Raw genomic sequence first — 727,071 nt, 5'->3', positions numbered from 1 at the left:
AACGTCCGATGCGCGGAATATCGGCGGCCAGCGCCAGAATATGCTTGTTATAGACGTCGTCGAGCATGGCGGTGCCACGAATTGCAAGACCCAATGTTCCGCTTATATAAGCCCTGCCGTCGCTTCACGCGAGTGGCTGGCGAGATTTGAGGCGGGGTCGGTTTCGGGGCGCTCCCGGAAACGGATCGTCTGGAAGAGCAGGGCGGGCCTGTCCGCCCGCCGTCAGGAGCATGACCATGGACGCGATGACGCCCTCGTCCAAGTCCACCGCCGACCGTGAGGCCGATGCGGCCGCCGTGCTGCATCGTCCGTCTCGCAAGGAGGCGGAGGAGGCCGTGCGCACGCTGATCCGCTGGGCGGGCGACAATCCCGACCGCGAGGGCCTCGTCGATACGCCCAAGCGGGTGACCAAGGCCTGGCGCGAGCTGTTCCGGGGCTATGAGCAGAACGTCGCGGACGAACTCGACACGGTGTTCGAGGAAGTGAGCGGCTATGGCGACATCGTGCTGGTGCGCGACATCCCGTTCTTTTCCCATTGCGAACACCATATCGTCCCGATCCTCGGCAAGGCGCATATCGCCTATTATCCGCGCGAGGGCGTGGTCGGCCTGTCGAAGCTGGCTCGCGTCGTCGATATCCATGCCCGCCGCCTGCAGACGCAGGAGAACCTCACCGCCGAGATCGTCAACGCCATCGACGACCACCTCAAGCCGCGCGGCCTCGCCGTGCTGATGGAGGCCGAGCATATGTGCATGGCGATGCGGGGCATCCAGAAGCAGGGCGTCTCGACGATCACCACCGGCTATACCGGCGTGTTCAAGGATGACCCGACCGAGCAGATGCGTTTCCTGACGCTGCTGCGCGGCCCCGGCGCCCGGTAGGCGGTCTCATGGCCGCCGTTCCCGCTCCGTTTGCCGCGCCCGGCGACAAAGCCGCGCTCGAGGAGGGCTCCGTCCTCTCGCCGAAGTTCGACCGCGACGGCCTCATCACCGTCGTCGCAGTCGAGGCTGCCTCGCGCGAGGTGCTGATGGTGGCGCATATGAACGCCGAGTCGCTGGCGCGCACGCTGGAGACGGGCGAGGCCTGGTACTGGTCCCGTTCGCGCCAGGCGCTCTGGCGCAAGGGCGAGACATCGGGCCAGCTCCAGCGCGTCGTCGAGATGCGGGTCGATTGCGACCAGGACGCCCTGGTGATCCGGGTCGAGGTCGGCGGCGACGGCGGCTGCTGCCACACCGGGCGGCGCTCCTGCTTCTATCGGACCGTGCCCGTCGGGCAGGGCACGCAGCCGTCGCTGGTCTTCGACGCGGCCTGACGCCGCCGGCTCCCCGCTCGAGGGCCGCCGGCTGGCGCCTCACTTGGCCATGACTTCGACGTCCTGGTCGAGGCCGGACTTCACCTCGAATTCGCGCGTGTAGACCCGGCCGTCATGGCGGGCGACGACGGAATAATTGCCTTCGGCCAGGATCATCGAGGGAAAGGCGCCGATCGATTCCCGGATCACGTCGCCGCCCGGCGTCAGGATCGACCAGGCGGTGTCGGCCAGGGCTTCGCCGCCCGGCTGGTTGACCAGCTTCAGCGTCAGCGTCGCGGCGTTGTGATGGAAGGTGGCGTCGGTGAGCTGGCCGGCCTTGATCGCGATCTCGGCGGAGACGCGGGCATTGGATTCGCCATAGTCGTTCTCGACGAAATAGCGTCCTTCCGGGAGGCGCACGGGGTCGTCGGCCGGGACGTCCTCGGCGATCAGGCGCCGTTCGCCGTTCGGCATGATGGCGGAGATGCGCGACGTCAGCTGGCCGGTCGCCAGCGGCCTGTCGTCGATCGTCGCCGACACCCGGAGCGCGCCGCAGTTGAGGACCAGCTTCTCGATCGCCGGCGTGTTGCCGATCTCGACGCGCCGCGTCGCCGCCGCCAGGCCATAGGCGACATGCACGACATAGACGCCCGGCTCGACGGTGAAGGTGGGGCTGGCGTCCTGGGATTCGCCGACAATCGGCAGGTCGCCGTTCTCGTCATTGCGGGCGCGGAACACGCGCCAGCGCAGGCCCGACCGGATCCGCTCGCCCTCTTCGGAAAAGAAGGCGCTGACTGAAAGCGGCTGGGCATGACGCAGCGGCTGGGTGGCCGCCGGCGGCAGGGGGACCGGGGCGGGATCGGTCTGGGCCGCGGCCGGCGCAATGGCGGCGAGGGCGGCCGTCATCAGGCCGGCGAACAGGGCAGGGGCGAGGCGGATCCGAACCATGGCCGTCACGAGCCACGGAATCAGGGCAATTTCAAGCCCGGAACGCCCGCCGGCGCGGCGGAGGGGGCGACCGGACGCCCGGGCACGGTCATGGCCAGCACCCCGGCGATGACGCAGGCGAGGCCGATCCAGGCCGTCGGGCTCGGCGTCTCGCCCAGCGCCAGCACGCCGAAGGCGACGCCGACCGGGACGCGCAGATAGGCCTGGGCCGTGGCGCCGACCGAGCCGAGCGTCCGGAACAGCCGGAAATAGAGGACGAAGGCGAGGGCGGTGCAGAACACGGCCAGCGCCAGCAGGGCCATGACCGAGGTGGCCGACGGCGTGATCGTCCAGGGACGGTCGAGCAGGAAGCTCGCCGGGACCAGCAGCGCCGCGCCGCAGAGCAGCGAACCGGTTGCCGGCACCATCGGATCGAGGTCCTTGAAGCGCCGGCCGAAGACGGCGGCGCAGCCATAGCACAGCGTCGCGCCGATGATCGCCAGCTCCGGCACCAGCCCGCGCCCGGCGCCCTGCAGCGTTTCCATGCCGACAAGGAGGCAGGTGCCGGCGAGACCGGCGCAGATGCCGAACAGCTTGCGGAGCGTCACCGCCTCGTGCCGGGTAATCGCCGCCGTGACCAGGAAGGCGAAGATCGGCGTGGTCGAGTTGAGGATGACGGCGAGGCCGGCATCGACCGTCTGCTCCGCCCAGGCGATCAGCGTGAACGGGATGGCGCTGTTGAGGCAGGCTTGGACTAGGAACGACTGCCAGCTCGCCGCATCGCGGGGCAGGGCGATGCGGCGCAGGTGCAGAACGGCAAGGAGCAGCAGGCCGGCGATCAGCGTGCGCGCGCCGATGAGCGTCAGGGGCGGAATGGTGGCGACGCCGAGCTTGATGAAGCCGTAGGAGGACCCCCACAGCATCGCCAGCAGGGCGAGCAGGACGAGTTCGCCGGCGGTGGCGAACACGCGCCGGGGGGTGGGGGCGGCTGGCGTGACGGACATGGCGATCTCCGGCTTCGGAGGCCGCAACCTGCCAGCGGCCGGGGACTGCGGTCACGCTTCGACGTTTCGGTCTCGGCCGAAGCATGGCCGCTTGATGCGGGACGCCTTCGGCGCGATCCTGCGCCACATGGTCAACCTTGCTTCCGGCGTCACCATCGCCGAGGTCGCAGCGCTCATCGGCGACGTCGCTCGCGCCAATATCCTCGCCGCCCTGATGGACGGCCGCGCCCTGACCGCCGGCGAGCTCGCCTGGCATGCCGGCGTGACGGCACAGACCACCAGCGGCCACCTCGCCAGGCTGCTGGACGGGCGCCTCGTCGCCGCCGAGCAGCAGGGCAGGCATCGCTACTACCGGCTCGCCTCGGGCGAGGTCGCGGCGGTGATGGAGGCGCTGATGGCCGTGGGGGCCGCCGGACCGCCGCGACACCGGCCCGTCGGGCCGCGCGACGAGGCCCTGCGGCTGGCGCGCAACTGCTACGACCATCTGGCCGGGCGCCTCGGCACGGCCCTGGCCGAGGCGCTGGCCGGCCGCGGCCACGTCGTCCTGTCGGATGGCGCGGCTGCCGTGACCGAATCGGGCCTGGCGTTCTTCTGCGAATTCGGCCTCGATCTCGAGGGCAAGGCTGCCGGACGGCGGCCGCTCTGCCGCGCCTGCCTGGATTGGAGCGAGCGCCGGCCACATCTGGCCGGCCGGGTCGGCGCGCTGCTGCGGCAGCGCTGCCTCGATCTCGGCTGGATCCGGCCGCTCGCCGACAGCCGGGCCGTGTCGATCACTGCGCCGGGGCGCGCGGGCTTCGAGGCCGTCTTCGGCGTGACGCCGGCGCGACTTGCGCCGGCCTCGCATTCGCTTATGTGAGGGCTGCCCGTCCCAGGACATCCTCAATGCCCGATGCCATCGACCTGCTGAAGATCCGCCGCTCCGTTCCGCCCGCGCTGCTGTCCGAACCCGGACCGGATGCGAGCCAGCTGGAAACCATGCTCACCATCGCCTCGCGCGTGCCCGACCACGGCAAGCTGCAGCCCTGGCGCTTCATCGTCTACGCCGGCGCAGCCAAGGCGAGGGCGGGCCGGATCATCGAGGAGGCGTTCATTGCCCGCAATCCCAATGCCGAGGCGGCGGCGCTGAAGAAGGAGGCGACCCGCTTCACCCTGGCGCCGCTGATCGTCGGCGTGGTTTCCACAGCCGCCGAGCACGTCAAGATCCCGCGCTGGGAGCAGGAACTGTCGTCCGGCGCGGCCTGCGAGAACCTGGTCATCGCCGCCGCGGCCCTCGGCTTCGGCGCGAGTTGGCTCACCGGCTGGTTCGCCTATGACGGGGAGGTCATGGCCCAGCTCGGCGTGAAGCCGCAGGAACGCGTCGCCGGGTTCGTCCATATCGGCACCCCGGCCGATGTCGTGCCGGACCGACCGCGCCCGCCGCTGACGGAAATCGTGAGCTATTTCAGCTGATTTCTTTATGGTATTTAAATACCAATATCGCAAGCGATTGATGTTGCTGCGGAATCTGGCGAGACCTTGCGTCTTGTGACGTTGACGTGTCCGCGCGCCTCGTGTAGAAGCGCGCCAACTTGGCGGCCCGATGTTCACTGACGGCCGCCTTGTACGTTTTCAACCCGTCGGATCGACAGCGAATTTTTAGGCGACACATGTCCACCTTCACGCTCAAGACCGCCGACATCGAGAAGAAGTGGTATTTGATCGACGCGAAGGGCCTTGTTGTCGGCCGTCTCGCCACGATCATCGCCATGCGTCTGCGCGGCAAGCACAAGCCGACCTACACGCCCCATCTCGACTGCGGCGACAACGTCATCGTCATCAACGCCGACAAGGTGGTGTTCACCGGCCGCAAGCGCGACCAGAAGGTGTACTACCATCACACCGGGCATCCCGGCGGCATCAAGGAGCGGTCCGCCAAGTTCATCCTCGAAGGCCGCTTTCCCGAGCGCGTCGTCGAGAAGGCGGTGGAGCGCATGATCCCGCGCGGCCCGCTCGGCCGCAAGCAGATGCTGAATCTGCGCGTCTACAAGGGCACCGAGCATCCGCATGAGGCGCAGCAGCCCGTGACGCTCGACGTCGGCGCCATGAACGCCAAGAATGTGAAGGGCTGATCCCGATGGCCGAAACGCTCAATTCGCTGCAGTCCCTCGGCAGCGCCGTCGACGTGGCCGAGGCCGCGCCGACGCACGTCCAGAAGCTGGACGCCCAGGGCCGCGCCTACGCCACCGGCAAGCGCAAGAACGCCATCGCCCGCGTCTGGATCAAGCCCGGCGCCGGCAAGATCACCGTCAATGATCGCGCGGTCGAGGTCTACTTCGCCCGTCCGGTGCTGCAGATGCTGATCCAACAGCCGCTGACCGTCGCCAACCGCGCCGGCCAGTACGACATCGTCGTCACGGTGGCCGGCGGCGGCCTCTCCGGCCAGGCCGGCGCCGTGCGCCACGGCGTGTCGAAGGCCCTGACCTATTTCGAGCCGGAGCTGCGTGCCGCGCTGAAGAAGGAAGGCTTCCTCACCCGCGACAGCCGCGTGGTCGAGCGCAAGAAGTACGGCCGCGCCAAGGCTCGCCGCTCCTTCCAGTTCTCCAAGCGCTGATCGCGCTTCCATCGTCGGAAATGCAAAAGGCTGCCGGTTCGGCAGCCTTTTTTATGCGCCCGGCATGGGCGCACTCTTGCGGGTGCAGGTCCCGCCGTGAGCTCGTCACAGCGGGGGGCGGTGAAGCGCAACGGCGGGAGTGCGGCCGACCGCGGGGAGGAAGCGTGGCGCGAGGCTTCATTCGGAGCGCGTGACTCGGATGCCAGGACCATCGCGGCGAACTCCAGGCGCTGGTGGCACAACAGCCGCCTGCTCCTGAACCGCGTCCTTCCCCACCGCGCTCTTCGATCACCTCGACGCGCCAAGGCCCGCATGACCTCAATTCCTTGAAGTGCCCGGTGCCGGCCCGCCTGCGCGGCGGCGATCGGGAGGTCTGCCGGCAGCTGTGCCGATTTGGAGGCATCCTCGTTCGCCGCGGCGCCCGCCGCTCCGGGGAATCATGCCATCTCCGGATGGATTCGTTCGCGGCCATGGCGCGACGCCGGGTCGGGGATGCGTGGATTGTCCGGGAAAAGGCCATCGCGCCCGCAGGCGGCGCCTGCAGGTTGCGCAGATGGCGGTCGACGAGATGGAGTGAGTCGGGACGGCGATCAGGAGCGCGATACGCAGCGCTCCCTCGCCGCAAGCCGATGGGCCGGGGCTCGCCGTCCCCGCGCCCGATCCGGCGCCACAGCCGGAATCGATGAAGAGGCGGCGGCAGATGCCGTCCGCCGGTCGTCGGCCGCGCCTTGGCCCGGCCGAATCCGTCGACTCAGCGCCGCGAGCCGGCGGCGCGCCGCTCGGCATAGGCGACGAAGTCGCGGAAGACCTGCTTGGGACGCGCCTTGGCCCGAGCGGCTTCCTCGGCCTGCCGTGCCGCTTCGCGCTCGGCCGCCTCGATACGCTCGGCCTCCTCGCGCGCCGCCTTCTCGGCGGCCTCCAGAGCTTCGCGCTCCAGACGAGCCGCTTCGCGCTCGGCTTCGCGAGCGGCGACGCGCGCCTCGCGGGCCTCGACGATGGCCCGACGCTCCGCGCGCCGTGCCTCTGCTGCCGGATCGTCCTGCGTCAGCTTGGACCGGAACTTGTCAAGCTGGGCCTTCTTCGCGTCCGCGGCGGCGCTCCGCCGATCGACGAAACTCCTGTCTTTGTAGATGCTCAAGTGCAGCCTTTGGTAGATGGATGTTCGGATGCGCCCTTTCGGCGCACGGCTCTCGATTGTCCGCAACTCGACGGCTCAATCGGAATACCGCGCGCTTCTCATAGGCCAATACGCATCGTTTTACCACTGGATGTGTACGAATTTTTGTCAGTGCAGCCCTGCGGCAACCGCCGTGCTCGCAGCCGGGCCGGTGCGAGGCGGACGGGGCGTTTTGGCTCTTGTCACCGTTGCCGCGTCCGGCCATGGTCGCGCGCGAATTCCTGCCCGTTTTCGGAGCTTTCCATGGCCGGTCCCGCGATCGATCCCAAGCGCCCTCGAGCCACCGACAACGCCGTCTTTCGCAAGGAGATCCTCGGCGGCGCCGCCGAGCCGACCTATGGCGGTGTCCTCTCCTTCATGCGCCGGCGCATCTCGCGCGATCTGGCCGGCATCGACGTCGTGGTCTGGGGCATCCCCTTCGATGCCGCCGTCTCCAACCGGCCCGGCGCGCGCTTCGGGCCGCAGGCGGTGCGCCGGGCCTCGGCGATCTTCGACGGCGACCCGCAATATCCCTTCCATGCCGACCCCTTCGCCAATCTTGCCGTGGTCGACTATGGCGATTGCTCCTTCGACTATGCCCGCCACGCCGAGATCCCGGCCTGCATCGAGGCGCAGGCGCGCGACATCCTCGACGCCGGGCCGATGCTGGTCTCGGTCGGCGGCGACCATTACGTCACCTGGCCGCTGCTGAAGGCGCATGCGGCCAAGCACGGGCCGATGGCGCTGGTGCATTTCGACGCCCACCAGGACACCTGGTACGACGATGAAGGCCGCATCGACCATGGCTCCTTTGTGGCCCGCGCCGTGCGCGAGGGCATCATCCTGCCGGAACGCTCGATCCAGGTCGGCATCCGCACCCACGCGCCGGACGATTGCGGCATCGAGATCATCTATGGCGAGGACATCGAGACGCTGGGCGTCGCCGGGGTGGTGGAGCGTATCCGCGAGCGGGTCGGCGACGCCAAGACCTACCTCACCTTCGACATCGACTGCCTCGATCCCGCCTATGCCCCGGGCACGGGCACGCCGGTCGCCGGCGGACCGTCGTCGCGCGAGGCGCTGATGATGCTCCGGCGGCTCGACTTCCTCGACATCGTCGGCTGCGATCTTGTCGAGGTGGCGCCCGCCTACGATCACGCCGACATCACGGCCATCGCCGGTGCGACGGTGATGCAGCATTATCTGGGGTTGATCGCGCAGAAGAAGCAGGGCAAAGCCGGCGCATGACACAGCACCCTTCCACCAACGCCCTGACCTATGCCGACGCCGGCGTCGACATCGATGCCGGCAATGCCATGGTCGAAGCCATCAAGCCGCTGGTGCGGGCGACGCGCCGCATCGGCGCCGACGCCGAGATCGGCGGCTTCGGCGGCCTGTTCGACCTGAAGGCCTGCGGCTACACCGACCCGGTGCTGGTCGCCGCCAATGACGGCGTCGGCACGAAGCTGAAGGTGGCGATCGAGACCGGCATTCACGATACGGTCGGCATCGACCTCGTCGCCATGTCGGTCAACGACCTGGTGGTGCAGGGGGCCGAGCCGCTGTTCTTCCTGGACTATTTCGCCACCGGCAAGCTGGCGCCGGGGCAGGGCGTCGAGGTGGTGAAGGGCATCGCCGCCGGCTGCCGGGAGGCCGGCTGCGCGCTGATCGGCGGCGAGACGGCGGAGATGCCGGGCATGTATGCCGACGGCGACTACGACCTTGCCGGCTTTGCCGTCGGCGCGGTGGAGCGCGACGCCGTCCTGCCGCGGCGCACCGTCGCCGCCGGCGACGTCATTCTGGGCTTGGCTTCCTCGGGCGTGCATTCCAACGGCTTCTCGCTGGTGCGCAAGATCGTGGCGCTGTCCGGCCTTCCCTGGGACGCGCCGGCGCCGTTCCGGCCGGAACAGAGCCTCGGCGCGGCGCTGCTCGAGCCGACCCGCATCTATGTGAAGCCGGTACTGGCCGCCCTGAAGGCGACGGGCACGGCGATCAAGGCGCTCGCCCACATCACCGGCGGTGGCTTTCCCGACAACGTCCCGCGCGTCCTGCCGGAAGGCCTGGGCGCGTCGATCGACCTTTCGGCGATCGCCCCGCCGCCGGTGTTCGGCTGGCTGGCGCGCACCGGCGGCGTTGCCGCCCATGAGATGCTGCGCACCTTCAACTGCGGCATCGGCATGATCGTGGTGACGGCCGCCGCCGATGCGGCTCCGGTCGCCGAGGCTCTGGCGGCGGCCGGGCAGCCGGCGATCCGCCTCGGCACGGTGGTCGAGGGGGGAGAGAGCCGCGTCGCCTATTCCGGCGACCTCGCGCTGTGACCGGCAAGGCCCGCGTCGTCGTCCTGATCTCGGGCCGCGGCTCGAACATGTCCGCCTTGATCGACGCGGCGAAGGCCGCGGACTATCCGGCCAAGATCGTCGCGGTGATCTCCAACCGTCCCGATGCCAAGGGGCTGGAGATCGCCCGAGCCGCCGGCATTCATGCCGAAGCGGTCGACCACAAGGCGTTCTCCTCGCGCGAGGACTTCGAGGCGGCGCTGGAAGCGCGGCTCGACGTTCACGTGGCGGAGATCGTCGCATTGGCCGGCTTCATGCGGCTGATGACGCCATCCTTCGTCGAAAGCTGGACCGGGCGGATGATCAACATCCATCCGGCACTGCTGCCCTCCTTCAAGGGCCTGCACACCCATGAGCGCGCCCTGACGGCAGGGGTGCGCCTGCACGGCTGCACCGTGCATTATGTGACGCCGGGCATGGACGAGGGGCCGATCATCGCCCAGGCTGCGGTGCCGGTGCTCGCCGGCGACACGGAAGAGAGCCTGGGCGCGCGCGTCCTCGTCGCCGAACACAGGCTCTACCCCGCCGCGCTCGCCCGGGTGGCGCGCGGCCAAGCTCCGATCGTGGCCGGACGAGTGGCGATCGCCCCGACGGACCTGCTCCTCGGGGGCTGAGCGAAGGCCGGCAGCCGGGCATGTCCGGGAGATCCCTCGCGGGGATCGCCGCCGCCATCAGGGAGATCGGCGAACGTGGCCAGGCACCGTGCGCCAAAGCGCCGATGGGGCTCCGCCGGTCTTCGAGCCGGTTTCTCAGGCCCTGGGTTCAGCCCTCGCAGCCGTCGCTGACGAATTCATGGTGCTGCTCGCTTCCGGCCGAGCCGGCAGTTCCGGCCTCGACCGCCTGCCGTAGGACTGTTTCGATGCGAGCCTCCCATCCGGGGCCCGCCGACCGAAATGGCTCGACGACATCGCGGCTGAGCCGGACCGCAACGAGGGATCGCGCCGGCTCGACGACAGCCGGGGGGATCGCATCGGATGCCGGCCGGGCTTGGCCGAAGTCGGCCTCGGCCCATTCGCCGTTGTAGTCGTGAGGGATCGCTTCGTGCGGCTGGCCTGCCATCGCTCGTCTCCTCCTCGAATGTCGCCTCGCTCCCGGCAGAAGTTGCGGCGATTGTTTCACGCAATCCTGGCTATGGAAACCTTGTTGTCGTGGAAGGCCGCGCCGCCGACCGGGGCCGGGGCGTCCGCGCCGGTCAGGGTGTTGATGCCGCGGCCATCCTCATAGGCCGAGTTCGGCCAGATCGATTCGGCGACAAGAACGCCACGGCGCAGTCCGTCGAACAGCCGTGCGTGCAGGCGCACCGCGCCGCGCATATTCGCCAGCTCGACCTTGTCGCCGTCGGCGATGCCGGCGGCGGCGGCGTCCTCGGGGTGGATCAGGACGCTCGGCCGTTCCTCCTTGGCGATCGAGGTCGGCGTCTCGGTGAAGGAGGAGTTGAGGTAGTTGCGGGCGGGGCTGGTGGCGAGGCGGAACGGATGGACCTCGTCCGCTGCCTCGATCGAGGCCCAATGATCGGGGAAGGCGGGCATGTCGGCGATCGGGCCGAACTTGGCCGGGGCCGAATAGGGCACCTTCCGCCAGTCGGCCTTGAAGCGGAACCTGCCGTCGGGCCAGCCGAAACCGTCGACGAAATGCGCCCGCTCGAACGGCTGCTGGCAATCGATCCAGCGATTCTCCTCCAACTCGGCCAGGGTGCCGCGGTTGGAGGCGCGCAGCGTCTCGTCGATCAGCTGGCGCGGCGTCATCGCGAAGCCGGGATGGCGAGCACCCAGCCGTTCGGCGAGGGCGGTGACCACGTCGTGATTGTTGCGGCATTCGCCGGGCGGCTCGACCAGCTTGGGGCCGAGCAGGATGTGCTGCTGGCCGCCGGCCTGGTAGACGTCGTCGTGCTCGACGAACATGGTCGCCGGCAGCACGATGTCCGCCATGCGGGCGGTGTCGGTCATCACCTGCTCGTGCACGGCGACGAACAGATCCTCGCGGGCGAAGCCCTGCTTGACCTTCTCCTGGTCCGGCGCGACCGAAACCGGGTTGGTGTTCTGGATCAGCATGGCGGTGACCGGCGGGCCGCCCCACAAGGCCTCGGGATCGCCGGTGAGGATCGCGCCGATGCGCGACTGGTCGAGCTGACGCACCTTCGGGTCGCGGATATCGAGCCCCTCGATCAGCGATTTCTTCCAGCCGAACATGCCGGAGTTGGAATGCAGGGCGCCGCCGCCCTCGTATTGCCAACTGCCGAGCACCACCGGAATGGCGCTGACCGCGTGCATGGACGCCGCGCCGTTGCGCGAGCGGGCAAAGCCGTAGCCCAGGCGGAAGAAGGTGCGGGGCCGCTCGCCGAGCAGCCTGGCGAAGGCCTCGATCTCCTCGACCGGCACACCCGATATGGCCGAGGCCCATTCCGGCGTGCGGGAGGCGAGATGCTGCTCGAACTCCTCGGGGCAGTCGGCATATCCGGCCATGTAGGCGCGGTCGGCCAGCCCTTCGCGGAACAGCACGTGCATGACGCCGCAGGCGAGCGCTCCATCCGTGCCCGGCCGGAGGATCAGCTTGACGTCGGCCTGCTTCATCGTGGCGTTGTCATAGACGTCGACCGCCACGATCCTGGCGCCGCGTTCCTTGCGGGCGCGGGTGGCGTGGGTCATGACGTTGACCTGGGTGACGACGGCGTTGGTGCCCCACAGCACGATGCAGTCGGACTTGGCCATCTCGCGCGGATCGGCGCCGGTCAGGCGGCCGTGCCCGGCCATGTAGCCGGCCCAGGACAGGTTGGTGCAGATGGTCGAGAACTGGCCGGAATAGCCCTTGGCGTGGCGGAGGCGATTGATGCCGTCCCGCATCACCAGTCCCATGGTGCCGGCGTAGTAATAGGGCCAGACCGCTTCCGGCCCGTGCCGGCGCTCGGCTTCGAGAAAGGCCCCGGCGATGCGGTCGAGCGCCTCGTCCCAGGAGATGCGTTCGAAGGAGCCCGAGCCCTTCGGACCGGTGCGGGCGAGGGGATGGAGCACCCGGTCCTTGTGATGCACGCGTTCGGCATAGCGGGCGACCTTGGCGCAGATCACGCCGGCGGTATAGCTGTTGTCCGCCGCGCCGTAGACCCGGCCGATCGCCTTGCCGTCGAAGACCTCGACCTCCAGGGCGCAGGTCGAGGGGCAGTCGTGCGGGCAGGCGGAGGCCCTGCGGATCGGGCCGAGCGGCTTGTTCATGGACGGCTTCGCAGATGGATCGGTCGATCCCTTTTAATACCGATCGCCGGAAATCATAACCCCATTGCGCGTCCCGTGAGCCGTCAGGCTCCGGCGCTGCGCCGGGCGCCGGTGATCTTGGACTGCAGGATCACCACGATCAGCAGGAAGACGCCGCGGACCACCGACTGCCAATAGGCCGAGAGCGAGATCCAGCCCATGCCGTTCTCGAAATTGAGGATGTTGAAGATCAGGCCGAGCAGCAGCGCGCCGGCAAGGGTGCCGCCGATCGAGCCCTGGCCGCCGGTGAGGAGCGTGCCGCCCACCACCACCGAGGCGATGGCGAAGAGCTCCCAGCCCACGCCCTCGATCGGCTGGCCGGCGCCGAACTGGGCGGCGAGGATGACGCCGGCCATGCCCGCGGTCAGGCCGGAGATGACGTACACGGCGAAGATGGTGCGGTCGATCTCCAGGCCCATCAGGCGCGAGGCGTCGGCGCCGCCGCCGACGGCGAGGACATGGCGGCCGAAGGCGGTCTGGTTCAGGGCGACGGCGCCGACGATGTAGGCGGCGAGCGCGATCCAGGCCGGGGTGGGAAAGCCGAGCAGGAAGCCGAGCGCCTGCGCCCAGAATCCGGCATCCTCCGCATCGACCCATTCCGGCCGGAAGACGCTGAGCAGCTCGCCCTGGCCGAGCTGGATGAAGGCGGTGTCGTAGGAGACCGAGACCGACTGGTTGTTGGCCAGCAGCAGGGCGGTGCCGGAGGCGGCCAGCATGGTGGCCAGCGTGGCGATGAAAGGCAGGATCTTCAGCCGCGTGATGACGATGCTGTTGATCAGCCCCGCCAGGCCACCGGCCGCCAAGCCGCCGAGAACGCCGGCAACGAGGCCGTAGGCGCTGAGGTGGGCCGCCACGACGCTGGCCAGCGCCGCCACCGAGCCGACGGAGAGATCGATGCCGCCGGTCATGATGACGAAGCACATGCCCAGCGCGACCAGCGCGAACATGGAATTGTAGCGCAGCACCGTCTGCACGTTGTAGGCGCCGAGGAAGCCGTCATAGCGCCAGGCGCCGAACAGCGTCAGCAGGACGAGGACGAGGATGACGCCGTGGCTCGGCTGGAAGCGGATCCTGGGCATCACTGCTGCTCCTGGCGCTGCAGCCAGACGGCGAGGACGATCAGCCCGGCCTTGACCACCAGCGCCGCGGCGTCCGGCACGCCGTTGGCGAGCAAGGTGTAGCGCACGAGCTGGATGATCAGGGCGCCGAGCAGCGTGCCGAGGATGGACGCCCGCCCGCCGCTGAGCGCGGTGCCTCCGACGGCGACCGCGGCGATGGCGTCGAGCTCGCTGCCCATGCCGATCAGGTTGGCATCCGCCGCCGAGTTCATGGCGATGAAGATCAGGCCGGCGATGCCGCTGCACAGGCCGGAGGCGAAATAGACCAGCACCTTCACCCGCGCCACCGGCACGCCGGCGAGCCGGGCGGCGGCCTCGTTGCCGCCGACCGCCAGCACCTGGCGGCCGAACACGGTGCGCCTGAGGATGAAGGCGGCGATCGCCACGACCGCCAGCATGATCCAGACCTGGAAGGGCAGATAGAGCACCTGGCCGATGGCGATGGCCTGGAATTCCGGCACCTTGAACACCTGCAGGTCGCCATTGGTCGAGACCTGGGCGATGCCGCGCCCGGCGATGAACAGGATCAGCGTGGCGATGATCGGCTGGATCGCGAAACGCGTGATCAGCCAGCCGTTGAACAGGCCGAACACCCCCGCCACCAGGACCGGCACGACGATGCCGATGGCGATGCCGACGTAGAGGTTCGGCACGGGGAAGAGCTGGCCGGTGAAGATCATCGGCGAGAGCGCCCCGGCGATCGCCATCAACGAGCCGACGGACAGGTCGATGCCGCCGGTGGCGATGACCAACGTCATGCCCACGCCGACGATGACGATCATGCAGACCTGGGTCAGGTTGACCGACAGGGTTCGCAGCGAGACGAAGTTCGGCGTGAAGGCGAGGTTGAACAGGATCAGCAGCGCCAGAGCGATGAACACGCCGTAGCGCTTGAGGACCAGGCCGGCATCGGCGGGAATGCGGCGGCGGGCGGGAACCATGCCGGCCTCAGCCATGGGCGCCGGCTCCCGCAACGGCCGAGGCTCCGTGCGCCATCGCGTCCATCACCGCTCCTTCGCTGATCTGCGGCTTGTCCAGCTCGGCCACCGTGCGTCCTTCCCGCAGCACGAAGACGCGGTCGGCGCCCTCGACGATCTCCTCCAGCTCGGACGAGATCATCAGGACACCGAGCCCCTCCAGCGCAAAGCGCCGGATCAGGCTCTGGATCTCCGCCTTGGCGCCGACGTCGATGCCACGCGTCGGCTCGTCGAGGATCAGCAGCTTGGGGTTCATGCAAAGCCAGCGCGCCAGCAGCACCTTCTGCTGGTTGCCGCCGGAAAGCTCGCGGATCTTTTGGTCCGGCCCGGAGCACTTGATGCCGAGCTCCTTGATGAAGCGGGCCACGATCTCGCGCCGCTTGCCTTCGTCGATCGTGCCCGAGCGGGTCAGGGCCGGCATCAGCGCCAGGGTGAGGTTCTCGGCCACCGACATGTCGGGGATGATGCCCTGCACCTTGCGGTCCTCGGAACAATAGCCCATGCCCGCGGCGATCGCGTCGCGCGGGCTCCTGAAGCCGGCGGCACGGCCGTCGAATCGGATGTCGCCATGGGTCATCGGATCGGCCGCGAACACCGCCCGGGCCGTCTCCGTGCGGCCGGAGCCGAGCAGGCCGGCGAGTCCGACGATCTCGCCCCTGCGGATGTCGAAACTGGCGTCCTGCACCCGCCGGCCGACGGCGACGCTGCGGACCGCGAGCAGTTCGCCGCCGATGGCATGGGCGCCGCCCTCGAAGGCGGTGGCGCCGCTGGCCTTCACGTCGGCGAGGTCGCGGCCGAGCATGGCCGCGACCAGCTGCAGCTTGCTTAGCGCAGCCATCGGCGAGACGGCGACGGTGCGCCCGTCACGCATGATCGTGACCCGGTCGCAAATCTGATAGAGCTCGTCGAGCTTGTGGGTCACGAAGATCACCGCGACGCCGTCGGCCTTGAGCTGGCGGACGGTGCGCAGCAGCACCGCCACCTCCGCCTCGTCGAGCGAGGAGGTCGGCTCGTCCATGATCACCAGCTTGGCCTCGAAGGACACCGCCCGGGCGATGGCGACCATCTGCTGGATCGCGGTGGAGAATTCGCCGAGCGGGCGGCCGACATCGACGTCGACGTCGAAGCGCTTGAGCAGGGCCCTGGCGCCCTCGCGCATTGCCTTCCAGTCGAGCAGCGGGCCGAATCGGCGCGGCTCGCGGCCGAGATAGATGTTCTCGGCCACGGAGCGATAGGCGATCAGGTTGATCTCCTGGAAGATGGTCGACACGCCGGCACGCTGGGCCTGCTGCGGCGAGCCGGCGGTCCAGGGCCGGCCGTCGAAGGTGATCGAACCGCCGTCGCGCGTGTAGGCGCCGTTGAGGATCTTGATCATGGTCGACTTGCCGGCTCCGTTCTGGCCGACCAGCGCCATGACCTCGGCGGGCTGGATGTCGAGCGTGGCTCCGCTCAGCGCGGGAACGCCGCCGAAGCTCTTGGTGATGGCCGTCATCGACAGGAGCGGCTGGGATGTCATGCGGGCTCGGCCGGGTCGGAGCGGGCGGATGAAGACGGGGCGGGAGCCGGCGGGATTGCGCCCTCCTGGCAGGTCCTTGCGAACCTGCCAGGAGTTGGGAATCCGGACGGCATCGATCCTGCACCGACGAATGCAGGATCGACCGTGGCCGAGGCCACGAGAAGCCGTCGCGCGTCAGTAGGCTTCCGGCATGTAGGCGGCCGCGTTGTCCTTGGTGAAGACGCGGTCGACATTGACGAGGCGCGGCGGGATCGTCTCGCCGGCGGCATACTTGACCACGGCGTCGAAGGCAGCCGGCCCGAACTTCGGATTGCACTCGACGCAGACCAGCACCTTGCCGTCGAGCAGGGCCTGGGTCGCGTCCTTGGTGCCGTCGATGGTGGCGATGATCAGATCCTTGCCGGGGACCTTGCCGGCCGCCTCCATCGCGGCGATGGCGCCCATGGTCATCTCGTCATTGTGCGAGTAGAGCGCCGTCGCTTCCGGATGGGCCTGGTAGAGCGTCTCGAACACCTGCCGGCCCTTGTCGCGGGCAAAGTCGCCGGACTGGGAGGCGATGATCTTCATGTCCGGGTGCGCCTTGATATAGTCGGCGAAGCCCTTCTTGCGGTCATTGGCCGGCGAGGAACCGATCGTGCCCTGCAGCTCGATGATCAGGGCCTTGCCGTCCACCGCCTTGGTGAGGACTTCCGCGGCCTGGGTGCCCTCCTTGACGAAGTCCGAACCGATGAAGGCGACATAGTCGGTGCCGCCCTTGGCCAGCGACGGATCGACATTGCGGTCGATCAGGAACATCGGGATGCCGGCCTTCTTGGCCTCCATCACCGCCGGGATGAGCGGCTTCTCCTCGCGCGGGGCGAGCAGGATGACGTCGACCTTCTGGGCGATCATCGAGCGCACGTCCGCGACCTGCTTGGCGGCCGAGCCGGCGGCGTCGGTGTAGACCAGCTGCCAGCCGCGCTTCTCCGCTTCCGCCTTCATGCTGGCGGTCTGGGCCAGGCGCCAGGGATTGTTGCTCTCGGTCTGGGCAAAGCCGACCTTGTAGCTGTCCTTCTTCTTCAGCTTCGGCAGGTTGGCATAGGCCGGCCGAAGGCCGAAGGCCGTGACCGCGGCCCCGCCGGCGGCGATCTGCAACAGTGAACGACGATCGATCATGATGGTCCTCCCGTTCTTGTTCTGCTTCGATGCGACTGTCCGGCATTCCGACGGCCATCGTTGGAACCTTGCGGCCGGCGCCTCCCCCCGCGACAGTCGCCTGAAAATTGTCGGACCAATTTGGGGCTGTCAAGGTCAATCCGCGGCTGGGCCGCCCTCCGGACGGAAGCGATCATAACACTGCGGCGGCCACTTGTCGGCGGGCCGCTCCGACGGCGGGGCTGTCATCATTCTGTTACAATGCGCCGAGTTCGATTCGTTTCGAGGCGCCCATGCTGCGCAGCGCGGCCCTTGTTCTCGCCCTGACGATCCACGCCGGAACCGCCGATGCCCGCGACCTCGTCTATGCCGCTCGCATCGGCGCGGACGGAATGCCGGTCGAGCAGCGTTCGCTGGTCTGCGACCTCGGCACCGGCTGCATGCTCGCCTTCGACAACGCCGCGGAGGACTGGCACAGCCCGCTCAGCCTGCAGCTCGTGGCGACTGGCGGCAGGATGGTGCTGACCGCGCGCGCCGAGGGGGCGCCGGACGGGCCGCTGCTGGTCGCCTCCGACGGCGTCGCCATGGACGGAAAGGGCGGGGCGATGGCGACGGTGCAGTTGCGGCCGCCGCCGTCGCGCAAGGCGCGGCCGGCCTGGCTGGCGGGCGACCGGCCCGCCGAAGGCTTCGGCCCGTTCCTGATCGCCGTGCACCACACGCCGGACTGAGAATCGGCGCCCCCGCCGCTGCTCAGGACGCCTGCTCGATCAGCCGGCCGGCACGCTGGAAGCGCATGGGGTCGACGGCGGTGCCGTGGATGCGGGTCTCGTAGTGCAGGTGCGGCCCGGTGGAGCGTCCGGTGGAGCCGACCCGGCCGACGATCTGGCCAAGGGCGATCCTGTCGCCCGGGGAAACCAGGATCTCCGACATGTGGCCGTAGCGGGTGGCCAGCCCGTTGCCGTGATCGACCTCCACCATGTTGCCGTAGCCGCCGGCCCAGCCGGCCGTGGTGACGATGCCGGCGGCGGTGGCGCGCACCGGAGTGCCGCTGTCCTCGCGAATGTCGATGCCGGCATGCAGCGCGCCGGTGCCGAAGAACGGGTCGAGGCGCACGCCGAAAGGCGAGGTGATCTCGCCGCCGGGGAAGGGCAGGTGGAGTGGAACCGCGGCCAGGGCCCGGTCGATGCCCTCGACCGCGGCCAGGGCAGCCTGCGCGGTCTGGGCCTGTGCCTCGAAGGAGGCCTGGCCGGGCAGGGGGGCGGGAATATAGGGGCCGCCCTCCGCCGTCGGCCTGGCCGCAGGCGACAGCAGGGCGTCGGCGTCGAGCCCGATGTCGTCGAGGGCATCGCGCACCGAGCGCGTGCGCGCCGTGGCGGATGCGGTGAGGGCGGCCAGGGCATGCATCTGGCGAGCGTCAACGCGGTCGAGCGACCGGGCCACGGCGTCGAGCCGGTCGCCGACCCGCATGCCGGCAAGGCGCGGTGCCGGCCTGGCGGACGACAGGCCGCTCCCCATGACCGAGGCCTGCTGCGGCGGCGCGAAGCCGAGGGCGGCTTGCTTGTCCGGCCGGTCGATCGCAGCCGCGTCGTCGGGCAGGGGGCGCGGGGCGCCGAGCGGGGCCGCCCCGGGGACGGCGTCGCCGAGCTGCGCCGGCAGCAGCCCCTTGACGCCGGCCCCGGCCGCCTTGTCGGCCAGGGTCTGCAGCGTGAGCTGGCGCGTCTCCAGCGACGACTGGCGGCTCATCAGCGTTTCGATCTTCTGCGCGAAGGCCTGCCCGTCGACGAGCTGCTTGGACTGGAGCCGTGCGACCTCCGCCTTCAGCGCGGCGATGCGGTCCTCGTACTGATATTCGACCGCGGCCTGGCGCCGGACCATGCCCGCGATGAAATCGTCCCGGAAGATGATGAAGCCGGTAGCCCCAGCCGTCCACAGGGCGAACAGGCCGAGCGCGGCTCCGGAGGCGGCCAGGGTCCAGGGCGGCAGCGTCAGCCGCCGGACCTTGTTGCCACGGGTGATGGTGATCTGGTGCGAGGGCGGCCGGCGCTTGCCGAATTGCTGGCCCTGCCCGCTGCGCTCAACCATCGCCCGCCCTCTTACGCCAACCGTCCTGCGTGGTAATTAGAAACCATTAAGGTTAACATCTCGCCAATGCGGGGCGATCGGCGAGACGCGGCTCAGAGGGCCTTGGCGGCCGCCAGCACCTCCTGGGCGTGCCCCTCGACCGTGACCTTGCGCCAGATGCGGGCGATCCGTCCGTCAGCTCCGACGAGGACGGTGGTGCGTTCGATGCCCATATATTTGCGCCCGAACATGGTCTTCTCGCCCCACACGCCATAAGCCTCCAGCATCGCGTGCGTCTCGTCCGACACCAGCGGAACGGTCAGACCGTGCTTGGCCTTGAACCTGTCCTGCTTCTTTACGGGATCGGCTGATACGCCGATGACCTCGACGCCGGCGGCGGCAAAGGCCTGGCCGAGGGCGGAGAAGTCCTTCGATTCGATGGTGCAGCCGGGCGTGTCGGCCTTGGGGTAGAAGAACAGCACCACCTTGCGCCCGCGCAAGGCCCCGAGCGAAAGGCTGCCGCCGCCGTCCCGCGCCAGGGTGAAATCGGGAGCCGGGCTTCCGACGGCGAGTGCGGTCATGGTGTCTTCCCTTTCGTGAAATTGCCGTTGATATCACCGGCGCTGCGACATCCGCCCGCCGGCCGAGGCATCAAGCTCTTTGCCATCGGCGCGCCACGCCCTTATGGCTATCGTGACGGCCCGGGCAAGGGCACGGCTGGCGGGGACAAGCAATCTCGTCGAATCGAAGGCGGCGAGCAACCAGACGAGGGTGATGAACGACCTGGCCCATATCCGCGGCGCGGATGAGCACCATCACGACGAGCGCGCCAGGCTGGCGCGGCTGGCGTATCTTCTTGTTCCCGATCATGGATTCGCGTGGGGCCGCTGCGTCCTTTCGATCCTGCTGATGCTTGTCGTCGTCGTCGGCACGGTGGGTGGGGCGCTGTATTGGCGGCTCGGCAAAGACCCCATGGCCGTGCCCTACCTGACGGACGAGGTGCAGGCCTCCCTCGCCGACAAGCTGCCGCCCGGCTACGCCCTCACGCTCGGCCGCGTCTCGCTGCAGCGGCGCGACGGCCGGTTGGCGGCCGTCCTCGACGATCTGGTGTTGCGCGACGCCTCCGGCGGCGTAGTCGCCTCCGCTCCCCGGATCATCGCCGGCGTCGGCCTGTCGGGGCTGCTCGGCGGCACGCTCGCGCTGCGCACGATCGTGGTCGAGGGAGCCTCGGCGACGCTGATCGTCGACCCAAGCGGGCGGATCAGCCTGAGGGCGGGGGGCGATGCGATGTCGCCCCTGCAGAACCCGGGCGAGATGACCGTGCCGGCGATGATCAACGCCTTCGACGCGTTGCTGGTGGCCGCCGGCACGATCGACGCGGTCGAGCTGCGGGGCGCCTCGCTCGTCATCCACGACAAGGCGATCGGGCGGGACGCGGATTATCGCGGCATCGGGCTGTCCATCCGCCGGACGTCCGTCGACGGCGGTCTTGCCGTGGCCCTGGCGACAGGGGGCGGCAGCGTCAACGCCACCATCGAGAAGCGCCAGGACGGCGCGCGCCTGATCGACGTGCAGGCCAAGGAGATCGGCCTGCGCAATCTCGTGACCGGTTTCACCCCGGGCGCCAAGCCGCCGGACCTGGCTGCGACGATCAATGTCCTGGCCCGCGCCAAGCTCGACAGCGACGGCACGATCAGCCAGGCAAGCCTGAACCTGACCAATGGCGGTGGCCGCTGGCGCATCGATCCGACCGCGCCCCCCTTCCTGTTCGACGAGGCGCGCCTCGACCTGCGCTGGGACGCGGCGGCGGGCGAGGTGTTCGTCGATCGGGCGATGCTCCGCTCCGGCTCCGGCGTCGGCTCGTTCCAGGGGCGGATGTCGCCGCCTTCGACCGCGAGCGACGGCAATTGGATGATCGAGCTCGACGCGCCCGGCATGACCCTCAGCGGGCCGAACGAACAGGACCCGCCGCTGCAGCTCGACCGGGCTTCGATCCGCGCCCGCTACAATCCGCTGACGCGCCGGCTCGGCCTCGACAAGGGGGTGTTCTCCGGGCCGACGGCCGGCGTGGTGGTGGCCGGCTCCGCCACCTTCGGCAAGAACACGCCCGGCATCGGCCTCGGCCTCGAGGTCGACCGCATGTCGGTGACGGCGCTGAAGCGCCTGTGGCCCTTCTTCGCCGTGCCGGCGGTGCGCGACTGGTTCCAGCACCATATGACCGGCGGCACGGTGGAAAGCGGCAAGCTGTCTCTGGCGATCGCGGTGGATGCGCTGACCCCGGTCGACGGGGTGATCCCGCCGCTGCCCGCCGGGGCGGTCAGCGGCGACGTGGTCGTGAGCGACGGCGGGCTCGCCCTGCACGACACGCTGCCGCCGATAACCGGGGCGGCGATCCATGCCAGCTTCAACGCCGACCGGGTGACGGTGGGATTGTCGAGCGGCCGCGTCGACCTTGGCGATGCCGGCGTCCTGACGCTGGCCGACGGGCTCTACGAGATCCCCGACCTCGACGTGAAGCCGCCGCGCCAGCAGGTCTCCTTCGACCTCTCCGGCCCGACCAAGGCGGTCGCGAGCCTGATGGGGCGCGAGCCGCTGGCCAAGGCCTCGGCCGGGGTGCCGCTCGATCCGGCCACCGTGACCGGGACAGCGGCGCTGGAGGTGAAGCTGGACATGCCGCTGCTCCCGGCGATCAAGGACAGCGACATCCGCTACGCCATCACCGGCACGCTGGAGGGCATGACCACCGGCGGGAGCGGGTTCGGCGGCGGCAAGCTCGAGGACGGCACGCTGAAGCTGTCGATCGAGCCGGGCGTGATGCTCGTTACCGGCAAGGGCCAGTTCTCCGGGCTGCCCGCCCGGATCGACTATCGCCAGGCCACCGGCGAAACGCCACAGATCGCCATGACCGTCACGATCGACGATGCGGCGCGCAAGAAGAAGGGGCTCGATTTCGGCGACGCGCTGGACGGGCCGATCACGGCCGAGGTGCGGCCGAGCCAGGGCTCCTACACCGTCGACGTCGACCTGGCACCGGCGCGCATCCGCGATCTCCTTCCCGGCTGGCAGAAGCCGCCGGGACGACCCGGCACGGCCTCCTTCACCTGGACGCCCCAGGGCGCCGGCGGCCAGATCTCCGACCTGAAGCTGGAGTCCGGACCGGTCTCCCTGCGCGGTGACGTCACGCTCGGCGCCGACGGAAAGCTGCGGCGTGCCGCCCTCTCCGGTTTCCGCCTGTCGCCGGGCGACGATGTGCAGGGGTCGCTCGAAGCGTTCGGCCAGGGCTGGAAGGCGGTGATTCGTGGCCGATCGCTCGATCTGCGTCCGCTCCTGAAGGCGCTGCAACAGGGCGGCACCGGCAAGGCGGGCGATCTGACGCTGGATGCCCGGCTGGACCAGGCGCTCGGCTTTGGCGACGAGACCCTGTCCGGCCTGGCGGTGAGCCTGGAGACCAAGAGCTCGACCATTCGCCGGGTCGACCTCAAGGGACGCCTCGGCGGCGGCGACCTCACGGTGGCGCAGCCGGCCGGGACGGCGTCGCAAGTCGTGCTCGACACGTCCGACGCCGGATCGCTGCTGCGCTTCCTCGACTATTACGGCCGGATCAATGGCGGCACGATGCGGCTGGTCTCCACGCCGACCCTCAACGACATGAGCGGCCGGATCGCCATGCGCGATTTCTCGGTGCGCGACGAGCCGGCCCTCGGCCGGTATCGCTCGTCGCTGCAGCAATCGCCCGATGCCCGCGACCGGGTGGCTTTGCCGGAGAACGGCAATTCGGCAAAGTTTCGCAAGCTCGGGCTCGCGTTCCGCCGCACGCCCGACCGGATCGACATCTCCGATGCCGTGGTTTGGGGGGCGGATGTCGGCGTCAGCATCTCCGGCCTCATCGACTATGCCGCGGACCGTGTCGCCATGACCGGCACCTTCGTGCCGGCCTATGCGGTCAACAACCTGTTCGGCAAGATCCCGATCCTCGGCGAGATCCTCGGCGGCGGTGAGAATGGCGGCCTGTTCGCCATCAACTTCAAGGTCTCCGGTCGCATCGCCGCGCCGGTGCTGACCATCAACCCGCTGTCGGCGATCGCGCCCGGCTTCCTGCGCAAGCTGTTCGCCTTCCAGCAGGACTGAAGGGGTCTCGCCGCAGCGACAGGCCGGGAGGCCTGCTAGAGCAAAGCGCATTTTGGTGGAAACGCGCTTTGCTCCAGCTCCTTGTTTCGACACGTCTTTGTGACTTGAAGCGATTGCGTCAAATCGCAAAGACGCTTTAGCCGCTGCGGCGCCTTCGGGATGCCTCAGGCCGGCTTGGCCAGCACGTGGCGCTTGCGGCCGAGCGACAGCTTGATCACGCCGGCCTGGCCGAGGTCTGCCTCGGTGAGGACCGCACGCTCGTCGCTCACCGGCGCGTCGTTGACCCGCAGCCCGCCGCCCTTGATCTGCCGGCGCGCCTCCGAGGTCGAGGCGACCAGGCCGGCGGCGACGAACGCGGTCAGCACGCCGACGCCGGCGGCCAGACCGGCGAGTTCGATCGTCGGCAGGGTCTCGGCCAGCGTGCCTTCCTCGAAGGTCTTGCGCGCCGTCTCCTCGGCGGCCAGGGCCTTGTCGCGGCCATGGACCATCGTGGTGGTCTCGGTGGCCAGGATCTTCTTGGCTTCGTTGATCTCAGCGCCGCCGAGCGCGGCGAGGCGGTTCACCTCGTCCATCGGCAGGGTGGTGAACAGCTTGAGGAAGCGACCGACATCGGCATCCTCGGCGTTGCGCCAGTACTGCCAGTAGTCGTAAGCCGACAGCATGTCGTCGTTGAGCCAGACGGCTCCGGCTGCGGTCTTGCCCATCTTGGCGCCGGACGAGGTGGTGAGCAGCGGCGTCGTCAACGCATAGAGCTGGTGTGTCCCCAGGCGCCGGCCGAGATCGATGCCGGTGACGATGTTGCCCCACTGGTCCGAGCCGCCCATCTGCAGGTTGCAGCCATAGCGCTTGGCCAGCTCGGCGAAGTCGTAGGCCTGCAGGATCATGTAGTTGAACTCGAGGAAGGACAGTTCCTGCTCGCGCTCCAGGCGCAGCTTCACCGAATCCATCGACAGCATGCGGTTGACCGAGAAATGCCGGCCAACCTCGCGCAGCATGTCGATGTAGTTGAGCCTGGTGAGCCACTCGGCATTGTCGACCATCATGGCGTCGTGCCGTCCGTTGCCGAAGCGCAGGAACCGGTCGAACACGGTCTGGATCGAGCGCTTGTTCTCCTCGATATCCTCAAGCGACAGGACCTTGCGGGCCTCGTCGCGGCCCGTCGGATCGCCGATGCGGGTGGTGCCGCCGCCCATCAGGGCGATCGCCTTGTTGCCGGTCTTCTCCAGCCAGTGCAGCAGCATGATCTGCACGAGCGAGCCGGCGTGCAGCGAGCGGGCGGTGCAATCGAAGCCGATATAGCCGATCGCCTCGCCCTTGGCCGCGAGCGCATCGAGTCCCGCCAGATCCGAGCCCTGGTGGATGTAGCCACGCTCGTCGAGAATGCGCAGGAAATCGGAGGCGAACTTCGTCATGTCGTGATTCTTCCGGGCCGGTAAGACATTGCCAATGGTCGTGTGTCGTCTATCAGCTTATCGTGTTGTTTTGCACCGGGGAGGTTGTCAATGGCACTGACGACAGCGATCGGCTTGATGTCCGGCACGTCCATGGACGGCATCGACCTTGCCTTGATCGAAACCGACGGTGTCGGGTCCGTGCGCATGGGGCCGTCCGCCTCGCTCGACTATGGGCCGGGGGAGCGCGCCCTGCTGCGCCAGGCGCTGGTGGACGCGCGCGGCATGACGGACCGGACCGACCGGCCCGGGGTCCTCGGCGAGGCCGAACGGCTGATCACGGGCCGGCACGCCGCCCTGATCCGCACCTTCCTCGCCGAGCAGGGCCGCAAGCCCGGCGACATCGGCGTGATCGGCTTCCATGGCCAGACTGTGCTGCATCGCCCCGAGCTGCGCCTGACGGTGCAGATCGGCGACGGCGCCGCACTGGCCGAGGCGAGCGGCATTGCCGTGGTTTCGGACCTGCGCGCCGCCGACGTCGCGGCCGGCGGGCAGGGGGCCCCCTTCGTTCCGGCCTATCATCGTGCCCTGGTGGAGGCCAGCACGTTGCCCGGCCCGGTGGCGGTGCTCAATCTCGGCGGCGTCGCCAATGTCACCTATGTCGAGCGAGGACGGGATCCGATCGCCTTCGACACCGGCCCCGCCAATGCGCTGATCGACGACCTGATGCTGGAGCGCACGGGTGTCGCCGTCGATCTCGACGGGCGCGCCGCAGCCTCCGGCACGGTCGACGAAGCGGCGCTGGCGGCACTTCTCGATCACAGCTATTTTGTGAGGAAGCCTCCGAAATCCCTTGATCGCAATGAATTTTCCAGAGCAGCGATCGCCTCTCTGCCAACCTCTGACGCCGCCGCGACCCTGACCGCCTTCACCGCCGCATCGGTGGCGCGGGCTCGCGAATGGCTGCCGCGCGAGCCGGCACTGTGGGTCGCCTGCGGCGGCGGCTCGCGCAATCCAGCCATCCTGGCCGCGCTGGCGGCCCGCGTGCCGGGGCAGGTGACGACCGCCGACGTGGTCGGCTGGTCGGCGGCGATGATGGAGGCGCAGGCCTTCGCCTATCTCGCCGTCCGCTCGCTGCGCGGCCTGCCGCTGAGCTTCCCCTCCACCACCGGCGTGCCGCGGCCGCTGACAGGGGGCGTGCTGTCCCGCCCCGCGGCGGTCGGCGCGATGTCGGCATGATCGGCCGGCTCAACCATGTGGCCATCGCCGTGCCGGATCTCGCCGCGGCCGCGGCCACTTACCGCGACGGGCTCGGCGCCGCGGTGTCGCAGCCGCAGGCGCTGCCGGAGCACGGTGTTACCGTCGTGTTCGTCACCCTGCCCAACAGCAAGGTCGAACTGATGCAGCCGCTCGGCGCCGCCTCGCCGATCGCCCGCTTCCTGGAGAAGAACCCGGACGGAGGCATGCATCATGTCTGCTACGAGGTGGAGGACATCATCGCGGCCCGCGACCGGCTCACGGCCGCCGGCGCACGCGTTCTCGGCAACGGCGAGCCAAGGATCGGCGCCCATGGCAAGCCGGTGCTGTTCCTGCATCCCAAGGACTTCGCCGGCACGCTGGTGGAACTAGAGCAGGTCTAGAGCAAAGCGCGTTTTGACGGAAACGCGCTTTGCTCTAACGCCTTGTTTCGACGCGTCTTTGCGACTTGACGCGATTCCGTCAAATCGCAAAACGCTTTAGGGCGGCGGGCTGGAGGCCGGGGGGATGGCTTTCGTCGCGTCGGCCGGGAGTGCCGGCTGCCGACGGAATGAGCGCCGACAGCCCTCCCGGGGTGAGGCCGCCGGGCGCAGCCGTCCTGACGGTCAGGCGATGGCCGTGAGCTGGACTTCCGCGTCGGTCTCGCAGATGACGCGATTGCGGCCGCCGCGCTTGGCGGCATAGAGGCAGGCATCGGCGCGGCCGATGATGCTGGCCGGGGTGTCGTCGGGCCGGAAGGCCGCGATGCCGATGGAGATGGTGATGCGGCCGAGATTCTCGCCGGTCGAGCGCTTGACCAGTTCCTTCGACATGACGGCGCGCCGGATATGCTCGCCGACCGTCACGGCCGAGCGCAGCGTCCGGTTCGGCAGGACCACGGCGAACTCCTCGCCGCCATAACGCGCGGCGAGATCCACGCCCTTGACGTTCTGCTTCACCGCCAGGGCGACGAGGCGCAGCACCTGGTCGCCGGTCAGATGGCCGTAGCTGTCGTTGAAGCGCTTGAAATGGTCGATGTCGGTGATCATCAGCGTCAGCGGCTCGCCGGACTCGCGCGCCGTGGCGATCCGCGCCGCCAGGGTGACGTCGAAAGCCTTGCGGTTCGACAGCGAAGTCAGCGGATCGGTCAGCGATTCCGTGCGGACGGCGCTCAATCCTTCCTGCAACGCCCGGATCTCGTCGCGGGATTCCTTGAGCCGGGCCCCCAGCGCCTGGTTGGAGGCTTCCGCTTCCTTGGTCATGCGCACGATGCCGTCGAGGAGGGCGAGCAGGGCGGCACGGTCGGTGGCAGGCACGGCGAGCTTGTGCAGGGCCGCCTTCAGGCTGTTGCCGAAGCTGGTGGCCTCGCCCATGGCCGCCTCGACCGTGGCCATGACCTGGTCGATCTCCTTGGTGAGGCGGTTGCCGACCTCGTCGAAGCTGTCCGAAAAACGGTGCGGCGACAGATATCTGTCGTAGATCTGCTCCAGATCTTTCTGGGTGACGCCGTCGGAGCGGCCGCGCAGAGCATCGATAGCTCGATTGAGCGAAGTGTTGTGGCCGGAAGCATAAGTATACCACAACTCATAGAAATGGGGATAGGCTGATGTCCTGTAGGTCCGGATATGACCGAGTGCCTGTTCTCCCAGGGCGATCGTGCGCTCGAACTCTGTGCTGCTCTCGATCATCTGTCCGCCTCGAGGCCACCAGCCGGCCTTGCTGCCGGAATCCGGGCCCTCATCCAGCTTCGAAGTGGAGGCCGCAGCCTACAAAGCCGTCCTTAACCCACGGTTAAGCAGGAATGACGGCCGGCTCTTCAGCGGGCCTTCCGGCGGATGGGCTGGAGCAGGAAGGAGGGGACGTGATCGCCGAGCCCGATCACCGCCGGCTCGTCATGCTCCTCGCGGCGATGCGGGCGCTTGGCCTCCGCGGCAGCCTTGTGCGGCTCCTGACGCGGCCGCTGCGGGGGTGGGGCGTCCTTCTTGCCGGGCTTGGCGCCGCCGGCCTCCTTGGCCACGGGCTTGGCCGGCTGGCCGCGACGCCGGCCGCGATCAGCGCCGCGGCGCGGCGCTTCCACCTCATCCTCGTCGGACGGCGGCGGGTCGCCGGTCCACGGGATGGGCTTGCCGGTCAGCGTCTCGATGGCTGCGACGTGCTTCTTGTCGGCGGGGGAGGCAAGGGTGAACGCCCAGCCGGCGCGGCCGGCACGGCCTGTGCGGCCGACGCGATGGACATAGTCGTCCGCATGCACCGGCACGTCGAAATTGAAGACGTGGCTGACGTCCGGAATGTCGAGGCCGCGTGCGGCGACGTCGGACGCGACGAGCAGCGTCATGTCGCCGTTGCGGAAGCTCTCCAGCGCCGCCATGCGCGAGCGCTGATCCATGTCGCCGTGCAGCGCCACGGCTGCAAAGCCGTGCCGGACCAGCGAGCGGTGCAGCAGCGCCACCTCGGTCTTGCGGTTGCAGAAGATGATGGCGTTCTTCAGGTTTTCGGCCGAGCGGATCAGCCGGCGCAGGGTCTCGCGCTTGGCCGCAGTCGGGCTGGCGGTGTGCACGAGCGCCTGCGTGATGGTCGTGGCCGTGGTCGCGGGACGGGAGGCCTCCACCTGGATCGGCGTATGCAGGAACTGCTCGGTGACGCGCTGGATCTCGGGTGGCATGGTCGCCGTGAAGAACAGCGTCTGGCGCGTGAAGGGCACCAGCTTGCAGATGCGCTCGATGTCGGGAATGAAGCCCATGTCGAGCATGCGGTCGGCTTCGTCGATCACCAGAAGCTCGACGCCGGTGAGCAGCAGCTTGCCGCGCTCGACATGGTCGAGCAGGCGGCCGGGTGTGGCGATCAGCACGTCGACGCCGCGGGTGATCTTGGCATCCTGGTCGCCGAAGGACACGCCACCGATCAGCAGCGCCACGGACAGGCCGCTATTGGCGCCGTAGCGGCTGAAATTCTCTTCCACCTGCGCGGCGAGCTCGCGTGTCGGCTCCAGGATCAGGGTGCGCGGCATCCTGGCGCGGGCGCGGCCCTTCTCGAGCAGGGTGAGCATGGGCAGCACGAAGGCTGCGGTCTTGCCGGTGCCGGTCTGCGCGATGCCGAGAACATCGCGACGCTGCAGCACATGCGGGATGGCCTGGGCCTGGATGGGCGTGGGGGTGGTGTAGCCGGACGCCTCGACGGCGGCGAGAACTTTTGGGGAAAGACCGAGTTCGGCGAAGCTCATTGGGACGGACGGACTGAACGGACGCCGCCCCGATCGGACGGCAGAGGGCGGCTCGCATCGCCGCGCACGGACTCGATGACGGAGACCGGAATGCCGCGCAACATAGAGCGGCGCAGGTATTTGTCAATCACGTCAACAGGTTCGGCACGGCGGTCGTGAGGCGCCGTGTGCCGGATGCTGCGGTCCACCCTCGGGTGGCAATGTCTGCCCGCACGGAATGCCAGAAGGAACTGCGCCGGATCGCCGCGAAAATTCTCCGGGACTTCAAGGAGTTGACAGAGGCTCCCGGATCGAGCCCGTCGTCGGGCGGCAAGGCCGGCGGCCCGTTCGAAGGCTTGTCCGCAGGCGACTCAGTTGGCGGATTTCGGCTCGGCCTTCGGCTTGTGGCGATCGGCGACCTTGGCGGGCTTCTCGCTCTTGGCGGCCGGTTTGGCCGGCGCCTCGGCCTTGGCCGGCTTCACGGCCTTCGCCGGTTTCTCCGGCTTGGGCTTTATCAGCGTCGCGGCGTCGACCGGATCGAGGGCATCGGGATCGTCGACCGGCGCAGCCGTGGCATCGATCGAGCCGGTCGAGGTCGGCTCGCCCAGGCGCTCCAGGATCTTCTGGCCGATCGGATCGTCGGCCGGGGCCGGCGGCACGGCCGGGGATTGGAAGGCGGCGACTGTGCCGAGCGTCTGATCCACCGGCTTGATCTCGATCGGCTGGGTTTCCGTGACCACGGGTGTCGCGGACGCCGTGAGCGGGGCTGCCGGTGCGGCGACGACGTTGGGCTCCTTCGGGCTGCGGGCCGAGCGGACGGTGTCGATCGCTCCGATCAGGGCCACCGCTGCGGCCGCGGCCAGGGCGCCCTCGCGCTTCAGCGTCCACTGATGCTTCGCGCGGTAGGCGATATGCCAGCCCCAGCCGAGGGCGACATTGACGGCGCTGACAAACAGCATGGTTACGCAACTCCTACACAACTGCCCGGAGTATTGCGCAGGATGGTAAAGAGTTGCTTTCCAGCCGCGCGCCGGCTGCAAAAAGCCCCGGCGCCGCTGCAGAAAGGCTCAGAATGCCGCGCGGATCAACTCGGCATGGCGAGCCAAGACGGCGTGGTCGGCCATGGCCCGCGGCCGCACCGGCACGCCGGTCTTCATCGGCAGGATATGGAAATGGATGTGGAACACTTCCTGGCCGCCGGACGCTTCCGAATGCAGCCGCAGCGTATGGCCGTCCGCTTGGAAAGCCTTACAGGCGGCCTTGGAGATGCGTTGCGCCGCCTTGATCAGGGTGGCGAGGCTGTCCGGCGCGACATCGAAGATGTTGCGCGCCGGCGCCTTGGGGATCACGAGGCAATGCCCGTCGACGATCGGCATGATGTCCATGAAGGCGAGGGTCGCCTCGTCCTCATGGACCTTGTGGCAGGGGATCTCGCCGCGCAGGATCCGGGCGAAGATGTTCTGGTCGTCATATGCGGTCATGGCTGCTCCTCCGCCGCGGGGCCGGACTCCAGCCCCAGGCAGCTTCTCGTGGCTCCCGCGACGATTGATTTTGCATTTCCAATGCAAAATCAATGCTGCTCGGACTTGCTGGTGCAAGCGGGCTCAGGAGAGCCCGCTTGGCGTCGCGCGCAGATCCGCCGTCAAGGGCTCAGCGGTTCAGGAACCCGGCTGCGGCACCACCCGCAGATAGGGCTTGAGCGTCTTCCAGCCGCCGGGGAATTTTTCCTTCGCCGCCTCGTCGGAGATCGAGGGCACGATGATCACGTCCTCGCCCGCCTGCCAGTTCACCGGCGTGGCGACGCCGTGCCTGGCGGTGAGCTGCAGGGAATCGATGACGCGCAGCACCTCGTCGAAGTTGCGGCCGGTGCTGGCGGGATAGTTCAGCGTCAGCTTCACCTTCTTGTCCGGACCGATGACGAAGACGGAGCGTACGGTCAGCGTGTCGCTGGCATTGGGATGAATCATGCCATAGAGGCTAGCGACCTTGCGGTCCTCGTCGGCGATCAGCGGAAAGTTGAGGGCATGGCCCTGAGTCTCCGCGATATCCTGCGACCAGGCGTCGTGATTGGCGAGTTGGTCGACGCTGAGGCCGATGACCTTGACGCCGCGTGCGTCGAATTCGGGCTTGAGCCGGGCGGTATAGCCGAGCTCCGTGGTGCAGACCGGCGTGAAGTTCTTGGGATGCGAGAACAGCACGACCCAGGAGCCCTCGATCCAGTCGTGGAACCGGATCGGGCCTTCGGTGGTCTGCGCTTCGAAGTCGGGGGCGATGTCGCCGATCTGCAAGGCCATGGTTTATCCTTCTAAATCCATAGATTATGATTAAGGCACAAGCCGGCGCCGCTCACAACCCTCTTGCGGCGGCGATCGGAGCCCGGCCTGCCGGCTTTCGAGTCGGCTCTCGCAATCTGCCGCTCAGACCTTGCGGAAGGGGGCGGCATCTTCCAGCGCATCGTGGATGCGGGCGATCTCCGCCCGTTCCTGCCGGAGATAGTGCTCCAAGGCCCGGCGCAGGCCCGGATCGGCGATCCAATGCGCCGAATAGGTCGTGACCGGCCGGTAGCCGCGCGCCAGCTTGTGCTCCCCCTGCGCGCCGGCCTCGACGCGCCCGAGGCCACGCTCGATGGCGAACTCGATGGCCTGGTGGTAGCAGACCTCGAAATGCAGGAAGGGGTGATCCTCGATGCAGCCCCAGTGCCGGCCGTAGAGCGTGTCGGAGCCGATGAAGTTGATGGCGCCGGCGATGTAGCGGCCGGCGCGTCGCGCCATGACCAGCAGGATGCGGTCGGCCATGCCGGCGGCGATCTCGGCATAGAAGGCCCGATTGAGATATGGCCGGCCCCATTTGCGCGAGCCGGTGTCCATGTAGAAGGCGAAGAAGGCGTCCCAGGCCTCGGGCGTGATCGCAGGGCCGGTCAGCCGCTCGATGGTGATGTCGTCGGCCACCGCGTCGCGGCGCTCGCGCTTGATGGCCTTGCGCTTGCGCGAGGCGAGATCGGCGAGGAAATCGTCGAAGCCGGCATAGCCTTCGTTCACCCAGTGGAACTGCTGGTCGGTGCGCTGCAGGAACCCCTCGGCGCCGAGATAGGCCCAGTCGGCGCGGTCGATGAAGGTGGCGTGGATGGAAGAGCCGCCGAAGGAGGAGAGGGCCGCCTTGGCGCCGGCGACGAGGGCGTCGCGCACGGCCGCGATGTCCTGTCCGGGACGGATCAGGAAGCGGCGGCCGGTGGCCGGCGTGAAGGGGACGCAGACCTGGAGCTTTGGGTAGTAGCGGCCTCCGGCCCGCTGATAGGCGTCGGCCCAGCCGTGGTCGAAGACATATTCGCCCTGGCTGTGGGTCTTGGCATAGGCGGGCATGACGCCCGCGACCGTGCCGCCGGAGGCTTCGGCGACGATGTGGATCGGGGTCCAGCCGCTGCGGCCGCCGACGCTGCCGCTCGCCTCCAGGGCATGCAGGAAGTCATAGGCGATGAAGGGGTGATAGGCCTGGTCCGCCGCATCCGGTTCCGCCGATCCCGAGGGAGGGCCGGCGGCGCGGGATGCTTCGGGGTTGGCGCAGGCGTCCCACGCCGCCCGACCGACAGCCTCGATCGACGGCGCCGCGCGGATGGCGAGGCCTTCGCTCACGGACGGAAGCCCTCGAAGATGATCTGGTCGGCATAACGCTTCGCCTGGGCGCGGTCCGCCTCGGTGCGCACCGTCCAGGTCAGCATCGGCAGGCCGAGGACCTTGCGCGCCAGGCGCGGTGCCCGGTTGGCCAGGTCCCTGACATACCAGGCCAGGAAATGCGGGCGCGACTGCGGCAGGTGCAGCAGCGCGCCGAGCGCCCATTTGCGGCCGGGCGTGAGGATGGCCCATTCCGGGTCGTCGTAAAGGCTCTCCTGCACCACGCCGCGTGGCAGCTGCGGCGCAAGGCTGCGGAAGGCGGCGGCGGAGCCAGGATCGAACGACATGACGGCGACCGGGCCGGCATACGCCTTCAGGACCTCGGCCACGCGGCGTTCGAGCCGGCGATCGGTGCCCCAGGACGCCTTCACCTCGACGATCAGCGGGGTGCGGCCGGCGACGAGGTCGCAGAGCTCGCCGAGCGTGATCATCCGGTCGCGCCCGGACCGCATCGGCACAGCGCTCAGCGCTGCGGCGGGCCGGGCGTCGAGGCGACCCGTGTCCTGCGTCAGGCGGTCGAGCGTGTCGTCGTGGAAGACCATGGCTTCGCCGTCCGCCGAGATCTGCACGTCGCATTCCATGGCATAGCCGCCGGCGACCGCGGCCTCGAACGCCGAGGCCGTGTTCTCGATCACGCCGGCCGCCGCATCGTGCAGGCCGCGATGCGCCACCGGCCGGGCAGCGATCCAGTCGACCATGGTCAGGCCACTTCGATCAGCGCCTCGACCTCGACGGCAGCGTCGAGCGGCAGGGAGGGAACGCCGACGGTGGAGCGGGCATGGCGGCCCCTGTCGCCGAACACCTCGACCATCAGGTCGGAAGCGCCGTTCATCACGGCGGGGTGGGCCGTGAAATCCGGCGTGGCGGCGATGAAGCCGCCGAGGCGGACGACCCGCGCCACCTTGTCGAGCGAGCCGAGGGCGGCCTTGATCTGGGCCAGGACGTTGATGGCGCACAGGCGTGCGGCGGCCTTGGCGTCCTCGACCGAGACAGCGGCGCCGAGCTTGCCGGTGGCGGCGAGCTTGCCGTCCGGTCCGAAGCAGAGCTGGCCGGAGACGACGAGCTGGTTGCCGCTGCGCACGAAGCCGACATAGTTCGCGACCGGGGCGGCGGGCGTGGGCAGCGTGATGCCGAGCTCGGCAAGGCGCTGGTCAGGCGAGGAGGACATGGGATGTTCCTGTGGGGTCGGGAGCCCGACCTTGGCCGATCGGTCCTGGGCGCGCAACCCTTTCGCAGCCCGATCGCGGCATGCTATCGCAAGGCATTCCCGCCCGGAGATGCCCATGCCCGCCCGACCCGTGTTCGAGTTCGACAACGCCATCGTCCGCATGCCGGCCGCCACGGTCGTCGACGGCATCAGGGCGGTCGACCGCGGCGCGCCGACCCTGGCCGGCGTCGAGGCCGAGCACAGGGCCTATGTCGCGGCGCTGACCGCGGCGGGCGTCGCCGTCGAGCAGTTGCCGGCCCTCTCCGCCTTTCCCGACTCCATCTTCGTCGAGGACCCGGCGCTGGTGTTCCCGGAAGGCGCGATCGTGCTGCGGCCCGGCACGGCGAGCCGGCTCGGCGAGGCGGCGGAGATCGCGCCGGTGCTGCGCCGGCGCTTCGCCACCGTCCTGGAACTGCCCGGCCCGGGCTTCGCCGACGGCGGCGACGTGCTGGTGACGCCGAAGGCGGTGATGATCGGCCTGTCCGAGCGCACGGACCGCACCGGCGCCGCCGCGCTGATCGGCCTCCTGGCCCAGCTCGGCCGCACGGGCGTGGTCGTCACGACCCCGCCCGGCGTCCTGCACTTCAAGTCGGACTGCTCGCTGCTCGACGACGGCACGATCCTGTCGACGGAACGGCTCGCCCGCTCCGGCGTGTTCGATGGCCTCCGGGTGCTGCTGACGCCGGAGGGCGAGGAGGCCGCGGCGAATGCGCTGCGCGTGAACGACCGGGTCTTCGTCGGCGACGGCTTCCCGAAGACGGCCGCGCTGCTGGCGGCCGAGGGCTACAAGGTGGTGCGGCTGGCGACGGCGCAGATCGGGCTGATCGATGCGGGCCTGTCCTGTATGTCCCTGCGCTGGCGGGCCTGACCGACGCCCGCCGGCCCGCCCTCCGCTCAGGCGCGCTGCATCTTGGCGAAGTGCCGCTCCAGCACGCGGAAGCCGCGCTCGATGGCGAGCGTGGCCAGGAAGTAGCCGACCGCGACGAAGAGGAACGGCTCGTAGACGCGGAAGGTCTGCGCCTTGACGATGTTGGCGGCGCCGAGCAGGTCGACCACGGCGACCGTCGAGGCGAGGGCGGTGGCCTTGAGCAGCAGCACCGTCTCGCCGGCCAGGGTCGGCAGGATCGACTGCAGCGCCCGCGGCAGCCAGATGCGGCGCAGAAGCTTGAAGCCGCCATAGCCATAGGCGCGTGCCGCCTCGATCTCGCCGCGCGGCACGGAGAGCAGCGCCGCGCGCACGACCTCGCCGACATAGCCGCCGACGCTGAGCGTCAGCGCCAGGGCGACATACCAGAAGCCCTCGCGCAGATAGGGCCACAGGAAGGTCTGGCGGATCGCCGGGGTCTGCGCGAACAACGAGCCGAGGCCGTAGTAGAGCAGGAAGATCTGCACCAGCAGCGGCGTGCCGCGGATCACCGAGGTGAAGCCGAAGCACAGGCCGTTGATCGCCGGGTTCCTGGACGTGCGGCCGATGCCGACCGCGACCGCCAGGGCAAAGCCCAGCGTGCCGGCGATCAGCACCAGGGCGATGGTGCGCATCGCGCCTTCCAGGAACAGGGAACCGTATTGGGGCAGCCAGAAGAACGTCATGACATCCTCGGCGTCCAGCGGCGAACCCGGTTTTCGATCAGGCGGATGCCGGCGCTCGACAACAGCGTGATCGCATAATAGATCGCGGCAATGAACAGGTAGAAGCTGAAATAATATTTTGTGCTTCCCGCCGCCTGCTTGGCGGTGAACATCAGCTCGTTGTAGCCGACGATGCTGATCAGCGTTGAATCCTTGATGATGATCATCCAGAGGTTGGTGAGGCCCCCGAGAGCGAACGGGACAATCGCCGGCAGGGTGATGCGTCGGAACAGGGTGAAGCCCTGCAGGCCGTAGGCTCGCGCCGCCTCGATCTGGCCCTTGGGGATGGCATTGACGGCGCCGCGAAGGATTTCCGAGACATAGGCGCCCTGCACCAGGCCGAGCACCACGGTCGCGGCCGCGAAGCCGGAAATGCCGACATCCTCGAAGCCGACCAGGGCGAGGGCCGCGTTCAGCGCCGATTGCCCGGCATAGAACAGCACGATGATCAGCAGGATCTCGGGGATGGAGCGGCAGATGGTGGAATAGCCGTTGGCCAGCGCCACGCCCCAGGTCGGGCCCCGCAACTTCACCCAGGCCGTGAAGCCGCCGATCACCAGTCCGGCGATGAACGCGCCGACCGAGATCTCGATGGTCACCATCAGACCCTGGAGGAGTTCGTCTCCCCAGCCGGCCTTGCCGAAGGCCAGAAGATCGAAAAAACTGCCCACCACCCGCTCCGCGACGCCGATGCAAGGCCGGCCCGTCCGTCACGGGCCGGCCGGGTTCCTGCGGAGCCTCAGCTCTTGGGCGGGGTGCCGACGTCGAACTTGAAATACTTCTTCTGGATCGTGTCGAACTCCCCGCTCTTGTAGATGGCGGTGATGGCGGCATCGAGCTTGGCCTTCAGCTCCGTGTCGCCCTTGCGGATGCCGGCTCCGACGCCGCCCTCGAAGATCGGATCCTTGGCGAAGCCCTTGGCCTCGCAGCAACTACCGGCGTCGGAGGCCAGGAAGGTGTCGAGGGCGGTGGCGTCGGCGAGCACCACGTCGACACGGCCGGCGGCGAGGTCGGAGTTGGCCTCGTCCTGGGTGTTGTAGATCTTGACGGTGGCCACGTCCTTGAAGGCCCTGTTGGCGTACTCGGCATGGACCGTGCCGGTCTGCACGCCGAGGATCTTGCCCTTCAGGCCTTCCGGCGTGATGTCGAGCTTGTCGCCCTTGGGGGCGATGAACTCGGCCGGCGTGTTGTAGTAGGGGATCGAGAAGTCGATGGTCTTCTCGCGATCGGGGGTGATGGTCATCGAGGCGAAGATAACGTCGATCTTCTTGGCCTCGAGCGAGGGGATGATGCCGTCCCAGGCGGTCTCGACGATCTCGCAGTCGAGCTTGCCGGCCTTGCAGAGCGCTTTGATCAGGTCGACCTCGAAGCCCTCCCACTCGCCCCCGGCGCTCTTGGAGGCGAAGGGCGGGTAGGGCTCGGCGGCGACGCTGAACTTGAGCGGCGCGGCGGTGGCCTGGTTGAAGGCGGCGCCGAGGAGAATGGCGGCGGCTGCCAGTGCGCTCTTGCGGAAAAGACTCATCACGATACCCCTGCTGCTGATTGGACTGCTTGTCGTTGTTGATGCCGGCCCGGCCGCCGCCCGCGGCGGGCCGGATGGACTCACTGATGCCGGGCGGTCACGAACTGGCGGCACCGTTCGCTGTTCGGTGCGCCGAAGACTCTCTGCGGCGGGCCTTCCTCCTCGATCAGGCCCTGATGCAGGAAGGCGACATGGCTGGCCACGTCGCGGGCGAAAGCCATCTCATGGGTGACCAGGATCATCGTACGGCCTTCCGCCGCGATATCACGGATCACCTTCAGGACTTCGCCGACCAGTTCCGGGTCGAGAGCCGATGTCGGTTCGTCGAACAGCATGACCTGCGGACGCAGCGCCAGGGCCCGGGCGATGGCGGCGCGCTGCTGCTGACCGCCCGACAGGAAGGCGGGATAGACGTCCTTCTTGGCATAGAGGCCGACCTTGTGGAGCAGGGCCTCCGCCCGCTCGATCGCCTCGGCCCTGGGCTCCTTGAGCACATGCACCGGCGCTTCGATGACGTTCTCGATCACCGTCAGATGCGCCCAAAGATTGAAGCTCTGGAACACCATTCCCAGGCGTCCGCGCAGGCGCTGCAACTGATGGGCGTCGGCGACGGCCTGCTGCCCGCCGGCAACCGGCTTCAGGCGGATCTCCTCGCCGGTGATGATCACCCGTCCGGACGTGGGGACCTCCAGCATGTTCGTGCAGCGCAGCAGCGTGCTCTTGCCCGATCCCGAGGCGCCGATCAGGGCGACGACGTCGCCCTCGTGCGCAGTCAGGGAGACACCCTTGAGCACCTCCAGCAAGCCGAAGCTCTTGTGGATGAATTCAAGGCGAACGACTTCCTTTCGAGTCGACGCCTCGCCTGCGGTCCCTTCCGCCACTCGCCTTCCCCTGCTGTATTATTGTTGCCTCGACACTAGCAGTCTCTGCGGCTTGCACAAGCGGGCATCCCCGGCAGGATGGCCATGCTCTGGCCTTCGGCCCGTGTTTCGGCTACCCATCCCTGCGCCAACCGGGAAGCCGCAATGTCCATCGCCTCTTCGATCCGCAACGTGCTCGTTCCGATCAATCGCGAGGGCTATCCATTCCTGGCGATCGCCGGCGTTGCTTTGCTGATTGCGACATGGATCGAAGGCTGGCTGTTCTGGCCCTTCCTGATCCTGACGGCCTGGGTCGCCTATTTCTTCCGCGATCCGCCGCGGGTGACTCCGGTGCGCGAGGGGCTGGTGATCTCCCCGGCCGACGGCGTGATCAGCCAGATCGCCAATGCGCTGCCGCCGCCGGAGCTGGGCCTGTCGGAGCGGCCGCTGCTGCGCGTCTCGGTGTTCATGAACGTGTTCGACTGCCACGTGAACCGCAGCCCGGTGACGGGCAGGATCACGCGGATCGCCTACAAGGCCGGGAAATTCCTCAATGCCGACCTCGACAAGGCCAGCGAGGACAATGAGCGCAACGGCTTCATCATCGAGGGCGATGGCGGGCGCTTCGGCGTGGTGCAGATCGCCGGGCTGGTGGCGCGGCGCATCGTGGTGTGGTCGTCCGAGGGGCAGGGCGTCTCGGTCGGCGACCGGCTCGGCATGATTCGCTTCGGCTCGCGGGTGGACGTCTACTTGCCTGAAGGCGTGCGGCCGCTGGTCGGCGTCGGCCAGAAGGCGGTCGCCGGCGAGACCATTCTCGCCGACGCCAAGGCGATCATGCCGCAGCTGACCCACCGCGTCGGCTGACCCCGGGAGCGCCCAGGCCATGGATCCGCTGTTTCCATCCTTCGAGCCCGAGCAGCCGCGCGGCCGCGGGCGGCGCTTCCGGGCCATCCCGCTGCGCATCCTCATTCCCAACCTGGTGACGCTGCTGGCGCTGTGCGCCGGCATGACGGCCATCCGCCTGTCGATCGAGGGACGGATGGAGCTCGCGGTCGGCTGCATCGTCGCCGCGGCCTTCCTGGATGGAATCGACGGGCGGCTGGCCCGCTATCTGGAAGGAACCTCGCGCTTCGGCGCCGAGCTCGATTCCCTGGCGGATTTCGTCAATTTCGGCGTGGTGCCGGCGATCGTCCTGTATTTCTGGGGCCTGCACGACCTCCGGTCCCTCGGCTGGATCGCGGTGCTGGTCTTCGCCATGTGCATGGTGCTGCGGCTGGCGCGCTTCAACGTGATGCTGACCGATCCCAACCGCCCCGCCTTCCAGGCGAACTTCTTCGTCGGCATGCCGGCGCCGGCCGGCGCCCTTTCGGTGCTGCTGCCGATCTACCTCGACTTCCTCGGCCTCAGCCATTCCAGGGCGATGGCACCGGTCGAGCTCGCCTATGTGCTGCTGATCGCCTTCCTCACCGCCTCGCGCATCCCGACCTTTTCCGGCAAGAAGCTCGGGGCGCGGGTGTCGCGCGAATGGGTGATGCCGCTGTTCGTGCTGGCGGTGGCGCTGGTGCTGATGCTGATCTTCTATCCCTGGGAGACGCTGACCGCGCTGGTGGTGCTCTACCTGGCGGCGATCCCGCTGGGCGTGCGCCACTACCGCAAGCTGGAGCGCGAGCACCAGGCGGCGATCGCCGCGGGCGACGCCGCTACTTGACGGAGAGCCGCCGCGCGTTGGCGCGGGCCCGCCGCCGTGCCGGTTGCGAGGCCGCGGTGGCGATGGCGATCAGGCCGGTCGCCATGTCCGTGGCATCCGCCCGGCCCCACGCGGCCCGCGTCAGCAGCCTGGCCGCCTCATTGGAAGCCGCCACCGTGCCTTCGACGGCGGCAGCCATCTTCTCAGTCACCATGCGATGGGTCTCCAGCACCGCATCGGCTTGCGGCCAGAACGGCACGGACATGAGGATGGGAACACGATGACCGATGGTGACGGCGCTGGCTTGGCCCAATTCCATGACCGTGCTGGCCGCTTCGAAGAACAGACCTGGAAACATTGTCGGCATCACACGCTTTGTCATGTCGTCATTACATCAGACGAATGGGGACGACAGCAAGCCCCGGGGGCGTAACTTCTCGTTACACTCCCTTACAAAGGTGTGGCGAACGGATTTTCAGGCCTGCCGACGCCAGGGACGCAGCGTGTTGCGCTCGTTTCCATCCTTGCCGGTCGGCTGGTAGAGCTGCTGCGCGGCGGGAATACGACCGGCCTGCAGTGCCGCCAAGGTCGGCTCGTTGACGATGTCGAGCGAATCGAAGCCGCAGCGGCGCATATAGGCGATGCGGTCGAACAGGATGTCGCCGACGGCGCGCAACTCGCCGGCAAAGCCGTGACGCTCGCGGGCGAGGCGGGCCAGCGAGAAGGCCCGGCCGTCGCCGAATTTCGGGAAGGCGAGGGCGAGCAGCGCCAGGCGATTCAGGTCGACGGCGATAGCCTCGATCCGGTCGGCCGGCTGCAGCAGGACGCCGACCGGCGCGTTGCGGGCGAGGAGCGCCTCCCGCTCGGCCAGGAAGCGCTTGAGCGACACGAGCACGGCCCCTTCGGGAAGGGACGCATCGTCCGCGACCGTCGCATAGGCGTCGTCGATGAAGCTGCCGTTTTGCCACAGGGCCATGACTGCTCCTAGATGCCGCTGCCGATGGGTTGGATCGGCTGCTTGTGGATGCCGCATTCGATCTTGCCGGAACCGCGCCAGCGTCCGGCGCGAGCGTCCTCGCCGGCCCTGACGCGGGTGGTGCAGGGGGCGCAGCCGATCGAGGGATAGCCGTCGGCGACCAGCGGATGCGGCGGCAATTCGTGCGCCGCGAGGTAGGCGGCGACGTCGCGAGAGGACCAGTCGGCGAGCGGGTTGACCTTGATGCGCCCGGCCTCGGCCTCGAACGGGGCGAGATTGGAGCGGGTCGCAGCTTGCTGGCGCTTGCGGCCGGTGATCCAGGCCGAATACGGCGTCAGCGCCTCGTCGAGCGGCTCGACCTTCCGGATCCAGCAGCACAGATCCGGCTGGCTGTAGGACAGGAGCTTGTCCGGGTCCTCCTGCGCCAGCCGCCAGGCATGGGGCTTGGCGGTCTGGATATTGGTCAGGCCGAGGCGCCGGGCCAGTTCGTTGCGATAGAGGATGGTCTGGGCGAACAGGCGGCCGGTATCGAGGAAGATCACCGGTGTCGTCCGGTCGATCTCCGCCACCATGTGCAGCAGCACCGCGGATTCGGCTCCGAAGCTGGATACGAGCGCGATCCGCCCCTTGTAGAGGGTCAGCGCCAGCTGCAGCAGGGTCTGGGGGGCGGCGTCGGCGTGCTGAGCCGAAAGCGCGAGCGCGCGCACCTCCGGCTCGTCGGCGACATCGAGGCCAAGCCCGGCCGGGGCGTCCCGGATTTCAGGCGCGCTGTCCATAGAGAGCCTCCTTGAACGGCGGGAGGCCGACACGGCGCACGGCTTCCAGGAACGTTTCCTCGGGCGACAGGCGCAGCCCGAGATAGGTGTCGACCACTGTCTCGACGGCGTCGACGATGCCCTCGATGGAGAAGCCCGGACCGACGAGCGCGCCGATCGAGCAGTCCTCGCGGGCCGAGCCGCCGAGGGTGATCTGGTAGTTTTCCACGCCCTTGCGGTCGACGCCGAGGATACCGATCGCCGCGACGTGGTGGTGGCCGCAGGCGTTGATGCAGCCGGAGATCTTGATCGGCAGCGGGCCGATCTCCTTCTGGCGCGCGGCATCGCCGAAGCGCTCGGACAAGCGCTGGGCGACCGGGATGGCGCGGGCATTGGCCAGCGAGCAGTAGTCGAGCCCGGGGCAGGCGATGATGTCGGTGACCAGGCCGTCATTGGCGGTGCCGAGCCCGGCGGCGGCGAGCGCGGCGTGGAGGGCCGGCAGGTCGTCGAGCTTCACATGCGGCAGGATCAGGTTCTGCAGGTGGCTGACGCGGATCTCGCCCAGGGAATAGCGGTCGGCGAGGTCGGCCACCAGGTCCATCTGCTCGGAGGTGGCGTCACCCGGGATGCCGCCGATCGGCTTGAGCGAGATGGTGGCGATGCCGTAACCGGACACCTTGTGGGCGGCGACGTTGACGGCGGCCCAGGCGGCGAAGGCGGGATTGGCAGCCCTGGCCTTGTCGTAGACGGGGGACGCGTCGGCCGGCTCGAACGGGCCGGCGACGAAATAGCGCTTCATGTCCTCCACGGCCTCGCGCGTCAGCTTCAGCGCGCCGTCGCGGATCGCCGCGAACTCGGTCTCGATCTCGCTCTGGATGGCCTCGAAGCCTTTCTCGTGCACGAGGATCTTGATGCGCGCCTTGTACTTGTTGTCGCGCCGCCCCTCGAGGTTGTACACGCGCATGATCGCCTCGGTGTAGGTGAGGAGATCCTCTTCGGGCAGGAAGTCGCGCACGGCCTTGGCGATCATCGGCGTGCGACCCTGGCCGCCGCCGACGAAAACGCGGAAGCCGATCTCGCCGGCCTGGTTGCGCACCAGCTGATAGCCGATGTCATGCACCTGGATCGCCGCCCGGTCCTGTTCGGCGCCGGTGATCGCGACCTTGAACTTGCGCGGCAGGTAGGACAGCTCGGGATGGGCGGTCGACCATTGCCGCATGATCTCGGCATAGACGCGCGGGTCGGCGACCTCGTCGGCGGCGGCGCCGGCGAAATGGTCGGCCGTGACGTTGCGCATGCAGTTGCCGGAGGTCTGGATGGCGTGCATCTCGACCTCGGCCAGCGCCTCCAGCACGTCCGGAACGTCCTTGAGGGCGATCCAGTTGAACTGAAGGTTCTGGCGGGTGGTGAAATGGCCGTAGTTGCGGTCCCAGCGTCGGCCGATCATGGCGAGCTGGCGCAGCTGCCGCGACGACAGCGTGCCGTAGGGAATGGCGATGCGCAGCATGTAGGCGTGCAGCTGCAGGTAGACGCCGTTCATCAGCCGCAGCGACTTGAACTCGTCTTCGGTGATCTCGCCGGCGAGCCGGCGCGCGACCTGGTCGCGGAACTCGGCGACGCGGGCCTTGACGAAGGCCGTGTCGAACTCGTCGTAGCGGTAGAGCGCGCCCATATTACTCGGCTGCCTCCAGCAGGCGCTCCGGGGCATAGGGGATGGTCGGGCCGAAGGCGCGGATCGCCTCGCGCAGGCGAGCGGGGCGCGGGGAGGGACCTGCGATATCGACCTCGATCACATAGGGGTCGACGATGATGTTGTCGTCGCTGTCGCGCCTGGCGGCGTCGAGGGCAGGGGCTGCGGCGGCCTCGGTCTCGGCCAGCGCCGCTTCATGCAGGGCCAGCGTCCAGGCGCCGTCCATGGTGCGGAACACCACCCGGCCATCTCCCAGACGATTTGCAGTGACGGCGTGAAGCATCGGACAAAACCCAGTTTGGAATGGATCGTGATATCGGTCTTCGCTTTGAATTTGTCAATTATAATAAATAACACAAATAAAATGTTGTTTCTGCAAAAACATCAGTCCATCAATTCGGTAGACGATGATCGACGCGCTGGAAGCCTGCCGGGAAAGCCGGCGACGGGCGCTCGCGCCGGCAGGATCGACGATGCGCGGGCGCCTGGATACCGGCCGGATCGGTCCGGCCGGTGTCCACGAGCAGGTCCCTCTCCGCTCAGGCCGGAACCGGGGCGTCGTGCCGCAGCAGCCGTTCCGCCTTGAGGTCGTCCCACAGGGCGGCTGGAATGCGGGCGCCCATGATCTCGGCGTTGCGCGTCACCTCGTGCGCGGCCTGGCCGCCCGGAATGACCGAGACCACGCAGGGATGGCCGAGCGGGAATTTCAGCGCCGCCTCCACCAGCTTGACCCGATGGCTGGCGCAGACCCGTTCGATGCGGGCGACGCGGTCGAGGATCTCGGCCGGCGCCGGGTCGTAATTGTAGTAGGCGCCGGGCCGAGGCCCGGTGGCGAGGATGCCGGAATTGTAGGGGCCGCCGAGCACGACGCCGATCCGGCGCTCGGCGCAGTAGGGCAGGAAGGAAGTCAGCGCCTCCTGCTCCAGCAGGGTGTAGCGGCCGGCGAGAAGGAACAGGTCGAAGTCCCCGGCCCGGGCGAGCGTCTCGGCAACCTGCCATTCGTTGATGCCGGCGCCGATCGCCTTGACCACGCCTTCGCTGCGCAACTGCTCCAGCGCGCGATAGCCGCCCTCCATCAACTCGCGGATACGCCGGTCGGACGCCTCCTTCGAGCCATGGGTGAAGACGTCGACGTCATGGGCGTAGAGGATATCGACGGAGTCGAGGCCGAGACGCTCGAGCGAGAACTCCACCGAGCGCATCACGCCGTCATAGGAATAGTCGAACACCTCGCGTCGCGACGGCGTCTCGAAGAACCTGCCGATGCCGGTGCGCTCTTCGGGGCGGCAGAGCTGCAGTAGGCGTCCGACCTTGGTCGACAGCACGTAGTCGCCGCGTGGCTTGCCGCGCAGGAAGCGGTTGAGGCGCGTTTCGGCGAGGCCGAGGCCGTAGAGCGGAGCCGTGTCGAAGTAGCGGCAGCCCGTGTCCCAGGCCGCGGCAAGCGTGATGTCGGCCGCCGCCTCGTCCAGGGCCTTGTAGAGATTGGCGACGGGCGCCGAGCCGAAGCCGAGCTCGGTGAAGGCGATGGTCGCGCCGGAGCGGGACGTGAAGCTGCGCGTGCCAAATGGTGTGACGGTCATCCTTGTCCTCCCGATCCCCGCTCCGCGGCGAGGATCCATCTCAAAGGTCTTCGAAAAGGCCGGGGTTGGTGGCGGCGACTGCGATCAGCTCGGTGATGACCGCATCCAGATGCGCTTCCATGGCGCGCCCCGCCGCCGCGGGGTCGCCCTGGCGCAGCGCGGCGACGATGGCTTCATGCTCGGCCAGGGTCACGGCGATGCGGCGTGCCGAGGTCAGGAAGCGGCGCACCCGCTCCAGGCTGGCACGGGCGGACTCGACGATGACGCGCACGCGGGCATAGGCGAGCGCGTCGAGCAGGATCTGATGGAACTCCAGGTCGAGGGCGTGGAAGCCGCGCCGGTCGTCGGCCTCCACGGCGGTGCGCTGGTAGCGCATGTTGCGCTCCAGTGCGGCGACGAGGGACGGGCTCGGCGAGTGGGCCAGCTGGCGCACTGTCTCTGCCTCGAGCGCCCGTCGGATGAAGATGTTCTGGCGGACGTCGGCGATGCGGATGCGGGCCACCCGCGTGCCGCGCTGCGGCATGATCTCGACCAGGCCCTCGGCCTGCAGCCGGCCGAGAGCTTCGGACACCGGGAAGCGCGACACCCCGAGCCTGTCGCAGATCGCCTGCTTGTCGAGCGCTGCGCCGGGCGGCAGCTCGGAGTCGACGATCGCCTCGCGCAACACGGCCTGGACGCGGTCGGTGGTGCCGCCGCGGCTGGTCAGGCCGAGAGGGGAGAGAAAATCGTAACTCAAGGCTTTCGTCTCGTTTCCGGACATAGTAGCATGTTAGTCAGAATGAGCCTGCTGTCAAAGCATGCGCCGAATGCCGCACCGGGAAAGCCTCACATGACGATCGCCTCCAAAACTCCCCGCACCCTTCGCCTCAACGCCCGCGACAATGTCGTGGTGGCGGTCGATGCGATCGAGGCCGGCGCGACGCTGGCGGAGGGCGTGGCGGCCGCGGCCCGGGTGCCCAAAGGGCACAAGATCGCGGTATCACCGATCGCCGAGGGCGCGCCCGTGGTCAAGTTCGGGCAGATCATCGGCTTCGCCTCCGGGCCGATCGCCCCCGGCGCCCATGTGCACAGCCACAACTGCGTCTTCCACGCCTTCGACCGCGACTACGCCATCGCCCAGGATGCGCGCGCCGAGGACATCCTGCCGGTTGCGCAGCAGGCGACATTCCAGGGCTATCGCCGCCCGAACGGGGCGGCCGGCACGCGCAACTACGTGGCGATCCTGACGAGCGTGAACTGCTCGGCCTCGGTGGCGCGCTTCATGGCCGACGCCTTCAACCAGTCGGGCATCCTGGAGGACTACCCCCACGTCGACGGCGTCGTGCCCTTCGTGCACGGCACCGGCTGTGGCATGGCCGCCAAGGGCGAGGGGTTCGAGATCGTCAAGCGCACCCAGTGGGGCTATGCCACCAATCCGAACGTCGCCGCGGTGCTGCTGGTCGGGCTGGGCTGCGAGGTGTTCCAGATCGGCCGGATGAAGGATGAATACGGCATCGTCGAGGGTGACCACTTCCAGACGATGACCATCCAGGACACCGGCGGCACGCGCCGCACCATCGAGGCCGGCGTCGAGCGCATCAAGGCGATGCTGCCGCTGGTCAACCAGGTGAAGCGCGAGACGATTCCCGCCTCGGAGCTGATCCTCGCCCTGCAGTGCGGCGGCTCGGACGGCTATTCGGGCATCACCGCCAATCCGGCGCTCGGGGCGGCGGCCGACCTGCTGGTGCATCACGGCGGCACGGCCATCCTGTCGGAGACGCCGGAAATCTACGGCGCCGAGCATCTCCTGACCCGGCGCGCCAAGGACCGCGTCGTCGCCGAGAAGCTGATCGAGCGCATCCGCTGGTGGGAGGACTACACCGCCAAGAACGACGGCTCGATGGACAACAATCCCTCGCCCGGCAACAAGGCAGGCGGCCTTACCACCATTCTGGAGAAGTCGCTCGGCGCCGCGGCCAAGGGCGGCACGACCACGCTCAACGCCGTCTACGAATACGCCGAGAAGGTGAAGGAGAAGGGCTTCGTCTTCATGGACACGCCCGGCTACGACCCGGTCTCGGCCACCGGGCAGGTGGCGGGCGGCGCCAACATGCTGTGCTTCACCACCGGCCGCGGCTCGGCCTATGGCTGCAAGCCGACCCCCTCGATCAAGCTCGCCACCAACTCCGACATCTATCGCCGGATGGAGGAGGACATGGACATCAATTGCGGCGACGTGCTCGACGGGGTGTCGATCGCCGACAAGGGCGAGGAGATCTTCCGGAAGGTGCTGGCGGTCGCCTCTGGCGAGCGCTCCAAGTCGGAGGAACTGGGCTACGGTGCCAACGAGTTCGTGCCCTGGCAGGTCGGCGCGACCATGTGAGGCGCCGGGTCCCGCCCCGGCGGGAGATCACCCTTCGACCAGCACGCCGGCGTCCGGCGGCCAGATCACGGCCACCTTGGCGCCGGGTGCGTTCAGCGTCCCGGTTTCGAAGGCGCGGGCGCTGACTTCGACGGTACCCAGGACGGTGTCGACGATATAGACGTGCTGGCTGCCGACGAAGGCCGAGGCGCGGATCTCGCCCTCGACGCGGTTGAAGCCGGCCGGTGTCGCCGCCTGGGGGCCCGCCAGCGCCAGACGCTCGGGGCGGACCGCCAGCACGACCGGGGCTCCGGCTGCCGGATGCCGGCCGGCATCGGCATGGCGGACGAGGAGGTCCGCGGCCTCGATCCCGACGCCGCCGTCGATCGCGGCGCCGATCCGGCCTTCGATGAAGTTGGCCCGGCCCAGGAAGTCGGCGACGAAGCGGCTCGCCGGCCGGTTGTAGAGCGCCTCGGGCGTGCCGATCTGCTGCACGCGGCCCTCGCGCAGGATGACGATGCGGTCGGACATCGTCATCGCCTCCTCCTGGTCGTGGGTGACGTTGACGAAGGTGGTCCTGAGGCGTCCGTGCAGGGCCTTGAGCTCGAGCTGCAGTTCGGCCCGCAGCTTCTTGTCGAGCGCCGAGAGCGGCTCGTCGAGCAAGACCACCTCGGGCTCGAACACCAGGGCGCGGGCAAGGGCGACGCGCTGCTGCTGGCCGCCGGAGAGCTGGCGCGGCATGCGCTCGGCGAAGGGGCCGAGATGCACGAGGTCGATGGCCCGCTGGACCTGGCGGTCGAGCTCGGCCCCGCCGACGCCGCGCAACTTGAGCGGATAGGCGATGTTGCCCCTGACGCTCATATGGGGGAACAGGGCATAGCCCTGGAACACCACGCCGAAATTGCGTTTCTCCGGCGGCAGGCCGCCGAGATCGCGGCCGTCGAGCCGGATCTCGCCGGCATCGGGCGTGACGAAGCCAGCGATCGCCATCAGGATCGTCGACTTGCCCGACCCGGAGGGGCCGAGCAGGCTGACGAACTCGCCGGCGGCGATATCCAGGCAGACATCGTCGATCGCGACTGCCCGCCCATAGGCCTTGGACAGGTTCCTGATCGAGAGCGCGATGCGGGGCGGCGATCCGGCTTCGCTCATGTCAGCTCCGGCTGGCGGTGACGAGGTGGTCGACCGGCGCATTCCAATAGGGAACGTCGTCGGTGCGAGGCGTCCAGGCGCCGGAGGCGACCAGTCCGCGCACATGGGCGGCGATGTCGCGCAACGGCGCAAACCAGACATCGCCCTTGGCCTGCATGTGCTCGATCAGCCGCACCAGCGCCTCGGCGCGGGCCAGGCGCCCGGAGACGAAGGGGTGCCACACCGAGACCCACAGCCCGCCATGGGTCCAGGCGGCGTCGAACTCGGCGCGGAAGACTTCCATCGCCCGTTCGGGGGCCTGGATCGGCATCATGAAGCCGAAGTCCTTCATGTTGACGTATTGCACCCAGTCGTCCAGGGCGAAGTCGGACGGCAATTCGACCAGCGAGCCGTTGCCGGTGCGCAGGAGATAGGGGATGTCGTCGCCGACCAGCGAGGCGTCATAGTCGAAGCCGCGCTCGACCAGCAGGCGCGGCGTGTGCTCGGAGAGGGCGTAGGCCGGGGCCCGGTAGCCGGCAGGGCGCGCGCCGACGATCCTGTCGAAGGCGAGGAGCGCCCGGTCGAGCACCCGTTCCTCGTCATCCCGCGACAGGGTGTTCGGCCGCTCGTGCAGCCAGCCGTGGTGGCCGATTTCGTGGCCGGCCTCGACCAGGGCCTCGACCGCCTGCGGATAGGTCTCGATGCACCAGCCGGGGACGAACACGGTCTGGCGCATCTCGTAGCGCCGGAAGATCTCGATCAGGCGGGGAATGGCGACCGACGGCCCGTAGCGCAGGGCCGAGGAGGTGGCGAGGCGCGAGGGCGCCGCCTCGCGCTGATAGAGATGCAGCAGGCTCTCCACGTCCATGTCGAAGGAGAAGCAGACCGCGCAGCGCGCGCCGTTCGGCCACGGCGGCGGATTGGCGATGAGGGACGCAGACATGGGGAGGCCTTTCAGAACGCGGAGGATGCGGCGCGCCGGCGCCGCAGGGTGGAGCCGATGACCACGACCAGCACGCCGAGCGCGGTCAGCGCCATCAGCACGGAGGCAACGGCGGCGACCGTCGGATCGACGTTCTCACGGATGCCGTCCCACATGCGGCGCGGCAGGGTGTAGACGGCCCGGCTGGAGACGAACAGGGTGACGACGATCTCGTCCCAGGAGATGATGAACGCGAAGGCCGCGCCGGTGACGACGCCGGTGCGGATATTGGGGACGATGACGTCGATCGCCGCGCGCAGCGGCGAGGCGCCGAGGCTGCGGGCCGCCTGCTCCAGCCGACCGTCGAGCAGGCCGAGCGAGGTCGTCACGGCGATGATGACGTAGGGGATGGCCAGGATGGTGTGGGCCAGCACCACGCCGAGCCAGCTGTCGTAAAGTCCGATCGCCACCCAGGCCCGATAGAGTGCCAGGGCGGTCACGATCGGCGGGAAGATCATCGGCGCCAGCATCAGCGCGCCGACAAGGGCGGCGAGCCAGGGCCGCACTCGCCACAGGCCGATAGCGCAGGCCGTGCCGAGCACGGTCGACAGCACGGTGGCGGCGAACGCCACGGTCAGGCTGTCGCCGATGCTGCCCATCCAGGCGCCGGAGGTGAACAGCGTCTCGAAATGGCGCAGCGACAACGTGCCGTCGGGCAGGGCGATGAAGCGGCTGTCGTTCAGCGCGACCGGGATGGTCACCAGGCCCGGCAGCAGCAGGAACAGGGCGATGACCCAGGCGCAGGCGAAGATCGCGGCGCGGGCCCAGGGACGCAAGGCCATCATCCCACCCCCAGCATGCGCTTGACGCCCACCAGCCGGCTCACAATCCAGATCAGCGCCAGCGTCGTCACCAAGAGCACCACGGAGAGGGCTGCCGCCAGGCCCCAGCGCACCGTCTGAAGCACGGCGATGCTGACATATTCGCTGAGCATCACCAGCCGGCCGCCGCCCAGGATCGCCGGGGTGACGAAGAAGCCGAGGCCGAAGACGAAGACCAGCAGCCCGGCGCCGAACAGCGCCGGCAGGGTGAGCGGCAGGTAGATATCGCGAAAGGTGCGGAAGGGCGATGCGCCGACGCTGCGTGCCGCCATCAGCAGCCGCCCGTCGAGGCCCTGCATGGTCGCGTAGATCGGGAACACAGCATAGGGCACGAGATAATGGACCATGCCGATGACCACGCCGAATTCGTTGCGTACGAAGGGCAAGGGCGCGCCGATCAGGCCGAGGCCGAGCAGCGCCTCGTTGATCAGGCCGTTGCTGCGCAGCAGGATCAGCCAGGCCAGCGCCCGCACCAGCACCGACAGCCAGAACGGCACCAGCACGCAAAGCAGCAGCGCCAGGCGCTGGCGCGGGCCCATATGGGCCATCGCGAAGGCCACGGCATAGCCGAGCACCAGTGCGATCAGCGTGGTGATGCCGACGACGCGGAAGGTGGTCCAGAAGATGCGCTGGATGCTGGCGGTGGTCAGGATCTGCTCGTAGAAACGTAGGGACGGGGCCTGCCAGCCGTCGAACGACATGAGGACCAGCTGGCCGATCGGCAGGAGGAAGAGCCCGCCGACCAGCAGGGCGGCGGGCAGAAGGAAGCCCAGATAGGGTTCGCTGGCCAGCGAGCGTGCCGACACGGGGTCCTCCGCCTTCTCAGAAACGGCCGGGCGCCGGCGGCTCAGCCGCTGATGCCGTCGATCCAGCGATCGACCGCGGCGTCGTAGTTCTTCTCGTACCACTCCTCGCTGCGCAGGGCCTGGACCGCGACGTTGGTGGCGTAGCCTGGATCGATGCGCTGCAGCTCCGGCTTCAGCATGGCCGAGGCGGCGGGGTTGGACGGGCCGTTGCCGAGCAGCTCGAGCAGCCTGATCTGGCGCTGTGGATCGAGGATGGAGGCGAGAAACTTCTGCACCTCGGCGCCGGCCGGGTTGCCCTTGGGGATGACGAACGAGGAGGGGCAGAACACGCCGTCGTTCCAGGTCCAGGTCACCTTGCCCTGCGTGTCGCGCTCGAGCACGCTGGCGCGGGTGTTCCAGATGTTGCCCATCACCACCTCGCCGTCCATGAACATCTGCTGGCTGGAGGCGCCGGACTCCCAGTAGATCACGTCGTCGCCGAGGCTGCGCGCCTTGGCGATGGCCCGGTCGAGATCGGCGGGGTAGAGCGCGTCGCGGGCGACGCCGTCGCCGAGCAGGCAAGCCTCCATGGCGCCCATCTGGTACTTCCACATGGTGCGCTTGCCCGGATACTTCTTGGTGTCGAAGAAGTCGGCATAGGTCGGCGGCTTGTCGGGGAACATGTCCTTCCGATAGGCCAGCACGAAGCTGTAGGTGTAGTTGGCAATGCCCTGCGGCCAGGCCCAGCCCTCGCGCACCTTGGACTTGTCGACGATGGAATAGTCGACATCCTCCAGCAGGCCCTGCTTGCCGAGCTGGTTGCACAGGAAGCCGTCGCCGTCGCAGACGTCCCAGGTCACCTTGCCGGACTCGACCATCGCCTTGATCTTGCCGGCGAGCGGACTACCGCCGTCGACGCGCACGGGGATGCCGGTGTCGGCGGTGAAGGGCTCGCCCCAGGCCTTGCCCATGCCGGCGACGGCGTCGCCGCCGAAATTGGCCAGGACGATCTCGGCGGCCTTGGCGAGGGCCGGGCTCGAGCCGCCGAGGGCGGCGGCCGCGCCGGCCATACCGAGCAGGGCCAGGACTTCGCGGCGATCGAGGCGGCCGGCGCGCACCTCGGCGGCCGCGAGCTCGGCCAGATCCTGGCTGAATGTCTGTCTGTTGCGCATCTCGATCCCCTCGATCGCTGAAGTGCCCGTTGCGGACGGGGCCGCCATCCCGCCGCCGCGTCTTCGGCGTCTCGGCAGGGGTCTTCCTTTGGTCAGCCGGCAACGAGGCGGTTCCGTTCGCCGCCGGCAGCACAGGACCCTCGGGCCAATGAAAATTAGAGTCAAGACTAAAAAAATAGTCGACTCCAAATTCGGCGGCGCTATCATTTTGCCGTCGATATCGCAGAGGGAGTGGGGCGATGGCAGGTCTGAGGGCCCGGCACAGGCAGGCTCGCGTCGAGCAGGTGCTGAACGCCGCGTCCACGCTGTTCGCCACCCGCGGCTATGAGGCGACGCGGATCGAGGAGATCGCCGAGAGCGCCGAGGTGGCGCCGGCGACCGTCTACAACTACTTCGCCAGCAAGCCGAACATCCTCACCGCGCTCGCCGTCCGCCATGTCCGCGCCGCCTTGCCGGAACGCCGCGCCCTGGTGCGCAACCCGCCGGACGATCCGGTGGCGGCGATCCGCGCCTTCGAGAAGCTGCTGGCGGACCAGGCCCTGCGCACCCTCAACCGCGAATGCTGGCGGGTGATCCTGTCGGGGCCGTTCCGCGAGCCGGGCGGGGACGCCCACCGCATGGCCAAGCGCTTCAACTGGCTGATCCGCCGCCATTACACCCAGATGCTCGGCACCTTCCAGAAGCAGGGGCGGATCAAGCGCAATGTCGATGTGGAGGCGCTGGCCGAGCTGGTCACCGCGGTCGGCACCCATCATTTCAGCCGCCTGGTTTCCGACGACGCGATGACGCTCGACGACCTCAAGGCGGCGGTCGAGCGGCACCTGGAGCTGATCTTCATCGGCGTCATCGCCAGGCCGCGCAAACCCGCAACGGAGACAACGGCATGAGCGAGCTCGCCGGACGCAAGGCGCTGGTCACCGGCGCCGGGAGCGGCATCGGCCGCGGCACGGCCCTGCGGCTGGCTGCGGCCGGCGCCATGGTGGTGGTGCAGGACATCGATGCCGAGCGGGTCGCCGCGGTGGCCGGGGCGATCGCCGCGGCCGGCGGCACGGCCATGCCGGCTGCCTGCAGCGTTGCCGACGAGGCGGCTCTGCGCGAAGGCGTCGCGGCTGCCGGCGGCATCGACATCCTCGTCAACAATGCCGGCGTGCCCGGCTTCAACGCGGTGATCGAGGACATCGACCGCGCGGCCTATGAGCGCCTGTTCGAGATCCATGTCTGGGGCACGCTGGCCGCGACCCGGGCTGTGGTCGATGGCATGAAGGCGCGCGGCTTCGGGCGCATCGTCAACATCGCCTCCAACCGCGGGCAGGTCGGCTTCGAGCGTTCCAGCCATTACGCCGCCGCCAAGGCGGCGGTGATCGGCTTCGCCAAGGCCTGGGCCCGCGAGTTCGCGCCGCACGGCATCCTGGTCAATGCGCTGGCACCCGGCGTCGTGCGCTCGGGCATGACGCTGCGCTACGGCGAGGACGCGCTGCACGAGGAAGCCCAGCTCAACCTGGTCAAGCGCTGGGCCGAGCCGGAGGAGATCGCCGAATGGATCGCCTTCCTCGTCGGTCCGCGCGGCAGCTACATGACCGGGCAGCTCCTCTGCCCGAACGGCGGCGATCCGATCGTCGGCATCTGAGTCATCTTTGGGAGGTGCCACGCCATGAGCGTGATGACCGAGAACGAGTGGCGCTACAATCAACTGATCAAGATCTTCCCATCGGAGGCCGAACCCGCCTTCGAGGACGCGGATCTGCTGTCGCGCTGGTGGGGGCGGCCCTGGGGCTGCACCAGCGATGTCGGCCGCCTGCGGGTGGTGCTGATGCATCGCCCGGGACCGGAGGTGACCATCGTCGACACCTCCAAGCGCCTGGAGATGGGCGCCTATGGCGACGTCCAGGAAGGCTGGTACTGGCGCGGCGCCGAGGGGCCGGATCTCGCCGGCATGCAGCGCCAGCACGATGCCTATGTCGCGCTGCTCAAGTCCGAGGGCGTCGAGGTGGTGATGCTAGACCAGGCCGGCCCGGGCCGGATGAAGTCCTGCTACACCCGCGACGTGGTGGTCGGCGTCGGCGGCGGCGCCATGATCATGCGCCTCGGTCCGCGCATCCGCCGCGGCGAGGAGGTGCAGGCGACCCGCACCCTCGCCCGGCTCGGCTGCCCGATCCTGCGCACGCTGTCGGGCACGGCCGTGGCCGAAGGCGGTAGCTTCGCCTGGCTCAACGAGCGCACCGCCGTCTTCTCCACGTCGTCGCGCGGCAACGAGGAAGGCGCCCGCCAGATCGAGGAGGTGCTGCGCGCCCAGGGGGTCGATCTCGTCCGCGTCGAGTTGACGGGCTATCGCCTGCACATCGACGGCCAGTTCCTGATGATCGCACCCGATCTCGCCCTGGTGAACCCGGCGCAGTTGCCCTTCAGCTTCCTGCAGAAGCTGAAGGCGCTCGGCATCGAGACGGTCGAGGTCCACCACGACGACAATCCCTGGATCATCAACGGTCTCGCCGTCGCTCCGCGCCGCGTCATCCTCACCGAGGGCGCGTCCAACCACACGCTTGATCGCCTGGCCGCGCGCGGCGTCGAGGTGCTCACGCTGCCCTACGATCTCGTCTGCTCCGGCGGCGGCGGGCCGCACTGCTCGACCGCGCCGCTGATCCGCGACCCGGTCTGACCGCCGGCGGCGTCTTCGCCGAAACGACGGATGCCGTCCGGGCACGGCATCCGAACCCTTGCGCTCGTCCCGAGAGGAAGCACGCCATGAGCCATTCCGCCGACCATGACCGCGTTGTCCGCTTCATTGCCGCCAACCGCTTTCCCTTCCCCGACCAGACCGACTGGCCGAAGGGCTACACCACGCTGGTCAATGTCGGCCGCAGGGCACGCGGCATCGAAGGCGCCGACGGCCCGCACTGGCCCGACATCGTCATCCTCGACGAGACCGGTGCGGCCTGCCGCTTCGGCGAGGTGGAAGAGGTGGTGGATGCCGCCGCCGCCGCGCGCTGGAAGCTCTGCTCGGAGGCCGCGGACACGCTGACCGAGACCGGCGTACGCAACCTGTTCGTCTATGTGCCGAAAGGGCAGGGGCGGAAGGCGCTGGCCGTGCTCGACGAGCACGGCATTTCCTTCGCCGGGCTGCGCGAATATGAGATCGACGGCGACAGGATCGGCATCCTGCCGGTCGCCACCCGCGGCGACAGCTACGACCACCGCACGACCGCGCCGACTCCGATTTCGGAGGCCGGCGTCAGCCGGCATGATGCCGTGGTCGCCCATGTTGCGGCGACCCGTTTTCCCTTCCACGACCAGACCGACTGGCCCACCGATTACGTGACGCTGACCAATGCCGGTCGCCGGGCCCGTTCGATCCCCCATGACGGCGGCGAGCACTTCCCCGATATCGTCATCATCAATGCCACGGGCGAGGTGCGGGAGATCGGCGAGGTCGAGGAGGGGCTCGACGAGGATCGGGTGCCCGTCTGGCGTACCTGTTCCCTCACTGCCGACAACCTGACCGAGAGCGGCAACCGGCACTTCTTCCTTTATGTCCCGGCCGGCCAGGAGGCGGCTGCCGTCGCGTTGCTGGACCGGCATACCATCTCCTTCGCCGGCGTGCGCGGCTACACCGTCGGAGCGGACGGCCGCGTCGGCATCGTGCCCCACGTCACCCGAGGCGACGCCAAGGATCACCGCTGAGAGCCGGGACCGCCGGACCTGGCGGTCCCGGCTCCAAAACGGCCGACAAGGCGCGCACCGGGGCGGGTGCGCGCGGGGCCTGCCCGGCAAGGGCGGCCCGACAAACGCCCATCCGCACCAGAAGGGACTTCGATCATGACACGCCAAGCCTTCAAGCAGGACTGTCTGCAGATCGGCCTCGCCGATCTCAAATCCGGCCGCATCGGCCGCCGCGACTTCCTCAACCTCTGCGCCATTCTCGGTGTCGGCCTGCCGCTGGCGCGCATGGGTGTCGGCCAGGCCTTCGCCGAGGCTGCGGAGGTCGTGGTCTCCAATTTCGGCGGCGACGCAGCCACCTTCATGGCCGAGGCCTGGGGCAAGCCCTTCACGGCCGACACCGGCATTCCCGTCAGCGTGGTCGGCGGCGGACCGCTGCCCGGCAAGATCCGCGCGCAGGTCGACGAGAAGGCGGTGGTCTGGGACGTCTGCGACGCCGATGGCTTCATCGCCATCGACCTCGGACGCAAGGGCTACCTGGAGCCGGTCGACTATTCCGTGGTCGACAAGTCGAAGATCCGGCCGGGCTGGGCCTGGGACCACGGCTTCGCCAATTACGGCTTCAGCTTCGTGATCGCCTACGACAAGGAGAAGATGGGCGGGGCGGCGCCGACCGGCTGGGCCGATTTCTTCGACGTGAAGAAGTACCCCGGCAAGCGCACCATGTGGAAATACATGATGGGCGCGGCCGAAGGCTCGCTCCTCGCCGACGGGGTGCCGCCCGAAAAGCTGTATCCGCTCGACATGGACCGGGCCATCGCCAAGATGCGTTCGATCAAGGACCATCTGATCTTCTGGGATTCCGGCTCGGAATCGCAGCAGATGTTCCTGGACGGCGAAATCGTCATGGGCTGCATCTATTCGACCCGCGCCAGCGTGCTCGAGCGCGACACCAAGGGGCGGGTCGGCTGGATCTGGGACGGTGCGAATTACTGCCCCGGCGCCTGGGTGGTGCCGAAGGGCAACCCGGCTGGCGCGAAGGCGCAGACGTTCATGGCCTCGACCCTGGTGCCGGAACGCCAGATCATGCTCCTCGACAAGCTCGGCAACTCGCCCTCCAATCCGGCGGCCTCGGCTCTGCTGACGCCGGAGCAGCAGCGCATCGACCCCGGCTTTCCCGCCAACCTCGCCAAGCAGATCATCCGCGACGAACTGTGGTACGCGGATCACTATGACGACGCCTTGAACAAGTGGATCGACGCCATCGCCGGCTGAGCCGCGCCAGGGCGTGGACGGGACCGGACGACAGCGACCGGTCCCGTCGGATGTCCCGGCCGGGACGGTGGAGGATGAGACAATGACGGCCAGCCTGCCCGTCGCCGCCCCCTGGTTCACCGTCGAGGAGGTCGAGCCCGGCATCTTCCGCATCACCGAGCCGCATTGCGACCGGCTGGTGCGGGCGAACTGCTTCCTGGTCAAGGGAACCGAGCGCGACCTGCTGGTCGACAGCGGCATGGGCATCGGCCGGCTGCGGCGGGAAATCGGCCGCCTCCTCGACAAGCCGCTGGTCCTGTTCACCACCCACACGCACGTCGACCACATGGGCGGGCATGGCGACTTCGCCGATGCCGAGATCCTGGTCCATCCTGCCGAGGCCGAAGCATTGCGCCGGCCCCGGCAGGCCGAGGGCCTCTCCTTCGAGCAGTTCGATCCGGCCACCCGCGGCCAGCTCGCGGATGCGGGCTTCGACACGAGCGGACTGCTTGTCGACGCGGTGCCCCATGCCGGCTACGACGTCGCCGCTTATCGCTGCCATGGCGCCGAGCCGACGCGGCTTGTCGGGGAGGGCGACATGGTCGATATCGGAGGCCGGCGCTTCGCGGTGCTGCACCTGCCCGGCCACTCGCCCGGCAGCATCGGCCTGTGGGAGGCGGCGAGCGGCCTGCTGCTCCCGGGCGACGCCCTCTATGACGGCGTGCTGGTCGACACCATTCCCGGCTGCGACATCCCCGCCTATGTCGCCACCATGCGGCGCCTGGCCGAGCTGCCGGTCCGCCTCGTGCTCGGCGGCCACAAGCTGTCGTTCGGCCGGGTGCGCATGGCGGAGATCATTGCCGACTATCTCCGCCAGCGGGCATAGGCCTCGCTACCCCAGCCGTTCCCGCGCCCGGGCGCCGGCGCCGCCGATCAGGCGATCCGCGACGATGCCGATGAACGCGATGGCGAGGCCTGCGACCAGGCCGCGCCCGGCATCGGCCTTGGCGAGGGCGATGAACACTTCCTGGCCGAGGTCGCGCGTGCCGATCATGGCGCAGATGATGATCATGCTCAGCGACAGCAGGATGGTCTGGTTGAGACCGAGCATGATCTCGGGCATGGCCATGGGCAACTGCACGCGCCAGAACGTCTGTGCCCTGGTGCAGCCGGAGGTCTTGGCCGCCTCGATCAGCATCGGCGGCACCTGCCTGAGGCCGTGGTTGGTGTAGCGCACGGCCGGCACCACGGCGAAGGAGACCGTGGCGATCAGCGCCGTGACGTCGCCGACCCGGAACAGCATCACCACAGGGATGATGAAGCAGAAGGAGGGCAGGGTCTGCAGCGTATCGATGATCGGCTCGACGATCCGGTCGACCCGGTCGCTGCGCGAGCACAGGACGCCGATGGGAATGCCGATCAGCGCCGCGAGGACGGCGGCGATGCCGCACAGATAGACCGTGGCCATGGTCTTCTGCCACAGCCCCACGGCCGCGCAGAAGGTGGCGAGCAGCGCTACGAGCAGCGCCAGCCTGACGCCGCCGAGCCTGTAGCCGGCCAGTGCCAGCAGCACGACGGCGCCGGCCCAGGGAAAGCTCTCGCAGAAGGCGCGGGCCGGGTTGAGCACATGGGCCAGCAGCATCACCCGGAAAGCCTCGATCACGTCGAAGAAATTCTGGGTGACCCAGTCGACGCCCGCCTTCCACATCGCGGCGGTGGAGATGGTCATGGACGACGGCAGCTTGGCCAGCGCCGGCACGGCCAGGCTCGCCAGCGTGGTGACGGCCAGCACGGCCAGGGCGAGAACGAGATGGGGATAGCGCGCGACGAAGCCGGTGCCCGGCGGGTGCGCGCCCGGCCGACGGCGGGCGAAGGCCTGGGACAGGCGGTCGAGCGCGATGGCCAGCACGACGATGGCGAAGCCCGCCTCCATGCCCTGGCCGATCTTGAGGGCGCGCAGGGCCAGCAGCACGTCGTAGCCCAGGCCCCCGGCGCCGATCATCGAGGAGATGATCACCATGTTGAGCGCCAGCATGATCACCTGGTTGACGCCGAGCATCAGCATCGGCCGCGCCGTCGGCACCATGACGCGCCAGAGCCGCTGGCGCGGGGTACAGCCGGCCATGATGCCGAAATCGCCGATCTCGGGCGGCACACGCCGAAGCGCCACGATGGTGGCGCGCACCATCGGCGGCGTGGCGAAGATGGCGGTGGCGATCATCGCCGAAACCGGGCTGTTGCCGAACAGGATCAGCATCGGCAGGAGATAGGCGAAGGTCGGAATGGTCTGCATCAGGTCGAGCACCGGCGTGACCACCGCCTTTTCCAGGAGCGGCGAGCGCCAGGCCCAGATGCCGAGCAGCAGGCCGACGAGGACGCAGAGCGGCACGGCGATCGCGATCAGGGCGAGCGTCAGCATCGCCGGCTGCCATTGGCCGAAGAGCGCGATATAGCCGAGGCAGGCGCCGACCAGCGCCGCCATCTTCCAGCCGCCGGCGGCATGGCCGGCAATGATGCCGGCCACGACGATGCCGAGCCAGGACAAGGTCGGCAGGATGACGGCCTCGGGGCCGAAGCCGATCTTGGCGGGCTTGGCGATGAGGCCGAAGGCGATCTGCAGCGGCACGCCGAGCACGTCGGTGACGGCGCGGGTCACCCCGGTCAGGTTGACCTTGAGCCAGTCCATGACGGCGCCAAGCCAGGCGGCGAACGGCAGGATCCGATCCTGCGGCCAGATATTGGCCCAGGGCACCTGGTCGCGGGCGAGATAGAGGCCGAGGGTCAGGGCGAGGGCGGCGACCCAGATCAGCGGCCAGGGACCGAAGGCCCGGCGGGCCGCGCTGGGCTGATCGGCGGCGAGGCTGGTCACGCGAGGGCTCTCCCGCCGGCCGCCCCGGCGAGCAGGTCGATCACCGCGGCCGGGGTCACCTCGCCGATCGGAGCCCCGCTGCTGCCGCGCACCAGGAAGGGAGCGCTCGCCCCCACGATGTCGGCGGCGAAGCTGGCAACCTTGGCCTCCGCAGGCACGGCGCCGGCGTGGGCGAGGCCGGGCGAGAGCGGCCGCATCAGGCTGGCGGCCGAAGCCACCTTGGAACGCTGCACGTCGCGGGTGAACTCGGAGACGTAGTCGGTCGCCGGATTCATCACCAGATCCTCGGGCGTGCCGATCTGGATGATGGCACCGTCCTTCATGATCGCCACATGGTCGGCCAGGCGGATGGCCTCGTCGAAGTCGTGGGTGATGAAGATGATGGTCTTCTTCAGCGCCTTCTGCAGGCGGATCAACTCGTCCTGCATCTCGCGGCGGATCAACGGGTCGAGCGCCGAGAAGGGCTCGTCCAGGAACCAGAGCTCCGGCTTGACCGCCAGGCTGCGGGCGATGCCGACACGCTGCTGCTGGCCGCCGGAGAGCTCGCGCGGGTAGAAGCCCTCGCGCCCGGTCAAGCCGACGAGGTCGACCATCTCCTTGGCGCGCGCGAGCCGGCCCGGCTTGGCGACGCCCTGCACCGCCAGCGGGAAGGCGACGTTCTCCAGCACGGTCAGGTGCGGCAGCAGGGCGAAATTCTGGAACACCATGCCCATCTTGTGGCGGCGGAGCTCGATCATTTCCGCCTCGGTGGCCTTCAGGAGATCGCTGCCGTCGAAGGTCACCTCGCCGGCGGTCGGCTCGATCAGCCGCGACAGGCAGCGCAGCAGCGTCGACTTGCCCGAGCCCGAAAGGCCCATGATGATGAAGATCTCACCCTCGCGCACGGTGATGCTGGCTTCGCGCACGGCCGCCACGAGATGCGCGGCCTGCAGTTCGGCCGGCGTGGCGCGATTCTGTCGCGACGCGAGGAACTCGGCCCCGCGGGGACCGAACACTTTCCACACGCCGCGGCAGGCGAGCTTGACCGGTCGCTCCGCCGCGGCCGGCCGGGTCGCTTCTGCCGTCATTGTCGGCTGTCTCCCACTCCGTCGATCATGGCGGCGGCTGGGACATCCCCGCCGCCGCGTGGAATGCGTCCGCGGGCGGGCTACTTTGCCCAGGCCTTCCAGGTCGCCTCGTTCTCGGTGATCCACGAGGCAGCGACATCGTCGATGGACTTGCCTTCGAGATCGACCTCGCCGCTCAGCTTGTTCAGCGTGTCGGTATCGATGGTGTACGCCTTGGCCACCTTGTAGGCGACCGGCCATTTGTCCTTCATGCCCTTCCAGGCATATTTCCAGATCTCGCCGTGGGGCTTGCCGCAATCATACTTGGCGTCGGGGTTCACGCCCCATTTCGGGTCGTTGTAGCATTCGGGCGTGTATTCGGGGAATTCCACCCATTCGCCCTTGTACTTGGCCGTGGCCCAATGCGGCGAATAGATCCACAGCAGGATCGGGGCCTTGCGCTGATAGGCCGAGTCGAGCTCGGCGAACATGGCGCCGTCCGTGCCGGCATGGACCACGGTGAAGGGCAGCTTCAGCGCAGCGACGCGCTCGTCGTCGAAGCCCTCCCACGTCACCGGTCCGCCGAGATAGCGGCCCTTGGGCGCCGTGTCGGGGGTGGAGAAGGCCTCGGCGCATTTCGGATCGAGCAGGGCCTTCCAGTCGGGCAGGCCGGGGCACTTCTCCTTCATGTAGATGGGATACCACCATTCCTCCTTCGCCTTGGGCCCGAGCTTGCCGAGCTTCTCGGTCTGGCCGGTGGCATCGGAGGCCTTCATCGCTTCGCCGGCCGTGGTGTCCCAAAATTCGACGCCGAGGGTCAGGTCGCCGTTGGTGAGGCCGGTGGTGAGGCTGGAGAGGTAGTCGGCCGTCGGATATTCGACGTTGTAGCCCAGCTTCTCCAGGATGCCGCCGAGGATCTTGGCGTTGAGATTGACGCTGGTCCAGTCGAAGAGCGCGACCTTGATCGGATCGCTGGATTCGGGATCCGCCGAGAGGGCTGCTCCCGCCGTGCCGCTCAGGAGCACCGCGGTGAGGGTGGCCCTGATCATTCCCGCCCGGCAGGTCTGAATGAGACGCATCGCAATTGTCCTTCTTCCGCTTGTTCTTGTCCCCGCTGGACCACCACATTCGCGATCGGTTCTTGTTACGATGGTCAGCTCAGAGCGAGTGTGGCGGAGAGGTGCCTGCTAAGCAAGTAATTTTAACGACAAGAATATTGCCTATATTCCAGTCGCTTGCCGCATAGTCTTTGGCCAATTTGCGCCATCTCGATGGAGAATAGGCGGTTTCGTCCTAGGAAAGTCCGCTTCAGGCCGGCTTGGGCGAGGGCGCTCCCGTGGCCCCGCGCGAGCGCAGCACGGCCGGCGGCAGATCGGTGCCCGTCAGCCGTGTCCGCCAATGCTGGCCGGGCAGGATGGGGAAGGCGCGGGTGAGCGTGCCCGTGGTGACGATCTCGCCGGGGGCGAGCGGGGGATTGTCCGGGTCCTGGGCCAGGACCCGGACGAGATGGCGCAAGGCGGACAGGGGGCCGTCCAGGACGTTGGCGGCGCGCCCATGGTCGACGAGCTGGCCGTCGCACAGAAGATCGATCTCGAACGTCGAGAGCTGCCGCAGCCAGCGCTCGGGCGCCCGGTGCACGGCGTGGCGCTCGCCGATGAACAGGGCGCCATGCAGCCCGAATCCGGCGACCGTGTCCGGAGCGGCGAACTTCCAGCCGGGATAGATCGACTGCACCAGCTCGAAGCCGTGCGCGACCCAGTCGACACAGGCGAGCAGCGCCGCTTCGTCCATGTCCGGCGCCGGGGCCTTGGCCAATCCGAACATGATCTCCGGCTCGATCCGCGGCTCCGCGAGCCCCTCCAGCGCGAAGCCGGCTTCCAGATCGGCGAGGTCGTGCACGGTGCGATCGTAGATATAGCCCCAGATCGCGGCGAACACGCCGTATTCGGCCCAGATCGTCCGGTTCGTGAAGCCGATCTTGCGGCCGATCACCACCTCGCCCCGAGCCTGCCGCAGGTCGCGCACGGCCCGGGTCACGCGGTAGGCGGCCGCAAGGTCAACCGGCCGCTCGCCCTCGCTCAGCGGCGCGACCTGGCAGCCGGTGCCCAGCACCGCCATCATCTGGGCAGCGACTGCCGCAACGTCGGAGGGCGAGAAGGCGGATGGAGCGACCATGGGGCACCGTCAGCATTGTGCAGGCGTAAGGGGCGGATGCTCAGAGCTTGGACCGATCCTTCGGCGTATACAAGAAGACCCAGAGCGCGAGCGCCGACAATGCCGCGGTCGCGAGGAACGGCGCCCCCGGCAAGTGGATCGGCGCGTGCGGGCCGGTGAAGGCGCCGAAGAGCTGCGTCGCCAGCAACGGGCCGAAGATGGCGGTGATGCCCATGATGCTGGAGATGGCGCCCTGCAATTCGCCCTGGGCATCCTCCTCCACCTGGTGGCTCATCATGGCATTGATCGCCGGCATGGCGATGCCCTGGATGGCGCCGACGACCAGGAGGACGTAGATCATCCAGCCTTGGGTTGCCAGGCCGTAGCCGACTGCGATGACCGCCTCGCCGGCGAGGCTGATCAGGGCGGCCATGCGCTCGCCGAAGCGCTTGATGAACGGACCGACCAGCCCGCCCTGGACGACGGCTGTGATCACCCCGAAGAAGGCCAGGGAGAGGCCGATCTCCCATTCGCTCCAGGCGTAGCGATAGAGGGTGTAGTAGGCCCAGACCGCCGGATAGGCGTTCGTCGCCAGCAGGTGCAGGAACAGCGTCGCGCCCGAGACGATCAGGAACGGGTGATGGCGAAAGGCCGCCAGCGCGCCGAGCGGGTTGGCGCGGGCGAGCCGGAACGGCCGCCGCTTGTCGGCCGGCAGGGTCTCCGGCAGCACCAGCCAGCCATAGGCGAGGTTGGCCAGCGACAGCGCCGCCGCCGTGTAGAAGGGCAGGCGGTGGTCGATCTCGCCGAGAAGGCCGCCCAGGGCCGGGCCGACGACGAAACCGACGCCGAAGGCTGCGCCGACATAGCCGAAGGCCTTGGCGCGATCCTCGGGGGCGGTGATGTCGGCGATGAAGGCGTTGGCGACGGAGTAGGAGGCGCCGCAGATGCCGGCGATCAGGCGGCCGGCGAACAGCCAGGCAATGGTCGGAGCCAGGGCCGTGAGGGCGTAATCGACGCCGAGGCCGCCGACCGACAGGAGCAGCACCGGCCGCCGGCCATAGGCGTCCGACAGGTTGCCGATGATCGGGCTGAACAGGAACTGCATGACCGAATAGGCCACCAGCAGCCAGCCGCCGATGATCGAGGCCCCGGAGATGTCGATGCCGGCGAGATCCTCGATCAGCCCGGGCAGCACCGGCAGGATGATGCCGAGGCCGATCATGTCGATGAGCACGGTGATCAGCACGAAGGTAAGCGCGTGCCCGCCGGGCCTGCGATCGGACATGGTGGCGCCCCCGAGAGTGGACCGCCTTGTAGAGGAGGCCGGCCGGGATGGCCAGCCGCCGGCGGCATGCCGCTCCGGCGGTGGCTGGCCAATGCTGGGCGAACGTGAAACGATCGGCCCGTCCATCATCGCAACGGCGCCGCGCCATGAGCCACTCGTTCAACCAGACGGCTTCCAGGGCCTGCGACGCCACCATCATCGGATCCGGGCAGGCCTGGTCCGCACCAGGCCATTTCGCGCGCCTGCTGGTTACCGCATGCCGGCGGCGGGGCGCCGCAGATGCGGCGCCTCCACGCAATCCGTGCGGCATCGCCTGCCACGATGTGGCCCGCGAAATCCTCAGAGTTCTTGTAAGGAGAATTGCATAAGGACATGACCCATCTGGAGTTCACGGATTCTGCCGTGAAGCGGGGCACGACCGGCCCGGACGACGCTTCACCCGAACGCCCCCGCGGAGACGCCATGACCCATCCCCTGACCGCTGCCGCCATGGCTGCAGCCATCCGCGCCGGCGAGCTCAGCGCGACGCTCGCCGTCGAGCTGGCCCTGGCTCGAATCGAGGCGGTACAACCGGCGCTGAATTGTTTTACCGAGGTCTATGGCGAAGACGCGCGGGCCCAGGCCGCCTCGATCGACGCCCTGCCGGCCGGTCGCCGTGCCGGCCTGGCGCTCTGCGGCGTGCCGGTGGCGATCAAGGACTTCACGCCGCTGGCCGGCAAGCGTACCACCTTCGGCTCCCGGCTGTTCCGCGACCATGTGGCGGAGGCCGATCCGGCCATCGTCCGGCGCCTGAAGGCGGCGGGCGCCGTCATCGTCGGCCACACCGCCACGCCGGAATTCGCCTTTTCCGGCTACACCCACAGCCCACTCTGGGGCGTGACCCGCAACCCCTGGGACGCGACGCGCACACCCGGCGGCTCCTCGGGCGGTTCAGGAGCTGCGGTGGCCGCGGGCTGCGTGCCCCTGGCCGAGGGCACGGACATGGGCGGCTCGGTGCGGATCCCGGCCTCGCTGTGCGGCATCGTCGGCATGAAGCCGAGCTTCGGCCGCATTCCTATGGACATTCTCAGCACGCAATATGATTCGCTGGCGCATTTCGGCCCGCTGGCCCGCACGGTCGAGGATGCCGCCCTGTTCCTCAGCGTCACGGCCGGGCCCGACGAGGCCGATGCCTTCTCCCTGCCGGAGCCGCCGCCATTGTTCCCGTTGCCGGCCCTGGACCGGCCGCCGCGCCTTGCCGTCTCGCCCGACCTCGACGTCTATGCCCCGAGCCCGGGGGTGGCGGCCCTGTTCGAGGCGGCGGTCTCGGCCTTCGCCGCGGCAGGCGCCCGCATCGAGCGGGTTCGCACTCCGTTCAACCGCCGCAGCGGCGAGGACTGGAACGCGCTCTGGGCCTATTGCTTCGCCGGCGACTACGGCCATCTCCTCGATGCGCACGAGAGCGAGCTCGATCCCGGCGTCGTCGACCTGATCCGGGCCGGCCGCCGGCTCGACGCGGCGGCGCTGCGGGCGATCGAGCATCGCCGTACCGCGCTGTCGCGGGCCTTTGCGGCGACGCTGGAAGGCTATGACGCGCTGCTCTGCCCGACCACCTGCGACACGGCGCGGCCGGTGGAAGACCACGACAAGCCGTCGATCGTCATGCCCGACGGGCGGCTCTACACCCAGTCCATGACCGAGCCCTTCAACCTGCTCAGCGGCTGTCCGGTCGTGTCGGTGCCGATGGGACTTGCCGGCGACGGGTTGCCGGCCGGCCTGCAGGTGGTGGCCCGCCGCCACGACGATGTCCGCGCCCTAGCGGTCGCCGCCTGGATCGAGCAGGTGCAGCCCTGGTCCTATCCGGCCGGGCTTGGCGAGCCGGCGCGTGTATCGTAAAGGCAAGCCATGTGGACCCCCTTCGCCGATCTGCCGACGCAGACCCCGCCCAAGCCCCTGCACGGGGTGCGCGTTCTCGAACTCGCCCGCATCCTGGCCGGCCCCTGGGCCGGTCAGCTCCTGGCCGATCTCGGCGCCGAGGTCATCAAGGTCGAGCGCCCCGGATCGGGCGACGACACCCGCGGCTGGGGCCCGCCCTTCGTCGAGGCGGCCGACGGCGGCCATCTCGACGCTGCCTATTTCCATTCCTGCAATCGCGGCAAGCGCTCGATCGCCCTCGATTTCGAGAGCGCTGAGGGGGCCGACACGGTGCGGGCCCTCGTGCGGGACTGCGACGTCGTCATCGAGAATTTCAAGGTCGGCGGCCTGAAGAAATACGGGCTGGATCACGCCAGCCTGGCCAGGATCAATCCGCGCCTGGTGACATGCTCGGTCACCGGCTTCGGCCAGGACGGACCCTACGCCAGCCGCGCCGGCTACGACTTCATGATCCAGGGCATGGGCGGCATCATGGATCTGACCGGCGATCCGGCCGGCGAGCCGCAGAAGATCGGCGTCGCCTTCGCCGACGTGTTCACCGGCGTCTATTCGACCGTCGGCGTGCTGGCTGCACTGCGCCGGCGCGACCTGACGGGGCAGGGCGGCCATGTCGACATGGCCTTGTTCGATACCCAGCTTGCCGTGCTCGCCAACCAGGCGATGAACTATCTCGTCTCCGGCACATCGCCGAAGCGCATGGGCAACGCCCATCCCAACATCGTGCCCTATCAGGTGTTTCCCGTCTCGGACGGCCACATCATCATCGCCTGCGGCAATGACGGGCAGTTCCGGAAGCTCTGCGCCCTGCTGAACGTGCCGGATCTGGCCGTGCATCCGGACTATGCGACCAACAAGGACCGGGTGGCGAACCGTGATGCGCTTTGTCCGCTGCTGGCCGGGCTCACGCGCCTGCGCAGCCGCGCCGACCTGCTGGCGGCGCTGGAGGCGGCGGGGGTGCCGGCCGGCCCGATCAACTCGGTCGCCGACGCGCTGGCCGACCCGCAGGCGCTGCATCGCGGCATGACCGCGGATCTGCCGCATCCCCAGGCCAAGGGCGGGGTGGTGCGCACGGTGTGCTCGCCGATCGTGCTCGACGGCGAACGTATGGTGGCGGCAAGCCCGAGCCCGATGCTGGGCGCCGACGGGACAAAGGCGGGCGCGTAGCACCCGCCTGCCATGACCGAGCCGCCGGGATTGCATCCGCACGCCTCTCCGGCGGCCGGAGGGCTGGTCACGACGCTGGCAGGGCCGGCCGGACCGCGGGTCCGTGCCCGGCCCCGTCGGGGGATCAGGCCTACATCATGGCCTTGTGCTCACACTCCTTGTGGAATTGCTTGCGGGCCTTGCCGTGCAGGTTCTGCTTGTTGGCCTCGGCATAGCACTCCTTGGAGATCGAGGCCTTCTTCTCCGGCGTCATCTTGGCCGGCTTCATCGGCGCCATGGCCGGCGCGGGGGCTGCCGGCTCGGTGGTCGTCTGGGCGTAGCCCGCGCCGGCCCCCAGCATGAGCACGACGGCCGCAGCGGCGAGAGAAATTCCTTTGAGCGATGTCATGATTTCCTCCATCGAAGGCGGAGACCGTTGCGCGAAGGATCGTCCCCGCGTGGAGACGTTGCGCTCGACCTCGTGGTAAAATTGCGACGTTGGCGTGTCTTTCCGGCGTCGATCCCTGTAAACTCCTCGTCATCGCAACGGCATCGATCCGGCAAACTACGTATCATTCCGTATGGTCAACCCGGAGAGGGCGTGCATCCATGCCGTACCCGCATGTGCGGGTCGCTCTGGAGTTCGTCATGATCCGTCTTGCCCTCGCCGCGGTCCTTGGCCTGGTTTCAGTCGCAGCCTCGGCCGGCTCGACGGAGCGGACCGTCTCCGCCAACCAGATCGGTCTGCTGGACGCGCCCTTCGGCATCGAGCCCCAATCCTGCGCGATCTACCGGGCGCGGGACATCAAGGTGGAGGCCAAGCCTTCCCACGGCACCGTCGCGGTGGTCGAGCATGCAGTGCCGCTGCCCAAGAGCTACGGGCCATGCGCGGGCAAGAATGCCAAGATCCCGTTCGTCGTGTACCAACCCGCCCGGAACTACCGGGGTCCCGACACCGCCTCGATCTCCTATACCCTGCCGGGCAACACCGGCGAGATGTCCCAAGTCTATCATGCCACGGACTTCGCCATCACCGTGAAGTGAGGCGGATGGCGATTTGACCCTGCGGGGGCGGCCGCCTAGAACACGGCGATCTTCAGTCCGGCGCCGCCCATGTCCTTCAACAGTTTCGGCCATCTGTTCCGCGTCACCACCTGGGGCGAGAGCCACGGGCTCGCTCTCGGCTGCGTAGTCGACGGCTGTCCGCCACGCCTGCCGATCAGCGAGGAACTGATCCAGTCCTTCCTCGACCGCCGCAAGCCCGGCCAGAGCCGCTTCACCACCCAGCGCCGCGAGCCGGACCAGGTGCGGATCCTGTCCGGCGTGATGACCGACGAGGCGACGGGCGAACTCGTCACCACCGGCACGCCGATCAGCCTGATGATCGAGAATGTCGACCAGCGCTCCAAGGACTATGGCGAGATCAAGGACCGCTACCGCCCGGGGCATGCCGACTATGCCTACGACATCAAATACGGCATCCGCGACTATCGCGGCGGCGGCCGGTCCTCGGCCCGCGAGACCGCGGCGCGGGTCGCCGCCGGCGCCGTCGCCCGCCAGGTCGTGCCGGGCCTCGTCGTGCGCGGCGCCCTGGTGCAGATGGGGCCGCACCGGATCGACCGGGCCAACTGGGATTGGGACGCGGTCGGCAACAATCCGTTCTTCTGCCCCGACGCCAAGGCCGCCGCCTTCTTCGAGACCTATCTCGACGGCGTGCGCAAGGCCGGCTCCTCCATCGGCGCGGTGATCGAGGTGGTGGCCGAGGGCGTGCCGCCGGGCCTCGGCGCGCCGATCTACGGCAAGCTCGACGCCGAGCTCGCCGCGGCGATGATGAGCATCAACGCGGTGAAGGGGGTCGAGATCGGCGACGGATTCGGCGCGGCCGAGCTCACCGGCGAGGCCAATGCCGACGAGATGCGCATGGGCAACGATGGCGAACTGCTGTTCCTGTCGAACCACGCCGGCGGCATCCTCGGCGGCATCTCCACCGGCCAGCCGGTGGTCTGCCGCTTTGCCGTCAAGCCGACCTCGTCGATCCTGCAGCCTCGCCGGACCGTCGACCGCTACGGCAACGATGCGGACATCGTCACCAAGGGCCGCCACGACCCCTGTGTCGGCATCCGCGCCGTGCCGGTAGGCGAGGCGATGATGGCCTGCGTCGTCGCCGACCATTTCCTGCGGCATCGCGGCCAGACCGGCGAGCCGCTGCACTGGCCGTTCGAGCGTGGCGCGGTGGGATGACGCGTCCGCCCGACAGGCGGACGGCGATGATCAAGCAGCGGGACGTCGCGCCCTTGCCCGGTGCCGCGGGACGCCGAAGGCCTGCCCCGCGGCGAGCGGGCGCAGGCCGCGACGGCCTCACATGCCGAGGTCGGAGCGCAGTTCCGCCCGGGCGGCTTCGTACTCGGCCTTGAAGTCGGCCCGCTCCATGATGTTCGCGGCGATCAGGCTGCCGGCAATGCGGCCCATCTCGATGTCGGAGCGGTAGTGGATGCCGCCGACCACGCGGTTGTTGGCATAGTCCCAGGCGCGGGCCATGATCTCGGCACGCTTCTCCGGCACCATGTCGGACAGGACGATGCCCATCAGCGTGCCGACCGTTGCGTGACCCGACGGCCATGCGCCGGAATTCGATATCTTCACCGCCGGGTGGACGATGTCGGCGAGCTGGTGCGGGCGCGGACGCTTCCACACCGCCTTGGCCGGGTCGACCACGGCGCCTTCGGTCTCCACGACGCGGGCGAAGAAGGCGGTGAACGTCGGCAGTTTCTCCGGGGTGAAGTTCGGGCCCATCACGTCGGCGAAACGCCAGACGTTCTCCTCGGCGTCGGCCTGGGCGCGGGCTTCCATCTCCTTGGTCCGCGTGACCTGGAGGGTCAGCACCTCGCCGAGCTCGGCCTTGGTCTGGGCCGAATCATTGGCGGGCGGCGGCGGCAGGATGCGCAGGAGGTCGAGCTCCTTGGCGGTGATGAACGGCTTGGCGTCTTCGGCCGCCGCCGGCAGGCTGGTGAGGCCGATGCCCGCGAACAGGGCAAGAGCCAGGAGGACGGTGAGCTTTCGCATCGAGGGACCCTCGGGTTGGATCGGACGACGCGATGTGGCGGAGAAGCGATGACAGGATCATGACGGCTCCCGGTGGCCGTCAGATCCCCCAGGTTCCCGGGTCGGGAACGGCCTCGCCCCGGTCGAGCCAGGTCAGGCCGCGGGCGCAGCGCAGGATCAGCCACAGCGCCGTGGCCAGCATCACCAGCCAACCGACCAGGAGGAACCAGGTGACAGCGCCGATGGTGGCGTAGAGCAGGCCGATCCAGAACGTCCGGATCTGGTAACGGTAATGGGTCTCGATCCAGTCGGGCCCGGCGCCGCGGTTGATATAGGCGAGGAACACGCCGACCAGCGGGCCGAAGCCGGTGACGAAGAAGGCGAGGTGGCACAGATAGACCACCATGGGCATCAGCCGCGACGACCCGGTGCGCGGGGCGTCGGCGGACCGGGTCACCGGCGGTTGCGTCATGGCGCCCTCCCAGGCGGGCTCGAAGAATCCTGCGGATCCCGACATGCGCGCGGCGGGCCCGGGCCGGGCCCGCCGCGATCGTCACGAGCGTCCGGGATCATAGGGCCGCTCATCGCGCATGCGCTTGAGCGCGGCCTCCAGGTCGGGGTCCATCCGCTCCGGCAGGATGATGCGCGGCGTGACCAGGAGGTCGCCGGGGCCGTCCTTGGCCTTGACGCCCTTGCCCTTGAGGCGGAAGACGCGCGAGCCGCTGGTGCCGGGCGGCAGGGTGAGATCCACCGATCCATCCAGCGTCGGCACCCGGACCTTGCCGCCCAGGGCCGCGTCGTAAAGGGTGACGCCGATATCGGCGCGCACATTGTGCCCTTCGGCGCGGAACTGCGGATGCGGCTCGACGGAGACCGTCACCAGGGCATCGCCCGGCTCGCCGCCGAAGGGACTCGGCTCGCCCTGGCCCTTGAGGCGGATGGTCTTGCCCTCCTCGATGCCGGCCGGCACGGAGACGTCGAGGCTGCGGCCCTGCGGCAGGTCTACCCGCGCCTTGCCGCCGAGTGCCCAGGTGGTGAAGGGGACATTGGCGCGCACCTGCACGTCGGCGCCGCGCGGCGCCGCTTCCTTTCCGCCCTGGCCACCGCGCGTGGCGCCGCTGAACATCTCGTTCAGGATATCCTCAAAGCTGCCGCCGCCACCGCCGCGGCGGCCGCGGCCGCCGCCGAAATTGAACTCGAAGCCGCCGAATCCGCCCTCGCGGGCGCCGGCCCCAGGCGCCCCGGCACCGAAGCCTTCGAAGCCCTGGAAGCGCGGCTTGCCCTCGGCATCGATCTCGCCGCGGTCGAACTGGGCGCGCTTCTTCTCGTCACCGACGATTTCATAGGCGCCGTTCACCTCGGCGAACTTGGCGGCAGCCTTCGGATCCTTGTTCTGGTCCGGATGATATTGCTTGGCGAGCTTGCGGAAAGCCTTCTTGATGTCCGCGGCACTCGCCGATTTCTGCACGCCGAGAATAGTGTATGGATCACGCATCAACCCCTCCCGCCGGTCCCCTTATGGGCGGCCGGCCTGCCATGCCGCAATGGCCATGGCCGCGCACTACATGGGAAGCGCGGTCCGGATTCGCAATGTCTGTTCGCCCGCTCGCGGGCGCGCTATGGATTTGGCCTTGCTCCGCCGGATCAGCCCCATGCCGCTTCGCGCCATCCTCTTCGACAAGGACGGAACCTTCGTCGACTTCCACTCCACCTGGAGCCCTGCCGTCCACGCTGTGATGCACCGTCTGGCGGACGGTGACGCCGACAAGCTGGCGAGGCTGGTCGAGGCCAACGATTTCGACCTGGAAACCGGCCTCATCCGCCCGACCTCGCCGTTCATCGCCCAATCCTCGGCCGATTACGGCGTCACCTGGGCCGGGATCCTGGGGGTCGAGGCCGACGCCTCCTTCTTCACCCGCATGGACCGGATGCTGATCGAGGAGGGCCTGGACAAGGTCGAGCCGATCGGCGACCCCGCCACGATGCTGGCCGAGTTGAGGCGGGAGGGTTATGCGCTCGGCGTCGTCACCAATGATTCGGAAGCGGGCGCCCGGGCGCAATGCGAGAAGCTCGGCCTCACGCCCTGGTTCGACGCGATCATCGGCTATGACTCCGGCCATGGCCGCAAGCCCGAGCCCGGGCAGATTCTCGCCTTCGCCGCCGCCCGCGGCGTCGCGCCGAGCGAAACCGCGCTGGTCGGCGACACGCTGCACGATCTTCACGCTGCCAGGGCCGCCGGCGCCACCGCCATCGCCGTGCTGACCGGCTTTGCCGGGGAGGCGGAGCTTGCCGCGCATGCCGACCATGTGCTGCCCGACATCATGGCCCTGCCGGCGCTGCTGCGCGGCCTGAGGGCCTGACCGGCGATGCGCCTGCTCACCGTCCGCAAGCCGATCGCGGTGGCGAGCGCGGCGCGACTGGTCGCCGTCTTCGCGCTCTATGCCGTGGCCATCGCGGTGCTGCTGCTGCGCTTCGGCATCGTCGACGTGAGGCCGGGCATGGCGGCGCTCGGGGCCGGCATGGGCGTGGCGCTCCTGGCGCTGCTGCTCGCCCTGCTCGCCTTCATCCGCATCTGGCGCAGCGGCGCGGCCGGGGCCGGACGAGCCTTCACCGGTTTCGTCATCGCCTGCGCCCTGTTGACGCCGGCCGCCTACTATATGGGCAAGGCGCTCGCCGCACCGGCCGTCAACGACGTCACGACGGATTTCGAGAACCCGCCGGCGTTCCTGGTCGCCGCCGCGCTGCGGCCCGCCGATGCCAACTCCGCCCGCTACGATCCAGTGCTCGCGATCCGGCAGAGACGGGCCTATCCGCAGATCCACCCGCTGCTGGTCGACATTCCGCCGGAGGAAACGCGCAAGCTCGTGCTTGCAATGGTCAAGGAGCGCAAATGGCGGGTGATCGCCGACACGCCGATGACGCCGCCCGACACCGTCGGCCGCGTGCCGGTGCGCAGCCCGGCCGACCGGATCGAGGCCGTCGAAAAATCGCTGGTGCTCGGCCTGGAAGACGATATCGCCATCCGCCTGCGTGAGGAGGACGGCCGTACCCGCGTCGACATGCGTTCGGCCTCGCGCTACGGCCGCTTCGACTTCAATGCCAACGCCGAGCGAATCATCGCCTTCCTGGAGGACTTGCGCACACGGGCGCTGATCCCGGCCCGGACGACGGATTAAACCGACGCCCGGTCCATTGCCGGGCGGTGGACAGCGCACTGGAGGGCCAGGATCATGCCGCCGCGTCGTTCCCTCCCGGAGGCGCAGGCCGTGGATGTGGCGGCGACGGTCATGACGCGGGCGTTCGGCTCCCCCGTGACGCTGGCCGATCCCGAGCGCATCGGTGCCGAGGATCGTCGCAATCTCGTGGTACGGGCCCGGGCCGTGGTCGGCGGGACCGGACTCGCCGTCATCGTCAAGGCGACCCGCGATCCCGCCTATGATCCCCATGCCGTCGACGCATTCGCCCAATCCGGCCTGGTTCGTGAATGGGTGGCCCGGCTGCTGCTCGGCGAAACCGGCTCCACAGCCCTGCTGGCCGGCGACACCGATGCCGGACTGATCGTCTTCGCCGACCTCGGGGGCGACCTCCATTCCCTGGTCGCGCCGCTGCTCCATGGCACTCCCGGCGAAGCCGAGGCGGCGCTGACGGCCTATGCCGTCGCCCTGGCCGGACTGCACGCCCGCACGCTGGGCTGTGGCGTGTCGCATGCCGGCCTGCTGAGGTCGGTGTTTCCGGCGGCGCGCCTGCCGAGACCTATGGGAGCGGCCTGGTTCGAACGCCGGATCCCGGCGTTGCCGGGATGCCCGGACTTGCCGGCGGACGAGGTCGGCGCGATCCGGGCTCGCCTTGCCGATCCAGGCTCCTGGCTCGCCCTGGCCCATGGCGACAACTGCCCCGACAATGTGCTGCTTGCGCCGGAGAGGGCGGAACTGATCGATTTCGAGGCCTCCGCCCCCGGACACGCCCTGCTCGACGCCGTCTACTGGCGGCTGGGCTTTCCCACCTGCTGGTGCGCCGGTTCCGTGCCCGAAGCAGTCGCCGGTCGAGTCGAGACGGCCTATCGGAGCGTGCTCGCCGCGAAGCTGCCGGAGGCCGCGGACGACACCTTGTTCCATAACGAGATCGCCGCTGCGATGGTCGCGCGGCTGCTCAACAGTCTGCACTGGCTGCTCGAGGGAGCCCTGGATGCAGACGGCACATGGGGCATCGCCACCCGCCGTGCCCGCATCCTGCATTATTTGCCCGCCGTCGCCGCCGCCTGCACACGCGCCGGCCGCTTCCCGCGGCTCGCCGATGTCCTGGCAGCCTGGGAGAAGGATCTGCGGGCGCGATGGCCCGACATCCGGCCGCTTGCCCTTTACCCAGCCTTCGGACGCATCCGGGGAGCGCCGCCCTATCGCACTTGACAGGCAGCTTAAAGCAATCTGTATTGCAATCATACAAAACCTGTCAGATAGGTTGACGGATGATGGTTGCGGCGGATCCCGCCCTCGACGACTGCGCCGGATCGGATGGCAGTCTGGTCGACCAGGTCATCGCGGCCCTGAAGGCGCATATCCGCGCCGAGGGTCTCGGACCGGGAGACGTGCTGCCGAGCGAAAGCGCACTGGCGCTGCAGATCGGCGTGTCGCGGGCCGTGGTTCGCGAGGCCTTCCGGTCCATGGCGGCGCTGAAGCTGATCGACGTCGGCAATGGCCGGCGGGCTCGCGTCGCCAGGATCGATCCGAGCGTGCTCGCCATCGTCCTCGATCATGCCGTCCACACCGACCAGATCAGCATCCAGCAGATCTATGACGTGCGCCGCACCATCGAGCTGCGCACCGCCGCGCTGGCCGCCATGCGGCGGACCGACCGGGAAGCGGAGGAGATCGCAGCCCTGGCGGCGGCGATGCGGACCGACTTCGCCGAAGCCGAGAGGGTGATGACCCACGACATCGCCTTCCACGAGGCGATCGGCCGGGCCTGCCGCAACCCGATGTTCAACCTGATCGTCGGCTCGTTCCATGTGGTGACGCGCCAGACCTGGGGCATCGGCTGGAAGAGCCGGACCAGCGACGGCCAGCGCATGGCCAGCGTCGAGTGTCATGAAGCGATCGCCGCGGCGATCCTGCGGCGCGACCACGCGGTCGCCCAGACCCTGATGGCGGAGCATTTCGACCTTTCGGTCAAGGCGCTCCTGGCCGCCGGCATCACCTGAAAGACGCCCGCCCATGAAGATCAGCGCGATCGAGACCATCCGCATCGAGGAGCACGCCAACCTGATCTGGCTGCGCGTCCACACCGACGAGGGACTGGTCGGGCTCGGCGAGACCTTCTTCATGGCCGCCACGGTCGAGGCCTATGTCCACGAGGTCCTGGCGCCCAAGGTGCTGGGACGCGATCCCCTGGCGATCGACCGCCTCGCCAAGGACCTCACCGGCTATCTCGGCTTCCGCTCGACGGGCGTGGAGATGCGCGGCAACTCGGCCTTCGACATCGCGCTCTGGGACCTGTTCGGCAAGGCGACGGGCCAGCCGATCGCGCAGTTGCTCGGCGGCTTCTCGCGGCCGTCGATCCGCACCTACAACACCTGCGCCGGCACCGCCTACATGCGCACGGCCAAGGGACAGAACAGCGGCAATTGGGGACTGGAGGCCAAGAACCTCAACGACCTCGACGCCTTCCTGCACCGGGCGGGCGAACTGGCGGAGGACCTCCTGTCGGAGGGCATCACGGCCATGAAGATCTGGCCCTTCGACCTCGCCGCCGAGAAGTCCGACGGCTGGCATGTCTCTGCCGCTGACCTCAGGGCCGCCCTGATGCCGTTCGAGCAGATCCGCCGGGCCGTGGGCGATCGCATCGACGTCATGGTCGAGTTCCATTCGATGTGGCAGCTGCTGCCGGCCATGCAGATCGCCAAGGCGCTGCAGCCCTATGGCACGTACTGGCACGAGGATCCGATCAAGATGGATTCGCTCGGTGATCTCCGGCGCTACGCCGCGGTGTCGCCGGCGCCGGTCTGCGCCTCGGAGACGCTGGGCACGCGCTGGGCTTTCCGCGACCTGCTGGAGACCGGAGCGGCCGGCGTGGTCATGCTCGACCTCGCCTGGTGCGGCGGCCTGTCGGAGGCCCGCAAGATCGCGGCCATGGCCGAGGCCTGGCACCTGCCGATCGCCCCGCACGACTGCACCGGCCCCGTGGTGCTGTGCGCCTCGACGCATCTGTCGCTCAACGCGCCCAACGCCCTGATCCAGGAGAGCGTCCGAGCCTATTACCGCACCTGGTATCGCGACCTCGTCACCGCCGTGCCGCCGGTGGCCGACGGCATGATCGGCGTGCCGGATGGGCCGGGCCTCGGCCTGGAGCTCATGCCCGACCTCACTCAGCGATTCACGGCGACCGTCCGCGCCTCCACAGCCCGGTGAGGCCAGCCGGCGCCGCGAAGCATCGAAGAAACCGAACGTCCATGGGAGGACACAATGCGCAAGACCTTGCTGGGGGCGGGCCTGTTCGCCCTGGCCCTCGGATGCGGCGCGGCCGAGGCCACGGGGCTCAACATCGCCTTCACCATCCACTCCTCGGCCTCGAACACCTTCTGGCAAGGCGTCAAGAAGGGCTTCGAGGACGCCTGCGCCAAGGTGCAGGCCAATTGCCAGATGGTCTTCACCCAGACGGAAGGCTCGATCGAGCAGCAGGTTGCCAACATGCAGGCGGCGATCGCCCGCAAGCCTGACGCGATCATCACCACCATCGTCGACAACAAGGCTTTCGACCCGATTATCGCCCAGGCGCGCAAGGCCGGGATCGTCGTCATCGCCGCCAATGTCGACGATACGGAAGGCGCCGCCGGCAACGCCCGCCAGGCCTTCATCGGCCAGGGCTTCATTCCCGCCGGCTATTCCCTGGCCAAGGCCCAGTCCGCCAACTTCCCGAAGGAGGGGCCGATCAAGGTGCTCGTCGGCATCTCGGCGCCCGGCCAGAACTGGTCGGAGCAGCGCGGCGCCGGCGTGATCAAGTTCATGGAGGAGTTCAAGGCCGCCAATCCCGGCCGCGAGGTCTCGGTGGAACGGATCGATTCCGGCACGGATCTCGCCATCACCGCCGACCGGGTCGGCGCCTATCTCAGCGCCCATCCCGACACGACGGCCTATTTCGACACCGGCTACTGGCATGCGGCCGTGGCGCGCGTGCTCAAGGACCGCGGCGTGCCGCCCGGCAAGATCCTGCTCGGCGGCTTCGACCTGGTGCCGGAGGTGCTGCAGCAGATGAAGGCGGGCTATGTCCAGGTGCAGGTCGACCAGCAGCCCTACATGCAGGGCTTCATGCCGGTGATGGAGGTCTATCTCGCCAAGACGGCAGGTCTTGCCCCCGCCGACATCGACACCGGGCAGGGCATCGTCACGCCCGACCAGGTCGACCAGATCATGGTGCTGTCCAAGCAGGGCCTGCGCTGACCCGTCCGGCCCGGGCGCCGTGCCCGGGCCGCCTTCCGCCCGCCGCCGGGACCGATCGTCGATGAAGCGACTTCTGAAGATTTATCTCGAAAAGCCTGAATTCGCTGGGGTCGCCCTGCTCGTGATCCTGACGTTGGTGTTCCAGTGGCGCTCCGACGGCGTGTTCCTGTCGGCGGACAATGTCCGCGGCATTCTCGGCATCCTGCCGGAAGTCGCGCTGGTCGCGGTCGGCGTCACGCTCCTGATGATCTGCGGCGAGTTCGATCTCTCCGTCGGCTCGGTGTTCGCGCTGATGCCGATGTCGGTGGCGATCATGCTGGAACGCGCCGTGCCGTTCTGGCCGGCGGTGCTGGTCGGGCTGGCGATCGCGGCGGCGATCGGCTTCGTCAACGGCTTCGTCACCGTGCGCTTCGCCATTCCCAGCTTCATCACGACGCTCGGCATGCTGTTCATCGCCCGCTCCCTCACCGTGGTGATCTCGGGCGGCTTCCCGCCGTTGCTGCCCGACGACATGCCGTCCTGGGTCTTCACCCAGTTCATCGGCCCGAACGACCTGTTCCGCATGTCCTTCCTGTGGTTCGCGGTGCTGGCCTGCGCTGTTGCTGCGCTGCTGTCCCTGACCAATTTCGGCAACTGGGTGAAGGCGACCGGCGGGTTCGTCGATGCCGCCGCCTCCATGGGCATCCCGGTGGTGGGCGTGAAGATCGCCTGCTTCATGCTGTGCTCGATGCTGGCGGGCTTCGCCGGCCTGATCCAGGTGCTGCGCCTCGGCTCGCCCTTGCCCTCGATCGGCGAGGGGCTCGAGCTCCAGGCCGTGGCCGCGGCGGTGATCGGCGGCGCGGCGTTGACCGGGGGCGTCGGCACCATCTTCGGCGCCGTCGTCGGCGCGCTGCTGATCCGCATCATCGACAACGGGCTGGTGCTCAGCCAGGTCGACGCCAACTGGTTCAAGTTCGCGATCGGCACCCTGACCATCCTGGCCGTGATCGCCAATGCCTGGCTCCGGCGCACGGCCCGCCGCATCAAGATCGAGGCCTGACGCCTATGGTGACGCCGATCATCGAATGCCGCGACCTGCACAAATGGTACTCCGGCGTGCACGCCCTCAAGGGCGTCAGCCTCGCGATCGCGCCCGGCGAGGTCGTCGGCCTCGTCGGCGACAATGGCGCCGGCAAGTCGACGCTGATCAAGATCATCTCCGGCGTTCACGGGCCGGATCGCGGCGAGATCCGCGTCGACGGCAGGCCGGTGCGCATCGCCACGCCCAAGGATGCCATGCGCCTCGGCATCGAGACCATCTACCAGTACAACTCCATGGTGCCGAGCATGTCGATCGCCCGGAATCTGTTCATCGGCCGCGAGCCGGTGCGCGCCTCGCTGTTCGGCATCGGCTTCCTCGACCAGGCGCGGATGCGGCAGGAGAGCATCAGGGCGATCGCCGACGTCGACTTGCACCTGCGCTCGCCGGATGCGCTGGTGGGCGAGCTTTCCGGCGGCCAGCGCCAGGGCGTGGCGATCGCCCGCGCCATGCACTTCAAGTCGAAGGTGCTGGTGCTCGACGAGCCGACCAACCACCTCTCGGTCAAGGAGACCAACAAGGTCATCGGCTTCGTCCGCGGCCTCAAGGCCCAGAACGTCACCGGCATCTTCATCTCCCACAACATGCAGCACGTCTTCCAGTCCTGCGAGCGGGTGGTTGCGATGGCGCGCGGCGAGATCGTCTTCGACAAGCCCGTGTCGGAGACCAGCATCGACGAAGTCCACGAGCATCTGTGAGCGCCATGCCCGAGCTTTCCGGAAAGACGGCCCTTCTCACCGGCGCCCTCGGCTCCCTCGGCCGGGCCCAGTCCGAGGCCCTGGTCGCGGCCGGCGCCGACCTTGTCCTGCTCGATCGTCCCGGCCATGCCGAGGCGGCCGCCTTCGTCGCCCACCTCGGGGACCGGGCGCGCTATCTCGGGCAGGATCTCGGCGACCTCGCCGCGGCCAGGGACGCGGTCGCCGTGGTCGCCGCGGAGACGGGAGGCATCGACATCCTGATCAACAATGCGGCGCTGATCATCAACCGGTCATTCGAAGCCTTCTCGCTGCAGGAATACGAGGAGCAGGTGCGGATCAATTCCTCCGCGGCCTTCGCCCTGACGCAAGCCGTGGCGCCGGGGATGAAGGCCAAGGGCCATGGCAAGATCGTCAATTTCTGCTCGATCACGCTCAACGGCCGCTGGGACGGCTATGTGCCCTATGTCGCCTCCAAGGGCGCCATGCTCGGCTTGACCAAATCCCTGGCTCGCGAGCTCGGCCCGCACGGCATCCGCGTCAACGCCGTCTCCCCGGGCGCGGTGGTGTCGGAGGCCGAGGCGCGCGTGTTCGGAGACCGGCTCCAGGCCTACAACGACTGGATCCTGGAGAGCCAGTCGCTGAAGGCCCGGATCGAGCCGCGCCATGTCGCCGACCTCGTGCTGTTCCTGGTCTCGGCCGCCTCGGACATGATCAGCGGCCAGAACCTGTCGATCGACGGCGGCTGGTAAGAGCGGAGCCGGCCAGGCGGCGAGCCGCGGCCGGCCCACGAGCTGCCGGCCGCGCAGTCGCACGCCGGCCCCCATGCCGGCAGGGTGGCTGCGCGAGCCGGCAACCGGTGTCGAAACGGCGAAGGACGGGCCGAACGCCTGGACGACGCCGCCCTTGCGCCCACCCGATGCCCTGCCTCCGCATGTCCGGGAGCTGGCTCTGCAGCCGGCGGCGGCCGGCCCGGCGCTGCGGGTCCGCCGGCCGCCAATCGGCCGGGGCAGGGTAGCCTTGACGGCAACTGCCTGTGGTTTGCCTCCCGCTTGCCAGAATGTTGTCGCAATCCTGCAACACTGATGTAAGGCTGCATCACCGGTCCGTCGTTCGGACCCGAGCGAGGAAAGGGCCCGTTTCCGGAATGACTGTTCAGGACGTTGCATCCGGCACCGCGTCGCACAGTCCCGCGGGCCTGCCGGCGCGGCGACTCGGCGTGATCGGGCCGGGACTGGTGCTGCTTGCCATCGCCTCCTCGGCCGTGTCGTTCATGGTGCTGACCGGGCTGTCGCCGGTCGAGCCGACCCAGCAGGTGGTGGTGACGCTGCTTGCGGCCAATATGGCCGTCGGCTTGGCGCTGGTCGTCCTGATCGGCATGGAGGTTGCGCGTCTGGTGCAGGCACGGCGGCGGGGGCAGGCCGGCGCGGCGCTGCATATGCGCGTCATCGGCCTGTTCTCGATCGTTGCGGCCATGCCGGCGATCCTGGTCTCGGCCATCGCCTTCATCACCCTCGACCGCGGCCTCGACAACTGGTTTTCGACGCGGGTGCGCAACATCGTCGAGACCTCCCTGGTCGTGGCCAATGCCTATGTGCAGGAGCAGGGCCGGCTGATCCAGGGCGAGGCCCTGGCCATGGCCTCCGACCTCAACCGCGCCCAGCCGGTCTACGGCACCGACCCCGAGCGCTTCACCGAATATCTCAGGGCCCAGGGCGCCATTCGCGGCCTGCCCGGCGCCATGCTGATGACGCGAGAACGCGAGATCAAGGAGCGCGCCGACATCCTGGCCGGCTTCGACTATCCGCTGCCCCCGGCTGAGGCGGTCGCCGACGCCGACAAGCAGGAGGCGGTGGTGATCGCGCCCGGCTCGCGCAACGTCATGGGCGCCGTGGTCAAGCTTGCGGCCTATGACGATCGCTACCTGTTCGTCGCCCGCCCGTTCGACCCGAAGGTGGCGCAATATCTGCGCGAGACGCAGGCGAGCTCGGCCGAATACCGCCTGCTGGAGGATCGCCGCTCCGGCGTGCAGGTCGCCTTCGCCGTGATGTTCGTGATCATCGCGCTGCTGATGCTGCTGGCGGCGATCTGGATCGGCCTGGCCTTCGCCGACCGGCTGGTCGAGCCGATCCGCCGCCTGATCAACGCCGCCGACCAGGTGGCGGAGGGCAACCTCTATGTCCGTGTGCCCGTCGGCAAGGGAGCCAGCGACCTCGCCAACCTCGGCGAGACCTTCAACAACATGACCGACACGCTGCGCAGCCAGCGCAACGACCTGCTCGGCGCCAACGACCTGCTCGACAGCCGCCGCCGCTTCATGGAGGCGGTGCTGTCGGGGGTCTCCACCGGCGTGATCGGCATCGACGAGGAGGGCAAGGTCACGGTGCTCAACCCGGTGGCCGAGCGCCTGCTCGGCGCGCCGTCGCCGCCGCTCGGCCAGCCCCTGTCGGAGCTCGTGCCCGAGCTTGCGCCCTATCTCGCCGACGCCATGGCCGGGCGCTCGCGCCTGGTGCAGGGCCAGATCGCGCTGGTGCGCGACACCCGCGAGCGCAACGTCATGGTCCGCGTCACCTCCGAGCAGTCCTCGATGCGCGAGCACGGCTATGTCGTGACGCTCGACGACATCACCGAGCTGGTGGTGGCGCAGCGCACCTCGGCCTGGGCCGACGTGGCCCGGCGCATCGCCCATGAGATCAAGAACCCGCTGACGCCGATCCAGCTCTCGGCCGAGCGCATCCGCCGCAAGTACGGCAAGGTCATCACCGAGGACCGCGAGGTCTTCGACCAGTGCACCGACACGATCGTGCGCCAGGTCGACGACATCAAGCGCATGGTCGACGAGTTCTCCTCCTTCGCCCGCATGCCCAAGCCCGCCATCTCCCGGGACGATCTCGGCGAGATGGTGCGCCAGGTCGTTTTCATGATGCGGGTGGGCAATCCCGACATCCATTTCGACTTCACGGCGCCGGCCGATCCGGTCGTCGCGCTTTTCGATCGGCGCCTGCTGTCGCAGGCGGTGACAAACATCGTCAAGAACGCCACCGAGGCGATCGCCGGCGTGCCGGAGGAGACCCGCGGGCAGGGGCACGTCACGGTCGCCGTTGTGCGAAATGACACGAATGTCGCGATCGAAGTGACGGACAACGGGGTCGGGCTGCCGAAGGAGAATCGGCAAAGGCTGCTGGAGCCCTATGTCACCACGCGGGAAAAGGGCACTGGCCTGGGCCTGGCGATCGTCGGCAAGATCCTGGAGGAACATGGCGGAGGCATCGAACTGCTGGACGCTCCGGCCGTGCTCAAGGGTGGCCGCGGCGCCATGATGCGCCTGTGGTTCCCGATCGACGGAGAAAGCGCGAACGAGGCGGCTGCGGCCGCGGATCGGGATCTCGCGACGGGGGCCGATACCCCGGCCGGCGAGCTCCTGCAGAAACCTTGAAGGTCGGTGGAATGCCCGGGACCGAGCGGCGGATTTCGGGCGGACCGCGGAAAGCAATGGGGCACTAGCGATGGCAACCGACATCCTGATCGTCGACGACGAAGCCGATATCCGGGAACTCGTGGCCGGCATCCTCGAGGACGAAGGTCATGGCGCGCGTACCGCCAAGGATTCCGACACCGCCCTGGCGGCGGTCGAGCAGCGCCGCCCGCAACTGATCTTCCTGGACATCTGGATGCAGGGCTCGCGCCTCGACGGACTGCAACTGCTCGATGTCCTGAAGAGCGAGCATCCGGAAGTGCCGGTGGTGATGATTTCCGGCCACGGCAACATCGAGACCGCCGTCGCCGCCATCCGGCGCGGCGCCTACGACTTCATCGAGAAGCCGTTCAAGGCCGACCGCCTCGTCCTCGTCGCCGAGCGGGCCCTGGAAGCCTCGCGCCTCAAGCGCGAGGTCAACGAACTGCGCCAGATCTCCGGCAAGGCCACGCGCCTCGTCGGCAAGTCCTCGGCCGTCAACCAGTTGCGCCAGGTGATCGAGAAATCGGCGCCGACCAACAGCCGCATCATGATCGCCGGTCCCTCCGGCGCCGGCAAGGAACTGGCGGCGCGCACGATCCATCAGCTCTCCAGCCGGTCGAAGGGCCCGTTCGTCGTGGTCAATGCCGCGTCGCTGACACCGGAGACCATGGAGCCCGAGCTGTTCGGCGTCGAGGCGGGCGAGGGCCGCAGCCGCAAGGTCGGCGCGCTCGAAGAGGCGCATGGCGGCACGCTGTTCATCGACGAGGTCGCCGACATGCCGCGCGAGACCCAGGGCAAGATCCTGCGCGTGCTGGTCGACCAGAGCTTCGCCCGCGTCGGCGGCGCCACCAAGGTGCATGTCGACGTGCGCATCATCTCCTCGACCGCACGGGATTTGGCGATGGAGGTCAGCGACGGACGGTTCCGCGAGGACCTGCTGCACCGCCTGTCGGTGGTGCCGATCCGCGTCCCCGCCCTGTCGGAGCGGCGCGAGGACATCCCCGAGCTCGTCGCGCATTTCCAGGGCCAGATCGCCCAGGCGACCGGCCTGCAGCGCCGCATCGTCGGCGACGATGCCATGGCGGTGCTGCAATCGCATGAATGGCCGGGCAATGTCCGTCAGTTGCGCAACAACGTCGAACGGTTGATGATCCTCGCGGGTGGCGACAGCGAGGCCGTGATCACGGCGGAGATGCTGCCGCCGGAGATCGGCGCGCTGGTGCCGACGCGGCCGAACGGGCAGGGCGGCGAGCATCTGATGGGTCTGGCCCTGCGCGAGGCCCGCGAGATCTTCGAACGCGAATATCTGGTGGCGCAGATCAATCGCTTCGGCGGCAACATCTCGCGCACCGCAGAGTTCGTCGGCATGGAACGCTCCGCCCTGCACCGCAAGCTGAAATCGCTCGGGGTCGGCGCCTGAACCCGGCCATGCCTGCGGCCGGGGCCGCTCGTCCGCCCAGGCTCCTGATCCTGCTGCCGGCGGACGGCCATGGCGGCTGCGAATACAATGCGCTGAGCTTCGGCAAGTTCGCGGCCCGCACGCTCGGGCTCGACGTGGCCGTTTCCTTCCCGCGCACGGCGACCACGGCGATGCTGGCCGATCTCGCCGCCGCCAACGGCCTGCCTTGGCGCCAGCTCGACGCCACGTTCGGGCAGGACGACGACGAGGCACGGTTCTCCGACCAGCGCCGGGCCACCCTCGCCGTGCTCGAGGCCGAGCCCCCGGACGTGGTGTTCGCGGCCATGCCGTGGCCGGCCCGTGGCGGCGGCGTCGTCGCGGCCTGCGCCGAGGCCGGCCTGCCCACGCTGGTCAAGTTCGCCCTGGTGCCCGAGACGCTCCACGGTCCGCCGGCGGCGGTGATCGAGGCATGGCGGCGGTCACTTGCCGCCGGACAGGTCTGGTTCGCCAATTCCCGCTACAGCGCCTCCCTGGTCGAACGGCATTTCGGGTTGCCGGCCGGCGCCGTCGACCATTTCCACGTCGGCCCGATCGGCCTCGTCGATCTTGTCGGCGCGGTGCGGGAGACAGCCGGCGGGTCGCTGGAGGAGCGCAGCGACGTGCGGGCCGAATTCGCGGTCCCCGAGGATGCCCTCCTCGCCGTCACCGTTGCGCGGCTGTCGAGCCAGAAGGGCTATGACACGCTGCTGGAGGCCATCGGCCTGCTCGCGGATCGGCCGGACCTGCATTTCCTCTGGATCGGAGAGGGCGAGATGCGGGCGCAACTGGAAGCCGGCATCGCCGAGCGGGGCCTTGCCGGCCGCGTCCGCCTGGCCGGCTTTCGCTCCGATGTGCGGCGCCTGCTGCGGGCCGGCGACATGTTCGTGCTGCCCACTGTCTACGAGGGCGGCTGCTCCCAGGCGTTGCTGGAGGCGATGGAGGAGGGACTGCCGATCGTGGTCAGCCGGACCAGCGCCGTGACGGAGGTGGTGCGCGACGGCGAGCATGCGCTGCTGACCCCGGTCGGGGCCGCCGCGGATATTGCTGCGGCGATCCGCCGGCTGGCAGCCGACCCGCCGCTGCGCCGGCGCATCGGCGCCGCGGCGACCGGCCGCGCAAGGGCCTTTTCCCGGGACGTAATGTTCAAGCACACGCTGCTGCGCATCGATCGGCTGCTGGCGACCGATCTTGCCGACCACGCCGCGCTTGCCGGGGTCCGACTCGTGCCGAGCGAGTTCTCTTCGTCCGGCGATGATGATAACATCGCGGCAGGAAGCGATTGGCGGCAGGGGAGGATTGGAAAAATCCTGGCGCGGCTGACAAGGTTTCGTTGACCATGCCCGCCAACAATCCCGCTGCGGCAACCGTTTCCTGACATCGTGGAAAGGGTTGCCCGGCATCCTTCGGCCGACTTGTGACGCGGGATTGGATCTTATGCTCGACACGGCCGTTGCACGGCAGGAGACGCGCAGTCTGCGCATCGTCCATTTCGTGCGCGCGCCGATCGGGGGCATCTTCCGCCACATCCTCGATCTGACGGCGGAGCAGGCGGCGCGTGGCCATCTTGTCGGCCTCGTGCTCGATTCCTCTACCGGCGGCGCCTTCGAAGCCGAGAAGATCGCTGCGGCGGCGCCGCATCTGGCGCTTGGCGTGACGCGGCTGCCGATTTCCCGCAAGGTCCGCCTCGCCGATGCCCTGGCGGTCTGGCGCGTCTACAAGGCGGTGCGCGATCTCCGCCCCGACATCCTGCATGGCCACGGCGCCAAGGGCGGCACCCTGGCGCGTCTGGTCGGCACCGTGCTGTCGCGCCGCTCACACCCGGTGGCCCGCTTCTACACACCTCATGGCGGCAGCCTGCATTTTCCGAGGACTTCCGTCTCGGGACGCTTCTACTTCGCCGTCGAGCGGCTGCTGGAGCGTTTCTGCGACGGCATCATCCATGTCAGCCGCTATGAGGCGGATACCTATCGCGACAAGGTCGGTGCGCCGCGCTGCAGCGCCTCCATCGTCGTCAACGGGCTCAGGCCCGAGGAGTTCGAGGAGATCGTCCCGGCGCCGGACGCCCGCGATATCCTGTTCATGGGCATGATGCGCGATCTCAAGGGCCCCGACCTGCTGCTCCGCGCCATTGCCGCCATCCGCGACCGCAGCGGCCGCACGCCCACGGCCGCCATGATCGGCGCCGGCCCGGAGCGCGACGGCTATCGCCGCCTCGCCGCCGATCTCGGTCTGGACGAGGCCGTCGTCTTCACCGATCCCCTGCCGACCCGGCAGGGCCTGGCCCGTGGGAGGCTGATGGTGGTGCCGTCGCGGGCCGAATCCATGCCTTACATCGTGCTGGAATCGATCGCGGCCGGCATGCCGCTGGTGGCGACCCGTGTCGGCGGCATCCCGGAGATCTTCGCGGACGCAGCCGACCGGCTGGTCTCGCCGGACGACTTCGCCGCCCTGGCCGACGCGATCGAGCAAGCCCTGGCCGATCCCGCCGGGATGCGCGCCAAGGCGCTGGCTGCCCGCGCGGCCCTGCGCGAGCGCTTTACGGTCGCGGCCATGGCCGAGGCGATCGAGCGGATCTATCTCGCGGCTCTCGCCCGGCGCGGCAAGGATGCCAAGGTTCCCAGCTTGCGGAGCCTGCAGCCGGCCGAGTGAGCCAAGGCGGTGCTCCGGCCGGACGCCTCAACCGGCCGCCGACTTGTCCGGCAGGCGCGCCAGCAGGCTGATCAAGGCGCGGTCGTGCAGCGCGATGAAGCGTTCCTTGGCGGACAGCCATTTGCAGGCTTCCTCCAGCGTGTTCGCTTCGGTGATCTTCGCGCTCGCCATCACCTTGTCCGGCTCGAAGCGGCCGCGCTCGCTGCGCGTGCCCGGCGGCAGCATGGCCTCGTGCTGGTCGCGGAATTCGCGATCGGCGCGCAGCACATGCAGGGCGTCCTCGTCGTCCTCGCCGCCGGCGGCGAGCTCCTCGGTGAGGGCGTTGGCGCGAACGGCGATCGGCGGCGGGGTGGTCTCCTCCGGCGTCTGCAGCAGGCCGAGCCGCTTGAGGCGCAGGCCGAGCCAGAGCTGGCCCGAGGCCCATGACAGCGGGATCGCCAGGAGCAGGCCGACGATGGTCGGCGACATCCAGGCAAACAGATAGGGCGACATGACATAGGCGGAGACGCCGGCGATAGCGCCCAGCGCCATATGCCAGCGGTGCCGCCGGACGATGTCGCCGAAGGGGATGGAACCGTCGTCGCGGCGCTGCGGCTTCCAGCCGGAATCGCGGCCGAGCAGGATCTCGAACACCGAGCCGGACTGGATCAGCATCATTGTCGGCGCCAGCAGGGCCGAGAGGATGATCTCCAGCAGCGTCGACAGCATCAGCCGGCCGGCGCCGCCGCAGGCGCGCCGACTCGGCCCGTCGATCAGCATGATGATCATGCCGAAAATCTTCGGCGCCAGCAGGATCCCCATGGTGCCCGCGAACAGGGCGAGAGCGCGCTCGGCATCGAACAGCGGCCAGGCCGGAAACAGCGAGAACTCGTCGGTGAAATATTCAGGGCGGATGTAGTGCGCCTGCAGGGCGAGGGTCAGGCCGACCAGCAATTGCAGCAGCCAGAGCGGGCTGGCGAGATAGCTGAAGATGCCGGTGGCGAAATGCTGTCGCGTGGCCGGGTGGAAGCCCTTGGCGCCGATCACCCGCGAATGCTGCAGGTTGCCCTGGCACCACCGCCGGTCGCGGGCGGCGAGATCGATCAGCGAGGGCGGGCTTTCCTCGTAGGAGCCGGTCACATCCATCAACATGTAGACGGAATAGCCGGCCCGGCGCATCAGCGCCGCCTCGACGAAGTCATGGCTGAGGATATGCCCGCCGAAAGGCGGCTTGCCGGACAGATCCGGCATGCCGCAATGGGCGGCGAAGGCGGCGGTGCGGATGATGGCGTTGTGGCCCCAATAATTGCCGTCATGCCCCATCCAGACCGACAGGCCATCGGCGATCACCGGGCCGTAGACGCGCGCCGCGAACTGCTGGACGCGGGCGAACAGGGTGTTGCGGTTGATGATCAGCGGCAGGGTCTGGATGATGCCGGCGTCCGGATCCTTCTCCATCGCCGCCGCGAGGCGCACGATCGCCTCGCCGGTCATCAGGCTGTCGGCGTCGAGCACCAGCATGTGGTCGTAGGAGCCGCCCCAGCGCGTCACCCAGTCGGCGATGTTGCCGGCCTTGCGGTTGGTGTTCCTGTGGCGGTGCCGGTACCAGACGGCGATATCCGGGCCCAGGCGCCGGCGCAGCGCCAGGAAGGCGCGCTCTTCCGCGATCCAGACGTTCGGGTCGGTGGTGTCGGAGACGAAGAAGAACTCGAAGGCCCGGCCGCACCCCGTCGCCTCCACGGATTCGATGATCGCCTGCATGGCGGCGAAGACGCGGCTCGGCGCCTCGTTGTAGATCGGCATCAGCACGGCGGTGCGCGTGGCGAGCGCCTGGGGCGGGGGCGGCAGGCGCCGGCGCGCGAACAGCAGATGCACGAAGCCGACCAACCCCGAGGTGAAGGCGATGGCGATCCAGGAGAAATTGAGCACGAACAGTGCCACCAGCGCCCATTCCAGCACGGTGACGCCGCCGACCGCGACGACCTCGTACATCTGCCAGGTGCCGTAGGCGGTGAGCGCCGCCATGCCGATGAAGACGATGATGCGGGCGAGCCAGGGCTTGGCCCGCGAGGCCGGGTTGGTCCAGGGCCGGACCTCGGCCGCGGTCCAGCGGGACAGCGACTGCACCGGCATCGCCAGCCCGTTCTCGGGCGGCATCGCGCCGGGCGAACGGGCCGGCGGCGTTGCCGGCGAAGCGGCGGGTGCAGGAGTTACGATGTCCATCGATAGAGCCACGTCTCGCTTACAGGCTTGCCGTCCTTGGTCAGGACCGCCCGCATTTCCGAATAGGCCTCGTTACCCGGATCGAGCGTGAACGACAACCGCCCGAGGCGGCGGGAGGGGTCGGGCGAGAAGGCGATGTCGCGGACCGTGCCAGGACCGACCGAGATATCGGGCACGATTCCCTTCAGGCCGTCGCTGCTGGCAAAGGCATCCCCTTCGAAATCAATGACGAAACGCCGCCTCTTGCTGCCCGAGGCACCGGTGCGGGTCTCGCGCGCGATGGCGCCCGGCGGCTGCTGCGGCGGCGACCAGCACCAGTCGATGCGATAGGAGAAGCCGTACTCCTTGCCCTGTTCCAGCGGGTCCTTGGGCCGCCAGTAACAGATGATGTTGTCGTGGATCTCCGCCTCGGTCGGGATCTCGACCAGTTGGATCGAACCTTCGCCCCATTGGCCGGAGGGCGTGATCCACACGCTCGGCTGGCGCTCGTAGCGATGGCTCTCGTCCTCGAAGGCCGCGGGGGCGCGGTTGCGCTGCAGCAAGCCGAAACCCTGCGGGTTCTTGTCGGCGAAGGCCGAGATCTGCAGGGTCTCGGGGTTCTGCAGCGGCCGCCAGATCCATTCGCCCGAACCGCTGAACATCTGCAGCCCGGAGGATTCGTGCACGGCGAGGCGGACATCGTCGATGCCGTGCCGGTCGTTGGTGCCGAACAGAAACATCGAGTTGAGCGGCGCAACACCGACATGGGGAATGGCGGCGCGCGGAATGATCGTCGCCTCCACGTCGACCAGCGTCATCTCTCCGGGGGTCAGGGTGAAGTGATAGGCCCCTGTCGCCGCTTCCGAATCGAGCAGCGCATGCAGCACCAGCGACTTGGCGTCCGGCTGGGGCCGCTCGATCCAGAAGGCGCGGAAGAACGTGAATTGCTCGCCGCCCGCCTCGCCGGTGTTGATCGCCAGGCCGCGCGCAACCGCGCCGTAGCTCTGGCCGCGGGCGATCGCCCGGAAATAGCTCGCGCCCTGGAAGATGGCAAAGTCGTCGAAATGGCCGGGCGTGTCGAAGGGCGCCTTCAGCCGGAAGCCGGAAAAGCCGAAATTCGCATCCTGGGCCGGCCCGGTCAGGCCGCCGAAGTCGAAAAGGCTGGCGTCGTAGGGGATGAGCAGGACCCGGCCGTCCTCGATCGTGTAGAGGTCGACGGCCGCCGCATAGATGAAGCCGCGATGCAGCGGCTCGACCACGAAGCCGCGCTGCTCGGAGCTCCACACCGCCCGTTCCGGACGGAAGCGGATTCCGACATATTTCTCGTAGTCGAGGTCCTGGAACGGAGCGGGCAGAGTCGTGTCGGGCGCCTGGTAGGCTGCCTTTGCGAGCTCGCGGGCATGGGCCAAGAGCGCTTCGCGCGAGAAGGCGTCACCCGGCTTCAGGCCAGGGGCGTCGACGGCGGACAGGGCCGTCGCGGGCCAGCCGGCGAGACCGGAAACGAAGGCGGCAAGCTTGAGGATGTCACGGCGATTCATGGTCAGCGCGGAGTGCTTCTTCTTCCAGCGTGTGGAGTTTCGAGCGGCAGTATGTGGGCGGTCGCGCCATCATCAGGCGTATTGAGACGCCTTATTGGCCATTTGGCAAGGCAGTGAGCCTCCTCCGGCAGGGATTGGCCGAAATCGCTGCGGCGTGGTGGCATTGCAGTCCCGGTCGGCCGGATTCATCGTCAGGACACCGGTATCAGGGTATTGTAAGGCGCTGGCCGTCGAAGGCTGCGGGAGCGCAGCCCGTCCGGGAACGGCCGAGGCGGGCGCAGAGCCCGGCTGCGTCGGCCGCGTCGGCCAGCGGCCCGATCACCAGGTGCAGTTCATGGCCGCCGGTGGTTTCCCGCACCGCGATCAAAGGCCGCAGCAACGCCGCCTCGCCGCCGAGCAGCAGCTTCGCGCCGGCCCACTCCTGCCTCAGGCCGGCGATCGTGGCTGCTGGCCCGAGATCGGCTCCGAACGCGGCGGGGATGGACGCCCCGGCAGCCGGTGGCAGGGCAGCGGCCGGACCGACCGACCCGGTGACGATGTCGTCCGCTTCGGTGCGGAGCCGGCGAGGGGCGTCACTCTCCGGTACCGGAACGGCGATGGTGGCCGGATCGTCGGAGAGGACGACAAGCGATCGGATCCCGTCCGTCGGGCGATGGCCATCCGGGGGCCCCGGCTGGAGGAAGACCAGCGTGGCGAGCGCACTTGCACAGCCGAGAGCCAGGGCCAATACCGTCCAACCCGCACCGCCCCGGCTGTCGATGATTTCGCGGCGCACCGGCCCGGGGCCTTGCACCGGCGTGGTGCGGCAGCGATGCAATGGTGCAGCCATGACGGCGAGAATTCCGATTCGGGGTGACGGCGATTGTCGTTCGCCGCAACTTCGGCGATTAGTGCCGCACAATGCCTTCAAGGGAGTTAACCATGTCGCAAAGTTCCATCGCCGTGGTCCTCGCCGCCGGGGAGGGAACGCGCATGAAATCGACCGTTCCCAAGGTGCTGCACAAGGTAGCCGGCCGGTCGATGCTGGGCCATGTCCTGGCCACCGTCGGCGAAGCCGGCATCGGCCGGGCCGCCGTGGTCGTCGGCCCCGGCCGGGACGACGTGGCGGCCGAGGCGGCTGCGCTGCTGCCGGGCGCCCCGGTCTTCGTGCAGCGCGAACGGCTCGGCACAGCCCACGCCGTGCTGGCGGCAGGGGAGGCGCTGACCGGCGGCGACGTGGTGGTGCTCTACGGCGACACGCCGCTGGTGCGCCCGCAGACCATCCGCAAGCTCACCGCCGCGCTGGACGCCGGCGCCGCCGTCGCGGTGCTCGGCTTCGAGCCGGACGAGCCGACCGGCTACGGCCGTCTCGTCGTCGAGCACGGGCGGCTGCGCCGGATCGTCGAGGAGAAGGACGCCACGGCCGCTGAGAAGGCCATCGGCCTGTGCAATGGCGGCCTGATGGCCCTGGCGGGTGCCCATGCCCTCGAGCTGCTGCAGGCGATCGGCAATGCCAACGCCAAGGGCGAGTTCTACCTGACCGACGCGGTCGAGGCCGCCTGCGCGCGCGGGCTCCTCGCCGTGGCCGAGACCGTCGACGAGGAGGAGGTGCAGGGCGTCAACGACCGCGTGCAGCTGGCGGCGGCGGAGGCGGTGATGCAGCGGCGCCTGCGCGAGGAGGCGATGCGCGAAGGCGCGACGCTGATCGCGCCCGATGCCGTGTTCCTGTCCTACGACACCAGGATCGGCCGCGACGTGGTGATCGAGCCCTGGTGCTGGTTCGGTCCCGGCGTCACCGTGGAGGATGGCGCCGTCATCCATGGCTTCTCGCACCTGGAGGGGGCCCATGTCGGCGCCGGCGCCAATGTCGGCCCCTATGCGCGGCTGCGCCCGGGCACGGGGCTCGGGCGCAAGGCCAAGGTCGGCAATTTCGTCGAGGTCAAGGCCGCCTCCGTCGAGGACGGGGCGAAGATCAATCACCTCAGCTATATCGGCGATGCCCGTGTCGGCGCCAATGCCAATATCGGCGCCGGCACCATCACCTGCAACTATGACGGGTTCTTCAAGCAGCACACCGATATCGGCGCCGAGGCCTTCATCGGCTCCAACACCGCCCTGGTGGCGCCGGTCCGGGTCGGCGACCGGGCCAATGTCGGCGCCGGCTCGGTGATCACGCGGGACGTCGAGGCCGATGCCCTTGCCGTGGCGCGCGGCCGTCAGATCGAGAAGTCCGGCTGGGCCAGGGCCTTCCGCGCCCTGCGCGCCTCTCAGAAGGCGGCCAAGGCCAGGTCGTGACGGGCCGGGCCGCCGCAGCCGACGAAGCGGCACTCGCTTGGCGGCTCGAGGCGATCGTCCGGGCCGATCCGGGGCTGATGCAGTTGCTGGCGGCATTGCGCGGGCTTGCCTTGCCGCAATGGCGCCTGGTCGCCGGCTGCCTGTACCAGACCGTCTGGAACGTCCTCTCCGGCCTGCCGCGCGGCACGGGAATCAAGGACTACGATCTCGCCTATTTCGACGATGACCTGTCCTGGACAGCCGAGGATACCGTCATCCGCCAGGTGGCAGCGGCGACGCAGGGATGCGTCGGGCCGATCGAGACGCGCAACCAGGCGCGGGTGCACCTGTGGTTCGAGGAGCGCTTCGGTGCGGCCTATCCCCGCCTGTCCAGCGCCGACGAGGCGCTGGGCCGCTATGCCTCGGTCGTCCATGCGGTGGGCATCCGCCTCGAGGATGACGGCCGGTTCGACATCGCCGCCCCGTTCGGCCTCGGCGATCTGTTCGCCATGGTCATCCGCCCCAATCGGGCTCTCGACAATGCCGCCTCGCACCGGATCAAGGGGGCACGGGCGAAGACCACCTGGCCGCAAGTGACGGTCCTGCCCTGGTCCGATTGATCTGGCCATCGCCCAGGCACGGCAGCCGGCCATCCTCAGCCTCGGCATGAAGCCGCCCCACCGGGCCGAGAGCATATTCCGGCATCGGGTATTATGATGCCGTGAAATCGCTGGAAAGTTTTCAGGGATTGGAAAGAAGCACCGGCTATGGCTGTTCGCCTCTGAAGACGAGACGAGAATGCCCGACCTGCTTGCGATCGTCGATGATGGCCCGGCCGCCAAGCAGTTGATGTCGGTCGCCCAGTCGCAGTTCGAGATCGCCATCCTGGATGCGCGAACCCTCACGCATGCCGGCCCGCTGCCGGGCGGCAACCTGTATTTCCACATCGACCTGACCGACGCCTGCACCGTCTCCAAGCTGCGCGAGATGCTGCTGGCGGAACGTCCCGCCGGGCGGATGATCTTCGGGGTGCCGAAGGGCATGCACGCCTCGATGGTGCAAGCCTACGCCCTCGGCGCCACCGACCTGATCCCGCTGCCGATCGGCACCGGCCAGTTCGCCGAGCGGCTGGCCGCGGCACTGGGCGCCGGCCCCACCGATGCGATGCATGACGCGCAGGCCGGCACCGCCGTGGGATTCGCGCTGGGCGAGGGCGTCTCGGCGCTGCGCAACATCTTCGCCTTCGCCAAGGGCGTGCAGCAGATCGATTTCACCTTTCTGGGGCACGCCTCCAAGGCGGCGGCAGACGTCATCGCCGACGACGGGCTCGGCTGCTGGGTCGCGTCGGTGCAGCGGCATCACCGCACGACCTTCCAGCATTGCCTGCTGGTGGCGGGCGTCGCCGCCGCCTTCGGCCATCATCTCGGCCTGCGGCGGGCCGATGTCGAGCTGCTGACCACCGCGGGCATGCTGCATGACATCGGTAAGGCTCGCATCCCGCTGGCGATCCTCGACAAGCCGACGCGGCTCACCGACGCGGAAATGGCGATCATGCGCACCCATGCGGCCATCGGACACGACCTCCTCGCGAGCCGGGGGGACGTTGCCTCCGGCCTGCTCGACGTGGTGCGCCATCATCACGAATATCTCGACGGCAGCGGCTATCCCGACGGTCTCCAGGCCGAGAACATCTCGGACCTCGTGCGGATCATGACCATCGCCGACGTGTTCGGGGCCTTGATCGAGCGGCGCAGCTACAAGCGCCCGCTGCCCAAGGAGACCGCCTACGACATCGTCTGCGGCATGGCCGGCAAGCTGGAGCTGCCGCTGATCCGCGCCTTCCGGCCGGTGGCGATGAGCGTGGCCGACGGCTGACGCGGCGTCCCGACGCAACGGCGTTGACTTCCGCAGCCGCTGTTGTCACACGACCCCAGTTCGTGACGGCAGGCTTGGCGATGATCGAGAAGACCTTCAACCCGGCGGAAGTGGAACCGAGGATTGCGGCGGCATGGGAGGCGGCGCAGGCCTTCCGGGCCGGACGCGAGGAACGCCGCGAGGCGCCGCCCTATTCCATCGTCATTCCGCCGCCGAACGTCACCGGCTCGCTGCATATGGGCCATGCTCTCAACAACACCCTGCAGGACGTGCTCTGCCGGTTCGAGCGCATGCGCGGCAAGGACGTGCTCTGGCAGCCGGGCACCGACCACGCCGGCATCGCCACGCAGATGGTGGTCGAGCGCCAGATGATGGAGCGCCAGGAGCCGAACCGGCACGCCATCGGCCGCGAGGCCTTCGTGGAGAAGGTCTGGGCCTGGAAGGAGCAGTCCGGCAGCACCATCGTCAGCCAGCTCAAGCGCCTCGGCGCCTCCTGCGACTGGTCGCGCGAGCGCTTCACCATGGACGAGGGCCTCTCGGCCGCCGTGGTCGAGATCTTCGTGCGCCTGCACGAGGCCGGCCTGATCTACAAGGACAAGCGCCTCAGCAACTGGGATCCGAAGCTCCAGACCGTGATCTCGGACCTGGAGGTGCAGCAGCATGAGAAGCGCGGCAGCTTCGCCTGGAAGCGCGGCGACCCGGACAAGCCTTTCGACGCCGCCGCCCTCGGCAAGGTGCTGGACCGCGATCCGAACGGCCATCTCTATTACTTCGACTATCCCCTGGTCGACGCCGCCGGCAACGACACCGGCGCGGTCATTACCGTGGCCACCACGCGGCCCGAGACCATGCTCGGCGACACCGGCGTCGCCGTGCATCCCGAGGACGGACGCTATGCCGGCCTCGTCGCCGGCAAGGCGCGGGCGCGGCTGCCCCTGGTCGGCCGCCTGATTCCGGTGGTCGCCGACGAGTATTCCGATCCGGAGAAGGGCACCGGCGCGGTCAAGATCACGCCGGCGCACGACTTCAACGACGCCGAGGTCGGCAAGCGCCAGGGCCTGGAGGCGATCAACATCTTCGACGGCGACGCCTGCCTCAACGAGGCCGTGCCGGAGGCCTTCCGCGGGCTCGGCCGCTTCGAGGCGCGCAAGCGCGTGGTGGCGGCAATGCAGGAACTCGGCCTGCTGGCCCAGGTCGAGCCGAACACGCACCAGGTGCCGCATGGCGACCGGTCGGGCGTGCCGATCGAGCCGTGGCTGACCGACCAATGGTACGTCAACGTGCGGCCGCTGGCCGACCGGGCGCTCGAGGCCGTGCGCCGCGGCGAGACCCGCTTCGTGCCGCAGAACTGGGAGAAGACCTATTTCGAGTGGCTGGAGAACATCCAGCCCTGGTGCATCTCGCGCCAGCTGTGGTGGGGCCACCAGATCCCGGCCTGGTACGGCCCGGACGGCACCTATGTCGTCGCCCGCAACGAGGCCGAGGCCCAGGACAAGGCGCGCGCCAAATGGGGCGGCGCGGTCGCGCTGAAGCGCGACGAGGACGTGCTCGACACCTGGTTCTCCTCGGCGCTCTGGCCCTATTCCACCTTCGGCTGGCCGGACAGGACGCCGGAGCTGAAGAAGTACTATCCGACCGCTGTGGTCGTGACCGGCTTCGACATCATCTTCTTCTGGGTGGCCCGGATGATGATGACGGGCCTGTTCACCATGAACGAGGTGCCGTTCCGCGACGTCTACATCCACGCCCTCGTCCGCGACGAGAAGGGCGCCAAGATGTCGAAGTCGAAGGGCAACGTCGTCGATCCGCTCCAGTTGATGGACGAGTTCGGCGCCGACGCGTTGCGCTTCACCCTGGCGGCGATGGCAGCGCAGGGCCGCGACATCAAGCTCTCGACCCAGCGCGTGGAAGGCTACCGCAATTTCGGTACCAAGCTGTGGAACGCGGCGCGCTTTGCCGAGGTCAACGGCTGCGGCCGCGCTCCCGGCTTCGATCCGAAGGCGGCCAGTCTGGCGCTCAACCGCTGGATCGCCGGCGAAGCGGCGAAGGCGGTGGCGGAGACGCAGACCGCAATCGAGGCCTACAAGTTCAACGAGGCGGCGGCCGCGGTCTATCGCTTCATCTGGAATGTCGTCTGCGACTGGTATCTGGAGCTGGTCAAGCCGGTGCTGACAGGCAGCGACGAAGCAGCCAAGGCCGAGACGCGCGCCATGGTTGCCTTCATCCTCGACCAGTCGATCCTGCTGCTGCATCCGTTCATGCCTTTCATCACCGAGGAGCTCTGGACGGTGACGGCAGGCGACGCTGGTCGCGACAGCGTTGCGGCACTCGCGCCCTGGCCTGAACTCGGCGGCCTTCTCGATGCCGAGGCCGAGGCGGAGATCGGCTGGCTGGTCGACCTCGTCTCCGAGATCAGGTCCATCCGCACCGAGATCGGCGTGCCCGGTGGGGCGCAGGTGCCCCTGGTGCTGGTCGGCGCCTCGGACGAGGTGCGAGCGCGCAATGCTCGTCTCGGCGAGACCCTGAGACGCCTGGCCCGGCTTAGCGATATCACTTTTGTCGAGGCCGCCCCGAAGGGTTCGGTGCAGGTGATCGCTCGCGGCGTCACCGCTGCTCTGGCGCTTGAAGGCGTCGTCGACATCGACGCCGAGAAGGCGCGGCTCCAAAAGGAGATCGCCAAGATCGATGGGGAGATCGCCAAGATCGACGCCAAGCTGGGCAACCCGGACTTCCTGGCCCGGGCCAAGGAAGAGGTGGTGGAGGAACAGCGCGACCGGCGCGAGGAGGGGGCGGCGCGCCGGACCAAGCTCTCGGACGCCTTCGCGCGCCTGTAGCGGCTGCCGGGGAGACACGCGATGGCTGGATCGACGCTCGCAGCCTTGCTCGGCGAAAGCTACGATCCCGCCACCCAGATCTCGCCGGCGCAGATCGAGGTGATCGCCGGGGCCGTCCGGGCCCGGGCGCCCGGCGCGCGCCTGCTGGTGTTCGGCCTCGGCCATGATTCGCCGATGTGGCAGCGCCTCAACGCGGACGGCGAGACGCTGTTCGTCGAGGACAAGCCGCATTATCTCGATGCGGCGCGCATGCGCATGCCCGACGCCCGCATCCTGCGCGCCGACTATGCCACCACGGTGTTCGACGCCTTCGCCATGCCGCTTGCCGCCCTGGAGGCTGCCAGGATGCCGGCCGAGCTCGGCGGCGCCTCCTGGGACGTCATCCTGGTCGATGGGCCCGCCGGCTACTGGCCGACCGATCCCGGCCGCCTGCTGCCGCTGTACTGGACGTCGAAGCTGATGGCGCGGCACACCCATGTCTTCGTCGACGACTACAACCGGGCGATGGAACGGCATTTCGCCGACCTGCTGATCCGCTTCGACAACCCACCTTGCACCGTGGTGCCGAACGAGCGCGAACCGGGCAAGACCATGCTCTGGCGCATCGGCCGCAGCCTGGACGCCGGCGGCTGAGCCGCACGCCGGGCAGCCGGAACACGCCGCGTCGCCTGGAGGCTCGACACTGCGCGCGGCCTGCGCAAGCCTCGGTCCTCGCTCCGATTCCCGAGGAACCGCCATGTCCGCCCGGCCCAACATCCTCATCGTCATGGCCGACCAGCTCGCGCCGGCCTGCCTGCCCGTCCACGGCCACAGGGTGGTGAAGGCGCCGAACATCGCGGCCCTGGCCAGGGAGGGCGTGGTCTTCGACAGCGCCTACTGCAACTCGCCGCTGTGCTCGCCCTCGCGCGCGGTGTTCATGAGCGGCCGCCTGCCGTCCCGTACCGGCGTCTACGACAACGCCGCCGAATTCCGTTCCGACATTCCGACCTGGGCGCACTATCTGCGGCGTGCCGGCTATCGCACCAGCCTGTCGGGCAAGATGCATTTTTGCGGACCGGACCAGCTGCACGGCTTCGAGGAGCGCCTGACAACCGACATCTATCCCGCCGACTATGGCTGGACGCCGGACTGGGACCGGCCGCTCGATCGGCCGAGCTGGTATCACAATATGTCCTCCGTCACCGATGCGGGGCCGTGCGTGCGCACCAACCAGCTCGATTTCGACGACGAGGTGGTGTTCGCCGCCGAGCGGGCGCTCTACGACCATGTCCGGTCGAGCGACCGGCGGCCCTTCTGCCTGGTCGCCTCGTTCACCCATCCCCATGACCCCTTCGCCATCCCCCGCGAGTATTGGGACCTCTATCGCGACGAGGACATCGAGCTGCCCCGCATCCGCCTCGCGCCGGAGCAGCTCGATCCGCACTCCCGGCGCCTGCGCCATGTCTGCGACATGGATGGGGCGGTCATCACCGACGATCAAATCCGGGCGGCGCGGCGCGCCTATTTCGGTGCGATCTCCTATGTCGACGCCCAATTCGGCCGGCTGATGCGGACCCTCGAGGCGACGGGGTTGCGGGAAGACACCATCGTCCTCTTCACCAGCGATCACGGCGAGATGCTGGGCGAGCGCGGCCTCTGGTACAAGATGAGCTGGTTCGAGGGAGCGTCGCGCGTACCGCTGATCGTCTCGGCTCCCGGCCGCTACCGGCCCGGCCGGGTTGCGGCCAGCGTGTCCCTGGTCGACCTGCTGCCGACCCTGGTGGAGATGGCGGGAGGCGATCCGGCCGACCTGCCCGGCGGCCCCGTCGACGGCCGCAGCCTCGTGCCGCATTGCGACGGGCGGGGCGGACACGACGAGGTGATCGGCGAGTACCTGGCCGAAGGCGCCGTGGCGCCGCTGACGATGATCCGGCGCGGACCGTGGAAATTCGTGCGATCGCCGGGTGACCCGGATCAGTTGTACGATCTTGTTTCCGACCCGGACGAACTCGACAACCTCGCGGGGGTGCCGGCGCATGCGCCGGTGATCGGCGCGTTCCACGACGAGGCTGCCCGGCGCTGGGACATGGCCGGGCTCGACGGCGCCGTGCGCGAGAGCCAGCGCCGCCGGCGCCTGGTGGACGCCGCCCTGGCCGCCGGCCAGGTCACCGCCTGGGATTTCCAGCCCGTGCGGGACGCGACCCGGCAATATATGCGCAACACCATCGACCTCGACGAATTGGAAGCCAGGGCGCGTTTTCCGAAAGTGAGGCCCTGAGCTCCGCGGTCGTGCCGCTCGCGGGATAGGGTCGCTACCGCCCGCGAGGCCGCCATTCCGGCGAGAAAATCCTCACCGGACTCAACCGACGATTTGCCGTCCGCCTCCGGGCTTCCGCAGGGGAGGCGCGTGAGGACGGCCGGCGGATCCTTGCGTCGGCCCGACGCGGATTCGTGACATTCCCGCAACAGCGGATATGAGTCTGCGGCGCGGCCCCGCAGAGTGCCGCCGACAGCCGCGATCCCGCCACAAATCAACGGCTCAACTGAGCCCGAGCCATACGGGAAGACCGTGGCCGATCGGGCAAGCTCTTGATCGTTTCGAAAAGAGCGGCCTTTGGAAAAAATTAAGGCACATCAAGTTTTTCGGTAGAATTTCTCCCGTGAAGCTTGAATTGTCGAACGTGTGGCGGACGGCGTGGCGTTGAGAAGCGATAGCGTGACGATACCCGGCAGGATCGAGACCAAGTTTCTTGCGGCTTTGCCCGAATTGCTCCGCCATTGCGGGCAGGGCGGCGAGCGGGGTTCCGTTCTGTCGTTTGCGCGGGCTCGCGCACTGTCCTTCGCTGCCACGATCCGGCGGAAAAACGTCGCATTGCCAGCGCTCGGCCCAGATCCGGCCCAAAAAACGATCGAAGTCGGCGCTATCGAAGATGTCATGAGCGGGCACGACAACCTTAGCGGGTACGGCAATGGCACAGGCTTCGCCCGGGACGGGCGTTGGGTCGGTGGCGGTCTGCTTCGCGACCGGGGTGCGTCCGGGTTCCTGGAAACCTGTCGGGGGATCGTCTCCCGGGTCGCGCCGTTCGGCGTGGTGGCGATGCTGACCGCGTTTCCCGTGCATGCCTTCGACGGCAAGACCCCCGCCGACGACCGCTCGCCGATGGAGGCGTTCAAGTCCGGCACCAAGGCCTACAAGGCGGGCGACCTCGCCGGGGCTTCGCGGGCGCTGGAGTTCGCGGCCGGCAAGGGACACGCCCTGGCGCAGTGGAAGCTGGCGCGGATGTACTCGGAAGGGGACGGCGTTCCCCGCGACGACCTCAAGGCCTTCGAATATTATCAGGCGATCGTCGATGCCCATGCCGACGACAGCCCGGACACGCCGCAGTCGCGCTTCGTCTCCAGCGCACTGGTGGCGCTCGGTTCCTACTACCTCACCGGCATTCCCAACACGCGGGTGCGCATCGACCAGCAGCGCGCCATCGAGATGTTCCAGTATGCCGCCACCTATTTCGGCGACAGCGACGCCCAGTACAATCTCGGGCGCCTTTTCCTCGACGGCAGCGCTGAACGGCCGCGCGATCCGGTGATGGCGGCGCGCTGGCTGCGCCTGTCGGCCGACAAGGGCCAGCATCAGGCGCAGGCCGTGCTCGGGCACCTGCTGTTCACCGGCGGCGAGGAACTGCCGCGCCAGGCGGCGCGCGGCCTGATGTATCTCACGCTGGCCCGCGACGCAGCCAGGCCCGACTCGGATCAGTGGATCATCGATCTCTACGACGAGGCGGTCGGAGCCGCGACGCCGGATGAGCGGCAGATGAGCCTGACTTATCTCGAGCAGTATATGAAGAACAAGAGCTAACTTGCTCTTGTACATGACTTTTCCGGCAAGATATCGGACATCTCGATCGCAGGGCGGATCGGTATGATACGCTGGGCGGCAGCGGTTGCCGGGGCCTTGCCCCCGATCAGCGCCGAGGCGACAAGGCCCGCCTTTTCCGCCTGGCAGGGACGGTGATCCCGAGCGGTCGCCAGGCTTGCGGCCTCTGCACCGTATGCTGCCTTGCCGCCAGGATTTCCGAATAAAGCCCGAAGCCGGTCACGATGGCCGAAGACGCCTGCCTGGGTCGAAGAAGCCCGCGATGGCGACTGGCGTCGCTCGGGCCTCAGGCCGCCTGCCGCGGCTCGATCGCAAGATCGCAGCGGATCGGCACGTGATCCGAGGCCTTTTCCCTGGCCCGCTCGTTCTTGTCGATCTCGCATCGGGCAAGGCAGGCCGCCGCATGCGGCGACAGCAGGAGATGGTCGATGCGGATGCCGTTGTCGCGCTGCCAGCCGCCTGCCTGATAGTCCCAGAAGGTATAGCGGCCGGGAGAGGCGTCGCAGGCGCGGAAGGCGTCGGTGAAACCCAGATTGATCAATTCGCGGAACTTGGCCCGCGTCCTCGGCAGGAACAGCGCATCATTGACCCAGGCCGCCGGCGTCTTGGCATCCTCCGCCGTCGGGATGACGTTGTAGTCGCCGGCCAGGACCAGCGGCTCCTCCAGGGCGAGCAAGGCCTCGGCCCGCGCCACCAGACGGTCCATCCAGCCGAGCTTGTAGGGATATTTGGGCGTATCCGGCGGATTGCCGTTCGGCAGATAGATCGAAGCGACGCGCACCACGCCCGACCGGGTGGAGATGACCACTTCCAGATAGCGCGACTGCTCGTCGGCATCGTCGCCCGGCAAGCCGCGCATCACCTCATCGAAGGGATGGCGCGACAGGATGGCGACGCCGTTGAAGGTCTTCTGGCCATGGGTGACGACATTGTAGCCGAGAGCCTCGATCTCGGCGGCCGGAAAGGCGTCGTCCAGGCACTTGATCTCCTGCAGGCAGACGAGGTCGGGCTCAGCCTGCTTCAGCCATTGCGTCACATGGCCGATGCGCTGACGGATCGAATTGACGTTCCAGCTGGCGATGCGCAGCACGAGCGAATCCTAGAGCGAGTGAGCAGGTGGTGTTCGGAACGAGATGAGGTCAAAAAAGGCCGGACGCAAGGCGCATGTCCCGGCGAGAACCGGGACGCCGCGGACGGCGCTTCCTCCCCTTGCTGCGCGCGCCTTGTCCAAAGCCGTGCCTGCCCGTTCTAGACGGAGAAGCTGGTGCCGCAGCCGCAGGCCGCCACGGCGTTCGGGTTGTTGATCTTGAAGGCCGAACCGATCAGGTCCTCGACATAGTCGAGCTCGGCCCCGCCCATGTACTGCAGCGACACTTCGTCGACGAGCACGGTGGCTCCGTTACGCTCGATGGCGACATCGTCGGAATGGCGGGCCGTGTCGAAATCGAACTTGTACTGGAAACCGGAGCAGCCGCCGCCCTCGACGCTGATCCGCAGCATCGAGCCGGCCGGCTCGCTCTCAAGGATCTTGGCGATGCGGCGCGCGGCGCGCTCGCTGACGTTCATCGTAGCCATAGCGGCAACCTCATGCATTGAATCATAAGGTAGGTGCGATTTGGGCGACGTCAATCGCCAAGCTCGAGCCGCATCAACGGGCGGCGCGGCGAGCGCCGGGCGATCTCGTGAAAACCGAGCCGGCGGAAGACCGAGGCGACGCCGACGAAGCCGTCGCCCCAGACCAGCGGCCTGTCGGCCTCGACCGGGCAGACTTCGACGGCACGGGCGCCGGCCTCGCGCGCCATGGCGATCGCCGCCAGCGACAGCGCGCTCATCAGGCCCCGGCGCTTGTGCCCCGACCGGACGAAGAAACAGGTGAGGGCGTAGGTCGCATCCGGCTCCATCCCGTCGGCGACCGGCCGGGAGGCGCGCCCGGCCTGGAACCGCAGGAAGCTGCCGCGCCGGCCGACGGCGCACCAGCCGACGGCGACGCCGCCGGCATAGGCGAGCACCCCCGGAGGCGGCCCCCGCTCGACGATGGTCTGGAACATCGCCTTGCGTTCGACCTTCGGCATCCCGGCATAGTCGAAGCGCGGCAGTCGCGGCCACATGCACCAGCAGCCGGAATTGGCGCCGCGGTCCGGTCCGAAAAGATCTTCGAAATCCGCCCAACGGTCCGGCGTCAGGGGGTGAAAGGTCGTTGTCCCGGACATGGCGCGCTCCCGGATATGTTTCCGTTTTGTTCCATATCGCGGGAAGCTTGTCCAGCCGCACGGCTTGACCGGGACCGGTCCGGTCCAGGCCGGCGCGAACAGGTGCGGCTGCTCAGGTCGAGCCGGCTGGCCGTGCGCCATCCGTGGATCCGGCGGGGAACGCGATCTCGAAAGCCGGCCGGCCGCGCAGCGTGTTGCTGACCGTGCAGATCCCTTCGGCGTCGGACGCGATCGCCGCCTTGGTCTCATCGTCGAGGTCGCCTTCGACCGTCAGGACGACATCGAACCGGTCGATGCGGGAAGGGCCGTCGGCCGCCTTGCTGCCCGTCACCGTGGCGTGCAGCGCCTCGACCTTGTCGAGCACGCCGCGCTGGCTCGCTGCGATCCGGGCGCTGAGGACAAGGCAGGCCGAAAGAGAGGCATAGAGAAGATCGAGCGGGTTGAACCCAGGCTCCGACGGACGGGTGACGACGGACATCGTCCCGCCGGTGACCGATGTGACGGTGGGCTGGCCGGTGCGGGCGAGATGCGCCGTCGCGCCGGTCTGTCGGGCCTTGATGGTTCCGGTCGGCATGGGAACTCCTGCTTGTGCCCAGGGGGCGATCCGTCGCGACCTTCCCGGCGCTCCGTCGCAGGACGGTTCCTCCTGGCGAAGAGCGATCGGCCGCGGTGTCCGTTTGCCTTCCGCCCGATGGTCGCTGTCCCCGGGGGGCGACGGCGTTGAAGCCAGGGCGGCTTGCATACCATGGACATGAGGAGGCCGCATCACGCAGGCCGACTTCGGCAAGAATGATATCCGCACCACCCGGAGTCCCGATCGCAAGCCTGTCCGGCCGCGGCCGCAGCGCCCCCACGGTCCTCCGGCTGCGGGCAACGCAAGCGCGGTGCGGGCGACGCGGCCATTGCGCCGATCCGCAAACGGGTGTCGACTGCTGCGAGACCCCGCGCATTGCAGGAGCGCGCCATGCGTCCGGACCGCACCGGCATCAAGACCACATGTCCGCGCGATTGCTATGACGGTTGCGGCGTCGTCGCCGTGATCGAGGATGGCCGCATCCGGTCGGTCAAGGGAGATCCCCAGCATTTCGTCAGCCGGGGCCATCTCTGCGGCAAATGCTCGATCGCCTACAACAATGCCTGGATCGATCCGGCGCAACGCCTGACCCAGCCCTTGCGCCGGGCCGGGCCGAAGGGCAGTGGCGCCTTCGTAGCGGTGAGCTGGGACGAGGCCATGGCCGGGATAGCCGACAGCCTCAGGGGGATCCTGGCGGAGGCCGCGCCACAGACCGTGCTGCATACCCATTACACCGGCACCTGCTCGATGATCGCCGGGGGCTTTCCGACGCGATTCTTCCGACGGCTTGGCGCGACCGAGGTCGATCCGGACACAGTCTGCAACAAGGCCGGGCACGATGCGCTGACGCTGGCATTGGGGGCGTCGTCGATGGGCTTCGATCCGAGGCAGGCGGATGCGGCCCGCTGCATCCTGGTCTGGGGCGCCAATCCGCACAGCTCGGCGCCCCATGTCGACAAGCACTGGCTGGCGGAGGCGCCGGGCAAGGTTGTGGTCGTCGACCCGATCGCTCATCCCAGCGCCCGGGCGGCGGATCTGTTCCTGCAGGTGCGGCCGGGCACCGACGCGGCGCTCGCCTTCGCCATGCTGCATGTCATCGTCCGCGATGGACTGGTCGACCGCGCCTTCGTCGAGGCGCACGTCCTCGGCTTCGACGAGATCCTGCCCGACATCATGGCCATGGCCCCCGAGCGCGGCGAGGCGCTGACCGGCGTGCCCGCCGGCCTGATCGCCGAGGCGGCCCGGCTCTATGGCGAGGGCCCCTCGCTCCTATGGATGGGGCAGGGCATGCAGCGCCAGAAGATGGGCGGCAACGCGACCCGCGCCCTGGTGGCGCTCTGCGCGGCGACCGGCCAGATCGGCAGACCGGGCACCGGCTTTCTCTATCTCAACGGCAGCGGCACGCGCGGCATCGAATTCGACACGGCGGCCGTGCCGGGGCAGGCCGCGGCGCCCTCGATCAGCCATATGGATCTTGTCGCGCACCTGGAGGACCCCGGCCGGTCGCGGGCGCTGTTTTGCTGGAACAACAACATCCTGGCCTCCAGCCCGTCCCAGAACCGCCTGCGCCGGGCACTGCAGCGCGAGGACCTGCTGCATGTCGTGGTCGAGCTGTTCCAGACGGACACGGCCGACCATGCCGACTATGTGCTGCCGGCTGCAAGCTTCCTCGAATTCGACGACCTGGTGCTGCCCTATTTCCACAATGCCGTCTCGGCGCAGGTCAAGGCGTCCGAACCGCCGGGCGCGGCGTTGCCCAACCAGGAGATCTTCCGACGCCTGGCCGCGTCCATGGGCTATGCCGAGCCGGCACTGTACGAGAGCGACGCCGCGATGATCGCCGCCATGCTGGCGCAAAGCGGCTGCGGCCTGGATTTCGCCGGGTTGGCCGAACGCGGCACGGTGCTCGCTCCCGAGTTGATCGTCCCCTTCGCCGATCACGTCTTCCCGACGCCGAGCGGGCGGATCGAGATCGCCTCGGACCGGGCCGAGGCCGCCGGGCTCGCGCGCTGCCCGGTACCGCACGCCGACCCGCCGACCGGCGGCGGCCGGCTGCGCATCCTGTCGCCGGCTTCGGAATGGACGTTGAACAGCAGCTACGCCAATGACGGCAAGATCCGCCGGCGCCTGGCCGATCCACCGGCCTACCTGCACCCGCGCGAGGCGGCGCGCCGCCGCGTCGCGGAGGGCGACCGGGCGGTGCTCACCAACGAAAGCGGGCGCCTGCCGGTGCTGATCAGCCTGTCCGACGACGTTCCCGAGGGCGTGGCGCTGGTCCACAAGGGGCGTTGGCCCAAGGCGGAGCCCTCCGGCGCCAATGTCAACGTGCTCAACCGGGGAGAGAAGAGCGATATCGGCGAAAGTTCCTGCGTCCATGCGGTCGAGGCCGCTCTCGAGACCTCCGCCGACGCGCGGTGACGATTGCCACGGCTGCGGATGGCGACATATTACCGTCATCGAGAAGCCGTCTACGATCAGGAGGGCTTGCGGCGCGGGACCGAGGCCCGCCCGCAGGACGAAGCGGCGGCCGTCCGCACTGTACGGCCGCCGCGGGAACGGATAAACGGCCGATCCTGTCGGGAAAGCCGTCGTTACACCCTGCTAGTCAATCGAATGGAGACGTCGATGTCTGATCTGGTCGCGATCATCTACCCCACCGAGGAGCAGGCCGAGTCCGTCCGCAAGCGCCTCCTCGAGCTGCAAAAGGAATATCTGATCGAGCTCGGCGATGCGGTGATCGCCGTCAAGGCGCAGGACGGTTCCGTCAAGCTCAACCAGATGTTCAGCACCACCGCCGCGGGCGCGCTGTCCGGCGGCTTCTGGGGCCTGCTGATCGGCACGCTCTTCCTGATGCCGGTGATCGGCGCCGCGGTCGGCGCGGCCTCCGGCGCCATTGGCGGCGCCCTGTCGGATTTCGGCATCGACGACGCCTTCATGAAGGATCTCGCCTCGAACCTGCAGCCGGGCAACGCCGCGCTGTTCGTGCTGATCCGCAAGATGACTGCCGACAAGGTGCTGGAGGCGGTCAAGGGCAGCGGCGGGACCGTGCTGAAGACCTCGCTCGACCACACCAAGGAGCAGGCCCTGCGCGACGCCATCGCCGGCGCGGTGCCCGCGCCGGCGGCCGAACAGCCGGCCGCCAGCAACCCGTAAGCCTTTCGGCCGGCGGCCGCCCCGAGGGACGGCCGCCGGCTCCTCGTTCGATCCCGGCTCCGCCATGGACATTCCCGATTGTGTCGTGCGCCCGCGCGGGCCCTGGGCGGTCCCGCCGGTCTCACGGGGCCGGCTCGTGCCGGAGCCGGCCTCGCCGACGCGCACGGACTTCCAGCGCGACCGCGACCGCATCATCCACTCCACCGCCTTCCGGCGCCTCAAGCACAAGACGCAGGTGTTCGTCACCCATGAGGGCGACCACTATCGCACCCGCCTGACGCACAGCATCGAGGTGGCGCAGATCGCCCGCTCGCTGGCCCGCTCCCTGGCCCTGGACGAGGATCTGGCCGAGGCGCTGGCGCTGGCGCACGACCTCGGCCACACACCCTTCGGCCACACCGGCGAGGAGGCGCTCGACGAGGCGATGCGGCCCTATGGCGGCTTCGACCACAACGCCCAATCGCTGCGCCTCGTCACCCGGCTGGAATGCCGCTACGCCGCCTTCGACGGTCTCAACCTGGCGTGGGAGACGCTGGAAGGGCTGGTCAAGCACAACGGGCCGATGCTCGCGCCGGACGGGACGCCGCTCGGCGCCTATGCCGCCGGCGGCATTCCCGCCGCCATCCTCGAATACCAGGCGCTGCAGGACCTCGAGCTGACCAGCTTCGCCAGCGCCGAGGCGCAGGCCGCGGCCGTGGCCGACGACATCGCCTACGACGCCCACGACATCGACGACGGCCTGCGCGCCGGGCTGTTCCAGCTCAGCGACATCGCGGCCGTGCCGCTGGTCGGCGAATTGCTCGGGGAGATCGACGCCAGGCACCCGGGACTCGACCGGGTGCGCACCGCGCACGAATTGATGCGGCGCATCATCACGCGCCTGGTGGAGGACGTGATCGGGCAGGGACGCCTCGCCTTCGAAAGCGGGCGCTATCGCTCGGTCGACGATGTGCGGGCGGCCGGCCGCACCCTGGTCGGTTTCTCGCCGGCGATGCAGGCGGCCGAACGGGGCATCAAGGACTTCCTCTACGCCAACATGTACCGGGCGCCGCGGGTGATGAAGATCCGCGCCGAGGCGGCCGAGGTGGTGGCGAACCTGTTCCGGCGCCTGTTCGACGATGTCGGCGCACTGCCGGCGGAGTGGCGCGAGGGCCTGGAGGCGGCGAGCGAGGAGCGCCGCGCCCGGCGTGTCGCCGACTACATCGCCGGCATGACCGACACTTTTGCCCTCGGCGAGCACCGACGTCTGTTCGACACGGCGCCGGACTTGCGGTAAACGCGGCAGCTTCGCTGCTGCTGGAACCGTCATGAACCTGTTCGCCGTTTTTGAAACGCATGTCCGCGACGCCGTCTCGGCGCTCGCCGCGGAAGGCCTCTTCCCCGTCGCGCCGGATCTGGCCCGCGTCGTGGTCGAGCCGCCGCGCGATGCGAGCCACGGCGACTTCGCCACCAATGCGGCGATGGTTCTGGCCAAGGATGCCGGCTTGAAGCCGCGCGACCTCGCCGGGAAGATCGCCGGAAAGCTCGGCGGCGTCGCCGGCGTCACCAAGGTCGACATTGCCGGCCCCGGCTTCATCAACATCTCGGTCGCTCCCACGCTCTGGGCCGGCGTGCTCGCCGCCGCCCTGCAGGCCGGCGCCGCCTATGGCCGCGGCACGCTCGGGCAGGGCGAGACGGTCAATGTCGAATATGTCTCGGCCAATCCGACCGGGCCGATCCATGTCGGGCACGCCCGCAACGCCGTGACGGGCGATGCGCTGGCGAGCCTGCTCGCGGCCGCCGGCTACGACGTCACCCGCGAATATTACATCAACGACGCCGGCGCCCAGGTCGACGTGCTCGGCCGCTCGGCCTATCTGCGCTACCGTGAGGCCTTGGGCGAGGCGATCGAGATCCCAGAGGGGCTCTACCCCGGCGACTACCTCAAGCCGGTCGGCGAGGCGCTGGCGCGCGAGCATGGTCCGGCGCTGCTCGACATGCCGGAGGAGCGCTGGCTGCCGATCGCACGCGACACGGCGATCGCCGCGATGATGGCCCTGATCCGGGCCGACCTCGACCTCGTCAAGGTGCGGCACGACGTGTTCTTCTCCGAGCGGTCGCTGCAATATCCCGTCGACATGGTCGCTGGGATGATCGCCGTGCTCAGGGTGAAGGGCGACATCTACGAAGGCCGGCTGCCGCCGCCCAAGGGCCAGAAGGACGAGGACTGGGAGGACCGGGAGCAGACGCTGTTCCGCGCCACCGCTTATGGCGACGACATCGACCGGGCACTGCTGAAGTCGGACGGATCCTACACCTACTTCGCCAACGACATCGCCTACCATAAGAACAAGTTCGATCGCGGCTTTGCCGCCATGATCGACGTCTGGGGCGCCGACCACGGCGGCTATGTCAAGCGCATGCAGGCGGCGACGCGCGCGGCGACGGGCGGAAAGGGCTCGCTCGACGTCAAGCTGTGCCAACTGGTCAAGCTGCTGCGCGACGGCGAGCCGGTGAAGATGTCGAAGCGGGCCGGCGATTTCGTCACCCTGCGCGAGGTGATCGAGGAGGTCGGCAGCGACGCCGTGCGTTTCATCATGCTGATGCGCAAGAACGACGCGCCGCTCGATTTCGATCTCGCCAAGGTGATCGAGCAATCGAAGGACAATCCGGTCTTCTACGTCCAATATGCCTATGCGCGCTGCCGTTCGACCTTCCGCACGGCAGGTGAGTCGGGGGTCGACGTGTCCGGCAGCTTCGCCGATGCAGATCTCGCCCGGCTCGACGATGAAGGAGAACTGGCGCTTTTGAAGCGTCTGGCGCAATATCCAAGGCTGATCGAACAGGCAGCCGTCGCACATGAACCGCACCGGGTGGCGTTCTACTTGTACGAGCTTGCCAGCGATTTCCATGGTCAGTGGAATCGCGGCAAGGACGCGCCGCATTTACGGTTCATTAGGGTTGACGATGGAAGCTTGACACGCGCTCGCTTGGCGCTTGTGCGTGGCGTGGAGACGGTGCTGGCCTCGGGCCTTGCGCTGCTCGGTGTGTCCGCGCCGGACGAAATGCGCTGACGCCGTCTGATCCCAGCGGTTGGAGGAGGACGGCGGCGGTTGCCCCGAAGGGCTTGTGACGACGATGAGTGAGTCGATGAACCGCCGCTTTGCCGCCCGTAACGACTTTGCCTCTCCCGCCGGCGGGCGGGAGGATCCGCTTGCCGAACTGGCGCGGATCGTCAACCGGAACGATCCTTTCAACGACCTCTTCAACGAAGCCCGCACGGCGCCGCAGCCGCAGCGGGTCGAGCCGCCGATGGCCGCTCCGCCGGCTGCGGCGCCGTTCGAAGGCGACCTGCGCGGCAGCTACGACCCGCACCAGGACGACCCCCGCCAGACCCAGCGCTTCCGCGGCCAGGCGGCGCCCTCCTATGGCATCGCCACCTATGACGAGGCGCCGGTGCCGGCCAACAGCCAGGCGCCCGTCCGCTCCGCCGCGGGGCATCCCCACGCGGAGGACGATCTTCCCGAAAGCGATCGCTATGCGCCGGCGCCCGCCTACGACGACGCCTATGGGGCGCAGGGCCAGTCCTACGAACTCTACGAGCAGGCCGCCGGCTATTACGAGAATGGCGAGACCGGCGTGGCCGACGACGACATTCGCGCGGCCCCCTATGTGCCGGAGGAAGATGTCGGCCGGGGATACCAGCAGGGCCGGCGCGGCCTGTCGAGCGTCGCCGTGATCGCCGTCGTCGCCGCCCTGGCGGGGGTCGGCGGCGGGGCCTATGCTTGGAAGAGCGGCTTGTTCGAGCGGGGAGGGATGGTCGCCGCAAACGGGGAGCCCCCCCTGATCATCGCCAGCAAGGAGCCGGCCAAGATCAAGCCGGAGACGCCGGCGCCCGATGCGCCGCCCGCGACCAAGGAGATCTTCGATCGCGTCGCGCCGGAAGAGGCCGGCGTGCCCGAGCGCATCCTGCCCCGCGAGGAGCAGCCCGTCGCCGTCACCATCGCGCCGCCCGCCGAGCAGCCGCGCGTGGTGCAGACCACGCCGGTCACGGAGCCGACGGGGGCCGTGACTCAGCCGTTGCCGCCGGCGCCGGCCGCCGCCGACCCGCAGCCCGCCCCGCCGACCCGCAGCATCGCTGCCGCCACGCCGCCGAGCACCAATCCGCATGAGCCCCGTCGGGTCAAGACGGTGAAGGTGTTGTCCGACGGCACCATCGTCACCGGGGAAGCGCCGGCCATGCCGCCGCCGGAGATGGGGGTGCCGTCGCTCGCCGTCCCGCAATCGCCGGTCGATCCGGATCAGGTCGCCGCGGCGCCGGAGCCCGCGACCGAGGAGCCGGCCGCCGCAACTCCCCAGGCAGCGCCGAAGCCGGCGCCGGTCCCGCCCGTGCGGCCGAAGAAGGTCCCCACCGCTCCGGTGAAGCCGGCCGCGGCCGAACCTGCGCCGGCCACGCCGCAGCAGACCCAGGTCGCCGCTGTCGAGGCGCCGCAGCCGGCGGCGCCGGCCGCAGGCAACGGCGCCTTCGTGGTGCAGATCTCGTCGCAGAAGAGCCAGGCCGAGGCGATGGCCGCCTATCAGGCGGTGCAGCGCAAGTTCCCGTCGGTGATGAGCGGCATGAAGCCGTCGATCCAGAAGGCGGAAGTCGGCGACAAGGGCACGTTCTACCGTGTCCGCGTCGGCGGCTGGGCCGCACGCGACCAGGCCACCGCCTTCTGCGTCAAGCTCAAGGCCGCCGGCGGCGACTGCGTCGTCACCCGCGGCTAGGGTGCGGGGACAAAGTGATCCGGGGCGGCCTGAGGCCGCCCCTTCGTGCGAATGAGCCTGCCATGCCCGTATCGGCCGTCATCCTTGGTTGCTCAGGTCCGTCGCTGACGGCCGAGGAGTGCGCCTTCTTCCGCGACGCCGACCCCTGGGGCTTCATCCTGTTTCGCCGCAATGTCGGCACGCCGGAGGAGGTGAGGGCGCTGACCGCAAGCCTGCGCGAGGCGGTGGGGCGGGATGCTCCGGTGCTGGTCGATCAGGAGGGCGGCCGGGTGCAGCGCCTCGGCCCGCCGCATTGGCGCAAATATCCGCCGGGCCGCAGCTATGGTCGCGTGCACGCCAACGATCCGGTGACGCGCCGCGAGATCACGCGGCTGGCTGCCCGCCTCATCGCCGACGACCTTCTGGCGGTCGGCATCAATGTCGACTGCATCCCGGTGCTCGACGTGCCGGCCGCCGGTTCGCACGACATCGTCGGCGACCGGGCCTACGGCCCCGATGCCGTCACGGTCGGCACGCTCGGCCGCGCCGCAGCCGAGGGCCTGCTCGCCGGCGGCGTGCTGCCGGTGATCAAGCACATCCCCGGCCATGGCCGGGCGGCGGTGGACAGCCATCTGTCGCTTCCGATCGTCGATGCGCCGCTCTCGGCCCTGGAGCAGACGGACTTCCTTCCCTTCAGGATGCTGGCGGACATGCCGGCCGGCATGACCGCCCATGTCGTCTACACCGCCATCGATCCCGCCGGGCCCTGCACCACCTCGCGAAAGGCGATCCGGCGTGTCATTCGCGGCACCATCGGCTATGACGGCCTCCTGATGAGCGACGACCTGTCGATGCAGGCCCTGTCGGGAAGCCTGGGCGAGCGCGCCGCGGCGGCCTTCGCCGCCGGCTGCGACATCGGCCTGCATTGCAACGGCTCGATGGAGGAAATGCTGCAGGTGGCGACCTCGGCGCCCCGGCTCGCCGGCAAGGCGGCGCGGCGGGCCGAGGCGGCGCTCGGCCGCATCCGCCATCTGCCCGAACCGATCGACGCCGCGGAGGCGCGCGCGCGCCTCGACGCGGCGCTCTCCACCCTGCAGGCGGCCTGAGATGGCCGAGCCGTTCGACTTCACGGAGTCGGACAACCGGGCGAGCGAGGACCCGACCCTGGTCGTCGACGTCGACGGCTTCGAGGGACCGCTCGACCTGCTGCTCGAATTGTCGCGCCGCCAGAAGGTCGACCTGGCGCGCATTTCCATCCTGGCCCTGGCCGAGCAATACCTCGCCTTCATCGCCGCGGCGCGTGAACTGCGGCTGGAGCTGGCGGCCGACTATCTCGTCATGGCCGCCTGGCTGGCCTATCTCAAGTCGCGCCTGCTCTTGCCCGAGCCGCCCAAGGGCGAGGAGCCGCCGGCCGCCGACCTCGCCGCGGCCCTCGCCTTCCGCCTGAAGCGCCTGGAAGCGATGCGCTCGGCGGCCGCGGCGCTGCAGGAGCGCCCGCAACTCGGCCAGGACGTCTTCCTGCGCGGCATGCCGGAGGGCGTGCGGAGCATCGCCACCGGGCGCTACGAGGCGACGATTTACGATCTGCTGTCCGCCTATGCCCATCAGCGCCAGCGCGCGGTGCTCGCCCGCGTCCGCCTGCCCGACCGGAATGTCTGGACGCTGGCGGAGGCGCGGGAACTGCTGGAGCGCCTGGCAGGCCCCACCCTCGACTGGACCAGCCTGTCCGACTTCCTGACGGAGTATCTGGCCGAGCCCACCACGCGCGCCACGGTCCGGGCATCGAGCTTTTCCGCCAGCCTGGAACTGGCCAAGGAGGGCAAGCTCGATTTGAAGCAGGACAAGCCGTTCGCCCCGATCTATATCCGCGGCAAGGTCGCCCGCGGCGGCCGCACGGACGAGTCGTAGAGGAATCGGATTGGGCAAGGACGAGCCTGTCACGGATGCGCCGGTGGCACCGGCGGCCGCGCCCGAGCATGTCAGGCTCGTGGAGGCGCTGCTCTTTGCCGCCGTCGAGCCGCTGGACGAGAAGACCCTGAGCGCCCGGCTGCCGCCCGAGGTCGACCTGCCGCAGGTCCTCGCCCAGCTCCGCCGGGACTATGCCGGCCGCGGCGTCAACCTGGTGCTGCTCGGAGGGCGCTGGGCCTTCCGTACCGCCGAGGACCTGGCCTGGCTCCTGACGATCGGAACGGCCGAGCCGCGCAAGCTGTCGCGCGCCGCGCTGGAGACCCTGGCGATCATCGCCTATCACCAGCCGGTGACGCGGGCCGAGATCGAGGAGGTGCGCGGCGTCTCGATCTCCAAGGGCACGCTCGACCTGCTGCTCGATACGGGCTGGGTCCGCCTGCGCGGCCGCCGCCGCGTGCCGGGCCGGCCGGTGACCTACGGCACGACGCCGGCTTTCCTCGAGCATTTCGGCCTGGAGGCCATCGGCGACCTCCCCGGCCTCGACGAGCTGAAGGGGGCAGGGCTACTCGACGGCCGCCTGCCGCCCGGCTTCAGCGTGCCCGTGCCCAGCGACGACACCACCCTGGGGCCGGACGAGGAGCCGCTCGAACCTGCCGACCTTTCCATGTCCTTCCCGGCCCCGGATGCCGACGATGCCGCCTGATCTCGCGCGCAAGCCACAATGGGGCCAGCGTGGCACCGCCGGTGCCATCATCGCCTCCAGCCTCGCCTTCGAGCATGTCGGGCATACTTATCCCGGCGGGATCACGGCGCTCGACGACGTGACGCTCGACATCGCGCCCGGCGAGATCGTGGCCCTGCTCGGACCTTCCGGCTGCGGCAAGACCACGCTGCTGCGCATCGCCGCCGGCATCGAGCGCCAGAGCATCGGCCGCGTTCTGGTCGACGACCGGGAGATCGCCGGGCCGACGACCTTCCTGGCTCCGGAAAAGCGCGGCATCGGCCTGATGTTCCAGGACTATGCGCTGTTCCCGCATATGAGCGTCCTCGCCAACATCATGTACGGGCTGAAGTCCCTGGCCCGGGTCGACGCCGACGTGGCGGCAAGGCGGGCGCTGTCGCGGGTCGGCCTGGCCGACTATGCCGGCGACTACCCGCACCAGCTCTCCGGCGGCGAGCAGCAGCGCGTGGCACTGGCGCGGGCGCTGGCGCCGCGGCCGGCCGTGCTGCTGATGGACGAGCCCTTCTCCAATCTCGACAAGCGTATGCGCGACGATGTGCGCGACGAGACCGTGGCCGTGCTGCGCGAGGCGCGCGCCACCACCATCGTCGTCACGCACGATCCGGAGGAGGCGATGCGCATGGCCGACCGCATCGCCCTGATGCGAGCCGGACGGCTGGTGCAGGTGGGCCGGCCGGAGGAGCTCTACCGCAAGCCGGCCGACCTCATGGCGGCGCGCTTCTTCTCGGAGATGAGCGAGGTGGCCGGAACGGTCGCGGCCGGGGAGATCGCGACGCCGGTCGGCCGCTTCGCCGCGCCGGGCCTGCCCGACGGCCCGGCCATCGCCTGCATCCGCCCGCAGGCCGTGCGGCTCGGCGAGAGCGGCACGGGCGTTCCGGGGCGGATCGCGCGGCGCCTGTTCCTGGGCGAGGTCGACCTGGTGGAGACACTGGTGGAGGGCCTTGACAAGCCGCTCAAGGCCCGTCCGCGCGAGCATGTGGCCTATCGCGCCGGCGTCGAGGTTTCCGTGACGATTGATCCGGCCGAAGTCCTTGTTTTTGCCGCGACGGCCGCATAGTTTGCGATCACTATCGGGTCGTGAGCGTCGCCGTCGATGTGTCACAGCATCCGGGCGCTACACCTTGGGAGGTTGTTATGGGTGGTTTGAGTCTCTGGCATTGGATCGTCGTTCTCGTCATCGTCATGTTGCTGTTCGGACGCGGAAAGGTGTCGGAGCTGATGGGCGACGTCGCGAAGGGCATCAAGTCCTTCAAGAAGGGCATGGCGGAGGATGAGCCGACCACCTCCTCGCCCGCCGCAAGCGAGCCGGTCCGGACCATCGAAGGCCAGGCCGGCACCGCGGCCAAGGCCGAGCAGCAGAAAGTCGGCTGAACCGGAGGTCCGGACGGACGCGAAGGTTTGCGAGGCATCCGGCTCCCGGAAACGGGGCCGGTTTCAGTCGTGGATGCCCCGAAGCATCGGATCGTCTCGTCGGCCGTCCCGGCCGGGCGAGGCGTCTCCGTGACGGGCTCGCAGCGTCACCGGACCCCGGATAGGCCCCGAGCGCGGCCCAGCCGCCCCCAATTGCCGGACAGCTTGTGCGATGCTGGATATCGGATGGACGGAACTCCTGCTGATCGCCGTGGTGGCGATCGTCGTCATCGGGCCGAAGGACCTGCCCGATGCGTTGCGCGCGCTCGGCCGGACGACGACCAGGCTGCGGCGCATGGCCGGCGAGTTCCAGGGCCAGTTCAACGAGGCCATCCGCGAGGCCAATCTGGAAGACGTGAAGAAGGACTTCGACGCGTTGCGCCAGTCCGCCTCCTCGCTGAAGACCGGCTTCAATCCGCTCGACATCGCCCGCAACGAAATCAAGGGTGCCATCACCGGCCCCACCGCCTCGGCCGCGGCTTCCGCCACGCCCTCGGCAATGATCGATCCTGCGCTGACCAGTTCGTCGTCCGTCGCCTCGATCGCGCCGGCGGACGCCGAGTCGGTGATCGTCGACCCCATCCCGTCCGCCTTCGCGCCTTTGGCCGTTTTCAAGCGATAATCCCATGAGCCAGGAGGACATCGACTCGACCAAGGCCCCGCTGCTGGAGCACCTGGTCGAACTGCGCTCGCGGCTGATCAAGTCGATGATCGCCTTCGTCGTCCTGTTCATCGTCTGCTTCTTCTTCGCCAAGCCGATCTACAACGTCCTGCTCTGGCCGTTCGAATGGGCCGCGGCGCAGGCAGGCGTGCCCGACATCAAGCTGATCTACACGGCGCCGCTGGAATATTTCTTCACCCAGATCAAGGTGGCGATGTTCGGCGCGGCCTTCCTGGGCTTCCCCGTGGTGGCGACGCAGATCTACATGTTCGTCGCCCCCGGCCTCTACCGGCACGAACGCGACGCCTTCCTGCCCTATCTCATCGCCACGCCGGTCTTCTTCTTCATCGGCGCGCTCATGGTCTACTTCTTCGCCATGCCGATGGTGATGCGCTTCTCGCTGAGCATGCAGCAGGCCGGCGGCGACGGGCGCGCGGCGATCGAGCTCCTGCCGAAGGTGGAGGATTATCTGTCGCTGCTGATGACGCTGATCTTCGCTTTCGGCATCACCTTCCAGCTGCCGGTGATTCTCACCCTGCTCGGGCGAGTCGGCATCATCGACGAGGCGTTCCTGCGGGCCAAGCGCCGCTACGCCATCGTCATCGTCTTCATCATCGCCGCGGTGCTGACGCCGCCGGACGTGGTCAGCCAGTTGTCGCTTGCCGTGCCGGGCCTCCTCCTTTACGAACTCTCGATCTATTCGGTCCGCATGGTCGAGAAACGGCGAGCGGCCGCCGAGGCGCAGGCGACGTCCGCGACCTGACGGGCGGCAGGCGTCCATATCTCCCTCCGGACGGCGGTTTCGGGAGGGGTACGATGCATGACCTGAAATGGATCCGCGACAATCCGGGCCTGTTCGACGCCGCGCTGGCGCGGCGTGGTGCCGTGCCGCCGGAGTGGCAGTCCGAGCGGATTCTGGCCCTCGACGGCGAGCGCCGCGCCATCGTCGCGCGCCTGCAGGCGGCCCAGGAACGCCGCAACGCCGTCTCGCGCGAGATCGGCCAGGCCAAGGCGCGCAAGGACGAGGCCGCGGCCCAGGCGCTGATGGCCGAGGTCGCGCAGCTCAAGCAGTCGATGCCGGCCGACGAGGAGGCGCTGCGCGAGGCCGACGCCGGCCTGCATCGGACCCTGTCGGAGATCCCCAACCTGCCGCTCGACGACGTGCCGGAGGGGGCGGACGAGCATGGTAATGTCGAGCGCCGCCGCCATGGCATGCCGCGCGCCTACACGTTCGCGCCGCGCGAGCATTTCGAGATCGGCGAATCGCTCGGCCAGATGGACTTCGAGACGGCGGCCAAGCTGTCGGGCGCCCGCTTCGTGGTGCTGAAGCACGGCCTCGCCCGGCTCGAGAGGGCGATCGGGCAGTACATGCTCGAAAAGCACACGATGGAGCACAGCTACACCGAGGTGAACCCGCCGCTGCTGGTGCGTGACGAGACCGTCTACGGTGTCGGCCAACTGCCGAAGTTCGCCGAGGACCTGTTCCGCACGACCAACGGCTACTGGCTGATCTCGACCGCCGAGGTGACGCTGACCAACCTGGTCCGCGACGCCATCACCGAGGAGGCGGAGCTGCCTTTGCGCTTCACCGCACTGACGCCCTGCTTCCGTTCGGAAGCGGGCGCGGCCGGACGCGACACGCGCGGCATGATTCGCCAGCATCAGTTCCAGAAGGTGGAGCTGGTGTCGATCACCACGCCGGAGGAGAGCCTCGCCGAGCATGAGCGCATGCTCGCCTGCGCCGAGGCGGTGCTGAAGGGGCTCGACCTGCACTACCGCGTCATGACGCTGTGCACCGGCGACATGGGCTTCGGCAGCCAGAAGACCTACGACATCGAGGTCTGGCTGCCGGGGCAGGGGGCTTTTCGCGAGATCTCGTCCTGCTCGGTCTGCGGCGAATTCCAGGCCCGGCGCATGAACGCCCGCTTCCGCCCCAAGGGCGGCGGCGCGCCGCGCTTCGTCCACACCCTCAACGGCTCCGGCGTCGCCGTCGGCCGGGCGCTGGTCGCGGTGCTGGAGACCTACCAGAACGAGGACGGCTCGGTCACGGTGCCTGACGTGCTGCTGCCTTATATGGGCGGTATCCGGCGCATCGAGATGCCGTGACGTCCGAGGCCGTCCGGCCGCCATTCCCTCCGTCTCCCTTTGAAGAAGGTTTTCGATGCGCATCCTGCTCACCAATGACGACGGCATCCACGCGCCGGGGCTGGTGGCGTTGGAAAAGATCGCCCGCGTCTTGTCCGACGACGTCGTCGTCATCGCACCGGAGACCGATCAGTCCGGCGTGTCGCATTCGCTCTCGCTCAGCGATCCCCTGCGGGTGCGGCATATCGCCGAAGGCCGCTACGCCGTCAGCGGCACGCCGACCGACTGCGTGCTGATGGGCGTGCAGCACCTCCTGAAGGACAAGCTGCCCGATCTGGTTCTGTCCGGCGTCAATCGCGGCCAGAACATCGCCGAGGACGTGACCTATTCCGGCACCATCGCCGGGGCGATGGAGGGCACGCTGCTGGGCATTCCCTCGATCGCCCTCAGCCAGGGCTATGGCTTCGGCAGCGACCGCCACAAGCCGCGCTGGCACTGCGCCGAGACGCACGGCCCCGGCATCATCCGCAAGCTCCTGGCGCACGGCTTCGCCAAGGACATGCTGTTCAACGTCAACTTCCCCGACTGCGAGCCCGAGGACGTCGTCGGGATCTCCACCACCATCCAGGGCCGGCGCGACGTGGCGGCGCTGATGGATGTGGTCGAGCGCGAGGACTATCGCGGCAATCCCTATTTCTGGCTGGCGCCCCGCCGGGAGCGACCGACTCCGCTGGAGGGGACGGATCTCTGGGCGCTGTACCAGCGGCGCATCTCGGTGACGCCGCTCAAGCTGGACCTGACCGACGTGGCGGCCCTGGAGCGTCTGTCCGAGGTGTTCGACGGCATCAAATGACCGAGCAGCCGCCCAGCCCCGAAGCATCGCCGCATGCGGAAGCCATGATGGCCTTCATCTTGCGCCTGCGTTCCTTTGGGCTGACCGACCAGAAGCTGCTCAACGCCGTCTCGACCCTGCCGCGCCCGGTCTTCGTGCTGCCGCAATATGCGCGATTCGCCTGGGGCGACTACGCCCTGCCGATCCAGTGTGGCCAGACGATCACGCCGCCGGTGCTGGTGGCGCTGATCGCCGAGCGCCTGGAGATCGAATCGGGGCATCGCGTCCTGGAGATCGGCACGGGCTCCGGCTACCTGACGGCGGTGCTCGCACGCCTGGCGAGAAGGGTGCTGACCATCGACCGCTGGCGCACCCTGGTGACCGAGGCGGAGGAGCGGTTGCGCGCCGTGGCCATCCTCAATGTCACCATGATGGTGGCGGACGGACGGGAGGGCTGGAAGGTGCAGGCCCCGTTCGACCGAATCGTCGTCACGGCGGCGCAGCCCGAGATCCCGCAGGCCCTGATCGACCAGCTCGCGCCGGGCGGCAGGCTGATCGCGCCGGTAGGGGAGGCGGGCGCCGAGCAGCGCCTGGTGATGCTGACCAAGGGCGATGACGGCATCGCCGAAACCACGATCATGCCGGTGCGCGCGGCGCGAATGCTGGAAGGCGTGGCCGAGCGGCTCTGAGGCGGATGCGCCGCGGTATTCCTGAACGCCGCACGCAAAAAGACGGTCGGGCTTAAGCCCTTGTTTACCCCAACAAGGGCTTAATGTTGGCATTGTTCAGTTGCGTTCCGTGAGCGTTGCCATGCGTACCTCGGTCGAGTTCGTCCTCCCGCGCCACCTCACGCGCGTCGCCGTTGTCGCTCTTCTCGCCGGCCTCGCCGCGGGTTGCAGCTCGGATACGATGCGCTTTTCCGAAAATCCGTTCTCCGATCCGTTCCGCTCGCAGCCTCAGCAGACCGCGTCGGTTCAGCCCGCGCCGGCCTATCCCGTGCCGCGCGTGCGGGCCGAGCCGCTGCCCTCGGTGAGTCCGCCCAGCTACCCCAGGCCGATCGCGGCCCAGCCGCTGCCGCCGGTGGAGCCGGTCGCGACCGTGCCGGCCGCGAGCGCCCCGCGCCCGGTCTACGGCTACAACAATCCGCCGCAGGTGGCGCGCCCGGCCCAGCCGGTGATGACCGGCAGCATCCAGTCGGCCAGCCCGCGCATCAGCGGCTTCAAGGGTGGTGGCTGGAGCGCCCAGGGCGGTACCGTCGTCACCGCCGGCGCCGGCGACAGCGTCTACACCCTGTCGAACCGCTTCGGGGTGCCGGCCAACGCCATCATGAGCGTGAACGGGCTCAGCGCCCCCAACCTGACGCCGGGCCAGCGCATCACCATTCCCGTCTACAGCACCGCCAACGCCGCTCCGGCGCCGGCCGCCGCTCCGCCGCTGGCGGCGGCGCAGCCCTTGCCCGCGTCTCACCCCGAGACGACGCGTCCGGTCCGCACCGTTGCGGTGGCGGCCCAGCCGCAGCCTGCCGAGGAACCGGTGCAGCCCAAGGCCGTTCGCACCATCCCGCTGACCACGCCCCCGAGGCCCGTGGCCGAAGTGGCGCCGCGGCCGGCCGAGCCGGCCCCCGCGCCGAAGCCCGCCATGGTGGCGCAGGGCGGCACGCACGTCGTCAAGCCGGGCGAGACCCTGACCTCGATCGCCCGCGCCTACGGCACGACGCGTCCGGCGCTCGCCCGGGAGAACGCCCTGGACGAGTGGGCGACGGTGCGCATCGGCCAATCGTTGAAGGTCTCCGGTAGCTCCGCCGCCGTGGCCGCGGCAAAGCCGGCGGAATCCAAGCCCGTGCACGTTGCAGCCAAGCCTGAAGCGGTGATCAAGCCCGAAGCCGTCGTCAAGCCGGTGCAGGTCGCGGTGGCCAAGCCCGAGCCCGTTGCTGCTAGGAAGCCGGAGCCGGCCGCGGCCAAGCCCGCCCAGGCCGCAGCCAAGAAGCCGGAGCCGGCCAAACCCGCCCAGGTCGTCGCGGCCAAGAAGCCGGAGCCCAAGCCCGTGCAGGTGGCCGCCGCCAAGCCCGAGCCGGCCGCTGCCAAGCCGGTGGCCGCGGCGCAGGCCCAGCCCAAGCCCGCGCCGGCCAAGCCGGTGCAGACCGCGGCGGTCGCCGCGCCGCAGCCGGAACCCACCGTCACCGCCAGCATCACGCCCGTCGTCGCGACCAAGCCGGCCGAGCCGGTGCAGCAGGCCGCGGCGGAGTCGCCGGCGCAGCGCAACGCGCCGGAGTTCCGCTGGCCGGTGCGCGGGCGGGTGATCCAGACCTTCGGCCAGAACGGCGACGGCATCAACATCGCGGTTCCGGAAGGCACCGACGTGAAGGCGGCCGAGAACGGCGTCGTCGCCTATGCCGGCAACGAGCTGAAGGGCTATGGCAACCTGGTGCTGATCCGTCACGCCGACGGCTACGTCACCGCCTATGCCCATGCCAAGGACTTGGCCGTCAAGCGCGGCGACACGGTCAAGCGTGGCCAGACCATCGCCACGGCCGGCCAGACCGGCAACGTCACCTCGCCCCAGCTCCTGTTCGAGCTGCGCAGGGGCGCCCAGCCGGTCGACCCCCGCCCCTATCTCGCAGGCACCTGAGAACCGCGTTCGTCTCCGCGCGAGACCCCGAGACGAATGCGTGCAGCCCGGCGGCAACGCCGGGCTGCTGCGCGTTCAGGCCAGGGGAAAGCCGCGGATCTGTCGATGCGGCGCGGAGACGTCGCGCATCATCTGCACGGGCTCGTGGAGCAGGTGGCCATGTCATTACACCGTCGGGTGTCGGCGGACCCTGTCGCCGAACGGGCGGGACTGACCAGCGCTGCGAAACGGCCGGGACGCGATCTCCGTCAGCCCAGCGTCTTGCCCAGCCGTCCGGCGAGATCCTGCACATATTGCCAAGCGGTGCGGCCGGAGCGGGCGCCGCGGGTGGTCGCCCATTCCAGCGCCTCGGCGCGGACGCGGTCACGATCGTGGTCGAGGCCGAAATGCTCGACATAGCCGTTGACCATCGCGAGATAGTCGTCCTGGCTGCAGCGGTGGAAGCCGAGCCACAGGCCGAAACGGTCCGACAGCGACACCTTTTCCTCGACCGCCTCGCCCGGATTGATCGCCGTCGAGCGCTCGTTCTCGATCATGTCGCGCGGCATCAGGTGGCGGCGGTTGGACGTGGCGTAGAAGATCACATTGTCCGGCCGGCCCTCGACGCCGCCGTCCAGCGCCGCCTTCAGCGACTTGTAGGAGGTGTCGTCGGAATCGAAGGAAAGATCGTCGCAGAACACGATGAAGCGGCAGGGCGCCGGCCGGATCAGGCTCATCAGATCCGGCAGGGTCTCGATATCCTCGCGGTGGATCTCGATCAGTTTCAGGCCGCCGATCGCGGCGTCGACATCGGCATGCGCCGCCTTGACCAGCGACGACTTGCCCATGCCCCGCGCGCCCCAGAGCAGGGCGTTGTTGGCCGGCAGCCCCTTGGCGAAGCGCTCGGTGTTCTCCACCAGGATGTCGCGGACGAGATCGATGCCCTTGAGAAGGGGCATCGCCACCCGGTTGACCTTGGGCACCGGCGCCAGCCGGTGCTCCTGCGCCTGCCAGACGAAAGCGTCGGCGGCATCGAAATCCGGCCTGGGCCGCGGCGGCGGCGCAAGACGCTCCAGCGCGTCGGCGATGCGGGAAAGCAGGGGGAGAAGGTCGGCTGATTTGTCGGTCATAATGGGACCGGCATAGCGCGGAAGGCGAGGGGAGGGAAGAGCCGGAGCGCCTGAGTGGGGTCTCCAGAGCGCTCGGCGCGCCGCGGGGAAAGGGCCTGCGCAAAAGCGTGCTTGCGGCCGGAACCGCCACCCGGCCGAGGTGCCGCCGGGTTGCCGCGCGCGCCGCTCGCCGCCGCGACGTCAGAAGCATGTGATCAGCGGCAAAAACGGCCTCGCGCGATTTGCTTTCACAAGGCCCATCGCTATAGTCCGCGCAACTTTGCGGCCGGCAAGGGGGAATCCGCTTGCCCGGCCGCTGCTTTTTGGAGGACGATTGATGTTCGTGACGCCCGCCTTCGCACAGACGGCTCCGGCAGCCGGCGGCGGTGATCTGTTCGCGGGCCAGTTCGGGATGTTCATCCCGCTGGTCCTGATGTTCGTGATCTTCTATTTCCTGCTGATCCGTCCGCAGCAGAAGCGGGCCAAGCAGCACCAGGAGCTGATCAAGAACGTGCGGCGCGGCGACGTGGTCATCACCAATGGCGGCCTGATCGGCAAGGTGACCAAGGCGGGCGAAGGCGATGCGGAGATCGAGGTCGAGATCGCCGACGGCGTCCGGGTGAAGATCCTGCGCGCCATGCTCGCCGACGTGCGCGCCAAGGGTGAGCCGGTCAAGGCCTGAGGCCCGACACGGCACAGCGGAGCGCGCCATGCACTACACGCCCTGGAAGACAGCGGCCATCGTCGGCACGATCATCATCGGCCTGTGGCTGGCGCTGCCCAACCTCTACCCGCAATCCTGGCGCGATGCCATGCCGAGCTGGCTGCCGCACAGGGCGGTGACGCTCGGCCTCGACCTGCAGGGCGGCTCCCAGCTGCTGCTGGAGGTCAACGGTTCCGCGGTGCTCAAGGACCAGGTCGAGGCCCTGCGCGAGGATGCCCGGCGCACCCTGCGCGACGCCAAGATCGGCTTCACCAATCTCGGCGTGCAGGGGCGCGCCGTGCAGCTTACCCTGCGCGATCCCAACGACACCAAGCGGGCGCTCGATCTCCTGACGCCGCTCGGCGCGCCGCCGACGGGCAACCTGTTCGGCTCCGTCGACCAGCGCACGGTCGATGTGATCGCCGGCGACAACGGCCAGATCAAGCTTGCCGTGACCGATTTCGGCCTGAACGATCGCATGACGCGCGTGCTCAGCCGGTCGATGGAGATCATCGGCATCCGCGTCAACCAGCTCGGCACCACCGAGCCCTCGATCCAGCGCCAGGGCGCGGACCGCATCCTGGTGCAGTTGCCGGGCCTGCAGGATCCCTCGCATTTCAAGACCATCCTCGGCCAGACCGCCAAGCTCGAGTTCCGCCTCGTCGACCAGACGATCTCGCCCGAGCAGGCGGCGCAGATGCGTCCGCCTGCGGATACGGAGATCCTGCCCTCGCAGGACGGCAGCGCCGCTTATGTCGTGGAGAAGCGGGTGATGGTGGCGGGCGAGGACCTCACCGACGCGCAGGCGACCTTCGACCAGCAGAACCGCGAGCCGGTGGTGAGCTTCCGCTTCAACACCCGAGGCGCCCAGCAGTTCGGCCGCGCCACCCAGGAAAATGTCGGCCGGCCCTTCGCCATCGTGCTCGACAACAAGGTGATCTCCGCCCCCAACATCCGCGAGCCCATCCTCGGCGGCTCGGGCCAGATCTCCGGCAGCTTCACGCCGCAGAGCGCCAATGACCTGGCGCTGCTGCTGCGCTCCGGCGCCCTGCCGGCGCCGATGACCGTGGTCGAGGAGCGTACCGTCGGCCCCGGCCTCGGCGCGGATTCGATCCGGGCCGGCGAAATGGCGGCGCTGGTCGGCTCCGGCCTGGTGATCGCCTTCATGATCGCCACCTACGGCCTGTTCGGCATCATCGCCTCGATCGCCGTGATGATCAACGTCGGGCTGATCTTCGGCATCCTGTCGCTGCTCGGCGCGACGCTGACGCTGCCCGGCATTGCCGGCGTGGTGCTGACGGTCGGCATTGCGGTCGACAGCAACGTGCTGATCTACGAGCGCATCCGCGAGGAGGTGCGGGCCGGCCGCTCGCCGCTGATGGCGCTGGATGCGGGCTTCTCCCGCGCTCTGGCAACCATCCTCGATTCCAACATCACCACCTTCATCGCCGCGGCCGTGCTGTTCGTGGTCGGCACCGGCGCGGTGAAGGGCTTTGCCGTCACCCTCGGCGTCGGCATCCTCACCACGGTGTTCACCGCCTTCACGGTGACGCGCCTGCTGGTCTCCTGGTGGTACCGCGGGTTCAAGCCCCGCACGATCCCGATTTGAGTGGAGAGCGCGGTGCGCCATCTTCGTATCGTTCCCGACAACACCAGCTTCGGCTTCGTCCGGTTCCGGCGCTTCAGCTTCCCGATCTCGGCGGTGCTGTCGATCCTGTCGCTGGTGTTCTTCTTCACCCACGGCCTGAACTTCGGCATCGACTTCAAGGGCGGCACGCTGATGGAGGTCCGGGCCCAGTCCGGCCATGTCGACATCGGCGCCGTGCGCGCCACCATCGAAGGCCTCGGCCTCGGCGAGGTGCAGTTGCAGGAGATCGGCTCCAAGGGCGAGGTGATGATCCGCATCGCCCAGCAGCCGGGCGGCGACGCCGAGCAGCAGGTGGCCGCGGCCAAGGTGCGTTCGACGCTGGGCGACAGCTTCGTCTATGAGCGGGTCGAGGTGATCGGCCCGCGCGTGTCGCAGGAGCTGGTCACGCTCGGCACCGTCGGCATCTTCTGTGCCATCGTCGGCATCCTGCTCTATCTGTGGTTCCGCTTCGACTGGCAGTTCGCCGTCGGCGCCATGATCGCCAACGTGCACGACATCGTGCTGACCATCGGCTTCATGTCGGTGACGCAGCTCGAGTTCGACCTGACCAGCGTCGCGGCGCTGCTGACCATCCTGGGCTATTCGCTCAACGACACGGTCGTGATCTACGACCGCATCCGCGAGCTCCTGCGCAAGTACAAGAAGCTGCCGATGGCGGAGCTGCTCGACAACGCCATCAACGCCACGCTGTCGCGCTCGATCATCACCCACGTCACGGTGACCCTGGCGCTGCTGGCGCTGCTGCTGTTCGGCGGCCGGGCCATCCACAGCTTCACGGCCACCATGATGTTCGGCGTGGTGCTGGTCGGCACCTACACCTCGATCTTCATTGCTTCGCCGATCCTGATCTATCTCGGCCTGCGGCCGGGCGCTCCGACGCCGGCGTCGGACGGCAAGAGCGGCAGCGAGGCCTGAGGATGCAGGCGGGCGGCCGGCGCTTCCTGCCGCGGCGGACGCCGATCGACGGCTACGGCGCCGGCGGCTTCCGCTTCGGCGACATGTCGCATCGGGGCTCGCTGCTCTGCCTGCCGTCGGGCATGCATGCCTGGGCGGTGACTGCCCCGGACGCGTTCTCCGAGGAGGCCTTCGCCCAGGTGTTCGAGGAGGCGGCCGAGATCGACTTCCTGCTGGTCGGCACCGGCCGCGACCCGGCGCCGCTGCCTGAGGCGCTGCGCTGGCGCTTTCGCGACGTGCGGATCAGCGTCGACGCCATGGCGACCGGTGCTGCGGCCATGACCTGGAACGTGCTGCTCGGCGAGAATCGGCGTGTCGCCGCAGCCCTGATCGCCACCGCCTAGCAGAAAGCCATGAACGACGCCGCCCGGCCTGCCGACATCGCCCATTGCGAAGGCCTGGTGCGCGACTTCGACCGCGACCGCTGGCTGACGACGCTGCTTGCCCCGGACCCCCATCGCGCGGGCCTGCTGGCGCTCTATGCCTTCAACGTCGAGGTCTCGCGCATCCGCGACACGGTGTCGACGCCGCTGCCCGGCGAGGTGCGCCTGCAATGGTGGCGCGATCTCCTGGAAGGCGAGGCGAGGGGGGATGCGACGGGCCACCCGGTGGCGATGGCCCTGCTCGGCGCGATCGGCCGCTACAGCCTGCCGCGCGCCGCCTTCCTCGACCTGATCGACGCGCGGGTGCAGGATCTCTACGACGACCCGGTACCGACCCTGGCCGACCTGGAGGGCTATTGCGGCGAGACCTCGTCGGCGCTGATGCGGCTGGCCTGCCTGGTGCTGGCCGATGGCGGCGATCCCGGCTCGGCCGATGCCGTCGGCCATGGCGGCGTCGCCTATGCCCTGACCGGCCTGCTGCGCAGCTTTGCCCGTCAGGCGGCGCGCGGCCAGATCCTGGTGCCGCAGGAGGTGCTGGACCGCCACGGCGCCCGCCGCGACGACATCCTGGCCGGACAGGCGACGCCGGCGGTGAAGGCGGCGCTGGCCGAGATGCGCGGCCATGCCCGCCGCCACCTCGACCTCGCAGAGGCCCGGCTCGGCGCCGTGCCCCGGCCGGCCGCCGCCGCCCTGCTGCCGCTGGCGCTGGCCCGCCCCTATCTCAGGCTGATGGAGAAGCCCGGCTACGAGCCGTTCCGCGATCCGGTCGAGCTGCCGCAATGGCGGCGGCAATGGGCGCTGTGGCGGGCGAGCCGCCGATAGAGGCCGGCTGTGGCCCTGCCCTTTGCGGGGAAAGTGAACTGGTCTGGAGTAAGAAGGCTCTGAGCGTCGACCTGATGACAAGCGCAAATTGTGCGCACAGCCGCGGTTGCTACCAGCCTACTCCGCCGCTGCACGGCCTTCGCCGCCGATCCAGGCCGTCAGGTCCTCCAGCGCCCGGCGGGTCATCGCCTTCTTCTTGGCGATTGCCTTGTCGGTGCCCCGCAGGCGGCGGCCGTCCTCGCTCTTCGGCGCGACGTCGAGCGGCGGAAACAGGCCGAAATTGACGTTCATCGGCTGGAAGGAGCGCGGGCCGGCATCGACGGTGACGATGTGGCCGCCGGTGATGTGGCCGAGCAGGGCGCCCATCGCCGTGGTCGCCGGCGGCGGCGCGGGTCGGGCGCCGAGGCGCTCGGCGGCGGCGAAGCGGCCGGCCATCAGGCCGACGGCGGCGCTTTCGACATAGCCCTCGCAGCCAGTGATCTGGCCGGCGAAGCGCAGGCGGGGCATCGCCTTCAGCCGCAGCGTGGCGTCGAGCAGCACCGGCGAGTTCAGATAGGTGTTGCGGTGCAGGCCGCCGAGCCGGGCGAACTCGGCCTGCTCGAGGCCTGGAATGGCGCGGAAGATGCGCGCCTGCTCGGCATAGCGCAGCTTGGTCTGGAAGCCGACCATGTTGTAGAGCGTGCCGAGCGCATTGTCCTGGCGCAGTTGGACGATGGCGTAGGGCTTGACCGTCGGGTCGCGCGGGTTGGTCAGGCCCACCGGCTTCATCGGACCGAAGCGCAGGGTCTCGCGGCCGCGCTCGGCCATCACCTCGATCGGCAGGCAGCCGTCGAAATAGGGCGTGCCCTCCCATTCCTTGAAGCCGGTCTTGTCGCCGGCCAGCAGGGCATCGACGAAGGCATCGTACTGCTCGCGCGTCATCGGACAGTTGATGTAGTCGGCGCCGCTGCCGCCGGGCCCGGCCTTGTCGTAGCGCGACTGGAACCAGGCGACGTCCATGTCGATCGTGTCGCGATGCACGATCGGGGCGATGGCGTCGAAGAAGGCGAGGGAGGTTTCGCCGGTGAGCCCGCCGATGGCTTCGGCCAGGGCCGGGGAGGTGAGGGGGCCGGTGGCGACGATGACGCTGTCCCAGTCCTCGGGCGGCACGCCGGCGACCTCGCCGCGGCGGATCTCGACCAGGGGATCGGCTTCGAGCCGTGCGGTCACCGCCGCGGCGAAGCCGTCGCGGTCGACCGCGAGCGCGCCGCCGGCCGGCACCTTGTGGGCGTCGCCGCTGGCGATGATCAGCGAGCCCAGGCGGCGCATCTCCTCGTGCAGCAGGCCGACCGCATTGGTCTGCGCATCGTCCGAGCGGAAGGAGTTGGAGCAGACGAGCTCGGCGAAGTCGCCGGTCTTGTGCACCTCGGTGCCGCGCTCGGGGCGCATCTCGTGCAGGATGACGGGCAGTCCGGCGCGGGCGATCTGCCAGGCGGCTTCCGCCCCGGCCAGCCCGCCGCCGATCACATGGATGGGGGCGTGTGTCATGGCGCGGTTCTAGCCCCGGCCATGGCCCGAGGCAACGCCTCGCCCTGTGCACGAATACGATGCCCCGGACACGAAAACGCCCGCCGATGGGAGGATCGGCGGGCGCTTCGCGGTCGCGGCAATGGGAGGAGGAGGCCGCAACCGGTACCGATACGGCGGAGAATCGCTCCGCCGTCGATTCGAGAACTCAGGCGCGGGCAGCTTCGCGCGCAATGGTCCGCAGGTCGGCCGGATTGATGCCGATGTCGAACAGATCGCGCTCGCTCAGGCGCCGGAGCTCGGCCAGGGTCTCGCGCTCACGACGCCAGACACGGACACGCTCGATCAGGGCAGCGAACAGCATGGGATATTCCTTTCTCGGTCCCCGCGACGGAACGGATTTTCCGTTGCCTTTCGAGAAGGAATATGATCGATGTTGCAGTGCACCGCTAGTGGGTGCGATGCACAACAGCCATGCGATTGCGCATGGGCTCTCGCTAATTTTGTCACAAATCTTTTAGGCTTGGGACATTTTTGCGGCAACCAATGCGCTCCATGCATGGCAATTCGGTCATTCGGCGGCTTCCCGCGCCTTTCTGGACTGGGGACGGCGCTGCATGACCTCGCGCAGGAAACGCCCGGTATGGGAGCGCTTCTCGCGGGCGATGTCCTCGGGCGTGCCCTGGGCCACCACCTCGCCGCCGCCGTCGCCCCCCTCCGGCCCCATGTCGATCACCCAGTCGGCGGTCTTGATCACCTCCAGATTGTGCTCGATCACCACCACCGTGTTGCCCTGGTCGACCAGCTCGTGCAGAACTTCCAGGAGCTTGGCGACGTCGTGGAAGTGCAGGCCGGTGGTCGGCTCGTCGAGGATGTAGAGCGTGCGGCCGGTCGAGCGGCGCGACAGCTCCTTCGACAGCTTGACGCGCTGGGCCTCGCCGCCGGAGAGGGTGGTTGCCTGCTGGCCGACCTTGACATAGCCCAGCCCGACCCGGGCCAGCGTCTCCATGGTGTTGCGGATGTTCGGCACCGCCTTGAAGAACTCGGCCCCCTCGTCGACGGTCATGTCGAGCACGTCGGCGATCGACTTGTTCTTGAATTTCACCTCCAGCGTCTCGCGGCCGTAGCGCTTGCCCTTGCACACGTCGCAGGTGACGTAGACATCGGGCAGGAAGTGCATCTCGATCTTGATGACGCCGTCGCCCTGGCAGGCTTCGCAGCGTCCGCCCTTGACGTTGAAGGAAAACCGGCCGGGCTGGAAGCCACGCGCCTTGGCTTCCGGCAGGCCCGAGAACCATTCCCGGATCGGCGTGAAGGCGCCGGTATAGGTCGCCGGGTTGGAGCGCGGCGTGCGGCCGATCGGCGACTGGTCGATGTCGATGACCTTGTCGATCAGTTCCAGCCCCTCGATCCGGTCATGGGGGGCCGGATGCTCGGACGCACCGTTGAGCCGGCGCGCCACCGCCTTGTAGAGCGTGTCGATCAGCAGCGTCGACTTGCCGCCGCCCGATACGCCGGTGACGCAGGTGAAGAGGCCGAGCGGCAGCTCGACCGAGACGTCCTTGAGGTTGTTGCCGCGGGCGCCGACCACCTTCAGCGCCTTGCCCTTCTGGCGCTTGCGCCGCCGCTCGGGCAGGGGCACGGCCAGCTCGCCGGTGAGGTACTTGCCGGTGAGGGAGTGCGGGTTGGCCATCACCTCGGCCGGCGTGCCCTGGGCGACGATGCGCCCGCCATGCACGCCCGCCCCGGGGCCGACGTCGACGACGAAATCGGCCTGCAGGATGGCATCCTCGTCATGCTCGACCACGACGACGGTGTTGCCGAGGTCACGCAGCCGGCGCAGCGTCTCCAGCAGGCGCTCATTGTCGCGCTGATGCAGGCCGATCGACGGCTCGTCCAGCACGTAGAGCACGCCGGTTAGGCCCGAGCCGATCTGTGAGGCGAGGCGGATGCGCTGGCTCTCGCCACCCGACAGGGTGCCGGAATTGCGCGCCAGGGTGAGGTAGTCGAGGCCGACATCGACGAGGAAGCGCAGGCGCTCGCGAATCTCCTTGAGGATGCGGCCGGCGATCTCGTTGCGCTTGTCGTCCAGCTTGGCCGGCAGCGCCTCGAACCAGCCCTGGGCCTGACGCACCGACATGGCCGAAACCATGCCGACATGGCACTGGTCGATCTTCACCGCCAGGGCCTCCGGCTTGAGGCGGAAACCGGCGCAGGCCTTGCAGGGCGTGTTCGACATGTAGCGCGCGATGTCCTCGCGCGCCCATTCCGAATCGGTCTCCTTCCAGCGCCGCTCGAGATTGGTGATGACGCCCTCGAAAGTCTTGCGCGTCTCATAGGCGCGCAGGCCGTCGTCGAAGGAGAACTTGATCTCGTCCTTGCCCGACCCGTAGAGCATCACCGACCTGACGTTTTCCGGCAGATCCTCCCAAGGCGTCGTCACACCGAACTTGTAGTGCTTGGCCAGCGCGTCGATTGTCTGGGCGTAGTAGGGGCTGGTCGACTTGGCCCACGGCGCGATGGCGCCCTTGCGCAGCGACAGGGATTCGTCCGGCACGATCAGCATGGGATCGACCGTCATCTCCGCGCCCAGGCCGTCACAGGCCGGGCAGGCGCCGAACGGGTTGTTGAAGGAGAACAGCCTCGGCTCGATCTCGGGGATGGTGAAGCCGGAGACCGGGCAGGCGAATTTCTGGCTGAAGACGATCCGCGCCGGCTCGCCCTTGTCGTCCTTCTGGTCGGCCATCTCGGCCACGGCGATGCCGTCGGCCAGCTCCAGCGCCGTCTCGAACGAATCGGCAAGGCGCGCCGCGATGTCGCCGCGGACGACGATGCGGTCGACCACCACGTCGATGTCGTGCTTGAGCTTCTTGTCGAGGGCAGGGGCGTCGGCCAGCTCGTAGAAGGTGCCGTCGATCTTGGCGCGCTGGAAGCCGCGTTTCATGTATTCCGCGATCTCCTTGCGGTACTCGCCCTTGCGTCCCCGCACCACCGGCGCCAGCAGGAACAGGCGCGTGCCCTCGGGCAGGGCCATGACGCGGTCGACCATCTGGCTGACGGTCTGGCTCTCGATCGGCAGGCCGGTGGCCGGCGAATAGGGGATGCCGACCCGGGCCCAGAGCAGGCGCATATAGTCGTAGATCTCGGTGACCGTGCCGACCGTCGAGCGCGGGTTGCGCGAGGTCGTCTTCTGCTCGATCGAGATCGCCGGCGAAAGCCCGTCGATCTGGTCGACGTCGGGCTTCTGCATCATCTCCAGGAACTGGCGGGCATAGGCCGACAGGCTTTCGACATAGCGCCGCTGTCCCTCGGCATAGATGGTGTCGAAGGCGAGCGACGACTTGCCGGACCCCGACAGACCGGTGAACACCACGAGCTTGTCGCGGGGGATCTCCAGGTCGATGTTCTTGAGGTTGTGCTCGCGGGCGCCGCGTATCGAAATGACGCGGCGATCCGCGGACGAGGGGGCTTGTCGGCCCGGCGTCTGACCAGTCATGCAGTCGATCCCAACGGGATGGAGGGGTGGGCGTTCGGCCGAGACATAGGGGGCCGGAGGCGCAGAATGAAGCGGCTTGACGTCAAAAACAAGAACGTTTCGGGAACCGGTCCGAGTTTTTGCAGCGGCTGCGTCGTTTCGCGCCGCCCGGCAGCGTCAGCCGTAATAGGTTGCGAGGGTGAGCCACAGGGTGCTGCCCAGGCCCGTGGCCGCCAGCAGCGCCACCCAGGCGCCGGCGCCGAGACGCAAGGCCGGCTCGCCGCTGGTGCGCAGGCCGACCAGCAGCAGCGGCGCCAGCGGGTAGAGATAGCGCCCCTGGAAGCCTTGAACCGTCGGCTGGCCGAAGCCGGTCCACTGCACGTAGAGCAGGGTCAGGATCAGCACCGTGCCGGCGCCGGCGATGGCGGCGCCGAGGCCGAGCGCGAGCGGGCCATAGCGGGCGGCGCGCGCGGTGGGGTCGGAGACCAGCACGAACAGCATGAGACCGACGAGCGCCACCAGGACAGGCAGGGGCAGGGCGACCGGCGGGCCGAAGATGCCGATGAAACCCCTGACAGCGTCATAGACCAGCGGCGTGTCGACCAGGGTGCGCCAGAGCACCGCGACATAGCCGAACGGATCGGCGAGGATCGCGGCCATCTGCCCGTCCGGATTCACCTCGCCGGCCCAGGTGCGGTACGTGATGCCGGCGAAATAGGTGTGCTTCAGCGTCACCATCCAAGCCAGGCTCGCGAGCGCGCCGGGCAGGATGATCAGCGCCAGCGCGCCGGCCCAGGCGGCGGTCGAACCGAAGCGCGCGCGGGGGATGGCCAGGGCGAGCAGCGGCAGCACGAGATAGGCGCTCTTGCATTGGGCCAGAATGAACGCGACCGCGGCCAGCCGCAGGATATCCCGTCCACCCATCGGCTCGCGGCGCACCATCTCGCGCAGGATCATCGCCGCCAGCAGGAAGGCCAGCCCGGTGGTGAACTGGTCGGCGTCGAGCGTGCTGCGCGAGAAGGTGACGGTCGGCAGCAGGGCGAGGGCGGCGAGCGCGAACTTGTGCGTGGGAATGATGCGGATGGCGAGAAGGGTCAGGCCGATGCCGGCGGCCAGCCCGGCCAGCCGGCCGAGATAGAACAGGATGAGGGGCGGCAGGCCGAGGCTGCCGCCGAGCCGGATCACCGGCACCTGCGGCAGATAGGAGAGGGGATGCAGCACGGCGATCGGGTTGGGCGCCAGGATGGCGTCCGGCTCCGCGCCCAGCGGGATGGCGGCCAGCCGGCGCCACTGGTCCAGCGAATAGGAGTAGGGCGGTTTCGCCCCCTCCGGGAAGAAGGAGCCGCCGACGGCGAGCAACTCGGCGATGCCGGGCCGCACGGCAGCCGGCTCGATCAGCACATGACCGGCCGCCACGCCTGCCGTCCGCTGGAAGTTGAACGTCTCGTTGCCGCCTCCGAGCGGTGGTATCACGGCAACCAGAACCAGGCCGAACAGCCCGGCGATCCAGGCGAACAGGCGGTCGGGGCACGAGAGCAGGCGCGACGGCATCGGATCAACCCAGCGGCAGAGAGGCGCACGGCCGTCTTTGGCTGCACAGGCAAATCCGAGATTCGTCAACACGCCGCCGGCCGCACGTGCTATCGCCGGGCAGCCGGTTCCGTCAGCAGCCCTGCGCCATGATCGAGATCACCAACACCCTGTCCATCGACGAGCGCGAGATCGAGGAGAGCTTTCTGCGGGCGTCAGGGCCGGGCGGGCAGGCGGTCAACACCACCTCGACCGCGGTGCAGCTGCGGTTCGATGCCCGCCGGTCGCCGTCCCTGCCCGACGAGATTGCCATCCGGCTGATGAAGCTGGCAGGCAGCCGCCTTACCCAGGACGGGGTGATCGTCATCACGGCCCAGACCCATCGCAGCCAGAAGCTGAACCGCGAGGAGGCGCTGGCGCGGCTGGTGGAGCTGATCCGCGCGGCGACGGTGAAGCCGACACCGCGCCGTCCGACCAAGCCGACAAAGGCCTCGAAGGAACGCCGCCTGGCAGCCAAGGACCGGCGTTCCGAGGTCAAGGCCGGACGGCGGCGCAACAATCGAGAGGAGTAACCGTCAGGCCTCGACGCCGAGCAGGCGGCCGACTTCCGCCATGGTCTCGGCGACATGATCGGCGCCCGCCGCCTTGAGGCGCTCGGCGCTGGCCGGACCGCTGTGCAGGCCGCCGGTGAAGCCGATGGCCGTCATGCCGGCAGCCTTGGCCGCCGTGACGCCGGCGACGCTGTCCTCGACCACCACCGCCTCGTGCGGCGCCACGCCGAGCCGTTCGGACGCGTAGAGGAAGAGGTCCGGAGCCGGCTTGCCGCGGGCCACCAGCTTGGCGCAGTAGATGTGGGGATAGAACAGCTCGAACAGGCTGGTCAGGCTCAGCCCCAGGCCGAGCTTGGCCGGCGGGCTGTTCGAGGCGACGCAGAAGGGCGTCGGCAGGCGCTTGACCAGTTCGTGCACGCCCGCGATCGGCTGCAGGCGCTCGCGGTAGGCCTGCTCGAGGGTGGCGCCGGCCTGCTGCGCGAAGTCCAGCGGCAGCTTGCGCGCGAATTCGCGCTCGATCGCCTCCTCGACGCCGACCTGCGTCAGGCCGATGAACAGGCTCATACAGCGTTCCGCGGTCATGGGCATGCCGAGGCGCGTCAACACCTCCGCCGTGGCGTCCGCCGACAGGATCTCGCTGTCGATAAGGACGCCGTCGCAATCGAAAATCACCGAAGAATACTGCATGGACCCCATCAAGGCGGAAGCGCGAAGCGCTGCTTCGTCGGCCCGGGGGGCCGTCCGTGTCAAGCGGGAAGAGCAGGGCGGGCTCAATCCCTCGCCGCCCCTGGTGCCGCGACGCCTGGACGGAATGGAAATCAGGACCGTCGTCGGCGGCATCGAGAGGCTCGCGCCACCCGATGCCCCGCATCCGTGCCGCTGATGCTCGGCCCAGGCCTGACAAAGGGCGCGATGCCGATCGGAACCGGGATCTGGATCGACTGAAGGCCCGCATGCCATGGCGATGCGGCGGCGCAGCCGCCGTCGGCGGTCTGGTGACGGCGATTGCCGGGACCGGCCGACCAAGTTGCCGGCCGGACGCGTGAACTGCGACTTCGCAGGGGTTGCCGCAGCCCATGAGCCCATGCCGGGCGTCGACGGTCCGGATCGAGCCGATGATCGGAGCAGCAGGGGCTTCGGATCAAATTCGCATAAGATATATTATGGAACATTATTCTGCCCGGCCCCTGGGCAGGTGGCGGGCGGCCCGCTCCTGGCTGACCGCCGAGCCGCGGCCTCAGTACTCGACGACGCCGTCGAGCGCGTAGTGCTTCACGGTCTTCCGGTTGGCGATCAGCTCGTCGATCGTCGGTTCGCCGGTCATGGCGCGGCGGATGGCGAGCTTCGTCGCCTCGTAGTTGGTGCGATAGAGGTCGGCCTTGTCGAGGTTCGGATCGCTGGCGCAGCGCGGGTCGAGCCAGATCGTGACGATGATGCAGATCCTGTCGGTCTGGTCCTTCGGCAGCACGCCCTCGATGACGCAGTCGATGATGGCGTCGCCGGTCGCGCCCTGCACGACGCCGCCGAGAAGCTCGACATAGGCGCCGTTATGGATCGTCGCCTTGGTCGTCATCATGGTGGCCGGGCGGACAAGCTGGTTGAGGTCGCGCACCACGAACATACGGGTATGGCCGACCGTCTGGCCGAGCATGGCCGCGAAGCCGTGGCCGACCGGCCCGTCGACCGAGCCGATCAGCACCTCAGGCATGGCGTCGGTGTACTGGCCTTCCCTGGCGAGCACGGTCGCCTCGCCGGTGCGAAAGATGATGTCGGTCATGTCATTGCTCCTGTTCAAGGTCCATTCGGGATGCGTCATGGAACATGGTTGTGGTGGCGGACGCGGCGGATGATGAACCAGCCGACCGCCGCCACCACGAACGGGATCGCGAATGCCGTCGCGACCTCCTGCTCCACATGGAGGCCGAGCACCGGCAACAGGCCGGCCATGTGGCCGATCAGCCCGACGACGTAGTAGCTCACGGCGGCAATCGACAAGCCCTCGACCGTGTGCTGCAGCCTGAGCTGCAGGCGCGTGCGCTCGCTCAGGGTCGCCAGGATGTCGCGGTTCTGCCGCTCCAGCTCGATGTCGACCTTGGTGCGCAGCAGCTGCGTGGCACGCGCCAGCCGGCGCGACAGGCTGCTCTGGCGCTCCTCGATGGCGGCACAGGTCCTGAGCGCCGGCGCCATCCGGCGGTTCAGGAAGCTGCCGAGCGTCTCGCTGCCGGCGATCTCCTCGGCGCGGATCGCGCCGAGCCGGCCCTGGACGATGCCCTCATAGGCCCGGGTGGCGCCGAAGCGGAACTGCGACGCGGCGACGCCGGCTTCCAGTTCCGCCGCCAGCGCAGCGATGCGGTCGAGCAGTTGCTGGTTGGCGTCAAGCCCTTCGGCAACCGTCATTTCGCGCGTCACCTCCATCAGGCTGCGCTCGATCCGGCTGGTCGGCTCGCTGAGCCTCTGCGCCTCCGGCAGGCCGAGCAGCGCCAGCAGCCGATAGGTTTCGAGCTCGAGCAGGCGCTGGGCCAGCGCGCCGGCCCGCATGGCATCGAGCCCGTGATCGACGATCAGGATGCGGACGAAGCCGTCCGCTCCGGCCTTGAAGTCTGTGGCGATCCGTGCGGCGCGGCTTTCCGCCGTCATGGCGCAAAGCGAGCTGGAGTCGAACACCTGGCCGAGCTCCGGCGCCGCGTGTGCGCTGACGAGCTGCAGGTCGATCGAGACCAGGTGGCGGCCGGGCTGGGCCACCAGTCCCATCAGCCAGGCGAGCTCGCCGGCCGCTCGTGCAAACAGCGCCCCGTCGCCGGCGTCGCCGAGCTGCCAGCAATAGGTGGTGAACTCGCTGTGCTGCTCCCAACGCAGGATCCTGTCGCTGAATTCGACCCGGTGGTGCCGGACGCCGGCACGCGGCGGCTCGACGCCGCGCTCGGCGCAGAAGCGCGCCAGCGCCGCGCGGTCGGCCTTGGCCTCCCCGGCATCGGTCAGGAAGGCGAAATGCAGCAGGCGCCGCGGCGTCTCCAGCGGACGGAACGGGCGGGCATGCACTTCCTCCAGCACCACGCCGCGATGCTCATGCGGCCGCAGCGTCACGGCCTTGGGCGCTTGGGAGCCGTCCATGGTCTGTCCTCGGGAGATCGGGCAAGGAATGCCGGGCGCCGGTAGCATTTGCCGGGAACCCTGCCTCGTGTCGAGATGACAGGAGCGCCCTGCCCTGCGGCCATCCGACGCCGTCAGGCGATGTCGCGGGTTCGCAGCCGCGACGTCGAAAGCTCGCCGCCGGCCTCCAGGATCGGATAGGCCACCGCGGTCAGGTGGGCGACGATGCGCTTGAGGTCGCGGATCACGTCCATATGCAGTGAGGACGTCTCGATCGAGGCCAGCTTGCCGGCCCGCAGCCGCGCAAGATGGCTCTCGGCGGCGGAGCGCTCGAAGCCGCGGATGTGGTCCTTGGCCTCGACCAGGCGGCGCGCCATCTCGACGTCCTGGGTCATGAACACGGTGATCGCCAGGCGCATCTGCTCGACGGTCTGGCGGTGCAGGGCCCGGATCTCGGCCCAGCCCTCGGCTGAAAAATGCAGTCCCAGCCGCTGCTTCTTGGCCGCGAGCTCCAGCAGAGTCTTGTCGAGGATGTCGCCGACATGCTCAAGGTTGGTGGTGAACAGGATGAGGTCGAAGGCCTTGCGGGCGATCTCCTCGTCCAGCGGCGTGCGGGTCAGCCGCGTCAGATAGAGCTTGATGCTCTCCTGCAGCTGGTCGACCTTGAAGTCGAGACGACTGATCTGCTTGCGCCGGGCGTCGTCCGCCTCCTCGAAGGTGACGATGGCTTCGCGCAGCATCACTTCGACGATCTCCGCCAGGCGCATCACCTCGCGCGAGGCTGCGACCAGCGCCACCGACGGACGCTCGAAGTCCGCCTCGTCGAGCAGCGACAATTGCTTGTCCTCCACCGGCTCCTCGGGTTCCGGCATCAGGCGCTCGAGCAGGCGCGCGGTGGTATCGACCAGGGGCAGGAAGAGCAGGGCCAGGAGCAGGTTGAAGGCGCTGTGGAAATTGGCGACCTGCCGCGCCGGATCGACACCGAGCGCGCCGAGGCGGGGGGCGATCCAGGCGAGGGCGGGCAGCAGGACCAGCGCGCCGGCGAGGCGCGTCGCCAGGTTGCCGACGAGCGCCCGCTTCACCGCGATCGGCGCCCGCAGCGACAGGCCGAGCGGCGCCAGCCCGGATCCGACATTGGCTCCGAGCGCCAGCGTCAGCGCAAGATGCGCGTCGATCACCCCTGCCCCGGCCAGCGACATCAGCAGCAGCAGGATCGCCACGCTCGAATGCACCAGCCACGCCAGGGCCGCGCCGATCACCAGCGCCAGAGCCGGCTGGCCGGCAAGCTGCTGGAAGACCAGGAGCAGCACCGGATTGGCCCGCAGCGGCCCGGCAACCTGGGTCACCAGCCCGAGCGACATGATCATCAGCCCGAGGCCGATGCCGATCCGCCCGACATTGCGGACAAGCGGCGAGCGGCCGGTCATGAAGGCGACCACCCCGGCGAGAATCAGGAGCGGCATCAGCGCGCCAAGATCGAAGGACAGGGCCTGGACCACCAGGGTCGTGCCGACATTGGTGCCGAGCAGCACCGCCAGCGCCATGGCGAGGCTGAGGAAGCCGCGCTCGACGAAGGACATGGCCAGGAGCGTCGATCCGGTCGAGCTCTGCAGCAGCGTGGCGACCCCCGCCCCCGCCAGGCAGGCCCGCACGCGGTCGGCCGTCGCCTTGGCGATCACCCGGCGGAGATTCTCGCCGAAGGCCCGCATCACTCCGGTCTTGACCAGGCGGGTCGACCACAGCAGCAGGGCGATGCCGGCGAGAAGATCGAGCAGATAATGGTGTCCGACCATGCGCAGAACTCCTCGGACCAAGCCCCCATGTCATCCGCGACCGGCGGCTTGGAGACGGCCGCCGGCCGGTTCTCCCTCCGGCGGCGGAAGGGGACGAGGGCAGGGGGCGAGACGGCGTCAGCTGTCCCGACGCGAGTCCCCTGCCCCCGTCAATATAGGATAACGTCTTGGAGTTCCGAAGTTTCTGTTGTCACAATCCGTCGTCTTCCGACGCGGGAGCGACGAAGTCGAGCCGCATTCCGTCATAGGCGGGCTCGACATGCGGCGGCAGCTGCGCGCGCAGCGTCGCATAGTCCATGTCGGTGTGCATGTTGGTCAGGATCGCGCGCTTCGGCTTCAGGCGCTCGATCCAGTCCAGGGCTTCGGGCAGCGACCAATGGCTGGGATGGGCTTGCGGACGCAGGGCGTCGACGATCCAGATGTCGAGGCCGCGCAAGGCTTCGAGGCTTTCCTCCGGCAGGCCGTTGACGTCGCTGGAATAGGCGAGATTGCCGAAGCGAAAGCCCAGCGAGTCGATGTCGCCATGGTGCTGGCGGAAGGGCAGGGCCGTCACCGGCCCCCCTGCCCCGCCGATGGTGATGCTCGTCCCCATCGGGCGCAGCCTCAGGATCGGCGGATATTGCGACCCCGGCGGGGTCTCGAAGCAATAGCCGAAGCGATGGCGCAGCAGCGCCGCCGTGCGCTCGTCGGCATAGACGTCGACCAGCCGGCGCTTGTAGATCGCCAGCACGCGCAGATCGTCGATGCCATGGGTGTGATCGGCATGCTCATGGGTATAGAGCACGCCGTCGACCCATTCGACGCCGGCGTCCAGAAGCTGGGCGCGCATGTCCGGCCCGGTGTCGACCAGGACGGTGGTGCGCCCTTCCGGCGTGACCTGCTCGACCAGCAGCGAGCAGCGCCGGCGCCGGTTGCGCGGTTCCGCCGGATCGCAGGCGCCCCAGCCATAACCGATGCGCGGCACGCCGCCGGACGACGCGCAGCCGAGGATGGTGGCGGTCAGGGACACCGGCATCCGCCCCGCCTGCCCTGCCCCCTCGATGCGCCGGTCATGCCGCCACCTCGCTCCCGGCGGGCCGCGTCATCCTCGAGAACAGCCGGAACGTGTTCTCGGTGGTGATGCGGGCGATCTCGGCTTCGCTCACGCCGATGGTCTCGGCCAGCACCCCGGCGGTGTGGGCGACATAGGCCGGTTCGTTGCGCTTGCCGCGATAGGGCATCGGCGCGAGGTAGGGCGCATCCGTTTCCACCAGCAGGCGGTCGCGCGGCACCTCGCGGGCGATGGCGCGCAGTTCCTCCGAGCGCTTGAAGGTCAGGATGCCGGAGAACGACACGTAGTGGCCGAGAGCCACGGCGCGCCGCGCCAGCTCGGCGCCGGAGGAAAAGCAATGCAGCACGGCGGAGAACGCCCCCTGCCCCATCTCCTCCTCGAGGATGGCGGCCACGTCCGCATCCGCCTCCCGGGCATGGATCACCAGGGGCAGGCCGGTGCGGCGCGCGGCGGCGATATGCCGGCGAAAGCCGCGCGCCTGCACCTCGCGCGGGCTGTTGTCGTAGTGATAGTCGAGCCCCGCCTCCCCGATCGCCACGACCTTGGGGTGCGCGGCCAGGGCCAGGATCTCCTCGAGCGGGACGTCGTCCTCCTCCGCGGCATGGTGGCAATGCGTGCCGACCGAGCCGAACACGTCGTCATAGCGCTCGATCAGCGCCTTGATCTGGTGGAAGCGGCGCACGCGGGTCGAGATGGTGATCATGCGCCGCAGGCCGGCGGCACGGGCGCGGGCGACGATGTCGTCGACCTCCGGCGCGAAGTCGGGGAAATCGAGATGGCAATGGCTGTCGATCAACATGGCTCTGTCGGGCCTGGAGCGCTGTGCGATTTGACGAAATCGCGCCAAGTCGCAAAGACGCGTCGAAACAAGGAGTTGGAGCAAGGCGCGCTTCCACTGAAACACGCTTTGCTCCGGCATGCCGACGGCGGCGCAGCCGCGTCGGCCACGCCGCCATGTGTCGGAAATCGGCCGTGCCGACGGCCTGCGTCACGCTGCGGGCGGCGCTTCCACATAACGCGGGAACACGCCCTTGGGCTCGGGCAGCTCGACGTCCGGCGACAGCCGGCCGTCGGCGCCGAGATGGTCGAAGTTGCGGGCCTCCTCCGGCACGGCCAGCAGGTCGAGCAGCGCCGCCGCGCTCGCCGGCATCACCGGCTGGCACAGGATCGCGACCTGGCGCACCACCTCGGCGGTGACGTAGAGCACGGTTTCCATGCGCGCCGGATCGGTCTTCCTGAGCTTCCACGGCTCCTCGGCGGCGAAGTAGCGGTTGGCCTCGGCCACTACGGCCCACATGTCGGCCAGCATGGTGTGCAGCGCGAACTGGAACATGGCATCGCGCGCCTTCCACACCAGTCCGTCGGCCGCGGTCAGCAGATCGACGTCGGAGGGCAGCAGGTCGCCCGGGCTCGGGATGCGGCCGCCGCAATTCTTGGCGATCATCGACAGTGAGCGCTGCGCCAGGTTGCCGAGATCATTGGCGAGGTCGGCGTTGGAGCGGTTGACGATCGCCTCGTGCGAGCAGTTGCCGTCCTGGCCGAACGGTACCTCGCGCAGGAAGAAGTAGCGGACCTGGTCGACGCCGTATTGTTCGACCATGGCGAAGGGGTCGACGACGTTGCCGACCGACTTCGACATCTTCTCGCCGCGGTTGAACAGGAAGCCGTGGGCGAAGACGCGCCGCGGCAGCGGCAGTCCGGCCGACATCAGGAAAGCCGGCCAGTAGACGGCGTGGAAGCGCACGATGTCCTTGCCGACGATGTGGGCGTTGGCCGGCCAGTAGTCCGCGCGATCCGCCGCCTCGTCGGGAAAGCCGGTGGCGGTGAGGTAGTTGGTCAGCGCGTCGACCCAGACATACATCACATGCTTGGGCGCCCCGGGCACGGGGATGCCCCAGTCGAAGGTGGTGCGGCTCATCGAGAGGTCGCGCAGGCCCGACTTGACGAAGCTGACCACCTCGTTGCGCCTCTCCGCCGGCCCGACGAAATCGGGATGCGCCTCGTAATGGGCCAGCAGCCTGTCGCCGAACTTGCTCAGGCGGAAGAAGTAGCTCTCCTCCTCCACCCATTCCACCGGCGTGCCGGTCGGAGCGCGGCGCTTGCCGTCCTCGGCGACGGTGAGCTCGGACTCGTCGTAATAGGCTTCGTCCCGCACCGAGTACCAGCCCGAATAGGTGGACAGATAGATGTCGCCGGCCTCGACCATGCGGTTCCAGATCGCGGTGCAGGCCTCGAAGTGCCGCTCCTCGGTGGTGCGGATGAAGTCGTCATTGGAGGCGTTCAGCGCCTCGGTCAGGTCGCGGAAGACCTGCGAGTTGCGGTCCGCCAGCTCCCGGGCGGTCGTGCCCTCCCGAGCCGCGGTCTGCAGCATCTTCTGGCCGTGCTCGTCGGTGCCGGTGAGGAAGAACACGTCATAGCCATCGAGCCGGCGGAACCGGGCGATCGCATCGGTGGCGACGAGCTCGTAGGCGTGGCCGATATGAGGGCGTCCGTTGGGGTAGGAGATCGCCGTGGTGATGTAATACTTGTCTTGATCAGGCATACCGGAAACACCTCCCGTCGGGAGTCAGGACTTTGACGCTCGAGCGAGCATGGAGAGGGTTGAGAGAACGAATGGCTTGCGCTCGAGGTTGAAAACCTCCACGTCGCGTGCCGCCTCCCTGGCTTTGTCCCATACCTCTGCCCAGCGTGCAAGGCGATGGGCCGGCGCGCCGCGTTCCGCCAGCAGCCGTTCGTGCAGCCAATCCTCCAGAAAGGTCAGAAGCAGCGAAAAATTGGCGTCGCCGGCCCGACCGGCACAGCGGTCGGCCAGGGCATGGGCGGCGGCGGTGTCGACCTCCGGCAGCCGTTCGAGCAGTGCCAGCAGGGCCTTGTGAACGGCCACGCCCTCGCCATCCGCCAGGGTCAGGGCGCGCCGGACGCTGCCCTGGGCGATGCGGGCCCCCTCCTCCAGGGCCGCGCCCGGAAGGTCCGGCCGCGCCAGTGCCGCGGCCCGGACGGTGTCGTCGCAGCCGAGCGCCTCCAGCATCAGCTTGCGGCAGCGCGAGCGGATCGTCGGCAGAAGGCGTCCCGGCTGGTGCGAGACGATCAGGAACAGGGCCCGGGACGGCGGCTCTTCCAGCACCTTGAGCAGAGCGTTGGCTCCGGCGGCGTTGAGATCGTCGGCCGCGTCGACGATGGCGATGCGCCAGCCCCCTCCCCCAGCCGTGCTGCCGAAGAAGCCGACGGCGTCGCGGACCGCGTCCACCTTGATGTCCTGGCCGAAGGTCTTGCGGTCGTCGTTCAGTGTGCGCCGCAGCACCTTGAGGTCGACATTCGACTGCACCGTGACCTGACGCGCCGCAGGGGCGTCAGGAGGCACGGACAGGTCGGTACAATGGGCGATGCGCGTGGGGTCCGGGTTGACCAGCACGAATTTCGCCATGCGATAAGCCAGCGTCGCCTTGCCGATGCCCTCCGGGCCACCGAGGATCCAGGCGTGATGGATCCGCCCGGAGCGATAGGCGTCGAGCAGAGCCTGCTCGGCCGCCGGGTGGCCGATGAGCGCCGTGGTCTCCCGCGGATGCGGGGCGCCCTCCAGGCGGTCGATCTCGGGCGTGTCGCTCACGGCAGGTCCTCAGCTTCCGAGCCCCAGCCGCTCGGCGACGATGCGCAGCACCTCGGCGGCGACGGCGTCGACGTCGCCCGCCGCGTCCACCACGGCGCAGCGCTGCGGCTCCGTCCGGGCGATGGCGAGGAAGGCATGGCGCAGGCGCTCGTGAAACACCAGCCCCTCGCTCTCGAAGCGGTCGGCCGCCCCGCCGCGCGCCCGCGCCCGCTTCAGCCCCTCGGCCGCGGGCAGGTCGAGGATGATGGTGAGATCGGGCCTGGTGTCGGCCAGCACGATCCGCTCCAGGGCGCGGATCAGCTCCGGCGCGACATTGCCGACCACGCCCTGATAGGCGCGGGTCGAATCGGCGAAGCGGTCGCACAGCACCCACCGGCCCCGGGCCAGTGCCGGGCGGATGGTCTCGCACAGATGGTCGTCGCGCGCCGCATAGAACAGCACGGTCTCGGCGAACGGGCCGTAGGGCTTGGCACCGCCGGAGAGCAGCACCTCGCGCAGGGCCTCGGCGCCGGGTGAGCCGCCGGGCTCGCGCGTCACCACCGGGTCGAGGCCGCGCTCGCGCAGCGCTGCGGCGAGGCGCCGGATCTGGGTCGACTTGCCGGCTCCCTCCCCGCCTTCGAAAGTGACGAATCGCCCGGGCGACGGCGCCCGGTTCGTGCTCGCTGCATTGCCGCTCACGATCGTGCCGCTCCGCCCCGGACCAGGCCGACGCCGAACTCGTAGAGCGCTCCCAGCGCCCGCTGGCCCAGCCCTCCGACGGGCACGTCGGCGGCGGCCTTCAGCGGAATCTCGAGGGCGACGACGCCCTCGCGCAGCACCTGCAGCCGGCCGACCGCGTCCCCGGCCTTGATCGGCGCCGGCACCGGACCGTCATAGACGATGCGCGCCTCGAGATGATCCTTGGCGTCGGTGCGCACCAGCAGCGACACGGGACCGTCGGCGACCAGCGGCACGGTCCAGCGGGTGCCGCCGAACACCCTGGCCTCGCCGATGGTCTCGCCGGCGGCGAAGGTTTCCTTCAGACCGAAGGAGGCAAAGCCCCAGTCCAGGACGCGCACCGCCTCGGCGGCCCGATCCTTGACCGATTTGAAGCCGTGCATCACCAGGACGAGGCGGCGCCCGTCGCGCACGGCGGAGGCGGCGAGGCCGAACCCCGCGGTCTCCGAGGCCCCGGTCGCGCCGCCGTCGGCGCCCGCGGCCAGCAACGGGTTGCGGTTGAGCTGGCGGATCTTGTTCCAGGTGAACTCCTTCTCGCCGTAGATCGCATAGAGCTCCGGCCGCTTGGCGATGAGATGGCGCAGCAGCAGGGCAAGGTCGTGGGCGGTGGTGCGCTGTTCGGGATCGGCAAAGCCGGTGACGTTGCGAAACACGGTGTTGCGGAGGCCGATCTCGCCGGCGAGCCGGTTCATACGCTCGACCAGCGCTTCCTCCGATCCGGCGATGCCCTCGGCCAGGATCAGGCAGGCGTCGTTGGCGGCCTGCACCATGACGCCGCGCAGCAGGTCGGCGACGCGGATGCGGCTCTTGAGCGCCGCGAACATGGTGGCGCTGCCCGAGGGCGCCCCGCCCTTGCGCCAGGCATGCTCGGACACGGGATATTCGGTGTCGAGCGTGGTCTCGCCCTTGGCCAGGGCTTCCCCCACCACGTCGACCGTCATCATCTTGGCCATGGCCGCCGGCTCGATCGACTGGTCGGCGTTCTTGGCGAGCAGGGTCATGCCCGAGGTGACGTCGACCAGCAGCGCCACGGGGGCGCTGGTCTGGAACGGCTCGGCGCGCGCGGCCGGCGCGGCAGCGAGCAGGAGACACGTCAGGGCGAGGATACGAAGCACGATGCCGAACCGTCGAAGAAACTCTCGGAAATGCCGCACGCCCTCTTCACCGCGGAGGGCGGAGCGGCTACGCAGACCCCACCATGGATGAAACCGTCCCCAATGCAATCCTGATCGTCGGCGCCGGCCCCGCCGGACTCGCCGCCGCGCTGGTCCTGGCCTCGCGCGGCGTGGCGTCGACCCTGATCGGGCCGCCGGCAGATCCGGCGGACACCCGTACCACCGCGCTGCTCGGCGGCAGCGTCGCCGCGCTGGAGGCGGTCGGCGCCTGGGAGACGGCCCGACGCCACGCTGCGCCGCTCAGAGTGATGTCGATCGTCGACGCCACCGGGCGGCTGCTGCGCGCTCCGCCGGTGGCCTTCGACGCGGGCGAGATCGGGCTGGAGGCCTTCGGCTGGAACATTGCCAATGGCGACCTCGTCCGTGCCCTCGGCGAGGCCGCAGCACTCGACCCGCGGATCGAGCGCCGGATGCAGCGGGTCGCGGCCGTGGACGCCGGGGAGAGCGGCGTGCGCATCCGGCTCGATGACGGCGACGAGCTCGTCGGCCCGCTCGCCGTCGCCGCCGACGGCAGGGCCTCTCAAACCCGCGAGGCCGTGGGCATCGCGGTCTCGACCTGGAGCTATCCGCAGTCGGCGCTGGCGCTGAACCTCGAGCACGACCGGCCGCATTGCAACGTCTCCACCGAGTTCCACACGGAAAACGGGCCCTTCACCCTGGTGCCGCTCGGCGACCGCCGGTCGAGCCTGGTCTGGGTGATGCGGCCGGAGGAGGCCGAGCGCCGCCGCATGCTGGAGGACGAAACTCTGGCCGGGGAGATCGAGCGACAGAGCCATTCCCTGCTCGGTGGGATGCGCATCGTCGGTCCGCGCTCCGTCTGGCCCATGGCCGGCCTCGCCGCGCACCGCCTCGCCGCCGGCCGCGTCGCCCTGATCGGCGAAGCGGCGCATGTGTTTCCGCCGATCGGGGCCCAGGGCTTCAACCTGACCATGCGCGATGTCTCGGCGCTGGCCGACGCCGTGGCGGGGGCCCCCGATCCGGGCGACCCTGCCGTGCTCGACGCCTATGCCCGGGCGCGGCGCGGCGACGTCGCCGCGCGCACCGCCATGGTCGACCTGCTCAACCGTTCGCTGCTGTCCGGCTTCCTGCCGCTCCAGGGCGCGCGCGGCCTCGGGCTGCATCTCCTCGACCGGATCGGACCACTGCGCCGGCTGGCGATGCGCCAGGGGCTGGCGCCGGGCCTGCGTTCTTGACGGCGATCCCCCCCTTGGCTACGCGCCGCGACAAAGCAGTCGGGAACAGGGCGTGAGCGACGAAACGGTCCGGCGACGGCAGAAGAAGCCCAGGTGGCGCCGCCGCGTGCGCTATGTCGCCGAGTATGCCGGGCTGCGCTTGGTCGGCGTCGTCATGCGCGCCCTGCCCATGGACACAGCGTCCGGCTTCATGGGCTGGTGCTGGCGGACGGTCGCGCCGCGCCTGCACCGCCATCCCCGCGTGCTGGCGCATCTGGCCATGGCCTATCCCGACAGCACTCCGGCGGAACGCGAGGCGATCGCACGCGACATGTGGGCGAATCTCGGCCGGGTCTTCGCCGAGAACTTCTTCGTCGACCGCCTGCTGGCCGACGGCCGCGTCGACGATCGGGTCGCCTCGCTCCTGGCCGAGCTGAAGGCATCGGATCGCGGCGTCGTCTTCGTCTCGCTTCACTACGGCAACTGGGAACTGGCGATCACGCCGACCCTGACGGCCGGGATCAAGACCGCCGGCATCTACCAGCGGGTCAAGAACGACTATGTCGAGGCCTTCCTGATGGAGCAGCGCCGCGACCGCTATCCGCGCGGCCTGTTCGCCAAGGGCGCGGATATCGCCCGCAAGCTGATCCGCATCGCGCGCGAGGGCGGCGCCATCGCCATGCTCGCCGATCTGCGCGACCGCAGCGGCCATGCCGTGCCGTTCTTCGGCCTGCCGGCGCCATCGACGATCTTTCCCGCCCTGCTGAGCCGGACGACCGGAGCCTCGCTGGTGGCGGCGCGCGTCATCCGCACCGAAGGCGTCCGCTTCGTCATCGAGGGGCATGTCATCGACGTGCCGCGCACCGACGACCGCGATGCCGACATCCTCGAGGCGACGCGCCGGATCCAGGAGCAGTTCGAAGCCTGGGTGCGCGAGCACCCTGAACAATGGATGTGGGCGCACAGGCGCTGGGGCTGAGGCGCGACGCCATGCGCCTTGATCCAGGGCTGCCGGGCGCGATAAAGCTCCGGCGCGCTGTCATGAGACGGACATACGAGACCATGCACAGGGTACGCGAAGCCAAGTTCGCCATCGGCCAGGTGGTACGCCACCGGGTCTACCCGTTCCGGGGCGTCATCTTCGACGTCGATCCGGAATTCTCCAACACGGAGGAATGGTGGCTGGCCATTCCCGAGGATGTGCGCCCGACCAAGGAGCAGCCGTATTATCACCTGTTCGCCGAGAACGAGGAAACCGAATACGTCGCCTATGTCTCGGAACAGAACCTGGTGATCGACGACAGCGGCCAGCCGGTCCGCCATCCGCAGGTCGCGACGCTGTTCGACCGCAGCAAGGCCGGTGTCTATCGCGTCAAGGCCGCTTCCTGCCATTGATCGGGAGCGGCGGGAACGGCCGATCCGTGCCGTCGCGCCGCCAGGCTCAAGGTCAGCCCCGAAGGGTTGGCGGGCCAGCACGTCCCGTCGACATCCCGCACGCTGGCGTCGATCGGTTCCTGCCCGATCGCAAGGATCCCCCCGCGCCCTCGGCAGCCCCACAGGCCTGCCCCTGAAACAACGACGGCGCGCCCAAGGCGCGCCGTCGATCGATTCGAAAGAAGGGCGGTCCAGCTTACTGCGGAGCCTGGCCGGCCGCGGCCTTGCGGGCGTCCTCGGCGGCCTTCTCCAGCTTCTTGCGCAGTTCCTCCTGCTCGTTCTGCACCACCTTCGGATCGATCGGCGCGCCGTCATAGGCCTTGCCGAAGCCCTTGAGGCCGATCGGGAACACCACGCCGCGCCCCTGGACGTTGAGGGCCTGCAGGTTCAGCGTCGTGCCCTTCTTCATGTTGGCGAGCACGGCGTCGGTGGCCTCGGCCTCGGCGAGACAGACTTGCGGGAAGCAGACCGAGAACTTGCCGGGGAGGGCCTGCTGCTGGTCGATCACGATGCGGATACCCGGCTGGATCTGCATGCCCGGCGGAATAGCCATGACCAGCAGGCGCTTGCCCTTGTCCTGGCGGACCGCGACCGAGGCAAGGGTCTGGCCGGTCTCGGCGCGCAGGTCGCGCGAGGTCTGGCAGATGTCCTTCTTGGTCTGCGGGTCGGGCGAGCACAGCTTGACCCAGTCGGGCTGCGGCCCGGAGATCGCCGGCGTCGCGTTGGGGGCCGGAGCGGCTGCCGGGGCCGCGGCCGGCTGCTGGCCGTCGGCGGCAGGCGCCGCGGGCTTGGCAGGTTGCTGCTGCGCCAGGGCTGGGGCTGCCATCAGCCCGAGGGCTGCGACGGTGGTCGCAAGAAGACGAAACGACATCGGTCTAAATCCTTGGGTCCGATGCTGACCCTTCGTGCTTCCCCGTGGGGGCACGAAGGCCCGGCATGATCTTCAATTGTCTTGGCGGGAATGCGTGGGACGCAACCTCTGTTCCGACCCACGCATTCCCGTTTGGGATGCACGGAAGGCCTGAGCCTGCCGAAACGGCAAATCCAGCCTGCCCTCACTCCGCGCCAAAGATGGCGGTAGCATGACGGCAATGGCGCGCTGCATAGCCTAAGAGCGTTCTGGTTTCCAGCCTCGTCTGGCCCGTGATGCAATCGCAACGGTCCGCAGCTCCACTCCCTCTGCGGCAGGCGTGCCAAGGCCTTGAGATTGCGGCATTTTGGCGGCTGCCCCGCCATCGGCGCTCGGGAATCCGGTCCGGCGCGTGATACATTGCCCGCCATAGATTCGAATCAATCGTGGAGTGCCGTCCGTGCCGATCCTGGTCCGCGCCGCCGCGCTGGCGGCGTTGCTCGCCGTTGCGACATCGGCGCTGGCAGAGCCCAGGCCGTCGATCGCGATGCGCGGCGAGCCGGCCCTGCCTGCCGATTTCAAGGCCCTCCCCTATGCGGACGCGGACGCGCCGAAGGGCGGCAGCGCCACCTATGCCGTGCTCGATACGTTCGACAGCCTCAATCCGTTCATCATCAACGGCGCCCCCTCTCCCGGCACCAACACGCTGATCTACGAGACGCTGATGCGGCGCTCGGAGAACGAACCTTTCAGCTACTATCCGCTGATCGCCGAGACCGTCGAGACGCCGGAGGACCGGTCCTGGGTCGAGTTCAAGCTCAATCCGCGGGCCAGGTTCTCGGACGGCACGCCGGTGACGACCGAGGACGTGGCCTTTTCGTTCGAGCTTCTGAAGGCCAAGGGGCGGCCCAACGCCCGCACGGCCTATGCCCTGGTCAAGTCCGTCGACATCAAGGATTCCAGGACGATCCGGTTCGAGTTCGTCGACGACAAGAACCGCGAGCTGCCGCTGATCCTGGCCGGCCTCCCGGTCCTGCCCAAGCATCTCATCGACCCCGACACCTTCGAGCGCACCACGCTGAAGCCGATGATCGGTTCGGGCCCCTACATGTTCGCCGAGATCAAGCCTGGCCAGAGCCTGACCTTCGCCAAGAACCCGGATTGGTGGGGAGCCGACTTGCCGTCGAATCGCGGCCTCTTCAATTTCGACCGCATCCGCTACGACTTCTTCCGCGATGCCAACGCCATGTTCGAGTCCTTCAAGACCGGCTATTACGACATCCGGCCGGAGGGCGAGGCGGCGCGCTGGGCGCAGGACTACGACTTCCCGGCGGTGCGTGACGGTCGTGTCATCCGGCAGGAGATCACCAACGGGCTGCCCAAGCCGATGAACGCCTTCGTGTTCAACACGCGGCGCGAGATCTTCAAAGATGCGCGCGTGCGCGAGGCGCTGGCCGGCCTGTTCGACTTCGAGTGGATCAACCGCAACTTCTATTTCGGACTCTATGCCCGCACCTGCAGCTTCTTCGACGGCTCGGACCTGTCCTCCTGCGGCCGGCCTGCGGACGACGCGGAGCGTGCCTTGCTGGCCCCCTTTCCGGGCGCGGTGTCACCCGAGGTGATGGAGGGCCGCTGGCGCCCGCCCGTCACGGACGGCAGCGGGCGCGACCGCCTCGTCGCCCGCCGCTCGATCGCGCTGCTGAAGGAGGCGGGCTGGGTCGCCAAGGACGGGGTGATGCAGTCGGTCGGCACCGGCCAGCCGCTGACCTTCGAGATCATCGTTCCCGACCGCAATATCGAGCGCCTGGCGCTCAATTTCGCCGAGGCGCTGCGGCGCATCGGCGTGCGCACCCAGATCCGCATGATCGACAGCGCCCAGTACCAGCGGCGCAAGCAGAACTTCGACTTCGACATGATCCAGTTCGCCTGGCAGAGTTCACTGTCGCCGGGCAACGAACAGAATTTCCGCTGGAGCTCCCAGGCAGCCGACGCGCCCGGCAGCTTCAACCTGGCGGGGGTGAAGAACCCCGCGGCCGACGCCATGATCAACGCGCTGCTCGCCGCGCGCGCGCAGGAGGACTTCGTCGCCGCGGTGCGGGCGCTCGATCGGGTGCTGATCTCCGGCTCCTATGTCGTACCGCTGTTCTACGCTCCGAAGCTCTGGATCGCCCGCTGGGACAAGACGGAACGGCCGGACAAGCCCGCTCTCGCGGTGGGCGCCTATGGCGACACCCTCGCCAGCGATCCGATTCTGGCCCATATGCGCAAGACGCCATGATCCTGACCGCATCCCAACGCCCGGGCGCCGGCCGCCTCCCCCTCGACCAGATGGTGCGGCATCATGCCGAGCGCCACGGCGAGACCATGGCGCTGCTCGATGCGCCGGACCGGCCGCTCTGGACCGAGGGGCGGCCGCGGCGGCTGACCTGGGCGCAACTGGAAGCCACCGTCGCCGCCGTGGCGAGCCGCTTGACCGAGCTCGGCCTCGCCGGCGACAGCGTGGTCGCCATCCAGGGGCCGAACGCCAGCGACACGCTGATCGCCATCCTGGGATGCCTCCGGGCCAATCTGGTGCCCTCGCCGATGCCGGCCAACTGGCGCAGGGCCGAAGCGTCGGAGGCCGTCGGCCGCCTAAGCGCCAAGGCGATCTTCGCCGCCACCCGCGCCGGCTCCGCCCATCCCGCGGATGCGATGCGCTATGTCGCCGCCGAGAACTTCTCCATCCGCTTCGTTTGCGGCTTCGGCGCCGAAACGCCCGACGGCGTGGTGCCGTTCGAGGACTGCATCGCCGACCCCAAGCGTTTCGGCCCCGCCTCGCGGGCCACGCGCATGGGCAACCCGGCCGAGCATCTGGCCGCCGTCACCTGGGATTGCGGCAGCCACGGCTATTTTCCCGTCGCCCGCAGCCATAACGAGTGGCTGGCGGCTGGGCTTCCCGTCTTGTCCGGGCTCGGCCTCGATCGGGATTCGGTGCTGCTCTCCACCCTCTCCCCCTGCAGCTTTGCCGGGCTCGCCACCGGCTTCGTGCCGTGGCTGATGGTCGGATGCACGCTGGTGCTGCACCAGGCCTTCGACGCCACGGTCTGCGGCGTGCAGATCGAGCGCCACGGGGTGAGCCATCTCGTGCTGCCGCACGCCGTCGTGGCCGCAGGCCATCGCGAAGGCCTGTTTGCCGGCCCCTCCTTGCGCGGCATCGCGTCGGTGGTTCGCCGGGCCGATCTTGCCGTCGCCGTCGAGACGGATGTGCCCGTCACCGAATTCGCGGTGCTCGGCGAGTTGGGCCTGGGCATCGGCAAGCGGGAGAGCGCCGGCCCTGTCGGCCTGCCGATCGGGAGCCCGACAGGGGCGGGCGATGCGGCGGGCGGCATCGAGATGGAGGTCGATGCCCGGCGGACGCTGTGCGTCCGCGGTCCGATGGTGCCGCGCAGCGGCTTTCCCGGCTCCGACCGCGGGGCTGCCTATCCGGTCGCGCAGGACGGCTGGGTCTCGACCGGTTTCCCGGCCACAGCCACCGATGCGGGAGTGTTGATCGAGGGCCCTCGCCGTGACGTGATCTCGGTCGGCGGCCACACCATGTCCCTGGCGGCGCTGGACAGTCTCTATGCGGACGTGTCGGGCGCCATGTCGGTCAATGCGGTTGCCAAGCCTGACGCCGTGCTGGGCGAACGGCTGGCGCTGGAAGCCATGCCGGAGGCCGGCGCGACCCTGACCACGGTCTCGCTCGCCATGCATGCCGAGCAGAAATCCGTATCGCCGCTCGCCGCCACGGCCGACACCTTCATCGGCGACCGTCGCAAGGCGGCCCGGCTCGCCGGTGCGGCCTGAGCACGACACCGGCGGCCTTCGGCGCAGGTATGGGCGAGGCCTGCAACTGGAAGCCGCGGGCCCTGCCCGGTCGGCAACCCGCCCGCGGAGCCTCGAAGGCATTCTCCCGCTTGTTCGCATGCGGCTCCTCGCCGAGGGCGGGTGGGTGGCGAGGCTATGCCGATGGGCTGCGGCAAAGGCGTCGGCGATCGTGGCCGGCGAGCAGCGGCGGGCCGCCGCAGCTGCCGATGGAAAGCGCGAGGTCGCGCACGGTCCGCATCCTCGCGATGCCGGTGCATGCAATCGCCGCGTCCGTGAAGGCACGCCGCGGCCATCGGCCGAGAAACAGGGAAAAGCTGCTGTCATGACGGCCTCGGCACGGTCGTCTCGGGGCCGATTATTCTTTAATTGTATATATTGATCATAGACTATATATTATATTTTCTAGCATCATTGGAACGCTTACGGAGGGCAGTGCCCCCGTCGGCACGACGGCGGCTGGACGACAGGATGCGGCGGACCGGCCATGCAGACACCGCAGGGCTGGCATGCCGCCCGGTGAGTGGAATGTTCTGTTCTTTTAAACGAACATATCGTCCGTTTTAAGAGATTTGCTGGATGGATCCGGTCCACGGCCGCGTCAGCGCCCGGTCGGGGACGAAGATTGGATGGAGAGTTCTGATGACAAGCCTGCCCCGCCGTGCCGCGATCCTGGCGGCCCTTGCGCTCGCGATCGTGCCGGGCGCCCCGTTCCTCGGCGCAGCGGCTGCCCGGGCGGCTGACCAGACCGTCCGCGTCGGCATCATGAGCGCCGAGGACGAGGACATCTGGGCCGTGGTCTCCGAGGAAGCCAGGAAGCGCGGCATCGATGTCAAGCTGACCGTGTTCAATGACTATACCCAGCCGAACGAGGCGCTGCAGAACGGCGAACTCGACGCCAACGCCTTCCAGCACAAGCCCTACCTCGACAACCAGATCAAGACGCGCGGCTACCAGATCGTGCCGGTCGGCTACACCGCGGTCTGGCCGATCGGCCTCTATTCCCGGAAGTCGAAGTCCGTGGCCGACCTGCCGAAAGGCGCGGTGATCGGCGTTCCCAACGATCCGAGCAACGAGGGACGCGCCCTGCGCCTGCTCGAGCATGAAGGCCTGATCACGCTCAAGCCCGAGGCCGGCATCCTGGCGACGACGCTGGACATCACCGACAATCCGAAGGGCCTGGTGATCAAGGAACTCGATGCCGGCATCGTCGGCCGATCGATCGACGACCTCGACGCTGCCGTGGTCAACACCGACTGGGCGCTGAAGTCGAACCTGACCCAGGCCGACCGCATCGCTACCGAGCCGGTCGCCGACAACCCCTACCGCAACTTCATCGCGGTCAAGGCGGGGCGCGAGAACGAGCCGTGGGTCAAGGCCCTCGTCGCTGCCTACGAGAACGACACCGTCAAGGACGCGCTCGGCAAAATCTACAAGGGCACCGCCCTGCCCGCCTGGTGACCTCGGCCCGACCTCTCCGAAGAGCCTATGCGCCGGCGACGGCGCATGGCCCACCCTCAAGGACAGCTCCATGATCGCTGCACTGCACAGATCGCTCAGCGAGGCGTGGATTGCGGATATCGCCACGCCGGCCGTCGCGGCTGCCGGCGTCGACGCGCACCAGCCGCCTGCGACGATGCTGCGCCTCGCTGGCGTATCCAAGCGCTTCGGTGCGGTGGCGGCGATGGACTGCATCTCGCTGGAGGTGAAGCGCGGCGAGGTCCTCGGGGTGATCGGACGCAGCGGCGCCGGCAAGTCGACGCTGATCCGCTGTCTGAACGGCCTGGAGAAGCCGGACTCCGGCCGAATCGAGGTCGTCGGACAGGATATCGTGCCGCTGGGCGAGCGGGAGCTGCGCCAGGTCCGCGGCCGGATCGGCATGATCTTCCAGCACTTCAACCTGTTGTCGTCGAAGACCGTGGCCGGCAACGTCGCCTTGCCGCTGAAGATCGCCGGCTGGCCGCGCCGCAAGCGGGAAGCTCGCGTCGAGGCGTTGCTGCAACTGGTCGGGCTCGGTGCCAAGGCCTCCGCCTATCCCGCGCAGCTCTCCGGCGGCCAGAAGCAGCGCGTCGGCATCGCCCGGGCCCTGGCGGCCGATCCCGCCCTGCTGCTCTCGGACGAGGCGACGTCGGCTCTCGATCCGGAAACGACGGCGTCGATCCTCGCCCTGCTGCGCGACATCAACCGCAAGCTCGGGCTGACCATCGTGCTCATCACCCATGAGATGAGCGTGATCCGCACCATCGCCGACCGCGTCATCGTCCTCGACCATGGACGCATCGTCGAGGAGGGCGTGACGGCGAAGGTGTTCGAGGCTCCGAAGACGGAGCTGACGCGGCGCCTGCTCGCCTCGCTGCACGAGGCACCGCGGGACGACGGCCCGGACGCCGTCCTGCGCGGCGAGGACTGGGCGAGCCTCGCACCGGCCGGCAGCGCCGTGTTGCGTGTCCGTCTTGCAGGCGAACTCGCCGGCCGCCCGGTGCTGACCGGGCTCACCGCCGCCACGGGCGCCGCTCCGGTCATTCTGCAGGCCTGGACGTCCCAGGCGGGCGGGCCGGCCGCCACCATCCTCTTCGCCCTGCCCGAAGCAACGCCGGACCTCGTCATCCGCGTCCAACGCCATCTTGCCGGCAGCGGCGCCACAGTGGACATCCTTCGCCATGCCCAGCGTCCCGCTTGATCCCCTGCTCGAAGCGCTGCGCCAGACCGTCGTCATGACGCTGGTCTCCGGCGTGATCAGCTTCATGGTCGGCCTGCCGCTCGGGCTCGTCCTGGTCGGCACGGCGCCGGGCGGCATCTGGGAGAACGCCTGGATCAACAAGGTGCTCGGCGCCGTGGTCAACGCCTTCCGCTCCCTGCCCTTCATCATCCTGCTGGTGGCGCTGATTCCCCTGACGCGGCTGATCGTCGGCACCTCGATCGGCACGGCGGCGGCCATCGTGCCCCTGACGATCTCGGCCATTCCCTATTTCGGCAGGGTTGCGGAGGTCAGCCTGCGCGAGGTCGACCGCGGCCTGATCGAGGCGGTCAAGGCGATGGGCGGCGGCCGCTGGACGATCATCCGTGAGGTGCTGGTGCCCGAGGCGCTGCCCAGCCTGATCGCCGGCTTTACGGTGACGCTGGTGCTGCTGATCGGCGCCTCCGCCATGGCTGGCGCCGTCGGCGCCGGCGGGCTCGGGGATCTCGCCATCCGCTATGGCTATCAGCGCTTCGAGACGTCGGTGATGGTCGCCGTGATCGTCGTGCTGATTGTCCTGGTCTCGCTGGTGCAGGCCGTCGGCGATCGGCTGGCCAAACTCTTCGACCATCGCTGAGCCCGAGCCTGACGCGAGCCCCCGCAGGTGACAGCTGCGCGCCACGATCCATTCACGACATATAAATCATACATAAAAATGCTCGACGATTCTTGCCCATTGTTCGGCCTGACGCTCGGGATCTCGTCGACGGATCGTCGTCATAAATTCAACTTTCGGTTGCATTCGATCGATGCACCTCTTTCGATCGTCTCTGTCCTCCCAGCAGGATTCCGTGCCCGGATGGGTTGAAACTGCGGCGTTCATCCCCGGTTCAGCTTGCGGATGCACCCTTTCGGACTGGAGTGTGCGGATCGAGCTCATCATCCCGCCAATAGTCGTACAAACGAAAGTTGTATGACCGGTGAGTAGCGCCGCGCTCGCTGAACTGGTAAAGGAAGACGCCAACGGCGGGGGCGGCGTCGAGGAACGCAGCACGGAGGCTTCGTATGGTTGCTTCAACGCAGGATCGTTCGTCCACGGCCAGGATGATCCCCTTCCTGAAACGTGACGCCGAACGCCGAGCCTGGCTCTCCCAGTCCTTCGGCGCCAAGGTGCCGCCGACGGGCGATCTCAGCGATCTCGACCAGATCCTCGTGCGATTCGCCAGCCTGTCCTTGCTGGCCTGCGGCGAGACCGAGAGCGGCCTGTCGGGCCGTGCCTTCTTCGGCGCCCATGTCCATGCGATCCTGCAGGAGGAGGCGGAGCTTTCGAATTTCGCCATCGGCTTCGTCCGGATCCGCGACGGCGCGCAACTCAACGCTTCCGTGCTCAGGCCCATGGCGCAGATGATGCGCGAGGCGCTCAGGCCGCAGGACCATCTGGCCGAGGTGCGGCCGGCGATCTTCGGCGTGATCGCGCCGGCGACGAGCGGCGCAGCGCTGCAGGAGCTGCTCGAGGAAGCTGCGCTCGCCATCGCCTCGACCACCTTCTTCGACAGCCATGCCGGCCGCTCCAGCGCCTATGAGGCCGAGGTGGCGATGGGCCGTCTCGATGGCCGTCGCACGGTCGAGGACGTGTTCCGCGAGACGCGGCGCTGCGCCGTCTACGAGCCGGCTGGGCTGCAGGCCGTGCGCGCGCCCCAGCTCAGGGTCTGACCCGGCCGGCCTTCGCAGCGGGCTCTCCGGCCTTGGCCGCCGCCTTCTTCGTCTCGGCGATCTTGACCAGGTTCTTGAGGATGACGGCCGTGCCCTTCAGCCGGTCGTCAGCCTTCTCGAAGTCACGGCTGAAGACGATGCGCATGTCCGGCCGCACCTTGGCGAAGGAGCCCTGCTCGGCGATGTAGCGTACCAGCCCTTCCGGATTGGCGAAGGCATTGTCGCGGAAGGACAGCACCAGTCCCTTGGGGCCGGCATCGACCTTGTCGACATTGGCCCGGCGGCACAGCGCCTTGATCGACATCAGCTTCATCAGCTGGTCGACCTCCTCCGGGCGTGGTCCGAAGCGGTCGATCAGCTCGGCGCCGAACTGGTCGATCTCCGCGTCGGTGTCGAGCGTCGACAGCCGGCGATAGAGGCCGAGGCGCAGCTGCAGGTCGGAGACGTAGTCCTCGGGGATCATCACCGGCGTGCCGATGGTGATCTGCGGCGACCATTGCTCCTCGACCTCGGCTTCGACGCCGCCTTCCTTCAGCGCCGCCACCGCCTCCTCCAGCATCTGCTGGTAGAGCTCGTAGCCGACCTCCTTGATGTGGCCGGACTGCTCGTCGCCCAGGAGGTTGCCGGCGCCGCGAATGTCGAGGTCGTGCGAGGCGAGCTGGAAGCCGGCGCCGAGCGTGTCGAGGGACTGCAGCACCTTCAGCCGCCGCTCGGCCGTCTGCGTGATGGTCTTGTTGGCCGGCAGCGTGAACAGGGCGTAGGCGCGCGCCTTCGAGCGTCCCACCCGTCCGCGCAGCTGGTAGAGCTGGGCCAGGCCGAACATGTCGGCCCGCCAGACGATCAGCGTGTTGGCGGTGGGAATGTCGAGGCCGGACTCGACGATGGTGGTCGAGAGCAGCACATCGTACTTGCCCTCGTAGAAGGCCGTCATCACGTCCTCGAGCTGGCCGGCTGCCATCTGGCCGTGGCCGACGCCGACCTTGGCTTCCGGCGCATACTGCTCCAGGAACGCCTTGGCGTCGGCGATATCCTCGATGCGGGGCACCACGAAGAAGCTCTGGCCGCCGCGATAGCGCTCGCGCAGCAGCGCCTCGCGCAGGATCACCGGGTCGAACGGCGTGATGAAGGTGCGCACGGCCAGACGGTCGACCGGCGGCGTGGCGATGATCGAGAGCTCGCGCACGCCGGTGAGAGCCAGCTGCAGGGTGCGCGGGATCGGCGTCGCCGACAGCGTCAGCACGTGAACCTCGGCGCGCAGCTGCTTCAGCCGCTCCTTGTGGCCGACACCGAAATGCTGCTCCTCGTCTACGATCAGCAGCGCCAGGTCGCGGAAGGCGATCGCCTTCGACAGGAGGGCGTGCGTGCCGACGACGATATCGACGGTGCCGGACGCAAGGCCCGCCTTGGTCTGGCGCGCCTCCTCGGCGGAGACGAAGCGCGAGAGCTGCGCCACCTTCACCGGCAGGCCGTGGAAGCGTTCGGAAAAGGTCTTGTAATGCTGGCGGGCGAGCAATGTCGTCGGCACCACCACCGCCACCTGGCGGCCGGCGAGGGCGGCGGCGAAGGCGGCGCGCAGCGCCACCTCGGTCTTGCCGAAGCCGACATCGCCGCACACGAGCCGGTCCATGGGGCGGCCCGCGGCGAGATCGTCCAGCACCGCGTCGATGGCTGTCTGCTGGTCCTCGGTCTCGTCATAGGGGAAACGGGCGCAGAACTCGTCATAGAGGCCCTGGGCCGGCACCAGCTTGGGCGCCTCGCGCAGCGCGCGGGCGGCGGCGATCTTGATGAGCTCGCCGGCCATCTCGCGGATGCGCTTGCGCATGCGCGCCTTGCGCTCCTGCCAGCCACGGCCGCCGAGCTTGTCGAGCGGCGCGTCGGTGTCCTCCGAGCCGTAGCGCGACAGGAGCTCCAGGTTCTCCACCGGCAGGAACAGCTTGTCGCCGCCGGCATAGTGGATCTCGAGGCAGTCATGCGGCGCGCCGGCCGCAGTGACGGTCTGCAGACCGACGAAGCGGCCGATGCCGTGGTCGACATGGACGACGACGTCGCCGGTGGACAGCGTCGTCAGCTCGGTGAGGAAATCCTGGGCGCGCTTGCGCTTGGCGGCGCGGCGCACCAGACGGTCGCCCAGGACGTCCTGCTCGGCGACGACCGCGATCTCGTCGGTCTCGAACCCGGTCTCGACCGGCAGCACCGCCAGGGCCGCCTCGCCTTTGGGCAATGCCATGGCCCGGGCGAAATCGGGCACGGGCCTGAGCTGCGCCAGGCCGTGATCGGCGAGCACCGCGCCCAGGCGTTCACGCGAGCCGTCGGTCCAGCCGGCAACGATGACGCGCTGGCCGGCGGCCTGACGGTCGCGGACATGGCGCACCACGGCGTCGAAGACATTGCCGTCCTCGGCGGCGCGCTCGGCGGCGAAGGTCCGACCCTGGCGGCCGCGGCAGTCGACCACCGTACGGCCGGCCCCCTCGGGCGTTGCGAACGGGGTGAAGCGGGCGAGCGGCGCCGCGTCCAGGCGCCGGCGCCATTCTTCCGGCCCGATATAGAGCCGGTCGGGGGCCAGCGGCTTGTAGGGCACGGCCTCGCCGCTCTTGCCCAATCCGTCGCGCCGCGCGTCGTAGTAGTCCTTGATCTGCGCCAGACGCTCGCCGGCCGCATCCTCGGCCAGGGCGTCGAGCGCCACGGGCACGCCGTCGAGATAGTCGAACAGCGTGTCGAGCTGCCCGTGGAACAGCGGCAGCCAGTGCTCGAAACCGGGATAGCGCCGTCCTTCCGAGATTGCCTCGTAGAGCATATCGCCGCGGGTCTGCGCTCCGAATTCGGTCAGATAGGCCTGGCGGAAGCGCTTGATCGTCTCGCTGGTGAGCTGGACCTCGCTCATCGGCACGAGGTCGAGCATGCGCAGCTGCGCCGAGGTACGCTGCGTCTCCGAATCGAAGGCGCGGATCGATTCCAGCGTGTCGCCGAAGAAGTCGAGCCGGACCGGCTGGCCGAGGCCCGGCGGATAGAGGTCGAGAATGCCGCCGCGCACCGCATATTCGCCGGTCTCGCGCACGGTCGAGGTGCGCAGATAGCCGTTGTGCTCCAGCCAGGCTGCCAGCCTGTCCATGTTGACGGCATTGCCGGGCGCCGCCGACAGGGACTGCGAGGCGATCAGGGCCTGCGTCGGCAGGCGCTGCAGCGCCGCGTTGATGGTGGTGAGGACGATGCGCGGCTTGTCGCCGCCGCGCGTGGTGGCCAGGCGCGCCAGCGTCGTCATCCGCCGTGCGACGACGGCCGCATTGGGCGAAACCCGGTCATAGGGCTGGCAGTCCCACGCCGGCAGGTTGAGCACGTCGATCTCGGGGGCGAAGAAGCGCAGCGCCGCCTCCAGCGCGGCGGAGCGGCCGCCGTCGCGGGCGATGTGCAGCACCGCGGCCGTGCGCTCGCGCGTCTTCGGCGCCAGGGCCCGGGCGATGTCGGCAAGGACCAGCGCGTCGAGCCCGTCCGGGCAGTTGGCGAATGTCGCATGTCCGCCTTCGGCCAGGTGGCCCGCAACCTTGTGATCCCGGATGGTCATGCGTGGCGCGGCGCCGGATGGGCGTGGAAGGCCTTGAGCTTGCGCAGCAGGCCGGTGTCGTAGGAGGCCGGCACGGTCGCCGCGCCGGTGAGCCAGTCATAGATGTCACGGTCATTGGCGTCGATCAGTTGCTCGAACGCCGATACCTCTTCCTCCGACAGCGCGCCGATCTCGGCATCGCAAAACGGCCCCATCAGCAGATCCATCTCGCGGGTGCCGCGGTGCCAGGCACGGAACAGCAACCGCCGCCGGCGCGGGTCGAGGTCGGACGAGGAGCGGGTGGTTCCGGACATGCGGAGAAATCCAAGCGGGGGCGCTGTATAGCGCGCGGGGGGCGGCTTGTCATGGCCGACACGACACGGCCAATGCCCGGCCGTTTCCGGCCCGGCGCTTGCCCCGGCCGGCGCTTGCCCCTTCACTAGCCGCATGCGCCCGGCGATTCTCAATCCGCTCTTCGCTTCCGTCGCGACCCTTGCCGGGGTCGGCCCGGCGCGGGTCAAGAGCTTCGCGCGGCTGCTGGACCGCCCGGGGCCGGAGGGGCCGCGCGTCGTCGACCTGCTGTTCCACCTGCCGGTCAATGTGCTCGACCGCCGCCTGCGCCCCAAGCTGAGAGACGCCCCGCGCGACGTCCAGGTGATGGTCGAGGTGACGGTGGACCGCTACAGGCCGGGCGCGCGCGCCGGCGCGCCCCTGCGCGTCTACTGCCACGACGAGACCGGAGACCTGACCCTGGTCTTCTTCACGGCGCAGCAGGCCTGGATCGAGCGTTCCCTGCCGCTGGGCGAGCGGCGCTGGGTCTCGGGCAAGATCGAGCTCTATGACGGCATGATGCAGATGGTGCATCCCGACCGCATCGTCGACGAAGCCGGTCTTGCCGCCCTGCCCGCCGTCGAGCCGATCTATCCTCTGACCGAGGGCCTCGGCGCCCGTGCCGTGCAGAGGGCGGCCGGCGATGCCGCGAACCGGCTCCCTGCCCTGCCCGAATGGCAGGATCAGGCCTGGATCAGGGCACGCGCCTGGCCGCCCTTCGCGCAGGCCCTCGCCGCGCTGCACCGGCCGGAGACGCCGGAGGCGCTGGCGCCCGATACGCCGGCCCATGCCCGCCTCGCCTATGACGAATTGCTCGCCTCGCAGCTGGCGCTGGTGATGGTGCGGGCGCAGATGAAGCGGCTGGGCGGGCGCTCCACCCTCGGCGACGGCCGCATTGCCCGCCGCATCGAGGCCGCCCTGCCCTTCTCGCTCACCGGCAGCCAGACGACGGCGCTCGCCGATATCCGCGCCGATCTCGCCGCCGAGACGCGCATGCTGCGCCTGCTGCAGGGCGATGTCGGCTCCGGCAAGACCGTGGTGGCTCTGCTGGCCATGGCGACGGCGGTGGAGGCCGGCCGGCAGGCGGCGATCATGGCCCCCACCGAGATCCTGGCCCGCCAGCACCTCGCCACCATCACGCCGCTGGCCGAGGCGGCGGGCCTGCGCGTCGCGCTCCTGACCGGCCGCGACAAGGGGCGCGAGCGAGCGCGCATCCTCGAAGCTCTCAAGGCCGGCGAGATCGATATCCTGGCGGGCACGCATGCCCTGTTCCAGGAGGGGGTCGAGTTCCGCGACCTCGGCCTCGCCGTCGTCGACGAACAGCATCGCTTCGGCGTGCACCAGCGCCTCGCCCTGGCCAAGAAAGGCGAGGCGGTGGACGTTCTGGTGATGACGGCGACGCCGATCCCGCGCACCCTGGTGCTGACCTATTTCGGCGACATGGATGCCTCGTCGCTGACGGAAAAGCCGGCCGGCCGCAAGCCGGTGGATACCCGCCTCGTCTCGCTGGAGCGCATGGAGGAGGTGGTCGCCGCCATCGGCCGGATGCTCGCCACCGGCGCCCGGGCCTATTGGGTCTGTCCGCTGGTCAGCGAATCGGAAGAGCTCGACGTCGCCGCCGCCGAAGACCGTCACCGCGATCTCGCCGGCGTGTTCGGCCCGGCCGTCGGCCTGCTGCACGGGCAGATGAAGGCCGCCGACAAGGACGCCGCCATGGCGCGTTTCGTGGCGGGAGAGACCCGCCTTCTGGTCTCGACCACGGTGATCGAGGTCGGCGTCAACGTGCCGGAGGCGACGGTGATGGTGATCGAGCACGCCGAACGCTTCGGCCTGGCGCAGCTCCACCAGTTGCGCGGCCGCATCGGCCGCGGCGGCGAACGCTCCACCTGCCTGCTGCTCTATCGCGGCCCGCTCGGCGAGACGGCGAAGCAGCGCCTGGAGATCATGCGCGAGACCGAAGACGGGTTTCGCATCGCCGAGGAGGACCTGCGGCTGCGTGGCGAGGGCGACCTGCTCGGCACGCGCCAGTCCGGCACGCCCGGCTTCCGCCTGGCCCGGCTGGAAGCCCATGGCGCGCTGCTGGCCGCTGCGCGCGACGATGCCCAGTTGATCCTTCAGCGCGACCCGGATCTCACCGGCGAGCGCGGCGAGGCACTGCGCACGCTGCTCTACCTGTTCGAACGCGACGAGGCCGTGCGGCTGCTCAGGGCGGGGTGAAGACCCCCAAGCAGGTTCTCCCGATCCTGCTCAGGCGTCCTCGCGGTCGCCGGTCGTCAGCGCCATCTCCCCGATCGGCGGAGGCTTGGCCGGCGGACCGTGGTCGGTGAGCGAATCGGGCTGGATCAGGCCGGCGGAAATGACCAGCTTCGTGCCCTCCTCCACCGAGATCGGCAGCTCGATCACCCTGGCCCGCGGCAGCAGGAAGAAGAAGCCGGTGGTCGGGTTGGGCGCGCAGGGCATGAACACCGACACCCAGTCTTCCTCGGCTCCCCCCGGCAGCAGGTGTTCGATCGCCGGGCTCGGGTCGGCCGAGATGAAGACCACCGACCATGCCCCCTGCGGGAACTCGACCAGCCCCACCTTGCGGAAGGAAGTGCCCGATTGCGAGAAGATCGTGGTGAAGACCTGCTTCAGCGCCTTGTAGATGCCGCGCACCACCGGCATGCGGTCGAGCAGCGTCTCGCCGAACCGCACGAGCGAGCGCCCGATCAGGTTGGCGGCGAGGAAGCCGATCAGGGTCAGGCCGACCACGGCCACGATCAGGCCGAACCCCGGAATGCGGAACGGCAGATAGGTCTCGGGCAGATAGGTCGCCGGAATATACGGCGTCACCCAGCCGTCGACCCACTTGATGAAGCTCCAGGTGAGGTAAAGCGTGATCGCGACCGGGCCGGCCACGATCAATCCGGTCAGGAAATAGCTGCGCAGGCTGCCGAAGCGGGTCGGCCGCAGCGGCTGCGGGCTCCCGATCGGCATGATGGTCTCGGCTTTCTTTGCCATGCGCCATTCCTAAGCAGCTTCCCGGGCTCTCGCCACGATAGACTTTGCATTCTCGATGCAAAATCAACGCTGCTCAACTCACGGTGTAAGCAGGTTCGAAAGAACCTGCTTAGCATGCGACCGCGTCGATTTGTCGATGGCCGCGAGCCGGAATTGCGTCGACGAAAGGCAACCTATTCCACCGTGACGCTCTTGGCGAGGTTGCGCGGCTGGTCGACGTCGGTGCCCATCACGATGGCGGTGTGGTAGGCGAGCAGCTGGATCGGCACGGAATAGACGATCGGCGTCAGCGTCGAGGGCATTTCCGGCATCACCAGCGTCTTGAGTGTCGCGACCGAAGCGGCCTCGGCGCCCTTGGCGTCGGTGATGAGGACGATGCGGCCGCCACGCGCCGCGACCTCCTGCATGTTCGAGACCGTCTTCTCGAACACGGCGTCATGAGGGGCGATCACCACCACCGGCAGCGTCTCGTCGATCAGCGCGATCGGGCCGTGCTTCAGCTCGCCGGCGGCATAGCCCTCGGCGTGGATGTAGCTGATCTCCTTGAGCTTCAGCGCGCCTTCGAGGGCCAGCGGGAAGCTGGTGCCGCGGCCGAGATAGAGCACGTCGGTCGCCTTGGCGATGTCGCGGGCCAGCACCTCGATCTCGTGCTCGAGGCGTAGCGCCGTCGCCATCAGGCCCGGCGCCTCGATCAGGGCCTGCGCCAGCTGCTGCTCCTCCTCGGGCGAGACGAAGCCGCGGGCCCGACCGGCACCGATGGCAAGGCAGGCCAGCGCCGTCAGCTGGCAGGTGAAGGCCTTGGTCGAGGCCACGCCGATCTCGGGGCCGGCAAGGGTCTGCACCACCACGTCGCATTCGCGGGCGATGGTCGAGGTCGGCACATTGACCACCGCGAGCGTGTGCTGGCCGTGCTCCTTGCAGTAGCGCAGGGCCGCCAGCGTGTCGGCGGTCTCGCCCGACTGGGATACGACGATGGCGAGGCCGCCCTTGTCGAGCGGCGCCTCGCGGTAGCGGAACTCCGAGGCGATATCCACGTCGACCGGGATGCGTGCGAAGCGCTCGAACCAGTACTTGGCGCACAGGCCGGCATAGGAAGCCGTGCCGCAGGCCGAGATGGTCAGCCGCGGCAGGGCGCGCCAGTCGAACGGCAGGCCCGGCAGGCGGATGGTGCCGTCGGCCATGTCGACGAACGAAGCCAGCGTATGCGACACGACTTCCGGCTGCTCGTGGATCTCCTTGGCCATGAAATGGCGGTGATTGCCCTTGTCGACCAGCAGCGCCGAGGCGGCGCTCTTCAGGATCGGACGCTCCACCGGCTGGTTCCGGGCATCGTAGATTTGGACGGAGTTGCGCGTCAGCTGGACGCTGTCGCCATCCTCCAGATAGGAGATCGTGTTGGTGAACGGGGCGAGAGCGATGGCGTCGGAACCCAGGAACATCTCCCCCGCACCATGGCCGATGGCGAGCGGCGAGCCGCGGCGGGCGCCGATGATCAGGTCGTGCTCGCCGTCGAAGACGAAACCGAGCGAGAAGGCGCCGCGCAGGCGCTGCAGGCTGGCCTGAACCGCCTCGATCGGCGTCTTGCCGGCTTGCAACTCGCGGGTCACCAGATGCGCCACCACCTCGGTGTCCGTCTCGCTCTGGAAAAGCACACCGCCGGCCAGCAACTCGTCGCGCAGCTCGCGGAAATTCTCGATGATGCCATTGTGGACCACGGCGAGGCGGTCGGTGGCGTGCGGGTGGGCGTTGGCCTCGCTCGGCCTGCCATGCGTCGCCCAGCGGGTGTGGCCGATGCCGATGCGTCCGTACAGCGGCTCGCGGTCGAGGCGGGCCTCCAGGTTGCGCAGCTTGCCCTCGGCGCGCCGCCGCGTCAGGCGGCCCTCCTCCAGCGTGGCGATGCCGGCAGAGTCATAACCGCGATATTCCAGGCGCCTCAGCGCCTCGACCAGCGGCAATGCCACCGCGTCCTTACCGAGAATGCCGACAATGCCGCACATGACGCACGTTCTCCTGATCGACTGAACTGCCTGCCGATAGCAGAACGGGCTTTAGAGGCTCCTAAGGCATTTGCTGAATCAAATCGCGTAACGCTTTATGACCAGTTGCAGAGCCGTCGGCTCAGCGGCCGCCGCGGGAGACCCGTTCGATCTCGGCGCGCACCAGGCGTTCTACCAGAGGCGGCAGGTTGTCGTCGAGCCAGTTGCGGAGCATCGGCCGCAGCATGTCCTGCACGAGATCGTCCAGGGTCCGCGCATTCTGTGACAGGATGGTGTGGGTCAGCTTGCCGAATGCCGACGAGATCGCCGAATCCGTCGCCGTCGAAATCAGCCGCTCCTCGAACACGGCGCCCTGTTGCGAAGCGGGCGGGACCGGGGTGGCGCGAATCTGCGGCGCGGCGGACATGGTCGGCTCCTGCGGCGGCGTTGCGGCGGGGTGGGACGGCGGCGCCGGCTCGACGAAATCGATGTCGTCCGCCGCGGCCGGAGCCTGGGCGGCCATCGCCTCGGTCAGTTCCAGGACATCGGCCACCGGCCGGGCCTTGGCGGCCTCGGCCTCGTCGAAGCCGGCCAGCAGAGCATCGATGTCGTCCTGCCCCTGCGGCTGGGACGGAGGCGGCGAAGGCGGCGTGGCGACCGGCTTCGCTGCCGATATCTTAATCGGGGAAGGCTTCACGTCCTCTTCCGAAATGATTTTGCGGATCGAGGCGAGAATCTCCTCCATGGAGGGTTCCTGCACCTTCGACGGTGGATCGGATTTCATGAGAGGAAGGGACGACATCACCTGAAGATCCACAGCCGGCCGATGCGAGAATCGCACCACTGTTCCGCCGTACGCGTCACGAGTATGGCGCGGGGCAGACCGAAAGCAAGGAAGCCGCCGCGCCCTTTCCAGTGGTAATTTCGAACCGCGGCAGGACTTGCGTCACAGCGCCGGGAGGGAGATTCAGCCCCCCTCGCCGCGCCCGAACCGCCGCGCTTCGGCCCGCCTATCGACCGTCAGGCGTCTGCGTGCCGATCCACTTGTCGCGCACCTGATTGTAGTGCACCGCCGGGTCATAGTTCGCGACCTTCAGGCTGAGCGTCCTGGCGTTGAGCTTGCCGACGGAGGACAGGAGCGTGAAGGCGGCGACAACTCGGTCGCGCTGGGCGATGATCAGGTTGACACGCGAGTTGAGCAGGGTCTGCTGCGCGTTCAGCACGTCCAGCGTCGTGCGCTGGCCGACCTTGGCTTCCTCGCGCACGCCGGACAGGGCGACCTCATTGGCCTGGACCTGGGCCTGCGTCGCCTGGATCTGGGCCGTGGATGCCTCGAGATTGCCCCAGGCCGACACGACGGCGGCACGGACCTGCTCGCGCGCCACGTCAGCCTCGATCCGGGCCTGGCCGAGCGATTCCTTGGCCTGGCGAATCTGGGAATAGTCGACGCCGCCCTCATAGATCGGCACGCTCAGAATCGCTCCGACCTGCACGCTCGCCTGCTCCTTCAGGCCCGTCGACGGCTCCCACTGCTGCGAGACGGAGGCGTTCGCACTCAACGTCGGCAGCAAGGCCCCTTCCGCCACCTTTACCTGGGAGGCCGCGGCGTCGACTGCGTGCAGGGCCGACGTGATGGCAGGGTGGATCTTCAGGCCAAGATTGATGGCGGTGTCCTGATTCCGCGGCAACAGCTTCTCGATCGAACGGGCCGGCGCCAGGCGATTGGGCACGGCACCGATGACCTGGCGATAGACCGCGTTGGACGACTTCAGCTGGGCCTGCGCCGCCAGCATTTGCGAGCGTGCGCCGGCGAGACTGGCCTTGGCCTGCTCGACGTCGGTGCGGGTCACCTCGCCGACATTGAAACGGTCGGTGGTCTGCTTGAGCTGCTCCTCGAGCACGTCGACATTGTTCTGCTCGAGGTTGAGCAGAGCCGCGTCGCGCAGCACGTTCATATAGGCGGTGACGCCCTGGAGCAGCGTGTTCTGCTCGACATTGCGCAGTGTCTCGCGCTGGCTCAGGACGCCCGCCTCGGCCTGGCGCACCGAATTGCCGGTGCGGAAACCGTTGAACAGCGTCTGATTGACCTCGAGGCCGAGCCCGCGCGGAAACAGGGTATTGCTGTTCCACGCTCCACCGCCACCAATGACTTCGTTGGTAATTGGGTGCGTCAGCGTAAACGGCGACTTTGACCAGTTGCGCTGCACGCCTGCATTCGCGGTCGCGTTCACCGTCGGCCGATAGCCCGACAGGGCCTGCGGCACGTTTTCATCGAAGGCCCGGGCAGCGGCGCGCTGGGCGTTGAGCGTCGGGTTGGACATGTAGGCGCGAGCCAGCGCCCCATCCATGGTCTCCGCACGCGCCGACGCTACAAGGCTCACGAACGATGCACTCGCGAGCATGATCGTGAAAATCCGATTTGATTTCATAACGCAGCCTGACCCGCAATGCTTTGGGCGGTCGTGTCCGCCAGTTTATAAAGGAAGCTAACTCCTAATCGTTACCTCACCAACCCCGCCGTGTCCGCTGCCGGGATAAATCGTTCGTTGAAGCAAAAATGAGACAGTCCCCCGCTCACGGGGAATGCGGCGGCGGGGTGGGTATCAGAAGGCGAAGGCCGGCGGCCGCGCAAAGCCGGGGAGCGGCGGCAAGGCCGCGTCGAACACCTCCCGGCAGGAGACGTCGCGACCGCTCTTGAGATGAACGATGGCGCGGGCCGAACGCCCTTTCCCGACGACCGCCAGCAGGCGCCCTCCCTGGGCGAGTTGCTCGAACAAGGCTTGGGGTACCTGCTCGACCGAGCCCTGCAGCACGATGACGTCGTAGGGCGCGCCCTTGGCATAGCCGGCTTCGAGCGGCCCGGCCACGATGGAAACTTTGGCCTGGCCGGCCAGGGCGCGTGTCGCCTCCGCCACAAGCGCGGGATCGCTTTCCAGACCCACCACCCGGCCGGCGAGGGATGCGAGGATGGCGCTGGAGTAGCCGGTGGCGGTGCCGACATCGAGCACGGCCTCCTCCGCGCCGATGTGGGCCGCCTGCAGCAGCCTGGCCAGCACGGTCGGCTCGATCAGGAAGCGCGAGCCGCCGCCGCCGACGGCGATGTCCATGTCGAGATAGGCGACCGCCTGCCTGTCGGCGGGCACGAAGGATTCGCGCGGCGTCTTCAGGAATGCCTCCAGCACCCGCGCATCTGTCACGTCATTGGCGCGGATCTGGCAATCCACCATGGTGCGGCGCGCCTGAGCGGTATCGATCATGAACGAAGCCTCGTTGCCGGCCGTCGCGGCCTTGTCCGTTGTTTGCGGCAAGGCCCCGGAAAAGGCAAGCAAGCGGCGCGGCGCAGATGTCGCCGATCTTTTCATCAAACCGTGTTGTGCGGAGCGACGACGCTTGATATAGGCAGCGCGCGCCGGTCATTCGGCGTGGACGGCCACGTGGCGGAGTGGTTACGCAGAGGACTGCAAATCCTTGCACCCCGGTTCGATTCCGGGCGTGGCCTCCAAAGTTTCCCAGCAAATTCGATATTTACCGCCTCTGCTGGGGCGAGACTGACGAAGCCTCCAGGAAGATCGTCAGTGCTCCGCCAGTCCGGAGCCGCTGGAAACTCGCCGGCCCGGCCGACAGTATGCGACTCAAAACTCGTTCCCTTCCCGTTTGGCGTTCGTGTGTTCGTGCCCTGGCGTTCGCCCGTTCGCTTCCTTGCGCTCGCCTCAGGCGGATGACGGCGACATGGCCACGGCCTGGGCCAGTCCGACAAGGGTTCATCCAGCCGATTCCCACTCGGTGTCGCCTGGAATCGTGCCCGTGTCGCCCGTTGGCGGGACAGCCTCCTTCCACGAGCAGAGCATGCCCTGCGCTCCGTCGGCCAGGAATGGGCCCAAGCTTCTGACTGCCTTGACGAATTATGGCATTGGAGAATTGAGCAATCGGGCTATCCTGTCGCGGATCGGCCGGAAGGCGACGTCATCGGGTCGATGGGCGGAGAAGGCGGAATGGCCGGCGGCGTCGGAGAGAAGGCGCTCGAACTGATGCTGTATCCCGCGCTGGAGCAGGCGGTCGACGCCGTCCTCATCCTCGACGAGGCCGGCACAATCGCCTTTTTCAACGCTGCGGCCGAGCGACTTTGGGGCTATGGACGCGACGAGGTCCTGGGCTGCGACGCCCGCCTGCTCGCACCGGAATGGGTGCCTCCCGCACAAGGGCGATCCGGCGCGGACGGCGAGCGAGCCGAGCTGGTGATCGAGCGCAAGGACGGCTCCCGCGCCTGGGGCTCGTTGTCGCTGTCCAGGGTCGAGGCCGACGGCCGCACCCTGTACATGGCGTTCGTCCGTGACGTGACCGACGAGGTCCTGCGCCGGACGCAGCTCGACCTGCTCTCTCTCGTTGCCGACGAGACCGGCCGCATCGTCATCGTCACCGACGAGCACGAGCGTATCGTCTACGTCAATCGCGCCTTCTCCGACATCTTCGGATATGCCGCGGCCGAGGCCGTCGGCCAGCATCCCGTGGACCTGCTCGCCGGCGCATACACGAATCGGCGCCGGCTGACCCGGCTGCGCCGCCGCATCGGTGGCCGGGCCAGCGTGCAGGAAGAAGTCCTCGCCTATGACAGGAACGGCAACGAGGTGTGGGTCTCGGCCGCCGTCAATGCGGTGCGGACCAAGGACGGGTCGGTCCGCAACCTGATCGCGGTGCTGAGCGACGTCACCAAGAGCAAGCAGATCGAGGCGCTGCAGCATGTCATCATGGCGGCGCTGGCGGACGACAAGCCGATCACCGAAGTGATCGACCTGCTCTGCCGCCGCGTCGAAGTGATCGCACCCGACGTGATCTCGTCGGTGCTGCATGTCGATCCCGAGGGCCTGCTCCATCCCCTGGCAGGCCCAAGCCTGCCGGATTTCTATTCCCATTCGCTCGACGGCGTCGCCATCGGTCCGGAAGTCGGCACCTGCGGGACCGCCGCCTTCCGCGGCGAGGCGGTGCTGACGCTCGACATCGAGACGGATCCGCGCTGGGAGGCGCACAAGGCGACACCGCTGGCGCTGGGCCTGAGGGCCTGCTGGTCGACGCCGATCAAGGCGCGGGACGGACGGGTCATCGGCACATTCGCATTCTATTTCCGGCAGAGCCGGGGGCCGCGCCACTGGCACGAGACGATCGTCGCCGCCTGTGTCCATCTGTGCGCCCTTGCGATCGAGCGCCACGAAGCGCATGCCCAGATCGCCCGGCTCGCCTATTCCGACACGCTGACCGGCCTGCCGAACCGGGCGCAACTGCGCCGGGACGTCGACCGACTGCTGGAAGTCGGGCTGGCCGCGGGGCGCTCCGCCGCCTTCCTGTTCCTCGACGTCGACCATTTCAAGGACGTCAACGACACGCTCGGGCATTCCATCGGTGACGAACTGCTCGTCATCATCGCCCAGCGCCTGCGCAGCCAGCTCCGGCCCTACGACATCGTCAGCCGGCAGGGCGGCGACGAATTCGTCATCGTGCTGCCCGATTGCGACGCCGTCGGCGCGTCAGCCCTGGCCAGGCGCGTCCTCGAGGCGCTGCTGACGCCGACCCGGCTCGGTGTCAGCCTCCTGCCCGTTTCGGCGAGCATCGGCATCAGCCTGTTTCCGGATCATGGCAGGGATGCCGACACCCTGCTCAAGCACGCCGACGCGGCGATGTACGAGGCCAAGCGCGCCGGGCGTCACACCTATCGCTTCTTCAGCCCGGTGATGGTCCGGGCAACGGAGGACAGGCTCGCCAGCAGCGTCGCCTTGCGCCAGGCCCTGTCGAACGGAGAGCTGAGGCTGCACTACCAACCGCAGATCCGGCTGGACGACGGCCGCCTGCACGGCGTCGAGGCGCTGGCGCGCTGGCACGACCCGGGGCTGGGCGAGGTGCCGCCATCGAAGTTCATCGCCCTTGCCGAGGAATGCGGCCTGATCGAAGCCATCGGGCTGTGGTCGCTGGGGGAATCCTGCCGGCAGGTCGCCGCATGGCGCCGCGCCGGCATCGGCGTGCCGTGCGTCTCGGTCAACCTGTCGCCCGTGCATTTCCAGGGCGGCGATCTCGCCGGAACCATCGGCGCCATCCTGCGCATGCACGACCTGCCGGCGAGCTGCCTGGTGATCGAGATCACCGAAGGCGCCATCATGGACAAGCAGGCGCGCGTGGTGGAAGCGATGGCGGCGGTTCGCGATCTCGGTGTCGGCCTGTCGATGGACGATTTCGGCACCGGCTTCTCCAGCCTCAACCGGCTGGCAAATCTGCCGATCAGCGAGCTGAAGATCGATCGCAGCTTCATGACCGGCGTCGAAACCGAGCCGAGCGCCCTCGCCGTCGCCACGGCGATCATTCGGGTGGGGCAGAGTCTCGGCATGACAGTGGTGGCCGAGGGCGTGGAAACCGTGGGTCAGCGCCGGATCATGGCGGAACTCGGCTGCGACGTGGCGCAGGGCTTCCTCTACGCGCCGGCGCTGAAGCCTCGGGCCCTCGAGCAATGGCTGACCGAGCGCCACAGCGCCCGGCCGTCGGCCTGGCGCGACAGCCTCGAACGGCGCACCGCATCGGCCGGAACCGAAGCGGTGCGCGTCTGGCCTGCATGAGTCCTCAGTCGACGTCTTCCACCGCGTCCGGCCCGCCGCCATAGACGCGCTGGGCCAGAGCCGCCTGCATGAAGTCGTCGAGATCGCCGTCGAGCACGTCGGAGGGCGTACCTGAAGTCGTTCCGGTCCTCAGATCCTTCACCAGCTGATAGGGCTGCAGCACGTAGGAACGGATCTGGTGGCCCCAGCCGATATCGGTCTTGGCGGCATGCGTCGCCATCGCCGTCTCCTCGCGCCGCTTCAGCTCCGCCTCATAGAGGCGGGCCTTGAGCATGCCCCAGGCCGTGGCGCGGTTCTTGTGCTGCGACCGGTCCTGCTGGCAGGCCACGACGATGCCCGAGGGCAAATGGGTGATGCGCACCGCCGAGTCCGTCCGGTTGACGTGCTGGCCGCCCGCGCCCGAGGCGCGATAGGTGTCGATGCGGCAGTCCGCCTCGTTGATCTCGATGTTGATGGAGTCGTCGATGACCGGATAGACCCAGACGCTGGCGAAGGACGTATGCCGGCGCGCATTGGAATCGAAGGGCGAGATCCGCACGAGGCGGTGCACGCCCGATTCGACCTTGGCCCAGCCATAGGCCTTCTCGCCCTTGACCAGGATCGTGGCGGACTTGATGCCGGCAGTCTCGCCGTCCGTGAAGTCGATCAGCTCCACCTTGAAACGATGGCGCTCGCCCCAGCGGGTGTACATGCGCAGCAGCATGTTGGCCCAGTCCTGGCTCTCGGTGCCGCCCGCGCCGGAATTGATCTCGATATAGGTGTCGTTGTTGTCGGCTTCGCCCGAGAACAGGGCTTCGAACCGGCGCTGGGTCACCTCCTGCTTCAGTCCCTCAAGCAGGGTCTGCGCCTCGTCGACGATCGCAGTGTCGCCATCCGCCTCGCCCATCTCGGCGAGTTCGAGGGTCTCGGCCAGATCCTTCTCGATCTTGACCAGGGACGACAGCCTTTCATCGAGGTCGTTGCGCTCGCGCATGATCTTCTGCGCGCGCTCCGGCTCGTTCCAAAGGTCGGGCTGTTCGGACAGGTGGTTCAGTTCCTGGAGACGGGCGTAGGACGTGTCCCAGTCAAAGATGCCTCCTCAGCAGTCCCGCGGACTGCTTGATGTCGTCGGCAAGCGACAGGATTTCGGCGCGCATGGCTCTGTCTTCGATGAAGGAGGATGATCGCAGCGGAGATAGAGTGCCGCGCTGGTTTGTTCAAACCCTATTTGCGCGGCCCCTGCTCCGGCGGACGGGTCAATAGAGCCCGCCCGTCCCGGTGGTCACGGCGCGGTCGGCCTCCGGCGACACGCTGGCCGAGCCGCCGCCGATGATCGAATAGCTGTCGGGCGGCGCAGTGCCGGGCTTGAAGGCTTCGAGGATGGTCCCCGCCCCGTCGCCGCCGGCCCGCATGCCGCTCTTGCGGTCGATGCGGATCAGCTTGATGCCCGGCGGCACCCGGAAGGGAACGGGCGCGGCATCGGCCAGCGCCAGCTTCATGAACTCGCCGAAGACGGGCGCCGTCAGATGGCCGCCGGTCATGCCTTTCCCGAGCGGGCGGGGCTTGTCATAGCCGAAGTAGAGGCCGCAAAGCAGGTCCGGCGAATAGCCGACGAACCAGGCGTCCTTCTCGTCGTTGGTGGTGCCGGTCTTGCCGGCGATCGGCCGGTTGAGCGACTTGAGCACCGTCGCCGTGCCGCGCTGCACCACGCCTTCCAGCATCGAGGTGATCTGGTAGGCGGTCATCGGGTCGAGAACCTGCTCGCTGGTGTCGATCAGCTTGGGCTCGTCCTGATTCTCCCACTTGGCGGCGTCGCAGCCTTCGCAGATCCGTTCGTCGTGCTTGTAGATGGTGTTGCCCCAGCGGTCCTGGATGCGGTCGATCAGCGTCGGCTTCAGCTTGCGGCCGCCATTGGCCAGAATGCCGTAGGCGGAGGTCAGGCGCATCACCGTGGTCTCGCCCGCCCCCAGCGCCATGGACAGATAGGGCGGCAGATCGTCATAGACGCCGAAGCGGCGGGCATATTCGGCGATCAGCGGCATGCCCATGTCCTGAGCGAGGCGCACGGTCATGACGTTGCGCGAATATTCGATGCCGAAGCGCAGGGTCTGCGGGCCGTAGAACTTGCCGGAATAGTTTTCCGGCCGCCAGGCGTCGCCGCCATTGCCCTGGTTGACCTCGATCGGCGCATCCATGACGACGGAGGACGGCGTGTAGCCGTTGTCGAGCGCGGCGGCGTAGATGAACGGCTTGAAGGAGGAGCCGGGCTGGCGCATCGCCTGGGTGGCGCGGTTGAACTCGCTCTGGTCGAAGGAGAAGCCGCCGACCAGCGCCAGCACCCGGCCCGTGTGCGGGTCCATCACCACCATGGCTCCGGAAATCTCAGGAACCTGGCGCAGGCGGTAGGTGTTGTCGCCGCGCGGCTCGACATAGACGACGTCGCCGGAATGCAGCACCTGGCTGACCTTGGTGACGGCGCGGCCGCGCTGCGCTCCCTCCGCCGCCTTGGCCCATTTGACCCCGTCCAGGGTGACCGTGCCCGTCGGCCGCTCGTTCGACAGGCTGCCGAACTTGTCGAGCGGCGGCTGCAGGCCGACGCGCGCGGAGGTGTCGGCTGCCTCGAGCACCACGGCGAGCCGCCAGGGCTGAATGTCGCCCAGCCGCTTCTCGCCGGCGATCGCCTTGCCCCAGTCGTCGCCGATATCCACGGTCTTGATGGCGCCGCGATAGCCCCGGCTCTCGTCGTAGCGCACCAGCCCGTCGACCAGCACCTTCCGCGCCTCCTGCTGCAGCTTGGGATCGACGGTGGCGCGGACCGACAGGCCGCCCTCATACAGCTTCTTCTCGCCGTAGCGCTCGGCGAGCTCGCGGCGCACTTCCTCGGTGAAGTAGCTGGCGGCGAAGGTGCGCGAGCTGTCGAGCATGCGCGGATCGACGTTGAGCGGCTCGGCCTTGGCCTTCTCGCCGTCTTCTTTGGAGACGAAGCCGTTCTCGACCATCTGGCCGATCACCCAGTTGCGGCGGTCGAGCGCGGCCTGGCGCTGGCGGATCGGATGGTAGTTGTTCGGTCCCTTGGGCAGGGCGGCGAGGTAGGCGGCGTCGGCGATGGTCAACTCGTTGACCGACTTGCCGAAATAGTTCAGGGCCGCGGCGGCGATGCCGTAATTGCCCATGCCGAGGTAGATCTCGTTGAGATAAAGCTCGAGGATCTTGTCCTTCGAATAGGTCTGCTCGATGCGCAGCGCCAGCAGCGCTTCCTTGATCTTGCGGACATAGCTGGCGTCGGGCGTCAGCAGGAAGTTCTTGGCGACCTGCTGGGTGATGGTCGAGGCGCCCTGCGGGCGCTTGCCCGAGCCGCGGTTCTGGAAGTTGATGACGATGGCGCGCAGCACGCCCTCCGGATCGACACCGCTGTGGGAGTAGAAGTTCTTGTCCTCGGCCGCCATGAAGGCGTTGATGACCAGTTGCGGCACCACCTGGATCGGCAGGTAGAGGCGACGCTGGTTGGCATATTCGGCCAGCAGCGTGCCGTCGGCCGCGTGCACGCGCGTCATCACCGGCGGCTCGTAGTCCTGCAACTGGGAATAGTCGGGCAGGTCCTGGGTGTTGACCCAGACGACATAGCCGACGACGGTCGCGCCGATGAGCGCGAGCAACGAGCCCGTGGAAAACAGGAAGCCCAGAAATCGAACCAGAAGTCGCATCAGCCGTCTTCACCACCGTGCCCGCCGCCGGGTCGCCCCGCGTCGCAGCAAATAAACCTAGACTATCACGCCGCACACCCCCGACCAATCCACCCGGGCGATGCAGCGGTGCAAACCGCCGCCGCGGAACGAAGTCCACGCCCGGCGCGGCCGTGAGGGCCGGCCGCCACCGGCCGCTGATGCACCGGGTTTATGGAGAAACTGCGGCCCGCGTCCCGGCAAAGCGCGGAATCAATTCGACGTTGCCCTTATGTCGCGATGCCGGGAGGCGAAGAAGGCGTCGATCGCGGTCAGCGCCGCATCGGTCACCTGCCCGCGCCAGTCGTCCGACATCAGGAGCTGGGCGTCCTGCTTGTTGGAGAGATAGCCGAGCTCGAGCAGGACCGAGGGCACGTCCGGGGCCTTGAGCACGTGGAAGCCGGCCGAGCGGTGCGGGTTCTTGTTGAGCGTGGCCGCGACGCGGAACTCGTCGATCAGGAGCTTGGCGAACTGGTTGGAGAACGACTTCGTCTCGCGTCGGGTCAGATCGATCAGGATGTCGGCGACGTCGCCGGGCTCCGCCGACAGGTCGACGCCGGCGATGGCGTCCGCCAGGTTCTCCCGCTCGGCATAGCGGGCCGCCTCGGCGTCGGAGGCCTTGTCGGAGAGCGTGTAGACGGTCGCGCCGCGCACGCCGAACGGATTCGGCAGTGTGTCGGCATGGATCGAGACGAACAGCGCCGCGCCCTTCTGCCGGGCGATCTCGATCCGGCCGGGCAAGGTGACGAAGGTGTCGTCCTGGCGTGTCAGCACCGCCTTGTAGCGCCCGGTCGCGTCGATCTTGGCGGCGAGCATGCGGGCGAATTCCAGCACGATCGCCTTTTCCTGCTCCCCCGATGCGGTGACGGCGCCGGTGTCGATGCCGCCGTGGCCGGGATCCAGCACCACCACCGGCAGTCCTTCCGGCTTGGCCAGGGGCGCCGCCGGCGCGGCGATGCCGGCGGTCCGGTCGGCCGCCGCCCCGCTCGCCGCCTTGCGCTGCGCCGTGGCCTCCTGCAGGAACACGGCACGGTCGCTCTTGATCAGGTCGATCACCAGGCGAGCCGGCTGATCGTCGGCGGCGGGCAGCAGAAACGCCTTGTCGATCACCGCCGGCCCGGCGAGGTCGAGCACGATGCGCGACTTGCCCGGCGCGATCAGGCCGAATCGATAGGCGGAGACCAGGCCCCTGCCCTTCCGGCCGATGTCGGAGGGCATGGCAAAGCCGATCTGCGGCAGATCCACCACCACCCGGTAAGGGTCGGCGAGCGTGAAGGCGTGAAACTCGACCGCACCGGAAAGGTCGACGATCAGCCGCGTGCGCCTGGCATCGCCGGCGACGCGGGCATCGGTGGCGCGGATCTCGGCGACGGGGTCAGGTTGCGGCGACTCGGCGGCGCGAGCCGGGCCGACGGTGGCAAGAACGCTGAACAAGAGGACTAGATGCCAAATTCGCCGCATCGGCCGACTGTCTCCGCCACCCCGGCCGAAATCCCGATGGCCCATTGAATCAGGTTGCTCCGGCGCCGTAAAGATCGTCAGCCGGAGGCGCCGCCTCCAGCCCCCCTCCTGTGGCATGCATGGCACAGGCTTCGGAAATCCTTGCCAAGACGGTTGGCGTACCGGTAATAGTAATTTCGCTCTCGATATGCTTTTCCGGAAGTGTCGAATTCGAGCGTCGGCGCCCGCCGTTCTGATCCAGTGCCTCGCTGATGCGCGCGGATTTGTTCGGTTGCGGTGCAAGGGCGGCATCGTTCCTCCGCCCATGGCGCGATCTTGAGAGAATCCGGAAGATCACGAGTGGTGCGCGGGCCGCCATGGCTCGGACGGGCGCGAGCGCCCGTTGGACTGGAGTCTCACATCACGCGCCGGGAGCGCCGCCGCGGAATCCTCCGTGGCACGAACCGGTGATGGAGTGATGCACACAGTCGCATCTCCCGGACAAGACGTGTTTCCGGCAGGAGCGGTCCGATCAGGACGCGCCCTGGGCGGAGCGTCGCCGTCCGACGGCAATCATGCCGCACCGACCCCCAACAGCAACAGCAACAGGACGGGCGCCAGCCTTCGGCGCGGTCGGCAGGGTCGAGGATTTCCTTCTCCCGGTTGCCGGTCGCGGACACATGGCCGCGCCCCGGAGAGAGAGGCCCATGGCGAACAAGATGCTCATCGACGCCGCCCACCCGGAGGAGACCCGGGTCGTGGTGGTGCGCGGCAACCGGGTTGAGGAATTCGACTTCGAGGCCGCCAACCGCAAGCAGCTGCGCGGCAATATCTATCTCGCCAAGGTGACCCGGGTGGAGCCGTCCTTGCAGGCGGCGTTCGTCGAGTACGGCGGCAACCGCCACGGCTTCCTGGCCTTCTCGGAGATCCATCCCGACTATTACCAGATCCCGGTCGCCGACCGGCTGGCGCTGCTGGCCGAGGAGCGGCGCGCCCATCGCGACGAGGACGACGACGAGGAGAACGGCCGCGGCCGGGACCGCGAGCGGCGGCGCGGCCGTTCCAACAAGGACCATGGCAAGGGCGAGGCGGCCGAGGCCGAGAACGGCGAGACCGTGTCCGAGGCGGCCGAGACCGTCGAGGCGCCGGCCGCGGCTGAGCAGGCCGAGCCGGCTGCCGAGGCCGGCACCCCGATCGACGACAACGCCCCGACCGGCGGCGAGATCGTTGAGGTGGGCTCGGGCAGCGATCCCGAGCATGTCGAGGCGCTCGGCAGCGGCGACGCGCTGGAGGACGTGCCGGAGCGCACGCAGCGCAGCCGCAGACAATACAAGATCCAGGAGGTGATCAAGCGCCGGCAGGTCCTGCTGGTGCAGGTCGTCAAGGAAGAGCGCGGCAACAAGGGCGCTGCGCTCACCACCTATCTGTCGCTCGCCGGCCGCTACTCCGTGCTGATGCCCAACACGGCGCGCGGCGGCGGCATCAGCCGCAAGATCACCAACACCGTCGACCGCAAGCGCCTGAAGGCCGTCGCCGCCGAGCTCGACGTGCCGGACGGCATGGGCGTCATCCTGCGCACGGCCGGCGCCGCCCGCACCAAGGCCGAGATCAAGCGCGACTTCGAATATCTGCTGCGCCTGTGGGAGAACGTGCGCGACCTGACGCTCAAGTCCTCGGCGCCGACCCTGGTCTATGAGGAGGGTTCGCTAATCAAGCGCTCGATCCGCGACCTCTACAACAAGGACATCGACGAGGTGATCGTCGCCGGCGACGAGGGATATCGCGAGGCCAAGGAGTTCATGCGCATGCTCATGCCGAGCCATGCCAAGAACGTCCAGGCCTACAAGGATGCAGCCCCGCTGTTCCAGCGCTTCGGGGTGGAGACCCAGCTCGATGCGATGTTCTCGCCGCAGGTGACGCTGAAGTCGGGCGGCTACCTCGTCATCAACCAGACCGAGGCGCTCGTCTCCATCGACGTGAACTCCGGCCGCGCCACCCGCGAGCACAACATCGAGGACACCGCCCTCCGGACCAACCTGGAGGCGGCCGAGGAAGTGTCGCGCCAGTTGCGCCTGCGCGATCTCGCCGGCCTGATCGTCATCGACTTCATCGACATGGAGGAGAGCCGGAACAACCGCGCAGTCGAGCGCAAGCTCAAGGACTGCCTGAAGAACGACCGCGCCCGCATCCAGGTCGGCCGCATCTCGCATTTCGGCCTCCTGGAGATGTCGCGCCAGCGCATCCGCACCGGCGTCCTGGAATCGTCCACCGAGCTCTGCCCGCATTGCGGCGGCGCCGGCCACGTCCGGTCCGTCACCTCGGTCGCCCTGCACATCCTGCGCGCTCTCGAGGACCAACTCCTCAAGAGCGCGACCCACAACCTCTTGCTGCGCACGCGCACCGGTGTGGCGCTCTACGTGCTCAACCACAAGCGGAGCCACCTGCATGCGCTTGAAGTGCGTTTCGGCGTGACCATCACGCTCAACGCCGACGAGACCATCGTCGGCAACCAGAACTACCTGATCGAGCGCGGCGACCTGGCGACCCCGGTCGAGCCGCGACCGGCCGGGCCGGTTGCGAGCGTGCAGGTTGATTCGCTGCCGCCGGAGGAGGAGGAGGTCGAGCCCGACGCCGAGGGCGAGGAGGAGGACGAGGTCGAAGCCGCCGAAGCGCCCCGCCAAGGCCAGCGCGACCATCACCAGCGTGGTGGCGACGGCGAGGGTGAAGGCCGCCGCAAGCGGCGCCGGCGCCGGCGCCGCAAGGGTGGAGGCGACCAGCAGGCCGAGGGGCCCGCGCCGGTTGCCGAGGCAGAGGCAGCCGAAGCGACGGCGGAGGCAGCCGAGGTCGAGGTCGAGGCGGAGGACACGGCGGCACCGGTGGCCGCGGTGGAGGAAGAGATCGTTGTCGAGGCGGTCGCCGCCGAGCCGGTCGAGGCCGCTGCCGTGCCCGAGCCCGCGGAGCCGAAGGCCGCCACGCGCCGTCGTGGACGCCGGACCGCCCGGACCGTGCAGAGCGAGGATCAGGCCGTGGCATCGCCCGCCCCGGCCGAGCCTGCGACCGCCGAGCCTGCGCCGGCCGCGGAAGCCGAGCCGGCCGCCGAAGCCGTGGCGGAGAAGAAGCCGCGCCGCCGCGGGCGTCGCGAGGTGCCGATCGCCGTGCCCGCAGCCGAGGAAGCCAAGCCGGAGATCGCCGTCGAGGCCGTTCCGGTCCCTGCCGAGGCGCCGGTTGCAGCCGAAATGCCCGCCGCTGACCAGACGCCCGAGCCGGCTGCCGAGCCGGCCGCGCAGGCATCGGCGCGCGAGGTTGTGGTGTCCAACCCCGACGCCTATGTCTATGTCGACGCGGTCGACCCGACCAAGCCGAAGAAGGCCGGCTGGTGGTCGAAGCGCTGACGGCGCGGACTGCCTGAACCAACGCCATCCCCGCCAAGGCGGGGATGGCGCGCTCCTCTGCAGCTGCCGGCAATATCGCCGGGACAGGGGATGGCGCCGATGACGCTTCGTCGCTAACATCATGACTGTCGATCTTGCGCCGCAGGAGGGGACGATGCGCCTCTGGATCCGTCTGGCACTCGCCGTCGCGCTCGGCGCCGGCGTTCCGGCCCTGGCTTTCGCCATGGGGTCCGAGCCGCCGCCCGAGACCGACGCCAAGCCGACGGAGTGCAAGGAAGCCGACAAGACCAAGTGCCCGGCCGCGCCCGAGAAGGAAACGGCGTGCAAGGAGGCCGACAAAAGCAAATGCCCGGCCTCGGGCAAGCAGAGTTTCCTTGATCGCTATCACGACGCCGTGGCGCTGATCGATGCCCACCGCTATGACGAGGCCCTCGTGGCGATGCAGACACTCGACGACGGTTCCTCGGCCGACGTCATCAACTATATCGGCTACATCAATCGCAAGCTCGGCCATATGGCGCAGGCTCAGATGTATTATGAAGCAGCGCTGCGCATGAAACCCAACCATCGCGGCGCGTTGCAATATTACGGCGAGTGGTATTGCATGATGGGTAACCTGGACAAGGCGAGACAGAATCTGTCGACGATCGGCACGGTCTACGGCAAGGACACCAAAGAATACGCTGCTCTTGCCAGGATGATCGACGAGACTGCGGCCAAGATCAGGTCCTGACATCGGCATCAACCCACCGGGTCGCGCATCTTCCATCTCAGCGGGTTGACATGTCCTTCCAACGGATCGCCTTCGTTGCGAGCGCGACGCCGGCGGCGCGCAAGGCGCTGAAGGTGTTCGTCGAGCGTTACGGCAACGCTTCGCTCCACGACGCCGACGTCGTCGTCGCCCTGGGCGGCGACGGCCTGATGCTGCAGACGCTGCATCGTCTGATGGACGCCGACACGCCGATCTACGGCATGAACCGCGGCTCCGTCGGCTTCCTGATGAACGAGTACCGCGAAGACGGCTTGCTGGAGCGCCTGGCGGCGGCCGAGCGCAGCGTCGTCCATCCGCTGTCGATGAAGGTGGAGGATGTCGACGGCATCGTCACCGAAGCCTATGCCATCAACGAGGTGTCGCTGCTGCGCGCCGGGCCGCAGGCGGCCAAGCTGCGCATCTCCATCGACGGCCATGTCCGGCTCGACCATCTGATCTGCGACGGTGTGGTGGTGGCGACGCCGGCCGGCTCGACCGCCTACAACCTCTCGGCCAACGGGCCGATCCTGCCGCTCAACGCGCCGCTGATCGCGCTGACCCCGATCTCCGCCTTCCGGCCGCGCCGCTGGCGCGGAGCGATCATTCCGCAGGAGGCACGGATGGCAATCGACGCGCTCGAGCCGAGCAAGCGGCCGGTGAATGCCGTCGGCGATCACAACGAAGTGAAATCGGCCCGCCGGGTCGAGATCGCCATGGATGCGTCGATCGATCTGGTCATGCTGCACGACCCCGGCCATTCATTGGATGAACGTATTCTGCGTGAACAATTCGATTGGTAGACGTTTCGCGCACTGATTCGCGGCCCGAGCCATGGTCCGGGCTTCCATGCGGCGACGTCGGCTTTCTGCGGGAGGCGATCATGCGCCTGGGTGTTCTTATCGGCCTGCTGGCCAGTCTCGTCCTGTCGTCTCCGGTCCTGGCCGGCGACGAGGAGCAGGTGGCGCTGACCGCGCCGATGGTCGAGAAGTTCGTCGAGGGCCACGCCGAGCTTGCGGCACTGGCCAAGGATCTCGCCAAGCAATATGGCGACCGCTCCGACACCGAGGGCGACGATCTCGTCGCCGCCCTGCCGGCCTATCAGGACATTCCCGAAGCCAAGGCCCGGACCACTGCACTCCTGGCGAAATATGGCTTCCCCGACCTCGATAACTGGCAGCTCGTCACCAATTCAGTGCTGCTGGCTTATCAATATGTCGATCCGACCACCGCTCCGCCCAATATCGAGGAGGAGAAGGCCAAGGCCCGGGCCGAGATCGAAGCGGATGCCACGCTGGAGCCAGACAAGAAGCAGGAGGCGCTGCAGCAGCTCGACCAGCAATATGCCGCGCTGCTCGACTACGTGCCTTTGCCCGGCAATATCGAGGCGGTGCGTCCCTTCGCCGAGCAGATCAAGCCGATCGCCGAGGCGAATTGAGAAATCGGGGGCAGGCACTGTAGGATCGCCGCCTCACCTGGGGAGTTCGACGTCATGACCGTTCACGCCGCCACGGCACCAGTTCTAGCCCGTTCGGACGGAGGCGGCGTGGCGCGGCTGACGCTGAACAACCCGGCTCGACGCAACAGCCTGTCGGAAGCGATGCTGGAGGCGCTGGCGAACGAACTGGCGGCGATCGGCGCCGATCCCGGTGTGCGCGTCGTCGTCGTCGCCGCGGCCGGACCGGTGTTCTCGGCCGGCCACGACCTCAAGGAACTGACCGCCCGGCGCGCCGACGCCGATCGCGGCCGGGCCTATTTCACCGAGATCATGAACCGCTGCGCCGCGGTGATGCAGGCCATCGTCCGGCTGCCGCAGCCGGTGATCGCTGAGGTCCAGGGCGTCGCCACCGCGGCGGGATGCCAGTTGGTGGCGAGCTGCGACCTCGCCGTCGCCTCGATCGAGGCGAAGTTCTGCACGCCGGGCGTCCAGATCGGCCTGTTCTGCTCGACGCCGATGGTGGCGCTGTCGCGCAACGTCTCCGCCAAGCACGCGATGGAGATGCTGCTGACCGGCGACATGATCGACGCGGAAGAAGCCTGCCGCATCGGCCTGGTCAACCGCGTCGTCGCCCCCGAGCGCCTGGCCGAGGAAACCGCCGAGCTTGCCCGCCGGCTGGCTGCCCGCTCGGCGCTGACGCTTCGGACCGGCAAGGAAGCCTTCTATCGCCAGCGCGAGATGCCGCTCACCGATGCCTATGCCTATGCTGCCTCGGTCATGGTCGAGAACATGCTCGCCCGCGACTCGGAAGAAGGCATCGGCGCCTTTCTCGGCAAGCGCGAACCGCGCTGGGAAGACCGTTGATGAACCACGACAGCTACTCCGACGCCTATATCGGCGACATCCTGCGCTCGGTGAAGACCATCGCCATGGTCGGGGCCTCGGCCAACGAGGTCAGGCCGAGCTTCTTCGTGCTGAAATACCTGCACCAGCGCGGCTTTCGCGTCTTCCCGATCAATCCGGGCCTGGCCGGCCAGACCATTCTCGGCCTCCCCGTCTATGCCAGCCTCAAGCACGTGCCGGACCCCATCGACATGGTCGACATCTTCCGCAACTCGGAGGCCGCTGGCGCCGTGGTCGACGAGGCGCTGCAGCTCATTCCCCTGCCCCATGCGATCTGGATGCAGCTCACCGTCCGCAATGACGCGGCCGCCGCCCGCGCCGAAGCCCTCGGCGTCCGGGTGGTGATGGATCGCTGCCCGAAGATCGAATATGGCCGGCTCTCCGGCGAGATCGGCTGGGCCGGCGTCAATTCGCGCACCCTTTCCTCCAAGCGCCAGTTGCGCGACCAGCGCGGCTTCCAGCGGCTGGGGCTACGTCCGACGGGACCGCGCGGTTGACCCTGAGCGAGCCGCTCTCCTAAGACTTCCGATCTTCGAACAAGACGCGAAAGAGAAACCCCATGCCCGCCGACCGCAATCCCGGCTTCTCGACCCTGGCCATTCACGCCGGAGCCCAGCCCGACCCGACCACGGGAGCCCGGGCGACGCCCATCTACCAGACGACCTCCTTCGTCTTCGACGACGTCGACCACGCTGCGTCGCTGTTCGGCCTCCAGGCCTTCGGCAACATCTATACGCGCCTGGGCAACCCGACCAACGCCGTGCTCGAGGAGCGGGTCGCGGCGCTCGAGGGCGGCACCGCGGCGCTGGCGGTGGCCTCCGGCCACGCCGCCCAGTTCCTGGTGTTCCATACCCTGCTGCAGCCCGGTGACGAATTCGTCGCGTCCAGAAAGCTTTACGGCGGTTCGATCAACCAGTTCAATCAATCCTTCAAATCGTTCAACTGGAACGTCGTCTGGGCCGACACCGACGACCTCGCCTCTTTCGAGGCGGCGGTGACGCCGAAGACCAAGGCGATCTTCGTGGAATCGATTGCCAATCCCGGCGGCGTCATCACCGATATCGCCGCCATCGCCGCCATTGCGCACAAGGCCGGCATCCCGCTGATCGTCGACAACACCCTCGCCTCGCCCTACCTGATCCGCCCGTTCGAGCACGGTGCCGACATCGTCGTGCACTCGCTCACCAAGTTCCTGGGCGGGCACGGCAACTCGATCGGCGGCATCATCGTCGACGGCGGCCGTTTCGACTGGCTCGGCTCGGGCCGCTACCCCGCCCTCTCGTCGCCGCGCCCCGAATATGGCGGCATCGTCCTCGGCGAGACGTTCGGCAATTTCGCCTTCGCCATCGCCGCGCGGGTGCTGGGCCTGCGCGATCTCGGCCCGGCGCTGTCGCCGTTCAACGCCTTCCAGCTCCTGACCGGCATCGAGACGCTGCCGCTGCGCATGCAGCGCCATTCCGACAACGCCCTGGCCGTGGCGAGCTACCTGGCCGATCATCCGGCAGTCGCCTGGGTGTCCTATTCCGGCCTGCCGAACGACCGCTACCACGCCCTGGCCAAGCGCTATTGCCCGAAGGGCGCCGGCGCGCTCCTCACCTTCGGCGTGAAGGGCGGCTATGAGGCCGGCGTCAAGCTGGTGTCGAACGTGCAGTTGTTCTCGCACCTGGCCAATCTCGGCGACACCCGCTCTCTGATCATCCATCCGGCCTCGACCACCCATCGCCAGCTCTCGTCCGAGCAGCAGGTGCTCGCCGGCGCCGGGCCGGACGTGGTGCGCCTGTCGATCGGCATCGAGGATGTCGCCGACATCATCGCCGATCTCGACCAGGCCCTGGCGGCCTGAGCCGATCGGCGGTCGGCGGCGTCACGGCTTGAAGCTGCGATGCCCGTCGGCCGCCGGCCGTAGCCCGCCGGCGTCGTCGGACAGGGCGGCACGATGGTGGCGCGGAACCGCGCCCGCCTCGGCCAGCAGCCTGGTGGTGCCGGGCCTTGCCTACTCCCGCTGCCCGTGGAGGCGGACGCTCATCAGGCCGCGCGGGGCAGGCCCGCCGCCAGCCCCGCCGCCGGGGCATCCCGGCGCACGGCGTAGGCATGGATCGTCGCCATCACCAGGAGCACGATCGCCCAGGCCTGGTGCAGTAGGCCCGACCAGATCGGCACCATCAGGAGCAGCGTCATGATGCCGATACCGGCCTGCGTCGCGGTGATCGCGAGAAGCGCCACCGCCCGCCGCCGCGCGGCCCCGGCATGGCGCAGCGCATAGGCGTGCCAGGCCACCAGGGCGACGATCAGATAGGCCAGCATCCGGTGCTGGAACTGCACGGTCAGCACGTTCTCGAAATGATTGGCCCAGGCCGGCGTCATGACATAGAGGTCGCCGAGCGGCGGGATGAAATGCCCGTCCATCAGCGGCCACGTGTTGTGCGACAGGCCGGCGTCGAGCCCGGCCACCAGACCGCCGAGGAAGATCTGCGCCAGAACCAGGCCGACCAGCCCATAGGCGAGGAGGCGTTGCGGCGCGGCAAGGGGATCGCGCTCGCGCACAGGGGCGAGGGAGCGCGCCACCCAGACGATGGCGACGAGGATGAGGCAGGCCAGCGTCATGTGCATGGCGAGGCGGTACTGCGACACGTCGGTGCGTTCCGACAGGCCCGAGGCCACCATCCACCATCCGAGAGCTCCCTGGCTGCCGCCGAGGGCCAGCAGGCCGAGCAGGCGCGGCTTCAGCTTGGGCTCCAGCCAGCCCCGCCACCAGAAGAAGGCCAGCGGCAAGGCGAAGACGATGCCGATCAGCCGGCCGAGCTGGCGGTGGCTCCACTCCCACCAATAGATGAACTTGAACTCGTCGAGGCTCATGCCCTGGTTGAGCTGCTCATATTGCGGGATGGTCCTGTACTTGGCGAACTCCTCCTGCCAACGGCTCTCGCTGAGCGGCGGGATGGCGCCGGTCACCGGCTTCCACTCGACGATCGACAGGCCGGAATCGGTCATGCGGGTCGCGCCGCCGAGCAGCACCATGGCGAACACCATCAGGGCCACGACCGCCAGCCAGCTGCGGACGGCGCGACGATGTCCCTCTTGCGCAAGGCTCCCGGCTGCGGCATCGGTTCTGGCGAGCATTTCGTCTCCGTCGGATGACCTGACCGGCGCGGAGAGATATACCCCGGCACGCCGGGCGGCAACGCGCGCCCGCGTCGCAGGCGGCAGGAGGAGCAGCGAATGAGAATGCGGGTCCGCAAGCTGATCGGATCGATCGGGATGATCGTCTTCGTGATCGTCTATGCCCTGCTGGCGATGGGCCTGGCGCAAGGGCGCATCACCGATGCGTCGACCTGGGTGCAGACGATCTACTATGCGGCGCTGGGCCTCGCCTGGATCTTCCCGGCGATGGTGATCATCCGCTGGATGGAAAAGCCGGAGAAGTCCGGGAAGGTCTGACCGTGGCGGGCCGCCCGGGAGCGCGCCCTCAATAGCCCTTGAGCGTCGGCCCCGGCAGGCTGTCGAGCGAGACGATGTTGCCGTACCACAGGAGACAGACCAGGCCGAAGACCAGGGCGGCCAGCACCGTGGTGATCAGCACCTTCCTGAGCATCATCGGCTGATGCGGCGCCGCGCCCTCGCTGCCCGGCACGATCTCGCCGGCCTCGTACTGGCTTCTCACGCCGAACGGCAGCACGGCGAAGAGCACCATCCACCAGATGACGAAATAGAGCGCGACGCCGAGGACGAAGTTCATGCGGGGTTCCTGCTGCCGGCTCGATCCATAGACCCGCGTGCCCCGCCCGTCACGGCGTTTTCGCCGCCCTGCCCCCGCGCTTCTTTGCCGCTGGCCCGGGCTTGGCGGCCTCGGCCCGCAACGCCGCCTCGCGTCCGAGCCGCGCCCAATGGGCCGCAGCCTCGGGATCATCGAGCGCCGCGTCCGGCAGCAGCCAGTAGGGCATGGTCACCGGCTTGCCGCCGGCCTTGTGCACATAGACCCAGGGCTTGGACCCGGCAGCCTCGAACAACGGCGCCGTGACCTCGTCGGCCTTGATCCGGATCTCGTCGCGAATGACGCAGGCGAAGATCAGCCCGTCGACATAGAGCCCCCAGCCGCCGAACAGCTTGCGGATGGAGATCGGGCCGAAGGCGGCGAAGAGATCGTGCAGATAGTCCTGGTCCACCGCCGTCAGGCCGAGGCTTCGAGAGCCCCGGCCGCGGCCGGCGTGATCGCCACCGACTCGCCGCAACCGCAGGCCGAGGTCTGGTTCGGATTGTTGAACACGAACTGGGAGGCGAGCTTGTCGGTCTTGTAGTCCATCTCGGTTCCGAGCAGGAACAGCACCGCCTTCGGATCGATCAGCACCTTGACGCCCTTGTCCTCCACCACTTCATCGAGAGGATTGGCAGCCTCGGCATATTCCATGGTGTAGGACATGCCGGCGCAGCCGCCGTTCTTGACGCCGACGCGCACGCCGGCGAACGGCCTGTCGGCATTGGCCATGATCGCCTTGATCTTGTCGGCGGCGGCGTCCGTCAGGGTCACCACCTTGAAGGCCGGGCGGGTCTTGCTCACTGTCTGGCTCCATGGGCGCCGGGTTCAAGGCCCGGGCACAGCGTTGCACCATGCCGAATATAGGAACTGTCCGCGGCCAGGGATAGGGCCACGGGCACAGGCCTAGCGGCGGCCGATCTCCCCAACCTCGAAGGGCGTGGTCTGGTAGATCTGGTTGATCCAATTGCCGAACAAGAGATGCGCGTGGCTGCGCCAGCGGTTCTCTGGACGCTTCTCGGCATCGTCATGCGGGAAATAGTTGCGCGGCATGGCGATCGGCTTGCCGGCCGCGACGTCCCGGAAATACTCGTCGGCCAGCGAGTTCGAATCATACTCGATGTGGTTGAACATGTGCAGCGCGCTGTGGGTCGGGTCGTCCAGCAGACACAGGCCCGCCTCGTCCGATTCCGCCAGCACGCTCATGCCGCTGGTGGCCGGAATGTCTTGGCTGCGCACTTCGGTCCAGCGCGACACGGGAATCGAGAAGTCGTCGGAAAAGCCGCGCAGATAGGGCGAAGCCGGCTCCAGGTTGCGGTGGCGATAGACGCCGAACGCCTTCCCGGCCAGGGCGTGCTTGGGCATGCCGTGGAAATGGTGCACCGCCGCCTGCGCGCCCCAGCAGATGTTGAAGCAGCGATGGACATGGGTCTGCGTCCAGTCGAAGATGCGGCGCAGTTCGTCCCAGTAGGTCACATCCTCGAACGGCAGCGTCTCCACCGGCGCGCCGGTGACGATGAAGCCGTCGAACTTCTCGCCCCGCACGTCCTCCCAGTCGCGATAGAAGGAGATGATGTGCTCGCTCGGCGTGTTGCGCGCGACATGGTTGGTGATCTTGACCAGGGTCAGCTCGACCTGCAGCGGCGTCGCTCCCAGCAGCCGGGCGAACTGGGTCTCGGTCTTGATCTTGTTGGGCATCAGGTTGAGCAGGCCGATGCGCAACGGCCGGATGTCCTGGCGCACGGCATCGGTTTCCCGCATCACCATCACGCCCTCCGCATCAAGCGTTGCGCGCGCGGGCAGGTCGTCGGGTATCTTTATCGGCATGCGTTCATGTCACTCTCGCCCGTGCCGGACGGCATGGGCTCGTCATCGGGCGCGGCCCGGGCCGGCCCGCGTCAGTAGGTCTTCCAGATACCGGGGGTGGCCAGCTCGAGCAGGTGCCCGTCGGGGTCGCGAAAATAGATGCTGGCGCCGCCCCGCGTCCAGTCGGTCCTGCCCTCCACGGCGATGCCATGTTCGGCGAGGCGCGCCTGCCAGTCCGCCAGCGCAGCAGCCTCGATCGCAAATGCGATGTGCATCGGCCCGGCCCCGTCATGCGGCGGGATCGTGCCGCCGGGAAGGTGCACGGTCTCCAGCGTGCCGCCGCGCTTGAACAGCAGCAAAACGCTTTTCCTGCCAATGTCATAGGCGACCAGCCTCTCGTCGGCGAACAGCTCGGTAAAACCGAACAGGTCCTGGTAAAACCGCGCCGCGCGGTCGAGATCATCGACATAGAGCGCGGTTTCGAGGACGCGGTCGACCGCCGGCATCGCCGTCACCACATGTCCAGGGCGACGCGGGCCTCGTCGGACATGCGCGACTGGTCCCACGGCGGATCGAACACCATGGTCACCTGGACCTCGGCGACGCCGGGCACGGTGGAGACCGCGTTCTCGACCCAGCCCGGCATCTCGCCGGCCACCGGGCAGCCGGGCGCTGTCAGGGTCATGTCGATGGCGACGCGGCGATCATCCGTGATCTCGATGCGGTAGATCAGGCCGAGTTCATAGATGTCGGCCGGGATCTCCGGATCATAGACGGTCTTCAGCGCCGCGACGATGTCGTCCGTCATCCGGTCGATCTCTTCGGGCGCCAGCGCCGGCGCCGCCGTCATGGCGGGCGCGTTCGGCCTCGCTTCGTTCACCGTGCCGTCAGCCATCACATCCTCCGTCAGGGCCCGCCCTCGTCAGGCGAAGAACCCCTGCGCCTTGCCCAGCGCCTCGACCAGGACATCGACCTCCTCGCGCGTGTTGTAAAGTCCGAACGAGGCCCGGCAGGTCGAGGTTACGCCATATCGCGCCAATAGCGGCTGGGCGCAATGGGTACCGGCCCGCACCGCCACGCCCTGCCTGTCGATCACCGTCGCCACATCATGGGCGTGGGCGTTCTTCATCTCGAACGAGACGATGGCGCCCTTGCCCGGCGCCTGGCCGAAGATGCGGATGGAGTTGAGCTGCGACAGCCGCTCATGGGCATAGTCGCGCAGCATCGCCTCATGCGCCCGGATGTTGTCGCGGCCCAGCGCCATCATGTACTCGACCGCGGCGCCCAGCCCGATCGCCTCGACAATCGGCGGCGTGCCGGCCTCGAATCGATGCGGCGGCGCCGCATAGGTGACGGTGTCGAGCGTCACCTCGCCGATCATCTCGCCGCCCCCGTTGAAGGGGGGCATCCGCTCCAGCCACTCCGCCTTGCCGTAGAGCACGCCGATGCCGGTCGGCCCGTATACCTTGTGGCCGGTGAAGGCGTAGAAATCGACGTCGAGATCACGGACGTCGACGTCGAGATGCACCGCCCCCTGGCTGCCGTCGGCCAGCACCGGAATGCCCCGGGCGTGGGCGATGCGGATGATCTCCTTGAGCGGCGTCACCGTGCCGAGCACGTTCGACATGTGCGTGATCGCGACGATCTTGGTCTTCGGCGTCAGGAGCCGCTCGAAGGCCTCGAGGTCGAAGGAGCCGTCGTCGCGCACCGGCGCCCACTTGATCACCGCGCCGCGGCGCTCGCGGTGGAAGTGCCAGGGCACGATGTTGGAATGGTGCTCCATGATCGAGAGCACGATCTCGTCGCCCTCGCCGATGTCGAGCAGGCGGCCCATCGAGGCGGCGACGAGGTTCAGCATCTCGGTGGCCGAGCGGCCGAAGATGATGTCGGCGGTCGAGGGCGCATTGAGAAACTTGCGGACGCTCTCGCGGGCGGCCTCGTAGGCCTCCGTCGCAGCATTGGCGAGGTAATGCAGGCCGCGATGGACGTTGGCGTATTCGTGCTCGTAGGCGTGGACCATGCGGTCGATCACCGCGCGCGGCTTCTGCGCCGACGCGCCATTGTCGAGATAGACCAGCGGCTTGCCGTAGACCTGCATCGACAGCGCCGGGAAATCGGCGCGGATCCTGGCGAGATCATAGGGAGGAGCCTTCGCCGTCATGTCCGCAATCCTGCCGTCCATGGTTCCAACCTTTCGTGCATCGCTCGTGCGCGGCGCGGGTCAGGCCCGCGCCGCCAGCCACAGTTCGGCGTGCGCCATCACGCCCTCGCGCGCCGCCTCGTTGCCGATCGCCTCGACCGCCTCGCCGACGAAAGCCTGCAGCAGGATCGCCTCGGCCTCAGGCTGCGGGATGCCGCGCGCCATGCAGTAGAACAGGAGGTCGTCGTCGAGCGCGCCGCAGGTGGCGCCGTGGCCGCAGACCACATCGTCGGCGAAGATCTCAAGCTCGGGCTTGTTGTCGACCTCGGCGCCGTCCGACAGCAGCACCGCCTGGCTCATCATCTTGCCGTCGGTCTTCTGCGCGCCCGGGCGGACCACGATCTTGCCCTGGAACACCGAACGGCTGTCGCCGTCGAGCACCGCCTTGAACAGTTCGCGGCTGGTGCCGTGCGGCACCGCATGGTCGACCAGCAGCGTGGTGTCGGCGTGGCGCTTGCCGGCGAGCAGGGTGGCGCCGCCGAGCGTGGCCGTGGCATGCTCCCCGGCATAGGTGATGAAGAGCTGGTTGCGCGCCACTGCCGCGCCGGCGCCGAGCGCGAAGCTCGACAGCTCGGCCCGGGCTCCGAGCGAGACCAGCAGGGTCGACAGATGCAGCGTTTCCAGGCTCTCGGCCTGCACCGAGATCCGGTCCAGCTTCGCCCGGTCGCCGAGATGGGCCTCGACCACCATATTGCTCTGGTTGGCGACGCCGACCGGCCCTTCATAGGTGTCGACCAGGGTCAGGGTGGCGCCGGCGCCGAGCACGACGATGCTGCGGGCATAGACAGCCTGCGCATCGGCGCCGGTGTGCACGGCCTGCAACAGCACCGGCAGCTCGACCGTGACGCCGGCATCGACCACCAGCACGGCCCCGTCCGTCATGAAGGCGGCGTTCAAGGCCAGCGCCGCATTGTCGATCGGCTGCGCGCCGAGCCGTTCGGTCACGGCCGTGTCACCGGAGGCCAGAGCCTCGGCAAGCGACAGGAAGCGCACGCCCGTCGGCAGCAGGCCGACGTCGGAAAGCGACGGCGCGAAGCTGCCGTCGACCAGCGTCAGGCGCAGATGCGCGTGCGAGCGCAGCACCTCGGAGGGCAGGCGCGCCCGGTCGAGCGCGGTCGCATCCGGCGCCTTGGCCAAGGGCTTGGCATCGCGCATCAGAACGCGCAGGTCGGTGTATTTCCACTCCTCGACGCGGCGATGCGGCAAGCCGTTGCGGGCGAAGGCACTGAACGCCTGCTCACGCAGGGTGCGCACGGCCTCATTGCCCGGCAGTTCGGCCCGAACGGTGCCGAAGGCCTCGCTCAGAGCCGTCTCGGCGGCGGTCTTGATGACGGTGATGTCAGCCATCCCAGCCTCACGCCGCTTCCGCGTAATCGCGGTAGCCGTTGGCTTCCAGTTCGAGCGCCAGCTCCTTGCCGCCGGACTTCACGATCCGGCCCTTGGACAGGACGTGCACCGTGTCGGGCACGATGTGATTCAGCAGGCGCTGGTAGTGGGTGATGATGACGAAGGAACGGTCTTTCGAGCGCAGGGCGTTGACGCCGTCGGCCACCACCTTGAGGGCGTCGATGTCCAGGCCGGAATCGGTCTCGTCCAGGATGCCGAGCGAGGGCTGCAGCAACGCCATCTGCAGGATCTCCATGCGCTTCTTTTCGCCGCCGGAGAAGCCGACATTGAAGGCGCGCTTCAGCATTTCCCTATCTATATCAAGATTTTCCGCCGCCTTGTTCACCTTCCGGATAAACTCCGGCGTCGACAGCTCGCCCTCGCCCCGCGCCTTGCGCTGGGCGTTCAGCGCCGCCTTGAGAAAGGTCATCGTGGCGACGCCGGGGATCTCCAGCGGGTACTGGAAGGCGAGGAACACGCCCTTGGCGGCGCGCTCGTCCGGCGCCATCTCCAGGATGTTCTCGCCGTTGAGCAGCACCTCGCCGGCCGTGACGGTGTAGTCCTGCTTGCCGGCCAGGATGTAGCTGAGCGTCGACTTGCCGGAGCCGTTCGGCCCCATGATCGCCGCGACTTCGCCGGTCTGCACGGTCAGGTCGAGGCCGTTGAGGATGGCCTTGCCGTCGATCTCGGCGTGGAGGTTCTTGATTTCGAGCATCTCTATCCGTTCCCAGGCAGGATGTCCGCGCGCCGCCCATGCCGCAGCCGCGAACTCCTCATGTCAGTCAAACTTGTGTCGATTCCGGGCACCAGCGCCGGCCGTCAGCCGACGCTGCCCTCCAGGCTGATCGAGATCAGCTTCTGAGCCTCGACCGCGAATTCCATCGGCAAATGCTGCAGCACGTCCTTGACGAACCCGTTGACGATCAGGGCCACCGCCTCCTCGTCCGACAGGCCGCGCTGCTGGCAATAGAACATCTGGTCGTCCGAGATCTTCGAGGTGGTCGCCTCGTGCTCGAACACGGCCGAGGCGTTCTTGCTCTCGATATAGGGCACGGTGTGCGCCCCGCAGTGCTCGCCGATCAGCAGGCTGTCGCAATTGGTGAAGTTGCGCGCGCCCGTGGCCTTGCGGTGGGCGGAAACCAGGCCACGATAGGTGTTGTTGGAATGGCCGGCCGAGATGCCCTTGGAGATGATCCGGCTCTTGGTGTTCTTGCCGAGATGGATCATCTTGGTGCCGCTGTCGACCTGCTGGCGTCCGGTCGACACCGCGATCGAATAGAACTCGCCCTGGCTCTCCTCGCCGCGCAGGATGCAGGAAGGATACTTCCAGGTGATGGCCGAGCCGGTCTCGACCTGCGTCCAGGAAATCTTGGAGCGGGCGCCGCGGCAGTCGCCGCGCTTGGTGACGAAGTTGTAGATGCCGCCCCGGCCCTCGGCGTCGCCGGGATACCAGTTCTGCACGGTCGAGTACTTGATCTCGGCATCGTCCAGGGCGATCAGCTCGACCACCGCGGCGTGGAGTTGGTTCTCGTCGCGCTTGGGCGCGGTGCAGCCTTCGAGATAGCTGACATAGGCGCCCTTGTCGGCGATGATCAGCGTACGCTCGAACTGGCCGGTCTTCTCCTCGTTGATGCGGAAATAGGTCGACAGCTCCATCGGGCAGCGCACGCCCGGCGGCACATAGACGAAGGAACCGTCGGAGAAGACGGCCGAGTTCAGCGTGGCGAAGAAGTTGTCGCTCGTCGGCACCACCGTGCCCAGATACTGCCTGACCAGATCCGGATGCTCGCGCAGGGCTTCGGAGATCGAGCAGAAGATCACGCCGGCCTTCTTCAACTCCGCCTTGAACGTGGTGACGACCGAAACGCTGTCGAACACGGCGTCGACCGCGATGCGGTTCTTCGGCTCGACACCCTCCAAGACCTCGACTTCGCGCAGCGGGATGCCGAGCTTCTCATAGGTCTTGAGGATCTCGGGGTCGATCTCGTCGAGCGACTTCGGCGCCGGGTTCGCCTTCGGCGCGGCATAGTAGTAAAGGTCCTGATAGTCGATCGGCGGATATTCGACGCGGGCCCAGGTCGGCTCGGACATGGTCTTCCAGCGCCGATAGGCTTCGAGGCGCCACTCGGTCATCCAGGTCGGCTCGCCCTTGCGGGCCGAGATGTAGCGAACGATGTCCTCGCTCAGGCCCTTGGGCGCGAGCTCCATCTCGACGTCGGTGACGAAGCCGTATTTGTACTGATCCACGTCGATGGCACGAACCTGATCGACTGTTTCCTGGACTGCCGGCATTCTCGTCTCCTACGCGGCTATCGCCGCCGAATTCCACAGATCAGGCAAGCGTTTAGGCTGCCCTGCTCCGCCTCTTCCCATATATGGTGCGATGCACGAGATGAAAGACCGCGAGAAAGCGCTCGATGTCTTCCGCTCCTGTCGTCCGGCCGATCGAAACCCGGATCGCGCCGGTCACCAGATCCGGCGCCGCGTCCATGGCTTGCAGGACATGGCTGGCGCGGACCTTGCCCGACGAGCAGGCCGAGCCTGATGACACGGCAACCCCCTGCAAGTCGAGAGCAATGAGCACGGTTTCCGCCGCCAGGCCCGGCGCGGCGAAGCAGACCGTGTTGGGCAGGCGCTCGGCCCCGCGGGCGAAGACGACGATGTCGTCCGACAGGGCGGCGAGCCCCGCCTCGAGCCGCCGCCGCAGCTGCAGCTGCCGGGCGCCCTCCTCGGCCAGATCCCGGGCCGCCGCTTCGGCTGCGGCACCGAATCCAGCGATCGCCGGCAGGTTTTCGGTGCCGGCCCGCGCGCCCTTCTCCTGGCCGCCGCCGCGGATCAGCGGATCGGCGAGATGCAGGGCGCCGGACGAGAGCACGAGGGCGCCGGCGCCGAGCGGGCCGCCGAGCTTGTGGCTCGACAACGTCAGCATGTCGGCGCCGAGGCCGGCAATATCGACGCCGATCTTGCCGGCCGCCTGGGCCGCGTCGCTGTGCAGCACGCCGCCGGCGGCGCGCACCGCCTCGGCGATCGCCCCGACCGGCTGCACGGCGCCGGTCTCGTTGTTGGCGAGCATCAGCGAGACCAGGGGACGCTCATTCGCTTCGCGCAGGGCTGCCATGCGGGCCGTCCAGGCCGGGACGTCGGCGATGCCGTCGGCATCGACGGGCAGGATTTCGACGCGCCCCACCGGGAAGCGGCTGCCGGCAAGGCCGCTGGCATGTTCCACGGCGGAGATAAGGCAGCGGTCGAGCGGCCGACGGTCGCCGTCGCGCAGCCAGTGCGGCGTCAGGGCCGTGGCATTGGCTTCCGTGGCGCCCGAGACGAAGATGACGTTCCGGGCCTGCGCGCCGGCCAGGGCCGCGACCTTTTCACGCGCCTCCTCGACCATCCGGCGCACCGCCCGGCCCTCGCCGTGCACGGAGGATGCCGAGCCTGTCAGCTCCAGAGCGGCCAACATCGCCGCGCGCGCTTCGGGACGAAGCGGCGTCGTCGCATTGTGGTCGAGATAGAGCCGAGGTGAGGTCAAAGGTCCATCCATTGGTCGAACGGGCGAGCCGGCAAGCGGAAATGCTTGCAATCCCACCCGTTCTTCGTGTTAGAAAGCGCGGCCGGCGATGGTACGGACGCCGCGCGCCCGCTTCAGCGTCGGCAACGACCCAGCCATGAGAGCCGAACGCTCTTTAGAATAATTCTAAATTGATACCTCCTCCCCCGCCGGCCGTCAAGGGCCGTCATCGGAAATCATCGGGGGACGGGTCGCAAAGGTCGATGGAAAGGCCGCAGAATCTATGCCCGAGGTTACGTTCACCGGTCCCGCAGGTCGTATCGAGGGCCGCTTCCAGCCCTCCAAGCAGCGCGGCGCCCCGATCGCCATCGTGCTGCATCCGCACCCGCAGTTCGGCGGGACGATGAACAACAAGATCGTCTACGACCTGTTCTACGCCTTTGCCCAGCGCGGCTTCTCGGCCCTGCGCTTCAACTTCCGCGGCGTCGGCCGCAGCCAGGGCAGCTTCGATCACGGAGCCGGCGAGCTTTCGGATGCGGCCGCGGCGCTCGACTGGGTGCAGACCGTGACGCCGGAGGCCAAGACCTGCTGGATCGCCGGCGTCTCCTTCGGCGCCTGGATCGGCATGCAGCTGCTGATGCGCCGGCCCGAGGTCGAGGGCTTCATCTCCGTCGCCCCGCCGGCCAACCGCTTCGACTTCTCGTTCCTGGCCCCCTGCCCCTCCTCCGGCCTGATCGTCCATGGCGACAGCGATCGTGTCGCCCCGCTGAAGGACGTCGAGACCCTGGTGTCGAAGCTCAAGACCCAGCGTGGCATCGTCATCGAGCAGAACGTCATCGAAGGCGCGAACCATTTCTTCGACAACAAGACGGACGAGCTGATCGCCGCCTGTACGACCTACCTCGACAAGCGCCTGGGCCTCGCCGGCGTCAACGCAGCCTGATCGCCGGGCCGACGCGATGTCTGTGACCATCCGCCGGGCCGGCCCCGGCGACACGGCGACCGTGCTGGCCCTGATCCGGGCGCTGGCCGACTACGAGAAGCTGCTGCACGAGGTCGAGGCCACGGAGTTCGACCTCAGCGCGGCCTTGTTCGCGCCGCAGCCGCGCGTCTTCTGCGACATCGCCGAATGGGGCGGCGAGGCGGCGGGGTTCGCGCTCTGGTTCTACAACTACTCGACCTTCGTCGGCCGCCACGGGCTCTATCTCGAAGACCTGTTCGTGCATCCGCAGTTCCGCGCCCACGGCATCGGCAAGCGCCTGCTCGCCCATCTGGCGCAACGCTGCGTGGCCGAGAATCTCGGCCGGCTGGAATGGTCGGTGCTCGACTGGAACGAGCCGGCGATCGGCTTCTACCGGAAGCAGGGCGCCCTGCTGCGCGACGAGTGGACGGGTTGCCGCCTGAGCGGCGAGCCGCTGCGGCGGCTGGCGGAAAGCGCGGCCGACTAAAGCGTTTTGCGATTTGACGGAATCGCGTCAAGTCGCAAAGACGCGTCCAAATAAAGAGCTGGAGCAAAGCCCGTTTCCACCAAAACGCGCTTTGCTCTAGCCTTTCGCGCCCCGCGGCTCAGTCCGCCATCCGTCCCATCTTGTGGGCGACGAGTTCCAGGCGCAGGTCGAAGCAGATGTCCGGCGTGAGCTCGCAGCCGAGGATGTCGCCGATCCGGTCCAGCCGGTAGGCGAGCGTATGGCGGTGGATCGACAGCTTCCTGGCCGCCAGCACTGCGTTCTGGTTGGCGGCCAGGAAGCTGTCGAGCGTCTGCAACAACTCGCCGCGATGGTTCCGGTCATGCTCGGTCAGCTTGCGGATGCGCGAGAAGCGCACGGGCGGGCCGGATTCGAGCAGGCGGACGAAATGAGCCACGGCCGCCGTGTCGCGGGCCAGGAAGCAGGCGCGCGACGGGTCGAGCCGGCGGCCGACCTCCAGGGCTTCGCGGGCATCGGCATAGGCGCGGCTGGCCTGGGCCGGCGTCTCGACGGGATCGCTGAGGCCCGCGCGAAAGCCGACGCCCGCCGCTTCCATCCCTTCCGCCAGGGCGGCGGCGACCGTCTTGGGCTGCGGCCTGCGGGCGTGCGGCGCCACCACGACATATTGGCCGGCTCGCTCGAAGATGCGCGCGCGCGGTGCGACCGGCTCGAGGGCATGGCGGATGAGCCGCCGGTCGATGGCGGCGTCCTCCGCGACCTCGACGACCAGGATTGAGAAGGCGGCGGCGGAGGCGAGGCCGAGCGCCGCCGCCATCGCCGGATCGTCCCGTCCTTCGATCAGGGCCAGCAGGGCATCCCGTTCATGCGCCGACCGGGCGCGCTCGATCTCGTCGTGCTGGGCGATCAGCAGCGCCGCAGCGAGCGTCGCCGATTCCGCCAGCATGGCCTCGAACCGCTCGGGCTCCTTGCTGCCTGTCGTCATCAGCACATAGGCGCTGAGGCGGCCGGTGATCACCACCGGCGCGGCCAGGGCGTAGCGGCCGCCAGGCCCGGCGATCCGCGTCACGCCGGACGTCGCGGCCGGCCTGGCGAAGCCTCGCGGGAAATGGGCATCGCCGCGCGCCTGCGGATCCTCTCCCAGGACACGAAACTGCGGATCGACCACGGCAACGCGCTGGCGCGTCATCTCGGAAAGGCGGGCGCAGAGCAGGTCGAGGTCGCCACGGTCCAGCACGACGGCGAGCAGGCCGCGATTGACCCTCTCGGCCTCTTCCAGCAGGCGATACTGCTCCGTCACCAGCCGCGTGAGCAGCACTTCGGTGATGTCGCGGAAGTTCACCTCCCACGGCATGGCGATGACCGGAATGCCGACCCGGTCGGCCTCGCGCCGCATCCCGTCCGGCACCCGGTCGAGATAGGGGCCGATGGCAAGGATGAGCCCGGCGCTGGCGCGCCGCTGCATCACCGGGAAGATCGCCTGCTGCAGCGACGGATTGTGACCGAGGCTGACGCCGGACGACAGCAGCAGCTCGCTGCCGGTGAGCGAGTCCTCGATGTCCTCATGGTCGACCACGTGCACCCAGCGCGCCCGGCGCTGCAGCCCGGCACGGCCGCCCTCGACGCTGGCCCGGGTCAGGGGCGGCAGGGCGAGGCAATCGGCGACGCTGAGGCCGAAATCGGCGAAACGGCCGGAAGAACTCTCGTTCGAAGTGCTCAAAACCGCCGCCGCGCCCCTGCCAATCCCGTCGCCGCAGGCCAAGCAGGTTCTCCCGAACCTGCTTGCACTTATAGGTCTGAGCGGCATTGATTTTGCATTGAAGATGCAAAATCAATCGTGGCGAGAGCCACGAGAAGCTGCTCAGGGCGTCCTGCGATCCGACGGAACCGGGTCAGACCGCAAGGCCACGTCGAAGCGAGGAGTTCGGGCAAGGCGTGTTTCGACCGGAACCCACTTTGCTCAGAGGTACCATCCCCACGGCTCGGTGCTGTCGTAGCGCGTTATCTGCTTGGTTTCGAGATAGTTCTCCAGCCCCCACCGCCCGAGCTCGCGGCCGATGCCCGACTGCTTGTAGCCGCCCCAGGGCGCCTCCACGAAGGTCGGCTGCGAGCAGTTGATCCAGACGATGCCGGCCCGCAAGCCTGCCGCGACCCGCTCGCAGCGCGCGTCGTCCGCCGACATCACCGCGGCGGCGAGGCCGAAGCGGCTGTCATTGGCGAGCGCCAGCGCCTCGGCCTCGGTGTCGAAGGCACGCAGGGCGACGACCGGCCCGAAGACCTCCTCGCGCCACAGGGCGCTGTCGAGCGGCACGTCGGCGAAGATCGCCGGCTCGATGAAGTAGCCGGCGGGACAATGGGCCGGGCGCCTGCCGCCCTGCACCAGCCTGGCGCCGGCCCGGACGCCCTCGGCGATGGCGGCGCAGACCTTGTCGTACTGCACGGTCGAGACCAGCGGCCCGAGCTTGACGCCGGCTTCGGCGCCGGGACCGATCCTGATCGCGGCGGCTGCCTCGGCGAGGCGGGCCAGCAACGGCTCGTAGAGACCGCGCTCGACCAGCACGCGCGAGGTCGCCGAGCAGACCTGTCCCTGGTTCCAGAAGATGCCGAACAGGATCCATTCCACCGCCTTGTCGAGCTCGCTGTCCGCGAAGACGATGAAGGGCGACTTGCCGCCGAGCTCCAGGCTGACGCGCTTGATGTCGCGGGCGGCCGCCGCCATCACCCTGGATCCGGTGGCGACGCTGCCGGTGAAGGCGAGCTTGTCGACGCCGGGGTGATCGGCGAGCGGCTGGCCGGCCTGCGGCCCGAGGCCGGTGACCACGTTGAGGACGCCGGCCGGCAGGCCGGCCTCGTCGCAGATGACGGCGAGCTCCAGCGCCGTCAGCGGTGTCAGCTCCGAGGGCTTCAGCACCACAGTGCAGCCGGCGGCCAGGGCCGGCGCGACCTTCCAGGCCGCCATCAGCATTGGGTAGTTCCAGGGGATGATGGCGCCGACCACGCCGACCGGCTCGCGCACCGCCTTGCTGGAGAAACGGGCATCGCCCAGCGCGATGATCTCGGAGCCGGCGGCATCCAAGCCGGCAGCAAGGTCGGCGTAGAAGGCGAAACAGGCGGCGGTATCGTCGATATCCCATTGCGCCTCGGGCATCGGCTTGCCGTTGTCGCGCACCTCGATCGCCGCCAGCTCGTCGCGCCTTGCCCGGATGCGGTCGGCGATGGCCCGCAGATGGACCGCTCGCTCGGCGCCCGAAAGGCGCGGCCATGGCCCATGGTCGAAGGCGCGGCGGGCCGCCGCCACGGCGCGGTCGACATCCGCGGCCGAGGCCGCGGCGACGCCGGCGAAAATGGTGCCGGTCGCCGGATCGATCACGTCCAGCGTGCCGCCGGTCGCCGGGGCGCTCCAGGCGCCGTCGATATAGAGGCCGCGCATCAGGTCCTCTCCCGTCCGAACGGCAGTGCCGAGACGTCGCGCTGCACGGTGAGGCTGACCTCGAAAGCCCGCTTCTTCAACTCGGCCACGTAGGGCGCGGGCTCGAAGAACTCTTCCGGCGCCCAGACGCCGGGCTTGAGGGATGAGGCGAGCATGAGCTGGGCGGCAATCGAGCCGTTCATCGAGGTGCAGGCATCGACATAGCCGGCATAGAGCGGGTTCGGCCGCACGATCACGTCGCAGCGCACGGTCGCCGGTGCGCCGTCGCGGGTGCCGCGGGCGATGGCGAAATGGATCTCGTGCGAGGACTGCTCGGGGATACGGTCGCGATGGCGCTCGATGTTGCGCTGGATGACGGCGGCGAGGAAATCGGTCGGCCGGATGCTGGCTCCGCCGATGGCGATCGGGTGATCGCCGACGCCGAAGCCGGCCTTGACCAGGCCGACCCAGGCGTCGTGCTCGCGGTGCGGCAGGTGCAGTTTCCAGGTGAACTCGCGGATGCCCTTCTCGGCGATCCCCTCGGCCAGCGGCACGGTGAGCTGCTCGGAATGGGCGGTGTGCATGAACTCGCAGCGCCCCCAGGGCTCGGGCAAGTCGATGATCTCGACGCCCGACATCGGCGCGACCTCGACATGGCGGCCGTCGAGGAACTGGGTGCTCGGCAAGGCGTATTCGGCCAGCACGGTGGAGACGCTGTAGGGCGGCACCAGCACCGGGTTCTCCGGGCCGACCAGCTCGGCCGCCCAGTAGAGGTTGATGGCTTCGATCGTGTCGAGCTCGTCGGCGACGATGCGGCAGGTCACGTTCGACATGCCGGGATCGGCGCCGGCACTGACGACGGCGCAGACACCTGCGTCCTTGAAGCGCTGGTGACAGGCCTTCTGGCGGACGGTGAAGGTGCCGAGACCGCCGAGATCGACATAGGGCACCCGTGCCGCCAGCGCCGCCTCGAAGATCTGCATCTGGAAGCCGGCCATCGTCGGCACGGCGTTGATGCAGATGTCCATGCCTTCCAGCGCCCGGCCGAGTGCCGCCGCGTCGGCGACGTCGAGTGGATGGGGCTCCAGCCGCCCGTCGCCGAGATCGGCGGCCAGCCGCTCGATCCGCTCGCGCGACACGTCGCAGACCCGGATCGTGTCGATGGGCACGATGCTGCGGTCCGACACGAGATCGCGGACGATCCCCGACCCCATCAATCCCGCACCGCCGACGATGGCGATCCGCTTGCCCCTTGCCATGCTGCACCTGCCGTTCCGAACCGCGTCCATGCGCGACCGGCCCAGTCTAGCGTCGGCCGGCGGCCTCGCCCTTCGACGCATCGTCCAGCGCCGGAGGGGTTCGTTCCGACAGTGTGTATGAAGACACACGCTCCGCGCCCCTCCCCACGGGAGAGGGGCTCAGGCGTCACTTTTGGACGGCGGCAAGACCCTGAAAGGTTGCGCACGCCGATGTTGTCCGCAGTGTGCGCTGCCCCGCGCTCAGTGCGTTTCCGGCACGACGCGCACGGCGCCCCTGGCGGCGCTGGTCGCCATGGCGGCATAGGCGCGCAGGGCTGTGGTCACCTTGCGCTTGCGCGGCGCCTTGGGCTTCCAGCCGGCGGTCTCGGCCTGGGTGCGGCGATGGGCGATCTCGGCATCCGACACGGCCAGGTGGATGCGCCGGTTGGGGATGTCGATCTCGATGATGTCGCCGGCCTCGACCAGGCCGATCGTGCCGCCTTCGGCCGCCTCGGGCGAGACATGGCCGATGGACAGGCCCGAGCTGCCGCCGGAGAAGCGCCCGTCCGTGACCAGGGCGCAGGCCTTGCCCAGGCCCTTCGACTTCAAATAGCTGGTGGGATAGAGCATTTCCTGCATGCCGGGGCCGCCGCGCGGTCCCTCGTAGCGGATCAGCACCACCTCGCCCGGCTTGACCTTGCCGTTGAGGATGCCGTCGACGGCTGCATCCTGGCTCTCGAAGATCACGGCGGGACCGCTGAACTTCAGGATCGATTCATCGACGCCCGCCGTCTTCACGATGCAGCCGTCCTCGGCGAGATTGCCGTAGAGCACGGCGAGGCCCCCATCCCTCGAGAAGGGCGTCTCGACGCTGCGGATCACTCCGGTCTCGCGATCGAGGTCGACCTCGTCCCACCGGGACGACTGGCTGAAGGCGACCTGGGTCGGCACGCCGCCGGGCGCGGCGCGGTAGAACTCCTTGACGCTCTCGCTGCGGGTGCGGCGGATGTCCCAGCGCTCCAGCGCCTCGCCCAACGTGGCCGCATGCACCGTCGGCAGGTCGCGGTTGAGCAGGCCGCCGCGATCGAGCTCGCCGAGAATGGCCATGATGCCGCCGGCGCGGTGCACATCCTCCATGTGCACGTCGGCCTTGGCCGGGGCGACCTTGCACAGCACCGGCACGCGGCGCGACAGCCGGTCGATGTCGTCCATGGTGAAGGCGATGCCGCCCTCATGCGCCGCCGCCAGGATGTGCAGCACGGTGTTGGTCGAGCCGCCCATGGCGATGTCGAGCGTCATGGCGTTCTCGAACGCGCCGAAGCTGGCGACATTGCGCGGCAGCACGCTCTCGTCGTTCTGCTCGTAATAGCGGCGGGCGAGGTCGACGGCGAGATGGCCCGCCTCGACGAACAGGCGCTTGCGATCGGCGTGGGTGGCCAGCGTCGAGCCGTTGCCGGGCAGCGACAGGCCGAGCGCCTCGGTCAGGCAGTTCATGGAATTGGCCGTGAACATGCCCGAGCACGAGCCGCAGGTCGGGCATGCCGAGCGCTCGATGATCTTGACGTCCTCTTCGGCCACCCGGTCGTCGGCGGCGGCGACCATGGCGTCGACCAGGTCGAGCGCGACCGTCTTGCCGTGCAGCACGACCTTGCCGGCCTCCATCGGGCCGCCGGAGACGAACACCGTCGGGATGTTGAGGCGCAACGCCGCCATCAGCATGCCGGGCGTGATCTTGTCGCAGTTGGAGATGCAGACCATGGCGTCGGCGCAATGGGCGTTGACCATGTACTCGACGCTGTCGGCGATCAGCTCGCGCGAGGGCAGCGAATAGAGCATGCCGTCATGGCCCATGGCGATGCCGTCATCGACCGCGATGGTGTTGAATTCCTTGGCGACGCCGCCGGCCTGCTCGATCTCCCGGGCCACCAGCTGGCCGAGATCCTTGAGGTGGACATGGCCGGGCACGAACTGGGTGAAGGAGTTGACCACGGCGATGATCGGCTTGCCGAAATCGCTGTCCTTCATGCCCGTGGCGCGCCACAGGCCGCGGGCGCCGGCCATGTTGCGGCCGTGGGTGGTGGTACGCGAGCGATAGGCAGGCATGGTCGTGCTCTTCGGAAAACGGACAAAAAGGGTGTATGGGCCCGCCCGGCCCGGATGGCAAGATCCTGCGGGCGGCAGGCAAGGAAGCGCCGCCGGTTTCCCGGCGGCGCGCAGTGGTCCTCCAGGGAGATCCCTCAGATGTCCTTCCGGCTCATGCCGTCGGCGATGTGCTCGGCCTGGCGCAAGGCCAGCGCGACGATGGTCAGGGTCGGATTCTCCGCTCCGCCGGTGGTGAACTGGCTGCCGTCCGACACGAACAGGTTCTTGATCTCGTGCACCTGCCCGAACTTGTCGACCACGCCGTCCCGCGGCCTGGCGCTCATGCGGTTGGAGCCGAGATTGTGGGTCGAGGGATAGGGCGGCGTCGGGAAGGTGCGGACGGCCCCGACGGCCTCGTAGATCGCCTGCCCCTGCCGATAGGCGTGGTTGCGCATGGCGACGTCGTTCTCATGGTCGTCGAAATTGACGTTCGCCACCGGCATGCCGAACTTGTCCTTGATGGTCGGGTGCAGGGTGATGCGGTTGTCGGCGCTCGGCATGTCCTCGCCGACGATCCACATGCCGGCCATGTTGGCATAGCCGTCGAGCGCGGAGGAGAATTCCCGCCCCCAGGCGCCGGGGTCGAGGAAGGCCGCCATGAAAGGCAGGCCCAGCGACAGCGTCTCCAGCTCGTAGCCGCCGACGAAGCCGCGCCTGGGATCATGGCCCGCCTCGTCGCGGACGATGCCGGCCATGGTGGTGCCGCGATACATGTGCACCGGCTTTTCGAAGACGCCGTAGACCGAACCTGTGGTGTGGCGCATGTAGTTGCGCCCGACATGGCCTTCCCCGTTGCCGAGGCCGTCCGGGAACAGGCTGGAGGCGGAGTTGAGCAGCAGGCGCGGGCTCTCGATCGAGTTGCCGGCCACGGCGACGACGCGCGCCTTCTGGCGCTGCATCTTGCCGTCCTTGTCGGCATAGACCACGCCGGTGACCTTGCCGGAGGCGTCGTGCTCGATGGTGATCGCCTGGCTGTTCGGCCGCACCTCCAGGTTGCCGGTGGCCTCGCCCTTCGGGATCTCGGTGTAGAGCGTCGACCACTTGGCGCCGGACTTGCAGCCCTGGAAGCAGAAGCCGATCTGCTGGCAGGAGCCGCGGCCGTCGCGCGGCTGGCTGTTGATCGCCATCCGCCCGGTGTGCACCTCCTTGTAGCCGACCTTCTTGGCGCCGGCGGCCAGGACCTTGAAGTTGTTGTTGCCGGGCAGGCCGGGGATGTCGTTGGTGCGGGTCACGCCCATGCGGTTCTCGGCCTGGGCGTAATAGGGCTCGAGCTCGGCCAGGGTGATCGGCCAGTCCAGGAGGTTGGCCCCGGGCAGGTCGCCATAGACGGTCCGGGTCTTGAACTCGTGTTCCTGGAAGCGCAGCGAAGCGCCGGCCCAGTGCACGGTCGAGCCGCCGACCGACTTGACGATCCAGGCCGGCAGGTTCGGGAAGTTCTTGTGCACGCGCCAAGTGCCGCTGGTGGTGCGCTGGTCGGTCCAGGCGAGCTGGCTGAAGCTCTCCCATTCATCGTTGACGAAATCCTCGATCTCGTTGCGCGCGCCCGCTTCGAGGATGACGGTCTTGACGCCGCGCTGGGCAAGCTCCGAGCCGAGCGTGCCGCCGCCGGCGCCGGAACCGACGATCACCACCACGCTGTCGTCGTTGAGGTCGAAAGGTGCTGCCATGATCCCGTCTCCTCAGAGCCAGTCGATGTCGTCGAAGCCGCGATGGATGTAGCCGCCGAGCGGCGCCGAGGCGCCCTCGTAGCCGAAGACCGGCCACACCTCCTTCTGGTTGTAGAGGCTGACGACCAGGCCGGAGCGCACCGTGGAGAAGAACGGCGTGCCCTCGATCTGCTTGAGCATGACGAGGCGATCGGCCTCCCAGGCGACGTCCGCATAGCGCCCGCCCTTGCCGGCCGCGAGGCCGTCGAGCGTGACCGCGCCGTCCTCGAACAGCGCCTTGGATGCCGCGTCCTTGGCCGCCTGCGCATCGAAGGTCTTGACCGCCACGGCGTAGTAGCGGTCGCCGAGGCGATCATGCGGGTAGACGTCGCGCGACATCTTGATCAAGGTGCGCAGCGTTTCGGGCTTGAGGGCCGTGGCTTCGAGAGCCCAGGCCTCCGGCGGGCAGAACACCGCACCGTCGATGACGACCAGCGCGGCGCCCATGGCCGCTCCGGCCATGAAGCGCCGACGCGAGATGTCGAATTTCGACTTGTCCAACGTCATGGTTTCCTCCGAACCTCGTGATCTTGTTGTCTTCTTGCCTGCGGCCGTCAGGTTCTTACTTGTAGCGCCCTCCCCGTTGCAGGACCTCGATCTTGTAGCCGTCGGGGTCCTGGACGAAGAAGAAGGTGGCCTCGCCGCCGCCCGGCAGGGCGAAGCCCTTGACCGGCCCTGGCGCAAGGCCCTTCTCCTGGAAGCGCCGGTGCTCGGCCTGGATATCCCTGACGGAGACGGCAAGGTGGCCGTAGCCGTCGCCGAGGGCATAGGGCTCGGTCCGGCCCTTGTTCACCGTCAGCTCCAGCTCGAAATCGTCCTCGGCATTGCTGAGATAGATCAGCGTGAAGTTGTCGAAATCGAAGCGTCCCGCGACGCTCAGGCCGAAGGCCGTCTCGTAGAAGGCGAGCGACCTCGCTTCGTCCAGAACGCGGATCATGCTGTGGATCATGCGGGCCATGGCTGCTCCTTCACTGCGTCGCTGCGAGCGACTTGAGATAGTCGATCACCAGCCGGCGCTTGTCGGCATTGGCCTGGCGGTAGGGCATGGCCGAGCCGGGCCGGAAGGCCTGGGCGTTGGTGATCCATTTGTCGAGACTGGCTGCGTCCCAGACGAAGCCGGCATTGGCGAGCGCCGGCGAGTAGCGAAAGCCCGGAACCGTGCCCGCGGAGCGGCCGAACACGCCGGCGAGGTTCGGTCCCTGGCGCGGCGCGGCCTTCGGGTCGACCGTGTGGCAGGTGCCGCAACTCGTCTCGAACTGTTTCCTGGCGGCCGCAAGCCCATCGGCCGTCGCCGCGCCGTCCTGGGCGGCGGCAGGACCGATGCACCATCCCATGGTTGCAGCAATCCAGCATGCCCGGAGATGTCGATGCATCACGCCCTTCCCTCTCGAACGAGGAGCAGGATAGGCAGCCGCGGATCGGGGCAGGTAGTAGCGAGCTAGCACGTCGCGGAAATTGTAGCGCCCCGACGCCGCGTCATGGCGGCCCCCTCATCGGCGGGCCACGGTCTTCCGCGGAGCCGTCCACCGTGACGGCCCCGCTGTGCTTGTCGCCTCGCGCGGGCGAAGCTCAAGCCGGCCCCTGCGCCCTCTCCCCGGACGCGGACTCCGGCCGCGCCTCCCGAGACGCCGCCCCGTCCTTCTTCTTCCTTGCTCCGGCCGCCTTCTTCGGGGAGGCCGCCTCGGCGTCAGGCCTCGTCACCTTGAACCCGACGCCCGCCTTCTCGGAATAGGAACAGGTGACGGTGTCGCCTTCCTCGACCCTGCCGGCCAGCATCTCCTTCGCCAGCGGCGCTTCCAGCAGGCGGCGTATTTCGCGGCGCAGTTCGCGCGCCCCGAACTGCGGCTGATACCCCTCCTCGGCGAGGTGACCGACCAGGCTGTCGTCGAACTGGAGCGTGATGCCCTGCCCGAGCGCGGTCTGGCGGATGCGGGCGAGCTGCAGGTCGACGATGCTCTTGATCTGGGCCTTGGAGAGGCTGTCGAAGATGATGATCTCATCGATCCGGTTGAGGAACTCCGGACGGAACTGCTGGCGCAGCACGGCCATAACCTCCTTGCGCAACTCGTCGGAGGCCATGGCGCCCGCGATGTTGCGCCGGCCCATGATGACCTCGGAGCCCAGATTGCTGGTGGCGATGATCAGAGTATTCCTGAAATCGACGATCCGGCCCTTGCCGTCGGTCAGCCGCCCGTCGTCGAGCACCTGCAGCAGGACGTTGTAGACGTCGGCATGGGCCTTCTCGATCTCGTCGAACAACACGACGCTGTAAGGCCGCCGGCGGACGCGCTCGGTCAATTGGCCGCCCTCGTCATACCCCACATAGCCCGGAGGGGCGCCGATGAGGCGAGCCACGGCGTGCCGTTCCATATATTCGGACATGTCGATCCGAATGACAGAATCTTCGTCGCCGAACAGGACTTCGGCGAGCGCCTTGGCCAGTTCGGTCTTGCCGACACCCGTCGGCCCGAGGAACAGGAACGTCGCGATCGGGCGATTGCCCTGCTTGAGGCCGGCACGAGCCAGGCGCACGGCGTCGGAAACGGCCTGGATGGCCTGATCCTGCCCGATCACACGCCGATGCAGCCGCTCCTCCATCTGGAGCAGCTTTTCCTTCTCCTCCTGAGTCAGTTCGGCCACCGGAATACCGGTCAGCTTCGAGACGATCTCGGCAATGTCGGCGACCGACACCTCGGCGCTGTTCGAAGCGACCTTCTGCTTCCAGCGGTCGGTCTTGTCCTCGAGCTCCTTCTCCTGCCCGGCGATCCTGGCGTCGATGTCCTTTGCCTTGTCGAACTGCTTGCGCGAGGTGGCGTAGGCCTGTTCGCGCCTGAGCTGGGCCAGCTCGGCCTCCAGTTCCTGGATGTCGGCCGGCCGGGACGTGGTCGACAGATGCACCCGGGCGGCCGCCTGATCGATCAGGTCGATCGCCTTGTCCGGCAGGAAGCGCCCCGAGACGTAGCGGTCCGACAGCTCGGCCGCGGCCACGAGCGCTTCGTCCTGGATTACCACCTTGTGGTGCGCCTCCATCCGGTCGCGCAGGCCGCGCAGGATGTTGATGGTCTGGTCGACCGTCGGTTCGGGCACCAGCACCGGTTGGAACCGGCGCTCCAGGGCAGCGTCCTTCTCGATGTGCTTCTGGTACTCGTTCAGCGTGGTGGCGCCGATCAGGTTCATTTCGCCGCGCGCCATCGCCGGCTTGAAGGTGTTGGCGATGTCGAGACCACCCTCGCCGCCGCCCTGCCCCGCGCCGACGATGGTATGGACTTCGTCGATGAACAGGACGAGCTCGTCGCGCTTCTCGGTGATCTCGTCCATCACCTGCTTGATGCGCTCCTCGAATTCACCGCGATATTTGGATCCCGCGACCAGCGAATTGACGTTGAGCTCCACCAGGCGCTTGTCCCGCAGGACCTCCGGCACATCGCCGTTGACGATGCGCTGGGCCAGGCCCTCGATGATCGCCGTCTTGCCCACGCCCGGCTCGCCGATCAGCACCGGGTTGTTCTTCTTGCGGCGCGCCAGGATTTCGATGGTCGTCTCGATCTCCTTCGAACGGCCGATGACCGGATCGAGCTTGCCCTCGCTCGCCATTCGGGTCAGGTCGCGGCTGTACTTGTCGAGGTTGGGAGTGTTCGTCGGCGCGTCGACGCGCCCCTCCTCGGCTCCCTTGCCGACCACCTTGACCGTCTGCTGCCGCAGGGCCTGCGGAGTGAGGCCGTATTTCTTCAGCAGCGTGCCGGCATGGCTGTCCGGCACTTCGGACAGCCCGAGCAAAAGGTGTTCCGGCCCGACATAGCTGTGGCCAAGCTCGCGCGAGGCGGCATAGGCCCGGTCCAGGGCGCTCTTGACCCTGGGAGAGACGCCGATTTCCTCGTGCGAGACCTTGCCGTCCGGCTTCGTCCCGGGGCTGCTCCTGTCGATTTCCGCCTGCAGGTCCGCCGCCGACACCTTGAACTGCTTGAGGATCGTCTGGACGACGTCGCTCTCCGGCAGGACGTAGAGAAGATGCTCGGTGTCGACCTCGCGGCGACCGGCCTGCGCCGCGCGCTCGGCGGCGCGCTGCAGCATCTCCTTGGCCTGCTCGCTGAACTGCTGGATGTAGTGGCGCCCGCCCGTATTGTCCGGCGCCGCCACGCCGCGGCGGGACGACGGCGATGGGCGTTGCAGCATGCCGCCCGAGCTGCCGAAGAGCTCCCCGAACGGATCGCCGCCGAACAGCGACTCCAGGGGCGACAGGTATTTCTGGTGACGCGTCAACTGGCTATAGTCGTAGTCGCAGACGTCGAGTTCCTCCCGGGCTCCGTCCCGGAGCACGGTCACCCGGACGGCGGCCGGTCGGACGCCGCAAATATCGCAAAGCTTCGTCGCCATGGTGCCTCGCACAACATGCTGTTCGGATTGATCGACAAACCGCCCGCGAAACGAGCACAAGGCCTTGCTCGAGAGTGCTCGCCACCTCCGGGGTTGAGCTACGCAGCAACAGATGCTGGGTTCATGATGCCACGAACCCCTGGACCGGGCCAGACCGGCGATCGCCGCGGTGAGACTGCCGCGCCATCGATCACAGGCAGGCGCATGGCAGTGGGCATGATCCGACGGATGCGGGCAAGAACGGCCTGATCGCCGCCGGCACCCGCTCAGGCGGAGCGACCGGAGGCGCACTCGCCCTGCCGGGATCCAGGCAAGTCGATGCGGAGCGCGCCGTTCGGCCGCACCGGATCGGTCGAGGCGGCGCCGTCACGTGGCCGGCCTCACTCGGCGGCGATGAGGTGCAGGTCGTGCGAAGACGCCACCGCGGCGGTTGGAGTCGACTTCGGGCGGATATCGGCGACGTAGAGCAGGCAGCTGCAGCGCAGCAGCGAGGCGAAGTTCTGCACCTCGCCGTGGATGTCGAGGACCTCGTCGTGCAGGCGGCTGATGAACTTGCCCAGGCTCATGCCCTGGTGCGCCGCCAACTCCTCCAGGATGTCCCAGTAGACGGATTCCAGCCGCAGCGATGTGCTGTGCCCGCCGATCCGCACCGACCGCGTGTGACTGGCATAGGTGTGCGGCGATTGGGACGCGAACAGCTGGCACATGGCGTTTCTCCCAATTCTCTTTGCTTTACAGTGGAGTCTTTCCAATGTGGGCGAGCCTGTCAATGCTGCCGCAGAGGGAATGGGGATCCGGGGCGAGCCGGATCAGACGACCAGCACGATGACCTGACAGACCGGCTTCTTGCCCCAGACGCCGTTGACGGCCGAACGCACGCCGCGCTCGATGGCCAGTTCCACCGCGTCGGGGTCGCGGCGCTTGGGCTTGGGCAGCCCCTCCAGCACGGCCAGCGCGGTGTCGGCGACGAGATCCTCCATGTCACGGCCGTCCCGGGTGCGCAGCGGCAAGCCAGCCAGCTTGACGTCGGGCTCGGAAACGATCTCGCCCTTCTCGGACAAGGCCAGCGCGATCGACACTGCGCCTGACCAGGACAGGCGGCGGCGCTGCGGCACCGTCTCGTCGGTGGCATGGACCAGGATCTCGCCGTCGAGATAGACCCTGGCAATCGGCGCCTCGCCGGCCGCGCTCGCCCCCTCCGGGCCGAGCCGCACCAGGTCGCCGTCCTTGGCCATCACCACCTCGGGCACGCCGAGCGAGCGGGCAAGCGCCGCATGCTCGGCGAGATGCCAGGCCTCGCCATGCACGGGAATGGCGATCTTCGGACGGACCCAGCCATACATGTCCGCCAGCTCGTCGCGGCGCGGATGACCGGAGACGTGGACGAGATGGGTGCGGTCGGTGACGATCTCGACGCCCTGGCGCACCAGGCCGTTGATGATGCCGCCAACCGCCTTCTCGTTGCCGGGGATGGTACGCGAGGAGAATACGACCGTGTCGCCCTTGGCCAGGGTCACGTCCGGGTGCTCGTCGCGGGCGATGCGGGCGAGCGCGGCGCGCGGCTCGCCCTGGCTGCCGGTGAGCACAGCCACCACCTTGTCGCGGGGCAGGTAGCCGTAGCTCTCCGGGCTGAGGAAGGGCGGGATGCCGTCGAGCAGGCCGCATTCGCGCGCCACGGTGCAGACCCGCTCCATCGCCCGGCCGACGACGATGACATTGCGGTCATTGGCCATGGCAGCCTCGGCGACCGAGCGGATGCGACCGACATTGGAGGCAAAGGTGGTGATCGCCACCCTACCCGACTTGGTGGCGATGATCTCGGCCAGGCTCCTGGCGACATCGCGCTCGGAGGGCGAACGCCCCTCGCGGATGGCGTTGGTGCTGTCGCAGACCAGCGCCAGCACCCCCTCGTCGCCGAGGGCCTTCAGCCGCGCCCCATCGGTCACCGGCGGGATCACCGGGGTTTCGTCGATCTTCCAGTCGCCGGTATGGATCACAGTGCCGGCCGGCGTGCGGATCGCCAGCGCGTTCGATTCGGGAATCGAATGCGCCACGTCGATCAGCTCGATATCGAAGGGCCCGGCGGTGAAGCGGTGCCGGCAGGGAATGACGCGCACATCGATGCGCGGCGCGTCGGGCTCGGCCATGCGCTTGGCTTCGAGCAGGGCGGCGGAGAAGCGCGTCGCATAGACCGGCACCTGCAGGCGCGGCCACAGATGGATCAGCGCGCCGAAATGATCCTCGTGCGCATGGGTGAGGACGATGCCGACCAGGTTCTTGCGCTCGGCCTCGATGAAACGCGTGTCCGGCATCACCAGGTCAATGCCGGGCAGATCCTCGCCGGCGAAGCTGACGCCGCAATCGACCATCAGCCATTGGCGCTTCTTCGGCGGGCCGTAGCCGTAGAGCGACATGTTCATGCCGATCTCGCCGATGCCGCCGAGGGAGCAGAAGACCAAGTCTGGAGTGTCGCGCGCCATCAGGCAGCTCCGGGCGGCGCGAGGCCGGGAAAGAAGATTTCCCCGGCCGAGACCGGGCGGCGCGTGCCCGATTCTTCGCGGAGAATAAGCGAGCCGTCATCATCCAGTGCCTCGAACACGCCGTCAATCTCGCCCGACGGCAGGCGGACCAGGATGCGGCGGCCGATCCCGGCGGCGCGGGCCAGCCAGGCGACGCGGATGGCGGCGAAGCCCCGCCCCGCGTCCCACTGGGCGAGGCGTCGGGCGAAGGCGTCGGACAGGGCGTTAAAGACGAGTGCCGACGTGGCACCGGTGTCGGTCGCGGCCAGATGCGTCACCGCATAGGGCGTGCCTTCGGGATGGTGGGCGACGTTGATGCCGCAGCCGATCACAGCCGAAAAGCCGCCCGCCGCATGCGCGCCCTCGACCAGGATGCCGGCGACCTTGGCTCCCTCGATCAACGCATCGTTCGGCCATTTGAGGGCGAGACCGGCCCCGGCCCGCGGCGCCGCCGCAATGATGGCGTCACCGACGGCCAGCGCTGCCACGAAGCACAGGTCGGCCGCCCGGCGGGGCTCGGCCGGTTCGCGCAACAGGAGCGAGGCGTAGAGGTTGCCGGGCGGCGAAGACCATTCGCGCCCGCGCCGGCCGCGCCCCGCCCGCTGCTCGCCGGCCGTGATCCACAGCCGGTCCTCGCCGCGCGCCAGCGCCTCGGCGTTGGTGGAGCCTATGCTGTCGAGATGGACATGCCGGAACCCGGCGGCGTGCGCTTCAGCACCGAGCCTCATGAACGCCCCCGACCTTCGCCCGCCCGGCGCGCCGGCAGGCGCCGGACGCCGAGCCTCGACGAAGCGAGGCCTGCCTTCGGGCGAAAGCGATGAGAACCGAGCATTCCGGTCCGATCAGAACAGGGCCTTGGCGGCCGCGGCGGCAGGAGCGGTGATCAGCGACGGCCAGACGACGAACAGCACAGTGACGGCGGTCGAGAGAGCCAGCACCACCGAGACGGCCGCAGGCGTCGCCTCGAAGCCCGGCGCGGGTTCGTCGAAATACATCAGCTTGACGATGCGTAGATAGTAGAAAGCACCGACCACGCTCGCCAGCACGCCCAGCACCGCCAGCCAGTAGAGGCCGGCCTGGACCGCGGCGGCGAAGACGTAGAACTTGGCGAAGAAGCCGGCCAGCGGCGGAATGCCGGCCAGGGAGAACATCAGCGCGGCCAGGGCGAAGGCCATGCCCGGGCGGGTGCGCGACAGGCCCGAGAGATCCTGGATGGTCTCGACATAGGCGCCGTCCCGCTTCATCGCCAGGATCACGGCGAAGGTGCCGAGCGTCATGGCGAGGTAGAGCGCCATGTAGATCATCACGCCGGCGACGCCCTGCTCCGTTCCGGCAGCGAGGCCGACCAGGGCAAAGCCCATATGGCCGATCGAGGAATAGGCCATCAGGCGCTTGATGTTGGTCTGGCCGATGGCCGCGAAGGCGCCGAGCGCCATGGAGGCGATCGAGACGAAGACGACGATCTGCTGCCACTGGGCCAGGGCCGCCGGGAACGAGCTGATGATCACCCGCACCATCAGGCCCATGGCCGCCATCTTGGGCGCACCGGCGAAGAAGGCGGCGACCGGGGTGGGAGCGCCCTCATAGACGTCCGGCGTCCACATGTGGAACGGCACGGCCGAGATCTTGAAGGCGAGGCCGGCCATCAGGAAGACGATGCCGAAGATCAGGCCCATACCGGCGCCATGGCCGCCGACCGCAGCGGCGATGCCGGTATAGGAGATCGAGCCGGTGAAGCCGTAGATCAGCGAGCAGCCATAGAGCAGCATGCCGGAGGACAGCGCGCCGAGGACGAAATATTTCAGGCCGGCCTCGGTCGAACGGGCGTCCTCGCGGTGGATCGAGGCCACGACGTAGAGCGCCAGAGACTGCAGCTCGAGCCCGAGATAGAGCGCGATCAGGTCGCCCGACGAGAGCATCATCATCATGCCGGTCGTCGCGAGCAGGATCAGCACCGAATATTCGAAGCGCTCGATGCCCTTGGCCTTGAGGAAGTCCAGCGACAGCAGGATCGCCGCGGCCGAGCCGATCAGCGTCAGCACCTTCATGAAGCGGGCGAAGCCGTCGACGACGAAGGAGCCGCCGAAAGTCTCGACCCGTCCCGTTCCGCCGCTGGCGACGAGGATGCCGACGACGACGAGCAGCGCCACCGCGGCATAGGCGACGGGACGCGCCGAGCCCGCGCCGGAGAAGACACCCCCCATCAGGAGCGCGATCGCGCCGAGGATCAGCAGGATCTCGGGGAGAGCGGGGGCGAAAGCGGGAACGGGAAACATAGGCTCGCCTTGGCTTGGGTGCGCTAGTTGAGCGCCAGCGTGGCGGTCTTCGCCAGCGCCAGCGCCGCGTCATAGTTCTTGACCAGGGCCGCGACGGCCGCGTCGGTCAGGCCGAGGATCGGCTTGGGGTAGACGCCGAAATAGACCGTCAGCAGCACCAGCGGGGCCAGGATGGCGAATTCCCGCACGGTGAGGTCGGCGATGTGGGCCAGGCTCGGCTTCTCCAGCGCGCCGAACACGACACGGCGATAGAGCCAGAGCGCGTAGCAGGCCGACAGGATCACGCCGGACGTGGCGAAGAACGCCACCCAGGTGTTGGCGCGGAAGGCCCCCACCAGGGTCAGGAACTCGCCGACGAAGCCGGACGTGCCAGGCAAGCCGACATTGGCCATGGTGAAGACCATCAGCACCATCGCATACCAGGGCATGCGGTTGACCAGGCCGCCATAGGCGGCGATCTCTCGGGTGTGCATGCGGTCGTAGATCACGCCGACGCACAGGAACAGCGCGCCCGAGACGAGGCCGTGCGAGATCATCTGGAACATCGCGCCCTGCACGCCCTGCGCCGTCATGGTGAACAGGCCCATGGTGACGAAGCCCATATGGGCGACGGACGAATAGGCGATCAGCTTCTTCATGTCCTCCTGCATCATCGCCACCAGCGAGGTGTAGACGATGGCGACGACCGAGAGCGTGAACACCAGCGGCGCGAAATAGTGCGAGGCCTCCGGGAACATCGGCAGCGAGAAGCGGATGAAACCGTAGCCGCCCATCTTCAGCAGGATGCCGGCCAGGATCACCGAGCCAGCCGTCGGCGCCTCCACATGCGCGTCCGGCAGCCAGGTGTGCACCGGCCACATCGGCATCTTCACCGCGAACGAAGCGAAGAAGGCCAGCCACAGATAGGTCTGCATCTCGGCCGGGAACTTGAAGGTCAGCAGCGTGGCGATGTCCATCGTGCCGGCCTTCCAGTACATCGCCATCACGGCGATCAGCATCAGCACCGAGCCGAGCAGCGTGTAGAGGAAGAACTTGAAGCTGGCATAGATGCGCCGCTGGCCGCCCCAGATGCCGATGATCAGGAACATCGGGATCAGGCCGCCTTCGAAGAAGACGTAGAACAGCAGCAGGTCGGTGGCGCAGAACACGCCGACCATCAGCGTCTCCAGCACCAGGAACGCGATCATGTACTCGCGCACGCGGTACTGGATCGACCGCCAGCTCGCCAGGATGCAGAACGGCATCAGGAAGGTGGTGAGGATGACGAAGGGCAGCGAGATGCCGTCGACGCCGAGGCGGTAGCCGATCTGGCCGCCGAGCCAGCCGTGACTCTCGACGAACTGGAAGCTCGTGTTCGAGGAATCGAAGGCGAACAGCGGGAACAGCGACACGATGAAGGTCGCGATGGTCGTGTACAGCGCCGCCTGCCTGGCGTTGCGCTTCACCACCTCCTCGTCGCCGCGCGCGAAGAAGATCAGCGCGGCGCCGACCAGCGGCAGGAAGGTGGTGATGGAGAGAATCGGCCAGCTCGACATCAGTGCGGGCCCCCGAGCATGTACCAGGTGAACAGAGCCGCGACGCCGATCAGCATCGCAAAGGCATAGTGATAGAGGTAACCCGACTGCAACCTGACGACGCGGTTGGTGACGTCGATCACCCGGGCCGACACACCGTCCGGCCCGAGGCCGTCGATGGTCATGCCGTCGCCCTTCTTCCACAGGAAGGTGCCGAGCCGCATGGCCGGGCGGACGAACAGGAAGTCGTAGATCTCGTCGAAGTACCACTTGTTGAGCAGGAAGCGGTAGAGCACCGGGTTCTGCTCGGCCAGGGCGGCCGGGACGGTGGGCTGGCGGATATACATGTACCAGGCGGTGACGAAGCCGATCAGCATCATCACGAAGGGCGAGAGCTTCACCCACCACGGCACCTCGTGCATGGCGGTGAGGATATGGTTGTCCGGCCCGAGCACGATCGCCTCGCGCCAGAAGGTCTCCAGGCTCTCATGGCTGATGAAGCGGCCCTGGAACACCATGCCGGCGAGCACGGCGCCGACGGCGAGGGCCATCAGCGGGATGGTCATCACCCGCGGCGATTCATGCGCATGGGCGTAGGTGTGGGCGTCGGCCCGCGTCCGGCCATGGAAGGTCATGAACACCAGGCGCCAGGAATAGAAGGAGGTCATCAGCGCGGCGACCACCACGGCGAAGAAGGCGTAGATGGCGATGAAGCCGCCATGCTCGGCATAGCCGGCGAACGCCGCCTCGATGATCGCATCCTTCGAGTTGAACCCGGCAAAGCCGATGATGGTGAACGGGATGCCGACGCCGGTCAGGGCGAGCGTGCCGATGGTCATCATCCAGTAGGTCAGCGGGATCTTGGCGGCGAGGCCGCCCATCTTCCGCATGTCCTGCTCATGGTGCATGGCATGGATGACCGAGCCGGCGCCCAGGAACAGCAGCGCCTTGAAGAAGGCGTGGGTGAACAGGTGGAAGATGGCGACGTTGTAGGCGCCGACGCCCAGCGCCACGAACATGTAGCCGAGCTGCGAGCAGGTCGAATAGGCGATGACGCGCTTGATGTCGTTCTGCACCAGGCCGACCGTGGCGGCGAAGAACGCCGTCGTGGCGCCGATCAGCGTGACGAAGGCGAGCGCGGTCGGCGCCTGCTCGAACAGCGGCGACAGGCGCGCCACCATCACCACGCCGGCCGTGACCATGGTGGCGGCGTGGATCAGGGCCGACACCGGCGTCGGGCCTTCCATGGCGTCCGGGAGCCAGGTGTGCAGCAGGAACTGCGCCGACTTGCCCATGGCGCCCATGAACAGGAGGAAGCAGGCGACTTCCAGCGCCGGCAACTGGCGGCCGAGGAAGTTGATCGTGGTGGCGGCCTTCTCCGGCGCCGCGTGAAAGATGTCCTCGAAGCCGACCGAGCCGAAGATCACGAACACGGCGAAGATGCCGAGCGCGAAACCGAAATCGCCGACGCGGTTGACCACGAAGGCCTTGATCGCCGCGGCGTTGGCCGAGGGGCGCTTGTACCAGAAGCCGATCAGCAGGTAGCTCGCGAGGCCCACGCCTTCCCAGCCGAAGAACATCTGCACGAGGTTGTCGGCCGTCACCAGCATCAGCATGGCGAAGGTGAACAGCGACAGATAGGCGAAGAAGCGTGGCCGATGCGGATCCTCGGCCATGTAGCCGATCGAGTAGAGATGCACGAGTGCGGACACGCTCGTCACCACCACCAGCATCACCGCGGTGAGCGTGTCGACGCGCAGGGCCCACTCGGCCTTGAGGCCGGCGACCTGGATCCAGTCGAGCACCGGCGCCAGGGAGGCGTTGCCCCAGTAGCCGACGGAGAAGAAGGCGATCCACGACAGGAGGCAGGAGACGCCGAGCAGCGCCGTGGTGACGATCTCGCAGAACCGCATCTTGGTCGGCGTGTGCGGCGAGGGCTCGGCATGATGATGGTCGTCATGGCCATGCGCATCGTGCCCGTGGTCATGGGCGTGCGAGGCATGGGTGTCGTGCCCGTGGCCATGGGCATCCGCTGCGTCGGCAGGAGCAAGCTTGTGCGAGAGCATGCCGGCGATGCCGGCAATCAGGAAGCCGAGGAGCGGCAGGAAGACGATCGCGTTATACACGCCCTCAGCCCTTCATCATGTTGATGTCTTCGACCGCGATCGTGCCGCGGTTGCGGAAGAACGCCACGAGGATCGCCAGGCCGATCGCCGCCTCCGCGGCGGCGACGGTGAGCACGAGCAGCGTGAACACCTGGCCGACGATATCGCCGAGATGGGTGGAGAAGGCGACGAAGTTGATGTTCACCGAGAGCAGGATCAGTTCCACCGACATCAGGATGACGATGACGTTCTTGCGGTTGATGAAGATCCCGAGCACGCCGATGGTGAACAGGATCGCGGCGACCGCTAGATAATGGGAAAGCCCGATGGTCATGTTCAGACCCCCTGCCCCGACTGGACCTTGACCACTTCCATCGCCTGCGCCTTGGTGCGGGCCGATTGCGCGCCCGGGTTCTGGCGCTTGACGCCCGGCTTGTGCTGCAGGGTGAGCACGATGGCGCCGACCATCGCCACCAGCAGCACCAGGCCGGACGCCTGGAAGTAGAAGACATATTTGGTGTAGAGCACCTGGCCGAGCGCGACGGTGTTGGTGACCGAATGGTCGATCGGCACGTTCGGCTTGGCCAGGAGCTCCGGCGAGATCACCCAGGCGGTGACCACCAGCAGCAGCTCGGCCAGCACGATCACGCCGATCAGCGCCCCGACCGGCAGATATTGCAGGAAGCCCTGGCGCAGCTCGACGAAGTCGACGTCGAGCATCATCACCACGAACAGGAACAGCACCGCGACCGCGCCGACATAGACGACGATCAGGATCATCGCCAGGAACTCGGCGCCCATCAGCACGAACAGGCCGGCCGCGTTGACGAAGGTCAGGATCAGGTACAGCACCGAATGCACGGGATTGCGCGAGGCGATGACCATGAAGGCCGACGCCACGCCGATGAAGGCGAACAGGTAGAAGAAGACCCCCGCCAAATTCATGCTCAGACCCCTTTCGGCGCGCCGTCGGCGCCGCCTTTCCGGCTTCGTGTGCCGTTCTTCATCCTTGATACCCCGCCTTATCGGTAGGGCGCGTCCAAAGCGATGTTCTTGGCGATTTCCCGCTCCCAGCGATCGCCGTTCGAAAGCAGCCGCTCCTTGTCGTAGAACAGCTCCTCGCGCGTCTCGACCGCGAACTCGAAGTTCGGGCCCTCGACGATGGCATCGACGGGGCAGGCCTCCTGGCAAAAGCCGCAATAGATGCACTTCACCATGTCGATGTCGTAGCGCGTGGTGCGGCGCGTGCCGTCGTTGCGGCGCGGGCCGGCCTCGATGGTAATGGCCTGCGCCGGGCAGATCGCCTCGCACAGCTTGCAGGCGATGCAGCGCTCCTCGCCGTTGGGATAGCGGCGCAGGGCATGCTCGCCCCGGAAGCGCGGCGACAGCCTGCCCTTCTCGAACGGATAGTTCAGCGTCGCCTTCGGCTTGAAGAAGTAGCGCATCGACAACAGGAAGGCCGACACGAACTCCTTCAGGAACAGCGAGCGGGCGGCTTGCGCAAGGCCCGTACCAGCACCGGCACTCATGGCGCCCATCCCGTGATCTGCAGAACGCCCGCCACGATCACGACCATCGCGATCGACAGGGGCAGGAACACCTTCCAGCCAAGTCGCATCAGCTGGTCGTAGCGATAGCGCGGCACGAAGGCCTTCACCATCGCGAACATGAAAAAGACCAGCGACACCTTGACGACGAACCAGATCACGCCCGGCACCCAGGTGAAGGGCGGGAAGCCGAGCGGCGAGGTCCAGCCGCCGAGGAAGAGGATCGTCGTCAGCGCGCACATGGTCATGATCGCCACGTACTCGCCGAGCATGAACATCATATACGGCGTCGAGCCGTACTCGACCATGAAGCCGGCGACGAGCTCGGACTCCGCCTCCGCCAGATCGAAGGGCGGCCGGTTCGTCTCGGCCAGGGCCGAGATGAAGAAGATGATGAACATCGGGAACAGCGGCAGCCAGTACCAGTTCAGGAAGGTCAGCCAGGGCAGGCCGACCAGGCTGGCGAGGCCGCGCGTCTCCTGCGCCTCGACGATCGCGGTCAGGTTCAGCGAGCCGGCGCAAAGCAGCACGGTGATGATGACGAAGCCGATCGAGACTTCGTAGGACACCATCTGCGCCGCGGCGCGCAGGGCCGAGAGGAAGGGATATTTCGAGTTCGACGCCCAGCCGGCCATGATCGTGCCGTACACGCCGAGCGAGGAGATGGCGAAGATGTAGAGGATGCCGACGTTGATGTCGGCGATCGCCCAGCCCCGCGCCAGCGGCACCACCGCCCAGGCCGACAGCGCCAGCAGGCAGGTGACGAACGGCGCCAGCAGGAACACGCCCTTGTTGGCGCCGGAGGGGATCACCGGTTCCTTCAGCACGAACTTGAGGAGATCGGCGAAGGACTGGAACAGGCCCCAGGGGCCGACGACGTTGGGGCCGCGGCGCAGCTGGACCGCCGCCCAGATCTTGCGGTCGGCCAGCAGGATGTAGGCGACGAACAAGAGCAGGCCGACCAGCAGCACGACGCTCTGCAGGGCGATGATGATGAGCTGGAGCAGGAGATCGGTCCAGTTGGTCATGGCGCTCCCCCTACTCCGCGGCCAGCGGCAGCGCGCCGGAGGCGAGCGCCGAGCACTGCGCCATCACGGCGGAGGCGCGCGCGATCGGGTTGGTCAGATAGAAATCCGGCACGGCGGAGACGAAGCCGGCCTTGTCGACGACGCCACCGAGATCGGCCAGCGTCGAGATCGCCGCCGCATCGCCCGCGGCGATGCCGTCGATCTCCGCCAGGTGCGGGTGGGCCGCATAGAGGGCGGTGCGCAGGGCGCCGAGCGAGTCGAAGGGCAGCCGGGCGCCGAGCGCGTCGGAGAGGGCGCGCAGGATCGCCCAGTCCTCGCGGGCATCGCCCGGTGGGAAGGCGGCGCGATTGGCGAACTGAGCCCGCCCCTCGGTGTTGACATAGGTGCCGGTCTTCTCGGTGTAGGCCGCGCCTGGCAGGATCACGTCCGCGCGATGCGCGCCCCTGTCGCCATGCGTGCCCTGATAGACGACGAAGGCGCCGGGTGCGACCTCGATCTCGTCGGCACCGAGCAGGAACAGCACGTCGAGCGCCCCGGCCGCGGCCATGCCGGCGGCGTCGAGCCCGCCCTCGCCCGGCACGAAGCCGATGTCGAGGCCGCCGACCCGCGCCGCCGCGGTGTGCAGCACGGAGAAGCCGTTCCAGCCCTCCTTGACCGCACCGCCGGCGAGAGCCGCCTTGGCCGCCAGCGACAGCACCGCCGCGCCGTCGGGCCGGGCCAGAGCACCCTGGCCGATCAGCCAGAGCGGGTTCTGCAGGCCGGCGGCGAACTGGTCGGCGGCCGATGCCAGCGTCTCCGGCCCGGCGCCGAGATAGGCGTAGTCGTAGGTCAGGTCGGCGCGCTCGCCGATCAGTGCGACCTTGAAATTGCCCTTGAGCCAGCGCTTGCGGATGCGGGCGTTCAGCACCGGCGCTTCGCGGCGCGGATTGGCGCCGACGAGGATAATCCCGTCGGCCTTTTCGATGCCGGCGATGGTGGCGTTGAAAAGATAGGAGGCGCGTCCGAACTTCGGATCGAGCCGGGTGCCGTCCTGGCGGCAATCGAGATTGCGCGAGCCCAGGCGCGCGAGCAGCCCCTGGAGCGCGAACATGTCCTCGACGCTGGCAAGGTCCCCGGCGATGGCGCCGATCCGCTCTGGCTTGGCGGCCTTCACCCTGGCGGCGATCGCCGCGAAGGCCTCGGCCCAGGTCGCGGGCTTCAGGCGGCCGTCGACGCGCAGATAGGGCCGGTCGAGGCGCTGGGTGCGCAGGCCGTCCCAGATGAAGCGGGTCTTGTCGGAGATCCACTCCTCGTTCACCGCATCGTTGATGCGCGGCATGATGCGCATGACCTCGCGGCCGCGGGCGTCGACCCGGATGGCGGAGCCGACCGCGTCCATGACGTCGATCGACTCGGTCTTGCTCAGCTCCCAGGGACGGGCATGGAACTCATAGGGCTTCGAGGTCAGGGCACCGACCGGGCAGAGATCGATGACGTTGCCCTGCAGCTCCGAAGTCATCGCCCGTTCCAGATAGGTGGTGATCTCCATGTCCTCGCCGCGGCCGATGGCGCCGAGATCGGAGACCCCGGCGACCTCGGTGGTGAAGCGCACGCAGCGTGTGCAGTGAATGCACCGGTTCATCACGGTCTTGACCAGCGGGCCGATATACTTGTCCTCGACCGCGCGCTTGTTCTCGGCGTAGCGGTTCTTGTCCGCGCCGTAGGCCATGGCCTGGTCCTGCAGGTCGCACTCGCCGCCCTGGTCGCAGATCGGACAGTCCAGCGGATGGTTGATGAGCAGGAACTCCATCACCCCTTCGCGGGCCTTCTTGACCATCGGACTCCTGGTCAGCACCACCGGCGGCTCGCCGTTCGGGCCGGGACGCAGGTCACGCACCGCCATGGCGCAGGAGGCGGTCGGCTTGGGCGGACCGCCCTTCACCTCGACCAGGCACATGCGGCAATTGCCGGCGATGGACAGGCGATCGTGGAAGCAGAAGCGCGGGATCTCGGCACCCGCAGCTTCGCAGGCCTGGAGGAGCGTGTACTCCGCCGGAACCTCGATTTCCTGTCCGTCGACAATAAGCTTGGCCATGGAGAACCTTGCATTCCGACCGGGTTCGCACGGGCCTGCGGGACGCAGGCGCGAACCAGACTCTTTCTAAACTCGACTTCGCAAAATTCCGCGCAGCGATCAACTGTTGCAGCGCGAAATTACTCCCCCGGCCGGAGGGCGGGTTGGGACCCGCCAAAGGCCGGGGCGGCGTCGCTACTCCGCCGCCTGCAGCACCGGCTCGGAATGCGGATTGGCCGCATAGCGGTCGATCCGTTCCTCGATCTCGTGCCGGAAATGGGTGATCAGGCCCTGGATCGGCCAGGCCGCCGCATCGCCGAGCGCGCAGATCGTGTGTCCCTCGACCTGCTTGGTGACGTCGAGCAGCATGTCGATCTCGCGTTTCTGGGCGCGGCCCTCGGCCATGCGCGACAGGACACGCCACATCCAGCCCGTGCCCTCACGGCAAGGCGTGCACTGGCCGCAGCTCTCATGCTTGTAGAAATGCGCCAGCCTGGCGATGGTGGCGACCACGTCGGTGGACTTGTCCATGACGATCACCGCCGCGGTGCCCAGGCCCGAGCGCAGCTTCGACAGGCTGTCGAAGTCCATCGGCGTGTCGATGATCTGCTCGGCCGGCACCATGCGCACGGACGAGCCGCCGGGGATCACCGCCTTGAGGTTGTCCCAGCCGCCGCGGACGCCGCCGCAATGGCGGTCGATCAATTCGCGGAAGGGGATGCTCATCGCCTCTTCCACATTGCAGGGCTTGTTCACATGCCCGGAAATGCAGAACAGCTTGGTGCCGACATTGTTGGGGTTGCCGAACGAGGAGAACCAGGCGGCGCCGCGCCGCAGGATCGTGCCGGACACGGCGATCGACTCGACGTTGTTCACCGTGGTCGGGCAGCCATAGAGGCCCATGTTCGCCGGGAACGGCGGCTTCATCCGCGGCATGCCCTTCTTGCCCTCGAGGCTCTCGAGCAGGGCCGTCTCCTCGCCGCAGATATAGGCGCCGGCGCCGTGGTGGACATAGAGGTCGAAGTCGTAGCCGGTCTTGTTGTTCCTGCCGATCAGGCCGGCCTCATAGGCCTCGTCGACGGCGCGCTGCAGCGCCTCGCGCTCGCGCACATATTCGCCGCGGATGTAGATGTAGGCGGCGTGCGCGCCCATGGCGAAGGAGGCGATCATGCAGCCCTCGACCAGCAGATGCGGGTCGTTGCGCATGATCTCGCGGTCCTTGCAGGTGCCGGGCTCCGACTCGTCGGCGTTGACGACGAGATAATGCGGCCGCCCGTCCGACTGCTTGGGCATGAACGACCATTTCAGGCCGGTCGGGAAGCCGGCGCCGCCGCGCCCGCGCAGGCCCGAAGCCTTCATCTCGTTGACGATCCAGTCCCGGCCCATGGCCAGGATGTCCTTGGTGCCGTCCCAGGCGCCGCGCATCATCGCGGCCTTGAGGCCGGGCGACTGGAGGCCGTAGAGATTGGTGAAGATGCGGTCGCGGTCGGCTAGCATGATGCCTCGCCTCTCGATCAGGATTGGGGCTTGGGGGCCGGGGGCTGCGCCGCGGCGGCGGCCTTCTTGGCCGCCTCTTCCTCGAAGCGCTGCTTCCACGAGCCGACGACCGAGCCGTCATAGAGAGACGGGTCGGTCAATGTCTGGGCGCCACCTTCCGGCTCGGAGGTGACGCGGCCGATCTGCGAGCCGGTCTGCACCAGCCGCCCGGCCGCGAGGTCGTCGAGGAGCTTGCCCATGCTCTCGGGCGTGAGATCCTCGTAATAGTCATAGTTGATCTGCACCATCGGCGCGTTGCAGCAGGCGCCGAGGCACTCGACCTCCATCCACGAGAACTTGCCGTCGGCGGTGACGTGCCGCTCCTCGCCGATCCGATCCTGCAACACCTTCTTGATCGCCGCGGCGCCGCGCAGCTGGCACGAGGTGGTACCGCACATCTGCACGAAATACTGACCGACCGGCGCCAGGTTGAACATGGTGTAGAAGGTCGCGACTTCCAGCACGCGGATCTTGGCCATGCCGAGCCGCGCCGCAATCGCCTCGATCGCCGCCTGCGGCACCCAGCCGCCGGCCTGCTCCTGGGCACGCCACAACAGCGGGATCACCGCGGAGGCCTGGCGGCCCGGTGGGTACTTGGCGATTTCCTTGTCGATCCAGGCCTCGTTCTCCGCCGTGAAGGCGAAGGCGTCGGGCTGGAGTTCCTTGGGCGCGAGGCGACGGACGGACATGCGCTCAGACCTTTGGCTCGGGCGTTGCCGCCGGCCTCGCGCCGGCCATGCACGCAAACACGACGAAAGACGAAGAACGGGCGAACAGCCCCGGCATCGGTCGCATCCTCACCGGTCGACCTCGCCAAACACGATGTCGAGCGAGCCCAGGATCGCGGAGATATCGGCGAGCATGTAGCCCTTGCAGATGAAGTCCATCGCCTGGAGATGGGCGAAACCCGGGGCGCGGATCTTGCAGCGATAGGGCCGGTTGGTGCCGTCGGAAACGAGATAGACGCCGAACTCGCCCTTCGGCGCCTCGACGGCGGCATAGACCTCGCCCGCCGGCACGTGATAGCCCTCGGTGTAGAGCTTGAAATGGTGGATCAGCGCTTCCATCGAGCGCTTCATCTCGCCGCGCTTGGGCGGCACCACCTTGTTGTCGGCGTTGGAGACAGGCCCGGCGGTGGTGCGCAGCAGGGCCACGCACTGCTTCATGATCCGCACCGACTGGCGCATCTCCTCCATGCGGATGTGATAGCGGTCGTAGCAGTCGCCGTTCCTGCCGATCGGGATGTCGAAGTCGAGCTCGGCATAGCACTCGTAGGGCTGGGCCTTGCGCAGGTCCCAGGCCGCGCCCGAGCCGCGCACCATCACGCCCGAAAAACCCCAGGCCCAGGCATCGTCCAGCGACACCACGCCGATGTCGACATTGCGCTGCTTGAAGATGCGGTTGTCGGTGAGCAGGCCCTCCAGGTCGTCGCAGACCTTGAGGAAGGGATCGCAGAACGCCTCGATGTCGTCGATCAGCTCGGGCGGCAGGTCCTGGTGCACGCCGCCCGGGCGGAAATAGGCCGCATGCATGCGGCTGCCCGAGGCGCGCTCGTAGAAGATCATCAGCTTCTCGCGCTCCTCGAAGCCCCACAGCGGCGGGGTGAGGGCGCCGACGTCCATGGCCTGCGTCGTGACGTTGAGCAGGTGCGACAGGATGCGGCCGATCTCGCAATAGAGCACGCGGATCAGCTGGCCGCGCCTGGGCACCTCCAGCCCGAGCAGCCGCTCGATCGCCAGGCAGTAGGCGTGCTCCTGGTTCATCGGCGCGACATAGTCGAGCCGATCGAAATAGGGGATGGCCTGGTTGAAGGTCTTGGCCTCGATCAGCTTCTCGGTGCCGCGATGCAGCAGGCCGATATGCGGGTCGAGCCGCTCGACCACCTCGCCGTCGAGCTCGGTGATCAGGCGCAGCACGCCGTGGGCGGCCGGATGCTGCGGACCGAAATTGATGGAGAAGTTGCGGAGATTCTGGTCGCCCATCACGCTTTCGCCTTCTCGTCGCCCGGCAGCACGTAGTCCGTCCCTTCCCACGGAGACAGGAAGTCGAAGTTGCGGAACTCCTGGGTCAGCCGAACCGGCTGATAGACCACGCGCTTGACCTCGTCGTCCCAGCGCACCTCGACGAAACCGGTCATCGGGAAGTCCTTGCGCAGCGGATGGCCGTCGAAGCCGTAGTCGGTCAGCAGCCGGCGCATGTCGGGATGGCCGGTGAACAGGATGCCATAGAGGTCGTAGGCTTCGCGCTCGAACCAGAGCGCGCCGGGGAAGATGCCGACGCAGGAGGCAACCGGCGTCGCCTCGTCGGTCTCGATCTTGACGCGGATGCGCAGGTTCTTCTTCGGCGACAGCAGGTGATAGACCACGTCGAAGCGCTTCTCGCGCACGGGGTAGTCGGCGCCGCACGCGTCGATGAAGCTGACGAAGCGGCACTCCGGGTCGTCGCGCAGGAAGGCCAGCACGTCGAGGATGCGCGAAGCCTGCACCGTCACGGTCAGCTCGCCATAGGCGAGCGAGACGTCCGTCACCGCGCTCGGCAATGCGGAGCGCACGTGATCGCCGATCTGTTTGAGCGCCTCAGTCATGCGTCAGTCCAAGAATTCGAGGAACGTCCGGCCTTGCCGTCCTACCGCTCGATCGTGCCGGTGCGGCGGATCTTCTTCTGCAGGAGCAGGACGCCGTAGAGCAGCGCCTCGGCCGTGGGCGGGCAGCCCGGCACGTAGATGTCGACGGGGACGATGCGGTCGCAGCCGCGCACCACCGCATAGGAATAGTGGTAGTAGCCCCCGCCATTGGCGCAGGAGCCCATGGAGATGACGTAGCGCGGCTCCGGCATCTGGTCGTAGACCTTGCGCAGCGCCGGAGCCATCTTGTTGGTCAGCGTGCCGGCGACGATCATCACGTCGGACTGGCGCGGCGAGGCGCGCGGCGCGAAGCCGAAGCGCTCGACGTCGTAGCGCGGCATCGAGACCTGCATCATCTCGACCGCGCAGCAGGCGAGGCCGAAGGTCATCCACATCAGCGAGCCGGTGCGGGCCCAGTTGACGAGGTCGTCGGTGGCGGTGACCAGGAAGCCCTTGTCGGCGAGCTCGTTGTTGATCTCGACGAAGAAGGGATCATTGGCGCCGACCGGCTTGCCCGTCGACGGGTCGATGATGCCCTTGGGCGCCGGCGCCATCATGGTCCGGCCGGGAGCGTCCGCGATCAATCCCATTCCAGGGCCCCCTTCTTCCACTCGTAGACAAAGCCGATGGTCAGAACGGCCAGGAACACCATCATCGACCAGAAGCCGAACAGGCCGACCTCCTTGAAGGTGATCGCCCAGGGAAACAGGAATGCGACCTCGAGGTCGAAGATGATGAAGAGGATCGACACGAGGTAGAATCGCACGTCGAATTTCATGCGGGCGTCGTCGAAGGCGTTGAAGCCGCATTCATAGGCCGACAGCTTCTCCGGATCCGGGCGCTGGTAGGCGACGATGAAGGGCACCACCAGGAGCGCGACGCCGATGACGGCCGACACCCCGATGAAGATGACGAGCGGCAGATAGCTGGCGAGGAGTTCGTTCATCGACTCTGACCTTGGCATACCGGAGCTCCGATGCCGTGCCGCGAGGGGCCCGGCGCCGGGGCGATCAAGCCTTTGGCGCGAGCGGGCGCCCACGCCTGACTTGAACCATTCCAGCTTCGAGGGAGGCTTAGACCAGCGCCTTCGCAGGTGCAAGAAGGAAGCGGCGGCCCCCGCCAGGAATTCCCGGCCGCACCGCGGCGCATCGACGGCAAATGCCGCGAATCCCGGCCGGTCGGCGGGCCTGCGGCCGAGAGGCCCTATGGCACCACGGCATTCGCTGCCGTCATGCCCGGCATGACCGGAACGCACGGGCGAACGGGGAGCGGATAGCAAAAAGGCCAGCCCGAGGGCTGGCCTTTTTGCTATCCGCCGGAAAGGCGGAATGGCGAGAGAGACGGGACTTGAACCCGCGACCTTCGGCGTGACAGGCCGACGCTCTAACCAACTGAGCTACTCCCCCGCGCGGGCCGATGAACGTTCCGTCGTCGGCGGTGCGGGCTGATTACGGCCCGGCCGCGAGGGTGTCAAGCGCAAAGCTCACTGCAATGTCCACTTCTCGACGCCGATCTTGTCCTTGCCGAAAAATGTCCACACCCCTTCCCAGCCGGCGCCCTTGCGCGCGAAGGCGGCAATGCCCGGCGATCCGCCGCCGGCATTGTAGCCGACGGCCAGGAAATCGTCGTTTCCGATGCCCGTTCCGGTGAAGGTCTGGTCGCCGATCGTCCATATCACCTTGAAGGCGTCGCCGTTCTTGGTGACCTCGACGGTCCCCTTGTAGGCCCCGTCTCCACCGGGGTTGGCCCCCTCAACGGCATATTCGCCGGAAGGATCCGCCCAGGCTGCCGTGGCGGTCAGGGCAACGAACAGGGCAGCAGCGGCAAGTCGATGTTTCATGGGCGTTTTTCCCTCTTCCCTCCCCTATGGTGAGGCCGCCCCGGAAAGCGGTCAATCGCCCGCTTGGTAGAAGAATCGAGAAAAATGCAACTTATGATTTACAGAATCGGCCAGGCACCGAATCGGGTCGACCCTCTCCGGGAACCGAACGGCTATCCCCTGCCCCGCACGCTGTCATAGGCCCGCACCGGCCAGGCCGCGGCCACAGGCAGCTCGTCCACCACGGCTGCGACCAGCCGCGAGGCCGGCACGCTGTCCCATTGGGCGCGGATGATCGGCGCGACCTGGACGGTCACGCCGACGGCATAGACGAACATCAGAAAAGACAGGAGCCTGCGCATGTCATCCCTCCATCGGCGATGACGGGATTCCACAACGGCCCGGCCGAGCGCTCCGTGCCGAACGGCACGAGGCGGATTCGGGGGCGGCCGCAGGAGCGGCGGCCAGGAATCGGCAGGGACGTGGGAAACTGACCCGCGAACCCCGCAAGCCCTCTGCTTTCGAACGCGATGCCCGGCGCGCACCGCGGCCGCGCTCTCGCCCGAAGCATCGCGAACCGACCCGGCCGGCTCGCGGGTCAGGCTTCGTGGCTTGCCGCCATGCAGCCGGATGGGGAGCGCGTACGGGACTTGCGAAGACCCCCGCCGCCGCAGCTTGCCCCTTGCGCGCCGACGGAGCGGGCGGATCGTGTCCATCGCCGAAAAGAGCCGACAAAAACACGATATTCGGCCCAATTTGGAACGAAATTGGAGATCAACTCGTTGGTCAACGACAATGAACGACCCGAGCGAGGGTCAAATGCTCACCGCCCTGATTCTGATTGCCCCGATCGCGCTCTTCATAGCGCTGCAATTCGCCATCACCCCGCTGGACCGCCATCTCAGCATCCGGCTGTGGCGAGGCGCGCGCATGGCGCAATGGCGGGCCGGACGGGTCCCGCCCGTCGGTGCGGGGCGGCCTGCCGCCGCCCGGCCTGCGCGCCTGGCGACGCGGCGAGCCGCGAATCTGCGGCCGCACTGACCGGCGGCCGGGTCAGCCGGCCCGGTCGTCGGCGATCCGGGCGGCAATGCTCTTGAGCCGGCAATAGTTGCGCAGCCCTTCCAGTCCCTTCTCCCGGCCGAAGCCGGACTTGCGGTTGCCGCCGAAGGGCACTTCGACGCCCCCGGCGAAATATTCGTTGATGTAGACCTGTCCCGCGTCGAGATCGCGCGCCAGGCGGTGCGCCCGGCCGAAATCGCCGGTGTATATCCCCGCGACCAACCCGTACGACGTGCCGTTGGCGAGAGCCAGCGCCTCCTCGTCGCCGTCGAAGGCCTGGACGGTGAGGACCGGACCGAAGACCTCCTCCTGCACGATCGCATCATCCGCCGCCGGCGGCTCGACCACGGTGGGCGCATAGAACCAGCCCTGCCCGAGGGCGCCGCCTTCGACGACGAAGCCGCCGGCGTGCAGCCGGGCTCCGCGCCGGCCGGCGGCCTCGACCATGGCCTCGATGCGCCGGAGCTGCTGCGGGGAGTTGACCGGTCCCATGCCCGGATTCGTCAGGCCATGGCCGAGGGTGAGCGCGTTGACCCGTCCGAGCAGGCGTTCGACGAAGGCGTCGCGGATGCGCCGCTCAACGAGCAGGCGCGAGCCGGCCGAGCAGATCTGGCCGGCATTCTCGTAGATCGCCTCCATGACGCCGGCGAGGGCCCGCTCCATGTCGCAGTCGTCGAAGACCAACAGCGGCGACTTGCCGCCGAGCTCGAGCACGACCTGGGTGACGTTGCCGGCCGCAGCCTGCATCACGCCGATGCCGGTGGCGACCGAACCGGTGAAGGTGACATGCTCGATGCCGGGATGGCCGACCAGCGGCGCCCCTGCCCCGGCGCCGGTCCCGGTGACGACGTTGCACACGCCATCGGGCAGCCCGGCCTGGCGCAACAGATCCGCCAGCATCAGCGCGGTGAACGGCGTCTGCTCGGCAGGCTTGGCCACCACCGCGCAGCCGGCGGCCAAGGCCGGCGCGAGACCGCGGGCGATGGTGGAGATCGGATAGTTCCAGGGGATGATATGGGCGGTGACGCCGACCGGCTCGTGCACGGTCATCCCGACATGGTCGCGGCCGAGGGGGATGGTATCGCCCTGCAGCTTGTCGCAGGCGCCGGCATAATAGTCGAAGGTGCGGGCCGCGCCGTTGACGTCGCCGAGCGCCTCCACCAGCCGCTTGCCGGAATCCAGGCTCTCCACCACCGCCAGGCGGGCCGCATTCCGGCGGATCAGTCCGGCCGTGCGCTGCAGGATGCGGCCGCGCTCGGCGGCCTTCAGATCGCGCCAGGCGCCGCGCAGGGCGCGCCGCGCCGTGTCGACGGCGGCGTCGACATCGGCGGTCGTGCCCGCGGCAAAGCTGGCGAAGGCCCTGCCGCGGCCGGGATCGAAGCTCTCGATGCGCTCGCCCGAGATCGGAGGGCAGAAGCGGCCGTCGATGAAATGGCCGTCGGGGAGGCCGGCGAGCGTGCCCGTCTCCAGGGCCTCGGTCACCAACGCATCGAGTTCCCCGTTCATGCCGGCATCTCCGTCACCTCGCGGCGGGCTCGCGCCAGCCAGTCCGGATGGACATCGACGCCCCAGCCCGGTTCCTCCGGGATCCGTACCTTCCCGTCGTGGACGACCAGCGGATTGGCCAGCACGCCCTGCTCCCAGGGATAGTAGTCGGCGCCCTCGATCGAGAATTCGACATAGGGGCCGGCATTCTCCAGCGCGCCCATGATGTGCAGGGTGAAAGCCGTCACCATGGTCTGATTGGCCGAGTGCGGCGTCACCGGCAGGCCGGCGGCCTTGGCCATGGCCGCGACCTTGAGAAAGCGGCAGACGCCGCCGACATAGCAGACATCCGGCTGCACCACGTCGACCGCGCGCATGCCGATCATGTGCTTCCAGAGCGTCAGGTCGCAGTCCTGCTCTCCGCCGGTGACGTCGAGCGCCAGCGCCTCCGTCACCTCACGCGTCCACTCATGCTCCCAGTAGGGGCACGGCTCCTCGTAATGGCAGACGCCATGGTCCTCCAGCATGCGGCCGACCTCGATCGCCTTGGCCGGCGAATAGGCGCTGTTGGCGTCGACCAGAAGCCGCGCGCCGTCGCCGAGGCTCCTGCGCACCAGCGGCACGATGGCGTCGGTGCGACCGGGCCACTCGTCGATGTCGTGGCCGCATTCGCGGCCGATCCGGAACTTGAAGGCGGTGTAGCCGAAGGCGTCGCGCAACCGGACCAGCCGCTCCGCCTCCGCCTTGGGCGTGACCTCGCCGCGCTTCATGCTGGAGGCGTAGACCGGGAAAGGCCGCGGCACGCCGCCGAGCAGCTCGCAGACGCTTCTGCCCTCCAGCTTGCCGCGAAGGTCCCACAGGGCCGTGTCGAGGCCGGTCAGGGCGCGGAAGAGATAGGAGCCGGGATATTTGTGCTCGCGCTCGGGTATGAGCGTGACGAGGCCTTCGATGTCGAGGGCGTCCGCCCCGACCGCCCAGCGCGCCACCTGGCGGTGGAAGACCTGGCAGGTGATGTCGGCATTGTAGGGCGAGACCTGGCCCCAGCCCTGGCTGCCGTCCTCGGTCGTGACGCGGACGAAGCCGACGAATTCATCGCAAAAGGTTTCGAGCCGCTTGATCTTCATGGGAACCGGGACCGCTGATGCCGCAAACGAAGCCATGGCAGGAACGTGCCACGACCAGTTGCACAGTTCCATCCGAAGTGGTCTGCCTCTAAGGTCCATTCTGAACCAACAGGCAGGCCATTGAGATCGGGCCGGGGCGGAGGGGCAGCCATGGTGAAGCGGGCCGGCGGCGCGCTGCTGCAATCGATCACGATCGACCATGGCTCGACGCGCACGATCGGGCTGCAGCTCTGCTCGGCGCTGCGCAACCTGATCCTCGGCGGCGGGCTCGGGGCCGGCGAGCGCCTGCCGGCTTCGCGGACCCTGGCCAAGGACCTCGGCATCGCCCGCACCACCGTGGTCGAGGCCTTCGAGCAGCTGGCGGCCGAAGGGCTGCTCGAATCGCGCGTCGGCGCCGGCACCTTCGTCAGCGAGGCCCTGAACGCCGACCGCCCGGCGGCGACCGCCGCGGTGAAGCCGGCGGAGGCGGCGCAGGACACCCGCCTCGCCCAGCTCATGGCGGCCGCGGCGGATCGCTTCGCCCACCGCCTGGCGCACGAGCCGCGCGCCTTCACCACGGCGATGCCGGCCTTCGACGCCTTCCCGATGGCGCAATGGTCGCGCATCGCCGCCAAGCACTGGCGCGGCCAGCGCCATCTCGTGCTCGGCTATCCCGAGCCGCAGGGCTACCGGCCGCTGCGACAGGCCATATCGGCACATCTGCGAGCCAACCGCGGCATCGCCTGCGACTGGGAGCAGATCTTCATCGTCGCCGGAGCGCAACAGGCCTTCCAGTTGATCGCCAGCACCCTGGTCGACCCGGGCGACCGGATCTGGTTCGAGGACCCCGGCGCCATCGGGGCGCGCAACAGCTTCCTGGTGCACGGCGCCGACATCGTGCCGGTGCCGGTGGACGATGACGGCCTGATGGTCGGTCGCGGGCTCGAGCTCAGCCCGATCTTCAAGCTCGCCTTCGTCACGCCGTCGCACCAGCAGCCGCTCGGCTCCAAGATGAGCCTGGAGCGGCGATTCGCCCTGCTCAGCGCCGCCGACGCGGCGCGGGGCTGGGTGATCGAGGACGATTGGGACGGCGAGTTCTGCTTTCATGGCCGACCGCTGCCGACGCTGAAGGGCGTGGATGCCACCGGGCGGGTCATCTATGTCGGCACCTTCTCCAAGTCGCTGTTCCCGGCGCTGCGGCTCGGCTTCTTCCTGGCGCCGCCGGCGATGGTGCGGACCTTCGAGACCAGCCTGGAAGCCTATTCGCCGGGCGTTCCGACCAGCCTGCAGGCCGTGCTCTCCGACTTCATCGCCGAAGGCCATTTCGCCGCGCATATCCGGCGCATGCGCAAGATCTACGCCGAGCGCCACGAGGCCCTGCTCGAGGCCGGCGAACGCTGGCTCGCGCCCTGGCTCGACATCGTCCCAACCGGCACCGGACTGCATACGGTCGGCTGGCTGAGGCCGGGCCTCGACGCCGCCGCCGTGTCCGAGGCCGCGGCGGCACACCGCCTGACCGTGGCCGCCCTCAGCCGCTTCTGCCTGGAACCGCTGGGGCGCCAGGGCCTCGTGCTCGGCTTCGGCGGCATACCGCCGGCGCGGATCGAGGCCGGCGCCCGGGTGCTGGCCGACGTGCTCGCGGGGATAGCGTAGCACATCGCCCGGGCGCGGCGGCGTCCGCAAAATTGGCCTCCCGCTTTCTCCAGAATGGACCTCCCCGCCAGACCATTACGGCCATAGCGTCGATGTGGAGTGGCTGGGCCGACTGTCCTTGCTGGCGCCGGTCCGCGCTTCGGGACCTCTCCCGGGACTGGTTCGGCCAGCACCTCCCGCACGACAGAACACGGAGAGGAACGAATGATCGGCATCAAGAAGACCCTCGCGGCGCTCGCTGCCACGGCGGCCATCGCGCTGGCGACGCCGGCGACGGCCGAGACCCTGCGCATCCTGACCTGGGGCGGCTACGCCCCCGACGCCGTCGTGAAGAAATTCAAGGACGAGACCGGCATCGACGTGGAGGTCACGGTCTCCAACAACGAGGACATCATCTCCAAGCTGCGCGCCACCGGCGGCGCCGGCTTCGACCTCGCCCAGCCCAGCCAGGACCGCATCACCGGCCCGCAGTCCGAGTACGGCATCTACAAGCCGCTCGACCTCGGCAAGATCGAGACGGCCAAGTTCATCCCCGAGCTTCTGGCAGCCTCGGAGAAGAACACCACCGTCGATGGCAAGGTCTACGGCGTCGCCCATCTATGGGGAACGTCCGGACTGGTGGTCGACCGCAAGGCGGCCCCGGACATCAAGGGGTTCGCCGAGCTGTGCAGCGACGCCCACAAGGGCAAGATCTCGATGCGCCTGAAGCGCCCTGCCCTGCTCGGCATGGCCTTCGCCCTCGGCGACGACCCCTTCGCCGCCTATGGCGACAAGGACAAGTACCAGGCGATCATCGACAAGGCCGGCCAGAAGCTGGCGGACTGCAAGGCCAACGTCAAAGCCTACTGGTCCGGCGCCGACGACCTGATGAACATGCTGCGGTCCGGCGAGGTCGTGGCATCGGAAGCCTGGGACTCCACCGGCTTCAAGCTCAATCCGGAGAATCCCGACATCGCCTTCGTCGCTCCCTCCGCCGGCGCGCTCGGCTGGATCGACACCTTCGCCCTGCCGGCCAAGGGCAAGGCCGACGAAGCGGCCTACAAGTGGATCAACTTCGTCATGCGCCCGGAAATCGCGGCGATGATCGTCGAATCCTCGGGCAGCTTTTCCGCCGCCAAGGGCTCGGACGAGTTGGTCTCGGCCGGGCTGCGCAAGGCGTACAAGGAGTCCTTCCCACCGGAGGTGATCGCAAATATCAAATGGTTCCCGGCCATTCCCGCCGGCATCGAGGACATGGAAGGCAAGATCCTCGACCGGATCGCCGCCCAATAGCCTTGCAGGCAACCAGACGGGGAGCGGGGCCAGCCCCGTTCCCTTCCATCGGCCCGGCGGCGGCGCCTGTCGCGTCCCGCCTCTTGCAGCGGTTGTCCATGACGTTCGATCTCGAATGCCGAGAACTGGTCAAGGCCTATGGCAGCTTCCGGGCTGTCGACGGCGTCTCCATGCAGATCCCGCCCGGCAGCTTCTTCTCGATCCTCGGTCCCTCGGGCTGCGGCAAGACCACGGCGCTGCGCCTCGTCGCCGGATTCGGCCAGCCGACCTCGGGCGACATCCTGATCAAGGGCCGCTCGGTGCTGGACACGCCGCCGAACAAGCGCCCGGTCAACATGGTGTTCCAGCACCTCGCCCTGTTCCCGATGATGAGCGTGGCCGAGAACATCGCCTACGGCCTGCGCCGGCGCGGCATGGCGCGCGAGGACATAAGCCGGCGCGTCGCCGACATCCTGGCGCGCGTCGACCTGCCGCATGCCGGTTCCAAGCGCATCGACGAATTGTCCGGCGGCCAGAAGCAGCGCATCGCCATCGCCCGCTGCATGGTGCTCGATCCGGCCGTGCTGCTGCTCGACGAACCGCTCGGCGCGCTCGACCTCAAGCTGCGCGAGCACATGAAGGTCGAGCTCAAGCAGCTCCAGGCCCAATTCGGCACCACCTTCGTCTACATCACCCACGACCAGTCGGAAGCGCTGGTGATGTCGGACCAGATGGCGGTGATGAACGGCGGCCGCTTCGAGCAGGTCGGCACACCGCAGCAGCTCTATTTCCACCCGGCAACGGCCTTCGTCGCCAGCTTCGTCGGCGACGCCAACCGCTGGCGCGGCCGCGTCGCCTGGGCGAGCGGCAGGGACGTCAAGGTCGAGACACCGGCCGGCCTGGTGCTGCACGCCGCCTGCGAAGGCGGCGCCCTGTCGCCTGGCGATCCCGTCGAGGTGTTCGTGCGGCCGGAAGCGATCGCCATCGCCGCGGCGGACGCGCCGGGGACGACGGAGAGCGCCAACCAGATCGACGGCCAGGTCGAGAGCTTCCTGTTCAACGGCGCCATGAGCCGGGCACTGGTGCGGGCCGGGCCGGCGGCGACCGGCGGCGATCCCGTCGCAGTCGCGCTGGCCCAGGGGCCCGGCGACAATGCCCTGCTCCAGGGCAGCCGCGTCAGGCTCCGCTTCGCTGCGGACAAGTGCCTGTGCTTCCGCGCCGCCGCCTGAGGGATCCGGCATGACCGCGCGCCCGAGCCGCCTCGTCTTCTTCCTGCTGCTGGCCCCGTTCCTGACGTGGGTGCTGCTGCTGGTGGTGATCCCGCATATCGACCTCCTGTTCCTGTCGCTGCAGGAAAAGGTCGCCCCCCGGCTCTACCGCACGAGCCTCGCCAACTACCGGGACTTCTTCGCCGAGCGCGCCTATGTCGTGACGCTGGCGCGCACGGTGGTGATGTCGCTGCTGGCGACGGCGATCACCTTGGTGATCGCCTTCCCCGTCGCCTATTTCATCGCCAAGATCGCCCGCGGCCGGGCCCGGATCAGCCTGATGCTGACCTGCCTCCTGCCGTTCTGGGTCAGCGAGATCGTCCGGGTGTTCGGCTGGATGATCATCCTGCGCGAGACCGGCGTGCTCTCCAATTTCCTGCAATATCTCGGCGTGGCCAGCGGCCCGGTCGAGTTCCTCTACAACGACGCGGCGGTGATGCTCGGCCTCGTCTATACCGCCATGCTGTTCATGGTGGTGCCGCTGATCTCGTCCATCGACAGCCTCGACGATTCGCTGGTGGAGGCCGGCTACGACCTCGGCGGCAACAGCATCGTGGTGCTGCGCGAGATCGTCATCCCACACGCCATGCCGGGCATCGTCGCCGGGTCGGTGATCGTGTTCATGCTCAGCCTCGGCAACTACCTGACGCCGGCGCTGCTGGGCGGCAAGAGCGGCCAATGGTTCACCGCGCATATCTATTCGCAGTTCATCACCCGCTTCAACTGGGAGGCAGGATCGGCCTTCGGCTTCATCCTGCTCGCCTGCTCCAGCCTGGTGGTCTGGCTGGCCCTGCGCCTGACCGGCCAGTCCCTCGCCAGCACGATCGGACGCTGACCATGCTCTCGTCCCTGCCGCGCAGCCCCCTCGTCCGCTTCGCCTACGTCGCCTATGTCGGCCTGTTCATCGCCTATCTCGCCGCGCCGCTCGCGGTGGTCGCCACCTTCGCCTTCAACGATTCGATGTTCCCGGCCCTGCCGTGGAAGGGCTTCACCCTGGCCTGGTTCCTCGGCGCCGCCGAGCCCAGGCTCGGCCTGCTGCACGACGTCAACGTCTGGCGCGGCATCGGCAATTCCCTGCTGGTGGCGGTCGCGACCACGGCGCTGTCGCTCGTCGTCGGCACCACCACCGCCTTCCTGTTCGAGCGCCACGACTTCCCGCTGAAGCGCCTGTGCCACATGCTGATGCTGGCGCCGCTGGTCATTCCCGGCGTCATCATCGGCATCTCGATCCTGTCCTTCTCCAGCGGCATCGCCAACCGCGTCGACGATGGGCTGGGCCTGGAGATCGACTGGCTGCGCCCGGGCCTGTTCCTGGTGGTGATGGGCCAGTTCTCCTTCATCGCCACCGTGGCGACGCTGGTGATCTCGGCGCGGCTGCGCAAGTTCGACCGCTCGCTCGAGGAGGCCGCCTATGACCTCGGCGCCACCGGCCCGCAGGTGCTGGCCACCGTCACCCTGCCCTATCTGCGGCCGGCGCTGATCGGCTGCGGCCTGATCGCCTTCCTGATGTCGTTCGAGAACTTCAACACCACGCTGATGCTGGTCGGCTCCGACCCGCCGCTGACCATCACCATGTACGACCGGATGAAGGAGGGCTCGACGCCGCTGCTCAATGCGGTATCGCTGTTCCTGATGCTGGCCTCGGGCCTGCTCGGCCTCCTGAGCGTCGCGGCCGAGCGCGACCGCCGCCCCCGGTCGCCCTGAACACGACGAGCCGCCATGGACCAGTACGACTACATCATCGTCGGCGCCGGCTCGGCCGGCTGCGTGCTCGCCGCCCGCCTGAGCGAGAACGGGCGCTTCCGGGTGCTGCTGCTGGAGGCCGGCCCCTCGGACAGGCGCTTCTGGATCCAGACGCCGATCGGCTACGGCAAGAGCTTCTACAGCCCCGCCGTCAACTGGATGTACCGCACCGAACCGGTGCCGGGCCTCGACGGCCGGCCGATCTACCAGCCACGCGGCAAGGTCCTCGGCGGCTCCTCTTCGATCAACGCCATGGTCTATTCGCGCGGCCAGGCGCAGGACTTCGACGACTGGCACGCCCTCGGCAATCCCGGCTGGGCCTGGCGCGACGTACTGCCGGTCTATGTCAGGATGGAGGACCATGCCCTCGGCGCCGGCCCCTGGCACGGCGCCGGCGGGCCGCTGCACGTCACCACCATCGAGCGCACCGCCCATCCGCTGACTGCGACGTTCATCGCCGCCGGCCGCGAATGCGGCATCCCGGCAAGCGGCGACCTGAATGGCGAGACCATCGAAGGCATCGGCCATTACCAGCTCAACACCCGCGACGGCCTGCGCCTCTCGGCCGCCCGCGCCTATCTGTGGCCGGCGCGCCGTCGCCCCAACCTGCGCGTGGAGACCGGGGCGCTGGCGACCAGGCTGCTGCTGGAGGGCAGGCGCGCCGCCGGCGTCGTCTATGAGCAGCATGGCCGGACCGTCGAGGCCCGCGCCGGGCGCGAGGTGATCCTGAGCGGCGGCGCCTTCAACTCGCCGCAGCTGCTGCAGCTGTCCGGCATCGGGCCGGCGGCGCTGCTGCGCGCCCACGGCGTCGAGGTGGCGCAGGACGCCCCGCAGGTCGGTGCCGCGATGCAGGACCATCTGTGCTACGACCACGTCTATCGGTCGCGCCGGCCGAGCCTCAACCAGGAGTTGCTGCCGCTGCTCGGCAAGCTCAAGGCGGGCCTGCGCTACGTCCTCTCCCGCTCCGGCCCGCTGTCGCTCAGCGTCAACCAGGGCGGCGCCTTCGTGCGCAGCCGGCCGGGCCTGGCGGCGCCGGACATCCAGCTCTACTTCTCGCCGCTCACCTATGAGCGCGCCCTGCCCGGCGTCAGGGCGCTGATGCAGCCGGACGCGTTCCCCGGCTTCTGCACCAGCGCCTCGCCCTGCCGGCCGACCAGCCGGGGCACGGTCGCGATCCGCTCGGCCGACCCGCGCGAGGCGCCACGCATCGAGCCGAACTACCTGTCCACCGAGGAGGACGTCGCCGGCATGCTGGCCGGCGCCCTGATCCTGCGGCGCCTCGCCGCCGCGCCGGCCTTCCGCGCGCTGATCGAGGAGGAGCTGAAACCCGGCGTCGTGGTCCAGTCCGACGCCGAGCTGATCGCCGACATCCGCGCCCGTGCCTATTCGGTGTTCCATCCCTGCGGCACCTGCCGCATGGGGCCGGACCCGGCCACGGCCGTGGTCGACCCGCGCCTGCGCCTGCACGGCATCGCCGGCCTGCGCGTCGCCGACGCCTCGATCTTTCCGACGGTGACCTCGGGCAACACCAATGCGCCAGCGATCATGGTCGGCGAGAAGGCGGCGTACATGGTGCTGGAGGATGCGGGGCTGAGGTGATGGTGGGCGGTGACGGGCTCGAACCGCCGACCCTCTCGGTGTAAACGAGGGGGCTTGCGCAAAAACTAATTTATTTCAATCACTTATCGTTTGCGATCGTCCGTGATTATCCCGATTTGTTCCCGGTATTTCATTGGCAATCGTTGCCGTGGTTTCACGGCTCCATCAATCAAACTCGACCTGCGGCGGGCAAGGAAAAGCCCGCACTGGACGGCAATCCAGGCGGGCGAGTTAATTCTCAAATATTGGAGTAGTTTAGAGCGTGACATGCGAAATGTCAACGCATATCTCATATGCGTCACAAAATAATTTTGAGCCGTTCAGTATAGACGACGACAATTTTCCCCCGCCGGAGGCGGCCCTAGGTATTTGCCAACGGCAAGTGCATGAGGGTGGTGTTGATGCGTGGCTCGACCATTGCGGCTATGACATCGACATGGTTCGTGCCGTCACGCACATCGGAACCATGCGCGGTTATTTCATGGGCTGCCTTGGCTTTCCATTTCCATCAACGTTCCGCCCCTGTCCGACATGCCTCAGCAAGGCGATTGTGTTCCCTCTCCATCGGAACGGCGAAGTCATCGACATCCTTGCCATCGACAAGGCCGACGAGCGCTCCTGGGGCGTCGTCACCGGCGCGGCCGGCTTCGTCAATGAAGACGCCATCGGCGCTTCGGATGAGCCATTGACGGTGCATCGCACGCCGGAGAGTTGGCTCCAGGGCGGATGTCGCGGCGTCGTTCCCTTGCGCTGGTGCGCCATGCCGATGTTGCAACGCGCGAGCTTCCTCGTGGCGGAGGATCCAGAACACGCTGACGACCTCGTTGAGCGGGTGTGGACGAACCCGGCGACGGATTGGGTCGACTATTTGAACGCCGCCAGTGAGGGCAGCGAGCGAGTCGGCGTCGATATGGATGACGACGAATTCGCCGCCACGGTGGCTCGGCGAGCTGCGAGCGAGTTGGCGCGGAGGGTGGCCGGATGACCTTCCGAAGCCAACGCGAACTGGACGCCATGGCGCAACGCCTTGCCGTCAAGATGGAGCCGCTCGCCAGGCAGGAACTTGCCGCAGCCAACGACAATCAGCCCGAGACGCCGGCGACGCCAGATCGATTCGACCTCACATGGTTCGATGACATCGAGGAGTTCAGGCCGAAGGAGACAATCATCCGCGGCGTATTGGGCGTGAACGAGTTCACTGTCGTCGTCGGCAAGCCGGGCTCGGGCAAGAGCGTCATCCTCACCGACGCGGCCTGCCATGTGGCGGCGGGGAAGGATTGGCACGGACGCCGGGTAACACAAGGGCTCGTTGTCTATTTCGCGGCCGAGCGTAAGGAACTGACCGAGAGGAGGATGCTGGCGTTCCGTCGACATCACGGAGTGCGGGGCCTGCCATTGCTCGTCATGGGCGGGCGGGTCAACATGACTCGGGGGCTCCAGGACGCCAAGGACATCATCTGCGCAATCAAATGGGCGGAAGAGAAGGCCGACATGCCGTGCGTGTGGGTCATCATCGACACCCTGTCGCGCACGTTCGGGGCAGGTGACCAGAACAACAACAAGGACATGGGCGCGTATATTCAGGCCGTTGATGAGATCCGGCAAAAGACCCGTGCGCACCTGACAGCCATCCACCACACCCCATGGAACGAGGAACGCGGCAAAGGCGCGATCGACCTCGACGGCGCGGTCGACGCCTCGTTCATCATCTCGAAGAAGGGCAAGACGTTCACGCTGGCTTGCGACGGCGCCAACGATGGGGGTGACGGGCACATCCTTTCATGCTCGTTCGAGTCGGTGGTGGTGGGCGAGACGGAGGGCGAAGAGCCCACCACCGCACCGGTTGTCGTGCCTCTGTCCGGACAAATGTCCGGACAGGCCGAGAGGGGTGCCCCATCGGACGGCTTCTCAGGCCTGACGTCCGGCCGACGGAAACACGAGACGGTGGCCTTCGACGCGCTGTTGACCGCGATTGCCGATCAAGGCGTTCAACCGCAGGGCGATCACTTTCCTGACGCCGTCAGTGCCGTGACCGAGGAAGCGTGGCGGGCAGCTTACTTCGACGCCGGCGAAGACGGCGCGAAGGAGGAGACGCTCCGGAAGAGGTTTGCCCGCGCCAAGACGGCCCTGATGGATGCCGGGACAATCCAGAAGGTCGGACAGTGGGTATGGGTAGCCGACTCGGCTCCGGACATTTGTCCGGACATGTCCGGACAAAGATAAATTGAAGCATTTTTGTCCGGACAAATGGACATGTCCGGACACACCCCTATAGGGGTGTCCGAAATGTCCGGTGTCCGGAGCTTGGGGTGGTTAGAAAAAACCACCCTGTCCGACCCGAGCGACATACTGTCCACGTGGACAATATGAACTCGGTCGACCGTTGCCGAGCGGCGTGGCGGAGCAGCGATGCCGGATGGAGCAGGTCGACTCACTGGTAACGTTTCCAGTATCAGTCGCCGACGTTCGGCATGCTGGCGGATTCCGCCAGTATGGAGTCTCCCCTCGCCCGCCCGTGCGAATGGCGCGGCAGGCGCATGGCATGACGGCACCGGGAGTATCGCTGGTGCTCGTCGCATAAGCGGCAAAGGGCGACAAATTGTCCATGGCCGTCGCCAAAGACATCGCAACTCTACCGGCAACCGAACAGACTGACATTTACCTGGGAGTCCACGTGGGAGTCCAGGGAGTCCTATAGTTGTATACTCATAGTATGAATAGAAAGTGCGTCCACCACATCGCTAGAGCCCACGTTGGAGCCCACAGAGCCCTAGCGTGCTACTCTTAATATAAGAGCAGAAATTGTGTCCGAGATGAATCGGTCATGCTCACGTTCATGCCCACCCATGCCATGGGTGATACTATCTAAAGTAAGAGCCATAAACCGTGGCTAACGCGTTTTCATCGGCCGAGAAGGCCACAAATGTAAGTTTTGTTCGTTATGGCAACACTCTATGCGACTGCCGCAGCCGCCGAGGCTGCCAGCTTTGACCTAATTCAATTTCAAGTGTGCATTGACCGACACGTGATTGAGCCAACCGTCCGTGCGGCCGGTCCAGGCAGCAGCCACCATTTCAGCCGTGATGACGTCGTCCGGGCCGCCGTGCTGGGCCGACTGCTGTCCCTCGGCTTCCCACCACGCCGGGCGGCGGCGATCACTATCAAGCTCTTCGCCGGCCCTGCCCCGCCGAATAATGGACGGGCGTGGGCCGTCATTGATGGCGAGAACGCGACCGTCGTCACGGGACACGAGTCGTTCAGGCCAGCCGACGCCGTAGCCGTGCTCGACCTGAGTGCCATTGCCGCCGACGTCGACTCGAAGCTCTGCACCCCATCGGGCATGCGGCGCCTGACTGCGACGGACCAAGCGATACCGCCCATCGTCGGCGAAATCGCCCACCTGCTGGCGCGCGCCCATGCTTGAACGCCTCAAACAATTCCTGACGCGCAAGTCGTCCCTTGCCACCCAGGACTCGGCGCTGTTCCAAATCTTCTTGGGGGGCGTGACCACCAGGGCCGGTACGACCGTCAGCCCTGAGACGGCCATGGCCTGCACCGCTGTCTCGGCCGCGGTGCGCACCATCGCCGAGTCGCTGGCGAGCTTGCCTCTTCACATTTATCGCAAGGCCGGCACGGCGCGGGAACTGGCGCTTGATCATCCGGCCTATGCGCTCCTGAACGCGGCGCCGAACGGCTGGTCATCAAGCTACGATCTTCGCAACCAGTTGCAGACGGATGTGCTGTTGCGCGGCAACGGCTATGGCTTCGTCAACCGCGTCAACGGCAAGGTGCATGAAATCATCCGCATGCCCCCCGGCGCCGTTACAGTAACGGCGGACGCCGCTACGGGCGAGCCGACCTACTCCATCGCGCAGCAGGGCGGCGGAACCAGAGACTACAGCGCCGCGGACGTCGTCCACATCAAGGCCACGAGTCTTGATGGAGTCGTTGGCGTGGCCCCCATCGTCCAGGCCCGCGAGGCAATCGGCGTGGCATTGGCCCTCGAGGCCCACAGTGCCATGCTCCTCGGCAACGGCGGGCGGCCAAGCGGCATCTTGTCGGTAGATGGAATCGTCACGCCGGCGGTGATTCAGCGAGTTTCCGAATCGTGGCACGACGGCTTCACCCCGAAGGGTGGTGGCATAGGGCGGACGGCCGTCTTCGATAAGAGCATCAGCTTCACGCCACTCTCGTATAGCTCGGTCGACATGCAGTTCCTGGAGCTGCGCCGCTTCGCCGTCGAGGAAATCAGCCGTGCTTTTCGCGTGCCGCCGCACCTTCTGTCCGAATTGGGGCGCGCCACCTGGTCGAACGCCGCCGAGATGGGGCAAGCCTTCCTCGACTACACGCTAATGCCTTGGCTCTTGCAGTGGCAGGGGGCGCTCACGCGGGCAATCCTGACGCCGACGGAACAGGCCGAATTCGTCATCGAGTTCGACCCGGCGGCTCTGACCAAGGCCAACCTGACGGCCCGATTTGCCGCCTACCAGCAGGCTGCTGGCGGCCCGTGGATGACGCCGAACGAAGTTCGCGCGCTCGAGAACTTCCCGCCTGTTCAAGGTGGCGACGGACTGAACGCGACGGCTGGCGCGCCTGCGCCGGCAAACGACAACTCACCACCCCAACCGGAGACAATCGCGGCTTGATTGACCGCCTGCATTTCGAAACCAAATTCACGCTCACCGACGAGGCGGGCGTAATCGAGGGCACGGCATGGCCCTTCGGCTCGCCCGATCGAGTTGACGACGTCATCGAGCCGACGGCGTTCTCACCAACGGGCAATCTGCCCATGCTGTTCGCCCACGATCAGGCCGAAGTCGTCGGCGTGTGGAACAACATCGCAGTCACCGACACCGGACTGCAAGTCAAGGGCCGACTCCTTGTCGACGACGTAGCCCGGGCGCGTGAGGTTCACGCGCTTATCCGATCGGGCGCCATCACCGGCCTGTCGATCGGCTTCCAAACCAAGGTGTCGTCGCCCCGCAAGGGCGGCGGCCGTACGATTAAATCACTCGATTTGCTCGAAATTTCCATTGTCGCGGTGCCCGCCCATGCCGGCGCTCGCATCACTAATTTCAAGGATTCGTCCAACGTGAACGAAACTGAAACCGCCGTCGACCTGACGGCACGCATCGACTCGCTCGAGACGAAAGCCAACGAACTCGACGGCATGCGCACCCGCATTGATGCCCTGGAGGTCAAGGCTAATCGCCCTGGAGGTGGCATGGCCAAGGCCGACGACACGAGGGCTGTCGAGACCAAGGCGTTCGGCGCCTATCTGCGCTACGGCCCCGCCGCCCCAGCTGATGAATTGAAGGCCCTCACCGTGTCATCGGATCCGCAGGGGGGCTATCTCGCTCCGGCTGAGATGTCCGGCGAATTCATTCGCGATCTCGTCGAGTTCTCGCCGATCCGCGCCCTGGCCACGGTGCGCAACACCTCCGCGCCGAGTGTCTCCTATCCGCGTCGAACCGGCGTCACGAATGCGAAATGGAAGGGCGAGACTCAGGCACAGGATGGGAGCGAGCCCGCCTTTGGGCAGACCGAAATCCCGGTTCGCGAGGTCAACACCTTCGTCGACATCTCGAATCAGCTTCTTGCCGATAGCGCCGGCGTCGCCGAGGCCGAGGTGCGTCTCGCGCTCGCAGAGGATTTCGGACAAAAAGAGGGCGCTGCCTTCGTGTCAGGCACCGGCCCGCTCGCTCCGGAAGGCATCCTGGTCGCTGCCGGCGTCGGCTACACCCCGACCGGTAACGTCGCGACGCTCGGCTCCGCGCCGGCGGACCTCCTCGTTACGGCCATGTACGCGCTGCCGGCGGCCTACCGCGCTCGCGGCACCTGGTTGATGAACGGCCGCACGCTCGCGGCGATCCGCAAGCTCAAGGACGGCCAGGGCAACTTCCTCTGGCAGCCGGCATACACCGCGGGTCAGCCCGAGACGATCCTCGGTCGTCCGGTGGTTGAAGCGGTTGACATGCCCGACATCGGTGCGGGCGCCACGCCGATCCTGTTCGGCGACATCGCGACGGCCTACCGCATTGTCGACCGGCTTGCCCTCTCGGTCTTGGTCAACCCGTACATCCTCGCGACGAACGGCATCACCCGCATCCACGCCACGCGTCGCGTCGGCGGTGCGGTGGTTCAGCCAGCCGCGCTTCGCAAGATCACTTGCGCTACCTCGTGAAGGACTAGCAGCACCAATGCGTGACATCGCTCACAACATCGCTACCGCCCCTGCCCTCGACCCTGCGGTCCAGGCCGCTGCGGTTCAGGGCCCTGCCATTGACCGACAGGGCTACGAGAGCGTTGCCTTCATCCTCAACACCGGCGCCATTGCCGGTGCTGGTGATTTCGGGGCGAAGCTCCAAGAATCCGACACCGATCAGACTGCCGACTTCACCGACGCCCCGGCCGCCTCCGTAGACTCGAACGCACCCGCCACCCTGGCGGCGTCGAGTGCCTATAAGCTCGGCTACCGCGGCTTCAAACGTTATGTACGCCTCGCCCTGACCAAGGCAGGCGGCACCTCCATCGCGGCTGGGGCCGTGGCAGTGAAGGGCAACGCCCTCCGCCGGCCAGCCGCATAATCGGTACGGCGCCGCACTCCGGGGGCGACGAGGCCAGTCCCTTGAACGAAGCGGGATGCCGGGCGCCGTTTGCTCCAAACGGTTTAATCCCGCAAGGCCACTATGGGGCGGCAGTTGTGCCGCCCCCCTCATTTCACAGGACATCTCCATGCCGATGAAAGGCGGGCGCGTCTGCGGATGCGGGCGCGTCATCGCGGCCGGCGCACGCTGCGCATGCCACAAAGACAACCGCCCGAGCGCTCGATGGCGCGGATACGACTCGAGTTGGGACGCGGTGCGCGCCGACACGCCGAGAGGACCCTGCTGCAACTGCGGCCGGCCGTGGGCCAAGGGCTTCCACCTCGACCACGCCGTCGCCCTGAGGGCTGGCGGCACCAACGATCGAAGCAACCTCCGGTGGCTGTGTCATTCATGCCACAGCCGGAAGACGGTCACCGCCGATGGCGGCCTCGGTCGGGCCAGGGCGCCCGGGCGGGTCGCGAACTTTTGGCCTGGGGGGGCGGACCGTGGGGGACCTTCCTGCGGGAAAACGCCAGATTGGGATTTTCGACCATGAAGGGCGACAAGCGGCAGGTGGAGCCCATCGCGTCGGCCTTGGCCACCGTGCCAAAGGCGCCGTCCTGGCTGCCGAAACACGCGAAAGCCGAGTGGCGGCGCGTGATGCCCGCACTGGTTTCGCGCCGAATCCTCGCTGAGCACGAGCTTGGACTCGCCGAGAGCTACTGCCTGACAGTGGCGAGGATCCGCGAGTGCGAAGAGGTCATCGCCCAACTCGGCATGACGATGGTCACCCCCGGTGGCGACATGAAGCGGCGCCCCGAGGTCGTGACCTTGAAAGAATCAATCGAGGCAGCCCGCCGGCTGGCTGCCGAACTCGGCTTGACGCCGACAAGCAGGGCGAAAATGGGCCCGCCTCCGGAGAACGATGACGAGCGTCTATCCGCATTGGGTTTCGGATAATTCCCCGATTCCCGATCCGCTTGGCCACGGCGAACGGGCCGTGCAATTCCTTCGCAACCTGACGCACCCGAAATCTACCCTTCAAGGGCGAGCGTTCCAGCTCGACAGATGGCAGGAGCGCATTGTCCGCCGCATCTACGGCCCGGTCGACGCCGACGGGCAAAGACAGGTTCGAACCGTCTTCGCCCTGATTCCGCGCGGAAATCGAAAGACAGCCCTGGGCGCCGGTCTGGCTTGTCTCCACACCTTCGGGCCAGAGCGCATCCCGCACGGGCAAGTGGTGTCTGCTGCGGCCGATCAGAAACAGGCTGCAATCGCCTTTGATGAGGCGCTCGGCATCGTTAGGGCCACCAAGGGCGTGGCGGGCCGGCTGAAGCTGCTGCCTAGCACCTATCGAATCCAATACCCGACGGCTGGGGCGACATATGAGGCCGTCTCGAGCGACGGCGCGACGCAGCACGGGCGCACGCCGAACTTCGTCCTGTCGGACGAGCTGCATTCCTGGAAGAAACGAGACCTGTGGGACGCCCTGAAGACTGGCTTGTCCAAGTCGGCCGGCTCGCTCCATATCGTCACCACCACAGCCGGACGTGGGCGCGAGAATCTCGCCGCCGATATGCTCGAGTATGCCCGGCAGGTCGCCAGCGGCACGTTTGACGATCCGTCGTTCCTGCCCATTCTGTTCGAGACGCCGGCTGACGCGGATTGGCGTGACGAATCTGTTTGGCACACCGCCAACCCCGGTCTCGCGTTCGGCTATCCCGATCTGAAGGCGCTGCGAGCCGAGGCTAGAGAGGCGGAGGGCCGCCCGTCCGAGCGCGAGGCCTTCCGGCAGTATCACCTCAACGTCTGGCTGGACCATTCGGCCTCGCCCTTTGTCGAGATGGCCGTCTACGACGCCGGCAATGCCCATGTCGACCTGTCCGCCCTCAAGGGCCGGCCATGCTGGCTTGGTGTGGATTTGTCGAGCAATGCCGACCTGACTGTCATCGTTGCCGCGTGGCACGACGGTGATGACGGCTATGTCGTACGGCCTTGGTTCTTCTGTCCCGCCGACAACCTGCGGGCACGCGCTGAACGCGACGGCGTCCCCTACCCTCGCTGGACGACCGAGGGCCTCATTACCCCCACGGCCGGCAATGTCGTCGACTTCCGTGCCGTTGAAGACAAGGTGCGCGCCCTGTGCGCCGAATTCGACGTTCGGGAAATCGCCTTTGACCCGCATTTGGCGAGGAACTCGCTGAACAATCTCAGCGAAGACGGCTACCCGGCCGTTGAGTTCCGTCAGGGCTGGCAGACGATGGCCCCAGCCGTGAAGGAGCTGGAGCGCGCCATTGTCGGCGGCCGCTTCCGGCACGGTGGGCACCCCATTTTGCGGTGGCACTTCGAGAACATCGCAGTCGAAACCGACAAGTCCGGCAACATGCAGTTCCACAAGGGCAAGAGCCGGGACCGGATTGACGGGGCGGTGGCAACAGCGATGGCGATCGCCCGGGCCGCGGCCGGCGAAGATGGCGGTAGCTATGCCACGAGGCCATGGGCCAACGGCATCACTTTTTTAGGGCCAACGGCATCACTTTTTTAGGGCCAACGGCATCACTTTTTTATAAGGAAGACAAAATCAATTGTCCGAACAAGTCGTTGTCGAACTCGTCGTTGACGCCCGTGGCACCAAGGCTGGAACGGCCGAGGCGATCGCTGCATTGCGGGCCTCCGAGCGAGCCGCCACCAGGGACATCGAAGTCCACGAGAAACTCACGGCCGCCCGCGAGCGGGCTATGGCACCGACGGTTCGCCTCGCCGAGAACGTAAACCGTCTTTCGCGCGATTACGCCCGCCTTGTCGCTGCTGCCGACCCTGTCATCGCGATGAACGCGAAGATCGCGGCGGCCGAGCGCACCACAGCTATGGCATTCCGCCACGGCGTGACGACTCAGGATCAGGCCAACGCCACGCTCGCGCTTTACCGCCGGCGCCTCGAGGAGGCCTACACTGCCCGTAGTCAGCTTGCCGCCGCCGAGCGTGCCGGCACGGATGCATTGCACGGCGCCGGCGATGCGCGGATGGCGGCGCAGATGGGCAACGCCGCATTCCGGGATGCAATCGGCGGCCTATCGGCGGGCCAAGGACTGGCGACGGTTGCAAGCCAGCAGGTGCCACAATTCCTCGAGGCGCTCGCCGCCGGCGGCGGTGGCATGGCCGGGCTGAGTGCGACGCTGACGAGCCTGATCTCGCCGATGAATCTGGCGATCGTGGGCTTCACCACGCTAGCCGGCGTGGCCATCAACTTTTTCAGCTCGTCCAAGAGCGGCGCAGAGCGGGCCACCGAGGCCTTGGCATTGCAGGAGGCGCATCTGCGCGCCCTCGGCGATGCCTTCGAGAAGGCCGGGGGCCAGCAGGCGGCCATGATGGCCATGGCGGCCCGTCCGAGCCGGGTATCGTTGCAGCAGGATCTCATCGCCAGCACCAGGGCGCTGGAGGATGCGCGCAAGGCCTTCGGCCCCGAGATCACTCGGATGCAGTCGTTGGTGGCGGCACTCAATCGTGCCGCCGCCATGACTCCGGAAAATCTGACGCCAACGATGCGGCGGAACCGCGAGGATTTGAACGCCCTGCTTGGGACCATGAAGCAGTTGCGGGACGGAGGCGCCCCAGAGGCCGGCCGCGAGTTTATGGACATTCTTGTCGGGCGCCGGGCCGAGCTGGCCGGCTTCCTCGGGGACGTCGACAAGCTTGGCGCCGCGCTCATCCTGGCCGGTGAGAACGCGGAGAAGAGCGCGGCTGGCCTGCGCCTTCTCGGCGACAAGGCGACGGAGGCTGATTACAAGCTCCTTGGCTTGGTCAGCCCGATCGAAAAGCTGCGAAAGGAGGCCCTGGACCGTGCCCTCCTGAAGTCCGCCGATGCTATGTCGACGCTGCAGGGGCTCATCCCCGACACCCGCACCGAGTTGGTGAAGCTCGCCGACGCCTACCGCGCCGCCAACGCGGCGGCCATGGGCGGCGATGAGGTTTTGCGCAACAAGGCCCTGTTCGACAGGGCCCAGGCCGGCCTGAACAAGCGCGCCGGCGACAGTGCGGATGACGTGCTTCGGCGCGCTCGCGATGCGGCCGCCCAAGTCGGCCTGTCGCCGCTGCAACGCCAGCTTGCCGAGATTGACACCCGCTTTCGGGATTTGCGGCGAGAGAATCGAGAGTTTCCCGGCGCCCTCGCGACACTTGGGCAGGCCGAGGAACTGGAACGGGCGGCGCGGATCCGCGAGGCCACGCTAGGCCCGCTCGCGGACGGCAACCGGCTCTTGGCCGAGCAGAATGCTCTGTTGGACGTTCAGATTGCCACCTGGGGCAAGTCCACCGGCGAGGTGACACGGGCGGTCGAGTTCCAAAAGCTCGTCAACGCCGCTCAGCGCGACGGCATCAACGTCACCGACGAGCTGCGTCGCAAGTACCTCGACCTTGCCACCGGCATGGGCAATTACGCTCAGCGCTCGGAGGACGCCAGCAAGGCACAACAGCGGCTGGTCCAGGACGCGGACGCCGTCCGCGGCAATTTCCGAAGCCTCGCCGGCGACGTTGCGCACGGCATCGCCGAGCGAAAATCCGGCAAGGACATCCTGCGCGGCGTGCTCGGCAAGCTCGGCAACACGATGATGGACCGCGGCCTTGACGACCTGACGAGGGGCCTCTTCGGCAAGGAAGGTGGCCCGCTCGGCGGGCTTTTGGGGCCGATGTTCAGCAAGGGCGGGCCGGACGGAACTGCCGGCAATCCGTTGCACGTGACCTTGTCGGGATCCGATGGTCTCGGCGGCCTCCTTGGCATCGGCAAGCCGGGCTCCGTCACCAGCTCGCCTCTGCCGCCGCCGTACACACCGACAGGTGCGGTGCCCGGGCTGGATGGCGTGACCTATGGTGGGGGTGGAGTGGCCTATGGCGGCAGCGGTGCCGTCCGAGGGCCCGTTGCGGGCGCATCGGGCGTGGGCGCGTTGAACAACCCGTACACGGGCCCTCTGGACTCGATCAAGCGCGGTGCCGACGCCAGTCCGCTGGCGATGTATCAGCATCTCCTGGCCCGCGGCGCGTCTCGCAACGAGGCGCTGATGCTGACTGGAGCGGCCGCGAACGAGTCCGAATTCGACGCCAGCGTTTGGCACGACAGTGGCCAGGGGTACGGCCTGTTCGGCCACAACCTTGGCCGCCTCGATATGCGCGGCAAGGGCTGGCAGCAGCAGGCGGATGCGGCGCTCGCCGAGCTGCGCCGTCGCCCGGAAAGCAGCATGGTCGCGTCTGCACAAACGCCAGAGGATCTGGCGCGTGCTCAGATGTTTTTTGAGCAGCCACAGGGCTTTACGCCTCGCAATCCTGGCGCTGGCCACAACTACGCCGGTCGCGTCAACACGCTGCGGTACTTCTCGCAGTTGGGCGGGGGCGCTCAGGTGAATCCGCTCGCCAACGTCCCCGGAGCGACTGCGATCATGGGGCAATCGTCAGCGCTGCCACCGTCGCCGTCGGCCGTGCTACCCCTTCAACCGATTGAGATGGCGCAGAAGTTCGACACGATGTCCCGATCCATGAACGGTTTGACCGTTGCGGCGGACAAGACCGCGCCGGCGCTGGACGACGCCAGCAAGGGCTTCGGTGATATGTCCGGATCGTTGATGGGCCTTGGCTCCATGCTCGGCAGCAAATTCGGCGGTGCCGGTGGTGCAGCCGCCGGCGGCCTCCTCGGCAAGATCCTTGGATTGTTCGTCAACTCCGTTTTCGGTGGCGGTGCCAACCTCTTCGCAGATGGCGGCATTGCGACGCCTGGTGGTCCGCTCAACCTTCCCCGGTTCGCCAGCGGTGGGATTTCGGATCGGCCGTCCATCTTTGCCGAGGCAGGGATCGAGGCTGCCGTGCCGCTGCCGGACGGGCGCAGCATCCCCGTGAGTTTCCGTGGTTCGCCCATCGGTCAGAACCAAGCTGTCATCGGGCAGAATGCGGCGATTGCGCAGGCTGATAAGGACTCGGCTCGATCTGGGGCGCCCGTCTATGAGACGACGTCGTCGATGCACGTCAATATCGATGCGCGTGGTGCTCAGGAAGGCGTTGCCGGCCAGATCCATAGTGCGGTCACGTCCGCGCTGAAGGCATACGACAAGCACCTCAATCGGACGGTCGGGCGTAAGGTGGCCAATGCTCAGGGGCGCGGCTGGTAAGGATTTGATGGGCCAATTCCCATCAACTATTTTTAATAATTCAGGAGAATTCCTATGTATCTTCAATCAATATTTGACGAAACTCTGACTGTAGCAACCGATTATGCTCGCATGATCGCAGACAGTCTTGATACGAGTGGCAAAAGCAGAGATGTTTACATCGAGGCTGCGGCTCATATCAACCACAGGGCCAACGAACTCGCGGGCTCTATATTAGCACCGTTGGCGCAGGCGCTCGCCAGCCGAATGACGGAAGCGTTCACCCATCGGCTGGACGAGAACGCGGACGAACTGACCAGAACCATCGATGAAATCGAGGCCCGCGTGGTGGCAAAGACGGCGGTCGCGGAGGTGTTGGGATGAACTTGCCATCGTTACGTAACGCGTGTATGAATGGCGCGTTACGTAACAAGGAGCACGTCATGGTGCTAACGAACGCCGAACGTCAAAAACGCCACCGGGAGCGGGTGAAGGCGAAGCTCGCGAAAACGCGGCAGAGCGAGACGCTGTCGCCGACGGCGACCGACACGCTCATTCGGGAATACAGGGGTGCCGTCTCCGATTGGCTGTTGAATGGCGACGATTCCAGTGACTTTGTAGCTCGAGTGCGCGCTGAGGCTGTCGCGCGCTTTGAGGCTGAGCCGGTCAACGCCGACGACGTTGCCGCCATCGTGCGCTGGGCCGCATTCGGACGGTTAACTGACTTTTTCGCCCACATTGGCCATGGCCACAGCGGGAATGCGGGGCCGACCGAATGGGCCAAGCACGACGAGGCCATGAAAGCGTTACGGAATGGGAAGTCTTAGATTTTCGTCTTTGATTTCGTACTACGAAATCAAAGATTTGATTATGTAATACACAATAAAACATCCGCCATCACCTTAAAATTTCCCTGTTGACTCCCCGTCAGATTCGATCAATCGTTTGGTCACTGCAAGCACGGTATTGGAGAAATAGGACAATGACCTTTAACGCAGGCCCGCAGCCCTTCGAGCTGAGTGAGTTGAAATCGCTTCCGCTGCAAATGCTCGACCTGAAGGACATGGCCTTCCTAGTGCACCGAGATCTGCGAATCCTGGCGCTGGCCGCTCATGGCAGCACGTCCGGTATTGACGACTTTGATGTCGGCACCCTCGACGAGTTCGCGACCCAGACGTCGGAGCGCATGAGCCACTTCCGCGCCTGCCTGACCCAGTTCGACACGCGCTTGATGGCGGCCCTCGATGTCGACCACCTCGGCTTGCCGAACGACCCGGAAAAGCGGGCGGCCGAGGTCGAGCGGCTCGCCGAGGGTTACCCCGAGCCTCGCCCGCCGGGCCTTGAGCACGTGCTGGCGGCGTTACGGATCCCGCCGGGTGGGGGCGCGTAGCAGTTTCAGCCGGCTTCTGTCGGTGCTGGAGTTGGAAGACGGCCACGAAGCCGAGGAGGAAGACCACCTGTAGCAGGCGAAGCACACGGCAACGGAATCGCCAACACAAATGCGCGATTCTCTATGCAAGTTAACGGCATGCCTCTAATATGGACGAATATCTCCTTTTACGAGATATGCCACTGATTCGCCCGACAGTCAATGGCTGTCAAGCCTTGGTGTCGGTTTTTTTGGAGGGTAGGAGTTATGAGCGTGGGCAAGATCAATTTTGAGCTTCAAAGGACGGCTGATTGGCGCAACAGGGTGAGTGAGCGGCATCCGGAGGACATTCGCAACGCGACGGCGGCTGAGCTATGTCAGAAGCTCGCCCTCCAGGACGTCTCAGATGCGCTGTTGGAGAAATTGCAGAGCATCGACGATGCCTATGCGCATGAGTGCGAGTCGTTCATGTCCGTGCCGTCCGATTTCAGGGACCCCATGGATGTGAGCTGGTCTGATGTGCTGTCCGACATCGGCTTCCGCTTCATGCCCGCGAACGTGGACGAGGTGGCATCTCGACTGATCGAGGCTTCCCGCGACGCCGTGGCCGAATTGATAGAAATCCGAGATCGAGATGTAGAATCGGAGTCGGCCTCGACTCACGAGCCGACACCGACTCCAGAGCCGACTTCGACTCCCGATGGCTCGCGCCGCCGCGTTATCCGCCACGGCCAGCACATCGTCAAAGTCGAGAGCGAGTGGCAAGACAACAACCACTGGCTGAAGTGAGGTCACCGGTGCAAGCCGCGAACGACAATCACGACCTCGACGCTCCTATGCGTCTCAAGGACGCGGTGCAGATCGCATTCCCCCACGGGGGAATGTCGCTCAATGGCCTGCGCCGCGAGGTGGCACGCGGCAATCTTGCCGTCGAGGTCATCGCCGGCAAGCAATTCGTCAGTCTTCGCTCGATTCAGGACATGAGGGCACGATGCCGCGTCGCCGCCAACCCGCTCGCCTCTGGCTCCGCCGCTCCGATAAGGATCGCGGCTCGGTCTGGGTCATCCTCGACGCCGGACGCCAAATCGCAACTGGCTGCGGCGCGGGCGACATTGAGCGCGCTAACGAGCGATTGCGGACGTACCTCGCCGAAAAGGCGAGCCTTGCCCCGGTCGAGCGCGAGCGGCACGCGCGCGATGTGACTATAGCGGAGGTGCTGCGTCATTACGTTCAGGTGCGCGGCCGCGAGGTCAAGCAGCCCAAGGCTCTCGCGTCGCGAATCACGTTCCTCCTGAACTGGTGGGGCGAGCGCACCCTCGACGACGTCGATAGCCTGTCATGCGGTCAGTATGCGAATGCCCGCACGACGAAAGCGGCAGCGCGCAGGGAGTTGGAGGATCTGCGCGCTGCTGTCAGACTGGCTGTGGCCGATAAGCTGACCAGATCGTCCGTTACGGTAACGTTGCCCCCTCCTCCGGCTCGCCGTTCGAAGTTCCTTGAGCCTGACGCCGTCGCCAAGCTCCTATGGGCAGCGCACCGCAAGCGCGAGTCGCAGACCCGCCATCGCGGACCTGACAAGGGCAAGCGGCTGCCGACGTCGAAAAAGCAACTCACCCATGTGGCCAGATTCATTCTGACGGCTCTGTACACCGGCTCGCGTGCCGCGCGTGTCTGGCAAGCTTCCTTCGAGAAGGAGGTCGGCAGGCCATGGGTCGACTTAGAAAGCGGGCACTTCCATCGGTCATGGGAGGGCGAACACGTTCCGGACAACAAGCGGGCGCCATCGATTCGCCTCCCCCCTCGCCTGCTCGCCCATATGCGTCGATGGCGACGCATGGGGGCACGCTATGTCGTCGAGTACGAGGGGCGACCGGCAGATCCAAAGAAGGCCTTCAGGAAGCTTGCCGACGAGGTGCTAGGGCCGGAGGCCGAGGGCGTGGTGCGGCACACATTCCGGCACACCGCGATAACGTGGCTGATGCGAATGGGCGAGGACCTCCACGAAATCAGCGGATTCACAGGTGTCAGCCGCAAGATCCTGGAGACTGTCTATGGTCATCATCACCCTGACCACCAGAAGGCCGTTGGATTGGCTTTCAGTCGAGGACGGGCCGCTCGCATGGGCGGTAACCGTGGATAAAGTTGCCGTTATAGTTGCCGTGATTTGAAGGGATGATCCATAACCCATTGAAATATCTGGTGGGCGGTGACGGGCTCGAACCGCCGACCCTCTCGGTGTAAACGAGATGCTCTACCAACTGAGCTAACCGCCCTCCCGGCAATCCAATATGGCCGGCCGACGCGCTCCGCAAGGCCGATATGGCCTCGACCACCAGAGAATCAGGCCGGAACGAAAGCGGCGGGCCGAAGCCCGCCGCGCTCGTTCCATCGAAAAGCGGCGTTCAGTGCGCCACCATGCCCGGGCCGTCCTCGTCCGAGAGGACCGGCGGCTTGCCCTTGGCCGGCACCTCCTCTTCCCAGACGATCGCCTCGGGCTTGCGCGTCAGCGCCCGGGACAGCACCTCCTCCATGCGCGAGACGGGCACGAGCTCGAGCCCGTTCTTCACATTGTCCGGGATCTCCGCCAGGTCCTTGACGTTCTCCTCGGGGATCAGCACCGTCTTGATGCCGGCGCGCAGCGCCGCCAGCAGCTTCTCCTTGAGGCCGCCGATCGGCAGCACCCGGCCGCGCAGCGTCACCTCGCCGGTCATGGCGATGTCGCGGCGCACCGGGATGCCGGTCATCACCGAGACGATGGCCGTGGCCATGGCGATGCCGGCGGACGGGCCGTCCTTGGGCGTGGCGCCCTCCGGCAGATGCACGTGCACGTCGCGCCGGTCGAACAGCGGCGGCTCGATGCCGAAGTCGATCGAGCGGGAGCGGACATAGGAGGCCGCGGCCGAGATCGATTCGCGCATCACGTCCTTCAGGTTGCCGGTCACCGTCATGCGGCCGCGGCCGGGCATCAGCACCGCCTCGATCGTCAGGAGCACGCCGCCGACCTCGGTCCAGGCCAGGCCCGTCACCGCGCCGATCTGGTCCTCCAGTTCGGCGACGCCGTGGCGGTACTTCGGCGCGCCGAGATAGTCGGCCAGCACCGTCTCCGTCACCTTCACCGACTTCTTCTTGGTCAGGAGGATGTCCTTGACCGCCTTGCGCGCCAGGTTCGACAGCTCACGCTCCAGGTTGCGCACGCCGGCTTCCTGCGTGTAGCGGCGCACCAGGGCCAGCAAGGCCCCGTCCTCGATGGTGAACTCCTTGCCCTTCAGCCCATGCTTCTTGACCGCGTTCGGGATGAGGTGGCGGCGGGCGATCTCGACCTTCTCGTCCTCGGTGTAGCCGGCGATGCGGATGATCTCCATGCGGTCGAGCAGGGCCGGCGGGATGTTGAGCGTGTTCGCCGTGGTCACGAACATCACGTTGGAGAGGTCGTAGTCGATCTCCAGGTAATGGTCGTTGAACGTCGAGTTCTGCTCGGGATCCAGCACCTCCAGCAGGGCCGACGACGGATCGCCGCGGAAATCCATGCCCATCTTGTCGATCTCGTCGAGCAGGAAGAGCGGATTCTGCTTCTTGGCCTTGCGCATGGACTGGATGACCTTGCCGGGCATCGAGCCGATATAGGTGCGCCGGTGGCCGCGGATCTCGGCCTCGTCGCGCACGCCGCCGAGGGACATGCGGATATATTCGCGTCCCGTCGCCTTGGCGATCGACTTGGCGAGCGAGGTCTTGCCGACGCCGGGCGGGCCCACGAGGCACAGGATCGGGCCGGTCAGGCGGTTGGCGCGCTGCTGCACCGCCAGGTACTCGATGATGCGCTCCTTGACCTTGTCGAGGCCGAAATGGTCGGCGTCGAGGATCTCCTGCGCGTGCGGCAGGTCCTTCTTGATGCGCGACTTGTCGCCCCAGGGCAGGGACAGGATCCAGTCGAGATAGTTGCGCACGACCGTCGCCTCGGCCGACATCGGCGACATCTGGCGCAGCTTCTTCAGCTCCGCCTGCGCCTTGTCGCGCGCCTCCTTCGACAGCTTGACCGTCTTGATCCGCTGCTCGATCTCGCCGAGTTCGTCCTTGCCCTCCTCGTCGCCCAGTTCCTTCTGGATCGCCTTCATCTGCTCGTTGAGATAGTACTCGCGCTGGGTCTTCTCCATCTGGCGCTTGACGCGCGAGCGGATGCGCTTCTCCACCTGCAGGACCGAGATCTCGCTCTCCATCAGGCCGAGCACCTTTTCCAGGCGCGCCGGCACTTCCAGGATCTCCAGGACCGACTGCTTCTCGGGAATCTTGACGGAGAGGTGCGAGGTGATGGTGTCGGCGAGCTTGGAATAGTCCTCGATCTGGTTCACCGCCGCGACGACCTCGGGCGAGACCTTCTTGTTGAGCTTCACATAGCTCTCGAACTCGGCGACGACGGAGCGGGCGAGCGCCTCGGCCTCGACGCGATCCGCGCCCTGGTCGGCCAGCACCACGGCCTCGGCTTCGTAGAACTCCTCGCGGGAATTGTAGGCGCGCACCTGGGCGCGGTCGGAGCCTTCCACCAGCACCTTCACCGTGCCGTCGGGCAGCTTCAGGAGCTGCAGCACCGAGGCCAGCGTGCCGATGCGATAGATCGCATCGGTCGAGGGATCGTCCTCGGACGCGTTGAGCTGAGTCGCCAGCAGGATATGGCGGTCGGTCCGCATCACCTCCTCAAGCGCGCGGATGGACTTTTCCCGGCCGACGAACAGCGGCACGATCATGTGCGGGAAGACCACGATGTCGCGCAGCGGGAGCACGGGGAAGGTGTCCACGGTGCCGGGCGGCACGGAAGGGCGCGGTCTGTTCGAAGTCATGTCATGTCCTTTCCTGCGTCGCCATGCGCTACGATAGCCGCACGGACGGACGCCCCGTCCCCGGTCGAGGCCGTCCGGGGAAGGATAGCACAAGCGGCGAGGAGGCTTTCGAGTTTTCGCGACCGCCCCGGCATGGGCGCAGTCGTTTCGTCTGGGATTAGGTGGAGAGGGGGGCAGCCGGTGTCAAGCGACCCGCCCGCCATATGCGGATTTTCACGCATTTTGTGATATTTGCTTCGGCCGCCCCGATTACGGGCCCGACGGCGGCGTCAACGCACCGCCGCCGCGGCCTTGGGCGCCGTGGCGCCCTGCGCATGATGATCGGCGGCGAGGAGCATGTAGACCGCCGGCACCACGAACAGGGTGAAGAGCGTGCCGACCGCGAGCCCGGCGGCGATGACCAGCCCCATGTTGAAGCGCGAGGCCGCGCCGGCCCCGGTCGCCAGGATCAGGGGAATCACCCCCAGGACCATGGCGCCGGTGGTCATCAGGATGGGCCGCAGCCGGATGCCGCAGGCCGCCTCGATCGCCTCGCGCTTGGACTTGCCGGCCGCCTGCCGGGTGTTGGCCACCTCGACGATCAGGATGCCGTGCTTGCTGATCAGTCCCATCAGCGTCACCAGCCCGACCTGGGTGTAGATGTTCATCGTGGCGCCGCCGACCCCGAGGCTGATGAAGGCGAGGGCTCCGGCGATCGACATCGGCACGGACACCAGGATGATCAGCGGGTCGCGGAAGCTGTTGAACTGGGCCGACAGCGCCAGGAAGATGATGATCAGGGCCAGCACGAAGGTGGTGAGGATGCCGCTCGATTCCTGCACGAACTGGCGGGACTGGCCGCCATAATCGACCGAATAGCCCTGCGGCAGCATGCGCCCTGCGATCGCGCGCAGCGAATCGAGGGCTTCGCTCGTCGACACGCCCGGCGCCGGCACGCCGGAGATGGTGGCGGCGTTGAGCTGCTGGAAATGCGCAACGGCGCGCGGCGTCGCCTGCAGTTGCACGGTGGCGATAGCCAACAGCGGGATCTGGGCCCCGTTCACGGTGGCTATGGGATAGCCGAGGATCTGATCCATGTTCTGGCGCGACACCTGCCGCACCTGCGGGATGACCTGGTAGGACCGGCTGCCCATGCTGAAGTAGTCGACATAGCCGCCGCCCAGCATCGAGGCCAGGGCGGTGCCGACAGCGGTCATCGACAGACCCATCGCCGATGCCTTGTCGCGATCGATCCGGATCGCATATTGCGGATTGTCGACATGGAGGTCCTTGGTCACGAAGATGAACACGCCGGATTTCTGCGCCTCCTGCAGGAAGGTGGTGGACACTTCGTCGAGCTGGTTGAAGTCTCCGGTGGTGCCGATGGCGAACTGCACCGGCAGGCCGCGCGAGCCCGGCAGCGGCGGCAGCTGGAAGGCCGCCGCCTGCGCACCGGCGATGCCGTTGAGCTCGGCCTGGACCAGCGGCTGCAGGGTCGCGGCGGTCCGCGTCCGGTCGTCCCAGGGCTTCAGCACCATGATGTCGATGGAGTTCGTGTCCTGCTCGATCTGCAGGGCGTGCAGGGTCTCGAGGTAGCTGTCGAAGATCCTGACGATCTGGTCGGAGTTGAGCAGCCGTTCCTGCAGCGTGGCGTCGGGGGCATTGGTCACCTGCGCGAAGATCGCGCCCTGGTCCTCGCTCGGCGCGAGCTCGCTCTTGGCGCCGGCATAGAGGAAGTAGATGCTGCCCAGCACGATGGCGGCGAAGACGAGCGTCACCGGCAGGGTGTCCAGGCTGGCGTGCAGCATCCTGACATAGGGACGGTGGATCTCGGAAAAGCGCCGGTCGATGAAGTCCGACAGGCGCTCTTCCCAGCCGCTGCGGTCGGCCAGGTGCGGTTTGAGGATGCGCGAGCACGTCATCGGCGTCAGCGTCAGCGCGACGATCATCGACACGGTGACCGCGCCGACCAGGGTGAAGGCGAACTCGGTGAACAGGGCGCCGGTCAGCCCGCCCTGGAAGCCGATCGGCACGTAGACGGCGATCAGCACCACGGTCATCGCCAGGATGGGTCCCACCAGCTCGCGCGCCGCCGCGAAGGCGGCCGGCATCGGCGCCGCCCCCTCCTCGATGTGGCGGTTGACGTTCTCGACCACGATGATCGCGTCGTCGACCACCAGTCCGATCGCCAGCACCAGGGCCAGCAGGGTCAGGAGGTTGATGGAGAAGCCGAAGATCAGCATCATCGCGAAGGCGCCGATCAGCGACAGGGGGATCGCCACCACGGGAATGGCGACCGAGCGGGGCGAGCCGAGGAAAGCGAAGACGACGAAGATGACGATGGCCAGGGCCTCGCCGAGGCTCTTCACCACCTCGATGATCGACTGCCGCACGAAGATGCTGGTGTCGTACATCACCACGCCTTCCAGCCCTTGCGGCAGCTGCGCCTGGATGCCGGGGAACACGGTCATCACCCGGTCGATCACGTCGAGCAGGTTGGCGGTCGGCGCGATCTGGATGCCGACGAAGACGCCGGTCTTCCCGTCATAGCCGACCTGGGCGTCGGTATCCTGGGACCCGAGCGCCACGGTCGCCACATCCTTCAGCCGGATGGCGACGCCGTTCACCTCGCGGACGACGAGGTTGCGGAAAGCACCGATCGTGTGCAGGTCGGTGTCGGCGGTCAGGACGGTCTGCGTCATCTGCCCCTTGGTGGTGCCGATTCCGGCGATGTAGTTGTTGGCGGCAAGCGCCAGCCGGACGTCGGCCGCCGTGAGGCCATAGGCGGCCAGCTTGTCCGGGTTCAGCCAGGCCCGCAGCGCAAAGACCTTGCCGCCGAGGATCTCCGCCGTCTGCACGCCCGGCACCGCCTGCAGCTTCGGCTGCACCACGCGCGTGACGTAGTCGGTCACCTGGTTCGCCGCCAGCACGCCGCTGCGGAAGGCGAAATACATCGCGTCGGTGGTCTGGCCGATCGAGATGGTCAGGACCGGCTGCTGGGCGCCGGTCGGCAGTTGGTTGAGCACCGACGTCACCCGCGCGCTGATCTCGGTCATGGCGGCATCGGCGTCGTAGTTGAGGCGCAGGTTGACCGTGATCGTCGACTGGCCGGAGGTGCTGGTCGAGGTCATGTAGTCGATGCCGTTGGCCTGGGCGACGGCGTTCTCCAGGGGCGTGGTGATGAAGCCGGCGATCACGTCCGGATCGGCGCCCGGATAGGTCGTCGCCACGGTGACCACGGCATTCTGGGTCTTGGGATATTGGCGCACCGGCAGCGAGCGGAACGACTGGTAGCCGATGACCACGATCAGCATGCTGACGACCAGGGCAAGGACCGGCCGGCGGATGAAGATGTCGGTGATGTTCATCGCGATGCCATCCCTGCTCTGCCCCGGTCCCCCTCAGTTCGGATTGGCCGGCGCCGCGTTCGGATCGTTCGCCGGCTGCACCGCATTGTTGATCGCCACCGGCGTGCCGCTGCTGAGCTTGAGCTGGCCGGAGGTGACGACCATCTGGCCCTTGCTCAGCCCCTTGGTCACGGCGATCTGGTCGCCGCGCGTCTGCCCCGTGGTGACGAAGGTCTGGGTGGCGGCCAGCTGCGGCTTGCCGTCCGCCCCCTTCCCCTTGTCGGTGACGACGAAGACCGAGCTGCCATACGGATTTATGGTCACCGCGGCCTGGGGCAGGGTGATGAAGTCCCGCGGCCTGCCGACGGTGATCGACACCTTGCCGAACATGCCCGGCAGCAGCAGGCGATCCGGATTCGGCAGGTTGGCGCGCAGGGTCAGGCTGCGGCTCAGATTGTCGACCAGCGGGCTGATCGCGGTGATCGTGCCCTCGAAGCGACGCCCGGCATAGGCGTCCACCGCCGCCGTCACCGCCTGGCCGACCTTGACCTGCTCCAGGACCTTCTGCGGCAGGGTGAAGTCGATCTGGATCGGATCGAGCGATTGCAGGGTGACGATGCCGGTCCCCGGCGCAAGGTACTGGCCGAGGCTGACCTGGCGCAGCCCGAGCCGGCCGTCGAAGGGGGCGCGGATCGAGTATTGCTCCACCAGGGCCTGCTGCGCCACCACCTGCGCCTGGTCGGCCTTCAGGGTGGCGAGGTCGCTGTCGACCGTCGACTGGCTGACCGCCTGCGACGTCTTGAGCACGCGGGAATCGCGCTCATAGGCGACCTGGGCATAGGTTTCGGCAGCCTGGTATTGCTGGAGCGTCGCCGCCTGCTGGTCGGCGAGCAACTGGACCAGCAACGTGCCGGCCTTGACGTCCTGCCCATCGGCGAAGGCGATCTTCTGGACGATGCCCGGCACCTGGGCGGAGAGACTGGCGCCCTGGACGGCATTGAAGCTGCCGGTCGCCGTCAGCGTGTCCTGCCACGGCGTGATGTCGACGCTGATGGCGGAGACGGTCTGGACGGGCGCCTTGAGGCTGGCGAGATAGGTGGCGATCGCCCGATTCTTGAACGCCTGGAAGCCGAAAATGCCACCCAGGATCACGCCGATCACGGCCAGCATGATCACCATGCGCTTCGTCATGGCCCGACGCTCCGGTTTCGACATCCGGCCGAAGGGACCGGCCGGGCAGCCGATACCGATCGTCCGACGCGAAACGTCTGGATCCGTCGTCCGTCCCGACAAATTCCGGCAGGCCTACCGTCCCATGACGAAGCGCCGGATTCCATGGAGGAGCACGCGCATCACACCCGAGGACCGCGCGCCATGCAAGCGAACAAGGGCACCCAGACGGGGTAGGACAGCCTCCGCGCCGTATCGTTCGGTCGTGAAGGCAAACACTATCCCCGGGTAAGCCGATATTTTGTCGGAAATACGATAGGACCGGTCGAGCATCCCTGGCGAATGCCGGCCGCTCCCGTGGTCGGCGCGCCCTGCCCTACTGCGCCAGGAACCCGCCGTCCACCGGCAGGGTGTGGCCGGTGATCATCGCCGCGCCCGGCCCCGCCAGGAACAGGATCGCCGCAGCCACTTCCTCCGGCTCGGCCATGCGATGCAGCGGCGTCATCGCCTCGATACGCGCGACCAGCTCGGGCTGGGCCAGCAGCGGCGCAATGAAGGGGGTGCGCACATAGGTCGGCGCCACGGCGTTGACGCGGATGCGGTGCGGCGCCCATTCGACCGCCAGCGCCCGCGTCATGTTGACGATCGCGCCCTTCGTGGCCTGGTAGGAGACGTTGGGATAGAGCCCGCCACCGGACAGGCCCATGATCGAGCTGGTGCTGACGATCGAGCCCCCCTCGCCGCCGGCGATCATCAGTCGCGCCGCCGCCCGGGCGCACAGGAAGGCGCCGGTCATGTTGACGGCCACGACCTTGTCCCAGGCGTCGAGGGCGAGATCCACGGCCGGCTGGCGCAAGGCAAGGCCGGCATTGTTGATCAGGATGTCGAGGCGGCCATGCCGTTCGGCGATGCGGGCCACGGCCGCGTCCACGGCCGTCTCGCTGGTGACATCGACGGCCAGGGCCCAGGCCGGCGCGGGGCCGGCAATCGCCTCGAGCAGCGCGTCGCCGGCCTCGACGCGGTCGGCGATCACCACCTGGGCACCGGCCATGGCGAGAGCCTTCGCCGTCGCCAGGCCGATGCCACCGGCGCCGCCGGTCACCAGCGCCACCTTGCCGGTAAGGCCGAAGGCTCGGTCGAGCGAGGAAAGGGCGTCTGGCGCGGCCGTCATGGCAGGCTCCGGTTCGGGGAGAGAATCGCGCCGACAGGCATATCAGCAAAAAGCCCCGGCGAACCGGGGCTTTTCGGGGATCGGCGTCCAGGCCGCGTCAGGCGCTGGACGAAACTTCCTGCTTGTCGGAGTAGATCGACAGGGGCTTGGCCTGGCCGTCGACCACCTCCTTGGAGATCACCACCTCCTCGACGCCGTCGAGACCCGGCAAGTCGAACATGGTGTCGAGCAGAATGCCCTCCATGATCGAGCGCAGGCCGCGGGCGCCGGTCTTGCGTTCGATCGCCTTCTTGGCGATCGAGGACAGGGCCTCCTCCTGGAAGGAAAGCTCGACGCCCTCCATCTCGAACAGGCGCTGGTACTGCTTGACCAGCGCGTTCTTGGGCTCGGTCAGGATCTTGATCAGCGCCGGCTCGTCGAGATCCTCGAGCGTGGCGATCACCGGCAGGCGGCCGACGAACTCGGGAATCAGGCCGAACTTCAGGAGGTCCTCCGGCTCGACCGAGCGGAAGATCTCGCCGGTGCGGCGATCCTCGATCGAGGCCACCTTGGCGCCGAAGCCGATCGAGGTCGACTTGCCGCGCTGAGAGATGATCTTCTCCAGGCCGGAGAAGGCGCCGCCGCAAATGAACAGGATGTTGGTGGTGTCCACCTGCAGGAACTCCTGCTGGGGATGCTTGCGCCCGCCCTGCGGGGGAACGCTCGCCACCGTACCTTCCATGATCTTCAGAAGCGCCTGCTGCACGCCCTCGCCCGACACGTCGCGGGTTATGGAGGGATTGTCCGACTTGCGGCTGATCTTGTCGACCTCGTCGATGTAGACGATGCCGCGCTGCGCCCGCTCGACATTGTAGTCGGCGGCCTGCAGCAGCTTGAGAATGATGTTCTCCACGTCCTCGCCGACATAGCCCGCCTCGGTCAGCGTCGTGGCGTCGGCCATGGTGAAGGGCACGTCGATGATGCGCGCCATGGTCTGGGCCAGCAGCGTCTTGCCCGAGCCGGTCGGCCCGATCAGCAGGATGTTCGACTTGGCCAGCTCGACGTCGCCATGCTTGCTGGCGTGGTTGAGGCGCTTGTAGTGATTGTGCACGGCCACCGAGAGCACGCGCTTGGCGTGGAACTGGCCGATGACATAGTCGTCCAGAACCTTGCAGATCTCGCGCGGCGTCGGGATGCCGTCGCGGGTGCGGGTCAGCGAGGACTTGTTCTCCTCGCGAATGATGTCCATGCACAGCTCGACGCATTCATCGCAGATGAACACGGTAGGGCCAGCGATGAGCTTGCGAACCTCGTGCTGGCTCTTGCCGCAGAACGAGCAGTAGAGCGTGTTCTTGGTATCGCCGGGCTTGTTGTTGGCCATGTCACATCCCCCTTTCGGGCATTCCATCCGAGCGGAGTTTCCGCGTCACGTATCCAACATATAAGGCGCTTATCATCGTTGTGAAACCTGTGTCGAACGACACGCGGCAGTCAGACGCGCCCAACATGCATTCCAGCGTCGCAGCTGCGACCGCCCGATTCTAGGGCGGCGCCCGTCAACAGATCATTAACGATAAGTCCGCCGACACGCGCCGCGCAAGGCTCGATCGATCCGCAGCGCCCTCACAGAGGCTTGGGCGCCTCGGGATCGTCGGGCCGCTTCTCGACCACCTGGTCGACCAGGCCGAATTCCTTGGCCCCTTCCGCATCCATGAAGTTGTCGCGCTCGAGCGCATCCTGGATGCGCTTGATATCCTGGCCCGTGTGCCGGACATAGATCTCGTTGAGGCGCTGCTTCACCCGCCGCGTCTCCTCGGCGTGGATCAGGATGTCGGTCGCCTGGCCCTGATAGCCGCCGGAAGGCTGGTGCACCATGATCCGCGCGTTCGGTAGGGCAAACCGCATGTCCTTGGCGCCGGCGGCCAGCAGCAGCGAGCCCATCGAGGCAGCCTGGCCGACGCACAGGGTCGAGACCGGGCAGCGGATGAACTGCATGGTGTCGTAGATCGAAAGCCCCGCCGTCACCACCCCGCCCGGCGAGTTGATGTACATGGCGACTTCCTTCTTCGGGTTCTCGGCCTCGAGGAAGAGGAGCTGCGCCACCACAACCGACGCCATGTTGTCCTCGACGGGGCCGGTGAGGAAGATGATGCGCTCGCGCATCAGGCGGGAATAGATATCCCAGGCCCGCTCGCCCCGGTTGGTGCTCTCCACAACCGTCGGGATCAGGAAGTTGTTGTAGGTGCTGACAGGATCTCGCATCGATCACTCTCCGGTGCTGCGAATGGCGCGTCTTCTCCGGCTCTCGTAAACCGGGTCGCAGCGGCCAAGGGAAACTGACATCCCGAAACTACGGACTTCGCGCGATTCGCGCGCGCAATCTCGGACGCCCTGGCGAAAGCGCGAGCAGGCAGCGCCCTCCGCCCAGCAGGCGAAATGGGCGTTCGCCGGCCCTCGCGCAAGAGGCCGCTCGCCGCAACCGGCCGCGGTTTCGCGCGGCCACAGACCGCGCCGTGCCGAAAGGCAACGGCCGCGGCAGGAGCCGCGGCCGCCACAATCCACCGGACGGGCCTCAACTGGTGGCCTTGTCCTCGCCCTCGTCCTCGTCGTCCTTGAGGAGCTCTTCCTTCGACACGGGCTTTTCCGTGACCTTGGCCAGCTCCAGGATGTAGTCGACCACCTTGTCCTCGAAGATCGGGGCACGCAGCTCGGCCAGCGCCTGGGGGGTCTTGCGGTAGAACTCCCAGACCTGCTGCTCCTGGCCGGGGAACTGGCGGGCGCGGTCGACGACGGCGCGGGTGATCTCGTCCTCGCCGACCTGGATCTTGTTGGCTTCGCCGATCTCGGCCAGCACCAGGCCGAGGCGCACGCGCCGGGCGGCGATCTTGCGATAGTCCTCCTTGGCGGCCTCCTCCGTGGTCTTCTCGTCCTCGAAGGTGCGGCCGGTGCGCTTCATGTCCTGCTCGACCTGGCCCCAGACATTGTTGAACTCCTGCTCCAGCAGGGTCGGGGGCAGATCGAAGGTGTACTTCTCGTCGAGCGCGTCGAGGAGCTGGCGCTTGACCTTGCGGCGCGAGGCGGCGGCGAACTCGCGGCCGACGGCGTCGCTGATCACGCCCTTGAGCTTGTCGAGCGATTCCATGCCGACGGACTTGGCGAGCTCGTCGTCGACCACGAGCTCACCCGCCTCCTGCACGGCCTTCACAGTGACGTCGAAGGTCGCGGCCTTGCCGGCCAGCTTCTCCGACATGTAGTTGGCCGGGAAGGTGACGTCGATCGTGCGCTCCTCGCCGGCCTTGACGCCGACCAGCTTGTCCTCGAAGCCGGGGATGAACGAGCCCGAGCCGAGATCCACCGAGATGTCGGTGCCGGTGCCGCCCTCGAAGGGCTCGCCGTCGATCTTGCCGACGAAGTCGATGACGACGCGATCCTTCTCGACCGCGGCGGCGCCATCCTTCTTGTCGGAATAGGCGACGTTGCGGCGCGCCAGGGCTTCCAGGCGCTCCTGGACGTCGGCGTCCTCGACATTGGCCACCGGCTTCTCGATGGCGATGCCGGAGACGTCGCCGATCTCGAAGGTCGGCAGCACCTCGACCGAGACCGTCCAGGCGAAGTCGGCCTTGCCGTCGAGCACCGAGGTCACGCCCTCGTCGCCGCCCTCGAAGTCGAGCTTCGGCTCCATGGCGAGCTTGATGTGGTTGTCGTCGACGATCTTCTTGTTCGCCTCGCCGACCATGTTGTTGACGATGTCGGCCATCACCGAGCGGCCATAGAGGCGCTTGAGGTGCGCGACCGGCACCTTGCCGGGGCGGAAGCCGTTGATGCGGACCTTGTTCTTCAGCTCGGCGAGCTGCTCGTCGGCGCGCGAGGCGATATCCGACGCCGGTACCACGATCTTGAATTCCCGCTTCAGGCCTTCGGCCAGGGTTTGGGTCACCTGCATAGCGTTCCGTCCCGAACTCGTGAATCGATCAAGTGCCCCTCATGCCCGGCCGTCGCTCGACTTTCGTGGCATCGTGGTGCGGGCGGAGGGGCTCGAACCCCCATGACTTTCGTCACTGGAACCTAAATCCAGCGCGTCTACCAGTTCCGCCACGCCCGCAAAGGGCTCCCTCCGCGGAACCTGCGCCCCGCGGAATGGTGCGCGCATATAGCATGCCGCGCGCAGAGCGCATCAAAAAAAACGCGGAGCGCCACCGATGTCACCGATATGCCGCATCGGCACGGAGAATCGGGCAAAATAGCGGCACCCGATCCGCATGGAGACAGTCCTTGCCATTCGACGCCCCCGCGCCCGCCCTCACCCGCCGCCTGGCGCTGCAGGGGCTCGGCCTTTCCATCCTCGGCCTCGCCGCGCCGGCCGGGGCGGTGGCGGACGATGCCGTGCCGGAGATCCTGGTCGCGGCTCCCTCCAGCCTGCCGCTCGACGGCCCGGACAAGCCGCCGGTCCCGACCCTCGCCTATGACGACCTCACGCCCGGCCCCCAGATCCGCGTCCGACAGGGGAAGGAGGTGTTCGCGCGGCTGGTCAACAAGCTCGACCGGCCGACCGGCCTGCACTGGCACGGAGTGCGGCTTCCCAACGCCATGGACGGCGTTCCCGGCCTGACGCAGGCGGCGGTCCCTCCCGGGGGCTCCTTCGACTACCACTTCAAGGCCGTGGACGCCGGCACCTATTTCTACCGTCCGCCGACCGACAGCCAGACCGGGCTGACGCCCGGCGGCCTCTACGGCGTGCTGGTCGTCGAAGAGGCCCAGCCACCGCCGGTGGACCGCGACCTCGTCTTCGTGCTCGACAGCTGGCGGCGCGAGACGCCGGTGCCGCTGCTGACGGTCAATTCCAAGCGCGGCGAGGAGATCGCGCTACGCCGCAACGAAAGGCTGCGCCTGCGCTTCGTCAATGCCGCCACCTTCAGCATCGCCGCCCTCGCCTTCGCCGGCATTTCGCCGATCATCGTGGCGCTCGACGGGCAGCCGGTGAACACCCCCTTTCCGCCGGACCGCAGCCGGCTCGATCTGGCGCCGGGCGGGCGGGCCGACCTCATCGTCGACGGGACGCTGGCGGAAGGAGCCCTGGCCGGCATCGCCCTGCTGAGCGGGGCCAACGTCGTCGAGATCGTCCGCATCCAGCCCGTGGCGAACGAAGCCGCCCGCGCCGCCCCCCTGCCGCCGCCGGCGTCCCTGCCCACCCGCCTGCCCGAGGCGATCGACCTTGCCCGGGCCAGCCGGGCGAGGCTGGATGTCGCCGCCGCCAAAGGCAGGGGCGTCGGCGGCGCGCCGCTGTTCTCGGTCAAGCGCGGCACCCCGGTGACGCTCGCCATGACCAATGGCGGCGACGCGGCCCGCAGCGTGCATCTGCACGGACATTCCGCGCGCGTGCTGCACGCGCTCGACGACGGCTGGGAGCCCTACTGGCTCGACTCCATCCTGGTGGGTGCCGGGGAAACCGTGCAGGTCGCCTTCGTCGCCGACAACCCCGGCAAATGGCTCCTGGAGATGGTGACGATCGACCGTCCCGGCTCCGCCACGGCTCGCTGGTTCGAGGTGCGCTGAGCGACGGCGCCCGTCAGTCCCCGCCGTCGAGCGCCTGGAGCACGCGGGGCAGAAGGTCCGGCAGGTCCTCGGCAATCAGGCCGCGGCCGAAGGCCTGTGCCGCCGCCCCGTGCATCCACACGCCGGCCGAGGCCGCCTCGAAACCCGGCATGCCCTGGGCGAGGAGGCCGCCGATCATGCCCGAGAGCACATCGCCGGACCCGGCGGTCCCCAGCGCCGGCGGGGCATTGTCGGCGATCGCAGCCCGGCCGTCCGGCGCGGCCACCACCGTGTCCGGGCCCTTGAGCACCACCACCGCCCCCGAGAGCGCGGCAGCCCGGCGCGCCCGGCCGAGCTTGCCGTCGCCGGCGGCGGCTGCGGCGAAGAGGCGCGCGAACTCGCCTTCGTGCGGTGTCAGGACCGTCGGCGCGGCGCCCGCGGCGATCGCCCGGAAGAAGCGCCCGGGATCGGCGGCAAAGGCCGTGAGGGCGCCGGCGTCGAACACCGCCGCCCGCGACGCCGCCAGCACGGCCTCCGCCATCTCGCAGGTGCGCTCGTCCGGGTCGAGGCCGGGACCGAGAACGACGGCATTGCGGCGCTTGTCCTCCAGCAGGGCGGCAAGGCCGGCGGCCCCGTCGGCCCGCCGCACCATCACCGCCTCGAGCGCCGCTGCGAGCACCATCAGCGCGCCCGGCGGACTCGCCACCGTCACCAGCCCGGCGCCGATGCGCAGCGCCGCCCGCGCCGCCAGCCGGGCCGCGCCCGTCGCCTGGATGCCGCCCGATACCACCACGGCATGACCGCGCGTGTACTTGTGCCCGTCCGCCGCCAGCACCGGAAAGGCATGCCGCCAGGCAGCGGGCAGGTTGACGCCGGCGCGCGGACCGACGCGGGCCAGCACCGCGTCGGGGATGCCGATGTCGACCACCCGCACCGGACCGCAATGCAGCCGCCCCGGCAGCAGGACATGCCCGAGCTTGCGGCGAAAGAACGTCACGGTCTCGGCAGCCCTGATTGCGATGCCGCGCACCCGGCCTGTCGCCCCGTCGATGCCGGACGGCAGGTCGACCGCGACCACCGGCCGGTCCGCGGCGTTGACGCGGCCGATCAGCGCGGCCATGGCGCCGTCGACATCGCGCGCAAGGCCAGCCCCGAGCAGGGCATCGACGATCACCCCCGCGCCGTCCGGTGCAGCCGCGGCGGCATCCTCCACCGGCCCGCGCCAGCGGGCCGCCGCCAAGGCCGCATCCCCCTTCAGGGCATCGCGCGCGCCCATCAGGGCAAGGCGCACCCGAAAGCCGCGCTCCGCCAGGATGCGCGCCGCGACGAAGCCGTCGCCGCCATTGTTGCCGGGGCCGCAGAGCACGAGCACGGGCGTTGCCAGGGGCCGGCGGCCGACGGCATCGGCCACGGCGCGGCCGGCCCGTTCCATCAGCTCGACGCCGGGCGTGCCGGCCGCGATGGTCAGGCGGTCGGCCTCGCTCATCTCGGCGGGAGTCAAGAGTTCGTGCATGGCTTGCGTCCTCGGCGGCGCGGACCGCGCCCGCCTGCGGCAAATCGACGGAGGATTGGCTGCACGAGCTCCCGCCTCCCGTCAAGCGGCGGCAGGCCTGCCCAAATCCGGTGCGCCACCGCCGCGGCAGGCCTCAACCGCGGCCAAATCCGAGCATATTTTGTTGGCAGGACGATGAAAACTTAGGCAATCTATGCGGCGATGGCGCGCCAGGCTTCGGAGTTGTCGGCGTAGTATATTGATTTTCCAGCCAATTTTTCCCATTGGCCGATTGGCACGCGACCTGCTAACAGCGATTGGCTTCCCTGCGAGAATGCCGGGAAGCTGAGGAGAGCCCATGAAGAAAATCGAGGCCATCATCAAGCCGTTCAAGCTGGACGAGGTGAAGGAGGCGCTGCAGGAAGTCGGTCTGCAAGGCATCACCGTAACCGAGGCCAAGGGCTTCGGCCGGCAGAAGGGCCATACCGAGCTCTATCGTGGCGCCGAATACGTCGTCGATTTTCTTCCCAAGGTGAAGATCGAGGTGGTGGTGCCGGACGAGCGGGCCGAGCGCGCCATCGACGCCATCCGCAAGGCCGCCCAGACCGGCCGGATCGGCGACGGCAAGATTTTCGTTCTCAACGTCGAGGAAGCCATCCGCATCCGCACCGGCGAGAGCGGGCTCGACGCCATCTGAACTCCAACGTCGCTGCAGGGCGCGGCCGCCCGGCCGCGCGGCGACCATAAGACATGCGTGAATAGGAAAGGTTCGCACGCCATGAAGACTGCCAAGGATGTCCTGAAGTTCATCAAGGACAACGACGTCAAGTATGTCGACTTCCGCTTCACCGATCCGCGCGGCAAGTGGCAGCACGTCACCTTCGATCAGAGCCTGGTGGACGAGGAAATCTTTGCCGAAGGCACGATGTTCGACGGTTCGTCGATCGCAGGCTGGAAGGCCATCAACGAGTCCGACATGTGCCTGATGCCGGACCCGACCACGGCGACCATGGACCCGTTCTTCTCCGCGTCCACGCTGTCGATCACCTGCGATGTGGTCGAGCCGACCACGGGCGAGCCCTACAGCCGCGACCCGCGCGGCATCGCCAAGAAGGCGGAGGCCTATCTGAAGTCGACCGGTATCGGCGATGCCGCCTTCTTCGGCCCCGAGGCCGAGTTCTTCGTGTTCGACGACGTGCGCTTCAAGGCCGATCCCTACAACACCGGCTTCAAGCTCGACTCCATCGAGCTGCCGACCAACTTCGACACCGAGTATGAAGGCGGCAATCTCGGCCACCGCATCGCCAAGAAGGGCGGCTACTTCCCGGTGCCGCCGATGGACTCGGCCCAGGACATGCGCTCGGAAATGCTCGCCGCCATGCAGCAGATGGGCGTGGTCGTCGAGAAGCACCACCACGAGGTGGCCTCGGCGCAGCACGAGCTCGGCATGAAGTTCGGCACGCTGGTGACCATGGCCGACCACCTGCAGATCTACAAGTACTGCATCCACCAGGTGGCTCAAACCTACGGCAAGACGGCCACCTTCATGCCCAAGCCGATCTATGGCGACAACGGTTCGGGCATGCACGTGCACCAGTCGATCTGGAAGGGCGGCAAGCCGGTGTTCGCCGGCAACAAATATGCCGACCTGTCGCAGGAGTGCCTGTGGTACATCGGCGGCATCATCAAACATGCCAAGGCGATCAACGCCTTCTCGAACCCGTCGACCAACTCCTACAAGCGCCTGGTCCCGGGCTTCGAGGCGCCCGTCCTGCTGGCCTATTCGGCCCGCAACCGCTCGGCCTCGAACCGCATCCCCTACACCTCCAACCCGAAGGCCAAGCGCGTCGAGACCCGCTTCCCCGATCCGGCGGCCAACCCCTATCTGTGCTTCGCCGCCCTGTTCATGGCCGGCATGGACGGCATCCTGAACAAGATCGATCCCGGCCCGGCGATGGACAAGGACCTCTACGACCTGCCGCCGAAGGAGCTCAAGCAGATCCCGACCGTCTGCGCCTCGCTGCGCGAGGCGCTCGCCTCCCTCGACAAGGATCGCGAGTTCCTCAAGAAGGGCGGCGTGTTCACCGACGACTTCATCGACTCGTTCATCGAGCTGAAGATGACGGAAGTGATCCGCTTCGAGCACACCCCGCATCCCGTCGAGTTCGAGATGTATTATTCCTGCTGATCCCGCGGCATCGCCGGGAGGCACGAGGAGCCGGGGCGGAAACGCCCCGGCTTTTTTGTCGCCGGCCGACCGCGGATTGTGACAGTCCATCCGCCATTGTAAGAGTCGGGTCGGCGGCAGCAGGCGTGGAGCCGGTGAAAGATCTCCGGCCCGGCGCGACTGGGGCAGGCCGTCGGGGCTGCACGGATTCCGCCGGGTCAGACCTGCCGCGGATCGGGCCGCTCCGGCCTCTCGAACCTTGACCTGCAGGAGCACGCCATGGCGGTGACGATCGACGGCCGACGGATGACCGGGCGGATGGTGGCGAGGGCCGCCCGGCCCAACGCGAGCGGCCGCTTCGAGAAGGCCGTCCTGGCCGCGGCCGCCCGCGACAGGGTCGGCAAGGCGCGCGACTATATCGAGCGCAACTGGCTCACCGACACCGCGCCGCTGATGTACGCCTTCAACACCGGCGTCGGTCTGTTCAAGGAAGTGCGCATCCCCATCGCCGACATGGCGCGCTATCAGGACCAGATCATCCGCGCCCACGCCACCGGCATCGGCGAGCCCCTGCCCCGCGACGTGGTGCGCGCCACCATGCTGCTGCGCGCCAACGCTTTCGCCTCGGCCTATTCCGGCTCCACCCTGGCGCTGATGGACCGGCTGATCGGCTTCCTCAACGCCGGGCTGCATCCGGTGATCCCTGCCAAGGGCTCGGTCGGGGCTTCTGGCGACCTTGCTCCCCTGGCCTATCTCGCCGGCGCCATCCGCGGCTTCGAGGACGTGCAGGTCGAGTTCCGCGGCAAGCTCTATCCGGCGCCGGAGGCGGCGCGGCGCGCCGGCTTCGCGCCGGATTATCCGATGGGCGCCAAGGAGGCCTCGGCGATCATCAACGGCTCCACCGTGTCCCTGGCGATCGCGGCCCTGGCGGCCGAGGACGCCAGGCGCATCCGCAAGCACGCCGACATCGCGCTCTGCCTGAGCCTGGAGGCGCTGCGCGGCGAACTGGCGGCCTTCGACCCGCGCGTGCACGCCGCCCGCCCCCATCCCGGCCAGGCCAAGGTGGCTCGCAACGTGCTGCGCATCGCCGGCGACTCTCGGCGCTGCTCGGAGGCGGCCCGCACCGTGCTCTACCCCGACGAGGCTCGCGATCCCGCCAAGCCCGTGCCGCCGCGGGTGCAGGACGTCTATTCGCTGCGCTGCGCGCCGCAGGTGCACGGACCGGTCCTCGACGCGCTCGCCTATATCGACCGGATCCTCGCCACCGAGATGAACTCGGCCACCGACAACCCGCTGATGTTCGAGGACGGGGCGGACGGCTTCGTCTCGATCTCCGGCGGCCATTTCCACGGCGCCTATGTGGCGCAGGCCATGGATCTGCTCGCCATCGCCATGACCGATCTCGGCGCCATCTGCGAGCGGCGCCTGGCGCGCCTGATCGATCCGGTGATGAGCTACGGCCTGCCGCGCAACCTCCTCGCCGGCCAGCGCGGCCTCAACACCGGCTATGCCACGGTGCAATGCTCGATGTCGGCGCTGGTGATGGAGAACCGCGCCCTGGCCACGCCCGGCTCGGTCGATTCGATCCCCGGCAAGAGCAATGCCGAGGACCACGTCTCAAACTCGACCTGGTGCGCCCGCAAGGCCCGCACTATCGTCGAGAACGTCGAGCAGATCGTCGCCGTCGAGATGCTCCTGGCGGCCCAGGCGCTCTCCCTGGTCGCCGACCTCAGCAAGGACCACCCGATCGGCAAGGGCTCGCGCGCGGCGCTGGACGCCATCCGCGAGACGATCGAGCCGGCCTTGGCGGGCGACCGCTGGTATCATCACGAGCTGGCTGACATCCTGGCCCTGTCGCAGACCGGTCGAATCGTCGAAGCGGTCGAGGCGGCGGTGGGGCCGCTGGAATAGACCGAGCCGGCCCGGAGGCGAAGGCAGCAGCGAGGACAGGGAACCATGGCCAGAGTGGTCGTCGTCTACCGGACGCCGAAGGACAAGGATGCCTTCGACCGCTATTATGCCGCCAGCCATGTCCCGCTGGCCAGGACGCTGCCCGGACTGGTGAGCTACGATATCAGCCGCGGACCGGTCGAGACGCTCGCCGGCAGCCCGGTCCACCTGATCGCGACGCTCACATTCGCATCGATGGATGCGTACCGCAGGGCGCTCGCCTCGCCCGAGGGCCAGGCCGCCACGGCGGACCTCGCCAATTTCGCCGATGGCGGCGCCGAGATCCACGTCTTCGAAACCGAACCCCTGTGACGGCATCGCTCGCCGGCAACCCTGGACCCCAAGCTTCACACCATCGTCGAGGAACCCCATGATCGTCGTCTGCGGCGAAGCCCTGATCGACTTCCTGCCCGTCAAGAGCACCGACGGGCGCGACGCCTACCGACCCGCGGTCGGCGGCAGCCCGTTCAACACCGCCGTCGGCATCGGCCGCCTCGGCGGCGACGTCGGCTTCTGCGCCGCGCTGTCGACCGACTTCTTCGGCGACCAGCTCGCCGAGGCGCTGGAGCGCTCGCGCGTGTCGCTGCGCTACGTGGCGCGGGCGCGCCGGCCCTCCATGCTCGCCTTCGTCTCGCTCGGCGAGGGCGAGCCGCACTACGCCTTCATCGACGACGCCTCGGCCAATCGCCTGTTCGATCCCGAACGCGATTCGCCGGCGATCCTGCCCGACGTCACCATGCTGTGGACCGGCTCCGTGGCGCTGATCAACGATCCCATCGCCTCGGCCTATGAGAAGCTGTTCTTCGCCAACAAGCACCGGCGCGTGCTCGGCATGGATCCGAACGTGCGCCCGACCGTCGTCACCGACGCCGAGGCCTATCGCGCCCGGATGAAGCGGATGACCGAGGCTTCCGACATCGTGAAGATTTCCAAGGCTGACCTGCTCTGGCTCGACCCTGCCATCAATCCGGACGGCTGGGCCCGCGGCCTCGTGCACAAGGGCGCCAGCCTCGTCGTGCTGACCGACGGCGCCCACGGCGCCACCGGCTATGGCCGGGGCTTCTCCATGATGCGGCCGGTGGCGCATGTCGACCGGGTCGCCGACACGGTCGGCGCCGGCGACAGCTATTCCAGCGGCCTGCTCCACGTGCTGCAGCGCGAGGGCGTGCTCGCCATCGACAAGCTCGGCGGCATCACCGAGGATGTCGCCCGCCGGGCCATGGACTACGCCGCCCGCACCGCGGCGATCACGGTCTCGCGCGAAGGCGCCGATCCGCCCTGGGACCATGAAATGGCCTGAGGCGAAGTTTTCCATCGGAGAGGCTTGTCAACGCAGGCCCGGTTCGCTATGGAACCGGCCTCCGACGCGCCGCCGCGGCGGCCACCGCTCGGTGGGGGATAGTTCAACGGTAGAACAGCGGACTCTGACTCCGTTAATCTTGGTTCGAATCCAGGTCCCCCAGCCACTTTCTTTCCAACGGCTTAATGCCGATTTCCATACCCCGTTTCAAATCGTGCAGTCAGGTCGCGTAGACGGCTACGTCGTCGATCTGCTCCTACCGATGCGCACGACCATCTTTGCGGCGTTCTGGCCGGAGTGCGGCGGCATGGCGTCGACGACGGCCACGATTTCTCGGCCGATCGAATCAGTTCGGCGCCGGACTTGGACGTCCGGCGAACAGCATGCGCCCCGCAAGGACTTGCGGCCGTCCGTGCGGCAGCCTCAGCCGAATCCGTGAAATGAGCCTCCCGTTCCGGTGCTGTAGATAGAACGGCGGGCGCGTAGCGCGGCGGAGGCCGTAGACGGCATCCGAGGCTGCTCTTTCAAGTTGAAGTCGGATCCTGGCCTGCCCGCCGAGCGTGATTGTCGGGCATCGTCTTGCCTGTGCCGACGATATTGAGAATATTCTTTCAGGTATCGTCCCCGTCCCGCTGTCCGCCGTCTTCGTTCGAGAGAGGATCATCAGGAAAACTCTGCCGTGTCTGCCCGTGCCGGCGTGCCCGGCACGCCTGCGGCCTGCGTGCCGAGAAACGGGCCGGACCGAAACCGGCCTCGCCCAAGCCAGGAGGACCGACGCCATGACGCCTATCGTCAAGCCGACTGCACCGCCCGCCAAGGCTCCGGCCGGAGCCAGCCGAGTGCGCTACCTCGTCCTGACGATGTGCTTCCTCGGCCTGACCATGAACTATCTCGATCGCGCCAACATGAGCGTGGCGCTGCCCTATATCGACAAGGATCTCGGCCTGAATCTGAGCAACACCGAGAAGGGGCTGATCTTCGGCGCCTTCTTCTGGGCCTATGACGGCATGATGCTGGTCGCCGGCTGGTTCGCCGACAAGGTCGGGTCGCGGCGGGCCTTCTCGCTGGCGGCGGTGTGGTGGTCGCTCTTCACCGCCCTCACCCCGCTCGCAACCAGCTTCTGGGGTTTCTTCGCCGTGCGCTTTGCCCTTGGCGCCGGCGAGGCGCCGGCCTATCCGGCCGCGACCAAGGCGGCCTCGACCTGGTTTCCCAAGAGCGAGCGCGCCTTCGCCACCGCCGTCATCGATTCGGGGTCGCGCGTCGGCACGGTGCTGGCCCTGCCGGTGGTCACCGGGCTGATCGCCCTGATGAGCTGGCATTACTCCTTCGTCATCCTCGGTGCGCTCGGCCTGGTCTGGGCGCTGGCCTGGTACCGGATCTATCGCAATCCCGCCGATCACCCCGGCGCCAACGAGCTGGAACGCCGCTACATCGACGACAATGGCGGCCGGACCGAGGCCAATGACAGCCGCGAAGCAGCCGCAATCCGGTGGGCCGACCTGTTCCGCTACCGGACCGTCTGGGGCATGATGATCGGCTTCTTCTGCCTGAACTTCGTCATCTACTTCTTCCTGACCTGGTTCCCCGACTATCTGAAGAATGCCCGCGGCCTGAACCTCACCCAGCTCGGCCTGCTCGGCATGCTGCCCGGCCTCACAGCCGTGGTCACGGCCTGGGTGGCCGGCATGACCGCCGACCGGCTGATCCGCGGCGGCGCCGACGTGACGCGGGTGCGCAAGACCGTGATGGTCGGGGGCCTGCTCGGCGGAGCAGCCATCCTGCCGGCGGCGCTGGCGCCGTCGGTCGGCCTGGCGCTGCTGTTCCTGGCGGTCTCCTACAGCAGCCTGGCGGTCGCCGCGACCGCCATCTGGTCGCTGCCGGCCGACGTGGCGCCGAGCTCGCGCCATGTTGCCTCGATCGGCGGCATCCAGAACTTCGCCTCCAACATCGCCGGCATCATCAGTCCCTTCGTCTTCGGCTGGCTGCTCGACATGTTCAGGGGCGACTACACCCCCTCCTTCACCCTCGCCGCCGTCGTCGCCGTCATCGGCGCCTTCACCTACGCCTTCGTCGTCGGGCGCGCCGAACCGCTGCCGGTGCTGCCGCAGCGGGCGTAGAGCCGCGCCTGCCCAATGTCGTCCGTTGTGCCAAATGGCACAGCCTCCACAGCCCCGGACTGATAGCGTCGTTGACACGCCTTCCGTTGGGACATTGGCAAGCCGGCGCATCGAAGCAGGAGTGGGGCGGCCATGACGAACTTCACGGGGACCGGCGGCGCGGATATCGCCAATGCCGGTACCGGCACGTTGTCGGGATTTTCAGGCGGCAGCGTCGCCGACCTGCAGGACGCCCTCAGCGACCAGTTCTTCTGCGGCGACGGCAACGACATCGTCACCGTCACCAACAGCGCCAGCAATCGCATCGTCGGCTCTGGCGGCGCCGACATCATGCGCGGCGGCAGCGGCAACGACACCTTCAACTTCAATCCCGGCGACGTGGTGGCCGGCGAGTTCGCCGACGGCCGCGGCGGATCGGACACGCTGCTGATCCAGGCGGCCGTCACCGGCACGGTCGACTTCAGGGTCGCCGACATCCTCTCCATGGAGGAGATGATCTTTCTCGGCGTCAGCGGCACCACCCTGACGGCGGCATTCGAGGCGGACCAGTTCGGCGCCGGCAAGGTGTCGAGCAGCCTGGCCATCTCCGGCAACGCCGAGCCGGGCGCTCATTACGTCGTGCAGGTGGACATGGGCGCGACGACGAACCTCAACCTGGCGGCCTTCACGTTCGGCCCCACCTGGGGCGATGACGACACGGTCCAGGTCTTCGGCGACGACTCCGACGAGCACATCACCGGCACGGCGAAGCGCGACCTGCTGCTCGGCAATGGCGGCGACGACGTGCTGACCGGCGGCGGCGACGTCGACACCCTGCGCGGCGGCAGCGGCAACGACCGTCTCGACGGCGGCACGGGCGCCGACGCGCTGGCCGGCGGCACCGGCAACGACATCTACATCGTCGACAATGCCGGCGACAGCATCACGGAAGGCCTGTTTCTGGGCGGCGTCGACACGGTCGAATCCTCGGTCCTGAGCCTCGACCTTGCGAGCTACGCCAATGTCGAGAATGCGGCCCTGCTCGGCTCGGCTGCCCTGTCGCTGAAGGGCAATGCCGGGGAGAACCTCCTGACTGGCAATGACGGTGACAACACGATCGGCGGGCTGGACGGCAACGACAGGCTCAATGGCGGCGGCGGCGCCGACAAGCTCAACGGCAATCTCGGCGCCGATCGCCTGACCGGCGGCGCCGGCGCCGACCTCTTCATCGTCGCGACCGTGGCCGACAGCACGCCCGCCACGGCCGGACGGGATATCGTCGTCGACTTCAGCCACGCGCAGGGCGACCGGATCGACCTGCGCAACATCGATGCCGAGGCCGGCGCCGCTGGCAACCAGGCCTTTCACTTCATCGGCACGGCCGCCTTTTCGCATGACGCCGGCGAATTGCGCTTCGTGACGCAGAACGGCAACCTCTTCCTGCACGGCGACATCGACGGCGACGGCGTCAGCGACGTCTCCGTGCAGGTCAACGGCCTGGCCTCGGTCCAGGCGAGCGACTTCCTGCTCTGACGCCGTTGGCCCGTCGGTTTCCGAAGCGGGCGCTCAGCCGTGGCGCGGTGCAGTCGGGGCGACGCAAGCCTTGTCTGCACCGCCGGCTTGATATTGCGGCCGCGCCTTCCCATATCAGTGGCAGAAACCGGCCGCCTGGTCCGCTCACCATCATCCGATCGAGCGCCGGCACGGTTCCTCATCCCATTTGATCCGGAATTGCGGCATTCCACCGGCTCCCTGTCGGTCGCCTTGCCCAGTCTGGGCCACAACGCCGCCGGTTCGCCGGACGGCAGGAGAAGACGCATGCGAACGCACACGAAACCGAAGCCGGCCGAGCACAAGCCCCGTCCGGCAATCATCGGCCCCCCACGAGGGAGCCGTTCCCCCGATCCGGCATGGAAGCCCGAACCCTGCGGCCTCACGCGCGAGGAGCTGCGGGAGATCGTTGCCGAGGTCCTGGGCTGACCGGAGGATCCCAATGCCCCAGACCAACGACATCCTCACGACCACGTCGCCTAGCCCGAGGCGCCCCTGGTTGTCGACCGCCACATCCAGCAAGGCCGGGCGGCATGACCGCAGCGCCCGGGCGAGCTACGAGCGATATCTCGCGCTCGGCCACGCCAGCGCCCGTGCCGGCGACGCCGTCGAAGCGGAAAACTGGTACCAGCACGCCGAGCACTATCTGCGCTCGATGCACCCCGAGGCCGGCTGAGTCCGGGCCGGCGGACAATCGCGCCTGTCCGCTTCCGACAGCAGCGCCAGGGTACGCTCGATCCGCGAGCAACCGGCACGCGGGCGGGCCTTGGCGTAGGCACGGCGCAGCCGGCCGCTGGCATAGGCCCGCACGACGATCTCGTGGACATAGCTCTTGCGGACCACTGCCGGCGTGTTGGCGAGCTGTTCGGAGACGGTGCGCATGACGTCGGCCAGGTGGTGCCGGCGATCCGCCCCGCCCGCCGCCTCCTCGCATGCCAGCAGGCGTTCGGCGGCCGCCGCATTGGCGGCGAGCATGCGCAGATCCTTGCTGCTGATCGGCAGGCCGCCGACGCGCCTGAGATAGGCGTTGACGTCGCCCGCTCGAACGGGGGCGACCGATCCATCCTCCCGGCGATACTGCAGCAGACGGCGCCCGGGCAAGGTCATGAGCCGGCCGAGCGCCCGTGCCAGGGCTGCATCATCCTCGATGCCTGCGATCAGCCTGCCACTCTTGCCGCGGAAACGGAACGCGACTCGCCTGCCCGACACCTCGACATGCCGCTTGAGCAGGGTCGAGGCACCGTAGCTGCCGTTGGTCTTGGCATAGGTCTCGTTGCCGACGCGCAAATGGCAGCGGTCGATGATGGCAACGGCGCAGGCCAGGGCCTTGTCCCGGCAGACCCGCCGCGACGCCATGTCCCGCCGCACGGCAGCCCGCAGATCCGGCAGGGCTTCGATCAGGCGCCGCAGCCGCTTGAGCTTGCGGCCTTCGCGGACCCGTTCCCAGTCGGCGTGATAGCGATGCTGGATCCGCCCGAGCGCATCCCGGCCGGTCGCCTGCAGATGGGCGCGCGGATCGGTCGCAATGCGCACGTCCCGATAGGCAGGCGGAATCGCCAGAGCCCGGATGCGCGCCAGGGTGGCTTCATCACGAATTCGGCAGCCCTGTTCGTCGACATATTCGAACCCCCGGCCTCGCCGCCGCCGTTCGATCGCCAGCGCGGTCGCCGGAATAAGACGGAGACGATTGCCCCTGGCCGAAGCGGTCTCGCCCCCGGCATCCCTGTGCATCTCCTCCTCCTTCGGCCGCGGCGCCGGCATCCCCGCCCGTCTCGAAACAGCAACCCGCTCGCGCGGCATCGGTTCCGCGCGGTGCCCGGGACATCCGGCTGGCTCACCCCCCAACGGAGTTGCCATGGAACGGCGGCCGGCCTGGCCCGTTGCCTCCATGAGGCGCTCCCGCCGACGGCCGAGCCGGACGACGGGTCGCCCGTGCGGTCAACAAGCAAGGAGGCCCGCCATGCCCGCCAAATCGAAAGCGCAGCAGAAAGCCGCCGGTGCCGCGCTCGCGGCCAAACGCGGTGAAATCAGCTCCCGGGAGCTCAAGGGAGCGTCCAAGTCCATGGCCAAATCGATGAGCGAGAAGGAGCTTCGCAAGCTGGCTTCCACGAAGCGCAAGGGCAAGCCCGAGCACGTGTCCGGCTCCTGAGCCGGCGCCGTCCCCAGGCAGCGAGGCCGGCCGCGCTCCGTGAACCGGCCGCCAAACCGATCGAAAGGAGGGATGCGATGCATCATCCTGACCAGGCCGTGCAGGCCTGCATAGAGGCCTGTCTCCAATGCTACCGGACCTGCCTCGGCATGGCGACGAACCATTGCCTGTCCCTGGGCGGCGAGCATTCCAGTCCCGCCCACATCCAGCGCATGCTGGCCTGCGCCGAGACCTGCCGGGCGACGGCGCATGTCATGCTGGTCGGCTCCGCGCATTACCGGCGGCTCTGCGCCGTCTGCGCGGAGATCTGCGACGACTGCGCCGGTGCCTGCGCGCGCATCGGCGACATGGCCGATTGCGTCCAGGCCTGCAGCCGCTGCTCGGAAAGCTGCCGTGGGATGACGGATTAGGCTGCCCGGGCAAGCTTCCACCGCATGGAAAATTGTTTTGCGTTCGGGCGACTGTTCCTGTCGGGCGGAAGGCCGTAATCGGTTGGGGCGCAGGGGCCCGAGAGACCCTGCCCATCAAGGACCCGGACCATGAGCCGACCGCCCCTGCCCCCGTTCGACGCGGAAACCGCCGCCCAGAAGGCCCGCCTGGCCGAGGACGCCTGGAACTCACGCGACCCGGCTCGGGTCGCCCTTGCCTACACGCCCGACAGCCTATGGCGGAACCGGGCGGAATTCCTGCAGGGACGCGCGGCCATCGAGGCCTTTCTTGCCCGCAAATGGCAGCGCGAGCTCGACTACCGCCTGATCAAGGAGGTGTGGGCCTTCCGCGACAACCGGATCGCCGTCCGCTTCGCCTATGAATGGCATGACGATTCCGGCCAGTGGTATCGCAGCTACGGCAACGAGAACTGGGAGTTCGACGGCGAGGGGCTGATGCGCCGGCGTATTGCCAGCATCAACGATGCGCCGATCCGCGACGCCGACCGCAAATATCATTGGCCGCTCGGCCGCAGGCCGGACGACCATCCCGGGCTGAGCGATCTCGGCTTCTGAGTCGCGGCCCGGGACACCAACCGCCCGCAACATGTCACCCAGCGCTTCGAAGCGGCCGACGTTGCCACGGCCCGGAACGAACGGGACATGCGCATCGCCGACCTGAAGGCAGAGATCGAGCGTCTCGAAGCGCGGCTGGCCGGGTGGAAAGCACCTTGGCCGCGCTGCGTCGGCACGGAGGGCCGGGCCCATCCGCCCTCATGCCCCGCCGCGGACCGCTGCCTTCCATCTTCGCCCGGGCCGTCTCTGCCACTGGTCATGGCGGAGCAACAATGAGAAAGTCCAGCGTTGCCGGGTCGCAGAGTCGCCGCGGCCCAAGCTGCGAAAGGCGCAAGATCATGGCCCCCAAACCGATCATATCTCTGGCCGCCGCGATGATCACGGGGCTCGGGTTGATCGTGGCGGCCGGTCCTGCCAAGCCGCAGACTCCCCCGGCCAGGCCCGACGATCAGATCGTCACCGATGCCTACACCTACCTGCTCGGCCGCGCCCTTGTGATCCGGCAGGAACAGCGGGACTTCAAGGATCCGGGCTTTGCCTGGAACCTGATCAAGTACGACCCGCTGGGCTCGGCCGACATGGTCAATCCCGATTTCGACGTCGCCACCCTGGAGGCGTGGCTCGCGGCCGACGATGACGGCGGAGTGATGCTCGAGATCCCGGAAATCAAGGACCGCTACTACACCGTGCAGATCCTCGACGAATGGGGCGAGGTCATCGCCAACGTCAACGAGCGCCGCTTCCCGACCAAGCCGCACGGCAAGTTCGCCATCGTGCGGCCGGGCTCGAAAGTGGACATCCCGGCCGACGCCGGACGCATCGAACTGCATTCGAGCAAGGCGAAGATGCTGGTGCGGATCGAGCTGAAGGGCGATCCGGACGGAGCCCTCGCCTTGCAGAAGCAATTCACGGCCACGCCGATCGGCACGGTCACGGCCGAACCGGCGCCGCCCGTGCCCGATTTCGACAACAAGAGCCTGCTCGGCGCCGAGGTCTTCGACAATGCCGAGGCGGTGATCGCCAGCGCCCTCGACGTGTCGCCCGCGGCTGCGCCGCTGCAGCAGAAGGTCCGTACCGTCGCGGCCTATGCGGTGAGTGGGCCGGAGCCGAAGGCAGCGATCGGCAGGTTCGTGCACGAGAACGTGGTGCCTGCCTTCCAGGCCTATGCCGCCACCCAGGGCGGGCCGCCGCGCAATGGCTGGATCGGCGACGGCCGCGCCGGGCACTACGGTGCGGACTACCGCCAGCGTGCCGCGGCAAGCTACGCCGAGATCTGGGCCAACACACGCGACGAGCTCAGCGCCTTCACGACGACCCAGGATGCCGACGGCAAGCCGCTGGACGGGAGTGCCAGCTACATCATCCATTTCCCGGCCGACGGCCTGCCCGGCAGCGCCGCCACCGCCTTCTGGTCGCTTGCCCTGCTGAGCCTGCCGGATTTGCGGGTCGCCCCGAACCCGCAGAACCGCTTCAGCTTCGACCGGTCCTCCAAGCTGACGACGGAGGCCGACGGCTCGCTGAAGATCGGCATCGGGCCGCATCCGGTGCCGGGGGTGCCCGACTCCAACTGGCTGCCCTCGGCGGCCGGCAAGCCGTTCACGTTGACGTTCCGTGCCTATGTGCCGACCGATGCGGTGAAGCGGGATGACTGGGCCCCGCCTGCGGTGACGGCGGTCCGCTAAAGCGTTTTGCGATTTGACGGAATCGCGTCAAGTCGCAAAGACGCGTCGAAACAAGGAGTTAGAGCAACGCGCGTTTCCACCAAAACGCGCTTTGCTCTAGACCGGCTTCATCGAACCTGCCTGCACGCGCGGGGTCTGGGCGGCACGGATTTTGCCTTGGACATGCAAATCAGTCGTGGCGAGAGCCAGGAGAAGCTGCTCGGGGACATGAACGAGGACGGGTGATGCCGTCGACCGGAATCCGGCCCGACGGGACACAGGGAGCGAAGGTCTTGGCGACAGACGATGATTCGAATTTCACGCCGAACCCGGCGCAGCTGGCGCATTTGCGGGAGAAGGCCCGCTTCGTGCGCCTGGAAACGATCCGCCTGATCGAGATCGCCAAGGTCGGCCACTACACCTCGGCGTTCTCGGCCGCAGAGATCTTCGCCGCCCTCTATTACGACGTCATGACGCTGCGTCGCGACGAGCCCGCCTGGCCCGACCGGGACCGCTTCCTGATGGGCAAGGGCCATGCGGCGGTGGGCCTGTTCCCGATCCTGGCCGATCTCGGCTTCATCGCGAAGGAGACGCTGGACAGCTACACCCGCCTCGGCAGTCCGCTCGGCGACCATCCCGACATGCGCAAGGTGCCGGGCATCGACTTTTCATCGGGCTCGATCGGCCATGCGCTCTCGGCCGGCTTCGGCATGGCCATGGGCGGACGGGTCCAGGGCCGGGATTTCACCACCTTCGTCATGCTCGGCGACGGCGAGATGCAGGAGGGCCAGGTCTGGGAGGCCGCCCTCGCCGCCGCCCATCACAAGACCGCGAAGCTGGTCGCGATCATCGACCGCAACGGCTTCCAGCTCGACGGCGCCGTCGACGACGTCATCGGCATCGAGCCGCTCGACGAGAAGTGGCGGGCCTTCGGCTGGGAGGTGCATGGGGTCGACGGCCACGACCTCGTCGCGCTGACAACGCTGCTGCGCCGCATCAAAGCGGATCAGGCCCGGCACAAGCCGGCCTGCATCATCGCCAGGACCGTCAAGGGCAAGGGCATCTCCTACATGGAGACCGAGCCGGGCTGGCATCTGGGCTATCTCGCGCCCGACGATGCCGAGCGCGCCGTCGCGGAAATCATGAGCAAGACGATCTGACCGATGAACCAGCCGCTCTCGCCGGAATCCTGGCAGTATCGTCAGCTCAACGCCAAAAATCCCGGCCTCGGCCATCTCTCCAGCGGGCTGATCGCGCTCGTCGAGGCGGGCCATCCCGTCATCGCCGGATCGGCCGATCTGCAATATTCCAACGGCCTCGCCCGTTTCGCGGCCCGCTATCCCGACCGCTACATCCAGTTCGGCATATCCGAGCAAAACATGGTGTCGGCGGCAGCCGGGCTCGCCACCACCGGCATGATGCCCTTCGTCGCCACCTTCGCATCTTTCCTCGGCCTGCTGTGCTGCGAGCAGATCCGCATGGACGTGGCCTACTGCGCCCAGCCGGTGCGGCTGATCGGCCATCACACCGGTATCTCGCTCGGCTTCTACGGCACCTCCCACCACGCGACCGAGGATATCGCCACCATGCGCGCGATCGCCGATCTGACGGTGGTGTCGCCGTCCGACGGCCCGCAACTCGAAGCCGCGATCATCGCCTCCGCCGAGCATGACCGGCCGATCTATTTCCGCATCGGCCGCGGCCGCGACCCGCAGATCTACCAGCCCGGCGCCGGCTTCGTCTTCGGCGAGGCGATCGCGCACGGCCGCGGCGAGGAGCTGACGATCATCGGCTGCGGCATGCCGGTCCATCCGGCGCTGGAGGCGGCGCGCACGCTCAACGCCGAGGGCCGCTCCGTCGGCGTCATCGACATGCCGACGATCAAGCCGATCGACCGGGAGGCGGTGATCGCGGCGGCGACGGGCTCGAAGCGGCTGATGACGGTGGAGGAGCACAATGTCCTCGGCGGGCTCGGCTCGGCCGTGGCAGAGATCCTGGCCGAGGAAGGCATCGGCGTGAAGCTGCTGCGCCATGGCATCAAGGACGAATACGCCCTGATCGCCCCGCCCACCCATCTCTACGCCCACTACAAGCTCGACGCCGCCGGCATAGAGACGATCGCCCGCGGGCTGATCGGCTGAGGCGGGCGACAATTCGCAAAGCCGGCAAATAATTTCGACTCCGGCCTGACCTCGGAAGGCCTCGCACAACGGCGGCAAGACGAGGCGCGACGAAGCCTTCTCCGCCGAAGGCGGGGAAGGTGGCGCCCCGAAGGGGCGACGGATGGGGTGTGGCAGGCAGGTTCAAGCCAGTGTTCGGCTGGCACGACGGTCGTGCAGGTCCAATCACAGGCCGAGCCTTGCGGACCACACCCCATCCGTCCCGACTGCGCCGGAGCACTTTCCGCACCTTCGGTGGAGAAAACTCGTGGCGCGCCATATTCTGTGCTGTCGGATCGGCTGACAGAGGCTGCAGGACGGATGCACCCGCCCCGTCCCGCGGTCTCTTCCCCGGTGCCGGTCAGGCCTTCAGGCGCCGCGCATGCCAGGCGACGTGGTCCGCCATGAAGGTGGAGATGAAGTAATATGAGTGGTCGTAGCCCTCGCGCATGTTGAGCGTCAGGGCCTGCCCGGCCTTGTCGCAGGCCTCCTGCAGCAGCCAGGGCCTGAGACCCGTCTCGAGGAAGCCATCGGCCGTGCCCTGGTCGACCAGCAGCTCGGGGAAGCGACGGCCGTCCTCGATCAGGGCGCAGGCGTCATAGGCGCGCCAGGCGGCCGGATCCGGTCCCAGATATTTCTCCAGGGCCGGTCGCGACCAGTCCGCCGTCGAGGGCTGCACGATCGGCGCGAAGGCCGAGCAGCTGCGATAGCGGTCGGGATGCTTCAGCGCCATGGTCAGGGCGCCATGCCCGCCCATGGAGTGGCCGAAGATGCCCTGGCGCGCCATGTCGGCCGGGAAGCGCGCGGCGACGAGAGCCGGCAGTTCCTCGGTGACATAGGAATACATCCGGTAGTTCGCGGCGTAGGGCTCCTGCGTTGCGTCGACATAGAAGCCGGCGCCGGCCCCGAACTGCCAGTTGCCCGGCTCGTCCGGCACCTCGGGTCCGCGCGGGCTGGTGTCCGGCGCGACGAGGATGACGCCATGCTCGGCCGCGGCGGCGCGGTACTCGCCCTTCTCCATGACGTTGGCATGGGTGCAGGTGAGGCCGGAGAGATACCAGAGCACGGGCACCGGGCTATGCTCGGCCTGCGGCGGTACGTAGACGGCAAAGGTCATGGGGCATCGCGTCGTCGCCGCGTCATGGCGGTAGACGCCCTGGATGCCGCCATGGCTCCTGGCTTGCGAAAGCGTCTCCATCAGTACAGCACCACGGAGCGGATCGACTTGCCCTCGTGCATCAGGTCGAAGGCGGTGTTGATCTGGTCGAGCGGCATGGTGTGGGTGATCAGCGAGTCGATCTCGATCTTGCCCTCCATGTACCAGTCGACGATCTTCGGCACGTCGGTGCGGCCGCGGGCGCCGCCGAAGGCCGAGCCCTTCCACACGCGCCCGGTGACGAGCTGGAACGGCCGGGTCGAAATCTCGGTGCCGGACGGCGCCACGCCGATGATGACGCTCTCGCCCCAGCCGCGATGGCAGCACTCCAGCGCCTGGCGCATGGTGTGGACGTTGCCGATGCATTCGAAGGAGAAGTCGGCGCCGCCGCCGGTGAGGTCGACGATCGCCTGCACCACCTTGTCGCGGCCGACCTCGTCCGGATTGACGAAATGGGTCATGCCGAACTTCCTGGCCATCTCGACCTTGGCGGGGTTGAGGTCGACGCCGATGATCTTGTCGGCCCCCACCATGCGCGCGCCCTGGATGACGTTGAGGCCGATGCCGCCGAGGCCGAAGACCACGACGTTGGCGCCCGGCCAGACCTTGGCGGAGTAGACCACGGCGCCGATGCCGGTGGTGACGCCGCAGCCGATGTAGCAGATCTTGTCGAAGGGGGCGTCCTCGCGCACCTTCGCCACCGCGATCTCCGGCAGCACGGTGAAGTTGGAGAAGGTCGAGCAGCCCATGTAGTGGAACACATCGCCGCCGTCGCAGGAGAAGCGGCTGGTGCTGTCGGGCATCAGGCCCTGCCCCTGGGTGGCGCGGATCGCCGTGCACAGGTTCGAGCGCTGCGACAGACAGGTTTTGCAGGCGCGGCACTCAGGCGTGTAGAGCGGTATGACATGGTCGCCCGGCTTGACCGAGGTGACGCCGGCGCCGACCTCGCGCACGATGCCGGCGCCCTCATGGCCGAGGATCGCCGGGAACTTGCCCTCCGAATCGAGGCCCGACAGCGTGTAGGCGTCGGTGTGGCACACGCCCGTCGCCATGATCTCCACCAGCACCTCGCCCGGCTTCGGGCCGCCGATCTCGACGGTTTCGATGGTGAGCGGCTTGCCCGCTTCCCAGGCCACGGCTGCGCGCGATTTCATCGGTCTTCCCCCTTGCTGTGACGATTCCGACCGGCTCTGCCTCGCCTTCCCGGGGCGAACGGCCGACTCGGTCCGCATATCCGCAGGCCCGGCCGGCATTCGCAATGGGCATATTGTCTCGCCCGGACGCCGGCGCCGCGCCGGCCCTTTACGTATCCTTGATGCGATAGCCCCGCGCGTCGCCTCGAAAACACATGCGCCGGCCGTCACCTTCCAGCCCGCGGCGCGCCTTTGCCGCCGTGAGCAACGAAGACGACAATGCCCAGCATTCGCACTTTCGCGTCGCAGCCCATCCCCGCTCCGGTCGCGGGCCGACTGGACTTCCTCATCGGCCAGGACCGCTCCGGCCATTGGTTGGCGATCGAGACCCATGGCCTCGCCGGGGGCATCTTCGCCAGCCGGGACGCCGCCCTGCACTATGCCGGGCTGGAGACCGGCCATCGTCCCGGCGCGGTGCACCTCACCGCCGATCCCATCGAACTGCGCGTCTGACGCCACCGCAAGGAGACACCCGATGTTCAGGGGAAGCCTGACGCTGATGGTGACGCCGTTCCAGGGCGCCGGCATCGACGAGCGCCAGTTCGGCGCCTTCGCCGAATGGCAGGTCGCCGAAGGTACCGATGGCCTGGTCGTCGCCGACCTCGCCGGCGAGGGGCCGACGCTGCAGCCGGGCGAGCGCAGCCGCCTGGTGCGCATCGCCGTCGAGGCGGCCGCCGGCCGGGTGCCGGTGATCGCCGCCACCGGCACCAACTCGACCGCCGGCACGATCGAGCTGACGCGGGCGGCCCGCGGCGCCGGCGCCGCCGCGGCGCTGGTCGTCGCGCCCTATTACAGCCGCCCGACCCAGGAGGGCCTGGTCCGGCATGTCGAGGCCGTGGTCCGCGCCATCGACATCCCCCTCATCCTCGCCAACGCGCCGGCCCGCACCGGCGTCGAGATCGCGCCCGCCACGCTTGAGCGGCTGCTGGCGCTTCCCGCCGTCACCGGCTTCGCCGACGAGAGCACGGATGCATTCAAGCGCCTCGCCAACGCCCTGGTCGCGGCCGGCCGGGTCGACCGCCTCGCCGTCGGCGAGCTCGCCGCCCTGCCGCAGCACCTGCCGGAGCCCGAGGGCTGCCTGTCGCTGGCCGCCAACGTGACACCTGCCCTCTGTGCCGCCATCGATCGGGCGAGCCGCGACGGCGATGCGGTGCATCGGCAGGCGTTGCACGAGCGTCTTGTGCCGCTCTGCCAGGCGCTCGAAGGCGCCCCCGAGCCGGTCGCCGCCAAATATGCGGTGTCGCTGCTGCGGCCGGCCTTCGATCCGGCGCCGCGCCTGCCGCTGACCGGGATCACGGCGGCCACGGCCGTCCGGCTGCGCAGCGCCGTCGCAGGACTGGCCACGCGCTACCGCGGCCCGGCATGGCTGCCGGGGCGGCGGCGCTCGATGCCCGCCAGATGGACCTGATCGCCTGCGGGTCCTGATGCCGGCGGAACCGCCGGCCAGAGCTATCTTTATGCTTTCCTTATATCTTTTCCATCCGGCCGGTCTCGATGCTTTATGCGCCCGCCCCTAGAATTGGGACAACAGGCGCAAGCATGCCGACAGAAAGTCCCACGTCATGATCCGTACGCCCCCGCCCCCCGTCCCGCCCTCCCCGCGCCTCCATGCCGTTCTGGCCACGCAGCGTGCCGCCGCGCCGGGCCTGTGGTGGCGAGAGGCGGCCTTCCTGATCGGCAGCTTCCTCGTCGGCGGCGTCTTGCGGCTGATCCTGTCCTGAGGTGCGCCATGTTCGGTTCCTCCTCCCGGATCGACCGGATCGAACGCCTGCTCCGCGACGTCGATCGGTCCGCCTGCCCGACCCACCCGCTGGTATCGGCCATCCTCGCCGAGACCTGCCCGCGATATGCGACCGGCAGCGATGCCGGCTCGCTGCAGCTGCGCCATTGGCTCGAGACCGATGCCTTCACCGAGATCGGCTTCGCCCTGATCGAGCAGGAGTTGCCCGGCTGGTGCCTGCGGCGCCTGGCCAGCGACGACGGCCTGTGGTGGTGCGCGCTCACCCCGCGGGCGGCCGCCTCCTGGGGCAATGACGAGGTCGACGAGAGCCATGAGGACATGGCCCTCGCCATCCTCAAGGCCTTCCTTACCGCGCTCTGCCATCTCCTGCCCGAGGCCCGAGCGCTGCCGCCCGCCCCGGCGCTCATCGGCCGGGCAGAGACCCGGCCGCATTGGTGGTGAAGGATCTTGGGCGGCGCGCCCGCCTCCGGCCCGGTGCGTGCCCTCGCGCCGCTCGAGGAGCGCGGCCCGCGCCGACACCGCCGAGACCGTGCCCGGCGGAACGCGGAGTCCCCGTCCGCATTTCCAGGCGGCCCCGAGGCGCCCGGCCGTCTTTATAGGATCTTTATAAAGATCGGCGGCGCCGCGTCTCGATCCTTTATGCCCCCGGTGAAATATCTGATCCCGACCGAAACCGCGTGAATCCACGCGCTTTTCACGAATTCGACCGCCTTCGCGCCCGGCCCGGAGGCCGCGGCCGGGCGTGACGACACTGGAGACCGACGATGCTCGATCTGCTCCTGCTCGGGGGAGGCCTCGCCTGCTTCCTCCTCTCCATCGGCTATGGCGCGCTCTGCGAGCGCCTCTGAAAGGCCCGCTCCCATGTCCTTCGACTACACCCTCGCCGGCGCCGTGACGGCGCTGCTGCTCGTCTACCTCACCTACGCCCTGCTCCACCCCGAACGGTTCTGAAAGGCGCAGCCATGACCGTCAACGGCTGGATCCAGATCCTGATCTTCACCGCGCTCCTGGTCGCGCTCGTCAGGCCGCTCGGCGGCTACATGACGCGCGTGCTGAACGGCGAGCGCACCATGCTCTCCTTCCTGCTGCGCCCGGTCGAGCGGGCCTTCTACGGCATTGCCGGCGTCGACGAGCGGGAGGAGCAGCACTGGCTGACCTACGCCGTCGCGATGCTCATGGCGAACGCCGCCGGCTTCGCGCTGCTCTACCTGCTGCAACGCCTGCAGGGCTCGCTGCCGCTCAACCCGGCCGGCATGAGCGCGGTGTCCCCCGACCTCGCCTTCAACACCGCCGTCTCCTTCGTCACCAACACCAACTGGCAGAACTATGGTGGCGAGACCACCATGTCCTACCTCACCCAGATGGCCGGCCTTGCCGTGCAGAACTTCCTGTCGGCGGCCACCGGCATCGCCATCGCCGTCGCGCTGATCCGCGGCTTCGCCCGGGCTTCGGCGAAAACCGTCGGCAACTTCTGGGTCGATCTCACGCGGATCACGCTCTACGTGCTGCTGCCGATCTGCGTGGTGTTCACGCTGGTCCTGGTCTGGCAGGGCGTGCCGCAAACTTTCGGCCCCTATGTCGAGGCGACGACGCTCGAAGGTGCCCGGCAAACCATCGCGGTCGGCCCTGCCGCCTCGCAGGTCGCCATCAAGATGCTCGGCACCAACGGCGGCGGCTTCTTCAACGCCAACTCGGCCCATCCGCTGGAGAATCCGACGGCGCTGACCAACCTCCTGCAGATGCTGGCGATCTTCGCCATCGGCGCGGCGCTGACCAACGTCTTCGGCCGCATGGTCGGCGACCAGCGCCAGGGCTGGGCGATCCTGGCCGCCATGGGCGTGCTGTTCTTCATCGGCGTCCTCGTCTGCTACTGGGCCGAGGCTGCCGGCAACCCGCTGGTCCAGGCACTCGGCGTCCAGGGAGGCAACCTGGAAGGCAAGGAGGTGCGCTTCGGCATTCCGATGACCGCCCTGTTCGCGGTGGTCACCACGGACGCTTCCTGCGGCGCGGTCAACGCCATGCACGACAGCTTAACCGCGCTCGGCGGCATGATCCCGATGATCAACATGATGCTCGGCGAGATCATCGTCGGCGGCGTCGGCGCGGGGTTCTACGGCGTGCTGCTCTTCGTCATCATCTCGCTGTTCGTCGCCGGCCTGATGGTGGGCCGCACCCCCGAATATCTCGGCAAGAAGATCGAGGCGAAGGAGGTCAAGATGACCATGCTCGCCGTGCTCTGCCTGCCGCTGCTGATGCTCGGCTTCACCGCCATCGCCGCCGTGCTGCCCTCGGCGGTCGCCTCGATCGCCAATCCCGGCGCCCACGGCTTCTCGGAGATGCTCTACGCCTACACCTCCGCGGCGGCCAACAACGGCTCGGCCTTCGGCGGCCTGAGCGGCAACACGGTCTGGTACAACATCACGCTCGGGCTCGGCATGTTCTTCGGCCGCTTCTTCGTGATCCTGCCGGCCATGGCCATCGCCGGGTCGATGGCGGCCAAGAAGAGCGCCGCCGCCTCCGCCGGCACCTTCCCGACCCATGGCGGCCTGTTCGTCGGCCTGCTGGTCGGCGTCATCCTGATCGTCGGCGGCCTGACTTTCTTCCCCGCCCTCGCCCTCGGCCCGATCGTCGAGCACCTTTCGATGATCGCCGGGCAATCCTTCTGAGGCGAACCGCCATGTCCCGTCCCATGCCCCGCTGGCAGCGCACGCTGCCGACAACCTGCGCCGGCCGCAAGCCGGCGGTGGGCCGCCGCGACCGGCATCGCCTGTCGGAACTGCTCCTGGCGGCCACGGCAGCGGCGATCCTGATTGCCTTCGCCGCCCGCTGCCTCCTGGCCGCAATCCCCTGAGCCGCGACCAGCCGACCCGTTCGACCGCGGGCGTCGGGCGCCCATGGCGCCATCCCGGCCCGCCCCAAAGGTTCGAGAACCCCAATGTCCCAGCACAAGCCCGTCAGCCTCCTGGATCCGAAAATCCTCGTGCCGGCCATCGGCTCCGCCTTCGCCAAGCTCGATCCGCGCATCCTCGTGCGCAACCCGGTGATGTTCGTCGTCGCCGTCGTCTCGGCGCTCACCACCGTCCTGTTCCTGCGCGACCTCGCCGTCGGCGGCGAGCACCTCGGCTTCTCCTTCCAGATCATCCTCTGGCTCTGGTTCACCGTGCTCTTCGCCAACTTCGCCGAAGCGGTCGCCGAGGGCCGCGGCAAGGCTCAGGCCGACTCGCTGCGCCGCACCCGCACGGAGACGCAGGCCAAGCTGCTCCCCGGCCCGACCGCAGACCTCAAGGTTTACAAAATGGTGCCCGGCACCAGCCTGAAGGTCGGCGACGTCGTCTTGGTCGAGGCCGGCGAAATCATTCCCTCGGACGGCGAGGTGATCGAGGGCGTCGCCTCGGTGAACGAGGCCGCCATCACCGGCGAATCCGCGCCGGTGATCCGCGAATCCGGCGGCGACCGCTCGGCCGTCACCGGCGGCACCCAGGTGCTGTCCGACTGGATCCGCGTGCGCATCACCGCCGCCTCCGGCTCCACCTTCATCGACCGCATGATCGCGCTGGTCGAAGGCGCCCAGCGCCAGAAGACGCCGAACGAGATCGCGCTCAACATCCTGCTCGCCGGCATGACGATCATCTTCGTGCTGGCCACCGCCACCATTCCGAGCTTTGCCACCTATGCCGGCGGCACGATCCCGGTGGTGGTGCTGGTCGCCCTGTTCGTCACGCTGATCCCGACCACGATCGGCGCGCTGCTGTCGGCCATCGGCATCGCCGGCATGGACCGGCTGGTACGCTTCAACGTGCTGGCCATGTCCGGCCGCGCCGTCGAGGCGGCGGGCGACGTCGACACGCTGCTGCTCGACAAGACCGGCACGATCACGCTCGGCAACCGCCAGGCCTCGGAATTCCGGCCGGTGAAGGGCGTCAGCGCCCAGGATCTCGCCGATGCGGCCCAGCTCGCCTCGCTCGCCGACGAGACGCCGGAAGGCCGCTCGATCGTCGTGCTCGCCAAGGAGAAATACGGCATTCGCGGCCGCGACATGGCCACGCTCAACGCCCATTTCGTGCCCTTCACCGCCCAGAGCCGGATGAGCGGCGTCGACGTCGAGGGCAGCCCGATCCGCAAGGGCGCGGTCGATGCCGTGCTCGCCTTCGTCAACACTTCCGCGAGCTCGGCATCGCCCACCGGCGCGGTGGCGGTGCTGAACCCGGTCGCGGCGGAAACGGTGCGCGAGATCCAGGCGATCGCCGCCGATATCGCCAAGGCCGGCGGCACGCCGCTCGCCGTGGCGCGCGACGGGCGCCTGCTCGGCGTCGTCTACCTCAAGGACATCGTCAAGGGCGGCATCCGGGAGCGCTTCTCCGAGCTGCGCCGCATGGGCATCCGCACCGTGATGATCACCGGCGACAACCCGATGACCGCGGCGGCCATCGCCGCCGAGGCCGGCGTCGACGACTTCCTGGCCCAGGCGACGCCCGAGGCAAAGCTGAAGCTGATCCGCGACGAGCAGGCCAAGGGCAAGCTGGTCGCCATGTGCGGCGACGGCACCAACGACGCCCCGGCCCTGGCGCAGGCCGATGTCGGCGTCGCCATGAACACCGGCACGGTCGCCGCCCGCGAGGCCGGCAACATGGTCGACCTCGACAGCGATCCGACCAAGCTGATCGAGATCGTCGAGATCGGCAAGCAGCTCCTGATGACCCGCGGCGCGCTGACCACCTTCTCCATCGCCAACGACGTGGCCAAGTATTTCGCCATCATCCCGGCGATGTTCCTGGCCTTCTATCCGCAGTTGCAGGCCCTCAATATCATGGGCCTCGGCAGCCCGCAGAGCGCCATCCTGTCGGCCATCATCTTCAACGCGCTGATCATCATCGCCCTGATCCCGCTGTCGCTGAAAGGTGTGCGCTACCGCGCCGTCGGCGCCGCATCGCTGCTGCGCCGGAACCTGGCCATCTACGGCCTCGGCGGCATCACCGTGCCCTTCATCGGCATCAAGGCGATCGACCTCCTGATCAACGCCCTCCATTTTGCCTGAGGTGCAACCATGCTGAGACAGCTCCGCCCGGCCCTGGCCATGATCGTCCTGATGACGGTCCTGCTCGGCCTCGCCTATCCCTTCGCCATGACCGGCCTCGCCGAAGCTGTCTTCCCGCGGCAGGCCGAAGGCAGCCTGATCGGGAAGGACGGCAAGGTGATCGGCTCGACCCTGGTCGGCCAGGCCTTCGCCGGCGACCGCTATTTCCACGGCCGTCCCTCGGCCACGCTCGGCCCGGACCCGGCCGACGCCTCGAAGTCGATCGCCGCCCCCTACAACGCCGCCAACTCCATGGGCTCGAACCTCGGCCCGACCAACAAGGCTCTGATCGAGCGCGTCAAGGGCGACATTGCGCAGTTGAAGACCGAGAATCCCGGCGCTCCGGTGCCGATGGACCTCGTCACCACCTCCGGCAGCGGCCTCGATCCGCACATCACGCCGGAGGCGGCGCTGTTCCAGGTGCCGCGCGTCGCCAAGGCCCGCAACCTGCCGGAGGAGGCGGTGCGCCAGCTCGTGGCCCAGGTGACCGAGGGCCGGCTGTTCGGCGTGCTCGGCGAGCCGCGCGTCAACGTGCTGGCCCTCAACCTTGCGCTCGACGGCGTCAAGGTCCAGTGATCTTGGGAGGGGACCCCAAGGGGTAAAAGGTCATGCACGGTCCCGGAAAGGGCGCGACAAGCCTTCTCCGCGAAGCGGGGAAGGTGTCAATCCGAAGGATTGACGGATGGGATGCGGTCCGCAAGGCTCAACTTCGGCCTTGGCTGCACCACCGTCGTGCCATGCCGGCGAAGCCGGAATCCTGCCCTCCACACCCCATCCGACCCGACTTCGTCGGGCCACCTTCCCCACCTCACCAATCCCGGGTGTTCCCGAGATTGGCATGCATGAGAGCAAGTCGGAAACATCCGACTTACGGGGAGAAGGCTTGTCGCGCCCTTTCCTGTTGCGGGCGGAAACTGGGACAGCCCCGCCATGGCTGACCGGGGCGACAACGATCTGAGGCCGTCGCCCGACGCGCTCCTGGCCGCGGCGCGCAGCGAGGCGCGCGGCCGGCTCAAGATCTTCCTCGGCGCCGCCCCCGGCGTCGGCAAGACCTACGAGATGCTGAGCGCCGCCCACGCCCGCCGCAACGAAGGCGTCGACGTGGTGGTCGGCGTGGTGGAGACCCATGGCCGCAAGGAAACCGAGGCGCTGGTCCACGGCTTGGAGCTGATTCCGGCGCGTTCGGTCGACTACAAGGGGCGCATCCTCAAGGAGATGGACCTCGACGCCCTCCTGGCCCGGCGCCCGAAGCTGGCGCTAGTCGACGAGTACGCCCACACCAACGCGCCCGGCAGCCGCCACCCGAAGCGCTATCTCGACGTCGAGGAACTGCTGGCGGCCGGCATCGACGTCTACACCACGCTCAACATCCAGCATGTCGAGAGCCTCAACGACGTGGTGGCGCAGATCACCCGGGTCCGTGTGCAGGAGACCGTGCCGGATTCGGTCGTCGACGAGGCCGACGACATCGAGATCATCGACCTTACGCCCGGCGACCTGATCCAAAGGCTGCGCGAGGGCAAGGTCTATATGCCGGACACGGCCTCGCGCGCCCTGGAAAGCTATTTCTCGCCGGGCAACCTGACGGCGCTGCGCGAGCTCGCCCTGCGCCGCACGGCGCAGCGCGTCGACGACCAACTCCTTACCCACATGCAGGCCAATGCCATTCCCGGCCCCTGGGCCGCCGGTGAGCGGGTGCTGGTCTGCATCGACGAAGGCTCCTCCAGCCCGGCGCTGGTGCGCTACGGGCGGCGCATGGCCGAACGGCTGCGGGCTCCCTGGACGGTGATCCATATCGAGACGCCGCATTCGCTCAAGCTGACCGAGGCCGATCGCGATCGCATCGCCGAGACGTTGCGCAGCGCCGAACGGCTCGGGGCGGAGACGGTCGTCATGCCGGGGCGCCGCGCCGCCGACGAGATCCTGGGCTACGCCGTCGCCAGCAACGTCACCCACATCATCATCGCCAAGTCACGCCGGTCGCGCCTGGCCGAGCTGATCCGCGGCTCCACCGGCCACGAATTGCTGCGCCGCTCCGGCAATATCAGCGTGCATGCGGTCGCCGACGCCGGCGAGACCGGCACCGCAGCGCGTGCGGGCCTGCTCAACGCGGCGAGCGCCCTCGATCCGCGTGCCCACATCGCCACGGTGCTGATCGTCGCCGTCGCGACCGGCGCCAGCATGCTGCTGCAGCAATATCTCGACGTCCGCAACGTCGCGCTGGTGTTCCTGATGGGCGTGCTGGTCACGGCCGTCTCGTTCGGCCTGTGGCCGGCGCTGCTGGCCTGCGTCGTCAGCATGCTGGCGTTCAACTTCTTCTTCCTGCCGCCGCTCTACACCTTCACCATCGCCGACCCGGAAAGCGTGGTGGCGCTGCTGTTCTTCTTCCTCGTCGCCGTGATCGCCAGCAACCTCACCGCCCGGGTGCGCAACCAGGCCGTGGTGGCGCGCCAGCGCGCCAAGACCACGGAGGACCTCTACCAGTTCAGCCGCAAGCTGGCGGCGGTCGGCGCGCTCGACGACGTGCTGTGGGCAGCCGCCTTCCAGATCGCCTCGATGCTGAAGGTGCGCGTGGTGCTGCTGCTGCCCGAGAGCGGCTCGGTGACGGTGCGCGCCGGCTACCCGCCGGAGGACAGGCTCGACGACGCCGATCTCGCCGCGGCGAAATGGGCCTTCGAGAACAATCGCCCCGCCGGTCGCGGCGCCGACACGCTGCCGGGCGCCCGCCGCCTGTTCCTGCCGCTGCGCACCGGGCGCGGCGCCATCGGCGTGGTCGGCATCGACAGCGACAAGGAAGGGCCCCTGCTCTCGCCCGAGCGCCGGCGGCTGCTCGACGCCCTCAGCGACCAGGCGGCGCTGGCGGTCGAGCGCGTCCACCTGGTCGAGGATGTCGACCGGGCCCGCCTGGTGGCCGAGACCGACCGGCTGCGCACGGCGCTGCTCACCTCGATCTCGCACGACCTGCGCACGCCGCTCGCCTCGATCCTCGGCTCGGCCGGCACGCTGCGCGACTATGCCGACCTCTTGGACGAGCCGGCCAAGCGCGAGCTGGTCGTCACCATCCAGGAGGAGGCCGAGCGGCTCAACCGCTTCATCGCCAACCTCCTCGACATGACCCGGCTCGAATCCGGGGCCGTGCGCCCGAACCTCGCCCCCAACGATGTCGACGAGATCGTCGGCAGCGCCCTGAAGCGGGCGGCCAAGATCCTCGCCGGCCACCGGGTCGAGGTCGGGCTCGCCGCCGACCTGCCGGTCCTGTCCCTCGACGCGGTGCTGTTCGAGCAGGTGCTGTTCAACCTCCTGGACAATGCCGCCAAATATGCCCCGCCCGACACGACCGTCCGCGTCCAGGGCCGGCGCGACGGCGGCTTCGTGACGCTGCAGGTCCTCGACGAGGGACCGGGCATTCCCGAGGACGAGCTCGAGCAGGTGTTCGACAAGTTCCACCGCGCCGAAAAGGGCGACCAGGTCCGCGCCGGCACCGGCCTGGGCCTGGGCATCTGCCGCGGCTTCGTCGAGGCGATGGGCGGCACCATCGTCGCCGGCAACCGCTCCGATCGCAGCGGCGCCGTCTTCACCATCAAGCTGCCCGTGCCGGCCGGCACGGCGCAGGCCGGACCATCCCCATGAGCGCAGCCCCCGTCCGCATCCTGGTCGTCGACGACGAACCGGCAATCCGCAAGCTCCTGCACACCGGGCTCGGCACCCAGGGCTACCAGGTGATTGACGCCTCGAACGGCAAGCTGGCCCTGGCCGCCGTTGCCGGGGCCGAGCCGCCGGACCTGATCCTGCTCGATCTCGGCCTGCCCGACATCCAGGGCCACGAGCTGCTGGGCCGCTGGCGGGAGGCGGGCTCGACCATCCCGGTGGTGGTGCTGTCGAGCCGCACCGACGAGGCCGGCATCGTCCAGGCCCTGGAGCTGGGCGCCGACGATTACGTCACCAAGCCGTTCAGCATGAACGAACTGGTGGCGCGCATCCGCGTCGCCCTGCGCCATCGCCTGGCCCAGCAAGGCGAGAAACCGGTGTTCCGCATCGGCGACCTCTCGGTCGACCTGGTGCGCCGCATCGTCAGGCTGCGCGACGAGGAGGTGAAGCTGTCGCCGAAGGAGTACGATATCCTGCGCCTGCTGGTGCAGCATGCCGGCAAGGTGCTCACCCACCATTTCATGCTCAAGCAGGTCTGGGGCGACGCCCAGGACGTGCAATATTTGCGGGTCTATGTGCGTCAGCTGCGCCAGAAGATCGAGGACAACCCGGAGCAGCCCCGCTACATCCACACCGAAACCGGCGTGGGCTACCGGCTGCGCGAGCCCGACTGACCGAGCCCGCCCTCCCCGCTCCTGCCAATGGACTTCACATGCAGATCACCGACCTTCTCGACGCCGGCAGCGTCCTTGCCGCCCTTCGCGCCGCCGACAAGCCGGAGCTCCTGCGGCTCCTGTCCAGGCGGGCCGCAGGCCTTGTCGCCCCCGGGGAGGCCGAAATCGCCGCGGCGCTGCTTGCCCGCGAGGATCTCGGCTCGACCGGCATGGGCGACGGCTTCGCCCTGCCCCACGCCCGGCTCAAGGGCGTGGCGCGGCCGACCGGCCTGTTCGCCCAGTTGCGCCCGCCGATCGACTTCGCGGCGATCGACGGCCGGCCGGTCGATCTCGTCTTCCTGCTGGTGCTGCCGGCCGATGCCGGCGGCGAGCAACTGCAGGCGCTCGCCTGCGTCACGCGGCGCCTGCGCGATCCGGCGCTGGCCGCCCGGCTGCGCGCGCTCCCGACGGCCGGGGAGCTCTTTTCGGCATTGACTGCGCGGTGACCGGACGCACATTCTCGCGCCTCCCGAGCGGATAGGTCGTCGGGCGATCCGGCCGCCGACGCCGGAACGGGCAGCGATACGGATCCCCGTTATGGCCGACATCATCACCGGCGACACGCTGATCGCCTGGGGCTTCGCGCCGGGCAAGTTCTTCCGGCAGGCGCTGGAGACGGCCAACGCCATGCGCGCGGCGGGCCGCTCCGACGACGACATCTTCGCCGCCCTGAACGCCGCCTTGCCGGCGGAGGCGCTGATGCGCACCAACGGCCTCGCCTATGGCGTCTTCCTCGAGGCGGCGACCGACAGCGAGCGCGAGAACGTCGCGGCAGTGGCCCAGCACATGGATGCCCTCATGCGCGTGCCCACCATCGTCGCCGGCGCGGTCATGCCCGATGCCTGCCCGGCGGGAACGGCGACCGGCACGATCCCGGTCGGCGGCGCCGTCGCCTGCAAGGACGCCATCCATCCCGGCTTCCATTCCTCGGACATCTGCTGCTCGGTCGCGCTGACCGCGTTCAAGCGTCATGACGATCCCGCGCGCATCCTCGACGCCGTGCAGGCCGCCACCCATTTCGGCCCGGGCGGCCGCTCCAGGATGCTTGAGACCGACGCCCTGCGCAGCCTGTTGCCGGCGATGGACGGCAACCCGTTCCTGAAAGGGTTGGAGAACTTCGCGGTCGGGCATTTCGGTAGCCAGGGCGACGGCAATCACTTCGCCTATGTCGGCCACCGCAAGTCGACCGGCCAGCCGGTGCTGGTCACCCATCACGGCTCGCGCGGCCTCGGGGCCCAGCTCTACAAGCGCGGCGTGGCGGCGGCCAGGCGCCATGGCGCGGCGCACGCCCCGAAGGTGCCGGCGCACAATGCCTGGATCCCGGCCTCGACCGCCGAGGGTGAGGCCTATTGGCAGGCGCTGCAATTCGTCCGGCTGTGGACCAAGGCCAACCACTACGCCATCCACGACCTCGTCGCCCAGGCGCTCGGCAACAAGGTCGAAGATCGGTTCTGGAACGAGCACAACTTCGTGTTCCAGCGCAGCGACGGCCTGTTCTATCACGGCAAGGGCGCGACGCCGTCCTGGCGCGGCTTCTCGCCGGACGATGACGGCCGCACTCTGATCCCGCTCAACATGGCCGAGCCGATCCTGATCGTATCGCATCGCGACCGCAAGGATGCGCTGGGCTTCGCCCCGCACGGCGCCGGCCGCAATTCCAGCCGCACCCGCCACCTCAAGGAAGGCGGCGACCGCCTCGCCGACGAGCTCGCGGCCCTGCGGCGCCGCGGCTTCGACATTCGCAGCTATTGCGGCGTGCCCGATCATTCGGAGCTGCCGAGCGCCTACAAGAACGCCGCGGCGGTGCGCGCGCAGATCGAGGCCTACGGCCTCGCCGACGTCACCGACGAGATCCTGCCCTACGGCTCGATCATGGCCGGCGACTGGGAGAAGAACGCGCCCTGGCGCAGGACGAGGTGAGACGGGCGGCGCGCGCCCCCGAGGATGCGCGCGGACAGCACCGCCCCGCACCGCTGTCCCCGCACCGCTGTTCGGCTGCGAAGTTGCGTGATAGAACCGCCGCATGAGCACAGAGCCCGACGGCCTCGTCCTCCACCTGCTGCGCGACATGCGCGCCGACATGCAGGACATGCGCGCCAACATGGCGACCAAGGACGACATCGCGAACATGGCGACCAAGGACGATATCGCGGAATTGCGATCGGGAATTCGCGACGTCGCCTCCGATCTCCTCGTCACGCGCAAGGAGTTGAGCGACCAGATCTTCGGATTGCGGCGGGCGATGGTCGACTATCATACCACGGTCGTCGGCCATGCCAGCCTGATCACCGAGCTGGAGGCGCGCCTGCGCCGGGTCGAGCTGCATCTGAACCTTCCCGCACTGGACACGCATTGACGCGAAGGCCGGTCGAGGTCCGCTGAGCCTTGCCGGCCCCGGTCCGCTCGCGGGTATGCACCGCCGGGCGATGACACCCCCGGCGGCATTCGGCTTGCAGGGAAGGAAGCGTTTCCGGTATCCGGGCATGACCGGAGACGCTTCACGGCGCGTCCTGTCAGACGGCGCAGATGGCCGGCTTGCGGCCGATCCAGGGCTGGGCCTCCTCGGCCTCGGCGGCAAGGCGCAGGATGGTGGCCTCGTCGCCGTGGCGACCGACGAGCTGGATGCCGATCGGCTTGTTGCCATCGGCCATGCCGAGCGGGACCGACATGGCCGGCAACCCGGAAATGTTGTGCGAGAACATGTAGGCCGCGTCCGACCAGCGGTCCAGGTAGCGCTCGCGATCGCCGTCCTGCATCGACCAGTAGCCGACCGGACGGGGGGGCTGGGTCAGGGTCGGGTTGACGAACACGTCGTAGGCGGAAAGCTCCGCGGCAATGGTCTGCCCGGCCTTGCGCACCGCGCCGATGCTGGCCGAATACTCGGTCGCCGACAGCGTCCTGGCATATTCGAGCATCGACCAGTTGAACGGCTCCAGGTCGCTCTCCTGCGGCGGGCGGCCGACGAACTTGGCGTGCTGGGTGAACTCCGTGAACGTCTCCACCGCGATGATGTCGTTGTAGCGCCACCAGGCGGCTTCGAGATCGGTCTTGATGTCATACTCCTCTACGGTGTGGCCGAGGCCTTCGAACAGCCTCACCGCGTCCTCGACCGCGGCCCTGACCTCGGGCGCGAGAGGCTCGTTCCAGGCCGCGCTCAGCGTATAGCCGATCTTCAACGGGCGCGGGCGGTCCGACAGGCCGGCCAGCCAGCTCTTGCCCGGCCGCGGCGCGGTGTAGGGATCCCCCGGCAGGTTTCCGGAGACGGCATCGAGATAGGCAGCGGTATCGCGCACGGTGCGCGTGTTGCAGAGGAAATAGATGCAGCCGAACCATAGATCCGCATCGTGCGGCCCATAGCTCAGGCGCCCGCGCGAGGGCTTGAGGCCGACAACGCCGCAGCAGGATGCCGGCACGCGGATGGAACCGCCGCCATCGGAGGCATCGGCGATCGGCACGATGCGGGCGGCGACGGCGGCGGCCGAACCGCCGCTCGATCCGCCGGGCGTGATCGCCGGGTTCCACGGATTGACCGTCGCGCCGTAGAGGCGCGGCTCGGAGGTGATGCACCAGCCATATTCCGGCGTATTGCTGCGTCCCACCGGCACCAGGCCGGAGGCCTGCATCTTGCGGACGATCTCGGAATCGACGGAGCAGACGAAATCCTTGAGGTAGGGCGTGCCGAAGGTCAGCGGCGTGCCCTTCCACATGGTGCCGAGATTCTTCAGGAGAAAGGGAACGCCGGAGAAGGGACCGTCCGCCGGTGCGGCGCTCAGCGAGCGCGCGAGATCGAAGGTCTCGATCACGACGGCATTCAGCTTCGGATTGATGCGCTCGATGATGTGAATCGCGGTTTCGGCGATCTCGGACGCCTTGACCTGCCCGCCACGCACCAGTTCGCCGATGCCGAGCGCGTCGCTTTGAGCGTAGAGTGTGACGAGATCGTCCGTTACGGCTCCCATTGGGGTCCTCCTATTGTCTCGGGGCCGACTGAAACGGTCCCATCTCGGATTGTCCCGGCTCGCACGGCGGGTCGGGACGTGCGCGGCGGCGAGCACGAGGCCGGCGATCATGGGGCTCGCCGGCACGGGCTCGGTGATCAAGCATCGGCATGTCGGATAGCATGCCCGGCCGGCCGCGACGGCCATCAGCGGCCGGACAGAGAACCCAGGTCAACAAAATGTGGATTTACGGCAGGCCTTGCTCGAAGCCATCGGGAGCCGGCCCGGTCGCAGTGACGATCTCGGGCATGGCGCGGGCCGGCTTCTCGGCCCTCGCAGCTCAGGCGACCGCTGCCGGCGCGACGGCTGGGACATCCAGGCGCTCGCCGGTCTCGCCGGCGAAGAGATGCACGGCGTCGGGCGGGATCGACAGGCCGACGGCCTCGCCGGGGCTGAGCCGCCAGGCGCCGGTGACGGCGATGGAAACCGGCATGCCGTCGATGTCGGCCTGCACGATCCGCCCGGTCCCCAGTTCCTCGATGAAGTCGACGACGGCGCGCAACGCTCCCGGCTCGTCGGCGGCGCCGATCCTCATCGCTTCGGGACGCACGCCCAGCGTCACGCTGCGGCCGCGCAGCGCCTCGCCGGCCGCGCGCGGCAGCGGCAGGCGATGGGTGCCGGTGAAGATGAAGACGCCGTCCTGGCCGACCTCGCCGTCGAGCAGATTCATCGGCGGCGAGCCGATGAAGCCGGCGACGAAGCGGGTCGCCGGCAGACCGAACACGGCGGCGGGCGTGCCGACCTGCTCGACCCGGCCCTGGTTCATCACCACGAGGCGATCGGCCAGGGTCATGGCCTCGACCTGGTCGTGGGTGACGAAGATCGAGGTTGTGCCGAGGCGCTGGTGCAGCCTGCGGATCTCGGCGCGCATCTGCACGCGCAGCCGGGCGTCGAGGTTGGACAGCGGCTCGTCGAACAGGAACACCTTCGGCTCGCGGATCATGGCGCGGCCCATGGCGACGCGCTGGCGCTGTCCGCCGGAAAGCTGCGCTGGCCTGCGGTCGAGCATGGCTTCGAGGCCGAGCGAGGTCGCGACCTTGATCACCCGCTCGCGGCGTTCCGCCCGCGGCAGGCCCGCTACCTTGAGGGCGTAGCCGATGTTCTCGGCAACAGTCATGTGGGGATAGAGCGCGTAGTTCTGGAACACCATGGCGCAGCCGCGCTCGCGCGGCTCCAGCCGGTTGACCACCCGGCCGCCGATGGCGATCTCCCCGGAGGTGATCTGCTCAAGGCCGGCGATCATCCTGAGCAGCGTCGACTTCCCGCAACCGGACGGACCGAGGACGACGATGAACTCGCCCCGGCGGATGGCGAGGTCGATGCCGTGGACGATCTCGGTCCGGCCGTAGCTCTTGCGCACTTTGCTGATCGCGATGTCGGTCATGGCAAGTGTCCCTGTTCGGGTCGTCATTTCTCGGTGGCGATCAGGCCACGCACGAACCAGCGCTGCATGACGATCACGACGATGAGCGGCGGCAGCATGACGATGAGCGTGCCGGCCATCGCCACGTTCCAGTCGGGCACGCCGTAATTGGACGGGATCAGTTCCTTCAGCTCGGTCACGGCCGTGCCGTAGGCCGGGTCCGTTGTGGCGAGCAGCGGCCACAGATACTGGTTCCAGGCCCAGACGAACATGATGGTGAAGAGGGCGATCATGTTGGCCTTCGACAGGGGCATCAACACTTCGAGGAAGAAGCGCAGTGGGCCGGCCCCATCCATCTTCGCCGCCTCGCACAGTTCGTCCGGAATGGTCAGGAAGAACTGGCGATAGAGGAAGGTGCCGGTGGCGGTCGCCACCAGCGGCAGCACCAGGCCGGTGTAGGAGTTGAGCAGACCCCATTGCAGCTTGACCTCGACCCCGGTCAGCCGGGCGATCACCCAGCTGAGGCCGGTGACGTCGAGGATGGCCTGGAACGGCTGCAGCGCGTTGGCGGCCACCGCATAGGTCGGCACGATGCGCACTTCCAGCGGCAGCATCAGGGTGAGGAAGATCGCCCAGAAGATCAGCCAGCGGCCGGGGAAGCGGAAGTAGACGATCGAGAAGGCGGCCATCGCCGCCAGCACCACCTTGCCGGCTCCGACGGCGGCGGCGAAGATCAGGCTGTTGGCGATCTTCTGGCCGAGATGGGCCCGCGTCCATGCCTCCGTCACATTGGCGATGAAGTCGTGCCCGGGAACGAGCGGCATCGGCACGGTGTTGACCGTGCGCAGGTCGTGCGTGGCGGCGATGACGACGATCAGGAACGGCAGCACCGCGACGATGAGGCCGAGGAACAGGATGATCTGACAGATCGCGTCGAAGATGGGTGTGCGCTCGACCATGGGCCTCACTTGTAGTGGACGCGCCGCTCGATGAAGCGGAACTGGACGATGGTGAGGGCCACGACCAGCAGCATCAGGATGATCGACTGGGCGGCGGCCCCGGAATAGTCGAGCCCCCTGAAGCCGTCGAAATAGATCTTGTAGACCATCAGCTCGGTGGCGCGGGCCGGCCCGCCCGACGTCATGATGTCGACGATGCCGAAGCTGTCCTGGAAGCTCTCGGTGATGTTGATGACGACGAGGAAGAACAGGGTCGGCGTCAGCAGCGGCAGCTGGATGTCGCGCATGCGGCGCAGCGGCCCCGAGCCGTCCATGGCCGCCGCTTCGATCAGCGCGTGCGGGATCGCCTGCAGCGCCGAGAGGAAGAAGATGAAATTGTAGCCGACATATTTCCAGGCGAAGGTGACGATCACCGCGATCATCGCGTCAGTGCCGTCGAGGGCCGGGTTCCACAGGCCCGGCCAGGCGGTGTTGACGAAGGCGAGCAGCCCCGCCTCGGGCGCCAGGATGAAGCGGAAGGCCAGGCCCAGGGCCGGCGCGGCGATGGCATAGGGCCACACGAACACGGTGCGGTAGACGCGGGCACCACGCAGGTTGCGGTCGGTGAACAGCGCCAGCATCAGGGCAAGGCCCATGGCGAGCCCGGTCGAGGCGAGGCCGAAGACGAGGCTGCGCCCCACCGCGTCCCAATAGACGGGATCGCGCAGCAGTTCGGTGAAGTTGCGGAACCCGACCCAGCGGTTGCCGCCGCCCCAGGCCTGCTCCAGCGTGAAGGCCCAGTAGAGCGCCTGCCCGCTCGGCCAGTAGAAGAAGACGAAGACGAGCAGGAGCATCGGCGCGGCGAAGAGCAGGCCGATGGTCGTGGACGAGAAAGTGACGCGCTTTTCCATGCGATGTGCGAAGCGTCGGGGGCGTGTCTCGAGGGAGACCGGCGTGACGGTCTTCAGGCGCCGGTCCCGGACGCAGCGGCTGCCGGCCCGGGACCCGCTATGGCTGTGTCCGGGCGCCGGCCCGGACGAGCCGGTCAGGGCAAGGCCTTGCCTTCGTAGGTGTCGGCGAAGCGCTTGGTCAGGTCGTTGCCGCGGGCGACGACGGTGTCGATCGCGGTCTGGACGTCCTCGTTCTTGGCGAAGACCGCCTGCAGGCCGTTGGCGACCTCGCCGCGGATCTGGATCATGGCGCCCAGGCGGATGCCGCGGGTGATCGGCGTCGGCTCGCTGGCGGTCAGGCTCTTGATCGCCCATTCGCGGCCCTTGTACGGCGCCTTGTCGTAGAAGCCGTTCTTGACCATGAAATCGTAGCCGGACTTGCGCACCGGGATGTAGCCGGTGTTGGTCGACCAGAACAGCGCCTCTTCCGGCTTGGCGATGAAGTCGAAGAAGGCGGCCGCGGCCTTGTATTCGGGCTGCGACTTGCCGGCGAGGACCCAGAGCGAGGCGCCGCCGACCAGCGAGTTCTTGCGCTCCGTGCCCTTGTAGACCGGCAGCCAGGCGACATCCCAGGCCATGTCCGGCTTGGCGGTGCGGCCGATGGCGCCATGGTCGCCGACCGAGGTGAGGATCATCTGGCAGTCGCCGCCGGCGAAGGCCTCGACCATGGTCTGGCCGGTCTCCTTCGACTTGATCACCGCCAGGCCCTGGTCGTACCAGCTCTTGAGATCCTTGATGTACTGGACAAATTTGGTCTTGTTGAACAGGAGCTCGGCGTCGAGCCCGTCAAAGCCGTTGTTCTTGGTGGCGATCGGCTCGCCATGGATGGCGGAGAACTGCTCCAGCAACTGCCAGCTCTCGTCGCGGCTGATGTTGAAGCCGAGGGGGCAGCTGTAGCCGGCGGCCTTCAGCGCCTTCATGTCCTCGCCCGCCTCCTCCCAGGTCCCCGGCGCATGGTCCTTGCCGATCTTGGCGAAGGCGTCCTTGTTCCAGTAGAGCAGCGCCGTGGAAGAATTGAAGGGGAAGGACAGCATCTCGCCCTTGGAGGTGGCGTAGTAGCGGGCGATGCCGGGGAAGTAGTCGTTCCAGTCGACCTTGTAGCCGTTGTCGGCCATCAGCTTGTCGGCGGGATAATAGGCGTCGGAGAGCATCAGCGTCGCGGTGCCGACGTCGAAGACCTGGACGATGGTCGGCTGCTTGCCGGCGCGGAAGGCGGCGATGGTGTTCTGCACCGCAGCGTCATACGAGCCCTGGCTGGTGCAGGTGACTTCATAGTCCTTCTGCGAGTCATTGAAGTGCTGGCACACTTCCTGGACGCGCTTGGCAATGTCCCCGGTGTTGCCGAACCAGAAATCAATCCTGGTCTTTTCGGCAAGAGCCGTCGAGGTGCCGACGGCGAGGCTCAGAAGACTGGCGGCGGCGAGCACCGCGCCCCGCAGCGAAAGGTTCATCTTGTCATCCCCCTGCTTGAACTGGCCCAGGATCAGTGAGCGTCCCTGCAGCGGGTGGTAGTCGCTTTGTATGACACTTTGAAAACCGCCCGGCCCGATCCCGGGAAACCTGCGACGGCAGGGCTCATATCTTCAGGCTGGCGCCGGCGCGCAGCAGCGCCCAGTAGAACAGCGCCGTGGCAAGGCCAAGCAGGCCCATCGCGATCCAGAACCCGCCCTCGGTGTGAGTGAGCGGCAGGCCCTCGGTGTTCATGCCGAAGATGCCGACCACCAGCGAGCCCGGCAGCAGCAGCGCCGTCATCACCGCCAGAGCCCGGAGGCTGCGGTTCGATTCCTCGGCGAGCTCGCTCGCCACCTCCTCCTGCAGCAGCCGCGCCCGCTCACTCACCATCATCACCTCGCGGTCGAGGGATTGCAGCCGGGCCCCCAGGCGCTGCAGCATGGCATGGCCGGAGGACGGCAGCTCCCAGTTGCCGCGATCCTCCTCCTGGAACATCGCGACCAGCGCCGCGATCGGCCGATGCACGGAGACGGCCAGCCGGCGCACCGCCACCAGCCGCCGCCGCTCATTGCTCAGCCGTTCGCCGACAATGTGGTCCTCCACCGCGTCGAGCTCGCCCGTCACCTCGGCGAGGCGCCGGCCGGCGGCCCGACAGAAGCGGGAGAGAATGGCCTCGAACAGGGCATAGCCGCTTTCCGGCCGCAGGCCGGCGTCGAGCGCCTCGCGCACCGCCTCGACCGAGGCCAGCGCATGGCGGCGGCCGGTGACCAGCAGCCGCGGGGCGACCGCGAAATAGAGCCGGCCGACACCGCCGCCGCCGCGGGCCCACTCCCTGTGGAAATCGGCGCAGACGCCATAGACCACCCCTGCCTCATGGCCGAGCGTCAGTGCTTCGTCGTGGTGCTCCAGGATCGATCGGACCGCCGGCGGCAGGCCGCAGACCTGCCCGACCCAGCCATGGGCGCGCCGGTCGATCAGGTCGAGATGCAGCCAGACCCAGCCTTCGGGCCGCCGAAGCGCCTCGGCCACCGCGTCGGCGGCAAGCGGCCGGGCCGGCTCGCCCGGCATCATGGCATAGGCCCAGATGAGACCGGACATGTAATCCTGGTCGGGGACGATCGGCGCCGGCGGCACGGAGAGCTGGAACATGGCCGCGAATGCCTCGCTCGCCGGAGAATCGCCCTGGGGGCACACCCTAGCGCCGGCGGATGAAGCGGCGGTGACGGCGTCCGGCCGGACGACTCAGGGCCAGGACTTGGACAGCGCCGCCGCCAGCAGCCAGAGGCCGAGGTCCCGAGCGGCCTGCCGGTCGAGCGCGATGGTGCTCTTGGAGCCGTAGCCGGTGTTGCCGGCCCAGGGATTCTCAACGGTGAGCGCGATCGCCCCGTCGTCGGCGATGGCCTTGACGCAGTCCTGCTCATAGCCCTTGCCGCTGTAGAAGATCGGCACGAAGCGGGCCATCGCCTGGTCGAGGGCCTCGATCTCGGTCTTGCTCAGGGTGGACATGACACGTCTCCACGCCATGCGGGCCGCAGCGGGCCTCGCTCCGCCACCCGTCCCGAAGCCCCCGCAAGCCGGCAAGCGGCTGGGCGGTTCAGGCTTTCATTCGGCCACCGCCGCTCCCGCCGGCCGACGATTGTCGTTGGCGCCGAAGACGGTGCCCGGCTTGGGCTGCCAGAGCTTCAGCGTGTCGTCGCCGAAGGACGGCAGGGCCTCGCCGGCCGGACGGGCGTCGGCCGACAGGATGGCTTCGACCGCCGCCCAGGGCTTCTGGACGGCGACGCGATGACCGCGTTCGACAAGTGCCTGGATCGTGTCGGGCGACAGGGCGTAGGGCTCGGCATAGATCACGTCCGGTAGCCATTGATGGTGGATGCGCGGGGCGTCGACCGCCTCCTGCAGCGACATGCCATGATCGACGATATTGATGATCGCCTGCGCCACGGCCGTGATGATGCGCGCGCCGCCGGGACTGCCGAGCACCAGGAAGGGCTTGCCGCCGCGGGTGACGATCGTCGGACTCATCGAGCTCAGCGGCCGCTTGTTCGGCGCGATGGCGTTGGCCTCGCCCTGGACCAGACCGAACATGTTTGGAGCGCCGGGCTTGAGCGTGAAGTCGTCCATCGTGTCGTTGAGGAAGAAGCCGGTACCCGGCGCCATCACCTTGGCGCCGAAATAGGCGTTGATCGAATAGGTCACCGCCACGGCGTTGCCGGCCGCGTCGACGACGGAATAATGGGTGGTCTGCGTGCCCTCGTGCGGGGGGATGCCCGGCCCGACGTCGCGCGAGGGCGTGGCGCGGTTGCGGTCGATCACGGCGCGCACGGAGGCGGCATAGGATTTCGAGGTCAGCTTCTGCACGGGATTGCTGACGAAGTCCGGGTCGCCCAGCGTGTTGTTGCGGTCGACATAGACATGGCGCATCGCCTCGGCCATCAAGAGCACGGTGTCGGCGGAGCCGTAGCCGAGATAGCCGAGCGGATAGAACTCCAGCACGTTGAGAAGCTCGCAGATCGCCGTGCCGCCCGAGCTCGGCGGCGCCGCCGCCAGGATGTCGTAGCCGCGATAGCTGCAGGTGACGGGATCGCGCAGCGGCGCCGTATAGGCGGCGAGATCTGCCTTGGTGATCAGGCCGCCGCCGGCCTGGCTGGCAGCGGCGAGCTTGTCGGCGACGGCGCCCTGATAGAAGACGGACGGACCGTCCTTGGCGATGGCCTCCAGCGTCGCGGCGAGGTCGGCCTGCACCAGCCGCTCGCCCGGTTGCAGGCCGCGACCCTCCTTGAGGAAGATGGCGGCGATGCCGGGGTCGCGCCTGAAGGCCTCGGTGCCGGACGCCAGGATCGCCGCGTCGGCGGCGTTGAGCACGAAGCCTTCACGGGCGAGCTTGATCGCCGGCGCCATCACGTCGGCGCGCGGCAGGGTGCCGAAGCGCGTCAGCGCCGTGTCGAGTCCCATCACCGAGCCCGGCACGGCGGCTGCGAGCCAGCCGTCGAGGCTGGCGCGCGGCGTCGGCGCGCCTTTGGCGTCGAGATACATGTCCGGCCTGGCGGCACCCGGCGCCTTCTCGCGGAAATCGATGAAGAAGGAGCGGCCGTCGGCCAGCCGCAGCGTCATGAAGCCGCCGCCGCCGATATTGCCGCAGCACGGGTTGACCACCGCCTGGGCATAGCCGACCGCCACGGCGGCATCGACGGCATTGCCGCCCCGGCGCAGAATCTCGGCGCCAACCTGCGAGGCAAGGGCCTGGTCGCTCACCACCATGCCGCGCCGGCCCTCGACCGGCTGGGGCGAGATCGCCGCTGCAGGCACGGCGGCCGCGACCGCGAGAACCAGCACCAAAGCCCGGAGCGATGCCCGGCGCACCACCTGTCCCATGCGATACTCCCCTCTGCCGCGGCGATCATGCTACCGTCGCGCCGGTTGCGCCAGACCTTCCGGAAGCCCGCATGCGCCTGCCTGTCGCCGTCCTCACCCTGCTGGTGCTGGGCACCGCCGCGCCGGCCGCCAACCGGTGCGGCATGCGGCCGGACGACTGGTGCCCCGCCAGGTCCGGCGATCCTTGCGGCCGCCATGGCAGCGTCGAAACGTGCCGGGCCGACAAGACCTGCTACGGCCTGCCCTACTCCGGTGAATCCCTGGTCGCGTGCAGGCGCGACGATCGCGGCTTCGGCCTCAACTGCCCGACCGTCGGCTGCACGAGCGAGGAACCGGCCAAACCCTGACGGCGCCGGCCGAATCAACCTGCCCCAGGTGGGATTGGCCATGTTCAAGGCCGGCGGCAGCGCAAGCCCCGAAACCGCGCGCCCTGGGCCGGCCCGTGCCGCGGACCAGCCGGCGCTGGCGCCGCGGGCCCACATGCGCTAAGAGCCCCGCCCCCTTTCCACCCGCGAGCGCCCCATGCCGACACAGCCTGCCGCCGACATGTCGATCGGCATCGATTTCGGCACCAGCAACACGGTCGTCGCCATCGCGCGGCCCGGCGCGCCGGCCATGACCGTGACCTTCGACCACAATGGCCGGCCACTGAACAGCTACATCTCGGCGCTCTGCTTCTGGGACGAGCGGCGCGGCGGCTCGGCCACCACGCGCGTGGAGGGCGGCCCGTGGGCGATCGACCAGCTCGTCGACGCCGGCGCGCCGCAGCGCTTCATCCAGTCATTCAAGACTTTCGCGGCCAGCGCCACGTTCCAGGACACCCGCATCTTCCGCGAGAAATACCGGTTCGAGGACCTGCTGGTCGCCTTCCTCCGCAGCCTCGCCGGGCACGCCGGGGCGCCGCTCGATCTTTCAGGGGCGCGGGTGGTCATCGGGCGGCCGGTCAAGTTCGCCGGCCAGCACCCCAATGACGGCCTCGCCATGCAGCGCTACCGCGACGCCTTCGGCCGGATGGAAGCTGGTCAGGCGACCTATGTGTTCGAGCCGGTCGGTGCCGCCTTCTTCTACGCCCGCGGCCTGCAGCGCGACGCCACCGTCCTGGTCGCCGACTTCGGCGGCGGCACCAGCGACTTCTCGGTGATGCGCTTCGAGCGGACCGGCGGCCAGCTCAGGGCCGAGCCGCTGGGCCATGCCGGCATCGGCATCGCCGGCGACGCCTTCGACTATCGCATCGTCGACCGGGTGGTCTCGCCGCGGCTCGGCAAGGGCTCAAGCTATCGCTCCTTCGACAAGGAACTGGCCGTCCCCAACCACTACTACGCCAACCTGGCGCGCTGGCACCAGTTGGCGATGATGAAGGCCAATGGCGACCTCAAGGGCCTGCGCGACCTCGCCAAGGTGGCGCTGAAGCCGGAGCTGCTCCTGAAGTTCGCCGATATCATCGAGTTCGACCTCGGCTTCGCTCTCTACCGCGCCGTCTCGGAGGCCAAGTTCGCCCTCTCGGCCGGCGACGAAGTCCGCTTCCGCTTCGCCGGCGAGGGCATCGACATCGGCGCCACGGTCACCCGCCGGGATTTCGAGAGCTGGATCGCGCCCGACGTCGCCCGCATCGCCGCCACGGTGGACGAGGTGCTGCGCCGCGCCGGCACGGCGGAGGACGAGATCGAGCGCGTGTTCCTCACCGGCGGCACGTCGCTGGTGCCGGCGATCCGAAACCTGTTCGTCAATCGCTTCGGCGCGGAGCGGCTGACCAGCACCGACCAGTTCGAGTCGATCGCCGCCGGCCTGGCAATGATCGGACAGGAGGCGGACGTGGCGCGGTGGGCAGCGCCGGAGGCGGAGTAGGCCGCGTCCCGCCCCGGCCCTCGGCTGGCGGCGCCTGCCGTTGACAGTCCCTGCGGCGGCCCCTTCGATGGAGACACTCATGGCACAGAACATCTACGACAATCCGGCTTTCTTTGCCGGCTACAGCCAGTTGCCGCGCCAGGTCCACGGGCTTTCGGGAGCCCCGGAATGGCCGGCCATCCGCGCCGTGCTGCCCGACCCGGCCGGCAGGCGCGTGGTGGATCTGGGCTGCGGCTTCGGCTGGTTCGCGCGCTGGGCCCGCGAGCACGGCGCCGCCTCCGCCCTCGGCCTCGACCTGTCCGAGAACATGATCGCCCGGGCGAAGGCCGACACGCCCGATCCGGGGATCGAATACCGGATCGCCGACCTCGAGGAGCTCGACCTGCCCGAAGCTAGCTTCGACCTCGCCTACAGCGCTCTCGCCTTCCACTACATCCGGGACTTCGCGCGGCTGGCGCGCACGATCCACCGTTCGCTCGTGCCGGGAGCCGACCTGGTCTTCACCGTCGAGCACCCGATCTACATGGCCGCGGCGCATCCGCGGTGGTGGGCGGACGAGGACGGCCGCAAGACCTGGCCGGTCAACGGCTATGCCATCGAGGGCGAGCGGCGGACGGACTGGTTCGCCAAGGGTGTGCTCAAATATCACCGCCGGGTCGGCACGACCCTGAACGCGCTGATCAGCGCCGGCTTCGCCATCCGCCACGTCGAGGAGTTCGCGCCGACGGCCGAGCAGGTCGCGCAGGTCCCCGACCTGGCGGAGGAGCTGGAGCGCCCGATGATGCTGCTCATGGCCGCGCGGCGATAGGGCTGCCATCGGCCTCTCCCGAAGCGGCAACGCCGCTCGTGCCGACCGAGAGGGTGGCGACGCTGGCACCCCACTGGTCGGAATTGAGGAGCGCCCGCGAATCCCCGTGCGGCGCCCGGAACGCCGTACCCTTGTCCGTCATGCCTCGGCTCCTTCGCGCGTGTCCAGGGCCGATTTCACCCCGGTGCCGGTGAAACGCCACGCCGCCAGGCAGCCGAGCAGCGCCGACGGCACGAACACCACGAAGACCCAGAGGGCGGCCGAGGCGGCGGCTGCCGCGGTCGCGCCTTCGGCGAGGCCGGCGGAGTTGGCGGCGATGCCGGCAGCCGCAGCGCCGAGAGCGTAGCCGATGCGCTGGACGTTCGGCGCGGCGGCGGCGGCAAGCGTCTGGTCCTCCGCCGCGGCGTTGGCGGTGAGACGCCCCATCAGGAAGGGCCAGAACACGCCGAAGCCGGCACCCTGCAGCAGCACGCACAGCGCCAGTCCGGCGAGCGAGCCCAGGGTAAGGGCCAGCGCCAGGCCGCAGGCGCCGAGGGCCGCGAGAACGGCGCCGGTGCGGATCAAGGCCGGCTGGCGCGATGGCGCCGCGCGCGAGACCAGCAGGGTGCTGACGCTCCAGGCGACGGATTCGCCGGCCAGCAGCCAGCCCGCCATCAGGGGCGGCTCGTCGAACACCAGCTTCAGCACCAGCGGGCCGTAGATCCAGAAGCTGGTGGTCGAGGCCGACAGCAGCAGCACCATGCCGAGGCCCGAGGCCAGCGGATGGCCAGGCGTCAGGCTGTGGCGCGGCAGCATCCGATCGGCCGAGATGCCGTCGCGGCGGGCGGCCACGACCAGCAGCACGGCGCCGAGCCCGGCCAGGACGATCGAGGCCGTCATGCCGCCGGCCTCGCCGGCGGCGGAGATCGCCAGGACGGCGGCGAAGAGCAGCAGCAGCGGCAGCCAGGGCCAGCGGCCGCCGGAGTGCCTGAGCACCGGGTTGGGCAGCAGCGCCGCCACGGCCGCCGTCAGGACGGCCGCCTGGACCAGGAACAGCCAGAAGGCGCCGCGCCAGAAGCCGATCTCGACGAACAGGGCGCCGAGCAGCGGGCCGGTCAGCGCCGCCACGCTCCAGATCACGGCTTCGAGGGCGATCAGGCGGCTCCACAGGCGCTCGGGAAAGAGCGCCTGTGTCGCGACATAGCCGAGCGCCAGCAGCATGCCGCCACCCATGCCCTGCAGCAGGCGGCTCGCCAGCAAGATCGGCATGTCCGGCGCCAGGGCGCCGATCAGGCAGCCGATGCCGTAGGCCAGGATCGCGGCCAGGAAGGCCGGTCTGAGGCCGAGGCGCAGCACCACCGCCCCGGCTGCGGCGCCGGTGACGATCGAGCCGATCTGGTAGAGCGCGATCGTCCAGTTGATCAGGGTGACGCCGCCGATGTCGGCGATGGCGGCCGGCATCAGCGTCGCCGTGACCAGGGAGTCGGCGGCATGCAGCCAGATGCCGCCGCAGATCATGGCAAAGGTCTTGAGATGGCCGGTCCCGGCCAGGTCGCGCCAGATCGAGAGCCTCGCCATGCCGCTTGCCTCGGTTATTTAACAATGGCAATCTTGCTTAATTCTACTATTTAAGCAAGTACTGTATTGCTAAAAAAGAGAGGCGATTTGGACAAGGGTTCCGAGGCCGTGCTGTTCCGACTCAAGATGCTCGGCCCGACCAGCGCCGAGGTGCTGGCGGCGCAGCTGGAGGTCAGCGTCCAGGCGGCGCGCCAGAGCCTGGACCGGCTGCTGCGCGACGGGCTGGTGGCTTTCGCCGACACGCCGTCCGGCCGCGGACGGCCGCGTCGCACCTGGTCGCTGACCGCTGCGGCGCAGTCGCGCTTTCCCGACACCCATGCCGAGCTGACCGCCGAGCTGATCGGCCTCGTCCGCGACGAGTTCGGCGAGGCGGGCCTGGATGCCCTGGTGGCGCGGCGGGCCGGACATGTGCGCGCCTATTATCGCAGCCGCTGCGGCATCAAGCCGTCGATCGAGGGCCGGCTCGCCGCCCTGGCCGAGGCGCGCACGGCCGAAGGCTACATGGCGGCCTGGACCCGCGAGCCGGACGGCTCGTTCCTGCTCGTCGAGAACCATTGCCCGATCTGCGCCGCCGCCATGGTCTGCCAGGGCTTCTGCGCCAGCGAGCTGGACCTGTTCCGCGAAGTCATCGGCCGCGACTGGCAGGTGGAGCGCATCGACCACATCGTCGCCGGCGCCCGCCGCTGCGCCTATCGGATAACGCCGGTCGTAGCCCCGCGCTGACCGCGGGCCAGGCCCGTGGCGCCGTCACCGCATGGTGCGGATGACCTGGATGTCGAGGTCGCGGATCTTCTTGCGCAGCGTGTTGCGGTTGACGCCCAGGAGCTCGGCCGCCTTGATCTGGTTGCCGCGGGTGGCCGCCAGCGCCGCGCCGATCAGCGGCTCCTCGACGTCCTTGAGGATGCGGTGATAGAGGCCGGGGGGCGGCAGGTCGTCGCCGAACTTGCCGAAATACCGGGCCATGTGCCGCTCCACCGAGGCGGACAGCGTCTCGTCCGCCAGGGTCTCGCCCTCCAGCGGCATGGATTCGGGCGTCGACAGCTCCTGCTCGATGATGGAGGCGGTGATCGTCTCCTGCGGGTAGAGCGCGGCGAGGCGGCGCACCAGATTCTCCAGCTCGCGCACATTGCCCGGCCAGCGATGGCGCTTCATCCGCTCCATCGCGGCAGCATCGATGTGCTTGACCGGCAGCCCTTCGCGCTCGCCGAGCTTGAAGAAGTGGCGCACGAGATCGGGCACGTCCTCGGCGCGCTCGCGCAGCGGCGGCAGGCGCAGCGGCACGACGTTGAGGCGGAAGAACAGATCCTCGCGGAAGAAGCCCTGCTGGATCAGGATGCGCAGATCCTTGTTGGTGGCCGCGACGATGCGCACATCGGTCTTGATCGGCGTGCGCCCGCCGACCGTGGTGTACTCGCCCTGCTGCAGCACGCGCAGCAGCCGGGTCTGGGCCTCCATCGGCATGTCGCCGATCTCGTCGAGGAACAGCGTGCCGCCCTCCGCCTGCTCGAAGCGGCCGGACGACCGGGCATTGGCGCCGGTGAAGGCGCCCTTCTCGTGGCCGAACAGCTCCGACTCGATCAGGTCGCGCGGAATGGCCGCCATGTTGATGGCGACGAAGGCGCCGTTGCGGCGCTTGCCGTAGTCGTGCAGGGCGCGGGCCACCAGTTCCTTGCCGGTGCCGGACTCGCCGTTGATCATCACGGTGAGGTCGGTCTGCATAAGCCGGGCCAGGACGCGATAGATCTCCTGCATCGCCGCCGAGCGGCCGACCAGCGGAATCGCCTCGGCGTCGTCCTGGGGGCGGGCCGGCACCTTGTTGCGCGGCTCGGTCAGGGCGCGGCCGACGATGGCGATCAGCTCCTTGAGGTCGAAGGGCTTGGGCAGGTAGTCGTACGCCCCCTTCTCCGAGGCGCGGATCGCGGTCATCAGCGTGTTCTGGGCACTCATCACCACGACCGGCAGCTCGGGCCTGAGCTTCTTGATGCGCGGCAGCATGTCGAAGGCGTTCTCGTCCGGCATCACCACGTCGGTGATGACGAGATCCCCCTCGCCCTGGCTGACCCAGCGCCAGAGCGTGGTGGCGTTGCCGGTCGAGCGGACGTCGTAGCCCGCCCGCGACAGGGCCTGGCTGAGGACCGTGCGGATGGCGGCGTCGTCGTCCGCGACCAGAATGCTGCCTGCCTGCATCGCCATGGCCAGTACCCCGCTCCAGGCAGGATTTCCGAACTCCGCCCGCGGGGCGGGGCCGAAACCCTGCAGATTCTCAACTCGAAGCAGCACCTCCGGGATCGGAACCGCGTTCCGACCCCGGAAGCAATCTCTAGGATCCGCGCTCGGGCCGATACATCGGCAAGAGGATGCGGAACGTGGTGCGACGCGGCTGGCTGTCGCATTCGACGATGCCGCCGTGGTCACCGACGATCTTGGCCACCAGCGCCAGGCCGAGGCCGGACCCCGTCACCTTCGTGGTGACGAAGGGATCGAACAGATGCGGCAGCAGATCCCCCGGCACCCCCGTCCCGTTGTCGCGGATGCAGATCTCGAGCGGCAGGCCGACCCGCGAGGCCGAGCCCGGCACGGTGAGCTTCACGCCCGGCTTGAAGCCGGTGGTCATCACGATCTCGCCGTCGGAATGGCCGTCGATGGCCTCGGCGGCGTTCTTGACCAGGTTGAGCACCACCTGGATCAGCTGGTCCTTGTTGGCCAGGACATGCGGCAGCGAAGGATCGTAGTCCTCGACGAAGCGGATGCGCCGGGCGAAGCCGGACTGGGCCAGCTTCTTCACGTGCTCCAGCACGACGTGGATGTTGATCGGCTCGCGCGCGACCGGCCGCTCGTCGGAGAACACCTCCATGCGGTCGACCAGCTTGACGATGCGGTCGGCCTCCTCGCAGATCAGCCGGGTCAGCGCCCGGTCCTGGTCGTCGACCGACTGCTCCAGGAGCTGGGCCGCGCCGCGAATGCCCGAGAGCGGGTTCTTGATCTCGTGCGCCAGCATGGAGGCGAGCGCCGTCACCGAGCGCGCCGCGCCGCGATGGGTGAGCTGGCGGTCCATCTTGTCGGCGATGGTGCGCTCCTGCAGCATCACCACCACGCCGCCGGAGCGGTCGAGCAGCGGCGCTACCTGGATGTCGACCAGCCGCTCGGCGCCGATGCGCGAGGATCCGATGTCGACGCGATATTCATTCACCGGCGCGGCGCGCTCGCGCACCTGCTCGATCAGGGCCAGCAGCGGCGAGCCGAAGGGCAGGAGATCCTTGAGCTGGTGGCGCCGCATCACCGGCGCGCTGATCTCGAAGAAGGCTTCCGCCGCCATGTTGGCGTCGGTGACATGCCCTTCGGCATCCACGGACAGCACGGCGTGCGGCAGGGCGTTCAGCGCCGCATCATGATTGGGCATGTTGGCCGGCAGGGTGGTCATGCGGCGGCCCTGAAGCCGAGCGTGTCGAAAAAACGGGCAAAGTCCGCCTCGACCGCCTGCGGATCCTCGCCGCGCAGCACCCGGCCTCGCAAGTCGCCGTCTCCGCCGCCGAAACAGTCCTGCGCCGCCTCCATGGTCGAGGCCAGATGCTTGCGGGCGTGGCGCACGCCGGCGGCGGCACCGTAGAGGCCGAGCAGGCCGCGATAATGCTCGAGGGCGAGGTCGCGCTGGACCATGGCGGGCGGCGGCTCCGGCTGGCGGCCGCCGGCAAGGCCCCGGGCGATCGCCCCGGGAAGCCAGGGCCGACCCTGCGCCGCCCGGCCGACCATGACCGCGTCGGCGCCGGAGCGCGCCAGCATCTCGCGCGCATCGGCGAGCGAGCCGCAATCGCCATTGGCGACCACGGGGATGGCCACCGCCTGCTTCACAGCCCGGATCGCCCGCCAGTCGGCGCGGCCCTTGTAGAACTGGTTGCGGGTGCGGCCGTGTACGGTGACCATGGCGATGCCGGCCCCCTCGGCCCGGCGCGCCAGGTCCGGCGCGTTCAGGCAGGTCTCGTCCCAGCCGAGCCGCATCTTGACCGTGACGGGCACGCGCACCGCCGCCACCGTCGCCTCGATCAGGGTCAGCGCATGGTCGAGGTCGCGCATCAGGGCCGAGCCCGACCAGCCGCCGGTGACGCGCTTGGCCGGACAGCCCATGTTGATGTCGATGATGTCGGCGCCGGAGGCCTCGGCCACCCGGGCGGCCTCGGCCATCCAATGGGCCTGGCGGCCGGCGAGCTGCACCACATGCGGCCCGATGCCGGGCGCCTCGGCCCGCAGCCGCGCTTCCTCGTCGCCCGTGGCCAGGAGGTCGCTGGCGACCATTTCGGACACCACCAGCCCGGCGCCCTCGCGCCGGACGATGCGGCGGAAGGCTGCGTCGGTGACGCCGGACATCGGCGCCAGGACGACGGCGTTGTCGACCGCGACCGGGCCCACGGCAAAACCGGATCGGGTGCCGGGAGGCGCTGCGTCAGGCCCCTCGGCGGCTGCTGTGCCTGGCATGAGCGCGGGCCTCCGTCTGTGCCCGCACCTTAAGCCGGTGTCAGCATGCGCATCAAGGGTCAATCGCCTGTTTTGCGTGCATGCCCGTAAAACGGGCAATGCATGGCTCAATGAGTCGTCAGGAAAGCGCGGGCGGCGCGCTGGGCCTCGGCGACGGCCTCGCGGCTCATCTCCGCCGCGACCTCGCCGCGCCGACGCGCCGCGTCGGCGCAGCCCTTGGCGGCAGCGATGTTGAAGAACTTGTGCGCCTCGACGAGGTCGACCGCGCCGGCGCGGCCGGCCGCGCACTGGACGCCGAGATCGTAGAACATCTCGGCGGTGAACACGGCGCCGGCCATCTCGGCCATCTCGGGCGCAGCCATTTCGAAGCGAGCCATCATCCGTCTCCCTGCTGGAGCGGCCTCGTTCACCGGGCCCCTCGCCGCTCAAGTGCCTGAAGGCCTTGGCCTTCGTTGCAGGCAGAATGCCGGAGGCGCCTGAATCGGCGTTTAAAACTGTCGGTGAATCAGCGTCTAATGAAATTCAAATGCGAGATTAATTTAACCGATCCGAAACCCCGTTCGTTTGCAAAGGCCGGCCAAAGGTTAAGATCCGGCCGCTTCCGGCGCCCGGCCGGCAAGGAACGGGAAACCATGGCTTCAGGTCGGTCGAGCCGCATCGGCGGGGACAGGCCCGGCAAACCGGCCTATCCTTCGCCGCCTGGCCGCCCAGCGCGCCCGGGAGGAACACATGCTCAGGATCGCCTTCGCCACCCTTGCCTGGCTTGCCGGTGCCGCGCCCGCCTTCGCCGGCGACCCCACCGGCCTCTGGCTGCGCAGCAACGGCGAGTCACAGGTGCGCATCGCGCCCTGCGGCAAGGCGCTGTGCGGCACCGTCGCCTGGGTCGACGACCCCGCCAAGCAGAGCGGGGTCGGCATGCGCGTCTTCTTCGACATGACACCGACCGGCGACAACCGCTGGAAGGGCAAGGCCTTCAACCCGGAGGACGGCAGGACCTATTCCGGCACCATGACCCTGTCCGGCAATGCGCTCACCACGGCCGGCTGCGTGCTCGGCCTGTTCTGCAAGTCGGTGAGCTGGTCGCGGGTGAAGTAGTCAGCGCGCCCGTTGCCCGAACAGGATCGCCTGCGCCGCCTTGTCCTTCGACAGGTCCGACTTGCCGGCATCCTCCGTGGTCACGGCGAGCCCGCGCTGCACCGCCGGGCGGGCGAGCACGGCCTCGAGCCAGCGCTTGAAATGCGGAAACTCCGCGATGTCCTGGCCCTGCCGCTCCCAGCCCCTGGCCCAGCCGACGCAAGCCATGTCGGCGATCGAATAGTCGCCGGCCAGGAACTCGCGGTCGGCCAGGCGTCGGTTCATCACGCCGTAGAGGCGGTTGACCTCGTTGGTGTAACGATTGATCGCATAGGGCACCTTCTCCGGCGCGTAGATGCGGAAATGGTTGGCCTGGCCCGCCATCGGACCAAGGCCGCCCATCTGCCAGAACAGCCATTGCTCGACCTCGACGCGCGCACGCTCTTCGGCGGGATAGAAGCGGCCGGTCTTGCGGCCGAGATATTGCAGGATCGCGCCGGACTCGAACACCGAGATCGGCCGGCCGTCCGGACCGTCGTGATCGACGATCGCCGGCATGCGGTTGTTGGGCGAGATGGCCAGGAAGCCGGGCTTGAACTGGTCGCCCGTGCCGATGTTCACGGGAATGACGGTGTAGGGCAGACCGGCCTCCTCCAGGAAGATCGTGACCTTGTGACCGTTGGGGGTGGGCCAGAAATAGACGTCGATCGGCGTGGTGCTGGCCATGGCGGCGCTCCGGTTGCTCGGTACCTGGGCAGATATGGGCAGGCGCGGGACCGCGCAACGGCAAAGATCGACAATTGTCGAATGACGGATCCGGCCAGGCCTCGCCCCGCCGCCGGCAGGTCGCGGCGGCGACCTCGGCCGGACGCGGCTCGGATGCCGGCTTGCCGTCACCGGAGCCGCGGAAGCCGCCGCCGGTCGGACCGGGACGCTCTGCCTCAGTTTTGCCGGACGACGGCGCCGATCGCATTGACGACGAGGCGCGCGGCCGTGAGGGCCGACAGGCCGTCGACGTCCGCGGGAGGATAGAGCTCGACGAGGTCGAAACCGGCGATCCGCGCGCGCCTGCCGAGGCCTGCGATCAGGTCGATCGCCTGCGTGTAGCCGAGGCCGCCCGGCGTCCGGGCCGCGACGCCCGGCATGATGCCCGGATCGAGGCCGTCGCAATCCAGGGTGACGACGACCTTCGCGCCCTCCGGAACATGCCGGAGCGCGGCCTCGACGCCGTGCGCGTGGACCTCGCGGGCCGTCACGAAACGGCTGCCGCGACGCCGGGCCGCCTCGATCTCGGCCGGCCGCGCACTGCCGACCCCGCGCATGCCGACCTGCACGATGCCGGCGACATGCCCCATCTCGCTGGCGCGGCGCATCGGGCTGGAATAGCCGTGGCGTTCGCCATGCAGTTCGTCGCGCCAGTCGATATGGGCATCGATCTGCAGGATCCAGATCGGCCCGTGGTCGGCAAAGCCGGCGAGGAAGGGGATCGGAACGGAATCATCGCCACCGAGCAGGATCGGCACGGCGCCCGATGCCAGCACGTCCCGCGTCTTCTCCTCGATCCCGGCTCGATTCCCTGCATTGTCATGCATCACGGTCGGAATATTGCCGACATCGACGCATGAAGGCGGCTTGCCGTCGAACAGGGGACCGTCGAGATCGAAGTCCCAATGCTCGACGAGGCCCGCGTCGACCTGGCTGGCGGCACGGATGGCGTCGGGCGCGAGGGCATAGCCGCTGCTGTCCCTGGCGGGATAGGTGCTGCCGTGGCCGGCCCCGAAGAGCACGATCCGGGGTGCGCGCCCGCCGTCGAGGCGGGCGGGAAACCCCAGGAAGGTGAGGGCAAGGGTCATTGGGAAGGCGGCTCAGATGCCGAGCTTGCTCTTCAGCAGGTCGTTGACGGCCCCCGGCGCCGCCTTGCCGCCCGTCTGCTTCATGACCTGGCCGACGAACCAGCCGAGCATGGTGGGCTTCGCCTTCACCTGCTCGACCTTGTCGGGGTTGGCGGCGATCACCGCATCGACCGCCGCCTCGATCGCGCCGGTGTCGGTGACCTGCTTCATGCCGCGAGCCTCGACCAGGGTGCGCGGGTCGCCGCCCTCGCTCCAGACGATCTCGAACAGGTCCTTGGCGATCTTGCCGGAGATCGTGCCTTCGCCGATCAGGTCGACGATGCCGCCGAGCTGCGCCGCCGAGACCGGCGAAGAGGCGATGTCCTTGCCTTCCTTGTTCAGACGGCCGAACAGCTCGTTGATCACCCAGTTGGCCGCCGCCTTGCCGTCGCGGCCCCTGGCCACGGCTTCGAAGAAGTCAGCCGATTCGCGCTCGGCCACCAGCACGCCGGCGTCATAGGGCGACAGGCCGTAATCGGCGATGAAGCGCGCCTTCTTGGCATCCGGAAGTTCGGGCAGGTCCTTGGCCAGCGCGTCGACATAGGCCTGGTCGAACTCGAGCGGCAACAGGTCGGGGTCGGGGAAGTAGCGATAGTCGTGCGCTTCCTCCTTCGAACGCATGGAGCGCGTCTCGCCCTTGCCGGGATCGTAGAGGCGCGTCTCCTGCTCGATGACGCCGCCATCCTCGAGGATGGCGATCTGGCGGCGCGCCTCGGTCTCGATCGCCTGGCCGATGAAGCGGATCGAGTTGACGTTCTTGATCTCGCAGCGCGTGCCGAAGGGCTCGCCCGGCCGGCGCACGGAGACGTTGACGTCGGCGCGCAGGTTGCCCTTGTCCATGTCGCCGTCGCAGGTGCCGAGATAGCGCAGGATGGTGCGCAGCTTGGTCACATAGGCGCGCGCCTGGTCGGACGAGCGCAGGTCCGGCTTGGAGACGATCTCCATCAGCGCCACGCCCGAACGGTTCAGGTCGACGAAGGACATCGAGGGGTGCTGGTCGTGCAGCGACTTGCCGGCGTCCTGCTCCAGGTGCAGACGCTCGATGCCGACCGTCAGCGTCTCGCCCGTCTCCGGCACCTCGACGACAATGGTGCCCTCGCCGACGATCGGCTGCTTGTACTGGCTGATCTGGTAGCCCTGCGGCAGATCCGGGTAGAAGTAGTTCTTCCGGTCGAACACCGACCTGTGGTTGATCTGCGCCTTGAGGCCGAGGCCGGTGCGGATCGCCTGGCGCACGCATTCCTCGTTGATCACCGGCAGCATGCCGGGCATGGCAGCGTCGACCAGCGAGACATGGCTGTTGGGCTCGGCGCCGAAACCGGTGGAGGCGCCCGAAAACAGCTTCGCCTCGGAGGTGACCTGGGCGTGGACCTCCAGGCCGATGACCAGTTCCCAGTCGCCGGTGGCGCCCTTGATGATCTTCTTGGGGTCGACGGCGGCGGTCATGGCGGGGCTCCGGACGGCGGGATCGAATGCTGGGCTTCCGAATAGAGGGTCGTGGGCTGCCTATCAAGTTTCAGCCGCCGGCGCCTGCCCCCAGCCGTCCTCGAACACCAGCTCATCGAGCGGCAGCCGCCGGGCCCAGCGCTTCGCCTCCAGCTCCGGCCGCTCGTAGAGCCGGTCGACATAGCCGACGCAGAGATAGGCGACGATGACGATGCCGGCGGGGATGCGCAGGATCGCCCGCATCCGCGCCTCCTCGAAGATCGAGACCCAGCCGACGCCGATGCCCTCGGCCCGGGCCGCCAGCCAGAGGTTCTGCACGGCGCAGGCGGTGGAATGGAGATCCATGTCGCGATTGTGGGTGCGGCCGAGCACCGCCGGCCCGCCGCGGGAGCGGTCGCAGGTGACGCAGATGTTGAGCGGCGCGGCCCGGATGCCTTCCAGCTTCAGCGAGCGGTAGAGCGCCGCGCGCTCGCCGGTGAACAGCGAGGCGGCCTCGGCGTTGGCCGCCTCGAACGCCCGGCGCACCTCCTCCTTCACCGCTTCCGAGCGGATGAGCAGGAAGTTCCACGGCTGCATCAGGCCGACCGACGGCGCATGATGCGCCGCCTCCAGCAGCCGCCGGACGACGTCGCCGGGGATCGGCCGCGGCAGGAACGGGCCGCGCACGTCGCGGCGCGTCTCGATCGCCCGATAGAGCGCGGCGCGCTCGCCTTCGCTGAACGGACCGGCCGCGACGAGACCGGCGTCGATCGGATCGGAAACAGGTTCGGGCATCGGTCTCCCCACCATGCCGGATCGCCCGTTCCGCCGTCCGTGCGGAAAGAGCTTGCCGTCTGGCCGGTCTTCCGACTCCGGATCCTCCCGTTCCGGCGCCTTCCCGGCCCTGCGGCCAGTGGCGTCATCCTGCCGGAACAGTCCCCGTCACGGCGTTGGGCACGTCGCGGATTGGCACCGCGTTCCCGATTCTCCCGCATGCGCGGGCACCAGACGCAGCAGCGATAGCGCAGGTGCAGCCCCGCCGGCAAGGCGCCGCTTGCGATCCGCCCGCCAGCCGGCATTGTGGGGGCAAGCAGCCTGTCGTGGCTTTCGCCACGCTTGATTTGCATTTTTCAATGCAGAATCAAGGCTGCGCAGACTCACACGTGCAAGCAGGTCCGCGAGAACCTGCCTTGCCTGGATGCCCCCGATGCCCCCACACCCCGACCGCCCCGATCGCATCCCCACGCTCGCCACCGAGCGCCTGACCCTGCGCGGCCACGGCATCGGCGACTTCGACGCCATGGCCGCGCTGTGGGCGGATCCGGAGGTCACGCGCCACATCGGCGGCCGTCCTCTGACCCGGGAAGAGGCCTGGGGACGCCTCCTGCGCTATGCCGGACTGTGGTCCTTGCTCGGCTACGGCTACTGGGCCATCGTCGAGACGGCATCCGGCCGCTTCGTCGGCGAGGCCGGGTTCGCCGATTTCCGGCGGGAGATCGAGCCGCCGCTCGACGGCATCCCCGAAGCGGGCTGGATCCTGGCGTCCTGGGCCCAGGGCCGGGGGTTCGGGACCGAGGCCCTGCACGCGATGCTGGCCTGGGGCGAGGCGTATTTCGGGCCGGTGCGCAGCGCCTGCCTGATCGCCCCGGAGAACCTGCGCTCGATCCGCCTGGCGCGGCGGTGCGGCTATCGGGTGGCCTCGCCGGCCGCCTACAAGGGCCAGTCCCTGCTCCTGCTCCGGCACGAAGCCGGCGCCCAGATGTGATGCTGCTGTGCAACAGGCCGTGCGCGACCTTGGATGCGGCGCGATGCCCCCCTTGCGATTCGAGAGAATCGCCGGCACGTTCGAGGCGTCGTCAACCAGCGAAAGGAGGTGATCCAGTGTCTCATCGGTGTGAAGTCCGGTCCTCGGCGCTCTGGATCCTCACTCTGCGCGAGGTCCGCGGCGCCTGACGCCGGTTGGCCGTCAAGGCCGGACCAGACCCGAATTTTCAAGCAAGCCCAGAGGCGGAACGCACGGCGTTTCGCCTCTGTTGCGTTCCGGGGGCCGGGCAAGCCGCCCCGATGGCAGCCGGTGGCGGCCCTATTCGCCGAGATGCTCGGCCTCGTAGCGGCAGATCCAGTCGATCAGATTGCGCCACACGGCTTCGGCCAGATCCGGCGGCAGCCCCCGGGCCTGCGCCAGGCCGCGGACATGGGCGACCACGTCCTCCACCCGATCGGGAATGAGCGCCGGCAGGTTCTCGCGCGCCTTCACGGCGATGACCCGCTCGACGATGCCCATGCGCTCGGCCAGCAGGGCGACCAGGCCGCCATCGATCCGGTCGATCTCCCGGCGCAGATCCGCCAGCGTATCGGCGCGCTCAGCCGCCACGGCGGCGCGCCCTGCCCTGCCGGAGGGCGCCCATCACGCCCACCACGCCTTCGGCCGCGGCAGCGGCCCTGCCGCCTGCTCGATCACCTCGCCGAGGGCGAACAGGGTCTCCTCGTCGAAGGCCCGGCCGATCAGCTGCAGGCCGAGCGGCAGGCCGTCGGCCGACAGGCCCGCGGGCACGGCCAGGCCGGGCAGGCCGGCCATGTTCACGGTCACGGTGAAGACGTCGTTGAGGTACATCTCCACCGGATCGGCATCGGCCTTCTCGCCGATGCCGAAGGCGGCGGAGGGCGTCGCCGGGGTCAGGATCGCATCGACGCCGGCGGCATAGGCCTGCTCGAAATCGCGCTTGATCAGCGTCCGCACCTTCTGCGCCCGGACATAGTAGGCGTCGTAGTAGCCGGCCGAAAGCACATAGGTGCCGATCATCACCCTGCGCTTGACCTCGGCGCCGAAGCCGGCGGCGCGGGTGTTCTCGTACATCTCGACGATGTCGCGGCCGGGCACGCGCAGGCCGTAGCGCACGCCGTCATAGCGGGCGAGGTTGGACGAGGCTTCCGCCGGGGCGACGATGTAGTAGGCCGGCAGGGCGTATTTCGTGTGCGGCAGCGAGATCTCGCGGATGGTGGCGCCGGCGGCCCTGAGCCAGTCGACGCCGCGCTGCCACAGCGCGCCGATCTCGGCCGGCAGGCCGTCGATGCGGTATTCCTTCGGGATGCCGATGACCATGCCCTTGACCGAGCGGCCGACCGAGGCCTCGTAGTCCGGCACCGGCACGTCGACCGAGGTGGTGTCCTTGGCGTCGGGCCCGGCCATGGACCGCAGCAGGACGGCACAGTCGCGCACCGTGCGGGCGAAGGGGCCGGCCTGGTCGAGCGAGGAGGCGAAGGCGACGACGCCCCAGCGCGAGCAGCGGCCATAGGTCGGCTTGATGCCGGTGATGCCGGTGAAGGCGGCTGGCTGGCGGATTGAGCCGCCGGTATCGGTACCGGTCGCGCCGGCGCAGAGCCCGGCCGCCACCGCCGCGGCCGAGCCGCCGGAGGAACCGCCCGGCACCAGGAAGCCCCGGGTCTCCCCCTTGCCGAGCTTCGCCCTGGCCTGGGCGCCGTCCCAGTTCGGCGGCAGCCAGGGCGAGACCACGGGACCGAAGGCCGAGGTTTCGTTCGACGAGCCCATGGCGAACTCGTCATTGTTGATCTTGCCGAGCATCACCGCGCCGTCGCGCCAGAGCTGGCTGGTGACGGTGGATTCGTAGGGCGGCTTGAAGTCGCCGAGGATGCGCGAGCAGGCGGTGGTGCGCACGCCCTTCGTCGCGAACAGGTCCTTGATGCCGAGCGGCACGCCCTCGAGCGGGCCGCCCTCCCCTCTGGCCAGGCGCTCGTCGGCCGCCGCGGCCATGGCCAGCGCCTCGTCGGGGGTCTCGAGCACGTAGGCATTGAGGCCACGCGCCTTCTCCATGGCGGAGAGATAGGCGCCGGTCGCCTCCACCGAGGTGAAGCTGCGGGCCTTCAGCCCGTCGCGGATGCCGGAGAGGGTGAGGTCGGTGATGTCGGTCACGTTGAAATTCCGGAATGGGCGTCGCAGCGCACGTGGGTGATCGGGCGGGCGGAGCCGCGCCTATTCCACCACCTTGGGCACGAGAAAATAATCATCCTCGCTGGCCGGCGCGTTCAGCACGATCTCGTCGGCGATCTCGCCGTCGTTCACCACGTCCTGCCGCTTCTTCATCACCATCGGCGTCACCGAGGTCATCGGCTCGACGCCGGAGACGTCGACCTCGTCGAGCTGGGCGACGAAGTCGAGAATGGCGTTGAGCTCGCCCTGCAGGTGGGGAACGTCCTCCTCGGGGACGGCGATGCGCGCGAGATGCGCGATTCGCCTCACCGTCTTGGCGTCGACAGACATGAAGACCCTCGATTGGCACGGAATATGGGCTGGGCGCGGTCTATCACGCGGATCTTTCGCAAGGCAACCGGCGCGAGGATGCAGGACCGGGCTCCGTCGCTGCTCGGACGACGTGGGCAGGCGCCGATGGCAGACAAGGCTCCGCCCCCTCAAGCGTCATGGACGGACTTGACCCGTCCATGACGGAAACGTTGCACCAGGAATTTTGCGGCTGCGTCTTCCGTTGTCCCCGGCACGCCAGGCGCCTCCCCTCCGGCGAGCGTCAGAGCTCGACAGCCTCGCCGCTCTTCGGCACCAAGACCCGCGTGCTGTGCCCCTGCAGCGCCGCGACGAACTCATGCGCGTCCGGCGCGAGCGGGGGAAACGAGGCGTAGTGGCAGGGCAGGACGGCGTCGAAGGCGAAGTAGCGCTTCACCGCCAGGGCCGCCACCTTGGGGCCCATGGTGAAGCGGTCGCCGATCGGCACCAGGCCGACCTTGGGCTCGTGCAGCTCGGCGATCAGGCCCATGTCGGAGAAGATGTCGGTGTCGCCGAGATGGTACAGCGTCGGCTGGCCCTTGGCCTTGACGATCAGGCCGTTGGCGGAACCGAGCGGCACCTGCACGCCGGCATCGCCCATGCCGGCGGAGTGATCGGCCCTCACCAGCGTCACGGTGAAGCCGCCCTGGCCGGTGGTGCCGCCGGTGTTCATCGGGTCCACGCGCTTCACGCCCTGGCCGGCGAGCCACATGCACAGGTCGTAGTTTGTGACGACGGTGGCCCCGGTCTCCGCGGCGATGGCGACGGTGTCGCCGACATGATCGCCATGGCCGTGGGTGAGGAGGATATGGCTGACGCCGGCGGTCACCGCGGCCCGGTCGCCGGTGAAGCCGGGATTGCCGGTCAGGAACGGATCGATGAGGATCGCGCGGCCGTCGAACTCGACGCGGAAGGCCGAATGGCCGAGCCAGATGATGCGCATGAGCGGAACTCCCTGCTATGACCCGCCTGTTGTAGCCCCGGCTCCGGCCATCTCAAGGCGTTTGAAGGATTTCGGCGTGATCCTGGACCTGTTCGACCTGGCGCGGCAGCTGAACCAAGACGAGCGGCTGCTCGGCATAGACCTCGGCACCAAGACGATCGGCCTCGCCCTGTCGGACCTGTCGCTGACCATCGCCACGCCGCTCGAAACGCTGCGCCGCACCCGGTTCTCCGCCGATGCCGACGCGGTGCGGGCGCTCGCTCGCCAGCACGGCATCGGCGGCTTCGTGCTCGGCTATCCGCTGAACCTCGACGGCACGAAAGGTCCCCGCGCCCAGGCCTCGGAGAGTTTCGCCCGCAACATGGGCAAGCTCACCGACATCCCCTTCGCCCTGTGGGACGAACGCATGTCGACGGCGGCCGTGACCCGCACGCTGATCGAAGCCGACGCCTCGCGCCGGCGGCGCGCCGAAGTGGTCGACAAGATGGCGGCCGCCTTCATCCTGCAGGGCGCGCTCGACCGGCTGGGATTCGGCTGAGCAGATAGTCCGGCAGGTCGAACATCCGCGGGCTTCCGCGGCCGTCCCGGCCCCGCCATGCCCAAATCCGGCCGAGGCCGAATATCGGCGGAGCGCGGAAATCCCGCTCAGGGAATGCGGATGAGCACCGGCGGCGCATAGGGCTGGTAGGAGCGGTAATAATTGGCATAGACGCTGCCATCCGCCGCCCGGCCGGCGCGGTAGACATAGCCGCCGAAGCTCGGATCCCGCCGCGGCGCAGGCTCAGGCGCAGTCTCGCCGTCACCGTAGACGGTGCCGTCGACGACGGCCACGCCCGGCACGCCGCTGAAGGCGCTCCACCCCCGCTGCTCCAGGCGACGCCGGTCCCAGCCCGGATGCGGCTTCACCCACACCGGACGGTTCGGCCCCGTCATGGGGCGGCGCGGCTCAGCCGCGGCCTCGGCGACGAACGCCGCCGTCATGGCGCCGGCCAGCACGGCCAGCCAGATTTCGGGTCGTCTCGTCATCGTCGACCTCCGGACCTGTCTTCAGACGTCCCGGCCTCCGGCGATGCCCTGCCGCCCATCGCCTGCCTCGACCTTAGCGCAATCGCCCGGCAGGCCCAAGGGCGGCGCGCCGGCCGCCTGCCGAACCGCCGCGGAAGCGGTGGAAAAGCGACGGCTCCCGCCATCGCGGCTTGCCGGCCTGCGGACCGAGGCCTATGAAGCTGGCTTTCGATGACACCGCAGCGCCCGACCTATCCGCACCGCCATCTCCTCGGCATCGAAGGCCTGAAGGAGAGCGACATCGTCGCCCTGCTCGACGAGGCCGACGCCCATATCGCCTTCAACCGGCAGATCGAGAAGAAGTCGTCCGCCCTGCGCGGCCGCACCCAGATCAACCTGTTCTTCGAGCCCTCGACGCGGACCCAGTCCTCCTTCGAGCTGGCCGGCAAGCGCCTCGGCGCCGACGTGATGAACATGTCGGTCGCGTCGTCCTCGGTGAAGAAGGGCGAGACGCTGATCGACACCGCCATCACCCTGAACGCCATGCGCCCGGACGTGATCGTGGTGCGCCACAGCCAGGCCGGCGCCGTGCACCTCCTGGCGCGCAAGGTCGACTGCGCCGTGGTCAACGCCGGCGACGGCGCCCATGAGCACCCGACCCAGGCCCTGCTCGACGCCCTGACCATCCGGCGCAACAAGGGCCGTATCGCCGGGCTGATCGTGACGATTTGCGGCGACATCCTGCATTCGCGCGTGGCCCGCTCCAACATCATCCTGCTCAGCGCCCTGGGCGCGCGGGTTCGCCTCGTCGCCCCCTCGACGCTGCTGCCGGCCGGCATCGAGCGCTTCGGCGTCGAGGTGTTCCGCGACATCCGCCAGGGCCTGCGCGACGCCGACATCGTCATGATGCTGCGCCTGCAGCGCGAGCGCATGACCGGCGCCTTCATCCCCTCGACCAAGGAGTTCTTCCGCTTCTACGGGCTGGACCAGGACAAGCTCGCCCACGCCAGGCCCGATGCGCTGGTGATGCACCCCGGGCCGATGAACCGCGGCGTCGAGATCGACACGGCCGTGGCCGACGGCGCCCAGTCGCTGATCCGCGAGCAGGTGGAGACCGGCGTCGCCGTGCGCATGGCGGTGCTGGAAGCCCTGGCCCGCAACCTGCCGAACACGTGAGCAAGGCCATGCGCCAGGACAAGACCACCGAGCGCCCCCTGCTCCTCGCCAATGCCCGCCTGGTCGATCCGGACGGGGCGGGCGAGACGCGCGGCAGCCTGCTGATCCGGGACGGCCTCATCGCCGGCGTCGGCACCGTCGCCGCGCCCGAGGGCGCCGACATCGTCGACTGCGCCGGCGCCGTGGTGACGCCCGGCCTGGTCGACATGCGGGCGGTGACCGGGGAGCCGGGCGCCGAGCACCGCGAGACGCTGGCCACGGCCTCGCAGGCCGCCGCCGCCGGCGGCGTCACCACCGTGGTCTGCGTGCCCGATACCAATCCGCCGATCGACGACCCGGCCGTGGTCGATTTCGTGCTGCGGCGCGCGCGCGACACGGCGATCGTGCACATCCATGCCATGGCCGCCCTGACCAAGGGCCTCGCCGGCAAGGAGATGACCGAGATCGGCCTGCTCCTGGAGGCCGGCGCGATCGCCTTCACGGACGGCGCCCGCAGCATCACCAATGCCCGGGTGTTCCGCCGCGCCCTCACCTACGCCCGCGATTTCGACGCGCTGATCGTGCATCACACCCAGGATCCGGATCTCGCCGCCGACGGGGTGATGAACGAAGGCGAGTTCGCCAGCCGTCTCGGCCTGCCGGGTATTCCCGCCGCGGCCGAAGCGATCATGCTGGAGCGCGACATGCGGCTCGTCGCGCTGACGGGCGCGCGCTACCACGCCGCGACCGTGACCTGCCGCGCCTCGCTGGAGATCCTGCGCCGCGCCAAGGCCGACGGCCTGCCGGTGACGGCCTCGACCTCGATCAACCATCTGACGCTGAACGAGAACGACGTCGGCGCGTTCAAGACGTTCTGCAAGGTCTCGCCGCCGCTGCGCCACGAGGACGACCGGCTGGCCCTGGTCGATGCGGTCAGGGACGGCCTGATCGACGCCATCGTCTCCGACCACAATCCCCAGGACGTGGAGACCAAGCGCCTGCCCTTCGCCGAGTGCGCCGACGGCGCGGTCGGCCTGGAGACCATGCTGGCGGCGGGCCTGCGCCTCGTCCATGACGGCTCGCTGCCGCTGGCGACGCTGCTGCGGGCGATGGCGGCGCGGCCGGCCAGGCTGCTCGGGCTGCCGGGTGGGCGACTCGCGCCGGGCGCACCGGCCGACCTGATCGTGCTCGACCCGGACATGCCGTTCGTGCTCGACCGCGACACGCTGAAATCGCGCTGCAAGAACTCGCCTTTCGACGGCGCGCGCATGCAGGGCATTGTGCTGCGCACCATCGTCGCCGGACGCACCGTGCACACCTCGCCTTGACCGCGCTCCGCCGGATTGAAATGCTCCTCGCCTTATCCGGCGATTGCCCGGACCAGGCTCTCAACCGAGCGTCGCACGGCGCAACGAGGTGACGACCATGCCCGACCCTGCCGCCTCGCTCGCCTCGCCGCTGGCGCTGATCCTCGCCGCGGCGGTCGGCTATCTGCTCGGCTCGATCCCGTTCGGCCTGATCATCACGCGCCTGGCCGGCCTCGGCGACATCCGGGCGATCGGGTCCGGCAATATCGGCACCACCAACGTGCTGCGCACCGGCCGCAAGGACCTGGCGGCGGCGACGCTGCTGCTCGACGGCGCCAAGGGCGCGGTGGCCGTGCTGATCGCCCAGGCGCTGTGGGGGCCGCAGGCGGCGCTCGCCGCCGGCCTTGCCGCCTTCCTCGGCCATGTCTTCCCTGTGTGGCTCAAGTTCAAGGGCGGCAAGGGCGTGGCCACCTATCTCGGCCTGCTGGCCGCCTTCGCCTGGCCGGCGGCGCTGATCTTCGCGGCGATCTGGCTGGCGGTGGCCTTCACCACCCGCTTCTCCTCGCTGTCCGCCCTCACCGCCAGCCTCGCCAGCCCGATCGTGCTGGCGCTGCTCGGCCAATGGCGCGAGGCGGCGCTGTTCGCGGTGCTGACGCTGATCGTCTGGATCATGCACCGGGCCAATATCCGCCGGCTGCTGAGCGGCAGCGAGAGCCGCATCGGCCAGAAGGCATGACACGACAGCGGCGGCTGACCGATCGGGAGCGCCTGGACCGGCTGCGCCTGATCCGCAGCGAGTCGATCGGCCCGAGCCGGTTCAGGGACCTGCTGCGCCAGTTCGGCAGCGCCGCCGCCGCGCTCGACGCCCTGCCCGTCCGTCCCTCGGCCGAAGCCGAGGCGCAAGCCGAGCTCGACGCCATGGCGCGGCTCGGCGCCCGCTTCCTCTTTCTGGGCGAGCCCGACTATCCGGCGGCGCTCGCCGCGATCGACGACCCGCCGCCGCTGCTGGCCGTGCGCGGCGACGCCGGCATGCTCTCCCGGCCGACGGTGGCTATCGTCGGGTCACGCAACGCTTCCGCCCTCGGGCTGCGCTTCGCCGCCAGCCTGGCCCACGGCCTGGGCGAGGCAGGCTTCGCCGTGGTGTCGGGCATGGCGCGCGGCATCGACGGAGCAGCGCACGCCGCCTCGGTCGACAGGGGAGCGGTGGGGGTGATGGCCGGCGGCCTCGCCCGGGTCTATCCCGCCGAGCACGAGCCGCTGGCGGCGCGGATCGCGGAACAAGGCTGCCTGGTCTCGGAACGGCCGGTGCACTGGGCCGCCACCGCGCGCGACTTCCCCCGCCGCAACCGCATCGTCTCGGGCCTCTCCCTCGGCGTCGTCATCGTCGAGGCGGCGCTGAAGTCCGGCTCGCTGATCACCGCCCGCCTCGCCAACGAGCAGGGCCGCGAGGTCTTCGCCGTCCCCGGCCATCCGCTCGACCGGCGCGCCGAGGGCACGAACCAGTTGATCCGCCAGGGCGCCACCCTGGTCCGGGGCGCCGACGACGTCGTCGAAGCGCTGCAGCCGCTGCTCTCGCCCGGCGCACTGATGCCGATGCCGCGCCGCGGCGCCGGCCGCAAGAGCGAGTCCACCACCGCCCCGCGGCTGCCCCTCGACGAGCCCGTCGCCGCCGCCCCGCCCGGCCGCGACGGGCTGCTCTCCCTTCTCGGCCCCTCTCCGATCGCCGTCGACGACCTCGTGCGGGCCTCCGGCCTCGGCCTGCGCGCGGTGCAGCTCGCCATCCTCGAGCTCGACCTGGAGGGACGGATCGAGCGCCACGGCGACAACCGCATCTCGCTGCGTTAGCGGCGGCTCGAAGCCGGGGCGAGAAATTGCGCGGCGACGGCGCACCGGGGTATTTGACTTGGCCGCCCCTTTTCACCATGTTCCGCTGCAATTGCCGCCCGGCCTGGTCCGGAGGATGTCCCCCGGCTCGAGGCGCGTGACGGTTTGCGTCACCGCGTCATGCCGGCTCCATCGCTTCGAATCCGGCCCGGGACTGCTGCGTCCCGCGAGCGGCAACTTTCCTTGTCCGAAGCCATTGTACCGCCCATGCCCGTCGTCATCGTTGAGTCTCCCGGCAAAGTGGAGGCGATCAACAAATATCTTGGCTCGAACTACAAGGTCGTGGCCTCCTACGGCCATGTGCGCGACCTGCCGGCCAAGGACGGATCGGTCGACCCCGATCATGACTTCGCCATGCTGTGGGAGATCGACGGCAAGGCGACGAAGCGCGTCTCCGACATCGCCAAGCTGGTCAAGGATGCCGACAAGCTGATCCTGGCCACCGACCCCGACCGCGAAGGCGAGGCGATCTCCTGGCACGTCCTGGAGATCCTGAAGCAGAAGCGCGTCGTCAAGGACATGCCGGTCGAGCGCGTCACCTTCAACGCCATCACCAAGGACGCGGTCCAGGCGGCGATGAAGCAGCCGCGCGACATCGACGAGGCGCTGGTCGACGCCTATCTCGCCCGCCGCGCCCTCGACTATCTCGTCGGCTTCCGCTTGTCGCCGGTGCTGTGGCGCAAGCTGCCGGGCGCCCGCTCGGCCGGGCGCGTCCAGTCGGTGGCGCTGCGCTTCGTCTGCGAGCGCGAGATGGAGATCGAGCGCTTCGTGCCGCGCGAATACTGGTCGCTCGTCGCCACCCTGGCGACGCCGCGCGGCGACCAGTTCGAGGCCCGCCTCGTCGGCGCCGACGGCGAGAAGATCCAGCGCCTGGACGTCGGCACCGCGGCGGAGGCCGAGGCCTTCCGCAAGGCGCTCGACGAAGCCCGCTTCACCGTCGGCTCGGTCGAGGCCAAGCCCGCCAAGCGCCATCCCTTCGCCCCGTTCACCACCTCGACGCTGCAGCAGGAAGCCGGCCGCAAGCTCGGCTTCTCGCCCGACCGCACCATGCAGCTGGCGCAGAAGCTCTATGAGGGCGTGCGGCTCGACGGCGAGACGGTCGGCCTGATCACCTATATGCGCACCGACGGCGTCGACATGGCGCCCGAATCGATCGCCGCGGTTCGCCGGATGATCGGCAGCGCCTATGCAGAGCGCTACTTGCCGAAGGCGCCGCGCAAATACACGACCAAGGCCAAGAATGCCCAGGAGGCGCACGAGGCGATCCGCCCGACCGACCCGTTCCGCCTGCCCAGGGACATGGCGCGGCATCTCGACGCGGACCAGGCCAGGCTCTACGAGCTGATCTGGAAGCGCACCGTCGCCAGCCAGATGGAGAGCGCCGAGCTGGAGCGCACCACGGTGGATGTGCTGGCCGAGGCCGGCGGGCGCCGGCTCGAGCTGCGCGCCACCGGCCAGGTGGTGAAGTTCGACGGCTTCCTGGCGCTCTACAACGAGGATCGCGACGACGAAGGCGACGACGAGGACGGGCGGCGCCTGCCGGCGATGAGCCGGGGCGAAAGCCTCGCCCGCAAGGCGATCGCCGCGACCCAGCACTTCACCGAGCCGCCGCCGCGCTACACCGAGACCTCCTTCGTCAAGCGCATGGAAGAGCTCGGCATCGGCCGCCCCTCCACCTATGCCGCGACGCTCTCCGTGCTGCGCAACCGCGGCTATGTCTCGCTGGAGAAGAAGCGCCTGAAGGCGGAGGACAAGGGTCGCCTCGTCATCGCCTTCCTGGAAAGCTTCTTCGCCCGCTATGTCGAGTACGACTTCACCGCCGGCCTGGAGGAGCAGCTCGACCGCATCTCCAACCACGAGCTCGACTGGAAAGAGGTCCTGCGCGACTTCTGGAAGGACTTTTCGGCGGCGATCGAAGGCACCAGCGAGCTGCGCACCGCACAGGTGCTGGACGCGCTCAACGACCTGCTCGGCCCGCACATCTTCCCCGACCGGGGCGACGGCTCCAACCCGCGCGGCTGCCCGACCTGCGGCACCGGCACATTGTCGCTCAAGCTCGGCAAGTACGGCGCCTTCATCGGCTGCTCGAACTATCCCGAATGCCGCTACACCCGCCAGCTCGCGGCCTCCACCGAGCAGGCGGACGGCGAGGGCGGCAACGGCGCCGAGCCCGGCAAGCGCGGTCTCGGCACCGATCCGCAGACGGGCCAGGAAGTGACGCTGCGCGATGGGCGTTTCGGCCCCTATGTCCAGCTCGGCGAGGGCGACAAGCCCAAGCGCTCCAGCCTGCCCAAGGGCATGAGCGCCGGGGAAGTCGACCTCGAGCGCGCCCTCGCCCTGCTGGCGCTGCCCAAGCAGGTCGCCACCCATCCCGAGACCGGCAAGCCGATCCTCGTCGGCATCGGCCGCTTCGGGCCCTATGTCCAGCACGAGAAGACCTACGCCAACCTGGAGAAGGACGACGACGTGCTGGCGATCGGCGCCAACCGCGCCATCGACCTGATCGTCACCAAGGAGAGCGGCGGCAAGGGCCGCTTCGGCCGCGCCGCGCCGGAGGGCCGCACGCTCGGCGACCATCCGGACGGCGGCCCGGTGGTCGCCCGTCCCGGCCGCTACGGCCCCTATGTCAGCCACGGCAAGGTCAACGCCACCCTGCCCAAGGGCATGGCCCTGGAGAGCGTGACGCTGGAGCAGGCGCTCGAGCTGATTGCCGCCAAGGCCGGGTCGGCAGCCAAGGGCACGGCCCGCAAGGCACCGGCGCGAGCCGGAGCCAAGACCAAGGCGGCGGCGGGTAAGGCCAAGGCGGTGACGAGCAAGGCCAAGGCGCCGGCCAAGAGCAGCGCCAAGGCCAAGACCATCGCCGACAGCGACGACGTGCCCTTCGAGCCGGACGCCCCGGCGCGCAAGCGCGGCTGAGCCCCTCCCGGGCGGCGGGGCCGACAAGGCCGGCATGAGCCCGTAGCGGGCGAGGCTCCGCCCTCTCAGCCGTCGTGGCCGGATCAAGTCCCATAGGCACTAAGATAGGGCCGGACCACGTCGCTCCGGGGAAAGGCGATACCCTTTCAGCGTCATGGCCGGACTTGATCCGGCCATCCACGCGCACGCCAACGACACAGGATCGGGTGGCGGCAGCCCTGCAATCGTCACGTTCCCTTACGAGATCGCATGCGATCTCGTCGAGATGGCCGGATCAAGTCCGGCCATGACGCGATGGAACGGGCGAGCCCGTGTCTCCGACGATCGCTTATCTCAGCGCCTATGGGATCAAGTCCGGCCATGACGGAAACGTTGCGCCAGGGATTTTTGCGGTCGCGCGGCCGGCCGCGGCTCACAGTTCGCTTACCCCGGTACGCTTCCTCCCGGCATCACCATCTTCCCTTGCGTTTGTTCCAGGCAAACACTATATCGGCGAAGCGATCATAGGCGATGCGTGCGACCTGGATCATTCCGGGCGCGCCGACGATCCTCCCCAGCCAGGCCTCGCCCGGAGTCCGCAGCCAGACCGCGACGGCCACATCCGCGCCGACGAGAAGGCGTCCCGTCTCATCCACGGCATGCAGTCGGCGGCGGATGTCGTCGAGCGCGGCGCCTCGGTCCACCAGCGCCTCCGGCTCCAGGTTGATGTCGCGAAACGCGATCGCGCCGGCCTCGACGGCGGCGATCAGCTTGTTGCGCTGACGGTCGATGCCGGCATCGCAGACCGGGCACCTTGTGTTGTACCAGACGGTCAACCGGGTCGCCATGACCTCCATTCCCTCCGCGCCGGCGCCGCGCCCGACCGGGTGCCCCCGCGCGGAAACCTGCTACAGATAGTCCATGAACCGAAAGATCATCGAGTCCACCAAATCCAAGACGGCGCAACGGGAGCCTGCCGGGCTGCCGAGCCGCGAGGCGATCCTCGCCTTCGTCGCCCGTTCCCAAGGCCACGCCGGCAAGCGCGAGATCGCCCGCGAGTTCGGCCTCGGCGGCGAGGATAAGATCGCCCTGAAGCATCTCCTCGCCGAGTTCGAGGAGGAAGGCCTGCTGGAACGCCACCGCAAGGGCTTCTCCGCGCCCGGCGCCCTGCCCCAGAGCTTCGTCGCCGACATCACCGGCCGCGACCGCGACGGCGAGCTCGTCGCCACGCCGGCCGAATGGGACGAAGGGCGCGGCCCGGCGCCGCGCATCCTCGTCGTCGTGCCCAAGCGGCTCGGCGGACCGGCCCCCGGCGTCGGCACGCGCGTGGTGCTGCGCCTCGCCGACGGCTCCAGCACCGGCGAGCCGACGGCGCGCGTCGTCAAGGTGCTGGAGCGCCAGCGCCACCGCATCCTCGGCATCTTCCGCCGGGCTGCCGATGGCAGCGGCCGCCTCCTGCCGGTCGACAAGCGCCAGGCCGGCCGCCACATGGCGATCCAGGAGCGCGATGCCGCCGGCGCCGAGGACGGCGAGCTGGTGGCGGTCGAGCCGGTGCGCACCCGCGGCGGCCTGCCGGGCGCCCGCGTGGTCGAGCGCGTCGGCCCGGTCGGCAGCGAGAAGGCCGTGAGCCTGATCGCCATCCATGTCCATGACATCCCCCACGTCTTCCGCGCCGACACGCTGGCCGAGGCCGAGGCGGCAAGGCCGATGACGATGTCCGGCCGCGAGGACTGGCGGCGGCTGCCCCTGATCACCATCGACCCGCACGACGCCAAGGATCACGACGACGCCGTGCATGCCGAGCCGGACACCGACCCGGTCAATCCGGGCGGCCACATCGTCACCGTCGCCATCGCCGACGTCGCCGCCTATGTCCGCCCGGACACGCCGCTCGACCGCGAGGCGCTGATCCGCGGCAACTCGGTCTATTTCCCCGACCGGGTGGTGCCGATGCTGCCCGAGCGCATCTCCAACGACCTGTGCTCGCTGCGCGCCGGCGAGGATCGTCCCGCCATCGCGGTGCGCATGGTCATCGCCGCCGACGGCCGCAAGACCGGCCACAGCTTCCATCGCATCATGATGAAGTCGGCGGCCAAGCTCTCCTACCAGCAGGCGCAGCGCGCCATCGACGGAGTGACGGACGAGACCACCGGGCCGCTGCTCGACCCGGTGCTGCGCCCGCTCTGGGCCGCCTATGCCTGCCTGCGCCAGGCCCGCGACCAGCGCGGCCCCCTCGACCTCGACCTGCCCGAGCGCAAGATCCTGCTCAAGCATGACGGCACCGTCGAGCGCGTCGTCGTTCCCGAGCGGCTCGACGCGCACCGGCTGATCGAGGAGTTCATGATCCTCGCCAACGTCGCCGCGGCCGAGACGCTGGAGGCGAAGAAGACGCCGCTGGTCTACCGCGTGCACGACGAGCCCTCGATGGAGAAGATCGTGGCGCTGCGCGAGTTCCTGCGCTCGCTCGACATCAACTTCTCCAAGCAGGGCGCGCTGCGGGCGGCGCAGTTCAACGAGATCCTCGATCGCGTCGCCGGATCGGACAACGCCCATCTCGTCAACGAGGTGGTGCTGCGCTCCCAGTCCCAGGCCGAATACGCGGCCGAGAACATCGGGCATTTCGGCCTCAATCTCAGGCGTTACGCCCATTTCACCTCGCCGATCCGGCGCTACGCCGACCTGATCGTGCATCGCGCCCTGATCCGGGCGCTTCGGCTGGGCGACGACGGCCTGCCGCAAGCGATGACGGCGGCGATGCTCGCCGACATCGGCGCGCGCATCTCGGCCTGCGAGCGCCGCGCCATGACGGCCGAGCGCGAGACCATCGACCGGCTGATCGCGCATTTCCTGGCCGACAAGATCGGCGGCATCTTCGAGGGACGCGTCTCCGGCGTCATCAAGTCGGGCCTTTTCGTCAAGCTGCTGGAGACCGGCGCCGACGGCTTCGTGCCGGCCGCGACGATCGGTCACGATTACTATCGCTTTGAGGAAGGGGCACATCAGCTCGTCGGCGCGGCGACCGGCGAGGCCTACCAGCTCGGTGACATCGTCACGGTCCGCCTGGTCGAGGCCGCGCCCTTCGCCGGGGCGCTGCAGTTCGAGATCGTCTCGGGCGGGCGCGCCGGCAAGCCGCGCGGGCGCCGGGCCGGGCCGATGAAGCGGCCGCGCATCACCGACCGCAAGCCGTCCGGGCGCAAGGCCAAGGCGGCGCGCAAGGGCAGGAAGGGAACGTCATGAGGGAGTACGGCGGCGGCGATCGCGACATCGGCCAGTCGGTCTGGCGCGGCTTTCTCGGCCGCTGCCCCAAATGCGGCCGCGGCCGCATGTTCCGCGCCTATCTGAAGGTCGCAGACCACTGCCCCGCCTGCAATGAGGCGCTGCATCATCACCAGGCCGACGACGCGCCCCCCTATTTCACCATGCTGATCGTTGGCCACGTCATCGTCGCCGCCGTGCTCGCCGTCGAGGTCGAATGGCATCCGGAGATCTGGCTGCACATGGCGATCTGGCTGCCCTTGACCGTGGTGCTGTCGCTGACGCTGCTGCCGCGCATCAAAGGCGCCATCGTCGGCCTGCAATGGGCCAACCGCATGCACGGCTTCGGCGCTGACGAGAAGACGGGCGGCGGCGCGCACACCGCCAAGGTCTAGGGCGTGTGCCGAACACCCTTGCCGCCGCTTGTGCGATCGAGGATGCTCCCGCCGACGTTCGCGACGAACCGATGGCCGGGCTGGACGCGATCCTTTCCGGCGATGATCGGCATAGCCGAGCGCGACGTCATCCAAATTCGGCATGGCTGGGCCGGACGGAGGCGCGCGGCAGCCTCATCACCGAACATGGGCGCGGCCTTGCGGCAAGGCCGGGATAGTTCGGCTGCCGCGACCGGCGCCTCCTTTTTCAATGGCCGCCACCCTGCCCGCCACGCACATCCGCCACGCTCGCGCCCCGGCTGCCCCCGATACATGCATTCATGGGCATCGCGATCAAACCGGGACATCGTGAAAAGCGCGGCGCGTCGACGTCCCCCTCTGCGCGCGCCGTCCAGCCTCCCGTCAGGCTTGGACAAGTCGGGCTCAAGCCCTGCCCTGTTCGCGCGATCGCCAGACTGATCGAGGAGTTCGCCGCCGCATCGGGCGGCACCGGCCGACTTCAAAATTGACAGGCCGCGACTTCCGGACCAAGTTGCCTATACATGTCCAATCCAATGAGGCGGCCCCGATGGAACGCTCGTCCGCGCGCTTCGATCTCACCGGCAGGCGCGCCCTGGTGACCGGCGCCAGCCGCGGCATCGGCCAGGCCCTGGCGCTCGGCCTGGCCGAGGCTGGGGCGGCGGTCGCCGTGAGCGGGCGCGACGAGGCGCGGCTCGGCGAGACCATGGCCCGGCTCGCCGCCTTCGGGCGGCCCGCGGCCGCGATCGCCATGGACGTGGCGCGGCCGGACGACTGCGCCCGCGGCGTCGCCGAGGCGACGGCCGCGCTCGGCGGCCTCGACATCCTCGTCAACAATGCCGGCATCGAGGAGGTCCGCGCCTCGCTCGACGTCGACGAGGCCGTGTGGGACCGCATCGTCGACACCAACCTCAAGGGAGCCTTCTTCTGCGCCCAGGCCGCCGCCCGGGCCATGGTCGCGGCGGGATCGGGCGGCGCCGTCCTCAACGTCTGTTCCCTGACATCGGAGGTCGGCGTGCCGACGGCCGTGCCCTACGGCTCGTCGAAGAGCGGCCTGCTCGGCATGACGCGGGCGCTGTCGGCCGAATGGGCGCCGCTCGGCATCCGCGTCAACGCCATCGCGCCGGGCTATTTCCGTACCGCGCTGACCGAGCCCTTCTATGCCGACGAAGCCTGGCGGCAGGGCATGCTGGGCAAGATCCCGCTGGCCCGCTTCGGCGCGCTCGACGACCTCGTCGGCGCCGCCGTCTACCTCACATCGGGCGCGGCCGGCTACGTCACAGGCCAGTGCCTGGCGATCGACGGCGGCTATCTCGCCTCGATCTGATTGAACCATCCATCTCTGCGATCGGAGGGCCGCATGGCCGACAGCGTCAACATCCACCGCCTGGCGGGGCTTTCCGCCGAAGGCCGCGCCGCTCTCCTGCGGCGGGCGGAGGCCGATCTTGGCGACTTCATCGAGCGCGTGCGGCCGATCGTCGAGGCCGTGCGCCTGGAGGGCGACGCAGCCCTTGCGCGCTACGCCCGCGACTTCGACAAGTCCGAGGTCGACCCCGCCGCCATCGCCGCCACGCCGGCGGATTTCGACGAGGCCTTCGCCGCGGTGGAGCCGGAGGTGCGCGCCGCCATCGAGTTCGCGGTCGGCAATATCCGAGCGTTCCACGAGGCGCAGAAGCCCGAGGAGATGTGGATGAAGGAGATCCGGCCCGGCGCCTTCGCCGGCGACCGGTTCCGGCCGATCCCTTCGGTCGCCTGCTACGTGCCGCGCGGCAAGGGTTCGTTCCCGAGCGTGGTGATGATGACCACCATCCCCGCCGTCGTCGCCGGCGTGCCGGAGATCTGCATCGTCACCCCGCCCGGCCCGGGCGGCAAGATCGATGCGGCGACGCTGGTCGCGGCGCGACTCGCCGGCGCGGAGCGGGTGTACAAGTGCGGCGGCGCCCAGGGCGTGGCGGCGGTGGCCTACGGCACGCAGACCGTCGGGCGTTGCGTCAAGATCGTCGGTCCCGGCAGCCCCTTCGTGGTCGCGGCCAAGCGCCTGCTCGCCGACATCATCGACCCCGGCATTCCCGCCGGGCCGAGCGAGGCGGTCATCCTGGCCGACGACACCGCCGACGGCCGCCTGGCCGCCCTCGACCTCCTGATCGAGGCCGAGCACGGGCCGGATTCCTCCGCCTATCTCGTCACCTCCAGCGAGGCCGTCGCCGCGGCCGCGGCCGCGGCCCTGCCCGGCTACTGGGCGAAGATGAGCCCGCAGCGTGTCGCCTTCTCCCGGGCGGTGCTGTGCGGGCCGCGCGGCGGCATCGTCGTCGCGCCGGACTTCGAGGCTGCGATCGCCTTCGTCAACGACTATGCGCCGGAGCATCTGGAGATCCTCTCCGACGAGCCCTTCGCCCATCTCGGCCGGATCGAGCATGCCGGCGAAATCCTGCTCGGCCGGCACACGCCGGTGACGCTCGGCAATTTCGTGCTCGGGCCGGACGCGGTGCTGCCGACCAACCGGGCGGCGGTGACGCATTCGCCGCTCTCGGTGTTCGACTTCATGAAGCGCACCTCGGTCGGCTACGTCACGGCGGCGGCCTATCCCGAGCTTGCCCGCCACGCCCGCGTGCTGGCCCGCTACGAGGGCTTCGACGCCCACGCGAACGCCATCTCGGAGATCCGCGACGAGTTGCTCCGCTAAGGCGTCTTGCGATTTGACGGCGTCGCGTCAAGTCGCAAGGACGCCTCGAAACAAGGCGTTGGAGCAAAGCGCGTTTCCATCAAAACACGCTTTGCTCTAGCGTTCCCCGACCCTGTAGCGGCTGCCGAGGGAGTGGCGGCGGCCGGGATAGGTGAAGCGGTTGAAGGTCGCCACGGCGGCACCGGACCAGGTGCGCCGCTGCATGGTCAGGCAGGGCTCGCCCGGTTCGAGCCCGAGGGCCCGGGCGATCTCGGGCGTCGCCGGCACGGCCGAGATGACATGTTCCACCTCGGTCAGCGGGATGGTCGCCTGCAGGTAGTCGAAGGTCGTCCCCCGGACGAAATCCTGCTCCAGATAGAGCGGCGCGAGATCGGGATTGACGAAGCGCTCCTCCAGCTGCAGCGGCAGGTCGTCCTCGAAATGCAGGATCAGCGAGTAGAACAGCGGGCCGGGCTGGCGCGGCGCGAAGGCGGCGGCCAGGTCGGCGGTCGAGGGCACGGCCTCGAGCCGGTACACCTCGGCCCGGTGCCGATGGCCGCGCGCCGCGATGTCGGCGACGATGTCGCGGATCTCGACCAGGGCGGATTGGGGCTTCGCCACCGCGACGAAGGTGCCGACCCCCTGCACCCGGCGGATCAGGCCGGCCGAGGTCAGCTCGCGCAGGGCGCGGTGCACGGTCATGCGCGAGACGCCGAGCTGCTCGACGAAGACGTTTTCCGAGGGCAGGCGATGGTCGGCCGGCCACTCTCCCGAGCCGATCTTGCCCAGGATATACCCCTTCACGCGCTCATAGAGCGGGCTCGCCGGGTTGGGCAGGTTCATAATCCGCATCCGCCGCAGGCAGTCATCTAGACAGGTCTAAACAGGCTATTGACAAGCCGCAAGGCCAGCCGCCTTATCGCCACGGCAGAGAGAGGGGATCAAGAATGAGCGATCTGATCATGAACCGCCGCCAGCTCGTGCAGGCCGGCGTCGGCCTTGCCGTGGCGGCGACCGCCGGACGGGCCCTGGCACAGGACATTCCGGCCAAGCCCGAGAGCGGAGCCGTCAAGATGGGCATCGAGCCCTGGCTCGGCTACGGCCAGTGGCATATCGCAGCCAAGAACGGCCTGTTCAAGGCCAATGGCCTCGACGATGTGGAGATCGTCAGCTTCACCACCGATGCCGACCTCAATGCCGCCATCGCCTCCGGCCAGATCCAGGCCGGCAACATCGCCACCCATACGGCAATGGCCTTCGCCGCCGCCGGCCTGCCGATCCGCATCGTCGCCCTGCTCGATGTGTCGATGACCGCCGACGCCATCATCGCCGACGGCTCGGTCTCCTCCATCGCCGACCTCAAGGGCAAGCAGGTCGCCTACGAGGAAGGCACCACCAGCGACATCCTGCTCAATTACGCGCTCGCCAAGAACGGCCTCACCACCGCCGACATCCAGAAGGTGCCGATGCCGGCGGCCGATGCCGGTGCGGCGCTGATCGCCGGCAAGGTGCCGGTGGCGGTGACCTACGAGCCCTATCTCAGCCTCGCCAGGGCGCAGAACGACAAGGTGAAGCTGCTGTTCACGGCCGGCGAGAATCCCGGCCTCGTCTCCGACGTCTTCATCGTGCGCGAGGAGTACCTGGCCGAGAAGCCCGGCCAGATCGTCGCGCTGCTGAAGGCCTGGGACGCGGCCCTCTCCGCCTATCGCGCCGACACCAAGGCCGGCCAGGCGATCATCGCCGACGCCGTGGGCGCCAAGCCCGAGGAGCTGGCGACGGCGTTCGAAGGGGTCACCTATTATTCGCTGGCCGAGAACAAGTCTCGCCTCGGCGGCGAGTTCCTGACCAAGGTGGTGCCGGAGGTGAAGGCGGCCGCGACCAAGGCCGGCCTGCTGACCAAGGATGTCGATCTCGCCAAGCTGATCGACAGCCGCTTCGTCGATGCAGCCACGAAGTGACGCCGCCGCCGGGGCGGGGCGCCGAGCCCGTCCGCGCCCCGGCCGGCGCCTGTTCGCGCTCTCCACCCGGCTGACCACCCGCGAATTCGTGCGCATCGCCGCGCTCGTGTTCGCGGGCCTCGGCGTGCTGTGGTGGGCGACGGCCGCAGCCGGCCTGGTGCGCCCGCTGTTCCTGCCCTCCCCGGCCATGGTGTTCGGACGCCTGGCCGAGCTCGCGGCCGGCGGCCAGCTGGCAGCGGACGCCACCGTCAGCATCTACCGAATCATGGTGGGCTTTGCGATCTCCACGGCCTTCGCCGTGCCCATCGGCGTGCTGATCGGCTCCTATCGCGCCTGGGAAGCGGCGATCGAGCCGTTCGTCGACTTCATCCGCTACATGCCGGTGGTCGCCTTCGTGCCGCTCACCATCCTGTGGACCGGCACGGGCGACGCGCAGAAATTCCTGATCATCTGGATCGGCACCTTCTTCCAGCAGGTGCTGCTGGTGATGGACAACGTCAAGTCGGTGCCCAACGACTTCGTCAATGTCGGGCGGACGCTGGAACTGTCCGAGCCGAAAATCCTGACCCGCATCATCCTGCCCTCGGCCATGCCGGGCATCTGGGACTCGCTGCGCATCAGCCTGGGCTGGGCCTGGACCTGGCTGGTCGTCGCCGAGCTGGTTGCCGCGACCTCGGGCCTGGGCTACCGCATCACCACGGCGCAGCGCTTCTTCCAGACCGACACGATCTTTGGTTACCTCCTGGTGCTCGGCGTGCTGGGCCTTGCCACCGACCAGATCATGAAGGCGATCGGCCGGCGCCTGTTCCGCTACCTGCACGTGCGCCGATGACCATATCGCCCAAGCTTCACATCGCCGGGCTCGGCAAGACCTTCCGTGGCGACCGCGGCGAGGTCGTCGCCCTCAAGGGCGTGACGCTCGACATCGGCGAGAACGAGTTCGTGTCGCTGGTCGGCACGTCCGGCTGCGGCAAGTCGACCCTCCTGTCGATCGTCGCCGGCCTCGACGAGCACGACGAGGGCGACCTCACGGTCGACGGCCGGCCGATCACCGGGCCGGGCCGCGACCGCGGCGTGGTGTTCCAGAGCTACACGCTGCTCCCCTGGCTGACGGCGCGCGGCAATGTCGAGTTCGCCCTGAAGGCCGCCGGCAAGAGCCCGGCGGAGGTGCGCTCGATCGCCGGCGAGCACCTGGCCCTGGTCGGCCTGACCGCCTTCGCCGATGCCTATCCCAGCGAGCTCTCCGGCGGCATGAAGCAGCGCGTCGCCATCGCCCGCGCCCTGTCCTACCGGCCGAAGATGCTGCTGATGGACGAGCCGTTCGGCGCGCTCGACGCCCTCACCCGCCATCACATGCAGGAGTTGCTCGCCCGCATCTGGGAGCGGCACCGCCTCACCGTGCTGTTCGTCACCCATGACGTGGAGGAGGCGGTCTACATGTCGGACCGCGTCGCGGTGATGTCGAACCGGCCGGGCCGGATCAAGGCGGTCGTGCCGATCGACCTGCCGCGCCCGCGCACCTACGCCATGGTGGCGACGCCGGCCTTCGCCGAGCTCCAGCACCGGGTGCTCGACGAGATCAGGGCCGAGTCCATTGCCATCGCCGCGCTCGGCGATGCCCTCGGCGAGGCACATCCGTGACCGGCGACGACTATCGCAGCCTCGACGCCAGCGGCCTCGCCGCGCTCGTGCGCCGCCGCGACGTCTCGCGCGAGGAGGTGCTGGCCGCGGCGCGCGGCGCGATCGCAGCCGCCAATCCGCGGATCAACGCGGTCATCGCCGAGCTCGACGTCCCGGCCGGGACGTCCGATCGGGACGAGGCGCCCTTCGCCGGCGTGCCCTTCCTGCTCAAGGACATCGGCGCGGCCCTGGCGGGCGCGCGCACCAGCTGCGCCAGCCGCTTCTTCCGGGACGCTCCGCCGGAGGCGATCGACGATGCGCTCACGCGGCGCTTCAAGGCGGCGGGCCTCGCCATCCTCGGCAAGACCAACCTGCCCGAGCTCGGCTTCAACGTCACCACCGAACCGGTGACCTTCGGGCCGACGCGCAATCCCTGGAATCCCGATCACAGCGCCGGCGGTTCGTCCGGCGGCTCGGCCGCCGCGGTGGCGGCCGGCATGGTGCCGATCGCGCATGCCACCGACGGCGCCGGCTCGATCCGCATCCCCGCGGCCTGCTGCGGCCTCGTCGGCATGAAGCCCTCGCGCGGCGCCCTGCCCCAGGGTCCAGCCCACGCCGACATCTATGGCGGCCTGGTTTCGGAAGGCGTGATCACCCGCTCCGTGCGCGACACCGCCGCCGCGCTCGACGCGACCTGGGGCGGTGACCCGGGCACCCCCTATGCGGCGCCCGCCCGCGCCATCGCCCTGTCGGAGACGACCGGCATGCCGGCGCCGGCCTTGCGCATCGGCGTGATGACCGCCTGCCCGGACGACGTCATCCTGGCGCCCGACGCGCTCGCGGCGCTGGATACCGCGGTCCGGCGCCTCGCGGATCTCGGCCATGCCGTCGAGCCGATCGTGCCAGATCTCGGCGAAGCCGAGCTGCTGATCCCGCGCGAGGTCTATCTCATGCAGGTCTGCGCCCAGGCCGCGACCGATGCCGAGGAGCTCCGGCGCCTGTTCGGGCGGCTGCCGGGCGAGGACGAGATGGAGCGGATCAATCTCGCCGCGGCCGAGCACGGCCGGAGGATTGCGGCGCGCGACTATCTGGCGACCACGCGGCGCGGCCACGCCTTCGCCCGGCGATTCGACGCGGTGTGGGAGCGCTGCGACATCCTGCTGACGCCGGCGCTGGCGAGCGCCGCCCCCAGGCTCGGCGCCTTCCCGACCGACCATGACGACGTCGCCGAGCATGTCGCGCGCATGCTGCGCTTCTCGCCCTTCACGGCGATCTTCAACGTCACCGGCGAACCGGCGATCGTCGTCCCCGTCACGGCCAATGCGCAGGGCCTGCCGCTGGGGGTCCAGCTCGCGGCCCCGCTCGGCGCCGACGCCCGCCTGCTGCAGGTCGCGGCCGCCCTGGAGCAGGCCCTCGGCCGGCCCGCGCAGGGAGCGCCGCTTCCCCCGGCGGCGGCCGCCTAGTGCTTCGCCCGCCGCCGTGCTAGGCGTCCGGACGAACAGGATGCCCCCGCCTTGGTCGAAGACATCACCCAGCGTCGAGAATCCCCCCTGCCTGCCTCGGGCGGCAAGGTCATGCGGCCGGCCGACGCCGCCAGCCTGATCGTCGTCGACCGGTCCGGCCCCGAGCCCCGGCTCCTGATGGGCCGGCGGCACGACGGCCACAAGTTCATGCCCGGGCGGCTGGTGTTTCCGGGTGGCCGCCTGGAAGCGTCGGACCGGGTGATGCGCGCCTACGGGGCGCTGCCCGTCCACACCGAGCGCAACGTCATCGCCCGCACGCCGCGGGCGACCGCCGCCAAGGCGCGGGCCCTGGCCCTGTGCGCCATCCGCGAGACGGCGGAGGAAACCGGCCTCCTGCTCGGCGAGGCCGATTGCGGCGCTCCGGGCGCCGCGAGCGAGGCCTGGCACATCTTCGCCGAGCAGGAGATCTATCCCTCGCTCGAGCAGATCTACTTCGTCGCGCGCGCCGTCACCCCGCCGGGCATGGCGCGGCGTTTCGACACCCGCTTCTTCATGGCCGACGCGTCCGGCATCGCCCGCCGGATCGAGGGCGTCGTCGGCCCGGACTCGGAACTGGTCGAGACCGCCTGGCTCACCTTGGCGCAGGCCGGAGCCGGCAACGTCGCCGACATCACCCGCGTCATTCTCGACGAGGTCGCGGCGCGGCTGGAGCAGGGCCTGGAGCGCGACCTGCCCGTGCCCTTCTTCTATGACCGTCGGGGCCGCTGGCTCCGGGACGAGATCTGATGGCCGATTCGCCCGCCGACGCCGAGGGCTTGACCCTCCGGCACGCGCTGACCATCGGCGCGGCGATCACCTGCATCACCCTGGTCGGCATCGGCCTGTCGCTGTCCTCGCCGCTGGTCTCGCTGACGCTGGCCGGGCGCGGCGTCTCCGCGACCCTGATCGGCCTCAACACGGCCACCGCCAGCCTGGCCATCCTCCTGATCGCGCCGCTGATTCCGCGCGTCGCCACGGCCATCGGCCTGAGGGCGCTGCTGTTCGTCGTACTGACCACGGGAGGCACGACCCTGGCGCTGTTCCCGGTGTTCTCGTCGCTCACCGCCTGGTTCGCGCTGCGCTTCGTCTACGGCGCCTCGATCAGCACGCTGTTCGTGCTTTCGGAATACTGGATCACCGCCGCAGCGCCGCCGGCGCGGCGCGGCATGGTCATGGGCGTCTACGCCACGGCCCTCTCCGTCGGCTTCGCCTCCGGGCCGGCGATCCTGGCCGCCGCGGGCAACGCCGGCGACACGCTGTTCTTCATCGGCGCAGCGTTCTTCGCCGTCGCCGCCGTTCCCATCCTGCTGGCCGGCGACGGTGCGCCGCCGCTGGAGGGCAAGGCGCACGGCAATGCCTGGTCGCTGGTGCTGGTGGCGCCGGTCGCCACCCTGGCCGGCTTCGTCTACGGTGCGGTCGAGCAGAGCAGCTTCGCCTTCCTGCCGCTCTACGGCGAGACGGTCGGGCTGACGACGTCGCAGGCCGCTCTGCTCCTCACCGTGTTCGGGCTGGGCAACGTCCTGTCCCAGATCCCGATCGGCATCCTCTCCGACCGCATGGACCGCAGGGTGCTGATCCTGGCCTGCGCCGCCGCAGCCCTGTTCGGGGCGCTGGCGCTGCCGCTGGCCTCCGGCTCGCCGCCGGCCATGATGGCGCTGGTGTTCATCACCGGCGGCGTCGCCGGCGGCTTCTACACCGTCGGCCTCGCCCATCTCGGCAGCCAGTTCACCGGCGCGATGCTGGCGACGGCCAACGCCGCCTTCGTCATGTTCTACTCGCTCGGCATGTTCGCCGGCGCCCCGGCGATGGGCGTGGTGGTGGATGCCGTCCGTCCGCACGGCTTCGCCTATGGCATTGCCGGCCTGTGCGCCGCCTATTGCCTGCTGGTCGTGTTCCGGCTGGCCACCCGGCGCGGCTGAGCCGTGCCGCAGGCGAATTTTCGCGGCCGGGCCGGTTGACTTCCCCCGCGCCATGAGTAGGTTGCAGCCTAGTCGAAAGGCTGCGCTCGGGCGCGGCCCCCGTTGCCGTTGGCCCGCAGCCCGGCGGCGGCAACGCTCCGGAGATGACCATGGCCAAGGCCGCGACGATCAAGATCAAGCTCGTGTCGACTGCCGACACCGGCTATTTCTATGTGACCAAGAAGAACACCCGCACCACCACCGAGAAGCTCGCGATGAAGAAGTACGACCCCGTCGCGCGCAAGCACGTGGAGTTCAAGGAATCGAAGATCAAGTAAAGTCTTCGGCCATCGGATATGCCGACAAGGGCGCCGCGAGGCGCCCTTTGTGTTTCCGGGGCTCGCGGCAGGGCCGGCGGCCGCTGGCTGGGGATCGGCTGGATTGCGGTGACGGCCGCGTGCGCGGAGGAACTGAATTCCCCGCGCAGGGTGGCCGGCGGAACAGGACTACAAGGAGGCCACTCGAAAGACCCGTCCGCCGGCCTTGCCCCACGGACCCGAGAAGTTGCGGCGGACTCGGGCGCAGGGACCGTTCTGGCTGAGGATGGGACCTGGAAAAGTATCCCCCTCGCCGTTGATCGAACGGTACCTGCAATTTTCTTCAAATGGAACGAAAGGCGGCGGTCGGCGGCGGCCGCTCTGTTTTGTTAGTAAACCATTAACATTACTTTCCGCTTATTAACTATGCGGCATGGGCCTCCACCCTGTTCCGACCGTCGCGCTTGGCACGATAGAGTGCGAGGTCGGCGCGCTTGAGGATCGTCTGGACGGTGTCGTCGGGACCGGACAGGCCGGCGACGCCGATCGAGACCGTCACCGCGACCGAACCGTCCGCGCCGCTCACGGGGAAAAGATCGCGCTCGATCCGCCGGCGAAGGCGCTCGGCCACCGCCGTGGCGACGTCGATCTCGGTCTCGGGCATGACGACCACGAACTCCTCGCCGCCGATGCGGCAGGCCAGGTCGATGCTGCGCAGGTTCCGGCGAATGCGCCGGGCGAACTCGCGCAGCACCTCGTCGCCGGCATCGTGGCCCCAGTTGTCGTTGATCGCCTTGAACAGGTCGATGTCGAGCGCCAGCATCGTCACCGGCCGATCGCGCTGGACGGCATGCTGCACGGTCGCGGCCGCATGGGCGTCGAAATAGCGCCGGTTGTAGAGGCCGGTCAGAGGGTCCGTCAGCGCCATCTCCATCGAGACCTGGACGCTGTCGCGCAGCCGGTCGGCATAGCGCTTGCGCCGGACCTGCGTGCGCACCCGGGCGTTCAGCTCGTTGCGGTCGATCGGACGGATCAGATAGTCGTTGATGCCGATGTCGAGGCCACGCAGCACCCGCGCGTCGTCCCCCGGTTCGGCCAACACCAGCACCGGTAGCTGGCGCGTGCGCTCGAGCGCACGGATCTGGCTGCACAGGCGCAGGCCGTCATAGGCTTCGAGGCCGAGCGAGACGATCGCCAGATCGTAGTGGCCCTCCGCGAGCCGGAATAGGGCCGCCTGGGGGCCGGTCTCGACCTCGATGTGGTGCTGGCCCGAGAGCACGCCGCCCAGCCGCTCGTAGGAGGATGGCCGGTCATCGACGATGAGGACCCTGGCGTCCAGGCCGGTCTCGGCCGCGACGTCGGCGGCTCCTGCCTGCATGCCGAACTCGCGCGATTCGGCCGCGCGCCTGCGCAGTTCGTCCGTCAGCGTCTTGAGGCGGACCAGCGAGCGCACCCGCGCCAGCAGGGCGATGTCGTTGGCCGGCTTGGTGAGGAAGTCGTCCGCGCCGGCCTCCAGCCCCTTGATCCGGTCGGACGGCTGGTCGAGCGCCGTCACCATCACCACCGGGATATGCGCCGTCGCCGGATCGGCCTTCAGGCGCCGGCAGGTCTCGAAGCCGTCCATGCCCGGCATCATCACGTCGAGCAGCACCACGTCGCACGGCTCGCGCAAGCAGAGGTCGATCGCCTCGGCGCCGGAGGTGGCGGTCACCACATCGAAATACTCGGCCGTCAGGCGCGCATCCAGCAGCCTGAGATTCGCGACGATGTCGTCGACGACGAGGATACGCCCCGTCATGGGTTCTCACTCCCCCAGGAACGTCCTGACCGTCTCAAGGAACTTGATCACGGAAATCGGCTTCGACAGATAGGCCTCGCAGCCGCCTTCGCGGATTCGCTCCTCGTCGCCCTTCATGGCGAAGGCGGTGATGGCGATCACCGGAATGCTGCGCAGCTCGTCATCGTCCTTGAGCCAGCGCGTCACCTCCAGCCCGGACACCTCCGGCAGCTGAATGTCCATCAGGATGAGGTCGGGCTTGTGCTGGCGCGCCAGCGCCATGACGTCGACGCCGTTGCGCGTCTGCACGGTGTTGTAACCATGCCCTTCCAGAAGATCGTGAAAGAGCTTCATATTGAGCTCGTTGTCTTCCACGATCAGGACGGTCTTCGCCATCGCCGCTTGTCCCACACAACGCCGGCGTCGCCACGCCACCCGAGTTCCGCTGACTTCGTGAAAATGCGTAGCAGCCACTTCTTACCAAACGGAAAATTCGATCAGAGACATAGTGGGCATGACACGATCCCGACAGGCCTTCGGGCAAGAAATCGCCATCACCGCGCTCGCGTTCCTCGCGGCCGACCAGGAACGCCTGGACCGCTTCATGACGCTGTCGGGCCTTGCGGGACGCGATATTCGCGAAGCTGCTGCCGAGCCGGGTTTCCTGGCCGGCGTGCTGCATCATATCATGGATGACGATCGGATCGCCGAGGCCTTCGCCCGCCATGCCGGCCTGAAGCCCGAGGATCTGGTGCGCGCCGCGCATGCGCTCGGCGCCGGGCCGTGGGAGCGCGACGTGCCGTGAGCGGGTCGCGGCCATGACAGTGTGAGGGTGCGATGGCCGCGATCTGCCGCGATTGCCTGGCCGGCATGGACGAGGCCGACCGCTGTCCGGCCTGCCGCTCGCCGCGGATCGCCAGGCATGACGAGCTGGAGACCCTGGCGGTCGCCCATGTCGATTGCGACGCGTTCTACGCGGCCATCGAGAAGCGCGACAACCCGGCCCTCGCCGACCGGCCGGTGATCGTCGGCGGCGGCCGGCGCGGCGTGGTCTCGACCGCCTGCTACATCGCCCGCACCTATGGCGTGCGCTCGGCCATGCCGATGTTCAAGGCCCGGGCAGCCTGCCCGGACGCCGTGGTGATCAAGCCGGACATGGAAAAATACGCCCGCGTCGGCCGGCAGGTGCGCACCATGATGCTGGAGATGACGCCGCTGGTCGAGCCACTGTCGATCGACGAAGCCTTCCTCGACCTGACCGGCACGGAGCGGCTGCATGGCGGCAGTCCGGCGCGCACGCTGCTGCGCTTCGCCCGGCAGGTCGAGCAGGAGATCGGCATCACCGTCTCGATCGGCCTTTCCGGCAACAAGTTCCTGGCCAAGCTCGCCTCGGACCTGGAGAAGCCGCGCGGCTTCACCGTGCTGGCGCCATCGGCGGCGCAGGCTTTCCTGGCGCCGCGCCCGGTCTCGTTCATCTGGGGCATCGGCAAGGCCGGCGCCGAGCGCTACGAGCGCGACGGCTTTCGCACCATCGCCGACCTGCAGCGCGCCGGCGAGCGCGAGCTCGCCCGCCGCTACGGGGCGGAGGGCCTGCGCCTGGCCCAGCTCGCCCTCGGCATCGACCGTCGCAGGGTCAATCCGGACGGGGACCGCAAATCCGTCTCGGCCGAGACCACGTTCGAGCAGGATCTTGCGGCGGCGGCCGACCTTGCGCCGGTGCTCTGGACGCTGTCCGAGAAGGTCTCGGCCCGGCTCAAGGCCGGCTCGCTCGCCGGCTCGACCGTGACGCTGAAGCTCAAGACCGCCGATTTCCGGCTGAGGACCCGGGCCCGCACCCTGCACGAGCCGACCCGCCTCGCCGCCCGCATCTTCGCGGCCGGCCGCGACCTCCTGCACAAGGAGGCCGACGGCACGCGCTACCGGCTGATCGGCATCGGCGTCAGCGAGCTCACCGACATCGCCGACGGCGACCATGGCGACCTCGCCGATTCGCAGGTGCGCCGCCAGCTCGCCGCGGAGGACGCCATCGACGCGCTGCGGCAGAAGTTCGGCAAGGGCGCGGTGCAGCGCGGCATCGTCTTCCGCGGCGGGGAGACGTGACTCGCCCTGCCCTCGATTCGCCGGCGGCGGGGCCTCCGGACCGGCCTCTATTCCAGGACGAAGGTCACCATGATCGTCGCACCGATCTCGGTTTCCCCGATTTCGATTGCCGTCGCCTGAGCGTTGGCCCCTCTCGCGGCGGCGCTGCCGAAGACACTGGACAGGCTTGTCTGGTCGTCCACACGCAGGATCTTGCCGACGCGCCCGCCGGCCGCCGCAGCGTACAGGGCAGCCTTGCGCCTGGCATCGGCGATGGCAGCGACACGGGCCCGATCCGTCAATTCGTCCCGGTTGGAGACGATGAACGAGATACCGCTCACAGAATTGGCTCCGGCAGCGATCACGCGATCGACCACGGGGCCGAGACGGTCCAAGGTCCTGACACGCACCGAGACCCTGTTGGATACCGAGTAGCCGGTGACGCGCCGCGATTCCGTCGGCGCCATGACGACCCTGGCCGGGGTGATTGGATCGAGCCAGAAGCTCGACGTCTGGATGTCGCGCGCTTCGATTCCCTCGGCCTTGAGCCGGTCGATCACGGCCTGCACGCCGGCGGCGTTGGCTGCGAGCGCCTCGTTGGCCGTCGCAGCCTCATTGACGACGCCGATGGTCACGTCGGCCATGTCGGGCTTGACGCCGATCGAGCCCTCGCCCGTGGCGACGATCACGCGCGGCGCCTCGGTTTCGGCGGCCGCGACGCAGGGCACCGCCAGCAGCAGCGCGACCAGGACTGGGAACAGCTTGGGCATGGGATCTCCTCGGCACAGGGTGGCGGCGTGCGTCCATGCCGCCGAACGGACACCCGCCGGAGCGGGAGAGCCCTACCCTAGCGGAAATCCTGCTATGGTGCCGTTCGGTAAACCCCGATATCGAGCTTGCGGCCGCCATTGATGTTGACGCCCGCGACCCGTGTCAGCAGCGAAGGCGCCGCGCCCCTGGCCGCAGCCTCGGCCAGGAAGGCCTCCTCCTGCCGCTTCTCGACGAAGGCCATCCGGCAGCCGCCGGCGGCCAGGAAGTCCGCCGCACCGGCCCCGTCCTCCATCGCAAGCCCGGTGCCGACCAGGAAGACCAGGCTCGGCTCGCGAAAACCTGCGGTGACGAAGGCCGGGCCGGGGCACTCCAGCGCCCGGGAAGCAGCCGCCAGGCGCTGGCTCGGCCAGAGCGTCTGCAGGGGCGGGATGCCGCCCCAGTACACGCCCCAATAGAGCAGCACGGCCGCGACAGCGGAGAGGACCAGACCGTCGACCGGCCGGTCCTGCCCGAGGCGGCGCCAGCCGAGGATCGCCAGCGCGGCGGCGGCGAGGCCGAAGGGCAGCACCAGACGGGCGATGCTGTGCTCGTAGTGGTAGACCAGCCCCACGGCCGCGACCGGCAGGGCCACGGCCAGGAGCGGGGTCGACAAGGCGACGATCCGAGCCCAGCGCGCCCGCGACAGGCCATGCTCGGCAATGGCGGCCGCGACCAGGATGGCGAGCGCGGGATAGAGCGGCAGCACATAATGCGGCAGCTTGGTCGGCACCGCTTCGAACACCAGCCAGGACGGGACCAGCCAGCACAGCAGGAAGATGATCTCCGGACGGCGGCGCTCGCGCCAGACCCAGGGCGCGGCCGGCGCCACCAGCGCCGCTGCCGGAAAGAAGGTGGCCCACACCAGGGCGAGATAGAGGCCGGGCGGCGCGCCATGCGACTCCTGCCCGCCCGCCACCTTGGCCATCATGTCGTTGCCGACGGACTGCTGCAGGAACCGGCCGCCGGTCTCGACCATGATGGCGACGAACCAGGGCGACACCAGCACCAGCACCCAGGCCATGCCGGCCAGCCAGCGCAGACCGCCGAGCCAGCGCCAGTCGCGGGTCGCGGCGACGATGCCGGCCATGGTCAGGCCGACCACCATCGGCCCGATCGGCCCCTTGACCAGGACGGAGACGGCCATCGCGGTCCAGAACACGGTGGGGACCGCAAAGGGCACGTCGCCGCCGGGGCCGCCCCGCCGCCTCGCCATGAAGATGCGGGCCATGGCGCCGGTCATGGCCAGCACGGTGGCGAGCAGCGTCGCGTCGGTCTTGGCGAGCCGGGCCTCGACCCCGAGCAGCACGGAAGCCGCCATGGCGATACCGGCCAGCAGGGCAGCCCGCCGGCCGACAAGCGGGGTCGCCGCCCACCAGGTCAGCAGCACGGCCGCCAGGGCCGCCAGCAGAGAGGGAATACGGTAAAGGGCGATGGTGGTGCGCGCCTCGGGGACGCCCAGCGCCTCGCCGGCCGCGACTGCACCGGCCTGCAGCCAGTAGATGCCGACCGGCTTCTTCAGCCGGGCCTCGCCCTGGAAGCGGATATTGACGAAGTCCCCCGTCTCCAGCATTTGCTTGGAGGCCTGGGCGAAACGCGGCTCGTCACGATCCATCGGCGGCATGCCGGCGAATCCCGGCGCGAAGGCTAGCGCCGAGAGAAGCAGCAGCACCAGGACAGTCAGCCGATTCGAGGCGGCGATGCGCGCGACGGCGGTGCCGAACCAGCCGGGCTCGGCATCAGCATCGGCGACGGATGTCATCACGGCTCTCCTTCACGGCTGGGCCCAGGTGGCCGAGCCGTGACACAACAGCCGCGCGTCCCGACTCGAAACGCACGTGACTTGTCGCCGGAGCTGCAGCGCTCAACGAGGCGTGGTCGCCTTCGATTGCGCTTCCTGCTCCTGAATCATGACCTCGGTCGCGGCGATAGCGCCTTCGAGGTCCGATATGCGCCGCAGGGCGCTATCGCTCGGCATCATGCTGCCCTCGGCAGCCTGAGCCAAAAGTTTGTGCTGCGCTTCGACGAGGCGTTCCCGCAGGGCAATGAGCTTGTCGTTCAACTTTTTTATCCACCTTCGCGTCCCACGACGCCATTCAGCACCAAGCTGGTCCGGACGCAACCCTTCTTCGAATCTTTGTTTGCCGGCCGCGTCCGGAAAGACGCCGTGCCAAGCCCGCGGCGCTGGCACCACAGGCACGCCCCACGCCGGGCAGCGAAGTGGAACGCACCGGAAAAATCCTGATGCGCGACGTTACAAAACGAATGCAAGATCTTGAAATAATATCGATTCGTGGCGACCCCGGCAGGGTTCGAACCTGCGGCCTAGCGCTTAGAAGGCGCTCGCTCTATCCAGCTGAGCTACGGGGCCACGGCGATCAGTGAGTCCACTGGCCGATGCGCGAGACTTTGAAGTTGTCGGAATAGGAGAGAACTTTCACAGTCTCCTCCGCCGGCTCGAAAACGCGATAGGCAATGCCGTTGCGCTTGGCATAGTCGACGGCCTCTTCCTTGCTGTCGAACCAGAGCCTGAGCTGCTGCTTCATGTCGGCCGAGCTGGTCCAGCCCATCAGCGGCTCGATCGAGCGCGGCTGCTCGGGCTCGAACTCGAGGAGCCAGCGATTCGTCTTGGCCGAGCCGGATTGCATCGCCGTGCGGGCAGGCTTGTAGATTTTCGCGCTCATGGTCCAGCCGTCTGAAATCGCTTTGTTCCATTCGCCGCTGGTCGGGGCAGCAGGATTCGAACCTGCGACCTGCAGTACCCAAAACTGCCGCGCTACCAGGCTGCGCCATACCCCGCAACGTCGAGAACAGATGTCTAGTACGAGGTGAAAGGCGCAAGAGCAAGACCCGCCGGTGCAACAGGCCGTGCGAGGCGAGCGAGCGGGTGATTTTTCCGGACGCGGAGAGCGCAGCCGCCCCCGCCCGGCCTGGGACGGCTGCGCCGCCAGGCCTGATGTCAATGCGGCCGTCGACGCCGGTCGCCGGCAGAATCGGCGCCACGACGCCGAGACCGACCACGGCAAGACGCGAGGCGCCCGCTTTCCCGAACGTCCGCCGTCCCGAGACTCAAGGCTGCTTGAACATCGCCTGCTCGACGAGGTCGCCCGGCTCGACGCCCAGGCGCCTAGCCGTTCCCGCAGGCACCTCGAGCACGCCGAGAACCGGAGCACCGGACGGGATCGACCGGGTCGACAGCGGCTCGGCGTCGGCCTCGACGCGGTGCACCCGGCCGTCGGCCCTGATGAAGATCATGTCGAGCGGCACGTAGGTGTTCTGCATCCAGAACGCGGTCGGCTGCTCATGCTGGAAATCGAACAGCATGCCATGGTCGGCGGCGAGGCTGCGGCGGAACATCATGCCATGGGCGCGCTCGGCCTCCGTGCGCATCACCTCGACCTGGAACTCGTGCCGCCCCGACTTGGTCACGAGGGTCAGGGGCTCGAAGACGCTGTCCTCGGCGTGCGCGGGCCTCAGCGCCGCGACGTTCACAAACAACAAAAAGACAGCCAGGCAAATCATTGCCTGGACTGGCGTTCTCACGATTCCGCTCAATGGGATTGCGGTCCGGTCGGACCGTCGGCGAGCCGCAACTCCGCCGCCATCAGCCCCTTGGGTCCGTTGCCGAATCGCACCAGCAGGATCTGGCCCGGCTTCAGGTCCATGATGCCGAATCGGCGCAGCGTCTCCATATGCACGAAGATGTCCGGCGTGCCGTCGCCGCGGGAGACGAAGCCGAAGCCGCGCAGACGGTTGAACCACTTGACCGTGGTCCGCTCGAAGCCGCCCGACGGCGTCACCTGCACATGGGTCCTGGCCGGCGGCATCTGAGCGGGATGGATGGCCGTGCTCTCGTCCATGGAGACGATGCGGAAGACCTGCAGGCCCTTGGGGCGCTCGACCGCCTCGACCACGACGCGGGCGCCTTCGAAAGCGGCCTGGTAACCGTCGCGCCGGAGCACGCTGACATGGAGGAGGATGTCATGGCCGCCCGTGTCGGGCACGATGAACCCGTAGCCCTTGGCGACATCGAACCACTTGATGACACCGGCAACCTCGACCAGCCCGACGGGGCTGTCCTCGACGTGATCACCGGTTTCCCGGCCGAGGCCGAGCCTCGCATCGAAATCGCTTGTACCCATCAACGCCATCCACTCAACGCTCGTGCCAAGCGCGCCACGCGAATCTCTAACGATACGATAACATTGTCGCGCCAACCCGAAAGTACCAATTCACGCTTTCGCCATCAAACCGGCGCCATTTCGGTAACAAAACCTCAAGAATGTCGATCGCATTTTATCAATGGACAGCCTCGTCCAGAATGGCGCCGATATCGCCGCGCAGGACGAGGTCGGCAACGCCGTCCAGGGGCGTCGGATCGCGGTTGACGATCACCAGCCAGGCCCCGCTGTCCTTGGCCAGAACCGGCAGGCTGGCGGCCGGATGCACCACCAGCGACGAGCCGATGGCGACGAACAGGTCGCAGGACTTGGCAAGGGCGCCGGCCCGTCGCATTTCTTCCCGCGGCATGGCCTGACCATAGGAGATGGTCGCCGTCTTCAGCAAGCCGCCGCAGGCCTCGCAGTCCGGCGGCTCGCCGCTCGCTTCGAACAACGGCCGGATCCAGGCAAGCTCGTGGCGCCGGCCGCAGCTCAGGCATGCCGCATAGGTGGTGTTGCCGTGGAGCTCGATGACGCTGCCGGCCGGCACGCCCGAATGCTGGTGCAGGTTGTCGATGTTCTGGGTGATCACCGCCGGGCTGCGGCCGGCGGCGACCCAGCGGGCGAGGGCCCGGTGCCCCCGGCCAGGCCTGGCTTCGGCGAACATCGTTTCCATGGCGAAGCGTCGCCGCCAGGATTCGCGGCGCATCTCGGCATTCGAGACGAAATGATCGAAGGGAATCGGCCGGTTCCTGGTCCACAGCCCGCCGGGCGAGCGAAAGTCGGGAATGCCGGATTCGGTGGAGATGCCGGCGCCGGTGAACGGCAGCACCGTCTCGACGGCGGCGAGAAGCGCGCCGAACCGGGCCACCCCCGTCTTGAGATCGTCGTCGAAGATCATATTGTCATGACCCAAGCCGGATCCCGGCCGCGCCGCCGGGACATCGCGGGATCCCGAGCCGGCTCCGCCACCGGAGCCGGCCTCTCCCTGAATAACGCCCTTCCGCCCCCGCCACCAAGAGGCATCGACATGAAATACCTCCACACCATGGTCCGCGTCAGGGACCTCGACGCGTCGCTCAATTTCTACGTCGACATTTTCGGGCTGGTCGAGGTTCGCCGCGTCGACAACGAAAAGGGGCGCTTCACCCTGGTGTTCCTCGCCGCCCCGGAAGATGTCGAGGCATTCCGGGCCGGCAAGGCGCCGGCCCTGGAGCTGACCTATAACTGGGATTCGGAAGATTACGGCACGGCCCGCAATTTCGGCCATCTCGCCTATGAGGTCGACGACATCTACGCCACCTGCGACAGGCTGATGAAGGCGGGAATCACCATCAACCGCCCGCCGCGCGACGGCCACATGGCCTTCGTCCGCTCGCCCGACCTGATCTCGATCGAGATCCTGCAGAAGGGCGGCTCGCTGCCGCCCGCCGAACCCTGGACGTCGATGCCGAACACCGGCGTCTGGTAAGCGGCGAAGCCGGCCGCCGGGGACGGCGGGCAGATGTGCACAACCGCGCATTATCCGCTTGCCGCCCCGCCCTAGCCCCTCTATATGTCCGCGCCGCCGCGCTCTTCGTCTATCGGTCAGGACGCCACCCTTTCACGGTGGAGAGAGGGGTTCGATTCCCCTAGAGCGCGCCAGGTCTCTCCCCTCATCGCATCATCGCCAGCCGCAGCGGCAGGCGCGCCGCCCGCAGGGCCGGCAGCCCGCCGCCGATCGCGCCGACGAGGCCGGCCAGGGCCGCGGCCTGTGCGACCTGGCCCGGGGTCAGGCTGAGACTGAAGCCGATCTGCATGCTGTCGGGACCCACCGTCGAGGCGGTCCAACCCTGCAGAATCAGCAGGGACGCCGCCGTGCCCAGGGCGAGGCCGGCCGATGTCAGGGCCAGCGCCTCGATCCAGGTGCCGAGGAAGGCGGCGGCGCGGGCGAAGCCGATGGTCCGCACCGTGGCGATCTCGGCCGTTCGGTCGGACACCGAGCTGTACATGGTGTTGAGGGTGCCGACCACGGCGCCGAGCGCCATGACGCCGGCGAGCGGCCAGCCGAGCAGCAGGATCAGCCGCGCCGTCCGGGCGGACTGGTCGGCAAAATAGCGCTGCTCGGAGACGACCGTCAGGCCGAGCTGGGGCTGGCCGGCCGAATAGGCCTCGATGCCGGCCAGCGCGGCGGGATCGGCCAGGCGCAGGCGCAGGCTCTGCACCAGGCCCTGGCGATTGAACAGCGACTGCACCACCGTCGCATCGGCCAGGATCTCCGATTCGAGCGCCGAGCCGCCGGCCTCGAAGATGCCGACGATCCGCCAGGCCGAAGCGCCGAAGCGGACGGCCTCGCCGAGGCCGAAGCCGAGATAGTCGGCGGCAACGCGCCGGCCGACCAGGATCTCGTCGCTGCCCTGCCGCGGCACCCGCCCCTCGGCGATGGCGAGGCCCGGACGCACGGCGAGGCCGAACGCGCCGATGCCGCGCAGCGACAGCGTGGCGGGCAGGCCATCGGCGCGCCGCACGGCATCGACGGGCACCGCGAGTTCCGGTGACACCAGCGGCCGTCCGTCCGAAGCCCGGGCCAGGCCGGGAGCGCCCTGCATCACATGCAGTTGCGCCGGCTCGATGCGGCTGCCGAGCTCGGACGACGCGCCGGGCCCGAGCACCAGCGCCACGTCGGGCGAGCCGGCACCTTCCAGCGCCTGGCGGAAGCCGTTGGCCATGGCGAGGAAGCCGAGCAGCACGGCGACGACCAGGGCGACGGACAACACCATCGAGAGCGAGATCCAGGAGCGGCGAGGCAGGCTCCTCAGATTGGCAAGACCGATGGCAAGGGACTGTCGGATGAGGCTGGACATGATCTATCTCGGGCGGAAGGTGGCGAGGATGGGCGTGCGCATGGCGCCGATGGCCGGCAGCAGGCCGGTCGACAGGCCGACCACGGCGATCAGGACGAGGGCCGAGAGGGCGATCCCGGGCGTGAACACCAGCCCGATCTCGCCGCCGAGGGTCTCGACCGCGACCAGCGCCAGGCCGATGCCGGCGAGGCCACCGACGGCGCCGAGCGCCAGGGTTTCGGCGAGCACGAGCGCCAGGATGCTCCGGCCGGCAAAGCCGATCGTCTTCAGGACGCCGATCTCGGCCGTGCGCTCGCGGACCGCGAACACCATGGTGTTGGCGACGATCATCAGGAGTGTGACGAAGGCGGCGCCGACCACCAGGGCGATGATGGTGTCGATATCGGCGAGCTGCGCCATGAAGGCCTGCATGAACGCGATCTCGCTGCGCGTGCGGGTCTCGCTGCCGGAATTGGCGAAGGCCGCATCGACGGCCCGGGCGACCGCCTCGGCCTGGCCGGGACTGGCCGGCAGGATGCTGAAGCCGCCGACCGTATCCCTCCCGTCGAGACGGGCCTCGTTGACATAGTCGTAGCGCACCATCAGGAAATTGGTGTCGACGGTCGGTCGCCGGCCCTCGAAGATGCCGACGACCTCGAAGTCCCAGGCGCCGCCGCCGGCCCGCCGGTAGGCCAGGCTGGTGAGCGCGATGCGCTGGCCGACGCGCCAGCCCTGGCTGTCGGCCAGCGCCCGCCCGACCAGGGCGCCGTCACGCCGCGCCCCGAGCCGCTGCAGCAGGTCCGGCGCGAGGTTGAAATCGCTGCCGAAGACGATCGCCGTGCGCGCCGGATCGACGGCGCTGGCCCCCACCATGTTGCGCGGCTCGCGATACCAGGCCCGAAGCCGCGTGGTGTGGCTGACCGCCTTGACGCCGCCGATCCGCTCAATCCGCTCGAGCAGGGCGATCGGCAGCGGCTCGTTGCTGCTGACCTTGCTGGTGACGACCAGCCGGCCGGAATCGTCGTCGGTGCCGCGGAAGCCGGTCGCAAAGCTCGCCAGCACGCCATAGACGAAGAAGGCGATGGCAATGCTGAGCACCAGCAGCACGCTGCGGGCGGGCTTGCGCCGGAGATTGCCGCGGACAAGGGTCGCGAAGGTCATCACGCTGCCTCCCGGGCGAGGAAGCGCCCCTTGTCGAGATGCAGCACCCGCCCGGCGGCGCGGGCCGCCGCCTCGTCATGGGTGACCATGACGATGGTCTTGCCGAGCTCGGCGTTGAGCAGGCGCAGCATGGCGAGGATCTCGTCGGCCGATCCACGGTCGAGGTCGCCCGTCGGCTCGTCGCAGAGCAGCAGCTGCGGGTCGGAGGCGATCGCCCGGGCGATGCCGACCCGCTGCATCTGGCCGCCGGAGAGCTGGCCGGGCCGGTGGCCGGCCCGTTCGGACAGCCCGACCAAGTCGAGCACGGTGGCGACGCGCTCGCGCCGCTGGCGGCGGGTCAGTGCGGTGAGCAGCAGCGGCAGCTCGACGTTCTCGGCCGCCGTCAGCATCGGCAGGAGGTTGTAGAACTGGAAGACGAAGCCGACATGGCCGGCGCGCCAGCGGGTCAGCGCGCCCTCGCCCATCGCATCGATGCGCTGGCCGCCGACGCGGATCTCGCCCCGGTCGGGCCGGTCGATCCCGCCGAGCAGGTTGAGGATGGTCGACTTGCCCGAACCCGACGGCCCCATGATGGCGACGAAGGCGCCGTCGGGGACGGAGAGGCTGAGGTCGTCGAAGATCGGCAGCCCCTGCCCGTTCGTCCGGTAGCTCTTGCCGACGTGCTGCAGCTCGATGGCGGCGCTGCGTTGCATGGGGTCACTCCTGTTGCGATGCGGGCTTGGCGGTAGCCGGCGGGACCGAGGCGGCGCCGAACGCCACCTTCGCGGCCATGCCGGGGCGGATGCTCTGCGGGAGGCCGTCCGGATCGGGGTGGAAGGCGAGACGGACCGTCACCGTGCCCTTCTCCTGCGTCGCCTCGGGCAGGATGGTGGCGACGCGCATGGCGAAGGGCCGGGCGGGATCGGCGTCGAGGGTGACGGCGGCCGGCTCGCCCGGCGCGATCCTGCCTATGCCGGTCTCGCCGACATCGACGTCGACGGCGAGGGCGTCGGGATCGAGCAGGACGGCGACGCCCTCGCCGCCCCCGCCCCGGTCGGCCTCGGGCGAGACCATGTCGCCGACCTCGGCGAAGCGCGCGGCGATGACGCCGGCGAAGGGCGCGCGGACGTCGTGGCGGGCGAGCACGGCCTCGGCCCGCCCGACTTCGAGCCGCGCCGTGGCGAGGCCCTGCCGGGCGACCGCGAGGGCGGCCTCGAGCCGCTCGACCCTGAGGCCGGCCGCCTGGAGGTCGGCGACGCTGGCGAAGCGCCGGCGCGCCAGCGCCTGCAGCCGCTCCAGCGGATGGCGGGCATCGCTGAGCTCGATTTCGGCGACGCGCACGCTCGCCTCGGCGGTGCCGGCCCTCGATCGCGCCAGGGCGGCGTCGGCCTCAGCAAGGCCGGCGTCGATCCGGGCGATGCGCTGGCCGGCCACGACATGGTCGCCCGTCTCGATGTCGACGGCGACGATGCGGCCCTGGATCTCCGGCCGCAGCACGACGCGCCGCCGGGCGACGACATGGCCGGAGCCGATCACGGTGCCGCCCGCCGGGGTGGCCGGCTGCAGCGCCGCCGGCCCGGACTCTGCCGGCGCGAGCATGGGAGGGACCGGCCCGGCGGCCGGACGACGGGCGTGCAGGGCCCAAAGGCCGGGCGTCAGCAGCAGGCCGGCAGCAAGGGTGCCGAGGGCGAGCCACCGGGAATGGCCCTGGGCAGGCGCCCCGGCGGCTTCGACCGGCGGGGCGGCGCGTTCGATCGCCAGGGAGCGCAGCTTGGCGGCCATGGCGTCGCGGCGGATGATGTCGGGAGCAAGGGGAGCATTCATGCCGCGAGCCTCGGTCCGGACCGGCAGGGCGGCGACCTCGATCGCGTTTCAGGTCGTACCGGATCGCGATCGCGGCCAAGATCGCTCCGGCGCCGACTCGCCACCTCGACAAGACCGACGCTCCAGCCGAGATGTCAGCCCATGCCCTCCGTCCCCCTGCCCTTCGTCGTCGCGCTGCTGCTGCTGATCGTGCTCGTGCGGCTGGTGCGGCGCGAGGACGGGACATCCAATCCTCTTTTCGCGGCGATGATCGGTGCCTATGCCCTGCAGTCGATCCTGCTCGGCCTGCGCTGGGGCTACGGCTTCGACAGCCTGCGCCATGTCATGCCGATCCTGGCCTCCGGCCTGCCGCCCTTGTCATGGGTGGCCTTCAGCGCCTTCGCCGCCGGCCATACCGGCCGTCCGGGCTGGCGCGAGCTGTGGCCGCACGCCCTGCCGCTGCCGGCCATGGCCGTGACGGTGGCCACCCTGCCGGCGCTGATCGATGCGCTGCTGATCCCGATCTTCCTGGGCTATGGCCTCGCCCTGATCCTCTTGGCCCGCTCCGGACCGGACGGGCTCGACAAGGTCAGGCTGGAGGGCGCCATACCGCTGCATCGGGCGCTGCAGGGCACAGGCGCCCTGCTCATCTTCTCCGCGGCCACGGACACGGTGATCGCCCTCGGCCCGTTCGGCCAGGCCGGCATCCCGCGGATCGCCGGGCTCGGCAATCTCTGCGTCCTGGCCCTGCTCGGCATCGCCGCCATCGTTGCCGGCCGCAACGTGCCGGCCGAGGCGCCGGCCGAAACACCTGCGGCGCCCACGCCGGAGGCGGACACGGATCCGGACGATGCCCGGATCATGGCCGAACTCGACGCGACGATGACCGCGCGGGAACTCTACCGCGACCCCGATCTCAGCCTCGACCGCCTGGCCCGCCGCATGGGCCTGCCGGCGCGGCGGATCTCGGCGGCGATCAACCGGACACGGGCGATCAACGTCTCGCAATATGTCAACGAGCATCGCATCGCCGCCGCCTGCCGCAGCCTCCGGGAGACGGACGCCTCGATCACCCGCGTCCTGTTCGACGCCGGCTTCCAGACCAAGTCGAACTTCAATCGCGAGTTCCTGCGCGTCACCGGCGTGAGCCCCAGCCGCTGGCGTGCCGCGCAGGACGCTCCCTCCGCGTCCCAGGCAGGCTCTGCGGGAGTCGCTCGGGCGCGGTTGCGGCCGGAAGCGACCACTGCTAGATCATGACAGAACGGTGACATTAAAAGCGCAATGATTTCCGATCCTTGCGGCGCTTCGGCGAGCTGAAGGGCTCGCCGCCCGCCAACATCGGCCGGTCGGCGCTCCTCGGATCGCGGACGGCCATGGATCTCAGCGTGTTTCTGGCGGTGATCGCCGCGGCCGCCATGCATGCGGGCTGGAACGCGGTCCTCAAGATCCGGCTCGATCCCTTCCTGGCCGTGGTGCTGGTCAATGCCGGCTGCGGGGTGATCGCCATTCCGCTCGCCCTGTGGCTCGGCCTGCCGCGGCTGGAGGCCTGGCCCTGGGTGATCGCCTCGGCCCTGATCCACCTCGCCTACTACCTTACCCTGACCGGCGCCTATCGGCTGGCCGACATGGGGCAGGTCTATCCCGTCGCGCGCGGCAGCGCGCCGCTGATGACCACGATCCTGTCGCTCATCGTGCTGCACGAGCCGATCGGGACCTGGGGTCTCGCCGGTGTCGCGGTGCTGGCGGCCGGCATCATGACCATGGCGCTGCGCGCCGGCGGCAAGCCGTTCGAGCGCCGGGCCCTGCTGCTCGCCCTGTCCTGCGGCGCCACCATCACAGCCTACACGCTGGTCGACGGCATCGGCGCGCGCACCGCCGGCAATCCGCACGTCTATTCGGCCTGGCTCTTCACGGTGGACGGCGTGTTCCTGACCGTCTTCGCCCTTGCCCGCAAGGGCATCGACGGGCTGCGCCCGTCGCTCTCCTTCGCCGGCCCGGGCCTGGCCGGCGGCGCCATGTCGCTCGCCTCCTACTGGATCGCCATCTGGGCGATGACGCGGGCGCCGATCGGCCTGGTGGCGGCGGTGCGCGAATCGAGCGTGCTGTTCGGCGCGGCGATCGCCGTGCTGATATTGCACGAGCAATTGCGGCCGAACCGCATCATCGCCGCCGCCCTGATCGTCACGGGCCTTGCGATGATCCGGCTGCAATAGGCGCCGGCGCTCAATTCGCCGGCGCCGCGTCGATCACCCGCATCTGGACGCGCTCGCGCCCGCCCCAGCGGTCGACCGACAGCGTGCCGACCGCATGCACGGCGCTGCCGCGATGGCGCAGCAGCGCTTCGCCCAGCGGCTGGCCGACCGCGCGGAAGGCGATGGCGTCAAGAATGGCGCCCTGGCGCGCCTTGAGGCGCAGGCGCAGATGGCCGCCGCCGGCCTCCCGGGCGAAGGCGATCTCGTGCGCCGGCAGGGCGAAGACCGGCTCGGGATTGCCCTGACCGAAGGGGCCGGCCTGCTCCAGGGTCTCGATCAGGGCGACGGTGGCGCCGGAGGCCGAAAGGGCGCCGTCGATCTCCAGGGCGGCGGCGGCCTTGGCCTGCGCCACCGCGGCGGCCAGGGCCTCCTCGAGGAAGGCGCGAAAACGCCCGAGCTCGCCGCGAGCCAGGGTCACGCCGGCGGCCATGGCATGGCCGCCGCCCTTGACCAGCAGGCCCTGCTCCAGCGCGGCGCGAACGGCACGGCCGAGATCGACGCCGGCGATCGACCGGCCGGAGCCGACACCCATCCCCTGCCCGTCGAAGGCAATGGCGAAGGCGGGGCGGCCGAAGCGTTCCTTGAGGCGGGCGGCGATCAGCCCGACCACGCCGGGATGCCAGGACTCGGAGGCCGTCACCACCGCGGCGCCCTGCCCGTCCCGGCCCAGTGCCGCCTCCGCCTCGGCCACGGCCTGCTCCAGCATGACGCTTTCGATGGCCTGGCGCTCGCGGTTGAGACGGTCGAGCGACGTCGCGATCTCGGCGGCCTCGGCCTCATCGGCCGTGAGCAGCAGCCGCGCGCCCAGGCCGGCATCGCCGATGCGCCCGCCGGCATTGATGCGCGGCCCGATCAGGAAGCCGAGATGATAGGGCCGCGGCGGACCGTCGAGCCGCGCCACGTCCATCAGTGCCCGCAGGCCCGGCCGCTCGCGCCGGCGCAGCACGGCGAGGCCGCGGGCGACATAGGCCCGGTTCAGGCCCCGGAGCGGCACCACGTCGGCCACGGTGCCGAGCGCCACCAGGTCGAGCATGGCGACGAGGTCGGGCTCGGGACGCTCCGGCGACCAGTAGCCACGGCGGCGCAGGCTGCGATTGGCCGCCACCAGCAGCAGGAAGACCACGCCGCAGGCGGCCAGGTGCCCCTGCCCCGACAGGTCGTCGAGCCGGTTCGGATTGACCACCGCGACCGCCTCGGGCAGCGCCTCGGCAGCCTGGTGATGGTCGATCACCAGCGTGTCGAAGCCGATGCGCCGGGCCTCGGCCAGCGGCTCCAGGCTGGTGGTGCCGCAGTCGACGGTGACGAGCAGGTCGGCGCCCTCGGCCCGCAGCGCCCGGACCGCATCGACATTGGGGCCATAGCCCTCGAAGATCCGGTCGGGGATGTGGATGCGGACCGCGACGCCGACCCGGCGCAGCCAGCCGGCGAGCAGGGCCGAGGAGGCGGCGCCGTCGACGTCGTAGTCGCCGAAGATCGCCACGCGCTGACGGCCGACGACGGCTTCGGCCAGGCGCTCGGCCGCCGCATCCATGGCGGTAAGGGTCGAGGGATCGGGCAGCCAGCGCCGGATGCTGGTGTCGAGGAAGGCTTCGGCCTGGTCGGCTGCGACGCCGCGCCCGGCCAGTATGCGGCCGAGCAGTTCGGGCACGCCGAGGCGCTGGGCGATGGCGAGCGCCTGCACGGAAGCGGTGCCGTCCAGGCGGTCGTGCCAGGGCTTGCCGGTGAAGGAGCTCTCGACGCCGAGAAAGAACTGCCGCCGGGAGGTCGATTCGAACATGCCTGCACCATAGCAGGGCGCCCGGGACCGGCCAGACCGGATTTGCGGCGACTTGCGGCCGGCGCCGCGCCGTCCTACTCAGTCGGAAGGCCGCGGATCGGAGCAGCATTCCCGGGCCAACGCGATCGCCACCATGCGCCGCCGCCTCACCGCCGCCCCCGCCGGCAATGTCCGGCGCCGTCCCTTCGGCAACCGCCCCATCCCCGGCATTCGCGAGGCCCTCGGAATGGAGGCTCGCACGTGATCGCCGCCGTCGATGTCGGATATTTCGGCGCATGCGCAACGGCCGCGGCAATAACATTTCGCGACTGGGCCGACAGCAAGCCGGACCGATCCGTCACCGTGCGCATCGACAATGTCCTGCCCTACCAGCCGGGCGCGTTCTATCGCCGGGAGCTTCCCTGTCTGCTTGCCGCGATCGAAGCGCTCGGCGAGCGGCCGGATCTGGTCGTCGTCGACGGGTATGTCGTGCTCGGGGCCGCATCGAGCGCAGGGCTCGGCATGCACCTGTGGCGAGAGCTGAGGCAGGAGATACCGGTCGTCGGCGTCGCCAAGACGGCGTTTCGCGATACGCCGCCCGAGAGTGAGGTGTTGCGCGGCAGGAGCGGCAATCCGCTGTTCGTGACCGCGGTCGGCATCCCCCTGGCCGAAGCCAGGATGCATGTTCTGCAGATGCATGGCGAACACCGAATTCCGGCCCTGCTGACGAACGTCGACCGACTGTCGCGTCGCATCCTGCCGTCCCGGGGCGGCCCCGAACCATAGTCTTTCGGTCCTGCGGCGTGTCCCGATAGGGATCGCCTTTGTCGCGCCTAATCCGCCTTCTGCATGGCGACGACGCACCATATCCAGTTCGCGCTCGGCGCCGAGCCGTCGCGGACCTGCCTGGCCTCCTTGGGCCAGACCAGCATCAGCGGCCCCTTGGTCTCTATGCGCAGGGGCTCTCCGTTCAGCCGCATCGCCAGGATGGGCTCTCCGGCCTCGATCCGGTCCTTGCCGAGGTCGATGGCGTAGTCGTCGACGGCGGTCAGCCGGACCTTGGCCGCTTCGCCCAGCCCTCCGGCCGCGAGGACGTCGCGGAGCAGCGGGCCCTGCCAGGTCCCGCCCATGTCCCAGGCGGTGTCGAACATCGCCTGGCGCTGGGGCAGCCGCTCCAGCATCGACCGGTCGAAGCCGGTCGTCCGGTCGCCGGCCTTGATCGTCAGGAGCGGCTCCTCGGCCTGTGCGGCGGCCGGCGCGCCGGCGGTCTGGGCGCCGGCAGGCAGGGGCATGGCGAAGGCCGCGACCAGCCCCGCCACCATCAGGGCGCGCAAGCCAACCTTGCCGCCCGCGAACCTGCGGTTGCTTGGGTTTCTCATACTCGTCCTTTGCGACACTATGTCGTTGTCAGGCAGCGATATGAAAACACGACCAGATTTATGAGATGTAAATTGCTGCAATCGATAAATATTTGATTTGAATAAAATAATTCCATAGATCAAGTATCCGTCATGAATATCCTCGTAAAATTTCAGATCTACAAAGACAAAACAGACACATGGAACCCACCTCCCTCCAGGAGAGGGGTTTCCGCGCCTGCTTTCCACAGGGGGCTCGGTGCCTCACTGCCCTGCGGCTGCGACCGTCCCCTTCGGGCATGTCCGTCGCGGTCACGGACGCCGGATGAATTCGGCCTCAGAATATCTTGCGATACTGGATGAAGCCCGAGCGATCGGCAACCAGCTCGTAGAGCTTCCGCGCCTCGACATTGGTTTCGTGCGTCAGCCAGTGGACGCGATTGGCGCCCAGGCCGGCGGCGGCCTCGTAGGCATGTTCGATCAGGGCGCGGGCGATGCCGCGGCGGCGGGCCCAGGGCGCGGTGAACAGGTCCTGCAGGTAGCAATAGGGGCCCTCGGTCCAGGTCGAGCGGTGCAGGATGAGGTGGACGATGCCGGCCAGGCCCTCGTCGAGGAAGGCGCCGTAGGCGTGCATCGGCTCGGCCGGATCATGGAAGCGCGCCCAGGTCAGCTCGGTCACCGCCGGTGCCACGCTCGCCTTGTAGAAGGTGAGATAGCCCCGCCAGAGCGGCTCCCAGGCGGATCTGTCGGCGGGCGAGAGGGGGCGGATCTGCATGGGCGTCGGGTCCTGCGGCCGTCGGGCGCACGAGCCTCCCCGATCACAGTTGCCGGCGTCAAGCGTCTCCGGATTGCGCCGCGCCCGGTGGATCGGCCCCGGCAAGGTCGTCGCGCAAGCCCCTGGCGAGGGCCCTCTGCCGGTCGAACTCGGCCCGCCGGCGGGCGATCTCCTCGGCGGACAGGCGGTCGAGGTTGAGATAGTCGAGCTTCCAGTCCGGGTTCGAAGACCAGGTCAATGGCGACTGCACGGTGGTGCGCGGCGCGGGCGCGCGCTCCAGCAGGGCGAGGGCCAGATCCAGCGTGGCGGCCTGCGAGTCCGGATCGCGCGGCCGCCCCGCCGCATTGCCGAGCGGAAAGTCCGAAAACAGGAGGCGCGGCACGCCGACATGTTCGACGATGTCTTTGGCGCATCCCATCACCACGGTGGCGATGCCGGCCGCTTCGAGCAGACGGGCGGCGAGGCTGACGCTCTGGTGGCAGACCGGGCAGTTGGCGACGAGGACCGCCGCGTCGACGGCATCGGCGCGGCAGCGCTCGACGACCTCCGGGCAATCGGTTTCGAGCGTGGCGCGATGGCTGCGATTGGTCGGCAGGCCGTGGAAGCGCGGAGCCGCCGATCCGATCCGGCCGCGCGCCGCGGCCTGGCGCAGCGCCGGCAGCGGGAAATAGGCGTTGGGGTCCTCGGCCGTCGTGTGCACCCGGTCGATGGCGACGTGCGAGATGCGCAGGTCGTGATCCCCGGCGCTGTCGCCGGAATAGACGGCGTAGAATTTCGCGGCCGCGTTGTAGGGCGCGCCGGGGCCCTGGTCGCCCTTGCCCGGCTGATAGGGAGCCGCGGTGGTGACGATCGCGACGCGGCTGTGCGCCAGCGGCTTGCGCAGCGGCTGGAACGGCACCTCGGCGTAGTGGGCCCAGGCATAGGGCGCGCCGTAGCCCAGGGCCTGGTAATAGGCACGGGTCCGCTCGATATAGGGGATCGGCACATCCTGCGCCGGCGCGAACCCGAAATCGCGTGTCGTCGTCATCGTGACGCTCCCTCCGATCGGCCGGTCATCGACGCGTCCGCCGTTGGGCGCTTGACGCCCGCGCCGATTCCGGTCAAACAGCCGGCCATGAACGCGATCCGGCCCGCCAGCTCCTATTACCGGCTGTCCTCATAAGAGCGGCAGGGATCGATTCATAGTGTCGAAACAATGCCGCCGCAGGGCGGCATTTTCGTTTCAGGCCCCCCCATGCGGCGCGCGCAACCGCGATGGGCCACCCATGTTCGAAGAGATCGCATCAGACGGCGCGCCGCTCGAGGCGGACGCCCCCTCCCCCAGGCCGGGCCTCGGCCTGATCGGCGCCGGCGCGTTCGGCGAATTCTGCATCGGCCACCTCAAGGCGCATTTCGCCCTGCGGGTGTTCGACCCCGGCCGCGATGTCGCAGCGCTGGCCGCCGGCCAAGGCGTCGAGGCGGCGGACCTCGCCGGCGCCGCCGGCCAGCCGGTCGTGCTGCTGGCGGTGCCGCAGCGTCGGATCGCCGCGGTGGCACGCCAGATCGCTCCGTACCTCAGGCCCGGCAGCCTCGTCGTCGATGTCTGCTCGATCAAGCAGGCGCCGCTCGGCGCGCTGCTGAAGGCGCTGCCCGAGACCGTGGCGGTGGTCGGCACCCATCCCCTGTTCGGCCCGCGCAGCGGCCGCGACGGCATTCGCGGCCTCAACGTCGCCGTGTGCGAGGGCCGCGGCCGGCAGGCGGCCCCGGTCGCCCGCTTCCTCGCCCGCCGGCTCGGCCTGAAGGTGCAGCGCACCAGCGCCGAGGAGCACGACCGGCAGATGGCCTATGTCCAGGGCCTGACGCACCTGATGGCGCGCATCGTCAAGGCGATGGACCTGCCGCCGCTGGCGCAGACCACCGCCGCCTTCGAGCAGCTGATGCGCATGGTCGACGGCCTGAGCCAGGATTCCGAGGAGCTGTTCCGCACGATCACCCGGGAGAACCCCCATGTGGAGGAGGTCAAGGCCCGCTTCCTCGCCGCCGCCAGCCGGCTGGCGGCGCCGCGAGGGGGGTGAGGTCCCGCTACAAGACGTGGCGCAGAAAGGCCTTCTCCGCCGAAGGCGGGGGAGGTGGCGCCGCGAAGCGGCGACGGATGGGGCGTGAAGGGCAGGGTCAAGCCAGTGTTGGGCTGGCACGACGGTGGTGCAGGGGCGGCAAAGGGCGCGACCTGCGGGCCGCACCCCATCCGCCCCGATTACGTCGTGGCGCCTCCCCGCCTCCAATCTCGGCTGTTCCCGAGGCTGGCATGCAAGAGAGCAAGTCGGAAACATCCGACTTGCGCGGAGAAGGCTTTTTGCGCCCTTTTCTGGCCCTGTCGGCCCTCAGTCGAGGTTGAACTTCGACATCTGGCGGTGCTCGCCGTGGATGCGGCGCACCGTGCCGTTGAGCGAGCGGTAGATGATGGTCTCGGTGGTGATGACGTTGCCGCGGAACTTCACCCCCTGCAGCAGGGCGCCGTCGGTGACGCCGGTGGCGGCGACGATGACGTCGCCGGAGGCCAGCTCCTCCATGCGGTACTTCTTGTTCGGGTCCTTGACGCCCATGGTCATGGCGCGCTCGCGCTTGGCCTCGGTGTCGAGGATCAGCCGGCCCTGCATCTGGCCGCCGACGCAGCGCAGCGCCGCCGCCGCCAGCACGCCCTCCGGCGCGCCGCCGCTGCCCAGATAGATGTCGATGCCGGTCTCGAGCGGGTTGGTGGTGAAGATCACGCCGGCGACATCGCCGTCGGTGATGATGCGGATCGAGGCGCCGACCTTGCGGATCGCCTCGATGATGCCGGCATGGCGCGGCCGGTCGAGCACCAGCGCGGTCAGCTCGTTCGGCTTGACGCCTTTGGCCCTGGCCAGGGCGTGGAGGTTGTCCTCGATCGAGGCGTCGAGGTCGACCACGCCGTCCGGATAGCCCGGCCCGATGGCGATCTTGTCCATGTAGACGTCGGGCGCGTTGAGCAGCGAGCCGGAGCTGGCCATGGCCATCACGGCGATCGAGCCCGGCATGTCCTTGGCGCACAGCGTCGTGCCTTCCAGCGGGTCGACGGCGATGTCGACCTTGGGGCCGATGCCGCTGCCGACCTTCTCGCCGATGAACAGCATCGGCGCCTCGTCGCGCTCGCCCTCGCCGATGACGACGGTGCCGTCGATCGGCATCTTGTTGAGCTCGCGGCGCATGGCGTCCACCGCCGCCTTGTCGGCGCCCTTCTCGTCGCCGCGCCCGCGCAGCAGCGCCGAGGCGACGGCCGCGCGCTCGGTGACGCGCACCAGCTCCAGCGAGAGGATACGCTCGATGACGTCCTTCGGCTTGACCTGAATGATGTCCGACATGGTGCCCTCCCCTGGTCTTTCGCTCATTCCCGCTCGATGCGGATCATCTGCGGCGTCTCGACGATGTAGCCGTCGCTCATCATCGCTTCGAGGGCGCCGCGGATCGCCGCCTCGGTCGTGGCGTAGGTGATCAGGATCACCGGCACGGCGCCGGCGACCGTCGACGGATCGTCGCCGCCATGCACGCGCCCCTTGCGGCGCTGCACAATCGATTCCAACGAGATGGCGCGCTCGGCCATGCGGCTGGCGATGGCCGCGGCGGCGCCGGGCCGGTCGGCGACGGAGAGGCGGACATAGTAGCCGCCCTTGTGGGCCTGCATCGGCGCGCGCGTCGGCCGGGTCAGCTCGGCGGCCGGGATGCCGAAGGGCGCCGGCCGGAAGCCGCGGGCGATGTCGGCGATGTCGCCGACCACGGCCGAGGCCGTCGCCTCGCCGCCGGCGCCGGGGCCGACCAGCGTCAGCTCCTGGACCGCGTCGGCATCGATGGCGACCGCGTTGGTGACGCCGTTGACCTGGGCGATCGGCGCCGATTTCGGCACCATGGTCGGATGCACGCGCTGCTCGACGCCGCCCTCGGTGCGCGTCGCCACGCCGAGCAGCTTGATGCGGTAGCCGAGTTCGTCGGCCGCCGCCAGGTCCGCCGTGGTGATCTGGGCGATGCCCTCCACATGGATGGCCTCGGCGTCGATCTCGGTGCCGAAGGCCAGGCTCGTGAGGATGGCGAGCTTGTGGGCGGTGTCGAAGCCGCCGATGTCGAAGGTCGGGTCGGCCTCGGCATAGCCCAGGCGCTGGGCGTCCTTCAGGCATTCGTCGAAGCCGAGGCCCTCGGCCTCCATGCGGGTGAGGATGTAGTTGCAGGTGCCGTTGAGGATGCCGTAGACGCGGTCGATGGTGTTGCCGACCATGCCCTCGCGCAGGCTCTTGACGATCGGCACGCCGCCGGCCACCGCCGCCTCGAAGTTGAGGGCGACGCCGGCCTTCTCGGCCCGACGGGCGAGGTCGACGCCGTGGCGGGCGAGCAGCGCCTTGTTGGCGGTGACCACCGGCTTTCCGGCGTCGAGCGCCGCCGTCACCGCGGCGCGGGCCGGGCCCTCGTCGCCGCCGATCAGCTCGACGAACAGATCCACCTCCGGGTCGCGCGCCAGCGCCACGGGATCGTCGAACCAGCGGAACCGGTCGAGCGCGATGCCGCGGTCGCGCCCGCGCGAGCGGGCCGAGACGGCGGTGACGGCGACGGCCCGGCCGCAGGCTGCGGCCAGGGCATTGGCGCGCCGGTCGATCAGCCGCACCACGGAAGCGCCGACCGTGCCTAGTCCCGCGACGCCGATTCTGAGAGGGGCCTGCATGTTAAGTCCGCATGAGAATGTGAGCCGTTGTGCAACGGCATCGGCGCCGGATCAAGCGCGGGGCCTCCGCGGCCGGCGCGGGCACCCCGCGAACCCCGCCGGAGGGCTCGCGAGGGCGGCGCCCGTGACGTGACGCCGGCGGCTCACGCCGTCCTTTGCATCGGCACGACGTTGTGCAGCGTCTGGTCGGCGGTGTCGAAGAACTTGCGGATGTTGCGCGCCGCCTGGCGGATGCGCTGCTCGTTCTCGACGAAGGCGATGCGGACATAGCCGTCGCCGTGCTCGCCGAAGCCGACGCCGGGGGCGACGGCGACGGAGGCCTTCTCGACCAGGAGCTTGGAGAACTCCAGCGAGCCGACCTCCTTGAACTTGTCGGGGATCGGCGCCCAGGCGAACATCGAGGCCGCCGGCACCGGCACCTTCCAGCCCGCCTTGGCGAAGCTCTCCACCAGGGTGTCGCGGCGCTTGCGGTAGGTCTCGCGCATCTCGGCGATGCAGTCCTCCGGGCCGTTCAGCGCCGCGGCGGCCGCCACCTGGATCGGCGTGAAGGCGCCGTAGTCGAGATAGGACTTGACCCGGGCCAGCGCGGCGCAGAGCCGCTCGTTGCCGACGGCGAAGCCCATGCGCCAGCCGGCCATGGAGAAGGTCTTGGACAGGGTGGTGAACTCCACCGCCACGTCCATGGCGCCCGGCACCTGCAGCACGGAAGGCGTCGGCACGCCGTCGAAATAGATCTCCGAATAGGCGAGATCCGACAGGATGAAGATGTCGTTGGCCTTGGCGAAGGCGACGAGGTCCCGGTAGAAATCCAGGCTCGCCACCAGCGCCGTCGGGTTGGCGGGGTAGGAGACGATCACCGCGATCGGCTTGGGGATCGAGTGCTTCATCGCCCGCTCGGTCCAGCGGAAGAAGTCCTCGTTCGGCTCGGCCGGCACCGAGCGGATGACGCCGCCGGCCATCAGGAAGCCGAAGGCGTGGATGGGATAGGACGGGTTGGGGCACAGCACCACGTCGCCCGGCGCGGTGATCGCCGTCGCCATGTTGGCGAAGCCCTCCTTCGAGCCGAGCGTCGCCACGACCTGGGTGTCGGGGTTGAGCTTCACGCCGAAGCGGCGGGCATAATAGTTCGCCTGGGCGCGGCGCAGGCCGGGAATGCCCTTGGAGGCGGAGTAGCGGTTGGTGCGCGGCTTCTGCGCCGTCTCGATCAGCTTGTCGACGATGAACTTCGGCGTCGGCAGGTCGGGATTGCCCATGCCGAGGTCGATGATGTCCGCGCCCTGGGCCCGTGCCGCTGCCTTCACCCGATTCACCTGCTCGAAGACGTAGGGCGGCAGACGGCGCGTGGAGTAGAATTCGGACATCGGTTCGTGTTCCCGGTTCAGGCTTTCGGCGAAGGGGGCGTCAGTTGTAGCATCATTCGTGTCCAAACGAAGCCGCGACGACGGCAAATTGCGACAGGCCGGCTGCGCCGGACGGTCGCGGCCCGCCGGACCCGGCAGGTCCTCTTGGACCTGCCAGCGCATGATCGGCCGGACAGCCTTGATTTTGCGTTGAAGGATGCGAGATCGATCGTGGCGAGGGCCACGGGCTCGCCGCCTGGATCCGGCCGGCCGCCGGCGCCCGGCGTTCAGCCCTGCGGCGGTTGCTTCTTCGGCTTGCGGACCGTGGTGCGCGCCGCGGTGCGGTTCTGGTAGCGCTTGAGGTCGTTCTCCAGGGCCTTGCGTTCGTCCATGGTCAGCACCCGGTCGCGCCGCGGCGGCGGCACGGCGCCCATGGCGGGAAAGCCCTGCGGCGCGCTGGCGCGCGATTCGACGACGAAGGGCTGGGGCGGGGGCATCGGCCCGGGGCGCAGGCCGAACATGCGGGAGGAGCTGTCGGCCTGCGTCGAGGCGCAGCCGGCAAGCGCCAGGGCGGCCAGGATGATCGGAACGGATGTGAAGGCCTGGCCCCGCATATAATTCGCCTCGCTGATGTGACGCACGCTTATACGACTGGCGGACACGCTCCGACAGTGGTTTAAATTCCCCACGCCGCAACGAAAGGTGCTCGCAAGGCCGCATGGACAAGGACAAGACGCCGATCGACGATCCCTTTACCCTGGTCAATCCCGATATCGAGGCGCTGGCGCGCAACGTCGCCCGCGCCATCGAGGAAGGCGGCAAGGCCATGGCCGCCTATCTGCGTCCGCGCGAGGACGGGCGGATCAAGACCGGCCTCACCGACGAGATCGCCGACGCGGTCAAGACCTTCGGCCACCTCGCCGAGTACTGGGTGAAGGACCCGCAGCGCGCCCTGGAGGCGCAGACGCGGCTGGCGCAAGGCTTCATGTCGCTGTGGGCCTCCTCGCTCAAGCGCATGGCCGGCGAGGAGGCGCCGCCGGCCGCCGTACCCGACGCGCGCGACCCGCGCTTCAAGGCGCCGGAATGGAGCCAGAACCAGTTCTTCGACCTGGTCAAGCAGGCCTATCTCATCACCACGCGCTGGGCCGACAAGCTGGTGAAGGATTCAGACGGGCTGGAGCCGCACCTCAAGCACAAGGCCGACTTCTACGTGCGCCAGCTCTCGGCGGCGCTCTCGCCCTCCAACTTCATCGCCACCAATCCCGAGCTGATCCGCGAGACCCTGGCCGAGAACGGCGAGAACCTGGTGCGTGGCCTGCACATGCTGGCCGAGGACATCGCCGCCGGCAACGGCGAATTGAAGGTGCGCCAGTCCGACACCACCAAGTTCGAGGTCGGCGTCAACATGGCGCTGACGCCCGGCAAGGTGGTGTTCCGCAACGAGACGATGGAGCTCCTGCAGTACGAGCCGGCGACGGAAAGCGTCTACAAGCGGCCGCTGCTGATCTGCCCGCCCTGGATCAACAAGTTCTATATCCTCGACCTCAACCCGGAGAAGAGCTTCATCCGCTGGTGCGTCGAGCAGGGGCTGACCGTGTTCGTCATCTCCTGGGTCAATCCGGGCGAGGCGCAGCGCCACAAGGGCTTCTTCGAATATATGCAGGAGGGGCCCCTGGCCGCCCTCGACGAGATCGGCAAGATCACCGGCGAGAAGGAGGTCAGCGCCATCGGCTACTGCGTCGGCGGCACGCTGCTTTCGGTGACGCTGGGCTGGATGGCGGCGCGGGGCGACCCGCGCATCGCCTCGGCGACGCTGTTCGCCACCCAGGTCGACTTCGTCAACGCCGGCGACCTCAAGGTCTTCGTCGACGAGGACCAGATCCAGTCGGTGGAGCGCAAGATGGCCGAGCACGGCTACCTCGCCGGCTCCAAGATGGCCGCCGCCTTCAACATGCTGCGCAGCCAGGACCTGATCTGGCCCTATGTCGTCAACAACTACGTGCGCGGCAAGCAGCCCTTCCCGTTCGACCTGCTCTACTGGAACTCCGATTCCACCCGCATGCCGGAGGCCAACCACTCCTTCTACCTGCGCGCCTGCTACCTGGAGAACCGGCTGAGCCGCGGCCTGATGGAGGTCGGCGGCACGCGCATCGACCTCAAGCAGGTGACGATCCCGATCTACAACCTGGCGACGCGCGAGGACCATATCGCCCCGCCGAACTCGGTGTTCGTCGGCTCCGCCGCCTTCGGCGGACCGGTGCGCTACGTGCTGACCGGCTCGGGCCACATCGCCGGCGTAGTCAACCCGCCGGCCAAGAAGAAGTACCAGTACTGGCTCGGCGGCCCGCCGGCCGGCAATTACGATGACTGGCTGGCGACGGCGCAGGAGCATCCCGGCTCCTGGTGGCCGGACTGGCTGGACTGGCTGACGGCGCAGGCGCCCGAGCGCGTCCCCGCGTCCAGGCGCAAGCCCGGCGGCCGCCGCAAGCCGCTCTGCGACGCGCCCGGCACCTATGTGAAGGTCAAGTCGTGACCGAGCCGGCGCGGCGCCGACGCCGCCGCGCCCACCACACCGACAGCCGCCGGCGCCCGCGCCGCACCGCCGGCACGTCGACCGACAGAATCAGGAGCCCGGCCGGCACCATCCAGAATCCGAGAATCGGCAGGAAGCCCAGGAGGCCGCCGGCGACCATCAGCCCGCCGACGGCGAGGCGCAGCGGCCGCGACCGCGGCAGATGGATGTGCCTGCCCCCGACCCGGATTTTCGGCCTGTGCATCGATGTTCGGCCTCCTCCGCGCCGATTTCCCTGCATTTGGGGCCCGATAGCCGCGATGCAAGCCCCCTCCCCGCCCTGCGCGGGACCGCCGAACCGGCCGGCGCCAAAAGTTTCCCACACCCGGTGTGAATTCACGCTTGGCAAGCCGGGATGATGTTGCTATTAGCGCGGGCCTCGGGGGCTTCCACCCCTCCCGTTCCCTGATAGCTCAGCTGGTAGAGCGTTCGACTGTTAATCGAATGGTCGCAGGTTCGAGTCCTGCTCAGGGAGCCACTCGTCTCTTATGCGGCCAAGCGCGATATTGCGCGTCGGCGTTTAATTTTTCCATACACTACGATCCGGTGCACCCCCTGCTGGCACAGCCAGCGTAGGGCTGCGAGGCCGATTGAGGACGGGCGTGGATAGCGATATGCACCACGGTCGCCCACCCCTTCAGAGCACCCGTCGCAGGATCGGCGGCCCTGGTGTGGAAAGACAGGGGCCCTGCCCCCTTTAGTCGGAGTGGGCAGAGGCAAGAGACGCGGAGATCCGTGTTCAACAGGGCTCTGGATTCAGGCGCTCACCTCTTCGTCCTCGCACAGGCTTATCGCCACATTGATCGCCATCGCGGCAAAATCCCAAATCCAAGCGGCATCCATGACGACGATCTCGTCGTCGTAGAAGGAGGCATCCAGTAGAGAACGGGCGCAATAGTATCCGGCCTGGACGACCACTTCGATGTCTTCATGGCCGGCATAGAATGCTGTCGTCGCGGCGTGGGCGCACGCGCCATAGGCTAGGCCCGCGATCTGCGGTGTTTGAGAATAGGCGTATTGCTTGCCGATCGTGTGTTGCGCGCCGGCGGACGCGAGCATCCCGCTCCAAAGACTGGTCTGCCTCTCGCAATCCGCGGCTTGCATCTCATATCCGGCACGGCGGAGGGCGCGCGGCGCAATGCCCCGGACCGCAAGCCCGGCAAAGAACGCGGCGCGTTCCCGTTCCTGAGTTGGCGCTTCGGACATTGCGTCAGTTCGCGCGAGTTCGGCCTCGATTGCCCGGCACAGCGTGAGCGGCATGGCATTTTCGCAGAAGAACAGGCCTCCGGCGAAGCTTGAGACAGTGCGGCTGTGAACGAACGGTTTGAGGACAATCGGCCCATCGGAAGCCGCAGCGTAGGCGCCGAAACCGCCCAGCGCGCAAAGCCCGCCAGCAAGACTGAAGGTCAGAAATGTTCGGCGTTCCAAAGCAGATTGGCTCATGTCGTCCCCCGACATTGAAGCCAAAATCTATCATATTCCGTTACGATAATGCACTGAAAATCACCCCTCGCCGGCCAGATCTCCATTGCCGTAACCTATTGACATTTCGGAATAAAACTCCATAGTAGCGACCATCTCCACATAAGCTGGAAGATCACGCCAGGACGCACCCGGCCGCGCCAGCCAGAGTTCGAATCCGACAAAAGCCCGTCGTCCGCACCACAGCGCTCACGGTCCCCAACCTTATCCGGTAAAGGCGACGTCATCCGCTCCCATACATAGCTTCCAACATCCGACGAATCGGCTCTCAGGAATCTCAGAAAAGGATCCTGAATCAGAATCTCCGCTGCATCGGAATCCCAAGTGTCACAACGCGCTGTAAATATCCCCCGATAAAACCGAAGGCTTTAAGATGTAAGCCCCGCTCAAAGTGGCAGGGAAGGGACGCTAACGCGGCCTCGACTTCAGTGAGCCACCTGAAGGTGCCATCAGCGCCACAGGTTCAGTCGGTCGAGACGACCGTCCTCCTGCTCCTGGTTGCGGATGTACTCGCGGACCTGCCCTCGTCCCGACCAACTGTCGCGACGCCCCCTGGCCCAAAAAATTCTACCTCGTGAAGTTGCGTTTGCGCTCTCCATAGACCCGCGCCAAGTGGATGGCTCTTTTGGCTTTGTGGCCTGCAATAAAGACAGAGGAATCCGTCGGCGGGACCCGTGCAGCAAATTTGCTCAAAACCATAAACCGCCCCATGGCTTTACACGCGCCCACCATTCGATCGGAGTTAATATTCGGATGGGCATGTGATGAAGGTGCTCCCGCTTGCGAACGGCGATCACAAGTGCAGAAAACAGCACAACCGAAGCCGATGGCGTTACCGATCAGCTCTCGATCTGAAAGATCAGGTAATGCAGACACGAAAGGGGCATCTATAAGCCGCCGGCCCAAGCTAGCCGGAGCTTCCTTCTTCCGACCGCGCCAAGCGCCTGATTTTTCGGCAGAAGGTTGCTTCTGTGTGCTCATAATGTAGCCATGTAAACTGGTAATTTCGGCTTGTTTTGAATGAGATTGTGCCGTAAAATGGCGCCATGTACATCGAATCCGTCCCCAACCGCGACTCCCCGCCGGCCATCCTGCTGCGCGAGAGCTATCGCGAGGGCGGCAAGATCAAGAAGCGCACGCTGCTCAACCTGTCCGACTGGCCGACCGAGCGCATCGCCGGCTTCAGGATGCTGCTGAAGGGCGGCACGGTGCTTCCGCCCGACCGGGAGGCGATCAGCATTGTGCGCGCCCTGCCGCACGGCCATGTCGCCGCGGCGCTGGGCACCGCCCGCAAGATCGGTCTCGACCGGCTGCTCGGGCCTGCCGGCAACCGCTGCCGGGATCTCGTCCTGGCACTGATCGTCAGCCGCATCCTCGATCCAAGCTCGAAGCTCGCGGCGGCGCGGGCACTGTCACCCGATACCGCCGCCTCCAGCCTCGGCGCCGAGCTCGGGCTGGGGCCGGTGGACGAGGCGGACCTCTACAGCGCTCTCGACTGGCTGGCGGAGCGCCAGGCGGCGATCGAGACGGCACTGGCCCGGCGCCATCTCGCCGGCGGCACGCTGGTGCTCTACGACGTCACGTCGAGCTACATGGAGGGCCGCTGCTGCCCGCTGGCCCAGTTCGGCTACAATCGCGACGGCAAGAAGGGCAAGCTGCAGATCGTCTACGGCCTGCTCTGCGCCCCTGACGGCTGCCCGGTCGCTGTCGAGGTCTTCGAAGGCTCGACCGGCGATCCCTCCACGCTGGGCAACCAGGTCGCCAAGCTGAAGCAGCGCTTCGGCCTCGACCATGTCGTGCTGGTGGGAGACAGGGGCATGATCACTCAGGCCCGCATCGCCGAGGACATCAGGCCGGCCGGGCTCGACTGGATCACGGCGCTGCGCGCCCCGGCGATCCGCGGCCTGCTCGAGGGCGGCGCCTTCCAGATGTCGCTGTTCGACGATCGCGACATGGCGGCCATCACCTCACCGGACTTCCCGGGCGAGCGCCTGATCGTCTGCCGCAATCAGGCGCTCGCCGCCGAGCGCGCCCGCAAGCGCGAGGATCTCCTGCGCGCCACCGAGCGCCACCTCGCTCCTATCGCCGCCGCGGTGCGGCGCAAGCGCGAGCCGCTGCGCGGCCAGGCCGAGATCGGCCTGGCCGTCGGCGCCGTGATCGACCGGCATAAGATGGCCAAGCACTTCGAGCTTCAGATCACCGACACCAGCTTCACCTTCGCCCGCAAGACCGCCGAGATCGCCGCCGAGGCCGCCCTCGATGGCCTCTACGCCGTGCGCACCAGCCTGCCCGCCTCGACGCTCGACGATGCCGCCACGGTCAAAGCCTACAAATCCCTCAGCCTGGTCGAGCGCGCCTTCCGCTCGATCAAGACCGTCGATCTGCATGTGCGTCCGGTCTACCACTGGCTGCCCGAGCGGGTGCGCGCTCACGTCTTCTTGTGCATGCTCGGCTACTATCTCGAATGGCACATGCGCCGGCGCCTGGCGCCCATGCTCTACGACGACACCGACAAAGACGCCGCCGAGGCGCTGCGCCCCAGCGTCGTCGCCAAGGCCCAGCGCTCGCCCGCCGCCGTCACCAAGCAGACCACCGGCCTCACCCCGGACGGCCTGCCCGTGCACAGCTTCCACACCCTGATCGCCGATCTCGCCACCCTCACCCGCAACACCGTCGAGATCGCCACCGCGCCGGGCATGCCCTTCGCCATCGCCGCCCGCCCGACGCCGATCCAGGCCAAGGCCTTCGACCTCCTCGCCGTCGCCCGTACCCAGTAGAGACGTCCGTCGATCCGGTTTTAGCTCGCAAGATCAAATGCTTGCGCTCTGCGAAAGAAAGAAGCTCCGGCTAGCGGCGAATGCGCTGTCGTTACCAGGCAAGTCCACGAGTTGGACTGCGTATTCAAGCAACTCGGCTTTCACATCCTCATCCGGCGTGTTCTCGATTTCATCGAGAGTTTTCCGCGAGGCCATAAGATCCCAATTGGCCCGAGCGCCCACTTGGAAGACGTGCATCAGCGCCTCGATATCGTGCGCGCGGGTCACGTCTAGTCCTGCCGGCATCGGCTCTTGCTCAAAGATCTGCTCACTGTGCTTGACGAGAAGGTTCACGACGTTCGTATCAAGGAAGACCCGAGTCGGGATGTTTTCGAAGGGGTAGCGGGCGCAGTCCTCACTGTGTTTCGCCTGGCTTCGATAGAGCACCCACCTTCTTCGATTCGGGTCCCACAACTCCAAGCCCATCGCTGTCCCCCTTAGAGACCCGGTATCCGCACAGCTGGTCTGCAACGATTCGATCAACCGTCAAAAGGCGGCCGAGGCCATCGGGAAATCCGTTCAAGCGGTCCATATAAATCGGCCGGCGAGGCTGTGCCGTAGCAGAGTTCACAATCATGGTCGGTCTGGAAGACCTCCACGCCGATCTTGCAGCGGGCGATTGTATTCTCAGGCATGGTGTAGCCGACGCGGGGGAGCAGTAACGATTTGCCGTATGGTGGACAAGGTCAGGCGGCCGCAGCGGGCAGGTCGAACGCCGGCTTGCCCCTGCCCGCTGCGCCCCATCCGTCGCCCCTGCGGGGCGCCACCCCACCCTCGGTGGAGAAAGCTTTTGCGCGCCTGTTTCTGCCATGGAAGCGGCGGCCGCTTCCTTCGTGAAGGACGGCAGAGCCGCGGCGACGCCCCTGCCCCGGCCTCAGCCGGGCGGAGGCGCCGCTTCCTTGCGCAGCGAGGGCCTCACCCGCTCGCGCAGGGACTGGAAGACGACGTAGAGCGCCGGGATGACGAAGATGCCGATGAAGGCGGCGGCGATCATGCCGCCGAACACCGGGGTGCCGACGTGCCGGCGGGCGAGCTGCGAGGGGCCCTCGGCTATCACCAGCGGCAGCAGGCCGAGGATGAAGGCGAAGGACGTCATCATCACCGGGCGGAAGCGCAGCCGGGCGCCCTCGGTGGCGGCGTGCAGCAGCGGCGCGCCCTTCTCACGCATCTCCTTGGCGAACTCGACGATGAGGATGCCGTTCTTGGCCGCCAGGCCGATCAGCACGACGATGCCGATCTGGCCGTAGAGGTCGAGCGCCAGCCCGCCGATGACGATGGCGGTGAAGGCGCCGAGCACGCCGACCGCCACCGAGAGCAGCACCGGCACCGGGATGGTCCAGCTCTCGTAGAGCGCCACCAGGAAGAGGTAGGCGAACAGGAGGGCGAAGGAGAGGATGAGGCCGGTCTGCCCCTCCGCCCGCTTCTCCTGGAAGGACACGTCGGTCCAGGCGCCGCGATAGCCGACCGGCAGGGTCCTGGCCGCCACCTGCTCCATCGCCGCCAGCGCCTGGCCGGAGGAGACGCCGGGCGCGGGCGAGCCCTGCACCGTCACCGCCAGGCGGTTGTTGTAGCGGATCAGCGCCTGCGGGCCGACGGCGAGCCGCACCTCCAGGAGGCTGCGCAGCGGGATCATGTCGCCCTTCGCGCTGCGGACGTTGATGCGGTAGATGTCGTCGACCCTGGCGCGGTCGGAGGCCTCGGCCTGGACCTGGACCTGCCAGGTGCGGCCGAACAGGTTCATGTCGTTGACGTAGAAGCCGCCGAGCGAGGCCTGCAGCGCCTGGAACACGTCGCTGAGCTTCACGCCGAGGATCTGCACCTTGTCGCGGTCGATATCGAGGTAGATCGAGGGCGCCGAGTCCGAGAAGGTGCTGAACACGCGCCTGAGCTGCGGCTCCTGGTTGGCGGCGACGAGCAGGCCGCGCAACGCCTGGGCGAGGGCCTTCGGGTCGCCCGTGCCGACGTCCTGCAGCACGTAGCTGAAGCCGCCGCCGGAGCCGAGGCCGATGATCGGCGGCGGGGCGAAGGGCAGCGCGCTGCCGCCGCGGACGGCGCGCAGCTTCGGCGTCAGCCGCCCGATGATGGCGGCGGCCGAGTTTTCCGGCCCCTGGCGCTGGTCGAAGGGCTTCAGCGAGACCATGACGAAGCCGGCATTGGCCTGCGAATAGCCGTCGATGAAGTTGAAGCCGATCACCGAGGAGGCGTCCGAGACCGTGCTCTCCTCCTTCAGGATCGCCTCGACCTGCTTGACCACGGCGGTGGTGCGCCCGACGGAGGCGCCGTCCGGCAGCTGCACGATGACGAAGAAGGCGCCCTGGTCGTCCTCCGGCAGGAACCCGGTCGGCGTGACGCGCGACATGCCGTAGATGCCGGCGCCGAACACGGCGGTCAGCACCAGCGCCAGCACCGAGATCCGCACCAGGCGGGCGACGATGGCGCCGTAGCGGTCGCGCGTCCAGTCGATGCCGCGCATCATCACACCGATGACGCCGCGGCGCGGCCCGTGCTGGGGCTTGAGCAGGATGGCGCACAGGGCCGGCGACAGCGTCAGCGCGTTGACCGCCGACAGGAACATCGACACGGCGATGGTGACGGCGAACTGGCGGAACAGCTCGCCGGAGATGCCGGGAATGAAGCCGACCGGCACGAACACCGACAGCAGCACCAGGGTGATGGCGATGATCGGCGCAACGATCTCGCCCATCGCCTTCTTGGTCGCCTCCGCCGGCGTCAGCTCCGGATGCTCCTCCATCACCCGCTCGACGTTCTCCACCACGACAATGGCGTCGTCGACGACGATGCCGATCGCCAGTACCACGGCGAGCAGCGACACGGTGTTGGCGGAATAGCCGATGGCGTTGAGGACGACGAAGGCGCCGATCAGGCTGACCGGCACGGCAAAGGTCGGGATCAGCGTGGCGCGCCAGCTGCCGAGGAACAGGAAGACCACCACCACGACCAGCACGAAGGCCTCGATCAGGGTCTTCTGCACCTCGTGCATCGTCGCCGTGACGAAGGCGGTCGGGTCGTAGGTGACCTTCCAGGTCAGATCCTCGGGAAAGCTCTTGGCCAGCTCGCCGATGGTCTGCTTCACCGCGTTCAGCGTGGCGATGGCGTTGGCGCCGGGCGACTGGTAGACGGCGATCAGCACCGCCGGCCCGCCGTTCAGCCTGGTGTCGCGGTCGAGGTTGGCGGCGCCGAGCTCCAGGCGCGCCACGTCGCCGAGGCGCAGCACCGAGCCGTCGGAGTTGGTGCGGATGATGATCTTGGCGAACTCCTCCGGCGAGGTCAGGCGGCCCTTGGTCTGAATGTTGAGCTGGAGCTGCTGGTCGTCGGAGATCGGCCGTGCGCCGATGCGCCCCACCGCCGCCTGCAGGTTCTGGGACTGGATCGCGGCGATGAGGTCGTTGGTGGTGAGGCCGAGGCCGGTCAGGCTGTCGGTGCGCACCCAGGCACGGATCGCGTAGTCCTGGGCGCCGAACAGCGCGGAATCGCCGACGCCCTCGGTCGACCGGATCGGATCGAGCAGGTTGATGGTGGCGTAGTTGGAGATGAACAGGGTGTCGTGGGTCTTGTTCGGCGAGGACAGCGCGATGACGCCGAGCAGGGCCGAGGACTTCTTCTTCACCGTCACGCCGGAGCGGGTGACCTCGTCGGGCAGCTTCGACAGCGCGATCTGCAGCCGGTTGCTGATGGCGACCGTGTTGATGTCCGGATCGGTGCCGAGCTCGAACGAGGCGAGGAGCGAGTAGCTGCCGTCATTGCCGCTGACGCTCTTCATGTAGATCATCTTGTCGGTGCCGACGATCTGCGCCTCGATCGGCTGCGCGACGGTCTGCTCGATCACCGCGGCGGAGGCGCCGGGGTAGCTGGCGGTCACCGACACCTGCGGCGGCACGATGTCGGGATATTGCGCCACCGGGATGACGTAGAGCGAGATCAGGCCGGCGATCACCGTGACGATGGCGATGACGATGGCCAGCCGCGGCCGGTCGACGAAGACGGAGGAGATCATGAACTCAGCTCCGGCCGGCCAGCGGCGGCGTCACGGGCGAGGCCAGCACCGGCACGCCCTGCCGCAGTCCCTGCAGCCCTTCGACCACCACCTGCTCGCCGCCGGCGAGGCCCTCGCCGATGATCGCATCGCCGCCGACCGAGCCGGTGACCTTGACGCGCTTGACCACCGCCTTGCCGTCCTCGACCGCGAAGACGTAAGCGCCCTGCTGGTCGGCGATCAGCGCCGACTGCGGCACCAGCACCTTCTCCTCGCCCTCCGGCCCCTGCACGAGGACGCGCACCAGGCTGCCGTCGATCAGCTTGCCGTGCTCGTTGGCGATGGTGGCGCGCACGGTGACGGTGTCGGTGGCCTGCGCCACCGTCACGTCGACGAAGTCGATCGTGCCGATCTTGTCGTAGGTGGTGCCGTCGGAGAAAGTGATGCGCACCTGCAGCGGCTTGCCGCTCGCCGCGGCCTTCTCGCGGTCGAAGTGCAGGAACTCGCGCTGGCTCACCGGGAAGAGCACATACATCGGATCCTCGCTGACGATCACCGCCACGGCGCCGCTGTCCGGCCCGACGACGTTGCCCTTGGTCAGCTTGGTGCGGCCGATGCGCCCGTCGATCGGCGCGGTGATGTCGGTATAGCTCAGGTTGATCTTGGCGAGGCTCAGATTGCCCTCGGCGGTGGCGACGTCGCCCTCCGCCGCCTTCTCGTCGGCCACGCGCTGGTCGCGCGTCGCCACCGAGCCGGCATTGGTGCGCATCAGGTCCTCGGCGCGCTGGCGCTGCAGGCGGGCATTGTCGAGCGCGCCGTTGGCGCGCAGCAGGGCGCCCTCGGCCTGGCGCACCGCCGCCTCGAACGGCCCCTTCTCCAGGCGGAACAGCGGGTCGCCCGCCTTGACCACCTGGCCGTCCTTGAACAGCACCTCCTCGATGAAGCCGGTGACCCGGGCGCGAATCTCGACCCGGTCCACCGCCTCGACCCGGCCGACGAAATCGGCGGTCTGCGCCACCGGCCGCCTCTCCGCCGCGACCACGCCGACCGGCAGCGCGGCGGGCTGCTGCGCCGTCGCCGGCACGACGAGCCAGGATGCGAGCACGGCGGCGACCAGGAGACGGCGCATGGGGTCACTCCAGTTCCAAGAGGTTCGGCTGTCCTTCGATGAGGGCCGGGCGGACCGGTCTGTCGTCATGCTGCGCCCTGCGTGTCATCGGCAGAATCCGAGTATCATAGAATGCACCCATTGTTTTTGACACAGCAGGAGATCGCGCAGGCCCGCGGCGTCACGCCTTGAAGCAGTGGTCGCGGTGCCATTGCAGGAAGCGGGGATGCGGCCGGTCGGACGGCCGTTCCGGGGCGCGGGCGAAGCCGTTGCCGTTGATGAAGGCGCGGATGCCGTCGGGGTCGTTGACCTGCCGCGAGACCAGGATCTCCAGGTCGTCGGAAAGGCTGATCAGGCCGCGGTCGAACATCCAATGGGCCGTGCCGGACAGGGCGATGCCGTTGTTAACGACATCAGGCCCGTTCGCCTCGACCGGCCGGATATGGGCCGCGGCGACCTCGGCGCGGCCGCCGCCGTTGATCAGCCGAAGCCCGGAAACGGCGCAGCGCTCGCCATAGGCACGCAGGACGACGCTGCGAAAGACGCGGTCGCGGACGATCCGCGAGGCGAGGAAGGTCACGCGGCTGCGATCGTCCTCGAACAGGAACGGCGCCTGCTCCTCCTGCAGGCCGGCGGACGGAGCGGCCTCTTCGAGCCGGGGCAGCAGCGGCTCGGCCTGGTCGAGGCCGAGGGCGACGATGCGCCGGAAGTCGGCTGGAGACAGCGCCCTGACCGCCGATTGGGCCCGGCCCGAAATCCGCCCGTTCGCGTTGAGCAAGCCTTGCTCGGCCAATCCCTCGCCACCGCTGAACGCAACCGGGCTGGCGAAGTCGAGATAGCTGCCGGGCTCGATCAGGGCGAGATGCATGCCGGGCGCCGACGGATCGGGAATGACCTGCCGGACCTTCGCGACGGCGAAGTAGCCGCGCGTCCCGGTCACCTTGCGCGGCTCGTAATAGACGATCCAGTCGCCGATGCAGGCCTCGACGCGGCGGAGATACTGGCCGGGGAACTGGTAGCGCTCCGCCGGGCTGTCGTCGTAGCGTGAGTCCGTGCGGTGAATGAAGATCCCGAATCCCATGGCCTGCCATAGCGCGATTCTCAGCCGCCCGCATGCCGGGGCGCCAGCCGCGGCCCGGCGTAACTGCCCGGCACGGTCGTGCCGTCTTCGAACGAGATGCAGGCCGTGAGCGGGGTGGGCGGCGCGCCGGTCAGTACTTCACCACCGCCCGCTCGACCGCGACGACGGCCAGGAACAGCAGGATCGACAGCGACGAGGACAGCACGATCGCGGCATAGAGCCGGTCGGACTGGTAGTTGAAGGTCGCCTGGATGATCAGGGCGCCCAGGCCCTTGTCCGAGCCGATCCACTCGCCGACGATGGCGCCGATCACCGCCGTGGCCGAGGCGATGCGCAGCGAGGAGAACAGCATCGGCAGGGCCCGCGGGAAGCGCAGCCGCCAGAACACCTCCGAGCGCGTCGCCGACAGCACGCGGAACAGTTCGTGCTCGTTGGCCGTGGCCGAGTCGAGGCCGCGGATCATGTTCACCAGGGTCGGGAAGAAGCAGATCACCGCGGCGATGACGATCTTCGGCGTCAGGCCGAGACCGAAGATCAGGATGATGATCGGCGACAGGGCCAGGATGGGGATGGTGTTGAAGAACAGCACCACCGGGAAATAGGCAGCCTGCACGGTGCGGCTGTGCACGAAGACGACGGCGAGCAGAACGGCCAGGAGATTTCCGATCAGGAAGCCGGCGAGACTCTCGACCACCGTCGGCCACAGGTTGCCGAGCAGCAGCGGCCAGCTCTTGACCAGGGTCGTTCCGATCGCGGTCGGTGTCGGCACGATATAGGCCGGCACGCCGGCGACCGGGAGGAGGAACTGCCAGGCGACCAGGATGGAGGCGGCGCCGAGCACCGGCAGCACGGCCTGGGCGGTCGGCGACAGGGCGGCGGCTCGGCTCATGAGGCCTCTCCAAGGGCTGTGCGCAGGTCGGCCATGGCGGCGACGAGCGCCGGATCCTCGCGGCGGCAGCGGTTGCCGTCCTGCTTGATCGGCCGCAGATCCCGGTCCGCCATGATGCGGCCGGGACCGGCGGCGAGCACCAGCACCCGCTCGCCGAGATAGGCGGCCTCGGCGATGGAATGGGTGACGAACAGCACGGTCATGCCGGTGCGGCGCCAGAGGGCGAGCAGCTCGTCGTTCAGCCGGTCGCGGGTGATCTCGTCGAGCGCGCCGAAGGGCTCATCCATCAGCAGGAGCTTCGGCTCGCCCAGCAGGGCGCGGGCGATCGCCGCCCGCTGGCGCTGGCCGCCGGAGAGCTGGTGCGGGAAGCGCTCGGCCAGCCCGGACAGGCCCATCAGCGCGATCAGCTCGTCGCTGCGGTCGGCGATCTCGCGCGTCAGGTGCCCGCGGCCGACGGCGAGCGGCAGGCGGATGTTGTCGCGCACGCTGCGCCAGGGCAGCAGCGTCGAATCCTGGAAGACGAAGCCGACGTCGCGCCGCTCGCGCACCGCCCGCGGGCGGGCGCCGAGCACCGCGATCTCGCCGGCGAGCGGCTCCAGCAGGTCGGCGGCGACGCGCAGGAAGGTCGACTTGCCGCACCCAGAAGGACCGAGGATCGACAGGAAGGTCCCGGCCTCGACCGTGAGGTCGAGGCCGGAGATGACCTTGGTCACCCCCTGCTTCCCGGCATAGCCGACGTCCAGCCGCCGCGCCTCGATGGCGTTCGGCATCAGGCGCCCGGCGCGTTCAGCTTCGGCCGCTCGGCCGCGGACAGCTCGAGGATCTTCGTCGTGTAGACCTCCTCGGGTTTCGGCGCGCCGTTGGGGTACTGGCCGATCTTGTCGAACAGCGCGATCTGCTCGCCGATCGACTTGGGATCGAAGACGCCCCAGCCATCCCTGGCGGTGTCGGCGTCGAAGCTCAGCTTCAGGATCAGGTCGATGGTCTTGAGCTCCCATTCGAGCGAGAGCTCGGGCCGGGCGGTGGTGAGCTTGCGCACGGCCTCCTGCGGATTGGCATGGGTCCAGCCCCAGCCCTTGGCCACGGCGCCGATGAACTTGGCCAGGGTCTCCGGATCCTGCTCGATGCCGCTGTCGGTGGCGAAATAGACATTGGCGTAGGACGACAGGCCGAGATCACGGGTCAAAAGGTCGACGCGGTCGTCGCCGACCACGCTGAGCGCCTGGGTGTTGGTGATCCAGCCGCCGATCGCGTCGACCTCGCCGCGCACCAGCGGCCCCTTGTCGAAGCCGACCGTGACGACCGTGAGGTCGTTGATGTCGATGCCGTTCCTGGCGGCGATGGCGTCGATGACGAAGCGGGCGGTCGGCTGGATGCCGATGCGCATGCCCTTGAGGTCGGCGACGCCGCGCAGCGGCTTGGACGCCTTGGAGGTCAGCGCGTAGGGGCCGGTGCGGAAGCCGCAGGCGAGGAGTTTTACGGGAATGCCGCTCGCCCGGGCGCTGTAGAGCTGCGGCGTCTCGGAGAACTGGCCGAGCTTGGCGGCGCCGGACACCACCGGCGGCACGGTGGCGGCATTCGGCCCGCCCGGGCTGAACTCGACGTCCAGGCCGGCCTCCTTGAAGTAGCCGTTCTCCAGCGCCATCACGTCGCCGATCTGCCCGTTCGAGATCAGCCAGTCATACTGGATGACCACCTTGGCCGCCGCCCTGGCGTCCTGCGACAGGATGAGCTGTATGCCCGGCGAAAAGGCCGCCAGGCCGGCAAGGCCCGCCTTCACGAACAGGCGGCGGTCGAGTGTCGGTGTCTTGGTCCCACTCATGGTGCTGGTCCTCTTCTGCGACGGCATCGGGGTCCGGCTCGCCCCTATTGGCCGGCCTTTGCGGCTTCGGAATTTTCGGCGTGATAGTCGCCCGGCCCGCCCTCGAGCCAGGCGTAGAGTTCCCAGAGCGTGTCGTCCGGGTCGGTGAAATAGGCGCAGCGGGCATTCCAGACATGGTCGGCCGGCGAGCCCTGGAAAGGCACGCCCTTGGCGCTCAGGGCGGCGTGGAGGGCGTCGACATCGGCCGGCCGGTCGAGCTCGACCGCGACGCAGACCTTGTGCGCCCCGCGCGGCGAACGCAGGTTGGAGATGCCGGCATGGCGGTTGATGTGGTCGAGCTCCCAGGCCGCGAGCGTGATGCCGGAGCCGTGGAAGTCGGCGAAGCCCTCGGCGCGGCGGCGCAGCTCGAAGCCGAGCTTGCCGGTGTAGAACGCCACCGTGCGCTCGATGTCCTCCACCAGCAGGCAGACATCGGTGATCTTCCTGATGCGGCCGAGCGTCATGACGTTTCCTTCCTTGTCCCGGCGCGGGGCTTCGGCCCGCCCGGCGGGGGCAGGCGGACGCCGACGCGGTTGGCCGCGCCGATGATGTGGTCGCGCATGGCGGCGCCCGCCTCCGGCGGCGATCCGGCGACCAGCGCCTCGTAGATGCGCACATGCTCGGCGACGTTGATCTCCACCAGCGCGTGCAGCGGGTTGGTCAGCCGCGCATAATGGATGGAGCGGCGGATCTGCTCGCACACGAACGAGATGAAGGTGTGGATGTAGGGATTGTCGGTCGCCTGCGCGATCTCGCGGTGGAAAGCGAGGTCGGCGTCGATGCTGCCGTCTTCCCAGCGCTCCTCCCCGCTCATGCGGTCGAGGGCGGCCTTGATCGCGTCGAGGTGCTTCTGCTGCCGGCGGCCGGCGGCGAGCGTCGCCGATTCCACTTCCAGGATGCAGCGCAGCTCGAACAGCCGCTCCATGTTGCCGATGTCGTCGAGCGCGCCGAGGTCGATGCGGATCGCCGCACGCTGCTCCGGCGCCAGCACGAAGGCGCCGACGCCCTGGCGCGCCTCGACGAGGCCGTCCGCCCGCAACTGCGCAACGGCCTCGCGGATCACGTTGCGGCTGACGCCGAACTCCTCGGAGAGCTGCTGCTCGGTCGGCAGGCGGGCGCCGGGATGCAGGACGCCGGAAGCGATCTTGCGGCTCAGCAGCAGCGCCACCCGGCGCGGCAGCGCCTCCACCGTGCCGATCATCGGCGAGCGCTGCTTCATCGCGCCGCCTCCGCGCCGGCCGCCGCAGGGAACCGGAACAGCCCTCGCCGGCCCGCGGCGCCCCCGCCGATGACGGCCGCCGCGATGCTGCAAGCCATGACGCCTCCCCTCGGACCGGCACGTTCCGATCTTCGTCTGAACATATATATCATCCTACAACTGGGCAACGCTCATTTCATCGGGGCGATCGGTGCCGGCGCGGATCGCCGGCGCCTGCGGCTCAGCCACGCGTGGCGATCAGGGCGGCCGATCCCGCCATCAGGCCGGCGGCCGACCGGTTGACGGCGCGCATGCGCCGCGGCGAGCGCACCAGGGCGCGGGCCCGGGTCGCGGCTGCGACATAGGCGAGTTGCACGCCGAGATCGAGCGCGGCGCCCAGCAGGGCGACGGCGGCGATTTCAGCCGTGGTCAGCGCCGTCATGTCGAAAGCGTGCGGCAGCACGGCGCCGAAGAACACCACCGCCTTCGGGTTGCCGAGCGTCAGCAGCAGGCCCGGCAGCACGCCGCCGCGCCGGACCTTCCGGGCATCCCCGCCGGGCGCCGCCGCCGGAGCGGTCCACAGCTGCCAGGACAGGATCAGGAGATAGGCGACGCCGCCCCATTTTACGGCGACGAACACGGGCTCGAACCGCAGGGCCAGCGCCGACAGCCCGAACAGCGCCGCCAGCAGCCAGATCGCATTGCCTGCGACCATGCCGGCGGCGAAGGGCAGGCTGGCCCGGCCACCCCGCGCCAGGACCCTGGCGACCAGCGCGCCCTGCGCCGGGCCCGGCAGGGCCGCGGCAATGGTGAAGGGGATGACGAAGAACCAGATATCCATCGCAGTCCGTCCCCTGCCCTGCCGTCGCCGACAGTATGGCGGCGAGGGGGCGGAGCCTCAAGGGTGGCGCGGACGCGCCCTCTCCGCCCCCCGGCGGCGCAGGCGGCGTCCTTTCGCGAGCGGCGCAGCGGCGATGCTTCATCCCGGCGAACGACGCTATCGCGCCACCGGCGACAAGCTCTACCTCTACGGCGACACCAACGGTGACGCCCGCTTCGACTTCCCGGTGATCCTCGACAAGACCGCCGTGCTCCACGCCGACGACGTGCTGTAGGAGGCCTGTCCGAACGCCGTTCCCGCCTCAGATGATGGAATGGAAGGCGCCGCCGTCGCCGCGCTGGGCGGTGCCGTTCTGGGCCGGGTTGGTCATGAGCTGGACGACGGCGCGGCCATGTAGCATCGGGTCGATCAGCTTTTGCAGCAGCGAGCCGGGCATGTCCGTCTTGAAGAAGTCGCCGATCACCTCGGCGAAGGGGCGCCGGCGCTGCGCCGAGATGCTCTCGAAGTAGGTCTGCACCGATTCGGTTGCGGTCGGTCCGGGCATGTAGGCGTTGACGCGGACATTGGTGCCGCGGGTCCGCTCGGCCAGCGCCCGCGACAGGCCGAGCTGGGCCGTCTTGGTCACGGAGTAGTGGGTCATGTGCGGCAGCGAGCGCAGCGCCGCCTCCGAGGCGATGAACACGACGGACCCGCTGTCGCGGTCGAGCATCTCCTTGAGGACGATGCGGGTGATGCGGATGCCGGTCATGATGTTGGCCTCGAAATAGTCGTGCCAGCGCTCATCCGTGATCTCGAAGAAGTCCTCGACGTCGAAGCGGCCGATATTGTTGACGAGAAACTCGACCGGGCCGAAGGAACTGGCGTAGTCGCGCAGGGCCCGGGCGCCCTCGGGCGTGGTCAGGTCGGCGACGATGCCGCGGCCGTTCGGCCCGAGCTGGCGCACCGCCTCGTCGAGCTTGCCCTGGTCGCGGCCGTTGATGACGGCGATGCCGCCCTCCTCGCAGAAGGTCCTGGCGATCGCCAGGCCGATGCCGGAACTGCCGCCCGTGACGATGGCTACCTTGCCGGTGATGCCCAAATCCATGTGTCTCTCCTGTCCCTGTCGTGGCTCGGGGCCGGGTCGCCTGCGTCAGCCGCAGGAAGACGTCCTCGATGGTGATGGCGCGCGCCGGATCGCGGAGGCCCTCGGAGCGGCTGCCGCCCCGGCCCTGCCCGATGCCGCGGATGCCTTCTACGACTATCATGGTCGTCCTGCGCAGTCCTCGCGGATGCCGGTGCATGGCGGCCGTTCCGATGGCCTCAGAAGCGAGTCGTGAGTTGCGTCAGCCATGCGGGCGAGGCGTCGACCAGGAAGGCTTCGAGCCGTTTGTCGAGACCGGTGAGGATCAGCAGCCCGATCAAAAGCAATATCCCGCCGAGGGCCATCCTGCCCGCAAGGGCGGTCCGCACAAGCCCGCCGCGTCGACGGAGCACCACGTCCCGGGAGAGGACGCCGAGGACAAGGAGGGGCAAAGCTGCGCCGATGCCGAAGGCGATCATCACCAGCGCGACCCGACCGAGATCCTTCCCTTGCGCTGCCAGCACCGAAGCCGCGCCAAGCGTCGGCCCGACGCACGGGCTCCAGATCGCGCCGAGCAGGAGGCCGAGCCCGAACTGCCCCTTCAGGCCACTCGCGGCAAAGCCGCCGAAGCGGCGGTCGGCCCATCCGCCGACCGATCCGGCCGTGACCGCCAGTCGAGCCTGAAGCTTCGGCGCCAGCAGGATGACGCCGAGGACCACCAGGATCGACGCCGCGGCGCCGCGAAAGAGATCGCCGTCCAGCCCGATCGAGAAGCCGACCGTCGCGACGAACAATCCGATGACCACGAAGGAGGCGGCGAGGCCCGCCGCGAGCGCCGCCGGTCCCCGCCGGTGCTCGGCGACGGCCGCTCCCAGCACCAGCGGCAGAATGGGCAGCACGCAGGGCGACAGCGTCGAGAGGACGCCGGCCAGGAGTGCCAGCAGGACGCTGCCGACGTCCATGGGCCGGCCTATTTCTTCATGTTGGACTGCACCAGGGCGGCGATGGAGCCGGGATCGGTGTCGCCGACGGAGCGCGCGGTCTCGGCCTTGCCCCTGAACGCGATCAGCGTGCTTTGGCTGCGTGCGCCGAAGCCGCGCACGACGGGCTTCTGGCTGTCGAAGTCGACCGCGTAGATGACGAGATCCGCGTTCGCCGGCTCGCCGGCCAGGCGGTCGATCACCGGCTTCTGCGCCTTGCAGGTCGGGCACCAGGTCGCCGAGATATCGACGAGGATGCGCGCGCCGCGCTGCTGATCGGCGGCGAAGCTCGCCTTGTCGAAATTCCTGCGCTCGGCTGCGCATGCGGTCGGCGCCGCCGCCGATGAAATCATCGAGATCGTGACGGCAGCGGCGAGAAGCAGACGTCCTTGCATTGAAGCCTCCTGTCCGGGATCTCCGGGGACGGAGCCGTCGCGGCGGGCTCAACCGACGGTTCCCGGCTCATCGCCGGCATGCTGCCGACGCGCCACGCACGGCCGAGCATCGGTTCGGCTGACGCGATCATCCTCGGGCGTCTCCGTCCATCCCGCCCGGACGGCACAGCCCGTCGAGCAGATGATCGCACGAAAGGGGCCCGGGACCGAGCGCGATGATGGCGAGCGCCATGGCCGCCCATGGCAGGTGGAAGTTGGCCCAGCCGTCCGGAACGACGAGCTGGATCACGCCGGCCATGACGAGCAGGCCGAGCGCGGCAAGGCGCGTCCCGAGACCGAGCACGAGCAGGACCGGCAGCACGATCTCGGCGATGCCGGTGACGTGCGCGACGACGAGCGGCGCCGGGAAGCCATAGGCGCCGCCGAAGACATGGAGCTTGAACTCCTCCTCGAAGAGATAGGCCGCGCCCGCCGACAAGGACAGGAAGCCGTCCCAGCGGGTAAGCCCCGACCGGAAGAAGGGAACGGCGAGCGCGATGCGAAGAACCGGCGGCGCCAGCAGCAAGGCCAGCCGCACGAGTCCGTGCAGTCCCTGCCGCACGGCCCGGTCGATCGCCACGAGGTTGGCGTGGGCTCTGGTCATGATCGTCACACCGAGGCCATGGCCGCTGCTTCGCCGGCGTGGCCGCAGCCGACGACCACGCCGGCCCGCAGGAGGCCGGAAAGATTGACGGAAAGGTCGAAGCCGCCGTCCGACGTCAGGGCGGCCCTGGTCGCATCCAGAACGGAAAGCCCGTCGAGGAGCGCCCGGAGGAAATCGGCGCCGCCGCCCGGCAAGAGGCGCAGTTCGACCTCCGCTTCCGGCCGCGCGATCATCATATCCTCGCCGCCGGCATCGAGAGCCACGGGATGGGGTACGCCGTCGTCGACATTCATGCGCCAGATGGTCAGGACCGGGAAGCGGGAACGGACAGGACGGACGGAGGGGTGCAGTTGCAGCCGAAGCGTCGGCAACGCTTCCGGCGCGACGCGCATGAGGATGGCCGGATCGATCGGAGCCGCCTCGGCCGCATGATAGGCTTCCGTCCAGGCGCGTTCGACGCGGGCAATGTCCGGCAGATACGCCAGCGCAGCGGCCGGCTCGAAGGCTTCGATGAAATCCGGAAAGCCTGCGCCGTAGCCGAGCATGATCGGCGAATCCGGAGGCCGGCCTGCGACGTAGACGCGGGCCATCGCACGGAAGAAGTCCGGCCCGACGATCCGGCGGACCGCCGGGAAGGCGGCCTGCAGCGTGTCGATCAGTCCGGCCACGACATTGTTGCGATAGACCGCGAAGCGCCGGTCGCTCGGCCGGCCGTCCGGACCGATCAGGCCGGGCGGCGTCGGCAATGCGGGGTCGAGCAGTGCGGCGGCGAACGCCCGTTGCCGTTCAGCAAGCTGCGGCATGACGAGGCTCCCGGGGCTGGACGGCCGCCGTGACGGCTTCGGCACGATCGGCCTCGGCCTTCAGCGCCGGCCATGTCGGCACATCGGCATCCCATTCGATCAGGGTCGGCGTCGGGCCGATGAGCCGGACGGCATGGCTGAAGAGATCCCAGACGATCTCGTCGACCGGACGATCGTGAGTGTCGATGAGCAGCGGCCGTCCTGCTTCGTCCGCCTCGCGGGCGCAGCCCGCCAGGTGGATTTCCTGGACATGCACGAGCGGATAGGCGTCGACATAGGCTCGTGCGTCCCATTGCTGGTTGGTCGCCGCGACATGGACGTTGTTGATGTCGAGCAGCAGACCGCATCCGGTGCGCCGCACGACTTCGGCGATGAAGTCGATCTCCCGATAGGTGCTCTCGGCGAAGGCAAGATAGGTCGAGGGGTTCTCGAGCAGCATCTGGCGGCCGAGCGTGGTCTGGACCTCGTCGACGTGCTCGCAGACGCGGGCAAGCGTCTCGGCGGTGTAGGGAAGCGGCAGGAGGTCGTTGAGGAAGCCGGCATCGTGCGACGACCAGGCGAGGTGCTCGGAGAACAGGGCCGGTTCGTAGCGCCCGATCAGCCGCGCGAGGCGCTGCAGATGGTCCCGATCCAGCGGCCGGTCCGCTCCGATCGACAAGCCGACGCCGTGAAGCGACAGCGGATAGTGCTCGCGGATCGCTTCGAGATAGCGATGCGGCGGCCCTCCGGCCCCCATGTAGTTCTCCGCGTGAACCTCGAAGAAGCCGATGTCGGGACGGGTCTCCACGATCGTGCGGTAGTGCTCGGCCTTGAGGCCGACGCCGGCACGCGGCGGGATGGCCGGGGATCGCGCGCCGGGCGCGTGGACGGGCATGGCGGCCTCCGTTCTATGGACGAGCCGGGCGGGGGATGTCCCGCCCGGTTACGGCGCGGCGTTCACGCCTTGGGCGTGAGGCTGCCCATCCCGTTCGGCGTCTTCATCGCGTCGCAGGTGCCCTTGGGCACGAGCTTGAAGGCGTTGCCCTGGTAGTCGGCCGCACTCGTGCCCGCGCAACTCGTCCCGGCGCCGGCATAGCAGTCGTTCTGTCCTTTGAGCGCCACTCCGAAGCATTTTTCGACCTTGCCGCCCGACAGGGCCTTCATGGTCTTGGCCTCGTTCTCCTTCATCATCTTTTCCATCTCGGCCTTGCTCATTGCGGCCGAAGCCGGGATCGCGGCGATCGAACCAAGGGCCGCGACGAAAGCACCGGCAACGAGCGCGGGCAGCATGCGATTGGACATCTGTGTTCCTCCGGTCGAGATTGGTCGCGCGGACAGGTGCCCGCGAGGCGGCCCGATCAAGGCGCGCCTGCCGAGGAATTCGCCGGGGAGCGGGAAAGGTTACGAGTTGGTCGCGCCTCGGTGCGGTCGCCCGATAAACTGTTTGTGACCCGGGCCGGACGAAGCGGGCCGATGGCCGGCGCGCGGAGGACAGGCCGGTGCTATGCCGACCTCCCGACGGCCGGGACGGCGCGATGGCGGGCAGGATCGATGCAGCAGCATGGACCCATCCTTGAATCCACGATCGCCTGCCCCGATTGCGGACATCGCGCGACGGAGAACGTGCCGACCGATGCCTGCCGGTCCTTCCATGATTGCCCGGCGTGCGCCTGAAGCCGAAACCGGGCGATTGCTGCGTTTCCTGTTCCTACGGGACGGTGCCATGCCCGCCGGTCCAAGCCGGCCGCGACGCATCGGCCTGCTGTGGCGGCAACGGCTGAACGGTCGCCTTTGACTTCCGGCCGTAGCCGGGGGCAAAGCCCGGGACCGCCCCGCTCCGGCCCTTCCGCCATCGTCGCCGCGGCCTGCGCCACGCCAGGGCGCCGGGCGTCGCCACGGCCGTCACCGTGCAACCCTCAGGACGGCCTCGACGTGATTGCCGCCGCGTCCGGGGCGGTGGCGGGCTTGCCGCCGGCCTGCCGCCGCTCGAGGCGCTGCAGCAGGGTGAAGAAGGACGGCACGAACAGGATGGCCAGGCAGGTCGAGGCCAGCATGCCGCTGAACACGGCGATGCCGATCGACTTGCGGGCGGCGGCGCCGGCGCCGGTCGCCAGCACCAGCGGCACCACGCCGAGGATGAAGGCGAAGGAGGTCATCAGGATCGGGCGGAAACGCAGGCGTGCAGCTTCCACCGCCGCTTCGGCCGCCTCCATGCCCTCCATGCACTTCTCGCGGGCATATTCGACGATCAGGATGGCGTTCTTGCTCGCCAGCGCGATCAGCAGGATCAGGCCGATCTGGGTGTAGAGATTGTTGGCGAGACCAACGGCGCTGAGCGCACCCACGGTGCCCAGCAGCGCCAGCGGCACCGAGAACAGCACGGCGAGCGGCAGGATCCAGCTCTCATACTGGCCGGCCAGCACGAAATAGACCAGCAGCAGCGCCAGGCCGAAGACGAAGTAGATCTGCGTGCCCACCGCCTTCTCCTGGTAGGACATCGCCGTCCATTCGAAGCCCATGCCCGGCGGCAGGGTCGAGCGCGCGATCTGCTCCATCAGCGTCAGCGCCTGGCCCGAGCTGACGCCTTCGGCCGGGCCGCCGACGATCGTCGCGGATGGATAGAGGTTGTAGAGGCTGACCAGCGACGGGCCCTGGACGGGCTTGACCTCCGCCAGGGTGCCGAGCGGCACCATCGTGCCGTTGCCGGCCCTCACCTTGAGCGCCCGGATGTCGTCGGGGCGGGTCCGGAACCTGGAATCGGCCTGTGCATAGACCTGGAAGGTCCGGCCGAACTTGTTGAACTGGGTCACGTAGCTGGAGCCGACATAGCTCGACAGGGCCGAGAACACCTGTCCGGTGGTGACGCCCAGGGTCTCGGCCTTGATGCGGTCGACCACGACCTCCAGCTGCGGCACGCCCGCCCGGAACGAGGTGTTGAGACGCTGCAAGGCCGACTGGCTGTTGCCGTTCTCGACCACGGCCCCGGACACGGACTGGAGCAGCGGGAAGTCGAATTTGCCGTCCTTGCTCTGCACCTGCATGGTGAAGCCGCTGGAATTGCCGACGCCCTGGATGGGCGGCGGCACCAGGACGAAGGTCCTGGCCTCCTCCACCGCCTCCAGGGCGGCGTTGAGGTGCAGGTAGATGTCGCGCAGGCCCTGCTTGTCCGCCTTGTCGCGCACGCTCCAATCCTTGAGCACGACATAGGCGACGCCCGCATTGGGAAGCGAGGCGTTGTTGTCAAGGACCGAGATGCCGCTGATGGTCAGCACCTGATCGACCCCGGGGGTCTGCGCGGCGATCGCGTAGATCTGCTGCAGCACCCGGTTGGTGCGCTCCTGCGACGCCCCGTCCGGCAGTTGGGCGCCGACGAGGACGTAGCCCTGGTCCTCGTTGGGCAGGAAGGCCGTCGGCAGGCGCACGAGCCCCCACACCGCCACCCCGATCAGCGCGGCGGCGATGACGGCCATCACGGCGCTGCGCCGCACCATGTGGGCGATCAGGGCGGCGTAGCGGCGTTCGCAGGCGTCATAGACCCGGTTGAAGGCGCGGTAGAACACGTTGCGCCGCTCCGGCGGCACCGGCTTGCGCAGCCAGAGCGCGCACTGGGTCGGCTTCAGGGTCAGGGCGTTGATGGCGCTGATGAAGGCGGTCGCGGCGATGACGAGCGCGAATTGCTGGTAGAGCTGGCCGGTCAGGCCGGGCAGGAACGCCGCCGGGATGAACACCGACATCAGCACGAGCGTGATGCCGATGACCGGTCCGAACAGCTCGTCCATCGCTTTCTCGGCGGCGGCACGCCCGGACAGGCCGTTCTCCATGTGGCGGGCCACGCCCTCGACGATGACGATGGCGTCGTCCACGACGATGCCGATCGCCAGGATGATGGCGAACAGCGTCGAGAGGTTCACCGTGAAGCCGAGCGCCGCCATGGCCGCGAACGCACCGATGATCGTCACCGGCACCGTCGTCGCCGGCACGAGCATGGCGCGCCAATCCTGCAGGAAGACCAGGATGACGATCAGGACCAGGATCGCGGCCTCGATCAGCGTCCGGTAGACCTCGTTGATCGAGGTCTGGACGAAGCGCGTGGTGTCGAAGGGGATGGAGTAGACCAGGCCGGGCGGAAAGTTCGCGGCGAGTTCGTCCATCTTGCCCTTCACCGAGCGCGCGACGTCGATCGCATTGGCCTCTGGCAGCTGGTAGATGCCGATGCCGGCCGCCGGCCGGTCGTTGAGGGTGAAGGTCTGGCTGTAGGTCTGGGCGCCGAGCTCGACCCGGCCGATGTCCTTGATGCGGGTGATCCGGCCGCCGTTCTGCGGATCGACCTTGACGATGATGTTCTCGAAATCCGGCGCGTCGTTGAGCCTGCCGGCGACGTTGACCGTGTATTGGTAGTTCTGGCCGGGCGGCACCGGCGGCGCACCGATGGTGCCGGCCGTGACCTCCTGGCTTTGCTGCTGGATCGCATTGATGACGTCCGTCGGCGTCAGCCCGTAGGATTGGAGGGCGTCCGGATTCATCCAGATGCGCATGGCGTACTGGCCGGCGCCGAACACGTTGACGTTGCCCACCCCCGGCAGGCGCGCCAGTTCGTTCTGCAGGTTGATGACGCCGTAATTGGCAAGGAACAGGCTGTCATAGCGCCCGTCCGGCGAGGACAGCGTCACGAATTCGAGGATGGCGGTCGATTTCTTCTGGGTGGTGACGCCCTGGACCTGCACGGCCTGCGGCAGGGAGGACATGGCGGCGGCGACGCGGTTCTGCACCAGCACCTGCGCGAAGTCGGGATCCGTGCCGATGGCGAAGGTGATGGTCAGCGTGTAGGTGCCGTCGCTGGCGCTCGTCGACTGCATGTAGAGCATGCCCTCGACGCCGTTGACCTGTAGCTCGATCGGCAGGGCGACGGTGTCGACGAGCGTCCTGGCGCTGGCGCCGGGGAACCGGGTCGTGACCTGCACGGTCGGCGGGGTCACGTTCGGATACTGCGCCACGGGCAGGTTGTAGAGCGCCACGGCGCCGATCAGGACCATCACCAGCGCCAGCACATTGGCCAGAACCGGTCGCTCGATGAAGAAGCGGGAGATCATGGAGCCGCCTGCATGCGAATGTCGGGGAAAGAGGCCGGCACGGCCTACTGCTTCGGAGCCTCGGCCTTCGGGACCTCGGGCTTCGGCGTGTCGGGCGGCGCGGCGCTGCCGGCCGGCGCCGCCGAGCCGGATTGCGGCATGGCAACCTTCTCGGGGGCGACCCTGCCGCCGGGAATCGCCCGCTGGATGCCGGAGACGATCACCCAGTCCTCGGAGGTCAGGCCGGTCTCGATGACCCGCAATCCGCCGTCCTGAAGCGGACCGACGGCGACCGGGCGTTGCTCGACGACATCATCCTTGCCCAGGACGAAGACATAGGCGCCGGCCTGGCCGGTGGAGATCGCCGTGTCGGCCACCAGGGTTGCGCTCTCCTGCTTCTGCACCGGCACGCGCACCCTGACGAACAGGCCCGGCAGCAGGGCACGGTCCTTGTTCTCCAGCACGCCGCGGACCGTCAGCGTCCCGGTCGCGGGGTCGAGCGTCGGCGAGACGTAGTCGAGATGGCCGCGATGGGGATAGCCCTCTTCCGACTGGAGGCCGACCTCGACCGGCACGCTGGCGACGTCGACGGAAGTGAGGCCACGCTTGGCCAGGAGCCGCTTGATCTGGAGGACCTGGTCCTCGCTGACGTTGAAATAGACGTTGATCGGATCGAGCTGGACGATGCTGGCAAGCTGGGTCGGCCCGCTGACACCGACGAGCGCCCCGATATCGACGAGATGGTTGGTGACGACGCCGTCAAACGGCGCCTTCACATCGGTGAAGCCGAGATTGATCGTCGCGGTCTCCAGGTTGGCCTTCGCCCCGGCGACGGCCGCGTTCGCCTGGTCGAGCTTGGCCTTCGCGTCCTCGACGGCGGCGACGGAGGCGAAGGAGTCCTTCCCGAGCGTCGACTGCCGCGTGTATTGCTGCTGCGCCTGGAGCTGGCCGGCCTGCTCGGCGGCCAGGTTGGCCGTCGCCTGGTCGAGCGCGGCCTGATAAGTATCCTTCTCGATCACGAAGAGGGGGTCGCCCTTGGCGACCTTCGCGCCGTCCTTGTACCGGATCTGCTCGACATAGCCCTGCACGCGCGCATTGAGCGTGACGTTGTTCACGGCCTGCGTGTTCCCGGTGAGCGAGAAATAGACGGTGACCGGATGCTGGAGCGGCTGCGCCACCGTCACCTTCGGCGGCGGCGGCGGCACATAGGCATTCTTCTCCTCGCATCCCGCCACGGCCAGCGCCAAGGCGCAGCCTGTCGCGACGGCAAGGCCATATCCATGCCGAACCGATCGCCGGCTCTCCCGTTCCATGCCCGCCTCCCCCACGCATCGCGCCGGCGCCGTCGCGACGCCGAAAAGTCCCTCAGGCGGCGCAGGCTGCGCCGCTCCACGGCAGCAGCCCGAACGCCGCCGCCCTGCCCGTCAAATGCCCGCCCTGACGAAGGTCGAGCCGCACCGATTCCCCGGCCAGGCGTCGCCCGTTGCCGCGGCGCCGATTCGGAGCCCCGTGGTGCCCATGCCGTGCCCTTCGTCGCCGGGATGCGGGATGGCATCCTTCCCGGTTCAGGCGGGCCTCGTCATGGGCGATCCTCGGGCGATCCTCGGTCGATGCCACGCCGGACCGCCGCAACGTACAGGCGTACCGCGACAAATCAACTCCGGCACCGCCTCTCAGCTTACGATTTTACCGCGGCTTCAACGCTTCTTAAGGCCGTGCTGCGCTAGATCGGGCGATTTCGCCCACGTCGGGGCGAGCATATCGGGGCGAAGGACATGCTTGATCAATTCCGTACGGGCATCGTCGTTCTCGCCCTGCTGCTGGCAAGCCTGGCCCTGCCCGTCTTCGCCGCCGCCGCCGAGACGGCCCCGGTCCCGGTGACGGGCATGGCGACCGCCTCGCCGGATGCCGAGGCCGACTCGCTCGAGGCCACCGTGGAGATCCTGCACCAGCGGGTTCGCGACGTCGCCGGCAATGCCACGGACACGCTGGCCGATCTCGATGCCGCCGTCGCCAAGGCGTCCGGGCAAACCAGCGCCGGCTGGCTCGGCGCGGCCATCGTCGAAATGCTGGCCGCCCTCGTCGTCGCCGTCGGCCTCGGCGAGCTGATCGCCCTGCCGGTCCGGCGCGCCTGGCTGCGCGGCTTCCCCGCGGCGCCGTCCAACCGGGCCCAGGCGATCTGCTTCCTGGCGACGCGGACGGCGGCCGGCCTGCTGGCCGCCATCCTGACCGCGCTCGTCGGCTTCGTCGCCGCCAACCTGCTGGCCGGCGACGACCCGGCCGCCTACATGACCGTGATGACGATGGTCGTGGCGGCAGCCCTCCTTCGCGCAATCCTGAGCATCGGCGCCAACATGATCGTCGCCGACCGCCCCGCCTACCGCATGCTCGCCATCGGCGACGACGAAGCCGTCCGCCTCTGGCGCGCTTTCCGGTCGACGATCTCGATCTGCGCCCTGCCCTTCGCCTTTGCCGCCTGGGTCGGCCGGCTGCCGATCGACCCGGACGCCTTCCGCCTCGTCTATGTCGGCGCCACGGCCCTCGCCGCCCTCGCCACGGCCGCGCTCCTCCTGCGGCATCGACGCCCGATCAGCAGCGCGATCCTGGCGGCCTCGGGCGGCCTGGCGCCGGCCTGGCGCCGCCTGCTGGCCGGCGCCTGGCACCTCGCCGCCCTCTTCTATCTCGCCGTCGCCTGGCTGGTTTCCGCGGTGCGGGTGCTGCTCGGCCAGAGCGGCGGCGTCGGCCTGGTGACCAGTCCGCTCGTCATCCTCCTCGTCGCCTTCGCGCTCTACGGCCTGGCGCTGGTGGCGATCGAGGCTGCCTTCCGCAACATCAAGACGCCGGCGCTGCACCAGGCCGACGGCCGGCCGCTGCCGACCTTCCAGGATCTGGCCGAGCAGGCGGCCGCGATCCTGGTCACCGTCGCCGCCTTCACCGCGCTGTTCCACCTCTGGGGCGTGCGGCTCCTCGGGTCTGAGCAGACCCTCGGCGTGCGCTTCCTGGAGGAGATCCTCATCGTTCTCCTCGCCTATCTCGCCTATCAGGCGACGCGGATCGTCATCGACAGGCATCTCCTGGCGGAGGGGGAAGGCCATGAGGGGGCATCGCACGGCCACGCCGAGGAAGGCGGGCACGCCGGCGCCTCGCGCATGGCGACGTTGCTGCACCTGTTCCGGGGCTTCGCGCTGACCACGATCGTGGTCATGGCGGTGATGATCGGCCTCTCCGAGATCGGCATCAACATCGGCCCGCTCTTCGCCGGGGCCGGCGTCATCGGCCTTGCCATCGGCTTCGGCGCCCAGACCCTGATCCGCGACATCTTCTCCGGCGCCTTCTTCCTGATCGACGACGCCTTCCGCCGCGGCGAATATGTCGATATCGGCATCGCCAAGGGCACGGTGGAGCGGATCTCGGTGCGCTCGATCCAGTTGCGCCACCAGAACGGCCCGCTCGACACGGTGCCGTTCGGCGCCATCCGCAACATCCGCAACTTCTCGCGCGACTGGGTGATCATGAAGCTGCCGCTTCGGCTGGCCACCGACACCGACGTCGACAAGGTCCGGCGCATCATCAAGAAGATCGGCGAGGAACTGGCCGCCGACCCCGAGCAGGGCCCCAAGCTCCTGGATCCGGTGAAGTCGCAGGGCATCTACCAGATGGACGAGACCGCCCTGATCGTCCGCATCAAGTTCAAGACCCGTCCGGGCGACCAGTTCGTCCTGCGCCGCCTCGTCTATGCCAAGGTGCAGGAGCAGTTCGCCCGCAACGGCATCCGCTTCGCCGGCCGCGAGGTCATGGTCCGCGTCGCTGGCGACCAGCCGCTGACGCCGGCCCTCATCCAGCAGGCCGCGGCGGCCGCGCTGCCGCTGCTCGCGCCGGCCGACGGCGCCGAGGCACGGTGAGGCCGGGACCGGGCAGCGCCGATCCCGCGAACCCACGGCGCGGGCGCCGCGCTCAGAACGTCACCAGCACGTCCGCGGTCGCGGCGAGCAGCGTGTCGGCGTTGTCGCGCGAGAACACCAGCGGCGGGCGGACCTTCAGCACGTTGGCATGCGGGCCGGAGCAGCTGATCAGGATGCGCCGGTCGCGCAGACCGTTGACCAGGCGCGTCGCCAGGTCCGGCGCCGGCGCCCCGTCACGCACCAGGTCGACGCCGACGAAAAGGCCGGCGCCGCGAACGTCGCCGAGCGCGGCATGGTCGGCGGCCATCGCCCGGAAACCGTCGGCGAGATAGGCGCCGACGTCGCGTGCATTGGCCATGAGGCCCTCGTCGGCGATGACGCCGAGCACCGCCAGCCCCGCCGCCGCAGCGACGGCGCTGCCGCCGAACGTGTTGAAGTAGCGGGCGTTGCGGCCGAAATCGTCGATGATCTCCGGCTGGCAGATCACGCCGGCGACGGGATAGCCGTTGCCCATCGGCTTGCCGAGGGTGACGAGGTCCGGCACCAGGCCGTGGCGCAGGAAGCCCCACATGGCGTCGCCGGTGCGGCCGAAGCCCGGCTGCACCTCGTCGGCGATGAACAAGCCGCCGGCCTTGCGGATCGCCGCCGCCGCCGGAGCGAGGAAGCCGGCCGGGTCGGCGTAGACGCCGTCGGAGGAGAAGATGGTGTCGACGATCAGCATGGCCGGCTTGATGCCGTGGCGCCTGAGGTCGTCGATGGCGGCCTGGACGTCGCGGGCGAAGCGGGCGCCGATTTCCTCAGGCGGGGTGCCGACGGCATCCGGCGGCCGCACGGTCCGCACATGCGGGCCAAGGTCGACGGCCGGCCCGAGGGAGGGCGAGAACTCGGACACCGCTGAGGTCACGCCGTGATAGGCGTGACTGGTGATGATGACGCCCGTGCCGCCGGTGACGTAACGGGCGATGCGCACGGCGAGATCGTTGGCCTCGCTGCCGGTGCAGGTGAACATCACGCGCTCGAGCGGCGCGGGCATGGTGGCGACCAGGGCCTCGGCATAGTCGAGGATCTTGTCGTGCAGGTAGCGGGTATGGGTGTTGAGCACCGCCAGCTGGCCGCTGATCGCCTCGACCACGCGGGGATGGGCGTGCCCGACCGAAGCGACGTTGTTGTAGGCGTCGAGATAGCGTTCGCCGTCGGCGCCGTGGAGCCAGATGCCCTCGCCGCGCACGAGATGCACGGGCCGCTCGTAGAACAGCCGGTAGGCCGAGCCGAGCACGCGCTCGCGCCGCTCGATCAGGGCGCGCTCCTGCGCGGCCAGCCTGGCGAAATCCTCGGCGCTGAAGGCATTGGCCATGGTCATGATCGTCAGTCTCCGTCGCGGGCCTGATGGATCAGGGCCCTGATATGGGACGCGGGATGGGCTGCGAACTGGGCGAGCCCGGCCAGGGCCGCGGCATGGTTGCGCAGGATATAGGCCCGGTCCTCCGGCTTCAGGCCGGCCCGCCATTCGGTGATCGTCACGGTCATGGCGAGGCGCACCGCGATCAGGCCGGGGAGGATGTCGATCTCCTCGTCGCCGAGCCGCACCGCCGTGCCGTAGCCGCGCAGCAGCGCCTGCATCTGCTCGAGCCCGTCGGTGCGGCCGATGCGATAGGACAGCGCCACCGCGATGTCGTTGATGCGCGGCGCGCGCACCATGTCGCCGAAATCGATGATGCCGGTCACCCGGTCGGTGTCGGCGGCGTCGACGATGATGTTGTAGGGGTTGAAGTCGTTGTGGATGACCTGGCGCGGCAGGGTGAGATGCACCGGCTTGATCTCGGCCTCGAACCGGTCGAGCACGCCGGTCACCAGCCCCTGCCGCGCCGGATCGACGTGGCCGACCAGCGGCCGCAGATCCTCCGCATGGCTGATGTCCCAGAGCAGCCTGGTATCGGCTGGCGGCGAGCCGCCATAGTCCGCCAGGCCGCGGGCCAGCCCGCCCAGCGCCACGCCGAGATTGCCAGCCTGGGCGAGGCTCGGCGGCGTGGCGTGCTGGGCCTTGCCGTCCAGGAAGGTCAGCAGGCTGACGATGCGCCTTGTGCCGTCGGCAAAGGGCACAGCGAGACCGCCGTCGATGCGCCGCGGCACCAGCCGAGGCACGGGCAGGTCCGGCGCTGTCACAGCCAGATGCCGGAGGGCGCCGAGCTGGAAGTCGAGCACGTCCGCTCGCTCGGCCGGGTTGGCGATCTTGAAGATGTAGCGTTCGCCGCCGGTCGCATCGAGGCGGAAGGTCTGGTCGCGTTCGCTGGTCAGCGTGGTGAGCCGGCCATCGACGCCGAACAGCGCCAGCGCCGCCCGTTCCGCCTCGTCGACGGGAACCGGGGACCAGGTCGCGGCCAGGACGTTCGCCGATGCGCCGGGGGAATCGTTCATGCCGGGGCTCCCTTGCGGCCGAGGCGTCGCAGCAGGCTGACGCAGCCCAGCAGCAGGACGGAGAGAGCGATCAGCAGCGTCGCGACGGCCAGGATGGTCGGGCTCAGCTGCTCGCGCAGGCCGGTCCACATCTGGCGCGGGACGGTCTGGGTCTCGCCGCTGCCGACGAACAGGGTGACGACGATCTCGTCGAGCGAGCTGCCGAAGGCGAAGATGGCGCCGGAGATCACGCCGGGCGCGATGATCGGCAGCGTGATGCGGCGCAGGGTGGTCACCGGCCCGGCACCGGAGATGGCGGCGGCGTTGACCAGCGAGGTGTCGAACTTCGACAGAGTCGCCGTGACCGTGATCAGCACGAAGGGAGCGCCGAGCACGGTGTGGCTGAGGATCAGGCCGAGATAGGTGCCGACGAGGCCGATCTTGGCGAAGATGAAGTACATGCCGGCGCCAGCGATGATCAGCGGCACGATCAGCGGCGAGATCAGCAGAGCCGTCAGGCCCTGGCGGCAAGGCATCTCGGCGCGGGCGAGACCGAGTGCGGCCAGGGTGCCGAGCACGGTCGCCAGCAGGGTCGAGACCGCCGCGACGACCAGCGTGTTGAGCGCGGCCTGGCGCCAGACGGCGTTGCCGAAGAAGTCCCGGTACCAGCGCAGCGAGAAGGCCTCGGGGTCGAGCGTCAGCATCCGGGCGTTCAGGGTGAAATAGGGCTCGGCGTTGAAGCTCAGCGGCACGATCACCACCAGCGGCAGGATCAGGAAGGCGAACACCAAGGTGCAGTAGAGCAGAAAGCCGGCATGGACAACCTTCTGCAGCGGGGTGGCATGGTCGGGCAGCAACGCCATCTCAGCCTCCCACCCGGATCTTGTCGGCGCCGACGGCGCGGACATAGATGAGGTAGAGCACCACGACGCCGGCCAGCAGCAGGCCGCCCAGCGCCGAGGCCAGGCCCCAGTTCAACGACTCGCGGACGTGGTAGGCGATCATGTTGGAGATCATCTGGCCGCTCTCGCCGCCCAGCAGGGCGGGCGTGATGTAGTAGCCGAGCGACATGATGAAGACCAGCAGGCAGCCCGAGACGATGCCGGGCGCCGCCTGCGGCAGATAGACCCGCCGATAGGCGAGGAAGCGCGAGGCGCCGAGCGACTCGGCCGCGCGCATGTAGACCGGCGGGATCGCCCGCATGACGCTGTAGAGCGGCAGCACCATGAAGGGCAGCAGGATATGGGTCATGGCGATCACCGTGGCCTTGGCGTTGAAGATCAACGCCAGGCGGTCGGCCTCGCCGATCAGGCCGAGCCCGACCAGCGTGTCGTTGACGATGCCGTTGCGCTGGAGCAGCGCCATCCAGGCTGCGGTGCGCACGAGCAGCGATGTCCACAGCGGCACGACCACCATCAGGAGCAGGATGTTGGCGGTGCTCTGCGGCACGCTGGCGATGAGATAGGCGACGGGATAGCCGAGCGCGAGGCAGAGCGCCGTCACCACCAGGCTGATCCAGAAGGTGCGCAGGAACAGCCGGGTGTTGACCCGGAAATCCTCCGGCACGACATGGATTTCGCCGGCAGCGTTCTTCTTCAGGTCGAGCGCGCCGAGCAGGTTGACCATGGTCGGGCGGGCGCCGAGGTCGCGGATCGCCGCCCAGATCTCGGGCGAGCGCCAGACCGCATGAGCGTCGAGGATGCGCGGCGTCGCCGGCCCTTCGCCCGCGGCCACCGAGGCGGTCTGGCGCAGGATGCGGCGCATGCCGCTGACCTCGAAATTGAGCCGGGCGCCGATCTGCTGGACGGTGTCGTCCGCCTGGGCCTGGCGCAGATCCGCGGCCAGTCCCTCGAAGGCGGCATCGGGCGGCTGCGAGCGCCCGTCCCAGTCGCGCAGGGCGAGGACGGTGCGCGGCAGGCCGTTCGACACCACCGCCTCGTCGACGGCGCTCCACAGGAGGTAGCCGATCGGCAGGATGAACAGGACGAGCAGGAACAGGAGCAGCGGCAGCACCAGGAGGAACGCGCCGCGCCGGCGCCGCCCCAGGTCGGCGGCCAGAGCCCGGCGCAGGGATCGGGGAGAGGCGATGGCAAGCTCGGCGGTCATACCGGACGGTCCTCGAAAGCGGGCGGGGCGAGCGGCCGGCGGCCGGCCGCTCGCCCGTGGATCAGCCGCGCGCCAGCCAGGCGGCGAAGCGGCGGTTGAGCTCGTCGCCGTGCTCGGCCCAGAACTCGGCGCTCAGCGGCAGGGCGTTGTCGAGATGGCCGGGGGACGTCGGCAGGTGCGGCTTCATGTCGATGCCGAGCTCGGGATTGGTGCCGACGAAGGCGGCGGACGACTTGCGCGACGGACCGTAGGGGATGAGCGTGCCGGTCTTGCCCTGGATCTGCGGCGTCATCGCCTCGATCACGAACTTCTCCGCCAGCGCCTTGTTGGGGGCGCCCTTCGGGATGACCCAGCCCGAGCCCTCGAGGACCTGGCTGTCCCACAGGATGGCGAGCGGCTTCTTGTCGGCCTGCTGGGCCGAGAAGATGCGCCCGTTCCAGGCGACGCTCATCGCCACTTCCTTGTCGACCAGGAGCTGGGGCGCCTGGGCGCCGGCGTCCCACCACACCAGGCTGTCGCGGATGGTGTCGAGCTTGGCGAAGCCGCGGTCCTGGCCCTCGCGGGTGGCCAGCACCTTGTAGACCTCGGCGGCCGGCACGCCGTCGGCCATCAGGGCCAGCTCCAGGGTGCGGCTGGCGTTCTTGTAGGCGCCGCGCTTGCCCGGGAAGGTCTTGACGTCGAAATAGTCGGCGAGCTTGCTCGGCTTGGCGCCGGAAAAGGCCGTCTCGTTGTAGGCGACGACCATCGCCACGTTGACGGCGTTGATGAAGCACTCCGACCGCGAGCCTTCGATCAGGTCGGCGTCGGCAGGCGTGCCGTCGGGAGCGTCCGTGAGCTTGATGCCGTCGAGGCGCTCGAGCAGGCCGTCGTCGCAGGCGCGGACGGCGTCGGTCGGCTCCATGTCGACCACGTCCCAGGTGACCTTGCCGGCCGCCACCTGCGACTTCAGCTCGGCGACGCCGCCCGAATAGCTCTCGCGCTTGATCTTGACGCCGGTCGCCTGCTCGAAGGGCTGGTAGATCGCCTTGTCCTGGGCCGCCTGGTAGGCGCCGCCCCAGCCGACCACGGTCAGGCTGTCCTGCGCGTGGGCGACGGCCGGCGCCGTCAGCGCGAAGGCCAGGGCGAGAGTGAGATGTCTGGTCCGTTGCATGTCATGGTCCCTTCTTCTGGATGAAAAGCCGCCGTTGCGCCGGCGGTTCAGGCTTCGGCCGGAATGGCGCGACAATCGCCGGCATCGAAGCCGATGCGGATGGGCTGGCCGGGCTCGCGGAAGGACTCGCCGCCGCGGCCGCGCCATTTCAGGATGAAGTCGTCGCTGCCGCCCACCTCGACGCGCAGGCGGATGTGGTCGCCGGTGAAGATGGCTTCGCAGAGGCGGCCGGAAAGCTCGTTGTCGACGGTTCCGGGCGGCGGATCGAGCACGACGGCCTCGGGCCGCACCCAGAGCGAGACCGCCGCGCCGGCCGCGGGCGCGGCCTCCGCCACGGCTCGGATCGCCGTGCCGCCATGGTCGAGACGGGCGACGACCTCGCCCCGGACCGCCTCGGCGACGTGGGCCGGCAGGCGGTTGTTCTCGCCGATGAAGCTCGCCACGAAGTTCGTCGCCGGCTCGTGATAGACGGCCTGCGGGGACGCAAGCTGCTGGATGCGCCCGTTGGCGAAGACCGCGATCCGGTCGGACATGGTCAGCGCTTCGGACTGGTCGTGCGTCACATAGACCATGGTGACGCCGAGCTTCTGGTGGATGTGCTTGATCTCGTACTGGAGATGCTCGCGCAGCTGCTTGTCGAGCGCGCCGAGCGGCTCGTCGAGCAGCACCAGCTTCGGCTCGAAGACCAGGGCCCGGGCAAGCGCCACACGCTGCTGCTGGCCGCCGGACAGCTGGCTCGGACGACGGCCGGCGAGGCCGTCGAGCTTCATCAGATCGAGCATGCGCGCGACGCGCCCGCCGATTTCCCCGCGCGGCGTCTGGCGCACCTCCAGCGGGAAGGCGATGTTCTCGCCCACGCTCATGTGCGGGAACAGGGCATAGTTCTGGAAGACCATGCCGATGCCGCGGCGCGAGGGATGCAGATGATCGATGGCCTTGCCGTCGAGCTCGATCGAGCCGCTGGTCACCGGCTCGAAGCCGGCCAGCATCATCAGGGTCGAGGTCTTGCCCGAGCCGGACGGGCCGAGCAAAGTCAGGAATTCACCGCGACGAATATCGAGATCGAGGTCGTCGACAACCAGCTTGCGGCCGTCATAGGTCTTCCGGACCTTGCGGAATCGGACGACATTGCCGGGATGTTCGAGGATGGTTGCCGATGCTTGCATGTCACGCGCGCTCTTGCCGACGCCGACGTTCGACCCGCCATCGAGAAGGAGGCCGGAAAGGGCCTGGTTCTGTGCGAAGTTCACGGGCGCCCCTCTTTATTTTCCATTTTTCGGAATGTATTGTCATTTTTCGGATTTCACGACAGCTGTCCGAGAATGTCAACCGGGATCGATCGAGCCGGCTGCCCAATCGGTGGGCAGGGGTGCGGGCGGGTGGGCGGGAGGCGAGCGGATCCCGGCGCCGGCAGGTCGGAGTTGTCCGGTAAACCACTGTTGGACTTCGGTAAAATGGGAAGGACCCCTTGAGTGCAGGTGACAGGACTTTGAGCAAGACCGCCGAAGAGAAGGAACCGGGCTCGGCGCCGCTGCGGCGGGCGGCGACCATCCTCGATGCCGTCGCCGCGGCCCGCGAGGGCGTGCCGCTGCAGCAGATCTGCGATGCGGTGGGCCTGCCGGTCTCGACCACGCATCGCCTGACGCAAAGCCTGCTGGCGATCGGCTATCTCGCCTTCGACGCCGACCGCAAACGCTACCGGATCGGTGACAGGCTGGTGCGGCTGGTCCACATCAGCCAGGATACCGCTACCCTCAAGATGCAGGCCGACCCGCTGCTGGCCAGGCTCGCCAACCGCTTTCGCCAGACCGCCTTCCTGACCCAGCTGGTGGGCGAGGAACTGGAACTGGTGACCTATGCCCTGCCCGCCGAGCCGCTGGGGGCGGCGATCTATCCCGGCGGCCGCTTCCCCATCCACGCCACGGCGACGGGCAAGGCCACCTTCGCCTTCCAGCCGGCGCCGGTGATCGACCGCCTGCTCCGGCGCCCGCTGGAGAAGCTGCAGCCCTCGACGATCGCCGATCCGGACGGGGTCCGGCACGAGCTGGAGAAGGTGCGCAGCCTCGGCTATTCCGTGATCGATTCCGAGTTCGACCCCGGGGTCTACGCCATCGGCTGCCCGGTGATCTCGGCCAGCGGCAGCGTCACCTTCGCGCTCGGCCTGGTCGGCCTGCGCGAGACCATGATGAACGACCACACGGACGAGGACTATGCCGCAGCCCTCAAGGCGACGGCACGCGACCTGGCAGCCCTGATCGCGCGGGTCTGAGAGCCGACCCGACGACTTTCGGGGCAGGCTTTGGGACACGCCTCCCGCCGGGACGGCCTGCACCGTCCCGGCGGGAGGCGATGGCGGCCCTGCCCTCAGCGCCGGGCGGCGATGCTGTCGGCGACGACGCAGAGCATCTCGAACATCAGGTTGGCGGCGTTGAGCTGGGTCTGGCCGCTCGGGTCGTACATCGGCGCGACCTCGCAGATGTCGGCGCCGACGAGGTGCTTGCCGCGCAGCGAGCGCAGCATCATCTGGGCGTCACGGACCGAGAAGCCGCCGACCTCCGGCACGCCGGTGCCCATCGCATAGGCCGCGTCGAGCCCGTCGATGTCGAAGGTGACATAGGTGGCGCCACGGCCTGTGACCCGGTCGATCTCGGCGATCACGACGTCGCGGCCGATCGCCTCGAACTCGTCCATGGTGATCAGCCGCATGCCGACCTTCTCGCCATAGGCGATGTCGTCGTGGCTGAAGCGGCTGCCGCGCAGGCCGATCTGGATGGTGCGCCTGGGATCGATCAGGTTCTCCTCGACCGCGCGGCGGAACGTGGTGGCATGGTTGATCTTGGTGCCGATCAGCTCGTCCAGCGTGTCGGCGTGCGAGTCGAAATGCACCACGCCCACCGGTCCGTCCTTGGCGATGGCGCGCAGCACCGGCAGCGGCACGGTGTGGTCGCCGCCGATGGTGATCGGCACGCAGCCATGGCCGTGCAGGCTTTCGAAGAAGCCCTGGATCAGCTCGATCGAGCCCAGCATGTCGAGGGGGTTGATCGGCGAGTCGCCGACGTCGGCGATGTTGCACAGGGCGAAGGGCGCGATGCCGCTGGTCGGATGGATGCGGCGGATGGCGCGGCTCGCCTCGCGCACCGCAGCCGGGCCCTGGCGCGAGCCGGCCCTGTAGTTGACGCCCAAGTCGAAGGGCACGCCGACCAGGGCGATGTCGATCTCGGCGCTGGGCTCGTGCTTGGGCAGCCGGAAGAAGGTGGCGATGTCGGCGAAGCGCGGCGACTTGGACGCGTCGAGGGGCTGGAAGCGAAGGTCGTTCTTCATGGGTCTCTTTCGGGAGGTTGAAGGTCAGTCGATGAAGATGGCGCGGTGCCGCAGCGCGACGCGCTCGACCGCGGTGACGAGCGCCTCGCAATCGGCGTCTGTGATGGCCAGGCTCAGGGCCATGTAGCCGCGGCGGGCGAGGTAGAAGCCCTCCTCGAGCAGGCCGAGGAACAGGATGTCGCGCAGGCGCAGGTCGATCCGTTCCGCCTCGCGCGGCGTGCGCAGCGCCGGCGCGCAGGGGTGGATGGTCAGCATCGAGCCCTGCCCGGTGCAGGAGAGCCGTGCCCCGAGCCGCTCGAACAGCACGCCGAGGGCGAGGCGCAGGCGGTCGCCGCGGGCGTTGAGGGCGTCGCAGGCCTCCGGCGTGACGATCTCGGTCAGGGCGGCCAGTCCCACCTTCATCGTCAGCGAATTGTTGTTGTAGGTGCCCGCATGCGGCAGGGCGTCCGGGCGGTTCGGGTCGAAGCGCGCCATGATCTCGGCCCGGCCGCCGAAGGCCCCGAACGACATGCCGCCGCCGACATATTTGCCGAAGGTCTTCAGGTCCGGCTGGATGCCGACCACGGCGCTGTAGCCTCTGGGACCGAGGCGGGAGGTCATGACCTCGTCGAAGATCAGGACGAAGCCCTGCTCCGTCGCGCGGCGGCGCAGCATGTCCAGGAAGGCAGGCGCGCCCGGCACGCAACCCGTGCCCCACATCGGCTCGACCAGGACCGCGGCCAGTTCGCCGCCGTGCCGCTCGAGCAGCGCCGCGGTGGCGGCGATGTCGTTGTATTCGCCGAGCATCACCTCATAGGGCGCGTTCACCGGGCTGCCGCCGCCGGCGAAGGACAGGACGCTGCCGTGATAGGCGCCATGGAAGGCCAGGATTCGGCTGCGGCCGGTGTGCGCCCGCGCGGCGCTCAGCGCCATCAGGTTGGCCTCGGTGCCGGAATTGGTGAAGCGGACGAGATCGAGGTCGAAGCGGCCGCAGACCGCGGCGGCGAAGGCGATCTCGTCGAGGTGATGGCCGCCGAGGTTGAGGCCGGTGTCGAGCGCCTCGGCGACGGCGCGGCGGATGCGCTCGTGCGAATGGCCGTAGATGCCGGCGGAATACTCGCCGAGAAAGTCGGTGTAGCGCAGGCCGTCGGCGTCGGTCAGCGTCTGCGCTTCTCCTGAGACGATGCGCACCGGGAAGGGCCGGTGGAACAGCACGGTGCGGGTGTTGCCGCCGGGCATGACCCGGCTCGCCTCGTCGGCATGCCGCCGGGAGGCCGGCCGCCTGTCGGCGAAGGTGGAGCATGCGGTCTCGAGCGCCGCGGCGACGGCATTGTCGTGGCGGCCGGCGACTGGGGTCACGACCTTCCTCCCATTTAACAGAAATCAATTCCGTTTTTTGGGATTGTTAGTGACAGGATCCGGCGGCGTCAAGCGGCTTGAAATCCGGATGCGACGGAATTGACAGCTCGCATGCGACATGCGTACGTTTCCGAAAAATGGTATAAACTTCTTTTTTATGGAAACGTCATGAACCAATCAGCCTGGCCGGCGCGGGGTGGACCGCAGGACCTGTTCTACAGCCGCGCCAACACGCAGGGCCTTCCGACGATCGTCCGCGGCGAGGGCATCTTCGTCTTCGACGGGCAGGGCCGGCGCTACTACGACGTCGTCTCCGGCGCCTTCACCGCGGCGCTCGGCCAGGGCAACCGCCGCGTGCTCGACGCCATGCGCCGGCAGGGCGAGACGCTGACCTATTCCTATGTCCGGGTTTCCCGCCACGAGCCCAATGCAGAGCTGACGCGCCGCATCACCGACCTGTCCGGGCCCGGCTATGAGCGTTGCCACCTGACCTCCGGCGGCTCGGAGGCGGTGGAGATGGGCATCAAGTTCCTGCGCCAGTACGCCCTCGCCAAGGGCATGGCCGCAAAGACGCGCGTCATCACGCTGATGCCCTCCTATCACGGCGGCACCCTGGCGACGCTGGGCTGGACCGGCGACGAGGACATCCCGGAGGTCTGGCACGGCATGACCGTGCCCTCGGCCAAGATCCCGGCGCCCCTCTCCTACCGGCCGAGCGAGGGCGTCACGGCCGAGGACGGCGCACGGGCGAGCGCACGGGCGCTGGAGCAGACGATCCTGGAGCTCGGCCCGGAGACGGTGCTCGCCTTCATGTTCGAGCCGGTCGGCGGCCAGTCGACCGGCGCCAACGTGCCGCACGACCTGTTCTTCGAGGAAGCGCACCGGATCTGCCGGCGCCACGGTGTGTTCCTGGTCTATGACGAGGTCATGGCCGCAGTGCGCACCGGCAGCTTCCTGGCGGCGCAGCGCCGCCCGACCTGCCGGCCCGACGTGGTGATCACCGCCAAGGGCATCGGCGCCGGCTATGTGCCGATGGGCGTCATGCTGGCGCCGGCGGCCATGGTCGACGAGCTCGCCGGCCTCACCGGCTTCAACCTCTCCCACACCTACAACGCCAACCCGATCGCCTGCGCCGCCGGCGCGGCGGTGATGGACGAGATCGTCGAGCACGGGCTGATCGAGCACGCCGCCCGCGTCGGCGACCATATCCGCAAGCGCCTGGAGGCGCTGAAGGAGCGCTCGCCCGTCGTCGGCGACGTGCGCGGCGAAGGGCTGCTGCTCGCCATCGAATATGTCCGCGACAAGCGCAGCAAGGCCGTGTTCCCCGCCGAGATCTACGCCAGCGACCGCATCCGCCAGATCGGCCTGTCGCATGGGCTGATGCTCTATGCCCGGCGCCAGAACAAGGGCCGCTTCGGCGAATGGTCGATCGTCTCCCCGCCCCTGACGATCACCCTCGAGCAAGCCGACGACATGGTCGACCGGCTGGAACGCACCCTGGCCGATTTTACCGACGAGATGACCCGCAAGGCGATCCTGTGATGACCGAGCGCTCACCGACCACCACCAATCTGCGGATCGACGGCCGGCGCCTCTGGGACAGCCTGATGGCCATGGCCGAGATCGGCGCCACCGAGAAGGGCGGCTGCCGCCGCGTCGCCTTCACCGACGAGGATCGGCGCGGCCGCGACCTGTTCCGCGCCTGGTGCGAGGCCTCCGGCCTCGGCGTCACGGTCGACACCTTCGGCAACATGTTCGCCCGGCGCCCGGGCCAGGCCGACCTGCCGCCCGTGCTGATCGGCAGCCATCTCGACACTCAGCCGACCGGCGGCAAGTTCGACGGCGTCTACGGCGTGCTCGCCGGCCTGGAGCTGGTGCGCACCCTGGACGATGCGGGCATCGCGACGCAGCGGCCGATCGAGATCGTCAACTGGACCAACGAGGAAGGCGCGATCTACCGCTCGATGATGGGATCGGAGGTCTTCACCGGCGCCCTGGCGCTGGAGGACGCGCTGGCGCTGACCGACCTCGACGGCCGCCGCCTCGGCGACGCGCTCGATGCCATCGGCTATCGCGGCCCGGCCGGCCTGTGGACCTACCCGGTCCATTGCTACTTCGAGGCCCATATCGAGCAGGGGCCGGTGCTGGAGGCTCACGGCACCACCATCGGCGTGGTCACCGACGGCATCGCCTTCCGCCGCTACGCCATCGTCATCGAGGGCCAGGAGGCCCATGCCGGGCCGACGCCGATGGCGATGCGCCGGGACGCCATGGTCACCGCCGCCGCCATCGTCGGCGCGACCCATGCGCATGCGCTCGGCGTCGACGGGGCCCGGGCGACCTTCGGCTATCTCAAGGCCTATCCCGGCGTGCCGAACACCCTCGCCGGCCGGGTCGAGATGAGCGCGGACCTCCGCCACAAGGAGGACGAGGTGCTCGACGCACTGGAGGAGCAGTTGCGCCGCGAGATCGAACGGGTCTGCCGCGAGCAGGGCACCAAGGCGAGGCTCGACCGCGTCGTCACCTCGCCGCGCATCCGCTTCGACCGCACGCTCCGCGGGTACATCGCCGAGGCGGCGCGCGCCCTCGGCTACAGCCACGAGGAGATCGTCAGCGGCGCCGGGCACGATGCCTGCAACATCGCCCGCCGCATCCCGGCGGCGATGGTCTTCATCCCCTGCAAGGACGGCATCAGCCACAACGAGGCCGAGAGCGCCGAGCCGGCCGACTGCACGGCCGGCTGCGACGTGCTGCTGCGAGCCGTGCTGGCCGCGGCCAACGACACGGCCGCGCTGGAGACGCCGCAATGAGCGCCGGCCGTCCCGTCGCCATCGTCACCGGCTCCTCCTCCGGCATCGGCGCCGCCTGCGCCCGCCGGCTCGCCCGCGCCGGCTTCGACGTCGTCGTGACCTTCGCCCGCAATGCCGAGGGCGCCAGGGCCGTCGCCGAAGCCTGTGCGGCCGAGGGCGCCGACACCGTGGTGGTCGGCGGCGATGTCGCCCAAGACGCCGACTGCCGGGCCATCGCCGACGCTGCCGCGGCGCGCTGGGGCCGCATCGACGTGCTCGTGAACAATGCCGGCACCACGCGCTACGCCGACCCGCGCGACCTCGACGGCCTCGATGCCGCCGATTTCCAGCACATCTTCGGCACCAACGTCACCGGCGCCTATCAGATGGCGCGGGCCGCCGCGTCCCTGCTCAGGGCTGCGCCCCGGGGGGCCATCGTCAACGTCTCCTCCCATGCCGGGTTCTCGGGCTCCGGCTCCTCGCTGGCCTACGCCGCCTCGAAGGGCGCGCTCAACACGCTGACGCTCGGGCTTGCCCGGGCGCTGGCGCCGGAGATCCGGGTCAATGCGGTCTGCCCGGGTTTCGTCGCCACCGATTGGGGCCTGGCCTGGCAGGACGAGGAGACCTATGCGGCGTTCCAGCGCCGCGCCGCGGCCATCGCGCCGCTGCGGCGCATCCCCACCGCCGAGGAGGTCGCCGACTGCGTCGCCTGGTTCGCCACCGGCGCCGCCGTCATCACCGGGCAGTTGCTGGTCGTCGACGGCGGCACGCACCTCACCGTCGGCAGCCCGGTGGCAGCCCCGGCCTGACGGTGTCCTCAGCCGGTCCGGCCGCCGGACCGCTGCCCCACCAACCACCGATCCGCCGGGACGGCGGTTAGGCCGGCTTGCCGACGTCGTCAGAGCATCCATGGCCGGGGCGATGGCGCGGGCAAGCAGACCGTCGTACCTGCGGGACGGCGGTTACGCCGGCAAAGCGGAGACGGCCTTGGCCGATGAAGCCGCGCGGATCGCCTGGATGATGGCGGAGTAGTCGAGCCCGGCGCCGCCGCCGTCGGCAAAGCGCTGGAACAGCTCCGCGGCGTGGCGGCCGAGCGCCGTCTCGGCGCCGGCGGCAGCCGCCGCCTGCTGCGCCAGCGCGAGATCCTTCAGCATCAGCGTCGTCGCGAAGCCTGGCACGAAGTCACGGTTGGCCGCGCTCGCCGACACCAGGCCGGGGACGGGGCAATGATGGGTCAGGGCCCAGCACTGGCCGGAGGAGGAGGAGGCAACGTCGAACAGCGCCCGGTGCGACAGGCCGAGCTTCTCGGCCAGCACGAAGGCTTCGCTGATGGCGATCATCGAGATGCCGAGGATCATGTTGTTGCAGATCTTCGCCGCCTGCCCTGCCCCGGGGCCGCCGCAATGCACCACCCGGCTGCCCATGGCCTCGAGCAGCGGCCGCGCCCGCGCCACGGCCGCATCGTCGCCGCCGACCATGAAGGTCAGCGTCCCGGCCTCGGCTCCGGCGACACCGCCGGACACGGGCGCATCGATGGCGGCCATGCCGGCCGCTGCCGCGAGGCGATGAGCCTCGCGCGCCGACTCGACATCGACCGTCGAGGCATCGACGAAGAGCGTGCCGGGCGAGGCCGCGCCGAGCAGCGCGTCGCGATAGAGAGCCGTCACGTCGCGGCCGGCGACCAGCATGGTGACGACGACGTCGGCGCCCTGCGCCGCCGCAGCGGCCGAACCCATCGCCGCCACGCCGGCCTGCGCCGCCGCGGCGACGGCGCCGGGATTGATGTCGTGGCCCTGCACCCGGTGCCCGGCCTTGGCCAGGTTCGCCGCCATGGGACGCCCCATATGGCCGAGACCGACGAATCCGATGATCGCCATGTCAGTCCTCCCGCAGGGAAAGGCCGAGCTCCACTGCGCCGAGGCTGGCGAAATGGCGCTCGACATCGCTCGCCGCGACGTCCTCCAGCCGGGCCGGCCGCCAGGCGGGCGACCGGTCCTTGTCGACCAGGACGGCGCGGACGCCTTCGACGAAATCGGGGTCCCGGATACGCGAGAGGGTCAGCCGATAGTCCCGGTCCAGGCAGGCTTCGAGCCCGCCGCCGTGCCGGCGCTGCCGCCGCAAGGCCGCGAGCGCGAGCTTCACCGACCCGGGCGAGGCGGCCGCGAGGGCCTCGGCCGCCCGCCCCGCCCCGTCCTCGGGCGCGGTCCGCAACGCCGCGAGCATCGCTCCGGCGTCGTCCCCGGCATAGCAGCGGTCGATCCAGGACCGCGCCGCGGCGAGGCTGCCGACGCCGGGCGGCTCGCAGAGCGAAGCCAGCAGGGCGTCGACTTCGGCCGCGCCGGTACAGCCCGCCAATCCGCGCCGCGCCGCGTCGAGGCGACGGGACGCGATGCGGCAGTCGGCGAAGCCGCAGGCGATGGCATCGTCGGCGCCGAAGCGGCCGCCGGTCAGGGCCAGATGCGTGCCGAGCTCGCCGGGGGCGGCGGCGAGCAGCAGGGCGGCGCCGACATCGGGATGAAAGCCGATCCAGACTTCCGGCAGGGCCACGACCGCGCGCTCGGTCACCACCCGGCGGGACGCATGGCAGCCGATGCCGACGCCGCCGCCCATGGTGGTCCCGTCCATCAGCGCGACCACGGGCTTGCCATAGCGGGCTATGCGGGCATCGAGGCGGTATTCCTCGCCGAAGAAGGCGGCGCAGGCGGCCCAGTCGCCGGCCTTGGCGGCATCGTGGATCGCCCGGATGTCGCCGCCGGCGCAGAAGGCCGGGCCGGGCACGGCGTCGATCACCACCACCGCCACGGCCTCGTCGTCCTGCCAGGCGTCGAGCGCGGCGGCAATCTGCCGGACCATGGCCAGCGTGAGGGCGTTCAGGGCCGCCGGCCGATCGAGCGTGATGCACCCGGCACTGCCCTCGACGGCGATGGCGACGCCGCTCATGGCCGCGCCTCGACGAGCGACCGCGCCACGATCAGCCGCATGATCTCGTTCGAGCCTTCGAGGATTTGGTGCACGCGCAGGTCCCTCACGATCTTCTCGATACCGTAGTCCTGGAGATAGCCGTAGCCGCCGAGCATCTGCAGCGCGTCGTTGGCGACGGCGAAGCCGGTGTCGGTGCACACGCGCTTGGCCATGGCGCAGAGCCTCGTCGCGTCGGCATCTCGGCGGTCGAGCGCCGCCGCGGCTCGCCAGAGCAGGCTGCGGGCCGCCTCCAGATCCGTCGCCATGTCGGCGAGCCGGAACTGCAGGGCCTGGAATGCGTCGAGGCGCTGCCCGAAGGCCTGCCGCTCCCCCATATAGGCCAGCGCCTTGTCGAGGGCGGCCTGGGCGCCGCCGAGCGAGCAGGCGGCGATGTTGAGCCGCCCGCCGTCGAGAGCCTGCATGGCGATGCGGAAGCCGCCACCCTCCTCGCCGAGGCGGTTGTCAGCCGGCACGGCGCAATCCTCGAAGAGGACGGAGCGGGTCGGCTGGGCATTCCAGCCCATCTTGTGCTCCGGCGGCCCGAAGGAAAGCCCCGGCGTCCCGGCTTCGACCACCAGCGCCGTAATGCCGGCCGGCCCGGAGGCCCCGGTGCGGACCATCACGACGTAGAAGCCATCGGCCGTGCCCGCCCCGGAAATGAACTGCTTGCGGCCGTTGACCAGATAATGGTCGCCACGCAGCACGGCCCGCGTCTTCAGGGCCGCGGCATCCGAACCCGAATCCGGCTCGGTGAGGCAGTAGCTCGCGAGCCTGGCCATGCCGAGCAGGCCGGGCAGCCAGCGCTCGCGCTGCGGCTCGGTGCCATGGGCCTCGATCATCGACGCCACCATGTTGTGGATCGAGATATAGGCGGCGATGGTCGGGCAGCCCTGCGCCAACGCCTCGAAGACGAGCGTCGAATCGAGGCGCGACAGGCCGCTGCCGCCCCGCTCGCCGGCGACGCAGAGGCCGGCCATGCCGAGCCCGGCCGCGGCGCGCAGCACGTCGACGGGGAAATGCCGGTGCCGGTCCCAGTCGAGCGCATGCGGCGCCAGCTCCTTCGCGGCGAAGCCGCCGGCCATGGCACGGATCGCGGCCTGATCCTCGTCGAGCGCGAAGCGCATGGCGCTCCCTCCTGCGGAGCCGACCCGGCCGAACCCCGGCCGGGCTCTCAATCCCCCAGGAAACCCCGCGGGATCAGCCTGTGCTCATGGGCCTCCCGCTGCAGGCCCTCGCGGAAATCGGGGTGGGCGATGGAGATCAGCGCCTTCGCCCGCTCGGCCACCGACTTGCCCTTGAGATTGACCATCCCGTACTCGGTGACGACGTACATCACGTCGGTGCGCGGGGTGGTGACGATATTGCCCGGCGTCAGTCCGAAGACGATGCGGCTGCGCCTGTCGCCGCGCTTGTCGTAGGTGGAGGAAAGGCAGAGGAACGATTTGCCGTGCTGCGAGGCATAGGCGCCGCGCACGAACTGCAGCTGGCCGCCGGTGCCGCTGAGATGGCGGTGGCCGTCCGACTCCGAGGCGGCCTGGCCCTGCAGGTCGATCTGGGTGGTGTTGTTGATCGAGACGACCCGCTCGTTCCGCATGATCACGTGCGGCAGGTTGGTGTAGTCCACCGGATGCGAGAACACCTCGGGGTTGCGATGGATGATCTCGTAGAGCCGGCGCGAGCCTGCTGCGAACGTCATCACCATCCTGCCGCGGTCGATCGCCTTGCGCGCCCCGGTGACGAGGCCGGCCTCGTAGAGGGCGGCGATACCGTCGGTCATCATCTCCGTGTGGATGCCGAGATCGCGCAGGCCGCTCTCCCGGAGCATGGCGCAGACAGCGTTCGGCATGCCGCCGATGCCGATCTGCAGGCAGGCCCCGTCCTCGATCTCCGAGACGATCAGGGCGGCGACCTGGCGGTCGACCTCGGTCGGCGGCGGGTTGGCGCTCTCGGGCGGCGATTGGTCGTCGCCCTCGATGACGTAGTCGACCTCGCCGGCATGCACGCCGTTCTGCGCGCCGAAGACGTAGGGCATGCCGGGACAGGTCTCGACGATGATCGTCCTCGCCCGGTCGGCGATGGCGCGCTGATAGGTGTTCGAGGCGCCGAAATTGAAGACCCCGTCCGCATCCATCGGGCAGGTCTTCAGCACCAGGATGTCGACCGGGTCGATGAAGCGGCGATAATAGTCGGGCGCCTCGCCGAAGTTCATCGGGATGTAGGTGCAGCGTCCCTGGTCGTGCTGGCGCCGGTCATAGCCGGAAAAATGCCAGTTGAAGACGTGGAAGCGGCCCCCCTCGGCGTCGGCCTCCAGGCTCGGGCGCGGCCGCAGGCTGAGGCTGGAGCGGATCTTCACCGCATCCAGTTCGTCCCTGCGGGCGGCGAGCGCCTGGTCGAACAGGTCGGGCTGCGACAGGCCGAAGCCGTAGTCGAGCCACATGCCGGACCGGACCAAGGCAGCGGCGGCCGCGGCGGAAATCGGGGTGGCCGACTTGTTGCGCGTCACATACGTCACAGCGGCACCTCCCGCCTCTGGATCGCGGCTCCTTGGTTCGCTCCGGCCGCGGGAGCCGGGCGGCCTGTTCCTGGCGGCCGGACTTCGGCCACACGGCGTCGCGATCGACGCTCCGGGCCGATTATGGTCGACGGTGCCCCGTCGTTGCAACCATTCGGATCCGTCGGACCTCCGCCGCCCGCTTCCGGCTGTGCCGGCCTCGACGTCGGCGCCCCAGGTCGCGGGGCCCGCGTCGCGGCGCGGGTCGACCGTTCCGGCTTGCGCGAAGGGCTCGCCGCGTCAGGCGACGGTGTCGTTGCGGGTCGCCAGCCGCCGTTCCCAGGCATAGGCATGGGAGACGATGGTCTCCAGATCGTCGAGCCGCGGCCGCCAGCCGAGCTCGGACAGGATGCGGGCATTGCCGGCGACCACGGCCGCGGCGTCCCCCGGCCGGCGCGGTGCCAGCGACACGGGAAAGTCGATGCCGGAGACCTGCTTGACCTTGTCGATCACCTCCAGCACCGAATACCCCCGGCCATAGCCGCAGTTGAACGTCCGGCTGTCGCCGCCGTCGCGCAGATAGGCGAGCGCCGCCGAATGGGCGGCGACGAGATCGCTGACATGGATGTAGTCGCGCAGGCAGGTACCGTCGGGCGTCGCATAGTCCGTGCCGTAGACCTGCATGCCCTGGCGCACGCCCAGCGCCGCCTGCACGCCGACCTTGATCAGATGCGTGGCGTTCGGGGTGGACTGCCCCGCCCTGCCCTGCGGATCGGCCCCGGCGACGTTGAAGTAGCGCAGGATGACATGCGACATGCCGTGCGCCCGGCTGGCGTCGCGCAGGATCATCTCGGTCATCAGCTTGGAGGTGCCGTAGGGCGATTCCGGCTGCAGCGGCGCGTCCTCGGCCACCGGCAGCGTCCGCGGCGTGCCGTAGACGGCGGCGGTCGAGGAAAAGATGAAGTGCCTGACGCCGCCGCGCACCGCCGCCTCGATCAGCGTGCGGGCATTGGCGGTGTTGTTGCGGTAGTAGCCCAGCGGATCGGCCACGGAATCCGGCACCACGATCGAGGCGGCGAAATGGATGACGGCGCGCACCTCATGCGCGCCGATGATCGCGGCCACCAATCCCTGGTCGCCGGTCTCGCCGACGAACAGCGGCACGTCGCCGGGCAAGGCCCAGCGAAAGCCGGTCGACAGATTGTCCAGGACGACGACACGCTCGCCGGCGTCGCGCAGCGCGTGCACCATATGGCTGCCGATATAGCCGGCGCCCCCCGTGACCAGAACCGTCATGCCTTCTCCCCGTCGCGCGATCGGCGATCGCGCTGCAACCTAGTTTGTCTGACTTTACATTGGCCTAACGGGACAAAAACCGTCTTCGAATGGTCATTGTGTTGTCGCGATCGGCCGATACGTGGTAATTCAAGAGTGTTCGGTGCTCCAAGATCAGGACCGGTGACATGAATCACCGGCGCCTCCCGGCGGAGGATGGAGCCGGCACCCGAGCAACAGGGAAGGTAGCGAAGATGATGCCACTTCCGACTGTGTCCGGCCGTGTGTTCGAACCAGGAGAAATCGCCATCCTCGACGAAGCGTTCCGCCTGTCCTGGCAGACGCTCAGCGCCGAGGATGCACCACGTTTCCGCGACCGGCAGGGCTATTATGCCCGCGAGACCATCGCCAAGATGGTCATCGGGCGCGCCACCGCCGGCGAGCGCGATCCTCACATCCTGTCCCGCAGCGTGATCAAGGCCATGGACGTCGGCTGACGCCGGCGCCCCGACCGGCCATCCCCCCGATACGCGCCCCATGCGGTGGCGGGAGCGCAGCCTGCCCCCGCCTCCTCCGCAGACAAGGCTCTATGATGCCGCCGGCACCGACAGCCCGGTGCTCATGACCGTCGTCCGGGCTTTGCCGCGCCTGCGGTCGCCGGGCCCCAGCTCGGCCCAGCCTGCGCGCTCCCCCAGGAACTCGGCGATCACGGGACCTGGACGCGGGGGGCTGAAATAGTAGCCCTGGATCTCCGTGCATCCCTGGTCGCGCACCTGGCGCATCTGCTCCTCCGTCTCCACGCCTTCCGCGGTCGTGGCCATGCCGAGGCTGGCGCCGAGCGTCGCCACGGCCCGGATGATGGCCAGGCAGTCGCTGGTGTCGCCGAGGTCGCGCACGAAGGAGCGGTCGATCTTGATCCGGTCGAAGGGGAAGGAGCGCAGATAGCTCAGCGAGGAATAGCCGGTGCCGAAATCGTCCATGGCGATGCGCACGCCGAGCGTGCGCAGATGGTGCAGGGTGGAGAGCGTCAGCTCGTTCTCGGCCAGCAGGACCGACTCGGTGATCTCCAGCTCGAGCCGGTTCGGCGGCAGCCCCGTCTCCGCCAGGATGGCGACCACGGTCTGCGTCAGGGTCCGGGCCTTGAACTGCGCCGGCGACAGATTGACCGCCACCTTGACCTCGCTCGGCCAGTTCAGCGCCTCGAGGCAGGCGGCTCGCAGGACCCAGGCGCCGAGCGGGATGATCAGGCCGCATTCCTCGGCGAGCGGAATGAACTCGGAGGGCGGCACCCTGCCGCGCTCGGGATGGTTCCAGCGCAGCAGCGCCTCGCAGCCGGTGACGGTCTGGGTGCGGGCGTCGAACACGGGCTGGTAATGCACCTCGAACTGGTCGAGGGCGAGCGCCTTGCGCAGGTCGAGCTCGAGCGCGCGCCGGGCGTTGACGCGGGCGTCCATCGCCGGCTCGAAGAAGCGGCAGGTGTCGCGCCCGTCGGACTTGGCGCGATAGACGGCCATGTCGGCGTTCTTGAGCAGCGTGTCCACCGCCACGCCGTCGCCGGGCGCGAAGGCGATGCCGACGCTGGCGCCGACCACCACCTGGTCGCCGTCGATGTCGTAGGGCGCGGAGAGATCCTCGATGATCCGCCGGCCGAGCGCGCCGGCCTGCTCCGGCGTGTCGATCCGGGGCTTGATCACGACGAACTCGTCGCCGCCGAGCCGGGCGACCATGTCGTCGTCGCCGACGCAGGCCTTCAGCCGCTCCGTGACGTCCTGCAGCAGCTTGTCGCCGGCGGAGTGGCCGAGCGCGTCGTTCACCGCCTTGAAGCGATCGAGGTCGATGCTGATCACGGCCAGCCGCTCGCCGCGCCGCACCCGGGCGAGCGCCTCCTCCAGCCGTTCGCGCAGCTGCGCGCGGTTGGGCAGGCCGGTTAGGGCGTCGTGGCCGGCGAGGTAGCGGATCCGGGCCTCGGCCCGCAGGCTATCGGTGATGTCCTCATGGGTTGCGACATAGCCGCCGCCCGGCACGACGTTGTGGCGGATCTGCACGGTGCGCCCGTCCATCAGCGGCACCTGGATGGCGGCGTTGCGCCCGGACTGGGCCGCGTCGGCGGTGATCCGGAAATACCCCTCCACGTCCTCCGGCGCATTGCCGAGCATCACCCGATGGCGCAGGATTTCGGTCAGCGACGTGCCGGGCCGCGTCATCTCGGGCGGCAGGGCATACATGTTCGCATAGGTCGGATTGCATAGGATGATCCGCCCGTCGATATCGAACAGGCAGACGCCGTAGGGCATGTTGTCGATGGTCGCGTCGAAACGCCGGATCTGCTCTTCGAGCGCCCGCTCGGCCAGGGCCTGGGCGGTGACGTCCTCATAGGTCAGCAGCCAGCCGCCGTCGGACATCGGCGTATAGGTGATCAGCATGATGCGGCCGTCGGCGAGGTTGTGCCGCAGCGAGCCTGGCCGGCGCGGCGACAGGCGGGCCCGCCAGTCGGTCCGCACGGTCTCGATGTCGGCATCGCCGTAATGGCCGAGCCGAACCGCCAGCGCGATCAGGTCCAGGCCGCGCATGCCCAGGCGGATGCTGCCGACGGGATAGCCCGCCACCTCCATGACCCGGCGGTTGAACATCCGGATTTGGAAGGCGGGATCGAACATCACCAGCCCGTGGCGGACATTGTCGAGCGTGATCTGGTGCAGCGACGCCTGTTCGGCCAGCGCCCTCTCCGCCAGGACATGGGCGGTCACGTCCTCGAAGGTGAGCAGCCAGCCGCCGTCGGACATCGGTGCGCGGGTGACGGTGATGACGCGTCCGTCCGGCAGGTCGTGCTGCACGGTTCCGGGTGTGCGCGCCCCGACCCACTGCGCCCAGAGCGCCTTGACCTCGTCGGGCGTCGTGCCGCCGTAGTGGCCGGCCTCGATCGAAAGAGCCATCAGCCGGTCGCCGGAGGTGCCGACCGCCACCGAACCCTGGGGATAGCCGGCCACGGCCATGACGCGGTGGTTGATCATGCGCACGCGCAAATCCGCATCCACCATCATCAGGCCATGCGGCACGTTGTCGAGCGTGGCCTGGAGCAGGCTCGCCTGGATCGACAGCTGCCGCTCCTGGGCGCTGAGACGCGCGTTCTGCCGGCGGAATTCGCCGCTGACCATGGCATGGGCCCGGTTCGAGATCTCCAGCTGCGACCGCGTCTCGTCGGACCGGTCCTCGGCCCTGCTCCGGGCGAGGAGCGAGCGAACCAGCTCCGCCTCGGCCCGGCTGCCCGGCTCGGCGAAGAAGATACGGTGCGGGAAGAGGGCCGAGGCCGGATCGGGCGTGGGGGACAAGGGCAGGACGAGCAGGAGCGTCGGGCCGGCCGCGGCCATCCGATGGGCGATGTCGAGGCCGCCCGACCTGGTGCGGACGATTGCCAGGGCGAAGGGCGAGCCGGCGTCCTGCGCCCGCTGCACGGCCTCGACGGCGGCCGCGCCGGAGGCCGTCTCGATCCTGGCCCGGCCCTCGACCATCGGCGTCGCCGCTCCGGCGCCCGTCGCGTGGCCGACGACAAGAATCCTGAGTTCGCCCCCTGTCATTCGAACCGCCTTCGAATCCGAACGCTCCTGATCGTTTTCGGCCCTCGCCGCTGGCCCGGCACCTTGCCCGACAACTTATCGGTAAGTGCATACAGCCTGAATTTCGGCTCCGCAAAACCAATACTGCAATACGAAATCCTACTTATCGTGACCGACCTTCAACAAGCAATACCTGCGCTTGCTGCATTGCAACAACATGGCTGCCAACCCAGCACACATTCGTTGATGATTTGATGATATCTCTGCTTAGATTTTTGTTTTGATGGAGATTCCGGTCGAAAAATCCGCAGGCGGCCACGTCGGACCTTGCCGGAATCCAAGGCAGGAATCGCCGAGCCGGGACGACCGATTTGCATTCAATCGGCTGTTGTGAGCAAAGAACGCGCAAACTACAGTTAATGGAGCAAGTCATGGCGCTCATCGACGCCCCCGAGCAAGAGGCCGACGGCCGGACCGCGCCGACGGTCTCGTTCGTCTCGCTCGGCTGTCCCAAGGCGCTGGTCGATTCCGAGCGCATCCTGACCCAGCTTCGCGCGGAGGGCTACGGCATCACCCGCAGCCATCACGGCGCCGACCTGGTCATCGTCAACACCTGCGGCTTCCTCGACAGCGCCAAGGCCGAGTCCCTGGCCGCGATCGGCGAGGCCATGGCCGAGAACGGCAAGGTGATCGTCACCGGCTGCATGGGCGCGCAGCCAAGCGAGATCCGCGACCATTTCCCCGGCGTGCTCGCCGTCACCGGCCCGCAGCAATACGAGACCGTGGTCGCGGCCGTCCACGAAGCCGCGCCGCCGGCGCACGATCCCTTCGTCGACCTGGTGCCGCCGCAGGGCCTGAAGCTGACGCCGCGCCACTACGCCTATCTGAAGATCTCGGAGGGCTGCAACAATCGCTGCTCCTTCTGCATCATCCCGCAACTGCGCGGCGACCTGGTCAGCCGCCCGGCGGCGGAGGTGATGCGCGAGGCCGAGAAGCTGGTGAAGGCCGGCGTCAAGGAGCTCCTGGTCATCAGCCAGGACACCAGCGCCTACGGCGTCGACATCCGCTATGCCGAGAGCCTCTGGCGTGACCGGCCGCTGAAGGCCAGGTTCGCCGACCTGTCCGCGGCGCTCGGCGAGCTCGGCGTCTGGGTGCGCATGCACTACGTCTACCCCTACCCGCATGTCGACGACGTCATCCCGCTGATGGCGGACCGCAAGATCCTGCCCTATCTCGACATCCCCTTCCAGCACGCCTCGCCCACGGTGCTCAAGGCGATGCGCCGGCCCGGCAACCAGGACAAGACCCTGGAGCGCATCCGCCGCTGGCGCGAGGTCTGCCCGGACATCACCCTGCGCTCGACCTTCATCGTCGGCTTTCCCGGAGAGACGGACGAGGACTTCGAGATGCTGCTCGACTGGCTGCAGGAGGCCCAGCTCGACCGCGTCGGCTGCTTCCAGTACGAGCCGGTCAAGGGCGCGGTCGCCAACGATCTCGACCTCACCCCGGTGCCGGACGAGGTGAAGGCGTCGCGCCACAAGCGCTTCATGGCAACGCAGCAGTCGATCTCGACCCGCAAGCTGAGGGCCAAGGTCGGCAAGCGCCTGCCGGTGATCATCGACGAGCCCGGCCCGACCGTGGCCAAGGGCCGCTCGATGGGCGACGCGCCAGAGATCGACGGCGCCGTCTATGTCGCCAGCCGCCGCCCGCTGCGCCAGGGCGATATCGTCACGGTGAAGATCGAACGCTCCGACGCCTACGACCTGCACGGCATGGCGGTGTAGTGCTTCGAAGGCCGTCAAAGCAAGGGCCGGAACCGCTCTCCCTTGCGGGAGAGGGAGCCTGCGCTCCTGTCGGCCGCTGGCGTCGCGTCACGGCGTCGGGACCGGCACCGTGCCGCTGCTCACCACCTTCAGTTTCCAGCCCTCCGCCTCCGTGTCGGCGAGGTTGAGGCGGCCGGTCAGGAAGGCAAGGCGTTCGACGTCGGCGCCCTTGGCCGTGCAGAAGCGATCCTGCAGGTAGAAGGGCGGAATGGCCTGGTAATAGAGCGTGGCGCGCACACCGGCGGGCTTCGTGCCCTTCGGCAGATCGGCGAGCGGCACCTCGTAGCGAAGCGAATCGCCGCCGCCGCCAACATAGTCGGGATCGTCGCCGACCGCGGTCGGCCCGACCTCCTCGGCCAGTTCGTTGCCGGCACCGAGCGCCTTGGCGATCTCGCGCCGGGTTTCGACCGGCAGGGTGCCCTGCGGCATGATGCGATTGTCCTTCACCTCGGCGCAGATGGACAGGAAGCTCGTCGTCAGTTCGCCCGACGGCGCCGCGTCATGGCCGCACTGCGGCGCCGCGGCATCGACCGGCGGCGCCGAGACCAACTCCTGGTAGATCTGCGCCTGGTCCTGCCGGCTGATCGCCTGGAAATGCGGCTGGTGCGGCCGCCTGCCCGGCTCGAGACGGGCGGAGCAATCGTCTTTCCACCAGAATTCGCCCTCGATCGGGGTGCCGTCCTGGTCGACGATGGCGCCGGCGGCGTTCGTGCGTCCGGATGCCCAGATGGTTTCGCCGTTCTGATCGAGCACGTCGAGGGCGACGAAGGCGCGCCGGAACCCGACGCCGGACGGGAACTTGTGGCCGACCTTGCTGGTGACCCGCACCGTCATCCCGAGCGCATCGGCCCCGAGCGTGACGCCGTCGACGGCGATCGTCGCGGTCCGTTCCGTCGCCTGGTCCAGCATCGCCTGTTCGGTGGCGCGCAGCGGGTCGAGGCCGCGCCCCACCATCATCGGGTCCCGCGTCCGAATGCCGAGGATGTCGGGGAACTGCTGCGCCATCCTGACCAGGAAGACGTTGAGGCCGACCAGCGTGTGCCTGGCGAAGCCCTCGCGCACCGGGAGGTCGGGCGCGGCGCCGTTCTCGGCTTCCGGAAAACTCGACTTCTCCTGGATGCTCGCAATCTTGCTGCGGGTCGGACTGCCGTCCGCCTCCTTGGAGGGCATATGGCAGCTCTGGCAGGACTCGGCGAGCGATCCGGCGCCGGCGGGCAGCGGGCCGTCCGCCGTCGTGCCGACGCGATAGGCGCTGAACGCCCATTCCGGATAGGTGGTCTGCTCGTAGATATGGGCCAGCGTCTTGCCCGCCTGCACCACGGGCAGATGCACCGTATGGCACGACCCGCAGGCTTCGGACGAAGCGATCGCCGTATTGTGCACCGGCTTGTTGCCGAGAGCGGTCTGCATCGGCGCCTCCACCGGCTTCTCGAACGGCCCGATCAACGCGTTCGGCGCACCGACGAGAAAGCTGCCGGAAAAGGTCCTGGCGAAGCCGGAATTGTCCGGGTTGAGCAGCGCCTGCCGTTCGGCCACGCAGGCATTCTGGGCCTCGCCCGCGACCGCGGCGCTCGCCTTGTCGCCCAGCACCATGCGATGGCACGCCGTGCAGGTGACGCCGTCCCGCGCCAGTATGCCGTAATTCGCATGGGGCGCGGTCGGGTTGCCGGCCGGCCACGGCACCGCATCGACCATGTCGCGGGTGAAATCGGGGCATGACCCGTTCAGCTTGTGCTGGTCGATGCGGAACTGGCGCTGTCCGCCGATGCCGTGGCAGCCCAGGCACGTGGTCTGCACCTCGCCGGCGATCGAGGGGTGGAAGGTCTGCGTCTCGCTCGCAAGCTGGGCAAAGAAGATCGGATCGCGCCCGGCCAGCCCCATCGGCGATGAGCGCCAGGTGCCGTAGGGCGAGAGGTTGAGGAGGAGATCGCCGCCATGCGGGTTGGGCCGGGTCATGTCGAACTGAAGGCCGGTGGTCCCGGCATCGTGGCAGCCCAGGCACTGGCTGGAGGTGAGGAAGGTGTCGGACGGCTTCGGCCCGCCGGCGCCCACCCAGGTGTTGTCGTAGGTCTCGGACGGCATCTTCGCGACGCTCTGCGCATCCGGCATCTTCAGCACATAGGCGCGCAGCGCCGCGATCACGGCGTCGTCGGGCTGGAACAGCGGCTGCCCGAGGCGCCGGTCGACGGTCGGTGGCAGCACCACGGCCGCATCGCGCGACGGCGCGGACGGCGGCACGGTCTCGAAGAAGTCCTGAGCGAGGAAGGAGAGCGGCTCGCCCGCCTCCCCGGCGATATTCCTTGGCGAGGCGAAGGTCAGATTGTTGGCCGCGGACGCATGGCAATTCATGCAGTATTGCGCGAAGCCCATGTTCGGCAGGCTGTTGGCGCTGTCCGGCGGCCAATCCGGCGTCCAGCCGCTGGAGGAGCCGAAGCCGTACCAGCCCCAGAACCAGCCGTCATGCGAAGCGCCGCTGTCGCGGATCATCACGGCCGCGCCGTTGGCCGGGAACAGTTTCAGCGGATCGACGTCGCGGCAGGACGAGGCCGGCGCCGGGACCATTTCCTTCACCATCATCGCGCCGTCCGGGATCGGCGGCGGATCGGCCGGGCCGGCGCCCCCGGCTGGCCGGTTGGCGCGCAACCAGGCGGCCATGTCCGGCGAGTACCAGATCATGACGGGTGCATGCGTCCCGAAATCCCTGCCCTGCCAAGTATTGCCGGAGAGGGTGGCGACGAACGGCCCGGCCTCGCGCACGAACTTGTCATGCACCCAGCCGGCCGCTTGGTCGCGGTGGCAGTAATGCCCGAAGAACTGGTCGAGCCTGGCTTCATAATCGGCAAGCGGCAGCGCCGACGGCTTGCGCACCGCCTCCTCGAGGCTGCGGCAGAGCGCCGGGTCGGACGCGACCATGGCATCCGAGCGCTCGGCGACACAGACGGCCCGAGCCGCGCCCGGCAAAGCCGCAACGACAAGCGCTGCCGCGATGAGCCGCGCCAGGCGCCGCAGCCCCCCACCCCGCTCCAGCATGTCCTCCCCCCGGGGTTCTGCCGCCTCGATGACACGACGGGAGAGCAATGGGTGCGATCGAACGCTGGTTTGTCAATTCCATCCCAAGTCGTTCTGCGCGGGAATCCGCGCTCTTGTTTCGCGCCCTTCATCGTTTGGTAAACGAGATACTAAGGGGCCGTTCGCGAACAAATGCTTCGTTACTCGGAGGGCACTCCCTCCCAATCGTCATGGCCGGGCTTGATGTACGGCCATCCACGCGACCATTGTCGGTGCAGGACACGGACCAGGATTGCACCTAGACCCGCCTTCGCCGCGTTCCCTAACGAGATCGCATGCGATCTCGTCGAGATGGCCGGATCAAGTCCACGGCTGTCCGGTTCATGTTGGGAGTAAGTCCAGATGGACTTGGCGAGGGTCGCTTTTTGGGATGGTGGGCGGCTTGAGCAATTGGTCGATGCTGCGACGGTGCATGATGTTGGCGCGGACGAGCCTGGCGAAGGCGAGTGGGCTGTCGACGATTTTGACGGCGTCGTTGGCGATGCGCAGCAGCAGGTAGGCGATGAGGGCGACGGCGATCTGGATGCGCACGGCGTTCTCCGATTGCCCGATGAAGTGCTTGATGCGGAGGGTCTGCTTGACCCATCGGAAGAAGAGTTCGATGGCCCAGCGGCGCTTGTAGAGGTCGGCGATCTCCTGGGCTGGGGCGTCCAGGTCGTTGGTGAGGATGCGCAGTGTCTTGCCGTCATCGAGAACGACGCCGATCTGGCGCACGGGATCCTGGAAGGGGTTGATGCGCGTCGTCGTCAGGCGTTCGGGCAGGTGGCCGATCCGATCATAGAGCAGGGTCGATCCGGGCGGCAGAGGCTGTTCGGCGACCGGAGCCAGGGGCGTATTCTTCTTGAGCCGGGTGACGATCCGGCAGCCGGCTGTGTTCAGGCGCTCCCACCAACCGTAATGATAATAGCCGAGATCAAAGACATAAGTGGCGCCGGGCTCGATGGGCATGGCGTGCGCGGCCGTGATGTCGTTGACCTTGGCGGGCGTGACTTCAAGGTAGAGCGGCCGGTCGGCGTCCGGGTCGTAGATGATGTGCGCCTTGGCGCCGACGGCGCTGCGGGAGAAGCGTGCCCAGGCCGCAGCAATCCCCGACAGCCGCAGGCTCGTCGAGTCGATCAGGCGCACCACCTCGGCGCTCGACCGACGAAAGCCCCGGCTGGTCTGGGCCGCCATATGGGCGAACAGGCCCGAGAAGACCTCGTGCGTTCTCAGGGCGTTGGCGTCGGCCAAGGTCGAGCGCGACACCTGACGCACGCCCAGGTGATAGAGCCTGCCCGCGTGGCTGGACATCGCCGTTTCGATCTCGCGCAGCGAGGCGGCGCCGGAAAGCTGCGCGTAAAGCAGCGCCACAAACTGACTCTTGGTGCTCAGCCGCCGAACCCGGGCATCCGTTCCCTGTTCATCCACAAGCCGATCGAACACCGACCACGGCACATGCTTCAGAAGCCCGTGCAATACGCTATTGTGGTGACGCATGGCGTTGGCTCCTTCTCGTGTCCAAAACACCGGCAAGTGCTTGGAAACAAGTAGAATCAATGCCATGCAACCTGTCTACCAAAACCAACCGGACAGCCGTGGATCAAGTCCGGCCATGACTCTCACGTTGATTCACTTGTTCGCGAACGGCCCCTCAGCAGCTTCTCGTGGCTCTCGCCACGATTGATTTTGCATTTTCAATGCAAAATCAATGCTGCTCAGACTTACAAGTGCAAGCGGGTTCGAGAGAGCCTGTTTAGAGCAAAGCGCGTTTCGGTGGAAACGCGCTTTGCTCCAACTCCTTGTTTCGATGCGTCTTTGCGACTTGACGCGATGCCGTCAAATCGCAAAACGCTTCAGGCGATAGCCGGGGCGCTCCCGCGCAGGCTCGGGCCGAGCTCGTCGCGCAGGCAGTCCATCACCGCCCGGATGGCCGGGGCGTTGCGCAGGTCGCTGTGCACGACCAGCCAGACGCCGCGGGTGACGGGCGTCTCCTCGGGCAGGGCCGGTACCAGCCCGGGATCGCCGGCCGCCATGAAGTCGGGCAGCACCGCGACACCGCCGCCGGCACGCACGATCGCCCGCTGGATCTCCACCGTGCTGGCCCGCGTCGCGATCGGCCGGCCGGCGGCATGGCGCAGCAGCGCCCGCTGCTGCGGCGCCTCGTCCATGTCCTCGCCGAAGCCGACGAAGCTCCAGCCCGCCGGTGACATGGCCGCAAGATAGGACGGGCTGGCATAGAGGCGGAAGGCGACCTCGCCGAGCCGCAGCACGGTGAGGTCGCCGCGCTCGGGCCGGCTGAACCGGATCGCCAGGTCGGCCTCGCGCCGCTCAAGCGAGACGAGGCGCTTTTCTCCGGCGACATGCAGGACGAGGTGCGGATGCCGCCGTCGCAGCGCGACGAGCGGGCCCGCCAGCATCGCGGCGGCAAACGCCGGCGGCGTGCTGATGCGAACGTCGCCGGCGAGCTCCGACCTCGCCCCTTCGGCGAACCGGCCGACGGCACGGGCGTCTCCTTCCATCCGCGCCGCGATCGCCGCAATCCGCTCGCCGTCGGGCGTCAGCGACAGGCGGCGGCCGCGCCGGTCGACGAGCTTGAGGTCGAGCCCGGCCTCCAGCGCGGCGACGCGCCGGGCGATCGTGGCATGCTCGACCCTGAGCAGCCGCGCCGCCGCCGAGAGGCTGCCCGCCTGCGCCAAGGCAGCGAAATGCCGCAGGTTTTCCCAATCCATCGCGCGATCGGCTCCCCTGGCCGATGCAGCGGCCATCTGCCGGTGCCGGTCCCCCGCCAGGATAGGCCGGGCGCGGCCTCTTCGCCATGGCGCCAGCGCCCGCGGGGCGGAGCGCGAGCCCGCCCCCGCAGGCAGCGGTCCACCCGCCTCAGAGAATCAGGTCGGAGGCGGTGACGGTCGGCGAGCCGGTGAGCGCGATCCGGATGTCCGCGACACCGTCGCCGTTGACATCACCCAGCAGGGCCCCGGCGGCATAGCGCAATTGCCCCGCCGTGCCGTCGAAGGCAGCGCTGCCGATGAAGGAGAAAGCCTGGTTGCCCGCGGCCTCCGAGCTGGCGTCGATGCCGGCCAGGTCGATGATATCCTTGCCGTGCGTGAAGTCGGTGACGAGGTCGCGGCTCGCCGGCAGCGTGTCGAGGTCGACGAGGAAGCGGAAAATGTCGTTGCCGAGCCCGCCGGTCAGCGTGTCCTGGCCGGCGCCGCCGATCAGCACGTCGTCGCCGTCGCTACCCGACAGGGTGTCGTTGCCGAGCCCGCCGATCAGCGTGTCGGCTCCGTCGCCGCCCGAGATCGTATCTGCGCCGGCCCGGCCATCGAGGCGCTGGCCGTTTGCCGAGCCCGTGAGGACGAAGGTGTCGTTGCCGCTGCTGCCGTCGATCTCATCGATGGCGTTCAGCACCGAATTGGCGAGGTTCACGGTGCCGGCCTGGGACAGAACCAGGGACTCGAAGCCGAAGCCGCCATTAATGGTCTCGAACGAGCCCATCTGCGCCGCCGTCATGGTCACGGCGTTGGATCCCAGGGCCAGGATCTCGACGCCGGTCAGGGTCGCCGCCGTCAGGTCGACCGCGCCGGTGGCGCCGTAGAAGGTAAAGTCCAGCGTGTCGTTGTCGGCGCCGCCGTCGATCTTCTCGGCCAGGCCGCTGATCTCGGAGATACCGACGATACGAAAAGCGTCATAGCCGGCGCCGCCGGTCAGCGTGTCGGCTCCGGCGCCGCCGGTCAGGATATCGTTGCCCGCGCCGCCGCCGATCGTGTCGGCGCCGGCGCCGCCCAGGATCGTATCGACCCCGGCGCCGCCGCTCAGCACATCGTCGCCGTCGCGGCCGTCGACCGAGAGGCCGGTGGGATTGCCGGTCCAGTTGATCGTGTCGGCACCGGACGAGCCGAAGATCTGGTCGATGCCGCTGATGGCGGTTGCGGTCAGGTTGACCGAGCCCGCGGCGGACAGCGTCAGGCTGTCGGCCTGGAACGGCGCGCCGGCGATGGTCCTGAAGCTGTTGAGCTGGGCCGCCGTCAGCGTCACCGCATTGCCGGCAAGATCGAGTTCCTCGACGCTCGACAGCGTCACGGTCGTCAGGTTCACGGCGCCCGACGCGGCATTGGCGGCGAAGTCGAGCCGATCGAAGTCGCCGCCGCCGGCGATGGTCTCGGCCAGGCCGGAGATGTCCTCGACCCGCACGATGCGGAAGGAATCATTGCCGGCATTGCCGGTCAGCAGGTCGGAGCCCTCGCCGCCGGTGATGACGTCGTCGCCGGCCCCCCCGGTGAGCGTGTCGACGCCGGTGCCGCCGATGAGCGTGTCGGCCCCGTCATTGCCGTAGAGCCGGTCGTCGCCGTCGCCGCCGTTGAAGGTGTCGTTGCCATTGCCGCCGACGACGACGTCGACGCCGCCGAGGCCGTTGACCGTCTGCCCGGCCGCGACGTCGGTGAACGTGAAGCGGTCGCTGCCGGCGGTGCCGCGGAACTCGTCGATGCCGGTGACGGTCGCGCCGGTGAGGTCGACGGCGCCGGCGGAAGAAAGGATGAGGATGTCGGAGGTGAACGGATTGCCGGTGATGGTGGTGAAGGCGCCAAGCTGGGCGGCGGTCGCCGTCAGCGTGTTGGTGGAGATGGACAGGACTTCGACATTGCTGATCGTCGCCTTGCTGATGTCGACGGCGCCGGAGGCGCCGAGCGTGACGAAGTCCAGCGTGTCGATGTCGTCGCCGCCGTTGATCGTCTCGGCGAGCCCGCTGATGTCGGAGACCTGGTCGATGCGGAAGACGTCGTAGCCGGCGTCGCCGGCGAGGCTATCGGCGCCGGCGCCGCCGACGATGATGTCGTCGCCCTCGCCGCCGGTGACCCGGTCGTTGCCCGTGCCGGCGAAGACCGTGTCGTTGCCGAAGCCGCCGTCGACGACGTCGTTGCCGCCGTAGCTGTAGACGATGTCGTCGCCGAAACCGGCATTGACGGTGTCGGCGGAATTGGTCGCGGTGTCGATGTCGGTGACGCCGAAGCCGGGCGTCTGCCCGTCGCCGTTCATGTGGATGAGGTCGGAACCGGACGTGCCGGTGATCGTGGCCATGTGTGCCTCCTGGCGTGCCATCGGCGCGCTCGCAAGCCTGCCCCGCGCGCCGAAGAGCGATGGACGTGAGAGACGGTCGGCCGGACGGCCGACACTGGATGGAATGGAATGCGCATGCCCTGCGACAGGTGCTCGCCCGTGCGCACCTGCTTCGACCTTGCCGATATTGACGCAGAGGTTTCCGATCGGATTCCCGTAGCCGACCCGGTATCCGGAGATTTCGAGACGACGTCCCGGACGACACGACGTGCAGCGTCAGCACCGACCGGCCAGTTCTGGCCGATTTCCTTCCACCCGTAAATCGTCCTCTCGCCCTAGGCCGTCCTAGGACCTCGCTTTCCGATCCCGGGACCTTCCCATCCCTTTACGATATCGGCGAGCGATCGCATTGTGGCCGATGTCATCGACAGCCGGATCGCCCTCTGCCCTGGATGAGGCCGCCATGACCGGACCGACATGCCTCGGACGACACGCTGGACCGGCACCCGCGCCCGTCGCCGGGCGGGCGGTCGGGACATGACGGGCGGCGGCATGGAGCAGTCGGCGGGCGGCCGGGCGGACATCCCCGGCCCGACACTGCGCGACCGGATCGGGGCAGAGCAGGTCGCCGCGCTCTACCGCGTCGTCACCCCCGGCGTGATCGCGGCCACGGCCGGCGCCGTGATCCTCGGCGCCACCCTGTATCGGCTCGGCCATACGCCGGCGCCGGTGGCGCTGGCCTGGTCCGGCTACATCGCCGCCTGCGCAATCGCCCACATCCTGCTGAGCCGGCGCTATGACCGAGCGCGGCCGGCCGCCGCCCGGTGGCGCCTCTGGGCCTATCGCTTCGCTGCCGTCAGCCTGGCGGAGGGGCTGGGGTGGGGTGCCGCCACGCTGGTGCTCCCCGGCGACGGCGGCTTCGAGGTCCGCCTGTTGGTGCTGATCGTCACGTTCGGCGTGGCGGCCGGGGCCGTTCCGGCCTTCAGTCCGTTCCCGCCCGCCTTCTTCGGCCTGTTCCTGCCGGCCACCCTGCCCTTCGCTCTCGCCAGCGTCGTCTCGCCCGACCCGATGCAGCAGGCCGGCTCGCTGCTGATGCTGGTCTTCGTGCTGGCCGTCGGCAGCCTGAGCGTCAGCTCCAGCCGCGCCTTCCGCCAGATCGTCAGCCTGCGCTTCCAGACGGAGGCGATGGCCGACGACCTGCGCCGACAGAAGGAGATCGCCGAGCAGGCGAGCCTGGCCAAGTCGACCTTCCTGGCCGCGGCGAGCCACGACTTGCGCCAGCCCGTGCATGCGCTCGGGCTGTTCGTCGGCGCCCTGCGCGGCATCGACATGCCGATCGAAGGCCGCCGCCTCGTCGGGCAGATCGAGGCCTCGACCACGGCCATGGACGGGCTGTTCTCGGCACTGCTCGACATTTCGCGCCTCGACGCCGGCATCGTCGAGGTGCATCGCCGGCGCTTCGCCATCGGCCCGTTCCTCGCCCGCATCTGCAGCGAATACCGGCGGGAGGCCGAGGCCAGGGCCCTCGGCTTCGGCTGGGCCGCCTGCAGCGCCGTGGTCGAATCGGACCCGGTGCTGATGGAACGGATCCTGCGCAACCTCGTGTCGAACGCGGTGCGTCACACCCAGGCGGGCCGCATCCTCGTCGGCTGCCGACGACGCCCCGGCCAGGTCGCGGTTCAGGTCTGGGATACCGGCCCGGGCATTCCCCCCGACCAGCAGGAGCGCGTGTTCCAGGAATACTACCAGCTCGGCAATTCCGAGCGCGACCGCACCCGCGGCCTCGGCCTCGGCCTCGCCATCGTGCGCCGGCTGACCCGACTGCTCGAATGCCCCCTGAGGCTGCGCTCCGAGCCCGGCCGGGGCTCCTGCTTCGAGGTCGCCGTGCCACTGGCCGCCGGCCCGGAAGACAGCGAGTCCCCCGCCGAGGCCGGCGAGATCGACCTGCCGGCGACCGGACTGGTGGTGGTGGTCGACGACGAACTCGCCATCCGCGAAGCCATGTCGAGCCTGCTGGCGAGCTGGGGCCACGAGGTGATCTCGGCCGGCTCGGGCGAGGACGCGATCGAGCGCCTCTCCACCTGCCCGGTGCGGCCGAACATCATCATCAGCGACTATCGGCTGCGCGACGGCGAGACCGGCATCGACGTGATCGAGGCACTGCGCTCGGAGTACAACGACACCATCCCGGCCATGCTGATCACCGGCGACACGGCGCCGGACCGGCTGGTCGAGGCGCAGGCGAGCGGGCTCCTGCTGCTGCACAAGCCGGTCTCGAACAGCCGGCTGCGCGCTGCGATCGCCCATCTCGGCGGCCTCGCCGGCACACCGCATGGCGGTGTCGTCAGCGCGCCGCATAGCGGTGTCGCCGGCGCGCCGCAGGCTGGCGAAAGCAGCCTGGCTAGATAAGCCCGACGGCGCGCCCCGCCGCGGCTGCCTGGGTGCGGTTCACCACGTTCAGCGCCTTGAAGATCGCCGTCACATGGGTCTTCACCGTCTTCTCCGACAGGTCGAGCTCGAGCGCGATGGTCTTGTTGGGCTGGCCGGCGCTGACGCGCCGCAGCACCTCGACCTGGCGCTCGGTGAGCAGCGGGGCCCCCGGACCGACACGGCGGGGAAGCGACGACTGGCGCTCGGCCGCCACCGCATCGAGGATCAGCGGAGGCACGTAGAGGTCGCCATCGAGGACCAGGCGGATCGCCGCCAGCAGCGTGTGCTGGCTCGCGGACTTCGGTACATAGCCGAGCGCGCCCTGCGCCAGCGCCTTGCGCACGTCCTGCGGATCCTCCGAGGAGGACAGCACGATCACCGGCAGTTCCGGCCGGGCCCGTCCGAACTCGGCGATCGCCGGCAGGCCGCCCATGCCGGGCATCACCAAGTCCAGCACGAGGATGTCCAGGTCGGGATTCGCCTCGACCAGCCGCAGCGCCTCCGGCACGTCGCCGGCCTGGAGCACGATCGTGTCCGGTCCAGCCTGCCGAAGCAGGGCGACCAGCCCTTCGCGCAGCACGGGATGATCATCGACGATCAGCAGCCTCATGCCGGGATTATCCGACGGGCGGGCGGGAGCGGCAAGGGGACGAAGGGCCCGGGCGGCATCGCATGGGTCCTAAGACCGTCCCGAGACCTGGGAAGATGGGCGAATGTTCCCATCCGATGAGCAGGAATCGGGAGTTTCCAAACGGATCACATCGGATCAGCATCCGCCGAAACCAATGGAGCAGGTGCCATGGATCGAATGGTGAGATTGATCGGAACGGACGACGGCGGCAGGCTGGAGGTGGTGCCCTGCCCGTCTCGGGAGCCCGGCGCGGGCGAAATCCGGGTCCGGCACGAGGCGATCGGCGTCAACTTCCTGGACATCTACCACCGCACCGGCCTCTACCCGCTGCCGGCCCTGCCCGCGGTGCTCGGCGTCGAGGGCGCGGGCTTCGTCGAAGCGGTCGGCGAGGGCGTAACCGGGCTCGCGGTCGGCGAGCGCATCGTCTATGCCGGCGCGCCGGTCGGCGCCTATGCCGCGACGCGGCTCCTGCCGGCGGAGCGGGCCATCCGCCTGCCCTCCGGCATCGCCGCGCCCGTCGCGGCCGCGACCATGCTGCGCGGGCTCACCGCCCATATGCTGATGGCCCGCCTTTATCCCGTCGGGCGGGGAACCAGCATCCTCGTCCACGCCGCGGCCGGCGGGCTCGGCGCGGTGCTGGTGCGCTGGGCCAAGCATCTCGGCGCCACGGTGATCGGCACGGTCGGGTCGCCGGAAAAGGCCGAGGCAGCCCGGGCGAGCGGGACCGACCATGTCGTGGTCGGCCGGGACGCCGACATCGCGGCGGCCGTGGCCGGGCTGACCGGGGGCCGCGGCGTCGACTTCGCCGTCGACGGCATCGGCGGCGACATGCTGATGAAGACGATGGCCTGCGTGCGTCCTTTCGGCACGGTCGCCAGCATCGGCCAGGCAGCCGGACCGATTCCGCCCGTGCCGGTCGAGGCGCTCGGTCCGCGCCGGTCGCTGACCCTGGCCCGCCCGAGCGTCATGGCCCATTCGGCCGACCCGATGGTCTATCCCGTGGCGGCCGAGGCCGTGATCCGGGCCATGCAGTCCGGCGTCGTCGCCGACATCGGCGGCGAATACCCGCTGGCCGAGGCGGCGCGGGCCCATGCGGCGCTCGAGGCCGGCCGCACCACCGGCAGCCTGCTGCTGCTCCCCTGATGCGGCGCGTCCTGCGCCGGGACCGGCCTGTCCGGGCGGCCCGGCGCAGTCCGGATCACTGCGGGATCTTCTCGTCGATGCCCTTCACGTAGAAGTTCATGCCGAGGATCTGGCTGGCGTCGAGATGATCGCCGCCCTTGCACTCGACGGTGGCGCCGTCCTGGTTGACGACCGGGCACGCGAACGGATGCAGTTTCCCGGATTTGATCGCAGCTTCAGCCTCTTCCGCCGCCTTCTTCACGTCATCCGGCATGTTGGTGAAGGGCGCCATCACGACCAAGCCGGCGTCGAAGCCGCCCCAGGTGTCGGTGGACTTCCAGGTGCCGTCCAGCACCGCCTTGGTGCGCTCGATGTAATAGTCGCCCCAGTGGTTGACGATGGCGGTGAGCTGCGCTTTCGGCCCGAACTGGATCATGTCGCTGTCCTGGCCGAAGGCGTAGATGCCCTTCTCGGCCGCGACCTGCATCGCCGCCGGGCTGTCGGTGTGCTGGGTGAGGATGTCGGCGCCCTGGGCGATCAGGGCCTTGGACGCGTCCGCCTCCTTGCCCGGGTCGAACCAGGACGAGACCCAGACGATCTTGATCTTGAGGTCGGGCCTGACCGACTGTGCGCCGAGCATGAAGGCGTTAATGCCCGAAATCACTTCCGGGATCGGGAAGGAGGCGACATAACCGACGATGCCGGTCTTCGACATCTTCGCCGCGATCACGCCCTGCACGTAGCGCCCTTCATAGAAGCGGCCGGCATAGGTGGAGAGATTCTCGGCGCGCTTGAAGCCGGTCGCGTGCTCGAACTTCACGTCGGGATAGCGCTTGGCCACCTTGACCGTCGCATCCATGAAGCCGAACGAGGTGGTGAAGATCAGGCCGGCGCCATCGGCAGCCAGGGTCTCGATGACGCGCTCGGCGTCCGGCCCTTCGGCGACGTTCTCCACATAGGTGGTCTCGACCTTGTCGCCCAGCGCCTTTTCCAGGTCCTTGCGGGCGACGTCATGCTGGTAGCTCCAACCGAAATCGCCGACCGGCCCGACATAGACGAACCCGACCTTCAGCTTCTCGGCCGCCGTGGCCGGCAGGCTGAGCCCAGCCGCCAGAACGGCTGCCGCCGCAACCATCCATACCGTCTTCTTCTTCATACGCCATCCCCTCGTCACCGGCCGACCGATCAAGACCGCCGGGCGCCGGCCTGGCGCACCCGGTCGATTGCAATCCAGGTTAATGCGCCGACCTCGGCCCGGGCAATCCCATCCGCCCCGCGGCTCAGCGGTCTGGCAGGAACGGCGTCCCCAGGGACGCCGGCGCCGCGCCGCCCCGCCCCTTCCGGGCCGAGATCGCCACCAGCACCGCGATGGTCGCAAGGTAGGGCAGCGACGTCCAGGCCTGGCTCGGCCACACCAGCCAGCGCGGCAGCTCGGCGGCGAGGGCCTGCATGTGCAACTGCCCGATCCAGATCGCCCCGAAGAAATAGGCGCCGGCCAGCAGCCGCCAGGGCCGCCAGGATGCGAACACCACCAGCGCCAGGGCGATCCAGCCGCGTCCCGCCGTCATGCCCGTCACCCAGAACGGCGTGTCGGCAAGCGACAGATAGGCGCCGGCGAGCCCGGCGCAGCCGCCGCCGAACAGCACGGCGCCGAAGCGGATCAGCCGCACGCGGTAGCCGAGCGCATGAGCCGAGGCGTGGCTGTCACCGACGGCGCGCAGCACCAGGCCGCCGCGCGAGCGATAGAGGAACCACCAGACCGCCGCCACCAGGGCGATGGACCCATAGACCAGGGCGTTCTGGCCGAACAGGATCGGCCCGACCAGCGGGATGTCGGACAGGCCGGGAATGTCGAGCTGGGGGATGGCGTCACGCTTGCTGCCGACGAAACCCGCGCCGAGCAGTTCCGACAGGCCGAGCCCGAGAATGGTCAGGGCCAGGCCCGAGGCCACCTGGTTGGCCGCCAGCCAGAGCGTCATGAAGGCGAACAGGCAGGCCATGGCCATCCCGGCCAGGATGGCCGCGACGATGCCGACGATGGCGCTGTCGGTGGTGAAGGCGACGGCGAAACCGGCCACCGCCCCCATGATCATCATGCCCTCGACGCCAAGGTTGAGCACGCCGGAGCGCTCCGTCACCAGTTCGCCGATCGCCGCGATCAGGAACGGCGTCGAGGAAGCGATGATGGTCAGGATGATCTCTTGGGTCAGCAGCATGTCAGGCCGGCCTTGCCTCGCCCGGCACCAGGCGGAAGCGGTAGAGGATCAGGGTGTCGCAGGCCAGCACGTAGAACAGCAACAGCCCCTGGATCACCTTGGTGATGCCGATCGGCACCTTCAGGCTGATCTGCGCCGCCTCGCCGCCGAGATAGGACAGGGCGAGGAGCAGCCCCGCCAGCAGGATGCCGACCGGGTTGAGGCGGCCGAGGAAGGCGACGATGATCGCGGTGAAGCCGTAGCCGCTGGCAAAGGGCAGTTGCAGCATGCCCATGGTGCCGGCCGCCTCGCTGATGCCGGCCAGGCCGGCCAGCGCACCGGAAACGAGGAAGACGAACACGGTCATGCCCCTCGGCGAGAAGCCGGCGAACAGGCCGGCGCGCGGGGCCTGGCCGAGCAGGCGGATCTCGAAGCCCTTGAGGCTGCGGGCCAGCAGCACCGAGGCGGCGATGATGGCGACGACGGCCAGCGCCGTGCCGAGATGGATGCGGCTGTGCGGGATGATGGTCGGAATGACGTTGTCGAACTCCGCCGTCAGCGGGAAGTTCAGCCCGGCCGGGTCGCGCCAGGGGCCGCGCACGAGATAGTCGAGCAGCTTGTCGGCGACATAGACCAGCATCAGGCTGGTCAGGATCTCGCTGGTGTTGAAGTGCGTCTTCAGCAGCGCCGGGACCAGTGCCCACAGGGCGCCGCCCGCCATGCCGGCCAGGATGATCAGCGCCACGGCGAAGCCGGAGGACGTGCCCTGGAAGTACAGGGCCACGCCGCCGCCGCACATGGCGCCGATGATGTACTGCCCCTCGGCGCCGATGTTCCAGTTGTTCGACAGGAAGCACAGCGACAGGCCGATGGCGATCAGCACCAGCGGCGTCGCCTTGACGAACAGCTCCTGGAAGGTGCGGAACTGGGTCAGGGGCTTGACGAAATAGACGTAGAGCGCCTGCCCCGGCGGCTTGCCGTAGAGAGCGAAGATCACGGCGGCCGAGACCAGGGTCAGGGCGATGGCAATCAGCGGCGAGGCGAGCGCCATGACGATGGAGCGTTCGGCGCGCCGTTCGAGCTCAAGCCGCATGCGCCGCGCCTCCCATCAGCAGGCCGATGCGCTCCAGCGTCATCTGCTGGGCCGGATCCGCCGCCGAAAGCCGGCCGTCATGGATCACGGCGATACGGTCGGCAATCTCGAAGATCTCGTCGAGATCCTGGCTCATCACCAGCACGGCAGCGCCCCGGCGCGACAGGTCGATCAGCGCCTGGCGGATGGTCGCGGCGGCACCGGCATCGACGCCCCAGGTCGGCTGGCTGACCACCAGCACGCCCGGCTCGCGCAGCATCTCGCGGCCGACCACGAATTTCTGCAGATTGCCGCCGGAGAGCGAGCCCGCCTCCGGGTCGCGCTTGCCCTTGCGCACGTCGAAGGCCTTCGACACCGCGTCGGCCTGCTCGGCGGCCTTGCGGAGGTCGATCATGCCGCGGCGCACCAGCCCGGCGATGGCATGGCCGGTGAGCAGCATGTTCTGCGACAGCGGCAGCCGCGGCGCCGAGGCGTGGCCGAGGCGCTCTTCCGGCACGAAGGCGGCGCCGAGCCTGCGCCGCGCCGTGACGCCCAGCAGCCCGGCCTCGGTCTTGTCGATCGCCAGCGCGCCGGCCCGCGCCGCCCGGCGCTCGCCCGAGAGCGCCGCGAACAGCTCCGACTGGCCGTTGCCCGCCACGCCGGCGATGGCCACGACCTCCCCGCCCTTCACCTCCAGCGACACCTCCTTCAGGCCGACGCCGTGCAGGTCCTCGGGCGGCAGGGAGAGGCGATCGAGCTTCAGCCGCACGCCGGCGCTGGCGGAGGCGCGGCCGTGATGGATCTTGGCGACGTCGGCGCCGACCATCATGCGCGCCAGGCTGGCCGGCGTCTCCTGCCGCGGATCGCAGGTGGCGACCTTGCGGCCATGGCGCAGCACGGTGGCGGTGTGGCAGATGCGCTTCACCTCCTCCAGGCGGTGCGAGATGTAGAGCACGGCACGGCCTTCCCGGGCGATCCGCTCCAGCGTGAGGAAGAGCTGGTCGGCCTCCTGCGGCGTCAGCACCGAGGTCGGCTCGTCGAGGATGATCAGCTTTGGGTCTTGCATCAGGCAGCGCACGATCTCGATGCGCTGGCGCTCGCCCACCGACAGCGAATGCACCATGCGCTCGGGATCGAGCGGCAGGCCGTAAGCGGCCGAGACCCTGGCGACGCCGGCCGCGGTTTGCCGCAGCGGCGTGCCCGGCGGCAGGGCCAGCGCGACGTTCTCGGCGACGTTGAGGTTCTCGAACAGCGAGAAGTGCTGGAACACCATGCCGATGCCGACGGCCCGCGCCTCGGCCGGTCCGTGCAGCCGCAACGGCCTGCCCTGCCAGAACAGCTCGCCCTCATTGGGCTGGAGCAGGCCGTAGAGCATCTTCACCAGCGTCGACTTGCCCGCCCCGTTCTCGCCGAGCAGCGCATGCACCTCGTGCGGCATGATCGCCAGGTCGATATGGTCGTTGGCCGTCAGCGTGCCGAACACCTTGACGATCCCCCGCGCCTCCATCAGGGGCGTGGCCGTCTGCTCCGGCGGTGCTGCATTCGTGACCATGCGCAATTGTTAGGCGAGGATCAGGAGGTTGAGAAGGGGGCAAATCCGGGGGAAAGACAGGTGCGGCCCGGCGTCCACAGGACTCGCAGCGGGCGCTCCCCTCACGCGGTCTCGACTCCGAGGGCACGGCCTCGAACCCCCTCCCGTGCCGCTTCACGCACCTGCAGCATCTGCGCCGTCACCGAGGCGGCAATCACGGCCGGCTCCTTGCCGCCGATTCCCGGCACGCCGATCGGGCAGACCAGCGTCTCGATCAGCGCCGGGTCGAGGCCGGCCTGACGCATCTGCGAGGCGAAACGGGCACGCTTGGTCGCCGAGCCGATGACGCCGACCAGGGCGAAGCGCCGGGCCGACAGCGCCGCCACGGCAATGTCGAGATCAAGGGCATGGCTATGGGTCATGATCAGCACGATCGCCCCGTCCGGCATGTCCGCCAGGAGCCGCACCGGATCGGTCGCGGCAACCGCGGCGACGGCCTGCGGCACATGGCTGGGGAAGGCGCCCTCGCGCGGGTCGACCCAGACGACGCGGAAGGGCAGCGGCGCCAACGCCATCACCAGGGCCCGTCCGACATGCCCGGCCCCGAACAGAACCACCGGCGCCCGGCGACCGCCGCCGAAGCGCTCCAGCACCTGCCCGCCCGGCAGCAGCAGGCGATCGGTTTCCATCACCTGCGCTTCGGCGGCGGTCGCCAGGCGCCGGGCCCAATGGCCGTCGGCCTGCGGCGTCGCCAGCGCGACGAAGGGCTCGTGCTCGGCTGCGGCGAGCGCGCCGATCCAGCCGAGATCGGCCGGGCCGAGGCGCTCGATCGTCAGCCGGACACGCCCTCCGCAGCATTGGCCGAGATCGGGGCCCAGGGCGCGCTGCAGCGTGCGCAGGCCGGTGCCGGCCGGCGCCGTCAGCAGCGCCTGCGCCTCGGCCAGCGCCTGCCATTCCAGCGTGCCGCCGCCGATCGTGCCGGAGAAGGCCCCGTCGGCCCGCACCGCCATGCGCGCGCCGACGTCGCGCGGGCTGGAACCGGCCACCTCGACGATGCTGACCAGGGCCGCGCGGCCGCCGGCCTCGATCATGCTGCGCAAGTTTGCGAAGAGGGGCATGGCAAGATCTCGCGTGCCGCAACACCTGCGGTACGCCATATCATAGCGCAAGGCGGGATCGGCGGATAAGCCGTTTGTTCCCCTGGATCAGGGACCGGGGTCCCGGCGGCCGAGCGCATTGCCGATCCCGTGCCAGATTTGATCCTTGAGCGCGATGAGCGGGGGCGGGGGAATCGTCACCGGCGGCTCCGTCCGCCTGATGCCATCGACGACCAAGGTGGCCATGTCGATCTCTCCGTCCGTGTCGTACGGATCGCCTTCGCCATTTCGACCGAACAAGGTCGGGCCCGTCCCGGAAATCTGGAAGAAGTCCTGAACCATGCCCGCCTCGCGCAGATCATGCATCAGCATGTCCCGCTCGGCATCGATGTCGGGCGCAATGTGGTGGGTGACCTGGCCGGTGTCATGGCTGAGGCCGACTCCCCGATCGAACGTGACCGAACCGAGCCAGACCGGCCGCCCGCTGCTTCCTTTCTCGAGGACCATCCAGAACCGCACGTGGTGACGCCGGTCCGCGCTCGTGCCATCGGGCTTTTCGAACGCGAGCTGCTCCTTCTTGCCCTCGTAGTAGAGCGGACTGACGGGTGCGTCATGATAGGGTCGATCGAGCACCACGCTGCCGATGATTTCGATGCTCGAGCGCAGCGTGATCGGGTCGGCCGGATACCACCCTGCCGCGTGCATGGCGCGGAGCACGTCTTCCTTGCTGCCGACGAGCCCGACGTTCAGCGCATCGCCCGGGATGTCGCTTGCGGTGCGTGTCACCATCGGCAAGGCGGCGAGGCCCGGCTCATGTTCATGGTGGCGCCACAGGAGGGGCAGTATCAGATAGGCCAGCATCAGGTAGGCCACGAGCGCACCGGCCAGAACGCCCCACCACCGCCGCCTGCGCGCAATCTGCTTCATGCCTGGCATCAACTCGATTGCGGTGACCGAACTCCGTCGTGACGCCCGCCGCCGGGCAGCCCGATCAATGGATCGAGCCGCAACTCATCTCGCCCCACCATGACGGTGCGTAACAAACCGGACGGAAAAGGCAAGCGACGCCGGCACGACACAAGGCACGCGCCGATCCCGGGGCGTCGCGCCTTCGCCCCGAGGCCCGCATTGCCGCCTCGCGTCAGGACCAGCCGCGCACCGCCTTGACCGCCTTCAGGATCGCCTCCGGCGTCGCCGGCGCATCCAGCGGCACCGGCGCGCCCATCGAGATGCTGCGGATGGCATCGGCAATGGCCGAGAACACGGAGATCGCCAGCATCAGCGGCGGCTCGCCCACCGCCTTGGAGCGGCCGACGGTCTCCTCCCGGTTCTCGTTGTCGAACAGCGCCACCCGGAAATCGGCCGGCACATCGCCGGCGGTCGGGATCTTGTAGGTCGAGGGCGCATGGGTGCGCAGCCGCCCCTCCCCGTCGAACACCAGTTCCTCGGTGGTCAGCCAGCCCATTCCCTGGACGAAGCCGCCCTCGATCTGGCCGATGTCGATCGCCGGGTTCAGCGAGTGGCCGACATCGTGCAGGATGTCGACGCGGTCGACGGTCATCTCGCCGGTCAGCGTGTCGACGGTCACTTCCGAGCACGCCGCGCCGTAGGCGAAGTAGAGGAAGGGCCGCCCCTTCTTGTTCGGCCGGTCCCAGGCGATCTTCGGCGTGCGGTAGAAACCGGTGGCCGACAGCGAGACGCGCGCCAGCATGGCCTTCTTCGCCAAGTCCTCGAAGGACATGGCCTTGGCTCCGCCATGGACGCGGCCGCTGCGGAACACCACCTCGTCGGGGCGGACCGCGAACTCGTTGGCCGCGACGGAGGCCATCCGCTCGCGGATGGCGCGCGCCGCGATCCGCGCCGCCATGCCGTTGAGGTCGGCGCCGGAGGAGGCGGCGGTCGGCGCGGTGTTGGGCACCTTGCCCGTGGTGGTCGCGGTGATGCGGACGCGGCCGATATCGACGCCCAGCTCGTCCGCCACGACCTGCGCCACCTTGATGTAAAGCCCCTGCCCCATCTCGGTGCCGCCATGGTTGAGCTGGATCGAGCCGTCGGCATAGACATGCACCAGCGCGCCGGCCTGGTTGAGATGCATGAGGGTGAACGAGATGCCGAACTTCACCGGCGTCAGCGCGATGCCCTTCTTGAGCACGGCGCTGGTCTCGTTGAAGCCGTCGATGGCAAGGCGGCGCTCGCGATAATCGCTGGTGCGCTCCAGCGTCTCGGTCAGCGCCAGGACGACGTTGTCCTCCACCTTCTGGCCATAGGGCGTGTAGTCCCGGCCGGCGCCGTAGAAATTGCGCTTGCGCACGTCGAGCGGGTCGATCCCCAGCGCCCAGGCGATGGCGTCGATGGCGCGCTCCATGCCGACCATGCCCTGCGGCCCGCCGAAGCCGCGGAAGGCGGTGTTGGACACCGTGTTGGTCTTCATCCGCCGGGTCAGGATGCGGGTATCGCCGAGATAATAAGCGTTGTCGGCGTGGAACATCGTCCGGTCGCAGATGCCGAGCGACAGATCGGCGGAATAGCCGCAGCGCGCATCATAGGCGACGTCGTAGCCGTGGATCAGGCCGGTCTCGTCGAAGCCGACATCGTAGGTGATGCGGAAGTCATGGCGCTTGCCGGTCATCGCCATGTCGTCGTCGCGATCGAGGCGGAGCTTGCAGGGCCGGCCGGTGATGCGAGCCGCGACGGCGGCGATCGCCGCCCACTGGCTCGCCTGGCTCTCCTTGCCGCCGAAGCCGCCGCCCATGCGCCGGACCTCGCAGACCACGGCGTGGTCGGGCAGGCCGAGCACGCGGGCGACGACGTGCTGCACCTCGGTGGGATGCTGCGTCGAGGAGAGGACATGCATGTCGCCGTCCTCGCCGGGCATCGCCAGCGCCACCTGGCCCTCGAGGTAGAAATGCTCCTGTCCGCCGACCATCAGGCTCCCCTGGGTACGGTAGCGGGCATGGGTGAGCGCGCGGGCGACGTCGCCGCGGCGGAATTCATAGTCCGGCATCACCGGCACGCCGTCCGACAAGGCCGCGTCGACGGTGACGACCGGCGGTTCCGCCTCGTATTCGATCCGGGCGAGTCGCGCTGCGCGCCGGGCCTGGTCGCGCGCATAGGCGACCACGGCGAACACCACCTGGGCATGGAACTCGATCCGCTCCTCGGCGAAGCAGGGATCGACGTCGAAATCGACCGGCGACACGTCGTTGCGGCCCGGCACGTCGGCGGCCGTGATCACGGCGACCACCCCCGGCGCCGCTCGCACCGCCTCGAGGTCCATCGCCACGATCCGCCCGGCCGCGACCGAGGCGCCGCCGGGCACCACATGCAGCGTGCCGACCGGCTCCAGCACGTCGTCGACATAGAGCGCGGCGCCGGCCACGTGCTTGACGGCGGAATCATGGGCGATCGGCCGGCTTATCGCGCCACCTGCCGCATCGGTCCGGTCGAGCCTTTCATGCGGCATGGGTGCGCTCCCGTCGGCCGATCAGGCGCGTCTCGTCCGTGCGCGTGCCCGCAACCTCGACCAGGGCCTTCATCAGGAGGGCCCGGGCGACGTCGCCGCGATAGCCGGCCGAGGCCCGCATGTCCGAGATCGGCTGGTAATCGACCGCGAGCGCGTCAAGCGCCTGGTTCCAGGTGCTGCCGTCGTCGAGCACGACGCCGATCATCGCCTCCTCGGTCGCCGCCGCCCGCCTCGGCGTCGCCGCCATGCCGCCGAAGGCGATGCTGGCCTCGGCCACCACGCCGTCCAGGATGGTGAACTTGAAGGCGCCCATCACGGCGGAGATGTCCTCGTCGAAACGCTTCGAGACCTTGTAGCAGCGGAACACCTCGCCCGGCTGCAGCTTGGTCACGGCGACGCCCACCACGAACTCGCCGGGCCTCCGGTCCTGCCGGCCATAGCCGGCGAAGAAGTTCTCCAGCGGCATGGCGCGGCCCTCGCTGCCCATGCGCAGGTAGATCTTGGCCCCGAGCGCGATCATCGCCGGGGCCAGGTCGCCGATCGGCGAGCCGTTGGCGATGTTGCCGCCGACCGTGCCGGAGGCACGCACCTGGGCGGAGCCGAAACGGCGGACGAGCTCGCCGAGATCGGGATCGAGCCGGGCCAGAGCCGTGGCAGCCCGGGCGTGGGTCACCGTGGCGCCGATAGACAGCGCGTCGGCGGTCTCGACGAAACGGTCGAGCCTGGCGACGCGGCCAAGCCAGATCACCTTGGCGATGTCACGCAGCTGCTTGGTGATCCACAGGCCGACATCGGTCGCCCCCGCCACCAGCACGGCATCGGGATGAACCTGGTAGAGCTCGGCCAGGGCGTCGATCGAGGCGGGGGCGGCGAAGAAGCGCTCCTCGCCGCCGACGAACAGGTCCTCCTCGTCGGCGAGGCCCGCCAGCAGCGCGGCGGTCGCCTCGCGGCCCTGCGCCGTCGCATCGTCGGCCGCCGTGGCGCAGACATCCAGCGCCGCATCGATGATCGGCCGGTAGCCGGTGCAGCGGCAGAGATTGCCGGCGAGCTGGTCCGTCACCGCCTGGCGCGTCACCGGCCGGACGCCTTCCTGGTAGAGCGCGAACAGCGACATGACGATGCCCGGCGTGCAGAAACCGCATTGCGAGGCATGATGGGCGACCATCGCCGCCTGCACGGGGTGGAGCTGCGCGGTCGTGCCGACATCCTCCACCGTGACCAGCTCGCAGCCGTCGATCATGCCGGTCAGCAGGATGCAGGCATTGACCGGCTCGTAGACGACCTTGCCGTCGCGCAGGCGGCCGAGCACCACGGTGCAGGCGCCGCAATCGCCCTCGTTGCAGCCTTCCTTCGTGCCGGTGGCGCCGAGCTCGAGGCGGATATGGTCGAGCAGCGTCTGCTTCGGATCGAAGGCTTCGAGCGTGTGGATCTGCCCGCCGCGGACATAGCGCACGCGATCGCGCATGGCTCAGCTCCCCGGTTCGGCGGGGGATGGCGCAGGGCCGCGACCGCGACGCCGCGCCGGACCCGGCCGGTCCGCGCCGCTGTCCGGGACACGCCTCTCCAGCCGTCCGATCATGTCGCCCCATCCCCATGAATCCACCGACGATTCAAGTGTTGCCGGTTTTCGCGTCCGCGCAAAGGGGGGATTTGCAACGTTTCATGGAAGAATCGGCGATTCGGGCCGGAATTCGGGGGCTGTCTCGCCACGGACACCGTCGTGGACCAGCCTGTTCCGCCCACGACGCCTGTTGTCCGCCGCCGACACGGCCGGGCCTGCCCTCGAGGCGGCCCCGGCGGCGAACGGTCTGGGCCGGCCCGAAGGCTGTCCCTCAGGCCTTGTCCAGGGCCGACAGCCAGTCCTCGATCAAGTCGTCGGCATCCTCGATGCCGGCCGAGAAGCGCAGCATGCCCTGGCTGATGCCCATTCCCAGGCGCTGGTGCTCCTCGAAGCGCTGATGCGTCGTGGTCGAGGGATGGGTGACCAGGCTCTTGGCGTCGCCGAGATTGTTGGAAATCTTGACGATGCGCAGGGCGTTGGCGACGCGGAACGCCGCCGCCTTGCCGCCCTCGATCTCGACCGTCGCCAGGGTGCCGCCGCCGCGCATCTGCCGCCGCGCCACCGCCACCTGCGGATGGTCGTCGCGGTAGGGGTAGAGCACGCGCCGGACCGCCCGGTGGCCGGCCATGGCGTCGGCCACCAGGCGGGCGTTCTCGCCCTGCTGGCGCACGCGCAGCGGCAACGTCTCCAGGCCCTTCAGCAACACCCAGGCGTTGAAGGGCGAGATCGACGGGCCGGTCTGGCGCAGCAGCGTGTGGATATGGTCGGCGATGAATTTCTCGGACGCCAGGATGACGCCGCCCAGGCACCGCCCCTGCCCGTCGATATGCTTGGTGGCGGAGTAGACCACGCAGGTCGCGCCGAGCTCGAGCGGGCTCTGCAGCATCGGCGAGGCGAAGACGTTGTCGACCACCAGCGAGGCGCCGGCGTCCCGCGCAATGGCGGCGATGGCGGCGATGTCGAGCACTTCCAGGGTCGGATTGGTCGGGCTTTCCAGGAAGAACACCTTGGTCTGCGGCCGGACCGCGCTGCGCCATTCCTCCAGGCTGGTGCCGTCGACCAGCGTCGCCGCGACGCCGAAGCGGGGCAGCAGCTCTTCGATGACGTAGCGGCAGGACCCGAACAGCGCCTTGGCGGCGACGACGTGGTCGCCGGCCCGAAGCTGGCCCATCAGGGAGGCGGTCACCGCCGCCATGCCGGTGGCGGTGGCGCGCGCCGCCTCCGCGCCCTCCAGCTCCGCCATGCGCCGCTCGAACATGGCGACGGTGGGGTTTGAGAAGCGGCTGTAGATGTAGCCGGGCTCCTCGCCCTTGAAGCGGGCCTCCGCAGCCTCGGCGCTGTCGTAGATATAGCCCTGGGTCAGGAACAGCGCTTCGGAGGTCTCCCCGAATTCAGAGCGCAGGGTGCCGCCATGCACGAGGCGTGTCGCGGGGCGGAGCGGGCGGGACGAGGTCTGGTCTGACATGTGCGGCTTCCATACAGCCGCGTGACGGAGCAAGGCTTGCTCCTTCCAACGGCCCCTTTAGCGAGTTGTTTTACGTGGCTGCAAGCCGGCCGGCCCAAATCCACCACGACGATGACTTTTGAGTAGCGCCCGGCGGCGATGGCGTCAATCCTGGCAAGCTCCTTGGTGGCGCCGAGCCGCATGATGCGCTAGGCAGGGCGCCCCTGAGAGAAACCGCGGCCATGCAGACTTCCGGCATCCTGCCCTCCCAGTCCATCGCGGCGCTCGCCGATGCGGGCGTCATCCGCATGGACCGCCCCTTCGAGGCCGACCAGATCCAGCCCGCCAGTCTGGATCTTCGCCTCGGCGCCAAGGCCTACCGGATGCGCGCCAGCTTCCTGCCCGGACCGCGCACCCGGGTCGAGGACCGCATCCGCGACCTCGCCCTGCACGAGATCGACCTGACCCGCGGCGCCGTGCTGGAGACCGGCTGCGTCTACATCGTGCCGCTGATCGAGAGCCTGGCCATGCCGACCGACCTGCTGGCCTCGACCAACCCCAAGAGCTCCACCGGCCGGCTCGACGTCTTCACCCGCGTCATCACCGACCATGGCCGGGCCTTCGACCAGGTCGAGGCCGGCTATGACGGGCCGCTCTATGCCGAGATCGGGCCGCGCACCTTCCCGGTGCTGGTGCGCACCGGCTCGCGCCTGTCGCAGATCCGCTTCCGCAAAGGCGAGGCGCGGATCGACGACGCGGCACTGCGCGACCTGCAGCGGCGCATGGGGCTGGTCTCCACCCCCGATCCCGACATTTCCGGCGGCGTGGCGCTGTCTGTCGACCTCGGCGGCTTCGGCGGCGGGGTCGTCGGCTACCGGGCCAAGCGCCACACCGGCGTGGTCGACGTCGACAGGCGCGCGGCCTGCGACCTGCTCGACTTCTGGGAGCCGATCGAGCGCCGCGGCCGCGACGAGCTCATCCTCGATCCGAACGAGTTCTACATCCTCGCCTCGAAGGAGGCCGTGCACGTGCCGCCGGACTTCGCCGCCGAGATGGTGCCGTTCGACCCGCTGGTCGGCGAGTTTCGCGTCCATTATGCCGGCTTCTTCGACCCGGGCTTCGGCTATGCCCCCGACGGCATGGAAGCGGCGCGCGCCGTGCTGGAAGTGCGCTCGCGCGAGGTGCCGTTCATCCTGGAGGACGGCCAGATCGTCGGGCGGCTGGTCTATGAACGCATGACCGAGCGCCCCGCCATCCTCTACGGCGCCGGCCTCGGCTCGAACTACCAGGGCCAGGCGCTGAAGCTGTCGAAGCACTTCCGGTAAGCTTGGCCGGATCCCATTCCATCGTGTTCGAGCGGCGGCAAGGGCTCGCCGAGGGTGTTTCTCACATCGCCTGCTTGGGCCCCAGCCCGAACAGCCCCCGACCACTGGGACGACGCGCATTCCGTCTTGGAGCCCCTACTGCCCCCTTCCCGGCTGCCCGGCGAAGCGCACCGCCTCCTCGGCCGCACGGAACAGGGCCTTGGCCTTGTTGATGCACTCGGCCTGCTCGGAGGCGGGGACGCTGTCATAGACGATGCCAGCGCCGGCCTGGACGTGCATGACGCCGTCCTTGACCAGGGCGGTGCGCAACACGATGCAGGTGTCCATCTGGCCGTCGGCGCCGAAATAGCCGATGGCGCCGGCGTAGAGGCCGCGCTTGTCCTTCTCCAGTTCGTCGATGATCTCCATCGCCCTGACCTTGGGCGCGCCGGAGACGGTGCCGGCCGGGAAGCCCGCCGCCAGCGCGTCGAGCGCGTCGAGGCCGGGCCGGATGGTCCCCTCGACATTGGAGACGATGTGCATGACGTGGCTGTAGCGCTCGACGAAGAACTTGTCGGTGACCGTGACGCTGCCAATCTCGGCGACGCGGCCGACATCGTTGCGGCCGAGGTCGAGCAGCATCAGGTGCTCGGACAGTTCCTTCGGATCGGCGAGGAGCGAGACTTCGTGCGCCGCATCCTGCGCATGGGTCTGGCCGCGCGGCCGCGTGCCGGCGATCGGACGGACCGTGACCTTGCCGCCCCGCAGGCGGACCAGGATCTCGGGACTGGAGCACACCACCGAGAAACCGGCGAACTGCAGATAGACCAGGAACGGCGCCGGATTGACCCGCCGGAGCGCCCGGTACAGCGTGAAGGGCGGCAGCTGGAACGGCGCGGTGAAGCGCTGCGACAGCACGACCTGGAAGATGTCGCCGGCGCGCACATAGTCCTTCGCCTTCTCGACCATGGCGAGGTATTCGGCCTCGCTGGTGTTGGAGACCTGGGCGGCGTGCAGGGCGTCGAGGTCGACGACCTCGGCGAATTTCGGCGTGTGCCGGTCGAGCCCGTCGACGATCGCCATCAGCCGCTCGGTGGCGCGGGCATGGGCCTGCCTGGCCGTCACGCCCGCCTGCGGACGCACCGGCGTGACCACCGTGATCTCGTCACGCACCGAATCGAACACCACCATGATGGTCGGGCGGATCAGCAGCGCGTCGGGCACGCCGATCGGGTCCGGCTTGGCCTCGGGCAGCCGCTCCATCTGCCGCACCATGTCGTAGCCGAGATAGCCGAACAGGCCGGCGGCCATGGGCGGCGCGCCCTCCGGCAGCTCGATGCGGCTTTCGGCGATCAAAGCCCGCAGCGTCTCCAGCGGGTGGCCCGGCAAGGGCTCGAACGCATCGCCGGACGGTCGGCGATTGATCGAGGCCCCACCGTCCTGGCAGCGCCAGATCAGGTCCGGCTCCAGGCCGATCATCGAGTAGCGGCCGCGCGTCGCCCCGCCCTCGACCGATTCGAGCAGGAAGGCGTTGTCGCGGTCGCCGGCGAGCTTCAGGAAGGCGGAGACCGGCGTCTCCAGGTCGCCGACCAGGGTGGTGGCGACGATCTGGGCGCGACCGGCGGCATAGCCTTCGGCAAAGGCTTCGAAGGAAGGTTCGACGTTCATCTGTCGGGCTTTCGAGAGTGGGCGGACGGGCAGAGGACGGGGGCACGCGCTCCCCGTCCCCCGCGGCACGGGCAGCTCAGGCGGCGGAGCGCCGCCATCGTGCCCGGCCGCCGATCCTCCAGCCCTCGCGTCCCGTCATGGGCATCAGCCCTCTCTCCCGGCGCCGGTGGCCTGGTTGACGTTGCCCTGGTTGACGACCAGGCCGAGATCGTTCTTCAGCCGCGCCACGTACTCGGCCAGGAAGTCCTGGCCGATCGACTGGTCGAGCTGCCGGGTCATTGCCACCGCCGCCTCGGCCTTGGGGTCGAAAGCCGGCACGGTGTTGTCGGTGACCTGCAGCACGATCCGGTCGGTGTCACCGTTCGGCGCCGTGGCGAAGCCCTTGACGGGGGTCGAGAACACGACATTGACGGCGGCCGCCGACAGCCCCTGCGCCTCGGTGTTGCGCTTGAGATCCCAGGCCTGCTTCACCTCGAGCGACGCGGCCTTGGCGACATCCTCCAGAGACTTGCCGCCGTTGAGTTCCTTCAGGAGGTCCTCGGCGCGCGCCTTGAGGCGCCGGGCCTTCTCGTCCGTGATCCAGGCCGCAATCACATCGGCCTTTGCCTCTTCCAGGGTACGATCGCGGGCGGGCGTGACGGCATCGACCGAGAACCAGACCACGCCGGCGTCGCGCCCATCGATCGGGTCGGCATCCGAGCCCGGATCATTGGCGAAGACCGCGGCGACGAGCTTGTCCTGCTGCGGCAGATGCACCTCCTGGCCGGCGGCATCCCGGCCCTGCGCATCGACAGCCGCCACCTCGACCAGCGACAGGCCGAGCTTGCCGGCGATCTCCTTGAGCAAGGCCCCGCCGGACCGCTCGTCCTCGATCTTGGTCTGGATGTCGAGCAGTTCGTTGTGCGCCCGATCCGTGGCGATCTCCTTCTTGATCTCCTCCTTGACCTGATCGAAGGGTGTGACCGTCTCGGGTTCGATCTTGGTGACGCGCAGGATCACCGTCGACAGCTTGCCCTGGACGACCCCGGAGGTCGCTCCCTCGGCGAGCTTGAAGGCAGCGTCGGCGAGGGACGGATCGAGGAGTTGCGCCCGGGTCACGGTGCCCAGATCGAGATCGGCCGGCTGCAGCTTGCGCTCGGCCGCGACGGCGTCGAAGGTCGCGGTGCCGGCGGCGATGCGGTCGGCCGCGACCTTGGCCTCGGCGGCATCGGCGAAGGCGATGCGCTGCACCGTGCGTTTCTCCGGCGTGGTGAAGCGATCCTTGCGGCTGTCATAGGTGGACCGGGCGTCGTCGTCGGTGACCACCATCTTGGCGGCCAGCGCGTCGGGCGTCAGCGAGATATAGCTGAACTTGCGGAACTCGGGCGTGCGGAACTGGCTCTTGCGCTCGTCGTAGAACGTCTGCAGCGCGGCGGCGTCGGGCTGACCGATATCGCCGAGCAGCGCCTCGGTCAGCGTGACATAGGCGATGCCGCGGCTCTCGCCCTGGAACCGGGCGACGGCTTCCTGCAGCACCTGCGGCACGGCGACGTCGCCGCTCAGGGCATCGCCGATCTGGCTGCGCAGATAGGCCTGGCGCTGCTCGGCCAGGAAGCCGGCTTCGGTGAGGCCGTTCTCGCGCAGAATAGCGTTGAAATAGCCGGGATCGAATCGTCCGCCGTTCTGGAACGACGGATCGGCCTGCACCATCTCCGCCACCTTCAGGTCGGCGAGGCCGAGCCTGTAGTTGCGGGCCTGCTCGTCGAGGGCCGCCCGGGTGGTGACGTTCTGCAGCACCAGTTGGTCGATGCCCAGGAGCCGCGCCTCGGCCGGCGACAACGGCTTGCCGAAGCGGCGGGATTGCTGGCGCACCTCCAGCGTGTAGGCGCGCTGCAGTTCCTCGGTCGTGATCACCGTGCTGCCGACACTGACGGCCTCGTTGGAGCGGAAGCCGCGGAAGAAATCCTGAATGCCCCACAGGGCAAAGCTGAGGATCAGCAGCACCATCAGTGCAATCAGGACCAGCCGGGCCAGACCCTTCTGGAAGGTCGTTCGAATGGAAGTCAGCATGAGCGGGCGATGTCGTTCGTTGGTCCAGTGTTGTGCCGGTCGAGACTTGTCGCCTCGCGAAAGGCGCGCATCATAGGGATGCGGACATGGGGCCGCAATGGCACGGAGCCTGCGATTTTTCAACGCCTTGCCCCACACGGCCACCATTGTTAAGAGGCTGCCGGATGCCCTTCGCCCGCGCCTTTTCGCCGTCGGAGGGCCGGCTCGGATCGCAAAAGGGGGTTGGGATGACGTCGACGCGGCCGCGTCCGCTCGTGGCGGGCAACTGGAAGATGAACGGCGTCGCGGCCTCGGCCGCCGAACTCGACGCCATCGCGACCGGCCTCGCCGCCGGCGGGGCCGGACATGCCGAGACGCTGATCTGTCCGCCCTTCACCCTGGTCTCCGCCTTCGCTGCCCGGCTCGCCGGCAAGGCGCCGGCCATCGGCGCGCAGGACTGCCACGCCAGGCCCTCCGGCGCCCATACCGGCGACGTCTCGGCCGAGATGCTGCGCGACGCCGGCGCCTCCCACATCATCGTCGGCCACTCCGAGCGGCGCACCGACCATGGCGAGACCGACGAGATCGTGAAGGCCAAGGCCGAGGCGGTGCTGCGTGCCGGCCTCGTCGCCATCGTCTGCATCGGCGAGACGCGGGCCGAGCGCGAGGCCGGCAAGACGCTGGAGGTGGTGGGCACGCAGCTCGCCGGCTCGCTGCCCGACGGAGCCACGGCCGCCAACACCGTCATCGCCTACGAGCCGGTCTGGGCCATCGGCACCGGCCTGACGCCGACCGCCACGGACGTCAAGGAAGTGCACAACTTCATCCGCGGTCAGCTTTCCGTGGCGCTCGCCGCCGAAGGCGCGGGCGTGCGAATTCTCTATGGCGGCTCGGTGAAGCCGGCCAACGCGGCCGAGCTGATGGGCGTGGAGAATGTCGACGGTGCCCTGGTCGGCGGCGCCTCGCTGAAGGCCGCGGATTTCCTCGGGATCGCCGCCGCCTACAAGTAAGCTTATCGAGGCGGAACGAGGCGCGGCCTGCGCTCCAGGCCGCGCCCGTTCTCCATGCTCGCCTCAGGAAACGGCCCGGTGGTCCCCGACATAGCGGTCGACGAACTCGGAGAAGCTGTCTGCGACGAAGTCGTTGCCCGTGCCGTTGATGACCACGACGCGGCCGCGGTGCTCGTCCTCGCCGCAGTTGATGGCCCAGGCCCAGCACCACCAGACATGGTCGGCGAAGAAGAGGTAGCGTCCGGCATTGGCCGCGACCGGCACGTTGCGGATGTCGTGCCCGTATTCCTCGGGGATCGAGCGGATGCGGGTCAGCGGCCACCAGGTCGTGATCACGTCATCGGTCGCCTCGTCTTCGACCGGGCAGGACCGCAGCAGGTATTCGCGGAAATCCTCCGGAAGCGCGACGGCATATCGGCCTTCGAGAGACGCGACGTCTCGCTCGTCCACCGCAGCGCTCGGCACGGCCGGGTCGGCGGCGGCCCAGTAGCGCTGCAGTTTCTGGTAAGCTTTCATCGCTGCCCTCCGGCTCGACACGTTCCGAACAAGGACCGGCAGGTTCGCAGCTGCAGGGCGAGAAATTATGTCGGCTCGGCGGCTTTGGCGGGGCACGCCACTCCGGAACGGTCCGTGCCGGCGCGATCGCGCCCGTCGGCGCATGCCTCCGCTTGACCCGCCCCTCCTCCGCGCCCTAGTGCTGTCCTCCGGCATCCGACGATGCCTTTCCACCCCGCATCCGTGCCGAGGAGGCCCGTGCCATGACCACCGTGACGCTGATCGACAACTATGACAGCTTCACCTGGAACCTCTGGCACTATATCGGCCAGCTCGGATGCGAGGTGACGGTGCATCGCAACGACGCGGTGACGGCCGATGCCGTGCTGGCCGCGGGGCCGGACGCCATCGTGCTTTCGCCCGGCCCGGGCACGCCCGACAGCGGCGGCGGCATCTGCTGCGAGCTGATCGAGAAGGCCACCGGCCATACGCCGCTGTTCGGCGTCTGCCTCGGCCACCAGGCCATCGGCCAGGTGTTCGGGGCCACGGTGGCGCGGGCGCCGCTGCCGATGCACGGCAAGCTCTCCGAGATCCGTCACGAGGGCGGCGGCGTGTTTCGCGGCATCAACGGCCCGTTCAAGGCCACGCGCTACCACTCCCTGATCGTCGAGCGCGACACGCTGCCCGAGGATCTGGAGGTGACGGCGGAAACCGAGGACGGCCTCGTCATGGGCATGTCGCATCGCCGCGCCCCGGTGCACGGCGTGCAGTTCCATCCCGAATCGATCATGTCCGAGCACGGCCACCGTATCGTCCAGAACTTCCTGGATCTGGCCGCGGACTGGAACCGCAAGCATCGCGGCGCTGCGTGATGGACGGATTCAAGCCCTTCATCGGCACTGCCGCCGCCCGCTCCCTCACGCGCGCCGAGGCGGCGGAGGCGTTCGACCTGCTGCTCTCCGGCCAGGCGACGCCCTCGCAGATCGGCGGCTTCCTGATGGCGCTCAGGGTGCGCGGCGAGACGCCGGACGAAATCGCCGGCGCGGTCACCGCCATGCGCGCCAAGATGACGCCGGTCTCGGCCCCCGACGAGGCGATCGACATCGTCGGCACGGGCGGGGACGCCTCCGGCTCCTACAATGTCTCGACCGCCGCGGCGCTGATCGTCGCCGGCGCTGGCGTCAAGGTCGCCAAGCATGGCAATCGGGCTCTGTCGTCCCGGTCCGGCGCCGCGGACGTGCTGATGGCGCTGGGCGTCAAGATCGATCTGACGCCGCAGCAGATCTCGCGCTGCATCGCCGAGGCCGGCCTCGGCTTCATGTTCGCGCCGGCCCATCACGGGGCGATGAAGCATGTCGGCCCCACGCGGGTCGAGCTCGGCACCCGCACGATCTTCAACCTGCTCGGGCCCTGCTCCAACCCGGCGGGCGTCAGGCGCCAGCTCCTCGGCGTGTTCTCGGCGCATTGGCTGGAGCCGCTGGTGGAGGTGCTGCAAACGCTCGGCTCGGTCCGCGTCATCGCCGTCCACGGCTCGGACGGCCTCGACGAGATCACCACCACGGGCCCGACCGACGCGGTCTCTCTGGAGGACGGCAAGGTCACCCGGTTCACCATCGATCCGGAAGAAGTCGGCCTGCGCCGTGCCGAGCCGGCCGACCTCAAGGGCGGCGACGGCGCCCACAATGCCCTGGCCCTGCGCGCGGTCCTCGCCGGCGAGCAGACGCCCTATCGCGATATCGCCGTGCTCAACGCCGCCGCAGCGCTGATGGTCGCCGGCCGGGCCGCCACCCTCGCCGACGGCGTGGCCATGGCGGCCGCCTCCATCGACCATGGCCGCGCCGAGGGCGCTCTGGAGCGCCTGATCCACATCTCGAACGAGTGACCGATGGCCGACATCCTCAAAACCATCGAGATCTACAAGCGCCGCGAGATCGAGGCCGCCAAGGCGGCGCTGCCTCTGCCGGAGTTGATCAAGGCAGCGCAGGCGGCCCCGCCGGTGCGCGGCTTCGCCGCCGCCCTGGCGGCCAAGCTCGCGCAGGGCGAGACCGCGCTGATCGCCGAGATCAAGAAGGCCAGTCCGTCCAAGGGCCTGATCCGGGCCGACTTCGACCCGCCGGCGCTGGCCCGGGCCTACGAGGCTGGCGGAGCGGCCTGCCTGTCGGTGCTGACCGACGCGCCATCCTTCCAGGGCAGCCCTGGCTTTCTCACCGCCGCCCGCGCCGCGGTGGCCCTGCCCGCCTTGCGCAAGGACTTCCTCTACGATCCCTATCAGGTGGTGGAGGCACGCGCCTGGGGCGCGGACTGCGTCCTGATCATCATGGCCAGCGTCACCGACGCCGAGGCCGGCAGCCTCGTTGCCGCGGCGAAGGACTGGTCGCTCGACGTCCTCTGCGAGGTGCACGATGGCGCCGAGCTCGACCGCGCCCTGACGCTCGACGTGCACATGATCGGCATCAACAATCGCAATCTCAAGACGTTCGAGACAAGACTTGAAGTGACGGAGGAACTGGCGCCGCGGGTGCCGGACGATCGTCTCCTGATCGGCGAGAGCGGCATCTTCACGCCTGCCGACATCGCCCGGCTGCGGCGCGTCGGCGTCGGCACGTTCCTGGTCGGCGAAAGCCTGATGCGCCAGGCGGACGTGACCGCGGCAACCAAGGCGCTGCTTCAGCGCCAGGCGGAGGCGACGTGAGCGGCCTCACCCATATCGGCACCTCCGGCGAGGCTGCCATGGTCGACGTGTCGGACAAGCCCGCCACCACCCGCCTCGCGGTCGCCGAGGGCCGCGTGGTGATGCAGGCCGCGACACTCGAGCTGGTGCGTGCCGGCAACGCCAAGAAGGGCGACGTGCTGGGCACGGCCCGCATCGCCGGCATCATGGCCGCCAAGCGCACCCACGAGCTGATCCCGCTCTGCCATCCGCTGCTGCTCTCCAAGGTGACGGTCGAGATCGAGCCGGAGCCGGATCTGCCCGGCTTGCGCGTCACCGCCAGCGTCAAGGTGGCCGGCCAGACCGGTGTCGAGATGGAGGCGCTGACCGCCGTCTCCGTGGCTTGCCTGACCATCTACGACATGATCAAGGCAGTCGACCGCGGCATGCGGATCGAGGGCATCCGCCTCCTGGAGAAACACGGCGGCAAGTCGGGCGAATGGCGGGCAGAGGCATGACGGAACTTCTCGCGGTCTCGGCCGCGCTGGCGCAGGTCCTGGACGGCGTATCGGCGCTGCCGGCCGAGCCGGCGCCGCTGCCGCAGGCGCGCGGCCGGGTCCTGGCCGAGCCGCTGGCGTCGCGGCGCACCCAGCCCGGCTTCGACGCCTCCGCCATGGACGGCTATGCGCTGCGGGCGGCGGATGCGGCGGCCGGGGCGCGGCTGAAGGTCGTCGGCGAGAGCGCGGCCGGCCACGCCTTCGCCGGTACGTTCGGCCCTGGCGAAACCGTGCGCATCTTCACCGGCGCCCCGGTGCCCGCCGACGCGGACACCGTGCTGATCCAGGAAAACACGCGGCGCGAGGGCGATACCGTCACGCTGACCGCCGCGGCCAGGCCCGGCCAGAACATTCGCCGCCGCGGCCTCGATTTCCGCGACGGCGACACGGCGCTGGTCGCCGGCACCCGCCTCGGCCCGCGCGATCTGGCGCTCGCCGCCGCCACCGGTCACGCAACCGTTCCGGTCCATCGCAGGCCCCGCGTCGCCATCCTCGCCACCGGTGACGAACTGGTCCTGCCCGGCACCAGCGTCGGCCCGCATCAGATCGTCGCCTCCAACAATTTCGCCCTGGCCGCGATGGCGGAAGCCGAGGGCGCGGCGGTGATCGACCTCGGCATTGCCGGCGACAGCCTGGCGGAGATCGAGGCGGCGATCCGGCGCGCACGCGACGCCGGGGCCGACGTGCTCGTCACCATCGGCGGCGCCTCGGTCGGCGACCGCGACCTCGTGCAGGCCGCCCTCACCCGCGAAGGCATGCAGCTCGGCTTCTGGAAGATCGCCATGCGGCCGGGCAAGCCGATGATGCACGGCAGCCTCGGCGCCATGCGCATCCTCGGCCTTCCCGGCAATCCGGTCTCGGCGATCGTCTGCGGCGTGCTGTTCCTGACGCCGCTGATCCGTGCCCTCGCCGGCCGCGCCGACCGGACATTGCCGCGTCGTCCGGCCCGTTTCGCCGTGGACTGGCCGGCCAACGATCTGCGCGAAGACTATCTGCGTGCGACCTTCACGCTTGACGCAGCGACGAACCTGCCGATGGTGACACCATCGGCCGTGCAGGATTCGTCCATGGTTGCCGTGCTCGCCGGCTCCGACTGCCTCGCCATCCGGCCGCCCCATGCCGCTGCGGCACATGCCGGCGATGCCTGCGAGATCATCGATCTTCGCGCCGCCGGCTACTGATCGTCTTTACCGGAAGTTCATGGTTGCGGAACACAGTGCGAACATGTAGCACTGTTCATGGTTTGTTTGGCGATTCACCAGTTGATTCGCTGCCTCCGCGCCGGGAACGCCCATGCTGACGAAGAAACAACACGAATTGCTGCGCTTCATCCACGAGCGGCTGAAGGAGCAGGGCGTTCCCCCCTCCTTCGACGAAATGAAGGACGCGCTCGATCTTCGCTCCAAGTCCGGCATTCATCGTCTGATCATGGCGCTGGAGGAGCGCGGCTTCATCCGCCGCCTGCCCAACCGGGCACGGGCGTTGGAGGTCGTGAAGCTGCCCGAATCCTCGGTACCGGGCCTCACCACAGTGTCGGCCCCGCGCGGCTTCCGGCCCAATGTCATCGAAGGCAATCTCGGGCGGGTGCGAGCCGCTCCCCCGCCGGCCCTGGACGAGGACGCCGCGCGTTCGGTGATGATCCCGGTGATGGGCCGGATCGCTGCCGGCACGCCGGTCTCGGCGATCCAGAGCAAGAGCCATACGATCAGCGTGCCGCCGGAGATGCTGTCGGCGGGCGAGCATTTCGCCCTGGAGGTCCGTGGCGATTCGATGATCGAGGCCGGTATCTTCGACAACGACACGGTGCTGATCCGGCGCCAGGACAATGCCGAGACCGGCGATATCGTGGTGGCGCTGATCGATGACGAGGAAGCCACCCTCAAGCGCTTGCGCCGTCGCGGCGCCTCGATCGCGCTGGAGGCCGCCAACCCGGCGTATGAGACCCGCATCTTCGGCCCCGACCGCGTGCGCATCCAGGGCAAGCTGGTCGGTTTGTTCCGCCGCTACTGAGGCAAGGCCTCGTCCCGGGCAGGCGCCTCGTCGGGGGCAGCTTCGCTTTTCTCCTCCTGCGTATCAGGCGGCGGCTTGGGGCGCGGGGGAGCCGGCGCCCAGGGCCTGTCGCCGCCGGCCTCACGCGCCGTGACGATGCGCCAGCGCGGCTCGCCGGTGTCCGGCGTCGGGCCGTCGTCATAGATGGCGAGGGAACCGGCGGCGCGGATGGATGTCCGGTCCAGCACCAGCCCCGCAGCCTTGCAGCGCGCCGGGACCGGCAGGGGCGAGACCAGGATGGCGACCCGGCCGCAATCCTCCTCGATGGCGTTGACGGTGCGGTCGAGCACCAGGAACCGTCCCTTGCCCAGAGGCGCCGAGCAACCCTCCTTGTCGCAGCGCACAGCCGCCGTCAGCGTCGGGTCTTCCAGGTTGCGGCCGTCACCCAAGGCCAGCAGCCATTCGCGCTGATTGAAGGCGTCGCGCCGGCTGCCGATCGTCGACAGGGTCGCACCGTCGCGCACCAGCGCGGCATAGCCGTTGGCGCCGATGATGGCGACGGGACGTGCGTCGATCGTGGCCAGGGCGCTGCCGGCCGCCAGCGGCAACATGGCGACCAGGGCGAGACGCGTGCGCAGGATGGCCAGCAGCACGATTCCGGCGGAGAACGCGGCCAGGGCGGCGGCCGAGAATTGCGGCGTGACGATCTCAGAGCCAGGCCAGGACGCGACCATGCGGGCGATGGCCATGAACCAGCCGACCGCCACGCCCATGGCCGACCAGAGCGGCGCACCATAGCCGAAGGGCTCGGCCGCCAGCGCCAGCAGGGCCAGAGGCATGATCAGGAGCGACACGATCGGCGTCGCCATGAAGTTCGACGCCAGGGACTGCAGCGTCAGCCGGTGGAAATGGAAGGCCGAGAACGGTGCCGTCGCCAGGGAGGCAATGATGGTGGTGACGGCGAGGCCGACGACGACGATGCCCAGCCGCGACAGCATCCGCCCCATGGCCGTGGCCGGAGGCCGCGCACCCGGCCGGCGCGGCCTGTCATACCAGGCCACCATCATCGCCACCGCGCCGAACGACATCTGGAAGCTCGGCCCCAGCAGCTGTTCGGGGGTTGTCAGCAGCACGAAGGCGGCGGCGAGCCCGACATTGCGCCGCGTGACGGCACTGCGGCCAAGGGCCACCGCCATCAGCACGATCGCCGTCATGACGAAGGCGCGCACGGTCGCGACCTCTGCTCCGGAAAACAGCGTGTAGGCGGCGGCCGGCGCCAGTGACAGCATGGCCGCCAGCGCTTTGAGGGGCATGGTGAGGGCGATGCGGGACGACAGGGCGAGCAGCGCCCGGATCAGCCAGAACAGGCCGCCGGCGAACAGGGCCATATGCAGGCCGGAGATCGAGACGACATGGTAGAGCCCGGCAGCCCGCAGGGCGGCATTGGCGTCCTCGGGGATGAGGCCGCGCTTGCCGGTCACCTGCGAGGCGGCGACGGCGCCGTTTTCGCCGGGGATCACCGCGACGATGCGATCGGTCAGGGCGTTGCGGGACCGATCGAGGCCGGCGGCGAAGCGCTCGCTCCAGGACATCGTCACGGGCCGAGGGGCCGGCTGGAGCTTGCCCGCGGCAAAGCCGACGGCGCCGATGCCGTCGAAATAGGCGTCGCGGGCGAAGTCGTAGCCGCCGGGCACGGTCGGAGGCGGCGGCGGCCGCAGCAGGGCTTTCACGCTGACGCTGTCGCCCGGCGATATGTCGCCGACGCTGCGCACGGTCAGGCGGACCAGCGCCGGCACGTCGGCCGGCGCGAGGCCGTCGATGCTTGCCGGGCGTAGCACGAGGCGGGCCGAACCGCTGGCGCGCCGCTCGACCGACAGCACCGCTCCGGTGACCACGGCCGTCATGGACCTGCGCAGTTGCGGCGCTTCCAGACTGAGCGTGCGCAGCTTGGCGGCCGAGAAACCCAGGGCCGCAGCGGCGACACAGACCAGGCCGACATGGAGCCAGCGCCGGCCGCTGGCGATCCAGGCTCCGGCGAGGGCGGCGGCACCGAGAAGGGCGGGCCCGGCAAGGCCCGGCTCCTCCGGCGCAGCGAAATAGGTGATGACGCCGAGCCCGAGGAAGACCGGCACGACGAGGGCGAGATCGAGACATTCGTTCTCGAAGGCCAGGGCCGCGCGCAGCCGATCGCAGGCCGCGAGCCAGCACCGCTGCACAGCCTCGAGGCCCGGCGACGCCGCATTCCGGCGGCGCGGCCGGACCCCGGCGACCTCGACACGTTCCCCCGCCCGCCCACGTCCCGCCAAAGGCAGCTCCAACGCTACCGCCGAGCACAACGCTGTGCTAAACGCCGCAGCCTATTGCCTTCTCCGCCCGGTCGCCAAGGCTGCGCCACAAGAGAATCCGCTCAGACATGTCTCCGCCCGTCGTCACCCGCTTCGCTCCCTCCCCCACCGGCTTCCTGCATATCGGCGGCGGCCGCACGGCGCTGTTCAACTGGCTCTACGCCAAGGCGAAGGGCGGCAAGATGCTGCTGCGCATCGAGGACACCGATCGGGAGCGGTCCACCGAGGCGGCGATCGATGCCATCATCGACGGCCTCTCCTGGCTCGGCCTGGACTGGGACGGCGATCCGATCTTCCAGTACGCCCGGGCCGCGCGCCATCGCGAGGTGGCGGAGGCGATGCTGGCCAAGGGCTGTGCCTATTACTGCTATGCCACCCAGCAGGAGCTGGAGGAGATGCGCGAGCTCGCCCGCAAGGAAGGCCGCCCGCCGCGCTATGACGGGCGCTGGCGCGACCGCGACCCGGCGACGGCGCCCGCCGGCGTGAAGCCGGTGATCCGCCTGCGCGCACCGCAGGAGGGCGAGACCGTCATCGACGACGACGTGCAGGGCCGCGTCACCTGGGCCAACAAGGACCTCGACGATCTGGTGCTTCTGCGCTCGGACGGCACCCCGACCTACATGCTGGCGGTGGTGGTGGACGATCACGACATGGGGGTCACCCATATCATCCGCGGCGACGACCACCTCACAAACGCCGCCCGGCAGAAGCAGATCTACGAGGCCATGGACTGGGACGTGCCGCGCATGGCGCATATTCCCCTGATCCACGGCCCCGACGGGGCCAAGCTCTCCAAGCGCCATGGCGCGCTCGGGGTCGATGCCTATCGCGCCATGGGCTACCTGCCCTCGGCCATGCGCAACTATCTCGTCCGTCTGTCCTGGAGCCATGGCGACCAGGAGATCTTCTCCACCGAGGAGATGATCTCCGCCTTCGACACGACGGCGATCGGCCGGTCGGCGGCACGCTTCGACTTCAAGAAGCTGGAGAACCTCAACGGCCATTACATGCGCGCGGCCTCGGACGCCGAGTTGATGGACGCGATCGACAAGCTGCTGCCGCATATCCCCGAGGGAGCGGACCTGGCCGCCAAGCTCGATCCGGCCATGCGGGCGAAGCTGCTGGCCGCCATGCCGGGACTGAAGGAACGCGCCAAGACGCTGATCGAGCTGCTGGACGGCGCGAACTTCCTGTTCGCCAGCCGGCCGCTGCCGCTGGACGACAAGGCGCGGGCCCTGCTGAGCGAGGAAGCGCGGGCGACGCTCGGCCTGGCCACGGCACGGCTCGAGGCGCTGGCGGACTGGACCGGCCCGGCGGCCGAGGCTGCGGTGCGGGCCCTGGCCGAAGAGACCGGCCTGAAGCTCGGGCAGATCGCCCAGCCCCTGCGTGCCGCGCTCACCGGCCGCGCCACCTCGCCACCGGTGTTCGACGTCCTGGCCGTGCTGGGGCGCGAGGAGAGCCTGGCCAGGCTGAAGGATCAGACCCCAGCCTGAGACCTCTCCGGGCAAGTGGGCGATCCATCTGCCGGACCTGAGCTGCGACCGGAACAAATCCGGTCGCAGCGTCGTCATGGAGTGAATTCTCCGCAGGTCGTGGTTCATGTCTGTCGGCCGGCATGGGACTCCGAACGCGCCCGCCCGGCGTCGTTTGGAAATCCGATCCGCAAAGGCAGGTACGGACCCGGCGTTGTTGCGGCAATGCAGCAAATGGGCTACCGACTCCGGGCGAACGACGGACGCGGGACCGCGCAAGCGGTGCCGAGCCAGCACCGGGTTTCGGCGCGTCGGCCGGTTTCCGAACACAGGAGACGAGCATGAGCAGCGATTCTGCGACGTTGACGATTGGCGACAAATCCATCTCGCTCCCGACCCGATCAGGGTCCATCGGCCCCTCGGTCGTCGACATCGCGCCGCTCTACAAGAACTCGGGGATGTTCACCTACGACCCCGGCTTCACCTCGACGGCGAGCTGCGAGTCGCAGATCACCTATATCGACGGCGACGAGGGCGTGCTGCTGTATCGCGGCTACCCCATCGAGCAACTGGCCGAGCACGGCGATTTCCTGGAGACCTGCTATCTCCTGCTCTACGGCGAGTTGCCGACTGCGGCGCAGAAGGCCGATTTCGACTACCGCGTCACGCGCCACACCATGGTGCACGAGCAGATGGCCCGCTTCTTCCAGGGCTTCCGCCGCGACGCCCATCCGATGGCGGTGATGGTGGCTTCGGTCGGCGCGCTGTCGGCCTTCTATCACGACTCCACCGACATCGCCGACCCGCACCAGCGCATGATCTCCTCCATGCGCCTGATCGCCAAGATGCCGACGATCGCGGCCATGGCCTACAAATATTCGATCGGCCAGCCCTTCGTGTATCCGAAGAACGATCTCGACTATCCCTCCAATTTCCTGCGCATGTGCTTCTCCGTGCCCTGCGAGGAATATCGGCCGAACCCGATCCTGGCCCGTGCGCTCGACCGCATCTTCATCCTGCACGCCGACCACGAGCAGAACGCCTCCACTTCGACGGTGCGCCTCGCCGGTTCCTCCGGCGCCAATCCCTTCGCCTGCATCGCCGCCGGCATCGCCTGCCTGTGGGGTCCGGCGCATGGCGGAGCGAACGAGGCTGCCCTCAAGATGCTGCAGGAAATCGGCAGCGTCGACCGCATCCCGCACTATATCGCCAAGGCCAAGGACAAGAACGACCCGTTCCGCCTGATGGGATTCGGCCACCGCGTCTACAAGAACTACGATCCGCGCGCCAAGATCATGCAGAAGACCACGCATGAGGTGCTGAACGAGCTCGGCAACAAGGACGATCCGCTGCTGGAGGTGGCGATCGAGCTGGAGCGGATTGCCCTGCACGACGAGTATTTCATCGAGAAGAAACTCTATCCGAACATCGACTTCTATTCGGGCATCACCCTCAAGGCCATGGGCTTCCCGACCTCGATGTTCACGGTGCTGTTCGCGCTGGCGCGCACCGTGGGCTGGATCGCCCAGTGGAAGGAGATGATCGAGGATCCGAGCCAGAAGATCGGCCGGCCGCGGCAGCTCTACACCGGTGCCGCCCGGCGCGACTATACCTCGATGGCGCAGCGGCGCTGAGCAGCCGGGGCCGCGCTCACCGAAGCCGAGAACGGACGGGCCAGGTCCGTCCGTTCGCATTCGCAGCATCGCCTCTGCTGCAGCATCTCCTCACCAGGACGGCCCTGAGCATCCGTCAGGCCACGGAGCGTTTGGCCTCGATCGTTTCGAGCACGACGCGCGCGGCGCGCTGCGACGGCGTCTCGCCCTCCAGCCGCATCAGACCGTCGAGGCGGCCGAGAGCCTCGATCTGGCGGCGTCGTTCCGGGCCGTCACCGATGAGCGGCGCCAAGGCCGCCGCCAGGCCTGCCGGCGTCGCGTCCTCCTGCAGAAGCTCGGGGATCGCCCGCTCGCCGAGGATCAGGTTCGGCAACAACACCGACGGCGTCCGGATCAGGCGACGGGCCAGAAAGGCCTCCCACCCCGGCACCCGATAGGCGCCGACCATCGGCACGCCGGACAGCGCCAGCTCCAGCGTCACCGTGCCGGACGCGGCGAGCGCCGCCCGCGCTCGCCGGAACGCGGCGAACTTCTCGGCCTCGCCCTCGATCACGCGCGGCCGGATCGTCCAGGCCTCCACCGCCGCACGCAGGCGGGCGGCATGCCGCGGCACGGCCGGCAGCACGACCTCGAACGGGCCGGTCCTCCGGGCCGCCAGTGCCAGCGCTTCGCCGAACACGGCCGTCAGCCGCGCCACCTCGCCCGACCGGCTGCCGGGAAGCGCCAGCACAAGCGGCGGCGACGTCGCCCGGGCCGCGGCCTCGCATGCGTCGGGCCTCAACTCGTCGAGCCGCTCGATCAGGGGATGGCCGACATAGGTGCAGGTTGGACCGCCCAGGCGCCGATGCGCCGCAGGCTCGAAGGGAAGCAGCGCCAGCACGTGGTCGACATAAGCCGCCATCCTGCGAGCCCGGCCCGAACGCCAGGCCCAGACCGAGGGCGAGACATAGTCGACGATCGGCAACGCCGGCAGGCGCCGTCGCACACGCTTGGCGACCGCATGGGTGAAGTCCGGGCTGTCGATGATGACGAGCACGTCCGGAGGCCGAGCCACGATCGCATCGATCGCCTGCCAGGCCCGAGCGTAGATCGTGCGGAAGCGGGCGGCAACCGCGGCAAAGCCCATCACCGCGATGTCGTCCAGGGGAAACAGGCTGGCCATGCCTTCGGCGATCATGGCGGGGCCGGCGACACCGCGAAACGACACCTGCCCGTGCAGCCGCTCGCGCAGAGCACGCATCAGCTTGAAGCCGAGCTGATCGCCGGAATCCTCGCCGACCACCAGGAAGACGTCGAGCGGCCGCGGGCTCATGGTGCGAGGCCGTGTACGAACAGGCCGTGCCGCTTCGCCTGCGCCAGGGTCTCCTGCCGCTCGACCATGAGCACGCCGCCGGCCTCGACCGCGATCCCGGCCAGACCGGCCTTTGCCGCGCGCCGTACCGTATTGGGACCGATGGCCGGCAGGTCGACCCGCATATCCTGCCCGGGCTTGGGCGCCTTCACCATGACCCCGCCCCGATGCTCGGCCAGGGCCGGCCGGCCGCGGCGCAGGATGCGGCCGACGAGGCCGCCACGGCGCAGCACCGCCACCCGGCGCAGCATGGCATCCGTGCCCTCCGCCGCCTCGACCGCCAGGATACGCCCATCGGCGACGACGGCGGCCTGGCCGATGTCGAGCGGTCCCATCGTCCTGAGCACTTCGAGGCCGCGGGCGATGTCGGCCATGGCCGGCGCCGAAGGGGCTTGGCCGCCCAGCGGCCCGGCCGCCGCCATCAGGCCCGGCGCGACGTCGCGCACGCCGACGACCACGAAGCCGTTCTGCTCGAGAAAGGCGACGACGCCGCGCAGAACATTGTCGTCACCACCCTGCACGATCCGGCGGATCTCGTCGCGGTGCAGCGCAGCCTGCCAGGCAGACACGAGGAGGCCGAGGCGTGGCTTGTGCACGGTTCCTGCCAGGATGACGCGATCTGCGCCCACCCGCCCGAGCGCCGCTACGGCGCCATGCGGATCCATCATCGCAATCGGCACCTGCTCCAGGGTACCGAAATCCGCGTCGGCGATGCCCTTCAGCGGCATCACCACGACGGTCTCACCCCGTGTCGCCGCTTCGGCAGCAATCTCCGCCGGCAACCGGCCGGCACCGGCAATGACCGCCAGCTGCCCGGCCCGATGCATCGGGCCGGTGCTCAAGCCTCGGCGTCCGCGCCGTCGCGCGGCACGCACAGCGCACGATTGCCGCCGGCCAGGATGAAGGACACGATCTCCTGCACCAGAGGTTCGTCGGCAAACTCGGCCGCGACGGCGTCCACTCGCTCCTTCAGCGTCCCCTCCACTGCGAAAATCTGGCGATAGGCCCGCCGCAGGGCATGGATTTGGTCGCGGTCGAAGCCCCGGCGTTTCAGGCCGACAATGTTGAGGCCGGCCAGTTGCGCCCGGTTGCCGATCGCCATGCCATAGGGGATCAGATCATGCTCGACACCGGTGAGGCCGCCGACAAAGGCGTGGGCACCGATACGCACGAACTGATGCGCGGCGCTGCCGCCGCTGAGAATGGCATGATCGCCGACGTTGCAATGGCCGGCGAGCATGACATTGTTCGAGCAGATCACTCCTGCCCCGATCTGGCAGTCATGCGCCACATGGGCCTGGGCCAGGAACACGCAGCGATCACCGATACGGGTTACCATCCCCCCGCCCGAGGTGCCGGGATTCATGGTGACGCCCTCGCGCACGAGGCAATCGGCACCGACGACCAGTTCGGATGGTTCGCCGCGGTATTTCAGATCCTGCGGCGGATGCCCGAGCGAGGCGAAGGGATAGACCTGGGTGCGCGCGCCGATGCTGGTGCGTCCGGCGATCACGACATGCGAATGCAGCACCACGCCATCCCCGAGCGCGACGTTCTCGCCGACCAGACAGAATGGACCGACGACGACGCCCTCGCCGAGCCTGGCCCCGGCGGCGACAATCGCGGTAGGGTGAATCGTCTGTGCCATGCCGCGCCTATTCGCCGACCAGCATCGCGGACACGACCGCCTCGGCCACGACCGCGCCGTCGACCTTGGCCTCGCCGCGATACCACCACATGCTGCGCCGGCTCCTGAGCTTGGTCATGTGCAGCCACATCTGGTCGCCCGGCGTCACGGGCCTGCGGAATTTGCACTCGTCGATCGTCATGAAATAGAACAGCTTCGGCTTGGCGCCGCCCAGCGAATTCAACACGCAGATCGCACCTGCCGTCTGGGCCATGGCCTCGATGATCATCACCCCCGGCATCACCGGGCGGCCGGGGAAATGGCCGGTGAACTGCGGCTCATTGAAGGTGACGTTCTTGAGGCCGACGGCGGACTCGTCGCCCTTGATGTCGATGATGCGGTCAACCAGCAGGAACGGATAGCGGTGCGGCAGCAGGTCCAGCAGCTTGGCAATGTCCACTGCTTCCAAGGTCTGCGTCGGCGTCGCCTCGGTCATGTCACTCTCCCCTCTTGTCCGGGCTCTCGACCTGGCCCGGTCGGCTACCCGCTGCGGCCAGCCGTTTCAATGCCGCCAGTTCCCGCGCCCATTCGCGCAAGGGCCGCGCCGGCGTCCCGCCCATTCGAGCCCCTGCGGGCACGTCGTCCTTGACGTTGGAAGCGCCGGCGATCTGGGCGCCCATGCCGATGCGGATATGGCCGACCGTCGCGGACGCTCCCCCCATCACCACGAAATCCTCCAGCACCGTCGATCCGGATATGCCGACCTTGGCCACCAGAACACAATGGCGCCCGATCGTGACGTTGTGGGCAATCTGCACCTGGTTGTCGATTTTGGTGCCTTCGCCGACCACCGTGTCACGATTGGCGCCGCGGTCGACGGTGCTGCCGGCGCCGATCTCGACATCGTCCTGGATCACCACGCGCCCGACCTGCGGCACCTTGAGATGGCCGCGGGGGCCCATGGCGAACCCGAACCCGTCCTGGCCGACCTGGACGCCGGGATGCAGGATGACGCGATTGCCGATCAGGCAGTGCTGCAGCGTGACGTTGGCACTGATCGAACAATCGCGGCCGATGCGCACATCCGGGCCGATCACGGCGTTCGGGCCGATGATGGTGCCGGCGCCGATCTCGGCCCGCGGCCCGACGACCGCACCCGGATCGACCGTCACACCGAGCTCGAGCCGAGCCTCGGGATGGACGAAGGCTCCCGGCGCCACCCCCTTGGAGCCGAACATCGACTGCGGCCGCGCCGCCTCCGGGTGCAGGGCGAGCGCGACCTTGGCGAAGCTGCGATAGGGCTCGCCGACGACCAGCAACGGCGCCCCGGCCGGCGCCCGGCCGGCGAACTTCGGGGCGATCAGCACCAGGCCGGCGCGGGTCGAGGCCAGCAGCGGCAGGTAATGCGGGTTTTCCAGGAAAGTCAGGTCGTCCGGCCCCGCCTGATCGAGCGGGGCGACGGCGTCGACGCGCCGTTCGCCGTCGAGCCCGTCAGCCGGGACGGCTCCGGTGAGCGCAACGATATCGGCAACCGCCAAGGGACCGTGCGGGCGAAAGAAGACAGGGTCCGTCATGCCTTGGCCGTTCGCGCCACCCCGAGGGGCGGCGTCCATAAGAAAACCGGCCGGTCTCGCAAGACCGGCCGGCGGGAAGCAGCGGCGGTCGTCAGAATGTCGTGCCGCCGGAGAAGTGGAACGCCTGCTCGACGTCGCCGTCCGCCTTGGTGATGACCTTGGAGAAGTCGAAGCGCAACGGTCCCAGCGGCGAGGCCCACAGCAGGCTCACGCCGACTGAAGACCGGATCTTGTTGCTGTCGTCGCCGAGACAGAAGATCTCGTTCGCACCTTCCGGCTGGCACTGGCCGTAGACCGTGCCGCCGTAGTCGAACAGCGAACCAGCGTCGACGAACACCGCCCCCCTCAAGCCGAGCTCGCGCGGCATGCCGAGGAGCGGGAACTGCACCTCGAGCGTACCGCCGTAATAGGCCGCGCCGCCGAGGGAATTGCCCTTGCTGTTGTTCGGAGAGCCGACGAAGTCACGAGGACCGATACCGCCGGGCGCGAAGCCGCGCACCAACTCAGGACCGAGGTTGAACTGGTCGACGATCGCCAGATTGTCACCGCCCCAGGCGAAGATGTAACCGCCCTGGGCACGGGCCATGAGGGTGAAGTCGTCGCTGAGCGGATAGTAGTAGCGCCCGTCCACAGTGGTGCGGACGAACTTGGCGTCGCCGCCGAGGCCGGCGAAGTCCTGCTTGAAGGTGGCGTAGATGCCCTCGCTCGGCTGCTTGATGTCGTCGACCGTGCTGTAGAGCAGAGTGTAGCCGACCATCGACACGAAGCGCGTCCCGATGATCTCCTTGATCGCCATCGAGGCTTCGCCAGGATCGGTTCCGTTCGGCTGCTCGACACCCGGAGCCGGAGTCGGCAGGCTGGAATCGACGGTGCCCCAGCAGCTGTTTGGGTTCCCCCCCACCGGGGGCGTCGGCGTGATGCCGTAGTTGGGCAGATTGGGATTGGGCATGCCGCAGTTGGTGTAGAGGTCGTTCGGGATCGACAGCTCCTGCCGATAGGCGTTGTAGCGCACGCCGAACGAGAAGTTGTCGGTGATCGGGAACGAGGCGCGCAGCGTGCCGCCGGCCACCTTGTTGTTGTAGAAGGTGTATTGGCTGTCCTCGGTCTCCTTGACGTAGACGTCGAAGCCTGCAGCGATGCGCTGGCCGAGGAAGTAGGGCTCGGTGAACGAGAACTGGAAGCCCTGCGTCTGCTGGCCGTATTGCACCGCCACCTTCACGTACTGGCCGCGGCCGAGGAAGTTACGCTCGGAGAGCGAGACCTCGGCGACGAAGCCGTCCGAGGTGGAGTAACCGCCGCCGACCGAGAATTCGCCCGTGGACTGGTCGACGACCTCGACATTGATGATGACACGATCCGGAGCCGAACCGGGCTCGTTGGTGATGCGCACGCTCTCGAAATAGCCGAGGTTGCGCAGACGCCGGGCGGCGCGGTCGATCATCGCCTTGTTGTAGGGGTCACCTTCGGCCACATCGAACTCGCGGCGGATGACGTAGTCGCGAGTGCGGGTGTTGCCGGTGATGTTGATGCGCTCGATATAGACCTTGGCGCCCTCTTCGATGACGTAGGTGACGTTGATGTTGCCGTCGGCGTCCCGCTCGCCGCGCGGACGCACCAAGGCGAAGGGCTGGCCGTTGCGGGCGAGCTGGGTGGTCATGTCCTCAACGGTCTTGTCGACGGTCTCGGCATCGTAGGTGCCCCCCGGCGAGGACTGGATCAGCCCCGAAAGCTCGGCATCGGTCACCTCCGGGATCGCCGACTGCACATTGGCCGTGCCGAAGCGATGATACTGGCCCTCGTCCAGGGTGAAGGTGATGATGTAGCCGGTCTGCGCGTCGTTCAGCGTCGGGACCACCGAGGTGACGCGGAAATCGGGATAGCCGCGATTGTTGTAGAAGCGGGTCAGGCGCGCCACGTCGCCGGCGATGCGGTCGGGATCATAGGTGTCCGTCGTCCGCAGCCAGCTGAGGAAACCGGACTCCACCGTCGCCATCTGGCGCTTCAGCCGCCAATCCGAGAAGGCGTTGTTGCCGACGAACCGGATCTCATCGATACCGATCTTCTCGCCTTCGTTCATGGTGAAAACGAGGTCGACGCGGTTGTTGGGCAGGGGCACGACGCGATAGGTGATCGACACGGCCGAACGGCCGTTCGCGGCGTAGAAATTCTTGATCCGCTCGATGTCGGCCTGCACCGTCGCCGGATTGTACGGGGTCCGCGGCTTGGACTCCATGCCGCCGATCAGGGTCTCGTCGTTGATCTTCTTGTTGTTCTCGAAGACGACGCGATTGATGATCTGCTGGCTCTGCGCAGCCTGGGCGGCGGGGGCGACGACGGGTGCGATCGGCGCAGCTCCGAAGACGAGGGAAAGCGCGACGAGCACAAGCGCCAAACGCCGTTTCGACTTGAACAAAGCTAATGCCATTGGGCTTGTACCCTATACCCTATTCCACAAACGCTCGGCAGGCCCCCCACGCAGGCAGCCTGCCGGATTCGTAATTCCCTGCCGTGACGGTTCTACAAGGTTTCAACCCCGGCGCAACCGCGCCTCCAAAACGCCCTGCCCTTTTTTGGGACAGCGTTGCCCGTGCGCCACGGGCTATCCGGCGAAGGGATTGACGATGTCGTTGACCAGCGTGAACGCCATCAACATCATCACCAGGGCGAAGCCGACACGGAACAACAGCTCCTGGGTCGCGTCTTGCAAAGGCCGCCCACGGATCGCCTCGATGGCATAGAAGACGAGATGCCCGCCGTCGAGCAGCGGAATCGGAAACAGGTTGAGCAGCCCGATCGACACCGACAGCAGTGCCGCCAGCGAAATCAGGCCGAGAAGGCCACTCGACTCCGCCACATGCTTGGAAATCTGCGCGATCTTGAGCGGGCCGCCCAGTTCCCGCGTGTCCCCGTGCCCGATCACCAGATTGGCGAGGAAAGAGAACGTTTGCCCGATAATGTTTCCGACCTCGCGCGTGCCGAGCCAGACGGCCGTGATCGGATCGGACCGATCGCGCGCCGGCTGGACGCCGAGCAGGCCGCGGTGGAGGGCGGCGGCTTCCGGCGGCTGCGCGCGCAGCGTGGGCGTGACCGACAGGGTGGCTCGCGTCCCGTCCCTGTCGATCTCGACGGGGATAGTCCGGCCGGCCAGATCCTCGATGGCGCGGGGGATGTCGGCAAAGGCGGCGATCGGCTTGCCGTCGATTGCAACGACGATATCACCGGGCCGGATACCGGCCTTTTCCGCGGCGCTCCCGGCGACGACGACGCCGACGCGCGACGTAACACTCAATTTGCCATAAATTGAAAAAAACGCCGCGAAGATCAGAATCGCCAGCAGGAAGTTCGCGGCGGGACCGGCGGCGACGATGGCCGCCCGCTTCCAGACCGGCTTGTGGAAGAAGCTGACGGCCCGTTCCTGCGGCGTCATCAGCGCATTCCTGTCCGCATCGGGCATGGATGCGGCATTGGCGTCGCCGAAGAACTTCACATAGCCGCCCAGCGGGATCGCCGCAACCCGCCAGCGCGTGCCGTGGCGATCGTTGAACCCGAACAGTTCGGGACCGAAGCCGAGCGAGAAGGTCATCACGCGCACGCCGCACCAGCGGCCGACCAGGAAGTGGCCGAGTTCGTGGATGAAGACGATGATCGAGAGCACGAGCAGGAACGGCAGCACGTAGCCGAGAGCGCTATCGCCGAAGTCGCCCAGGCTCGCTAGGAAATTCATGATGTCGTCCTTGTCCGATTGCCGTGGCCGGGCGCAGACTGCGCCGCAGGATCTCGGGCCTATGCCATGACATCGTGGCGTAGCTGCGGTGCGACGCAAACAATTTTAACGATTCGTTTCACGCTTTGGTTAACAAGCGGCGGACTACCAGACAAGCAGCGCCCGGGCCGGCCCGGCCGGATCGCGCAGCAAGCCGATGAGCAGGGCAAGGAGGGCGGCGGCAACGAAACCGTCGAGCCGGTCCATCACGCCGCCATGGCCGGGAATGAGGCTGCCGGTATCCTTGGTGTCGAACCGCCGCTTCAACGCCGATTCCATCAGGTCTCCACCCTGGGACACCACGGCGAGGAACGCGCCGAGGCCGAGCACCGCGATTGAAGCACCGGCTCCCGTCGCCCAGGCCACGGCCCAGCCCCCCAGCGCACCGGACGCCGTCCCGCCAAGGAAGCCGGACCAGGTCTTCTTCGGGCTGACCTGCGGCCAGAGCTTCGGCCCACCCAGCGTGCGGCCGGTGAAATAGGCCATGATGTCGGAGCCCCAGACCACGGCGAACACGAAGAAGACCGCCGCTAGGCCGTAGCTCGCATCGCCGCGGAGCAGGATGATCGGCACCACCATGGCACCGGCATAGAGGACGCCCGCGGCGGCGAGGACAGTATCCGCCCGCCTCCCGAGCAGGGCCCAGGCCAAGACCAGGCCGACGGCAAGCACGGCCAAAGCGCAGCCCCCCTGCCCCCAGGCGGCGGCGATAGCCGCCGCCGTCACGACCGCGACGCCGACGCCGATGACCGGCACCGGGCGCGATCGGGTCACCATCGCCAGCCACTCCACCAGCACGGCCAGGGCGGCGACGAGCCAGAACAGCATGAACGGCCAGCCGCCCCACCATGCAACGGCCAGGGCGAGGGCCGCAAGCAGAGCACCGGAGGCGGCGCGGCGCGCCAGATCTGACCAGGCCCGATCAGCCATGAGTCCCCTGGCGGCTCGCCCGGCCAGCCTCCAGCCCGCCGAAACGCCGCTCGCGACCGGCATATTCGGCCAGCGCCGCCTCCAGGGCAGCCCGATCGAAATCCGGCCAGAGGATCGGCAGGAAGATGAACTCGGCATAGGCCGCCTGCCAGAGCAGGAAGTTCGACAGGCGCTGCTCGCCGGAGGTGCGGATCACCAGGTCGGGATCGGGAATGTCGGCGGTGTCCAGATACGACGACAGGAGCTCCGGGGTGATGTCGCCCGGTGCCAGGCGCCCCTCCGCCGCCGCCTGGGCCAGCCGCCGCGCCGCGGCGGCGATTTCCTGGCGCGCGCCGTAGTTGAAGGCGACGACCAGGGTGAGGCCGGTGTTCGCGCGGGTCAGGTCCTCGGCCTCCGCCAGCAGGCCGGCGATTTCCGGCTCCAGCCCGACCCGCTCGCCGATGATACGCACACGGACATGGCTGGCGTGCAGGTCAGCCAGGTCGTTGCGGATGAAGCGCTTCAGCAGCCCCATCAGGTCCTCGACCTCGGGCTTGGGGCGCGACCAGTTCTCCGAGGAGAAGGAATAGAGCGTGAGATAGCCGATGCCGAGGTCGCCGGCAGCCCGCACCGTGCGGCGCAAGGCCTCGACGCCGCGCCGATGCCCCTCGAAGCGCGGCATCAGGCGCCGGGAGGCCCAGCGGCCATTGCCGTCCATGATGATCGCGACGTGCCGCGGCACCCGCGCATCCTGGTTCGCGGGCCGTGCGTCCGTCATGTCACCTGCCGCCATGGCCGCTCTCGTTGCGCCCCTGCCCCCCAACGCCGCCCCGGCGCTAGACCTGCATGATTTCCTTTTCCTTGCTCACCAGGAGCTTGTCGACCTCGGCGATCGTGCTGTCGGTGACCTTCTGCACCTGGTCGGCAAGCCGCTTTTCCTCGTCCTGGCCGATGCCGCCGTCCTTCTCCGCCTTCTTGAGCTGGTCGAGCCCGTCGCGTCGGACATGGCGGACGGCGACACGCGCGGCCTCGGCATATTTGTGCGCGACCTTGACCAGTTCCTTGCGACGGTCTTGCGTCATCTCCGGAATACGCAGACGGATGACCTGCCCCTCGGTCTGCGGGTTGAGGCCAAGATTGGAATTCAGGATCGCCTTCTCGACGGCGCCGACCATGCCGCGATCCCAGACCTGCACGCTGATCAGGCGCGCCTCCGGCACCGAGACGGTCGCCACCTGCGCAAGGGGCATATGCGCTCCGTAGGCATCGACCTGCACCGGCTCGAGCAGGGAGGCGGAAGCACGGCCCGTGCGCAGACCGCCGAGCTCATGCTTCAGCGCGGCCATGGCGCCGTCCATGCGACGCTTCACTTCACCAAGATCGAATGGCGTGGCCATCGGGCCCTCCCAGTCTTCTTCGCAGCCTCGACGCAGCCCCTCGGCGCGCCGAGGGCATTCACGTCTCCTGCAAACCCAACATCCCGGCAAGCCGCACCGACCGGCCCCTCCGGGCCCGGCGGCGTCATGCCGGGTTCGACATCTCCCTCAGGCCGTGACCAGGGTGCAGCGGGCTTCGCCGCGCAACACGCCGGCAATCGAGCCGGCCTGATGAATCGAAAACACGATTATCGGCAAGCGGGCCTCCCGGGCAAGCGCAAAGGCCGCCGTGTCCATGACCTTGAGATCGCGGCGGATGACCTCGTCATGGCTGATGCGGTCGTAGCGGGTGGCCGAAGGATCCTTCTTGGGATCGGCCGAATAGATCCCGTCGACCTGGGTGGCCTTCATCAGCACATCGCATTGCAGTTCGGCCGCGCGCAGCGCCGCCCCGGTGTCGGTGGTGAAGAATGGGTTGCCGGTACCGCCCGCAAGCAGCACCACCCGGTCCTTGGCCAGATGCTCCATGCCCTGCTGGCGCGTATAGGTCTCGACCACCGAGGGCATGGCCACGCCGGACATGGCGCGCGCCGGCTGGCCGAGCGAGGTGAGCTGGGCTTCCAGGGCGATGACGTTCATCACGGTCGCCAGCATGCCCATCGAGTCGGCCGCCGGCCGCGACAAGCCCATGCCGGCGATCTGCGAGCCGCGAAAGATGTTGCCGCCGCCGACCACCACCGCCACCTCGACGCCGAGCCGGACGGCGTTGATCACGTCCTCGGCAATGCGCCGCACGGTCGCCCGATCGATGCCGAAGGGTTCGCTGCCCATCAGCGCTTCACCGGAGAGCTTGACCAGAACACGTTTGTAGGGAAGCGCCGCCATCGCCATCTCCTGATTGCCGAATTGCCTTGCTCGCAAAAAGGGCGGCTCGAGGCCGCCCTTTCGACTTGGATCACGTCCGGTGTCCGAAGCTTACTTCGTACCGGCCTGCGCCGCCACTTCCGCAGCGAAGTCGGTCGTCTCCTTCTCGATGCCCTCGCCGAGCGCATAGCGCACGAAGCCCGAGACCTTGATCGGGCCGCCGGCGGCGCCCTCGGCTTCCTTGAGCGCCTGGCCGACGGTCTTGGAGGTGTCGAAGATGAAGGGCTGCTCGAGCAGCGTCACTTCCTTGAAGTAGGTCTTGATGCCGGATTCGACGATCTTGGCGATCGCAGCCTCGGGCTTGCCCTGCTCGCGATACTTGTCGGCCAGGATGGTCTTCTCGCGCTCGACCGTGGCGGCGTCGACACCGGCGGCATCGACGGCCAGCGGGTTGGACGAGGCGACGTGCATGGCGATCTGGCGCGCCAGCTCCTGCAGCCGGTCGCCCGAGCCAGCCGACTCCAGCGCCACCAGCACGCCGATCTTGCCAAGGCCCGGCGTCACCGGCGAATGGACATAGGTGCCGATCACGCCCTGGCCGACGCCGACGATCCGGGCGCGGCGCAGCGTCATGTTCTCACCGATCTTGGCGACGGTCGCCGTCACCTTCTCCTCGACCGTGCCGCCGCCGGGATAGGCGGCCGCCTTGATCGCCTCGACATCCTCACCCACGGCGAGCGCGACCCTGGCGATGGCCGCGACCATCTCCTGAAACTCGGGATTGCGGGCGACGAAGTCGGTCTCGGAGTTCACCTCGACCGCAACGCCCTTGCCGCCGTCGACGGTGACGGCCACCAGGCCCTCGGCCGCGACGCGGCCGGCCTTCTTGGCCGCCTTGGACAGGCCCTTCTTGCGCAGCCAGTCGATCGCGGCCTCGATGTCGCCGGCGACCTCGGTGAGCGCGGCCTTGCAGTCCATCATGCCCGCACCGGTCGTCTCGCGCAGTTCCTTCACCATCGCGGCGGTGATGTTCGACATCTCTCAAAATCCTCTTTGGACGCCCTCGTCTGCGGGATGCCGGGCGGCTGGCGGCAGGCGAGGCGCGGGGTAGAACCAGAACGGGTCGCGGCTTCGACCCGGTGAAGGGCGTCGGCCCGGCGCTCGGGACGAGCGGCCGGGCCGATACCACCAGAAAGCCGTGGCGCGGCTGCGACGCCGCGCGAAAAAGCTCAGGCGCCGGCGACCAGCGTCTTGGCGAGATCGACCCAGCCGTCGCGGGCGATGCGGCCGTTGAGCTTGAGATCGGCGTCGACCTTGGTCGCGTCGTCCGGGGTCATGGCCGCGAACTGCCAGTAGTGCCAGAGGCCTCCCTCGTTCAGCTTCTTCTCCAGCTCCGGGCCGACGCCCGTGAGCTTGGTCAGGTCGTCGGGAGCGCCGCGCGGCGCCGACAGGAGCTCGAAGGCCTCGGCCGCCTGCTCGGCGTCGCCGGCAACCGGCAGGTCCTCCAGGACCGGCTCGACGGCATCGCCGAGATCGAGGCCAGCCTCGCCATGGGCGCGGGAAATACCGTCGAGAGCAGCGCGGGCCACCAGGTCGCAGTAGAGCGACAGGGCGCGGCCGGCATCATCATTGGCCGGGATCGGGTAGGTGATGCCGTCCGGATCGGAGTTGGAATCCAGGATCGCCGCCACGGGGATGTTCAGACGGCGCGCTTCCTTGATCGCGATGTCTTCCTTGTTGGTGTCGATCACGAAGATCAGGTCGGGCGTGCCGCCCATGTCCTTGATGCCGCCGAGGGCGCGCTCGAGCTTGTCCTTCTCGCGCGTCAGGTCGAGGCGTTCCTTCTTGGTGTAGCCGCCCTGGGCGCCGGTGGAGAGCAGCTCGTCCAGCTTGCGCAGGCGCTGGATCGAATGGGAGATCGTCTTCCAGTTGGTCAGCGTGCCGCCGAGCCAGCGGGAATTGACGTAATACTGCGCCGAGCGGCGGGCGGCATCGGCCACCGCGTCCTGGGCCTGGCGCTTGGTGCCGACGAACAGCACGCGGCCGCCGCGGGCAACCGTGTCGGAGACCGCCTGCAGCGCGCGGTAGAAGGCCGGCACGGTCTGGGCGAGATCGATGATGTGGACGCCGTTGCGGACGCCGAAGAGGTACGAGGCCATCTTCGGGTTCCAACGGTGGGATTGATGGCCGAAATGCGCACCAGCTTCGAGCAGCTGGCGCATGGAGAAGTCGGGCAGCGCCATGAGAGATAACTCCGGTTGAAAAGCCTCCGCGGACATCCACCGCACCGCCCATCCCGAAGGATACGGCAAGGCACGGCACCGGAGCGGCTGTTCGCCGCTTCGTCCGCGTGTGGAATGGCGCGCTCTATAAGCGGGCGGCGACGGCGATGCAAGGATTATCGGCGGCGGCCGACGCGCGTCGTCCTACGGCTCGAGCTCGTGAAACGGCATCCTGAGGCCGAACATCTGGTGCATGATCCGGTCGATGTCGCGCGGCGAGAACGGCTTCTTCAGATAGGCGTTGGCGCCGAGGTCCTGCGCCCGGTCGAGCGCGTTCTGGCTGGCGGACATCATCACAACATGCACATGCGGATTGTAGGCACGGAAGATGCGCAGTGTCTGCGCGCCGTCGAGGCCGGGCATGTTGAGGTCGATGAAGACGATGTCGGCCGTGCGCTTGGCATAGAGCTCGAAGGCCGAGACGCCGTCGCGGGCTTCCGCGATCTCCATACGGAAGATCGAGCGCTCGAGCAGGCGGCGCATGATGGCGAGGGTAGTGCCGGAATCATCGACCACCAGCACGCGGGTGATCTGGGTGACTCGCTCATACGTCGCCAGCACCCGCCGCACCGCCTCGGTGTCGAAAGGCTTGACCAGGTAGTCGTAGGCGGCCAGGCGGCGCATCCGCGCGATCTGCTCGGCGTCCGAGGTGACGGAGATGATGGCAAAGAACGGCAGCCGCCGCGCCTCGCTCAACCGCTGGATCACCTCCCCGCCATTGACCTCGGGCATGGCGAGATCGACGAAGGCGATGTCGATGCGCTGCGTCGACAGGATGTCGAGCGCCACCTGCCCGGTGGCCGCTTCATGCACCACCGGGGAGCCGCCATAGATCTCGACCGCCTCGCGGACGACGCGCCGCCAGATGCTGGAATCGTCCGCAACCAGCACCGACAGGGAGTCCGCCTCGACGAAGGTGACATCCATGGGCCTTGTTTCGGACGCGCGAGGTTTCATCGAATCTCCGTTTCCGTTCATCCCGGCATGGAAATTCCCATAATTTCACAACCGCCGGATGCTGGCCTACGCAAGGATAGCTAGCAGACATATCCAGAAAGCAGCGTGACGCTGTTTGCGTCAAACCGCAGGTTCGCGTCAACCGTATGCGGCCCGTGGCCGCGGGCCGGCCGGTCCGGCGCGAAGCCCGCCCGTCGCCGGACACGCGCTCCGCGGTGGTACCGCATAGCCGACCCTCGACGCCGCTCCGCGCACGCCGGAGGCAGATGCCTCCGCGGCACCCCGGTCAGATCTGCTGCACGGTCATGACTCCCGGGATAGCCTTGATGGCGCTGGCGATCTGCGGCGTCAGCTGGAAACGCCCGGGGAGCCTGACCTCGACCTCGCGCCGGCCGTCCTCGATCTGCAGCACGAAGGAAACCTCCCCCTCCCCGCGCTGGGACAGGCGGCGCGCCACGGACTCGAGGGCCTGGTCGCCACGCAGGAACACGCGGATGCCGCGCTGGGTCTTGGCAGCCGCATCGTCCAGGCGCTCGACGGTGACGATGCGGGCCCTGACGCCCTCGGCATCGGCATTGGCCTGGACCATGAGCAGAAGCGGCGTTCCCGGCTCCAGAAGATCGCGATACTGCGCCAGGCCTTCGGAGAAGATGATCGCCTCGAACTGGCCGGAGGCGTCGGACAGCATGATGATGCCCATCTTCGAGCCGGACTTGGTGCGCCGCTCCGAGCGCGACAGCACCGTCGCCGCCAGCCGCCCGGCCGAGGCGCCCTGCTTCACCTTCTGCGTGAAGGCCAGCCAGGACGGGATCTGCAGGCGCTGGAGCATCGGCGCATAAGCATCGAGCGGATGGCCGGTGAGGAAGAAGCCGACCGCGTCGAACTCGCGCTGCAGCTTCTCCGTCGGCTCCCAGGGCTCGAACGCGTTGACCTTGAGCGGCTCGGGCCGCGAGGCGCCGCCGAACATGTCCGACTGGCCGCCGACCTTCTCGGCCTCGGCCCGCTGGGCCTGCGCCATGATGGCGTCGATCGAGGCGGCGGCGCGGGCCCGGTCCGGCTCGAGCGCGTCGAGCGCGCCCGCCGCCACGAGGCTCTCCAGCATGCGCTTGTTGACCGCCTTCGGGTCGAGGCGGCGGGCAAGGTCGCCGAGATCGAAGAAGGGGTCGCTGCCGCGCAACTCGACGATGCGCTGCATCGCCGCCATGCCCACGCCCTTCACCGCGCCGAGCGCATAGCGGATCGCCCCGTCGTGCACCTCGAAGTCCGGCCCCGAACGGTTGATCGACGGCGGCTCGACCTTGATGCCGAGCCGGCGGGCCTCCAGACGGAATTCCGAAAGCTTGTCGGTGTTGGAAATATCCAGCGACATCGAGGCCGCCAGGAACTCGACGGGGTGGTTGGCCTTGAGCCAGGCGGTCTGGTAGGTCAGCAGCGCATAGGCGGCGGCGTGGCTCTTGTTGAAGCCGTAGTCGGCGAACTTGGCGAGATAATCGAAGATCTCGTCCGCCTTGGCCTTGGGGATGCCGCGGTCGACCGCGCCGGTGACGAAGCGCACGCGCTGGGCGTCCATCTCCGCCTTGATCTTCTTGCCCATGGCGCGACGCAGCATGTCGGCCTCGCCCAGGGTGTAGCCGGACAGGATCTGGGCGATCTGCATCACCTGCTCCTGGTAGATGATGACCCCGTAGGTCTCCTCCAGCGCCGGCTTGAGCTGGTCGAGCATGTAGTCCGGGTCTTCGTGCCCCTTCTTGCGGGCGTTGTAGACCGGGATGTTGGCCATCGGGCCGGGACGGTAGAGCGCCACCAGGGCGACGATATCCTCGAAGCGGTCGGCCTCCATGTCGACCAGCGCGCGCCGCATGCCCGCGCTTTCCACCTGGAACACCCCGACCGTCTCGCCCCGGGCCAGCATCGCATAGGTCGCGGGATCGTCGAGCGGCAGCGCCGCCAGGTCGATGGCGATGCCGCGCTGGGCGATGAAGGCGACGGCGCGCTGCAGCACGGTCAGGGTCTTGAGGCCGAGGAAGTCGAACTTGACCAGCCCGGCCGGCTCCACCCACTTCATGTTGAACTGCGTGGCCGGCATCGGCATTGCCGTCTTGGGGTCGTGATAGAGCGGCACGAGCTCGGTCAGCGGCCGGTCGCCGATGACGACGCCGGCGGCGTGGGTCGAGGCGTGGCGGTAGAGCCCTTCCAGCTTCTTGGCGATGCCGAGCATACGCTCGACCACGGGGTCGGCCTGGGCCGCCTCGCGCAGCTTCGGCTCGTCCTCGATCGCCTTGGCCAGGGTCACCGGATTGGCCGGGTTCTGCGGCACCAGCTTGCACAGCTTGTCGACCTGGCCATAGCCCATCTCGAGCACGCGCCCGACGTCGCGCATCACGCCGCGCGCCTGCAGCGAGCCGAAGGTGATGATCTGCGCCACCCGATCCAGACCGTATTTTTCCTGGACGTAGCGGATGACCTCGTCACGCCGATCCTGGCAGAAGTCGACGTCGAAGTCCGGCATCGAGATGCGCTCGGGATTGAGGAAGCGCTCGAACAGCAGGCTGAAGCGCAGGGGATCGAGGTCGGTGATGGTCAGGGCATAGGCGACCAGCGAGCCCGCGCCCGAGCCGCGGCCCGGACCGACCGGGATGCCCTTGGACTTGGCGTGCTTGATGAAGTCCGAGACGATGAGAAAATAGCCGGGAAACTTCATCCTCTCGATAATCGACAGTTCGAAGGCAAGGCGCTCGCGATACTCCGCCTCGCTGCGCCCGGACGCCACGCCGTGGGCCTTCAGGCGCGCCGTCAGCCCGTCCTCCGCCTGGCGGCGCAGTTCGTCCGCCTCGTCCACGGGCTCGGTGCCCATGCCGGTGGAAAAGCGCGGCAGGATGGGCTTGCGGGTGCGCGCTCGGAAAGCGCAGCGCCGGGCGATCTCCACGGTCGATTCGAGCGCCTCAGGCAGGTCGGCGAACAGGGCGCGCATCTCGGCGCGGCTCTTGAAGTAATGCTGCGCGGTGAGGCGCCGCCGCTCCGTCTCGGCCAGGATGCGCCCCTCGGCGATCGCCAGCAGCGCATCGTGCGATTCGTGGTCGGAGCGCGCTGCGAAATAGCATTCGTTGGTGGCGACGAGCGGCAGGCCATCGGCATAGGCGAGATCGAGCAGGAAAGGTTCGATCCGCCGCTCCTCATCCGTGCCGTGGCGCTGGATCTCCACATAGAGCCGGTCGGCGAAGGCCTCGTGCAGCCGCTTGAAGCGCTGGCCGGCGAGTTGAGCCTGCCCGTCCCGGAACGCCACGTCGAGCGGCCCGGACGGGCCGCCGGTCAAGGCGATCACGCCGCCGGACCGCTCCGCCAGCCTCTCGATCCGGACGTGGGGCTCCGCACCGGCGCCGACTTCGCCATAGGCGGCCGAAGACAGCGCCATCAGGTTGAGATAGCCCTCTTCGTTCTGGGCCAGGAGAACGACGCGCGGCTGGCGGCGCAGATGCAGCGGCCGCCGGTCCGGCCCGTCGTCACGGTCGGCAAAGTCGACCGCAAGCGACAGGCCGACGATCGGCTGGACACCGCTGCCAGCCAGCTTTTCGGAAAACTCGAGCGCCCCGAACAGGTTGCCGGTGTCGGTGATGGCGACGGCCGCCATGCCGTCCGCCTTGGCCAGATCGGCGATCTTGCCGACCTTCATCGCCCCTTCGAGCAGGGAGTAGGCCGAGCGCACATGCAGGTGCACGAACCCCGCGCCAACCATCTCGTTCGCCCGACTCATCACCGTTCCCTCGCAGTTGCGCGGCGATCTTGCCGCCGGGACCGGATCGAACCAAGCCGGGAATGCCGTGCCTCACCGTTGCGATGCCAGGCTGTGGACCATCTGTGGACGGCTGTGGATAACTTTCCCTCAGATCCCGCCTGCGAAGCCGCTCCAGAGCGCGATCATGGTCAAAAATAGCCCCATAGAAGCAAGAGCGGCGGCATCTTCGGCAAAACGAGCAAACATGCAACTCTCCCGATCACTCGATGTTTTTATAATGTTCCCTTTTTGTTTCTTGTCAAGCGACCAACCGAATTCCCGTCGCAATTCGTCTTCGATTTGTTCCGATTCTGCCAGCAAGAAAATTAAGAGCCGGCTACATATCTCCGCGACTCCGGCCGCCCCGTAAGTGGCCCGGCCAACGACATGTCGGACAAACCACTGGCCTGTCACATATTTTCGGGTTTCCGTCCCGGGGGGCGTGGTTACGGCCCACAGGCCGCATCCCGGGTCCGTCCGGCCCGCCGGTCAGGCCAGTTCGACGACCTTGCCGTCGCGCAACGTCACGCGCCGGTCCATGCGCGCCGCCAGATCCATGTTGTGGGTGGCGATCAGCGCGGCGAGGCCCGAGGCACGCACCAGGGCGTTCAGCGTCGCGAACACATGGTCGGCCGTGGCCGGGTCGAGGTTGCCGGTCGGCTCGTCGGCCAGCAGCACATGCGGCGCATTGGCGACGGCGCGGGCGATGGCGACGCGTTGCTGCTCCCCGCCGGAAAGCTCGGCCGGCCGGTGCGCCAGCCGCCCGCCGAGGCCGAGGAAAGCGAGCAGCTCCCCGGCGCGCTCGCGCGCCTTCGCCTTGGTCAGGCCGCGGATGAGCTGGGGCAGCATGACGTTCTCCACCGCCGAGAATTCGGGCAGCAGATGGTGGAACTGGTAGACGAAGCCGATGGTGGTCCGGCGCAGGCGCGTGCGTGCGCCGTCGTCGAGGCTGGCGGTCGGCTCATTGCCGATATAGACATCGCCGCCGTCCGGCTGCTCGAGCAGGCCGGCGACGTGCAGCAGCGTCGACTTGCCGACGCCGGACGGGGCGATCAGCGCCACCGACTGGCCGGCCCAGATGGCGAGGTCGGCGCCGCGCAGAATCTCGAGCGTCGCCTCGCCCTGCCTGTAGCGCCGTTCGACAGCATGCAGCTGGAGAGCCGGGTCCGTCATCATTCGTACCTGAGCGCTTCGACGGGATCGAGCCGCGCGGCCCGCCAGGAAGGATAGAGCGTCGCCAGCACCGACAGGGTCAGCGACATCGCCACGATGGCGATGATCTCGCCGCTGTTCATCTTGGCCGGGAGGCGCGAGAGGAAATAGAGCTCGGGCGTAAACAGCTCGGTCGAGGTGAGCCAGGAGACGAACTGGCGGATCTCCTCGATCCAGGTGCAGAACACCACGCCGAGCAGCAGGCCGGCGAGCGTGCCGACGGCACCGATCGCCGTGCCGGTGATCAGGAAGATGCGCATCACCGAGCCGCGCGTCGCACCCATGGTGCGCAGGATGGCGATGTCCGAGCCCTTGTCCTTCACCAGCATGATCAAGCCGGAGATGATGTTCAGCGACGCGATCAGGATGATCAGCGTCAGGATGAGGAACATCACGTTGCGCTCCACCTCGAGCGCGGTGAAGAAGGTGACGTTGCGCTGGCGCCAGTCGGTCATGACGATCGGCCGTCCCGCCGCCTTCTCGATGGCATCGCGGGCGGAGTCGACCTTGTCGGGATCGTCAATATAGATCTCGATCGTGGTGACGTCGCCGTTGCGGTTGAAATAGGATTGCGCCTCGGCGAGCGGCATGAACACGAAGCTGGAATCGACTTCCGACATGCCGATCTCGAAGATCGCCACGATCGGATAGACCTTGATGCGCGGCGTCGTGCCGAACACGGTCACCGCCCCGCGAGGCGACACCAGCGTGATGTTGTCGCCGAGCCGGAGCCCGAGCTGCTCGGCCAGGCGCGTGCCGACCATCACCCCCTGCCCCTGGTCGAAATCATCGAGCGTGCCCTGCCTGATGTTGTCGGCGATGGCGGGGAGCTTGAGGATGTCGGCGGCACGCACGCCTCGCACCAGCACGCCGCCGGCGTTGAAGGGCGAGGAGGCAAGCGCCTGCCCCTCGACGATCGGCACGGCCAGCTTCACGCCGGGTACCCCGGCGATGCGCCCGGCCACGGCTTCGAAGTCGGTCAGCGGCGTCTCGACCGGCGTCACCGCGATATGGCCGTTGAACCCGAGGATCTTCGACTGCAGCTCGACCCGGAAGCCGTTCATCACCGACATGACGATGATCAGCGTCGCCACGCCCAGCATGATGCCGACGAACGAAAAGCCGGCGATGACGGAGATGAAGCCTTCCTTGCGGCGCGCGCGCAGGTAGCGCAGCGACATCATCCATTCGAAGCCGGAAAAGGGCGGCGTTCCCGTCGGCTCTGGCGCGGTCTGGTCAGGCGGCGTCTGGTCGGGCAGGGCTTCGGCGGCGCTCATAACTCGTCCGGTTGGGGATGGTCGCCTTCACTCCACTCGAATCAAGGCGTTTCGGCGGCAGCATCCGCGAATGCTGCCGCATCATCCATGGCCGAGGCCGAGTCGGCAAAGCGCGGCCGGGCCTGTCGGCACCGGGCGTCAGCCCGCGAGGCGCACCAGGGCGTCGGCCGGGCTCATGGTCTCGCGCTCGCCGGTACGCCGGTTCTTGAGCTCGACCTGGCCGGCAGCGAGCCCCTTCGGCCCGACGATCACCTGCCAGGGCAGGCCGATCAGATCCATGGCGGCGAATTTGGCTCCCGGCCGCTCCTCGGTGTCGTCGAGCAGCACATCGACGCCGCGGGCGCCGAGCTTGGCGTAGAGCTCGCCGCAGGCCGCATCCACCGCCGCGTCGCCGGGCTTGAGATTGATCAGGCCGACACGGAACGGCGCGATCGCCTCGGGCCAGATGATGCCGGCCTCGTCATGGCTGGCTTCGATCGAGGCGGCGGCGACACGGGTCGGGCCGATGCCGTACGAGCCCATGTGCACGGGCACCAGGCTGCCGTCGGGGCCGGCGACCACAGCCTTCATCGGCTGCGAATACTTGGTGCCGAAATAGAAGATGTGGCCGACCTCGATGCCGCGCGCCGACACCTGGGCCTCGGCCGGCAGCGCGGCGAAGGCGGCGGCATCGTGCTTCTCGGACGTGGCGGCATAGAGAGAGGTCCACTGATCGACGATGCGCTGCAGGCCCGGTCCGTCGTCGAAATCCGTGGCCGCGTCCGGCACCGCCATGGACAGATAGTCCTTGTGGCAGAACACCTCGCTCTCGCCGGTGGAGGCGAGGATGATGAACTCGTGGCTGAGATTGCCGCCGATCGGGCCGGTGTCGGCCATCATCGGGATGGCGGTCAGGCCGAGCCGGGAGAAGGTCCTGAGATAGGCCACGAACATCTTGTTGTAGGAATGCTGGGCGCCCGCCTGGTCGATGTCGAAGGAATAGGCGTCCTTCATCAGGAACTCGCGCCCGCGCATCAGGCCGAAGCGCGGGCGGATCTCGTCCCGGAACTTCCACTGGATGTGGTAGAGGTTGAGCGGCAGGTCCTTGTAGCTGCGGACATAGGTGCGGAAGATGTCTGTGACCATCTCCTCGTTGGTCGGCCCGTAGAGCACGTCGCGCTCGTGGCGATCCTTGATGCGCAGCATCTCCTTGCCGTAGGCGTCGTAGCGCCCGCTCTCGCGCCAAAGGTCAGCCGACTGAATGGTCGGCATCAGCAGTTCGATCGCGCCCGAACGGTTCTGCTCCTGGCGCACGATGGCGTTGATCTTGTCGACGACGCGCAGGCCGAGCGGCAGCAGCGCATAGATGCCGGCGGCCTCCTGCCGGATCATGCCGGCGCGCAGCATCAGACGATGCGACACGACTTCGGCTTCCTTGGGCGTCTCGCGCAGGATGGGCAGGAAATAGCGGCTGAGGCGCATGAGGACAGGCTTTCGATCGACAGGGAAAACGGCCGCGAAATTGACCCGATCGCGGCGGAAAAGACAAGCGCCGCCCGGCGCAAAACACCCGGTCGCCCCTCGGGCCGCGGCCGGGAGGCCGCCTCGGGGCGGCCAGCCTACGGAACGGCCTTGCACAAACTTTCGGCACAATTATGAAATTTGAGCGACATCCTTTGCAAGGGCGTGACAACGCACCACAGATAGTCTAGCGTCCCCTCCGTTAACGACAGGACGGCCAAAGCTCGACATCGAGCAGCAGGAAGTCAGGGTCCAAGTCTTGGGAGGAAGCCTAGCGGCGCCGCCGGCAAGAATGTCGGAAAGAGCAGCCTACCCGAGGTTCTCAACATCGCTATAGACGAATGAGGGAACGCGACGGGTAATAGGTTTGAGACGCGGTCTGAAACCAGAGAAAGCGAGGCTTGCAAAAGCCTCGCTTTTTTCATGGTTCCGGATGGTTTCCGCGCCGCTCGCTTATCGGTCGCCGGCTCACCAGGCCTGGGCAGCCGCACCTCGGCTTCGCCCACCGCCCCCTCCTCCGCTCCGGCCGGGTCGTGTCCGATCCCTCGGGATCACGCCCGACGACCGCGCAGGCACTCAGCCGAGGAACATCTGGAAGGCCGGGTTTTCCGTTTCCTCTTCATAGGGATAGCCGAGCGACCCCAATTGCTCGAAGAAGCGCGGCCGATCCTCGGGCGGAACCTGAAGGCCGGCCAGCACGCGGCCATAGTCGGCGCCGTGGTTGCGATAGTGGAACAGCGTGATGTTCCAGTCCGTGCCGACGGCGTCGAGGAACCTCACCAGCGAGCCGGGGCGCTCGGGGAATTCGAAGCGCAGGATCACCTCGTCGCGCAGAGCCGGCGAGCGGCCGCCGACCATGTAGCGGATGTGCAGCTTGGCGGCCTCGTTGGCGCTGATGTCGAGGACGCCATAGCCCAGCCCCTCGAGCTGGGCGACGATCGCCGGCTTCTCGGCGTTGGCGTCCCGCAGCTTGATGCCGACGAAGACATGCGCCGCCGTGCCCGCGGCGTAGCGATAGTTGAACTCGGTGATGATCCGGCGCCCGAGCACATGGATGAAGCGCTTGTAGCTGCCGCGCTCCTCCGGAATCGTGACGCCGAGCAGGATTTCCCGAGCCTCGCCGATCTCCGCCCGTTCCGCCACATGCCGCAGCCGGTCGAAGTTCATGTTGGCGCCGCTGTTGACGGCGATGAGCGAACCGGCGCGCTCCGGCTGCCGAAGGGCGTGGATCTTCAGACCGGCCAGGGCGAGCGCGCCGGCCGGCTCGGCGATCGCCCGCGTATCCTCGAAGATGTCCTTGACGGCGGCGCACATCGCATCGGTGTCGGCGACGATAATGCCGTCGAGCAGGTCGCGGCACAGCCGGAACGTCTCGGCGCCGGCCTGCCGCACGGCGACACCGTCGGCGAACAGGCCGACCCGGTCGAGGGCGACCGGTGTTCCGGCCGCCAGGGCTGCCCGCATCGAGGCGGCGTCCACGGGCTCGACGCCGATCACCTTGGTCTGCGGCCGCAGGAACTTGACGTAGGCGGCGATGCCGGCGGCCAGCCCGCCGCCGCCGACCGGCACGAAGATCGCCTCGATCGCGCCGGGGTGCTGGTGCAGCATCTCCATGCCGACGGTCCCCTGCCCGGCGATCACGTCGGGATCGTCGAACGGGTGGACGAAGGTCAGGCCCTGGTCGCGCTCGAGGGTCCGGGCATGAGCATAGGCGTCGTCGAAGGTCTCGCCGTGCAGCACGACGCGTCCGCCCCAATGGCGCACGGCCTCCACCTTGATCGGCGGCGTCGTCACCGGCATAACGACGGTCGCCGTCAGGCCCAGCTTCCCGGCAGAAAGGGCGACGCCCTGGGCATGATTGCCCGCCGAGGCGCAGATCACGCCGGCCGCCTGTGCCTCCGGCGGGAGCCGGGCCAGGCGATTGTAGGCGCCGCGAATCTTGAACGAGAAGATCGGCTGCAGATCCTCGCGCTTGAGATGCACCTGGGCGCCGAGGCGCTGGCCGAGCCGCACCATGCGGTCGAGCGGCGTCTGCACCGCAACATCGTAGACGCGGGCGTCGAGAATCTTGCGGACGTAGTCTGTCACCGGGCGGTCCTGAGACGGGAAATCCACCGGCGTCGCGGCCGGACTGCGCTAGCCATAGGCCGATCTCCGCGGAAATTCGATCGTTTTCAGGCGGCATCGACGGGCCGCAGGCGGTTGGCCAGCGCGAACGGCACGCCCGAAAGGAACAGGTCGACATAGCGCACGGCCTGGAAATGGCCATTGAGCGAGACACGCGGCAGGCAGTCGAGATGCCCGGCATGGGCGCCGTGCACGAGGCCGCGGCGCGTCGTCACGGCGGTGCGAAAGCCAAGCTCCCGGATCATGCCGAATTCGCGCGTCCCCGCTGCCGCGTGGTTGCCGATGGGATAGGCGAAATGCTCGACCGGCCGGCCGAGCATCCGCTCCGCCGCCGCCCTGCCCTCGACGATGTCGGCCTTCGCTTCTCCGGCCGCCAGCTTGGCCAGGATCGGGTGGCTGCGCGTGTGCGCGCCGAAGGCGGCGAGCGGATCGGCAGCGAGGACGGCAAGCTCCGCCCAGTCCATGCAGAGTTCGCGGCACGGCGCCTGCGGCGCAAGGCCGGCCTGGGCTGCCAGCTGCGGAATGATCGGGCTCCGCGACGGTTCGCCGCCACCGACCAGCTCGGCATAGATCGCGGCGAAGGCCCGTGCCTTGGCGGCGGAGCCCGCCGTCGCGAGGCGGCGCGCCTGCCCGTCCAGCACGGCCTCGACCGAATCGAGGCGGCGGATCGCCTCCTCCAGCACCACCCACCACAGGACGCCGTTCCCCTCGGCGAAATCGCTGGCGACGTAGATAAGGTAGGGGCACCCGTGCCGCCGGAACACCGGCGCGGCATGCAGGGCATTGTCCCGATAGCCGTCATCGAGCGTGAACGCGGCGAAGGGGCGGCCCGGTTCCGCCGCCAGGATGCGCCGCTGCGCCTCGTCCATGGTGACGAGGTCGAATCCGGCCGCCTTCACCCGGGCGATCGTCCGGTCGAGGAAGTCGGGCGTCACCTCCAGGTGGCGGTTCGGCGCGAAGGCGTCGCCGCGCCAGGGCCGGACGTGGTGCAGCATGAAGATGGCGCCGCGTCCCCGCGCCAGCGGCGCCAGCCAGCGATGGGCGCCGAGAAGGTAGAGCGCATCGAAGGCGGATTTGAAGACGAACTGGCGGAGATCGGACATCGGCAGCCCTCGCGCGAAACGCCGTCACGGTTCTGGGCCAAAATCCGCAAGAACCGGTGAACGCGGGCCGGTGGTCCGCCCCCGCCCGCAGCCGGCGGGACCGGCTCTCAGGCGGCGACGAGATCGACGTCCGGCGCCGCGACCTCGGTGATGTGACGGGCACCGAGCCGCTGCAGCAGGCCATGCGCTCCGGCGGCGGCGGCAGCCTCGCCGGGCACGGCGACGACCAGCGCACTCTCGCAGGCCTCGGCGATCGGCCCCCAGAACGGATCGTCCGGGCCGTGCACGGAGCCGCCGTCGAACACCACCGCGTCATAAGTGGAGGACAGGGCCTCGAACACGATGCGCAGCCGGCTGATCACGGGCTCGTCGGCGATCTCGGCGGCCGGAATGGCGCGGCCGCCGGCGATCAGGTGCAGCCGCGAGAACCTGTCGCAGTCGATCACGTCGATGAAGGAGGCTTCGCCCGTCAGGAGCTCGCCCAGCCCGGCGCGACCGGTGCCGGCCCGGCCGAGGCAGAGGGCGACGAGCACCACGCGCATGTCGCCGGCGGCAAGCGCGCGGGCAAAATGCGTCGCCGCGGCGGAAATCCCCTCGCTCGGCCCGCCGCCGGCGAACAGGACGGTGCGGGTGCCGCCGATGCGACTGCGCAACTGCGCTGCCAGGGCATCGAGCGCGGAAAGCTCGTCCCGCTGCGCAGGAGCGGCGGCACGGCGAAGGGCGGCGTCGGCGCCGTCCGGCTCGACCATCGGCTCGGGTCCCGCGGCAAGCTCAGGCTCCGCCGCGGGCGCCAGTCCTGCGGCAGGCGTGGGGCCCGGGGCCGGTTCCGGCCGGACCGGCGCGGGTCCCTCGAAGCCGAGCGGCTCGAACAGGCCGAGCGAAGGCGCCGCGGCCGCGACGGGCGCCGCCGGGCTTGTCGGAGTTGGCGCGCTGCCCGCATCCGCCGTTTCCGTCCTGGTCCCGCCCGGTGCTCCCGGAGGCGGGTCATGCGGCGGCTCCTCGGCTGCGACGGCCGGCCGGGCGGCCGGCTCCTGCGGCGGCGGGGCAGGCTGGGGCGCCGGCTGCACCGGCGTGAAGGCCCGGCCGGACATGAGCTCACCGGCCGCCGCCAGCGCCAGCGACAGCACCAGGGTCGCCATGGTGGCGATGAAGATGATCGGCAGCTTCCTGGGGAAATAGGGCGTCGCGGCCGGCAGCGCCTGCGAGATGATCCGCCCGCCCGCCGGCATCTCGGTGAAGGAGCCGTAGGCGTTGGCTTCGCGATAGCGCGACAGATAGGCTTCCAGGAGGTCGCGCTGCGCCCGGGCCTCGCGCTCCAGGGCACGCAGCTGCACCTCCTGCTCGTTGGAGGCTGCCGCCTGGCGCTTCTGGCTGTCGAGCTGCTGGATCAGGGACTCGACGCGGGCCCCGGCGATCTGGGCGTCGTTCTCCAACGAGCGCACGGTCTTGCGGGCTTCGACGACGATCTGGCTCTCCAGCCCCTGGATCTGGGCGTTGAGTTCCTTGATGCGGGGGTGGCCGGCCAGCAGCGTCCGCGACTCCAGCGCCAGTTGCGCGCGCAGGTTGACCCGCTGCTCGATCAGCCGGCGCATCAGGTCGTTGTTGTTGATGTCGGAGACGTCGATCGGCTTGCCCGACTTCAGGAGCTCGCGGATCAGCTTGGCCTTGGCCTGGGCCTCGGCCTGCAGGGCGCGGGCGGCGGAGAGCTGGGTGTTCGCTTCCGAGAGCTGCTGGGTGGTCAGCGACGCATTGTTCTGGGCGATGAACAGCCCGTTCTTGGCGCGATAATCCTCCACCGCCGCCTCCGCCTTGGCGACCGTCTTGCGCAGCTCGTCGATCTGCGGCGACAGCGCCTGCGAGGCGTCGAGGGATTCGCCGAGCTTGGCGGCGCGCAGCGTCTCGATATAGAGGCTCGCGATGGTGTTGGCGGCACGAGCGGCGAGATCGGCGTCGCGCGAGCTGAATTCGACGGTGATGACGCGCGACTTGTCGATCGGATAGGCCGAGAGCGCGTCGTAGTAATGGTCGAGCACCCGCTCCTCGGGCGTCTTGGCCAGCGGGTCCTTGGCGAGCCCGAGCACCATCAGCACCTGGCTGAGCGGCCCGACGCCCGCCGCGGCGGGGTCGAATTCCGGATTGCCGACCAGGCCGAGCTGCTTGATCGCCTTGAGGGCGAGGTTGCGCGACATGATCACCTGCACCTGGCTGGCGACCGCCTGCTCGTCGACGATCTGCTGGTCGGCGCCGGGCTGGACGCCGGTCGGACGGGTGAAGGAGGATTCCTGCCCCTGCAGCAGGATGCTCGCCGTCGACTTGTACTTCGGCGGGATGAGCTGGACGACGATCGTCGCGCCGATCAACGCGACGAGGGTCGGGATCAGGATGCGCAGCTTCCTGGCCCACAGGGCGCGGGCGAGCGCGCCCAGATCCAGGTCGCCGCCGCGATCATCGCGGGCGGCCAACGGATCGTTGGCGTCGATGGAAGCTCGCATGTTTGGCCTCGGGGCGATGACGGGCGGGATCTGACAGCAACATGGTTGATGCCGCGTTAATACAGGCTCCGTTCGCGCCGCGCACGCGGGCCGGCGCCGGCCCGCGTCGCAGTTTGTTAACCATGATCGGCCTAGAAAGGCGAAGCCCTGTCCCTCCTGCGGGTTGTTGCCGATGTACCGCCTCCCAGCCCGATCTCCGCGATCCCTCGCCCCGTCGACTGCCCGGCGGCTGAGCATCGCCGTCATCGCGGCGAGCCTGGTTCTCGGCGGATGCACGACCCGGCGCTACGTCGCCTTCGAGGACGCACCCTATGCGCCCTACCGCCTGAGCGCCGGCGACAAGGTGCGGGTGCTGGTGTTCGGCCAGGAGAACCTGTCCAACATCTACTCGGTCGATGCCAGCGGCCGGATCTCGATGCCGCTGATCGGCAACGTGCCGGTGGCCGGGCGCACCACCAGCCAGCTGGAGGGCGAAGTCAGCGGCAGGCTGCGCAACGGCTTCGTGCGCGAGCCGCATGTGTCGATCGAGGTCGAGCAGTATCGCCCCTTCTTCGTCCTCGGCGAAGTCAATCAGGCCGGCCAGTTCCCCTTCGTCAATGGCCTGACCGCGCAGAACGCCGTCGCCATCGCCGGCGGCTTCTCGCCGCGCGCCCAGACGAACGGCGTCGAGGTCACGCGCATGATCGACGGCCAGTCGATCACCGGCTTCGTGCCGATCACCTATGCGCTGCGGCCCGGCGATACGGTCACGGTCAAGGAGAGGTGGTTCTGACGGCATCAAGGCCCGGCGCAGCCGCGCCGAGCCCGCATTCGCAGCTCCCCGCAGCAACCGCCGCGTCATTGCCAACGGGCGGCGGAGTGCTTAACTTGCGTCGAGTTTCCAGAGCCGCCTGAACCAATCGTCAAGCATTCGCAAGTCATTGTCTCCGGGTGAAGACCCGCCGGCCATGCGCGGCGGGGGAGACGGGATGCGTATCATGACCGATTTCAACCCCCGGACCAAGTTCGGGCCACAAGCGATCATGAGCTCGCCGGCGGACGACGGCGAGACAGGTCCGGTCGTCCTGTCCGAGCAGGCCCTCGATATCGCCAATCGTTTTTCCGACCGCCCGATCTCCCAGAGCATGCTGGCCGGCTGGGTCAGGATCATCGAGTTCGTCGCGGTCCTGGCCATCGGCTATGCCGTCTACCGGGGCTATGTCGTGCCGCGCAACGGCAGCGACCCGCGCTATTTCATCCCGCTCATCGCCGGCTCGCTGCTGGCCGTCGCCTTCATCCAGGCGGCGGACGGCTACAACGCCGGCGCGTTCCGCTCGATCTTCGGCCAGATCGGCCGCATCGCCGCAGCCTGGACGCTGGTCTTCGCCGCGTTCGCGGTGGCCGTCTTCTTCCTCAAGCTCGGCCAGATCTATTCGCGCTTCTGGTTCTCGGCCTGGTACGTCGCCGGCTTCGTCTTCTTCATGGTGTTCCGCGTCGGCCTGGCGATGGTGGTGCGCGGCTGGATGCGCGACGGCCGGCTGCAGCGCCGCGCCGTCATCGTCGGCGGCGGCGAGATGGCGGCCGAGCTGATCCGCTCGATCGAGGCCTCGACCGACAAGGACGTGCAGATCTGCGGCATCTTCGACGATCGTTCGGGCGACCGTTCGCCCGCCATCGTCCAGGGCTATCCGCGCCTGGGCACCGTCGCCGAGCTGGTCGCCTTCGCGCGTATCGCCAAGGTCGACATGCTGATCGTGTCGCTGCCGATCACCGCCGAGAACCGGCTGCTGCAGATCATGCGCAAGCTGTGGGTGCTGCCGGTCGACATCCGCCTCTCGGCCCACACCAACAAGCTGCGCTTCCGGCCGCGCTCCTACTCCTATATCGGCGCGGTGCCGTTCCTCGACGTGTTCGACAAGCCGATCGCCGACTGGGATTCCATCGTCAAGCGCTGCTTCGACCTGGTCTTCGCCAGCCTGGCCCTGCTCCTGCTGTCGCCGGTGCTGATCGGCACGGCGATCGCCATCAAGCTCGATTCGAAGGGGCCGGTGCTGTTTCGCCAGAAGCGCTACGGTTTCAACAACGAGGTTATCGACGTCTTCAAGTTCCGTTCGATGTATGCGGACAAGTGCGACTACGAGTCCAAGATCGCCGTCACCAAGGGCGATCCGCGCGTCACCCGCGTCGGGCGCTTCATCCGCAAGACCTCGATCGACGAATTGCCGCAGCTCATCAACGTGCTGCGCGGCAACCTCTCCCTGGTCGGGCCGCGCCCGCACGCGGTCGGCTCGAACACCCAGGACAAGCTGTGGGAATCGGTGGTCGACGGCTATTTCGCCCGCCACAAGGTCAAGCCGGGCGTGACCGGCTGGGCCCAGATCAGCGGCTGGCGCGGCGAGGTCGACACGCCGGAGAAGCTGCGCCGGCGCGTCGAGCACGACCTCTACTATATCGAGAACTGGTCGCCGCTGTTCGATCTCTACATCCTGTTCCGCACGCCGTTCGCGCTCCTCAACACCGAGAACGCCTATTGATGGCAAGCGGTGCGGCCGTCGCCGGCGCGGCCACGAGGCCGCGCTTCACCGTCAGCCCGGAGAGGCTGCGGCTCGGCACGCTCTGGCTGATGGTGTTCGGCGGCTCGATCACCATGATCGAGCCCTCGCCCTACGAGCTCCTCGGCATCCTCGCCATGGTCACCTGGATGTTCGGCGGCCTGAGACTACGGCAGGAGATGATGCCGATCCTGCTGCTGGTCCTCGTCTATATGCTGGGCGCCACCATCACCCTCATCCCGGTGATGCACCTGCCCAAGACGGTGCTGTGGACCTGCGTCGGCTGGTTCCTGGCCTTCACCGGCCTGTTCTACATGATGGTGCTGTCCGAGCACACGGTGGAGCGCCTCGACGTGCTGGTGCGGGCCTATATCGCTACGGCGGTGACGTGTTCGATCATCGGCATTCTCGGCTATGCACGGCTGCTGCCGGGCTCCGAGGCGCTGCTGCTCTATTCCCGCGTCAAGTCGACCTTCCAGGATCCCAACGTGTTCGGGCCGTTCCTGGTGCTGCCGGCGCTGATCCTGGTGCAGCGGCTCTATATCGACGGCATAAACGGCGCGGGGCGCAACGCGCTGGCGCTGATGATCATCATGGCCGGCCTGTTCCTGTCGTTCTCGCGCGGCGCCTGGGGCCATTTCGTCGGCTCGGCGGCGCTGATGACGCTGATGACGCTGTGGTGCGCCCGCTCCAGGCAGTTGCGCACCCGCGTGGTGGTGCTGTGCCTCCTGGGGGTCGCCGCCCTGGCGCTGCTGATCATGGCGCTCCTGTCCTTCGACGCCGTCAGCCAGCTGTTCGCCGAGCGCGCCAGCCTCGAGCAGAATTACGACCTCGGCCAGTTCGGCCGCTTCAACCGCCACTGGCTCGGCTTCGTCCTGGCGCTCGACCGGCCCATCGGCATCGGCATGCTGCAGTTCGGCCCGATGTTCGGCGAGGACACGCACAATTCCTATCTCAACGCCTTCATGTCCTATGGCTGGATCGGCGGCATCACCTGGCCGGCGATCGTGGTGCTGACCCTGTTCGCCGGCTGGAAATATTGCCTGAAGCCAAGCCCCTGGCGCCATATCTTCATCTGCGTGATGGCGACCTACCAGATCGTGGTGCTGGAGGCGTGGATCATCGACATCGACCATTGGCGCCATGTCTGGCTGCTGTTCGGCGCGGTCTGGGGCCTTGCCATCGCCACGGCCCGGCTGGAGCGGGGCGAGCCGAGCAGCCTGGCCGAAGCCGCCGCCCCCGCCATGCGCCGGGGACGGCGCATGTTGTGACGCTGTTCAACAGAAACGAAATGTACAAAAATCGCATGTGTTGCGACTGAATGTGAAATGCGCTACGCAGGGGGCGTCGCCTTCGAGACAGATCGCCATGTCCCGGTGGCGGAGAGTGCCGGCAGGACGCGAACGGCAGGCTTGCCGGGCGCCGTGGAACGGGACAGGGTTGCGCCCACGGCGACCAGCCGCACCGACCGGACACCGAGGTCCGAGCCGCTCCGATCGGGAGGGCTGGGGTCTCGGCCATGGCGAGACGATCATCGGGACGAAGCTTCATGAGCCGCACGCCGACCCAGACCGAGCCGGGGCGCATCGCGCCGCTTTCGGTGTTGCCGGTGTTCTACCGCCTGAGCGGCAAGCGCGCGGTGGTAGCGGGGCAGAGCGGCGCAGCGGCGTGGAAGGCCGAGCTGCTGGCGGCGTCGGGCGCGGCCGTCGAGATCTATGCCCCCTCCCCCTCCCCGGAGCTCGCGGAGGTCCTTGCCCGCAGCGACGGCCTCATCCGGCACGCAGCCCGGGCCTGGACGGCGCCGGACCTCGCCGGCGCCGCGCTGGCCGTCGCCGATGCGGCGGACGAAGAGGAAGCGCAGGCCTTTCGCGACGCCGCCCGCGTCGCGGGCGTGCCGATCAACATCGTCGATCGCCCGGCCTTCTGCGACTTCCAGTTCGGCTCCATCGTCAACCGCTCGCCGCTGGTCGTCGGCATTTCCACCGACGGCGCCGCCCCGGTGTTCGGCCAGGCCATCCGCGCCCGAATCGAGACGCTGCTGCCGCACGGCTTCCAGAAATGGGCCGAGGCCGCCCGCGCCTGGCGGCCGCTGGTGCAGGCACTGTCCCTCTCCTTCGCCGCCCGCCGCCGCCTCTGGGAACGGTTCGCGCGCCAGGCACTGGGCCGTCCCGACCGCGGGCCGACCGACGCCGATCGCGCCGCGTTGCTCGATGCCTCCGGCCTCGATGCCGAGCGATCCGCGACGGGAACAGTGACGCTGGTCGGCGCCGGCCCCGGCGATCCCGAACTGCTGACCCTCAAGGCCGTACGGGCGCTCCAGTCCGCCGACGTGATCCTGCACGACGACCTCGTCGCCGACGCGGTGCTCGACTTCGCCCGCCGCGAGGCCCGGCGCATGGTGGTGGGCAAGCGCGGGCGCCGTCCCTCGTGCAAGCAGGACGACATCAACGCGCTGATGGTGTCCCTGGCCGCGGGCGGCAAGCGCGTCGTCCGCCTCAAGGGCGGCGATCCCCTGGTTTTCGGCCGGGCCGGCGAGGAGATCGCCGCCTGCCGGGCCGCCGGCATACCCGTCGAGGTGGTGCCGGGCGTGACGGCGGCATTGGGGGCGGCGGCGCGGCTGGAGGTGTCGCTCACCCATCGCGATCATTCGCGGCGCCTGCAATTCGTCACCGCCCACTCCCGCCAGGGCCGGCTGCCCGACGATCTCGACTGGAAGGCTCTCGCCGATCCCGCGGCGACCACCGCGGTCTATATGGGCAAGGCCGTGCTCGGCGAATTCGCCGAGAAGCTGGTCGGCGCCGGCATGGCTCCGGCGACGCCGGCGATCATCGTCGAATACGCCACGCGGGCGGAGGAACGGATCTTTCACGCCAGCGTCGGCACCATGGCCGCCGCGCTCGCCAGCGAACCGCTCGACGGCCCCTGCATCATGCTGATCGGCGCCGCGCTCGCCGAGGCCCGGCCCGCCGACCTGTCGCCGCTCGTCGAGCAGGCGCTCCTGCGGGTCCAGGCGTAGATTACGTATGGTCATCTCCTCTTGCCCGACGGCCTTCGCCGTGATGATGTGTGGCCGAATCCGCTCCGGGAGGGCTGAAGGTGACCAACAAGAATCATATCGAGGGCTTGAAGGCCTTGCGGGCCGATCTGGTCGAACGCCGCAGGGATGCGGTCGGCAAACGCGAGAACGCGGACGCCAAGACGGTCGCCACCAGCGTCGAGCACTGGCAGCGCCTGATCGAGGCCATCGACCGGGCCCTCGCCGACGAGGAGGAATCGGCTCCGGCCCCGCGCTCGAGGGCGAATGCGGCCAAGGCGACGACCTGATTTCCCGAGGTCCGCCTGCCTCCGGCCGCCAAGCCCGCGTTTCGGCCCGGGCGACGGTCCGATCACGGCGTGGCCCTCGCCGCCATTAAGGGCTTGCGCCACGCGCCGAAAATCCCTAGAGGATCACCACCCAATGGGTGTCGGAGCGTAGCGCAGCCCGGTTAGCGCACTAGTCTGGGGGACTAGGGGTCGGAGGTTCGAATCCTCTCGCTCCGACCATTGGAACCAACGAAATCGACGACTTAAGAAGCGGTCCGCATTGAGACCCCCTGGAGCGGAACGGCAATCTGTGGCTGGGTTTTGCCGGGCCGCGAGAGAAAAGTCCCGACCGGCGTCCCACGATTGTTCACGCACCGCAGCGAATCGCATGCAGATGCCTGACCCGACATTCCGACGGGATCGGGCCGAATTGCCGGGCGAGGCGCCGACCTTGTCGGACGACGCCTGACGCGGGAGCACGACGCCGCGCCCGGCGTCGTGTCGGTCTCGGTCCGTGCGGCGGACGGACGGCTTCATGCCGCTTCCCTCCGTTGGGCCTGGAAAGCCTCCCGCAAGCCCGGTGCCTGCCCCGGCCACGTCTAACCGTCAGACAAGGCCTGCGTCAGTTCCGCCGCCGTGAACACGCGTTGCGCGCGCAGGAAGTCGCGGAACGCCAGGAACATGGCGCGGTTGTCGCGGGCATAGTCCATCATTTGCGGCAGTTCGCCCGGCTGCCGGCAGATCGGGATCGGCAGTCCCGACCAGGAAACCAGCGCTTCGATCTTGTGGCTGTTGCTGGGCGAGGCGACGAAGGGGGCGCCGGCCAGGCCCGCGGCATAGACGCCGTGATGCTGGCCGGTGAGATAGAGGTCGACGGAGCGCAGCGTGGCGACGATGTCCTCCAGCGCGCCGGCATTGACGAGCAGCTTGGGGGCCTCGATGCCGGCGAAGACGGCGGCATGGGGCGAAGCCGGATGAACGCCGCCGAGCACGACGCCGCCGAGATCGGCGAGCGGCGTGCCCTTGCCGTCGCCGGCGAACAGGGGGTCGGCCGCCGAATCGAGGAAGACCTCGGGTTGCCCGCCGAAGCCGCGGGCATGGTCGGCGCTGAACGGCTCGCGGACGGAGAAGAAGTCGAGGCGACGCAACACGTCGGGATGACGGTTCTCGTATTGCTGGAACAGGGCATTGACCAGGAGGGTGCGCTTGCCGCGCGCCTGGCCTTCCGCGATCATGTCGAGGAGGAAATTCGCACGGGGGGAATCGTGGTGGATGCTCCCCTCGCCGTTCACGAACACCACATCGCAGGCCTCCATGGCATCCTTGTCGTATCGCAGCTGGCCGACCCGGTGGGTGGCGATGATCTCGGCCTCGCCGAGGTGGTGGCGCAGCGAGCGCATCACGGCCCGGCAGCCGGCATGGGCCGTTCCCGACGTATCGTTGAAGAAGTAGATTTTCGGCTTCTGCATGAAGTGTCTCGTTCTCACCAGTTCCTATCGGACGCTCTCGAACTACAAGCCCGTTCTGGACGCGATGGCCGCGCGCGGCGATCGGGTCGAATTCGTCTGGCTCGAGGCAGCGCGCGGCCTTCCCGGCCAGGCCCCGCGGGACTTCGGCCTGCGCCCCGTGGCCGAGCGTACCGATGCGTCATACACCCCTCCCGCCGCGACCAACCCGTTCTGGGCGCTGCTCGCGCGCGCCTTCGAGGAGCACGAGCCCGAGCTCCTGTTTTGCGACGACATGGCGCATTGGCCGGCCATCCGCGTCGCCGGCTTCACGCGCGAGCATCACCCCCGTACCCTCATCATCGCATGCCAGCATGGGGTCTATCAGCCCTGGAACGGCATGAACGAGTCCTTTGTCGCAGACTATTTCTTCTGCTTCGGCCGGAGGCACGTCCTGAACTTCGACGAGAGGCACTGGCCCAGGGTCTTTCCCGTCGGCCTGCCGAAACTCGACCCGCTGCTGTCGATGGCGCCCGGCGAGGGTGACCATGTCCTTTTCTTCGCCCAGTCCGCCCCGCAGGCGCATATCGTCCGCCCGCTGCTCCTGGACCTGCGCGAGAAGATCGGCCTGCCGGTCCGGGTCCGGCCGCATCCGGGGCACCCCGCCGCCTATGATGCGTTGCAGGATGACTTCCCCTTCCTCTCCCCCCTCGACGATCCGATCGACCAGATCCGGTCGTCCAAGCTCCTCCTGACCACGCATTCGACCGCCCTGCTCGAAGCCCTGTTCCTCGGCAGGGATTGCGTCCTCCTGCCCTCGTTCGGGCTGACCGATTTCACCTTCTATCCCGGGATCGCGACGGACTTCAGCGCCGACAAGGTGCTGGCGGCCCTCAGGAAGCTGCAGCGCGAGACGGCCGGGGTCGAGCGTTTCCTGGCGCAGGTCTGCGGCGGCCGGCAGGACCGGGCCACGGCCCGGGCGCTCGCCATGGTCGATGCCCTGCTCGAGCATCACCGGTCGGGCCGTGCGCCCGGCCGCTGGTGGCAGGAGGACGGGCCGGTCCGCGTGCTGATGGCCGGGGAGCATCCGCTCTGCCGCCTGCTCTGATGCGGCTCGGCGCGGCCTCAGAACCCGGCCGCGTCGTCCGCCATCTCGTCGCCGTCGGCGAGGTCGTAGCCGAGGCGCCGGGCGGCGCTGGTGATGTGCCGGCGCATCGCCTCGCGCGCCGCCGCCGGCGAGCGGGAAAGGATGGCATCGTGGATGGCGGTGTGCTCGGCGATGTTCATGGCCGCCAGGCGCCCGTCCGGGTCGCTCTGGTTGTGGCGCATGAACATGATGCTCTGGCGCATCTGGCCGGAGAGGAAGCCGACGACGGTGGCGATATAGGGATTGCCGGTCGCCTGGGCGACGACCCGGTGGAAATCGAGGTCGGCGGCGACGCCGTCCTGGGCCCAGTCCACGGCCGAGCGCATCCGTTCCAGCGCGGCGGAAACGGCGGCGCGCTGCTGCGCGTCGGCACGCAGCGCCGCCAGGCCGGCGGCGCGGATCTCCAGGATGGCCCGCAGCTCGAACACATTCTGGAACACCAGCCGGTCGCTCATCAGCTCCGCGTCGATGCGCAGCGTCGCGGTGGCCTCGCTGCTGACCACGAAGGCGCCGACGCCCTGGCGCGACTGCACCACGCCATCGGAGCGCAGCCGTGCGATCGCCTCGCGGATGACGTTGCGGCTGACGCCGAAGCGCTCGGCCAGGGTCTGCTCGGTCGGCAGGCGATCGCCCTGCTTCAGATGACCCTGGGCGATCTCCTGGGTGATCGCCGCGGCGACACGCGAGGGCAACTGCGGCATCCGCCCAAGCGCGGCGATGTTCGTCGGGTTTGCGTCACGCGTCATGCATCACGTCGCCGGGTTCCTCGATGGGCATGTCGGGTCGAGCGGCCGCCGCGAGGGAGCCGCAAGCGCTTCTAGAGCAAAGCGCGTTTGGTGGAAACGCGCTTTGCTCTAACTCCTTGTTTCGACGCCTCTTTGCGACTTGACGCGATTCCGTCAAATCGCAAAACGCTTTAGCCTTGCGATCGAAGGAACGTCACGCCGATTTTTCCGCTCCTTCCTCGTCTGCCACCGGATTCTTTCATTGGTAGGCTTGTCCTACAACCGGACCGTCTGATATGCATAGCGGATAAGAAGTCGTCGGTCGAGCGTCGCTCGCCGCAACGACCGAAGGAGGAGGCGCTGATCCATTCGGAAGAGTCCGGAGGCTGATGCCGTGCCAACCGCCCGGCCGCCGATCCGCACGGACCTTCCGGATGACCCGCCAGCACTGATCACGCGGCCGAGCCGCGTCCGCCGGGTGCCTGCGCGCGGCGGCGGCGGCCGACCGCGATGGACTGCGCCGTCCGGCCTGCAGGCCGGGGGCGATCGCATGGCCTGGACCCGGGAGGACCCGCAGCAATGACCGTCACTCGACGCCAGTTCTCACTGAGCCTTGCCGCCGCCGCATCGGCCGCGGCTTTCCCGCCGCTCGCCCGCGCCGAGGGCGGCAAGACCATCGCGCTGATGTTCGACGCCTTCGACTCCGATTTCTGGATCACCGGCAACGCCATCCTGAAGGCCAAGGCCAAGGCGAACGGCTGGACCACGCTGGAGACCATCTCCAATCGCGACCAGAACAAGCAGAACGATCAGGTCAAGGCGATGGTGGAGCGCAAGGTCGACGGGATCGTCTTCATCCCGACCGACAACAACGCGGCCATTCCGGCGATCCGCACGGCCAACGCCGCCAACGTGCCGATCATCTTCTTCAACCGGCCGCCGGCGCCCAACGACAACAAGTACATCGCCATCCAGGCCGACAACCGCAAGATCATGCAGCTGACGGTGCAGGCCCTGGTCGACATCGCCAAGAAGCAGGGCGGCAAGTACAAGGCCTGCCTGCTGATCGGCGATCTCGGCGACAACAACGCGGTGCAGCGCCGGGACGGCGCCCTCGACATCCTCGACCAGAACAAGGATCTCGTCGAAGTCGTCTCCCGCGTCGCCACCGAGTGGAACACGGACAAGACTTTCGCCGGCCTCACCAACGCCATCCAGGCCAATCCGGACATCAACCTGCTGATCTCGCCCTCGGATTCGCAGGACGCCGTGATCGAGCAGGTGCTCAAGGCCGCCGGCAAATGGCACAAGAGCGGCGAGGAGGGCCATGTCCTGTTCTCCGGCTTCGACGGCGATCAGAACGGCTACAGGCTGCTCGATACCGGCTACATGGACGTCAACGGCGTCCAGAACCTCTTCTACGAGGTCGACCTCGCCTACAACGCCTTCAAGGACATCTGGGCCGGCAAGCAGCCCGAGCAGATGCTGGTCGACCCGGGCTTCGCCATCAGCCAGGCGAATCTCGCCGCCAAGCGCGAGGACATGTGGGGCTACCATGTGTGGAAGGAAAAGAACCCGTAGGCGGAGCCTGCGGCTCCAAGCGATGCCGAGAGCATGACCCGTGACTGATATCGGCGGCGCCTTGTCGGAGACGGCGGGCGGGACCAAGTCCCGCCCGGTGCGCCTCATGCGCCGGATGCTGTTCTCGGACTATCTCGTCCTCTACCTCACCGTGGCCTATGTGCTGGCGATCGCGCCGATCGTGCCGGAGATCCTCAGCCCGACCAATCTGCGCGACATCTTCCTGCAAGTCCTGCCGCTGTTCATCGCCGCGATCGGGCTGATGCTGGTGCTGATGGTGGCGCAGATCGACCTCTCGGCCACCTCGATCATGGCGATGGCGAGCGTCGTCGGCGCCTCGATCATGACCAGCCAGGGCGGTTACCTCGCCGGCAGCGCCTGGGCCCCGGCGGCGGCGATCGTGGCCTTCCTGGTAGTCGGCCTGGCGATCGGCGCCCTCAACGGCATGTGCACGACCCTGTTCGGCATGCCCTCCTTCCTGGTGACGCTGACGACCATGATGTTCTTCAGCGGCTCGGCCATCTGGTACACGGCCGGCCACACCAGCTCGGGCTCCAGCATCGGCAGCCTGCCGTCGGGCTTCCTCGAGCTCGGCTATGGCGGCGTGCTCGGCATCCCCTATGCCGCCCTGATCACCCTGGCGATCGCCGTCGGCGTCCACCTTGCCCTGTCGCGCACGGTGTTCGGCCGCTGGCTGTTCGCCGTCGGCCTCAACCCGCAGGCGGCGGCGATCTCCGGCGTGCCGGTGCGGCGGGTGGTGATTTCGACCTTCGTCCTCTCCGGCCTGTTCTCCGCCGTCGCCGCCGTCATCTACACCGGCCGGCTCGAGGCGGGCACGCCGATCCTCGGCCAGCGCATCCTGCTCGACGTCATCGGCGCGGCGGTGATCGGCGGCGTCAGCCTGTTCGGCGGCAGCGGCAAGGTCGGCGGCGTGTTTCTCGGCGTGCTGTTCCTCAGCGTCGTCGACAACGGCCTGCAGCTGCTCGGCCTGTCGCTCTCGGCCGTCTACGCCATCAAGGGCGGGGTGATCCTGTTCGCGGCCGTGACGGACGCGGTGCGCCACCGCGTCATCGCGCGCGGAGGCTGACGGTGATGGCCGAGCTGCTGCTGCGCATCCGCAATCTCGACAAGAGCTTCTTCGGCGTGCCGGTGCTGCGCGACGTCGGCTTCGACCTGCGCAGCGGCCATGTGCTCGGCCTGGTCGGCGAAAATGGCTCGGGCAAGTCGACGACCATGAACATCCTCGGCGGCATCCACCAGCGCGACGGCGGACGCATCGAGCTCGACGGCCGCGAGATCGCGCCGCGCAGCTCGCGCGAGGCGCAGGCGCTCGGCATCGCCTTCATCCACCAGGAGCTCAGCCTCTTTCCCAACCTCAGCATCGAGGAGAACATCTTCCTCGACCATTTCCCACGGCTCGGCCGGCTGCCCTTCATCGATCGCCGCCGCATGCGCGAGAGGGCGCGGGCGGCGCTCGACCTCGTCGACCTCAAGCTGCCGCCGGGCACGCCGGTCGGCCGCCTGGCTCCGGGCGAACGCCAGCTGGTGGAGATCGTCAAGGCGCTGAGCCGCGAGGCGCGGCTGATCATCTTCGACGAGCCGACCACCTCGCTGACGGCCCGCGAGTCCGAGCGCCTGTTCGGCATCATCGAGCGCCTGCGCGGCCAGGGCCTCGGCGTGATCTATATCAGCCACATCCTCGGCGACGTGATGCGCCTGTGCGACGACATCGTCGTGCTGCGCGACGGCCAGGTGACGGCGGCCGAGCCGCGCGCCGCCTTCAGCATCGAGCGGATGATCACGCTGATGGTCGGGCGCACCATCGACCACCTGTTCCCCGAGCGTGCGGGCACGCCGGACCGCAGCCGCGCCGCCCTGTCGGTGCGCGGCGTGTCCCAGCCCGGCATCGCCCGCGACATCGCCTTCGACCTCTACCCCGGCGAGGTGCTCGGCGTCTCCGGCCTGATGGGCGCGGGCCGCTCGGAGCTGGCCCGCATCCTGTTCGGCCTGGACGGCTACGCCAGCGGCGAGATCCGGGTCGGCGACGCCAGGCTGCCGCCGCGCTCGCCGCGCGCGGCCATGGAGCACGGCCTTGCCTTCCTCACCGAGGACCGGCGCGGCGAGGGGCTGATGATGGAAGCCTCGATCCGCGACAACATCGTGCTGCCCTCCCTGCCCGACCGGGCGAGCCCGTTCCTGCGCCTCCTGCGCCCGGCCGAGCTCGGCGCGGAGGCGCAGGCCATGGCGCAGGCCGTGCGCGTCAACGCCCGCTCGCTCGACCGCACCGCCGTGCGCACCCTGTCGGGCGGCAACCAGCAGAAGGTGGTGATCGGCAAATGGCTGATGCGCCGCCCCTCCATCTTCATCCTCGACGAGCCGACCCGCGGCATCGATGTGGGCGCCAAGTACGAGGTCTACAAGATCATCAACCAGCTGGTGGCGGAGGGTGCCGCGGTCCTGTTCATCTCCTCGGAGATCGAGGAGCTGATCGGCATGACCGATCGGATCATGGTCATGGCGCGCGGCGAGGTCCGCGGCTTCCACGACCGGGCCGGCTACCGGCGCGAGACGCTGCTGCGCGCGGCGCTCTGGGACTGACGGAGGCCCGCCATGCCGTTCAGCCGCCACAGGCTCATCCTCCTCCTGCTGCAGTTCGCGCCGCTCCTGCTGTTCGCCGCGCTGTTCATCGCCTTCGGCAGCCAGTCGGACCGCTTCCTGACCTTCGCCAACCTGCGCAACATCGTCACCCAGTCGACCCATGTGGCGGTGATGGCCATCGGCATGACCTTCGTGCTGCTGGTGCGCGGCGTCGACCTCTCGATCGGCTCGGTGATGTACCTTGTCGCGGTGGTGCTCGGCCTCTACCTCTCCGCCCTGCCGCTGGCGGTCTCGATCCCGGCGATCCTGCTGATCGGCCTTGCTTTCGGGGCGGTCAACGCCTGGTTCACCACCTATCTGCGCATCGCTCCCTTCGTCACCACGCTTGCCACCCTGTTCATCGGCCGGGGCTTCGCCCTCTACCTCTCGGAGACCAAGATGGTGTTCCAGAGCGAGGTGGTGCAGACGCTCGGCCGCTCCTCGGCGCTGGGCGTGCCCTGGGCGATCTGGATCCTGGCGGCCGTGGCCGCGACGGCCTGGCTGGTCCTGACGCAGACGCCGTATGGCCGGCAGATCTACGCCGTCGGCGCCGATCCGGAGGCGGCGGCCAAGGCGGGGATTGCCGTCAAGCCGATCATCTTCTCGGTGTTCTGCATCTGCGCCGTCTGCGCCGCCATCGGCGCGCTGATCTCGGTGTCGCAGGTCGGCGCCGCCGCCGCGACCTTCGGCTACCAGAAGGAGTTCCCGGTGATCGCAGCCGCCGTCCTCGGGGGCACCAGCCTGTTCGGCGGCCGCGGCGGCGTGCTCGGCAGCATCTTCGGCGCCGTCCTGGTGCAGACTACCGAGAACGGCCTGGTGATGCTCAACGCCGACCCGTACCTCTATCCCCTGGTCAACAGCGCCATCATCTTCGTCGCCGCCTGGGTCGACGGCCAGCGCACCGCGATCGCCGAACGGCTCGAGCAGCGCAAGATCCGCGTCGAGCCGAGCTGAGCCCTCCCCCGTCACAGGACATGGACCCATGACCCGACATCCCTTCACCGCCGCCGACCTCGAACTGCTCCAGCGCTGGGACACGCCGACCATCTGCAACGGCCTGGAACTGATCGTGCCGGAGCGGCGCGCCGTCGGCTTCACGGTCGAGCCGATGGTCGCGGTCGACCGCAAGCTGCCGCCGATCGTCGGCCTCGCCCGCACCGGCCTGATCCGGGCCAAGGAGCCGCCGCGCGGGCCGATCCCGCCGCGCGAGGACTGGTACGACTATGTCGCCGCCGGGGACCTGCCGACCATCGCCGTGATCCAGGATATCGACGATCGGCCGGGCTACGGCGCCTTCTGGGGCGAGGTGCAGACCACGGTGCATCGCGGCCTGGGCGTGACGGGCTGCGTCACCAACGGCTCGTTCCGCGACCTCGACATGCTGGCGCCCGGCTTCCAGATCATCGGCGGACGGATCGGGCCGAGCCACGCCCACGTGCACATGGTGGCGATGGGCGGCGACGTGAACATCCTCGGCATGGCCGCCGGCCATGACGACGTCATCCATGCCGACTTCCACGGCGCCGTGGTCATCCCCGCCGACGCGGTGCGCCGGCTGCCGGCGGCGATCGAATTGGTGTCGCGGCGCGAGAAGGTCATCCTCGACATGGCGCGCGCGCCGGGCTTCAACAGCGCCGCCATGCGCGAAGCCCTCAGGCGCGCCGGCGAGATTCACTGACCCCGTATCGCCGGAGCGCCCGGCAGGAAGGAGACATGTCGTGGCCACTCCCCCGTTCCGCGTCGGCGTGATCGGTTGCGGCTTCTTCGCCGAGAATCACCTGGCCGCCTGGGCCGGCATGCCGGATGTCGTCCTGGCCGCGGTCTGCGACCTCGACGCGTCGAAGGCGCAGGCCGCGGCGGCCAAATTCGGCGCGGGCGCGGCCTATGCGGACGCCGACGCGATGCTCGCGGCGGAAAGGCTCGACTTCGTCGACATCGTCACGACCATGGGCTCGCATGCCGCCCTGGTCGGCCTCGCCGCCCGGCATCGCCTGCCGGTGATCGTGCAGAAGCCGCTGGCGCCGAGCTGGGAGGCCTGCCGCGCCATCGTCGAGACCTGCCGGGACGCCGGCATCCCGATGATGGTGCACGAGAACACCCGCTTCCTCACCCCGGTGCGCAAGGCGCGCGAGGCGATCGACCAGGGCGCCATCGGCAAGCCGACCTGGGGGCGCATCGCCTTCCGCACCGGGCACGACATCTACGGCAAGCAGCCCTATCTCGCGACCGAGGAGCACTTCGTCCTGCTCGACCTCGGCGTGCACATGCTCGACGTGGCGCGCTACCTGCTCGGCGACGTGTCGCGGCTCTACTGCCAGAGCGAGAGCATCAAGCCGGGGATCCGCGGCGAGGACATGGCCACCACCATGCTGCGGCACGAGGCGGGCGCCACCAGCGTGGTCGAGTGCAGCTATGCCAGCCCGCTCCATCCCGATCCCTTCCCCGAGCTGACCCTGCAGGTCGAGGGCACGCGCGGCAGCCTGCGGGTCGATCCGGGCTATCGCATGAGCGTCTTCGGCGACGGCGCGGCGCGGGAGGTCGACGTCTCGCCCAGGCTGTTCGCCTGGTCGACGCCGCCCTGGCACGGCACGCAGGAAAGCGTGGTGCGGACCCAGGAGCATTGGGTGCACTGCCTGCGCGAGGGCCTCGAGCCCGAGACCTCCGGCGCCGACAGCCTCAAGACCTACGGCCTGGTCTGGGGCGCCTATGAATCCGCCCGCGGCGGCCGGGCGGTGACGCCCCTGGATCGGCGGCCCTGACCCGATCCTTCCCGGCAGGCCGGCCCGTCCGCCCCGCCGCAACCCCGGAGGCACCCATGACCTCGCCCCGCATCGGCCTGACTGCAGACCTGTTCGACACGCGCGGGCAGCCGATGTTCGGACCGGGCCCGCTCGAGCTGCTGCGCGAGGCGGGCCTTGCCTGGACGGTGCTGCCGCGCGACGGCGGCGTGATCGACCCGGCGGCGGTGGCGGCTTGCGATGCCCTGCTGATCGGCGGCTCGCGCCTCGGCGAAGCCTCGCTGGCCGAGGACGGCGGCCGGCTGCGCCTCGTGGCGCGCAACGGCGTCGGCTATGATGCCGTCGACACCGCGGCGCTGACCCGGCGCGGCATCCTCCTGACCAACTCGCCGGTGGCGGTGCGCCATCCCGTCGCCGCCATGGCCCTCACCTTCATGCTGGCGCTGGGCCAGCGCCTGCCGCTGAAGTCGCGCCTGCCGCGAGAGGGCCGCTGGGCCGAGCGCGGCGACTATCCCGGCGTCGGCCTGCCCGGCCGCACGCTCGGCATCGTCGGGCTCGGCGGCATCGGCCGCGAACTCGTGCGCCTGGTCCAGCCCTTCGGCATGCGCATCCTCGCCGCCGATCCCTTCGTCGGCCCCGGGCAGGTCGCCGGCCTGCCGGTCGAGCTGATGGCGCTCGACGCGATGCTGGCGCAGGCCGACTTCGTCGTCGTCGCCTGTCTGCTCGACGATACCACGCGCAAGCTGATCGATGCGCGGCGCCTGGCGCTGATGCGGCCGACCGCCTTCCTGATCAACGTCGCCCGCGGCCCGATCGTCGACGAGACGGCGCTCATCGCCGCCCTGCAGGCCGGCGCCCTCGCCGGCGCCGGCCTCGACGTGTTCGAGCGCGAGCCGGTCGACCCGGCCAGCCCGCTGCTGGCGATGGACAATGTCGTCGCCACGCCCCACTCGCTGTGCTGGACCGACGGCTTCGTCGACGGCGTCGCCCGCGATGCGGTCAGGGGCATCATCGCGGCGATCGCCGGGCGGCTGCCGGAGCATGTCGTCAACCGGGCGGCGCTCGATCATCCGCGGGTTGGGGGATGGCGGGGGCAGCCGGCAGGCGGGATGTGACGAAGCCCGGCGGTCGTTCGACCGGTCTGCCATGTCGGCTCGATCGGTCGCGATCGGTGGCAATCGTGCTATGATCATCCATCGGTCTGCGTGTTGTTTCGTTGGGCGTTGCCCCCTGCCTCAGCGAGGACTGCAATGGCTGCCAAGGACATCAAATTCTCGTCCGACGCGCGCGACAAGGTGCTGCGCGGCATCGACGTGCTCGCCAACGCCGTCAAGGTCACCCTCGGCCCGAAGGGCCGCAACGTCGTGATCGAGAAGTCGTTCGGCGCTCCCCGCGTCACCAAGGACGGCGTCACCGTCGCCAAGGAAATCGAGCTCGCCGACAGGTTCGAGAACATGGGCGCCCAGATGGTGCGCGAGGTGGCGACCAAGACCAGCGAGACGGCCGGCGACGGCACCACCACCGCGACCGTGCTGGCCCAGGCCATCGTCCGCGAGGGCGCCAAGTCGGTGGCCGCCGGCATGAACCCGATGGATCTGAAGCGCGGCATCGACCTCGCGGTCGCCGCGGCGATCAAGAGCATCGCCGACCAGTCCAGGACGGTCGCCAACTCCGCCGAGATCGCCCAGGTCGGCACCATCTCGGCCAACGGCGAGGAGGCGATCGGCCGGATGATCGCCGAAGCGATGCGCAAGGTCGGCAAGGAGGGCGTGATCACGGTCGAGGAGGCCAAGAGCCTCGACACCGAAGTCGACATCGTCGAGGGCATGCAGTTCGACCGCGGCTACCTCTCGCCCTACTTCATCACCAACGCCGAGAAGATGATCGCGGACCTCGAGGACCCCTACATCCTCATCCACGAGAAGAAACTGACCTCGCTGCAGCCGCTGCTGCCGGTGCTCGAGGCGGTGGCGCAGGCCGGCAAGCCGCTGCTGATCGTCGCCGAGGACGTCGAGGGCGAGGCCCTGGCCACCCTGGTCGTCAACAAGCTGCGCGGCGGCCTCAAGATCGCCGCCGTCAAGGCTCCGGGCTTCGGCGACCGTCGCAAGGCCATGCTCGAGGACATCGCCATCCTCACCGGTGGCCAGGTGATCTCCGAGGACCTCGGCATCAAGCTCGAGAACGTGACGCTCCAGATGCTCGGCCGCGCCAAGACGGTGACGGTCGAGAAGGAGAAGACCACGATCGTCGACGGCGTCGGCAAGAAGAAGGACATCGAGGGCCGCATCGCGCAGATCAAGGCGCAGATCGAGGAGACCACCTCGGACTACGACCGCGAGAAGCTGCAGGAGCGCCTGGCCAAGCTGGCCGGCGGCGTCGCGGTGATCCGCGTCGGCGGCTCGACCGAGGTGGAGGTCAAGGAGAAGAAGGACCGCGTCGACGACGCGCTCCATGCCACCCGCGCCGCGGTGCAGGAAGGCATCGTCCCCGGCGGCGGCGTCGCCCTGCTGCGCGCCAGGACGGCCGTGGCCAAGCTCGGCTCCGACAATGCCGACATCCGCGCCGGCATCAAGATCGTCGAACGGGCGCTCGAAACGCCGATCCGGCAGATCTGCGAGAACTCGGGCGTGGACGGCTCGATCGTCGTCGGCAAGATCCTGGAAAAAAAATCCAGGAGCTTCGGCTTCGACGCCCAGACGGAAGAGTATGTCGACCTCGTCGAGAGGGGCATCGTCGACCCGGCCAAGGTCGTGCGCACCGCCCTGCAGGACGCCGCTTCGGTCGCTTCGCTCCTCATCACCACCGAGGCGATGATTGGCGAAGTCCCCAAGCCTCCGGCTCCGGCCCCGGCTGGTCCGCCCGGCGGCATGGGCGGCATGGATTTCTAGGGCGTGCGATCAGATAGGGGCCGGGGGCGTCCGCCCCTGCGCCGCCTGGCATCGGGAACACGGCGCTAGGCCGTGAAGCCGAACGGCGACAGCGTCTTCACGAACTCCGAGTCGCGCGGCTCCTTGCCGATCGGCGGCGCGGCGCGCTGGGCGCAGTCCGGGCGGGGGCAGAGGCGGCAATTGACGCCGATCGGCGTCGGCTCGATGGTCTTGAGATCGATGCCGCGACTGTAGACGAGGCGCTCCGCCGATTTCAGGTCGCAGGCCAGGCCGATGGCGAAGACCGGCTCCGGCCGGCCCCAGGGCGTCAGGCCGCGCCGCACCGCCCGGGCGACGGAGAAATAGCGCTCGCCGTCCGGCATCTCGACGACCTGGGTCAGGATGCGGCCGGAAGCCTCGAAGGCCTTGTGCACGTTCCACAGCGGGCAGGTGCCGCCGAACCGCGAGAACGGGAAGCCGCCCGAGGACAGGCGCTTGGAGACGTTGCCGGCCGCGTCCAGGCGGATCATGAAGAAGGAAACGCCGCGGCTCTTGGTGCGCTGCAGCGTCGTCAGCCGGTGGCAGACCTGCTCGAAGCTCATTTCGAAGCGCTGGCCGATCAGGTCGATGTCGTATCCGGTCTCCTCGGCCGCCTTGAAGAAGCGGGCATAGGGCATCAGCAGCGCCGCGGCGAAGTAGTTGAGCAGCGTGATCCGGAACAGCTTCTTGGCCTGATCGTCGACGAGGCCGGCCGTGGCGACCAGCGGCTGTATCGCTGCGTCCGCCTCCAGCGCCGCGATCTGGAACGCCATCTGGAACAGGCGCGAGGACGGCTCCAGCAGCTCGGACAGGTTGAGATTGCGGCGATGGGCATCGAAATTGCGCGCCAGCGGCCCCATGACGCCCGCCGGCAACACGCGCACGCGGATGCGGTGCCGGCCCGACAGGCGCTCGGCCAGCGCCGTGTGGACCTGGCCGGGCAGCGGCGACAGTTCCTCGTGCACGCGCTCGGCCGCGGCGTCGAGCTCGGGGAAATGGTTGCGCCGCTCGGCCAGGAGATCGCGCACGCGCTCGACGGCGATATCGGCGCCGGCCTCGGGAGGCGGAGCGCCCGGCCCAGCCTCGGCGCCGCGCAGATGAGCGCGGTGCAGGCCGTAGAGCACCTCGATCAACTGCGCCGCGTTGGGCGCGTTGGCGATGAGGTCCTGGATCTCGCCACGGCTGATCGACACCGCGGCCAGGGCCGGATCGGCAAGGATTTCCGCCAGCCCCTCCTCGGTGACGCGCTTCTCGCTCTCCATCAGCGAGCGCAGGTCGATGTCGAAGGCCGAGGCCAGGCGCAGCAGGACGTTGGCGGTGAGCGGGCGCTGGTTGCGCTCGATCAGGTTGAGATAGGAGACGGAGACGCCGAGCCGCTCGGCGGTCTCGGTCTGCGTCAGGCCCTGCTCCTGCCGGATGCGACGCACCCGCGCCCCGGCGAAGAGCTTGCGTTCGTCGAACACCATGCTCATGTGCGTATTTTTACAACTTCACTGGTGTGAAGTCGATACATTTTATCAAGTGACACTTTCGCCTTCTTGCAGTGCAACTTAAGGCTCTGCTGCAGCGCAGTTTTCCGGTACAACCATCGTGTCAATACGACAGACGGAAACCACGCCGTCCCGACAGAGCGAGACCTGCACCATGACCCAGCCCACCTTCCAGAGCCTTGTGCCCGGCGCCCCCGTCGGCCGCTTCAAGGGCATCGAGCGCAACTACAGCGCCGCCGATGTCGAGCGTCTGCGCGGGTCGGTGGCCGTAGCGCACACGCTGGCGGAACGCGGGGCGAACCGGCTCTGGCGCTCCCTGCACGAGAGCCCCTACATCAACTCCCTCGGAGCCCTCTCCGGCAACCAGGCCATGCAGATGGTGCGCGCCGGCCTCGATGCGATCTATCTCTCCGGCTGGCAGGTCGCGGCCGACGCCAACCTCGCCGGTGCGATGTATCCGGACCAGAGCCTCTATCCTGCCAATTCCGGCCCCGAGCTTTGCCGGCGCATCAACAAGACCCTGCAGCGCGCCGACCAGATCGAGCACGCCGAGGGCGGCGCCAAGCGCGATTGGTTCGCGCCGATCGTCGCAGACGCCGAGGCCGGCTTCGGCGGCCCGCTCAACGCCTTCGAGATCATGAAGGCCTATATCGAGGCGGGCGCCGCCGGCGTGCATTTCGAGGACCAGCTGGCCTCGGAGAAGAAGTGCGGCCATCTCGGCGGCAAGGTGCTGATCCCGACCGCCGCGCATGAGCGCAACCTCAACGCGGCGCGCCTCGCCGCCGACGTCTGCGGCGTGCCGACCCTCGTCGTCGCCCGCACCGACGCGGAGAGCGCCCGGCTGATCACCTCCGACGTCGACGAGCGCGACCGGCCGTTCATCGAACCGGACCAGCGCACCGCCGAGGGCTTCTACCGCCTGAAGGAAGGCACCGGCCTGCAGCACTGCATCGCCCGGGGCCTGGCCTATGCCTCCTGCGCCGACCTCCTGTGGTGGGAAACGTCCCATCCCGACCTCGACGACGCCCGCGCCTTCGCCGAGGCCGTGCATGCCAAGCATCCGGGCAAGCTGCTCGCCTACAACTGCTCACCCTCGTTCAACTGGAAGGCCAAGCTCTCGCCCGAGACCATCGCCAAGTTCCAGCGCGAGCTGGGCGCCATGGGCTACAAGTTCCAGTTCGTGACGCTGGCGGGCTTCCACGCTCTCAACCACGGCATGTTCGAGCTGGCGCGCGGCTACAAGGATCGCGGCATGGCGGCCTATTCGGAGCTGCAGCAGGCGGAGTTCGCCTCCGAGGCCGCGGGCTACACCGCGACCAAGCACCAGCGCGAAGTCGGCACCGGCTACTTCGACGCCGTGAGCCTGGCTATCAGCGGCGGCACCTCGTCCACCACCGCCATGGGCGACTCGACCGAGACCGCCCAGTTCAAGGCCCATTCGATCGCGGCCGAGTGATCCCGCCAGCCAGAGGAGACACGCCATGAATGCCATCATCCAGGGTGAATTCCGTCCGCTCCCCGGCTCGGCCGAAACCGAGCAGGAGAAGGCGGTCCGCCGGGTGGCCGACGCGGTGCACCGGGTCAACGAAGCCATCATCCGTGCCGTGGAAGCGGGCGTGTCGGTCGAACTGGTCCGCACGTCGCGCTACCATGACGGCCGCGGCAACTGGGGCGACCAGATGATCCCGACCATCCGCGAGGCCGCCATCACGGCCGGCTGACATGCGACGACGCCGGCCCCGGCTGCCCGCCCGCATGGCGGCTTCGGGGCCGCCCCACCTCGAAAGGACCGAAACGATGCTGATCAAGGCCCCGTCGAAGCCCGCCGAAGACGTCACGGCCCACGCCGCACGGCACGAGCCGCAATCCGTCTGGGCCAGCCTGGCCCGCCAGGCCGGCGGCCGGTCCCTGCTCGCCGACCGCAGCCTGTGGTCGACCGGGGCGACCTGGCTGGACGGCGACCGCGGCTACGTCCCGGTCCGTATCGAGATCCGGCCCCGGCACGGCGAGGACTAGACATCCCGCCCCGGCGCTCGGCGAGCACGGGGCCCAGGGACGCGACAAAGGCACAAACGGCTGCTAAGAGCGGCCGTATCGTCGTCCGTCCGAGTGCCTCATGTCCGTGCGCTCCGCCGCGCCTGCTGTCGGAATCGCCGAAACGCTCCTGGCGATCCTGGTCTGCACCGGCGGTTTCGCGCTGGCGCTGGGACTGTTCTACCCCGGCGTCGCCACCCATGATGCCCTCGCCGTCTACGACCAGGCTCATGCGGGTGTCTTCGGCGACTGGCAGCCCCCGGTGATGGGGCTGGTCTGGGTCGGGCTCGCCCCCCTGCTCGGCGATGGTCCGCAGGCGCTGCTGGTGCCCACCCTCGGCCTCTACTGGCTGGCCCTGTTCCTGCTCTTCCTGGCATTGCGCCGTACCGGCGCCCGAACCGCCTGGCTCGTCCCGGCGATCGGCTTCCTGCCCCCCACCTTCGCGCTGACCGGCATGATCTGGCGCGACGTGGTCTTCGCCGCCTGCTGGCTCCTGGCCGTCGCCTTGGTCCTGCTGACCTCGGACCGGGCGCAGGCCTGGCGGATCGCCGCGATCGTCCCGGCGGCCGCGCTCGTCCTGGTCGGCGCCTGGCTGCGCCCCAATGCCCTCTTCGCCGCAATACCGGTCGCCGCCTATCTCGCCTGCCCGCTCGGCTGGCGCTGGCGGCGGCTGCTGGCGCTGGCCGTGCCCGTCTGCCTGGCGCTGCCGGCTTCGACCTATGCGCTCAACCACCTCTGGCTGCAGGCACGGGCGGACCATGCCGGTCATTCGATCTTCGTGTTCGACCTTGCCGGCATCAGCCATTTTTCCGGCGAGAACGTCTTCCCCGTCGACTGGACGCAAGAGGAGTTCGAAACACTCAAATCCACCTGCTACAACCCCGCCTATTGGGATGCGATGTGGTGGCCGAAATGCGCCTTCGCCATGAAGCGGCTCAATCGCGACGTGCCGCCCGGCACCAAGCTGTTCGGCTCCCCGCGGCTGCGCGAGGCCTGGATCGCCGCCCTCGCCGCGCATCCCCTCGCTTATCTCCGGCACCGCCTCGCCTATTTCGGCCAGTTGCTGACCGGCGAGAACCTCGTGCTGTTCGACCAGGCCGTCTCGCGCCAGTATCGCTTCATGCTGGTCAAGGATGCCGCCTATTCCCGATTCGAGAGCGCCGTGCTCTGGCTCAACCGCAACACGCCGCTGTTCCGCGGCCTGCCCTGGCTGGCGCTGGGCCTTGTCACCGGTGCCGCCGCCCTGCGTTGGCGCGACGGGCGGGCAAAGGCCGCCGTCCTTGCCCTCTCGGTCTCCGCCGTCCTGTACACCTCGACCTATCTGGCGTTCGGCGTCGCGGCCGAATATCGCTATGTCTACTGGACCGCCCTTTCCTCGCTCTGCGCCGGCGCCATCGTCCTGGCGAAGTGGGAGAACGACGGGCGGACGCCGTCTTCCCCGGGGCGAGGCGCGTTTCGATGAAAACGCCCCTTGCCCTAACGCCCTGCTTCGACGCGAGCCTGCCATGCCCGAGACCGTCCCGCACCGCGATGCCGCCCCCCGCATCGCCGTGCTGGTGCCCTGCTACAACGAGGCCGTGACGATCGAGACGGTGGTGCGCGACTTCCGCCGGAGCCTGCCGGATGCCGCCATCTACGTCTACGACAACAATTCCACCGACGGCACCGCCGCGATCGCGGCAGCGGCCGGCGCGGTGGTGCGGCGCGAGGCGCGCCAGGGCAAGGGCCATGTCATGCGGCGCATGTTCGCCGACATCGACGCCGATATCTACGTCATGGTCGACGGCGACGCCACCTACGATGCCGCCAGTGCCGCGCGCCTGGTCGAGACGCTGCGCGAGGGGCCCTACGACCTCGTCAACGGCGTCCGTATCGACGCGGCCGCGGCGGCCTATCGCCCGGGCCACCGCTTCGGCAACCGCCTCCTGACCGCGCTGGTCTCGCGCATCTTCGGCATCGCCTCGCGCGACATGCTGTCGGGCTACAAGGTGCTGTCGCGCCGCTTCGTCAAATCCTTTCCGGCGCTGTCGACCGGCTTCGAGATCGAGACGGAGCTGCTGGTGCATGCGCTCGAGCTCGATGTCCCGACCGCCGAGCTCGATACGCCCTATCGCGAGCGGCCGGCCGGATCGCAGAGCAAGCTGCGCACGGTCCGCGACGGCTTGCGCATCCTGCGCCTGATCACGCGCATGGTGAAGGCGGAGCGGCCGCTGCTGTTCTTCTCGGCGCTGGCGGCGGCCCTGGCGCTGCTGTCCGTGTATCTCGCGATCCCGGTGATCGCCGACTTCCTGCGCACCGGGCTGGTGCCGCGCCTGCCGACGGCGGTGCTGTCCGTCGGCCTGATGCTGTCGGGGGTGATCTCGGCCTTTTCCGGCCTGATCCTGTCGACGGTGACGCGCGGGCGGCGCGAGATGAAGCGCCTGCGCTATCTCGCTCTCGATCCGGTGGCGTGAGCCCGATGCGGCTTTCGGCACGCCTCGCGCGTTTCCTCGCCGCCGGCGCGGTCGGCTTCGTCGTCGATGTCGGCATCCTCACCCTGCTGGTCGGCTTTGGTCTCGACCCGCGGCCGGCGCGCCTCGCCTCGTTCCTGACGGCGATGACCACGACCTGGCTGGTCAACCGCTCCACCACCTTCAGCGACCGGACCGGCGCTCCGTCCCTCGCCGAGTTCCTGCGCTATGCCGCGGCCAGCGCGCTCGCCGCGCTGATCAATCTCGGCGTCTATATGGGCCTCGTCACCTGGGGCGAGCCGTTCCGCAGCCAACCCGTGCTGGCCGTCGTCATCGCCACGGCCCTGTCGATGAGCGTCAACTTCTGGAGCTATCTGAAGGTGGTGTTCACGCCGAAGGGCGAATAGGCCATGTCCCGTCCCTCAGAAATGGAGGCCGGCCCGCAGGTCGCCCGCCACAGGCGACTCAGCTAGGGTCAGCGCGCCGATCATCCGACCGACAGGAAAGGTGCCGCGATGTCCGCCCTGCCAGACCTCGAGCTCGAATCACGAGAGGCCGAGATCAAGCGCCAGTCCGGCGGCCGCCTGACCGCGCCGGACATCCGGCGGCGCAAGCGCGGCGAGCCGATCGTCATGCTGACGGCCTACACCGCACGCATGGCGGAGATCCTGGACCGGCACTGCGACGTGCTGCTCGTCGGCGACAGCCTGGCCCAGGTGATCTACGGGCTGCCGTCCACCCTGCCAGTCAGCCTGGAGATGATGGCCGCGCACGGAGCCGCCGTGGTGCGCGGCTCCAGGCGCGCGCTGGTGGTGATCGACATGCCGTTCCGCTCCTTCGAGGAGGGGCCGGAGCAGGCCTTCCGCTCCGCGTCCCGGCTCCTGCAGGAAACCGGCGCCGGCGCGGTCAAGATCGAGGGCGGCGTGGCGCAGGCGGGCACGGTCGCCTTCCTGAAGGCGCGCGGTATCCCGGTGATGGGCCATATCGGCCTGACGCCGCAATCGGTGCACACGCTCGGCGGCTACAGGGCCCAGGGCCGCAGCAACGAAGACTTCGCCCAGATCATGCAGGACGCCCAGGCCCTCGACCAGGCCGGCGCCTTCGCCATCGTGGTCGAAGCCGTCGTCGAGGCGCTGGGCCGGTCCGTCACCCAGTCGGTGGAGTGCCCGACCATCGGCATCGGCGCCTCGCCGGCCTGCAACGGCCAGGTGCTCGTGCTCGACGACATGCTCGGAGTCACCAAGCGGGTGGCGCGCTTCGTCAAGCGCTACGACGACCTCTCCCGGCGCATCGACGATGCCGTCGCCGCCTACTCCGCCTCAGTGCGCTCGCGCACCTTCCCGGAGGAGAAAAACCTCTACTGAGCCGCCATGTGGCTCGCGGGACAAAACGCCTGCCCCGCCACGCGGAGAAGACGCCTTGCGCCACGTCCCGGCGCGTCGGCCGCGTGCGCGCCTTACCGGCCGAAGCCGGGAATGCCGGCGCCCAGGCCCTTGATCAGCTGCGTGATGAAGCTCTGCTCTGCGCCCGCCGTCGGGGTCTTGCGTGCGACGAAGTCGAACACCACGCCGTCCTGCAGGCCGTAATGGGCGACGCGCGACACCTTGCCCTTGTCGAGATAGATCACCAGCACGGTGCGGTCGACCACATGCGGACGCAGGAAGGCAACCGGCCGCGAGGTGGTCTGCGACACGTAATAGAGCGCCTCGCCGTTGAGGGTGGAGGTCGTCGACGGCGTGCCGAGAATCTCGATCACCTTCTCCTGAGGCATGCCCGGCTTGATCTGGGCCAGCATGGTCTCGCTGACGACGATGCCATGCACATTGGTCTCGCCGATCTTCGTGGCGCAGCCGGAAATCGCGAGGGAGGCGGCGAGGCAGGCGGCCACGAGGACGCGGGACGCAACGGGATTTTCGAACGACACGACGCTCACTGAGGCCTCCTGGGGCGATCGACACTGTGGCGCTGCAGGCGCCTGCCTTGCCGCCGCTCAGGTTCTGGCGTAACCCGCTGGCGAATGAAATTCAACCGCGCAAGACCAGCGCGAGGATCGGTCATGTTCGGCTTCTTCCGTAACAGGCAGCGCGAGGCGATCGTGTCGCGGCTGTACGACGAAATTCTGGCGCAGGCCCGCCAACCCGCACTTTTCCTCGACCATGGCGTCCCGGACACAGTCGAGGGCCGCCTCGACATGATGATCCTGCATGTCTTCCTGCTGGTGCATCGCATGCGCGGGGAAGGCGAGGCCGCCAAGGATGCGGCGCAGGAGGTCTGCGACCGCTTCTTCGCCGAGTTGGACCGGGCGCTGCGGGAGATGGGCGTCGGCGACCTGTCGGTGCCCAAGCGTATCAAGAAGATCGCACAGGTCTATGCCGGCTCCGCCTCGGCCTATGGGGCCGCCCTGGCCGAGCCGGACAACAAGGCCCTGACCGCCGCCCTCGCCCGCAACATCTATGGCGAGGAGAGCGGCGAGGCGCCGCAGGCCGGGCCGCTGGCCGCCTATGTCCGCGCCGCGGCCGACCGGCTTGCCGCCGAGCCCGCACTCGACCTCATCGAGAAGGGGGTCGGCTTCCCCGACCCCGCAACCACCGGACGGAGCGCACCATGAGCGAGTTTTCCCTCCCTGTCCTGGTCTCGGACGTGCCGGCAAGCGGGCGCGTCTTCAAGATCACCGCCACCGCGGCGGACTGCGCCGCGGTGGCCGAACGGATGCGCCTGCCGGCCATCGCCTCCATCGCGGCGACGCTGAGGGTGACGCCCTTCGGCAAGGACGGCCTTTCCGTCGAGGGCGAGGTCCGCTCGCGGCTGACGCAGACCTGCGTGGTCACCTCGGAAGACTTCGAATCGGACGTGGTCGCCCCCGTGGACATCCGCTTCTCGCCCGACGGCGTCGACCCGAACGCCGAGGTCGACCTGACGGCCCTGATGCAGCCGGGCGGCGAGGACCCGCCGGACCTGCTGGTCGACGGGCGAATCGATCTCGGCGCGGTCATCGCCGAGTTCCTGGCCCTGGCCCTCGATCCCTATCCGCGCAAGCCCGGCGCCGTCTTCGCCGCCGGCGAGCCGGAAGCGGACCCCTCGCCCTTTGCCGCCCTCAAGGCGTTGCGCAAGGATGACTGACGGCCTCGGCCGCTCTGCCGCCATGATCGTCGCGCAAGCGTGATCGGCGGTGAATTGACCCGGCGATTCGCGGTTCCTATGGTCCGCGCCGCGCCCCCCGACCTGGAGATGATGATGCGTTTCGCCCGCCTGCTTGCCGCCTGCGCCCTCACCGTGACGCTCGGCAGCGCCACCTCCGGCCACGCGCAGGACAAGACCGACGGCAAGCTCGACCGCCCGGCGATCGAGGCGATCGTCAAGGAGTACCTGCTGCAGAACCCCGAGGTCATCGAGGACGCGATCAACGTGCTGCAGGAGCGGCGCGCGACGGCGGAAGCGGAGAAGCAGAAGCAGGCGGTGGCGGCCAACACCGACCAGATCATGTCGGCGCCGCAGAATGCGGTGCTCGGCAACCCCAAGGGCGACGTCACGCTGGTCGAGTTCTTCGACTACAATTGCGGCTACTGCAAGCGGGCCCTGCCCGACATGCTCGGGCTGCTCAGCGCCGACAAGAACCTCAAGGTCGTCCTCAAGGACTATCCGATCCTCAGCCCCGGCTCGATCGAGGCGGCCACCGTGGCGGTGGCGGTGAAGAAGCAGATCCAGGGCGACAAGTTCCTCGACTTCCACAAGTCGCTGCTGCAGAGCCGCGGCCAGGTCGGCAAGGACCGGGCCCTGGAAGCGGCCAAGGACGCCGGCGTCGACATGAAGAAGCTGGAGGCCGACATCGCCGGCCAGGGCGTGCGCACCGCCATCGGCGAGAATCTGCGCCTGGGCGACACGCTCGGCATCTCCGGCACGCCCTCCTACGTCCTGGCCGGCGAGATCGTGAACGGCGCCGTCGGCTACGACGCGCTCAAGGCCAAGATCGACGCCGTGCGCCAGTGCGGCAAGACCATGTGCTGACGGCCGCGGCGCGTCCGACCCGCACGTCCCCCGAGGGCCCGCCCCGGCAGATCGCCGAGCCGGGCTCTTATTCGTGGATGGCCTCGCACACGGCTTTGCCTTCTCGGCGTCACCCCCTATAAGGGCCATGATTGCATCGGCAGGCGCAGACCGCAGGCGCGGCCGCATTCCAGCGTGAAACCCAGGCATGGCGCTCGTCTACGTTCTCAACGGTCCCAATCTGAACCTGCTCGGCATACGCGAGCCGGCAATATACGGCGGCCTCACCCTCGCCGGCATCGAGGAAAGCGTGCGCAACCGTGCCGGCCCGCTCGGACTGACCATCGAGTTCCGCCAGACCAACCATGAGGGGGTGCTGCTCGACTGGGTGCACGAGGCCTATGCCAAGTCGGCGGCGGGCATCGTGATCAACCCCGGTGCCCTGACCCACAGCTCGATCGCGCTGCACGACGCCATCCGGGCCGTCGGCCTGCCGGTGATCGAGGTGCACCTGTCGAACGTGTTTGCCCGCGAGGCCTTCCGCCACCATTCCTGGGTGTCGCCGGTGGCCAAGGGCGTGATCTGCGGATTCGGCCCGAAGGGCTATGAACTGGCGCTCGAAGCCCTGGCTTCGAGCCTGACGGCTTGAGTCGAGAGTGCGGGCGGTTCCGGCCCAGCGGAAAAGGCAAGGCATGACGATGTCGCGAACCAAATCCGGAATCGATCCCGAGATCATCCGGGAACTGGCCAACCTCCTGACCGAGACGGACCTGTCCGAGATCGAGGTGCAGCAGGCCGACCTGCGCATCCGCGTGGCGCGCCAGATCACCGTGACGGCAACGGTGGCCGCCCCGGCTCCGGCAACGGTCGCAGCCGTGCCGGCCCCCGGGCCCGTCGCCGCCCCCGCTCCGGCCGCATTCGATCCGGCCAATCATCCCGGGGTGCTGAAATCGCCGATGGTCGGCACCGCCTATCTCGGGGCCGCGCCGGGCGCCAAGCCCTTCGTCGAGGTCGGCTCCAAGGTCAACCAGGGCGATCGGGTGCTGATCGTCGAAGCCATGAAGACCTTCAACGACATCGTCGCCACCAAGGCGGGCACGGTCACCGCCATGCTGATCGAAGACAAGCAGCCGGTGGAATATGGCCAGCCGCTGATGATCATCGAATAGCAGGCGACGCGGATGTTTGAGAAGATCCTCATCGCCAACCGGGGTGAAATCGCCCTCAGGGTGCTGCGCGCCTGCAAGGAACTCGGCATCGCCACCGTCGCCGTGCATTCCACCGCCGATGCCGACGCGATGCACGTCAAGCTCGCCGACGAGAGCGTGTGCATCGGCCCGCCGCCGGCGCGCGAGAGCTATCTGAACATTCCCGCCCTGATCGCCGCCTGCGAGATCACAGGAGCGGAAGCGGTGCATCCGGGCTACGGCTTCCTGTCGGAGAACGCCCGCTTCGCCGACATCCTCGACCAGCACGGCATCGCCTTCATCGGTCCCAAGGCGGAGCATATCCGCATGATGGGCGACAAGATCGAGGCCAAGCGCACGGCCAAGCGCCTGGGCATTCCCTGCGTGCCGGGCTCCGACGGCGGCGTCGACAATGACGAGGATGCGGCGCGGATCGCCGCGGAGATCGGCTATCCCGTGCTGATCAAGGCCGCCGCCGGCGGCGGCGGGCGCGGCATGAAAGTGGCCAGGTCGCCCGAGGATCTGGCCGATGCGCTGGCCACGGCGCGCGCCGAAGCACGCGCCGCCTTCGGCGACGACGCAGTCTATCTGGAAAAATACCTGACCAAGCCGCGCCACATCGAGCTGCAGATCCTCGGCGACGGCCAGGGCCACGCCATCCATCTGGGCGAGCGCGACTGCTCCCTGCAGCGCCGCCACCAGAAGGTCTGGGAGGAAGGCCCCTCGCCCGCCCTCAACGCCTCCCAGCGCGCCCGCATCGGCGAGACCGTCGCCAAGGCGATGATCGAGCTCGGCTATGTCGGGGTCGGCACCATCGAGTTCCTGTACGAGAACGGCGAGTTCTACTTCATCGAGATGAACACCCGCATCCAGGTGGAGCATCCGGTGACCGAGATGATCACAGGCATCGACCTCGTCAACGAGCAGATCAAGATCGCGGCCGGCTCGCCGCTCTCGATCAAGCAGTCGGACATCCAGCTCGAAGGCCACGCCATCGAGTGCCGCATCAACGCCGAGAATGCCGCCACCTTCCGGCCCTCGCCCGGCACCATCACCTATTTCCATCCGCCGGGCGGCCTGGGCGTCCGCGTCGATTCGGCGGTCTATCAGGGCTATCGCATTCCGCCCTATTATGATTCGCTGATCGGCAAGCTGATCGTGCACGGGCGCACCCGCACGGAATGCATGATGCGCCTGCGGCGCGCGATCGACGAGTTCGTGGTCGACGGCGTGGAGACGACGCTGCCGCTGTTCCGCACGCTGGTGCGCAATGCCGACATCCAGAACGGTCTCTACGACATTCACTGGCTGGAGAAATTCCTGGAAGCCGGCGGCATGGACGGGGCGGCCTGAGGCCGCCCGGACGCCGGAACGACGTCGTCAATTCTCCCGATATCGGTGATATCGGGTATCGGCCCTTGGGATCTGGCAAGCATGTCGAAGGTCTCCAATCTCCTGGTCGAGATCACGCCGCAGGTGCTGCTGAAGGCCTATGCCTGCGGCATCTTCCCGATGGCCGAGAGCGCCGACGACCCCGGCCTCTACTGGATCGAGCCGGAGCGGCGCGGCGTCATCCCCCTGGACGGGCTGAAGGTGTCGCGGCGCCTGGCCCGGACCGTGCGCTCGGACCGGTTCGAGGTGCGGGTCGACCACGATTTCGACGCGGTGATCGACGGTTGCGCCGCGCCGGCCCTGGGCCGGCGCACCACCTGGATCAACCGGCGCATCCGCAAGCTCTATGGCGACCTGTTCGCGGTCGGCCATTGCCACACCGTCGAGGTCTATGACGGGGAGGCGCTGGTCGGCGGCCTCTACGGCGTCGACCTTGCCGGCGCCTTCTTCGGCGAAAGCATGTTCCACCGGGCGAGCGACGCATCCAAGGTGGCGCTGGTCCATCTGGTGGCGCGGTTGCGGCACGGCCGCTACAGCCTGCTCGACACGCAGTTCCTCACCGACCACCTGGCCAGCCTGGGTGCCGTCGAGGTGGCGCGGCGCGACTATCATCGCCTGCTCGAGGCCGCCCTGAACGGCGACGGCGACTTCCTCGCCTGGCCGGCCGGCCAGGTCGTTTCCGGCGCCGAGGCGCTGGCGGCGCTGGCGGCCTGAGCTTCAGCGCCGGACCAGGCGCGCCCGTATCGCCTTCAGGCGCTCGTAGAGCGGCTTGTTGCGCTTGATCGAGCGCAGCACCGCGGTGCGCATCCGCGCCGCCAGCGCCGTCGCCACGCCCTTGGCCGAGACGGGATAGGTGACGTCGAACATCGGCGTCTCAGCGTTGGACCAGGCGTCCTTGTAGCGGGCGTCGCCGACGCCGAAATCGATCTGGGTGATGCCCTGGGCGCAGCACTCCTCGATCAGCCCCATCAGCAGCATCTCGCCGGGGCTGAAGCGAGCCAGCGGGTGCTCGGGATCGAAGGACTGGATCATCAGCGAGAACTGGTCGCGATGGCGCAGGCCGCCGCGCACCGCGATCATCCGGCCGTCGCACTGCACGCCGCGGAATTCCAGCCCGCCCTCGCCGCCGAGGCTGTCCACCGCCGCCTCGCGCAGGAAGGCCGGCACGCCGGGCTCGGAGAAGGGATCGTCCGCCCCCATCGCCTGCAGCCGCCGCGCCTTCTGCTCGAAGAAGGCGGCCATCATCGCATCGACGCAGGCCGGCGAGGTGGCGCGGAAGGCCATGTCGGCGCCGGCCTCGGTGAAGCGGCGCGCCTTGCTCCGCAGCTTCTTGCGGGCATCGGCGGAGAGCTGGGCCTGCAGGAAGGCCTGGTAGTCGCCGTCGAGGCGGATGCAGCGCACATTGTCGGAGGACTGCTGGCGCGGCAGGTTCGCGAAGGGATGGGCGACACCCAGCCAGGTCTCCGGCTGGTAGGCCAGGATTAGGAGATCGACGTCCGCGACCATGCAATAGTCGTCCAGCATGATCTCGATCGCCGCCGGCGTCACCGAGCGGGCAAAGACCGGATCGAGCAGCGGCAGGTTGATGTTGACGTGGCTGCCGCCGAGATAATGCCCGGTGGCGATCAGGCGCTTGCTCCGCACCCCGAACGGCAGGATGGCGAGCACCCTGCCCTGCTCGTCGCGGACGACGCCGATGCGCGGCTCGATGCCCTCGCCGGCGGCGGCGTGACGCACCCAGGCGGCGATGAACTCGAAACGCTGATAGGCGCTGATCGTCGCCCGCCGCTCCAGCGCCCGCCACTCCTCGGCGATCTCGTCGATATTGCTGACGACCGACGTCGACATGCGCTCGCCCTCGACGAGGCTCGTCTCGGCCAGGACCGACGCATCGCTCGACAGCGCCTCCGGCATGACGGTGCTCCACAAGCCCGCGCGACGCCGGGCATCGCCCTGATGCCTCGCTCCGCCCGCGTGCCGGCAACCCTGCCCTACACCGATGAATCCGGCGTAAACGCCGCCGCCGCTCAGTCGACCGGCGCGTTCGGATCGACCGGCGCATCGAACAGGTCGCCGGGCTCGGGCGCCGAGTCGGGCGACGGCTGATCGGACGGCGGCTCGGCCTGGTCCGCCGCCGGCTTGCCGCGCTTGGGCTTCTTGGCGTCGACCGCGACCGCCGCCGGCGGTGGCGGCTCCTCCGTCGCCTTGCCGCCCTTACAGTCGGTCAGCCAGATGTCGTAGACGGGGTGCTCGACCGCGTGCAGGCCCGGGCTGTCGGCGAACATCCAGCCGGTGAAGATGCGCTTGGTCTGCTTCTGCAGCGTGATCTCGTCGACCTCGATGAAGGTGGTGGTCTGCGGATTCTCGGTGGCCGAGCGGCTGTAGCACACGCGCGGCGTCACCTGGAGCGCGCCGAACTGCACGGTCTCGTCGATGGCCACGTCGAAGGAGATGATCTTGCCGGAGATCTTGTCGAGCCCGCTGAACACGGCGGTCGGATTCTTGATCCGCTCGGCGCGAGCGGCCGGCGCCCCCAGGGCAAGGGCGAAGGCGAGGCACGCCACGCCGGAGACAAGTCTGTGCCGCTGAAGATGCATCGCGCCGCCTCAAGGAGAATCGCGGTGCCGCGATCCCGCCGAATGAATCGGGGCGACGCTTAACACGGCCATGGGGGCGGAAAAAGGGCGGGCCGGCCCGCCGCCGGGAGACGCCGACGCCCTTGCGAACCATGACGGGCGCGCCTCGAGCCGGCAAGCGCCGGCTCGTCCGGCCGCTCAGTTGCCCGGGGTCCAGGCCTGATAGTCGCCGGTCGCGGGCGGGCGATGGCCGCCGACCAGCGTCGAGCCCTTCGGGTGATAGGCCTTGGCGGTGCCGGTCATGTTCGGGCGATGCGGCTTCTGCCACTCGCGCGGCGTGTACTTGGCCTCGCTCGGCGGCACGTCGGTCTGGTGGTGCATCCAGCCCCACCAGCCCGGCGGGATGGCCGAGGCCTCGGCCTCGCCGGCATAGATCACCCAGCGCCGCTGCACGCCGATGGTCGGATCCACGGCACCGCCGCGGGTGCGGTAATAGACGTTGCCGAACTCGTCCTCGCCGACCCGTTCGCCATGGCGGCGGGTATGGAAAAGCGTGCCGATCGTCTGGCCGTTCCACCAGGTGAAGATCTGGATCAGGAGGTTTTTCATCACCGACATCCCATGGGCGCCGCCCAGGGCCGGCACCGCGTTCCGCTTCTCTACAAGCCGCCGTGGCGGGGGACAAGCCCGACGCCGCAGCCGACCACGTCCCGACCGTCTACAGCCGGGCGATCCGCTCGGCGATCAGGTCGAAGAAGCCGTCGGCGTCGACGTCGCGCAGCACGAAGGCGTTCTTCGCCCGGTCGGTGACGCCCCACCAGTCGACCACCGTCATGCCCATGGTGAGCTCGGAGGCGGTCTCGATCTCGACATTGACGCGGCGGCCGCCGAAGAGCTCCGGCTTGAGCAGCCAGGCGATGACGCAGGGGTCGTGCAGCGGCCCGCCGTCGGTGCCGTATTTCTGCTCGTCGAAGCGCTCGAAGAAATCCAGCCAGTCGGCGGTGGCAGCCGCGACCTTCGTGCCGGCAGCCCGGATCCTGGCGATCCGCGCCGCGCTGGTCAGCGCCTTGTGGGTGCAGTCGAGCGGAACCATGGTGATCGGCGCGCCGCAATGGAACACGATCCCGGCCGCGTGCGGGTCGACATGGATGTTGAACTCGGCCGCCGGCGTGGTGTTGCCGCCCTCGAAGAAGCCGCCGCCCATCAGCACGATCTCGCGGATACGCGGTGCGATGGCAGGCTCGCGCGACAGCGCCAGGGCGATGTTGGTGAGTGGCCCGAGCGGGCACAGCGTCACCGTGCCCGGCTCGCGCGCCATCACGGTCTCGATGATGAAGTCGGCGGCGTGGCGCGGATCGAGCGGCATGGTCGGCTCGGGCAGCACCGGCCCGTCGATGCCGGTCTTGCCGTGGACATGCTCGGCCGTGACTAGGCGGCGCAGCAGCGGCCGGTCGGCGCCGGCGCAGACCGTCACGTCGCGGCGCCCGGCCAGTTCGCAGATCATCCGGGCGTTGCGGCTGGTCAACGCCAGCGGCACGTTGCCGGCCACCGCGGTGATGCCCAGCACCTGCAGCTCGGGGCTGGCGAGGGCGAGCAGCAGGGCGACCGCATCGTCCTGGCCGGGGTCGGTATCGATGATGATGGGGCGCGTCATGGCGGCGACTCGTTTCGGGCGCGTGACCATGGACCGGCCCCGATTCGGGCGCAAGCGCGCCGCCGATTCGACGCCGTGCCGGGCGACCGCCTGCCGACGCGGAAACAGGGTCTTGGCCGGAGGCTTTCACACGCCGTCCGATCTGCGGCCGCCCCGGCCCTCCGCTTGCCGGGCTCGCGGCCGCCGCCCGTCGTTCCGCGCATGCCAGGCCGTTCGTGTCCAAAAAATGACAGCTTCTCCACAAGCCCGCCCTTGCGAATCTCGAAGCGATTCCGGAGGCTTGGCCCTGTCCCCTTACAACCCGTCCACAATCGGCACTCCACACAACATGTGGTGTTGACGCGGTTTTACCGGCACAAAATCTTGACGCGAATGGGGCATTTCCCTACATTAAGGGCATAGTCGGAACCGGTTGCGGCGGTGGCAACACCGAGGGCGTCATCCAAGGAACAACCCTTGGCGTTCGTCCGTAATCAGGGGGGTGAACGAGCCCCCGCGACGCGTGAACAGGGCACAAACAGGGGTTGGACCGGGCCGGGCTCGAGGGCACGGCGCGGCTGTCCGCGTCGCTTGATCGCCAACGCGGTAACGAATTGATTTGGGGCAAACGATTATGCGGATCGAACGGCACTACACCGAGGCAGGCCAGTCTCCCTATGCCCGGATCGCCTTCCGACAGGCGACGAGCGAGATCCGCAATCCCGACGGCTCGGTGGTGTTCCGCCTCGAGGGCATCGCCGTCCCCGAGGCCTGGAGCCAGGTCGCGGCCGACATCCTCGCCCAGAAATATTTCCGCAAGGCGGGCGTGCCCGCGCGCCTGAAGAAGGTCGAGGAGAACGCCGTCCCCTCCTGGCTGTGGCGCTCGGCGGCCGACCAGAAGGCGCTCGCCAAGCTGCCGGAGAAGGAGCGCAGCGTCGGCGAGACCGATTCGCGCCAGGTGTTCGACCGCCTCGCCGGCACCTGGACCTATTGGGGCTGGAAGGGCGGCTATTTCGACACGGAGGAGGATGCCCGCGCCTTCTTCGACGAGCACCGCTACATGCTCGCCATGCAGATGGTGGCGCCGAACTCGCCGCAATGGTTCAACACCGGCCTGCACTGGGCCTACGGCATCGACGGCCCGGGCCAGGGCCATTATTACGTCGACTTCAAGACCGGCGAGCTGACGCTGTCGGACTCGGCCTATGAGCATCCCCAGCCGCACGCCTGCTTCATCCAGTCGGTGGCCGACGACCTCGTCAACGAGGGCGGCATCATGGATCTGTGGGTGCGCGAGGCGCGCCTGTTCAAGTACGGCTCGGGCACCGGCTCCAACTTCTCCGCCCTGCGCGGCGAGGGCGAGCGGCTGTCGGGCGGCGGCCGCTCCTCCGGCCTGATGTCGTTCCTGAAGATCGGCGACCGCGCCGCCGGAGCGATCAAGTCCGGCGGCACCACCCGCCGCGCCGCCAAGATGGTGGTGGTCGACGCCGACCATCCCGACATCGAGACTTATATCGACTGGAAGGTGCGCGAGGAGCAGAAGGTCGCCGCCCTCGTCACCGGCTCCAAGACCGTGCAGAAGCACCTCAAGGCGGTGATGCGCGCCTGCGTCAACTGCGAGGGCCCGGGCGAGGACTGCTTCGACCCCGAGCGCAACCCGGCGCTGAAGCGCGAGATCAAGGCGGCCCGCCGCGCCCTGGTGTCGGACAACTACATCAAGCGCGTCATCCAGTTCGCCCGCCAGGGCTACGAGGACATCGCCTTCGACACCTATGACACGGACTGGGACTCGGAGGCCTATCTCACCGTCTCCGGCCAGAACTCGAACAATTCCGTGCGCGTCGACGACGCCTTCCTCAACGCGGTCGAGGCCGACGGCGACTGGGAGCTGAAGGCGCGCATCACCGGCAAGACGGTGAAGACGCTCAAGGCCCGCGACCTGTGGGAGAAGATCGGCCACGCCGCCTGGGCCTCGGCCGATCCCGGCATCCAGTTCCACTCGACGATCAACGACTGGCACACCTGCCCGGTCTCGGGGCCGATCCGCGCCTCGAACCCGTGCTCGGAGTACATGTTCCTCGACGACACGGCCTGCAACCTCGCCTCGCTCAACCTGCTCGCCTTCCGCAAGGCCGACGGCACCTTCGACATCGCCTCCTACGAGCACGCGGTGCGGCTGTGGACGCTGGTGCTCGAGATCTCCGTGACGATGGCGCAGTTCCCGTCGAAGGCGATCGCCGAGCTCTCCTACCGCTATCGGACGCTGGGCCTGGGCTACGCCAATATCGGCGGCCTCCTGATGACCTCCGGCATCCCCTATGATTCCGACGCCGGCCGCGCCCTCGGCGGCGCGCTGAGCGCGATCATGACCGGCGTCGCCTACGCCACCTCGGCCGAGATGGCCAGGGAGCTCGGCCCCTTCCCCGGCTACGAGCCGAACCGGGAGGCGATGCTGCGCGTCATCCGCAACCATCGCCGCGCCGCCCACGGCGAGGCCGCGGGCTACGAGGCGCTCGCCACCAATCCGGTGCCGCTCGACCATGCGACGCTGGCGAAGCTCGGCGACGACGGCGCCCGCCTAGCCGAGCATGCCCGCCTGGCCTGGGACAACGCCCTCGCCCTGGGCGAGGCCCACGGCTACCGCAACGCCCAGGCGACCGTGATCGCCCCCACCGGCACGATCGGCCTGGTGATGGACTGCGACACCACCGGCATCGAGCCCGACTTCGCCCTGGTGAAGTTCAAGAAGCTGGCCGGCGGCGGCTACTTCAAGATCATCAACCGCGCCGTGCCCGAAGCGCTGCGCACGCTCGGCTATCGCGAGCACGAGATCGCCGAGATGGAGGCCTATGCGGTCGGCCATGCCTCGCTGCGCCAGTCGCCGGTGATCAACCACACCGCCCTCAGGGCGCGCGGCTTCACCGAGGAGAAGCTGGAGGCGCTGGAGAAGGCCCTGGCCTCGGCCTTCGACATCAAGTTCGTCTTCAACAGATGGACGCTCGGCGAGGACTTCCTCACCGGCGCGCTCAAGGTGCCGGCCGAGAAGCTGAGCGATCCGGCCTTCGACCTGCTCACCCATCTCGGCTTCTCGAAGTCCGACATCGAGAAGGTGAACGTGCATGTCTGCGGCGCCATGACGCTGGAGGGCGCGCCCTTCCTCAAGCCCGAGCACTATGCGGTGTTCGACTGCGCCAACCCGTGCGGGCGCCTGGGCAAGCGCTACCTCTCGGTCGAGAGCCATATCCGCATGATGGCGGCGGCGCAGCCCTTCATCTCGGGAGCGATCTCCAAGACCATCAACATGCCCAACGAGGCGACGGTCGAGGACTGCAAGTCCGCCTACCTCCTGTCCTGGCGGCTGGCGCTGAAGGCCAACGCGCTCTACCGCGACGGCTCGAAGCTGTCGCAGCCGCTCAACTCGCAGTTGATCGCCGACGAGGACGAGGAGGATGCGGTCGAGGAGCATCTGGAGCGCACGATCCCGGCCCGCGCCGCCCAGGTGGCCGAGCGCATCGTCGAGCGCGTGATCGAGCGGGTGGAGGTGACGCGCGAGCGGGCCAAGCTGCCCGACCGCCGCAAGGGCTACACCCAGAAGGCGATCATCGGCGGCCACAAGGTCTATCTGCGCACCGGCGAATATGACGACGGCGCGCTCGGCGAGATCTTCATCGACATGCACAAGGAAGGCGCGGCCTTCCGGGCGATGATGAACAACTTCGCCATCGCCATCTCGCTCGGCCTGCAATACGGCGTGCCGCTGGAGGAGTATGTGGAGGCCTTCACCTTCACCCGCTTCGAGCCGGCCGGCTTCGTCCAGGGCAACGACTCGATCAAGAACGCCACCTCGATCCTCGACTACGTGTTCCGCGAGCTCGCCATCTCCTATCTCGGCCGCTACGACCTCGCCCATGTGGTGCCGGAGGACACGGACCGCACCGGCCTCGGCGGCGGCGAGGCCGAGAAGAAGCCGACGCTGGCCGTGCCGGTGTCGAAGGGCCTGGTCCGCTCCAAGACCGAGCGCTTCATGGTGATGCCCGGCGGCGTCTCGTCCACGACCCTGGCGCCGGTGACGTCCGAGGCCAAGAGCGCCATCTCCGCCCTCTCCTCGGCCGTGGCCACGGCCCGCGGCAGCGTGGTGGCGAGCCCGGGCGCGACGGTCGGCGCCACGGCGCTGAAGAGCGAGCCGGCGGTCGAGGCCCTGCCCTGGCAGGCGCCGGCGAAGCCCGCCTCCGAGCAGCGCAAGGAGGCGCGCCTGCGCGGCTACGAGGGCGAGGCCTGCCCGGAATGTGCCAACTTCACGCTGGTGCGCAACGGCACCTGCCTGAAGTGCGACACCTGCGGCGGGACGACGGGCTGCAGCTGAGGGGGCGGGAGTGTATCCCACCCCGATTGAGTGTCTTCCACCCGATTTAGACGCACGGCGCATCCAAATTGGGTGTCGCAGCATCGGTTGAGAGATGCCTTCCACCGGGCGCCGTCAGCGGCGCCCGGAAAAGGCTGAAGGAACGAACTGGCAACATGCCAGACACGAAAAAAGCCGGAGCGATGAGCCCCGGCTTCTACTCGGCAGCACCAGCCAAGGTACTGGCGAGCGATGAACACGGTGAACCCGCGTCCTCTATTGGCATTTTGGACGTTCACGGATTCTCCGGCGTTTGTCGAGCGGAGCCTTGGCGCTTGTTGGAGCTATCAACATGGCTACTAACCCTCCCACGGGAGATGGCCACCGCAACGGTGCCGTGAAGGACAGATCTCAGACCTTCAATCCAAAGACTGAGACTTGGGTCAAGCGTGACAGCGACACTGGTCGCTTCATGGACGTCAAGCAGGACGGCACTCCGTTCAAGGGCGTCCGGAAGGAAAAGTGAAAACCGGGCGGCCGGCGACTCGGTCCTCGGCCGCCCATCCAATCAACGGACCCGAATTTTGAGCGGGCTTCCGGTGCCATTCCACTCATTTCCAATGAAGCGGCATGGAGGCTTCATTGAGATGAGGCCAATGTCGGCGCGCGGATCTCTACTGCGGTAGAGGTCCAACATCTGCCGGCGGCGCGGCTCGCCACGCGTCGAGCCACCGTGCCGAAGTCGGGCCCCCCTGGTTTCGCAACGCAGCGGCGCGTCTGCGGGCGACAGCGGCTTGAGCGGCACCGCGAGGGCGTCGCCCTGCCTGAAATTGCGCCGTCAGATCAGCACGAATGCCACCAGCAATCCGGCTTGATAAGCACAATCCCAGCGGACGCGGCTATTGCCGACTTGCCGACGGCGTAATCGGCTGGCCCATCGCCAGGGCCACGGCGGTTTCCTGAGCGGCCTCGAGCCTAGCCTGAACGTCAGGATGCACGCCAAGGCCGCCCCAGTTGTCACGCGTGACCGGGTTTTCAGCCCTGCCAGTCGGGACGACAACAAAGAGGTCGGAACCAAGTTCGCTCAGACCGCCCGGATTCGCGCCTCCGCGCGTCCTTTCGCCAACCACGGTCGCGCGCTTGAGCACCTGCAGGTCATAGGCGAACTCCTCACCCGCCGAATATGTCTTCGGGCCAACCAGCACATAGACGGGCTTGCCGAGGTAATGCACCGGCGTCGACGAGTTCCAGAACGACTCCGTCCTGAACGTCGAAGTCCCGCGATTGCGCCAGATGAGGTCGTTGATGTGAACGCGCTCGCCGGGATCGAGGAAGAAACTGACGAGGTAGGCGACGGACGCCGGATGTCCACCGCCGTTGTCCCGCATGTCGATGATAAGCGCGGCGGTGTCCGACACGCTGCGCATGGCGTCGTCGGCGGCCGGATCAAAGACCTCGGGTAGAGCGAACCGCGCCAAGTGAATGTATCCGATATTGCCGTCCAGTCGCCTCACCTCAAAGCCAGCATCCTCAGGCGCGGCAGGCGAAGGCTGGTTGCGGAACGGCGAACCGAAGATCACCCGCATATGGCCGTCCTTGGTGATCGCCTGGAGTTGCTCGGTCAGCTGCAGCGCAAACCGGGCCGGATCGGTTACGCCGGCATAGGCGTTCTCCCCCAGGGCCCTTTCCAGCGCATCCGCCGCCTGGACTCCCATGTCCGGGAACACATAACCTTCGCGCAACTCGGCGGCGATGCCCGCGATCGCCCTCCTCACCCCGGCCTGATCCAGCGGCGCGCTTTGCACCGGGTCGGACGTCACCCCAGCTCTTGCCGCAGATGGAACAGCCGTCAACGCGGAGATCGTCGCGAAGCAGGCGGCTATGAAGGGGGATCGACGGCGCGGCATATGGCTCTCGGCTACGATTGGAAGCACTATGGCGACTACCAGTCTTGGACAGATCCATGGCGGATACAACGACGCAGAGATCCTGAAATTTACGCCGAATCGGCCGACGCTGAAAAATTCGACCGCCTCCCCTCCAATGGTCTTTGCGGCTGGCGGGAGGGGCGCCACCGGCATCGGCCGCCCGGCGCTCCGACGCCGCCCAGCGGTCGATGCCCGGAAAAGCCGGGCAGCTCCCCGATCAGGCCGCCTCCCCGCCGTGCGCCCGCGCATGCGCCTGCAGCTTGCGGATGAAATCCTGCATGATCGCGTTGCGATTGATCGACCCGACATAGCGCATGAGGTGGCGCGTGCGATCGCGGCTGTAGCGCATCTCGCCGGTGAGCACGGGCGCGGGCATCAGCACGCTCGGCGCCCAGGCGGCGTCGAGGGCCCAGGCCACGGCGCCCATGTCCCAGATCTCCTTGGCCCAGCCGACATGGTCGTCGGAATAGGCCTTGAAGCGCATCGCCAGGAAGCGCCCGATGGCGCCGGCCGGCTCCACATAGCGCTCGATCTCCGGCACGGTGCTGTGCAGCATCGCGGTCACGCCCTCGCAGGGCACCAGCACGAGGGGCACGCCGCAGTCGAGCAGCACCTGGGTGCCGCCGACATCCTGCTGCAGGTTGAACTCGGCCTGGTGCGGCCAGTCGATGGCATGGCCGCCGAGCCAGACCACGACGATGCGGTCGACGATGTCCGGCGCGGCCAGCAGGGCCGAGGCGACATTGCTGATGGCGCCGATGGCGATGACGTAGAGCGGGTCCTGCGGCGAGCCGCGGCGGGCGCGGGCGACGAGGTCGTCGACGGCGGCGGCGGCGAGGGCGCGCTTGCCGGCCCCGACATAGCCGGTGACGCCGCGATGGACGAGCCCTTCATGCGGGATGCCCAGGCGCTCGAGCAGCGCCAGGATCTCCCGGTGGCTCAGCTCCATGCCGCGGCCGGGATCGTCGCAGGTCTCGTTGACGAAGGGCGCCGCATAGATCGCCTCGACGTCGAGCCGCTCCGGCGACAGCAGGGCGTGGACGATCGCGAACTGGTCGTCGATCTCGTTGTAGGTGTCGGTGTCGATCGCCACCCGGAGCCTGCCCGCGCGCGGCTGCAGCAGGGCCAGGCGATCGCATTCGCTGAGATGCACCGTGCTTTCCTTCTTCTGGTTCGTCGTCAGGTCGCGCGCAGATGCCCGGCGGCGGCGCGCAGCATCCGGTCGAGGTTGATGGCGGTGAGGCAGAAGACGATGCCGGCGGTGATGCCCAGCCCCGCATCGGCCTTGCCGAGTGCGATGTAGATTTGCTGCCCCAGCTCGGAGGTGCCGACGGTGGCGGCGATCGGCAGCATGGTGATCGCCGCCATCACGGTCTGATTGAGGCCGAGCAGCAGCGCCGGGCGCGCCAGCGGCATCTGCACGAGCAGGGTGCTCTGCGCCGGCGTGCAGCCGATCTGCCTCGCGGTCTCGAGGATGGCCGGCGGCACCGCCCTCAGGCCGGCCTCGGTGTAGCGGACGGCCGGCACGACGGCATAGAGCGAGATGGCGATCAGGCCGGCGAACTCGCCGACCTTGAAGAACATCAGCGCCGGGATCAGGAACACGAATTGCGGCATGGTCTGCAGCGCGTCGTTGATCGGCCTGAGGCCGGCCGAGAGCCAGCGATTGTGCGCGGCCAGCGTGCCGAGCAGGCCGCCGGCCAGGGCGCAGAGCACCACCGAGACGCCGACGAGATAGAGCGACTTGACGAAGGGCAGCCACAGCCCGGATGCCAGCACGAAGGCCAGGCTCGCCGCGGCAAGGAGCGCCAGCCTCGGCCCCGAGACCCGCCAGGCCGCCCATGCCGCGAGCAGGATCGCCGCCGGCCAGGGAAAGCTTACCATGCCGACATGGAGCAGGATCGCCAGCGACAGGGTTGCCGCCGCCGCGCCCGGCCTGCCGCGGGCGAGCAGGCGTGCAGCCAGGAGCATCGCGACGGCCGCATAGCCGGCGGTGACCGCCGGCGTCATCGCAAAGCCCCAGGTGGCGGGAAGCACCGCGCCCGCGAGCCCCAGCCGCAGCGGCAGCACGAGATAGTAGAGGACACCGTTCTTGATCGCCTCCAGCACGCCGGCGTAGCGGCCGACGAAGCCGAGCAGGGCTCGGTTCAGCACGCCGAAGTCGATCACGCCGCGCGTCTCGTTCAGGCCCTGCAGCAGGTCGGGCGCGGCCCAGCGCGCGGCGGCGCCGGCGCACAGGACGGCGAACGCCGCCGCCAGCACCCGCGGCAGCCCCATGCGGCGATGCCGGGCATCCCGAGCGCGCCCGTCGGCGAAGAGGCCGGCGGTGATGCGGTCGACGACGATCGAGATGAGCACGATGACCAGGCCGGAGAGCAGGCTCTTGCCGAGATCCGCTTGGCGCAGCCCGCTCAGCACCGCCCAGCCGACGTCGTCGAAGCCGCCGATGATCGAGGCGGTGATCACCATGCTCAGCGCCGCCATGGTCGTCTGGTTGATGCCGACCATCACCATCGGCCGGGCGGCCGGCAGCTCGATCCAGGCCAGGCGCTGAAGCGGGGTGCAGCCGGCCATGTCGCCGACCTCGGTGAGCTCGTGCGGCACCTGGACGAGGCCGCTCAGCGTGCAGCGCGCCATCGGCGGAATGGCGTAGACGGCGGTGGCGACCAGGCCGGCCACCGGCCCGAACCCGAACAGCAGCAGCAGGGGAATGAGGTAGGCGAAGGCCGGGAAGGTCTGCATGAAGTCGAACAGGAGCTCGACGGGGCGCCGCAGGCGCGGCAGCAGGAAGGCGCCGAGCCCCAGGAGAAAGCCCCCGAGGACCGATAGCGGCACCGCGAGCAGGACCAGCGCCATCGTCGCCATGCTCTGGCGCCAGAAGCCGGCGAGCACGATATAGGCCACGGCGAACAGGCAGAGCGCGAGCAGGCGCGGGCCGCCCGCCCTGAGCCCGAGCAGCATGACGGCGAGCGCCGTGGCCGGCCACGGCACGAATTGCAGGCCGCCGACCAGCGCCGCGAGGATCGCGGCGAAGGCCCAGGCGATCGCGGCGGTCAGCGGCAGGACCCAGGGTATGATCCCATCGAGGACGGCATTGATCCCGCCGGCGACGGGCAAGGTCCAATCCTGCGGAAACCGGGCCATCCAACCCCATCGAGTGCTCGCCGCGACGCAGGCGAGCACCGCGGCCGGGACGACCAGCGCCCGCAGGGCGGCGCGCCAGGACGGCTTGGCGGGCGACATCGCGGCTAGGCCCGGCCGCCGCGGGAGAGGCGGGCGACCGTGGCCGCCGTGACCTCGCCGACCGGGATGCCGGCCGCGTCCAGCACACCGACCGAGGCGCCCCCGTCCAGCACCAGCGGCACGATGTCCTCGACCGGCGCGGTGGCGGGAACGGCGCGCGCGGGCGGCGGGCCGCCGGACAGCGGCTGCATCACGTCGGCTGCCTTGATGACCCGCAGGATCGGGATGTCCCGCAGGAACTCGGCGATGTAGGGGGTGGCCGGCGCGAGCGCGATCGCGGCCGGCGTTCCCATCTGGACGATGGCGCCGTCACGCATGATGGCGATCCGGTCCGCCAGCCGGAAGGCCTCCTGCACGTCGTGGGTGACGAAGACGATCGTCTTGCGCAGCATCGTCTGCAGGCGGATGAACTCGTCCTGCATCTGCCGGCGGATGAGCGGGTCGAGCGCCGAGAACGGCTCGTCGAGGAACCAGACCTGCGGTCCGACCGCCAGCGACCGCGCAATGCCCACGCGCTGCTGCTGGCCGCCGGAGAGCTGGTTCGGAAAATGGCCTTCCAGCCCCTTGAGGCCGACCAGTTCGGTCATCTCCCGCGCCCTCGCCCGCCGCGTCTCCCTGTCGACGCCCTGCACCCGGAGGGGAAAGGCGACGTTCTCGAGCACGTCGAGATGGGGCAGCAGCCCGAAGTTCTGGAACACCATGCCCATGGCGTGGCGGCGCAGCTCGACCATCCGGCCGCGGCTGGCGGTCCCGAGATCCTCGCCGTCGAGCAGCACGCGGCCGCTGGTCGGCTCGATCAGCCGGGTGAGGCAGCGCAGGAGCGTCGACTTGCCGGAACCGGACAGTCCCATCAGCACGAAGATCTCCGCCTCGTGCACCGCCAGGCTGACGCCGGCCACCGCCGCGACATGGGCGCTTTCGGCCAGCGCGGCCCGCCGGCGCTCCCCGTCTTCCGGCAGGGACCGGACCGCCGCCATCGCCCGCTGCGGATGCGGGCCGTACAGCTTCCACAGATCCTCGCAGGCCAGCGCGACGCGGCGCTGCGCATCGGCAGAGAAAGCCTTGGTCATCGCCGATCTTCGCTCGCGCTCGAGGCCCGCATCGCGCTCACTTCTTCGCGTCTTCGATCCAGGGGGCCCATTTCGCGGTGTTGGCCTCGAGCCACCGGCTCACGACGCCGCCGATCTCCTGATGGTTGTGGTCGATCTCCATCATCATGGCCTGCTGGTCCCCGGCGCCGAGCTGGTAGTGCTTCATCAGCGCATAGGCCGCCGGCCACTTGTCGCCGAATCCGGCCCGCACGACCTTGATGACCGCGGACGGCAGGATGCAGCGCGCCCCGTTCTTGGGGTCGCAGGGCGGCATGTCGACCCAGTTGAGCTTCGACTGGGCGAGCAGCCAGTGCGGCGCCCAGAAGCGCAGGAGCAGCGGCTGGTTGGCCGCCAGGGCTGCCTGCAGCTCGGCGACCAGGGCGCCCTCGGACCCGGCGGGCACGGCGGTGAAGGGCAGCTTGAAATCCTCGATCTCCCGGGCGGAGGCGGTGTCCCAATCGGCGGGATAGTCGACCAGGCGTCCGTTCGGCAGGGTCTCGGCAGTCGCCAGGGCGGCGGCGCATTCGGGCTTCAGCAGCGCCTTCCAGTCCGGCAGCCCCGGGCAGACGGCCAGCGTCGCATCCGTATAGGCCCAGCCGTCGCGGGCGTTGAGCCCGAGGTCGCCGACCGGCTCGACCTTCCCGGCGGCGAGGAGCTTGGGATAGATCTCCCCGAGATTGTTGGTCCACAGCTCGGGGGTCAGATCCAGCGAGCCGTCCTCCATGCCGATCCATTGGGGGAAGCTGCCGGCGGTGACGTACTGGACGCGGTAGCCGAGCTTCTCCAGAAGCTGCCCCGCCACATGGGCGGTGATGTTCTGCCCGGTCCATTCGTTGATGGCGATCTTGATCGGGGCCGCGCCGTCGCCGAGCGGGGCCGCCCCGGCAATGCCATTCCAACCGCACAGCGCCGCCAGGCCCAGGCTCGCCGTCAGACAGATCGACCGGATAGAACGCACGCCACCCTCCTCTGTTTTGTGCCGCCCGGTGCTATAATCCAAACCGTCCAGCCGGTCTATAAAAACCGTCCGGACGGTCTGAGAATTCCGTTGCACTCTTGCGCGTTTCGAAGAAGGGTGGGCGCTGAGGAGGCGGGTTCGAATCCCCGATGACGAACATGCCGGCAGGACGCAGACGCAAGACGGGAGAGGAGATCCGCGCGACGATCGTCAGCGCGGCGACCCGCATCGTCATGGAGCAGGGCGCCTCGCGCATGACGCTCGCCGACGTGGCCAGGGAGGCCGGGATCAGCAAGGGCGGGCTCCTGCACTATTTCGCCTCCAAGGACGCCCTGATCCGCGCCATGATCGCGGCCGGCCTCGACTCCTTCGAGGAGAAGACGACGGCGATGGTCGCGGGCGACCCGACGCCCGGCTCCTATCTGCGCGCCTACATCACCACCAGCTTCCCCGCCGAACGCGCCGACGACATCGCCGCGGCCATGATCGCCGGCATCGCCACCGACCCGGACCTCCTGGCCGACTATGCGCAGGAGAGCGCCAAATGGTCCGACCGGCTGAGAAAGGACGGGCTGGACTACCTGCATGCCGAGGTGATCCGGCTCGCCGTCGACGGCCTCTACTTCAACGAGGCGATCGGCCTGCCCCCGCTCAGCCTGAAGGACCGCAAGGCCCTGCTGAAGCGGCTGATCGACATGACCCGGACCCAGCCGTCATCGGAGGGATCCGAGGCCTCGGGGGCGTGAACGGGGAACGGAAGAGCCTGGCGTGGTGCAGCACCGGCAGAGCCCGACCTCGGAGAGCGCCGGGACGGGCGGCTGCAACGAGGGCGGCCCACCCGGACTGCGGCAATGCTGTGCCGGCGCGAGCCTTCTTGGCCGGCGGGTACGGCCGCCCTTCACGAAACAGGAAATCCAGCCCCCTCCTTGCCGCACCGTCAAATGCGATGGGATTGCCACTGCCATCGCAGTGTCAAGCTGATGCCCGTTCGGCTATAGTCACCATCATGGGCAGGGGGGCATCATGGCCAATGCGGGCGACTCAATATCGGCGACAACACAGGCGCCGGACGGCCCGCGGGGCATCGGTGGCTGGCTGATCCTGCCGATCATCGGCTTGGTCTTCACCGTGGCGATGACGATATACAATTTGCACGACGTCATCGTCGAATGGGAAGGCGTCAAGGCCATCATCGCCGGCAGCCACCCGACGGCGGCAGCCTTGCGACTGCCCATCGGCGCATCCGTCCTTGCCGGCCTTGCCATCATGGGGCTGGCCGTTCTGTGCCTCTATCGCATCTTTACCCGCTCACCGGCCGTGCCGCGCCTGATGACGATCTTCTATATCGGGATGGTCGTGGCTTGCCTTGTGGACGTGCTGGCCGGCTACCGGATCGCCGTCTTGACGGAGACGCCGATGCCCCGCGATTCCATCAAGGACCTCATGCGGGCACTCGTCGTCTCGGCGATCTGGATTCCCTACTTCCATCGCTCACGCCGCGTCGCCAACACCTTCCGTACCCGGGAGGCCGCCATCGAGCGCCGGATCACAGAGGCCTTCTGACCTCGAACGACGCCGACAGCCGGCGCTGCTCTTCCGCGGCGTTCGATCGCATGACGCTATTCGGTGACGACGTGCCAGACGCCGCCGACGCCGTCGCCGGTCTTGTCGCCCTTCTTCTTGTCGGAGGCATAGAAATAGAGGGGCTTGCCGCCATAGGTCCACTGCAGCACCCCGTCCGTCCGTTTCACGGTGGCCCAGCCCTTCCCCATCTTCTCGCCGGCCTTGGCGGCATAGGGCGGCCATTTGGCGGCGCAGGCGGCATAGCAGGACGGCTTGCCGCCGACATCCTTGTCGAAGACATACACCGTCATGCCGTTCCCGGCGGTGAGCACCGATGCTGCACTCGCCGGCAGCGGTATCGCAAGAGTGGTGAGAAGCAGGGACGCTCCCAGAGCCAAGGCTTTCCTCATTTCGGCATCCTCCGTTCGACGGTCGATGGACCGAGCCAATGGGCCTCGCGTTGCCGTAAACGCCGCGCCGCTCCATTGGGTCCGCGGCCACGCGACTATTTTTACCTGTCGGGAGAGGCGGCAACGGCCCCCGGCGCCCCCTCGAGCCGGATTGAGATCGCCCGCCACCGAGCGCGGATGGGCTTTCACCTCCCCGTCTACGAGATGGTCGTCGGCATCTCACCGACAGCCAGCCCTTGGCTTTTCTCAGCTTATGCGGCACATGGGGCTGGAAGGGGCAAACACGGCGATACAACGGCCTGCGTGGGGTCTGCGGTCTCCCGCGGACGGCGCCGACATCTTCATCGACGGAAACGATATTGCCGCAAGGTCGGGGTTCTTTTTGTGAGTCGAGCGTGACGGTAACCGGCCGGGCGAACAGGGCGACCATCCCCCCGTTGCGCGCTTCCGCGCAGGTCATGGGCTGCCATGATTGCGGCCGGCTGCACGACGTGCCGCCGCTCACGGACGGAATGCGGGCGCGCTGTTCGCGCTGCGGCGCCACCCTGCAGTATTTCCGCTCGATCTCGATCAGCCACGCCTATGCCTATAGTTGCGCCGGCGCGATCTGCTTCGCCATGGCCAACTTCCTGCCCTTCATCAAGCTCGAAATATCCGGCCGCGTGCAGGTGGCCAGCCTGGTCACGGGCATCAAGGCGCTCTACGACCAGGGGCTGTGGGAACTGGCCGGCGTGGTCGCCTTCACCATGCTGGTGGCGCCGGCCCTGCAAATCCTCGCCCGCCTGATGGTGCTGGGCGGGCTCCAGCTCAGGCGCCCCCCGCGCGGGCTGCCGTTGCTCTATCGCGGCGCCAGCATGGTGGGTCGCTGGGCGATGATCGAAGTCTACATGCTCGGCCTCATGGTGGCCTATACGAAGCTGACCGATCTCGCCCAGGTCGTGCTCGGCCCCGCCGTGTTCGCCGTGGTCGGGCTGATGCTGGTGACGGTGGCGACCGGCGCCCTGCTGGACGACGAAACCATCTGGCGCAACTTCGAGCGCAAGGGCCTGGTCCCGCCGCCGCCGCCGGTCGACACCAGGCGTCCAACCGCCCTGTGCGAAGCCTGCGGCCTCGTCTCCAACCTGCCCGCCCCCGGCCACCACGCGGCCTGCCCGCGCTGTTCGGCGCCGGTTCACCCGCGCAAGCCCGACAGCATCACCAGGACCTGGGCCCTGGTGATCACGGCGGCGATCCTCTACATCCCCGCCAATCTCTTCCCGGTCATGACGGTGATCTCGCTCGGGCACGGCGCGCCCGACACCATCATCAGCGGCGTGATCGAGCTGGCGGATTCCGGCATGTGGCCGCTCGCCATCCTGGTCTTCTTCGCCTCGATCCTGGTGCCGGTGCTCAAGCTCATCGGCCTGGCGACCCTGCTCATCACCACCCAGCGCGGGACGATCTGGCGCCTGCAGGACCGCACGGTCCTCTACCGGATCATCGAGTCCGTGGGACGCTGGTCGATGATCGACATCTTCATGATCTCGATCCTGGTGGCTCTGGTACAGCTCGGCGAGATCGCCACGATCGAGCCGGGCGTCGGCGCCATCGCCTTCGCCGGCGTGGTCATCATCACCATGATCGCATCCGAATCGTTCGATCCGCGGCTTATGTGGGACACCCTGGACCGCCAAGAGGGAAAGAGGGGCCATTGAACGACTTCAACGCCTCCGATCGTGGCAGCGACCTGGCCGCGCCCGAAATCGAGCCCCCGCGCCGCCGGCTTTCGCCGATCTGGCTGGTCCCGATCGTGGCCGCTGCGATCGCGCTCTATCTGGGCTGGATCACGCTGTCGCAGAAGGGCCCCGAGATCCGGATCTCTCTGCGCACCGCCGAAGGCCTGGAGCCGGAAAAGACGCAGATCCGCTACAAGGCCATCGTCTTCGGCACCGTGAAGCACATCGAGCTCTCGCCGGACGGCAGCCACGTCATCGTCACGGCCGAGATGACCAAGGAGGCAGAACCGCTGATGCGCGACACCGCGCATTTCTGGGTCGTGCGGCCGCGCCTTTCGGCAAGCTCGGGCATTTCGGGCCTGTCGACCATCATCTCCGGCGTCTATATCGAGTTCGATCCCGGCAAGGGTGACAAGCCGGCCGACAGCTTCGTCGGCCTCGAAATCCCGCCGGTCATCCAGTCCGGCGTGCCGGGGACGGAATTCGCCCTCAAGGCCACGCAGATCGGCTCCACCGGCATCGGATCGCCGATCTTCCATCGCGGCGTCGAAGTCGGCCAGGTCCTCGGCTACGACTCCTCCGATATCGCCGCCGGCATCACCATCCGCGCCTTCGTGCGCGATCCCTATGACAAGGAAGTCCAGACCGGCACCAATTTCTGGAACGCTTCCGGGATCTCGCTCACCACGGGTCCCCAGGGCTTCCGGCTCCAGCTCGACTCCATCCAGGCCCTGCTCGCCGGCGGCGTCGCCTTCGACAGGCCGGCCGGCGTGCCGCCGGGCCCCCGCGCCGCTCCCGGGACGGCGTTCCCCCTCTACGCCGACCAGGCCAGCGCGGACGAAGCCAAATATTCGCTCCGCCTGAAATATCTCGTCTATTTCAACTCCTCGGTCGGCGGCCTCGGTCCCGGCTCCAACGTGGAGTGGCACGGCCTCAAGATCGGGCGGGTCGTCGACGTCACCCTGCAATATGACGTCGCCAAGAGCGCTCCGCGCGCGCCCGTGCTGATCGAGATCGAGCCGCAGCGCGTCCAGCTCGTCGGCGCCGACAAGGTCGAGCCCGGAGCCGTCATGAGATCGCTGGTTGCGAAGGGCCTGCGCGCCGAGATCAAGACCAGCAACTATCTGACCGGGCAGAGCGTGGTGTCGCTCGACATCGATCCCACGGCCGGACCTGCGGAGCTCGGCACCGGCGACGCCTATCCGGTGATCCCGACCAGCCCGAACCAGTTCGACTCCGCCCTGCGCTCGGTCAACGACATCCTCGACCGTGTCTCGAAGCTGCCGCTGGACAAGCTGGTGACTCAGGCCAACGACACCATGAAGTCGTTCCAGAATCTCGCCGCCGGACCGGAGATCAAGGAATCCCTGCGTTCGCTCGCCGCCACTCTCACATCCACGCAGGAGCTGATCACCCAGGCACAGCCGGAGGTCAAGGAGTCCCTGCGCTCGCTCGCCGCAACGCTCACCGCCGCGCAGGAGCTGATCACCCAGGCCAGGACGGATCTCGGCCCTGCAATGCAGAAGCTGCCGCCGGTGCTCGATACCGCCCAGCAGTCGATGAAGCGCATCAATTCGACCTTGAGCTCCTTCGACCAGGGCTATGGCGCCTCGTCCAGCTTCAAGCGCGACCTGACGCGCCTGATGTCGCAGCTCGACGATGCCGTGCGCTCCATCCGCGTCCTCGCCAACTATCTCGAGCAGCACCCCGAATCGCTGATCCGGGGCAAGACCACCACAGGAAGCGACTGATGCCGTTCCTTTCCCGCAGGCCTCCCGCCCGCCTCGCAGCCCTGCTGGCCCTTGCCCTGCTCTCGGCCTGCGCTTCGCCGGCTGCCAAGATCTACACCCTCGCCGCACAGGGCGGGCACCCGGTGGCGGGACGACCGGTCTCGCTGTCGATCGAGACGGTCGACATTGCCAGATATCTCGACCGCCCGCAGATGGTGCGCCGGTCCGGCGACGTCCAGCTCGGCGTCTCCGAGTTCGAGCGCTGGGGCGAGCCGATGGGCAGCATGGTCCAGCGCGTGCTGGCCGAGAATCTGCGCCGGCGCCTGCCCGCCGGCTCCCTGGTGACGACCAGCCGCACTGTCTCGGGCACCGAATCCACCACGCTGGAACTCGCCGTGAGCCGTTTCGACATCAACGCCGAGGGCATGGTGGTGCTCGAGGCGCAATGGCGGCTGCATTATCGCGGCGGCGGGCGCAGCGCCGCCGCCCAGGCCAATATCACGGTCCGCCAGAACGGCACCGACACCGCCGCCCAGGTCGAGGCGATGAGCGCAGCCCTCGACCAGCTCGCCGGCCAGATCGCCCGCAAGCTGGGCTGAGGCGGCGGCGCCACACCGAACCGTGGCCGTGCGAACGAGCCGCCTGCGGTGTCCAGGCGCGCAGCGTCATCGGGGACAACGCGCCCAGAGCCCGCCGGGCCGTGAGCGCGCACGCCTCTACGACCAACTCCACACGAATGCCCCCATCACCACGACGATGATCGCGGCACAGAGCACCCAGTGCTTGGCCGTCCAGTTGTGCATGATCACGCTGTTCCCCCTGCCCCGGACCTGCCACACGGGGCCACGAAGCACGGGCATTGTGGAGAGGTCGGGGCCGCCGGTCCAGCCCTTCCGGCGGGGCGGCCGCGCCGAAACCGGGCCGCCACTCGACCAAACCTCGCCGACCATACCCGCCCCGGGGTGAGCAACGACATCGGCAGGACTTCGTCACCTGAATTGCACGGAGCCGTCCGGCTCCACTTGTGCGGGAGAGAGTCCGTCTCGCAGGAAGAGGGCGTCGATAGCAGATCGGACAGCATCTTCGTCGATTCTGACGCTCTCCGCTTCCAGCATCTTCCGCAGCTCCGTGACATCCCCATCCGTGTCTCCCATCGGCCAGAGGGCGGAACTCGCCAGCTTGCGTTTACGCTGCATTAGGCTCTGGAGGAGGCAGTCAAACGAGTTCTCGCGATAACCGGGGTGGATCGCCATTGGTATATGGATGCTGACAGGATGCGTCTGCCCAAGGCGGTGGACACGGTCGTTGCACTGTTCCTCCACCGCGGGGTTCCACCACCGTGAAAGGTGAATAACGTGCGTGGCCGCCGTCAGCGTGAGCCCCACGCCAGCCGCCTTGGGGCCGAGGACGAGAATATCGAAGCCTCCATCCTCCTCCACATGGCGCTGGAAGCGATTCACGATCGCCTGGCGCTGAGGAATGGGCGTTTCGCCATTGATGACGTCGATCCGGTTCAGCTTGAACTGCGCGCGGGTCAACTCAACGAAGCGGTATTGCATCTGCCGGTGCTCGATGAACACCAGCGCCCGCTCGCGCCTTGCTGCGATCCGCCCGAGGATCTCAAAGGTCGCCGAGAGGCGCGCCGAGGCGCCGATGAAGTCGGCGTCAGCCTCCTTCCCGTCCAAGCTCGGATGGACGGAGACTGAGCGGATGTGGTGCAGCATCTTCAGCGCCGCCCCCAAACCGCCCCGCGCCAGCTTGAGCCTTGCATCTTCGTAGACCGAGGCTTGTCCCGTCGGCATCAGGCGCGGGTGAAGACGCCGCGTCTTCTCCGGCAGATCACGAGCGACCTGATCCTTCGTCCGTCGAAACGCCAGGGCTGGACGCCCCTGTGCCGGTTTGAAGACCCGGCTGTACAGGTCGGCCATGTTGGTGTTATCGGGCGTGCCATAACGACCGCGAAAGTCCTTGAGGCTTCCCAGCGCACCGGGTGTGAGTTGCTCCATCACCGCCCACAGATCGACCACGCTATTTTCGATCGGCGTTCCCGTGAGCCCGATGCGGAAATTGGCTTTCATGAACAGGCCAGCCTGCGCCCGCAGGCTGGCCGGGTTCTTCAAGGTCTGGATCTCGTCGAACACCAAGGCGCTGAACGGGATGCGCCCGAGCGAATGCTGATAGTTGGTGAGGGTCGTATAGGTTGTCAGAACCCAGAAGCGGTGGGCGCGCCTCTCCTCGATCGCCTCGGTCAGGAAGGCAAGGTCGAGCTTCATCTCGCCGCTCTCGATGTCACGGCCTGACTTTCCCGTCATCTTCCGGCCTGAAACGGCGCTTCCATAGAGACGGATGAGGTGCCCGAGGCCCGGCTCCTCGACATGACGCACCACTTCCTGCTCCCAATTCTCCAAGAGGGAGGTGGGTGCCACAACCAGCACGGGGCCACGATCCGCCGCGCCGGTTGTGGCCATATGGGACTTCAGCCAGACCAGGAATGCGATCGTCTGGAGCGTCTTTCCCAACCCTTGCTCGTCGGCATTCAGGAAGCCGGGGAGGCCGGCCTGCCAGGCCGCCACCTGCCAGCCGAAACTGTCCACTTGGTGCGGCTTCAGAGGTGTGCGGATACTATTCGGCACGGTCACCGGAACGAGCGCCTTGCGAGGCTGGATCTTCGCATGCCACTCGATCTCATCAATGTTGACCTTGCCGTCGAGGACATAGGGTCCGGTAGGCTCGGGACGATCGTCCCGACCGCCATCGTCTTCGTTGGATCGGTCTGTCTTCGTCGCGAGATAGGCGTCGATCGTCGCCACTGTCTCCGGTCTTGCCGGCAGGTCGATCCCTCCCAGCGGAACCGTCTCCTGCCCCTGCTCGATCGCCCCTTCAATGTCCTTTCGCAACGTTTCCAGTGTGGTGGTCGAGCAGTTGCTGAGTGCATCTGCGAGCCGTCGAGCGAATTGTTCGGGAAGCCATGTCGTCCCGCTGCCTGCAATCGGCCCGAGGTCCGGCTTCTCGAAAATCTTGACGCCCGTCACGCGCTCGGAGAATTCCCGTGTCTCGATGAAGACCGGGCCGGCGGCCGCCTCGATAGCCTCCTCTTCCGCTGCGGGGCTGAGATTGTCGAGATGACCGTCTTTCCGAAGGGTCGCTTCCACGGCCTCGGCGATACGCGGGCGTGGGTTCCTGACGAAGGCGGCGCGTTCGGCCTCCGGCGCACGCTGCATTTCCACCATCACGCCGAGCGCTGGGAGCGCCATCCGGTCTACGACAAGGAAGCTGCCAGGCCCCAACCGATAGGCGGGGACCGCGCCTCGCTCACGCACCCGCTTCTGGAACAGGCTCAGATCCTGCCCGACGAGTTCGCTCTCCTGCGCCGAAACGTCGCCGTCCCCACGGCCCTCACCGAGCTTCTTGCCTGAAAAGGGCAGGACTTCGAAGTCGGTGGCATCAGCAGTGGGAACGATCGACAGACGATCGGCCACCCGCACCTGCAGCCCCGACAGGAAATCGGTCATCGACACCCTGCCGGCGTGGTCGGGGTCCCCGATCCGCACGCCGGGATCGAGCGCTTGGCGGAAGCGCGACAGGGCGCCCCAGTGATCGATGTCACTGCCACCCGCCTGGAGCGTCTCGGCGACCTCCACGGCCTCCACGAGCCAGAGTGGCAGGCGTCGCAGTCCGCCCGACGTCTCAAGCATAGCCCCTACCCTGCGAGGCAGCTGGCGCTGGCCGTTCTTGAACCACTCCGCCTTCAGCCGGAAATGCGGAGAGCCAACAAGGCCCTCCGCATCCGTCCTCAGGGTCAGGTCGACGATGGGCGGCAAGCCAAGAACCTGCGCTGCTTCGCCTGGCAACGCCGCGGCGAGGCGGTGGGAAAGGCAGATCTGATCTGAGCCAATCTCAAATTCCTCGGAATTTTCCTCGGCCAGTGCCCGCAGGTCAGCCAGGGCGATAATGAGTTCGCGGTCGGAAACCGGCAAATGCGCGAGATCACGCTTTCGGCCGCGAGCGAAGAGTCGCTGGAGAAGCCTGTCGCGCGGCTCCTTCAAAGTGAGGCGAACGTCGCGCTCGTCAAAATAGAGATCGAACATCGCAGCCATCAAACCCGCTCAAGCACCCAACCCTGCCAATCCCCCTGGTGGGACTTCGTCTCGGAACCGCCCATCCCACGGATCATCTCGCAATCATAGTCCGTTTGATACAATCTCGGGGCGCGCGGATTGTTGTCCTTAAAGATATGGACTTTATAACTGTGCGAACCTTCGACGATAACCTTATTTCCAATCTTCATAATTAAGAGAGATGTATCAGTGCGGCTTCCGCCGGCCATCTGGCGTCCATAGCTCAACAGGCTTCTGCTGCCTCTGGAACGGAGCTGCCGTTGCGCATGGCGGACCCCACTTGAACTGAAAGCCACCCAGGCGGCGTCGATCCGCTTTTGATCGTGCAGTGACAACCAGAACTTCCGCCTCGGCTCCCACATGTGGCTTTCTTCCACGGCGGAAACGACATCGAGGAAGAAGCGGATGTTCTCTCCGGTCAGCCACCGCATCATCACCGCGAGATGCCTCTCAGGCACTCCGGCCCAGGCCCCGCCGCCGCTCACGCGAGGATCGCCGTAGAGGCCGATCAACGTTTCGGTGATGAACGTCAACTCAGCTTGCGGCGGATCGCCTGTGAGCCATGGGGCCAGTATCGCTCTGATCGCCTCGTCCGCTCCACTCGCCCTCACGCTCTGGCCTTCCGGTTTGAGCCAGTTGAAGAGCCTTTCAAGGGCAGACCGCTTCGTCAAGCCGGGAGCAAGTTTGCGGACATAGTCGAGATGCGCATGATCCATCAGGCCCGGCGCGTGCGGGGCAAGGAGTCCGATTTCCTTGAGGCCGATCCAGCAATCGTCCATCGTCACCATCTTGTCCGCGATCGCTTCATGCGCGCGAGCCGGATCAAACAGCGCGGGGATATGGCGCAGGAGTTGTTGCCCCATTCCGCCGATGCCCGCCCCGGCGCTCGTGAGCGCGGCAGCAAGTTCGCGTGTGTGCGGCGCGGCGGGTACATAGGTAGCCACATAGACGGACACCATTGAGGCGAGGAACGACCGGCGGGTCGATACCCTGATCTCGGCGTAGTAGAATTCACGCAGCCCGTGAAGATCGCGCCGAGCTCGCAGATCCTCATGGAACAGGGCTCGCGCCCCCGAGGTCACCAGTGACATCGGCGTCCCCTCCCACTGGTCCGCCTCCTGACGTCGTCGAACCTCCTGGACGAGGCGCTCGCGGTCCTTCTCCGGCGGATTGGCCACGACGTCGGGCCATCGGCTCAGGATTCTCCCTTTCGTTGCTATCAGCGCATTCAGAGCTGGAAGGGCGGGCGCCTCGAAATCGAGGAGCTTGGTCAAATCCCTGGTCCTGCTCATGGCTGCCCCCTCGCCGGGATGCCCTTGCGCAATTCCTCGCGCACCTTCTGGATGTCGTCCTGGGACCTCGGCGTATACATGATGATACGCAGGTCAATCCGTCGGTTGGTCGCCCGCCCTTCCTGCGTGGCATTGTCGGCGACGGGACGCATCTTGCCGTAGCCGGCGACGGACAGGACCGGTTGGCCGCGGCTGTTGTGATTGTCGACGATACCGGGCTCGCGCTTGACCATCGCGAAAAAGGTCTCGTTGGCGCGATTGGTCGAAAGCGTCAGGTTGCGGTCGTCGAGGCCAGTCGAATCGGTGTGCCCTTCGATCTGCACCGCCTCGATCACGGCGCCGGCCTCGTTGCAGCGCTCGCTCCAAGCCGCGCGCCTGCCGAGGGTATAGCAGGGTAGAATCTCGTTCAATCGGGTAGCAATACTCTCTACGATCAAGCGTTTGTCCGGCCTGAGAACACTCTCGTCCGTTTTGAACAAGCCATCCCCCTTGAAGCGCAGGGCGTCCATCTCCTCGCTGATGACCACCTGCAGATCCGGGAAGTCCACCTTCAGCTTTGACCGAAGCGTATCGAGGATTTGACGCCGCTGTTCCGCCACCTTGGCCAGATAGGTCTCGATCGGTTGCTCCGGCCGGAGGCGCCTGAGCTCCTCCTCGAGCTCCCCGATCCTGGCTTCCCGCTGTCGGATAGTCTCTGCCTGATCCTGGAGTTGCCCCTGGAGCGCCCTCACCTGGGACCGGAGTTTCCCAACCTCATCCCGCAATATGTCGCGCTCGCGCACGACCCGATCGAAATCCGCGCGCGACACCTTATCGGTGTCATGCAACTGCGAGGCGAAAAAGGCGAGTAGGATCATGACGATGAAGAGAAAGCTCACCGTCATGTCCGTCATGGACACAAAAGCCGATTCCTCCTCATCCTCGTGCTGGCGCCGCAGGACGGCTCTCATGCGCGTCTCCGGCTCTCTGGTGCGAACTGCTCGGCCTGCGCGACAATGGCATGCATCGTGTCGAGGGCGGGCGAGAGTTCCTCCTGCATCTTGCGGACGTGACCGAAGAGACTATCGACGGCTACCGCCACGCGGCTCGTATAGGTCTCGAATGCCGTGCCTAGCTTCTCGTCCAGATCATCGAGACGGTCGCCCTGGCCTTTCAAGCGGTCGAGCATTGTGCTCACCCCGCCGAGCGATGCCTCTATGGCCTTGGAATGACCACCCAGCATCTCCTGGGCGGCAGCGAGGTTCTGCGCCGCGCTCTGGGCTGTGGCCTCGGCGGACCGTGCGACCGTGGTGGCAGCATTCTGGGTGCTCTGCGTGAGTTGCCCTATGGCGGCTTCCATCCGCTCCTGCGTGGCGCGGATCGGCGTGGCTGCCGTGACCAGATCCTGCGACGCCGAACGGAAATGACCGGCGGCCTGTTCGCTGGCTTCCGCGCCCGCCCTGACCCCGTCCGAGAGCCGCCTCATGCCGGAGGCCCCTTCGGACAGGCTCGTTATCATTCCACCGAGTTGCTCAGCGATCCTGTCCAGGGGAACCAATAACTCGCGACCTGCCTTCTCGGTGAATTGTTCAGCTCGCTCGGAAATCTCCTTGGTAGTCCTCCCCACGGCATCGAGCACGGAAAGGCCCGCCGAGCCGACCGCTCCCGCGGCGCTGGCGCTGGCGGCCTCCAGGCTTTGGCGGGCGGCCGTCGTGCCCTGTACCGTGGCTGTCTCGATTTCGGTGCGGAATCCTTCCGCCGCCTGGCGCATCTCGACCGCGGCGGCGCTCAAGGCCCTGGCCCCTTCACCCGTATTGTCGCGGATCCCCTCCAGTGTCTGACTCATCACCGCCAAAAGCTGCTCCGCCCCCTGTGTGAGGGCTCCGCTCGCCGTTTGTGCCGTAGCGCCCATGGCGCCGCGCAGGTCATCCACTGCCTGCGTAAGGCGAACCACGGCTGAGTCGATCTCGGTCCCGACCCGGCCCGAGCTCTGGTCCATCCGCTCCGACAACTGCCCGATACGATCGCCGGCCTGGACGAGACTGTCGCTCGCCTTCGCCAGGGCCCGACCCACGTCGTCGGAGAAGCGGGACGACAGATCTTTGACCATGGCGCCCATTCCGTCCGCACCAGCCTGACCGACTTGCTCCAGCAGAGGTGACATGGCCGACGTGATCGAGTTGGAGATGGCTGCCGGTAACTCCTCCCGCAGAGGTCGCCCGAGTTCGGCAACAAGCTCCAGTCCGATCGTGCGGAAGTGCTGGCGCTGCTCCTGGGTCGCGGCAAGCTGCTCGACCGCCAGAGCCTCAAGGCTGATGAACGTCAGGCGCGTCTCGATCGCACCGCAGAGCGCGTGGATTTCCCGCTCCACACGGGACATGCCCGTTCTCAAGGCAATCGTGAAGACTATGGAACAGAACAGCCCCGTCAGTGACATGATAAACTTCGCCGAGGCAATGGTGAGGAGATCCTTGAGCGAGCCTTGCACCTTGTCGGCGGAGAGGTCCATTGCGTTCAGGGCGGATATCAGCCCCAGAAACGTAAGAAAAAGGCCGATAGTCACGAACAAACCAGGCACAATACGCCAGAAGCCTGGAGCAAATCCGAGATCGTCGACATTGAAGAAAGTCGACGGCCTTACTGAGTTACGCAGAATTTCCTCGCCACCTTCCCGGTGAACGACGAAAGTTTCTCGATATTCGCGCCAAGCTGTTGCAACGCGCTCGCGATCGTCTGTCTTGGCTTCGGTTTTGATCGTATTGTCGACTGACACGATGGATCTGCTAAAGGATGCTTCATCCTCAGCCTCCGTGATCACCCTCCGAAGCCAACGGATCGCATTTCGCCGCCGCGCGACGAGTAGGGCGAACCAAGCCACCGCGGCCACGAGCAGAATCAGCAACCCAAGTGTGACGAGTCCGGGCGCTGCCTCCAACTTCAAGAACGCCGCGAGCCCCAAGATGAGATCGCGAACGACGAGCCCGATTGTCTCAAAGGTAGTCCACATCAACAACCGCCCTGCAAGTTTTTATCGACGTCACTTCGAATGAGGCGCCAGCCGGCACGAGAGGCGGCATAGAATTCCTGATAAGCTAAGATGTCACGAAAATCATCGAGATTCGGTAGTTCACCCAAATCGTGTGCGATTCAAGAACGGCATCCCCCTGCGTTCGAACGGCAATTATCGCTAGGGATGCCCCAGTAGATCGTGTCCAAGGGCCGAGCGCCTCAGTCTTCGATGCCAAGCATAGATGATGGGCCGGAGCGCCACCTTGCGAAACACCCAGGATGACGAATCTCGGCTCCTGGATCGACGAGGCCGCCATATCGAAATCCGCATGCCATGGATCGAGCGGAAGATCAGCCACAATTCGGCCCGACAGGCCACAGCCGCGTGGATCGTATCGTACATTGCGGTTTCGGGTCGACAGAGCCTCGATCCAATGGCGAAGCGGGGCTCTCGAGATCGTACCCAACATGGCTGAGCCAGCGAGCAGGCCGCAAGATCACAGGCTGCCTACCGCAAGAGGCGACTGCGATGCGCATCGCCGTCAAGCATCGGCTGCTTTTGGTCAAACCTCATCCTTGCGTTATTGCCTGAGAGCAACGCCGCGGAGGTCTTCCTGTGAGACGCGCCTTAAGAAGGCGTCCGGTGTTTGCCGGCGGCCAAGACAGGCCTGCACCGGCAGACGCGTTGTTGCTCAAACGCCGCGGGGAATCCCCAGGGCGGCGGCCGATGACAACTTGTCTGCGCGCCTAGCCACCCGGCAGGCCGAACGACGTCTACGACCAACCCCACATGCATGTCCCATCGCGACGACGATGGTCGCGGCACAGAACACCCGGTGCTTTGCCGTCCAGCTGTGCATGATCATGCTTCCCCTTACCCCAGATCTGCCACACGGGTTACGAAGCGTTGTTATCGTGGAGAGGTCGGCACCGCTAGTCCAGGCTTTTCCGGTCGAGCGATCACTCCGAAACCGGCTGGCAGCTCGACCGACAGCGCATCGGGCTGCGGACTATATCGTGCACCGCCTGCCGAGTTGGCCGAGTCGTCGACGATCCGGCCTGTGTGCCGCAAATGCTTCGGAGCGTCCCCTGCCGGTTCGCCCGATTGACGCACTCGCCGCCCCCCTACCCGCCCCTCCGGATCTCGCTCACCTCGCTCACCGCGGTGTTCGGCTCCCGGCCGCCCCAGGTGGCGCGGAGCCAGTTGACGAGGTCGGCCACCTGCCGGTCGTTCAGGTAGGCCTTGAAGCCGGGCATGGGCTGCATGCGCTCGAGGCCGGGGAAGCGCTGGGCCTCGATGCCGTTCAGCACGACATGGATGAGGTTGCGCGCGTCGGCGAGCCGCAGCGAGGCATTGCTGGCGAGCGGCACCACCACATGCGGGATGCCCTGCCCGTCGACGCCGTGGCAGCCCGAGCAGAGCTCGATATAGGTGGCGCGGCCGGCGGCGGCGACCTCGGGCGCGACGGCGACGGGCTTGGGCGGGGCCGGCGGCGTGGCGGTGTCGGGCAGCGTGTCGAGGTCGAACAGATAGGCCGACAGGGCGCCGAGATCCTCGGGCGTCATGTACTGGGTGGAGAAATGCACCACCTCGAACATCTGGTTGGTCATCGCGCCCTGGGCCGAGATGCCGGACTTCATGAAGGCGGCCAGCACCTTGGGATCGAAGCCCATCTGCGTCAGGCCGGCCTTGGTGATGTCGGGCGCCACCACGCCTTCGAGCAGCGCGCCCTGGAGGTAGGCGTCCGGCTTCATGCCCATCAGGGCGTTGCGGGGGGTGTGGCATTCGCCGCAATGGGCGAGCGCGTCGGTGAGGTAGCGGCCACGGTTCCACACCGGCGAGCGGGCCGCGTCGGCCTCGTCGGCCCGGGCGGGTAGGTTGACGAGGTTCCAGAAGGTCAGGCCCTGGCGGATGCCGAAGGGAAAGCTCAGCTCGTTGTCCCGGTTGGCGACCTTCATCGGCTCGCGGGTCATCAGATAGGCGTAGACGGCGTCGACGTCCTCCGGCGTCATCTGGCGATAGGAGGCGTAGGGCATGGCGGGATAGAGGTGGCCGCGCTTGCCGATGCCGTCGCGCAGGGCGCGGTGGAACTCGGCCCGGGTCCAGCCGCCGATGCCGTGCTCCTTGTCCGGCGAGATGTTGGTCGAATAGATCGTGCCGAACGGCGTCGTGAACGGCAGGCCGCCGGCCCAGGGCGCGCCGCCCTTGGCGGTGTGGCAGGCGTAGCAGTCGGCCGCGACGGCGACATAGGCGCCTCGCCCGGCCAGCGCCTTGATCTGCCCGGCCGACAGCGGCTGCTCGATGTCGCCGGCCACCACGCTTCGCTCGAGCAGACCGAAGAAGACGGCGCCCACGGCGAGCGCCCCCACCACGATCACGGCGGCGGCGCCCCACAGCAATGTCCGCATCATGCCCGCCCTATGCCTTCACCAGCCCGGGAGTCTTCAGGACGAGGTCGCGCACCGCCTCGAAATAGCGGACATAGCCGGTACATCGGCAGATGTGCCGGTCGAGCGCCGCCGTGATCGCCGCCTCCAGCTCCTCGCGCCGCACCGGCCGGCGCCCGAGCTCGTCGATCAGCACGGTCGCGCCGGTGACGAAGCCCGGCGTGCAGTAGCCGCACTGGAAGGCGAAATGCTCGATGAAGGCCTGCTGGACGGGCGACAGCTCGGTGATCGCCCCGGAGGCGTCGCGCCTGGCGTGGCCCTCGATCGTGCGCACCTTCTTGCCGGCAAACCAATGGGCACCGACGATGCAGGTGCGCATCTCCGCGAGCGAACCGTCGTCCTGCTCCAGGATCACGGTGCAGGCGTGGCAGATGCCCTGCCCGCACCCCATGCGCGAACCGGTAAGGTTGAGATACTCGTAGAGGAAATCCTGCATCATCATGGTCTCAGGCACCTCGACGGGGTCGATGGCCCGGCCGTTGATCGTCAGGGAGAGGGTCTTGGTGGCGAGGGTCATGCCAGGGCCTCCCGGATCTTCTCGGCGGTGATCGGCAGGCTGTAGAAGCGCTTGCCTACGGCATGGGTTACGGCGTTGGCGATGGCAGGGACGACCGCGATCATCACCACCTCGGCCATGCCCCTGGGCGGGTCGCTGTCGGAGAGCGGCGCCAGCACCTCGGCGGTCTGCGACCAGACCGCCACGTCCCGGGCCGTCGGCAGCTCGTAGCGGTTCCAGTTCCAGGTCCCGTCGCCCGGCCCGTCCTCGTAGAGCGGCAGATATTCCTTCAGGGCGTGGCCGATGCCCATGGCGAGGCCGCCCTGAACCTGGCCGGACACCAGCTCGGGCACGACCTGCGTGCCGCACTCCAGGATGGAATGGTGCGACAGCAGCGTCACCTCGCCGCTGCCGATGTCGACCGAGACCTCGGCCAGCGTCGCCATCGGCGCGTAATAGGTGACGCCGGCATTGTTGCGCTGCACCGGCGGATAGGTCACCTTCGCCCGGTCGAGGAAATGCCAGCCCTCCAGCGTCGCCAGGGCCTTGCGGTCGGCCGGCGCGCCGTCGCCGTAGCGCACGGCCAGCGCGTCGACGGCGAAGCGGTGATGCCCGGTGACGGGGACCTCGAACTCGGCCTCCGCCCATTGCCAGCGGTTGAAGGTGTGCACCGTCACGCCGGTGACGAGTCCGAGCCGGTGCGCCTCCGCGGCGACGGCGGCGAAGGTCAGCGGCTGCATGCCGGCGGCGTTGACCATGCCCTGCGCCAGGCGCAGATCCTCGCGCCGCACCACCTCGGGCGCCATCTGGCCGCCGCCGATGCCGCGCGACCACAAGGACCGGGCCGCCGGCCAGACGGCGAGCTCCACCAGGACACGCGCCGCCTCGCGGGTGGCCTGGCCGAGATAATAGACGCTGTTGGAGGCGCTCATCGGCGAGGTGAAGCTCGGCGTCCAGCGCGGATTGGCCATGCGCCGGTCTTCCTCGGCCTGCGACAGCGTGTAGGGCTCGTCGGTGGTCTCCAGCGGCATCTGCGGCCAGCGCACCTTGCCGAACACGGTCTCGGCCGGCAGCACGCCGAGGATGTCGCCGACCATGATCGCTTGGGACGTGGTCGCGCCCGTGCCGATCTCATGCGCCACGTGGGAGAAGCCGAGCCGCCCCGATGCGTCGAACTCGATCGAGGCCAGCGCCGCCTCCGCGCCGGTGCCGTAGTCCTTGTGGACATGGGCATAGCCGACGCCGTAGCGCTTGCCGGGACGGGCCGCCTCGAAGGCCGCCTTGCGCGTGCCCCGCTCGGCCCACAGGGGATGGCGCTGCGCCTTGCGCAGGATCTCCTCGTGGCGCATGGCCCCGGCCGGGATGGCGCCCTGCGTGTTCTTCATGCCGGACCGGAAGGCGTTCTTCAGCCTGAGATCGATGGCGTCCATCTTCAGGAGCTCGGCCGCCTCGTCGACCATCATTTCCGTCGCCGACATGGTCTGCAGCGTGCCGTAGCCGCGCATCGATCCGGCGTCGACCGCGCGCGAGGCGAGGGTCGCCACCGAGAAATCGCTCTTCGGCAGGTAGTAGATCGACTGCGCCGCCGTGGCGCCGACGGTGCCGACCGAGGTGGAGAAGTTCTCGCGTCCGCCGCCGTCGTTGCGGTAGCGGCCGGTCATGGCGCGGAACTTGCCGGTGCCGCGGTCGATGACCAGCACATTGTCCATCCAGAAGGCGTGGCGCTTCAGCGCCATCTGGAACTGCTCGTAGCGGTCGTTGGCGAGCCGCACCGGCACGCCGTCGCCATAGAGGCCGGCGAGCACGCAGTAGAAGGGGAAGATCGAGTGGTCCTTGGTGCCGTAGCCGACGGTGTAGCCGACCCTGAGGTCGACCCGGCCGAGCGCGAACCGCGATTTCGACACCATGTGCGCCGCGACCTCGGCGACCTCGTAGGGCGACTGGGTGGCGATCATCGCGTGCAGGACGCCGCCGGCCGGCTCGTACCAGACAAGACCGTTGTCCGCCTCCATGGCCGACGCATCGGCCGACTGCGAGAAGTAGGAGCGTCGCATCACCAACGCATCCTCGCCGGCGGCCTCGATCTCCGTCTCGATCTCGGCGGCTGCCGCCATGCCGCGCGCCATGGCGTCGTCCACGCCGGCCGCCGGCCATTGCGGGTCGTCGCCCTTGAAGCCGGCGCGGATCACCGTGTCCCTGAATGCGGAATAGCGGTCTTCGGCCTCGGGATCACCGCCGTCGATGCGCACGAAGCGGGCGGCGCCGTAATGTCCGGGCGTGGTCGACGGCGCCTTGCCGCCGTAACGCACGACGGTGTCGTCGAACCGCACCAGGCGCTTGGCCGCGTCGTAGCGGGCGAAATCGCGATAGAGCAGCAGCGCCACCGGCTGCCCGAGCAGGCGCGCGGTCTGGCCCTTCGGCACGAGGAAGACGTCGCCGTAGAAACCCGGCACCGGGATCTCGATGCCGTCCCTGGCCAGATCCTCGTGCAGCACCACCCGGTCCGGCTTGAGGTCGTCGCCGAGCACGCTGAGATCGATGCCGTCGAAGGCCCGGTCCACGCGGGTGGCGTGCAGCAGGAAGGCATGGGCCTGCTGCTTCGGCCAACCGTCAAGGTCGCGGGCGCGATAGTCGCGCGTGAAGGTCTTGCCGCCGGTGACCTTGGCGATGGCGTCCAGGCGATAGCGCGGCTTGCCCGCTGCCCCGATCCAGTCCGGCCCGGGCCGCGGCGGCGTCTCGATCAGTTGCGCGTGCGCGCCTGGAACGAGAAGCGAGACCTCGATCGCGACGCCCGCGGCGATACCGGCCTTCAGGACGTCCCGGCGCGACAGACCTAGTTTCATGTCCGTATCCTTGCTTTCATCAAGCAATCGCTTCGGATCGTCGATTTCTACCGCACCGAATCCGGTTTGCAAAGAAATTCAGCCCCGTCTCTCCCTATCGGAGGACGACATTTCAGATCGAAATTGTCTCTATAATTTGACAGAACTCATCAAGATCACGCAGGGCAACAGCTTGTTTCACGCATCCGAATGTCAAAAAGGACGCGTCCAGGTCGATTCCAAGTTCGGATGCACGGGGAAAGACGGAGGAATGCGCGTCCCTGCGCATCCTGCCGCCGGCTGGCGCCGCCGGGATCAATGCCCGGAGCGGGCGCCGCGTTCGCGCAGCGAGCACGTACCGGGTGTGCAGGCGGCGACGGCAGCCGGAGGCTTTCGCAGCTCCGGCCGCCGCCATGATCGTGGTCGCCCGTCAGCAGCAGCGCATCATCCGCCCGGTGCCGACGCCGTAGCGCCGGTCCTGGCAGGCGCGGAAGAACGCCTCGCGGCTCATCGGCTCGCCCGGGTGGTTCGCCCGGTGATGCGCGACATAGGCCTCGTAGTCCGCCACACCCACCATCAGCCTGGCCGTCTGCGACAGCAGACGGCCGAGGCGGGCGGGGTCAGGAAGCGAGAGGCCGCAGACCCTGCAGGTCATCGGACACCTCCTGAACCGAAGCAGCGGGATTGGCGAGGGCCCGGCGGATGGCCAGCACGCCGTAGACGAGCATGGCCACCACCACAGCCATGAAGATGGCGCACAGGGCGGCATCGACATAGTCGTTGAAGACGACGCGCTGCATCTCCGTCACCGTCTTGGCCGGCGCCAGCACCTCGCCGCGGCTGAGCGCGTCCGAGAACTTGCGGGCATGGGCGAGGAAGCTGATGGCGGGGCGCTCGTCGAACAGCTTCTGCCAGCCGGCGGTCAGGGTGCACGGCTGTCCGGTTCATGTTGGGAGTAAGTCCAGATGGACTTGGCGAGGGTCGCTTTTTGGGATGGTGGGCGGCTTGAGCAATTGGTCGATGCTGCGACGGTGCATGATGTTGGCGCGGACGAGCCTGGCGAAGGCGAGTGGGCTGTCGACGATTTTGACGGCGTCGTTGGCGATGCGCAGCAGCAGGTAGGCGATGAGGGCGACGGCGATCTGGATGCGCACGGCGTTCTCCGATTGCCCGATGAAGTGCTTGATGCGGAGGGTCTGCTTGACCCATCGGAAGAAGAGTTCGATGGCCCAGCGGCGCTTGTAGAGGTCGGCGATCTCCTGGGCTGGGGCGTCCAGGTCGTTGGTGAGGATGCGCAGTGTTTTGCCGTCATCGAGAACGACGCCGATCTCGCGCACGGGATCCTGGAAGGGGTTGATGCGCGTCGTCGTCAGGCGTTCGGGCAGGTGGCCGATCCGATCATAGAGCAGGGTCGATCCGGGCGGCAGAGGCTGTTCGGCGACCGGAGCCAGGGGCGTATTCTTCTTGAGCCGGGTGACGATCCGGCAGCCGGCTGCGTTCAGGCGCTCCCACCAACCGTAATGATAATAGCCGAGATCAAAGACATAAGTGGCGCCGGGCTCGATGGGCATGGCGTGCGCGGCCGTGATGTCGTTGACCTTGGCGGGCGTGACTTCAAGGTAGAGCGGCCGGTCGGCGTCCGGGTCGTAGATGATGTGCGCCTTGGCGCCGACGGCGCTGCGGGAGAAGCGTGCCCAGGCCGCAGCAATCCCCGACAGCCGCAGGCTCGTCGAGTCGATCAGGCGCACCACCTCGGCGCTCGACCGACGAAAGCCCCGGCTGGTCTGGGCCGCCATATGGGCGAACAGGCCCGAGAAGACCTCGTGCGTTCTCAGGGCGTTGGCGTCGGCCAAGGTCGAGCGCGACACCTGACGCACGCCCAGGTGATAGAGCCTGCCCGCGTGGCTGGACATCGCCGTTTCGATCTCGCGCAGCGAGGCGGCGCCGGAAAGCTGCGCGTAAAGCAGCGCCACAAACTGACTCTTGGTGCTCAGCCGCCGAACCCGGGCATCCGTTCCCTGTTCATCCACAAGCCGATCGAACACCGACCACGGCACATGCTTCAGAAGCCCGTGCAATACGCTATTGTGGTGACGCATGGCGTTGGCTCCTTCTCGTGTCCAAAACACCGGCAAGTGCTTGGAAACAAGTAGAATCAATGCCATGCAACCTGTCTACCAAAACCAACCGGACAGCCGTGGTCAGGGTGCAGACCACCAGCCACGCCGTCGGTGCGATGGTGACCCAGGCGTAGCGCTCGCGCTTCATCTTGAAGAGCACGACCGTGCACAGCGTCAGGGCGATGGCCGCCAGCATCTGGTTGGAGATGCCGAACAGCGGCCAGAGCGTGTTGATGCCGCCGAGCGGATCGACGACGCCCTGGTAGAGGAAATAGCCCCAGGCGCCGACGGCCAGGCCCGTGGCGATCAGGTTGGCGGCCCAGGATTCGGTCTGGCGCATCGCCGGCACGACCGTGCCGAGCAGATCCTGGATCATGAAGCGGGCCACGCGGGTGCCGGCGTCGACCGTGGTCAGGATGAACAGCGCCTCGAACAGGATGGCGAAGTGATACCAGAAGGCCATCAGGCTCTGGCCGCCGATCACGTTCGACAGGATATGCGCCATGCCGACGGCCAGCGTCGGGGCGCCGCCGGCGCGCGACAGGACCGTGCTCTCGCCCACATCCTTGGCGATCTGCGTCAGCATGTCCGGCGTGATCGCAAAGCCCCAGCCGGCGATCGTCTGAGCCGCCTGGTCAGCGGTCGTGCCGATCACAGCCGGCGCGCTGTTCATGGCAAAGTAGACGCCCGGCTCAAGCACGCAGGCGGCGATCAGCGCCATGATGGCCACGAAGGATTCCACCAGCATGGCGCCGTAGCCGATGAAGCGCGCCTGCGCCTCGTTCTCCAGCATCTTCGGCGTGGTGCCCGAGGCGATCAGGGCGTGGAAGCCCGAGACCGAGCCGCAGGCGATGGTGATGAACAGGAAGGGGAACAGGCTGCCGGAGAACACCGGGCCGCTGCCGTCGGCGAAGCGGCTCACCGCCGGCATCTTCAGTTCCGGCATGACGACCAGGATGCCGAGCGCCAGCCCGAGAATGGTGCCGACCTTCAGGAAGGTCGAGAGGTAGTCGCGCGGGGCGAGCAGCAGCCAGACCGGCAGCACCGAGGCGACGAAGCCATAGCCGATCAGCATCAGCGCCAGCGACTCGCCCTTGAAGGTGAAGAGCGGCGCCAGCAGCGGGCTCTGGCTCACCGGCTGGCCGAACAGGATGGCGAGCATCAGCAGCACGAAGCCGATCGCCGACATCTCGCCGATGCGGCCGGGGCGGATATAGCGCCCATAGAGGCCCATCAGCACGGCGATCGGCAGCGTCGCGAACACGGTGAAGGTGCCCCACGGGCTGCCGGCGAGCGCCTTGACCACGACGAGGGCGAGCACGGCGAGCAGGATGATCATGATCATCAGGACGCCGAACATGGCGATCAGGCCGGGGACGGTGCCCATCTCGGACTTGATCATGTCGCCGAGCGAGCGGCCGTCGCGACGGGTCGAGATGAAGAGGACGAGGAAATCCTGCACGGCGCCGGCAAAGACGACGCCGACGAGGATCCAGAGCGTGCCCGGCAGATAGCCCATCTGCGCCGCGAGCACCGGGCCGACCAGCGGCCCCGCGCCGGCGATGGCGGCGAAATGATGCCCGAACAGCACGTATCTGTTGGTCGGGACGAAGTCGAGCCCGTCATTGTGGCGCATGGCCGGCGTCGGCCGGCCGGGGTCGAGCTGCAGCACCCGCGTGGCGATGAACAGGCTGTAGAAGCGATAGGCGACGAGATAGACGCAGGCTGCGGCCACCACCAGCCAGAGAGCGTTGATGGTCTCGCCGCGATGCAGCGCGATTGTGCCCAGCGCGAACGCGCCGAGCAGCGTGATCGCCAGCCAGCCCAGCCATGGCAAGGGTGAGCGGCCGGCTTCGGAAGCCGTGGTCATCGAGGGTCTCCTCCTGGCTGCCTGCGGTTGATCCGCATCGTGATCGTCTCACATCGGCGCGTGTGGCGCCGCACCTTTCTACCGGCAAGTTACCGCCTGCGGCGACGGCGGAGAGACCCCTACTTTCGTTCATGCGGGCGGCCATCGCATTGTCCGGCAGCCGCCCCGCGCCTAAGATTCGGGCCCTTCCCGGCAGCAGCGCTCCGCCTGCCGGGGGATGTCCGAGGGGATGCCGTGCCGAGCTGGCTGGTTCTCGCCGTGGCGGCGGCCTATGTCGCCATTCTCTTCCTGGTCGCCTGGTGGGGCGACCGGCGGACCGCGCACGGCCCGCTGCACGCGCCGGGCTCGCGCATGGCGGCGATCGGCTATTGCCTGACGCTGGCGATCTACAACACGTCCTGGAGCTTCTACGGCTCGGTCGGCCGCGCCGCGGCGAGCGGCCTCGACTTCCTGCCGATCTATATCGGCCCGACGCTGGTACTGGTCTTCGGCCAGCCGCTGCTCGCCAGGGTCATCGCCATCGCCAAGGCCCGGAACGCCACCTCGATCGCCGACTTCATCGGCACGCGCTACGGCCGGAGCCAGACGCTCGCCGCCCTGGTGACGCTGACCGCCCTCGTCGGCGTGCTGCCTTACATCGCCCTGCAGCTCAAGGCGGTCGGCACCAGCTTCGACGTCCTCACCGCGCCGTCCCTGCCGATGCCCCGCGCCGAGGTGCCGTTCTGGCGCGACACCGCCTTCGCCGTGGCGGTGTCCATGGCCCTGTTCGCCATCATCTTCGGCGTCCGCCACATCCACGCCAGCGAGCACCATCGCGGCCTGATGCTGGCGATCGCCTTCGAGAGCGTGGTCAAGCTCGTGGCCTTCCTGGCGGTCGGCGCGTTCATCGTCTTCGGCATGTTCGACGGCATCGGCGACCTCCTGGCCCGGGCCCGGTCGGAGGCCGGCCTCGCTCCCCTCCTCGCCGTCGACCTGACGCATCCGACCTGGCTCTCGAACACGCTCATCGCCGCCATCGCCTTCCTGTGCCTGCCGCAGGCTTTCCACGTCGCGGTCGTGGAGAACGAGCAGGCGTCCCATGCCCGCACCGCGGCCTTCCTCTACCCGCTCTATCTCGCGCTGATCAGCGTGTTCATGGTGCCGATCGCCATCGCCGGGCTGACAAGCTTCGGCGCCTCGGTCAACCCCGACACCTTCATGATCACCCTGCCGCTCGCGGCCCAGGCGCTCGACATGGGCCTGCTGGCCTTCATCGGCGGCCTGTCGGCGGCAACCGGCATGGTGATCGTCGCGGCGGTCGCCCTCAGCACCATGCTCTGCAACGACGTGGTGATGCCGATCCTGCTGCGCACGCGCCGCTTCGGCCGGCAGGCCGAGAGCTGGAACGTCACCGCCCTGCTGATCGCAGTGCGGCGCCTGTCGGTGCTGGCGATCCTGCTGCTCGCCTACCTCATGCACCGCCTGGTCGACCAGGCCTATCCGCTGACTGTGATCGGGCTCCTGTCCTTCGTCGCCGTGGCCCAGTTCGGACCGGCCTTTCTCGGTGCGCTCTACTGGCCGCGGGCGAACGGGGCCGCGGCGATCACCGGCATCAGCGCCGGCTTCCTCCTGTGGGCCTATACGCTGCTGCTCCCGTCCCTGGCGCCGTTCCTGCCCGCGATCGACGCGCTGGTGCAGAACGGCCCCTTCGGCCAGGCCTGGCTGAAGCCGCAGGCGCTGTTCGGCCTCGCAGGCCTCGATCCGATCTCCCACGCCGTGCTCTGGAGCCTCGGGACCAACCTCGCCTGCTTCATCCTCCTGTCGCTGCTGCGGCGCCCGAGCCTGGCCGAGCGCATCCAGGCCGCAGCCTTCGCCGGCGGCGCGGCTGACGCGACCGTCCCGGCACGGACCGGTCGGGCGGTTGCCGGCCTGTCGGATCTGCGGGCCCTGGCGGCCCGCTTCGTCGGGCCGGAGCACGGCGCCACGGCCTTCGACGGCTATGTCGCCGCCCGCCGTGCCGGCTCGGGCCCGGCTCTCGATCCGTCGGATCTGGTCGATGCCGACGCCGTGCGCTTCACCGAGAACCTTTTGGCCGGCGCCATCGGCGCAGCGTCGGCACGCGTGGTGATGGCGGCGTCCCTCGAAGGACACTGGCTGTCGCGCGGAGCCGCCATGGCCATGCTCGACGAAGCGTCCGAGGCGCTGCGCTTCAACCACAAGCTGCTGCGGGGCACGCTGGAGAGCGTGCCGCAGGGCATCTGCGCCTTCGATGCAGACCTGCGGATCTCGGCCTGGAACGGCCGGTTCCTCGATCTCCTCGACCTGCCCGGCGATCTCGTCCGAGTCGGGCTGCCCCTGGCCGACCTGGTGGCCTTCAACCGGGTCCGCGGCGAATACGGCGTCGAGGATCTGAAGGCGCTCGTGGTCAACCGCGACATCGCCGCGCAGACCTGGCCCTATGTCTATGAGCGCCGCCGCCCGGACGGCATGGTGCTGGAGATCACCTATGACCGGATGCCGGAGGGCGGCTATATCTCGACCTATGCCGACGTCACCGAACGTCATCGCGCCGCGCAGGCCCTGCGGCAGGCCAACGAGACCCTCGAGCAGCGCGTGCGCGAGCGCACCGAGGCCCTCGAACTGGCCACGGCCGAGGCCGAGCGGGCGAATGCCGGCAAGACGCGCTTCCTCGCCTCCGCCAGCCACGACCTGCTGCAGCCCCTGAATGCCGCGCGGCTGTTCCTGGCGGCGCTGGACGACAGCCTCGGCAGCCGGCCGGCCGGTGCCGGGGCGCGCGAGGACCGCGTGCTGGCCGAAAGCGCCACCGCCTCGCTGCAATCGGCCGAGGATCTGCTCAACACCCTGCTCGACATCTCGTCGCTCGACGCAGGCGCCGTTCGGCCGCAACCGGCCATATTCGTCGTCGCCGACATGCTCTCGCAGCTCTGTCGCGAATTCTCCGCTCTCGCACGCGAGCGGGGCCTGAAGCTGCGCGTCGTCCCCAGCGTCCTCGCCGTACGCAGCGACCCGCAGTTGCTCCGGCGGGTGCTGCAGAACTTCCTGGCCAACGCGGTTCGCTACACGCCGAAAGGGCGCATCCTGCTGGGCTGCCGCCGCCGGGGCGACCGGCTGCGCATCGAGGTATGGGACACCGGCGTCGGCATCCCGGAGCATCGGCAGGCGGAAATCTTCGAGGAGTTCCGCCAGCTCAATCCGCCCGGCATCACCGACAAGGGCCAGGGGCTGGGCCTGGCGATCGTCGAGCGCATCTCCCGGCTCCTCGGCCATGACGTCACGGTGCGCTCACGCCCCGGCCATGGCACCTGCTTCAGCGTGTCCGTGCCGCTGGCGGCGGCGCCGGCCTCCTCGATCGCCCAACGCAACCAGCCCGTGGCCACGGCGGCGGCGCCCCTGCTGGTCCTGTGCATCGACAATGACGCGACCATCCTGCAGGGCCTCGGCGCGCTGCTCGACCGGTGGGGGCACCAGACCGTGGCCGCCGGCGGTGAGGACATGGCCCTGGCCCGGCTGGCCGACCGGATCCCGGACGTCGTGCTGGTCGACTATCACCTGGACCAGCCGCATACGGGCCTGGAGGTGCTCGACCGCCTGCGCCGGGCCTGGGCACGGCAGGTGCGGGCGCTGCTCGTCACCGCCGACCGGAGCGAAGCTGTCCACACCGAGGCGCAGGCGCGCGGCTGCGACCTGCTGCTCAAGCCGGTCAAGCCGGCGGCGCTGCGCCGCTTCCTCAACGGCGCCGCGCTGCACCGCCGCGCCGCACTCGACGGGGAGGCAGCATGACCCGCATCGTCATCGGCGACGACCATCCCCTGGTGCAGGCGGCGCTGCGCAGCGCCCTGGCGGCCGCGCTGCCCGGCACCGAGATCCTCGAGTGCCACACGCTCGATGCGGTGACGGCGGCCGTCGCCCCGGATCCGCGTGAGATCGACCTCGTCCTGCTCGACCTCACCATGCCGGGCACCGACGGGTTCGCCGGCCTGTTCCTGCTGCTCGCCCAATGTCCCACCGTTCCCGTGGCGATCATCTCGGCGCGGCAGGATGCCACCACCATCCGCTCGGCCATCGCCTACGGTGCCTCGGGCTTCGTGCCGAAATCGCTCGGTTTGCCGGACATGGCCGAGGCGATTTCCCGCATCCTGGCCGGCGAGGTGTGGATTCCGGCTGACCTCGCCGGCTCGGATCCCGCATCGGACGCCGAGGTCGCGCTCGCCGCCCGCTTCGCATCGCTGTCGTCGCAGCAATTGCGCATCCTGATGATGATCGTCGACGGCAAGCTCAACAAGCAGATCGCGGGGGAGCTCGACATCGCCGAGCAGACCGTCAAGGTCCATGTCTCGACCATCCTGCGCAAGCTCGGCGTGGTCAGCCGGACGCAGGCCGCCGTCCTGGCCGAACGGCTCGCCGGCGGCCCGGGCCGGCCGGCAGGAGGGACGTGACTCGAGCCACGGAACGCGGCAAGCTCGCCGGAGCCGGTCGTCGGCCATCATGAGGCCGTCGATGCCGCCGTCCCGTTTCCACAGCGCCCTGCGCGACGTCGCAGCCCTTCTGGTCGCCGGGCTGTTCGCCTTTCCGACCTATTGGTGGCTGCTGACCTCGATCAAGCCGCTGTCGGCCGTGTTCGACAGGCATGCCACCGTCTTCTTCGACTTCACCCCGACCCTGGCGAACTATGCGGTCACCCTCGGCGGCGTTTCGCCCTTCGCCATCGAGCCGGGGCTGCTCGGCGGCGACAACGTCTTCGATTCGCGCATGCCGCTGCTGAGCTCGACCATCGTCGCCCTCGGCTCGGCCAGCCTGTGCCTGCTCCTCGGCACGCCGGCGGCCTACGCCCTGTCGCGCCTGCGCTTTCGGGGCCGGGTCCTCATGCTCGCCTGGCTGCTCTGGCAGCGCATGCTGCCGCCGATCGCGCTGATCATCCCGCTGGTCGCGATCATGCACGGCCTGTCGCTCTATGACAGCCATGGCGGCCTGATCCTGGCCCACGGCCTGATCAACCTGCCGCTGGCGACGCTGATCCTGAAGTCCTTTTTCGACGACGTGCCGGTCGAAGTCGACGAGGCGGCGATGCTGGACGGCGCCACGCGGTGGCAGACCTTCGGGCGCATCGTCCTGCCCGTGATGCGCGGCGGCGTCGCCGCAGCCGCGATCCTGTGCTTCATCTTCTCCTGGACGGAGTTCCTGATGGCGGTGTTCCTGACCAGCGCCATCCAGACGGTGCCTGTGAAGATCACCGCCTTCGGTTCCTCGATGGGCCAGGGCGTCGGTCTGCTCGCCGCCCTCGGCACCTCGGCGCTCCTGCCGGGCTTCGCCTTCATTCTGCTGGTGCAGCGCCATCTGGTGCGCGGCCTCAGCCTTGGCGCGCTCCGGGAAGGCTGATCAAGCTCCCCGGACCGCAGCCCGACGCCGTCGGTCTCGCCTCAATACGGAACCGGATTTCCGCCGCGGATATCGTAGTACTCGGCGCGGCGGGGCGTGTAGTCATGGCTGAACAACGGCCTGAAATAGAACGGCGCGCCGTATGAGCTGTCACCATAATACGCGCTGTTATCGCCGGAGGGCGGCAAAGCGATGGCTGGCGGGGGATTCCCCGACGCGTAGGCGGGGGTGTTGGCGCGCTTCTGAGCGTCGCGGCGATTGCGCCGCACCACCGGGGGCTTGGTGCCCGCCGGATATTCCGCCAACTCGACCACGCCGGCCGGAGCCGCGACCTGCATCCCCGACTGAACCGGCATCGCGGACGCAGGAGCCGCCAAAACGGCCGCAGCCCCCGTGGCCGTGGCGAGGGCGACAAACAACGATGTAATCCGCATTACTGGCTCCATAAAACCGCTTCCATGCACCAAGATATTCCTCCTGCCGCCCGGGTACCAGAGTGATCTTCGATCCATCGTGAACATTTGCTTGACGCCGACGCCCTGGCGCAACAGCGCCGGCCCGTTCGGCGCGAGGTCCGCACCGCCGGCATGCCGTGCCCGGACCTCGCCGCGACGGCCGCGGACAGGACGTCGCGGGCGGATCGCACGCACCCGGTGGCGCAAGCCGGCCGGATCATCTCCCGTGGCATGCTTCCGCAACGTCGGCTATGATGCGGCTCCCGGGGGGCGCCTGCCGCTAGCACGGCCCAGGATCGCGATCGATGCTGAACCCGTCCGCTCTGATTGCAGACGAACTCGGGCGTCGCCTGTCGGCGACCTATATGCGGGCCTTTGGCGGGCGCCAGCCGGCTTTCGCCGAGATCATCGACGAGGCGGCGCGGCTGGTGATCGAGCGCATCTCGACCAGCGACGCGCTCTACCACAATGCCGAGCACACGGCGCTGGTGGCCCTGGTCACCCAGGACATCCTGCGCGGCTGGCGCACGCGGCGCGAGGTGACCCCTTCCGACTGGCTGCACATGACGCTGGCCGCCCTGACCCACGACATCGGCTATGTCCGCGGCGTCTGCCGGGCCGACACGCCGAACGCCTGCGTCATCGACGCGGCGGGAACGATGCTGCCGATCCCGCGCGGCGCCTCGGACGCTTTCCTTGCGCCCTACCATGTCGAGCGCTCGAAGATCGCCATCATCGAGCGCTTCGGCCAGCAAGAGGTGCTGGATGCGCGGCGCCTGGCGGCCGCGGTCGAGCTGACCCGCTTCCCGATCCCCACCGGCGACGACCATGCCGAGACCGACACCGAAGCCGGACTGATGCGGGCGGCCGACCTGATCGGCCAGCTCGGCGATCCGCTCTATCTGCGCAAGCTCAATGCGCTGTTTCACGAATTCTCCGAGATCGGCCTGAACAAGCCGCTCGGCTACCGCACGCCGGCCGACGTCGCCGAGCGCTACCCCAAATTCTTCTGGTCGCGGGTGCAGCCCTATGTGCGCGACGCCATCACCCTGCTCGAAATGACCTTCGAGGGCCGGCAATGGGTGGCCAACCTCTACGCCCATGTCTTCGCCATCGAGCACGCGCTGCCGACGATCGGGCCGCAGTCCGGCGGCTAAACACCTTCCCGGTCCGGCGCGAAAGCGTGTCGACCGGCAATTCGGCGGTCCGCACGTTCAAGCGTTCCGGAAAGAATGGCGCAGCCGCACGCGGGAGTTGCCGCGAGGCCGGTGGCCGGCTGGGCCTGGTCGTACGCAGGACGTGCTCGTCATCGACATCGAGGCGGCCAGCGAGCTCGACCACCGCCTCCGTCGGAGACATGCGCATCTTTTTATTGACTAATATTATAGACTTTATAGATTGAAATCGTTGCCTCCCCTTCGGCCGGAGCGATGCGCGGCAGGGGACCGTCTCCGCCATGCATCGCGTGATCCGGACACGCATCGGCGAATACGCCCAAAAGGAACACACGAATGAACTCCCTCAAACGATTGGCTGCAGGCGCATTTTTCCTCTTCGCCTCCCACGCGCAGGCCGCCGAGCCCCTGCGCATCGGCTACCAGGCGGTGCCCGATCCATCCCAGGCCGCGATCGCCGGCGGCGAGTATGAGAAGGCCACGGGCGCCAAGATCGAGTGGCGCAAGTTCGACTCGGGCGCGAGCGTCATCGCCGCCCTGGCCTCGGGCAGCATCGATATCGGCTATGCCGGCTCCAGCCCGCTGGCGGCCGGCGTGACGCGCGGCGCGCCGATCAAGGCCTTCCTGATCGCCGGCCTGATCGGCGACGCCGAGGCCCTGGCGGTGCGCAACGGCGCCGGCATCGAGACGCCGCAGGACCTGGTCGGCAAGAAGATCGCCGTCCCCTTCGTCTCGACCACCCATTACAGCCTGTTGTTCGCCCTCAAGCATTGGGGCGTCGATGCAGCCAAGGTCGACATCCTCAACCTGCAGCCGCCGGAGATCGCGGCCGCCTTCGCCCGCGGCGACATCGACGGCACCTATGTCTGGGATCCCACCCTGGCCGCGGCCAAGAAGAACGGCAAGGTGCTGATCACCTCCGCCGAGGTCGCCAAGCTCGGCGGCCCGACCTTCGTGGCCTGGATCACCCGCGACGACTTCGCCAAGGCGCACCCGGAGGCCGTAACCGCCTTCGCCAAGGTGACGCTCGCCGCCTTCGCCCGCTATCGCCAGGACCCGGCCGCCTTTGGCCCCGGCACGCCGGAAGCCAGGAAGATCGCCGACTTCACCGGCGCCAAGCCGGAAGAGGTCTCGGACCAGATCGCCGGCCTCTCCTACCCGCTGGCCGACGAGCAGGCCTCCGATGCGTTCCTCGGCCGGGGCACGGCCGAAGCCATCGCCGCCACCGCCGCCTTCCTCAAGGAGCAGAAGAAGGTCGACGCTCTGCTGCCGGACTATGCGCCGACGGCCACGGCCGAGTTCGTCAAGGCCGCCGCGGCCGTCAACTGAACCCATGATCCAGGGGCGGGCGGCCTCGATCCGCCCGCCCATGACAACCCGGAAGAACCGATGAGCGTCCTCAACGTCCAGAACGCGGTCGTCCGCTATGACGGCGCCGGTACCGTGACCGCCTTGGATCATGTCTCGCTGTCGATCGCGCCCGGCGAGTTCGTCGTCGCCCTCGGTGCCTCCGGCTGCGGCAAGACCACGCTGCTCAACCTGATGGCCGGCTTCCAGTCGCCGACCGGCGGTTCGGTGACGCTCGGCGGAAAGCCGATCGCCGGGCCGGGCGCCGACCGCGGCGTGGTCTTCCAGACCGGCGCGCTGCTGCCCTGGCTCGATGTCGCCGACAATGTCGCCTTCGGGCTGCGCCTCAAGGGCGTGCCCAGGCCGGAGCGGCGGGAGCGGGCGCGGGCGATGCTGCGCCTTGTCGGCCTGGAGGGCATCGAGGACCGGCGCATCTGGCAGTTGTCCGGCGGCATGCGCCAGCGCGTCGGCGTGGCGCGGGCGCTGACGGCCGACCCGGATTTCCTTTTGATGGACGAGCCGCTCGGCGCCCTCGACGCGCTGACCCGCGAGCAGATGCAGGAACTGATCCTCGACATCTGGAACCGCACGAAGAAGGGCATCTTCTTCATCACCCACGGCATCGAGGAGGCGGTGTTCCTGGCCTCGCGCCTCCTGGTGATGTCGCCGCGGCCCGGCCGCGTCGTCGCTTCGATCGATCTCGACTTCGGTCGCCGCTACGCCGCCGGTGAGACCGCCGGCTCGGTGAAGTCGGACCCGCGCTTCTTTGCCATTCGCGAAGAGGTGAAGGCGCTGATCTTCGCCCATCGCCGACCGATGGAAGCGGCAGCATGAGCGAAGTATCCCTCCCCGCCTCGACATCGCCCGCCGCGCCGGCCGCGTCTCGGCAAGCGGCTCCGCCACGCCTGGGCTATGTCGCCCGGGTCGCCATCGCCACCTTCGCCGCCCTGCTGGCGTTGTGGTGGCTGGCAGCCTGGTTCGCCGTCGTGCCGGCCATGTTCCTGCCCTCTCCCGCCGCGGTTCTCGACAAGGCGGTCGCCGTCTGGACCGATGGCTTCGAAGGGGCCACCCTGCCCCAGCACCTCGTCGCCAGCGTCGGACGCGTGCTGGCGGCGCTCGCCGTCGCCACCGTCACCGGCGTGCTCGCGGGCCTGGCCATCTCGCTCAACCAGACGGCCCGGGGCATGCTGGAGCCGCTGATCGAATTCTACCGGCCGATCCCGCCGCTCGCCTATCTGCCGCTCGTCGTCATCTGGTTCGGCATCGGCGAATTCGCCAAGGTGCTGGTGATCTATCTCGGCATCTTTCCGGCCATCGTCATCGCCACAACCGACGGGCTGCGCTCCGTGGCGCAGGACAAGGTCAATGCGGCGCGTTCGCTCGGCGCCGGCCGGCTTCAGGTCGTCACCCTGGTTCTGCTGCCGCATGCCCTGCCGAACATCCTCACCGGCATCCGCATCGGCCTCGGCGTCGGCTGGGCGACGCTGGTCGCGGCAGAACTGATCGCCGCCACGCGCGGCCTCGGCTTCATGATCAAGGGCGCATCCGACTTCCTCGTCACCGACGTGGTCATTCTCGGCATCATCGTCATTGCCGTGGTCTCGATCGGCATGGAGTTGGCGCTACGCCTGCTCCAGCGCGTGATCGCGCCCTGGCAGGGCCACGACTGACGCCGCCTCCACCGGTTTTCACGAAAGCAGACCATGATCCAACGCCATTTCGTCGCCGCCGCTCCGCCGCCGCCCGGAGGCGTGAAATATCATCACGCCAGCCAGGCCGGCGGCTGGCTCCACGTCACCGGACAGTTGCCCGTCGATCCGGCCGCGCCGGACGCTCCCCTCCCCGAAGGCATCGAGGCCCAGGCCGAGCTGACCTTCCACAACCTCGCCACCATCGTCGAGGCCGCCGGCTATTCCTGGCGCGACACGGTGTTCGTGCGGCTCTACCTCGCCGATTTCGAGCGCGACTATGACGGGCTGAACCGGGTCTATCACCGGGTGTTCACCGACGATGCCACGGTTCCGTCCCGGACCACCATCGGTGTCGCCCGGCTCGGCCGCGGCGCCCTAGTCGAGATCGATCTCGTGCTCTACAGGCCGTCGTGATGCCGCCCGCTGCAAAGCTCCTCGACCTCGCCGCGGATGTCCTGGTCCTCGGCGGCGGTCCTGCCGGCGCCTGGGCGGCCATCGCCGCGGCCGAGGCGGGCGCGAAGGTGGTGCTGGCGGACAAGGGGCGGGTCGGCACCAGCGGCGCGACGGCCTCCGCCAACACGGCCGTCATCGACACCGCCCCCGGCAGCCGGGCGCGGCGAGAGGTGATCGAGCGCCGCCTCGCCCGGGGCTTCGGCCTCGTACAGGCCGCTACGGTCGAGCGCGTGCTCGACGAGGCCTGGCGCCGCCTCGCCCTCCTGCCGAGCTGGGGTTACGCGTTTCCGCATGACGACGACGGCGAGCTCTATCGCGGAACGCTGCGCGGGCCCGACTACATGCAGATCCTGCGCCGGCGCCTGCACAAATCGGGGGTCAAGCTGCTCGACCACTGCCCGGCCACCGGTCTCATCGGCAACGGCGAAGGCGTGATGGGAGCCCACGGCCTCGAACGGCTCTCGGGGGCTCCCTGGCAGGTCCGCGCCGGAGCCGTGGTGATCGCCACCGGGGGCTGCGCCTTCCGGAGCAAGGCCTTGGGCACCCATGGCCTGACCGGCGACGGCCTGCTGATGGCGGCCGAGGCCGGAGCCGTGCTGTCGGGCATGGAGTTCTCCGGCCAATACGGCATCTCGCACGCGGCTGCGACGGTGACCAAGAACCTGATCTACGACTGGGCGACCTTCAGCGATGCGGCCGGCACCGTGCTCGAGGGAGACGATCCCTTCGAAATCCTGGCGCGGCACCTGCCGCGCGGGCCGGTCCATGCCGTCATCGACAAGGCCTCGCCCGCCATCCGCGAGGGCCTGCGGCGCGGCCAACCCAACATCTTCCTCGCCCTCGACCGCCAGGGCATCGACCCCTTCACCCAGCGCTTCCCGGTGACGCTGCGCTATGAAGGAACCGTGCGCGGTGTCGGCGGCCTCCTGGTCGACGACGAGGGCGCGACGACGGTGCCCGGCCTGTTCGCCGCCGGCGACGCGGCCTCGCGCGAAAACCTCGTCGGCGCCGCCAGCGGTGGCGGCGGCCCGAACGCGACCTGGGCCATCGCCTCCGGCAGCTGGGCGGGGGGCGCCGCCGCGGCCTTCGCGTCCCGGACCGCCCGGCACGGTTTCTGCCGCGCCTTCGACGAGGCGGACGAGACCGGCCGGATCGAGGACGATCTGGACCGGGGCCTCGCTGCGGTTCAAGCGGAGATGTTTCCGATCGAGCGCAACTTCACGCGTGACGGCTCCGGCCTGCGCCGGTCTCTCGCCGCCCTCGATGCGACGTGGCAGCGGCTGCGGGCGCCCGGCCGGCGGTCGACGCAGGCCGATGCCGGGCGCCTCCTGCATGGACGCGAGGTGATGGCGATGACGGCGACGGCGCGGTGGATCTGCGCCAGTGCCCTCGCCCGGACGGAGTCCCGCGGCATCCACCGCCGACGCGACCATGCCGCCACGGATCCGGCCCAGGCCGGGCGGCTGCTGGTCGCCGGCCTCGACAGGCCGCTCGTCCGGCCGGCCGGACTCATGCCATGATCGAACTCATCAGCCATAGCCGTTGCATCAAATGTGATTCCTGCGTTGCAGCCTGCCCCGACAACGTCTTCGACGCCGTACCCGACGGCGTGCCGGTGATCGCCCGGCTCGCGGACTGCCAGACCTGCTTCCTGTGCGAGCTCTATTGCCCGACCGATGCGCTCTACGTCTCGCCGCTGATGACGGAGCGTGAGATGGTCGACGAACAGGACTTGGTCGCGTCCGGTCGCCTCGGCAGCTATCGCCGCATCCTCGGCTGGCGCGGCATCAAGGCCGCGGGGACGGAAACGGACCTCAGCCATCGCCTGTTCGAGGCCGACGGGACGCCGCATCCGGCCAGCGCCCGCCTCGCGGGCACCGCGCCATGACGGTCCGGCCTCCCGCCGGCAAGGCGGTCCGGATCGCCGTCATCGGCGGCGGCTTCACCGGCGCCGCGTTCGTCATCCATGCGGCGCGGCGGCTGGCGGGCCCGATCGTCTTTGAAATGATCGAGCCGGCCGCCGAACTCGGCCACGGGGCAGCCTATGGCGCGAAGGACCCGCTCCATCGCATCAACGTGCCCAGCAACCGCATGAGCCTCTTCCCGGAGGACCGCGATCATGCGACCCGCTGGCTGTTCGACAAGGGCATCCTGCCCGGAGACGGATCGAGCACCGATGACCAGGGCGACCACTACGTCCCCCGATCCGCCTACGGCGCCTATGTCGGCGACGTGCTGCGCCGATGCCTGGCCGATGCGACGCCGCAGCTGGCGCTGCGCCACCACCGCGCCCTCGCCGCGGACGTCCGGCGCGACGGCGACGCCTGGACGGTGGAGCTCGCCGGCGGCGGGGTCGTCGCCGCCGACTGCATCGTGCTGAGCTTCGGCCACGCGCCGCCGCGCGCGCCCTTCCCGATCGATGCCGCAGCCGCGGCCGACGCCCGGCTGGTGGCCAATCCCTGGCAGCCGCACGCCCTCGCGCCGATCGCCCCGGACGCGGCCGTCCTGCTCGTCGGCACTGGCCTCACTATGGCGGACATGGTCGAAACCCTGCTCGCGGGCGGCCATCGCGGCGCCATCACGGCAGTGTCCCGCCGGGGGCTGCTGGCCCAGCCCCAAGGCCTGTTCCTGGACGATTTCGATCTGCCGCAGGACGTTTCGCCCCCTGAAACCGCCCTGCAACTGCTCCAGCTGGCGCGCCGGGGAGCCCGCGACGCGGAGGCGCGGGGGCTCGGCTGGCATCCGGCCGCGGACGCGCTGCGCTTCAATCTCGGCCGGCTCTGGCCGACCCTGCCGGTGGACGAGCGCCGGCGCGTCGTCCGGCGCCTGCTGCCGTTCTGGGATGTGCATCGTTTCCGCGTCGCGCCCCAGCCCCGCGCCACGCTGGCGGACGCCATCGCAGCTGGCCGGGTCAGGGTGGAAAAGGCCGGCGTCCTCGCCATCGACACGGAGGCCGGCTCCCTTTCGGCGACGCTGCAGCACAGGCACGGGGCCACCGTGAAGCGGCGGTTCGGCGGCATCGTGCTCTGCATCGGACCGGACCGGGATCTCGCGCGGCATCCGCTCGTGCGCAGCCTCGTAGCCTCCGGCCTAGCCCGGCACGACGCGGTGGGGCTTGGCCTGGACGTCGACCGGCGGAGCCGGCTCGTCGCCCACGATGGCCGCGCCGATCCCGCGATCCTCGCCCTCGGCCCGATGACGCGCGGCACGTTCGGCGAGATGACCGGCGCCCCGGACATCACCCGCCATGTCGAGGCGATCGTCGAGGATCTGGCGAGGCAGGCGGCGCGGCCCTGATGGGCGGAGCCGCTGCCGGGCTTCAGGGGATCAACACCGACGCACCGGTGGTGGCCCGCCCTTCCAGATCCTCGTGGGCCTTGCGCGCGTCCTTCAGCGCATAGCGCTGGTTGACCGGGATGGTGACCGCACCCGAGGCGACCACCGCGAAAAGGTCATTGGCGGTGGCCACCAGATCCTCGCGCCTGGCGGTGTAATGCGTGAGGGTCGGCCGGGTCATGAACAGCGAGCCCTTCTGCATCAGCACCAGCGGCGATACCGGCTCGACCGGTCCGGACGCATTGCCGAACGTCACCCAGGTGCCGAGCGGCTTCAGGCAGTCGAGCGAACCGGGATAGGTGGCCTTGCCGACACCGTCATACACCACGTCGCATTTGCGCCCCTCGGTAAGGTCGAGGACCCGCTTCACCCAGTCCTCGGACTTGTAGAGGACGGTGTGGTCGGCCCCGTTGGCGCGGGCGAGCTCGGCCTTCTCCTGCGAACCGACCGTGCCGATCACCGTCGCGCCGAGCGATTTCGCCCATTGGCAGAGCAGCAGGCCGACACCGCCCGCGGCCGCCTGCACCAGGACCGTGTGCCCCTTCTCCACCCGGAAGGTGCGCCGCAGCAGGTACTGCGCCGTCATGCCCTTCAGCATCATGGCGGCCGCCTGCTCGTAGGAGATCGAAGCCGGCAGCGTGACCAGGCGCGCGGCCGGATAGACCCGCTCCTGCGAATAGCTGCCGATGCTGCCGGCATAGGCTACCCGATCCCCCGGCAGGACGTTGGCCACCCCCTCGCCCACCGCCACCACCTCGCCGGCCCCCTCGGCGCCGAGGATGAACGGCAGCGGTCCGGGCGAATAGAGGCCCGAACGATAATAGGTGTCGATGAAGTTGACGCCGCAGGCGTGATGGCGGATCAGCGCCTCGCCGGGGCCCGGCGCGGGCGTCTCGACGGATTCATAGGTGAGGACCTCCGGTCCGCCGGTCTTGTGAATACGGATCGCGCCGGGCATGGGCACCTCCTGGGCTGCGCAGACAGTGCTGCGATAGGTAGCCCAGCGGGCGACGAGATGCGAGAGGGAGCGGCCTCAGCCGTCGAGCCGCCCGGCCCGGGGCGGCGGCTCCGCCTTCTGGACCGCCCGCCGCTTCTTCGCCATCACGTTGATCGTCTCCACCATCGCCGCGAAGGCCATGGCGAAATAGATGTAGCCGCGCGGGATGTGCATGCCGACGCCGTCGGCAACCAGCGAGACACCGATCAGCATCAGGAAGGCGAGCGCCAGCATCTTCGTCGTCGGATGACGCTGGATGAAACCGCCGACCGGGCCGGACGACGCCCACATCACGCCCATGGCGATGATGACGGCAGCGATCATCACCGGCACGTGCTGGGCCATGCCGATCGCGGTGACGATGGAATCGATGGAAAAGACAATGTCGATCACCGCCACCTGCAGGATCACCGCCGTGAACGCCCGGCCGCTGAGATCGACGGCACCGACCTCCTCGTGCTCGAACTCGTTGTGGATCTCATGGGTCGCCTTGACGATCAGGAACAGGCCGCCGGCGATGAGGATCAGGTCGCGCCAGGAGACGTCGCGCCCGAGGACCGAGAACAGCGGCTGCGTCAGCCCGATCAGCCAGGTCAGCGCCAGCAGCAGCAGGATGCGGAAGACCAGGGCGAGCGACAGGCCGACCGAGCGGGCGCGCCTGGCCTCGTCGTGCGGCAGCTTCGACACCAGCACCGAGATGAAGACGACGTTGTCGATGCCCAGGATGATTTCCATGGCCGTGAGCGTGACCAGCGCCGCCCAGGCCGCAGGATCGGTCAGAAGTTCGGTCATGCGCCCCCGCGGGAGCCCGCCTATGCGTTGCCGGGCTTCGTCCTGAAATAGCCGAGGGCCAGGAAATACACGCCGATCGCCGACAAGGTCCAGACCTCCCAGGGCTCGGGCCGCATGTCGCGCCAGACGGCGTGGAAGGCCAGCACCGACCAGATCAGCAGCAGCGTCAACGTCAGCGTCCGCAGCTTCGCCACCCGGAACGGATGCACGAACACGATCGGCGCGAAGGTGAGAGCCGCCAGGACCACGACGGCCAGGAAAGACGCCACCGGCCCCAGGTCGAGCAGGAAGAAGTAGAAGACGACGAGGTTCCAGACAGCAGGGAACCCCTTGAACCAGGCGTCCTCGGTCTTCATCTCGTTGTCGGCGAAATACATCGCGCTGGTGATCAGGATCAGCAGCGCCGCGGCGAGATCCCAGCCGGGCGCCAGCCGGCCCCATTCGATCAGCGCATAGGCGGGCACCAGCACATAGGTGATGAAGTCGACGACCAGATCGAGCGCCGCGCCCGACCAGCGCGGCGCCGCGTTCTGGATGTCGATGCGCCGGGCGATGGTGCCGTCGATGCCGTCGACGAACAGAGCCACAGCCAGCCACAGGAACATTCCCCGGACGTCGCCGCGGGCAACGGCGAGAAGCGCCAGGAATCCCCAGATCACGCCGCTGGCGGTGAAGACATGCACCGCGACCGCCATGGCGCGGCGGCCGGCTGGAACCGGGGTGGCGGAAGGCTGGGGCTCAGGGGCAGGCAAGGCGGGCTGCGAGCTCACGGCATGTCATCGGGCCGTCATCATATCGATGCCACACCTTGCCTGCCAGCGCCGGACGAGGTTCTCCCCAACGACGAGCACGGGATCGCCGACAGGCGGGTTTCCGCCGAGGTCCGCACGCACTCCGCCGGGAACGCCGGGCCGATCTCAACGGCATCACGCCACCAACGCAGCGGCAGGTCCGCCACCCGACGGGGGTTTGGCCTTGGCATTTCGGTTGTGATAACCTGCGCCCCGCAATCGACATCATTCCGTTCGACAAGCGGCTGTGAGAGAATGTATGGCCATGGGCCGGGGATGCCCGAGCCTGCCACGGTAGCGTGACTGTGTAACCCGCGACACTGTGGCGACGGCGCGCGGCCTGATAGGTAAGAGGGGCTGCCCGCGTTTTGGCAATACGGGACCGAGGCTCGGTGTCGGCAAGCCGTGTCGATTAATGATGCAAGCGTTTGGAACAACAGCCAGGTAAACATGAGCGACCAGATCAATCAGCAGGCTGGCGATGACCTAGCGTTCATCGAGGCAACAAACGTCGATTTGAGCGGCCTGCTTGACTGGCAGGGTGCGACAATGGCGCGCGCCGGTCACGGCACAGCCATTTCCGCCTTCAACGCCAGTGCGATACCCGCCCAAGGCCCATCCGCCATCTCCGCGGCTCCCGCCCCCATCATGAAGCCCGATCACGAGTGGGGCGACGATGCGGCGGCGTCCGAAGCACCTGCCCCGGCGTTCGGGGGCCCAGTCCTTGCATCCGACAATAAGCCCGTCCGCCATGACTCCTCAGTCACGTCCGGCAGCGCCTCTTCTGGCGGTGTCGTATTCTTCGAGCCCGGCATTCGCTCGGACGTACACCAGGACAACTTTATCCTCGGGCCGCTCCGCTCGGGCTACAATGCGGACTTGGGTATAACCTTCGTGCTCGGAACGTCGGGCGACGACGCTTCGCTGAAGGGGACCGACGGCCCCGATTCCGTCTACGGCTATGATGGCAATGACGTGCTTGACGGCGGGGCCGGCGCGGATGTGCTGGTCGGAGGTCTCGGCAACGATACCTATCGTGTCGAGGGCTTCGATCGCGTCTTCGAGGATAAGGATGGCGGTATCGACACCGTCGAGACCGCCAATGCCCGCTACGAGCTCGGCGAGAACTTCGAAAATCTGATTGGCAAGTCCGATTCGGGCCAAACCCTGATCGGCAATGAGCTCGACAACATCATCACGGGTGCCGCCGGCAAGGACTCGCTCGACGGCGGAGCCGGCAAGGATACCCTCAACGGCGGCGCGGGCGACGATACTCTCAACGGGGGCGACGGAGACGATACGCTCAACGGCGGTGACGGCGACGACGCTCTCAACGGCGGGGCGGGCGACGACGTCCTCAACGGCGGCGCCGGGGCCGACCTGCTCGACGGCGGCGTCGGCAAGGACAAGCTCGACGGCGGCGACGGCAACGACGTCCTGAACGGCGGCGACGGCGACGATGCGCTCGTCGGCGGCGCGGGCGATGATACTCTCAACGGCGGCGCCGGTCACGACACGCTCGACGGCGGGGCCGGCCATGACAAGCTCGACGGCGGCGACGGCAACGACGTTCTGAACGGCGGCGACGGCGATGATGCGCTCGCCGGCGGCGCGGGCGACGATATCCTCAACGGCGGGACCGGTGCCGACAAGCTCGATGGCGGCGACGGCAAGGACAAGCTCGACGGCGGCGATGGCGACGATACCCTGAATGGCGGCGCCGGCGACGACGCGCTCAACGGTGGGACCGGCAACGATAAGCTCGATGGCGGCGACGGCAAGGATACCCTTGATGGGGGGGCCGGCAACGATACCCTGAATAGTGACGCCGGCGACGACACGCTGAACGGCGGAGCCGGCAAGGACATCCTGAACGGGGGCGCAGGCGACGACAGGCTGGACGGCGGCATTGGCGAGGATACCCTCGACGGCGGAGCCGGCAAGGACAGGCTGGTCGGCGGAGCAGGAAACGACATTCTGATCGGTGGCGCCGGAGACGACGAGCTCACCGGTGGGGCCGGCCGAGACACCTTCGCCTTCAAGGCCGGCTTCGGGCACGACACCATCACCGATTTTACCGTCGGGACCAGCTCGCACGACATCATCCAGTTTGACACCGACATCTTCGCCAATTTCGCAGTTGTCATGGCCGCGGCAGCGCAGGTCGGCGCCGACACAGTCATTACACTCGACAACGGCAACTCGATCGTCCTAAAGAACGTCGCCCTAAATAGTTTGCAGCAGGACGATTTCACGTTCATAGCGTCCTGAGATAGACGGACGGATCTTGGCAGCAATGGCCGGTGGAATATCTCAACAGCAGCCGCGTCTGAGCTTGGCGGCTGCATTGTCTTCGTTTCGAGGAGCTATCGTCGGCACGGCCGTGATGAGCGGGATGATCAACATCCTCGCTCTTACCGGCTCGTTCTTCATGCTGCAGGTCTATGATCGCGTCATTCCGAGCCGCAGTGTCCCGACACTGATCGGCCTGGGATTGCTCGCCGCCGCCCTCTACGCATTCCAGGGCGTCCTGGAGGTCATCCGCGCCCGTATTCTCTCCCGCATCGGCATGGCCGTCGACCAGAGGTTGAACGCCCAGGTCTACGACGCGCTGATGCGCTTTCCCCTGAAGGCTCGGGTGCAGGGAGACAGCCTGCAATCCCTGCGCGACCTCGATCAGGTGCGCGCCTTCCTGTCGAGCGGGGGCCCCTCGGCCATGTTCGACCTGCCATGGATGCCGCTCTACCTCGGCATCTGCTTCCTCTTCCATTTCTGGCTCGGCATCACCGCGCTTGTCGGCGCCGTCATCCTGGTGGCGCTGACGCTGCTGACCGAGGTCACGACCAAGGCCCCGACCCGGGCCGCCGGCATGCTCGGCGCCAGCCGGGCGGCGCTGGCCGAGGCGACGCGCCGCAATGTCGAGGTGCTGCAGGCCATGGGCTTCGCCCGACGCATCTCCGCGCGCTGGTCGACGATCAATGCCGAGTATCTCAAGGCCCATGCCAAGGCCAGCGACGCCGCCGGTATCATCGGCACCATCTCCAAGGTGTCGCGCATGGCACTGCAATCGGTGTTGCTGGGCGTCGGGGCCTACCTGGTCGTGCAGCAGGAGGCCAGCGGCGGCGTGATGATCGCGTCCTCGATCATGATGGGTCGGGCGCTCGCGCCGATCGAGCTGTCAATCGCCAATTGGAAGGGTTTCGTCAGTGCCCGCCAGGGATGGCGACGCCTCACCGAGCTCCTGGCGCTGATGTCGACCCCGAAGGTGACCACGGACCTGCCGGCACCGTGCCTGACGCTGGCGGTCGAGAGCGTCAGCCTGGTCCCGCCGGGAGACAACCGCCCCGTCGTGCACGATGCCAGCTTCTCGCTCAACAAGGGCGCCGGGCTCGGCATCATCGGACCGAGCGCTTCCGGCAAGTCGTCGCTGGCCCGCGCGCTGGTCGGCGTCTGGAGCCCCGTCCGCGGCAATGTCCGTCTCGACGGCGCCACGCTCGATCAATGGGATGTCAGCAGCCTGGGCGCCAGCATCGGCTACCTGCCTCAGGGGGTCGAGCTCTTCGACGGCACCGTCGGCGAAAACATCTCCCGCTTCGAGCCCAACGCTCCCTCGGCCAAGATCCTCGAGGCGGCGAAGACGGCGGGCGTGCACGACCTGATCGTCCGCCTGCCGGATGGCTACGAGACCCGGATCGGCGACAACGGCTCGGCCCTGTCCGCCGGACAGCGCCAGCGCGTGGCCCTGGCCCGGGCGCTCTACGGCGATCCCTTCCTCGTCGTGCTCGACGAGCCGAACTCGAACCTCGATGCCGAAGGCGAAGCCGCGCTCACCCAGGCGATCCTCAGCGTCAGGGCGCGGGGCGGCATCGTCGCCGTGGTCGCGCACCGGCCGAGCGCCCTTGCCGGCGTCGACCAGGTCCTGGTCATGGGCAATGGCCGCGTCCAGGCCTTCGGACCGAAGGATGAGGTGCTGCGCAAGACCCTCAAGCGCGAGCTGCCGCAGGCGCCGCCCCTGAAAATGGTCGCCAATCAGGAGCAGGCTGCGCCATGACCGGAGGAGAACCAGTCCCCGCCGAACAGGCGATCCGCCGCTACCTGATCATCGGACTGTTCGTGTTCGCGCTGCTGGCCGGCGGCGTGGGCGGTATCGCAGCGACGGTCGAGCTCTCCGGAGCGGTGATCGCCCACGGCGTCTTCGTCGTCGACAGCTATGTCAAGAAGGTGCAGCACCAGACCGGCGGTACGGTCGCCGCTCTGTTCGTTCGCGACGGCGACCGCGTCAAGGCCGGCGAGATGTTGCTCAAGCTCGACGATACCCAGACCAGGGCGAACCTCGCCATCGTCACCAAGCGGCTCGACGAGTTCGCCGCCCGCCGGGCCCGGCTTGAGGCCGAGCGCGATGGTCGCGACAAGGTAACGTTCTCCCCCGAGTTGATGGCGCGTATCGACGAACCGGCCATCACCGCGCTGATGGCGAGCGAAACGCGGCTGTTCGACCTGCGCAACAAGTCGCGCACCGGCAAGATCGCCCAGCTGGAATCGCGCATCGGCCAGTTGGAGAAGGAGCGCAACGGCCTGGATGTCCAGGAGAAGGCGAAGGTCGACGAGATCGCCATCATCACCCGCGAGCTCGAAAGCGTGCGCCAGCTCTGGAAGAAGAACCTGATCCCGCTGCAACGGATCACGGCGGAGGAGCGCGACGCGACGCGTCTCGACGGCGAGCGCGGCCAGTTGGTGGCGGCGCAGGCGCAGAACGCCGGCCGCATTTCCGAGATCCGGCTCCAGATCATCTCCATCGACCAGGACCAGCGCAGCGACGTCGCCAAGGAACTGCGTGAGATCGAAGCGCAGACCGGCGAATATGTCGAACGCAAGGTCGCGGGCGAGGACCAGCTCAAGCGTGTCGACATCCGCTCGCCGCAGGACGGCGTGGTGCATCAGCTCGCCGTCCACACCATCGGTGGCGTCGTCTCGCCGGGCGAGCCGATCATGTTGATCGTCCCGGTGGCCGACACGCTGCGGGCCGAGGTGCGGATCGCGCCGCAGGATATCGACCAGGTCCAGAAGGGACAGAGGGCGACGCTGCGGCTCTCCGCCTTCAACCAGGCCGTGACGCCGGAGCTGAACGCAGTCGTCGAAGACATCTCGCCCGATCTGACCACCGATCAGAAGACGGGCATGAGCTTCTACACCGCCCGGCTGAACCTGCCGCCCAGCGAGGTCATGCGCCTGGGCGACCTGAAGATCCTGCCTGGCATGCCGGTGGAGGCCTTCATCCAGACCTCGTCGCGCACCATCATGTCCTACCTGGTCAAGCCGCTGCAGGACCAGGTCGAGCGGGCCTTCCGCGAGGAGTGAGACGGAAGGCCGCTGCCGTCACTCGATGACGATGCGCGGCGGCGCCCGGCGCGCTGCCGCGCCGCCGGAGAGCATGGCCCAGACCTGAGCCGCGAGATCGCGGTAGAAACCGGCTTCGACGCCGTTCGGCGCGGTCGCGACCACCGGCGTGCCGGCATCGGAGCGCTCGCGGACGTCGAGGGACAGCGGCAATTCGCCGAGGAACGGCACGCCGAGGCGTTCCGCCTCGTGCCGCGCCCCGCCATGGCCGAACAGGTTGGTGACGTGGCCGCAGTTCGGGCAGCTGAACGTCGACATGTTCTCGACGATGCCGAGCACCGGCACGCTCACCTTCTGGAACATGGCGACGCCGCGGCGGGCGTCGATCAGCGCCAGATCCTGCGGCGTCGAGACGATCACCGCACCGGCAAGCGGGGTGTGCTGGGCCATGGTGAGCTGCGCGTCGCCGGTGCCCGGCGGCATGTCGACGACCATGACGTCGAGCTCGCCCCAGCGCACTTCGCGCAGGAGCTGGGTCAGCGCCGACATCACCATCGGGCCGCGCCAGATCATCGGCGTCTCCTCGTCGACGAGGAAGCCGATCGACATGACCTTGACCCCATAGGCCTCCAGCGGCTTCATGATCCGCCCCTCGACGATCTCGGGCTTGCCGTGCAGGCCGAAGAGCTTCGGCATGGACGGGCCGAAGATGTCGGCGTCGAGGAGGCCGATCTTCAGGCCCTGCTGGGCAAGGCCGATGGCGAGGTTGCACGCCGTGGTCGACTTGCCGACGCCCCCCTTGCCGGAGGCGACGGCGATGACATGGGTGACGCCCGGCAGGCCCGGGGCACGCTGGGCGGCCGCCTGGGCCCGCGGACCCGGCGCCTCGCGCCGCGGCGCGCCAGCCGGCCGATCGGCGGTGAGGCCGACGAGCGCGCTGGTGACGCCGGGCAGGCCGCGCACCGCACTTTCCGCGGCAGCGCGCACGCCTTCCATGGCGCGAGCCTCGGTCGGGTCGATGGCGATGGCGAACATCACCTTGGTGCCGTCGACGCGGATCTCGGTGAGGCGGCCGGAAGCCGAGAGAGTCTGGCCGCTGGCGGGAAGCTTCACCAGTTCGAGGGCGCGGAGGACGTCGGCGGGCGTGATGGGCAAGGCGGACCTCAAATCGGGCGATGGCGTGCGGCCGTTGTAGGCGAGCACCGTCGGGCGTCAACGTGTGGATGCGACGCATCGGCGTCAAGGCGCCCCTGGACGGGCGGTGCCTTCCCGGCTACCCCGGCATGATGCGCCTGCCTCCCCTCGTGCCCGGTAGACTCGTCCAGCGCTACAAGCGCTTTCTCGCCGATGTCCTGCTCGACAGCGGCGAGGCCGTCACCGCCCATTGCGCCAATCCTGGCTCGATGATCGGCCTCGCCGCACCGGGATCGCGCGTCTGGCTGTCGAAATCGGCCTCGACGACACGCAAGCTCCCCTACTCCTGGGAAGTGGTCGAGGCCCGCTTCGAGCATGGCCTCGAGCTGGTCGGCATCAACACAGCCCATCCCAACGCCCTGGCCGAGGAGGCGGTCCTCGCCGGTGCGATCGCCGAGCTGCAGGGCTATGCCCGGCTTCGCCGCGAGGTGAAGTATGGCCGCAACTCGCGCATCGACATCCTGCTGGAGGATGCCGGGCGCCCGCCCTGTTTCGTCGAGGTGAAGAACGTGCACCTGATGCGCCGCTCCGGCCTCGCCGAATTCCCCGATTCGGTGACGGCGCGCGGCGCCAAGCACCTGGAGGAGCTCGGCGACCGGGTGGAGGCCGGCGAGCGGGCTGTGATGCTCTACCTCGTGCAGATGCAGGCAGAACGCTTCGCCCTCGCCGCCGATATCGACCCGGCCTATGCCGCCGCCTTCGCCCGGGCGATGAGGCGAGGGGTGGAGGCCTATGCCTATCGCTGCCGCGTGGCGTTGGAGGAGGTCGTCGTCGACAGTCGCATCCCGGTGGAGGCCGTGGAGCGGCCGACCGCGGCCCTCGGATCAGGGGCGCTCGAACGCGATGTTTAGGCGCGTCTTCCCCACCCGCCGGTAGCCGTGCTCCGCCAGCATGGAGAAGACGTCGCTCTGCCAGCGTTCTGCCGTGTTCCCCAGCAGCATCAGCTTGGGCCACAGGCTCTCGGGCGCCTGGCGCAGGAACGGGTCGAGGACGAGATCCTCGGCGCCCTCCACATCGAGCTTGAGGGCGTCGATCCGCGGCAGGCGTTCCTCTCGCACGAGCGTCAGCAGCGTCTTGGACGGCACCTTCACGGCACGGCTCGGGCCGCCGGAGATGAACTTCACGTTGGACTGCCCGCGATTCTCGCCGTGGAGGAACAGGGTGAGTTCGCCGTCGGCGTCGGCCAGGGCGCAGGCGATGGCCTTGACCGTGCCGTGCGGGTTCTGGGCGATATTGTAGACCAGCCGCTCGAAGATCTCGGGATGCGGCTCCACTGCCAGAATGCGCGCATCGGGGCCGGCCGCCGCGGCGATCGACAGGGAGTAGCCGCCGACATTGGCACCGGCGTCGATGAAGACGAAGCCGTCGCGGATGCGTGCCTTGATCAGCTCGCGTTCGGTCTCGTCGAAGAACTGCGGCGTGAACAGGATGCGCTTTTCACAGATGTTGCCGAAAGGATAGAGGCGCAGATTCGCGCCCAACGCCTCGACATCGACCGGCCCGTCGAGGCGCCGCAGCGCCAGGTGCTGCAGCAGGAAGGCAACCCTCTTGCCGAGCCAGGTCTCGCGCTGGCGGCGGGTGATACCAAGCAGCCGCTCCAGCCGCGCCGACGGGCGGCGCGTGCCGAAGGCATTGGTGTCGAGGGTATCGCGCATCAAATCCAGGATCTCGTTGCACAAACGGGCACGCAAGGATCGCACCGCCCGCCGTGCAGGCCATGGGCAGCCCGGCCGCTCGGGCAGCCGCAAAAAATCTCTTCCATGGCCGCGCGCTGCAATGGCATAGAAGACGATCCGATTTCAACTGTCCCGGCCCCTGATGACTTTCGTCGACGCCACCGTCTCCCCGCAGCGTAAGAACGGTCAGATCAAGCTGCACGGCCCGGCCGCGTTCGAGGGGATGCGGCGTGCCGGACGGCTGGCAGCCGAGGCGCTCGATCTTATGATCGATGCGGTGAAGCCCGGCGTCACCACCGACGCGCTTGATCGCATGGCCTATGAGTTCGGCATGGACCATGGCGCCTATCCCGCCTCGCTGCTCTATCGCGGCTATCCCAAGTCGATCTGCACCTCGATCAACCATGTCGTCTGCCACGGCATCCCCAACGACAAGCCGCTGCGCGAGGGTGACATCATCAATATCGACATCACCCTGGTGCTCGACGGCTGGCACGGCGACTCCAGCCGGATGTACTGCGTCGGCGAGGTGCCGCGGCGGGCCGAGCGCCTGATCGAGGTCACCTACGAGTCGATGATGCGCGGCATCGAAGCGATCAAGCCCGGCGCCACCACCGGCGACATCGGCTATGCCATCCAGACCTATGCCGAAGGCGAGCGCTGCTCGGTGGTGCGCGATTTCTGCGGCCACGGTCTCGGCCAGCTCTATCATGACGAGCCGAACATCCTGCACTACGGCCGGCGGGGCGAAGGCGTCGAACTCAAGGCCGGCATGATCTTCACGGTCGAGCCGATGATCAATCTCGGCCGCCCGCATGTAAAAATCCTCTCCGACGGCTGGACGGCGGTGACGCGCGACCGGTCGCTGTCGGCGCAGTTCGAGCATTCGGTCGGCGTCACCGAGACCGGCGTCGAGATCTTCACCCTGTCGCCGAAGGGACTGCATCAGCCGCCCTATCGTCCGGCCGCGTGATGCGCCGGGGCGGCGGGCCGTCTTCGGGACTGGAGGAGGCTCCTGCCCTCGCCGGCGGAGCCGACGAGACGAAGGCCCATTATCACGGCCATCGCGACAGGCTGCGCCAGCGCTTCATCGCCGGCGGCGCCGACGGATTGCCGGACTACGAGCTGCTCGAGCTCGTCCTGTTCCGCTCCATTCCCCGCCGTGACGTCAAGGGCATCGCCAAGGCGCTGATCGCCCGCTTCGGTTCCTTCGCCGAGGTGCTCGGCGCGCGGCCGGAACGGCTGGTGGAGGTGGAGGGCATCGGCGAGAGCGCCGCCATCGACCTCAAGATCATCGAGGCTGCGGCGCGGCGGCTGGCCAAGGGCGCTGTCGTGGCCCGGCCGCTGCTGTCGTCGGGAGCCGCGGTGATCGACTATTGCCGGACATCGATGGCCTTTTCTGAAAAGGAGCTGTTCCGCATCCTGTTCCTCGACAAACGCAACGCCCTGATCGCCGACGAGGTGCAGCAGACCGGCACGGTCGACCACACGCCGGTCTATCCGCGCGAGGTGGTGAAGCGGGCGCTCGAACTCTCGGCGACGGCGCTGATCCTGGTCCACAACCATCCGTCGGGCGACCCGACGCCGTCCAGCGCCGACGTCGCCATGACCCGCGACATCGCCGCCATCGTCAAGCCGCTCGGGATCGCCCTGCACGATCACATCATCGTCGGCCGCAACGGCCATGCCAGCCTGCGCGGGCTCGGGCTGATCTGACGGCCGGCCCGGCTCACACGCCGGGGCTCCCGCCGGCCGGCCGGACTACGACCTTTGCTCCGTTCGGCACGCGGCCATAGAGGTCGATGATGTCCTGGTTGACCATGCGGATGCAGCCAGAGGACATGGCCTGCCCGATCGACCAGGGCTCGTTGGTGCCGTGGATGCGATAGAGCGTGTCCTTGCCGCCCTCGAACAGGTAGAGGGCGCGGGCGCCGAGTGGATTCCTGTCGCCGCCTTCCATGCCGCCCGCCCATTTCTCGTATTTCTCCGGCTCGCGGGCGATCATCGCCGAGGTCGGCGTCCAGCGCGGCCATTGACGCTTGTAGGCGACATCCGCCGTGCCGGACCAGGCCATGCCTTCCCGGCCGACGCCCACGCCGTATCGCAGCGCCTTGCCTCCTTCCTGCACCAGATAGAGGAAGCGATTGCCGGGATCGACGACGATGGTGCCCGGCGCCTCTCCGGTCGGGTCGTCAACGAGCTGGCGCGCATATTGCGGCTTGAGCTGCCTGGCGGACACGGCCGGCACCGGGAAGGGCTCGTCGGTGATGGCGGCATAGCGCGGCGCGGCCGCGCCGGGGTCGGGCGGCAGCGCCGAGACCGCCGGCCGATCGACGGCGCCCGGCGTCGCGACACAGGCCGCGAGCGCCAGCGGCAGGGCAAGGACGGCGAGCAGGCGTCCCGCGGACGGACGGAGCGGACGAAGGATCATGGGGCAGCCTGTCACTTTTCCACCACCTGCCGGCGGCGCGCCTCGACCAACGCCTCCTTGAAGCCGGCATAGTCGAGCGTCGAGGTGCGGAACGGGCCGATGAGATAGGTCGGCGTGCCCGTCAGGCCGAGGGAATTCGCCTGGTCGAGATTGCGCCTGAGCAGGGCGGCGATCCCGGCGGACCTGGCCTGGAGGTCGCCCTGCAGACGCGGCATGTCGACGCCCGACGCCTTGACGGTCGCCAGCATCGCCTCCTTCGAGGCCTTCCCGCCGGGGATAGTCATCAGCGCCTGATGCACCCGCTCATACCGGCCCTGGTACCCGGCGGCGAGGGCGAGCTGCGCGCCGTAGACGGACGCTTCGCTCAGGATCGGCCAGTCCTTGTAGACGAGGCGGACCTTGCCGTCCTCCCGGACGATGCGATCGAGATCCGGCGCCGATCTCTTGCAATAGGGGCAGTTGTAGTCGAGGAAGGCGACGATGCTGACGTCCCCGTTCGGATTGCCCGATGTCGGTGCGTTCTTGTCGAAGAGGATGCCCTGCACGTCGACGTCCCCGGCAAAGGCCGGGCGGGCCTGCCCTCCGAGGAAGGCCGACGCCGCGACGGCGCCGCCGGCCAGGGCCAGAAGGTCTCTGCGTTTCATGCAATTCTCCATGGTGGACGTCTGGTCAGGCGCCGGCCGGCGGCAGCCGCCGCGACAGGTCCGCTGCCGTCAAGGGGCCGACGAGGCGCGAGCCGAGAATTTCCCGTCCGTCGGCACCGAGAAGGAACAGGGTGGGTGGGCCGGCGACGGCGAAGTGCGCCATCAGCGCCCGGGCGGCTTCGTCCTGCGCCGTGACGTCGGCGACGATCAGCGCCGCTTCGCCCAGGTGGCGGCGGAGCGCCGGCCCGGCCATCACCCGCTCGTTGGACTTGCAGACTGCGCACCAGTCGGCGGTGAAGGACACGAGGATCGGACGGCCGCGCATCGCCGGACCGTCGACCGCGCGCTCGAGGGCGGCGAGCGAGACGACGCGCGTCGCAGGCGCGACCGCGGTCCCGTCCGGCGGCGGCCCGAGAAAGGCCAGCGGCCGGGCCGGGTCCTCGCCGCCGCCGGCCGCGCCGACGATCAGCACGGCACCGTAGAGGGCGACGGCAAGCCCGGCAGCCTTGCCGAGCCGCCCCTGCCAACGGCTGGCGCTGCCGAGCCGGTCGAACCCGCCGAGGAACACGCCGGCTGCGAGAGCGAGGAGCCCCCACAGGGCGAGCGCCGCCGGAGGCGACAGCAGGCGGGCGAGAAGCATCGCGGCGATGCCGAGAAAGACGACGCCGAAGAGCTTCCTGGCAGCGAGGAGCCAGGGCCCCGACTTCGGCAGGATGCGTGCGCCGAAGGTGCCGACTGCGATCAGCGGCAGGCCCATGCCGAGGCCGAGGGCGAAGAGCGCTGCCGCCCCTCGCCCGGCCTCGCCGGTCTGGGCCGCGTAGAGCATGGCTGCGGCGAGCGGCGGCGTGACGCAAGGGCTGACGACCAACGCCGAGCCGAAACCGAGCACCGCGGCGCCGGCCATTGAGCCACCACGGCGAAAGTCATCCGAAAACCGGGCTGCGAGCAGGGCCGGGAGAGCGAGCTCGTAAAGACCGAACATCGCCAGTGCGAGCGCCGCGAAGACGGCTGCGGCCAATCCGAGCGCCCAGGTCGTCTGCAGCAGCGCCTGCAGGTTCGCGCCGAACCAGCCGGCGGCGAGGCCGACCAGGCCATAGGCGGCAGCCATCGCGAGCACATAGGACAGGGACAGCACGAAGCCCCGCCCGGCCGGCAGCCGAGCGCCGGCCCCGCCCAGCATGGCCGCGAGGATCGGAATCATCGGAAACACGCAAGGCGTCAGGGACAGCAGCAGGCCGAAGCCGAGGAATGCGGCGAGCATCGGCAGCGGGCTGCCGGCGATGAGAGCGCTGATGCCCGGCGCGCCTCCCTCCTCGGTCGCTGGCGGATCGGTCGGTGCAGCCGTCGGATCGCCCTGCTCCGCGCCGCCAAGACCAGGACGCGAAGTGCCGACAGCCAGTGTCGCCAGATCGATGGTCTTCGCGATCGGGGGGTAACAGATGCCCTGCTCGGCACAGCCCTGGTACGTCACCTCCAGGCGCCCGCCCGCCGGGGCCGCCGCAAGTTTCGCCTCGACATCGCCGTGATAGACCTCGACGAGCCCGAGGTTCGGATCATCCTTGCGCTCCCCGGCCGGTGTCTCCAGAGTCAGGTTGCGGCCGCCGAACCTTGCCGCCAGGCTGTCACGGTAGAGATAGTTGCCCGGTGCGACACGCCAGCGCAGGGTCATCCCGCCCTGCCCATCGCGGCTCGCGGCGAAGGAGAACACGCGATCGGCCGTGGGCGGCACCTGCGCCGCGGCTGCCGACACGACGCACAGGGCGCAGAGGACGATGGAGAGGAAGACGTTGATCCTGGTGAAGCTGAGCATTCCGCCTGCCGGCCCGGTTGATTTCTCGACCGGCGCGGAGATTGGCTTGCCACCTTAAGCCAGCCTTAAGGTGGTCCGAGAACGTGCGATCACCGGAGCGAACGGGAAGACGGGCATGCGCATACTTGTCGTGGAGGACGATCCCGTCCTGGCAAACGGGTTGAAGGTCGGCCTCGGGCTGACGGGATCGACGATCGACAGCGTCGAGTGCTGCGCTGATGCGCGGGCCGCGCTCGCGGCGGCCGTCTTCGACGCCGTCGTGCTGGATCTCATGCTGCCCGACGGCTCCGGCCTCGGCGTGCTGGCCGAGATGCGCAGCCGCGGCGACGCGACGCCGGTGCTCCTGCTCACCGCCCTCGACGAGACACCCGACCGGATCCGGGGCCTCGACGCCGGTGCTGACGACTATCTCGGCAAGCCCTTCGATCTCGACGAACTGGCGGCCCGGCTGCGCGCCATCGCCCGGCGCCGGGACGGCCGCGCCGAGCCGTTCCTGAGGGCCGCGGGCATCACGCTCGATCCGGCCGCCTTGAGCGCCACCGTCGCCGGAGCGGCGGTGGCCTTGTCGCGGCGGGAGTTCGCCGTGCTCGCCGCGCTGATGGAACGGCCGGGCGTCATCCGCTCGCGGATCGAGCTGGAGGACAGGTTGTACGGATGGCAGGAAGAGGTGGAGAGCAACGCGGTCGAGGTCCACGTCCACAATCTGCGCGGCAAGGTCGGCCGCGAGGCGATCGAGACCGTCAGGGGCCTGGGCTATCGCATCCGGGTGTCGTCGTGACCTCGCTGCGCCGCCGGCTCTTCGCCCTGCTCCTCGTCGCGACCGGCGCCATCTGGCTGTGCGCCGTCGCCTGGATCTATGTCGGCAGCCGCAGCGAGCTGGAGCACGTGCTCGACACGCGCCTGCAGGAGGCGGCCAGGATGGTGCAGTCGCTGGTCGCCGGCAACAACATGACGGCCGCCGCCGCCGTCCCGGCATCCGAGGAGGCCGGCTACACCCGCCATCTTTCCTGCCAGATCTGGTCGCTCGACGGCCGGCTGGTCGCCCATTCCAGCGGCGCCCCGCATGGCAACCTGGCTCCGGACGACGGGTATGCGTCGAACCGGCAAGGCTTCGCGGACCGCGCCATCAACGGCGAGACCTGGCGCGTCTACACCATCGTCGACGTCGCCAAGGGCGTGAGGATCGCCGTGGGCGATCGGATCGGGCTGCGCGACCGGCTGGTGCGCGATCTGCTGGCGGGCCTCGTCGGGCCGGCGCTGCTCATCGTGCCCCTGCTCGGCATCCTGATCTGGCTGAGCCTCGGCCGCGGCCTCGCGCCGCTGAATGCCGTGGCTGGGGAGATCGCGACGCGCGATGGCGAGGACATGCGCCCGATTTCCGGCGAGGACGCGCCCTCCGAAGTCCGTCCGCTCATCGCCGCGCTCAACGGCCTGTTCGGGAAGGTCGAGGCGGCGCGGCGGCATGAGCGGGAGATCACCGCCTTTGCCGCACATGAGCTGCGCACGCCGATCGCCGGCCTGAAGACGCAGGCGCAGGTGGCCCTGGCGGCGAACGAAGCCTCCGTCCGCGACGGAGCGCTGCGCCAGATCATCGTCTCGGTCGATCGCACGGGCCGGCTCCTGCGCCAGCTGCTCGCCCTGGCGAAGCTCGAGGCCATGCCCCAATCGAGGGCCGGCGAGGCGGTCAGCGCCGGCGCCATCCTGCGGGAGGTGGTGTCGGCCTGCCCGATCCCCGAGGGACTGACCGTCGACGTCGACCCCGGGCTCGACCGGCTCGTCGTGACGGGAGAACATGACAGCCTGCATCTCGTGTTGAGAAACCTGCACGAAAACGCGATCGCCTACACGCCGGCGCCGGGGCGTATCGCCTGGACGGCGCTGCAGCCGGGCTGCGGCCTCGCCGTGGAGGACGACGGCCCCGGCATCGCGCCGGATGAGCTGGGCCTGGTGACGAAGCGCTTCTATCGCGGCCGCGGCAAGACCGTGGCCGGCACGGGCCTGGGGCTGACGATCGCGGAAATGGCCGCCCGCCGGCTCGGGGCCCGCCTCACCATCGACAACCGCCCCGACCGCAGCGGCCTGCGATGCACCCTGGCTTGGGTGTGACCGTCGCCGTGGTTTCCCGGTCGGTCATCGAGTTCGAAACGGCAGGATATGGCCGCCGGACCTTCAGGCGTCGACGCGTCCGCCGAAGGAAGCGACGATCTCCTCGGCCATGCGCTTGAAGCGCGAGCTCGGGCCCTCGACGCCGACGCTCTGGCGGCTGATCCGGGCGCCTTCGAGCAGGAGCACCAGCATGTCCGCGGCCAGCTCCGGCCGGGTGAGCTTCGCCGCTTCGCAGAGCCTGACGAGCCGGTCGCGGTGCAGGCGCTTGCCGGCCTCGATGACACGCCGGGCGGGATGGTCGTCCTCGGCCAGCTCGACGGCCGCATTGGCGATCTCGCAGCCGCGATCGTCCGATCCGACATGCTCGGCGCAGACCTCGACCCAGGACCGGAGCTGAGCCGCCGGGTCGCCGGGATGGTTGGCCTCCAGGCGGTCCCATTTGGCGAAGGACTCGTCGATCGCCTTCTGGATGCACTCGACGATCAGGTCGTCCTTCGAGCCGAAATGCCGGTAGAGCGTCATCTTGTTGGTGTCGGCCGCCTCGGCGATGGCGTCGACGCCGATGCCGCGGATGCCGTGGCGATGGAACAGGTCGCGGGCCGTGACGACGATCCGGTCCCGTGGGCGCAATCCGATGAGACCGCTCTTGTCGGAACAAACCGTGTCTTCGCGCGGCAGGATCTTGCTCACCATGGCTTGACTCGAATGTTACCGGGGAGTAACAGTCAGCATTGTTACTATCCGGTAACACCGCGACATAGGCCTGTCAAGCGATTGCCCCTCGGGGCGAAGCCGGAACGGGCCGGACGTCCCGGCCGGGCCGAGTGCCCGCGCGGCGGGCGGTGCGCGGCCAGCCGGCGCTTCCCGCGAGAGGATACATGACTTCGGATGAAGGGCGCCTCGTCGTCGCCTTCCGATCCCAGCGCCCGGTCGCGGGCGTGAGGCGGGATCGGATTATCACGTCCTCGTCCGCCGCGGCAATGCCGGCCGAACCGGCTGTGCGCCTCGGCGGCGCATGGCGGGCCGGGCACGCCAGCCTTCGAAAGGCATCTTGATCATGGTCGGTTTCTTCATCCAGCGTCCGATCTTCGCCTCCGCGATCGCCATCATCATGGTGCTCGCCGGGGGGATCGCCTATTTCCTGCTGCCGGTCGCGCAGTTCCCCAATATCACGCCGCCCCAGATCCAGGTCAGCGCCAGCTATCCCGGCGCCAGTTCCCGGGTCGTGGCCGACACGGTGACCACGCCGCTCGAGCAGCAGATCAACGGCGTGCCGGGCATGATCTACATGTCCTCGGCCAGCTCGAACGACGGCTCCTCCAACATTACCGTCACCTTCGACGTCGGCTATCCCCTGAACATCGCGGCGATGGACGTGCAGAACCGCGTGGCGCAGGCGGCCTCGTCCCTGCCGGCGATCGTCAACCAGGCCGGCGTGTCGGTGACCAAGGCCAATCCGAACTTCGTGCTGATCGTCGACCTGACCTCGCCGGACGGTTCGATCGATCCGGTCGCGCTCAGCAACTACGCCTATCTGCAGATCGTCGATCCGCTGAAGCGCCTCCCGGGCGTCGGCGACGTCAGGATCTTCGGCGAGCGGCGCTATTCCATGCGCATCTGGCTCGATCCGGACAGGCTCGCCAATCTGGGCATCACCGCCGTCGATGTCCAAAATGCCGTCGCCGAGCAGAACATCCAGGTCGCCGCCGGCAAGATCGGCCAGAACCCGGCGCCGGCCGGCACCGCCTTCGAAATGCAGGTCAACGCCACCGGCCGCCTGAGCGACCCGGAGGAGTTCGGCAACATCGTGGTCCGGGCCGATCCGGCCAGCGGCTCGGTGGTGCGCCTGCGCGACGTCGCCCGTATCGAGCTCGGCTCCCTGCAATATTCGTCGTCGGCCTATCACGGCGAGAAGCCGATGGTGGTGCTCGGCGTCTTCCAGGCGCCCGGCTCCAACTCGCTCAAGCTGAAGGAAGCCGTCGAAGGCAAGATGAAGGAGCTTTCGACACGCTTTCCCAAGGGCATCGAATATTCGATGAAGTACGACACGACGCGCTTCGTGTCGGCAGCGATGGAAGACGTCGTCAAGACGCTGATCGAAGCGCTCATCCTCGTGGTGCTCGTCGTCTACATCTTCCTGCAGAACTGGCGCACCGTGCTCATCCCCGTCATCGCCATTCCGGTGTCGCTGATCGCGACCATGGTGGTGATGCTGGCTCTGGGCTTCTCGCTCAACATGCTCTCCCTGCTCGGCATGGTGCTGGCCATCGGCCTGGTGGTCGACGACGCCATCGTGGTGGTGGAGAACGTCGAGCGCCAGCTCGAAGCCGGCCACCCGCCGCTGGAGGCGGCCAGGATCGCCATGAGGGAGGTCACCGGCCCGATCATCGCCACCACGGCGGTGCTGATGGCGGTGTTCGTCCCCGTCGCCTTCATTCCCGGCGTCGCCGGCCAGCTCTACAACCAGTTCGCCCTGACGGTGGCGATCTCGGTGGGCATCTCCGCCTTCAATTCGCTGACCCTGAGCCCGGCGCTGTCGGCCGCCTTCCTGCGTCACAGGCCGCCGTCGCGCTTCTTCCTCTTTCGCTGGTTCAATGCCGGCTTCGAAAAGCTGTCGCACGGCTACGCCTCGTCGGTGCGCTGGTTCATCCGGCTGCGCTGGCTGATGATCGGCCTGTTCGCGATGGTGCTCGGTGCGACCTACTGGATTTCGGCGCGGGTCCCGTCCACCTTCCTGCCCTCCGAGGACCAGGGCTACTTCTTCGTGGTGATCCAGCTGCCGGACGGCGCTTCGCTCGAACGCACCGACGCCGTCGCCAGGCAGGTACGCCAGATCCTGCGCGACACGCCCGGCATCGAGGATATCATGTCGATCAGCGGCCTGAACTTCCTGACCAATGCCCAGCAGTCGAGCGCCGCGGTCGAGTTCGCCGTCCTCAAGCCCTGGGCCGAACGCGGGCCCGGGCTGAGCGCCAACGACATCGTCAACGCGGTGCGCCCGAAGCTGTTCGGCATATCGGACGGCTTCGTCCTCGCCTTCGAGCCGCCCTCCATCCAGGGGCTCGGCTCCACCGGCGGCTTCGCGTTCCAGGTCGAGGACCCCAATGGCCGCGGCCCCTTCGCCGTGAACGAGGCGACGCAGGCCCTGCTCGCCGAGGCGCGCAAGCAGCCCGAGCTCAACCCGCAAACCCTGTTCACCGCCTTCTCCACGTCGACGCCGCAGTTCGACTACGACCTCGACCGGAACAAGGCCAAGCTGCTCGGCCTCAACCTGCCGGACATCTTCAACACCCTGCAGATCTATCTCGGCTCGCTCTATGTGAACGACTTCAACCAGTTCGGGCGCACCTTCCGCGTCACGCTGCAGGCCGACAAGGATGCGCGCGCTAACCCCGGCGACATCACGCGCCTCTACGTCCGCAACTCCGCCGGCCACATGGTGCCGCTGTCGACGCTGGGCACGCTCAAGCCGATCATCGGGCCGGAGACCGTGACCCACTACAACAATTACGGCGCCGCCCTGATCAACGGCGCCGCCGCACCGGGCTATTCATCGGGCCAGGCCATCGAGGCGATGCAGAGGGCGGCGGCCACGGCCCTGCCGAACGGTTTCACCTATGAATGGACCGGCATCACCTTCCAGGAGCTGAAGGCGGGCTCGATCGCGGCGGCCGTGTTCGCCCTCGCCATCGTGTTCGTCTTCCTGATCCTGGCGGCCCAGTACGAAAGCTGGTCCATGCCCTTCATGGTCCTGCTTGCGGTGCCGCTGGGCCTGTTCGGCGCGCTGCTCGCCATCTGGCTGCGCAGCATGCAGCTCGACGTCTATTCGCAGATCGGCTTCGTCATGCTGATCGGCCTGGCGGCCAAGAACGCCATCCTGATCGTCGAGTTCGCCAAGCACCTGCGCGAGCAGGGCCACGGCATCGTCGAGTCGGCGATGGAGGCGGGGCGCCTGCGCCTGCGTCCCATCCTGATGACGGCCTTTGCCTTCATCCTGGGCGTGGTGCCGCTGGTGAAGGCGACGGGGGCGGGCGCCGCCAGCCGTCAATCGCTGGGCACCGCCGTGTTCGGCGGCATGCTGGTCGCCACCGTGCTGACGCTGGTCTTCGTGCCGGTCTTCTACGCCATGATCGAAAGATGGCGGGAACGCGGGCAGAGCCACACTGAAACCACCGCCGCGTCCCATGGCGCCGAGCCGCATGCGCAGCCGGCCCAGATCGCCGCGGAATGAGGGAGCCCTCCATGCGCTTTTGGAAAGCCACCACCTCGGCCGTTCTCGTGATCGCGGCGGCTGCGGCCGTCCTCCATGCCCGCGGCGAGCTCGCCCCCCTGACCGACAGGCTCGCACCGCTCGCCGACAAGGCGGCGAGCCTGGCTTCGGAGCTGCTGAGCAAGCCGGCGGACGCCGCCGCGCCGCCGCCCGCCATGCCGGCGATGCCGGTGCCGGTCACGGCCGTCATCAGCAAGACCGTGCCGATCTATCTCGACTACACGGCGCGGACGGAATCGATCCGCAGCATCGTGCTGCAGGCCAAGGTGTCGGGCTACCTGCTCGACCAGGCCGCGGCCGACGGCGCCGACGTCAAGCAGGGCGACCTGCTCTACCGGATCGACCCGCGCGACTACCAGGCGGCGCTCGACCAGGTGAAGGCGCAGCTGCAGCGCGACATCGCCTCGCTCGACTACAACAAGGCCAGCCTCAACCGCGGCAACGAGTTGTCCCGCACCGGCTTCCTGTCCAAGGACAGCTTCGACCAGCGCTCCAGCGCCGTGCAGCAGGGCGAGGCCACGGTGGTCGCCGACAAGGCGGCGATCAAGGCGGCCGAGCTCAACCTGGCCTATACGGAAATCCGGGCGCCCTTCGCCGGCCGCTTGGGTCGCAACCAGGCGCCCGCCGGCACGCTGGTGACCCCCGGCGGCACGGCCCTGAACACGCTGGTGCAGATCAGCCCGATCTACGTCACCTTCACGCCGAGCGAGACCGACCTCACCCGGATTCGCCAGGCCCAGGCCACCGGCGCCGTGGCCACCGAGGTGACGGTGCCGGAGACGAAGACCCCGCCGCGCCGCGGCGAGCTCACCTTCGTCGACAACACGGTCGACCACGCCACCGGCACCATCGTCGCCCGCGCCACCATCGCCAACGCGGATCTGTCGCTGCTGCCCGGCCAGTATGTGAACATCCGCCTGCTGATCGGCGAGCAGCCCGACACGCTGCTGGTGCCGCAGGTCGCGGTCGGCTCGAGCCAGTTCGGCAAGTATGTCTACGTCATCGACGAGGGCAACAAGGTCGGCATGCGGCTGGTGGAGCTCGGCTCGGCGCAGGGCGATCTCGTCGCCGTGGCGAAGGGCCTGAAGGCCGGCGATCAGGTCATCACCGGCAACCTGCAGAAGATCGGCCCCGGCATGCCGGTGGCGCCGATACCGGCCAAGCCGGCGGCGGCTCCGACGGCGTGACGGTGGGGCGGCGATCGCCGCCCCGTTCCAATCGCAGACGCTTCGCCGAGCCCGGCCCGCGCCGGGCCCGGCCACCGCAGCGCGGCTGCGGCCCTTCCCTCATCCCTGCCCAAGTGAGAACAGCATGCCTGGCTTCGCCCGCAACGCCGTGGTCCTCGGCCTGCTCGCCGCGGTCGGCCCCTTCGCCATCGACATGTACCTGCCGGCCCTGCCGGCTCTCGCATTCGACCTGAACACCAGCACGGCCGCAGCGCAAATGACGCTGATGTCCTTCATCGCCGGCTTCGGCCTCACCCAGATCATCTACGGGCCGGTCTCCGATGCGGTCGGGCGCAAGCCGCCCCTCTATTTCGGCCTCACCCTGTTCATCCTGGCCGGCATCGGCTGCGGCTTCACCGGATCGATCGACTGGCTGATCGCCCTGCGCTTCGTCCAGGGCATCGGTGCCGCCTCGGTGATGGTTATCCCGCGGGCGGTCATCCGCGACCTGCACACCGGCCTCGCGGCAACCCGGCTGATGTCGCTGGTCATGCTGGTGATCAGCGTGTCGCCGATCCTGGCGCCGCTGGCCGGCAGCGGCCTGATCGTGCTGTTCAGCTGGCGCGCGGTTTTCGTCGCGGTCACGCTCGCCGCCCTCCTCGGCCTGGCGCTGACGGCCTATATCCTGCCCGAGACCCGGCCGCCGGCCGAGCGCATCGCCTGCGATCCCCGCACCATCCTGTCGAGCTACGCCCTGCTGCTGCGCGACCGCCACTTCATGGGCGTCACCTTCGTGGGGGCGCTCGCCATGTCGAGCTTCTTCGCCTATCTGGCGAGCTCGTCCTTCGTCTACATCGATCATTTCGGCCTGACGCCGACGCTGTTCAGCCTGGCCTTCGCCGTCAACGCGGTCGGCTTCATCGGTGCGTCCCAGTTCGCCGCCACGCTCGGCGAGCGCTTCGGCATGGGCCGCGTCATCGTCGGCGCCGTGTTCGGCTCGGCGGTCGTGGCGCTGCTCCACCTGGCGTTGGCGTTGAGCGGCGTCGACAGCCTGCCCGTGCTGATCGTCATGCTGTTCCTCACCTTCGCCTTCCAGGGCCTGGTGATCCCGACCAGCATGGTGCTGTCGCTGGAGCGCCACGGCCCGATCGCCGGCATGGCCTCGGCACTCGGCGGAACCCTGCAGATGGCGACCGGCGCGGTGATGATCGGCATCGCCGGCCTGCTCTTCAACGGCACGGCCCTGCCGATGGTGGCGATCATCGCCCTGTCGGCGACGGCCGCGCTGGTGCTGGCCTGGCTGACGCTGACCCGCAAGGAGCTGGCCGTCCCCGCCGAGAGCCCGTGACCGGCCTTCACCCCGCCGCCGCCCCGCTCGCCATCAGCCCCCAGAGCTGCTCGGCGGTCAGGTGCCGAACCGAGCCGTCATAGACGACGCGGCCGAGGCTGAGGACGACGATGCGGTCGGCCAGCGCCCGCACCGTCGACAGGTCGTGCGTCACCAGGATCACGCCGGTGCCTCCGGCGGCGATCGAGCGGACCAGGGCCACGACCTGCGCCGTCTGGCGGACGCCAAGCGCGGCGGTCGGCTCATCCAGGCAGATGAGCCGGACATGCGCGGCCAAAGCGCGGGCGATGGCGATCGACTGGCGCTGGCCACCGGACAGGGCTCGCACCAGCACGTTCTCGTCGCGGAGCGCCACGCCGAGGGCAGCCAGGCGTGCCCGGCACTGCTCCGCCGCCGTGCGGTCGTCGCGCACCGGGATGAAGCCCAGCCAGCGCCGCGTCGGCTCCCGGCCGAGCATCATGTTGTGGGTGACGCTGAGGTTCGAGCACAGGGCCAGGTCCTGATAGACCGTCTCCAGGCCGGCGGCGCGCGCGTCCTTCGGGCTGCGGAAGCGGACCGGCCGGCCCTGCAGGGTCATGGCGCCGGCATCGGGACGGATCGCGCCTGAGATGATCTTGACCAGGGTGCTCTTGCCGGCGCCGTTGTCGCCGAGCAGGCAGACGATCTCGCCGCGGCCGACACTGAACGAGGCCTCCTCCAGGGCCGTCAGCGCGCCGAAGGACTTCCGGGCCCCATCGACCGTGAACGCCGGTTCGCGCGCCGCATCGGTATCGGTCCCGTGCCGCTCCGCCTCGGCACGGGACGCAGAGTCCTGGCTCGCGGCAGGCCGGGCGGCCGCGCCGGACTGCCCCTGCCCCGCCCTGGCGCGCCTGGCCCTGAGGCCGATCGCGGCCTGGTCGGCGGTGAGGGCGACGAGGAGCATGGTGCCGACGGCGATGGATTGCCACCAGGACTGCAGGCCGGCGAAGATCAGTCCGGCATTGAGGATGCCGATGGTCGCAACGCCGATGGCGATGCCGAGCGGGCGGCCGGCGCCGCCGGAAAAGGCGACGCCGCCGAGGATGGCGGCAGTCAGCACGTCGAGCTCGAAGCGCACGCCGATGGTCGGCGTGACGCTGCCGAGCCGGCCGGCGATCAGCACCGCCACCAGGCCGATCAGGAGGCCGTTGGCGGCGTAGAGGCCGACCACCATGCGCCCCACCGGAACGCCGCAGAGCTCGGCGGCACGCGGGTCGCCGCCGATGGCGTAGATGCGCAGGCCCGTGACGGTCCGTGTCAGGACGAAGGAGCCGGCGATGAAGATCAGGACGGCGATGACGACGGTGTACTGGACGCCGAGGATCTTGCCGCGGCCGAGCTCGAGCAGGCCGGGCGGAAAGCCGTAGACCGCGGTGCTGGAGACGACGAAGGCAAGGCCGCCATAGAGGGCGAGCATGGCCAGGGTGACGATCAGCGGCGAGATGCTGAGCCGGCGCACCAGCACGCCGTTGAGGACGCCGAGCGCCAGGCCGAGCGACAGCCCGACGGCGATGGCGGCGAGCGGCTCCTGCGTCACCGCCGCCACCTTGGCGACGACCATGCCGATCAACGCCACCATGCTGCCGATCGACAGGTCGACATAGCCGGCGATCAGGAGGGCCGAGGTGCCGAGGACGGCGATCAGGATCGAGGTCGAGTTGACGCCGATGACGACGAAGTTCTCCAGCCGGAAGAAGGCGGGGTTCATCGCCGAGAACACCGCGACCAGGGCGACGGCGACCATCGCCAGCCCGATGCGGCCGGAGGCCTCGCCCGGCGCCCGGGTGCCTGGCAGGAAGGAGAAGGCCCGGCCGGACCGGGGCGCCTTTGCCGAAGGATTCATCTCGAGGCCGTCCATGGTCATGCGCCAATCAGTGCCTGAGGCGCGACGCGAACCACTTCCTTCCCCCTTGCGGGGAAGGAAGACGCAGGCGTCGCGATGAGGCCGGAACCGTGGCGTCCCGCACTGCCGCAAGCAGAGGCATCAGCCAAGGCGGCTCTCGATTCACGCGTTCCCGAAGGGCCGCTACTTCGCCTCGGACGACCAGGGGAAGTTCACGTACCTGTCGCGCGTGTCGTAGCAGATGTTGCCGTACATCCTCAGATAGGCGTCGCGGCGCGCCGGATCGGCATAGACCGCCGCCGGATCGGCGCGGTCGGCCTCATATTGCGGCAGGTTCGCCGTGGTCAGCGCCGTCGGCAGGATGTCCATCGCCTGCGGGATGCTCTTGCCCTCGAGCCAGTCTGCCGCATGCTGGCCCATGGCATAGGCGAAGACCGGCGAGGACAGGGCGATGCTGGCCTTGTAGGGGCTGTCGGCGCCTTTCTTGATCTCGGCCACCGCCTCAGGCTCGCCGTCGATGCCGCCGAGGAACTGGTCCGCCCTGGCCTTGCCGGCGGCCTGCAGCGCCGCCAGCGCCCCGAGCACCACGGTGTCGGCGCCGAGCACGACATCGACGTCGGGATGGGCCTGGAGGATGGTGCTCATGGTGGCGAAGCCGCCCTCCTTGTTCACCGGGCTCGGCGAGATGTCGGCGACGATGCTGACGCCCGGCATCGGCTTCAGCGTGTCGCGCATCGCGGCAAAGCGCGGCGCCAGGAACTCCATGCTGTCATGGGTCAGCAGCACGACATTGGCCTTGCCGCCGAGCTTGTCCTTGATGTAGGCGGCCGCTGCCTCGGCAAGCACCTTGCCGGTGAGATATTGCGGCGCATTGAGCAGCGAGGTCGCCGGCGGCGGCACGATCGTGCCGACATAGCCTCCGGACCAGATGATCTCCTGCAGGCTGCGGCTCATCGAGGCCGGATCGACCGGCGCGGCCACCACCGCGCCCACCTTCGAGGCCAGGAACAGTTGCACCTGCTCGACGCCTTTGGCCGCGTCGTTGTTGGCCAGGGCCCGCCGGTATTCCAGGCCGCGATCCTTGGCCGCCTTGGCGAGCCCCAGGTCGACGCCCTGCATGAACTCGCGCTCATTGTCCTGGGCGAAGGCGAGCACCTTGCTCAGCCCCGGCGGCGGCGTGCAGGCGGGTGCGCCGGGATTGAACGGAGCCAGGACCTCCGGCTTGGTGAGGCCGGGCGGTCCGTCCTCGGCCATGCCCCAGCCCGTGCCGGCCGCCAGCAGCCCGACCGCCAGCACCGCCGCCAATCCCCTGTCCCGATTCGCTGACATTCGGCGTCCTCCCTCTTCGATTGTTGCTTGATTTGCCGGGCCGGACGGCGCCTGCCGAGCCGCCGCCGGCCGCAGATCCCGGTGCAGTAACTCACTTCCAAAACAGCGAGTCAAAAACTTTTTCCAGTGGAAGTAATTATAGAGACCACCAAGGACCCTACCGGGCGGCGAAGAGCGCCTGAACGGCCTTGGCCAATTCGGTGCCGAGAATGCGCTGCGCCTCGCCGTCGAGGTGGATGCCGTCGACCGGGCTGGACTCGATGACGGCGCCGGCGTCGACAAAGGCGGCGCCGGCCCGTTGCGCCATGTCGCGGATATGGCCCGGGAGTTCGGCCGACTTGGCGGCGCCGCCGCGGAACATGTCCCCGAACCGGCCGATTTCCAGAATCGGCGCCGGAGCGACGACCAGCACCGCCGGCGCCTCTCCGCCCGGCCCGGCCTCGCTGCGCCGGATGGCGCGCACCAAAACCTCAATGGAATCAGCTATATCCGCTGGCGTTGCAGAGAAGCGGTGCTTCAGGTCGTTGGTGCCGAGCGCCAGGATGACCAGGTCGAGCGGCATGTGCGATTCCAACAAGACCGGCAGCGCCCTCAGGCCGCTCTTGTGCACGCCCTCGATCGGATCCTCCCAGACGGTGGTGCGTCCGGGATGCCCTTCCTCGATCACGTGCCAGTCGCCGCCGAGCGAGCGGCGCATCACGCCCGGCCAGCGCCGGTCCGGCGCATAGCGGCGAGCGCCGCTGCGCGCCAGCGTCGGCACGGCGCCGTAAGTGTTGGAATCGCCGAAGCAGAGCACGGTTCGAATCTGTGGCACGAGGCTCCTCCCGCATGACCCGATGGACGCATATCATGGCATCGCAGGGATAGCATTATTTTTCCAGTGGAAGTAATTAGTCGTTGCCTGCGCGAGCGCGCATTGCTAGGTCAGCGTGTCGGCGCTAAGGCGTCGGCCGAGACCATGTGCTTCTGTTGTTGATTGGGCGTGACCTTTCAGCCCGGCCATGACGACCAAGCTGGCGTACTATTTCCGGGCAACGCGACGGCAGGCGTCCGTTCGCGGTGCCGGCTGCGCCCGTCCGGGCGACGTGGGACAGGCCGGCGCTCCAGCTGAAGGGGGTTGAGCGAGAGCGTGACCGGGAGCAGCTTCTACAGCGTCGAGAAGATCGCCGACGGCGGCAGCGGCGGCGCCACGCAGGCGGAGACGCGCGTCTACAACGAGCGCCTGATCGTCAGCCTGGTGCGCCGGCACGGCCAACTGTCAAAGGCGGATCTGACCCGGCTCACCGGCCTCGCTCCCCAGACCATCACCACCATCGTCAACCGCGCCGCAGCCGGCGGCCTCCTGCTGCGCCGCGAGCCGTTGCGCGGCCGGCTCGGCCAGCCTTCGGTGCCCTACGCCCTCAATCCCGAGGCTGCCTATGCGTTCGGCCTCAGGGTCGACCATCTCAGCGCCGACATCGCCTTCGTCAACTTCGTCGGCGAAGTCGTCGCCTTCGAACGCACCGGCTTCGAGGCAACGAAGCCGGAAGGCGTCATGGCCTTCACCCGGTCGGCGATCACGCGCATCTGCCGCAAGCACAAGGCGATCGCGCCGGAGCGGATCGCCGGCCTCGGCATCGCCCTGCCGTTCCAGCACTGGGACTGGGGCGAGGAGGCCGCGCCGCCCACAACCGGCCTGCGCCCGGCCCGGGAGATCGATATCCGCGCCGAGCTCGACCGGCTGTTCGACTGGCCGGTCTTCCTCCTCAACGACGCCATGGTCGCCGCCGGCGCCGAGCTGATGTTCGGCGCAGGGCTGGGCCGACCCGATTTCCTCTACGCCTATGTCGGGCAGGCCATCGGCGGCGGCCTGGTGCTCGACCACCACCTCTTCCCGGGCCGCAACAAGCTGGCGGGCGCGCTCGGCGAGTTCCGGGTGCCGGCCCGGCGCGGCGGCCAGGCCGATGCGGCGCTGCAGCGGATCGTCGCCCTGCAGGCCCTGGCCGATCGACTCGGCCCGGCGGATGCCGAGCGTATCCGCTCCTCGCCCGAGGACTGGAGCGGCCTCGAGGGGGCCCTGCCCGGCTGGATCGACGAGGTCGCCGACGGACTGGCCTTTGCGGCCCAGGGCACGGCCGCCCTGCTCGACATCGACACGCTGGTGATCGACGGGGCCATGCCCCGCTCCGTCCGCAAGGAGATCGCCCGTGCGGCCCGGCAGCGGCTGGCCCGGCTGCTGCTCGACCGACCCGAGCCCTTCACGGTCGTCGAGGGCACGTTCGGCCACCTCGCCCCGGCGATCGGCGGCGCGAGCATCCCGCTGCTGATCAAATATTCCAACGACAAGGACCTCTTGTTCAAGGAATAGGACACAGAGCCAGACGGAAAAGTTCAGAGCCGGCGGCAACGCGTCCCGTTCGTGAATTCACGGATGAGCGGCTGCTCCCTCCCCAGCCGCAGATTTTTTTCGTGCGCCCTGTCGTGCCGGCGCGCGCTCGTTCGTCGTGGTCATGACGCGGCAATGGCGCCGCGGCATAACGGCAGGGAGTTCCCATGCGGTACATGTATCTGGTCACGTCGCCGGCCTCCGCCGGTCCGCCGCCGCAGCGGCTGATGGAAGAGATCGGCAAGCTGACCGAGCGGGTGATGAAGGAAGGCAATGTCGTCGACATGGGCGGCCTGATGCCGATGGCCATGGGCGCACGGGTCGAGCTCAGGGGCGGCAAGATCGAAGTGACCGACGGCCCGTTCGTCGAAGCCCGGGAGTTCGTCGGCGGCTATGCCATCTTCGACTATGCGAGCCGCGAGGAGGCCCTCGCCAGCGCCGTCTCCTTCATGGAGCTGCACAGGCAATATGGCGAGGGCTGGGAAGGCACGTGCGAGATGCGCCCGATGGCCGATGTCGGGCAGTGCGGCTGAGGCCAGGCACGTCTTGCACCGGACCGATGCGTGAGATAATCGGCGGCCGTGACGGTCGCCGACACCCATCGTGCCATCCTCGCCGTCGGGCGGGACGAACAGGCCCGGCTCATCGCCGTGCTGGCGCGGATGACGCGCGACGTCTGCCTGGCCGAGGAGCTGGCCCAGGAGGCGCTGGTCACCGCGCTGGAGCGCTGGCCCGGGACGGGCGTGCCGGAACGCCCCGGCGCCTGGCTGCTCGCCGCCGCCAAGCGCCGCGCCATCGACCATTTCCGCCGCGACAAGATGCTGGAGCGCAAGCACGCGACCCTGGCGCGCGAGCTGGAAGCCGAGCAGGAGGCCATGCCGGACCTCGACTCCGCCCTGGACGATGCGATCGGCGACGACATGCTGCGGCTGATCTTCACCGCCTGCCACCCGCTGCTGTCGCGCGAGGCGCGGGCGGCGCTGACGCTGCGGCTGATCGCCGGCCTCACCACCGAGGAGATCGCCCGCGCCTTCCTCGCGACCGAGGCCGCGATCGGCCAGCGCATCCTGCGCGCCAAGCGCACGCTGTCGGAGTCGGGCCTCGCCTATGAGACGCCGCGCGGATCGGAGCTGGCCGGGCGCCTCGCCTCGGTGCTGGAGGTGGTCTACCTCATCTTCAACGAAGGTTACGCCGCCACCGCGGGCGACGACCTGATGCGCCCGCAGCTGTGCGAGGAAGCGCTCCGTCTCGGCCGCCTCCTCGCCACCCTCGCGCCGCGTGAGCCGGAGGTGCACGGCCTCGTCGCCCTGATGGAGCTGAACGCCTCGCGCACCGCCGCCCGCACCACCGCCGACGGCGCCGCCGTCCTGCTGACGGAGCAGGATCGCACCGCCTGGGACCAGGCGCAGATCGCCCGCGGCCTCGCGGCCCTGGCGCAGGCCGAAGCGCTCGGCGGCGAGCGCGGCGCCTATGCGCTGCAGGCCGCTATCGTCGCCTGCCACGCCAGGGCGCCGTCCGCCGCCGCCACCGACTGGGCCGCCATCGCCGCGCTCTACGCCGAGCTCGCTTGGCTCACGTCCTCGCCGGTCGTCGAGCTCAACCGCGCCGTGGCGGTGGCGATGGCCGAGGGCCCGCAGGCCGGGCTCGACATCCTCGACCGGATCGCCGCGGAACCGGCGCTGAAGCGCTACCACCTGCTGCCGGGCGTGCGCGGCGACCTCCTGGTCCGGCTCGGCCGGCACGCGGAGGCGCGGGCCGCCTTCGAGCAGGCCGCCGCCCTGGCGACCAACCGGCGCGAACGCGACCTGCTGCTGCGGCGAGCCCGGGAGGCCGCGGCCGAGGCGTGACACCCGCGCAAGGCAGCCGCTATCCGAAGCCGACGACGACGGCGCCGCCCGTCATCCCGGCGCCGGCGGCGGTGAGGAGCAGGCGTTCTCCCGACGCGAAGGGACGCTCCCGCCGGGCGAGCGACAGGGACAGCGGGATGGTCGCGGCCGACGAATTGCCGAACTCCTCGATGCTGCGCAGGGTCCTCTCGCAGGGGAGGCCGAGCTCGCGCGCGACCGCCTCGAAGATGCGGGTGTTGGCCTGGTGCGGCACGAAGCGGTCGATCCCGGCGGGGCCAATCCCGGCATGGGCCATCGCCTGCCGGGAGCACTGCGCCATCATGCGCACGGCCTCCGCGAACACGGACCGGCCGTCGGGCATGGTCATCAGCGTCTCATGCGCCTCGACGCCCGGGCCAAAGGGACGGGAACTGCCGCCGGCCGGAATCGAGATCAGGCCGTAGTGCCGCCCGTCGGCGGCGAGGTCGGTGCCGAGGAGCCCGATGCCCGTCCGGCGAGACGGCGCCAGCACGACGGCGCCGGCCGCGTCGGCGAACACCACGGCGCTGGCGCGCTCGGCCGGGTTGATCCGCCGGCTGAGGATGTTGGCCGCCACCATCAGCACCGGCCGCTCCTGCGCCCGGACGAAGCCGTCGGCGAGCGTCAGCGCATAGAGAAAGCCCGAGCAGGCGCCGGCGAGATCAACGGCGCCGGCCTTCGCGAGGCCGAGGCGATGGGCCAGCAGCGGCGCCGAGGGCGGCAGGAGATGGTCGGGCGTCGAGGTCGCCAGCAGGACAAGGGCGATGTCGCCGCGATCGAGGCCGGCATCGTCGAGCGCCGCGGCGCCGGCCTTGGCGGCGAGGCCGCTGAGCGTGTCGCCGGGTTCGGCCCAGCGACGCGCCCGGATGCCAGTGCGGCGCTCGATCCAACCGGGCTCGAGGCCGAGCCGCGCCTCGATCTCGCCGTTCTCGACCCGCCGGCGCGGCACGGCATGGCCAAAACCGGCGAGCCGGCTCGACAGCACCCGGCTCACCGTCGCCCTGCCCCGACGAGGTCGGCCGCCGCGTCGATCGCCGCATAGGCCCGGTCGAGGTCGCCCTCCCCGACGCAATAGGGCGGCATCAGGTAGATGACATTGCCGAGGGGACGGATCAGCAGGTCCCGGCAGCGGAAGAAGGCACGCAGCCGCGGGCCGACATCGGCGAGATAGCCGGCGGCCGGCACGGCGAGGTCGAGCGCGGCGATGGTGCCGGCCCGGCGCACGCTGGTAAAGCGCGGATCGGCGCGGAACCGCGCCAGGCGCTCGGCCTGCATCTGCGCCAAGGCGGCGATGCGATCGGCCACCGGCTCGTCGCGCCAGACGCCGAGATTGGCGAGCGCCGCGGCGCAGGCGATCGGGTTGGCGGTGTAGGAGCTGGAATGGAAGAAGGTGCGGCGACGGTCCTCCGACAGATGCGCATCGAAGATCTCGGACGTGCAGAGTGTCGCCGCCAGGGGCAACGCCCCGCCGGTGAGGCCCTTGGAGAGGCAGAGGATGTCGGGCGAGATGCCGGCCTGCTCGCAGGCGAACAGCGTTCCCGTCCGGCCCCAGCCGGTCATGACCTCGTCGGCGATCATCAGGACGCCATGGGCCGCGGCGATGCGGCGGAGCTCGGCCAGCACTTCAGGCCGGTACATCCGCATGCCGCCGGCGCCGAGCACCAGCGGCTCGATGAGCAGGGCGGCGACATCGCCGCCACGGCAGTCCCGCTCAAAGGCGTCCAGCGTGTCCTGCTCGCGGCCGGGCTCGGGAAACGGCACGGTGTCGACGCCGAACAGCAGCGGCGCGTAGGCGGCGTTGAACACGCCGCGCGCGCCGGCCGACATGGTGCCGACGGTGTCGCCGTGATAGCCGTGCTCCATCACGACGACGCGCGAGCGCGGCGTTCCCCGGTTGTGGAAGAAGCCGAGGGCCATTTTCAGGCCGACCTCGACCGCGGTCGAGCCGCTGTCGGAGTAGAAGACATGGGCGAGGCCCGGCGGCGCCAGCCCGATCAGCCCTCGCGCCAATGCCTCCGCCGGCTCGTGGGTGTATTCGGCGAAGATCACCTGGTCGAACCGGTCGCAGGCCGTCCGGATCGCAGCCATGATCGCGGGGTGGCGGTGGCCATGGGTGATCACCCACCAGGATGAGATGGCGTCGAGCACAAGGCGGCCGTGCTCATCGACGAGATGGGCGCCTTCGGTGCTGAGAACGCGTGTGGTGACGGGGTCGAGCCGGTGCTGGGTGAAGGGATGCCAGACGGGTGACGGCGAGGCAGCTTGCGTCATGCGACGGCCCTTTCGATAACGGCGAGGTCGATGTGCCGCGCGAAGCCTTGGCGCAACGCCTCAGGCGTCAGTGGATCGAGCCGGGGCAGCCGGCCGAGGCTGCGGACGCCGCCCATGGCGGCGATGGTGTGCTCGGTGTCCGGCTGCGCCTCGCCGATGAAGGCGACACCGAGGACGGGAATGGCGCGCCGGCGCATCGCCTCCAGCGACAGGAGAGCGTGGTTGATGGCGCCGAGGCTGGTGCGCGCGCACAGGATGACGGGTCGATTCCAGCGCGCGAACAGGTCGGCGAAGGTCTCCTGCCGCGTCAGCGGCACGAGCAGGCCGCCCGCCCCCTCGATCACCAGCGGCCAGGGCGTGCCGGGCGGCTCCAGCGCCGCGGGCGCCAGGGCGACGCCGTCGATCTCGGCCGAGCGGTGCGGCGAGGCCGGCGTGGCGAGGCGCCAGGCCTCGGGCAGGATGCGTTCGTCCGGCAGGCGACCGAGCCGGCGCACCGTCCGGCTGTCGGTCTCGCCGTCGAGGCCGGACTGGACCGGCTTCCAGTAGCCGGCGCCGAGCGCGTCGGCGAGGCCGGCGGAGAACACCGTCTTGCCGACGCCGGTGTCGGTGCCGGTCACCACCAGCGCCCGGCTCACGGTTCGGCCTCCAGGGCCGCGGCCAGCCGCTCGACCATGGCGGCGATCGCGGCGGCATCGACGTTGAGCGTGACGGCGAGGCGCAGGCGCGCGGTGCCGGCCGGAACGGTGGGCGGACGGATGGCGCGGATGTCGAAGCCCTCGGCCTGCATCCGCCCGGCGACGTTGAGGGTGCGGCCGACGTCGCCGAGCACGACCGGCAGGATCTGCGAGCCGCTGCCGGGGCGGCCGAGGCGGCCGGCGAGTGCGGCATTGGCCGACGCGACCAGGCGGCCATGGGTCTCCCGCCGCTCCGGTTCCCCGACCAGGATGGCCAGCGCCTCGCGCACGCCGGCGGCCTGCAGCGGCGCGGGCGCCGTCGCATAGATGAAGGGGGCGGCGCGGTTGACCAGGACGTCGCACAGCACCCGGCTGGCGCCGACCAGCGCACCGGAGAGGCCCAGCGCCTTGCCGCAGCCGTGCAGGAGCACGACATTCCCGCGGCCGGCCAGCGCCGCCGCGAGACCCCGGCCGCCTGGGCCGTGCACGCCGGTGGCATGAGCCTCGTCGATGTGGAGGAAGCCGTCATGCCGCTCGGCGATGGCGGCAAGATCCGCCAGCGGCGCCTTGTCGCCGTCCATGGAATAGAGGCTCTCGACCACGATCCAGGGCCGTCCCGTGCCGCCGGCCCGGCGCCATGCCACGATGGCCTCGTCGAAGGCGCCGGCATCGTTGTGCGGCACGGCGACGGCCCGGGCCCGCCCGGCCGTGAGCCCGGCATGAACGCTGGCATGGACCAGCGCGTCATGGACCACGAGGTCGCCGCGCTGCGGCAGGGTGGAAAGGATGGCGAGGTTGGCGGCATAGCCGCTGCCGAAATAGAGCATGCGCTCTGAGCCGAAGAAGGCGGCGGCCTCCGCCTCCAGCGCCTCGTGCTCGGGATTGTTGCCGCGCAGCAGGCGCGAGCCGCCGGCGCCCACCGGCACGCCACGCTCCAGGGCGGCGATCATCGCGGCCTTGAGCCGCGGCGATGCGGCCAGGCCGAGATAGTCGTTCGAGGTGAAGTCGAGGCCGCCCTGCCCGGCCAGGACGCGGCGGCGCCCCTTGCGCTCGAGCCGGCTCAGCAGCGCCTCGTAGCGGGCGGAGCCGTCCGGGCTCATTCGGCAGTCTCCGCGGTCATCGGCGCCAGGCCGAGGCGGCGCATCAGGCTCGAATCCCTGTCCTCGCCCGGATTGGCCGCGGTCAACAGCATGTCGCCGACGAAGATCGAGTTGACGCCGGCCAGGAAGCACAGGGCCTGCATCTCGTCGCTCATGGCCGTGCGCCCGGCGCTGAGGCGGACATGGGCCGTCGGTATCAGGATGCGGGCGAGCGCGACGACGCGCACGAAGGCGATAGGATCGACCGCGGCGGCCTCGGCCATCGGCGTTCCCGGCATCGGGATCAGGCGGTTGATCGGCACGCTCTCCGGCGGCGGCGCGAGGTTGGCCAGGGTGACCAGCATGGAGATGCGGTCGTCGACGCTTTCGCCCATGCCGAGGATGCCGCCGGTGCACAGCTTGATGCCGGCCTCGCGGACATGGCCGAGAGTCTCCAGGCGATCGGCGAAGCTGCGGGTGGTGACAACCTCGCCGTAGAAGCGTTCGGAGGTGTCGACATTGTGGTTGTAATAATCGAGGCCGGCCTCGGCGAGCGCGGCAGCCTGGTCGGGCGAGAGCCTGCCGAGGGTCATGCAGGTTTCGAGGCCGAGGGCCCGCACCTCGCGGACCATGGTGGCGAGCGCCGCCATGTCGCGCGGCTTGGGGCTGCGCCAAGCGGCCCCCATGCAATAGCGGGTGGCGCCCCCGTCCCGGGCCTTCACCGCCTCGGCGACGACCTCATCGACCGCCATCAGCTTCCCGGCCTTCAGGCCCGTGGCGTGGTGCGCCGACTGGCTGCAATAGCCGCAATCCTCGGGGCAGCCGCCGGTCTTGATGTTGAGCAACTTGCTGAGTTGCACCCGGTTCGGATCGAAGTGCCGGCGATGCACCGCCTGGGCTCGGAACAGGAGATCGCTGAACGGCAGGTCGTGCAACGCCCGGGCATCTGCGAGCGTCCAGGGCCCGACAGTGGCGGCCGGGCATTCCGAAGGTGTCGGCATCATATCCTCGCATGGCAAGGCCCGCGGCAGCGGGCGCGACGGGAGACGGCGCGAGATCGGGTGCCGGCGATCCCAATGTTGCCAAATCATAGATAATCTACTATTAAGGTCCGCAACTGCCGCACTATACGAAACCCACGCAGTGACGCATTCCCTTTTATCATAGATAATCTATGAGACTGTCATGGCGGAAACCACAGCTGAGCGCATTGCCCGTGTCCTGGCCGAGCGCATCGTCACCGGCGAGCTGGCGCCGGGAATGCCGCTGCGCCAGGATCGGGTGGCGGACGAATTCGAGTCGAGCCATGTCCCCGCCCGCGAGGCGTTCCAGCTGCTGCGGGCCCGGGGCCTCGCGATCAGCGAGCCGCGCCGCGGCATGCGGGTGGCACCGCTCGATCACGCCTCGATGCAGGAGACCGTCGAGATCCGCGCCACGCTCGAGGCGCTTGCTCTCACCCATGCGGCGCCGCGACTGAATGCCGCCAGCTTCGAGAAGATCGAGCGGGCCATGCGGGCAGGCGACGAAGCCCAGACGCTCGTCAACTGGGAGCGCGCCAACCGCGACTTTCACCGGGAACTGGTCGCCCCCTGCCGGATGCCCCGGCTGCTCGCCATGCTCGACGACCTGCAGCTCGCCAATTCCCGGGTGATCTTCTCGGCCACCCGCTCGGCCGGCTGGCAGCCGGGCTCCAGCCACGCCCACAGGCGCATCTTCAACGCCCTGCGGCAGGGCGACGTCGCCAGGGCCGCCGCCCTGCTCCAGGCCCATATCCGCGAGCTCGAACGCGCCGCGGGGGCCGCAGAAGCGTAACGCCGCGCGGCCTCCGCTCCCTGTCGCGACCAGGGTCTTCGGATCAGAGGGGACCGGCCGACGCCGCGGCACAGGCGAGGCCGCGCCCTCTCGCACGGGCCAGGGGAATTGCCGCCCCGGCCGGTTCCCGGTTCCGGCCGCCAAGCAGACCGATGCCCGAGGCTGGCCCGGACCTGGGAGGCTCAGGCCACGCCCTCACGCCGGCGCCATCTTCAGCGCGGCGATGCCGGCGAGCACAAGGACGATGCCGACGAGCTTGGCCGGCCCGAGCGCCTCGCCGAACAGGACGACGCCGAGCATGGCGGTGCCGGCGGCGCCGATGCCGGTCCACACCGCGTAGGCCGTCCCGACCTGCAGGACCTGCAACGCCCGCCCGAGCAGGACGACGAACGCGGCCAGCAACACCAGCGACAGCAGCGTCCAGCCGGGGCGCGTATAGCCCTCCGCATATTTCATCGAGACGGCCCAGGCGACGTCGAGCAGGCCGGCGGCCACCAGTGCGATCCAGGCAACGGTCTGGGTCATGGCGTCCTCACGCCGCCAGCTTGAGCAGATGCGCGTCATGGCGCACCAGGAAGGCGTGCAGCAGGCCGTGATAGTCGGCCCCGACCGCGGCGCGCACGCTCGGCCGCTCGGCCAGCGCCGCACGCCAGGCCCGCACCCTGGGCACGCCGGCGAAGATGCGGAGGTCGCAGAGCGTGTCGAACAGGTCGAAATAGCGGAAGATCGGAGCGAACACGGCATCGACCAGGCTGAAGGAGCCACCGGAAAAGTAAGGCACACCTGCGATCGCCTCCTCGATCCGCGCCATCTTGGCGGCGATCGCAGCGCGGCGCGCCTCGAAGACCCGCGGATCGCCGGTCGTCTCCAGGCCCCAGATGTCGGCCAGGACGGCCGAGCCGAACTCCATCCAGGCCCGATGCCGGGCCCGCTCCAGCGGGTCGGCCGGATGCAGCCTCGGGCCGGTCAGGGTCTCCTCGATGTACTCGCAGATGACGTTGCTCTCGAAGAGCACGGATTCGCCCTCCGCCGCCGCAACCCGCAGCAGCGGCACCTTGCCGAGCGGCGACAGGGCGGTGAACCAGTCCGGCTTGTCGGCCAGGTCGACGGTGAGGCGCTCGAACGGCACGCCCTTCTCGGCGAGCGCGATGGCCGCGCGCTGCACATAGGGGCAGAGATTGTGGCTGACCAGGATGAGGCGGGTCATGGGATAGTCCCGATGCTTCGACAGGGGTGACAGCCCGGAAGATCGTTCCTACATCCACGCAAGAAAATATGCTGCATCAGCAAATGGAGCTTGCAGTTGAAACAAGGTTCCTTCCTGCTCGAGGACCTCCACCTGGTGGAGGCGCTGGCACGGGCCGGGTCGCTCGCCGGCGCGGCCCGGCATATCGCCGTCAACCATGCCAGCGCCTGGCGCCGCCTCGGGGCGTTGGAGGCACGGCTCGGCACGCGCCTGTTCGAGCGCGGACGGAGCGGCTACGCCCCCACCGCCGCCGGAGAGGAGGCGATCGCCGTCGCCCGGCGCATGCTGGGCGAGCTGGACGAACTGGAGCGCCGTCTCGCCGGCCATGACGTCCGGCCGACCGGCATCGTCCGGCTGACCGCGCCCGAGACGCTGCTCGACCTCATCGCCCCCGTCCTGGCCGAGCTGAAGAACACCCATCCCGGGCTCGTCGTCGAGGTGGTGACCGCCAACAGCTTCTTCACGCTGACGCGCCGGGATGCGGACATCGCGGTGCGGCCGGCCGAGCAGGCGCCGGAAGGCCTGGTGGCGCGCCGGATCGCCGACGTGGCCACCGCCGTCTATGCCGCCCCCGCCTATCGCGACGGCCGGGCCGATGCCGAGCTCGCCGCCCTCGACTGGCTCGCCCCGGACGACAACCTGTCGCATCTCGGCTCGGCCCGCTGGATCGCCCGTCACGTCGAGCCGCGGCGCATCGTGCTGCGGGCAAGCTCGCTGACGGCGTTGCGCGCCGCGGCCCGGGCCGGCATGGGCGCGGCGCCCCTGCCCTGCTTCCTCGGCGATGTCGACGACCGGCTGGAACGGCTGTCGCCACCCGTGCCGGAGATGGGCGCCAGCCTGTGGCTGATCACCCACCCGGACCTGCGGCGCGTGCCGCGGATCCGCGCCGTGCTCGACCTGCTTGCCGAACGGCTGGCACGCCGGCGCCCGCTGCTGTCGGGAACGGCGCCGATCCCCGGCCCGCGCTGACGCTGCGACAACTCTTTCGGCTCGTCGATCAGACACGCATCATGCCAGTATCCCCGACTGCCCCGAACGGTCATTCCCGGGCTGCCGGGCTTGCCCGGGGCGATACCGTCCCGGCGCTCCAACCGGCCTTGCCGACGCCGCCGCGCATCGCCCGATCCAAGGACATGCCATGACCGAGCTTCCCGTCCTGCATTCCTCCGCCTGCCGGCCCGGAGCCGCCCCCCCGGTCGCGGCACTTCGAGGCCGCCTGATGGCGACGCTGTCCGCCGTCCGGGACCGCCCGGGGATGGACCGGGCAGTCGTCCCGGTGGTCGTCGGCGCCGGCATCGTCGCCGCGCTCCAGGTCGGCAAGGCCGCAATCGCCGCCCCGCTGCTGCAGGCCGATTTCGGGATCGGGCTCGGCGCGGTCGGCTGGCTCACCGCCATCTTCGCCGTTCTCGGCACGGTCGGCGGCATCCCCGTCGGCGCCGTGGTCGCGGCAATCGGCGACCGGCGCGTCCTCCTGCTCGGCCTGGCGGCGACGGTCCTGGGGTCGGCCGCCGGCGCCCTCTCCGGCGGCTACGCCGCCCTGCTGGGCTCGCGGGTAATCGAAGGGCTGGGCTTCCTCCTGGTCACCGTGGCCGGCCCGGCCGTGCTGCGGCGGGTGGTGGCGCCGGAACGTCGGGACATCGCCTTCGCATTCTGGAGCTGCTACATGCCGGCCGGCATGGCGCTGGCCATGCTGGCCGCGCCGCTCTTCCCCGACTGGCAGGCGACATGGTGGTGTGTCGGCGCCCTCGCCGTCGCCGCCTTCAGCTGCGTCGCCCTCGCTGTGCCGCGCCCGGCCGTCGGCGTACCGCTGTCATGGCAGGCGCTCGGCCGCGATGCGGCAGCCGTGATGCGCGCCGGCGGCCCGCCGCTGCTGGCGACGACATTCACGCTCTACAGCCTGATGTTCTTTGCCCTGTTCAGCTTCCTGCCCGTGCTGCTCATGGACCGGATGGGCGTGTCGCTGCGCACCGCCGGCCTGCTCAGCGCCGTGGCGACCAGCGCCAACATCGTCGGCAATCTCTGCGCGGGCCTTCTGCTGTCGCGCGGGGTGGCGCGGTCCGCCCTCATTGGTGCGGCGAGCCTGGCCATGGCGGCGGCCGGCCTCGGCATCTTCCTCAACCTCCTGCCGGACACGCCGACCTTCCTGCTCTGCGTGCTGTTCTCGGGGGTCGGCGGCCTGATCCCGGCGACGCTGCTGGCCACCACGCCGCAGGCCGCACCGGCCGAGCGGCTGGCGCCCGTCGCGCTCGGGCTGGTGATGCAGGGCAGCAATATCGGTCAGGTGGTCGGCCCGGTCGCCGTCGGCGGGGCCATCGACGCCTTCGGCTGGCCTGCCGCGGCCGCGATCGTCGGCACCGCGGGCCTCGCCGGCTTCATCCTGGCGCTGGCGCTGCGCCGCACCCTGCGGCAGGGAACAATCTGATGCGGCATGTCGTCCAGGAGGCGAGCCGGCCGGAATCCGGTCCGCCGCCACGCGTCTCGCCGCGATTGGGATAAGCTCCAGTCAGGCCGGCCCCGACGATTCCGATGACCGATTTGGCCTATCGCTTCCGCCCCTTCATCGCCGCCGACCTGCCGATGGCGGCAGGCTGGCTGAGGACGCCGGAGGTCGCACGCTGGTGGGGCGATCCCGATGAGGAACTGACCCTGCTGGCGCAGGATCTGGACGAGCCGGCCATGCGCCAATGGGTCGTCGAGCATGACGGGCGCCCCTTCGCCTATGTCCAAGCCTACCCCGTCCGCGCCTGGCCGCAGACGCACCTGGCGCACCTGCCGCCCGGGACGGTTGCCATCGACGTCCTGGGCGGCGAGCCGGACATGCTCGGACGCGGCCATGGCAGCGCCCTCCTGCGGCAGCTCGCCAAGGCCCTGATCGCCGAGGGAGCACCGGTCGTCGCGATCGATCCGGACGAGGACAACCATCGGGCTCGCCGGGCCTATGCGCGGGCGGGCTTCGTCGGCGAGGAGGTCAGGCAGACCGGAAGCGGGCCGGCGGTGGTGATGCTGTTCGTCGCCTAAGGCGCCGGACAGCGGACCTCGCCTCCCGGCCGGGCGACGCCGGGGCCTCCGCGGCTTGCATGGCGCACAGCCTTCGTCGCCTTCCGGCCGTGGCCAGCCCGGCAGGGAAGCTCGCCTGCGGCGGCACACCACCGCCCGACGGCCGCAGGCGCCGCGACCGCCAAGGCCCGGGGAGCCGGGCCGCCAAGGCGTTTTGCGATCTGACGGAATCGCGTCAAGTCGCAAAGACGCGTCGAAACAAGGAGTTAGAGCAAAGTGCGTTTCCACCGAAACGCGCTTTGCCCTAGACGATCACGCCCGCTTCGAGGTGGAAACGATACCGGTCGGCGCGGAAATGCAGGACGGCGTATTCGATCGGCGATCCGTCCATGGCGTAGGAGCGGCGGCGGACCACCAGAGCCGCTGCGCCCTTGTCGATCTGCAACTCGGCCGCCATCTCGTCCGGGACGATCGCGGCTTCGATGAACTCCCTCGCGAGCGCGATCGTCGCGCCGCACTTGCGGTTGAGCCAGTCATAGAGGGACCCCTCGCTCAGTTCCGTGGCCGTCGGCGGCGCGACGTCGCGAAACAGCTGCGGCGCCAGCCAGGACATCGCGATCCCCATCGGCATGTCGTCGGCCTTGAGCAGGCGGCGCGACTGATAGACCAGGGCGTTGACGTGCACGCCGAGGGCCTCGGCGATCTCGGCGGAGGCGCGGACACGGCCGACGGACAGCGCCTCATAGGACGGGCGCAGGCCCCGGCGCCGCATGTCGTCGGCAAAGCCCAGCATCTGGTTTGCCGGCTGATCAACCCGGCGGCCGAGCACGACCGACCCTTTGCCGGACTTGCGGCTGATCAGGCCCTCCTGCTCGAGCCTGTCGAGGGCCGCCCGCGAGGTGGCGCGGCTGATGCCGAAGATCGCATTCAGCTTGGCTTCGGACGGCAGGGTGTCGCCGGACGAGAACACGCCCTGGGTGATCGCGTGCCGCAACCGCTCGGCAATCTGGAACCAGAGCGGAATAGGGCTGGACTCTGGGAGAGGATCGTTCCACATTGCTGTCATATCGTACGAACGTCATGACAATTGCAAACACATTCGATGGCGGCCGGTTCCGCTTCGCCACAGGGCCTGGGTTTCATGCGCGACCTTTCCTCATCGAGCTTTGCGGCGGGACGGCGCTGTGCCGGCTCGGCAGCGGCCCCGCTCGAGAATCAACAGATGGAAGACGACAACCGTGACTGATCCGATCCGCCTCCTCTACGCCGGCGAATCCTGGATGACGTACAGCATCCATGTAAAGGGCTTCGATTCCTTCGAGAATTCCTCCTATCACGAGGGGGGCACCGAGATGATCGCCGCCCTGCGCGGCGGCGGCGTCGAGGTCACCTACCAGCCCAGCCACATCGCCGCCGACAGCTTTCCCGTTACGAAGGAGGCCCTGGCGGCCTATGACGTCGTCGTCCTCAGCGACATCGGCGCCAACACCCTGCTGCTTCCCGACCGCACGCTGGTGCGCTCCGAGCCCACGCCCAACCGTCTCGACCTGCTGGCCGATTTCGTCCGGCAGGGCGGCGGTCTCCTGATGGTCGGCGGCTACCTGACGTTCCAGGGCATCCAAGCCAAGGGCAACTATCACGGCAGCCCGATCGACGACATCCTGCCGGTGGCGCTCCAGGCCTCGGACGATCGCAGCGAGCAGCCGCAGGGCATCCGCCCCAGCATCATCGACGCGGCCCACCCCACGGTCGCCGGCCTGTCGGACTGGCCGCAGTTCCTGGGCTACAACAAGTCACGCCTCAGGCCGGGCTCGCATCTCGTGGCCAGCTTCGGAGACCATCCCTTCATCGCCGTCCGGACCGTCGGCGCCGGCCGGAGCGCGGTGTTCTCGTCCGATTGCGGTCCCCACTGGGGCCCGCCCGCCTTCGTCGGCTGGGAGGGCTATCCCAGGCTGTGGCTCAACCTGGCGAGGTGGCTCGCCGGCCGGTGACCGGGCAGGCGTCTCGATCGCGACCATGAAGGAGAGGCGGCGACACGCCTCCATTCGCAACGACAGCCATCCAATCCGGCATGCGCATCCGTCATGCCAGCAAGAGGGAACCCGATCCAATGCTGAAACGTCTTTGCCTTGCTCTATCGGTCGCAGCCGTGCTGCCGGCCTCCTCGGCCCTGGCCGAGGACAAGCAGCCCATCACGCAGAAGACCTGCACCGAGCTGCTCGCCGCCTACAAGCAGCTTCCCTTCACCGACATCCTGCCGCTGGAGGAAGGGCCGGTCGCCATCGGCGGCGCGGTCAAGGATCTGACGATCGGGTTCTCGCAGACCGCCTTCAACCATCCCTGGCGCGTGTCCATGCTGGCATCGCTGCAGGCCGAGGCGTGCCGCCATCCCAACATCAAGCTGGTCGTGCTCGACGGCAATGTCGACGTGGCGAAGCAGAACAACGACGTGCGCGACCTCCTGGCGCGCGGCGTCGATGCCGTGCTGCTGAGCCCGGTGGAGTCGGCGGCGCTGGTGCCGGCCGCCCGTGCGGTCCAGAGCGCCGGCCTTCCGCTGATCGTCATGGACCGCGACGTCCCCACCGACAAGACGCTGTTCATCGGCCAGAGCAACGTCACCATGGCCGAGCGGGTGGCCGAGCGCATGGCCAAGGATCTCGGCGGCAAGGGCGATATCGTCGTCATCACCGGGCTGAAGGGGTCCTCGCCGGCCATCGACCGCGACAAGGGCATGAAGAACATCCTCGCCCGCTATCCCGACATCAAGGTCCTGGCCGTTGGCGACGGCCAGTGGATCCGGGAGCCGGCCGTGCCGATCATGGAGGACTTCCTGACGGCGCATCCGAAGATCGACGCCGTGTTCTCCCATGCCGAGGAGTCCTCGTGGGGGGCGCAACTCGCCATCGCCCGCGCCAAGCGTTGCGGCGACAAGATCCGTCACTACACGTTCGACGGCTCGAACGCCGGTTTCAAGGCCGTCAAGGCCGGCACCTTCGGCGCCGACGGCAATTACACGCCGTTCATCGCCGATATCGGCCTGCGCGCGGCGCTCTACAAGCTGATGGGCAAGGACATTCCGGGCCAGCAGGCCTACGACCTGCCGGGGCAGCGCCTGCTTCTGCCGGATTCGCCGACCGTGGTGGCGGAGAACGCCGACGAATGGATCGGCCGCGGCTGGGGCGACTTCGAGCCGACGCCGGACCCCTGCAAGTGACGCCCTGCGCCGCCATGACGATCGCCGCCACCCCCGAGGCCCCCGCCATGCCGCCCTCATCCCGCCGGGAAGCGCCATGACGGCAGCGACGAATACGCCGCTCCTTGAGGCCAGGGCCCTGAAGAAGGCCTTCGACGGCAATGTCGTGCTCTCCGGCGTCGATCTCGTGATCCACGCCGGGGAGGTCCATGCCATCGTCGGCGAGAACGGCGCCGGCAAGTCGACGCTCATCAAGACGCTCGGCGGCGTGCACCGGCCGGACGGCGGCCAGCTCCTGGTCGACGGCGTTGAAGCCAGCCTGCGGTCCCCGCGGGACGCTCTCGCCCGCGGCGTGGTGGTCATCCACCAGGAACTGTCGCTGGCGCCGCATCTTTCGGCCGAGGAGAACATCTTCCTCGGTCACTTTCCCCGGACCCGCCTCGGCCTGATCGATCGTGCGCACATGCATGCGCATACGGGCGAGCTGCTGCGGCGCCTCGGCATCGAGATCGACCCGCGCCGGCCGGTGGGCGAACTGAGCATCGCCCAGCAGCAGATGGTCGAGATCGCCAAGGCCATCTCGTTCAAGGCCAAGGTGCTGATCCTCGACGAGCCCACCGCGGTCCTCGACGAGGCGATGGTCGCCATCCTGTTCGCCCTGATCGCCAAGCTCAAGGCGGACGGCATCGGCATCGTGTTCATCTCCCACCACCTGGAGGAGATCTTCCGCATCGCCGACACGGTCACGGTGCTGCGCGACGGCGCCAGGACTGGCGTGAGCCCGGTCGGCGCCATCGACCAGGACTGGCTGGTGTCCAGGATGATCGGCCGCGACTTTCCCGTCCACGCCGCCCGGGCCCGGGCCTTCGGGGCTCCCGCCATCGAGGTCGACAGGCTCACCCTGCCCGGCAGCTTCGAGGATGTCTCGTTCACGGCGCGCCAGGGCGAGATCGTCGGACTGGCGGGGCTGGTCGGGGCGGGGCGCACCGAGGTCGCACAGGCGATCGCCGGCATCACCCGGCCGACCTCCGGAAGCGTCAGGCTCTTCGGACGTGCCGCCCGGATCCGCAATGCGAATGCGGCGGCGCGCCTGGGCATCGCCTATGTCAGCGAGGATCGCAAGGCGCTCGGCCTGCTGCCGAACCGCCCGGTGCGCGAGAACGCGACCATCTCGAACCTCGCACGGTTCCGCCGCCTCGGCCTGCTGCGGCTGGCGCAGGAGCGGTCCTATGTCCGGGGCCTCATCAAGCGCCTGGATGTCCGGCTGGCCGGCATGGACAGCGAGATCCGCACCCTCAGCGGCGGAAACCAGCAGAAGGTGCTGATCGGCCGCGCCCTGGCGCTCGAGCCGCGCATCCTGATCTTCGACGAGCCGACCCGCGGCGTCGACATCGGCGCCAAGGGGGAAATCTACGCGCTCATCGAAGAATTGGTCGCGGCCGGCATGTGCGTGATCCTCATCTCCTCGGAAATGGAAGAGATCCTGCGACTCGCCGATACGGTCGTCGTGCTCCGCCGCGGCCGGGTCGCAGCCACGCTGCCACGCGGGGAAGCCAGCGAGACCACCATCATGCGGGCGGCCGCGCTGGCCGGCTGAGACAGTCGAGACGACATCACCATGCATTCCTCCCGCCGACACCTTCTCGTTTCCGTGGCCGACACCTGGCGCCGCGTCGGGGTCCTCGCCGCCCTCGTCCTGCTGGTGATCGTGGCCTCCTTCCTGTCCGACCGCTTCCTGACGACCGCCAACCTGCTCAACGTGCTCCGGCAGGTGGCCATCGTCGGCATCCTCGCCCTCGGCATGACCTTCGTGATCCTGACGCGCGGCATCGACCTGTCGGTCGGCTCGATCCTCGGCCTGTCGGTGGTGCTCTACGCCGGTCTCCTCGAGACGCACAGCATGGCCGTGGCAATCCCGATCGGCCTGGCAGCGGCCATGGCCGCCGGTCTGGTCAACGGCATCGGCGTCGCCGCCGCCGGCATTCCCCCCTTCATCATGACGCTGGGCATGCTGTCCTTCGCCCGCGGGCTGGCGTTCATCTACACCGGCGGCACGCCCATCCCGATCCTGAACGAGGCCTTCTACAACCTGGGCAACGACTACCTGTTCGGCGTCCCCATTCCCTCGCTGATCCTGCTCGCCCTGCTGGCCGTCAGCGCCCTGGTCCTGTCGATGACCGCACTGGGCCGCAGCATCTATGCCATCGGCTCGAACGAGGACGCGGCGCGCCTCTCCGGCGTGCCGGTCCGCCTCTACAAGACCGTCGTCTACGTCATCTCCGGCGGTGTGTCGGGCCTCGCCGGCCTCGTCTACGCCTCGCAGCTCAGCATCGGCACGCCGATCGCCGGGCAGGGCTACGAGCTCGACGCCATCGCGGCGGTGGTCGTGGGCGGCACCTCCCTCTTCGGCGGCCGGGGATCCGTCGGCGGCACCTTCCTCGGCACGCTGATCATCGGCGTTCTCGCCAACATCCTGAACCTCACCGGAGTGGATCCGTTCGTGCAGCAATTGTTCAAGGGCGCCCTGATCGTCGTGGCCGTCTACATCATGTCGCGCTCAGGCCAGGCATGATGGCGACGACGATCATGGCCTCCGCCCCCGACCGCCGCATCGGCCAAGCCCTCGAGCACCTCGCCGCGCGGATCGCCGCGCTCAAGCCGGCGGTCGACGCCCACATCACTCCCGAGCGGGTCGCCCGCTACGTCGTGGCCCTGGCGGAGACGCCCGCACCGTCGACGTCGGCCAGCGCCATGCGCGCGCCGGTGCTGCGCGACCTGCTGCGGGACGACGGCGCCCTGGACGCCGGCGGGCTGACGCTCGACGAGAATTTCGACAACACCGCCAGCACCGTCCTGCTGGCGGGGCCGGCCGGGGCCGCCAAGCCGCTGTGGTACTTCGCCCATCTCGACACGATCAGCTACCTCACCCAGCCCTTCGACGGACGCCGCTTTCCGCTGGTGCCCTTCTGCTATCACCTCATCGACAATGGCCGGCGGCCGGCACAGGCCTATCGCTTCGACCTCCGGCAAGGCCGCTACGCCGTGGCTGCCGAAGGCTGGCTGGAATCGGAGAACGGCGTGCCGTTCTTCGCCGCCGCCGATCCGGCGCTGCGCCTGCAGGCCGGCGACAGGGTGGTGCCGGTGACGCGGTGCCGGCCGACGCCGGACGGCCACTGGACGGGGCATTTCGACAATGCCGGCGGCGCCGCGGCCCTGGCCGTCGCCGCGCCGATCCTGGCCCGGGCCGGCGCCAATGCGCTGCTGGCCTTTCCCGACGAGGAGGAGGGCCCGGTCGGGTCCGGCAGCCAGGTGATGGGCCGGGGCGGCTCGCGCATCGTCGGGCGGCTGGCGCCGCCCGATCTCGCCGTCGTCGCGGACATGCAGCAGGCCGGCGGCCTGCCCTACGCCGGCGCCGCCCCCGCAGGCCCGGAGAACACGACACGGCTCGGCAAGGGCGCCGTCCTCAGCGAGTTCTCAAGCCTCGCGCGCGGAGCGGTGACGCCGCCGCCGCTCTACGCGCTGGCGCGGCATCTCGCCGGCCTCCTCGCGCAGGCCGGCGTCAGGCTGCAGGAATCCAACAACGCCTATACCTCCCGCAGCGACGACGTCAGCGTGCTCCTGAAGACGCCCAACATCCTGCTGCTCGGCTTTCCGGGATTCGACCGCCACTTCGACCGGGCCGAGCCGCGCGCCGACCTGTCCGACATCATCGATCTGTCCAAGGCGCTCGTCTACGTATCCCTGCTGCAGCCGATCGTCGGCGTCCTGCGCGGCCCGGGAGATGAAGCATGATCGAGATGGCGACGATCGGCTGGTTGACCGTCGACGACATCGTCCTCACCGACGGCACCTGCCGCATGGGCGTCCCCGGCGGCGGGGCGCTCTACTCGGCCGTCGGCGCCGGCCTGTGGAGCGACGGCGTCGGGCTTCACTCGGTTGCCGGCAGGCCCCATTTCGAGGAGACCCGGCGGCAATGCCAAGCCCGCGGCCTCGACACCACGGGCCTCGGCTGCAGCGAGGGGAACGGGCTGGAACTGTGGCTGCTGCATGAAAGCGCGATCCACAAGCAGCAGGTTCCCAAGCTTTCATCCGCCAGGGCCACCGACCTGGACACGGAACGCGGTCCGCTGCCGGGCGCCTATCTGCAGGCGCGCGGCTTCCACATCGCGCCGCAAGGGCCGGAGAGCTCGCTCGCCACGGCCCGGCGCCTCGCCGCGCTGCCGGCGCGTCCGGCGATCACCATGGACATCCTCTCCGACGGCTTCATCGATGCCGGCGCCTACCGCGACCTGGCATTCCTGCCCGCCCTCTCGGCCTTCCTGCCGAGCGAGGCGGAGATCGAGCGCATCTGGCGCCCGGCCGGCATCGAGGCGTGGCTGCGCGACAACGCGATCCGCCACGGATGCCACATGGTCGCCAAGCTCGGCGAGAAGGGCGTGCTGGTCTGCGAGGCCGCGACCGGGACCCTGACCCACATCCCCGCCCTGCCCGTCCGCGTCGTCGACACGACCGGGGCCGGAGACGGATTTTGCGGCGGCTTCCTCGCGGGCCTCGTCGCCGGCCATCCGCCCGTCACCTGCGCGGCGATGGGAACCGTCTCGGCCTCCTACGTCGTCGAAGCCTGCGGCGCCCTGGCGACCCACCGGCCCAGTCCCGACGAACGGGCCGACCGCCTTCTGCAGGCCCGCTCCGCCGCGCGCGTGCTGGCGTCCTGACGCCCCTGCCCCACCCCCAAGCCGGACATCCCATGCTCATCTCCGCCCGCAGACCGTCCCACCTCGATTCGCTGTTCGGCATCGCCAAGCCGCTGATCGGCGACATCCACCTCCTGCCGCTGCCGGGCACGCCGCGCTATCGCGGCGAGAGCATGACCGCCATCATCGACCGCGCCCGGACCGACGCCGAAGCCTATGCCGCCGGCGGCATGGACGGCGTCCTGGTCGAAAACCACGGAGACATCCCCTTCCTGCCGCCCGACGACATCGGGCCGGAGATCGTCGCAGCGATGGCGACGATCGCCCGCGCGGTCGCGGACGCCGTCGACATACCGATGGGCATCAATCTCCTGGCCAATGGCGCGGTCGGCGCCCTGGCGATCGCCAAGGCCAGCGGCGCCCGTTTCATCCGCGTCAACCAATGGGTCAACGCCTATGTCGGCAACGAAGGCGTGATCGAGGGCGAGAGCGCGCGGGCCCTGCGCTACCGCAAGCAGATCGATGCCGAGGACGTGGCCATCTTCGCCGACGTGCACGTCAAGCACGGCTCGCATGCGATCGTCGGCGACCGGGCGGTGAGCGAACAGGCCGGGGACGTGGAGTTCTACGATGCCGACGTCGCCATCGCCACCGGCAACCGCACCGGGGATGCGGTTCCGGCCGCGGAGATCGCAGCCATCCGGGCCGGCACCAGGCTGCCGGTCATCGCCGGCAGCGGCGTCACCGCCGCCAATGCCGGCGAGATCCTGGGAGCCCTCGACGGCGCCATCGTCGGCTCGAGCCTGAAAGTCGACGGCGTGTGGTGGCAGCCGGTGGACGTCGAACGGGTGAAGGCGCTGGTCGAGCGCGTGAAGCCGCTGCGCGACCGCGGCCCGTCCGGCCGGGATGCGTGACACGGACCTGATCGAGACACGGGAGCAGACCGGCATGGCGACAGTCACCCCGGACCTGGTGCGACTCTATGCCGAGAGCGACGCGCTCGCCCTGGCCGAGCTGGTGCGAACGCGGCAGGTCTCGCCGCTCGAGCTCGTCGAGGTCGCCATCGACCTGGTCGAGACCCTGGACGCCGGGCTCAATGCGGTGGTGATCCGCACCTTCGACCTCGCGCGCGCAGCCGCCTCGGCCCCACCCGCCGGGCCCTTCGGCGGAGTGCCGTTCCTTCTCAAGAACATTGCCTCGATGTGGCAGGGCACGCCCCTGACCAACGGGCTCGGCTACTTCCGCGATGTCGTCTGCGACAGCGATTCGGAAATGGTCCGCCGCATCAAGGCGGCCGGCTTCCTGCTCCTCGGCCGCACCAACGTGCCCGAATGCGGCTGGTCGATCGGCACCGAGCCGCGCCTCTACGGCCCGACCGTCAATCCCTGGAACCCGGAGATCACGCCCGGCGGATCGAGCGGCGGCGCGGCGGCGGCGGTCGCCGCCCGCATGGTGCCGCTTGCGGAAGCCTCGGACGGCGGCGGCTCGATCCGCGTGCCGGCCTCCTGCTGCAACCTCGTCGGACTGAAGCCCTCGCGCGGACGCATCACCTACGGGCCGCAGATCGCGGATCTGTGGTTGGGCAGCATCGCCACGCTCTGCGTCACGCGCACAGTGCGCGACACCGCCGCCTATCTCGACGCGGTCGCCGGGCCGATGACCGGCGATCCCTACCTCGCGCCGTCGCCCGCCGAAGGCTGGCTCCGGCAGATCGCACGCGCGCCGGAGCGCCTGCGCATCGGCTACACGCTCGCCGCCCCCTGGGGCGCGGCCCTGGCCCCCGAGGTCGCGGCCGCCATGCAGGCGACATCGCACCTCCTGGAAGGGTTCGGCCACCACCTGGAGGAGCACGATATCGCGGTCGACCTGGAACAGGCCTGGCGGCACTACAACACGATCAACGCGGTGGAGACGGCGGCCGATTTCGACCGCATGGCACCGGTGGTCGGGCGCCCGGTCGAGGAGAGCGACCTCGCTCCCTTCAACTGGTCGCTGCTGCAGCACGGCCGATCGCTGTCGGCGCTCCAATACTCGGAGAGCATCGCGGCGGTCCGCAAGGCCGGCCAGCGCATCGCCATGGATCTGGCGCCCTACGACATCGTCCTGACGCCGACCCTGACGCAGCCGCCGCGGCCGCCCGGCTACTGGTCGATGGAGGACGGCGACAGGGAGCGCTACCTCGCGCGCTGGGCCGACGCCGCCTACATGTTCGCCTTCAACCTGTCGGGCCTGCCGGCCATGTCGGTCCCGGCCGCCATGGCTGCCGGAAATCGTCCCATCGGCGTGCAGCTCGTCGGCCGCCACGGCGACGAGGCCATTCTCCTGCGGCTCGCCCGGCAGATGGAAGAGGCGCTGGGATGGGACAGGATGCGCCCGGCGGTCTCGGCAGGCTTGAGAGCCTGACGAAGACGGAACCTGGGCCCTATACCGCCACCTGGGTGCCGACCTCGACCACGCGTCCGGTCGGGATCTGGAAATAGTCCGAGGCGTCGGTGGCATTGCGGGCGAGCGCGATGAAGATCTGGTCCTGCCAGCCCGGCATCTGCGGGTCCTGCGCCGCGATCAGGTGGCGGCGCGACAGGAAGAACGAGGTCGTCATGATCTCGAAGACGCAGCCCTTCTTGCGGGCCAGGGCCAGGCCCTTGGGCACGTTCGGCGTCTCCATGTAGCCGTAGGAGAGCATGACGCGCATGAAGGCGCTGGAGACGAGCTCGGTCGTCGCCCGCTCGTCGGCCGGCACGCGCGGCAGATCCACCGTCCTGATCGACAGGATGATGTTCTTGTCGTGCAGCACCTTGTTGTGCTTGAGGTTGTGCAGCAGCGCGGTCGGCGCGAAATCCGGATCGCTGGTCAGGAACACCGCGGTGCCCGGCACCCGCGGCAGATCCTTCTTGCGCTCCAGGCTGGCGATCAGCGTGTCGAGCGGCACCTCGCCGCGGCGGGTCTTCTCCTGCAGGATGCGCGTGCCCTTCACCCAGGTCATGATCAGTAGCATCAGGCTGCCGGCCATCAGCAGCGGCACCCAGCCGCCATGCAGCACCTTGAGCAGATTGGCGCCTAGGAAGGCCGCGTCGATGGCGACCAGCGGCAGCACCGCCAGCACCGCCAGGTAGGGGTTCCAGCGCCAGACCACGCAGGTGACCACCAGCAGCAGCAGCGAATCGATCAGCATCGAGCCGGTGACGGCGATGCCGTAAGCCGCCGCCAGCGAGCCGGATGTCTTGAAGAAGCCGACCAGGGCCAGCACGCCGATCAGCAGGATCCAGTTGATCCGCGGCATGTAGATCTGCCCGGCGGTCTTGGCCGAGGTGTGCAGGATGGCGAAGCGCGGCAGCAGGCCGAGCTGGATCGCCTGCCGTGCCATGGAATAGGCACCGGTGATCACCGCCTGGCTGGCGATCACGGTGGCGGTGGTGGCCAGCACCACCAGCGGGATCAGGGCCCAGGACGGCGCCATCAGGAAGAACGGATTGTCGATGTTCTCCGGATGGGCCAGCAGCATGGCGCCCTGGCCGAGATAGTTGAGCAGCAGGCAGGGGAAGATGAAGCCGAGCCAGGCCGTCTGGATCGGCTTGCGGCCGAAATGGCCGAGATCGGTGTAGAGCGCCTCGCCGCCGGTCGCCGCCAGGAACACCGCGCCGAGGGTCAGCAGGCCGATCGTGCCGTGCTCGAGCAGGAAGGCGACGCCGTAGACCGGGTTGAACGCCGCGATCACGCCGGGATCGTCGAACACGTGGGACAGGCCCATGATGCCCATGATCAGGAACCAGAGCGCGGTCAGGGGCCCGAAGAAGCGCGCCACCCGCTCTGTGCCGTGGCTCTGCACGAGGAAGAGCACCAGGAGGATCGCCACGGTGATCGGCAGCACGAACTCGTCCAGCGCCGGCGTCACCAGCTTGATGCCTTCGACGGCCGACAGCACCGAGATCGCCGGCGTGATCATGGCGTCGCCGAAGAACAGGGAGGCGGCGGCGATGCCCATGAGGAAGACCGCGCCCGACAGCCGCGTCCTGGCATTGGGGCCGAGCGCCTTGTGGGCCAGCGCCATCAGCGACAGGGTGCCGCCCTCGCCGCGATTGTCGGCCCGCAGCAGCAGCAGCACATATTTGATCGTGACCACCAGGATCAGCGCCCAGATGATCAGCGACAGCACGGAGATCACCACGTCGCGGCTGGCGCCGGCATGGGCCGAGCCGGCCAGGACCGCCTCGCGGAAGGCATAGATCGGGCTGGTCCCGATGTCGCCGTACACCACGCCGATGGACCCGAGCGTCAGGGCCCAGAACCCGCCGTGATGCCCTTCGTCGGCGTCCGACTCGACCGGCTGGCCCGACGCAACGCTATCGACCGTCATTCTCTGCCCCGGATGGCGCGCTGCACGCTTCGTCCTCGACTGCAGGTACGGGACCTGCCGATCGGCGCGTCAATACTGCATCGCGGCACGGAACGATAGTCCCGACGCCGCGGCAGCCCTGTCATATGGGCGCGCGCCCGGTTGAACCCAAGGGCCCCTTGTCGCCGGGCCGCGCCGGCCCAGGCCTGCCCAAAGCTTGGGCACGCGGCCGAGATTTCGAGCACTGCCCAAATCGCCGTCAATGGCCGCTTGCCGCGGCGGATCTTCGCGATATGCTGGCTTTCGTCGAGTAATCGTCGAAGAGGATGCGCATGGCGGCGTTCGATGAGATGACCCTGAGCGACGGCTCGGTGCGCCCCGCCTACTCCGACCTTGCCCAGTGGCTTTCGACCGCCCCCGTGGACCTGCTTTCCCACCGCCGCGACGAGGCCGAGCTCCTGTTCCGGCGCATCGGCATCACCTTCGCCGTCTACGGCGACAAGGACGGGGCCGAGCGGCTGATCCCCTTCGACATCATCCCGCGCATCCTGGCCGCCTCGGAGTGGCAGACGCTGCGGCGCGGGCTCGAGCAGCGCGTACGCGCCATCAACATGTACATCAAGGACGTCTACGGCAAACGCGAGGTGGTGCGCGCCGGCGTGGTGCCGGAGGATCTCGTCTTCGGCAACCCCGCTTTCCGTCCGGAGATGGCCGGCCAGAGCGTGCCGCACGACGTCTATGTCCATGTCGCCGGCATCGACATCGTCCGCGTCGACGCCGATACCTTCTACGTGCTGGAAGACAATGCCCGCACGCCCTCCGGCGTCTCCTACATGCTGGAGAACCGCGAGGTGACGATGCGCCTGTTCCCGGAGGTGGTGGCGCGCCATCGCATCGCCCCGGTCGAGAACTACACCGACGAACTCCTGGCCTCTCTGCGCTCGGTGGCGCCGCGCACCGCCCCGGCCGACCCGGTGGTGGTGCTGCTCACCCCGGGCATCTACAACTCGGCCTATTACGAGCACTCCTTCCTCGCCGACAAGCTCGGCGTCGAGATCGTCGAGGGCCGCGACCTGTTCGTGCGCGACGAGATCGTCTACATGCGCACCACCGAGGGGCCCCAGCGCGTCGACGTGATCTATCGGCGCATCGACGACGACTTCCTCGACCCCCTCGCCTTCCGCCCCGACTCGGCCCTCGGCGTGCCCGGGCTGATGTCGGCCTATCTCGCCGGCAACGTCACGCTGACCAATGCGGTGGGCACCGGCGTCGCCGACGACAAGGCCGTCTATTCCTACATGCCGGAGATCGTGCGCTTCTTCCTCGGCGAGGAGCCGATCCTCAGAAACGTGCCGACCTGGCGCTGCCGCGAGCCGGAGGCGCTGGCCCATGTGCTCGACAACCTGGACGAGCTGGTGGTCAAGGAAGTGTCGGGCTCGGGCGGCTACGGCATGCTGATCGGCCCGCACGCCACGAAGGAGCAGATCGAGGTGTTCCGGGCCAAGCTCAAGGCCGATCCGCTCGGCTACATCGCCCAACCGACGCTGGCGCTGTCGACCTGCCCCTGCTTCGTCGACAGCGGCGTGGCGCCGCGCCATGTCGACCTGCGTCCCTTCGTGCTCACCGGCTCGGACAAGATCCGCATCGTGCCGGGCGGTCTGACGCGCGTGGCGCTGAAGGAGGGCTCGCTCGTGGTCAATTCGAGCCAGGGCGGCGGCACGAAGGACACATGGGTTCTGGATCGCTGAACGGGACGAGGTGAGACATGACGGGATGGGGAACGCCTCGCCGGGCCGATCGCATCGCCCTGCAGCGCGAACGATCCCCGGCCGGCCGCAACCGCCCGCGCCACACCCGCAACTATCCCTGAGACAGGCCGAGCCGCATGCTCTCGCGCACCGCCGACAATCTCTACTGGCTCGCCCGCTATGTCGAGCGCGCCGAATATCTCGCCCGCATCCTCGACGCGGCCTATCGCCTGTCTTCCCTGCCCGCCTCCTACGGCGGCACCACCAACGAGTGGGAGAGCGCGGTGGCCACCGCCGGCTGCGGCGCCGCCTTCTTCGCCGCCCATGGCGAGGCGACGGAGCGCAGCGTCATGGAGTTCCTGGCATTCTCGCCGGACAACCCCTCCTCGATCCGCTCCTGCTTCGAGCTCGCCCGCACCAATGCCCGGGCCGTGCGCACGGCCCTGACCGTGGAGATGTGGTCGACCATCAACGACGCCTGGCTGAAGCTGAGGTCCTACTCCCTCGCCTCGATGAGCCGGGAGGAGGTATCGCGCTTCCTGGAATGGGTGAAGAGCGTCTCGCTGGCCTTCGACGGCTCGGCCTACCGCACCATGCTGCGCAACGACGCCTACGCCTTCTCGCGCCTCGGGGTGTTCATCGAGCGGGCCGACAACACCGCCCGCATCCTCGACGTCAAGTACCATGTGCTGCTGCCGCCGAACGAGAGCGTCGGCGGCGGCCTCGACTATTTCCAGTGGACCGCGATCCTGCGCGCGGTGTCGGCGCTGACCGCCTATCACTGGGTCTACAAGGAGAGCTTGAAGCCCTGGCTGGTGGCCGACCTCCTGATCCTCAACGGCGAGATGCCGCGCTCCCTGGCCTCCTGCTACGACAACCTGACCTGGTATCTCGACGACCTCGCCAAGGTCTATGGCCGGCAGGGTGCGGCGCAGCGCCAGGCCCGCCTCACCCAGTCGCGGCTGCAGAACATCCGCATCGACGAGGTGTTCCAGGTCGGCCTGCACGAGTTCGTCACCGACTTCATCACCGACAACAACCGCCTCGGCATCGCGGTGGCCGAGCAGTATCTGGTGTAAGGCCCGACACGTTTCCGCCGCCGGGATGCCGGCGTCCAGAGCAAAGCGCGTTTCGGTGGAAACGCGCTTTGCTCCAACTCCCTGTTTCGACGCGTCTTTGCGACTTGACGCAATTCCGTCAAATCGCAAAACGCTTCGGGCCACTCTCAGCGGGTCGTCACGCCGGCTCGCCGGGCGCCGCAGCGGCTGCGCGCCGGTCCCGCTCGCTGCGCGCAGCGGCCAGGACCGAGGCCAGCAGGCCGGGAAAGCGCTGCTCCAGGTCGGCGATCCGCAGGGTGATCAGGCGGTGCGCGCCCTCGATCCGCGTGCGGGTGATGCCGGCTTCGCGCAGCCGGACATAGTGGTAGGTCAGGTTGGTCTTGGCGCCGAGATTGCTGAAGGCCGAGCAGTTCTGCTCGCCGTCCTCGGCAAGGCCGAGCACGATGCCGCGACGGGTCGGGTCGCTCAGGGCCTCGAGCACGGCGGAGAGGTCGATCTGCGCCGTGGTCGGATGGAAAATCTCTTTCGCCATGACGACGGCATAGCTCTTCGCGGCGATCGGTTCAAGAGTCGTTGAACTGCTTGACAGCAAATCACAACCAGTCCATCAATTCAACAACTACTGAACTGACGGACTGGTCATGCACCGCACCCTCCTCTGGCTCGCAATGGGGGCCTTCGCCATCGGCAGCGAAGGCTTGATGATCGCCGGCATCCTGCCGCGCATCGCCCAGGATCTCGACATCCCCGTCGGCCAGGCCGGTCACCTCGTCACCATCTTCTCGCTGGCCTATGCCGTCGGCTCGCCGCTCATCGCCGTCGCAACGGCGGGCTGGGAGCGCCGCACCCTGCTCTCGGTGGCCATGGCCCTGTTCGCCCTGGCCAATCTCGCGGCCGCGGCTGCGCCGGGCTTCGCTGCCCTCGCCGTCGGCCGGGTGCTGCTGGCCCTGTCGGCCGGTGCCTTCATGCCGGCGGCTTCGGCCTATGCGGCCACGGCGGTGGCCCCCGAGCAGCGCGGTCGTGCCCTTGCCTTCGTCTATGCCGGCATGACGGTCGCCCTCGTCGTCGGCGTTCCGCTCGGCACGGCCGTGGCGGCGCATCTGGGTTGGCGCGCCACCTTCGTCGGTGTGGCGGCACTCAGCCTCCTGGTGCTGGCGGGGATCCGCTTCAGGCTGCCGCCGGTGGCCAACCCGCCGGCCGCGGGCCTGGCGGAGCGCCTCGCCGTGGCCCGCCGGCCCGACGTGCTCGGCATCGTCGGCCTCACCGTGCTGGTCCTGGCCGGGGCCTTCGGTGTCTACACCTTCGTCGGCGCCTATTTCGAGACTGTTCACGGAGCATCGCCCGAGACCGTCGCCCTGCTGTTGGTCCTGGCCGGAGCGGCGGGGGCCCTCGGCAACGCGCTCGGCGGCTATGCCGCCGACCGGTGGGATCGGCGGCGGTTCCTCATCCTCGTCCTCGTCGTCCTGGTGCTGGCCTTCGCCGGCCTGTCGCTCATTCCCCTCGTCCTGCCGGGATCGTCGGGGCTGGCGGCTGCGGCGGTCATGCTGGTCCTTTGGGGCCTGTTCGGCTGGGCCTTCCCGGCAGTGCAGCAGGTCCGGCTGCTCGCGGTGGACCCGCGTCTCGCCTCGATCACCCTGGCGCTGAACGCTTCCGCCATCTATCTCGGCTCGGCCGGCGGCGCCGCTGTGGGCTCCCTGGCGGTCGAGGCCCGCTCGACCGCCGCCATCGGCTGGGTCGGCGCAGGCTTCGAGATCGCGGCACTGGCCTTCCTGCTGCTCACCCTGCGGCGCACGGGGCGGAAGGCGGCATGCCCTGCCCGCCCGAATCCGGAAGCGGCCGTGGGTTGAGCTTCGCCGCCGGCCTCAGCCGCCGGCGGCGCGGCACTTCACCTGCATGAAATGCGTCGGCGACCGCAGCCAGCCGGGGAACGTGGTGATCCGGACGCTCTCGCCGACGACGCGGCCCGACGGACAATGGTAGTATTCCATGATGTGCAGCACGGCTTCCTCGCGGGCGGCGCGGCTGTCCGGGTTCGGCCCGAGGGCCTTGACCTCGACGGTGTAGTCGTAGGTCTGGCTGCTGGAAGGCCGGATGGTGATCATGTTGCGCGATTCCACCGAGCCCGGCCGCGGCCGGGGCGCCTGGACGCAGCCGGCCAGGGTCAATGCGGCAACGACCGCCGCCACGCTCCAACGATCAAGCCTCGCCACCATGCCCCTCCCGGCGCCCGAGCCTCACTCGGCCGGCGCGGGGGCAGGCGCCTCGATCGCCCCGCCCATCGGCTTGGAGCGCAACGTCATCGGACTGACCGTGCCGACGTCCTTCCAGCGGTTGCGGGCGAGGCCGAACCGCTCCAGCCAGTCGAAGATGCGCCAATAGGCCAGGATCTCGCGCCCGCGCAGGAAGGGCAGCGCGAACAGGTCGAGCCCGGTGAAGGGGATGAACGGATTGCGCCGGCTATAGGCGAAGATTTCCACCCGCACCGACGGCCGGGCCGAATGGCCGCGCGCGTGGAAGCCGCAGGTGTCGCCCACCACCAGCGTGTTGCCCGGCACGGCGAACTGCCGGATCTCGCCGGCGCCGAGGCGCTTCAGCGTCGCCTCGTCGATGCGGAAGGCCCCGCCCTTGCTGGTTCCGGGCCGGCAGGCGGCGATGCTGCGCTCATGCTCCCAGGCCAGGCGCTCGGGCGTGTGCATGTGGGTGCCGGGCACATAGGTGAAGGGCCCGGTATCGGCCGGCACCTCGTGCAGGAACAGCCATGCCTTCATCGTCGCATGGAACGTGTCCATGTGCAGCGACAGCTGCGGATCGGCCGTAGCCTCGTCGACATGCGAGAAGATGGTCTGGATGTAGATCAGCGGCGCGATGTCGAAGCTGGAGACGTAGCGCAGCCGCCCCTGGAACTCCGGCATCGCCACCAGGCGGGCGCAGGCCGGCAGTCGCCGCAGCATGCCGGGCGTCAGGGCGATGCGCCGCGTCACCGCATCGCCTTCCTTCATGTCGCGCGCCGCGGCGGTGAGCTGCTCGACCTCGCGCACCAGGGCGCGATGATGCTCCGGCGTCAGGAAATCGCGGGTCTCGATACAGCCGTCGCGCTCGAAGGCGCGGGCGTCCTCGGCGCTGACCAGATCGGTCATCCGCTTGCGCCGCCAATGCGCCAGCCGGTCCGCCAGCTTCACCCGCCACACATGCAGGCCGCGGCGGTTGAGGCGCTCGCTGCCCAGGATCGGATTGTCGCGGAACGACTTGGCGCCGGTGAACACCTGCACCGCCCAGAAGGGAGCGAAAAGATAGCGCAACGCCCGTGCAGCCATGCCGAAGCCTCTCCTTGCCGGCGCAGCCCGCCGTTCGCCCATCCATGTCGCATCGCACGCAGGACGCCGGCAACCGGCCCGGCGGGCGGATATCTAGGCCGACAGATACTTCAGCCCGGCCACACCGGCAAGAATCAGCGCGACGCAGGCGAGGCGCGCCCAGTCCGCCGGCTCGGAAAACAGGATGATGCCCATGATCACCGTGCCGGCGGCACCAATGCCGACCCAGACCGCATAGGCCGTGCCGATCGGCAGCGACCGCGCCGCGATGCCGAGCAGCAGCACGCTGATGCCCATGGTGCCCAGGGTCAGCACCGAGGGCCACAGCCGGGAGAAGCCGTCGGTGTATTTGAGGCCGATGGCCCAGCCGACCTCGAACAGGCCGGCGACGATCAGGATGCTCCAAGCCACGACGAACTTCCCCCTGCGGACGCCGCGACCGCCGGCGGCGGTCGGCTGCATGGCCGCCCGGGCAGGGTGCCGCGCAGATCATTTCACCCGCAGGAAATCCGAGCCTCGGCGGCGAGTCAATTTTCGACATGGCCGGCGAGCGTTGCGGCCACGCCCGACGGCAGCCGAATCGTCACGGCGGCGGCCCTGCATCTCGAAATTGTCGCAGAGCCGGTCTATAAGCGCCGGCAGCACAGTGCCACCGAGATCGAATTTGGAACCTCGTACCCCCCGCACCTCCGAGTTGCTCGCGGCCATCGCCGGCGCTGAGGGGGACAGCCGCATCCGGTTCGGCGATCTGGTCGGGGCCATGCGCAACCGCGCCTTCGGCATCCTGTTCCTGCTGTTCGGCATTCCCAACTGCCTGCCGATGCCGCCCGGCATCCCGGTGATCTGCGGCGTCATCGTCGCGCTGATCGCGGCGCAGATGGTGATGGGCCGGGACCAGCTCTGGCTGCCGCGCTGGCTCGCCGGCAAGAGCTTCGCCCGCGCCGACCTGCAGCGCATCGTCCGGCGCGCCGAACCCTGGATCCAGTCGCTGGAGCGGGTGGCGCGGCCGCGCCTGCACCTGTTCGCCGATGCCCGCTCGCGCCGCGTCATCGGCATGGTCGGCGTGATTCTCGGCCTGGCGCTGGTGCTGCCGATCCCGATCATCGGCAACATCCCGCTCGGCATCCCGATCTGCATCCTCGGCCTCGGCCTGGTCGAGCGCGATGGCGCCATCATCATCGGCGGCTATGTCGCCTCGGCCCTCGGCCTGGCGGTGACGGCCGGCCTCGGCTGGCTGATCTGGCAGGGCGCGCTGGCGGTGTTCTGACTTTCGCTGCGCATGCGGCGGAGAACGAACGGCCGTCCTTCGCCTCGCTACTCCTGCCACCATCGGGTCAGGTCCGCGCCCCGGATTTGTATTTTCTCAAGCCGGCAGTCGATCCGGGCGGGCATGATGTCCCTTGCCGGCCCGTCGCCGGCCCCGCGACTCGCCGCCCCGGCTCATGGGAACCTTCAGCGACGCAGACGCGTTCCGTGATCATGTCGGCGCGGTTCCGCGCCTCAACCCGACCGGAGGGCGCAATGTCTGCCGCATATCATCTGTCGAACGTCGCAACCGTGGCCGAATTCATGACCGACGCGACTGTCGAGGCGCTCAACGCCGCCCTCGTGGCGCACGGCGCCACGCCGGATCGCATCATCGCGGTGCATTATCTCGAAGGCGTGCCCGTGGCCAACGGCCCCAAGGCGCAGTTTCGCGTGCTCTACCGGATGTGATCCCGCAAGCCCCCATCCGGGCCCGCGCGATGTTTCCATCCGGCATCGCCGGAGCTTCGGTCGCCCCCCTTTCTGCCCGGCGACGATCCATCCGGAGCCTCGAGCAGGGTCTCGCCGGTCGGGTCCGTTTCAGCGGCGCTCGCGTCATCGCGGCGCGCTTTCCCCATCGTCGATCTCGATGCGATTGCGCCCGCCGCTCTTCGCCCGGTGGAGGCCCATATCCGCCTTTTCCAGCAGATGCGGAAACGAACGGGAATCCACCAGGCCGCGGCTGATGCCGAAGCTGGCGGTGAGTCTCCCCGCCGTCTCAGAGATCGCCGCCCTCGCCGGACCGGCGCTTGTCCGTCGAGGCATAGGGCGGGCGCGGGATGGCGATATGCGCCGCCCGCAGCGCCTCCGACCAGCGTTCGCGCAGGTCGTGGTAATAGGCTTCCGTCGGCTCGATCCGGTGGCGGATCTCCGCGGTGCAGGCATCGCGGCGCACCACGACGACGTCGATCGGCATGCCGACGCCGAGATTCGAGCGCATCGTCGAATCCATCGAGATCAGGCCGATCTTCAGCGCATCCTGGATGTCGGTGTCGAAGCTCACGGCACGGTCGAGGATGGGCTTGCCGTATTTGTGCTCGCCGATCTGCAGATAGGGCGTGTCGGCGGTGACCTCGATGAAGTTGCCGGCCGAGTAGATCATGAACAGCCGCATCTTGCCGCCACGGATCTGGCCGCCGAACAGGATGGCCACGTCGAAGCGGCCATTGTGCTCTTCCAGGCTGCGGCCGTCGGTCTCGTAGACGAGGCGGATGGCCCGGCCGATCAGTTGCGCCGCCTTGAACATGCTCGGCGCGGTGCGCAGCGTCTCGACCGCCTGGGTCTCGGGATTTTCGATCCCCTCCTGCACATGGCTGAGCACGGCCTGGCTGATCGACAGGTTGCCGGAGGTGCAGATCGCCATGACGCGCTCGCCCGGCTCGTCCAGCACGTGCAGCTTGCGGAAGGTGGCGATGTTGTCGATGCCGGCATTGGTGCGGGTGTCGGCGATCATCACCAGGCCCTCGCGCACCGAGATCCCCACGCAATAGGTCATGCCGACGCCCCCTCCGAAGGCGTACCCTTGCCGCGCATCGGCGGGCGGGCACGCCACAAGCCCGATCGAGCGTGGCCCGGTCCGGCGCCGTCGCCGGGAGTCGACCATGATCTCGGTCCGCGCGGTTTAGGCCCTGCCTCCACGCCGTGCAAGGCGGTCGAGCCCGGCCGGGCTGCGGCGTTTTCGCGAGTGCTCCGGCCCGGCTGTCCGCGGCGGACCGTCGGCCCGGAACGCGCATCGATCCATCATCTTGCGTCGTGCTGCCGATACCCATTCGCCCTGGGGCATCAGGCCGCAAAGGGGATCAGCTCTGCACCTGCCGCTGCGCCTGCCGGCGCGCCGTCTTCTCGCTCACGTCGCCGCGGACATCCAGCGACTCGCCTTCGCCGCCGAAGCGGGCGCCGCGGATCGGCGCGGCGCCGAGATAGTCGAGGCCCACGGCGACGCGCACATGGGTGTCGGTCGGGCAGATCTTGTGGACGGGGTCGAAGCCGACCCAGCCCAGCCCCTCGACATGTGCCTCGGCCCAGGCATGCCAAGCCTCGCGGCCGGCCGCCTCCCCGCCGCGATAGACATGGCCGCTGACATAGCGCGCGGGAATGCGCAGCTCGCGGGCGCAGGCGATGAAGACATGCGCGAGGTCCTGGCCGATGCCGCGCCGATCGCGCAGCGCCTCCGCCGCCGTGGCGGCGACGCCGGCCGGATCGGCGTCGAACGCGACCTCGGCATGCACCGCCTCCAGCAAGGCGTGGCAGGCCGACAACCGCGAGCCGTCCGGTGCGGCGACCGAGCGGGCAAAGGCGCGCAACGCCTCGTCCGGCCGGGTCAGCGGGGTCTCGCGCAGGAACAGCGTCGCCGGGAAGCGCTCGATCCCGCCGCGCAGCACGCCGGCCCGGTCCTGGGTCTCGACCTCGCCCTCGACCGCGACGCGCAGTTCCTCGATGCGTCCGGCAGCGGAGAACACATGGCCGATATTGCCGAAATGGTCCTCCACCTCGGTCAGCTTGACGTCCTGGTCGACGTCGATGCGCCAGCGCACCACATGCTGGCCGTCATGCGAGCGCGGCGTCAGCCGCAACGTCTGGATCACCGACTTGGCCGGCGTCTCATAGCGGTAGAGGGTCTCGTGCGCGACGCGGATCCGCATGGGCAATGATCCCTGGTAACTCGGGCCGGACGTTAGTGCGCCTGCGGCCCGGGCTCAATCCCCGGCCGAAGCCCTGCGCCGCCCCGCCTCAGCGGACGGGGTAGCCGTGGCGCGACTGGGTGGCGGAGATCAGCAATTGCGCCTTGCCGTCCTGGCCGCCGAGGCAGGCGGTGCTGGCGGCATCGAGATCCTTGGTCATCTGCGCGTAGACATCCTTGCCGATGAAGCCGACCTTGAGATCCTTGTCGATGATGGTGCGGACATAGGAGACGCGCTCGTTGCAGGACATCGCCGCAGCCGGGCTGGCGAAGGCGGCCAGTGCGGCGAGGACGATCAGGGTGCGCATGGCAGGTGTCTCCGGGAATCGAGGGGAAATCGGACATGGGGCGGTCACAAGCCGTCGACGACCGGAGGCATCCGACCTGGAGCGGATGGGGAGCAGGCCGGCCGGGGATCGGCCGCCGGCGGCAGGGCTCATTTCGCGGGCGGCTGCCCCGCCTGGGGGTCCTGCGGCTTCGGCGCCCCGACCTCCGGCGGCTCGAGCTTGATCGAGGCGTCGAAGGTGTAGCGGGTGTCGACGACCCGCTTGGGCTGGCTGCGCTGCTCGACCACCATGCGGGTGGGCAGCCGGGTCGCCGGATCGACATAGAGCGTGTTGGCGGCCGAGGGCGAGCCGGGGAGGTCGAGCAGATAGGTGTAGACGACGCTCTCCTTGCCGTCGACCGTGCGGATGCCGGGGCACTCGGTGTCCGAGATCAGGTTCGGCGTCCGCATCTTCAAATCGTTCATGGTCTGCACCACGCTGGCGGCCATCGCCGCCGGCATCTCCTGCCAGGCGCCGTTGCGCCGGACCCAGATCTGACCGCCGATCTTGAGCATCTCCGAGCTCTGCTCACCGGCGGTCTGGCGCGTGCGCATCCCGTCGGGGGGCACGATGTCGCTGTTCAACTCCGAGAGCTTCTCGCCGTTGCTCGTCAGCACGGCTTCCGACCGGTAGGGACTGCCGGTCGTCAGGCGGTCCAGGATCGTCAGGATCTCCTCCTTGCAGTCGGCCCGGGCCGCCGGTGCCAGCAGCAGAAGCGCGACGCAGGCCAGGCCGGCCCGCGCGGACCAGGCGAGGCGCGCCTCCCTGGGCCGACGCGGCGCCGCAGCGCCCGGAATACCACCCGCCGCGCGGGGCTGCAGGGGGGAGAATGATGATGCGGCTGTGCGCATGTAAGGATCCTGAGACTCGGGATGGCCGAACGGCCAATCGTGGCATTCACCACGATTGATTTTGCATTTCCGGCACAAAATCAATGCTGTTCGAAATCGTTCAGTGCAAGCGGGCTCGGAAGAACCCGCCCGGCGCTTGTCCCGTGGCTTTCTGTCTTCATTGAGGCGATGCGCTGCGGAAGGCGCATTCCCGGCTTGCCCGGCGCCGATCATGGCGGTACAAGCCCCGCAGGGATTGACCGGCCTTCGCCGGAACGCCGTCCCGACATCGAGGATCGAGCCGTGGCGACAGGCGCCGCACAGACCAGGACGACCCGTGACGCGCTCGGTGCGCGCATGGTCTCGCTCGTCCTGAACGGCCTCCTCCTTAGCCGCCCCTGAGGGCCGGCCGGGCATCAGCCTGGGCGCTCAGGGGAACCCGACGTCCGGCGAGCCGAGGGCTGCCGCGCCCCGCCGCCATCCCGAAAACGGCTGAAGAGAGTTGATCCGATGACCATCGCCGCCAAGCCCGCGACCGTATCCGCCACCGTCGACTATGCCCGCAAATACCGTCCCTGGCCGCCGGTCGACCTGCCCGACCGCGCCTGGCCGTCGAGGACCATCACCAAGGCGCCGATCTGGTGCGCCGTCGACCTGCGCGACGGCAACCAGTCGCTGATCGAGCCCATGGGCCATGAGCGCAAGGTGATGATGTTCGACGCCCTGGTGAAGATGGGCTTCAAGGAAATCGAGGTGGGCTTCCCCTCCGCCTCCCAGACCGATTTCGACTTCACCCGCTTCCTGATCGAAAGCGGCCGCATCCCCGACGGCGTCGCCATCCAGGTGCTGACCCAGGCGCGCGAGGACCTGATCCGCCGCACCTTCGAGAGCCTGCGCGGCGTGCGCAAGGCCATCGTCCACCTCTACAACTCCACCTCCGAGTTGCAGCGGCGCATCGTCTTCCGCTCCGACCGCGCCGGCATTCGCGACCTCGCCGTGAACGGGGCCAGGCTGATCGTGCGGCTGACGCGCGAACTGGGAATGGAGGAGACCATCCACCACCAGTATTCGCCCGAGAGCTTCATGGGCACCGAGCTCGATTTCTCCAAGGAGATCTGCGAGGCGGTGATGGACGTCTACCAGCCGACGCCGCAGCGCCCGCTGATCCTGAACCTGCCGCTGACGGTCGAGATGTCGACGCCGAACGTCTATGCCGACCAGATCGAATGGATGTGCCGGAACCTGAAGAACCGCGACAGCATCATCGTCTCGCTGCACCCGCACAATGACCGCGGCACCGGCGTGGCGGCGGCGGAACTCGCCCTGATGGCCGGCGCGGACCGCGTCGAAGGCACGCTGTTCGGCAATGGCGAGCGCACCGGCAATGTCGATCTCGTCACGCTGGCCGGCAACCTGATCATGTCGGGCGTCGACCCGAAGATCGACGTCTCCAACATCAACGAGCTGGTGCGCATCGCCGAGCACTGCAACCAGCTGCCGATCCACCCGCGGCACCCCTATGCGGGCGAGCTGGTGTTCACGGCCTTTTCCGGCTCGCACCAGGACGCCATCAACAAGGGCTTCAAGGCGATCGAGACGGCGGATTCGCCGGTCTGGGAAGTGCCCTACCTGCCGATCGACCCCAAGGATCTCGGCCGCTCCTACGAGGCGGTGATCCGCATCAACTCCCAGTCGGGCAAGGGCGGCATCGCCTACATCCTGGAGCGCGAGCACGGGCTGGAGCTGCCGCGCCTGCTGCAGATCGAGTTCTCGCGCGTGGTCCAGGGCATCGCCGACGGCGAGGGCGTGGAGCTGGCAGCCGACCGGCTGTGGCAGGCCTTCTCGACCGAGTATCTCGACGGCAATGGCCGCTTCAGCTTCCTCTCCTACCACGGCGAGCACGACCTCACCGCCCACATCGTCGACAACGGCTCCGAGACGGTGATCGCCGGCCGCGGCAACGGCCCTATCGACGCCTTCGTCGACGCCCTGCGCCAGGCGAGCGGCCTCGAATTCGACGTCGCCAACTACCGCGAGCACGCCATGGGCTCGGGCGCCAACGCCACGGCAGTGTCCTATGTCGAGCTGCGGCTGGCCGACGGCACCACGCTGTTCGGCGTCGGCATCGACAAGAACATCGTCACCTCCTCGCTCAAGGCCGTGGTATCGGGCGTGAACCGGGCTCTGAAGCGCGGCCGGTAGGCGCGCGAAGAAACGGACTGCGGCCGGGCGGGACGGCACGGCTGCGGTCCCGCCGCGACGCCTGCGTCTTCCCTCCCCCTGCGAGGAGGGATAAAGGGTGGGGGCTGTACGGGACAGGCGCGCCCGAAGCCGTCAACCGCGAAGCGAGGCTCAGCCCCGCCCCTCGTCCTCGACCCGGTAGGGCAGCACGCTTTCCTGCTCGTTCGGATCCGACCGCGCCACGATCGCCTCGGCGAACTCGGTGTCGCTGAGGTTCACCGGCTGGTGCGGCAGGTCGGGTGGGATGAAGATGAAATCGCCGGCCTCGTTGATCACCGACTGGGCGAGCCCCTCGCCATAGCGGGTCTCCACCCGCCCCTTCAGGAGGTAGATCGCCGTCTCGTGACCGACATGGCTGTGCGGCTCGGCCCTGCCGCGCGGCGGGATCCGGACCTTGTACATGGACAGGCGCGTGGCGCCGGCGCTGTCGCCGGAGATGCCGAGGAACATCGACAGCTTCTGGATCGAAGCGGAGGCCGTTTCGGGCCGGACGGTGACGATGGTGCCTGCCATGACGAATCTTCCCCATTGGCCGCGTGCCGACGCCCGGTTGCACCGGGCCGGCGGCTGTGAACACAATGCCGTGCCCGCCATCCTGCCACGCTTTCCCGCTCCGGCAACAGCCCGATCGCATGCTCCCTCCCCTGACCATCGCGATCGCCGGCGCCGGCGTGGCGGGCCTGGCCGCGGCCTGCTTCCTGCATGATGCAGGCCATCGGCCCGCGATCTTCGAGCGCTTCGATGCGGCAAGGCCCGTCGGCGCCGGCCTGCTGATCCAGCCGACGGGCCTGGCGGCGCTGGAGCGCCTCGGCCTGCGGGAGCCGGCATCGGCGCTGGGCCAGCGGATCGAGCGCCTCCGCGGCAGCGCCGAGGGCCGCGTCATCTTCGACCTGCGCTATGACTGGCTGGCGCCCGGGCTCAGCGGCCTGGCCATGCACCGCGCCAGCCTGTTCCACGTGCTGTGGCAAGCGGTGACCGAGCGCGGCATCGACGTCGTGGCCGCCGCCGACATCGCCGACCTCGACGAAGGGAGCAAGGGGATCACCCTGCACGATGCCGCGGGACGGCGCTTCGGCCCGTTCGACCTCGCCGTCGACGCCAGCGGCGCCCGCTCGGCCCTGCGCCGCCGGCTCGGTCCGGTGGCGATCCGCCCGTTCCGCTACGGCGCGGTCTGGGGCGTCGGCCGCCACACCGGCTTCGACCGCGACGCCCTGCAGCAGCGCTACCGCCGCGCCAGCATCATGGTCGGCGTGCTGCCGATCGGCCACCTGCCCGACGATCCCGCCCCGCTCGATGCCTTCTTCTGGAGCCTGCCGGCCGACGACCACGGCGCCTGGGCGGCACGCGGCCTGCCGCGTTGGCGCGACGAGGTCGCGGCCGTCTGGCCGCAGACCCGGGCTCTGGCCGAGCAGTTCAGCGCGCCGGAGGAGCTCTCGCCGGCGCGCTACGCCCAGCTCACGGTGAAGCGGCCCTGGCGCGGCCGGCTGGTGCTGGTGGGGGACGCCGCGCACCAGACCAGCCCGCAGCTCGGCCAGGGCGCCAACATGGCGCTGCTCGACGGCGCGGCGCTGGCGGACGCGCTGACCGCGGCCGGGAGCCTCGAGGCCGCCCTCGACGCCTATGCCGCGCGCCGGCGGGCGCATGTGCGCTTCTACCAGGCGGCCAGCGCCGTGCTGACGCCGTTCTTCCAGTCCGATTCGGCCGCGGCCGCCGCGTTGCGCGATCTCGCCTTCGGCCCGATGGCGAAGCTTCCCTGGCTGCGCCGGGAAATGGTCCGGACGCTCGCCGGCCTGAAGACGGGACCGCTCTCCGCGCGCTCGACGCAGGAGCTGGCCGGCATGGCGGCGGGCCGGCTGCCGGCTCAGGAATAGAGATCCTCGCGCGTCGGCGGCAGGCCGGACGGGCCCTTGGCCTTGCGCGAGGCCAGGGTCTGGAAGATGCCGACGGCGGAGCGCTCGAAAGCCAGCGAGCAGCCGGCGAGGTACAGCAGCCAGATGCGGGTCTTGGCCGCCCCCACCTCCTTGGCGGCCGCTTCGCGCGCGGCGTAGAGGTTCTCGGTCCAGGCCCGGGTCGTGCGCTGATAATGCTCGCGCCAGGCCTCGACGTCGTGCACCTCGAAGCCGTGGCGCTCGAGGTTGGTCACCGACATGCCGACGGTGTCGAGCTCGCCGCCGGGAAAGATATAGCTGGTCAGCGCGGCATATTCCGGCCGCTTCTTGCGGAACTTCTTCATGTCGCGCTTGGCGGGCCGGGCGATGGCATGGTGCAGGTAGAGCCCGCGCGGCCGCAGCAGCCCGTGGATGTGGGTGAAGTAGCGGTCGTGGTTGTCGATGTCGACATGCTCGAACATGCCGATCGAAGCGATCTTGTCGTAGCGGCCCTCGAGGTGGCGATAATCCTTCAGCTCGAGGGTGATGCGATCCTCCAGGCCAAGCCGGGCGACCTTGGCGCTGGCGAAGTCGAACTGCTCCTGCGACAGCGTCACGCCGCGGGCGGTCACGCCGTAGTGCTGGGCGGCGTGGCAGACCAGAGCGCCCCAGCCGCAGCCGATGTCGAGGAAGCGCTCGCCCGGCTGCAGGCGCAGCTTGCGGCAGATCATGTCGAGCTTGGCGACCTGCGCCTCGTGCAGCGTGCTGTCCGGCCGCTGCCAGTAGCCGCAGGAATAGGCCATGGTCTCGTCGAGGAACAGCGCATAGAACGCGTTGGACAGATCGTAGTGGAACTGGATCAGCGCCTTGTCGTCACGTCCGTCCTCGACCTTGTCCGGCACGGCGCCGGCATAGGCATGCCCGGCCGCGGCCTCCTTCGGCGCCCGGCGGATCAGGAACGGCCAGAGGTTGCGGGCGAGCTTGAGCTTGCTCAGTCGCCGGAACAGGCCCTTGGTGTTGACCGAGCCGCGCCGCTCGGCGAGGTCCAGCAGCGTGCCGCCCTCGATGGCCAGGCTGCCGTCGGCCAGGCATTCGATCAGCCGGGCGAGGCCGGGGCGGCGGACCAGCCGTGTCAGCACCTCCGGACCGGCGACCTTCAGGCGCAGATCCGTTCGCGCCTGCGGTCCCAGGGGCAGGACCTCACCCGTCCACAGCTCGACGGCCAGATCCGCCTGCAGAACCTCGGCCACATGGGCAATCAGCCGCTGCGCGGCCCGTTCATATTTGTCCACACCGCCTCCGCGCGACGCCGGCGGCGATGTGGCCCGCAAACGCCTCAGTGAATCCTGAACTCGCTGCCGATCGTCCGCAGCTCGGCCGGACCGATCAGCCCGGAATGGGCGACGGTGACCGAATGCAGCATGCCATCGAGCCTGGAGCGCCAAAAGTCCAGAAACTTCTTCAGCTCGGGAAACAGCGGCGCAAGGTCGTAGTCCTGCCAGATATAGGTCTGCAGCAGGGCGGGATGGTCGGGCAGGCGGTAGAGGATATTGGCGGTCGTCAGACCGTAGCCTTCGATCTGGCGGCGGAACGCAACTGACACCATTGCGGAAACCTCCATATCAGCGACGACAGCCAGATTGCAGCGCAAACGTGAAGCATTCGCAAATGAAATCGCAGATTATCGTGCGATATCAGTTGTTTATCACTCATTGCGACAGACTGCTGCCAAGGGCGGGGGCGCCTCGCCGCCGCCGGCCGGGCCGGCGGATCAGCGCGAGGCGCCGCCGACCCTGTTGATATAGGAGACGACAGCCTGGCGCTGTGCGGAATCGCCGATGCCGGGAAAGATCATGCGGGTGCCGGGGACGACCCGCTGCGGCTCGGCGATGAAGCGCGACAGCGTGTCCTCGTCCCAGACCAGCCCGCTGTCGCGCATGGCCGGCGAGTAGGGATAGCCGCCCTGCCCGGCCTTGCGCCCGATCAGCCCCTGCAGCGACGGCCCGGACGTGTCGCGGGCGCCGACGCCGATCTGGTGGCAATGGGCGCAGGGCTCGAAGACCGGATCGAAGGTCTCGGCCGGCGGCATGGCCGGGGCGTCGGCCGTTGCCACGACAGCCGTCGAAGGCGCGTCGGCCGCCCGCCGCACCGCGATCGCGACGCCGGCCGCCCCGCCGGCGACCAGCGCGAGGACGACGGCCAGCGCCGCCGGGGGAACGCGCCGGCTCACGAGGCCAGCGCCCGCCGCATCTTGGCGAGAGCCGCGTCCCGGGCCTCCTGGTAGTCGATCAGCGTCACCAGATCGCCCTTGGCGTTCAGGAGGTAGACCGCGGTGGAATGGTCGAAGGTGTAGCTGTCGCCTTCGCCGACCTTCTTGGCATAGACGTGGAAGGACTTCAGCACCGAGGCGATCTGCTCCGGCGTGCCGGTGGCCGCGGTGATGCGCGGATCGAAGCTCTCCAGATAGACCTTGAGCAGCGCCGGGTCGTCGCGGGCCGGATCGATCGAGATGAAGACGACATTGAACTTGTCGCCATCCGCTCCCAGGGCCTTGAGCCGGTCACTCATGTCGGTCAGCGTGGTCGGGCAGGCGTCGGGGCAATGGGTGTAGCCGAAGAAATAGGCGGTCGGCTTGCCTAGGAAGGACTTGTCCGTGACGGTCCTGCCGTCCTGGTCGGTCAGGCTGAATGGTCCGCCGATGGTGCTCGTCTGGACCGATCCGACGGGCGAGAACCAGCCGAAGCTGGTGTAGCCGAGCGCCAGCACGGCCACGGCCAGCACCGTGGCGCCCCAGACGCCGTAGGCGATCATCTTCATACGGGACGACATCGCTTGGTCCCTCCTCATTCGGCCGGCATATGGGCATCATGGCCGGCGCCCTTGGCTCCGATGGCCTCGACCGAGAAGTCGAGCTCGACGGTGCCGGCCTTCTCGAAGACCAGCGTGCCCTCGACCATCTCGCCTTCCTTCAGCGGGCGCTTGAGGCCGGTGAACATGATGTGCTTGCCGCCGGGCTTGAATTCGACCGTGCCGCCGGGCGGGATCTCCACCCCGCCCTCGATCGGCCGCATGGTCATGACGCCGTCCTTGACCGACATGTCGTGGGCCTCGAAGCCGTCGGCGGCGGAGAACGAGCCGCCGATCAGCCTGTCGGCCTCCTTGCCGGTGTTCTCGATGGCGGCATAGCCGCCGGCGACCTTTGCGCCCGGCGGGGTGGCGCGGGTCCAGGGATGGTGGATGACGATGCCGCCGACCTTGGCCTGGTGGGCGAAGGCGGAGGCGGTGACGGCGAGGAGCGCCAGGGCGCCCGCGAGATGGATCATGCGCATGGTGGAGTCCCGAACCATCGCCGACGGCACGGAGGCGCGTCGGTCGCGATGGGAATGACGGTGGGAAGGGCGAGGTGGCGGCGGCTAGACCGCCGGCGGGCCGCGCGCGCGATGCGCCGACCAGGCAGGACCGCCCGCCATGCGCTGCGGCACGGTCGGCCGCTCCTCGGGCGCGAGGACGAAGAGCACGGGCGCCGGCACCGGCTGAGGCGCGGCGAGCACCGCCGCCAGCCGCATCAGGCACTGGTCGCAGTCGTGATGGAGCCCGCTCTTGCCGGTGTCGTCGCCGGCGCCGTCGTCGGTCTGGCACAGCGTGACGGCAATGCCGGCGATGGTCACCGTCGCCTTCGCGGCGCCGTCATAGGCCCCGGCGCCATGGCCGAGCCCGCCGGACACCAGCCCCGCCACCAGCAGGGCGGCGAGGAGGCGGCGCATCAGGGCGTGGAACGGCTCGGCCATGCCCGATGACCATAGGAGGCCGGGACGGAAGTCAAGCACGGCGGACGCGACAAATGGCGCAGCCATGCCGGCTTCGTGAAAACCGGCCCCGGAAAGCCGAAACCCGGCGCTGGCACCGGGTTTCGGGAGTTCAGTCGTCGCGATAGACGCGCTCGCGGCGTTCGTGCCGCTCCTGCGCCTCCAGCGACAGGGTCGCTATCGGCCGAGCATCGAGACGGCGGAGCGAGATCGGCTCCCCCGTCTCCTCGCAGTAGCCGTAGGACCCGTCTTCGATGCGCGACAACGCAGCATCGATCTTGGAGATCAGCTTGCGTTGCCGGTCGCGGGCCCGCAGCTCGATCGCGCGATCCGTCTCCGACGAGGCGCGGTCGGCCAGGTCGGGATGATTCTCGTTCTCGGCCTGCAGGTTCGCGATGGTGTCCTGTGCTTCCCGGAGGATATCCTGCTTCCAACTCAACAGCTTGCGGCGGAAATAATCACGCTGCCGCTCGTTCATGAAGGGCTCGTCGTCACTCGGACGGTAATCAGCGTCCAAACTCATCGACATCATCTGCCGACTCTCCACTGCACCTGGGGCGTGGTCTATAGTCGGACAAGGTCGCCGGGACAATCGTCAAGAACGTCATCGGACGGTCGAAATGCCGGCCGCTTCGACATCTCGTCGTCAAATATCTGCGATCGCAGTGTTATTTTCGGCTTTCCGGCAGCCCGGCTCAGGCCGGCCGCCGTTCCAGCTTGGCCAGTTCCACTGCGGCACGCAGGTCGATCTCGGACAGGACCCCCTCCAGCACCGGGTCGTCGACGCTCTCGCGCGCATCGTGCAGCAGCGCCGAGAGCCGCGAGGAATCGGCCGTGGAGACGGCGCCGCCGAGCAGGGCGATCTTGAGCTCGTCGAGCATGTCGAGCAGGCTGTGGCCGCGGCGCATGGCCTTGCGACGACGCCCGAGCGGATCCTCGACCGCCTGCAGCGCCAGCATCGCCTCCAGACCCGAGAGGGCGGGAGCGGCCCGGCTGGCCGCCGCTTCGGGCGCGCCCTCCGCCGACCCGAGGGAGAAGCGCGATCCGCCCCCCGGGGCGCGGGCGGCCGCGCCGAAGGGACGGGCGTCGATGATGCGTCCGGAGCCGTCGATGCGCATGCGGGATCTCGTCGGTCACTCGATATGGCCATGGATCGGCCATCATGGTTAACAACCGGTAAAGAAGGCGGCAATTTTTGCCGCCGGCACCCGGCAGAGCCTGCCGCGCGAGCTCCGCGAGCCGGCGACCGAGGAAGAGCATTCATGATTTAAATCATGACGTTACCCCTTGTTTTGCAATTGGCAGGCCTCTTGCAGCCACGATCGGGACCGCCGGCCGTGCCGGCAGCAACCCGTCGGATCCGCCATGCCTTCGCGCTTCCTCCCCCGGCTTGCGACGCTGCTGATCGGCGCCGCGCTCGCTTTCGCGGCGGCGCCGGCCCAGGCTGAATCGCGAATCAAGGACATCGTCGACGTCGAAGGCGTGCGTGAGAACCAGCTCATCGGCTACGGCTTGGTGGTCGGCCTGAACAACACCGGCGACACGCTCAACAACACCGCCTTCACCAAGCAGTCGCTGACCGCGATGCTGGAACGGCTCGGCGTCAACACCCGCGGCGCCAACTTGCGCACCGGCAACGTGGCGGCGGTGATGGTGACGGCCAACCTGCCGCCATTCGCCACCCAGGGCACGCGCATCGACGTCAGCGTCTCGGCGCTGGGCGATGCCAAGTCGCTGCAGGGCGGCACGCTCCTGGTGACGCCGCTGCTCGGCGCCGACGGCGAGGTCTATTCGGTGGCACAGGGCTCGGTCGCCATCGCCGGCTTCCAGGCCGAGGGCGCGGCGGCCAAGATCACCCGCGGCGTGCCGACCGTCGGGCGCATCGCCAATGGCGGCGTGGTCGAGCGGGAGATCGTCTTCGACTTCTCCAAGCTGACGATGCTGCGCCTGGCCCTGCGCAATCCCGACTTCACCACCGCCAAGCGCATCGCCGCCGCGATCAACGAATATCTCGGCCAGCCCGTCGCCCAGCCGACCAATCCCGGCACGGTCGGCATCAGGGTTCCCGGCCGGTTCAACGGCAACATCGTGCAGTTGCTGACCGAGGTGGAGCAGCTCAGGGTCGACCCCGACCTGCCGGCCAAGGTGATCATCGACGAGCAGTCCGGCATCATCGTCATGGGCCGGGACGTGCGGGTGTCGGAAGTGGCGATCGCCCAGGGCAACCTCACCGTCACCATCACCGAGACGCCGCAGGCGGCGATGCCGGCCCCCTTCACCAACGCGCCGCCCGTGGTGCTGCCGCGCACCGGCATCAGCGTCGACGACAGCTCGAACCGGCGGCTCGCCACCGTGCGCGCCGGCGTGACCCTGAACGAACTGGTCGACGGGCTCAACGCGCTCGGCGTCGGCCCGCGCGACCTCATCTCGATCCTGCAGGCGATCAAGGCCGCCGGCGCGCTGCAGGCCGAGATCGAGGTGATGTGATGGCCGCCCTCTCCTTCCATCCCGGTGGCGGCCGCGTGCTGCCGACGCTCGACACCGGCCGGACGGCCGCGCCCGGCACGCCGCAGGCCAAGGCGCGCGCCTCCGCGCAGGAATTCGAGTCCGTCTTCCTAAACACCATGATCGAGGAGATGTTCACCGGGATCGGCAAGGAAGGCCCGCTCGGCGAGGGCGAGGCCGGCGGCGCCTGGCGCAGCCTCCTGGTGCAGACCTATGCCGGCGGCATCGCCAAGAGCGGCGGCATCGGCATCGCCGACAGCGTCTATCGCGACATCCTCGCCCTGCAGGAAAGCCGGGGCGCCTGATGCGACGTCATATCCCCCAAGCCAAGGAGCCGCCATGACGGACCCCGCCCCGCTTCCCCTGACCGCGCGCGTCATCGCCACCCCGGCCGACGCCGAGACCCTGTGCGCCGAGATCGGCGGCCTGCTCGACCGGCTGGTGCCGATCCTGGCCGAGGAAACGCGCCTGGTCCGCGATGCCCGGATCAAGGCGGCGACGCAGTTGCACGAGGCCAAGGCGGAGCTGTCGCGCCAATACGCCCTGGCGCTCGAGACGCTGCGCGCCAACGCCGCCATCGTCGGACGCCACGCGCCGGTGCTGGTCGACCAGTTGCGCTGCCGGCAGGAGGCGTTCCGCGGCGAGCTGCAGGTCAACATGGCGGTCCTGGCCACGGCCCGCTCCGTGTCCGAGACGCTGGTGCGCGGCGTCGCCGAGGAGGTCGCCAGCCGGAACTCGGCCCGCACGTACGGCGCCGCCGGCGCCATGTCGGGCTTGTCGCGCAACGCCGCCCGCCCGATCGCGGTCTCGCGCTCGCTCTGAAGCCACCCTCGCGGCATCGGCCGCCGGGGACGGCAGAACGCCCTGCCCCCGACGGCCGGCGTGACCTCGAGGTCCCGCCGCCGAATCACGTGGGCCCGCGTGATTCACCCTATTCCCTAACGGGGACTTAACTCGCCTTCGCGATCGTCACGTTGCAGGCTACAGAAGGAGGGCTTGCTCGGCCGCAGGAGGTGGCGATGGATGCAGGAGCGCTCAGGCAATCGTTCAGCACCGCGCCCGTCGAGCCGGTACGGTTCGACACGCTGGCGCCGCGCGGAGCGGTGGCGACCGAACTGCCGCCCCGGCAGAGCGTGACGGCGCCGGTGCGGCACGAGGCCATGCGCACGGAGCTTTCGCCGCACGCGGCCACGCTGTCGCGGCTGGCCGAGACCTTCCAGCGCAGCGGCGAGGCGCGCTACGAGCGCGACCGCAAGACCGACACGCTGGTGTTCAAGCGGCTCGACCCGGATACGGGCGACGTCATCCTGCAGATCCCCAGCCAGGCCCTGCTGGGCCTGCGCGCCTATCTCAAGCAGATCGAGGACGCCGCGCCCGCCGCCGTCGAGAAAACCGCCTGAGCCGGCCGGCAAGCTTTCCTTCACCAAGCCGGCAAAGTCAGGGATCGGCGGAAATCCGGGATATCCGCTTAACGCCTTCTTAGAGCCTGCCGGTGCATCCATGACCTCGCTCTCAGGATGAGAGCGTCTCAAGCTTCCTAGGAAGGGAAGACCATCATGGCTTCGAACATCACCCTGTCGGCGGGTGTGCGCTCCAACCTGCTCAACCTCCAGCAGACCGCCGCTCTCAAGGACCTGACCCAGGGCCGCCTCTCGACCGGCAAGAAAGTCAACTCCGCTCTCGACAACCCGTCGAACTTCTTCACCGCCGCCGCCCTGACCAGCCGGTCGAGCGACCTCACCAACCTGCTCGACGGCATCTCCAACGGCATCCAGACGCTGAAGGCGGCGGACAACGGCATCAGCGCCATCACCACCTCGATCGAGTCGCTGCAGGCGACCGTGCGCCAGGCCCGCCAGGACAAATCCTACAAGAACGCCTCCTACTCCCTCGACAGCAGCCTGACCGGCGCGACCGCCAAGAACCTGACGCTCAACGGCGGCCAGGGCGTCGGCAACGTCTCGGTGGCCCTCAACAACACCGTCGTGACCGGCGGCGCCTACACCGCCACCGCCGGCACGTTCACGATCCAGAACGACAAGCTCAACGGCAATGTCGCGGTCTCGGCGACCCTCACCGCAGCCGACACGGTGGACGATGCGGTCAACAAGATCAACGCGTCGCTCAACGCGGCGACCGGCGGCAACGGCGGCATCACCGCGACCAACGACAACGGCGTCATCAAGCTGACGGCCACCGGCGGCAACAGCGCCATCACCGTGGGCGGCACGGCCTCCGCCGGCGTCTTCGGCGCGGGCACCACCTCCTACACCGCCAAGACGGTCGACCAGATCGCCGACAGCGTCAACGCCGACACGAGCCTGGCCGGCAAGGTCCGCGCCTCCAACGACAGCGGCAAGCTGCGCATCGAGAACTTCTCGACCAGCGACCTGACGGTCACCGGCTTCAACGCCGGCTCCTCGACCTTCGACGGCGGCACCGGCACCCGCGTGATCGGCGGCAACGAGGTGCGTCAGAACCTGGTGACGCAGTTCAACGAAGTGCGCGACCAGCTCAACAAGCTGGCCGACGATGCCTCCTTCAACGGCATCAACCTGCTGCGCGGCGACACGCTGAAGCTCAACTTCAACGAGACCTCGACCTCCAGCCTGACGATCCAGTCGAAGGATCCCAACGGCATCAGCACGACGACGCTGGGCATCGACGCGGCGACCGTCACCGAGTTCGGCTCGGACGACGCGCTCGACGCCCGCCTCGGCAAGCTCACCGACGCCCTGACCACGCTGCGCTCGCAGTCGGCGGCCTTCGGCTCGAAGCTGTCGATCGTGCAGAACCGGCAGGACTTCACCAAGGCGCTGACCAACACGCTGCAGGTCGGCTCCGACAATCTGACGCTGGCCGACACCAACGAGGAAGGCGCCAACCTGCTGGCCCTCAACACCCGCCAGCAGTTGCAGACGACCTCGCTGTCCTTCGCCTCGCAGGCGGACCAGGCGGTCCTGCAGTTCCTGCGCTGAGCCCGGCCGGGCCCATCAAGCACCACGACGGCGGCGCTCCGGCGCCGCCGTTTTGCTTTTGTGCGATGCACGCTACCCTACCCCCGGCGGCGACTCGGCAAGGAGCTCCCATGTCCCTGAAAGTGGAACTCAAGCATGGCGAACGCATCATCCTCGGCGATTCGCTGATCACGAACGAGGGCGGGCGCACCAAGCTCACCATCGCCGGCGACGCGCCGCTGCTGCGCGAGAAGGACATCATGACGCCGGACGCCGCCGACACGGTGGCCAAGCGCATCTACCTCGCCGTCCAGGGCATGTATCTGTCGAAGACGCCGGCCGATCACCACCCGGCCTATTTCGCGCTGGTCCAGGATCTGATCACCGCGGCTCCTTCGACGCTGCGAATCGTCGAGAGCATTAACAATAGAATTTTAACTGGCAGCATGTACAAAGCTCTCAAGGATGCTCGCGAACTGATCGAGTACGAACAGGAATTGATGGCGCATGCAGAGCGGGGCGAACGCCTACTACAAGACCGCGACCGTGACGATGAGCCCTCGCGAACTTGAGGCATCGCTTCTGCTGAAGGCGGCTCGCCAGCTGCAGGCCGTCGAAGACAATTGGAACGACAAGCGCAGAGACCTTGCCGATGCGCTCGAATACAACAAGAAACTCTGGACGTTTCTTCTGGCGGCCGTGACCAACCCGGAGAATCCGCTCCCGGTCGGCATCCGCGAGAACGTCGCCAATCTCGGCATCTTCATCCTCGGCCAGATCCTCGACACCGCCCAGGCGCCGTCGGTCGACAAGATCAAGGTCCTCGTCAACCTCAACCGGGAACTCGCCAGCGGCCTGAGACCACCGGCCTGATACAGCTTCATTCGAGATCGGCAGACCGGGGCGGGGAAGCCAACGGACGCCTGATTGCGCGGGATAGGGTTTTGCGTACCCGCCACATGTCATCCCCCTGGATCTCCGGATCCGGGGGGATCGTCGTTTGCATCGGCAAAGGATCGGGCTTGTCTGCGTAGGCGCCAAGATCGGACCGGACCATGCCACAGCTCGAAAAGGCGGCGTCTTCTCAGCCGTCATGGCCGGACTTGATCCGGCCATCCACGCGAACATGGCGACTCAGGGCTATCGTCGCCCGATTCTGTGTCGTTGGCGTCCGCGTGGATGGCCGGATCAAGTCCGGCCATGACGCGATTGAACGGATGAGCCCATTTCCCCAACGATCGCTTATCTTAGCGCCTATGGGATCAAGTCCGGCCATGATGGCTGAGAGGACGAGCCCAAAGCGCAATCGTCAAGCGACTCGCGTATCTGCCGACGAAGCCAAAGGCTCCGGCCGCCACGACCGGACGCCCTCCCCTCGTCCCCGAGGAGAGCCGGGCGGCCGGTGCCGGTTCGGACGCGGCGCTGCGCACCGTCCCGGAGACGGGACGTCGGGCCGCCTCAGGACAGGAAGTTGACCAGCGTCAGCTTGGAGAGCATCGCCGTCGTCTGGTAGCTCGCCTGCAGCCGCGTCTGCACCGCCAGCAGCGAAGCGGCCACCGTCTCGTCATTGGCGTCCTCCACCCCGGAGACCAGGTCCTGGGCGGTGTTGATCGCGAGCTTGTGGCGGTCGCCGGCGGAGGCGGCCGCGCGCTGGGCGCCGGCGAGTTCGGTGGTGATGGCCGTCACCGTGCCGGAGCCGCCGCCGGTCTGCAGGGCCGAGCGGACGCGGTCGGACAGGGCGGTGTTGCGGGCTGCCGCCTGGGTGTCGCCCGACGGGTAGACCTCGGCGGCGAACAGGGCCAGCGCCCCGACCACCTTGGCGATCCCGGTCTCTTTGGCCCGCACCCCGTAGTCGACGGACATCGACGTGTCGATCCTGGCCGTCGCCGACTGGCGGGCGCCGACGGATGGATCATCGTCGCCGGTGTACCAGACGACCGTGTCGGTGGGCGTTGCGCCGCGCAGCGCCGTGGCGGTGGCGGCCGTCGCCGGCGGCGTCAGGTCGACGCGCCTCGGCGGCGTGTGGGGGCCGCCGGCAAAGAAGTCCTGTGCCGCGACCACCGAGGAGGAGGCGGCCAGCGTCGTCTGCGAGCGGGTGTCGAGGTTGCCGACCACGGCGTTGCGCAGGTTCTTCACCGTCTCCGCCACCGTGGCGCCGATGCGGAACTGGCCGGCATCGGCGCCGTCCGGACTGGCCGTCGCGGTCAGGGTGATGTCGTCGGTGGTGCCGTCCGGCAGGGCCAGGGTGAGACGGATGGTCTGCCCCTCGCTCGGCTGGGCCGAGAGCGAGACCGACATCTGCGGCGGCGTGCCGCCCGGGCCGGCGACGGCCGCACCCGGCATCGTCGTCGCCCCGCCGGCCAGCTTGAAGCCGAACGGATGCACCCCGTCCTGGCGCAGGGTGAAGCCCGTGGCGCTCGGCGCGGAGATGTCGAGCCGTCCGACCTTGTCGGTTCCGACCAGGTTGACGTCGACGACGCCGCGATCCGCGGCGCGCCGCTCGGCGATCACGCCGCGCAGGCCGATCGCCGTGCCATCGCCGTCCAGGATCTTGTCCGCGGTCATCACCGGGCTGGCGCTGGTCGCCCGGCCGCCGAAGATGTAGCTGCCGGCGATGTCGGTGCCGAGCAGCGACAGCGCCTCCTCGAGGCGGGAGCGGGCGTCGATCTGCGGGCGGGTCTGGCCGTTGGCGACGATGACGTTGTCGGTCGGGTCCGTGTCGGAGCGCTGCTCGGAGGCCAGCGTGCTCAGCCGCGTGAGCGAGGTGGACAGGGTGCGGATGCGCAGGTCCACGTCGCTGATCGTGCTGCCATAGCCCTGGAGCTGGCTGATCTGCGCCCGCATGGCGAGCGAGGTGGCGCGCCCGGTGCCGAGCCCGCCATAGGTCTGCGAGAGCTTGCCGGAGGAGAGCTGCCAGGTGAGATCGTCGAAGGTCGAGCGCAGCTCGACCATCGAACGCCCGAGGGCCGCCGAGAGCAGGTTGCCGGAACCGATCTGCATCGCTATCGCTCCCTAAGCAGCTTCTCGTGGCTCTCGCCACGATTGACTTGGCATTTTCAATGCAAAATCAATGCTGCTCGAATTTATAAGTGTAAGCAGGTTCGAGAGAACCTGCTTAGAAGGCATTTCGCCCGATTGAAATCGACATCATGATGCCAGCCTGTCCTACATGTTCATCAATGTCTTCAGCATGTCCTGGATGGTGGACATGACGCGGGCATTGGCGGCGTAGGCGTTCTGCAGGCTCAGGAGATTGGACATCTCGGTGTCGATGTTGACGCCGGACCCGGCCTTGAGCTTGTCGGTGAGGGCATTGACGACGATGCGCTGGCCGGACTCGATGTTCTTGGCGACCTCGGTCGCCCTGCCCTGGGCCTCGACCACCGTCCGGGTGAACGACCCGACCGTGCCGGTGAAGGGACTGGCCGAGCCGCCGATGCCGGTGTCCGGCTGGAAGGGCATCTGCGTCCTGGTCAGGGCGTCGAGGATGGCCTGGGGCCGGGCGGCATCGCCGGACTGGATGCCGGGGCCGTACTGGACCAGCAGGGAGGAGTCGGCGAGGACGGCGCGGTTGACGGTGATGCGCCCGGCGAAGCCGGTGCGCTGCGACATCCCGTTCTCGAAATTGCCGGTGTAGGGCGCGCCGCCGCTGCCGTCGACGAACAGGGGCAGCGGCGTGCCCTGCCCGCTCGTCGCCGTGTTGGTCACCGAGGCGCCGAGCCCCGTGACGTCGGTGGAGCCGCCGGCGCCGTCGTCGAGCACCGTGATGGTCGAGCCGGTGCCGGACACGGTGAAGCCGGCGCCGAGCCTGGCGGAGACCGCGGCCCGCGCCCCGGCCGCTCCGCCGGCGTAGCCGACCACCTCGACCTTGGAGGCCCCGCCATTGGCGGAGGCCGGCAGCGGCAGGGGCGTGCCCGAGCCGACTTCGACGAAGACCACCTGCCTGGCGACGCCGCCGCTGGAGTAGGAGACGGTCAGCGGGTTGCCCTTCTGCAACCCTGCCATGTCGAGCGAGAAGCCAGTCTGGCCGCCGGCGCCGGCCGGGGTGCCGGCCACCGTCCTGTTGGACAGGGCGAGCGACATCTGCGCGGCGATGGTGTCGAGCTGGGTCTGGGCCTGGACCAGCGTGGTGTCCCGCAGCTCGACGAGGGCGGCGATCTTGCCGGAGCGGATGAGATTGGTGCCGATCATGTCGGCCGTCGAGCCGTCGGATGCGGTCAGCGTGATCGTGCCGACGCCGCGCTTGGCCGGATCGGTGCCGTAGAGCGCCTGGGCCCCGAGGTCGCCGCGGCTGTCGAAGGCGAGCCTGGCGGGCTGGCCGTCGAAGAGCAGGGCGCCGGAGCTGGTGAAGACCGCGATCCTGTTGCCCCCGGCGGGCGAAACCTTGATGTCCATCAGCGTGGCGAGCTGGGCGATGTAGCCGTCGCGCTCGTCGAGCAAAGCCGGCGGCACATCGCCGCCCGCGACCGTCTTGTCGATCTGGTCGCTGACGCGCTTCAGCCCGGCAAGGGCGTCGTTGGCGTCCTGGACCGATTGGGCGATCTGCATCTCGGCCCCGCTGCGCAGGTCCTGGATGTCGGAGCTGATGCCATTGAGCTGCTGAGCCAGCACCTGGGCGCTGTTGAGCGCCTCGGTGCGGGCGGTGCTGCTGTCCGGGGTCGAGGCCAGGGCCTGGATCGACGTGGTGAAGCTGTTGAAGATGCCGTCGAGCGAGTTGGCACTGCCCGGCGTGCCGAACAGCGTGTCGAGCCGGCTGTGATAGTCGAGCTTGGTGGCGGCGAAACTGCCGCCGGCCGATTCCGTCCAGAGCTGCTTCTGCACCAGCGTGTCGAGCAGGCGCGACACTTCGCCGGCGCGCACGCCCGTGCCGTTGCTCCCCGACACGCTCTCCAAGTTGAGCTGGACCCGGCGCGAATAGTTCGCCGAACCGGCATTGGCGACATTGTTGGCGACGATGCCCATGCCGGACTGCGTGGTGCGCAGCCCCGACAGGGCCGACATCAAGGCGCTGGAAAGGCTCATGGCCGGCCCCTGCTATACCTGAAGCGGATCAGCGCTTCATGCCGAGGGTTTCCTGCATCATCTGGTCGGCGGTCGAGACGATGCGGGTGTTGGCCGAATAAGCCTGCTGCGTAACGATCAGCTTGGAGAACTCCGTGGCGATGTCGGTGTTCGAGCCTTCGACCGAGGAGCCGGTGATCTGGGCGGAGGCGCCGAGGATCGGCGGACCCGAGGCGAGCGTCTCGGCGAAGGCGCCGCCGTCGCGCTTTTGCAGCGCATCCTGCCCGTTGAACGCGGCCAGAGTGACGCGGGCGATCTCCAAGGTCTGGCCGTTGGAGTAATTGGCGACGATGCGCCCGCCGTCGTTGACGGCGACGCCGATGACCTCGCCGGCCGAATAGCCGTCCTGCGACAGGTTGTTGACCTTCACCGTGCCGTTGGCGTCGGCATATTGCGTCAGTCCCTTGCTGCCGAAATCCAGGCTGACATTGCCGAGGGTGACGCCGGCGACCGCGACGCCGGTCAGCGACACCACGCCGCTCGCCGGGCTGGTCATCTGCCCCGACGCGTTGAACTTGAAGTCGGTGCCGACATTCTGCCAGGCGACGTCGCCGGCCGCGGTCGGCGCGGAGTCCTTCAGGTAGAACAGGTTCCAGGTCGCATCCGGCGTGCTGGCGGTCTTGGCCCAGCGGAACTGCAGGTTCACCGGATTGCCGTTGGCGTCGTAGCTGGTGACGGCCCCGCCGGAGATCGAGTTGGCCAGGAAGCTGGTCGTCTCGTTCTTGGAGATGGAGGTGCCGGCCGGTCCGGCCGGATTGATCAGCGCGCCCGGCAGGAGCTCGCTGCCGGGCACCTTGGTGTCGGCCTTCGATGTCAGCGGGAATTGCGGCAGGTTGGCCCGATAGCTGACGGTCTGCGTCTGCTTGGCCGGCAGGAAGTCGTTGGTGAGCTGCACGGGCGCCGGGAGGCTGGACGAGGGATTGCCGGTGGCCGGATCGACCGGCAGCGCCTTCAGATAATAGCCGGCGCCGTTGACGAGGTAGCCGTCCTTGTCGAGGGCGAAATCGCCACGGCGGGTGTAGAGGCTCTCCGAGCCGAAGACCGGCCTGCCGTCGACCGTGCCGGCCTTGTTCGCCAGCACGAAATAGCCGTCGCCGTTGATCGCCATATGGGTGGCGATGTCGGACCCCTCGATGCCGCCCTGCACGCTGTTGGTCGAGCGGGTGAGCGCCCGCACCGAGCCGGAGGTCTGCATCCGCGCGTCGCCGTCGGCGGACACCAGGTCGGAGAAGCTGGTGTCGTTGCGCTTGTAGCCGACGGTCTGCGAGTTGGCGATGTTGCCGGAAATGTTCTCCAGGGCGAAGGACTGCGCCCTCAGTCCGCTGACCGCCGTCGACAAGGCGTTGAAGATGCCCATACCCCTGCTCCGAATGCACCCGCGCCGATGCGGCGCAATGACCCGCGGAGGTATCTGCAGGGGACGTGCCAGAAAATAAGCACGTCCGATCAATGTGTTGCAGGCAAGGCGAGCCTAGAGGGCGGCAAAAACGGCCGGCACGCCGGCAGAAATTGCCGGCCGGCGCGGCCCGGCCTCAGTCCGCCGGCCGCCCCTCGGCCGCGGGCCTGTCCTTGGCGAACAGGCCGCCGGCGACGTCGGCGACGGTCGGCTGCGGCAGCACGGTGAAGGGCAGCGGACGCGTGGCCGCGATGGCGGCGAGGCCGAGCCGGGCGATCAGGATGCCGTTGAGCACCCCTTCCCCCAGCTTGGCGGAGATACGCGAGGCCAGGCCATGGCCGAGCGCCTGGCTGACGATGGAATCGCCCGCCGCCATGCCGCCGGTGATCGCCAGGTTGCCGAGCGCGTGGCGCAGCAGGCGGATCAGGCCGAGCCCGCCCGGACGCCCGCCATAGAGCGTCGCCAGCCGGCGGATGAGGCGCAGCGTCTCGCCGGCCACGAACAGGATGTCGACCAGCGCCCTCGGGCTGACCGCCGTCACCAGCGACACGCGCTTGGCGGCGTCGGCGACGATGCGGCGGGCCTCGGCGTCGAGCGGGGCCATCAGCTCGCGCTCGGCGACGCGCACGAGGTCGGCGCCGTCGACGATCTCGCGGGCCGCGCCTTCGACCACGGCGCGGGCGCGGGCGGTGCGCGGGTCGCTGCGATAGAGCCCGACGAGGTCACCGACCAGGCGGCGGGCCAGGTCGCGGTCGTCGCGGGCGACGGCATCGACGGCCCGGTCGTGCAGGCCCTCGATCCGCGACAGCCGCATCAGGCCGGCGATCTCGCGGATGGCGATGGCGAGGAAGGCGAGCGCTGCGAGGGCCGCGAGCGCGGCGCCGAGCCAGCCGAGCCAGTCGGCATAGGAGAACAGGTCGTCGATCAGCCGGGTCACCGACAGGCCGACGGCCAGCGAGACGAGGCCGCCGACGGCGCTCCAGAACAGGGCGCCCCAGCGCGAGCGGCGCGGCCTCTGCGGCGCCGGGTCGACCATGCCTTCGGCGGCGGCGTCCGGCTCGGGCGTCACCACGACGGCGCCGCGCAGGCCGGCGGCGGGCCGTTCCGCGCCGGGATCGGCGACCACGACCTTCGGGTCGTCGAGGCGGAAGGCGCGGGGCTTGCGACGGTCGTCGGTCATGGGGTCACGCCAATGTGTCGTCGGTCATGGGGCTAGGCCAGCTTGTCGCCGATCAGGAATTCCAGCGCCCGGTCGAGGCGGATATGCGGCAGCACCCGCCCCGGCTCCACCAGTGGCGGGCGGAAGCGGATGAAGCGATAGTCGGCCCGCTCGCCCGCGCCGTTCTCCAGGCCGGCGAAATAGGCCTCGGAGAACACGGCCGCCGGGTCGAGCGGCAATTCGCCGGGGAAGACCGCGATCTCCGCAGTGCCGTCGAAGACCTCGGTGGGGGAGGATTCGCCCGCCATCGGCGTGCCGACGATGCAGGGCAGGCTCTCGCGTCCCTGCTTCACCGTCGCCTCGCGCGTGGCGCGCACGGAGGCCAGCGCCACCACGTCCACCTCGGCCCCAGCAAAGGCGGCGTGCTCGATGGCACCGTCGGCGAGGCGGCGCAGGATCGCCTCCAGCCGGTCGTGGCTGGTGTGGTGGAGATGGTCGGCCTTGGTGGCCGCGAACAGGATCTTCTGCACCTTGGGCCGGAAGATCGCCGAGAACCAGGAGTTGGTCCCGACCCGGAAGGCCGACAGCACCGAGGCCAGGGCGTTCTCCAGGTCCCGCACCGCCTGCGGCCCGGCATTGAAGGCGGCGAGCGCGTCGACCAGCACGATCTGCCGGTCGAGCCGGGCGAAATGCTCGGTGAAGAAGGGCCGGATCACCTTGTGCTTGTAGGCCTCGAATCGCCGCTCCATCATCGCATGCAGCGAGCCGGCCTCCGGCTTCGCACCCTCGGCGAGGTCGAGCGGCGCGAAGGTCAGGGCCGGCGAGCCCTCAAGGTCGCCGGGCATGAGGAAACGGCCGGGCGGCAGCGTCGACAGGGCGAAGCGCGCATCGCGCCCGGCCTTGAGATAGGCGGTGAAGAGCTGGGCGGCGACGCGCGCCGCGCCTTCGTCCGCCGGCCCTTCCGGCACGAGGCCCGCCAGATGGGCATGCCAATCGGTGGCGAGGGCGAGGCGCGAGCCGCCGCGGCTGGCGGCCAGGGTCTCGGCCGACCACTCGGCATAGGCTTTCTGCAGGAGCGGCAGGTCGAGCAGCCATTCGCCGGGATAATCGACGATGTCGAGCGTCAGGGTCGACATGGAGGAGCCGAAGCGGCGAGCCGACTGGAACTCGATCACCAGCCGCAGCTCGGAAATCTGCCGGGTCGAATCCGGCCAGCGCCGGTCCGGGCCGGTGAGATCGGCCAGATGCACCTCGTAGTCGAAGCGCGGCACCGTGTCGTCGGGCTGGGGCGACAGGGAAGCACGGGCGATTCGCCCCTCCGCCTGCGCCCGGAACACCGGCAGCCGCCCTCCCTCGACCAGGGCCTGCACCATGGCGGTGATGAACACGGTCTTGCCGGCACGCGACAGGCCGGTGACGCCGAGGCGGACGGTGGGATGGAGCGTGCCCGCCGCATAGTCGGCGATGCTCCTGGCCGCGATCCAGGCCTCGTCGACAAGGGAACTCCAACTGGGCATCGGGCGATGCTCATCCTCTCAGAAACGCTCGGACAGGACGCCATATGGCGATGCCGGCCGGATTGTGCGAGGCATGAACCGCGCCGCCGCCTTCATCCGGCGGCCGGCAGCGACAGTCAACCGGCCGTATCGGCCGCAGCGCGGTCCCGACCGGCCAGGGCGGCGCGCATCTCGGCGAGATGGCGGGCATTGTTGAGGAGGAGCTCGCGCATCACCGCCCGGGCCTCGGCGGCATCGCGGCGATGCACGGCCTCGGCCACCCGGCGATGCTCGCCCAGATATTGCGGAATGTCCTGCTTCACCTTGATCGCAAGGGCGAAATTGGCCTGCAGCACCACGGCGACCGTCCGCACCAGGCTGAGCAGCAGCTTGTTGTGGGTCGCCTCGAACAGGCGCTGATGGAACAGGATGTCGGCCTCCACCGCCCGGGCCTCGTCGTTCGCCCGCTCCTCCATCTGCTCCAGCGCCTCGAAGATGCGCAACGTCTCCGTCACGCCGGCGCATTCGGCGGCCAGCGCCGCCGCCTCCGGCTCGATGATCAGGCGCAGGGCGCTGAGCTCGTCGACCAGCTCGTCGCGCTTGGCCGGGTTCTCCAGGGTCCAGGCAATGATCTCATGGTCGAGATGGTTCCAGTCGGACGCGCCGAGCACGGTGGTGCCGGCGCGGCGCTCGGTGCGCAGCAGTTGCTTCTCGCCGAGCACCTTCACCGCCTCGCGCACGACATTGCGGCCGACGCCGTAGCGCGCGGCGAGCTCCGCCTCGACGGGCAGCACCGTTCCGGCGGGAATCTCGCCGAAGACGATGCTTCGCCCGATCGCCTCGATGGTCCGGTGCAGCAGCGAGCCCGCCCGCTGCTTCGTCCCGGCCCTGCCCGCTCCGCCCGGTGCGGTGGCCCGCCTGCCCCGCGCCATGGTCAGGCTCCCGCGGCCGCGGCGGCCGCCCCGGACGGCTCGCCGCGGATGATCGCCACCGCCCGGTCGCCCATGGCCAGCGCCGGCGCATTGGTGTTGCCCGAGGGAATCAGCGGCATGGCCGAGCAGTCGATGACGCGCAGGCGCTCGACGCCGCGCACCCGCAGCCTGGTGTCGAGCACCGCCATGGCGTCGCCCTCCGGTCCCATGCGCGCGGTGCCGACCGGATGGTAGTTGGTCTTGACCGTCTTGTTGCAGAACCTGCGCAACGCCTCGTCGCTTTCGGCCTCGGCGCCGGGCAGCATCTCGTGCGCGATCAGGCCGGCCGCCGGCTTCGTCGCCAGCAGCCGGCGGGCGAAGCGCATGGAGGCGATGGTCAGGCGCAGGTCGTCGGGGTCGCCGAAGAAGTTGGAGTTCACCAGCGGCTTGTCCATCGGGTCGGCCGAGCGCAGCCGCACCGTGCCGCGCGCCTTGGGGCGCAGCAGGCAGGAGGTGAGCGTCACGCCGTGGGTCGGCTTCTGGTCGGTGACGTCCCGGTCGAGATAGACGATCGGAGCGCAGTAGAGCTGGATGGTCGGCCGCTCGCCGCCGTCCGGATCGTAGAAGGCGCAGCAGTCGACGCCGATGGTGGTGACGGGACCGGAACCGAACAGGAGATATTGCAGGCCGTTGCGCAGCATGCGCCAGCCGCGATCCTCGCCGAAATAGCCGGCCGACCGCTTGGTGGTGGCGGCGATCACCGGAACCTCATGATGGTCCTGCAGGTTCGAGCCGACGCCGGGCAGGTCGGCCACCACGCCGATGCCGTGCCCGGCGAGATGCTCGGCCGGGCCGAGCCCGGACAGCATCAGGAGCTTGGCGGTGTTGTAGGTGCCGGCGGCGACCAGCACCTCCTCGGCCGCCCGGGCCTGCACCACCTGGCCCCGGCGGACATATTCGACGCCGACGGCCCGGCTCCCCTCGAACAGGATGCGCGTCACCAGCGCTCCGGTCTCGACGGTCAGGCGCGGGTCGGCGCGCACCTGCGACAGGAAGGCCCGCACCGCGTCGCAGCGTTCCAGCCGCCCGGAAGGGCCGGGGCCGAAGGTGTTCTGCATCGGCCCGACCCCGGCCTGGACCGCGCCGTTGAAGTCGGGATTGTAGGGGATGCCGCAGCCCTGGGCCGCCAGCACGAAGGCGCGGGACATCTCGGCCATGTAGCCGGGGTCGCAGACCTGCAGCGGCCCGCCAATGCCGTGATAGGCGTCGTTGAGCCGGCTGTTGCCCTCCATGCCGCGGAAGCTCTTCAGCATGTCGGCATAGGACCAGCCGGAATTGCCACCGAGAAAGGCGTCCCAGCCATCATAGTCCTGGCGCTGGCCGCGCATGTAGACCATGGCGTTGACGGCGCTGCCGCCGCCGAGCACCCGGGCCTGCGGCACGATCGGGGTGCGGCCGTCGAGCTGGGGCTGCGGCACGGCCGGGTGCATCTCCAGGAACTTGTCGCGCGCGAGGTACTTCATGTAGCCGGCCGGCATGCGCATCAGCCAGTCGTACTCGGCCGGGCCGCGCTCGATCAGGAGGACGCGGGCGCCGTGGTCGCGCACGAGGCGCGTCGCCGCCACGCAGGCGGAGGAGCCGCCGCCGGCGACGATGTAGTCGAACGTCATGAGCTCTTGTCCGTCTGGGTCGGGCGGATGCGCCGCTCGGTGGCGGAGTCGAACAGGAAAATCTTCCGTCTGTCCAGCGTGAGGCCGACGCCCTCGTCGATCGCGGGGCGCCAGGAGACGTCGGCCAGGGCGGTGACGTGGGCCTCGCCCACCGACACCGTCACCTGCAGGCCGGAACCGGTGTATTCGGTGGAGAACACCCGGCCCTGGACGTCGGCGGTCCCGGGCGGCGCCAGCGTCACATGGTCGGGCCGGATGCCGAGGACGACGGCGCCGGACGCTCCCTGCCCCAGGCCGTCGATCCGCACCGCCTCATTGGCGAAGACGCCGGCCTCGAGCCTGCCGGCGAGGAAGTTCATCGGCGGCGAGCCGATGAAGCGGGCGACGAACAGCGCGGCCGGATCGTCGTAGATCTGTTCGGGCCGGCCGAGCTGCACCACCGCGCCCTTGTTCATCACCGCGACGCGGGTGGCGAGGGTCATCGCCTCGATCTGGTCGTGGGTAACGTAGATCGTCGTGGTCTCGAGCTCGTGATGGAGATGCTTGAGCTCGGCGCGCATCGACACGCGCAGGATCGCATCGAGGTTGGAGAGCGGCTCGTCCATCAGGAACAGGTTGGGCGTGCGCACGATCGCCCGCGCCAGGGCGACGCGCTGGCGCTGCCCGCCCGACAGGGCCTTGGGACGGCGGTCGAGCAGCCCCTCCAGATGCACCTTGGCGGCCGCGGCCTCGACCCGGCGCCGGCGTTCGACATCCGGCACGCCGCGCAGCCGCAGGGGATAGGCGATGTTCTCCCCCACCGTGAAGTGCGGATAGAGGCCGTAGTTCTGGAACACCATGGCGATGTCCCGGTCGCGGGCGGGACGGTCGTTCACGCGCTCGCCGCCGATCAGGATGTCGCCGGCGCTGACCGGCTCCAGGCCGGCGACCATGCGCATCGTCGTGGTCTTGCCGCAGCCCGACGGCCCGAGCAGGACCAGGAACTCACGGTCGCCGATCTCCAGGTCGAGGTTGTGGACGGCCGTGAAGCCGCCCCAGCGCTTCTCCACCCCGCGCAACGCGACATCGACCATGCCGTTCTCCCGTCCCCTCGGCGTGCGTGCTGCAGGCCGAACGAAACGCCGCAGGGCCGCCTTGACTTCTCAATCGAATAAGTCCCATTCTCAAAGTCGTCAAATCCCATTTATTCGAAAATCCCGATCGGTCCCCGCCGCAGCGCCGGCGCCCCGGTCGCCGAACCCGACGAGCCGCGGCGGCGAACGCCGGGCCGAGAACAACTGGAGGAAAGACATGTCCAAGCTTCACGGCCCGGCCGGCACGGGCGCCTTCCACCTGCCGATCGACCGCCGCAGCCTGCTGCGCGCCACGGCGATCCTCGCGGGGGCCGGCCTCATCGGCGTGTCGGGCAAGCCGGTCTGGGCCGCGGACGTGTTCGAGGAGATGAAGCCGCAATGGACCGCGGCGAAGATCGACTGGCAGCAGCAGAAGGGCCGCAAGCTGGTGCTCGGCGCCGAGCAGCATCCCTGGACCAGCGCCATCACGCCGCTGCTGCCGCACTTCACCCGCCTCACCGGCATCGAGGTCGAGGTGCAGCCGCAGTCGGAGAGCGAGTACACGGCGCAGCTGCCGATCAAGCTCGGCGCCTCCAGCCCGACGCCGGACGTCTACATGGTCTGGGCCGTCGGCCAGGCGATCCAGGCCGGCTGGCTCGAGCCGCTGGACGCCTACATGGCCGACAAGGCCCTGATCGATCTCGACTGGTGGGACGACGCCGACATCTTCGGGTCGGCCCGGGAATTCCAGAAATGGTCCGACGGCAAGCAGTACCTGATGGCGATCACCGCCGAGTCGGAGATCCTGTTCATGAACGGCTCCATGTTTGAGGCCAAGGGCCTCAAGCCGCCGGCGACCATGGACCAGCTCCTGGAAACCGCCAAGGCGCTGAAGACCGATGACGCCGCCGGCATCGCGCTGCGGGCCAAGTCGACCGGCGACAGCACCTGGCCGGTCGGCGGCTTCATCTTCAGCCACGGCGGCGCGATCATCGACCTCGACGGCAAGGTGGCGCTCAACCGGCCCGAGGCCGTCGCCGGCGTCGACACGTACGGCCGGCTGCTGCGCGAGGCCGGGCCGGTCGGCATCAGCAGCTACCAGTGGACGGAGTGCCTCAACGACTTCATGGCCGGTGCCCTCGGCATGGGCTGCGACTCCAGCAACTTCGCCACCGACATCGCCGATCCGAAGAAGAGCCAGGTCGCCGGGCACGCGGTCTACGCCATGATGCCCAAGGCCGGCGACAGGCCGGTGAAGCCGAACATGTGGCACTGGACCGCCGGCATCAATTCCCGCTCGCAGAACAAGGAGGCCGCCTTCCTGTTCCTGCAATGGGCGAACTCGAAGACGACCGCCCAGCTCGCCGCCGCCAGCGGCCTGGCGACGCCGCGCGCCTCGGCCTGGGCGTCGAGCGCCTTCAAGGACCGGTTCGGCGCCGATGCGGCGACCGCCGCGCTGGACAGCCTGAAGGCGGGCGACGGCGCCCTGTTCAAGGCGACATGGTTCCACCCCAAGGGCCCGCAGATCCTCGACGCCCTCGCCATCGCGGTGAACCAGACCGCCACCGGCGCCTCCGACGCCCAGGCGGCGCTCGACGCCGCCGCCGCGACGATCCGGAAGGTCCTCGGCTGAGGATGCCCGAGGGGAGGCCGCCGCCTCCCCGCTCCGGCACGGGGAAGCCTCCTCCCCGTCGCCGACCCGCGAGACATCCGCATGGCCACGACCGCCGCCCGCGACCGCAACCGCTTCATCCTGCTGATGCTGACCCCGGCGACGCTGCTGCTCGCCGGCCTCACCCTGCTGCCCTTCGTGGTCAGCATCGTGTTCTCGCTGACCGACTATTCGCTGACCGCGCCCGGCGCCGCGGTCTTCGTCGGCCTGCACAACTATCTCACGCTGTTCTCCAGCACCGAGTTCTGGAACGCGCTCAAGATCACCACCCTGTTCACCGTCATCGCCGTGGCGGTGCAGTTGCTGCTCGGCGTCGGCATCGCGGTGCTGCTGCACCATGAGACGCGGGCGGTGCCGGCGCTGCGGCTGATCTACCTGCTGCCGCTCGCCATCACCCCGGTCGCCGCGGTGTTCACCTTCCGCATCATGTTCAATCCGACGCTCGGCGTGTTCAACCATCTCCTGCGCCTCGTCGGGCTGCCGCCGCAGGACTGGCTCGGCTCGCCGGGCATGGCCCTGCTGTCGCTGATCCTGGTCGACACCTGGCAATGGGCGCCGTTCATCCTGCTGATCGCCGCCGGCGGGCTCGCCGCCATGGACGAGGAGCCGCTGGAGGCCGCCGCCATGGACGGAGCCGGCCCGGTGGCGGTCCTGTTCCACCATGTGCTGCCGATGCTGTTTCCCTACCTCGCCGTCGCGGTGGTGTTCCGCGCCATCGACGCCTTCAAGACCTTCGACATCATCTTCGTGCTGACCGGCGGCGGCCCCGGGATCGCCACGCGCACGCTGAACCTGCTGGCCTACAAGAACGGCATCGAGTTCCTGTCCATGGGCTATGCCGCCGCCCTCGCGATCGTCATGCTGGCGCTCACCCTGGCCGCCAGCCAGGCGTTCCTGCGGCGCGCCAACCTGTTCCGGCCGAAGGCAGCCCTATGAGCGAGATACCGATCCCGCCCGGATCGCGGCGTCAGTCCCTGCCGCCGCTTTCGCCCGGCCGACGAGCCGCGCGCAGGGCCGCGCCATGGCTGCGGCGGGCGGTGCTGTGGGCCTTCGCGCTGTGGTGCCTGTTCCCGATCTACTGGCTCGTCACCATGAGCCTCAAGCAGCAGGTGGATGCCATCGCCCGCCCGCCGCGCTTCCTGTTCCGGCCGATCTGGGACAACTACCTCGCCGTCCTGTCGAACGGCGACGTCTGGCTCTACTTCCAGAACTCGCTGGTGGTGGCGCTGGCCTCGACGGCGCTCACCCTGCTGCTCGGCGTGCCGATCGCCTATGTGCTGGCGCGCTACCGCTTCTTCGGCAATGCCGATTACGGCTTCTGGATCCTGTCGACGCGGATGACGCCACCGGTGGCGATGCTGATCCCCTTCTTCGTGCTCTATGTCCGCACCGGCCTGATCGGCACCTATGCCGGCCTGGTGATCGCGCATGTGGCGATCAACATCTCCATCGTCGTCTGGCTGATGAAGGGGTTCTTCGAGGATCTTCCGTCGGAACTGGAGGAAGCCGCCTTCATGGACGGAGCGACGCCCTTCCAGGCCTTCCGCCAGATCTGCCTGCCGGTGGCCCTGCCCGGCATCGCCGCCGTGGCGATCCTCGCTTTCCTGTTCTCCTGGAACGAGTTCCTGTTCACCTTGGTGCTCGGCGACCGCATCCGCACCGTGCCAGTCGGCCTCTACAGCTTCGTCGGCTACCAGCAGATCGACTGGGGCGGGCTCTCGGCCGCCGCCGTGGTGATGCTGGCACCCGTGCTCGCCTTCGTCTTCGTGTTCCAGCGCCAGCTGGTGCGCGGCCTGACCCTCGGAGCCGTCAAGTGACCCCTGCCTCGACCACCCCGCCCGCCAGGCTCCACGGCATCCACGCCGTGCTCTATGCCTTCTTCGACGGGGACGAGCGCCTGGACCGCGCCGCCATGCGACGGCAGGTCGATCTCTGCCTCGGCGCGGGTGTCGCCGGCATCACGGCGCTCGGCCTCGCCACCGAGGTCGCCAAGCTCGGCTTCGACGAGCGGCGGATGCTGATGGACTGGGTCGCCGAGGACGTGGCCGGCCGGGCGCCCGTCGGCTTCACCATCCTCGGCCAGTCCGTCGCCGAGCAGGTCGCCATGGTCCGCGCGGCCGAGGCCGCCGGGGCCGACTGGGTGATCCTGCAGCCGCCGTCGACGGGCAGCTACGGCGCCGGCGAATATCTCGGCTTCTTCAGCCGGGTGATCGGGGCCACCGCCCTGCCGGTGGCGCTGCAGAACGCCCCGCAATATCTCGGCCGCGGCCTGACCGCCGACGATATCGCCGTCCTGCTCGATCGGCATTCCAACATGAGCCTGATCAAGGCCGAGGCTTCGGCGGTCGAGATCGCCGGACTGATCGAGCGCACGGGCGGGCGCCTCGGGGTGTTCAACGGCCGTGGCGGCATGGAGCTGACCGACAATCTTCGCGCCGGGGTGAGCGGCTTCATCCTGGCTCCGGACGCCATCGACCACACCCTCGCTGCCATGGCCCGCCATGAGGCCGGCGACGAGGCCGGCGCCGTGGCCGCCTATGCGCGGGCCGCCCCGGCCATCCTGTTCGTCATGCAGTCGATCGAGACGCTGATCTGCTACGGCAAGCGACTGTTCGCCGCCCGCGCCGGCCTCACCGTATACGACCGGGCGCCGGCGCAGCGCCCGACCGCCTTCGGCCTCGACTGCGTCGCGCGCCATGCCGCCGCGCTCGGCCCGTTTCCAACTCCGGAAGGACGCTGATGTCTTCTTCACGCAAGCTCCGCTCGCAGGCCTGGTTCGGCGGGCTCGACAAGGACGGCTTCATCCATCGCAGCTGGATGAAGAACCAGGGACATCCCGACGAGATGTTCGACGGGCGCCCGGTGATCGGCATCTGCAACACCGCCTCCGACCTCACCCCCTGCAACACCCATTTCCGCGGCCTGGTCGAGCATGTGAAGCGCGGCGTCTACGAGGCCGGCGGCTTTCCGGTGGAATTCCCGGTCTTCTCCTGCGGGGAATCGAACCTGCGGCCGACGGCCATGTTCTTCCGCAACCTCGCCTCGATGGACGTGGAGGAGGCGATCCGCGGCAATCCGATCGACGGCGTGGTGCTGCTGTGCGGCTGCGACAAGACCACCCCGTCCCTGGTGATGGGCGCGGCGAGCTGCGACCTGCCGACGATCGTGCTCTCCGGCGGCCCGATGCTCAACGGGCATTATCGCGGCCGCACCGTCGGCTCAGGCACGGATGTTTGGAAACTGTCCGAGGACGTGCGGGCCGGCGCCATCTCGCTCAATGCCTTCATGGCGGCGGAAAGCGCCATGTCGCGGTCGGCCGGCCACTGCATGACCATGGGCACCGCCTCGACCATGGCCACCATGGTGGAGGCGCTCGGTCTCGCCTTGCCCGGCAACGCAGCCCTGCCCGCCGTCGACGCCGGCCGGGCGCGCATGGCCCATCTCGTCGGGCGCCGGGCGGTCGCCATGGTGCACGAGGACCTCAGGCTGTCGCGCATCCTGACCCGCCAGGCCTTCGCCAACGCCATCCGGGTCAACGGCGCGGTCGGCGGCTCGACCAACGCGGTCGTGCACCTCCTGGCCATCGCCGGGCGCATCGGCGTCGACCTCGGCCTCGAGGACTGGGATGCGCTCGGCCGCGACGTGCCCTGCCTGCTCGACCTCATGCCGTCCGGCCGCTTCCTGATGGAGGATTTCTGCTATGCCGGCGGCGTGCCGGCGCTGATGACGCGCATCGCCGACCTGCTGCACCTCGACGCCCTGACCGTGACCGGCGAGACGCTCGGCGCCAACATCCGCGAGGCCGAGGTGTTCGACGAGGCGGTGATCCGCCCGCGCGACAATCCGCTGACGCCCCAGGGCGGCATCGCCGTGCTGCGCGGCAACCTGGCGCCGCAGGGCGCCATCCTCAAGCCCTCGGCCGCGACGCCGGCGCTGATGCGCCACCGCGGCCGCGCCGTGGTGTTCGAGGACATCGACGACTACAAGGCGCGCGTCGACGACCCCGGCCTCGACATCGACGAGAGCTGCGTCATGGTGCTGAAGAACTGCGGGCCGAAGGGCTATCCCGGCATGGCCGAGGTCGGCAACATGGCGCTGCCGCGCAAGGTCCTGGAGAAGGGCGTGCGCGACATGGTGCGGATCTCCGACGCGCGCATGAGCGGCACGGCCTTCGGCACGGTGGTGCTGCACACCGCGCCCGAGGCGGCGGTCGGCGGGCCGCTGGCCCTGGTGCGCGACGGCGACATGATCGTGCTCGACGTCGAGGCCCGGCGGCTGCAGCTGGAGGTCTCCGACGGCGAGCTCGCCCGCCGCCGGGCCGAGTGGCACCCGCCGCAAGCGGCGGCGGACGGCGGCTACCGCAAGCTCTATGTCGACCATGTGCTGCAGGCCGACCGGGGCGCCGACCTCGATTTCCTGGTCGGCTGCCGGGGCGCGGCCGTGCCGCGCGAAAGCCACTGAACGGGCGGTCAGTCCAGGTCGCGCGGTGTCAGGAACAGCGCCAGGCGGCCCCGCCCCTGGCCGACCTCGGCCCAGCCGCCGTCGTCGAACTCGATGACGGCGAGCGCCGCCGTCGGAAACTTCTCGCCGAGACGGTCGCGCAGGCGCTCCGCCCCGCCGCCGATGACATAGGTCGCCACCATCTCCAGGCCGGGATTGTGGCCGACGACCAGCAGCGTCGCCACCGTGTCGTCGATCGAGCGGATCAGGGCCAGAATGGCCTTGGGGTCGGCCTCGTAGATCGAATCCTCGAAGCGGTGCGGCACCTCGCCGAGATGCGGGGCGACGAGGTCCCAGGTCTCGCGGGTGCGCTGGGCCGTGGAGATCACGGCGAAGTCCGGCTGGAGCCGGCGCAGCGCCATCTCCTCGCCCATGTGCGGCGCATCGTGGCGGCCGCGCGGGCCGAGGGGGCGCTCACGGTCGGAAGCACCTTTCGGCCAATCCGATTTGGCGTGGCGCAGAAGAAGAAGCCGGCGCATGAATGCCTTTCCGCTACCTGTTGGCGAGCGCCAGGATTTCCGGACGATACTCGAAATGCATGGTGTCGTAATGATACCATTTGCCGCCCCAGATGAAGCCGTGCTTCTCGAAAACCCGCACGATCTCCATCGGGATCCGGTTCCTGTACGCCACCTGATCGGTCTCGGCCTTGCCCCCGCTCCAGCGCCAATAGTCGGCGAACTTCACGTTGATGTCGATGGCTGCGGCATAGGCGTGCATGCTCATCCGGCCGGTGCCGGCGACGACGCGGCAATTGTAGGTTCCGGCCGAGGGCTTGAGATAGGCGTGGAATTTCTCGGGCAGCGCCTCCAGCTCGCGCGAGACCGCCTCCAGCTTCCCGGCGACGCCGTTGGCCGTCGCGACCTGCAGCGAGCCGCCCTTGAGATGCGGCAGCCAGGCGATGGTGCGCAGCTTGACGCCCCCCTTGCGGCAATCGCCGTACATGGCGTCGAACAGGGCCTTGTTGCGGGCGCGCCCGGGGTCGTCCTCCGGCCCGGTCGGAGGACGCGCGGGCGTGGCCGCCGGGTAGGTCGCGGCGAACATGTCGTCGATGTCGGCGTCGTCAAGGCGCTGCTCCGGCGTCTTGGCGCCCTTGCCGTCGGAGATCGGGATGCGCTGCCCGCTCCTGAGGATGAGATCCCTGGCGTCGTAGCCGGCTATGAAGTCGGGATAGGCGGCGACCAGTGCGTCGAGCGCCGGATCCGCCGCGGCCGGGGCGACCGCGAGAAGCAGGAGAGCGCCGGCGAGGGCGAGGCTCTTCATTGCGCGCTCTCCGCCTTCTGGATCAGCGCGACGTTGGCCTTCTCCAACGGCGTGAGCTGAACGTCCCAGGTGTAGGGCTGGTACCAGGAGAACTGCTCGAAATAGGCGCGCAGCTGCGCATCCTTCATGAAGCGACCCTTGCGGGCGAAGATCTCGTTGCGGGCGACGCGCAGCTGCGCGGCGCTGAGGCCGGCGACATCGTCCCAGGTCAGGCGGCGGCGGCTGGAATCGGCCAACACGAACTGGCCCGCCGCCGGCTGCTGCCTGCGAGGCGCCTCCGGCATCGGGATCGCCGGCGGCTCGGGATCGAGCGCCGCCTGCTGCTGCGGCGGGGGCTCCGGCGGCGCAACGGGCTGCTGCTGCGCGACGGGTTCCTGCGCCGCCGGCCTGGGCTGGCTCACGACCTTGACCTGGCCGGGCGAAGCGGCGGCGCCCGACATGGCGAAGGAGCCGATGATCGCTTCTTCGACCCACGGGCGCTGGGCGCCCTGGGTGTCGCGGTCGACGTCGGCGCGCACTTCGCCGAACATCTGGCGGATGTCGAGGTTCGGCGTCTCGATATGGGCCAGCAGCGCCTGGGTGAAGGGCGAGTTGCGGCCGGTTCCGTCCTGGGCCACGGAGCCGGGCGCGGTCGAGTAGGCGATCAGCGTGCCGCTGGCGGAGGGGTCGAGCTCGATGCGGGCGAGGCCGCGCGTGCCGCCGCCGCGCACCAGCTGGCGCGCCAGCGGATTGTCGCGGCAGGCATCCAGGATCATGATCTGCACCTTGGGCGAAGCGCCGTCGACGAGCTCGCGCAGCTTGCGCAGCGACAGTGCCTGGGTGTCGAGGTCGAGCTCGTCGGTGATCCTGGCCGAGACCGGCAGCAGGTAGTTGTCGCCCTTCACCTGCACGCCGTGACCGGAATAGAACACCAGCGCGCTGTCGGCGTGATCCGCATCGCGCAGGAAGCCGCGCAGGCCGTCGTTCATCGCCTTGAGGTCGCCGTCGACGATCAGCGTCACGGAATAACCGATGCGCTGCAGGGCGGCGGCCATGTCGGACGCGTCGTTGACCGGATTGGCCAGCCGCGTGACGTTCTGATAGGCGGCGTTGCCGATCACCAGGGCCGCCTTGGTCGCGGCCTCTGCCCCGCCGGCCAGCACGGCCACGGCGAATGCGAGGACGAAGCGAAGGGCTGTGCGCGGCATGGCAGGCTCCGTCGGGACAAATCCTGCGCCTGTCTTTATCATCGCCCCCCGGGCCGGGGAACGCGCGAAAAGGCACAAGGCTGCAGCGCCCGTCCCTCAAGCCTCGTCCTGCCAGATGCGGATGGAGCGGATCTGGAACAGCGCCGGCAGGGCCGCCCCGTCGATCTTGCCGCCCCAGGACCCGCCGAGCGCCAGGTTGATGCGCAGATGCATCGGCTGGCGCAGCGGGTCGAAGCCGTCCTTGCGTCCCTCGCCGGGGTCCATGGTCAGGACCGTCCGGCCGTCGACGGCGATCGACAGCGCGTCCCGCCGCCAGTCAAGGCGATAGGCGTGGAAATCCGCGGTAAGGTCGGGGATAGCGGTCTCCGCCTGCCAGTGGCGCAGATCGGCCAGCGACGGCCCGGCATGGACGGCCGAGAACACCCGATCCGGCGAAATGCCGACAGCCTCCATGACGTCGATCTCGCGATAGGGCACGCCGACCTCGTTGACCAGCCAGATCGCCGGCCAGGTGCCGAGCCCGGCCGGGATGCGGGCGACGACCTCGAAGGCGCCATAGAGGAAGGGGCGGCGCGACAGGATGCTGCCGGAGGTGAAGTCGGCAAACTCCGTCGTCCGCGTCCAATCGCCGCCGGAGGGGTCGAAGGCGGCGTTGCGGAGCCGCTCGGCCCTGCCCTCCAGCACCAGCGCGCCGTCGCGCACGAAGACATTGTCCGGCTGGTAGTATTGTTCCTCGCGATTGCGGAAGAAGCCGGTCTCCAGCATCCAGAAGCCGAGGTCGAGCCATTGCCCGCGCGAGAAGTCCTCGGCGTGCACCAGGCGCCCGGCGCCGGCGGCAGCCGCGGGCGCGCCGAGCAGTGCCGCTGCGGCCAGATGCAGTCCCTGTCTGCGGGAAAGGCGGACCATGTCTCGACACCTCCGGCCGGATCGACTGGCGGCGGAGACGCCGACGCTCCAGCGCATACACCGCCGCCGCGAAGGCCGCCACCCTCTCCGCGGCGATTGACGGCGATGTGACCGGGCCGGACAGGCTCTCCCGGCCCCGCCTGCGACGCTTTGCCGACGCCGGCCGATCCGCTACCAAGATCGGGCGATGAGTCTCCCCCGCCCCACATCCTGGTACGAAGCCTCCAGCGTTCCGCGTATCGAGAGACCGGAACTTGACTTCGCCACGGATGCGGATGTCTGCGTCGTCGGCGGCGGGCTGGCCGGCCTGACGGTGGCGCGGCAGCTTGCGCGCAAGGGCTGGGACGTGGTGCTGGTCGAGGCGGACCGCATAGCCGCCGGCGCCTCGGGGCGGAACGGCGGCCTGGTGCAGGGCGGCTTCGCCATGGAGCCGGCGGAGATCGAGCGGCGCGTCGGGGTCGACCACACCCGGGCGCTGCAGGCCCTCGCCCGCGAAGGCATGGCCCATATCCGCCACGTCGTCGAGACCCAGCGCATGCCGGGCGTCGCGCTCACGCCCGGCGTGCTGACGGCGGTGCGTCACACCGCCGGGCTCGACGCCTTCCGGGCCGAGACGGAGCGCGCGGCGAGGCTCTATGGCGGGACGCCGCTGTTCTGGTCGCGCGAGAAGGTGCGGGAGGCCCTGGGCTCGGACGCCTTCCATGCCGGCTTCTACGACACCCAGTCCTTTCACATTCACCCGCTGAACTATGGGCTCGGCCTCGCCGCCGACGCGGCCAGGGCGGGCGCCCGGCTCTACGAGCGCACGCCGGCCCTCGACCTCGACCTGCGCTCGATCCGCCGCATCGTGCGCACGCCAAGGGGATCGGTACGCTGCAACCGCATCGTGCTGTGCGGCTCGACCACCCTGCCCGCCGGCGGGCAGGCGCGCGTCGCCGGCGCGGTGCTGCCGCTTTCCGGCTCGGTCGCCGTCACCGAGCCGCTCGGCGATCGCCTCGGCGAGGTCATTCGCTTCGCCGGAGCGGTGCGAGACACCCGGCGCGCCACCACCAGTTTCCGCATCGTCGACGGCTCGCGGCTGCTCTGGGGCGACCACCTGTCGGCAAGGAAGGGCACGCCGGCCGGCCTGGCAAGGGCGATGGCGCACGACATGGCGCGCACCTTCCCGTCCCTGAAGGGCGTGCGCGTCGAGCACGCCTGGTCCGGCGTCATGGCGGCCTCGCGCCACGGCATGCCCCAGATCGGCGAGGTGCAGCGCGACGTCTGGGTCGCCTCCGCCTTCGGCGGCCACGGCCTCAACACCACGGCCATGGCCGGGCTGGTGCTGGCTCGGGCGCTGATCGACCGCGACGACACCCATCGCCTGTTCACACCCTTCCCGTTCAGCGCCACATTCGGTCCGGCCGGGCGCCTGGCGGTCCGGGCAAGGTGCTGGTGGATGCGGATGAAGGACAGGCTCGACGAGCGGCAGGGCTGACCGGCCCGCCGAGCTGCGGCACTTGCGCTTTCGCACAGATTTCGCCTTGCCCTTGCCCAACTCTGTCGATCGACTCGACAGCCCGGTGCGAGCGGTGACGGTGGCCCGCAGAGCACAGTCCGGCAAGGAGTGCCGGAGGCCGCCGGCCAGCTGTCGACAGAGCCATCCGGAGAAGGCATCATGCCGGAAATGTCACTCGCACCGGGAAAGGGGGCGATGCTCCCAGGGGTTTTGCGCCTGTCGGCGCGCTTTGCAACGTTCGTCGGCGCGAGCGCCGTCGCGGCCGGCCTGGCATGGCAGCCGGCGATGGCGGCGCGTGCGGATACCGCGCCGATGAGCTTCTCGATCCTGACCTCGGGCAGCGACTGCCCCGGCTGCGTGGTGATCAATGCCCGGGGCGAGATCATGGACGAGACGGCGAAGGAGTTCGCCGTGTTCATCGCCGAGAACCGCCTGAAGGGCCTGCTGCCGAAGGACACGCGCGGCAGCGGCACGGCCGCCAAGCCGGCGGCCCGGGTGGTTGTCGCCTTCGAATCCATCGGCGGCAAGGTCGTCCCCGCCCTGATCATGGGCCGGCGTATCCGCCAGCTCGGCTGGACCACCGTGGTCGGCCAGGGACGCAAGGCCGGCGAAGGCGTGGTCTTCGACACGGCCGGCTGCTATTCCGCCTGCTCGATGGTGATGCTCGGCGGCGTCGAGCGCTATGTGGTGCCGGGCTCGCGCGCCGGCGTGCACCAGTTCTCGCCCCAGTTCAGCGACGACGAGACTTTCAACGCCGCGGAGATGAACCAGGTCGTCCGCGACTATGGCCGCCAGGTCGTCAGCGTCTACGACTATGTCAAGGACATGGGCGTCGACATCTCCTTCTTCATCACCACGCTGCGCACGCCCTTCACCAGCATGGACACCATGCCGGAAAGCCGCTGGACCGAGGTCGGCTTCGTCACCGGCCTGCTGCCGCCGGACAAGACCGCGACCGCCGCCGCGCTGCTGCGCAATGCCCCGGCCGCGCAGGTCGCCCGGCAGCCCCAGCCGCGCGAGGAGGCTGCCCCCTCCCCGCAGCCGATCGCGCTGCCGACGGCCATGGCCCCCACGGTTCCCGCCGAGGGCGTGTGGACGGTGCAGCACCAGGCCGAAGGCCTGGCCTCGGCCCGCTTCACCGATGCCGAGCTGTCGCTGTCGCTCGCCTGCGTGAAGACGGACTCGGCCAAGCTCGAAGTGACGTTCAAGGCGCTCGATCCGCTCGACCTCGAGCACGTCCGCGCCGCCGCCTTCTCGGCCAAGCGCCTGCGCCTGGCCGAACGCGAGATCGCGATCACCGCCGTCGCCGCGCCTGGGCGGGGCGAGCAGGGCCTCGCCGTGCAGCTCGGCGACAGCGACCTGAAGGCCCTGCAGCGCCCCGGCCCGCTCACCTTCACCGTGCTCGACCGCTCGGGCCAGCCGGCCATCCCCGCCGCCTCGATCGACAGCAAGGGCGCTGCCGAAGCCGTCTCCAACGTGATGGCGACCTGCCGCGGCGCGTGAGGGCGCGGGCTGTCGCGACCGCAGCGGCTCACGGAAGCTCGGCCGGGGCGCCTGAGAATCACCCCCTTACCAGCAACCTGTCCGGCGAGAGCCAGAACGGCGGCAGGCATAGCGGCGCCGAGGACAGCGGCAGGATCGCCGGCTTCAGGTCGACGCCGATGGCCTCGCGTACGAAGGCCCGGCGGGCCTCGATCCGGGCATGGGCCTCGGGATGCCGGCGCCGCAGCTCCTCGCGCAGCGGCGCATCCGCCAGGGCGACGCTGTCGATGCAGACGAGGGCCCAGCCGGCCGGCAGCGGTGCCGGGCTGATATCGACCTGGAACAGGGCTCCCGAGCGGATCGCCTCGCCCGATCCCTTGCGGATCGGCGTGTGCATCCATTCGTCGTGGCCGGAAAGATGGCCGGGGTTGAGCACCGAGTGCAGGCCGGCGCCGGCGAGCACGGCCGTGACCCGCTCGAACACCTCGCCGCCGGCGGCACCGATGTCGGCGGCGGCATACCATTCCAGGATCGATTCCATATAGACCGAGGCGATCCGCAGGAACTCCGGGTCGCCGGTGTCGACGAGGCCGGCGCGCGCGGACAGGCCGCCCCAGTAGCTGGTCGCGGCGACGGCGCCGTCGCCGCGGCCGAAGCGCCGGGCCGTCGGGCTCTTCAGGCCGAGGACCGGCGAGGCCGCATTGCCCGACGTGACCATGACGTGGGCGTTCATCGGCTCGCCGGCATAGCCCATGCGGGAGGCCGCCTGCAGCTCGCTGTCGCCCTCGCGCAACCGGGCGAGGATGCGCCACATCGCCGCCGACCCGCGCGCGGCGCCCCATTCGGCCAGCGCGATCTGGTCGGCGTCGACCGCCGCCCGCAGGCCGGTGGCCGGATGCATCAGCACCGGCGTGGCGTCGGCGAGGCGGCCGGTCGGCCCGACGAGCCGCCGCAGGGCCTCGACCAGGAAGAAGGGCGCGAAGAAGCCCGGCTCGTCATGCTCCCACTCCCGCGGCTCGAAATATTTCCAGCCGACGATGCCGACGCTCGCCCCCCTGCCGATGCCGGCCTCCGCCAGCAGGGCCGTCAGGGTCGGGCGCGACGAACGGTCGAGCCCCATCAGGCTGAAGGAGGGGCACAGCACCACCTCCAGTCCCGGCAGGCCGGCCATTGCCGCATAGCCCTGGCATTCGATGCCGACGAGGAGGACGCGCCGTCCCGCCGGCCCCAGCAGCAGCAGCGCTTCCTCGAAACGCGGCTCGAAGCCCGACAGGAACATGATGTTGGCGAAGTGCTCGCGGTCGGCATGCACGGCCAGCCAGTCGCAGCCGGCCGCCTCGCAGGCACGCCGGCAGCGCGCCTCGTAGGTCGCGGCGGGAATGACCGGCTGTTCAAGCGGCAGGCCGAACTCGGGCACCGCCAGGGAGCGAAGCGTGATGGGCATATCTCGTCCGATGGTTTGATGGCTGGGCCGCCCGCCTTCAGGCGGCAGGCAGGACGCCGATGGTCGAAAGCGCGATGCGGCAGTCCAGCGCCTGCCCCGGTGTGAGAGCGGCCGTCTCCGAGCGCAGCGCCGCGACGATCTGCTCGCCGGTCGGCAGGCGCAGCACCAGCCGGTCGACCGGGCCGACGAAGGTGACGTCCATGACCGTCGCCCGGAAGCCGACCTCGCCGTCGGCCGCGGCTCCGGTGCGGATGTCCTCGGGGCGCGCCCAGACGGTGAGCGCGGCGCCCTCCCCGGCCGCCGCCGGGGCCTGGGTCGCGAAGCGCACGCCGAAGGCCTCGACCTCGCCGCCGCCGAGGCCTCGGCCGGCGACGAAGTTGTTCTCGCCGAGGAAGCCGGCGACGAAGCGGGTCGACGGCCGCTTGTAGAGGTCGCGTGGTCGACCGATCTCGACCATGCGGCCATGGTTGAAGACCGCGATGCGGTCCGACATGGCGATGGCTTCCTCCTGGTCGTGGGTGACATAGAGAAAGGTCACGCCCGTCTCGCGGTGCAGGCGCTTGAGCTCGCGCTGCATGGTCTCGCGCAGCATGCGGTCGAGCGCGGAGAGCGGCTCGTCGAGCAGCAGGATGCGCGGGCCGAAGGCGAGCGCGCGGGCGATCGCCACGCGCTGCTGCTGGCCGCCGGACAATTGCCGCGGCCGGCGGTCGGCCAGGCTGTCCAGGCCGACCAGCGCCAGCATCTCACCGACCTTGGCGGCGATGCGCGCCTTGTCCCATCTGCGGATCTGCAGGGGAAAGGCGATGTTGTCGGCGACGCTGAGATGCGGGAACAGCGCATAGCCCTGGAACACCAGGCCGAAGTCGCGGTCCTCGGGGTCGATGCCGGTGATGTCCTTGCCGTCCAGCCGGATGCTGCCCTTGCTCGGCGTGGTGAAGCCGGCAAGGGACATCAAGAGGGTTGTCTTGCCCGATCCCGAGGGACCCAGCAGGGTGACGAACTCCCCCGCCTCGACCGAGAGATCGATCCCGGTCAGGGCGACGGCGGCGCCGTAGGTCTTCTCGAGCTGGTCGACAACGAGGAAGGGCATGTCAGACGGCGTCCCGCACCAGCGGCGCCGTCGAGCAGTGGATGCCGCCGCCGCCGAGCTCCACCGGCTCGTAGCCGCAGGTGAGCACGGTGACGCCGGCCGCGTCCAGCCGGTCCGCCAGGCGCCGGGAATGGCTGCCGTGCATGATCACCCGCCCGGGCGCCACGGCCAGGCAGTTCAGCGACATGGCGCTGTCCTCCGGCGGCAGCTCGATCAGGCGGATGCCGCGCTTGGTCAGGTGCTCGATGAAGGGGAACGGCAGCTCGTTGATGTTGACGATGGCGGTCTCCACGTCGACCATGATGAAGGAGCCGTCGATGTGGATGCGGTAGCCGGGCATCGGCACCTTGATCAGCGTCACGCCCAGGCCCGACAGGATGGCCTCGACCTGGCGCACGCCTTCGGGATTGCAGGCGACGCTGACCGAGCACACGGCCGTCTTCTCGTCGATATAGGCGAAGCCGCCGCCCTCGAACACGGCCGAGCCGTGGATGGTGCCGAGGATCGGGCAGCCGGCCTTGGCGAGCGCCCGGGTGACCGGCAGTTCCTCGCCGCGGCGGACGCGGCGGGCGAGGCGCGTGACGATGGCGCCGCCCTTCACCCCGATGACGCTGTCGCGGGTGTAGATCTGCTTCATCGCGCCCGGCGCCGCCTGGTCGACCAGGACGACGTCGACGCCCTCGGCGCGCAGCATGCCGGTCAGTTCGTCATGGGCGCGCTGCATGGCGGCCAGATCCGGCAGGGTCTTGCCGATCCAGTACCAGCCCTTCTCGGGGTCGCCGAAGCCGCCGATCTCTGCCATCGGCTTGTCCTCGACCACCGACAGTTCCGGCCCCGGGCGATGCATCAGCACGGCGCGCAGGCGCCCGACATCGTTGGTGCAGCCCCAATGCCGCCCCCAGACCGCGGTCTGCTCCTCGGCGGTGTCGAAGGCCGGCTCGGGTACCGAGCCGAAGATGCTGAAGAACTTGTTCTCCCGGTATTCGTGCTCGCTCATGGCGGCGGTGGTCATGGCAGACTCCCTTCTTGGAACGGGTCCCGGCGGGCGGGTGTCGGGTTCACGGTTGCGGATGCCCGGCACCCCGGCCCTGCACGAGGGTGCGGGCGAGCAGCGCCAGGATGGTGAGGGCGAGCAGCACCGCGGCGATCGCCGCCAGGGCGGGATCGACCGCATCGGCGATGCTGGTCCAGATCCGGCGCGGCAGCGTGACGACGGCGCGCCCGGTGATGAACAGGGTGACGGTGATCTCGTCCCAGGAGACGATGAAGGCGAGGATCGCCCCGGCCGCGACGCCGGGCATGATGTTGGGCAGCACGATCTTGCCGAACACGGTCAGCGGCCGGGCGCCGAGGCTGCGCGCCGCCTGCACCAGGCGCTGGTCGAGGTTGGAGAGCGAGGCGCCGATGGCCAGGATGGTGAGCGGCAGCGCCAGTACCACATGCACCAGCACGACGCCGGTATAGCTGTCGAGCAGGGAGAGCCTCGCCCACAGCTTCACCATGCCGACGGCGTAGATGATCGGCGGCACGATCAGCGGCGACAGGAGGATCACCCGCATCAGCGACGGCCACCAGCCGCCGGCCGCCCAGGCGCCGACCGCGAAGCTCACCCCCAGCACAGTCGCCAGCAGGCTCGCCGCCAGGGCGATCACCGTGCTGGTCAGGATGCTCGGCAGCCAGCCGGTACCCCAGTCGAGCAGCGCCGCAAAATGCGCGGTCGACAGGCCCTCGCTCGGCAGAGACAGGTAGTCCCGGTCGGTAAGGGCGACGGGGACCACCACCAGCATCGGCAGGAAGAGGAAGCCGAGCAGGCTCCAGGCCAGCAGCCGCGGCAGATGGGCCTCGATGATCCGCCGCCCCCTCATTGCTGCGGCCTCGCGGAAAAGGCGGCCCGCAGGGCCGGGCTGCGCATGGCGATCGCCACCAGCGCACCGACCACCAGGAGCAGCGTGGTGGAGAGCGAGGTCGCCAAGTCCCAGCGCGCCGTGCTGGAGATCTGCACCGAGATGTATTCGGCCACCATCAGCGTCTTGCCGGCGCCGAGCAGGGCGGGCGTGACCAGGAAGCCGAGCGAGAAGACGAAGACGAACAGCGTCGTCAGCGCCAGGCCGGGCACGCTGAGCGGCAGCCAGACCCGTCTGAACACGGTGGCGGGACGCGCGCCCAGCGAACGGGCAGCCTGCATGATCCGCCTGTCGATGTCGGACAGGTTGGCGTAGAGCAGCAGGATGGCGAACGGCATCATGTAGTGGATCATGCCGACCGTGACGCCGAAGGTGTTGTAGACGAGGTCGAGCGGCGTGGCGATGACGCCGGCCTCGATCAGCGCGCTGTTGAGCACGCCCTGGCGGCGCAGGATGGTGATCCAGGAGAAGGCCCGGACCAGCACCGAGATCCAGAACGGCACGAGCACCATGAACATGGCGATGCGGCGCAGGCCCTGCGACATGTGGCAGATGGCGAAGGCGACGATGTAGCTGGCCAGGACCGTCAGCACCGTGGTCATGACCGAGACCTTGAGCGTGGTCGCCACCACCCGGCCGACCGCGGGGTTGGCGAACATCTTCACGTAGTTGCCGAAGCCGAGGCGGGGCTCCGTCACGCTGATCGCCAGCACCTGCGCGATCGGCAGCACATAGAGCACCAGCGCCACCAGGCTGGTCGGCACGGTCAGGAACAGGGCTGTGCGGCTGAAGCTGCGCATGGCGAACCGGGGCTGCCGTCGTCGGACGGCAGCCCCCTCCGGGTCAGCGGGAGATGAAGTCGAGGTACTGGTTCTGCAGCTCCGATTCATGCTCGGCGTAGTAGGCGACGTTGAGCGGCACCTGCGACACGGCGTTCTCGGGCGTGGTCGGGTTGATGGCCTTGTCGGCAGCGTCCATCAGCGCCAGCGTCTTCGGGTTGGAGGGCCCGTTGCCCATCAGCCGCAGCAGGACGAGCTGGCCGGCCGGGTCGAGGGTCGAGTTGATGAACTCGAACACCGTCTTGCCGCCGGGATTGCCCTTGGGCACCGACCAGGCGCTGGTCGACAGGATGTTCTCGGCCCAGGTCCACTTGAAGCGGTCGGCCTTCTCCCGGTTGAGGAGGTTGGCGCGGGTGTGCCAGATGTTGCCCATCGTCACCTCGCCGTCGCGGAAGAGCTGCTGGCTCTGCGCCCCACCCTCCCAGAAGATGATGTCGGGCAGCATGGGCTCGAGCTTCTTGAAGGCGCGGTCGACGTCGAGCGGGTAGAGATCCTTGGGCGCGACGCCGTCGGCCAGCAGCACGAATTCGAGCTGGCCCTGGATCCACTTGCACATGGTGCGCTTGCCCGGGAACTTCTTCTGGTCGAAGAAGTCGGCCCAGCCGGAGGGCGCCGCGCCGCCCGTCTTCTGCGCATCATAGGCGAGCACATTGGCGAAGTTGTAATTGGCGGTGCCGAACTCGGCGGCCAGGCCTTCCGGCAGTTGCGACTTGTCGACGATCGAATAGTCGATCGGCTCGACCAGGCCGGCCCGACCGAGGGAGGCGGCGTCGACCAGGCCGCCGTCGGTGGCGTCCCAGATCACCTTGCCGGACTCGACCATGGCCCGGATGGCGCCGGTGGCAGGGCCGGCGCCGTCGATCACCACCTTGACGCCGCTCTTCTGGGTGAACGGCTCGCCATAGGCCTTGGAGAAGGCCTCGACCGCCGCGCCGCCCCAGTTGCAGACGACGACTTCCTTGGCCGCCGCGCCGGCCGTGCCGGGCCGGAACGCCGCGGCCAGGCCGAGGCCGGCGAACGCCGTCAGCAGGGAGCGTCGGTCGATCTGGCCGAGCCGGAACCGTTCGAGCGCGATCTCGGCGGCATCCCTGGCGAAACGAGACTGTGTCATTGTGCTTGTTCCCCTTGTCTTCCACTCGGTTGCTTGTCGCGGGCTTCGCCCGTCTTCCGCAGCCCGACGGCCCGATATCCGGGCTAGGTCGGGATGTCCTTCCAGCCTTTTGCCGACGGAGCGGCGACGGACCGTCGCACGATCAGCTCGACCGCGACCGGCTCGTTCCCGGGAATATCGGCGCCGCCGATATGATCGATCAGCAGCCGCACGGCGCGCCGACCGAACTCCTCCGCCGACTGGCGCACCGTGGTCAGAGGCGGATCGAGCAGGTCGACGTTGCGGATGTCGTCGAAGCTGACCAGCGACACGTCCCGCGGCACCGAAAGGCCCATGGCCCGGCTGGCGCGCAGGATGCCGAGCGCCAGCATGTCGGCGGCGGCGAAGATCGCCGTCGGCGGGGCCTCGCGCGCGGCGAAGCGCGCCATCGCCTCCACGCCGAAACGCTCCTCATAGGTGCCGAACAGGACCAGCTCGGGATCGACGACCACGCCGGCGGCGACGAGGCCGTCCTCGAAGCCGCCGAAGCGCTCGCCGCTGCTGAGCAGGCCGCGCGGGCCGCCGACGAAGCCGATGCGGCGATGCCCGTGCTGCAGGAGATGGTCGACGGCGAGCCGGCCGCCGGTGCGGTTGTCGGCGAAGAGGCGCGGCGCGACCGCGCCGGGCACGTCCTCGTCGACGAGCACGACATTGCGGCAGGCGTTGATCTTCTCGACCAGCAGGCCGTCATCGGGATGGTTGGTCAGGAGCAGGACGCCGTCGACCTGCGCATCCCCGATGCGCGAGAGGAAGGCGATCTCCCGCGCCGCCACGTTGCGGCTGTTGAACATCACCAGGCTGTAGCCCAGCCGGCTCGCCTCCTCCTCGGCCGCGCTGGCGATGGCGGCGAACAGGGGATTGGCGATGTCGGAGACGATCAGGCCGATGGTCTCGCTGCGCCCCTTGCTCAGGCGGCGGGCAATGGCGTTGGGCCGGTAGTCGAGCCTGGCGACGGCCGCCTCGATGCGCTGCGCCGTGTCCTCGGGCAGCTTGATCCGGCCGTTGAGGTGGCGCGAGACCGTCGTGACGGAGACGCCGGCTGCGTCCGCCACCTTCCGGATCGTCGATCCCCTTGCCTTCGTCATGCCGGGCCGGTCCGCCTCGTCGCGCGCCGCAGGGACCTGCCCCGCCTCTCGACGAAGCTATCTCAACACAAGCCAAAGAGCTTGTAAACCGCTTTACTAAAGCGGTTGCGTAACCTAGCGTGCGGCGTTGCTTTCGGGCGCGAGGCAGCGCCCCATCATCCCGGGAGATATGCGATGACCTCGAAACCCCGCGTCCTGATCGCCGGCGAATCCTGGACCGTGCACAGCATCCACCAGAAGGGCTTCGACTGCTTCACCACGACCGAATATTCGGAGGGCATCCACTGGCTGCGCCAGGCTCTGGAAAGCGGCGGCTGGCAGGTCGACTACCAGCCCGCCCATGTCGCGGCGCGCGACTTTCCCACCGAGGCGAAGGCCCTCGCCCAGTATGACTGCGTGATGCTGAGCGATGTCGGCGCCAACACGCTCCTGCTGCACCCCGACACCTTCTTCCGGTCCGTGGTGCTGCCCAACAGGCTGCATGCCATACGCGACTATGTCGCCGCCGGCGGCGGCTTTGCCATGATCGGCGGCTATCTCACCTTCCAGGGCATCGAAGCCAAGGGCCAGTATGCGGGGACGGCAATCGAGGAGATCCTGCCGGTGACGCTGTCGACGGGCGACGACCGCGTCGAATGCCCGCAGGGCGTCACGCCGGCGGTCGCCGACACCGCGCACCCGATCGTCGCGGGGCTCGGGGCGGACTGGCCGCACCTGCTCGGCTACAACCGCGTCGCGCCCAAGGCCGACGGCACGGTCGTCGCCACGGTCGGCGGCGACCCGCTGATCGTCGCCGGCCGCCACGGCAAGGGCCGGTCCGTCGCCTTCACCTCGGATTGCGCCCCCCACTGGGCGCCGCCTGCCTTCGTCGACTGGAAGGGCTATGCGCCGCTCTGGCGCCAACTCGCCGCCTGGGCCGCCGGCAGATAGACCGGAGCCCGGCAAGTCCGAGGGGCGCGGACCGCGGCGCCGCGCCTCTCAGCCGATCGGCGTGCCCGCCTGCGCCGCGGTCATGGCCGCCGGGATCTCGTGGGCCGAGACATGGTCCGGCCGCTCGCGCAGCACGAGCACCGAGCAATGGGCGTGGCGCACGATCGCCGTGGCGTTCGAGCCGAGCAGATAGGTCGACAGATGCGGCTCGTGCGAGCCGACCAGCACCAGGTCCGCCGCCACTTCCTTGGCGACGGCCAGGACCTCGTGCTGGACGCCGCCGATCCGCACCAGCGCCGCGCACTGGCCGGCCGGCAGGTCGACCGCGTCGGCAAGCTCGGCCAGGCTCGCCTTGGCCTTCTCGGCGACCTCGGCTTCGTAGCTGACCGGCACCGTGTCCATCATCATCACCGGCATCACCGGCACCACGTTGACGAGCGTGATACGCCCGCCCGACTCGCGCACGAGCTGGGTTGCGCGCTCGATCGCCGGGCGCGCCAACTCGATTTCGGCAAGGTCTACGGGAACGACAATCGAGTGGAACATGGTCCGCCTCCTGATGTCATCGTGCGGGCCGCTGGCGCCGACGGCACCACTCCCCGCCCCTCCAAACATTATACGCCCTTTCGCAGACACCGGGCGAAACTTGTCGAACCAACGCTGGCGCCAAGGAAAATGTTCCGCGACGGCAGCCCGGCCGCCGCTTCCCCGAGGCTGCCGGCGGGCAAGAGGCCTCCGGCGGCGTGCCTATATGTGCAAGTTTGAGCCACGAGACGCTGCTTGGCCGAGGTTCGCCTTGAAGAACCCGATCGTGCGGCCCCAGGCCAGGTCCGCCGCCGCCTTGTCGTAGCGAGCCGGGTTGGTGTCGTTGTTGAAGGCGTGGTTGGCGCCTTCGTACATGAACAGCTGATAGGCCTTGTTGTCGGCCTTCAGCGCCGCCTCGAAGGCCGGAATGCCGGCATTGATGCGCTGGTCCAGCCCGGCATAATGCAGCATCAGCGGCGCCTTGATCGCCGCCACCTGCTCGGGCGTGGGCTGGGCGCCGTAGTAGGCGACGCCCGCGTCGAGCCGGGGATCGTTCACGGCCAGCTGGTTCACCGCGCCGCCGCCCCAGCAGAAGCCGACCGCCCCGACCTTGCCCGTGCCGCCCGGCATGGTCCGCAGCGCGGCCGCCGCGGCCTTGGAGGAGGCGACGATGTCGGCCGGCTCGAGGGTGCCGATCATGTCGCGCGCCTTGTCCTCGTCCGCCGGCGTGCCGCCGAGCGGGCTGAGATAGTCGAGGCCGAGAGCCGTGAAGCCCTCCAGCGCCACGCGCCGGGTCACGTCGCGGATATGCGGGTTGAGGCCGCGGTTTTCGTGGATCACCAGCACGCCGCCGCGCCGGCCCTCCGCCTTGGGCCGCACGAGATAGCCCGAAAGCCCGGCCGGGCCGCCGGGCACGGCGATCGTCTCGGTGACGATGCGCGCATCGGTCTCGGCCACGGTCCCGGCCCGGGCATAGTCGTTCTGCAATGCCGAGAGCAGGGCGCTGGCCGCAGCGGCGCCGCCGGCCATGGCGGCCAGCCGGTCGAGGAAATCGCGGCGGTTCATGCCGCCATGGGTGAAACTGTCGAAGAGATCGATGTAGCGCTGGTCCATCCGAGCCTCCCGCATGCCTGCCGCCGCCGGCGGCGTTCGGGATCAGGATAGACCCCCGGCCGCCGCCGCGACAACGCGGCGCCGGTCACGAAGGCGCGACCCCGGACGGCGGCAGGCCGTCAGGCGACGCCGAGCTTGCGCTGCAGGCTCGAGGAGGAGGTGGTGTACTGGAAGGTCAGGCGCTTGTCCGGGTAGATGTAGCGATGCGCCTTCTGCGCCATCAGGGCCGCCTCGTGGAAGCCCGACAGGATGAGCTTGAGCTTGCCCGGATACCAGTTGATGTCGCCGACGGCGAAGATGCCGGGCTGCGAGGTCTCGAAAGTCTCCGTGGAGACGGTGACGAGCTGGCCGTCATGCAGGTCGAGGTTCCAATCGGAGACGGGGCCGAGCCGCATGGTCAGCCCGAAGAAGGGCAGCAAGGTATCGACCGGCAGCGTCGAGACGGTGCCGTTCTCCTCGCGGATGACGGCGCCGGCGAGCCGGCCGCCCTCGCCTTCCAGGCCGATCACCTGGCCGAGCTTGAGGTCCATGCGGCCCTCGGCCACGAGCTTGCGCATCTGCTCCACCGAATGCGGCGCGGCGCGGAAGACATCGCGCCGATGCAGCAGCGTGATGCGCCTGGCCAGCGGGAACAGGTTCAGCGTCCAGTCCAGCGCCGAATCGCCGCCGCCGACGATCAGGATCGAGCGGTCGCGGAACGCCTCCATCTGCCGGACGGCATAGAACACCGAGGTGTTCTCATAGGCGTCGATGCCCTCGATCGGCGGCTTCTTGGGCTGGAACGAGCCGCCGCCGGCGGCGATGATCACCACCTTGGTCTCGAACACGTCGCCCGCATCGGTCGTGATCCGGAACAGGGCATCGCCCAGGCGCTCGATCCGCTCCACCATGCGCGAGAGATGGAAGGTGGGGTGGAACGGCTCGATCTGCTTCAAGAGGTTGTCGACCAGGCCCTGGCCGGAGATCGAGGGGAAGCCGGGAATGTCGTAGATCGGCTTTTCCGGATAGAGCTCGGCGCACTGGCCGCCGATCTTGTCGAGGATGTCGACGACATGCGCCTTGATGTCGAGAAGCCCGAGCTCGAACACGGCGAACAGGCCGACGGGGCCGGCGCCGATGATCAGTGCGTCGGTCTTGATGGTCTCGGACATGATGCAATCCGGCAATGAGGACGAAGCGAGACGATGGGCATTACGCCATAGCGCTATAGCCTGCCGGCGGGATGCGGTCGATGCGGCGAAAGACCCGGACTATTCCGGTACCGTCGCCGAGCTCGCCGTCGCGCATCTTCGCAACCTCGATCAAGCCGCCGGCGCTAGCGTCCGGGTCATCCGGAGACGGGACATGACGCGACACGACACGAGCCTCGCCTACGCCGCCCGCATCGAACGGGTGATCGCCCATATCGCCGACCACCTCGACGAGGTGCTGACCCTCGATCGACTGGCCGGGATCGCCTGCTTCTCGCCCTGGCACTTCCACCGGGTGTTCGTCGGCGTGACCGGCGAGACCGTGCAGGACACGGTCCGGCGGCTGCGCCTGCACCGGGCGGCGGTCGAGCTCACCCGCAACGAGCTGCCGCTGGCGCGGGTGGCGAGCCGGGCCGGCTACGGCTCGGTCGCAGCGTTCACGCGCAGCTTCTCGTCGGCCTACGGCACGCCGCCGGCGGCCTGGCGGCGGCGCGGCCATGCCCTGCGTCCGGCTCACCCCAAGCCTGGAGATGCTGCCATGAACCGATCGGGCGCCGTGCCGCTGCGCACCCCTGTCCATTACGAGGTCACCGTCGAGATCGTGCCGCCGCTGCGCGTCGCGGCAACCGAGCATATCGGCGACTATCAGGCGATCGGCCGGACCTTCGAGGGCCTGTTCGCCTGGCTCGGCCCGAGAGGCCTCCTCGGCCCGTCGACCCGGATGATCGGCGTCTACTACGACGATCCCGACAGCGTGCCGCGCACGGCACTGCGCGCCGAGGCCTGCGTGACGCTGCCGGAAGGCACCGGGCTCGGCCCCGGCATGCGCTGGCTCACCGTCGCCGGCGGGCGGGTGGCTCGCATCACCCACAAGGGGCCCTATGCCGACCTCGACGTCGCCTATGCCTATCTCTATCGCAACTGGCTGCCGACCTCGGGCCAGGAGCCAGGCGGCGATCCGTGCTTCGAGGAGTATCTCAACGATCCGCGCGAGGTGCCGCCGGCGGAGCTGCTGACCGTGCTATGCATGCCGCTCAAGGGTTGAGGATGCCGGGACGCCTGCGCCGGGAGATGGGGAGGACCTGATGGCACGACCGACGAGCTGGCGCGCGCGGATGCAAAGCGCCGGGCCGCCGCGCATCACCCGGCTCGACAAGCCCTTCGCCGGGGTTCCCGCCGGCACGCCGCTCCTGATCCCGGACCCGCCGCTCCTGCGCGACTTCGTGGCGGCCATCCCGCGGGGCCAGACGCGCACCGCCGCCGAAATGCGCGCGGCGCTGGCGGCCGCCGGCGAGGCCGGCGCCACCTGCCCGGTGACGGCGGGCATCTGCCTGCGCATCGTCGCCGAAGCCGCGCTCGAAGACCTGGCGGAGGGCCGCAAGCCGGCCGAGATCACGCCGTTCTGGCGCGTCGTCGCTCCCGAAGACCCGGCCGCCGCGAAGCTCAGCTGCGGTCCGGATTTCATCGCCGCCATGCGGGCGATGGAACGGCAGGCGCCGGACGCCTCCACTTAAGGCCAGGCGTGCCCTGGCCCCGGCTGGAGCAAAGCGCGTTTCGGCGGAAACGCTCTTTGCTCTAACGCCTTGTTTCGACGCGTCTTTGCGACTTGACGCGATGCCCTCAAATCGCAAGACGCTTTAGCCGAAGACCGTCTTCAGCCGCTGCACGATCACGGCGGTGCCGAAGCGTACGGGGTCCGTCGCCGGCAGATCCTCGGCGGCGGCGACCTCGGCAAGGTAGGTCCTCGCCGCCGCCTCATCGAGCGCCTGGGTGTTGATGCAGATGCCGACGCACCGGATGGCCGGGTTGGTCAACCGGCCGCAGGCGATGGTCATGTCGATCACCTGGCGGATGGTCGGGAGCGGATGCTCGACGCCGCGCATGGTCCGGCGCGTCGGCTCGTGGCAGACCACGAAAGCGTCCGGCTGCACCCCGTGCAGCAGGCCGAGCGTCACGCCGGCAAAGGAGGGGTGGAACAGGCTGCCCTGCCCTTCCACCACGTCCCAATGGCGCGGGTCGGCCGCGGGCGTCAGCCATTCGGCCGCGCCGGAAATGAAATCCGCCACCACGGCGTCGACGGCGACGCCGCGGCCGGAGATAAGGATGCCCGTCTGCCCGGTGGCGCGGAAATCCGCGTCGAAGCCCTGGGCCCGCATCTCCCTTTCCAGCGCCAGCGCCGCATATTTCTTGCCGACCGAGCAGTCGGTGCCGACCGCGAGCAGCCGCAGGCCCGGCCGCTTCGTGCCCTTGCCGGTGGCGAAGCCCTGCGCGGGAATGCGGACATCGTGCAGCCGGCGGCCATGGCGCCGCGCCGCCTCGTCGATCTCCGGCACATCCGCCAGGCGCTTGTGCAGGCCGGAGGCGACATCCATGCCGGCCTCGATCGCCGCGACGATGGTGCGAACCCAATGATCCGGCAGCACGCCGCCGGCATTGACCACGCCGACCACCATGGTCCTGGCGCCGCGCGCCAGAGCTTCGGCGATGCCGATGTCCTCCAGCCCCAGATCGGCCTTGCACCCGGGCAGGCGCAACTGCCCGACACACCAGTCGCGCCGCCAGTCGACGATGCCGGCGGCCGTCTTGGCGGCGAGCTGGTCCTGCACGTCGCCGATGAACATCAGATAGGGCTTTTCGATCTGCATGGAGGAGATTGCGTCCCGCGCCTTCGCCTTTATGAAGTGAGGGCAGTATGACTGACCGTGATTCTGCTGCAAGGGCCGACTCCCCGGCCGGCCCGCGATCCCCCTTCCGGGAGGTCGTCCCTTGCGGCACGTCGGACCAAGGGGCGGCATGACCGACCAGACGACCCTCAGCCTGGCCACGGAAGGCTCGACGCTGCGCCTGCGCGCCAGCGGCGAATGGGTCGCGCGCGAAGCGCCGCGGCTGGAGCAGATCACCCGGGACGCCGCCGGCAAGACCGGCGGCGCCGCGCATGTCGACATGGACATCACCGGAGTGACGCGCCTGGACACGCTCGGCGCCAAGCTGCTGGGCGAGCTGCGCGGCAACCTGGCCAAGAGTGGGGCCGCCATCGAGCTGAAGACGGCGGACCCGGCGCAGCGCGTCCTGATCGACGAGATCGCCGAGACGGCCTGCCAGCCGCTGCCGGCCCCCCCCCCGACCAGCGCCTTCATCGATGTGCTGGTCGATATCGGCAAGGTGATGCGCGGCGTCGGCGACGACATCATCGGTCTCACCGCCTTTCTCGGCGAGCTGGTCGTCACCACCGGCCATCTCTTCACGGGCCGGGCGCGGCTGCGCTGGCCGGCGATCATCACCCAGATGGACCTGATGGTGTTCCGCGGCGTGCCGATCATCGCCCTGATCACCTTCCTCGTCGGCTGCATCGTGGCCCAGCAGACGATCTTTCAGCTCGACCGCTTCGGCGCCACGCTGTTCGTGGTCGACCTGCTCGGCATCCTGATGCTGCGCGAGGTCGGCCTGCTGCTCGCCTCGATCATGGTGGCCGGGCGCTCCGGCTCGGCGATCACCGCCGAGATCGGCTCGATGAAGATGCGCGAGGAGATCGACGCCATGCGCGTCATGGGCCTCGATCCCATGGAAGTGCTGATCCTGCCGCGGATCATCGCGCTGGTGATCGGGCTGCCGCTGCTGACCTTCATCGCCTCGATCGCCGGCCTGTTCGGCGGCGCCCTGGTGTCCTGGGGCTATGGCGGCGTCACGCCGGTGACCTTCCTGGAGCGCCTGCGCGATGCGATCGGCCTCAACACCTTCTTCGTCGGCCTGATCAAGGCGCCGGTGATGGCGCTGATGATCGGCCTGATCGGCTGCATCGAGGGCATGAAGGTGCGCGGCTCGGCCGAGTCGCTCGGCCGGCAGACCACCGCCTCGGTGGTCAAGGCGATCTTCACGGTGATCGTCGTCGACGGCCTGTTCGCCATGTTCTTCGCGGCGGTGAAGTATTGATGCCCGAGGCGAAGGACACCGGGCGCGACGTCGTGATCTCCGCCCGTGGCGTCGAGGTCGGCTTCGGCGGGCCGCTGATCCTCGACGGGCTCGACCTCGACGTCTATCGCGGCGAGATCCTCGGCGTGGTCGGCGCTTCCGGCACCGGCAAGTCGGTGCTGATGCGCACCATCATCGGGCTGGCGCCGCTGCTCGGCGGCAAGATCGAGGTGTTCGGCCAGGACTATTTCAAGCTGGATGCGCGCCGGCGCCAGGAGATCGCACGGCGCTGGGGCGTGCTGTTCCAGCAGGGCGCGCTGTTCTCCTCGCTGACGGTGAAGCAGAACATCCAGGTGCCGATGCGTGAATATCTCGATCTCTCGCCGCGCCTGCTCGAAGAAATGGCGATGCTGAAGATCGCGCTGGTCGGACTCAAGCCGGATGCCGGCGACAAGTTCCCGTCAGAGTTGTCGGGCGGCATGATCAAGCGCGCCGCACTGGCGCGAGCACTGGCGCTCGACCCGGATCTGGTCTTTCTCGACGAGCCGACAGCCGGTCTCGACCCGATCGGCGCGGGTGAATTCGACGAGCTTATTGCAACCTTGCGACAGACACTCGGGCTCACCGTCTATATGGTGACCCATGACCTCGACAGCCTCAATGCCATCTGCGACCGAATCGCAGCCGTCGGCGGGGGCCGCGTCATAGCCGAAGGCCCGATGGAGACCATGCTCGCCTCGAATCACCCCTGGCTCCGCGCCTATTTCCACGGCCAGCGCGCCCGCGCCGCGCGCGGCAGCGACAGGGGCTGAGCCTTGGAGACGCGCGCCAACAACGCCCTGATCGGCCTGTTCACCCTGGCGGTCGTCGCCGCGGCGCTCGGCTTCGTCGTCTGGTTCGCCCGCCTTGCCGAAGGCGTCAAGGTCACCCGTTACGAGGTGGTGTTCTCCGGCTCGATCAGCGGCCTGACCGTCGGCTCGAGCGTGCTGTTCAACGGCATCCGCGTCGGCCAGGTCGACAGCCTCGACCTCATGCCCGAGGATCCCTCGCGCGTGGTCGGCCGCATCACGGTCAAGGAAACGACGCCGGTCAAGGTCGACACGCGGGCGCGCATGGAGTTCCAGGGACTGACGGGCGGCGCCTATATCCAGCTCTATGGCGGCTCGTCGAGCGCGCCGCCGCTGGAGCCGCCGCCGGACAAGGATGTCGCCACCATCTACGCCGAACGCTCGGAGCTGCAGAACCTGGTCGACGGCGCGCGCGACACGATCAACCAGGCGGCGCAGACCCTCACCCGGCTCGACGATTTCTTCCGCAAGAACGAAGGCGAGCTCACCGCCACCGTCGGCAATGTCCGCACTTTCACCCAGGCGCTCGCCGACAACTCCGGCGCGGTGGCGAGTTTCCTGCAGCGAACCGGCGATGCGGCCAAGCAGATCGGCACGCTGGCCGACAGCCTCAACGGCATGACCGGCGACGTCCAGGCCCTGATCAAGGCCGTCGACCCGGCCAAGGTCGACCAGGTCGTCACCAACGTCACCGAGGCGTCCGACAAGCTCAAGGGCTTCGCCGCGGCCTTCGATGCCAAGAAGGCCGAGAGCGCCATCGCCAATATCGAGAGCTTCTCCAAGGCCCTGGCCGACGCGAAGGGGCCGCTCGGCACCTTCGCCGTCGATGCCTCCGCCCTCGCCGGCAAGCTCAACGCCATGGCGCCCAAGCTGGAGGCCAGCCTCGACTCGATCCAGAAGGTGGTGGGCGCCGTCGACAGCGAGAAGGTCGGCAGCACCATCGACAACGTCCAGAAGGTCGCGGCGGCCATCGGCGCCAATGCCGGCGAGATCGACGGCTTCATCAAGGACGCGCGCAAGCTCTCGGCCGACCTCGCCGCCATGACACCGAAGCTCAACGCCACCTTCGACGGCATCAGCCGTGTCGCCGACGCGGTCGATGCCGCCAAGGTCGACCGCGTCCTGACCAATGTCGACAAGTTCGCGCAGACGCTCGGCGACTCGACCCAGAAAGTGCAGGGCTTCATCGCCGACGCCAGCGATGTCGGCAAGAAGCTGAACGCCACCGCCGACCGGCTCGACGTGGTGATGAAGAATATCGAAAGCATGACGGCCAGCCCGGAAGGCAAGGGCATGTTCGCCGAGATCAGCGAGACGGCCCGGTCGATCCGTGTCCTGGCGCAGAACCTCGACGCGCGCACGGCGGAGCTGTCGAAGAACCTCAACCAGTTCACGGGAGCCGGCCTGCGCGATTATCGCAACCTCGCCACCGACGGGCAGAAGACGCTGCGCGACATCCAGCGCACGCTCAACAACCTGCAGCGCAACCCGCAGCAGCTGCTCCTCGGCCCGAAGTCGAACATCCCGGACTACAAGGGGCAATGAGCATGGTGTCGGCGTCGCGTACCCTCTGGCTGGCCGGCTCGCTGCTGGCGGCCGTGCCGCTCGCCGCCTGCGGCAGCCTGTCTTCCCCGCCCCAGACCTTCGATCTCACCGCGCCCGAGATGGTCAAGCCCGCCCGCCCCGGCCGCTCCCAGCTGGTGATCGCCGAGCCGACCGCGCTGCAGGCCCTGGACAGCGACCGTATCCTCGTGCGCACCGGCAACGGCCAGGTCACCTACCTGCCGGCGGCGCAATGGGCCGACCGCCTGCCGAGCCTGGTACAGACGCGTTTGCTCGAGACCTTCGAGAATGCCCATCGCATCGGCTCCGTCGGCCGCCCCTCCGACAAGCTGGCGGCGGACGCGACGCTGGTGACCGAGATCCGGGCCTTCGAGATCCGGACCGGCGCCGGGGCGACCGCTGTTGTCTCGATCTCGGCCAAGATCGTCAGCGAAAGCACCGGCCGGATCGTCGCCGCCAACCTGTTCGACGCCTCGGTCCCCGCCGCGGGCACCGCCGGCCCGCAGGCGACCACCGCACTCGACCAGGCGATGCAGACCGTGCTGCGCGAGATCGTGGCCTGGGCCGCTTCGAAGATCTGACGCGTCGCAAGGCCGTGTTGCGCCGGGCCTGGCGCCGGCTCCCTGACGCGCCCCGCCGGCGTCTCCTCAGCTGAACAGCGCCGCGCGCTCCTCGAACGGCAGGGCCTCGATCTCCGCCAGCGTCACGACACGCGGCGGTGCCGGGCGGGACGCCGCGGCGGGGCGCGCCTCCTCGCCGGCGCGGATCGGCGGCCTCGGCCGCACCGGCGCGGCGAAAGGCGAAGCAGGCGGCTCGGGGAGAGCGGCATCCGCGACGCCTCCGGCCCGCGGCGACACGGAAAACGACTCGGCGGCGAGGGAGGGCCGCAGCTCGAACGCCAGGGCCGGAGCGGGCTCGGCCGGCGCAGGCGGCGGTTCGATCTGCGCAAACCGCTCCGGCGCTCGCGACGGACGCAGTTCCACCGCCAGCGCGGCGAAGGAGGCGTCGATGGACGGCGACCGCTGCACGACCGGGGGCGCCCGCAGCGGTTCGGCCACGGGCAACGGCGCAGGCTCGGCCACCTGAAGCGGCGGCTGGATGGCCAGGGGCGGCGGCTCGGCCATTGCGGCGGGCGCCTCGATCTGCGCAGGCCGCTCCGGCGCTCGCAACGGAAGCAGTTCGGCCACCAGCGCGGCGAGCGAGGCGTCGCTGGACGGCGGCCGCTCCACGGCCAGGGGTGCCGGCGGCAGCGGTTCGTCCACGGGCAGCGGAGCAGGCTCGGCCGCCGGGAGCGGTCCCGGCCCGACGGGCAGCGGCGCGGCGGGCGCCGGCGACACCACGGGAGGAGGCGGCTGGACGGCCAGGGGCGGCGGCTCGGCCATTGCGGCGGGCGCCTCGATCTGCGCCGGCCGCTCCGGCGCTCGCAACGGAAGCAGTTTGGCCACCAGCGCGGCGAGCGAGGCGTCGCTGGACGGCGGCCGGTCCACGGCCAGGGGTGCCGGCGGCGGCAGTCCGGCCAGGGGCAGCGGCGCAGACTCGGCCACCGGGAACGGTCCCGGCTCGACGGCCAGGGGCAGCGGCGCAATGGCGGGCGCCGGCGATGTCACGGGAAGCGGCGGCCGCACGGCCAGAGGCGGCGGCTCGGCCACGGGAGCCGGCGTCACATCCATCTCCCAGATCGCGTCGACGTCGCTCTGCTCCATGCCCTGTCCCGGCAGGGACGGTCCGTGGACGACGGCCTCCCCCGCGCCGCGCATGTCGAGCGGCGGCGGATGATCCGCGGCGCCCCAGATTCGGATCATGGCATTGAGCCGATCCTCCAGATAGCGCATCACCTGGATGACCTTGCGGATGCGCTGGCCTGTGATGTCCTGGAACGAGCAGGCGGTGTAGATGTCGGCGGCGCGCTGCTCGATGATGTCGCAGGCCGCGGTCTGCATGCCCGCCTCGCGCAGGGTCCAGGCGATCTCCTGCAGGTGCTCGGCCGCAGCCAGGATGTCGCCGGTCGCGGTCTCCGTCGACCTGACGATGGCGTCGAGCTCGATGGTCGCCTCGTCGATGCGCCCCCCCTGCCCCTCCGGCTTGACGGCGGCGATCTCGGCCTTGGTGCGGGCGATGGCGCCGGCCATGTCGATGAGGTCGAAGCGCACGTGCTCGGCCTGGTCCGCCGCCCGGCTCTCCTCGACCGCCTTTTCCAGCCGGCCGATCGCTCCGATCACCTCGTGCGTATCGGCGTTGCGGTTGCGCCGGGCATATTCGGCGAGGAACCACCGCCCGCGCGCGGTCTCCATCACCGCGGATTCGATGGCGGCGTAGTCTTCATCGCTCAGGCGCTTGGCAGGCTCGGTCGACATGGTCCCGCTCGAAGGCTCCGCGGCTCCACCGCCCCTCGGCGAAGCCGGGCGCGAAACGATCCAGCTTCGCTTGAAATGGCTCCGGCGGCAGGCGTATGCAGAATGGGTCGAATCGCAGGGCGGCGATCCGATGTTCGCCGACTATGGACCCGCGGCCGCCCCTCTCCAAATTCGTCTTGCGCGTTCTCCCCGCCTGCGATGACCCTCTCCATTCCCTCGGATCGCCGAGCGTCCCGCCATGCCGCCTGGGCGGCCAGCGCGACCTATGCCCTGCTGCTCTCAGGCCAGGGCGTCTACCTGCCGTTCTTCCCGGTGTGGCTCGCCAGCCGCGGCTTCGACGCCGGCGAGATCGGGCTGCTGCTCGCCATTCCGACCCTGATGCGGGTGTTCGCCTCGGCGCCCTTCGCCCGCATCGGTGACGGCGCGCTCGGGCCACGGCGCACCTTCCTGGTCATGGCCTGCGGCATGACGCTGGGCTACGCCGGCCTGTCCTTCACGCACGGCTTCTGGCCGCTGGCGCTGATGCTGGTTGTCGCCTCGGGCCTACAGGCGCCGACCGTGCCGCTGCTGGACGTGATCGTGCTCGACGGCGTCGCTGCCCACGGCCATGACTATGGCCGCATCCGGCAATGGGGCTCGCTGTTCTGGCTGCTGGCCGCGGTCGCCGCCGGCAAGGCCCTGACCACCCTGCCGATCGAGACGGTGCCGCCGATCATCGCCGTGCTGGCGGCGCTGACCGTCCTGACCGGCCTGACCTTGCCGGACGACCGCAAGGGTCCCTGGAGGAGACGGCAGGGGAGCGAGGCGGGCGAGGCGCCGCCGCGCCTGCGCTTCGCCCTCTTCGTGGCCGGCGCCGCCTGCCTGCAGGGCGCACATTCCTTCCTCTACAGCTTCGGCACGCTGATCTGGCAGAAGGCCGGCTTCACCAATGTGGAGATCGGCGGGCTCTGGGCCGTCGGCTCGTTCACGGAAATCATGCTGTTCCTGTTCGCCGGCAATGTCGCCGGCCGCCTCGGCCCCTATGCGATGGTGGCGATCGGCGGCGTCGCCGGCGTGCTGCGCTGGACGCTGATGGGCCTGGAGCCGGGCTCCGGCATGGCGATCGGGGCGCTTCAGGCCATGCACGCCTTCACCTTCGCCGCGGTGCATCTCGGCAGCATGGGCTGGCTGGCGCGCTACGAGCGCGGCCGGGCGGCGCGCCAGGGGGTGTTCGCCGCGGCGGTCGGCGCCGGTCTCGCCGGCGGCGCGGCCCTGGCCGGGCGGCTCTACGAAAGCTACGGCGCGCACGGCTATTTCGCCATGGCGGGCGTGGCGGTGATCGGGCTCGGGCTGACGCTGGCGGCCTGGACCCTGGAGCGGCGCGGCGGCACCGTCGCCGCCTGAACCGGGACCGCTCCGCTCAGCCCCACAGATCCGGCTGAGGCGGAAAGGCGGTGCTGCCCTCGTAGCGCAGGCCCGGCTCACGGTCGCGGGCCAGCAGCAACGGTCCGTCGAGATCGACCACGGCCGCCCGCTGGGCGACCAGCATGGCCGGCGCCATGGCGAGGGAGGTGCCGACCATGCAGCCGGCCATCAGCTCGAGGCCGAGCCCGGCGGCAGCCTCGGCCAGCGCCAGCGCCTCGGTGAGGCCGCCGGCCTTGTCGAGCTTGATGTTGATGGCGTCGTAGCGGCCGGCGAGGCCGGAGAGCCCGGCACGGTCGTGCAGGGATTCGTCGGCGCAGACCGGCACCGGCCGCGCCATGCCGGCAAGCGCCGCGTCCTCGGCGGCCGGCAGCGGCTGCTCGATCAGCTCGACGCCGGCCTCGGCGCAGGCCGCCATGTTGCGCTCGAGCGTCTCGGCGCGCCATCCCTCGTTGGCATCGATGATCAGGCGGGCGTCCGGGGCGTTGGCCCGGACCGCGGCGATGCGCGCGGCATCGTCGGCCGTGCCGAGCTTGACCTTGAGCAGCGGGCGATGCGCCGCCTTCGCAGCCGCTTCGCCCATCGCCGCCGGCTCGCCCAGGGACAGGGTATAGGCCGTGACCAGAGGCCTCGGCTCGGGCAGGCCGGCGAGGCGCCAGGCCGGCTGGCCGGCCTGCTTGGCCTCCAGGTCCCAGAAGGCGCAGTCGAGCGCGTTGCGCGCCGCGCCGGCCGGCATCGCCGCCTGCAGCGCCCGGCGGTCGAGCCCGGCCGCCACCGCGCCGGCCATGGCCTCGATGGCGGCGACGACGCCATCGACCGTCTCGCCATAGCGGGCATAGGGCACGCATTCGCCCTGCCCCGCCGCGCCGTCCGCCTCGATGCGGGCGACGACGACGACCGCCTCGGTCCGGCTGCCGCGCGCAATGGTGAAGGCGCCCGCGATGGGCCAGCGCTCGACCCGGACCGACAGGCGCGGCGTCATGCCTGCTTCTCGGGCGTGGTCACGACCAGGCCCTCCAGGGCGTCGCTCACCCGGATCTGGCAGGACAGGCGCGAAGTCGGCCGGACGTCGTAGGCGAAATCGAGCATGTCCTCCTCCATGGGCTCGGGATCGCCGACGACGGCCATGAAGGCCTCGTCGACATAGACATGGCAGGTGGCGCAGGCACAGGCGCCGCCGCACTCGGCGAGGATGCCGGGAATCGCGTTGCGGATCGCAGTCTCCATCACGGTCGCACCGTTTTCGGCCTCGACCGTGCGCGCGGTTCCGTCATGCTCCTTGAACGTTATCTTCGGCATCGCTGCACCCTGTCCCATCTGGAACGGGTCTATACAGAGAGGCGAAGCGCTGATCCAGCGCGAGGACGCCGCGTCCGGTCGCGGCGAAGCGAAATCAGGGCCGGCCCGGCCCTTGCGCCAGCCGCGCCCCGATCGCCGCATCCGCCTGGTCGAGAGCGCAGCGCAGCCGGTCGAGGCTGGCGCCCGCCGCTTCGGCCGCGGCGGCGGCATCCGCCACGGCCCAGGCGCCGATCGCCCGCGCCGAGCCCTTCAGCGTGTGCGCCGCCACCAGGCGCTCGCTCGCGGGCCCGACCTCGATCCGCCGCATCAGGACGGCGGCGTGGTGCGAGAACAGCCGCAGGAGTTCGCGCTCGAGCCCGGCATCGCCCATGGTCTGGCGGGCGAGATGGCCGACATCCAGCCCGTCCTGCCGCGCAATCCTGCCCTTGGACGGTGATGACATGCCCATGGCCGGTCCGCCCCCTGCCCGGCCCAGCGCCGGTCCCGGAAGTCTAGTCCGGGCAAGGCCCGCGCACCATGAGACCGCGGCAGGAACCCCCGATCATGGTTGACGGCCCATTCGAGGCCGCGAATCAGCCGAGACTCGCGAAAAAGCGCATTTTTCGCCGTCGACAAGATGGTAAAGAAGACGTTAACGATAGCTGAGGGAAAGCCGCAATAGCGGTTTTCATTCCCGTTGCAGGCCTGTACGATTTTGCTGCGGCATATCCGTCCCGGGTCGGTCAGCCCGGGATCCGTCGCGCGTCGCTTCGGCCGAGGCGGTGCGGACAGTAGCGTCGCCGGACCGCGTCGGGTGAAGAAGAACGCGGACGGTTGCGAACGAGTAGCGTGAGGCAAGTGATGGCGAACAAGTCCAAGGCGCAGGATCCGGCGGACGCTGCCCTGTCTGCGATCGAGGAAGCTCTCAATCTCGGAGCTTCGTCACCCGACAAGTCAGACGACGGCAGTCGGCCCGGCCTCCCAAGCGTCGAGGACGGCTTCACGCTCGACGCGCCCCTGCTTCGGCCGGCGGACGAGCAGACGCGGACCGATGAGCAGCGCGGCCAGCCGGGGCTGGGCGCGAAGCGCTCGCCGGCCAATGACGATCGGGAGAGCGTCGGCCAGCTTCTCTACGCCCTGCAGCGCCGGCCGCCGCGCACGCCCTACATGGTGGCGGTCTTCCTCTCGCTGCTCTGGCTCGCCGCCGGCATCGCCGCCGTGGCGCTGCTGTTCAACCTGCCGGGCCACGCCTTCCTCGACATCGCCACCTATCGCGCCAATCCGGCCATGATCGCGACGCTGGTGGCGGTGATCCTGCCGCCCTTCTTCTTCTTCGCCATGGCCTCGCTGGTCTGGCGGGCGCAGGAGATGCGCTACGCCGCCCGCTCCATGACCCAGGTCGCGTTCCGCCTCGCCGAGCCGGAGAGCGTCGCGTCCGACGGCGTCGTCTCCGTCGGCCAGGCGATCCGCCGCGAGGTCGCCGCCATGGGCGACGGCATCGACCGCGCCCTCGCCCGCGCCAGCGAGCTGGAAATCATGGTGCACAACGAGGTGTCGCTGCTCGAGCGCTCCTATTCGGAGAACGAGCTGCGCATCCGCTCCCTCGTCGAGGATCTGACGTCGCAGCGCGAGGCCATCGTCAACAACGCCGAGCGGGTCCGCTCCGCCATCGTCGTCGCGCATGAGGACCTGACCCTGGCGCTCGGCACCGTGGCCGGGCGCATCACCACCGAAGTGTCCGAAGCCGGCTCCCAGGTGATGCGCTCCTTCAGCGATCAGGGCCGCGAGATCACCAACGAGCTCGGCAAGGTCGGCGGCGAGATGGTCGAGGCCATGGGCGAGCGCGGCTCGGCGCTGATCGAGCGCATGGCCGCCACCGCCGACCAGGTCAACGGCTCGCTGTCGAGTTCGTCCAGCCTGGTCACCGAGGCGCTGAACCGGCGCGTCGGCGAGATCACGCAGACCCTCACCACCACCGCCGACAGCCTCGGCGAGACCTTCGGCGCTCGCGCCAACGAGATCACCTCGACCATGTCGGAGCGCGCCAAGGCGCTCAACGCGGCCCTGACCGAGAACAGCGAGCGCATCATCGCCGACATCGTCGAGCGCGGCACCACGGTCAACGAAACGCTGATCCGCACCGGCGAGTCGCTGACCCAGGCCTTCGGCGAGGGGTCGGAGCTGGTCACGGGCTCGATCCGCGACACCGGCTCCAACATGGTCGAGCAGATCGCCTCCAGCGTCGCCGAGGTCAACAACACGCTGCGCAACACCGGCGACGCCCTGCTGGCGGACCTGCAGACCCGCGGCACCAACGTCACCGGCAAGCTCGACGAGGCGGCGACGCGCATCGCCGAGATCATCACCACCCGCGGCGGCGACCTCGCCGACCGGCTGGCCACCACCAGCGACCGCATCCACCAGACGATCGTGGTCAGCGGCGGCGAGATCGAGCAGCGCCTGTCGGAGACCGGACAGTCGGTGGTCAACGCCATCGAGACCCGCGCCGCCGACACCCAGGCCGCGGTCGCCGCGGCGTCCGAGATCATCGGCTCGGTCTTCGTCAAGGAAGGCAATGCGCTCGCCACCCTGCTGGCGCATGCCGGCCGCGACGCGGTCACGGCCCTCACCGCCTCGGGCGAGTCGCTCGCCAAGGTGATCGAGGACCGGACCCAGGGCGCCGTGACGCAGATCAACACCGGAGTGCTGCGCCTGGAGACCACGGTCGACGCCCAGACCGGCGTCCTCGCCAAGGCGCTGGCCGACAAGCTCGCGGCCTACGAGCAGCGCAGCGCCGATGCCGCCAACGAGCTGCACGCCAAGCTCGACGAGCAGCTCTCGGCCCTGCAGGCCCGCAACGCCAAGAAGGCGGACGCGGTCCGTCTCGCCCTGGAAAGCAGCCTGGCGGATTTCGACGAGCGCCTCGTCGGCAAGACGGCCGCCGTGCACGCCAACATCGACCAGCGCCTCGGCGCGTTCGAGGAGCGCTTCGCCGCGATCTCGGGCAGCGCCCACAACGACCTCGACGAGCGCCTCGCCGCCTTCGAGGAACGGTTCTCCTCGATGGCCACGACGACGCAGGGCAGCCTCGACGCCCGCCTCGCCGCGTTCGAGCAGAACCTCGCCAGCCTGTCGGCCTCGACCCAGGGCAGCCTCGACCAGCGCTTCGGCTCGTTCGAGCGGCGCTTCGCCGACAATGTCACCGCCGCCAACGCCTCGCTGGAGCAGCGGCTCCTCTCGTTCGAAGACCGCTTCGCCTCGGTCTCGACCACGGCGCATGCCGACATCGACCAGCACTTCTCCTCCTTCGAGACGCGCTTTGCCGACCATGTCGCCAACGCCCAGTCGGGGATGGAGCAGCGCCTCTCGACCTTCGAATCGAGCTTCACCGGCAACGCCTCGTCGGTGCAGGCGGCGTTCGACCAGCGCTTCGGCGCCTTCGACACCCGCTTCACCACGGCGGCCTCGACGCTGCAGCAGGCCCTCGACCAGCGCCTGACCACGCTGGAGGCGCATGTCGCCGCCAACACCGAGGTGGTGCAGAGCACGATCTCCGAACGGCTCAGCGCCTTCGAGAGCCGGTTCCAGGCCGACGCCACCTCCGTCCATTCGACGCTCGACGACCAGTTGCGGTCGTTCGAGGAGGCGCTGGCCAATCGCGTCGGCAACGCCACCAAGGCCCTGGACGAGCGCATCGCTTCGCTGGAGCACGTGGTGGACGTGCGGGCCGCGGCCCTCGCCGGCCGCATCGGCGAGGACACCAAGACGCTCGGCGACGACATCGCCCAGCGCCTGCTCGGCTTCGAGAGCACGATCAAGGTGCATGGCAGCTCGCTGGTCGAGCGCATCGACAACCAGATCACCTCGACCACGGACGCGCTGGAGAGCAAGCTCTTCAGCTTCGACCAGAACTTCGGGGCCAAGTCGCGCGACATCGCAGACACGCTCGACGACAAGCTGCGGCGCCTGGAGGAGCGGGTCGGCTCGACCTCACGCGACATCGCCGACACCCTCGACGACAGGCTGCAGGGCTTCGACGACCGCGTCGGCACCCGCTCGCGCGAGATCGCCGATGCGCTGAACGAGAAGCTGCAGAGCTTCGACGACAGCGTCGGCGCCCGCTCGCGCGAGATCGCCGAGACGCTCGACGAGAAACTGAGGAGCTTCGACGAGCGCGTCGGCTCGCGGTCCGGCGAGATCGCCGATACGCTGGACAGCAAGCTGCAAGGCTTCGACGAGCGCTTCGGCGCGACGTCCCGCACCATCGCCGAATCGCTCGACGAAAGGCTGCGCGGCTTCGATGAGCGCGTCGCCACGGCCTCGCGCGACATCACCGTGTCGCTGGACGACAAGCTCCGCGGCTTCGACGTGCGCTTTGCCATGCGCTCCAAGACCCTGGGCGAAACCCTGGACGAGAAGCTGCAGAGCTTCGACGACCGCGTCGGCGCGACGTCGCGCGACATCGCCGACACGCTCGACGAGAAGCTGCAGGGCTTCGACGACCGCGTCGGCACCCGCTCGCGCGAGATCGCCGACTCCCTGGAGGAGCGGCTGCAGAGCTTCGACGAACGGGTCGGCGCACGCTCGCGCGAGATCGCCGACACGCTCGACGAGAAGCTGCTCGGCTTCGACGATCGCGCCGGCTTCCGGTCGCGCGAGATCACCGACACGCTCGACGAGAAGCTGCAGGCCTTCGACGCCCGCGTCGGCGCGACATCGCGCGACATCGCCCAGACCCTGGCCGACAAGCTGCAGGGCTTCGACCTGCGCGTCGGCTCGGTGTCGCGCGACATCGCCGACACCTTCGACGAGAAGCTGAAGGACTTCGACGCGCGCGTCGGCCTGGTGTCGCGCGATATCGCCGGCACCCTCGACGAACGGCTGAAGGGCCTCGACGACCGCGTCGGCTCGAAGGCCCGCGAGATCGCCGACACGCTCGACGAGAAGCTGCAGGGCTTCGACGACCGCGTCGGCTCGACCTCGCGCGAGATCATCCAGGCCCTGACCGACCAGCTGCATGGGTTCGACATGCGCGTCGGCATGAAGTCGCGCGAGGTGACCAACTCGCTGGAGGAGACGCTGCAGGCCTTCGACCAGCGCTACGGCGCCAAGGCGCAGGAACTGGCCGAACTCCTGGAAGCCAAGCTCCTGACCTTCGACGACCGCTTCGACGTCCGGGCCCGCGGCATTTCCGAGGGGCTCATCGGCAAGATGCAGGCCTTCGACGACAGCTTCGGCACCCGCTCGCGCGAGATCGCCGAGACGCTGGAGCAGCGGCTGCAGGCCTTCGACCAGCGCTTCGGCGGCACGTCGCGCGACGTCGCCGAGACGCTCGACGGCAGGCTCACGGCCTTCGACGAGCGCTTCGGCGCGAAGTCGCGGGAGATCACGGTCGCGCTCGACGACAAGCTGCAGGTGTTCGACCTGCACTTCAGCATGAAGTCGCGCGAGATCGCCGATACGCTCGACGACAAGCTCCTGTCCTTCGACCAGCGCTTCTCGACCAAGACCGTCGAGATCGCCGATTCCCTCGACGGGCGGATCAGCCGCATCGACCAGGGTCTCGACGCCCGCGCCCGCGCCCTCAACGAGACGCTGGCGGCCCGCACGCTGGAAATGGCGCGCGTGCTCGGCGACGGCGGCAAGGAAGTGACGATGGCGCTCGACGCCAAGGCGCAGGAGATCTCCGACCTCCTCGACAACCGCTCCTCGGCGATCACCGATTCGATCACCGCCAAGGCCGACGACATCACCACGCTGCTCAGCACCCGGAGCCTGCAGCTGTCGGACCGGATCGTCGCCCAGTCGGCCGCGCTCGCCGATCAGCTCGACTCCAAGAGCACGCTGATCGCCAACACGCTGTCGTCGAAGGCGATCGAGATCGCCGCCCAGTTCGACGGCAAAAGCTCGTTCATCGCCGACACGCTGGCCGAGAAGGTCGACGAGATCAACCGCGCCCTCGGCACGCGCGCCACGGAGGTCGCCAACACGCTCGACGCCCGCGTCGCGCATTTCGAGGACAACGTCATCGGCCGCCTGACCGAGGTGACGCGCACCCTCGACACGCGCGGCTCGCAGATCGCCGCGACGCTGCAGGAGAAGGTGCAGTCCGTCTCCGAGAGCCTGATGCAGAACGCCGCCGAGGTGGATGCGACGCTGTCGCGCCTGTCCGCCGATGTCGGCCTGACGCTGGGCAACCGCGCCGCGGAGATCAACGCCGTGCTCGGCAGCCGTTCGACCGAGCTCGCCCAGATCCTGGACGAACGCGGCAATGCGCTGGTCCAGACCATCTCCCTGCGCGGCACCGCCATCACCAACGAGGTGGCGGATGCCGGCCAGATGGTCGTGCACTCGCTGGAGGAGCGCGGCACCAAGATCGCGTCCGTGATCAGCGAGAAGGGTGGCGAGCTCGTCACCGCCCTCGCCGAAAAGCGGGCCGAGCTGGCGTCCTCCCTGGAATTGTCCTCGGACACGCTGGCCGCCGCGATCGAGACCCGGGCCGGCCGCGCCGTCGGCGAGCTCAGCACGATGAACGACCGCCTGCGCGTCGAGATCGGCTCGCTGGTGGAGCGCCTCGAAGTCACCAACAAGGATCTGGCCCAGGCGCTCGACAGCTCCCACCGCTCGCTCGACAGCATCGAGGGCGGCCTGAGCGAGCGCCTGAGCACCTTCCATGCGACGATGACCGGCCTGGCGGACCAGGCCAATTCGGCGACCGACCGGGTCGGCGGCCAGGTGTCGTCGCTGCGCGAGATCTCGCACGAGGTCCTGAGCGACGTCACCGTGCTCACCGGGCGGCTGGAACAGCAGGCCGCCCAGCTGTCGCAGGCGGCCCAGGCCCTCGACCAGACCCAGGCGCGCGTCGACCGGGC

At 68.7% G+C, this 727,071-nt stretch carries 638 protein-coding genes, 10 tRNA genes, 1 pseudogene and 2 riboswitches; of the genes and pseudogenes, 301 read left to right on the top strand and 348 right to left on the bottom strand.

The window, feature by feature from the left end; translation table 11 throughout:
• The first annotated feature begins 236 nt into the window (after positions 1–236).
• Complete coding sequence (folE, locus tag AC27L4_RS21955; protein ID WP_487144489.1) at positions 237–881, top strand: GTP cyclohydrolase I FolE; 645 nt, start codon at positions 237–239, stop codon at positions 879–881.
• A gap of 8 nt (positions 882–889) precedes the next feature.
• Positions 890–1,312 (top strand): phosphoribosyl-AMP cyclohydrolase, encoded by a 423-nt coding sequence (hisI, locus tag AC27L4_RS21950; RefSeq protein WP_487144488.1) that lies wholly within the window; start codon positions 890–892, stop codon positions 1,310–1,312.
• A 39-nt stretch (positions 1,313–1,351) separates the two neighbouring features.
• Here hisI and AC27L4_RS21945 read toward each other — a convergent pair whose 3' ends face one another.
• Together AC27L4_RS21945 and AC27L4_RS21940 are read right to left on the bottom strand one after the other, a co-directional pair.
• Positions 1,352–2,239, bottom strand: coding sequence for a hypothetical protein (locus AC27L4_RS21945; protein ID WP_487144487.1), 888 nt, complete (start codon positions 2,237–2,239; stop codon positions 1,352–1,354).
• Positions 2,240–2,259: 20 nt separating this feature from the next.
• Complete coding sequence (locus AC27L4_RS21940) at positions 2,260–3,222, bottom strand: DMT family transporter (RefSeq protein ID WP_487144486.1); 963 nt, start codon at positions 3,220–3,222, stop codon at positions 2,260–2,262.
• Positions 3,223–3,316: 94 nt separating this feature from the next.
• Here AC27L4_RS21940 and AC27L4_RS21935 point away from each other — a divergent pair, with 94 nt between their 5' ends.
• From AC27L4_RS21935 to rpsI, 4 genes are all read left to right on the top strand, one after another.
• A complete protein-coding gene (locus AC27L4_RS21935) occupies positions 3,317–4,078 on the top strand; it encodes an ArsR/SmtB family transcription factor (RefSeq protein ID WP_487144485.1) in 762 nt (253 codons plus the stop codon).
• 26 nt (positions 4,079–4,104) lie between these two features.
• Positions 4,105–4,671, top strand: a complete 567-nt coding sequence (locus tag AC27L4_RS21930; protein WP_487144484.1) for a nitroreductase family protein — start codon at positions 4,105–4,107, stop codon at positions 4,669–4,671.
• A gap of 197 nt (positions 4,672–4,868) precedes the next feature.
• Positions 4,869–5,330, top strand: a complete 462-nt coding sequence (gene rplM, locus AC27L4_RS21925; protein WP_487144483.1) for a 50S ribosomal protein L13 — start codon at positions 4,869–4,871, stop codon at positions 5,328–5,330.
• A 5-nt stretch (positions 5,331–5,335) separates the two neighbouring features.
• Positions 5,336–5,812, top strand: coding sequence for a 30S ribosomal protein S9 (rpsI, locus tag AC27L4_RS21920; RefSeq protein WP_487144482.1), 477 nt, complete (start codon positions 5,336–5,338; stop codon positions 5,810–5,812).
• A gap of 751 nt (positions 5,813–6,563) precedes the next feature.
• On the opposite strand, the gene AC27L4_RS21915 is transcribed toward rpsI, so the two are convergent.
• On the bottom strand, positions 6,564–6,950 hold the full coding sequence (locus AC27L4_RS21915) for a DUF6481 family protein (protein WP_487144481.1): 387 nt from the start codon (positions 6,948–6,950) through the stop codon (positions 6,564–6,566).
• A gap of 282 nt (positions 6,951–7,232) precedes the next feature.
• Here AC27L4_RS21915 and speB (AC27L4_RS21910) point away from each other — a divergent pair, with 282 nt between their 5' ends.
• From speB (AC27L4_RS21910) to purN, 3 genes are read left to right on the top strand one after another with little or no spacing between them, the layout of a single operon-like run.
• The gene (gene speB, locus AC27L4_RS21910) at positions 7,233–8,216 is read left to right on the top strand and encodes an agmatinase (RefSeq protein ID WP_487144480.1); all 984 of its coding nucleotides are present in this window, start codon (positions 7,233–7,235) and stop codon (positions 8,214–8,216) included.
• Complete coding sequence (gene purM, locus AC27L4_RS21905) at positions 8,213–9,286, top strand: phosphoribosylformylglycinamidine cyclo-ligase (RefSeq protein ID WP_487144479.1); 1,074 nt, start codon at positions 8,213–8,215, stop codon at positions 9,284–9,286. Before speB (AC27L4_RS21910) ends, purM begins: the two co-directional genes overlap by 4 nt.
• Entirely contained in the window at positions 9,283–9,918 is a 636-nt protein-coding gene (gene purN / locus AC27L4_RS21900) for a phosphoribosylglycinamide formyltransferase (protein ID WP_487144478.1), read from the top strand. The genes purM and purN overlap by 4 nt, the downstream gene beginning before the upstream one ends.
• A 148-nt stretch (positions 9,919–10,066) precedes the next feature.
• On the opposite strand, the gene AC27L4_RS21895 is transcribed toward purN, so the two are convergent.
• The 6 genes from AC27L4_RS21895 to AC27L4_RS21870 form a co-directional block, all read right to left on the bottom strand.
• A complete protein-coding gene (locus tag AC27L4_RS21895) occupies positions 10,067–10,363 on the bottom strand; it encodes a BrnA antitoxin family protein (protein WP_487144477.1) in 297 nt (98 codons plus the stop codon).
• A gap of 56 nt (positions 10,364–10,419) precedes the next feature.
• Positions 10,420–12,510, bottom strand: a complete 2,091-nt coding sequence (locus AC27L4_RS21890; RefSeq protein WP_487144476.1) for a molybdopterin-dependent oxidoreductase — start codon at positions 12,508–12,510, stop codon at positions 10,420–10,422.
• An 83-nt stretch (positions 12,511–12,593) separates the two neighbouring features.
• On the bottom strand, positions 12,594–13,628 hold the full coding sequence (locus tag AC27L4_RS21885) for an ABC transporter permease (RefSeq protein ID WP_487144475.1): 1,035 nt from the start codon (positions 13,626–13,628) through the stop codon (positions 12,594–12,596).
• Positions 13,628–14,623, bottom strand: coding sequence for an ABC transporter permease (locus tag AC27L4_RS21880; protein WP_487144474.1), 996 nt, complete (start codon positions 14,621–14,623; stop codon positions 13,628–13,630). The genes AC27L4_RS21885 and AC27L4_RS21880 overlap by 1 nt, the downstream gene beginning before the upstream one ends.
• The gene (locus AC27L4_RS21875; RefSeq protein WP_487144473.1) at positions 14,616–16,160 is read right to left on the bottom strand and encodes a sugar ABC transporter ATP-binding protein; all 1,545 of its coding nucleotides are present in this window, start codon (positions 16,158–16,160) and stop codon (positions 14,616–14,618) included. The genes AC27L4_RS21880 and AC27L4_RS21875 overlap by 8 nt, the downstream gene beginning before the upstream one ends.
• Before the next feature lie 174 nt (positions 16,161–16,334).
• Positions 16,335–17,315 carry an ABC transporter substrate-binding protein gene (locus tag AC27L4_RS21870; RefSeq protein WP_487144472.1) on the bottom strand — a complete coding sequence of 327 codons (981 nt, stop codon included), beginning with the start codon at positions 17,313–17,315 and terminating at the stop codon, positions 16,335–16,337.
• Positions 17,316–17,587: 272 nt separating this feature from the next.
• On the opposite strand from AC27L4_RS21870, the gene AC27L4_RS21865 reads away from it, so the two are divergent.
• Positions 17,588–18,022, top strand: a complete 435-nt coding sequence (locus AC27L4_RS21865) for a hypothetical protein (RefSeq protein WP_487144471.1) — start codon at positions 17,588–17,590, stop codon at positions 18,020–18,022.
• A gap of 22 nt (positions 18,023–18,044) precedes the next feature.
• Here AC27L4_RS21865 and AC27L4_RS21860 read toward each other — a convergent pair whose 3' ends face one another.
• Both AC27L4_RS21860 and AC27L4_RS21855 read right to left on the bottom strand, forming a co-directional pair.
• Positions 18,045–19,376 (bottom strand): M23 family metallopeptidase, encoded by a 1,332-nt coding sequence (locus AC27L4_RS21860; protein ID WP_487144470.1) that lies wholly within the window; start codon positions 19,374–19,376, stop codon positions 18,045–18,047.
• A gap of 92 nt (positions 19,377–19,468) precedes the next feature.
• Positions 19,469–19,936 (bottom strand): peroxiredoxin, encoded by a 468-nt coding sequence (locus AC27L4_RS21855; protein ID WP_487144469.1) that lies wholly within the window; start codon positions 19,934–19,936, stop codon positions 19,469–19,471.
• A 193-nt stretch (positions 19,937–20,129) separates the two neighbouring features.
• Between AC27L4_RS21855 and AC27L4_RS21850 the strand changes: the two genes are divergently transcribed.
• Positions 20,130–23,483, top strand: coding sequence for a hypothetical protein (locus tag AC27L4_RS21850; RefSeq protein WP_487144468.1), 3,354 nt, complete (start codon positions 20,130–20,132; stop codon positions 23,481–23,483).
• A 164-nt stretch (positions 23,484–23,647) separates the two neighbouring features.
• On the opposite strand, the gene tyrS is transcribed toward AC27L4_RS21850, so the two are convergent.
• Complete coding sequence (gene tyrS, locus AC27L4_RS21845; protein WP_487144467.1) at positions 23,648–24,895, bottom strand: tyrosine--tRNA ligase; 1,248 nt, start codon at positions 24,893–24,895, stop codon at positions 23,648–23,650.
• Positions 24,896–24,985: 90 nt separating this feature from the next.
• On the opposite strand from tyrS, the gene AC27L4_RS21840 reads away from it, so the two are divergent.
• Positions 24,986–26,113: an anhydro-N-acetylmuramic acid kinase gene (locus tag AC27L4_RS21840; protein ID WP_487144466.1), complete on the top strand. Its 1,128-nt coding sequence runs from the start codon at positions 24,986–24,988 to the stop codon at positions 26,111–26,113.
• Complete coding sequence (gene mce / locus AC27L4_RS21835) at positions 26,110–26,514, top strand: methylmalonyl-CoA epimerase (protein ID WP_487144465.1); 405 nt, start codon at positions 26,110–26,112, stop codon at positions 26,512–26,514. Before AC27L4_RS21840 ends, mce begins: the two co-directional genes overlap by 4 nt.
• A 222-nt stretch (positions 26,515–26,736) precedes the next feature.
• On the opposite strand, the gene AC27L4_RS21830 is transcribed toward mce, so the two are convergent.
• The 8 genes from AC27L4_RS21830 to AC27L4_RS21795 all read right to left on the bottom strand — a co-directional run bounded on the left by AC27L4_RS21830 (position 26,737) and on the right by AC27L4_RS21795 (position 34,145).
• A complete protein-coding gene (locus AC27L4_RS21830; protein WP_487144464.1) occupies positions 26,737–27,798 on the bottom strand; it encodes a GGDEF domain-containing protein in 1,062 nt (353 codons plus the stop codon).
• Between the two features lie 128 nt (positions 27,799–27,926).
• Positions 27,927–29,330, bottom strand: a complete 1,404-nt coding sequence (locus AC27L4_RS21825) for a DEAD/DEAH box helicase (RefSeq protein WP_487144463.1) — start codon at positions 29,328–29,330, stop codon at positions 27,927–27,929.
• Between the two features lie 350 nt (positions 29,331–29,680).
• Positions 29,681–30,268 (bottom strand): hypothetical protein, encoded by a 588-nt coding sequence (locus AC27L4_RS21820; protein WP_487144462.1) that lies wholly within the window; start codon positions 30,266–30,268, stop codon positions 29,681–29,683.
• Between the two features lie 108 nt (positions 30,269–30,376).
• On the bottom strand, positions 30,377–30,790 hold the full coding sequence (locus AC27L4_RS21815; protein ID WP_487144461.1) for an HIT domain-containing protein: 414 nt from the start codon (positions 30,788–30,790) through the stop codon (positions 30,377–30,379).
• Between the two features lie 177 nt (positions 30,791–30,967).
• Positions 30,968–31,603 (bottom strand): peroxiredoxin, encoded by a 636-nt coding sequence (locus tag AC27L4_RS21810; protein ID WP_487144460.1) that lies wholly within the window; start codon positions 31,601–31,603, stop codon positions 30,968–30,970.
• A 123-nt stretch (positions 31,604–31,726) separates the two neighbouring features.
• A complete protein-coding gene (locus AC27L4_RS21805) occupies positions 31,727–32,938 on the bottom strand; it encodes a GNAT family N-acetyltransferase (protein ID WP_487144459.1) in 1,212 nt (403 codons plus the stop codon).
• Positions 32,935–33,675: a glycerophosphodiester phosphodiesterase family protein gene (locus tag AC27L4_RS21800; protein ID WP_487144458.1), complete on the bottom strand. Its 741-nt coding sequence runs from the start codon at positions 33,673–33,675 to the stop codon at positions 32,935–32,937. The genes AC27L4_RS21805 and AC27L4_RS21800 overlap by 4 nt, the downstream gene beginning before the upstream one ends.
• 2 nt (positions 33,676–33,677) lie before the next feature.
• Entirely contained in the window at positions 33,678–34,145 is a 468-nt protein-coding gene (locus AC27L4_RS21795) for a RidA family protein (RefSeq protein WP_487144457.1), read from the bottom strand.
• Positions 34,146–34,260: 115 nt separating this feature from the next.
• Between AC27L4_RS21795 and AC27L4_RS21790 the strand changes: the two genes are divergently transcribed.
• Positions 34,261–35,052 (top strand): dimethylarginine dimethylaminohydrolase family protein, encoded by a 792-nt coding sequence (locus AC27L4_RS21790; RefSeq protein ID WP_487144456.1) that lies wholly within the window; start codon positions 34,261–34,263, stop codon positions 35,050–35,052.
• Positions 35,053–35,078: 26 nt separating this feature from the next.
• Here AC27L4_RS21790 and AC27L4_RS21785 read toward each other — a convergent pair whose 3' ends face one another.
• The 4 genes from AC27L4_RS21785 to AC27L4_RS21770 form a co-directional block, all read right to left on the bottom strand.
• Positions 35,079–35,774, bottom strand: coding sequence for an ABC transporter permease (locus tag AC27L4_RS21785; RefSeq protein WP_487144455.1), 696 nt, complete (start codon positions 35,772–35,774; stop codon positions 35,079–35,081).
• Entirely contained in the window at positions 35,771–36,484 is a 714-nt protein-coding gene (locus tag AC27L4_RS21780) for an ABC transporter permease (RefSeq protein ID WP_487144454.1), read from the bottom strand. The genes AC27L4_RS21785 and AC27L4_RS21780 overlap by 4 nt, the downstream gene beginning before the upstream one ends.
• A gap of 68 nt (positions 36,485–36,552) precedes the next feature.
• Complete coding sequence (locus AC27L4_RS21775; RefSeq protein WP_487144453.1) at positions 36,553–37,335, bottom strand: transporter substrate-binding domain-containing protein; 783 nt, start codon at positions 37,333–37,335, stop codon at positions 36,553–36,555.
• A gap of 80 nt (positions 37,336–37,415) precedes the next feature.
• A complete protein-coding gene (locus tag AC27L4_RS21770; RefSeq protein ID WP_487144507.1) occupies positions 37,416–38,156 on the bottom strand; it encodes an ABC transporter ATP-binding protein in 741 nt (246 codons plus the stop codon).
• Between the two features lie 144 nt (positions 38,157–38,300).
• Between AC27L4_RS21770 and AC27L4_RS21765 the strand changes: the two genes are divergently transcribed.
• On the top strand, positions 38,301–39,059 hold the full coding sequence (locus AC27L4_RS21765; protein ID WP_487144452.1) for a phosphatidylserine decarboxylase: 759 nt from the start codon (positions 38,301–38,303) through the stop codon (positions 39,057–39,059).
• Positions 39,060–39,078: 19 nt separating this feature from the next.
• Positions 39,079–39,903: a CDP-diacylglycerol--serine O-phosphatidyltransferase gene (gene pssA, locus AC27L4_RS21760; RefSeq protein ID WP_487144451.1), complete on the top strand. Its 825-nt coding sequence runs from the start codon at positions 39,079–39,081 to the stop codon at positions 39,901–39,903.
• Here the strand turns inward: pssA and AC27L4_RS21755 are convergent.
• The 7 genes from AC27L4_RS21755 to AC27L4_RS21725 form a co-directional block, all read right to left on the bottom strand.
• A complete protein-coding gene (locus tag AC27L4_RS21755) occupies positions 39,896–40,240 on the bottom strand; it encodes a hypothetical protein (protein ID WP_487144450.1) in 345 nt (114 codons plus the stop codon). The two genes, pssA and AC27L4_RS21755, sit on opposite strands and share 8 nt — an antisense overlap.
• 117 nt (positions 40,241–40,357) lie before the next feature.
• On the bottom strand, positions 40,358–40,858 hold the full coding sequence (locus AC27L4_RS21750) for a DUF934 domain-containing protein (protein ID WP_487144449.1): 501 nt from the start codon (positions 40,856–40,858) through the stop codon (positions 40,358–40,360).
• A gap of 8 nt (positions 40,859–40,866) precedes the next feature.
• Complete coding sequence (locus AC27L4_RS21745) at positions 40,867–41,634, bottom strand: phosphoadenylyl-sulfate reductase (RefSeq protein WP_487144448.1); 768 nt, start codon at positions 41,632–41,634, stop codon at positions 40,867–40,869.
• Positions 41,618–43,285 carry a nitrite/sulfite reductase gene (locus tag AC27L4_RS21740; RefSeq protein ID WP_487144447.1) on the bottom strand — a complete coding sequence of 556 codons (1,668 nt, stop codon included), beginning with the start codon at positions 43,283–43,285 and terminating at the stop codon, positions 41,618–41,620. Before AC27L4_RS21740 ends, AC27L4_RS21745 begins: the two co-directional genes overlap by 17 nt.
• Before the next feature lies 1 nt (position 43,286).
• Entirely contained in the window at positions 43,287–43,544 is a 258-nt protein-coding gene (locus AC27L4_RS21735) for a DUF2849 domain-containing protein (protein WP_487144446.1), read from the bottom strand.
• Positions 43,545–43,842: 298 nt separating this feature from the next.
• Positions 43,843–44,883 (bottom strand): aldo/keto reductase, encoded by a 1,041-nt coding sequence (locus AC27L4_RS21730; RefSeq protein ID WP_487144445.1) that lies wholly within the window; start codon positions 44,881–44,883, stop codon positions 43,843–43,845.
• A 40-nt stretch (positions 44,884–44,923) separates the two neighbouring features.
• Positions 44,924–45,619 carry a GntR family transcriptional regulator gene (locus AC27L4_RS21725; RefSeq protein ID WP_487144444.1) on the bottom strand — a complete coding sequence of 232 codons (696 nt, stop codon included), beginning with the start codon at positions 45,617–45,619 and terminating at the stop codon, positions 44,924–44,926.
• A 93-nt stretch (positions 45,620–45,712) separates the two neighbouring features.
• Here AC27L4_RS21725 and AC27L4_RS21720 point away from each other — a divergent pair, with 93 nt between their 5' ends.
• Positions 45,713–47,245, top strand: a complete 1,533-nt coding sequence (locus tag AC27L4_RS21720) for a UxaA family hydrolase (RefSeq protein WP_487144443.1) — start codon at positions 45,713–45,715, stop codon at positions 47,243–47,245.
• A 27-nt stretch (positions 47,246–47,272) separates the two neighbouring features.
• On the opposite strand, the gene AC27L4_RS21715 is transcribed toward AC27L4_RS21720, so the two are convergent.
• From AC27L4_RS21715 to AC27L4_RS21695, 5 genes are read right to left on the bottom strand one after another with little or no spacing between them, the layout of a single operon-like run.
• Entirely contained in the window at positions 47,273–48,376 is a 1,104-nt protein-coding gene (locus tag AC27L4_RS21715; RefSeq protein WP_487144442.1) for an ABC transporter ATP-binding protein, read from the bottom strand.
• A gap of 1 nt (position 48,377) precedes the next feature.
• Positions 48,378–49,298, bottom strand: coding sequence for a polysaccharide deacetylase family protein (locus tag AC27L4_RS21710; RefSeq protein WP_487144441.1), 921 nt, complete (start codon positions 49,296–49,298; stop codon positions 48,378–48,380).
• Positions 49,299–49,309: 11 nt separating this feature from the next.
• The gene (locus tag AC27L4_RS21705; RefSeq protein ID WP_487144440.1) at positions 49,310–50,113 is read right to left on the bottom strand and encodes an ABC transporter permease; all 804 of its coding nucleotides are present in this window, start codon (positions 50,111–50,113) and stop codon (positions 49,310–49,312) included.
• 5 nt (positions 50,114–50,118) lie between these two features.
• Positions 50,119–50,964, bottom strand: coding sequence for an ABC transporter permease (locus AC27L4_RS21700; protein ID WP_487144439.1), 846 nt, complete (start codon positions 50,962–50,964; stop codon positions 50,119–50,121).
• 41 nt (positions 50,965–51,005) lie between these two features.
• Entirely contained in the window at positions 51,006–52,115 is a 1,110-nt protein-coding gene (locus tag AC27L4_RS21695) for an ABC transporter substrate-binding protein (RefSeq protein ID WP_487144438.1), read from the bottom strand.
• A gap of 239 nt (positions 52,116–52,354) precedes the next feature.
• Between AC27L4_RS21695 and AC27L4_RS21690 the strand changes: the two genes are divergently transcribed.
• From AC27L4_RS21690 to AC27L4_RS21665, 6 genes are all read left to right on the top strand, one after another.
• Entirely contained in the window at positions 52,355–53,002 is a 648-nt protein-coding gene (locus AC27L4_RS21690; RefSeq protein ID WP_487144437.1) for a TetR/AcrR family transcriptional regulator, read from the top strand.
• Positions 52,999–53,742, top strand: a complete 744-nt coding sequence (locus tag AC27L4_RS21685; protein WP_487144436.1) for an SDR family NAD(P)-dependent oxidoreductase — start codon at positions 52,999–53,001, stop codon at positions 53,740–53,742. Before AC27L4_RS21690 ends, AC27L4_RS21685 begins: the two co-directional genes overlap by 4 nt.
• Before the next feature lie 24 nt (positions 53,743–53,766).
• The gene (locus AC27L4_RS21680; protein ID WP_487144435.1) at positions 53,767–54,771 is read left to right on the top strand and encodes a dimethylarginine dimethylaminohydrolase family protein; all 1,005 of its coding nucleotides are present in this window, start codon (positions 53,767–53,769) and stop codon (positions 54,769–54,771) included.
• A gap of 86 nt (positions 54,772–54,857) precedes the next feature.
• Positions 54,858–55,793, top strand: a complete 936-nt coding sequence (locus AC27L4_RS21675) for a hypothetical protein (protein WP_487144434.1) — start codon at positions 54,858–54,860, stop codon at positions 55,791–55,793.
• A 135-nt stretch (positions 55,794–55,928) separates the two neighbouring features.
• Entirely contained in the window at positions 55,929–57,044 is a 1,116-nt protein-coding gene (locus tag AC27L4_RS21670; protein WP_487144433.1) for an ABC transporter substrate-binding protein, read from the top strand.
• An 82-nt stretch (positions 57,045–57,126) separates the two neighbouring features.
• On the top strand, positions 57,127–57,909 hold the full coding sequence (locus tag AC27L4_RS21665; RefSeq protein ID WP_487144432.1) for an MBL fold metallo-hydrolase: 783 nt from the start codon (positions 57,127–57,129) through the stop codon (positions 57,907–57,909).
• Positions 57,910–57,915: 6 nt separating this feature from the next.
• Here AC27L4_RS21665 and AC27L4_RS21660 read toward each other — a convergent pair whose 3' ends face one another.
• The 5 genes from AC27L4_RS21660 to AC27L4_RS21640 form a co-directional block, all read right to left on the bottom strand.
• A complete protein-coding gene (locus AC27L4_RS21660) occupies positions 57,916–59,892 on the bottom strand; it encodes an ABC transporter permease (protein ID WP_487144431.1) in 1,977 nt (658 codons plus the stop codon).
• A complete protein-coding gene (locus AC27L4_RS21655) occupies positions 59,889–60,959 on the bottom strand; it encodes a quaternary amine ABC transporter ATP-binding protein (protein WP_487144430.1) in 1,071 nt (356 codons plus the stop codon). Before AC27L4_RS21655 ends, AC27L4_RS21660 begins: the two co-directional genes overlap by 4 nt.
• An 80-nt stretch (positions 60,960–61,039) precedes the next feature.
• A complete protein-coding gene (locus AC27L4_RS21650) occupies positions 61,040–61,987 on the bottom strand; it encodes an ABC transporter substrate-binding protein (RefSeq protein ID WP_487144506.1) in 948 nt (315 codons plus the stop codon).
• Between the two features lie 259 nt (positions 61,988–62,246).
• A complete protein-coding gene (locus AC27L4_RS21645) occupies positions 62,247–63,113 on the bottom strand; it encodes a 2-keto-4-pentenoate hydratase (RefSeq protein WP_487144429.1) in 867 nt (288 codons plus the stop codon).
• 40 nt (positions 63,114–63,153) lie between these two features.
• Positions 63,154–64,377, bottom strand: a complete 1,224-nt coding sequence (locus tag AC27L4_RS21640) for a TCR/Tet family MFS transporter (protein ID WP_487144428.1) — start codon at positions 64,375–64,377, stop codon at positions 63,154–63,156.
• Positions 64,378–64,839: 462 nt separating this feature from the next.
• Between AC27L4_RS21640 and AC27L4_RS21635 the strand changes: the two genes are divergently transcribed.
• Together AC27L4_RS21635 and AC27L4_RS21630 are read left to right on the top strand one after the other, a co-directional pair.
• A complete protein-coding gene (locus tag AC27L4_RS21635) occupies positions 64,840–66,252 on the top strand; it encodes an amidase (protein ID WP_487144427.1) in 1,413 nt (470 codons plus the stop codon).
• Between the two features lie 9 nt (positions 66,253–66,261).
• Positions 66,262–67,455 (top strand): CaiB/BaiF CoA transferase family protein, encoded by a 1,194-nt coding sequence (locus tag AC27L4_RS21630; RefSeq protein ID WP_487144426.1) that lies wholly within the window; start codon positions 66,262–66,264, stop codon positions 67,453–67,455.
• 130 nt (positions 67,456–67,585) lie between these two features.
• Here AC27L4_RS21630 and AC27L4_RS21625 read toward each other — a convergent pair whose 3' ends face one another.
• Positions 67,586–67,843 (bottom strand): PsiF family protein, encoded by a 258-nt coding sequence (locus AC27L4_RS21625; protein WP_487144425.1) that lies wholly within the window; start codon positions 67,841–67,843, stop codon positions 67,586–67,588.
• 239 nt (positions 67,844–68,082) lie between these two features.
• Here AC27L4_RS21625 and AC27L4_RS21620 point away from each other — a divergent pair, with 239 nt between their 5' ends.
• Entirely contained in the window at positions 68,083–68,478 is a 396-nt protein-coding gene (locus AC27L4_RS21620; protein ID WP_487144424.1) for a hypothetical protein, read from the top strand.
• A 69-nt stretch (positions 68,479–68,547) separates the two neighbouring features.
• Positions 68,548–69,675 (top strand): chorismate synthase, encoded by a 1,128-nt coding sequence (aroC, locus tag AC27L4_RS21615; protein ID WP_487144423.1) that lies wholly within the window; start codon positions 68,548–68,550, stop codon positions 69,673–69,675.
• Between the two features lie 117 nt (positions 69,676–69,792).
• Here the strand turns inward: aroC and AC27L4_RS21610 are convergent, their stop codons facing one another.
• From AC27L4_RS21610 to AC27L4_RS21600, 3 genes are all read right to left on the bottom strand, one after another.
• Entirely contained in the window at positions 69,793–70,497 is a 705-nt protein-coding gene (locus tag AC27L4_RS21610; RefSeq protein ID WP_487144422.1) for an acid phosphatase, read from the bottom strand.
• Between the two features lie 79 nt (positions 70,498–70,576).
• On the bottom strand, positions 70,577–70,948 hold the full coding sequence (locus tag AC27L4_RS21605; protein ID WP_487144421.1) for a DUF4870 family protein: 372 nt from the start codon (positions 70,946–70,948) through the stop codon (positions 70,577–70,579).
• Between the two features lie 81 nt (positions 70,949–71,029).
• Positions 71,030–71,971: a DnaJ C-terminal domain-containing protein gene (locus AC27L4_RS21600; protein ID WP_487144420.1), complete on the bottom strand. Its 942-nt coding sequence runs from the start codon at positions 71,969–71,971 to the stop codon at positions 71,030–71,032.
• A gap of 157 nt (positions 71,972–72,128) precedes the next feature.
• Here AC27L4_RS21600 and AC27L4_RS21595 point away from each other — a divergent pair, with 157 nt between their 5' ends.
• The 13 genes from AC27L4_RS21595 to AC27L4_RS21535 all read left to right on the top strand — a co-directional run bounded on the left by AC27L4_RS21595 (position 72,129) and on the right by AC27L4_RS21535 (position 87,226).
• Entirely contained in the window at positions 72,129–72,836 is a 708-nt protein-coding gene (locus tag AC27L4_RS21595) for an HAD family hydrolase (protein WP_487144419.1), read from the top strand.
• A 6-nt stretch (positions 72,837–72,842) separates the two neighbouring features.
• Positions 72,843–73,652: a DUF1499 domain-containing protein gene (locus AC27L4_RS21590; protein ID WP_487144418.1), complete on the top strand. Its 810-nt coding sequence runs from the start codon at positions 72,843–72,845 to the stop codon at positions 73,650–73,652.
• A gap of 54 nt (positions 73,653–73,706) precedes the next feature.
• Positions 73,707–74,882, top strand: coding sequence for a phosphotransferase family protein (locus tag AC27L4_RS21585; protein ID WP_487144417.1), 1,176 nt, complete (start codon positions 73,707–73,709; stop codon positions 74,880–74,882).
• 59 nt (positions 74,883–74,941) lie between these two features.
• Entirely contained in the window at positions 74,942–75,673 is a 732-nt protein-coding gene (locus AC27L4_RS21580) for a FadR/GntR family transcriptional regulator (protein ID WP_487144416.1), read from the top strand.
• A gap of 13 nt (positions 75,674–75,686) precedes the next feature.
• Positions 75,687–76,880, top strand: coding sequence for a mandelate racemase/muconate lactonizing enzyme family protein (locus tag AC27L4_RS21575; RefSeq protein ID WP_487144415.1), 1,194 nt, complete (start codon positions 75,687–75,689; stop codon positions 76,878–76,880).
• A 54-nt stretch (positions 76,881–76,934) separates the two neighbouring features.
• Positions 76,935–77,909, top strand: coding sequence for a substrate-binding domain-containing protein (locus AC27L4_RS21570; RefSeq protein WP_487144414.1), 975 nt, complete (start codon positions 76,935–76,937; stop codon positions 77,907–77,909).
• A gap of 61 nt (positions 77,910–77,970) precedes the next feature.
• A complete protein-coding gene (locus tag AC27L4_RS21565; protein ID WP_487144413.1) occupies positions 77,971–78,948 on the top strand; it encodes an ABC transporter permease in 978 nt (325 codons plus the stop codon).
• Positions 78,949–78,953: 5 nt separating this feature from the next.
• A complete protein-coding gene (locus AC27L4_RS21560) occupies positions 78,954–79,685 on the top strand; it encodes an ATP-binding cassette domain-containing protein (protein WP_487144412.1) in 732 nt (243 codons plus the stop codon).
• Positions 79,686–79,690: 5 nt separating this feature from the next.
• Positions 79,691–80,434, top strand: a complete 744-nt coding sequence (locus tag AC27L4_RS21555) for an SDR family oxidoreductase (RefSeq protein ID WP_487144411.1) — start codon at positions 79,691–79,693, stop codon at positions 80,432–80,434.
• Positions 80,435–80,901: 467 nt separating this feature from the next.
• Positions 80,902–83,118, top strand: coding sequence for a sensor histidine kinase NtrY-like (locus AC27L4_RS21550; RefSeq protein WP_487144410.1), 2,217 nt, complete (start codon positions 80,902–80,904; stop codon positions 83,116–83,118).
• A gap of 70 nt (positions 83,119–83,188) precedes the next feature.
• Positions 83,189–84,559, top strand: a complete 1,371-nt coding sequence (gene ntrX / locus AC27L4_RS21545; RefSeq protein WP_487144409.1) for a nitrogen assimilation response regulator NtrX — start codon at positions 83,189–83,191, stop codon at positions 84,557–84,559.
• 8 nt (positions 84,560–84,567) lie between these two features.
• Positions 84,568–85,911, top strand: a complete 1,344-nt coding sequence (locus AC27L4_RS21540; protein WP_487144408.1) for a glycosyltransferase — start codon at positions 84,568–84,570, stop codon at positions 85,909–85,911.
• A 100-nt stretch (positions 85,912–86,011) separates the two neighbouring features.
• Positions 86,012–87,226 (top strand): glycosyltransferase family 4 protein, encoded by a 1,215-nt coding sequence (locus AC27L4_RS21535; protein WP_487144407.1) that lies wholly within the window; start codon positions 86,012–86,014, stop codon positions 87,224–87,226.
• A 27-nt stretch (positions 87,227–87,253) separates the two neighbouring features.
• Here the strand turns inward: AC27L4_RS21535 and mdoH are convergent, their stop codons facing one another.
• From mdoH to AC27L4_RS21520, 3 genes are all read right to left on the bottom strand, one after another.
• Positions 87,254–89,428, bottom strand: a complete 2,175-nt coding sequence (gene mdoH, locus AC27L4_RS21530; protein ID WP_487144406.1) for a glucans biosynthesis glucosyltransferase MdoH — start codon at positions 89,426–89,428, stop codon at positions 87,254–87,256.
• Entirely contained in the window at positions 89,416–90,945 is a 1,530-nt protein-coding gene (locus AC27L4_RS21525) for an OpgD/OpgG family glucan biosynthesis protein (RefSeq protein ID WP_487144405.1), read from the bottom strand. Before AC27L4_RS21525 ends, mdoH begins: the two co-directional genes overlap by 13 nt.
• A 205-nt stretch (positions 90,946–91,150) precedes the next feature.
• On the bottom strand, positions 91,151–91,774 hold the full coding sequence (locus AC27L4_RS21520) for a hypothetical protein (protein ID WP_487144404.1): 624 nt from the start codon (positions 91,772–91,774) through the stop codon (positions 91,151–91,153).
• Between the two features lie 92 nt (positions 91,775–91,866).
• Here AC27L4_RS21520 and glmU point away from each other — a divergent pair, with 92 nt between their 5' ends.
• The 7 genes from glmU (at position 91,867) to AC27L4_RS21485 (ending at position 101,742) form a co-directional block, all read left to right on the top strand.
• Entirely contained in the window at positions 91,867–93,219 is a 1,353-nt protein-coding gene (gene glmU / locus AC27L4_RS21515; protein WP_487144403.1) for a bifunctional UDP-N-acetylglucosamine diphosphorylase/glucosamine-1-phosphate N-acetyltransferase GlmU, read from the top strand.
• Entirely contained in the window at positions 93,216–93,818 is a 603-nt protein-coding gene (locus tag AC27L4_RS21510) for a nucleotidyltransferase family protein (RefSeq protein ID WP_487144402.1), read from the top strand. Before glmU ends, AC27L4_RS21510 begins: the two co-directional genes overlap by 4 nt.
• 178 nt (positions 93,819–93,996) lie before the next feature.
• A complete protein-coding gene (locus AC27L4_RS21505; RefSeq protein ID WP_487144401.1) occupies positions 93,997–95,073 on the top strand; it encodes an HD-GYP domain-containing protein in 1,077 nt (358 codons plus the stop codon).
• 80 nt (positions 95,074–95,153) lie between these two features.
• Entirely contained in the window at positions 95,154–97,907 is a 2,754-nt protein-coding gene (locus AC27L4_RS21500; protein ID WP_487144505.1) for a valine--tRNA ligase, read from the top strand.
• A 21-nt stretch (positions 97,908–97,928) separates the two neighbouring features.
• Complete coding sequence (locus AC27L4_RS21495; protein ID WP_487144400.1) at positions 97,929–98,540, top strand: hypothetical protein; 612 nt, start codon at positions 97,929–97,931, stop codon at positions 98,538–98,540.
• Between the two features lie 103 nt (positions 98,541–98,643).
• Positions 98,644–100,164, top strand: coding sequence for a choline-sulfatase (gene betC, locus AC27L4_RS21490; RefSeq protein ID WP_487144399.1), 1,521 nt, complete (start codon positions 98,644–98,646; stop codon positions 100,162–100,164).
• A gap of 438 nt (positions 100,165–100,602) precedes the next feature.
• Positions 100,603–101,742, top strand: a complete 1,140-nt coding sequence (locus AC27L4_RS21485) for a tetratricopeptide repeat protein (protein WP_487144398.1) — start codon at positions 100,603–100,605, stop codon at positions 101,740–101,742.
• Positions 101,743–102,046: 304 nt separating this feature from the next.
• Here AC27L4_RS21485 and xth read toward each other — a convergent pair whose 3' ends face one another.
• From xth to AC27L4_RS21465, 4 genes are all read right to left on the bottom strand, one after another.
• Positions 102,047–102,847 carry an exodeoxyribonuclease III gene (xth, locus tag AC27L4_RS21480; RefSeq protein ID WP_487144504.1) on the bottom strand — a complete coding sequence of 267 codons (801 nt, stop codon included), beginning with the start codon at positions 102,845–102,847 and terminating at the stop codon, positions 102,047–102,049.
• A 161-nt stretch (positions 102,848–103,008) separates the two neighbouring features.
• On the bottom strand, positions 103,009–103,335 hold the full coding sequence (erpA, locus tag AC27L4_RS21475) for an iron-sulfur cluster insertion protein ErpA (RefSeq protein ID WP_487144397.1): 327 nt from the start codon (positions 103,333–103,335) through the stop codon (positions 103,009–103,011).
• Positions 103,336–103,385: 50 nt separating this feature from the next.
• Complete coding sequence (locus tag AC27L4_RS21470; RefSeq protein ID WP_487144396.1) at positions 103,386–103,970, bottom strand: GNAT family N-acetyltransferase; 585 nt, start codon at positions 103,968–103,970, stop codon at positions 103,386–103,388.
• 112 nt (positions 103,971–104,082) lie between these two features.
• A complete protein-coding gene (locus tag AC27L4_RS21465) occupies positions 104,083–104,544 on the bottom strand; it encodes an OsmC family protein (RefSeq protein WP_487144395.1) in 462 nt (153 codons plus the stop codon).
• Positions 104,545–104,934: 390 nt separating this feature from the next.
• On the opposite strand from AC27L4_RS21465, the gene AC27L4_RS21460 reads away from it, so the two are divergent.
• The 16 genes from AC27L4_RS21460 to AC27L4_RS21385 all read left to right on the top strand — a co-directional run bounded on the left by AC27L4_RS21460 (position 104,935) and on the right by AC27L4_RS21385 (position 122,688).
• Positions 104,935–106,962 carry a molybdopterin-containing oxidoreductase family protein gene (locus AC27L4_RS21460; RefSeq protein WP_487144394.1) on the top strand — a complete coding sequence of 676 codons (2,028 nt, stop codon included), beginning with the start codon at positions 104,935–104,937 and terminating at the stop codon, positions 106,960–106,962.
• Positions 106,963–107,169: 207 nt separating this feature from the next.
• Positions 107,170–107,697, top strand: a complete 528-nt coding sequence (locus AC27L4_RS21455) for a DUF1269 domain-containing protein (protein ID WP_487144393.1) — start codon at positions 107,170–107,172, stop codon at positions 107,695–107,697.
• A 64-nt stretch (positions 107,698–107,761) separates the two neighbouring features.
• Positions 107,762–108,973: a deoxyguanosinetriphosphate triphosphohydrolase gene (locus AC27L4_RS21450; protein WP_487144392.1), complete on the top strand. Its 1,212-nt coding sequence runs from the start codon at positions 107,762–107,764 to the stop codon at positions 108,971–108,973.
• A 31-nt stretch (positions 108,974–109,004) separates the two neighbouring features.
• Positions 109,005–110,750 carry an arginine--tRNA ligase gene (argS, locus tag AC27L4_RS21445; protein WP_487144391.1) on the top strand — a complete coding sequence of 582 codons (1,746 nt, stop codon included), beginning with the start codon at positions 109,005–109,007 and terminating at the stop codon, positions 110,748–110,750.
• A 76-nt stretch (positions 110,751–110,826) separates the two neighbouring features.
• Positions 110,827–112,443 (top strand): SPOR domain-containing protein, encoded by a 1,617-nt coding sequence (locus tag AC27L4_RS21440; protein ID WP_487144390.1) that lies wholly within the window; start codon positions 110,827–110,829, stop codon positions 112,441–112,443.
• A 62-nt stretch (positions 112,444–112,505) separates the two neighbouring features.
• Complete coding sequence (gene nagZ, locus AC27L4_RS21435; protein ID WP_487144389.1) at positions 112,506–113,528, top strand: beta-N-acetylhexosaminidase; 1,023 nt, start codon at positions 112,506–112,508, stop codon at positions 113,526–113,528.
• 1 nt (position 113,529) lies between these two features.
• Positions 113,530–114,330 carry a segregation and condensation protein A gene (locus AC27L4_RS21430; RefSeq protein ID WP_487144388.1) on the top strand — a complete coding sequence of 267 codons (801 nt, stop codon included), beginning with the start codon at positions 113,530–113,532 and terminating at the stop codon, positions 114,328–114,330.
• A 10-nt stretch (positions 114,331–114,340) separates the two neighbouring features.
• Positions 114,341–115,033, top strand: coding sequence for an SMC-Scp complex subunit ScpB (gene scpB, locus AC27L4_RS21425; protein ID WP_487144387.1), 693 nt, complete (start codon positions 114,341–114,343; stop codon positions 115,031–115,033).
• Positions 115,023–116,129: an ABC transporter ATP-binding protein gene (locus tag AC27L4_RS21420; RefSeq protein WP_487144386.1), complete on the top strand. Its 1,107-nt coding sequence runs from the start codon at positions 115,023–115,025 to the stop codon at positions 116,127–116,129. The genes scpB and AC27L4_RS21420 overlap by 11 nt, the downstream gene beginning before the upstream one ends.
• A 77-nt stretch (positions 116,130–116,206) precedes the next feature.
• Complete coding sequence (locus AC27L4_RS21415) at positions 116,207–116,443, top strand: twin-arginine translocase TatA/TatE family subunit (protein WP_487144385.1); 237 nt, start codon at positions 116,207–116,209, stop codon at positions 116,441–116,443.
• A 211-nt stretch (positions 116,444–116,654) separates the two neighbouring features.
• Positions 116,655–117,104 carry a Sec-independent protein translocase protein TatB gene (gene tatB, locus AC27L4_RS21410; protein WP_487144384.1) on the top strand — a complete coding sequence of 150 codons (450 nt, stop codon included), beginning with the start codon at positions 116,655–116,657 and terminating at the stop codon, positions 117,102–117,104.
• A 4-nt stretch (positions 117,105–117,108) separates the two neighbouring features.
• The gene (gene tatC, locus AC27L4_RS21405; RefSeq protein ID WP_487144383.1) at positions 117,109–117,906 is read left to right on the top strand and encodes a twin-arginine translocase subunit TatC; all 798 of its coding nucleotides are present in this window, start codon (positions 117,109–117,111) and stop codon (positions 117,904–117,906) included.
• Positions 117,907–117,959: 53 nt separating this feature from the next.
• Positions 117,960–119,249, top strand: coding sequence for a serine--tRNA ligase (gene serS / locus AC27L4_RS21400; protein WP_487144382.1), 1,290 nt, complete (start codon positions 117,960–117,962; stop codon positions 119,247–119,249).
• 55 nt (positions 119,250–119,304) lie between these two features.
• A complete protein-coding gene (surE, locus tag AC27L4_RS21395; RefSeq protein ID WP_487144381.1) occupies positions 119,305–120,081 on the top strand; it encodes a 5'/3'-nucleotidase SurE in 777 nt (258 codons plus the stop codon).
• A 47-nt stretch (positions 120,082–120,128) separates the two neighbouring features.
• Complete coding sequence (locus AC27L4_RS21390; RefSeq protein WP_487144380.1) at positions 120,129–120,749, top strand: protein-L-isoaspartate(D-aspartate) O-methyltransferase; 621 nt, start codon at positions 120,129–120,131, stop codon at positions 120,747–120,749.
• Between the two features lie 121 nt (positions 120,750–120,870).
• A complete protein-coding gene (locus AC27L4_RS21385) occupies positions 120,871–122,688 on the top strand; it encodes a peptidoglycan DD-metalloendopeptidase family protein (RefSeq protein WP_487144379.1) in 1,818 nt (605 codons plus the stop codon).
• 248 nt (positions 122,689–122,936) lie between these two features.
• Here AC27L4_RS21385 and AC27L4_RS21380 read toward each other — a convergent pair whose 3' ends face one another.
• Positions 122,937–123,797: an ATP-binding protein gene (locus AC27L4_RS21380; protein WP_487144378.1), complete on the bottom strand. Its 861-nt coding sequence runs from the start codon at positions 123,795–123,797 to the stop codon at positions 122,937–122,939.
• Positions 123,798–124,113: 316 nt separating this feature from the next.
• Between AC27L4_RS21380 and yajC the strand changes: the two genes are divergently transcribed.
• The 5 genes from yajC to AC27L4_RS21355 are packed head-to-tail and all read left to right on the top strand — an operon-like array spanning position 124,114 to position 128,286.
• The gene (yajC, locus tag AC27L4_RS21375) at positions 124,114–124,458 is read left to right on the top strand and encodes a preprotein translocase subunit YajC (protein ID WP_487144377.1); all 345 of its coding nucleotides are present in this window, start codon (positions 124,114–124,116) and stop codon (positions 124,456–124,458) included.
• A 28-nt stretch (positions 124,459–124,486) separates the two neighbouring features.
• The gene (gene secD, locus AC27L4_RS21370) at positions 124,487–126,088 is read left to right on the top strand and encodes a protein translocase subunit SecD (RefSeq protein WP_487144376.1); all 1,602 of its coding nucleotides are present in this window, start codon (positions 124,487–124,489) and stop codon (positions 126,086–126,088) included.
• Complete coding sequence (gene secF, locus AC27L4_RS21365; RefSeq protein WP_487144375.1) at positions 126,089–127,042, top strand: protein translocase subunit SecF; 954 nt, start codon at positions 126,089–126,091, stop codon at positions 127,040–127,042.
• Positions 127,043–127,044: 2 nt separating this feature from the next.
• Positions 127,045–127,425: an Mth938-like domain-containing protein gene (locus AC27L4_RS21360; protein WP_487144374.1), complete on the top strand. Its 381-nt coding sequence runs from the start codon at positions 127,045–127,047 to the stop codon at positions 127,423–127,425.
• 9 nt (positions 127,426–127,434) lie between these two features.
• Complete coding sequence (locus AC27L4_RS21355) at positions 127,435–128,286, top strand: phytoene/squalene synthase family protein (RefSeq protein WP_487144373.1); 852 nt, start codon at positions 127,435–127,437, stop codon at positions 128,284–128,286.
• Positions 128,287–128,403: 117 nt separating this feature from the next.
• On the opposite strand, the gene trmFO is transcribed toward AC27L4_RS21355, so the two are convergent.
• The 4 genes from trmFO to AC27L4_RS21335 form a co-directional block, all read right to left on the bottom strand.
• Positions 128,404–129,813 carry a methylenetetrahydrofolate--tRNA-(uracil(54)-C(5))-methyltransferase (FADH(2)-oxidizing) TrmFO gene (gene trmFO, locus AC27L4_RS21350; RefSeq protein ID WP_487144372.1) on the bottom strand — a complete coding sequence of 470 codons (1,410 nt, stop codon included), beginning with the start codon at positions 129,811–129,813 and terminating at the stop codon, positions 128,404–128,406.
• 187 nt (positions 129,814–130,000) lie between these two features.
• Complete coding sequence (locus AC27L4_RS21345; RefSeq protein ID WP_487144371.1) at positions 130,001–130,156, bottom strand: YjiS-like domain-containing protein; 156 nt, start codon at positions 130,154–130,156, stop codon at positions 130,001–130,003.
• Between the two features lie 207 nt (positions 130,157–130,363).
• Entirely contained in the window at positions 130,364–133,288 is a 2,925-nt protein-coding gene (gene uvrA, locus AC27L4_RS21340; protein WP_487144370.1) for an excinuclease ABC subunit UvrA, read from the bottom strand.
• Between the two features lie 156 nt (positions 133,289–133,444).
• The gene (locus tag AC27L4_RS21335) at positions 133,445–134,818 is read right to left on the bottom strand and encodes a DUF2142 domain-containing protein (RefSeq protein WP_487144369.1); all 1,374 of its coding nucleotides are present in this window, start codon (positions 134,816–134,818) and stop codon (positions 133,445–133,447) included.
• Positions 134,819–134,946: 128 nt separating this feature from the next.
• On the opposite strand from AC27L4_RS21335, the gene arfB reads away from it, so the two are divergent.
• Positions 134,947–135,369, top strand: a complete 423-nt coding sequence (arfB, locus tag AC27L4_RS21330) for an alternative ribosome rescue aminoacyl-tRNA hydrolase ArfB (RefSeq protein ID WP_487144368.1) — start codon at positions 134,947–134,949, stop codon at positions 135,367–135,369.
• 3 nt (positions 135,370–135,372) lie between these two features.
• Here the strand turns inward: arfB and AC27L4_RS21325 are convergent, their stop codons facing one another.
• Complete coding sequence (locus AC27L4_RS21325; protein WP_487144367.1) at positions 135,373–136,035, bottom strand: HAD family hydrolase; 663 nt, start codon at positions 136,033–136,035, stop codon at positions 135,373–135,375.
• Between AC27L4_RS21325 and AC27L4_RS21320 the strand changes: the two genes are divergently transcribed.
• Positions 136,034–136,231 carry a hypothetical protein gene (locus AC27L4_RS21320; protein WP_487144366.1) on the top strand — a complete coding sequence of 66 codons (198 nt, stop codon included), beginning with the start codon at positions 136,034–136,036 and terminating at the stop codon, positions 136,229–136,231. The genes AC27L4_RS21325 and AC27L4_RS21320 overlap by 2 nt on opposite strands.
• Positions 136,232–136,585: 354 nt before the next feature.
• On the opposite strand, the gene fae is transcribed toward AC27L4_RS21320, so the two are convergent.
• From fae to AC27L4_RS21275, 9 genes are all read right to left on the bottom strand, one after another.
• Positions 136,586–137,125, bottom strand: a complete 540-nt coding sequence (gene fae, locus AC27L4_RS21315; protein WP_487144365.1) for a formaldehyde-activating enzyme — start codon at positions 137,123–137,125, stop codon at positions 136,586–136,588.
• Positions 137,126–137,160: 35 nt separating this feature from the next.
• Positions 137,161–138,459 carry a DUF3422 domain-containing protein gene (locus AC27L4_RS21310; RefSeq protein WP_487144364.1) on the bottom strand — a complete coding sequence of 433 codons (1,299 nt, stop codon included), beginning with the start codon at positions 138,457–138,459 and terminating at the stop codon, positions 137,161–137,163.
• Positions 138,460–138,572: 113 nt separating this feature from the next.
• Positions 138,573–140,231, bottom strand: coding sequence for a Na/Pi cotransporter family protein (locus tag AC27L4_RS21305; RefSeq protein WP_487144363.1), 1,659 nt, complete (start codon positions 140,229–140,231; stop codon positions 138,573–138,575).
• A gap of 190 nt (positions 140,232–140,421) precedes the next feature.
• A complete protein-coding gene (locus AC27L4_RS21300; protein ID WP_487144503.1) occupies positions 140,422–141,240 on the bottom strand; it encodes an MBL fold metallo-hydrolase in 819 nt (272 codons plus the stop codon).
• Positions 141,241–141,280: 40 nt separating this feature from the next.
• Positions 141,281–142,081 (bottom strand): TatD family hydrolase, encoded by an 801-nt coding sequence (locus AC27L4_RS21295; RefSeq protein ID WP_487144362.1) that lies wholly within the window; start codon positions 142,079–142,081, stop codon positions 141,281–141,283.
• A 189-nt stretch (positions 142,082–142,270) separates the two neighbouring features.
• A complete protein-coding gene (metG, locus tag AC27L4_RS21290) occupies positions 142,271–143,824 on the bottom strand; it encodes a methionine--tRNA ligase (protein WP_487144361.1) in 1,554 nt (517 codons plus the stop codon).
• Between the two features lie 24 nt (positions 143,825–143,848).
• Entirely contained in the window at positions 143,849–144,889 is a 1,041-nt protein-coding gene (locus AC27L4_RS21285) for a DNA polymerase III subunit delta' (RefSeq protein ID WP_487144360.1), read from the bottom strand.
• Positions 144,890–144,898: 9 nt separating this feature from the next.
• Positions 144,899–145,567 carry a dTMP kinase gene (tmk, locus tag AC27L4_RS21280; RefSeq protein WP_487144359.1) on the bottom strand — a complete coding sequence of 223 codons (669 nt, stop codon included), beginning with the start codon at positions 145,565–145,567 and terminating at the stop codon, positions 144,899–144,901.
• A complete protein-coding gene (locus AC27L4_RS21275) occupies positions 145,564–146,721 on the bottom strand; it encodes a D-alanyl-D-alanine carboxypeptidase family protein (RefSeq protein ID WP_487144358.1) in 1,158 nt (385 codons plus the stop codon). The genes tmk and AC27L4_RS21275 overlap by 4 nt, the downstream gene beginning before the upstream one ends.
• Before the next feature lie 83 nt (positions 146,722–146,804).
• On the opposite strand from AC27L4_RS21275, the gene AC27L4_RS21270 reads away from it, so the two are divergent.
• The 3 genes from AC27L4_RS21270 to hspQ all read left to right on the top strand — a co-directional run bounded on the left by AC27L4_RS21270 (position 146,805) and on the right by hspQ (position 149,348).
• On the top strand, positions 146,805–147,974 hold the full coding sequence (locus tag AC27L4_RS21270) for a UbiH/UbiF family hydroxylase (RefSeq protein ID WP_487144357.1): 1,170 nt from the start codon (positions 146,805–146,807) through the stop codon (positions 147,972–147,974).
• A 52-nt stretch (positions 147,975–148,026) separates the two neighbouring features.
• Positions 148,027–148,932 (top strand): lysophospholipid acyltransferase family protein, encoded by a 906-nt coding sequence (locus AC27L4_RS21265; RefSeq protein WP_487144356.1) that lies wholly within the window; start codon positions 148,027–148,029, stop codon positions 148,930–148,932.
• An 83-nt stretch (positions 148,933–149,015) separates the two neighbouring features.
• Positions 149,016–149,348, top strand: coding sequence for a heat shock protein HspQ (hspQ, locus tag AC27L4_RS21260; RefSeq protein WP_487144355.1), 333 nt, complete (start codon positions 149,016–149,018; stop codon positions 149,346–149,348).
• 235 nt (positions 149,349–149,583) lie between these two features.
• On the opposite strand, the gene AC27L4_RS21255 is transcribed toward hspQ, so the two are convergent.
• Positions 149,584–150,258: an invasion associated locus B family protein gene (locus AC27L4_RS21255; RefSeq protein WP_487144354.1), complete on the bottom strand. Its 675-nt coding sequence runs from the start codon at positions 150,256–150,258 to the stop codon at positions 149,584–149,586.
• 439 nt (positions 150,259–150,697) lie between these two features.
• Here AC27L4_RS21255 and AC27L4_RS21250 point away from each other — a divergent pair, with 439 nt between their 5' ends.
• From AC27L4_RS21250 to AC27L4_RS21225, 6 genes are all read left to right on the top strand, one after another.
• Complete coding sequence (locus AC27L4_RS21250) at positions 150,698–152,515, top strand: extracellular solute-binding protein (protein ID WP_487144353.1); 1,818 nt, start codon at positions 150,698–150,700, stop codon at positions 152,513–152,515.
• Positions 152,512–154,062, top strand: coding sequence for an AMP-binding protein (locus AC27L4_RS21245; RefSeq protein WP_487144352.1), 1,551 nt, complete (start codon positions 152,512–152,514; stop codon positions 154,060–154,062). The genes AC27L4_RS21250 and AC27L4_RS21245 overlap by 4 nt, the downstream gene beginning before the upstream one ends.
• A 660-nt stretch (positions 154,063–154,722) precedes the next feature.
• Positions 154,723–155,541: a MetQ/NlpA family ABC transporter substrate-binding protein gene (locus AC27L4_RS21240; protein ID WP_487144351.1), complete on the top strand. Its 819-nt coding sequence runs from the start codon at positions 154,723–154,725 to the stop codon at positions 155,539–155,541.
• Positions 155,542–155,716: 175 nt separating this feature from the next.
• Entirely contained in the window at positions 155,717–156,760 is a 1,044-nt protein-coding gene (locus tag AC27L4_RS21235; protein WP_487144502.1) for a methionine ABC transporter ATP-binding protein, read from the top strand.
• A complete protein-coding gene (locus tag AC27L4_RS21230) occupies positions 156,741–157,394 on the top strand; it encodes a methionine ABC transporter permease (protein WP_487144350.1) in 654 nt (217 codons plus the stop codon). Before AC27L4_RS21235 ends, AC27L4_RS21230 begins: the two co-directional genes overlap by 20 nt.
• A gap of 428 nt (positions 157,395–157,822) precedes the next feature.
• Positions 157,823–158,470 (top strand): hypothetical protein, encoded by a 648-nt coding sequence (locus AC27L4_RS21225; RefSeq protein ID WP_487144349.1) that lies wholly within the window; start codon positions 157,823–157,825, stop codon positions 158,468–158,470.
• Here the strand turns inward: AC27L4_RS21225 and mfd are convergent.
• Both mfd and AC27L4_RS21215 read right to left on the bottom strand, forming a co-directional pair.
• Positions 158,460–162,029: a transcription-repair coupling factor gene (gene mfd / locus AC27L4_RS21220; protein WP_487144348.1), complete on the bottom strand. Its 3,570-nt coding sequence runs from the start codon at positions 162,027–162,029 to the stop codon at positions 158,460–158,462. The two genes, AC27L4_RS21225 and mfd, sit on opposite strands and share 11 nt — an antisense overlap.
• Positions 162,026–162,322, bottom strand: coding sequence for an FAD assembly factor SdhE (locus tag AC27L4_RS21215; protein WP_487144347.1), 297 nt, complete (start codon positions 162,320–162,322; stop codon positions 162,026–162,028). The genes mfd and AC27L4_RS21215 overlap by 4 nt, the downstream gene beginning before the upstream one ends.
• A gap of 133 nt (positions 162,323–162,455) precedes the next feature.
• Between AC27L4_RS21215 and recG the strand changes: the two genes are divergently transcribed.
• Complete coding sequence (gene recG, locus AC27L4_RS21210; RefSeq protein ID WP_487144346.1) at positions 162,456–164,555, top strand: ATP-dependent DNA helicase RecG; 2,100 nt, start codon at positions 162,456–162,458, stop codon at positions 164,553–164,555.
• A gap of 30 nt (positions 164,556–164,585) precedes the next feature.
• Here recG and AC27L4_RS21205 read toward each other — a convergent pair whose 3' ends face one another.
• The 5 genes from AC27L4_RS21205 to AC27L4_RS21185 form a co-directional block, all read right to left on the bottom strand.
• Positions 164,586–165,338, bottom strand: coding sequence for a DUF502 domain-containing protein (locus AC27L4_RS21205; protein WP_487144345.1), 753 nt, complete (start codon positions 165,336–165,338; stop codon positions 164,586–164,588).
• Positions 165,339–165,511: 173 nt separating this feature from the next.
• On the bottom strand, positions 165,512–167,335 hold the full coding sequence (glmS, locus tag AC27L4_RS21200) for a glutamine--fructose-6-phosphate transaminase (isomerizing) (protein ID WP_487144344.1): 1,824 nt from the start codon (positions 167,333–167,335) through the stop codon (positions 165,512–165,514).
• 121 nt (positions 167,336–167,456) lie between these two features.
• Complete coding sequence (locus tag AC27L4_RS21195; protein WP_487144501.1) at positions 167,457–168,059, bottom strand: PopZ family protein; 603 nt, start codon at positions 168,057–168,059, stop codon at positions 167,457–167,459.
• Between the two features lie 265 nt (positions 168,060–168,324).
• On the bottom strand, positions 168,325–169,716 hold the full coding sequence (locus AC27L4_RS21190) for a TolC family outer membrane protein (protein WP_487144343.1): 1,392 nt from the start codon (positions 169,714–169,716) through the stop codon (positions 168,325–168,327).
• A 201-nt stretch (positions 169,717–169,917) separates the two neighbouring features.
• Complete coding sequence (locus tag AC27L4_RS21185; protein WP_487144342.1) at positions 169,918–170,571, bottom strand: protein-L-isoaspartate O-methyltransferase family protein; 654 nt, start codon at positions 170,569–170,571, stop codon at positions 169,918–169,920.
• Between the two features lie 171 nt (positions 170,572–170,742).
• Between AC27L4_RS21185 and AC27L4_RS21180 the strand changes: the two genes are divergently transcribed.
• Positions 170,743–170,816 (top strand) — tRNA-Cys (locus AC27L4_RS21180).
• A gap of 490 nt (positions 170,817–171,306) precedes the next feature.
• A complete protein-coding gene (locus AC27L4_RS21175) occupies positions 171,307–173,910 on the top strand; it encodes an EAL domain-containing protein (RefSeq protein WP_487144341.1) in 2,604 nt (867 codons plus the stop codon).
• 4 nt (positions 173,911–173,914) lie between these two features.
• On the opposite strand, the gene prfB is transcribed toward AC27L4_RS21175, so the two are convergent.
• The 3 genes from prfB to AC27L4_RS21160 form a co-directional block, all read right to left on the bottom strand.
• Positions 173,915–175,046 (bottom strand): peptide chain release factor 2 gene (prfB, locus tag AC27L4_RS21170; protein ID WP_487144340.1). Its coding sequence is split into 2 segments (ribosomal slippage): positions 173,915–174,976 and positions 174,978–175,046, totalling 1,131 coding nucleotides; the frame shifts between segments, so codons are not numbered across the junction.
• A 99-nt stretch (positions 175,047–175,145) separates the two neighbouring features.
• Complete coding sequence (locus AC27L4_RS21165) at positions 175,146–177,593, bottom strand: penicillin-binding protein 1A (protein WP_487144339.1); 2,448 nt, start codon at positions 177,591–177,593, stop codon at positions 175,146–175,148.
• 231 nt (positions 177,594–177,824) lie between these two features.
• The gene (locus tag AC27L4_RS21160; protein ID WP_487144338.1) at positions 177,825–179,045 is read right to left on the bottom strand and encodes an N-acetylmuramoyl-L-alanine amidase; all 1,221 of its coding nucleotides are present in this window, start codon (positions 179,043–179,045) and stop codon (positions 177,825–177,827) included.
• A gap of 713 nt (positions 179,046–179,758) precedes the next feature.
• Here AC27L4_RS21160 and AC27L4_RS21155 point away from each other — a divergent pair.
• From AC27L4_RS21155 to AC27L4_RS21125, 7 genes are all read left to right on the top strand, one after another.
• Complete coding sequence (locus tag AC27L4_RS21155) at positions 179,759–182,443, top strand: Rne/Rng family ribonuclease (protein ID WP_487144337.1); 2,685 nt, start codon at positions 179,759–179,761, stop codon at positions 182,441–182,443.
• A gap of 154 nt (positions 182,444–182,597) precedes the next feature.
• A complete protein-coding gene (locus tag AC27L4_RS21150) occupies positions 182,598–183,176 on the top strand; it encodes a tetratricopeptide repeat protein (protein ID WP_487144336.1) in 579 nt (192 codons plus the stop codon).
• A 50-nt stretch (positions 183,177–183,226) separates the two neighbouring features.
• Entirely contained in the window at positions 183,227–183,994 is a 768-nt protein-coding gene (locus tag AC27L4_RS21145; RefSeq protein ID WP_487144335.1) for an NAD kinase, read from the top strand.
• An 80-nt stretch (positions 183,995–184,074) separates the two neighbouring features.
• Positions 184,075–184,629, top strand: coding sequence for a hypothetical protein (locus AC27L4_RS21140; RefSeq protein ID WP_487144334.1), 555 nt, complete (start codon positions 184,075–184,077; stop codon positions 184,627–184,629).
• A gap of 54 nt (positions 184,630–184,683) precedes the next feature.
• A complete protein-coding gene (locus tag AC27L4_RS21135) occupies positions 184,684–185,493 on the top strand; it encodes an enoyl-CoA hydratase (protein ID WP_487144333.1) in 810 nt (269 codons plus the stop codon).
• Positions 185,493–186,029, top strand: coding sequence for a CoA-binding protein (locus tag AC27L4_RS21130; protein ID WP_487144332.1), 537 nt, complete (start codon positions 185,493–185,495; stop codon positions 186,027–186,029). The genes AC27L4_RS21135 and AC27L4_RS21130 overlap by 1 nt, the downstream gene beginning before the upstream one ends.
• Before the next feature lie 62 nt (positions 186,030–186,091).
• Complete coding sequence (locus AC27L4_RS21125) at positions 186,092–187,375, top strand: O-acetylhomoserine aminocarboxypropyltransferase (RefSeq protein WP_487144331.1); 1,284 nt, start codon at positions 186,092–186,094, stop codon at positions 187,373–187,375.
• A 182-nt stretch (positions 187,376–187,557) separates the two neighbouring features.
• On the opposite strand, the gene AC27L4_RS21120 is transcribed toward AC27L4_RS21125, so the two are convergent.
• Positions 187,558–188,652, bottom strand: a complete 1,095-nt coding sequence (locus tag AC27L4_RS21120; RefSeq protein ID WP_487144330.1) for a COX15/CtaA family protein — start codon at positions 188,650–188,652, stop codon at positions 187,558–187,560.
• A gap of 99 nt (positions 188,653–188,751) precedes the next feature.
• On the opposite strand from AC27L4_RS21120, the gene AC27L4_RS21115 reads away from it, so the two are divergent.
• Positions 188,752–188,970, top strand: a complete 219-nt coding sequence (locus AC27L4_RS21115; protein WP_487144329.1) for a DUF2842 domain-containing protein — start codon at positions 188,752–188,754, stop codon at positions 188,968–188,970.
• Positions 188,971–188,998: 28 nt separating this feature from the next.
• On the opposite strand, the gene AC27L4_RS21110 is transcribed toward AC27L4_RS21115, so the two are convergent.
• From AC27L4_RS21110 to AC27L4_RS21060, 11 genes are all read right to left on the bottom strand, one after another.
• Entirely contained in the window at positions 188,999–189,268 is a 270-nt protein-coding gene (locus AC27L4_RS21110) for a DUF1467 family protein (protein ID WP_487144328.1), read from the bottom strand.
• A gap of 49 nt (positions 189,269–189,317) precedes the next feature.
• Complete coding sequence (locus AC27L4_RS21105) at positions 189,318–189,695, bottom strand: TfoX/Sxy family protein (protein ID WP_487144327.1); 378 nt, start codon at positions 189,693–189,695, stop codon at positions 189,318–189,320.
• A gap of 5 nt (positions 189,696–189,700) precedes the next feature.
• Complete coding sequence (locus AC27L4_RS21100) at positions 189,701–190,087, bottom strand: HesB/IscA family protein (protein WP_487144326.1); 387 nt, start codon at positions 190,085–190,087, stop codon at positions 189,701–189,703.
• 102 nt (positions 190,088–190,189) lie between these two features.
• Positions 190,190–191,110: a homoserine O-acetyltransferase MetA gene (metA, locus tag AC27L4_RS21095; protein WP_487144325.1), complete on the bottom strand. Its 921-nt coding sequence runs from the start codon at positions 191,108–191,110 to the stop codon at positions 190,190–190,192.
• Positions 191,111–191,181: 71 nt separating this feature from the next.
• Positions 191,182–191,595: a VOC family protein gene (locus tag AC27L4_RS21090; protein WP_487144324.1), complete on the bottom strand. Its 414-nt coding sequence runs from the start codon at positions 191,593–191,595 to the stop codon at positions 191,182–191,184.
• A gap of 5 nt (positions 191,596–191,600) precedes the next feature.
• Positions 191,601–191,984 (bottom strand): SUF system Fe-S cluster assembly protein, encoded by a 384-nt coding sequence (locus AC27L4_RS21085; RefSeq protein WP_487144323.1) that lies wholly within the window; start codon positions 191,982–191,984, stop codon positions 191,601–191,603.
• A gap of 27 nt (positions 191,985–192,011) precedes the next feature.
• Positions 192,012–193,250: a cysteine desulfurase gene (locus tag AC27L4_RS21080; RefSeq protein WP_487144322.1), complete on the bottom strand. Its 1,239-nt coding sequence runs from the start codon at positions 193,248–193,250 to the stop codon at positions 192,012–192,014.
• Between the two features lie 60 nt (positions 193,251–193,310).
• Positions 193,311–194,636: a Fe-S cluster assembly protein SufD gene (gene sufD / locus AC27L4_RS21075; RefSeq protein ID WP_487144321.1), complete on the bottom strand. Its 1,326-nt coding sequence runs from the start codon at positions 194,634–194,636 to the stop codon at positions 193,311–193,313.
• A gap of 7 nt (positions 194,637–194,643) precedes the next feature.
• Positions 194,644–195,390, bottom strand: coding sequence for a Fe-S cluster assembly ATPase SufC (gene sufC / locus AC27L4_RS21070; protein ID WP_487144320.1), 747 nt, complete (start codon positions 195,388–195,390; stop codon positions 194,644–194,646).
• 104 nt (positions 195,391–195,494) lie between these two features.
• Entirely contained in the window at positions 195,495–196,967 is a 1,473-nt protein-coding gene (gene sufB, locus AC27L4_RS21065) for a Fe-S cluster assembly protein SufB (protein WP_487144319.1), read from the bottom strand.
• Positions 196,968–197,019: 52 nt separating this feature from the next.
• Positions 197,020–198,201 (bottom strand): cysteine desulfurase family protein, encoded by a 1,182-nt coding sequence (locus AC27L4_RS21060; protein ID WP_487144318.1) that lies wholly within the window; start codon positions 198,199–198,201, stop codon positions 197,020–197,022.
• 262 nt (positions 198,202–198,463) lie between these two features.
• Between AC27L4_RS21060 and AC27L4_RS21055 the strand changes: the two genes are divergently transcribed.
• The gene (locus AC27L4_RS21055; protein ID WP_487144317.1) at positions 198,464–199,123 is read left to right on the top strand and encodes an alpha/beta hydrolase; all 660 of its coding nucleotides are present in this window, start codon (positions 198,464–198,466) and stop codon (positions 199,121–199,123) included.
• Positions 199,124–199,139: 16 nt separating this feature from the next.
• On the top strand, positions 199,140–199,628 hold the full coding sequence (locus AC27L4_RS21050) for a GNAT family N-acetyltransferase (protein WP_487144316.1): 489 nt from the start codon (positions 199,140–199,142) through the stop codon (positions 199,626–199,628).
• Between the two features lie 118 nt (positions 199,629–199,746).
• Here the strand turns inward: AC27L4_RS21050 and AC27L4_RS21045 are convergent, their stop codons facing one another.
• The 29 genes from AC27L4_RS21045 to AC27L4_RS20905 form a co-directional block, all read right to left on the bottom strand.
• Entirely contained in the window at positions 199,747–201,324 is a 1,578-nt protein-coding gene (locus AC27L4_RS21045; protein WP_487144315.1) for a PucR family transcriptional regulator, read from the bottom strand.
• A 240-nt stretch (positions 201,325–201,564) separates the two neighbouring features.
• Positions 201,565–203,034, bottom strand: a complete 1,470-nt coding sequence (locus AC27L4_RS21040; RefSeq protein WP_487144314.1) for an aldehyde dehydrogenase family protein — start codon at positions 203,032–203,034, stop codon at positions 201,565–201,567.
• Positions 203,034–204,272: a saccharopine dehydrogenase family protein gene (locus AC27L4_RS21035; protein WP_487144313.1), complete on the bottom strand. Its 1,239-nt coding sequence runs from the start codon at positions 204,270–204,272 to the stop codon at positions 203,034–203,036. Before AC27L4_RS21035 ends, AC27L4_RS21040 begins: the two co-directional genes overlap by 1 nt.
• 240 nt (positions 204,273–204,512) lie before the next feature.
• On the bottom strand, positions 204,513–206,354 hold the full coding sequence (ilvD, locus tag AC27L4_RS21030; protein ID WP_487144312.1) for a dihydroxy-acid dehydratase: 1,842 nt from the start codon (positions 206,352–206,354) through the stop codon (positions 204,513–204,515).
• Positions 206,355–206,488: 134 nt separating this feature from the next.
• The gene (locus tag AC27L4_RS21025; protein WP_487144311.1) at positions 206,489–208,060 is read right to left on the bottom strand and encodes a GMC family oxidoreductase; all 1,572 of its coding nucleotides are present in this window, start codon (positions 208,058–208,060) and stop codon (positions 206,489–206,491) included.
• A gap of 12 nt (positions 208,061–208,072) precedes the next feature.
• Complete coding sequence (locus AC27L4_RS21020; RefSeq protein WP_487144310.1) at positions 208,073–208,606, bottom strand: twin-arginine translocation signal domain-containing protein; 534 nt, start codon at positions 208,604–208,606, stop codon at positions 208,073–208,075.
• 55 nt (positions 208,607–208,661) lie between these two features.
• The gene (locus AC27L4_RS21015) at positions 208,662–209,057 is read right to left on the bottom strand and encodes a VOC family protein (RefSeq protein ID WP_487144309.1); all 396 of its coding nucleotides are present in this window, start codon (positions 209,055–209,057) and stop codon (positions 208,662–208,664) included.
• A 10-nt stretch (positions 209,058–209,067) separates the two neighbouring features.
• Positions 209,068–209,472 carry a c-type cytochrome gene (locus AC27L4_RS21010; RefSeq protein ID WP_487144308.1) on the bottom strand — a complete coding sequence of 135 codons (405 nt, stop codon included), beginning with the start codon at positions 209,470–209,472 and terminating at the stop codon, positions 209,068–209,070.
• 196 nt (positions 209,473–209,668) lie between these two features.
• Positions 209,669–212,473, bottom strand: coding sequence for an ATP-dependent Clp protease ATP-binding subunit (locus AC27L4_RS21005; protein WP_487144307.1), 2,805 nt, complete (start codon positions 212,471–212,473; stop codon positions 209,669–209,671).
• A 380-nt stretch (positions 212,474–212,853) separates the two neighbouring features.
• Positions 212,854–213,180, bottom strand: coding sequence for a ribbon-helix-helix domain-containing protein (locus AC27L4_RS21000; protein WP_487144306.1), 327 nt, complete (start codon positions 213,178–213,180; stop codon positions 212,854–212,856).
• A gap of 102 nt (positions 213,181–213,282) precedes the next feature.
• The gene (locus tag AC27L4_RS20995; protein ID WP_487144305.1) at positions 213,283–214,953 is read right to left on the bottom strand and encodes a ribonuclease J; all 1,671 of its coding nucleotides are present in this window, start codon (positions 214,951–214,953) and stop codon (positions 213,283–213,285) included.
• Positions 214,953–215,720: a biotin--[acetyl-CoA-carboxylase] ligase gene (locus AC27L4_RS20990; protein WP_487144304.1), complete on the bottom strand. Its 768-nt coding sequence runs from the start codon at positions 215,718–215,720 to the stop codon at positions 214,953–214,955. The genes AC27L4_RS20995 and AC27L4_RS20990 overlap by 1 nt, the downstream gene beginning before the upstream one ends.
• Before the next feature lie 114 nt (positions 215,721–215,834).
• A complete protein-coding gene (gene nuoN / locus AC27L4_RS20985; RefSeq protein ID WP_487144303.1) occupies positions 215,835–217,268 on the bottom strand; it encodes an NADH-quinone oxidoreductase subunit NuoN in 1,434 nt (477 codons plus the stop codon).
• A 23-nt stretch (positions 217,269–217,291) separates the two neighbouring features.
• Positions 217,292–218,803, bottom strand: coding sequence for an NADH-quinone oxidoreductase subunit M (locus AC27L4_RS20980; RefSeq protein ID WP_487144302.1), 1,512 nt, complete (start codon positions 218,801–218,803; stop codon positions 217,292–217,294).
• Positions 218,803–220,908 (bottom strand): NADH-quinone oxidoreductase subunit L, encoded by a 2,106-nt coding sequence (nuoL, locus tag AC27L4_RS20975; protein ID WP_487144301.1) that lies wholly within the window; start codon positions 220,906–220,908, stop codon positions 218,803–218,805. Before nuoL ends, AC27L4_RS20980 begins: the two co-directional genes overlap by 1 nt.
• 4 nt (positions 220,909–220,912) lie before the next feature.
• Positions 220,913–221,221: an NADH-quinone oxidoreductase subunit NuoK gene (gene nuoK, locus AC27L4_RS20970; RefSeq protein ID WP_487144300.1), complete on the bottom strand. Its 309-nt coding sequence runs from the start codon at positions 221,219–221,221 to the stop codon at positions 220,913–220,915.
• 2 nt (positions 221,222–221,223) lie between these two features.
• Positions 221,224–221,832, bottom strand: coding sequence for an NADH-quinone oxidoreductase subunit J (locus AC27L4_RS20965; protein WP_487144299.1), 609 nt, complete (start codon positions 221,830–221,832; stop codon positions 221,224–221,226).
• Between the two features lie 77 nt (positions 221,833–221,909).
• Positions 221,910–222,416: an NADH-quinone oxidoreductase subunit NuoI gene (gene nuoI, locus AC27L4_RS20960; RefSeq protein WP_487144298.1), complete on the bottom strand. Its 507-nt coding sequence runs from the start codon at positions 222,414–222,416 to the stop codon at positions 221,910–221,912.
• Complete coding sequence (gene nuoH, locus AC27L4_RS20955; RefSeq protein WP_487144297.1) at positions 222,413–223,462, bottom strand: NADH-quinone oxidoreductase subunit NuoH; 1,050 nt, start codon at positions 223,460–223,462, stop codon at positions 222,413–222,415. Before nuoH ends, nuoI begins: the two co-directional genes overlap by 4 nt.
• Positions 223,463–223,472: 10 nt before the next feature.
• Positions 223,473–225,536: an NADH-quinone oxidoreductase subunit NuoG gene (gene nuoG / locus AC27L4_RS20950; protein WP_487144296.1), complete on the bottom strand. Its 2,064-nt coding sequence runs from the start codon at positions 225,534–225,536 to the stop codon at positions 223,473–223,475.
• 174 nt (positions 225,537–225,710) lie between these two features.
• Positions 225,711–227,012, bottom strand: a complete 1,302-nt coding sequence (nuoF, locus tag AC27L4_RS20945) for an NADH-quinone oxidoreductase subunit NuoF (protein ID WP_487144295.1) — start codon at positions 227,010–227,012, stop codon at positions 225,711–225,713.
• A 17-nt stretch (positions 227,013–227,029) separates the two neighbouring features.
• Positions 227,030–227,740, bottom strand: coding sequence for an NADH-quinone oxidoreductase subunit NuoE (gene nuoE, locus AC27L4_RS20940; RefSeq protein WP_487144294.1), 711 nt, complete (start codon positions 227,738–227,740; stop codon positions 227,030–227,032).
• Between the two features lie 108 nt (positions 227,741–227,848).
• On the bottom strand, positions 227,849–229,033 hold the full coding sequence (locus AC27L4_RS20935; RefSeq protein ID WP_487144293.1) for an NADH-quinone oxidoreductase subunit D: 1,185 nt from the start codon (positions 229,031–229,033) through the stop codon (positions 227,849–227,851).
• Entirely contained in the window at positions 229,033–229,635 is a 603-nt protein-coding gene (locus tag AC27L4_RS20930; RefSeq protein WP_487144292.1) for an NADH-quinone oxidoreductase subunit C, read from the bottom strand. Before AC27L4_RS20930 ends, AC27L4_RS20935 begins: the two co-directional genes overlap by 1 nt.
• 41 nt (positions 229,636–229,676) lie before the next feature.
• The gene (locus AC27L4_RS20925; protein ID WP_487144291.1) at positions 229,677–230,264 is read right to left on the bottom strand and encodes a NuoB/complex I 20 kDa subunit family protein; all 588 of its coding nucleotides are present in this window, start codon (positions 230,262–230,264) and stop codon (positions 229,677–229,679) included.
• Positions 230,255–230,620 (bottom strand): NADH-quinone oxidoreductase subunit A, encoded by a 366-nt coding sequence (locus tag AC27L4_RS20920; protein ID WP_487144290.1) that lies wholly within the window; start codon positions 230,618–230,620, stop codon positions 230,255–230,257. The genes AC27L4_RS20925 and AC27L4_RS20920 overlap by 10 nt, the downstream gene beginning before the upstream one ends.
• 383 nt (positions 230,621–231,003) lie before the next feature.
• Positions 231,004–231,080 (bottom strand) — tRNA-Asp (locus tag AC27L4_RS20915).
• Positions 231,081–231,157: 77 nt separating this feature from the next.
• Positions 231,158–231,514, bottom strand: coding sequence for a hypothetical protein (locus AC27L4_RS20910; protein ID WP_487144289.1), 357 nt, complete (start codon positions 231,512–231,514; stop codon positions 231,158–231,160).
• 152 nt (positions 231,515–231,666) lie between these two features.
• Positions 231,667–231,855: a hypothetical protein gene (locus AC27L4_RS20905; RefSeq protein ID WP_487144288.1), complete on the bottom strand. Its 189-nt coding sequence runs from the start codon at positions 231,853–231,855 to the stop codon at positions 231,667–231,669.
• A 457-nt stretch (positions 231,856–232,312) separates the two neighbouring features.
• Here AC27L4_RS20905 and AC27L4_RS20900 point away from each other — a divergent pair, with 457 nt between their 5' ends.
• A complete protein-coding gene (locus AC27L4_RS20900; RefSeq protein ID WP_487144287.1) occupies positions 232,313–232,534 on the top strand; it encodes a hypothetical protein in 222 nt (73 codons plus the stop codon).
• A 12-nt stretch (positions 232,535–232,546) separates the two neighbouring features.
• Here AC27L4_RS20900 and AC27L4_RS20895 read toward each other — a convergent pair whose 3' ends face one another.
• Together AC27L4_RS20895 and AC27L4_RS20890 are read right to left on the bottom strand one after the other, a co-directional pair.
• Entirely contained in the window at positions 232,547–234,058 is a 1,512-nt protein-coding gene (locus tag AC27L4_RS20895; RefSeq protein WP_487144286.1) for an aldehyde dehydrogenase family protein, read from the bottom strand.
• Entirely contained in the window at positions 234,055–235,161 is a 1,107-nt protein-coding gene (locus AC27L4_RS20890) for a mandelate racemase/muconate lactonizing enzyme family protein (RefSeq protein WP_487144285.1), read from the bottom strand. The genes AC27L4_RS20895 and AC27L4_RS20890 overlap by 4 nt, the downstream gene beginning before the upstream one ends.
• Before the next feature lie 150 nt (positions 235,162–235,311).
• Between AC27L4_RS20890 and pdxR the strand changes: the two genes are divergently transcribed.
• From pdxR to AC27L4_RS20850, 8 genes are all read left to right on the top strand, one after another.
• Complete coding sequence (gene pdxR, locus AC27L4_RS20885) at positions 235,312–236,793, top strand: MocR-like pyridoxine biosynthesis transcription factor PdxR (protein ID WP_487144284.1); 1,482 nt, start codon at positions 235,312–235,314, stop codon at positions 236,791–236,793.
• A gap of 204 nt (positions 236,794–236,997) precedes the next feature.
• Positions 236,998–238,065 (top strand): extracellular solute-binding protein, encoded by a 1,068-nt coding sequence (locus AC27L4_RS20880; protein WP_487144283.1) that lies wholly within the window; start codon positions 236,998–237,000, stop codon positions 238,063–238,065.
• A gap of 98 nt (positions 238,066–238,163) precedes the next feature.
• Complete coding sequence (locus tag AC27L4_RS20875; RefSeq protein ID WP_487144282.1) at positions 238,164–239,273, top strand: ABC transporter ATP-binding protein; 1,110 nt, start codon at positions 238,164–238,166, stop codon at positions 239,271–239,273.
• 10 nt (positions 239,274–239,283) lie between these two features.
• Positions 239,284–240,147, top strand: a complete 864-nt coding sequence (locus tag AC27L4_RS20870; RefSeq protein ID WP_487144281.1) for an ABC transporter permease — start codon at positions 239,284–239,286, stop codon at positions 240,145–240,147.
• A gap of 2 nt (positions 240,148–240,149) precedes the next feature.
• A complete protein-coding gene (locus tag AC27L4_RS20865) occupies positions 240,150–241,016 on the top strand; it encodes an ABC transporter permease (RefSeq protein ID WP_487144280.1) in 867 nt (288 codons plus the stop codon).
• Positions 241,017–241,031: 15 nt separating this feature from the next.
• A complete protein-coding gene (locus AC27L4_RS20860; protein ID WP_487144279.1) occupies positions 241,032–242,654 on the top strand; it encodes a GMC family oxidoreductase in 1,623 nt (540 codons plus the stop codon).
• 274 nt (positions 242,655–242,928) lie between these two features.
• Entirely contained in the window at positions 242,929–243,639 is a 711-nt protein-coding gene (locus tag AC27L4_RS20855; protein WP_487144278.1) for a hypothetical protein, read from the top strand.
• On the top strand, positions 243,636–244,877 hold the full coding sequence (locus AC27L4_RS20850) for an AAA family ATPase (protein WP_487144277.1): 1,242 nt from the start codon (positions 243,636–243,638) through the stop codon (positions 244,875–244,877). Before AC27L4_RS20855 ends, AC27L4_RS20850 begins: the two co-directional genes overlap by 4 nt.
• A gap of 769 nt (positions 244,878–245,646) precedes the next feature.
• Here the strand turns inward: AC27L4_RS20850 and AC27L4_RS20845 are convergent.
• Positions 245,647–246,072: a hypothetical protein gene (locus tag AC27L4_RS20845; RefSeq protein WP_487144276.1), complete on the bottom strand. Its 426-nt coding sequence runs from the start codon at positions 246,070–246,072 to the stop codon at positions 245,647–245,649.
• Here AC27L4_RS20845 and AC27L4_RS20840 point away from each other — a divergent pair.
• From AC27L4_RS20840 to AC27L4_RS20785, 12 genes are all read left to right on the top strand, one after another.
• Entirely contained in the window at positions 246,071–247,300 is a 1,230-nt protein-coding gene (locus AC27L4_RS20840; protein WP_487144275.1) for a phage portal protein, read from the top strand. The two genes, AC27L4_RS20845 and AC27L4_RS20840, sit on opposite strands and share 2 nt — an antisense overlap.
• Entirely contained in the window at positions 247,297–248,838 is a 1,542-nt protein-coding gene (locus tag AC27L4_RS20835; RefSeq protein ID WP_487144274.1) for a phage major capsid protein, read from the top strand. The genes AC27L4_RS20840 and AC27L4_RS20835 overlap by 4 nt, the downstream gene beginning before the upstream one ends.
• A 16-nt stretch (positions 248,839–248,854) precedes the next feature.
• The gene (locus tag AC27L4_RS20830) at positions 248,855–249,241 is read left to right on the top strand and encodes a hypothetical protein (RefSeq protein WP_487144273.1); all 387 of its coding nucleotides are present in this window, start codon (positions 248,855–248,857) and stop codon (positions 249,239–249,241) included.
• A gap of 55 nt (positions 249,242–249,296) precedes the next feature.
• The gene (locus AC27L4_RS20825; protein ID WP_487144272.1) at positions 249,297–249,797 is read left to right on the top strand and encodes an HNH endonuclease; all 501 of its coding nucleotides are present in this window, start codon (positions 249,297–249,299) and stop codon (positions 249,795–249,797) included.
• On the top strand, positions 249,794–250,201 hold the full coding sequence (locus AC27L4_RS20820) for a phage terminase small subunit P27 family (RefSeq protein WP_487144271.1): 408 nt from the start codon (positions 249,794–249,796) through the stop codon (positions 250,199–250,201). The genes AC27L4_RS20825 and AC27L4_RS20820 overlap by 4 nt, the downstream gene beginning before the upstream one ends.
• Positions 250,167–251,786, top strand: a complete 1,620-nt coding sequence (locus AC27L4_RS20815; RefSeq protein ID WP_487144270.1) for a terminase large subunit — start codon at positions 250,167–250,169, stop codon at positions 251,784–251,786. The genes AC27L4_RS20820 and AC27L4_RS20815 overlap by 35 nt, the downstream gene beginning before the upstream one ends.
• Positions 251,787–251,826: 40 nt before the next feature.
• Positions 251,827–255,393, top strand: coding sequence for a hypothetical protein (locus tag AC27L4_RS20810; protein WP_487144269.1), 3,567 nt, complete (start codon positions 251,827–251,829; stop codon positions 255,391–255,393).
• Between the two features lie 54 nt (positions 255,394–255,447).
• Positions 255,448–255,756, top strand: a complete 309-nt coding sequence (locus AC27L4_RS20805) for a hypothetical protein (protein WP_487144268.1) — start codon at positions 255,448–255,450, stop codon at positions 255,754–255,756.
• A gap of 59 nt (positions 255,757–255,815) precedes the next feature.
• Positions 255,816–256,199 (top strand): hypothetical protein, encoded by a 384-nt coding sequence (locus tag AC27L4_RS20800; RefSeq protein ID WP_487144267.1) that lies wholly within the window; start codon positions 255,816–255,818, stop codon positions 256,197–256,199.
• Between the two features lie 155 nt (positions 256,200–256,354).
• Positions 256,355–256,762, top strand: coding sequence for a hypothetical protein (locus tag AC27L4_RS20795; RefSeq protein WP_487144266.1), 408 nt, complete (start codon positions 256,355–256,357; stop codon positions 256,760–256,762).
• A 252-nt stretch (positions 256,763–257,014) separates the two neighbouring features.
• A complete protein-coding gene (locus AC27L4_RS20790) occupies positions 257,015–257,530 on the top strand; it encodes a hypothetical protein (protein WP_487144265.1) in 516 nt (171 codons plus the stop codon).
• Positions 257,531–257,732: 202 nt separating this feature from the next.
• Positions 257,733–258,881, top strand: a complete 1,149-nt coding sequence (locus AC27L4_RS20785; protein WP_487144264.1) for an integrase — start codon at positions 257,733–257,735, stop codon at positions 258,879–258,881.
• Between the two features lie 57 nt (positions 258,882–258,938).
• On the opposite strand, the gene AC27L4_RS20780 is transcribed toward AC27L4_RS20785, so the two are convergent.
• From AC27L4_RS20780 to AC27L4_RS20740, 9 genes are all read right to left on the bottom strand, one after another.
• Positions 258,939–259,014, bottom strand: a tRNA-Val gene (locus AC27L4_RS20780).
• Between the two features lie 129 nt (positions 259,015–259,143).
• On the bottom strand, positions 259,144–261,573 hold the full coding sequence (lon, locus tag AC27L4_RS20775; protein WP_487144263.1) for an endopeptidase La: 2,430 nt from the start codon (positions 261,571–261,573) through the stop codon (positions 259,144–259,146).
• A 269-nt stretch (positions 261,574–261,842) separates the two neighbouring features.
• Positions 261,843–264,920 (bottom strand): efflux RND transporter permease subunit, encoded by a 3,078-nt coding sequence (locus AC27L4_RS20770; RefSeq protein WP_487144262.1) that lies wholly within the window; start codon positions 264,918–264,920, stop codon positions 261,843–261,845.
• Between the two features lie 33 nt (positions 264,921–264,953).
• The gene (locus tag AC27L4_RS20765; RefSeq protein ID WP_487144261.1) at positions 264,954–266,090 is read right to left on the bottom strand and encodes an efflux RND transporter periplasmic adaptor subunit; all 1,137 of its coding nucleotides are present in this window, start codon (positions 266,088–266,090) and stop codon (positions 264,954–264,956) included.
• 355 nt (positions 266,091–266,445) lie between these two features.
• On the bottom strand, positions 266,446–267,240 hold the full coding sequence (locus AC27L4_RS20760) for an SDR family NAD(P)-dependent oxidoreductase (RefSeq protein WP_487144260.1): 795 nt from the start codon (positions 267,238–267,240) through the stop codon (positions 266,446–266,448).
• A gap of 97 nt (positions 267,241–267,337) precedes the next feature.
• Positions 267,338–268,600: an ATP-dependent Clp protease ATP-binding subunit ClpX gene (gene clpX, locus AC27L4_RS20755; protein WP_487144259.1), complete on the bottom strand. Its 1,263-nt coding sequence runs from the start codon at positions 268,598–268,600 to the stop codon at positions 267,338–267,340.
• A gap of 242 nt (positions 268,601–268,842) precedes the next feature.
• Positions 268,843–269,481, bottom strand: coding sequence for an ATP-dependent Clp protease proteolytic subunit (locus AC27L4_RS20750; RefSeq protein WP_487144258.1), 639 nt, complete (start codon positions 269,479–269,481; stop codon positions 268,843–268,845).
• Positions 269,482–269,791: 310 nt separating this feature from the next.
• Positions 269,792–271,162 carry a trigger factor gene (tig, locus tag AC27L4_RS20745; protein WP_487144257.1) on the bottom strand — a complete coding sequence of 457 codons (1,371 nt, stop codon included), beginning with the start codon at positions 271,160–271,162 and terminating at the stop codon, positions 269,792–269,794.
• A 74-nt stretch (positions 271,163–271,236) separates the two neighbouring features.
• Positions 271,237–271,321 (bottom strand) — tRNA-Leu (locus AC27L4_RS20740).
• Between the two features lie 170 nt (positions 271,322–271,491).
• On the opposite strand from AC27L4_RS20740, the gene AC27L4_RS20735 reads away from it, so the two are divergent.
• A complete protein-coding gene (locus AC27L4_RS20735) occupies positions 271,492–272,772 on the top strand; it encodes a multicopper oxidase family protein (RefSeq protein ID WP_487144256.1) in 1,281 nt (426 codons plus the stop codon).
• Between the two features lie 13 nt (positions 272,773–272,785).
• Here the strand turns inward: AC27L4_RS20735 and AC27L4_RS20730 are convergent, their stop codons facing one another.
• Positions 272,786–274,264, bottom strand: a complete 1,479-nt coding sequence (locus tag AC27L4_RS20730) for an NAD(P)H-hydrate dehydratase (RefSeq protein ID WP_487144255.1) — start codon at positions 274,262–274,264, stop codon at positions 272,786–272,788.
• 337 nt (positions 274,265–274,601) lie between these two features.
• On the opposite strand from AC27L4_RS20730, the gene AC27L4_RS20725 reads away from it, so the two are divergent.
• The 9 genes from AC27L4_RS20725 (at position 274,602) to AC27L4_RS20685 (ending at position 283,983) form a co-directional block, all read left to right on the top strand.
• Entirely contained in the window at positions 274,602–274,940 is a 339-nt protein-coding gene (locus tag AC27L4_RS20725; protein ID WP_487144254.1) for a P-II family nitrogen regulator, read from the top strand.
• An 81-nt stretch (positions 274,941–275,021) separates the two neighbouring features.
• Positions 275,022–276,431 carry a type I glutamate--ammonia ligase gene (gene glnA / locus AC27L4_RS20720; protein WP_487144253.1) on the top strand — a complete coding sequence of 470 codons (1,410 nt, stop codon included), beginning with the start codon at positions 275,022–275,024 and terminating at the stop codon, positions 276,429–276,431.
• Positions 276,432–276,689: 258 nt separating this feature from the next.
• Entirely contained in the window at positions 276,690–278,321 is a 1,632-nt protein-coding gene (locus tag AC27L4_RS20715; protein ID WP_487144252.1) for an HAL/PAL/TAL family ammonia-lyase, read from the top strand.
• Positions 278,322–278,366: 45 nt separating this feature from the next.
• A complete protein-coding gene (locus AC27L4_RS20710) occupies positions 278,367–278,672 on the top strand; it encodes an EthD family reductase (RefSeq protein ID WP_487144251.1) in 306 nt (101 codons plus the stop codon).
• A 58-nt stretch (positions 278,673–278,730) separates the two neighbouring features.
• Positions 278,731–279,660: a carbohydrate kinase family protein gene (locus AC27L4_RS20705; RefSeq protein WP_487144250.1), complete on the top strand. Its 930-nt coding sequence runs from the start codon at positions 278,731–278,733 to the stop codon at positions 279,658–279,660.
• A gap of 92 nt (positions 279,661–279,752) precedes the next feature.
• Positions 279,753–279,826: transfer RNA gene (locus AC27L4_RS20700), tRNA-Gln, on the top strand.
• A gap of 613 nt (positions 279,827–280,439) precedes the next feature.
• The gene (locus tag AC27L4_RS20695; RefSeq protein ID WP_487144249.1) at positions 280,440–281,777 is read left to right on the top strand and encodes an MFS transporter; all 1,338 of its coding nucleotides are present in this window, start codon (positions 280,440–280,442) and stop codon (positions 281,775–281,777) included.
• Positions 281,778–281,909: 132 nt separating this feature from the next.
• A complete protein-coding gene (locus AC27L4_RS20690) occupies positions 281,910–283,289 on the top strand; it encodes a hypothetical protein (protein WP_487144248.1) in 1,380 nt (459 codons plus the stop codon).
• Positions 283,290–283,749: 460 nt separating this feature from the next.
• A complete protein-coding gene (locus AC27L4_RS20685; protein ID WP_487144247.1) occupies positions 283,750–283,983 on the top strand; it encodes a DUF4167 domain-containing protein in 234 nt (77 codons plus the stop codon).
• On the opposite strand, the gene AC27L4_RS20680 is transcribed toward AC27L4_RS20685, so the two are convergent.
• Complete coding sequence (locus AC27L4_RS20680; protein WP_487144246.1) at positions 283,950–285,038, bottom strand: DNA topoisomerase IB; 1,089 nt, start codon at positions 285,036–285,038, stop codon at positions 283,950–283,952. The two genes, AC27L4_RS20685 and AC27L4_RS20680, sit on opposite strands and share 34 nt — an antisense overlap.
• A gap of 229 nt (positions 285,039–285,267) precedes the next feature.
• Here AC27L4_RS20680 and AC27L4_RS20675 point away from each other — a divergent pair, with 229 nt between their 5' ends.
• From AC27L4_RS20675 to AC27L4_RS20650, 6 genes are all read left to right on the top strand, one after another.
• Positions 285,268–285,456: a DUF3008 family protein gene (locus AC27L4_RS20675; RefSeq protein WP_487144245.1), complete on the top strand. Its 189-nt coding sequence runs from the start codon at positions 285,268–285,270 to the stop codon at positions 285,454–285,456.
• A 77-nt stretch (positions 285,457–285,533) separates the two neighbouring features.
• On the top strand, positions 285,534–285,866 hold the full coding sequence (locus AC27L4_RS20670) for a four-helix bundle copper-binding protein (protein ID WP_487144244.1): 333 nt from the start codon (positions 285,534–285,536) through the stop codon (positions 285,864–285,866).
• Positions 285,867–285,995: 129 nt separating this feature from the next.
• Positions 285,996–286,460: a nuclear transport factor 2 family protein gene (locus AC27L4_RS20665; protein WP_487144243.1), complete on the top strand. Its 465-nt coding sequence runs from the start codon at positions 285,996–285,998 to the stop codon at positions 286,458–286,460.
• A gap of 338 nt (positions 286,461–286,798) precedes the next feature.
• The gene (locus AC27L4_RS20660; protein ID WP_487144242.1) at positions 286,799–288,142 is read left to right on the top strand and encodes a DUF1214 domain-containing protein; all 1,344 of its coding nucleotides are present in this window, start codon (positions 286,799–286,801) and stop codon (positions 288,140–288,142) included.
• Between the two features lie 272 nt (positions 288,143–288,414).
• On the top strand, positions 288,415–289,281 hold the full coding sequence (locus AC27L4_RS20655) for a transketolase (RefSeq protein WP_487144241.1): 867 nt from the start codon (positions 288,415–288,417) through the stop codon (positions 289,279–289,281).
• 3 nt (positions 289,282–289,284) lie between these two features.
• Positions 289,285–290,262, top strand: a complete 978-nt coding sequence (locus AC27L4_RS20650) for a transketolase family protein (RefSeq protein WP_487144240.1) — start codon at positions 289,285–289,287, stop codon at positions 290,260–290,262.
• A gap of 379 nt (positions 290,263–290,641) precedes the next feature.
• Here AC27L4_RS20650 and fghA read toward each other — a convergent pair whose 3' ends face one another.
• Together fghA and AC27L4_RS20640 are read right to left on the bottom strand one after the other, a co-directional pair.
• Positions 290,642–291,478, bottom strand: coding sequence for an S-formylglutathione hydrolase (fghA, locus tag AC27L4_RS20645; protein ID WP_487144239.1), 837 nt, complete (start codon positions 291,476–291,478; stop codon positions 290,642–290,644).
• Entirely contained in the window at positions 291,478–292,590 is a 1,113-nt protein-coding gene (locus AC27L4_RS20640; RefSeq protein ID WP_487144238.1) for an S-(hydroxymethyl)glutathione dehydrogenase/class III alcohol dehydrogenase, read from the bottom strand. The genes fghA and AC27L4_RS20640 overlap by 1 nt, the downstream gene beginning before the upstream one ends.
• 258 nt (positions 292,591–292,848) lie before the next feature.
• On the opposite strand from AC27L4_RS20640, the gene AC27L4_RS20635 reads away from it, so the two are divergent.
• The 14 genes from AC27L4_RS20635 (at position 292,849) to AC27L4_RS20570 (ending at position 306,161) form a co-directional block, all read left to right on the top strand.
• A complete protein-coding gene (locus AC27L4_RS20635) occupies positions 292,849–293,082 on the top strand; it encodes a hypothetical protein (RefSeq protein ID WP_487144237.1) in 234 nt (77 codons plus the stop codon).
• Positions 293,083–293,104: 22 nt separating this feature from the next.
• Positions 293,105–294,037: a dihydrodipicolinate synthase family protein gene (locus AC27L4_RS20630; protein WP_487144236.1), complete on the top strand. Its 933-nt coding sequence runs from the start codon at positions 293,105–293,107 to the stop codon at positions 294,035–294,037.
• 154 nt (positions 294,038–294,191) lie between these two features.
• On the top strand, positions 294,192–294,350 hold the full coding sequence (locus AC27L4_RS20625; RefSeq protein ID WP_487144235.1) for a hypothetical protein: 159 nt from the start codon (positions 294,192–294,194) through the stop codon (positions 294,348–294,350).
• A gap of 8 nt (positions 294,351–294,358) precedes the next feature.
• Entirely contained in the window at positions 294,359–294,811 is a 453-nt protein-coding gene (locus tag AC27L4_RS20620; RefSeq protein ID WP_487144234.1) for a hypothetical protein, read from the top strand.
• Positions 294,812–295,231: 420 nt separating this feature from the next.
• Positions 295,232–295,321, top strand: a complete 90-nt coding sequence (locus AC27L4_RS20615) for a K(+)-transporting ATPase subunit F (protein WP_487144233.1) — start codon at positions 295,232–295,234, stop codon at positions 295,319–295,321.
• Positions 295,322–295,332: 11 nt separating this feature from the next.
• Positions 295,333–297,036: a potassium-transporting ATPase subunit KdpA gene (gene kdpA, locus AC27L4_RS20610; protein WP_487144232.1), complete on the top strand. Its 1,704-nt coding sequence runs from the start codon at positions 295,333–295,335 to the stop codon at positions 297,034–297,036.
• Between the two features lie 11 nt (positions 297,037–297,047).
• Complete coding sequence (locus tag AC27L4_RS20605) at positions 297,048–297,221, top strand: hypothetical protein (protein ID WP_487144231.1); 174 nt, start codon at positions 297,048–297,050, stop codon at positions 297,219–297,221.
• An 84-nt stretch (positions 297,222–297,305) separates the two neighbouring features.
• The gene (gene kdpB / locus AC27L4_RS20600; RefSeq protein ID WP_487144230.1) at positions 297,306–299,405 is read left to right on the top strand and encodes a potassium-transporting ATPase subunit KdpB; all 2,100 of its coding nucleotides are present in this window, start codon (positions 297,306–297,308) and stop codon (positions 299,403–299,405) included.
• A 9-nt stretch (positions 299,406–299,414) separates the two neighbouring features.
• Positions 299,415–300,020, top strand: a complete 606-nt coding sequence (locus AC27L4_RS20595; RefSeq protein WP_487144229.1) for a K(+)-transporting ATPase subunit C — start codon at positions 299,415–299,417, stop codon at positions 300,018–300,020.
• 354 nt (positions 300,021–300,374) lie between these two features.
• On the top strand, positions 300,375–303,074 hold the full coding sequence (locus tag AC27L4_RS20590; RefSeq protein ID WP_487144228.1) for a DUF4118 domain-containing protein: 2,700 nt from the start codon (positions 300,375–300,377) through the stop codon (positions 303,072–303,074).
• Entirely contained in the window at positions 303,071–303,766 is a 696-nt protein-coding gene (locus AC27L4_RS20585; RefSeq protein ID WP_487144227.1) for a response regulator transcription factor, read from the top strand. Before AC27L4_RS20590 ends, AC27L4_RS20585 begins: the two co-directional genes overlap by 4 nt.
• A 38-nt stretch (positions 303,767–303,804) precedes the next feature.
• Positions 303,805–304,251 (top strand): PTS sugar transporter subunit IIA, encoded by a 447-nt coding sequence (locus AC27L4_RS20580; RefSeq protein ID WP_487144226.1) that lies wholly within the window; start codon positions 303,805–303,807, stop codon positions 304,249–304,251.
• A gap of 91 nt (positions 304,252–304,342) precedes the next feature.
• Positions 304,343–305,725, top strand: coding sequence for an RtcB family protein (locus AC27L4_RS20575; RefSeq protein WP_487144225.1), 1,383 nt, complete (start codon positions 304,343–304,345; stop codon positions 305,723–305,725).
• Positions 305,726–305,828: 103 nt separating this feature from the next.
• The gene (locus AC27L4_RS20570) at positions 305,829–306,161 is read left to right on the top strand and encodes a hypothetical protein (protein WP_487144224.1); all 333 of its coding nucleotides are present in this window, start codon (positions 305,829–305,831) and stop codon (positions 306,159–306,161) included.
• Positions 306,162–306,318: 157 nt separating this feature from the next.
• Here the strand turns inward: AC27L4_RS20570 and AC27L4_RS20565 are convergent, their stop codons facing one another.
• The 8 genes from AC27L4_RS20565 to ggt form a co-directional block, all read right to left on the bottom strand.
• Positions 306,319–307,764, bottom strand: a complete 1,446-nt coding sequence (locus AC27L4_RS20565) for an amidase (RefSeq protein ID WP_487144223.1) — start codon at positions 307,762–307,764, stop codon at positions 306,319–306,321.
• A 319-nt stretch (positions 307,765–308,083) separates the two neighbouring features.
• Positions 308,084–309,187 (bottom strand): sn-glycerol-3-phosphate ABC transporter ATP-binding protein UgpC, encoded by a 1,104-nt coding sequence (gene ugpC, locus AC27L4_RS20560; protein WP_487144222.1) that lies wholly within the window; start codon positions 309,185–309,187, stop codon positions 308,084–308,086.
• A gap of 23 nt (positions 309,188–309,210) precedes the next feature.
• Positions 309,211–310,125 carry an ABC transporter permease subunit gene (locus tag AC27L4_RS20555; RefSeq protein ID WP_487144221.1) on the bottom strand — a complete coding sequence of 305 codons (915 nt, stop codon included), beginning with the start codon at positions 310,123–310,125 and terminating at the stop codon, positions 309,211–309,213.
• Between the two features lie 5 nt (positions 310,126–310,130).
• Positions 310,131–311,015, bottom strand: coding sequence for a carbohydrate ABC transporter permease (locus tag AC27L4_RS20550; RefSeq protein WP_487144220.1), 885 nt, complete (start codon positions 311,013–311,015; stop codon positions 310,131–310,133).
• Between the two features lie 134 nt (positions 311,016–311,149).
• Positions 311,150–312,505 (bottom strand): extracellular solute-binding protein, encoded by a 1,356-nt coding sequence (locus tag AC27L4_RS20545; protein WP_487144219.1) that lies wholly within the window; start codon positions 312,503–312,505, stop codon positions 311,150–311,152.
• A 124-nt stretch (positions 312,506–312,629) separates the two neighbouring features.
• Positions 312,630–313,655 (bottom strand): CorA family divalent cation transporter, encoded by a 1,026-nt coding sequence (locus AC27L4_RS20540; RefSeq protein ID WP_487144218.1) that lies wholly within the window; start codon positions 313,653–313,655, stop codon positions 312,630–312,632.
• Between the two features lie 93 nt (positions 313,656–313,748).
• On the bottom strand, positions 313,749–314,012 hold the full coding sequence (locus AC27L4_RS20535; protein WP_487144217.1) for a hypothetical protein: 264 nt from the start codon (positions 314,010–314,012) through the stop codon (positions 313,749–313,751).
• Positions 314,013–314,108: 96 nt separating this feature from the next.
• Entirely contained in the window at positions 314,109–315,881 is a 1,773-nt protein-coding gene (gene ggt, locus AC27L4_RS20530; RefSeq protein ID WP_487144216.1) for a gamma-glutamyltransferase, read from the bottom strand.
• Positions 315,882–315,952: 71 nt separating this feature from the next.
• On the opposite strand from ggt, the gene AC27L4_RS20525 reads away from it, so the two are divergent.
• From AC27L4_RS20525 to AC27L4_RS20515, 3 genes are all read left to right on the top strand, one after another.
• Positions 315,953–316,228 carry a hypothetical protein gene (locus AC27L4_RS20525; RefSeq protein WP_487144215.1) on the top strand — a complete coding sequence of 92 codons (276 nt, stop codon included), beginning with the start codon at positions 315,953–315,955 and terminating at the stop codon, positions 316,226–316,228.
• A 175-nt stretch (positions 316,229–316,403) separates the two neighbouring features.
• On the top strand, positions 316,404–317,726 hold the full coding sequence (locus tag AC27L4_RS20520; RefSeq protein WP_487144214.1) for an Hsp70 family protein: 1,323 nt from the start codon (positions 316,404–316,406) through the stop codon (positions 317,724–317,726).
• Positions 317,727–317,805: 79 nt separating this feature from the next.
• Complete coding sequence (locus AC27L4_RS20515) at positions 317,806–318,534, top strand: class I SAM-dependent methyltransferase (protein ID WP_487144213.1); 729 nt, start codon at positions 317,806–317,808, stop codon at positions 318,532–318,534.
• On the opposite strand, the gene AC27L4_RS20510 is transcribed toward AC27L4_RS20515, so the two are convergent.
• Positions 318,515–318,676 (bottom strand): hypothetical protein, encoded by a 162-nt coding sequence (locus tag AC27L4_RS20510; RefSeq protein ID WP_487144212.1) that lies wholly within the window; start codon positions 318,674–318,676, stop codon positions 318,515–318,517. The genes AC27L4_RS20515 and AC27L4_RS20510 overlap by 20 nt on opposite strands.
• A complete protein-coding gene (locus tag AC27L4_RS20505; protein WP_487144211.1) occupies positions 318,673–320,091 on the bottom strand; it encodes an MFS transporter in 1,419 nt (472 codons plus the stop codon). Before AC27L4_RS20505 ends, AC27L4_RS20510 begins: the two co-directional genes overlap by 4 nt.
• A gap of 87 nt (positions 320,092–320,178) precedes the next feature.
• On the opposite strand from AC27L4_RS20505, the gene AC27L4_RS20500 reads away from it, so the two are divergent.
• Positions 320,179–320,814 (top strand): helix-turn-helix transcriptional regulator, encoded by a 636-nt coding sequence (locus AC27L4_RS20500; protein ID WP_487144210.1) that lies wholly within the window; start codon positions 320,179–320,181, stop codon positions 320,812–320,814.
• Positions 320,815–320,838: 24 nt separating this feature from the next.
• On the opposite strand, the gene ntrC is transcribed toward AC27L4_RS20500, so the two are convergent.
• The 4 genes from ntrC to AC27L4_RS20480 all read right to left on the bottom strand — a co-directional run bounded on the left by ntrC (position 320,839) and on the right by AC27L4_RS20480 (position 324,938).
• Positions 320,839–322,278, bottom strand: a complete 1,440-nt coding sequence (ntrC, locus tag AC27L4_RS20495; protein ID WP_487144500.1) for a nitrogen regulation protein NR(I) — start codon at positions 322,276–322,278, stop codon at positions 320,839–320,841.
• Between the two features lie 133 nt (positions 322,279–322,411).
• Positions 322,412–323,512, bottom strand: a complete 1,101-nt coding sequence (locus tag AC27L4_RS20490; protein WP_487144209.1) for a two-component system sensor histidine kinase NtrB — start codon at positions 323,510–323,512, stop codon at positions 322,412–322,414.
• Positions 323,509–324,561 (bottom strand): tRNA dihydrouridine synthase DusB, encoded by a 1,053-nt coding sequence (gene dusB, locus AC27L4_RS20485; protein WP_487144208.1) that lies wholly within the window; start codon positions 324,559–324,561, stop codon positions 323,509–323,511. Before dusB ends, AC27L4_RS20490 begins: the two co-directional genes overlap by 4 nt.
• A gap of 107 nt (positions 324,562–324,668) precedes the next feature.
• Complete coding sequence (locus AC27L4_RS20480) at positions 324,669–324,938, bottom strand: hypothetical protein (RefSeq protein WP_487144207.1); 270 nt, start codon at positions 324,936–324,938, stop codon at positions 324,669–324,671.
• Between the two features lie 352 nt (positions 324,939–325,290).
• On the opposite strand from AC27L4_RS20480, the gene AC27L4_RS20475 reads away from it, so the two are divergent.
• Positions 325,291–325,656 (top strand): DUF2147 domain-containing protein, encoded by a 366-nt coding sequence (locus tag AC27L4_RS20475; protein WP_487144206.1) that lies wholly within the window; start codon positions 325,291–325,293, stop codon positions 325,654–325,656.
• Here AC27L4_RS20475 and AC27L4_RS20470 read toward each other — a convergent pair whose 3' ends face one another.
• The 4 genes from AC27L4_RS20470 to bluB all read right to left on the bottom strand — a co-directional run bounded on the left by AC27L4_RS20470 (position 325,657) and on the right by bluB (position 329,747).
• A complete protein-coding gene (locus AC27L4_RS20470; RefSeq protein ID WP_487144205.1) occupies positions 325,657–326,361 on the bottom strand; it encodes a glutathione S-transferase N-terminal domain-containing protein in 705 nt (234 codons plus the stop codon). It lies immediately after the preceding gene.
• A gap of 215 nt (positions 326,362–326,576) precedes the next feature.
• A complete protein-coding gene (locus AC27L4_RS20465) occupies positions 326,577–327,488 on the bottom strand; it encodes an agmatinase (protein ID WP_487144204.1) in 912 nt (303 codons plus the stop codon).
• 12 nt (positions 327,489–327,500) lie between these two features.
• Complete coding sequence (gene gatB / locus AC27L4_RS20460) at positions 327,501–328,973, bottom strand: Asp-tRNA(Asn)/Glu-tRNA(Gln) amidotransferase subunit GatB (RefSeq protein WP_487144203.1); 1,473 nt, start codon at positions 328,971–328,973, stop codon at positions 327,501–327,503.
• A gap of 63 nt (positions 328,974–329,036) precedes the next feature.
• The gene (gene bluB, locus AC27L4_RS20455) at positions 329,037–329,747 is read right to left on the bottom strand and encodes a 5,6-dimethylbenzimidazole synthase (protein WP_487144202.1); all 711 of its coding nucleotides are present in this window, start codon (positions 329,745–329,747) and stop codon (positions 329,037–329,039) included.
• Positions 329,748–329,791: 44 nt separating this feature from the next.
• Positions 329,792–329,976, bottom strand: a riboswitch (cobalamin riboswitch).
• A gap of 183 nt (positions 329,977–330,159) precedes the next feature.
• Between bluB and AC27L4_RS20450 the strand changes: the two genes are divergently transcribed.
• Complete coding sequence (locus AC27L4_RS20450; protein ID WP_487144201.1) at positions 330,160–330,717, top strand: GNAT family N-acetyltransferase; 558 nt, start codon at positions 330,160–330,162, stop codon at positions 330,715–330,717.
• A gap of 318 nt (positions 330,718–331,035) precedes the next feature.
• Here the strand turns inward: AC27L4_RS20450 and AC27L4_RS20445 are convergent, their stop codons facing one another.
• The 4 genes from AC27L4_RS20445 to AC27L4_RS20430 form a co-directional block, all read right to left on the bottom strand.
• Positions 331,036–331,326, bottom strand: coding sequence for a chorismate mutase (locus AC27L4_RS20445; RefSeq protein WP_487144200.1), 291 nt, complete (start codon positions 331,324–331,326; stop codon positions 331,036–331,038).
• 33 nt (positions 331,327–331,359) lie between these two features.
• Complete coding sequence (gene gatA / locus AC27L4_RS20440; RefSeq protein WP_487144199.1) at positions 331,360–332,883, bottom strand: Asp-tRNA(Asn)/Glu-tRNA(Gln) amidotransferase subunit GatA; 1,524 nt, start codon at positions 332,881–332,883, stop codon at positions 331,360–331,362.
• A gap of 60 nt (positions 332,884–332,943) precedes the next feature.
• On the bottom strand, positions 332,944–333,231 hold the full coding sequence (gene gatC / locus AC27L4_RS20435; protein WP_487144198.1) for an Asp-tRNA(Asn)/Glu-tRNA(Gln) amidotransferase subunit GatC: 288 nt from the start codon (positions 333,229–333,231) through the stop codon (positions 332,944–332,946).
• Positions 333,232–333,493: 262 nt separating this feature from the next.
• Positions 333,494–334,192 (bottom strand): metal-dependent hydrolase, encoded by a 699-nt coding sequence (locus AC27L4_RS20430; RefSeq protein ID WP_487144197.1) that lies wholly within the window; start codon positions 334,190–334,192, stop codon positions 333,494–333,496.
• A gap of 76 nt (positions 334,193–334,268) precedes the next feature.
• Here AC27L4_RS20430 and ruvX point away from each other — a divergent pair, with 76 nt between their 5' ends.
• The gene (gene ruvX, locus AC27L4_RS20425) at positions 334,269–334,730 is read left to right on the top strand and encodes a Holliday junction resolvase RuvX (RefSeq protein ID WP_487144196.1); all 462 of its coding nucleotides are present in this window, start codon (positions 334,269–334,271) and stop codon (positions 334,728–334,730) included.
• A 107-nt stretch (positions 334,731–334,837) separates the two neighbouring features.
• Here ruvX and AC27L4_RS20420 read toward each other — a convergent pair whose 3' ends face one another.
• The gene (locus tag AC27L4_RS20420) at positions 334,838–335,218 is read right to left on the bottom strand and encodes a hypothetical protein (protein ID WP_487144195.1); all 381 of its coding nucleotides are present in this window, start codon (positions 335,216–335,218) and stop codon (positions 334,838–334,840) included.
• Between the two features lie 210 nt (positions 335,219–335,428).
• Between AC27L4_RS20420 and AC27L4_RS20415 the strand changes: the two genes are divergently transcribed.
• The 5 genes from AC27L4_RS20415 (at position 335,429) to topA (ending at position 342,459) form a co-directional block, all read left to right on the top strand.
• Positions 335,429–336,373: an aspartate carbamoyltransferase catalytic subunit gene (locus tag AC27L4_RS20415; protein ID WP_487144194.1), complete on the top strand. Its 945-nt coding sequence runs from the start codon at positions 335,429–335,431 to the stop codon at positions 336,371–336,373.
• An 8-nt stretch (positions 336,374–336,381) separates the two neighbouring features.
• Positions 336,382–337,680 carry a dihydroorotase gene (locus tag AC27L4_RS20410; RefSeq protein WP_487144193.1) on the top strand — a complete coding sequence of 433 codons (1,299 nt, stop codon included), beginning with the start codon at positions 336,382–336,384 and terminating at the stop codon, positions 337,678–337,680.
• 97 nt (positions 337,681–337,777) lie between these two features.
• Positions 337,778–338,395: a glycerol-3-phosphate 1-O-acyltransferase PlsY gene (plsY, locus tag AC27L4_RS20405; protein ID WP_487144192.1), complete on the top strand. Its 618-nt coding sequence runs from the start codon at positions 337,778–337,780 to the stop codon at positions 338,393–338,395.
• Positions 338,392–339,504 (top strand): DNA-processing protein DprA, encoded by a 1,113-nt coding sequence (dprA, locus tag AC27L4_RS20400; protein ID WP_487144191.1) that lies wholly within the window; start codon positions 338,392–338,394, stop codon positions 339,502–339,504. Before plsY ends, dprA begins: the two co-directional genes overlap by 4 nt.
• 246 nt (positions 339,505–339,750) lie before the next feature.
• Positions 339,751–342,459 (top strand): type I DNA topoisomerase, encoded by a 2,709-nt coding sequence (topA, locus tag AC27L4_RS20395; RefSeq protein ID WP_487144190.1) that lies wholly within the window; start codon positions 339,751–339,753, stop codon positions 342,457–342,459.
• Between the two features lie 449 nt (positions 342,460–342,908).
• Here the strand turns inward: topA and AC27L4_RS20390 are convergent, their stop codons facing one another.
• A complete protein-coding gene (locus tag AC27L4_RS20390; protein WP_487144189.1) occupies positions 342,909–343,286 on the bottom strand; it encodes a thiol-disulfide oxidoreductase DCC family protein in 378 nt (125 codons plus the stop codon).
• Between the two features lie 73 nt (positions 343,287–343,359).
• On the opposite strand from AC27L4_RS20390, the gene rnr reads away from it, so the two are divergent.
• The 5 genes from rnr to hisD all read left to right on the top strand — a co-directional run bounded on the left by rnr (position 343,360) and on the right by hisD (position 348,789).
• The gene (rnr, locus tag AC27L4_RS20385; protein ID WP_487144188.1) at positions 343,360–345,675 is read left to right on the top strand and encodes a ribonuclease R; all 2,316 of its coding nucleotides are present in this window, start codon (positions 343,360–343,362) and stop codon (positions 345,673–345,675) included.
• Positions 345,672–346,088 (top strand): DUF983 domain-containing protein, encoded by a 417-nt coding sequence (locus AC27L4_RS20380; RefSeq protein ID WP_487144187.1) that lies wholly within the window; start codon positions 345,672–345,674, stop codon positions 346,086–346,088. The genes rnr and AC27L4_RS20380 overlap by 4 nt, the downstream gene beginning before the upstream one ends.
• A 320-nt stretch (positions 346,089–346,408) precedes the next feature.
• On the top strand, positions 346,409–346,597 hold the full coding sequence (locus tag AC27L4_RS20375; RefSeq protein WP_487144186.1) for a hypothetical protein: 189 nt from the start codon (positions 346,409–346,411) through the stop codon (positions 346,595–346,597).
• 59 nt (positions 346,598–346,656) lie between these two features.
• The gene (locus AC27L4_RS20370; protein WP_487144185.1) at positions 346,657–347,433 is read left to right on the top strand and encodes an SDR family NAD(P)-dependent oxidoreductase; all 777 of its coding nucleotides are present in this window, start codon (positions 346,657–346,659) and stop codon (positions 347,431–347,433) included.
• Between the two features lie 33 nt (positions 347,434–347,466).
• Positions 347,467–348,789, top strand: a complete 1,323-nt coding sequence (gene hisD / locus AC27L4_RS20365; RefSeq protein ID WP_487144184.1) for a histidinol dehydrogenase — start codon at positions 347,467–347,469, stop codon at positions 348,787–348,789.
• 96 nt (positions 348,790–348,885) lie between these two features.
• Here hisD and hutC read toward each other — a convergent pair whose 3' ends face one another.
• Positions 348,886–349,611, bottom strand: a complete 726-nt coding sequence (gene hutC / locus AC27L4_RS20360) for a histidine utilization transcriptional repressor HutC (protein ID WP_487144183.1) — start codon at positions 349,609–349,611, stop codon at positions 348,886–348,888.
• Between the two features lie 104 nt (positions 349,612–349,715).
• Here hutC and AC27L4_RS20355 point away from each other — a divergent pair, with 104 nt between their 5' ends.
• The 7 genes from AC27L4_RS20355 to rpmG all read left to right on the top strand — a co-directional run bounded on the left by AC27L4_RS20355 (position 349,716) and on the right by rpmG (position 356,084).
• Entirely contained in the window at positions 349,716–350,726 is a 1,011-nt protein-coding gene (locus tag AC27L4_RS20355) for an ABC transporter substrate-binding protein (protein WP_487144182.1), read from the top strand.
• Positions 350,710–351,558 (top strand): ABC transporter permease, encoded by an 849-nt coding sequence (locus AC27L4_RS20350; protein WP_487144181.1) that lies wholly within the window; start codon positions 350,710–350,712, stop codon positions 351,556–351,558. The genes AC27L4_RS20355 and AC27L4_RS20350 overlap by 17 nt, the downstream gene beginning before the upstream one ends.
• Positions 351,555–352,367, top strand: coding sequence for an ABC transporter ATP-binding protein (locus tag AC27L4_RS20345; protein WP_487144180.1), 813 nt, complete (start codon positions 351,555–351,557; stop codon positions 352,365–352,367). The genes AC27L4_RS20350 and AC27L4_RS20345 overlap by 4 nt, the downstream gene beginning before the upstream one ends.
• Positions 352,364–353,809, top strand: coding sequence for an amidase (locus AC27L4_RS20340; protein WP_487144179.1), 1,446 nt, complete (start codon positions 352,364–352,366; stop codon positions 353,807–353,809). The genes AC27L4_RS20345 and AC27L4_RS20340 overlap by 4 nt, the downstream gene beginning before the upstream one ends.
• Before the next feature lie 51 nt (positions 353,810–353,860).
• Positions 353,861–354,595 carry an NUDIX hydrolase gene (locus AC27L4_RS20335; protein ID WP_487144178.1) on the top strand — a complete coding sequence of 245 codons (735 nt, stop codon included), beginning with the start codon at positions 353,861–353,863 and terminating at the stop codon, positions 354,593–354,595.
• Entirely contained in the window at positions 354,595–355,767 is a 1,173-nt protein-coding gene (locus tag AC27L4_RS20330) for an MFS transporter (RefSeq protein WP_487144177.1), read from the top strand. Before AC27L4_RS20335 ends, AC27L4_RS20330 begins: the two co-directional genes overlap by 1 nt.
• A 149-nt stretch (positions 355,768–355,916) precedes the next feature.
• Complete coding sequence (gene rpmG / locus AC27L4_RS20325; protein ID WP_307270242.1) at positions 355,917–356,084, top strand: 50S ribosomal protein L33; 168 nt, start codon at positions 355,917–355,919, stop codon at positions 356,082–356,084.
• A 403-nt stretch (positions 356,085–356,487) separates the two neighbouring features.
• Here rpmG and AC27L4_RS20320 read toward each other — a convergent pair whose 3' ends face one another.
• Positions 356,488–357,861 carry a PleD family two-component system response regulator gene (locus AC27L4_RS20320; protein ID WP_487144176.1) on the bottom strand — a complete coding sequence of 458 codons (1,374 nt, stop codon included), beginning with the start codon at positions 357,859–357,861 and terminating at the stop codon, positions 356,488–356,490.
• A gap of 6 nt (positions 357,862–357,867) precedes the next feature.
• Positions 357,868–358,236, bottom strand: coding sequence for a response regulator (locus AC27L4_RS20315; protein ID WP_487144175.1), 369 nt, complete (start codon positions 358,234–358,236; stop codon positions 357,868–357,870).
• A gap of 118 nt (positions 358,237–358,354) precedes the next feature.
• Here AC27L4_RS20315 and AC27L4_RS20310 point away from each other — a divergent pair, with 118 nt between their 5' ends.
• Entirely contained in the window at positions 358,355–358,645 is a 291-nt protein-coding gene (locus tag AC27L4_RS20310) for a DUF3572 domain-containing protein (protein WP_487144174.1), read from the top strand.
• Between the two features lie 32 nt (positions 358,646–358,677).
• A complete protein-coding gene (locus AC27L4_RS20305) occupies positions 358,678–359,940 on the top strand; it encodes a DNA polymerase IV (protein WP_487144173.1) in 1,263 nt (420 codons plus the stop codon).
• A gap of 47 nt (positions 359,941–359,987) precedes the next feature.
• Here the strand turns inward: AC27L4_RS20305 and AC27L4_RS20300 are convergent, their stop codons facing one another.
• From AC27L4_RS20300 to AC27L4_RS20260, 9 genes are all read right to left on the bottom strand, one after another.
• Positions 359,988–360,689 carry an SIMPL domain-containing protein gene (locus tag AC27L4_RS20300; RefSeq protein ID WP_487144172.1) on the bottom strand — a complete coding sequence of 234 codons (702 nt, stop codon included), beginning with the start codon at positions 360,687–360,689 and terminating at the stop codon, positions 359,988–359,990.
• A gap of 92 nt (positions 360,690–360,781) precedes the next feature.
• A complete protein-coding gene (locus AC27L4_RS20295) occupies positions 360,782–362,488 on the bottom strand; it encodes an ArnT family glycosyltransferase (RefSeq protein ID WP_487144171.1) in 1,707 nt (568 codons plus the stop codon).
• 102 nt (positions 362,489–362,590) lie between these two features.
• Positions 362,591–362,788 (bottom strand): hypothetical protein, encoded by a 198-nt coding sequence (locus AC27L4_RS20290; protein ID WP_487144170.1) that lies wholly within the window; start codon positions 362,786–362,788, stop codon positions 362,591–362,593.
• Positions 362,789–363,020: 232 nt separating this feature from the next.
• Positions 363,021–363,097 (bottom strand) — tRNA-Arg (locus tag AC27L4_RS20285).
• Positions 363,098–363,104: 7 nt separating this feature from the next.
• Complete coding sequence (locus AC27L4_RS20280) at positions 363,105–363,410, bottom strand: ETC complex I subunit (protein WP_487144169.1); 306 nt, start codon at positions 363,408–363,410, stop codon at positions 363,105–363,107.
• 38 nt (positions 363,411–363,448) lie between these two features.
• Positions 363,449–363,525, bottom strand: a tRNA-Pro gene (locus AC27L4_RS20275).
• A 270-nt stretch (positions 363,526–363,795) separates the two neighbouring features.
• Positions 363,796–364,248 (bottom strand): DUF192 domain-containing protein, encoded by a 453-nt coding sequence (locus AC27L4_RS20270; protein ID WP_487144499.1) that lies wholly within the window; start codon positions 364,246–364,248, stop codon positions 363,796–363,798.
• A gap of 29 nt (positions 364,249–364,277) precedes the next feature.
• Entirely contained in the window at positions 364,278–364,868 is a 591-nt protein-coding gene (locus AC27L4_RS20265; RefSeq protein WP_487144168.1) for a cold-shock protein, read from the bottom strand.
• 157 nt (positions 364,869–365,025) lie between these two features.
• Positions 365,026–365,784, bottom strand: coding sequence for an SIR2 family NAD-dependent protein deacylase (locus tag AC27L4_RS20260; RefSeq protein WP_487144498.1), 759 nt, complete (start codon positions 365,782–365,784; stop codon positions 365,026–365,028).
• A 132-nt stretch (positions 365,785–365,916) separates the two neighbouring features.
• On the opposite strand from AC27L4_RS20260, the gene AC27L4_RS20255 reads away from it, so the two are divergent.
• Both AC27L4_RS20255 and AC27L4_RS20250 read left to right on the top strand, forming a co-directional pair.
• Positions 365,917–366,357 (top strand): VOC family protein, encoded by a 441-nt coding sequence (locus tag AC27L4_RS20255; RefSeq protein ID WP_487144167.1) that lies wholly within the window; start codon positions 365,917–365,919, stop codon positions 366,355–366,357.
• A 98-nt stretch (positions 366,358–366,455) separates the two neighbouring features.
• Positions 366,456–366,530 (top strand) — tRNA-Glu (locus AC27L4_RS20250).
• A gap of 11 nt (positions 366,531–366,541) precedes the next feature.
• Here AC27L4_RS20250 and AC27L4_RS20245 read toward each other — a convergent pair.
• The 4 genes from AC27L4_RS20245 to AC27L4_RS20230 are packed head-to-tail and all read right to left on the bottom strand — an operon-like array spanning position 366,542 to position 370,672.
• Complete coding sequence (locus AC27L4_RS20245) at positions 366,542–367,729, bottom strand: ABC transporter permease (protein ID WP_487144166.1); 1,188 nt, start codon at positions 367,727–367,729, stop codon at positions 366,542–366,544.
• 3 nt (positions 367,730–367,732) lie between these two features.
• The gene (locus AC27L4_RS20240; RefSeq protein ID WP_487144165.1) at positions 367,733–368,869 is read right to left on the bottom strand and encodes an ABC transporter permease; all 1,137 of its coding nucleotides are present in this window, start codon (positions 368,867–368,869) and stop codon (positions 367,733–367,735) included.
• Positions 368,869–369,561: an ABC transporter ATP-binding protein gene (locus tag AC27L4_RS20235; RefSeq protein ID WP_487144164.1), complete on the bottom strand. Its 693-nt coding sequence runs from the start codon at positions 369,559–369,561 to the stop codon at positions 368,869–368,871. Before AC27L4_RS20235 ends, AC27L4_RS20240 begins: the two co-directional genes overlap by 1 nt.
• 4 nt (positions 369,562–369,565) lie before the next feature.
• Positions 369,566–370,672 carry an efflux RND transporter periplasmic adaptor subunit gene (locus AC27L4_RS20230; protein ID WP_487144163.1) on the bottom strand — a complete coding sequence of 369 codons (1,107 nt, stop codon included), beginning with the start codon at positions 370,670–370,672 and terminating at the stop codon, positions 369,566–369,568.
• 141 nt (positions 370,673–370,813) lie between these two features.
• Here AC27L4_RS20230 and AC27L4_RS20225 point away from each other — a divergent pair, with 141 nt between their 5' ends.
• Both AC27L4_RS20225 and AC27L4_RS20220 read left to right on the top strand, forming a co-directional pair.
• Positions 370,814–371,908 (top strand): helix-turn-helix domain-containing protein, encoded by a 1,095-nt coding sequence (locus AC27L4_RS20225; RefSeq protein WP_487144162.1) that lies wholly within the window; start codon positions 370,814–370,816, stop codon positions 371,906–371,908.
• A gap of 38 nt (positions 371,909–371,946) precedes the next feature.
• Complete coding sequence (locus tag AC27L4_RS20220; RefSeq protein ID WP_487144161.1) at positions 371,947–372,864, top strand: EamA family transporter; 918 nt, start codon at positions 371,947–371,949, stop codon at positions 372,862–372,864.
• A gap of 10 nt (positions 372,865–372,874) precedes the next feature.
• Here AC27L4_RS20220 and recJ read toward each other — a convergent pair whose 3' ends face one another.
• Positions 372,875–374,680, bottom strand: coding sequence for a single-stranded-DNA-specific exonuclease RecJ (gene recJ / locus AC27L4_RS20215; protein ID WP_487144160.1), 1,806 nt, complete (start codon positions 374,678–374,680; stop codon positions 372,875–372,877).
• Between the two features lie 240 nt (positions 374,681–374,920).
• Here recJ and AC27L4_RS20210 point away from each other — a divergent pair, with 240 nt between their 5' ends.
• Complete coding sequence (locus AC27L4_RS20210) at positions 374,921–375,445, top strand: endonuclease V (RefSeq protein ID WP_487144159.1); 525 nt, start codon at positions 374,921–374,923, stop codon at positions 375,443–375,445.
• 47 nt (positions 375,446–375,492) lie between these two features.
• Here AC27L4_RS20210 and AC27L4_RS20205 read toward each other — a convergent pair whose 3' ends face one another.
• From AC27L4_RS20205 to AC27L4_RS20195, 3 genes are all read right to left on the bottom strand, one after another.
• Positions 375,493–376,038 (bottom strand): molybdopterin-dependent oxidoreductase, encoded by a 546-nt coding sequence (locus tag AC27L4_RS20205; RefSeq protein ID WP_487144158.1) that lies wholly within the window; start codon positions 376,036–376,038, stop codon positions 375,493–375,495.
• 316 nt (positions 376,039–376,354) lie between these two features.
• Positions 376,355–376,792, bottom strand: a complete 438-nt coding sequence (locus AC27L4_RS20200) for a GNAT family N-acetyltransferase (RefSeq protein WP_487144157.1) — start codon at positions 376,790–376,792, stop codon at positions 376,355–376,357.
• Between the two features lie 58 nt (positions 376,793–376,850).
• Positions 376,851–377,819 (bottom strand): glycine reductase, encoded by a 969-nt coding sequence (locus AC27L4_RS20195; RefSeq protein ID WP_487144156.1) that lies wholly within the window; start codon positions 377,817–377,819, stop codon positions 376,851–376,853.
• Between the two features lie 238 nt (positions 377,820–378,057).
• Between AC27L4_RS20195 and AC27L4_RS20190 the strand changes: the two genes are divergently transcribed.
• Positions 378,058–378,846, top strand: coding sequence for a prephenate dehydrogenase/arogenate dehydrogenase family protein (locus AC27L4_RS20190; protein WP_487144155.1), 789 nt, complete (start codon positions 378,058–378,060; stop codon positions 378,844–378,846).
• A gap of 306 nt (positions 378,847–379,152) precedes the next feature.
• Here AC27L4_RS20190 and glpX read toward each other — a convergent pair whose 3' ends face one another.
• The 4 genes from glpX to AC27L4_RS20170 form a co-directional block, all read right to left on the bottom strand.
• Positions 379,153–380,151 carry a class II fructose-bisphosphatase gene (gene glpX / locus AC27L4_RS20185; RefSeq protein WP_487144154.1) on the bottom strand — a complete coding sequence of 333 codons (999 nt, stop codon included), beginning with the start codon at positions 380,149–380,151 and terminating at the stop codon, positions 379,153–379,155.
• 23 nt (positions 380,152–380,174) lie between these two features.
• The gene (locus AC27L4_RS20180; protein WP_487144153.1) at positions 380,175–381,497 is read right to left on the bottom strand and encodes a homoserine dehydrogenase; all 1,323 of its coding nucleotides are present in this window, start codon (positions 381,495–381,497) and stop codon (positions 380,175–380,177) included.
• Between the two features lie 143 nt (positions 381,498–381,640).
• On the bottom strand, positions 381,641–382,858 hold the full coding sequence (locus tag AC27L4_RS20175) for an LL-diaminopimelate aminotransferase (protein WP_487144152.1): 1,218 nt from the start codon (positions 382,856–382,858) through the stop codon (positions 381,641–381,643).
• A 266-nt stretch (positions 382,859–383,124) separates the two neighbouring features.
• Positions 383,125–383,451 carry a hypothetical protein gene (locus AC27L4_RS20170; RefSeq protein WP_487144151.1) on the bottom strand — a complete coding sequence of 109 codons (327 nt, stop codon included), beginning with the start codon at positions 383,449–383,451 and terminating at the stop codon, positions 383,125–383,127.
• Positions 383,452–383,555: 104 nt separating this feature from the next.
• On the opposite strand from AC27L4_RS20170, the gene AC27L4_RS20165 reads away from it, so the two are divergent.
• Positions 383,556–385,370: a PHA/PHB synthase family protein gene (locus AC27L4_RS20165; protein WP_487144150.1), complete on the top strand. Its 1,815-nt coding sequence runs from the start codon at positions 383,556–383,558 to the stop codon at positions 385,368–385,370.
• Here the strand turns inward: AC27L4_RS20165 and AC27L4_RS20160 are convergent.
• Positions 385,360–385,614, bottom strand: coding sequence for a hypothetical protein (locus AC27L4_RS20160; RefSeq protein WP_487144149.1), 255 nt, complete (start codon positions 385,612–385,614; stop codon positions 385,360–385,362). The two genes, AC27L4_RS20165 and AC27L4_RS20160, sit on opposite strands and share 11 nt — an antisense overlap.
• 197 nt (positions 385,615–385,811) lie before the next feature.
• On the opposite strand from AC27L4_RS20160, the gene AC27L4_RS20155 reads away from it, so the two are divergent.
• A tRNA-Asn gene (locus AC27L4_RS20155) sits at positions 385,812–385,887 on the top strand.
• Between the two features lie 278 nt (positions 385,888–386,165).
• Here AC27L4_RS20155 and AC27L4_RS20150 read toward each other — a convergent pair.
• On the bottom strand, positions 386,166–386,852 hold the full coding sequence (locus tag AC27L4_RS20150; protein ID WP_487144148.1) for a hypothetical protein: 687 nt from the start codon (positions 386,850–386,852) through the stop codon (positions 386,166–386,168).
• Between the two features lie 1,085 nt (positions 386,853–387,937).
• On the opposite strand from AC27L4_RS20150, the gene AC27L4_RS20145 reads away from it, so the two are divergent.
• Positions 387,938–389,668: an IS1634 family transposase gene (locus AC27L4_RS20145; protein WP_487141143.1), complete on the top strand. Its 1,731-nt coding sequence runs from the start codon at positions 387,938–387,940 to the stop codon at positions 389,666–389,668.
• 33 nt (positions 389,669–389,701) lie between these two features.
• Here AC27L4_RS20145 and AC27L4_RS20140 read toward each other — a convergent pair whose 3' ends face one another.
• The 10 genes from AC27L4_RS20140 to AC27L4_RS20095 all read right to left on the bottom strand — a co-directional run bounded on the left by AC27L4_RS20140 (position 389,702) and on the right by AC27L4_RS20095 (position 400,679).
• The gene (locus AC27L4_RS20140; protein WP_487144147.1) at positions 389,702–390,094 is read right to left on the bottom strand and encodes a hypothetical protein; all 393 of its coding nucleotides are present in this window, start codon (positions 390,092–390,094) and stop codon (positions 389,702–389,704) included.
• A gap of 487 nt (positions 390,095–390,581) precedes the next feature.
• Complete coding sequence (locus AC27L4_RS20135) at positions 390,582–393,722, bottom strand: efflux RND transporter permease subunit (RefSeq protein ID WP_487144146.1); 3,141 nt, start codon at positions 393,720–393,722, stop codon at positions 390,582–390,584.
• 4 nt (positions 393,723–393,726) lie between these two features.
• Positions 393,727–394,830, bottom strand: coding sequence for an efflux RND transporter periplasmic adaptor subunit (locus AC27L4_RS20130; RefSeq protein WP_487144145.1), 1,104 nt, complete (start codon positions 394,828–394,830; stop codon positions 393,727–393,729).
• Positions 394,831–394,990: 160 nt separating this feature from the next.
• Positions 394,991–395,890 (bottom strand): HNH endonuclease, encoded by a 900-nt coding sequence (locus AC27L4_RS20125; RefSeq protein WP_487144144.1) that lies wholly within the window; start codon positions 395,888–395,890, stop codon positions 394,991–394,993.
• A 130-nt stretch (positions 395,891–396,020) separates the two neighbouring features.
• Positions 396,021–396,779, bottom strand: a complete 759-nt coding sequence (locus AC27L4_RS20120) for an ABC transporter permease (protein WP_487144143.1) — start codon at positions 396,777–396,779, stop codon at positions 396,021–396,023.
• Entirely contained in the window at positions 396,776–397,549 is a 774-nt protein-coding gene (locus AC27L4_RS20115) for an ABC transporter ATP-binding protein (protein WP_487144142.1), read from the bottom strand. The genes AC27L4_RS20120 and AC27L4_RS20115 overlap by 4 nt, the downstream gene beginning before the upstream one ends.
• Complete coding sequence (locus AC27L4_RS20110; RefSeq protein ID WP_487144141.1) at positions 397,549–398,601, bottom strand: ABC transporter substrate-binding protein; 1,053 nt, start codon at positions 398,599–398,601, stop codon at positions 397,549–397,551. The genes AC27L4_RS20115 and AC27L4_RS20110 overlap by 1 nt, the downstream gene beginning before the upstream one ends.
• Before the next feature lie 44 nt (positions 398,602–398,645).
• The gene (locus AC27L4_RS20105; RefSeq protein WP_487144140.1) at positions 398,646–399,104 is read right to left on the bottom strand and encodes a VOC family protein; all 459 of its coding nucleotides are present in this window, start codon (positions 399,102–399,104) and stop codon (positions 398,646–398,648) included.
• Positions 399,101–399,859 carry a FadR/GntR family transcriptional regulator gene (locus AC27L4_RS20100; protein ID WP_487144139.1) on the bottom strand — a complete coding sequence of 253 codons (759 nt, stop codon included), beginning with the start codon at positions 399,857–399,859 and terminating at the stop codon, positions 399,101–399,103. The genes AC27L4_RS20105 and AC27L4_RS20100 overlap by 4 nt, the downstream gene beginning before the upstream one ends.
• Before the next feature lie 220 nt (positions 399,860–400,079).
• On the bottom strand, positions 400,080–400,679 hold the full coding sequence (locus tag AC27L4_RS20095; protein WP_487144138.1) for a LysE family translocator: 600 nt from the start codon (positions 400,677–400,679) through the stop codon (positions 400,080–400,082).
• Between the two features lie 133 nt (positions 400,680–400,812).
• Between AC27L4_RS20095 and AC27L4_RS20090 the strand changes: the two genes are divergently transcribed.
• Positions 400,813–400,953: a hypothetical protein gene (locus AC27L4_RS20090; RefSeq protein WP_487144137.1), complete on the top strand. Its 141-nt coding sequence runs from the start codon at positions 400,813–400,815 to the stop codon at positions 400,951–400,953.
• A gap of 27 nt (positions 400,954–400,980) precedes the next feature.
• Here the strand turns inward: AC27L4_RS20090 and AC27L4_RS20085 are convergent, their stop codons facing one another.
• From AC27L4_RS20085 to AC27L4_RS20055, 7 genes are all read right to left on the bottom strand, one after another.
• Positions 400,981–401,763, bottom strand: a complete 783-nt coding sequence (locus tag AC27L4_RS20085; protein WP_487144136.1) for an SDR family NAD(P)-dependent oxidoreductase — start codon at positions 401,761–401,763, stop codon at positions 400,981–400,983.
• 215 nt (positions 401,764–401,978) lie between these two features.
• Entirely contained in the window at positions 401,979–402,701 is a 723-nt protein-coding gene (locus AC27L4_RS20080; protein WP_487144135.1) for a cytochrome c biogenesis CcdA family protein, read from the bottom strand.
• Positions 402,702–402,709: 8 nt separating this feature from the next.
• Positions 402,710–403,114: a thioredoxin family protein gene (locus AC27L4_RS20075; RefSeq protein ID WP_487144134.1), complete on the bottom strand. Its 405-nt coding sequence runs from the start codon at positions 403,112–403,114 to the stop codon at positions 402,710–402,712.
• 127 nt (positions 403,115–403,241) lie between these two features.
• Positions 403,242–403,757: a DoxX family protein gene (locus AC27L4_RS20070; RefSeq protein ID WP_487144133.1), complete on the bottom strand. Its 516-nt coding sequence runs from the start codon at positions 403,755–403,757 to the stop codon at positions 403,242–403,244.
• 5 nt (positions 403,758–403,762) lie between these two features.
• Positions 403,763–404,560 (bottom strand): HvfC/BufC N-terminal domain-containing protein, encoded by a 798-nt coding sequence (locus tag AC27L4_RS20065; protein WP_487144132.1) that lies wholly within the window; start codon positions 404,558–404,560, stop codon positions 403,763–403,765.
• Positions 404,544–405,434, bottom strand: coding sequence for an MNIO family bufferin maturase (bufB, locus tag AC27L4_RS20060; protein ID WP_487144131.1), 891 nt, complete (start codon positions 405,432–405,434; stop codon positions 404,544–404,546). Before bufB ends, AC27L4_RS20065 begins: the two co-directional genes overlap by 17 nt.
• Positions 405,435–405,496: 62 nt before the next feature.
• Entirely contained in the window at positions 405,497–405,730 is a 234-nt protein-coding gene (locus tag AC27L4_RS20055; protein ID WP_487144497.1) for a BufA1 family periplasmic bufferin-type metallophore, read from the bottom strand.
• Positions 405,731–406,090: 360 nt separating this feature from the next.
• Between AC27L4_RS20055 and AC27L4_RS20050 the strand changes: the two are divergent.
• A pseudogene (locus tag AC27L4_RS20050) lies at positions 406,091–406,320 on the top strand (GDCCVxC domain-containing (seleno)protein).
• Between the two features lie 135 nt (positions 406,321–406,455).
• Here the strand turns inward: AC27L4_RS20050 and AC27L4_RS20045 are convergent.
• A complete protein-coding gene (locus AC27L4_RS20045) occupies positions 406,456–409,629 on the bottom strand; it encodes an efflux RND transporter permease subunit (RefSeq protein WP_487144130.1) in 3,174 nt (1,057 codons plus the stop codon).
• A gap of 44 nt (positions 409,630–409,673) precedes the next feature.
• Positions 409,674–410,921, bottom strand: a complete 1,248-nt coding sequence (locus AC27L4_RS20040; RefSeq protein ID WP_487144129.1) for an efflux RND transporter periplasmic adaptor subunit — start codon at positions 410,919–410,921, stop codon at positions 409,674–409,676.
• Positions 410,922–411,383: 462 nt separating this feature from the next.
• On the opposite strand from AC27L4_RS20040, the gene AC27L4_RS20035 reads away from it, so the two are divergent.
• Positions 411,384–413,510, top strand: a complete 2,127-nt coding sequence (locus AC27L4_RS20035) for a mechanosensitive ion channel family protein (protein ID WP_487144128.1) — start codon at positions 411,384–411,386, stop codon at positions 413,508–413,510.
• Positions 413,511–413,562: 52 nt separating this feature from the next.
• On the opposite strand, the gene AC27L4_RS20030 is transcribed toward AC27L4_RS20035, so the two are convergent.
• The 6 genes from AC27L4_RS20030 to AC27L4_RS20005 form a co-directional block, all read right to left on the bottom strand.
• On the bottom strand, positions 413,563–414,870 hold the full coding sequence (locus AC27L4_RS20030; RefSeq protein ID WP_487144127.1) for an aspartate aminotransferase family protein: 1,308 nt from the start codon (positions 414,868–414,870) through the stop codon (positions 413,563–413,565).
• Positions 414,871–414,875: 5 nt separating this feature from the next.
• A complete protein-coding gene (locus tag AC27L4_RS20025; protein WP_487144126.1) occupies positions 414,876–415,925 on the bottom strand; it encodes a phosphotransferase in 1,050 nt (349 codons plus the stop codon).
• Complete coding sequence (locus AC27L4_RS20020) at positions 415,922–416,767, bottom strand: ABC transporter permease (protein ID WP_487144125.1); 846 nt, start codon at positions 416,765–416,767, stop codon at positions 415,922–415,924. The genes AC27L4_RS20025 and AC27L4_RS20020 overlap by 4 nt, the downstream gene beginning before the upstream one ends.
• Before the next feature lies 1 nt (position 416,768).
• On the bottom strand, positions 416,769–418,010 hold the full coding sequence (locus AC27L4_RS20015) for an ABC transporter permease (protein ID WP_487144124.1): 1,242 nt from the start codon (positions 418,008–418,010) through the stop codon (positions 416,769–416,771).
• A gap of 61 nt (positions 418,011–418,071) precedes the next feature.
• Entirely contained in the window at positions 418,072–419,160 is a 1,089-nt protein-coding gene (locus AC27L4_RS20010) for an ABC transporter substrate-binding protein (protein ID WP_487144123.1), read from the bottom strand.
• Positions 419,161–419,207: 47 nt separating this feature from the next.
• Complete coding sequence (locus AC27L4_RS20005; protein WP_487144122.1) at positions 419,208–420,326, bottom strand: ABC transporter ATP-binding protein; 1,119 nt, start codon at positions 420,324–420,326, stop codon at positions 419,208–419,210.
• 323 nt (positions 420,327–420,649) lie between these two features.
• Between AC27L4_RS20005 and AC27L4_RS20000 the strand changes: the two genes are divergently transcribed.
• Complete coding sequence (locus tag AC27L4_RS20000; protein WP_487144121.1) at positions 420,650–421,429, top strand: IclR family transcriptional regulator; 780 nt, start codon at positions 420,650–420,652, stop codon at positions 421,427–421,429.
• A 95-nt stretch (positions 421,430–421,524) separates the two neighbouring features.
• On the opposite strand, the gene speB (AC27L4_RS19995) is transcribed toward AC27L4_RS20000, so the two are convergent.
• Together speB (AC27L4_RS19995) and AC27L4_RS19990 are read right to left on the bottom strand one after the other, a co-directional pair.
• Positions 421,525–422,481: an agmatinase gene (gene speB, locus AC27L4_RS19995; RefSeq protein ID WP_487144120.1), complete on the bottom strand. Its 957-nt coding sequence runs from the start codon at positions 422,479–422,481 to the stop codon at positions 421,525–421,527.
• Between the two features lie 24 nt (positions 422,482–422,505).
• Complete coding sequence (locus tag AC27L4_RS19990) at positions 422,506–423,819, bottom strand: aspartate aminotransferase family protein (RefSeq protein WP_487144119.1); 1,314 nt, start codon at positions 423,817–423,819, stop codon at positions 422,506–422,508.
• A gap of 168 nt (positions 423,820–423,987) precedes the next feature.
• On the opposite strand from AC27L4_RS19990, the gene AC27L4_RS19985 reads away from it, so the two are divergent.
• Genes AC27L4_RS19985 through AC27L4_RS19975 form a run of 3 tightly spaced genes read left to right on the top strand, consistent with a single transcriptional unit; the run spans position 423,988 to position 427,417 of the window.
• Positions 423,988–425,361 (top strand): aminotransferase family protein, encoded by a 1,374-nt coding sequence (locus AC27L4_RS19985; RefSeq protein ID WP_487144118.1) that lies wholly within the window; start codon positions 423,988–423,990, stop codon positions 425,359–425,361.
• The gene (locus AC27L4_RS19980) at positions 425,361–426,629 is read left to right on the top strand and encodes a Zn-dependent hydrolase (protein WP_487144117.1); all 1,269 of its coding nucleotides are present in this window, start codon (positions 425,361–425,363) and stop codon (positions 426,627–426,629) included. Before AC27L4_RS19985 ends, AC27L4_RS19980 begins: the two co-directional genes overlap by 1 nt.
• Positions 426,626–427,417: an SDR family NAD(P)-dependent oxidoreductase gene (locus tag AC27L4_RS19975; protein ID WP_487144116.1), complete on the top strand. Its 792-nt coding sequence runs from the start codon at positions 426,626–426,628 to the stop codon at positions 427,415–427,417. Before AC27L4_RS19980 ends, AC27L4_RS19975 begins: the two co-directional genes overlap by 4 nt.
• A gap of 153 nt (positions 427,418–427,570) precedes the next feature.
• Here the strand turns inward: AC27L4_RS19975 and mmsB are convergent, their stop codons facing one another.
• From mmsB to galE, 5 genes are all read right to left on the bottom strand, one after another.
• On the bottom strand, positions 427,571–428,551 hold the full coding sequence (gene mmsB, locus AC27L4_RS19970) for a 3-hydroxyisobutyrate dehydrogenase (RefSeq protein ID WP_487144115.1): 981 nt from the start codon (positions 428,549–428,551) through the stop codon (positions 427,571–427,573).
• The gene (locus AC27L4_RS19965) at positions 428,487–429,548 is read right to left on the bottom strand and encodes a 3-hydroxyisobutyryl-CoA hydrolase (RefSeq protein ID WP_487144114.1); all 1,062 of its coding nucleotides are present in this window, start codon (positions 429,546–429,548) and stop codon (positions 428,487–428,489) included. Before AC27L4_RS19965 ends, mmsB begins: the two co-directional genes overlap by 65 nt.
• Positions 429,545–430,693 (bottom strand): acyl-CoA dehydrogenase family protein, encoded by a 1,149-nt coding sequence (locus AC27L4_RS19960; RefSeq protein ID WP_487144113.1) that lies wholly within the window; start codon positions 430,691–430,693, stop codon positions 429,545–429,547. The genes AC27L4_RS19965 and AC27L4_RS19960 overlap by 4 nt, the downstream gene beginning before the upstream one ends.
• A 47-nt stretch (positions 430,694–430,740) precedes the next feature.
• Positions 430,741–432,081, bottom strand: coding sequence for an acetyl-CoA hydrolase/transferase family protein (locus tag AC27L4_RS19955; RefSeq protein WP_487144112.1), 1,341 nt, complete (start codon positions 432,079–432,081; stop codon positions 430,741–430,743).
• Between the two features lie 279 nt (positions 432,082–432,360).
• Positions 432,361–433,356, bottom strand: a complete 996-nt coding sequence (galE, locus tag AC27L4_RS19950) for a UDP-glucose 4-epimerase GalE (protein ID WP_487144111.1) — start codon at positions 433,354–433,356, stop codon at positions 432,361–432,363.
• A gap of 233 nt (positions 433,357–433,589) precedes the next feature.
• Between galE and AC27L4_RS19945 the strand changes: the two genes are divergently transcribed.
• Complete coding sequence (locus AC27L4_RS19945; protein WP_487144110.1) at positions 433,590–433,832, top strand: hypothetical protein; 243 nt, start codon at positions 433,590–433,592, stop codon at positions 433,830–433,832.
• Between the two features lie 90 nt (positions 433,833–433,922).
• Here AC27L4_RS19945 and AC27L4_RS19940 read toward each other — a convergent pair whose 3' ends face one another.
• Positions 433,923–436,910: a PAS-domain containing protein gene (locus tag AC27L4_RS19940; protein WP_487144109.1), complete on the bottom strand. Its 2,988-nt coding sequence runs from the start codon at positions 436,908–436,910 to the stop codon at positions 433,923–433,925.
• Between the two features lie 410 nt (positions 436,911–437,320).
• Here AC27L4_RS19940 and rimO point away from each other — a divergent pair, with 410 nt between their 5' ends.
• Positions 437,321–438,673 (top strand): 30S ribosomal protein S12 methylthiotransferase RimO, encoded by a 1,353-nt coding sequence (gene rimO, locus AC27L4_RS19935; protein ID WP_487144108.1) that lies wholly within the window; start codon positions 437,321–437,323, stop codon positions 438,671–438,673.
• Between the two features lie 87 nt (positions 438,674–438,760).
• On the opposite strand, the gene AC27L4_RS19930 is transcribed toward rimO, so the two are convergent.
• From AC27L4_RS19930 to AC27L4_RS19915, 4 genes are all read right to left on the bottom strand, one after another.
• Entirely contained in the window at positions 438,761–441,625 is a 2,865-nt protein-coding gene (locus AC27L4_RS19930; RefSeq protein ID WP_487144107.1) for a hypothetical protein, read from the bottom strand.
• A gap of 477 nt (positions 441,626–442,102) precedes the next feature.
• Positions 442,103–443,257: an IS4 family transposase gene (locus tag AC27L4_RS19925; RefSeq protein WP_487144106.1), complete on the bottom strand. Its 1,155-nt coding sequence runs from the start codon at positions 443,255–443,257 to the stop codon at positions 442,103–442,105.
• Between the two features lie 356 nt (positions 443,258–443,613).
• The gene (locus AC27L4_RS19920; protein WP_487144105.1) at positions 443,614–444,489 is read right to left on the bottom strand and encodes a LysR family transcriptional regulator; all 876 of its coding nucleotides are present in this window, start codon (positions 444,487–444,489) and stop codon (positions 443,614–443,616) included.
• Positions 444,490–444,637: 148 nt separating this feature from the next.
• Positions 444,638–446,836 carry a M10 family metallopeptidase C-terminal domain-containing protein gene (locus AC27L4_RS19915; RefSeq protein ID WP_487144104.1) on the bottom strand — a complete coding sequence of 733 codons (2,199 nt, stop codon included), beginning with the start codon at positions 446,834–446,836 and terminating at the stop codon, positions 444,638–444,640.
• A gap of 456 nt (positions 446,837–447,292) precedes the next feature.
• On the opposite strand from AC27L4_RS19915, the gene AC27L4_RS19910 reads away from it, so the two are divergent.
• Positions 447,293–449,224 carry an ATP-binding response regulator gene (locus tag AC27L4_RS19910; protein WP_487144103.1) on the top strand — a complete coding sequence of 644 codons (1,932 nt, stop codon included), beginning with the start codon at positions 447,293–447,295 and terminating at the stop codon, positions 449,222–449,224.
• Here the strand turns inward: AC27L4_RS19910 and AC27L4_RS19905 are convergent.
• On the bottom strand, positions 449,217–449,855 hold the full coding sequence (locus AC27L4_RS19905) for a response regulator transcription factor (protein ID WP_487144102.1): 639 nt from the start codon (positions 449,853–449,855) through the stop codon (positions 449,217–449,219). The genes AC27L4_RS19910 and AC27L4_RS19905 overlap by 8 nt on opposite strands.
• A 189-nt stretch (positions 449,856–450,044) precedes the next feature.
• Here AC27L4_RS19905 and AC27L4_RS19900 point away from each other — a divergent pair, with 189 nt between their 5' ends.
• Positions 450,045–451,019 carry a quinone oxidoreductase family protein gene (locus AC27L4_RS19900; protein WP_487144101.1) on the top strand — a complete coding sequence of 325 codons (975 nt, stop codon included), beginning with the start codon at positions 450,045–450,047 and terminating at the stop codon, positions 451,017–451,019.
• A 55-nt stretch (positions 451,020–451,074) separates the two neighbouring features.
• On the opposite strand, the gene AC27L4_RS19895 is transcribed toward AC27L4_RS19900, so the two are convergent.
• The 9 genes from AC27L4_RS19895 to AC27L4_RS19855 form a co-directional block, all read right to left on the bottom strand.
• Entirely contained in the window at positions 451,075–452,154 is a 1,080-nt protein-coding gene (locus AC27L4_RS19895) for a BMP family ABC transporter substrate-binding protein (protein WP_487144100.1), read from the bottom strand.
• A gap of 124 nt (positions 452,155–452,278) precedes the next feature.
• Positions 452,279–453,214, bottom strand: coding sequence for an ABC transporter permease (locus AC27L4_RS19890; protein ID WP_487144099.1), 936 nt, complete (start codon positions 453,212–453,214; stop codon positions 452,279–452,281).
• A gap of 1 nt (position 453,215) precedes the next feature.
• Complete coding sequence (locus AC27L4_RS19885) at positions 453,216–454,286, bottom strand: ABC transporter permease (RefSeq protein WP_487144098.1); 1,071 nt, start codon at positions 454,284–454,286, stop codon at positions 453,216–453,218.
• On the bottom strand, positions 454,276–455,817 hold the full coding sequence (locus AC27L4_RS19880) for an ABC transporter ATP-binding protein (protein WP_487144097.1): 1,542 nt from the start codon (positions 455,815–455,817) through the stop codon (positions 454,276–454,278). The genes AC27L4_RS19885 and AC27L4_RS19880 overlap by 11 nt, the downstream gene beginning before the upstream one ends.
• Before the next feature lie 101 nt (positions 455,818–455,918).
• Positions 455,919–456,914 carry a xanthine dehydrogenase accessory protein XdhC gene (xdhC, locus tag AC27L4_RS19875; protein WP_487144096.1) on the bottom strand — a complete coding sequence of 332 codons (996 nt, stop codon included), beginning with the start codon at positions 456,912–456,914 and terminating at the stop codon, positions 455,919–455,921.
• 87 nt (positions 456,915–457,001) lie between these two features.
• Positions 457,002–457,820 carry an LssY C-terminal domain-containing protein gene (locus AC27L4_RS19870; protein WP_487144095.1) on the bottom strand — a complete coding sequence of 273 codons (819 nt, stop codon included), beginning with the start codon at positions 457,818–457,820 and terminating at the stop codon, positions 457,002–457,004.
• A gap of 214 nt (positions 457,821–458,034) precedes the next feature.
• Positions 458,035–460,356 (bottom strand): xanthine dehydrogenase molybdopterin binding subunit, encoded by a 2,322-nt coding sequence (gene xdhB, locus AC27L4_RS19865; protein ID WP_487144094.1) that lies wholly within the window; start codon positions 460,354–460,356, stop codon positions 458,035–458,037.
• Positions 460,346–461,821, bottom strand: coding sequence for a xanthine dehydrogenase small subunit (gene xdhA, locus AC27L4_RS19860; RefSeq protein WP_487144093.1), 1,476 nt, complete (start codon positions 461,819–461,821; stop codon positions 460,346–460,348). Before xdhA ends, xdhB begins: the two co-directional genes overlap by 11 nt.
• A 367-nt stretch (positions 461,822–462,188) precedes the next feature.
• The gene (locus AC27L4_RS19855) at positions 462,189–463,382 is read right to left on the bottom strand and encodes an O-succinylhomoserine sulfhydrylase (protein WP_487144092.1); all 1,194 of its coding nucleotides are present in this window, start codon (positions 463,380–463,382) and stop codon (positions 462,189–462,191) included.
• A gap of 36 nt (positions 463,383–463,418) precedes the next feature.
• A riboswitch (SAM riboswitch) is annotated at positions 463,419–463,499 on the bottom strand.
• A 104-nt stretch (positions 463,500–463,603) separates the two neighbouring features.
• On the opposite strand from AC27L4_RS19855, the gene AC27L4_RS19850 reads away from it, so the two are divergent.
• Positions 463,604–464,686, top strand: coding sequence for a 2'-deoxycytidine 5'-triphosphate deaminase (locus AC27L4_RS19850; RefSeq protein ID WP_487144091.1), 1,083 nt, complete (start codon positions 463,604–463,606; stop codon positions 464,684–464,686).
• A gap of 135 nt (positions 464,687–464,821) precedes the next feature.
• On the opposite strand, the gene trpE is transcribed toward AC27L4_RS19850, so the two are convergent.
• Positions 464,822–466,333: an anthranilate synthase component I gene (gene trpE, locus AC27L4_RS19845; protein WP_487144090.1), complete on the bottom strand. Its 1,512-nt coding sequence runs from the start codon at positions 466,331–466,333 to the stop codon at positions 464,822–464,824.
• Positions 466,334–466,477: 144 nt separating this feature from the next.
• The gene (locus AC27L4_RS19840) at positions 466,478–468,382 is read right to left on the bottom strand and encodes a peptidyl-prolyl cis-trans isomerase (protein ID WP_487144089.1); all 1,905 of its coding nucleotides are present in this window, start codon (positions 468,380–468,382) and stop codon (positions 466,478–466,480) included.
• A gap of 227 nt (positions 468,383–468,609) precedes the next feature.
• On the opposite strand from AC27L4_RS19840, the gene tpiA reads away from it, so the two are divergent.
• Complete coding sequence (gene tpiA, locus AC27L4_RS19835; RefSeq protein ID WP_487144088.1) at positions 468,610–469,371, top strand: triose-phosphate isomerase; 762 nt, start codon at positions 468,610–468,612, stop codon at positions 469,369–469,371.
• 63 nt (positions 469,372–469,434) lie between these two features.
• Here the strand turns inward: tpiA and AC27L4_RS19830 are convergent, their stop codons facing one another.
• The gene (locus tag AC27L4_RS19830) at positions 469,435–469,887 is read right to left on the bottom strand and encodes an SMI1/KNR4 family protein (protein WP_487144087.1); all 453 of its coding nucleotides are present in this window, start codon (positions 469,885–469,887) and stop codon (positions 469,435–469,437) included.
• A gap of 242 nt (positions 469,888–470,129) precedes the next feature.
• Here AC27L4_RS19830 and AC27L4_RS19825 point away from each other — a divergent pair, with 242 nt between their 5' ends.
• The 6 genes from AC27L4_RS19825 to lexA all read left to right on the top strand — a co-directional run bounded on the left by AC27L4_RS19825 (position 470,130) and on the right by lexA (position 475,083).
• On the top strand, positions 470,130–470,738 hold the full coding sequence (locus AC27L4_RS19825; protein WP_487144086.1) for an anthranilate synthase component II: 609 nt from the start codon (positions 470,130–470,132) through the stop codon (positions 470,736–470,738).
• Positions 470,738–471,748: an anthranilate phosphoribosyltransferase gene (gene trpD, locus AC27L4_RS19820; protein ID WP_487144085.1), complete on the top strand. Its 1,011-nt coding sequence runs from the start codon at positions 470,738–470,740 to the stop codon at positions 471,746–471,748. The genes AC27L4_RS19825 and trpD overlap by 1 nt, the downstream gene beginning before the upstream one ends.
• A 3-nt stretch (positions 471,749–471,751) precedes the next feature.
• Positions 471,752–472,558 carry an indole-3-glycerol phosphate synthase TrpC gene (gene trpC / locus AC27L4_RS19815; RefSeq protein ID WP_487144084.1) on the top strand — a complete coding sequence of 269 codons (807 nt, stop codon included), beginning with the start codon at positions 471,752–471,754 and terminating at the stop codon, positions 472,556–472,558.
• Positions 472,555–473,034, top strand: coding sequence for a cyclic pyranopterin monophosphate synthase MoaC (gene moaC / locus AC27L4_RS19810; RefSeq protein WP_487144083.1), 480 nt, complete (start codon positions 472,555–472,557; stop codon positions 473,032–473,034). Before trpC ends, moaC begins: the two co-directional genes overlap by 4 nt.
• Entirely contained in the window at positions 473,031–474,254 is a 1,224-nt protein-coding gene (locus tag AC27L4_RS19805) for a molybdopterin molybdotransferase MoeA (RefSeq protein ID WP_487144082.1), read from the top strand. Before moaC ends, AC27L4_RS19805 begins: the two co-directional genes overlap by 4 nt.
• A 112-nt stretch (positions 474,255–474,366) precedes the next feature.
• Positions 474,367–475,083, top strand: coding sequence for a transcriptional repressor LexA (lexA, locus tag AC27L4_RS19800; RefSeq protein WP_487144081.1), 717 nt, complete (start codon positions 474,367–474,369; stop codon positions 475,081–475,083).
• Here lexA and AC27L4_RS19795 read toward each other — a convergent pair.
• The gene (locus AC27L4_RS19795; RefSeq protein WP_487144080.1) at positions 475,077–477,368 is read right to left on the bottom strand and encodes a ComEC/Rec2 family competence protein; all 2,292 of its coding nucleotides are present in this window, start codon (positions 477,366–477,368) and stop codon (positions 475,077–475,079) included. The genes lexA and AC27L4_RS19795 overlap by 7 nt on opposite strands.
• 107 nt (positions 477,369–477,475) lie before the next feature.
• Here AC27L4_RS19795 and gltX point away from each other — a divergent pair, with 107 nt between their 5' ends.
• Positions 477,476–478,900 (top strand): glutamate--tRNA ligase, encoded by a 1,425-nt coding sequence (gene gltX / locus AC27L4_RS19790; RefSeq protein ID WP_487144079.1) that lies wholly within the window; start codon positions 477,476–477,478, stop codon positions 478,898–478,900.
• A 320-nt stretch (positions 478,901–479,220) separates the two neighbouring features.
• The gene (gene gltA / locus AC27L4_RS19785) at positions 479,221–480,513 is read left to right on the top strand and encodes a citrate synthase (protein WP_487144078.1); all 1,293 of its coding nucleotides are present in this window, start codon (positions 479,221–479,223) and stop codon (positions 480,511–480,513) included.
• Positions 480,514–480,628: 115 nt separating this feature from the next.
• On the opposite strand, the gene lpxB is transcribed toward gltA, so the two are convergent.
• The 21 genes from lpxB to AC27L4_RS19680 all read right to left on the bottom strand — a co-directional run bounded on the left by lpxB (position 480,629) and on the right by AC27L4_RS19680 (position 508,678).
• Positions 480,629–481,804: a lipid-A-disaccharide synthase gene (gene lpxB, locus AC27L4_RS19780; protein WP_487144077.1), complete on the bottom strand. Its 1,176-nt coding sequence runs from the start codon at positions 481,802–481,804 to the stop codon at positions 480,629–480,631.
• Positions 481,801–482,685: an LpxI family protein gene (locus tag AC27L4_RS19775; RefSeq protein ID WP_487144076.1), complete on the bottom strand. Its 885-nt coding sequence runs from the start codon at positions 482,683–482,685 to the stop codon at positions 481,801–481,803. Before AC27L4_RS19775 ends, lpxB begins: the two co-directional genes overlap by 4 nt.
• Positions 482,682–483,491, bottom strand: coding sequence for an acyl-ACP--UDP-N-acetylglucosamine O-acyltransferase (gene lpxA / locus AC27L4_RS19770; protein WP_487144075.1), 810 nt, complete (start codon positions 483,489–483,491; stop codon positions 482,682–482,684). The genes AC27L4_RS19775 and lpxA overlap by 4 nt, the downstream gene beginning before the upstream one ends.
• A 7-nt stretch (positions 483,492–483,498) precedes the next feature.
• Positions 483,499–483,966, bottom strand: a complete 468-nt coding sequence (fabZ, locus tag AC27L4_RS19765) for a 3-hydroxyacyl-ACP dehydratase FabZ (RefSeq protein WP_487144074.1) — start codon at positions 483,964–483,966, stop codon at positions 483,499–483,501.
• Position 483,967: 1 nt separating this feature from the next.
• Complete coding sequence (gene lpxD, locus AC27L4_RS19760) at positions 483,968–485,044, bottom strand: UDP-3-O-(3-hydroxymyristoyl)glucosamine N-acyltransferase (RefSeq protein ID WP_487144073.1); 1,077 nt, start codon at positions 485,042–485,044, stop codon at positions 483,968–483,970.
• Between the two features lie 91 nt (positions 485,045–485,135).
• The gene (gene bamA, locus AC27L4_RS19755; RefSeq protein WP_487144496.1) at positions 485,136–487,427 is read right to left on the bottom strand and encodes an outer membrane protein assembly factor BamA; all 2,292 of its coding nucleotides are present in this window, start codon (positions 487,425–487,427) and stop codon (positions 485,136–485,138) included.
• A 216-nt stretch (positions 487,428–487,643) separates the two neighbouring features.
• Positions 487,644–488,768: an RIP metalloprotease RseP gene (rseP, locus tag AC27L4_RS19750; protein WP_487144495.1), complete on the bottom strand. Its 1,125-nt coding sequence runs from the start codon at positions 488,766–488,768 to the stop codon at positions 487,644–487,646.
• A 144-nt stretch (positions 488,769–488,912) separates the two neighbouring features.
• Positions 488,913–489,737: a phosphatidate cytidylyltransferase gene (locus AC27L4_RS19745; RefSeq protein ID WP_487144072.1), complete on the bottom strand. Its 825-nt coding sequence runs from the start codon at positions 489,735–489,737 to the stop codon at positions 488,913–488,915.
• Positions 489,730–490,509 carry an isoprenyl transferase gene (locus AC27L4_RS19740; RefSeq protein ID WP_487144071.1) on the bottom strand — a complete coding sequence of 260 codons (780 nt, stop codon included), beginning with the start codon at positions 490,507–490,509 and terminating at the stop codon, positions 489,730–489,732. Before AC27L4_RS19740 ends, AC27L4_RS19745 begins: the two co-directional genes overlap by 8 nt.
• 43 nt (positions 490,510–490,552) lie before the next feature.
• Positions 490,553–491,113, bottom strand: a complete 561-nt coding sequence (gene frr, locus AC27L4_RS19735; RefSeq protein ID WP_487144070.1) for a ribosome recycling factor — start codon at positions 491,111–491,113, stop codon at positions 490,553–490,555.
• Between the two features lie 147 nt (positions 491,114–491,260).
• The gene (pyrH, locus tag AC27L4_RS19730; protein ID WP_487144069.1) at positions 491,261–491,977 is read right to left on the bottom strand and encodes a UMP kinase; all 717 of its coding nucleotides are present in this window, start codon (positions 491,975–491,977) and stop codon (positions 491,261–491,263) included.
• 90 nt (positions 491,978–492,067) lie between these two features.
• On the bottom strand, positions 492,068–492,994 hold the full coding sequence (gene tsf / locus AC27L4_RS19725; RefSeq protein WP_487144068.1) for a translation elongation factor Ts: 927 nt from the start codon (positions 492,992–492,994) through the stop codon (positions 492,068–492,070).
• Positions 492,995–493,185: 191 nt separating this feature from the next.
• Positions 493,186–494,199 (bottom strand): 30S ribosomal protein S2, encoded by a 1,014-nt coding sequence (locus tag AC27L4_RS19720; protein WP_487144067.1) that lies wholly within the window; start codon positions 494,197–494,199, stop codon positions 493,186–493,188.
• Positions 494,200–494,382: 183 nt separating this feature from the next.
• Complete coding sequence (locus AC27L4_RS19715; protein ID WP_487144066.1) at positions 494,383–495,165, bottom strand: response regulator; 783 nt, start codon at positions 495,163–495,165, stop codon at positions 494,383–494,385.
• Between the two features lie 316 nt (positions 495,166–495,481).
• Entirely contained in the window at positions 495,482–498,928 is a 3,447-nt protein-coding gene (gene dnaE, locus AC27L4_RS19710) for a DNA polymerase III subunit alpha (protein ID WP_487144494.1), read from the bottom strand.
• A gap of 528 nt (positions 498,929–499,456) precedes the next feature.
• The gene (locus AC27L4_RS19705; protein ID WP_487144065.1) at positions 499,457–500,143 is read right to left on the bottom strand and encodes an ABC transporter ATP-binding protein; all 687 of its coding nucleotides are present in this window, start codon (positions 500,141–500,143) and stop codon (positions 499,457–499,459) included.
• Entirely contained in the window at positions 500,140–501,456 is a 1,317-nt protein-coding gene (locus AC27L4_RS19700; protein ID WP_487144064.1) for a lipoprotein-releasing ABC transporter permease subunit, read from the bottom strand. Before AC27L4_RS19700 ends, AC27L4_RS19705 begins: the two co-directional genes overlap by 4 nt.
• A gap of 138 nt (positions 501,457–501,594) precedes the next feature.
• Positions 501,595–502,917, bottom strand: a complete 1,323-nt coding sequence (gene proS / locus AC27L4_RS19695; RefSeq protein WP_487144063.1) for a proline--tRNA ligase — start codon at positions 502,915–502,917, stop codon at positions 501,595–501,597.
• A 615-nt stretch (positions 502,918–503,532) separates the two neighbouring features.
• The gene (gene ilvA / locus AC27L4_RS19690; protein WP_487144062.1) at positions 503,533–505,044 is read right to left on the bottom strand and encodes a threonine ammonia-lyase, biosynthetic; all 1,512 of its coding nucleotides are present in this window, start codon (positions 505,042–505,044) and stop codon (positions 503,533–503,535) included.
• A gap of 86 nt (positions 505,045–505,130) precedes the next feature.
• A complete protein-coding gene (locus AC27L4_RS19685; RefSeq protein ID WP_487144061.1) occupies positions 505,131–506,186 on the bottom strand; it encodes a polysaccharide deacetylase family protein in 1,056 nt (351 codons plus the stop codon).
• A gap of 107 nt (positions 506,187–506,293) precedes the next feature.
• Complete coding sequence (locus AC27L4_RS19680) at positions 506,294–508,678, bottom strand: Wzz/FepE/Etk N-terminal domain-containing protein (RefSeq protein ID WP_487144060.1); 2,385 nt, start codon at positions 508,676–508,678, stop codon at positions 506,294–506,296.
• 172 nt (positions 508,679–508,850) lie between these two features.
• Here AC27L4_RS19680 and AC27L4_RS19675 point away from each other — a divergent pair, with 172 nt between their 5' ends.
• From AC27L4_RS19675 to AC27L4_RS19650, 6 genes are all read left to right on the top strand, one after another.
• The gene (locus tag AC27L4_RS19675; RefSeq protein WP_487144059.1) at positions 508,851–509,450 is read left to right on the top strand and encodes a polysaccharide biosynthesis/export family protein; all 600 of its coding nucleotides are present in this window, start codon (positions 508,851–508,853) and stop codon (positions 509,448–509,450) included.
• Positions 509,451–509,655: 205 nt separating this feature from the next.
• Positions 509,656–511,191, top strand: coding sequence for an undecaprenyl-phosphate glucose phosphotransferase (locus tag AC27L4_RS19670; protein WP_487144058.1), 1,536 nt, complete (start codon positions 509,656–509,658; stop codon positions 511,189–511,191).
• Entirely contained in the window at positions 511,191–512,480 is a 1,290-nt protein-coding gene (locus AC27L4_RS19665; protein ID WP_487144057.1) for an O-antigen ligase family protein, read from the top strand. The genes AC27L4_RS19670 and AC27L4_RS19665 overlap by 1 nt, the downstream gene beginning before the upstream one ends.
• A gap of 278 nt (positions 512,481–512,758) precedes the next feature.
• A complete protein-coding gene (gene cysG / locus AC27L4_RS19660; protein WP_487144056.1) occupies positions 512,759–514,225 on the top strand; it encodes a siroheme synthase CysG in 1,467 nt (488 codons plus the stop codon).
• A gap of 80 nt (positions 514,226–514,305) precedes the next feature.
• A complete protein-coding gene (locus AC27L4_RS19655; protein WP_487144055.1) occupies positions 514,306–514,533 on the top strand; it encodes a hypothetical protein in 228 nt (75 codons plus the stop codon).
• 141 nt (positions 514,534–514,674) lie between these two features.
• Positions 514,675–514,752, top strand: a tRNA-Pro gene (locus AC27L4_RS19650).
• Positions 514,753–515,111: 359 nt separating this feature from the next.
• On the opposite strand, the gene AC27L4_RS19645 is transcribed toward AC27L4_RS19650, so the two are convergent.
• Positions 515,112–515,981 (bottom strand): polysaccharide pyruvyl transferase family protein, encoded by an 870-nt coding sequence (locus AC27L4_RS19645; RefSeq protein WP_487144054.1) that lies wholly within the window; start codon positions 515,979–515,981, stop codon positions 515,112–515,114.
• On the opposite strand from AC27L4_RS19645, the gene AC27L4_RS19640 reads away from it, so the two are divergent.
• Positions 515,980–517,065 carry a hypothetical protein gene (locus tag AC27L4_RS19640; RefSeq protein WP_487144053.1) on the top strand — a complete coding sequence of 362 codons (1,086 nt, stop codon included), beginning with the start codon at positions 515,980–515,982 and terminating at the stop codon, positions 517,063–517,065. The genes AC27L4_RS19645 and AC27L4_RS19640 overlap by 2 nt on opposite strands.
• Positions 517,066–517,082: 17 nt before the next feature.
• Here the strand turns inward: AC27L4_RS19640 and AC27L4_RS19635 are convergent, their stop codons facing one another.
• Positions 517,083–517,850, bottom strand: a complete 768-nt coding sequence (locus tag AC27L4_RS19635) for a FadR/GntR family transcriptional regulator (RefSeq protein WP_487144052.1) — start codon at positions 517,848–517,850, stop codon at positions 517,083–517,085.
• A 558-nt stretch (positions 517,851–518,408) separates the two neighbouring features.
• On the opposite strand from AC27L4_RS19635, the gene AC27L4_RS19630 reads away from it, so the two are divergent.
• The 8 genes from AC27L4_RS19630 to groL all read left to right on the top strand — a co-directional run bounded on the left by AC27L4_RS19630 (position 518,409) and on the right by groL (position 527,673).
• Entirely contained in the window at positions 518,409–519,410 is a 1,002-nt protein-coding gene (locus AC27L4_RS19630; protein WP_487144051.1) for a sugar ABC transporter substrate-binding protein, read from the top strand.
• Between the two features lie 40 nt (positions 519,411–519,450).
• Entirely contained in the window at positions 519,451–520,497 is a 1,047-nt protein-coding gene (locus AC27L4_RS19625; RefSeq protein ID WP_487144050.1) for an ABC transporter permease, read from the top strand.
• A gap of 5 nt (positions 520,498–520,502) precedes the next feature.
• Positions 520,503–522,008, top strand: a complete 1,506-nt coding sequence (locus AC27L4_RS19620; protein WP_487144049.1) for a sugar ABC transporter ATP-binding protein — start codon at positions 520,503–520,505, stop codon at positions 522,006–522,008.
• A gap of 12 nt (positions 522,009–522,020) precedes the next feature.
• Positions 522,021–523,001 carry an ABC transporter permease gene (locus AC27L4_RS19615; protein ID WP_487144048.1) on the top strand — a complete coding sequence of 327 codons (981 nt, stop codon included), beginning with the start codon at positions 522,021–522,023 and terminating at the stop codon, positions 522,999–523,001.
• A 28-nt stretch (positions 523,002–523,029) separates the two neighbouring features.
• Entirely contained in the window at positions 523,030–523,725 is a 696-nt protein-coding gene (locus AC27L4_RS19610; RefSeq protein ID WP_487144047.1) for an RraA family protein, read from the top strand.
• A gap of 40 nt (positions 523,726–523,765) precedes the next feature.
• Positions 523,766–524,806, top strand: coding sequence for a Gfo/Idh/MocA family protein (locus tag AC27L4_RS19605; protein ID WP_487144046.1), 1,041 nt, complete (start codon positions 523,766–523,768; stop codon positions 524,804–524,806).
• Between the two features lie 56 nt (positions 524,807–524,862).
• Positions 524,863–525,900 carry an NAD(P)-dependent oxidoreductase gene (locus tag AC27L4_RS19600; RefSeq protein WP_487144045.1) on the top strand — a complete coding sequence of 346 codons (1,038 nt, stop codon included), beginning with the start codon at positions 524,863–524,865 and terminating at the stop codon, positions 525,898–525,900.
• Positions 525,901–526,035: 135 nt separating this feature from the next.
• Entirely contained in the window at positions 526,036–527,673 is a 1,638-nt protein-coding gene (gene groL / locus AC27L4_RS19595; RefSeq protein ID WP_487144044.1) for a chaperonin GroEL, read from the top strand.
• A 65-nt stretch (positions 527,674–527,738) separates the two neighbouring features.
• On the opposite strand, the gene AC27L4_RS19590 is transcribed toward groL, so the two are convergent.
• The gene (locus AC27L4_RS19590; RefSeq protein WP_487144043.1) at positions 527,739–529,163 is read right to left on the bottom strand and encodes a helix-turn-helix domain-containing protein; all 1,425 of its coding nucleotides are present in this window, start codon (positions 529,161–529,163) and stop codon (positions 527,739–527,741) included.
• Positions 529,164–529,335: 172 nt separating this feature from the next.
• Between AC27L4_RS19590 and aceA the strand changes: the two genes are divergently transcribed.
• From aceA to panB, 7 genes are all read left to right on the top strand, one after another.
• Entirely contained in the window at positions 529,336–530,637 is a 1,302-nt protein-coding gene (aceA, locus tag AC27L4_RS19585) for an isocitrate lyase (protein WP_487144042.1), read from the top strand.
• 25 nt (positions 530,638–530,662) lie between these two features.
• Positions 530,663–530,902 (top strand): SMc00767 family acetate metabolism repressor, encoded by a 240-nt coding sequence (locus tag AC27L4_RS19580; RefSeq protein WP_487144041.1) that lies wholly within the window; start codon positions 530,663–530,665, stop codon positions 530,900–530,902.
• 76 nt (positions 530,903–530,978) lie between these two features.
• Positions 530,979–531,197: a hypothetical protein gene (locus AC27L4_RS19575; protein WP_487144040.1), complete on the top strand. Its 219-nt coding sequence runs from the start codon at positions 530,979–530,981 to the stop codon at positions 531,195–531,197.
• A gap of 100 nt (positions 531,198–531,297) precedes the next feature.
• Entirely contained in the window at positions 531,298–532,677 is a 1,380-nt protein-coding gene (locus tag AC27L4_RS19570; protein ID WP_487144039.1) for a hypothetical protein, read from the top strand.
• A 43-nt stretch (positions 532,678–532,720) separates the two neighbouring features.
• Complete coding sequence (locus AC27L4_RS19565; protein WP_487144038.1) at positions 532,721–533,668, top strand: glycosyltransferase family 2 protein; 948 nt, start codon at positions 532,721–532,723, stop codon at positions 533,666–533,668.
• 5 nt (positions 533,669–533,673) lie between these two features.
• Positions 533,674–534,072 (top strand): GtrA family protein, encoded by a 399-nt coding sequence (locus AC27L4_RS19560; RefSeq protein ID WP_487144037.1) that lies wholly within the window; start codon positions 533,674–533,676, stop codon positions 534,070–534,072.
• 108 nt (positions 534,073–534,180) lie between these two features.
• Positions 534,181–535,029, top strand: a complete 849-nt coding sequence (panB, locus tag AC27L4_RS19555) for a 3-methyl-2-oxobutanoate hydroxymethyltransferase (RefSeq protein ID WP_487144036.1) — start codon at positions 534,181–534,183, stop codon at positions 535,027–535,029.
• A 92-nt stretch (positions 535,030–535,121) separates the two neighbouring features.
• Here the strand turns inward: panB and AC27L4_RS19550 are convergent, their stop codons facing one another.
• Positions 535,122–535,598, bottom strand: a complete 477-nt coding sequence (locus tag AC27L4_RS19550) for an outer membrane protein assembly factor BamE (RefSeq protein WP_487144035.1) — start codon at positions 535,596–535,598, stop codon at positions 535,122–535,124.
• Positions 535,599–535,721: 123 nt separating this feature from the next.
• Between AC27L4_RS19550 and AC27L4_RS19545 the strand changes: the two genes are divergently transcribed.
• The 7 genes from AC27L4_RS19545 (at position 535,722) to aat (ending at position 540,942) form a co-directional block, all read left to right on the top strand.
• On the top strand, positions 535,722–536,273 hold the full coding sequence (locus AC27L4_RS19545) for a ubiquinol-cytochrome C chaperone family protein (protein WP_487144034.1): 552 nt from the start codon (positions 535,722–535,724) through the stop codon (positions 536,271–536,273).
• Positions 536,270–536,785 (top strand): YceD family protein, encoded by a 516-nt coding sequence (locus AC27L4_RS19540; protein WP_487144033.1) that lies wholly within the window; start codon positions 536,270–536,272, stop codon positions 536,783–536,785. Before AC27L4_RS19545 ends, AC27L4_RS19540 begins: the two co-directional genes overlap by 4 nt.
• 114 nt (positions 536,786–536,899) lie before the next feature.
• Entirely contained in the window at positions 536,900–537,670 is a 771-nt protein-coding gene (locus tag AC27L4_RS19535; protein ID WP_487144032.1) for a DsbA family protein, read from the top strand.
• Between the two features lie 187 nt (positions 537,671–537,857).
• Positions 537,858–538,298 carry a type II 3-dehydroquinate dehydratase gene (gene aroQ / locus AC27L4_RS19530; RefSeq protein WP_487144031.1) on the top strand — a complete coding sequence of 147 codons (441 nt, stop codon included), beginning with the start codon at positions 537,858–537,860 and terminating at the stop codon, positions 538,296–538,298.
• Between the two features lie 43 nt (positions 538,299–538,341).
• Positions 538,342–538,818: an acetyl-CoA carboxylase biotin carboxyl carrier protein gene (gene accB, locus AC27L4_RS19525; protein WP_487144030.1), complete on the top strand. Its 477-nt coding sequence runs from the start codon at positions 538,342–538,344 to the stop codon at positions 538,816–538,818.
• Positions 538,819–538,830: 12 nt separating this feature from the next.
• Positions 538,831–540,189 carry an acetyl-CoA carboxylase biotin carboxylase subunit gene (gene accC / locus AC27L4_RS19520; RefSeq protein WP_487144029.1) on the top strand — a complete coding sequence of 453 codons (1,359 nt, stop codon included), beginning with the start codon at positions 538,831–538,833 and terminating at the stop codon, positions 540,187–540,189.
• Positions 540,190–540,270: 81 nt separating this feature from the next.
• Positions 540,271–540,942 carry a leucyl/phenylalanyl-tRNA--protein transferase gene (gene aat / locus AC27L4_RS19515; protein ID WP_487144028.1) on the top strand — a complete coding sequence of 224 codons (672 nt, stop codon included), beginning with the start codon at positions 540,271–540,273 and terminating at the stop codon, positions 540,940–540,942.
• Positions 540,943–540,945: 3 nt separating this feature from the next.
• Here aat and AC27L4_RS19510 read toward each other — a convergent pair whose 3' ends face one another.
• The 4 genes from AC27L4_RS19510 to AC27L4_RS19495 form a co-directional block, all read right to left on the bottom strand.
• Complete coding sequence (locus AC27L4_RS19510; RefSeq protein ID WP_487144027.1) at positions 540,946–542,142, bottom strand: GNAT family N-acetyltransferase; 1,197 nt, start codon at positions 542,140–542,142, stop codon at positions 540,946–540,948.
• A gap of 113 nt (positions 542,143–542,255) precedes the next feature.
• The gene (locus AC27L4_RS19505) at positions 542,256–542,825 is read right to left on the bottom strand and encodes a DUF2155 domain-containing protein (protein ID WP_487144026.1); all 570 of its coding nucleotides are present in this window, start codon (positions 542,823–542,825) and stop codon (positions 542,256–542,258) included.
• A gap of 177 nt (positions 542,826–543,002) precedes the next feature.
• Complete coding sequence (locus AC27L4_RS19500) at positions 543,003–543,413, bottom strand: NADH:ubiquinone oxidoreductase subunit NDUFA12 (RefSeq protein ID WP_487144025.1); 411 nt, start codon at positions 543,411–543,413, stop codon at positions 543,003–543,005.
• 109 nt (positions 543,414–543,522) lie between these two features.
• Complete coding sequence (locus AC27L4_RS19495) at positions 543,523–544,458, bottom strand: nucleoside hydrolase (RefSeq protein ID WP_487144024.1); 936 nt, start codon at positions 544,456–544,458, stop codon at positions 543,523–543,525.
• A gap of 613 nt (positions 544,459–545,071) precedes the next feature.
• On the opposite strand from AC27L4_RS19495, the gene AC27L4_RS19490 reads away from it, so the two are divergent.
• The gene (locus AC27L4_RS19490) at positions 545,072–548,800 is read left to right on the top strand and encodes a vitamin B12-dependent ribonucleotide reductase (protein ID WP_487144023.1); all 3,729 of its coding nucleotides are present in this window, start codon (positions 545,072–545,074) and stop codon (positions 548,798–548,800) included.
• 878 nt (positions 548,801–549,678) lie between these two features.
• On the opposite strand, the gene AC27L4_RS19485 is transcribed toward AC27L4_RS19490, so the two are convergent.
• The 5 genes from AC27L4_RS19485 to AC27L4_RS19465 all read right to left on the bottom strand — a co-directional run bounded on the left by AC27L4_RS19485 (position 549,679) and on the right by AC27L4_RS19465 (position 555,999).
• Positions 549,679–550,599, bottom strand: a complete 921-nt coding sequence (locus AC27L4_RS19485; RefSeq protein WP_487144022.1) for a S41 family peptidase — start codon at positions 550,597–550,599, stop codon at positions 549,679–549,681.
• A gap of 325 nt (positions 550,600–550,924) precedes the next feature.
• The gene (locus AC27L4_RS19480; protein WP_487144021.1) at positions 550,925–551,860 is read right to left on the bottom strand and encodes a nucleoside hydrolase; all 936 of its coding nucleotides are present in this window, start codon (positions 551,858–551,860) and stop codon (positions 550,925–550,927) included.
• Positions 551,861–551,886: 26 nt separating this feature from the next.
• Positions 551,887–553,950, bottom strand: coding sequence for an ABC transporter permease (locus AC27L4_RS19475; protein WP_487144020.1), 2,064 nt, complete (start codon positions 553,948–553,950; stop codon positions 551,887–551,889).
• Between the two features lie 5 nt (positions 553,951–553,955).
• Entirely contained in the window at positions 553,956–555,020 is a 1,065-nt protein-coding gene (locus tag AC27L4_RS19470; protein WP_487144019.1) for a quaternary amine ABC transporter ATP-binding protein, read from the bottom strand.
• Between the two features lie 37 nt (positions 555,021–555,057).
• Complete coding sequence (locus AC27L4_RS19465) at positions 555,058–555,999, bottom strand: ABC transporter substrate-binding protein (RefSeq protein WP_487144018.1); 942 nt, start codon at positions 555,997–555,999, stop codon at positions 555,058–555,060.
• Positions 556,000–556,157: 158 nt separating this feature from the next.
• Between AC27L4_RS19465 and AC27L4_RS19460 the strand changes: the two genes are divergently transcribed.
• Both AC27L4_RS19460 and AC27L4_RS19455 read left to right on the top strand, forming a co-directional pair.
• Complete coding sequence (locus AC27L4_RS19460) at positions 556,158–556,745, top strand: TetR/AcrR family transcriptional regulator (RefSeq protein WP_487144017.1); 588 nt, start codon at positions 556,158–556,160, stop codon at positions 556,743–556,745.
• A gap of 277 nt (positions 556,746–557,022) precedes the next feature.
• A complete protein-coding gene (locus AC27L4_RS19455; RefSeq protein ID WP_487144016.1) occupies positions 557,023–557,562 on the top strand; it encodes a DUF2569 domain-containing protein in 540 nt (179 codons plus the stop codon).
• A gap of 56 nt (positions 557,563–557,618) precedes the next feature.
• Here AC27L4_RS19455 and AC27L4_RS19450 read toward each other — a convergent pair whose 3' ends face one another.
• Complete coding sequence (locus AC27L4_RS19450; protein ID WP_487144015.1) at positions 557,619–557,972, bottom strand: COG4315 family predicted lipoprotein; 354 nt, start codon at positions 557,970–557,972, stop codon at positions 557,619–557,621.
• A gap of 437 nt (positions 557,973–558,409) precedes the next feature.
• On the opposite strand from AC27L4_RS19450, the gene AC27L4_RS19445 reads away from it, so the two are divergent.
• From AC27L4_RS19445 to AC27L4_RS19435, 3 genes are read left to right on the top strand one after another with little or no spacing between them, the layout of a single operon-like run.
• Entirely contained in the window at positions 558,410–559,666 is a 1,257-nt protein-coding gene (locus AC27L4_RS19445; protein ID WP_487144014.1) for a paraquat-inducible protein A, read from the top strand.
• Entirely contained in the window at positions 559,663–561,438 is a 1,776-nt protein-coding gene (locus tag AC27L4_RS19440) for a PqiB family protein (RefSeq protein ID WP_487144013.1), read from the top strand. Before AC27L4_RS19445 ends, AC27L4_RS19440 begins: the two co-directional genes overlap by 4 nt.
• Positions 561,438–562,016: a PqiC family protein gene (locus tag AC27L4_RS19435; protein WP_487144012.1), complete on the top strand. Its 579-nt coding sequence runs from the start codon at positions 561,438–561,440 to the stop codon at positions 562,014–562,016. Before AC27L4_RS19440 ends, AC27L4_RS19435 begins: the two co-directional genes overlap by 1 nt.
• Positions 562,017–562,406: 390 nt before the next feature.
• Here the strand turns inward: AC27L4_RS19435 and AC27L4_RS19430 are convergent, their stop codons facing one another.
• The 11 genes from AC27L4_RS19430 to AC27L4_RS19380 all read right to left on the bottom strand — a co-directional run bounded on the left by AC27L4_RS19430 (position 562,407) and on the right by AC27L4_RS19380 (position 579,571).
• Entirely contained in the window at positions 562,407–565,514 is a 3,108-nt protein-coding gene (locus AC27L4_RS19430) for a DEAD/DEAH box helicase (protein WP_487144011.1), read from the bottom strand.
• Positions 565,514–566,809, bottom strand: coding sequence for an EH signature domain-containing protein (locus AC27L4_RS19425; protein ID WP_487144010.1), 1,296 nt, complete (start codon positions 566,807–566,809; stop codon positions 565,514–565,516). Before AC27L4_RS19425 ends, AC27L4_RS19430 begins: the two co-directional genes overlap by 1 nt.
• Positions 566,810–566,823: 14 nt before the next feature.
• Positions 566,824–567,777 carry an OmpA family protein gene (locus tag AC27L4_RS19420; RefSeq protein ID WP_487144009.1) on the bottom strand — a complete coding sequence of 318 codons (954 nt, stop codon included), beginning with the start codon at positions 567,775–567,777 and terminating at the stop codon, positions 566,824–566,826.
• Complete coding sequence (locus AC27L4_RS19415) at positions 567,774–569,813, bottom strand: hypothetical protein (RefSeq protein ID WP_487144008.1); 2,040 nt, start codon at positions 569,811–569,813, stop codon at positions 567,774–567,776. The genes AC27L4_RS19420 and AC27L4_RS19415 overlap by 4 nt, the downstream gene beginning before the upstream one ends.
• A 1,127-nt stretch (positions 569,814–570,940) precedes the next feature.
• Positions 570,941–572,227: a c-type cytochrome gene (locus AC27L4_RS19410; protein ID WP_487144007.1), complete on the bottom strand. Its 1,287-nt coding sequence runs from the start codon at positions 572,225–572,227 to the stop codon at positions 570,941–570,943.
• 7 nt (positions 572,228–572,234) lie between these two features.
• Positions 572,235–572,780 carry a (2Fe-2S)-binding protein gene (locus AC27L4_RS19405; protein WP_487144006.1) on the bottom strand — a complete coding sequence of 182 codons (546 nt, stop codon included), beginning with the start codon at positions 572,778–572,780 and terminating at the stop codon, positions 572,235–572,237.
• Complete coding sequence (locus AC27L4_RS19400) at positions 572,777–575,602, bottom strand: xanthine dehydrogenase family protein molybdopterin-binding subunit (protein WP_487144005.1); 2,826 nt, start codon at positions 575,600–575,602, stop codon at positions 572,777–572,779. The genes AC27L4_RS19405 and AC27L4_RS19400 overlap by 4 nt, the downstream gene beginning before the upstream one ends.
• A 409-nt stretch (positions 575,603–576,011) precedes the next feature.
• A complete protein-coding gene (locus AC27L4_RS19395) occupies positions 576,012–576,236 on the bottom strand; it encodes a YbdD/YjiX family protein (protein WP_487144004.1) in 225 nt (74 codons plus the stop codon).
• Entirely contained in the window at positions 576,202–576,381 is a 180-nt protein-coding gene (locus AC27L4_RS19390) for a hypothetical protein (protein ID WP_487144003.1), read from the bottom strand. The genes AC27L4_RS19395 and AC27L4_RS19390 overlap by 35 nt, the downstream gene beginning before the upstream one ends.
• A 144-nt stretch (positions 576,382–576,525) precedes the next feature.
• Entirely contained in the window at positions 576,526–577,680 is a 1,155-nt protein-coding gene (locus AC27L4_RS19385) for an IS4 family transposase (RefSeq protein WP_487141794.1), read from the bottom strand.
• Entirely contained in the window at positions 577,664–579,571 is a 1,908-nt protein-coding gene (locus AC27L4_RS19380; protein ID WP_487144002.1) for a carbon starvation CstA family protein, read from the bottom strand. Before AC27L4_RS19380 ends, AC27L4_RS19385 begins: the two co-directional genes overlap by 17 nt.
• A gap of 234 nt (positions 579,572–579,805) precedes the next feature.
• On the opposite strand from AC27L4_RS19380, the gene AC27L4_RS19375 reads away from it, so the two are divergent.
• The 3 genes from AC27L4_RS19375 (at position 579,806) to AC27L4_RS19365 (ending at position 584,947) form a co-directional block, all read left to right on the top strand.
• Complete coding sequence (locus AC27L4_RS19375) at positions 579,806–583,351, top strand: hybrid sensor histidine kinase/response regulator (RefSeq protein ID WP_487144001.1); 3,546 nt, start codon at positions 579,806–579,808, stop codon at positions 583,349–583,351.
• Positions 583,348–584,007, top strand: coding sequence for a response regulator transcription factor (locus AC27L4_RS19370; protein WP_487144000.1), 660 nt, complete (start codon positions 583,348–583,350; stop codon positions 584,005–584,007). Before AC27L4_RS19375 ends, AC27L4_RS19370 begins: the two co-directional genes overlap by 4 nt.
• Before the next feature lie 61 nt (positions 584,008–584,068).
• Complete coding sequence (locus tag AC27L4_RS19365; protein ID WP_487143999.1) at positions 584,069–584,947, top strand: carbohydrate ABC transporter permease; 879 nt, start codon at positions 584,069–584,071, stop codon at positions 584,945–584,947.
• 41 nt (positions 584,948–584,988) lie between these two features.
• Here the strand turns inward: AC27L4_RS19365 and AC27L4_RS19360 are convergent, their stop codons facing one another.
• A complete protein-coding gene (locus AC27L4_RS19360) occupies positions 584,989–585,414 on the bottom strand; it encodes a hypothetical protein (protein ID WP_487143998.1) in 426 nt (141 codons plus the stop codon).
• A gap of 293 nt (positions 585,415–585,707) precedes the next feature.
• On the opposite strand from AC27L4_RS19360, the gene AC27L4_RS19355 reads away from it, so the two are divergent.
• The 8 genes from AC27L4_RS19355 to AC27L4_RS19320 all read left to right on the top strand — a co-directional run bounded on the left by AC27L4_RS19355 (position 585,708) and on the right by AC27L4_RS19320 (position 593,365).
• Positions 585,708–586,559 (top strand): metal-dependent phosphohydrolase, encoded by an 852-nt coding sequence (locus AC27L4_RS19355; protein WP_487143997.1) that lies wholly within the window; start codon positions 585,708–585,710, stop codon positions 586,557–586,559.
• A 354-nt stretch (positions 586,560–586,913) separates the two neighbouring features.
• On the top strand, positions 586,914–587,906 hold the full coding sequence (gene tauA / locus AC27L4_RS19350) for a taurine ABC transporter substrate-binding protein (RefSeq protein WP_487143996.1): 993 nt from the start codon (positions 586,914–586,916) through the stop codon (positions 587,904–587,906).
• Positions 587,907–587,966: 60 nt separating this feature from the next.
• On the top strand, positions 587,967–588,758 hold the full coding sequence (gene tauB, locus AC27L4_RS19345; protein WP_487143995.1) for a taurine ABC transporter ATP-binding subunit: 792 nt from the start codon (positions 587,967–587,969) through the stop codon (positions 588,756–588,758).
• Positions 588,755–589,594 carry an ABC transporter permease subunit gene (locus tag AC27L4_RS19340; RefSeq protein WP_487143994.1) on the top strand — a complete coding sequence of 280 codons (840 nt, stop codon included), beginning with the start codon at positions 588,755–588,757 and terminating at the stop codon, positions 589,592–589,594. Before tauB ends, AC27L4_RS19340 begins: the two co-directional genes overlap by 4 nt.
• A 33-nt stretch (positions 589,595–589,627) precedes the next feature.
• Positions 589,628–590,029, top strand: coding sequence for a RidA family protein (locus tag AC27L4_RS19335; protein ID WP_487143993.1), 402 nt, complete (start codon positions 589,628–589,630; stop codon positions 590,027–590,029).
• Positions 590,029–591,588 carry an FAD-binding protein gene (locus tag AC27L4_RS19330; protein WP_487143992.1) on the top strand — a complete coding sequence of 520 codons (1,560 nt, stop codon included), beginning with the start codon at positions 590,029–590,031 and terminating at the stop codon, positions 591,586–591,588. The genes AC27L4_RS19335 and AC27L4_RS19330 overlap by 1 nt, the downstream gene beginning before the upstream one ends.
• Positions 591,585–591,956 (top strand): 4Fe-4S binding protein, encoded by a 372-nt coding sequence (locus AC27L4_RS19325; protein ID WP_487143991.1) that lies wholly within the window; start codon positions 591,585–591,587, stop codon positions 591,954–591,956. Before AC27L4_RS19330 ends, AC27L4_RS19325 begins: the two co-directional genes overlap by 4 nt.
• Positions 591,953–593,365, top strand: coding sequence for an FAD/NAD(P)-binding protein (locus AC27L4_RS19320; protein ID WP_487143990.1), 1,413 nt, complete (start codon positions 591,953–591,955; stop codon positions 593,363–593,365). Before AC27L4_RS19325 ends, AC27L4_RS19320 begins: the two co-directional genes overlap by 4 nt.
• Positions 593,366–593,387: 22 nt before the next feature.
• On the opposite strand, the gene AC27L4_RS19315 is transcribed toward AC27L4_RS19320, so the two are convergent.
• The 3 genes from AC27L4_RS19315 to AC27L4_RS19305 all read right to left on the bottom strand — a co-directional run bounded on the left by AC27L4_RS19315 (position 593,388) and on the right by AC27L4_RS19305 (position 595,963).
• Entirely contained in the window at positions 593,388–594,362 is a 975-nt protein-coding gene (locus AC27L4_RS19315; RefSeq protein WP_487143989.1) for a quinone oxidoreductase family protein, read from the bottom strand.
• 75 nt (positions 594,363–594,437) lie between these two features.
• A complete protein-coding gene (locus AC27L4_RS19310) occupies positions 594,438–595,193 on the bottom strand; it encodes a TerC family protein (protein WP_487143988.1) in 756 nt (251 codons plus the stop codon).
• Between the two features lie 20 nt (positions 595,194–595,213).
• Complete coding sequence (locus AC27L4_RS19305) at positions 595,214–595,963, bottom strand: CDP-alcohol phosphatidyltransferase family protein (RefSeq protein ID WP_487143987.1); 750 nt, start codon at positions 595,961–595,963, stop codon at positions 595,214–595,216.
• 471 nt (positions 595,964–596,434) lie between these two features.
• Between AC27L4_RS19305 and AC27L4_RS19300 the strand changes: the two genes are divergently transcribed.
• The 3 genes from AC27L4_RS19300 to AC27L4_RS19290 are packed head-to-tail and all read left to right on the top strand — an operon-like array spanning position 596,435 to position 601,342.
• Positions 596,435–598,255 (top strand): calcium-binding protein, encoded by a 1,821-nt coding sequence (locus AC27L4_RS19300; RefSeq protein ID WP_487143986.1) that lies wholly within the window; start codon positions 596,435–596,437, stop codon positions 598,253–598,255.
• 25 nt (positions 598,256–598,280) lie between these two features.
• Complete coding sequence (locus AC27L4_RS19295; RefSeq protein ID WP_487144493.1) at positions 598,281–600,035, top strand: type I secretion system permease/ATPase; 1,755 nt, start codon at positions 598,281–598,283, stop codon at positions 600,033–600,035.
• Positions 600,032–601,342, top strand: a complete 1,311-nt coding sequence (locus AC27L4_RS19290) for an HlyD family type I secretion periplasmic adaptor subunit (RefSeq protein WP_487143985.1) — start codon at positions 600,032–600,034, stop codon at positions 601,340–601,342. The genes AC27L4_RS19295 and AC27L4_RS19290 overlap by 4 nt, the downstream gene beginning before the upstream one ends.
• 18 nt (positions 601,343–601,360) lie before the next feature.
• Here the strand turns inward: AC27L4_RS19290 and AC27L4_RS19285 are convergent, their stop codons facing one another.
• Positions 601,361–602,476 (bottom strand): Mrp/NBP35 family ATP-binding protein, encoded by a 1,116-nt coding sequence (locus AC27L4_RS19285; protein WP_487143984.1) that lies wholly within the window; start codon positions 602,474–602,476, stop codon positions 601,361–601,363.
• Between the two features lie 131 nt (positions 602,477–602,607).
• On the opposite strand from AC27L4_RS19285, the gene sfsA reads away from it, so the two are divergent.
• Positions 602,608–603,366 (top strand): DNA/RNA nuclease SfsA, encoded by a 759-nt coding sequence (sfsA, locus tag AC27L4_RS19280; protein WP_487144492.1) that lies wholly within the window; start codon positions 602,608–602,610, stop codon positions 603,364–603,366.
• On the opposite strand, the gene AC27L4_RS19275 is transcribed toward sfsA, so the two are convergent.
• The gene (locus AC27L4_RS19275) at positions 603,340–604,170 is read right to left on the bottom strand and encodes an FkbM family methyltransferase (protein WP_487143983.1); all 831 of its coding nucleotides are present in this window, start codon (positions 604,168–604,170) and stop codon (positions 603,340–603,342) included. The two genes, sfsA and AC27L4_RS19275, sit on opposite strands and share 27 nt — an antisense overlap.
• Before the next feature lie 163 nt (positions 604,171–604,333).
• Between AC27L4_RS19275 and map the strand changes: the two genes are divergently transcribed.
• Positions 604,334–605,164 (top strand): type I methionyl aminopeptidase, encoded by an 831-nt coding sequence (gene map / locus AC27L4_RS19270; protein WP_487143981.1) that lies wholly within the window; start codon positions 604,334–604,336, stop codon positions 605,162–605,164.
• Positions 605,164–605,907 (top strand): RadC family protein, encoded by a 744-nt coding sequence (radC, locus tag AC27L4_RS19265; protein WP_487143980.1) that lies wholly within the window; start codon positions 605,164–605,166, stop codon positions 605,905–605,907. The genes map and radC overlap by 1 nt, the downstream gene beginning before the upstream one ends.
• Positions 605,908–605,920: 13 nt before the next feature.
• On the opposite strand, the gene AC27L4_RS19260 is transcribed toward radC, so the two are convergent.
• Genes AC27L4_RS19260 through dsbD form a run of 3 tightly spaced genes read right to left on the bottom strand, consistent with a single transcriptional unit; the run spans position 605,921 to position 609,076 of the window.
• Positions 605,921–606,622 carry a L,D-transpeptidase gene (locus AC27L4_RS19260; RefSeq protein WP_487143978.1) on the bottom strand — a complete coding sequence of 234 codons (702 nt, stop codon included), beginning with the start codon at positions 606,620–606,622 and terminating at the stop codon, positions 605,921–605,923.
• A gap of 11 nt (positions 606,623–606,633) precedes the next feature.
• The gene (locus AC27L4_RS19255; protein WP_487143977.1) at positions 606,634–607,266 is read right to left on the bottom strand and encodes a DsbA family protein; all 633 of its coding nucleotides are present in this window, start codon (positions 607,264–607,266) and stop codon (positions 606,634–606,636) included.
• Between the two features lie 25 nt (positions 607,267–607,291).
• Positions 607,292–609,076 carry a protein-disulfide reductase DsbD gene (gene dsbD / locus AC27L4_RS19250; protein ID WP_487143976.1) on the bottom strand — a complete coding sequence of 595 codons (1,785 nt, stop codon included), beginning with the start codon at positions 609,074–609,076 and terminating at the stop codon, positions 607,292–607,294.
• A 115-nt stretch (positions 609,077–609,191) separates the two neighbouring features.
• On the opposite strand from dsbD, the gene AC27L4_RS19245 reads away from it, so the two are divergent.
• Together AC27L4_RS19245 and AC27L4_RS19240 are read left to right on the top strand one after the other, a co-directional pair.
• Positions 609,192–609,854: a response regulator gene (locus tag AC27L4_RS19245; RefSeq protein WP_487143975.1), complete on the top strand. Its 663-nt coding sequence runs from the start codon at positions 609,192–609,194 to the stop codon at positions 609,852–609,854.
• The gene (locus AC27L4_RS19240) at positions 609,851–611,182 is read left to right on the top strand and encodes an ATP-binding protein (RefSeq protein WP_487143974.1); all 1,332 of its coding nucleotides are present in this window, start codon (positions 609,851–609,853) and stop codon (positions 611,180–611,182) included. Before AC27L4_RS19245 ends, AC27L4_RS19240 begins: the two co-directional genes overlap by 4 nt.
• A gap of 63 nt (positions 611,183–611,245) precedes the next feature.
• Here AC27L4_RS19240 and AC27L4_RS19235 read toward each other — a convergent pair whose 3' ends face one another.
• Positions 611,246–611,875, bottom strand: a complete 630-nt coding sequence (locus tag AC27L4_RS19235) for a TetR/AcrR family transcriptional regulator (RefSeq protein WP_487143973.1) — start codon at positions 611,873–611,875, stop codon at positions 611,246–611,248.
• Positions 611,876–612,239: 364 nt separating this feature from the next.
• Between AC27L4_RS19235 and AC27L4_RS19230 the strand changes: the two genes are divergently transcribed.
• From AC27L4_RS19230 to AC27L4_RS19220, 3 genes are all read left to right on the top strand, one after another.
• Positions 612,240–615,413: an efflux RND transporter permease subunit gene (locus AC27L4_RS19230; protein ID WP_487144491.1), complete on the top strand. Its 3,174-nt coding sequence runs from the start codon at positions 612,240–612,242 to the stop codon at positions 615,411–615,413.
• Positions 615,414–615,424: 11 nt separating this feature from the next.
• The gene (locus AC27L4_RS19225) at positions 615,425–616,639 is read left to right on the top strand and encodes an efflux RND transporter periplasmic adaptor subunit (protein WP_487143972.1); all 1,215 of its coding nucleotides are present in this window, start codon (positions 615,425–615,427) and stop codon (positions 616,637–616,639) included.
• Between the two features lie 124 nt (positions 616,640–616,763).
• The gene (locus tag AC27L4_RS19220; RefSeq protein ID WP_487143971.1) at positions 616,764–617,966 is read left to right on the top strand and encodes a multidrug effflux MFS transporter; all 1,203 of its coding nucleotides are present in this window, start codon (positions 616,764–616,766) and stop codon (positions 617,964–617,966) included.
• A gap of 7 nt (positions 617,967–617,973) precedes the next feature.
• On the opposite strand, the gene AC27L4_RS19215 is transcribed toward AC27L4_RS19220, so the two are convergent.
• From AC27L4_RS19215 to AC27L4_RS19205, 3 genes are all read right to left on the bottom strand, one after another.
• A complete protein-coding gene (locus tag AC27L4_RS19215; protein WP_487143970.1) occupies positions 617,974–619,848 on the bottom strand; it encodes an ATP-binding cassette domain-containing protein in 1,875 nt (624 codons plus the stop codon).
• A gap of 162 nt (positions 619,849–620,010) precedes the next feature.
• Positions 620,011–621,156: a sugar ABC transporter substrate-binding protein gene (locus tag AC27L4_RS19210; protein ID WP_487143968.1), complete on the bottom strand. Its 1,146-nt coding sequence runs from the start codon at positions 621,154–621,156 to the stop codon at positions 620,011–620,013.
• A gap of 157 nt (positions 621,157–621,313) precedes the next feature.
• A complete protein-coding gene (locus AC27L4_RS19205; RefSeq protein WP_487143966.1) occupies positions 621,314–621,970 on the bottom strand; it encodes an SGNH/GDSL hydrolase family protein in 657 nt (218 codons plus the stop codon).
• A gap of 315 nt (positions 621,971–622,285) precedes the next feature.
• On the opposite strand from AC27L4_RS19205, the gene AC27L4_RS19200 reads away from it, so the two are divergent.
• The 3 genes from AC27L4_RS19200 (at position 622,286) to AC27L4_RS19190 (ending at position 625,368) form a co-directional block, all read left to right on the top strand.
• Positions 622,286–623,503 carry an ROK family transcriptional regulator gene (locus AC27L4_RS19200; protein ID WP_487143965.1) on the top strand — a complete coding sequence of 406 codons (1,218 nt, stop codon included), beginning with the start codon at positions 622,286–622,288 and terminating at the stop codon, positions 623,501–623,503.
• Between the two features lie 185 nt (positions 623,504–623,688).
• A complete protein-coding gene (locus AC27L4_RS19195) occupies positions 623,689–624,054 on the top strand; it encodes a YciI family protein (RefSeq protein ID WP_487143964.1) in 366 nt (121 codons plus the stop codon).
• 48 nt (positions 624,055–624,102) lie between these two features.
• On the top strand, positions 624,103–625,368 hold the full coding sequence (locus AC27L4_RS19190; RefSeq protein ID WP_487143963.1) for an RNA polymerase sigma factor: 1,266 nt from the start codon (positions 624,103–624,105) through the stop codon (positions 625,366–625,368).
• Between the two features lie 19 nt (positions 625,369–625,387).
• Here AC27L4_RS19190 and AC27L4_RS19185 read toward each other — a convergent pair whose 3' ends face one another.
• Genes AC27L4_RS19185 through bioB form a run of 5 tightly spaced genes read right to left on the bottom strand, consistent with a single transcriptional unit; the run spans position 625,388 to position 630,411 of the window.
• Positions 625,388–626,380 (bottom strand): beta-ketoacyl-ACP synthase III, encoded by a 993-nt coding sequence (locus AC27L4_RS19185; protein ID WP_487143962.1) that lies wholly within the window; start codon positions 626,378–626,380, stop codon positions 625,388–625,390.
• Entirely contained in the window at positions 626,377–627,657 is a 1,281-nt protein-coding gene (locus tag AC27L4_RS19180; protein ID WP_487143961.1) for an adenosylmethionine--8-amino-7-oxononanoate transaminase, read from the bottom strand. Before AC27L4_RS19180 ends, AC27L4_RS19185 begins: the two co-directional genes overlap by 4 nt.
• Positions 627,654–628,292: a dethiobiotin synthase gene (bioD, locus tag AC27L4_RS19175; RefSeq protein ID WP_487143960.1), complete on the bottom strand. Its 639-nt coding sequence runs from the start codon at positions 628,290–628,292 to the stop codon at positions 627,654–627,656. Before bioD ends, AC27L4_RS19180 begins: the two co-directional genes overlap by 4 nt.
• Complete coding sequence (locus AC27L4_RS19170; protein ID WP_487143959.1) at positions 628,289–629,431, bottom strand: 8-amino-7-oxononanoate synthase; 1,143 nt, start codon at positions 629,429–629,431, stop codon at positions 628,289–628,291. The genes bioD and AC27L4_RS19170 overlap by 4 nt, the downstream gene beginning before the upstream one ends.
• Positions 629,428–630,411 (bottom strand): biotin synthase BioB, encoded by a 984-nt coding sequence (gene bioB, locus AC27L4_RS19165; RefSeq protein WP_487143958.1) that lies wholly within the window; start codon positions 630,409–630,411, stop codon positions 629,428–629,430. Before bioB ends, AC27L4_RS19170 begins: the two co-directional genes overlap by 4 nt.
• 184 nt (positions 630,412–630,595) lie before the next feature.
• Between bioB and AC27L4_RS19160 the strand changes: the two genes are divergently transcribed.
• On the top strand, positions 630,596–631,222 hold the full coding sequence (locus tag AC27L4_RS19160) for a GntR family transcriptional regulator (protein WP_487143957.1): 627 nt from the start codon (positions 630,596–630,598) through the stop codon (positions 631,220–631,222).
• Positions 631,223–631,417: 195 nt separating this feature from the next.
• On the opposite strand, the gene AC27L4_RS19155 is transcribed toward AC27L4_RS19160, so the two are convergent.
• Entirely contained in the window at positions 631,418–631,747 is a 330-nt protein-coding gene (locus tag AC27L4_RS19155; RefSeq protein WP_487143956.1) for a DMT family transporter, read from the bottom strand.
• 7 nt (positions 631,748–631,754) lie between these two features.
• Positions 631,755–632,429, bottom strand: a complete 675-nt coding sequence (locus AC27L4_RS19150; protein ID WP_487143955.1) for a glutathione S-transferase family protein — start codon at positions 632,427–632,429, stop codon at positions 631,755–631,757.
• Positions 632,430–632,525: 96 nt separating this feature from the next.
• Between AC27L4_RS19150 and AC27L4_RS19145 the strand changes: the two genes are divergently transcribed.
• From AC27L4_RS19145 to AC27L4_RS19135, 3 genes are all read left to right on the top strand, one after another.
• Positions 632,526–633,437 (top strand): LysR family transcriptional regulator, encoded by a 912-nt coding sequence (locus AC27L4_RS19145; protein WP_487143954.1) that lies wholly within the window; start codon positions 632,526–632,528, stop codon positions 633,435–633,437.
• Positions 633,438–633,606: 169 nt separating this feature from the next.
• Positions 633,607–634,890 carry an MFS transporter gene (locus AC27L4_RS19140; RefSeq protein WP_487143953.1) on the top strand — a complete coding sequence of 428 codons (1,284 nt, stop codon included), beginning with the start codon at positions 633,607–633,609 and terminating at the stop codon, positions 634,888–634,890.
• 104 nt (positions 634,891–634,994) lie between these two features.
• Positions 634,995–635,486 (top strand): GNAT family N-acetyltransferase, encoded by a 492-nt coding sequence (locus AC27L4_RS19135; RefSeq protein ID WP_487143951.1) that lies wholly within the window; start codon positions 634,995–634,997, stop codon positions 635,484–635,486.
• A gap of 283 nt (positions 635,487–635,769) precedes the next feature.
• On the opposite strand, the gene AC27L4_RS19130 is transcribed toward AC27L4_RS19135, so the two are convergent.
• Complete coding sequence (locus tag AC27L4_RS19130) at positions 635,770–636,522, bottom strand: GntR family transcriptional regulator (protein ID WP_487143950.1); 753 nt, start codon at positions 636,520–636,522, stop codon at positions 635,770–635,772.
• A 181-nt stretch (positions 636,523–636,703) separates the two neighbouring features.
• Here AC27L4_RS19130 and AC27L4_RS19125 point away from each other — a divergent pair, with 181 nt between their 5' ends.
• The 8 genes from AC27L4_RS19125 (at position 636,704) to AC27L4_RS19090 (ending at position 645,755) form a co-directional block, all read left to right on the top strand.
• Positions 636,704–637,456, top strand: coding sequence for a glutamine amidotransferase (locus tag AC27L4_RS19125; RefSeq protein ID WP_487143949.1), 753 nt, complete (start codon positions 636,704–636,706; stop codon positions 637,454–637,456).
• Positions 637,457–637,575: 119 nt separating this feature from the next.
• Positions 637,576–638,679, top strand: coding sequence for a substrate-binding domain-containing protein (locus AC27L4_RS19120; RefSeq protein WP_487143948.1), 1,104 nt, complete (start codon positions 637,576–637,578; stop codon positions 638,677–638,679).
• Positions 638,680–638,755: 76 nt separating this feature from the next.
• A complete protein-coding gene (locus tag AC27L4_RS19115) occupies positions 638,756–640,255 on the top strand; it encodes a sugar ABC transporter ATP-binding protein (RefSeq protein WP_487143947.1) in 1,500 nt (499 codons plus the stop codon).
• A 21-nt stretch (positions 640,256–640,276) separates the two neighbouring features.
• Positions 640,277–641,230: an ABC transporter permease gene (locus AC27L4_RS19110; RefSeq protein ID WP_487143946.1), complete on the top strand. Its 954-nt coding sequence runs from the start codon at positions 640,277–640,279 to the stop codon at positions 641,228–641,230.
• Positions 641,230–642,450 carry a M20/M25/M40 family metallo-hydrolase gene (locus AC27L4_RS19105; RefSeq protein ID WP_487143945.1) on the top strand — a complete coding sequence of 407 codons (1,221 nt, stop codon included), beginning with the start codon at positions 641,230–641,232 and terminating at the stop codon, positions 642,448–642,450. The genes AC27L4_RS19110 and AC27L4_RS19105 overlap by 1 nt, the downstream gene beginning before the upstream one ends.
• On the top strand, positions 642,447–643,373 hold the full coding sequence (locus tag AC27L4_RS19100) for a carbohydrate kinase family protein (protein WP_487143943.1): 927 nt from the start codon (positions 642,447–642,449) through the stop codon (positions 643,371–643,373). The genes AC27L4_RS19105 and AC27L4_RS19100 overlap by 4 nt, the downstream gene beginning before the upstream one ends.
• A gap of 32 nt (positions 643,374–643,405) precedes the next feature.
• The gene (locus tag AC27L4_RS19095; RefSeq protein ID WP_487143941.1) at positions 643,406–644,266 is read left to right on the top strand and encodes a BtpA/SgcQ family protein; all 861 of its coding nucleotides are present in this window, start codon (positions 643,406–643,408) and stop codon (positions 644,264–644,266) included.
• Between the two features lie 34 nt (positions 644,267–644,300).
• Positions 644,301–645,755 (top strand): amidase, encoded by a 1,455-nt coding sequence (locus tag AC27L4_RS19090; RefSeq protein WP_487143940.1) that lies wholly within the window; start codon positions 644,301–644,303, stop codon positions 645,753–645,755.
• 19 nt (positions 645,756–645,774) lie between these two features.
• Here the strand turns inward: AC27L4_RS19090 and AC27L4_RS19085 are convergent, their stop codons facing one another.
• The gene (locus AC27L4_RS19085; protein ID WP_487143938.1) at positions 645,775–647,706 is read right to left on the bottom strand and encodes a potassium transporter Kup; all 1,932 of its coding nucleotides are present in this window, start codon (positions 647,704–647,706) and stop codon (positions 645,775–645,777) included.
• A 305-nt stretch (positions 647,707–648,011) separates the two neighbouring features.
• Between AC27L4_RS19085 and AC27L4_RS19080 the strand changes: the two genes are divergently transcribed.
• Positions 648,012–649,433, top strand: a complete 1,422-nt coding sequence (locus AC27L4_RS19080) for a circularly permuted type 2 ATP-grasp protein (RefSeq protein ID WP_487143937.1) — start codon at positions 648,012–648,014, stop codon at positions 649,431–649,433.
• Between the two features lie 137 nt (positions 649,434–649,570).
• Complete coding sequence (locus AC27L4_RS19075) at positions 649,571–650,512, top strand: alpha-E domain-containing protein (protein ID WP_487143936.1); 942 nt, start codon at positions 649,571–649,573, stop codon at positions 650,510–650,512.
• 157 nt (positions 650,513–650,669) lie between these two features.
• On the opposite strand, the gene AC27L4_RS19070 is transcribed toward AC27L4_RS19075, so the two are convergent.
• Positions 650,670–651,023, bottom strand: coding sequence for an ArsR/SmtB family transcription factor (locus AC27L4_RS19070; RefSeq protein ID WP_487143934.1), 354 nt, complete (start codon positions 651,021–651,023; stop codon positions 650,670–650,672).
• Positions 651,024–651,132: 109 nt separating this feature from the next.
• Here AC27L4_RS19070 and AC27L4_RS19065 point away from each other — a divergent pair, with 109 nt between their 5' ends.
• Complete coding sequence (locus tag AC27L4_RS19065) at positions 651,133–652,338, top strand: MFS transporter (RefSeq protein ID WP_487143933.1); 1,206 nt, start codon at positions 651,133–651,135, stop codon at positions 652,336–652,338.
• Between the two features lie 15 nt (positions 652,339–652,353).
• On the opposite strand, the gene AC27L4_RS19060 is transcribed toward AC27L4_RS19065, so the two are convergent.
• From AC27L4_RS19060 to sugE, 3 genes are all read right to left on the bottom strand, one after another.
• Positions 652,354–652,701 (bottom strand): hypothetical protein, encoded by a 348-nt coding sequence (locus tag AC27L4_RS19060; protein WP_487143932.1) that lies wholly within the window; start codon positions 652,699–652,701, stop codon positions 652,354–652,356.
• Positions 652,702–652,725: 24 nt separating this feature from the next.
• Positions 652,726–653,805, bottom strand: coding sequence for a phytanoyl-CoA dioxygenase family protein (locus AC27L4_RS19055; RefSeq protein WP_487143930.1), 1,080 nt, complete (start codon positions 653,803–653,805; stop codon positions 652,726–652,728).
• Between the two features lie 93 nt (positions 653,806–653,898).
• A complete protein-coding gene (gene sugE, locus AC27L4_RS19050) occupies positions 653,899–654,216 on the bottom strand; it encodes a quaternary ammonium compound efflux SMR transporter SugE (protein WP_487143929.1) in 318 nt (105 codons plus the stop codon).
• A 253-nt stretch (positions 654,217–654,469) separates the two neighbouring features.
• Here sugE and AC27L4_RS19045 point away from each other — a divergent pair, with 253 nt between their 5' ends.
• A complete protein-coding gene (locus AC27L4_RS19045; protein WP_487143928.1) occupies positions 654,470–655,072 on the top strand; it encodes an exopolysaccharide biosynthesis protein in 603 nt (200 codons plus the stop codon).
• A gap of 254 nt (positions 655,073–655,326) precedes the next feature.
• On the top strand, positions 655,327–655,521 hold the full coding sequence (locus AC27L4_RS19040) for a hypothetical protein (protein ID WP_487143927.1): 195 nt from the start codon (positions 655,327–655,329) through the stop codon (positions 655,519–655,521).
• Between the two features lie 307 nt (positions 655,522–655,828).
• Here AC27L4_RS19040 and AC27L4_RS19035 read toward each other — a convergent pair whose 3' ends face one another.
• The 4 genes from AC27L4_RS19035 to AC27L4_RS19020 form a co-directional block, all read right to left on the bottom strand.
• A complete protein-coding gene (locus tag AC27L4_RS19035; protein WP_487143925.1) occupies positions 655,829–656,605 on the bottom strand; it encodes a proteasome-type protease in 777 nt (258 codons plus the stop codon).
• A 304-nt stretch (positions 656,606–656,909) separates the two neighbouring features.
• Positions 656,910–657,752: a transglutaminase family protein gene (locus AC27L4_RS19030; RefSeq protein ID WP_487143924.1), complete on the bottom strand. Its 843-nt coding sequence runs from the start codon at positions 657,750–657,752 to the stop codon at positions 656,910–656,912.
• 88 nt (positions 657,753–657,840) lie between these two features.
• Positions 657,841–658,098, bottom strand: a complete 258-nt coding sequence (locus AC27L4_RS19025; protein ID WP_487143922.1) for a hypothetical protein — start codon at positions 658,096–658,098, stop codon at positions 657,841–657,843.
• A gap of 128 nt (positions 658,099–658,226) precedes the next feature.
• Complete coding sequence (locus tag AC27L4_RS19020; RefSeq protein ID WP_487143921.1) at positions 658,227–658,967, bottom strand: hypothetical protein; 741 nt, start codon at positions 658,965–658,967, stop codon at positions 658,227–658,229.
• Positions 658,968–659,456: 489 nt separating this feature from the next.
• Between AC27L4_RS19020 and leuA the strand changes: the two genes are divergently transcribed.
• Positions 659,457–661,148 (top strand): 2-isopropylmalate synthase, encoded by a 1,692-nt coding sequence (gene leuA, locus AC27L4_RS19015; protein ID WP_487143920.1) that lies wholly within the window; start codon positions 659,457–659,459, stop codon positions 661,146–661,148.
• Positions 661,149–661,298: 150 nt separating this feature from the next.
• Here the strand turns inward: leuA and AC27L4_RS19010 are convergent, their stop codons facing one another.
• Positions 661,299–661,700, bottom strand: a complete 402-nt coding sequence (locus AC27L4_RS19010) for a cupin domain-containing protein (protein WP_487143918.1) — start codon at positions 661,698–661,700, stop codon at positions 661,299–661,301.
• Positions 661,701–661,819: 119 nt separating this feature from the next.
• Between AC27L4_RS19010 and AC27L4_RS19005 the strand changes: the two genes are divergently transcribed.
• Positions 661,820–663,058 (top strand): FAD-dependent oxidoreductase, encoded by a 1,239-nt coding sequence (locus AC27L4_RS19005; RefSeq protein ID WP_487143916.1) that lies wholly within the window; start codon positions 661,820–661,822, stop codon positions 663,056–663,058.
• Here the strand turns inward: AC27L4_RS19005 and AC27L4_RS19000 are convergent.
• The 8 genes from AC27L4_RS19000 to AC27L4_RS18965 form a co-directional block, all read right to left on the bottom strand.
• Entirely contained in the window at positions 663,049–664,347 is a 1,299-nt protein-coding gene (locus AC27L4_RS19000) for a class I SAM-dependent methyltransferase (RefSeq protein ID WP_487143915.1), read from the bottom strand. The genes AC27L4_RS19005 and AC27L4_RS19000 overlap by 10 nt on opposite strands.
• A 44-nt stretch (positions 664,348–664,391) precedes the next feature.
• The gene (locus tag AC27L4_RS18995; protein ID WP_487143913.1) at positions 664,392–664,661 is read right to left on the bottom strand and encodes an usg protein; all 270 of its coding nucleotides are present in this window, start codon (positions 664,659–664,661) and stop codon (positions 664,392–664,394) included.
• 165 nt (positions 664,662–664,826) lie between these two features.
• The gene (locus tag AC27L4_RS18990; RefSeq protein ID WP_487143912.1) at positions 664,827–665,285 is read right to left on the bottom strand and encodes a c-type cytochrome; all 459 of its coding nucleotides are present in this window, start codon (positions 665,283–665,285) and stop codon (positions 664,827–664,829) included.
• Positions 665,282–665,884, bottom strand: coding sequence for an SCO family protein (locus AC27L4_RS18985; RefSeq protein WP_487143910.1), 603 nt, complete (start codon positions 665,882–665,884; stop codon positions 665,282–665,284). Before AC27L4_RS18985 ends, AC27L4_RS18990 begins: the two co-directional genes overlap by 4 nt.
• Positions 665,885–665,898: 14 nt before the next feature.
• Entirely contained in the window at positions 665,899–666,384 is a 486-nt protein-coding gene (locus tag AC27L4_RS18980) for a copper chaperone PCu(A)C (RefSeq protein ID WP_487143909.1), read from the bottom strand.
• An 84-nt stretch (positions 666,385–666,468) separates the two neighbouring features.
• The gene (locus AC27L4_RS18975; protein WP_487143908.1) at positions 666,469–666,909 is read right to left on the bottom strand and encodes a hypothetical protein; all 441 of its coding nucleotides are present in this window, start codon (positions 666,907–666,909) and stop codon (positions 666,469–666,471) included.
• Between the two features lie 64 nt (positions 666,910–666,973).
• Positions 666,974–667,390 (bottom strand): RNA polymerase-binding protein DksA, encoded by a 417-nt coding sequence (gene dksA, locus AC27L4_RS18970; protein ID WP_487144490.1) that lies wholly within the window; start codon positions 667,388–667,390, stop codon positions 666,974–666,976.
• A gap of 166 nt (positions 667,391–667,556) precedes the next feature.
• Positions 667,557–667,979 (bottom strand): flagellar assembly protein FliX, encoded by a 423-nt coding sequence (locus AC27L4_RS18965; protein ID WP_487143907.1) that lies wholly within the window; start codon positions 667,977–667,979, stop codon positions 667,557–667,559.
• Between the two features lie 247 nt (positions 667,980–668,226).
• Between AC27L4_RS18965 and AC27L4_RS18960 the strand changes: the two genes are divergently transcribed.
• The 7 genes from AC27L4_RS18960 (at position 668,227) to flaF (ending at position 673,196) form a co-directional block, all read left to right on the top strand.
• Positions 668,227–669,348, top strand: a complete 1,122-nt coding sequence (locus tag AC27L4_RS18960; RefSeq protein WP_487143906.1) for a flagellar basal body P-ring protein FlgI — start codon at positions 668,227–668,229, stop codon at positions 669,346–669,348.
• Entirely contained in the window at positions 669,348–669,671 is a 324-nt protein-coding gene (locus AC27L4_RS18955; RefSeq protein WP_487143905.1) for a rod-binding protein, read from the top strand. Before AC27L4_RS18960 ends, AC27L4_RS18955 begins: the two co-directional genes overlap by 1 nt.
• A 34-nt stretch (positions 669,672–669,705) precedes the next feature.
• Positions 669,706–670,188, top strand: a complete 483-nt coding sequence (locus AC27L4_RS18950) for a hypothetical protein (protein WP_487143904.1) — start codon at positions 669,706–669,708, stop codon at positions 670,186–670,188.
• A 197-nt stretch (positions 670,189–670,385) separates the two neighbouring features.
• Entirely contained in the window at positions 670,386–670,766 is a 381-nt protein-coding gene (locus tag AC27L4_RS18945; protein ID WP_487143902.1) for a flagellar protein FlaG, read from the top strand.
• 156 nt (positions 670,767–670,922) lie between these two features.
• Entirely contained in the window at positions 670,923–672,344 is a 1,422-nt protein-coding gene (locus AC27L4_RS18940) for a flagellin N-terminal helical domain-containing protein (RefSeq protein WP_487143901.1), read from the top strand.
• A 110-nt stretch (positions 672,345–672,454) separates the two neighbouring features.
• A complete protein-coding gene (gene flbT, locus AC27L4_RS18935) occupies positions 672,455–672,895 on the top strand; it encodes a flagellar biosynthesis repressor FlbT (protein WP_487143900.1) in 441 nt (146 codons plus the stop codon).
• Positions 672,876–673,196 (top strand): flagellar biosynthesis regulator FlaF, encoded by a 321-nt coding sequence (flaF, locus tag AC27L4_RS18930; protein ID WP_487143899.1) that lies wholly within the window; start codon positions 672,876–672,878, stop codon positions 673,194–673,196. Before flbT ends, flaF begins: the two co-directional genes overlap by 20 nt.
• A 585-nt stretch (positions 673,197–673,781) precedes the next feature.
• Here the strand turns inward: flaF and AC27L4_RS18925 are convergent.
• The 8 genes from AC27L4_RS18925 to AC27L4_RS18890 all read right to left on the bottom strand — a co-directional run bounded on the left by AC27L4_RS18925 (position 673,782) and on the right by AC27L4_RS18890 (position 685,089).
• Complete coding sequence (locus AC27L4_RS18925; RefSeq protein WP_487143898.1) at positions 673,782–675,323, bottom strand: hypothetical protein; 1,542 nt, start codon at positions 675,321–675,323, stop codon at positions 673,782–673,784.
• A 165-nt stretch (positions 675,324–675,488) separates the two neighbouring features.
• Entirely contained in the window at positions 675,489–677,345 is a 1,857-nt protein-coding gene (gene flgK, locus AC27L4_RS18920; RefSeq protein ID WP_487143897.1) for a flagellar hook-associated protein FlgK, read from the bottom strand.
• A 28-nt stretch (positions 677,346–677,373) separates the two neighbouring features.
• Positions 677,374–678,741, bottom strand: a complete 1,368-nt coding sequence (locus AC27L4_RS18915; RefSeq protein ID WP_487143896.1) for a flagellar hook protein FlgE — start codon at positions 678,739–678,741, stop codon at positions 677,374–677,376.
• 175 nt (positions 678,742–678,916) lie between these two features.
• Positions 678,917–679,960, bottom strand: coding sequence for a YcjF family protein (locus AC27L4_RS18910; RefSeq protein ID WP_487143895.1), 1,044 nt, complete (start codon positions 679,958–679,960; stop codon positions 678,917–678,919).
• 32 nt (positions 679,961–679,992) lie between these two features.
• Entirely contained in the window at positions 679,993–681,456 is a 1,464-nt protein-coding gene (locus tag AC27L4_RS18905; RefSeq protein WP_487143894.1) for a YcjX family GTP-binding protein, read from the bottom strand.
• Positions 681,457–681,572: 116 nt separating this feature from the next.
• The gene (locus AC27L4_RS18900) at positions 681,573–682,367 is read right to left on the bottom strand and encodes a FadR/GntR family transcriptional regulator (protein ID WP_487143893.1); all 795 of its coding nucleotides are present in this window, start codon (positions 682,365–682,367) and stop codon (positions 681,573–681,575) included.
• Between the two features lie 2 nt (positions 682,368–682,369).
• Positions 682,370–684,016 carry a GMC family oxidoreductase gene (locus AC27L4_RS18895; protein ID WP_487143892.1) on the bottom strand — a complete coding sequence of 549 codons (1,647 nt, stop codon included), beginning with the start codon at positions 684,014–684,016 and terminating at the stop codon, positions 682,370–682,372.
• Positions 684,013–685,089 carry an ABC transporter ATP-binding protein gene (locus tag AC27L4_RS18890; protein ID WP_487143891.1) on the bottom strand — a complete coding sequence of 359 codons (1,077 nt, stop codon included), beginning with the start codon at positions 685,087–685,089 and terminating at the stop codon, positions 684,013–684,015. The genes AC27L4_RS18895 and AC27L4_RS18890 overlap by 4 nt, the downstream gene beginning before the upstream one ends.
• A gap of 217 nt (positions 685,090–685,306) precedes the next feature.
• Between AC27L4_RS18890 and AC27L4_RS18885 the strand changes: the two genes are divergently transcribed.
• The 5 genes from AC27L4_RS18885 (at position 685,307) to araD (ending at position 691,201) form a co-directional block, all read left to right on the top strand.
• Entirely contained in the window at positions 685,307–686,701 is a 1,395-nt protein-coding gene (locus AC27L4_RS18885; protein WP_487143889.1) for an extracellular solute-binding protein, read from the top strand.
• A gap of 81 nt (positions 686,702–686,782) precedes the next feature.
• Positions 686,783–687,676, top strand: coding sequence for a carbohydrate ABC transporter permease (locus tag AC27L4_RS18880; RefSeq protein ID WP_487143888.1), 894 nt, complete (start codon positions 686,783–686,785; stop codon positions 687,674–687,676).
• A complete protein-coding gene (locus tag AC27L4_RS18875) occupies positions 687,673–688,557 on the top strand; it encodes a carbohydrate ABC transporter permease (protein ID WP_487143886.1) in 885 nt (294 codons plus the stop codon). Before AC27L4_RS18880 ends, AC27L4_RS18875 begins: the two co-directional genes overlap by 4 nt.
• A complete protein-coding gene (locus AC27L4_RS18870) occupies positions 688,554–689,480 on the top strand; it encodes a dihydrodipicolinate synthase family protein (protein WP_487143884.1) in 927 nt (308 codons plus the stop codon). Before AC27L4_RS18875 ends, AC27L4_RS18870 begins: the two co-directional genes overlap by 4 nt.
• Positions 689,480–691,201: an L-arabinonate dehydratase gene (gene araD, locus AC27L4_RS18865; protein WP_487143882.1), complete on the top strand. Its 1,722-nt coding sequence runs from the start codon at positions 689,480–689,482 to the stop codon at positions 691,199–691,201. Before AC27L4_RS18870 ends, araD begins: the two co-directional genes overlap by 1 nt.
• 8 nt (positions 691,202–691,209) lie before the next feature.
• On the opposite strand, the gene AC27L4_RS18860 is transcribed toward araD, so the two are convergent.
• From AC27L4_RS18860 to AC27L4_RS18845, 4 genes are all read right to left on the bottom strand, one after another.
• Positions 691,210–691,719: a SixA phosphatase family protein gene (locus tag AC27L4_RS18860; protein ID WP_487143881.1), complete on the bottom strand. Its 510-nt coding sequence runs from the start codon at positions 691,717–691,719 to the stop codon at positions 691,210–691,212.
• A gap of 13 nt (positions 691,720–691,732) precedes the next feature.
• Positions 691,733–692,503, bottom strand: a complete 771-nt coding sequence (locus AC27L4_RS18855) for a M15 family metallopeptidase (protein WP_487143880.1) — start codon at positions 692,501–692,503, stop codon at positions 691,733–691,735.
• The gene (locus tag AC27L4_RS18850; protein WP_487143879.1) at positions 692,500–693,690 is read right to left on the bottom strand and encodes a caspase family protein; all 1,191 of its coding nucleotides are present in this window, start codon (positions 693,688–693,690) and stop codon (positions 692,500–692,502) included. Before AC27L4_RS18850 ends, AC27L4_RS18855 begins: the two co-directional genes overlap by 4 nt.
• Positions 693,691–693,786: 96 nt before the next feature.
• Positions 693,787–694,596 (bottom strand): glycoside hydrolase family 16 protein, encoded by an 810-nt coding sequence (locus tag AC27L4_RS18845; RefSeq protein WP_487143877.1) that lies wholly within the window; start codon positions 694,594–694,596, stop codon positions 693,787–693,789.
• A gap of 187 nt (positions 694,597–694,783) precedes the next feature.
• Between AC27L4_RS18845 and AC27L4_RS18840 the strand changes: the two genes are divergently transcribed.
• Both AC27L4_RS18840 and AC27L4_RS18835 read left to right on the top strand, forming a co-directional pair.
• Complete coding sequence (locus tag AC27L4_RS18840; RefSeq protein ID WP_487143875.1) at positions 694,784–696,073, top strand: NAD(P)/FAD-dependent oxidoreductase; 1,290 nt, start codon at positions 694,784–694,786, stop codon at positions 696,071–696,073.
• Between the two features lie 216 nt (positions 696,074–696,289).
• A complete protein-coding gene (locus AC27L4_RS18835; RefSeq protein ID WP_487143874.1) occupies positions 696,290–697,597 on the top strand; it encodes a COG3904 family protein in 1,308 nt (435 codons plus the stop codon).
• 58 nt (positions 697,598–697,655) lie between these two features.
• Here AC27L4_RS18835 and AC27L4_RS18830 read toward each other — a convergent pair whose 3' ends face one another.
• The 7 genes from AC27L4_RS18830 to AC27L4_RS18800 form a co-directional block, all read right to left on the bottom strand.
• Positions 697,656–699,020 (bottom strand): Xaa-Pro aminopeptidase, encoded by a 1,365-nt coding sequence (locus AC27L4_RS18830; RefSeq protein WP_487143873.1) that lies wholly within the window; start codon positions 699,018–699,020, stop codon positions 697,656–697,658.
• Positions 699,021–699,057: 37 nt separating this feature from the next.
• Entirely contained in the window at positions 699,058–700,110 is a 1,053-nt protein-coding gene (locus tag AC27L4_RS18825) for an ABC transporter ATP-binding protein (protein ID WP_487143872.1), read from the bottom strand.
• Position 700,111: 1 nt separating this feature from the next.
• A complete protein-coding gene (locus AC27L4_RS18820; RefSeq protein ID WP_487143870.1) occupies positions 700,112–701,122 on the bottom strand; it encodes a dimethylarginine dimethylaminohydrolase family protein in 1,011 nt (336 codons plus the stop codon).
• Between the two features lie 46 nt (positions 701,123–701,168).
• The gene (locus tag AC27L4_RS18815; RefSeq protein WP_487143869.1) at positions 701,169–701,975 is read right to left on the bottom strand and encodes an ABC transporter permease; all 807 of its coding nucleotides are present in this window, start codon (positions 701,973–701,975) and stop codon (positions 701,169–701,171) included.
• The gene (locus AC27L4_RS18810; RefSeq protein WP_487143867.1) at positions 701,972–702,814 is read right to left on the bottom strand and encodes an ABC transporter permease; all 843 of its coding nucleotides are present in this window, start codon (positions 702,812–702,814) and stop codon (positions 701,972–701,974) included. The genes AC27L4_RS18815 and AC27L4_RS18810 overlap by 4 nt, the downstream gene beginning before the upstream one ends.
• A gap of 43 nt (positions 702,815–702,857) precedes the next feature.
• Positions 702,858–703,964 (bottom strand): ABC transporter substrate-binding protein, encoded by a 1,107-nt coding sequence (locus AC27L4_RS18805; protein WP_487143865.1) that lies wholly within the window; start codon positions 703,962–703,964, stop codon positions 702,858–702,860.
• An 83-nt stretch (positions 703,965–704,047) separates the two neighbouring features.
• Positions 704,048–705,088 carry a LacI family DNA-binding transcriptional regulator gene (locus AC27L4_RS18800; protein WP_487143864.1) on the bottom strand — a complete coding sequence of 347 codons (1,041 nt, stop codon included), beginning with the start codon at positions 705,086–705,088 and terminating at the stop codon, positions 704,048–704,050.
• Between the two features lie 174 nt (positions 705,089–705,262).
• On the opposite strand from AC27L4_RS18800, the gene AC27L4_RS18795 reads away from it, so the two are divergent.
• Positions 705,263–706,018: a glutamine amidotransferase gene (locus AC27L4_RS18795; RefSeq protein WP_487143863.1), complete on the top strand. Its 756-nt coding sequence runs from the start codon at positions 705,263–705,265 to the stop codon at positions 706,016–706,018.
• A gap of 48 nt (positions 706,019–706,066) precedes the next feature.
• Here AC27L4_RS18795 and AC27L4_RS18790 read toward each other — a convergent pair whose 3' ends face one another.
• From AC27L4_RS18790 to AC27L4_RS18780, 3 genes are all read right to left on the bottom strand, one after another.
• On the bottom strand, positions 706,067–706,564 hold the full coding sequence (locus AC27L4_RS18790) for a universal stress protein (protein WP_487143861.1): 498 nt from the start codon (positions 706,562–706,564) through the stop codon (positions 706,067–706,069).
• 201 nt (positions 706,565–706,765) lie between these two features.
• Positions 706,766–707,656 (bottom strand): dienelactone hydrolase family protein, encoded by an 891-nt coding sequence (locus AC27L4_RS18785; RefSeq protein WP_487143860.1) that lies wholly within the window; start codon positions 707,654–707,656, stop codon positions 706,766–706,768.
• Positions 707,657–707,775: 119 nt separating this feature from the next.
• The gene (locus AC27L4_RS18780) at positions 707,776–708,807 is read right to left on the bottom strand and encodes an NAD(P)/FAD-dependent oxidoreductase (protein WP_487143858.1); all 1,032 of its coding nucleotides are present in this window, start codon (positions 708,805–708,807) and stop codon (positions 707,776–707,778) included.
• 193 nt (positions 708,808–709,000) lie between these two features.
• Between AC27L4_RS18780 and AC27L4_RS18775 the strand changes: the two genes are divergently transcribed.
• Together AC27L4_RS18775 and AC27L4_RS18770 are read left to right on the top strand one after the other, a co-directional pair.
• On the top strand, positions 709,001–709,891 hold the full coding sequence (locus AC27L4_RS18775; RefSeq protein WP_487143857.1) for an AraC family transcriptional regulator: 891 nt from the start codon (positions 709,001–709,003) through the stop codon (positions 709,889–709,891).
• A 40-nt stretch (positions 709,892–709,931) separates the two neighbouring features.
• Complete coding sequence (locus tag AC27L4_RS18770; RefSeq protein ID WP_487143856.1) at positions 709,932–710,360, top strand: hypothetical protein; 429 nt, start codon at positions 709,932–709,934, stop codon at positions 710,358–710,360.
• A 123-nt stretch (positions 710,361–710,483) separates the two neighbouring features.
• Here the strand turns inward: AC27L4_RS18770 and dgcN are convergent, their stop codons facing one another.
• Positions 710,484–711,491 (bottom strand): N-acetyltransferase DgcN, encoded by a 1,008-nt coding sequence (gene dgcN, locus AC27L4_RS18765; RefSeq protein WP_487143854.1) that lies wholly within the window; start codon positions 711,489–711,491, stop codon positions 710,484–710,486.
• Between the two features lie 148 nt (positions 711,492–711,639).
• Between dgcN and AC27L4_RS18760 the strand changes: the two genes are divergently transcribed.
• The 4 genes from AC27L4_RS18760 to AC27L4_RS18745 are packed head-to-tail and all read left to right on the top strand — an operon-like array spanning position 711,640 to position 715,747.
• Positions 711,640–712,776 carry an MlaE family ABC transporter permease gene (locus AC27L4_RS18760; protein WP_487143852.1) on the top strand — a complete coding sequence of 379 codons (1,137 nt, stop codon included), beginning with the start codon at positions 711,640–711,642 and terminating at the stop codon, positions 712,774–712,776.
• Positions 712,776–713,567 carry an ABC transporter ATP-binding protein gene (locus AC27L4_RS18755; RefSeq protein ID WP_487143851.1) on the top strand — a complete coding sequence of 264 codons (792 nt, stop codon included), beginning with the start codon at positions 712,776–712,778 and terminating at the stop codon, positions 713,565–713,567. The genes AC27L4_RS18760 and AC27L4_RS18755 overlap by 1 nt, the downstream gene beginning before the upstream one ends.
• 3 nt (positions 713,568–713,570) lie before the next feature.
• A complete protein-coding gene (locus tag AC27L4_RS18750; RefSeq protein WP_487143850.1) occupies positions 713,571–715,148 on the top strand; it encodes an MlaD family protein in 1,578 nt (525 codons plus the stop codon).
• 2 nt (positions 715,149–715,150) lie between these two features.
• Positions 715,151–715,747 (top strand): ABC-type transport auxiliary lipoprotein family protein, encoded by a 597-nt coding sequence (locus AC27L4_RS18745; protein WP_487143848.1) that lies wholly within the window; start codon positions 715,151–715,153, stop codon positions 715,745–715,747.
• Positions 715,748–715,813: 66 nt separating this feature from the next.
• Here AC27L4_RS18745 and AC27L4_RS18740 read toward each other — a convergent pair whose 3' ends face one another.
• On the bottom strand, positions 715,814–717,520 hold the full coding sequence (locus AC27L4_RS18740; RefSeq protein ID WP_487143847.1) for a hypothetical protein: 1,707 nt from the start codon (positions 717,518–717,520) through the stop codon (positions 715,814–715,816).
• A 198-nt stretch (positions 717,521–717,718) separates the two neighbouring features.
• Here AC27L4_RS18740 and AC27L4_RS18735 point away from each other — a divergent pair, with 198 nt between their 5' ends.
• Positions 717,719–718,903 carry an MFS transporter gene (locus AC27L4_RS18735; protein WP_487143846.1) on the top strand — a complete coding sequence of 395 codons (1,185 nt, stop codon included), beginning with the start codon at positions 717,719–717,721 and terminating at the stop codon, positions 718,901–718,903.
• A 16-nt stretch (positions 718,904–718,919) separates the two neighbouring features.
• Here the strand turns inward: AC27L4_RS18735 and dgcA are convergent, their stop codons facing one another.
• From dgcA to AC27L4_RS18720, 3 genes are all read right to left on the bottom strand, one after another.
• Positions 718,920–719,903 carry an N-acetyl-D-Glu racemase DgcA gene (gene dgcA / locus AC27L4_RS18730; protein WP_487143845.1) on the bottom strand — a complete coding sequence of 328 codons (984 nt, stop codon included), beginning with the start codon at positions 719,901–719,903 and terminating at the stop codon, positions 718,920–718,922.
• Positions 719,900–720,220, bottom strand: coding sequence for a 2Fe-2S iron-sulfur cluster-binding protein (locus AC27L4_RS18725; RefSeq protein ID WP_487143843.1), 321 nt, complete (start codon positions 720,218–720,220; stop codon positions 719,900–719,902). The genes dgcA and AC27L4_RS18725 overlap by 4 nt, the downstream gene beginning before the upstream one ends.
• Before the next feature lie 94 nt (positions 720,221–720,314).
• Positions 720,315–720,668 carry an Hpt domain-containing protein gene (locus tag AC27L4_RS18720; protein ID WP_487143841.1) on the bottom strand — a complete coding sequence of 118 codons (354 nt, stop codon included), beginning with the start codon at positions 720,666–720,668 and terminating at the stop codon, positions 720,315–720,317.
• Between the two features lie 392 nt (positions 720,669–721,060).
• Here AC27L4_RS18720 and AC27L4_RS18715 point away from each other — a divergent pair.
• On the top strand, positions 721,061–727,071 hold a 6,011-nt coding region (locus tag AC27L4_RS18715; protein WP_487143840.1), incomplete at its 3' end, for an apolipoprotein A-IV repeat region-like domain-containing protein.

This window comes from Labrys sp. Lb11, assembly GCF_057554225.1.
This window is presented reverse-complemented; position numbering and strand designations above follow the sequence as displayed.

Bases quoted from the DNA above. Each gene is read 5' to 3' on its own strand.
- folE (WP_487144489.1), top strand. From the start codon at position 237: ATGGACGCGATGACGCCCTCGTCCAAGTCCACCGCCGACCGTGAGGCC.
- hisI (WP_487144488.1), top strand. From the start codon at position 890: ATGGCCGCCGTTCCCGCTCCGTTTGCCGCGCCCGGCGACAAAGCCGCG.
- AC27L4_RS21945 (WP_487144487.1), bottom strand. From the start codon at position 2,239: ATGGTTCGGATCCGCCTCGCCCCTGCCCTGTTCGCCGGCCTGATGACG.
- AC27L4_RS21940 (WP_487144486.1), bottom strand. From the start codon at position 3,222: ATGTCCGTCACGCCAGCCGCCCCCACCCCCCGGCGCGTGTTCGCCACC.
- AC27L4_RS21935 (WP_487144485.1), top strand. From the start codon at position 3,317: ATGCGGGACGCCTTCGGCGCGATCCTGCGCCACATGGTCAACCTTGCT.
- AC27L4_RS21930 (WP_487144484.1), top strand. From the start codon at position 4,105: ATGCCCGATGCCATCGACCTGCTGAAGATCCGCCGCTCCGTTCCGCCC.
- rplM (WP_487144483.1), top strand. From the start codon at position 4,869: ATGTCCACCTTCACGCTCAAGACCGCCGACATCGAGAAGAAGTGGTAT.
- rpsI (WP_487144482.1), top strand. From the start codon at position 5,336: ATGGCCGAAACGCTCAATTCGCTGCAGTCCCTCGGCAGCGCCGTCGAC.
- speB (WP_487144480.1), top strand. From the start codon at position 7,233: ATGGCCGGTCCCGCGATCGATCCCAAGCGCCCTCGAGCCACCGACAAC.
- purM (WP_487144479.1), top strand. From the start codon at position 8,213: ATGACACAGCACCCTTCCACCAACGCCCTGACCTATGCCGACGCCGGC.
- AC27L4_RS21895 (WP_487144477.1), bottom strand. From the start codon at position 10,363: ATGGCAGGCCAGCCGCACGAAGCGATCCCTCACGACTACAACGGCGAA.
- AC27L4_RS21890 (WP_487144476.1), bottom strand. From the start codon at position 12,510: ATGAACAAGCCGCTCGGCCCGATCCGCAGGGCCTCCGCCTGCCCGCAC.
- AC27L4_RS21885 (WP_487144475.1), bottom strand. From the start codon at position 13,628: ATGCCCAGGATCCGCTTCCAGCCGAGCCACGGCGTCATCCTCGTCCTC.
- AC27L4_RS21880 (WP_487144474.1), bottom strand. From the start codon at position 14,623: ATGGCTGAGGCCGGCATGGTTCCCGCCCGCCGCCGCATTCCCGCCGAT.
- AC27L4_RS21875 (WP_487144473.1), bottom strand. From the start codon at position 16,160: ATGACATCCCAGCCGCTCCTGTCGATGACGGCCATCACCAAGAGCTTC.
- AC27L4_RS21870 (WP_487144472.1), bottom strand. From the start codon at position 17,315: ATGATCGATCGTCGTTCACTGTTGCAGATCGCCGCCGGCGGGGCCGCG.
- AC27L4_RS21865 (WP_487144471.1), top strand. From the start codon at position 17,588: ATGCTGCGCAGCGCGGCCCTTGTTCTCGCCCTGACGATCCACGCCGGA.
- AC27L4_RS21860 (WP_487144470.1), bottom strand. From the start codon at position 19,376: ATGGTTGAGCGCAGCGGGCAGGGCCAGCAATTCGGCAAGCGCCGGCCG.
- AC27L4_RS21855 (WP_487144469.1), bottom strand. From the start codon at position 19,936: ATGACCGCACTCGCCGTCGGAAGCCCGGCTCCCGATTTCACCCTGGCG.
- AC27L4_RS21850 (WP_487144468.1), top strand. From the start codon at position 20,130: ATGAACGACCTGGCCCATATCCGCGGCGCGGATGAGCACCATCACGAC.
- tyrS (WP_487144467.1), bottom strand. From the start codon at position 24,895: ATGACGAAGTTCGCCTCCGATTTCCTGCGCATTCTCGACGAGCGTGGC.
- AC27L4_RS21840 (WP_487144466.1), top strand. From the start codon at position 24,986: ATGGCACTGACGACAGCGATCGGCTTGATGTCCGGCACGTCCATGGAC.
- mce (WP_487144465.1), top strand. From the start codon at position 26,110: ATGATCGGCCGGCTCAACCATGTGGCCATCGCCGTGCCGGATCTCGCC.
- AC27L4_RS21830 (WP_487144464.1), bottom strand. From the start codon at position 27,798: ATGATCGAGAGCAGCACAGAGTTCGAGCGCACGATCGCCCTGGGAGAA.
- AC27L4_RS21825 (WP_487144463.1), bottom strand. From the start codon at position 29,330: ATGAGCTTCGCCGAACTCGGTCTTTCCCCAAAAGTTCTCGCCGCCGTC.
- AC27L4_RS21820 (WP_487144462.1), bottom strand. From the start codon at position 30,268: ATGCTGTTTGTCAGCGCCGTCAATGTCGCCCTCGGCTGGGGCTGGCAT.
- AC27L4_RS21815 (WP_487144461.1), bottom strand. From the start codon at position 30,790: ATGACCGCATATGACGACCAGAACATCTTCGCCCGGATCCTGCGCGGC.
- AC27L4_RS21810 (WP_487144460.1), bottom strand. From the start codon at position 31,603: ATGGCCTTGCAGATCGGCGACATCGCCCCCGACTTCGAAGCGCAGACC.
- AC27L4_RS21800 (WP_487144458.1), bottom strand. From the start codon at position 33,675: ATGGTCGACTGGATCGCTGCCCGGCCGGTGGCGCATCGCGGCCTGCAC.
- AC27L4_RS21795 (WP_487144457.1), bottom strand. From the start codon at position 34,145: ATGTCCTCCTCGCCTGACCAGCGCCTTGCCGAGCTCGGCATCACGCTG.
- AC27L4_RS21790 (WP_487144456.1), top strand. From the start codon at position 34,261: ATGCCCGCCCGACCCGTGTTCGAGTTCGACAACGCCATCGTCCGCATG.
- AC27L4_RS21785 (WP_487144455.1), bottom strand. From the start codon at position 35,774: ATGACGTTCTTCTGGCTGCCCCAATACGGTTCCCTGTTCCTGGAAGGC.
- AC27L4_RS21775 (WP_487144453.1), bottom strand. From the start codon at position 37,335: ATGAGTCTTTTCCGCAAGAGCGCACTGGCAGCCGCCGCCATTCTCCTC.
- AC27L4_RS21765 (WP_487144452.1), top strand. From the start codon at position 38,301: ATGCTCTGGCCTTCGGCCCGTGTTTCGGCTACCCATCCCTGCGCCAAC.
- pssA (WP_487144451.1), top strand. From the start codon at position 39,079: ATGGATCCGCTGTTTCCATCCTTCGAGCCCGAGCAGCCGCGCGGCCGC.
- AC27L4_RS21755 (WP_487144450.1), bottom strand. From the start codon at position 40,240: ATGTTTCCAGGTCTGTTCTTCGAAGCGGCCAGCACGGTCATGGAATTG.
- AC27L4_RS21750 (WP_487144449.1), bottom strand. From the start codon at position 40,858: ATGGCCCTGTGGCAAAACGGCAGCTTCATCGACGACGCCTATGCGACG.
- AC27L4_RS21745 (WP_487144448.1), bottom strand. From the start codon at position 41,634: ATGGACAGCGCGCCTGAAATCCGGGACGCCCCGGCCGGGCTTGGCCTC.
- AC27L4_RS21740 (WP_487144447.1), bottom strand. From the start codon at position 43,285: ATGGGCGCGCTCTACCGCTACGACGAGTTCGACACGGCCTTCGTCAAG.
- AC27L4_RS21730 (WP_487144445.1), bottom strand. From the start codon at position 44,883: ATGACCGTCACACCATTTGGCACGCGCAGCTTCACGTCCCGCTCCGGC.
- AC27L4_RS21720 (WP_487144443.1), top strand. From the start codon at position 45,713: ATGACGATCGCCTCCAAAACTCCCCGCACCCTTCGCCTCAACGCCCGC.
- AC27L4_RS21715 (WP_487144442.1), bottom strand. From the start codon at position 48,376: ATGAGCGAAGCCGGATCGCCGCCCCGCATCGCGCTCTCGATCAGGAAC.
- AC27L4_RS21710 (WP_487144441.1), bottom strand. From the start codon at position 49,298: ATGTCTGCGTCCCTCATCGCCAATCCGCCGCCGTGGCCGAACGGCGCG.
- AC27L4_RS21695 (WP_487144438.1), bottom strand. From the start codon at position 52,115: ATGCGCAACAGACAGACATTCAGCCAGGATCTGGCCGAGCTCGCGGCC.
- AC27L4_RS21690 (WP_487144437.1), top strand. From the start codon at position 52,355: ATGGCAGGTCTGAGGGCCCGGCACAGGCAGGCTCGCGTCGAGCAGGTG.
- AC27L4_RS21685 (WP_487144436.1), top strand. From the start codon at position 52,999: ATGAGCGAGCTCGCCGGACGCAAGGCGCTGGTCACCGGCGCCGGGAGC.
- AC27L4_RS21680 (WP_487144435.1), top strand. From the start codon at position 53,767: ATGAGCGTGATGACCGAGAACGAGTGGCGCTACAATCAACTGATCAAG.
- AC27L4_RS21675 (WP_487144434.1), top strand. From the start codon at position 54,858: ATGAGCCATTCCGCCGACCATGACCGCGTTGTCCGCTTCATTGCCGCC.
- AC27L4_RS21670 (WP_487144433.1), top strand. From the start codon at position 55,929: ATGACACGCCAAGCCTTCAAGCAGGACTGTCTGCAGATCGGCCTCGCC.
- AC27L4_RS21665 (WP_487144432.1), top strand. From the start codon at position 57,127: ATGACGGCCAGCCTGCCCGTCGCCGCCCCCTGGTTCACCGTCGAGGAG.
- AC27L4_RS21655 (WP_487144430.1), bottom strand. From the start codon at position 60,959: ATGACGGCAGAAGCGACCCGGCCGGCCGCGGCGGAGCGACCGGTCAAG.
- AC27L4_RS21650 (WP_487144506.1), bottom strand. From the start codon at position 61,987: ATGATCAGGGCCACCCTCACCGCGGTGCTCCTGAGCGGCACGGCGGGA.
- AC27L4_RS21645 (WP_487144429.1), bottom strand. From the start codon at position 63,113: ATGGTCGCTCCATCCGCCTTCTCGCCCTCCGACGTTGCGGCAGTCGCT.
- AC27L4_RS21640 (WP_487144428.1), bottom strand. From the start codon at position 64,377: ATGTCCGATCGCAGGCCCGGCGGGCACGCGCTTACCTTCGTGCTGATC.
- AC27L4_RS21635 (WP_487144427.1), top strand. From the start codon at position 64,840: ATGACCCATCCCCTGACCGCTGCCGCCATGGCTGCAGCCATCCGCGCC.
- AC27L4_RS21630 (WP_487144426.1), top strand. From the start codon at position 66,262: ATGTGGACCCCCTTCGCCGATCTGCCGACGCAGACCCCGCCCAAGCCC.
- AC27L4_RS21625 (WP_487144425.1), bottom strand. From the start codon at position 67,843: ATGACATCGCTCAAAGGAATTTCTCTCGCCGCTGCGGCCGTCGTGCTC.
- AC27L4_RS21620 (WP_487144424.1), top strand. From the start codon at position 68,083: ATGATCCGTCTTGCCCTCGCCGCGGTCCTTGGCCTGGTTTCAGTCGCA.
- aroC (WP_487144423.1), top strand. From the start codon at position 68,548: ATGTCCTTCAACAGTTTCGGCCATCTGTTCCGCGTCACCACCTGGGGC.
- AC27L4_RS21610 (WP_487144422.1), bottom strand. From the start codon at position 70,497: ATGCGAAAGCTCACCGTCCTCCTGGCTCTTGCCCTGTTCGCGGGCATC.
- AC27L4_RS21605 (WP_487144421.1), bottom strand. From the start codon at position 70,948: ATGACGCAACCGCCGGTGACCCGGTCCGCCGACGCCCCGCGCACCGGG.
- AC27L4_RS21600 (WP_487144420.1), bottom strand. From the start codon at position 71,971: ATGCGTGATCCATACACTATTCTCGGCGTGCAGAAATCGGCGAGTGCC.
- AC27L4_RS21595 (WP_487144419.1), top strand. From the start codon at position 72,129: ATGCCGCTTCGCGCCATCCTCTTCGACAAGGACGGAACCTTCGTCGAC.
- AC27L4_RS21590 (WP_487144418.1), top strand. From the start codon at position 72,843: ATGCGCCTGCTCACCGTCCGCAAGCCGATCGCGGTGGCGAGCGCGGCG.
- AC27L4_RS21585 (WP_487144417.1), top strand. From the start codon at position 73,707: ATGCCGCCGCGTCGTTCCCTCCCGGAGGCGCAGGCCGTGGATGTGGCG.
- AC27L4_RS21580 (WP_487144416.1), top strand. From the start codon at position 74,942: ATGATGGTTGCGGCGGATCCCGCCCTCGACGACTGCGCCGGATCGGAT.
- AC27L4_RS21575 (WP_487144415.1), top strand. From the start codon at position 75,687: ATGAAGATCAGCGCGATCGAGACCATCCGCATCGAGGAGCACGCCAAC.
- AC27L4_RS21570 (WP_487144414.1), top strand. From the start codon at position 76,935: ATGCGCAAGACCTTGCTGGGGGCGGGCCTGTTCGCCCTGGCCCTCGGA.
- AC27L4_RS21565 (WP_487144413.1), top strand. From the start codon at position 77,971: ATGAAGCGACTTCTGAAGATTTATCTCGAAAAGCCTGAATTCGCTGGG.
- AC27L4_RS21560 (WP_487144412.1), top strand. From the start codon at position 78,954: ATGGTGACGCCGATCATCGAATGCCGCGACCTGCACAAATGGTACTCC.
- AC27L4_RS21555 (WP_487144411.1), top strand. From the start codon at position 79,691: ATGCCCGAGCTTTCCGGAAAGACGGCCCTTCTCACCGGCGCCCTCGGC.
- ntrX (WP_487144409.1), top strand. From the start codon at position 83,189: ATGGCAACCGACATCCTGATCGTCGACGACGAAGCCGATATCCGGGAA.
- AC27L4_RS21540 (WP_487144408.1), top strand. From the start codon at position 84,568: ATGCCTGCGGCCGGGGCCGCTCGTCCGCCCAGGCTCCTGATCCTGCTG.
- AC27L4_RS21535 (WP_487144407.1), top strand. From the start codon at position 86,012: ATGCTCGACACGGCCGTTGCACGGCAGGAGACGCGCAGTCTGCGCATC.
- mdoH (WP_487144406.1), bottom strand. From the start codon at position 89,428: ATGGACATCGTAACTCCTGCACCCGCCGCTTCGCCGGCAACGCCGCCG.
- AC27L4_RS21525 (WP_487144405.1), bottom strand. From the start codon at position 90,945: ATGAATCGCCGTGACATCCTCAAGCTTGCCGCCTTCGTTTCCGGTCTC.
- AC27L4_RS21520 (WP_487144404.1), bottom strand. From the start codon at position 91,774: ATGGCTGCACCATTGCATCGCTGCCGCACCACGCCGGTGCAAGGCCCC.
- glmU (WP_487144403.1), top strand. From the start codon at position 91,867: ATGTCGCAAAGTTCCATCGCCGTGGTCCTCGCCGCCGGGGAGGGAACG.
- AC27L4_RS21505 (WP_487144401.1), top strand. From the start codon at position 93,997: ATGCCCGACCTGCTTGCGATCGTCGATGATGGCCCGGCCGCCAAGCAG.
- AC27L4_RS21500 (WP_487144505.1), top strand. From the start codon at position 95,154: ATGATCGAGAAGACCTTCAACCCGGCGGAAGTGGAACCGAGGATTGCG.
- AC27L4_RS21495 (WP_487144400.1), top strand. From the start codon at position 97,929: ATGGCTGGATCGACGCTCGCAGCCTTGCTCGGCGAAAGCTACGATCCC.
- betC (WP_487144399.1), top strand. From the start codon at position 98,644: ATGTCCGCCCGGCCCAACATCCTCATCGTCATGGCCGACCAGCTCGCG.
- erpA (WP_487144397.1), bottom strand. From the start codon at position 103,335: ATGGCTACGATGAACGTCAGCGAGCGCGCCGCGCGCCGCATCGCCAAG.
- AC27L4_RS21470 (WP_487144396.1), bottom strand. From the start codon at position 103,970: ATGTCCGGGACAACGACCTTTCACCCCCTGACGCCGGACCGTTGGGCG.
- AC27L4_RS21465 (WP_487144395.1), bottom strand. From the start codon at position 104,544: ATGCCGACCGGAACCATCAAGGCCCGACAGACCGGCGCGACGGCGCAT.
- AC27L4_RS21460 (WP_487144394.1), top strand. From the start codon at position 104,935: ATGCGTCCGGACCGCACCGGCATCAAGACCACATGTCCGCGCGATTGC.
- AC27L4_RS21455 (WP_487144393.1), top strand. From the start codon at position 107,170: ATGTCTGATCTGGTCGCGATCATCTACCCCACCGAGGAGCAGGCCGAG.
- AC27L4_RS21450 (WP_487144392.1), top strand. From the start codon at position 107,762: ATGGACATTCCCGATTGTGTCGTGCGCCCGCGCGGGCCCTGGGCGGTC.
- argS (WP_487144391.1), top strand. From the start codon at position 109,005: ATGAACCTGTTCGCCGTTTTTGAAACGCATGTCCGCGACGCCGTCTCG.
- AC27L4_RS21440 (WP_487144390.1), top strand. From the start codon at position 110,827: ATGAACCGCCGCTTTGCCGCCCGTAACGACTTTGCCTCTCCCGCCGGC.
- nagZ (WP_487144389.1), top strand. From the start codon at position 112,506: ATGCCCGTATCGGCCGTCATCCTTGGTTGCTCAGGTCCGTCGCTGACG.
- AC27L4_RS21430 (WP_487144388.1), top strand. From the start codon at position 113,530: ATGGCCGAGCCGTTCGACTTCACGGAGTCGGACAACCGGGCGAGCGAG.
- AC27L4_RS21420 (WP_487144386.1), top strand. From the start codon at position 115,023: ATGCCGCCTGATCTCGCGCGCAAGCCACAATGGGGCCAGCGTGGCACC.
- AC27L4_RS21415 (WP_487144385.1), top strand. From the start codon at position 116,207: ATGGGTGGTTTGAGTCTCTGGCATTGGATCGTCGTTCTCGTCATCGTC.
- tatB (WP_487144384.1), top strand. From the start codon at position 116,655: ATGCTGGATATCGGATGGACGGAACTCCTGCTGATCGCCGTGGTGGCG.
- tatC (WP_487144383.1), top strand. From the start codon at position 117,109: ATGAGCCAGGAGGACATCGACTCGACCAAGGCCCCGCTGCTGGAGCAC.
- serS (WP_487144382.1), top strand. From the start codon at position 117,960: ATGCATGACCTGAAATGGATCCGCGACAATCCGGGCCTGTTCGACGCC.
- surE (WP_487144381.1), top strand. From the start codon at position 119,305: ATGCGCATCCTGCTCACCAATGACGACGGCATCCACGCGCCGGGGCTG.
- AC27L4_RS21390 (WP_487144380.1), top strand. From the start codon at position 120,129: ATGGCCTTCATCTTGCGCCTGCGTTCCTTTGGGCTGACCGACCAGAAG.
- AC27L4_RS21385 (WP_487144379.1), top strand. From the start codon at position 120,871: ATGCGTACCTCGGTCGAGTTCGTCCTCCCGCGCCACCTCACGCGCGTC.
- AC27L4_RS21380 (WP_487144378.1), bottom strand. From the start codon at position 123,797: ATGACCGACAAATCAGCCGACCTTCTCCCCCTGCTTTCCCGCATCGCC.
- yajC (WP_487144377.1), top strand. From the start codon at position 124,114: ATGTTCGTGACGCCCGCCTTCGCACAGACGGCTCCGGCAGCCGGCGGC.
- secD (WP_487144376.1), top strand. From the start codon at position 124,487: ATGCACTACACGCCCTGGAAGACAGCGGCCATCGTCGGCACGATCATC.
- AC27L4_RS21360 (WP_487144374.1), top strand. From the start codon at position 127,045: ATGCAGGCGGGCGGCCGGCGCTTCCTGCCGCGGCGGACGCCGATCGAC.
- AC27L4_RS21355 (WP_487144373.1), top strand. From the start codon at position 127,435: ATGAACGACGCCGCCCGGCCTGCCGACATCGCCCATTGCGAAGGCCTG.
- trmFO (WP_487144372.1), bottom strand. From the start codon at position 129,813: ATGACACACGCCCCCATCCATGTGATCGGCGGCGGGCTGGCCGGGGCG.
- AC27L4_RS21345 (WP_487144371.1), bottom strand. From the start codon at position 130,156: ATGCTGTTCGCTGCCCTGATCGAGCGTGTCCGTGTCTGGCGTCGTGAG.
- uvrA (WP_487144370.1), bottom strand. From the start codon at position 133,288: ATGACTGGTCAGACGCCGGGCCGACAAGCCCCCTCGTCCGCGGATCGC.
- AC27L4_RS21335 (WP_487144369.1), bottom strand. From the start codon at position 134,818: ATGCCGTCGCGCCTGCTCTCGTGCCCCGACCGCCTGTTCGCCTGGATC.
- arfB (WP_487144368.1), top strand. From the start codon at position 134,947: ATGATCGAGATCACCAACACCCTGTCCATCGACGAGCGCGAGATCGAG.
- AC27L4_RS21320 (WP_487144366.1), top strand. From the start codon at position 136,034: ATGGACCCCATCAAGGCGGAAGCGCGAAGCGCTGCTTCGTCGGCCCGG.
- AC27L4_RS21325 (WP_487144367.1), bottom strand. From the start codon at position 136,035: ATGCAGTATTCTTCGGTGATTTTCGATTGCGACGGCGTCCTTATCGAC.
- fae (WP_487144365.1), bottom strand. From the start codon at position 137,125: ATGACCGACATCATCTTTCGCACCGGCGAGGCGACCGTGCTCGCCAGG.
- AC27L4_RS21310 (WP_487144364.1), bottom strand. From the start codon at position 138,459: ATGGACGGCTCCCAAGCGCCCAAGGCCGTGACGCTGCGGCCGCATGAG.
- AC27L4_RS21305 (WP_487144363.1), bottom strand. From the start codon at position 140,231: ATGGTCGGACACCATTATCTGCTCGATCTTCTCGCCGGCATCGCCCTG.
- AC27L4_RS21295 (WP_487144362.1), bottom strand. From the start codon at position 142,081: ATGTTGATCGACAGCCATTGCCATCTCGATTTCCCCGACTTCGCGCCG.
- metG (WP_487144361.1), bottom strand. From the start codon at position 143,824: ATGCCTGATCAAGACAAGTATTACATCACCACGGCGATCTCCTACCCC.
- AC27L4_RS21270 (WP_487144357.1), top strand. From the start codon at position 146,805: ATGGATGAAACCGTCCCCAATGCAATCCTGATCGTCGGCGCCGGCCCC.
- hspQ (WP_487144355.1), top strand. From the start codon at position 149,016: ATGCACAGGGTACGCGAAGCCAAGTTCGCCATCGGCCAGGTGGTACGC.
- AC27L4_RS21255 (WP_487144354.1), bottom strand. From the start codon at position 150,258: ATGTCGTTTCGTCTTCTTGCGACCACCGTCGCAGCCCTCGGGCTGATG.
- AC27L4_RS21245 (WP_487144352.1), top strand. From the start codon at position 152,512: ATGATCCTGACCGCATCCCAACGCCCGGGCGCCGGCCGCCTCCCCCTC.
- AC27L4_RS21240 (WP_487144351.1), top strand. From the start codon at position 154,723: ATGACAAGCCTGCCCCGCCGTGCCGCGATCCTGGCGGCCCTTGCGCTC.
- AC27L4_RS21235 (WP_487144502.1), top strand. From the start codon at position 155,717: ATGCTGCGCCTCGCTGGCGTATCCAAGCGCTTCGGTGCGGTGGCGGCG.
- AC27L4_RS21230 (WP_487144350.1), top strand. From the start codon at position 156,741: ATGCCCAGCGTCCCGCTTGATCCCCTGCTCGAAGCGCTGCGCCAGACC.
- AC27L4_RS21225 (WP_487144349.1), top strand. From the start codon at position 157,823: ATGGTTGCTTCAACGCAGGATCGTTCGTCCACGGCCAGGATGATCCCC.
- mfd (WP_487144348.1), bottom strand. From the start codon at position 162,029: ATGACCATCCGGGATCACAAGGTTGCGGGCCACCTGGCCGAAGGCGGA.
- AC27L4_RS21215 (WP_487144347.1), bottom strand. From the start codon at position 162,322: ATGTCCGGAACCACCCGCTCCTCGTCCGACCTCGACCCGCGCCGGCGG.
- recG (WP_487144346.1), top strand. From the start codon at position 162,456: ATGCGCCCGGCGATTCTCAATCCGCTCTTCGCTTCCGTCGCGACCCTT.
- AC27L4_RS21205 (WP_487144345.1), bottom strand. From the start codon at position 165,338: ATGGCAAAGAAAGCCGAGACCATCATGCCGATCGGGAGCCCGCAGCCG.
- glmS (WP_487144344.1), bottom strand. From the start codon at position 167,335: ATGTGCGGCATTGTCGGCATTCTCGGTAAGGACGCGGTGGCATTGCCG.
- AC27L4_RS21195 (WP_487144501.1), bottom strand. From the start codon at position 168,059: ATGGAGGAGATTCTCGCCTCGATCCGCAAAATCATTTCGGAAGAGGAC.
- AC27L4_RS21190 (WP_487144343.1), bottom strand. From the start codon at position 169,716: ATGCTCGCGAGTGCATCGTTCGTGAGCCTTGTAGCGTCGGCGCGTGCG.
- AC27L4_RS21185 (WP_487144342.1), bottom strand. From the start codon at position 170,571: ATGATCGATACCGCTCAGGCGCGCCGCACCATGGTGGATTGCCAGATC.
- AC27L4_RS21175 (WP_487144341.1), top strand. From the start codon at position 171,307: ATGGCCGGCGGCGTCGGAGAGAAGGCGCTCGAACTGATGCTGTATCCC.
- AC27L4_RS21165 (WP_487144339.1), bottom strand. From the start codon at position 177,593: ATGCGACTTCTGGTTCGATTTCTGGGCTTCCTGTTTTCCACGGGCTCG.
- AC27L4_RS21155 (WP_487144337.1), top strand. From the start codon at position 179,759: ATGGCGAACAAGATGCTCATCGACGCCGCCCACCCGGAGGAGACCCGG.
- AC27L4_RS21150 (WP_487144336.1), top strand. From the start codon at position 182,598: ATGCGCCTCTGGATCCGTCTGGCACTCGCCGTCGCGCTCGGCGCCGGC.
- AC27L4_RS21145 (WP_487144335.1), top strand. From the start codon at position 183,227: ATGTCCTTCCAACGGATCGCCTTCGTTGCGAGCGCGACGCCGGCGGCG.
- AC27L4_RS21140 (WP_487144334.1), top strand. From the start codon at position 184,075: ATGCGCCTGGGTGTTCTTATCGGCCTGCTGGCCAGTCTCGTCCTGTCG.
- AC27L4_RS21135 (WP_487144333.1), top strand. From the start codon at position 184,684: ATGACCGTTCACGCCGCCACGGCACCAGTTCTAGCCCGTTCGGACGGA.
- AC27L4_RS21130 (WP_487144332.1), top strand. From the start codon at position 185,493: ATGAACCACGACAGCTACTCCGACGCCTATATCGGCGACATCCTGCGC.
- AC27L4_RS21125 (WP_487144331.1), top strand. From the start codon at position 186,092: ATGCCCGCCGACCGCAATCCCGGCTTCTCGACCCTGGCCATTCACGCC.
- AC27L4_RS21120 (WP_487144330.1), bottom strand. From the start codon at position 188,652: ATGCTCGCCAGAACCGATGCCGCAGCCGGGAGCCTTGCGCAAGAGGGA.
- AC27L4_RS21115 (WP_487144329.1), top strand. From the start codon at position 188,752: ATGAGAATGCGGGTCCGCAAGCTGATCGGATCGATCGGGATGATCGTC.
- AC27L4_RS21110 (WP_487144328.1), bottom strand. From the start codon at position 189,268: ATGAACTTCGTCCTCGGCGTCGCGCTCTATTTCGTCATCTGGTGGATG.
- metA (WP_487144325.1), bottom strand. From the start codon at position 191,110: ATGCCGATAAAGATACCCGACGACCTGCCCGCGCGCGCAACGCTTGAT.
- AC27L4_RS21090 (WP_487144324.1), bottom strand. From the start codon at position 191,595: ATGCCGGCGGTCGACCGCGTCCTCGAAACCGCGCTCTATGTCGATGAT.
- AC27L4_RS21085 (WP_487144323.1), bottom strand. From the start codon at position 191,984: ATGGCTGACGGCACGGTGAACGAAGCGAGGCCGAACGCGCCCGCCATG.
- AC27L4_RS21080 (WP_487144322.1), bottom strand. From the start codon at position 193,250: ATGACGGCGAAGGCTCCTCCCTATGATCTCGCCAGGATCCGCGCCGAT.
- sufD (WP_487144321.1), bottom strand. From the start codon at position 194,636: ATGGCTGACATCACCGTCATCAAGACCGCCGCCGAGACGGCTCTGAGC.
- sufC (WP_487144320.1), bottom strand. From the start codon at position 195,390: ATGCTCGAAATCAAGAACCTCCACGCCGAGATCGACGGCAAGGCCATC.
- sufB (WP_487144319.1), bottom strand. From the start codon at position 196,967: ATGCCGGCAGTCCAGGAAACAGTCGATCAGGTTCGTGCCATCGACGTG.
- AC27L4_RS21055 (WP_487144317.1), top strand. From the start codon at position 198,464: ATGCCCGAGGTTACGTTCACCGGTCCCGCAGGTCGTATCGAGGGCCGC.
- AC27L4_RS21050 (WP_487144316.1), top strand. From the start codon at position 199,140: ATGTCTGTGACCATCCGCCGGGCCGGCCCCGGCGACACGGCGACCGTG.
- AC27L4_RS21040 (WP_487144314.1), bottom strand. From the start codon at position 203,034: ATGCGCGGCCTCTATATCGACGGCGCCTGGAGCGCCCCGGCGACCGGC.
- AC27L4_RS21035 (WP_487144313.1), bottom strand. From the start codon at position 204,272: ATGGCAAGGGGCAAGCGGATCGCCATCGTCGGCGGTGCGGGATTGATG.
- ilvD (WP_487144312.1), bottom strand. From the start codon at position 206,354: ATGCCTGCCTATCGCTCGCGTACCACCACCCACGGCCGCAACATGGCC.
- AC27L4_RS21025 (WP_487144311.1), bottom strand. From the start codon at position 208,060: ATGGCAGCACCTTTCGACCTCAACGACGACAGCGTGGTGGTGATCGTC.
- AC27L4_RS21020 (WP_487144310.1), bottom strand. From the start codon at position 208,606: ATGACGTTGGACAAGTCGAAATTCGACATCTCGCGTCGGCGCTTCATG.
- AC27L4_RS21015 (WP_487144309.1), bottom strand. From the start codon at position 209,057: ATGGCCCGCATGATCCACAGCATGATCCGCGTTCTGGACGAAGCGAGG.
- AC27L4_RS21010 (WP_487144308.1), bottom strand. From the start codon at position 209,472: ATGCATCGACATCTCCGGGCATGCTGGATTGCTGCAACCATGGGATGG.
- AC27L4_RS21005 (WP_487144307.1), bottom strand. From the start codon at position 212,473: ATGGCGACGAAGCTTTGCGATATTTGCGGCGTCCGACCGGCCGCCGTC.
- AC27L4_RS21000 (WP_487144306.1), bottom strand. From the start codon at position 213,180: ATGTGCCAGCTGTTCGCGTCCCAATCGCCGCACACCTATGCCAGTCAC.
- AC27L4_RS20995 (WP_487144305.1), bottom strand. From the start codon at position 214,953: ATGGCGCGCGACACTCCAGACTTGGTCTTCTGCTCCCTCGGCGGCATC.
- AC27L4_RS20990 (WP_487144304.1), bottom strand. From the start codon at position 215,720: ATGAGGCTCGGTGCTGAAGCGCACGCCGCCGGGTTCCGGCATGTCCAT.
- nuoN (WP_487144303.1), bottom strand. From the start codon at position 217,268: ATGTTTCCCGTTCCCGCTTTCGCCCCCGCTCTCCCCGAGATCCTGCTG.
- AC27L4_RS20980 (WP_487144302.1), bottom strand. From the start codon at position 218,803: ATGTCGAGCTGGCCGATTCTCTCCATCACCACCTTCCTGCCGCTGGTC.
- nuoK (WP_487144300.1), bottom strand. From the start codon at position 221,221: ATGACCATCGGGCTTTCCCATTATCTAGCGGTCGCCGCGATCCTGTTC.
- AC27L4_RS20965 (WP_487144299.1), bottom strand. From the start codon at position 221,832: ATGAATTTGGCGGGGGTCTTCTTCTACCTGTTCGCCTTCATCGGCGTG.
- nuoI (WP_487144298.1), bottom strand. From the start codon at position 222,416: ATGAGTGCCGGTGCTGGTACGGGCCTTGCGCAAGCCGCCCGCTCGCTG.
- nuoH (WP_487144297.1), bottom strand. From the start codon at position 223,462: ATGACCAACTGGACCGATCTCCTGCTCCAGCTCATCATCATCGCCCTG.
- nuoG (WP_487144296.1), bottom strand. From the start codon at position 225,536: ATGGCCAAGCTTATTGTCGACGGACAGGAAATCGAGGTTCCGGCGGAG.
- nuoF (WP_487144295.1), bottom strand. From the start codon at position 227,012: ATGCTAGCCGACCGCGACCGCATCTTCACCAATCTCTACGGCCTCCAG.
- nuoE (WP_487144294.1), bottom strand. From the start codon at position 227,740: ATGTCCGTCCGTCGCCTCGCGCCCAAGGAACTCCAGCCCGACGCCTTC.
- AC27L4_RS20935 (WP_487144293.1), bottom strand. From the start codon at position 229,033: ATGGGCGACCAGAATCTCCGCAACTTCTCCATCAATTTCGGTCCGCAG.
- AC27L4_RS20930 (WP_487144292.1), bottom strand. From the start codon at position 229,635: ATGACTGAGGCGCTCAAACAGATCGGCGATCACGTGCGCTCCGCATTG.
- AC27L4_RS20925 (WP_487144291.1), bottom strand. From the start codon at position 230,264: ATGGGATTGATCGCGGACGCTCCCGGCCGGACCATGATGGCGCCGGCG.
- AC27L4_RS20920 (WP_487144290.1), bottom strand. From the start codon at position 230,620: ATGAACGAACTCCTCGCCAGCTATCTGCCGCTCGTCATCTTCATCGGG.
- AC27L4_RS20910 (WP_487144289.1), bottom strand. From the start codon at position 231,514: ATGAAACATCGACTTGCCGCTGCTGCCCTGTTCGTTGCCCTGACCGCC.
- AC27L4_RS20905 (WP_487144288.1), bottom strand. From the start codon at position 231,855: ATGCGCAGGCTCCTGTCTTTTCTGATGTTCGTCTATGCCGTCGGCGTG.
- AC27L4_RS20900 (WP_487144287.1), top strand. From the start codon at position 232,313: ATGCTCACCGCCCTGATTCTGATTGCCCCGATCGCGCTCTTCATAGCG.
- AC27L4_RS20895 (WP_487144286.1), bottom strand. From the start codon at position 234,058: ATGAACGGGGAACTCGATGCGTTGGTGACCGAGGCCCTGGAGACGGGC.
- AC27L4_RS20890 (WP_487144285.1), bottom strand. From the start codon at position 235,161: ATGAAGATCAAGCGGCTCGAAACCTTTTGCGATGAATTCGTCGGCTTC.
- pdxR (WP_487144284.1), top strand. From the start codon at position 235,312: ATGGTGAAGCGGGCCGGCGGCGCGCTGCTGCAATCGATCACGATCGAC.
- AC27L4_RS20880 (WP_487144283.1), top strand. From the start codon at position 236,998: ATGATCGGCATCAAGAAGACCCTCGCGGCGCTCGCTGCCACGGCGGCC.
- AC27L4_RS20875 (WP_487144282.1), top strand. From the start codon at position 238,164: ATGACGTTCGATCTCGAATGCCGAGAACTGGTCAAGGCCTATGGCAGC.
- AC27L4_RS20870 (WP_487144281.1), top strand. From the start codon at position 239,284: ATGACCGCGCGCCCGAGCCGCCTCGTCTTCTTCCTGCTGCTGGCCCCG.
- AC27L4_RS20865 (WP_487144280.1), top strand. From the start codon at position 240,150: ATGCTCTCGTCCCTGCCGCGCAGCCCCCTCGTCCGCTTCGCCTACGTC.
- AC27L4_RS20860 (WP_487144279.1), top strand. From the start codon at position 241,032: ATGGACCAGTACGACTACATCATCGTCGGCGCCGGCTCGGCCGGCTGC.
- AC27L4_RS20855 (WP_487144278.1), top strand. From the start codon at position 242,929: ATGTCAACGCATATCTCATATGCGTCACAAAATAATTTTGAGCCGTTC.
- AC27L4_RS20850 (WP_487144277.1), top strand. From the start codon at position 243,636: ATGACCTTCCGAAGCCAACGCGAACTGGACGCCATGGCGCAACGCCTT.
- AC27L4_RS20840 (WP_487144275.1), top strand. From the start codon at position 246,071: ATGCTTGAACGCCTCAAACAATTCCTGACGCGCAAGTCGTCCCTTGCC.
- AC27L4_RS20845 (WP_487144276.1), bottom strand. From the start codon at position 246,072: ATGGGCGCGCGCCAGCAGGTGGGCGATTTCGCCGACGATGGGCGGTAT.
- AC27L4_RS20830 (WP_487144273.1), top strand. From the start codon at position 248,855: ATGCGTGACATCGCTCACAACATCGCTACCGCCCCTGCCCTCGACCCT.
- AC27L4_RS20825 (WP_487144272.1), top strand. From the start codon at position 249,297: ATGCCGGGCGCCGTTTGCTCCAAACGGTTTAATCCCGCAAGGCCACTA.
- AC27L4_RS20820 (WP_487144271.1), top strand. From the start codon at position 249,794: ATGAAGGGCGACAAGCGGCAGGTGGAGCCCATCGCGTCGGCCTTGGCC.
- AC27L4_RS20815 (WP_487144270.1), top strand. From the start codon at position 250,167: ATGACGAGCGTCTATCCGCATTGGGTTTCGGATAATTCCCCGATTCCC.
- AC27L4_RS20805 (WP_487144268.1), top strand. From the start codon at position 255,448: ATGTATCTTCAATCAATATTTGACGAAACTCTGACTGTAGCAACCGAT.
- AC27L4_RS20800 (WP_487144267.1), top strand. From the start codon at position 255,816: ATGGTGCTAACGAACGCCGAACGTCAAAAACGCCACCGGGAGCGGGTG.
- AC27L4_RS20795 (WP_487144266.1), top strand. From the start codon at position 256,355: ATGACCTTTAACGCAGGCCCGCAGCCCTTCGAGCTGAGTGAGTTGAAA.
- AC27L4_RS20785 (WP_487144264.1), top strand. From the start codon at position 257,733: ATGCCGCGTCGCCGCCAACCCGCTCGCCTCTGGCTCCGCCGCTCCGAT.
- lon (WP_487144263.1), bottom strand. From the start codon at position 261,573: ATGACTTCGAACAGACCGCGCCCTTCCGTGCCGCCCGGCACCGTGGAC.
- AC27L4_RS20770 (WP_487144262.1), bottom strand. From the start codon at position 264,920: ATGAACATCACCGACATCTTCATCCGCCGGCCGGTCCTTGCCCTGGTC.
- AC27L4_RS20765 (WP_487144261.1), bottom strand. From the start codon at position 266,090: ATGACGAAGCGCATGGTGATCATGCTGGCCGTGATCGGCGTGATCCTG.
- AC27L4_RS20760 (WP_487144260.1), bottom strand. From the start codon at position 267,240: ATGACGGCCGCGCCAGACGCCCTTTCCTCGCTCGACCGAGCCTTCGGC.
- clpX (WP_487144259.1), bottom strand. From the start codon at position 268,600: ATGGCCAACAACAAGCCCGGCGATACCAAGAACACGCTCTACTGCTCG.
- AC27L4_RS20750 (WP_487144258.1), bottom strand. From the start codon at position 269,481: ATGCGAGATCCTGTCAGCACCTACAACAACTTCCTGATCCCGACGGTT.
- tig (WP_487144257.1), bottom strand. From the start codon at position 271,162: ATGCAGGTGACCCAAACCCTGGCCGAAGGCCTGAAGCGGGAATTCAAG.
- AC27L4_RS20730 (WP_487144255.1), bottom strand. From the start codon at position 274,264: ATGCACGAACTCTTGACTCCCGCCGAGATGAGCGAGGCCGACCGCCTG.
- AC27L4_RS20725 (WP_487144254.1), top strand. From the start codon at position 274,602: ATGAAGAAAATCGAGGCCATCATCAAGCCGTTCAAGCTGGACGAGGTG.
- glnA (WP_487144253.1), top strand. From the start codon at position 275,022: ATGAAGACTGCCAAGGATGTCCTGAAGTTCATCAAGGACAACGACGTC.
- AC27L4_RS20715 (WP_487144252.1), top strand. From the start codon at position 276,690: ATGGCGGTGACGATCGACGGCCGACGGATGACCGGGCGGATGGTGGCG.
- AC27L4_RS20710 (WP_487144251.1), top strand. From the start codon at position 278,367: ATGGCCAGAGTGGTCGTCGTCTACCGGACGCCGAAGGACAAGGATGCC.
- AC27L4_RS20705 (WP_487144250.1), top strand. From the start codon at position 278,731: ATGATCGTCGTCTGCGGCGAAGCCCTGATCGACTTCCTGCCCGTCAAG.
- AC27L4_RS20695 (WP_487144249.1), top strand. From the start codon at position 280,440: ATGACGCCTATCGTCAAGCCGACTGCACCGCCCGCCAAGGCTCCGGCC.
- AC27L4_RS20690 (WP_487144248.1), top strand. From the start codon at position 281,910: ATGACGAACTTCACGGGGACCGGCGGCGCGGATATCGCCAATGCCGGT.
- AC27L4_RS20685 (WP_487144247.1), top strand. From the start codon at position 283,750: ATGCCCCAGACCAACGACATCCTCACGACCACGTCGCCTAGCCCGAGG.
- AC27L4_RS20680 (WP_487144246.1), bottom strand. From the start codon at position 285,038: ATGCACAGGGATGCCGGGGGCGAGACCGCTTCGGCCAGGGGCAATCGT.
- AC27L4_RS20675 (WP_487144245.1), top strand. From the start codon at position 285,268: ATGCCCGCCAAATCGAAAGCGCAGCAGAAAGCCGCCGGTGCCGCGCTC.
- AC27L4_RS20670 (WP_487144244.1), top strand. From the start codon at position 285,534: ATGCATCATCCTGACCAGGCCGTGCAGGCCTGCATAGAGGCCTGTCTC.
- AC27L4_RS20665 (WP_487144243.1), top strand. From the start codon at position 285,996: ATGAGCCGACCGCCCCTGCCCCCGTTCGACGCGGAAACCGCCGCCCAG.
- AC27L4_RS20660 (WP_487144242.1), top strand. From the start codon at position 286,799: ATGGCCCCCAAACCGATCATATCTCTGGCCGCCGCGATGATCACGGGG.
- AC27L4_RS20650 (WP_487144240.1), top strand. From the start codon at position 289,285: ATGAACCAGCCGCTCTCGCCGGAATCCTGGCAGTATCGTCAGCTCAAC.
- fghA (WP_487144239.1), bottom strand. From the start codon at position 291,478: ATGGAGACGCTTTCGCAAGCCAGGAGCCATGGCGGCATCCAGGGCGTC.
- AC27L4_RS20640 (WP_487144238.1), bottom strand. From the start codon at position 292,590: ATGAAATCGCGCGCAGCCGTGGCCTGGGAAGCGGGCAAGCCGCTCACC.
- AC27L4_RS20635 (WP_487144237.1), top strand. From the start codon at position 292,849: ATGCCCAGCATTCGCACTTTCGCGTCGCAGCCCATCCCCGCTCCGGTC.
- AC27L4_RS20630 (WP_487144236.1), top strand. From the start codon at position 293,105: ATGTTCAGGGGAAGCCTGACGCTGATGGTGACGCCGTTCCAGGGCGCC.
- AC27L4_RS20625 (WP_487144235.1), top strand. From the start codon at position 294,192: ATGATCCGTACGCCCCCGCCCCCCGTCCCGCCCTCCCCGCGCCTCCAT.
- AC27L4_RS20620 (WP_487144234.1), top strand. From the start codon at position 294,359: ATGTTCGGTTCCTCCTCCCGGATCGACCGGATCGAACGCCTGCTCCGC.
- AC27L4_RS20615 (WP_487144233.1), top strand. From the start codon at position 295,232: ATGTCCTTCGACTACACCCTCGCCGGCGCCGTGACGGCGCTGCTGCTC.
- kdpA (WP_487144232.1), top strand. From the start codon at position 295,333: ATGACCGTCAACGGCTGGATCCAGATCCTGATCTTCACCGCGCTCCTG.
- AC27L4_RS20605 (WP_487144231.1), top strand. From the start codon at position 297,048: ATGTCCCGTCCCATGCCCCGCTGGCAGCGCACGCTGCCGACAACCTGC.
- kdpB (WP_487144230.1), top strand. From the start codon at position 297,306: ATGTCCCAGCACAAGCCCGTCAGCCTCCTGGATCCGAAAATCCTCGTG.
- AC27L4_RS20595 (WP_487144229.1), top strand. From the start codon at position 299,415: ATGCTGAGACAGCTCCGCCCGGCCCTGGCCATGATCGTCCTGATGACG.
- AC27L4_RS20590 (WP_487144228.1), top strand. From the start codon at position 300,375: ATGGCTGACCGGGGCGACAACGATCTGAGGCCGTCGCCCGACGCGCTC.
- AC27L4_RS20585 (WP_487144227.1), top strand. From the start codon at position 303,071: ATGAGCGCAGCCCCCGTCCGCATCCTGGTCGTCGACGACGAACCGGCA.
- AC27L4_RS20580 (WP_487144226.1), top strand. From the start codon at position 303,805: ATGCAGATCACCGACCTTCTCGACGCCGGCAGCGTCCTTGCCGCCCTT.
- AC27L4_RS20575 (WP_487144225.1), top strand. From the start codon at position 304,343: ATGGCCGACATCATCACCGGCGACACGCTGATCGCCTGGGGCTTCGCG.
- AC27L4_RS20570 (WP_487144224.1), top strand. From the start codon at position 305,829: ATGAGCACAGAGCCCGACGGCCTCGTCCTCCACCTGCTGCGCGACATG.
- AC27L4_RS20565 (WP_487144223.1), bottom strand. From the start codon at position 307,764: ATGGGAGCCGTAACGGACGATCTCGTCACACTCTACGCTCAAAGCGAC.
- ugpC (WP_487144222.1), bottom strand. From the start codon at position 309,187: ATGACCGACATCGCGATCAGCAAAGTGCGCAAGAGCTACGGCCGGACC.
- AC27L4_RS20555 (WP_487144221.1), bottom strand. From the start codon at position 310,125: ATGGTCGAGCGCACACCCATCTTCGACGCGATCTGTCAGATCATCCTG.
- AC27L4_RS20550 (WP_487144220.1), bottom strand. From the start codon at position 311,015: ATGGAAAAGCGCGTCACTTTCTCGTCCACGACCATCGGCCTGCTCTTC.
- AC27L4_RS20545 (WP_487144219.1), bottom strand. From the start codon at position 312,505: ATGAACCTTTCGCTGCGGGGCGCGGTGCTCGCCGCCGCCAGTCTTCTG.
- AC27L4_RS20540 (WP_487144218.1), bottom strand. From the start codon at position 313,655: ATGTTCCAGCTCTCCGTGCCGCCGGCGCCGATCGTCCCCGACCAGGAT.
- AC27L4_RS20535 (WP_487144217.1), bottom strand. From the start codon at position 314,012: ATGTCCACCCTGAGCAAGACCGAGATCGAGGCCCTCGACCAGGCGATG.
- ggt (WP_487144216.1), bottom strand. From the start codon at position 315,881: ATGGGACAGGTGGTGCGCCGGGCATCGCTCCGGGCTTTGGTGCTGGTT.
- AC27L4_RS20525 (WP_487144215.1), top strand. From the start codon at position 315,953: ATGCGCCTGCCTGTCGCCGTCCTCACCCTGCTGGTGCTGGGCACCGCC.
- AC27L4_RS20520 (WP_487144214.1), top strand. From the start codon at position 316,404: ATGCCGACACAGCCTGCCGCCGACATGTCGATCGGCATCGATTTCGGC.
- AC27L4_RS20515 (WP_487144213.1), top strand. From the start codon at position 317,806: ATGGCACAGAACATCTACGACAATCCGGCTTTCTTTGCCGGCTACAGC.
- AC27L4_RS20510 (WP_487144212.1), bottom strand. From the start codon at position 318,676: ATGACGGACAAGGGTACGGCGTTCCGGGCGCCGCACGGGGATTCGCGG.
- AC27L4_RS20505 (WP_487144211.1), bottom strand. From the start codon at position 320,091: ATGGCGAGGCTCTCGATCTGGCGCGACCTGGCCGGGACCGGCCATCTC.
- ntrC (WP_487144500.1), bottom strand. From the start codon at position 322,278: ATGCAGGCAGGCAGCATTCTGGTCGCGGACGACGACGCCGCCATCCGC.
- AC27L4_RS20490 (WP_487144209.1), bottom strand. From the start codon at position 323,512: ATGACCACCCTGCCGGCCAACATGCCCAATCATGATGCGGCGCTGAAC.
- dusB (WP_487144208.1), bottom strand. From the start codon at position 324,561: ATGCCAGGCACAGCAGCCGCCGAGGGGCCTGACGCAGCGCCTCCCGGC.
- AC27L4_RS20480 (WP_487144207.1), bottom strand. From the start codon at position 324,938: ATGGCTCGCTTCGAAATGGCTGCGCCCGAGATGGCCGAGATGGCCGGC.
- AC27L4_RS20475 (WP_487144206.1), top strand. From the start codon at position 325,291: ATGCTCAGGATCGCCTTCGCCACCCTTGCCTGGCTTGCCGGTGCCGCG.
- AC27L4_RS20470 (WP_487144205.1), bottom strand. From the start codon at position 326,361: ATGGCCAGCACCACGCCGATCGACGTCTATTTCTGGCCCACCCCCAAC.
- AC27L4_RS20465 (WP_487144204.1), bottom strand. From the start codon at position 327,488: ATGACCCTTGCCCTCACCTTCCTGGGGTTTCCCGCCCGCCTCGACGGC.
- gatB (WP_487144203.1), bottom strand. From the start codon at position 328,973: ATGACCGCCGCCGTCGACCCCAAGAAGATCATCAAGGGCGCCACCGGC.
- bluB (WP_487144202.1), bottom strand. From the start codon at position 329,747: ATGCCCGAACCTGTTTCCGATCCGATCGACGCCGGTCTCGTCGCGGCC.
- AC27L4_RS20450 (WP_487144201.1), top strand. From the start codon at position 330,160: ATGCCCCCACACCCCGACCGCCCCGATCGCATCCCCACGCTCGCCACC.
- gatC (WP_487144198.1), bottom strand. From the start codon at position 333,231: ATGTCTGTCGACGCCAAGACGGTGAGGCGAATCGCGCATCTCGCGCGC.
- AC27L4_RS20430 (WP_487144197.1), bottom strand. From the start codon at position 334,192: ATGCGCATCATCTGGCTCGGCCATTCGGCCTTCCGCGTCGAGTTCGAC.
- AC27L4_RS20420 (WP_487144195.1), bottom strand. From the start codon at position 335,218: ATGACGAGACGACCCGAAATCTGGCTGGCCGTGCTGGCCGGCGCCATG.
- AC27L4_RS20415 (WP_487144194.1), top strand. From the start codon at position 335,429: ATGACACCGCAGCGCCCGACCTATCCGCACCGCCATCTCCTCGGCATC.
- AC27L4_RS20410 (WP_487144193.1), top strand. From the start codon at position 336,382: ATGCGCCAGGACAAGACCACCGAGCGCCCCCTGCTCCTCGCCAATGCC.
- plsY (WP_487144192.1), top strand. From the start codon at position 337,778: ATGCCCGACCCTGCCGCCTCGCTCGCCTCGCCGCTGGCGCTGATCCTC.
- dprA (WP_487144191.1), top strand. From the start codon at position 338,392: ATGACACGACAGCGGCGGCTGACCGATCGGGAGCGCCTGGACCGGCTG.
- topA (WP_487144190.1), top strand. From the start codon at position 339,751: ATGCCCGTCGTCATCGTTGAGTCTCCCGGCAAAGTGGAGGCGATCAAC.
- AC27L4_RS20390 (WP_487144189.1), bottom strand. From the start codon at position 343,286: ATGGCGACCCGGTTGACCGTCTGGTACAACACAAGGTGCCCGGTCTGC.
- rnr (WP_487144188.1), top strand. From the start codon at position 343,360: ATGAACCGAAAGATCATCGAGTCCACCAAATCCAAGACGGCGCAACGG.
- AC27L4_RS20380 (WP_487144187.1), top strand. From the start codon at position 345,672: ATGAGGGAGTACGGCGGCGGCGATCGCGACATCGGCCAGTCGGTCTGG.
- AC27L4_RS20375 (WP_487144186.1), top strand. From the start codon at position 346,409: ATGGGCATCGCGATCAAACCGGGACATCGTGAAAAGCGCGGCGCGTCG.
- AC27L4_RS20370 (WP_487144185.1), top strand. From the start codon at position 346,657: ATGGAACGCTCGTCCGCGCGCTTCGATCTCACCGGCAGGCGCGCCCTG.
- hisD (WP_487144184.1), top strand. From the start codon at position 347,467: ATGGCCGACAGCGTCAACATCCACCGCCTGGCGGGGCTTTCCGCCGAA.
- hutC (WP_487144183.1), bottom strand. From the start codon at position 349,611: ATGAACCTGCCCAACCCGGCGAGCCCGCTCTATGAGCGCGTGAAGGGG.
- AC27L4_RS20355 (WP_487144182.1), top strand. From the start codon at position 349,716: ATGAGCGATCTGATCATGAACCGCCGCCAGCTCGTGCAGGCCGGCGTC.
- AC27L4_RS20350 (WP_487144181.1), top strand. From the start codon at position 350,710: ATGCAGCCACGAAGTGACGCCGCCGCCGGGGCGGGGCGCCGAGCCCGT.
- AC27L4_RS20345 (WP_487144180.1), top strand. From the start codon at position 351,555: ATGACCATATCGCCCAAGCTTCACATCGCCGGGCTCGGCAAGACCTTC.
- AC27L4_RS20330 (WP_487144177.1), top strand. From the start codon at position 354,595: ATGGCCGATTCGCCCGCCGACGCCGAGGGCTTGACCCTCCGGCACGCG.
- rpmG (WP_307270242.1), top strand. From the start codon at position 355,917: ATGGCCAAGGCCGCGACGATCAAGATCAAGCTCGTGTCGACTGCCGAC.
- AC27L4_RS20320 (WP_487144176.1), bottom strand. From the start codon at position 357,861: ATGACGGGGCGTATCCTCGTCGTCGACGACATCGTCGCGAATCTCAGG.
- AC27L4_RS20315 (WP_487144175.1), bottom strand. From the start codon at position 358,236: ATGGCGAAGACCGTCCTGATCGTGGAAGACAACGAGCTCAATATGAAG.
- AC27L4_RS20310 (WP_487144174.1), top strand. From the start codon at position 358,355: ATGACACGATCCCGACAGGCCTTCGGGCAAGAAATCGCCATCACCGCG.
- AC27L4_RS20305 (WP_487144173.1), top strand. From the start codon at position 358,678: ATGGCCGCGATCTGCCGCGATTGCCTGGCCGGCATGGACGAGGCCGAC.
- AC27L4_RS20300 (WP_487144172.1), bottom strand. From the start codon at position 360,689: ATGCCCAAGCTGTTCCCAGTCCTGGTCGCGCTGCTGCTGGCGGTGCCC.
- AC27L4_RS20295 (WP_487144171.1), bottom strand. From the start codon at position 362,488: ATGACATCCGTCGCCGATGCTGATGCCGAGCCCGGCTGGTTCGGCACC.
- AC27L4_RS20280 (WP_487144169.1), bottom strand. From the start codon at position 363,410: ATGAGCGCGAAAATCTACAAGCCTGCCCGCACGGCGATGCAATCCGGC.
- AC27L4_RS20270 (WP_487144499.1), bottom strand. From the start codon at position 364,248: ATGATTTGCCTGGCTGTCTTTTTGTTGTTTGTGAACGTCGCGGCGCTG.
- AC27L4_RS20265 (WP_487144168.1), bottom strand. From the start codon at position 364,868: ATGGGTACAAGCGATTTCGATGCGAGGCTCGGCCTCGGCCGGGAAACC.
- AC27L4_RS20255 (WP_487144167.1), top strand. From the start codon at position 365,917: ATGAAATACCTCCACACCATGGTCCGCGTCAGGGACCTCGACGCGTCG.
- AC27L4_RS20245 (WP_487144166.1), bottom strand. From the start codon at position 367,729: ATGTCCAGCCTCATCCGACAGTCCCTTGCCATCGGTCTTGCCAATCTG.
- AC27L4_RS20240 (WP_487144165.1), bottom strand. From the start codon at position 368,869: ATGACCTTCGCGACCCTTGTCCGCGGCAATCTCCGGCGCAAGCCCGCC.
- AC27L4_RS20235 (WP_487144164.1), bottom strand. From the start codon at position 369,561: ATGCAACGCAGCGCCGCCATCGAGCTGCAGCACGTCGGCAAGAGCTAC.
- AC27L4_RS20230 (WP_487144163.1), bottom strand. From the start codon at position 370,672: ATGAATGCTCCCCTTGCTCCCGACATCATCCGCCGCGACGCCATGGCC.
- AC27L4_RS20225 (WP_487144162.1), top strand. From the start codon at position 370,814: ATGCCCTCCGTCCCCCTGCCCTTCGTCGTCGCGCTGCTGCTGCTGATC.
- recJ (WP_487144160.1), bottom strand. From the start codon at position 374,680: ATGTTCGAATCGACCTCCCGGCGGCAGTTCTTTCTCGGCGTCGAGAGC.
- AC27L4_RS20205 (WP_487144158.1), bottom strand. From the start codon at position 376,038: ATGAGAAACCCAAGCAACCGCAGGTTCGCGGGCGGCAAGGTTGGCTTG.
- AC27L4_RS20200 (WP_487144157.1), bottom strand. From the start codon at position 376,792: ATGCAGATCCGCCCCCTCTCGCCCGCCGACAGATCCGCCTGGGAGCCG.
- AC27L4_RS20195 (WP_487144156.1), bottom strand. From the start codon at position 377,819: ATGACGACGACACGCGATTTCGGGTTCGCGCCGGCGCAGGATGTGCCG.
- AC27L4_RS20190 (WP_487144155.1), top strand. From the start codon at position 378,058: ATGTTCGAAGAGATCGCATCAGACGGCGCGCCGCTCGAGGCGGACGCC.
- glpX (WP_487144154.1), bottom strand. From the start codon at position 380,151: ATGTCGGACATCATTCAGGTCAAGCCGAAGGACGTCATCGAGCGTATC.
- AC27L4_RS20180 (WP_487144153.1), bottom strand. From the start codon at position 381,497: ATGCAGGCCCCTCTCAGAATCGGCGTCGCGGGACTAGGCACGGTCGGC.
- AC27L4_RS20175 (WP_487144152.1), bottom strand. From the start codon at position 382,858: ATGTCCGAATTCTACTCCACGCGCCGTCTGCCGCCCTACGTCTTCGAG.
- AC27L4_RS20170 (WP_487144151.1), bottom strand. From the start codon at position 383,451: ATGCGGGGCCAGGCCTTCACATCCGTTCCGATCATCCTGGCCGCCCTG.
- AC27L4_RS20165 (WP_487144150.1), top strand. From the start codon at position 383,556: ATGGACAAGGACAAGACGCCGATCGACGATCCCTTTACCCTGGTCAAT.
- AC27L4_RS20160 (WP_487144149.1), bottom strand. From the start codon at position 385,614: ATGCACAGGCCGAAAATCCGGGTCGGGGGCAGGCACATCCATCTGCCG.
- AC27L4_RS20150 (WP_487144148.1), bottom strand. From the start codon at position 386,852: ATGAGCCAATCTGCTTTGGAACGCCGAACATTTCTGACCTTCAGTCTT.
- AC27L4_RS20145 (WP_487141143.1), top strand. From the start codon at position 387,938: ATGTACATCGAATCCGTCCCCAACCGCGACTCCCCGCCGGCCATCCTG.
- AC27L4_RS20135 (WP_487144146.1), bottom strand. From the start codon at position 393,722: ATGATCTCCTCCGTCTTCGTCGACCGGCCGCGGCTGGCCATCGTCATC.
- AC27L4_RS20130 (WP_487144145.1), bottom strand. From the start codon at position 394,830: ATGCGCCGTCTCCTGGTCGCCGCCGTGCTCGCATCCTGGCTCGTCGTG.
- AC27L4_RS20125 (WP_487144144.1), bottom strand. From the start codon at position 395,890: ATGGGATTCGGGATCTTCATTCACCGCACGGACTCACGCTACGACGAC.
- AC27L4_RS20120 (WP_487144143.1), bottom strand. From the start codon at position 396,779: ATGAGCCGAGCCGCCGCCCTGTCGCCGACCGCCCAGGCCGTGCTGCCG.
- AC27L4_RS20115 (WP_487144142.1), bottom strand. From the start codon at position 397,549: ATGCCGAACGCCATCGAGGCGCGGCGGCTGGACGTCGGCTATGCCGGG.
- AC27L4_RS20110 (WP_487144141.1), bottom strand. From the start codon at position 398,601: ATGAGTGGGACCAAGACACCGACACTCGACCGCCGCCTGTTCGTGAAG.
- AC27L4_RS20105 (WP_487144140.1), bottom strand. From the start codon at position 399,104: ATGACGCTCGGCCGCATCAGGAAGATCACCGATGTCTGCCTGCTGGTG.
- AC27L4_RS20100 (WP_487144139.1), bottom strand. From the start codon at position 399,859: ATGAAGCAGCGCTCGCCGATGATCGGCACGGTGGAGGCGCTGCCGCGC.
- AC27L4_RS20095 (WP_487144138.1), bottom strand. From the start codon at position 400,679: ATGGATATCTGGTTCTTCGTCATCCCCTTCACCATTGCCGCGGCCCTG.
- AC27L4_RS20090 (WP_487144137.1), top strand. From the start codon at position 400,813: ATGCTTCATCCCGGCGAACGACGCTATCGCGCCACCGGCGACAAGCTC.
- AC27L4_RS20085 (WP_487144136.1), bottom strand. From the start codon at position 401,763: ATGGATTTGGGCATCACCGGCAAGGTAGCCATCGTCACGGGCGGCAGT.
- AC27L4_RS20080 (WP_487144135.1), bottom strand. From the start codon at position 402,701: ATGGACGTCGGCAGCGTCCTGCTGGCACTCCTGGCCGGCGTCCTCTCG.
- AC27L4_RS20075 (WP_487144134.1), bottom strand. From the start codon at position 403,114: ATGCAAGGACGTCTGCTTCTCGCCGCTGCCGTCACGATCTCGATGATT.
- AC27L4_RS20070 (WP_487144133.1), bottom strand. From the start codon at position 403,757: ATGACCAGAGCCCACGCCAACCTCGTGGCGATCGACCGGGCCGTGCGG.
- AC27L4_RS20065 (WP_487144132.1), bottom strand. From the start codon at position 404,560: ATGCCGCAGCTTGCTGAACGGCAACGGGCGTTCGCCGCCGCACTGCTC.
- bufB (WP_487144131.1), bottom strand. From the start codon at position 405,434: ATGCCCGTCCACGCGCCCGGCGCGCGATCCCCGGCCATCCCGCCGCGT.
- AC27L4_RS20055 (WP_487144497.1), bottom strand. From the start codon at position 405,730: ATGATGAAGGAGAACGAGGCCAAGACCATGAAGGCCCTGTCGGGCGGC.
- AC27L4_RS20045 (WP_487144130.1), bottom strand. From the start codon at position 409,629: ATGATCTCCCGCTTCTTCATCGAGCGACCGGTTCTGGCCAATGTGCTG.
- AC27L4_RS20040 (WP_487144129.1), bottom strand. From the start codon at position 410,921: ATGGAACGGGAGAGCCGGCGATCGGTTCGGCATGGATATGGCCTTGCC.
- AC27L4_RS20035 (WP_487144128.1), top strand. From the start codon at position 411,384: ATGCTTGATCAATTCCGTACGGGCATCGTCGTTCTCGCCCTGCTGCTG.
- AC27L4_RS20030 (WP_487144127.1), bottom strand. From the start codon at position 414,870: ATGACCATGGCCAATGCCTTCAGCGCCGAGGATTTCGCCAGGCTGGCC.
- AC27L4_RS20025 (WP_487144126.1), bottom strand. From the start codon at position 415,925: ATGAACGATTCCCCCGGCGCATCGGCGAACGTCCTGGCCGCGACCTGG.
- AC27L4_RS20020 (WP_487144125.1), bottom strand. From the start codon at position 416,767: ATGGCGTTGCTGCCCGACCATGCCACCCCGCTGCAGAAGGTTGTCCAT.
- AC27L4_RS20015 (WP_487144124.1), bottom strand. From the start codon at position 418,010: ATGACCGCCGAGCTTGCCATCGCCTCTCCCCGATCCCTGCGCCGGGCT.
- AC27L4_RS20010 (WP_487144123.1), bottom strand. From the start codon at position 419,160: ATGCAACGGACCAGACATCTCACTCTCGCCCTGGCCTTCGCGCTGACG.
- AC27L4_RS20005 (WP_487144122.1), bottom strand. From the start codon at position 420,326: ATGCAAGCATCGGCAACCATCCTCGAACATCCCGGCAATGTCGTCCGA.
- speB (WP_487144120.1), bottom strand. From the start codon at position 422,481: ATGAAGAACGACCTTCGCTTCCAGCCCCTCGACGCGTCCAAGTCGCCG.
- AC27L4_RS19985 (WP_487144118.1), top strand. From the start codon at position 423,988: ATGAACCAATCAGCCTGGCCGGCGCGGGGTGGACCGCAGGACCTGTTC.
- AC27L4_RS19980 (WP_487144117.1), top strand. From the start codon at position 425,361: ATGACCGAGCGCTCACCGACCACCACCAATCTGCGGATCGACGGCCGG.
- AC27L4_RS19975 (WP_487144116.1), top strand. From the start codon at position 426,626: ATGAGCGCCGGCCGTCCCGTCGCCATCGTCACCGGCTCCTCCTCCGGC.
- mmsB (WP_487144115.1), bottom strand. From the start codon at position 428,551: ATGTCGAGCGCCATTTCGCCAGCCTCGGCGCAGTGGAGCTCGGCCTTT.
- AC27L4_RS19965 (WP_487144114.1), bottom strand. From the start codon at position 429,548: ATGAGCGGCGTCGCCATCGCCGTCGAGGGCAGTGCCGGGTGCATCACG.
- AC27L4_RS19960 (WP_487144113.1), bottom strand. From the start codon at position 430,693: ATGCGCTTCGCGCTCGACGAGGATCAGGCCGCGATCCGTGCCATGGCC.
- galE (WP_487144111.1), bottom strand. From the start codon at position 433,356: ATGACGGTTCTGGTCACGGGGGGCGCCGGCTATATCGGCAGCCATATG.
- AC27L4_RS19945 (WP_487144110.1), top strand. From the start codon at position 433,590: ATGATGCCACTTCCGACTGTGTCCGGCCGTGTGTTCGAACCAGGAGAA.
- AC27L4_RS19940 (WP_487144109.1), bottom strand. From the start codon at position 436,910: ATGACAGGGGGCGAACTCAGGATTCTTGTCGTCGGCCACGCGACGGGC.
- rimO (WP_487144108.1), top strand. From the start codon at position 437,321: ATGGCGCTCATCGACGCCCCCGAGCAAGAGGCCGACGGCCGGACCGCG.
- AC27L4_RS19930 (WP_487144107.1), bottom strand. From the start codon at position 441,625: ATGGTCGCGTCCGACCCGGCGCTCTGCCGCAGCCTCGAGGAGGCGGTG.
- AC27L4_RS19925 (WP_487144106.1), bottom strand. From the start codon at position 443,257: ATGCGTCACCACAATAGCGTATTGCACGGGCTTCTGAAGCATGTGCCG.
- AC27L4_RS19920 (WP_487144105.1), bottom strand. From the start codon at position 444,489: ATGGATTGGGAAAACCTGCGGCATTTCGCTGCCTTGGCGCAGGCGGGC.
- AC27L4_RS19915 (WP_487144104.1), bottom strand. From the start codon at position 446,836: ATGGCCACGATCACCGGCACGTCCGGTTCCGACCTCATCCACATGAAC.
- AC27L4_RS19910 (WP_487144103.1), top strand. From the start codon at position 447,293: ATGCCTCGGACGACACGCTGGACCGGCACCCGCGCCCGTCGCCGGGCG.
- AC27L4_RS19905 (WP_487144102.1), bottom strand. From the start codon at position 449,855: ATGAGGCTGCTGATCGTCGATGATCATCCCGTGCTGCGCGAAGGGCTG.
- AC27L4_RS19900 (WP_487144101.1), top strand. From the start codon at position 450,045: ATGGATCGAATGGTGAGATTGATCGGAACGGACGACGGCGGCAGGCTG.
- AC27L4_RS19895 (WP_487144100.1), bottom strand. From the start codon at position 452,154: ATGAAGAAGAAGACGGTATGGATGGTTGCGGCGGCAGCCGTTCTGGCG.
- AC27L4_RS19890 (WP_487144099.1), bottom strand. From the start codon at position 453,214: ATGCTGCTGACCCAAGAGATCATCCTGACCATCATCGCTTCCTCGACG.
- AC27L4_RS19885 (WP_487144098.1), bottom strand. From the start codon at position 454,286: ATGCGGCTTGAGCTCGAACGGCGCGCCGAACGCTCCATCGTCATGGCG.
- AC27L4_RS19880 (WP_487144097.1), bottom strand. From the start codon at position 455,817: ATGGTCACGAATGCAGCACCGCCGGAGCAGACGGCCACGCCCCTGATG.
- xdhC (WP_487144096.1), bottom strand. From the start codon at position 456,914: ATGCCCCTCTTCGCAAACTTGCGCAGCATGATCGAGGCCGGCGGCCGC.
- AC27L4_RS19870 (WP_487144095.1), bottom strand. From the start codon at position 457,820: ATGAAGCAGATTGCGCGCAGGCGGCGGTGGTGGGGCGTTCTGGCCGGT.
- xdhB (WP_487144094.1), bottom strand. From the start codon at position 460,356: ATGCCGCATGAAAGGCTCGACCGGACCGATGCGGCAGGTGGCGCGATA.
- xdhA (WP_487144093.1), bottom strand. From the start codon at position 461,821: ATGCGCGATCGCGTGCGCTATGTCCGCGGCGGGCAGATCCACACGCTC.
- AC27L4_RS19855 (WP_487144092.1), bottom strand. From the start codon at position 463,382: ATGTCAGACCAGACCTCGTCCCGCCCGCTCCGCCCCGCGACACGCCTC.
- AC27L4_RS19850 (WP_487144091.1), top strand. From the start codon at position 463,604: ATGCAGACTTCCGGCATCCTGCCCTCCCAGTCCATCGCGGCGCTCGCC.
- trpE (WP_487144090.1), bottom strand. From the start codon at position 466,333: ATGAACGTCGAACCTTCCTTCGAAGCCTTTGCCGAAGGCTATGCCGCC.
- AC27L4_RS19840 (WP_487144089.1), bottom strand. From the start codon at position 468,382: ATGCTGACTTCCATTCGAACGACCTTCCAGAAGGGTCTGGCCCGGCTG.
- tpiA (WP_487144088.1), top strand. From the start codon at position 468,610: ATGACGTCGACGCGGCCGCGTCCGCTCGTGGCGGGCAACTGGAAGATG.
- AC27L4_RS19830 (WP_487144087.1), bottom strand. From the start codon at position 469,887: ATGAAAGCTTACCAGAAACTGCAGCGCTACTGGGCCGCCGCCGACCCG.
- AC27L4_RS19825 (WP_487144086.1), top strand. From the start codon at position 470,130: ATGACCACCGTGACGCTGATCGACAACTATGACAGCTTCACCTGGAAC.
- trpD (WP_487144085.1), top strand. From the start codon at position 470,738: ATGGACGGATTCAAGCCCTTCATCGGCACTGCCGCCGCCCGCTCCCTC.
- trpC (WP_487144084.1), top strand. From the start codon at position 471,752: ATGGCCGACATCCTCAAAACCATCGAGATCTACAAGCGCCGCGAGATC.
- AC27L4_RS19805 (WP_487144082.1), top strand. From the start codon at position 473,031: ATGACGGAACTTCTCGCGGTCTCGGCCGCGCTGGCGCAGGTCCTGGAC.
- lexA (WP_487144081.1), top strand. From the start codon at position 474,367: ATGCTGACGAAGAAACAACACGAATTGCTGCGCTTCATCCACGAGCGG.
- gltX (WP_487144079.1), top strand. From the start codon at position 477,476: ATGTCTCCGCCCGTCGTCACCCGCTTCGCTCCCTCCCCCACCGGCTTC.
- gltA (WP_487144078.1), top strand. From the start codon at position 479,221: ATGAGCAGCGATTCTGCGACGTTGACGATTGGCGACAAATCCATCTCG.
- lpxB (WP_487144077.1), bottom strand. From the start codon at position 481,804: ATGAGCCCGCGGCCGCTCGACGTCTTCCTGGTGGTCGGCGAGGATTCC.
- lpxA (WP_487144075.1), bottom strand. From the start codon at position 483,491: ATGGCACAGACGATTCACCCTACCGCGATTGTCGCCGCCGGGGCCAGG.
- fabZ (WP_487144074.1), bottom strand. From the start codon at position 483,966: ATGACCGAGGCGACGCCGACGCAGACCTTGGAAGCAGTGGACATTGCC.
- lpxD (WP_487144073.1), bottom strand. From the start codon at position 485,044: ATGACGGACCCTGTCTTCTTTCGCCCGCACGGTCCCTTGGCGGTTGCC.
- rseP (WP_487144495.1), bottom strand. From the start codon at position 488,768: ATGAATTTCCTAGCGAGCCTGGGCGACTTCGGCGATAGCGCTCTCGGC.
- AC27L4_RS19745 (WP_487144072.1), bottom strand. From the start codon at position 489,737: ATGGCTGATCGGGCCTGGTCAGATCTGGCGCGCCGCGCCGCCTCCGGT.
- AC27L4_RS19740 (WP_487144071.1), bottom strand. From the start codon at position 490,509: ATGGCGGCAGGTGACATGACGGACGCACGGCCCGCGAACCAGGATGCG.
- frr (WP_487144070.1), bottom strand. From the start codon at position 491,113: ATGGCCACGCCATTCGATCTTGGTGAAGTGAAGCGTCGCATGGACGGC.
- pyrH (WP_487144069.1), bottom strand. From the start codon at position 491,977: ATGGCGGCGCTTCCCTACAAACGTGTTCTGGTCAAGCTCTCCGGTGAA.
- tsf (WP_487144068.1), bottom strand. From the start codon at position 492,994: ATGTCGAACATCACCGCCGCGATGGTGAAGGAACTGCGCGAGACGACC.
- AC27L4_RS19720 (WP_487144067.1), bottom strand. From the start codon at position 494,199: ATGGCGCTGCCCGACTTCTCCATGCGCCAGCTGCTCGAAGCTGGTGCG.
- AC27L4_RS19715 (WP_487144066.1), bottom strand. From the start codon at position 495,165: ATGGATGTCACCTTCGTCGAGGCGGACTCCCTGTCGGTGCTGGTTGCG.
- dnaE (WP_487144494.1), bottom strand. From the start codon at position 498,928: ATGGTTGGCGCGGGGTTCGTGCACCTGCATGTGCGCTCGGCCTACTCC.
- AC27L4_RS19705 (WP_487144065.1), bottom strand. From the start codon at position 500,143: ATGATGACGGACCCGGCTCTCCAGCTGCATGCTGTCGAACGGCGCTAC.
- AC27L4_RS19700 (WP_487144064.1), bottom strand. From the start codon at position 501,456: ATGAGCGCCGCCGAAGCCCTGCCCGACCAGACGCCGCCTGACCAGACC.
- proS (WP_487144063.1), bottom strand. From the start codon at position 502,917: ATGCGCCTCAGCCGCTATTTCCTGCCCATCCTGCGCGAGACGCCCAAG.
- AC27L4_RS19685 (WP_487144061.1), bottom strand. From the start codon at position 506,186: ATGTCCGATCTCCGCCAGTTCGTCTTCAAATCCGCCTTCGATGCGCTC.
- AC27L4_RS19680 (WP_487144060.1), bottom strand. From the start codon at position 508,678: ATGCGAGCTTCCATCGACGCCAACGATCCGTTGGCCGCCCGCGATGAT.
- AC27L4_RS19675 (WP_487144059.1), top strand. From the start codon at position 508,851: ATGTACCGCCTCCCAGCCCGATCTCCGCGATCCCTCGCCCCGTCGACT.
- AC27L4_RS19670 (WP_487144058.1), top strand. From the start codon at position 509,656: ATGACCGATTTCAACCCCCGGACCAAGTTCGGGCCACAAGCGATCATG.
- AC27L4_RS19665 (WP_487144057.1), top strand. From the start codon at position 511,191: ATGGCAAGCGGTGCGGCCGTCGCCGGCGCGGCCACGAGGCCGCGCTTC.
- cysG (WP_487144056.1), top strand. From the start codon at position 512,759: ATGAGCCGCACGCCGACCCAGACCGAGCCGGGGCGCATCGCGCCGCTT.
- AC27L4_RS19640 (WP_487144053.1), top strand. From the start codon at position 515,980: ATGAAGTGTCTCGTTCTCACCAGTTCCTATCGGACGCTCTCGAACTAC.
- AC27L4_RS19645 (WP_487144054.1), bottom strand. From the start codon at position 515,981: ATGCAGAAGCCGAAAATCTACTTCTTCAACGATACGTCGGGAACGGCC.
- AC27L4_RS19635 (WP_487144052.1), bottom strand. From the start codon at position 517,850: ATGACGCGTGACGCAAACCCGACGAACATCGCCGCGCTTGGGCGGATG.
- AC27L4_RS19630 (WP_487144051.1), top strand. From the start codon at position 518,409: ATGACCGTCACTCGACGCCAGTTCTCACTGAGCCTTGCCGCCGCCGCA.
- AC27L4_RS19620 (WP_487144049.1), top strand. From the start codon at position 520,503: ATGGCCGAGCTGCTGCTGCGCATCCGCAATCTCGACAAGAGCTTCTTC.
- AC27L4_RS19615 (WP_487144048.1), top strand. From the start codon at position 522,021: ATGCCGTTCAGCCGCCACAGGCTCATCCTCCTCCTGCTGCAGTTCGCG.
- AC27L4_RS19610 (WP_487144047.1), top strand. From the start codon at position 523,030: ATGACCCGACATCCCTTCACCGCCGCCGACCTCGAACTGCTCCAGCGC.
- AC27L4_RS19600 (WP_487144045.1), top strand. From the start codon at position 524,863: ATGACCTCGCCCCGCATCGGCCTGACTGCAGACCTGTTCGACACGCGC.
- groL (WP_487144044.1), top strand. From the start codon at position 526,036: ATGGCTGCCAAGGACATCAAATTCTCGTCCGACGCGCGCGACAAGGTG.
- AC27L4_RS19590 (WP_487144043.1), bottom strand. From the start codon at position 529,163: ATGAGCATGGTGTTCGACGAACGCAAGCTCTTCGCCGGGGCGCGGGTG.
- aceA (WP_487144042.1), top strand. From the start codon at position 529,336: ATGACCCAGCCCACCTTCCAGAGCCTTGTGCCCGGCGCCCCCGTCGGC.
- AC27L4_RS19580 (WP_487144041.1), top strand. From the start codon at position 530,663: ATGAATGCCATCATCCAGGGTGAATTCCGTCCGCTCCCCGGCTCGGCC.
- AC27L4_RS19575 (WP_487144040.1), top strand. From the start codon at position 530,979: ATGCTGATCAAGGCCCCGTCGAAGCCCGCCGAAGACGTCACGGCCCAC.
- AC27L4_RS19570 (WP_487144039.1), top strand. From the start codon at position 531,298: ATGTCCGTGCGCTCCGCCGCGCCTGCTGTCGGAATCGCCGAAACGCTC.
- AC27L4_RS19565 (WP_487144038.1), top strand. From the start codon at position 532,721: ATGCCCGAGACCGTCCCGCACCGCGATGCCGCCCCCCGCATCGCCGTG.
- AC27L4_RS19560 (WP_487144037.1), top strand. From the start codon at position 533,674: ATGCGGCTTTCGGCACGCCTCGCGCGTTTCCTCGCCGCCGGCGCGGTC.
- panB (WP_487144036.1), top strand. From the start codon at position 534,181: ATGTCCGCCCTGCCAGACCTCGAGCTCGAATCACGAGAGGCCGAGATC.
- AC27L4_RS19545 (WP_487144034.1), top strand. From the start codon at position 535,722: ATGTTCGGCTTCTTCCGTAACAGGCAGCGCGAGGCGATCGTGTCGCGG.
- AC27L4_RS19540 (WP_487144033.1), top strand. From the start codon at position 536,270: ATGAGCGAGTTTTCCCTCCCTGTCCTGGTCTCGGACGTGCCGGCAAGC.
- AC27L4_RS19535 (WP_487144032.1), top strand. From the start codon at position 536,900: ATGCGTTTCGCCCGCCTGCTTGCCGCCTGCGCCCTCACCGTGACGCTC.
- aroQ (WP_487144031.1), top strand. From the start codon at position 537,858: ATGGCGCTCGTCTACGTTCTCAACGGTCCCAATCTGAACCTGCTCGGC.
- accB (WP_487144030.1), top strand. From the start codon at position 538,342: ATGACGATGTCGCGAACCAAATCCGGAATCGATCCCGAGATCATCCGG.
- accC (WP_487144029.1), top strand. From the start codon at position 538,831: ATGTTTGAGAAGATCCTCATCGCCAACCGGGGTGAAATCGCCCTCAGG.
- aat (WP_487144028.1), top strand. From the start codon at position 540,271: ATGTCGAAGGTCTCCAATCTCCTGGTCGAGATCACGCCGCAGGTGCTG.
- AC27L4_RS19510 (WP_487144027.1), bottom strand. From the start codon at position 542,142: ATGCCGGAGGCGCTGTCGAGCGATGCGTCGGTCCTGGCCGAGACGAGC.
- AC27L4_RS19505 (WP_487144026.1), bottom strand. From the start codon at position 542,825: ATGCATCTTCAGCGGCACAGACTTGTCTCCGGCGTGGCGTGCCTCGCC.
- AC27L4_RS19500 (WP_487144025.1), bottom strand. From the start codon at position 543,413: ATGAAAAACCTCCTGATCCAGATCTTCACCTGGTGGAACGGCCAGACG.
- AC27L4_RS19495 (WP_487144024.1), bottom strand. From the start codon at position 544,458: ATGACGCGCCCCATCATCATCGATACCGACCCCGGCCAGGACGATGCG.
- AC27L4_RS19490 (WP_487144023.1), top strand. From the start codon at position 545,072: ATGCGGATCGAACGGCACTACACCGAGGCAGGCCAGTCTCCCTATGCC.
- AC27L4_RS19475 (WP_487144020.1), bottom strand. From the start codon at position 553,950: ATGTCGCCCGCCAAGCCGTCCTGGCGCGCCGCCCTGCGGGCGCTGGTC.
- AC27L4_RS19470 (WP_487144019.1), bottom strand. From the start codon at position 555,020: ATGACCAAGGCTTTCTCTGCCGATGCGCAGCGCCGCGTCGCGCTGGCC.
- AC27L4_RS19460 (WP_487144017.1), top strand. From the start codon at position 556,158: ATGCCGGCAGGACGCAGACGCAAGACGGGAGAGGAGATCCGCGCGACG.
- AC27L4_RS19455 (WP_487144016.1), top strand. From the start codon at position 557,023: ATGGCCAATGCGGGCGACTCAATATCGGCGACAACACAGGCGCCGGAC.
- AC27L4_RS19450 (WP_487144015.1), bottom strand. From the start codon at position 557,972: ATGAGGAAAGCCTTGGCTCTGGGAGCGTCCCTGCTTCTCACCACTCTT.
- AC27L4_RS19435 (WP_487144012.1), top strand. From the start codon at position 561,438: ATGCCGTTCCTTTCCCGCAGGCCTCCCGCCCGCCTCGCAGCCCTGCTG.
- AC27L4_RS19430 (WP_487144011.1), bottom strand. From the start codon at position 565,514: ATGGCTGCGATGTTCGATCTCTATTTTGACGAGCGCGACGTTCGCCTC.
- AC27L4_RS19420 (WP_487144009.1), bottom strand. From the start codon at position 567,777: ATGAGAGCCGTCCTGCGGCGCCAGCACGAGGATGAGGAGGAATCGGCT.
- AC27L4_RS19415 (WP_487144008.1), bottom strand. From the start codon at position 569,813: ATGTGGACTACCTTTGAGACAATCGGGCTCGTCGTTCGCGATCTCATC.
- AC27L4_RS19410 (WP_487144007.1), bottom strand. From the start codon at position 572,227: ATGATGCGGACATTGCTGTGGGGCGCCGCCGCCGTGATCGTGGTGGGG.
- AC27L4_RS19405 (WP_487144006.1), bottom strand. From the start codon at position 572,780: ATGACCCTCGCCACCAAGACCCTCTCCCTGACGATCAACGGCCGGGCC.
- AC27L4_RS19400 (WP_487144005.1), bottom strand. From the start codon at position 575,602: ATGAAACTAGGTCTGTCGCGCCGGGACGTCCTGAAGGCCGGTATCGCC.
- AC27L4_RS19395 (WP_487144004.1), bottom strand. From the start codon at position 576,236: ATGACCTGCAGGGTCTGCGGCCTCTCGCTTCCTGACCCCGCCCGCCTC.
- AC27L4_RS19390 (WP_487144003.1), bottom strand. From the start codon at position 576,381: ATGCAGCGCGTCGTCTTCAACGACTATGTCGATGCCGCCCTGTGCGCC.
- AC27L4_RS19385 (WP_487141794.1), bottom strand. From the start codon at position 577,680: ATGCGTCACCACAATAGCGTATTGCACGGGCTTCTGAAGCATGTGCCG.
- AC27L4_RS19380 (WP_487144002.1), bottom strand. From the start codon at position 579,571: ATGACCACGGCTTCCGAAGCCGGCCGCTCACCCTTGCCATGGCTGGGC.
- AC27L4_RS19370 (WP_487144000.1), top strand. From the start codon at position 583,348: ATGACCCGCATCGTCATCGGCGACGACCATCCCCTGGTGCAGGCGGCG.
- AC27L4_RS19365 (WP_487143999.1), top strand. From the start codon at position 584,069: ATGCCGCCGTCCCGTTTCCACAGCGCCCTGCGCGACGTCGCAGCCCTT.
- AC27L4_RS19355 (WP_487143997.1), top strand. From the start codon at position 585,708: ATGCTGAACCCGTCCGCTCTGATTGCAGACGAACTCGGGCGTCGCCTG.
- tauA (WP_487143996.1), top strand. From the start codon at position 586,914: ATGAACTCCCTCAAACGATTGGCTGCAGGCGCATTTTTCCTCTTCGCC.
- tauB (WP_487143995.1), top strand. From the start codon at position 587,967: ATGAGCGTCCTCAACGTCCAGAACGCGGTCGTCCGCTATGACGGCGCC.
- AC27L4_RS19340 (WP_487143994.1), top strand. From the start codon at position 588,755: ATGAGCGAAGTATCCCTCCCCGCCTCGACATCGCCCGCCGCGCCGGCC.
- AC27L4_RS19335 (WP_487143993.1), top strand. From the start codon at position 589,628: ATGATCCAACGCCATTTCGTCGCCGCCGCTCCGCCGCCGCCCGGAGGC.
- AC27L4_RS19330 (WP_487143992.1), top strand. From the start codon at position 590,029: ATGCCGCCCGCTGCAAAGCTCCTCGACCTCGCCGCGGATGTCCTGGTC.
- AC27L4_RS19325 (WP_487143991.1), top strand. From the start codon at position 591,585: ATGATCGAACTCATCAGCCATAGCCGTTGCATCAAATGTGATTCCTGC.
- AC27L4_RS19320 (WP_487143990.1), top strand. From the start codon at position 591,953: ATGACGGTCCGGCCTCCCGCCGGCAAGGCGGTCCGGATCGCCGTCATC.
- AC27L4_RS19315 (WP_487143989.1), bottom strand. From the start codon at position 594,362: ATGCCCGGCGCGATCCGTATTCACAAGACCGGCGGACCGGAGGTCCTC.
- AC27L4_RS19310 (WP_487143988.1), bottom strand. From the start codon at position 595,193: ATGACCGAACTTCTGACCGATCCTGCGGCCTGGGCGGCGCTGGTCACG.
- AC27L4_RS19300 (WP_487143986.1), top strand. From the start codon at position 596,435: ATGAGCGACCAGATCAATCAGCAGGCTGGCGATGACCTAGCGTTCATC.
- AC27L4_RS19295 (WP_487144493.1), top strand. From the start codon at position 598,281: ATGGCCGGTGGAATATCTCAACAGCAGCCGCGTCTGAGCTTGGCGGCT.
- AC27L4_RS19290 (WP_487143985.1), top strand. From the start codon at position 600,032: ATGACCGGAGGAGAACCAGTCCCCGCCGAACAGGCGATCCGCCGCTAC.
- sfsA (WP_487144492.1), top strand. From the start codon at position 602,608: ATGCGCCTGCCTCCCCTCGTGCCCGGTAGACTCGTCCAGCGCTACAAG.
- AC27L4_RS19275 (WP_487143983.1), bottom strand. From the start codon at position 604,170: ATGCGCGATACCCTCGACACCAATGCCTTCGGCACGCGCCGCCCGTCG.
- map (WP_487143981.1), top strand. From the start codon at position 604,334: ATGACTTTCGTCGACGCCACCGTCTCCCCGCAGCGTAAGAACGGTCAG.
- radC (WP_487143980.1), top strand. From the start codon at position 605,164: ATGCGCCGGGGCGGCGGGCCGTCTTCGGGACTGGAGGAGGCTCCTGCC.
- AC27L4_RS19260 (WP_487143978.1), bottom strand. From the start codon at position 606,622: ATGATCCTTCGTCCGCTCCGTCCGTCCGCGGGACGCCTGCTCGCCGTC.
- AC27L4_RS19255 (WP_487143977.1), bottom strand. From the start codon at position 607,266: ATGAAACGCAGAGACCTTCTGGCCCTGGCCGGCGGCGCCGTCGCGGCG.
- dsbD (WP_487143976.1), bottom strand. From the start codon at position 609,076: ATGCTCAGCTTCACCAGGATCAACGTCTTCCTCTCCATCGTCCTCTGC.
- AC27L4_RS19245 (WP_487143975.1), top strand. From the start codon at position 609,192: ATGCGCATACTTGTCGTGGAGGACGATCCCGTCCTGGCAAACGGGTTG.
- AC27L4_RS19235 (WP_487143973.1), bottom strand. From the start codon at position 611,875: ATGGTGAGCAAGATCCTGCCGCGCGAAGACACGGTTTGTTCCGACAAG.
- AC27L4_RS19230 (WP_487144491.1), top strand. From the start codon at position 612,240: ATGGTCGGTTTCTTCATCCAGCGTCCGATCTTCGCCTCCGCGATCGCC.
- AC27L4_RS19225 (WP_487143972.1), top strand. From the start codon at position 615,425: ATGCGCTTTTGGAAAGCCACCACCTCGGCCGTTCTCGTGATCGCGGCG.
- AC27L4_RS19220 (WP_487143971.1), top strand. From the start codon at position 616,764: ATGCCTGGCTTCGCCCGCAACGCCGTGGTCCTCGGCCTGCTCGCCGCG.
- AC27L4_RS19215 (WP_487143970.1), bottom strand. From the start codon at position 619,848: ATGACCATGGACGGCCTCGAGATGAATCCTTCGGCAAAGGCGCCCCGG.
- AC27L4_RS19210 (WP_487143968.1), bottom strand. From the start codon at position 621,156: ATGTCAGCGAATCGGGACAGGGGATTGGCGGCGGTGCTGGCGGTCGGG.
- AC27L4_RS19195 (WP_487143964.1), top strand. From the start codon at position 623,689: ATGCGGTACATGTATCTGGTCACGTCGCCGGCCTCCGCCGGTCCGCCG.
- AC27L4_RS19180 (WP_487143961.1), bottom strand. From the start codon at position 627,657: ATGACGCAAGCTGCCTCGCCGTCACCCGTCTGGCATCCCTTCACCCAG.
- AC27L4_RS19170 (WP_487143959.1), bottom strand. From the start codon at position 629,431: ATGAGCCCGGACGGCTCCGCCCGCTACGAGGCGCTGCTGAGCCGGCTC.
- bioB (WP_487143958.1), bottom strand. From the start codon at position 630,411: ATGCCGACACCTTCGGAATGCCCGGCCGCCACTGTCGGGCCCTGGACG.
- AC27L4_RS19160 (WP_487143957.1), top strand. From the start codon at position 630,596: ATGGCGGAAACCACAGCTGAGCGCATTGCCCGTGTCCTGGCCGAGCGC.
- AC27L4_RS19155 (WP_487143956.1), bottom strand. From the start codon at position 631,747: ATGACCCAGACCGTTGCCTGGATCGCACTGGTGGCCGCCGGCCTGCTC.
- AC27L4_RS19150 (WP_487143955.1), bottom strand. From the start codon at position 632,429: ATGACCCGCCTCATCCTGGTCAGCCACAATCTCTGCCCCTATGTGCAG.
- AC27L4_RS19140 (WP_487143953.1), top strand. From the start codon at position 633,607: ATGACCGAGCTTCCCGTCCTGCATTCCTCCGCCTGCCGGCCCGGAGCC.
- AC27L4_RS19135 (WP_487143951.1), top strand. From the start codon at position 634,995: ATGACCGATTTGGCCTATCGCTTCCGCCCCTTCATCGCCGCCGACCTG.
- AC27L4_RS19130 (WP_487143950.1), bottom strand. From the start codon at position 636,522: ATGTGGAACGATCCTCTCCCAGAGTCCAGCCCTATTCCGCTCTGGTTC.
- AC27L4_RS19120 (WP_487143948.1), top strand. From the start codon at position 637,576: ATGCTGAAACGTCTTTGCCTTGCTCTATCGGTCGCAGCCGTGCTGCCG.
- AC27L4_RS19115 (WP_487143947.1), top strand. From the start codon at position 638,756: ATGACGGCAGCGACGAATACGCCGCTCCTTGAGGCCAGGGCCCTGAAG.
- AC27L4_RS19110 (WP_487143946.1), top strand. From the start codon at position 640,277: ATGCATTCCTCCCGCCGACACCTTCTCGTTTCCGTGGCCGACACCTGG.
- AC27L4_RS19105 (WP_487143945.1), top strand. From the start codon at position 641,230: ATGGCGACGACGATCATGGCCTCCGCCCCCGACCGCCGCATCGGCCAA.
- AC27L4_RS19100 (WP_487143943.1), top strand. From the start codon at position 642,447: ATGATCGAGATGGCGACGATCGGCTGGTTGACCGTCGACGACATCGTC.
- AC27L4_RS19095 (WP_487143941.1), top strand. From the start codon at position 643,406: ATGCTCATCTCCGCCCGCAGACCGTCCCACCTCGATTCGCTGTTCGGC.
- AC27L4_RS19090 (WP_487143940.1), top strand. From the start codon at position 644,301: ATGGCGACAGTCACCCCGGACCTGGTGCGACTCTATGCCGAGAGCGAC.
- AC27L4_RS19085 (WP_487143938.1), bottom strand. From the start codon at position 647,706: ATGACGGTCGATAGCGTTGCGTCGGGCCAGCCGGTCGAGTCGGACGCC.
- AC27L4_RS19080 (WP_487143937.1), top strand. From the start codon at position 648,012: ATGCGCATGGCGGCGTTCGATGAGATGACCCTGAGCGACGGCTCGGTG.
- AC27L4_RS19075 (WP_487143936.1), top strand. From the start codon at position 649,571: ATGCTCTCGCGCACCGCCGACAATCTCTACTGGCTCGCCCGCTATGTC.
- AC27L4_RS19070 (WP_487143934.1), bottom strand. From the start codon at position 651,023: ATGGCGAAAGAGATTTTCCATCCGACCACGGCGCAGATCGACCTCTCC.
- AC27L4_RS19065 (WP_487143933.1), top strand. From the start codon at position 651,133: ATGCACCGCACCCTCCTCTGGCTCGCAATGGGGGCCTTCGCCATCGGC.
- AC27L4_RS19055 (WP_487143930.1), bottom strand. From the start codon at position 653,805: ATGGCTGCACGGGCGTTGCGCTATCTTTTCGCTCCCTTCTGGGCGGTG.
- AC27L4_RS19040 (WP_487143927.1), top strand. From the start codon at position 655,327: ATGTCTGCCGCATATCATCTGTCGAACGTCGCAACCGTGGCCGAATTC.
- AC27L4_RS19035 (WP_487143925.1), bottom strand. From the start codon at position 656,605: ATGACCTATTGCGTGGGGATCTCGGTGCGCGAGGGCCTGGTGATGATC.
- AC27L4_RS19030 (WP_487143924.1), bottom strand. From the start codon at position 657,752: ATGCGGATCCGCGTCGCGCACGAGACCCTCTACCGCTATGAGACGCCG.
- AC27L4_RS19025 (WP_487143922.1), bottom strand. From the start codon at position 658,098: ATGCGCACCCTGATCGTCCTCGCCGCACTGGCCGCCTTCGCCAGCCCG.
- AC27L4_RS19020 (WP_487143921.1), bottom strand. From the start codon at position 658,967: ATGCGCACAGCCGCATCATCATTCTCCCCCCTGCAGCCCCGCGCGGCG.
- leuA (WP_487143920.1), top strand. From the start codon at position 659,457: ATGACCATCGCCGCCAAGCCCGCGACCGTATCCGCCACCGTCGACTAT.
- AC27L4_RS19010 (WP_487143918.1), bottom strand. From the start codon at position 661,700: ATGGCAGGCACCATCGTCACCGTCCGGCCCGAAACGGCCTCCGCTTCG.
- AC27L4_RS19005 (WP_487143916.1), top strand. From the start codon at position 661,820: ATGCTCCCTCCCCTGACCATCGCGATCGCCGGCGCCGGCGTGGCGGGC.
- AC27L4_RS18995 (WP_487143913.1), bottom strand. From the start codon at position 664,661: ATGGTGTCAGTTGCGTTCCGCCGCCAGATCGAAGGCTACGGTCTGACG.
- AC27L4_RS18985 (WP_487143910.1), bottom strand. From the start codon at position 665,884: ATGTCGTCCCGTATGAAGATGATCGCCTACGGCGTCTGGGGCGCCACG.
- AC27L4_RS18980 (WP_487143909.1), bottom strand. From the start codon at position 666,384: ATGCGCATGATCCATCTCGCGGGCGCCCTGGCGCTCCTCGCCGTCACC.
- AC27L4_RS18975 (WP_487143908.1), bottom strand. From the start codon at position 666,909: ATGGCTGCGCCATTTGTCGCGTCCGCCGTGCTTGACTTCCGTCCCGGC.
- dksA (WP_487144490.1), bottom strand. From the start codon at position 667,390: ATGTCGATGAGTTTGGACGCTGATTACCGTCCGAGTGACGACGAGCCC.
- AC27L4_RS18965 (WP_487143907.1), bottom strand. From the start codon at position 667,979: ATGCGCATCGACGGCTCCGGACGCATCATCGACGCCCGTCCCTTCGGC.
- AC27L4_RS18960 (WP_487143906.1), top strand. From the start codon at position 668,227: ATGCCTTCGCGCTTCCTCCCCCGGCTTGCGACGCTGCTGATCGGCGCC.
- AC27L4_RS18955 (WP_487143905.1), top strand. From the start codon at position 669,348: ATGGCCGCCCTCTCCTTCCATCCCGGTGGCGGCCGCGTGCTGCCGACG.
- AC27L4_RS18950 (WP_487143904.1), top strand. From the start codon at position 669,706: ATGACGGACCCCGCCCCGCTTCCCCTGACCGCGCGCGTCATCGCCACC.
- AC27L4_RS18945 (WP_487143902.1), top strand. From the start codon at position 670,386: ATGGATGCAGGAGCGCTCAGGCAATCGTTCAGCACCGCGCCCGTCGAG.
- AC27L4_RS18940 (WP_487143901.1), top strand. From the start codon at position 670,923: ATGGCTTCGAACATCACCCTGTCGGCGGGTGTGCGCTCCAACCTGCTC.
- flbT (WP_487143900.1), top strand. From the start codon at position 672,455: ATGTCCCTGAAAGTGGAACTCAAGCATGGCGAACGCATCATCCTCGGC.
- flaF (WP_487143899.1), top strand. From the start codon at position 672,876: ATGAGCCCTCGCGAACTTGAGGCATCGCTTCTGCTGAAGGCGGCTCGC.
- AC27L4_RS18925 (WP_487143898.1), bottom strand. From the start codon at position 675,323: ATGCAGATCGGTTCCGGCAACCTGCTCTCGGCGGCCCTCGGGCGTTCG.
- flgK (WP_487143897.1), bottom strand. From the start codon at position 677,345: ATGAGCCTTTCCAGCGCCTTGATGTCGGCCCTGTCGGGGCTGCGCACC.
- AC27L4_RS18915 (WP_487143896.1), bottom strand. From the start codon at position 678,741: ATGGGCATCTTCAACGCCTTGTCGACGGCGGTCAGCGGACTGAGGGCG.
- AC27L4_RS18910 (WP_487143895.1), bottom strand. From the start codon at position 679,960: ATGACCGACGACCGTCGCAAGCCCCGCGCCTTCCGCCTCGACGACCCG.
- AC27L4_RS18905 (WP_487143894.1), bottom strand. From the start codon at position 681,456: ATGCCCAGTTGGAGTTCCCTTGTCGACGAGGCCTGGATCGCGGCCAGG.
- AC27L4_RS18900 (WP_487143893.1), bottom strand. From the start codon at position 682,367: ATGGCGCGGGGCAGGCGGGCCACCGCACCGGGCGGAGCGGGCAGGGCC.
- AC27L4_RS18895 (WP_487143892.1), bottom strand. From the start codon at position 684,016: ATGACGTTCGACTACATCGTCGCCGGCGGCGGCTCCTCCGCCTGCGTG.
- AC27L4_RS18890 (WP_487143891.1), bottom strand. From the start codon at position 685,089: ATGGTCGATGTCGCGTTGCGCGGGGTGGAGAAGCGCTGGGGCGGCTTC.
- AC27L4_RS18885 (WP_487143889.1), top strand. From the start codon at position 685,307: ATGTCCAAGCTTCACGGCCCGGCCGGCACGGGCGCCTTCCACCTGCCG.
- AC27L4_RS18880 (WP_487143888.1), top strand. From the start codon at position 686,783: ATGGCCACGACCGCCGCCCGCGACCGCAACCGCTTCATCCTGCTGATG.
- AC27L4_RS18875 (WP_487143886.1), top strand. From the start codon at position 687,673: ATGAGCGAGATACCGATCCCGCCCGGATCGCGGCGTCAGTCCCTGCCG.
- araD (WP_487143882.1), top strand. From the start codon at position 689,480: ATGTCTTCTTCACGCAAGCTCCGCTCGCAGGCCTGGTTCGGCGGGCTC.
- AC27L4_RS18860 (WP_487143881.1), bottom strand. From the start codon at position 691,719: ATGCGCCGGCTTCTTCTTCTGCGCCACGCCAAATCGGATTGGCCGAAA.
- AC27L4_RS18855 (WP_487143880.1), bottom strand. From the start codon at position 692,503: ATGAAGAGCCTCGCCCTCGCCGGCGCTCTCCTGCTTCTCGCGGTCGCC.
- AC27L4_RS18850 (WP_487143879.1), bottom strand. From the start codon at position 693,690: ATGCCGCGCACAGCCCTTCGCTTCGTCCTCGCATTCGCCGTGGCCGTG.
- AC27L4_RS18845 (WP_487143877.1), bottom strand. From the start codon at position 694,596: ATGGTCCGCCTTTCCCGCAGACAGGGACTGCATCTGGCCGCAGCGGCA.
- AC27L4_RS18840 (WP_487143875.1), top strand. From the start codon at position 694,784: ATGAGTCTCCCCCGCCCCACATCCTGGTACGAAGCCTCCAGCGTTCCG.
- AC27L4_RS18835 (WP_487143874.1), top strand. From the start codon at position 696,290: ATGCTCCCAGGGGTTTTGCGCCTGTCGGCGCGCTTTGCAACGTTCGTC.
- AC27L4_RS18830 (WP_487143873.1), bottom strand. From the start codon at position 699,020: ATGCCCATCACGCTTCGCTCCCTGGCGGTGCCCGAGTTCGGCCTGCCG.
- AC27L4_RS18825 (WP_487143872.1), bottom strand. From the start codon at position 700,110: ATGCCCTTCCTCGTTGTCGACCAGCTCGAGAAGACCTACGGCGCCGCC.
- AC27L4_RS18820 (WP_487143870.1), bottom strand. From the start codon at position 701,122: ATGACCACCGCCGCCATGAGCGAGCACGAATACCGGGAGAACAAGTTC.
- AC27L4_RS18815 (WP_487143869.1), bottom strand. From the start codon at position 701,975: ATGAGGGGGCGGCGGATCATCGAGGCCCATCTGCCGCGGCTGCTGGCC.
- AC27L4_RS18810 (WP_487143867.1), bottom strand. From the start codon at position 702,814: ATGCGCAGCTTCAGCCGCACAGCCCTGTTCCTGACCGTGCCGACCAGC.
- AC27L4_RS18805 (WP_487143865.1), bottom strand. From the start codon at position 703,964: ATGACACAGTCTCGTTTCGCCAGGGATGCCGCCGAGATCGCGCTCGAA.
- AC27L4_RS18800 (WP_487143864.1), bottom strand. From the start codon at position 705,088: ATGACGAAGGCAAGGGGATCGACGATCCGGAAGGTGGCGGACGCAGCC.
- AC27L4_RS18795 (WP_487143863.1), top strand. From the start codon at position 705,263: ATGACCTCGAAACCCCGCGTCCTGATCGCCGGCGAATCCTGGACCGTG.
- AC27L4_RS18790 (WP_487143861.1), bottom strand. From the start codon at position 706,564: ATGTTCCACTCGATTGTCGTTCCCGTAGACCTTGCCGAAATCGAGTTG.
- AC27L4_RS18785 (WP_487143860.1), bottom strand. From the start codon at position 707,656: ATGGACCAGCGCTACATCGATCTCTTCGACAGTTTCACCCATGGCGGC.
- AC27L4_RS18780 (WP_487143858.1), bottom strand. From the start codon at position 708,807: ATGTCCGAGACCATCAAGACCGACGCACTGATCATCGGCGCCGGCCCC.
- AC27L4_RS18775 (WP_487143857.1), top strand. From the start codon at position 709,001: ATGACGCGACACGACACGAGCCTCGCCTACGCCGCCCGCATCGAACGG.
- AC27L4_RS18770 (WP_487143856.1), top strand. From the start codon at position 709,932: ATGGCACGACCGACGAGCTGGCGCGCGCGGATGCAAAGCGCCGGGCCG.
- dgcN (WP_487143854.1), bottom strand. From the start codon at position 711,491: ATGCAGATCGAAAAGCCCTATCTGATGTTCATCGGCGACGTGCAGGAC.
- AC27L4_RS18760 (WP_487143852.1), top strand. From the start codon at position 711,640: ATGACCGACCAGACGACCCTCAGCCTGGCCACGGAAGGCTCGACGCTG.
- AC27L4_RS18755 (WP_487143851.1), top strand. From the start codon at position 712,776: ATGCCCGAGGCGAAGGACACCGGGCGCGACGTCGTGATCTCCGCCCGT.
- AC27L4_RS18745 (WP_487143848.1), top strand. From the start codon at position 715,151: ATGGTGTCGGCGTCGCGTACCCTCTGGCTGGCCGGCTCGCTGCTGGCG.
- AC27L4_RS18740 (WP_487143847.1), bottom strand. From the start codon at position 717,520: ATGTCGACCGAGCCTGCCAAGCGCCTGAGCGATGAAGACTACGCCGCC.
- AC27L4_RS18735 (WP_487143846.1), top strand. From the start codon at position 717,719: ATGACCCTCTCCATTCCCTCGGATCGCCGAGCGTCCCGCCATGCCGCC.
- dgcA (WP_487143845.1), bottom strand. From the start codon at position 719,903: ATGACGCCGCGCCTGTCGGTCCGGGTCGAGCGCTGGCCCATCGCGGGC.
- AC27L4_RS18725 (WP_487143843.1), bottom strand. From the start codon at position 720,220: ATGCCGAAGATAACGTTCAAGGAGCATGACGGAACCGCGCGCACGGTC.
- AC27L4_RS18720 (WP_487143841.1), bottom strand. From the start codon at position 720,668: ATGGGCATGTCATCACCGTCCAAGGGCAGGATTGCGCGGCAGGACGGG.